We start from the raw sequence: 922,746 nt of genomic DNA, 5'->3' as shown, positions 1-922,746 counted from the left end.
TTCAGGTAACGTCTTCGTTAACCTCTCCAACTCCTCCAATTCAGGTAACGTCAACAATTACGGGGGATATGGGGATAGTGAGATAGGAGACGATTAGCGTTGTGGGTTAGCGAGACTAATAAGAAACGTTTTCAATTGATCAGGCCTTATCTCCTCTTAATACCCTTTTAATAAAATTTCACTAGTTGTCAACTGAATTTTTTCAATTCATTCGTATCGTTTCACGTTCCTTTCTCGTGCCGTTTCCTTTTCTCAATGGTGTTCCTAATAAGGTAAGCACGACTAAGAGTTATTCAGGTGAAGCAAATGAAAGCGTACGAAACAATAAATGAAGCCAAGTTAACGATGTACATGATAGCTGCAATAGTTTCCTACGTAATAGTCGATATAATGATAATGGGTCAGACTGGTTTCAATATTATGTAAAATACTATCAAAAAATTATTAATAAAGATAATGTTTCTTTTTCTTCTATAATTAAGAATAGATATCCTTTTTATTAAATGCTTTTAAAGTTGATTGGTATTCCTTTGACTATAAGAGGGGACCTGCCTTGAGTTACTTGGCCTACTGAAGAGTAAGTTTAGTGCTAAGATCGGATGAGTTTCGCCTAAATAACGAGATCTTCCTTAGTTTCAAGACGAAGTTTTTTACTCTGGTTAAAACCCTTTCTAAACGTCTCGCTCTGCTACCAAAGTATGGAAATAAATTTAAAAAAAATGATGATAGAATCATTTCAAATGAGATACGTTTTGATGGCTACCTTAGTTCTGCTGATTTCCGCATTGATGACCTCTGGTCAACAATCTGCAACCATATATTATAATGGTACTGTTGTGGTTCAATTAAATAACGTCACTTCGTTTCATCTAATTGGAAACAACGTTTCCAACCTAAAGGTGATAGGGAGTAGGTTTAATTTAACAGGAGACTACTTATACTTTCACAACGGCACCAAAGTGACAATCTCTTATGACACCTACTTTCCTAACGGAGTGATTAATGCCAACGAACCGTATAACCTTACCTTTTACGTTCTGATTCCAAGTTATTATTCTCTAGTCTACGTTTCTCCTACTCCCGTTTCTCTTGAAACCAAGGGATCGACTTATAACCTCACCGTTAAGGGGAACTCCTTAGATGTCCTCTTCTCTACTGCGAAACCCACTTCTGGTGGAGGACTATCTCAAGAGGATCTTACGGTCATAACGATCTTAATAGTTACCGACTCGATTTTAGCTTTCGTCATCTTTGAGTATTTGAGGATGAGGAGAAGTAAAAGCAAGGGGGATATTGAGAACGTGAGAGAGGACAGGGAGGAGGCCGAACTAGCAACGCAGGAGTTGAACGATAGGGATTTACTTGTACTCGAAGCTTTTAAGAAGGGGTCCAAAACTCTCGCTGATGCTGTAAGAGTTACCGGACTGCCTAAATCTACTGTGTATAGGAGGATAAAGAAATTAGTCAAGTTGGGGTACCTGATTGAAAGGAGAGAGGGAGGAAAACTGTGGTATGAAGTAGGGAAGTTACCTGACAAAGATCAGAACACGTGAGCGTTGAAATAAAACTAGTCCCTGTAACTCAATGGAAGCTAAAAATCAGGTACTGATCCATGTACTCTAACGTTTATTCTGGATTTGAAATTATTTTTAGCCTATACTACAAAATCAGTCTCACCTAACTTTCCTCCTATTTGACCTGTTTTAGAACGCCTTAAAACGATATGTTTGATTTGTTTTCTGTGAACTTTGCCATATCGCTCTGTTAGGTACCCTTCCTCACAAGCAAACGTGGTACCGCCGCGAGCTCCACTGTTAAAAGGACTGAACGCCGCGTGCTCAGAAATGACAAAAAGTTAACTTCCCATTACGTCCATGTGATGCGGTTCCTTTAGTGCGAATAGGGACTTATCATGGGAATAGCGACTTGATATGATTAACTGCTCTCCGTGCTGGTCAGCCGGAATGAACGGGATACCCAAAAGGAAATCCTCAAACTCACATGGGTCACCGTGCTACAATATAAGTGAAAATACTTGCGATGTCATGGATTAAATTGACGTTAAAGAGTCCAAGTCTACAAAAACGGGAGACTGATCATGAGCTGTAAGCCGTAACATGTACAATTGCTAGCGACGCTAGACTCACGTTCTATAGCTTACCCCGACTTTTTAGAGACGACTTATATAGAATTTCTGCTGTAATAGGCGTTGGGAAAATCAAAATGTAGGTTAAACAGGTGGACGAACGTGATATCTTCAGCTAAGGGCACATACTGTATTAATAGGTTAATAACAACAAGAAGTAAGAATACAATCAGGTCCATGATACGTGCGTTACAACTTAGGATTACTGCAAACTTTTTTGTGACCGTCGTCCTAAACACTTATGACGACATTTCTATTACAACTGACTCGAACAGGCTAAGAAAATCAAAATCTCCTCCAAAAACATTTTTAAACATAGCAAGTACCTCTTTCATTTCCTATCTGTTTAATGGAAAACGAACAATTTACAAAGACCTCGTATCCGAAAGTCTTTCTAGGGCTGGAACCAGATGAGCGTTCACCATGTGCTCAACTAGATCCGAGAAGCTAAATCCGTTCAACCTGTTCCAAACTCCTAATTTCTCGTTAACGTTGAACACTATTCTAGTTCTTTCATTATTACCAGTTGATAATATTATTTCAAATCCATTATCTTCATCCAGCGTTTTCCCCTTATATGACAAACCTAAGGCTGAGTAACTCGGACCGTTCAGGAAACCTTCCTTAGTCTTAACGCCTCCTCCTAATTTAATCCATGGCCTGCTCTTCCCAAAAATATACGCTACGTGAAACTTGGTGTAATCTGGTGTCTTTGCTTCAGAAGGGATGGCGTAGTCCTGAACGTCAACATCGTAAACTCTCAATATCCCCACGTGGCCTAAACTACCTACAAAGAAAAAAGGATTTGTAATATATGATAGAGCGATTTTGTAATTTAATGAAGGAAGATCTATGTTTTCAATCATTAATGTTAGTTTGATTTTAAATATAAAAGTCTTTTTACATATTTTTCTACAATAACGTCTTTTCTTAGCTAATAATGCGGACAAAAATTTTAACCTTAAATAAATAAAATTAATATATAACTTCTCTAAATGTAAGAACATTATTAACTTCAGGATTTTGATCTAAAATTTAAATCCTATAAACGTATTAGTTTAAGAAATTTTTATATACTCAGCTTTTATAATAATTTATATAATCACTTATAGTAAAAACAAAAAATATATTAAAATATCAAAATAACTAGAAAAATTTTAAATATTAGTATAAACTATGTATATCTTATGAATAATGGCTCGTATCTCCAGGTTATCCTGGATAGGATGGACACCAAGAAGGTCAACAGATTTTACTGGATAATTACTGTCCTAGCTGCAATAGGTGGATTCCTCTTCGGCTACGACACATCAGTAATAGCCATAGCCTCTGTCTTCGTTCCGTTCAAGTATACGGGTCTCGTGTACGGATACGAGATCGCAAGCGCCTCATTGGGTGCAGCGATAGGGGCCTTAATAGCTTACTTCTACACAGACAGGTACGGGAGGAAATCACTACTTATTTTAGATGCGGCAATATACACGATATCTGCTATAGCGGCGGCTCTCTCTTTTAACGGTCTGTGGTTACTCTTCTGGAGGACAGTAATAGGGATAGCTATTGGAGCAGATTCAGCAGTAGCTACCGCATACATAACTGAATACGCCCCTAAGGACAGAAGAGGATCGTTAGGTATCATGCAACAGTGGATGATAACGATTGGTATCTTGGGCTCTTACCTTATCGGATCAGCAGTTTTATTCGTTGCCCCGTCTTTGGCTTACACTCTAGGCTGGAGAGTTATAATGGGAATAGCGGCTATCCCGGCCATAATAGGGTTAATATTTAGGTTCGCGATGCCCGAGTCACCTAGATGGCTTCTCGTAAGTGGCAAGATTGAGAAATTTAAGGAGGTCATTCGTAGGTTCAACGCGGACGCCTCGGACGAAGAGATATACAAAGCTTTCGAGGAGGTTAAGAGGAGCTTATCTTACAAATTGGACACGCCTACCAAGAGGGCGTTAATGGTTGTGGGTTTGTGGATGATATTCCAACAGATAACTGGAATTAACGTACCCTTCTATTACGGACCCACAATAATACTTAATTTAGGAATTTTACCTAAAGCTACTAGCCCGGTTTTCACCGAGGTTAACTCCGTTTTGGCAGCCAGTGTGCTAGCGGTGATAAACACAGCAGCCACATACATAGCCTTTAGGTACATTGATAGGGTGGGAAGGAGAAGGTTAGGCCTTTCCGCCTACCTAGGTATGCTAATCTTTGATTTGTTGGGAGGTTTCCTGGTCATGAACGGCGTTCTCATAGGAGCTCTAATCGCTTTCGCAGGGTTCATAGTGTTCTTCGCTTACGGGGTCGGTGGTACCGGTTGGCTCATTCAAGCCGAGTACTTTAAAACCGAAGTAAGGGGTAAGATGGCCGCAATCATAGCGATAATTGATTGGCTGGCCAACTTCGCCATCACGGAGGTCTTCCCTCTAATGCTCTCCTCAATAGGGCTTGCCGGCTCGATGTTCGTGTTTGCGAGCTTAGACGCGATAGCGTTGATAACGTTTTACTTTATCCTACCTGAAACTAAAAGTGTCTCCCTTGAGGAAGTCGTGGAAATATTCAACAGGACTCCCGTATCAAAATTAAAGGATCTAAGAGTGATGAAAAGAGACAACGTAGGAGAGTGATTTTTTGAAAGTAATGATTTTTTTGATAAACTCTGAAAATATGATAGCGATGACGTAACAAAATAGACGAGAAGTTGCACGTGTCTCCTGCGTTTTAGCAAGTTATTTGCTAAACTGGCTAAATTGGTGAGAACGGCCTTGAGAATTTAACTTGGCCTGACGTGAATCTAATAAAAAGCGATGAGGTTAAAAGGCGTTGTACGTTCTTCATAACCAAGAAATTTAGCCTTTGACGTGAGACTCACCTACTTCCTAGACGTAACGGTTATGAATATCCCACACAGGGTTATAAAGGAACCTAAAGCCTCCCCAAAAGAAGGCACAGCCCCTATGGTGAGGAAGCTGAGTACGTAAGCCGCTATCGGGACCAGAAGAGATCCGGCAGAGGCCTTAATGCTTCCCATCTCCCTTATGGCGTTAAACCAAAATATGTAACCTAACGCTTGCCCTAAGACGCCTAAAGTGATCAATAAGACCAGCGTGATCGGTGTGAACACGAAGTAGAAGTCTAAAGGAGTTATAGCTAAGGTAATAGGGAGGGAGAAGAGGCTCATGAAAGCGTTGAGTTTCGCTATGTCGTCACTCTTCAAGTTTCTTGAGTAATACACAGTACCTATCGCCCAGCTTATTCCTCCCATTAGAGCTATCAAAATCCCAAAGTCCAGGCTAGCTGAAGTTATCGATAAGGTCAGGCCCAGAACGCCTAAGATAACGCCTACTATGGCTCTGGTTGGGACTTTAGCCCCCAGTATCCTCTCGAACAGAATTACGAAAATGGGTTGTGTATAAATCATGACTGCAGCCAATCCCGGATTTGATGATATTGAAGTTCCAACGTTTAAGCAGAGCATGAAGATTGTAAAATTAAAAATGGCGGTGATCACTTGCTTCCTACCTACAGATACCTTGAACCTGGAGAGGGAAAGGAAGAATAGGGATCCAACCGCGAACCTTACCCAGGTTATAACGATAGGGGAGACTTCAGCTGAAACTATCTTAGTCAATGGGTAAGTCAGACCCCAAACTATGGACAGAGGTCCCAACCATTTTAAGCTCCTGAGTAAACCGCTTGACATCGTTATCGTTGTTACTTAGAAGCTTTAAATTTTGTTAGTTTAACATATCATGACAAATTTTATGAATATTAAAATTCAATTGTAGGATGATAAAGAGGCTTTGTGCGTAGTGATTTCCTAGTTTTAACGCTCTTCTTGATTTCTATGGCCTCTTGTGGAGGGCTAACGTTTAATTGATGATTTTGATCAAAACCTCTCGTTCGAGCCTCTCTGGGACAAAATCAAGCTAGAAAATTTTTAGGAAAACATTAAATTACTTTATAACCTTCCGGTTTGTAAGTCAGACAAGCGCTTTACATCTAATTTAATTACAAAATTCTAATTATATTATGATTATGATGGATGATTTCAGTTTCTATTATTATCAGAAGGTATACGTTCACTTTAGACATGAAACGTTTAAACGGAGGATCGAAGCCTCGTAAAGGTCACAAGGTGAGGTTCACCTCTCGATCATTTCCTAGCAGAAACTTAAATTAAGCGAATTTAACTTTCGCAATAGAGTTTAAACTTGGTTTGAATCATTAAGCTTTCCTCCACCTCTCTATCATCTTGAGCTTAACTAAGTGAGCTCCGCTAACGTTCTATGAGATCTTTAATTTAAGCCTCCCAGTAGGGAGGGAAATTTACTTAATTCTTTAATCATAAATTATTTAACCTAAATCGAGACCTTCTATACATGGACAGGGATGTGTATCTCCTCCTAACGTCTAGGATAATGAGGAGTGTGTCCGCTGGAGTTCTAGCTGTGGTGGTTGGACTTTATTACGTTAATGAACTGCACTTAACTTTATTTGAGGTTGGAGTTCTGTTCGGGGTCGGTGCGTTCTTAACCCCTCTACTCACTTTAATATTAGGATTTTACTCTGACAAGTACGGTAGGAAAAGGATACTTTTGATCACGCTCTCTTTTCTACCTATATCAGTCTTAATCCTCCTTTTAACGTCTAACTTCTTCCTCCTTTTATTATCCTCAGCTTTAGGTGGGTTCGGAATAGCAGGAGGCCTAGTGGGAGGAGGCGTAGGAGCTACCGTAGCTCCTATGCAGACAGCCCTCCTTACCGAGAAGATACCTCCAGAGGAGAGGACTAAAGTTTTCTCCATTTTCACTACAATCTCTAGCTATGCAGGAGCTGGGGGAGCTCTCCTATCTCATCTACCCAGCTACAGGACAATTTTCATCATGGCGTTGATAATTTCCGGAATATCTACTCTTTCAGTTATCCCTTTGAGGGAAAGCTTTAAGCCCAGAGTAAAGAAGGTCCCTACCAGCAGCGGTGATAAAGACGTGATTAAAAAGTTCACCATAACGGGCGTTCTTAATGGCGTTTCGCAGGGGTTGATAGTCCCTTTCATTCCTATCATATTTAGCAAAACTTATGGGCTCTCACAGTCAACCATAGGGGATATAGTCTCAATAGGCGGAGTCGTCTCAGCAACACTAATGCTATCAACTCCTAGTTTGACTAAGAGGTTGGGCTTCGTTAGACTCATAATTCTCACAAGGAGCATCTCCGCAGTTTTAGTTCTTCTCTTTCCGTTTCTTAGCCTTTGGTATTTAGCCTCGATAGATTACATTGTTTTTACTCCCCTCAGAGTGCTATCATTGCCGGCTCAACAGGCCCTCATGATGAACCTCATAGGAGAGGGGAGAAGAGCGACGGTCAGTGGAGCTAATCAAGCTGGTAGGCTCATTCCCTCCGCGTTTTCAACCTCATTGTCTGGTTACTTAATGCGAGCGGTCTCTATAGCCATGCCGTTCGAGATAGCTTTCCTGGCGACTTTAATCAACTCGTTTTTGTATTACAGCTTCTTTAGATCTGTAGATAAGTTAGCCAACGGGAGTGTGACGATAGCGGAGGGGTGAACTCATTCTCTTTTAAATCTCAACGCGATTAAAGCGATCCCAAAGAGAATCATAGCGAACCCGACTATACCGACCTCCTCTGGGGACCGGACTAAGTTCATCCTTTGGATAGACAAATGCACGTACACTGGATAAACTAGTTGGGATGAAACGTTCTCGATCTCTTCAGGAATTACTTTTTCAGTTGAGACGTTACCGCAGGAGAGAGACTCATTTAACTTCACAACTTTGTTAACTATCACTTTAGAAACCTCTTCGTATCCCCTTATTGTGTAATTACCTGGAGAAAGAGTGAAGCTATAAGGAAGCTTAACTATCTTTTCCCCTTCATGATATACGATAACGTAAGCTGAGGTGTTTGTAGCGTTCTCGATGAGGGAGACGTGACCCGTGACTGTGGAAGGAACGTAGAAAGTTACAGGATTTCTTGTTAAAACTAAGGTGTAGCTAACGTGAGCGTTTATTGAGGTTGTAGATAACACGAGGAGTGCGACGCCCAAAGAAAGGATTAAAGTCCCGAACTTCATAGTTCTATCACCCTAAACGCTTTGAAGCTCATGAGGAGGAAAATTAGGGCTAGCGAAAGATCAACTGCGACCCCCACGTAGATTTGTGAGATCAAGTTCCTTCCCAGGGAGTAGGCTATCCACAAAACGTACGGGTTGGAAAAGGATGAGAAGAAAAGTGAGCTCAAGTTACCCTCAATCAATTCGTAATAGTTTATTGCACCTCCAAAAACGAAAACGGAACCTAAACTGAAGAAGGAGATCAGCACGACTAGGCCTGGAGTTCTCAAGTAGATCGTCAATAGGAGGACTAAGTTCAAGGAGAAAAGATAGCCTCCTACGTAAGTGAGCAGGAGTAGTGCAGGGACCGGTATTCCAGAGAGCAACGAGTAAGTTGAAGTCGTTAAAATCCAAAACGCCAATGGTAAGACCACGTCTCAGACGTAAAGGAAGAAAAACAAAGTCTCCCTTCTGATCGACATCATGAGGAAAGAGATTATGCTTCCCTGATGTATGTGATCTCCAGAGACGAAAACTACGTTCCTTAAGCCCAGAGCGAAAGCTAAGGTCTCAGAAACGCCTATTATAGGGACGAAAGATAGCACTACACCTAGGAGATTGAAGTCCCCCCTCTCATAAAAAGCTGAGAGGAAAACGTTAGATACTAACATTAGCGGTAGAACCAACTCTAATGTAGGTTCTCTATATCTCTCCTTGAGAACTAACTTAAACACCTGAAAACTTCTTGAATACTTCATCCAACGACGACCTCCTTATGCTAATTATCTGAACGCCCTCCTCATCTAACCTCTCCACTATGTCCCTCACGTTCCCTATGACCTTAATGAAGCCTCCTTCTACCGTTCCTCCAATTATCTTTAACGCCTTATCCACGTCATTGACAAGAACGTAAATTAAATTCCCCTGAACGTCTAAAGCCTCGTTAATCTTTCCTGAGTAGGATATCCTACCTTGATTTATGAAAACTACATGAGTGACCACCTTCTCCAACTCTGACAAAATGTGAGAGGAGATGAAGAAGGTCACACCTCTGCTGTTGAGCCTCTTAACCACGTCATAAAACTCTAACCTAGCTGAGGGATCTAAATTAGCCGTAGGTTCGTCAGCTACAATAAGGAGGGGATCTCTTATTAGAGCCGCGACCAGCTGAACCCTTTGAGCTATTCCTGAGGAGAGTTGAGAGAGCTTCGATCTGCCGTAATGAGTTAGATCGAACTCGGCCATGAGGTCCCTGTAGTCCTTTCCATAAACTTTGCCAAGGTCCCTAAGGTACTCCTCAACCTTGACCTCCTTAGGGTGATATATCGTAGTGAAAATCACTGACATTCTCTCGTATACCCTGGGGTTGTTCCAAGGATCCTCTCCTAGTACCTCCACCTTTCCCGATGTTTTCCTAAGCAGACCTGAAATTATCTTTATCGTTGTGGTCTTTCCTGCTCCGTTAGGACCTATGAAACCAGTCACGCTACCCTTATCTACGTTAAACGAAACTGACCTGAGGACTGGATTCCGATCGTAAATCTTGGAGAGGTTCTCGACCCTTATCAAGTTTCACATCGTTCTCTTATTTTTGAAGCCTTCTTATTACCCTTTTCCCTATTTTGAATTTCAATGAATATATCTTTAGAAAATTAAGAAATAATAAGGAAGGATCCGCGAATAAGATACGTTAAGGTCCCACTCTAGATCGTTTTGATGAAACGTTGAACTGTAAGCTCCTTAATGTGCCGCGAACGTTTAATCGCAAGGTTGAAAACCTTAGTTGAATTGCCGTAAACGCTACGCTCTCATCAAAAAAGTTAAATGAACGGATCGTATTTATGTTTTCTAAAATGTAATCTTTTTCAAATTTTTCTAAGTATTCTTAACGTCTAAAAATCACGTTGATAGAGAGATCCTAAGAACTCTATTAAGTCTTTAAAAAATACAACAGCGCAGAGTAAGAGGAGAACGCCAAGATGAAGCCGACGCTCATCAAGAAGGAGTAAAAGTTATTTGTGAACCCTGACATCATGAACGAAAGCCCTGAAATTCCAGCCACAACGATGAAGAGAAAAGAGATGACGCCCATCATCATGACCTTGAGATCGCCTAACAGAAAGGCCAATATCATTATGATGAAAGAAACTAAGGCTATTAAAAGACCCAACATGAAGTGAGCCATAACCGCACCTCCAAAGGACATCATCCCCCCAAAAAACGGACCCATCATAAAGCCGGTTTCCTGATAAGGAGGACGATTAGGGGTACCTGGAGGTAGGCTTACGAAAAGGTTAATCCACATACCAAGGATGAACTCGATGAGGAGAAGCGTAAGCGATCCAAAGGTTAAGGATTTGGCTAGATTCCCGTATAAGGATTTACTCACTATAAATTACCCTTTTTAATAATATGAAAGGTGACCCAATATTTAAGAGTTCACATTGATCGTTTCTATCGTTACGGGGGTTGAGATCTCGATTTAGTCCTCTCGTATCCCCTCTTGAGGAGAGGCAAAACGCCTGAGGTCTCGGCTATTATTGAAATTAGTTTGCTTTTCACTACTTTCCCGTTCTGTAAATCAATTGTTAACTTTCTCATCTGGTTAGTCATTTTAGTGAGGAGAGCTCGGGGGGCCCGATCCTGTCGAGCATACGAATGCGTCAATTAACGTGATTAAGTGCTCCACAACTTACTCATAGGAAAGTAGTGAAGGCTAACGATACTAACTGGGCGGATGCTGATCCGGTTAGCTAAGAGTTTCCCATCCTTTCAAGCTCTCGAGACGACTGCGATGTAGATCCGAAAATCATTAAAATTTGTCAAAAGCGATTAAAAATAAGACGTAACAAAAGCGTTGTTTAGAAGGTTAAGTTACAGATATCTTATTGAGATTAAAAACGGGATTTAGTTCTAGAAATCTAAAAAATAGTTCCTCTTAATCCTCTTGATCAAACCAGGGGTCCTAGACATCGCCTCAACGTTAGCCTTTAAACGTCCCTTTTTTGTATTGCTAATTTTGAGCGCGACTAACCTTGATGTCATGAAGATAGTGGAACGCTTTTCCCGCGTTGACTATCACGTAGACTTACAACCTTTATCTTTAAATCTGGATTTACCTGTAATTAAAACTTTAAAATTTTTAACCAAGAACATAGTGATAGGGTAAACTAACGTGAAAACTGTTATCGATAAAAATTATTGATATGAGTTAAACCTAGATTTAACCAAAATAAGGATATTAACTGATGCATTATTAAATGTTTAACGAAAGTTTTATATTCCTAAACCGTTCCGCCTACTTATGGGAAGGTTATCATTAATATTAGCCATCATTATTATAATTGGAGTAATGATTAACGTACCTCAGGTTAGTCAAACCGTGAGTTATGCAAACGTGGGTGTTAACAAACTAATCTCAGAACACGTGCCTAAGAAAGTTAATGAAATGGCCTTACCTCCAGCCAGAGGTAACATGTCAGCTATTGGAAAGTTCTATCCCAACGGCGTAACTTTACCTTCAAATCCTGAGCCTGCACAGATGGGAATCGCTGACTTCGGTATAGGCCCCAACGGACCTTGTATATTGACGACAACCCAGTTTGAGGGATGCGTCTTAATAAACAACTTACAGTCTGTGACTAGTACTTCTCAAGGAACAAGCCAATGCGTTTCCTTCCAACTTAACGTTGTGTTGAACTATGATAACCAAGGTTCTCAATACGCCTTATGGGTTCAGGACGTCGCGTTTTATAACACTCAAACAAATCAGATAAATTTTGAAAATAACATCTGGAATTTCACGTCTCCTGGGGCAAACGTTACGGCAGTAAGCGGTAACGGTTCTTTATACCCAAGCGGGTCAACAAAGTTTTACGCTTACGGACCGGGCTCCATTCAAGGTAACTTCATTACCCTTTCCTTACCTTCTAAGTTCTATCTCCTAGTAAACGTTTCGACTAACGCTTATGGCCAGCCCGTTATCTACTTTTGGTACAACGACGGTTACGGATGGATTAACTATGATACGGTTACCGTTACTAACGCGTTTAGTTCGTCCAATGTGTATTTCCTTGTAGACGGATATCAATACGCTGGTAATGGGCTCTACTATGACGCTGAACTGGACATGGTGGGACCTGGAGACTTAACCTGCGCAGATATCATCTCCTCCAACGTAGCGCTAAACTTAGCTTACTGGAATGGGAACAATTTCCAGACAGTTATAAACGCCTATAACTCTGGAGGAGACACTGGGGAAACATCAAATAATGTCAGAAGTGGAGCTTATTACTATGTGTATACCGGACAGATGATAGCTGGTTTACATGCTGGATCAGGAACTAGACACTGGCTTTGGCAAGAGAACGGAGTTTCGCTGTTAGACATTAACACAGGAATAACCAACGGTTACTTGGTTGTATACAACTCGTCTCTGCCTTATAGCTTAGGAGTACAATACGGGTTGCAAGTTCCGTTCATCAACGGTAGAGCCGAATTAACTCTGCTTCCTATGAACTACTCTGTGTTAGCTTACACAAACGCGGGCGAATTGATGGGTGAGGCCGAAGTTACAGGCCAGTACGGTCAGTCAGTAACCACTGGTGTTACTCAATTTTCAATATCCTTACCAACTCAATTAACCATATACCAAAACACCTACACTAAGATAGGCGTTAACGTGAACGCCTACGGAAACGTAATCTTTAACGTAATTAGTCCCCCTGGGATTTATGCATATCTTAACCAGAATCCACTTCACGTTTCAGGAACTGGCACGGACGTCTTGACCATCAGTGTGGGTAACGTTCCTCCAGGGACATATCAAGTTATCTTAAACGCAACTTTGTTTAACGGTTTCTACAAAATAGTTCCCATCACCGTAGTAGTTCAATCAAGATTAGTCACTTCTATCTTCTCGTATAAAACTGTTGGTAACGGAGTGCCTCAGTCCCCCATCCTTAATCTGACCTTTCCCAACGGTACAAGCACTACTTTAAGTCTCAACCCGTATACGGTAATTAATGTTCCTCCTGGGACAATTTACACTGTTCAATCAATTATTCAACAAGGAAACGTCAGGTGGGCCACTCCAAACTCATCAACTGGTGTAATAAACAGTGAGCAGACGATTAACTTAGTTTACTTTAATCAATATTTAGTAACGTTCAGTTTCACGGTTCAAGGAGGGACGGGATATGTGGATCCAACTATAACGTTTTACTCCTTTGGACAAAGAGTTAACGAAACGCCAGGAACCTATTGGGTGGATTACGGCTCAACATACTCCTATCCTCAGACTCTAGAGGGATCTAACTCTGAGGAGAGATGGATATCCAATTCAACAAACGGTCAAATAACTTTCCCCCAGACAGTAAACGTGTATTATCAAAATCAATATTTCATAAAACTAGTTTCGCAGGTTCCAATTTACGCGTTGATTAACGGTGAGAACGAGTCCCTCTCGTCAGGGTGGTACGATCAGGGGACTACGATATACGCCGAGAACGTCACGTACTACCCCTCACCTTACGAGAGGTACGTCATAACGTCAATAACGCCTCAATCGTTTGAGGTCAATTCGTATGAGACCGTTGTGGTTCAGAGCAAGGTTCAGTTCTTCGTTAACGTCGTCTCACCCATTCCCGTTCACGCCTCCATCAATGGTGTAAACACTAATCTAACTCCATCATGGATTGACCAAGGAACTCAGATAACTTTACAGAACTACACTTTCTACGAAGGGAAACTTGAGAGATATGTGATACTCAGTTTCTTCCCCGCATCAATAACGTTAAATTCACCTACTACGTTCAAGGTTAACGCTCAGAAACAGTTCCTAGTTAGTATAAATAATGTGTCGACCTGGTACCCTGCTGGGAGCACTCTTGTGTTAAACGCTAGCGTTCCGTTTTATGAGTCAGCGACGTTTAAGGGAAATTACACGCTCTCTCCCGGTTCACAGATTGTGGTTAACGGACCCATAACTGAAAACCTAGTGATAGGTCCTAACTACTTGTTCATACTATCTCTCGTTTCTATAGCAGTGATAGTTGTACTAACGTTAGTTCTCATTAGAAGGAAATAGCTTTTTCCCACATCTCGACCTCACTAAGACAATACGATTTTTATTAAGATTTTCAAGATGACGTGAACGATCTTTTTTAAGTTGTCATTAAATTACTTTAGTAACCCTCCGACGTGAGTTAACCTTGAGACGAGAGTTTCCAGTTTCTTAAGTGGTTAAGAAGAGAACCGTCTCATCTAGTCATCTCATTCCTTAATTTTAAACAATTCTTGACCTTGAAAGATAGGAGATGAGCCAACAACGAAGTTAAAAGAGATGAGCTCATCGTCTCTCCCCCAGGAGAGATCCTTAAGTTGAGACTCCTTAAAGGATGCTAACTTCAAGTTTAGAAACCTTTGATTTAACCTTGACAAGTAAGGTTGTCGCTTATTATTTGAAGGCTACAAGGCCCAGCTCGCGATGGGAGGGAAGACTTGAGATAAATGACGTAAGGCAGAGGTCAACGAGAAGTACGCAACTCACGTGGGATCATCTCAGTTTTTCACTATCAATGAGTTTTAATTAAGTATATTAAAGTTAAACTCAACTTATGAGAGATAAAAATTCAAGGATACAACTTCGGGTGCAAAGTCTAGTTTCTCAACCCATGACTTTAAACGAAGACTGATGGGGAAAAACAAGGAAGGATAAATCGCGACATAAGCTACAAATGAAGAGTGATATAAATCAAGTCAAAATTGAAAGTAGAGGACTTGATCTGCACGTTCCCACGCTTCTCTCATTCTTCGAGGTCTCTGGTAAGCTCTCCCCCTTCACTTTCAATGGAACAAACTTAAGTCGTAACATTTTATAAAAGCTTATTACGTTTGATAGAACATAAAAAACCATGTTCGTTCACAATCCCATAGATTTGCTTAAGTTTGAACACGCGATATTGAGAGTTAGATACTCTTTGGGATTACAAGTTCTGAACAGTGACCCTGATTTAGGCTTCTCTCTGATCGAGGAGACGCATCGATTCGTGATAGACTGGCACGCATACGTTGAGGACAAGTACGTTTTCCCTCTAATTGGTGAGAAAGCGAAGCCGTTCTCTAACGATCATCTACTCATTAAGAACTACGGTAAGGGCGCAATAGAGCAGAGAAGGAAAGACTGGATAGAAAGGTACGTGAAGATCGTGTTGGATCACAACTCTAACGAGGAGAGAGAGCTCTTCTCAATCGAGGCCAACTTCATGAAGAACTGGGAATTAATTATATCGGAAATGAAAAAGTTTAATGACTATTCTAAAATAACAGGCCTTAAAAAGCTCCCTTGAGTCTAACTTAGCTGAGGAGTGAAAAACCCAGTACTTTTGTACACGTTTTCAATCTAAAGTTTGATCCAACTTATAAAAGTCCGTTAATGTATCAGATAAATCATTTTAAATTATAGATTAATACTATCTATTTATTATCTTTAAAAATGAATAAAGAATGGTGAAATGAAATGGTGTTCATAGATGATTTAGCCTTAATGCTCTTTACCTTACCTCTGATTTCAATTTTAATCGCTTATACAACTATTCAGTCTTACTTGGGCTTTAGGAAGGAAGGTTATCAAGCGATAAAGAAGAGCCTTGACGATTCAATAATACCTGCTGGGATTTTAGGGTTGGTCACATTGATCATATCCCTTTGGGGAGAGTTCACCTGGACTCTACCTGGTAGTTACAACATCCTCTTCTATGACGTTTATCTCCTTATGGGGATAATAATCCTTTCCTACTCTATGGCTGTCTACATGGGGAAGAGGTTACAAACTACGGGCATATTCGCCCTTTTTGTAGGCTTAATAACGATATATTACGGAGTAATAGGATTCAACTTAGGATTGACCCAAGAGCCGTTAGCGTTGCTAGGACTTTACGTAACTTATGGGCTGGCTGGCATCTTAGGGTACCCTGTCACCGTTTTCTTGGACAGACTCAAAGAGCAACCGTCAGAAAGGAGGAACCTAGGCTCCTGGATCATAGTGTTCGTTGTGTTCTGGATTATAGTGATAGTTGCAGGAATACTGGGCGCTGTTATAGGAGTAGAGACGATCCCAGCCCACTTAGCTCACGCTCCATAAGTTTTTGTTATTGAGTCGAATAAGCTATTTTAACTAATTTTTTATAATTCTAATTGAGACAAGTTGTAACTTAAAGCCTGAGTTCAACTTCTTTTTTGTAATTTATTACCAATTACGAAATAAAATAGATTTAGACTTTTTTCTTTATATATCATTACTTGTAATAACTTGGAAAAAAGGCTCTTATAGAATGAGTTAGGATATAGTTTTTTAAAAATATAGAAAATAAATTTATAATCCCTTGGCCTACCACCTGCTAAAAACGAGATGTAAGGCATGATGAAATGAAGATAGATTCCCAAGTAAAGCCTTTTGACCTTACTGTCAGGTTTACCCATCGCTATGAACCCCACAAGCCCCTTCGATACTCTAGCCATCTCCTTAACAGCTTTCTCTATATCGTCAGATGCGTGTAAGGCAAAACTGCTCATAACCACGTCAAACACATCGTCTCTGAAGGGGAGGGCATCGAAGGAACCCTGAACCCTCTCTCCATTTATTAAGGAACTCTCAAGCATGTTTTCGGAGTAGTCCAAAAGTATGGGCTCAACGTCTTTTTTAAATTTTTTAAACACGTACGACAGTTCTCCCTTACCTGAGGCGACGTCTAGGACCGTTTTAGGAGACGAGTTAAAGGTTAAAATCGATTTGACTAACTCCGCCCTCCACTTTACGTCTTGATTAAACGACATTAACCTGTTTGCCCTATCGTAACTCTTCGGTATGTCGTCGTAAACGACCTTCAATTCCTCGTCTGTTACCCTAACTTCCATAGGGAAAATTTGAATTGTGACTAAAAACGTTTTCAGTCTTTGAAAGTCACCCCCCCCCCCATTACGTACTTCTTTCTATCCTGTGACGAGATCTTCACAAAGTTTTTAGCACTGCGAGTTGGACCGATTTACTGAGACAAGTTCCTTACCTTTCGAGTCGTTCCCTCAAAGCGCTCGTTCGGAGAGCTCAACAGATGAAACCCTTCGCGACTCCTTATAGCGTAAGTGGGCAACGTTTAACATAGTTGCGTGACCACAAACCCGTCATCTGGCTGTATTCAATAGAGAAGCGCTATCAGTGAAGTCGTCGGGAACAACAGCGCCTTCACCTTTTAAAGTCCTGATGTGCGTTTAGGATACCCGAGGTGTATTTAGGATACTGAAACCTTCTTTCCACTAAACGTAACACCTCTCACGAACTCAAGCTTGACCTCAGTTAGAGGCTGAGGCCTCCCTTCAAACTAACTGACTTATGCCCCTAAGTTTTCCCGTCCTTTTCTCTAACCTCCTCTCGATTCGGGATGTAAATTCCCTTTCAACTCATCGCACTTCTTGTTTTCGAGACCGCCTATATGATCTCCATGTCCATGACTTAAGATAACGTGATCTACCTTACACTCTTAAGTCTGATGAGTTGAAGTGCTAGATCAGAGTTATCCACGTTAAACAAGATTAAATCAAGGCGGATAACTCCCTTCAACTGAGAAAAGTTAGTTGAGGAAAGCCTATCGCTCAGGACTAACATTGTAGGGTGTAGTTTGAATTCGTTAGTCAGCTCGTCATTATTTTCTCTATTACCCTCTCCCAATATCCTCGCGAAAGAAGGAAAGGCACCGATATCAGGAGTTCAAAAGCTGTAACCCCGATCATCACCACAGGCAGAGGAAGAAGTGTCAGGACTATAATTCCAGTTAATGGTATTACCGTAATGAAACCGACGAGGAATCTACTCGGGCTAAAAGTCATAGGATTTTGAAAGTTAACTTGATAGAACCTAGAGTACAGCGACATGATCGTTATTGAGCTTAGCGGAAGTTCGAGGAATAACGAAAGGAAGACTCCAACCTTTCCTACGATAAGGAAGATAAGGGAGATAGGAAGGAGCATGAGGAGAACCGATAGCGCCTTGCTTATAACGTAATATCTAGCGAACTCCAAAGGGTTCATCACGTTCATGTCGAGCCAAATGGGTTCAGAGATGAAGGCGGAGTTTGCGTACGAGATCGTAAATATCCACAATCCGATAACAACGTAAAAGTCTAGTAGGAAGGCTCTAACTCCCAACAGATCTAAGAGTGCTATAACTGCCGCTACACCAATCATAACGCTTAGAATCTTCCACCACTCTATCCTCCTGGAGATGTAGGTGTAACTCCCGAAAAGGTTCATCCTTCCGCCCAACTCGAATATCCTTAAGTTCCTCCCTAACATGAGAATGAACGGATTTCTAGAGTTGAACGTGAACTCGTTTTTAACCTCATCTTTACCTGGAGGAGTGTAAGATAAAGTGGAGAAAGTAGTATAGTTGAACCTCTTTAGGGCCAGCGCTAGCAAGGTGATAGCGAGGGCAGAAAAAAACACGTAGCCTAATTTGAACCCAAAGAACATAGAGAGAGGACTCAAGGGAAACTTGGCAAGCGATGAGAGGAACCAAGCGGTCAGACTGAGACTGACGCCCACCTTAGCCTTAAGGCTTAAGTTATAAACGGCCCCAGACATGGAGGATATGGTTAGAGCCAACAGGGGAAGTATGATCAGGCCTGATAAGCCCAAGGCGTATACGAACCAAGCTACGAAAACCGCTGAAAACAACATACTCACGAAAAAGTAGCCTAGAACCAGAGAAGTTATCAACTCCCTGTCATCGACCGGAATCATAACTAGGAAATCCGAGTCCGACTTAGTTATTAGGTTAAACCTAGAGTTGAAGGGTGAGATCGCGACTAGGAACGTTATGTATAGCGTAGAGAGCAGCGAAAATTCAGGTGAAATGACGGGTGAGAAGTTCCTTCCCGGAAAGCTTATAAGTATCATAACGGCATCCAAGGCTAAAATTACAAGGATGGTGGACTTAGGGAACCTGGATAGGATGATTACCTTCAGGAGTTTAACCAGCATTCGTCATCATCCTAGAAACTACGCTCTCTATAGGCTCGTCTTCCCTTCCCAAAGATCTGAGTTCCGTTATGCTTCCAGTCCAGACGACCTTACCTCTAGATATGACTATCACGTGATCAGTCAGCCTCAAGGCTATGGACATGATGTGAGTTGAAACGAGGAAAGTAGAGTTCAAGCCCTTTAAGATGTCAATCACTCTCTCCTGCGTCGGAATATCAAGGTAGTTTAAGGGCTCGTCCAACAGGAGAATCTCAGGGTTGTGAAGTAGAACGAGAGCCAGAGATAACCTCTGTTGGTTGCCTCTAGACAACTTCCCAGCTTGCACCCTTTCAAACTCGGTCATGTTTAAGAGACTAATCATCTCTTCCGCCCTCTCCTTAGGGTTAGGGATTCCTCTTAACGCTGCGAAATACTCCAGGTTCTCCCTCACTGTAAGTATCCTATAGGGAACCGGATCCTCAGGGAGGTAAGCTAATATCCTCTTAACCTCCTTACTTCCAGGTTTGAGGCCCTTCACCTCTACCCTTCCGTCGTCGGGCTGAATCAGTCCGGCGAGGATCTTCATCGTAGTTGACTTACCTGCACCGTTAGGTCCTAGCAGAGCGTATCTCCCGTTATATGGGACCTCAAACGATATTCCGTTCAATGCAGTTACGCTACCGAACCTCTTAAAGACGTTGCTAAGCTTTATGCAATCCATAAGTTAAATAGGACCTATTATCTAAAAAATTTTTCTAAATATAGTTTAAATTCAGAGCAGAGAGTGAAGCCTAATATTGAATAAAATGTAATGTTTAAAAATTTTATGATAGCTAAGATCTTTAGTTTGTTCTCTTCTGTTCCTTAACCTCAGTCATCCTCTCCTCATAAACAACCATCTTACCTCTTAAAGCTGAAGTGATGGCTGCGGCAAAGGAAAGGATGGCAGCGGATAGAAAGGCGATCCTCAAGGCTTGCATGAATGAGGGGGCTATGACTGAGGGGAACCAGGTGTTAGAGGTTACGACATTGATCACAGAGGGGGGAATAGATCCCGCTACATTAGCGGGAAGTTGAGATATTATAGCGCTTACTGGGTTGTACCCAAGGAAAGCCGCAAATATTGCCGCCGTAGGAGGTATCTTTTCCATGTAAGGGGCTAACTGTGAGGCACCCAGTGAGGTTAAGGCTGAGGAAAACGTTGAGGGTAGCAGTAGGTAAAGGACTTCAATAACTATTGTGAAGAACACTCCTATGCTGAGAGTACTTCCCACGTTGGTGAACATAGCCCTTATCCCTGAGGCTGAGCCCCTATGTTTTGGAGGCGCCGCGTTCATTAGGGCGGCGTTGTTGGGGGATACGAACAGACCGTTTCCCACACCCATTAAAAATATGATCGTTGCGAACTCCACGTAGTTGAAATTGTAACTTAACGTAGTTAAGAAAAGAAGACCTATACCTAATATCACTAGGCCAATAGTGGAGAGGGTCCTGGCCCCATACCTGTCTGAGAGCTTACCGGCTATCGAACCCATCACTCCGAACCCAGCTAAGAGAGGAAGCAAATAGATCCCTGCCCAGAACGGAGTTACGGCGTAGCTGTAACCGTGAAGGGGAAGCCAAATTGCCTGAAGTAACAGAACTAACATCAGTTGCAAACCTCCTAACGCTAATTGAGCTAAAATTATTGAGAAGGAGGCCATGCTGAAAGCCCTTATCTTGAACAGTTCAAGTCTGAACATCGGGTCTGGAACCTTGGTCTCAATGAATAGGAAACCTCCCAACAGAGCTAGCCCAGCTACGATCGAAGATATCACGTAAGGGTTAGACCACCCGGTAACTTGATTACCGTAAGGTAAGATTCCATACGTTATTCCTATTAGGATCAGGATTAAAGATAAGGCGAAAATTACGTTGCCTGGTAGGTCTATCCTTTGGTTCCTATCAGGTTTGGAGAGCTGCTTTAACGACTTCATTGACCATATCGTCCCTAATATACCTATAGGAACGTTAACTAAGAACACGTCCCTCCAATAGATCGACGCTAATATTCCACCGATTATTATTCCAGCCACTCCTCCGAAGATACCTATAACCCCGTTCAGTCCCAAGGCAAACCCCCTTTGTCTTGGAGGGAAGGCCTCTGAAAGTATGGCAGCGCTATTGGCCATAAGGAAGGCTCCTCCTATAGCCTGTATCACTCTATATATTACCAGTTGTAAGGCAGCAACGTCTCCTTTCCCAGGAGTTAAGTAAAGGAGTATTGAAGCTATCGTAAATATCAGGAAGCCTAAATTGTACATCCTCACTCTCCCAAATATGTCAGATATCCTTCCCAGGTTAACAACTAAGACAGCTGAAACTATGCTGTAACCAAAGAGTATCCAGAGAAGGTATTGAAATGAGTTGAAGGGATTTATCCCAATTCCCCTAAAGATTGCAGGAAGTGATATTAAGACGATGTTAGAGTTCATGAAACCCATAAATACTCCCAAGCTTGTGTTGGATAAAGCGACCCATTTGTATTGAACCATACAATTAGATGTCTAATCATCATATTTTAAAATTTCTTTAGGATTTCTTTCTTAAGGTTTAAGCTTAGAACTATCTTTCATTATAGAGCAAGAGTTAGAAGAGTCTAATCTTGGAACGCCCTAGGCTTAAAAATCAGGCAGTCGCGTTGCCAAACGTTAAAGTCCAAGAATAGAGAGAATATCCTAAGTCAGCGGTACCTGAAATGTCGTTAAACTCCATACCTACCTGAATGGCGTCTAAGTAGTACTTCGAAGTGTTATAGATGTTTATCTTTACCTTGCTGAGGTAAGGACTCATATTGTTTAGAACATACGCTATCGGGACTCCAACGCTTCCCTGCAGGTTCCTAGGGGCAAGTAAGTAAACGCCGGTCCATCCGTCCGCGGAACCCGTCCTGGGTAAAACGTACACTGAGAAGTTCATTGGTTCGAAGGTTCCGTTCACCTCCACAGGTATGGTCATCTCTCCCGTGTAGATCATGTACTTGTCTGAAGAGAAGTTCTCGTGCCAATATAACCAAATCATAACCTCAAAGTCTCCATACTTCAGGTAAGTGATATTAGGGTTCTGACTCAGCCATATGTCGTAGGAGAAGTCATCAACTGTTCCTTCGTTAACGAAGATCGAGTAGTTCAATATGGAGTAAAATGAGGGTAAATCATTTACGATCTCAGGTAAGTTCAGCCTGTAAGTTTCAGTTTGAGCAACAAATGGGAACCACATCTCTCTACCGTACATTAACCCAGGATATCCGTCAACTGGAATTGAAGGAGTTATCTTATTAACCTTGCTCATGTTGATTACAACTTTCAAGTAGTTTGAGAAGTTCATTGTTACCTGACCCTCTCCCTCCTTCACGTTCCAAAGGAACGGAGATGCCATCAATGAAGAGCTTTGGCCGTAAAGTTGAGCCATACCGTACCTACTGTCACTCAGGTAACTACCTATTAACGAGAATCCCCTTGATTGAGTCGGAAACAGTTTAACCTCATCAGTTGGTTTCGTATAAGCAACGTTTACTTCATTATGAGATGTTCTAGAATACCAATACGCAGAGAAAGAGACTAGGACTATGATAATTATCGCTATTGCGAACACTATCTTTAGTTTCATTACTTAAAATACAATTAGTCTAATATAAGGATTTTGCATACTTTGGAGGGAAAAACAAAGATCATCACTGAAGCTTATTTGGATTGAAAGTGTTCAAAATTTTTTGGGATTTCATAATAAACTTAATTCTTATTTACCTCTATCTCGGAGGTTCATGAGGATATATTAATATATAGATATATTTTTCGTTGCTCATTTAGATAATGATATATTATAGTCCTTGTTTTTATGATAATTTCTCATTTATTGACGCAGAATAACTGTTCATAATTAATTGGAAAGATTTTAAACTAAAACGTGTTAAACTAAAACGTGTTTTGTTTAGCATCCAGAACGTTTTCCAATAAATTAATTAGTTGTAAACCCTTTATAGAAGTCCAAATAACCGTCGATAATCTACTGTGTAACCCAATAGGTTGAAGATCGCCGTCCCGTAAGATCCTGATTGATGCAATAGCTCTAATTGAAAGTTCTGATCACCTCACGCTTCACGTTATAGAGATCGGATGACCAATAAGCTCACTCTAAAGCACGTGTTCCTCTCCGTTGACTTGGTGAAGCTTTGCGCTCAAAAATGTAATTCGTTACTGAAGCTAATCGAACCTTCCGATCTATTCATAACAAAATCTAGAATTTTATTCGATTTATAGTATTTATATAATCCATAATAATATGGACATTAGTATCCCTAACATAATTCCTATAAACATACCTACCAAGGTTAGACTTACCGCTCCCTTAAACACATCAAGTAGGACTAGCGAGATTATAATTACGATAACCCCATTAAATAGGACGCCGTTAATCTTAATCATCCTGGACATCATCTCTAACTCCTTTGCTATTTTATCAATATGATTTATTAATATTATTTCGTATAATAGTTGCTTTAGTTCCTTTTCATAGAAGATCAACTAATCATTTTCTATACTTTATCGGCCATAACTATTCCAATTGACTTTTCTATATTAACTTAATCTAAATTCATCATCGATCAGACCTGAACACATTTTAGGGAAAAGTCTAACTGTATTGCGCCAAAGTTTTATTAATAAACTAGACCTTCCGATCTTGTTAAATTTATCTAATTTTAACATGATAAAAAAGGAACGAAGATGACGCTCTTTATGTAGAATCACCTTCCATCAAACTATTTAAAAATATAAAAATTATTTTAGATCTGACCTAGCTATCATTGAGCGTCTCTATTAGAAATTAAATCTAGATTCGACTTGTCCTCCAACCTTGTATTAACTATACTGTAGTTTTTACCTCAAATCTCAGACATGTTAGTTCATTAATTTAAGTCGTTACTAGTTGAATAGAACGAATTTGATGGTCCGTGAATTTTAGTTATCATCCATTGATTTTGAAATCAACGAACTCTATTTACCATTTCTCTCTGGTTTTTAGCACGCGAACTATAACGTAGAGTACGAACTTATTTAGCTTTTTCTGCGACTTTGTAAATCCTTTGCTGTAGATTCCTCGGATTAGTCACTCTCTTCACGATACCTTCCTTCACAAGTACAGATAAGGCGTACCTAATGGTTCTCTCAGGTAATCCAGTCCTCTCAAGCAGTTCCTTAATCGAGGCCTCTCCGTATATCTGAAGCATCTTCAACACGAACTTAGCGCTCGGTGGTATGCCCTGCTCTATTGAAAGCTTTGCCTTCCTCTCTATGTTCTCTCCTAACTTCTTAAACAACCTAATGAAGGGAGCTGGGGTCCCCTTCTCTATCAATATCCTATTTTTAACCTTTATCCTAGATATCCCGTCGATTACCGCCTCTATTGAGGTAACGCTTGACGGCTCTATAACCAGTTTTGAGTCGTCGGAGATCACAAGGCTCCTTCTCATTGGATTGAGCGAGTTAACCGGGACAGCAATGAAGACCTTAGCTCCCCTTATGACCATGGGACCTCCTGCGGAGAAAGCGTAAGCGGTTGAACCCGCAGGGGTGGAGACTATAACTCCGTCCGCCCTATCCTTCCAGAGCATCTCATCGTCGACGTAAAGCGAGTACTCCATCAAAGTCGCGCTCCTCGATGGGAATATTGCAACTTCGTTTAAGGAGTAGATTTCCCTGTCTAGGGCTACCTTAAGCCTTGTGAAGTGATCCACGTGATACTCTCCCCTAGATATTTTTCTTACTCCAAGATCTAATTCCTCCCAATCTACTGAGGAGTAAAAGGTGTTATAACTAGGAGGACTGACGTGAAATATAGGCGCCTCAGTCCTCATGTTCTGAAGTATGTGTAAAAGGTAACTGTCCGTTCCTATTATCATAATGGCGTCGTATCCTTCTTCCCTGACCTTAACGTTGTAAGAGCTTAAGACCCTTTCCGCCTTATCCTTCACTTTCTCCCCCACTTCCTCAGCCCTGAGCGAGACGCTTTCGATCCTTGGTTCAGCCATTTTTGCCGCCTCACTCATGAGCTATTGCATAACTTGTTTAAATGTTATAGATTTATCAGATTTAATCATAGTAGTTTCTCTCATGTCCAAGTTCCTTAGGCAATCCTCTGGTTTAGTGAAACACGCAACGTTGAAGGACCTGATCATGCTTAACGTGGCGAACATGGGGGCCGGATTGGCGGTCTTTCAGGGGATCTCCCCTTACATTTTGCCTGGAGCCAACTTATGGGTGGCCTCACTCCTGACTTTCCTTGTTTCTCTCCCTCTCGTTGGGGTGTATACAGCCCTCATGATGAGGATGCCGAGGACAGGGGGAGATTACATCTGGCTCTCTAGGAAACTTCACGGAGGTCTAGGGAGCGTAATGGGAATAGCGATAGCGTTCAACATGCCTCCCTTCTTCGCTCTATCAGCTTTCTTCTCGGTAAGTGCAATAAACTCGGTTCTCTCTGAGATAGGGGTTTTAGATAACGTTCCCTCACTTGTCAACCTCAGCAATAACGTTTTCGTAAACCCGTACGGCAGGTTAACCTTAACGCAGGAACTCTTAATATACGGACTGTCCGCCCTGGCCTTCATAATAATAATTGGTATTAACATCGTGAAGCCCAGATTCGGTTACTCGTTAACGACTTGGTTAGGAATCTTCTCCTCAGCCTCCTTAGCTTTGGGTGTAATAATGTTGATACACTCTGGAATCGCAGGCACCTTTCACTCAGCAATAAACGACTTCATCACGAGAGAGGGAATCAACGAGTCGTCCTATCGAGGACCCGTTTTCAGCCTCCCCTCCACGATCTACATGATACCCTACTTCGCCTCCTTCGCCTACATATGGCTCTATGCTGGACCTGCAGTGGCGTCTGAGGCAAAAGGTTCGATAAAGTTGAACCTCCTCTTTGCCAGCGTTTTAACCGCTATGATGATAACTGTACCATTCTTCGTTATGGACGCGATAGGGGGGTACACCTTCAACGCGTCGTTGTACCCAACTTTCGTTTATAACTTCTGGACGGCTTCGATAGCTGTATCCCCTCCTATAGTTCAGTGGGTATTAGGGATGGGATTGATTGCTTGGAACTTTTTCGTTATAGCGTTCGGTGTGGTGGTGTTCTCAAGATACGTCTTTGCCTTCTCCTTCGACAGGGTTTTCCCCAGCTTCTTCGCGAAATTAAACAGGGCCTCCTCACCCTACTTAGCCCACGTGTTAGACTTAGTTCTGACCTTAATCTTCCTTACCATCCCTCTGATATCGGTTAACGGGGCCGAGTCACTCTACGCTTACACCCCTCTAGCGGCGATCTACCTTTTCCTGGTAGGGTTAACAGGAGTTAAGGTAGGTAGGGAAGAGAGGAACACGGGTCTTCTCATTACGTCGGTCCTCTCCTCAGCTTTCATGGCGTTTCTAGCTTATGAGTCCGTGACGAACCCCTTCTTTGGGGTGATCTCCTCAGGAGGGATCAACCCGATAGGAACCGGATATTTGATCTCCCTAGTAGGATCAGGAGTCATAATATACTTCGTAGCTAGCTGGCTGAGGAGAAGAGAGGGCATAAGATTGAATGATGTATTTCAAGAGATACCTCCAGACTAGAAACTTGTTCGAGATATGCTTTTTATTGTTAACTCTAAGTCTATCGTTATGATGAGAATAAGAGAGCATTTAGATGAGGTAAAGGGAACAGGAAAGTACATAGATGACCTGGAGCTCCCAGGAACAGTTTTTTTGGGAGTAGTGAGGTCTCCGTTCGCCCGAGCTAAAGTTCTAGACGTCTCAAGGAGTGACAGAGTCCTTACCTTTCTAGATTGGAGGACCGTTTCAACTTACATGCCGGTGAGACCAGACCCCAGAAGCAAGAACGTAGTTAAGATGCCTGTGCTCAGCGACGGTAAGGTAAACTTTGTTGGTCAACCTGTGATCGCCTTCGTGGTGAAGGACAGATATGAGGTTGAGGACGTCATCGATGAGGTTGGTGTGGACTACTCTCAAGAGAAACCTGTGATCTCTATCCTTGACTCGATCAAAGAGGAGATCAAGATTCATGAGAAAGGTAACATAGCGATTGATCTAAACCTCTCAGGGGGAGACCTAGATCAACTTGTTAACTCGGATGTGACGGTTGAGAGGGAACTGACCCAGGATAGAGTAGTTCAACATCCTATGGAACCCAAGGGAGTGATAGCGAACTATGACGGCAACGTCCTCACCGTTATAGGTTCCTTCCAATCTGCATTTAGAGTTAGATCTGACCTCCAGGAGGCCTTAGGGATACCTCCAGAGAGGATAGTGGTCTATTCACCACCTAATGTAGGGGGAGGTTTTGGAAACAAGGTTTCGGCTTACGCTGAGTACGTTCTGGCATCCCTCGCATCGATTAAATTAGGAAGGCCTGTGAAGTGGATAGAGACCAGGAGGGAACATTTGACCAACCCTACACAAGGTAGAGGAGTTTACTCTAAGGTGAGACTTCACGCTAAATCGGATGGGACCATCTTAGGTTTGGAAGGGACGATAGCGGTGGATTTGGGAGCTTACGCGTTCACCTTAAACACTTCAACTCCGAGCTTCATAAGTTCCCTCCTAAACGGTCCGTACAGAATGAGGTTCGCTAAAATTAGAGCCCTTGGGGTATACACTAACAAACCGCCGACGGGACCTTATAGGGGGGCCGGGAGACCTGAGGCCGCCCTAATAACTGAGACGTTAATCGAGGACCTAGCGGAGAGGCTGAACGTGAGTCCCGTTGAGACAAGAAAGAGGAACTTCATAGATGGCGAATTCGTGACGCCTCTGGGAGTGAGGATAGATAGGGCTGGGTATAAGGAGTTGTTTGAGAGGGCTGAGAAGGTTTACTACTCCATGAAGGAGAGACACAAAGGGAAGCCCATCTCCTTCATAGCCTTCACTGAGGTGGTGAGGAGCTCCCCCGGAGAGGGGGCTAAAGTGAGGGTAGGAAAGGGAGAGGTTTACGTTGCTGTTGGAAGCGGACCTCACGGACAGGCCCACAAGACAACTTTCGCAGTGTTAGCTAGTGAAGTCCTGGGGGTTAACCCTGAAGTGATAAGGATCGAAGTTAACAACACGTTGCTCATTAAGGAAGGAATAGGAAGTTTCGGGAGCAGATCTGCGGCAGCTGGCGGTTCGGCCGTAATAGAGGCTGCAAGGTTGGTGCTTGAGAAGATAAGGTCTAAGGGCTTGACTGTAGAGCAGGCGATCAACTCTGACGAGACCTTTGAGGCTGAGGTTTTCTCCAAGTCGCCTGATCTCTACACGCCGGGAGTTCACATAGCTGTCCTTGACGTCGATAAGGAAACCGGACAGGCTAAGGTCCTGGAGTATTACGCCATAGATGACGTGGGGAGACCCATAATAGAGTCGGAAGTCGAGGGACAACTGATAGGTGGTATACTTCAGGGAGCGTCCCAGGTCCTCTTCGAGAGGGCCCCATACGATGATTTGGGTAATCCGTTATTTAGCTCAATTGCAGACAACGGAGTGCCTACCGCAGTTGAGGCAGTGAGGAGAGTCTTTACAGAATACGTGAGCACTCCTTCACAAACTTTGAGTGGAGCTAGAGGGGTAGGGGAGGCAGGGACAACTGGCGCCTTACCTGCAGTCTTCATAGCTTTGGAAAAGGCACTAGGGAAGAAATTGAGCGGTACCCCTTACGCTCTCCCTTAAATAGTGTCCGCACTCTAAGAAAAGATTTTTCATAAATCCATAGAACAGTTCTTATGCTGAGGAAAATCCTTTACGAGATCTCAGTTCTCTCTCCTTCTTACTTCGGAATGGTTATGGCAACTGGCGTTCTATCAATACTGTTTAAGGTGTTCGAACAGGAGATACTTTCCTACGTTTTCACGTGGTTAAACCTACTCATCTACTCTGTTCTAGTCTGTTTCACACTGTTGAGGCTGTTGAAATATTCAGATAAATTGAAAGTAGATCTCTTAGATTTCAACAGGGGATTGGGCTTCCTTACTTTCGTTGCAGGAACGGATGTGATAGGAGACGATATGATCTTGATTCTTAACAAACCGTTAGTGGCACTACTCCTTTGGGGGACAAGCCTGGTGTTCTGGATTTCCTTTCAATATCTATTCTTATTCATACTTATGATCAGACAAGATAAGCCTGGATTCAGAGACGTTAACGGGCAGTGGTTGCTCATTCCCGTTTCAACGCTAACTCTCTCCGTGTTGTCCACGGACCTCTCTTCCAGGTTTCAAGGGCTCGTCTATGCCGGACTCATAACTTACCTCATAGGTTGGGTAGTTTACCTAATTATCATCGTTTTTATAGCAATCAGACTCTTCCTGACTCATGTTAGACCTGAAGACGTTATACCGGCTTACTGGATAAACGGTGGCTTTCCTGCGCTGGCTGCGCTATCCTCTTCGCTCCTCTTTCTTCACTCGTCGAGCTTTCCTTACTTGAAGGATTTCCTATTGGGAACAGGACTGTTGATATGGGCCTACGGCACGTGGTGGATGCCGCTGCTTTTTCTTTCCTTCTTCTGGAAACATATCATCAGGAAAATTTCACTACTCAGATATGACTTTCAATTCTGGAGCGCCGTATTCCCCATTGCGGTATACGACTTGGGTACTTACTTCTTAGGGAAGGTGAGCGAGATCCCAGGAATTTCTTTGATAGCTACGGTCTTCTATTACGTAACGATAGCGGTTTGGGTGTATCAATTTTTGGGGTTTGTACGTAACGTGACCTTAAAAATTAGGTAAGCAGAGAAAAAATTATTACCTTTGTTTCTTATCCTCCCTTATGATCGTGAAGGAGTTCTCTAGCTCGATGGATGAGCTAGAATCTGAGATAAAGAAGAGGATAATTGACCTTGGGGCAGAGATATTCGCGGAAATAGATCACGCTGAGAACGCTAAGAAGGTCGGAATGAGGCTAGATCCAACTAAGGTTATCATCTTTGGTAACCCTAAGGTTGGTACGTTGCTCATGCAAGAGAGAAGGGAGATCGCTTACGAGTTGCCTCTGAGGATTGTGATCTGGACTAGTTCAGGGAAAACATACGTTGGTTATAAGAGACCTTCTGAATTAGCAAGCGAGTTCGGAATGAGGAACTTGGAAGTGTTAAAAAGGATGGACGAGTTTATGGAAAAGATCACAAATCTAAATTAAAAATGCTTTATAATACTATTACTCTTTTTGATTGAAACTAGTTCAAGTAAAGTTCCTTGATTAGGTAAGAAACGGTGTGGGTACTTCGCAGACTTTTCAACCTTCTAAACTGAGGATAGGCTGGACACACGGCTAGTTGCCGGCTTTGATCTGTAGCTAATTAAAGAGTCATATCTAGGTTCGACTTAGACTACGATTTAATATAAAAAGTAAAGACGTTAGCGACGTCGCTAACGACCGTTCTTTCGTACCAAGATCTCTACTTTCGTACCAAGATCTTTACTCAGGCCTCGATAAGTGAGGAGCTCGATTTAAGCCTAATGAGAAGTGCCTTCTTCGTTTTCTAAAGTAGAAGGGAATCTCCCGATCAATAAAGGACATCCTACCAGTTCGGAAACCCTATCTTTCGTGTCCTAAGATAAAATTTTCCAAATCCTAAATCGCTTTCCAAAAAGGACAATAAATTCATGAAAAGTAAAGCATTGGGTCGTTATACTTCCTCTTCACTGAGGAGTAATAGTAAGGGTACTCTAACTTTAGGAACTCCTCAGGCATCTTTGCCATGTCATAGTCTAATTTGTTCCTTTTGGTCAGATTTAACATAGTCTCACAATATTGTCTTAGACTGAAAAGTTTAAAAAATTAGTGCCTGGATATAAGCATACCATTATCATCTTAGAAATATAAGATATTATTTAAGAATGGCGCCCGTAATTTAGATAAACTACGAAAATTAAGAAATCGACTGGGATCTCTCTTTCCTTAGCTGTTTTCTTCAGTCCTTAAAGACCTCATAGCGTGGAAGCTCAAGAGACAACCCGCTTTCCTCTCAGCACCGGCAAAAGAGCCAAGACTCCGAGCAGACTGGTCATTAACAAGAACGCGTCGGAGAGCGTCGCGTTAATAACATAGAGGTAGGTGAAGACTAAACTGCCCAACACCCCACCTATCGCCTTTCCAGTATAGAGGATACCACTATTGACGGTAGAGAACCTAGTTCCGAAAACCTCTCCCGCCACGTTAAAGTACAAAGTAATCATTGATCCGCCTGCAAATCCGATGAGCACGGTCGCCACAACGAGTTGACCTAAAGAGACGGTAACCGATCCTATGAGGAGTAAAGTGTTCAGAAGTAAGGTGGTCTTTAATATTCCCATCTTGTCTGCGAACCTGCCAAACGCTGGTCTTAGGCCTCCACTAAGTAGCGGGAACAGGGAGATGAGCGTTACAAGCTCTCCTTGAGGCAGGTTCCTACCTAGTAGAGAGAGTTGAGATGATATAGTTGTCAACGGCACAACGGCCCCAACGAAAGACAGGTAGATCAACCAGAACCTAAGCGTTAGTATAACTTGGCCTGGAGGTCTCCCTGAGCCTGACTTAGGATATTTAACAAACGCCATCAGGGTAGTGAGAACCACGATTTCGGTAAGCCCAATGACGAGCGTGACTATCCTAAAGTTGTTAACTAAAACGATGAGCGGATTAGCTATAACAGATCCTATCCCGAAGCCCATGGAAACCAAACCAGTGGCGAAACCCATCCTGTCCGAGAACCACTTGATCGCTAAGTTAGCTGCTATCCCGTAGAGTATCCCTTCTCCGATGCTCCCGATCGACCAGAAAACGTAGAAGTAGACGATATTTGGAGAGACGTAGGTTCCTAAGAAACCTAATGATGAGAGGATAGACGCTAGTATCCCGATCTCCATAGGTCCTCTCCTATCAGCGTAATGGCCCCCGACGGGTTGGAAAAGGGATGACAAAATGCTAAAAAGAGAGAAACCTAGTGCTACCTGGACTACAGATACGTTAAAGCCATTCTTAAGTAAAGGCTCTAACGCGTTCCAGGAATATTGATAAAGAGAGTTGAAACACATAGTTACGAAACCGATTACGATGTAAAGCTCTCTTCTCATGAATTAGAGAAAACTCATTTCCGTTAAAAAACTAAAGATTAAGTTTTCAATAGTTTAAGGTCTTAAGTTCTCAAATAGTCTGATTTGGTTCGACTCAAACCTCATCGTTAGGCCTCATACCACTTCAAGGTTTCATTATAAATCTATTTCCTATTTATTAGGAATAGAATTTCTAACTCAAAAAAAAGCGATAGCTAAACGTACTTTTGAATACAATCCCTTTAAAGAGGAGAAGTAACGCGCTTAGCCTAAGCTAAAATTACGAGAGAGACTCAAACCTCATGGATTCCAGTGGATGTCTCGACTTCAATTCCTTCAAAACTTTACAATTTACTAGATTTAGGTAGTTTACACGGAATAAAAACTCAGGTTGCCAAACTAGACTGTTAGTTGCGTGTATTCCTTAAAGCCGTTGGTGGCAAATATACTTTGCTCCTTACAATATTCGATAACTTCCCTGGTGAAGCCCAAACCGTAAATAATGGAAACGATCTTCTTATTAGATGTCTCAGGTTTGACCCTCTTTAACGTTGTGATCTTTTTGTTTAGCTCTCTCACCGCTGATATACCAACCCTATTTTTAACTTCTCCGACGATCACGAAGTCCTTGTGTTCTGCATATATATCAATTTCAAGTACATTTTCAATTTCTAACCTCGTAACTTCGAGTTTTATTCCAAGATCCTTTTCGAACTTCCACTCCACATATTCTCGTCCTTCTTCCTCCAAGTTAGATGACATAGTTGCTAAATAGCTCTTGATTTCTGAAAGTTCCTTTTTCACTCCACTAAAGGTCTCGTCAAATTTCTTCTCTAATCTTTCGATGGCCTCTGTGTTCCGGTTGGTCTGCTCCTGTAGTCTCTCTATCGCTTCGGTGTGTTTGGCTACCTGCTCTTGGAGCTTGACGATGGCCTCTGTGTTCCGGTTGGTCTGCTCCTGTAGTCTCTCTATCGCTTCGGTGTGTTTGGCTACCTGCTCTTGGAGCTTGACGATGGCCTCTGTGTTCCGGTTGGTCTGCTCCTGTAGTCTCTCTATCGCTTCGGTGTGTTTGGCTACCTGCTCTTGGAGCTTGACGATCTGAACCTCTACTTTTTCAAGACGATCAAGGATCTTCTTGTTTTGGTCCTGGAAGTCTTGCCTCAAATTCTTTATTTCTTCTATTAGTTTATTATATTTATCCTCAAATAAAGTGAATTTCTCGTTGATAATAGTCGTTAAGTCCTTCATTAGGTTAACAAGTACGTTTTGAGAGACAGAATCAGCTACCTTCTTTATAAATTCCTGGTCGTTTCTCAACTTCTCTAATATGTCTCCACTCATATTTAATTATCAACCGTTATTACATAAAAATTTTATCTAATTCGATCTTATGGAAATCATGATCAAAAATCAAGTTCTACAACTCAAAGAGATTGGAGCTAACGGAACATTAGTATTAAGACGTTAAATTGAAAAGATCTCGACTGCACCTTTGCGTGGATTACAGATCATGAAGTGTGGGAATAGATAACGTAGAGCGGATTGATTTCGTTTTTTAAGACGCTACTTCAAAAGGACAAGGGAATTTTCACACTCAGATAGAGAATGTAAGGCGTGATAGTTATTCCCTAACCGAGGTAAGACTAGCACATGATTCGAGTGCCTCATTTTAGGTTTGTCTTATCGCAAGATCTAGAAGTCTTTTCTATAATGATTATTGAAAATGAAATAATTAGATAAAAAGGAAAATAGGTATTTTATTTCAAAGATTCTTAAGATCTCGTTTAACCGCAAGCTCACCTTTTAATGAGAGAGATAAAGTTCTTTACCTCAAGGTTGTCGTATGGGCATGAGTCGACGCACTTAGCACAACTTACACAGCTAACTCTATTAACGTAACCTTTTGTTAGAACGTCCTGAGATATTGGAATCTTGACAGGACAGGAAGACTCGCAGTCCTTAGATTCACACGTCTCACATGTACTTATGTGCTTTGCCTTTACTTTAAAGACCAACTTGTTGAAGATCCCTACAAAAGTTCCAAATCCGCACCATCCTTGCCTAGCGCAGGCGTAGGTCCCGAAGACCGGCGTTAAAAAGAAGAAGAACCACCAGATGTAGTTCAGCGTAAACATACCGTAAAAGTTTAGAGGGTCTATACTCATCTTCACTATGTGAACTTGAGAGATGACGTAAAGGGAAAAAGCCACCAACATAGGAACAAGGAATGACCACCTCAAGTAATCCCAGATATGACTGCTCCTTTTAGCGTTGAACTGCTCAAAGAAAGTGTTAGAGAACATGTGAGCTGACATACACACTAAATTACAATAAACTCCTCTCCCGAAAAGAGTTGAAGCTAAGGTAATGGCAATCAAAGAAACGATGAAGGAAGTTAACGTAACTGGGAATATCATCCCGCTCATTCCGAACACGTAGAAATTAGTATAGTAAGGTATCAGAACCACGAAGATAGGTATTCCAACTATGATAGCTAATGTCCAGTTCTTTAGGTATGCGGTTCTAGCCCTCTTGAACCTCTCGTAAACAAGGTAGGCCATCTCTCCTCCCATCATTATAACGTAGAAGGGAGCCATTGTAGTTGCCATAACTAACATGTAGGGAGCCATCAAAACAGTTTGGAATAAACTTCCGTGAAGGTACATCTCGAACATGGAAAGGGGATTAATAGGGAAGAGCCACCAGAAAGGATTAGTGAAAGGAGATCGCATATGCATCGAGCTCATAGATCCCGTACTTAATGAACCCATTTTGGACATCGTCTCTTGGTTCATGACGTGCGCGCTTTGGACCACGCCGTATAATGAGTTGGTTAAGTTAAACCCTAAGACGGTCTCCCCAAAACCCATCGTTAGCTCAGCCAGGTTCACCAAAACTAAAAAAGGAAAGGATACCTCAACTTCAGTGATATCCTCCTTGACGGAATCTGATGAATTATCAGTATGAAATACCACGCCATTGAGATTACCATAGAGATTGAAATCAACCATAGGTCTTCCATTGAGGCGAAGAGGGAAAGGCCTAACATCATGATGAAGTCGAATAGAGCCAAAGAGATTGAGACGAGCTGACCTTGAAGCGTTACCCTCTTGATCTCTATGAGATATATCATTACAACGTTAACTATCATTATCAACGATGAGACTAAGGATAGGTAGAGCTCCGCCGTTTTGCTGAACGTGTAGAGGGATGGGATGAAAGCCATGGATAACGCAAACGTAGTTATCGCACCCTCTAAGATGGTCTTATTCCTGGATATCAACAAGAAGTATATTCCGTCTGCAAGCATCATTAATCCGAAGGCAGGGTTCTCAACTGAAAGCAAAAACGGATTCGTAACGTCATGGACGAAAGCGGTCCCATAAAGGTAACCCATGGAGAGCTCGTCATAAACTGTAGTTAGCGATAGGAGAACTCCGATACCTAGGTCTTTCCTTACGTTCAACGTTTCTGACTTAACCGTAAACGAAATTAACGCTGGGATGGAGGATAGGATCAGGATTATCGGCTCAATTAAAAACGTTCCACCGGAAAAGGCTATATACCCTATAGATATGCTCTCTCCAGACATTAGTAAAATGATGGATATTAAGAATAGCACTAAACGTTTATTAACGAACTCCCTCCTTAGTACACTACCTAAAATCCAGAAATCGATCGCCATCATTATTATAATATAAAATATTGAAAAAATCCTAATTAATTCAAGCGATTGATTGATCATACTGGTCTATCTAACGTTATAATTAGAACGAATTTAAACTTTTCATTTATAGGACCTCATCAGAGATAATATCTAATTTAATAATTAAATAAACAAATTTAACTTCATTTTAATTTAGATCTGGATCATCGCTCTTATACCTTAATTGTAGATTAAATGGTGTGACAAGGCACATAATTTTAGGCAATGGAAAGCTCACCGCGCTTTTCGATTCAAGTTACCTTATGAGGGAGCTCTACTATCCCCTTTCCGTGGATAACCACCTTCATGCGGGCAGAATGGGATTCCTCACTAAATCAGGTTTCCACTGGCTTCACGATCTTAGTCCTTCAATAAGTTACGAAACCGATACCTTGATATCTAAGGCCACGGTGGAGCTAGACGGCGAAAAGATTAACGTTCGCGACACTATAGATTTAGCTTACCCTATACTAGTGAGGAAGGTTAACCTAAGGGAAGGAAGGCTTTTCTTCGCTTGGGACCTTCACATCAACGGAACTGAGTATGGTGATACCGCCCTTTATGATCCTTCAACAAGGTCCATCATCCATTACAAGAGGGACAGATGGTTTCTATTCTCCTGCGGAGTAAGACCTTACCAATACGCTACGGGTTACAAGGAGACTGGAAACCTTGTGGGAACATGGAAAGATTGTGAGGATGGAGAACTCTCCAATAACCCGATAGCTCAAGGTAACGTGGATTCTGCAGTCTCGTATGAGGTAAACGAGTCGTTGACGTGTTGGTTGGTAGCCGGGAGAAGCTACAAGGACGTTGTTAAGTTAAACGAGTACGTGCAGGAGAGAGATCCGAACAAGATCATGGATAGGACTAGTAACTACTGGAAAGCTTGGCTTACTAAGGCGAAACACCAGGAGATAAAAAGGAGCTTGTTAATAATTGCCAGCCACTGGCAGGACAACGGAGCTATCCCAGCGTCTCTGGACACCGACATAATGAGGTTCAACAGGGATACGTATAATTACGTCTGGCCTAGAGACGCAGCCTTCACGGTCGTAGCTATGGCGCTGACCGGTTACGAGGACCTCTCTAAGAAGTTCTTCAATTTCGCCAAACCGCTGTTGTTTAGAGGGTTCATGTTCCAGAAATATACTATAGATGGGTACTGGGGAAGTACTTGGCATCCTTGGACTGAAAAGTACCTTCCAATTCAGGAGGACGAGACCGCACTCATGATCTACGCCCTTTGGGTCCACTTCTCAGTTTTCAAAGACGTGGACTTCATTAAGGACCTCTACAGACCCGGAATTAAGGCTGCAGCTGACTTCCTCTGCTCCTACCTAAACGAGGATGGAGTGCACGTTTTGCCGTCTTATGACTTGTGGGAAGAAAGGTTTGGAGTTCACTTCTTCACAACTGCCGCGGTGATTGCAGGGCTAACCTCGGCGTCGCGCTTTGCCTCATTTTTTGGAGAGGACAGCTTAGCACTGAAGTATGAGAGCGTGGCCGAATCGTTAAAGAAGGGTCTCGATCAGATGTGGGTTGGAGATCACTTCGCCAGGAGTGTAATGAACGGAAAGGTTGATCCCACTGTGGACTCCAGCACTGTGATTGGAAGTCTATTAGCTTACCCCATAAGCGACCCTAAGGTTAGGATAAATAGGGAGACTGTGGAGAGGAAACTCACCGTTAATGGAGGCATAGCCAGATATGAGAGTGATTACTACCTGAAGGAGGATGAGAGACCTAACGCTTGGTTCATAACAACGTTATGGGTTGCACAAGAGCTTATAGCGGAAGGCAGGATCGAGGAGGCTAAGAAATACATAGAGTGGGTCGAAAGGAATTCCCTTAAAACTGGAGTGATACCAGAACAGATAACGCCTTCAGGCAACTATCCCTCAGTCTCTCCCCTAGTGTGGAGCCACGCCGAACTGATAAGAACGTATTATTACTTGAAGAACGGTTTCAAAAACTACCTCTGATCAGGCTCTACGTTTATTTTCCCCTTCATGAGCTTCTCTAGGAGCTTATCTAAAAGCTCTATTAACTTTGCCTTATCCTCATCGCTTAGGTCCTTAACCAGGTCAACGGCTAACTCGTTAAACACCTGTATGGCCTCCTCAGTCGCTTTAACCCCTCGCTCTGTAATCTGAACGTTTATGATTCTCCTATCCTCCTTATCTCTCTCCCTTTTCACAAGTCCTTTCTCCTCAAGTCTATCTATGGCGGCGGTTATACCGGCCTGAGTCATCAGCACCTCTTTAGCTAAGTAAACCATTGACTTCGGCGAGTCCCTAACCTGCATGAGTATTAAGAAGTCGACGTATGAAAACCCATGAGATTCCAACCTGTTGTTGAGCTCCCTTTTTGCAGCCCTGTACACCCTAGAGATGCTCGTAAGGACCTCAGTTTCTTGCTTTTTCTGCATCATATTCAACCACCTCCTGAGCGTTTTTAGCTTTACCCCTCAACGCTGACGCTATCGCAGCGACAAAGGACAGAGCAGCCCCAAAGTAGAAAGTCTCCCTCAAGGCTATCATGAAGCTAGGGGCTATCGCGCTTGGGAACCATGTCCTCTGTTCCATTATGGAGATCGCTCCAGCTGGAATTTGAGACGTAAGGGAAGTAGGGAGGGAACTAAGCAGCGCGCTAACCGGGTCATATCCTAGGAAAGCCGCGAATAGAGCGCCCGTGACCGGGACTTTCTGAACGTATGGTGAAAGCTGAGGAGCCCCTGCCTTAGCCAATGCGTGGCCTAATGACGGACCCAACGTTGAGCTCAAGGATAAGATAACTATTGTGAAGAAAATGGCTATACTCACGGTCTGTCCCGTGTTTTGGAGAGTTGATCTCATGCCTGAAGCTGCACCTCTATGCTTTCCTGGGACGCTCCCCATAATAGATGACGTGTTGGGAGATGCGAACATTCCGTTGCCTACTCCCATCATGAATATTATCGCTCCAAAGACGGGATAACTGAAGTTATACGGTAAAGTCGTTAGAGCCAGGAATCCCAATCCCACTATGATCATACCTATTGTAGCCAAACCTCTGGAACCGTACTTGTCAGATAGCCAGCCGCTTATGGGTCCCGTCGATACGAATCCTACCATAAGGGGGACAGTGTAAATTCCAGCCCAAAAGGGCGTCTCAGCGTAGGAGTAACCGTGTAGAGGAAGCCATATCCCCTGAAGGAAAATCACTATCATGATCATTAAACCTCCGTATCCGATCGATCTAAGTAAGCCGGCTATGTTGGCCGCAGCGAAGATCCTGTTCTTAAACAATTCGATTCTAAACATTGGATACTTAACTTTTGTTTCTATAAACGGGAATAAACCTAGTAAAAAGAGGCCTGAGATTAGTGAAGAAATAACGTAAGGGTTTCCCCAACCTGTCTGCGAAGTCCCGTAAGGCATTAGAGCGTAGGTCATTGCTATTAGGATGAGAATTAAACCGGTTCCGAAGATTAAGTTACCTATCCAATCTATCCCCTCCCTGTTCTTATAGCTAGTTTCCCTTAATTTCAGATAGCTCCAGGCAGTTCCGAACACCCCTACGGGCACGCTCACTAAGAACACGTATCTCCAGTTTATAATCGAGAGTATCCCTCCCAAGATCAATCCTATTAAGGAGCCTGCTAAGGCAGCCACCTGGTTTATTCCTAATGCCCTACCTCTTTCGCTGGATGGGAAAACGTCAGTGATGATCGCCGCACTGTTAGCCATTAAGAACGCACCTCCTATACCCTGAACTATCCTGAAGATAACTAGCTCCAACCCAGCTAAGTCCCCCCTACCGAATGTCAAGGAGAGGAGAATTGAACCTATAGTGAAGACAAGGAACCCGAGATTGTAAAGCCTCACTCTCCCGTACATGTCAGAGAGCCTTCCAAACGAAAGGAGTAGAGTGGCTGTCACCACGTTATAGCCCATCAAGATCCAAAGAAGATATTGAAAGGATGACGGGCTAAGAGGGTTTATCCCTATTCCGCGGAATATGGCGGGCAATGAGATTATTGTAATGGTTCCGTTAATTGTTGCCATGAGAACTCCGAGCGTGGTGTTACTTAAGGCTATCCATTTGTAATGCATAATTAGTAAACTAATAATTAACTATTTAATCTTTTTGCTTAACTACTTGATCAAGGTAAGGAAAGGCTTATAATTGAAAGAGGCTAATAATTAATTATGACAAAGGTTTACGTAATACATGAATGGGACGAGTCTAAAAAGGACGAAGCGGTGAAGTTCTTCAACAACTTGACTGACATGGCTAAGGGGAAGAAACTTCCCAAGGGATTCAAACTGGAGAAGTTAAACGTTGACGAGGGTAACAAAACCGCTATATGTGAATGGGACGTACCGAGCATGAACGACTTAGCCAACGTAGCTAGCCAGATGGGGATCACATGGAAAGTTAAGATGATATCCCCAACTGTCAAGTATGAACACAAATTAATTTGATTTTTTTGTAAAAAGGTTTACTTAATTCCAGGCACGCGATGACTTATTTTGAGCCTGGTTAAGCTCTCCATGAAAGCTGCGGAGTTCTCGGAAATTACAGGCATTCCCAAGTCCTCACTCAAGTAACTCAACGCTTCATAAGTTGAGAGCGCGGTACACGCTATGTACACTGCCTGCGCCTGAGAAACTTGATCTAGATGTCTCTTGACAAGTCTGTAGATCGTAAACGTGTTGGTGTTAGATATGTCTAACCCTCTGACCTTACCTAATCCATCGTAACCTGTAACTTGAAATCCCTTAGATCTCCACCAGTTAACCTCCTCTAATGTCCTCTCCTTAGGATAAGGTGTAGCTATCCATATCTTATTGACGCCCATCACTCTAAAGATCTTCTCTACCGCCTCCTCTGGTATAATCAAGTTACCTACTTTACTTATTACGTTTGAGTTCCTGTGAGTCCCGTATGTCCTTCCGTAAACTATAACGTCTGAGATCTCCTTCAGAAGGGAGTAAGAGAACCTCAGCTCCTCCTCGAACTCCTCAACGTTGACAGGTTCGCATCCCTTGCTAGGTCTCATCCTAGTTGAGTGAACTGACACACCTTTAGGGGACATCATCCAAAAATCGTACTCAATCCCAGCGTTGTTAGCAGGGACTATCAGACCTATCCTACCTCTACCTCCTGGCATATCTGATTTTTAATTTACTGGATGAAAAATCCTATCATGAAAAGTAAACTCATAAAGATAACCAACTCGTTCTTTCAGTATAAGAGGAAGGGGGATGACGAAATGTTGGATGAGGCGTTAGATCTTCTAGAGTACAGGGGAGGCTACGTGAGGATAAGGGATGAGAAGATCAAGGTCTCAACTAAGAAGGACCTGATAGGGTTTTACCTAGCTAACGTGCCCTATTTAATTCTAGGCGAGGGGGAAATTCACAACGACCTTCCTAGCAAGGTTTTGAAGGCACAAGATTACGCGATGAAACTGATATCCTGTTCGATGGAGGACTTGGCCACCCTCGAGAGTTATCTAGTCCTAGAGATGGGGCTCAGAAGCCTTTACACAACTTGGCTAGGAGAAAAAGTGATAATAAAATACAAGAAAACTAAGATCAAGGTCAAGGGTCTTGATTACAGAAAGTTGAAGCTTTTTATCAGAAGGCAGGGTTGGAGCAAGTACAGGGTGAAAGTTAATGGTGAAACGTTCCCTTTCTCCCAAGGAATGCTTTTGGCGTGGGCAGATAGGTTCGTAGATGGAAGGGCCAGCTTGGCTTTGAGGTTATCCTTGAACGTTAGGAACCTATTAGCTCACGGCGAGGTGGAGTGGAACTTCCATCCCACCGTTAGTAACGTCAAGACCTCCTCTCACCTTATATGGAACCTGTTTAACAAGCTTTCTAACAACTGAGGCTAACAACTGCAGGTCTCGATGAGAGACTGCATGAACTCAACTTCAAACGTAATCCGAGAGCTTCACCACGTTTTCGCTCTCTCCTTTCTCCAGGTAGTTCTTAAGGTTATTACACGCTTTAATCATCGCCTTCCTCAACGTCTCTCCACTAGCTGAAGCTCCCGCAGTGTGATACGTTCCCATAAAGTTATCCATGTTCCACAGCTCGCTTTCAAAGTTCTCCTTCCCGTCTTTCCTCCAAAAGACGTCCGTGCCGAACCTCACGTCTTTCCTCTCCTTTAAAACCCTCATCACGTCCTCCTCAACTATGGTCTCAGCTCTCCCCACATTAACTAAGATCGCCCTCTCCTTTAATAGCGAGAGCACGGAGTAGTTCAGTACCCCTCTAGTCGATTTGTTAAGAGGTAGCGTATCGAACACAACGTCCCCTCTCCTTATAGCTTCTTTGAGTTGATCCATGGGAAGCATCTCGTCAAAAAACTCAGGTCGCCTGAAGGATCTTGAGACTCCTATCACCCTCATCCTAAATCCTTGCTTGGCGATCCTAGCTATTTCGGATCCAATGCCTCCTGCACCTAAAACTAGAGCCGTCTGATCGGTTATAGAATAGGTAGGTTCCCTCTTCCTGACGTTCACTCCCTTTGCCAAGGCTAAAGCTAGTGCCCAAGCGTGCTCTGCTACAGAAGTTGAGTAAGCTCCCGCATTGGACAACACGACCACGTTTCTTAATAGATCGTAGGGGACGTCGTCGACGCCGGCTGATAAGGTCTGAATGACCTTCAATTTGGGCATTTTGCTAACTAACGATCTCAACTTAGAGGGCCAGGATATGAGGTACTCAGCCTCAGCGAGGTTGGCCTCAGTTGCCTCCCTTAACTCGTACTCCTGAAGGAGAGAATAGCACTCCTCAGGTAGCTTCTCGGTGGAAACTATCATAAGCTATACCTTACTCTAAAGCTATAAAACATCTTTTCAATCCTCATTAGGTCTCTTGATTTAAAAATCCTTGATGGACTGATATTCATAATATTAATCTTTAAATTGCTAAGTAGATAATACATCTTATGTCTGATTGGCAAGTGATCTTGACATCAGACAGAGGGTCCTTCACTAAGTTCGGATCCTCCAGCGTGCTCGGATACGTTGCCTGCATGCCCTCTAGGCTAGTGCCTAGGTTATTCATGGATAAGTTCTTCACCCCACCCATAAAGGAGGTAGACAAGGAGGGGAAGGCCCTTTACGCGCCTTACTCTCTAAGGAAGATAGAGGCTTCCTTAGTGACTAACGGTATAACTGACGTTGCTGTGATCCAACCGGAGAGGTTAGAGAAGGTAGTTTCTGATAAGACGAAGGTTATAGGCGTTTCGGTCCACGACCCTCTCGGACTGGACCCAGTTACGTTTAAGCTTTCGCTTCTTTTTGGAGGAGGCAAGTCTTGGCTTGAGCAGTTCTTTGAGGAACTAGGAGATGTCATATCAAGACTTAAGAAGAGGTATAACTTCAAGGTAATCGCTGGGGGACCCGGCGCTTGGGAGCTCACTAAGAGCAGACCGGACTGGCTTGACGTATTGTTCCTTGGGGAGGCAGAGATAAGACTGCCAGAGGTCGTTAAGTCCTTACTTAAGGGTGAGCCGGTCCCTCCAATAGTTAAAGGTAAGGACCCAAAGGCAGAGCAAATACCTCCTATCCTAGGTCCTACCAGATGGGGTGAAGTGCAAGTAACGAGAGGTTGTCCAAGAGGTTGTAGTTTCTGTTCGATAACCCCAGAGACCTTTAGAAGCGTTCCCCTTGAGACCATAAAGAGGGAAGTTGAGGTCAACCTAAAGGGAGGAATAAAGAACATCGACTTTATAACTGACGATATCCTCTTGTACGGCTCCTCTAAACTTAGGGTAAATCACGACGCGCTAGTTAAACTGTTCACTGAAGTTAAGAGGATGGGGGTCGATGGGATTTTCTGGCCCCACATCTCAGCTCCTGCAGTGAGGGAGAGCCCTAAAACTGTACAAGCCATTGCAGAGGTGGCTGAATACGACTTCGATAGGTCAGTGATGCCTGTAGTTGGGTTGGAGAGCGGAAGTCTAAAGATACTGGAGAAGTACATGCCGGCGAAAGCCTTTCCCTGGACTCCAAGGGAGTGGGGAGAAGTGATAATCGATGCCACTTCCATAATGAACGATAACTACGTTTACCCCTGTTACACTATGACAATAGGATATAAAGAGGAGACCGACGACGACGTTCAAGATAGCATAGACCTAGTTCAGAAAATAATTGATCACGACTTCACGGCCTGGATATTTCCACTACCTGTAATACCAATATTTACAACTAGGATAAAGGATAATCCTTTCCCAGTGTTAGATAGGTTACCCTCAAGGTATTGGGATCTACTATACGTTTCTTGGACATATAACATGAAGACCACTAGGAAGCTAGCCCCAAGGTTAGCTGGTAAGGGTTTGACGGGAAAGTTAGTCAAGTTCATGATAGACAGGGTTTTCTCCTCCATTGAGTGGTTCTTCAGAGATCTCAAGGAGAGTAAAGGGAGGAAAACGTTGGAGTTCTCAACCGTTAACGTTAACAACACGTTGGGAACGATTAGGGCGATCGTTGAACTAAGTAAGCTAAGCTTTAAGAAGGAGAGCTCCTAAGCTTTCATTATAAGTTAAGTTTTTTATTATTAAATATCTAACGAAGATATGAACGAAAGAACCATCAGGTTTCCAAGTTTTGATGGTAAGGAAATAGAAGGGTTCCTAGCTTCAGATGGGGAAAAGGCTGGGATAATAGTGGTTTCAGAGATATGGGGAATAACAGAGTTTATAAAGAACGTTACCCGGAGGCTAGCGTCTTTGGGTTACACTGTCCTAGCTCCTAATCTCTACTCAAGAAACTCTGAACTCTTCAACGAGAGGACCATCTCAGGGGTTATGAGAAGGTTCTTCTCTTTACCCCCTGAGAAGAGAGGCGATCAAAACGCAATATCCAAACTTGTCGAGGGCCTATCGGAGGACGAAAAGAAGATATACCAAGAGCTGGTTGTAAATAGGGCTTCTACTGAGGACAGAATGATAGGTGACCTGGAGGCCTCTTACTCATACCTTAAAGGACTTGGGCTTCAGAAGTTCGGAGGAATTGGGTTCTGCATGGGAGGTGGGTTAATATTTCAGCTCTCTACGATGGTTCCCCTCGATGCCACTGTAGTATATTACGGAAGGAATCCGAGGCAGATAGAGGACATTTCTAAGGTGAGGGGACCCGTACTAGCCCTCTACGCCGGGGAAGACTCAGCGATTAACCAAGGTATCCCTGATATGGTGAAAGCTATGATTCGATACAAGAAGGAGTTAGAGATGAAGATCTACCCTGGGACCTATCATGCGTTCGCAACTGAAGGTGGGCAGGTTTACAACGAAGCTGCGGCGAAAGACGCGTGGGAAAGGACAGTCAGGTTCTTCACTAGGGTTCTAGGGTGAGAACGTGGAACAGAAAGGAAAGGTCATAGAGGACTGTTTCATGACCTGGGTGAAGATCCTGGAGATGAGCGAGAAGGAGAGAGGAGAAAAGGAGGAAAAATCGTCATGACTTGGTTTAAGATTGATGTATTGAACCGTTTTTGAATTTCCTATATTCTACTATCTCAAATTTAACCTCGTCCCCTACGTCGTAATACTCCTCCGACTTGATTGTTATTCCAAATCCCTTGAAGACACAAACCAGATACCTTGAGTCCCCCACAGCTTCAACTGATTCAACAGAACAAGTGAAAGATCCCTTTCCTACGCTAACCCACTCGGGTCTGAAACCTATCTCGTCACATCTCTCTCCTAAAATCTCACCTGGGATGAAGTTCATGGGGAAATCTCCAATGAACTCCGCCACCCATTTCGTTTTAGGATACTCGTACAACTCCTTAGGTTTGCTAACTTGCTCAAATTTCCCCGCGTGTAATACCGCCACCCTATCCGCTAGACTCAAGGCCTCCTTCTGGTCATGAGTTACGTAAATGAAAGTTCCTTGTAACTCCTTTTGAATCCTCTTAAGCTCACCTCGTGCAACGGTCCTCATCCTAGCGTCTAAGTTACTCAACGGTTCATCCAAAAGGTAGTAAGATGGGTTCCTCACTATAGCCCTAGCTATCGCTACCCTCTGTTGCTGACCTCCGCTTATCTTTGTCACCTTCTTGTCCATTATGTCTGATATTCCTAAAAGTCCGGCCACCCTATTCACTCGCTCCTCTATTTCTTTCTTGCTCACTCCCCTCATTTTCAATGGGAAGGCTATGTTATCCCTCACCGTCATGTTAGGGTAGAGGGCGTAGTTTTGGAACACCATAGCTACGTTTCTCCTCTCTGGAGGTTTGTTTGTGACGTCAACTCCATCAACAAATATCCTGCCCCCGTCCGGTCTCTCTATCCCAGCCATTATCCTCAACAGAGTGGTCTTGCCCTCCCCGCTGGGACCTAGAATGACGAAGAACTCACCGTTCTCAATCTTCTCTGAGACGCCGTCTAACACCCTCTTTGATCCGTACGCCTTCTTTAAGTCAATCAACTCTACGGTCATCCCTTAATCCCCCCCGCTAAATACTCACCTCTAAGGTACTTCTGAAGTGCGAACGTTAAAACTATTACCGGCAACGTAAAGATCAGTGAGAACGCGACCCCAGCCAATAGGTTACCTCTGGTCACGTCCAGGTAGATGGTTACGGGTAAGGTGGAGTGGAAAGGAATCAGTAAGATCGCGTAGGTGAACTCGTCCCAAGAGAACATCCAAGAGATCAGGAAGGCCGCAGCTATCCCCGGGGCCGCAAGAGGTAAAAGAATGGAGAACAATCTCCTGAACAGACCTGCACCGTCAATCCTAGCCTGATTCTCAAGGTCTACTGGGATTGAAGAGAACGTCCCCTGAATTATGAACGTGGCGATGGGGAGCGTCACTAGGGTTTGAGCCAACGCCAGCCCAATTACGCTCTCAAAGAGGTGAAGCTTAATGAACTCCACAGCTATGGGTATGCCTATTACTATGGCAGGCATCATGTTGGTAACTAGAAGGAGGACAAGAAAAGGGTAGGAAATCGATCTGGGCAATCTGCTTAGCCCGTATCCAGCAGGTACCGCCAGCAAGATAGTTACTAACCCTACTAGAGTGGCAGTCTCCAAGCTTTTCATAAAGGGGTCTAAGAACTCGGACCCCTGAAGCGATGCCTTAAGGTTGTTGAGAGTCAAGGACAAGGGAAGGAGAGAGGGGTATTTGGCTAGAAGAGTTGAGCTGGGCTCGTTGAACGCCAAAAGCACTAGAACGTACAGTGGAAAAAGGAAGTACGCCCCTACTATTAACGCGCCTAGATATACCAACTTCATTGTGAACCACCCCCGGTGAGCTTGATCACTACACCCATGAACACGAGTATGAAGCCTAGAAGGACGGTAGCGGCGGCTAAGGCTAAACCCACTTCTGGAAAAGTCGTCGTGTAAAGGTTGTACACGAGGGTCGTTAGGAGGGGAGGGTGATCCCCTATTAGGATCAAAGGTAAGGCGAATATGTTGAACTCTTGTACTCCTCTGAGGATCAAGGCCACGCCAATGAAGCTCCTCAGGTTAGGTAAGGTTATGTGAATGAACCTCCTTATGGGACCTGCACCGTCTATCGCCGCTGAATAATACAGCTCCTTAGGTATTGAGGATAAACCTGCAAGTAAGATCAGAGACACTATCGGAGTGTTCTTCCAGCTGTCCGCCAACATGACCACAAGGAGGGAGGAGACAGGTGATTGATACCAGTTAACGTTAACGTTGAACAGCGAATGTAAAACCGTGTTGGCGTAACCCCCAGAAGTTTGAAAGATAAAACTGAAAGTCACTGCCGCCACCACCGTGGCTATTCCCATCGGGATTATAGTTATGGTTGAGAGCGCTCGTCTCCCAAAGAACTCTCTACTGAGCACGCTGGCCACTAGAAACCCTAAAGCGAGTTGGATAACCAACGCTCCTACCGTAACTAATATAGTATCCAGAATGGCTCCCTCAACGTTGAAGTAACCTAACTCCTGGTAATTCTTAAGCGATAACCCTCCGTGAGGATCTAAGAAGCTTAAATAAACTGCATCAATGGTAGGAAAAAAAGAAAAGATAGTTATGTAAGCGACCGCTGGGAGTACCAATAAAAAAGGGGTCCACTTCAAGATCTCACCCGTAAAGCGGACCAAAAACTCCCTGCTCGTACTGCTGTGCCACAGTGGAGTTGTAGTTTTGAACCAGGTAGCTGTACATCTCTTGATTGGCCTGGCTTAGTATGCTGGGTATTTCGGAGTAAGGTGCGTGATCTACAATTATGGTGTCAAAAACCTTGTCAGCTATTTGCCCCCATACGGTTATCCAAGGAACAGGTTCCCTGAAGAACACGTTGCTCATCGCCTCCTCCTCAGCCCTGTACAGAGAGCTTATGTTGCTAGGCAGATTGTTGTAAGCCTCTTGATTCACTGCAGGCCACGATATGTAAATTATGAACTCCCTTTGCACCTGAGGAGATAAGAGGAACCTAGCGAAGTCAATTAGTGCAGGGACGTCCGTCGCTCCCTTAGGTATGGCCAGGACGTCTCCCCCTACTAAGTGATCTCCGTTCACTGGACCCACAGGACCGGGGTAGAACCCAATATGGCTCATGTTAACTCCCTCTCCAGCCATCGTGCTGTAAATGTAAGGCCACTGATAGTCTATCATGTAATATTCTCCACTCAACAAACCCTTATAGCTACCCCAGTAACCGTGCACGTATCCGGGGGTAAAGTAGGACGATAAGTTGTACAAGTACTGAAAGGCTAAGACGTCCCCCGAATCGTTAAACAAGAACGGATTTCCTCCAGCCTGGACCATCCATTGATAAAGCTCTGTGTAGGTGCTCGCTCCTCCGTGTCCTTGAAACATTATTGGGTTTACCCCTGTCTTGTCCTTTATTACCTGAGCTACTTGAATGAGTTGCGACCAGTTCTGGGGTGGAGTTAGGTTCAGTTCGTGAAATAGAGTTTCGTTATACCAAACCAAGGGTATGTTTCCCCTTAAGGGTATGAAGAACTCCCCATGGTAGACTGATTGTTCGTAATTCACAAGACTCTTCATTGACGGGATAAGAGATACGTTTTGAAGGATCTGACTTGCGTATGGGGTCAAGTTCATTAGGTAGTTCCCACTTAAGAGCTCTCCTATTACCAGGTTGTCCTCCCCTATTATGACCGAACCTACGTTTCCGCTCAGCTCGAGCTCCTCTACGCTCTTAACGATGTCTGAGGCTCCCTCGTCTACGTAGTTCACGTGTATGTTAGGGTACATTTTTTCGAACTGAGGAATGATCAAGTCTTGCATCACGGAGGCCTCGGAAGGCGAAAGGTCGTCAAAGTAGGTGATGGTAACGTTCTTCGTAACCGGAGGGGTCACAGTTGTGGTGTTAGTCGATGAGGGCACCGCAGTGTGATGCATCCCTATCTCTACGGCAGCTATAGCCCCCGCTACTATGACTATAATTATTATCCCTATTACGACAGATCTGGCCAAGGCACGGCCTATCCCCTTATGATTAGACCTTGAGAACAAGGGTATCACGGTTTGTTACTCTACACCATCTTATTTAAACATATCTGAAATTTTTATACATAAAATTAACTAGAGAAATTCAAGATAGAAAGTTTAAATATAGCTACTATTTTTTAAAGAATAGATCTTATTTTTAAGTAAATGATCTATGAGTGATCCGTTCAAGGCGAGTCTTAATTTAATTAAATGTTAACTAGTTAAATCTAAGAATAAACAATGAAATTAGTTGCTTCCTAGTGCTGTTAGAACCTAAAATTAAAAATTTAAATCTTGGAGATCATCTCGATAAAATGGTAGCGATAGTTGACGCTTCGCTAACCCGGTTCGGCAAGAGGAAGGAGGACGTGTTCCAGTTAGCTAAGGAATCCTCTCTTCCTATAATCAGGAGGTTTAAGGATATAGATTTCGTTTTAATTTCCAACTCTTATTCAGGGGAGTTCAATAACGTATCCGGTATAAACAACCTGATATCCTCCTATCTTTCGCTAGATGAGATACCTTCGATCAGGATTGACAACACGAGCGGGAGCGGTGGTAGTGCCATCTTAGTTGCTAAAAGTCTGATCGACTCGGGTCAGGCTAGGGCCATCCTGGTGATAGGTGTAGAGAAGATGTCAACTATGAAGACTAGAGAGGTCACCTCAGTGATCTCCTCGCTTTTACCTCCGAGGGAGAGGTCCATAGGGATTTCCCTACCCAGTTTAGCCTCAATCATGACGAAGATCTACATGAGGAGATATGGGGCGAGCAGAGAGGCTATAGCTGAGGTCTCGGTTAAGAACCACTGGAATGGGGCCAGGAATCCTTTCGCCCACATTAGGAAGGAGATAACGTTGGAAGAAGTGCTATCCTCCCCAGTCGTTGCCGACCCGCTGAGGCAATACGAGTTCTGTCCGATTAGCGATGGAGCGGCTTCAGTCCTAATTACAAGTGATGAGGAAGCTCTAAGCTACACCTCAAAGCCGGTTTTCATTAAGGGGGTGGCAATGGGATCGGACTCCTCTCACATAACAGATAGGGAGGACATCCTTGAGATGAAAGCGGTTAAAATCGCTGGAGAGTTGGCTATGAAGAGAGCAAAGGTTGAACGCGTAGATTTCGCTGAGCTTCACGATATGGCCACGATCCTTGAGATCGTGGAGGGTGAGGCGTTGGGCCTTTTGGAGAAGGGGAAGGGTTGGACCTACTACCTTAACGGTATGACAGGGGTGGATGGAGAGATCCCAATAAACACAAGCGGAGGGCTGAACTCTAAGGGTCACCCCATAGGGGCGAGCGGCATAGGGCAAGTGATAGAAGGTTTCTTACAAATAAGAGGTGAGGCAGGAGAGAGGCAAGTTAAGGAGGCCAGGGTAGGATTGACCGTCAGCATGGCAGGTTTCGGAAACTCCGCCACGGCAATAGTTTTAGGTGATGAGATTTGATATTAGTGTGCAATAAGTGCGGAAGGAAATATTTCGAACCCAGAGGGGTATGCAAATGCGGGGGAGATGAGTTTCATCAAGAGGATGGAGAACCCTCGAAAGTCGAGTGCGTTAAGCTCTTTGTCACCCCCTCTGGTTTTCCGGAGCAGATTGAGTATTGCCTCTCCTCGATTAATGGCGTGAAGGTCTTTGAAGTGATTAAATAACGCCAAGACGTGCGCTTAGGGGGAGGCCTGGAACGACTTGAAGTTAAGATCGCTCTAAACTGAGCTAACGCTGAGTTATCTTGAATACCAGGTGAGTTTCCAAAAGTTTTTAGCGCTCACTTAGCTACAGCTTCCTTTATCTCATCTATTACCTCAGGGTCCTCCAATATAGTGGGATCTACCTCCTTGTTCATGACCAGATCTCTCAGGACCCTCCTCACGACCTTTCCGCTTCTCGACTTAGGTAACCTCTTAACCCTTATCACCTTCTCCACTAAGTAGATCGGACCCAACTTCGTCTTGACCTCTTCCCTTATCGTCTCTGAACTCACCTCTCCTACGACGAAAAGAATCAGTCTCTCGCCCTTAATCTCATCAGGCACCCCGACTGCAGATACGTCCCTTACTCCAGGGATCTTAGATACGAGGTCCTCAACCTCACCGCTTGTTATCCTGTGACCCGCTATCTTTATCATATCGTCGTTCCTGCCCACTATCTTAAGGAAAGACCCCTCAAATATCGCCACGTCTCCCGTATCGTGTCCTCCGAACCTTTCGTACTCCTTAAACTTCGCCTCGTTCCTCCAAACTCCTACAAACTTGGTTGGAAAGGAACCCTTTAGTATTAGGTAGCCCGGTCTTCCCCTCACTACCTCCCCGTTTTCGTTTACGGTCTCGAGAAGTGCCCCAGGAAACGGTACTCCAGCGAATCCCTTCTTAGGTTCTACTGAGAGGGCGAAAGGGGTTCCAGCGACGTACCCAGTCTCGGACTGTCCGTAAACGTCGGTTACCTTATCCGCGAACTTCATAGCGTAATCCCAAGAGGGTTCGTCAAATATCTCCCCGGCGGTGGCTAGATATTCTATCCTCTCCAACTTCACGTCTGAAGTCCTCAGCATCCTCAGTAGGGTGGGAGAAGTGAAGAACACCTTTGGGCTTTCCTCCCTCATGATGGAGGGTATCCTATCTCTAGGGTGATCAGGAGCTCCCTCCATGAACACGAGAGTACCTCCATGAAGGAGCGTACCGTAAGCTATCCTTGAGAAGGTTATCCAGCCCACGTCAGCCGTAGTGAACACTTTGTCTCCAGGTCTCAGCGAGAACATTATGTCGAACACTACGTAATGCCCTACCATCCAAGATCCGTGAGGTAGGACTATCCCCTTAGGCTTGCCTGTAGTTCCTGACGTGTACATGATCATCATGGGTTCATTCGATTCTATCCTCTCGCTCTCGGTCCGCTCGTCTAACGGTTCCAATCCCCTATTGAGAACCAAGTCCCCACCTAAGAGGAGGATCTTGTTCCCACGCCTCTGTGTGTATTGAGTGCTCACCACTAGCTTTGGGGACAAATCGTCTATCCTAGCTCTTACCGCAGCCGCTCCTAACCCAGCGAATATGACTGAGTACGTTACCCCCATCTTAGCGCAGGCTAACATGGTCGCTATGGTCTCGGGAAGGTTAGGCATGTGTATCGCTACCCTATCTCCCCTCCTTACACCCCTCTCCTTAAGCAGTGAGGAAACCTTCTCCACCAATCCCGAGAGCTCGGAATAGGATAGCTCCCTCCTCTCCCCCTCCCCGTACCAGATCAACGCGATCCCTTGATGCCTCAAAACGTTTTCCGCTAAGTTAGTCTCCCCATTTACGAACCACCTCCCGTTTAACTCAACTTTATCCCAGGTCTTGTACCAAGCGAGTTTAGACGCGAACGGGGACCAGTAAGACTCTGGATTCTCCAAGGCTAGCTTTGAAGCCTCAGCGTAGTCCATAGATCAAATTTAACTCTCAAATTAATAAGGGATTGCATTTGAAGTAATTCTGACGTCAGGAACCTTGATCGAGAGCGTTTCGAACGATCAGGTACATTTATAATCGCTAATAAATTTCTATCTCAATGAATCCATCAATATTTGTGAGGTCCAAAGCCGTTTTGGGAGAGGGACCCGTTTGGGATTCCAGGAACAAAACGTTATATTGGGTGGACATATTAGGTGGGAAACTTCACGTCGTTAGGGAAGGGAAGGACGAGGAGGTTGACTCTCCTTCGATGATCTCAGCCCTAGGGCTCACGAAGGACGAGGGTAAGCTCGTAGTGGCGGCTGGACTCTCGCTCTATCGCTACTCAAACGGGTTTCACTTGATCGGCAAGGTGGAGGAGAGAGGGGTCAGATTTAACGATGGGAAGTGCGGCCCTGACGGGAAATTCTGGGTTGGAACCATGGACTTGGAGGAAAAGAAAAATCTGGGTAAGCTGTTCGTCTTTGACGGTGAGTTCAAGGTCAAGCAAAAGAACTTAACGGTGTCAAACGGGATGGATTGGTACAAGGACATGTATTACCTAGTGGACAGCCCTAAGAGGAGGATTTACGCCTTCAGAGTTAGAGACGATGAGCTTGAGAGCCTTGGGGCCGCAATAGAGACTGAGGACTATCCAGGAGTTCCGGATGGAATGGTGGTCGACTCGGAAGGATTGATCTGGGTAGCTCACTACGGGGGAGGGATGATAACTGTTTGGGAACCTTTCTCTAAGAGGCCCGTTAACGTGATCAAGACTCCCGTGAAGATCGTCACGTCACTCACCTTCGGAGGGGAAGGGTTGAATCAAGTTTTCATAACCTCCTCTTCAAAGGGGGGAGAGGAGTTAGCCGGTTCGGTATTCGTTATGGAAACTGAAAGCAAAGGAAGAGAACATTACATTTGTAAATCTTGGGAAAACATCTAACTAAGATAAAGTGCTACCATGGATTGGAGGATCCCTTTTGTAACCTTCATGGGAACCACTACGTTATGGTTCTCCTTCTTTTCGATAGGTATACTATCCATATATCTTAAGGGACCTCTCGTCCTCAACTCTCTCTTCTACGTCTCAGCCTTCTCTGCCAGGCCCCTGGGAGCACTATTTTTTGGGAGGTTAGGGGACCTTCTGGGCAGGAAGGTGTCCATTAACTTGGTTTTCTTCTTACTGTTCTTGGGGGATCTCCTCGTCGTTTTAAGGATATACGTTGTCTCGCCCTTCCTAATAGGATTGGCCCTGGGAGGATGGTCCAGCTTTTCAGTTTTTCTTGCTGAGAGCGTAGATCAGATGAGAGGATCGTGGACTAGCTTAGTTCAGCTCTCCGTTCCAGCGGGACTCCTGCTCTCGCTAGGCGTGGCTATAACCCCTCTAACCCTTCTGTTTCCTTCTCTTATGTCAGCTTTGTTGTCAATCATTTCAATTTCCCTTCCAGAACCAACTAGGTTTAGGACTGGATTAGAAAGGCATGGAGTGAAAGCCCTGCTTAAGGGCGTGGGGATAAAGGCGGGAGAGAGCTCTAACTTTTACCTCTTCACGTCCTTCTCCATACCTTTCCTTTTAAAGGCTGGACTTAGGGTAGGTCTGTTTCCGATCTTAGTCCTAAGCGTTGAGGAGCTTATCCTTATGATCCCCATAGGAGTCCTCTCGGATCTTGTAGGGAAATCGAAGGTCATGAGGGGCGGAACGATTTTAATGTTCTCCTCCGTTCTCGTCCTTATCGTCTCTGCGCTGTTAAAGGACTTCGCTCTAACGATGTTGTCTTTCCTCGTCTTCGGCCTCGGAGATACCTTGAGTTACGCTCCTCAGGCGGCATACTTAGCTGAGCTTTACAAACCTGAGCACAGGGTGACCATGGTCGGTTTGGCTTATCAGATTTCAGCGCTTTTATCTGGAGGGATGACCGTTTTGTTGACGTCACTTTCTCTTTCTTTACTTGGGGAGAGAATGACGTTTATAGCGCTTCCCTTAATCTCCTTAGTCTTCTCTATGATATCAATGCTCTCCATATAGAGGCCTCAGAGCAAAACCTTGGGAGAGCGCTAGCTACGTATTAATAAGTTTAACGCTCTAGGTGAGCTCTTAACCCGGATGGAGACTTTCTTGAACTCAGCCAGTTCGAAGAGTACATTTAAACTAGGTACCCGTTCTAGCAACGCCCTAGCGAACGTTACGTTCAGTTGGAAATCTGTATCATAACTCCTGTTTTCAACGCAGCAATGGAGGTTAACCTCTTGGAGATGGATCGCGTGAGCTTTCCTTTAGCTCAAGGCCTCGCGAAGCCACTGTAGGTGAGGGAAGGAACCTTAGACCTCAAGGGAGGTCAAGGAACTGTAATCGAAACGGGTCAGGAAAGGTACAACTGACCTTGGCTTGTGGGAAAACAACACTGGCGCTCTCGTCAACGAGAGGTATTGAACTCCTTTTTACCTCCACCTTTTGAGTTTCTCAAGCGTAAGAGCCTTTGAGAGTGCCTCTTAGACCGTTGAATGGGAGTTGACACGCCGTGCTGGTCACGAGTGGTGCAGTACCAAGTTCTGTGAGCAAAGAAAACGAGAGGAAATTTAACGTCTACTGAAAATTAAGGAACTTTTAGATAGAAAACGTTAATAATAACGTTGAGTACCTTAACTCTATGAAATGGAAAACGCTGCGCTTTATATTCTGGTTGTTTAGAAGGTTAAGGAGAAAGTGAGCAACATTTTTTATCCACTTATTCGACCTTTACTTTATGGAGATCATTTTAAGAGAGATAAGCAAACAATTGAACGAGTTAACTAAAGAGTTTTACGAGAGGGTTCTCCCTCCAGCTGACATATACGAGCAAGGTAACACCCTGTTAGTTATTTTAGACATGCCTGGTTTTGAGAAGTCGGACATAAGTATAAGGCTCAGCTCTGATGGACTGTTGAGGGTTGAAGGTAAGAGGAACGTTGAGCAGGGAGGGATAAAACACCTGGCACAAAGGCCATCGAGGATCTATAGGGAGATAAAGCTTCCTGTCAAGGTACCTAAGGACGCCGAGGTTGCAGGGAAGTACGAAAACGGAGTTCTAACTTTGAAGATTCCCATAGAGGGAGCCGCTAAGGTAAAGATAGAGTGATTGTTATTCCTAGTAGAGCGACTAAAATGGACGGAACGTCCCCTAAGAACAGGTAGACAGGAAAGGACGCCAATACGACCGGCAATCCAATCCACCTCTTTTCTCTCCTCCTCTCTTGGATCGGAGTCCTTAACATCCTTTCCTTTACTTGTGTGGTGAAGTAGTTAACGTAATCCATAACCTCATCGATGATGGCCAACCTCATGAGTCCCTCCTCCTCAACCAACCTCACCAGGTTTGGTAGGAAGTCAAAATCCGGATCTATCATCCTACACGTCCCCTCTAAGACGGACGACATTCTGAAGTAGAGAGCGATCTTCTCAGGCAACCTAAGCGGAAACTTGAAGAACGCCTCGCTAGCTAACCTGTTGAACTCCTCCAACTCCAACTGATCAACGGGGACGCCCTTCATCTCCCTTATCATTAGGTCGAAACCCTTAGCTAAAACCTTCCTGTCCGCGTAGGGCTGAATAGCTCCTAACTGATCCAGAACGTTCACCAGCGTTAAGGGGTCTCCCCTACTTATCGTAACGTACATCCTTATCAGCTTAATCCTCGTTTCCCTATCTATGAAACCTGCCATGCCGAAATCGTATAAAATTATGTACCCTTCATCGTCTATAGCTACGTTTCCTGGATGAGGATCCGCGTGAAAGTAATCCGAAGTTAGGACGGGATAAACGAAAGTTTTGAATACCCTCCAAGCTAGAGCCTTCCTATCGAACTTGTTCAATGCCTCCTGAGAGGTGATCTTATAACCCTTAATGTACTCCATGACTAACACGCGTTTTGTAGCCTTAACTGTTCTAGGTATCTTAACTCTGAACCCTTCTAGTTCCTCTCTCAATTTCGAGGTGTAAAACGCCTCCCTCTCGTAGTTGAGCTCCTCGAAGATACGTGAGGAGAACTGCCTAAAGATCATCGAGAGGGTTTCAACCAAACTGGAGTCTAAAATCAACCTTGTCAAAGGTAAGAAGGTCTTGATGACCGAAATGTCCTCCCTTAATATCTCTTCCACACCGGGTCTGTTAACCTTTATGGCCACCTTCCTCCCATCCTTGGACAAACCTACGTGAACCTGACCTAAACTAGCTGCGGCTAGCGGCCTCGGGTCGACCTCCTGTATGACGTCCCCTGCCTCCCTGAAGATCACTTCCTTTACCTCATCGAACTTAGCAGGGGGGACCTCGTCCTGTAACCTCTGAAGCTCCTTCATGTACTCCTGAGGCAAGACGTCCGCCCTCACTGAGAGAACTTGACCAAACTTAATGAAAGTGGGTCCTAACTCTATCATGGTATCTACGAACTTCCTTGCCTCCTCCTCTAACTCCTCCCTCGGTACTTTCTCCCCTTTCAATATCCTTTTCCTAAAGTCCCTGTACTTCAGTACCCTTGGAGTCATCTTCCTTAATATCGTTATTGCCCTAGAGATAGACACAATATAATGTTGAGGATGAGGTAAATAACCTCTATGAGAGTTAAAGGGGGACACCGAGCGAGACCGGTGCAAACTCAACTATCTAGCTTTAAAGTCCCGTCCCAGATTTGCGCATGGTTTTTATTCAGCGTCTGCAATCATTCGTTATGGAAATAGTGGTTCCTATTCTAACGCCTTTCAACCCAGATGGCTCAGTCAATAAGGAGGCGTTGAGGACTCACGCCTCAAACCTCTTGCAGAAAGGGGTGGACCTCATCTTCGTTAACGGCACTACGGGATTGGGCCCTGCGCTATCAAAGGAGGAAAAGAAGGAGAACTTGAAGGCCTTAGCTGACTTCGCGGATAGGATAATATTCCAAGTGGGGGAGCTTAACATAGATAACGTTATGGAACTAGTCAAGTTCTCATCAGATTACGGGATCAAAGCGATAGCCTCATACTCACCTTACTATTTCCCAAGACTGCCAGAGAAGTGGTTGATTAGCTACTTCAAAAGACTGGTTGAGATTTCTCCCCATCCGGTGTACCTTTACAACTACCCGTTAGCTACCGGATACGACATCTCCCCCAAGCTCCTCTCCAAGTTTAACTTGGAGTTGGCTGGCGTCAAGGACACTAACCAGGACCTCGCCCACTCCTTAGAGTACAAGTCCGCTTTCCCTAAAATGAATGTGTACAACGGTTCAGACACCTTAGCCTTCTACTCCCTCCTTACCTTAGATGGGACAGTAGCGTCGATGGCAAACTGCCTACCCACATTGTTCGTTGAGATGAAGAACTCAATAGTTAGAGGAGACCTGAAGAGAGGGATGGTCTATCAGAGGCTCATATCCTCGGTAGTTGACATAGCTAGGAAATACGGTCAACTTTCAGCTTTGTACGTTTTGACTGAGACTACTCAAGGGTATAGCTTAGGAGGCCCCAGAGGCCCTATCTTCCCGTTAGAGGAGGAAGAGAGGAACCAACTAAAGAGGGAGATTGAGCTCTTCCTAAAGAGCCTAGGTGTCTTGAATTGAAAACCATGATAGCCTTAGGGGAGATATTAATAGAGTTGAACGCATTATCGCCTGGTCCCCTCAGGCACGTAAGCTATTTCGAGAAACACGTAGCGGGGAGCGAAGCGAACTACTGCGTCGCATTCGTGAGGCTAGGCAACAACTGCGTTTACTTAGGTAGGGTGGGGGAGGACGAGTTCGGTCACAACGCGATTGAGTGGCTAAGGGGTAAGGGGGTCGACGTAAGTCATATAAAGTTCGATTCGAGTCCAACTGGAATATTTTTCATTCAGAGAGACTATCCAGTTCCTTCTCAGAGCGAGTCCATATATTATAGGAAGGGGAGTGCGGGCAGTAACCTAAATCCAGATGACGTCGACGAGAGCTTAGTGAAGAGTGCTAACCTTGTTCATTCCACCGGGATAACGTTGGCCATATCTGAGACAGCTAAAGAGGCGGTCTTCAAGGCGTTCTCACTTAACGAGGTCAGATCTTTCGATACCAACATAAGGCTCAAGCTCTGGACCCCTGAAAAGGCAAGGGAAACGATAATGAGGTTACTTAAGGTTCACCCGGTCAAGTACTTAATAACGGATAGGGAGGACGCGGAGATTCTCTTAGGGAAGGTGGAGGATCCCGTTAAACCTCTAATGGAGTACACTGACGTTCTGATAATGAAGGAGGGACCTCATGGGGCGTCAGTTTACTACGAGGGGAGGAAACACTTCTCTCACGGCTATTCGGTTCCTGTAAGAGACGTTGTAGGGGCCGGCGACGCGTTAGGGGGGACTTTCCTTTCCCTGGTTACGTCAGGTTTCCCCATTGAGAAGGCGTTGGATTACGCCGTGGTGAGCTCAGCGTTAAACGTCACGATCAGAGGGGACCAAGAGAACTTACCTTCAATCAAGGACATTGAGACGTTCCTTGAGAGAGTCAGGAACAGCTAACTTAACTGAGAAGTTCTTAACAGGGTAAACTGTGCACTGCTCAGGCATTTTAGGAGATTCAAAGGTTGAGATTAGGGATCTAGCCTCCTCACTCACATGAGGTAGCCCTTTTCCCTAGCGCTCATCGTCTAGCTTGAGGAAGTTAGGGACCTCCCTTAATTAAGGTAACGAGCCTGGTTCAGTTACGCGGGATCAATAACTGATATCCTTTGTGACATCTCAATCATCTGAAGCTTTTCTAATCAATGATCCTTAAACAAGAGTCGATGGACGGTTGTCTCACCAACGCGTCAAATTGCGCTTACCTTAGTTAGTCCTGGAAAAACTAACTGAGCAAACCTATGGCAACTTCAACACGATTGTAGTCTATAAGCCTTCTCCTAACGACTTCAACACGATTATGTTGGAGAGTTACTCAAAAAATTTATCTATTAAGATAGTTGAACAAAAGGAGGGAAAGATTGAAGAGGCGGTGAACCTCATTTACTCCAACGCTAAAGGGGAGATTCTAATAACTTTAGATGATGACAACATCCCGTCGGAAACTTGGGTTGAAGATCATTTGAAATCTCACGAGCTGTATCCAAGATTCGGTGCATTAAGAGGAAAAATAACTAAAACGAGGGAAATCAAACATCCTTTAGGACATAAACTAAGAAACCTTCTCAAACAGCTAGTTTACAGACCTTACTCTAAAGACCTCGCTGGATACGTAGGATACCTTACTCAGTATGGAATACCCACAGATATTGGTAGGCCTCCCCACTCGAAAGTTATTAAGACCATAACTTTATCTTCTGAAAACACTAGCATAAAGAGAGAGGTTTATCACGATCTTAAGCTCCCTGGCTACACATTCCGTGGGTTTCATCATGAGGACATATTAGCACTTCACGCTATAAAGAAAGGCTTCTTCACTGGAGAGATCACGGATGGAGCAGTGAACATGAGAGTCGAAAGGGAAGAATATGGTGCCCCTTCGTTAACCTTAAGCAAGCCAAAGGACCTAAAGGGGAAACTCGAATTAACGATTGAACACTTCCTCTTCCCTTACGCTGCAAACCTAATGGGTTACAAACCTAGGGGACTTACCACCTTGAGGTTGATGGTAAGCTTGAGCAGGGTCGGACTCTACAGGAGAGCTGCCCTCGCTGGGATAGATTTGGCGATTGAGGGTATTGAAAACAGGCTCTCCCCATCTGAAATTAGGGAAAGGCTCAGAGACGCCGTCAAAGGTTTGGAACAGCTCTCTCTAAGTTCATAGGATAATTTCTCAACGTTTCAACCCTAGAACACGTTAGCTATCATTTAAAGGCTGAAGACTCAAGGAGGATCGCTGAGAGAGCTACCTCAACGTTACCCTTTACACGGCGGTGAAAATCCGGATGGCTATGAGATCTTTTTATCAACCAGCTTAAGGTAAGAGTGATAAACCTTCCAAAAGCGATGATCTCAACTTAATTGAAAGGTCTACCTTAAACTATGTATATCTATAGAGAATTATTGCTATTACTTTTATCTATATAAAATAAAGTGATTATATTTTTATTTTCTATAAATATCCTAGGTGTATGGAAGAACCTTTAAAAGAATATGAAGAGAAAAAATTGAATTCTTTTCACATAAAGACCATGTTAATAGCTGGTGCGGGACAGATAGTGGATGGATACGACCTTACGGCTGCCGCCTTGGTTACAACTTCCTTAATGGCGTACTTCGGATCCTCATTGTTAACTTTGTCTACATACCTCTTCGCATCAATAATCTCAGGTAACATAGTAGGAGCGTTGATCTTCGGTTACCTAGCAAAACACGGGAGGAAGAGGTTTTACGGTGTGGACGCAGCCCTAATGACCTTGGGAGCGCTACTTCAAGCGTTCGTCTCATCTCCATCTCAACTTGTCTTCTTGAGATTCCTATTGGGATTAGGGATAGGGGCGGACTACGTTCTTTCCCCTCTCGTTGCCGCCGAATATTCCAACAGAAAGGACAGGGGTAAGATGTTAGGGATCTCCGGAGGAGTTATGTGGAACTTAGGAGCCTTAGTCTCGGCCGTTGTCACCCTAACTCTAGGGTATTTTCTACCTTCAGATATCCTATGGAGGGCTGTCTTAGCGTTAGGGTCCGTCCCAGCAATATCTGTGATAATTGCTAGGAGAAGGTATCCTGAGACGCCACATTACCTGCTCTTCATAAAGAGGGACTTGAAGGAGCTTGGGGAGAGATATAACGTGAGGACGTTCCTAGAAAACGTTAAGAGAGTGTCCGGGATATCGTTGTCTGTACTTCTTTTAGCGGCGCTAAGCTGGTACTTGTATGACATAGGGGCTTACTCAGGGGTCTTTTTCGGCCCTAGCGTTATAGCTCAAAAGCTTGGAATAAACGGAGTGCTCTTCGAATTGATCATATTGGCGGCCTTCTCTGTTCCTTGGAACTTCGTAAGCGCGATGACCAACGATAGGCTAGGAAGGAGAAAGTTACAGGCCATAGGGTTCGTCGGAATGGGCTTAACCACGCTACTGTTCGCTTTTCTTTTAGGGAAGGTTAGTGCTATAGTCACGTTGTTAGTTTACGGAATAAGTTCAATTTTCAACTCACTTGGGCCTGGAACAATCGTAGGTTTTTGGGGAGTGGAGCTCTTCCCAGCCGAAATCAGAGGAGTGACACAGGGCATAACGGTTTTAGGTGGGAGACTAGGAGTCCTTACCACCACCTTTCTCTTTCCAATACTCTTGGCCGACTTCGGGATATTCGCGACCATGATAACGCTAGGCGTGATAGCTATAGGTGCTGCCGGAGTATCAATGATGTTACCAGAGCCCGCAAGGGTGAGCCTATCTAAGATAGAGGTGTCCGGGCTAAGCGCGTTAAGGGAGGTAAAGGCTCAAAGCGAGGAAGCGACCAAATAGTTTAGAATTTTTAATCTTACATCTCATTTTTTCCTGATTAAGGTACATGACGTCTTCTTTAACGGCCTCGTCAAAGTGACGGTTGAAGGGGCCCTCCTCGCTTTGTAACAAGCGACTAGTCCCAAACGATGAAAGCTTGAACTTCTGATCCAACCAAGTGAGAACGTAAAAAGTCCTTATAGAACGTTTGAACTCATCAAGCTATATAGTTTAAATAGATGTCTAGTTAATATATAGTAATATATTAATTTTATATGGAATATTTATTTACCGTCTGTACTTATATCCGTTATGATAACACAACCTGATCTAAAGAACGGAATTTTCTCTCTCTCTGAGGAAATTAAGAACGCGATTCAAGGGAGGAGCACCAAGCTCATTGAGAAGGATAGAGTTGTCGTAATACTTGTGGACGGCCTAGGCTACTCACTAGCTCAGAAGATCGGCTTTCAGGCTGAGAGGATACACTCCGTCTTCCCGACAATCACGATCACGGTCATAACGACTTTGCTTACGTCTCAACCTCCAGGAGTTCACGGGATAATGGGTTGGAGGATCTTAGATAAGGAAAACGGGAGGATAGTCAACTTGCTGAAAGAGGACAGCGAAATTAGAGTTAATACCTACCTTGGAGAGAAGGACCTGATAGTCTCCCCCTCTTATAACCTGGCTACGAAGTTCTATAGGAAGCTGGGCAACGTTGTCACCTATTCCTCCCCTTGGGACTCCGTGACGCAAACGTTGGAAACGATTGAAAGGAACGATCCCAAGTTCGTCTTCCTTTATCTACCCTACGTCGATTCGGTGAGTCACAGGTTCGGACCCAACTCCGTACACACGGTGGAAACGGCGAGGGAGACCGTAAACCTAGCCAGTAAGTTAGCTGAGAAGCTAGAGCAGAGATACAGCGTAGTCGTAACCGCCGATCACGGACACGTACCTGTGGAGGGAGTGGTTAAGTTAGATAAGGACCTTTTGAATTACGTAGATCTGCCTCCTTACGGAGATCATAGGAACTTAATGTTCATGTCTAGAAGGGACCCATCCGATTACTTATCCGCAATTGGTCTCATCACGTTGAACAGGGAGGAGTTGACTAAGATAACTGGAGGACCTAACGTTCCAGATTACGCGGCGGTTCCCACTGACAACAGGGTGTACATGTATTGGGAGGACGAGGAGGCAACTTACGTCGGCACTCACGGCGGCATGTCAAAGGATGAGATGGAGATACCTCTAAAGATATATCAAAAATAAAATCCTTTTTATCCACTAATTTCAATGATAGGAGAACGGTTCTCTCCTGACTAACTTAACGCGTTCATTGTTGGGGAACGTGGAATTTGAACTCTTCAAAAAGAGATGACTAGTTAGGACGTTGAGGAAATTCGATAAGGCAGGAGTAAACGCAGGGAAAACGTTGTTATCAGGTGGAACGTCTCAATCGTCAAGTTCCTAAATCGTTTCAACAGCTCAGGTCCAATGAACCTCATCAAACTTAGGTGCTCCCACCACAACCTTCCTCTATGATTTCCAGTTACGAATATATTCCATGCTTACACAATGTTCTTATGGAACTTAAGATATCTCCTGAACTTAAAGAGATAGTGTCATTCGACTCTAAGATCCCGTCGTTTAAGACTTACTTGGTTGGCGATTGGGTCTCAAGTAAGGAGTTTGAAGACGTCATCTCACCTATAGACTTAACAGTTTTCGCCAGGGTCCCGAGGATACCCGACCAAATGATAGACCAGGCGCTCACCAAGATCTATGAGAAGGGAAGGTGGGAAGTAAGGGATATGCCGGGTGAGAAGAGGCTCAAAACGTTTCATGACATGGCGTCGCTTTTAGACAAGTTCAGGGAAGACCTGATCGAAGCGCTGATCGTAGGTAACGGGAAAACTAGAGCTGCGGCAAACGGTGAGGTTAACGCGTCCATTGAAAGACTGATTAGAGCGGACCTGGACGTTAGAAAATTGTACGGAGAATACGTACCGGGAGATTGGAGTTCTGAAAGCTTGGAAACGGAGGCCATAGTGAGGAGGGAACCTGTGGGAGTCGTCCTAGCTATAACTCCCTTTAATTATCCCTTATTTGACGTAGTTAACAAGTTCGTTTACTCAACGGTCGCAGGAAACGCGATACTGATCAAGCCGGCAAGCAGAACTCCCTTGCCTGCGTTGCTTTTCGCCAGGATAGCAGAGATTGCCGGATTCCCTAGACACGGACTCGGAGTTCTCACAGTCCCCGGCAAGGAGATGGACAAGATCATTTCCGACAAGAGGATCGGAGTGATATCCTTCACCGGAAGCACTGAGACTGGAGAGAAGGTTATCAGACTAGGAGGGGTGAAGCAATACGTTATGGAGTTGGGAGGTGGCGACTCCGCGATCGTTTTAGACGACTCTGATCCTACCTATACGGCCCAAAAGATCGCGACCTCAATGACTTCCTACAGCGGTCAACGTTGCGATTCGATAAAGTTCGTGTTCTCAGAGCCTAACGTCTACGATCCGCTTAAGGGGACTTTAATTGAGGAACTAAAGAAGGTTAAGATTGGAGACCCTAGGGAGGAGGTGAACATGGGCCCGGTGATAGAGAAGGGTACAGTTGACGAGTTAGAGTTCGCAATCAAAGACGCGACTGAGAAGGGGGCGAGGATCCTCTTTGGGGGTAAGAGGATAAAGGACAACTACGTTGAGCCAACTCTCTTAGAAATCGAAAAGGAGAGGGTGAAGGAGTTATACCTTTATAAAAAGGAGGTATTCCTCTCGGTAGCGGTGATGGTTAAGGTCGAGAACGTAGACGAAGCGATATCCCTGAGCAACTCAAGGAGATATGGGTTGGACGCGTCCGTTTTCGGCAACGACATAAACAAGATAAGGAAGGCTATAAGGATGTTAGAGGTGGGAGCGATCTACATTAACGACTTCCCTAGGCACGGCATAGGTTACTTCCCTTTTGGAGGGAGGAAGGACTCGGGTTTAGGAAGGGAAGGGATAGGCTACACCATTGAGCACGTAACGACGTACAAAACGGTGGTGTATAATTACAAGGGGAAGGGAGTTTGGGAGTACATGTGAGTTGATTAAATAGTGGTCTGAACGCCTGGTCTGAAAGCTCGGATGAAAATCATGGAAAAGATTTTGGATGTGAAGTGATTTAAACGTGAAGCTAAACTCGCCTTCCTCCAGTGAAGGACATAGTTAAGATCCTCCTTTAGCTTTAAGCCTAGAAGATCTCGTCAGAGTCGTTAAAAGGAGTAGCCCAGACCTAACGTAGTCTTGTAAAATGGCGAGAGCAAAGGAAAGTAGCGAAACGCCTAATCCAACGTACTCCATCGTGGAGTAACTGGGGTAAACTAGCTCAACTACGTTTTTCCCAGGTGGTAGAGTTCCATTATACCCTTTAATGAATATCCCGTTTACCTTAACTGCATATCCCATGTTATAGACTGAGAAGTTTAAAGGGAGCTCAGACTCAGTCACTATCTTCTCTCCGTTGAGGATTGGAGTAACCTTAAAGGAATAACTTGTGTTAACGTTTGGCCTACCCACAACGTAAACTGTCTTAGAGTCAACGGACTTTAACATGGTTATGTTAACGAAACCTTCAGTCAAGAAGTTGATTTCCTTCAGGTCCTGAACTGTGGATCCATTAGTTATAGGGCTCCCGTTAACCTCAAGCTTTATTGGCGTTGAGGTGTAGTAAAGCGTCCCGTTCAATGGAACTGAAGAGGTTAGCCTCACGGTCACAGGGACGGATGAGTACCAGGAAACCCAACTCTCAGTAACCTTAATTGGGAAGAAGTAGGATATCTCCACCAGGCTCAAGTTGAGCTCGTCATGTATCGGTATTAAAAACCCGAAAGCGAGATCCCTATCAGGTAAGGTCGTGTTAACTTCCTCTAAAAACTCTCTACCATTAACGGTCTCGGAGTAGAGTGTAGTCCTATTGCCAGCCTCTATGAACGAGAAGGTTACGTTAAAGGGACCCCTCTGTGGTAAAGGAGCTCCACTCCCTATAGAACGAAACTCACTTGAGCCGTTGAAGAGAACCAGCTCACTATTGCTCTGAAAGGGTATTATGAGAGTGTTGAAGTTAATAGGGTAAGAACTTTGGTTGGACAGATTGTAGGTTAAGAAGAAGTCTTCCGAGTACGACGAGACAACCCAATCTCCAACGATCGATATTGAGAAGTTCGTCAGGTTCGGAACTCTCCATCCGATGAACTGACCTCCCCTTAACGCCTCAAACGTTGATCCCGAAACTGAGATATTGTTTGAGGAGTAGTTAAGGGAGAAGTGAGTAGAGTTCAATATGGTTTCACCCTCGATTTCAGGTTTCCAAGTTGCATAACTTACGCTCAGGTTAGCCGGCAATATGGACCTAAGCTTAATCAACCCTGTATAGTTTTCGTTATACGTAACGTTACCATTACCGTTTACGAAGTATTGAACGAGAGAGCTAGGTAGGACCGAGAAGTTAACCGGGGCGGAAGAGAGTAGGGGAAAGGAGTAGTTCCATGAAACTAGCGTCGCGTTCTCAACCTGTTTGTCAATCTTAGCTATCTCGGAGGGGACCGCTATGGAATGGTAGTTCGCGATCTGCAAAACAGAGGCTAACAACAGCAGGAAGATCGTTATTCCTGTGATCGCCTTTCTTACGTCTTCATTCAACAGGAGCAATAAGGATAGTATAGCAACGGGGTAAAGCGCCTCGTTCCACGGTAAACCTGAGAGAAGGTAAACTAAAGAGCCTACAGCTATCACGACTCTAGTTTTTTCAACCCATTTTGCGAGGATCATAACTGCGGGAATTATGAAGGCTAAGGGAAAGAAATAGTTTGAGATTACAGGAGAGACCGGACCCCCAAAAATTAGATAAGGTATTATCCAGAAGGAGTTCGCACCTAAGATAGCTAAAGATATCCAACCAGCCTCCCTTTTGTAGGTGAGAACTGAGGTAACTATGGCCGAAACCGGAAACAAAACGAATGAGGATCCGATCACTGAGGACAGCATTATAGCTGAATACTTGATGGGATTGCGAACTTTAACTGTGGTTAGGTAAGCTAAGAAAGGGAGAACTGCGTAACCTAAAAGCAGATAAGGGTCTTGAAAGGGAGAGAGCAACTGATAGACCAGTGCGAGAATGGTTGAAATCCTAGAGTTAAACTTTTTGAAAAGTAAAAAAGAGGTGATCCCTGAAACGTAAGTCAATGAGGCTACGTAAACGTTGATTCCGAAAGCTCCGAGGAAGTGAGACGTTAAGTGAGATAGAGCCCAGGTCCCTAACGCTTGGTTGAGCTGAGGGAAGTAGGAAAAGGGAACCCAAAGGGAAAGCGGGCTCTGATTAAAGTAAAATGAGAGCGAGGACCACCAATAGTAACTCTCAGGGGAACCTAAGATGAGAGTAACGAGAGGGTATATCAGGAGCGCTGTGGGAGTCCTTGGGAACCTACTAGGTAACTTCCTATCCTCCACTACAATCCCTAGAACGCTAAATAAAAAGGAGTAAAACATCGTAAGCGAAAGTGGGTTAACAAGGGAGGAACTTACCCCCGGTTTCAGGTTAAGAAGACTTATTACAATTATTAATATTAAACCTGTTATAAGGCCTCCCCTTAAGTCGAGTTTCAGGTAAACCAAGGAGATTATTAATGCAGAGAACGCCGCGACCTGTAAACCAGCCTGAACGTTGAGGACTAAAAGCGAAAGTCCCAGAAAACCTAGGAACGATGTGGACAATTCCTTAAGGTAATAGGATATGAGAGACGCTAAGGCAGAGCTCAAGAGGAGAACGTAAGAGTGGGAGAAGTAAGTGAAGGGAACTAAAGCCACTGGTAGAGTCAGTGATAGGTCGCTGCCGATTAAAGAGAAAATCATGGCGATTAAGAGGACTATTCCTAAGCTTTCGTTAAACGGTAAATTAAAGAACGGAATGACCCCAACGATTGAGTCCATAAGTGCAGCTAACAGATAACGCGTTATCTGATCCATGCTTGATAGAGGTCCAGTGGTATAATATGTTTTTTCAACGTCTTCCTTAATGGGAGGTGAGGCAAAAGGTGGTGCTAAAGCTTCCTCAACCACATTTAAGTCCTCTCAGGAAGAACTGGACCTTTGATTACACATCACTACGTCTTTTCGATTAAGCTTGGACTCTATTTTCACTGTTCTATAGAACGCTTCGGCTCGCCTTGATGAATAGACCTACCAAGACATTTTAAGATCTCATTACCTTTGATCTTAACAAAGCAGTTACGTTAAAGAGACTTAACCTTCAAAAATAAGTGACCTTCAAATCTATCCTTTGATTTATAAAGCTCTTCTCCACGTTTTCTTTAAACCGAAAAGAACTATTTTATCTCTCAGCGGGTTAGGTAAAAACAAAATAAGACCTACAGTTGTACGCCTTATCTTACGCTTCAGAGAATATGGATTTATGCAAGGATTGGAAAAGATCATCTTCTCTTGCGTTGTGAGGTTCACTTCAGGCCTTCTATTTGAAGACAAACTGAGCAAATAGATAGAGACTTTACTGCTTGATAAATATAGCATTAAGGTTTTATCTATTTCTTTACTATGTCCTCTAAATTTATTATAAACTAGATTATAATCGTGGAAGTATCTTGAGGTCAAAGTAATTGATTTAGAATCAAATCGAAAATTGCTAGTGTTTTTAGGATGAACTCTGTATAACGTGAGCTTACCCTTCACGTTATAGAGACCTTCATAAAGTTTATTACAAATTGAGACGAAGGCTAGGTAACTGTCGACCGCTAGCTCTATAGACTTTAGGTCAGGTTCTATTAACTCCCTCCTTAACGCCATAGAGGAACTATTGCCGAGCAACCCGATGTGCTTACGATGATTATAAGTTTTGGGGTTCAGTAAAACGTCCTCCTTGATTCCTCTCTCTCCTACCTTATTACCGGACTGATCTATTAGTATGACTTGATTCCTAAATCCTCCTATCCTCCTCTCTTTGAAGGCCTTGTTAATGACCTGAAGTCTGTTCTCATCATACATGTCGTCATCATCCAGGACGGTTATTATGTCACCCTTAGCCTCTTGTATGGCATTATACGTGAACTCCCCTTGTCTTTTAGAATCGTCATAAATTATCTTAGCCCCATTTTTTCTAGCGTAATCGTCAACCTCTCTATCTTCTTCCTTCTTAGTCAAGATAACCTCATAAAGACCCTTGTCTAGAGTCTGATTGAAGACGCTATTCAAAGCGTGCTTTAAATAACCCCTCTTGTTGTACTCAGTAACGATGACGCTAATCACGATAGAGAATGATTAGAAAAACATTAAAGATTAACTGTGATTAGGTGAAATGATTATCCTTTGTAGCGTACATCATTCCACGTTTTCGGTCAAACGTATTTATGCTTCACACAGAACCCTTTGCTTTTCAACGTGCGCTATTGAAGTTCCTCTATCGCTTGAGTGTTCTTTCTATTTCTTTCTCGTAACTCTTTTATAGCTTTTGCGTGCTCACCATAACGTTGCCGTTCGGTCTCTAAAATCTCATCAAGTCAAGCCTTTGTGTAATGACATCACTCTTTAGCTTATCACAGACCTTAAACGCTAGGTTCCCCAACAGCCCTGGATTGTTAATTATTTCATTTACTGTTTTCCCGGTCATCATCAAATATCATATCAAAAGGTATTAATCTTTGTTAACTCTACACTTAACTAAAAATTACCAATTTGTCTAAAGTACTCCTTTTCTCTTCTTCATTCATTATAAACTGTAAATTATTTAGAATACAGTTAAATTTTAAAACTTTTCTCTTTCATGAGAACATTGACATCGTCTGTAACTCGTTCATTTATTTTGTTAAGTTTACATATAATACACTTATTCTATAGAAACGTTCTATAGAAGCGAAAATGGTGATAAGTTTTATAAATATCATCTTATAAGTAAATCATTATAATTAAAAATTTTAATATAAATGATTGCAAAAATTTCCTCTCGCCTTCAATGGAGAAGTTTTCTCTAGTCTAACTCACTAGAGTACTTGGAATGTCGACTCCTATGTCTTAACTTATAAGCCTCAATGTACTCTTCTTCAGCCTCCTTACCTCTTCCAAGCTTATTAAGTATTTCAGCCTTTAACAAATGATACTTTACACTGTTCCCGTTCAAGTTTATAGCAGCATTAATATCGGCAAGGGCTTGACTAAGTCTGCCAAGCTTGTAAAGTGCTTTACTTTTAGAGAAGTGATACGATGCGTCATCTGGGTTCAGATTTATTGCATTATTGAATTCCTTAATTGAATCATCTGGCCTATCAAGGTAATAGTATGTTAATCCTTTGTAGTAGTGATATTTGGAATTCTTTGGATTCAGTTTTATTGCGTTGTTTAGTTCTTCTAACGCCTCTTCGTATCTATAAAGTTCATACAATAAGTAACCTTTCCCGAATCTATATTCTGGGTTATTGGGATTCAGTTTTATTGCGTTGTTTAGTTCTTCTAACGCCTCTTCAAACCTATTAAGATTTGAGAGAACCTTACCCTTAGCGTAATAATACTCTGGATTATTTGGATTTTCTCTTATTTTCTCATCATAACTCTTAATAATCTTCTCATTATTTTCAACCGTTCTCTTACGCCTACCCTTACTATAAAGCGCATTAACCATAAAATAGAGATATTTTATGTTAAAATGGTCTAGCTGTATTGCGGTCCAAAGCTCTTCAAGAGCCTCATCAATTCTAAAAATCTCATAAAGCGCTTTACCCCTTAGGAAACGATACTCCGAATTGTCGGGATTTAGACTTATAGCTCTATTAAGGACCTCTATCGCATCGTTGTACCTTTTGAGTTCATAAAGCGCTTCGCCCTTAGCCCAATAATAGAATGGATTATCTGGCTTTCGCTTTATCTCCTCTTCAAGCTTTTCAACCGCCTTTATAAGCACTTTATACGCATCGTTGTATCTTTTGAGTTCATAAAGCGCTTCGCCCTTAAAGAAGTAGTACTCTGGTCTCTTATCGTTTAATCTTATAGCGTTATCAAACGCTTCAAGAGCGTCTTCATACTTTTTAACTTCATAAAGCGCTTTACCTTTAAAATAATAATACTCTGGATTATTTGGATTTTGTCTTATCGCTTTATAAAAAGCCTCTATCGCATCTTCATTCTCATGAACGTCATAAAGTATTAATCCCTTAAGGAAGTGATACTCTGGCTTATAAGGGTCTAGCCTCATTGCCTTATCTATCTCTTTGAGAGCCTCATCGTGTTTCCCATTATCAAAGAGTTCCTTACTTTTCTTGTAGTAATCTTCTGCGCTATTCCAAACCGTTTCGATGTTAGATACGTTGTCATTATTCCTCTGACGCTCTGGAAAAATAACGCCCTTCACCGAAGCGTTACTATCTGAAGAGGAGATGGCGCTCTTTAGCTTCTCGTACTCAAGTGGCTTAAGACCAAACCTTCTGAAGACATCAAAATAAGATCGAATAAAATCACGTACCTTATAGGGTGTGATATCAAGAGGAGAGTTCGCGTATTCCATGTAAACCTGGTTCAAATAGTCAAACAATTCCTTCGCTATGACGTCCTGATAAAGGATTCCCTCTTTAGATATCCTACGCAATTCATCAAGCTTACTAACGTACTCGTTGTGTTTTATAACCGAAGCGTAAGAGTTCCCATAACGTATTCTAGTTTCAGCGAAGTTTGTCAGAACTGCCCATTCCGCATTGAGCTCCCGTACGTAAGTGGTAACTTGATCTAAGTAATTATCTAGATTATCATTAAAATTCTTAACTAGTATTACAACTCTAGGTTCACCATTAACGTACAAAACGTAATCAATTTTACCCGCTCTAGTGTTTACCCCTCTCTTCACCTCATTAACGTTCTTCACATCCCAGCCCAAAGCTTCTAAAAGTGGCTCTATATAGATGAATTTAACGTCATCCTCCGTATAGGTATAGAGTTTCTGTTTTATCAAAACGCTTTCTCTATCATACTTACTAACTAACTGATTCATTAAATCCAATGAAGTTACGCCTCCGTTATACTAAGCTTTGGAAGCGTTAGCTAGCACAAGCTTTCCGTCAACATACCTAAACTCCCTTTTAACCTCCCAACCGTTTTCACACCGCGTAATTGCTATATATTTTACTTCTTTATCGTTTTCTCTGAAAGTGAAAAGACATTGATCTTTAACCTTAACGTCTAAGATAATCTTATATTTACTGAGGTCTTTCGTAGAAAAATCCAATTTAACTACAGGAATTTTAGGTTTTACATCAATGTCATTACCTTTGATAGTTGCATTATACCCCATGAAACCTACGAGTCCACCCAATTCGGTCTTAGGATTGACATTTAACTCAGTCAAAGCCTTATTCAGAACCTCCTTAGCGTAGTTATCGTCACGAACTATTATAGCTCCTATACTGTACTTTGAAGGGGTAAATATGTACACGTAATAATCTATAACTGCAAACGCTAAGTAATCATAAGTGTTCTGCTTATGAAGTGATAATAGCTTATTGATCGCAACGTCCTTGCTATCAACTTCAATAGGGTTAGACGTAGAGGGTAAAGCCGCTTGCTCATAATCCCTCTTAGAGTAAGAAATTGCGTTAAATAATTCAGCGTACTGCGACGGCTTCAAATTGAACTTCTTTAAAATCTCAAAATAAGTCAAAACGAAATCATATATCTTATAAATTGGAAGATCTAAAGAAGAGTTGGCATATTCCTTATAAACTTGATTCAAATCTTCAGGTAATTTCCTAAACTTATCCAACAACCTCTTCAACCTAGTTTCATATTCAATGATAACCTCTTTAGATAATAACAATATATCGTCAAGTTTATCAATATATTCACTATACTTCAAAGTTAATAAAGGATCGCTAGAGGACTGTGCATAATACAGTCTAGTCTCAGCAAAATTTGTTAAAATAACCCAATCTACACCCAGCTCTTTAGCGCAGTTGATAGCTTGACTAACCTGATTATCTAGCTTATCATTAAATTTACTAACCTTAATAATAAACTTGGCCTTTCCGTCAACGCTCAACATATAATCTACCTTATTATTGGATTTCGTACTAACCCCTCTCCTCACCTCACGTACATCGTCAACACTCCAACCCAGAGCCTTCAAAAAACGCTCTATAAATATCGCCTTCACATCATCCTCAGAGTAGTCATTAGCTCTTTGTAACGCATTATTTTTATACTCGTTAACTAATTCCTTTATCCTTTCCTTAATATCTTCATTCATTATTAAAAATATATCTCTGCATATTATATATTTTAATGTGGTAAAGCGCGTTTAAACAGAAAGAGTTACGACTATGGGATCAGAAGGAAGAGACCACTTCATAACAAAGGGACACAAAACAATAACTCGCAAATAGATCATCTAGAAGAGAATCTGACAAAGATAAAATATTTGCATTAGAACTTAATCAATTAAATAATAAAAATCATTTTTTAAAATGACGAGACTGCCCTTACGACGCAAAGCAAAATTCATTCAAAAATTTATTTGACAAGAAAGAAGATTAAACCGGGGGGTTGAAAAGAGAGATAGGTAAACTGGAGAGTTAAAGTAGATAAAGAGAATCATCTTAACTAACAAGTTCGTGATACTCTTTATGTAAACGCTTGAGATTATTAAGCCTACTATTAAGCCAAATAAAGGTAGCACAGAGATGTTTGATCCATACGTTAATTTTACAAATTAATAAACTTCTTAAGGAAAGAAGCTAAGTAAATCTCTCATTAAATCAACTTTTTAAAGAAGAGATCTGAGAATTTTTCTTACATAACGTCGAAGAATAAGCACATAGGTCTCTCTTGCGTTATATCCGCCCTTATACCTATGGCAAAAACGCGTTTAAAGGCTTCAATAAAGCACCAATCGTTTACCCTCGTTACTAGTCTTTTTGTAAACTCGTCTTTGTACTCCTTCAAAAAATCTTGAATACTACTATATCTTGTAGGATCATACAGAGCAAATAAGCGTAATGCACCTCTAGTTAAGTATTCTATCTTCTCTACAACGTATGGGTCATGAGAAGCGTAAAGTATTGATAGGTGATTTTCTATTTCCACAAGTTTCTTATCACTTGCTTGACTCCCTATTTCCACAACTTTCTCAGTATCATAAACAAGTAAGTAATCGTCTGCCACAAAGTCCGTGATATTATGAACTAATAACTTATTTAAAGCATCCTTTAGTTCCTCCACTGTAAATATCGTCTCTATCCTCTTTTTTCCTCTTCCTTTAATTTTAGCATAAAACACGTTTACGGGCACATTTACAGCATCTTTCGGTTTAAATGCTCGTTTCTCTTTAACAATCCTGTATTTAGTGTACTTAAATAAATCAGGCAAGTCTGAAGAGATCATAAAATACGTTTCAATGTAATTTTCCAGTTCAGTGTGTAGAGTTTCCATCTCATCCTCAACTTTCTTACTATGAATTTATATATTTTCAAGTGCATTTTAACAATAGTCTTAATGAGAAACGTAGTACGCATCAGGTTAGCTTCAAAGACTTGAAGTTAACAACAGTCTAGTTGAATAAGCTACAAGTTCTTAAACGACTAGGTGAAATTTCAGCGAGTCATGCCTCTAGAACAGTCAAGCTTTTCTTTAATGGTAGAACGTATCACATCACGTTAATTTATCGTCATAATCTTTACTGCCTTATGAGTATTTCCAAAAGACAGTCTTTTGATGAAAGTTTTATGAATAGCTTTAAGGAGTTTGCCTTACCTGATCATGCCATGTGGTGCACTCTGTCGGTAGCGTCAATGTCTACACTATACACTTTTTTACCTGGTGAATATAAATAGATTATCTACTATACACTTCGATAGCTGGTGAATATAAGTAGATTAAAGGTAAATTAGATATATCTCCAGCATTTGACGTAGTCTTTATGCTATCCTTCTTATACTTTACAATATAACCATATAGGTAGAGATCAAATGAGATGATTACATTACGTGCACTATAGTTTCTGCTAAACGAGAAGGTTGGAATAAGATTAGGTGGGAACGCTGCAAATAAAATGTCTGGTGCATATATTTTGTCTCCTACCTCGTGCATTTTGTCTCCTACATATATTATGTCAGTTCGAGTGTAATCTTCTAGGATAGAGTATATATGAGTTAGGAAATACCAATAGGGAGTACCACCAGGGTCATAAGCGGATAAAACTACTGATGGAGAATCCCAAGCAATCCCCATTATAAGCATTACGGTAAAGTGCGATAGTGTGGCTATTGAAGATAGTGGGTTTGGTACACTAACCGGAGTGAGTTTATCAGTTGCAGAATCTTTGACTCCAGCGTTAGGTATGTATTGCGATCTTGAATTTATAGTAAGCGAATCCTCGTTAGATTGTAGAATTATAGGTGCGACTATGCTAAATGGCATTAATTGTAGAACTTCATATATTCCGTAGTTTCCAGGTCCTTCGTAAACAGCAACTTGGCTACCTGGTTTCAGATTTAACGCACTCCTAATCTTAAATAATGCACTCATGAATATAATTATACATAAAAATTTTTTAAGCTTTTTGTAAGAATATTTTCAGCGTAATCTCAATAACCGTCGTAAAAGGGATAAAGTTAGAAAACGTGTAGTCAGAAAGCTAACTTCTATTATGATTAAATCATCAGATCAATTTTTCATCTCTATCAACTTTAAATACAAGATTGACATTATTATACGGGAAAAACATACAAAAGGAAAAAGATATAGTTTCTTTTTCACAAGAAACGCTTAGCTCACATGAACTTGAACTTGGAATTTCTAACCATAAGCTTGATAACTTCCATCTACATCATAAACCCTTACTATGTAACATCCAGGCTTTACGTGATGCGGAATTTGCAAAATTGCTGTAGCGTTTTTGCCCTAATGGCACTTCTAATGCAAAAGGCGTGGTCGTAACTGGATGTAAACTAAGCTCGTTATGTATATCACTCTTTAGGCATATGGGCAAGTTGCGTCATATTCTATTGATAAACTATCGTACCATTAGGATATAGCACTTGAACTAGCGTTATAAATCCTCCATAAATATCTGCAATTCACCATCCTCTGTAAATCTAAATTTCAACACCTAAACTTTCGCTTATTCCTAATAAGCTAGAACCAACTAGTACCTACCGGGGTAGAGGTCCTTATTAAAAAACGTTCAGTCAAAAAGATAAAATAAAAACCATATTAATCCTATTTCTTTAATAAAGATTTATATATGATAATTGAGAAGATAATTATAGCATCTTGGTGATAATCCATTCCAATATGGAATTAATAGATTTATTGATACATTTATTGAAAGGAAGCCTGATGTCGTAATAGGTGAAACTGGGGTTAAAGACTCAAGACCTTATGGTGTGTCGGTAATATGTCTAGCAAGAGAAAATAATACACAATACAAGGGCACTGAGATCCCAGTCAGGATGTATGTTAGTGCGATGAAAATAACAAATGCACACTAATAGCTTGCACGTACGTTAGCAATCTAGCAACACCATTATTAGAATAAAAATTTTTTATTTACTTTTTTATTTATAAAAAATCTCACTTCTACTCCACTAAAATAAACTTCCTCATAACCTCCAAACCCTACAAAAACCTCAGCACGTTATGTGAAATAGTAATCATTCAATTAAACACTCCTTAAACTTCAACCTCATCTAAAAACAAGGTCATCAAAACCAAACAAACAATTTCTCACCAAACTCACCCAATATATATCACGTTTTCCAATTCTAAAGGAGATTAAGCCCTTACTCAAACAAAATTTCCCTTAGTGCAAAAACTCACCGTTTAATCCTACTTACCTCTAGATCAAACTTCATGAACCTTATTAATTAATATCACTTCTTTAAAATCATTGATAATTTTTTATTATTATTATTGAAAAAACATACAGACGTTACGTTAAACATCTATAAGAAGGGCAATGCAATGGCTATCATAAGAGATTAGAATAACAACTACTAATTTTAAGTATGTCAGTAGTTTGCGATATTACAAAGAACTGAAGCCAATAATAAATATAAGACTATGTAAGGATAGTAGTAGACTGCCATCAACACATTACTTGATTTAGTATAGGCAACATTTTATCATTAGAATTTTAAAAAAATCTTGCACCATAAACAATTATCCTATCTCTTATTGGCCTGGGTAGAAACAGTACAAACCCAGCAATTTTTCTAGCTAATCTACTCTTAAATGATCCTCCACTAGACATAGTTAATAATTCAAGTTTTTCGTCTAATGTAAAATCTATATCTGGGCTCTTCCCATTAGAAAGTAAATAATATCCATAATAAAGTAGCTTAAAATTTAATCTAACAGTTTCTATACGTTTCCTCACTTCTTTACTACAATCTTTAAACTTATTAAGAAATAAATCAAAATCATGAATATATCTAGCGTAACGTAATGTTCGTTGTGATAAGGTTAACGAATTCAGAGTATGAAATCTGTATATTGTTAATTTCTCCTTACTTAAATAATATCCCTCGTAATTTTGATTACAGATTGAAGCGATAGCATAATATGTATCAACTGATAATTCTACTGATTTCAAATCATCACCTATAATATCTCTCCTTAAAGCAATAGAAGAACTATTATTAAAAATATCTGGATAATTCTTACGATAATTATATGTCTTAGAATTTAATAATACATTCTTCTTTAATTCTTCTTCTTTAATTTTATTACCTAATTTATCTATTAGGATCTGCTGATTCTTAAACCCTCCTATTCTCCTCTCTTTGAAAGCATTATAAACTATCCTTAGTCTATTCTCATCATACATGTCATCATCATCTAAAAAGGTTATAATATCACCCTTAGACTTTTCTATGCCTTTATACAGAAACTCTCCTTGCTTTTTAGAATCATCATAAATTATCTTAACCCCATTTTTTCTAGCATAATCATCAACTTCTCTATCCTCTTCCTTTTTTACTACAATAACCTCATATAGACTCTTATCTAGAGTCTGATTGAAAACACTATTCAAAGCGTATTTTAAATAACCCCTCTTAACATACTCACCAACAATAACACTAATCACAATTGATAATGACTAGAACAACACTAAAAAACTAATTGTGATAGGTAAAATTAATTATTCTTTATAGCATACATATTTCCCACCTTAGCATTTCTATCATACTTTACTGAGAATCCCTTACTTTTCAATATTTCCGGCAAGGTTTTAGGTCCATTATGATATTCTAAAACAATACTTTCAATCTTATCATACAATTCATCTGATAAGTAAGGTAAGGTATCGTACTCACAGCCCTCGCAATCCAATTTTAGGAGAGAAATTGATGAAATTTTAAAATCATTAACAATCTTCTGAAGGGAAATGGTCTTAACCCTTAAAACGTTAAATTCAATACCCTCAGTTATCTCACTAATAGGTTTAAATGAGTTCAGGTTGGGATTCTTTTTTGAAGCGTAAAGTTCCATCCCCCCCTCTTCTCTAGCAAATGCGTAGGGTAAGAGTACTATCTTATCTTCTAGGTTGTTTATCTTCACGTTCTCTTTAGCTAATTCAAAGTTTTCTGGAAAGGGCTCAAGTGCTATAACTCTTTCAGCACCGTTCAATGCAAAATAAATTGAAGAATCCCCATTATATGCTCCAACGTCAATTACAGTACCATGAAAGCTTTCACCATAAACCTTATCAATAAAGACCTCTAAAATAAGCCCAGCATCTGCTACAATTTCACGTCTAATTTTGATGCAAGGGCTTTTCGATTGGTAACATGCTGTAATTTTTTCTGAACTATCTGCTATTGTCCAACCAGCATCTAATACTTTAAGAAAATAATATATGAAAACAGAATATGGAAAGCTAATGTATTGTTTTTCCTTCTTTACTATAACTTTAATAGGTCTTTCTTGTTTACCTAACATCTTTAGAATTTCATTCTTAACCATATAAAACACTATTTCATTACTATTGATAGTATAGCGCCTAGCTAATTTGCTTATCACGATAAACTTTCTGAACTTTTCTAATATACTCATGCTTAACTTCTTTCTTTTACTCTTTAATATAAAAGCTTCACTTAACTAATAACATTATCAGAAATTGACTAAAAGATTTTAGAGAAGGATAATCATATGATAGAGATTAAGTTTTGCCTTAAAACTTCATTTGAGATAGTTATAAATCGTTCTAAGTAAAGTTTTATCTATGTTCAACATTGATAGTAGAAGATATTTAGTAGTTTAAAAGAAAATGTTCTTAATGCTTTATCCCTGGTTAACTTTACTTAAATCTAAGATTTTCACAAATAAGAGAAATTAAATTTTAGATTATTTTTATTCAGTAATTTTAAATTAAGTATATTAATAATAATTATAAAATTATAGCTAGTCTTGTTAATATCTTTAAACATTTATCTAACACATCTTGTCTCATTAATAAAGAAAAATCATCAGTTTTATATGGGTAAAAATACTAATATAGATTAATAATAACCTCCATTATTACTACTCAGCTGATAGTCTATTCGTGATAGAGAGTTTATTAAGAAATTTTTAGCGCATATCTTTTATAACATCAGTTTTATTAAAACCTTTATAAAGCTTAATTTATTATTTAAAAAAGAAAACATTATTTCTTTTTCGTCATTCTCAAATAATTTTATTTTCTTAAAAGTGAGAATTAAAAATAACAACAGGACCGAGTCGAACAATAGGGGATAAGGGAGGGGATCAAGAAAAACCTCGTAAATGAAAACCAATGGAATTATCGATAACACGACCAATTCCTTTTTCCCTAACGTAAATACTTGAGTGTATAAAGAATACCATAGGATGAACGAAGAACTAATCATTGAGGATAACAATTGAGAAATGGCCCCTCCTAAAATCCCTAATCTAGGAATTAGAATAAAGGACGTGATAACTACTGTTAGTCCAGTAATTATTGACAAGAAGATGAACGGTCTTAAATTTCTCTTAAAGGCAATAATTAACTGGCTTAGAATATTCATTGGTGTAGAAAGAGTAATTGCTAGTAATAATATTGTAATCACTGGCAAACCGCTCTTATAGTCTGGAAATAGGGTTGAAACCAGATAATAGGCAATCGGTAGAGATAAGATTGAAACTATAAGCGACATTATCGCAGTGGTCTTAAACGCCATTTTGCTCATTTTCACTTCGTCCTTCCCTTTTGCCCTATAGTATGAGGAAGACGTTAATAGAACATGATTTGCACTACTAATTACTGTACTAGGTACTCCGGATAGAAGAGCTGAAAATTGGTAAATTCCTAGATAAGCAGAGCCTAATAGATAGGCGGTAGTTACCCTATCCCCCTGAGAACTCAGAAAGTTAGAGATGTTCGATAAGTAAAACGGGAAGCCTTCCTTAAAGACTTTTTTGAAAATGATATGATCAAAAACTAAGGGCAGTCCTTTAACGTGATTGTAAACAATTAGAAAGGACGATAAGCTAGCTAAAAGCCCACCTAATGTCCAAATTAGGATAAACAAATAGATATCGTGGTAAATAATTGCAATAAGTGAAACTCCCCATCTTATTATGAGGAAAATTATGTTAATTATTGAATTTTCAGTAAATTTATTTAAACCCATTAATACTGAGGACGCAAACGTGAAAAACAAGTAAAGTATTAAGTAGGGTATCGCTAGCTTTACGTAATTTGGGAAGATCAAAAGGATTAGGAAAAACGGTGAAACCAAGAACGGAGTTATTAAGACCGTGCTAAGAAATCTTCTTTCTATGTTATTATGTGCGTACATGTAAGATACTTCTCTTATTATAACGTTTTTATTAAGGATTGCATAAAATGAGGTCATCGCTTCGAGAAGTTGAATAATTGCAATTTCACCAAAGAATGCCGGTTCAGTTATCTTTGCAGTAAATATGAAGAAAACAAAAGCCACGAAAATATTTACAGCAGTTACGCTAAGACTCTTAAGATAATTAATTATTGGATTCATGATTTTCTCAGACCTCCTTCACGTTTTCCTCCCCTTTTTTTCAAGTAATAAACTGTTTTCTATATCTATAGTGTGACAAATTGTGAGTTATAGCAATCGTTATCGCGTTACTTTCTACGCTCAACATCTTACCTCACTTAATTTTTAGGATTAAAAAGGTTGTCATGGCTATCTCTTTGTCATCAAAGATGGTGTACTAATCACTGATAGCTAGTTTACTCACAAGATTTATGTTCATCTAATAATAATAAAGAATAACTGAATTATAGAAAATATTGCTAGGTTTCCGTTATCTAGTGCATATAAGAGTTTGTTTTTGATCACAAATAGATTTTACCTGATAAGGGGCTAAGGAAAAGCTATAATTTTATAGCACAAACTCTTTTTATTTGGAATAACACGTGTATGAGTATTCAAAGTTGTCTTATTTACTCTTGATTGAAATCTTCTTCATATTACAATATTAAAAGTATTCAGTTTTGTTTAACTATCTTTTAAAATCTCTGCTAAATAGTTTACGAATTAATTTCAAGCTCTCATTTAATTTATTTCTTAAAATTAGATAAATTACTAGAACGATTAATAGTAAAGGATATGATAGTACGTAAATATACGCATAAACGTTTGTATAATTAAAATTAATAGTGGTAAACGAAGATGAGGGTTTTACGAGTAGCAAGTACGTTTGATTACCATATAACGGAATTATTATCAAATTAGAATAATTCCCACTATAATAATTAACATACTCAGGATAGTAATAATATCTTACAATTAGAGGGACATAGCTGTAATTTTGTTTATCCTCCACTGACAGTTTGACTTTAAACTCATTCGGAGAATCACCATATACTGTAGTTTTTGCGTTAACATTGTTAATCATTATCACCGTAATGTTGTCATTGATATTTGCAATATTTATGCTTTCTTTACCAACATATTTAAGTAAGTAACCTTCATACGATTTGGGAATTATTATTGCATTGGAGTAATTAACAAAATTAATGTCCAAGGCTTCTTGTAATAATGTTAACCTATAGGGAATATAACTTGGCGAGGAAGACGGCCAAAGAGGTCCAGTAATGTTTACTAAGATTATATATTTCACTGGTGAAACAGCTTGTTCATTTGAAAAATGATAAAGTGTCATTTGACTGTTATTAAAAAGAACTGGATAATCTTTCAAATAATTTTCAAATCTTTGAATTATTGTTTGATCATAGAGCCCATAATAGTAGCTAGGTATAAAATTTTTAGTTAAAACAACGTAATTTATACCTAGGATTTTCATAGTATTTATCATGGGTTCTAAATCTGTTAGGTTCTTTAATGGATAAAAGAGCATAAAAAACTCTAAGGAATAACCAGGTTTATTTGAGAAATAACAGGACGAATACTCATCACCCTTGAGTAGGGAATACCAGAAACCAAAACCAACATATACACTTTTGGAAAAATTGTATGCGACGTAGGCAGGGCCTAATGGGTAAATTAGTATTCGTGGATTATATACGTTTGTAGAACTAATAATATTTGATATTTCATATAAATAACTGGGAAGTTGAGTTTGGGTAGGATATCGAGTTAGCCCGGGAAAGGAGTAAGAAGCTGAGAAATTAGCACCAACTGAAATAATCAGTAATAAAATAATTAAGACTTCCGCTATTATTTTCCTAAAATTGAGAAAGCTAAGCCCGGTTCCTAGAATAAGGGAAAAAGAGAGAGATAAGAAATACGTAAAACTGAGCGATGGAATATCAAGGCTCCAAAGATAAGGTATATTCTTATATAAGTTTAAATAAAAGCTGGTAAAGACAAAAGGAGCTGCTAACCATCCGCTTAAAAAGAGAAAAGTGATAAGAAATGGTAAGGCTTGTGGTAATTTCTTCTTTACAATAAATGGTATTATAATTAAAATTGTATTTAAAGAGAAAAGTAATAAGACGATGGAGTTAATTTTTACAAAAATCGAGTTTTGATAATAAGACAAAGTAAGAACATTACCTATGCTTCCTTGTCTGGTAACAATACAATATTCTAATATACTAAGAAAACTATTTTGAGAATTAGTAAAAGCTTCTGGATTTGTATATGAATGATAAAAGCTTAAGTATAATTTTAAAATGATAATATTAAATATTACAACTGAACTAAAGGCTAAAACGAGAATTTTTATTTTTTGTTTAATTGGTTCTTTGCTAATAGCTAGAAAAGATAAAAACAATACAGCTAACATGCTATAGACAACAAGTATTAAAGTAGGAATAGAGTTTATAAATATAATAATTAATAATGCAGTTATGATAACTTTTATTATCTTAATAAATATTTTTTCACTGTCATTAACTATAGAGTCTATAAAATAAATAATCCAAGGAAAAGATAGGAAAATAGGAAAAAATGTAGATGTGAATATTTTTATAATATAATGAAGATTTATTGAAGTATATAATAAAATTTCTGATAATATAGTGACAAAATAGATATATATATTAACTTTAGTAAAATCTTGCCTAATTAGATTCTTATAAATTAGAAGAGATATTGCTAAATTTCCTACAAATGCAACTAAAGGAAAATCAATGATTTGTGAATATTGATTAAAAAAGGGTAATAGAAGTATAAAAGCAATAATATTATTCACTGGCGGATAATTCACTATCGCTGGAGAACCTCCGTTTATGTTCGTAAAGAATAGATTATAATTGTAGAATACGTTTGGTGACAATGGATAAACATTATCTGCACCCGTAAAAATTGAACCAGAATGATAAACTAAAATTGTTGTTATAATAGAAGATAGAAATGAGGTAATTAAAGTGAATGTAAGTTTATTATTTGCATTGTTTGCTAATGCACTCTTCACAGATTTGCTACTCAAAAAGCTTATATAAAAATTTTATTAGAACTAGGATATGAAGGATTTAGTAGGTTGTATTGTTACGTATAAACCTAATGTTGGTCATCTGAAATTATTGATAGATAAATTAAATAAAAAAGATATTTACGCTACTCTATTTGATAATATTCCCGTAAATGGCTTAAATAGCCAAATTGTAAACGCTGACAGAAGAATATCTTTTGGGTAAAACATGGAAAATGAAATATATCTCCTAATTAAGAGGCAACATGATTTATATTATATAAAATGTATGTTAGTTATAATTTCAATTCTTTATAATAAACTTAGATTTTTAGAACTTCCAAAATATTATTGAAAGTCCTATATCATAGTATCATTGAAGATTTAGAGATGGATAATGAGAACATTGTTAAAAACCTTAAGGCGAATTAAATGACAAATGTAAATATATTATTCTTTAACATTCCACATTTAAGTGTAGGAAGAGGAGGAGAAGTTTGGGTAAGAGAGGTGATAGACTTTTTAAATAAAAAACACTTTAAGTTAAGCTAATTACTACAGATTGTTGTAATCAGCGCAAAGTAAAGGTTGATTTTGAATATAAAGTAATAAAATTAAAAAGAAAGTTTGGTCTATATTTATATGATTTTAATGAAATAGAAGAGGATATAAAATGGGCCGACGTTGTGTATTATTTTAACACTTTTATAGGATCTCACATACCATTGATCCTGCATAAAAAGGAACTTTACAAAAAGATAATCTTTGGATATCATGCTAAAAATGATTGGAATTTAACCCAAAAGATATATTATTCTATAACTAATAAATTTTTGAAGGACTTTGGTTATCATCACGTTCTTACTAAGTACTATTACGATAAGCTTATACGTAAAGGTTTCAAGAGAGCGTTCGTTATACCAAATTTTATTGATATAGAAAAATTTAGACCTAAGGAAAAGAAACCAGAATTTACTGTAGTTGCACCTGGAGCTGTAAGTATAGAAAAGGGTCTTGATACTTTACAAGTAGTTGCCGATAAATTGGGTGATGTTAATGTATATTTAACTGGAAAAGGCCTACCTAAAGGTATTATTTTGCCTAAAAATGTGAAATATTTAGGTTATATAGATGATAATAGTAAGGTAGAACTTCTCTCCTCCTGTCACGTATGCTTATTACCAACTAAAGGAGAAACGTTTTCTATTACGTTATTAGAGTGTTTAGCTACTGGAAATTTGGTAGTAACACGAGATTTGCCAGAACTGAGAGAAGTTTCTGGTAACATTCCTAGCGTATTTTTTGCAAGAAACGATCAAGAGTTTATAGATAATATTTTAAAAGTTAAAGAAATTTATGAGAAAAATAGGGGAAGATTTGATGAACTTTCTTTAATGTCAGCTAAAAGAGCCTCTAACTTCGAAAAGAATAAGGTGCTTAACGATTTCGAGAATAAACTAGTGGAAATTTATAATACATCATTAAATTTAGACTAAAAGAGAAAATTTTACTTATAATCAACTTCCTTTTTAAGATTCTTTCATCTAAATCGAAAAAATATTATCTTAAATTCAGGTAAAAATAATAAATATCTATAATAATTAAAAAATCCTTCGCGTAAATTTTATTTCCCCGGCAATTTAATTACATTCAGCATGAAGGTTAGTGTAGCCATTCCAACATATAATAGAAAAGAGAAGTTGAAAAGGCTCTTGTATTCCGTGAAGAATTCCTCCTTTAACGATTTTGAAATAATAGTCGTGGACGACGCCTCTACTGATGGAACTGAAGAAATGATAAAGGATGAATTTCCAGATGTGATCTACATAAAACACGATAAGCCGACGTTAGTGGCGAAATCTAGAAACGATGCGATCGAAGCTAGTCAAGGCGAATTCATTTTCTTCATAGATGACGATAACGTGGTGGAAAGAGACACAATACAGAAACTGTATGATTATGTAATAAAACATGAAGAAGTTGGTGTAATAGCTCCAGTTACCTGTTACTACAAAAAACCAGAAACGGTGATGTACGCTGGTGCAGTTTATTCAAGAATTATGAGAAGAACAATCTTTTTAGATCATAATTGTAAATGTAAGGATTTAGAGGACAAGGTAATAGAAGCTGATACTTTTGCTAATAGTTACATGATTCGTAAAGAGGCGATTAGAAAGGCTGGCCTAATTCCTTGGAAGAGAATACCTTGGAATGGAGAAGATGGGTATTTGCAATATAGGATAAAAAAGCAAGGATATAAGAACTTGACCCTAGGCTCAGCTAGAGTTTATCATGACGTTGATTTGTCGGAAGGTATAAAGAGGTACAATGAAATGAGAGTTTATTACGCTGTAAGGTCTAAAATATTTCATGAAATGGATTTAGAGATCTCTCCTCATAAGGTTACATTTCTAATCTCTCTTCCGATATATGTTGGATATTATGCATATGTTGGATTTAATAGTAAAGGATTACGAGGTTTAAAGGCCGCTCTTGAAGGCTTTATTGATGGTATAAGAGGGAACGAAGAGCTTAAATACGTTATATAAAGAAAAGAAATAACATACGTACACAGTTTTGGCTAATTGGTTGTTTGATTATGTCTTTAAATATACTTATATATGATATATATATAAATAAATTACTTCACTCATAGTTATTTTATAATAATAAATATCCTATTAAAAATGGAATCCCCCTAGCTAAATATAGTAAGTAAAGAAGGATCTTGTTCCCTAGGCAAATATTCCTTTTAGTCCTGTTTATCGAAACGAGATTATGATAGGGTGTACCTTTTAACATTTTTGTGTTTTTGCCATATCTATGATATTTCTTAATAATTTGAAATAATGTAGCGTCTCCGTAATGAAATATTAATTTATCTTTAAGCAGAAAAACGTCGTCGCTCTCTTTTCTTGCCTCATAATATCGTAAAAAATCTTCTCGAAAAATTACTTTATCAAATTTATCTTTTAGATTTTCTTTCAGTCTATTGAAAGCCTTATCTAATATTTCTCTTCTGAAAAACCTAGGAATTAAAAATCCTTTTACAGTATCTATACTATTACATTCTAAAATATTTTCTTTATCTAAATTAGCTAATTTTAACCAAAACGTATTCCCTATCTCCTGCTCTCCTATTATCACCATGTCGTGGTTTAATGCAGACAATACGCTTAATGCATCTCTTCTCAGTGTCCTAGTTTCGTCTAATATTAAAGAGAATTCCCCCTTTGACTCTAAATGCGCCAAATACCTAGCATTAAGTAACCGAGTTATAGCCTTAACTTCCTTGAAGCCATATTGTTTTATTAGGTCAGAAATTTCCTCACCTCCAGAGCTGGTTATTATTACCTCAAAGTCTTGATAGGTTTGACTCCTTATCGACTCGAACACTTCATTCAAATATTTTCCATGAACAACTGGTATTTCAATGGATATCATATTTTAACAAAAGTTTAGCTTTGATAAAAAGGTTATTGGCAACAAGATCTACGTATTACTTACCTAGTTTCTAGCAATGTTTTAAAACATTTGTCAAATGACAGCATGAAAAATTCTATAATTATATATTTAAGAGTGTACAATTGCAAGAAAAATGAATTTATACATTCACTTTGTTACTATACTATCAGAAAGTATATTATATACCGGACAATTTTTATATTATGATATAGCATTAGGTGCAGACACGTTCTTTTCCATTTTTGCATCTTTTTCCTTGGTCATTTACTTTACAGATTATGCAATTTATCTTCTTCTAAGAAACAGATTAGGTGTGTTAATAAAAATGATTTCTTCTAATTTAGATAATTTTAGAAAAGACCTCTTAAATAATGTATTTATACGATGAGGTCTTCCTTGATAACTATCATTTCTACGTGTTTTTAGATCGCTACATAGCCATAAGTCTTAAATTTTTTTATTATTAGTTATACTAATGATCTTAGTCACGGGAGGAGCTGGCTTCATAGGCTCAGCATTCGTTAGGGTAGTAGACAATCCAGTAGTATATGATGCTTTAACCTACTCAGGAAGGTTAGAGAACCTGCAAGGTGTTCCTCATACCTTCATTAAGGGAGATATTAGGGATAAGGAGAAGTTGGAGAAAGCAATCAAGGATTACAGTATAGACGTGATAGTTAATTTCGCTGCTGAATCTCACGTCGATAGATCAATAAGTGATCCGGGAGCGTTTTTAGTTAACGTTGAGGGAGTTGTTAATTTATTAAATATTTGTAGAAAATACAAGATAAAGCTAGTTCACGTTTCGACTGATGAGGTTTATGGAGAAATGGAAGATTCCAATGAAGACTCCCCATTAAATCCCTCCTCTCCTTACGCTGCATCTAAGGCCTCTGGGGATCTCTTCATTAAAGCTTACGTTAGGACTTATGGCGTTGATGCGATAATCATTAGGCCCTCTAATAATTACGGCCCTAGGCAACACCCTGAGAAGTTGATCCCAAAGACGATCATAAGGACTCTTTTAGGGTTGGAGATTCCAATATATGGTGACGGAAGCCAAGTGAGAGATTGGATATACGTTGAAGATACCGTTAAAATAATAAAGGATTTGATGAAGAATGGGAAGAGTGGAGAGATATATAATATACCAGGCAATACTCATATTACAAATTTAGAATTAGTTAAATTGATTGGTAAAATAATGAGTAAGGAAGTTAAGGTTAGATTCGTTAAGGATAGGCCTGGACACGATAGGTTATATTCAATGAAGTCTAAGCTAAAGTACGAGGTGACGCCTTTGGAGGAGGGATTAAGGAAAACGGTTGAGTGGTATGTTAAGAACGAGTGGTGGTGGAAAGGATTAATAAATGATAAGTACTTCGAGTTGGACGAGCCGTGGTAAATGTTTAACGTTTTAAAAAAATTTATTTAGATAATACATAACTTTAAGGTGTGAAGTTAAAGGGCTTATTGTTAGGAGGAGGTTTAGGAACAAGACTAAGACCATTAACTTACACTGGAAATAAGCATACCTTACCAATAGCGAATAAGCCAATGATTATTTACGCGTTAGACAATTTAGTTAACGCTGGAATTAATGACATATTAGTAATAATTGGCCCCTTAAAGGAGGGCATAACGGAGATAATAGATAATGAGATAAAAAATAATGAAAAGTACAATTCGGTTAAAGTTAATTACGTCGAGCAGAAGGATCCTTTAGGAATAGCCCACGCAATAACTGTTTCCGAAAACTTGTTAGGGGACGATTATTTCGTTGTGCATCTAGGTGATAATCTATTCCAATATGGAATTAATAGATTTATTGACACATTGATTGAAAGGAAGCCTGATGTCGTAATAGGTGTAACTGAGGTTAAAGACCCAAGACCTTATGGTGTGTTGGTAATGAAAGATGGAAAGCCAGTAAAACTAGTTGAAAAGCCTAAAGAGCCAATCTCTAATTTAGCAGTAGTTGGAGTTTATGCTTTCTCTCCAGAAGTTCATAAATATACTAAAAAACTGAAGCCTAGTTGGAGAGGAGAGTATGAGATAACCGATTTAATACAATTAATGTTAGATGATGGGAGGAGGGTGGAGGTAGTCAAGGTAGAAGGATGGTGGAAGGATACTGGAAAAATCGATGACTTGTTGGACGCTAATCAATTAATTTTAGACTCAACAATAAGACAAAGTGTTAATACTGATAAAATTCACGAAAGTGCTAAAATTGAGGGAAGGGTTTTCGTAGATGAAGGGACTACGATAAAGGAGAACGTTAGGGTAAGAGGACCAGCCATTATAGGTAAAAATTGCGTTATAGGACCAAATGTGTACATAGGACCTTACACTTCAATAGGTGACGAGTGCAAATTAGCTAACGTTGATATAGAGAATTCGATAGTAATGAGGAATACTAATATAGAAAATATTACCCACAGAATAAGTGACAGTATTATCGGCAATTACTGTACAATAACTAACTCTTCAGGTAAGCCAAACTCAATAAGAATAATAGTAGGGGATAGGTCACAAATAAAACTGTGATGAGATTGAGGGTTCTGTTAACTGGAGCTGGAGGCCTTCTGGGAAAGAAAATTTCACAAATTTTCTCTACTTCTCACGAGGTGATAGGAGTTTATAATACTAGTAAGCCTGAGGGAAATTACGTAATGTCTGACCTATCTAAACTTGATAACGTGAGGAAAATTGTAAGTGAGATTAAACCAGATGTAGTGATTCATGCTGCTGCGTTAACAAACGTTGATAAGTGCGAAGAGGACAAGGGACTTGCTAAATTGTTAAATGTGGATGTTACCAGAGAAATCGCTAAATCGTCTAATCAACACGGTTCTCTACTAGTTTACGTTTCAACGGACTACGTATTCGATGGGGTAAAGGGGAACTATAGGGAGGAGGATGAACCAAATCCAATCAACTTTTACGGTTTAACTAAACTTCAAGGTGAAAGGGAGGTAATGGAAAATTCAAGCTCTTTTATCATTGCTAGAACTAGTACTCCCTATGGTAGTAATCCAGCTAGCGAAAAAGATAATTTCGCTCTATGGCTTATTAAGAAGTTAAAAAATAACGAGAAAGTTAACGTGGTAACAGATCAGATAACTTCACCTACTCTAAATACTAGTTTCGCTCTAATGTTAAAGGAGCTAATAGAAAGTTACAAGCGTTATAATTTTATAATTCATTTAACCGACGCTTCTCAAGTAAGTAGGTATGAATTTTCAGTTAAGTTGGCTGAGGTTTTTGAATCAAATAAAGAACTCATAACTCCAACAACTATGAGTGAGATTAAGTGGAAGGCTAAAAGGCCTAAAAACTCCTCATTAAACGTGGAGAAAGCCAACAACGTTTTAAAGGTGAATAGGCCATTGAATTTAATTGAAGCATTAAAGATCCTAAAGAGTGAAATAATAGATCTTAACGTTTAAAGGTCTAAGATTGCCAAGTAGCTTACCTAAATAACTTTTAATTCATCTTAAAGTAATTTAGGCATGCCATTTGAATTCAAAAGGATGGAAATACCTGAAGTTGTTTTAATAATTTCTAAGCAATTTTCAGACAGTAGGGGATATTTTGAGGAACTATACAAGGAAAGCGATTTTAAAAACTACGTTCCTTGCAATTTCCCACAGATTAATCATTCTTTTTCCAAAAAGGGAGTTTTGAGGGGTTTACACTTTCAATTAAATCCCTACGCTCAAGGTAAACTAGTTACTGTAATATTTGGTAAGATATTTGATGTTGGAGTTGACTTAAGGGTGGGCTCCCCTACTTATAAAAAGTGGGTTAGTGTAGAGTTAACGCCAGGTAAACTATTATGGATTCCAGCTGGTTTCACTCATGGTTTTTATGCGTTAGAGGAATCTCACGTAATTTACATGGTTACTAAGGAGTTTTCTAAGGATCATGATTCTGGAATAATATGGAATGATGATGAAATAAATGTCAAATGGCCAGCTAACGATCCTATGCTCTCTGATAAGGATAGGAATTTGCCTAGACTAAGGGAATCTAAGGCCAATTTTAAGTATAATGATAGTTTATGTTGATGTAAGAAGCTGATAATTAGTAATATATTTATTATGGGATAAATATTGGGTATGAAATGATAGTAGGTTATAACTAAATTAGGATATAAGCAATATTTTTATATTATTTTATATTAAAAATCTTTTTTGTCCTATATGTAATAATCTTATCTCTTATTGGCTTAGGTAAAAACAATACAAGTCCAGTAAGTTTTATAGCTAAATTAAGCTTAGATGACCATGCGTCAGAGGCAGGAATAGTTAATAACTGAAGTTTTTCGCCTAATGTGAAATCCATATCTGGTGAACTCTTTCTATTTAAAAGTAAATACGATCTATAATAGTTTAGCTTGCTACTAATCCTATAAAATTCAAGGCTTTTTTTTACTTCTTTACTACAATCCTTAAACTTATTAAAAAATAAGTCATAATCGTGAAGGAATCTACCAAAATTTGATACTCGTTGTGATAAGGTTGATGGATTACCTGTATTAAGAGAGTGAAGCCTATAAATCGTTAGCTTATCCTTCACGTGATAGAGCCCTTCGTAGAGTTTGTTACAGATCGAGGTGAAGACGAAGTAAGTGTCGACCACTAGATCTATAGACTTTAGGTCAGGATCTATTAAGTCCCTCTTTAAGGCTATAGAAGAATTATTAACGAGTGGCATGAAATGTTTACGATGATTGTATGTTTTAGGGTTGAGTATTTCATCCTCCTTTAGTTCTTCTTTAGTTTTATTGCCAAACTGATCTATTAGAATAACTTGGTTCCTAAATCCTCCTATTTTCCTCTCTTTGAAAGCATCGTTAATGACCTGAAGTCTGTTCTCATCATACATGTCGTCATCTTCTAGGAAGGTTATGATGTTACCTTTAGACTCTTGCATAGCGTTATAAATTCTTTCACCTAAGCGCGGGGTTTCCTCATAAACCACTTTAGCCCCATTTTTTCTAGCGTAGTCGTCAACTTCTCTATCTTCCTTCTTCTTAGTCAAGATAACCTCATAAAGGCCCTTGTCTAAAGTCTGATTGAAGACGCTATTCAAAGCGTGCTTTAAATAACCTCTCTTGTTGTAATCAGTAACTGTGACGCTAATCACGATAGATAATGATTAGAATCACATTAAAAATTAATTGTCACGCTAGAATAAATCAACTATTCTTCATAGCATACATTATTCCTTTTCTGTATTTATGCATTACTTTACAGGGATCCCTTACTTTTCAAAAAGATTTTCTAAATAAGGGTCTCAGCACGAGTTTTTAAGAGTCTTCTGATATTCTTATGATGAAATTATGTCAGAGATATAAATTTTTAATTTAATGCTTTACAAATATCAGGTGATTACGCTTTCAAAGATTTGTTTAAGTGTGTTGATGCTTTGTTGTTAAAGTTACCGATATCACAGTTAATAAATTAAGTTCAACATTTTAGATAAAGAGACTTTTCATGACTAAAATTGGAACTACACATATCATTAAGAACAATTTTCTCATCTGGCGATATTAAAATTGCAGTATCATAGGGATTTTTATTATTATCTTCATTAGTCTCTCCAGTTAGTACTGTAACTATCCATGTATTGTTTTCAACAGCCGCTTGTAAAAGAATGTGTATAGGCCTAGAATTTACGTCTAAGCTAACCACTTCTTAGGGTTAAATCCTTGTAGGCTATATTCAGGAAATATCATTAGGTCCAGGCCAGGAACCCCTCTCTTAGCACCTTCTAACATAGAGGACATCTTTCTTGCGTTTTGAACCACGTCTTCCATCGAAGACAAGATGGGAGCTGGATAGTTAACTACAGCTACACTGTTATTTCTTCAGTTGAAGATATATTTCCTAATCATTAGTTTAACCCTTCTGATATATATTATTTTTTGATTATAAGAATCTTATTGCGTCTAAAATAACGTGAAGCTTTAATTAAAATGATAAAAATTCTTTAAATTCAACGTTGTATAGACCGTGGAATACATTAAAATATTTCAAACTAACTTCGACGACTACAAAATAGTTTTCATTAATTCTAGTTAAAGACTTATATACAAACTAATTTTTTAAATATCATCGAAAAGGAATGAAAGAGGAGAACACCTCAAGTAGGAGGAAATATAATTCGTTAGTTTCAAATCCTGCTGTTGAAGATTACTCCCTTAGGTACGTTCCAAAAAGTTTTAGGAAATGGAGTGAATTTACTGTAGCCAATTCGGCTTTAGGTGGAATAGCTTATTTAGCGGACTTCGCCATAGGAGGATCCCTTGTGGTTACCTATGGTTTCACTAACGCTATTTGGGGAATAATAATTGCTTCTATAATAATATTTTCAACTGGTTTACCAATTGCATACTATTCCGCAAAGCACAACATAGATATGGATTTGTTGACTAGGGGAGCAGGATTTGGATATTTAGGTTCCACGATAACTTCAATTATATACGCGTCTTTTACGTTCATATATTTCTCTTTAGAAGGTTCAGTTATGGCTCAAGCAATAAGTCTATATTTTGGAATAAATATAAGAATAGCCTACGCTATTGCTGCGTTGATAATCATACCTCTTGTAATTTATGGGATGACGTTCCTATCTAGGTTACAACTGTATACACAACCGTTATGGTTTATACTAATGCTAACACCACTTATTGTAATATTAAATAAGGATCCTTCTAGCTTATCTGTTTGGACTTCGTTTGATGGTGAGGCTAAAACAATACAGTTTAATCCACTATTGGCTGGTTTGGCGGCAGGCGTAGTGCTCTCTCTAATCGCGCAAATAGGTGAACAAGCTGATTACTTGAGATTTATGCCTGAAAAAAGCTCTAGAAACTCTAAAAAATGGTGGTTATTTGTGATACTAGCCGGTCCAGGTTGGATATTTCTTGGCATGTTTAAGCAAATATATGCCACTTTCTTAGCGTCTAATATAGTCTCCACCCTAGGAGCGGTCAAAGCAACTGAACCTATATATCAATTTCTATTTGGATATAACCTATTATTTGGATTGCCTATCATTTCACTAACTATTGCGACTCTATTTATATTAATATCTCAAATAAAAATAAATGTGACAAACGCTTATTCTGGATCTCTCTCTTGGTCCAATTTCTTCTCTAGAGTTTTCCATGTACACCCAGGTCGTGTGATGTGGGTCATGTTCAACGTTTTAATCGCGTTAACGCTCATGGAGTTGGGCGTATTTTATGAGTTAAACTTCGTTCTTGGATTTTACTCCAATGTGGCAATAGCTTGGATAGGTGCAGTGGTAGCAGATCTTATTATTAATAAGAAATTATTGAAAATAAGTCCAGATTATATAGAGTTCAAAAGAGGTCACTTATATAAAATCAATCCGGTGGGCTTTGTTCCGATGGTATTGGCGTCGGTAATATCTATTGTGGCGTTCTTCGGTTTATTAGGTCCTATTGCGCAAGCTTTCTCTCCGTTCATCTCCTTGGCTATAGCGTTTTTGTTGACCCCTGTTATGGCAATATTAACTGGTGGGAAGTACTATATAGCAAGGAAAAGCGATATAGTAAACGAGGAACACGAGTGCGTTTCATGTGGTTTCACATATGAGAAATCTGACATGCTTTACTGTTCATATCATAAAGGATCTATCTGCTCTTTATGCTGTACTTTGGAAAGAAGCTGTCATGAAAGTTGCAAAGATGGACTTAAACCTTTTAGGTTAACTCGATAACGAAAGGTCATTTAAGATCTTTTTTTGGAAAATTAACTAACATAAACATAATGTTTTTGTAGTTGCTTTACTCTGCGTGAAATCCATTTTATACCCTTAACGACTCTGTCTTTAGGTAATACATGTGGTGAATCATGCGTAATTCTTCCAATTTTAAGTTTAGGTTGATGCGACATTTATAATAAATATATTTAAAATAAATTTAACGTGGACAGAAAATCCCCTCATATCTCACGTTCACATCGCTGTTCCCATTTTAGGTTTTCAACGCCACTGTTAGGGAAGGTTGCCTCCACTTCCATGATTTCAATTGAAAGGTACTCCGTTTGAGGAGCAGATGACTCCCTTTTACATCAACGTTTTGTATTACACACAACGAAGTTTTGATTCGCTTACAGCCCAAAGCGATACCGCTCACGTTTTAATTGTTAGCGTTTTAAGGAGGAGCTTAAATCAGTCATTTCAATTCAACTTGATGATGAGCGTTATTAAAGTCTGTTTATGGGTAAAATATGACCTTATATGTTATTTTAAAGCTAATAATCTCTAAATTTTGCATATTTGTTATAAAACCTAAACTATTTAAAAACTTAATGGTCTATTCTTGTGATAAACAGTTAAGGAATCATAAACTCAATTTACAAATTTCTATATTAAATACTTTCAATTTGATAGAAGGGTTGGCAATGTTTAATCCGCAAATGTTTTCCTCAACAAATCTAAAGAGATTAACGCTTATATTATCACGCGATGAATTTTATCACATGCTGTTTACTCCTAGGGAGCAGGAGAAGTTACTAATTTCTTGGGCAGCTGAGTTGGCTAGAAGGAGGAGATCTAAAGGTTTGAAATTGAATTATGAAGAGGCTTTAGCAATTATTGTTGACTTCGTTCTGGAGAACGCGAGGGAAGGGAAGAGGATGAGCGAGATAATTTCCGGGGCTCAACAACTGTTAACAGAAGACGACGTTATGGAAGGTGTTCCAGAGCTTTTAGATTTGGTTCAAGTTGAAGCAACTTTCACCGATGGGACTAAGCTGGTTACTATAAGGAACCCAATAAAGGGTAAAAGGAAAGTATTAAACACTTATGTAATACAGCCTGGAGAGATAGAATTGAAAGAAGACGAGGCTAAATTAGAAGTGATTAATACCGGAGATAGGCCAATTCAAGTTGGTTCCCATTTTCACTTCTTCGAAGTTAATAGGAGTTTGAAGTTCGATAGGGAAAAAGCCTTCGGAACTAGATTAAACGTTCCCTCTGGGACCTCAGTTAGGTTCGAGCCCGGACAAAGGAGGTTAGTTAACTTAACTAAAATTGGGGGAAATAGGAGGGTAACTGGATTAAACGGACTCACTGAAGGTTCATTGGATCACAATAAAAGCGAGGCAATAAACAGGGCTAAGCAAAAGGGATTCCTATGAGGATAAGTAAGGAGAGATATTTCGAACTTTATGGTCCTACGGTGGGAGACAAGATAAGATTGGGAGACACGAACCTTTACGTTACAGTTGAAAGGGATCTCATTTCACATGGGGACGAACTGGTTTTCGGAGCTGGAAAGACTGCTAGGGACGGTTTGGGAATGTTACCCAACGCTAAGGGAGAAGGAGTTATGGATTTAATTATAACCAATGTAGTGATCCTGGACCCGGTGTTGGGTGTCATTAAGGCTGACATAGGAGTTAAGGATGGGTTGATTGTTGGGATAGGCCACGGTGGGAACCCCTTTACGATGGATAACGTGGATTTCGTTTTAGGCTCTAGAACTGAGATAATTTCTGGAGAGGGATTGATAGCCACTCCTGGCTTTATAGATTCCCATGTTCATTGGATAGCTTTGCAACAAATTTATGACGCGTTGTCCGCAGGATTCACTACCATAATAGGGGGTGGAACTGGGCCGGCAGAGGGGACTAAGGCTACCACTGTCACTCCTGGCAAATCTTTAAGGGTGATAATGGCGGCGTTAGATAACTTCCCTATAAATTTCGCCTTAACTGCTAAGGGTTCCTCCTCAAGAACATCAATGGAAGAGGACGTTAAGGAAGGCGCTTCGGGCTTTAAAATCCATGAAGATTGGGGAGCTATGCCAAGGGTGATAGATGAGACCTTAAACGTTGCAGACGAGTATGACGTGCAAGTTACAATACATACCGACACTTCCAACGAGAGTGGATATCTAGAAGACACTTTGAACGCAATAGGGGGAAGGACCATTCACGCATATCACGTAGAAGGTGCAGGAGGGGGTCACGCTCCAGACATAATAAAAATTTCCGGCGAACCCTACGTGTTACCGTCTTCAACGAACCCAACAAAGCCATTTACTATACACACTTACGATGAGCACTTAGAGATGTTAATGGCTGTACATCACTTGAATCCTAAGGTTCCAGAGGACATAGCTTACGCTGAGTCGAGAATAAGGGAAGAGACAATGGCTGCGGAAGATTATTTACACGATGTGGGAGCGATAAGCATGATGTCCTCAGACTCTCAAGCTATGGGTAGAGTAGGTGAAACTGGAATAAGGACTTTCCAGTTAGCTCATAAGATGAAGGAGATGATAGAGATGGATGACAATTCTAGGGTTCTGAGATATTTGGCTAAGATAACCGTAAATCCGGCAATAACCCACGGGATATTTGACTACGTTGGCTCATTACAGCCCGGTAAAATTGCTGATATAGTGTTATGGGATCCTAGATTCTTCCCAGCTAAACCTTATATGGTGATTAAAGGTGGAATGATAGCCTGGGCCATGATGGGGGATACCAATGCCTCAATAGCGTACGCGCAACCCTTATCTTATAAGCCGATGTTCGGATACTACGCTCCACAATTTACCTCATACGCGTTCTCATCTCAAGAGGGTGTAAAAGAGGTTGAGAAGGTTGTTAAGAGGAGAGTATTACCAATAAAGAACACTAGAAAGTTAGGGAAAAAGGATATGATTAGAAATAACACGTTGCCCAAAATTGAGGTAGATCCAGATACCTATGAGGTCAAAATCGATGGAAAGGTTCCGAAGGTGAAACCATCGGAGACTCTGCCCTTAACCAGGTTATATTTCATGTTTTAGAGGGAGAAAATGTTTATTTTCCAATTGTTTGATTCTTCGCTTCCAATAGGTTCCTTTAATTTCTCCAATGGTATCGAAGAGGCATTCCATAGGAAGTTAGATATGACGAGCGTCATAAAAACGTACTACCACGAGGTTATATTAAGAGGAGATGCGGTAGCTGTGAAAATGGCATTTGACGATCCCACAGCTACAGATGAGTTAGTTTACGCCTCAAAGCTTACAAAGGAGCTAAAGTCTTCTTCAGTTTATTTAGGCAGATCCTTAGCTAATTTGGATTTATGTGAGAATGAGTATTTAAAGGAAGTTAAGGAAGGCAGACGCTTGGGAACTTATCCAGTAGTGTTAGCTCAAACTTGTAAATGTCTAAATATAGATAAATATACTTGTAGTAAAGGTTTAGCTTATTCTGAAGTTTCTCAACTAATTTTATCGGCTGTGAGACTAGGGGCTATGGATTTTAAGACTGGACAAAGGTTGCTTTTAGGGCTAGAGTTCGAAGATCATGACGATTTTGAACCGTCTTTTCCATTAATAGACATATTATCTAAAGCTCACGAGAGGAGAGAGGTAAGGGTGTTCGAATCTTGAAAATAGGTGTCCTAGGTCCAGTGGGCTCCGGCAAGACGAGTTTGATAATAAACTTGACTGAATATTTAGTTAAAAGAGGTTTAAAAGTTGGAATAATCACCAACGACGTAGTGTCACATAATGATGCTATAACAATTTATAATACATTAGTAGACCAAAAGAAAATATTGAACAAGGAAAACGTTTTAGGAATAGTGACAGGCGGTTGTCCTCACACTGCAATAAGGGAAGATCCCTCATTGAACTTGAGGGCGTTGGAAATACTAAACAATAGAGACAAATTTGACGTAATTTTCATAGAAAGTGGGGGAGATAACGTGATGTCGTCTTTCAGTCCACTTTTAGCAGATTATACTATCTTCGTACTGGACACTTCAGCTGGAGATAAGTACCCTGGTAAAGGGGGATTGGGGATCTTCGAAAGTGATCTTTTAGTGATAAACAAGATAGATTTAGCACCTTATGTCAACGCAGATCTTGAGAAAATGAGGAGAGATGCGACGAAGGTGAGGAAAAATAAACCTTTCGTTTTCGTAAGTCTCAAAACTGGGGAAGGATTGAAAGAGTTGCATAGCGTTTTGGAAGGTGAGATAAAGAGTGAAAGCGTGGCTAGAGATTAACGGAGATATAGTGAAAAAAAGCGGTAGCTTGAACGCCTTCATTTCACACGACAACGTTATCATAGCTAATCCATCAGAGGTTTTAGCACACGATGATGAGCTGAGGGTGTTCATAAAGACAAATAATAAAAAGATAACTGATCAAGCGTACACAAAAATATTATCTAACTCTGACGTTAGACTAGAATACGTTATAGAGGGAAGTTTTCTAACGTTTAAAACCCATCCCATATTGTTTTATAATAGGGCTAAGGCAGAAATAGAAAACGTCTTCTTCGTAAAAGATAAAGCAATAATAATTGAAAGTTACGCCTTAGGTAGGGAAGCCCACGGGGAGAAGTTTAAAGAGGGTAAAATAAGGGCTAAAACCTTAATATATTATAATTCCAAGCTCCTAGTTTTTGATGTGTATAGGGTTACAGGCTTGAGTTACTTAAATACCATAGGATCCTCTGGCCTCATAGGGGTATATAGGGTAGGTGATTACGAGGTTGATATTGAAAAAATTTCTATAAGTTCCGAAGATATTTATGAGAGGTGGAGTCGAATTGTCGAATGAGATAGTCGTCGAGATTGATAGGGCCTGTATGGAGAGACAAAGATGCAAGATAATCGTGGACGGTAAGGAATACGTAATTAAGGGAAAGATTAATGACGGGGATATCATTAAGTTGGGTGAAAAGAGCGTTAAAATAGTTCAAAAGGAGGAGACTGTACTAGAGTTCTCCTTATCAGAAATTAGCAATGACTTCGTTCTGGGTTACATGATAGGGAACTATCATTTAAAAGTGATGATAAATGGAGATAAAGTTTACGTACCTATGGAATTTGAATATTTACTAGAAAAGTTCAAAGCGTACGATCCTAAGGTAAAGAAGATTAAATTTCAACCAAATGTGGAATTGCCTGTATCAGATAGCATGATAAAGGACTTTAAATGACCGATTCTAGATAAGAAGGGGAAAAACATTTATTGATTTCATATAATCATAAATTTAAGAAGAGATAAAAAGACATAATAAAGTTCTAAAAGTTATACCTTGTGATCTCAAGGACGATGCTAAATTTGCTCAGACTACGTTAGACGATATAAGCAGTTACGTTTAATGCTGGTTACGACGTGTTAGGACGTATTAAGTTTTTACTTAAAGACGTTTTAACTAAGTTAGGGTAGGAAATTTAACTTCTGCTAATGGCCATGTGTTTAGAAAAGAGGCCATTAAAAAGGCTTGATGCCTTAGATGAAGATATCTTGGAAATGAATATTTACAATACAAATTAAGCAAACTAGGTTACGAAAGCGTAGCTCTTGACTCGGCAAGGATTTATCATGATCCCGAGAAGGTACAACTAGATGAGGAATTAACGCTCCAGTGTTCAAGGTTACACGTGAGGTGATCTCAGAACCTTAATCCGTAAGCTTTCCTCGCTGTGCACGCTTCACACTGCTGATATTTAGAATTGAAGTTCAATAGGATTGAAAGGTTTTAAGGTGGTTGTAGTCTAGGCGATAGACGGTTTAAGAGATGGTAACGAACCCGAATGCGTTTGAGTTGCTCGTGTTAAATAAATCTTTTCAGGTCCGTACTAATTAAATTTGAAATATAATTTACAATAAGCTTAATAATCTCTCCTACCGAGAGATCTGAAAGTTCTTTAGGACTTCACAACGATAAAGAGGTTCTTTAAATCAAATCTGTGTTTTTCCCTTTTTAACCAGAGTTAAAATTATATAAAAGCTAACACAAGGGATGTCACGTTTATATCACCTTTCAATCCCCGTTCTGAAATACGTTTCCGTTGCGTTTCAAAGGTGATCCTTAATTTTATTCTATTTTATTAACACAGAATAATATATGATAAATCCGTTTAGATAAATCCTTCGTAAACTCGTTCAAGTTATCCTGAGCGATTGCTCTAGTTTACCTCAATGTTTTTGATTAAGTCCACTTCGTCATCACATAACTTCAGTTAATTAAGCGTGAAGCCGACATGCAAGATTTTTCACTTCAACTACATTGTTGACCTCTACTTCCTCTGCGTCCTTAGCTACAATGGATCCAGGAAGACTTCTTTAATAGGTAGAGGAGAGCCACCTCTTCAAATATTGGGAGGATTAGACTTAAGTTGAACGTACTACCTCACTGAGGGGCCACCTAAGATGACACACGTTTTCTTTATAATGTAATTGAAACGCGAACGGGTAGTTTATCTTGACGTTCAATTCAATATAAATTCGTTTTCCTGAGAACGTTATCATCAACCTTGATTTGCTTAGAGACGTTAGCATTTGACTTTCCAAGATTGACCTTTAAGTTTGTTCTTTGAAAGCCTACAAGTCGAAATACCTTTCCATATGTTCCCTAATTTTCTCAGCGTGAGTTCTCCATGTTAAGCTCTTAGCTATTTCCCAAGAGTTCAACGACATATCCTTTCTAAGCCTTTCGTCCTCTAGGATGTCGTTTATCCTGTCAGCAGCTTCGTTGAGATCGTTTACAACATATCCATTATCTTTTATCAGCTCCTTACTTCCTAAACCGTCGTTTACTATAACCGGAAGGCCGTGACCCATAGCCTCTAAAACGCCTAAACCTGGACCTTTCTCATGAAATCCGAACCGAATGAAAACGGAAGCTTTATCATACAACCTAATTAACTCCTCCTCTGAAAGGGCTCCCGTCACGTGTACCCAAGGGTGTCTCCTCTTGAACTCCTCTCTGTCCTCGTCTTTGGCCCAGGAACCCGCCATTATTATTTTTCCTTTTATTCTTTTCCCTATTTCGGCATAAACTTCGGGTCTCCTCCCTTTATCCCAAAGCGAGACGGTCAAAACTACCTTTTCCCTCTCTAAGTTGACTTTAGCTTTTGGATTACACCCTGGGTAGACCACCTTAGCGTCGAACCCATGGCTTGACAAGATCTCCCTGTTCCAATTGCTATTCGTTAGTATTAACCTGCTTTTACTCAAGACCTTCTTCTCAATTAATTGGAAAACCCTCCACTTAACTCCTTGATTGTCGAGAGAGGTCTCATGAATGTAAACAGCGTAATCCTCATGGTATTTACTCTTCCTTAAGTACCCTGTAATTCCAGCGAACTGATCGTGAAAGAGCGAGACGCCCTTTATTAATTTCCTCGCTTTGACTATCCTATCAAGATCCACGGTAGCGTCCTTACTTCTGTGCCCAGCATAGAGCGACGTTATGAACTGGAAAATTAGATTCGATTTGTTTTCTTTAAATAAAAAAGAGGAGTTTATTCCAGTCAAATCGTAATGACTATCCGCCCTTCTGTAGACTATTAGGTTAGCTGGTATTAATCTGGCCTCCTCTATTGCTACCCTCGTGACTCCTTACTTCCACAGCACCCTCAGGATAACGTTCATAACAGTGATTTACCCTTACGCTTATAAAATTCCCTTTAATTCATTCAAAGTGAAATTAGTTGTTCATAGCTCCTTATCCTGTACCCTTTACTAATACGAAATTTTACAGAACGCTTTAGTGATCTCCAGCTTAGATCCTTACGTCAAAACTTGCAACGGCATCTAATCCTTTGAATTCACTTAAGCTAAAGCTCAACGTATAGGTTAAAACCTAAAGTGGATGACGAACGTAGACAGTAACGACGCTAGGGTGATCTTGATAGCTATCATCCTGTCGTAAGGTTTTCAGATCGAGAGGACGTTTTCGCTACAGTTTAACCTTATCGTACGTCGTTGATTAAAACGAGGAAGTTTTAAACCAGGGCCTCAACGTGCTGGGAACGACGAGTGATTGCACATCGTTTCAGAACTCATCTTAATACCTTCAAAATGAAGTCTTGCACCCTCCTATAGAGCCTGGTATCAAGTATAGATTTGAAAGGCGAGTAGTATACCCTTAATTTAATCAAGGAAAGGAATATCAATAAGACTACCTTAATTAACCTCCCACTTATCTTGCTTCCCTTCTCGTCATGAATGTAGGATATCTCGACCTCCTTTATTACGTATCCTCTCCTCCTGAAAGCGTAGATCAGATTAACATCAAACAACAGATCGTTCATAATCAGTTCGTTCATTACGCTCAGCGCCTTATCTCTCCTTATCAGCTTTACTCCTGATTGGAAATCTTGGAATTTTAGACTGGGGAACAGGAGTTTAGTGAGACGAATGAAGGAGAAATGAAGGAACCTCCTAGTTAGCGGCATGCCGAGTATCTTACGCTTAGGTAAAACAAGGTCTGCGTCAGTGTCTAACAACTTCTTAAGATCCTCCTCACTAACTGGAAAATCTGCATCCATAGTCAGGATCCTATCTCCCCTCGATAACGAGATCCCAGTTTTCAGCGCACCTCCTTTTCCCAGCCTTTCCTTGCTTATGAAGAGCCTTACGGGGAACTTCCTGACGACGTTAGGCGTGTCGTCGTTTCCATCAAATATCACGATCACGTCATCGAACTTAGAGAGCTTTTTTAAAGTTCGTTGTATTCTATGACTCTCATTGTATGCTGGGACGATAACTGTTAGCATGAAAGACGATTTCAATTAATGTATAAAAGAATTTCTATTATCTTACAACACTTAAGTCACAGGCTTTACACGTAAGTTCGAAAACGTAAAGGCGCGCTGTTACGTTTAATAACAATCCTTGAGAGATGAACTTTAATATTCACTACTTTCTCCGATTTGAAATTTAAGAGCGAATCTTGTCTCTAATAAGATTGGGAGTAGTAGCATTCAATTTCTTCTTTGATTTAGGATCAACCTCATATCCTCAAACGCGACGTTACCGTATTGAACAAAAGCTTAAGTTTAAAGCACAGTCGATTATTTAAAAGTCTAGTGTTCTAAATAATCAAGTTTCTCACGAACGTTGAAAGGTACTTTTTACTGAAGCCCCAGGATTAACTTAACATTAAGTTAAAAAATCTCCTTAAAAAGTCTCATCTAAACCTGTTTAATTAGAATCGAGAGTTATTAATCCTCTAATAATTTGATAAAAAAATTAACTTAAATTAGATAAAACGTCAAGCATTTGCTGTTGCGTAGCCGTCATGTTGAGCTCAACGTTCACTATCGTGTTCCCTTTAATCGCGAGCAGGTAAGTCCTTGGGAAGATATTATTGGAGAAGTAAACTACCTCGTATCCGTTAAAGTTTGTTATGTTAAAGTTACTGAACAAAAACCTGTGATGCATTAGATGACCTAAGGGTCTCAAGAAATTGAAGAAAGTTACGTTGCTAGTGTAAGTTATCTCCTGGATCCTCATCACAACGGTGGTCCCGTTAACGTCTCCAACTAAGACTTCCTTATCTAAGGTTTTAACTTGATGAGGTAACGGGGTGGTCACGTTAGTCCCGTTAGCGAAGTATACCGAAACTGTTTGAGTTGGGTAAACCTTCAAGTAAGTCTCGTTGGTGAACACTTTCCAACTACCTCCGAAAATTGACTGCGCGGTGCTAGCCTGCAAAAGGACCGGACTGTGGTTCCCTAAAGTCAAGGCTAACGCGACGGAGGCAACTAAAAAGATCGCAACTAATCCAACGATAAGGAACTTATTCATATGAATGACTTGAATCTGGAGTTTTTATTATTTATCCGTATAAACCCTTCCCTTTTTTAACTGCGCCTTGAACTCTAACGGCTCTAAGATGACCTTGACTTCATAAGTTCTAAGTAGTTACTCAGGTTGTGGTCTCCTCCATGGCGATTAGTTAACTTTCTGCGTTACGTTTAGAGGTCACTCAAATTATAATTTGATTATCTTTCTAGATGATAAGGCATTAAATAGTTACTTCGTTGAACTCATGAACGCTTTAACGACTTCCGTTCATCAAATTTGATTTATTATATCATCATGATAATTATTAGTTGTGGAAGTGTCTTACGATTTTGAAACGACCAGTCCTCCTGATAAAGTGAAAGGTTACCTCATGGATCCTAATAACCTTATGAAATACGTACCTAGTTTCAAGAGCCTCAAGGAAATGGAGGGAGGGAACTGCAGATCTCATGGCTCATCAAGATAAACTTACAGATAACAAGAGAGGTCAAGAAGGACGAGATAACTTACCTAATAAGGAAAGTTGACGGGCTGATAAAAATCGACTCTTACTTAAGGTTCGTCATATTGCCCACAGCTGGGAGGACTGTCGTTAGGTTAACCTTCTTTTACCATGGACCTTTCGAGAGGATAGCGAAAAGGCAAACTGAGGAGTTCTATAAGAGAGGTGTAGAAATATTCAAAAGGGATTTAGAGTCCTCTCCAAAGCTAACTTACGGGACCGGAGGATCTCAGCAAAGGAGGTCTGATAGCGACCTGCTGGAGATGAAAACCTTGTTGGCAAAGAAGGTAGATAAGTCAGAGCTCGACGACGTCCTCGAGGAGGCCATGATATGGAGTGTTAACTCCCCGGTTAAAGTAATATTAACGGATGGAGTCAATAAAGTTGAACTTATTTTAAGGGACGGGGACCTAGAGGAGAGCAAGGGAGAGATCTCCTCTTTAGGAGAAAAGCTAACGGTACTAGTGAAGGGAAAGGTAATGGAGAGCTAACCTGTTTACATTTAAACCTAGATGTTTAGACACCTTATGGATCCCTTAGAGTACTTAGAGGACCTAGACGATCCCAGAACAAAGGACTTCATAGCTAGAAGCAACGAGGAGTCCTCCTTTCTGAGGACAAGGGCTAAAGATCACTTCGGCTCAATCCTAGAAAAACTAACTCAAGAGATGCCGTTGGACCTCATTGCAACTAGATATGGGATAGCGCTCCTGATCAGATCTAGGGAGGGGGTAGTGCTAGAGGTGAACGGAAACAAGTTCAAGTCTAAGAACAAGGATGAGACTTTTAACTCCTTATCAAGGGTGTGGAACTCAGATCAAGTGAAATTAGGCGTTGGTATCAGGGGCTCTGACGAAGGCTACTCGTTGTTGATGGAGGGCGTAAATGTCGTTAAGAGGATTGACGGGTTGATAGGTGACGTGTTCTATTATAGAGGAGAGCTATGTTACGTTAAGGAGTTTCGGACGGAAAGTTCACCTGACGGTGTGGAACCAGTGGTGGAGAGAGTTTTTTGCGGAGGGAAGATGTTTCCTTTCTACCCATCAAGAGGGGAGTGGGTCTCTGTAAAAGCTGAGGGAGATCGTCTTCTCCTCGTAAAGGGTGTTGGCTGGAGTCATAAAGTTCTATACGATCAGGATCTCAACGTGATGGATGAGGGGAACATAACGTCCGTAGACATGAAAGGCGGAAAAGTCTATTACGTTAAGGACAACTTCTTGTACGTAAACGGAGAGAGGAGGTTTAAACTAAACTACCCTGTGCTAGACATGAAGGTTCATGATAGAGGAGTTATAGTGGAGGAGATAAGAGATTACAGAACGAGCTTAGTTGAGTACTCTCTAGAAAGTACAGAGGTCTGGGTTTATCCTGGTGAGAACGTGATGTCCTTTGATCTCTCTAGGGAGGACGTATACGCTTTGGAGACGTCTTTCACTTATTCCTATCGCCTGTTGAGGGTGAGGAACGGAAGGGCCGAGATCCTAAGGGAAGGCCTAAAGGACGAAGTTGATGTGAAGGACATCTTCGTGAAGGGAGAGGAGACGCTTCACGGATTCTTAATTAGTAAAGGAGGTAACAAAGGTGTGATAGTTTATGGCTATGGAGGTTTTGCCGTCCCGTTACTGCCAAACTTCAATACGTTATTTAGAGAACTTCTGAACTCCGGGTTCTCGGTCCTAGTGACGAACCTTAGAGGTGGGTTCGAGAGAGGCGAGGAGTGGCACAAGATGGGAATGCTCAGAAACAAGATGAACGTTTTCAAGGACTTCTCAGAGTTCCTTAAGGTAGTGAAAATGATGGGAGGGAAGACGATAGCGATGGGCGCCAGCAACGGTGGACTGCTCGTAGGGGCAACCGTTAACTTCTACCCAAACTTGGTCGACTGTGGAGTGATAGGGTACCCAGTTTTGGACATGTTGAGGTTTCATAAGTTCTTGGCAGGAATGTATTGGATTCACGAATATGGTAACCCCGAGACTGAAAGCGATCTGCTTCTAAGCTACAGTCCCTATCACAACCTTAGAAGGGGCCTCCCTCCTGTCCTAGTTTACACCGGACTGAACGATGACAGGGTGCACCCAATGCACGCGCTCAAGTACGTCGCGAAATCGAAGGAACTGGGAAACTTGGTCTACCTCTTCGTTAACGATAAGTCGGGACATAACGTAAATTATCCTGAGTACACCGCAGAGGAGATGTCCATGATAGTTGGGTTCATTGAACAGTGCGTTGAGAGGAGATGAGCCCTACTCCTCCTTCCAGAACTTTATCATGAACGCATACATCGAGATTGCCCAGACCAACGAGATGATAGTTAAAAATATTCCAACTTCTAAATCGCTAAGGGTCAGGTAGACTCCGAAGACTGTGAGGAACAAGATCCCAGATATGACGTAAAACAACTCTGTCTTATCCATAGAGCTCACTTCGACCGTTACTTCCACTCTATAACCGTCTTTATCTCTCCTGGTAACTTCCTGGTTAGAACATCTGGGGCTTCCTCCACCTTCACCCTTTTCGTAATCAATTTCTCTAACAGGTTTGAGTACTTCGCTTTCCAGTTGAGGAGGAAATTCACTCCCGCCTCAAAATCCGACTTAGAGGCGTTAACGCTCCCCACGATCAAGATGTTGTTCTCGACTAAGGTAGTTACGTCCTCGGCGGTCATTCCGTAGCTCTCGTTCCCGGTCGTCCCGAAAAGGATTAGCGCCCCGTTCTTCTTCATTTTGGGTAAGACCGGAATGAAAGCAGATGGATGACCTGAAGTGTCCACTAGGAGATCGGGCCTTATGTCTACCTTCTCTGAAGTGTTGACGAACTTCGCATCTATTCCCTCCACAATCTCGCTCTCCACCTCAGACGGTGGTCTTCTGTTAGCTACTATAACGTTGAAGCCCATAGTCTTTAGGGCTAAAGAGAAGAGGAGGCCTATGGGTCCGCTTCCTAGAACAGCTGCCGTCATACAGGAGTAAGTGGAGTCCCCACACCTCCACCACATTCTCCTCTGAACGTATTCCACTTCGTTCAGGGCCTTCACCACATTAGAGAGCGGCTCTAGAAGAACTCCTAGTTCTCCCAGTGAGTTAGGTACCTTGACTAGATACCTCTCCTCATCGAGGAACTCCTCCCTCATAGTTCCGTGCGCCCCCCTTATCCCTATCTCAGTGAAGTTGCCCGTCTCACAGAAGTCCTGTCGGCCTAGATTGCAGTTCAAACACGAGCCGCATCCTCTCCTGACAACTGGGACAACTAGGTCTCCCTTCCTCAACCTCCCATTTCCCTCAACTACCTCTCCTAGGGTCTCGTGACCAAGAATCAAGTAATTGTAACCTAATGGAGGCCTTGAGAAGGTTAGCTTTCCAGAAACTATTCCTCGATCAGTTCCGCAGAGACCGTTCAACCTCGTCCTTATCAAGACCTTACCTTGTGAAGGAGGTTCACTCGGTACGTCCCTTACCTCAACCCCCGCATTAGGAGGGTTGACAACAACAGCCTTCATAATGATATGATGTTAGCCCCATATTAATGCTTTTACGCTCCCCTTCCACTAGGCTCTTCCAGTGAACGCCCACTTGCTCATCTCCCTGACGTAGTCTGCCAAATCTCTAATGTTGTTGAAAGAAGCTGTCTGCAGGTGTAAGTACTCGTATCTGGCACTGTTCTCTAACATCTTCTCTCTTAAGTACTGAGCCCTCTTGGAGTTAAGAAGGTCCTCCAACCTGTTTCTAGATAAGTTACCTATTATCTCCCCATTTATGTCGTCTGGATAAGGTAAGTCTCCGTTAGGGTAAACCGTGATGGCGTAACTAGTCAACTTCTTAGGGAGTTCCCCTCCCAAGGCCTTAATGAAACCCCAGGAGTTGTTTAAGGTTGAACCGTACTTTCTCTTGAGGTAAGAGAGGGTTCTAAAGTATAACTCCCTGTCAGGAGCCAGCTTAACCTTGGAGTCAGGGTAATCCACCGCGGGCATCAACAATATCTTATACCCGCACTCCCTCACCTTCCTAACCTTTTCCTCTAGGGTGTGTATGTTATATCTCGTCACCACAGTCTGTACGTTCACCTTAAGCCCGTACTCCCTGAACTTACACAGTGAATCCAACGCCTTAACGTTCCAATGATATTCGTCGATAGAGTAGTGAAGGAAGTCAATCCTTTCAGCTAACTTAGATAAGAATTCAGCGTCGTTCAACTTGTAACCGTTTGTGGTGAGCATAACGTAAAACGAACCGTCATGAGCGTACTTTAAAAGTTCTAGAATATCAGGTCTTGTGGTGGGCTCGCCGCCTTCAAAGGAGAGGACTATTACAGAGGACCTGAGGTTATCTATAACCTTCTTTAGCTGCTCTGTGCTCCCCTCCTCCAACGTTCCTGAGTAATATGATGGGTTGCAGAACGTACACCTTAGGTTACAGCGAGACGTGACCTTGAAGGTTGCGTAGGCAACGTTATACCACTTCCCTAAAAGTTGAGTGTTTATGAACCACCTTATTGCCTTAACGTTCCTGTTCACGATTTGCATGTGTAGACTAATTAGGAGACAGAAAATTTAAACACTTACTGTCTGATATATATCAATTAAAAATCTAATTAATGAAATGCCCCGTCTCCAACTCAAGGAGATAGAACAGATCACAACTGTTATAACTTAGATCGGTTAAAACATATCATGCGAATTCAAGAGATCACACCGATTGTTCTATCCTCTAAGGAAAAGGGGTCAGCCACTTGGGCCTCATTGATGATTTTGGTAAAGGTAACCACCTCGAACGGGCTCGTGGGATACGGTGAGGCCGTCCCTACCTTAAGGGTAAAGCCGGTTTTTAGTTCAATTCAACAGGTGAGCAAAGGCTTCATAGGTAAGGACATATCGGTTGAGAGGAACTACCACGAGTGGTACAAACAGGACTTCTACTTAACTAGGTCGTTTGAGTCGGCCACCGCAACGAGCGCGATAGACATAGCCCTATGGGATATTTTAGGGAAGGAACTAGGGGCTCCCATCCACAAACTGTTAGGAGGTAAGTTCAGAGATTACGTCCCCGTTTACGCTAACGGATGGTATAAGGGTTGCGTCACGCCGGAGGACTTCGCAAGGGAAGCCAAAGCGGTAGTTAACAAGGGGTACAAAGGTCTCAAGTTCGATCCGTTCGGTCCTTACTTCGACTGGATAGACCAGCGTGGCCTTATGGAAGCTGAGGAGAGAGTTAAGGCGGTCAGAGAGGCGGTGGGAGACGAAGTTGAGATCATGATCGAGCACCACGGAAGGTTCAACGCTAACTCCTCAATTGAGATAGCTAAGAGGCTAGAAAAGTACAGGCCTCTGTTCATGGAGGAGCCCTTGCATCACGAAGACCTAGAAGGGTATAGAAGGTACAGGGCCAATACGTCTCTAAAGGTAGCTCTCGGGGAGAGATTGATAAGCCTTAAGGAAACCCTTGTCTACCTAAGAGAGGGAATTGTGGACGTCCTCCAACCGGATCTCACTAACGTCGGTGGAGTTACCATAGGTAAGAAGGTCGTTTCTTTAGCTGAGGCGTTTGACGTGGAGATAGCTTTCCACAACGCGTTCGGCTCAATTCAGAACGCGGTTTCTATACAACTGGCTTCGGTAGTACCCAACTTACTCCTCCTGGAGAACTTCTACGATTGGTTCCCCTCATGGAAGAGAGACGTAGTCTTTAATGAGACTCCCGTAGAGGGGGGAAGGGTAAAGGTTCCAGATAAACCAGGAATAGGAGTAGGGGTTAACGAGAGGTTAATAGAGGAGCTTAAGGTAGATCCAATAGCGTTAGATGTTGTTGAAGAACCGGTTTGGGTAGTTAACGGGACGTGGAGAAGGTTCAGTTAGCTTGAGACGAGGAGTCGCACTCACCGTCTAAGTGCGCTTAAAGGCCTTCTATAAAACCTCTCGTGATCTGCTGTGAGTCTCCTAAGGAAGTCTCCGGAGAAGCCGCCCAACTGACTTTTGTACTCCTCCAGAGCCCTCAACTTAACTTCCCTGAACTTCTCAATATCTTTCTCTATCCTTTCCCAGTTCCTGAGCTTAATGAGTCCAACTCTCCTCGAGTGAGCTTTCAACCCGCTTGGGATCCAGATCAAATAAAACAGGGAGGTAGGAGCTAACTTAGTCATAATCCTTCCAAGGCTAGCATGATCCTGATGTCCGTCCATCGGTAAAGGCGAGTAAATTAGGTCCTGCCCTTCCCCAATTACGGACGCTATCTTTTTAATTATTTTGTCCTGATTAATCATAACCTTAGAGTCCTCAAAGTTCAGGAACCTGACGTCCTCAACTCCTAACTTAGAGGTGGCCATTAGCGCCTCCTTTTTCCTGAGCTCAACTAGTTCTTCAGTACCTCTGAGCTCTGGCGAAGGTGATCCGTACCTCCCGTCTGTAACTATAACTACAGTTACTTTATCTCCCCTTCTCACGTGATTCAGGATCGATCCTCCGCAACATAGAGTTTCATCGTCCGGATGAGGAGAGATTACAAGAACTTTCACATGTGAAATGGCGCCTAAACGTTTTATAGTTTGCTTTTCCTAGGCCCCTTAATCTACAAGGTCACAGAATCGTTTAATAATGTTAACCGGGGTTCAGGAAAATCTTGAACCGCGTCCCTCACCTCTCAACTTAGACGTCAAGGCTTATCAATCGTTTAACGATCCTCCACTCAAGGAGATCTATTACGATGTCACATAATTAAGACCTAACGGTCGTGGCTCACATAGTGTCCGCCTTGTTTAACGCGTTAGAGGCGAGCCTAACGTCCCGCCATGATCTTTTGTGAGCCGCCTTTTTCCTGGATCTCACGTTCAAGTACTTCTTTGGCTTACTCTTGACGTTCTCTCGCATTGGAGGTGAGTTAGATAGGTCTCTCGTGAGTGCACATCGAGTCAAGTTCATTAAACCTTCTAGTTTGCAACGTTGGACTTTCCTTAAAGGAGGAGTTGAAAGAAAACCTCTATAGACTAGCAAGGATCGGCATCAATTCAAAGGCGAGTAACAAAAAATTTAAAATCAATTTTATCTAAATAAAATTTTCCTAGGATTAGTTAAATTAAAGTCAGAAAGGTCCAAATTAACTCTCCACATGGCTTGAACTGAAGAGGTTAACAGATAGCGTAAAGGACTTTTTAAGTCTTACTTCTTAACAACCTTTAACATGGACTCTAGCTCCGCCCTAGCCACTTTATCCCAGGATGAGTAAATCTCAGGAAATCTTACCTCCAAGTCCTTAAAGCAAAGGTTCGCCATCTCCTGGATGTTGTCCTCTTTTACGGAGTAAACTCCCTTGACCCCGCTATAGATCTCCCTTATGGCTGGCGTGTCGTAGGTTATAACTGGAGTGTTTAAAGCCAGAGACTCTAAGACAACCAATGAGAAGCTATCGTAATGAGATGGATATAGCGTAAAGAGGGCACTTGCAACCCTCTCGTAAAGTTCCCTACCCTCAAGGAAGCCTAAGTATTCCAAGTTCACGTTAAGTCTCCTGCTCATCCTCAAGAAGTCCTCCTCGTCCTGAGGGTCTATGAATTGTCCTATAACGTAGAGCTTCAGGTCCTTCCTATCGTTAACTTTCCTCCAAATGAGAGGGACCTCAAACAGCCCCTTTTCTGGCATGAGCCTGGTGAAGTAAACCGCGTAATCTTCCTTCTCCCTTCTATACTTAAATATATCTTCGTCTATAGAGTTGGCTGGAAAAGTTACGTCATAATCGAGTAGCCTGTCTAACCCGGAGTTCACCAACGGGACGTGACTCACTGAAATTACAAAGTTAAGGTGACCTCCTCTTATTAAGGAGAGCCATTCCTCCTCGCTTCTCCGAGACTCCTCTAAAGCCTCCTTAAACTTCATTGCTGCCCTCCCTGTAGGACCTCTAAACTTTATCCTTAACAGGGTGGATGGGTTAGCGTAAAATGGTTCCAATTGCAACTGCACTCCAATCATCGATTTAGAAACTCTCCTAGCTAGCCTCACGTTCTCGGAGGAGTTGCTATAAACTACGGCAAGGTCATACTTGTTTTGCCTGAGTGACTCTAAGTACTCATCGACCGAATCAACCCTCTCAATCAAGTCTAAAACGTAACTCGGGCTAGCGTTCAAACTCTCAAGGAGAGAGACTAGTTCCCTTCTGTTTCCATCAATCGCTAATCTCACGTTTCTCACTGAAGGAAGTATATCAAGGTTTATGAGGTTCCTCAACCTTCTCATCATCTCGAAGTTCCTCTTGTACCCTCCAGTCCTCTCCGTTAACCCGAAATCAACTATTGCAAGGACGTTCAACAAATTGATTAGAAGCCTCTAGCTTAAATCTTAACGTTAAGGAATGAGTAAAGTTTCTAATCCGGAAAGGTGAGTTAACATTATGCCAAAGATATATGACCTTTCAGTAACCCTTTATCCTCACATGCCTGTCTGGCCTACTAACCCATTAGTGGAGATTAAACCGATAGGGATTGCGAGCAGGGACGGATACAACGTTGAGTCAATATCTTTCGTAACGCACACTGGGACTCACATAGACGCTCCTTATCACTTTGTCGAGAACGGATTAACTGTGGATAAACTTGACCTAAGCTTGCTTATCAACAAAGGATACTGCGTGACCCCAAAGGTTAAGGGAAAGGAAATAGACTCTCAGGCGCTAAATGAGGTGTGGAAAAGCGAGTACAACGGTAAAACAATATTGATAAGAACGGGATGGGACAAAAAGAGGGGATACACAAGGGAGTTCCTTTACGAATTCCCTGGACTTTCATTGGACGGCGCTGAATTCCTCCTGTCTAAGGGTGTCAAGGTAATAGGTATAGACACGCTAGGTATAGAGCCTTACTATCACAACGACTTTCAAGTTCATAAGAGACTTCTGGGAGAAGGTGTGATAGTTATAGAGGACTTGGCAAACTTAGAACAGCTGGAGGAAGGAAAGGAGTACCTTATAATAGCTTTACCAATAAAGGTTGGAAACGGAAGCGGGGCCATGGCGAGGGTAGTAGCTGTGGAGTCATAGATTTGATTCACTTTTTTGAGAGGACATTTAGGACCTCCTTAACGTGAGAAGTGGGGTTCATCTGAGAAGAGTAGATCAACACTATTCTACCCTCTGGATTAATGACGAAGGTAACCCTAGCTGGAATTAATAGGCCTTTCGCCCCATACGTTTCCCTTATCTTATCGTTTTCGTCGCTTATTAGAGTGAACGGAAGTTGGTACTTCTCCTTAAACTTCTTATGTGACTCCTGGGAGTCTCCGCTAACTCCTATAACTACAGCCCCTCTCTTAATTATCTCATCCCAGTTCTCCTTAAAGCTTAGAGCCTCCGCCCTACAACCAGGTGTGTCGTCTTTAGGATAAAAGTAAAGGACAACGTACTTACCTTTAAAGTCTGAGAGGCTGACCTTCTCTCCTGCCTCATTAATTCCTTCAAAGTTAGGAGCCAAGTCCCCTACTTTTAACTTCATATTATTGAATCGTCTAGAAAAATAATAAACTTATGTTAAAAACTAACCTTTGGCTGAGCTAATCAAGTGCTAACTCTCCTAACGTATCCGTATATGACTCCCGCTATCATCCATACGACAAAGGTGCTCACCCCTATCAGAACGAAACTGTTTATTGCTGTTGTCACTACGTTTGCGAAAATCACGAAGCTGAGAATGGAGTTTATGACAACGGTCAATAAGACGTTCCACCAATTCAATGAGTTAAATCTCCTTAAAATGAAGAGAAGACTTACGTTGGCTGTGAATAGAGCAATTAGGAATCCGAAAGTTGTAGTTATCCCGACCGCAAGGAACACGTTCTCTGGACCAATAACTGCTGAAAACGCTAAGGCGTAGACGAGCGAGAAAATGAGAGAGAACATAACGGCCACATGAGGGGTTCTGCGATCCTCGTGTACTCCTTCCAACCTCTTATCTAAAACTCCGTCTTTGGCCATAGCGTAGACGACTCTAGACACGGTATTGAAAAAGGTTACGGAGTCGGTCAAACCGCTATTTATAAGGAGAACGGTGAGGATTAAAGCTAGAACGAACCCTCCAAACCTCATTCCCAACACTACTCCTGGAACGAGCTCGTTAAAGAAAGATGACATGTCGTTAACTCCCCATCCCACAGTGAAGGCCTCACTGGCAACCAAGTATGTTATCCCTACTAGGAAGGCACTGGTAAAGACGCCCTTAGTTATTGTATTTTTAGGATCTACTGCCTCCTCTCCCAGTACGGAAGTGGTTTCATATCCGGCGAAGGCCAGGAAAACGAACGCCATCCCCACACCCACGTTGAACATCGAATGAGACGGGGCGTACTCTAAAGTGAACGTAGAGGGGTCTGGTGGAACCTTTGTGAATATCAGAAGCGAAGTTCCCAAAATGAAGGCGATCTCTAAGATACTCATTATCAGGGTGAACCTAAGGGAGGGTCTTATTCCCAGATACGAAAGTACGCCTCCAAAGAGCGCAACGAAAATAACCAGTGGAGCCCATATCCATGAAGGGGCGTTAACTCCTAGCACCTCTAGGGCACCGGGCAGGAAAACTCCTACTGAGAGGAAAATGAAAACTAACGCGGTCAAAGCGTACAAGACGTAAGCCCATCCTATTAGATAACCCCACCTCTTCCCCAGTCCCTCAGATATGAACGCGTATATTCCTCCTGCGCTTTGAATGTACCTACTAGTTATGGAGAGCCTAGTGGCGTCCAACAGCACGGCTACTGTGGCTAGAGCTACCGCGAGAGGAAGCGCTCCGTACGAATACGCTGCGGCTCCAGTTAATGTAACGAGGCTCGCCATAGCAGGGGCCGCTCCACCAATACCTTGAGCTACAACTTCTCTGTATGAAATTGATCCCTTGGCTAACTCTTTCTTATCCATTTAAAGTTATTTAACAAATGATTTAAGTATTTAAGCGTTTTTCGTTTAAGATTAAAAATAATTAAGTTACCTTATATCACAAACTTGACAGCGTTAGAGGCTATCGTCAGGACCAAAAGCGTCTTTACAGACACTTCCACTTTCTGTTCTCCTCATGACGTAGAACTTAGCGTAATGAGGATTAAAGCAAGTTTTGACACGTTCTCAGATCTTCCGTAGGTTCGATTCCCTAGCCCTCTTCAACTCATCCATCATTTTCATTATGTCTTCAAACGGCGTTAAAGCGGAGAGGTAAGCCTCACCGTCTTTCACTATTTTAATGGCCTCCGGGTAGAGCTCATCTAACCTCCTTAAGGCAAAATCCCTATCTCTTATCAACGATATTCCGAAGTTAATATGCCTCGCCTCGTCCTCTATTATGTGCTTAATCCCGGATGAGAACTCCCTCAGGTTATATCTCTCCCCCACTGTTCTGAGCACGTTGAGTCCCGTAGTAGCCAATATCCCTTCCGTTACGAGGTGAAACCTCGTTGCTATAGCCTGCACGTCTCCGCTCTCGAAGTCCTTGACTAAGTTATCAAAGAACTCTATGTAAGAGTTCGGCAACTTTATCTCTGAAAGCGGTTCCCTCATGAAGTACCTCTCAAAGAAGTCGAAGTGATCCAGCTCCTCTTGATACTGTCTAGGGGAGTATTCCCTTACCTTATCGACGAAACTTAAAGAGAGGGGCTTAAGCGCGCTCCATCTGGACATGTAGGCCTTAGGATAAAAATGAGCTGATAAATACCTTATACCGAATCTGACCTCTTCGGGGGTTTGATACCAGTTCGAGTCCATATTCTCTACGTAAAATAGTGACTTAAAACCTTTTTTATAAAAACTATAAAAACATAACTCATTTATTGACGTTATGAGCCTCTCTACGTCGCTTTCACTTCGAATTTTTAGGTTTTAATCATCATAAATAACAAAAATTTAAGTGATTTTAAATGCATAAAAAAGGATCTTTATAAGCCAAATATTATAGATTATGGGGAAATGCCCCGCGTAAACGGCATGGAATATGAGAGCAGAGAAGGGGAGACAATACTATCGCTATTGATGAGGAATGGGCTCTACGTACCTCACGTATGCTTCAATGAGGGACTAGTTCCGCTCAACAGTTGCGATACGTGCGTTGTCTCAGCTAACGGAAGGCTCGTTAGAGCATGCAGCACGAAAGTGGAGGAAGGGATGATAATAACAACGGACGACCAGAGAGCGGTTGAAAAGAGGAGAGAAGCTTTGTCTAGGATATTGAGATACCACAAGCTGTACTGCACCGTCTGTGAAAACAACAACGGAGATTGCGATTTGCACAACGCCGTAGTTAAGGAGAGAACGTTCCGTCAAGATTACTTGAACAAGCCTTATTCTCAGGACAGCTCTGGCCCCTTCTACGTTTATGATCCGAACCAGTGTATACTTTGCGGTAGATGCGTAGAAGCTTGTCAAGACTTCGCAGTGAACGAGGTTATATGGATCAACTGGGACCTGGATCCTCCTAGAGTCGTATGGGACAAAGGATCTAACATAGGTGACTCATCGTGTGTTAACTGTGGAACGTGCGTAACGGTTTGCCCAGTTAACGCCTTGATGGAAAAGTCAATGCTGGGAGAGGCCGGTCTCTTCACATGGATCAACCCGAAGGTTAAGGAGAAGATGATAAAGACGATAGGTGATAGAGAAGATAACTTCAGCCTACTCATGACGATGAGCGAGATTGAGTCTAAAGCTAGGAGGTCCCAAATAAGGAGGACTAAGACCGTGTGCACCTACTGTGGAGTGGGATGCTCATTTGAGATATGGACTAAAAATAGGAAAATATTAAAGGTGGAACCGAAACCTGAGTCCCCTGCGAACGGGATATTAACGTGTGTTAAAGGTAAGTTCGGATGGGATTTCGTTAATAGCAAGGATAGGTTAACTAAGCCCTTGATAAGGGAAGGAGATCACTTCAGGGAAGCTAGCTGGGAGGAGGCGATAAGACTTATCGCTTCGAAGTTCAAGCAGATAAAAGAGAGATACGGACCCGACGCATTAGGTTTCATAGCGTCAGACAAGATGAGTAATGAGGAGGCATATCTTCTTCAGAAGTTAGCGAGAGGCGTCATAGGGACCAATAACGTAGATAACTCTTCCAGGTACTGCCAATCCCCTGCCACAATTGGACTTTGGAGGACGGTCGGAATAGGTGCCGACTCAGGAACTATAAAGGATATAGAGATGGCCGACTTGATCTTGATAGTGGGTCACAACACGACGGAGAGCCATCCTGTGATTGGAAGCAAGGTGAAGAGGGCCCAAAAGGTTAATGGAGCTAAGATCGTGGTCATAGACGTTAGGAAACACGAGATTGCGGAGAGGGCCGATCTGTTCATTAGACCTAAGCCGGGGAACGACGCTTTAATCTTGGCCGGCGTCGTGAAGTACATCTTAGATAACGACTGGGTTAATCACGAGTTCTTGAAAAGAGTAGAAGGGCTTGAAAACCTTAAGCGGTCTCTGAAGGACTTAACTCTGGAGTACGTAGAGTCAACGTCTGGAGTTCCCAAGGAGGACATAATCAAACTAGCCAAAATGATCCATGAAGCGAAGGGGGTCGTAGTTTTATGGGGAATGGGAGTGACTCAACACCTGGGGGGAGCAGATACCTCAACGATGATATCAAACTTGCTTCTTCTCACTGGAAATTACGGTAGACCCGGAGCTGGGGCTTTCCCAATGAGAGGACACAACAACGTCCAAGGAGTGAGCGACTTCGGGTGTTTACCTAACTATTTACCCGGTTATCAGCCCATGGAAGAAAACGTGTTTTCAAAGTTTGAGGACGCATGGAGAACCAAACTAAACAGGAGGCCTGGACTTCAGATTCCTCAAATGATAGAGGGTATCCTAGAGGGGAAAGTTCATGGACTTTACATAGTTGGGGAGGACACAGTGATGGTGGACTGTGGAACTCCTCTGACCAGAAAGGCGCTCGAGGGCTTGGAATTCTTAGTTGTGCAGGATATGTTCCTTACTGAGACCGCTAAGCTAGCTGACGTAGTGCTACCTGCCTGTTCAAACTTAGAGAAGGATGGTACTTTCGTGAACACTGAAAGGAGAATACAGAGATTCTATAAGGCTATGGATCCCTTAGGCGAGTCTAAACCTGATTGGGAGATAATTCAGCTGTTGGCTAGGGAGCTAGGGGAGAGCTGGAACTACCTTCATCCCTCCGAGATAATGGATGAGATAGCTAAACTCGTCCCGATCTTCTCAGGAGTTAGATATGATAGGTTAGAGGGTTTCAACAGTCTCGTCTGGCCAGTTGAGGAGGACGGAAGGGACACTCCAATCCTATACGTTAACTCCTTCGCTCTGGAAGGAGGTAAGGCAAAGCTATACCCAATAGTATGGAAGCGCAAGTCGGTTGAGGAAAAAGTTTACTCGATAACCGTCAACTCAGGCAGGGTTTTAGAGCACTTTCACGAAGGTACAATGACTGGAAGGGTGGAGGGTTTAGCTAGGAAGTTCCCTGAAACGTACGTAGAGATTTCAAGCGAGCTTGCCAAAAAGCACTCAATTAAGACTGGCGATATGGTTTTAGTTCGATCTAAGTTCGGAGGTGAGATTAGAGCTAAGGCTTTAGTCTCTGACAGGGTTTTTGGGGAGGAGATATTCGTTCCGCTTTTCGCTTCTAATCCCTCTAAGGCCGTAAACAACTTAACGGGAAGGGAGATAGATCGTGACTCAGGAACACCGGGGTACAAGGATACGCTAGCTTCAATAGAGAAGCTCTCCGCTGAGGCTAGTCCTCCCTTACCTAAAGACAATTGGAGGTTTCACGTACAGGATAGGAGAAGGCAACTTGGAATAGAGGTGACAAAGAAATGGAAGAGAGAGGAGTTCAAACCTTTGATAGATTGATCTCTCAACTCCCTGAGGCAGCGGAGGTCATAGAGGACCTTCTCAGGCTTTTGAAGGCTCTACGTAAGAGTGGTGTCCTCGATTTCCTCATTGGACTTCTTGAGAACCTAGACTCAACTTTAGAGAGCACAGTTGACAGGAACGCTAACGCGTTGAGGAGCTTGGGTCAGATTTACGCAACGCTCAACGGAGATGAGGAGATAAAGGACGTAACGCTTAGCGACATCCTTAGAGAATTGAACGATCCAGACGTGAAGAGAGGGTTAATGGCGATCATAAAAGTGTTAAAAGTGATAGGAAGTGCAAGTAGAGAAGGTAAACCTGGTCAAGATTAGAGAAGGGGAGTGGACGAGGAACGAGGACTTCGTTGCCATAGAAGAGCCTTTGGAGATCTCCACGTGCTTCCGAGAGTGTAAAACCTTTGCCATAGTGATGAGAACTCCAGGTGACGACCTGGAGCTCTCTCTGGGGTTCCTCTACTCTGAAGGGATAATAGACAGATACGATGACGTCGTCTCCGTTGAGGTGAGATCAGGTACTTCTCAAATTTTCTTAAAAAATGAAAATAAAGTGAAATCTAGAGAGATAGTCGTTAACTCGAGCTGCGGAGTTTGCGGAAGAGCCCTCCTTTACGCTCTCGAGGTGTTGAGATCAGACGTTAGGATCAAAAGCGACGTAATCTTCTCACTGCCTAAGAAGTTGAGGGATGGACAGAGCGCATTCAACGTCACTGGAGGTCTCCACGCTGCTGGCCTGTTTTCAACTGAAGGAGAGATGCTTTACCTTTACGAGGACGTCGGAAGACACAACGCTGTAGATAAGATAGTAGGAAGGTTGTTGATGAGGAACGAACTGCCAGCTAGCTCCACGATTTTACAGGTGAGCGGAAGAATAGGTTATGAGATAGTAAGTAAGGCTATCATGGCTGGAATACCTGTGGTGAGCGGAATCTCCGCTCCGACCAGCTACGCCATTAAAATAGCTGAAGATTCGGGAATAACCTTAATCGGGTTCTCCAGAGGAGAGAGCTTTAACGTTTACGCCCACCCTGAGAGAATTAAGGCTTAAGTCCGGCCTCCTTAGCCTCGGTCTCGGACTGGCTTTCCCTCCAGGGTTCCGCCTTAGGAGTGAACTTAACGCTGCTCTTCCTTCCTGCCAGGCTCTTAGCCACCTCCTGTGCGAAGTTCAGATCGTAAAGCCTCGAGAACATTATCCTCTGAGCTGCTGGACTTCCGGCGCCGTGCACCGACTCGATTTGGAAAGCTACTCCCATACTAACGTTCTCAACTAGTCTGACCATCCTCAGCCTATCCTCTGCAGTGAAGTCCTCAGCTCCCTGTAAGTATCTCGAAATGTACTCCTTTAATTTTGGATTCTTTAAGTCCCATTCGCTAGGCGCCGTACCCACAATGCCTCCAGCTAAGTCTATTGAGAGCTGAGCTATCTGAGACGGGAACCTGGCTACCAAATGTTTTGTAACGTTGGCGTGCATTGGGTTAACCCACCAACAATTATCGCACATCTTCACCGCGTTCAAACTAGCAGCAATCCCAGCGGAGTACATGGTCTCAGTTAGGAAAATCATCTCCGTTAACTTGTCCTGCACGTGAGAAGCTTTCTCCACACCTATTTGTTTAGCTAGATCCGCACTAGCTCCAATTATCACGTCTCCTAACCCCGCCTTACATCCTCCATAACCTTGTCTATGATAGGCAGAAAATATCTCAACCAAAGTTCCAGTGTACTCCCATTCACCCGCGAGGAAAACCCTATTCATTGGGACGAACACGTTGTCGAATATAACCAATCCCTCGTGGTTATAAAAGTAAGGAAGACCATCTATTTCTCCCTCCTCCATCCTCCTTGCGTCGTTCAACTGTCTTCCTACAACTATCTTAACCCCCTCAGTGTCAGTGGGAATTGCGAACGCTACGGCATAGTCCTTATCTTCAGGTCCCATCGCCCTGGTAGGTAAAACTACCATCTCCTCCGTTGCCGCAACTCCAGTTATGTTGGCTTTAGCCCCTGAGACGTATATCCCGTCCTTAGTCACTTCGGTTATCCTTAGGTAAGCGTTCTTGTTAGGTTGTTGGCTGGGTTTTAGGTTCCTAACGCCCTTGGCATCAGTCATAGCGCCGGCTAAGGCTAGGTCGTTCTTCTGAACGTATTTTAGATATTCCACAAATCTTTCCCTTGGTTCCGTCTTGCCCTTTTTCGCCATTAAAGTCGTTACAATATGGAGAGTGTTCAGGGAGTCCCAACCTACACATCTTTGAAAACAGGCACCTGTCTTGTGACTTAGTTTCCTGAGAAGCTTCACCTTGGCAGCTAGATCCTCTGGAGACCTGTGGATGTGGTTGAACCTGTTTATCTCGTCCTCTAGATAGGGGCTCCACGCCCTACCTAGCTCCTTTGTGTCCTCCTGCCAGGCAGCGTCAAAGGTAGCCTTAAACGACATAACTGAGGGCTTGAGGAAAGGATGCTTAGTTACGTCCTTTACTTCCCTCCCCATTACGTATATCTCTACCTTGGAACGCTGACTTATAGATTGAAGGTACTGTTCACCTGTCCTAACAACCATGGTTTCCTATTGGGTTTAAAGTTTTTAAAGTTTAGTATAATATTCTTTATCGTGAAATACAATATAGTTAACTCTTGGCCTGTCTAAGCTCGTTCAAGGCTTGAATTACTTGAGCGTGAACGAAAACCTGAGGGAAGTTACCAGTGAAAGTTGAGTTGAGCAAATCGTAGTGCTCACCTAAGAGGTAAAGGGGCTTTGATATCTCCTCCAACTTCCTCAGTATCTCTTCAGCTTTATCTGTCTCTCCTAATCTAATGTAAACTCTAGCCAACCATAAGGTTGTGAGAAGGAAGGGATGTTTAGCTTCCCCCATCGAATCAGAAGCGTACCTTTTAACGAAACCGTCAGTGACTAGCTCCCGCTCTATCCTCTCTAAGGTTCTCATGAAGAGCGGATCATCAACGTTTACGAAACCGTAAAGGGGTGCCGACAAAATCGATGCGTCGACTTCATCGCTGCCCACACATCTCGGAAAGTATCCTTTAGCCCTCTCTAAGATCCAAGATCTAAGTTCGTTCTTGACTGATGTCCAATTCCCGTTCAAACCTAGAGCCTCTGAAAGCTTCTCTGCCCTATCTAGGGCTACCCACATCATTATCTTGGAGTGAACGTAGTGTCTTGGCTCTCCTCTATCCTCCCATATTCCTGAATCCTTGAGCTTCCAATTCTCGGCCTCCCAGTCAGCAATGTATTTTATTCTATCGTATATATCACTAATAAATATTTTATCTTTTGTAATTTCAAAATATTTATAGAGGGCGTTTAAAAAGAACCCTTCAACGTCAAGCTGAACTTGGGTGGAAGCGGCGTTACCTATCCTTACGGGTCTTGAACTCTTGTATCCTCTCAGCCACCTCAAATTCACTTCAGGGGGAGGGCTGGTACCCTCTACGGTATAGAGAGGAAACAAGAAAGGTTTAGAGGAGAAGTTAACTAGGGAGAGGAGAAACCTTATGATTGACCTAGCCTTAACGACTTGCCCTGCACTGAGAAGCGCCTCAGCAGTTATTGAAGAGTCTCTGACCCAGGCGAACCTGTAGTCCCAATTCCTCGACCCACCTACGACTTCTGGAAGGGACGTTGTAGGCGCAGCTACGACCGCACCGGACGGATAGTAGATAGACCCTAGGATGACTGACATGGACGTTTCATAGAGCTTAGGGAAAGGTACACCTTGGCCCCTCTCCGTGGAACTCTTCCAATAATCATATGTCTTATTAAAAGACCTGGACAGATCGAGAGACAACTTAGAGGCTCTATAACTTAGAGGGCCGTGTTTGTAGTTCGAAGAGTAGACCGCAGCTAAGTATCCTTGACCGGAAGAGAAGGACCAGACGTTATCGCTTACCTTCTTGACCTCTCCTTCATAGCTATAAAGTAAACCTACACAATCTCTCCCTTTCGGATTGATCCTCCTCTTATCGTCAATTATCGGTTTGTACAATCCGTAATAAAAAACAGGGCTGAAGTTTACTTCAAAGGGAACGTCTGATACGATCTTTCTAATTAGGGTAGGCTCCCCAATTGATAATAAGTCTGTTATTACGATCGTTCCGTTTTTGGTTACAAGTTGTGTGTTGAGGACCATAGGGACGTCGTAACTTTGAGATATCGATTGAACACCTTCTGCCGATATGGAGAACTCCCCTCCGTCCTGGTCCAAAAGCTTGGAAAACATTGACGGTGAGTCGAACTTAGGTGCTGGGAACCACACCACTGAGGAACCTTGGATCAGGGCTGAGGTCATCTGATTTGAAATGAAGCCTAACATGGGAGTATATTGTAGCTATGGATATAAGTCGATTTGGCTCAGCCCCTCAACCAACGCCCTCAATTATCTTTGGGCGTTTTAACGATTCCAATCTCTCCGAAAGTCGATGGGGAATCAGACCTTCAATTGATAGTTCAGCTTCCTGGTCCAGAGAGGAGGATCCATGACCAAAAGACGATCTTCTTGACCTTAGGCCTTCGACACAAAAGTTATCCGATTTCAATAGAGCGTTTTCCTCATCTTGAGTTCTCAAAGTTGATTAATCCAGTTAAAGATTAATTTTAGTTTGCTTAATCACAACTAATGAAATTTCTTATACTGGGGGCAGGTTACGCAGGGTTAACGGTAGCTCACAAGCTCAGGAGGTTCGTGAGGGACGACATAACGGTTATTTCTCAATCGAGGTTGATCAGGGAGAACACCATCTTCCCTCTCCTTCTGACCGACGAGATTAAGGTTGAGGAGACGGAATTCGACGCAAAGGAAGCCATGAACATGAAAAACGTTTCGTTTGAGGAGGCCGAAGTTAAAGAGATACTACCTGAGAGCAGAGAAGTTGAGACTAGTAAAGGTAAGTTCGATTACGATTATCTTTTCCTGGCCATGGGAGGTGGATACGATGAGAACTTCAGGAAGATAAAGGGTTACGAGAACGCTGTCATGCATCACACGTTAGAAGGCTTCCTTAAGTTGAAGGAGCAGCTCTGGAAGACCGATGGAGATGTGTTTGTGGGTAACGTTAAAGGTAGTCCCATTGAAGGACCGTCCTATCAGATCGCCCTGATTGCTGAATACATCATGAGGAGGAGAGGAGTTAAAGCTAAAGTCTACCTAGCGACCCAGAGCCCAAAAGGGGTCTTCGGACCCATACCGATCGATTGGGTTCACGAGAAGGCAAACTCATATTTTGAGAGGAGAGGTATAACGATATTAAAAGGGAGGACGGTCAAAGAGGTTAAGAGAGGTAAGGTAGTACTAGACGACGATAGGGAAGTGGAAGCTGAGGTCATCTCGATACTTCCTAAGCTGTCCGCCCCTGAGGTGGTCAAGAGATCTGGAATAACTTTAAACTCGGACTTCGTAGACGTTAAGCTCCCAAGCTTCAGAGCACAGGAGAGGATTTTCGGCTTGGGCGACTTGGCCTTCACTCCCTTTCCAAGGACAGCTAGAGCAGCGATGATCTCCGCTGAGAACGCGGTTAGTACTTTAATTAAGGAATTGAAAGGAATTGAGCTACCCATGTACTCGTTAGGCGTGCTTTGTATTATGGAAGGTGGAGACGATGCCGGCATATTGAGGTTTGATACTGACGGGAAAAACACGTTCTCAACCTTAAATTTTAACAAGAATTATGTACTAATAAAAAAGATGTACAGTAGACTACTGGTGAAGAGGGCCTTCGACGTACCCTATCATGGAGCCTTAGCTGTAAGGCCCCAAGTTTAGAGACCTGTTGATATTCATAAAAGAACCCGATTGAATCGTAGCTAACTCCTTGACGTTGAGACGCATGAGGTAGTAAGGGGAGCTAGAGATAAAAACCTAACTAGTTGTAAGATACGTTATGACAATTGAGTTTGTTTTTGAGGACGTTGTGAGAATATATGACACGGACGCGCAAGGAATAGCTCACTACGCCTCGTACTATAGGTTCTTCACTAACACTATCGAGAAGTTTATGAGGGATAAAGTAGGTATACCCTATCCCAACGTTAGTGATGATCTGTGGTTCGTTATGGTTGAGACTCACGCAACGTACAAGGAGCCTGTTAGGTTAGGAGATAACCTAACGATAACAATATCTCCGTCTTCACTCTCTAAGAAAACAATTAAGTTTGATATGAAAATAATTTCTAAAGGAAGATTAACAACTCAAGGATACGTTATACAGGTGGCGATAAATCCTAAGATCTGGAAGGCCACGGAGATCCCTGACAACATACTGAAGAGCATAGTAGAAGCTTGATGAAGTTAATAGGTGCCTTATGAAATCGAGCGGAGAGATGAATCGTTAACCATTTTCTTGGATGTTTAATATATTAAAATAAAGATATTTACGATTGAAGTACTAACACTTAGTGATGACAAAGGATAGATTGATTTCACCGTTTATTCTTGACAACCCGATAAGAAGGGTCTTCATGCCTCCTACTAAGGTCGTGGATAGGTTCAGAGACTACTTGAGGCCAGGGATGACCTTACTTGATGTAGGATCAGGCCCTGGATTCTTCCTACCCATCCTTTCGAAACTTGTAGGTGAGGAAGGGAAGGTGTGGGCCGTGGATCCTGATCCTAGGGCTATCGAAAGGATAAGGAAGAGAGGTCTTAGTAACGTGGAGCCGAGGATCGGGACCGCAAGTTCACTGGACTTCTTACCTGATAAGTCCGTCGACTTCGTTTTCTCTAACCTAGTCTTATGCTGTTTACTGGATCATGAAGGCGCCGTAAAGGAGATGTTGAGAGTAATGAAGGACGGTAGCAAGGCTTACATTAGCGTGACGAGAAGTAGAGGAAAGGACCCTAGGAACTTCAGAACGGAGGAGTGGAGAGATTTAGAGTCTAAGTTAAAGATAATCAGGAGGGGCTCCTCCATTATGGAGTTGTGGATGTTAGCTGAGAAACCAGGTATAAAACAGTGAACAACTCCTCTTCCCTAGCGGACTTTGGTTAACTTTGTGAACTAGGAAAAGAGACAGTTAAAATTGATCAGTTCTAGTCTAAACCCTTCCTCTTTTTATTGTGCTAGTTTTAAATCTTCTAATAGAAAAGTTCAAATTTCTTATAGAAATTAAAGGCACGTGTTTCTAACCATATTAAACCATCCCGTGGAGGGACCAGGCTCTATTAAAGAGGTGCTTGAGGAGAGAGGGTTCAAAGTCCTAGAGAGGTTAGCGACCGAAATCAAGGGAAATGAGACTTTTGATGGCCTGATAGTTATGGGAGGTCCGATGGGCGTATATGAGAGCGATAGATATCCTTACCTTAACGTCGAAATGACTCTCATTAGGAGAGCCATCACCTCGGGTAAACCTGTATTAGGGGTCTGCCTAGGATCTCAGCTCATTTCCGCAGCCTTAGGAGGATCTGTAAGTAGGGGAGAGTTCGGAGAGGAACTGGGAGTTTACAAGGTCTATTTACTCGAAGATCTTAGGGAGGTCTTAGGACCTTCAATAGAGGTTTTTCAAATGCACGGTGATACGTTTACCCTTCCGAAGGGAGGTAAACTTCTAGCTTACAGTGAGAAATACTTTCAAGCGTTCCGTGTGGGAACCGCACTAGGTTTACAATTTCATCTGGAGGTTAATAGAAAGATTGTTTCACAATGGATAGAATATTATAAAATTAATCGACAATTTGACAGAGAGGTAGACGACGAGAGGTTAAGGAGATCGTCTGAGAAAGTCATAAGCTACTGGCTATCGTCCGTAAGCTGAAACGGTCTCGATTAGCGTTGACCCATTAATTAAGGACCGCACTTAAAAACGGTGAGCTATAACTGAGGAACGGCTTATTATTGCCTAATTTTAACTTTATCACATGACCAGAAAGGAGATCTTTTGGTCCAATGTTCAAGACGTGATCAAAGGCATTGAAAAACATCCTTTCATAACTGGATTGATAGACGGCTCTCTACCCATGCGAAACTTCCAGTTCTACATTGTTCAGGACGCGCTTTACCTTAGAGAGTTTTCGAAAGTTTTACTTATGGCATCGACTAAGGCGGAGAGCGAGGAGCAGAAGATAAACTTCTTGACACACGTAATGGACGCATCTAGGGTGGAAGAGGGACTTCACTACACCTTTCTAAGGAATTGGAAAATAGATTTGAGCTCACAGGAGATGTCACCAGCTAACAGAGCTTACACTTCGTTTCTGTTAAGCGTGGGATACAGTTCTAGCTTCCCTGAGATCCTAGCAGCTGTTCTCCCGTGCTACTGGATCTACATGCACGTTGGAAAATCCCTTAAGGAGAAGGGATCTCCCGTTGAGGAGTACTCGACTTGGATAAATACATATGGAGGTGAGGAGTACGAAAAGGGGGTTAGATGGGCTATAGATCAACTTGATAAGGTAGACGTCTCAAGGACGGAAGAGGTCAGGATGTTAAAGAACTTTAGGTTAGCCTCCATTTACGAATACATGTTCTGGGATTCAGCATACAAGGCTGAACGCTTTCCCTTCCCCATCAACGTGAACCTCTAGCGTCTTGATCGAGAAGAACCCCTACGTGTTCGCAGAGGCGCGTCATTTAACATATTGAGTTTAATATATATATTTTTTTATGATTATTAGATGATATTTATTGATATAAATCGTTTGAATCCCTTTAAGTTTCAATAACAACGTCAAGTTTATAATGTAACTTTTCGCGATTTCTCTTATGTCAAATCAGGAAAGTGAACTTAACCTTCCGGTTAAAGAGAAAATAGTTCCTGAATCCCTAAAGACGAAAACTATAGATCCTAAGGATTACTTGACTTTTCACAAGTTAACGTTAGACAACAACCTTGAGTTCTGGGAGTCGATAGCTAAGGAATTGGAATGGTTCAAGCCCTGGGAAAGGACGTTGGACAGTTCGAACCCTCCTTTCTACAAATGGTTCGTTGGTGGTGAGCTCAACGCGTCCTACCTTGCGGTAGACAGACACTTTAGATCCTGGAGGAGGAACAAAGTAGCCCTAATATGGGAAGGAGAGCCATGGGATTCTAGCCCTAGGGAAGTTAGGAAGCTGACTTACTTGGATCTATTTAGGGAAGTGAACAAGACTGCGTACCTGCTCAAGAGCTACGGACTAAAGAGGGGAGATAAGATAGGGATATACCTTCCTATGATACCAGAGTTACCTATCTTTATGCTAGCGGCTGCGAGGTTAGGTCTGATCTTCTCAGTTGTATTCTCGGGGTTCAGCGCTCAGGCTCTCGCGGATAGAATGAACGATGCTGGAGCTAAGCTTCTGATAACTGCAGACGGAGGGTGGAGAAGAGGTAAGGTGGTTCAACTCAAGGAGATAGTTGACAAGGCTCTGGAGATGAACAAGTCCATAAAGGACGTTATAGTGGTGAGGAGGACCGGCTCTGAAGTGAGGATGGAGAAGGGTAGGGACTCTTTCCTTCACGATCTTATGTCCCAGGTTCCAAATAACGCCTACGTAGAGCCAGAGAGGGTTAAAAGCGAGGACCCGCTCTACATTCTTTACACCTCAGGGACTACGGGAAAGCCAAAGGGGATAGTACACGACACTGGAGGTTACATGACGTTACTTCACCTCACAATGAGGCAAGTCTTCGACCTAAGGGATGAGGACGTTTACTGGTGCACGGCAGATGTGGGCTGGGTCACCGGACATTCCTACATAGTGTTCGGACCTTTACTTGAGGGGGCAACTGAGGTAATGTATGAGGGGGCGTTAGACTATCCAGAGCCGGACAGATGGGTCTCAATAATAGAGAGGCATCAGGTTTCGATACTTTACACTTCCCCTACAGCAATAAGGACGTTCATGAGGCAAGGTGAGAGATGGATTACGAAGCACGACGTGAGCAGCATAAGGTTGATACACTCTGTTGGGGAACCAATAAATCCGGAGGCGTGGAGGTGGTTCTTTAAACTGGTCGGAAGGGAGCAGGTGCCTTTCGGAAGCACTTGGTGGATGACCGAGACCGGTGGGATAATGATATCCCACACCCCTGGAGGCTACCTAGTCCCGATGAAGCCTGGGACCAACGCCCTGCCCTTACCTGGGATAGGAGCTGAGGTTGTAAACGAAGAGGGTAAGGTGAAGTCTGGAGAGAAGGGTTACCTTGTTTTGACCAAACCTTGGCCCGGAATGCCTCTGACCATATACGGAGACCCTGACAGATACGTTAAGGTTTACTGGGAGAAGTTCCCTGGCGCGTTCTACGCTGGAGACTACGCCATAAAGGATCAAGACGGATACTTCTGGATCTTAGGGAGGGCGGATGAGGTACTCAAGATAGCTGGCCATAGGATTGGAACTTACGAACTTGAGTCAGCCCTGATCCAACACCCGTCAATAGCGGAGGCCGCTGTGGTTGGTGTTCCTGACCAGGTTAGAGGAGAGGTGGCCGAGGCCTTCGTGATACTGAGATCGGGAGTAGAGCCCAATCAAGGGTTGAAGGATGAGATAAACAGGTTTGTCAGGGATAACTTCGGTCCCATAGCAGTATTCAAGGACATCCACTTCGTCTCCAAGTTACCTAAAACCAGGAGCGGTAAGATAATGAGGAGAGTTATAAGGGCGGTAGCTAGCAATTCGCCCATAGGCGACGTTACAACGCTTGAGGACGAGGCCTCAGTAGATGAGATAAGGAACGCGTACAAGGAATTCATGAGGGAGGTCAAGAAGTGAAATACGAGAAGAACTTTTTCCCAGCCTCCTCACAAATCGCCCTCACGTTGTTTTTCAGAAAATCTGTCATGGACTTGTCTACGTTATAAAAGGCAATGCTTACCATAGGATAAACGGTTATACCGTTAATCGATGCGTCAAGTTCTACCCTAAAGTTAACTGATTTGTTCCTTTCATTAACGTTAGTTTGTATCATGTACCTGAAATTTGGATTATTATATTTTTTAGAAACTAAATTATTTTCAACTTCAGTAATTTTTTCTTTTGTGAATAGAACCATAAAGAACCTGAGGAGCTCCTTCTTCATAAGCTTATACTGTTTCTGCCTTCCCAACTTTATCAGCTCTTCGTTGCAGAGTCCCCTACACTGGTCACCGTAACAGAGTTGGCAGTACTTGGAGAGCATTATCTTAGCTATCACCTCACCCGCGCTATCAGGCCGGTAATAGTAAAACAGTTCGCCTTCTGAAAGGGACCTATCAATGAAATCCGCATAAGGACTACCGTCCTCAGGAGACGTGAGATTTAGCAAGTTAAAGCCCTTAAGCAGAATGTAGTCTTTGAGCTCATAATTGAGCTCAAGCAGTTTAGTTAGAGGGACCTCACCTCCGCCATCTTTGACCTGATCAACTATCCTCGATGTCGTTCCCTTACCGGTTTTGGACTCTATTATGTAGCTTACGTCTACTCCTTCTCTACTTAAGGAAAAGAGAGCTTCGTCGAGATCGTCGTATTCAGGCGTCTTAGGGGTGAGCGTCACAACTAGGTACTTCACGGTCTCGTTAGTTTTCCTTATCAGTCTGCCTAGTCTTTGGTAGAACCTCAAGGGACTCTTCGGGACGTCAGTCATAATCAGGAGCTTAGCCTCCGGAATGTCAATACCCTCCTCTCCGACATGGGTAGAAATTATCACGTCCACTAGACCCCTCTTCGCCTCATCCACTATCTTCAACCTCTCCTCCTTCTTGAGCTCTCCAGTTAGGGTCTTCACTCTCTTCACTCCTAAGTTATGTAACACTATTTCAAACTCGTGAGCAGTGGACCTCCTTGACGTGAAGATTAGGATAGGTTTGTGCTCCTCTATATCGTATGAGTTTAAAATGTCCTTTAGGCTCCTAGCTTTATGTCCTAAGTCGGTAGAACTGCAAAGGTTTGAGAAGGGAAGGTTGTCTGAGACTCTGTCCTTTAAGTTCTCCAGACTTTCGCAAAAGGCTTCCTTCCCGTTACTGTAGAGCGTATACCTAAGGAAACCTAATGCCTGATAGTCGCCTCTAACCTTGTTCTTAAGTAAAGCCTCGTAGGCTACGTTTTCCACGCCGTTCATGTCAGCGTCAAAGACGTCCGCAATCGCCTTTGGAAGAACGAAGGTGGGATCTATTTCTGAAAGCTTTCTGAAATCGTAAGTTAGAAACGAGGGAGCACCAAGGGTCTGAATAAGTTTCGAATCCACTCTATACCTCTTGTTGCTCGGCAAGAGAGCTGTGAATCCTATCACTAACTTAGGGCTCATTGAAACTATGGCCGAGATGTATCTGGGATCTCCGAAAGCGTGATGAACCTCGTCTATAATAACCGCATCTACCTTGGGGGTGCACTTAGCTGAAGTGATTGGCGTAGAAACTATGACGCGTTTTCCCCTCTCGAAACTTTCGCAGTTACCCTCGTACTCCTCACCAACGTCGTCAAAGACCTTGCTCCAGAAGTTATGGTACATTTGATCACAAAGAAGCCTAGTAGGTTCGAGAACCAGTACCCTCATCCCTTCACTAGCTAATTGACTTGCTACGAACAACTCAATCAAAGTCTTTCCAGATCCCGTGGGCATTGAGACGACTAGAAACTTTGATTGCCCCAACGCTCTCAGTATGTCATTTATTACTGTTTTCTGATACGGATAAGGAGAGAATCCCAGTCTCTCCTTTATCTCCTCGGAAAACGTCTCTAAAAAGCTCACGTAAGAAACGATAAATCGCTTATTAATATTATTTACCTATGGTGCTTCTGGGGCTCGAGAACTCTATCGTAAGGGCAAATATGCTCAAGGACGTAAAAGACATAAAGATCCGCTTAAAAACAGATGGAGCCCGAATTCACTTAAACGTAATTTAGTTTAACTATCTTATACATAATGTTAGAAATTCCATGTTAAGATTTCAAGAAGGCAAGGAAGACTAAGCGACAAATAGCCAGACGTTATGACCTTTCTTTCAATTTCAGATACCAGAAAGACGTTAGGAACCTCAGTAACGCTGAGGTGATAAGGAGTAGCTTCAAGCTGCTTATTAGGCCTAAATATGACAGCTGATTCAGAATGAAACTAGAAAGCACGGATCCCGATAAAGCCCCTATACCCTGTAGTAGGGCGTAAAATCCCAGAGCCACCTTCATGTCCTCCTTGGAGGAGTTGTCATAGAGGTAACTTAAGTAGGCTGAGGTTCCTATCATGTTAGTTAGTCCTGCGACGATTTCACTTGCGTAAATGTAGTACACGTTTGGAGCGAGAGCGTAAGAGAGAGGAAAGACTGTAAGTAGAGCCCTCCCTAAAAACATGGCTGTAGTCCTTCTCTTAGTTACAAGTCTAGCTACAAATCTTCTGAAAGCGAGTGAGGAGAGACCTGAGATCACTGCTATAATAGCAATGTTAGTGTAGTCCATGTGAAAGATGTAAATCTGAGCTAACGGGAAGAGAGGCCACGCGAACGACCAGAAGAACGTAAATATCGTAGTGAGCAAGAGGAAACTCGACATTCCCTCAGGCAGGTGAAACTTCCTCCTAGGATCCTCATAATCCACGTCCGATTTCCTTATAATCGGAATGGCGAAGAGAAAGATGATCCCACTCAATATGAAGGGGACCTTTATAAGTTGTAAAGACGATCCCACAAACAGTCCGGCTCCTAAAGTAGCGATCAGTCCTCCTACGTTAGCGTAGGCGTTATACTGAGTAAGAATCTCGCCCCTGGAGGTTGAGCTAACTCTCTCCATGATGAGGTTCCAGCCCATCACAGACATACCGAGACCAAGCTCCGCAGAACAATAGCTTATGGTTAAGTAAAAGTCGTTGAATGGTAGTAGGGAGAGAACAATCCACGATAGTCCCGAAATCAGGTTTCCCAACGTCAACAACGTCAACGCTCTAACCCTGAACAGAGCTACGATGAATTCTGAGACCGAAGTAAGCACGGTAGAGGCCGAACTTATAACGCCTAAGTACTCGTTTACTATCCCGGATGAAGCGGCGGTGAAAGTAATGAACGGCTGAGAGATCTCGTATGCTATGTTCCTCAACAAGATGTATGTTCTTAAAGGCCTCAAGGTAGAGATCTTTCTATTCTTTGGTATAAATTTCCTTTTCTACTTGTAAAGAATTTCAACACTTAACGCTGCCCTCATTCATGTCACATGTAGCTTAATGGCTTCCCATGTTTCCAAGAGTTGATCAACGTAACGTCTCTAGGATCGGCTAGGCTCATTGACAACCTGTGAGCGTAACTGTCCTCGCCGAACTTCTCACTCACCATTTCCACAGTCATCCTCCTCACTTCCCTTTCGTCTGCTATACCTAACACATGAAAGTACTCGTGAAGTATCACAACGTAAAGGTACTCTTTAACTTTATCTGAACCGATAGATTTCAGAGGTATCGTGTTAACGTAAATTACGTTCTGACCAGCCTTCACGAAACCCAATACTCTAGGATCGAAAGGCATGAGCTGAATCTCTGCGCTAGTCGATCTCCCGCTTTTAGCTAAAACGTCCCGCACAATCTCATTTAATATAGAGTATGGCGTTTCCAGAGTTGGCATAAGATTAATCTCTAAACGGAAGCTTTTATAACAATGTTAAATACCTTGGTCTTATCAGCTCTACCACTTAAACTGCTTTAGAACCTTTATCAAAGCCTATCACGAAAATTTATTTAAGATCATTTTTTATTATTTCAATTCTAAATCATTAATGATAACAATGACTTGTGAAGGTCTCTCATCTATTCCCTACTTTGACGGATTGAAGTTTCGTGGATGCCCGCTGTGTAGAATGATAAACGATTTAGAACGTAAAACAATAAAGGACATCTTGTATGAGTTAACCCTTGAGTACTCGGTCAGGATAAAATTTATAAACAGTCAAGGCCTCTGTCCGTATCACGCTTGGTTGCTACTAGACATAGCCAAAGAGACCGGGGAGAAGTTAGGGGCGTCAATGATATACGAATCTGTATTAAAGGCATACGTCGATAAGATCGATAAAGTGATTGAAGGTGACGAAACGAAGTGCTTCATTTGTGAGAACGTAAGGGGATTTGAAAAGTATTATATTGAGATTTTCTCTAATTGTATTAATCAAAGAGGTTTGCAAGATTACGAGAAAAGCGAGGGTATTTTCTGTGTTAAACACTTCAACTCGCTCATCAATTCGCCTAATTTTAAATTAAGGAAGGAGTTTTTGAAGATCCAAAAAGATAAACTTAACTCTTTACATAAAAAGCTAAAGAGTTACATAGATAAACATGACTACAGAAATGAAGACCCTATAACGGAGGACGAGGAGAGCGCTATCGACTTAACGATTGAGGCACTTAAAGGGTATAAAACCTCGTTAAGTTTTAATACAATTATTCCAGAAAAGAGAAGAAAGTTCAGTTTAAAATAATATAAAGATAAATCTAAATTAATAGTTAACAATAATTTTCGATTAACTCTTATTAAATTGTTTTATATTGTTCTGCCACTAAACTTCGTTTTTAATTAATCTTTAAAGTCTCATGTTTTCGTAATAATATAACTGGTGAGTAAGGGATGATCGTTTGGACTAAAACGTCTAAGGGGTGCAACAAGACCTTCACCGAGACTCATTCCCTCTTAATTAGCTTTGTCGTGTCAACCTATTGTAACTTTACTTGTGCCCCTATAGAAATAGCTCAGATAGAAGAAAAATACTAAATTCTGTAAGTCTTGAAATATTAAAATCTTACGGTTTAAACGTACTAGATTAAACCATGTTAAAGTAAATTATAGCTAAAGGACTCTCGTTTATTATGGACTGTTTTTATTCGTGTTTCTTTCATAATTAAAAATATTTAATCATAAATCTTATATATTTGATTTCAACATTATAAATTAGATAAACATGTCCGAAGGAGAAAAGCTCGAAAGGTTAATGAAACTAAAGGGAGCCGTAGCGGCAGGTAAGTTCACAATGGATGGTAAGTTAGTGGAACACAAGGGAAATTTGCCAAAGGACATAGCCGAGATGGTCGCTATGATGTGTGCGGCGAACACCATGATGGGGACTATGCAAGCCAACGGATTCACAAAGCTAACGGGAATGAAATGGACGCCATTCCACGGATGGGCGGTAGCAGCGGGCGATTACGCAGTGTGCGTCATGGGTACGTATGGAGTTTTCGTAGAAATGAATAAGGCAGACTTCAACGAGATATTCAAGACTTTAATGGAAGTAGCTAAGTAAGACTTTTTTTGCTTTTTATGGACTATCATTTATGAGGATTTTTAGTTTCATTAAGCAAGGTAAAGAGAGGGTTGGAATAGAGAAGGATTCTAAAAGACTTGACCTGTATGAGGGCTATAGACTAAAGTACGGAACTGATAGCGCACCTGATTTCTTGACCGACATGAAGAAGTTGATTAGCCTAGGAGTACCTGCCCTAAACATCGTGAGCGAGATCCAAACTAGTTGGCCCAAAGAGGCCGAGCTCACTGAAGTGGATTGGCTTCCTCCAGTAACTAACCCGGATAAGGTACTATGTCCTGCTGTGAATTATAAAGCGCATGGACAGGAGGCTGGAACTCCTCCACCTGCTAAGCCCTACTTCTTCACTAAGTTCCCTTCGTCCTTGATTGGTAACGAGAAACCTATCGTGAAACCTAGGGTGACGGAAAAGCTAGATTGGGAAGTGGAGCTGGGAGTTATTATAGGGAAGAGTTGTAAATACGTTAGGCCGGATCAGGCTATGAACTGCGTATTTGGGTTCACAGTGTTCAATGACGTCTCAGTAAGAGATTGGCAATTCCCTGAGGGTTGGCCTAAAGTGCTCAACCCTTATGGGCAGAACTGGGTCTGGGGGAAGGCAATGGATAGAACGACCCCCGTTGGCCCAATCATAGTCACTAAGGATGAAATCAGAGATCCTAGCTCCTTATCCATGTGGTTAAAGGTGAACGGCGAAAAGGAACAGGAGGGTAACACCAAGGATTTGGTGTTTAGTGTACAGGAGCTGGTAAGCTGGGCGTCTATGGGTATCACTCTCTCCCCTGGAGACATAATTTCCACGGGTACCCCTCCAGGTGTGGGATTTGCAAAGAACAAATACTTGAAGGCAGGAGATGTGGTAGAGGCCCACGTTGAAGGTATAGGTACGCTAAGAAATAAAGTGGAACAAGAGTAAAGCTAAATTGGTGTTTAGACCTTTGGACTCTTTTTCTTGGCTTCTCCTTTCGAGAGCGACAAGAAGCGTTGGCATCATGTTCGTCACAATCTCAAGCTCACTCTATTTATCAGCTCTAGGCCTCTCCCCTCTATTGATAGGCCTAGTTTACCTGGGAATCACAGCTTACATAGCTGGGTTCTCCCTAAGTTTAGGCATGCTAGGAGATAGAGTAGGTTACAAGAAGGGATTGATTCTAGGGGATTTGATACCAGCGCTAGCTATAATATTATTGATATCCACCCGCAACCTTCTAGTTGTGATACCGGCTATGATAGTCACAGGTTTAGGAGGGACGGCTGGAGGAGCGAGAGGTGCCTTCTCTCCTGGCTTGACCGCGCTGATTGCCAGGAATTATAGAGATGAGCAAGAAAGGATTTCCAGGTTAGGCAGGCTAACTTCTGTGGCCGCTCTGGCCGGATCAGGTGGTGGAATTTTGTTATCGTTTCATGACTATTTGCCGTTCGGCAGTTTAAACAACTTTAGGTTCCTTTTTGGGGTCGCGTCTATTTTACTGTTTATCTCTATATTTTGTGTTTTAATGGTTGAAGAGAAAGGTAAGGAGAAGAAGACCACCAGGTTCATGAAGAGGTCCAGTTTAGGTTACATTTCTAGGGTGATTGCGTCCAATGTCCTTTCAGGTGTAGGAATAGGTTTGGCAATACCTCTACTTCCTTTGTGGTTCCATCTGAGGTTTGGGATGACGTCTTCAACTATCGGCATAATCTTCACACTGTCATCAATTGCAACCTCCCTAGGTTCTTACGTAGCCACTAGGATTAGTAAAGAGCCTTTGAGAATGGCCTCGGTGACTAGAGCACTGAACGGAGCTTTCCTAATAGCCATGGCTTTCTCACCTGTTTCTGCATTAGCTGGTGCCCTTTACGTAGCCAGAGGATTAAACGCTGGATTAGGCATGCCCAACAGGACAGCGGTGAACGTGAGAGGTGTATCGGGTGATGATTTTGGAACCGCGTCAAGTTTACAGGGTGTCGCCACACGTATCTCTCAAATGAGCTCTGGACTTGGAGGATACTTATTGGAGGAGAGCCTCATCCTACCGTTGGAGATAGGGGGTGTGGCACAATTGATAGGTGGAGTCCTCTATTACGCGCTCCTTAAGGAAAAGGGTAAAGTGAAAAGGGAAGCTAAATCAGAATTGAGATGAGTCCGTCTTTCAACACGACCATGTAATACGTTTGTCCCGAATTAAAGTTATTTCATATTAAACCCATTTAAATAACGTATGGAGAAAATATGGATAGTTAGTTACTCTTACTTGCTCTACCTTTTCCTCGCTACCCTTCCCTCTCTTACCAACCTACCAGGCTTCGGTAATGGCGTCCCCGTCATCGCCCTAATAGCCCTCTACTTCTTTCACTCCTATTTAACACTTGGCAAGAGGGCCATTAACTTTTTCCTGGTCAGTTTCTCCATAGGCCTCATAGCCGAGATAATAGGTGTGAACACGGGGCTATTGTTCGGACGATATTATTATACACCATACCTAGGCTTTGAAGTGTTTAACGTACCGATACTGATCCCCTTCTTGTGGTCCACACTGGGTTACTTTTCATACGTTCCAACCAGGAACTATCTGATCTCCCCGTTGTTCATGGTTATAATAGATCTCGCAATAGATCCGCTGTTCTCAAAGTTCGATTGGCACTGGATACATCCAGGACCTTACTTTGGGGTACCAATTTACAACTTCGTTTCTTGGTACGTTGTTTCTATGTTGATCTATCTGTCTTTCCACCTGACGTGTAAAGAGAAGAGCTTTCAATTTGATCCTAAGGCTGCGATTTTCGTTTACGGACTGGTGTTGAACTTAGCTCTCCAAGACTACTTCACTGGTTTGATCCTAGCCTTAATCGCTCCGATCGTATTGTCCTCTCTACTCCTGTTATCGTTACATGTACTTGTTGGTAGGTTGAGGAACTCCAAACCTATCAGCGAACATAAAGATAGTTAGCATACCTGCGTTCCTCACCTTATACATAGCGTTCAACACATCGTTTTCTGTCAGCTCCTCGTCATAAAGAATCCTGCTCACGAACACGATTTGGGGGATCTCCTTCTCTGGGGGAGAGGTGCCAACGTCCACCTTCATCTTGAGGAGTTGATATCTCAATTTGGCTAGGAATTCTCTCCTATCTTCGGCTACCATTGATCTAAGCTGCTCCTGGTGGAACTCATGAACACCTATAACCATTCCTAAAATAAAGAACTTTGAGTCCCGCTGAGGTTTCACCAGCTCTAGCTGAGGACCGCCCTGTTGCGGGGAAATCGTCACGTGAATGTACTCCTTTGCCTGAGGAACCTCCTTAACGTTAAACCCCAACGACTTAAAGACTTCTAGTGGATCCAAAGCGATTTCACCCGTACTTGGTGTCCACCTTTTCCGCTTGATTCCCGAAGCTTTCAGCGAACCTCATCAAGACGTAAGCGCCACCATTTTTTACAGCGTAATACGCTTCTAAAAACTTATTCGCCTTAAGTCCGTTCATCATAACTATCTTGCTCACGTTTATGACTTGTGGGATCTCTTGGTTAAGAGGAAAGAAGGCCACGTCCAACTCCATCTCCAGAAGGAAATACTTTATTTCGTTTATGAACGATTTGCGTTCTGAGGTGCTCATCTTCCTAAGCGAGTCCTGATGAGATTGATGAATACCGATCCCCATTCCAACAATGTAAAAAGGTGTCAAATTGGTTGGCCTGATCACATCTATGACAGGACCGCCCTGTTGTGGGGTCGAACTGAGATGAAGATGTTCTTTAGCTCCCGCAGGGGTCCATACCTTCAATCCTAAGTCACCTAGCCACCCCCTCAGCTTATCGTCTAGAACCTTTTCACTATCATTCATGTTAAGATGAAACGATCAAGAGCTTATAAACCCTGTCTAAGGTCCTCCTTCACCGCAAGCGCAACGTTGTAGCCAGGGAGTCCAGTCACCTGACCTCCAGGATAAGTTCCTGCTCCAGTTAGGTAAAGCCCTTTTATAGGAGTTCTGTATCCCCATCCCTTGACTGGTCTACCGTCGAAGAGATAGGGACATCTCATTGGTAGATGGTTAAGGTTTCCTCCAGGTAAGAAGTAGTATTTTGTTGCAAAATCAGCGTTTAACTTCTCCTCATACTCTATCTTTCCATTAAACAGTGAGAGCACTTCCTCTCTGTTACCCATAAACTCCAGTACGGACTTTCCTCTGGTTTTGTCCACTATTGAGGGCATCACTATCTCTCCCACCTCCAGATCTAAAATGCCATCTAGGTAAGGCCTTATCTGCTCATCAACCTTGGGCGTCTCCTTAAACACCACGTTATATTTTACCCATCCCCCTCCACCCGAATCTAGCCTTATGGATTTGAACTGATCTACCATAGAGAGAGTACTTATGGGACTGATAGCGGAAACCACAATATCTGCCTCAACAACGCTATTACCTATCCTGACTCCCTTTACCTTATCGTCTCTGACCAAGATCTCATCCACTTTGGTGCTCGTTTTTATCCTCACTCCTAGAGATTGAGCTCTCTCAGCTATCTTTGAGGCTACGCTCCCCATACCTCCCTCAACGAAAGACCATTCGTTAAAGAAGTAAGCCACCATGTACGACGGTGCTTCCTCCATGGAGGGGTAAATGAAATATCTGTGAACCTCTTGAGGAAAGTATTCAGATAAGAACTTGATGGAGTTTAACTCTAAGATCTCTGGAACCCCTAGGGATCTTGCCTCGTTCATTATGCTCTCCTTTGATGGTGGGGACGAAACGAAACTGAACTTCTTCATTATTTTCTTCATCTTCTGGACCTTATCTTCGAATTCCTCGTATTTTGGAAAGAATGAACTCAGAGTCTTTAGTCTCTTCTCCCGATCCCTATAAAAGGGTATCAACTTATCATCGTACTGAATAGTTTGGATTTTCTCCGTATAGATTACTGGGATGTGGAATTCGTTTATGAGCTCTTCGGGCATTAGACCGAGCACATAGGAAGCCCTGCTAATTACAGCGTGATTCACTGTCAAGCTTTCCGTCATACCTCCTACCTTGTCTCTAGCCTCTAAAACCTGAACTTCTAAACCCAATTTCCTAAGGTAATAGGACGCGATCAATCCGTTATGTCCAGCTCCAATAACCAGAGCCTTCATTCGCTCAATTCCGAGGTATCTATAAAATCGTTTTTGGATAATCTTTATAGAAATTAGGCCTCTTAACCAGAGTCGTACCTCGGGAAATGCCAACGAACTAAAGCATTTTTAAAGTAATTGATTTTTATGTTAGGTAATGAAAGTAGGACTTATATACTTCGGAGGGCAGTACAATCACCTCATACTTAAGAACGTGAAATACTTAGGAGTAGATATAGAGGTTGTGGATCCCTCCCTTCCCGTAGAGAAGCTAAACGCCTACGATTGCCTTATTTTTAGTGGAGGTCCACAGTCGGTTAAGGAGGAAATAAACTCCATAGGTAACTCAGTTAATTACGTTAGAGAACTAAGCTCTCCGAAGCTAGGAATTTGCTTAGGTCATCAACTTATAGCCTACGCTCTGGGAGGGGTGGTTGACAAGGCTAGCAATCCTGAGTTTGGGCTAGTTAAAGTAACGATCCACGATCACGATACTATTTTAAAAGATATGCCTTCCGTCTTTAACGCTTGGGAAAGTCACAACGATGAGGTGAAGGCTCCGCCCTTGGGATTCAGAGTTTTAGCCAGTAGTGAGACCACTAAGATTCAGTCAATGGTAAACAAAGACAACACGATTTTCACTGTACAGTTTCACCCAGAAGTTAAACACACTCAACAAGGATTGCTAGTATTTAAAAACTTCTTAGAGGTATGTAAGAGGTGAATGAAGAACAGCGGATCAACTGAGAGGTCTATCTCATGTATTGGGTGAGGAGGAACAGGTTAGGCGGATCTCACTTACCCTCTCATCTGGAGGAGATACGTGACTGGAAAAGGAAAGGTGTAGAGAAGGTCTTGATTTTAGCTGAGGATTGGGAGATAGAGGAAACTTGGGGGGATTCGAACTATTACTTTCAACAACTTAAAAATGAGGGACTGAATTTCCTCCATGTACCCATTCCGGACGGACAACCTCCATCGATGGGCGATCTAGACAAGATCATGAACTGGTTAAAGGATGGGACGAACGTCGTTCACTGCGTAGCTGGTAAGGGAAGGACGGGCACAGTCTTGGCCGCCTATCTAATTATGAACGAAGGGCTAAGTCCAGATCAGGCTGTAGATGAGGTAAGAAGGTACCAATCCGGGGCTATAGCTACCATGCAACAACTAATTTTCCTATATGAGCTGAGGAAAATTGAAGATTGAGCAAGACTACCTAGTTAAATTCCTCTACCTTGTTCAAAACTTAATCTCAAAGGAAGTAAAGTTCGAAAAGGTAGAGAAGGTAAACGAGATGTGCGGGGTAGATGTGGCCTATCAAGGTGAGATTGGAGTTGCAGCAGCCGTTTGCAACGGTAGAGAGAGGAGGGAGAACGTGGTGATTGGAAAGGTTTCCTTCCCTTACGTTCCAGGTCTACTCTTCATGAGGGAGGCACCTATCATGATTAAGGCCTTGGAGAACTTAGATTATGACCTGCTTTTAGTGGACGGTCACGGAATAGCTCATCCTAGGAGGAGTGGAATTGCGACGGTGATAGGTGTTCTCTTAAACAAACCTACTATAGGAGTTGCTAAGTCTAGATTGATTGGGGAGGAGGTGGTTGAGGGAGGTATTACCTACATAGTTGATAAAGGAGAGAAACTAGGAGTTAAGGTAGGGAAATATTACTACAGCCCTGGGAATCTCGTGACGCTTCAGGACGTTTTGAACTTAAGTGAGGGAGGGTATCCGTCTGTTTTAAGGGAAGCAGACAAGTTGTCAAAGAAGTATAAGAAAGGAGTTAATCAGTAAAACCCTCGTCTTCATCAATCCGTCGGGCAAGTTCTCATCCCAAAAGGATTAAAGTCCCGTCAATATTAATTCTTATTTATGAAGCGAGTTCTAAGGATACCGAGGTTCACGAAGGAGGGAAAACCTAAGACTCTTGAGCTCCTAGTGGATTCCCCAGTCGTTAACGAGAAAGGTTTCCCACAGGAGGGTAAACTTCTTTTAGTTATAGATGACGGGAAAAACAGAGTTGGGTTTCAGCTCAGCACAGCTGAGGCTGCCCTATTGTTTCAGAGATTAGACTATGTGCTTAACGAGTCAGCGAAAGAGTACATTCAAATTGAAGAAAAAAGTAGAAAGAGTTATCAATCCAAGAGGGGGAAGAGTGAGGTCTCTGAGGAAGATAACGAAGGTGGTGAGGAAATTCCACCTGAGTACCTTGACGATATACCAACTGATGAGTTCCAGTAGGAGCAGATGACGTCAGAGGAGATAGGACCGTAAATATCCTTTCGATTTTCAGGTAGTATCCAGTCAAATTAACAGAGCTGTTCTGCCCTGACGTGGCTAGGAATCGCTCTTCAAAGCCTTGCTGACCGGAGGTCTGATAGGAGAAATTAAGTTGTTTTTGCGTCAGCGCATTGTTAGAGGTTAACTTGACTAACACAGCACCTCCGTAACTATTTATGACCTCGATGATACCTGAGAAACCTCCCACGGAGGTGAGCGTTTCATTCAAGCTTTGATTTAAGATATGTCCGTTAAATGAAGAAACGTAAGTGTAGCGAACCCCAAGGTTAATCGATCCGTTCTGCGAATAGGACAAATTGTAGGGTATGACGTCAGTGGGAGTTATAGGAGAGGAGAAGGAGGAGATTTGTAAAGTGACGGGGAAGTTTCCACTTAAGTCTAAGTACGAGGAGTACAATCCGCTTTCTATAGCTAACTCATTGAATTTTTCATCTAGATATGCGAACTCATATATGTTATTGAAAGACTGAGATGAGTAGAAGTTCCCCTCTTGAACCACCGTACTTGTCACCTCTCCGTTTTGATATTGAAGCGTTGAAGAGTACTTAAGCAGGTAACTTCCTCCCTCTTGATAATGAACGCCCGAAAACCCTGCTTCAAATATCGGAGATGAGTCTAAGAACCTAGAGTACGCCATCGTAAGGTTCCCGCTAAGCAACGGGTCGGATTTGTTAACCCAAAGCATTAGAAATCCAGATAAGTCCCAGTCGAAAGAGGGACTGTGATTTATCTGTAAGGCCGTATTAAGGTTACTGACGGAAACGGTTAAGTTGGCTCTATCTCCCAGGGCTAGGAAAGGAGTCAAGTCTGCCTGATAAGGTGTGTGAAAGACCAAAGTGTTTATGCTAGGCATGGGCTTCCACCAGAACAGATCTATCCCACCCGTATATACGGTCTCGTAGGGTGGGATGACTGATGCCAGGAGACCGTTGTAATACAAGAGTATATCTCTAGTTGCTGGTTCGTTTGCGTACCAGAACTCGTCCAAGCCTCCCCCCTCCTCGAAAATCTGGGCCAGAACCCTGTAAGTACCATTAGGTAAGTTCACATGAGAGGTGAAACTGTCTACCTGAGGGTTAAGGATTACGTAAGAGTAATTGTAGTCAAAAGACCCGTTTACAAACAGTGGAATGAAGACGTTGGGAAGGCCAGAAGGCTCATTTCCGGGATAGAGAGAGAGCGTTATGTTAACCAGATACACTCCAGTTATGTTAACTTTAGCGTCATAGAAGTTCACTAACACAGGCTCAAACGTAACGTTTCCCTTTAACAGGTTCTCAAACTCGGTTAAATCTACAGAGGCCGAGGAGTTAAGAATCTCCTGAGTTGAACCCCAGAAAACCGGTATCCCATTTACAAACACGTAAAGGGGTCTGTCATATTGCGTCCCGTTCTCCTCCTTTACAGATACGTTCATTAGGATGAAAGAGTAGGACTGATCTGGTATCTTAACTTTAAGGTAATATGGCTTCCAAGCAGTGTTATTAAACTCCAAGTTTTTGGCTACAATGATAGTTATTGGCGTTACGTTTGGTGGTATGTAGGAGAGAGCCTCGAAGGAGTAGTATTTGGGATCCAAACCGTTCATTGCGGTCACGTTAAATAGCGTGAAGGTAGTATCTCGATTGGCCTGAGTTAGTCCGTTAGATAGCAGTCCTGACCACATCATAGGGAAAAGTCCTAAAATTAGGATAACTATCAGGAGCCAAGACTTCATTTTCTCACCCTCATAAATATTATTGCTATGACTAAGATGATGAAGAGGACTACAACCACTATTTCCAAGTCCGTGATCTGACTATGCAACACCGCCTCCGGGTAGTAGTTATTGACTTGGAACGAAACGTTATACTCCAATCCGTTTCTCAAAACTAAATTGTAGGTATAGGTTCCAGAGGGCAGAGAGGAAGCGTTAAAAGGTATGTGGAGCACTAGGGATTTGTTAACCTCATTAAACGTAAAGCTCTGAGGTTGGCCGTTAAGGTACAATGAAACTGGAGGTATGTATGGACTGATCGTCACGTTTATCAGTTGGTAGCTAGAGTATATGTTGGGATTCAACTCGGGTTTAGATATCGCTTGCGATAGAGTTGACAGCTCTGGGGACAAAACTGAGGTCCCTTTAATAGATATCAGTCCTCCTGAGGCGTTGAAGCCGTACTCCGTTGAATTGACCACGGAGTTAATCAAGCTCACGTTAGAGTTATAAGACTGAAGAGCTATGGTAGAGCCCCTTATAGTGGAGCCTACAATGACTAAAGTTGAGTTAATGGAGTTTATTCTCGACATAGAGGACGAAGAGACGAATATTGTTGAGTCTATTGCAGTTAAATTGCCTAATACTGAATCGTATATGCTAACGTTCACTCCCTTAATAGTTATATTCGGTGCGTAAACCTGATACAGAGAGTAGATCCCGTTATTCTCAACAGCGGATTGTGGAATTTCCTTCTCGCTCACAGTTAAGTCGCCTACGTACGTTTGGATTCCAACTTGCAAGTTAGTTGATGCGAAGGCAGGATTACCCAAAGGAGATGTCCCTACAACTATGCCCTGCCAAGGTCCTGCGATCGTTCCTGGTTGACTTCCTCTGAACTGTTCGTTTCCAAGGTAAAACGGCACCGTATAGTTACCTACCCAGAGTCCAAGTGTCGAGTTGTACTGCAGGGGAATCTCGTATTCGCTCTCCTCTATTAAGGACTGATAGGCGGTTCCAGCGGGAATTAACGTCAGAGAGAACTCCCCCTGCGTTACTGGTGTACCGTTACTATACGATATCTTCACCTTGATCGGAACGTTCTCCCCTTGATATAGCTGTGGTAGGCTCTGTATAACTGCCTCTAGGGATGGAGAGACGTAAAACCACGTTGTGAAATTACCGAACTCCAGGCCTACTGAGGTGTTGGTCACCGAATGAAAGACTACCTTATATAAACCCGGAGTGAAGTTGAAAGGTATGGTGAAGTTGGCTTCCTTAAGCCCGAAGAGGTTGAAGACGCCATACTGCACAACGTCAGGAGCTGAAACCATTGGAACTTGGGCCACTAGTTTGTCACCTTGATAGATGTAAGCTGTCACGTTAGACGAAAACAGGCCCAAACCAAAGGTGTCAATAACCTCCGCAAATAAAGAGACGTTCTCGCCATTAGCTACGCCTGGAAATCCGTCGTTTATGGGAGGATATACCGTTCCATAAACTGCGCTTCCTACGTATAGGTAAGTGTAAACTGATCCCTCCGTAGAGTTGATCTCCAGCAAGTAGGTTCCTTGAGGCATGTTAGGCAATATAGTGAATTGCCCGCTGTAAAGTCCTGTGCTAGACGGAAGTAAAGTGACGTTCAAGAGGACCTTATTGTCCTTAATCAAGTATGCGAATACGCTCTCATTGACTAATGGAGTCCCGTTAGGCGATGAGACCTGAACTGAAATGGGTATGGGTTCATTTATAGGTAAAGGCGAGTTGTATGGGAATGGAGTGGGTTGAATTATGACCAGTGAGTTGCCCACATCGATATCAACTTGCGCGACTCCGGTTAGATTATTAGAAGTTCCATTAACTATAATAGACCAAACGTTACTCGGCTGACCTCGTAATATTTCAAACTCTCCAGTCCAATACGTGCCGTTAAACTTTAGAGGAATTTCCTCAAGGAAACCTTCAAGAGTATAAACATAAGCGTTGAAGTTACCTTCCTTAACTACGTCACCTTTTTGCGTAGTTATGTACGCCACGACATTAACTGACGATCCGTAACTATACCAAGGATAGGTTGTGTTTGGAGATGTTGTGGTAACCGATATCGTCAGCTCCTTTTGTGAGAGATATTGCTTCACTGCCATTAACAGTCCTGGATAATTTGGTGACCCTAATCCTGTAACCATATTGTATCCGGTCTTAGCTGAATACACTCCGTTAAAGCCCAATTCTATTTGATGGAAAGCCTCAGAGTACAACGACTTATTAGAGTATATCCAATACAGTATGGGGTTTATCAGACCTAAAGATTCGTTAAGCTGAGAGTCTAGATCAGCTGTAACTCCTGCCCAGATCGGCGAAGCGAGACTTGTCCCACCTATGACTTCTTGAGCTCCTTCAGACACTATAACCATCCCCGTGTAGGGATTTGCGTCAGCGCTTACGTCTGGGACCTCCCTGTATGTCGCATTGAGGTACTTCATTTGATACCAAGGGGCTGGGAATAACGTACTTTCTCCTCCACCCGAAGAAACGCTTGTAATCCCCGGCTCAAAGTACTGGGGCAGTACGCCCCATGCAGTTTCGTAGCCATAACTGACTGACGCGTTCTTCGTTTGCAAAGACCCGGCCTTAACGTTAAGGTAGAGAGACGTTCCTCCAACCGCAGTTACAAAGGGAGAAGAGGCTGGAAAGTTAACCCCTCCATAGCTACTCAAAGTTCCTCCGAAGGCTCCATTATCGCCTGAGGAAGCGAAAAAGGATATGCCCTCAGCGCTACCTAGTGCAAAGTAATAGTCAAGGTAAGGATAGTTCGGAGTACTTCCTAGATAATATGCGTAGAACCCTGATGAACCTATCACGTTCTCCGGCAAGCCCCAACTCATTGACACAACGTTAGCTAAATCCTGTGAGACGATCAAATCGATGCCCTCATATAGCGCTGAACCAGCATTCGAGGTAACAACGGCTAGCACGTGAGCGTAAGGTGCCATGCTATGTACAGTCTCCACGTCTAACGCAGTTTCAGTGTCCCACCCTGTGAGAAAACCGTATATAGGATGATAAGGACCTATAGGTAGGACAGTTAAGTTTACTGGAGGGAGGTCATTCAGCTTGTCAAACGCTTGCAGGTCCTGTACCAACTCCGGATCACCGTACGCGTCCACTACGGCCACCGTTACGTTTTTACCACCTGGAGTAACGTTGTAAGCCTGTTGAATTTCCTTACCGGTATAGTAGTTAGCTGAGAATTGAAATCCGTAATAATTTCCTGAAGACATTATGCCATTTGAAGTTAAGTTACCTAGGACCTGGAGATCCGGTCTTATCAACGTGTAGTTTGTCAACCCCATGATCATGGTGTTCTGCAATTGTTGCGGAATGATTGGTGCTGAACTAGGACGATAATAAACCATATCGTTCGTCTTGTACAAAGAAAGAGACGTTTGAAATACGTTCTCCACAAGTGAAGCGTTACTAAGAGCCATAACGGAAAAAGGACTTTTGTAAACTATCGTGAACCCTCTCCCTGAGAGGAAATTAACTACTTGTCTCTCAAGCTCTAGGTTACCGAAAAGAGAGACTAATTCTGATCTGTTTAAGGGCCTCATCTGATGATTATATATTTCTTGTACTATCAAATATAAATAATTCATATTTTTTGGCGGAATAAATACAGAGATGCACACCTCGCTACCTGAAGGCAGCTCTCCTTGAAATCGACCCTGAAACTCGGGGCCGTAATACGATGCGTAAGAGACCTCGTGCACAGTTACGAATAAAGAAAAAATAATAACTAATAGCAAAATTATACTGTACTTCATATGTATTTATAAGCTATAGTGTATAATAAACCTTATAATAATATCAAATAGTCTGATGATCACACACAATATAAAAAATTATAGTTGACTTAATAGGCCTTGTAGGTAGTTCAACAGCAGGGATTGACTCGCTACCTTAGCGTAGTTTGTCTCGGATATTAAGTAGGATCCTGAATTTGCAACAAGGATCAGAGTGTTGTTATTGAACGGGTTGGGATTGACGATGAAGTAAGGTGCGTTGTTCTCAACTCCCTGAGAAACAACGTAGTTCTGACCTGTGAGATTATGTAAGCTCTGGTAGAACCTTAGAGTTGAGTTATATTGATTCATAGCTTGGGACTGCGTGTTGTATTGAGTGACCTCGATGAGCAAAAGAGAGGAGTCGTTTGCGTACAACGTTAAGTATCCAGTGCTTACGTTCATTAAAATCCTCGTGTTGTTATACTCCCTCATAAGACCCGCGTTTAAACCATTCATGTTTGCGAAATTATTGTAATTAAGATGAGTTGAATAAGCTGATATGTTAACGCTTCTAAGCGCCGTGAAGTTAACGTAAGCCCAAAGAACCTGTTTCATGTTACTGACAGCCTGGAATATAGATGGCGGTTGAACTAATGGAAGTTGGGAACTAACTGCGGTCTGATATTGATTAAGCAATAAGGATAGGGCAGACTGGTCAAGGTTATTTGACCCTGTAACTACACTAGCCACAAAATATTTACCGTCGTAACCTAAGGCTAGGCCCGTATTAGATATGTTTCCGTAAACGTACTCAAAGTTACCAGATTTGTTAACGTTAAAGTTGTAACCTGCAACTAAAACCAAGGCAAGTCTCCTAAAATCGTTTGTTACGTTCTGAGAAGATATCTTAGATACGAGCAACGTAGCCGTAGAAGTACTGTTATGGATTAACACTTCGGCGTATGTTATACCTACAATCTTTGATAAATTATTAAAAAATAAACTCAACTGAGGTTGATTTGACGTGGCCGATTGAGTTGGGAACAAACCTGAAAGGTTGCTAACTTCTATCCATGAACCCACGACATAGGAGGATAATCCTGTAGAAGCTTGAACTTGGACAGGTGATAATAGGACCTGACTGCTTGGCGCCGTTTGCAAGTTTACCCTCGCGTACTGAACATTGCTGCTACGATTTACGTTCAAGCTCATAAAGCCTAGTAAAGATATTAAGATGACAGCTATTGCAATTATGCCTATTACTATAACTTTATTCATACTCATCATAACTTCCGTACGTTTAAAAACATTGTCAAAACAGTTTAGAACTTGAGAAACTAAGAGGCTTAGCTAGATTACGTTAGCGAAGTTCCCCTTTGTTTTTCTTTAAATAGACCGAAAAGCTTTATATCTATAAATCGATATCGATATTTAGATATACATGTTTCACGGTTTCGGACACGGTAAACACAGAAGAGGGTTGAGGTTCATAATACTTTTCACCTTGAGCGAATCTCCGAAGAACGGAATCGAAATCATGAAAGAGATGGAAAACGTAACTAAAGGTATGTGGAGACCTTCTCCTGGTTCTCTCTATCCTATGTTGGCCAAAATGTCTCAAGAGGGATACATCAAAAAGAGAGAGGACGGTAGATATGAATTGACGGCCACAGGAAAAGAGGAAATTGAGATTATTAAACAAAGGATGTCGATGATGTCAGGTTTAGATGTGAGACTCTCAACTCCTTCCTCGCCCGAAGAGGTAATTGAGGAGATGGAGTCCTATGTGGAATACATAGAGGATGTGAAAAGGAATGATCCTTCCAAGATCGACCAGATGAAAGATAGAATTAAAAGACTGATTGAGAAACTAAATAACGTGGTATCATGACCAAAGTGGCGGTTCCAGTTACTAACGGGTACGTTGATGGACCGGGAGAGGGTGAGAAAGTTAGAATATATGAGGTTAGTGGTAACGGTCCAGCCCTAGTTGAAGAATATGATAACCCTGCACTGAAGGCTTCATTTGCTAGGGGAATTCACATGCTAAAGTCAGCACTCGAAAAGGGAGCCACTGCGTTCATTGTCGCGGAGATAGGACCTCCAGGAGTGAGATTCTTAGAGGGGAAAGCCAAGATATTGCTAGCGCCAGGTGAAAGGGTGGAGGATGCCTTAGAGAAATTCATGAAAGGGGCTCTTCTAGAGACCCATCAACCTACACATGAAAGCCGTCATGGGCATCATTAAGTGGCCTTCTCCTGTTTTTCGTCTTCTGAACGAAGTCTCCTCTTCATTGACCTATCGTTCCTGTCCTCTTCCATATCTTCAGTCTCTTTACTCATCTCTATAACTTCAGCCGCTAGGAAACCTAAAATTATGGTTCCCATAAAGAAGTAAACTATTACTGGGGGAGACGTTCTTATGGACTGAAGTAACTCGTAGCTTGAGAAGGCTATTGCGAACAACGATAGCAGAAACCAGCTTAACCTTTTCCTTATTTTGATTATTGATAGCTTTAATAATGAAAAATCTGACGCTAGGTGAACGAAAATGTTAGCTAACAATGATACCAGACCCGCTATCGTGAACGCTAAAAACGCGTTAAACCCTGCTATCAAAATGCCTCCTACAACTATCATTGCATAAGTAACGATGGTAACTAGCACTGAATTAAAGGGGCCTCTAACTGACTCTAGCTTCCCCAAAAGCTCAGGTAAAAATCCTCCCCTTGACATGGCGAACATAGTTCTGGATGTCGCTGTCATAAAGCTTAACGTAGCTAAGATCCCGTCGTTCGCCGCAGCAAAAAGCACAAACGCTAACGTAATTATTCCGAATCTATCCTCAATTAACTGAATTAAATTCAGTTGATTTGCAGTCAAATTAAAGTATATTACGTGATCGGTGATCCCATAGATGTCAAAAGCAGATAACAAGCCTCCTATAAGTATCACGGTGATTATTGCCTTAGGAACGTTCCTCTCTGGGTTCTTAACTTCACCTGAAAGGGGAGTTATAGATCCGTAACCTGTTGGAATTGATGAGCCGAAAAGAATAGCTAAAGCAAACGTCGTCACGCTAATGTTTGAGGGTATAGGGTTGTAGATATAAAACCTGGTCGAGTACATGAATAGTATAGCTAAAGCCGTCATCATGCCTATTTCTATAAGACTCGCGATGATAGCGTACTTAGCAGTAGGCTTGATCCCTAGTAGGGCAAATATGCTTGATATTAAAAGTATTACAACAGCAATTATAACTGCAGAAATATGAAGTATTGTAGAGAGAATGTACGAAGCGCCTAACACGTATGCCGAGCCGTACATAGAGGAGTAAAGCAAGTATAGCCAACCTGTCTCAAATCCTAGCCTCTTAGTTAAGGTGTAATAAGCGTAAGTAAAATACCCTCCTGTTTTAGTAAATTTTCTAGATAGTATGTAAACAACCATCCCGTTAAGTAAAACTAACACTGTACCAAGGATAATCGCCAGAGCCGCCCCACGACCAACAAGTAAATACGCCTCCACCCCGTACGTCAACACGCTAAGGAATGGCGATTGCCCCCCAAGGGATATGAAAATTAGGTCCGTGACTCCTATCACTCTCTTAGGCTCACCGTGGTGTTCATAAGAGTCTCTGTTCATCTAAAAGACCGCTATTCATTTAGTTATTAAATCTTTCTGAACTTTTGGAAAAAATCTATGATTAGTTATTAAATTTAATGAAAATAGACCATAAAGTACCTAAGAATATTGAGAAAAAGTTCATATGTTAATATTTTCATTTTTGTTAGATCCTAACTAGTGGAGTTACTGTGACTTAAGGTTTTAACCGAGAATGACATGATGTGGATTATAATGAAAATCGTTAGCGTTGACGATCTACCGCTTGATGGGAAAGTTATCCAAGTGCTAAGGAATAGAGGGATCGTGAGCCTGAACCCTGTACAGTCCGAGGCGATAGAGAAAGGTCTACTAGAAGGTAAAAGGATGTTGCTTACCTCGCCTACTGGATCTGGGAAGACACTTATTGCGGAGCTAGGCATGATATCTCACTTATTGAAAGGAGGCAAAAGAGCAGTTTACGTCACTCCTTTACGAGCTCTCACAGCAGAAAAGTATTCAACGTTTGGCGACTGGGAGACCTTAGGTATTAAGGTTGGCGTTACGTCTGGAGACTACGACGCCGAGGACGCCTTCCTGAGTAAATACGACTTAGTGGTTACTACTTACGAGAAGTTGGACTCCCTTTGGAGGCATGGTCCAGAGTGGTTGTTAGAAACTGACTACTTCGTACTTGACGAGCTTCACTATATGAATGACGGTAAGAGGGGACCAATAGTTGAAAGCGTTGCTGTGAGAGCTAAGAGGAGGAAGATATTGGCTCTCAGCGCCACGGTGAGTAACGGCGAAGCCATAGCTAAATGGTTGAATGCGGAGCTAGTGAACACTAACTGGAGACCGGTTCCGTTGAGAGAAGGGATACTTATAAACGATAGGAAAATAACCTTATCTTTCTCTGATGGGACTACATTAACTCTCAAGGGGAGTGATGGGATTCTCTCTTACACTGAGAAAGTTGTTGAAGAAGGGGGACAGGTCCTAATATTTCGAAGCTCTAGAAAGATGGCAGAGACGACTGCCAAGAAGGTTGCCAGCCTCAACTTAAAACTACGGAGAGGAGAGGTGGACTCTTTGGCTTCAAGGCTTGAGGAGGTTGAAGATGCGGGCTCTGAAGAGAAGAACACGTTGCTGGAACTTATCAAGAAGGGTGTAGCGTTTCATCACGCAGGTCTATCCAAGGGACTAAGGGACTTAATTGAAGAGGGATTTAGAAAAAGGATAATAAAAGTGATAACCGCGACTCCTACCTTAGCCGCTGGCGTAAATTTGCCGGCCAGATCTGTAATTATAGGAGACATCCACAGGTTTAACAGGAGGATTCTAGGGTTTCAGGAGGAAATATCTGTAATGGAGTATAAACAGATGAGTGGGAGAGCGGGAAGACCCGGTTATGACAGCGAAGGGGAGGCAGTCATCGTAGTTAGGAACAGAAGGGAGGCGGAGAGAATTGCTAGAAAATACATCTTCTCTCCTCCTGAACCTTTAGAGTCAAAGTTGGGCAACGAATCTGCCTTCTATTCCTTCCTTTTGGGATTGTTTGCAGAGAAAGGCTCGTCTGAGGAGAGAGTTAGGAACTTGGTTTATGAGGCTTTCCTTGATAGGAATGTAACGGAGTCTTACTTAGAGCAAGGCTTCAGCTGGCTAAAGGAAAACGAATTTTTGACTAATGATTACAAACTAACAGTTTTTGGTAGACGAGTAGCAGATATTTATATTAATCCATTTTCAGCAAAGATCATCAAGGACGTCTTAACCTCATCACAATCAGAGGATTGTGACATACCTTATTTGCATATGTTAGCTATGACTCCGGACGGACCTATAGCTAACGTAAGTAAGCAAGAGGAGGATGATCTAGTTTACGTCTCTCCTTGCCCAACCTTTATGGAGGAGCCAGACGATGAGGACGAACTGTATGAGTACCTCTCGGCATTGAAGATCGCATTGATTGTACACGACTGGGTTGAAGAGACTGAAGAGGATACAATACTCAGTAAATATAACATTGGTTCAGGAGATTTGAGATCGATCGTTGAGACCATGGATTGGCTCACCTACTCTGGTTATCAGGTCGCTAAGGCTCTAAAACTGGAGTCTCATGCAGAAATACTGCATAAGTTGAATAGAAGAGTTTACGATGGAGTAAAAGAGGAGCTACTCGACTTGATTAGAGTGCCAGGAATAGGCAGAAAGAGGGGCAGGTTACTTTATCAGAACGGTCTAACTAAGCCTGAGGACCTGCTAATGAATCAAGAGAAAGTTAAATCTATTCTAGGAGAGAAGTTAGGTGAGAAGGTTGTCAAAGAAGCTGCAAGAGTTGTTGGAGGAGTTCTTTAGGGCTGGAGAGGGGCAGGAAATAACGTTTGAAGCTGATGAGGATACGATCAGGAAATTAGATCTAATACTAACGTCTTTAGCACAGAAGACTGAGATTGGAAACAAAACATTAAGAGTTAAGAAAAGAAGACCTTAAAGTGGAATATTTCCATGTTTCTTAGGATATCTGAACTCTCTCTTGTTCTTTAACATCCTCAACGCGGAGACTATCACCTTCCTAGTATCTTTAGGTTCTATCACGTCATCTATTAACCCTTTCTCGGCCGCCCAATACGGGTTAGCGAATAGCTTCTTATACTCGGCTATCCTCTCCTTTATGAAATCGTCAGGCGATTTACTGTTTTGTATTTCCCTCCTATATAATATCCTCACCGCCCCTTCAGGACCTGTAACTGCTATCTCAGCTGATGGCCAGGCGTAAATTAAGTCTGCCCCTAGACTCTTTATACTCATAGCTATGTGAGCTCCCCCGTAAGATCTTCTGACCACTACAGTGACTTTGGGCACGGTTGCTTCAGAGAAGGCGTACAGCATCTTCGCTCCATGCCTGATTATACCCTTATACTCCTGATCAGTACCTGGCATATATCCAGGTGTGTCGACGAGGCTTACGAGTGGAATGTTAAACGCATCGCAGAACCTTATGAACCTAGCAGCCTTATCTGAAGCGTCTATATCTATGGCAGCCCCCAAATGAGCGGAGTTGTTAGCTACGATACCCACGACGTTACCGGCCATCCTGGCGAAACCAACTACCATGTTCTGAGCCCAATGCTTCTGAACTTCCATGAACTCGCCGTTATCCACAGTCCTATAGATCACTTCTCTAATATCGAAGGGCTTAACTGTGTCTGTGGGTACGATAGTCTCCACATCTTTCATCTCCCTATCCATAGGATCTCCTGTGTCTACGAAGGGCGGTTCCTCCATGTTATTTGATGGTAAGTACGAGAGGAGCCTCTTCGCAATATTAATCGAATCCTGTTCGTTCTCGGCTACGAAGTGGACTACTCCGGACTTAGTAGCGTGAATCACTGCCCCGCCTAAATCTTGGAAAGAGACTTCCTCACCTAGAACCACCTTGGTGATCTCTGGCCCCGTAACGAACATGTAATAAGCTTCTCCCTTAATCATGATAATGAAATCGGTTAAAGCTGGCGAGTAGACAGCACCTCCTGCTGCCGGTCCGGCCATAATGGTTATCTGCGGGATAACCCCTGACGCCATAACGTTGGCTTTAAAGACCGTGCCGTACCCTTCTAGCGCAACGGCTCCCTCTTGAATCCTAGCTCCTCCTGAGTCGTTTATACCAATTACCGGGGCTCCTGTCTTTAGGGCTAGCTCGTAAACCTTAGCTATCTTCGAGGCGTGAGTCTCGCCCAACGTTCCCCCAATGGAGGTGAAATCTTGAGCAAAGGCGAAGACGGTCCTTCCCTCAACTTGACCCCACCCGGTTACTACGCCGTCGCCGTAAACTCTGTTCTTATCCAAGTTAAACTCAGTAGCTTTTGTTGTGGCGAATGTCAAAACTTCGTTGAACGTTCCCTCATCAAAGAGGAGGTTAAGCCTCTCCCTTGCGGTCAGCTTACCCTTGTTATGCTGGAATTGAATCCTCTCTTCCCCTCCTCCCTTATACGCCTTTGCTTTGAGGTTCCTCAACTCCTCAATCAGTTTTGACATATCCTGCTTTTCAAAAGTTGCAGTCATGTACAATCAGGTATAATTGGTGACTCTTTCTTAAATTTTTACTGTTTAAATATTAGGAATAGTCTAGCTATAGTTTTATTATAATTATACCTCAGCGTTCGCGTAAGGCCCTCACAGATCGGATCCCGGATTCCTCATCACTGGTGTAATCAGATGGAGGCACAAGGATATTATCTCTATCTAAGTTAGGCCGCGTAAATTCCTTCCTCAGCTACGTACTTCTCTCTTGAGAGATCGAGAAGTTTCCTCGTGAATAGAATTGAGTATATCACGACCACTATCGCAAACAGTATGGAAAGCCAACCTATCAGAGCTAGATTTCCTTGACTATCGGCTAGGGCTAACTCCTTCATCAATCCTTCATGAACCTGAAGTGTCCTTCCGTCGTAGATATCAGGCCAATATTCGCCTATGGCCAACCCTCCCCAGGCGCTGTTGACCGTGCTAGTAAGTCCCGTAATTACGTAAGGGAAAGACGAGGGGAAAACTACCTTCTTCAGTTTTTGCCAGAATGATAAATTAAGGTTGTTCATTACCTCCCAATATTCACTGGGCATGTTCTTTATCCCCATCCAATAGCTGTAGAAAACGTAATAGAACGTAGAGATGAAGCCTAGCAACAAGACGTAGAACTCGTTAGTAAATGGTCCAAGGATCTTATACAACATGGTATAAGTGGCGCCGTAAACTAACGGAAAGTATGCAGGGGCTGGAAAAGCCGCAAAGGTTTGAATCACGGGAATAGCCACCCTATCTATCCTGTGATGAAGAGATAACCAGTAACCAAGGAAGATGGCGATAACAAGCGATGTTATCGATATTAACGCGACCCTAGCGTAGTCTGTAACAATTAGATAAAGATCAAAGGGCGTAGAGGAGACTAAGCTGACCCATGTCGACTTGGGTATCGTCTCTATTACAGTGAAGATTGAGTACGAAATGCCGAATAAAAATAGCGCAGCTATTACCTTGCCTACATTGCTCCAGGATCTCCTCTTTTCGTCCTCCTCTTCATCTAACGACACTGGTTTACTCCTTATGACGTACTTAGCCAACTTAGTTACTGGAGCTACGGCATTGCTTATTTTGGCCGAGTATCTGATCCTGAACCTCCCTCTCCTCACGCTCATGTTACTTACCTCAGTGTCTAATCCATACCTTTGGACAGCAAATGAAGAGAACTCTCTCAAAGCGAACGTTATAAGAGCTACAAAGACCCCAAGGACAGCTAAGGCATATAAGGCTTCCGTATATTTCGCGTTTGCAGTTAGGTTCGCTATAAGCGATCCTATGCCGAACACGGCGTAATTCGTGTTGCCTACACTGAACACTTCACTTACTGTTATGTAAAACATAGCGTCGGCGAAGCTAGGGATCAGATTGGCAGCTATCCTAGGTACGGAAAACGGAATGTAAAGTTTTGATAGCTTACCCAAAAACCCTAGCCTGAGGTTCTCCGCCACCTCCCTTAAGTTCTCTGGAGCAGTCTTGAACGCTTGGTATATTCCCATCCAGATGTTCCAAACTACTGCAGTAAAGACTAGGAAAATCACAGCGAGCTCTATACCTATGCTCCCTCCTATATCAGTCGCGAAGAATATCAGAACTACGGGAAAGAAGGAGATAACTGGAACGGACTCCAACACTTCAGAGACTGACACGAAGATGTCTTCAAATATCCTATTCTTAATTGCAAAATACGCTAAGAACCATCCTGTTACTATCGAAAGGATTAGAGTTAGAAACACTCTACTTATGGTAACTATAACCGCCAGGAAGGCTAGTATAAGAAACATCGTGTCACTCCTTTACCTTCTTTTTAACTGGAGTAAGCAATTTATATAATAAATCTAAATATTCCTGAAATTTTGGATCTTTGGAACTTCTCGGTCTTTCCATATCTATAACTACCTCTCCTACCACTGTTGCCGGACTTCCGTTGATGACGTACACCTTATCGGATAACTCAATAACCTCATTCATGTTGTGAGATACTAGGACTGCAGCCTTGAGCGAAGTCTCATCGTTAAATATGGTTGAATATATCTCCTGTCTAAGCCCCTCTGCCGTCAACTCGTCTAAGTGAGCGAATGGCTCGTCCATCAATAGCACATAAGGATCTGCAGCCAACGCTCTGGCTATGGCGACCCTCTGTCTCATGCCCCCGCTCATTTGCTTAGGATAGAACTCCTCAAAGCCTTGTAGACCCACGATCTCTAGCATCTTCCTTGCTATTTTATCCTCCTCATCCTTAGGTAACTTTCTGTACTTTAGCCCAAGCTTTACGTTCTCAACTGCAGTCAACCAAGGGAAAGTAGCTATAGACTGATGGATTAGTGCAATTCGTGGGGTAGGGCGTGTTACCTTTTTACCAAGTAACCTAACCTCCCCTTCATTAGGTTTTATGAACCCTCCTAAAATCCTTAAAAGAGTGGACTTGCCTACTCCTGACGGACCTACTATAGCTGTTAGCTTTGAGTCCTCTGCGCTCAAATTCACCTTCTCAAAGACTTTATAAGTAGAGAACTGGAATCCTAGGTTTATGCCCTCCAAGACCTTTTCGCTACTCGTTAGGATTGTTCCATCTGACCATCCCCTGTTAACGTAAAATTTAATTCTTAAAAGCTTATTTCATAAAAGTTCATTTTGAATTACATCTCGTTGATTTTCAATGAAAATTCTTTAACGCTTATTGGAAGGTTTCCTCAGAATAAATTTATTTCCATTTCTCATCAACAATCCCATGCTTATGAGTTCGGGGAGCGATCTCCTGCCGTACTTTCGTATTAAATCGCTAACTTGAAACTCCCTCCCCTCAAACTCTTGTATAGCTCTCCTAACGTCAAAAACCAACAAGTCGGAGGAGTAAACCTTTCTACACAATAGCTCAGCCTGCACTCCTGCGTCCCTGACCTTTTCTCTTATCTCTTTAAACCCAATCTGTACGCATAGGGATCTCAAGCTTTGTATTCCTATCTTTAATAGATGAACTGCTAGCTCTCTTGGAATTCCGTTCCTCACTAGATTAATCCCCTCCTTAGGGACTCCGTATTTCAGCCTCACGTATGTGTCGAAAGCGATCTCTGATCTTTTGTCGTTCAGAGCTTTCATAACCCTATACATGGCGAAAGATATCCATCTCGCGTTGGAGATGACATCGTTTATGTCCTTAGCGGATAGTTTTTTGCACACCTCATTAATGGATTCCCCGTTCATCCACCTAGTTAGAAGATCCTTTCCCTCTTTACAACCTCTAAGAGAGGGAGCCACCTCATGAGAGCTCAAAATTACGGAAACTAAGTCGATGTCATTATTGTCCAGTGGAAAACCAACGAAGGCCTTGACGTCTATGTAACTTAACGCAACTGCCTTCCCTAAAGAGGTTGTTCTTACACCTTTCTTATTTTCAATTAATTTTAAGTTTTCAAGATTTTTTATAGTTTTAGTAAATTCTTCAAGTTCAATTTGACTGTAATTGTATGAAGAGCGTAGGGAGTTCTCGATCTCTTCTGTACCTATCCCCTGATTCCAAGAAATGAAAGCTAAAGTTAGAGTTGATAGATCAGGCTTCACATACTGTGATGATATCTGCCCGTGAAAGTATCTGTTCTCGAGTTCTATTGCAGACCTCTCTGAGTTGGTTATGATTACTGCCATTCCTTCTGAGTCATAGCCAGGCCTCCCAGCCCTTCCTGCCATCTGCCTAAACTGTGCAGTTGAGATATCTTTCCATCCCTTAAACTCCCCCCTCTCGTTCACGTCAGGAAGTTTGAGCTCATAAAAAATTACAGCGTATACCGGTAGGTTAACTCCCTGACTTAGCGCAGTAGTAGAAACCATAACGTTCAGCTCTCCATTTATGAGCATCTCCAACGCTCTCCTTCTATCGACTTGAGTCATCCCGCTATGGTAATGTTGGGCTCTGAACCCGTCTCTTCTAAGTTCAATAGCCAAAGATTCGGCTGATCTTCTGCTCTTAACGAAAACCAATGCGTTTCTATCTTGAGAAACGATCTTCTTTAAAAGCAAGGTTAACAGCTCGTATCTGGGACGCGAGAGCCTGGAGGGCTTCAGATCCTCCTCCCATTTCCCGCATTTGATCGTGTAGGGATAGGCTACGCACTCATGTAGTGGAACCGTCCTTTTGTCCTGTGAGATCAACTTGGCGTTAAGCCACTTAAGGTACTTTGCTGGGGAGTGAAGAGTGGCGCTGAGGGAAATGATTGGGAGATCTCTAGACTTGGTCCAAAGAACCACGTTTTCTATCGCTAATCCCCTATCGGTCTCCACGTTATGAACTTCGTCTATAACGACCCTCCTTACTTTACTTAGCCAACGGTAGTTATGTCTTATGGCACTATCAAACTTCTCGTAAGTGGTTAAAATAACGTTTCCCTTTACGTTATGTAGATCGTCCTCATAAACGTCTGACTCTATCAATGTAGAGTCGATCTTAGATCTTATCGAGTTGTAAACTTCCGCAGAGAGAGCCTTCAACGGTGAAACGTAAACGGATATCGGCTCGCTCTCGACTAACACCTTCTTAGCTATATGAGTTTTACCACTACCAGTTGGAGCTGTAATAAGGTAATTTTCGTCTGGATTTGCGTAGTATTCGGCGAAGAAGGTATCGAAGAGGGGGAAAGACATTCAAGGTAGATGGTTAGAATCGAAAATAAATTCAGCTATAGCTTACTCGTTGATACCTGGAAAGAAGTTCCAACACCTCACCTCACCACGTTCTATAGCCAACATAGGAGGCTTTTCCAACCTGCATTTCCTTTGTAGGGTTTTCTCGCTTTTCATTATCTCACAGTAATCGTGGAACCTGCATCCACTTAAACTTCCTTTTCCCACCTCTGTCACTTTGACTTTATCCCAGAGCTTGCCTACCTTTATAGCCGAGTTCAAAATCGTCTTTGAGTAAGGGTGAAGAAACGTCTTTCCTATTTCAACGACTTCGTCTTCGTACATTACGTAGACGCTCTCACATGGGTTGACTAGGTCTGCGTAACCCAGGAAGAGCAAAGAATCTAGACCCCTGCTCCTAATTATCTTTACCATAAGTTTCAAGACCTTTAATCTACTTTGCTCCTCTATTTCCTGGAGGAAGTCCTCAGCTATCGTGAACTTAACGTCTTCCCTAAATAGAGGGGAGAGGTAGACCTTAGCTAAGTTCAAATCGCTTAGTTGGTCTAGGGGCCTATCAGGAACGTTAAGAAGGAACATGATTTCATTAACTCTTACCTCAGACTTAAACCAGCCCGATAGCAGTTCCCTTGATGTGATTCTCCCCCTAACTAAGGACTTGGGAATGAAGTACGTTGATCTCCTTCCATCTCGCTTGCTCATGTACTCTCCAGAAAATGGGTCTATGTACTGAACTATCAACTCACCGTCCTTAATTGCTCTTGCCATGGTCTCTTTGTAGTCGTCCCACTCACCTAGGATACACGTGAGGTCTTTTATCTCCCTGATGATCTGGTGATTTAGTCTAATCAATCTAGCTTCACCCTAGAGTCCACAAACGTGAGCTAAGCATCTAACTCTCCTTGATCCTCTTTCTATCCAAGGAACTTCTTGCTCACATTTAGATGTGGAGTACCTGCAGTGAGTGGAGTAAGGGCATCCTTTCCCTTCAATCTTCTCGTCGGGTACATCTCCTCTTATGAGGTCGATCGTGTAGGGATGAAGAGGGTTTAGAAGTACGTTTTTTCCCTCCTCCACAATTTCCCCCTTATACAGGACTATCACGTTATCGGTTAACCTTGAAAGGATACCTGGGTTATTCTCCAAAAAAATAAATGAGCTACTTACTGAGTTCATCAAATCGATTAAAGAATTCATTACAGCCGCCCTACCTATGTCTCCTAAACCGAACTCTATGTCGTCGACAATGACATAACTTGGTTCTAAGAAGGTGGCCAACGCTATCGAAGCCTTCTTAAGTTGTATAGGGGTCAGTTGGTGAGGAAGTTTATCCAATAAGTCTCTCTCAAGACCTAAAATTTTCATGTATTCTAATCCAGTTTCTATCCCGTACTCATAGTCGCCTATACCGTGAGAGATAACGATCTCAGCGAAATGAGAACCTATAGAATATAAAGGATCGAACATGGTCCTAGGATCGTAAAACACCGCGGAGATCTTTGTCCACCTTATCGTGAAAAGGAGGTCCCTCGATTTGATCATATCAACGCCATCGAGGAGTATTTCCCCAGTTACGTTTCTGATAAGTCCCAAAGTTATGGGAATCACGCTCTCCTTACCGCTATCTCTCTCCCCTAGTATACCTATAGATCCCTTATCAATAGACAGGTTAAAGCATTTTAGAGAGTTGGGAACTGACACGCACTTGTACTCTAACATTTACTTCACCACGTAGTCTGAGACTAAGAAAATGAGGATTAAGAGAAGTGCTCTGAAACCTGCAGGTGGTAGGAATAGCCACCAGTATGAAAATAACCTTGAGCTGTTAAGGAGGGTGGTGAGCGTGGGGAAGTTAGGATCTCCTACACCTGCTATAACACCTAGCGCTGTGTATACGGCTATTCCATCAACGATAGACGGTATAACGTACCTTTTGGTTATACTCTTGACTGTCCTAAAAGAAGTGTATACCCTCTGAGTGAACTCTATCTCCTCTATCTTTGTTAAAGGGTTTTCTCTACATACGGCCTCGGATATTTGTCTAGACATGCTAGACCAACCCGTCAGTCCTACAACTAAAGCGGTTAGGAAGAAATTAGCCCTTATGAACGTTATTTCAGGAGTAGAAAAAAGTATTATCACGGCCATCAGAAGAGGAACCCTTGGAAGAGAAGTTACACTATCCGATATCCTCATCATTAAAGATCTCGCTTTCCCGCATGAGCTCCCCGCTATCACGCCATAGGAGAGACCTAAACCTACCTCTATCCATGAGACCATTAAGCCAAACAATATTGTGTCCAGGATAGCCCTAGCGTTCACGTTGATCATGTTACTCCCGTTAATGTAAGTTCCTAAAGGGAAGCTGTAAGAAGGAGCGGTAAGAGGAGATCCGCTTGGAAGTTTGTAGAACGTGAATAACACTGCCCAGGCTAAGTAAATTGAAAAAGCTACGGTCACCTTGTTCATCTTCTCACCCTCGGATCAACGAATCCATAAAATGCGTCCCCTATCAGACCTGAGAGCAAAACTACAGTGGAGTAGAATATCAACACTCCTTCCACCAACTTAAAATCGCCATAGACTGCAGCCACTCGCAGTAGGAAACCCAGACCAGGCCAGTAGAAAATTGACTCGACTAGAAACTCTGCAATCAACATGTCAACGAAAGCGGCTGAAATGGTAGATAACGCCACCACCGAAGCTCCTCCCAAGACGTGTCTATACACTAATATCGACTTTGTAAGACCTCTTGCCTTGAACGTGTCGTTAACTGTATAAGGTAGGAAAAGTCTGTTAGCGAAAGTCCCTATAAAGGGGAAGAACAGGGAAATTAAAGGAAAGACTATGTTGACCCCATTCTCAACTTTTAAATGAAAGGTGTAAATTAAGGATAGAGCGATCACCCAGGAAGCTAACGCGTTCCCTATATACTTCCACTTGCTTATTAACTTGGTCAATAAACCGCCCTGAGCTATACCGCGGACGGCCAGAAACGAACCTAGATATACGGAAGTGGCAAAGGAGAGGCCTGAAAGGACGCTAGTGAAAGGTAGAGCTGTCAAAAGTAAGGAGTCGACGGTTAAATTGAAATGTGAGCTGAGGCCGAAATTAAACGTGATTAGCTCCTCTATAACCTTCAAATAGCTCTCTCCGTGAATGATCTCTAAAGCACCTGTTATTGACGCTACAACAAGAAGAGAAATAATGAAGGAGGCTACTCTCTTCATAATATAAGAGGAAAGTGACCCTTTACCTATAGAACTTGACAACTTACCTATAGCTCTCTCTTGGACGAAGAGAACCGTTCCTCTGAAACCCACGGCCGTCCCTATGAAAACTAAAAGGATACCAAGGAGGGAAAGCGGCGCCAAACTTTCAACGTAACCGGAGACCGTATAGACGTAGAATGATGTAGAGTTAAGAGGAACGTTCTCCACCTGAGGCGGAACTATCCTCTCAGTACCGTTAACTATCACTCTAGCTGAAGGCATCCCATATGCTAAAACTGACCAATACTGCGATTGCCAACCCTGTGGGGGATAAGCACAATTTCCCTCTCCGAAGGAAACTAGAGTTACGTACGTGCTTTCTGACGCCAAGACGGATAGAAGTACACCCACAATGATAAGAAGGATTGAGATAATCACTAGAACCCAGGGTCTCATTTTTACGTTAATGGGTTGACGGCTTTAAAAGATTTTCTCAATGAAATCATTTTTTATAAATAATCTCTTTTTACTTTTAATTTTCATAAAATACTATCTCATGTTTCTAGATATTATGCTTTATAATTTTAACCTGAGTTAGAATACCAAATCAGTTAGCAAGACTTAAACGCTATTAGTATATTTATAGAATTATGACAATATCAATAACGTTCAATGCGAGTCACTTAAAGAGCTTCAACCTGGACGTAAGCGCTAAGTTTAGGATCTTACTAGTTCCTGAGTCTAGGTTCGAACCCAAGGACTTTCACTACATAATACTCTTAGACAAAAGCTTATCAATGAAGGGAGAGAAGCTTCAGATGGCTAAGGAAGGGGCTAACGAACTCGTTTCTAGCCTTCCTCAAGAAAGTTACTTTTCGCTGTTAGCTTTTGACGAGAAGGTGTCAATTCTAAAGGAGCACTCTCAGTCCCACTTAATTGATATCGACGAAATAAAAGCTGGAAGTGGCACGTCTCTCTATAAGGCGTTAGAGGAGGCGTCCAAACTAGCAGAGAGATATCGTCAACCTTCCTATTTCATACTCCTCACTGATGGCGTGCCAACCGATAGAGGGTGTACGCACGGGTTATCTCGAAAGTTTGATCTGGAAAGATGCCTCCCAGTCTACCAAGGGTTGAGTCTCCCGCACAACGTCCAAGTCATATCCTTTGGGATAGGTCAGGACTACAACGAGAAGATCCTATCCTTAATTTCAGAAAAGGGTAATGGGTTTTTCTACCATATAAAGGACCCTAAGGAGATAGTGGAAAAAATGCCGAAGCTAGCGAAATCTTCAGTCGCCGCAAAAAACGTAACGGTAGACATTATCTCAGAGTCCGCCGTGAAGCTGTTAAACTACAACGATGTTCCTATAAAGATAAACGCAGTGGAAGGTATAGTTAAAATCTTAGGAGAGACAGTGATACCTAAGGGATATCAAGGTAAATTCATGACTATAAAAGTGAGCTACGAGGATGAGAACGGAAGCAATTCGAAAACCATAGAGTACTCTCTAACTACGGCAAAGGATCAGGAGGATTTCTTTAATGGGGTAAATAAGGACATAATAATGGAATACGAGTACCTTAAAACGTTGAGAGATTACTCTAGGGATGTAGGTGAGCTTAATCTAGTTGAAGCTACTAAGAAACTTGAGAAGCTTAGACAAATTGCCGAGCAAACCAGGAGAACGGATCTATTAGAGGCTACTGAGGAATTGACGAGGAGGAAGTCCGGTGATCCTAAGGAAATAGAGAGTGAGGTGACAAGGAAGATGAGAGATCAGAGCTGACCACTTAACGCCTATCATCGAAAGTTAGTTCAACCTCACGTAAGGGTAGGAATTTTCATATTTAAATAATTGCTTCATTTATATATCCCATGATCAAGTTCTCCATAACTAAAGGCTTTCAACCCGAAATTCACGATCTGGTACTTGACATAGTTAAGGATGTAAATTCCATGCCTAAGTATTGGAAAGGTATTCGTGAGCTGAACCTTACTAAAGTATCTGATAACTTATACGAGGGGAAGATCAGGTTCGCTTTCCCGTCAACCTCAACGGTTAGGATTGAAGTGAACGATGACTCGGTAAAGCTTCGTTTCTTACGCGGGATACTGCAGGGTCAAAACGAGATCAGAGTACTTAAAGACAAGGTAACCTCAACGTGGGAAGTCAAAATGCCGTTCTATATGAGACCTTTTGATGGAAGAAACAAGGAACATTTCGAGCAAGGAACCACCCACGCCCTTGAGAGAATAATCGAGGAGGCTAAGGTAAGGTTGACCTCTAAAGGATAGCGTATCCTTTTGTCATGAATTTATAACTTCGTGTGAAGTAATGAATTTGTGAGCTCCTTGGACGTTCTCATTTTCTCATCAAGCAGAGAGGCTGAGATGGAGGAGCCAGTGTTCTGTGATAGAAACACCGTGAACGTAGACTCGAGCAAGTGCAAGGGTAAGTCGTTAGGCATAGCTCCAATAGTAGCTAGGCTTCTAAAGATGCTTGGTTATAAGGTCATAGTGGTAGACCCGTTTGCTGAGGATGGAGATTATGAGGCTGATCAGATAATTAGGGGGAACTCCTTTCAAGTACCAGATGAGTTAGTGAAAGACAAATACGTACTCGTGGCCACGAAACACGTTTATGACACTTGGGCTTTAATGAAGGCGATCCTGAGTGGAGCCAGGGAAGTCTCGGCTGTTATGAGCCTGAAGAGGGCCAGAGTTATCCTAAAGAGACTTATTGAGGCCGGGATAACTAAAGATAAACTCCTCAATCTGAGGATACCGGCGGGTTTAGATCTTAACGCTGAGGAGGAGAACGAGATAGCTCTTAGCATTGTAGCGGAGATAGTGGCGGTATCAAGGGGAGGTACGGGGATACCCTTAAGAGACAAGAAAGGGTTAGTTAAAGTAGTAGAAGAGCTTTGATAAACTACAAACCCATAGGTTACGTAGAAGTTAATGGCCAACCTTCCAGGAAGACAGAATCCACTATAGTAGTGTTTGACGAATACTCCGAAGGCCTACTAGGTTTGGAGCAGTTCTCTCACGCTATAGTTATTTATCATCTGCATTTAGCTAAGTTCGAATCCCTCGTGAAGGATAAAGGGGAAAGGGTTGGAGTCTTTGCTACTCGAAGCCCAAACAGACCGAATCCAATAGGGATATCAGTTGTTGAGCTAATCGAAATTCAAGGAAATAGATTAAAGGTAACTGGAATTAACGCGTTAGATGGGACTCCTGTGTTAGATATAAAACCATATGATAAGTGGGACTCAATACCTAACCCTAGAGTTCCGAAGTGGCATAACGTTCAATAGAGGAACCTCGCCTTAATCCTTACAAATGGGGCGACCGCTCCGTGATCTTCGTCTAGGTAAACCGATCTAGAATCTGAAGTTATGGCATCAAGTGTGCTAAGCTCAGCCAAGGGTATGGCCAACTCTCTGACCATAATCTCTCCTCCTCCTAAACTAATTACCTTCCTAGGTTTTAGCCTAATTCCCTTCTTCACTATCTCCGCACCTGTTGAACCTAAAACCAGGAAACCGTTCTTAGTTTCCTCCATAAGTTCCTGAACTTTCCAGTCTCCTGGCTTTAACACCACGTTAAAGAAATCTGGCTTAGGATAAAAGCCTCTTCCGTTCCCGTGGTGTCCTAGATAGAGTGTTCCTAAATAATCTTGAACTTGACCGTTTCCGATGAGTTCCTTTCTCCTGGTTTTCACACCTTCATCATCAAAGGTGTAAAACACGTGAGAGTAGGGGATTAAAGGATCGTCGTAGACAGTTATGTCAGGTAGGCCTCTCTCCTCATTAGTTAGTAGCTTATTGTTAGCTTTCAACATACTAGCAAGGGTGGATATTAGGCGACCAGTTGCCTCTGGATCTAATATGACTGTCCCGTGATCCAAGAAGAGTGGAACTTGTTTAAACCCTGCATCCTGCTTTAGGAACTCTATGACGCTAGGAATGTCGCTTGGATTTCCAGTGAATCCAAAGCGCCTGTCATTTAAGGTAATGAAGTTCACGACCTTTTGCTCTACACATGCGTAGTTTTCCCAAGACATTTGTCTTATTACCTTTCTTATTTCAATTTTTTCCCCATCACCAATCTTTTTCAAGATTTCGCCTCTCTTATTCCAATACTCGAAAGATGGATGCGTGAAGGATTGACACAGATCCTCAGGCTTCCTATCCTCACCTATAGAGGACCAGCCTGTACTAGTCATGAATCGCTCAATTTCAACTTTCTCAGTCCTTTCGTAGGTTATCCAGTTTGAGGCGTCCCTCTCCTTTATAACTGATTCCTTAATCAACACGTATTTCATGGCGGAAACTTTAGTTAAATGATCTAGACTTAATTCCTAAAATACGTTATGGATCTATCTCCTTACTACCTTTAATAATAAAGTATGCTTTTCTAAAAAGTTTAAACCTTTGTAATGCCTATTCACCTCATGATAGTTGTAGGGATAGACGGTGGAGGCACGAAAACAAAGGGTACCGCTGTAGAATGTACTAACGGGAAAGGTAAAATAATCTCAACTTATGAAACCGAAGGGTCCAATTTTCACAACGTTGGATTGAAGAGAGCAAGAGAGAGGATCCTTAAGACCATTCGCGCTATCACGAGAGGCAACTTTCCGGATCTAGTCGTTTTAGGGCTGGCCGGCTTAGATTCCAGGTATGATTACAAGGTACTCTATGAAGGACTTAACGATCTAGGGATGAAAGTGATAATAGACAACGATTCGTACTTCCTTCTCTATAGCCAAACAAGAGGTGGGAAAGGAGTGTTAACTATTTCAGGAACCGGGAGCGTTGTCTTGGGCGTTGATGGTGAGAGAAGGATAAAAGCCGAAGGGGTGGGTTGGTTTCTCTCAGATACTGGTTCGGCTTACTGGGCTGGGAGGAAAGCTTTAAGACACTTAACTAGGGTGCTACAAGGTCTTGAAAAACCATCCCCTATGTCTAACATGATCATGAAGTACTTGAGGGTGAAAGACGTAGACGACTTAGTTTATTGGATTTACCACAAAGGGCATAGGGTTGAGAAGATAGCCTCCATCGCCAAGATCATAGATAAAGCCATTAAGGACGGGGACGAGGTTGCGAGATCAATCATGCTAACAGGGTCACAGGAGCTAGCGACGTCCGCTGTGAGGGTAGCTAAGATGGTTGGAGTGGACCGAGTGTTCGTCGTTGGAGGAATGTTCAACTCTAAGCTTTATATGGAGAATTTCAATGAAGTGCTCCTCGAAACGGATATGAGAGCGATCAAAATTAATCACGATCCGTCCTATGGAGCCCTCATGTACGCTCTGGATAAAATAAACTGTGAGGTGACACTATAACGCGCACGTTCATTTAGATCCTTTGATCCTGCCCTTTAATTTCTCCACACTAAACCTCATGTTATCTATAATTTTACCTAGATCCCCTACATCGTCTAGATAAGGAATTGATTTGAGGAAAGCGCTCTCTATTGCTTCCATCAGGTCGAGAGCTGTAGATTTTATATCTATCTCGAGGTCACCTCTCATCTCTATAGCTGATAGTACGTAAGCTACAGATATCGTTTTGAACTTCTCCTCCAACTCGTTCAAGTTATCAATTAATTCGATTAATTCAGACACCTCCTCGGCCTTTGCGTATTCCTCGTTCTGAATAAACGTCTGCATTTTACTAGTTAAAGCGTTAGAGAGAGTCCCCTTAGCCAACGCAAAGGACTGTAACACCTCCTCAGCCTCAGGTATTTTTAAAAAAATGACAGTACCTAACACGTCATCACCGTTGTTTAATGGTATGTCATCGACGTACTTTCTATTGATGAGATAGTATTGAGCTCTTTTCTTATACATTGATAAATCTCTAAATAATGTTACGCTCATTAAATATAATTAATATCCTCACGCTTATAAAGATAATGAAAGCTTGCCTTACTTCTCAGTTCAGTTAGTTCACCCTTTATCTTTGGTTTTCCTGAACTTACTAGTTAGGTTTTCTATGTCCGGTACTATCGCGTTCTCCCTTGAATCGCCTAAGTAACCGCTCTGTTTCGCTATACTCATAAACTCTGCATCAAGACTGTCTTTAGATCTTGAGTCCAATTCGATTAAGGTCCTCGTTAAGCTGCTCTTGAGCTGGCCCAAATACTCCTCATCTCCCGGAACGGGGAGGTCCTCATCTGAATGATAAACTGGGATCATATCATCGTTGTAAAGTACCATACCTGGAATTCCTCTCTGAACGAATGAGAAGTGATCAGAGAAAGGTGTAGGCATTTCAACTCTCTTCAAATTGAAGTTCTTGGAAAGGAACCATAAGTCTGGAGTTGCGGAAAACACTACCCTGAAAGGATATATCGCATCGAGAGAGATAATCGCGAAGAGGTCCTTTATGTGATATTGTGTGGACCCTGTGCAACATCTAGGCCCTTCTTCTGATGAGAAGAAGACAAGCTTAATGCCGTGTTTTGTTCTTACCTTCTGTAACTCAGCGTAAAGGTCCACTAGAAGTTGAACAGAGAGCAAATTGTCATGAAAACCTGTCAACCAGTGATCTACATGGGCGCCAATTACGACGTATGAATCTCCCTCTCTTACCGTAACTTCAACGTTCCTTGATTTGGTCTCAACCAACCTTGTATCAGAGCACAGATCCACATCTCCTTCTAACCTCTCCGTTGTGAAGAACGTAGGTGGAGAACCTTGGGGGAGGGAGACTCTCCTCAACTTGTCGCCGTGTATCACTACAGCTTCGTATTGGTCCAAGTGGATTTTCTTCAAATCGAACGGGTGAAATGGCATTTCAAACGTTCCAATCTCCCTCCCTATCTTTCCGTGAAGACAGCCAGAAGTGTAGGGTAGGGCTACTGACCTTATCCTCTCCCCGTTCATAATGATCTCCTCTTGTCTAACTTCCCAATATTTTGTACTCACTTCATAGGAAACGTGGTCTGGAAACAAATCCTCAATCGTGGAAAGGATCCTAGATTCCACGGGCCCACCGTGAATGGCCTCACCTAGATCAAGAAGCGATCTAGCTAACTTCATATTATAGCCTAGATAAGCTTTGGATATAAGACTCTTCACTTAACTCTTTCTAAATATTTTAAGAATCTCCTCACGGTCCAATATGACACAGGCTCCCTCTTGATTCTCATCTCTTTTACCTTAAAGAAAAGGTCGCAAACTTCTGGGTCCAAACTTTCCTTACAACACTCTAAAACCTCGACGTCTGAAAGAGGTATCTTGCCTCGCTTACAGCAGGATCCGCGTATGTAGGACCTTATTCCCCTATATAAATTATTAATAGACGAAATCTCATCGCTTCTAGCTATCCCTTCAAGACTTAGTTTGAGTTGAGCCCTTGACAACCTATCTAATTCGTTACAAGTTAGCTCAGATGATACGAACTTTACGTTGGGAAGAGAGCCACAAACAACTTTAGAATCGTATAAGGCGTAGTAACATAAGGGTTCTCCTCTTTCGCAGATGATCTTAAACTGATCCTCAGTCATGACCACTGAGGAGAAGCCCATCGAACCTAGTTCTAAAAGGAGTCTCTTGTTCTGCGTTATGGCCAATACGTTAACGTCCGAAATGCCTTCAACGTAATCTTCCCTAGTATATGAACCAAATATTAAAATAACGCTTGCCTCTTCGCATAGGTCTTTTAACGCAGATTCCAGCGTAAATCACTTGTAATAAACTAGTAACGTGTCCTTATCTAACTTATGGCTAAACATAACTGTAACGACTACGTCTTGATATGCACTCTTGACTGAGGAAGAAATGGATTGGTCTGAGCCTATATGTTCTCTAGAAATCACGATTACAACCTTAGTTACCGATTTAGGCAGTAAAAGTTTCAACAACTTTCCTATGTCAGACACAGCCTTGAGGGGGAGCTTCTTTGGTACAGAACTAATGCCGTAGCTAGATACTATTAGCTCTTCCAACTCCGGCTCAACGTTCTCAAAATTCGCCTTTACCACCTGTGTCGACATTGCTCACACTTCTCCATGAATCCAATCCGAAGTTTTATTGAACCTTTACAATAAAGGTTATACATGTCACATTTTAAACATTACGGTACTAATGTAACTAATAACGTAGGAAAGTTGAGAATAAGTATTTTCATCAACAAGGTTCACAAACGCTTCTACACCGCTAAATCTGAAATTTTTCAACGTCTTTCCTTACTTTAAATACATAGTTAAAATCTATCCCTTTATTAAGCCTAACACAAGTCCTATTATAAACGCTATAGAATTGTAAGGTAGTAAGTTCAAGTAGGTAGAAAACTTAGACTCGGCCTGGGAGGCAGATTGACCCAGGTGAATCAATGCGTTCTCCACGGTAGTTGGGGACAAAGCGCCTATGGCTATTAGTATTATTATTATTGCCAAAATAATGATCCCCACCTTAACTACGTTCTTTAAAAGGAACCCAATCAAAAGACCTAAAACAAACGCTATTATCAAGGATATTATTCCAGATTCAGTTATTCCTGTAAACGCTACCATAAATTCATTAGGAAGAGGTGACTTTTAATTTTTGCTACATTACTTTACCTTATGAAAACCGTTAAATATGAAGTCACGGGAAGAATTGAGGATAATGGTAAAACTACTACATTAAAACGAAAATATAGACACCTTAAAAACGCGAGGGAATTCGTTAGAGCTCTGTTGGGAAGAGAGGTAAATTGGAGCGAAGAGAAGGAAAAGATAGTGGCGGAGTATAAGTCACAGGGAATTAGCTATCGCTTCGAAATAGTTAAACAAAGAATAGAGAGGCCTAAGAGCGAAACTAAAGGAGGTAAAGGAAAGGAGAAAACTGAAGCTAAACCAAAGGAGGAAGAAAAGAAAACAAATGAAACTGAAAAAGCTGAGCAGGGCAAAAACTAGTTTTATGCAGGGATTACAGCCAATTGAACGTGGGTTTTGAAGTCGTTTTTCATTGTCTGATATAACTTCTCTACATCCGCTACGACTCTTTCATACAGTTCTTCCTTATTTACCCAATAAACGTAGGCTGGTCTTCCCTTCCTCTTCTCGTCATCAGCTACCTTCTCCCTATTTATCAGACCCTTATACAATAAGTTGTTAATTGATTTACTTATCGACGCCTTCGTGACGTTTAAGGTTTCCGCCAAGTCCTCTGTGGAGATCTTACCTCCCTTGCACATTATAGTATGTAAAACCTCTACATCGCTCCTAGACAGCCCATATAGGAAAGATATTACTTCTTGAACGTCTACTTCCCTTCCGTCTGGAAATCTGATCCTATTTATTGTCTTGTTCATTTTCTTTTTCACTATAGTTGACATAGCTTTACTTGATTAAAAAATGTATATATATTAAAGTTCAGGACAATACGAAAATATATACTTATAAACAAAAAGATATAAAAATGTTTGTCCGACAAAACAAAAATAGATAAGTAAGTTAAAGAACACATAAAAAAGAAGCCGCATAATTCATTAACTAGGTTAAAACATGAAACCTTCTCTCTTTTTACGATATTAATATTTTTGAGTAGACCTAATTTAAGACCATGAAATGGTTAACGCCATGCGAAGAGGCCTTCAACACTGTGGTGCCCTACATCAGAGTTGCTATAATGCGAAAACTGGTTGAAAGAGGAGTTCCTGTAAAGAGGGCATCAAAGATAGTTGGCCTTTCTGCAACGTCCTACGAGAAAAGAATTAAAGAGGAGAAGTTAAATCTACTGTTCACCGATAGAGAGATCATGGATATGATCGAAGGCCTCGTTACCAGAATAATTTCTGGAGACAGTGTTGAAGAAACCTCCCTCTGTATCTTATGCTCTAAGTCCAGGAAAACTTTCGGTTTACCTGGTTGTTTCATATGAAATAAACCCTCAAAAGACAACTCTAACATCGACCGCAAACGCTCCCTTATCGTTTACTATTAGCGGATTTATATCCATCTCCTTTACGTTTAAGTCCAGGATCAATCTCGATACGTTAGATACGGTTCGAATCAACGATCCCTGATCGTATCCCCTTTTCCTTGCAGTTATCATATCTAGAAGTTTACTCTCTTTCACCATCTCTACGGCTTCATCTTCATAAACGGGGGCTATCCCATAGCTAACGCTCTTTAGAACTTCTAAATATATACCTCCAACTCCGACAACGACGGTATGTCCGAAAACTGGATCCTTTATACCGCCAACGTAAGCCTCCAATCCGGTAAGTTGTTCCTGGATCATCACTCTCTTAGATATTTTAGTTAGCTTACTGAACGTGTCCTTAATCGCGTCCCTCTCAACGTTCATGTAAACTCCTTTGAGTTCTGTCTTATGAACGGGTTGATCGGTAGAGATCTTCATTACTACTGGGTAACCTATAGAATCGGCTATCCTTTGAGCGTCTTCATAGCTCTCTGCGAGACCCCATTTTGGAGTCCTGATTCCATATAACTCCATTAGTTTCAACCCATCATAGTCACTAAGAACAGACTTCCCATTTGTCAGCTCTAATGCGGAGTTTATAGGCTGGGAAATCCTAACTTTCCTTCTTGGAGTTGGTTTATTAACCATAGTTGATATCGCCCTAACTGCTTCCTCCGGAAAAGTGAAGACTGGGATTGAGGCGGACTCCAATATTCTCGATGCAGAGTCCTCATCGTAGCCCATTGTGACGCCTATTATCCCCTTTCCCTTGAAGTTCAGAAGAACTTTAGCTACCTCTGTGCAACTTATGAAGGGGAGGGATTGAACTATGACAAGCTTGGTGCAGTCTAGATCTGAAACTATCTTCAGGGCTGATAAGTACCTATCTCGACCAGCGTCTCCCGATAAATCCAGAGGATTTTTAGCTAAGCTCTGAGGCGGAAGGACGTTCCTTAGTTCGAGGTTCAGCCTCTCAGGGATTTTAACTAGAGATAAGCCTGACCTATATATAGCGTCTGATGTCAACACGCCGTGACCTCCTGAGTTAGTTACTACAAGAATCTCGTTCCTGATTGGCTCTGAGGAATTAACTAACTTGGAGAGGTCAAGGAAATCCCTTAGATTCTCCACAAAGATTCCACCCACTGTCCTTATAGCCGCTTTGAAAATTTCATAAGAACCTGCTAAGCTACCTGTATGTGTCTTGACTGCCTCAGCGCTTTGAGCCGTCGCTCCTCCCTTTATGAAGATAACTGGTTTCCTTGATGTCGCGTCTGGCATAGTTTGGAGGAACTTCTCTCCGTCGGATATTCCCTCTATGTAAACGAAGATGGCCTTAGTCTCCGGATCTCTTGACAAATAGTCTATAATCTCATACTCTCTAACGTCTGATTGATTCCCAAGGCTAACTAGGAAGGATATTCCAGTCCTTGACCTCTGGGCCCAGTTCAACATGTAAGCCCCGATTCCTCCACTTTGAACCACTAGGGCTATCTCACCTCTCCTAACGTCAGCGAAGGCAAAGGTTCCGTTATAGTCAGGGGTCAATAACCCCATTGTGTTTGGACCTAGAAATCTTATCCCGTGTTTGTGAGCTACTTCAACGAGCTCTTTCTCCAGTCTTTCTCCATCCTCTCCTACTTCCCTAAACCCTGAGGTAATAACTATTGCGGACTTTACGTTCTTTTCCCCGGCCTCCTCCATAACCTCCTTAACTGATTCCCTTGGCACGGAGACAACTACCAAATCTATGTCGTCTTGAATGTCCTTTAGTGATTTGAAAGACTTCACCCCCTCAATAACTTCTGACTTGTTGTTGACTGGATAGACCTTTCCTCTGAAGGTTGAGGAGATGTTTCTAAACAATACGTTGCCGACCTTCTCTCTGTTCCTTGACGCGCCCACTACGGCTATCGATCTAGGCCTAAAGAGATAATCTAAAGCCATATAACAATATATACTAAGAAGTTAAAAAAATAATGGATAACTTTCGATAAAAATATTAGATTAAAGGAAATAAAAGTGATTATAATAAATAACTTTTTAATCTTTTATTTCACTCTAATTTATCTAGTTAAAGCCTCATCAAGAAGAGATCCGAATATCAAATGTTAGATCCTTGAAACCGCTACTAGTTGATGGGAACAAAGATAAATCGTTGCATTTCATGGAATTTTTATGAAAGCCTTATGTATGAAGTGTGGAAGGGAAAGAGAAGGGATGGAAATAAGGTGTAAGTGTGGGGGAGCCTTTAAGATAGACGTGGATATCCCGTTTTACAAAAACGTTAGAGATAACTTTCCGTACGTAAAAAAGTGGGTAAGCTTAGGAGAGTGGAACACGCCTTTGATAAGGATAGAGAAGTTTTGGTATAAGCTTGATCTTCTTAACCCGACAGGTTCTTATAAGGATAGAGGCTCTGTTACATTAATATCACGACTCTATCAAGAGGGAGTTAAGGAGATATCCGAGGACTCCTCAGGCAACGCAGGAGCCTCGATTGCGGCATACGGAGCGCTAGCAGGAATGAAAGTAAAGATATTCGTACCTTCGACAGCCAGAGGAGGGAAGTTAAAGCAAATACAATCCTACGGAGCTGAGGTAGTGAAGGTTGAAGGTAGTAGAGAGGAAGTTGCCATATCAGCAGAAAGATCTGGAGCTTACTACGCCTCTCACGTGCTACAACCCGAATTTAGAGACGGAATAAGATCCTTGGCCTACGAAATTGTAATGAATAGACAAGGGAAACCTCCGTCACAGGTTTTCCTACCTACATCGGCTGGAACTCTTCTCCTAGGAGTTTATGAAGGGTTTAATCACATGCTCAGAGAAGGGATAATAGACGAAATGCCTAAGATTATTGCAGTGCAAACGGAAGAGGTATCTCCAGTATGTTCGAAGTTGAAAGGAAAGGTATACAATCCGCCAGTAAAATTTTCCTCCATCGCCGACGCTCTAGTTTCTACCAACCCAGTGCTACTAGACGAGATGGTAAATGTGCTCAAAGAGACTGGAGATTGCGTAATAGTAAACGAGAGGGAAATCATTGATTCCTGGAATTACCTTAGAGGGAAAGGATTATTAGTCGAGTACAGCTCCGCAGTAGGTTTAGCGGGAGCAAGGAAATTAGGAGATGAGGAGTCGGTAATAGTTATTACGGGCAACGGACTCAAAGTACTATAAAAACTTAATTATTCTTAAATATACTTTTTTCCCAAAAATAATTATGAGTTCTAAGTATATACTCAAGAAATTAAAATAGTAAAATTCAATCTATGATATCGTTTTAAACAATTAACTCTATAGGTTAAAAACTATGCTATTAACGTAAAGTAAATCTAGTTTCCTCCATGATGTATCTTACGTCTTAAACTATAGAATAATTTAAAATTGAATATGCATTAGAATATAATACAGAAAAAGGCAATAGATGAGATCACATGATTAGGTTCTCTATTTTAGGATTTAAAGGAGGAGTAGGGAAGTCCACAATCGCTTTGTTGTTATCCATGGAGTTAGCTAAGAGGTATAAGGTGACTCTAGTAGATAGGGATAACCTGAGCACAATTAGTAAACTTTTCGGTTTAAAAAATGGATTAATAAATTGGATCCAGGATAGGGGAGAGGAAAACTTTGTTGCGGCTCGTGGAAATCTCAAGGTTTTAAACATGATAAATTTCTCGTCTGGAGTAAAGTTACCTGACTTATCTGAAATGGCCTCAGTGTACAAGAAAATATTAGACGATACAGAGATTATGATAACCGATAACCCTCCTAGTCTAGACGAGTTTTGCGAACTTGAGTTCAAGGCCTACAGGATGGCGACTGGGGAAGCTCACTGTAACAGCATTTTCGTAACTACACCGGGACTACCGTTGAAGATAACCCTACAGCATATGAATGAGGTCCCTAAAGTGTTAAAGAGCTGGGTTCCAGATATAAAGTACTTCAAAATGGTTGCGTTCATAATAAACATGGTTAGAGGGGAGGTTGAGGACGTTCCCGTTTCCAAAAAGGTAATGATTCCGTTTCACCCTGAACTTCTCTACAGTGGCCTTCGCTTGGACTCCAAACTAGACGAAATAAAACAATTAGTAGAATTAGTTGAAAGACAGATAGAGCTAAGTCTATCTTAGAGCTAATGAAGATGTAGAACAAAAAAGCTTAAAAGTGACAGTTTACTATGATACTTTTTAAGTGGTAAGAGTGCTATACAGAAAAGTCTTTGAAGGACTCGCCTACTCCATTGTGGAGGACGATGAAGCGTCTCTGGTCCTACTTGAGGGGAAGCCTATTGCTGGTTCCTGTATAGAACATGGGAACCACGATCTATTCGACGTTAGTTGTCCCCACGTGGAGCAACTGTTAAAAAAAGTTTTTTCTTAAAACCTATATGCGATTGCTGCTATTTCTATCAAAGCTCCCCTAGGTAATTCTGATACTTGAACTGTTACCCTAGAGGGAGGTCTATCCTTGAAATATCTGGAGTAGACTTCATTGAATTTAGGGAAATCTCCCATGTTCTTCAGGTAAACGAAGCTCATGGTAACGTTGTCGTACGTCATCCCCGCAGAGGAAAGGACGCCGCCTAGGTTCTCCATGACTCTAATTGTTTGTTCTTCTATACCTCCCTTGACTATCTCATTGGTTGACGGATCTATTGGAATTTGACCTGAAATGAACAGGATTTGACCCGCTAAAATGGCCTGAGAGTAAGGACCTATGGGCTTAGGAGATCTCTCCGAATAAATCACTTCCTTCATAGTGAGTAATATCTAAGCTAAGGATTAATGAGTTCTTTCCTCTTTATTTAGCTCTATAACTTAAAAATATTCACTAAAACTTGTCATGTGCAGTTAAAAATATCTTGGGCGGATCTACCCTCAGAGGTCATCCCTCATTACCCTAACGATAGCGCACAGGACTTAGATGTTATCTCCCTAGGAGTGACGGAGACCTTAGTCGAAAACATGCCTATGGAGATCCTTAACCTGGATCCCGCTAAAATATTAATTTCTTCCTTGTTAAGTAGTAAATTACTGGGAAGAGGGATCGATCAACTGGATGATATGAGATGGGGAGGGAAGTATCATTCAGGTGATCTCTCTTCGAACGTTAGTGAGACCTTGACTTATGCGATGCTTGAGAGAAAGTTTGGTGTGAACTTGTTAGATGTTATTCCCCTTAGGTCGGTGAAATACCTATCTTACTCACCAGATGCGGTAATAGAGATAGATCGTTATCCTAAACTCGTCTCCTTCTTAAACGGAAAGGGGTTCCTGTTTCTGAACTCCAGAGGAACTCACAAGTGGTCATTGAACTGGTTGGTTAGAAATCTAAAAAGAGATATCATTAGGATTGAAAAAGTTAGATTTCCTGACAACTTTGCGATCTTAACCTACCTTGTGAGGGAGAAGGAGTGGGAAATGATGGCGGTGGTGATAAGACCGTGAACTGCATTGAAGAAGTTAAAAAGGCGTTCTTTCTCTCCTGGATAGGAGATAAGGATTACGCCGAGAGAATCAAAAGGGAATGTCAAGGTGAGTTGAAAGAACCAGAACTTAAGGAGAGGATCAGAGAGGTTAGTGAACTCTCTAGATCAGAATGGGAGATCCCTAGTTTATTACGAGAGAATGGAATTAACACAGGTGATTTGTTAAGAGGTTCTATCTTAGAGCTCTTAGAAAGGATAGCAAGGACGTCAGAGAGAAGGGAAATAGAGGAGATCGATGGAGTGAGATATTCTGTTACTGACCTCGAACTAATGAAGATAGTCAGAGGTTATTGCGAGAGATGTTACGGATACCAAGTTCATTTCTTTCAGAGCGGATTCGCAATAAGATATGAAAAACTTATTTATATGGAGACGCGAGGTGATCCTAAGGAAGACATGAGAAATATTATAAAAAGTCTCGAAATTTAATAGCGTAACTAAAGATAAGTTCAAATTATTATCGTATAACTTAAAACTAATCAAATTATTGCTTAGTTAAGAAGGTTCAAATTATGTAGACTCTCTAGCCCTAGCCTTATGAAAGGCTCTTGATTTAAGCATCCTCTTGTAACCTTTCAAGACGTCCACTACGTGATTCTAGGTAATTCAGTTCTTGCAACCTTTCACATCACAGCTCATTGAGCCTGGAAGGTCATCACGTTTACATCAAAGTACCTTATATAATGTCTAGCCCTCTTTTTATATTATGAAGTTGGCAGAACTTACCAAGGAAAGCCTTAAAGCGTCAATAGGATTGTTACCGATTGGAAGCGTAGAGCAGCACGGCCCTCATTTACCTATGGGAACCGATTCGATAGTTGCAGAGTCGGTGGCGCAAGAGGTTGATAAACTTGAAAGGGATACATTACTGTTCCCGACAGTTTACTATGGCTGCTCAATAGAACATGGAAATTTACCCCACGTTTCAGTTAACGACCTAAATTTCATGAGCTTCGTATACGATCTTCTAGACTCAACGAAGAGGTTGGGCATCAAAGGCGTGATCCTCATTAACGGTCATGGGGGTAACTCGGAGTTGCTTCAAGTTGTCTCTAGGAAGGTCAACTTCACATTGATGAGGCCTAAGGTGAAAGTTGTTAACCTTCTCAGCCTAGAGGAGTTCAAGAGGTTCGATGACCTACATGCAGGTACCGTGGAGACCTCACTCATGAAATTTTTGAGACCTGAACTCGTTAAGGAAGATAAGATCCCAGTTACAACTGATTACTCTGAGCATACGTTCTCTTTGCTAACCTCAGAGAAAGGAGGAACTGATGGAATAGTGACAAAAGGAACTATTGAGGTTAACGTTGAGATTGGGAAAAGAGTTTTTGAAGAAATGATATCTTTGGTGAGGAAAGAGATATCTACTCTAAGATCAATCATTAACGAGTAATCTGATTCCCGGCTAGAATTTTCGAGCATTCAGTGATCCGTGGCCTTAGCTTCAGCTCGAGGATTCCGCTATAGGAAACTCCTATAATGCTACCCTTCGTTATTTCTATTTTACCGTTACCGTTAGGTTCAAAGAACTTAAGCTCCACAAGGGTGACTATTCCTGGATTCACTCTCAAATTTCCTTGAAGCATGACAGCGTCTCTTAATTTAAACCTCCACTCTAAATCGGATATCTTAGTTATTTCAATGAGTCTTCCCAGGCAATTTAAAAAGGACTCTATCTCCATTACAGTTCCACCAATATGTCTTTACAAGCGTACTTCCTGGTTATCAGTGGTTTAAGTTTGGTCTGCAAAGCTCCCGCTATGCATTCTAAAAATTTTACGTTTTCATCATCTACCTGCCCTATCCTGTAGGTGTATTTGAAGATGGATACCTGAGGTGGTGGAGCGTATTTACTAAGTTGTTCCCTGAAAGCGTCTACCACAAATACCTTGGTTGGATTATGGAGAACAATCAGCGTATCTCTCCAGTATATGTAAGGGGCTTTCAGAGAGGTAGTCTCATGCCACTCTAGTTTAGGTTTTATTATCATCCATACATCTTCCTCTCTAAGTTTCTAGCAACGAGAGAAGTCAGCATAGCCAGTCCGTTAAAAACTATCGCTACTACGCCGCTTCCCACAAAGGCTAATTCGGTAGCGCTACTAAATGGATTATTAGGTTTTTGAGCAAGTTCAACTGCCAAAATCGTTACCATTAAAACTATAACTACAGATGACTTCAATACGTTCATTATATAAATTCTATTTAACATTAATTGTATTCCAAGTATTACTACCGCGTCAAACATCACGGAAAATATTGGTGTTCCAACCTCTAGAGCTAAGAGCGCCACGTTAGGCACTTGAAAGGCCCCAGAAACGTCATAAACGTAGGCGGCTTCAAACGTTGATCTAATGATAGCAAGCGTCATGAAAACAATGGCAGCTATTGAGGAGAAGAAATACAACATCATAGTTGCATATCTTAAGTAATTAAATCGAGGATCAGGATTTTGAGACATTCGAACCTCAAGAATACTAATGCGAAATGTAAATAAGCTTTTCTTTCTAACTGCTAAGGTGTATTTAGCATTTCGACTTTATGTTAAACTCTTTTTATAGAATGAATCTCACATAGTGTAATTCGTTTAGCTAAAAATATCGTATCTTTTTCTAGAATATGAACATGTTTTAAATGATTAAAGATATGACTAAATAAAATAATTTCTTAACTTTGGTTAGACGAATAGGAAACCTTTAAATCCTGTTAACGAAGATTTTCTTAATGGAAAGAGATAGTAGGAAATTAATCATACCGTGCGAATCGGCTATGCGTGACGTAATTCCCGCAATAAAGGCTATATTAGTTGATCAGTTAGTTAAAGACGGGATCTCACAATCTAAGGCAGCTGCACTTCTTGGGATAACTCCCGCGGAAGTGAGTTACTACCTAAAAGGAAAGAGAGCTGATGGAAAGTATAAACAGGTGCTCGAGAAGGATGAGGAGTTTATGGAAATGATAGCCCAGTACGCCACAAGACTTACGGACGCTGATCAAATTAACATTTGTCCTATATGTAGCTTAGCAAGGAAGAAACTTGGCATAATGGATTACACTTGTCCTTATGATTGGTAAATAACAGGAGGACTCAACGTTCTATCTCTAAAGTTCCCACTACTTCATCTTCATGAAATTCGAGTTTGAAACCTAACTTTTTACCTATCCTTATCATGGGATAGTTTTCCGGGAGAGTGTAAAACTTAATCTTCTTTATTGTCTTAGAACGCGCTCTCTTGATTAGTTCAGAAACTAGTGCGGTACCTATACCTCCCCTCCTCTGCCTCGGATCGACCGCTACAGAAAACTCTCCGTCATCGTACAAAGTAGCCTCTCCTATAACCTCTCCATCGCTCTCAGCCAATAAAGTAACGTGATCCTGTCTACTGAAGAGTTGTTCTATCTCTTCGTAAGATACCCTATGAAACGTGAAGAAACGCATGTACAGATCCTCTGGAGTTAACGATTGGTACAACTTATAAACCCCTTCTATGTCGCCCTTCTTGGCTTCCCTTATTACGAGAGGCAAGTTTATACTCTCCGCCATATGTTTATGCATAACTACTATAATTTAAACTCTTCCCATTTGTGATTAAGACGTTAGTCTATATGATGTAACTTAAGCAGGTTTGTCCTTCCGGATTCCATTTTAGGATCTCCTGCAACTATTACTAAGTTACCTCTAACGCCCAGTTCCCTGCACTTTTTATCTAGAGTTGTGACCAACTCGTTTAGATCGCCAGGGTTCTCATTAAGAGTGAAAGGGTAGACCCCCCAACACAGCTTTACCCTCCTTGCGACAACAGGATCGGGAGTGAAAGCCAGAATTGAGGCTTTGGGCCTTAGCCTAGATACTCTAATCACTGACAAACCGCTTCTACTATGAACTGCAATGACCTCTGATTTGGAAAGCTCTGAGAGAGAGACTGAAGAGAAGGCAACGGCGTCATCAGTGCTCTTCATTGGAGAAGGTCTCATGGGCTTCACCTTGTCCTCAGAGGACTTGATTATATTGTTCAGATATTGAATTGCCTCAAAGGGATACTGACCTACAGCCGTTTCATCGCTCAACATTATGGCATCCACTCCTTGGTAAACTGAGTTGGCCACATCTATGACCTCAGCCCTGGACGGTAAAGGATTGCTAACCATTGACTCTAAAACCTGCGTAGCCAATATAACTGGCTTTCCCAACAACTTAGAGACCTTTATGATCTTTCGTTGAACGTAAGGTAGGTTCTCCAATCCTATTTCTACCCCTAAGTCTCCTCTAGCTACCATTACCCCGTCGCTCTCTTCTACTATCTTAAAGAGCCTGTTCACAGCCTGATTTTTCTCAATCTTTGAGATAACCCACGCTCTATTGTTAATTTTTTCCTTAGCCTTGATAACGTCGTTTTCACTTAACACGAAGGAGAGGCCAATGTAGTCCGCACCCAAAGATAAAGCCTCGTCTAGAAGCCTAAAGTCGTTATCCGTTAAACCATAATCCAATGTCATGTCCGGGATGTTAATTCCCTTCCTTGATGTGAGAACACCAGGAGTCAGAACCTCCCCAACTGCGCTATCCTTATCTACTGTCTTTATCCTGATTCTGATCAATCCGTCTGAAAGGAGTATTGTACTTCCTGGTTTTATACTCTTATAGAAGAGGGCCTCCTGGACTATTATCCCGTGATCTGGAGAAAAAACCACCTCTTGACCTCTCTTCAGCTCAACTTTACCGATATCCCCTACTCTAAGTTTAGGCCCAGGCAGATCTGCCAAAATCGATGAGTCAGGAGCTTGTGTTTTGATCAACTCAAAATACCTTTTATGTGAATCACTATCTCCGTGGGCCAAATTAATTCTAAAAACGTCTACGTAATCCTTAACCTTATCAACGAGTTTCTCTAAGGAGGGGCCTAATGTTGCAACGATTCTCGTCTTTCGGCTCATGTAACTCTTGAGAAAACCTGGTTAATATTTCTACAAGCCTCCTTGAGACCCTTCTCACAGGCTCTTTTCAGTAATTCCTCCTCCATTTTCTTGTTACCTAACTTAGCGTAGGCTGACGCTAACTTTACCAAGAGACTAGGTAGCGAATCGTTGAGACCTAAAATTACCTTATCTAATTGATCTAACTTTCTCTTTTCTACTAACGATGTTAGAGCCAAATCTACAAATTCCGAATCTAAACTCCTCTTAGCGTAGCACTCCACCACCCTCTTTAAGTTCCCACAGACCGTTATATCGAAAATCTTTCCTATTGATTCTAAAGTTTCTACTACGTATTGGCAATCTGCAGCGTCTATCACGTTACATATTACCCAATTTGACTCCTTTATATTTGAGGAATTGACGTTCTTACCTATGATCTCCACGCCTTGTTTAACGTCTCCTGAAAGAATCCTCTCCTTAGCTTCCATCAGAGACTTGAGTAATTCCCTGCTCTGAGATCCCATGAGTAATATAATGCTAAAGACGATTAAATAGGTTCATACAAATCTCTCAGCCTGATCTGCGATCTTGTACTACATCTAATTTATCTACGTATTTCGATATATAACCAAACGTGTTTACCTTACCCAACACCAACTCAGATATCTTCTCCCCCATGGCGGGAGCGTAACTCCACCCTAATCTGCACGCCCCAGTTCCAACTGTTACGTCGTCTTTTTTACCTATTATAGGGAAACCGTCAGGCGAGCATGGCCTGAATCCGAGACTTTTAGAGACAACTTCCTCCACTTCGACAAGTCTCTTAGTCTTCTCAAACATGTAATCTCCTCTCCATTCAGAAGAAAAGTCCGCCGAGAATCCGCCGGTTAACTTAATATGATCGCTTAGGGGAGAGATGGCGATCCCTTCATTTACAGTAACTATAGCGTTACTTAATCTCGTTTTGCCCTTCACCCATATGCCGTACCCCTTAAACGCGGTTACTGGAAGGTTTAAGAACCTTGTTATCCATACCCCATTAGTTAACACGACTTTATCAAATTTTTTTCCATTTACGTTTTTCTTTTCAAGGTTTACTTTAGCCTCGTTTCGAATCAGCTTAACGTTAAACTCTTTCAAATCCTTTAACAGTCTGTCGACAAGTTTTTCCGTGGATATCCTGCTCAACTCAGGGAAAAATATACCGCCAGCAAATCCCTCAACATCAACAGTCTCAAACTTAGGGGAGAAAGGACTCGCCTTCTCCTCCTTCACACCTCTCTCTAGCTCTTCCTCACTAGCGTAAACCTCTAGGAGGCCATCGTTTTTGTAATCAAAATCGTTCCTTTCCTCTGATAATTTAGCATAAAATTCTAGCGAAAACTTGGCCATATCCCTCATGAGACTCCACGCCTCAGCTGGCGGTTCTTTGTTTAGAGATTTTAATAGCTCTATTAACCAAGCCCTGTTTACCTGCCTGACTTCGGTTATACCGTGTCTCATATATCTTAACATTTTAGCTATCATGCCTGTACTGTTCAGTTTGTCGAACCTATAGGGCTCGATCAAGCCCGCGGCATGAATGGAGTATTTTCCGGGATTTTCGTCATATATGGCTACGTTAGCCCCTTCCCTCGCCAAAAAATATGCTGAGAAAAGACCTACTATCCCCCCTCCCACAATTGCAACGTTCATTCTAACCTCACGACTCCAAGCTTTTCAATATTCTTTTCGCCTTCCTAGATATGTTTGACTCAAAGTTTGTCAAGTCTCTCAAATAGGTTAGGCTATCTTCCAGTTGTTCACGTGATAATACTCTTCTTTCTAACAGGTAACTAGAGTAATACCACGCCATTATCCTTACGTTAGCCCTCCCATATCTAAGGAAGTTGATTATTCTTTCGCTATCTCTGGACGTTATTATTTCATGATCAACTAAGGAAGGGATTAACCTCCAAGCCCTCTTCTTCACTGTAGGATAGTATGATCTCAGTAACCTCCAGAAATGTTGCTTTAGCCTCAATAGTTGAGCCTTATTAACGATCCCTAATTCTAGGCAGACGGTGTAATTCTGCCATGCCGTAAGTCTAACTCGCTCTGATCTGTGCGAGAAAGTCCTCTCTATTCCCTTCACGCTCAAGCGTTTATAGAGAGGTAAATGTTCCCAAGCTTGCTCCCTAACGCCCTGAACGTTGCTCCAAAGAAGAGATCTGAGGAAGAGCCTGTATTTCAGTAAAGGTCTATAATCGCTAGCTAGCTGAGCCTCTAGGGTCCTCCAAGCCTCCTCTCTTTTCGTTTTATCCAAACTCTTTAGGTCGGCTAGATTCAGTTTACCCACCCGAGGCAGTCTGGACTAGAGTTAGATTGTCTCCCTCTTTTAACTTCTCGTCATCTAGAACAGGTTGACCATTCCTTAACACAACCACGCCTTGTACAGTGAAACCCAATTTTCTCACCAGGTCCCTTACAGTGGAGTTGAAATCAAGTTCGACTTCCTTCTCTTTCCTTTCCCTAGCAAGATATACTGTGACCTTCAATCCTCTCACCTATAGGTATGCCATAGCCCTATACTTTGCCATAACTATTGCCTTGGAGTAACAATCTGAAGCTCTCTCAGCTATCTTATCCCATCTGAACGTGGAGTCCACTTTCCTTATAGCGTTTTCTCTAACTTTATTCCAGTTTTTCTCCTTTATGCTCTGAGTGACGTTGTTGAGCCAACTAGGGTCTCCGGTCTCGCTGAAAATAGATAAGTAGAGCGAGTCAAGTATAGATGATGTGATCGAGTTTATGTTCTCCCTTTCCACAAGGAAACCGTTCCCGTTCTCACTTCCTCTCAGATCGTCAACGATCTCTACCAAACCCCCAACAGCTGAAGCGACGACTGGGGTTCCAGACGCCATAGCCTCTATAGCGGTTATACCGAACGGTTCCCATCTCGACGGCATGGCCAAGATAGAGGCTGAGTAATGCCACAGTTTAAATAAGTTTTGATCCATAGAGCTAACTGCCATTAACCTCACGTTATCTTTAAGTTCTGATGCCTTTTCGATTATGTCTTGCAGTAGACCGAAATCGTCAGACGGGATGCCCAGAATGACCAGCCTAGCGTCAGGGATCTTGTTTATCACTCCTCTAAAAGCCCTAAGGAGGAGATCCACTCCCTTCTGATAGACCAATCTACCGGCAAAAAGCACTAGTTGACCTCTCTCGAGAGGTTCGTACGTCCAATCGTCTCTGATTCCGAGTCTAGTTCGGTGAGACCACAGCACGTTCCCAACGTTGTAATCAGATGGAACGAATCTATAATCCTTTAAGGAAGAGAGCAATCTCTCCCTAATCACGTCTCTCCTATCCGAGCCAGCTATCGAAACGCCGTAACCCTTGATTTGGTTCACGTCCCAATCAGTACCGTTATAAATAACGCAAGATTTGTTCTCGGCGAAGCCTCCTACGAATGGGAGGACGTCGTTCAAAAGGTAACTTTTACTAACTGACGTTATTAGATCGGCTTCATAAAGCCCGAACTTCTCAATCTTACCTTCACAGAGATCCCAAACGTCTTTGGTTCTCCTTAATTCGTGTTTAGAGACCATCCAAATGTAGTGATTGCAGTTCTCCAGTCCGGACCAATCCTCTGAGGCGTAGTGCCAAGGAGCTCCAACCTTGTTGAGAAGGTGGACAGTGTACACCAAAGGTACAACCACCCTCCTCTCCTCTAAGCTCATCTTAGCCTTAACCCCTGGGACCACTGAGTGCCAATCGTGAACGTGGATGAGTGAGGGCACTTCTCCTAAATTAAGTCTTGAGATCAGGTGCTCAACTCCTCTGGTTAACAGTGCAGACTTCTCCATAGAGAACTCGTAAACGCTCCACGAATCCATTAACCTCCCAGTATCGTAGTCAAGTCCCTTAACTAGAACTATCTCAACCCCGTCCAACTCTCCCCTTTCGAAACCAAGCTTAAACGGATAGCTCATACCGTCAAGACCTTTCCTGACACCTGATACTGACGTAGCTATCTCCTGTAGCTTCAATTTACTCCTAAACAGCCCGTCCATATGTCTTCCATGACTAGGCATGATTACGGTGACCTTCGTCCCCCTTTTAACTAAAGAAGTGCTTATCGCGTGAACTGCGGCACCCAATCCTCCGGAGCTAGTTACGCCCCTAAATTCAAACGATATCATCCAGACCCTTTCAAGAGAATCTGGCACCCAGAGCGATTCTATCCTCTTCACTTTAACCACTCTCTCAAATACTTAACGTTCTCTTTAAGCGATTCGTCTCTTTTCAAGACCTCCATGAATTCGGACTCGTTCCATGCTATGCCTACCTTCTTTCCTCCCTTATAGAAGAAGAAGGGTTCGTTGTTAATCCCTAACTTGCTCAATTCCTCATGGAGGAATGCGTTAACGGCGTAGAACTCGTTTAGGAAACCATCAATGGGTGAGTTGTATGCGTTAAAGTAAGAGTGCACCTCACCGGGCCCACCGCCTTCCGTGAAAAGGTAATAATAGTTGTCACTTGTGGTGAAGCGTTTCCACGCTTTAAGGTAATCCCCACCTAACTCCCTTGATGGCATCTCCGCCCTCCTCACAGCTTCGTCATAGGCCCACTGCATTATGTTGCCTAACCAACTAGAGTGATCCTTCCTAACGTCAGCCCAGGACGATATGCCCTCTATTTCCAGGTCATAATATGGACTGTTTATCACCTCCCTTGGAAGACTCATCGTGACCCCAACCTTGTTCAGTTCCCTAGGTAACCATCTTAGAAATTCTAAGATACCGCTCTCCTTCCAATTGTGCTCTCCAAAAGTCTCATAATCCACGAACACAGTAACGAGTTGACCTGGTGTTGATCTAATCCACTCAGAGTACTTCTGTGCTGTTAATGGATATTGATCCCATTTGGTGTTGGAGAACCTGAAAGCAATATCGTCGCTTAACACGTAGTTCCTTGGAAGGATTGATATGTTCCCATCTTTTCTCCTGAACACAAAGTTGGGTGACTTTCCATTAAGGACGCTCTCCTTTCCCTCCATGATTAGACCCTTGAAACCCAATTCCTCAGCCTCTTGAACTATTGAGGGGTCAGTCAGCAGCTCTGTGTTCTCAAAAGTAACAGGGTTTTGACCAAGGAGAGACTTCAAAGCCTCCAAATGGGACTTAACTTGCTCTCTCCATTCCGTCTTATCCTCCCATAAGGAGGTGACTGAGTGATAGTAGGTCTGAGCTAGAAACTCCACCTTTTTCGTTGATGAAAGTAACTGAAGAAGGTCTAGGAAGTCTTTTCCCCATCTTTCAGCTTGTTCCAACAACGTCCCGGACACAGAGTAGAAGAACTTAACTTCCCTTCCCTCGTCTTCTCCCGCCTCAATCTCCTCCATTACTATGCTAGTGGCTGGTATGTAACACTTAGCCTTAACTCTTTCAAATATTTGCCTGTTTAATTCGTTATCAAAGTACTTCTCCTCAATCGAACCTCTAAATCTTGGGTTCCAAAAAGCGTCCTTCCTAATTCTGAACGGCTGATGAACTTCAAAGCCTAACACTATCTTGTTGGTCATAATATACTTAAGAGGGATTCAACAGATAAATATACATGCAATGGACTCCAGAGGATATAAGAGTAATTATCCCTATCGGTGGCGAAGCTACCAGGATGAGACCTCTTACAGTAGAGACCTCTAAGGCTACGGTTAGGCTCCTCAACAGACCCCTTTTGGAGTTCCCCATACTAGAGCTTGCTAGACAAGGGGTAAAGGAGTTCATTTTCGGTGTTAAGGGTTACGTTAACTACAAGTCCATCTTCGACACGTTCAAAGAGGGCATAGGTTTCTCTGCTAGATATAGAATAAAACCGCGAGTTCATTTTAAATATCAACCTAGAGTCGATAGCATTGGAAACGCCGACTCTGTTAGGATAAATATGGATTATTATAGAATAAATGATATCACTGTTGTCATACAAGGTGATAATTTAATAAAGCTTGACTTAGCAAAACTAATTGAATATCACATTTCAAAAAAAGCGTTAATGACAATTGTCCTGAAGAAATGGAAAGACGTTAAAGAGTTTGGTGTAGCCGACGTAGATGAGGACTTGAGGATAAAAAGGTTCGTGGAGAAACCAAAGGAGGGAGAGGCCCCTTCAAACCTCATAAACACTGGAGTTTACGTTCTATCTCCTAAGATTAGAGACGTATTTTCGAGCGAGGAGGTGTCGTTAATGAGAGAGGAGGGGAAGATGGACTTCGGGAAGGACATAATACCCTTCTTGATAGAGAGAGGTTATCCAGTTTACGGCTACGTCACCGATTCGCTGTGGTTTGACGTTGGCACTCCGGAGAGATACCTTGAGGCTATGAAGGTTCTGTTAGGAACTCTGGACGAGAGGGAGATAGGCGGAAAAAGGGTCGACAGCGATAAGAGAGTGTTCGTCCAAGGAACGAGCCCCGACTCCATAAGGAGAAGGAACGTAATAGCTATGAAGTATAGAAAGGGGAAGCTCAAAATTGAAGGAAGCGTTATAATCGGAAGGCATTGTCAGATTGGTAACAACGTGTACATCGAGACCTCAACTATAGATAACTTTTCAATAATTAAGAATAACGTTAAAATAATAAGGAGTTCAGTGATGGATAGAGCATATATCGGTGAGGGAGTCGTGATAGAGGATTCCGTCATAGCTAGACACGTTGAGATCAGGGGTGGTGCGAAGATCGTTAGAAGCGTAATAGGGGACGACGTAATGATAGACTCTAATACGGAGATAGTGAACTCTAGGATATATCCTCACAAGGTAATTAATACCGGAAGTAAAATACATGATACGGTACTGACTTGATGCGACTATGAGGATAGCCGGAGTAGGAAACGGAAAAATTTTAGTTAACTTCGACGAGCTCGGAAGGATAGTGGATTTGTATTACCCATATGTTGGAATGGAAAACCAGAGCTCGGGAAACCCAGTCAGAATAGCTATTTGGGATGGGAAGTCTCTGTCATTAGATGAGAACTGGAAGGCGGAAGTTCATTACGAGGAGGAGTCTAATCTAGTCGAGATAAAATGGAACGTTGAGAGTTTGGGACTAGAAATAACCTCCTATAACTTTGTAGATATTGACGAACCGGTCTTAACTTCAATAATAAAGGTACTCTCTAAAAACGGAGTCGATGATAAGCTTAAGTTGTTCTTTATTCATGATTTCAATATTTATTCCAACCCTTTTGGAGATACGGCCTTCTTTGATCCCAAAACGTGGTCTCTAATACACTACAAATCCAAGCGATACCTGGGGATCAAGTTGATGTCGACCGAACTGAACAACATGGAGTTTTCAGCAACTAAAGATGATCCGCTTGAAGACGTTAAGGACGGAAGCCTAAACGGAAGTCCAATAGCTCACGGAAACGTGAGGTCTGCCGTAGGAATAGAACTGAACCTAAGAGCAAAGAATTTTGTAAAGGCGTACTACACTATTGCTCTGGCTAGATCACTGGAGGAGCTTTGGAAAACAATGGAGGTAATGAGCCCAGCTAAAATTGAGAGCAACTTCGTTTCCGTTTTCCAGTTTTGGAAGAGTTGGTTATCTAAGGGAAACTGGTCGTCGGATCACGAGAACAGGCTTTACAACGTGAGCTTGATCACAATAAAGAATCACATGGACATCAACGGTTCTATTATAGCGTCATCCGACTTCTCTTTTGTTAACATATACGGTGATTCGTATCAATACTTTTGGCCTAGGGACGGCGCCATTGCTGCCCACGCACTTGATATAGCAGGTTACGGAGAACTAGCAATGAGGCATTTCAACTTCGTGAAGGAGATAGCTAACCCGGAGGGGTTTCTATATCACAAGTACAACCCTAACAGAACTTTAGCTAGCTCCTGGCATCCTTGGATATTTAATTCGAAGAGGATATTGCCAATCCAAGAGGATGAGACTGCCCTTGAAGTCTGGGCTATAGGGGACCACTTCAGGAGATACAAGGATCTAGATGAGCTCACGGACATTTACAGGAAGTTCGTTAAGCCCGCTATGCAGTTCATGATGAGGTTCACAGAAGACGGTTTACCCAAACCCAGTTTCGATCTGTGGGAGGAAAGATATGGCGTGCACATATACACAGTTTCGACGGTTTACGCAGGACTCTTAAAAGGTGCCCTACTGGCGAGAGGAATGGGAGATCAGAGCTTATCTGAGGACGCGTTAGACGTGGCTAAAACGATGAAAGAGCAGGCCCTATCTAGAATGGTATATAACGGGAGGTTCTTGAGGAGACTGGACGAAAACTATCAACCTGACAGAACTGTTGATGCGAGTATGTACGCACCTTACTTCTTCGGTATGGTAGAACCTAACGATCCAATCATGATATCAACTATGGAGGCCGTGGAGAACAAGTTAATGATAAACGGAGGTGTAGCTAGATATGAGAACGATATGTATCAGAAGAGAGGGTCTAAACCAAACCCGTGGATCATTACGACGTTATGGCTTGCACAATATTTCATAGATACCTCAAAAATGAACAAAGCCAAGGAATTGATAAATTGGGTTATGAGTAAGGCGGCGCCCTCAGGCTTCCTACCGGAACAAGTTAATCCTGACACGTTTGAATCCACTTCTGTTATGCCGCTGGTTTGGTCCCACGCTGAATTAATAATCACATTAAATAAATACCACGGTAAATACTAGGTGCATGATAGATCCTGCCGAGTGTGAGGAGCTTGAATGGATAATACCGACCGGTACAGGAGGATATTCGTCCTCCACTGTTTGCGGTATAAACTCTAGGACATATCATGGCCTATTGATAGTTCCTCAGGATCCTCCTCATAGGAGATACGTTGTCCTTTCTAAGGTGGAGGATTTCCTCATAACTGACGGCCAGGAATATCCTTTATCGACAAACCATTACACAAACAACGTGTTCTATCCGGCCGGATACAAATTCCTTTATCAAATTGAAAGAGGAGAAAATTACATAACTTGGGAATTCACGTTCGGGAGCTCGAAAGTTATAAAGACGCTTTTAGTTCACAGAGGTTATAATGCGATAACCCTATCTTATACCTCCAATAGGGGAGTGTTGAATATATGCCCCCTCGTTACTTTTAGGAGCCATCACGTTACGTTAAAGGATAGAAGGCCAGTGTTTTCCTACAAAATTGGTCAGGAGACGTCTCTTATGGCTAACGGGATTCCCTTCCTAAATATGAGGGTGAGAGGTGATCATTCGATTGAAAGAACAGAGTATTGGTACTATAACTTCTTTTACAGATTGGACTATGAGAGAGGTACCAATTACTTAGACGATTTATACAACCCGTTCTGTATATCCACTAAAGGGAATAGGGTTGAGCTGGACTTCTACAGTGGTAATTTCATGGAAGAGATTCCGAAAAGGAAGCCCAGAGATGTGATAGAGTTGCTATCTTATGGGGCTAGGAGCTTCGTCGTTAAGACGGGAGACTCATACGCAATAATAGCTGGATACCATTGGTTTGATGAGTGGGGAAGGGACACAATGATATCCCTAGAAGGGATACTTCTCCTCAACGGACTATTTGATCAGGCTAAAAACATCCTCACTAGATACTTTGACGTTTTATATAAAGGCATGATGCCCAACAACTTCCTAGGCAACAGTGAGATCGCTTACAAGGGGGTTGATGTGTCCCTTTGGGGAATAAATGCAGTATACAAATACTTTGAGTATACTAATGACATCGAGTTTCTAAAGAAGATATTTCCAAGGATGTTAGAAGTGGTAGACTGGTATTGGAAAGGAAACGGTACGGTATTAAATAAGGGTAACCTTCTTTACCACACAGGAGCCCCTAGAACGTGGATGGACGCTCAGTTTAACGGTACCGTTGTAACGCCTAGGGAGGGAGCGGCAGTCGAGATAAACGCCCTCTGGTATAACGCCCTCATGATCATGAACTACTTTTCAAAGAAACTTGGAATTAACGATCCTGAGTTCTGGGATAAGGCTGAGAAGGTTAGATCGGCTTTCATGGAAAAGTTCCCCTCAGAGAAAGGCCTTTATGATTTCATTGGACTGGACGATAAGCCTGGAACGGAAACAAGACCTAACCAGCTCTTTGCTGTAGGGCTTCCTTTTCCCGTTGTAAGCAAAGAAGTTGGTAGAAGGGTAATTGAAGTGGTTGAATCTGAGCTTCTGAGACCGTATGGACTCAGCACTTTATCGAGGAAGGATAAAGGATACACACCCTACTATAGAGGTTCAAGGGACTCTAGGGATAGAGCGTATCATAACGGACCTATTTGGCCTTGGTTAATAGGTATTTACGTTGACGCGAAATTAAACTTTGAATACGATTCACTAAAGTTAAAGAACATAATTAATCAGTTCAGTCCTCTTTTGACTTTGGCTGCAAAAGAAGGGGGATTTATCCCAGAGCTCTTTGAGGACATAGCTCCATTTAAGAAAGGCGGTTGTATAGCTCAGGCTTGGAGCGTTGCGGAGACGTTAAGGGCTTTAAAAAACGTGATCAACTACTCTTAAATGTCACTTCTTCCTCTGATCAAGGAAGACCTGAAGCTTATATCCAGTCCACACCGTCTTCCCGGGCTCAACCCACTCTATCTCCACGTCATCCTTGTTAAGACCTATCCTTTCCGCCAGAGTTTCCCTAGCGCTTGAGTCGTAAGAGGAGTCCACCAGAGTTCTCCTAGTTTCTACTCTTATCCTCAGCTTATCCATTTCGTTACCGTATATGAGGACGTTAAACATCCCAGTAGTCTCAGGTATCTCATTGACGGCGTCCTCCACGTATATGGGCAGAAGAAGTTTACCCTTGACCTTGAACATCCACTCCACTCTCCCCGGTATAGGTTCTACGAATCTGGCGTGGGTTATCCCGTACTTTTCGTCCGGTTCAGTTATGAACTCGTTCTTAACGTAATCGCCTAAACTATACCTTATGAGCGGCATGGTGAAGTGGTTCAGAAGAGTGGCTACGAGCTCGCCTCTCTCCCCTTGCGAGGCAGGTTCGTCTGTTTTAGGATCAACTATATCGAATATCTCCATGTCCTCCCAAATCACGAGCTGACCTTCGTGTCCAGGAACTTCTACGGCCATGTGACCGTCAGTAGTACCCCACACGCTTATTGCCAACCTGGCGTTAGGATGTACTTGGAACAGCTTCTTCTTAGTGTTTTCCGCAGCGGCCCCACCGTGTAATAACAGTACCTTGAACGGTGACTCCCAACCTTCAGCCCTGGCCTCCTCTCCTATTAACCTGTGTAGCCATGGGGTGGTAGCCATAACGTCAACTTTCCATAGCCTAAATATCAAGTTGTGCCTGTTCTTCCAAGAGAAATATGTTTCGCCTCCTCCTGCTATAGCCGTAGCTCCACACCTCCACATAGCCGTCTCCACTAACGGGGGTCCCCAACTGTAAAATCCGCTCATGTTGAGATAGTTGGCATATACAGTGGTAGGTTTAACTTCCGCGAAAGTCCATAGGTACCTAGCCTGAGCCTCCTCAAAGTAGTCTAACTCCAAAGCCCCCCATCCCTGAAAGGTCGGAAGGCCAGTTGAACCCGAAGTTGCTCCTACGAATCTAATCCTCTTAGCTAAGTCTTGGACCATAATTGATCCGAATGGAGGGTTGGCTGAGAGGTCTTTTCTCAACTCATCCTTCCTCAATATAGGTATCTTGATCACATCTTTCCAATCTCTGATCTGGTCTGGCTCGAACCCCTTAGATTTCCAGTAATTCCTGTAGAACGGGACGTTCTCCCACGCCCACTTCACTATCCTCTTCAGCCTGAACGACTTCAACTTTTCTAACTCGTCTCTGCTCATGGTCATTACTTTCCTATTCCATAGCCTTTCTGACGGATTTGGTGGATATTGAGAGTTGATGTATCCTTCCTTTCTAAGCTCCTCGTGAATCCTTTCATACTCTTGAAGAACGGTCATGAATAGAATCTGTTTAAACAATTTAAAAACTTTAAGCCTTGTAGAACTTAGCCCCTGACGAGACCATATTTAGGAGAATCGGGTTGGGTTCGTAAGCTTTGTAGCCTAAATTATAAATTCCTTTAAGATTATTTACTATGTTTTCTAAGCCTAGGCTGTCAGCCATTTCCATAATGCCTTTTGGGAAGTTGAAACCTAACTTCATTACAGTATCTATTTCATGAGCGTTTACGATGTCGTTCTCTATGAGCCAAGCTCCCTCATTCACTGCAAGAGATATCAGCCGCTCTGGCTTAAGTCTACTTTCCTGAGGTAACTTGACCTTAGAGTACTTACCAGGTGAAGGGTAAGTATAAAATCCCTTCCCAGTCTTAACCCCCAACTCTTTCGCCTCTACCTTTCTCTTAAAGCTGGAGCACTTGACATCTGAAGCTCCCCTCTCAACTATAACCTTCCAAAGGTCTACCACTACGTCCAAACCAACGTAGTCCGCCAGTTCAAAAATTCCCATCGGTAGATTGAGCTTATTTCTGGCTGTGGAGTCCACTTCCTCAATCGTAGCCTCGCCAGCTTCAACCTCTCTACATGCTTCTTGAAGTAACCTCAAGAAGATCCTATTGCTTACGAAACCGGGTACCTCGACCCTAAGCCTTACAGGAGTTTTGCCCATCTTCTTAGATAGATCGACAGTGAAATCTACAGTCTCTTCAGAGGTATATTTGCTAGGAATAACTTCAACTAGCTTCATTAGTGGTGGGGGATTGAAGAAATGCATTCCGATTACCTTCTGCTTCCTTGAGGTGGTCTCTGCAACGTCACTGATCGGTATGGAACTGGTGTTTGTAGCCAAAATGGACTCTTTCGGAACTACCTTGTCTAGCTCGTTGAAAACCTTTCTCTTCAGATCTAGTATCTCCGGTACGGCCTCGATGGCAAAGTCGACGCTTTTAGCGACGTCGTAGCTCACAGACATCTCTATTAAGCTCATTATTGAATCGGGTGAATCCTTTATAACGCCTCTCTCGTATAACCTCTTCAAGGAATCGGTCATCCTCTCCTTTGCCCTGTTGAGAATGTCCCATGACACGTCAATTAACTTAACCTCCATTCCTGATATAGCAGCCACTTCTGCTATCCCGTGACCCATCGTTCCAGAACCAACTACCGCGATTTGCATATGAACTCTAAGGCGGGGGGATTTAAAAGACTGTTACTTTTATTCTTTAAACAATTTAAACCTCGGATCACTATAAAGCACTATGAGAGCTGCAGTTCTTAACGCGTATAAGGAGCCTCTATCCGTTGAGGATGTAAAGATAGCCGAGCCTAAATCCGGTGAGGTTAAAATTAAAGTAAGGGCTACGGGTCTTTGCCACTCAGATGTAAATGTTTTTGAAGGGAAAACTCCGGTCCCGCCTCCTGTCATTGCTGGTCATGAGATATCCGGTATTGTGGAGGAGACAGGCCCAGGGGTAACTAGAGTGAAGCCCGGAGATAGAGTGATCTCAGCGTTTATTCACCCTTGTGGAAAGTGCAGTAATTGTATTGAAGGGAAGGAGAACCTATGTGAGACCTTCTCACAGGTGAGACTTAAGGGCGTCATGCCTGATGGAACTTCTAGGATAACAAAAGAAGGGAAGGAGATCAGGACGTTCTTAGGAGGTGGATTTGCAGAATATGCTATCGTTGGAGAGAACGCCTTAACTAAGGTCCCAGATGAGTTAGATCTGGAGAAGGTTGCAGTTTTGGGATGTGCAGGGCTGACAGGATACGGAGCTATCACGTCTTCAAACATAGAGCCAGGTGATACGGTAGCTGTGATAGGAGTGGGTGGAGTGGGACTCTCTACAATTCAGCTTTTAAGGGCATCAGGAGCGGGGAGGATAATCGCTGTTGGAACGAAGAAGTGGAAACTTGACAGGGCCATGGAACTAGGGGCTACAGACACGATAAACTCTAAGGAGACTGATCCGGTAAAGGCAATAAGAGACATGACTGGTGGAGGACCCAAGGTAGTTATTGAGGCTGGTGGAAACGAGGAGACGATTCACATGGCCTTAGATATGGTCAAGATAGGAGGAAGGGTAGTCCTAATAGGATTGCCCCCAGCGAGCTCTATGATACCGCTGAGGATCGCATCGGTCGTAAGAGGTGGGATTCAGATCGTTGGAAACTATGGAGGGAGACCTAGAGTAGACATGCCCAAACTTATAGAGCTCGTGAGGGAAGGTAGATATGACCCCTCTAGATTGGTAACCGGGAGGTTCAGACTAGAGGAAATAAACGAAGCTGTAAAACTCTTAGAGTCTGGTGAGGCTATAAGAAGTCTTATAATTCCTTAATTTTTCAAAAAAGAGCATTACCAAATGCTCAAGTCCGTAGTTATTAACCCTAGGCTCTTAGCTATATCCCTTAACGATATCACGCCTAACACTCTACCTTTGTCCGTTATAACAAGGTGTCTTATTCCCTTCCCTACCATAAGTATAGCCGCTTCCCCAACGTCAGTTTTAGGATCGGCGGTAACTAAGTTAGTGCTCATGACACGTGATAGCTCCGTATTTAGCGGTAGGTCAGAAGCTATAGCATAGACTATGTCCCTCTCAGAGACTATCCCTTTGGGTTGTCCACTCTCCATCACTAAGAGGGATCCGACTCCCTCCCTTTTCATGAGCTTGGCTGCGTCGACTAAATTAGCCTTGGGTTCTATGGTTACAGGTTCCCTCGCGATGAGTTCTTTCACAATCATTATAATATAATCGTTAAACTGGGATAATAAACTCTCGAATCTTCAAGAGCTCAAGGAGGAACGACTCAGTCGCTTTTCGAAATGTATTGAAATCGAATGCATTAGCTGAGCTTAATTTCGTGATAGCAACTTCCAACTGCTAGAAACCTACCGATATCTAACCAACTAATTTTTAAGTTATTTAAATTGTTTTAAAATCATGAAAGCTGTTATCGTTAAGGGAGCCAAACAAGGTTATGAAGTCAGAGACGTTCAAGATCCGAAACCTCAACCTGATGAGGTAGTAATAAAGGTTAACAGAGCTGCCCTATGTTACAGAGATCTCCTTCAACTTCAGGGGTTTTACCCCAGGATGAAATACCCAGTGGTTCTGGGACACGAAGTGATAGGCGAAATCGTTGACGTAGGTAGAGACGTGAAGGGGTTCGCCATAGGGGATAGAGTCATATCCTTACTTTACGCTCCTGACGGTAGCTGTCACTACTGTAAAAGGGGAGAGGAGGCATACTGTCACTCTAGACTGGGCTATTCTGAGGAGCTTGATGGATTCTTCGCGGAGATGGCAAGGGTTAAAGTAAGTAGCCTCGTTAAGGTACCTCCTGGAGTTTCCGATGAGGGGGGAGTCATGGTACCTTGCGTAACCGGGATGATATATAGAGGTTTAAGAAGAGCTAACTTAAGCGAAGGGGAGACCGTTTTAGTGACAGGGGCCAGTGGAGGAGTCGGAATACACGCCCTGCAAGTCGCGAAAGGAATGGGGGCCAGAGTGATTGGGGTGACGACTTCAGAGGAGAAGAGTTCGATTATAGCGAAGTACTCTGACAGGGTAATAGTAGGTTCCAAGTTCTCGGAAGAGGCCAAGAAAGAGGACGTCAACGTGATCATTGATACCGTTGGAACTCCTACGTTTGAGGAAAGCCTCAGATCGTTATGGATGGGAGGTAGAATAGTCCAGATTGGTAACGTAGATCCTACACAGGCTTACCAATTGAGATTAGGCTACACGATTCTCAAAGATATTGCCATAATTGGGCATGCCTCAGCTACCAAACGCGATGCTGAAGCCGCTTTAAAACTAACTTCAGAAGGCAAGGTAAGGCCGATAGTAGCTGGAACCGTCAGCTTAGAGGAGATAGATAAGGGTTACGAAATCCTCAAGGACAAACACAAAGTAGGGAAGGTATTGCTAAAGCCTTAGACTGCCCTTTATTAAAGGATCTGCTCATCTAAAATGATGAATTGTAAGAAAGCTTTATTAATACTGTTCGTTGTCTATCAGCTGGGGATGGCGTCCCCCTGGGTATGAGACCCGAATTGCCAGAATAATGAAGGCTGATGACGCCTATCTCTAGAAAGGTGAGATAGGATGATTGGCCTATACGTAATAGCAGGGTTAACATTAATCCCGCTAGTGAGTAGCGCGTTCGTTTTCAAAGAAAGGTACGCATCAGTGGTATCTTCCTCGCTAACTTTGTTACTAGCTCTTCTGCTTAGGTTCAACTTACCTTTCATAAATTCAGAGTTCTATGTAACTAACTTCAGCTGGTATTTTATAGTCATGGTTACATCTATCTATTTACTCTCTACGATTTACTCCTTATTTTACTTTAATTTCAAAAACAAAATTGAAGAAAGAAATTATTTCTACTTTATGAACATGTTCGCCGCCTCCATGCTGTTCACTTTAACAGTTAACAACTTAGGTTTGATGTGGGTTGGTCTCGAAGCCACTACAGTCTCATCTGTGCTTTTAGTAACGATTGAGGGTACGCCTTCCGCGTTGGAAGCGGGTTGGAGGTACCTGATTCTTGTGTCGTCTGGAGTTACCTTCGCCTTCATTTCAATAATTCTGTTCTATTATGGCCTTCACAACTTAACTTTATCATCTATCCTTTATCCTCACTACTCCCCGCTCTTTACGTTAGCCTCAGCCGTGGCGTTAATAGGTTTTGGAACCAAGGCGGGGGTTTTCCCCGTGAACACCTGGTTACCGGACGCCCACTCAGAGGCCCCTGCGCCTGTAAGCGCTCTGTTCTCGGGAGTGTTATTGCCAGTAGCTGTTTACATACTTCACGACGTTTTCATCATAGCGCCCTTACCCGAGCTTTACAGTTGGCTTGCAGTAGTTTCGATTCTGATCGCGTCTATAATGATATCAAGCCAACGTTACTACAAAAGGATGTTCGCATACTCGACTATAGAGAACATGAACTTAGCCATCTTGGGAATAGCGACTGGGTCAGAGACAGGTATCCTAATTCTTCTTTTCACTCACGCCTTCGCCAAGGCAGGAGCGTTCTACTCCTCTGGAGTTATACTTAAATCGATAGGAAGTAAGGAGATAAACGAATACGGTCTACTCGGAAACCCAATCATGGCGGCGTCTCTTCTCCTATCATCACTTGGCGTGACGGGAGCTCCTCCTTTTGGAAATTTCATAGGAGAGTTCATCATATTGACCTCTACTATTAAGGCTGGTTTAATAGCTCAATTCGTTGTTGTTATTATATCGCTCGCCATCGCCTTCATTTCGATCAACTATCACGTATCTAGAATAATATTCAAAGAGGGTGAGAAACTTAATGAAGACAAGGGTCTCTCAACGATCGCGTTAATCTCATCGCTCATCCCTCTATCAATAGGAGTTGCGTTGGTGATATTATGAGGATAATTGGCGATATTGGAAACTACTGTTTAACTTCTGAAGGGCTAAAGGAGGGACCCTGTCCATACGACGAACTACAAGTCCCGAGCTTAGGTTACGGCTCTTTCGAGTTCGTTTACGGCCCCTCCGCAGGAGGTTTACTAGAGTCTACAGCTTTCATTATATCAACGTACGGTGAGGACATAGAGGCAGTAAAGAACGCCGGGTACAAATTGAGACAGATAAAGGTAACTAATATGCCTTTGAACGAGTCAATCATAAGAGTTGAGAGGATTAACGCCAATTTCGCAGCATCTCACACCATCTCTTTACTCTCCGCTATAGAGAAGGCGACTGAAACTGAAGTACCTCAAAAGGTGATTGAGGCTAGGATAGCTCAACTTGAGCTTGAAAGAATTAGGAATCACCTTCTCGTTATTCAAAGGGAGTTAGAAACCGCATCCTTTTTAGTTCCAAATTACTTACTCCTTCAGCAGATAGAAGAAACTAATAGGGCGATATCAAAGTCTTGCGGCCATAGGTACTTCTTTGGAGCTAACTCTTTAGGTGAGATTAGATGCGAACTGGTCCTACCTCGCCTAAAGCTTAAGGAAATCAATGACATACTAGAAAATAGGATATTCATAGATAGATTGCAAGGAAACGGGAAAATAATTGAGAGTTACGCCATCGGACCTGCTGCACGTGCTGCGGGTTTAGAATACGATGCTAGATTAGAAGTGGAGGAGTTAGGTTATAAGGACCTTGACCTGAAGTTGGTTAAGGAAGAGGAAGGAGATGCGTTCGCTAGGATCCTAGTCAGATTGAGAGAGATAGAGGAGAGTTACAGACTACTCCAGGAAATCAAGGTCAGTCCTGTTAAGTATGAAGTTAAGTCTAAAGACGGATGCGCTATTGGGAGAGTTGAGAGCCCATCAGGAGATCTGGCTTACTATCTAAAGATGAGAAGCGGGGTCATAGAGCAAGTTCACCTTCTACCACCCTCAAAGATAAACATGAGATTGTTTTTAAAATCAATGCCTGGAAATATTTTTACAGATTTTGCATTTAATTGGGAGAGCTTTGGAATTTGGCTCTCTGAGATAGAGGTCGATTTGAAATGAATTGGTTCTTAAGGGGATTAAAGGGAGGGATTTACACGGAAAAGGATTACCATACTAACGATAAGTGGCCGTCAGCGTTAATGAGGGGAGAAAATGGAGACGTGAAGTGCCCAACAGACGCCATTAAAGGAGAGAACTGGGATGCCGGAAAGTGCGTGTTCTGTAGGCTATGTGAGCCTATATTTTACCCTACAGGAAAGCCCTTACAGGCCAAGATTGAGGGCACTGAGGGGACTTTCAAGAGGTCATTCTTTGTCTATCCAATAGATACGGGGAGCTGTGGAGGATGCAATTTAGAGTTCAGACTGATCTCCGCTCCTCAATATGACATGACGAGATTCGGTATATTTTTCGTAAACACGCCTAAACACGCTGACGCTCTGATAGTTATGGGAAACCTAAGCGAAAAGATGAGCAAAGTGCTTAGGAAGGCTTACGACGTGATGCCAGAACCCAAGTTAGTTATCTTAATTGGAACCTGTGCCATTTCTGGAGGTGTGACAGGAATACCACCGGACATCAAGGGGAACGTTATAGTACCAGGCTGTCCACCTACACCTTCCTCCATACTTGATGCCCTCATAGCTGCTAAAGGTGATAAGAGATGAACGAGGCGGCTTACATCGTATTAGCCCTAATTTTCGCCTCCCTATTAGTTGCTCCGTTTAAGGTTAAGGCTTCCATGATTCTGCTCGCACTCATGTCTCTAATATTCATAGCCTTAGGCGTGATTAACTATCCTTTAGGACTGTTCATGATAGCTGCAGGTATATCCTGGTTCTTAACGTCCGTCTACTCTTTTACCCATTATAATGAGAAAAATTTGGGTGTAGCCCTAGCTGGGACCATGTTAGGCATAGCGATAGTCCTGCTTAGCAGTAGTTACCTAGAACTTCTTGCAGGATGGGAGACGATGACCATATTCTCCTATGTAGGGATAGGCATATACAAGAAGGAGTGGAGACCGGGTTTCGTATTCATGGCGTTCGGAGAGGTGAGCACGGCGCTTCTACTTGCTGGTTTCATAATAGCAACTAGCGTTTCCGGTAGTTTCTACTTCACTAAGCTCAACTCAGTTATCCCGTTTGTGCTTACCACCTTTGGCTTCTTCGTGAAGATGGGTATATTCCCGTTCCTTGTAGTTGAGTGGTTACCAATAGCTCATGGTAGCGCTAGGTCCGACTTGTCAGCGGTGCTCAGCGCCACCATGACAATGGCCGGAGTCTATGGTATATTTAAAATGGAGTCCTTAAGTCCGCTCTCTTTAACCTTTGGTGTAGTGCTTGTCCTGATTGGGGCTTTTTCAACTCTATTTGGTGCTCTTTACTCTTACGTCTCAGATCACGTCAAAGGTATGCTGGCTTTCAGCACTGTAGAGAATAACGGGGCTATGTTAGCTCTCTTAGGTAGCTTAGAGTTGATTCAAGACCCAGCCTTGAAGGCTTTCGCCACTTTCAGCCTGTTCGTGTTAGTTTTGGCTCACTCTCTTTCTAAGACAGGGCTGTTCATATCAACGGGTTACCTACATGGAGAATCTATGTCTACACTTAAGGCACATAGGGACAAGATAGCTACGTTCGGTTTGGTTCTAATGACTGCCTCTTTATCAGGCCTACTGCCTACGGTTGGAGGAATCGCTGTGTGGTCACTACTAGAGACCCTATTCATGGAGTCAATAACTTTGCCCCATCTGATCAATTTAACTCCAATAGTTGCTGGCATAATGATAGGTATGGGAGAGGGCTTCGCAACGGGGGCTTTAACTAGATTTGCGTCTTTTACTCAGCTAGTTTGGCCTGAAAAGGTGGATCACAAATGGATATTAGCTTCAATCGGAGCGTTAACTTTAGTTGTAGTAGCTATAGCTTACTTTATTTCACCGTTTAATACCCAGGTTCCCCAACTAGCTATGTTCTTTAATTCGGTAATAGCGTCTAAGTACGAAAACAACGGATTTGGAGGGATTTCTCCACTTTACATCATTGTTGCCTTACCACTGATATCGTTAGTCGTCTATTCTCTATCTGGGAAAAAGAGAATAAGGAGAGTGGAAGCGTGGGATAACGGGACGGAGGAGGGCCTGCGATACACCTCATTCGGAATGGCCAATAACTTGAGGCTCATGCTAAAAACTATTCTGAGGACCAGCATGGGTTCGATAGAGACGAGCGCTGACATATTTTGGAGAGCTATGGTTTTCTCGATAAGGAAATACAGCGCCTTCTCTAGGCTCGTTTCGAGAACCTATATGAACAGCTCTTTGAAGTGGTACGTGATCTATATGATCGTGGCCTTCATCATGATCATGTTGGTGGTGCTCTTATGATAGACGTTCTTTTTGAGACGATTATTCAAGTTTTAGGGGTCATCTTGTTGTCTCCCCTCTACGTTGGAATACTAGAGAGAATCAAAGCGTTGATCGAGGGGAGGAGAGGGCCTAGTATTTTCCAACCGTACTTTGACCTTCTAAAACTATCAAAGAAGGAGATGTCCATTCCTAGAAACGCTGGATGGCTTTTCATTAACGGACCGTTCATAGTGTTCTCTACATACGTGCTGATATCTTTCGTAATTCCTGTAGTTTATCCAAAGCCCGTGCTTCTAACTCCTACCGTGGACTTCTTAGGTGGAGGACTCCTGTTCTCTCTTGCAGGGTTCCTGAAGGTGTATGAAGCCATGGAAAGCTCAAGCAATTTGGTTACGCTAGGTATATCGAGGAACCTATCGTTCGCCTATCTCAGCGAGGCCACGTTATTAACCGTGTTTATTGCGGTAGCTTTAGTTACAGGAACCAACAACCCGTACGTCACGATGCAGTTCATCCAGGCTCCTGTAGAGTATCTCTTCCTTCCACACTTCTTAGCAATGGCTTCCTTCTTTATGCTATGGATGTTTGAGACCGGCAAGTTACCCCTTGAAAGCTCTGGGATGTCGGAACTAGGGATGATAGATGACTCTATGCTCTATGAGTACAGCGGAAAGGGACTTATGCTCCTCAAATGGGGAAGTTACATTAAGTCTTATCTCCTAGGCTCTGTCCTACTCAACGTATTCCTCATACCATGGGGAATGCAAACAGGTGTTTTGGGCGCTGTGGCCGACCTAGGGATTATGTTCTTGAAATGGCTATTACTCCTCTTTATAGTCCTTGTAATAGAGACAAGCCTAGCTAAGTTCAGGCTCTTTAAGGTCCAGGACTTCCTCATGGTCGCCTTAGTTCTCTCTACCCTTTCAATAGTACTTACGGTGACCCTAAATGGATGAACTGTCTCAAGAGATCATATTAGTTATATCTTCCCTGTTGCCATTAACTGCGCTATACATTCAGGGACAGGCCTATTTCGTACCTGCCGTAAAGATGATAGGGATACAATCTGGTGTGATCGCGTCTTTAGCAATATTTTATTACTTCCTAACAGGAGATCCAGATCTCCTCATATTAGGTGGGATTCTGATCTTCACTAGGGTGTTTCTAACTCCTTACATACTTCTAAGGGTGATAAAGTACAGGACGTGGGACAGAGAGAGAGTCAAGGTCTTATCTAGTTTCCTTATAAACGTGACGTTCTTCCTTTCAATCACCCTAGTATTATTATACGCGGTTCTCATCAGAGTGATACCAGAACAATATCTGGTCCTTCTGCCGTTAATACTTTTCTTCCAAGGAATGTTCCTCATCGCTTCTAGAAAATCTACTACTGCTCACATCTTAGGTTACGTAGAGCTAGAGAACTCACTAGTTGTAATGGGTATAATCCTAATACCTCCACCGCTCATCATTGACGCAACTGTATTTTTAGATGTACTTGGTTTAGTAGTCATCTCCTCGGTAATCATTGTTGAGAAGAGGGATCACGAACCTGAAGAGGAACTGGTGGGATGAATGTGTGAAAGTAAGGAAAGCATAAGCAGAAGGATTATTGAGGAAATGAAAGAGGTGGAGAAATTGAAAAGAGAACTTGATGAGAAAACTAGAGATTTGGCCGAGGTTCAAGAACTGCAAAAGAGGGCTGAACAATGCATCAAGATGAATGTGTAAAGTTGTTAAGAGAGCTGGCCGAAATAGAGTCGCAAAAGGCCTCATTGGAGTTCAAACTGTACCAAGTGGAACAGTCTCTAAAAATTGAGACAATTAGACTTATGGGACAAATAAGCATGTGTGAACACTATTCGCCGCAAGAAGCTAAGAGACTCAAATCGTCTGCAATAAACTATTTTAAGAAATATGTCATACCAGACTAGCGTCATGTCACTATCTAAAGAGAAACCTAACATTGAAGCCCTTTAGAACACGTTTTGAATAGAGTGTACATCTCTAATTGGTTTTTACTCTATCAATGACCTTAATAGTTTTATTTGAGAGTTTATTCTAAATGAGGTCTTTCTAAGACACCTCAGATTCTGGCAGAGCGCATGAAAAAGCTAAACTTTAGGTAGAACCTTAATTGCAGGTCCTGAAATAAGTAATGTCGAGTTCATGTTCTTGATCCTCCTCTTGGTTAATCTGAAGGCTAATAGAGCTCCTTTCAAGACGCTGCGTAACAGATCGTAAGCGCTACATTCAGCTACGGCGTTCAATGACACTCTTAGGTTTTTGTATCTGGAGGACTTTGGTTAAATACTAAAATTTTTTCCATAATTAATAAATATTCTTATATTGAAACTTAAGCTCATGATATGAGAGGTTTTTAGACGCGCTTTACGAAACCAGTCCTAAAGTTATAGTAGCTTCACCCTAAATGTCCTCCAACCCATGAAAGGTCAGAAAATGAGTAATGCGATTAGGAAAGGAGACGTTCTCATGAGGATGATTATCTTAAGGCTGGTAGAGGAGATCGGTTCGAAATATGAGACTCAGAATTGTAAAAACCCCCCATGTTTCTTACTAAAACTGAGTTAAGAAACGTTCACATCAGTTCCAGTTATAAAGAACGAAAAGTTTCTTCAAGTCTGGACGGCTGATATCCATATTGGCTCTATAGACTCAAATCTAACATCTTACCTTGATTCTAGTGTAAAGCCGATGACAGAGAGGTGGACATCACTCAGGGTCATATAGTGTTTGTTATGAAGGGACGTAAAGGAGATGTTGCGGAGACCTAGATGGAGGCTTCATACATAGTACCGTTTTCCACAGACATTTAGAGGGCAGGATCGATGGGATAACTAGGCGAGATTGGTTTATTGGCTGGGATCATCATCTCTTTATCAGATAAAGTCTTAAAATCTTTAATACTATTTGACGTAATTAACCCTAAAATATGAGGGTTGATAGTTAAAAATACTTTCCATGAAAATAAATTGTGAACCAAAAAATTGGAATAAAAGATGAGTTAGCTAGTAGAAACGCGTTGCGATTAGTGAGATGCATATATGGGCTCTCCCCTAGCTCAGTAGATGTGTTATGGACGTTAATTTCGTCGGAGAGGCCGATGATTGCAAACGAAATCGCCCAGCATTTGCAGATGCCTAAAGTGTCAATTAGTCTCTCTCTGAAGAGGCTTTACGAATTTGGGCTTATAGAGAGAAGACATAGAAGGGATAACGGAGTAAAGAGAGGGAAAGGGCGCTTTCAATTCGAGTATTATGTAGATAAATTGAGGTTCATGCAAAAACTGTGGAATGACATGGAGAGCAAATATAGAGAAATGTATACGTCTGATTTTTAAATTTATTTTATATAATTACACTTAATTACTCAAAGAAAGAGTAAAGGCTATCCTCATCTAACGAAAGTCTAACGAAAGAGACCCTTATATTTTAGGGTATTAACTTTTTTCCCATAGTGAAAATGAGAGTTTAGTGAGCGCGTTGGGTATCGACCCGAACTACAGATTAAGACCTGTTTCAGGAGAACATGGCGGCCATAAGGTATATGGTAAAGTAGATCCTCCGAAGGTCTTGGGAGTGCATGGCACGATAGTAGGCGTTGACTTCGACATATGTATAGCAGACGGCTCATGCATAACTGCCTGTCCAGTAAACGTCTTTCAATGGTATGAAACACCCGGTAACCCCGTATCGGAGAAGAAGGCAGATCCTATAAACGAGAACGCGTGCATATTCTGTATGGCTTGCGTTAACGTTTGTCCAGTGGCTGCGATCGACGTTAAACCTCCATGAGTGGGAATCATGTCGAACTCAATATCGCTATACATGACTAACGATCACGTCAAGGGCGATGAGGAGCTGGAGACTAGCTTAGTAGAGATGAGACAGGGAGATTTGGAAACGGCTTCCAAGAATTTTGAGTCGGCGAGAAAGAGGATAAAACTTCACATATACATCGAGGAGGAAATACTTTTCCCTGAACTGAAGGATGCGGACCTAAGCGGGTGGATAAGCGAGTTGATGATGCAACACGTCGCGATATGGAATTTACTAGATCAGATACACGTGGGAATGTTAGGGAGAGACAAGGAGATTGAAACGAAATTAGTGTTACTCATTCAATTGCTGAAGGCTCACAACTCGATTAAGGAGCATAGCATCTATAAGGAGTTTCCTGATATCGATGTGATCCACAAGTTAAGTGGAGCGATGATACCTGAAGATTGGAAACCTAAGTTCATGTGATGAGTATGAACCATGCCTCACTTACAGCGTTCCTTTACTTGGCCTTTCTAATGATTTTTATTCATCTTTTGGTTTCATCTCTTTCCTTTTTAGGTCGTATGGTGCCCAAGAGGATCGGTAACGTAGTCGCTGTATATGAAATGTTATTTTATTTACTTCTTATATTTTTGAATTTTACTAATAATATCATGCTATATATAGGATATTTGTATTTTATGATACATTTGGTTGGTGGGATCTATTACATTCGAGGAGGGTTATCTAAGCTTAAGCTCAATCGAGGTCTGACTTATTATGCGTTCTACGAGACGCTTGAGACTTTATATTTAATATTTCTAACTTATTTTTATCTAATTATCTAGACTTTATTACTTAAGGTTTAAGTTTAGCCTTAAATGCTAAAGCGCTTCAAACAAGGTAGGTTAGTTCTTGGGGGATGGCAAACTAGTCCTAAAATTTGGTTTTGTGACACTAAACTCATAAGAGAGCCATGTTAAACACGTAGCTTAGATTAGATCCGCCTTTCATAACATAAAAAAGGAAACCTTTAGTTCCTGTTAAGTCGTTACTCAGATATTTCGACCGTAACGGGTGCGTGATCTGAACCCATAACTTTCTCTAGTATTTCAGCCTTCTTCACTTTACTCTCAAGTTCTTTAGAGACAACGCAATAGTCTATCCTCCAACCTATGTTTTTCTCCCTGGCATGAAACCTGTATGACCACCATGAGTAGTGACCAGGTTCTTTCACGAAGAGCCTGAAGGTGTCCACAAATCCCGAAAGGAGAAACTCGTGAAACCACTTCCTCTCCTCAGGCGTGAATCCTGCGTGATTAACGTTATCCTTTGGCCTTGCGATGTCTATCTCTTCGTGAGCCACGTTGAAGTCACCGCATATGACTGATGGCTTTCCTAGAGAGGCCACATATTCCTGAAAGGCCCTATTAAATCTCAGTTTGAAGTCCAATCTCTTCAATCCCTCGCCTGCGTTAGGGAAGTAAACGTTTATGACAAACATTGACTTGAACTCGGTTGATATTACTCTACCCTCTACGTCAAACTCTTCCTTCCCTATACCGTATGTCACTGAGATAGGTTCTATCCTGGTTAAGGTTAGCGTACCGCTATAACCTCTCTTCTGTTTTGAGGGATTTATGTAAGCCCTATAAGGTAGGGACTGGAAGTCTAAAGGTAACTGGTTGGTCTTTATCTCCTGGAACATTAACACGTCGTATTCCTCTGATTTTATGATTTCCATTAACCCCTTAGCAATAGCGGACTTGAGACTGTTTACGTTCCATGAGAGTATTTTCAACCTGAGAAATAGTTGATTCAAAACAAATTTAAGGGATCACCCTATAGGGTGAGATACCTTTCTCTTTCAACCGTTATAGTCAAGTCTTGTAGATGTCTTTTTATCACTTTCGCTTTACTCTCAGTATACTTTCACAAAAAAATAGAGATGTATTAGTCTTAACCTTGTTTAATAACATCATGGAAGGATATGTCATAGATGCGATCCCATATCAGGGTAAGTTAAAACTAGTGCTTGACGGATTTAAGGAGGCGTGGGTTAAGACCACTTATCCAATTTACGTAGTGACAGAAAACCCTGAGAGGATAATGGAACATCCATCTGTGCTATCTCATGAAGAGGAGGAGTGGAGAACTGTAACCGGGGAAAGGACTGTAATTCACAGATTTGAGCTCAGAGATCTAGATGCCTACATCTACATTTCTAAAAGGGAAAGGACTGTGAACAAGCTTCCCACTGTGCTCTCTCAGACCCTGGACAGGTTGGGAGCTCTACCGTTCAGAAGGATAAGGGTGAACCATGATAAGGTCGAAAGTTCCGAGGATCCTGGACTGAGATTCCCTGACGTTAGATACGCTAGCGTCATAACCTTGGATTGGTACGGGCCATCCGAAGAGGGAAACATGTACGAAGCTAACGTTAATGGCTTCACGTATCGAGGTCTTCTCAAAGACCTAGATATAGAAGCGGATGTGATTGGATGTATGGGTAGAGCATGCGATCACGTTAAGGCCCCTGTTAAATTAAATCTTAAAAGAAAGAGATCACCAGTCTCGATAAAGGGACTAATAGAGTGGTCTTACACTTGCAAGACCTTGATTAGAGAGCTGGCTAACTCAACGATAGGAAAGGCGTTAACTACTAACGAAGCGTGGGTTGCAATTAAAAGGAGAGTGGTAGTACCTGACGTAGTGCCCAGAGTGGAGAAATTAAGGAAGATGGAAGACCTGTCGAAGGCAGATAAGGGCGGCCTAGTGCTTTTCCCTAGGACAGGCTGCTTTAACGAAGCGTGGCAGGTAGACTTCTCCTCTATGTACCCTTCCCTAATCATTAAGTATAACATCTCGGCTGAGACTGTGGACGAGTGCGAGGATTTAGTTACGGAAATAGGGCACAGCCTATGCATGAAAAAGAGAGGAATAGTTCCTGAGGCTCTTTCTTGGTTAGTCGAAAGAAAGGAGAACCTAAAGAAGATAGATGAGGAGAGGGCTGAGGCCATTAAGTGGATATTAGTGGCCTCTTTCGGATATCTAGGATATAGGAACTCGAAGTTCGGTAAGATAGAAGCGTATGAGTTAGTTACATATTTCGCCAGGAAAACTCTAAGGAGGGCCATAGAGACAGCCAGAGCGCTAAACGTTGAAGTTTTACACGGGATCGTTGATTCTCTAATAGTCAGAGGGAACGTCAAGGAGTTCGTTGATGCGGTTAGAGAGTTCACGGGCCTCAAGCTACACTGGAACAGATTCGATTGGGTCGTTCTAGGAACGAGGAGAGATGGCCTCCCTTATCCTATGAGATACTTCGGACTAACGGAAGGTGTGATGAAACATAAAGGGATAGTTAGGAGAAATATGCCAAATCTAGTTAAGGACTTCATTTCAGAGTCTATGCGTGTGCTATCTAAAGCTAAGACGTGTGAAGAGGTGAAGGAACTCAGGTCAGAGTTAATCGAGACTCTTAGAGAGTATGAAAGGAGAGCTTTGAACGGAGAACCCGAGGATTATGTCATGTGGATTAATGGGACTCCTTACGTTAGAGGGATTAGAGGGTTCTACGACGCCAGGGCAGGTTACTTTGGACGTGACCCTCTCTACTATCTTGACTATTTGAGGAGGACCTACACACAGGTGTTAGGTATTGAATAAGAGGCTAACTACAGGTTTCCCCGAGATAGATAGAGCTGTTCAGGACGACGAATTTGTGGAGTTCTTCTCCCTAGATTGGGATCTACTTAGGCTTCTCTACCATAGAGCCATAGCTCTCTCTTCTCCAAGTACGGTTGTAATAGTGTCGGAGAGAGGAGGGTTAGATCCAACTCTAGTGAAGAGGTTCCAGAGGATCTTCGGCACGGAGGGGGAGGTAAGTCTTAGACGAGCGTTCAAAGCAGAGGACGTTGCGCCAACCATAAAGGCAATGGTGGGTGACGAGCTTATAGTTATAGACCCCTATCATCATAGAAAGACTTCGGAATATCAAAAGATCGTTGGCGCTTTAAGAGGAAAGAAGGTGTTCATGTTCAGTTATATGAACAGAGAAAGGGAAGGTTCACTCTTCGGTCTTCATTCCGCACATAGCGTTATAAAACTAGAGAAGACCAGAACCGGATTCGTCGCTAGGTTAGTGAAGAGCGTAACGCTTGACAACATCAGTGTATCCTATGGCTTTTGGAGTCTGTTTGGTAAAATAGAGGAAGGACTAACCAAGTGGATGACTTAATGGGAAAAACTAATAGACTAGGTAACATACATTACTATCATGGATCACATTAAGATGCTTCTAGACCCTAAGAGGAAGGAGTTTGAGAACCCTGAGGTTTTCATCCCTTCCCTGTTGAGCGGGAACGAAGTGGTCGCTGATATTGGCTGTGGTCCTGGGTTTTACTGTACCGTACTAGAGCTGTACTCGAGTAAGCTATATTGCGTTGATGTAAATGACGAGGCGTTAAAATTGGCTAAGGCTAACTCTAGGAAAAGCTCAACTACGTTCTTAAGGGAGCCGTCCGATCAAACGTCAATTCCAGCTAATAGCGTTGACGTGATCGTGTTCGCTAACTCCTTTCACGATATGAACAGGGAGAGCACATACAGAGAGACGCTCAGGATCCTGAAACCGTCCGGTAGAGTGATCATAGTGGACTGGAAGAGGGATGCGCCGTTTGGACCTCCTTTGAGACTTAGGATGGATCCTGAACATTACCTAGAGATCTTCAAAGATTTCACGCTTGAAAAAACCTTCTCTCCAGGACCATACCACTTCGGTTTAGTGCTAAGAAGAAAGTGAGAAAGTTAAGAGAACTTACAAGATTTGCATTGAGGAAAGATTTTGTTCAGCAAAATGGAAAGGCATTGTTCTTCATCCTGAACGCAAGGGAATATCTTAATGCCCCTACCGGAGTACTCCCGAATCTTCTCCGTCGTCAGTTCCCTCACGATCACTACTTCTGGATCAAGACATTGTTCTGCGATTTTTATTGTTCCGTCTTCATAAAGCAAAAAAGCCTTTCCATCCTCGAATGAGACGAGCTTGGCGTTCATGCTATCATGGTACAAATGCTGATATAGCAAATAGAGCTAACGCTATGCCTATCAACACTGAGCCTATCATCATAGATTCTCTCTTTGGAATGAATGGAATGTCAAAGCGACCTATTATAACGTAGCTCACACCGTACACGGTTGAAACTACACCAATGATAGTTAAGATAAGCCTAATGAGCGTAATTGGTTCTATCATTATAAATAGAAATGGACATAGAAGATTATTAACTTTTTTCTATATTATGTGTCCAGTGACTGACTCAGATAAGACCTGAAATAATACAGCGTCTAGTGAACCTCCCGGAAATCAAAGACTTAGATTTGACCGTTTCTATTTATTGAATTTATAATGTACGCTAGAGATATATCATAACGAAAGGACGTGTTCATATGGCCTCCCTGAAACTCCTCATAGAGATGCTGGATATGCCAGGAACTCAACATTTTGTGAACCATTCTAGTCCCATACTGCAAATGAAACTCGTCCTTAGTGCCAACGTCGATGTAAATGTGTTTCCCCCTCAATTTGTCCTTCCTTTCAGGGAGGAATCTCACCGGATCTAAAGAGAGCCAATGATTCCAAACCTCATCATCTATTTTCCCTGTCTCTAGGTCGAAAGGTAACATTAAGTCCTCCCCAGGAGAGTAAAAGGCAGATAGGCCAACTATCATAAGGGCGTCCATCAGATCCCTCTTTTTTCTATCTTGTTGAGACCAATAGAACTCAACGTATTGTCTGGGGTTACCCACTCTCCTGAGCGTTTGGATAACCTTAGGGAAAAGAGGAAGATACGCATATTCAAAATAGACGTCTGGAGAATGAACTGCAAGACCCTTAAAGTCGTATTTGCTGCCCAACTGCAAAGCGCCGTAACCTCCAGACGATTTGCCCATTACGGCGAAGTCTGAAATCTGAAATCTGTCCCTCATCTCAGGTATCAACTCCCTCATGATGAAGGATTCGTAAAGACCAGCTATCTTGGAGTCCAGATACTGATTACCTCCAAATATTGTGAACGTATCTGGAAGTATTAGATAGACCCCCCTTATACTTCCATTCCTCACTAGCCTCTCTATTCTCTCCTTCATGTTTTCCGAAATCGGGTCTACATTTAGTTGAGCTAGAGATGTCGAAAAGTAACCGCTTAGATAAAGTAGGCCTGGCGCCTGGTCAACCTCCCCTGCCTTTAAGACGACTACTTTCCTTCTGTAAGGATCTTTCCAAGGATTATCCCTCAGATAACTGCTTTCAATCTCTAAGGAAAAGACTTCCATAAGGATCCCTGTGTTTTACATGTAAAATTAAATTTTCCTTAAACGTTTCCCTCTTTTCAAGTTAAACGTGCGTTCCGAGGAACTGACTTCACGTCACAGCCTCACTCATCTTCGCCCATCATCTCTAAGCTCTCCGCTATAAGAAACCCCAAAATTATCCATCCGAGGAAGAAGTACACAACGTATTTCTCTAACTGAATCATTGAGATTAAAAGAATCCAGGAAGAAAAGATCAAAGAGCCAATCGAGAAAACCATTTCGTGGATGTGTTTGACTATCTTCTTCCTCCCTATCCTTGCTAACGAGACGCCAGCTGCCATATGAATGTAGAGGTTGCTCATTCCAGATATTCCACCTATGAGTTCTAGTACAACGAACGGAGAAAATCTAGAGCTTAGAAATGCCAGGACCGATATAGCTACTAACGAGACAGCTATCTCGGCTATCTTAGGCTGACCTTTAAACTCTACTGAGAGGAACTTAACTAAGTGACCGTTCTTGGACATATTATACACAGTCCTAGACGACGCCAGAATGTAGGCTATACCACCTAACATCGCGTCGCTTACAGCTACCATCGAAACTACGATCGCCCCTATAATTCCAAAGTCTGAAAGAATTAGACCAACCAAACTTCCTGATATCTTCATTTCACCCAGAGAGTAAAAGAAAAGAGAGGAGAGCCCTCCCCCTAGTAAGGGTACTAATATGGAGGTCCTACTTATGTTCTTGGCAGCGTTTTCGATCTCCTCTGGATAGCTAACGACGGTAGAGTATCCGGAGGGGATTCCGATTCCAAAGAGTATAGCCTCAGCTAAATTTACAGGAACGTGAGATGGAACCGGATTATAAAAAGTGAAGGCTGACCTATATAGAAAGTAGAGGGACAATCCAACTATCAATAATATCTCGAGAACACCAACCACAACTGCGTACTTTGCTGATATTTTTATTCCTCCTATTACAAGAGCCGCGGCTAAAATAGATATTATCAAAGTTAAATAAAAGGAATTAAAACCTGTCAACAAGTTTAAAAGGTACACTCCTCCTATCATTAACGTTCCTCCGTAACTCAAGGAATAGAGAATATAGATCCATCCTGTAGTTATTCCCAGATTATCTGTAAGGGAGTGCAAAGCGTAAGTGTAATAGCCGCTTCCTTTCTTGAACCTTCTTGATAGAGAATAAACTACTGAGGCGTTGATCATAACAAGTAAAGTCGTCATCAGCATAGAAAAACCGGCATATCTTCCAACATAAGATATCATTATTGTACCGAAAGCTATTAGCGATATGAAAGGAGATTGGCCTCCGAACGATAGGAAGAACGCTTCAACGGCTGTTATCCTAGGTTTCTCACTCATGTTCCCTTATAATAAATGCTCTTCCCCTTATATAGGGCGATATAGTCCTTCTCTGAGCAAAGTATCAATTCTCTAAATTGCTCAGCCAAGCATTAGGCTGTCCTAACGATAGACTAATTATATAAATTTGAGAAAATGCTCCCATGCCCCTCGTAGGAATTATAATGGGAAGTAAGAACGATTGGGAAACTATGAAAGAGGCCGCAGATATATTAGAGAGGTTTAACGTTCCCTATGAAGCGAAGGTGGTATCTGCCCATAGAACCCCAGAGTACATGGTGGAATACGCTAAGAAAGCTCACGAAAGGGGAATTGAGGTGATAATAGCTGGAGCTGGTGGAGCTGCACATCTGCCCGGTATGATAGCTTCGCTCACTCATTTACCCGTAATTGGAGTTCCCGTAGCTTCAAGAAACCTTAACGGACTGGACTCGCTACTCTCAATAGTCCAAATGCCTTATGGAGTTCCCGTAGCCACAGTTGCTATCGGCGGAGCCAAAAACGCTGGACTGTTAGCAGTTAGAATCTTAAGTTTGAAACATGTAGACCTCGTCGAGAAGTTGAGGAAGTTTATGGAGGATATGAAAAATGAAGTCCTCTCATCTACGTTATCCTAGACTATGCATTCTCGGTGGAGGCCAACTGGGTTGGATGATGATTTTAGATGGAAGTAAGTTGCCAATATCGTTTAGCGTTTATGCAGATAAGGAAGACCCGGCCTGTAGGATAGCATCCTGTTTTAAGGAAAATTACAAAAAAGAAATAGAAGAGTGTGACGTAGTAACCTTTGAGTTTGAACACGTTGATGACGAACCGTTAATGCTTGCCAACGAACTAGACAAACTCAAGCCTGGACTTGACGTGATTAAACTGAAAAGAGCTAGGCATCTGGAGAAGGAATACTTGAGAAGAGAAGGGTTTCCCACACCTAGATTTGTAACTGTAGAAGGTGGGAATGAGGCCCTTAGAACATTAAGGGACGAGTTTAACGGAGTTGGAGTGATAAAGAGATCAGAAGGAGGTTATGACGGAAGAGGACAATTCTTCATAAAAGGTGATTTGTCAAGCTATAACTTCCTTAAAGAGGAGAAAGGATACTTTGTCGTAGAGGAGTATGTCAACTATGATTATGAGGCTTCGATAATCGCCGTGAGGAGCGAAAGGGAGTTCAAGACCTATCAACCCACTTTTAACTATAACGAGAAGGGGATCTTAGTTTACAACTACGGTCCTTTCGGTAACGAGGAAATGATAAAGGTAGCCGAAGATCTTACCCAGAAGCTTGGGTACGTAGGCACTATGGGGATAGAGTTCTTCGTTAAGGAGGGAAAGGTCTTAATCAACGAGTTTTCCCCAAGAGTTCATAATACAGGTCACTACACCCTGGATGCGGCTGAGGTATCTCAATTTGAGCAACACGTTCGAGCCGTCCTTAACCTTGATCTAGGTCCCACTAAAGTCCTGGTTTATGCTGGTACGGTGAACTTGTTAGGGATTAGTGAGCCTCCTTTAAACTTAGTTAAACTTGGTAATTTGTACTGGTATGGGAAGAGAGAAGCTAAGAAGAGGAGGAAAATGGGACACATAAACGTAATTGGAGACGACCTGAATGAAGTTAGGGAAAAAATTGATAATGTTATGCAAATATTATATCCTAATGGGCCTGATCTATGAAATTTAATTTTAAGATCTGGATAGAGGATGAAGAAGGTAAACCTGTAATAGGAAAGGGAGGTGTGGCCTTAGTCAAAGCTATAATAGACTCTGGTTCGATCGCTAAGGCTTCAGAAGAGATGAACGTTTCATATAAGTTCGCTTGGCAATACGTCAGGAGGATAAATAGTGAGATAGGAGGAATAGAGATGAGAAAGGGAGGCAAAAACGCTGGTGGAACCAACATAAATCCTAGAGTTTTAAAAGCGATAAGAGTTTTTGAGCAAGCTCAGGAAGAAATCAAAAGAGTTCTTGATAAGTATTCCAAGCTTCTAGAGGAAGAGATGAATGAAAAAACTTGATTACCTTTCATCCAAGGCTCTCTGAGCGTTTCTCACGAAATCTTCTACTACTTTCTGTGGATCCTTAGCCTTCATCACCGCACTGGCTACGCCTACACCGTCGGACCCAAGCTTTATTGCAACGTATACGTCCTCACCCAAAGTTATCCCGGCTCCAGCAATGAGGTATACGTTATCTACCTTCCTTATCTCCTGAACTGCGTTCGTGATGACTTCGGGCCTTGCCTTAGAGACAGATACTCCACTCCCTATCAGCTCAGGAGGTTCAATTAAAACTGCTGTAGGTTTGAGCATTCCAATCGGCACTACCAGCTCGTATCTGTCCACACATATCACAGACTCTAGTCCCAGTTTCTTCATTCTCCTTAAAGCGTCATCCATCTCATCTAATCTGACTCTTCTCTCACTGTGATTAAGCAAGCTGCCTCTCGCCCCAGCGTCCTTAATAAGCTCAGGAGTGATTGCCCCCGTGTGAGGTCCTTCAGGAAGACCGTCCACGTGCTGAGCGTAAACCGGAATGCTAACCTGCTCACTGATTCTAGTTATCATGGTAGAGGGAACAGCTATTATGATTTCAGTTGAGGTATCAATAGATACCTTTTCAATCATTTTAGCTAACTGAACGGCTTTCCTTCCATAGGAAGTTTCATAGGCCTTGAAGTTTATGAGGATTATTGGAACTCTCATGAATATACGCACGAAAATCTTTAATTAAGTTTGACTTACTGAAGGCTTCTTTTTAACTTTTAGGTCATTGAAAGTCGTTTTTGATCTGTTTCGCATATGTTGATTCCAATGGGGACGTTCATGCAATCTCGTGATTACAAGATTTTTAAACGTTAAAATATCACATTATAGCAATGAGAGATGAACTGCTTTTATTTTTGCTCTCTCATGGAGAAACCAAATTATCAAGATTATGTAAAGAATTAAATAGTGAGAAGGACGAACTCCTCTCGCTGTTGAGGCCTATGGAACTAGAAGGTTTGATTAAGAAGGAAAGTAAGGGCATATTTAGGAAAGATATTTACTATAGCTTAACGGAAAAAGGTCTTTTTGAAGCAAGAAAAATAAAAGATTCTACTTAGACTCACATCTCCTTAACTATTTCGTCCTCCTTTATCTTTTCAGATGGCCTCCAACCGATCCCGTAAGCTATTATCGAACCTACTACAGCGATCACAACGTTAACTGCAAGAGCTATCAACGAGATGTAGATGGGACCTAATGGAGTTGAGTACAAGCTAGTTTTTATAACCCCGAATTTCGCGTTGGCTTCGTACACCAAGGCTAGACTTAAAGCTATCCCAGATGCCCATCCGGCAAAAGTTGCCCAACCGTTCAACCTCTTAGTGTAAAGACCTAAGAATACGGAGGGAAGGGTTTGAGTTATTAATATACCTCCTAACAGTTGAAGTTGAATCGCGTAAGTTGCCGGAACAACGAATACGAAGCCTAACGCGACGAACTTGAACACTGTTGACGTTATTTTAGCTAACGTCGCCTCAGTCTTAGGCTGAAGAGTTCTGAACTCCTTAATTACGTTTCTAACAAGAAGATTCGCTACCCCTATAGCCATTATCGCTGCTGGGACTAAACCTCCAATAAATATGGCGAGGAAGGCTAGGCCCACGAACCAATCAGGCATGGTGTAGGCTATCAACGAGGGAACTACAAATGTCCCAGCCCCTAGACTGATCACAGCTTTAAGGGCGTTAGGCACAGCATAAATTAAGACTCCAAATAAGGCTAATAGTGCCAATCCTATGCCGTATAACGGAAGAAGCGAAGTCCCTAACTTCAGCTTCCCCTTATCTTCTGAACTTAAAGATCCGTTTATAGCGTGAGGATATAGATACAGAGCTAAGGCAGAACCTAATGAGAGTGAGAAGTAAGCTGGAATTAGTTTGGGTGAGAGATAACTGTACAGTATAGAGCCTTTGGCGTTGTTTAAAGCGTGGTTCACATTAGCCGAGTTGAGGGCTGCGTTGTGAAAGGCCGTCGCGAATCCGCCATAGCTTAATGGAACGATCACTATAACGGCGATCACTGTGATCCAGATTAAGATGTCCTTGAAGACTCCAGTGACGGCTGCTCCTCTTAGGCCACTAGTAAACGTGAAAGATGCCAATATTATGAAAGCTATTAAGAGAGCGATATCCGATACAGTCTTAGAAACTACGCCTGTCAGTCCTGCTAACATAGCTGCAAGAACCGCTTGCATCCCAACAATCTGCAGTGCTATATATGGTAACTCGGCAACAACTCCCGTTAGGGCTACAGCAATGGCCAGCGTCCTATTGTTAAACCTTTCCTTCACGAAATCTGAGGCGGTTACGTATCCTTTATTGCGTGATACAGTCCATAATCTGGGCATAGTAAGCAGAGCCACACCAAATCCCCAGGCCACGTAAGGAACTGCAAAGAAGTAAAGAGATCCTGACGCTAGAACTCCTGATGGAACAGCTATAAACGTATAAGCCGTAAACAGGTCGGCCCCCATTAAAAACCATACCAATAGCCAACCCAATCTTCGGCCTCCCAATCCCCACTCATCTATCTTTGAGAGGTCCCCTCTCCTCCACCTAGAAGCCCAAAAACCTAGTATAGTGAAAATAGCGAAAAGTGCAATAAACACACCAAGCGTTATGTAATCTATATTTCCCAATGCCATATTCCTCACCTACTTCTCCTTGACTGCAAGGACAACTCCCAAGAACAGTATAGTGGACACCACAAGTAGTACTATCTGGTAGGAGTAGAACGTTGTCAATCCTCCTATAGATAAAGCAGAATTGTTAAAAATTGGATATAAGGAGTATATTATTATATCAACTAAGAAAGCTATCCCCATTATCAAATAGAATCTATTCATAACATTTCCTAAACTCATTAGAGATGAAGAAGCTTATAAATTTTATAATTTATAAAGCAACTATCATTCGGAATTTTTTAAACCATAGGTCGCATAGCAAATATAAAGAAAGTAATCTTTATAGAAACATGCTAGAATTTATATCAAATATAGGATTATAATTAATTATTTTTTACCAAAAATTACTCATTAATCAATGGGGATTTCAGCAGGTTCTTAATCCTAGAGACCATCTCTTCCTCCCTTCTGGTATAATATGAAATTGCTCTACCGGTCCGTCCCAACCTACCCGTCCTTCCAACCCTATGTATATAGGTGTCTAAATCTCTGGGTAAATCGAAGTTTATAACCTGTTCCACATCAATTACGTCTATTCCCCTAGCCGCTAGATCTGTTGAAATCAGTACGTCGCTGTAGCCCTTCCTAAAGTTCATAAGGTTCCTTCTTCTAGCGCCCTGAGACATATCGCCGTGAAGAAGGGATACAGTTAACCTATCTGAAACTCTGTCGTACAACGCCTCTGCTCTACTTTTGGTGTTTGTAAATACGATTGTTTTGGATTTAGCGTCTTTGAGCACGTTGTAAACTTTCTCGTTCCAGTTATCACGAACAGGGTAAAACTCGTGCTCTATCTCCACAGGTTTATACTCATCTACTTTAAGGAAGCTTGCGTCTCTGGCAAACCCCTCCGCCAACTTCTTTACCTCAGACGGAACAGTGGCAGAGAAGAAGCCGAACAGATCCGCGTCAGTCTTCGAAAGTATCATCCTGACGTCTTCGATGAAACCCATGTCTAGCATCCTATCTACCTCGTCCACCACGGCTACCTTAAACCTTGCTAGGTCTAGAACGCCTTTACCCCAAAGGTCCAATATCCTTCCAGGAGTTCCAACTATGATATCGCTATTAGACTCCCTTTCTTGCTTCTCGTACCCTACCCCTCCAATAATCACGCCTATTGACATCCTCTTGTACTTCCCTAATCTCTTAGCTTCATAAGCGACTTGATCCGCCAACTCCCTTGTCGGGGTCAAGATAAGGGTGTCTTCCTCTCTTTCTAAGACAGGAATTAGGTAAGAGGCCGTTTTTCCAGAACCTGTCTTTGCCTGTACTATAACGCTCTTACCGCTCATTAAGACCGGAATCGTTAGTTCCTGTACTTTAGTTGGACGCTGGTAATCAATTTCCTCCAGTGCCCTCTTCAGTTGATCGCTTAGTTGATCAAACATAAGCCTTCACTAAATTTCTAAGTTAATAAATTCACTTGGAAAATGTTTGCCTTCAGAAACTTTCTTTACAACGATAAGGAGTTTATATAATTATTATAGATATTATGAATACTACTAATCTCAATTGAGATCAAGTCACATGGCGTTAAAATTAGATGAACGTTAGACCTTGAGACTAACTCTCTCCTCTTAACTTTCTCGTTACTTCGCTTGAAACCTCCTTAGATAGTTTCCTAGTTTGCTCTGAGGCGTTTGAAGATCTTTTTGTGGTTTCTAAACTGTCAGAAAGTCTCCTAGTTGTTTCCATTAGTTCAATCTTCCTAGTTTGACCTGCAATCTCCTCCATTCTCTTCAACGTTCTAGTAGCTTCGACCAGGTTGCCCGCTTCAACCTCAGTAGATACCTTTTGCAGGTTATTGAAGTACTCGTATTCTAAAAGCACGTCCTTATTAACCCCGTTCACGAACATAGCCTGATTTTGAGCTGAGGAGATGTTTATTACACTCAACAACGCCTGGTTCCTCTCATCGGTAGGTTCTTGGTAATTAACTTTCACCGTCATGAAATTGCCGTTATAGTTTGGAGGTATAACGGCCTCGCCTAATATCTTGATCACTCCTTCAACCGCATTGATCTTCACTGGAGGTCCAGAATAGTTTAACAACCTCACGTTTGACTCTGCTACTATATCAACGGTTACGTTTTTAGCAGCTATCTTAGTCTTAGCGGCCTTAGGAAGTCTCTCGGGTATTTCCATCGCATCGCTAACATGATAGAACACGCCTCCAGACTTATCCGCTAAAGACTTCAAGATACTCTCGTTGTAGTCATCTCCCAAGCCAAAGGACACAGCTTGTACGCTAGAAGGGATTTGAAGTCTCCTATAAGTTTCTATGTTGGTGTCATCCGTGGGGTTACCGTCAGTAAGGAGAATAACGTAGCTCGGAACACCGTGCTTGTTATGAAGATTGAAAGCCGTAAGAAGAGCGGTGAAGAGCGCTGTTTGTCCTCCCGCATTTAGGTTAACTATCTCATTAGTAAGATCCTCTGGGTCTACGAATTCCCTCACAACGTTTACCCTGCTTGAAAAAGTTATAAATGACACCTTGTTTCCTTGAGGTATTCTCTTTAATAGCTCGATCGCCCCTTTCTTGGCGCTCTCTATTTTCAGCCCTTCCATTGAACCGCTAGTGTCTAGCAACACGATGTAATGGAAACCAGTAGCTGTGGAAGTTCTCTCTGGCACCAACAATATTTTGAAGACCATTTTTATCTCGCTGGTGAAGGAATACTTATGGCTATATTCCACTTTCATGGATAAAGTCAAGACCTTTCACCGTCAAATAGAAACTTTTCATCTAGAAAGACTTGTTTGAACTCGCCGTTCTCTTGAATTAAGATTCCAGCTCTCATCTTGTGGTATCTACTTGAGAACACCGTAATAATCCTTTCATTCATTTCCAATCTAAATCCGTCGGCCACCTCATGCCCCCTTATGATCCCTTTTAGGGAATTATTCTTTAGGAAGTCCAGAGTTACGTCGTTACCGTAAAAGTACGTGCCCTCGCCTCTTATATTTGGTACAAAACCTTCAAGCTCCTCCCTAGGATCGTTCCAGAGTAATTCAAACGCTATTTCGTTCTCTGGCATGACGTCAGGTTTAGGAAGTTCCTCTATCTGCTGTAAACTCTTGAGCTCCCTAGCTATACCTCCATGAACGCATAGATAATCGTTTATCACAGCTGCGTAGGGCATAACTGCAAACATGTCAACGAAACTGTTGTAGCTCTGTTCGTCAAGTTTCTCTTCAACCTCTTCTTTGAATCCATAGTAGTCGTTAGTTAGAGGACTCTCATGATTTCCCCTAAGCACTATAACCTTGTCTGGGTTCTCAAGGAATTTGTCAAGTATGATCTCTAAGTTCTCAAGTCCGTAAGGTTCTCTATCAACGTAATCACCTAGGAACACTATGCTATCGAAATCTGAGAAGTTGTCAAAGACGTATTTAGTAACGTTGTAAGCCCCGTGAGTGTCGCCTATATACGCTACTTTAGTTTTGTTGCCTAACCTCAAGAGAGGCTTCATTGAGGAAAACTTCTCTTGAGACTTAAACACTAGTTCAAGGATGTGACTCTTCCTCTCCTGAGGCCAATTACTCATTCTCTCACTATCTTGACTATTGTAGTGTTACCCAACTTCACGACGGCGTTATTTGGAAGTTGAACTTTCCCTTTAACTGCTTGAAACATTTTTCCGTCATAAACATACGTCCCATTAGTGCTATTAAGATCCTCAATGAAAAGAGAGCTACCCTCTTTATAAAGGATCGCATGCCTCCTTGATATCTCGCTATCTGGGATCATGATGACGTTCTCCGGGCTCCTACCTAGTGAGATGCTCTCAAAGACTTCAAAGTCTAGAGGAACTTTGGTTTTATTTAGAGAAGAAACGGGCGTTGCAATAAATTGTATATAAAACTTCTCAGTAACAATAGGCTGGCCTAGAGCCTCCTGTTTCTCAGCTTGAGGGCTTCCTGCGTTCTGAACAACTTGTTGTTGACTCTCAGGCTGTTCCTCAGCCTGCTTGTTCTCTGGTTGAGCTTCCTGCGTTTGCAAGACCTGAGGTTGTTGTTCTGTGGGATTTGACTCCTGTGGCGTAACTGATTCCTGTAAACCGCTCGGCTGTTGGTTAAGCTCTTGTTTTAATTCTTGTCCCTGTTCCTCTGGCTTCTTTAATCCACAGGAAGTACAAAACATCACGTCATCAGGATTTTCAGTTCCGCAACCAACACACTTCCATGTCATGCTTTTATTGTAGATCCAAAACCTAATTAAGTATTTCCGCCCATGAAAATCACTAGTTAATTTACACTAACATTACAGTTAACTATTTAACAATGAGTCAACTTCGTTTGTTACTTGATTTTAACGTAAAGTTGCTGTTATCTTAACTAATCCTTAAACCGGACCTTATCAAGCTTGTTTAACCTTCAACGTAATTACTTTTAGCCTTTCCTTAACGTAAAAATCAGCTGGATGCCCTAAAGAGTGACGTGTTGATCTGAAGATATCGTCTAGATCTTCGCTATAAAGTTTACCAAGAAATTAAGATCTGCAGGCGATGAGATTAGAACAGCCCTAACTCCAACACCCTCCAGTTCTCTTACAACATGAAGTACTCTATTCTCATCAAAAGTTGGTTGAGATATTGTCTTAATTATTTCCCTGTTTTTGTCAGTGCTAACTATTAAGTACGGGATGATCTTATCTAGCTCTAGGCCTTCAATGGAACTAAGACCAGCGAAGTGGAGAGCTAAGAAGAAATCGGCCTTCATGTCAAGCCTCCTCATTATCTCATCTCTACCTTTCCTCAAGCTTAACATCGCTCCCGATTTGACTCCGTACTCTCTAGTTATCTCAATTGCTCTCTCCGTAGTTACTTGATTTACCTCTTTCCCAAACGTAGGCCTATCGCCTTTTGTATAAGCTACTTCAAAGTTCATCATTCTGGCCGTAATTGATAAAGACCTAACATAGAGCTCATTAACGTCAGCCAGCCGTTGATTAATAAGTACCCTCTTCTCCTCACCTAAAATTTCCCTAACTAACGTTCCAGTAACTGATGGTATAACAGACGGTTGACCTAGAGCCGCATCCGGTATGTCAAAGCCGTCGTATCCCTCTAATAGTTTAATCTCCCTTCTTAGTTTCTCGTTTTTGTGTTTAGCATGAAGCTCTGCTAGTATCTCCATTTCCCTTACCACTTTATAATCCCTAAGGCTATATAAGAATGTGCGAGAACGTGTACTGTAAGAAGTGCGGCTCAAAGGCTGTTATAAGGTTACCTTACGCTAACCTTACGTTATGCGCCAAGCATTTCTCAGAATGGTTAGAGACCAGAGTGGAGAAAGTGATCAAGGAATACAAAATGATATCAGAAAAGGATGTGGTGGCTGTTGCTGTGTCCGGAGGTAAGGATAGCACAACTTTACTTCATATCCTTAAAGGACTGTCAGAGAGAAACGGGTTTGATTTAGTCGGAATAAACATTGATCTGGGTATAGATAACGGAACTAAGTACTCAGCACTAAGTACGGAGTTGGCAGTAAAGAACTTTGAACTTACACACGTGAGGTACAAAGTTATAGAGCTGAAGAGAGAGTACGGATTTGGAATAGATGAGGCTAAACTTAAGGCGAGAAGACCGGTCTGCAGTACGTGCGGACTGGTGAAGAGATACGTCCTTGAGGAAGCTGCAGAGAGCGTAGGGGCTAACGTACTAGCTACTGGACACAACCTAAATGATATGGCCGTATTTGTCATGTCTGGATATCACACTGGAGATTTACAAAACTTAGCTAGATTGAGGGCCGTGTCACCTGCAGAAAACGGATACATAAAGAAAGTGAAGCCTCTGTTCTTGACCTCAGAGAAGGAGACTGCTACTTACGCCATAGTTAATAAGATACCTTTTATAATGGACTCATGTCCAAACAATCCAAGCGTAGGCGGACCAACTTCAGATAAACTGAGAAGGTTAATTGAGAACACTGAAGATGAGATTCCAGGTTTTATGGTTAGGTTAGTAGAGAACTTTGAAAACAAGATAAGGCCTTTCTTCGAGGACTTGCCTAAATTCAATCTAGGAAAGTGTAAGATGTGTGGTAAACCCACTAATAACGATAGAGAAATCTGCTCCTTCTGTGCTCTTAAGATTAAGATGGGCGGTGACTCAAAGGATGTCGTCGCGAAATGAATTTAAGATAGTCTTGAGGTATCCTGACGGTAGCGTGGCTGGATACTCGAAGTACAATAATGGCATATCCACTGTCTTAGATGAGAGAGGAGAGTTCCTATTTGAAGTGGAGGGAGTGTTCCCCCCAAGGCCTAGACGCACTTCAATGGATTGGATAGAAAAGGTCCTTGAGAGAGGTTTACCAGACTGTAGGAAAAGGTTTATACTCTACGTAGGTTCCCGTTATCTAGTTAACGTTAAGAGATTGCCTGAGGAGGAGGCGGTCCAAAGGTTAAGGGATTTTTACTATAAAGGAGGCGGGAAAATTTATGACACTTGGATAAGATCAGTTGTCAGAGGCGTGAAAAACAAGGGTATAATGCCGCCTTCGCTCGAGTCTTTGAAAAATAAGGACAGGGAGATGTATCAGGTTATAAAAAACGTTTTAGAAAGAAAATAGTATATCAACTTTATAACAACTTAACGAACTAATACATATGGTGTCCGAGAAAAGATGGGACGCATTTACGTGGCTAGCTGTAGTCACTCCATTAGTGGTTTTCTTTACGATATCTTTTCTCCTCTCTGAGTATCTCTACGGTTTCCAACAATGGAGGGAGGTAGCCCCTGTAATCTTAGGGTTCGCACTGTTCTTCCTTATCGTAGGCGTTTTCCTAAGATCGAAGTTCGGAAGGTTAGCCCTTTAGATCAAACTAGTTTAGCCTCTCCTCCGCTTTGTCGAGGAAGGCGTCTACGTAGTTTTTCTCTCCAAACACTACTAAATCGTCTATCTCCTTTTGATAATACTTCTCTATTATCCTTAGCAGATGTTCTGTAGTATTTGGGAAGACATCAACAATCTCTCCACCTTGAAGTTTATCGTCCTCATATATCGCCACGGCCATGTTCTTATAAACGTTGACTCTAAATGTTGATATTATCTTACCATCTTCGACCTTCTTGTAAACGTAAATGAGTAACAGAGGTTCAGTCATTGAGTGCCTGACGTACTCCGAGTACTTTATCATGGTTTATTTAACTGATTACATGATTTAAAAACATGAACCAATTAGAGGACCTACTTGAGTTCGTAAGAATCGACACAACGTCTGCCAAAGGTAAGGGTGAAGAAGGCGCCAAGTTCATTAAGGACTACATGGAGAGACACGGAATAGAAGCGAGGCTGATAAGGCATCAATCCAAGAACCCTTACGTTTATGGAGAGATAAACGTTAAGGCAAAAAGGACCCTCTTGGTCTACAATCACTATGACGTTCAACCAGTAGAGCCTTTAGACAGGTGGGAGAGTGATCCTTTCACGCCAGTTATGAAGGAAGGTAAGATTGTAGGGAGAGGGGTTGGAGACGATAAGGGATCGCTTATGGCTAGACTGCAAGGAATTCTGGAAATGGAGAAGTTACCATCCCTGAATCTGAAGTTCATTTACGAGGGGGAGGAAGAGATAGGTAGTCCCAACATTGATTCCTTCCTGAAGGACTATAAGGACCTACTTAAAGCTGACTACGTGTTGTGGGAAGGTGCAGGAAAAGGTTCTAGCGGGGCTCCTGAGATCGTGCTGGGAGTTAAAGGATTACTTTACGTGGAGATCTCCACTAGGACAGCTAAGGACTTACACTCCATGTACGCCCCAGTAGCTAAGAACCCTGCTTGGAAGTTGGTAGAGGTCTTGTCATCACTAAAGAGAGACGGAAAGGTAGCAGTACCTGGGTTTTACGATAAGGTGAAGTGGTTGACTAAAGAGGAGGTATCATTCTTAAAAGGAGATAAAAAATCGATGGAGGAAGCCATAAGTCAAGAGGTACCAGAAGATTTTCAGAGGAGGTTGGTAGAAGAACCCACCTGTAACATTGCAGGCCTCTATTCAGGTTATACAGGGGAAGGATCAAAGACCGTTATACCTTCTTATGCAATGGCGAAACTAGACTTTAGGTTGGTACCCGAACAAGATCCCGACGAGATACTTAACTCTTTAAAGAGTTACCTTCGTGATGTGGACATCAGAGTATTAGGGAGGGTTAGACCCTATAGGACGTCAATAAATAGTGAAGTCGCTCGGTGCCTAATAGATTCGGCCAAAGAGGTCTATGGCATGGATCCAGAAGTTTTACCTAACAGTTATGGCACCGGACCTATGGAATCGTTCGCTAGAATCTTGGAAAACAATCAAATAGCTGATGGTATTGGCGTAGATTATCCAGGATCTAACATACACTCGTTCAACGAAAACATTTTCGTACAGGACTACCTCAAGGCTAAGGAATGGATGAGATCCTTCGTTAAGCGCCTAGCTCAGCTTTAGTTTTGCTGTCACCTATCCAGACTCGGCAAACTCATCACGAAATATCTCGACTCACTTAATTAAGTTAGGCGTTGATAACTTTAGCGGCGTCGTATTAAATCATGAATTCGGTTTTTATTCGTTTAAATCCTTCTTAATTCGTCCACTTTTGCTCTGTAGAGGTGACCCTTGTGCTTATTACAATCAGACGCCCCGAACCCGATAACTTCGTCGGTGAATGAGTCTGCTATTTCCTCCTCATCTTTGTCTAAAATAAACGCAGCTAAAGGTTTACAAATGTCCTTTAGGTAGTCAACGTGCCAATGCCTTTTCTCAACTCTCTCGTTCAAATGCCTAGATATCCTTTTACTGCAATTGACTCCACATGAACCAACGTAGGCGTACGTGCCTCTCTCAATGGAGAATCTCCTTTTACCTTTCGTTATCACACCATCATTACATTCGAATATTATAACGTATCCCTTAACATGTTTCATTTATTTCATGTATTCTATTTTTGGAAAGATTTTTAGATTAGTTTATCCAATCAGAAAAACCAGTGATAAAATGGTAGTCGAATCGAACTGTGAGATTCCTGAAAATCTGTTCTATTATATCGATGGGAAGAACACAGTTTGGGCTAAACAAGAATCACCCGATACGATTCTTGTAGGGATTACAGATATAGCCCAAACCATGGCAGGTAAAGTTGTGAAGGTTAGAATAAAGAAGAAGGGAACTAAAGTAGAGAAAGGTAAGCCTGTAGCAACGATGGAGAGTGGAAAGTGGGCGGGTCCGGTTCCAGCTCCTGTATCCGGAGAGGTAGTTGACGTTAACGGTGAGGTTGAGAAGAGCCCGGTATTAGTTAACAGGGATCCTTATGGGAACGGCTGGCTAGTTAGAATGAAGATAACCAACCCTGAGGAGATCAAGCAGCTCTATACGGGAGCCCAAGCAGTACAGAAGCTTAAGGAACTCGTAGCAGCGGAAAAGATTTCTTGTAAGAGGCTATGACATGTCCTGGAGGTTCGTCTCCCTCCCCCCTCAAGATGGCTATCACATGATAACTTCTTTCGTCGCGGTAGCTGAATACGTTACGAAGGGGGGTAAGGACACTTTTTTGGTTTTTTCCGTAAAGGAACCGTTCGTCAATGTGGGTGTTCATCAGGAAGTTTGGCTTGAGGTTGACCTTGAGTACACTAAAAAGATGAAGATACCTGTAGTTAGAAGGGATTTGGGAGGTGGTACTGTAGTCATAACCCAAGGAGAGCATGACTACTTCCTCGTTTTAAGACAGGAGGAGGCACCCTCGGATCCTAAAGCTCTCTACGAGAAGTTTCTAACCCCTGTAGTAAACGTTCTTAAAGATTACGGTCTTAACGCATCGCTTAGAGACCAAGACATTGTAGTAAATGGAAAGAAGATCAGCGGGAACGGAGCTATGACTCACGGGAAGGCCGTTGTGATAGCGGGTAACATTCTAATGAATGTAGATACTGAACTCATGAGTAAATGCATCAAAGTTCCATCAGAGAAGTTTAGAGATAAACTGGCTAAAGATATGTCAGAGTGGATAACTTCATTAGAGAGGGAATTAGGTTACGTCCCACCTAGGGAGGAGTTAGACAAGAAACTGAAAGAAAGTTTTGAAAATAGCCTGGGCATTAAGTTTGAAGAGGCCAGGTTAACTCCTGAAGAGATTGAGCGATGGGAGCAACTCTCAAACGAGAAGAAGAAAGAGGAGTGGATATTCTACAAGGATAACAGACATCCAGAACTTAAAACTGAAAGGTGCGTCAAGATATCATCGGCGGTAGTGGTTTGTCACTTCGACTACAAGGCGAGGAAACTAGTGAGACTAACTACCAAGTTTGTGAACAAACGTTTACATGAGGTTTCCATATCCGGAGACTTCTTCGTTATGTCACCTCAAGGGTTTGTAGAGAAACTCGAAGATAGACTGAGCGGAGTTCCTCCAGATAAGATTCCAGAAGTGATAGACTTGACCTTCAACGAGATGAAACCTGTTATCTTCGGTTTCACCGCTGACGATCTTAAGAAGGCTTTCCAAGAGATAATAAACAAACCGGAAGTTCAGGAGGTTATCTAAAAAATTATATTGAAATGATTGTGAGTATATCCCTCTCTTCTACGCTCCCTAATAGAGCCCTAGCGTCTACCACAGGAATTAGGCCTAAGTTCTCTTTCGCCATAATAGTTCTAGCGGTCTCCAGAGTAGAGTCCGGAGTTACTCTAAAGACAGGACTCTTCATTATTTCTTGTGACTTATGGTTGTATCTCTCCGTGAGTATAGCGTTAGCGACATCCCTTATTGAGATAACACCTGCGGGCAGATTGTTTTCAACAACTATCGCGTGCCTCTCCCAGTTTTCCCTCATCGCCTTAGCGATCTCCAAGATTGAGGTTTCCAAAGACGCTACTACTGGATCTACCTTCATCACGTCTCCAACCTTCACGCTCTCATCGACTTTTATATTCCTAATTAGATCTCTTTCGGTTACAATACCTATAACTCTCTCACCTTCTGTCACTAGAAGGGATCCAACCCCCTTTCCCGTCATGATCTTTGATGCCTGCCTCAAGTCAATATCTTTAGATACCATCAAGAGATCGCTCGTCATTACCTCTTCCACAAGCTTTGCCCCCTGAAGCCATCCATACACTAAATCCCTAATGGTAACTATACCGTCAATATCTCCCACAATAAGTCGTCTAATGCCATGTTCTAGCATTATTTTCATTCCATAGGTTATGCTGACTTGACCATCTACGGCCACTAAATCCCTTGTCATCACTTCACTAACTTTCATGAGATCACGGTTTAGTTATTTTAAGGGATGAACACCTTGATATGCATTCACTTATGTTTGTAAATTTCCACTCTCCTCTGGGCTTGAAGCATTCCTCTACACACGGGTCCGATACCTGAGCCTGCATTTTTTACACCAATATGATATTTCAGATAAAAGGAAAAAACCTTTACGGGAGTAGTTTCCTATTATCAACAGTGGAAATTTGATAGAAAAGGTTGGTAACCTAGAACTGGAGATTGAGGCAATAATAGAGATAGATGGAAACGAGTACAAGGTAGTAAACGTACCCTCCGCAGATGAATATAAGGGATTTCCACCGTCGTGGGAGTTCGTAAAATCCAACATGTTAAGCTGGAGACCGTATTTTAAGGGGAAGATGATCGAGTTTAACGGACAGCAAATACCTTCGATAGGTCAATATCTGTTAAACGTTGATGAGGAGATGTACAAGTTCATTATGGATATTTATCTAATGTTCAAGGTAAATAAACCGTCTATTGAAACTAACATTAGCGTAGTTATATCGAAACAGATCGATGAGCTAGAAAGGGAAAGAGGTAGAACGCTCAGCGAAAACGAAAGAACTCAGCTCTACTTAAGGTATGCAGTCGAGGCCGCCATACTTAAGGATATTGGACTGATCAACTAGGTGATATTGATGATTACGTTCACCGCTGAGGGGAGATTAGATAAGGATACCGCTGTCATAAACATTAACGACAACGAGTTCAAGATAGGACTCATGGGTTCGGATAACCCTACTCCGGAGGAGTTCCTTTTAGGTGCTGCTCTCTCATGTATGATGCTAACCGTTTATTACGTATCCAAAGAACTAAACGTAAAAATAGAAGGTGTCGAAGGTTACATCGAAGGTACTTTAGACCCAAAGGGGTTTCAAGGCGAACCTGGAGTACCTCCCGGTTTACTCCAGGTTAAATACGAATTAACAGTGTTGTCTAATGACGAGAGAATAGAGGAGGTAATGAAACTGTCTTTGAGAAGGTGCCCATTAAAGGATACTCTCGTTAGGAGCGTAAACGTCGAAGTGTCATGGAAGATCAGAAAGGTTTAAAATCGATTAATTTAAGTTTTTTTGATAAATAATGTCTGAGGAACTCATGAAACCGGGAGAGAAGGAACTAGAGGAGATAAGAGGATACCTTTTTGATCTCCTAGATAATTTAAATAACATAGCGGCTAAACATGAGAGGATCTTGGTGTCTAAAGGGATAATGCCAAGATTGACAGTCTTGTTGGGAACGATAACAATGCAGAGATATCAAATTGACCTAGTTGTAAAATATTACTGGAGACAATTAGAGGAAGTTATTAACTCGATGTCACAAATTGAAGAAATGAAATCGGATATGAAGGACGTGTTAGACGACCTTCAGAAGATCAAGGAGCTCTTGACGTTGGCCAATGTGAAGACGTAGGTTTTTTTACGTTTCCCTATACGATCATTTTAAAAGCCACACGTCCGTAAAAGTAAAGAGGAACCTTGATGCAGATAACCTTCTTCCATGATGTACTTTGCCCCTTCTGTTACGTCACCAACAAAAGGTTAAAAAAGGTCCTCTCTGAGTATAAGGGCGTTCACGTAAAACATAAGGCTTTCATGATAATTTCTTCACTAGATGACCTCTTGGCTGCGGCCCCTACAGAAGAGGACGCTAGGGAGCTATTCAAGAGCGAGTTCTCGATTTTAACCAGATATTTTCCAGATTATGATCCCAAGAAGGTATTGGAGAAAGGAAATATCGGGCACGTTTGGTCCCTTCCACCTTTAATGGCGTGCAAGGCTGCTGAGTTCCAAAAGGGAGATGAAGGCCATTGGGAGTACTTCTCATTAGCACAGGAGAAGTTCTTCATGGGAGGAGAGAACGTTAATGACGACAAAGTTTTGATCTCAGTGGCGGAGGAGATAGGATTGGATGTTGAGAAGTTCAAAAGGGATTTCAAGTCAAAGGAAGCTAAGCTAGCGGTTATTCAAGATGAGGAGGAGGCCAAAGCAATGGGAATAAAGGGAGTTCCAGCACTGGTTGTAAACGAAAAGTGGCTGATAAGAGGAGTACAGAGCGAAGAATATCTAAAACAGGTCATAGACGATGTATTAACTTACGGCGAACCGAAGAAGATCGAGTTAAAGGCCTATTGGGAGCAGTGAGTTAAGTCTGAGCTTAGAGTTCTCTAGGCGAAATAAGGGAATTGAAGACGAAGGTCAATGAAGATCACGGAACCGGCGCCGTCTATCTCCTTTCACTTGAAAAAGCGTTAAGATCAAGGAACTCGTTGAGATCATTACTCTAATCAGTACAACTTGATGGATGTGGCTCAAAATTTCCAGTACGTTGAAGTTCGTAACGCTAAAGCTTATTTACGGAAAGAGGCTATCTTTACTTATGAAGAGAGTCAAAGACGTAATGAACGTACCAGTTTTCCAAGTAGAGGCAAATACAACTCTTCAGGAAACTTGCAAGCTGATGATGGAGAAGGGTGTGGGATCTGTAGTAGTAACCGATAAGGGAGTACCTAGAGGAATCTTCACAGATAGAGACGCAGTTAAGGCAATAGCTAATGGCGCGTCTGCGCTGGACGAGCTGAGAACTGTGGCTACAATGGGGGATTTAGTGACTGTTGATGAGGACTTGGAGATAACAAAAGCTGCTAAACTGATGTCGGACCGGAAAATACGTCATTTGCCAGTGAAGAACAAGGAAGGGGAGATTGTAGGTATGGTATCAGTAACAGATCTTTCGGCCGAGCTCAAAGAATAGACTTATGTGTTTTATTGACCGTGCTTAGAGTTATTACGCGCTAATAAGTATGTGTGAAAATATTTATTTCGCTATAGATATCTTCCCCTATGAGTATAGCAATACTTAAGGACGCTAAAGGAGAGGTAGCGCCCCTATGGAAGGCTATCTCTATTGAAACTGTGAACGGGTCAACAGAACTAGTTAACGCAGGGATGGGTAGATCTTCAGTACTACCACAAGTTGATGTTTTGATGGGTAAGGACATGTTGGCAGGTGAGATGAATTTGCTCTCCTCGGTTTACTCTATCGTTGTAAACCATAACAAGATTGTTAGATACGACAAGATGATCTTAAACTACCCGAAGATGCCATTTGAAGCTAAATCGTTAAGCATAGGCTATTGTGACGAAGGGTTCAGCGCGTGTATGTCGGCGGCGGGATCTAATTCGGTTCACGCCATATACCCTTTTCCTTTTAGAGACGAGTCGTTCAAAAGCGTATTGAGCTATGAAGTGTTAGATTATGACATAGTAAGAGAATCGTATAGAGTTTTAAGGAAGGGTGGAAAGTTCTTCTTGATCTTTAGAGATGAGATATTCGGAGGGGTTAGACCCAACACTGCCTTAAAATTTTTAATAAAGTTTAGTCTATCCTCAGCCTATCTTAGAGACGGTTTTTGGATAATCGAAGCGAGAAAAATAAAATAATATGCAATAAACCAATGTACATGTAGAAAAGTTAAAAATATGTACTAGCGAAATTTTAAAGAGATGTCTAAACTAGTTCCGCTTGAGAAAGCGGTCTCGCTTGTGAAGAGAGGAGATACGATAACCGTGAGCGGAATCTCAATTCATAGAAACCCTATGGCTTTCATAAGGTTACTCGTTGATTACGAATATGAGGAACTCGGTTTTGTAGACAGAGAACCTGGAATAGCGTTGGAGGTATTACTTAAACATAACGTAGTTAACAAAGTTAGAGTGGCAATGGCTACGTTAGAGTGGTTCGGTATGCTACCCACGTTCAGGTACAAGATAGAAAATGGGGAAATAGATTACTTGGAAGACACGTGTGGAGCGTTCATAGCTGGCATTAGAGCTGGAGCTAGCGGTGTGCCGTTTATGCCCGTAAAGGGTGTCTTGGGAAGCGACCTGGTGGAAATCCATGAAAAGAGAGGTACATGGAAGGTATCAAGTGATCCTTTTACAGGAGAGGAGATCCTCTTAGTTAGAGCCATAACTCCGGACGTAGCGATAATTCACGTCAATAAGGCTGATCAGAACGGGAACTCAGAGATTTTAGGACCGCTGTACGAAGATGAGTATAAGGCTAAGGCTGCAAAGAAACTGATCGTAACGGCAGAGGAGATAGTAGATGAAAGCTATTTCTACGGGAGGAGGCCTACGATCAATTCGGTTTACGTTGATGCCGTAGTCCACGCGCCTAGAGGCGCTGAACCCTCAAGTATGTATCCTCTTTACGACTCTGATTACGAAGGGATCTTGAAGCTATTAGATCAAGCTTAGTTTCTGGTAGATCAAAATAAGTTATCAAAATTCAGTAAGGGTGATCACTCCAACGCCGATCTAAGGTTATAGGGATCTAACGTGTTTATGTACGCACTCTCCTCTGGACTTACCGTGATCATCTTGTCTGACTTCAGTTCAACGTGAAAACCGGTGTTATTCACTATGTCTTCGAGTTCAGACCAAGGATAAATCGAGACGATTGTCCACGTTCTTTTCTCCCTATCGAACTTAAAAACTGCAAGATTGGTAACCAAGAACACTTCGTTGTCAGAGTTTCTAGCAGTACCAGTTACAAAGTCCACCCTTTTCACAATTGAGTTTTTAGAGTGCTTTAAATTCCATAAGATGACCTTTTTTGCTAACGGCATCAAATACGCTGTTGCAGCTCCCCCCGGCAGCTTCACTTTTGGCCTTTCGTATCTACCAATTGCGGTCAAGTTAATATTGGTCTCTTGATCTACTTGAACTGGACCTAAAAACATGACGTCAAGTCTTCCCTTTTGGGCTAAATCAAAAGAATCTGCGGTTATCATTACTGGAGAGTCTTTGATAAAGAATGGATCTCCAGTAGATGGAGACAATATTATGTCCTTAGGATTGTAAGCCTCCGCCACACCTACAATTTGTATATTTTTCTTTTGAAAATCTCTAGCAAGAAAGGAGGCCAATAGGGCGGGTCCCGAGTTCAATCCGACGTAAACTAGTTCGCCGTCATCTATGAGCTCCGCTATAGCTTTAATCACATAGTCTATCTTCATAACAGAAGCTTCTTAAGTCATAAATTTAAATTCCTATTATGTACTACGTTTACAAGTTTAGAGATCACTTCATAGCAGGTGTTAACCACGTAGTTCCAAATTATTTTCAGGACATAGTGTTCATACGCCAAGAGGGAAATAAATGGAACGTCATCAGCGCGGAAAGGTTCAGACATCAAGATCCTGAACTCCTTAAGATTAGAGACCTTGTTAAGTTTTCTACCCATGTAGAGGACCTGAAGAAAGCTGTAAGCGACCTCATGAAGGAGGGGATAAAACTAGAGGAAATAAGAAATCCTCCTTTTCCCAAGTCCTTTATTGATGGGAAGAAAAAGATTCAGGCCGAGTTCGACTAGTGATTCTCCTAACCCTCTGCTTTACCTTCTCTCCTGCCCTTAACCACTGAGCGTTTCTTTCTAGATCACCGTTTAGCGTCGTGTCCCTAAGGAGTCTCAAGAACTTGTCAGCGTTTGATTGTTCGTTAAGGATACTATCCTCTAGAGTCTCACCTTCCTTAACCCTCAATATTATAGAAGCTATTTTGTTCAGTCTATCTGGGACTCCTAGCCTAGATCCTCTTAGCGCAATCTTTACATGCCTGAAGGAGTAACCAGCCTCTTTAGCCATTTCTTTAGTAGCGTATTTCCAACCGGAGTCGTCCACTATTCCACCCAAAACGAAGCAGTCCGTACTCCTTATTTGCTCTTCGGTAACTTGATCCTCGGCGTAAGGATCTAGTATGAGAGTATTACTAGGAGGCATTACGTCTCTCCTCACCTTGTTAGGGAAACCCATAACCTTTATGAGATGCTCTAGCTCTTGGGATGTATGATTAAGTGAAAGGTTGTAATCCCACAAATGTTTTCTAATGGTGGATATCAGCATTAATGTCTGACTCGCAAGTTTACGCTTTTCGCTTTCTGAGTGCCTATTCCAAAGAGAGAAATCCACTATAAACAATGGGAACGGTGGAAAATCAATCTCTACCTTCTCTCCGTTAGGGTGAGGAGATTCAGTTGCTAACTCGTTTCCCCTGCCGGTGATAAACGATATGCCGAACTCTTCTCCAACTCGCTTACCGTAGTATATTCCTCTCTTTATACCCCAATCGTAGAGAAGGAACTTGAGACCCAGATGTTGTAAAAAAGGCCTCTCTATTCCTCTCAAATATAACGTGTCTATGCCCATTTCCAGGAGTTGTTTACCAATAACCTTCCCCAAAATCAACTAGATCCTGGGAATATTATACCGTTTCGGCATATAAGCCATAAGTAGCGTTTCAGGAGTGAACGCCATGTTCTTAAAACTTTCATTAGAGCTGGATTTCGCACTTATGAACCCTCTTATTCAGAGACTTGAAATGTCTTTCCTGAACTTACTAGTAAATGTATCGTAAATTTATTTAGATACTCAATTTGAGAAAGTTTGAACAACTGATCGACGTCCTCTACATACGAAAGGTATCTAATAGTATTCTACTACGTTTTTTAAGCTGAAAGTTGCAGAACGATGGGTCTGTGACCCTAAGATAAAGATCATAGACAAAAACGAACTTGCTCTTTACTAGTTCTACTTTAGGCCTAAACACGTAGGCCTAAGGTTAGAGTTAAGTTTATATTATTTTGGGTAACCCTAATACTTATGGATATACTGAACTTAGTGTTAAATCCACCTTCAAACCTAACTGTGGCTGAGATCCTGGGGATCTCATTCATTTTGGGCCTAATGCACGGAGCCACTCCTGATGAACATACATGGCCTATTACCTTTAGTTATGCGATTGGAAAATACAGTACTAAAGGAGGAATGAAAGCAGGTTTTCTTTTTTCACTCGGTTTTACCCTTCAGAGGGCTTTACTAACTACTTTGGGCTTTATAGGATTAGCTGCGATTTACAAGGAATATAACCTAGACGGTCCCGTTTATTTCGTTGTAGGTTTAGTGATGGCTATAGCCGGATCTTACATTCTAAAAGGTAGATACGTTCATCTACCTATAGATAGACTTCTTCACAGTGAACATCACGATCCGCGAGCTGAGAGAAACGAGATCAGAGATCCTCCTATAAAAATGACTATAGTACATGGTTTAGTAGCTGGTTTCGGCTTCGGAGCTTACGCCTCAATAATAACCTTCGTTTTGGCTCCAGAGATGCCTAGTTTACTCTTCGCCCCATTACCTGGAGTAATGTTTGGTCTTGGAACTATGAGTATGCAGATAATCTTTGGAGCTTTATTCGCTAACATAATGAAAGTGAAGAAGCTTACAGAGGATGACATACGCTATGTTGGTACCAAAACCGCAGGGAGGGTGCTCTATTATGGTGGTATCACGTTTTCTGCTGTAGGGCTCTTTATCTTACTGTTCCCTAGCATAGATAACTGGGGGATCTCAACGGGCTTTGTAATACCCAATTTAAATGCCATAGACGTAGGGTTCCTACTTGTGGTATCAACAGTAGGCATTTTGGGAGTGTTAAGCATGATTATGAGTTATAGAGAAGTAACTAAGATGAGAGTATCGAAGGAAAAGAAAATTAAAGCTTGATTTTTTAGATTGTTAAACCTCATTAGGGTATGGAAGGAGTTAGATCCCTTCTTGTTGAGAGCTTAAAGAAGTATGGAATGCCTTTCCCCGTTGATAGCAACGTGTGTACGGGCTGGACTAGGGATCTGCCTAAAAGGAGGGAAACTATAATTTTCACATCGTGTATGTATCAAATAGAACCTATAGTTCCCAGATTAACTAAGTTTTCATCTGTTGCAGGATCACTAAAGGGCTTATCACCTTTAGCCAAACTAATTAAACCTTCCAAGACTGAGCTAGAAAGGGCATATAATATACTCAATAACATAGTTTCGGCGCTGAAGAGAAAAGGAATTGATTTGGGGTACCTATACGAAGATGAGCCGTACAGCGGCGCTATACTCCTAGAACTAGGGTTGTTAGAGGAGTTTGCGAACCACGCGAAAGCTGTATATAATAAGTTGAAGGAGTATGGAGTAAAAAGGGTAATCACTGTAGATCCACATACGCACAACGCGCTAACTAGATACAAGGAATTCATAAGTTTTGACGTTGATGTTATGAATTACTTGGAGGTTGTCAGCTCTAATAAAAAAGTAGAGGATGAGTACACGATTCACGACTCATGTCTCTACTCTAGGTTCTTGAACTTGAGAGAGAGGTACAGGTCAATAATTAGTGATTCCGGGATCAAATTAAAGGAGGACTTACTTATAACAGGAAAGGAGACCTCAAGTTGCTGTGGAGGACCCATAGCGGGAGTAAATAGGGACTTAAGCGAAGAGATAGCTAAGAGGAGAGCAAGCGATCTCAACTCACTTTCAAGTAAGTTATTGGTACTATGCCCTATCTGCTACGTTACCCTTTCCCCTTACTTTAAGGGAGAAATTAAGGATTTGGCTGAGGTTATACTATGACGTGGGAAATAGCTATAAACAGGACGATAAGGAACAACGTACCGAGAGTATATAACGTCCTGGAGAGACACCCATACATCAAAGACCTAGCTTTAGAACTAAGAAAGGCTAAGCTAGATGTAATAAACAACCTTGAGAAATACGTTGAGGAGACCGTTGAATCTGTAAAGAGGATTGGAGGAATCCCTCATGTAGTGAGCGATAGTCATGAGGCTAGAGAGGTTGTTACTAAGATCATAGGAGAGAGAAAGAGAATCATAATGGGAAAGTCAATGGTCGCTTATGAAATAGGCTTAAGAGAGCACCTGAAAAGGTTAGGCAAGGACGTTTGGGAGACCGACCTGGGGGAGTTCCTTATACAGTTAGCAAATGAACCTCCTTCACACATTATAGCTCCGGCGGTCCACATGTCAAAAGAGAGAGCTGAGGAGTTAGTTAGGGAGGCCCTAGGAGGATTGTCTGAGGACGCCACTCACGAGCAAATAGTGGCTAGAGTCAGAGAGTTCCTTAGGGATAAGTTCATAAATGCGGAAGTTGGAATTACTGGAGCTAACGCTATATCCGCTGATACAGGTTCAGTTATCCTGGTTGAAAATGAAGGTAACATAAGGTTTACGACCGTTTCCCCATCAGTACATATCGCTATAGCCGGGTTCGAGAAGATAGTTCCTACTCTCCCCTATGCTATGATGGAAGCATTGGTTCAGGCCGCATATGCCGGACTCTACCCTCCTACATACGTTAACCTAACTTCTGGACCCAGCTCTACCGGCGATATAGAGATGAAGAGAGTTAGTCCCGCTCACGGTCCCAAGGAGTTTCACTTGATCCTCTTAGATAACGGTAGGGTAAAGGCGTCAAAGGACTCAGAGCTCAGTGAGGCTCTGCTTTGCATAAGATGTGGAAGATGTCACCTCCACTGCCCTGTGTACAGGGTTTTAGATGGAAAATGGGGTACCCCACCGTACTCCGGTCCTATGGGAGCCATGTGGTCTTATATCGTGTACGGAAACGCAAATCATTCACTCCTATGTACTCACTCAGGAGGGTGCAAAGAAGTTTGTCCAATGAAGATAAACATCCCTAAAGTGTTGGAGAGGATTAAAAGTAGAGCTTGGATGCAGGGTAAAGAGGTGCTTTAACCACTATTGCTTTTTGTTTCTAAGAAAACCTCTTATTGTCTGTGTATTAATGAATGCGTATGAAAGTTGAAAAATCCAGGCTAGGAGAGGTTTACTACTATCCTCTTTCTCAACTCCAGGAAATAGGATTTGAAATAGAAAAATATCCTTATTCTATAAAGATCTTAATTGAAAATGTTCTAAGGAACATAGATGGAGAAAGGATAACTGAAGAGGATCTCGAAACTATTGCCGGATGGAAAACAGGCAAGGATTTCGCGTTTATCCCAACTAGAGTTATAATGCAGGACTACACAGGAGTTCCACTACTCGTGGACTTGGCAGCTATGAGATCCGAGCTCGAGAGAAGAGGAAAGGACCCTTCTAGAGTCAACCCTAAAATTCCCTCAGATTTGATAATAGATCATTCGGTTCAAGTGGATTACTTTGGAACAGAATATTCGTTGCAGATGAACATGAGACTAGAGTTCGAAAGAAATAAAGAAAGGTACCAATTCCTTAAGTGGGCTCAAGGAGAGTTCTCAAACCTAAGGATAGTCCCTCCAGGAAACGGGATAATACACCAAGTTAACTTAGAATTTCTAAGCAAAGTGATCGATGTAAGAGAACACGAAGGGAAAATTACAGCGTTTCCCGAGATAGTTATAGGGACTGACTCCCATACAACTATGGCTGACGGAATAGGTGTTCTAGCTTGGGGAGTTGGCGGACTAGAGGCCGAGGCAGTTATGTTAGGTGAACCTTATTTTATGTCCGTTCCAGAAGTCATAGGAGTTAAACTGATCGGTGAGGTTAGAGAGGGCGTAACGCCAACTGATGTCGTCCTTTACATTACTGAGAAATTGAGGAGAAAGGGCGTGGTCGGGAAGTTCGTTGAGTTTTTCGGGCCCGCCTTGTCTAATCTTTCGGTTCCAGATAGAGCCACAATAGGAAATATGTCCCCTGAATATGGGGCAACCGTGGGTTACTTCCCAATAGATGAGAACACTTTATCTTACCTCAAGGGAACAGGCAGGGATGAAAAGATCGTTGAAGAATATACTAAGGCTCAGGGATTATTTTATTCAGTCGAACCAAAATATAGCGATGTTATAGAAATTAACTTGAGTGACGTAGAGCCTTCTTTAGCCGGTCCCAGGAATCCAGACGAACTAGTCCCCTTAAAAAAGATGCCTGAGATCAAAGTAGGCAACAGGAAAGGGAAAAGAGTAAGCGACGGAAGCGTTGTAATAGCCTCAATTACGAGTTGTACTAACACCTCTAATCCTACTGTGATGTTAGGAGCTGGCATTCTAGCAAGGAAGGCGGTGGCGAGAGGACTTAGATCTATGAACTACGTGAAGACCAGCATGGCGCCTGGATCGCCAATTGTGGTAAAATACCTAAATGAAGCAGGGTTGACTCCCTACCTTGAGGCTCTTGGGTTCCACGTAGTAGGTTTCGGATGCACTACGTGTATAGGAAACGCGGGACCGTTACCAAATGAAATAGAGAACGATCTAAAACAAGGTATAGAGGGATATGCGGTGATAAGTGGAAACAGGAACTTCGAAGGGAGAATTAATCCTTTATTGAAAGGTACTTATCTAGCCTCTCCAATATTAGTTGTAGCATATGCGCTAGCAGGTCGGATTAACATTGATTTTGAGAGAGAACCTCTAGCACTGGATCCTAACGGTAATCCGGTCTATTTGAGAGACGTCTGGCCCACGACGAAAGAGATCTCCACGTATATGAACTTAGCTTTAAACCCTGAATATTACAAGGAGAAGAAGGATAAGATATTTACTGGGGATGGCAATTGGGAGAGCCTCAAGATAGAAGGAGGTTTAACCTACTCATGGGATGAGAAGTCGACGTATATAGTTGAACCTCCCTGGTTCAGAGAAGTTTATGAATTTAAACCGATAAGGAACGCAAGGATTCTACTAGTTTTAGGGGATAAGGTGACCACTGATCACATCTCTCCAGCGGGGCCTATAGCCAAAGACTCTGACGCAGGCAGATACCTTGAGAGTAAGGGTGTAAAGGAGTTCAACACTTATGGGGCTAGAAGAGGCAATCATGAGATTATGTTAAGGGGAGGTTTCGCAAATCCCAAGGTTAAGAACCTTATGATAGATCGAGAGGGAGGATACACGGTACACTATCCGGATAAAACTGTTGATACGATATATAATGTGGCGATGAGGTACAAAAATGAAGGTGTACCAGTAGTTATATTTGCAGGAAAGCAGTACGGATCCGGTAGCTCTAGAGATTGGGCAGCTAAGGTCACGTACCTGCTAGGTGTCCGCGCAGTGATAGCCGAAAGCTTTGAGAGAATCCATAGAAGCAACTTAGTGGCTATGGGAGTGATCCCAATAGAAGCAAACTGGAAGGATATAGACCTTAATGGAAACGAATTAGTTAGCATTGAGTTAGATGAGATTAAACCTCGTACAACAGTTACCATAACGATAACTGGAGAGAAAACTAGAACTATCAAAGGATTGGCTAGAATTGATATAGGTAGAGAAGTAGAGTATATTAAACATGGTAACATATTAAATTATGTATTTAATAAATTTTTATAAATTAAAATAAAGAAAAAGAACTCAAGAAAAATTTAATTTATTGTTTCATCGGCATTATCTTAACGGAATTATCGTTCTCGTCAAACACTACCCTGACTAGGTCTCCTTCCTTTATTTGAAATTTCTGCCTTATCCTAGCAGGTATTGTAACTTGATAATTTCTGCTCACTTTAACTATATCCTCTACTGCCATTTTTTATCCATATCCATTACTTACTTGAGGTTTATAATATTTTCTATATACTCTCAACGGAGACAGCAGGCGATATATAATTTTTTGGTGAAAAAGTTCTATTAAAATTTTTGTTATAGAATTCTAAGCATGGTAACAATTTCTTGATTCAATGTTCTAGAACTGAACCGAGATCGCAAACTAAACTTTTGCATAGATAACGATTCTTTTTTACAAAATTTCTGAAAGGGGCTTGATCCTTATAAAGGATTCTATGACAAACGTAATAACATGGAGATTGGCAAGGTTATTGACGAACGTGAAATGCTTGAGACCTTAAGGATTGCAAGTAAAAACGGAAAGAAGGTCGCAATAATAGGGACTGGTAACCACTCTAAAAAAGTGGCTGACCTAATAATTTCTACTGCTAGAATGTCTGACTTCACTATTAGGGACTCTGAGGTAATCGCACAGGCCGGTTGCCCAATATCCAAAATAAGGGAGGAAGCTATGAGCATGGACTTACTCTTTCCTTCGCTTTATGATGGAACTGTGGGAGGTTTACTTGCCACTAATGAAGCTTATCCTATTTCAACAGCCTACGGTACTCCATACTCCTTCACACAATGGACTAGGATAGTAACTAATTCAGGAGTATTAAAATGGAAGGGTCTGATAGGATCTAAAGGATTGTTGGGCGGTTTCACTGAGGCTTCAATGAGGCTTTATCCAAGACCTAGCAGAGTTGAAACCTTTACAACCAAATTAGAGGAAAAGGACTTGATTCAGGTTTATAACAAAGTGATTAACCTTAATCCTCTTGCCTTCTTGATAGAGTACGACAACGGGTTTACGATTCACGTCTCCCTAACTGAGGGTAAAATTGACGGCATGGACTCATACGAAGGTGTACCCTTAGTGGAAGAGAGTGACAAGGGTAGCTATATGGTAAAGGTGGATGATATAAGTTCGTTTATTGAACTAGTTAACAAGGTTAGACCAATTTACGCGTACTACATACAGGGAGTTAAGTGGAGTAAAGTGTATACTTCCGAAGAATCAGAGCTCGATGGCTGGGAACACTTCAATAGCACCGAAGTCCCTAAAGTGGTCTGGAAGCTAAAAACTATCTTAGATCATTGGAACACACTGGTCTAATAAGAGTATTTCAATTAAATCCATCTTAATACGCTCAGGAAAGCCTATATTTTAGATTTCTCCTCTTATTTCATGAAATACACTGAAACTGCACCTAAACTTTTTATGAATACGGGAACAAAATTTCATAGATCGCTAATTTTTGCAATGGGAGTTATAAAATACTCTTGTGCAAGAACTAACGTTTCTCTAGGACTTTTGGACCAAAAGATTGGAAAGGCAATTGAGGAAGCGTCTGTGGAGCTCATGGAAGGGAGGAACGACGATAAGATAATCCTTGACGTCTTCCAAACTGGCTCAGGAACTGGTCTAAACATGAACGTTAACGAGGTTATAGCTGAGAGGGCTTCGCAAATTTCAGGAGTTAAAGTTCATCCTAACGATCACGTTAACTTAGGTCAGTCATCTAACGACACGGTTTCAACTGCAATAAGAATAGCAGCCGTAAAGCAAGTAAAGGATAGGCTGATCCCAGCCTTGACAGAGATCGTTCAAGCGTTTAGGGAAATAGGAGAGAAATACAACCATGTTATAAAGGCCGGCAGAACTCACCTTAGGGACGCTACACCTGTGACTTTTGGACAAGAGATGCTCGCATACGCTGATGCGTTTGAGCACGACATCTACTTGCTCAATTCAGTTCTTAGCTACGTTAGAGAGTTACCGATTGGTGGTACTGCTGTAGGAACTGGAATGAACTCTCATCCCATGTTCAGAGAGAACGTAATACGCGTTATAAATGAGGTCACTGGAGACAACTTCACACTAGCTTATCCCTTCAGGGCCATGAGATTCCTCACCGATTTGCTTACTCTGAGCGGGGTCATGAGAACTATTGCAGTGGAGTTATACAGGGTCTCTCAAGATTTCAGACTTATGTTCTCTGGACCGTTCACAGCAATTGGAGAGATAGATCTCCCAACCCAGGAGGAGATAGCCGGTAGTAGCATAATGCCAGGTAAAACCAACCCAGTGAGTGCTGAGGCCTCTATGTTGATATCAGCCCAAGTTGTGGGCTTAGATCAAGCTAATCAGTTCGCCTCCAACCTAGGGGAGTTTGAATTGGCCATGGGCGTTCCCCTTATCGGAAATAACGTAGCCGTTCAATGTGATTTGCTCTCTGAGGGACTAAGTAAGTTCGCTAGATTAGTAGTTAAAGGAGTTGTACCGAACGAGGAGAGGATGAGGATATACGCAGAGAGCAGTCCAGCACTTATAACAGCCATATCCCCTATAGTAGGATATGATAAGGCCTCAAAAATAGGAAAGATGCTTGCTAAAGGGATGTCAATAAGAGAAGCGTTGAAGGAACTAGGGTTTAACGATAGTTCTATAGATCAAATCTTAGACCTCAATAAACTAACTAAACCCGGGATTCAGAAGTAGTGCTTTTACATCTAAAGAGAAGGGTAATCTTTAAATAGATTAAGACGATCTTGAGCCCAAATGAAAGGGAATAACATTCCTTCATATAAAAGGGCAGCTTTGATCATAATCGCGTTGGCTTTTTTGTCATGTTTCATACCTTTATCCTCAGCTTTCTCAGCACAAAGCCAGTTAACCATCTCTTACGAGAGATATGTTAGCGTATTTTATAGCAATCAACTTCACAGGTTCCACAATGACTTAGTCGACGCTTCCGTCTATTATTACATTAGCAACTCCACTTACACCTCAAGTTATTTAGGGCATGCCACTGACGTCGCTTCGGATATTTATTTATATCAAGTTGTTCCCTCAAACGAGTTATTAACATATAACGGAACAATTAAGCTCGATCTAAATCAGAACGGTTCACTCACTGTTGTTTCACAAATACCTCAACTAATTAGACTAGTTGTTAATTCCTCTAGCATTGAGGAGCTTGCGTGGGCCGGCCTTCTCATGAACAATCAGACTATCAAAACTAACGTCTACGTTAACGGCACCGGATCAATCACCTTAGTATTTATCAACGGATCGTCTCTGACCAACGTTACCTTCCCCTTAAAGGTTGGAGAGCAGACATTCTCAGATAGCTTGAAGCTCGTTAAGATCTACCCCTCGCTGATTTCGCATTCTAGCGAGAAAATTGAAGTCCAGCAAAACTTTCCCAGAAGATACGTTCCTGAGCATGAGGAGTTCGCAATAAGTAACAACATGATAACCTCTTCAGCTAATTACAATACAACGTTAGCCTACTTGAACGGTTCTCTTGTGCCTGCCTTAGTTTGGAAGGGAGAGGGTTTAGAAATGATGAGTCTAGGATTTGATAGATTTAGCGTTGAAGGAAACTCAAACTACCAGTTTACCACAATAGAGTTCTTTGGAGTGAATGGGACTTCTATAGGTTATATCCACGTCACGTTCATATCAAAATCTGGATCTAGGGAGTTCTTATTCAATAACTCTTCTTCGAACCTTATGGCTGGAGAAATAAAGTGGGTTTTAGGGAAGACCTCTATACCAAGTTCTTCTATAAAGGCAAACATAAAGGTAAAAGATCTACCTGTAATAATAACTATTACCGATAACGATTCCATTGAGTCTACAGCGTTCGTTAATGTTAGCCATGTTGTCTTTGCGAACGAACATAACTATCATAATAAAGCATACTTGGTGGAAGTTTCAATCAACGGAACGTATAGATTTGTCCTAATAACAAAAGACGGCAACATATACAACGTCAGTTTAGCTGAACCTGAGGCAATTACAATAACTAACGTAACGATAGACAATAGAGCTCATGTTGCTCAAAAGGTGTTAATAAACGGTAGCCAGAACGTAGTTTTTAACGTCTCTCCTTTGTATAATCAATCCTTTGTCGTCTATAAGCAAGTTAACGGTACAATTGAACCGCTCAATTCCACAAATTATTTCATTATTCAAAATAAGATATTTATATATGACGATCCATCAAACGTATATTATATAGTTTACGGAGTTACACCAACTAGCTCCACTAACTCAACCGGCCCACAATCGGTTTCCTCTAATAACTCACAACAAGGAACGCCATTAAATTCCGATTTAGTAATATACGGCATTATTATATTGATCGTAGCCGTTATCGTCATTCTAGTCCTCATTAGAAGAAAGTAGATATTTCTTTTAGTTTTTAATAAGCTAAATTATTTTTACTTAATAACTTTTCACGTAGTTTAACGTCTGAGTTCTTCTATTCACGTTTTATCTCTTGAGATCTCCACGTGGAAACTTAGATTTTTATAGCGTTATTAAATCCCACGATGAAATCCACGTTCATTACAACTCAATTTTCCATCGCAGTCAGATGAACGTTCATCTGTGGAGTTTTCTGTATTAGTTCACACGTAGTTAGACGCAATAAGGTAGGCTTGAGGAATACTCCATTAACCTTTCTTCTCTCTGACCTAGAGACTCCTCTAATTAAAAACTTGGCATTATAGAACCTAGCATAACAGCCCTTTTTAGCGATTAAGATAAATGTTATTGATGAACCTTTCGCAAGTCAAGATCCTAACGTTGTTATTAGAAGGAGAACTGAGCTTATCTGAAATAGCTGAGTATCTGGGATTGTCAAAGGAAAAAGTTAAGAGAGAGACAAACCGGCTTTTGAAATCCGAGTTAATAGAGATGAAAGCCGTTATAGGAGACGAACCCATATTTTCCATTACGAGAGCCGGAATAGATAAGTTAATTGTTCAGTACTATTTATTAAAAAGTATAATAAAGGAGATGGAAGAGATAATCTGTTCCACATTTGAATGTTCGTAGCCGTACTACGATGAGGGAAGTGTTGAAACTAAGGCTAGTAAAGCAATTCATCTAAATGACAAACAAGGTGAGTTATAAATAGGGGATCTTAGAAACGTTATAGAAGAGATGATCAATAGATTCATCATACCCTTCCAGTTCTTTAGATCTGTAATACCTTAACCTGGAAACTGAACTCCTTCGTTTGGCTTGGTAGGAGTTTGATCAGTCCGATCCCGTTATTAAAAGCGTCGGGAGCTCCGCTCATTGGCTCTATGGCCAGGGCTCCAGGTACTCCGGTATAAATTTGAACAAAATCCATACCAGGCTTTGATATTGCTATCTTAGAATATTGTGATGATAACAAGATTTCTCCTGGAAGAAAGAAGCAGTCATCGTAATCTGTATTTATGATTTCGGTGTTAACCATCTCCCCCGTTGGTATCTTACCTCGAGTCAAACATTTCTTAGCTTTATTTGGAATTATTTTCCAGTCTTCCGTAACAATGAAGTACGGATGGGCACCTATTACCAGAGGCGCATCTTGTTCTCCAACATTCTTTATAACTATCTTACAAGTGAGTCCACCACCCACCTCATACTCGATACGAATTCCTAGAGTTGTGGGATAGCCTACATGATTTAGCTCTGTATAAAGAGCTACACCCCTATCATGACTGCTCTCAACGCTGAAGTCCCTATCCAGTATCAGACCATGAATGGAGTTTCCCTCTCTGTTTAATGGGAGCCTGTATAGTTTCCCGTTCCACACATACTCACCTTTATTGACCCTGTTTGCGAAGGGTATCAGAAGTGCCATTCCCCCTCTCGTTTTCCTCTCCTTACCTTGGAGAACGACATGCTTGCCCTTGAATTTATAGGAGTTGAGATAAGCTCCTTCAGATACGATAGAGGCCTCCTCCTCTCCTGACTTAATCTCGACTATCATAAATATAAGAGAGTAAGGAGGGGATTAATCAATTAACCTTGTTTAACACTTAATCAACCCGCTTAGTATAGCACGTTTTTATTAAAGCGACAAAAGATCATAATCATGACAGAGTCGAGAAGTATATGTCCTTATTGTGGAGTCGGTTGCGGATTGATCCTAGATACGATAAACAACGTTGTTATTAGAACTTCACCTGACCCTTCTCACGTTGTGAGCAAGGGCCACATTTGCGGAAAGGGAAGCACAGCTCACGAACCTGGTAATAGCTGGGATAGGCTACTCTATCCGTTAAAAAGAGAGAGAGGAATCCTTGTTAGAACTACTTGGGAATCGGCAATAAATGAAATATCATCTAAACTTATTGAAATAAAAGAGAAATATGGACCCAGTTCCATTGGTTTCTATGGCGGTTGTCAAAATACATTGGAGGAAGGATATACTATGATGAAATTAGCTAGAGCTCTTGGAACAAATAATGTGGACTCGTGTGCTAGGTTATGTCACGACCCCTCCGCCACAGCATTAAAGGAAATGGTAGGACTGGGAGCCAGTTCTGTCTCAGTGACCGAGATCCCTAAGAGTAAAGTCCTAGTGATTGTTGGAGAATCTCTGACCGAAAGTCACCCTGTTCTAGTTCAATACATAACACAACTTAAATCAAGGGGTGGGAAACTAATAGTCATAGATCCTAGATTAACTGGCACCGCTAGGTTAGCCGACGTCCACGCTAGGATCAGACCTGGGACTGACATATATCTATTCAATGCGATAGCTAATTATATTATTTCCAATAATCTTCAGGATAAAAAATTCATTGAAGATAGAGTAGAAGGATTTGAAGAGTTCAAAGAATCAGTAAAGAAATATTCCATTAATAGTGCGGAAATAACTGGAGTTAATCAAGATGAGATAAAGAAAATAGCTGAACTAATAGTGCAGAAACCAGTGATCTTTTCCTGGGGACTTGGATTAACTCAAACTAATGGGACCAAAGCGGTGAGAAGTTTAATCAACCTAGCATTAATAACAGGGAATGTAGGATTGGACGGTGCGGGATTACTCGTTTACAGGGGGCAGTCTAACGTTCAAGGTTCAGGAGACCTCATAAAACCTAACTTATTTCCTAACGGCCAAATTGCTCAGGAAAACGCCAGAGAGTTAGAAGGTATATGGGGGTTCGCTCCTCCCTTATCGGAAGGAAGAACTGTAACTGAAGCGTTGTTAGAATCGGACATGAAGGCTATAATACTAATGAACTTCAACCCGGCACTCAGTTTTCCCAACCGTTATAAGGTAGAGAGAACCCTCAAATCTTTAGAGCTATTAGTAGTAATAGATCCTTTCATGACCTCCACAGCTGCACTAGCTCATTACGTTCTACCGTCCGCAATGTGGAGTGAGAAAGAAGGATCCTTAACTAGCCTAGATAGGATAGTAAAGTGGAGATTCAAGGCGAGTTCTCCTCCTGGAGAAGCTAAGGCGGAGTTAGAGATCTTCTCTCTTTTAGCTAAAAAACTACATCTAAATGGCTTTCAGGAGGATCCAAAATTGATTTTTGAGGAAATGAAACGAGTCTCTAGAATTTACTCTAATCTTACTTTGAACCAAGTTATGGATTTCTCCGCCCCGTCCCGTTACCCAGAAAACGAAACTGTGCTTTATAGAGAAAGGTTCAGAACTGCCAACGGAAAAGCCAAGCTCATGTTCGAAGATCAACCAACCATTAAAAAAGGAATGATACTTTCAACTGGGAGAGCAGTAACAAGGTATAACACGGACGAGATGATAAATAGGACACCCGGTTTTGGTCGGATCCCTCAAGTCATTTATATGAATCCTAGTGATGCAGAGAGACTAGAAATCAAAGACCAGGATATTGTGAAGATAACCTCTAGGTGCGGAACCGCTATCCTCAGCGTAAAACTTTCACCCGAAGTAAGGGAAGGATCGGTGTTCGCCTACATGCACGTGCCGAGCATAAATAACGTAGTCTGTGATGAGTTAGACGAAGATACAAAAACGCCAAAATATAAATACACTGAGATAAGTATTACAAAAGTTAATCTAGGATAGATAAAAATCAAGATTTGAGATCTTTGTTAAGCTCATCAATGGCCTTCTTTATCTCATCCATTGATGCTTCGTCCTCTATTGTGGTCAAATCTCCAGCAGTGGATCCCATCATTACTGCCTTTATTACTCTCCTCATAACCTTCCCGGATCTGGTTTTTGGAAGCTTGTCCACGAAGTGGATTTGAGGCGATACGATTGGTCCCATCACTTTTCTGACATGAGATTGAATATCTTTGGCTAGCTCTGACGATGCTATATACCCCTGTTTTAAGACAACGAAGGCATGAACTTCCTCTCCCTTAACTGGATCAGGGACACCTATAACAGCAGCCTCAGCCACCGCTTTATGGGAAGTTATAGCGGATTCTACTTCCCCAGCTCCTATCCTGTGGGCTGCTATCTTTAACGTTTCGTCCGCTCTCCCTAGAACCCACACGTAGCCGTCCTCATCGATCATAGCGAAATCGCCAGGATAATAGAGCGAACCAAACTTACTAAAATAGGTCTTCTTTAATCTCTCCCCGTTATCGTTCCACATGCCAATCATCATGTTTGGAGGGAAAGGAGGCCTCATCACCAAGTAACCTCTAGTCCTGGGCTTTGACGGGTCGCCCTTATCGTCTAGAACTTCCACAAAGTTTCCAGGTAAAGGAAATCCAGAAGCCGGTCCTGACTTCATGGGCATGTAAATGAGACCTGGTAGATAGCCTAAGTTTGGTGCTCCAGTCTCGGTCTGCCACCATTGATGAGACATGAAAACTTTTCCTCCACCTAACACTTCTAGACCCCACTTCCACGGGGAGTAATTTAAGACTTCACCATTAGTTACTATAATTTTAACGGATGATAGATCGTGTTCCTTTACGTACTGATCTCCATATTTCATAAAATATCTTAGGGCCGTAGCGGAGGTACCAAACGTTGTAGCCCTGTATCTCTCAATGATTTCAGCCCATTTGTCTGGATAGGGATAGTCAGGAGCGCTCTCATAAATCACTACTGTTCTTCCCATGACAAGGGGAGAGTAAGTTATGTAAGAGTGGCCAACGATCCAGCCGATATCTGAGGTATTAAACAGCACATCGTTCTCTTGACTTAAACCATAACTCCATAAAAGCATAACGGACGTTCCTAACAGATAACCTCCTGTCGAATGAACTATACCCTTTGGCTTTCCTGTTGTTCCAGACGTATAGAGAATGAACAAAGGATCGGTTGAATCCATCCTGGCCGGTTCTACATATTTATATTTTCCTACCTCGTCAAGGAAAAAGTCTCGACCTTCCTTCATTTCCACATCTGTTTTCAACCGCTTATACACTAAAACGTGTTCAACTGGGCTTCTATCTCCTAGAGATTTCAGAGCCTCGTCCACTGTCTTCTTGAGCTCTACTGTCTTACCTCTCCTAGGATAAGCGTCAGCAGTAACTATAACCTTAGCTTTAGCGTCTTCTACTCTATCAGCTATTGCCTGAGATCCAAATCCCGCAAATATAACGCTGTGAATTGCTCCTAATCTAGCGGAGGCGAGCATTGCAGCAATGCCTTCTGGGGTTAGAGGCATGTATATGGTAACCCTATCTCCCCTTTTAACACCTAGATTTCTCAAGGCGTTTGCCCATCTATTTACCTCGTAAAACATGTCCTGATATGTTACAATCTTTCTTTCCCCAAGCTCGCTCTCCCAAATCACAGCTGCCTTGAATTTCCTAGGGCCATTAAGATGCCTATCTATAGCGTTATAGCTTGCGTTAATTTTACCGCCTATGAACCACTTCGTCATCGGATCCTCTTGTTTCATAGTTTCCTTCCACGGCTCGTACCAGTCTAGAAGTTCCTCAGCTAAAGACCCCCAAAACTCAGCTGGTTTATCCTTACTCAACTTCATGAGATGCAAATAATATCTCATGTTATAATCGGCCTTCTCCTCAAGTTCCTGAACTCCTGTCTTCAGAGACTGCTCTTCAGTCATAATAAATCGCTTTAATTTGCTTATACAATATTAAAAAGGATTACCCTTCATAGTGCTCTTTCTAGATTTAAATTACCGCCTTACGATATTGCCTATCAGACTAACGTTAGCTCCACATACGTTTTATTTTATACAAAAATAAAAATAAGGATATTTAATTGAAAAATTTTTATTGAGACCTAAGAATATCTCCATGTTTCTACCATGTTAGAATGAAAAGATTCATTGGTAATCCATTACTATCTTAAAAAAAGGAAAACACTAAGTGATAGTTTATAGAAAGATTTTTAATAATTAATCTCGTGTAAACAATCTGATATGTCTGGGGAAAAATCTCAAAAGGCGGGAGATCTAGGTTTAAACTCCGATAAGCAGCTTAGGAGATCTCTCGGAAAATTGGAGCTCCTCTATCTCTCGCTAGGAGGGATAATAGGTTCAGGATGGCTCTTCGGCGCGCTCTACACCGCTGAGGACGCTGGAGGCTCTGCAATATTATCATGGATTATCGCTGGGATCCTGGTTATGTTTGTTGGTTTGGCGTATTCGGAGCTAGGTTCCTCCATTCCCAAATCTGGAGGAATAGTTAGGTATCCACACTATTCTCACGGAGGTATTGCAGGATACATCATTACTTGGACGTATTTTCTTTCTGCGGCTTCCGTTCCGGCTATTGAGGCAACAGCAACGGTAACCTATCTTTCCAGCTTGGTTCCTCCTTTGACAGTTAAAGGAGTATTGACTCCGCTTGGAATAATTGTTGCTTACCTCTTTCTTCTCTTCTTCTTTTTCCTAAACTACGTAGGAGTTAACGTACTTGGAAAGGTAACCCATGGAGCTGGGTGGTGGAAACTCCTCATACCTTCTATTACAGTTGTTATCCTACTAGCGTTCTATTTCCATCCGTTTAACTTGACTATGGGTGGTGGATTCTTCCCATCTCCCTCAAACGTGGCTCAAGGTTCGGCAGGAATTTACGGCATGTCCGCTGTGCTTTACGCTATACCAACTACCGGTGTGATTTTCTCATATCTAGGTTTCAGACAGGCCGTGGAATATGGAGGAGAGGGAAGAAATCCTAAGAAGGATATACCCTTTGCGGTTATGGGTTCACTAATAATAGCTGTCATACTTTATACGTTGCTCCAGGTAGCCTTCATAGGGGGGATAAACTGGAACGTTTTAAGCGTTACTTCAGGGAACGTGACGAAACCGGTAACTCCAGGGAATTGGACTGAACTCGGGAGTTCTAACTTATCATCTGGTCCATTCTATCAGATATTCAGCCTAGCCGCTCCTCTAGGTTTACTGGCTCTGATATTTAGCGGTTGGTCTTACATCCTCCTTTTAGATGCTGTAATATCTCCGAGCGGAACCGGCTGGATATATACTGGAACAAGTGCCAGGACAATATACGGTTTCGCCACCAACGGATATCTGCCTGGTGTTTTCTTAAAGGTCGGCAAAACTAGGATTCCAGTAGCTTCGTTAATAGCTGGGACTATTATAGCTGCAATATTCATGCTGCCTTTCCCATCCTGGCAATCCCTTGTAGGATTCATTAGCTCTGCAACAGTCTTCACTTACATTATGGGTGGAATAGGCCTAGAAACTTTACGGAAAACAGCTCCTGATTTAAATAGACCTTTTAGATTACCATTGGCTAAGATTATAGCTCCCATAGCTACCCTGGCTGCGGGACTGATAGTTTACTGGTCTGGATTTGCCACTTTATTTTACGTAGTTACAGGAATATTTCTTGGACTAGCCCTATTTTTTGCTTATTATGCTAATAAGGTTATGGGAATCAATAGACTTCTGTCCGCTATCATAAGCGTTGTAAACATTGTAGTTACGCTGATCGTGGCGTTCGAGTTCTATGGGGCAACAGCATCACTCAGCGCGGCTAATAACATTGCTTTCCTGATTTACATTGTTGTAATGGCTGGCTTGGTTGCCTCCGACATCGTGATATTAAACGAGTTAGGAAAGGCCTCTGATGTGAAGTCTGAGGTCAGGGCGAGTTATTGGCTTCTAGCGTTCATCTTTGTAATGCTAGTAATTTCCTACTTTGGAGGATTCGGTCTTAACCCAGTGATCCCATTCCCTGAAGACACTATAGTCGCAGCCGTTGTGACTTTAGCAGCCCACTATGGAGCAGTATATAGCGGATTCAGAACTCAGGCAATTCAAGATATAATAGAGGAGACGAGAGAGGCTCCTTAATAGATTTTTTATCTCCTAAGCTATCTTTTCTTTTATGTGCTCAGGTATACACGCTATACCTTCAGGACCTGGAGAGTTCCCGGAAGCTGTTTACTCGTTTGTAATATGTGATAAACTTAACGTCATGATAGATGCTGGAGTGGCCAACTCCGTAATGGATGTAGGATTTTTAGATAAACTGGATTATGTAGTTGTTACTCATTTGCATGTAGATCACGTAGGCGCTCTGTCTGAAATTGTGCAAAGATATAAGTCCAAGGTGATAGTTTACAATGGGTACTCAAAGTATCTTAAGGATCCGAGAAAGATAAACTCAGATGCCAGGAGTGTATTGGGTGAGCTAGTAGACATATATGGAGAGGTCCAACCTACAGAAGCAACATTCCTAGAAGTAAATGGCGGAGAGACTATAGACCTAGGTGAAAAGAAAATGGAGATACTTTATACTCCAGGCCACGCTAAGCACCACATTTCAGCTCTGATCGACAACATTGTTTACACGGGGGACTCCGCAGGAGGAAGATATAATGGAGTTCCAATACCTACTACTCCTCCTCCTTTGGAACTAAACAAATACATTAAAAGCCTTAAACTACAAATCGGTCTGAAGCCTAGGGCAGTCGGATTAGCTCACGGTGGACTAACTAGCCCGCTTCATCTTGAGGAACACCTAAATCAAATACTTTCTAAAAGGTTCAAGGCTAACCTTGATATTGGAGGTATGGCGGAAGAGATACTAAACAAGCACCTTGAAGTTAATTATAAGGCCCTCGAGGAAGCACTAGCCAAGGAAAATATAGAGCTCGATTAAGACTTAATCGTATGAAACGTGACATTCTATCTAGGATAACGCACCGAGAGAGATCGATGATAAGTTTCCAGCCCCCGTGATTCCGCTTTACCTCAACTTTCAACGAGAACAAAGTTAATAGGAGTTTTAAAACGATTAATTATGAATTTCTAAACTAGGAAAGTTGAAATGGAGAGACCTTTTCTCCGAACCTGTTGATATACTCGTTTAAGTCAGAGATTTGCTTATTGAAAATCTCTATTACGGTATCTGGTACGTCATCTATACCTGCGTATACGCTACGTACTCTCTCGAACTTCTCTTTATAAGCCTTTAACCTTATTGTGAATTGAGCTTCATATTCTTCCTTCTTATACGTTTTACTTAGAACCTTATAGAACAAGCTTGATAGGTCATCGTATGTAGGGATAAACCCTATAGGTGTTCTTATAGCGCTAGCCTTTCCTTCTATACGTTCCACAATCCAGCGTAACCACACTTTCTTGTCCTCCTTGCTATTAAGGTAGCCGTTTTCGTTCTTTAAGAAATAATTAGCACTGAAGATCTTAGGAAGCTTTGATAACCGCTTGCCGAAGCTGAGGTAATTATCTAGATATTTACCTAGGGATACTGAAATGAAATCCAGTAGCGCCATCGGATTGAACTCCATCTCGTCTGACTTACCGATAACTGCACTCGTTCTAGACGATTCCATGGAAGCTCCCATAGTTATCACTCCGTGTTCCCAGCTGAAGGACTCAGCTATGGGTACTAGCGTATAGTAGTCCTTTACCCCAAAGATGATCCCTTCTATTTCAACTCCTTCAGGATCTTCATATTTTAGATCTAAATTTTTAAAGGAGTTCAATCTTACTGTAAACCTTGCATTAGGATGGCTAGGAGGGATCGGCTTTCCAGAGCCATCTCTCTTTCCTTTCCACCATTCCCCCGCAAAATTAACGCCCTTCTCAGGCTCGTGATCTCCGCTCCCTTCCCAATATACCGTTCCATCCGGCAGAAGGAGAACGTTGGAAAATATCACTTCGTCATTGCTATGAAGAACGTCCCAGACTATTGGGTCGTCCTTAGGATTGACTCCGTGAATAATGCCAAATACTCCTGATTCAGGGTTCCAAGCTCTCGCTATACCGTTAACGTTCCTTATGAAAGCCAGATCGTCACTTATGAGTTTACCCAACATTGAAGTGCTAGTCTTACCTGAACCTGACGGAAAAGAGGCAGTTATGTAATGTGTTCTCTCCCCTTCTAGGCCAATTATGGCCATGTGTTCAGATAACCATCCCTCATTTACAGCTTTATTTAGAGTTAACCTGAGTGCGAGCTTCTTGAGACCTACGCTGTTACCTGCATACGTTGTGTTTACGCTGTAGACTACGCCTTCAAGATCTATCATTATTCTCCTCTTCTTTATGTCTAAACTGCCCTTAGAATGAACGAACTTGAGGAAATCTTCGTTGTTGGTGAACTCTCTAAACGCGTTCCTGTAAAGCATGTTCTCGCTATGTATAACGTATGGGGAGTCTGTAACCTGTACGGCCAACATCTTATACTTGGAGGCGATTGGTCCTAACGAGTAGAACCCTACGAACATTTCTCTACCTTTCATAGAGCCTTTTAGTATCGAAATGACTTCCTGAAGACCTTCTTCTCTAGATTTAGTGTTCACATACGGTATCTTTGAACCCAAAATGAAAGTATCTTCCCTTGCCCTAGCTTGGTCAAGTGGAGGGTCAAAGTGTATTGTATGATTCTCGTTTTTTAACCTTATCTCCTCTCCTGTCTCGATAGCTTTTCTCTTAACGTATTCTAGGTCCTTACGAGTGCCTTCTACAATATAGACGCTTTCAGGATCGCAAAGTCCTACGACAGAGTTTAAGAAGTTTACGAGTTGGTGGTTCTGTAGCTTAGATAACTTTTCTATCTCAGAGGAAGAGAGTCTTTCCTTGAGGATCCCTGGAATCAAATCCATAATAAGATAGTGCGTGTCTAAATTAAAATCTTTAAACATTATCTAAGATCGCTTATGGCAAGCAATTAAAAGATTATATATCACATTAAAATTTTTTCTTAATTTTATCTAGGAAGGGGAGTTAATCAGATAATTTCTCTCAGATGTTGGAATGATAATTTAAATAAAACAGTTTGATGTATGTTAAAGAGAGTGTTTTTAATAACAGTTAAATAAAACCTTGGAACCGGCTAATTATATGTGGAACTTAAAGTAGAGTCCCCAGAAGATGTGATATTCCCACCTCTACCAGAGCTGTCTTACGTTTGCTCGGGCAAGATATCCGATGTAAAATGTTCGGGCCCGTCGATTTATAGAGATCAAGACCTAGTCACAGCGACAGCAGCGGATCTCATCTCGTCTATGAGTGTGTCAACCCTAATAAGGACAAAACTAAGAGGGAGGAAAAGGGATAGATGGTTGGGCTACCTTTCAAAATACGGAATTGAAATCGAACCTAGAGAGTTCACCACGATACTTAAGACAGGGTCACTTATTACGATATATGCTGATGGTATAGACTTTGAAGATGTTCCAGGGAACGTGGTCTTCAAGGAATTTAGAGTCACTGGAACAGGTAGCATGAACAACGTAATAGAAAAGCTCATGGAAATTGAGCCTAGACTAATAGTAGCGGAGAGCAGAGGTAACCTCTGGTATTTGGTGAGCGCGTTCAAGCTAGTTGCTATGGATCCCGCAATTAGGAAGGCGTTGGAGAAATTAATCAATGTAACGAGGCTTGAATGCGATGAGATTTCTTTTCTCAAAAATGGTAAAACATGTTTCAAAAGAAACTAATTATTTCTCTCTGAATTTCAGTTTAATTTCAATTTAATACACGTCCTACTGAATTGGATTGAGATTATCATGAAAGTCGTGAAAAGATTTAAAACTAGACTGAATGATTATGATAAAGATGGCGAAAGGGAAAAAGAAGAATGAAAGCAGGTTAGTGTACATACCTTTTGTCGCACTGATTATCGTTATCGTCATCTTTTTCGCGATAGGATTTAGATCATCCTCTCCTACAGTTTCCGCGGAGAGCGCATTTACAAACATAGTTAAGGTGTCCTCGGTAGATTACGCACCTAACGGAACGACGCAGGTCTATTTTATAAGCTGGTATGGCTGTCCTTATGGCGCTACGCTTTCCTGGCCTCTCTATCTTGCATTAACTCACTACGGTAATGTTTCTGTAGAGCCCCACTTGTCACTGGCGGAGCCTGATTTAGGAGGGGCGATACCTGGATTGCTATTCGAAAACTTTCAGCCTAATAGCTCGGTTCAATTTCATTTCTATTATATATACAACCAGTACTTAAATGCTACGCCTTCCGGACAACCTTTAAATGGTGAAGCGATTCAAATTGGACTTCAAGAGTTGCAGACCTCGGCACCGAACTGGGTCTTTAATTTGGTTAAAGAATATCAACTAAATAAGACAACGGTACTTTATAACAATAACCAACTACCCATAGCTCTGGGGAGTCCAATACCCCATCTAGTTACAACCCTAATAGTTACTGGCCCTGGCGGAACGTGGATATTATTAGGATACCCTAAGTCACTTCCTCCTAGCCAGGTAATATCAATATCTCACGATCCTAGCCAAATTTTAAGTGAAATAAAAAGCGGAAACGTACCATCTCCGATAGAGGCAACATCTCAAACTATTTATCAGGTCATCCAGAAGGCTTCAGAATCTTAACGAAATCGGTCTCTTTCTCTACCTTAAATCTTTTTAACCATTTTAAATGATCGAGTCTATCGATGGCAGGTACCTTCTGATCCGTGAGAACTATTAACTTTTCCGCAGAGAACCCATAAGTCTCAACCAGTGAATTTATTGTATCAACGTTATACACTACAGGCCCGACCTCCATTTCATGATATTGAGCCTGTCTAAGAAGAGTAGCGAAACTCTCGTTAGAGTTCCAAGCCTCCATGATAGAGATATTTCCTACTATTTTACCTTTAGGATATATGAAGAGAGGGAGGATTATTACGTCTTTATCTTTAGAGTTATTTGCAACCTTTGGAGAAGTAACAGATTTAATTATTGAGAAAAGTCTCCTCATGTAGGTCCTTCCCAGTTCAACATCATATTCCTTGTCTTTATCGTACTTTTCGTGAAAGTTTTTGTTAAGCCATAAGTAGGACTCTATTATCTCATCCTCCCTAGATGAAACTATATCTAGAAACTCCACTGCTGACGAATTAGAAAATACGGACTTGGTGTTTACAACCTGACCTGCTAGTGCAGAGGATAGAATGAGTACCTTTTTACCCCTCACCTCGTCTCCTATTTCGTTTAATTTGAACGAGTCCTGATCTAACGAAGCCAATGGGTTAGCTGCTATTCCTACCTTCATTCCATCCTCTATGGTCATAGAGTAGAAAGTGAACCTGAAGTGATTTATCTCCTCAGCCGTTGGATACCAAGTCTTATAAGTTTGCATCCCCTCATCTTTAATCTTGTCAACCTCCTCTAATATCCTCTCAAAGGCTTCGTGAGTATCCTTGAAATCGTCATCTAGTCTTCCATACGGAATAAATATGGGTTCTCTCAATCGTGGGAAGAGATACCTAAAGCCATAAAGTTTAGCAACCTCAGGAACACCAGAGTCTATTAAAGTCTTTATAGCTTTTTTCATTTGAGGATTGATGTGATCTATGTGAAGTATGTTCTTCTCTTCCTTCTTTCTGAATATTGACATGAGGAAGATTAATGTTTATACTTATAAAAGTCAATGTTCTCTATGACCTCCGACCAAGTCTACCTAGCGCTCTTGGAGATATTTCTTCTCATCACTGTAGCACAAGGTCTTAAGATATCATCCAATAAGGCCAGAATACCTCCCCTTATCATGGAATTAATTACCGGGCTAGTACTTAGCCCTTTTGCGTTAGGTGAGGTTATAAATGCCTTTGTTGGTTATCAAATATTCACAATAAATTCGTACTTATTGCTTTTCTCAGAGTTCTCTGTCATCTTGCTCATATTCGCATCTGGTCTTGAACACGGGTTTAAGTCCTTACGGACATCAGGATACCTGGCTTCTTTAGCCGCCACTTTTGGAGCGGTGCTTCCATTCGTGGGAGTCTTCTTTTACATGAACTTTTTTGTTTCCTTCCCGGTTGCCATTCTTATGGGCGCCGCCACCGCGGCGACTAGCCTCGCTGCGGTAGCCTCTATAATAGAGAGCGAGAGGCTTGAGAACGAACATTACATAAAGATCACTTTGTCTGCAGCCGCAATAGACGACGTTGTAGCTTTCATAATACTTTCCATATCGTTGGCTATAATAGACACTGGAGGACTTTCCTTCTTTGAGCTAGTGAAGTTGACCCTTAAGGTTGTCGTCTCGTGGGTTATCATATTTTTAGCCTCAGTTTTTATAATTCCTAGAATAATCTCTGTTGTCTCTGACTCACTTGTCGTAGATATGTCACTATTGATCCTGTTCATCCTTGTTACAGTAATGATAACCCTAGGCTTCTCACCTATTATCGCAGCTTTCATAGCGGGGGTAGCCATTGCTGAAAGCAGGAAGGCAGAGAGGATCCGCGGTATGGTAAAAACTATGATCGCTATATTCGGTTCCTTGTTCTTCATTACAATAGGAGCTCAAACTAACGTGTTCACGTTCGTTTCCACGGATGTCCTAGTTCAAGGTAGCATAATCACAGTCTTAGCTATTGTCCTGAAGTTTGCCGGAATCTTTCCCTTCGCGTACGTTTACAATAAAGATATAAGGAAGGCCATAGCGTCATCTCTAGGTATGATACCTCGTGGAGAAATGGGTTTAGTGATATCTTCAATAGCCTTTTCGAGCGGCGTTTTTAATCAGAGCGACCTTTCAGAGGTAATTTTTATGAGCTTAACCACTACGGCGATAGGCGCGATAGCCTTTGAGAGACTTACTAGAAAAATTGCAAAAAATGAAACCTAATTTTTATATTTTAAATACGGATCTTAGCATTGTGAAGATAACATATACAAAAACTACTGTCATAATCCCAAACATGACTAGTCCAGTAATCAACTCCTGGGAAATGGGATAAGGAGAAAACGAGTAAATAGAGTTAGAGTAGTAGGGCCATCCAACTATAAGGATAACGGATAGGACGCTGTCAGCACCCATCCATGCTATAAATAAAAGAATTTTTACAGAGAAAGATAGACTATTAGAGGCGCCTCCAGCTAACATTCCTGCAACTAGCATCGTAACGTCATTAATTGTTCTGAACGCTGGTTCTCCTGCAGCTAATGCATAGAACAGTGGAAGGTGCCAGAAAACTACACCTAAAATTGATAAAACAACGAGGAGAGGAGGTAGCTTAAGTCTCCTAGTGAGTAAGAATCCACCTATAAATAAAGCGTAGTGTGATGCCATAAAAAGTGACTCCTGCGAAAATTCCAAGAGTTCAGTAATAGGATTTATAGCAAACGCTATCAGAATCAGCCCAAAGATTACACTAGTGGAACGAAAATAGGAGAAAGAAAATCTCATAAATTAGTTATTTGCAAAAAAACATTATAAATCTACTCCGGTGGAATCTCCTTAAATACAAGAGAGATGTCTATCCCTCTCTTCTTATTATGATACTTAGAGACCAGATATATTACCGCTCCTACCAAAACTACTCCTATAACAAAAATCAGCGTTGTGATGTTAATTTGGCCTGACGTCGTGCTAAATCCGAAAAGAGGATTTGTAGCAGCCTCGTAAGTGAGGAAGGCGAAATAAATTGCAGAAATTGAACCCGCCGCCACTAACGAATTCACTCTGTTTCTAAGTCCGTAAAATATACCCGCAACGCTGGCTATCAGAAAGTACAACGAACCTAGGATCGTGGCACCGTATAAAGATAATGCAGCGTTTAATGAGAAAACCGGGACTAGGAGAAACAGGAGAGTTATAGTGAGGTCCAATATGTGAGCGTATACAGGAGATCCGTACTTGTTCACTTGAGCTAACCTCTCAGGCAGGATCCTGTCAAAGGAGAGGGCAAAGACGTACCTTGAGAAAACCACAACTCCGTAAGCTAGAACGAAAAAGTTCCACGCTATGGCTCCGAGTCCAATCAACCATTGAATTACGGGATTACCAGCTATAGCTATCGCTACAGTCCAGAAGTTATAAACGAAGTAAGGATAGGCTTGGACGTTAAATGAGTAACCAGCTACTAAGTCCATCTCTAGGAAACCACCAGTTACTAGAGCCGCAGTTAACAAAACCGCGAACAGAAGGTTAAACTTGGCTACTCTGTCGCTCTGCTTAAACTCGGCAGATACAGCCGGACCTGCTTGCATCCAAGGATAAGTGTAAAGCGCGAAGAGCGGAAGTAAAAGTAAGGTTGAGATTAAACTGAAGTTAGCTGGGAGAACACTGTGAGGCGAATTTTGATATGTTGTTACTAAACTTGAATTGATTGAATTAAGGAAAGGTTGTATTGCTGAGCCAAATCTACCTGCAGATATCCCGATCACTATTATAGCCATTAATAACGTTATCAATGAAAAAGATCCTAACGCCGTCACAATAGAGTAGCCCCACCTCGCTCTAAATACGTTTAAGGCTATCACAATAACGAAGAAGGCAGCTGCAATTCCATAAAATAGAGCTTTCTGTTCAAAAGTAAGTCCACCGTTAAAAGGGTTAACAAATACGTTATTGGCTAACGAGTTAAGAGTCTGCGAGTCATCTACGCTCCCAATTGTATAAAGTACTGCGTTTATGCTGGACGCTGAAAAGAACGCTATAAGTGCGAAATACGCTACGGACTCAAGCATGATAGCAATGGCCATAGTAGAGCCTATGCCTCCGTTAAGATTTCTACTAATCCATACGTAATCTCCACCTGTCCTCCCCATCCTCCTAGTCATATAGGTATAAAGGTAAAGTTGAGGAAATGCGAAGAGCAGGCCTATTAGGGAAGCTATCCATAATACGCCTCCCGGGTAATTCCCTACATAAGGCGATATGGACTCAAAAAGGGTTACCCCTGCAGACATGTTACCTATATTAAGCATTACTGCATCAAGAAGATTAACCTGTTTCAAAAGACCAGAACTTTCCCTTACGAACACATTTCTCTTATTGCTCACGTCTCACTATACTTTAACTGGGTTTATATTTTTTACTCAGGCAAGTATATCCTTCTACCGCTCTTCCGATAAAGATTTACATGGCTAAGTAAATTAAATAGGTCTGCTTTGAAGGATTAGAGCCAGGTAAATCAAACCGCCTCCTATTAGTATAGCTAAACCGTTAACTAATGGATTGTTATAAGAAAAGTGAGCTAAAGCGAATCTGATCCACCTGCCGTTTTTCTTCCTGTATATACCTTTCTCAGTGAACACATCAAGCAGAAGATGAGAGGGACCGGATATCCCTCCCATCACTAAGTAGAGTGGGTTAAGAAAAATAATAAAGAGTGGGATTGAGGGGAGAACTCCCCATAATAGGCTTCTGAACAACGTGTGTGTCCTTGGGGTCCTTCTTATGTAACCACCCTTTAGCTCGTGACCCAACCTATCGATGAGCGTATTACCAGTCCAGGATATGAAGAATGAGATAGTAACGGCTTCATAAAATCCTAAAATAGGAGATGATAATAAAGCTAGGACACCGGTAGTGAAGACGTAGTGCGCCACCAGTTTCATAGTTCTCACTATAGTTAGCTATATTTATACTCACTTAGATAACAGGAAAGGCTTTTTAGTTAATTGATATAAAAACGATTATGACCTTTTGGCTAGTACCAATACAGGAAGACATGTGGGATGATATCCAAACAAAGGGAATCTATGGATATAAATCAAACTTAAGTAAATATATCAAAAAAAATGATGATATAATATTCTATGTTAGTAAATACTATGCAAGCCGTTACGGTGGAAAGATAGTTGGTATAGGTAAGGTAGTATCTGATTGGTACTATGATGAAACTCCGTTGTACCCTGAAGAGAAAGTTAGGAATAGGGCAGTCTTCCCACATCGCGTTAAGGTGGAAATTTGGGTCACTGGAGCATGCGACGTGAAGAGTCTAATAGGAAAGATAAGTCTAGTCGAGGACGCCGTTCAACTTCCTAAATATCTTAGGAACGCCCCCGCTAACCTTGGCAGGCCTATATTAGACTCTGACGCTAAAGTCATGGAAGAGTGCCTCAGACAGACTGCTTACGATTGACGCATTCCTTTACCTTCTCAAGGAGCTCTACACTATCCACACCTAGAATAGATACGTCACTTAAACTAAGTCTCTCTAAGTCTCTCTCTAATTTTGCTAAGTCCTCCTCGTCACCAAAGAAATCTCCCGTAACCTCAACACGAATTCCCACATCCTGGAATACTCTAAGGATTATGGTTTTACCCGCTTTGGATCGAAAGATCTTCTCACAGATCATATCATCTCACGAAAGTCCATATATTATTTGAATATTTATAAATTAATTGATTTGAAATCTCCAATTCTAGAGGCGTTAGATCGTCCTCTCTCAATTGAAATACAGAGGAGAAACCCATTAGAAGAGCTTCTAAAGCCTCGTCTCTGGATACCTCCCTTCCCAGTAATGTAGAGAGATTTGAAACCCTTGATGTTGGAGACCCTCTAATTTCCTCCTTCGGCTTAGGTACCTTAATTAAAGACATGAGTGAGAGATCAGTATTGAACATAAAGGTCCCGTGGACTAAAACGGCTTTACCCTTCTTAGCTCCAGCCATACCTACCACCTTCTTTCCATTAACTACAACGTCGTTTATTGGTACAAACTTGCCTTCCAAACCTAATTTTTCCAGCGCTATGACTAAGGCCTTTGCGATCCTTTCATATGCGCTCATCATTTCCATATCCTTTAAGGCTACGCTCCACGTTATCTCTCCTGACTCGTCGTGAAGCGCTGGACCACCTCCCGTGAACCTCCGTATTAGGGGAACCCGCTTCTCTTGTAATACTTCCAGGTTCACCCAGTCACGAACTGATAAAAACCTACCTATTGTTAACGTTGTTGGGGAGAAGTTCCATAACCTGACCGTTTCATCTACTAGTCCGTGGCTGAGTAACAGTAGCATTGTTTCGTCAAGTGCCATCTGTCTCTCCCCAGAATTTCCAGTCTCTACGAGGAGCCTCATCTAAACTCCTCCAGATACTTCTCTGGTAGACTGCAACAAGCGTCATAAACAGGAAGTTTGAATTCCTTTATGACCTTATGATGGGGGTTTGCTATCCTCTCAACTAGACCTCTTTCTATTACTATCCTATCTAGGCTTTCTTTTATAGAGTAAGGTCTCATACATCCTAGACTGACTTTACCTTTCATTTGTAGCGAACCGTATTGGATAAGTGGAATAAGACCTTTCAAGTCGATCCTAACCGCCTTAGAAGGTGTTCCAGAGGTAGGGATCAACACTAAGAAATTAAGGAGGTAGGGTTTCAACTGGGAAATGAGATCAATTTCGTCCTTGATGTCCTCCTCGTTATCCCTAGGGATACCAAGCATTATATGCGGAACGATGTATTCAGGACCGTAATTAATGAAGTCCTCTAACGTCTCCAAATAACGTTCTCTATCTTCCCTAATCCCTTTTGCGGAGTAAGCCCCTGGAGAATATGCAAATTCAAAGTCCACTATATCTACCACGTCCTTCATGCTCTCAATCGTTTCTCTACTCTGCAACCCTGGATGAACGTTGATTATGATATCTAATTCCTTCTTTAACTTCTTCATGGTGGAAAGAAAAGGCTCTATCCTTAACTTGCCGTGTTCGTCAAAGCCTCCACTCACTAGGAAACCTTTCACACCTTGGGAAAATAGTCGCCTCAAACTCTTTTCAAAGTGCTCTGGAGTAGTCGCTCCCTCCATACTCGAGATGTACTTCGTACCACAGTAGAAGCAGTTCAATGAGCACGAGTTTCCCGTCAGACTTATTGTAGTGAACTTAAATTTTGGCGTGAAACCACCAATCATTTTTCCCTCACCGTGAAAGGAACGTTGTATAACTCTCCCCTGGGGTCCTCATTATAAAAAGGCCTATCACATGAAGGACACCCAGAGGTGAGAACTGACTTCTCATCGCTTTCAAAACCATGTGATAGCTTAAACCTTATCTTTTGAATTCTCCTATAGTCTTCAAGCTTAGGAGGTTTCATTGAACCCATTGGTGTACCCTTAATTGGAGTGAACGCAAATAAGGCCACCTCTGCACCGATAGAATAAAGATATTCCATTAAGGATACGAACTCGTCCTCCCTTTCGCCGAGACCATAGATCAGATGGACAAACACCCTCCTTTTTCCAAATATGGACACTGCCCTCTTAATAAAATCAATATAATCACTAAATTTGCCAGGTTTGCTTACTCTCTCCCAGTTACTCTCAGTAGTGTCCATCCCTGTACCCAAGTAATCAACTCCTCTTTCCTTTAACGTTCTAAGATAATCTGAGGATATTGGTACTGTAGTAATCGATTTCCTAATTTGAATTTCACCTGCTATCTTTACCAACTCCTCTTCAAAGCCAGGCTTTACCACTGTCTGAAGACAAAATCTTTTGAAAATAGAGAGTTTCTCTTTAACTATTTCTAAGTCTACTGGAAACCATTTAACTCTAGAGAGGTAAGTCTTATCCGCAGGATTGGAGAGCGACTGAGAACAGAAAGCACATTTGTTAATACATCCGCCTGTCATTAGGCCGTAAGCGGTTTGGCTGTACATCATCCCCTTTTTAATTCCATAGTATGTTCCTGCCGAAAGAAGAACCTCCACAACACCATTAGGACAGGTGAGTAATAAACTTCAAGTCGTTTGATGAATACGCTAAATTAAATGGTTTTAGCTTAAATCTTGATATTAAATGTATAGTTTAGAACTGCTTTGTCTAATACGTTTAAACTATAATAGTGAGTTATGAGGTTTAATTTAAAGTTCGCGAGACATAATATATACTCGATATTACATGAGAGTAGTGGTGCTTGGAGGAGGATTTGCCGGTTTATCTGCACTAAACACTTATCGTGACGCAATAGTCGTTGACTCTAAAGAGTATTTCCTTCTGACTCATAGACTAACTGATGTAATAGAAACCGGTGACCCTTCACTGGCCACAATACCTTACCCAAAAGCGGTTGTTCAAGCAAAGGTAGTTACGGTAGATTTCAAGGATAAGATAGTTAAAACGTCTAAAGGTAACATAAAATACGATAAACTAATAATTTCATTAGGATATGAACAGGATACAGGGAGAGTTAAAGGAACAATACAGAAATTGGAAAATCTTAACGATGCGCTTGAGATTAGATCTAAGCTACCTCGAGTCAAGAACGTCGCAATACTAGGAGGGGGGACTCTTGGTGTGGAACTTGCCGGTTCCCTTAGAGAAATGGGGAAGAACGTTTACTTAATAGAACAACAGGATAGACTGCTATCGTTTATGAGTAAGGATTCGTCTAACTTCGCCATACAGAGGCTTACAGAGCTAGGCGTTAACGTATTTCTGGGAACTAAAGTAGATGAGATCAGCGGAGAGGTTTTGAAAACTAACAAAGACGAAATAAAGGTAGACTTGATGATCTTGGCAGCAGGGTTTAGAGGACCTTCAATTATTAATGACCTGGGACTATCTAACAGAAACGGAAGGATGTTAGTTGACGAATACTTGAAGTCTATAGATAAAGACGATGTTTATGGAGCCGGCGATTCTATGACGACCAAAGGTTTCGTACCTATGTCCGCTCAAGTGGCAGTTCAGTCTGGGGCAATCGCGGTCCAAAATGCGATTGGGAGAGATGTGAAGTTCACTTACAAACAGGTAGCGATAGTCCTTAGGATTGGCTCCGAGTACTTTGGAGACATGATGGGGAAGTTCGTAAGAGGACCTATGGCTGAACTGGCCAAAAGAGTAGGGATATACAGAGCGATCAGAATGGTAGAGTCTATCTAGTTATTTTGTACAGTCTATAATGAAATTTCCATTTTCCTCCCTTATAGTATAGGTGACTTTGAAGGACTCAATCAGAGGAATTAAGTCCCTCTCCAGTACTATCCTGTCATCAGTTATTATTCTAATCTCAGATCCAGGTCTAACCCTCTTCAGGGCTTTATAGACAGTGAGTTGGGGTGTCGAACAGCATAGACCTACTAAATTTAGTTCCATACAATAAAATAGCAATCATAATTTTAAACTATCATGCTTTTTCTCTCTAGGTAAGTCATAGCTTCCTTCAGGTTGTAAACTTTATCAACGTTTAGATCGTCATAAAACCCGAATCTATCCAAAAGAAGCGCTTCAAAGCCTGCCCTTTTCGCACCTAAATAGTCCAGCTCATAGATATCTCCTATATGTATCGCTGGAGGGGAAGAGTACTTTAGAGCGTAAGCGAACATCCTAGGATTGGGTTTCACTAAACCAACATCGCATGAAGCGATAACTCCTTTGACGTATTTCCTTATCTCTAGCTCATCTATTATGTCATGCATCCTCCTTGTCGCATTAGTTACCAGCACAATATCTATATTTTTTGAATATAAATATTCTAAAAACTCCTTTGCGTCTTCATATAGGAAATAGTCTTGGCTCGGAACGTAATCTCCAGCTAACTTGTCCTTCAATTCCTTGCTAGGATATATTCCGAGCTCATACAAGAGGTCTCTTACGTCGACGGGGTTAAGTCCAACCTTATTTGGAAAATTGTGCTTTGCCATAACCTTAGATATCGCTCTAAACGTTTTCTTGGCAGATACGAAATAGCCTGCCGATCTAAGTCTAGCCATCATCTTTTCAAATGATAAAGGTCTAAAACCTACCAAAGTCTCTCCTACATCCAATAGAACAGACCTTATTTTCATGAAATAATAGGATTTTTATGTAGTTATAAAAATGTTGCATCTTAAACTATATTGACTATATAGTTTATTTTGAGTTCTGAGCCTGTGACTCAACAATTACAGTGTCCTGAGAGACCTCCTCTAAACTCCTGTGTTTTGGTTCTTTGATTGCTATTATCGTTAACGCCGCTCCAATAACGCTCAGCACAGCTAACAACTCAAGAATCCCTTTTATCCCTATTGAACTCAACAGTGAACCAAAGTAAAACGTTGATATTGCTGCACCCGTCTTTCCTGCTGCTGCAGAAATGCCATGGCCAGTAGTTCTATAGCCTGTTGGATACACTTCAGATGGAATCACAAACGTAGTCGTGTTAGGACCAAAGTCGATAAAGAAGTATGATAGGGCATAGAGTGCAAAAGCAGAAGTTGCAGGAATTAGGAAGCCTGTAACTTTAGCCCCAGCCGTTACTAAAACTAAGGAGATAACGCTGTAGAGTAAAGCCATCATCACGAAGCCTAAAGTCTGGATTGGTTTCCTCCCTAACCTATCCATTAGAGCAACAGCCGTGAAGTATCCAAAGAACCCTACCATAAAAGGTATCCCGGCTTCCACGATCTCAAGACCTACAGATGAGGGCTTTCCTAGTATCGAAGTCACTATAGGACCAGAATAGATTCCAGTTCCATAGAAAGCGATGTCTAGTAGGAACCAAGTTCCTGCAGTCCCTAAAAGTAATAACCAGTACTTTGATAAGAATTCCGTAATTCTAGGCCTTACTATTTTCACGTTAGCTACGTTGTTTACGTTATCTTTGACGACTTCCACTCCGCTTTCATTCTTATCCTTAAAACCGTTCTCCGAGCTCTTAGATACAAACTCAAGAGATTTTTGAATACCTTGCTTATCTCCCTTTAGAGCCGAATATCTAGGTGTCTCAGGTACCTTCCTTCTTAAATATATCACAGTTGCAGCTGGTATCGCTCCAATGAAAGCCATCACCCTCCAAGCTAGATCGGGAGGAAGCGTAAAAGCAGATATGGCTCCCACGGCTACAGCTACGACACTTCCTATCCCTTGGTTCGCAAAGACTAGAGCCACTAGTTTCCCTCTGTCTTTCACATTAGCGTACTCACTCATTATAGTTGCAGATATTGGATAGTCACCCCCTATACCAATTCCCATTATTGATCTGAAAATGATCAACCAAATTATATTTGGAGAAATAGCGGAAAGTGCAGCACCAGCGGTAAGTAGTGACGCCTCTACTCCATAAACAGTTTTCCTTCCTATCAAATCTCCAAGAGTACCAAAGATCAACTGGCCGAAAATCGCTGTAAATATCGCAGACGAAGCTAGAAGCCCGGTATAAAGAGGAGTTAGCTCAAATCCAGGTAAGTGGTTTGCACTAAATATATCCAAAATAGCGCCTATGATGAAAAGATCGTAAGCGTCTGTAAAAAATCCCATCCCTGCAGTGTACCACACCTTTATGTGATTGAAACTTAGTTTCATACTGTCAATCGGTTTAAATGGCTCCATAACTATCTGACTTGAGTACGTACCATGAACTTATATTAATGACCCATATATATTATGTACTCTATATAGTTCTATATAGTTAATATGAAGCGGTGCCGAAACAGACCAGTAGACCTGATATTAACGATAAAATAAAAGGATTTTTAATATGGTCTGATGATCTCATTGAACGATGAATTTAGGCGTATTCTTAGCTGCTCTAGCAATGGGCACACTTGAGCTCTCCGAGGCTGGTGCGGTCGCTGCAATATATGCCGGAGCTTATAGATCATGGTTGCCTTACAGTATTGCCGCACTAGGAGTTGGATTGGTTCTCTTACCCACTTTCGTTCTTGGTAAGTTTCTAACGATTTTCCCTTTACATTATATTCTAATAGCTGGAGCAATCATATTGACTTACTTTGGGTACAGATTACTAAGGAGTGCAAGGAGATATTTTAAGAAAAGGACAGGTTCTCATAAAGAGAAAGAGGGGATAGGAGTGGTGTTTGTGGTAGCGCTCACTGAGGCCTTTGAAGATGCTCTTGTAGTGCTTGCTCTAATTCCTCAAAGTTACACATCTACACTAGCCGGTACTGCAATCTCAGCGATACTGGTCCTCAGCCTTACAGCGCTTCTCAAAAGTCAGATCTCTAGGATAAGGCTACCTCAATTAAAGTTCTTCCTTTCCTCACTTCTTTTTTCTCTAGCTACTTTGTGGATTCTTGAGGTGTTCGTTAACATAACTGACCTAGTCGTAATACCTTTATTTGCGGTCTACGTTATCGTGAATTACGTTTTAATCCGTATCTAGCTTTATCCTATAAGAGATCGTAGTAGAAAGATGTAACACGATAGGGAGAATTGTTTTTATAATAAAAATAAAATCGTCGTAACATGATATAACTAATACTAAAACTTGATCAGAATTTTTAAGCTAAACATCTAGATCAATTCGAATGAAATGGGATAGAGGATTTTACAACCTAATCGGGGCTTCAGTGCTTTGGGGAACAATCGGTGTTATAGTCCAGGAATCCTATAAAGTAGGCGCAACTTCTTTAGGTATCGTGTTATTTAGAACCGTCTTTTCATCAATAATAACCATACCTTACTTCACCAGAAGGATCTTCTCTTGGAAATCAATAATCATGGGATTAATATCTGGTATTTTCTATGAAATATATACTTATACTATAATTTTAGACGGTGCTCCTCTGTCCTCTTTTCTTCTTTATACATCTCCCCTGTTTGTAATAATTTTCTCTTATCTTTTATTTAAGGAGAAAATTACCTTAGTGAAGTTTATTGGATCGGCCTTAGTGATCGTTGCGCTCTATCTGAACTACCTAGGAACTCCCACACTCTTAGAACTAGTGTGGGGAATCTTATCAGGGATTACCTACGCCATCTTGATCTCCTTCTCAAAGTACCTACAGATGCACGGATTCTCAGGTTGGGAAGTTCTATCGTCACAGTCTCTCTGGTCTATGCTTCCAACGTCGATGTCAATTTTATTTCTTAATAAGGTCCATTTGTTACCATCGGCTTTAGGTGGAGTGTACATGGCAATCTTTGGGACGATAATCCCTTACTATCTGTTTTATAAGGGAATAAAAACCTTTGATTCGACAGTAGCTACGATAATCTCATCCTTAGAACCTGTTACAACCACAATTCTAGCGTACTTTTTCCTCAACCAAACCTTAACCACGTTTCAAATTATTGGAGCTACAATTATTATTATTAGCTCATTGTGGTTGGGTATATTAACCTGATTAGAGTCTATCCCTAAAATTTTAGCCTCTCTCCTTTTAATCAATATGTTCCGTGAGATTAGAGATGAAGAACGCTATAGAGCCTTGGGGTGTAAACGTACCTTTCATCTATTCAGCTTTACTTTATTGGACTTTAGGCGCAGTCCAGATCTTATTGAAGGGAGCTCTTCATCCGTTGTTTATGATGGATGGTAGCTATCTATTCTACGTTGGAATGCTGTACAGACTTTTCTCGCCCGCAAAAAGATACGTTCCCGGTCACTTGACAAGCTTGATTTTACTTCTAACTCTCAATACGATCTTGATAGGAATTGGAATGCTAGTTGTATCAATTACCCTCACCCTAGCTATTTTTGATGTTAAGAGATATGGGTCGAAGTTTCCGGTTAACTACCTTGTTATCTTATCTCCTTTTTCAGGAGCGTTCTCCTGGTTACTGTTTTATCTCACTAATGATTACTATTACCTGGAGATCCCTCTTTTACTTTACATACTTGGAGTCAATGTAGGCGTTTTCATGGCAACTCTAAACGGAAGGCCTTTATTTGGAATGAAACAACTTGCCATAATCCTACCGATTTTTCTAGGATATGTATATCCAATCCTAATTAATATAATCACCATTATCTATCCGCTGTTTATAATCAGGGTTAGGACATTCAGATCTAAGGGAAGCTTAACAACTCTTTCAGCGACGCTGGCACTAGTTTCAATCGTTGTATCTGCGTCTCTAGGCTTGATTTTAGGAGGACTCTACTTTTTACACTCTTTCACAGTAGGCGTAATGAGCGTACTCCTCTTCAGTTGCTCCACATATGCCCTAGCCAGATATAATTATAGATTTGAATGGATTATTTCTATCCTTCTTTTATTGGATCTGATCTCATTTTCCGGTATACCGTGGATATTGGCAGTGGGAATTTACGTTTTCCTTATAAGGGAATCTCTAGGCATCTTCGGTATAAAGCACGGTATATCATCTAGGTTCGTCAAAGACCAAGGAGGCTCTTTATGATCCCAAAAGCTGCGAGAGATGCAACTATTGCGAGTATAGGAGACGTTAACCAGCCTTTGGCCACTTGCGTTAACTGATTCTTTACATCGTGTCCGAAACTCCTAAAGCTGAGACCTAAAACCCCGCCCATTATAGTTTGAGTTATGGAGATTGGAACCCCTAACAGTGTGAACACCTCGGAGATTATGTCCCCTCCGATGAGAGCTGAAGTTGCACTGAGGTAGCCCATTCTAGTTAATCTAAAACCTACTACTATCGAAGCCTTTTTTGAACTGAAATATATTCCAAGAGATGCTGCTAACCCGTATAGAGGATACACAATGTATACTGGTTCAGATAGCAATCCAGCAGACGCTATTATACCCACAGCGTTGGCTCCCGTTACGAAAGATGTAAAGACAGCCGAAGAAATTATTAAATATTTATATATTTTCATTTCCTTTATTATCTTCTTTTCTTTAGAAGTTATTTTAATTAAAGCATAATAGAATATTATTGCTGAGATTATGGCCAGAAATGGAGAGAAAAACCATGAGGAAACTGTAAACCAGAACTTACTCCAATCTAGCGTTAACTTACTAGATGAGATTAGGACAAGGATTGCTAAAGAGGGATAAATCATTTGACTTAACGATGAAGGAATACCAGACTTATTCAGATAATAAAACGATATGACTGAGGCGAATAAAACTGAGAGAACTGCAACACTTAAATAGGTTTGGTTACCGTTAATCGTCCCGTGAATACTTCCCTGAAGGGATAAACCACCTATAGATACCCCCAGAAACATGCTTAACGAGCTAATTAAATAAGAGAACTTCCTCCTCAAAGCATTAGTAGAAACTAGAATTCCTAGAGAAGTTGCAGAGTTATTCCCACCTACTACAAAAGAAGAAATCAGACCAATAAGAAAAAGCGTAATATCTAACAAGCTCATTTATTACTCTGTCCTTGCTGATTTTTGAGTCTGAGGATATTATAAGTTATTATCCATCTCAAATAGTCACTTCTAGACCGGATATTCCTCCTTTTCATATCTTGATCAATCTTCTCTAGCAGATCAGGATCTATCTTGAAGGTGACCGTTTTCGTCTCTTTTCTCTCATCGATGTCTAGAACAATTTCATCCGCTGAATTTAGGTCCCTTAAAACCCCCATTGCAATCATTAATTCATGTAACGATCAATACATAAACCTTTCTAGTCACTTGTCTTTTGTATAATTTAAATAGTACTAGGTTCTCATTGATAGATACATTTCATCTTCAATCGATAGTAACCTGAATGATGTTCATATAGAATACTCTATTATACGGATAAAAATTAAAATCAGATATGTTAATGACAGTTCTTTTCTAATTTAGACCGTGAGCTAGCTTACGATAAGGTCCTACTGTCATAGGGAACGTATAAAATTGTTGTAAGTCACTTATAAAATAATGATACTATATTTGAGGGATGAATTTCATCAAAGATACACATCGAGTATGCGTTAGGTCTTATTCTAGATAGGACATCCTTAATCTTTTCGCAGTAGGGTGAGTTCTGGCTTGTAACCGCTATAACTCTAGATATTGAAACAGGTAACGCTACGTTTAGAGTAGCCTCTATACTGGACAACATCTTTACAGGCAGGACTAGTCTTTTGTCGTAACCTTGTTTCTCAATGGTCTCCCTAACGTATTCGGTGACCTGAGCTCTGGTCATGATTATCACATAATTACTTTATGAAGTATTACTTTTAAACTTTTCTTAGATAGGAGATCTAAATTCTAGAAGAATAACATGCCATTTTCTATTATGTGGCATGATATTTTGTCTATATAACTCTTAATGAGAATCATCATATGAATTGTTAATCTCTCAGAGAAGACTTAACGTGATCCTGGGATAAGACCACGTTGCAGGTTAATTAGATATGAGAAAAAGACTTAAATGTTTACAAGAAAACATGTAATCATGCCTAATGAAAACAATGAAGATAAAGTGAAGGATGACAAACAAAACAGAACCGTAACAATAAGAGGAGTGGACTCCAAGCTTTATGAAAGACTAGTAAACGTGGCTAGGGACACAGGAAGAACGGTTGGAGAGATAACTAACCAGGCTATTAGTAATTTCTTAACTCTGGTTTCGGAAGCCGAGATGATAACCTATAACGTAAAGGACGGCATAAAAAGTACTGGGAAAGCCTTCTTAGAGGGGATCAACGAGAGCAAAAAAGATGTAATAGTTGTTTCAAACATAGGAGAGGTGACCGTCTTCAAGTTGGAGATGATCTCTGCCAAGAAACCTGTTTCTTTTAGAAATATAGGGAAGCTAATCCTTCCTGACTTGGATGAGGAGACTTTAGAGCACTACGTTGACTCCATAATATCTGTGGATGAACTAGTTATACCACCTTCAATAAATAAACTTACGCTAATGAGGAAAACAAAGTTTGTAAAAAGGATATCTACACCTAGCTAATCAAAATCTTGATTTTTTTAAGCTTTAAGTGTTGCGTATAGGGTTTCTATGCTCAACGTTGCCTCTTCCATGTAGTCTAGTATATCGTCCATAAAGATTATCACATCCTTTATCTGAAGGACACTAATCACATCTGCAACGCTCTCGGAATCGTAAAGCCTTTGAATCAACATGTCCTTTACGTCATCTCCGTTTCTCTCCATTAACTGAATTTCCTTACCTATCCTTATAGCCTCTTTCATATCTGTCTTCATCAGCGACACCATACTTATTAACCTCTCCCCAGCCTCAGTTATTGTAGTAAGATATGTCAGCAAACCGTCGCCCAAGGTCTTAGTCAGAACCTCGTTTGGCTTTCTGGAAGATATTGCCCTACTCGAATCCTTAACTGCCTTCATCGTGTTATAGAGGGCCTGATTTAGCATCATCATGGACTCTTTAAAGTCTGGGAGGAACGCCTCACCGTAAAGCATTGAGACTATTTCCTCTCTAATCATTGCTACCCTTTCGTAGATAGACTTTATCCTTATGGTTTCTGCTGTCACTCCCTCTCTATCTCCTTTAATCTGCTTCTTAACTAGTTCATCTAGCCTGGATATAGCCTCGTTTATAGCTTTAGCTATTTCTACTATCTTGCTAAAAATAATATCTTCTTTATTTATAGTGAGCTTGAACATCTAGCTAACTATCTGACTTAAGCAGTATAAAAATAATTATCTCTCATCTATAGGAACGTATTTTTTCCCTAAATCGCCTACATAGATTGCCTTAGGCCTTATGAGCTTGTTATCCTTGAGGTACTCGTCTACATGAGCGGACCAGCCTATCACTCTAGCCGAGGCAAATATGGTAGGGAACAAATCTAGATCAAAGCCCAGGAAGTGAAACAGAAGTCCCGAGTAAAAGTCCACGTTGGGATATATTCCTCTCTTACCTAGGATTCGGATCCCTATTTCCTCCACCTTTGTTGCTATATCGAACAGTCTCTGAGTTTCTTCATCCTTAGAAACTTTGGATAAGTAATCCTTGATTATCTTGGCCCTAGGGTCTAAACTCTTATATATCCTGTGCCCAAAACCCATGAGCCTCTGGCCTGAACTGAGCCTATTCAACACGTATTTTTCAACGTTTTCCTGGCTTCCAATTTCCATGAATTGCCTCAAAGCCTCAGAGTTAGCTCCTCCGTGAAGAGGGCCCTTCAAAGCTGATATTCCTGCTACTATAGAGGAGTAAATATCTGAGAGAGTTGATGCCACTACTAGACAAGCCATAGTTGAAGCGTTCATCTCGTGATCTATGTGAAGCATCAAGCCTACGTCAAGCATTCTAGATCTTTCACGACTGGGCTTTGAGCCATGAAGCATGTAAAGGAAATTCTCCGAATGTGATAAGGAGGGATCCGGTTCTATCACATCTAGGTTTGCTCTAGTTCTCTGTATACTCGATATTATTGTAGGTATCTTAGCCGTTATCTTCATTGATTTGGTTATTAGCTCTCCATCATCTTTATCTTCAAGGCCCATCATGCTAACTGACGTTCTAAGGACGTCCATAGGGTTCGCAGTCTTAGCCGTCCTCTTAACTAGAGAGGCTATCTCATCGGAGATGGACCTTTCCTCTGCTAGCCTAGACTTAAAATCGTCCAACTCATGTCTAGTCGGAAGCTTACCATACCAAATTAAGTAAGCCACCTCTTCAAAGTTAGAGAAACTGGCCAAATCGAATATTGAATATCCTCTATAGTATAGCCTTCCTAACTCACCGTCGATGAAAGTTATGGACGTTTCCTTAATGGCTATGTCCTCAAGCCCCTTCCTTAACTCCAAGTCTTAGATCCCTTAATTTATTCAGAGCTAAGGCTTTATCTTTTTTCTCTAGCTTGGCTATTGTAACAAAGTCCTCTAACGTTTGGATCACCTCAAAGGCTATCTCTCTATTCACGGGGAACGGTATCCCATCCTTTCCGCCTATAGCGTAAGCGTATTTGAAAGGATCATAAGGGGCGTTTACTGGATCCTCATAAGAGGGAGGTTCTCTATAGATCAGATCAGATATGAGACTTAGGGCCCTCATAGTTGAGGGACCTACTCCTAGAAGGAGGGCATCCTCTAGATCTGACGGAGACCCCTGTTGGACCTCATAAATCACCTTGACTATTCTCTTCACATCTACTGGTCTCATGTAAACGAGCTTAGCTTCTGATGAAATGGCCCCTATAGTTCCAGTGCCCATCCAAGACTCCAAGGACTGTCCTTTCAGGATAGCCATAGAACGTAAATAGTCCCTTTCGAGCTTCTGTGGATTCTCCCTTAATAAGTCCATTATAGTTCTCTTCGCATTCACTGATGCGTGAACATTAAGTACCGCTTTACTTTTGACCCCTGCTAAAGCCTCCCGTTCTTGATTTACCGGATCGTTCACAGATTTCCAATGATACCTCCTAGCGAACCTGGTTTGCGGATTCATGCCTTGCTGAATCACGATCCATCTACCGCTTTCGGAAACTAGAAGGGAGTGATGATATAGCTCGTGACCGTCTTGAAGTAACGTCGTATCAACTTTTGCTATCAACTTACTTATCCTAGCCAGCCTCTTTACGTTCAAGTCAAACCTGGAAGGTAAGCTCTCAAGTTCTTTAGGAACGTTTAAAGAACTCTTACCCTTCCCACCAGTGATGGCCAGTCCGTCGTCCTTAGGATTAACTACCTCCTTAAGGATGCCCAAAGTCACTGTAGTTGAACCTGATGAGTCCCAGTCCATACCTATAACGTTGTTAAAGCCCTGAAACCATAGAGGATTTGATAATTTCTCAAGTATTTTATCTGGACCCCACTCTAAAATCATCACGTCTAAGATAGCCCTAGATAACCTCCTCATTATGGGGATCAGCCAATTTGGGACCTTTCCGTAGTGTAGCGGTAGGTCGCTTATCCCTATTATTTCCATAGAAATATTTACCTCATAATATAGTTAAAAATTATGATCATAGGCGCAGTATCAGATATCCATTCACCTAGATATCTTAACGATTTCCTTAGAGCAGTCAGATACGTCCCGGAGCTTCCTCTTTTCATCATAGCTGGAGATTCCGTTGATAAGGGGAAGGTGATTCATTTCGATCCTATCTATAAGCTGTTAGCCACTAAGAGGACTGTCGCGGTCTTTGGGAACGAAGACTTCAGAGAAGTTAGAGAAGACTTCAAAAGATTATATCCAAAAGTAGAATGGCTTGAAGATAACTTCACGTTAATCAAACTAAACGAAATTAGTCTCCACATTGTGGGTAGCGAGGGATTGATATCCAGACCTACCAAGTGGCAACTTAAATCTGGTATCAATATGCAATATTATATGGAAAGAAAACAAAATCTAGAAAAGCTATTATGTGAAAGTGAGGGCGATGTCACAGTACTCGTTACTCATTACTCCCCTACATACGAAACGCTCAGGGGTGAGAGGAGTTGGGCCTATCCTGAACTAGGTTATCCCTTTCTAGAGGAGGCTAAGTGCAAACCCGATATCGCGATCCATGGACACGCCCATAAATCAGTTGTTACTTTTGCTGAGATTAGTGGTGTTAGAGTTTACAACGTTGCACTCCCGGCTAACAAGGCCATAACACTGATTAAAATTGATAAGAAATGAGGGGAAGAGACTAGTTACTAAAAAAAATTAAACTCTTTGGTCTGAGGGTAGCTCCTCGTACTTCTTGAACATCAAATACCATGCTTTAGAGTTAGGAAGTTTCATCCTCATCTCGGCTTCCATTAGTGTAGTTGGAGCCCCAACGACCACTTCCTTACCTGGTTCCCAGTTAACTGGAGTGGATACCTTTGCCTTATAGGACACTATAAGTGCCTTAGTTATTCTAATTAACTCTTGCATGTTCCTTCCAGCTTCTATCGGATATAATGCCATGAATCTAATTGTGCCCTGTGGATCTACTATGAAAACGCCTCTTACGGTAAGTCCAGAGCCTTCTTCTATTAAGTCAAGGAGCCTAGCGATCTTCTTATCAGGATCTGCTATTACAGGGAAAGGTATCTTGACACCGTACCTCTGTTCAATGTCAGTTAGCCAAGCTATATGAGAATAAATGCTGTCCACGCTGAGGCCAACTAGCTGAACCCCAAGCTTCTCGAACTCTGAATAGTTCTTTGCAAACTCTACAAACTCAGTCGTACAAACTGGGGTGAAGTCCGCAGGATGAGCGAATAGAAACAACCACTTGCCTTTTCCAAACACGTCCTTGTAGAAGTCTATCGGACCTGCTGTAGTCATAACCTGAACGTCTGGGAACTTCTGATACGTTTTCACCACTTTTTGACACCTGTTTACTCATGAGCTTGGTAAGTTATAGTGTTATCGCTACTATTTGAGAATTATAACTTTTATTAAGTACTAGTTGTCTTAGATCTTTGATAAGTTACTATTCCCTCTTTCTTAATCACCTGGACAACCACCTTTGAGACCCATTCTATAACCGGTCCTCTAACACCCAACCAACGTAAAAACCTGTAGAACAAAGGTATCTTTAAAGCAGCACCGGCAGCGAGAGGATGGCCTCCCCCTCCTAAACTAACTGCAAACCTCCTAATATCTATCCTGTTACTCCTGAAAGATATTGCCTTACCGTTAGCAGAGACGAATATGTCAGCTCCAGTCCTGGTCATAAGGTACTGAGATGCGTAGCTAATGTCAGGGGGACCTTTCCACCTTATTGCCACCACGATCTTCACGCCATCCAGTTCTGTAACCTTAACGTACTTCCATATCCTCTGATACCCCTTGAGTTCCTCGTTTATCTTAGCCTCTAGTATCTTCTGAAACTCATCGTTCCAAAGAACACCTGCAAAGAAAGTCTCTAAAATCCTTTTTTTCCATTCGTAACTTCTTTCGTTCTCCACAACTCGTCTTAGTTTCTCACCTAGAGGATCGTCATGGAGCCAAATGTCTACGGAACAGTCTGCGGATGCCAGCTTTGCGGACACTTCGTCATTTGGATTCATCACTTTATGGACTACACCAGCTCCACAGGTGGATACGTCATGATGGACCTCAACGCCAACTTCTCTAAGCTTAGTTTCCCACTCATCTTTCCATACGTGATGATCGAACCACTGTATTGTGGCCCCCTCCTCTTTGAGACGCTTTAGAGATTGCAAAAGGGTTTGAAGAGTCGATTCGTTAAGCCCTAGGTCAGCTATCATAATCCTTGTCACTCCCCTTAGCTCCAATTTACTTAAAAGTTCGTGAACTCTAGTGGGTTCCGTAAACCAAATCTTTGTGGGTAGAGACCCTATTGCTCTTGCGTAGACTGCAGCTGATGCAGTTCCATCAAAGTCGTTATGGACAATAGCGTAATAATCCAAGTTCCTATCAGGATAGTTTTAATTGAAACTCATTTAAAAGCAATACTTTCAGACTTTACTATCTTCCCCTTATATAGAAAGTCAACTTGTCTTAGGGTAGCGTAGTAGTCAAACTCTGTAAGGGTAGATATACCATCCATGGGGAGAACTACATTATACCATCTTAATGCGGCGCTGCCCGCTGTATGCAGGACGCAAACGTTTCCAACAGTCCCTACAATAACTAAAGTATGTATTCCTTTGACGTTGAGATAATAGTCTAAAGACGTACCAAAAAAGCCGTCATACCTTAACTTCTTCACCACATAGTCGTCTCTCTCTGGAGCTAATTCCTCAACTATCTCGGCCCCCCACGTACCTGCAACGGCGTGTTCTCCCCAGATCTTGAACTCTGGATCGTCCTTAAGGTGCCAATCCTGCGTATATATGACTTCACCCCCTTCCTTTCGGGTCAAATCAATTAGCCTCCTTATTGAAGGGATAGTAGATTTAGCTTGAGGTACGTAAAGCTTACCTCTCTCATCTACGAAATCGTTCTGCATATCGATAATTAGTAAGGCAGTTGTCCTAGGATCAAGACGCACTTCCTCGGATATGTTGATTTCAGGCGTTACAAGCTCCTTCTTCATGAGGAAAAGAATCCAAAAATTAGCATATATTTCTTTCACTTAAAGGGGGGCAAAGATTATGACTAAGCTTTGTGTAACTAAACTTCATATCTTAGCGCCACTGCGGGCTCTATCTTTGAGGCTCTGTAAGCCGGAATTAGTCCTGCTAATACGCTAAAGGCTATCGTTATTAGAACCACTTCCACCATGAAATTGGGATCGAACACTGGGGTAATATGAGTACCTGGCCCGAAAGCAGATCCTCCTCCTGATCCCCCACCTCTTGGAGATCCCGCAACCGAGGTCAGCAAGAACCCCATGCCAACTCCCGCTCCAATTCCTGCTATACCCCCTAGAAGCCCCATTAGCACCGCTTCGCCTAAAAATATCGCCATGATTCCTCTCCTTGTGAACCCTATCGCCCTCAAAACCCCTATCTCTCTAGTTCTCTCGACTACGGTAGTAAACATAGTGCTCAAAATCCCTACAAACGCCACAATGAAAGAAGAGGCACCGGCTATGAAAAGAAGACTGCTTACTGCTGAGAGGGAGTTGTTAATCAGGGTCACGAACTGTTCTACTGAGGTTACACTCACTGATCTTCCCAAAGTATTATGAATTTCGTTTACAACAGAGTTAACTTGAGAAACGCTGCTGGCCTCCACTATAAGTCCGCTGTAGTCGTCTCCATAGTATTGAGAGCCAACAATGTTCTGTACAACTAAAGATCTGTCTATATCCGCAAATGCGCTACTAAACTCGTTGAAGCTACCAGTAATTAAGAAGGTCTTCGTGACCTTACCATTCGGAGTGTTAATTTGTACTTCAACGGTCTGACCTGGACCATAAGTAGGCTGACCAGGATATTGAGGATGAGTTATATAATATCCTGCTACAGCTCCATATGAGGAATAAGGTGATGGGTACTGTCCAGTTTCAAGGGTAAGACCTGGGAAGGCCTTCTGAGCCTGAGCAGTATCTATAGACAGAATTACTGTTGGTTCAGGACCGCTCGGGGTTTCTAATGTTGCAGACAACGTATAGAAAGGAACTACAGCCTTCACACCCGGTAATTTAGATATCTGCTGAACAGTGTACGAGGTCACTTGATTTGTACCTGGAGTAACGAAGATATCAGTTGGCGATAAACTTGAGAAGAGCTGATGAGTTAAAACGGCTGAGAAACCTAGCGTAAGCCCAGTGAGTCCTACAACTATAGCGGGACCGATAAGTATGCCAAGTATGGTTAGACTAGTCCTCAACCTCTTAGAGGTGAGCGCTCCAAATGAAAGCCTTAGAGTGTCTTGCAATTTCATCTTCTGAACCTCCTTGACACCAGTAGGACAATTAGAATTATTATAACTATAATCAATATTACAATAATTATTGTAGGAATTAAGAGGACATTTCTATGAAAACTATGTCTAAAATTAGTGAAATTCAAATGTTGAACTGTTGGAACGTAATGTAGAGTGTAACTGATATTATGAGGTTGATAAACTGAGTCGTAATAGGTTATATCTATCCTTATTTCCTGTGAGCTGTTAGCGTGTGAGAAAGGTATAAATATCGTTGAAGAGAAAGGAGTCGGACTGTTGGGCGGGACGCTGCCTATATATGTTGAGTTCCCGTTTACGTACACTGTAACGAAGTTAGCTGTGGCCGTACCTAAATTATTCAAAACCCCGGTGACAGTTAATGTTCCGTTAGAAAAGGTCACAGTAGGCTGTTCGAGTTGTAGATTGATCAACCCTGTAGCTATTAGAGAGAAGTTATACCCTTCTGTTACTACACCTCCCTGAGGTAGTAGATATTGGACCTCAACGCTAAGAGGAATAGGAGTGGTTGACGTTACGGTGGGCAGTATACTTAAAGTAACGCTCTCGGTTTCTCCCGGCTTAAGAGTTCCTATGTTTATGCTGTTCTGTGAAAGCGAGTAGAGAGAAGGGTTACCTATTAACTTCAACTCCAGATTATACAACGGTTCTTGTAAGTTATTTACTAAGTTTATAGTAACGTTATTTAAAGTACTGTAAAATAACTCCTCTGGTTCAACAGAGACGCTAACTATGTCCTGTGAAGGGACGACATTAATGGGAAAAGTGTAGCTAGAGGACTTAGGAAATCCCTCGTAACTATAAGATAGCAGAAGCGTGGCTGGGTAAGTCCCAGGCCCCACTCCTTGTGATGAAATCGAGAAGACCAAAGTTGTGTTCTCTCCAGGCCCCAGATAATTAATGGTCTGGTTAGTGAAGCCAACAACCGTTAAGCCTGTCACTTTGAGTTGAGCCGAAATTGAAGTAAGAGGCTGTGATCCAGGGTTAGTTACTGTTATTGGTAAGCCGATTTGCGTGCCTTGATATATTGTAGGAGTGTCGAATGAAGCTATGAGTTGACTTTGAGGATAGATGTAAACAGGTATGTCAGAGGCTGTCCTAAAAATACCGTAACTTGTGGTGTAAGTGATGATGTATTTTACGTAATGATAGCCCGGAGTTACGTTCGAGGCTAAATTTAAAGTTAAAGAGACCTGGGCGGAGTTTCCTGATGTCCCAGCCGGTCCTATTATTGGGACTATGTAAGAGTTGTATGGGGAGCTCATACCTTGAGGCAAGACAAAGGTAACGTTAACGTTGGAAAGGGAGTAAGGTAAGGGGTTAGTTAGGACGAACGATAGAGGAATCCCAGTCTCACCGGGAGTTGGGAGGACCTGATCGCTTTGAGTTCCCCAACTTGGGTCAGATAGGACTGGAGTTGTGTTATAATAATTTACGTTTACATAAGTTGTCAATACCGTCTGCTGGGTCTGACCAAATATTTGATAAGTCGTTGTGAAGGTTACGGGATAAACACCGGGCGAGATCGATGGCGCCACTTGGAATGTAAAGTTAAACACGCTCACACTCCTAAAGGTATTAGACGTAAAATTAGAGTGTATCAGGTTTAGCTGAGATTGCGGCGTTATAGATAAGACCTGGTAATTATATGTCGAATTTGCTTTAATTAAAATTGAGACTTGAGAGTTTGGCGTCGCCGATGCTGAACTCACATAAAACAAAACGGGTGATTTGGGGTAGATCGTTAACGTCAGAGGTAAATTTAGCAAGGTAACGTTAGCGTTTCCTGTCGTGATGTTGGAGTTAGTTGCATAGTAAGTGTAGCCAAGGTAGTTGGTAAACCTCTCATTATAGTTTAACGAGTAGGTACCCGGGATAGCCTCTTGGGTTACGTTCACCATTTGAGTATCTTGCGAAGATTGCTGAGGGGCTATTGAGGGAACGTTGAACGTCAGGTAGCCCTTTCCGGTACTGCTAAACACTCCAGGTGGGAGAGTTAAATTAACTATCACGTTGTCCATTACGTTATTTGATGGATTTGATACTGTCAGAGTTAAGGGTACCATACCCTGACCAACTATGATTTGACTGGTTGTACCAGACGTTCCCCCCTCAACGTTTATCGGGACAGGGAAGTTGACAGCTGACACGGGCACCTCAAGGGTGAAGCTCTTGCTGAAAGTACATATAAGTCCGTTTATAGTTTCAGAGTAATCGACTGTTAGGGTAACAGGATAATATCCAGGAGATGCAGAGCTAGATACTGAAATATAAAATGATGTCAGATAATATCCGTTCTGTTGTGCCATACCTGCCTGGTTAGTTCCAACTACTTGCAATGGAGAGTTTGACGAGGTCGTGATGGACGCTTCGTAAGGGGTGGCTGAGCCTGTAGCAACAACCTCAACGTAAAATGGAAACTCGGTGTAACCTGGATAAGCGGTAGTGGGAGCAGTTGGACTTCCCCAGCCATATCCATATAGATAAACGTTAGGGCCTGAAGAGCCCATAAAAATCAACGGTGATGAAGTTACCAAGAAGGCAACGATCAAAACAAGTATTTTAGCGTAAATGTTCATACTCGGTTATCCGATATCCGGTTTATAAGACTATTCCATATAAACGATTAACACTATTGCACTAAAAAATTAAAAACTTTCATAGTATAAAAATAAGTAATTCAAAGTATGATTCCTGTAAAGAGCTAATAGAAAACTAACTTTAGTTTTGGAATATCTTTTTAAATACTGGATTAAAGCTGGAACTCATGGAAGTAATAAAGCTTGAAAACGTGAGTAAAATTTACGGGACGAAGGTAAAGGTAGTGGCTCTGGATAACATTAGCTTTAGCATTGAGGAGGGAGAATTCACATCGATCATAGGCCCCTCAGGAAGCGGTAAGACTACATTGCTAACGCTTATGGGTACTCTAGCGAAACCCACTTATGGAAAGATTTACGTTTACGGAAAGGATGTAACTACGCTTAACGATGATGAGTTATCTAAGATAAGGAACTCGTACATAGGTTTCGTATTTCAAAGCTACAACCTGATAGAAAGGTTACCTGCGATAGAGAACGTAGAGCTCCCATTAGTCGCCAGGGGTTTATCAAAGAGGGAGAGGAGGGAGAAAGCTCTAGACGTACTTACTAGGCTGGGGCTAGGCGAGCTAGCTTATAAGAAGCCTACCGAACTCTCAGGAGGGCAGCAGCAGAGGGTCGCCATAGCAAGGGCGTTGGTTCAGGAACCTAAGCTCATCCTAGCTGATGAGCCTACTGCGAACCTGGATACTAAAAGCGGCGAAGTAGTTTTAGAGACGTTTATGCGTGCTAATAAGGATTTTGGGACCACAGTGGTCATCATTACACATGACCCTGACGTCGCCTCTCTTGCTAGAAAGAAAATCCACATAAGGGACGGTAAGATCGAAAAGATAGAGTGAGATTTTAATACCATATGGAGCGATACTCCTTTTACCTTAAGGTGAAGTAAGGCTTTAGACTTGAACAAATACTACTTGATACTTGTAATAGGGGGCATCACTTTCGGAACCGCCGCTATCTTCATCAGGCTTTCTGACCTTACGCCAGGGATGATAGCTTTCTTCAGGTTTTTCATAGCAGGGATTATACTTTCCAGAGGTAGAATTAACCTAAGGAAAGTTCTTACCCAATGGAAAACTGGAGCCCTTTTGTCCGCTCACATGATCCTTTTCATAGCTAGCGTCTATCGCACTACCATCATAGACTCCACGGTGCTGGTCTCAACGTCTCCGCTCTTCTCTTTGGTCTTAGCGCCTTTAGCCGGTATAAAGAACTCGAGGAAGGACGTAATAGCGGGTGTTGTAGCTTTTGTAGGGGTGTTAATAATGAACTTCCCACTTAATGAGGGTTACCTGATAGGGAACGTCTTGGCAATACTTTCAGCCCTAACTATTTCAATGTATACTATTTTGCTATCGAGGGTTAAGGATGAGGACCCGTTGACCCCAGCAGCTTACATTTACCTAATGTCCAGTGTGTTCAGCCTTCCCATAATGATACTTCAAGGTGTTGGGAAAATCAACTTTTACTCTCTACTTTCGCTTGTAGGTCTCATAGTTTTTCCCACTTTAATAGGGCACACATCGGTCGTGTATTCCTCAGGCCACGTAAAACCTCAACACATCGAGGTTATCGGGCTTCTCGAACCCGTAGTGGCGACCGTTCTAGCGTTTCCTATATTTGATCAGATACCTACATTGTTTGAGATGTTAGGAGGTATTGTAATTATACTTTCGATCCTAACCTTATTATGGAACAGGTGGTAGGATCTCGTAGCTGACTGCCTTAAAGGAATCAGTTAGTTTCAGATATATAATCCCTTTAAGACAAGTTAATATTATGGATCCATTAAGTCTAATGTCAACAGGTAACCTAAACCTCGCTTTGATCAAAATTAGAGAACTCATAGCTCAGAATCCGTCTAAGGAGAACTATCAACTCCTAGGGAGGATTTTACTAGAACTTGGGAGAGATGAGGAGGCGATTGAGGCCTTCTTGAAAGGAGACGATTACCTTAACGCCTCAAGGATACTCCTCTTAAGAGACCCTGTTTCTGCCCTTAACGTGTTGAAAGGAAAGGAAGGTGAAGGGTTCAGAGTGTTAAGAGCCATCCTCAACTTTAGGGCAGAAAACTACGAAGAGGCGTTGAAGGAACTGGAGGGAGTCAGGGAAGATCCTATCGTACTTAAAATAAGAGGGATCTCTGAGTACCACACTAAGAGGTTCTATGAAGCGTTAAGGGACCTAAGCAAAGCCATGCTGAGCTATCCTCTAGATGCAGACATTTTTTATTATAGGGGACTAACAAAAATTGCATTAGGTGATGAACAGAACGCCGAGAAGGACTTGGACGTGGCAATAAACCTTAACCCCTATTATGCAGAGGCCTATTTGAACAAAGGGATCCTGACGGAAAATAGGGGAGACATTAACAGAGCGATCGAGCTTTACAGCAAGAGTATAGATCTTAGACCTAACTATAAGGAAGCTTACATAAGGAGATCAAAGGCCTACATGAAAATAGGAAAGGAGAGCGAGGCACGATCAGATATCGAATCCTCAGAGAGGTTATAGCTTAATTTACAACTTTCGCGTAAGTGAAAATTGTGGGTTCCAGCTGAGAGGAGATCGTAATAACAACTTGTACTACGGAACCGTTGATGAAAGTCTCTGAACCGGAAAGTTGAATGGACAACGTTTCGATAGAACCTCCAGACAGTACAAAAACCGAGTCATTATGAAGTCCACCTATTTCCACCCCTTCTATCCTGACTTCTGAAGTCCCCAAATTCTTTAACGTAACGTTAAGAACTGGCTTACCGTCTTGATGATATAACGTTGGAACGCCACTGACAACTACGTTTTGAGACCCGTATTGCTTGAATAGAGTAAAACCCAGGAGAGCTACAGTTAAAGTCAACGTTACAGCCACAACTAGTATGATCAATGCTGTTATAGAGTCAGATAAGGCCCTCCTGTCCCTCATTAGGATGATATGAGGCTTTTTTTCTATATAAGCTTTTCTTTAAAACCGGTCTCATCTTCCCTTCTCGTCAAATTGACTTGGAGGTAAGCGAATAGATAAAGGACCCGTTGGTAAATTGTATGCGAACCCTATTATAGACTATAAAGAGTCGAGTTTCTAATTGGAAAAAGATTGATCTATAAATACTAATCACAAAATTTAAGACAGATCCTTAGTCGATTGATACAACAATGTACTCATATAGCTACGTCGTCAAAAAGGCAAAATTTGCTACAATTTTTTGCCTGATTTCATGATCCCCTTTGCGCTCGCCAAAAATCAACCAAAATATTAGCTTAGCAAACAACAAATTAAAAATGTAAAACCGATAATAGCAATGGAAAATAAAAGCAAAAAATAGTGATGCAATCTACAATCTCTCCCTTCACAGTTATCTATGCACTCTGAATGAAAATTTACTGACTTTAATAGACTTTGAAGGCATGGCAATAGCGTTTCTGGACCGACCGCATATCATAAAAATCTTCTATCTGTAATGTAGCATGACTCGTTCTACATGAAAAATATTCACCGAGAGGGGAAGGGGTATTCCGCAAGGGACATGTTGTTTTAAGGGCTGACCAACGTTCATTTTCGCAGTAAGTAAAGACTCCTTTCTGAACTGGGCTGATATACAGACAAGGTTTGAAGTACGTGAGCCTGTCATGGCCTCAGAGAAATAATAAGCCGCGATAAATCTAAAAGTAAAGGAGATGTATACGTGTTCATTAAAGAACATGATAGTGAATTGTAATTAATAAAGGATGAAATCGCGAAATTAATTGCAAAGGTTAGAGACCGATCTCTCGTCTAAAAAAGCCCCAATTCTGCTTCCGATAGACCTGTTGATATAATAAAAACGTTATTTCCCAACGGCTTTCAGCACGGTGATTATATAAGAAAGATTCCCCGAGTGCTCTCTCACTGGAAGGGCATCTCGTCTCTGGAACTATGAAAAAGGGTTTATCATCAAAGACGGCACGTTGTATGTTGTAATTTCCGCAGATGATGTTAGGTGTATAACCTCTATTTATGACGATCTGGAGCTGAATTCAATTCTGTTCGGAATTCCGTCATCCTCTTATGAGCTCCAGTCTAATGTTCTTGCTCCGATGTTTCAGCTCGACGAGGGTGACAAATACGAACACGTGAGACATAATGATATATAAACTAATGGAAAAATCTTGCAGTTATAGTAAAAACAAAAAATCGAGGCCTGATAAACTAGTTGTTTCAAGAGTCCTCACCGCGCTCAAAGACAGAGGCATCATTAAAAAATTCCTAATGAAGAAGATGAGAGAGGCCAGAAAATCATCATATTAAGCGACTCGGCAGAGTTTGTCTCTTCAATAGATACAAAAATTGAAGTCATAATTTCGAAAATTAGTCCAACCTCGGAAAAATCGCGGTGATACATAGGTCAGTTGCCGAGCGAGAATTATTTGGCTTTTTTCCGAAAACGAAGAAATAATCCACGAAAAATGGTCGTGTTTCAGGAACCTCAGAAAATCGAGGATATTGAGAAGGGATACCAGCTATTTCAGGATACGGTAGCAGCATTTCCCCATCTTGTGAGACTAATTTCGAGACCTAATTCAAGACGTTATTTTGTTAGTGGACTTTACGTCTAGATTGTTAAATTTAACTACACGTTGGCAAGCAACGGATTTCTATCAAAGTGGTGCAGAGGACTGATAACATTGTCGGTATTTACGTTGTCGAGCTAGCCCCTAAGGATGTTGCTACCTTACCAGAAAGCATCTTTTAGCAATTGGGAGAAAAAATAGGGAGATGCTGAACGGAAGCCCTGAATTAAGCGAATCAGTACTGAAAGGGGATGTAGAGTATGATCCCAGAAGTTGTCCACTATACAAAACCACTATACGATAAGTGCGAGTGTCCTATGTGGACTCTTGAAGAGAGCGCAGTCTCAGTATGGTATTCAGAGGATCGTATCTGTAAGAGCCCTCAATTCCGGGCAATAACCAATTTCATGAAGAAGCCCAAGGATATTTTACTCTCAAAGTGCTGAACCGAGACTTCATAGTCCGGAGAGGAACTGAAGGATTAGATTCTGATCTCCCTGAGTCAATTAGGGACCCGGGAAAAATACAAGATAAAGGAAGGGATTTGGATCACTAAGGAAAGAAAGCGATGAGGAAAGGAGGAACGAGAGCAATGAGATCGATTCAAAAATCCCTTCTCGTCCGTCAATTTTTAAAACGACTGACCCTCGAGGTGATAACTTCATCTAAGTGCTTAAACGTATTAAAAATTGAGAAAAGGGATTATTGAGAAATGAGAATGAATCAAATGAAGGCTACACCCCACAGGAATATGATGGTTCACATATCAACGGCGCTCAAATAGGGCACGGAACTATGGGTTCTAAACTATCTATCTAGGACTGACCACTTTGGAATAAAGAAATCCAAAATGACAGGTGAAATTTCCTTAAAAAATAGAGTCGATGTTGTTTTATACCATTCGATCTTCTTTTTGATATTCCTTTATCCCTTACATCCTTAGGCTTCAACTTCAAGATGCATTCATAGAACTCTTTCAAGTTCTTGTATTCAAGATATTGAATACTTGCCAATCTGCTACTCCTTCCACTTTGCTAGTTGCGTGGGAAATATTCCTGTCTCCTGCATATCTCTGCCTGAGTGGTGTTTTCTGTGAGTGCTTCCATGACAATCTCAAAGTTCTCATCTACGGAGTGCCTTGATATAATGGGAGCACCTCCATGCCTTCTTACCTAATATTTAGTATTATAATGTTCCAGCTGTATGAGGGAGCACCCCAACTTTCAAGAAGATCCATTTTAAAGACTTAAATAATTTACTTTAGATTCTCATCTCATATAGTTGTTTGAAAAAAAACCAGAGCACAGTTGATACAATGATAAAAACTCCTATAACTATAAAGGAATGATTTATAGATGTCACCTCTATTATAGCACCACCGAGTATACCTGATGAAAAAGTGGCCGCGACTGAGAATGTGCTAAATGCCCCACTGATCCTTGCCATCAGGTCCTGGCTTACTATGTGGAGCATTAAAGTGTTATAAATTACATTAGCAATACCAATCGCGATGCCAACTAACATTGCTGGGACTAATACATAAAATACGGATGTGAGGAATGAAATGGATGTTATTAGTAAACCCGTTGATACCAATATAATTACTGATATTGACCCTATCTTCCCTTTCACCTTCCCCCCTAAAAAAGAGCCTATGACAAGGCCTATGATAAAAGTAGAAAATATAATGCTTGCAAATATTGCCGGTAAGTGGAATCCTATCTGTACCAGGGAGATGAATATTATGCCTATGGTACCAAATACAACATTTAGGATTAATGCAATTATCATAAGCTGAACAATCTCCCTATGTTTTCTCATGAATTCAATACCTTCCTTCAGAGATGTCATTGCGCTCACATCTCTTGGCCTGAAATTTGTTCTTATAAAGAAAATGGGTATTAGAGCCAAAGCAAATACAGCGATGATTGTTGCAAAAGCGTGATAGAATCCAAATGCAAGTATAACGCCAGAGAGGGCGTATCCGCCCCCTGCCGCTATATAACTAACCATTAAAGAGACTGAAGAACCAGATTTGTAATGCTCCTCCTTTAAAATTTCCTTCGTCCATGAGGCTCTTATCGAATTCATCATATCTGATGTTAGCCCCAGGATAAAACCGCTTGCATAGATTGAGATAAGTATTAAAATTAACGAGTTAAGATAAAAACCGTAGAGAATTGTTACAGGAAAAACTGATCTTAGAACTCCGGCTGCGATTGCAATAGCCTTCTTTCCTTTAGCTCTATCTACCAAGGCACCAACAAAGAAGCTGAAGAATAGCGGCAGTGACATAATTCCGTCGCCAAGACCCGCGAGGAATGCATTTTTTGTTTCAAAGAGTATTATCCATATTATTATTAAATTAAAAGAGGCTAGACCAAACCTTGAAAGACCGGCATTGAAGATAAGTAGCTTGAATCTACGATCAAATGAGGAAATATCACTCACTCCAGTAGGTAATTGCGATAATATATATATCTTTTTCAGTGAAAAATAAGGATTCGGAATAACCTTCTTAACCTGGTGAACTACCTATTACAAGGCACAAAAACTGTGAAAATATTGGCAAAATCAATCCTGAATGATTGTTTTAACTCCCTTTTTCCTCTTATTTTTCTGATAATTGGGATAGCTACAACTATCCTATCATAATATTCAGTGCGAACAAATAAGGAAGCAAGAAAACATGAACTTCATCCTAACCCTCCTTGATAGTATTACCAGGGTGTGGGAGAAGTGGAATACACTCTTCATTATTGCAAATGGATATTCAACTAAAGCTCTCTTCTTTGATATTCTCTTATTCCTCATAACAGTCCAGTAACAGTGCTTGAAACTGCCTATGGTTCTGGTCATTGTTGCATCGTATCCCTTTGGCTTTGTTCCGAAGTAACCCTTATCCTTTCTATGGGAAAAAGTTCTTTTGACGATCCTCTAAACCTGTTGTCTTTAATTAATTTTATGGCGTCCTGAATATATGTGTAGCTGTTGGTATTCCTCGCACTGTTAGCTCTCTGAGACATCGATTTCATCTTCCTCTCTGTCAATGGATCTATGTTGTCAATGAATTCATAACCGGTTGAAAGCATTGAGAATATAGTTTCAATGAGGATCCTAGCAATAGCAACAATTGCACGATTCTTTCCAACTCTTCTCACAATACTCACACATTTCTTTCCCGTCTTACTCTTTCCCGTCTTACCTGAATGCATTATGACAGTATGTGCAAGATTTACCAGAATGAATCTCAGCATTGATGAACTCCGTTTAGATATGTGACCCCTCATATCCCTGTTCAAGGCGTCTATCACCAGGGACTGCTCCCCGATGATTTTCTTCAGGCTCTCTATCTCCTCTTCCCTTTCATCCCTCTCCTGTTGTGGGAGAGGGCATCCTTCCCTCCCTCAAGGAACTCCTGCTTCCACTTGTTCAACTGCGTCAAGAATATACCGTGGAACTGACATATTCCCTCCTTGCTCAATCATGGATTCAACTTCCTTCATAGGTACTACCTTCTGTTTATGACCGTTGTTTAAGCTCATGCCCATTCTCTCCCTAACCCTCTTTTGCAATTCCTCTGGAGAGAGGTCTAACATCTTATCTTTCTCAATTTCGGTTTGGCTGAACCCCATAACTGTGAACCGTTTTTGGATTCTCTGTACAGGCTTTCCTTTTCCTCGTCTGATAACGGCCTTCTTCCAGTTTCCATATATGGAGCGCACTTAGGATATGTAGCCCTCATTTCATCTATTATATCCTGTGCCAGTTTCTTGTTAGTTGAATGCCTGACTGATGTATCCCCTGTATAGCCCGTCCAATTATCCCTCTAGTTTTGAGATACCAGTCCTTAATTTTCGCACAGGTCTAAAGCACTTGAAAAGTAAGCTCTAAGGACATAAGGTCTCTACGTATAGCCCAGCTTCCTGATTGCTTTGCTTATCTCCCTTGATACCAACGCAGTTCTTGGCCTTTCGTGCACATTTACACCTGGGCCTCGGGTACAAGGAGAGGGTGAATCGATCGTCAGCTTCTCTCCCCTCCTTATTCTCTCCTCTAGTTTTTTGACGTATGAACCCTCTTCTGGAAGAAATGCGATGTATTTCACGCCTAGCCTTACTGATAGTTGATCTGCCCTAACTTTGGGACCTTCACGAATTCAACCTTACTATCTTTAATTTCCATTAAGGTAAATCTGATAAGATCAATCCGTCCTCTCCTCTAAAGTCACCTATGCTTCTATCCTCAATCCTTAAAACGCCATCAAGGAAATTGACACCTGACTCTAGATGTTGTTACTGTTATAATCCTAGAAAGCTCCTCAGGAGTCGGTAATCGCTAATTTTCCACTGTCGTATTCCTGAATGTTCCCAGACGGATTTAAGGTCTATTGAGATGTCATTAAACCTAAGCCAAGACGATAACACCTTCTTGAACCTAACAATATACAATCCAGCCTTCCCTCGACTCTCTAGCCTTCGAATTAAAAATCCTTTTTGAGTTTAACCTGATTTCGCATCCTTAATTATTTGCTTTGGATTTGCGTTTTGTATTTTGCAATACAATCCTAAAAACCCATTAAGTAAACCTCGCCTGTTATTACAGGTCCTGCTCTCACATTATCGTTCCATCTTTTTTACATCCTCATCCCTGAGAAGCTCTTATGGTTTCGCTTCGAAAACCATGAAGCCATATTATGAGTTAGAATATGAGGATTCTCTATCAAATTATTGTCAATTCCTGATGGACCCAATCAGTCACTTTATAAACCATGACTCGGTTTAATTTGAAACTTTAGCCTTCTCCTGATAAATAGCGTCATTTAAATAGAGACAGACTGCTGAGAAAATGGAATGTTGAGTTTTTAAAAGTAGATCATGATAAAAACGCTTAAGAAACCACGTGCAGTAGAATTCCTTATAAGAGAAGACGATAGGAGTTACTTTTGGAAAGCGGTTAGTTTTCACGGAGAGTTCACCGGTCGATGAACTTACTGGTAAACTCTACTGTTAATCCTTAACCTTTGGATATTAAGATTATTAAGAAAATTATTTGTAATAAGATCTATCTAGCTGGGGCTAGCCCAAACGAACAAACGCTAGCGGGATTACTCAAGGCGCGTAATATCAGGTAGTGGCCTCCTGATATAATAGTTTAAGTCTAATAGTTTCACAATACGTATTTTAACTAAAACTTTCTTCTCTTCTTTAAGTCTGATCAAAGATTAAAACGGAGTGCCTGAGATGAACCTAGTAATCGGATCTTACTGCAACCCTCCTGTAGCAACTGGTAAGTATCCAGGAGAGGTAATTTCTAGTGCTCAAGGCGATCTCAGCCATCAGTTAAAGTTCTTTAGTCTTAGTGAAACGTAAACCTAGCTCAAGACGTCTCTAAACGCTTTGGTACCAATCAGAACTCAAGGGAAACGAACTTCTCATCCTCGTCTACGAGGAGCCTCCTCAGACTAGGATGGGTTGGAAAAATCGAGTTAAGAACTCATCATCACGTTCCATTATTTGATCTCTCAAGCTCCTCACCTCCCTTACCTGATCCGAATAGATGCTCGTGAGTGCTTTTAGGATGGATTCTATAAGTCCGTAGACGGCATCTTTGTGTAAAGACCTCATCTTCTCGTTGTAACCGTCTCGTGCTCAAGAGCTTTTAATCGCGTAGAACACTGGTCTTAACTCCTTTACTGTAGCGTAATTTTTATCACTAACGAGAACTGCTAGGTTATCCACACAAGAGTGCTATCCACCTTCTGTTTTATACCCCTCAGAATCACAAAAATATCTTGATCAAACGAACCAACTCTACGAGTGTTACTCATTTAGAGTAATACTTTCAATAAAACACTTGATACAAAAGACCTTCGCTTCCTTTGGAGACGAGGCAAAGACGGGCTCGTATCAAACGCTAGTAATATTTGGTATAGTTAACTAGAGATTAACTAGACAAATCAAGGGAGAGGTAAAGGGAGGCGAGAGAACGACGGAGAACTAAAAGTTGACGAAGAGAGGTGTATTTCCGAAGAAGGGGTAAAGTTCCTATCGACCATGTATAAAATAGATCTAAGCAGAGAATAATGGTATTTAACTTGAATTGAAAACAAGTAAAACTTTTTGTACCAACGTTTGAGTATCTAAAGGTTTTATTCTCAAAAATTTTTAATGAAAGTCCCTCATTTCCCAGAGAGTAGAGTATAGAGTTGACGACAGAAGCAAATGAACTAGCGACTACTTTTATTTTTCCTTACTTTATTTTTAACAAGGATATCCTTTTATAGTAGAGGAAGTTCAACGATTGTGGGGAAAAAGGGGCTTTAAATCTAGACGGGTCGACCTTTTGTAAAATGAAAACTTTGGAAATATCATGTTAGATAATGCCTTCAATATATGAAAAGTTTTTAATAATTTGTTCTTATGATCAGACAACATTAATGAAAATGAGGATCAAATTTATATGATAAATCTTTGGTTCTAACCTTATGTCCATAGAAAATCTAGGGACGTATCCTCCTGCAGCTGTTCCGCAATGGCTTAGCCTAGGATCGAACTCTTGGATATTAACGGCCACAACGCTAGTGATGATACAATCTGTCCCTGCCCTGGCGCTATTTTACGCGGGGATGACGAGGAAGAGGTTCTCTATGAACACCGTGATGATGGTTCTTTACTCGTTCGCTTCGACCTTCCTCATTTGGGCCATCTTAGGATACTCCATGAGCTTTTACTCCTCTTCGATTCACGTAGGTGGGTTAAACTTCTTAGGTTTACCCTTGCCGGTTTGGAGCCTACCCATGTTCGGAGAGGCTACATATGGCCCTGGTGGGACTCAGCTTAACATTCCTTTCTTAACCTTCGTGATGTTTCAGTTCGCGTTCGCTGCAATAACTCCTGGCTTAATCGTAGGGGCCATTGTGGAGAGAACCAACTTCAAGGCATGGATGATTTTCTCCCCGATATGGATTCTGGTAGTCTACGCCCCCGTAGCGTACTGGCTTTTCGCGGGAGGGTGGCTCAATCAATTGGGTGCGATTGACTACTCTGGAGGATATGTGATCCATATGACCGCTGGTTACTCTGCACTTGCACTAGCTATGGCTGTGGGGCAGAGATTGCCCCGTGAACGGAAGGTTGAGGCCCACAACCTCTTGCTTACCGCTTTGGGTTTCGGATTAGATTGGATGGGATGGAACGGATTCAATGGAGGGGACGCTGGAGGAGCGACAATAGACGCTGCGATAGCCGTTTTTAACACCAACCTGGCCGCGGCGGCAGCTGCAATAATGTGGATAGCTATAGACATGAAGGTTTTCGGGAAATCCTCATTCACCGGATTAGCTAACGGGACATTTGCAGGCTTGGTTGCAATAACTCCTATGGCTGGGATGGTAAACCCAAGCGAAGCCCTAATAACTGGGTTGATAACTGCCCCCATAGTGTGGTTAGGTATCTATAAGTTGCTTCCTAGGCTAAAGGTAGACGATGCTTTAGGCGTCTTTCCAGTTCACGGTATAGGAGGAACTGTAGGAGGTCTCCTCACCGGATTGATGATCGATCCCACAGTCTCAAACTATTACCTCCCTGGCTACAGAGGTGCCTTATTCGGTAACGTACATCAGTTCCTGGTTCAAGCGTTAGCCGTCTTAGTAGTTGGTTTATACTCGTTCTTTGTGAGCTTAGGACTGGCTAAGCTAATCGCTAAAGTTACGCCGCTCAGACTGGATAGGGACGCAATACTTCATGGGGACTTTTACATTCATGGGGAGGCCTCTTATCCTGACTTATACCTTGCCAAGAGCGATCAAAGTGTAACCCACAGGGAAAAACTGAAGGAGGAGACCGAGATAAAGTGACCTTCAAACAATTGCGCTAAAGCACGTAAGCTATCCAAATCAAGACGAAATAGAGGACGCAAAGCGCTATACCCTCCAAGTAAGATAGTTTACCGTCCTTTACGACTAAAATTCCGATTACGTTGGAGACTAGGGCCAAAATGAGGAAAGGACCTTTCGTGGTGGTGGAGTCCAGCCCCACTAGTCCTAACAATATCGTTGCGTTTTGTATCTTGCTTCCGAAGTAGCTCACGACCGCGGCAGATCCACCGCCTGGATATCTAGTTGCTAACCTCACTGATGAGATTCCCTCACCTAGCTCCGCCACGACAGGGGTCAATATGAGGGCGATCAGTGTCTCAGATAACCCGGTCGATCTACTCAACTCAACTATAGATTCCACGAAAATAGGGGACAGAACTACTATAATTGAACCGCCGACGATTATCTGGATCACCCCCTTTACGTTCGTTTTACCCCTAGATGAGCGCCTAAACCTAAAGACAAGGTAATAGATGTATATGGAGAAGAAAAGGAAAGTGAAAATGATGTTCAACTCTCCCACGATTATTCCAAGGGCGAGAACCAGAGACGCGGCACCCATTACCTTGAGTTCCTGGCTGTAATCTCCCTTCATGAGTATTGGCCCTTTCCACTTTAGGAAGTAAATGACCGAGATGAGTCCCAGGCCTAAAGTGAATATTACTACGTTGCCGCCAATGGCGGAGCCCAAGGCGATCTCACCCTTATGCTCTAAAACGGAGGTTAGAACTATCAGGGTCTCAGGTAGTGCAGTTACGTTCCCCAGAATGACTCCGGCTGCCATGCCCTGCCCTAAAGCCTGCTCTAAGCTCTCCACTCCTCTCGTTAGGGCCTCCGTAGAAAGCCCCATTAAAACTAAGATGAGCGCTGCCTCAATGACTAAAGATGATGGTATCAACTCTGGGTTAAGTGACAGCCGCTAACTATATAAAAGTTCTTAGAGGCCTAAGAGAGTGTACCTGTGCATCAAACAGTAAACCGACGAACTAGGTTATATGACTAACAACGCTAATCCGACCGCAGTTATCAGTACTATCATGGCGAAAACTGAGTTCATAACGTGCCTGGACTTGTACGTTCCGTTGTTTAAATCAATTTCAGTCAAATGATAGATTAGTAATCCGTAAGCTATCACTGCACCTCCTAAAAGAATCATGACCTCCCCGAAAAGCACTGAGTTTCCTGTACCCTTGACACCCTTTAATAGTTGAAGAAATAACGCGAACTTGGCGATTACGAAACCGAACCCGATAAGGGCCACTCCTGTCCTTATCCAGGCTAAGAAAGTCCTCTCATTAGCCATATGATCTGAAGGCGATGTCATGAGAACAGAAATTAAAAGAGAAGGAAAAAAGTTTACATATACCTTTTTAACACTGACATTGGGTCCGTTAGGTTCGCGGTTAGTAGAGTCTCTTCTGGGCTGTGACCGAAGGCGAAGGCCAAGAGTTGAGTGAAGTAAGTTAATGGCATCCTCAAGTCCTGTCCATACTTCTCAGTTATCTTGTTCATGTTGCTCTCTATGGCTACGTGACCTAGAGGGCAATCCGTTATCAAGAGCTCAGCTCCGTTCCTCTTCGCGTCCTTCAATATCCTCGCCTCTAAGTGAAGCGACGTGTTAACGTCAGAGTAGACGTGAGGCCCTCCACAACACATCGTCTTAGATTCGAAGGGAACTACCTCAGCTCCTAAAGCCCTAAGAAGTTCATCCATGAAAACTGGCCTCTCTGGATCGTCCTTCATTTTCATGTAACCTGTCAACGTGTAGGCCTTGGGCCTGGAGTAGAGGCATCCGTAATATGGTGCAACCTTCAATCCCTGAAGAGGTCTCTTTACTCTGCTTTTAACTCCTTCAGGTCCTACCGTATTGTAAATGAACTCCACAGCGTGTATCATGAGCAGTTGCATATCGTATTGCTTAGTCCCCATTTTCTCAAGATAGGAGTTGACCTTCTCTCTGAGCTTCGGGTACCTAGTCATGAAGTATTGAGTCCTTGATAGCGAATAGTGACATCCTGGGCAGGCTGACATTACGGCGTTAGCTCCCATCTGCCTAGCTAAAGATAAGTTCCTAGCCGGAAGTAAGAGCCCCGCCATGGTGTTTACGTTCTTCACCTCCAGAGCGCCGCAACAGTTGTAGTCCTCTATCTTCTCGTAGTTTATACCCAAATCTTTGGCAACAAGCTGTAGCGTAACGTCGTAAGCCTTGCCTAACCCATCCAAAGCACATCCTGGATATAGAGCTACCTTTCCAAACGGATTTAGAATCTCGGTCATTCTGGGTACACCTCCTCCTTCATTGCCTCCTCTAATACAGGCTTAATCTTATCCCAATCTTTAACTCTGCTAGGCTTCATCAAGTCCTTTATTAGGCCAGACTTCAATAGTGGACCCATCATAGTCAACAGATCCCTCAAGCTCATTGTCACGAATCCGGCCTTAGCTGACGCACCACCTAGAATAAGCTCGCTAATCCTTCCCCCATTTTTCATGACCGTCTCTAGGAACAACTCATCGAACACTGTACCAGGGTCGGTCTTAACTAACCCATGCTTTAGGAGGTAATTGTGTATGCTGTGTACAACTTCTTCCACCAGTACTCCCTTAGGACATCTATGCGTGCATTTCTGGCAAGACACGCATCTCCATATGCTGTCCTGAAGCTCGATTAGCGATTGTTTGTCTCCCTTCCTAGCTAGATCGATAAACCTCCTAGGGCTGTAATTTGGGTCGTACTCCCTCATCGTGCAACCTGAGGTACAGGTTCCGCATTGCCAACATAAGCTTATTGTAGCTCCCTCTACTGTGTTAGCTATTTCGTCCCAAACGGATTGATCGTATCCAGTCTGCGTTCTCTCTATCATGAATGCGTTCCAAGTTCCGTCTAATTCTACTCCATCTACTATTACTTTATCTTTTTGAATTAAACCTTTTATAATAGGTTTTTCCAAATTAGGTATGGGCAAGTTTTATCACCTTGATGTATGGTTTGAGGCCCATAACTAGGGCCGTAGTCGTGAGGTGGGTTGGAATCAATCCGGCGGCCTTTTTATCAACCGCCAGATGTGTCGTGTAATCCAAGTACCTCACGTACGCGTACACAAGAAAAACGGAAGTTGGATAGTAGTCGCCTGCAGATAAACCGAATATGTCTAGGATCTTCTTCAGTTCATCTACAGACGAGAAGAACTCCTCAGGAGACTTCAGGTTCAGGTTCTCCTTCAATACGTAGTTTATTGATCCCGTATTCCTCTTAGGGTTCCATATCCATCTGGTCCACAAAGGGAACCGATCGGGATAAAGATAGTGAATGATCTCCCTTGCCATGTCCTCCAGATCCTCATTGTCCTTACCTTTCACCATGTCCAAGAACTTGGTTACCCTCTCTTGATAGCTTAAGCCTTGATTCCTTAACGTGTCTAAAGCCTTTGAGAAAGTCGTTGTTCCAACCTGAGTAAGCACCTGATCGTAGTATTTCCTAGCGTAGAATATGGACTCGAATACCTTCTTCATTTCCTCCTCTGTGCTAGGGTTTACCTCTCTGAGGAACTGGGACTTCATTTTCATTGCGTCTATGATTAAGTTCAAAGACTTCTTAGCGTCTCCCGAGGCTGTGTTATTCACGTCTACATTTAACATAGCATTGTAAATCTCACGAACGAAATCAACGTTCAAAAAAACTGTGCTAATGATGGGCCACCTCGACCCTCTTCTTTGCGAAGTCCGATTCGTCCCACACTCCTTTCGTCACGTATTCATAGGTTTTCATAGCCGCGGCGTAGCCTTCAGTTATGGAGTCGGATATAGTCTTAGGTCCTGTTATTGCACCAGCCAGGAATATACCTTTCCTAGTTGATTGAACTGGCAACCTGTCAGGATCTATGGGCTTAACGAATCCGTGCTCCTCAAGCTCTAAAGCTAATGCCTTAGCTACCTGCTTCGATCCCAGACCTAACTCCATTCCGTTAGCCAGTATCACCATATCATACGGGACGACCAGAGCTCTGTTCAGGTTCATCGTGTCCTCTCCCTTTATGATGACTGTGTCGTTCGGTCCTCTCATGAACTCAGATATCCTTCCTCTTATGTAACCTACCCTGTACTCTAGTTGGGACTTCCAGTACAACTTGTCCTCCATTAGTCCGTAAGTCCTTATGTCCATGTAATATATGTGAACTACCGCATCTGGTACTCTCTCCTTGATCTCCATAGCTTGTTTGGTTGAGACAGCGCAACAGACTCTAGAACAGTATGTGTTACCAACTGTGGCGTCTCTCGACCCGACGCACAGAAGGATTGCGACCCTCTTTGGGGGAACTCCCTTCGTTGTTACCAACTTGTTTTCAGACAACATCCTCTCTATGTCAGAAATTTGATAGATATTAGGTATCACACCGTATCCGTATTCGTACTTTCTCCTTGAGTCGAAATGCTCGAAGCCCGAAGCTGCAATTATTGCGTTTACTTTCTCGTTAGTTATTTTACCCGTTTTGTCTTTAATCGAGACGGTAAAGCCTTTTCCCTCTTCTTTCACTCCCTCTACAATGCTCTCCATATAGGTTTTTACACCGCTTGACTCCACTCCCTTTATGAGGGGATCTAGAACCTCACTAGCTGGCCTTAACTCTGGGAAGAGTAGACTGTATTTGAGCTTTTTAGGCGTGCCCCCTAGGTAAGATTCCCTCTCCACTAAAACTACATCAATGCCTAAGTTCCTTAACTCCTTAGTAGCTGACAAACCTGCGGGTCCGGATCCGATCACGAGTACTTTTTCCCCAGCCAAACTCTCACTCTCGAATCATTTTTAATAAAAATAATTAAAAAGATTTACTTAGCTTGATTTGAACTTTGGGTCTTGTCTCCCTTGTACCACTTGACCCTCTCTGGGACTGACAGGTAGAAGTCTATCTTCCTGTGAGGCTTGTATAGGTACTCAGGTTCGGCCTTCCCTTCCCTTAGATCAGCTAAGTACTGGATGAACTTCTCCTTGTAGTCGTCAACGTTAACTCCTATCTTCCTCATGAAACCTTCTACGTCAGTCGCGTGCCAGTGCACCTGAGCTATAACGTATGGATCTGCACCCATCGCTATAGCTGCGAATTGAGCGTCCGCCAATACTGGTAGGTTATAGTTGAATCCGTGAGCCTTTCCTGCCCACTGACTCTTGTCCAGCGTCGTGACACACCCGGTGTCTGAGGTTACGAATATGTCAGCCTTTCCTTCCTCAACTGCCGGAATTACTTTCTTGAATAAGGCAAAGCTCCTGGAGAACTCCCTCTCTGTTAGGATGTGCCTGAAACCGAATCCGCAGCAGTCCCACCAAGTTGAGTAGTCAACTAACTTCGCACCGAAGTTCTGTGCAGTTCCACTGGGGGCAGCAGGTCTTCTACCCTGGAACACTTCAGGGTCGTATATTGTGTCCTCAGGGACCAACTTGTATACGTGGCATGGAGTGTGAACAGCGGCCCTTATGTTACTTAGATCGTACTTCCTCTGCTGAGCGGCCTTCTTGCTCATAGTGTAAAGCCATTCGGAGTAGTGAACTACCTCCTCAGGAATTACAATGTCCATGTCCATCTTTCTCATTATGGGCCTCAACTTATCCCTTATCTCTTTGTGAAGAACTAACATGTTCCTTATTTCCTTATAGTGACCGAAGGAGGTCCCACAGTGTATCAATGGGAAGTAATCTATTTCGTAAGCTCTCCACATGTTCCTTACGTAAACTCCAGCCAGCGCAACTGGATTGGAAGCCCCAGATGCGTGATAGTTCCATCCTGTACAGGAGGTCTGGTGCGGCTCATCCATGTAATCGATCTCCATCTTGTTCATCATCCAGAACACTGAAGTTGGATATCCTGGAATGTGACCACATTGCCCACAACTCTTATGCTGCCATAATTTAGTTGTGGGAATCACCTTGGGAGTACCGTTCAGCGTCTGCATCTTCACTGGATCGTTATATGGTTTTATGTGATGAACTATTATCTCTCCCTTATCTTCCAACTTGTATAGCTCTTCCTTAACGTGTTGTAAGCCATGTGGAGTACTGTACCTGTAGATTATCCTCTGATAAACCTCATTCCAATCTACGTTGTCCGCCATTGGGAAGGCATCCTTTATCTCCTCTTCCATCTTCTTATCTACTTCTTGAGTAGCCAAACTTTACACCTTCAGTCATTATAATATTGTTCAGGGTTATATACTTTACTTATTAAACATTTTATGTAACTATGAAAGGTTTTTCAAAAGTCTAGCAAATAGTGAAAAAAAGGGAAAAATAAGACTAGAGAAGGGTTTAGAGATCTAACCAGCTGTCCGGAAGTTCGTTCTCGTCCAGCTCTCCCTTCTCCCACTTCTCCTTTATCTCTTCAAGTTGAGACTTCCTGTCTTCATAGATGTCCATGATCATGTCATACAGATCCTTATCAACGCCCTTCAAAGAGTCCATAACTCCAGACTCTATCATGATAGTCATCATCTCGACTGCAGTCTGTAATGACGGGTGCCAACCTATATCAGTTCTCTGCATCAGATCTACTGGTATTGCCTTTCTGTATACGTCCATGTTCTTTGATTCCTCTACGGCTTGAGGACCCCAGTCAGGGAAGGAATCTGGCTGGATCATGTCTGGAGTTACCTGATTACCCATAGTTAGAACGGTGTAGAGCACCCTTCTGTATGGAGCCAATATCTCCTTTGCCGAAGGAAGGGCGAACTGTACCGAATACTCCCTTAATAACATAATTAGTCCAGCTATTTCGTTATTGAATGGGCACCTCATTGAACAGGTGTAACATTGCACGCAGGCCCATACTTTCTTGTTCGTGAACTCCCAGATCTTGTCAACTTCGTCCCTCATCATGTATTGAATCATTTCTCTAGGACCGAAGTCGTAGAACTTAGCGGCTGGACACCCTGAAGTGCAAACTCCACAGTTTAAGCAACCTCTCAAGTACTCGTCATACCTGAAGTCTGACTTAACGGCTTGCCAAAACTTTATTGCAGTCTCCCTATCTTGCGGAGAAAGGTTAGAGATAAGGTTCCTCTCCTCTTCTGGAACTGCACCTTGAACATCGTAGGCCATGTCTAGGTATCTAGGGTCATCTGGAATTTGGAGTATACTCTTAGCTTGAGCCATCTTTTCACAAGTAAATAATGACAAAAGCAGACTTATAAGTTTTGTTAAAAAAAATCTAAAATAAAATAAGTTACTTCGCTCTCTTCACGAGAATTCTAGTTACTCCGCCTTGTTGCTGTATATCTAAGATTTGATTTCCTGTTCTTCTTGCCCAGGCCTCTATGTCGGGCTTCGCTGCTGGGTCTGTGGCTAAAACCTCCAGAACCTCACCTACGTTGATTTGCTTTATTGCCTTTGCGGTCTCCATGACTGGACCTGGACAATACATTCCCTTTACGTCTAGAGTTTTAGTTATCTTTACATCTTGAGCCATGCGTATCACCCTCAAATGAACAGAGTCGTTCCCCCTTCAGCCCTGTCCAGGAACGTCGCAACACCAACTACGTCATCAACAAAGTCGGCCAGGTGCTCCTTCTTAATCCCGAAGAACTCCATTGTGGTTGAGCAAGCGTAGACTTTCACCTCTCCTACGTCCTTAGCCTCCTTTACTAGTTGATGCCACATAGGGAACTTCATCTCCATCATCCTCTTCATCATCATAGGTCCCATTTGTTCGTAGTTCTTATCTATTTGGGGTTGAGCCTGCATGCCGTTCTTGGTGATCGCATTCAATCCCCAGAAGGTGAAGAAAAGGTTGACCTCATAACCGGAGGCCGCAGCCCCAGAAGCTAAAATACCAACGGGCATCAACTTATCTACGGTCCCAGAGAACACGATTATAGATAGTTTTTTTCCTGCCAAACTTTCACCAAAATATCTTTTATATCAAAAATATTTAAGCGTTGTGGTGATGTTTATAATTTGTAAAAATCTTTTAAAATATAAATCGTTAAATAATATAGTAAAACGCTTCAAACCCCCTGATAAATCTCTCGATGAATATGTTTGATAAAAAATATAAGTAAGCTAAATTAAATAATCATGAGGGATAGTCTTGGCACAAACCCAAACTGAACAGGCCCAAGAGGAACAAAAGAAGAAAATATTAATAGTAGTAACTCACGGACCGGAGGACTTAGATAGAACGTATGCCCCACTGTTTATGGCCTCAATATCCGCCTCGATGGAGTATGAGACCTCAGTCTTCTTCATGATAAAAGGACCTTTACTACTGTCTAAGAAATGGCAAGAGGACGAGAGGAAGAAGGGAGGAAATCCGTTCATTCACTTCTTTGACATGGCTAAGGATAATAACGTAAAGATGTACGTATGTGTACAAAGTCTAAAGGACATGTGTCATATGAACGAAAGCGATGTGGTGGACGGAATAGAGTTGGTCGGCGGATCTACACTAATAGACCTAACTTTAGATGCTGACAGAACACTGTTCTTCTGATACCTATGAAATTTGACGTGGTCGTACTAGGTGGCGGATCTGGAGGATACGTAGCCGGATCTGTACTGGCTAGATACGGAAAGAAAGTGGCAGTGGTAGAGAAGGAGAAGTTCGGAGGAATTTGCGTTAGGGCCGGATGTGTACCAAGCATTTTTTTATACGATACGTCTTTTCTCTTTACGAGACTAGGGGAAATTGGAAATTATAAGGGGATGTCAATCAAGGTATCCCTAGGAGATATTTTTAGTTCTAGAGAAAATTTAATTGAGTACCTCTCTAATGCGGGTAGAGAGCTCATAGAGAACGCCGGCGGAACGACCTTACTAGGTGAGGCTAAGATTAAAGAAGGTAAAGTGATCGTAGGGAGGAAGGAGATTGAGTACGATAAGTTAATAATAGCTACAGGGTCCTCACCCTCCATTCCAAAGATTAAGGGTGTAGAGGACGGTCTTACTGAGGATCAGGCAGTGAACCTGGATCGAGTTCCAGAGAATCTCGTGGTGGTAGGCGGAGGATTTGCTGGAGTCGAGATAGCTCAATTCTTCGCTAGATTAGGATCCACTGTCACCTTGTTAACTAAGGGGAAAATATTAAAGTGGTTAAGCGAAGAAGCAAGGAAAGTTATAAAGGATTCCCTGGAATGGGATGGGGTCTCTGTGGTGGAGAATTGCGAACCTGTGTACCAAGACAAAAGATTCTTGAAGACAACATGTGGAGAGTTCAAAGCTGAAGTCGTTTACGCTACCGGTAGGAAACCTAACCTACCTGAGGGGATCGATACCTTGTCCATTGAGACCAATTGTAATGGAATCAAAGTAGATGAGAGCATGAGAACTACTAATGGAAAGGTTTGGGCAATCGGAGATGTAGTAGATAAGGAGAGGAAAGTTGCACACTCTGCGATGCTAGAGGGAGTGATAGCCTCATTATCTATCTTAGGTAAGGATGTGAAAGTGGATCGCTCGTTCGTACCACAGGTAGTGTACACTGACCCTCAGGTGGCGGTAGTAGGTAAACTTGAACGTGCTGTGAAATCGTCAGTGTTCCCTCTAAAGGCGTCAACTAGGGCCATGATTCACGGCATAAGGGAAGGTTACGTTAGGCTAGGTTTTGACAGTGATGATAAAGTGTGCTACGGCGAGGTCGTATCTCAGTATTCTGAGGAGATTATAAACGTTGTAACCCTAGCCATAAAGGCTAAAATGAAGGCTGAGGATCTAGCCCTTCTCCCATTAGTTCACCCTTCATTATCTGAAGGGGTAAGCAACGCTGCCAAAGCCTTATTTAATTTGGATGTGGATGTCTTTAGGGAAAAGCATGAAACTTGAGGAATTCCTTAAAAGGAACAACTTCACCTATCATTCCGATAAGGGTGTCGAGACCGTAATAATGAACGATTACACGTTTTACGTTGTTGGTACGAGGGTTCGCATTCCCATACCCTTACCTACAGGTAAGGAGAGTTTAGACGATCTCGTGACCATGGGAACTCATTACGCTAGAGCCTCGAGACTTGTTCAAGGTATCGCGATGCCCGTAACTTACGAGCTTAAGGGCCCATCTGTGGAGGTGTGCATTGATTTTCAAAGTAGGGAAGAATTAGAACAAAAATTAATTAAAGCTATAGAAGGTATTGAGAGTTTGAGGTATTTCATGTGAGCTACGAAAGTATAATTAAGCAATACCTTAAAATGATAGGGAACCTCAAGATAAAGTACTGTAAAGCCTCGGATTTCATTTCTCAGCTAATCGGGGCTAACGTGAGCTTTGAAGAGAGGACGGATTGTCAGAAGCCAGAGCTGCAAGTCTGGGTTAATGAGAGAAGGATGTTCTCTTACATGGGGATACCTTCAATGAACGAACTGTGGCCTTTCCTTAACGCACTAGTCAGGATATCAAATAACTCAGTCCAGTTGGATCCTCAGGAACTAGAGTTAGCCAAGTCTGTAGTGGGAAACGTGAAGCTTTTCGTGACACCGGACTGCACGAAGTGTCCTATAGCGGCAGAGCTTCTGTATCAAGTAGCTTTAGTTAACGATAAGGTATCATTAGAGATCATTGACACGGAGACCTATGACGAGATCGCAAAGAAGTACCACGTCTTGAGCGTTCCTAAGATCGTGCTCAACGAGAAGACCGAGATACCAGGAGGGTTCCCTCCGAACATAGTTCTCAAGATGTTAGCTAAGTCTAGTCAGGCGACATGACCTTAACTCCAAGTCTCTCCGCCTCCTTCTTCACTTTATCGTCTACCGCGATGAGGATGGCCTGAAGATCTGAAGCCACCATAATGGCCTCAGCCTCATGTACGGGTAGATCAGAGAAAGTACCCGATTTGTGAGAGTAGGATCTAACCCAGACTCCCCTATCTAAAGCGAAGTCTATGTTTATATGGTTCTTCAAAGCGTAGGATACACCATACGTGGTAACGATCAACTTATAGTCCGAGAATTTCTTGAGTATTACGTCAAGCTTAGGAAATGCGCTAGGAGATATAACGGCAAACATATTCATTAAAATTATTTAAGTTATGATATATAAGGTGTAGTGGAAAAAGTATGACTCAACAAGACCCGTTAGAAACTTTACTCAAGGAGGAAAATTTACAAAAAGTTACTAGACTTATAGATGTGTTACCCACGATAGAGAAGATAACGGATAAGCTAAATGAAATGGACAAGAAGGGAGAGCTAGACTTCATGTTAGATATGCTGAGCCAGGCTGTGAGTATAGCTGACGCCATACAGAAGGCCGACCTAATGAACACTCTAGTTTCCTTCGGGATGGATCAGATAGGGAAGGTGCAAGCTCTATGGCCACTCATTGAGAAGATGACCAGCGATAGGGCGATCAAGATAATAGAGCAACTAGACATCGATTCGACGTTAACAGCCCTCGAAAAACTTACACCGATACTAAATAAATTAACCAGTGAAAAGGCGTTAAAGACCCTCGAAAACATAGACTACGATTCTCTTCTAGAGTATGTTTCCTCCCTTACTCCTATACTTAATAAACTAACTAGCGAAAAGACGTTAAAGGTTTTACAGAGTTTAGACATTGAAGCCTTACTCTCTGCGGCCGAAATAATGACACCTTCTCTCACAAAGTTGGCTAACATTATGACTGATATGCAGAAGTCCGGACAGATGGATAACCTGATTAATTTAATGCAACAAGGTCTTTTGCTTCTCGATACTATTCAGAAGTCAGACCTAGTTAACACGCTAATAGCCTTCGGGATGGATCAGATAGGGAAGGTGCAAGCTCTATGGCCACTCATTGAGAAGATGACCAGCGAGGAGACCCTCAGTGTTCTCCAGAAGGTTAACATAGATGGTCTTTTGAACGCTATGAACTCGCTCATGCCTCTAATGGAGAAGATGACCAGCGATAGGGCGATCAAGTTAATTCAACAGTTAGATGTGGAAGGCATGCTTGGAGCCCTTGAGGCTTCCATGCCCATGTTGAAGAAGTTAACTGATGAGAGGACAGTCAAGGCTTTGGCACAGATGGACATGGACTCTATGATAAACCTTCTTATGAAGTTCGCGGAACTCCAGAGAACTGGTGTAATGGACAGGATGTACAAGCTCATGGACGTGATGGCAGATCCTCAACTAGTGGATACGATGGTGAGTGTAATGGAGAAGATGACGAAGGCAATAAAGATATGGGCCAACGAGTTACCTAACGTTAAGCCTGTTGGATTGACAGGGTTGACTGGATTAACAAGAGATCCAGATTCTAAGATGGCGCTAGGTGTTATGGTGTCACTGCTTAAGGCCACAGGTAAAGCTTTCAAAGAATGAGTCAACCAGCTTTTTAACATATTTTCTTTTCTCCTCATCTTCGGTTTTTACCTCCTCCTCCACCTTTACTTCTCTAAGACCCTGCACGAAGGAGAACATTGATAGAGCCGATCCTGGACCATATCCCCCTCCACCATACGAGATTACCTTCGCCCCAATTCTCCTAGCTAAATTACCTATTTTTATTCCTAGAGAGTTGTATGACCTCGAGGTAAGAGAGAGCGATCTTAATCCATCGTCTTTATGTCCATCTACCCCTGCTACTACAATCAAGTATGTTGGTTTGAAGTCCTCAACTAGCTTAAGTAGTCTGAGCGCTTCCTCAAACGAATCGTCTCCAGCCCCTAATGGCATGCCCACGTTATAGTTGCACCAACTTCCCTCTCCTTCACCACGCCTGCTTGGGTCACCCGTTCCTGGGAAGAAGCTCCCGTCATAAGCAAATACGTTTATCTTGAGAACGAACCTGCTGTAAAACATCTCTTCTATACCGTTTCCGTGATGGGCATCTACATCAACCAGAGCTACCTTCTCCCCTCTTTTTAACAGCCTTGATAAGCCTAAGTTAACGTCATTTATAGGACAGAAGCCCATTGATTTGGATCTTGTAGCGTGATGAAAACCTCCGAGAGGGATGTATACATATTCGAGGAACTTAGACATGGATATTGCTGTCAAAGTGGAACCTGAAACCAGAAGCACGTCATCGAACATACCAGGATAGTGAACCGTGTCACCGGAGTCTAGGAAACCAATGTGATCGAGGGAGCTCACTTCCTTTATCTTATTTAAGAGAGATTCTTCATGAACTTCCAAAAGATCGTTGTAGGATGATGGTTCGGGCGATATGAAGATGACGTCCTCAATCTTCGATACCATTTCCTTAAATTTTGAAATCCTTTGCTTCGATACGTCTCTTATCATAGGGTGAGAGAAGGATATCTCCCTAAACCTTTCGCTCCAAACTATCCCTAATAAGCGACCAGACATCGACTTCCTCCCCCTCCTTTAAACTAAACCTTCCGAAAAGTCTCACAATCGGTCTATCGTGGTAACTTAGGACGCTCTCCAAGAGAGGGAAACCATCTATGGGCTCGTTTTTCATGACCTTAAAGGCCGGACCGTATTCCCAATCTCTTATAAGCCCTCTCTCTTTTTCAAATACAGTTAAGTTCCTGCGTCTCCCATGAACATGATACTCCCTCCCCATCAAGGAGACTCCCTTGGACAGCTCTACACCTATTATTCCTCCGTAGCCCGCGTAAGGTAGACTACCGTTCAGGAGGCCTCCACAACATCCTAATCCTCTCCAACCTCCAGCCTCCGCAAACGTCAACAGCGTTACGTCAACGTAATTTTCGTTCAGAGCCGTGACCTTACCTATTGCCCTCTCCTCTCTTTTAGTAACCTTAGGAAAGGAGAACCTGAGACCTTCAATGTGAGCGTGACTGAAGTCGCCTCCTGTGTAAGGAGACGAAATCGTTTTACCCAGTACGTCCCCAACTTTGAACTCCTCCCCCTTTTCAAAATAGGGCTCAACGTGAAGTATCTTAACTAAGGTGTTCCCTGTCTTCGCCAAAATGAGAAAATCGTAATTCGTCAGAGAGAACCTGTTAGGTCTGCCCACGTTAAATTTCTCGATAGAGAGTATTATACCGTTTAAAGGAGATACGAATTCGTCGTTACAATAGTAACCAACGTCTATGGCTTTCCCTCTAACGTGAGATGGAAAGCCGCTTGTAAAAAAACTAAATATAGTTCCGTTCTTAAACTTCATTTACTCTAAGAACCTCTTTACGGAGGGTAGCTTGGATGCCTTAAGCGCGTTCAGTGTCTGCTTCTCTGATGGATACCAAGGTATATTTCTCAACCTATCTCCGGGCCTCTCATTAGAGTAAGGTCTATTACAGCCAGGGCATCCACTAGTTAAAAAGGCTCCAGACAGTTCCCTGAAGGTCAAATCTGAACTAAGGTTTATGTCCACTAGTTGTTCCTTTTCGTTAAAGATGAAGTCCTCAGCCTTTGCCAGATCGTTTTCGATAAGCCACCTAGCCAGCTGCATTCTTCTATAAACGTGAACTGGAACTGGTTTTCGGTTCTCCATAGGCGTCATTTCCTCCGGATAGAAGGCGAATAGACTTATCTTCGCGCCTCTGGAGTGAGCGTAGAGCATAAGATTCACAGCCTCCTTCTCTGTTTCTCCCAGTCCGATAATTAGGTGAATCCCAGCGTTCATCTTCCCGAACACTTCCACAGCGTCATCTATTCCCTTCAAATATCTCTCCCAGCTGTGCATACTCCTCACGGGCTTCCCTCTAACAGAATCAAACACTCTCTTACTGGCAGCATCTATCGCCACGTCTATCATGTTAGCTCCAGCTTCCTTCATTTTGATCATATCGTCTCTGGAAGTGTAGGTAGCAGTAACTAGCTCTGATATCTGAAGCTCTATGCCATGCTCTCTTATACGCTTAGTGATCTCTATCGAATCAGGCGACGCTCTAGGATGAGCCAATTGGCCTACACATATTCTCTGAAGGCCTAGATCTGGATCCCCCTGCCTCTCTTTAATCCTCTCTAGTACCTGGTTTAGAGGACGAATTGGCCACTCAACCCTTATAAGCGTCTTACAATCTGGTCCTTGACTAACCTCCCTGGCTTGACCACAATATATACAATTTGCCTTGCATCCGTCAGGATAGTATTGGAGTAGGTTTATAGTTGTATTTAGGGCTCCACGTAGGAACTTCCCTGGAGAAAAACCTAAAACCATATCTGCCCCGAAACTTAGCCTTACCCAATCGGGGCTGCTTATTGGTTTTACCTCACCTAATCTTAGAGTCATGCGGACACCCGTAATAAGAAGTCATGAATAACGTTCCCACAACATGCGTGGCTCAGTATAACTTCTCTCCTTCCGAAGGCGTACTCTATTGTCTCTTGGGATGGGAAAGCCATTCCGTCAATCCCCGAGTCAACAGCCATCTTCTCCACTTCCAGGTAGGCCTTCCCTCTAGGCCTAGCACACCCTAGCATGACAGGAGAGGAGAAGAGTTTCCTAGCTCTAGAGAGAACCTCACCTAACTCCTCGGGGGAAGGTTCCCTCACGTTCTTATATGGGGTTCCAACTAGAGGCATCAGTCCTACAATAATAACAGCGTCAGGGTTTACATCTTTGAGCAATTCAAGCGCATGTAAGTCTCCGTCTAAACCTCTCTTACTAAGCCCCACTATGACATGAGGGGCGATCTTAATTCCCTCTGCCTTAAGATACCTGAACGAATTGAGGTAATCGTCAACGGTGAAAGGTTGACCCAAAACCTGGTCTATCGTATCTTGATCTCCTACCATATCTAATAGGGCTATCTTGACCCCAGCGTCTTTAAACTTCTTAGCCACCTCTCTAGACTTAACTACGCCAGTGTGAGCTATAATCGTTAAATTTTGGAAACTCCTCAATACGTCAGAGTACTTCCACACAGGGACGTCTCCTCTAAACGAGGATCCACCAGACAATATAACTCCCTTTTGGCCGGATTTGCTTACTTTCTCCATTACGCTCTGAAACTTTTCCTTAGTGGAGCCGTCTTCCATCCCTTCCAGAACCCTCGTTTCGCAATGCTTACAACTAAACGCACAAGAAGTCCCAGTAACAGATATGGGCTTCCAACCCTCTTCAGAGCTAATGTAATCCGTTTCGTACTTTTTAAGGGAGGGAGCGTAAAAGAATATTGGTTTCATCTCACTAACCCCTCTATGAATTCGATCAATTTGTCCTGGTCCACTCCTATGATCTTGACTCCCTTAAACCAGTCTAACATCTCGCTCCTAACGTCTTCAACCCTAGTCCATTTCAATCTAGCCTCAAGATCGTAAATGCTCCTCCTAGGCTCCACGAAGAAGTCTCCTGTTATTAGGACGGACTCTATCAATCCCTTTCCAGCCATCTTAACTTCAGCTCTAAACAGTCCGCCCGGTAATTTGATCTCTCCTCGCCTTACGTTCTCCCCTTCGAGAGATTTCCTCAGACCGAAGACCCACTCGTGAGACTTATACTTCAGCTCAAGTTCGCTAATGCTTTCCTTTTCCTTCTCGGTATAGTACCCTTCTTCCAGTTCCACCCCTAGAGATTGTTGAAAAGCTTCCTTAGCCTTAGCTATAACGTCCTCCATATCTACCTGTTCGCCCAACTCACGACCTAACCAAGTTAGTCTATCTTTGAAGGCCTTTGAAACCTTATCCTTCATCTTTTCTGTACTTAGCTTCAACGTTTCTATCATCTCCTCCACATCAAAGTCAACTAATATAGTTCCGGTGACGGAAATGTGTTTGCCAACAGAAAAGGCTCCAAGCCCGGATATCTTCCTACCTTGCACCTCAACGTCGTTCTTAGGCCTGAAGTTAGCGCTCACCCCATATTTGCTTAGCGTGGATATGACTGCGTCAGCCGACTTCCTCATAGCAGATTCTGGCGACCCACCCAACATTGAAGAATCCGCGTATATCTCCCAGCCTAATTGACCTGGGCCCATCATTATCGTACCTCCACCTGTTGGCCTCCTTCCTATATGCCAACCCTTAAGCTTAGCCCTTTCTAGGTTTATTTCCTGTTCTGCGGACTGATGATAACCTAACAATATAGCTTGAGGGTCGAAAATAACGAACCTCAGCATAGGATCTGCGCCTTCAGAGACAGAATCCAAGAGAGCTTCCTCGCCTGCCAGAATCCTGTACTGAGGACCTCTCTCTATAATGAACCTGAAGTCAGTCATCGCCATAGTTAAATTGATTTTTTATATATAAAGATTTTCCACAAAAACTTATCATAAAAATCTTTTTACAGAAACTAATATTTTTGTCCTGATGAAAGTGAAATAAAGGTGGCAAAGAGCCATTAAAGAAGTGTCAACAATTAATTTATTTAAACTGGGAATATGCTAGACCATGATCGGTGCTCTCGGTTTGTTCTTGACTGTCACAACAATAGCAGTCGCGCACGGCCTTGAACCGGATCACATATCTGCTACAAGGATGATAAGAGGGATGAGAAGGTTAGCCTATTTGGGTTTATCCCACTCGATAGGTTTCGTTATTGTCGCGATCCCTATTTCTCTTTTGCTCATCTACTTTACTTATCTAAAGCCGGCGATAGAGTTAGTTTCATATGGTATAGGGATAGGGTTGGGCACCATCCTTTTAGTCTCTGCTATACTTAAGCTCGATATAGAGTTGGAACCTAAGGGGACCGGTCTGATTCAAGGGATGTTTAGCATAACCCCGTCTAAGGTTATCACAATAATAATTGCCATGGACACTGGTTCCATATTGCTTGGGACTGGATTGATATTATGGTTCGCGACGATTTCTGCACTTTCCATAATTGGAGTAGGGATGTTAAATTTGAGAGCTCCAGGAAACTTAGATAGGACTTTAGATGTAATAGTTGCGTCTATTACTATTGGATATTTTGGATATTACTTTTCCCTTGATCTAAAGTGAAAGCCTGAGGATCCATCATGAGTTAATTAAGTTGAGAATGTTTTAATTGATCTAGTGAATGAAATAAGACTAAGAGATAATTAGGGGTAATGTCTAGAAAGGCCGCCAGGCGTTGGATTATAAAAACTAACTTTTATTTTGTTAAAGACGCTCTATCAAACATGGAGGAGGAAATAAGATATGTTCTAACCAATTTCAAGAGGATTGCCACCATAGGATTCTCTAAGGATCCTGATAAACCTTCTCATAGAGTACCTAAGTTCCTCCTAGAACACGGTTACACTGTTTATCCGGTTAACCCCACTGTGATGGAAATCTTAGGTAGGAGATCCTATCAAACATTAAATGACATACAGGATGAGGTTGACGTAGTTCAGGTGTTTAGACCCTCCAAAGACGTCCCTAAAATAACTGACGAGGTTATTAAAAGGAAGAGAGAAAGGGGAGACGTCAAGGTAATGTGGTTACAAGAAGGGATTAGAGATGACAGCTCAGCAGAGAGGGCCAGAAAGGATGGGATTATAGTCATCCAAGACAAATGTATGTATAAAGAGTACGTGAAGCTTTTCGGAGGATAGAAGTCGAAGTACCTTTATGAACCATAAAAATAGAAAAAGTTTTTAACGGCGATACTTTATAAATATTTATGATGGAAACTTTTGATACACTGAAAGATAAGAAAGAGAGCATAAGATGTTGTTATAAGATCACTGACACGGATGTGGAGTGCCTCTTTAAGCTCATCGAACTGAGAGAACCAAAAACATCCGTTGAGCTAGGTAAAATCATGAACTTAAGTAAAACCACTGTAGAGAACAGCATGAAGAAGCTTATTGAGCTAGGTCTAGTAGATAGAATAAAAATAGATGGAAAGAAAATAGGAAGGCCTAAGTTCCTTTATGTAGTTTCAGATAGCTTCCAAGAGAGAGTCAAGACAGACCTAAGAAAGTGTGCAGAGAGGATATTATCAGCAACCGCCTAACTCTTGAACTTTGTTTTCATTTCCAGGCGCGTTACTCTTTTCTAGAACTAGGGTGAACGTACCGTTATTGGAGGAGTGCTCCAACACTTTGCAGTCCATAAGTTTCACTGCCTCCATAATCATCTCATCGCACTTTGGATCTCTGAAAGTTACTTTCAGTTTGCCCTCCTTCATCTTCATAAGCTTCGCAGCTACTCTCATGAAAGGTTCAGGGCACTCAAGATCTAGAAGATTTAACTCCTCCATGAGCTAATGATGTCCAAAAAGCTAAAAAGTCTTCTCCTTTATAGAGGCACATGAAAGTTATCTGCCCCGTTTGCAACAGGCTATTTGAGGCTGAGTGTACGCCTTATCAACAGAAGTTAGATAACATGGTCTATTACTTTGATACAGAAATATGTCAATTAGCTTTCATGAGAGAACCAGATAGGTTCAGGTTCAACTGCCCTAAGTCTTCTGAAAACTCTTAAGTTCTCCGGGGGTTAAACCACTAAACAACTTTGCGCAATATTCGAAATCTTTTGACATTTTTTCCGCAAGGAAATCAGCTTCTACGGCCTTGTATATGTACCTAGGCCTTCCTCCCTTTGACCCTTGATCTTTTACTCTCTCCACGAATCCTATTGATATTAACTTGTTGACAGATCTATTTATAGACGCCTTGCTCAACTTTAGAACTGAAGCCAGATCGTCTTCGGTTTTAGGCCCTAAGTTTATGAGGGCTTTGAGTATCTGAAAATCAGTGTCTGAGATGTCATAACAGAAACTTAAGGCCTCAACTAGGCCTACTTCCCTCCCCGAGGGTAGCCTTGCTTTTAATTTTTGGACTTCCATTCTTACTCACATAATAAATGGTAAAAACGTATATATAAATCTTTGCTTTTTTTAGCAAAAATGTATCTCCTAATAATTGCAAGACTTAGTTAAATCACGTTACGCCCACAAACCCCTCTTCATGTCATCCATCTTTGTGAATAGAGATATCTGGAAGTATCTCATTACTTCAACTGTAAAGTTTAAGGCGTCCTGATCAGGCATCTGTGAGATTTTATTTCTCAGTTCGTTTATGAACCTGGTTAAATCATTGAAAGTCTGTTTACTCAATTCGTATTTAGAGAGGTCTAAAATCTGAAGTAGTTCTTCTTTGCTCTTAGCGCTTTTTACCGAGTTATACATCAGCATCACCACCCCCTTACCTGACTTACCGAATAAAGCCTCCTCCGGGTTACGCAGCCATCTGGCGTAAGTGGCTGCTAATTTTTTAGCCTCGTTCTCCTTACTTTCCATTAAAGATATTTTCGTTTAATGTTATTTAAAATAGTATGAAAGACCACACGACGTAAAAAACTTCAGGAGTTCAAAGCCTAATAACGACGACATGGGTAGATCCCCTTAAGAGGGTTTACTTTGTAAAAAGTGTAGGATTTAACTTAAAAGTGAACCTATTTGACAGACCGTTATTAATTTCTGAGTCAAGTTTAAACTGACCTTAAGGATGAAGTCACTCTTCCTCGTTTCTGGTGGATTAGATTCAACGTCAGGTATGTTCAGATATAAGGATATCGATTACGATTGCATGATAATAAACTATGGACAGAGATCATATAGGCAACAACGGAAATATGCGGAAATAAATTGTAATAAATTAGAGAAAAAATTGATAGTTTTAGATGCGAGAGGGATTGGAGAGGCTTTCAATCGAGATAAAACTCTGATACCCCACGAGCCTATACTCCATCGAAACGCCGCAATTATTCCTATTGTGTTAGTCTACGCCTCTGAGAGGGGTTATTCTGACGTTTACGTCTTCATAGTGAGTGAGGAGTGCAAATATGAGCCGAACAAGCCTAAGGTACTAAGCTTGCTCTCCTCCTTAGCGGAGACACTCAATGTGAAGTTAGTGTTCCCTTTTATAGGCCTGCCTAAGGCTCAGGTGTTGAAAATAGGGATGAACCATGGGATGAACCCTGCTAACACATACTCTTGCATTTTAGGCCACAGATGCCACTGCGGAAAATGCTCCCAATGTGAGGCTAGAAAACAAGCTTTCATTAACGCTGGAGTAAAAGATGAAACGGTTTACATGTGAGACCTTTATTTCGCACATCAGAGACCAGATTATTCAGATCTACATCCGCATTTTAAGTGAACGCTGGATCAGAATAGCGTTCAGTCCAATAGGCCCAACCTATTTAGAGACTCAAACAACATGTGAAGGTTCTTGGCCATAACGAAAGGACTATATCTACTGCAATCCCTTCTCCTCACGACACACGCAACCTTAATCCTGGAGTCGAAGAACCTAGCCGAGAGCAGATCTAACGGTGAGGAGCCTATGATCACCAGCCTTAACGGATCGATTTTAAACTCGTTCACAAGCCTCTCTGTTGGTTCCTTTGAGGGCTTTGTCCTCCCATTATTGTATACGAAGCTCTCGTTTATTCCTAAAGAGTTTAACACACCTTGTGTTATCTCTTTAGAGAAAGGAGAGAGGATAAACAGTTTACCCCTATCCCTTATTTTCTTATAGAAATCGGACCAGTCAGGATTGATCTCTGTGCTCGGTTCCACCTTCGCTTGAATCCCCTTATAGATAGAGGAGAGCGTATCGGTGATGTCCTGGTTTAAAATAACTCCGTCAAGCCATATCCCAAATTCCATAGACTTTTTTCATAAATTAAGATTTATAAGTATTGATAACCTTTAATAATTCATGGAAATAAACGGCTTCTCGTTTCCTGAGGAACTTCTATACGATCCTGAGAAACACGTTTGGCTAAAACTAGACGGGAATCTAGCCACTTTAGGAATAACCGATTTGGGACAATATATGACCGGAAAGATATTCCAGGTTTCCACTAAGAACGTAGGCGATAAGATCACTTCTAGAACCCCTGTCTTTACGATAGAGAGCGCTAAATGGGTAGGGAAGTTCAGATTCCCTATTACAGGAGAAGTGATAGAGGTAAACAAGGAGGTAATTGATAACTCTGGCCTTCTCAATGAAGATCCTTACAAGAACTGGATCGTAAAGATTAAGGTAGACAGTATAGATAGGAACGCGTTCAAACCTTTGAGCGAAGTGATACAACTGTTTGAAAGGGAGGCAGGTAGGATTGTTAAACGATAAGGATATAGTGCTGCAGGCAGTGGACGCCGTGGGAAAATGGGATGTCATGCTGGCCGGTATTAAGAACGATGAGATACTAATAGTGTCAAAGAGAGAATGCCCATCACACCTTACTATAGATGGGAACACTCTAACTATAAGGAGATATGACCCGGACAACTACATTCAACTACTATATCAAGACGAAAAAGTCTTTAGAGACTACAAGATATTTTATTTTGTTAAAACATATATGAGGAAAATACTAGACTTGCTAGCTTACTTGGAGGTATCGAGGCTATCAATGGATTTTAAGACGTCAGAATAGTCCTTTCCTAGCTTGTAGTAAAGGACTATCGATAAGAAAGTGTAGTACAACGCTACTAACTCCACACCATAGACTAATCCTAAATCAACTAATTGAGCCTGATTCGGAAGGAAAATCACTAGTGCTAGATTAGCTAAAATAAATACTATAAAAATCTTAATTTGGCTATATAGAGAAGATATTCTAGAGAGGTTCCTTTTAACGTTCTCAAACCTCTCAATACCCTCCCCTATGCCTCGAATCTGTTGCTTCATCTCCCCTAATTTAGATCTTAGATATCCCAGTAACTCCTTATCGCTCATCCCAGCTAGAGATCCAAACAAACTCTGCTCAACCACGTCGTTGTTTGAGAAAAATGTAACGACTTGCTTGAAAATTAGAATAAGATACATGTCTTCTATTTTACTCGCAAAACTATCTAATTTTCCTACAAGCCTCTGCAAACCGTAATAAGCCATAACTAACTCTAAAAGGATTAGCAGCGAAAACGCGAAGGCAGGTTGGATAAAGCTAAATTGCATTTAAGAAAGTTGAGATATAGTTGAATTTAAGAGTTCATTTAGCCTTAACTCTAGTTTCCTTATTTCCCTAAAGTTAGCCAACATCTGTCTTCCTTTTTCTGTCAGCTTGTACGATCCCTCTACATAATCTATTAGCCCTTTAGATCTGAGTATGTCTAAGTATTTACCTGCAAGCCCTTCGCTTAGATTAGCGTTCTTCATTACCGAAGATTTGCTTCCTGAACCTGAACTCACTACCTCCAATATGTCCGCTACAATCTCAATAGACGTTCTCCTACTCTTCACATGTGATATATAGTATTATCCTTTTTAAGCATTTTTATTGAAGACGCTTTAAATATAAATGAGGTAATATCGCTCCGACTGGTGAAAGAAAGTTTAATGAATACGTTTATATAGGCACCATAGGTTGGAACTAGGACTGGAAAGATTGTTATGGATTTGATTTAATGAGGTTTTTCAAAAAGAGATGAGTTCAATTTAGTAAGCAATTTTTACAATTATAAAACAACTTCTGTTTTAAAGGTTCCATTAAGGTTTGACTTGAGAAGGATGGGCCGTAGATTGCCTTGAGCTAAGCGCCATCAGATTTCTCATCGTTTCGGCGTCCTTCTCCCCCCTATACTTAGCAATCAATTCCATCAGTTTATCTAAATCCTCCTTGCTCGTCTCATTATCTATAAGTTGAATTAACTTGCCGAACAGTTCTTTAGTTAATAGTTCGAGAAGCTCACTGTACTCCGGAACGGTGAGCTCGGGAACCTCGGAAAGGAGTTGAAGATATCCTTTAGAAATGATCACCAGGCCTTCTTTAATTACCTTAATTACTTCCTCTGCCTTCTGTTTACTTTCTTGGTTCACTTGTGAATTACCCATAGATTTTAGCGTTTCTAAAAATTTTGTTAGCTTATATCTCTGAAATTCAAATGAAATCATAGCGTTCCTGACCGCTTTGCTTGCGATATATCTTATCTCGTTACTATCACGAAGCAAGAGCACATATTGAGAAAAGTACAGATCTTCGATAACCTTAATTATCGCGTCCTTAGTTAAAATCGGGGAGAGAGAGGCGATAAGCCTTTCCATCTCCACTCCTTGAAAGCCCTCTTTAGCAATAGCCATCAATACGGTTCTATGTTTCTTATCGAGGAACTCCATTATCGCTATTAAGGGAGACGGCCAATAAATAGTTTAGCTGAAACAACGATATAAAGGAAATATCGTTTAACTTTAAGCAGGGTTGAATCTGAGGAAATGGAGGTCAGTGCTCCAGGTAAGATACTCTGGATAGGAAGTTACTCCGTCGTGTTTGGAGGAATCTCTCACGTCATCGCTATCAATAAGCGAGTTAGATGTAAACATGAAAGGTCGGATAGACTGGAGTTCATAACAAGCTATGGTATTTTTAAAGAGGGAGAGAATGAATTGATAGATAGCGTACTTAAAGTCATCAGGGAGAGGTTTCCTATAATCAAGGGTAGGATACACCTAGTGAACGATGAGGGATTCCAGATCGATGGCAAGAAGACTGGTCTAGGTAGCTCGTCAGCTGCAACTGTAGCGTTAACTGCATGCTTGATGAGAGTGTTAACGGGAGAGTTTGACCTCAACGAGATATATAGGCTTTCTCAAAAGGCTAACTACCTAAGACAAAAGGGAATAGGGAGCGGCTTTGATATTGCGGCAGCGACCTTTGGTAGTGTGGTCTACAGAAGGTTCAAGGACGTTGAGAAAGTTGACTCAACGGTGAAGCCTCTTAGAGTGCACGACTATCAAATTCTCTTAGGTTTCACAGGAAGGAGCGCCAATACAATAGACTTGGTAAGGAGATTTCATCAGATGGAAAACGTTCCCAGATTTAAGGAATTGATGAAAGAAATAGAGATCGATAATGAGATGGCAATCAAGCTCTTGGAAATGGGGATGCTAGACAACGCGATACCTCATATAAAGTTAGCAAGGAGGTACTTAAACGTGCTGGCCAAGGATGTAGTTGGTTTAGAAATAGAAAACGAGGAGGACAGAAAGATTATTGAATTAGCGGAAAGGAACGGTGCTTTCATATCCTTAATGCCCGGGGCAGGAGGCGGAGACCTCATTATGGCTATGGGCGAAGATTTAAAGAGAGTGGAACAGGCGTGGCAAAGGATAGGGATTAAAACGATTTACGTCAGACAAGACGAAGGTGTGCGAGTTGAGAATAGAAGCTGAGGCTGTTGCACCTGCGAACATAGCTGTGGTTAAGTATTGGGGGAAGAGAAACAAACAATTGAACTTACCTTTGAATGACTCCTTATCGATAACTCTAGAGTCTCTGCAGGTTAGATCTAAAGTAACTTTTGACGAGAACCTTAATCATGATGAGATTTTCGTCAATGGAGAAAGGCTTAGCGATTATGAGACTAGGGAGTACGCGGGTAGAGTACTAGAGATAATAAGGAAATTGTACGGCAAGAGAGTTTTCGCTAGGATAGAGTCCACATCTAACTTTCCTAGCTCCGCGGGATTAGCGTCTTCGGCTGCAGGGATCGCTGCCTTAACCTTTGCATCAAACGCCGCTTTGAATCTTGGACTGGACGACAAGGAGCTCTCTAAGATAGCTAGGGTAGGTTCTGGAAGCGCGTGTAGAAGCATGTTTGGGGGCTTCGTGAGATGGAACAAGGGCGAATCAGACGAAGGAGATGACTCTTTTTGTGAGCAAGTTTTTGGCCCCGATCATTGGCCTAACTTAGTTGACGTAATAGGGATCTTCAAGGAGGAGAAGAAGAAGGTGTCCTCAAGGTCAGGGATGGAGAGTAGCGTTGCCAGCTCGTCTCTCCTCAAGTGCAGACTACGATTTGTCGAAGAGACCTTTGATGATATAATAAAGGCCATACGAGACAGAGACGTGAACTCGTTTTTCCACTTAACTATGAGACATAGTAACAGCATGCACGCAATAATTCTAGATTCTTGGCCCTCAATGAGTTACCTAAACGATAAGTCCTTTGTTGTAATGGATTGGGTTCATGAGTTCGGAAAGGCTGCCTACACTTTCGACGCTGGGCCAAATCCTCACATACTTGTCCTAGAGGAGAACGTCCAAGAGGTAGTTAATTTCCTAGAAGGACTAGGAGCTAAGGTCATAGTTAGCAAAATCGGAAAGGGGCCCTCTTTAGTTCGATCAGAAACCTAAAGGGGAATGACTAGGGTCTAGATAGTTTCACTTTCCTGGAGTTTTTACCCTAAAAGTTTACGAGACTAATTTTTGTTACAGGAGTTTAAAATTTCTAGATATTTTCTACCTAAAGTCTCTGCTGAAGGATGGTATCCAAATACTACCCTCTTCACTTCGCTCAGGGAACCTATAAGAGTGGAAATCCGCTTTAGTTTATCAACCCCATGAGGTGTGAGTATATAAACGGCTTCTTCTCTCTCCTCTTGATACGGTATATCATTGAACTCGTGATAGAGGAACAGTCCATTAGAAGATCTCATATCACTGTTAATTTCATCCCGCATCTCTTCTAAATCCTTCAGACATTGTTCATTAGGCTCTATCTTAATTCTCTTGAAACCCTGTCGATAAAGTATTGCGTTCCTAAGCTCTTGTCTAACGCTAGAAAGTTTAGAGATAATTAAGTTGTCATCGAAGTTTAGAAGATCTGTCACTTCTTCAGGTAGCCTAATCTCGCCGCGTATCAGCAAGTGCGCGATTGAGTGAGACAATATCGCGTTGTATAACCCTACTACGCTATGAAAATAAACGTTCTTGAACATGTACATTCTAGCTAGAAGGAATTGCTCAACTACAGGTAATGCCTTATCCATTACAGCGAGCTTTCCATCATTAAAATAGAGGAACCTTTTAAGTCTCTCTATATCGAACTGACCGTACTCTACACCTGCGTAGTATGAGTCCCTTAGAAGGTAATCGCTTCTGTCGGCATCGATAAAGTTAGATATGACCAGAGCAGCTAGCCTCTCTGAAGAGTTCTTTGGATTTTCACTTAGAACGTTGATAATAAACTTCACTGGATCCTCAGAGGATCTTAGTCGTCCTTCAATCAGGGACCCTAACACCTCCTCAATGATCTTTATTCCCAGATACACGTGAGTTTTCTTACCCTTATCTAGGACATCAAGACCATATACCTCCCTGGCAACTGAGAGGGCGTTCTCGAACGTATGTGAGAAAGGCATGTGACCGATATCGTGAAGTAGTGCTGTGACTCCAATTAGACCAATAGTGTCTTGATCTAGATCTAAGTTGGAGTTACCCTTAACGTATTTCAGAAACTCTAATGACAAGTGCATGGCACCTAAACTGTGTTCGAAGCGCGAATGATTCATCCCAGGATAAACCATATAAGCCAAGGCTGTCTGTTTTATGTGCCTAAGCCTCTGGAAGAAAGGATGTGAAATGATAGGTACTATCTTGTCAGGTACTTCAATGTAACCGTGGATGGGATCTCTTATTAACTTCATTCCTACAACTTCGAAAATACGGTTAAAATTGATTTTGCCGCATTGATAACGCTCTTCTCAAGATCTTCCCTTGATATCCATTCCCCTCCAGAGGCCAAGTTGTCGCTAACAACCAGAACAGCTGCTGACTTAGCTCCCCTCAATTTGCTAAGGAAGAAGAGAGTTGCACATTCCATTTCCACTCCTATGTTCCCTCTAGACGACCATCTTTTGACGAAGTTTTCATCCTCAGCATAAAACGCGTCGCTACTGAAAACGTTCCCTACAGTGTACTTGTATCCTTCCCGCCCTAACTCGTTAACGAGGGCTGAAGCTAAATCATAGTCAGGGACAGCTGAAACTGAAGTTAAATCTCCTGTATATTGAAAGAAAAGTCCACCTGGATTATATGAAGCTCCTGAGGGTATTATATACTCCCCCAATTTTATCTCCGGTCTTAAAGCTCCAGCCGTACCTAACCTTACGAACGTCTTGCCCCCTAACATGAGGAGCTCTTCAAAGACTATGGCAATCGAGGGACCTCCTATCCCATGCGTGGCAATGGATACCTTAGAGCTCTTAAATTCTCCAGTGTACACTAGAAATCCTCGGTTCTTGTTAACTAGTTTTGGAGAGTCCAAAAGATTAGATAATAGCTCAGCTCTCCCTGGGTCGCCTACTATCAAGACGTTTTCAGCAATTTCCCCTTTTTTTGATAGTATATGTACCGGATTCACTCGACAAGGAGTAAATGTAAAACCTTTAAAATTAATCTCACTGTGGAGGTTAATCGCCAACTTGAGAAGCCTCAGTGATATGAAGAACAGGTCTTTAAAATCAACAAATCATAATTTCGATTAGATGAGTGAAAAGATCAGCATAAGTAAGGAAAACGATATCGTAAAGTTCAATGGGAAACCTGAAGCGTTAAAAATAGGTAGGGTTCACATATCTGAACCTATAAACGAGGAAGTTTATTTCTTCATGGACGAGAAGGATCTAATTATTTCGATGAAGGAAGAAGACCTAATGGACTTCCTGAACTCTATAGATAAACAAGACGCTAAACTTGAACAAGAGGGTCTTCAGATTTCCCAAATAGGACTGGTTTATAAGATGAGAATAGACTCGCTTGAGGTAGTAAACGTCGCTGATTGGTCGCTTCAGAACATGTTTACCTTAGTGAATGAGGAGAGAGCAAGGCTATCCATAGGCCCGTCCTGTGAATACAACGATTGCGTTTACCTTTTAATGTTTTCATATAATAATTTTATATATTTTCTAAAAATAAGATTTATAGATGGAAATTTTGAAGCCTATGCCTATAAGGTAAACGATAAATCGTTTGAAAATGAACTTATATTTTATACACTAAAACATACGTTTAGACTATTCTAAAGAAACTTTTACACTGACATATGGTCAAAGAAACAACTAATCAATGGTTTTAAAAAATCATCCGCTACTATTATCTTATGAAAGAAAGAGAAGTTGAGGCTAAAAGGTTAGTAGGGAAGAAGCAGGTTAGAGGGAAAGTGTACGAGTATGAGTATTATACCTTGCCCCTAAACCTGTACATCCCAAAATCGATGGTAGAGAAGTTTGGGAAAAAATTTATGCTTCAGTTAGATGAGGACACCGGCACTATAACTATAAAACCTAGTGGAGGTTAAACTACTTCCTTAAAATCTTGGTCAAGACATCTCTTATTTCGTAAGGAGTTTTAGCTACTGGTATGTCAGCCTTTCTGAACATTTCGACCTTACTCTCAAACGTACCCATTCCCATGTACACTACTGCCCCTGCATGACCCATCCTCTTCTCTTTGGGAGCGGTTAAACCAGCTATGTAAGCCACGATAGGTTTAGTTAACTTTCCTTCTTTCTTTAATTGAGCCACTTTTTCCTCCATGGTCCCTCCTATCTCACCTATAATGACAATAGCATCGGTTTGCTGATCCTCCTCAAATTCCTGGACAACCTCTTGTAGAGAGGTACCGATTATTGGATCACCACCTATACCGATGACCGTGGACTGGCCTGTCTCATTAAGTAGGTGAGCTACCTCGTAAGTTAGGGTCCCAGATCTTGAGACTATTCCCACGTTTCCCTTTTTAAAGTACTTAGACGGTAGTATTCCAAGTAGAGATTCCCCTGGGACTATAAGGCCAGGACAGTTAGGCCCGACGATCCTTGTCCCCCTCGACTTCGCATACCTTACGAACTTAGCTACATCCACCACTGGTATGTGCTCAGTTATCACCACGACGAGTCCTATACCTGAATCCACGGCCTCATATACAGCTTCGCTGGCAAACTTAGCTGGAACAAATATTATCGAGGCGTCTATCTCGTGCTCCTTCGTTGCCTCCTTTACTGTGTCATAAACTGGTATTCCTAGTACGTCTGAACCTCCCTTGCCAGGCGTTACCCCAGCCACAATTTTAGTGCCGTACCTCATCATCATGGAAGCGTGAAAACTGCCTTCCTTACCAGTTATACCCTGAACTAGAACCCTTGTATTTGAATTTATTAGCGTAATGCATCACCTATTGCGGATAGTGCGTCTTCGTATACCTTGATCCCGGCCTTTGTGAGAATCTCCTTACCTTCATCCTCTTTAGTTCCCGTAAGCCTGACGTAGATTGGTTTGTTAACCTTTGAATGTCCGTCTAATATACCCTTAGCTACCTCATCGCATCTAGTTATTCCACCAAATATGTTGATTACGATCTTTTTAACTCTCGGATTGGTACCTACTCTCTCTATAGCAAAGGCCACCTTTTGCATATCCGCACCGCCTCCCACATCGAAAAAGTCAGCTGGATTTCCACCCATTAGCTTCACTAGATCCATAGTCGCCATGGTTAGTCCTGCGCCGTTTCCAATTATACCGATGTCACCATCCAATTCAACGTAGGAATCCGAAGCTGGCTTCTCTCTCCTCAGCTCATTAAGTAACTCCTCATGCCTAAATAGAGCATTGTCATCTAGTATCACCTTAGAGTCCAAAGCTAACGCTCCCCTCTCTGTTATAGCTAAAGGATTTATCTCGGCTAACTCTGCATCATATTCTAGGAGAAGTTTTAGTAGCCCCTGAACTATTGGAGTTAATCCTCTATATCCGACATATTTTTCCATGGCGTCGACATCATATCTCATTAAAGTCCTATCCAACGGTATGACGAACGTCCTGACGTCCTTACTTTCCTCAATGTTTATGCCACCGTTAGGCGAGATGATGATCATGGGGTTTCCGCTCTCCCTATCCATCATAGCCGATATGTAAATCTCTCTATCATGTGAGACGAACTCCTCGATCAGAAAAGTCGATATACCCTCCTTCATCATGTCAGAGATTGTTGAGAAGCTGTCTTCAGTTACCCTAACTAAACCCCTCTTACCTCTACCACCTTCTAGCAATTGAGCCTTTACTACTACTTTTCCAGGTACGTTTACCGGCGAATAGACAACTTGCCCTTTGGGTATCGGAATACCAACTATGGAGAAAATCTTCTTCCCTTCATACTCATACAGCTTCATGAGTATCTATAATTATATTCGCACACTTGTTTAAGAAAGCATCTATCACATTTAGGCTTAGTTAGTAAACAAAAAGTTTTTCCAACTGCACCCAAACCAGCATGCAAAACCTTATACACGTAAAGGTCTTCATTAAAGTTTTGCTTAACGAATGAGGCTACCTCTCTCCTTTTCAGCTCCCTTCCGATAACCCTAGTGATTACTCTCCTAGAGTAGTCGGTGTTCGGAAAAACCAACTGATGACCCGCAAAAAGAAGAATCGAGTCAGCGGTTTCCTCTCCCACCCCATCTTGGCTTAAGAGTACCTCTCTTTTCTCCAGCTTAAGGACGTTTGACAAACCACCCATATCTTTAGCGAACCTAGCGAAGTTCAGTATCCTCCTAGCCTTAGTGCGATAGAAATTCACTGGCTTAATCATTTTCTCAACTGAGGAGATATCGAGTTTAGCTATCTCCTCTAAGCTGGAGAGACCTTTCCTCTCCATCGAGAGGATAACGTTCTTTACCGTCTCCCACTTGGTCAATTGAACTAGAAAGGCTGAGATCACTATCTTGTCAGCGGAGTCAAATCCGTCCCACCATTCGAAGGACATCGGATCGCTTATTACCCATCCAGCTTTCCTTATAGTTTCTTCGTTTTCAAGAAAAATGCGAATCAAATTAGGTAAGGTAATCAACGATCACCTTAACTAACTTCTCAGTCCCAGGCTCGTACGTTTCAGGTTGCTTAGATTTCTCTATCGCGTTAATTAAAACCTCTTCACTTCCCCACGTTGACGGATCCCCAATGAACGTTGCGCCAAGTATTGAAGAGTAGAGTTTGACGTCCTCATAGGTGGCTGCCCTGGTAAGGGATTTATTGAACACTATTATGGTGGGCTTCCTATATAACACAGCGGACTCCATAGCAGTTTTTCCCTGATGGGTAATAACGACTGAAGCGCTTGCTATCAACCTCTCTAAATCAGGATCAAAGCTGAAGGCCTTTACTCCCCTTTTGAGGTAATATTCTGGACTCACCTTACCCGTTTGGATAATGGCGTTTTTTAATCCAGCGTTAACTATCTTATCGAAAAGGGGCTTAAACCCCTCAGTACCTGCCGTTATTAAAATGTAACCCTCATCTCTGGGTTCATATTTCCTTTTCTGAAGTATCGGACCCACTACAATGCCGTTCTCGTACAGTTTTGCCTGCTCCTTCCAGTGGAGAAACACACCCTTAGAGAACCTAGACAGAATCGATACTGCCTTCCCCTTGGTTATTATCCTGTCCTGACTCTCTATCGAGAATATTATGGAACCCTTAGATTTTTGAACCAAGGAAGGTATTAGAGAGTGATTCGAACCGGTCGCTATTGTGACTTTGTACCTAGGTATTGAGAGGGATTCGGACAGGGCGCTAAACAACCTAGGGAAAACAGAGACGTTAGATCCCTTAGGTTCTCTAGGTTTACTTACCTCATAGATCCTTTCCGCGTACGGCTCTAACAGTTTCCTGGAGTTCTCGTCTCCTTTAGGAATAACGAAATCCGCTTTAAAAGGTAAGTATTCTGCTATGGCTCTAGCGAACCCGCTATGCCCCCCTCCACTAGCTATGATGAGAAGACTTCTCATTCTTAAATATAGACTTTATTATCTGTTTGCCCTATTTAAGGCTAACATGGAGTCCTATAGACCTCTCTGGTTGAAGGGAGCCATTATCATCGCTTTAAACATGACGAAGTCTGGGCTAGACCCAGTTGAAGTTGGTTTAGGGGAGAGAGACTTTTACGTGGACGTGAGATCAGATCTTTCCCTTACCCTTCAGGAGGCTGAAAAGTTCGCTAAATGGGAGGAACACAACTTTGAAATTAGGGGAAGTAAAGTTGTATCTAACGGGAAAGAGATCAACATCGAAGGTGATGTGGTACCAGCAGGTGAACCTAAGTACTTCAAGATCATTAACGTATCGGTCCACCATCCCTCTGAGAGAGCGCAATTGGTTAGGGTTAGGGGGGTTGCGTTCGAAACGGATGAGCAGCTTCAAGATTATCTTCAGTGGCTGGAGAAGGCTTCTGAGACCGATCACAGGATAATCGGAGAGAGGATGGACTTATTCAGCTTTCACGATGAGACTGGCCCAGGTTTAGTTCTCTTTCATCCTAAAGGTCAGTTAATAAGGAACGAAATGATTAGTTACATGAGAGAGATAAACTCATCAATGGGCTATCAGGAGGTATACACGTCCCACGTTTTCAGAACCGTGTTATGGAAGATAAGCGGTCATTATGATACTTACAGAGATAAGATGTTGATATTCAACAAAGACGACGATGAACTTGGCATAAAACCGATGAACTGCCCAGCTCATATATTAATTTACAAGTCGAGGGTCAGGAGCTACAGAGACCTCCCGCTTAGGTTCTCGGAGTTCGGTAACGTTTACAGGTGGGAGAAGAAAGGCGAACTTTACGGATTATTGAGGACAAGGGGTTTCACTCAAGATGACGGACACATATTCTTAAGGGAAGACCAGATAAGAGACGAAGTTAAGACTTTGATCAATAAGACCCTCGAAGTCCTAAACAAATTTGGGTTTAGAGGGGATGACGTTAGGATAAACCTTAGCACGAGACCGGACGAGAGCATAGGGAGCGATGAACAATGGGAGAAGGCTACTAATTCGCTTCTTAACGTTTTGAAGGAGCTTGGTACTCAGTTCATAATAAAGGAAAAAGAAGGCGCCTTCTACGGTCCTAAGATCGATTTTGATATAAGAGATAGCCTGAACAGATGGTGGCAGCTCTCTACCATTCAAGTCGATTTCAATCTTCCTGAAAGGTTTAAGCTAGAGTACGTTGATGAAGACGGAAGTAAGAAAAGGCCTGTCATGATACATCGTGCAATATACGGTTCCCTGGATAGGATGATAGCGATATTGTTGGAACACTTTAGGGGTAGACTGCCAGCTTGGTTATCACCTGTACAAGTGAGGATATTACCTATAAGCGAAGAAAACCAAGAGTATGCAAACAAGATACTTGTGATGCTTAGGGAAAACGGAATAAGAGGGGAGTTGGATCCTAGCGGCGAGACGCTTTCGAAGAGAATTAAGAGAGCCTACGATGAAGGAGTTCCTTACCTAGTAATAGTTGGGAGAAAGGAAGCTTTAGAGGAGAAAGTGACTATCAGATCTAGAGGGAACGTTGAGGTTAAAGGGGTGCCATTAAAGGATTTCATCGAAAAGATAAACCTAGAGGTAAGGAATAGAGAGACCGAGAGCCTAATTGCTAGAGGGTCAAGATGATAAAATATGGGTCGTTCATGACCCCTTTCGGACCACTAACTGTAATTTCAGATAATGATGAAATAGTAATGCTAGACTTCTGCGATTGTGTTGAACCCGGTTTAAAACAGAACAAGGACTTCAGTAACTTATTTCAGAAATTAAGTGTTTACTTTCAAGGTAATAGAGTGGAATTCGATGACGTAAAGGTCAGAATGCCGCAAAACTCATTCAGGGCCAGAGTGTTTAAGCAGGTGAGAAAATTGAAATGGGGTGAAACTGCGACGTATAAGGACATTGCCGAGGAGGTGGGAACGTCTCCTAGAGCCGTTGGTATGGCATTGTCAAAAAACCCGGTTCTTATCATAATTCCATGCCATAGAGTGGTCGCTGAAAACGGAATAGGAGGATACTCTAGAGGAGTGGAGATAAAAAAGAATTTACTTAAATTGGAGGGCCACAACTTTAATGATTGACTAACACTATATCCTGGTCTAATCCGAACCAATCTTGGATTGTCTTCTCCAAACCCTTTCTCCTAATATCTTCAAGCATTACTTCAAAATGATCGTGCGCTATTTCCGCACAGTCTTCAGGTAGCCTTGAAATTAGCTCCTCCACTATATTTCTTATCACACTTATGTCGTAGATCTCCATCAACTTACTTAAAACAATAAAATCAAGGGACTGGATAACGCAACTAATCATTGCCCTTAATGACACACCTCAAATTCGGTTCACTTGAACTCAATGAAGCAAACGATTAATTTTTTGAACTACGCTTTTTCATTTAAGTGTGCCGCGGTAGCTCAGCCTGGCTGGAGCGCTGCCCTGGTAATTCACCGGGCAGGCAGAGGCCCCGGGTTCAAATCCCGGCCGCGGCTTCTCACATGTAAGTTTGCGGTTTTTGAGTTATAAAATCCTTTTGGATAATATTTTCTATAATTAGATTATCTTTGCTTAATTTCCTCAAGGCTAAGATGGAGAGGATTCTTAGTTTCCTCTTTCTTAGCTCATTCATTGCCCTCTCTATTTCAATTAGCTCCTTCTCATCATACTCATCGTAAGCTAAATCGTTAGAGAGCTCCCTTAGGGTCCTCTCGAGCTCAGAAGATATCCTCAATATCTTTTCATCGTCCTCATCCTTACTCACATCAAGTATCATCTGCACTGCCTTGGTCAGATTACCCTTGTTCAGTTCATTAGCTATCTTTAGAAGTTCATCCAACATTTCAATCAATTAGTTTCGTGCAGTTAAAAATGAGTTTTAAAGGTGTTAGAGGACCCACCAGGACGTCAAGCTGTTGAGATCTGAACCTCAGATTTGTAGTTAACCGAGTTTCTATTTCACTATAAGCACAGGTACTTTTGCCTCCTGGACAACTCTGCTCGAGACGCTTCCAAGCAGAACTCTTTTAAGCTTAGACAGACCTCTACTGCCTATAACAACCAGAGAAATAGGGTTTTTACTAACATAATCCAGGATCACCGTTGCTGGATCTCCCTCTAAGGTCTCACCTGTAGCCCTGATCCCAGACTTCTCTACCTCCTTCAACGCTTTGCTCACATCCTCCTTAGCTTTCTTCTCTAGCGATTTCACAGCTTCTAAAGGTGGGAGGACTCCAGAACCATAAAAAATCGTTTCGTCAACTACCTCTATAACGTATATTACACTTCCGTACCTTTTCGCTAAGTCTATCGCTAACTCCAGCGCCTTATATGAGTGAGAAGACCCGTCTATAGGGACGAGAATATTTTCAAACATTTCAATTGATTCTTGTCATATCTTAAATATAAAGCGATAGGTAAACAAGATCTTCTACTATGGAGTCAGGATTTCTTTGAGTAACCCTTCATAGCCTCCTCAAGCGCTTCCTTAACTCTTTGAGCTGCGGTAGATACGGAACACTGTCTCAACGTATCCTTACCTCTCTGACCCAGTTTCTCTTGATCCTTTAATGCTAGCAGCAGAGCCTGAGTCATTAGTTCCGGATGATCTGGAGAGAAAGTATATCCGTTAACTCCATCTATAACGAGCTCACTTACACCTGCACCTTCGCTCACAACAACTGGTTTCTCGTAGTTCCAGGCTTCGCATATAGTAAGCCCAAATCCCTCACTTCTTGAGGTGAGGGTTACTACATCACTCCTTAGATAAAGGGCCATAAGTTCGGTATCAGTCACATAACCTGTGAAAACCACCTTGTCCTGCACTCCTAGTTCTCTAGCTAAGTCTTTTAACTTTCTAGCCCAGATGCTGGCCTTGTCGTGTCCTAATGACCTGCTTGTGAAGCTCCCATTTCCGGCTATGACTAATTTCATGTCCGTGTTCTTAATAGCCTTTATAGCGATGTCCTGGCTCTTGATTGGGTCCATCCTACCCACAAGGAGGATCACTTTATCGTCGTCCTTTAATTCGAACTTATCACAAACTTTGCGTACCTCGCTCTTGCTGACCTTCGTGTAAAGTGAGGGGTCTATAAACGGATAAATCTGCTTCACTCTCACTTTTGCACCTGACCTAACCAATCCTTCTAGGTCTCTTCTAGTGCTAGATATTATCATATCAAATCCCTCAAACGATCTAACCAAAAATTCCCGTATCTTATCACTTAATCTCTCTGGTATGAACGGTATGTGATACCATAATACTGCCGGGGCTGACGGACCTATTATTCCACCAACTAACAACTGTTGAAAGTCATTTACCAAGTATACATCAGTATCAGAATAAAATTCAAGAAGCTTACTCGCGCTCAGCCAATTATACGAGGCGTAAGCTATGTATTCAGGACCGATTAAATTATATCTATAGAGTCCGTGCGCTTCGTTGTATAACCCTTCCTTAAACCTCGTATAGTTTGAAAGAAGCTGGGGAGGCAGATCAATAAAGTGAATTTCAATATTAGAGAGATAGACTTGAGGCGGATAACCTGGACCTAACGCAACCCATCTAGATTTAGAGAAGTTCACATGGCTTATCAATGAAAGCATCATCCTGGAAACTCCGCCTACTGTAACCTGGTAGTCTTGATCTGATAGCGTTCCTAAATCGATCGGTATAGATAGATCTCCATATCTTTCTAACAGTTCTCTATAGGAGAAATTAAAACGTATAGGTGGTGTTTGGGTGTTAATTGCTATTTTCATAGCTAGTTGTTCGAATCACCAATATATTAAGGACGTTGTAAGTTTCCGGTTAATTAATATAATAATCAATAAATATATAAAAGAAATAATTATATACCATTTTAACATAATTTATCAAAAACATTCTTCCGCTTTAGTAAGAGTAGGGAAAGTTCGTTAGCTCGAAATAAGTACCTCCACCTCAATTTTAGGTCCCTCGAAAGTTTCATTAAGTCTTGCAATCCAAATACCTTAAAAATGATAAGGTTGTCAGTAATCGGATCTAAGAGCGGGATAGGCAAGTCAATGATTTCATATAATCTTGCCAGATTGCTGTCAAACAAGTATTCTGTTACAATATTTGACTTGAGTTCATCTAGAACAATTTGTAACGTATATGGGATTAGAGGAAACTTAATGGATGGCACTGATTACATGGCAGAAAAGGGGAATCTAAAGATAATATCTGCCTCCCCACAGTTTTCACGTAGTTCAGATATCAAAAAGATGAGAAATGTTTATGATGACATTTTAGAGGAGACGGACGTGTTCATAATAGACAACGGAGTACATATTTACGACGATGAAGTCTCAAATGAGATGATCCTTTTCTATGAGAAGCGAAACGAACCCACTCACATAATTGCTGTAAGCAACCCTCAGGAATTTGTTATAAACTCGACAGAGAGGATGATAGAGATCTATGTGACTCTGCTTCATAACGTAAGCGACAACGCTAGAGCCGTTTTAGAATATTTTATTATAAATATGATTAATACAAAAACAAATTTCAAAGTAAACGTTAAACCCTTTCTTGGGGTAGTGGAGATCCCTCTTTATAGAGACCTTTCCTTCAATGGGTTCTGGAACGCTGAGGTACCAAAGGAAGTCGCATTAATTGCAAGCAAAATTGAAACGTTGATTTAATGTAAAGATTCGCACATCTCGCTACTTCAGGTTCAATAACCGAAAGATATTTTGAGCTTTTGTTAAACTTAGGGTGTGAAATGAAGCTAATCAGCAGCACCTTAATCTTCAAAGTGATGTCGATAATAGTCCAAGCTCTCTTGATCGTAGGTTTGGCCACTACAATAATTAGTACAATAACTCAAATCTTAGTCGCAGCGCAGTCGGACCCCTTATTAATCCCTTCCGTCGTTATAGAAAACGTTCTCTTAATTATCGTTTTCTTAGAGATCTATCTAAGCGCGCTTGATTTCTTTACGGGGAAGGGAAGGAGCCTAGTTTATGTCATCGACGCTATGATCTCCTTTGTGTCTAGAGAGATCATAATTGAGATCCTGACTTTACAGTTGAATTATACCGATTTACTCACTCTTGGTGGATTATTAGTTGCAGGGGCTGTAGCAAGATTAATAATTACAGAAAGATTTAAAAAACGAAAGAAAGTGAGGAACTCATTTAAGAAGTAACACAATTTAGGTTTGATGTATTAAGAGATTAACTTGTTTAGAACTACGAAACTATTAAGATTCTTATATTCGTTCTTTTGCCCGTAAAAACGTGACGATAGAAACGTTACTTTGTAAGTGTTTTGATAAGTTGAGTGGACCGGCCGGGATTTGATTAAAGTTTTAAGGAAATACTAAAAATAAGTATCTGTTGCCTATAATAAAACAATAAAATATTTTGAACCCTTAGACCTGGTTCTTATCCCTGATATGGAAATTCCAGGTTATTAGTTGAGTTTATGGGTTTCCGTCTTTTAAGCTTTCACAGAGTTTTTCCATGTTGATCATTTCTATCGATTCTCCCGATGTAAGAGAAACACAATACTAAAATTATTACATACAGCGGAATGAAAAGTGAAACATCTATACCAGAATTCAGCAAGTTTGTAAAATTCCCTATTTTTCCGTAGTAGAGCGTCAAATACAATACTATAGAAATAAGAGAATATATGAGAAGGGCATAAATACCCGCTTTCAAAAGGATTTTTTTCAGAGTCTATCGTTCTTCTCACTTCCTATTATATTTATCCTTTGTGTTCTGCCTGAGTTTTTCCATCTTTCTCTGATAAGCTCCACTTTTTACATCTTTATATAGAAGAATGAGCGCTATGATGAAGAGTATGAAAATCAAAGGAATGGTAATGAAAGCAAGTATATGTGAATGTAATATAAACACAGATATTAGTTCAAAGGCAAGTACAACTACAAATGCAATGAAAAATCCGATCTTTACAGGACTAACATGCTCACCTAGTTTATCTTCATTTTATCACCAAAACTATTCTAACATGCTTAACAAACAATTTAATTTCTGGCATAAATGTTCTGCCCCCTAAACCACAACTATAATCCGTGGCAACCTCAATGGCAGCAGCGCTTAAACCTGCACAGATTGATAGACAAATGAGATAACCAACTATTGTTTCAACAAAAACCAAACAGATGTCGCCTGCCCCAGCAACACATATATCTGCACAGATTTCATCCGACGGTATCTCATCTGCCAATTCTTCACATATTTGCTTAACTATAGCCTGACAAATGTCACACAGAATTGACGGATCGATTATCGAGAACGTTTTGCTTGATACCTCAATGGTAATATCGACGGGCTTTTTCCCTTCAACCATGGTAAAGTAATTGCAAACCCATATACACGTATTGCTATATTTCATTCTAGGATCAAGAGCTCCCTATTGTCTCGCACTGAGCTTAAGGACATCCTGCGGCCAAAAAATCCCCTCCCTGTTCCACTCAAATCGCACTCCGAAGTAGAGAATGATGCGCCCGTTCAATCCCACTAGAATCAAGAACTCTGTTCATATGGTCAAGAATGACTGATTTCAGAGTTCTGCGACATGATGAGCAATATAAACTGCCCTTGCAATCTCGTCCTTAATACTCAAGCCCTTTGGAGAAATAGATAGTGCGACAAAGCTAGCAATGTTTCACACAACGTATGCCAAGTCAAATATATACAGATAATCTGAAAAAGGTCTTCATGTAAAATTTAAAGATATTTGTATCAGCGTAGTAAATGATACAAGAAGGACAAGAGGAATGTTATATTTATTCATTTAGCAATTGAATGCAAGCTTCCTTAATTCCATCGTGAACATTTTATTTCTTCTCATTGTGGAAAATATCACTGAATCTCTTTTGCAACTTTCCGCTTCTAGCCCCCAGTATTAAGCCTATTGTCAACAAGACTAAGGAGACTAGGAAAGCAAGACCTCCGAACAGAAAACAGTAAGCTAAGACTGATCCATTGGTATGGAATATAGAACCAATTGCCAGCACTATCAAAGATCCGATAAACACGAACGTGCCGATTGTCATTATCCGGTTTACTGGATGAAATCTAACCGTTTTACCACCTCATTTATAATCATTCTTGAATTTCTTAATGAAATCGAGTATCTGTTCCTCTTTTGAACCGTGCTTTCCGATGTACTTATAAAAGCCTTCATCATCCAATTCACCATTTAGGTATTTATTAGCGGCTTCGTTAAGTTTTCTGGAATATTTCGTTGTTCCATAGGGCTTGCCAATGAACAGTTTACTGTATTTTACAGTTTTTCCGTCTGGTGATTTTACTGCACCTGGTAGTTCAGAGAGAATATCATGGTCAGTTTTCCATAATCTGATTCCTTGTATTCTGTTTTGTCTCAGTATTCTGTTTCGTCTCAGGACCCTCATAAATCCTCCAGAGCCCAAAATCCCAATTGCAGCGTTTATTCCGTAATCGCGTGCTTTAAAGACACCATACAGGAAAGTTGATAGACCTATCCCAAATGGTATAAAGAATCCAATATAAGATCCAAAGAAACTGTAAATTAAGATTCGTGGATATTTGAGAGCGAACACGGTGTCAACAACCATAATTGCTATACCTATACTTATGTAAATCAGCCTGTACTTCATAGAAAAACACCTTATTATAATATTGATATCTTATATATATAAATTTTTTACATACACTTTCTTGTTACGGAAAATGTCCAAGAAATTGAAATAAAACCTGCTTTTTATTGCTTAAATCGTTTTCAATATAAGTATTACCAATAAGCATAAAATCAAATAAAAAAAGGATTAAACGGCTTATATTCAAGTTATACACTTTTTGACTAAGGGGCCTTAGTCGATTTGCTCTTTCTGCGCTTAGTAAACCATACTTGCTCATTCCTATGCTTAATAATAAACCATAGACCTCCAAAAGTAAATAGACCTAATAAGAACGGATATCTTTTCTCGTCCATTTTAAAAATGGTATATGCTAATAAGCTAATCGTTAGTTCTAACCACAGAATTCTAAGGAAAATTGAATAAAGAAGTAAATTGTTTGTTCCTATATATTGTATTGATAAAACATTCCCATGGAAATGAAAGAAATGAAAATAATAACGAAGCGTTCCACGAGGTTCATACGTCACCGAAAGTTAACGTGCGCCCGTTTTAGTACATACGTATGATCCACCCAAAGCTCCACTCTGACGGATTTTGATGCAATTCTCTAAACAGGCTTTCTTTCAATCTCCTTTCCTATGTGGCGATAGATCTTCTGCCTTGTTTGTCCATTCTCAAATATAGATTTTACCTTTTCAAGGTGTGTTCCTGAATGTTTCTTTATCTTCCCCGTAAAGGACATGATGTATATTCTATACATATACATTAATAATAATACATATCAAATTATAAGGAATGATAAGCCCACGTAGCGTGGTATATAAAAAGTGGTCAAAGTATAGGCAATCGATAACTGTTATAATTTTTACACTCTAGATAATCATTTTTAAGATATTCAAAGAGTCTAGACTTAAATTATTCCAAATAATTACTAAATGGACCGGCCGGGATTTGAACCCGGGACCTCCTGGGTGCGAACCAGGCACTCTTCCAGGCTGAGCTACCGGCCCACACTCTCATTTCATTACAACAATAAATAAATCTATAGTCATTTAGAACTTTTACGTACAGATTTGTTTCTAGCTTCAAACCTGTTTATATTTAGAGATATTTATAAACTTAAAATTGTATTATACCAAAGATAGGTTCTATTTTGGGATTTAGAATGCTACTAACGAACGCATACGCGGTAAATGATCCAGACATTCTAATGAGCATCAGTAAAGTTCTAACTTCACGATTGAACTCAAAGAGTGGACCGGCCGGGATTTGAACCCGGGGACCTCTCGGTGTCCTGCCCTTGGTTGCAAGCCGAGCGCTCTTCCAGGCTGAGCTACCGGCCCACTTGAGGTATAATAAAGGTCAACTAAAAAACATTATTGTTATATTTAAACTGTCTTCTACATCAGATTAAGGGATGGTTAAGTAACACCTTTGGTAACCTTTTAGCATGTGTATACGATAAACAATGATCAATATTAATATTTGGAACGTCCCATAGCTCTTATTCATGGTCAAGTTAGTCAATTGGAGGAAGGCCTCATCAATGGAACAGAAAATGAACATTAACCTGATATTGAAGTCGAGCTCTGCTGACATAATCATAATCCCGTTAAGTCGGTGCAAGTTCGTGGAGTACATAAAGACAACCGATCTGGACACGATGAAACCCCTCATTATAAGGCTTGAAAAAAAGAAAAGCTTGATAAAGGAGTTGAAAAAGTTAGAAAAGGAGAACTTTGAGGTATTGATAGTCATTCCATCACTTACCTCAACGTAATTTATTTTGCCTTCCATATCACGTCTGGGTTTCCGCTCATCTTGTTAACGTAGAGAGCTAATACGAAAAGTAAACTTGACAACCTATTCAAATAGGTAACGTGAACATCACGGGCTAAATTTAATTTTAGTAGACTCACCACACTTCTTTCAGTCCTTCTGCATATAGATCTAGCTAAATGAAGAAAGGATGAAGCTTCGTGTCCCCCCGGTAGGACGAAGTTCTTTAGGGTCTCTAATTGACTACCGTAAATTTCAATCTTCTCCTCTAACCTTTCTATCTTCTCCCTTGAAAATCCCATCTCAAACCCCGCAATTTCTGAGGATATCTCAAAGATATCGCGCTGTAAGTTTTGGATTTCTTCCTTTATTGGAGGATAAAGTGAAGTTATAACTCCTAGGACAGAATTCAACTCGTCCAGGTTACCTAAAGCCTCAATGACGCTATCGTCCTTCCAAACCTTTCCAACAGAAGGTAAGTTAGTAGTCCCAGCATCTCCCTTACCTGTATACCACTTTCCGGACACCCTCCTAACCAAATCATTATGAGGCTTGCTAACATAAAAGCGTTTTTTGATTGCCCGAAAGGTCTTAAACTCTAACTTCTTGCTCATACGCTTGGCTAAAGTACTTCAGCCCAGATAAGAACGAGTTTCTATTCGTTTCGTCTTTCATCACGCTGAGGAAGTCTTTAACTTCTACGTACTGCTTTAAGCTTGCCTGATAAAGGCAACCTAGCATTACACTATTACATTTTCCATGGATCTTCTCACAATCCACTTGAAAAACTTGCCAATTCCTTAACCTCTCAACGACTTCAGAAACTTGAACAGCTTTTACATTAGGTAAGGAAGCAGGTTTTGTAAAGGTGTTGAGGAAGATCTTGGCCTCCTTTGAAAGGAACTGTATGTTCCTCAATGCCTCTGTAGCCTCAAGCGATATGAGTATATCCGCTTTACCCATTGGAATAAGGGGAGTATTCACGTCTCCTATCCTGACGTGCACGTTCACGGCTCCTCCTCTTTGTGCTAGTCCGTGCGTCTCCGCCTCGAACACTTTGTACCCCTTAAGGTTGAAGACCTCAGCGATCATCCGCCCTGTCGTCACCACTCCCTGTCCACCTATTCCAGCTATCAAGATGTTTAGTTTCTCCACGCCTCATCCCATCCCTCTGGTTTTTCGCCTTCTAACGTGATTGCCTTATATGGACAGACAGGAACGCAAGCTCCGCAACCTATACACTCGTTTTGATTTATCACGGCTTTCTTGTTCTCCAGTTTCAAGATGGCTGGACATGTGAAGTGGTCGTAACATATGGTGCATCCTGTACACCTTTCGCTATCTACGACAGCAACTTGCGTAGGCTTCACCTTATCCAACACCTCAAGCGCGCAAGCTCTTTTAGCTACTACAACGGCAGGACTCAAGTTCTTCTTCACCCACTCAACAGCTCTAGCCACAACCTTGGAGAAACTTGGATCGAAAGGATCTCCAACGTCAACGTACTTAACTCCTAACCCTTTAGCAGCGGACTCTATTTCAATGGATGTAGATGGACTTGGTTGTTGTCCGGTCATAGCCGTGGATCTATTATCCAACACTAACACAAGGACTGGTAATTTATTGTATACTGCGTTAGCTAGAGCAGGGAGGCCCGTGTGGAAAAACGTTGAATCTCCAATTATCGCAACAGGAATTGACTTAGTAGACCTGTACACTCCGTTAGCTATACCCAAACTGCTACCCATTGAGATCAGACTGTCTTGCTCATTGAAAGGAGGAAGGACTCCAAGGGAGTAGCAACCGATGTCTCCAGAAAAGAAAACGTTGTTAAGTCCACCCAAGGTTAGACCCTTCTTTAGGAAGAAGAAACTTGATCTGTGTGGACAGCCGGGACACATAGCCGGAGGCCTTGAAGGTACGTTCAGATCTGGGGATTCGTTTAACCTAAGCCCTGGCTCTAGTCCTAGGAACTTAGATATAGCTTCATAGGCTCTCTCATATGTCATCTCACCTGTGTAACCTGTAAGGCTCTTTCCTTTGACCTTCAAGGACATCCCTTCGTCCACTATTAAGCTCTTCAGCTGGGTCTCAACTATAGGATCTAACTCCTCCAACACTAAGACCTGCTCAACGTCATTTAACATGTCCTTTATCCTTTCGGGTAAGGGAACTGAACAAGAGACCTTGATGAGCTTAACGTTATCTAAGCCTAAACTCTCAACGACCTCCTTTGCGTATGCAAAGGAAATTCCAACTCCTACTATAGCTACCTTGCCCTCTCCTTTAGATTCTACCATGCGGTTAACCTCTCCCTTTATCCTTTCCCATCTCCTTAGCTGCTCCTCCCTATCCTTTCTTGAAACCTCAGGAACTAGTGAGAACTTGAACGGGTTCTTAGTTAAACTTCCATATACAGGTTTTTGAAAAGGGATAAGGTTCACCTGTGCCCTAACGTGGCTTATCCTAGTGTTTGTCAGGAGTATTACAGGATGCCCGACCTTGTGGCTCAACGAGAAGGCTTCGACCGTAAGGTCGTGAGCCGACTGAGGATCGTGAGGCTCGATAACAGGTATCATACCCATCAAACCGTAATGCCTGGTGTCCTGTTCGCTTTGAGAGGACCACATTCCTGGATCTGACGCCGAGACTATTACTAGAGCTCCATTAACCCCGCTATAGGAAGAGGACATTATAGAGTCCGATGCCACGTTCATCCCAACGTGTTTCATAGTAACGAGCGCCCTAGCGCCCATCATTGACGCGCCGAACGCAGTCTCAAAAGCTACCTTCTCATTCGAGCTCCACTCAGCATAGATATCCTTAAACCTCAACAACGTTTCTATTATCTCCGTTGATGGGGTTCCAGGATAACCTGCCGCCACCGAGACGCCTGAGGCCAAAGCTCCATAAGCTATGGCTTCGTTCCCTATCATTAATCGTCCCAAAGAAACTTGCATGTTAATCACTATGAACTTCTCGTATAAACTAATAAGTACAAATATCGATAATATTTTTATATATAATAATTGTTAATATTTACATTATCTTGTTATAATAGATTAGTGTATTCACGTGATAAATTAAAGCCATGAGAACCGTCGTGAACACAGGTGTCGCTAGAATTCACACATTAGTTTATAAAAATATAAAAGCTAGAAATAGATAACTAAATTAAGATATTCTTTAATATTAATAAATTTAATTATATAAACCAGCGTTTCAATTCGTGAGAACAAACAATGGGCCCGCCGGGATTTGAACCCGGGATCACGACGACCCGAACGTCGCATCTTAATCCAAGCTAGACTACGGGCCCTTTGTCAACTTAAATTATAATATGATTATTTATAAATGCTTTCAATGGCAACCGACTACATCGTTGAAAGCGTAGCTAAAAGAATTGCAGGAGACATAGTGTGGAGCAGAAACCCTGGGCTAGCGATGAGGAAGTGGCGCGAGACGTTTGGAGTTTCTCAATCTGAGCTATCTAGAATATTGAGGATATCCCAATCAGTTATTGCCGATTACGAAAGAAATAGGAGACAACCTGGAAGCCTAATGGTTAGAAAATACATAGAGGCCCTGATAGAGGCTGACTCAAAAAGGGGTTTCAAAATTGTAAACGAGCTAGGTAAACTCTTCTCACTTAACTTCCCCTTCATTATGGACATGTCGGACTTCGTTAGACCTGTTTCCTTTCAGGAAGTGATAATGGCAGTTGATGGGATACCAGTGATGGCTAACCTAACTAACGCGCAGTTCTACGGATATGTAGTCACCGACAGTCCAAAAACCATTATCTCGCTCAGTGGAATGGAATTTTATCAGTTTCTCTCTATAACATTGAATAAGATTTTAGTATTTACTAAAGTTTCAAGCGGAAGATCTCCAATGATAGCGCTTAAGATAGCCCCTATGAGACCTAGACTAGTCATCCTACACAGGCCGCTTAAGATGGACCCCCTTTCAATATACATAGCTAACATGGAGGGTATAAACGTGATTGTGTCCACAAAAAGGACAGAAGAAGACTTAATTGAAGGGCTCAAGAAGCTTGCCCTTCAGTCAAGCTTAAAATAGCTTTAGCTATGTCACCATTAGATTTCTTAAGAGCCTCTCTAACCTGCTCTTCCGACTTTCCGGTCTGTTCCATAACGAACCTTACGTCTTCCTCGTTTATTTCCAGCTTCGGTTCTGCCTTAGCTTCGATCTTTGTAGTTCCCCCGATTATAGTTATGGCCTCCTGACCCATTACGTTAGCCTTAGTCACCATCGGTGACTCGATAACTATTGTCTCATCTTTGGTTTCAATTATTACCCTTAATGCGTCTATGTTTTGTGTTTTTATGCCCATCTTTTCTAATTTCTTAAGATCCTTAGGATTGACCTTCATTAGATATTTTGTACTATTACTCAAACTTAATATTTGCGGTTGGAAATTGTTAAGAGAGATGGAATACAGTATAAAGATTCTTGGTGGAGGCAATGAGGTAGGTAGAGCTGGAATAGAAGTATCGAACTCTAATGAGAGCGTTATCCTTGATTATGGTGTGAACTTCAATCAGAAAGACGAACCTAACTTCCCCCTTCAGGAGGTTCCGTCTAAGGTCAGTGGATTTGTGGTTTCACACGCTCATTTAGATCACGTGGGAGCGCTACCTATTTATCAGATTTCCTCAACCAAACCGATCTACGGCACAGGGATTTCCAAATACATAACTGAACTAATGCTTAAGGACTTCATCAAACTCTCAGGACCTAAAGTTCCTTACGAATGGGTTGAAGTGAAGAAGAGTATGGATAACTTCAAGACTTTTAATTATAAGGAGGAAATAGAAATCGGATCGTTCTCTGTAACCACGTCTAGCGCAGGTCACATTCCTGGAAGTGCCATAACTGTGGTTAAAACCGAAAAGGGGGACGTCGCGTATACTGGCGACATAAACGTGGCAATGGCCAAGCTAGTGAAGCCTGCCGAATTAGATATAATGAGAAAATCTAAGGTAATAATTACTGAGGCCACTTACGGTAAGTTCAATCACCCTGCCAGAAAGAACGTAGAGGACGAGTTCTACACTTCAGTGATTGAGACCCTTGAGGGAGGAGGTACGATACTCGTTCCGGCGTTCAGCCTATCCAGAAGTCAGGAAATACTGTCAGTTCTAGCTGAAAGGAACATTCCGTATCCTGTCTATTACGACGGTTTGGCCAGAACTATCATGGAAATAATGATAGACAACAGCCAATACATTAACGATAAGGAAGCCCTAAGGAAAGCCTATGAGGAGTTCACTTACGTTAGGGGATGGGAGGACAGAAGAAAGGCTTACAAAAGCAACGGCGTAATAGTAGCTAGCGCGGGGATGCTTAAGGGAGGACCGGCCGTATACTACTTTAAGAAATTGTCTGACAACTCCAAAAATGCGATTTTCTTAGTCAGTTACCAGGCTGAGAACACACCGGGGAGGAAATTACTGGAGCTTGGGAAATTTGATGAATCGTCGCCATTATTGAAAGCTAGGTTACAAATGTTCGACTTTTCGAGTCACGCTGGTAAGAACCAGCTCTTGGACATAGTGAAGACTTCTGAATGCCTAGAAAAGATTGTTGTCGTCCACGCTTCACCTGATAACGCTCAAGCTTTCTCTGATTACGTTAAGGAGAAACTGGGAGTAGAGGTTTTAGTACCGGAGAATGGACAAGAGATAAAGATATGATACTGTTATTCATACACTCCTCAAAGTTCTCGTTTGAAGTGAAGGAGAAAGCTATTGAGAGAGCAGAGGATCCTGATCCTAAGTCGTTTTCCGCAGAAAACACCTTAGCAACTTTCACCACAGTTGAAAGAGGAGACGATAACGAAATTGTTGAGAAGGCTATTTCTAACATCATTGATGTAGCCCTAAAAACAAAGCCAGATAACGTAGTAATATACCCTTACGCCCACTTGTCATCAAACTTAGCCGAGCCGACAGAGGCTATAAAAATACTAGACGAGATGGTTCAAAAACTCAAAGAGAAAAACATTAAGGTAGTTAAAGCTCCTTTCGGCTGGTACAAAGCGTTCTCATTAAGTTGTTACGGTCATCCTTTGAGCGAACTCTCTAGAAGGATAAACAAGTCAATAGAGTATCGAAAGTCTAAGGAGATGGAAGTCTGCCTGAAGTTTAGATCCTTCCCTCCAGGCTGGGCGTTTATGAGGAAAGCGGTGATAGAGAGGGTAAAGAGGGACCTTAAAGCTATAGGAGTAGTCTATGGAGAAGTTAACGTTACGGGTTACATAAACTTAGAGTTTACGAAACCCGAGGGAAGAGAGCTTCCTTGCGTGAACGAGAACCCAGTGATGATAGCAACTTATCGGGGGGACGGGCAACTAAACTATCCTTCAGATTTTAGCGATTCTGAGAATAGATATTGGATATGGAAAAGGGAGAACGGCTCCATTAAGATAAACTTGGGCTCACTTCTGTATTATCTTCTCTTAACCTCTAAGGAGAAGCAGACTCCGAGTCTTCCCCTTTGGCTCTCCCCTATTCATGTTAGAGTCCTGAAGTTGACGGAGAGCGAAGAAGTTGATAAGTTCTCTCTTTCACTAAAGGAGAGAGGGATAAGGGTTCAAGTTGATGACCTCGATGAGGGGATAGGTAAGAAGATAAGAAGAGCAGGAATGGACTGGATACCTTACGTTGCCATAGTTGGAGAAAGAGAGCTTCAGACAAAAAATCTAACGGTGAAGGTGAGAGATGGATCAGAACAAAAACCAATGACGGTAGAGGAATTAGAGAAGGTTGTAAGAGAGGCTGACGATCTGATGTTACCTTCAAATTTACCTTTGAGTATGAAGGAGTTGAAAGGAGTTTATGAGAACGGTTGAGGCCCTAGTCCCCCTTAAGTTGACACTCTTCGGTGAACACGCGATAGTTTACGGAGAACCTGCCATAGCTATGGCCATCTCAGAGTCAATGAAGGTCACCGTTAAGGAGAGCGACAGAACTATAATATCCTCGTCTTCCCTTCACATAGGTAACATAAGGGTTAATCTTCAAGACATGAGAGTGGAGAGCGATCAAATAAGTAAAGCTCTCTCGTTTGTAATTGAGGCGCTGAATTACTTTGAAGAGAAGAGACCTGCACTGATAAACATAGAGTCCTCAGTAGATCCATCGGTTGGTCTAGGCACCAGTGCTGCTGTAATAGTGGGTGTCATAGCGGCATACTCTAAGTTCTTGGGCTACGATTTCACTAACCTGGAGATAGCTAAGATATCACGTAACGTGGAGAAAAAGGTACAGGGTTTAGGAAGTAGGATGGATACCTTTACCACTTCCCTGGGAGGGATACTATATTTTCCTAGAGGATCTGAGAACGTAGAGAGACTGAGCTCCTTGCCTGAAATAGCTAGCGGTTACGTAAAGAGAACCGCTACAACTGCTGAAATATTAAGGAGAGTGAAAACCGTGAAAGAGAATGGAAGGGAGTTTAACGAAATCCTAAAGCTAATAGGACTAGTAGTGGAAGACGCTAGAGATGCTCTAGATAAGATGGACGTTGAGACTTTAGGTCAGTTAATGTATATAAACCATGGCCTCTTGATGTCTCTAGGAGTCACCTCCCCCATTCTAGACGAACTAGTTTCCACTGCTAGGAACATAGGCCTCCCTGGATGCAAAATGAGTGGTGGCGGTGGAGGCGGATCAGCTGTCTGTCTTAAGTCGCCTAAAGCTGAACTCCTTTTAGAATCAAGGGGATTCAAGTTAGTTAAGTCTGAACTAAATAGAACAGGAGTGACGATAAAGGAAATAAATAGCTAAGTCTTTAATCAACTCTCATGTGTGGTATTATTGGAGTAGCCTCTATTGAACTTCGGGACTCCGCTTTAGCCAAGATAACGCTTGAAGCGTTAAAGAACTTGGAATATAGAGGTTACGACAGCGTTGGGATGGCCTCCATGGATAGCTCTCACCTAGAGGTGCGTAAATGTACAGGAAACGTTGAAAAGTTCGAGAGGAGCAGAAATCCGCTCTCTATGAGGGGGAACATATTTCTAGGCCACACTCGTTGGGCCACACATGGAGAGCCTAGTGACGTTAACGCTCATCCTCACCTGGACTGCTCAGGTGAAATAGCCGTAATACACAACGGAACTATTCTCAACTTTATAGAACTTAAAGAAGATCTCCTCTCTAAGGGACATAAATTTTCAAGTGAAACGGACACAGAGGTAATCGCGCATTTGATTGAACACTATAGAAAGGTTGGAATGGACAATTTTTCCGCTTTCAAACACGCTATGTATGACATCCAAGGAGATCACGCTGTCCTAGCCATAATTAAAGGTGATAACAGAATATTCTTCTCTAAGAGAAATAGTCCGCTAGTGATAGGACTCGGAGACGGGATGAACCTAATATCCAGCGACGTTTGGAGTCTAATTCACGTTACTAACAAGACCATACCGATCGGAGATGATGAGCTAGGTTACATAAGCGCTGACTCCTTCTTTGCTGAGAAGTTCTCAGGGGAAAGGATCAACCTTATGTCAAGGCTAGTTATCCAGCAGTTTGATCAATCTGCTACATCTCTTCAAGGATATGAGTCCTTTATGATAAAGGAGATAAGGGAAAGTTGGGGCGCAGTTAAAGACACCATATCTGGACTGATGGAGGACTCAGCTAATTTGGGAAAGGCGGTGAAGGCTTTAGATAAGGCTAGAAGGATTCTGATCGTGGCCGCGGGGACAAGTTATCATGCGGGACTAATTTTCGCAACTAGACTGTTAAGGGCAGGTAAAACAGTCATCCCAATAATAGCTTCAGAGCACGATACCGTAAAAAGTGGACAGGATGACGTAGTTTTAGTGATTAGTCAGAGTGGAGAAACTATGGATTCATTGTTAGCACTAAAGGATTACAAAGCCCAAGGTTCCTTCATTATATCTCTGACGAACACGTTAGGAAACAGCATCTCATCGTATAGTAACGTTTCGTTACACACTAGGGCAGGGCCAGAAATCGGAGTTGCTGCCACGAAGACCTTCACCTCACAAGTTGGAGCCTTACTTTTGATGTCCTCTCTTTTGTTGGGTGAGAACTTGGATTATCTAAAGGAGGCCGAGAACGTAGTATCATCTAGCTTTTCCAAGTCTATAGGCTACGCCGAGAAGATAGGTATCGAGATCTCAAGAAAACAGAGCGTGTATTATCTAAGCAAGGGAATAGGGGTCCCGATGGCCATGGAAGGAGCTTTGAAGATAAAGGAGATAGCATACATTCACTCCGAAGCCTATCCTGCGGGAGAAAGCAAACACGGACCTATCGCTCTAGTTGAGAGGGACTTTCCAGTTATATTCATAAACACGGGAGAACATGTTGAAGAGTTAAGGAACAACTTGAAGGAGATGGAAAGCAGGAAGGCAAGAGCTTACGTAATTAGCGCAGGAGTTGAAATAAAGAGCGACACCGAGGTAAAGGAGATACTAGTTAACGTAAGTGACCAGAGGCTTGCTCCTCTGGCTCTAGCTCCCCCTCTCCAACTCATAGCTTATTATGCAGCTAAAGAGAGAGGAACGAACCCCGATAGGCCCAGAAACCTGGCTAAAACGGTGACGGTAAGATGAAGGCTCTAATCTTAGCTGCTGGTAAAGGAGAAGGCCTTAGACCATACACTGAGAAGGTTCAAAAGGAGGCAATAAGCTTGGTTGGGAAACCGGTAATTAGATACGTAATCGAAGGTCTTATGTCAGTAGGTGTGAACGACTTTACGATAGTGGTTAATGAGAAGGGTGACCAAATAGTCCGAGCAGTTGAGGACATGAATATTAAATTGAATACAATAAAACAGAGATCTCCAGGGATTTCTGGGGCTGTTTCGGACGGTCTTGAGAACATGGATGACACCTTTGTGCTAGCTTTTGGAGACATTGTAGCGCCTTCTGAGTTCTATAGAGAGCTCATGGTTACGTTTAACAGAACGGGCTCCCCGGTCTTTTCTACAGTTCCAGTGTCATCAGGATTGGACACGTACGGACTGGTTAAGGTAAACGAGGGTCTACACGTTGTCAGTGAAGGGTCAACTTTAGCCTTAGCCGGAGCGTATGTGATCCCTAAGAAACCTTTTAACGACTTCCTCTCATTTCTAGACCAAGTAGCTAAGGACGCGGAGTACTTCGTTTGGACGGGACCTTGGATTGACATAGGTTACCCAGAGGATGTAATCCAGGCCATAGAACAGCTACTAAAAACCGAATCGTCGAGAATATCTAACAAATCAACAATATCTAGCACTGCAGTTATAGGAAAGGGTGTGATAGTAGAGGATGGTGCTGTAATAGAGGACTTCGCAATAATTAAAGGACCGGCTTACGTCGGTAAAGACGCTTACGTCGGCTCTTACTCGCTCATTAGGGATTTCTCCTCAATTGAGCACGGAGCCGTGATAGGTGCATACTCTGAGATATCTCACTCGCTCATAGGAGCTAACGCTGTCATAGGCTCTAAATCTTACATAACCCACAGCATTGTAGGAGACAGAACTAGGATAGGCGCATCAGTAATTACCGCTAGCTATCCTGCCTCAACTAAGAGACAATCCACTGAAAAGTTCGGAGCTCTCATTTCACCTGACGAAAGTTTACCGCATGGCGTCGTAGTAGGTCCGTCTTATAGGAAATGACTCTAGGTAAACTTTATAGATCTCTTTTTAGCCACTCTTTTAATGTAGTTTTCGTTTCATATCATTATGGGTAAGCTAACTATACTGCTTGCGGATAACAGCATGGACAAACTATATCACGGCCTCGTTTTAGCTCTTGACGCAAGATCATTAGATTGGGCAGTGAAGTTTTTTGTGACCTCTCAAGCGGTGGCCATTTTCACGAAAGAAAATAAGGGAAAATCAAAGCTTAAATTGGGTTTCCTAGCCAAACTATTCGTAAAGGCTGAGATGAAAAGGATGGGATTGCCTGATCCTTCAGTGTTAATAGACGAGGCAATAAAGGAGGGTGTGGAGTTCTACGTAGATGAGGTAGGGTTAAAGATAGCTCACATAGGGAGAGGAGATCTTTTAGAGAACGTTAAATTGTCAGGCGGAATAACTTTCCTCAAGGAGGCCCAGGACTCTGACGTGGTGGTGACGCTATGAAGGTGATCAAAACCAACGAGGTGTGCCCAGTAGTGATATTAAAGGTAATGAGAGAATGGAGAACGGTTTCAGGCGAGGAGGAGCTTATGGTAAGGACACCTTGGGAGGCAGTGACTCAGGAACTGGAGAAATGGTGCAACGAGACCGGGAATCAATATCTGGGATATACGAAAGAGAACGGAGAGTTCGTTATAAGGTTAAAATTGAGAAGATAAATTATTATATTACCCTTTCAAACTATCCCCAGGGTAGATGCGTATTGTGTACTCAAATAAAGTCTATTTTGATCCCATCCAACTATTAGAAGAAAACTGGCCCACACCTCTTCTTAAATTATCTATAGGTCAAGACGTATGGGGGAAACTAGAGTTCTACAATCCATTCAGTCGAAGCATAAAGGATAGAACCGCTATCTATCTCTTCAAGGAAGCTCTTAAACGTGAAGCTAAGAAAATAACTGAGGCTACGTCAGGTAACATTGGGATAGCCCTCTCCTCTCTATCAGCAATCTATGACAGAGAGTTCGTAGCGTTCATACCTAGTCAAGCTCCTAAGGCTTTCAAAATAGCTATGAAGATTCTTGGCACAGAAGTGATCGAGGCTGGGAAATCAACTAACGATTTACTACCCATCGTGAAGGAGTTCGCTAAAAGCTCAGGTAGCTACCATCTAAATCAGTTTAACAGTCCTCTAAACGTTAAGGCTCACGTTGAGACAACCGCTAGGGAGATAGACGAACAGTTGAGGTCTGTAGACAGGTTTCCTCAAAGAATAATTGCTACAATGGGCACAGGAGGTCACGTGACTGGAATCTCAAAGTATTTTAAAGAAAAATATAAGGACGAGGTTGAGATAATAGGAGTTGAACCTGCGGAAAACAACAGAATACCAGGTATAAAGAGGCAAAATGGAGACACGCTAGTTAACAACGCGATCATAGATAGAGTAATGGATATAACGTCTAAAGAGGCGATACAAGGTGTCATTAAGGTGGCTAGATCGTCAGGCATAATCATAGGAATAAGCTCTGGTGCTACAGTAGCCGCCTACGAAAAGCTCTCGGATGATAAGACCACCGTGTTGATATTTCCAGACGACGGTTTCAAGTACCTAGACGAGCTATACCAATCTATGTCAGAGGAATGATGACATGTATTATGCGGCCTCTTTAAGAGACCCTATTTGTTCTCATTTTCTCCATTTATGGAACATAGGAAATAAGCGACAGAGATATATTAAATGAAAAGTTCATTACTATACTATGAAGTTAGATGATGCTATTAGAGTTTTGTACTCACAGACTAAGATAGTGAAAACAGATGACCAGAAGTACGTTGTGAAATGCTACGACTCAAGCGTAGCTGTAAAGTGGTATTTTATATCGTCCATGTTTAGACCCTTTCCATATGTGGCTAACCCTATAACTAGAATGGACAGGGAAATAGAGTTCATGACCTACCCTTGGAAAGGGATCAAAGTTCCAAGGATAATCGACTTCGATACGGAGGAGAAGTGTATAGTGAGGGAGTTCGTGGATGGAAATATTCCCAGCACGGCAGAAGATCTAATTAGTATAGGTTCCGCACTAAAGGAAATACACAACAACTACTTCGTGTTGGGCGACTCAAAATTTGATAACTTCCTGATAAATGAAAAAATTTTCGTAATTGATGCGGAAGAGGCTATAAGAGGATCTGAGCCAGAGCTGAGAGCTTGGGACCTTCTCGTGTTTTTCCTCTTTGTAGCGTATAAATTTTTTCAGGACCTCAAAACCTTTGAGAGAGTTGTCCAAGGTTTTTTAGGATTATATGAGCCAGAAAGGGACGTAGTTACGAACATGATAAGCCTTAGGAATGTACAACTTCTATCTATCTTTCCACCCTTTCACCTAGGAACGGTGAAAAAGATTATTTCCGAATTTTTATAACTAGCTCCTTTTCATTTCTCTCTAGGGCTATCTGAGAATCCGTTATCTTAGTTCCACAAGCAGGACATCTATAGAAGTACCTTATCACTTTTTTGTTGTTAGTCACCTCTGCCTCAGATATGAACTCCATCTTTACTCCGCATCTGGGACATATGACATCGTTCATATTCATGCTTATAAATTGCCGATTGGATATAAAGTTTAATGATTGACAGATACGGTAGACCATTAGAAGATCTCAGAGTAACCTTAACTCACGTGTGCAACTTCTCCTGCTTCTTTTGTCATATGGAAGGAGAGGGAACTCAAAGTGTTGTAGGCCTTTCGCCGGAGCAAATAGGACTAGTAGCTAAGGTCAGTGTAGAGTTCGGGGTCAAGACGGTGAAATTGACAGGTGGAGAGCCAACGTTAAGGAGAGACCTCCCTGAGATAATACGTACGATAAAGCTGTCAGGCGTAAGAGAAGTCTCGTTAACTACTAACGGGTTCTTGCTCTCTAATATAGCTGGGAAGCTGAAGGAGGCAGGATTGGATAGAATAAACGTGAGCCTTCACGCTCTAAGCAAGGAAAGGTTTAAAGACGTTACAGGAGTGGACGGCCTTGACAGGGTCATCGAAGGTATAAAAGAAGCGAAAAGGCAAGGCTTGAGACCGATTAAGCTAAACTATGTCTTAACAAAGAGGAACGATAGCGAGATAGAGAACATAATTCGGTTCAGTGAGACTAACGAAATAGATGAGCTCCATTTGATAGAACTTCATCCTGTTGGATTAGGCAAGTCCTCCTTTTCCTATCACATGAGCATGGAGAAAATAGAGAAAGATATAGCTAATATTGCAATAAAGTCTGAAATTAGAAATAAACACTTTAGACCTAGATATACCTTACCATCTGGTCTTGTCATAGAGATAGTTAAACCCTATGCCAACCCAATTTTCTGCGCCGGTTGCAACAGAATCAGGTTAACTGTAGACGGAAGGCTGAAGACTTGTTTGTACAGAGACGACAGGGAAATAGACATATTGTATGCTCTATCCTCTAGTAGCCTTAGCTATGAGGAGAAGTTGGAGCTGATCAGACATGCGTTTGAGATAGCAATTTCTATTAGGGAGCCAAACTTTAAGTATTTGACTAAAGTTGAGACTTTACAAACTTGAAAAGATAAAGGAGAAGTTAAACGCAAGGAATCTAATGATACTAGGCGAACCGAACGTCTTCTACTTTACCGGCTATAGAGGAGCCGGTGGTCTGTTAGACTGCGATGGAAATAAGGTCCTGCTGGCTCCCCTTTTAGAGAGGAATAGAGCGCTTAAGGTAAAAGGGATCGACGTTAAACTATACTATCCGTTTAAGATAGACGATGAAGTGATTGAAGGAAATCTGACTACTGCGATGAAACAAATATGCAAGCCGTCGCCTAACGATCAGGTGCTCGTTGATGTAGGATACGTTCCTACTGAGATTTATATTCAGCTAAACTCAATTTATAATATAAAGAATATCACTCAAGAAATACTAGAGACTAGGGCGATAAAAGACGACCAGGAGATAGAGATGATAAAACTTGCACAAAGAGCTACCGCTGAAGCCATGAAAAAGGCCGGGTCCTCACTTGATAAGGATATGACTGAAATTGAGCTAGCAGGACTTATAGACATGACGATGAGACGAGAGGGCGCGGAAGATTACGCTTTCCCATCAATAACGGCCTTTGGAGAAAATGCTGCTGAGCCCCATCACATCCCTACAATGAGGTCCCTGAAGTCCGGAGATACCGTAGTGGTTGATATAGGGGCCAAATATCAAGGCTACTCCTTCGATAGTACCAGAACTTTTCTCTACAACTGCTCCGAAAAGGCAAAGAAAGTGTATGAAACGGTCCTAGAGGCGCAGTTAGAGGCCATAGACACTGTGAGGGAAGGTGTAGAGGCCTCAACTGTTGACAAGGTAGCTCGCTCAAGAATAGAAAGAGCTGGCTATGGAAAGTACTTTGTTCACTCTACTGGACATGGGGTTGGGATAGAGGTTCATGAGAACCCCACTATATCCATGCGATCCAAAGATTTGCTAAAGGAAGGTATGGTAATCACTGTCGAGCCTGGAATATACATCGAGAACGAACTTGGAGTAAGGATAGAAGATACGCTCATAGTGAGGAAGGGAAAACCGGAAGTGCTCGAGACGGTTTATAAAGCGATATAAGTTTATTTAATATAAGAATTTTTAGTACATCGAACCACTTTACAGTGTTCTGCCATGGAAACATCCTTAAGCAAGGAAAAGTTAGAAGAGGAGATAGCAAAGAGAGTGAGGGAGATTCTAGAACTTCTCGGTGAGGACCCTAATAGGGAGGGCTTAGTGGAGACACCCCATAGAGTGGCTAGAGCTTTCCTAGAGATGACTTCAGCGCTGAGGAACTCTCAACCTGAACTTAAGGTTTTCAATCTCGAGGCAAACGGAACAGAGTACGAACAAGACCAGATTGTGTTAGCCTCTGACATTCAGTTCTCCTCCCTTTGTGAGCACCATCTGTTACCGTTTGTAGGAAAGATACACGTAGCGTACGTAATTGGAGAGGAAAAGAAAGTTGCAGGATTTAGTAAGATAATCAGGATAGTCAACTATTACGCTTCAAAGCCACAAATACAGGAAAGATTAGTGAGCGAAATAGCGGATGCCATAATGAATAGCGATCTGCAACCTAGAGGCGTGATGGTTATAGGGGATGCTATACATATGTGCTCTTACGTGAGAGGGGTAAAGGATAAGGAGGCCAGACTGCTCTCAGTGGCTAGTAGAGGTTTATTCAAAACTAACAGATCTCTTAGAAATAATGTATTTAGAATGTTAGAGATTTCAAACAAGAGGGGATTCAGATTAGCATAAATTTTTAGAAAACTTCTGCGTTCACACATCCAAGTAATAATATATCTCTATTGGATGAGGATACATCTGTATTGTTCTACTTTCGTCCCTCTTTAGATCAATGTAGGTCTCTAATATAGATGAGTTAAATATTGGTTTAAGGAACTCGTTATCCGACTCGAGCTCGTCTAAAGCCTCGTCTAATGACCTAGGCAGCTCCTTTATACCTAGTTCTTTTCTCTTCTCTGGGGTAAGATGATAGATGTTAGTATCCACCGGGTTTCCAGGATCAATTTTCTTCTTTATTCCATCTAGTGCTGCAGCAGCTATGGCAGAGAAGGCCAGGTACGGATTGGTTGAGGGATCCGGAGCTCTGTACTCTATTCTCTTAGCCTTTTCCATACCTTTATAATAGGAAGGTACCCTGATCACGGCGCTCCTGTTTCCTTTACTCCACGCTACGTATACTGGAGCCTCAAAACCGGGTATGAGCCTCCTGTAACTATTTACGGTAGGAGAGACTATTGCAGATAAGGATCTAGCGTGATGCAATATACCTCCTATTATATACCTACCGGTTTGGCTAAGCTCTGCGTACTCATCACTTGGATCATACATCATGTTCTTTCCGTTCTTGTTCCATAAGCTGAAGTGCGTGTGCATGCCCGTGCCGTTATCTCCATATAACGGTTTCGGCATAAAGGTTGGTACTAAACCGTACTTAGCTGCTACGTTTCTTATGACGTATTTTAGAGTTTGTAACTTGTCAGCTGTTTCGACCAGTGTGGAGAACCTGAAGTCTATCTCTCCCTGACCAGCAGTGGCTACTTCGTGATGAGAAGCTTCTATTACGAAACCAAAGTGTTTTGTCAAAGTTTGAACTATATCTAACCTTACGTCCATTAACTGGTCAACTGGAGGTGCTGGATAATAACCCTCCTTATACCTTATTATGTACCCTCCATTCCCATTCCACGGCGCCTCTCTTGCTGTAATCTTATAGCCAGTCCCTTGCTGGGGAGTCTTTACATCGATATCGACCCTATCAAAAAGGAAAAACTCTAACTCTGGGCCATAGTATGAGGTGTAACCCTCGCTCGACAATACGCTCTCCGCAGTTTCGGCCACATATCTTGGATCTCTTTCAAATCTTCCCTTTCCTCCTCCCCAATACACTTTAGTCAAAACCCTTGCTACCGAAGGAGACCAAGGAAGCGAAACTAGCGATTCGAGAACTGGAAAGAGCACCATATCGCTTTCGTATATCGTGGTAAATCCCTTTATGCTACTGCCATCTAACTTGCCAAAGCCATTCTTTATCTCCTCTTCAGTAAAATCTGCGGCAGGGATTGTCACATGTTGTAATCTCCCGGGCAGATCAGTGAACTGTAAATCAATCCATTCTATTTTATTTTTTCTAACGTAATCAACCGCTTCTTGTGGCGTTGTAGGCATGTATCTCGGTATCCTTGTAGTGATATAAAAAATTGATTCCATTCTTTATGAATGGATTTTATTAACTTATATATTCTTTTAAAAAGTATTCCAAAACTCCCGTTATTTAACAAACTACAAACTAGAATCTTTTAATCAAAGTTCCTTTACTCATCACGTAATGATGATCTGCATAAGCGGAATCTTCCTGATCCTGGGTCGTAAAAACTAGATCAAATCCGTAAGATCTCCTTACGTCAATCAAGCTCTTTATGAAAGCTTCCTTGTCGCTAATGTTAGATAACGCCTCATCTATCAATAAAACAGAAGGTTTTCTAAGAACCGCAGTAGCTATCGCCACCCTCTCCCTTTGGCCTAGACTCAACTCCTTCATCTTACCTGAAAAGTTAATCGAAAACTTCTGTTTTACATTAGCTAACTCCTCTGTGCTTCGCATCCCTTTTCTAAGCTTCAGGGCGAAATTCAGGTGCTTATCTACCGTCAGGGACGGAATAAACGAGTCCTGTGCAACATATACTACCCCTCTTTCCTCTGGTGGTAATGTAGACACGTCCTTACCTGAGACTATAACGTGACCTGAGTCCTGCTTAATGAATCCCGCTACAATGTTTAATAGAGTAGTCTTACCAGATCCATTATGACCAGTTATACAAATGATTCCTTCATCCTCCATCCTGGCTTTTAAAATAAAACTGTTGATCTTTTTTGTAACATCGACATCTATCATTTTAAAATCAAATAGGCATTAACAAGCATATTTAATAAAAGTTAGGTGTGAACGTATTTTTTCACCGCTTGCTCTAAAGTCTCCTCATCCACTGCACCTACTAGAGTTTCTTTCAATTCTCCATCAACGAAAACCAATGTTGTAGGAATGTTCATTACACCGAATTTATCAGCAGTTTTTGGATTTTCGTCCACGTTAAGTCTTCCAAACAGGGCTACGTTATCGTACTTAGAAGCCACCCTCTTGAAAACAGGCTCATAAAGGTGACAGGGAGCGCACCATGGAGCCCAAAAATCAACTATAACTACCTTGTTCTTCGATAACAATTCGTCAATGTTGTTGTCTGTAATCGCAAGTGTCTTATCCTCCTTCTTTCTCTCAAGTTCTTTAGCCTTTCTATTCAGCTTATCTGCTATCTCTTTGACTAATTCTTCTACGCTAGTCAAGTCTGTTCACGAAATTAATTCTCTTTAACCTCTTATAAAACGCTACTCTAGAGTTAACGTAGTTCAACAACTCATCCTCTTTAATTCTGTACCCATCCTTAACCACAACGTTTGCTACAGGTTGTTGCCCCATGTTCCCAGCATCTTCACCGTACACTCTAGCTTCCTTTACGCCAGGGTGAGACATGAGCATGAGTTCTAAGTCCCTTGGGAATATAGGGTACCCTTTATACTTTAGCATCCGTTTTTTGACCCCCTTGAAGTACAGAAGCCCTCTTTCGTCAAACGATACCAAGTCACCGGTCTTCAGCCATCCGTCCTCCCAGACCAAGGAGTTCTCGCTTTCATCTGAATATCCCAACATCAGCCACGGCGCTTTTACCCATAACTCACCCGTCTCTCCTGGTTTGCTTAGAGTCTTATCTTCCTTTACGACCTTAATTTCCACTCCTTTCATCGGCTTACCAATAGTAATGACGTCATTAACATCCAAAGGTTGAACAGTAAGCACTAAGCCCTCTGTAAAACCGTACTGTTGAACTATGTTCTTGTTAAACTTCTCCCTAAACCCATTGATAGTTTTTGGGAACAAAGGTGCGGCTGTGCTAATGCAAACCTTCAGTGAGCTCAATCCATGGCCGCTTTCAATTAACGAGTCGTAAACCATTGGTACTGTTGCTAAGAAATTCATTGAGTACTTGTTTATTAAATTACTAACCTCAATGGGGTCAAATTTCTTTATTGGGACGAGCTCACCTCCCGACTCTAGCGTAACGCCGAGTACACTATTTCCCAGAACATGGGCTATAGGTACTGTGAGTACGGTGGAAATCCTGTTGAGACCTATCGTTTCATATAAGACTCTGTTGTTTAGCTCCACTCTTAGTCCACTGTGGATTACCTCCATTGTTCTCCCCGCGATCCCTGCGTAATAATAAGATAGACCTGGCGTTCTGTCTTCGTAGTCTCTCGCATTGATCCTCATCTCTGAATTAAAGGAGGGAATGACAGAACGAAAGTCTTTCAATACCTCCCTCTCACGCTTTTGTGTCTCGTCGTCTGTAAAGATCACATCGGGTGATGAGTCCTCTAGAATAAACCTTAAGTCCTCTGATGAGGTCAACGGATCTATAGCAACTACTTTTGCTCCAGCCCAAAAACCTGCAATATAAGTTAGAACGGAGTCTATCGAGTTGAACATGAAATGGGCAACTACCGAACCTTCCGAAATGCTTGAGGCAAGCCTTGATACCCTATCCGCAGCCTGCTCATAAGTGAGCTTTTCAGGGATTAAATAACCGTTAGGTATTTCTTTGCTCCACTTTTCTAGAACCTTCCCTATGCTCATTCTATATCTTATATTACAACTAAACGATACGATTTAACTTTTTAGACTCTAACTACGAGCGTACGAACCGGAGTACAATATAGCGTTTAAAAGCTCATGGACATGAAAAGAATTTAACGCCATAGTTAAAGCTCTTGACTTGCCTGAGCGTATCTAGTTATGAGATTTTCTAAGAATTTTTATTTCTTCAATGTATTCTAAGGCGTTTCTTTTAATCATGTTGATTTCCTCCTGAGTCAACTTTCTCAAAACCTTTGCAGGCACGCCAAGCGCCAGGCTATTCGATGGAATCTCTTTACCTTCTGTCACAACAGCTCCGGCCCCTATTATGACGTTATCCCCAACTCTAGCTCCATTAAGTAGTATAGCTCCCATTCCTATTATTACGTTGTTTCCAACCTCTGCACCGTGAATTACGGCGTTGTGACCTATACTTACGAAATCGCCTATCCTTATCTTAAAACCTCTATCTGTGTGCAAAGAACAGTTCTCTTGAACGTTTGTACCCTCACCTAAGGTTATCATATCGTTATCTCCCCTTATTACTGAGTAGTGCCAAACACTGGAGAGCCGACCAATTTCCACATCACCAATTATGTATGAGGTAGGATGTACGTATGCCTCTGGATTAATTCTGGGCTTTTTCCCCAAGAAATCTTCAACAGGCATTATCATCTTTTAATCAGCTTCGCTATAAAGAATCCGGTAATATCGTGAACGTTGGGATGGAACCTCAGCGAAAACTCGATCTCAAATCGTGGATCAGAAATTACCTCCTCGTTCTCTTGCAGCGTAGTGGTACATGTGGAGTAAACTAGAGTTCCACCTCGTTTAAGTATTGCCCATGCAGAATTAATGAATTGTTTTTGATAAGAGGAGAAATTTAATATATCATTTTTATCCTTCTTGTCATATAATTTAGGTCTAACCCCTAAAGCCGAGCACGGTGGATCTATTATCACTTTATCTACATCCTTAATCCCAAGATCTCTATCTAAATACCTAGAATCCGCTACGTAAACTCTTATAGGCATCTTGAGAAGTTCAAGTTTACTCCTCAATTTCTCTATCTTCTTTTGCGAATGATCGAAACCTACCAAGTTGACTTTGGGCTCTAACTGATAGATGTGCGTTAACTTCCCTCCTGGAAACGCGTTCATGTCAACTATTCTCTCGCCAGGTTTAGGGTCCACTATCCTAGCCACGTACATAGAGGCCTTTCCCTGAGATATAGCTAACCCTGACTTTATCACGTCTAGCTCTGAGATCTTTGGGGAGACGTATATAGACTCAGTAACTTGGACCGTCCAATCGTCCCTTTTTAGAAAACCGTTAGCCACGTGATGTCCGGAGTCTGATAAAACTGAAACCTTTGAACCCTTTCCCTCGATCCTCTTTATCCCGGGTTTATAAACGTTGGCTCCCAACATCGCGCTCTCAGCAGTTCTCTTATCTACGACTACTTTAGTTTCTAACATTTCGAGCCTATTGGGTCCCTTAACCTCTGCGTAATACGCCTCCTCAAAATCCTCGTCTTCCTTAAGACCTTCTTCAAACCTCACTTCTTTCAAACGTAAGGTGTTAACTCTCACGTATAGCCTTGAGTTCGGTCTACCTAAGGACTCAAGGAATTCGTTAAGAGAACTACCATAGACCTTCCCTAACTCTCCCAAAACGAACTCGTCGTATAAAAGTTCAGGACCATTCAACTCGTGCACCTACGTTATTTGGACGTGTAACCCAACCGCCAAACCTTGACACCAGCTCCTCACCCTCTCTCTTCGTCGGCACGAACGTGTAAACTGCAGGTCCAAAAGAGGAAAGACCTGGAGGAAAACCTTTCACATATAAGTTTTTCATAAAGTTTTTTACGTTTTCCGACTGTAACTCTACTTCGATTTTCTTAAATCCTAGACCTTGGATTTTCCATAAGGCGTCTAAGACTCCAGAGATGTCCCTTTCAGCTACGCTCGGAATGAACTCCATTAAGGTTACCCTAGATAGCTCATCTGCTCCAGTGACGGGGAGTTTAAACGCGTTTAGCTCATTCGTCCCAAAGATCCTTTTACCTTCTGGAATGTTGACGTAGACGTACCACGGAAAATCGTATCTTAGCAATAGAGGTGGCGGAGGAGAGCTTGAGTAATCTGAAGGAAGGGGTGAGGACTTAACTTTAGTTGAGTGCCCTCCATCCACTACGAAACCTCCCCTCTCAAAGGCGTGTACCCCAACTCCTGAGGTACCTCCCCTCTTTACCATTTTAGCTAGTTCCGTAGCGCTTTTCTTTTCCAAATTAAGTTCTGATATCAATTTTGCGACTGACAGTAAGTACTGAGTAGTGTGTCCCAATCCTACGTGTTCTTCATAGTCTTCCTTTATACATATCTTGCTTGGGGGTAAACCTACGACGCTTACAGTCTGACAAGGTTCGGAGCTCACTACAACCCTTGGACGTTCTAGCGCCACCCCCATACCTCCATCTATCCTACCGTGCTTTCCTTCTAGGTCAAAGAGAGTTATATGAATCCTTGATAGCCCTATTACTCTTAGCATTTCCTATACATCAGGGACTACCATTTATCTTAAACCTATCTTAGCGTTCAACAGTCTCTACTGGAGCTAAGCGAGGACTAACCCTCAAATACATCCCTATACACTCTTTTTAGGTCATCTGTCATTAAGTGGGTGTATATCTGAGTCGTCTTAATGTCCTTATGCCCTAACAACCTCTGTACCACTGGAAGAGGTGCACCCTTCTTTATCGCATTCGTGGCGAAGGTGTGCCTAAGTATGTGAGGCCTTAACCAACTAATCCCGTTTTTCTTTCCTAACCTCTTCACCAACTTATATAGAGCTTGATACGTTATCTCAAAAACTCTCTCATTCTCTCCCTTCTTGGTTTTCCTAATGAACTGATTAAGCAGTGAGGCAGTTCTCGCGGTGAAAAAAACTATCCTTTCCTCGCCGTTCTTCGTCTCTCTGACTCTTATGGTTCTTTCCTGGAGATCTAAATCGCCCACAGTGATCGATAAAAGTTCAGAGGAACGAAGACCGGTATCTAAAAGCAATGAAATTAAAGCCCTGTCTCTCAACCTCTTACAAGAGGAGATAATATTCTCGATCTCGCTCTCTCTTAAAGCTCTTCTCTCTGGCGTTCTGATGCGGGGAACGGGTGGCCTCACGTTAACCCCTAACCACCTAAGGAAGCGTCTAACCGCTATAACGTAACTCCTTATCGTTGAAGCCCTGCCTTTTCTATCCCCTGTTTTCGACCTTCCTTCTCTCACGCTAAGGACGTTTATCCAGTTGATAACGTCCTGTGTTGTAACTTCATTGGGGTTCTTATTTACAAATTTCAAGAAATCGTTAATTGCGCTATAGTAAAGTTTTATAGTTCCCTGACCAGCACCTGAAAGTTTTAGAGATTGAATGAAATATTGAAAAGGATCGGCGTCTTTAGGTGGCTCCCCTAACTGGAGTCTCATATGATAAAAGATTAGTGAGTATTATAATAAAAGAGATTCAGCGAATAACTCGCTCTAATAGGCTACTAAATTAAGTGATGCCTCTCCTCCGTTGGACAGGGGGAGGGTTGAAGTGTAAATCTGTCCCTTGTCCAGCGAGGGATTTATAGTCAGACCGGTACCCCACTGAACGTATGAGTAAGTTACGCCGAAGTAGAATTTGTAACTATGTACACCTGGGTAAATCGTTAGTGGCTCGATATTGGGTGAAAAGTAACCCCACGTTCCTATGTAATACTGATTCCCGTTGAAGATTACTGGATCAGCGTAAACTATTGACTGATAGGTTGAGTCCAGAGTCACGTTTACCTCGTACATGTAGAGGTTTCCCTGAGTTACGTAGCAAAATATCCCGGTGTTAACCAATGTGACTCCACCATCGCCTACCTGGGACACTGAACCTGTGGGCACGCCTTCTAAAGTAGTTCTATTCAAGATCTGAATCCCAGAGAGTAGTATGGAGGGGTTACCCTTAACCTCAGTGCTTCCTGATGATGCTTGCGACCCTGCCGGTAGGTTAACTATGGCCACCCCATGAATGAGGTGAGCAGGAACGAAAGGAGTGTCCTCCTGATATCCTGAACTACCAAAAGATACGCTGTTAAACACAAGAGGTTCACCGTTTATAAGAAACTCTAAACCCTTTGGCGTATCTTGTATATCCAAACTAAGGGATCCCTGGAACTGTTGCACTTGAGATATCGCGGTTATTCCGTTGACCTTAACAATGTAAAAACCTATATCTGGATTATCCATTACGTTACCAACGCCAAACGAAGTATAGCTCGCGAGAGCAACGATATGCTCTGAGTAGCTGTGGTATTCTATCCAAATCCATTCTGTGCTCTGACCTGAGGTTATAACTAATGATAAAGGTAGAGTGAAATAACCACAGTCGATTTCAGGTCCTAGGGTTTGAGAGATAACACCTGCACTAAACGTCCCTCCCTGAAACACCTGTCCAAGGCTCCACGATATGTTCAAGTTTATAGAAGTGCCGTTATAAAATGGGAAAAGCAATGATGCGTTATAAATTGAGTTATCCTCGAAATGTTGAGGATAGATAAAAGTAAATCCTTGTGTCATGATGGGGTTAAAATTCTCGAAATTGGACGAAGCGTAACTTTGGAATTGTTGAGGTATCTCATCGCCTATGTTATATTGCCCTGGTACGTAATAGTAGGACTGAGTAGGTACAGTTACCTTAAACGTTGGATCGAGGGGATCTGTATATACGTTAAAGTCCTGGATCGAGTACGCCCCCAAAACAGATCCAGGAGGTAGATCCGGGATCGGAAGAGTGGGAGTTAACGTATCCGTTTGCGATAAAGGAGGTATATTTGATACGTTAAAGTACTCCCCTTGGTTGGTTACCAGTATGGCCCATTTGTAACCGCCAATTATTGAACTTATTGACACGGGATCTGAACTTATTGACATGTTGAGCTGCTCAGTTTCTCCATCTGGATAAATTACGTACGCAATGGTTACAGGCCTATCTGAATAAATCCTATCCCCTGGCAATTCGACTATACTAGCTGGTACGTTGTTTAAGTCGCTTGTGACTGCCCTAATTCCTTGGAATGAAACGTTTTGAAAATAGAGGATTACACTTACCACAGATATAAATATTATAATGAGAATTATACTAGCTATGATCCCGGATACACCTTTTCTCTTAGAGGCCCTCATGATGGTTTGATTAACTAAATAATATACGCGGTAAACTGAAAGTTACAAGTTTTTATTCTGATGAAAGTATCCATTGAATTATGAAAGTAAGATCTCTAACGGCCGTAGCTAAGGAGATCTCAAGGCCCTCCATTGAGGACATCTCGTCAAAGCTAACTTCTTTAGACATAGATACGTTCTCTAAGAGGCTCACGTTACCTCCACCTGTAGGAATCGGCTTGGATAAGTTAGTCGATTACTTGCAGGAGCCTAACCTCCTTTACTCTATAGGAGCCTTAATGAGTGATGACCCGCGCATATCTCAAATCCCAAGTTTATTGTCCTCCTCTGACAAACTTTTCGCACACGTGATGTTGAGAAAAGAGGATGACATCCCTAGAGTAGTTAAGATTATAGGTGAGCTCGAGCCAGAACAGGCTACTAGATTTGCTGTTCTTTTAAACCACGAAACGCTGTTGACGCCATATTATCCTACGTCTTCTGGAGACGGCATACGTTCTGGCATCTTGATGTCTTTAATATACGTTGAAGAGGTAATGAGAGGACAGATAACAGAGTCTTTAATGAAGGCAAAAGAGATAGGTGAGTCGATTGAGAAAAGGACAGGTCTGAAGTTCCTGGGGGTAGATCCGTCGGTATCACCTTGGAACGAAGAAAGTGTGGGCTTCTTGATTGAAAGTAGGCTCGGAAAAGAATTGTATTCCCCAGGGGTCTTATCCATAATTTTTGACCTTAATAGAGCTATACTTAAGAGCTCCATTGAAGCTGGGATAGATCCTATAGGTTTTTCAGAGGTTATGCTGCCCGTTGCAGAAGATGATGTGCTCAAGAAAAGGGCTATTGAGGGCAAACTAACCTTATCTCACCTAATTAACATGAGCAGCGCATGTGCGGCAGGACTTGACATGGTAGGAATAGTCTATGATAAGGAATATTTTATAAAAATAATGAAGGACCTACTAGTTCTTCACACTCTAAAGAGGAGGCCATATGGAGTTAGAATTATACCTTCCTATGGCGAAGACAAAATGTACACTAAAAATTTCGGCATTATTCCTGTTGTCAAAACAATATAGACACGGTTTAAATTACTTTTATATACTCTTGAACTGTATAGAGAGTTATATGGAAGTTAGAAGAGTTCAAAAATTCGGGAAATCTACTCTCATGGTTTCACTTCCAGCAGATTGGGTTAAAGAGGTCAGTTTAAACCCCGGAGAGAGCATCTACTTAGAGGTAGATGAGGACGGCAGCCTCAAAGTTTATCCACCTAACCTTAGGACGGAGAGCGTCCCAAGAGAGATGAAAGTCAAGATTTCTATCACAACCTCACCCGAACTGATGACCAGAATAATCTATAGTCTATATATTCTAGGATTTGATAAAATAACAATAGAAACACTTAACGGTCCCTTTAGCGAAGACCTGTTAAGAAAAATAAAGGAATCGGTGAGAAGCCTCATTGGACTGGAGATAGTCTCTCAGGACATAACAAGTATTCAGATCCAGTCCTTCTTAGATCCTACAAAGTATAACATTGGGAGTTTAGTAAATAGGCTAACTAACACGTTAAAGCAAATGCTACACTACCTTAACTTAGGTATAAGAGAGGCTAGTAGAACTTTCCTTCAGGAGGTAGTAGAGTTAGAGAAAGAAGTGGATAGGCTGTACTACCTTTCACTTAGACAGTTACTGCTCGCGCAAGTAAATAGAAGTCTAGCCTACATGATTGGTGTCAAAAGGATCCAGATCGTAGGAAATAGGATCCTCATGAAGGCTGCTGAAGAGGCCGCAGACGAAATAAGTGAGGCAGCAAACGATCTTCTAAGTCTTCATCCTGAAGATCTAGCACTTCTTAAGATGTCATGGGATAAAATGGATATGCTTATCGATCAGACGTCGGTGGTGATCGATCACGTTGTTAAAGTGTTGAATAAAGAGGATATAAAGTTAGTAAACGAGGCGCTAGAAGAGTTGAGAACATTGAGGAGGGTACTGTTATCTGACGCCCTGCTTTTAGAGGAGAAAATACAGAGAATGAACGCACCAAAAGTTGCAACAGCTATAAGAACGCTTAACCTTAGACTTTACAACGCGATCAGGAGAATGGAGCCAATTGCCGAAATTGCGTTCAATAGAGGTATAGAAGGACTAAAGGAAGTCGTTATAGAGTAGATCTCAACTTGAAATATTAACTTGAAACTCCTTCAGTTGAGATATGACTTTTTCTCTAATCTCTTTTGGAGTTGGCAACTCCCTCACCATCTTCCCATTTTCCATGTATTTCTTAACGAGAGGCTCACAGCTCATTTCGTTAGCCCAAGGGACTATATAGTCTTTATTCCCGCATCGAAAAACCTGTTTGAATCCAGGCCATTTACCCCGCTTTGTAATAGGTACCCATTTACCTTCTATGAATTTCTCTACAATGTCTGCACTAAAGTCTACACTACTCGGAAAGGCAACGCTCGTGCCGACCCCGAAACCGTCCACGTAATCCCTAAGCTCAACTATCTGAGCCTCGTCTAACCCACCGCTCACTATAATCTTGACGTTTGAGTAACCGTGAAGGTTTAGGGTCCATCTAATTTCCTGGATTATCTTTCTAAAGTTCCCCCTTCTACTTGAAGGTGTGTCTAACCTAATTCCGTAAAGCCTATCTCCCAGAAGTTGTGCAGCCTTCAGCGCCTCAGTTCTTTCATCCTCAAACGTGTCTACAAGCATGATCCTAGGTACTTCAGGATCAACGCCTTTGTCAAAGAGGCTCCACGCCTTTACGTTATCTCCAACTACAAGCATCAAAGCGTGAGGCATGGTACCAGAGGGTTTCACACCCAACTCGGCCTCGCTAAAGGCTCCAGATACCCCATCCATGCCGCCTACGTAAGCCGACCTATCTACCATTGGAGCTATTGCCGGATGAACAGATCTGAGACCAAAGAATATAACTTGCTTATCTAATGCTAAACTTTTGACTCTAGCCGCTTTAGTTGCTATACTGCTGGCATGTCTGATTATACCGAGTATTGACGTCTCTAAAACTCCGAAGTCCATATAGTTTCCCTCTATCACCATTACAGGTTCAACCTCTCTAAAGATAGTACCCTCATCCATGGCGTAAACGTTGACGTCCTTTCCTTCTAGCAGATAAAGAGATTCCTCAAGCCCAGCGAATACGGCCCATTCGTACCCTTTGGGAAGTCCATAGGAGTGAAACTCCATTCTCACTTTTACGTCTGTTATCCCAGCTTTCTCAAGCGCCTTAGACGTTCTCTCAAAGTAGATATCGGTTATCTTTCCTTCCCTAATCTCCTGTGGGGAAGCTATGTGTAATTTCACGCTGATATATTGATGAGGTTAATTTTTAAACCTTCGGGAATGAGCATGTATTGATATGATAACCGCTAAGATGGTACCACCGGATTTGCTGGTAAAGAAGCTTTCAGAGTACCTGAGGAATAACGTTAATGAAGTTAAACCGCCTGAATGGTCTCTCATAGCGAAAACTGCCTCATTTAAAGAGAGGATTCCAGACGATCCCCAGTCATGGTGGTATATGAGGGCAGCATCGTTGTTGAGAAAGCTCTACGTTATGAACTCTTTCGGCGTGTCCAAGTCGGCCAGATTGTACGGAGGGCTCAAGAGGAGAGGCACTAAACCTCCTATTTCGGCTAGGGCATCGGGCCATCCAACAAGGCTGATATTTCAACAGCTCGAAAGGGCTGGCCTGGTCTCAAAGAGCAAGGGGGGTAAGAGAGGAAGAACTTTAACCCCTCAGGGAGTTTCCTTATTGAATAAGCTTTCTCACGAAATCTTTATAGATTTAGCTAACAATAATCCTGCTTTGAAGAAATACTCGGAGTGATACCATGTCTCAAGATGATTACACAGATCCGGAGTTAGAGGAGTTGATTAGAAGGAGGGCCCAGACTGAAAGTAAAAGGGCAGCGGAAGAGAGGCAGAAAAAAGCAGAGTTGCAGGCAAGAAAGGAGGCTCTATTACGTTCTATCCTGTCTCCAGAAGCTAGACAGAGACTAACTAACGTTAAGCTAATTAAACCTGAGCTTGCTGAGTCGCTTGAAGATCAGTTGATAGCTTTAGCTCAGGCAGGCAGAATAAGGATACCTGTGACAGACGATGAGCTTAAAGAGATCCTATCCCAAATAGCTGACCAGAGCAAGAAGGATTTCAAGATACAAATAAGAGAAAGGGGTTGGAAATGAGTAGATATAAGCCATCAGGCGTAAAGAGAAGGCTAAGTAAAGCTTTGAAATCGAACTCGGCAGTACCTGCGTGGGTTATATTAAAGACGAACGGGAAGTTTAGGTTGAATCCTAAGAGAAGAAACTGGAGAAGGAATGACCTAAAGGTGTGAGATATGGAACAGAAGGATAACTTTGAGATGATAATTAACCTTAGCAAGGCTCACGAATCTAAGAAACCTGTGAAGTTTAAGAGGGCTTTAAACGAGATAAGAGACACTGTAAGAAGGCACTTTGGAGCTGAGAAAGTGGTGCTAGATCAAGTTCTAGTGAGCAAGTTATCTACTAACTCGAGGGATAAGATAGCGAGAAAGGTTAGAGTATCAATCAATAAAATTGGTGAAAAGACTTTTCTTGTGAAACTAGCAGTGAAACCTGAATGAACATTCAGAGATTCAGCGTATTTGGAAGTGACAACGTAGGGGTGTACATTTTTACAAACGATAAGTACACCATTATACCAACTAACTTAGATAAGCAAACTAAGAGCTTAATCCAGGAAAATCTGAACACGGAGCTAATAGAGACCACGGTGGCTGACAGTTTCTTGATAGGAATTTTCGTCACTGGAAACAACGGAACGATCCTCCTACCCAGGATAGCTAAGGAGGAGGAGATAAAGGGAATTAAAAACGTTGCCAAAGACGTTAACTTGGAGGTTCTAGATGTGAGAGCAACAGCGCTTGGTAACATAATCCTTACTAACGATAAGGGAGCGATGGTGTATCCAGAACTTTCAGATGCCGAAGTGAAATCCATTCAAAAGGCGTTAAACGTAGAAGAGATAAAGAAAGGTAGCATAGCTCAAGTGATTATAGTTGGGTCTGTAGGAGTTGTGACCTCTAATGGCGGATTAGTACATATAGAGACGCCTGAGAGTGAACTCAAATCCCTAAGCGCTCTGTTTAAGGTGAACTTAGAGGTTGGCACTGTTAACTTCGGTAACGCCTTCGTAAGAAGTGGGATGATAGCTAATAGGCATGGCGTCCTCGTTGGGTCCTCGACAACTGGGCCAGAGATTTTAAGAATACAGAGAGCTTTTAGTGAGTGAGATGACAGAAGTTAAAACTTTCATGGTAGTTGGGTCTGCTCTCTTCAACGAGAGCGAATTTCCTATAAGGCAAAAGTTTGTAAAATACGTTAGGGCACTTAATGAAAACCAGGCTAAAGAAAAGGTCTACATGGATTTGGGAAGTAAAAATAAGATAAGAAGGAAGAATATAAACATTGTAGAAATTAAGGAAATTGATCCTTCAACTTCAAAAGAAAAAAGAATAAAAGAACTGTCTAAATTAGATAAGATAATATTGTGATAATGATGTCTGACTCAACAAGCCCTGGAAGAGTTGTGGTGAGCCTAGAGGATTTACTTGCCCAAGCAGATGCGTTAAGGAAGAGCATAGATGCGCTGCAGAAGTTAAGGGATGAGGTTTATGAGTCGCTCAACTCTGTAAAGAGTTCTAAAGACGCGATAAATTTGCTCAAGACTCAAGGGAAAGATCTAATGCTCTCTGCAGATAGGAGAGGGTACGTACTGCTGAAGGTAAACGAAATACCCATTTCCAAAGTACTTGTTAACCTTGGATTAGGTTACTACGCTGAAATAGAGCCGGACCAAGCCTCTAAGATACTTGATGAAAAGGAGGACGAGTTAAATAAAAGCTTACAGGATATAACGCAGAGGTTAAATAAGGCCTTAGAGGAGTACACACAGATAGCTGAGTTCTTAAACAGAGCTCAACAGTCTCAACGTTCAGGTGAGTGAACTGTTTCGACAGGCTGAAGAAGGCTTTTTCTTCCTTTACGGAAAAGATTTCAAATAAACTTGAAGAGAAGAAAGAGGAGATAAAGGAGACGGAGAGGCCCTCCGGTCCTCCTCAAGAACCTGTAGTTACCAGTGACACTCAGGTTCCAGAACAGGATCAGACCCCTAAGAGAGAGACGACGGAACTGAAACCTGAACAACGGATTGCAGATCAAGCTGTGCAGAACAGTGAGAACGTCCAGAGGCGAGAGGATAGAAAATTTGACCTCTTTGGTTTCATACGATACAAGGAGATAAAAGAGGAGGACGTCTCAGATCTGATCGATGAGCTCAGATTTGAGCTTTTAGAAGATGACGTCTCACTTGAAGTCACAGAAAAGATACTAGAGGATTTGAAGAGAAACCTTGTTGGAAAGAAAGTTTCGAGAAAGGAGAACCTGGAACAATTAATACATGAATCTTTAAAAAAATCATTAAAGGATATACTGAAAAAAAATTACATAGAAAAGGACGTCGTGGAAACCATTAAAACGTCTAAGAAGCCTTTCGTTGTGATGTTCTTTGGGGTTAATGGAGTAGGAAAGACCACAACTATTGCTAAGTTTGCTATGTTGCTAAAAAAGAGCGGTCTCTCCGTTATAATAGCGGCGTCAGATACGTTCAGAGCTGCCGCTCAGGAGCAGTTAGCCGTACATGCGTCAAAGCTTGAGGTACCGTTAGTCAAAGGGAAATACGGAGGAGATCCAGCATCGGTGGCTTTCGACGCTATCCAATCCGCAAAGAGCAGAGGTATTGATGCGGTTTTAATAGACACTGCAGGGAGGATGCATACGGACAAAGACCTGGTGGAAGAGTTGAGAAGATTGGTGAGGATTGCAAAACCTAACTTGAAGGTCCTTGTATTAGATTCGTTAGCAGGGAACGATGCGTTGAAACAGGCCGAGTATTTTGAGAAGGCGGTGGGATACGACTTCGTAATATTAACTAAAGTTGACGCTGACGCGAAAGGTGGAATAGCTCTCTCCTTAGCCTACGAACTGGGTAAACCGGTGATGTACCTTGGAATGGGTCAAGATTACGACTCTTTGGTTAAGTTTAACCCAGACTGGTTTACAGAACGCCTCCTCAGCTAACGTCATTAGTTAAATTAATATTTTATGCAAATGATTATGAGAGTATGGGTTTAGCTGATAGGTTAAGGAAGCTGAGGGAGGACTGGAAGAGGATCATCAGTGTGTCAAAGAAACCTGACAGAAGCATGTTCTACCTAAACTTGAGAGTGACGCTTATCGTTCTCCTTTTCGTCGGGTTGCTAGCTTTCCTAGTACAGTTAGCCTTTTCCATACTGCTTGGTTAGAGGGATGGTAAGTTGGAAGCCTCAAAAGTAAGGAACTTTTATGCGATTAAGGTGACTGGAGGACAAGAGATGAGCGTAGCGATCATGTTAGAGGAGAGGATAAAGACTAATGGAATCAATGAAGTCTTTTCTATAATAGTCCCACCTGCCCTTAAGGGATACTTGATAGTTGAGAGCTCCGGTCCTCACGTCGTAAAGTTAATAATATCCGGCATAAGGCACGTTAGAGGTATAGCTCCAGGTCTAGTTCCTAAGACTGACATCATGAACATGGTATCTAAGAAGCCTACAGGTCCGGCGATCAAAACGGGAGACATGGTGGAGGTCGTTTCTGGTCCGTTCAGAGGGATGCAGGCTCAAGTAATGGGATATAACGCAGAACGCGGAGAAGTAGTTTTAAATATACTGGAATCAGCCTTTCCCTTACAGGTAACAATACCTGTGGATCAAGTCAGAACTGTAAAAAAGAGTTAAGGTGAGCTTAATGGCGAAAAAGTCAATAAAAGTAGTGGTAGAGGGAGGGAACGTAAAACCGGGTCCACCCCTCGCTCCAACCCTGTCCCAACTTGGGTTAAACGTTGGGGAAGTCGTTAAGAAGATAAACGAAGCTACGTCTCAGTTCAAAGGTATGACTGTACCAGTGACGTTGGATGTTGATACTGATACCAAAAAGTACGAGCTGTCGGTGGGAGTTCCGACCACTACTTCTCTCCTCCTCAAGAAGGCTGGAGCCAACGAGCCTTCTGGGGATCCAGAACACAAAAAAGTCGGAAACATCTCAATTGAAGACGTAATCGAGATAGCCATATCTAAGAAACCTTCAATAACCGCCCTTCAACTCAAGGGAGCTGTCAAAAGCATACTGGGAACTGCGAAGAGCATCGGACTAACTGTTGAAAACAAGGATCCGAAGGTCCTTGTAAAAGAGATAGAAGAAGGTAAATATGACGAAAAGCTTAGAGAAGCTGAGGGGAAGTGGAACTCTTAGGGTGATAAAATGATAGTTTCTAAAGAGAGAATTGAAGAGGCCGTAAAAAAGGTCCTAGAGAAAGAGAACAACCCAAAAAGGGAGTTCACGCAGAGTGTTGAGCTTATAATAGCTTTCAAGGACGTCGACATGAAGAGGGGAGACATAAAGCTCAGGGAGGCAGTAGTATTACCTAGACCACCCTCTAAACCTAGAAACGTTCTAGTAGTACCTTCGCTTGAACAGATAGAATCTGCAAAGAGGGCTGAGCCGAACGTTATCCTTTCCAAGGAAGAACTTCAGAAGCTTCAAGGCGCAAAGAGGGCAGTAAAGAAACTGGCTAGCAAAAACCAGTGGTTCCTCATCTCTCAAGACTCCATGTCGTTGGCTGGTAGGATACTCGGTCCTTCTCTAGGTCCCAGAGGTAAGTTCCCTACTCCATTACCTTCCTCGTCTGACATTAGCGAGTACATTATGAGGTATAAGAGATCTACACTAGTCAAGACAAAGGACCAACCCCACACTCAGACGTTCGTAGGAACGGAAGATCAGGGAGTGAATGACCTGGTTGAGAACGTTTTCACAGTTCTTAACGCGATAGAAGGAAAGATTAAGGGGCCTTCTTACGTCAAAGCTATATATATCAAAACCACAATGAGTAAACCAGTTCAGATTAACCTGAAGTGATGATCATGAGTTTAGCTCAAGAAAGGGAACTTCCAAAGTGGAAAGTTGATGAGGTCTCGGAGATAGAGGAGAAACTAAGGAACTCTAAAACGTTAATAATAGTTAACATAGAGGGTTTCCCGGCAGATAAGTTACACGAGATCAGGAAGAAGTTGAGGGGGAAAGCTGAGATTAAGGTTACAAAGAACACGTTGTTCTTAATAGCTGCTAAGAGAGCTGGCTTGGATACTCAAAAACTCGAGAGCTACATAACCGGGAGTAACGCCTTCATTTTCTCCAACGAGAATCCTTTCGCCATATCTATCTTCCTCTCAAAGTTCAAGCTGAAACGCTACCCTATGCCCGGTGATAAGGCTGACGAAGAGGTGGTGATACCAGCAGGGGACACTGGGATGACCGCAGGTCCAATATTGAGCACTTTCGGTAAACTTAAGGTTCAGACTAAGGTTCAGGACGGTAAGGTTCATGTGATTAAGGATACTGTAATAGCGAAGCCAGGTGATCCTATACCTGCTGAGGCCGTACCCATAATTCAGAAACTGGGAATAATGCCAGTTTACGTTAAGCTAAAGCTAAAGGCGGCATATCACGATCAGCTTATAATCCCTGTAAGCGAGCTAGAGATAAACTTAGACAACTATGTGGCAATGATAAGTGAGGCGTCTAGAAACTCTCTAGCTCTTGGGGTTGAGATAGCCTATCCGGTTCCAGAGGTGCTGAAACTAACGTTAGGTAAGGCCTTCATGAGGGCAACTGCTCTAGCTGGAGAAGCTGGGTTCTTAACTCCAGAGACAGCCGATGCGGTATTAAGTAGAGCTGTGACTAAAGCTTACGCTCTAGCCTCATCTATAAGCGGAAAGGTTGACCTAGGGATACAAGTACCTAAGGCCGCGGCCCCAGCTGCGCAGGAGAAGAAGGAAGAGAAGAAGGAAGAGGAAGAGAAGAAAGGACCCAGCGACGAAGAGATAGCTGGTGGGCTGTCCTCTCTGTTTGGATAAATTAGTTTTTTAAAGTCGTTCTCCACATCATAGGTGATTAAAAATGGAATACATATATGCCAGTTTGCTTTTGCACTCCGCAAAGAAGGAAATAACAGAGGACGCGGTAAAAGGAGTACTTTCGGCCGCTGGAGTAGAGGTTGATGAAGTTAGGGTCAAGGCTGTAGTGGCCGCTCTAAAGGAAGTGAACATAGACGAAGTGTTAAAGAACGCAACTGCTATGCCCGTAGTAGCTGCTCCGGCCGCGGCCCCAGCTGCGCAGGAGAAGAAGGAAGAGAAGAAGGAAGAGGAAGAGAAGAAAGGACCCAGCGACGAAGAGATAGCTGGTGGGCTGTCCTCTCTGTTTGGATAAATTAGTTTTTTAGAAGACGTTTTAATCCTCTCCTCGATTTTTATAACCATGAAGGGAAACTCTGAAGAGTACAGGTTGAAGTTCTTTTTAGATCGCGACTATCTCAGAAGAGAGTGTAAGGTCTGTAGAACCCCTTTCTGGAGTAAAGACAAGACGCGTGAGGACTGCGCAGACATCCCTTGCTCTGATTACACTTTCTTAGACATGAAGGAGGGCTCACTCAACTTGAGCATGAGTGAGGCTAGGAGGAAATTCCTTGATTTCTTTAGGAGAAACGGTCATGAGGTGATCCAGCCCAAGCCGGTCTTAGCTAGATGGAGAGAGGACCTTTACTTAACTATAGCTAGCATTGTCGACTTCCAGCCTTACATAACCAGTGGAGTCTCACCGCCCCCTGCTAACCCTCTTGTGATATCCCAACCTTGTATAAGAATGGATGACGTGGACAACGTTGGGATCACATTCGGGAGACATTTGACCACCTTCGAGATGGGAGGACATCATGCTTTCAATTACCCAGATAAGTTTATCTACTGGAAGGATGAGACGGTAGCTTACGCTAAGGAGTTCTTTACCGAGGAGATGAAGATCCCTGAGGAGCTCCTCAACTTTAAGGAGTCTTGGTGGGAAGGAGGAGGAAACGCTGGACCTTCCTTTGAGGTTACGGTGGGGGGACTTGAGCTCGCTACACTAGTTTTCATGCAATACGAGATCAAAGGGGATCAATACGTTCCCTTAAAGTTGAAGATAGTTGATACAGGATATGGAATTGAAAGGTTGGCTTGGTTCACCCAAAAGACTCCCACGTCTTTCCATGCGATCTATGGAGAGCTCGTAGATAAGTTCGTGGGGAAGCTTAATATGCCCAGGCTGGACAACGGAATCCTCAAGGTAGCCTCCAGATACGCTGGCAGAATAGATCCAGATCTGCCGAGCACCGTAGAAGAACATAGGAGACAAGTCGCCCAAACTCTGGGTCTACCAGTCAAGGAAGTTAGTGATGAGCTCACGAGGGCTGCTAGAGTTTTCCAAGTTTTAGATCACACCAAGACCATCTCCTTAATGTTGGGAGACGGTCTAGTTCCATCAAGTGGAGGTGAGGGTTACCTAGGAAGGCTACTGATCAGGAGAGCGCTAAGAACATTAAAGCTTCTAGGGATTGATGTTAGGTTATCGGAGTTAGTAGAGATGCAAATAGAGTTCTGGGGAAAGGACTTCACCCAATTGTATAGGAACAGGGATTACATAATTGACGCGGTCAATTTGGAGCAGGAGAAGTTCAGGGAAGTGTTAACTAAGATGACCGCTGTGGCGAACTCCTTCGCTCAAAGAAAGGATGTAGGAGTGGAGGACTTGATAAGGCTTTACGACTCTCATGGAATTCCACCCGATTTAATAGCTGATGAATTGAGGTCCAAAGGCTTGAAAGTAGAAATCCCTCACAATTTCTACTCTATTGTGGCCAAGAGACATCAGAGCGCACCAGTTAAGAAGGAGTGGGAAACGACTAAGTTACCTTTAGAGGTTGTAAACCAGGTGAAGGACTTGGAACCCACAGAGAAGGTTTATTATCAAGATCAATACGCCAGGAAGTTCGAAGGGAAGGTAATCAAGTCCATAGGGAAGTACCTCGTTCTAAACAGGACTGTGTTCTACCCTGAGGGCGGAGGCCAGCTAGGAGATCAGGGATGGATCACGATCGGGAACGAGAGGATAAAGGTCGTGGACACTCAGAAAGTGAACGAGGTTGTAGTACACGTTATGGAGAGAGAAGTTGACCTTAAAGGCAATGAGACGGTCCAAGGGGAGATAGACTGGGTGAGGAGATTTAGAATGATGAGACATCACACGGCGACTCACGTGATTCTAGCTGCGGCCAAGAAGCTGCTAGGGGATCACGTATGGCAGGCTGGGGCTGAGAAGACCCCGGAAAAGGCTAGACTCGACATAACCCATCATAAAAACCTAAGCGAGGAAGATATCATTAAGTTGGAGCATATGGCCAATCAGGTGATCGATGATAGAAGACCAGTAACCCCATTCGAAATAAACCGAACTGAGGCGGAGTTGAAGTTCGGCGTGTCCATATACGAAGGAGGAGTTCCTAACAAGCCGACCCTAAGGCTTTTAGACATCAAGGACTGGGACGTAGAGAGCTGCGGAGGGACCCACGTCTCTAACACCGCTGATATAGGAGGGGTCAAGATAATAAACGTGGAGAAGATACAGGATGGAATAATCAGGTTAGAGTACGTAGCTGGTGACGTAGTGTCTCTTTACGCTAGGCAACTCGAGGATAAGATATCGTCGCTGGCCTCTAAGTTAGAAACTTCACCGTCCCAACTAGAGTTCAGGTTAAACAAGTTGATAGAAGAGAACGAGGAGATGAAGGAGTTAGTAGCCTCTTATAGGAGACAGTTCCTAGAGGGAGTGGAGAGAGTAGTTGAGCTCAGGAGAATAAATGAGATAACTCTAGCCTTATTGCCCACCATGGTTGATACGGAACTGGAGAAAGAAGCGATAAGGAGATTGACATCTAAGGAAAAGGTAGTGGCTATTCACGTTAGCCAAACTAATGGTAAGCTCAAAGTTGATATAGGAACTAGCAGAGACTTGAACGTTTCCTTCATAGTTAACAACCTGGTTAAAGCTGGAGCTAAGGGAGGGGGAAAGGGGACCTTCGCTTCACTGATGATGGAAGGTAAAAAGGAGGAGATAATTGATATCGTGGAGAGAGCAATTAAGTCGGGCTATTCTTGATTACAGATACCTTATGGACAGGGGATATAACTCAAAACCCTCTTTAGATCTCATATCTGGGAGATATGAGCTGAGCAGGGAGGAGAGACTCCTCCTATATAGATGCGTCCATTCGGAGAGCCAAGCTAGAGAAGTTAGAGAGAAGATAGGGCTGGATGGAACGCTTATAATTGACGGGTTTAACGTAGGGTTAACCCTACTTAGCGTTTGGGACGGAGATCAGGTCTTCTTGTGCGATGACCTGTTCTTGAGGGACTTAGCGTCTGGAAAGAAGAAACAGGACTCTAGGATCGTTCACGCTCTGATCACTGTAGCCGAACTCCTCCTATCCTTAGGTCTGGAGTTCCTGATCGTACTAGACTCTCAGGTGAGCGGAAGCGGAGAAATCGCAGCCAAGTTGAGAAAAATGGGAATAAATGCCAAAGTGGCGAGCAAGGCTGATAAAGAGATCATAGAGATGCGAGGGGTTTCAGTAACGAGCGACTTCGTCGTACTAACTCGATCGAAAAAGGTGTATGACGTTTGTACTCTCCTAGTTGATAGAAGCCAGGTAATCAACATAAGGGATTTCATAGGTTGAGGGAGCGGACCCGGGGGGATTCGGACCCCCGACCCTCGGCTCACTTCGACCTCTTAGGAGGCCGGCGCTCTATCCTGGCTGAGCTACGGGTCCCTATCTTTAAAGTCGGGCGTATCAAAAAAGATTTACGCTTTAACCTTATACCTCTAGAACGCGATTTTTCTACGCGTTAACCTATTATCCAAGTGTTAGAGCCTGACTCAGGAGGTATGTATAACGTAGATAACGTTTCAGCACCGTTTGGATAATACCAAAGCAAAGCGTAAGTTTGCAGAGGAGGAGAAGAGGAAGGATACACGAAGAACCAGTAAACTATTCCATTTAGAGTTTTATCATTGTTGTTTTTAATTATATTATATAAATTAACTGTATTATTGTAGAACGCATTGTGTTGTAGTACCGTGGATGAAACGTTGTAAAAAGCGGCCCCGCTATCCTTCTGGCTTTTTTGACCGTTATCCTTTTGAGTTACCAAAAAGGCTTGAGTTATCTCATCCGTTGAGCTCTTAGATCCGAACGTAATTGAACCTATGTAACTGTTTGTCGTTCCTTGACTTTCAAGAGGTATTTGTTTTATTTCATCTTTCATACTATTATACAATGTAACTCCGTTGTTTACCTGGTTTCCATACGAAATATTAATAAAATAGAAATTAAATTGAGAAACAGTACCTAATGATTCAATATTGGTGGACCCACCTAGATTGCTCTTCAAATAAAGAGTCAGACCGCTTTGGTACACACAGATGTAGTGGTATTTATTGTTCGTGCTATTGAACGTGAAGTAAACTATTGAGGAGTTCTGGGTTGAATTCATAAGAGGTTCAAACCAGAGGCCAATTTGAACACCTTGATTGCTCGAGAAAAGATGCGGAGGTTTGTATGAGGTCGTTGTACTATTTAGATCAAAAGGTGGAGTATGAGTGACCACGTATAAGCCTAGCCCACCGTTAGATGGATTAACGTAAGTGTAATAAACCCTATACCACTTCCCAAACTCGTAGGTTAACAACCAAACTACCACGATCTGACCCGGTTTCACCTTCGCGTTAATTAAGAAAGTACCTTCTGGTTTAGACGAGTAAACCTGCGCGTTCAAATTCAGTTGTTGTCCTTGAGGGACGCTAACTACGCCGTCCAACTTAAAGCTAGTTAACTGGACGTATTTTCCGCTAACGTTCTCTAACACGGTTGAGTTTTGCCCTCCCAGAGGGGTGTACAAATAGGGACCTAGGCCAGGCAAGGGATTAGCCACAAAGGTAACTATTGAAACGTTCTTCACTGGGGTGGAGTACCAAACAAGGAAAGATACGTTAAAGTAAGAAAAGTCGGGTCCGATCCCCTGATATGAGATTGGGGAGACGGTCAATTGGGTCTGCTTAGCCTGAGACACCAAGATTTGGGTCTGACTCAAAGATATGCCTTGAATCGAGAAGTATGATGAGAAGAGGGCAAATATCGCTATAGCTAAGAGAAGAGTAACCGCTACGATGATCAAAGAGGTAACAACGGACGGCATGAATATATCTTATTTTCTATACATAAAAGGGTTAATGAAACGATCGTCCTGAACTACATCGCTGATTTGCAAGTTTTTTGGACCTTTAGCTAATTTTTATATAGACGAAAGCCGATTATAAGTTTAAGGAATCTAATATGGAGAATGTAGTTCAAGAGATTATCATGATAGCTATAATCGTCGCCATCGGTATAGCTATAATTACCTTCTCTGTTTCCGTTCTATATCCTCAAATAGTCTTGACTTCTCAGGCACAGGTTGCAAGCAACATAGCCTCAGAGACGACGCTAAGCGTTGGGCCCTTACTTACTAACGAAGGGTCGGGCAGTACGGTCGTTGAGGTTTACAATCCAGCTGAGGAAGGGAACGTCTCGATAATTGCATTTTTTGTTCCTCAAAGTTACGAAACCTCAGTATCCCTAGTAACTCCCCCATCAACTTCATCCCTTCAGGTCTACTTGCAAAACGGCAAACCTGCAGAGAGCTTGACTCTGAACAAAGTGTACGACCTAAACGGAAGGCTACTCTATGACGGAGAACTGAAAGCTTACTCCGTTCCGTTCAACTCCCCCGTAACGTTGGGCGTCTCAGGATATCAGCCAGGAGACGTTGCGGTGATCTGGGTTATGTACGGCCAGGGATACACGTTCAGAATAGGTTACACCTTCACGGGTGTTCCGTCATGAGAGCCATCTCAGTCCCCATTTTCATGATACTCATGTTCATTCTGATAGTGGCGATCTTAGTTCCCGCTTACTTAGTGATAAACTCAACCCAAATTTATTCCCAACAGGGAAGTCAACAGGCTACGGGTTATCTACAAGCTCAATCGCAAGAGGTCAATCAAGTCTTCAGAGGTAACCCAAACGTTTACTTCAACTCTAGTAATAACCCTTACCTGGAGATATTCTTCACCTCCTCTCCCTATCCTTTCAACATAACTGGAATTTATTACTTCAACGGTTCCACCTGGAAGCAGTATTTAAACAATTCGATAGTTGTAGCGGGAGATACTAACCTTCAATTACCTAGCAAGGCGTTCAATGAACCTGTATTGCTAATTTCGGGTCAGGCAAACATTTACTTCCTCAACCCCAACACCTCGATTAATACTGTAAACCTTCAGGGACCTTCAGGTAAGTTTCCGGTTTACATAGCGTCCTTCGTGATAAACGGTACGAAGTTGTTACCTGTGTCCGTGAACGTTGGGTTTGGCACCCAGAGCGCGATCACCCCTAGCGTGTTTTACGTGCTTCCAGGAACGTATCCCGTGTTAGACAACAACTACACGGTCTTCCTTCCCCAATACGGGTTGACTGGAGTTTTCCAAAACTGGACCGTAATTGGCGGGACACTCAGCTCTCCAAATTCAGTGTCCACAACCGCAACAATCTACTCTCCTACAGTCATCGTAGCTTTTTACAAAGCTTACACAAACACGTACAAAGTTTTAATTCAACCGTGGAACATACCTCTAGGACATAACGATATTTCAAATAACGGCGTAACTTTGTGTCCTCTTAATCAGACCATGAACGTTGTTGTGGATAACAAGTCGTACACTGTCGGTAGCTCTGGCATAACGTTGGATTTAACTTATGGATACCATATAATACAATTTCCTTCCTACTTTAACATCTCGTTCAATTACATAGGAGGTAATTTTAATGAACTAGAAGGAGGTCAGATTACTACCTATGAACTGAGCGGATTGTTAGCGACCAAAGGGATCAAGGTATTTAACGACGTGGTGTTCGTGAACTCTAGCGGGACGATAAAAGGTAATTATAAGCCTGTCTCTAATTATTTCCTGGTAGAAGTCAAGAACGATTTCTGTCTTCCTGCTGGATATGGATATAAAAATAGTACTCCATTTCTTGGGAACATAGCGGGACAGTTACTTGAGGTATGTGTAGGTAACACAGGACAAGTGATAGTTCTAGGTCCAACAGAAAATTTCGTTCCTGAAAAAATTTATTTCAAACAAGGAACAAGTCTTACTATAACACTTGATTATTTGCATCCGATTAATGGAATGTTTTCGATAAATAATCAAAATTATAATTCTTTAGTGTCACAACCCTATAATGTTACAGTAACGAATTCGACTTCATCAAATTATCCTTATTATCCACAACCACACCAAGGTTATTACGGAACGATTTATATAAATTCTCCCACTATAATTATTAATTATCAAGAATGGCGCTATGGAGGTCAGATACTATGACCAAATCTGGGAAAGCATTATCTAGCGCAATAGCTATCCTGATGCTCATAGTTATCGTCCTAGCAATAACTGTACCTATGGCTGCCTTCTTCATTAACAATCAGAGTTCAGCTGAGGCCGGAAACGCTTTAGTGAACAACTACATTTATTTAAAAAACTTACAGGTTAAACAGGTTGAATACGGCCACCCAGGAATATACTATAGCAACTCTTCGATCTACTTCGCTTACACTAACGGTACGTTCGTACCTCAAAGTAACGTAACTGTTACTAACATTCTCTACTTTAAGGACGGGATATGGTATAACGTCCCCGCTCATTATCCTTTAGTTATCGGAGCTTACACTAACCTTACCTTGCCTAAGCAGGTTCAGGGCCACCCAATTATTATCGTCACGTCTTTTGGAAACTTGTTCTTCTTGAGCCCAGAATCCTCCATCGGTCCCTATTCAACTTCAGGTAAGGGAGGGGTAATAATAGCCGCGGAGATATCCGAGCCCGGAAACACGATAGGCGTATCTACGAACGCAACGACCAACATTAACGGTCCATTTAAGAACTACACTACTCCAGTGGCGTTCCCAAACCAGACTGGAACTTTCTCTGTTGGAGTTCCCCAGTACGTCTTTTATGAAATGCCTAACGGATCGATCGTAACTGGAGTTTTCCACAATTGGATTGTGTCTGGGGCATTAGTTAACTCCACAAATTCGCAAGGAATAAAAGTAAACCTACAGGGAGTCCCTGCCTCACTGACTGCTAGCTACACCGCAGTAACTCAATACGTAAACTTACAGGTTAACCTCGGTAAAAATTACGGGCAGCCCATTACTATAGCGATAGATGGTATAAAACGCACAATTACAGAAAGCCAAAACTTTAAGGTGCTAGCGGGTTACGTAAACGTTACTATATACACTACTCAGTTTAACGTAACTTCGCCAAACGCGATTTATCAACATTCGTATCAAGAGAGCACTTACAACGGGAAGAGTTACTCAACAACCAGTTTCATTATCTTCATACAACCTTCTTCTACCAATCCATCAATAAATATTCAATTTATCAATTCATCTTCATATTATAAAGTGTATATAAATTATAATAATGCTACTCCTTTACCGCCTAACGTATCTAGCATTGAATACCCAATTCTATTTAGTATTGAATACCCAATTCTCTGGAAACCTGTTGAACCTTGTCCTGCTTCCTCTGTCAATTTTACGCTAGATTCCTCTGTTTATCAATACAATACAAAAATTTGGGTAAAAAATGGGACCTATATAGCTGGCGGAACAGGCCTCTTTGTTCCTGGTCCTCCTTATCCTTTTTATTTTTTTATGTATATTTTACTAACAGGCAGATTAAAACCTATTCCAATCTTACTTGGGGTCCATACGAGATCACTGCCCAGACTCTAAATGGACAAACCGTTGAAAGCGTTCAGTCTTACGCAGGAGTTGCCCTAGAGATTAACGTTAACCAGCCTCTTAACATTACAGTCTATTACGCCTATACAACTGGGTATAACCGTTTAAGCCAAGGTGGATAGGACGTGAAGGCTCAATCCGAGTTCATTGCATTCATCATCGTTGTCATATTGATAGTAGTTGTTTTGGTCCCCCTGGCGTTGTTGGTCTTAAACTTCTCACAACCCTCAGCTGAGACCACAGACAGCATAGCGATACTTCAGAGGCAGATTAACGGCGGTTCGATTCTCCTTTACTTTAACGCCACGCCCAATCCGATGCTCATAACCTTTCACGGGGGAGGAAATTACTCCCTTGAGGCGATTTTCTATCAGGCTAACGGGAGGTGGATCAACATAACCAATCAGGTCACAACTAAATCAGGAAGCCCTATTCCCGCACCCCTTAACTCCAACTTTACCTTACCCTCCTACGTCTGGGACAAAACCTTGCTTCTTGAAGTGGAGGGTTACAACGTCAGCGTCTTCGCCACCGCCTTACCTAACGAGACCGCCTTCGCTTAACACCTAAAGCGAAATGACTTGCTTTCTCCAAGGTAAAACCTCTAGTTACATTTATTAATCCTAGGTTATTTCTGTTGTATGGAGGGTACAAGAACAGGAGATGTCAGAACAGGTTACGTTCCAATCCCCTGAAGATAGAATAGTAGGGAAGCACGTTTTCGGAAACCTATACGGCTTAGATCCGAAGGATCTGAACGACGAAAAGCTTCTTAAGAACCTAGTTCTCCAAGCGGTTAAGATAGCTAACATGAACCTAGTTGAGGCAAAGTCGTGGAGCTTCGGAGGGAAGAAGGGCGGCGTGTCCGTTATAGCCCTCATAGAGGAGAGCCACATAGCGCTCCACACTTGGAACGAATACAACTACGCTACGCTCGACGTTTACACCTGCGGGGAAGACAGCGATCCTCAAGCTGCATTCAACTTCATAGTGGAATCCCTAAAGCCGAAAAGGTATCAGGTCTTCTTCGCAGACAGGAGCTCCAGTTAAGGGTTGTTTTTCGTCTTTTGTCTATAGCATTATAGACAATTACCGAAAACCTTTATAATCATGATAGATTATTCATGTAGATGCACTCAGGGATTATAGGATGGGGATCGTACGTTCCTAAATACAGAATAAAAGTCAGTGAGATAGCCTCGGTATGGGGAAAGGAGGATGGAATAGTGAAGGCTTTAGGGTTGACTGAGAAGTCGGTTCCAGCAGCAGATGAGGACTCAACGACTATGGCGATAGAGGCCTCCAAGGTTGCGCTCACCAGGGCTATGATAGACCCGGGAGAAGTTAAGATGGCGCTCTTCGGTTCCGAGTCTAAAGTTTACGCAGTCAAATCAACTTCAGCCATCTTAATTGATGCTCTGGGTCTATCCAAGTTCTCTTTAACGGCGGACTTAGAGTTCGCGTGCAGAGCTGCGTCCGCGGGCTTGAGAATGGCTTTCTCTATGGTTGAGAGCGGACAAGTTCCTTACTCGCTAGTTGTTGGCTCCGACACGGCTCAGTCCAATCCAGGAGACGTTTTGGAGTTGAGCTCTGCGGCCGCAGCGGTAGCCTTCGTTGTGGGAGGTGCTGAGCAGTCCTCAGCCATAGTTGAGGCTATGACCTCCTACGTTACCGACACTCCAGACTTCTGGAGAAGGGATGGGACGCCCTACCCTGTTCACGGGGAGAGCTTCACAGGGGAGCCGGCCTACTTCGCTCACATCTACGAGGCTGTGAACAGGTTGTTCCAGGAGACGGGCCTTAAGGTCTCGGACTTCGATTACTTTGTTTTCCACCAACCTAACGGCAAGTTCCCTTTCCAGATGGCTAAGAAACTTGGTATCCCTACTGAGAAAGTAAAACTGGGCATGGTCTCGACCTTGATAGGGAATCCGTACAACGCTTCAGCTCTCCTAGGGTTCGCTAGAGTTCTAGACGTCGCCAAACCTGGACAGAGAATACTTGTCGCTCCGTTCGGAAGCGGAGCAGGCAGCGACGCTTACAGCTTCGTGGTGACTGAGAACGTCTTGGAGAGGCAGAAATTAGCTCACCCAACTGACTACTTTATTCAGAGGAAGAAGATTGTTAACTACGCTAAGTACGCTAAGACAACGCACAAGTTCAAGGTTTACGAGTAGGTGAAAAGATGGACGTTTTCGTAACAGGGGCCTCAATGCTTAAGGTCGACAAATACTACGAGAACGGATTGTTAGACCTAGCCGTGGCATCGGTATCAGGACTTGAGGACCTACTCTCCGAAAAGAGACCGGACGCGCTGATCTTAGCGAGCGGCTACGGAGAGAGCACAGAGGAGCAGGTCCAACTAGCGGGAAAGCTTAGTAATGCTCTAGGCTACTCCGTTCCAGCTATCAGAGTGGAGAACGGTGACGCCAGTGGTGGATCTGCTGTGTTCTCGGCTTACTCTCTGGTCAAATCCGGCCTCGCTAAGTCGGTTCTAGTTGTAGGGGTGGAGAAACTTGCGGACTTCCCAGCGTCCCAACTTAACGAGATAATAGCGCGAAACTTGGATGAGGAGTTCTCCTATAGGGCCGGGGTGGTTCCTCAAGCTTACGCCGCGATAATGATGAAGCTCTACATGAAAAGGTATAACTTACCTAGGGAGTACTTCTCTGAATGGCCCTATCACATGCACAGGTACGCGGCTGAGAACAACTACGCCTTCTTGAGGTTCCCAGTGGAGAAGGATACCATACTAGAATCACAGGTTATATCCGACCCATTGAGGCTTTTCGACACCGCGGCCAGAGCTGATGGGGCTTCGGCTGTACTCATATCTAGCGATGAGGTAGCTAGGAAGGTTAGCGAGACGCCAGTTAAAATAGAGGGAGTTCGCTTCTCCTCAACCGGGATGAACCTTAGGGAGTTACTATCTGTTAGGGACGTTATGAACGAGATGAGGGATTTCCGGCCGGACTTTTATGAAGTTCACGACTCCTATAGTGTGATAGCCGCAATGATACTTGATGAACTGGGGTTAGAGAGGGGGAAGTCCCTTTACTCTTTAGATGACTTGGCTGTAAACTACTCTGGAGGGCTTAAAGCCAGAGGTTATCCAGGAGGTGCTACGGGGATATATCAGGTAGCTGAGGGCTTCATGCAGCTTACCGAATCGTTTAAAGGAAGGAGAGTCAATGGAGCCAGAAAGGGTCTAATCATATCTATGGACGAGTTAGGTACCACAGCCGTTTCTGTAGCTCTGTCGAGGTGATGCGGATGAGGATCTTACCTCCAAAAGTTTGGAGAAATAAGGATACGCACTACTCTTTAATCGCTTCAGTATGCGAGAGGTGTGGAAGCGTCTCTTTCCCAGCTAAATCCGTATGCGGCAACTGCGGTTCTTTCAGGGTTACAACTAAGAGGCTCTCTGGTAAGGGAACACTGGTCTCCTACACCCTATCCCATCAGATCAGGGTTGGTCACGAGAAGGAGGCTCCAGTATATTACGGCTTGATCAGGTTAGATGAGGGAGTCGAGATAATCGCCCCTCTTGTAGATGTGGATGAGGAACCGAAGGAGGGTACTAGGGTTGAGGCTACCATCAGGAGATTGAGGGTTGACTCCAGTAACGGTTTAATAGAATACGGGACAAAGTTTAGGCTGGTAGATGATGGACAAAATTGAGGAAGTTGTAGATAAGGTAGTGAAAGGAGAGATCGAGCTTCATAAGGTTGATGAGATATTAGACGCCAACGCGGCAATGGTAGCTAGAAGGTTAGCTATAGAGAGGATAACTGGTAAAGGATTACCTTCAATTGGCTCAACCATAATAGATTACGCTGAGATCAAAGACAGGAACGCTGAAAACGTCATTGGGGCAACTCAAATCCCACTGGGAGTGGCAGGACCGGTCCTGATTGAGGGAGATTACGCTAGAGGAGGCTTCCTTGTGCCTCTAGCTACAACAGAAGGTGCTTTGATAGCTAGCGTTAACAGAGGAATGAAGGTCCTCAGGCTCTCAGGATATGTGAAAACTAAGATAATTAGGGACGGAATGACCAGAGCGCCTGTTTTCTCGTTTGATAGCGCCATTGAGGCCTACTCTTTCTCAGCATGGGTTAAAGAGAACTTCGAAACGATCAGAAAAGTTGCTGAGAGAACGACATCTCATGGCAAACTTAAGAGTGTGGAGCCGTTTCAGCTAGGAAATAACGTATGGATAAGGTTTGAGTTCGATACAGGTGACGCTATGGGAATGAACATGGTCACGGTGGCCGCTGAAGCCGTGTCTTCTTTCCTTGAGGAAAGGTTCCCAGGCGCTCGATGCGTAGCTGTAAGCGGGAACATGTGCAGCGATAAGAAACAGTCAGTCACAAACGAACTCCTCGGTAGAGGAAAGACTGTCGTAGCTGAGGCCCTTATTCCATCGGAGGTTATTGAGAAGAACCTCAGGACGACAGCTGAGAAAATAGAGGAGACCAACCTCAAAAAGAACTGGTTGGGCGGAGCTAGAGCCGGAACTCTTTTTCAGTTTAACGCCCACTTTGCAAACGTCATAGCTGCGATATTCATAGCGACGGGACAGGATGTGGCACAGGTCGTGGAGAGCAGTACAGGCTACACGTGGGTTGAGAACAGGTCAGGGAACTTGTACATATCCGTTACGTTGCCTTCCTTAGAAGTTGGGACAGTAGGGGGTGGAACTAGGCTACCGACTCAAAGAGAAGCGCTCTCCATAATGGGGGTAGATGGCGGAGGAGATCCCCCAGGGAGTAAAGCTAGAAAGTTCGCTGAGATCGTTTCTGCAGCCGTGTTAGCCGGTGAGCTTAACCTCCTCTCAGCGCTTTCAACAAGGGAACTTGGGAAAGCTCACATGAGGCTGGGGAGGGGAATTAAGCTCTAAAAGCTTTGAGAGTTTAAGGACCGCCTCGAGGTTAAGCGTTCCCTGACGTTTAGAAGTGGATCTTCAGATGGCTGAGTTTATCGGTTAAAGTGATAGTTTCAATCGTAGACCCTTCTGAGTTAAAACTCACAGTGACGGGGATAGTTTTGGAGAAATGGAGGAAAGCCTGACAGGCCCTAACTGAAAGGGACAAGAGTTAAAGGTAGATAGAGAAGGCTTCTGAGTTAGAGCACAAAGTCCGCGCTATTGAGCCTCCTCGCCCTTCCTCCTCTTGACTAATCGGGAAGCTCATTAGCTCCTTTCGGGATTCTGCTCCTCAGATCCTATGTTATTCCCCATTAGAACGTCAAATGTCCTTACTCAGGTGCTCGTTATACTTAAATCTAGAGCGGTTGACATTTTAATATTAAAGTATTTTTTTCTATATCAACGTTTAAACCTTCCTTCATTTAAACAGTAACGGGATATAGAGCCATGAAGACTTAATTTTTTTGAGTGTAATAAAGCTACATGGACGTTCAAAAAGACCTAGAAAAGGTCATTGAGCTCACGAGGGCTCAGAACAAGTGGAGGAGAACTGAGACGTTAAACCTGATAGCTTCAGAAAACGTAATGAGCCCCTTAGCTGAAGCTCTTTACATGAGCGACTTCATGTCAAGGTATGCTGAAGGAAAGCCTTTCAAGAGATTTTACCAAGGGACGAAATACGTCGATGAAGTCGAGACCTTAGCAATGGACCTGATGAACCAGATAACCGGAAGTAAACACTGTGATCTGAGGCCGACAAGCGGAACCCTAGCTAACGCCGCGGTTTTTAGAGTGCTCGCTAGCCCAGGTGATAAGGCCCTAATAGCTCCGGTTCAGGCTGGAGCTCACGTTAGTCACACTAAATTCGGAACGCTGGGAGCCCTCGGTATTGAGCACATTGAAATGCCTTATGATGAGGGGAACATGAACGTTGATGTGGATAAGGCTGTAAAGATGATAGAGCAAGTTAAACCAAAGTTTGTTGTGCTAGGTGGTAGCCTCTATCTATTCCCCCATCCGACCAAGGAACTGAGCCCTCACGTTAGGGCTGTCAACTCAAAGTTGGTCTATGACGCCGCACACGTTTACGGTCTTATGGTAGGGAAGGTATGGAGCAATCCATTGGATGAGGGTGCGGACTTCCTCAACGTTTCTACACATAAGACCTTCCCGGGGCCTCAAGGAGGGGCTATATTCTCCAACGAGGAGGAGGAGTTTAAGAAGGTATCTAGGACGATATTCCCTTGGTTCGTAAGTAATCACCACTTACATAGATTGCCGTCAACCGCAGTGACGGCTTTAGAGATGAAGGTGTATGGAGAGGAGTACGCTAAGCAGATTACTAGGAACTCGAAGGCTTTGGCAGAGGCCTTGGCCTCTTACGGTTTCAAGGTAATTGGCGAACACTTGGGGTACACCAAGAGCCACCAAGTTGCCGTTGATGTGAAAAACTTGGGAGGTGGAACGTTCGTAGCTAAAACCTTAGAGAACGCTAACATCATAGTGAATAAGAACCTATTACCCCACGATCCGCCTGAGGCGGTGAACGATCCTAGCGGAATAAGGATAGGGGTTCAAGAGATGACTAGATACGGTATGAAAGAAGGTGATATGGAGGAGATAGCTAAGTTAATGAAAGATACACTTATCGAGAAGAAGGATATCAATGAGATGAGAAGGAAGGTGATCGAGATGAGATCTAGGTTCTTAGATCCCAAATACGCACTTAATTACGATCTCTCTAGCTACCACTCGAAGATGATACCTATGATACTTTGAGCCAAAAACTTTGATCAAGAAATCTCTCTAGACCCTAGTGGGACCCTAAATCAAAGGCCGTTTAGATCTAGAGGATCGTCACTTCTCTTCACCTAACCACAATAACGGTAACCGGTGCGTTAACTACTATAGAGAGCGCATTAGACCCCGTGTTAATATCACTGTTCGTAGTGTTACCTCTTGCACCCATTATGACGGCATCAAAGACACCTTCAGATAGGATCTTGATTATTTCGTTAGATATGCTGCTGTCCCTGGGTACGTCGGTGGTGTTGAACTCAAAGCCTATTTTATTGTCTATCTTGTTCTCGACGAGCTTCCTTATCGCCTCTTTATCCTCGCATCTATCGCACGCGTAGAACACGGTAACTCTTGAGCCGTATCTTAAACTGAAGTCTACAGCTAACTCTAACGCCCTCATACTGCTCTCAGATCCATCAACTGGCACAAGTATCCTTCTAAACCACATACTTACGGTATACGTTGGAGAACCCATCTTGTTACACCAGGTAACCTTTCCTTATTCCCATTGAGGTGTTAGTCATCTCCACTGACTTCAATCCGTCCCTAAACCCTGTGACTGCCCTGATCGCATCAATGTTCTCTGGAACCACAATCGACTCCTGATGAACCGCGTACATTAAGAACAGTTCGTTACCTTTGACTGATACGGAATCCTCAAAGACTACAGTCTCGTACAGGTCGTTTCTACTCCTTCCTATATCTCTAGCTACCTCTATTATTTCTGCAGTTGAGGTAATCTTCGATTTCCCGGACACTAGCAGAATCCTAGGGGTTGACGAAAGTGTGGATAGAACTTCTTCTCTTGTAACTTGATTCGCTAAAGTTATGTTCAACATATGAACGTGCATTAGGGTAGTAGGTGCCACTATGGCCATAGTTACAATATCCAGGTCTTTTAGAACGGTATTGACGTCTTTGGCGTGATGGCTTGGAATGGAAGCTGGATCTGGGGTTAGAGAGTTTATGGGCCCCTTCTTGACCTCTTTAGGATCCGCAGCTCTCCTAACTATTGTGGCCCTAACCTTAGTTATCTTCTCCACCCTGTTTATTGTACACAATGTCCTCAATAGACCTGTGGTGTTACAAGATACCACTCTCACGTACTTCTTATCCACAGCTTCGTCATAGTTACATAACGCTGAAAAAGAGACGTCAGCTACGTTAGCCTTCTCTCCTCCTTGGAAAATAGACTTCTTCCCTAAGGAAGAGTACACTTGCTTATATTGGGCCCCTACCCCGTTTGGCGTCGCGTCAACTATAACGTCACTGTCACGAAACATCTCCTCTATAGTTCCCATTACCTTGATGCCAGCGTCCTCAAACTCCTTAATAGACTCTTTCGGTACATATAGAGGTATACCTAAACGTTGAGCGTGATAAGCCTCATAGTTGGTCGACGTTTTGGAAACTCCGATTAAACTCATGTCTGGCTGAGCCAGAATAGCGCTCGCCACTCTCTTTCCTATAGTTCCGTAACCGTTCACTGAGACCTTCATCATTTCTTCAACATCTCCCTAAATGACATGTCTAAAGCCTCGAGGGCTGGTAGTCTCTCCCCAGCTAAGAAGAGGAGTAGGGCTCCGCCCCCCGTTGAAACGTGAACCTTAGAGTTATCAAGCGAACCGAGTCCTCCTATAAGACTTATCATATGTCCACCTCCTACTATTAAGTATCCTTGGCTCTCCAACGAGTTCATGAGTAGCGACCTGCTGGACTCCCTAAACCTTTCGTCCTCTATCACTCCCATAGGACCTCTCATGACTATTATCTTGGCATCTCTAATAAATGACGAGTATATCCCAACCGTAGTAGACCCAACGTCCTTTATCACTCCGTTAATCTTACTTGCTGGTTCCTCGTACACTTTCCCCTCCCTCTCTACCTTAAAGTCAACCGGTATCTCTATAGGTGCTCCTGAAAGCAACACTTTTCTAGCCCTAGGGACTAAGCTCAACACGCCCACCTTCTCTAAAACCTGTAGGTTCTCCTTTCCTAGATCCAGCCCCTTCGCCACTGCGAACAGCTCGGCTATTAACCCGCCCGTAAGTATTCTATCTGCCAACCTTCTCTTGACAAGGTTCTCTATTATCCTCAAGCTATCCAAAACTTTGCCTCCTCCCATTATGAAGAGCTTTGGAGACTCCTCCTCGTTAAATACCTTAGCCAAAGCTGAAACTTCCTTCTCCATAACTCTCCCAGCGCTAGACTTCAACACTAAAGGAAATCCTACTAAACTCGCCTGACTTCTATGAGCTGTCGCGAAGGCGTCGTTTATATATCCTTGGAAGAAGGGCTGCAACCTCCTTATCAAGAAGCTCTTAGAATGTTGAAGAGGCGAGGCCTCAATAAGTTCCTCCGACACGAACCTAACGTTATCAAGGAGTAGAACTGAGCCCGACTTCATGTTTTTAATTCTCTCCCTAGCGTAAGGTCCCATTACGTCTCCCACGAACTCAACTTCCATCCCTAGATACTTCTCAAGTAACTTTGAGTGCTGCTCAAGGTCAGTAAAATCGCTGTCCCCCGGCCTTCCCTGATGTGAAACTAGAACTACCCCGTTTCCCTTAGAGGTTAACTCCTTTATCGTCTCTATATGCGCTCTTATCCTAGAGTCGTCTAGGAGCTTTCCAGTTTTGGCGTCAATCGGAGAATTGATGTCTATTCTGACAAGGACCTTACTGTCAGTGAAGTTGAGATCGTCCATTGTGGGTATGTTCATGTCATTTACTTTAATCAGAATTGATCCCCATGAACATTTTAGAACTAAGGGATTAAAATTTTAACACGAAGGGTAAATAGAAAGGAAGTTATCCCAGATTAGAGGAATCAAGTACTCTCTCCTCAAGTTAAGGAGGACGATTTCAATTTCTGTCGTATGGATATCGGAGCTCTTGGTTTTCACTCTTAAGCCTAAAACGTCGTCAAGGAAATAAGAGAACGATTCCCTTATCCTAAATTCATCCAGGTTTATTTTTCTGCAGTTAAACGTTATCTTAGCTATCCTGGAATCCATAAAGTCGGTCTCGACTAAGCAAGGATCGCCATCGGTGCCTATCATTGAGTTGAAAAGGCCTTCAACCGTGTAGGGTATCTGAGAGCTTGAGACGCCCAAAGGTGGAATGAGAAGCTTGATGTCGCACTTCGACGGTCTGACCTTCCTTGCCACAAAGTTAAAATTAAAGAAAAGAAAGATCTCGTTACATAGCCTAACCTTGGCAGTCCTGATCTCCCCCAAATTACCTAGATCGTCAAACGTCTTCCTTAGGGAGTTCTGGAATAGTGCTTCTGAAACGTTCTGAAAGGTTTTAATCATACCTTTCACTGAGAAGAAGTTGGGTATTAGATTATCCTTAGAGTACTGTAACACGTAAATTTGGCTCTTCCTCAAGCCTATTTTTGATAAAGACTTTGAGATAGAATTGACAACGAATGACATGTCCTTATTAGAAGTTACAATAGCCCATTCGCCGAACCTATCCCTTTCGAATCTACGTTTCTCCTTATCCCCAAAGAACCATCGCATTCACCATTAATTAGGCAGCTACATTATAAAAACTTTAAAATCATGGTTTTATCTTACTGATGTTAGCCGGGTAGTCTAGCGGCCAAGGATCCAGGGCTCTGGCCCCTGGGACGAGGGTTCGAATCCCTCCCCGGCTAGTCCTCAAGATAGTTAAGACTGAATTTGGCTCTTTTCCAGTCCCTTACGCCTCTCCTGATCTCAACACAAGCGAAAACACGTATAAGAAGGCTAAACATGGAAATTGAGAGAAATTTTATAATATTAACAAGGATATTAGTTAGTTAGCCGGGTAGTCTAGCGGCCAAGGATCCAGGGCTTTGGCCCCTGGGACGAGGGTTCGAATCCCTCCCCGGCTAGTCCTCCTGCTGCCAGAAGTTAGATCTTGAAAATGTCGTTGTCCTAGAGCTTTAGCGTTAGTAATAGGTTTTCTATTCAGACGCTTCGTCATCGCTCTATACGTAGAGTTAAGTTTGTTAACATCATTAAGCCAAAAGAACGCTAACTGCAATTGAATAACTTTTCGTGGCTCTAAACTCTAGCTCAAGTTAAGAGGAAAACTTTTAGGCTTCACAAAGGAAAAAAGTAGTGCCGCCGTAGCTCAGCCTGGCCAGAGCGCCGGACTCATACGGATGCTGGGTCATCCGGTCGTCCGGGGTTCAAATCCCCGCGGCGGCACCATACGATTCTTTACTTGAATAACAAAGTAGTTAGCTTTTAATGGACTCTTGTTTAGTTTATATAACGTGCCGCTGTAGCTCAGCCTGGCCAGAGCGCCGGCCTTGTAAGGCCTTCCCAAGTTAGCCGGCGGTCGCGGGTTCAAATCCCGCCAGCGGCTTCCAGATACTTCCTTAACGCGTCTCTAATTATCTCGCTTCTGGGAGTCCTCTTATTTGCAGCGTAAAGATCTAGTTTTAGGAGTAGATCCTCCTCCGCCTTAAACGTGATCACTCTCATTCTCTCGGTAATACTTAATTCAAAAACAGAATTATAAGCAGGGATGTTTTCAGAGGGACCCGGACACGGAGTTGACCGAAAATGAATTTTAGTATCCCATCTTTACTAGGGCATCTTCGATTAACGTTCTGATCAACTCATTGTCGTTATCGTCCGTAAGGAAACCCCTTATTATTAGACCCTCTGCAGTCCTCTTGTCAAGCCCTCTGTTCTCAAGGTAGAATATTAGGTCCTCACTTACTTTAGAGGCAGAAGCCGAGTGCTTTGCGGTAACTATCTTCCCGGTTTTAACTTCAAGCATGGGAGCTACAACGGCCTTAGCTTCCGCCCCTATTATCAAAGCCTTACCTACTATGGTTGTAGATGAGTCAAAAGCGTTCTCCCCAATCACGGCATCGCCTCTGATTATTGTAAATGAGTTCTCTGATGCGACAGCCTTTAGCGAACCGTTACTCACGCTCTTCTTTCCCACATGATTGACGTTAGCTAACACGTTTACCCTGTTGCTCTCCACACCTAGACTTTTAGCGTTGAAGTTAGCCACGGCCTCATCCTCTAGACTTACGTGATATTCCGTGTGACCTAGGTTCTGCCCTACGGAGAAAACAGAGGAATTGATCTCCCCCTCTACTTTAGCCTTAGCGTAAGAAAAGGCGTAGGAGTTACGACTTGAGTTTATTAACGAGAAGGAGAGTGAGGAGCCCTTAGGTACGATCAGCGATATAACAGAAGAGGGCATTCCGCCCTCCATTGATTCGGAGTAATATACCAGGTCAACGTGATCCCCTTCTGGAACGTTAACCTCTATTGAGACTGGACAGAATAGCCGCCCCTTACAATGATTGTAAACAAGATATCTACCTCCTTTATCTATTGTGACCTTCTTAGATCCAGCTAGAGTGAGCGAAACCAGTTTGTGATCCTCTGGCTTAACTAAACCACAGGTTACGGATTCCCTAGGGGTAAAGCTGTAGCTATTATTATTAATGATGTAATTAGAGTATCCCTCTATAGGGATCTTCAGATCGCCTGACCCTTGTTCCTCAACCCTAAGGTTCAAGCCCTCGAAGACTGACCATTCCGTATAGTGTTTGATCGTTGGCGAATCGCTAACAACCTGATAGGGTAAAGCCAAATACTTTTGAAACAACTCCTCCCTTTCTGACCTGAAACTTAAGTTAGAAATGTACTTAAGAAAGCTCTCTTGTTCCACAACAGGCATTCAAGCCACTGCCCCAAGCTTATCTAATTCTAGTTTAATAACCTTGTTCAGCATCGTAGCGTATTCGAAAGGCAACTCCTTCATTATCTCATCAATGAAACCTAAGACAAGCATTGAAGTGGCCTCTTTCTCACCTATTCCTCGGTTCATTAGGTAGAATAGCTGATCCTCACTCATCCTGAAAGTGTGAGCTTCGTGAGCTACGTCAGCGTCATCCTCTAGAACTTGATTGTGTGGAAATGTATAAGCCTTAGTTTTCTCGTCTAACATCAGCGAGTCGCACTTTACGAATGCCTTAGCGCCCGAAGCGCCCTTGTTAACCTTGATTAATCCCCTATAGATGTTTACTCCCCCTCCGAAACCAATGTTCTTGTTAACTATCTTGCTCTTAGTGTTAGGAGCCGCGTGAATCATCTTAGATCCGCTATCCTTCCATTCGCCTTCTCCAGACGCCAGAGTGACCACTAAACTCGTTGAACTCGCGTTGGGCCCCCTCAGAATAGTAGTTGGATACACGAAGCTATACTTCGAACCTAAGGATCCCTCCACCCACTCTATGTTAGCGTTCTCGTCTGCCCACGCTCTCTTGTTATTGAAGTTTATCACGTTCTTGCTCCAGTTCTGTATGGTGGTGAACTTTATCTTAGATCCCTTCTTTGCGTAAAGCTCGACCATTCCGTCGTGGAAGGAGAACTTTCTAAGCTGTGGTGCACTACAACCCTCTATGAAGTGAAGATACGAATCCTCTTCAGTTACTATCAACGTGTGTTCGAACTGACCTTCCATCTCCTTTCCAATTATGAAGAATCCTTCAACAGGAGTAGTTATCTTAACTCCTCTAGGAACGTAAACGAAAACGCCACCGCTCCATAGGGCACCGTGTAATGCTGCGAACTTATGATCGGAGGCTGGGAAGATCTTCATGAAGTAATCTTTCATGAAATCGGGATACTTCTTTAGCGCATCCTCTGGTGGCATCATTATAACTCCTTTCTTGGTAAGCTCCTCCTTGACGTTCGAATATATAGGTTCGGATTCGAAGACAGCAACTAGACCGCCTAAGTACTTCTTTTCTGACTCTGGGATACCCAATACGTCGTAATAATCCCTGACCTCTTTAGGTATTTGATCCCAACTACTCGTCTGATCTACGTCAGGTTTAACGTAAAGTTCTAAGCTCGACACGTTCAAGGAACCTAGAAAGTCTGGTAACCAGTTAGGAGTAGGGATCTTTTCAAAGAGCTCTAATGATTTGAGCCTCAACCTCAACATCCACTCCGGCTCCCTTTTTATCTTTGAGATCTCCTCAACTGTGCTCCTGGTCAATCCGGACTCAACTATCCTCCTGTGAAATTCAGACTGATTCAGCTTCTCATACTTTGCCTCAATAGAAGCGTTAAGGATCTCGTTCATGTCTAGCGACAATTTCTCTTCCGTCATCTTTCTTACCATCTTTAACTGTGTTAAAGATAAGCTATAAGTCTTTCTATAGAGTTTTCCTACTAAATTAAAGTAGATCAAAATTAAAGTTATAAAATCAGTTTCTTGATTTAATGACCCCTTCGTAGCCCTTCTCGTCTATTAGTTTAGCTAACTCCATGCCTCCGCTTGCTATTATGGAGCCACGATAGAGAACGTGCACCTTATCGGCGTTAACGTGATCTAAGATCCTTCTATAGTGGGTTATTATAACAAAACCTGTGTTGTTTTCGGCCCTCAGTTTCTTTATTCCTTCTGCTATTACTCTCAATCCATCAACGTCAACGCCAGAATCGGGTTCGTCAAGAATTGCGAACTTAGGCTTCATGATCAACATCTGAAGTATCTCGGTCCTTTTTTTCTCTCCTCCACTGAACCCATCAAACACTCCCCTATTTAGCAGGGTTTCGTTTATCCCTACCGTCTTCACCATTTCCCTAACGCTTCCAATTATTTCCGATACGGACTTATTGGTTCCTGAAGCCCTATTATACTCAGCCACGAGAAGTGTGGACAACTTCACCCCGCTTATTTCTATTGGACTTTGGAATGCCAGGAAAAGACCTTTCTTAACTTTCTCATCGGTCTCAGCGTAAGTTATGTCCTCTCCGTCTAAGATTATTGAACCCTTAGTTATCTTGTATTTAGGGTGACCCATCAGGGCCAAGGAGAGGGTGGTCTTTCCACTACCGTTAGGACCCATCATAGCGTGAATTTCTCCAGTTTTAACCTCAAACGACACTCCTTTAAGCACTTCCTTACCTTCAACCTCAACGTGAAGGTTCTCTACTTTAAGTGTAGACATATTAAATCCACCATCTATTTATTACTTTTTAAGTTAAGTTTCTTTCTATCCAAGGCATATCCTCCAGGAAGAGGGTACAAGAGGAGTTCTCTAAAGAGGTCTCTAACAACCCCAGTATCTGTCTGACGTAGTCTACTATTGTAGAATTGTCTAGCTGAGACAAGTTTATCCTAGACTCCTTAACTAGGTTGATACCGTTTAGAACCCTTTTAGTGCTAGGGAAGAGCACGGTCATGACCACCTCGTCTAGTAGATCGTTGACCTTTTTGAGGGTATCAATTATAATCTGGGACTCCTTTTCGCTAAGTTGCAACGATCTAACGGACTCTCCAAGCTTATCCACTAGCGTTCCAACGTTTAGTAGAGTTGACATGTTGATAACTATAAGAGAGTTCCTAGTCATGCTCTTAATAGTCTCATATTTACTGCCCATGATCCTCCTCATGAGCATATAGTACAATCTCTTAAGATCTTCGTGGTTTGCCGAGGCGTCCTTTAGGTTCTCCTTTGAGATCAGTGCGATGATATCGTCGACCCTTTTCGCTATCGTGTTGAGCATTCGTCTTAATAAGGATTCTACGCCTACTTTCTCGGTGTCTAAAAGACATTCTACTTTAATTCTGTTTTCTGATACCTCAGTCACCTCAATTCCGACCATCTGTTTCGTAACCTGAATCAGATCCTCCACATCTTTAGGTGGAATCGTCTTCTTGGACTCCATGATAATCTCATCGTATCCGAGCGAGTAGAGACAAGGGATTATGCTAGGTAAAGGTTGCTTAAGTGAATCGATATCTATCCTTATCGATCTGTGAGTGTTTTCCAATTTTATCTTCTCAGCTATCAATTTAAGAGAACCGTCGTTGGAGACTTCTATAAGTATCTTATCTCCAGGCTTTACGTTCCACTTATTGATCCACTTCTTAGGTAGAGTAATGAACAAAGACGAAGAGCCAAGTTTTTGAACCTTTCTTGTCTCTATGTCCTTAGCGTTATTTAGCTCCTCCAAAACAAATCCCTTAATAAGTTATCTTAAACAGTGTTTATAAAGATGTTGCAATGCTTTTCTAAGACTTTGATAAGTCTATTTTTATTTGAAAATTTGTCAAAATATTTTGATTTTATTGATATAAATGATAAAAACAGAGTTACTCTAACTTTCCTCTTTAACTAGCTTTAGGGTTACTCTCCCTCTAACTCTAGATACCTTGACGTTACATCCCTTCAATTCGCTAGGAATTCTGATTCGAAGTTTATACTTAAGGCCATTAGAATCCACACATGAAAACTCTAGCGTTTGATCGTTAACCTTAACATAAATAGTCTCGTCCCTTAATCTAGGGACGTCCACCACATAGATGACCTCTCTTTCTTTCCAGACTTCAGTGTATAGAGGGGTCAAGTAACTCTCGTTTTCCATGACTTCCCTTATCTGCTTCGACATGGTTTCCACCATCTCCTCCATTTCTCTCATCTCGGCCTCAATGGCCTTCCTTACCATGTCCTGGAGGTCCTTATACACCGGCATGATTTTCACGCGTAACTCATTGGTTTGCCTGAAGAGTAAGTTGGTAACTCCCTTTTTGTCTGCTCCATCAGACCCTTAATCCTAGCCCTTATTTCCTCAGCCTCCTTGAGTAAGGCACTTGTATCTAACGTGAATCCCAAGTATCTACCCATTATCTCTAGGGCGACAGCCGAGGCCTCTGGATCCGGTATATCAAGGAAGGACTCAACAACTATAGCTAGGTTATCAATGTTCCTCTTAGCCGTTTCATAAAGAATTGGCGCGTAAGGTCCTGATATGTAACCCTGATCAAACCTCTGCGCGTTAGTTATACCGCTCAGGCTGGACGCTAGGTTCTTAGAGTTAGCGATCCAATAAGCGTTAGGTTTATCTATATCTAGTCTATTAGGAATAGGTAACCCGGTGATGGAAATTATTGTTTGAACTCCGTAACGTATTGCGTAATCTGTAATGAACTTAGCTAGGTTATAGGAGGAATTAACGGGTATCGCGGTCCAAGAGTGAACTACTATCAAGTTTAAGTCCTTTCCGTAATAGAGACGAAGTGGAGATTTGGCTACGCCTTCGTCTACGTGGAGAATTGGGGGGGAGGAATTTCCTTGAGAAAATCTGGCCATACTCCTTAACTAAACCCTTAGATATCATGAACTCAGTAGCTATTTCGCCTACCAAGCCTGCGTCAGGGATTCCTACAATTATATATGAAGGCTTCCTTAAGTCCGGAATGAACTCTTCGTTTAGTTCAAAATCGTCCTCCAATTTAATCACCCTTAATCTTGTTAACATATGATCCTGAAGAAAGAAGCTTTTTGGTCTCGTCCACGTTACTCATTTTGACCTTAAACAGCCATCCCCTACCGTAGGGGTCTTTGTTTATCAACTCTGGAGCAGAAATTAAGTCCTCATTAACCTCTATTATCTCCCCAGATACTGGTGAATATATGTCGGCCGCCGCTTTAACGGACTCTACAACCGCCACCGCCTCTCCTGAGCTTACACGTTGTCCTCTCTTTGGTAGATCAACCCCAACGATGTCCCTCAGCTTTTTCTGAGCGTAGTCTGTTATTCCGATGGTGGCTGTATAGTCGTCTACCTTAACCCACTCATCGCTCTCGGTATAGTATAAACCGTCTCTCACTATGTATTTTCCAACTTTGATCTCGCCCAATCCAGATCACTTGATTAAAGGGAAGTCAGACAATTTAACAGTATAACTCTTTCCCCTAACTTCGACCTGTACATTACTTCCCAAAATGAAATGCCTGGAGCTTAAGTAGCCCATCCCGATAGTCCTTGAAAGGTAAGGAGAGAACGTTGAACTGGTCACATTACCTACCTCTACGTCCTCTATCATGATCTTGCTACCGTTCCTTGGAATGACCCTTTGATTCTTAGGGAGTTTAAGCCCTACTCTAAGGCGATCTACGCCAGTCCTGAGCGTCTCAATTAAGGCTGGCCTCCCTATGAACTCCTTTTCCAAGGAGTATACCCAGTATCTAGCCTCTATGGGATTTACGTTTTCGTCTATATCCTCTCCATACAGCACGAAACCCATTTCCTGTCTAAGGCTGTCTCTGGCCACAAGACCTGCTCCTTTAATTCCCCTTGAAGCTAGCCTCTCTAAAATTAACTGACCTGTCTCCGGTTTAGACCAGACCTCGATACCGTCTTCACCTGTCCATCCTGATCTACTCAACAGGAACACTTCTTGCCCCTGGAATTTGGCGTTCAGCTTAAACTGTAAAGGAGCGAGATCCGGTTTCTCAACGCTATCCCATACTCTTCTCCCTTGCAAGGCAATCATTACCAGATCAAAGGTAAGATCTTCGACGTCCAGAGAGGAGTTCTTCCTTATCCAAGATATAACTTTCTCTCTATTTATGGCGTTCGTAACTAACAAGAACTCAGATTCGGATATCTTATATAACATCACGTCGTCAACGAAACCTGCCCTATCGTTTAGGAAAGCTGTGGGGCCGATCATGGTCCCGTCTGGGGCGTCAGAGACCTTCTTAGCTATCAGATTCTCGACCTCTTGTATTTTCCCCCTTATTCGTAACCTACCCATATGAGATAAGTCAAAGAAGGCTGCTCCAGTTCTCACGGCCATGTGTTCCTCTTGATATGAGGAGTACGTCATTGGCATCTTCCATCCTGCGAATTCGCCAGCGTTGGCTCCTAAACTTTCCTCTAACTTAAGTAAAGGCGTACAAAACATTCATAACCACCTAGTATAGTTTAATATTCGCTGATGGAGTTTAAATGAACACTCACCCCTGGCTTCCGAATCTTTCAAGAGTTCAAGATATGCTTAAGGAGATAGGAATAGAGGAACTAGATGAGATTTTCAACGACGTACCGAAGGATTTAGTGATAAGACATGGTCTTAAAGTAGGGAAAGAGAAGCCGTTGTCTGAGGATGAAATCAGAGGCAGACTTTCCCAACTCTCCGAGTCTAACGCTAAGCTAAGGTATCCTCCATTCCTAGGAGCCGGAGCCTATCCTCATTCGGTACCATCTGCTGTCAAGTTTATACTAAGTAGGTCAGAGTTCTACACAGCGTACACTCCTTACCAACCTGAGGTTAATCAAGGTCTATTGCAGGCTCTATTTGAGTATCAAAGCCTTATGGCGGAACTCTTAGACATGGATGTGGTCAACTCCTCACATTACGACTGGGGAGGAAGCCTAGCCGAGGCTGTCCTAATGGGGTACAGGGTAAATGGAAGAAAGAAAGTCCTAGTGCCAGAATCTATAAATCCTTATCATGAAGAGGTGGTTAGGACATGGGTAGATGGAAGAGAAATCGAAATAAAGAAGATACCTTTAGCCGATGACGGAAAATTAAATCTCGATTTTCTTTCTAAAGTAGATCCTAGCGAGATATCCTCTATATACGTTCAACAGCCTAACTTCTTCGGTGTCATCGAATCTGAAATTGAGTACGTAACGGATTGGGCTAGGAAAAACGGAGTTATAAGTATAATTGGCGTTACTCCCTTATCTCTAGGCCTTCTCAAGTCCCCTGGCGAGTTAGGCTTTGACATAGCTGTAGGAGATGGACAAGAGCTAGGTATACCGTTAAACTTTGGGGGGCCCTACAGTGGGATCCTGGCAACCAGAATGGACATGAAATTAGTCAGACAAATGCCAGGAAGGATTGTTGGGATGACTGAAGATGTGAACAAGAAGAGAGGATTTACACTAGTCTTACAGACCAGGGAACAGTTCGCCAGAAGGGAAAAAGCTACCTCTAACATTACCACTAACGAAGCGCTGATTGCCCTGGCTAACGCTGTATACCTCTCTTTGTTAGGAAAGAGCGGAATAAGGGAGTTGGCTAAGGAAATCTATAAGAGATCGCATTACGCAGCTAGAGAAATGGAGAGGGCTGAACTAGGTAAGCTCAAATGGAGGTCGGATTTCTTTGAGGAGTTCACTTTTGTTTTTAAGTCAAATTATAATAGGATATTTCAAGCTCTTCTTGACAGGGGAATCCATGGAGGGTTGAAGCTAACCGAAAACGAAGCACTGTTTTGCGTAACTGAGGTTCACACAAGGGAAGCTATAGATGAGGCGATAAGGATCATGAAAGAGGTGTCATAAATGTGGAGGCAAGCTTATTGGAACGAACCTTTAATTACAGAATACAAAGGGAGAGGAAGGCAAGGCTTCCTCATACCAAAAGAAGAGATAGAGATAGAGATCAACGTACCCGAAAAGGTAAAAAGAGAGGACGGTCCGAACTTACCTGAACTTAGCGAGTTAGAGGTCGTAAGGCATTTCATAAGGCTATCACAGATGAGCTTCGGTGTAGACACGGGCATGATGCCATTGGGCTCGTGTACCATGAAATACAATCCAAAAATAGAGGAAGAGAGCTCGAAAGTGGGAGAGAACACACACCCTCTTCAGGACGAGGAAACTGTACAGGGGAACCTTGAAGCCATATACGAAATGCAAAGGTGGTTAGCTGAGGTAACGGGAATGGACGAATGTAGCCTTCAGGTGCCTGCTGGATCTGCCGGAGAGCTGGCTGGAGTCCTAATGGCCAGGAAGTATCACCGTGATATGAGCAGAAAGAGGAATGAAATGCTTGTAGCCGACACGGCCCACGGAACCAATCCTGCTAGCGCAGCCATGGCCGGGTTCACCGTCATTTACGTTAAGTCTAACTCTGAGGGGTTAGTAGATCTAGATGTACTGAAGGAGACTGTAACAGAAAGGGTAGCCGGTTTCATGCTTACCAACCCTAACACAATGGGCCTATTTGAGGAGAACATTAAGGAAATAGCTAAACTAATTCACTCGATAGACGGTATACTCTACTACGATGGAGCGAATCTAAACGGAATCTTGGGGATAGTGAGACCTGGTGACATGGGATTTGATATAGTTCACTTGAACCTACATAAGACCTTTGGAGTTCCACATGGCGGAGGAGGGCCTGGAGCGGGAGCCGTGTGCGCTAAAGGTAAAATGGCCAAATATCTTCCCTATCCAATCGTAACAAAGAACGGGAAGTACGAGCTAATTAAACCTGAGAGAAGTATAGGGAAGATCTCCGTATTTCACGGTAACTTTGGAAACTTGATGAGGTCTTACGCTTACGTTTTAGGTCTGGGGAGCGAGGGGATATCTATGATTGGTAGAATGAGCAGTCTAGCAACAAACTACTTAATTTCTAAGCTGAAGGGAGTCAGAGGGTTCGAGTTAATAGCTCCTCATAGGTTCAGGAAACATGAGGTAGTGTTTAGCGTTAAGAAATTGGCTAATGAAACAGGAGTAACGGCGTTTGACGTTGCCAAGGCGCTACTTGATAGAGGATTTTACGCCCCAACTATCTATTTTCCGCCTAACGTTGAGGAGGCACTAATGATAGAACCCACTGAGACCGAAACCGTCGAGACATTAGATCAGTTTGCACAGGCTCTAAAGGAAATATCTGAGACTGCCTACAAGAATCCGGCAACCATCACTTCCTCTCCTATCAACACTTCCGTAGGAAGGTTAGATCAAGTTAAAGCCAACCACCCTAGCTCTTTGACGCCTACCTATAGGGTTTATCGTGCAAAGGCCGATATGAAAGAAGATATTAATATAGAAAGGTAACCCAAGTAAGGAATTGAAATTATGTATCCGTCAACTTCAATCACCTGTCCTACAACATAGTTCTGTGGTATGCCAGGAGCAGGTTCTAGACCTATCTGATTATCAGGCTGAGGGTTTGAGATCTTATCTACACCTTGGGTTACGTAATAGTTACCGTCTACGCGGACCACTCTGTGAATTACGTACGTATGAAGTTGAGGGGATTTATAAATTATAACAGAATGATATCCAACGTTAACGGGTTCCTGATAGAACGTTAAAGCTCCGTTTTGGAACACTGGATACATAGAGACTCCTTCTACGCTCGCGGAACTTACGATATTAGAGTAGAACACGATGTATATTAGCACTATAAGGACGATTAGAGCGATGTCACTCTTCTTCATCTAGGTCGCCTAAATCTAGTTCAATAATCTCTCCTTCGTCTTGTTTATCCTGATTCTTAGACTCTCCGAACTTCTTTACGCCCTTCTTACCTTCAACTTCTACCTCTGATCCACCAGCCCTTATCTTGGATACCACAGCTCTCCATCTGTGTCCGCAATTAGGACACTCATACGAACCCATTACCGTAATGGTTATCCTTCCATACGAATCGGGAAGAGGAGAGACTAAGTTCCAAGTTTTTATTGGCTTATCAACTTTAGTCCCGCAGTTAGGACAAACGTCCGATTCCCTTTGCTTCTTTGGCATACAGTGTTATATGTAAGGCGGCAGTTTAAAAAATAGTATCGTTATAATTGAGGCAGAAAAGAACAACACTCCGTTATAAATATATTTAAAATTCCTGTTAATAATTAAAATATAACCTATAACATTTAGCGTAATGATAGACGGCAATAACTCAAACTGAGATAAAAAATATGGATAAGATGCTAGAAAGGGTGCAGTTACCCACGTCAGTGCAAAAAAGGTTTTATTGCTTACCCTATCCTTCATAAAATTATAATAGATGGGTGACATAAGGCCATAAAATATGAATAGAGTAACAGGTACGATCAACATATTAGCCAGGATATTATAATATGCGTGAATTAAAATGATGAACGGTTTTTCTATAGCTCGGATAAGAGGCTTTGAAATAATAGATTCTAGAGGAAACCCGACTGTGAGGGCGAAGGTAACGCTGGAATCTGGGATAAGCGCTTCTGGTGACGCACCTGCAGGAGCCTCCAAAGGGGAGAGAGAGGCTGTAGAACTTAGAGGACCTGACGGATCTGTCAAGGCTGCCATCGATTCTATCAACTTCTACATCTCCCCAACGTTAGCGGGATTGGACTCGAGAGACCAGGCAAAGATTGATAGGACAATGATAGAATTAGACGGTACTGAAAACAAGGCTAGACTTGGAGCGAACGCCACGACCGCCACATCAATAGCCGTAGCTAAGGCGGGGTCGTACTCCATGGGAATGGAACCGTTTATGTATATAGGAGGATCTAGATATCACATTTTACCTGTTCCTTTGTTAAACGTGATTAACGGTGGATTACACGCCGGTAATATGCTCAAGATCCAAGAGTTCCTTATAATACCAGTTAAGTTCGATACTTTTAAGGACGCGTTGATGGCTTCAATCAAGGTATATAAAACCCTAAAAGCGCTAGTGACGGAAAAATACGGGAAGATTTACACATCCTTAGGAGATGAGGGTGGAATATCACCGCCCTTAAGTGTGACAGAGGACGCTTTAACCCTTTTGTACACTGCCATAAAAAACGCTGATATGGAGGGGAGAATATTTATGGGAATTGATAGCGCTGCATCTAACTTCTATAATCCTCAGAAAGGAACTTACCTGATAGATGAGGGAGAGAAGTCACCTGAGCAGATGATAGACTTTTACACAGATATAGTTAACCGATATCCTATAATTTATCTGGAGGATCCTTTCGACGAAAACGATTTTCAACACTTCTCTACACTTCAGAGTAAACTGAAAAACGCTGTGGTTGTTGGAGATGATATTTACACCACCAATGTTAAGTACCTTAAGAGGGGAATAGAGTCCAACTCCACTAAGGGAGTCATAGTTAAGATCAATCAGATAGGCACTCTTACTGAGACCATAGAGTTCTTCGATTTAGCTAGGAGAAACTCAATTAAGACTATAATAAGTCACCGAAGCGGAGAGACCGAAGACTGGTTCATTTCAGATCTGGCAGTGGCTCTCAACAGCGATTTCATAAAGACTGGAGCCCCTTCAAGAGGGGAGAGGACATCAAAATATAATAGATTACTTGAAATTGAAAATAATTATGGCATAGAGTACGGCGGCAGTAAGCTACTGTTACGGTAGGATAGCGCCTATAACAACAAGAGCTACTGCGATAAGCAACAAGAATAGTATGAACTGTTTCGTTGTAAGATTAGGTACAGATTTAACTGCCTTAAACAGCCCATACGCTATTCCTCCAACTGCAACTAACAGGAGAACTATTATTCCTACTAATATTAACGCAGTAGATAAAGGCTCCGTATTCATGCCAATTGGATGAAAGAAATGATTCGTTACGTTTAGAAGTGTCTGTAACGTCATAGCTATATTCATTATTGAATGAAACTTTATTTAAGCCAAAAAGCTCAAAGTGTACTCACCTGTGATGATGGTTAAAAGCGCGTATTTGGTGAAGATTAACCTGGACTGAGGAGCACTAATCCTTTTAAATCGTTCCAAACTTAACTTGTATTTTTGAGGAGTATTACCTATGGTAGTATCGTTTGAAAATTTGATGAAATTTATAGGTCAGAAGGTTAAGGATGTGTATGGCAGAGAAGTCGGATATTTAGTCCACGTTTACACTGAAGTCGATGGGGAGGTAACAGACATCGAAGTAGCTTTTGGTAACACCTTCTCAACGATAGACCCGTTCAGAGTTTCTCTTGTAAACGATTCCTTGGTGTTGCTTCCTGATTGGAAGGCTGAATCTATGAAATCTATAATGCAAATGGAAAAAATAAGGAAAAGACAAAGAGCTTTAGAAGAGTTGTACGCAAAACAGGAGATTCCCAAATCTTCATATGATGACATGAAGAGAAAGCTAGACTCGGAAATGGTGAAGATAAGGGAAGATTACGCTAAGATAAAGAGTAAACTAAAGAACAGGTTGAATGAAGTTGAAGACCAGATAGCTCACATCGAGAAAGCAATGATAGCTGTAAAGATGAGTTATATAGCCGCAGAGCTCACCGAATCTGCTTACAAAGGGTCAATGGAGGTACTAAGGCAGGCTAAGGAAAGCTACGTTATGGAGAAAGACGACATCAGGAAAATCATGGAGAAATTAGATCTTAGCGATAAAGATAGTGGTATAGATATAAAAGGAGCAGGGTCCATAACAAGCGGATCTGACTCGGTATCTAAACCCGATCTGAGCAGGGCGGAATTACCAACACCAATACCTGTAAGAGTCTTAAGTACACAGTGAACAACCTTTCTTTTTAGAATGAAGTTAAGCTTACATTTTAGCCTTAATCCCTGGAAAAAAGATGAAAGGGCTTCTCTTTCTATGAAAATAACCGAAATTTCAATAAAGTTGAAAGATCAGCAGGACAAACTGGACGAGGCCATGAGGAAACTAGAGGAACGAGATAAGGATCTGTTTGACAAAGCAGTGAGATCTCAAGCTAACGGTGAGCACGCCAGGGCCACAATCTATGCTCAAGAAATTTCAGATATAAGAAAAATAATGAAAATAGTTTACACGGCGAGGCTAGCTATAGAGAAGGTTAGAATTAAACTGGAAACCATTCACGACTTGCAGGGAATATCTTTAGTGCTAGGCCCTATAGGGAGGACTTTGGAGAATCTGAAGGAGCAGATCAGAGGAATAGCCCCTGAAGTTGCAATATCTCTTGACTCTATAATAAGTAGTGTGAACAGTATTGCTGTTGAGACCGGAACAACAGTAACTGATAGGAGTGTAGTCCCGACTATAGATGACGAAGCTAGAAAAATACTTGACGATGCTAGAAAAACTGCAGAATCCAAGATAAGTGAGAGGATGCCAAAGCTGGACTTTCCGCATCCACCAACCAACATTACGCTTCCTCATCCACCCGCTACAGAACCAAAGGTGGTAAAGCGGAAGATAGGAGAGGAGGAGCTGCTCGACATGATCAAGAATAACGGAGGGATCATTGACGTATATCTGGTATCTGAGACTTACGGTGTGGAAAAAGATGAGGTTATGAACGTACTGAATAGTTTGGCTAGAAAAGGACTGATCCAAATTACCGGGTGAGCTAGATGAGCGCCCAAGTTTTGCTAGAGGATATGGCTAGAAAATACGCTATAGCAGCGGTTAGAGCGGACAAAGAGGGGAGAACTGAGGACGCCATCACAAACTACAGGAAAGCTATAGAGGTTTTAACTCAAATAGTTACGCTCTATCCGGATATGGTAGCTAAGAACGCATACGAACAGATGATAAACGAGTATAAGAGGAGGATAAACGCATTACATCAAATGGTACCGGAGGGAGCGGAGGACGGCAGTAAGAGCGATGAAGATGTAGTAATGAAGGAGAAACCGAAGGTGAGCCTGAATGAAATTGTTGGTTTAGAAGACGTAAAGGAGGCCCTTAAGGAGGCTGTCGTGTATCCCAGTAAGAGACCTGATCTGTTTCCTTTGGGTTGGCCTAGAGGCATTCTCCTTTATGGCCCTCCAGGATGCGGAAAGACGATGATAGCTGCTGCCGTAGCTAACGAGCTGGATTCCGAGTTCATTCATGTAGACGCAGCGTCTATAATGTCTAAGTGGCTTGGAGAGGCGGAGAAGAACGTTGCTAGGATATTTAAGACCGCTAGAGAAGTATCAAAGAAGGAGAATAAACCGGCCATCATCTTCATAGATGAGCTTGACGCTCTCTTAGCGTCCTATACCTCAGAAGTTGGTGGGGAGGCTAGAGTGAGAAATCAGTTCCTAAAGGAGATGGATGGATTAGCTGATAAAAACGAGATATCAAGGGTCTACGTCATAGGGGCTACCAATAAACCCTGGAGGTTAGACGAGCCTTTCCTCAGGAGGTTCCAGAAGAGGATCTACATAACGCTACCTGATAAGGCCCACAGATTGGAGCTACTAAAACATTACTCCTCAAAGGTCAAACTAGATCCGTCTGTTAATTTAGACGAGTTGTCTGACCTTACGGACGGTTACACCGCGAGCGATATCAGAGACATAGTTCAGTCCGCTCATATGAGGGTAGTAAAAGAAATGTTCGAAAAAGGACTTCAAGAACCTAGATCCATAACTATGGACGACTTTAGAGAAGTTCTGAAGGTGAGGAAACCCAGCGTGAATCAGGACATGTTAAAGGCCTACGCCGCTTGGCACGAGAAGTTCAAAGCTTTGTGATCAGATACCCCAGGTTTGTCTTCACCAATCTTTTTGGCATGACTCACATCATTTCATGTAAAAATAACCATGTTTTATTTAGACTTTACGTTTGTTATCCATAATAATTCCACTTTTCCATTCGGGAACCTTCTCCTAATGCTTATTGGGAGTATGTTGGACCTAAACTCCTCCTCCGCTATCTCTAAAGAGCTACCCTTAGGCAATTTAGATGTGTCTATAAGTGGAGAAGCTCCCATTGCTAACTGCAAAGCCCTCGCGCTAATTATTCTTGCCTTTTCGTAAGAAGTTAACCTGCCCCTCCAACTCGTTACGTATGTCTCGGTCAACGGATTGATACCCGAAAACTGAGTCTTTGCTTCATTCATTATATTCTACCCTTATAATCATTAGATAAAAAATTAGTTATCCCAGTCCATTTCCTGAATGATAGATTCGGGAAGCTTGCACTCTTCCGGAGGTTGCTCGGTCAAATCTATCTTAAGAATATCTGATAGTGCGTATCTTAACCTTAATACAGCTCTATCGTCTATCATTCCAAGGGTTCCTATTCTAATTATCTTATCTTTTAGCTCACCCATCCCTCCAGATATTTCTATCCCTCTCCTAGAGAGCTCTTTAATCATCGAGCCTGGAGATATGGGTGGAACGCCTGCAACGACCGTGTTAGAGAAGTTGCTCTCGTCCCCTAAGAGCGAGAACCCAGCGTTCTGAGCTATTTTCCTTACATATCTAGCGCAGCTCTCGTGTCTTCTCCATCTTCTTTCTATACCCTCTAAACGTAAGAGCTCTGCTGCCCTAAGAGTTGCAAAGAATACACCTACCGCAGGAGTAAATGGGGTCTCCCTCTTATCCTGAAAGTTTAAGTGTAACTTAACGTTCAGGTAATTTGGAACATCCTCTTGTAATTCCTTTATGCCATCTTCAGATAATCCAACCAAGCCTAATCCTGGAACTGAAGCTAGAGCCTTTTGACTTCCTGTAGCAACCGCGTCTATACCCCACTCATTCACCCTAATTTCATAGGCCGCGAATCCAGACACAGAGTCGACTAAAACCTTAAGTCCTGCATCCTTAGCTATTTTGACAACCTCCTTAAGTTTTCTGAAAGCTATCCCAGTGCTAGTTTCGTTATGAACGAACGCTATGGCTGTCGCATCCTTATTGCTCTCAATGATGTCCTTCACCTCATCTGTTGAAAAGCCTTGCCCAAACGGTTTCCTATAAACTGATGGAGATGCACCCCTTTTTCTTACAGAATCTAGCAACCTCTCGCTGAACTCTCCATATGTGAGAACTATCACTCTCTCATTTTTACTGAGCAAAGAGAAAACCATAGACTCCACGGCTAGAGTCCCAGATCCTGTCAACAGTGCGACTCTAGATGAGGAAAACGCCTCTTTCATTAAAGTTTCCAGTTCAGCTACTACATTTCTGAATTTCTCAGACCTATGATTAACAACTACACTCGAGTTTTGGGCCACACTTCTCGGAACGTTCACTGGTCCAGGAATTAACATCAAGGTTTTACAACTCCTGGATAGCTTTTAACAGGTTTTCAGTGGTGATTACTGCTACCCTATACTGAGCCTCCTTAGTTTGAGCACCTATGTGCGTAGTCACCGTAACCCTCTCATGCCTTAGCAGCTCAACCTCCCACTCCTCTTTAGGTGGCTCGTTCCAGAATACGTCAGTAGCGTAAGTTATCTTACCTTCTTTTATGTACTTTAGAAGAGCTTTCCCATCTACTGCTACAGCTCTGCTTGTATTAACTATGATAACGCCTCTCTTCATCATTTCAAACTCTCTAGCAGTTAGTATAGGCTTGGCGTCCTTTCCTACAGTAACGTGAATGCTTATCACGTCAGATTCGCTTACCAACTCGTCCAGAGTCACAGCCTTACCGATTCCCTCTACCCTTTTGGACACGTCTACGACGTCGTACGCAATGACGTTCATTCCCATAGCCTTTGTTATTACCCCAACTTTATACCCTATCCTTCCAAATCCTATTATCCCGATAGTCTTTCCGCTAAGCTCAACTCCCTGGGTCTTCTTGTATATGCCTGCTTTGGCTAAACTCATAGAGGTGAACATGTTTCTTGCTGCGGAAATCATTAGACCTATAGTTAATTCTGCTGCGGAATCTGTGGAAGCACCAGGTGCGTAAACTACCCTTATCTTCCTCCTTTCAGCCTCATCTGTATCTATGTTGTCAACTCCTATTCCGGCTCTAGCTATTATCTTTAAGTTCTTGCCCTTCTCTATTACTTGTTTATCTACCTTGGTTCTACTTCTAACTACTAGTATATCGTATCCTTCAACTACTTTAAGCAGCTCCTCTCTCGTTATGTCCGGTTGATAACTTAGCTTAAGCCCTCTTTCCTTTAGAGTTCTAACCATGTACTCATCTACGGGGTCCGTAATCAATATCCTTAAACTTTCTCTATTTAGAGAAACATTCATAATGTTCTCTGTCATTCTAGATCACCAGATAAGAATTTACTTTTAACAGGATGATGAAAGTGATGAGACGAGAGAGACGAGAAATAGACTAGAAATAACTAAGTTGAAGTTAAAATTTGCACGTTGATAATTTTCTTCTGCTTTCATGTTTAGTCACTTAACTCGTAACACAGTAGTTAATATACTTTTTCTACTTTAATGTTAATGAGTTAGACGCTAATGTTAAATACTTTCTCATTTAGCTATTTTCCCGGTTTTTAAATACCATAAGTAAACATCTAAAATCCCTGGTTTGGTCCCGAAACTCGCCGCAATGGCCTTAATTATAGCTTCTATTTCTAAGTAATCCCTCTTTGAGGACATCTTCATTTCTGAGAAGAAAACTGAGAAGAACTTCAAAACGTGTCTATCAATTATGGCTAAATCTAAGTATCCTACGTTTCTGAGAAAGTGGCTGGCCTCCTTCATCCCTATCCCATCAATTTCCATAATCCTTTCTCTAGCCTCAAATTGATCTTTCTCCGCTACCTTACCTATTTCATTTTTCAGCCTACCGTAGTAAGATCTGCTCCTCACGATGTACTTAGCCTTAAGATTAGGGAATCGATAGCCGCTCCTCTTTAAGGCTTCAGATATTTGGTCCTCTGTACCCGTGAAGATGAGTTCGCCGAGGTTTTGAAGCGCGTAAAATGCGCTGAAAAAGCTTGAGTTAGCAGTGAGTATACAAAGGACCAACTCTCTATACCAAGTACTCTCTCCGGCCACCCTGTTGAGCTTAAACTCTTCTACTCTTTCTAGAACCTTTGCTCTTAATTTTGCGTCTTTTACGACTCTTCTTAGCACGTTTTTTCTTTTTCTTTTCTGGGCTTTTAGATTCTGACGGAATCTCAGGCTTAGCGTCCTGTAGAGAAGACAGGGAGATTACTTTAGTCTCATGATCTGACTCAACTATTACAAAAGGTAAAGACGGTGAGAGATTGACCTTTACCCCAACGAACCCGTATTGATCTGTAACTTGTTTATATTCCATTTTAACACCTTGTGTGGTGATCTCTTGCGGTATGCCTACTCGTCTAACGTTAACTATCTCGGAGAAGGGAAAAGTTGCGTTCAGACCCAGATTAATTACTACGTTATTCTTAGCCCTAATTAATAGGACCTTACCTGGCGTAATTAGGTTTTCGAGTTCGTCCAGAGAGTCCACTGACATCCTCTCCTCTTTAGCATATCTTACTCCAATTAGAGTCACTCCAGGAAACAGAGATACCTCCAAGGGGTCATAATGAATTACCGTAACGTCCAATTCAACCCAATATGACTTAGACAAATGAAATAATTAAACTTCCCTATGACACTCATAGTAAGACCACGAAACTTCGTCTCAATGAGGTAAACATTACTGATTTGACCGTTTATATTTACACATAGTACTAGATTTCAATGTTAGTCCTTATGCAATTATGTATGATATAAGGCCCATCTAAATGTTTGAGTCAAGGTCAAGACGCTAATAACGTTAAGCTCGACAACGTGTTAAATTTAGCCTGTATCTATCAGTAACCTTAACAGAAAACATTATAACGGGTTCCTTTTGATATCACTAGAGATAAAATGAGTCTAAGGTTAAAGGGAACTAACGCTTACGGTCATCTTGGTTGGTTTGAAGTGAAGTGTACAATTTGCAATAGAACACTTAGGATAGGGATAGACGTCGTATATAAATGCCCTAAGTGTGAGAAAAAATACAAGGCGTATTTCTGTGAAGCAGATAAACGTGGAGTTAAGGGAAAGTGCCCTTACTGTAACACAGAACTGGTACCTGCAATATGATAGAGAGTTTTTACGTAAATCACTTCAAGGTATCAATTATAACCCTCAACGAAAAGAGAATAGCCTTTATGGATTTGTCCATCCCATGCAATAAGGAAATAACTAACCTTGAGTACATAAACGCTCAACTTTATACAAGAATCGGTGAGATAAAAAAAATAATTTTGTGTCCTGTAAACGGAAGGGCCTTCGTATGCAATGCTGTAATAGAATTGAATGGAGAGTATGAAGCGGAGGAAGTCTATAGAGAGACGGAATCCGTACTAAGAAGGGTAGGATGTACTCCATAGTTTTTCAATTTCTCCGAGATTTTCTCCGAGTATCTAACCAGCTCCTTGGAGTCACTTGACTTGATTCTGAATGCCAAATGAATAGGTCTCATCTCCTGCTCCGCTAAGTACACAATAATCAGAGACGAAGAAGACGGTGAGCATAGATAGGAAGCACCTATCCTAGATGGGACGCACAGGTCCTCAAGCAACGCGGGCATCTCTTTAAATATCTCCCTGATCTGTTGTGGATCCGCCCTTACACCAATTTTCACATCAAACAAGGTAATCACATAACTATGAAGTTCTTCCGTTTAATTAGCTCTTCTAGAAACAACGATAAACATGAAAGTTCAGACTCTTTAAATGTCTCATGAAGACTATTTCATTAATTTGATAGAAGACCCACTCCAGAGTTATAGGTTTTAGACATTTAAAAGAACTCAAAGATCGTGCAAAGTTTGTATGGAGGTTAGGGAGGTGATAAAAGGTTACGATTACTTAAGGTTAACCTTCTTTACAGGAATGTTAAGAGTAGCTATAAGTTGTTTAACGTAATCGTAGAGCTGCGGATCTCCAGAAACTCTCTTCAGTTTTAATTTCCTATAGTTTAATTCAAGCGATATCGTACCGTCTTTGATAACTAAAATCTTTCCTCTAACCTTACCTTTTAAGTTCTTTAAGAACCTTGCGTATACGAATATTCCCTTTTCTCTAAGGTTTACTAGCTTTCCCTCCCCTTCCTTATATAACGTCGGGATATTAGTTCCTTTCAAGTTAACCTGCTTTAACCCGTTATCCCACTTATACAATAGAGACCTAACTGCGTGCTTGCCAGATTTGCTCTTTGATTGCTCAAGAACTAACTCTACCACTCCTTATCAACTCCAACGATTCCTTAATGCCTTGCATATCTAACTTATCTTCCAAGAAAGCATCAATTAGTATTTCACTCTTTAAAAAGTGCTTTAGTATAATCTTCCTTACGTATGGTGCTGAGTTCCTATACCAGTTGAGGAAAAGTGATTGAATTGATATTCTTGACTCTATTAACGACAAGTTCTTCTTCAGCTCTGATTCTAGATCCTTACCTTTGTTTAATGCGCTAAACGCTATTTCGGCTGATATGGCTGAGGGCCTTATTCCCTCGCCGCTTAGTGGGAACACCAACCCTCTAGCCTCCCCTATCCTCCCCTCTTTCCTGCTTACCTTGCCTATAGATATGGGGGCTCCTCTTAGGTCAATCGTCTCGTATTTATGGAATTTACTTCTCACGTAATCAATCAAAAGGTCCTTTGAATTCTTCTCCTCCAGAAATCCAGCTCCGACATTGAGTAAATTCTCCCCAGCAGGGAAAATCCAATAGAACCCCGTGAACTTTGTGTTAAACTCTAAGATTGCCTCCGGGATGAACTCCTCGGTTTTCATGATCAACCTGGTGGTGTAAACTACCTCCCTATCTAAAGGGTAGGGCCCTCTAGAGTCTAAGACCAGGTCGTAGTCTTTTAGATTAGGTTTCAAATTTCCAACGACCTGCCTTATGTTCTCCCTCATTGAGTTTATCCACTCGCTCTTGTTTATCGTAAGCCACTTAGGAGATCTATATTCTACGTCATAAATCCTTTCTCCATCAAGATAAAAGGCAAAGTTCTTGATCTCATACTCTACTTTCCAGGGAAACGAAGGTCTATACACGTTTGGGACTATGTCACCACAAGGCTTGAAATATCTATCCTTGATGTCGTAGAGAGTAACGTCATGACCTGATCTATTTAGGAGGTATGCCAAAAGCGAACCTCCAACTCCACCGCCTTGTATTGCTACCCTTAACATCAGTTATATATCGTCGAAAAGTATAAAAGGTTCTTTGTAAGCACCTTTTTTAGCATTATTATTTACGGTGATCTGTTATTGTTGTCTCAAGAGGAAATTCTAAAGAGAATGGAGGAGTGGCCTAAGCATTACAACCCTAGAGATATTGAACCTAAGTGGCAAAAAATATGGCAAACTAAGGAAATGTGGGAAAAGGCCTTTAAGTTCTATGTCAACTCTAGTAAGCCAATTTTCTTCATCGACACTCCACCACCTTTCACGAGCGGAGAATTACATATGGGCCACGCTTATTGGGTCACCATTGCAGACGCGATGGGGAGATTCAAGAAACTCCAAGGTTATAACGTACTTCTTCCACAAGGATGGGACACTCAGGGTTTGCCAACAGAGTTGAAAGTTCAGTATAAACTTGGGATTCCTAAAGAGAACAGAGAGTTGTTCCTAAAGAAGTGTGTCGAATGGACAGAGGACATGATAAATAGAATGAAATCTGCTATGATTAGACTTGGTTACAGGCCAAATTGGGAACAATTTGAGTATAGAACGTATCTCCCGGAGTACAGGAAAGTTATACAGAGAAGCCTAATAGACATGTACAATAAGGGAATAATTAGGATGAGACAGGGACCGGTATACTGGTGCCCTAAGTGCGAAACCGCGGTTGCTCAAAGCGAGGTAGGTTACTTGGAGAAACAAGGCATACTAGCTTACATAGCTTTCCCCCTCAAAGATGGAGGAGAGGTAGTGATAGCGACAACTAGACCGGAGCTTTTAGGTGCGACTCAAGCAGTGGCAGTAAATCCGGACGACGAACGTTACAAGAGTCTTATAGGAAAGGAGGTTTTAATCCCTCTATTCAATAGAGAAGTGAAAATTATAGCTGACCCTGATGTGGAGACAGAGTTTGGAACGGGGGCGGTAATGATAAGCACATATGGGGATCCCCAGGATATAAGATGGCAATTGAGGTATAGGTTGCCCGTCACAGAGCTTATTGACGAGAGAGGTAGAATAAAGGGGACAGGCATAATTGACGGGATGAAGGTGGAGGAGGCTAAGAAAAAGATAATTGAACTCCTAAAGGAGAAAGGGTATCTGAGGAAAGTTGAAACTATCAAGCATAACGTTTTATCTCATACCGAGAGAAGCGATTGCCTATCTCCCATAGAGTTCCTAGTTAAAGAGCAAGTTTACATAGACGTACTACCCTTCAAATCTAAACTGCTTGAGGAGTACAGAAAAATGGGATTCAAACCTCCAAGGATGGCAGTCAAACTTGAGGAGTGGATAAACAATATAGAGTGGGACTGGAACATAAGCAGACAGAGGATATACGGGACTCCTCTGCCGTTTTGGTACTGTGATAATCTACACTTAACCCCTGCTGAGATATCTTCTCTACCGATCGATCCCACAAAATCGCCACCACCTGCTGATAAGTGCTCAGTCTGTGGTCTTCCCCTCAAACCTTTAACTCATGTAGCTGACGTGTGGATAGACTCAAGCGTAACTGTACTTTATCTCTCCGGGTTCTATACCGATAGAGAAAAGTTCGCCAAAGTTTTCCCAGCCGACGTAAGACTTCAAGGGACAGATATAATAAGAACGTGGTTGTTCTACACGCTATTCAGAACGCTCATTCTAGCAGATAACGTGCCGTTTAAGAAGGTGATAGTTCACGGTCAGGTCCTAGGCCCAGACGGAACTAGAATGAGTAAAAGTAAAGGGAATGTCGTGTCCCCTCTGGACAGACTCGACGAGTTCGGAGCTGATGCTATAAGGATGACTCTTCTGGACGCCTCACTAGGAGACGATTTCCCATTTAAGTGGGATACGGTTAAAGGGAAGAAGCTACTTCTACAAAAACTATGGAACGCCGGTAGGCTAGCTTATCCGTTCATAAAAGGAAATAATGTACATAAACCTGACTCCCTTCACTTACTAGACCAGTGGATACTTGCAAAGCATAAGGAGTTTGTGGAGAAGTCTATCCAGGCCTACGAAAATCAGGACTTCTTCGTTATACTCTCGATGCTTTATAACTACTTCTGGGAAACGATAGCTGATGAGTACCTTGAACTGATAAAACACAGACTCTTCTCGGGCGACGAATCTGCAATATATACCCTTAAAAGGGTTATTAAGGACCTTATCATATTACTCCATCCTATAGCCCCTCACATCACGGAAGAGATATATTCACTCTTATTCGGCGAAAAGGAAAGCGTGCTCCTTGAGTCAATACCCTCAGCAGAGGACATAGAAGTTAATACTGAGGCTGTTAGAATTGGAGATGCGGTAAAGAAGTTCAATTCCTTAGTAAGGACTAAAAAGGTTAACATGAGGCTGTCCATGAACTCTCAAATTAACGTGATATTGAAGGGTCCAAATCAGTTCATTAACGATATAAGGTCAGTAGAGGAGGACGTAAAAAGAACCCTGAAAATAAGCTCTATCTCGTATAGCGAATCACAAGAACTTACGGTAGACGTTATTTCTACGTGAGAGATTCAGACCATGGGAGTTTTGCTCACCGTTCACCAATAACTTTTTCATCAACCTGCTAGTTTCTCAAGCGCTATTTTCATCCTCTCTACACCCTCTTTAATTTTCTCCTCTCCTAGGGCAAAGCTAAGCCTTAGGAAATTCGTTCCGACTCTCTCTGGAAATACCTCACCAGGTATCGTAATCACGCCTGAATCTTCTATAAGTTTTATCGCGAGACCTTTAGAATCTAACCCTGTGTTTCTTAAAATACTACTAAAGTCTGGGAACATATAGAACGCCCCAGATGACTTATAGACCTTTATATCTTTAACCTTGCTAAGCTCTGAAAACATAACGTCTCTCCTTCTCCTAAAAAGGTCTATCATCTCCTTTACCTCATCAAACGCGTCAAAAGACGCTAAAGCTCCCTTTTGCGCAAAGCTGGTGGGACATGTATAAATGTTCGACGCTAATATACCAATTTTACCTATTACTTCCTTCCTTGCTACAATGTATCCCAACCTCCATCCAGTCATACTGAAGGTTTTGCTGAAACCGTTAACGTAAATTACGTTATTCCTCCACTCCTCCTCAAGCACGCTCTTGAATCTCCCTTCATAAACGAAGTAATCATAAATCTCATCTGACAATAAAATAATATTTCTCTCTCTAGATATCTTTACTAATTCTTCAGATAGCTTAGGGTCAAAGTTCATTCCTGTTGGGTTGTGCGGATTATTATAGACTATCATTTTAGTTTTAGAGCTTATTCTTGACACCACATCGTTCACATCTACGTAAAATCCCCTGTCCGAATCAAATCTTATCGGAACGTAAACTGGTTTCCCACCAAGGAGATTAACAACCTCGGCATAAGAGTAAAAAGACGGGTCGAAGAGGATGACCTCATCCCCAGGATTCACATACGTCAGAAATGCGAGAAATAGTGCAGTCTTCGCGCCTGGCGTTATTGCAACTTCGTCCTTAACTATGTTATCTCCATACCTTTGAGAGAGAAACTCGGCTACTCTAGACCTTAGCTCGTCTAAGCCCAAGGCTGGAGTGTAAGCAGTGAATCCCTTATCTAAAGCTGACTTAGCTTCCTCCCTTATCCTTTTAGGAGTAGGAAGATCAGGTTGCCCTATACCGAAGTTTATAGTTTTTATACCCTTAGTCCTTTCAACGTTTCTAGCTATCTCCTGATAAAGGAGCGTCGACTCGCCGGTCAACCTAGAGAGTGAACGTGAATAGTTTTCCATGGCTATCTTGTACTAACTTCTGACAAAATCTTTAATCTTATCTGGTTCCTTCATCAAACTAGATCCTATCAAAAACGCATCCGCTCCCTTCTCCCTAAGATATCTTATCTCCTCTCCGCTCTCTATTCCACTCTCCATAACTTTAGTTACATTAGATGGTATACGTTCCAAGAGCTTCAGAGCCTTTTCCTTGTTGACTTCTAATGTGACTAAGTCTCTGGAGTTGATGCCAACTAACTTGGCTCCGATCCTCAACGCTATTGCTAGGTCGTTTTCGTCATGAACCTCAACTAGGGGTTCCATACCATAAGACCTGGAGTACTCTACTAAGCTTGAAAGCTCTCTTTCCGTTAATATCCTAGTTATAAGCAGAACCGTATCGGCTCCAAGATTATATGCTACGTCGATCTGCCTCTCAGTCACTACGAAGTCCTTCATAAGAACTGGAATGTTCACCGATGTAGAAATTTTTTCCAAAAAAGTATATGATCCTTGAAACACGCTGTCTTCCGTTATAACGCTTAAGGCTAAAGCCCCTCCTTTTTCCATCTGTTTACTATAAGTAATAGGATCCCTATCTTCACTAAAGCCGGAAGGAGATCTTCTCTTAAACTCCGCTATTATGGGGTTTAGTTCATTTTTCTTATATTCCTCAATTCTAGGGATTATTTGCAAGACTGGTTTCTCCCTTGACTTTGAGACGTAAGGTCTCTTTAAAGCGTTATCAACTACTCGCTTTAGCCATCCATCTAAGTATCGCGGCATTGTCAGACTCTGTTGAGGAAGTTGTAAAATATTTTTTGTCCTACTGAAGTCCCTATACTTTCAGGATGAAATTGAACTCCAAAGATCCTAAATTCGTTATGACGTAATCCCATCACTTCATTATCTTCCTTCGAAACAGAGTCAACGGAGAGAGAGGAGGGCACGTCATCTACTACTAAGCTGTGATATCTGGTTGCTCTGAATTCGGTAGGGATCCCAACGTAGAGGGGACTTTCGCTAACTTTCACTATAGTGCTTAGCTTTCCATGATATATTACCTTTGCCCTCCTTATTTTAGCCCCAAAAGTGTAACCTATTGCTTGATGACCTAAGCATATGCCTAGAATGGGGACCCTCTTTCCCAAGTACTTTATTACCTCTGGTACAATTCCGACGTCTTCTGCCTTCTCCGGGGTCCCAGGACCAGGAGATATCACTATCCTATCAGGTCTTAGCCTTTCCACACCCTTAACTGTGATCTCGTCGTTTCTCACAACTAGTGGGTAACTACCGAGTTCTCCTATGCTCTGAGCTATGTTGTACACAAAGCTATCGTAGTTGTCTATGACTAGCGTTATGTCCATTAATTCACCCCAAGTGAAACCTTCAAGGCCCTCATCTTATGTTCGGTTTCAAAGTACTCCTGCTCTGGCTTGGAGTCAAATACAATTCCTGCACCTGCCTGAATTCTCAATAAATCCCTATTTAGAAACGCTGTCCTTATCATGATCGCAAACTCTGCACTGTTCTTAGATATGAACCCTACTGCCCCTGCATACGGTCCTCTCTGGTAAGGCTCTAGATTCTCTATTATGTTCATAGCCATGGGCTTAGGTGCTCCGCTAACGGTCCCAGCTGGGAACATAGACTTAAGGATCTCCACCGAATCTACGTCTTTTCTAACGGTACCCAAGACTTTGCTCACTATGTGCTGAACGTGACTGTATTTCTCTACGTACGCGAACTCGGGCACCTTAACCGTTCCTGATACGCACACCTTTCCTACATCGTTCCTGGCAAGATCTACTAGCATGAGGTGTTCAGCCATCTCCTTTTCTGATGATAAAAGTTCTTGTTCTAGCTTAAAGTCCTCGTCGGGTGTCCTACCTCGAGGTCTTGTTCCAGCTATCGGGAAGGTCTCAACTATGCCTTTCTGCACCGAGAAGAGTAGCTCTGGACTGGAACCTATCAGTTCCCTGTCCTCAAACTTAATGTAAAACATGTAAGGCGAAGGATTTACACTTCTCAAGGATTTGTACAACTTCATCGGATCGCCTGTAGCATGATATCTATAGAACCTTGAAAGAACTACCTGGAACGCGTAACCTGATCTGATATACTCTAGGATAGTATTAACCCCGGACTCGTAATCTTTCTTAGTCATAGACTCGTCATAGGAACTCACCCTGAAATCGCCGTTCTGAGAGCACTGCGTTGGGGGTACGTCTCCCTCAACGTAGACCTTCCCTAGTGCGTGATCGTAAACCGTTATGTTCTCAGGCAAGAAGAACTCTGCATCCGGCCACTCTTCAGCTCTTGGCTTTAGATTCCTGACGTTCTCCCATTTTCTAACAGCGTCGTAGGAAAGGTAACCCAGGAGACCGCCACTAAACCTCAATTCTCCTTCATCAGCTCCATTAAGAGCGTTACGAATAGTCTCTAAGTCGTCTTCTCTTTTTATCTTAACGTAACGCCTTACTCCCCACGCAATTACACTGAACCTAGCGTTATTTTGAGGTCCTTCTACACTCTCCATGAGACCAGCTATCTTCTGATCTCCCTCCACACATCGAAACACTTCATAAGGCTGAGGAAAGGCCGTTATAGGAAAGGTTCTCACGCGATCACCTCTAAAAGCTTCCTGACCTTGTTCAAGTTTTTCTTCCCAGGGAAGTCCTCTACACCCCTGGAAACGTCAATCCATCCTGGCTCCAACTTCAAGAACTCCCTTACGTTATCTAGATTGATGCCCCCTCCGATTCCTACTTCAGGATGATCCTTCAACACCTTGGATGCAAAGTTGAGATCTGGCTTATCGCTTTTCCTCTCTAGATCAAGTAAGACCATGCCTGTTAGATTTAATGCCTTCTCCAAGTAAGGAAGGTATCTCTCAGACATTGGCACGTACATGATGAATTTCCTTTCATAGGTTGTCATAATGTCCATCTCGTCGTCGTTTAATATCCTGTGAACCTGAATCAGGAAGTTGGAGGGGGTTCTCCTGATCGCTTCTCTTATGTTAAAGACGTTAACTGATACCAGAGGTAAAGTTAAGCTCTTCAAGAAGTTTAAGAAGTCGAACTTAACGTATCTTGGACTAATAGGATCTGTCACAAAACCTAACATGTGAACGTTCAACTTAGCTAACTCTATTGCGTCGTCTAAGGTGGCTATACCACAAACCTTCAGTTTTGTCAAATAGATCTCACCAGAGCCTGGAACTTAGTCAAGTCGCCGTTACCTTTTACTACGGATTCGATCTTACTGGGTAACTTCCTTATGAGCTCTTCAGAGAGCTCATAACCCTCTTTAAAGTCTTTCACGAGGCCAGCCGCATATAGGGCCACATCGACGTTTATTCTGAGGAAGTACTCAACGTCTTTATCAACACCTTTACTGCCTCTTATAACTCTCTTAACCGAGTCCGCAGGGTCTAAAGCTATAAGCCTTGATATAGGGGCCTCCTTCCCTGTTATTTCCTTAAAGTCTAATACGTATTCGTCTATCCTGTCCTTGCTTACTTCGATAACATAAGTCCTTCCTTGAGGACTGACCTCATCTATCCCAGGTTCTCCATGAATGAGGAGAAGTTTCTCAAAACTTAATCTAGTAGCCGCGATAGATAGGCTCTTCATTGTAGATGTAGAGAAAACCCCCATAACCTGACGTTCTGAGCCGGCTGGGTTGGTAAGAGGGCCCAAAATGTTGAAAATGGTCCTTATTCCTAGCGCCTTCCTAACTGGGGCGACGTTCTTCATTGACGGATGATATAACTGGGCGAACAAGAAAGCGAAGTTATCCTGTTCTATCAACCTCTTAGCTCTCTCTGGAGGAACCTGAATGTTATAACCTACAGCCTCCAAAAAGTCTGCACTTCCGCTCTTACTGCTAGCTGCTCTGTTACCGTGTTTCGCCACCGGATAAACTAGGCTAACCGCTAGGGCAGAGGCCGTGCTAACGTTTATGGTCCCGAACCCATCACCGCCCGTACCGGCAGTGTCCAAAGTGTGCTTAGCCTCTAATTTCAGGGCATGTTCCCTCATAGATTTCGTGAAACCTATTATCTCCTCGGGAGTCTCTCCTTTCATCCTCAATCCAACCAATATCGCTCCTACTAACGATTCTGGAATTGATCCCTCCATAATTAGATCTGCTAACTCCTTAGACTCGTCTTCGCTCAGGGATTTGCCCTCTGTTATCTTTTTTAGGAAATCTTTAGGCTCCATCCAATATCGCCCTAAACTTCTTTGCCAACGAAATAGCTGAATTCACCCCGTTCCTCTCTATCTCCTCTATGTAAACGGTACCTATGGCTACTCCATCAGCTCCGGCTTTTAATGCCTTAACCATATCGTTTACGTCAGAAAGCCCGAAGCCCACTACCAGTTTGTTCTTAACTAAGGTTCTAACTCTAGTTATTAGGGAGTCAACACCAACTGGTAAAGGAACTCCGGTAGTTGGTCTGACTCCGAAGTACAGAAAGATGTCTGAGAGAGTAGACACTTTATGAATGAGGGGATCAGGAACGGAAGGTGAGGTAAATATCACTGCCTTTATCCCGTGACTCTTAATTTCCTTCACATATCTCTCGTACTCATCAACGTAATCTATTAAAAGGTCAGGGAAGAGCACTCCGTCTATTCCTATATCCTTCATCCTATCTAGGAGTTCTGGAAGCGAAGACGCCCAGTCCTCAAGGTATGTGAGAATGACCAAAGGAACGTCTACGGCTCTCCTAGTCTCCTCTAGAAGGCTCCATACGTCCTTAAGCCACTTTGACACTTCCTTATAACTTCTCCTTATTACGGGCCCGTCGTATTTCGCATACTTAGGTAACAGGCCTATTTCGAGGATATCAGAACCGGAATCTACTAACCCTTTAACAAACTTTAGATAATTATCCTTATCTGGATAGCCCAACGTGGAGTAAGACACTAGCATCTTCATCTACATCCTCCTCATCATAGACTCGTAATTGGGCAGATCAAGTAGACCGTGACCGCTTAGATTAAACACTATAACCTTTTTCTCGTTCTTTTTCTTAGCTTCCCTTGCCTCATCTATTACAGCTTTTATAGCGTGAGAGGACTCCGGGGCAGGTACTATTCCCTGTGTCTGAAGAAATATCTGAGCCGCTTCAAATATCTCTCTTTCGTTGAACTCCCTCCAATCCACTATGCCCTCCTTAATTAACATGCTAAGTGAAGGAGCTGCCCCGTGATATCTCAGCCCTCCTGAATAAATAGGCGGAGGTACGTAATCTCTGCCTAAGGTAATCATCTTGACTAGTGGTAGTAAGCCTGCGCTGTCTGGGAAGTCATAGTTATAGGATCCTTGACTGAACTTGGGTATCTCATAAGAGCCTACTGCAATAAACTTAGAACCTTTCCTTGATCCTATGAACGGGAACGAAAAGCCACCAAAGTTGCTCCCTCCACCTACGCAACCAACAAGTGTATCCGGCTCTTCGTCCAGTTCTTGTAGTTGCCTTATTGCCTCCAATCCAATAACGCTTTGATGCAGAACCACCACATCTAAGACGCTGCCTACCAAATACTTGTAACCGTTAGACATCGCATACTCAATCGCCTCGCTCATAGCTACTCCCAAAGAACCTGGATGTTTAGGATTCTCATTTAACACTTTTTTACCATATTCTGTATAAGAGGTTGGACTGGAGAATACGTTAGCTCCATATAACTGCATGATTGTCCTCCGCTGAGGTTTCTGTTCATAACTAACTTTCACCATGAAGACCGTGGAGCTTATTCCATACATCTTAGCTGAGAGAGCTACCGCGGTTCCCCACTGACCAGCCCCGGTTTCAGTAACAACGTGATCTATTCCCTCCCTCATTGAGAAGTATGCCTGGGGTAACGCCGTGTTTATTTTGTGCGAGCCTGTAGGAGTAGCCCCCTCATACTTAAAGTATATCCTAGCGGGAGTGTTGAGGAACTCCTCTAATCTCCTTGCCCTCATGAGTGGGGTTGGTCTTCCTATGTTAATGTAAGCTTCCCTAACCTCCCTCGGTATAGAGACGAACCTCTCGACAGTGAACTGTTGCCTTAATACCTCGCTAGGCATTATTTTCCTTAGAAGGTCTATCCTGGAGAATTCTGCATCAGGAGGATCTCTTGGCGGGGGTAAGGGCTTAGGTAAATCTGGTATGATATTATACCAATAACTTGGTATTATTTCCTCATTATTTGCCATTGGTGCAACAAGAACACCAATTAGGTTAAATAGTTTTGTCCTTTTTAAACATATCTAGAAATATTTTAGAAGTCGTTAAACAAGCTGTCATTGAGGGCTCGAATATTGATAGGATTTATAAGTTACATTCAAGCAGATTGCCGGCAGCAAGCGAAGGGTTTGATCGCTATGCTAGTCTTCTCAAAAGACGCCTCGATTTGGATCCAGATCGTTATGTCTCGTTCAATAATTGCCTAGCTCACTTAAGCTTTCAAGCTAAGACAGTGAAAGTGGAGTTTTAATCAAGCTTAGAGAAGGGGTCTCTAACCTTGGGTTCTGAACCAAGTACGGCATAAAATCCACGAAATGGAGCCTCACCTTCTTTATCTTCTTGGTTAACCGGAGACCTCATCAAGCTCCTTACGTGAACGCTACTCCACTCATCCTGAGCTCGTCATTCGTCTGAGACCTTCTCTCCCCTTTTTTCCGCATCTTAACTAGGATTTTAGTTAAATAATGATATTTTCTATTTTTGTCTATATTTAAATTTCTACATAGAAACCGTAGTCAACAGCCTTAATACGTTTCGAAGCTAGTGAACTCTCCTTTATAGCTCTCGAACTTGTGAGTTACCTTAGTTACCAGAGCCAATGGAGGCCCTTTCCATAACTGATCCAGAAGTTTCTGAACAGACTCCTCGTAACCTTCCGCAACTACCTCGACGGTCCCATCAGGGAGGTTCTTAGCGTAACCCTTCAGTCCTAATCTGACTGCGTTAATCTGAACAAATCTCCTGAACCCAACACCTTGAACTTCTCCCTCGATTAAAGCATATAGCCTGACCAGACCCATTAACTTCACCTCAGAGTCGCTCCACCTCTTCACCATTCGGCTAAATCCCTTTCATCACTATATTTTTAACCATTAATCAACCCTAAAAATCCGATGATCAAGATAGCAATTGCAGGACTTGGAAACTGTGCGTCTATGTTAGTCCAGGGTATAGAATATTACAGGAGAATGGGAGAGGATAACTTTGACGGATTGATCACTCCAATAATTGGGGGGTATAAGATAACCGATATTAAGATCGTAGCTGCCTTTGACGTATCCGTAAACAAGGTAGGGAAAGACGTGGCGGAGGCAATATTTGAGAGACCTAACATAACTCCCAGAATAGTGGATATGGACAAACTAGGAGTTAAGGTGTCTATGGGTCCAGTACTAGACGGAGTCGCACCCCACATGTCTGATGTTTTTAAACCGACCGGAGGAGGAAAGTTAGAGTCAGTCATAGACGAGTTAAGAAGTAGCGGAGCGGAAATCTTAATCAACATGCTACCTGTAGGCAGTGAGCAAGCTTCGAGAGCATACGCTGAAGCTTCCCTTGAAGCTAAGGTAGGATTTATAAACGCTATTCCGGTGTTCATAGCTAGCGATCCTACAGGTCGGTTTCCTGAGAGGTTTAAGAAGTTAGGTCTACCTATAGCTGGAGATGACGTTAAAGGTCAGGTTGGTGCCACAATATTCCATAGGGCGATAACGTCTCTCTTCAGGTTGAGGGGAGTAAAGGTGGAGGAAACGTATCAACTCAACGTTGGAGGAAACACCGATTTCTTAAACATGAAGACAGAAGATAGACTGCGCTCAAAGAGGATAAGCAAAACTAAAGCTGTAACTAGCACCCTAGAGAGCGAAGAAATAGAGAGTCAAGGTAGGATAAGGATAGGACCTAGTGACTACGTTCCCTTCCTAGGGAACACTAAAGTGGCTTACATTTACGTAAACGGGAAGGGATTTGCAGGTAGACCGGTTAAGGTAGAGGCCACATTAGAGGTTGATGATAAGTCTAACTGCGCCTCAGTGCTGGTAGACGTAATTAGGGCAGTTAAACTGGCAAAGGATAGAGGGATTGGAGGACCTCTAGAGCAAGTATCTGCGTTCTACTTTAAACACCCACCAAAGCAGGCAAAGGACGATGAAGAGGCGTTCCAATGGTTTAAAGAGTTCATTAAAATGTGAGATTTGTGAAGATAAGTACTCGACGCAAGTCTGTACTATCTGCGGAAGAAACGTCTGTGATGATCATATTAAACAAGGGATATGTACAGTCTGCGAGATGAGCATGTGTGAACTTTGCTTAAGAAACCTTTCTATAGGATATTGCGAGAAATGTGGAAGCTTAATCTGCGAGAAATGTGTAGGCTATTCTAACGGTTCAAAAAGGTTATGTAAAAAATGCGCCAAGACGATCACTTAATACCTCTGAGTAAGATCTTCTGCTCTATGCTAGCCACAAGCCTTCTAGTGTATATAACAGTGTCCGGGTTTATGCTTACGCTGTCTATACCCTCTTTGACCAGGAACTCGGTGACTTCTGGGTAAACGCTTGGTGCCTGTCCGCATATCGAGACCGTCCTACCGTACTTATGAGCGACTCTTATCAGTCTTCTCATAGATCTCAACACTGCAGGGTCTCTCTCGTCGTAATAACCCATCCTTCCTAGGATTTCGGAGTCTCTGTCAACTCCAAGCGTAAGCTGAGCTAGATCGTTACTACCTATGCTGAACCCGTCTACCATTTTGGAGAACTCGTCCGCCATAGTTATAACTGATGGAACCTCTGCCATAATCCAGACCTTGAAGTCTGGTGTCCTAGTTAGACCTTCATCTTCCATTATCTTTATTGCCTTGTTTAGCTCCCAGCTGGTTCTCACAAATGGAAACATAACCCATACGTTCTTTAGACCCATATCTTCTCTAGCCTTCCTTATTGCCCTAACCTCAAGCCTGAATGCGGGTTCATATTGTTGACTAACGTATCTAGATACCCCTCTCCAACCTATCATTGGGTTTCTCTCCTCAGGTTCGAACTCTTCACCGCCTATCAATCCTCTGTATTCATTGGTCTTGAAATCCGAAAACCTAACTACCACAGGTCTTGGATATATGGCTGAGGCGACTCTAGCTATACCGTCTGCAAGTTTATTTACGAACTCCTCAGGTTTCCCGATCTTTATAAGATATAAGGGGTGATGCTTAATCCATTCGCTAACTATGAACTCTATCCTCATCAACCCTATGCCATCAAACGGTAAATCTAGATACTTCTCTATTACGTCCGGTTGACCTAAATTCATGTAAATCTTAGTTCCAGTTACTGGGAAGAGACTAAGCATGGCGTCTCTAGACAACCCTAGGCTTCCAGTCGAGGTATGCGATTCCTGTTTCGGTTCTTCTAAGATTATCTTACCGTCATAAACGACTCCCCTAGTAGCATCGACGGTTATCTCCTGCCCGGTCTCTAGTACCTTAGTGGCCTCCTTTGCGCCCACTATTGCAGGTATACCTAGCTCCCTGGATACTATAGCTGCATGGCTAGTTATCCCTCCCTCATCTGTTACAATCGCTGAGGCCGCTTTCATCACTGGAACCCAGTCAGGATCGGTCATCTTAGTTACTAGTATCTCACCCTTCTGGAACTCCTTTGCGTCCTTGACGTCTAAAAGAACCCTGGCCTTTCCGCTAGCTATACCGGGACTTGCTGCTAATCCCTTTACCAAAACCTTACGCTCTGAGGGTTTCTCCTCTACTTTCACGTCCTCCTTTTTCCTAGAGCTCCAGAAAGTTTCAGGTCTGGCCTGAACTATGAAAACGTTATCAGGGAACTTAAGATCAGAATCTATAGCCCATTCTATATCCATAGGTGTTCCGTAGTGCGCTTCTATCTTAAGCGCTAACTTGGCTAATTCTAAAGCTTCTTCGTCAGAGATGCTTGGTTTCTCGCTCTCCTCCCCCTCTAGATGAACCTCAATGTTCCTGCCCTTATCGTAAACGATCTTTAGATTCTTTTTCGAGATCCTCTTATCTAGTATCTTCAGGTTAGACTTGCTTATTACTATCTCGTCAGGGGTTACCTTTCCTCCTACTACCGCCTCTCCTAATCCCCAAGAGGACTCTATCACGATAAGGTTCCTATCTCCATTAGAAGGATTAAGTGTGAACATGACTCCAGAAGACTTTGAATTAACCATTTTTTGAACGACTACCGCCATCTCCACCTTGGATGAGTCTATCCCTTTACTCTTCCTGTACTCAATTGCCCTCTCGTTGTATAGACTCGCCCAAACTAACTTAACAGCTTCGATTATGTTGGACCTGTTTACGTTAAGGTAGGTATCCTGTTGGCCCGCAAAGCTAGCGTTCTCTATGTCCTCAGCTGTAGCTGAGGACCTAACTGCAACGAGAACTTCTTTACCTGCCATATTGGCTAGCTCGTTATAAGAGCTGTTAATCATTTCCTCTAGATCTGGAGGAAGTTTTGCGCTTAAAATGAGGTTCTTGATTACCTTGCTAGCTTCATCAGGAGATAGATTGAGGGCAGAAATTATCTTTTCCCTCAAACCGTTATAATCTAAGAAGTAGGAATAAGCTTTTGAAGTTATAACAAAGCCAGGGGGTACTCGGATCCCCTGGCTAAGGAGCTCGCCTAGATTTGCACCTTTTCCACCAGCTAGCTCAATCATTTCTTTTCTTACTTTGATGAGTGGGAGAATACCCTCTTCTTTCAAAATTTGAGTGACCAATAAAGTATCCCCACTACCTATTTTGAACCAAAACTTAAAAATCTACTTAGAACATTAAAGCCAATAAAAAATTGTTGATATAGAACTAATGAAGAATTAAAAAGTTAATATTATTTGCCATTATTTCCGTTTTCCGCCTTCTGCGTAGTGCTAACGAATGCGGGAAGGTCTGGGAAGTTCTCCTTCATTCTCTGCTCAGCTATCGCGCTTGCCTCCTGCAATATCTTCCTCGCCTCTGGGCTTGTCGCAGCCTGTTCAAGGCTCGCTCCGGTGAAGTCTCCCGCCTCTATGACTACCTCCTGTAATCCTTCCTCTATATCAGCAATCTCCATGCTGATTTCGGGCATCACTCCCTTTATCGCATTCTTTAACTCTCTTACCACGCCTATGACAGGAACCAGACTGTTGAATACGTCGGCAACCTCAGTCACAGTTTCTAACCTGAGCTGAACCTGTTCTAAAGCTATTTGAACCGCTATCATTTGCCTTGTCATCTTCCTTATCTCCGCTATCTCGTTAGCGTACATGGAGGCTCTAGCGTTGTCCTTAGACATCTGGGCGGTGACTATTCTCTCGAACAGTACTCTGTCTCTCTCCTGCATTTTGGAGATGTAGACTTCTAGTCTGCTTATGGTTGTCTTCAACTTGTAATTAGCGGTAACCAGCTTGTACCTTAGAGGTTGCTTTTGCTTGAAAGCGTTCTTAAATCTCTCTCCAATTCCGGGCTCTTGCCTACCGTTCCAGTTCTTAACGAATTCCTCTACTTTACTGGTCATGTAAGCTCTAATATGAATCTTCAGACGAATAACGTTTAAGAGATCAATCTCATAATACTAATAACAAGAGATGTAAGAGCATGCCGGAGTTCAAGGCCAAAGTAGAGGGAGAAAAGATTATATTGGAAACCGGTAACGGGCTTCCAATTTTAGTGAGGGAGGTTATAGTTAAGTACAGCGTTACCTCTCTCTCACCTACTGATGAGAGGATCAGAAGAACTATTTCCGATGAGATTGAAATAAACAAGACAACAAACAAGATTGAAGTGCCCACTAGAGGATTAGACGTGATTGAGGTTAGCGTAATTTATAAGAAGGGGGATCAAACTCTTAGAGAAGAGCTTACGCTCTAGGCTTTATATTATTCCAAATTTCTGTGACCTTTTTAAGGATTTCCGGATCGCTTTTAACCTCTTCAGGCCATTCCCTTCCTAACTCCTCTTTAAACTTTCTAGTTGCGTCTATTCCCATCTTGCTTCCTAAAGGAGGGCTAGGAACTGTGTGATCTAACGTGTCGTTCAAGGCGTTGGGGACTATTAACACGTCTCTTTGCGGATCAACCGTGCTTGCTATCGCATAAACGACTTGATTTAGATCATGAACGTTCACGTCTTGATCAACAATTACGACCGTCTTTAGGAAGCTCAACTGTCCAGTTCCCCATATAGCCATCATAACTCTCTTAGCCTGTCCTGGATATCTTTTCCTTATAGAAAATATTCCAACGCTGGTGAAGAGACCGTATTCTGGAAGGTTCATATCAACTAAGTCTGGGATGATCATCTTAAGGAAAGGTAGGAATATCCTCTCAACTCCCTTCCCTATCCAGGCGTCCTCAAGAGGAGGTTTCCCAACTGAGGTTACGTGATATATAGGGTTCTCCCTAACGTAAGCCTTCTCCAACTTAAATACGGGGTAATAATCTTGAGGAGTGTAATAACCTAGGTGATCTCCGAAAGGTCCTTCTAGCCTCATGTCATTTAGGTCAACATAGCCCTCAAGTACTGACTCGGCATGTGCTGGAACTAAGATGCCGTTATCTAGCTCTGTAACATCCACTCCTTCATCTCTTAGGATACCTGCAAAAAGGTATTTGTCCAAACCCGGGGGAACGGGCGAGGCAGCCGTCAAAGTGATTATTGGATCAACTCCGTTTACGATAGCTACTGGAACTTTAGTTATGCCAATGTCCTTATATTTTAGGGCAGACATTGATCCTCTTTTGAAGGCCTGCCAATGCACTAGCGCTTCTCTCTCATTAATTATTTGAACTCTATAAATACTTAGATTATTGATATTTTTTTCTGGATCTTTAGTTATTACAATAGAAAAAGTCATATATCGTCCAGCATCCTTCGGCCAGGTCTTTGTTGCGGGTAAGAGCTCCAGGTTTAATCTTTGATCTTCTTCAAATGAAGGTCTCCTCTCCTTCGGCATGTACTTTCCCATCTTTAGAATGGAGGGGAGGGACTTAACTTTGTCAAGCATTGAGGTAGGTAGATCGCCGAAACTCGAGAGGAAGTTCTCCCCTATACTCTCTAGCTTATCGGTTCCGAAGATTTCGTATATCCCATCAAGAGAGTAGTAAACGTTAGTTAACACTTTCCAGCCAGGATAGCCCTTTACGTTATTAAAAAGTAGAGGAGGGGCGTGAGAATATGTAGCTATCCTCCCTAACTCGGCTATCTCTAAGTCAACGTCAATCTCTTGGTTAACTTCTATTAACTTACCTCTTGAGCGCATGTGGCTTAAGTAATCTCTCAGATCTTTGAAGGCCATTTGAAACAAAGAGCCCCATAAAGTTTAAATTTTTACATACATCGAGCATGGAAGTTGGTGACATACCGTTGGAAACAAACTAGATGGATCCATGCGTTGTATTGAATGTGGGTTCCAAAGCGAAATAGATCAGAAATTAATCACCTGCCCCAGATGTGGAGGGATATTGGAAATATCGGTTAAGTTACCTCCCTCCTTCTCGTTTTCCAAACTAAAGGGGAGAGGTGTTTGGAGATATTCCGAGGCGATAGCTGGAAACTATAGGAAAGTGATAACCATAAACGAAGGCGGAACGCCCCTCATCAAGGGGAAAGTTGGAGAGGTTTACTATAAGTTTGAGGGTGCTAATCCAACTGGAAGCTTCAAAGATAGAGGAATGACAGTAGCGATAAGCTCAGCAGTGAACGAAGGTTACAAGATCGTAATAGCTGCCTCTACTGGAAACACGGCTGCGTCTGCCGCAGCGTACTCCGCTAGGGCCGGCCTTAGAATATATTTAGTTCTCCCTAAGGATAAGGTAGCCATAGGGAAGATAGCACAGGCTGTCCTTTATGGCGCCACGATCTTAGAGGTTGAAGGAAGTTTCGACGTTGGAATGAAGGCAGTAATGAAGCTATACAAGGACATGGGTATAGTTTACCCATTGAACTCTTTCAATCCGTGGAGATTGGAGGGACAGAAAACCATTGCCTATGAAATTGCTGAGGAGATCAGGGTTCCTGATTTCGTTTTCGTACCGGTTGGTAACGCAGGCAATATATACGCGATCTGGAAAGGTTTCACAGAACTAAGGGACGCTGGCATAATTGATAAAATACCTAGGATGATAGGGGTACAGGCTGAAGGCGCTTCCCCCATAGCTAAGGCCATAGTTAATAACTTAGATACTCCTCAATTTGTAGAGAATCCTGAGACCATAGCTACAGCTATCAGGATAGGGAAGCCGGTAAACTGGAGGAAGGCCATGAAAGCGATAAAGGAGTCTCAGGGAACTGCAGTTTACGTAAGCGACAGTGAGATAGTGGAGGCCCAAAAAGAGTTAGCTAGAACTGAAGGCATAGGTGCTGAACCTGCCTCTGTGGCCTCTTTCGCTGGATATAAGAAAGCTATACAGGAGGGTCTAGTAGATAAGTCAAGTGAGGTTGTAATAGTTTTAACTGGTCATGCTCTAAAGGACCCGGACTCAATGATTAAATCCTCGGCTAGGAGGATATTGGTTAACCCAGATCATTTGGAGAACGTAATTCTGGGTGATCTAAATGCCGGTAATTAAGATAGGGGGGTCTATACAAAAAGACGAGAGAGACTTTGAGTTAATAGCAAAGAGGATAGAGAGATACGCAGATCAGAAGGGAAAGACTGTTGTAGTCACATCGGCCTTGAAGGGAGTAACTAACGGACTTATAGAAGCTACTGAGAATCGGGAGAAGGCGGTCGAGATAGTGAGCGAAATCTACGACAGACACGTTAAACTCCTCTCCAAGGTATCTGAAGGGGCTGAGTTTGAAAACGCGTTCAAAGCTCTCTCTAAACTAGCAGACGAGCTGTTCAGGATAGCTTGGTCGATAAAGGTTTTGGACGAAACGTCAATGAGAGTTAGAGACTACATCCTCTCGTTCGGAGAGAGGATGGCAAGCGTAACTTTAAGCGCTATGTTAAGAGCGAGGAAAATAGACGCTGAGGCTTACACGGAACCTGTAATCGTCACGGATGACTCATTTGGTGAAGCTAACGTGATAGAGGACCTATCCGCTATGGAAGCTAGGAAAGTTTTAGACACTAAGTCTAAGATAGTTGTGGTTCCAGGTTTTATAGGCAAAACTCAGACTAACAGATATACAACGGTAGGAAGGGGCGGGAGCGACTACACCGCAACTCTCTTAGCTAAGCTATTGGGTTTCCCCGAAGTCAGACTGATAACTGAAGTCCCAGGTATCATGACTGCGGATCCTAGGAAGTTTAGCGGAGCTAGAACCATATCAAGGTTAACTTTAGAGGAGGCGATGGAGTTGGCTCAGATGGGGGCTAAGAGACTCCATCCTAGGACCTTTGAGCCTATGTTAGATCGAGACATCAAGGTTTATATAGAGGGATTATATGATGAAGGGTTTACTCTCGTTCAGGGAGGTTGTAACTCATTGGACAAGCTCAAGGGGATAGCCGTTCTAGAGGACTTAAAGCTAATCTCTGTTGAGAGCACTAACATTGTAGGGAAGATAGGATCCGCGGCCAGAGTTATGGAGACCGCAAGGGAGGCAGGGGTTAACATAATTTCGTTATCGCAACCCGCCTCTGAGACTACAATTCATATAGTAGTAGACTCCATGAACTCAAGGAGGCTAACGTCCAGGCTTCAAGAGCTTAGAGACCTAGACAGCGTGAGAGTCGAGGACGTTAGCGCTGTGAGCGTGGTTGGTTGTGGACTAAGGAATAAGGACCTGTTTAAGGAAGTACTCAGAGAGGCTTCATCCTTCGAGCTGGCATCCATATCTAGAGGCCTCAGAAACGTTAGTGTGACGTTCTTAACGAGTAAAGATGAAGGTTTTAATTTAGCTAAAGACTTACATGAGGTTGTTGTAAAATGGATAAACTGAGAGTTTCACTTCTTGGAGCCACAGGAATCGTAGGACAAAAAATGGTGAGACTCCTATCCTCTCACCCTTTCATAGAACTAACAAAGGTAAGTGCGTCTCCATCAAAGATAGGTAAGAGGTACATTGAGGCGGTGAAGTGGATAGAAGGATATGAGATGCCTGATACGGTAAAGGACCTCAGGATTGTCTCTACGGAACCAGAGGATCACAAGGACGTAGACGTTGTACTCTCAGCGTTACCTAACGAGTTAGCAGAAGGGATAGAACTTAAAATGGTAAGGGAAGGAATTACTGTGATCTCTAACGCTAGTCCGTTCAGGATGGACCCTGAGGTTCCACTAATCAACCCTGAAGTTAATTGGGAACATTTGAGACTTCTAGAAACTCAGAGACAGAAGAGAGGATGGAAAGGACTTCTGGTAAAGAACCCAAATTGTACGGCTGCAATTATGAGCATGCCGCTCAAGCCTCTTCTTAAATATCATCTAGACAACATGATATTAACTACGTTACAATCCGTGAGCGGGGCAGGTTATAACGGGCTAGGTTTTATGTCAATAACAAATAACATAATTCCATTTATAAAAGGAGAGGAAGAGAAGATACCAAAAGAGTCTGGGAAAATGCTAGGTACGTTAATCGGAGATTCGATAAAGAACGTGGAGTTTAGAGCTGCGGTAACAAGCACTAGGGTACCGGTGAAGGTTGGCCACACTGGGGTGATGTACTTGTTCTTTAACTCCCCAGTTGACGCAGAGGAAGTCAAAAGGGAACTCTCTTCCTTCAAATCGTTACCTCAAGAGAGGAACCTCCCAACAGCACCTAAGACACCGATAAGGGTTCTAGAGGGCGAGGATAGACCCCAACCGGAGCTGGACGTTAGGGCGGAAGGCGGGATGGCAATATCCGTGGGCAGGATAAGGAACGAAAACGGCGGACTGAGGATGGTAGTTTTAGGAGATAACCTTGTTAGGGGAGCCGCCGGGATAACGATCCTTACCCTAGAGGTAATGAAAGAGCTGGGCTACATATGAACGTTGATTTTCACGTCCACTCTGTGTTTAGCGATGGTAAACACGATCCAGAGGTTTTAGTCAACCAAGCTAGCAAGATGAACATCTTCATAGCTCTGACCGATCACGATACCTCTAGAGGAGTTTCAAGGGTAGAGGGAAAAGTTATACCCGGACAGGAGGTTACAACCCAATACGGTCACGTGGTTATACTTTGTAGCTTCCCACCTGACCCACCTTCCGATTTGACTTCCCTAGTTGATTACTCCTATCAGAACTCCTGCATTCTTTTCCCTTCTCATCCATTTGACGTCTTCAGGAAGGGGATAGGGAAAAAGATATATGAATTTAAATTTAATGCAATTGAAATATATAATTCTAAGGCCCAAAGATGGGCTAATAGGATGGCTGAGACCGCGTCTAAGCAGTTAAGCTTGATAGGGTTAGCTAACAGCGACTCTCACGTTAAAGAGTCGTTAGGGTCCGCGTACAACTACATAGATCTTGATGAGTTTAATGTAGAAGAGATTCTAGAAAAAGTGAGAAAAGGTCATGTCTACCCTAGACCAAGAGGACTAACGATTACAGCTAAATTAAAGATTGCCCAATGGTATATAGAGAGGAAGCTGGGTCTTGAGGAAAATTCCAGCAGAGCTCTGCGTGAGATGCAAAGGAACTAAGTTCCTGTGCGGATTAACTTCCTGTCCCATAACTGAAAGGTTTAGAGCCATAGTGAACTCTACTTCTAAGATATCCCTTGAGAAGGGACTCGTAGACGGATCCACGCCTCCCAGCGCGGTCGTAGGAGAGAAGGGATATCCTAGGGTTTCTATAAGCCTTAACGTAGCCCCAGGTGTTATAGGAGATCTAGCTAAGGTTTATGAAGACCCTGTAAATTGGTGGGGAAAGGCGTCAATATATGATATAATTAATTTTAGATCCTCTCTAATCTCAAACATTTCGTCTGTAAAGGTAACCGATGTGTGGAAACTTTACGAGAAGGAGCTATCTTTGGCCGTTGTGTCAGAAAAGCCAGTCAGATCAGAGACTAAGATAAGCGGTAAGTTAGAACCCAAGCTCAAATTTGATGGATATGTTATGCCACGTGGTCCTGCCGCTAAGGCAGAGGAGATAAAAATAGTGGAGAACCCTAAAGTATCCAAGGCCTTAGAGAAGTTGATACATGATGACGTTAAGTCTAATGATGGTATCCTAACTCTCTACAGGAACGGAGAGAGTATATACAGCATAATAGATGCCCTCTCCCTCGGTTTAATGGGCGTACGCAAAGATAGGAAACTGGTGCCTACAAGGTGGGCTATTACAGCTGTCGATTCGGCCTTAGGGAAAGAGCTGAGAAATAGGGTAGTGGAAAAACCTCAAATCAATGAGGTAACGATTTTCTATCAAAGCTATCTGGGAAACAACTTTCACGTGATATTATATCCTTCCTCTTACTCTATCTCATGGGTAGAGATTTGGCATGAGATGGGATTATGGTCAACGGACATGGTTATAACAGACCTTAGAGAAGACTACTGGGGAAAATACGACACTTTAGACGGAGGCTACATGGCTGCCAGAACGTCAGTCCTAGAATACCTCGATTCGATCTCTAGGTCAGCGGGCGTGATCATAATAAGGGAAATAACTAAGGACTACTTCGCACCGCTAGGCAACTGGCACATTAGGGAAACGGTGAAACGCTCTTTTCAAAATAAGATAGCTGTTCTCAACTCATTAGTGGAGGCGATAGACTTGGTTCAGTCCAGACTTAAGGAGCCTAAGGTTAGATTGAAAGAAGTTAGAGCCATTAAGGAGGTACTAAATCAGTCTAGAATAGACTCCTTCTTTAGAAAATGAGGGAGAAAGCGGACATAGCGGTGTAAAGCCTGTTCTCGGCTTGATCCCAAACCTTACTCTTCTTACCATCTATAACCCCAGGTTCCACTTCCTCCCCTCTTACGGCAGGAAGACAGTGGAGGAATATCGAGTCGGAGGAGGTGTATCTCATTAGGTCCTCGGTCACTTTATACTTAGAGAGCAACTCTCTTCTTTTTTGAGCCTCTGACTCCTGGCCCATGCTTATCCAGACGTCCGTGTACACTACGGAGACGCCTTTGACCGCATCGTATGGGTCTTCATAAAACTCGATTATCGCTCCACTTCCCTCAGCCTCTTCTTCTATCCGTTTCCAGACGTCCGGTCTAGGTCTTAATTCTTTAGGAGAGGCCACCCTCATCTCCAGACCCAACTTCGCGACGAAAGCCATCAGGCTCGCTAGGACGTTATCTCCACCGTCCCCTATGAAGGCTATGGGTTTATTTAACGTTCCAAATATCTCCTTGATCGTCATAAAATCGGTCAAAGCCTGAAGTGGATGAGAGAGGTCACTGAGAAGGTTTATCGTAGGTCTATTAGAGTACTCGGCCAACTTATGCAAAGTCTCATGTTTCTGAACTCTTGCACCTATCCCGTTTACCATCCTACCAAGTACTCTCGCAGTGTCCTCTATAGGCTCACCTCTAGAAACCTGGATGTCGTTCTTACTCAACACCGTTGCCGTTCCACCTAACATCGAGACTGCAAGCTCTGAGCTAACCCTTGTCCGTGTGCTAGGTTTCTCAAAGAACAGGGCTATTCTCTTACCCTCTAGAGTCTTGGGAATCGAGTTAGTCATCACTTTCTCCTTAAAAGAGAAGGACACGTCTAATAGCCTTTGAATGTCCCACTTATCCAGATCAAGAAGGCATAAGAGATTTTTACCTTTTAGCATCATTTAAAAGACTATTGCTCCAAATATAAACTATGAGCGAAATCTCTGCCTTAGAGGAGGCTACAAAGCCTAGGCAGGGTAATAAACCTAGTTACGATGAGGCTTACGTTATTCTGGCACTTAATATAATCTATGATGAGTCTCCGGTAGGAAGGATAACTCTAATGAGGAAACTAGGACTAGGAGAGGCCTCAATGAAGACCATGCTAAGAAGGCTAAAGGAGATGGGACTGATCGCAGTAGATAAGGTGGGCGGAAATCAGCTAACTGACAAAGGTAAGGAATTGATTGAAGCGTGGAGATCTAGGGTCAGCATAAGACCAGCAGCCCTAGAATCGTTGAAGTGGAAGTGCATCCAAATAGCTCTTAAAAACGGGGAGGGTTTGGTTGACAGGTTTGGGGTGATCAGACTTAGGGACGAGATAATAAGGATGGGCGCTGAGGCTTCCCTAATAACAGTTAAAAGGAATGGCTTAGAGATACCTCCCAGAACGGACGAGTTCTCAATAAACTCTCTTTTACAAGAGGTAACCTTTCTTTCAAATCAGTTCGATCGTGGGACTCTCATCATTTATATTACTCCTCAGGACATTCATCTAGCGTATAAAGTTGCAACGCGATTATTACAATTTGAAAGTGGGATTTCTGGTTAATCCATATGCCGGTTCTGGTGGAAGGATAGGACTTAAAGGTAGCGATAATTTTAGGGTCTACAACCCTGAGACTCCTCAGAGAGTGAAAAGGTTCCTATCTAGGGCACCAGACGTAGAGTATCTTGTACCTAGAGGTAAGATGGGTGAAGAGTATTTCAGAGGAACCTCCAGGAGATACACATTACTTAATTCAGGAAAGGATGAGTCTACTAGGGAGGACACCATCCTTTCCGTCCGAGAAATGATAGAGAGAGGCGTAATGATAATAGTCTTCGTGGGTGGAGACGGTACGGCGAGAGACGTCAGCGAGATCGCCAAAGACCTCGTCCCAATCGTTGGAGTGCCTTCAGGAGTCAAGATGCATAGTGGAGTGTTCGCTACCAACCCAGAGAGCGCGGGGGATCTCCTAACGTATTTCATCGAAGGGAAAGCTAAAACGGTAAAAGCTGAGGTGATCGACGTTGACGAGGAGGAGTATAGGAGGGGAAGGTTCGTTATCAAGCTATTTTTTATTGTAAATACTATATCATTTGGAGATTATCTCACACCAAGTAAAGAAGAATATAATTATTCTGGAGAATTAGATGATATAGCCAATTTTTTTATAAATAAATTATTAAATAACGACACGATATACATTATGGGCCCGGGGGCCACAGTGAAGAGAATTGAACAGATGCTCGGATATGAACCGAATTTCCTTTCGGTAGATATATTTCAAGGGAAAAAACTAATTAAATCTGGAGCTAATTACGACGACCTTCTTAAATTAACCGGGGAGTTAAAGGTTGTCTTAACCCCTATAGGAGGACAAGGGTTCATAATAGGGAGAGGAAACCAGGAGTTAGGGATCGAAGTATTGAAAAGAGTTAGCAAAGAGGACATAATTATCCTTTCGTCCCGTTTGAAGCTAAGCAGGATTAGCTGCTTGAGGTTTGATACGGGAGATCCAAGTCTCGATCGTAAGTTCAGTGGAGTTTACAGGGTAATAGTCGGATATGATGAGTACATGACGATCTCGACGTGTAGTATCACTTAGAAAAGAAATTTACGGTATTCCTTAGGAAACTAGTTACCTATCCATTAAAAGTTAAAATGTAGATACTATCTTACATTGAGTGAGAAGGAGCCTAGCGTCAATTTAGAGACCTCTCAGGAGAGTAAGGCCTCTCCTAGATCAAAACTAATGGAGGCTATACTTGTACTTCTTCACGCTAGGCCCCTAAGGACATCCGAGATATCGTCGAATTTAGGTTATGAGACTAAGTACGTGAGCAGTTATTTGAGCTACTGGAAAAGGAAAGGGTTGATGTATCAAGAGGGTGGAAGATGGTACCTCACTCCTCAGGGAGAATCGTTAGCGGCCTCAATAATAGATTCTTACTCTAACTCAAGGTTCAAGGAAATGCTGGTCATAGCAAAACAAATGTTAGGAGAACAGGTTAAAGGATCAATGAACAACAAAAATAGACAAAGCAATCAAAAAGAAGATGAGAGTGTTTTGTCGTTCATTGAGTCTAAAACCAAATCAAAAGTCAATAAATCACAAAAGCTAGATCCTACGGTTTGTCTATCGGACATTTCTGAAAAGTTAGATAAAGATGAGAGAGATATTTTGTTTTTCTTACTTGAGAGATATAAACAGTGGGGATCTACTTACGTCTACATAGACCAACTTCAGGATGAGTACAAGGCTGACTCTGCATGGCTTTTTAGAGTTCTAAGAGGATTGCAAACAAAAAAGATCCTCTATCTATACAACGATCCCAAATTAGGGTTCAGAATAGGGTTTTCTCAGAACGTAAAGAGAAAGCTGGACAGTTGTTAATACTATCTACTTCTATGTGGTCCTTTTTAGTCTAAACATTGTAACGTTTACATCATCATTATACAAACTCAATAAGATAGTAGTGACAAAAATTGACACATAGTAGTAGTAATCTATATAACTGATCTATCCAAAGTTGTGGTAAAGAGGTGTAATTATTGTCATCAAATAAATCAATAAAGATGTCAGAGGACGAAATTAATAGGGCCTTAGCGAAGGCAGAAAAGGAGGCAGAGAAGAAGGATCATAAAAAGATATGGATGGATAAGATGATGAAGAGCGCGAAGACCTACTACAAGGCCTGTCCGTATTATGATAAGAAAACCTCTAAATGTTTCCTCGATTTATCTAATAAGTGTAATAGAGAAGGAAAATATGAGAATTGTCCAGTATTTCTCGGATTCTTAGATAATAAATATCAAGAGTTCACTTCAAAGAAGAAAATTTTACCTTTAGACTTCCTCGATTTAGCCCAGTCCATATGAGCGTGTAGTTAGAAGTGGCAAGGAAAAAGGTAGAGGGAAAAGAGGAGGAGACGAAAAAGGAAAAGAAAGAGAAAAAAGAGAAGTACGTTGATGCTGAGAAGCTAATGGATGAGTACTTTGACGAAGTTGAGATTGGCCTAGGGATATATCAGCTTAGGATAGATCGGGAACTACTGAAGGAGATACTTAAGGAACCTTTCGTAGCTGCTGTGGGCCAAGTGAAGACTAAACCCAAAGCGAGAACCATAATCAACAGGTTGAACACGTCAAGGGAGGATCTTATGGAGTATATAGCAGTTAGATTAGTTAGGGAAGTTGAGCTACATAAGGTAACAGACGATCAGTTAGAGTTCCTAGTCATTAACATTAGGAAGGCTTTAGTTGACCTGGGTCAACAACTCTATCAAGAGGCCGAGAGACGTGGGAGAAAGGACCTAATTGATATCCTGAGAAATAATTGGAACGTATTTGGACTACGTTCGCCTATCAAGTGTCCAAGATGTGGATTTGAGGCGGTGATGCCAGACTTCAGTTGTAGAATATGTGGTAACGTTATCTCGACTAAGGAAATTAAACAACAAACAAACTTGTTATCTCAATTAGAAGAAATGTTCTCTTACGATCCAGAAGGTCTCAAGGAGATAATAACCTCAGGATATCTATTTTACGGATCTACGGGTCCTGTTCCGCCTTCTAAGTTCGCTCCCTCTCGTTTTGAGATCTTCTATGAGATTACTCTTTCGTCTCAAGAGAAAGCTCAGTTGAGCAAGCTTTACAGTACTCATTAGTCTCAATTAATGCCCCACATCTTCTACATTTATTGAATTTGTTAATAATAACTTGAACCGAAGGAGGAAAAGTGTGGAAGACCTCGTTGTCACTAAAGTTAGATCTAAACCAGTTGAGTATCGTATTAAACATTTCGTCGGATGTCTTTAACTCCCCGGTTAACTCACTGAACCCCTTCATTTCGGAAAGTGGGGTGTCATAGAGTGGAGAAATGAAGGTTTTTTCAGAGATGTTAAAGGTCAGTCCGTAGAGCGAGAGATAGGAGCCTACGATCGACGTAGAAGAATAAACTAAGTATGAGGAGAAGAAGTCTGCAGTGAAAGGAAGGAAAACTATCTTCTCAGGTTCTTTATTGGCCTGAAGGAGAAGCTCTCTGAGAGTTAGATTAATGCTTGATTTGCTATCTGTTTCCAGGTATCTAATAGTCAAATTGCAGTTTACACAAGTTTTAGCTAAAAGGACGTTCAGAAGCTCTGCTATTTCTCTATAAAACGAAGGATAAATAAGGAGGGATTTCGATTCCTTTAAGTTAACTCCACTTCTAGATAGGTTCCTTCTAACCCTATGAAATATCTCCTGACGAGAGCAACGAGAACAGAGTATCTTACCACTAACCAGGATCTCTCCCTGTCCTCCGCAGTTTACGCATTTCACCAACGTTGATATGAGCAATAAGGAAAAAGCTTTTCTATAAGCGTTTTAATTCACTTTCAATTCTCTTATTTTCTCTAAGATTTAGGGTCTTTTAGAGCGAAAGTTAAATTTATATATAACCGATCTGAATGGAGTTCAGAAAAGGTGGTAATGAATGGCTGGAGTTCCAGTTCTTCTATTTAAAGAAGGTACTTCAAGATCAACCGGGAGGGATGCGTTAAGGAACAACATACTTGCGGCTAGAACTTTAGCTGAGATGCTTAGATCTAGCCTTGGTCCTAAGGGACTCGACAAGATGTTGATAGATAGCTTTAACGACGTAACCATAACCAATGACGGTGCGACTATAGTCAAGGAGATGGAGATTCAACACCCTGCTGCTAAGCTACTCGTGGAGGCCGCTAAGGCTCAGGACTCTGAGGTAGGAGATGGCACAACCAGCGCTGTCGTTCTAGCTGGTCTACTACTTGAGAAGGCAGAAGCGCTCTTGGACCAGAACATTCACCCAACGATAATAATTGAAGGGTACAAGAAAGCCTTCAATAAAGCCCTTGAAATTTTAACCCAGATCTCGACTAAAATTGATGTAAGGAACTTGCAGGATCCGTCAGTTAGGTCTAGCCTCAAGAAGATAGTTTACACTACTATGGCGAGCAAGTTCATTGCCGAGTCGGAGTCAGAAATGAACAAGATGATTGACATCATAATTGATGCCGTTTCCAAAGTCGCTGAACCTTTACCCAATGGTGGATATAGCGTGAGCCTAGATCTGGTTAAGATTGACAAGAAGAAAGGTGGAACGATAGAGGACAGCGTTTTGGTTCACGGACTAGTTTTAGACAAGGAAGTTGTTCATCCAGGTATGCCAAAGAGAGTGGAGAGAGCGAAGATAGCTGTATTGGACGCGGCTCTAGAGGTGGAGAAGCCAGAGATCTCAGCTAAGATAAGCATAACTAGCCCAGATCAGATAAAGTCTTTCCTAGACGAGGAAACCAAATATCTAAAGGAGATGGTAGATAAGCTAGCCAGTATCGGAGCTAACGTTGTGGTGTGCCAAAAGGGAATCGATGACATAGCTCAGCATTTCTTGGCTAAGAAGGGAATCCTCGCTGTAAGGAGAGTTAAGAGAAGCGATATAGAGAAACTAGAGAAGGCTTTAGGCGCGAGGATTATAAGTAGCGTGAAGGACGCTACTCCAGAGGATCTAGGGTACGCCGAGTTAGTTGAGGAGAGAAGGATAGGAAACGACAAGATGGTCTTCATTGAAGGGGCTAAGAACCCAAGAGCTGTAAACATCTTGCTCAGAGGATCAAACGATATGGCTCTCGACGAGGCTGAGAGGAGCATAAACGATGCGCTTCACGCTCTAAGGAACATATTGCTCGAACCCATGATAGTTCCAGGAGGAGGAGCTATAGAGGTAGAGTTGGCCATGAAGCTCAGGGAATACGCGAGGAGCGTTGGAGGCAAGGAGCAGTTAGCTATAGAGGCTTACGCTGACGCTCTAGAAGAGATCCCAAGCATACTAGCTGAGACGGCAGGGATGGAACCCATATCTACGTTGATGGACCTCAGAGCTAGGCATGTCAAAGGGTTGGCTAACGCTGGCGTAGATGTAATAAACGGTAAGATAATAGATGACACGTTCTCAATTAATGTGCTGGAACCTGTTAGAGTGAAGAGACAAGTGCTAAAGAGCTCTACTGAGGCAGCCACCTCAGTACTCAAGATAGACGACCTGATCGCAGCCTCTCAACTCAAGTCTGAAGGAAAGGGCAAGACTCCAGGAGGAGAAGAAGGAGAAGGAGCTGGAATGGGTGGAGGAGCTCCATCCTTCGGATAAAAACTTTAGAATTTTTTATACATTAATAAAGTATCAGAGTCTTCTAGGTCTTTATATCCGTCTATTTCGTCTATAGCCTTTTTTGCAGCTGCTTGAATGTCTTTATCCGTGTAACTAGCAATTACCTCTTGTAGAAGTTTCTTTGAGAGATCTACACCTAACAAAAGTACAAGCTCTGTGAAGTCTGGGCTCTGAAAGTACTCTATTAGCCTCTTAGGGTCCCCCCCATAGGATGAGAACTTGTACTTCGATTCGGCAGCAGCTAGTAATCTCCTTACATCATCTAGCCTTTTTAAATCAAGGGTAGTAGGAGTAAGGATCTTACTAGCGATGTTTCTCAAGAAATCTGGATCGCCCAAACTTTAGTCGCCTATTGTGGTTATTCATCCTTCATCTATAAAAGGATTAGTTATCTACCTACTGAACGCCAGCTACCAGTTAACGGGGACCATTTGATTATAGTTATAGAAATTATTGAACTCAAATTAATTCATTTATATACGCATTAAGATATTATACTATGCATAATTATTATTTAATAAGAAATATTTTACTATGTCTTTTATAATAGGGTAATTATTAAGTAATATATTTAATTAGACTAAAATTTTTATTAAAAATAAACTTACCTATTTTAGGGCTAAGATATGAAGAGCTTTCATAATATTTAAAAGGAGATTGTATGAGTAGTATACTAGTGGAAAGCATTGAGTATGAAAAGTAAGAAGTCTAGGAGGCCGAAGGAGAAAGAAGGGGAAGTGGAGAGCAAGTTAAAGGTTGTGTATTCGGACAAAGATGTCGTTGTCATGACCGCTCCTAATGAAGAGGAGTTAAAGCAGATACTTCTTGATCTTCTCACCGAGAAGCCTATGAACCTAAAGGAGCTTCATAGTAAACTTTCTGGGATTGCAAGTGAGGATAAAATAAGGAGGGCTTTAGCTAGCCTCTCAGAGAGCCGTCACGTAACTCTTTTAGAAGACGGAAGATACGCTAAACTTGGAACGGATTAGACTTTAAGCCGACCCTCTGAGAGGGCAAGTCTGCCAATGCTTATTGCACATTTCCGCATTGCTTACCGTTAGCACCCTTCCCAGAATTTCACAGTAAGCTACGAAGCCCCTCTGAGTTCTCATTGGTTTGTAATGCTCACAGGAGCTGTCTACGGGGGTCTCCATTACGTTTACCCTTGGATAGAACTTCACTTCTTGTTCTACGCTCTCTTGATAGATCTCTAACCCTTCTTTCTCATCCCCCCTATCCTGATAATATCTACACCCCTTATACGACTTGAAGCATCTGTTTGGGCTTGTTACGCTATCTGTGGGAGTCTCTAACATTGGAGAGGTACAAAACCCTGATTTATAGTATGGGCAAATATCACGTTTCTGCAACTTCTCTCACTATTAGATGGACCCCGGTCAAGTCTTCAGAGCTATTTTCCCATTCAGGGATGTGGATCTTGGTGACGTTAACCACCTCCACGTTTAACTTAGAGAGGAGTTCCTGTAACTTAGACTCGGAGACTTTCCCTTTACCTGTAAAATCCTCTACTACAAGTATCTCAGCTACTTTCTTCATACGAAAAGTCTTAACTTTAAAGAGTTAAAAGGGTAACAGCAAATCAATGCAAATGGATATCCTAGCGAAGATAAAGCTGGACATATCAAGTTGCATAGGAGAGAGTCTCGGAGTACCTGGAGATTATATATATAAAATAATGCAATATCCTCCCAAGGAGGAGATGGGAGATTTAGCGATTCCCCTCCCTGCCCTTAAGGTTAATCCTCAGAAGGAACTTGAAGTCAGATCCAAGTTCGTAAAGTCATATAACGTATCTGGCCCCTTCCTGAACGTTAAGTTAAATGAACGAGAGGTATTCATTGAACTCTTCTCGTCGATGAACCGAGATTACGGCCTGGAGAAAGTCGAGAGACCAAAGAAGATAATAATTGAACACACCAGCGCTAATCCAATTCATCCATTGCACATAGGTCATCTAAGGAACGCTATTATAGGAGACACGTTAGTGAGATTATCTAAGGCAAGAGGCCATGACGTCATTTCAAGGTTCTACGTTAACGATAGCGGAAGGCAGGTAGCTTTACTCATTTACGGCCTCTCCAAGTTAGGCTATCCTGAACCAGCTCAGGGAGTGAAGAAAGACATTTGGGCCGGTTTGATATACGCCATGACAAATATAATCCTGGAGATAAGATCTTTAACAGATCAACTAAAGCTAGCTCAGGAATCGGAATATAGGGAAAAAATAACCAAGAGAGATGAACTAGTGGGTTTAGCCTCAGAAATCAGATCTAAGAATCAAGAGTACTTTGATAGGATAGCTGAGGCAGTAAAGAACGATCCAGATCCTGAAGGTAAAATCAATGAGATAATCAAAAGATACGAAGACGGAGATCCGGAAATAAAGGCGGTAGTTAGGAAATACGTTAACTACGTGTTAGAGGGCTTTAGAGAGAGCTTAGAGAAGCTGGGAATAACCTTCGATTATTTCGATTACGAAAGTGACATCTTATGGTCTGGTGAGGTCAAGTCGGTCCTTAGATCAGCTCTCAGTTCTAAGGCTAGGATAGAGTATAAGGGGACAGAAGCTTTGGAGCTTAATAAATACGTTGATGAGGAGATTAGGAGGGAGCTGAGGATACCCGAGGGTCTAGAGATACCCCCGCTAGTGCTCACAAGATCAGATGGAACCACTCTTTATACCGTGAGAGATATAGCTTACACCATCCGAAAGTTCATTTCAACTAACGCGGAACAAGTGATAAACGTTATAGCAGAGCAGCAGTCAGTTCCACAGATTCAATTAAGGGCTGCCTTATATCTCCTCGGCTATCCTGAGATGGCGAAGAACTTAATCCATTACTCGTACAGTATGGTAACTTTACCCGGAACGACTATGAGCGGGAGATTAGGTAGATACATCTCACTGGACGAGATATACGATAAGGTAATGCTAACCGTATTGGAGAAAACCAAAGATAGGGGAGGAGTAAACGTTGCGGAGATAGTGAACTCTGCTATAAGATATGCAATAATTTCAGTCTCAGCTAACAGACCAATAACGTTTAACGTGAGTAAGGTAACGAACTTTGAGCAGAACAGCGGTCCGTATTTACAGTACACTTACGTGAGGGCATACAACATTCTTGCTAAGTACCCTCATGAAATTAACCTTAATGTGGACTACACGGACGTCGTTATGGAGAAGAGGAAGATACTCATGGCTCTGCTTAAGTTCCCAGAGGTCTTTAAGGTGTCAGCGGACAGCTTGCAACCTGAAACTCTAGTTTCGTATCTAAGGAGTCTGGCCGATTCATTTAACAGTTGGTATGATAAGGAAAGGGTTATACAGGAGCCGGATGAGAGGAAGAGAATGACTAGGCTAAACTTAGTTAAAGGAGTGGAAACTGTGATCAGAAACGGCCTTCAGGTTCTAGGAATAAGCTCATTAACTAAGATGTAAAACGACAATGGGACCCGTAGCTCAGCCAGGATAGAGCGAAGGCCTCCGGAGCCTTAGGTCCCGGGTTCGAATCCCGGCGGGTCCGTAATGTACATCAAGAGACAAAAGTTGAAACGCTTACCTGGATAAACATTCCGTTGTGTATGTTTTATGGCAGCCTATTTTATGATAATACCCGGGATATGATAATACCTATAAATATGAACTTCTCTGTATAAAGCGATAGCCAAAACCGTTCTTTGATAATGTAAATCTCTTAGAAACCTCTGCGATCAAAAGGTACTGTAAAAAGGAAGAGTTCATAAACTAAGAATTCATAATTATCTAGAATTCTCATGCAGAGTGATACAAATGTATTATCTCTTTCAAAGATCTCTGTGATCAAAAGGGACGGTAAAAAGGAAGAGTTCAAGCTTGAGAAGATCTTATCTAAGCTAGGTCCTATGCATGACGAAATCGTAGAAGGGATAGTCAAGGACGTTCTACAGAATTCTACTGATAATGTAATAAATACTAGAGTAATAGCTGACATAGTGGAAAGGAACTTAATTGAAGGCTCTTTAGAACATCAAGAGCTAATGGATCTAGCCAAGAGATACGTTTTATCTAGGATATATAACCATGTTTTCGGTAAGGGAAAATGGAAAGGGATAGACGATAAAGACTTACTGATTAGTTACAACGCTCTTAAGGTTTTAGAGGCTAGATACCTGCTAAAGAACCCAGAGACTCTTAGATACGTTGAAACTCCTCAGATGATGTTTAGGAGAGTGGCATCCTACTTAGCTGGGGTTGAAAGAGAGAAGAGGAAGGAGATTGAGGAAAAGTTCTATGATATCATGTCCACCCTCAGATTCGTTCCTAACACTCCAGCCTTAATGAATTCGGGCACTAGGCTAGGCATACTCTCAGCGTGTTTCGTACTACCAGTGAAGGACTCAATGACAACACAGAACGGAGACGGGATATACGACACCCTGAGGGCTATGGCTCTAGTTCATCAGCAGGGAGGTGGGACGGGCTTCGATTTCTCGGAGCTAAGACCTAAAGGCGACGTTGTTGCCTCTACTGCTGGAGTAGCCTCAGGACCAGTCTCATTTATGAAGATATTTGACGTCTCCACCGATGTTGTGAAACAAGGAGGTAAGAGACGAGGAGCTAATATGGGGGTAATGCACGTATGGCACGCCGACATAGAGGACTTCATTCGTTCAAAAACTGGGGATCTAAAAGACGTTCAGTTGCAGAACTTCAACATTTCAGTCGGGGTCTATGACTACTTTATGGAGGCCGTAATGAAAGAAGAACAAGTACCTCTTATAACTCCAAGGAAGACTAAGATAAAGGGAACCGATCACGAATATTACATAGTCAAGGCAAGGAATTACATGCGTGAGGATTGGGTTCAGGAGGAGATCTTAAGGGAGCTTGAGGAGAGGGGCCCAGTCTATTTAGATGAAAGTAAGATAATTACCGTAGACGAGGCTTTAGCTATTGCTGAGAGTGAGGGAGCTATAATTAGATGGGTTAACGCGAGAAATCTATTCCAACAGATAGTTAAGGGGGCGTGGGACTCAGGGGATCCAGGTCTTCTTTTTATAGATGAGATAAATAGAAGGCATCCAGTTTGGTATCTTGGTAAAATTCAGGCGACTAACCCATGTGGAGAGGAGCCTCTCCTATCATGGGAGTCCTGCAATCTAGGCTCCCTGAACCTAGAACTGTTTGTAAAGGAAAAGAACGGTAAACCTTACATTGACTGGGAGGATTTAACAAACGTAATCAAATACGCAGTAAGGTTCTTAGATAACGTTGTAGACGCAAACAGATATCCTCTACCTCAAATAGAGCAGGCAACTAAGATGACTAGGAAAGTTGGATTAGGAGTAATGGGACTGGCCAGAGCGCTGATTAAGTTAGGTATACCGTACGATAGCGTTGACGCCATTTACGTTTCCTACAACTTAGCCAAGTTCATCTATTATCAGGCAATGAAGGCTTCAATAGAGTTAGCCAAAGAGAAGGGTTCATTCCCTGCATACGATCCTGTCAGGTATAAGGATATATGGGAGTCAGCTAAGGAGTTCGAGGACATACTAGCAATATCTGAGGTAAAGGGTGAGCCGTCCGATTACGCTAAAGCTATTATGGCCGAGGCAGCTAAGATAGACATATCAGAACTCAAGGACCTCAGGATGCGTTACGGTCTCAGGAACGCCACTGTAGTTTCTGTAGCCCCTACGGGAACGATCTCTATAATCGCTGGTACGTCTTCCTCAATAGAACCACTCTTTGCCCTAGCCTTCATAAGGAACGTAGCTGTAGGGAAGTTCATGGAGATCGATCCTCTCTTCTTGGAGTACTTGAGGAAATACGAGTTGGACACTCCAGAAGTCATAAAGAAGATAGCGGAGAGCGGAGAAGTTGGGGACAACCCATTCGTACCTAAGACAATAAGGAGACTATTCAGAACTGCCCATGAAGTGGAGCCTATGTACCACGTACTTCATCAGGCGGCGTGGCAGCAGTGGAACGATTCAGGTACATCAAAGACGATAAACTTGAGGAGCGAGGAGACGGAGGAGACAGTTGGGAAGGTCTACTTGACAGCCTGGCGTTTAGGGATAAAGGGAATTACTGTATATAGAGACAAGTCTAAGTCACAACAAGTGATTTACTTCGGTCTTAAGAAGGAGAGAGAGGAGAAGTCAAAACAAACGACATCGCTTAGGCTAGAAAAGAAGTTTGTAGAAGTTAGTGAGAACTTTTCGGGCGGATGTAAGACTTGTGAGCTCTAGGAAATAAACTTTATTTTTATAGTTTATATCAAATTACAATCTCTCTATATTCATGTTTTTATACATGTACCTAGAATAGATAAATGGTAAGCAGTATGTCTTTGGCTCCTCCTTGCGAATATTCAGTGAAGGAATTGCTACCTGCCATGAGGTCTATAATAGCAACCAAGTTGGTTAAAGATAAAGGCTATCCACTATATAGGGCCGCAATAATGATGGGAGTCACGCCAGCGGCTATAGCTAACTATATGAACGGTAAGAGAGGAAAGGCAGTTAAAAGCATAATAGAGAAAGATCCTAGGTTAATGGAGATGATAAGTGATCTGGTTGAGAAGATGAGCGCATCCCCTGGTTCCACTCAGTTATCGAGTTACTACTGTATACTCTGTGCGGAAGGGAAGAAGTCGTTGAAGAGAAACGGGATTTCTCTTCCTTCTTGCTTATACGAGACGAACGTCATGTTGAAATAATCTTTTTCTTTAGCAGTCCTTCCAATAGTTTCTTAACTTCGAGTTTCAATAAGATTATTCCCCACCTTCTTATTGGAACTCTCACTCTATCGAACTCTGGCTCTAAGTTCTCGTCGCTCATGTCTCTTGGGTCGGTTACGGACGCTCTAGATATTCTAGCTGGAAGATACACAGTAGAGACTACGGGCTTGTCGTCCATGTTGATAAGTCCTATCTCTAAGATGCCCCTATATTCCAAGTGAAGAGGTACAACAGAAGAGGGCTCGATCTTTATCAGAGAGACCTTATACTTCGGTTTACAATCCAAGCTTATTACAGGATTTATGGAGTTCCACAAAAGCCTGTGAGGTTTAGCTTCTTTCCACATCTTCGTCTTGATTACTAAAGCCTCTCCGTCCAACTTGACCTTACCGTTTTGAAACGTTGCTAAAAAGGGTTTGGCAGAGACTAGAGTGTAAGAGGTGGAATATCCCTGAATGGAAAGCATGTGAGTCTTAATTGAAACGAAATCTCTCAAACCTAATGCGGAAATATAGAATGGGTTGAGATGATAGAAGAACCCGTTGAACATGTTCGTGTCCAGGTTTTCCGCTAGATCTGTCCTTTCCTCCACTTTCCCAGGGCCTATCTCCCCAGGCCCTAGCGTTACTTTCCTTTGGTCATCTATTACCCTTTCCCATGGGGATGGGTTGATATATCCTTCTCCCTCTTCGCAAGGTATGAGGTCTTTAGTTAAAGATTTGAGAGACTCAGAATTGAGAGGTTCGAAACTCCAAGGCATGAAGCCTTGAAGTAGTGGTGAGGTGGCCTCTAAAACGTTTCCCCTACCGTGGACCCTAACCTCACTTCCGTCGGGACCGTGAAGGTTGAGATTGTTTTCCCACTCTAAAGAGAGGTTTAATATCTTAGCCATCTGGGGAAGCTGCTCCACAGATAGGAGGGCCTGATCCAAGTGAACCTTACTTCCTGGTTTAAGACCTAGAAATAACATCAATACACCGTCAGACAAATGCCTTCTCTTCACCCATCAGGTTCGGGGGTAACTCGTCATCCTAACTCCTCTTTCATTACTTGCCTTATTATTTCTGCTACCTTTTTCCCTTCTGCCTTTCCTCTAACTTTCTCCATAACCCTTCCCATGAGAAGACTGAAAGCTTTTTCCCTTTTCTCCTTTACCTCCTCTCTGTACCGGACTATCACCTCTTTAACTATCTTAACTATCTCTTCATCGGACATAGTTGTATACTTGGAGATGATGGATTTGAGATCGGAAGACGAGTTAGGTGCGCAATACTCTAAAAGTATCTGGGATAAGGAGTCCTTGCTGATACTTCCCTCGCTTAAACTAGCTATTAACGTCTCTATATCCTCGTCAGAGATCTTATCAACGTTACCTCCTTGTGATTTGACATACTTCAATGTGTTCTCAAGCGTTGTGGCTATAACTGTAGGAGGTACATTAGAGTACTTCTGAACTAGCGTCTCGAAGAAATCTAGACGCGGGCTGTTTAATATCTGTTTTGCAAGCTCCTCGTTCAGACCTATACTCATCAAGATCTTAAGTTTCTCTTCTGGGGTAGGCGGCATGATTTTCTTAGCCTCATCTAAAAGTTCCCTGGACAATATAGAAGGTACATCAGTTTCTGGATACATTCTCGCTGAACCAGGTTGCGGACGCATGAATTTACTTGTCCCATCTTCATTTGCAGATCTAGTTTCTTTGGGTACCCCATCAAATGCTTGAGCTAGTCTATCCTTGATAACTTGCAAAGCCTTCCTGATTCTCTCCTCAGGTCCCACCACAATAACGAACCCATCGTTTTCCTTTAGTCCCAATTCCTTCTCTACGTCTCTGACCTCTTCCTCGGTTATTCCGTAGTTGGGGAGCTCATCGGAGTGAAATATTCCTCCCAATCCAGCCAAAGCCTTAACGTAGTCTGAAATCTCGGTTCCGAACCTTCTGTTAGGCATCAGTTGTCTTCCTAAAATACCTTTGAATCCTGGAGCTAGGACACCCATAACTTTCCCACCTTTCCTGAGCTCGGATTGAACTAGCCTACTTTTAGACGATATGAAGAGCTTAGTGAGATCCATTTCTAAAGCTCTTCTGACGAACTCTTCCTTCGTGATCCTGGAGTTCAACTCATCCTTTATCTTTAGAAGTTCAACTTGTCTCTTAGCCTCATTCTCTATGATCTTGGGTATAAGATCGAGCTCTTGAACCCCTTTTATCTCAGTTTTAACTCCCCCATTAATGGAAACGTTTAGATCTTGCCTGATCGTACCAAGTCCTCTCTTAACTTTCCCGGTTAACCTAAGCATCTGGCCTATAGTCAGCGCCACCCTTTTAGCCTGTTCAGGAGACCTTATGTCCGGACCGGTAGAAATTTCTATCAGTGGGATCCCTAATCGGTCAAGGTTATACTTTACGTATTCCGGTGCATCTTCAAGTTTCCTTCCTGCGTCCTCTTCAATAGCGATTGTCTGTATACTTATCTCCCCCTCTATATCTTTGATATGTCCACCAAGCCCAACTATCGCAGTCCTCTGAAAACCTGAAGTGTTTGAACCATCTATCACGGTTTTCCTCATTACGAAGATCTCATCGATAGGTTCTCCGTTGAACGCCAGCGTCATAGCCAATCCTAGCTTTATTGCGTCTATATTAATAGGATGAGGAGGTTCCTCATCGCATTCAACAAGACAACTAGATCTCCCTGGAACCTCATAAACGATCTTTTTCCCCTTCTCCCACTCAAAGAAGGCCGCCACGTCCACCTGACCTAGCTCACTGACCACAGGTTTCAGATATCTTTCAATCATTGCCTGATTATCTTCTTCTAGAGATGTAGGACATTCACAGAAAAGCTTGATCGGAGTGTTTATTTGCTGATGAACCTCTAGGCCGACCTTTAATCCTAGACTTTTATATTCACTCATGTTTCCACCTTGGGAAATGATCTAGTAAGTGCCTAGGGTTATATTCTCCAACAACGTTTTTCAACATGATCTTAGTTATTTGCTCAAGGTCATCGGTTTGACCTAGGACCCACATAAGCTTAACCAGGGCAACTTCTGGTAACATGTCTCCTAAAGGAATAACGCCTGCTTGTTGTAATATCCTCCCAGTTTGATAGACGTTCATGTTGACTCTCCCGAAGAGACACTGTGACGTCATTCCTACAAATACACCTTCCTTTGTAGCCTTCCTGAAGGCCTCCTGAAACTCAGATGAGGTGTGACCTAGCCCAGTTCCTTCAACTATTATTCCCTTATATCCGGCAGATAGAAGCAACTCAACTATGTCAGGCTTTAATCCAGGGTAGAACTTTAAAAGGAACACTCTCTCGTCAAACTTAGCGTTCATCTCAATATGATCTGATTTCCTTCTATAGTCTGTTCTAAGGAGTTTAACTAATTTTTCCTTCCAAATAACCTTAGCTAACGGTAAGTCGTTCACGGACTGAAAGGCGTCTCTCCTGCTAGTATGCATCTTCCTCACCTTTACTCCCCTATGGGCTAACGTGTAAGTGTCCGAGCTTTCTCCATGCATGTTAACTACAACCTCTCCGAAGGGAGCTTGATTAGCCAAAAGAACAGACGAGACTAGGTTTATTCCAGAATCGCTGCTAGGTCTGTCGCTACTCCTTTGGGACCCTACTAGTACTACCGGCCCTGGTAAGACATTTAAAGAGAAGGCGAGGGCGGAGGCCGTGTAGCTCATGGTATCCGTTCCATGAGCTACGACAACTCCTTCACTACCTTCTTCGAAAGCCCTTTTAACAGATTCGGCTATCTTGACCCAGAACTTCGGATTCATATTTTCACTAAGAATGCTGAATAAAACGTTGGCAGAGATTGACGTTATGTCTTGAATCTCTGGTACGAATTTTATAATCTCCTCTGTGGTTAGGGCAGGTCTCACAGCACCTGTTTCGTATTCCACTTTGCTCACTATAGTTCCTCCGGTGCTGATTATTTTCACTTTACCTGGCTTATTCGATTCTGTTTTTTCAGGTTCCTTCTTACTGCTTCTCTCAACAAGGCTTACTTTCACCTTGTCAACGGAGAACCCCACGTTATATCCATTATCAAGTTTCAGAACAACTATCGAGTCATCCTTAGAGTAAGAAGGCATTAGAATTCCTCTTAGATGAACTTTATCGCTATTTAACTCAATCACGTCTCCTACATCAGCGTTTATAGAAGCTAGAACATGAAGAGCTCTGCCTCGATATCCTTCTAACATTTTAAGGTGTATAAGGGAAAATATTTAAAAAATCTTACATTCTTCTGGGTGCCCTTTGTGGCCTCTGAGCGGTTTGCTTAAGAACTCTTTTCTCATACTCTGTTCTGTTCCTAACTCTGGGAACTTCCTTATGTCTCTCTTTAGCTTGTATCTTAGGGGTCTGTCCCCTCACTTTACCAGCCTTTGTTAACGAACCGTGAGATGGCATATCAGATCACTATTATATCACAAAACAAGACATTTAAACTTAGAGCTTTACCTAGTTGTGGGCTTAACTCAATGAAAATTTATTTGGCAGAGCACGCTATTGGATCGTTCGCGTTCGACGAATCCGGTAACCTAGTAGATTACGTTCTGAATCCAAAAGAGCTTGGTAAAGTAGTTGATACTATCATAAACGTCGAGAAGGGCGAACCTATGCCTTCGACGTTAGAGTTGATTCAGAAACTTAATCCGACTGAAATAGTTATAGAAAGTGAGACGGAAAGCGCTAGGATGCAAAGCCTCGGCATTAAAGTTACGTCTAAACCTCATCACGTGGGGGCTAAGGCTTTAAGGACCTCTCTGGTAGATCTTGCTGTAAAGAGCAAGTTCGTTGAGAGTCCGGGCGATCTGTACAGCTTCCTTTATCAGGTTTCTTTGGAGTACACAAGGAGGAAATTAAGGAAAGCTGCACAAAAGAGAGACTTGCTGGCAATTCAAGCCATTAGAGCTATAGATGATATAGACAAGACAATAAACTTGTTCTCCGAGAGGCTTAGAGAATGGTACAGCATACATTTCCCTGAAGTGGATAAGCTAATTGAGGATCACGAACAGTACGCTAGGATAGTGTATAACCTAGGCTATAGGGACAGTATAACGTATGAGGCCCTTGAACATTTAGGTATAAACGAGCAGAGGGCCAAGAAGCTGGTCGACGCAGCTAAGAAGAGCATAGGGGCTGATATCTCAGAGGCCGATATAAATTCCATAAGGGACTTAGCTAACACGATATTAGCACTGTACAAGCTCAGGTCATCTCTCTATGACTACCTCGACTCCATTATGAGGGAGGTCTCGCCTAACGTTACAGAGTTAGTAGGGCCTACCCTAGGCGCGAGGTTATTAAGTTTGGCAGGGAGTTTAGAGGAGCTCTCCAAGATGCCCGCTAGCACGATCCAGGTATTAGGAGCAGAAAAGGCGCTCTTTAGGGCACTGAAAAGCGGTAGCAGACCCCCAAAACACGGCATAATATTTCAGTTTCCAGCCATTCACGTATCCCCCAGGTGGCAAAGAGGGAAGATAGCTAGGGCATTGGCTGCTAAGTTGGCTATAGCCTCAAGGATAGACGCATATAGCGGCAGATTCGTTGGAACACAACTGGTAGAACAGGTCAATAAGAGGATCGAGGAGATCAAAACTAAATACGCTCAACCTCCTCCTAAAAAGCCTCAGCCCGCCAGGAGCGAGGGCAAGCCGGAGAAACGAGAACATAAAAAGGGGAAAAAAGGAAAAAGAAGGTGAATAACTTATGTCAGAATTACTTGAGACTGTTAAAACGACCCAAATGGAAAACGTGTACGAATGCGTTTATGTGGACGGTACGGTAAGGTTGTGTACTAAGAACCTGGCTAAAGGATTCACAGTTTACGGAGAGAGGACGGTTAACTACGACGGTATAGAGTATAGGGAATGGAACGCCTTTAGAAGCAAGTTAGCCGGTGCAATACTAAAGGGTCTAAAGGAGAACCCCGTTAAAAAGGGCTCTAAGGTACTTTACCTGGGTGCAGCATCAGGGACTACCCCTAGTCACATCTCGGATATCGTCGAGATCGATGGAAAAGTATATGGCGTGGAGTTCTCTCCGAGAGTAGTGAGAGAGCTCATATTGGTAGCACAACACAGGCCCAATCTCTTTCCGATATTAGCCGACGCTAGATTTCCACACAGTTTCGCTCCCCTCGTTGAGGACTCGGACGTCCTATACGTTGATATAGCTCAGCCAGATCAGACGGATATAGCTATTTATAACGCTAGGTACTTTCTGAAAGACGGAGGGCATTTACTCTTGGCGATCAAGGCTAGAAGCATAGATGTGACTAAAGATCCATCAGAGATATTCAAGAATGAGGCGGATAAGTTAAGAGCCGAAGGACTCGACGTTATACAGATACTTAACCTAAATCCATACGATAAGGATCACGCTATGGTTTTAGCCAAATACAAGGGCTAGACCTTTGTTCGATAAGATATTTGAATTAGGGCTTAAGGACGTCCTCGACTCTATGCCAGCCGAATATGTATCCCTTAAGGAAGCCCTAGATGGTAAACTTGAGATCTCTTTAAATAACGGATTGAAACATAAGTTCGATCCAGATGAAATAAAGACGCTCTCAGATTTGATACCTCTATATCTTTGGTCTATGGTTAGGATCCCATTCATTATAATCAAGCTTCAGTCTCCTGGAGAATATTCGTTAAATGGATCAGAATGGGATAGAAAGGCGCTCTCATACGTTTTGAACTCGTCAGAAAAAGTAATTTCAGTGGGGCAGATAGAGACTCTTTTAAGGAAATTTAAATCATTAATATTTATTACCCTTGGTTATGATAGTATTTCCGGAGTAGACGAAAAGGAAGGTATCTAAAATGATACCTGATATATTTGGGGACGTATTAAGCGTATTGAATAGAGAGGGAGTTAGTTATACTATAGTAGACTATCCGGAGAAAAATAGAAAATCTATAGATATAATAGCTAAAAATAAACAGAGACGTTTCCTCATAAAGATAAGCGTGGAAAGGACCTCCAAGGACGAGACTAAGGACTTGAGGAACTTCTCTGCGGTGGTCGGTGATATACCCATCCTTGTTACTGAAGATACTGAAGAGGACATAGCAATAGGAAAGGATAACGTAGTAGGCCTATCAGTAGAAGGGCTTGCAAAGGCTATCAGAGGAGAAAGGATTTACATATATAGGACAAGAGGAGGTATCTTCATAAAGATCAGGTCCGATGTACTTAGGAGGAAGAGGACTGAGATGAATTACAGTATGGGCGATCTATCAAAGCTTCTAGGTGTTACAAGGAAAACAATTTACGATTACGAGAATGGAGAATCAGACGTTTCCATAGAGGTGGCTGAGAAACTGATAGATCTGTTTGGGGAGGAAGTGATAGGCGATGTGTGCGAAAACATGATACCGAAATTGGAGGTAGATGAAAACCAGCGCTCAGAGACCATAAGCGCTAGGATTGCTAAGAATTTAACAGAAGCAGGATTCGCCTCCACCTCTATTAAGTTCGCACCTGTGGATGTGGTAGCTTCAAAAAAATCTAAGAAAGTCCTCATTACGGTGGAGCCCAAAAGTCAAGAGCTACTTGAGAAGAAACTGAGAGAGGCTCTTAAGGTAGCTACAGAGCTGGAATCTGAGTTACTTGTCGTTGCTAGAACGAGCTCAACTGCTAAAAGGATTGAAAAGGATGGGTTTAAAATTTTTACATCTGAAACAATCGATAGCCTAAGCAATGAGATTGACAGAGATAACTGAAGGTAAGGCAAAGATTCTAATTCCAGATCCGGTGGAGTTCTCAAGGGAAGGGAAATTTGATCCTGCGTGGTCGCCTGTATTTTATAACCCTAGGATGGTCTTTAATAGAGACGTTAGCGTATTAGCAGTTTCTGTTATATCTCCATCAAGCGTTCTCGATGCAATGGCAGCTACAGGAATAAGAGGGATAAGGTTCGTACTAGAGGGTGGTGTAAATGGAGAGGTAATATTTAACGATAAGAATCCTGTAGCAATAGAACTAATATCTAAGAACATAGAATTAAACAGAATAACCAATTATAAAATAATGAGAGCAGACGCCAACTCTATTATGCACCAGCTTAAAGTTGATTATACAGACCTAGACCCTTTCGGATCTCCTGCTCCCTTCTTATTCGCGGCGTTATCCTCATTGAGGAGGAAGGGCGTATTAGGCGTTACAGCTACCGACTTGTCTGCATTAGAGGGAAAATCAATTACAGCGTGTAATAGAAAGTACGGTGCGTCTGGGAAGAGGCTTAACTACTCTAAGGAAGCGGGTTTAAGAGTGTTGTTAGCCAAGATAGCTAGAGAGGCTGCAGTACAGGAGAAGGGTATCTTACCTCTAATTTCTTTCTATAAGGATTACTATTATAGACTATTTGTAAAAACTGTTGATGGAGCTAAGCGAGCTGATAAGGCATTAGAGCAGATAGGTATGTTATACGAATGTCAAAATTGTGGGTTCTCCTTTATGGATAAGGAATGTCAAGTTAAATGCCCTATGTGTGGAGGCGAAGTCAACGCATATGGACCAGCCTGGATTGGTAAGCTGAACAGTATTGATTTCCTAAATCGTATGAAAGAAAGACTAGATAAGGCTCCTCAAATTAACAACCCTAACTCTGTAAAGAGACTATTAGATAGCCTGATCTCAGAAAACGGAATGGGTCCCTATTACAGGATCGACGTGTTAGCATCTAAGCTTAAGGTGAACATGCCGCCTACCCACAGGTTAATAGATTGTCTAGAAGACGGAACGCGAACGCATTTCGACGAAAGGGGTATCAAGACTTCAAAAAGCTTTGATCAACTGATAGAATGTATGAAAAACCTCGCCTAACAGATTAGATGAAACAATATAAGAATTTTATACTATAGATAAAATCCAAGAAGATAATTTTGTACAAGAACTGGGATTGACGTGAGCTCCATTGTCGCACTTGAACAGCAATTTACATGTGAAGCAAGGTATTTGATCTATGCTATTTAGATTAATGTATATGTAACTTTCCTGGACTGTCTTTATGGCATATAATTTTATTACGCTCTTTCCGTTTTCTTTTATAGCCTTCTTTGCTATCATCTTCTTATCAATAAGCTTCTTTACTATCGTAGCTAACTCTCTTGTAGATAATCCCATCTTCCTTGCTAATTCCTGTTGTGATATCCCTTCTTCTCCGCTCTCTAGTATTTTCTTGTGAATCAGTTCTTCTTTTTCTATAGAAATTTTTGATTCCAAACATTAACACCTGCGTTGGCTAATTTTATAATATATACTTACCAGCTTATTTACTTTACTATTGTTTACTCGTGACATCTAAATGTAAAACGGCTAGACCAAATCTTACCGAAAGAACTACATGGAGGTTCTAATTACGTTTCCTTAGTGAGGGAGAGCTCGTAAGACTCATCTGGAATCAAGATAGCTAATATGGGAAAAGCTTTGAGATATAAAACAATCCCTAGAACTAACTTAAAAACGTTTTAGACAAACAGTCCTTTATTTTCCGAAAATCTCTCTTATCTTTTCCTTTACTTCCAGAGGAAGGTCGTCTAGCTTTAAGATCTTGACTTTCCTACTAGCCTTAACAAAGGCCTTGTTCTCAACTAGGTACCTGTCAGCAGAGTTCTCATCCTTGTTATTGAAGACCTTCAATTTAGCATAACGGCCTTTATCTATCTCTACATAAACATATTTTTTATGCTTCAGACCCATAGTTTCTCAACCTTTACTAAGAGCTCAGGTTTTAAATTTCTAATTCCTCTTCCTCCTCAACGGGTTTTATGCAATCTAGTTCTTCCAATTTATCGAATATCTTTTTCACAGCCTTATACACTTCGTCCTCCCTTTTTGCACCCGTTATTACCATTTTCCCGCTACTGAATATTAGGAGAACTACTCTAGGATCATCCATTCTAAATATGAGACCAGGAAACTGCTCGGGCTCGTACATGTTATTCTCGAGGAGGAACGCAGCTTTATCAAGGTTGACATGAACGTGCATGTTAGCGGACGCAACTATGTTCTGGATCTGTATCTTAGGTTTCCCGCCTATCCTTATTCCATATCTTCTTAAGCTTTTTATGATCCTCTTTACAGCCTTTATTAACTCCTCTGTGCTCTTAGCGCCAGTCACTACCATCTTACCTGATTTAAAGATTAACGATGTCACTTTTGGACTTTCGAGTCTAAATATCAAACCCGGAAACTGATCAGGATCGTACTCAACGTTTGGTACGCTTCTCTCCATAGCATAAAGATCTAACGTTTGCTCTAAAGTTACTGTAGCTACTATGTTCTCAATGCTTATTATTGGCTTATAAGCCGGTGATGAGGAAATATAGAGTCACCAGATATATAGTTTTTATACTCCTTTATAAACTCCAGCTTTTTTAAACCTCTCCTTCCCGACCTTGGACCGAATTAAAAACTTTACCTAATGCATCTAGAAAGTCACTGAATTGTTATACAATAAATCAAGGCAATCATGGATAAACTTTGTTTTATTAATAAATATTAAGATTTCAATCTATATTTTTCTATTGTAGAAAGTGCAAAGTAAGTAACGATTAGTAAAAACGAAGAGAGCAGAAGTAAGTAAAACGACTGTATCTGAATTATGTACGCTCCATTTTGTACGTTTTTTAAAAAGGAAGATAAAATGAAATATATTAAAATAGACGCTATTATCTTGAGTAGATCGTGCCACACCTTTATGTCCCTGGATATAGCCCTTGAGAGCAACTTCCCAGAGTAGAGGATTATAATAGAGAACGTTAGGTAAGGTAAGATTACAAGAATAACGGATGAAACTGAAGTTAGATCGAAAGTCTTGTACATAGTAGCATCGAGATATCCATTTATTATTGCTATAATGATAGAAATGGTAGAAAGGATAGATACTATTACCATTATGGTTGAGTTCTCCCACCACCTTTCTATGGCGTCATCTACTCCAAATCCTCTCACTAGCATCGCCCCACCAATAACTAGTAAAATGGTAGGCAAAACGAAGGCCGTTAGTCCTCCGATTGCTAACAGACTAGAACTGAGTAATATTATTCCAGGAACACCTAAAAATAATCTAGAATATCTCCTTTCTGTAGCCAGCTTTTTAATATATTTACCCAGGAGGATGTAAGTCTCTTCTACCCCTCTGTGTTGTTCTACAATAATTCGTTCAATGCCTACTATCTTTAGTCTACTCTCTATTAGAGGTATGGCTTTAGCGTCCTCGGGACTGTCATATACCAGTATAGCTTGGTCAGGCTTAACCGATCTTATAACTTCGTCCACTTGCTTAGATAGAGTCATCTGAGCGTCTAGGCCGCCTCTCTGCGAACCGGCTACGAAAACTATCTCTACGTCTTCACCCTTCTCTTTCATATTTAAGAACGTGTTAAATGCAGATACCATAGTGTTAAAATCAGAATCTTGAGCTAAAAATCTGGAAGAGCTCTCAATTGCCTCCTTGGCTTGTTTCTCCCCAATTACAGGCGTAGTTATACCTACTCTACTAAGGTCGTCATCAATATCAATGTAGATTATCGCCGTCTTCATTATTACCCCGGTGATCTCCGTATAATGCGTATATCTCTTCAAATGTTAATCTCTCTCCCTTTTCTAGCTTCTCTTGAGCAACCTTCTTTTTCTTCTCCATCAACTCGATTGAATTTGCTCTGGAAGAAGTGAAACCTTGTTCCATGGATTTCCTCTTCTTTATCAGCTCATCCAATTCCTTATTCTTAGCTTCGATTTGCTTTTGCAACTCATCTATCTCCTTGCTCTTTTCATTTATCTGAGAGTTGAGCTCATCCAATTCCTTTGCTAGCTTGTTCCTCTCGTCCTTCAAAGCCTTTAGCGTCTTCCTTCTCTCTGTTATTTCTGAGATAAGATTTGAAATTTTTTGCCTTATAGTGGCCAGTTCTATTCTCCTTGCCAGGAATTCAGCTCTCTCCTCGTTTCCTTTCTCTTTTATTTTCAGGATCTTTTTAGCCTCGTTAAGTCTCTTCTCCATATCAGCTATCCTTTGAATTAACTTCTTCTCCTCATCTAGGGTTAACGTAGAGGTCTGTATTCTCCATTCCAGGCTTTTTATCCTCTTTTCGAGCAGATCAGGGTTCATTCCTTGAGTCTTCTTCATAGCGTTTCTGAGTTCCTCGAATTCCTTCCTCATTTCCTTTATTACTTCAAATATCTGTTCCTTCTTCTGCTTCAACTCCTTCAGCTCATTGAGTCTAGATGAATACTCATCAAAGACGGTCTTGAGCTGAAGCCTTACTGCCTTAAGCCTTTCAATTTTCTCTTGTTTTTTCTGTCTCAGTTTTCTTATCTCTTCAATATACGCGTATCTCTTTTCACGAATAGCGTTAATCTCTTGTCTTACATCAGAGATCTTCTTATATACGCTTTCTTCTGTCGCCTCTGCTGATGGATTGCTCATTAGTGGTACATAATCAATACTCTTTTAATAACTTTTTCTAAATAACGTCATTGACTACAGTTCCAACGAATAAAGATTTGAATATTGATAAATTTGTGAAAGTTTTAGTATTTAACCTAAATCCCACACCTGTTGTAGGCATAAGGACTTAAGAGTGGCGATAAACGTCCTAGAGGAGTAACACTTACGATCTGTGAAGCGGCTTTCCCACTAGGAGCGCTTCGATTAATCAAGGGGAGTACGGGACGGTGGGGCTTAAGGACCATATAGGTTCCATGCGCTCTCCTTAGTTCACAATAAATAACTAGAGTTAGACTTTCCTAGTTTTGTCTTTTAAAAGTAAGGGCGTTAAGACCAGACGTTTTCCGTAGAATCCTTTATTGAGTTGAAATGACATTTTCATCAATAGTTGATGTTGATTAAGTTGCAATAGCTACAAGCGCATTCTAAGACAACTATGTTCAGAGTCCACTCTTTAAGGAAAATGAGGATTCCAGGCCTACGTTTGTTTCCTAGTTTTAGCGCAATAGACATGGTTAATTGTTTTTATTCGTTAAAGTCTAGTCACATAAAATAAACTATAAATAATGTTATTTATTTCTAAGCTATTTTAATTTAATGGAAAGAGAAAAATGTCGAGGTATATATATAAAAAATCATGTAATCCTCAACCCAAGCCGGTATTATCCCGACGTCTCTTTACGCCGGTATTATCTAGTGCTATATATAAGTGCAGGGAATTAGCTATAGATAAATTGTGACAGGAAATAAAATTGTGTCAGTAGGGGAAATACGCTCTATCGTTCTAGGTAACAAGTGGTTAGTAGAGGGGGATCAGAATTACGATTACTCAAAAAGGGATCCTACAGGCCTAATTATAGTGGACTCAAAGAGGAGAAGAGTAGGAAAGGTATTAGACGTGATTGGTAACGTTACTAAACCGTTCTTATTGGTTGAGCCTCTAGGAGACCAGAAGCCATACGATAAGCTGTTTCTCGAAGTCCCAGTGAAAAAAATTAGGAGGAATAGGAGGTGAGATAATGAAGTGCCAGGTATGTGGTGGAGAGGAAATAATATTTGACCCAAGCAGAGGTATATACGTATGTAAAAATGACGGAGTTGTAGTCGAGGATCACATAATTGATCAAGGTCCCGAGTGGAGAGAATTCGATTCCGCTGACAGAAACAAGAAGAGGAGAGTCGGGTCTGGGGTGACTGAGAGAGTTCATGATAAAGGATTCACTACGGTGATAGGAGGTGGGAAGGTTAAGGACAGGCTTAAGGTTATCAGACTTCAAAGGCTACAAAACAAATCAAGAGTAACATCAAAAGACAAGAAGCTTGTGACGTTCCTCTCTATACTTAATGGCGAAGCGGCTAGGATGGGATTACCTAACTATGTCAAAGAAGAGGCAGCATTTGTAATTAGAAGACTAGTTGAGATGGGGTTAGCTAGAAGGATAGACATGTACGTGCTTGTAGGTATAACGTTGTTTTATGTGGCTAGGATGAACAGAATACCTGTACAACTTAACGAGATAAAGGAGATGTATAACGCTAGCTCTAAAACGATTTGGGATTGCTTAGAGAGAGTGCAGCTCGTGTTAAAGAGTGATATTGGTCTGACGCGCCCAGAGAAGCAGATAATTAACAGTTATCCTAACAGGGCTCCCACACCTCTAGAATATATTCCAAAGATTGTAGGCAAGACTAACCTACCTCAACCTGTGGAGACTAAAGCTGCTGAGATAGCTGAGCTCCTCTATAGATCTGGTTTGACAAGCGGAAAGGGTTATTTACCTACCGCCGCTGCAATAGTCTACCTAGTCAGCGCGCTGCTTGATACAAAGAAAACGCAGAAAGAGATGGCAGAATCCTTAAAAGTAACTGAGGTTACAATAAGGAACAGATATAAGGAAATTATAGACTCACTTGATATAGATGTACTCCTATGATATTCGCGAGACGATGTACATTTTAGTCTAAAAAATAATATTTTTTAGTAGACCTAATTCCGGGAACTCCATTATTCCTTCATTCTCGATTATTATAAATGGCTTGGTCTTCTCTAGAACTGCATACTTCCTCATTAGGTAGCTCATGTAGTTTGAGTGTATTAAAGAGACATCGTTGCCCGATTGATATCCGCCTAGTGCTGGCAAAGTCACCACGTAAGAGTTGTTTTGTATCGGAGAAACTAGAAAACATGGGAATTTCCTAGAGAAACCTAACTTGTCCCTTATAGATATCCTAGGGTGTTCATGTCCTATTACGTAAATCTTGCCTTCCTTAATCTCTACCTCTCGATGGCCGTGGTATACGTAGACGTTATCTTGCTCTAGTTGATCTAGCAATTCAACGTTATCAAACTTCTCAGCAACTAATGAGATGTAGTTGTCGTGATTACCTTTAATTAGGCTAACAGAGACTCCATTCTCTTTCATGTCCTTGAAAATATCGGTTAAATCATCCTTTTCCTGCCTACCTAAACCGTTGAACTTATGTTTCATATCACCGTTAATTACAATCTTTCTAGTCTTGAATACGTTAAGAGCCCTCTTGTAGATGGAGAGAAACCTCTTTTTTTGTATTCTAGGGAGGAAAATCCCTTTGGAAGCCATCTCCTCTTCAAAGCCTATATGTACGTCAGAGAGGATAACTGAGTTAAGCTGTCTCGAGTATAATACAGGCAAGTCCTCCTCTATCTCTAATCCCTCTAAGATCTTCATAAAGCATAAACACCCTTAATCTTGGCCTCATTATACAAAGTTCATGTCTAATATATACTTTATAGGACTCGGGCTTTCAAAAAGATTTCTTACAAACGCCTCCATAGACGCTATGAGGAAATCCGACGTGATATACGCCGACGTTTACACATCTATTAGTTGTGACATTACAGAAGATTTACTTAGGCAATTGTCTGGTAAGGATGTGATACCTGGCAATAGAGACGTTTTAGAAAACAGAGAGAAGGAGATATATAAACTGCTAGATACAGGGAAAAACGTTGGTGTTGCCGTAATAGGAGATCCGATGATAGCTACCACTCACGTTAGTTTGGCCGTAGGAGCTAGGCAGAGAGGACATACAGTTATCGTAGTTCCTGGAATGTCAGTACACTGTTATATGATTTCCAAATCGCTTTTATCATCTTATAAATTCGGTAAGTCAGTTACCGTTGCCTTCCCTGCACTCGGTAAGGTAGACGTTACGCCGTATAAGGTGATAAAAAGTAACAGAGATCAAGGACTTCACACAATGGTATATCTGGACTTGAAGGAGGGCGGAGTAATGACTGCGGACTTAGCACTGAAATATCTGGTTCAAATGGAGATGGAAATGAAACAAAACGCGATCTCACAAGAGGACTTAGTTATAATAGGTGAAAGGTTAGGATGTGACGACGAGAGGATAAGGTCAATGACAATTAGCTCTGCTATAAACGAAAAATTTGGGAAACCCCCGCATATTATAATAATTCCAGCTAGAAACCTATATGACATGGAGTTAGAGGGGTTGAGATGTCTGATCTAAGAGACAGGGTTGTAAAATACATTGCCAACATGGAGGAAACTCTTAAAAAGATTGAAAAAGAAGATCAAAGGGTAATAAGCCTCGCCAAGCAATACACGAGCGACGCTAAATTTTATCTAGAGAAGGGAGATCTAGAAACAGCACTTGTTGATATAGTGTACGCTGAGGGACTAATCGATGCATTGAAGATAATAGAAGGGACAAAGGAGAAGAAGGTGTTCGTCGGAGGCACGTTTGATATCATTCACCCAGGCCATATAGAGTTCCTTAGGAGAGCCTCGTCTCTTGGAAGGGTCTACGTTGCAGTATCTAGGGATAAGAACGCTGAAAGAGTGAAAGGTCGTAAGCCGATAAACGATGAGAATCAGAGGTTGGAAGTCGTTAAAGGCATTAAATATGTACATGAGGCTTTCCTCGGAGACGAAAACGATTTCTTGAAGAGTGTGGAAAGGGTGAGACCTGATATAGTATTTCTAGGCCCAGATCAACATGTGGACGAAAACAAGTTAAAGGAGGAACTGGCCAAAAGAGGTCTGGTAGTTGAAGTAGCAAGGTTGGAACAAAGGATAGATAGATGGAAACATAGCAGCACATCGTCTATAATTAAGGAGATAGCTGACAGATACTGCAATCACGCGTAAGCCTCAATTAAGACCTCGTCACCATCTTTAATATTAAGCTCCTTTCTTAGATTATAGGGAGCTATCACCTCAATTACGCTTTTAGGATGAACGCTCCTAAGTGGGAAAACCACAGCAGCAGGTTTCAGTCCGTTAACCGAGGCTGGGAACGCCCTCACCGCTCCCAGCACTCTGTTTTCCTCTTTGTGTTCTGGTATATTTACAGCCTTTGATACGTCTAGCATAAGTCTGTTCTCCAGGGAAGTTCTATCATAAATAGTAAGATTGAGGGTACCAGGGAACGGCTCAAACCCCAGAAACTTCTTGAACGATTCCATATAATAGGGAAGGGAGAGAAATATGCGTCCCTCTCCTAATCCAGACGTTGCCCTCCCTCTTATTTCCAACACGTGAGAAGAGATTATAGTGGATCTTAGCATATAGATACAGTCCTCTAATAGCTTCTCTCCGTTTTCTGCTAGTCTTATCATTTCCCCTTCTTTGGACAAAGATCTTCTTATTAGGTTCCTCTCTTCAAGTTCCTTCAGTTTTCTAGATACTGATTGTTGAGACATCTTAAGCTCGTTGGCTATATCCTGCTGGGTGAGCTCCTTCTTCTTTAAGGAAAGAAGAACTATCCTCGCGATTATACACTCATCGCTCATATTTATTGCCCTTCTTCAGTGCAACCGGTTTCAGCTTCCTTATATTCTCCGTTAATGTCGTCCTGAGTATCCTGAGTTTTCCAATCCCATTTGTCTGTCCAAGCTTTACCTATCTGCATCGGTCTATCTAATCTACTTAATAATACAATTCTGCTTGGGGCATGTTCAGAAATTATTTTGTAACCAGTTAGTTCGGCCAATTTTTGAGAGAAAAGTCTGATCTCAGCGTGCCTAGGCATAGCATCTTTGGTTAGCCTATAAGTGGAGGGACCAACGTGCATGTAAGCTTTAACTTCAATGTATGTTGGCATGGCAATCGTCATGAGTCTGGAGAACTCTTTGGCGTCCTCTTCGCTCATGTTTACGTCCTTCATCATCGTCATTCTTATTACAGTCGGTGAACTAAAGCTAGGCAATATCTCTAACGTCTTCATGACCAGGTTCCATGAATTTCCCACTACTGGTCTATTGATAAGCTTATGTTTCTGTTCATCAGGAGCTTGTAATGAGACGAAAAGTTGAGTTGGTTCCTCCTCAAGCGAAGCTAGCACATCAGGTCTCACACCGCTAGTGACCAGAAAAGTGGTTATTCCGCGTTTATGATATTCCCTTATTAGTTCACCAAGTCTTTCATACAACGTTGGCTCGCCCGTTAGGCTTATCGCAACGTGAGACGGTTTCATTGCCTCTAAGGCTTTGTCCTTGCTCACTCCGGTCCTTCCTAAATAACCAGAGACGGATCTCTTGTGCTCCTCTATCGACCTTTCTACTATATACTCCGGGTCATCCATATAAGGCATTTTAGTCTCGTCCCACTCTAGACCTACATCCTCTGGCTCCAATCTCCAGCAATGTATACATCTGAACCAGCACCACATGCTCACTGGAGTCATTTGAACGCATCTGTGGCTCTCAATTCCGTAAAACTTACCTTTATAGCAATACCTTCCACTAGTTAGAGCCTCGTGGGTCCAATGGCATTTCTTATATGCGCTATGCCCTCCTATGAGATGGTATCGCTGCTTACTCATCTCGTCACGAATTTTAGATAAAGTATCTATCCTAAAGCTTCCTTTAACCGCCATGTAATGATTACCTAAAGAGTTTACTCGGCTAAGTTTATAACGCTTAGCTATGAGATTTATTTGATACTTTAGGGATTAAATTGAGTGATAGGACTTTTAACTTCCCTTAAAGACTTAGATAACGGCTCTAACGAAACCGTCCACATACTTGTAACCTCGTTAGAACGAAAAATTAAAACGCTGAGAGGTCCTTAAGTTTGGTGACGTTTTCCATAAACAAGGATATCCCCATTAACAGGGTATCGGATAGGTATCTTCCCATAAACTGTACGCCAACAGGTAGGCCGTTATAGAAACCTGCAGGTAACGATAAGCTAGGTATCGCGGCTAAATTGGAAGTGACTGTGGCAATATCCATTGCGTACATCTTAACCGGATCGTCTATTACCTCACCTATCTTTGGAGGGAGAACAGGCGACGTTGGACTGACCAACACATCATATTTACCAAACAGCCTTTCGATAGAATCTCGAATAAGTCTTCTTGTTTTCAGAGCTCTGATGTAGAACTGTTCGTAATATCCTGCGCTCAATATGAAAGAACCTAGTAGGATCCTTCTTTTCACTTCTCTCCCGAACCCTTCCCCTCTATTTTTACTAAATACCTCTTTCCAGTTACCCTCGGCGTCTGTAGAGTAACCGTATCTAACTCCGTCATATCTAGACAAATTTGAACTAGCTTCTGACATTGCTATGATGTAATACGTGGGCAGTACGTAATCTACCATACCTAGTTCCGTTTCACCTATTACCGCGCCTTCTGAGGCCATCTTGTTCAGGAAGTCCCTCACTATAGACCTGACCTCAGGATCGGAGTTATTCATTACATCTAGGAGAACTCCCACCTTAAGACCCTTTATGGAAACTTCGGAGACAGGATAAGGGGAGTTAAAGTTTATTGTTGTCGCGTCCTTATTATCGTTGCCAGCTATGACTGAAAATAATAGAGCTAAATCTGAGGAGTTCTTAGCCATAGGACCTATTTGTTCAAGACTGTTTGCATAAGCTACCAGGCCATATCTACTAACGGTTCCATAAGACGGTTTCAAACCGTAGGTTGAGGTGAACGATGCAGGGGTTCTGATGGAACCTCCCGTATCTGATCCAAGGGCTAACTCAACGTAACCGGCGGCTAAAGCGCTAGCGCTCCCACCGGACGAACCACCAGGTGTTCTAGTGACGTCCCACGGGTTCCTGGTGGGACCGTAATAACTAGTCTCTGTAGTAGATCCCATCGCAAACTCGTCCATATTAGTCTTACCTATTATTACGGCGCCCTCACTCTTCAGCTTAGATATCACAGTCGCATCATAGGGTGGGACGTAGTTGTCAAGTGTCCTCGAAGCACAAGTGGTCCTGATTCCCTTTGTGGAAATGTTATCCTTAATGGCTATCAGGACTCCTGAAAGTCTCCCATTAACCTTTATGGACTGTTTGACTTCGTTAAGTATATTTTGCTCATCTCTAATTGTTATAAAGGCCTTGATTTTTCCCTCGTGTTTTCTTATCCTCTCGAACGTCTTAGCAACGTACTCGTTAGGGTCCAGGTCCCCGCTCTTTAAACTGTTTACTAAATCGCCTATCAAGTGGAACCACCTAATGTGCTCGGCCCTATTATATAACCGTCCTTTTTCTTCCTAGCGTTAAGTAAAGCGTCATCCCTTGGTAATGGAGGGTCTACCTTATCGTCCCTAAGCTTCCCTGAAGAGATCGGATGAAACATAGGTTCTACACCCTCAAGGTTTAGCTCATCAATTTTGTTGAAGAATTCAAGGATCTTGTTTAAGTCTTTGAGAAATTCCTTTCTTTCCTCTTCATTTAAAGAGATTAAAGCTAATCTCTCGAGCTTCCTTATCAACTCCTCATCTACTTGTACCTTCACTTGGATACACTCCCACTAATCCACTCCAAATATGGCTTAAAACCATTGTCTATTGCCAACGCCAATATCTCTGGCACCTTATAGGGATGAAGTTCTCTTAATCTAGAAATAGCTCTATCCAAGTTCTCATCATCTGTCTTTATTAGTGCTAGCACCTCATTTGCTTCTTCTACCTTCCCTTCCCATCTGTATACGGATGTTAAGTTAGGTATGAGGTTCACACAAGCGGCCAATCTCTCCTCCACTAGAGCTTTAGCTATTTCCTTACCATGTTCCATATCAGGAAGCGTGCTCATTATTAAGAAGTACTTCCGCTGCATAGAAAATATTATTCCATGATACAAAATTAAGTATAATGAAACCCAATGAGATGACCGTAAATGCTGAAGGAATAAGGGAAGCCTTAAATCTTGGCATATCTGAAGCTCTATACTTAGGAGCGGAGTTCTTAGGGCTTACATTAGATAACGGGATGGGTTTGATTCTAAGGTTGAGTCCAGAAGAGGAAATATTAAACGTAATGATAATGACCAGAGGTGAGCTCTCCCTCCCTTTACTAGGTGTCTTCATTAGGTCTGACGGGGAGCAATATTATATTTATAATATAGACGACATAAAGAAACTAAATAGCGTAATAAGTGAAAATAGAAAGGTAATGTTCGTGGAAGTGATTTCTGGTGCCCTCGAAGATTTTCTACGTGAAGCCCTTCAGCGATGAAACGCTTAACAAGTTAATTACCTTCTCTAGGTATCTAGGAGAGGATGAGCGAGGGGCTAAGCTGATGTTAGACGAAGATAGGGCTAGAGCTAACGGTGTGGAATTAAATGAAATCCTTTCAACTCTAAAGGAGCTAAACGTTAAGCTAGACCAAGACGTTCTAAGTTATCTAGAAAACGAGTTATCTGCTCCAAACGTGACGTTTGAGATAGAAAAGGGGAAACTTATAGTGAGGGCTAATAGGCGCTTATCCGACATATTAGCTAAGTATAGAATTAAGCTGCAGTACGATCCAGATCTAAAGATTTACAGAACTAGGCCTTATTATTATCATATATTAAGGAAAATATTAGAAAATGAGGGATTGAGAGTCCAAAAACTAGTTTTGCCCGATGTTCGATTTTCTATGAAATTGAAAGTTAATCTTCGTCAGTATCAACTCGAAGCTCTCGAAGCATGGAAGGAGAACGGGTTTAGAGGTGTTATCGCTTTACCTACCGGCGCAGGTAAGACGCTAGTTGGGATTGCCGGGATAGTTGAGACAGGAGGTCCGGCTTTGATAGTTTCTTTCACTAATGAGCAACTAAAACAGTGGGAGGAAAGTATTGCTAAATACACCTCGAATCAACCTAAAATTGGGTTATATTATAGCAGAAGAAAAGATATAGAGCCGATTACAATTACAACGTATCAGACGGCTATAAAACACATTGATAAATTATCTATGTTTAAGTTGTTGATAATAGATGAGGCACATCATCTTCCAGCCGAGAGGTTCAGGGAGATAGCATTATCTTGCTTAGCTCCATTTAGGATGGGGTTATCAGCTACTCCTTATAGGACAGATGGAAAGCACGTAGAGCTATTTAGACTAATGGGTGGGTTAGTCTATCAAAAGGGCGTGGAGGAGTTAGTTGTTGAAGGATATCTAGCTAGGTTCAAGGTGATTAGGGTTAAGATACCCTTGACCGAGGAAGAGGCAGAGCAGTATAATACCCTGGCTAAGAAGTTCAGATCGCTCTCCGAAGGTAAGAGAGTACTTGAAGTTTTAAGAAGAGCTAGAGAAGGTGACAGAAAAGCGCTAGAAGCTGTAAGAGTATACAACGCTATGAACATGATAAAGGGTTTAACGAAAGGGAAGTTAGTTAAGATAAAGGAGATAGTTGAAAGGGAAAGGGACAAGAAGATAATTATCTTCACTCAATACGTTGAACACGCTAATGAAATAGCCAGGTTGACAGGTGCTAAATTATTAACGGGGCAAATGAGCAAGAAAGAGAGGGATTTAACGTTAGACGAGTTCAAAAATCAGAAGAGTGGAGTTCTTGTACTTACAACTGTGGGAGATGAGGGGCTAGACATACCGGACGCTAGCGTGGGGATATTAGTCGCCGGCACGTCTTCAAGGAGGCAATACGTTCAAAGGTTAGGGAGGCTACTTAGGAACAACTCTGGGGGCAAAGTCGCCGTACTATACGAGCTTATAGCTAAAGGTACATCTGAAGAGTACCAATCTAAGGTAAGACGTTCCACACCCTTTGACAGTCTAATCTATTCTTTTGACGATAAGAAGTAGTTGAGTGAATGAGCTAGAGCCAATAATAGTTCTCTCTTATCAGTAACTAAGATTTCCCTGTTGAGAGTTGATATGAGCTGTTTCCCATCCACGGTGACTATAGGTATGCCTAACTCTTTTGAGGAAACCTTAAACGATGACCTCCCTAACAGCTCCCTCGCGGTATACCCTGGAAGAAATTCATAACTTTTTATCTCCAACTCTCCCCAAACTTCCAGATCTCCCTCAACCACTCTAACGTTATTTCCCACTTTTACCCCGTCAACCCAGAGAGGTGTTCTAATCTCATGTTTGCATGTTTTTGATATAATTGAAAGGGGAGGAGCAACCTGATTAACTCCGTCTATCAGAGTTGTGAAAGGTCTAACAACTATAACATCGCCCTCCTCTATTGACGTTATCTCGTTTGGTTTACATATCTTACCCTCTAATACATATGGCATTTTTATCACGATTATAGATTATCCTTTTAAGTCTTCTGAAATAGCGTTAATACCACGACATACCACTTGTTTAAAGGCCATGAAATAACTTGTAAGGGCTGACGGTGATGATAAACCAGGCTTTGAGCCCAACCTCATTTTCGAACCCAATAGCCTTATAGACTCCTATAAGCTCTTACCTCACGATTCTAGTTTCAATGGCTAACGCGTTAAATCGAATACTGACATTCTTAAAAACGTAAACCTTAAGAACAGAACTTGATGAGATGGTTAAAAAAGAGAGACATAGTAATTTATTTTCTCTTATGGAAGAAATTTGAATCTGATTGTTTCACCTACACTGATGCATATTCTCTTCTTTATCCTTATTTTTCCAAAAAGATAATTAAGTCGAGCTTGAGATTCATGAAACGCGTTGGCATATTAACTGAGAGAGATGGGAAAATGATCCTAACACCTATAGAAGAGTATCTAAGTGTCATTTCCTTTACTTATCTAAGTAGGAGAGCTAGTCTTCGTCATAGAACTCAAGGATAACTTTTACCTTCACTTCTTGTTTTGATAGTGGAGGTATCTTATCCCCAAAATCCACCCCTATGGCCACCGGGTTTCCCATCGAATCGTTAAATCTAACCTCCGCGACGTAATGTTTGGAGGGACCTCTGTTCATCATGTCCATAAGTTCTGAGTAGATTCTTGAAATGGCCATTTGAAATGCTATGGGGCTAGACAAATCTTCTGGCTTAAGCTGAATAGAGGCCAAGTTACCCATCACTTCACCGATCTTGGCCTTAGCTTCAAACTCAACTTTATGGGTTGGCTGATTCATAGTTATCTAAAATCTCTTAGCTCCAAACTGTATTAAATGTATGTTTGTTCTGTCATCCGGAACTTTCAAAAGCTTTTCCGTAGAATTACTAACGGTTTAAAAAAGCGCTATTTAACCGTTTATGCCTTTTTCTTTATACTTATCTCTATTGTAGATACCCTAGATTGTCTTCCGTCCTGGCTTGTCACTACTTGGCTGCCAACTCCTATTGATCTGATCTCTATCTTGTCTGGAAGGAATCTGTTTCTCACTATCTCTACAGTGTCCACAGCTTTGCTAATAGCTCTTCCTCTAGCTTTGATGATTATCTCCGGAACGCCCTGGTTTAGTAGAGTTAAGGCAGCTAGGACGTAGTTCATTACTGGCTTTTTACCTACAAGGACTACGTTACTTGGAGTAGGAGATGTTCCGCTCATTTTATTCACCTGTGTGCGCTTCATAACCATATCGTAAGTTTAAAAAGTTAATCTGAGGACAGTATTGGGTTAAATAAATTACTTAGAGGAGTTTCGAACGTGAAGTGGAACCCTAGTGGGACGCGATAAGAGTAACATCTTGATTCTTATCTTATAAACTACTCCCCTTACCAAGCTCTTGAATTAATGATAACTTCAGTGTTTCATAGCTCCTGTCCTAACTGTCAAGGACCTCTTGAGGATTACAGGGCATTGGCAGGCCTACCTTGCACAAACTGTTTGGCAGGAGATGAGGAGCCATTTAGAGATCTACCGCAAAGTGAGAAAATTAAGGCCGTTTACAACCTACTAGTTAACAACAACAAACTAGCTAAGTATTGGGAGCTCTATTATACAGCAGAGATGTACGATGAAGTCATAAATTACTTTAACCAGGTAGTAGGTAAAGAGCCCTGGTCTTTACAAAAGCTCTGGTTGAAAAGACTAGGAGAGAGGGAAAACTTTTCTCTATCGGCCCCGACTGGAATGGGTAAAACTACCACCCTCGTGGCTTACTCCTCATATCTATCCAAAGGGGTTCTTTACATAGTTCCAACTAAGTCTCTTCAAGAGCAGATATGCTCAAAGATAGGATCGATCTCTAGCGTTTCATGTGGTTACGTAGATAGGGACGGCATTTCAGTTTTGACAGTGAGCTACGTTAACAAGAAATATGAGTCGATAAAGGATTACAGACCGACATTCATAGCGGTGGATGACGCTGATGCGATAATAAAGAGTGGAAAGACTACGGATAAGCTAGTTGAGCTCATGGGAATACCTAAAGACATATACGAAGACGCTATGAGGTTAGTGAGGTTAAGAAGATCCTTATATCTTAAAGAGGATAAAGATGAGATATTAGAGAAAATAACTAAATTAGAAAGGAAAATTCAAGGCTTCACAGGAGCTATTGCCCAACTAGTGGTTGCTAGTGCCACCCTAAGACCTAAAGGTATAAAACAAAAGGCACTAAGGTACATTTCAGGCTTCGACTTATCCAACACTCAAACGTACGCTAGGAATATAGTAGATTCGTTTTCCTGTTCAAGCATTGAGGAAGTAGTTCAAAGGCTAGGACCTGGAGGTCTGATATTGGTCTCAAGAGAATATGGAAAAGAAAAGATGAGAGAAATAAAAGACAAGCTAACTTCGAATAACTTTAATGTGGAACTGGCGATAAGCGGAAGGAAATTCCTTCAGAACTTTTCTGAAGGTAAAACTGACATCTTGATAGGATCTGCCTCATACTACGGAGTTGCAGTTAGAGGCATAGACGAGCCGAAGAGGCTAAGATACGTACTGTTTTACGGCGTTCCTAAATCCAGGGCTAGGGCAGAGGAGGCTATAAGGAACCCATTCACCCTTATGAAGATAGCTAGACTCTTCGGCGTGAACGTCCCGGAGGACGAAATACTCTCGTTATCTCCTGCCGAAGCTCAGGCAATTAAGATCTCAATTATAAAGGGGCAAGTACTTCCAGGTAAGCTCGGCGAGGTTCAGAAGAAGTTGGAAGATAAGATCAGTGAAGTTCAAGAGTTCCTGAAGAGCGTGAACGGCATAGTAAGAGGAGAGACCTTTCTGATCTCCAGAAGAGGGAAGGACGTGTTCATAGAGTATCCTGACGTTATTACATATCTTCAGGGATCAGGAAGGAGCAGCAGGTTGCTCAACGGAGGTCTAACACAGGGATTGAGCGTAATATTGGTGGATGATCAAATCCTCTTCGATTTGCTTAAGAAAAAGATGAACTTCATAATTCAGGGTTTCAATCCCGTTCAATTCGAGTCTCTTAACGTTGATTCCATAACTAAAGAAATTGAAAGAACCAGAAGAGAGGGTGGTAACAAGATAGATATAAGTACAGGGCTTATGATAGTGGAATCTCCCACTAAGGCCAAGACAATTTCAAGGTTATTTGGTTTTCCCTCACGGAGAACTATTGGCGGAGTTAACGTATATGAAACGGTGATTGTGGACGGGAATAAGGTTTATATCCTAGACGTTATGGCAACGAAGGGACACATGACCGATATAACCCTTGAGGACAAAGGCTACTTTGGGGTTGATGTAAAAAACGACGTAATAACTCCTCTATATTCTCACATTTATAGATGCGTGAGCTGCAAGAGAGTTGTGAGTAAGGAGATCGACGTTTGCCCCTATTGCGGTTCCAGTCTCATAAACTCTTCTCTATCTATAGTTAACGCCATGAGGAAGTTAGCCATGGAAGTGGATGAGGTATTCATTGCGACAGATCCAGATACTGAGGGAGAGAAGATAGCGTTTGACATTTCAGTTAGCGTTTCTCCATATAATCCTAAAGTCAGGAGAATAAAGTATCATGAGGTCACTAGGTCTGGAATTGTAGAGGCTCTAAGAACAGGAACCTCGATCGATATCAACACGGTATACAGTCAAATAGTGAGAAGGGTCGAGGACAGATGGATAGGATTTGAGTTAAGCAAACTTCTCAAGTCTAAGTTTAACGAGGGAAATCACGGTGCGGGTAGAGTACAAGGTCCAGTGCTAGGTTGGATAGTCAATAAGACTAGGGAGTATAAGGAGAGGATAGGCTGGTTGCTTTACATAAAGGTAGGAAACTACGTATATAGGGAGTATCATAAGACGAAGCCGGCTATTCCTGATGGCCCGGTACAAGTCGAGGTTGTTGGAGAGAGAGTTGAAACGTTACAACCACCGCCTCCCTTCTCCACTGATGACCTTCTCATCGAGGCCTATAGATGGTTCAAGGTTCCTGCAGAGAGAGTGATGAGAATAGCTCAGGACCTGTTTGAGAGCGGGTTAATAACGTACCACAGGACTGATAGTCATCACGTCTCTGGGAAAGGTATAGAAGTAGCGAAGGAGTACTTAGAGAAGATGAATTTTACACAAGATTTACAGCCTAGAAGCTGGGGCCCAGAGGGAGCTCATGAGGCTATAAGGCCTACTAGACCTCTTGATCTGGAATCTCTAAAGAAGGAAATAGGAGAGAACCCCATGCTGATGAGTGTAAAGTTCACATGGTCCCACTTTGCAATTTATGATATGATCTTTAGGAGATTTATGGCCAGCCAAATGAAGGAAGCTAAGGGTGTTTTCAAGAGATTCGCTATGAGGATGAAAGATAGGAGTTGGGAGGCGGATCTGCTCACTGAAATGGAGGGTGGCTTTTCCAGGCTCTATAAGTACAGGACGTATGATATCCCTATTGGTGAAATAAACCCAGAGATTAATCTCTCTAGAGGATCAGACGTGAAATTGTTAACTTATGCTGACGTAATAAAAGAGATGAAGGAGAAGAACATAGGGAGACCAAGCACTTACGCTAAGACAGTCCAATCTCTTCTTAGGCACGGTTACGTAGTAGAGAGTAAGAAGAGATCGGTTCTGATAGCAACAAAGAAAGGTATCAACGCGTACGCATTTCTTTCAAAGTTTGAGGACTTGATATCAGAGAAGGTTACAGCTGACCTTCTAGCGAAGATGGATTCAATAGTTACAGGCAAAGCTGAACCTACGTCAATCTTGCTGACCGTCTTCGACAACTTGAGATCTTTAGAAGCTCTTCCTCAATCTGAACAAGAGATATGAGATTCTCCTCTTGTCTTTAAACTCACTGCCTATAGTCACGTCAACTAGGGAAACTGCGTCCCCTAACTTCTCCTTAATGATGTTGTAAATGTCCACCGTCCTGTCAATTTCCCTTCCATATCCTTTAAGCTCCACGTCCTTGATTCCTTGATTGAAGGACGATATGACGTCTAAAACCTGCTCATCAATGGATTTGTTTCTACTAACAACAACCTGTGTAGATCTTTCCATGAGGTTTTCACTACACTCATGAACTTAGGTTGATAAATAAATCTATTGATCTTTGTCTCTTTAAGTAAAGGAAGTGTCTCGAATTAGTTATAGTTTAGCTTCACTGACGGATAAACCAACAAGGATTCCTAGGTCGAGTGACCTGGCTTTATCTTCCAATTCATGATCAGTAACACGGGCCAGTATCACAGTTCATATTTCGGGCTTTCATCATCACCAGGTTATGTGTATTTGAGATTTTGAATGTATGCTGATGCGTTGAGCAGCAGATAGGGGACTATATCTCTCCTCACGAAGTAATATCTTGGTGACATGTTGCAGATCATTGGATCAACCGGATCTATAACCTTCAGCTCCCCTATCTCTTCTAAAGGTATCCTTTTAGCAAAATCCTCAGGGCTTTCAGCTATTTGACTAGGTTTAAATATCATCTCAGTGTTGCTAGACCCATCGACGGACTTCATCTCCGCTATAAGCGTTTCGTCACCGTTAAGAGGTGTAAAAGACGTATAGAATTCATCCGAGTTAACCAACTCCTTTAGTTCGTCTATAGTGCACCATCTGGTCTCTTTACTGTCAACGTCGACGAAACTTGCGACCCTGTACTTGGAGTCATTTTTTCTCATCTGTTTTAGCTTAACTTCAAGGCTCCTAGGAGGTACAGATATCATCTCTGATATCTCTTGAACGGTGTACGCACCACCTTTTAACGTATCGTAAAGTAAAACGTTTATCCCAGATATCCATGGCCTAACGGGAGCTTGTGAAAGTATAGCTTCTGTCAAAGGGTTTGGCCTATCCAATCTAATTATTTGAATCTCACCTTTCTTTATCCTTCTTAAGAGAGATAGTGTACCTTTCAGGTTAAAGTATCGTCTTATTGTCTGCCTAAGACTCTCCTTAACTATTATCTTATCGTTATTTGGATTTACTTTCCCTATTTTCCCAAAACTCGCCTGGATCTCCTTTTCAACGGACATAAAGAGAGGTGATCTAAGGATCGACTTCAAGAGGATCTTCTTTATTTTCTCAACTCTCATATCCACTAGCTCCTTGAGGAGATCTCTATCCGTTACGTTTATTGAGAAGCCGTAAATTGAGGCCCTACCATAAACGTTAAGCGTGTATTTAGAACTGGTTAAGTACATAAGCATATGAAGTAACGTGTTGGCCACTCTCTCATCGATTAATGTTGTGTAAACGGTCTCCTTATCCGTTTTCGTAACGTATATGGCCTTAGAGGGACCTAACGTTGTTTTACTTTTAGATATTATGTCTAGTAGTTCTCTCTTGGACTCTTCATCTAGAATGTCACTCTCGATGGCCTTCTCTCCTAGCGTTAAAACGTTCTCTATTTCCTTTGGTATCAGATCGGACTTAGGGACTCCCTCACCTTTCCAGATGGGAATCTCTCCCTCTCCGCGTTCCGCTGGGGTAAGTTCTATGCTCATTATGCCGTTATGTATCCTAGAAACCTTCCATAACCTACCGCTTATTCTAATCAGATCTCCAGGTCTTATGTGTTTGTATACATATATAGCATCAATTTCGCCTATGATCCTATCTCCACTTTTCAAAGTGAAGGTATCATCGTTACTAATAAGGGAAAAGAACTCAGAGAAACTTTTGGCCCAAGCGAAGTTATTATTCCTATTAAACGTCCATATCTTAAAGAAGGATTTACCTAGTTTAGCCTCATTGCCTTCAATTACAACCATGTTGTTCTTCTCCAAATATCGTAATAGTTCTAGGAAATCCTCCCATTTCAAGTTTCTATAAATATAAGAAGAGGTTATTATTGAGTAGATTTTCTCTATATTAACGGAAGAATATTGAAGCAACATACCAAGTATTTCTCTAGCTACAACATCTAATGGCCTTACCCTCCTTGGGGGTTCCAGTTTACCTTTCTTGGAGAGATTATATATTGCCAAGGCTTCAAGGCAATCAAAGCTCTGAACGCATATGATCTCTCCATACGGTACGCCAGATACACAATGACCGCTCCTCCCTAACCTTTGAAGGAAAGATGCGACTGAGGGAGGAGGCCTATACATTATTATTTTCTTTACCTTTCCTACGTCTATCCCGAGTTCAAGGGTTTTAGTACATAGTACAGCTCCAGCTTTCCCGCTTCTGAGGTTCTCCTCAGCGCTGCTCTTAGAGTCTCTAGATATGGAGGAATGATGAACGAAGATACCCTTCTCTCCCAACTTTTCTAACTCCTCGTGAAGCCTTTCTGTAAGGAATCTAGAGTTGGTGAAGACTAACGTAGGAGGCTCTAGCGACTCCCTAATAGCTTTAGCAGACTCCTCCCAAACGTCGTTTCCTTTAATTTTTCTTATCTTAAGTCTAAACTCTTTCCCGGTCTCACTCTTAACTATAACTCTAGGCCTCTTAGACGAACCGAAGAGCATTTCAGCTACGTACTCCTCGTCGTTGATCGTTGCGGATAGACCGATCCTTTGGAAATCTCTAGCTGAGAAATCCTTTAATCTCTCAAGTAAAATTGAAAGTTGTGCACCTCTCTTGGAACCAACCAGTTCGTGTATCTCATCAACAATTATCCATTTAACGTTCTTGTAGTTCTCTCTGAATTTTGAAGCCCAGTCCATGTCAATCTCTAATCCCTCTGGCGTTGTAACTAAGATGTGTGGAGCCTTCTTTAATCTCATGTTCTTTTCTTTTTGTGGCACCTCTCCATGTTTTCTACTCACTACGAACCCTAACTTTGATGCCCACCAGTCTATCCTGATCGTTATATCGTTTATTAACGCCTTAAGGGGGGTTATATAAATCATAGATACAGGTTTCTGCTCGCCCTCACTCATTAGGCTAAGGATCGGTAGCAATGCAGCCTCAGTCTTCCCAAACCCAGTAGGGGCAATTATAAGCGTGTTGCTCCCATTTAAGATGGGCTCAACAGACGTTTCTTGGATTCTAGTCATCTTATCCCAGTTTCGTTCCCTCATTAGACTCAGTATCTTTTTTCCTAGCCGTTCATTCATTTAGTTCACCATGATATGGCGTACCGAGATAGCATCAACTACAGTTATTTTTAAAAATATAAAATCTATCCTCTTCTGATATGTCAGAACATCACGAGTGTATAATTTGCGGAAGGCGATTCCCAGAAGGTCAGGGTATTATTATGAACGTCTCAGGTAGGAAGCTGGAATTTCACAGCAAAGCTTGCGCTTACACGTTTTTGAGAGAGTTAATATATTCTGTTCCAGAAGATTGCGTATCCTCACCCTTAAGGGAGATCTATTCTAAACGCGAGGATATCTTGAAACAGAGAGCTAAGAAGGCGGAGAAGAAGATATAGTCAGCGTAGATTTAATCATCATTGCTCAGGGTCCGCCACACTCATCATGGGAGTTAGAACAGTTTTATTAGTTAATAAACGTTGAACATTATTTGAACCTGTGATGGATACTTCTCTCAAACGTGTGGATTCTTTTGAGTGGAGAATAGAGAAGAACGGATGTATGAAGGTCCCAGCTACTGTATTTGCAGACGACGTACTTATCGAGAAGATGAAACAAGATATGACGCTTAAACAAGCATCAAACGTGGCCTGTTTGCCAGGGGTGCAAGAGTCAGTTTACGTATTGCCTGATGGACATCAAGGTTACGGTTTCCCAATTGGAGGGATAGCTGCTACCTCCATAGATGAGGAAGGAGTTGTCAGCCCAGGAGGTATAGGTTACGACATAAATTGTGGGGTTAGATTGCTAAGAACAAACTTGGACTATCATGAGGTCAAGCCTAAGCTAGTAGACCTGATAGAGGAGATCTACAATAGCGTCCCCAGCGGGGTAGGGAGCGAGAGTAAGGTAAAGCTCTCCTCTCAGGAGTTGGATAATCTACTCCAAGAAGGTGTAAGATGGACCATTGACAAAGGTTACGGCTGGAAAGACGACATGAACAATATAGAGCAGAACGGTAGCTGGGAGTTGGCAGATCCAACTAAAGTGAGCCAAGTAGCCAAACAAAGAGGTGCGTCACAGCTAGGTACGCTAGGTGCGGGTAATCACTTCCTTGAAGTTCAGGTTGTTGACAAGATCTACGACGAGAGGATAGCTAAGGCGTTAGGTGTAACCAGGGAAGGTCAGGTAACTGTAATGATTCATACTGGATCGAGAGGGTTAGGACATCAAATAGCTAGTGATTATTTACAAATCATGGAGAGGGCTATGAAGAAATACGGTATCAACATACCAGATAGAGAGCTAGCAGCCATCCCGTTCAACAGTAGGGAGGGGCAAGACTATTTTAGAGCTATGGTAGCTGGGGCCAACTTTGCTTGGAGCAACAGGCAATTAATAACTAACTGGGTTAGGGAGAGCTTTGGTAAGGTTTTCAAGTCAGACCCAGAAAAGCTAGACCTTCATATAATCTATGACGTGGCCCATAACATAGCTAAAATAGAAGAGTATGAAGTAGAAAGAAAAAGGAAAAAGCTTCTAGTTCATCGTAAGGGCGCAACTAGGGCCTTTCCACCAGGCAGCCCTGAGATACCGTCGGTTCATAGGGAGGTGGGCCAGGTTGTGTTGATTCCAGGAAGTATGGGTACAGCCAGTTACGTTATGGCTGGGATCCCTGAGGGTAGAAGAACCTGGTTCACAGCACCTCACGGTGCTGGAAGGTGGATGTCAAGGGAAGCTGCGGTTAGGAATTACCCTGCTAACTCAGTTGTGGGCTCTTTAGAAGAAAAGGGAATAATAGTTAGAGCTGCGACACGAAGAGTCGTAGCCGAAGAGGCTCCAGGTGCGTACAAGGACGTTGATAGAGTTGCTAGGGTAGCTCACGAGGTGAAGATAGCTAAGCTTGTTATGAGATTGAGACCCATTGGGGTGACCAAGGGTTGAAAAGGGAGGAGCTCTTGACTGAGGAGGTTCAGGACGTATCTTTAGACGATCTAGATAAGAGCAATATCTTAGAGATTTACAACAAGATTTACGGTTTCAGTGCGGAGAGCGTTTATAGGGCATCGGTGATTCTCAAACGTGTAGTTTCCGAATGTGATCTTAGGTTCGTTTCGTTTACAGCAAACCTAGTTTCTACAGGCCTTAGAGGGATTCTAGCCGACATGATAAAGAAGGGGTTCTTTAACATGGTAGTTACTACAGGTGGGACTGTAGATCACGACATAGCTAGGAGCTTCGGAGGGAAGTATTATAAGGGATCTTTTGAACTCAACGACGAAGAGTTGAGGAAGATCAGTATTCACAGGCTAGGTAATGTTCTAATTCCCTTTGAAAATTACGGGGGCGTTGTGGAGAAAGTGGTTAATCAGTTCATCCCGTCTTTGGCGAAAGAGAGGAAGGAGTGGCCGGGTTATCAATTGCTGTGGGAGATAGGTAAAAGGATAAACGATCCTCACTCCATACTGAAGGCCGCCTATGAGACTGAGACCCCTGTTATAGTTCCAGGGATAGTTGATGGGAGCTTCGGTACAAACTTGTTCATTCAATCTCAGTTCACCGGCTTTAGAATCAACCTCTTTGAGGACATGAAGCTCATTAAGGATAGAGTGTTCTCGAGTAAGAAAGCAGGAGCCCTCCTCATAGGCGGAGGGATAAGTAAACATCACACTATATGGTGGAATCAGTTTAGGGAAGGTCTAGATTATGCAATTTATTTAACAACGGCCCAAGAATTTGATGGAAGCTTGAGCGGTGCGAGGCCAAGGGAAGCTATATCTTGGAACAAAATTAAGGAAGGCGCTCAACAAGTGGTTGTCTATGCGGATGCCACGCTAGTCTTGCCCATCTTGGCCATATCCTTAATAAGCTAAATCACATAATAATATGCCTATCATGGTGATTTGAGTGTCATCAAAAGAGAAATTTTCTAGCATATCGCCTGCTGAGTTCTTCAAACGTAATCCTGAGCTAGCTGGGTTCTCAAATCCTGCCAGGGCCATGTATCAGGCTTTAAGGGAATTGGTTGAAAACGCTTTAGACGCGACTGATATTCATCAAATACTTCCGTCAATTAAAATTATAGTCGAGCGAACAAGTCAAGAGAAGGAGATCTATAGGCTTAGCGTTGAAGATAACGGTATAGGAATTCCACCTCACGTGGTGCCGGACGCATTCGGTAGAGTGCTTTACAGTTCAAAATACGTTCTTAGGCAAACCAGGGGAATGTATGGGCTAGGAGTAAAGGCTGCAGTCCTCTACAGTCAAATGTATCAAGATAAACCTATAGAGATATCTACCGCTCCCTTGAACTCAAAAAGGATCTATACCTTTAAATTAAAGATTGACATAAGCAAGAACGAGCCCGTCATTTACGAAAGGGGTTCAGTTAACAATGAGATAGGATATCACGGGACCACTGTGACAATGTATCTTCTAGGAGATTGGATTAGAGCTAAGAGCAGGATATACGAGTACGTTAAGAGGACCTATATAATTACCCCTTACGCTGAGTTTTACTTTAAGGACCCAGAGGGAAATATGACCTTCTACCCTAGACTAACCAATAAGATGCCTGCCCCACCAAAGGAGGTTAAGCCTCATCCTTACGGAGTAGACATAGAGTTATTAAAGAACATGATCTCAAGGCAGAAGGAGGATACTACAGTAAAAGAGTTTCTAGTTAAGGAGTTCCAAAGCGTAGGCGAGAAGACTGCTCTAAACGTTATAGAGATGGCAGGATTAGATCCAGATAAGAAGGTTCAGAAGTTGCCTGACGATCAGCTATCTAAGCTGGTTGACGCTATGAAGAACTTTCCGGACTTCAGGCCTCCTTCACCAGAGGCATTATCCATTATTGGAGCTGACTTGATTGAACTTGGATTAAAGCAGACCTTTAACCCGGAGTACGTTGGTGCAGTAACTCGTAAACCGAAAGCGTATCAAGGTCACCCCTTCATAGTCGAAGTGGGTATAGCGTATGGAGGGGGGATTCAACCTTCAGAAGAGCCTACGGTATTAAGATACGCTAATAAAATTCCTTTGATATACGATGAGAAATCAGATGTAGTTTGGAAGGTAGTAGAGGAGGTTGACTGGAAGAGGTACGGAATAGAGGAGGAACAGCCTCCACTCGTTGTCACAGTTCACCTCTGCAGCACTAAAGTTCCTTATAAGAGTGCCGGGAAGGAGAGCATCGCAGACGTTGAGGAAATAGAGAAGGAAATAAGGAACGGGATAATGGAAGCTTCCAGATCCCTGAAGACCTTCATGGTCGAGAAAAGGAAGGAGGAAGAGGCTAGAAAGAGACTTCTGACCTATCTGAAGTACATTCCGGAGTTAGCTAGATCTCTATCGATATTCATGAGTGATGGTAAAAAAGAGTTATCTACCAAGATCAAGGAGGAGATTCAGAATAAGATGATAGACCTAGTAGTTACAAAACTTGAGATTAAAGATAAGGATCTCGAAATATTTAAGTCTTATAGGGTTGAGACGTTATGAGCGAGTTCGTCTCCAAAGTAGATAGAGAGGCTAGAGGTAGAGCTGCTGAGACCTTAAAGAAGAGATTCCTCAGCTTAGTAGATCAGTTAGAGAGAGGCGAACCTTTAGTAATGGAGATACCAAAGAGGACCTTATCTAATACCGTTTATGACGAGAAGAGGAAGCTCCTCTTATTGGGCGAAGATAAGATGAAAAGGAGCTTCCTTGATATGAACGAAGCAAGGAGGTTCATGCAGACAGTCCTTATGGGGAGCATAATCTACGACGCTCTAGTTAACGATGAGTATCCAACTATACGTGACCTTTACTATAGGGGAAAGCACTCAATTGTGATTAGAGATCCTAAAGGGAAGACACATGAGGAGAACACTTGGGACGAGCAGAAGGAGTCGGATAGCGTAATAATAGACATTGAGGTTTTCACGTCCTTGCTCAGAGAGGAGATGCTGATCCTGAGTAAGGAAAAAGGGAAGGTAGTAGGTGATATGAGGCTGAGAAGCGGTAACGACGTGATCGATTTAAGTAAGATGGGCCATGGGGCCTATTCGATTGAACCCACACCAGACCTTATAGATTTCGTGGAAGTTAACGCAGACTTCGTGCTCGTGGTTGAGAAGGACGCTGTCTTTCAACAGTTACATAGGGCAGGGTTCTGGAGGAAGTATAAATGCGTTCTGATAACCAGCGCAGGTCAGCCTGATAGGGCAACAAGGAGATTCCTCAGGAGACTTAACGAAGAGCTGAAACTACCAGTTTACATCCTAACTGACGCTGATCCATACGGATGGTACATATATAGCGTGTTCAGGATAGGCTCCATATCGCTTTCCTATGAAAGCGAGAGGTTAGCTACGCCAGATGCCAAGTTCTTGGGTGTATCAATGGGCGACATATTCGGAACTCCAAGGAAAAAGCCATACTTAAGTGAGAGGGAGAGATCGAGCTTCATAATAAAGGCAAAGGAAACTGATATAAAGAGGGCATTAGAAATAAAGAACTACGATTGGTTTAAAACTAAAGGCTGGGAAGAAGAGATAAACATTTTCTTACAAAGGAAGTCCAAGCTAGAGATAGAGGCAATGGCCAGCAAAGGGCTCAAGTTCCTCGCTTTCCAATACATTCCAGAGAAAATTCAAACTAAGGACTTCATTAGTTAGTTTACGTTAGTGTTAAAGAACCTACATCACTTGAAGAGTGTTTGACGTGAGTTTCCTAAGGCCTCCTGCTCGGTTTTTCAAAAACTCCTCAAATGAGATCAGGCGAGACAGGTTATTTCATCGGTCAAACTGAATTGGGCTCCTCATCTAATTCTAGATATCCAAGGATATCATTAAAAGTGTTCTTTTTACACACTTTACAATAGTAGTAAATGGTCTTCTGTTTGCTTATGTCGAAGCTAACGTTTAACATGGCTATGGTTCCACACTCGTTACACTTTATTTTCCAAGGCATACTTATTAGGTGAGATAGCTCAAAATAAATCTGCTGTGAAGAAGAATCTAGGCTGAAGCGTGATGAAGGGCCAAAGCTCAGAGCAAGAGTTTTAAGCCTAGCTATGAAGTGAGAGTGATCATAATGGGAATAAACTATTCCACAGTCGGTGAGATGAAAGAGGGTAGTTACATTGTTATAGACGGAGAGCCTTGTAGAGTGGTCGAAGTAACCAAAGCTAAAACCGGAAAACATGGTAGCGCCAAGGCGAACATAGTTGCCGTAAGCATCTTTACAGGTGCCAAGAAAACTCTTATGGCTCCTGTGGATTCTACAGTAGAAGTTCCTATAATCGAGAAACACGTCGGACAAGTCATATCGAACTTAGGGGATAAGGTTCAGATAATGGATCTCGATACTTATGAAACCTTTGATATAGAGATGCCGAGCGAAGAAGAGATAGCAAGCAAACTTAGAAAGGACGCAGAGGTTGAGTATTGGATAGTGATGGGAAGAAAGAAAATTGTAAGGGTAAAGTGATTTGTTAGACGGCATAAGAGATGCAGTAAAGAAGTTTTTAACTGGTAACGCTTCATACGACGTAGCTGTAGAGGAGTTCATAAAGGAGCTTCAAAAGTCCCTCATTTCCTCAGACGTTCAGGTTAAACTAGTTCTCTCCTTGACTAATAAGATAAAGGAGAGGCTAAAGAAGGAGACGCCTCCGTCAAACTTGGAGAGGAGGGAATGGTTCATTAAGGTGGTTTACGATGAGCTCTCAGCACTATTTGGAGGAGATAAGGAACCAGAAGTGAACCCTAAGTCAAATCCATGGGTAATAATGCTAGTTGGCGTCCAAGGAACAGGGAAGACTACCACTGCTGGAAAGCTTGCTTATTTTTACAAGAGGAGAGGATATAAAGTAGCCCTTGTTGGGGCAGACGTCTACAGACCCGCCGCTTTAGAACAGTTACGTCAGATCGGGAAACAGATTAACGTTCCAGTCTATGGCGAGCCCGATAGTAGTGACGCAGTCGGTATAAGCGAGAGGGGGGTAGCTAAGTTTCTGTCTGAAAGGTACGAGCTTATCATTATTGATACCGCCGGAAGGCATGGGTACGGTGAGGAAAGTAAACTTCTTGATGAGATGAAGGAAATATATGAAAAGGTAAAGCCTAACGAAGTTGTCTTGGTCATTGATGCGTCTTTAGGACAGAAAGCCTTTGATCTAGCCAAGAAGTTTCATGAGGCTAGCAACGTTGGTTCAATAATCATAACTAAGATGGACGGAACGGCTAAAGGTGGGGGGGCTCTCTCAGCGGTAGCCGCAACGGGTGCTCGAATCAAGTTCATTGGTCTGGGAGAGAAGATAGATGAGCTTGAGGTATTCAATCCTAGACGTTTCGTAGCTAGGATACTCGGGATGGGAGATCTAGAGGCGATAATAGAGAAAATGAAAGCCACAGAGGAATACGAGAGTATTCAAAACAAGATGAAAGATGTAATTTCAGGCAAGTCCAAGCTCACTTTGAGGGATATGTACAAACAGATAATTGCTGTGAGAAAGATGGGTCCCCTCTCGAAGATACTTCAACTGATCCCAGGAACCAACATGTTGGGGGATATTAAGGAGGACCAAGTTAAGATCGGAGAGGAGAAAATGAAGAAATGGATATCCATAATGAACTCTATGACATATGAAGAGTTAGATAACCCTTCTATCATAGATAAGCAGAGGATGAGAAGGATAGCTTTTGGATCAGGAACTGAAGTAGAGGAGGTAAGAGAGTTAGTAGAGCATTTCAACATGATACAGAGAACTCTTAAAGTCCTTAAGAGAAGGAAGAAGGATGTCGAAAAACTCTTCGGACAATTGGGTAGTTAACCAATCCATTCGGCTTTTAGAGAAATATCCCTTATGCGACGCCTGTCTCGGTAGATCTTTCGCTAAGTTGGGTCGCGGATTAAGTAATGATGAAAGGGGAAGGGCAATAAAGATCTCCATTATGATGGAATTGGATAGGAAAATAAAGGATCATCAACTGAAAGACCTAGACGAGATATCTGAGATTCTCTTTAACATGAAGAGCGTAGGGAAATCGCTTCATGACCAGTATTTGAAAAGTCAGTTTCAGAGTAGGCCATGCTATCTGTGTAATGACGTCCTGTCCGAAGTAAAGGAGGACTTCTTCTCAAAAGCCCTAACGATCCTTAGGGAGAGACGCCTCAGGTATGTCCTAGGGGTTAAACTGTCTTCAAGAGTTCAGGAGTTAGAGATGGACTTCGCTATATCTAACGGTCTAGTTTATTATGAGAGCATGAAAGCGGAAATAAGGAGAGATGTAGGTAAGAGATTGTCTGCTCTGGGGTTCGAACCGGAGATTGATAACCCAGAGGCGGAGTTAATATATGACTTAGATTCCAGGACCGTTGAGGTTATAACTAAAAGCAAGAGGGTTCTTTATCTCTTTACAAGGCTCTCTAGAGGGGTTCCAATCTCCTCATGGTACTCTAAGCAAGGAGATTCTTTGGATAAGGAGATAGAGAAGAAGATCATAGTCCCCTTTATCGAACCTTCAGACGTTAGAATTATGGACCCCTATCCTCTGATAATAGAAGACATGGAAAAGGACGAGATGGAGGTACTTGGTTATAAGCTGCTAAAGGTATCCAATTTAAATAAAAGCGAGTTCAGACTAATAATGCAAACTAAGCCTCTATCCAAGGTCTATAGAATCACTTTTTACTCTGAGGAAAAGATAGGCCATGAGATATATGAAGGCGTTCAGGACATGTTAGTTGAGGCGAAAAGCTTGGAGGAGGCCATGCTGAAAATAAAGGACTTAAACCTCCAGGTCATCTCGGTAGACTTACTTAAGGCAGAGGGTAAACACGAAAGGATAAGAGCACTTTTAAACAGAAGAGAGTAAAGGTTGTATGCGCGTCGGATTAATAGGCCTAGGCGTTATGGGTTATAGAATAGGAACCAACTTAGTGAAAGAAGGTAAATTGCACGTAGTTTACAACAGGACAACAAAGAAGGCGGATGAGTTCGGAAAGCAATATGGGGTCAAAGTAGCTAAGAGCGCTAGGGATCTAACCTCTGACTCTGACGTCATTTTACTAATGTTATCCGACGATCAGGCAGTTAATGAGGTTGTAAATGAGATAAAGAGCAACATGAACGGCAAGATCCTGATAGATATGTCTACCATCTCACCTTCATTATCCATTTCGCTTGCCTCAGACGTCATGAAGGTAGGTGGGAAGATGTATGACGCCCCAGTAGTAGGGACGTCAATAATGGTGGAGCAAAAGAGACTCACGGTTCTAGTAGGGGGTCCTCAAGATGGATTTCAAAGTGTTAAAGAATTACTTTCGAGTACCGCCTCATCGGTACTTTATATGGGGAAGAACGGAATGGGACTGTATGCGAAATTGGTCAATAACCTCCTCATAGGCACCTACGTCGCATCGATGGCGGAGGCGTTCAATCTGGGAGTTAACAGTGGGTTATCTCCTGAACAAGTCGCAGAGTTTCTAGCAAAGTTCAGTAGCGCGAGATCCCCAACCTCTGAACTTAAAGCTGGGAAGATGGCTTCAAGGGACTACTCAACTCAATTCGCTACGAAGCACATGAGAAAGGACTTAGAGATAATTGATAGGGAGGCCCAAAAGTTGGGTGTAATCAACCCTATGTCAGCGCTGGCTCTTCAGTTGTATAGGATGGCTGAATATCTTGGGCTATCGGAGTCCGATTACGCCTCTGTTTTAGAAGTGTATAGCAGGAAACAGAAGCGTTGATAAAGGGGTTTTAGCTCATTACGTAGCCTTCTCTTTGGTTTTAGCCCGAACTTTTGCCAGGAAAACTTGAGAGTCGCGCCATTTACCCTCCGTATTTGATGTGAAGGCTTGAAGTACCGAACTAAAGACGTAGATTTTTCCTAATGGAAAGGGATTAAATAACGACGTCAGTTTACAAAAGAGGTAGATCCTTCTATCCTCTCTAATCATATGATCCTGAGTCTTCATCAACTGCTACTTCAGGGTTTTGCCTGGGAACCTGCGTAGCTTTTAGGGTTGTCACTGACTAATACGACGGTGAGACAATCAAAGGGCTAATCGCTGGGCCTTCGGACTCTTGAACAACTTTCTCAATTAATATTTTATTTTCATGTAATCCCTTTACACTTTAGGCATGTCTCAGGTTCTAGGGAAGCGAGTTCTGGTTACCTCCTCTACAGAAGGTATAGGCAAGGGTGTAGCTGAATCCTTCGCGTATCACGGCGCTCACGTGACCATCTCGTCTAGATCTAAAGATAAATTGAACAGAGCGCTCCAAGAGATAAGGCGCGTCAACCCTTCAGTTTATGGGATAACTTCAGATATGACCGACCTGAACTCTTTGACTACCTTGGTCTCCTACGCCAAAAGAGTGATGGGAGGAATAGACATCCTAGTGGTCAATTCAGGTAACTCTCCTAAAGAGCCTATAACGTTTTCGGAGACTGAAATGGAAGATTGGGAGTACTCCATAAGGCTTTACCTCTTGAGTGCAATCCATCTCTCAAAACTGGTCCTTCCAGACATGGCATCTAGGAAGTGGGGTAGGATATTTTACCTATCCTCTTGGACTGTAAGGGAGCCTCAGAGCATATTAGTTTTGGCTGACGTCTCCAGATCTCCATTAATTCAGCTCTCTAAGATTCTTTCTAAAGATTATGGTAAGTATGGAGTAACAATTAACGTTATCCTGATGGGGAGCTTTCTAACCGAAGGGGCTAAGAGAACCCTCACACGCTATGCAGAAAAGACGGGCTTATCTTTTGAAAAGATTTGGAGAGAGAAAGTCGTAGAACCCATCTCAGTCAATAGACTTGGAGACATAAGGGGGGACTTAGGTTCTCTTCTTCTCTTCTTGTCATCAGATATGGGAAGTTACATCACAGGAACAAGTATCCTCCTAGACGGTGGAACTACGGCCTCTACGGTTTAAGGTAATCCTTCAGCGTCAGTCATTGATAAACTCATGGTATTATCAATTACGATACTGATGGAAAGGTTTATAAGATCAGTCCTACAACATAGTCTTGATTAGCATGACCTATAAGAAACAGGTTAAGATAAAGACACCAGGTGGAAAGGAAGCCGAATTGGCACCTGAGAAAGCTTGGACTCTCGCACCTAAAGGGAGGAAGGGAGTGAAAATCGGACTATTTAAAGACCCTGAATCAGGGAAGTACTTCAGGCATAAGTTACCTGACGATTATCCAGTTTAATTTTTTTATCACTAGCCGAAATTAAGTTGATGAAGTTAGTTATTAAGGTAACAGGGAAGTTTTTTGATAGTCCTGGAGATAAATCAGTCTTATCGAATGCGATAAAGTCATTAGTTGAGTCTGGAAATAAGGTAGCCTTAGTTACAGGGGGAGGGCAGACAGCTAGGTGGTACATCACTCTAGGGAGATCACTCAACTTAAATGAGGCAAGTCTAGACCTGTTAGGAATTTGGGTGGCGAGACTTAATGCGTTCCTAATGGCGATGTCAATGCCAGATCTAGCCTACTCTAAGGTACCGGAAAGCCTAGAGCAGTTTCTCGAATATTGGGGTCATGGAAAAGTTGTTGTAGTAGGCGGGTTTCAGCCTGGTCAGTCAACTGCCGCAGTCTCAGCGTTAGTTGCGGAGGCCATATCAGCGGACTACCTGATCATGATAACAACAGTTGAGGGAGTGTTCGATAGCGATCCTAAAAAGAACCCCAACGCCAAGTTCCTCCCTAAGGTGACGACAACCGAGCTGAGAAGCATTTTGGAGTCAACTCAATCGATAAGGGCAGGCACCTACGAGCTTTTAGATCCCATGGCTATGAAGATAGTTGAGAGGTCTAGGATTAAGGTTATAGTAACTAGTTTAGACAAGATAGGGAAACTCGCAAGAATTCTTAAGGGAGAAGAGATTGCTAGTATAATCGAGCCGGTGTGATCATGTCTGTGCTGGACCAAGAGGAGTTCGTAGAGTTAAGAAAGTTAAAGTCAAAAGTTAACCTAAAGGAAGTAGAACAGATTCTATCGGAGCTGGAAATGGAAGTTAGGAAGTCAAATAATCCTCGTACTTCTCTGATCTTCATTTACGCTAATCACATGGATTCGGTGAGGAAAAGTAAGGAATTGTACAGCTTAATAGGAACGATTGTTGAGAAGTACTCCCCTAAGATAGGAATAGAAAACGTGAGAGAACTCATATTAAATTCCCTTTCTTAGTTCGAACTTTTCACCTTCTACTAACGTAGATATTAATAAGATTCTTACCGAGTTAGAACTCTTAGGTGCGATTAATGAAAGTAGGGATTTTGGATTCGACATTAAGAGAGGGCGAGCAGACTCCAGGAGTTGTGTTCACGATTGAGCAGAGGGTTGAGATCGCTAAGGCCTTATCTGACATCGGCGTTTCAATGATTGAGGCTGGTCATCCAGCCGTCTCACCGGACATCTATGAGGGAATCAAGAGAATAGTGAAACTAAAGAGAGAGGGGGAGATCACGTCTGAGATCCTAGGTCATAGCAGAGCTGTAAAAAGGGACGTTGAGGTGGCTAGCGAGATAGAGGTAGATAGAGTAGCCATATTTTATGGTGTAAGCGACATTCATCTAAAGGCTAAGACTAAGACCACAAGGGAGGACGCATTAAACGTTATAGCCGAGGTGGTTAGGTACGCTAGGGAACACGGGTTAAAAGTTAGGTTTACGGCAGAGGACGCGACAAGAACTGACTTAGATTACTTAGTTAAGGTAGCTAAAACCGCAAGGGACGCGGGGGCGGACAGGATAAGTATAGCTGACACTGTGGGTATACTTTATCCCACTAAGACTAGGGAGCTCTTCTCATATCTAGTCAAGGAAGTCCCTGGAGTCGAATACGACATTCACGCTCACAACGATCTCGGGATGGCAGTTGCCAACGCTCTGGCTGCGGTGGAGGGAGGGGCAACAATAGTTCACGCCACCGTTAACGGCCTTGGGGAGAGGGTAGGTATAGTTCCGTTACAGATCATCGCAGCTGCATTGAAATATCACTTCAACGTGGAGGTGGTTAAACTGGATAAGCTGACGTCCGTTTCGTCACTGGTAGAGAAGTACAGCGGTATTTCTATCCCACCAAACTTCCCCATAACTGGTGATTACGCCTTCGTTCATAAGGCTGGAGTTCACGTAGCTGGGATACTAAACGATCCCAGAACTTATGAGTTCATGGCTCCAGAAACTTTTGGGAGGTCAAGGGACTACGTTATAGATAAGTACACAGGAAAGCACGCGCTAAAGGACAGGTTTGAGAGGTTAGGTGTGAAGCTAGACGATAGGGAACTTGAACAAGTGCTCGTTAAGATAAAGTCCAGCCAGGGTACTAGATATTTCAGAGACGTCGATCTCTTAGAGATTGCCGAAGAGGTTACTGGCAAGGTGTTGAAGCCTAGACCCCCTGAGAAGATCGAGGCTGTGGTCTCAGTTAAGTGCGGCTCTAACGTATATACAACGTCTGTGACAAGAAGGCTCTCTATCATTCCAGGAGTGAAGGAGGTAATGGAGATCTCAGGCGATTACGACATAGTGGTCAGAGTCGAGGCTAAGGACTCAACGGAGTTGAACAACGTTATAGAGAACATTAGATCCGTAAAGGGGGTGGAGTCCACTCTAACGTCTTTAATATTAAAGAGAATGTAAAAGTTTTTGACGTTCTCGCTTTCCTTCCCTATCAAAGCTCACAACTAATTTATCGGTCTGTTTCACCAACTAGACTTTAAAACATTTAAATTTACACGGATGACTATTGTATGGTGTTTATGGAAAACGAAAGCTAAATGAAGTTGCTTTGTACAAGACTCTAATAAACGTGATGCAGTATAAATGTAATTTATCTGGATATCAAAAAATCGATACCCTTTAACGTCAGCTATCTACACAAAGCTATGCAGACACTAGGTCGTAAGTTTTATATTTGGTTTTGTGACAATATGTATCTTGCGTAATGCCCCCGGCGGGAAAACACCCGCACGGGGATGACGCTTATGGGGAGTTGAGTTCCCCGAAGCCAATAACTTCGGGTCTCTCATCTCCGACAGAGGAAACGAGGGTGGTGAAAGGTTGGCTACCCTAATTCCGGTTGATCCTGCCGGACCCGATCGCTATAGGGGTAGGGTTAAGCCATGGGAGTCGTACGCTCTCGGGAAGAGGGCGTGGCGGACGGCTGAGTAACACGTGGCTAACCTAACCTTGGGTCTCGGATAACCCCGGGAAACTGGGGCTAATCCGGGGCAGATAAGGAGATCTGGAACGACTCCTTATCTAAAGGCCTCTCGGCTGATCCCGTCGAGAGGTGCCCAAGGATGGGGCTGCGGCCCATCAGGCTGTTGGGGGAGTAAAGGTCCCCCAAACCTATAACGGGTAGGGGCCGTGGGAGCGGGAGCCCCCAGTTGGGCACTGAGACAAGGGCCCAGGCCCTACGGGGCGCACCAGGCGCGGAACGTCCCCAATGCGGGAAACCGTGAGGGCGTTACCCCTAGTGCCCTCGCAAGAGGGCTTTTCTCCACTCCAGAAAGGTGGAGGAATAAGCGGGGGGCAAGACTGGTGTCAGCCGCCGCGGTAATACCAGCCCCGCGAGTGATCGGGACGTTTATTGGGCTTAAAGCGCCCGTAGCCGGCCTACAAAGTCACCGTTTAAAGACCCGAGCCCAACTCGGGGAATGGCGGTGATACTTGTAGGCTAGGGGGCGGGAGAGGTCGGAGGTACTCCCGGAGTAGGGGCGAAATCCTCAGATCCCGGGAGGACCACCAGTGGCGAAAGCGTCCGGCTAGAACGCGCCCGACGGTGAGGGGCGAAAGCCGGGGTAGCAAATAGGATTAGATACCCTAGTAGTCCCGGCTGTAAACGATGCAGGCTAGGTGTCACGTAGGCTTTGGGCCTACGTGGTGCCGCAGGAAAACTGGTAAGCCCGCCGCCTGGGGAGTACGGCCGCAAGGCTGAAACTTAAAGGAATTGGCGGGGGAGCACCACAAGGGGTGGAACCTGCGGCTCAATTGGAGTCAACGCCTGGAATCTCACCGGGGGAGACCGCAGGATGACGGCCAGGCTAACGACCTTGCCAGACTCGCGGAGAGGAGGTGCATGGCCGTCGCCAGCTCGTGTTGTGAAATGTCCGGTTAAGTCCGGCAACGAGCGAGACCCCCACTTCTAGTTGGTAATCGTCTCTCTGGAGGCGATCCACACTAGAAGGACTGCCGGTGTTAAACCGGAGGAAGGAGGGGGCCACGGCAGGTCAGCATGCCCCGAAACTTCCGGGCCGCACGCGGGTTACAATGGCAGGGACAGCGGGATCCGACCCCGAAAGGGGAAGGCAATCCCACAAACCCTGCCTCAGTTGGGATCGAGGGCTGAAACTCGCCCTCGTGAACGAGGAATCCCTAGTAACCGCGGGTCAACAACCCGCGGTGAATACGTCCCTGCTCCTTGCACACACCGCCCGTCGCTCCACCCGAGTGGAGGTGAAGTGAGGCCCCTTGCCCTTAGGGGTGGGGGGTCGAGCTTCTCCTCCGCGAGGGGGGAGAAGTCGTAACAAGGTAGCCGTAGGGGAACCTGCGGCTGGATCACCTCACATTTGTGCTCCTCTAGAAGGGTAGCCACTCACTAAAACTCTCGTTTCCTCTGGAATGCAGCTCTCCTTGAGAAAAGGAGAGCAAAGTAGCCTAGGATTATCTAATCAGCACCAAGGTGTTGATTAGAATCCGATGAGGCTAGCCGTAACCAACACCAGACAGCCATCTGGGGATGGTTGCGCTAGGGACAAGAAGTCGTCCGGTGGATGGCTCGGCTCAGGGGCCTAAGAAGGGCGCGGCAAGCAGCGAAATTCCCAGGGGAGGCGCAAGCAGCCTTCGATCCTGGGGTCCCCTAATGGGAATTCCTATCCAGAGTTAACAGCTCTGGATGTCCCGTAAGGGACGGGAACCCCCCGAACGGAAGCATCTTAGTAGGGGGAGGAGGAGAAATCAATCGAGATTCCCTGAGTAGGGGCGACCGAAAGGGGAACAGCCCAAACCAAATCCGCTAGTGACGAGCTGGCGGAGATGTGGTGTTTTACCCTGGATCAGGGGCAACCCAACCTCCGGTGCTTAGATAGCCGAACTCACCTGGAAAGGTGGACCATAGAGGGTGACAGTCCCGTAGGCGAAATCTAAGCGGGAGGTGATTCAGGGTAGAGTACTATCCCCTAGTTTGGGGGTAGGAAGATGGGAGACACGTGCTTCCAAGGCTAAATACTTCCTGAGACCGATAGCGAACTCAGTACTGTGAAGGAAAGCTGAAAAGTACCCCGGGAGGGGAGTGAAAAGTGCCTGAAACCGGACGATTACACAGGGCAAGGCCCTAAAGGGCTGAATCTTCTCGAAGGAAAGGGACGCAAGTCCTCAGTACGAGAGAAGATGACCAGGGTCTTGCTTTTCGTCTTGAAACACGGGCCGGGGAGGTCACGTCAGTGGCGAGCCTAAGGTGGTCAGCACCGGAGGCATAGGGAAACCGAGGATCCGCAACTTGGGCGACCAAGTGAGGGATCGGGTCTGTCAGGGCCTTAAGTCACTGGCGTGAGACTAGAAACCGGGCGATCTAGACCTGGGCAGGTCGAAGTCGGGGGAAACCCCGATGGAGGACCGAATAGGGGTTCTGACGTGCAATTCGTTCCCTTGACCTGGGTCTAGGGGCAAAAGACCAATCTAGCCCGGTGATATCTAGTTCCCTCCGAAATGCGTCCTAGCGCAGCCTCCCTGGAGGTTGCTCATGGGGTAGAGATACTGATTGGGGGCCTCTGACGAAAGTCAGAGGAACTCAGTCAAACTCCGAACCCATGGGCGCCAGAGAAGGGGGGAGTGGATCACCCGGCGTAAGGTTGGGTGGTAAGAGGGGAACAACCCAGACCCGGGTTAAGGTCCCTAAGTACTGGCTAAGTGCCAATCTTGAAGGGCATCCCATGCCTAAGACAGCGGGAAGGTGGGCCCAGCAGCAGCCATCCTCTAAGGAGTGCGTAACAGCTCACCCGCCGAGGCCTGGGGTCCTGCAGACTAGTCGGGGCTCAAGCCAGTCACCGATACCCGGGGAGTGACGCTCACTGAGTGTCACTCGGTAGGGGGGCGCCGCGATGGGCTAGAAGGTGGGTCGTGAGATCCACTGGACCCTTCGCGGGTGCAGATCCCGGCGGCAGTAATAGCGAAGGAGGGTGAGAATCCCTCCCGCCGAAAGGGCAAGGGTTTCCCGGCAATGGTCGTCAGCCGGGAGTTAGCCGGTCCTAAGGCAGGGCCTAACTGGTACCTGTCGAAAGGGAAAGGGGTTAATATTCCCCTGCCACGGAGGTAGGTGCGGTAACGCTGCGGGGATCTCCTGACGGATTGGGGTAAGGAAAGTGGAGCCATCGCTCCATCCAAGTGTACCTAAGCCCCTGGAGAGCCGTAATGGTGAGAAGGGGGCTAAGGCTCGATGGGCCTTCCGTTAGGGAGGTTTTCCTGATCCCTGGTCCCCATGAAAAGGGAGATCTCAACGATCCTCCGTGTCCGTACCTAGAACCGACACTGGTGCCCCTGGGTGAGAAGCCCAAGGCGTCTGGGGGGTAACTTAGGCTAGGGAACTCGGCAAAATGGTCCCGTACCTTCGGAAGAAGGGATGCCTACCATTGTAGTAGCGCTGCAGTGGTAGGTCGCAGTGACCAGGGGGATCTGACTATTTAATAAAAATATAGGTCCCCGCTAGCCCGAAAGGGTGTGAACGGGGGCTAAATCCTGGCCACTGGTGGTCGGTTAAACCCGGGTCCAACCGGGCGAAGCCCCACTGAAGGCCGGGGGTAACTCTGACCCTCTCAAGGTAGCCAAATGCCTTGCCGGGCAAGTTCCGGCGCGCATGAATGGATCAACGTGATCCCCACTGTCCCAGCCTAGGGCCCCATGACCGCCCAGAGTGGGTTCACAGTCCCGCAACTCCTCACACCGAGAGAAGACCCCGTGGAGCTTCACCGCAGCCTGGCGTTGGTTCTCGGGCGTTCATGCGTAGCGTAGGTGGGAGGCGTCGAAGTCGTCCCTTCGGGGGCGATGGAGCCGAAGGTGAAACACCACCCATGAATGCTCGGGAACCTAACCTGAAAAGGGACACCGTCAGGTGGGCGGTTCGGCTGGGGCGGCACTCCCGCGAAAAGATAACACGGGAGCCCAAAGGTCAGCTCAGGCGGTACAGAACGCCGCCGTAGAGTGCAAGGGCAAAAGCTGGCCTGACGAGACCCTTCAAAGTACGGGGTCTCGACGCGAAAGCGCGGCCTAGCGAACGCTCATGCCCCCACACGTGGGGGCTGGGCATGACAGAAAAGTTACCCCGGGGATAACAGGGTCGTCGCGGGCGAGAGCTCCCATCGACCCCGCGGTTTGCTACATCGATGTCGGCTCTTCCCACCCTGGAGGTGCAGCTGCCTCCAAGGGTAGGGCTGCCCGCCCGTTAAAGGGGAACGTGAGCTGGGTTTAGACCGTCGCGAGACAGGTCGGACTCTAAGGGTGAGGAGTGCACGCCGCCTGAGGGGAAGGTACTCCTAGTACGAGAGGAACAGGGTATCGGGGCCTCTAGTCTACCGGTTGTCCGATAGGGCAGTGCCGGGCAGCCACGCCCTGTGGGGTAACCGCTGAAAGCATCTAAGCGGGAACCCCTCCCCGAAAAGAGGCGGCGGTGCATGTTGGCCGCAAGGCTAACATGTGGGAACCCTCCCCAAGAACAGGGGGTTGATGGGGTGGGGGTGTAAGCCTCGAGGGCGAAAGTCCGAGGGGTTCAGCCTGCCACTCCCAATAGGGTGAGTCCTGCGCAACGTCTCCAGGTGGCTGGGTGTAATTGGTTACGGCTAGCCTTGGCGTTTCATTGCTCTTTATCCAGTTCACGTTTTGTAACCTCGTTTCGGGCTCTGATCGTCTTCCCTTATCTTTCGCTTCCTCTGAGATTCTGTTAGCAGGCAAAGGCGATCCCTCACCATATGAACTTTAGACTCAACTAAACAAATGAGGTCCTTACGAGAACGCTGCTCGAGAACGAAAAGTTTAAAGCTTAAATCTCGTTTTCGGTTCTATGCAAATTCTATCAGATATTTATGAAAAATTCACTGTAAATTATTATAACGATGCAATAAAGGAGATTAAAGGGACAGCTGGAAAGGAATTCGCTTTGATGTTGCTCTCCTCTCCTGTCACAGCTCTACTCTTCCCTAACTGGGGACTTAAGACAATCCTTGACCTCGTGAAGCTAGGATGGTACGGAGCCCTTCCTAAGGTAGGTGAGTTCGGGGCCTCTAAGTTGATTACAGAAAGGAGCAACTCGGTTATAGATCCTAGCGCGATCAAGGGATTTAAATCGGACCGAATTGTAATAAACCAGGTTGTTACCTCTGGGAAAAACGTTAGGACTGTGGAAAGGACCGTGAGATCTATTCGGTACTGGTATAAGGAAGTGGAGAGGAAGTACTCTGTAAAGGTACCGTACGAGGTTTGGATAGTCACCGATGAGGGAATGGAGGGAAGACTTAAGGGTTTAAATTCGGTTCTGAAGGTTGTACCTAGATGTTATGAAACTAAGAACGGATCGAGGTTCAAAGCCAGAGCGTTACAGTACGCCATGGAGGAGAAGGAAAAAGATCCTAACGATTGGGTTTACTATCACGATGAGGAGACTATGTTCGGCGAAGATAGCGTACTAGGTCTAGCTGAATTCATGAGAGGGAATCTGGACATTGGAGTTCATTCGATAACTTACCCGGTTAACTGGAAAATGAACGTATTGTCCGTAATAGAGACTATGAGGACATCTAACGATATCATATCGCTTTCTCTCTCCCCTAGAGGGGTGTGGCACGGTTCAGGATTTATGGCTAAGGTCAAAGTGGAGAAGGAGATAGGTTGGGACTTCGGACCAGTGAGAGCTGAGGATCTCCTTTTTCACTTGAATGCAGCAAAGAAATTCAGATATGGATTAATGAAGGGCTTCGTTTATGAAATTCCTCCCCAAAACTTGATAGATTACTTTAAACAGAGGAGGAGATGGGTTCTTGGTATTTTAGACGCGTTAGGGAAGATGAGCCTCAAGGATAAGATTAAGTACGCCTTGAACTTAGTCAGTTGGTACTCTGCAGTGATAGGATTCCTAGTTCCCTTCTTAATTTTGATCAAGGACGCGGCCGCACCTCTCCCTATAGGACCTTATCTGACCGGACCTATCTGGTTAACCTTAATGCTAATGTTGAAAGACGGCTTCGTCTCAACGCGAAGGTATGTAGATCTGTCCTGGAGAAGTTTTCCCACTTTCATGGCTAAAGGGATAATTGGGCTCATGTTGGAATCGATAGCCCCTTGGTACGCGCTCACCACGGGGTGGAAGGAAAAGGGCTTTCACGTTATCGATAAGGACTGAAAGGAGGTTTTGTCACCACTTTAAACCTACTTTTACAGCTTAAAATGTTGAAGCTAGTGAAAACAGTTTCATCTACAGGATTTTACTTCATTATAAAAGGTTCTTCGATGTTAGATGGAAGAAAAAAAGTTAGGCTCTGAGGTAATAGCCAGATTGGATAGACTTTCGGTTTGGTCCCTTCCCGCGAGTTTCATAGCGATATTGGGCACAGGTTTCCTCTTCACCTTTTTGACATATTTGACATAAACGTCTCTTTCATACAGACAGCGCTCACCACATTCGGTGTGGCTTCACCCTCCTCCCCTGAGATACCTAAACTTCTAGGTCCTGTAGTGTTGTGGAACTTGGTAGGATATGTGATAGGAGCTATTGCGTTAACGCCGCTAGCGGATAGGTTCGGAAGGAAGAGGATGTTGGTGCTTACAATGGCTATAACAGGTCTGGGTTCGCTCTACAATGCTCTCTCTCCTAATTACGTTGATTACCTAATAGCTAGAACCATAACCGGGATAGGAGTGGGCGCTGACTTAGCTATAGTTAACACTTACATAAATGAGGTAGCTCCAATAAACGGGAGGGCTAAGTTCACAGCCTTAGTTTTTCTCTTCGCTACGTTAGGCGCTTTCTTGGGCCTTTGGATCGGTTTACTGTTAACTACACCTCCAGCTCCATTCCCATTGGGTTTACCCATAGCCTTAGGAGGAAGCGGTGTTTTTGCCCTCTCAGGATGGAGAATAATGTATGGAGTAGGTTCTCTTTTGGCTCTCATAGGGCTGGCCCTAAGGTTCGAGCTACCAGAATCTCCAAGATGGTTGATATCCAAGGGCAGGGTGGAGGAAGCCTTAAAGATCGTTGAGAGGATGGAGGAAATTGCAAAGAGGAAGATAGGAGAACTTCCTTCCATTCCTCAGCTTATTGAGGTTAAGGTAATGACAGAGGTCTCCTATAAGGAGGCCTTGGTAACTATATTCAAAGACAAAGTATACCTGAAGAGATGGCTTGTCCTCTTCTTCATGTGGTTCTTCGGCTACATAACGGTTTACACTAACGCCGCGGGTTTGACAACTATCCTCTCCTCACTAGGTTTCCCTTCTCCTGAGGCTGGTATGATCGCTTCGCTCGGAGTATTAGGTTTCATTGCTGTGCCCGTTCTACTGATCTTTCTAGGTGAGAAACTGGAGAGGAAAATCTGGGTTCCTATATCCGCAATAATCTCGCTGATAGGAGGGACGATGATGGCCTTAGGTAGAGGAAGCCTTGGTTTAGAGGTGTTAGGAGCGATAGTGCTGTTCTTAGGTATAGACTTGTGGGTCCCTATATCCTACACTTGGACTACTGAAAACTTCCCCACTAGAGCCAGGGTAACTGGCTTCGGTCTAGCTGACGGTCTTGGCCATATCGGAGGTGGGATAGGCGCTTTCCTGTTAGCTATCACGATAGGTAACATCCTATCGAGTGGAGTTGGCAACTACACTGCGCTGGAGGTCTTCACGCTAATGGTATCGTTCCAGGTGATCTCAGCTTTGGTCTCTCTTGCTGGAATTAAGACTTCTAGAAAACGTTTAGATGAACTATCTCCATACTAAATATATTTTTTATTATACATATTTTTCCCACAGATATAAGTTAAGAGAAAGGATTTTATAGTTTAAATAAATCATATATTTTCATATGGGAACTTTAAAGGTAATGACGATATCGATTCAACATGAGAACTGCTGGACCAGTGAACTAGAGGACCTTGAGGCTATAACGATGAACTATCACGTTTATCCAGATAAGGGGTATCTCAGGTCTAGGATAGTAATTAACGCCGGGGACAGGTCGGTTGTTGGGAAGATGAGGAACTCTCAGGGTGTCGTTAAGGTCAATAAGGTTACAACGTATAACGATGTTAACTTCGTCGATTTTCTCAACAGGTATAGAGGTTCCATTGCTGGACTGCTTTACGATATGGAGGTCATGTTCCTTTTCAACAAGATAAGGAGAGGTGTAGAGACCTGGAGTTTCGTGATATCTAGGGACAGAACTTCGGAAGTTTTGAGGAGTCTTTCCTCTCAGGGTAAGCTTCTCGACTACACGATTGATGATTATAAGCTGCAACTTGGACCAAATCTTTCTCAGGCCGAGAAGAGAGCGTTAAGGACGGCCCTCGCTAATGGATACTTGGATTATCCTAGGAGAGCGGACGCAGACGTCGTAGCCTCAGAGTTGGGACTAAGTAAGGTGACTTTCCTTCATCACTTGCGAAACGCTTACAGAAAGTTAGCCACGCATTACTTAACCAAGTCCCAATATTTAGAGTAACACACTTTGGTCATGAAACTCTTTCAACTTCATCAAGGGTTTTAACTCTAGAGACTCACCGCCCTTCTCCTAGTTCATCGGAGAACCCATAGAGCCTCTTTCGTGGGAACTCTGCCTCACAGTAAGTGCCTATTCCGCAATCCTAACATAGGTCCTTGCCGCTAGCTTAGCCGTGAAGACCTAGGTGTTCTATCCCATCGTGAAGTTCAACGGAGCTGAGGAAGCCGTTTAAGTTAACCGAGTAGATTACGGACTCCAAGTTGCCATTTACCTCACTTCGCGCTAAAGGTTGATGGAGTTAAAGGATTGACGCAATAACATTGTACGATAGCGAAAGGAGTGAGCTCAGCTCTCCTTTGAAGTTAGATCAACCATGTCGATCGTGAGCTAGGAAAAGTTGATTTTTTACTAAACAGATGAAAATCCCAATCATTAAATGAGCTATTCGTCACTGCGCCATGATCACCTCTCAACTAAGTTAATTGAGACTGAAAGTCAATTCGTCTCAACTCAAAATCCAGGCGCATCTGGTCAGAAGACGTTACAACTCTTGAGTTGAACAGATTGTTGCTCGGGTTCGAGAAAGTTGTTGTGTTTAAGCGTGAAGCTGAAATCTGTTTCATTTATCGTTTAAGAAACATCCAGGCTATTGGAGTTTATGCTAGACATACTTAGAGTCTCTCATGTGGTGTATAGGGTTACGGACCTAGACAGGTCTGTACGCTTCTACAGCGACCTGTTAGGTTTTGTGCTCACTGAGAAGAACGGTAACGAGGCTTACCTTAGGGGGGTAGAAGAGGGGCAACATCACAGTTTAATCTTGAAGAAGGCCGATTCGAACGGGCTGTCCTACTTTTCATTTAGGGTTAGGAAACCTGAGGTTTTGGACTTAGCGAGAGAGAAGTTCGATGAACTTGGGTTGAACTATAGAAGACATAAGGAGAGGGGGGTGGAAGACGCTCTGCTTTTCGAAGATCCGCAAGGTTTGCCCATCTTGTTATATCACGACATGGAATACGTAGGAGACATGAGGTTGAGGTTTCACGAGTACAAGGGATCAACTCCCGTTAGAATCGATCACGTGAACGTCATGGTGAGGGACTTGGAGGCAGAGATTCAATTTTATGCTAAAGTGTTTGGCTTCACCGAGACTGAGTACTTCTTAGATAAGGATAACAGGAAGACGGTATCGTGGATGACTAAGATAGGTCACTCTCACGAAATAGCTATAGCTAAAGCCTCTAGGAACGTACCTGGTTTTCATCACGCCACGTTCTACGTTCACGACGTAAGAGATATCATAAGGGGAGCAGATATACTTTCCTCAGCTCAAATGTGGGATAGCATCGAGAGGGGACCAGGTAGACATGGCGTATCGCAGGGGTTCTACATATATTTCAGAGATCCAGATAAGAACAGGATAGAGTTATTCACAGGAGATTACCTGGTTCTAGATCCCGATAAGTGGAAGCCGATAGCTTGGACCTGGGATAAACTAAGGTATAGATCGGACTTCTGGGGTAGGGAAGTCCCGGAGTCCTGGCTTAAGGAGTGGACCCCCGTGGAGGACATCACGGGAAAATTAAGGGGGTGGAACAGTTGATTAGAAAGGGAGCAGATTTCATGAAAAGTATAAAAGAAGGACATCACGGTGAGGTATACTATAACGGGGAAAAGGTAAACGACATAACGGAAAGCCCAGCTTTCAAGGCGGCAGTGAGCACTGTAGCAGACTATTACGATTTGCATTGGAAAGATGAGTATAAGGAGTATCTAAGGGTTTACAATCCAGACGTTGGGGAGGAAACTAGTGTAACCCTTTACAGGCCTAGAAATAAGGAGGAGTTAAGGAGGCTGAGGGTAGGGATAAGTAAGATCTATGACTTCTACAAAGGGTTCTTTGGTAGGAGCCCTGATTACCTTAACGTTTGGACCACTCTGTTCTACGCTCACGCTGAGGATTACTTCGGGAAGGTCTTTGGGAGCAAGATGATGGAGAACGTGATAGAGATATACAAGGAAGCCGCTAAGCAGGACCTGTTCTACACTCACGCTATAGTAGCTCCAATGTACGATAGATCCAGGCCACCATCACAATGGGAGGACCCTTATATTCAGGTTGGAGTGGTTAAGGAGACTTCTGAGGGGATAGTCGTTAGAGGTGCGGCCATGCTATCTACTGCAGGTCCTTACTCGGAGAGGCTATGGTATTTACCTAACATAAGGAGGGATACGGACCCCAGATATGCGGTTTTCTTTTCCCTCCCCACTGAGAGCAAAGGGGTTAAGTTCATATCAAGGAGAGGATTTTATCCTAAACAGGAGTTCGGAGAGTTCGAGTATCCGGTTACCTCAAAGTATGAGGAACCCGACGCTATCCTCGTGTTAGATAACGTTTTCGTTCCGTGGGACAGGGTGATATTTTACAAGAAACCGGAGGAGATAGAGGGGTTCATGTGGCACACCGTCAATCTCAGAGGATGGTTTAACTGGCACTTCGTTATCCAACACTACTCTAGAACCAAGTTCTTAGCGGGATTGGCCATAGCGATAGCGGAGGCCGTGGGGATAAACAACTTCATTAACGTTCAAGAGAAGATAGGAGAGATCTTAATTTACCTAGCAATGTATGAATCTGCGTTAGTCGCATCAGAGGAGCTGGGTGAGCAGCTCCCAGGGATTTACAGACCAAATCCCCAGATCTCAATTGCTATAAGTTCCATGGGGATGAAAGCCCTACCAAGGATAAATGAGATCCTAAGGTCAATAAGCGCCGGTTCATCGATACCCGTCCCGGCAGGAATAAAGGACTTTGAGAACCCCGAGGAGAGGGCACTATTAGACAGGTACCTGGCATCAAAGGGATTGCCTTCTTTAGAGAGGGTGAAGCTGTTTAACTTATTGTGGGATACAATAGGTTCAGAGACTGGGATGAGATATGAGCAATACGACAGATTTAGCAGGGGAGATCCAACGATAAGGTGGGCTCAGATGTACACGGAAGTTTATAGGGATAGAAAGCAGGAGTTAATCAAGATGGTCAGGGACGTTATGGATCAGATGCCTAACCCCAAAGCGTGAGCTTAATGAAGTTGGTGTCGTTCATCAGGTCTGGAAGGAGAGGGTATGGATATCTCGAGGGAGACAGGGTTATACTAACCAATGAGTTGGCTGGAAAAGAAACTGGGGAGGAGCTCAAGTTGGACGACGTGAGGCTTAGTGCACCCATGGAGCCCAGTGCTATATTTTGTACCCTGGTTAACTCCCCTAGAATGTTAGGGGTAGAAGCTAAGAAAGAAGCTAAGGAGATGCTAGGCTCGCCAAAGTTCTTTCTTAAACTACCTCAGATAGTGGTAGGACCTTACGATGCTATCTTAGCTCCTCCTACTGGGGTTAGACCTGAGGTAGAGATAGCTGTAGTTGTTAATAAGCCATTGAAGATGGCTAGTAAGGAGGAGGTTAAGCGGTCGATCTTAGGTTTCTCAGTTTTTAACGATGTGACTGCACCTGGCGAGATGAAAAACGATATGTACTTAGCGTACAGGAGAGATCCGTCAGATGGGAAAGTGAAGAAGATCCCAGTTAGGGGCTCTCATTTCAGGAACAAGAACAGGGACACCTTCGCACCTTTAGGACCTTGGATAGTGACCACTGATGAGCTAGATGATGTATCTGGGTTGAGGATGAGGAGCGTTTACGGTGGAGTGTCGGTTCAAGACGGAAGCAGCGATGAGTTGATATACGGTGTGGACGAGCTATTAGTGGAGTTATCAAAGGTCTTAACAGTACCAAGGCTTAGCGTCCTAACTACCGGTACGATAGGGTATAAGGGAGTCGAAGAGGCTTCAGAGTACAAGTTGGAAGCGGTGGAATCTACGCTAATGGTAGAGGTGGAAAAGATAGGTAGACTGGAGAACCCCGTTAGGGTGGAGAGGAGTTAACACTGATTTTTGGTCACAACGTGATTATAAACTAAACTTGTCCACTAACCTGTAAGTTATGTCTTGCATTACGTTAGCCAACTTCAGGAAATAGGGGTCTAATTTTAACTTTGAAGGAACGTATATCTCCCTCTTTCCTGTTTTTATCCCCTTAAGTATAGCCTTAGCAACCCTCTCAGGCTCGATGGAAAATTTAGGAGTTATCTCCCTACCCTTAAATGAGGGATGAGAGGAGAAGTTAGTTTTCACTGGTCCTGGATACACACCGCTCACTTTTATTCCATATTTTCTAGCTTCCACCCACAACCCGTTCGTGAAGCTCGCTAAACCAGCTTTTGTGGATGAGTAAACAAGTAGAAAAGGGGAGTTGACGTAGGCGGCCTCCGAGACTACGTTCACAATAGAACCGGATCTCCTTTTCACCATATCTTTATATACGGCTTTGGTTACGTAAATGGGACCTAGAAAGTTCGTCCTTACCATATACTCCTCCTCACTTAGGGAAGTCTCAAGGAAGGAACCGTAGATTCCAAACCCAGCGTTGTTTACAACAACGTCTATTTGTCCTATCTCTTGACTTATTTTATTAATGAGGGACTCAACTTCGTCTCTATTGGAGACGTCCAACTTAAACCTGTGGTCTCCGAGCTCGGGCATCGATCTAGAGGTGGAGACGACCTCATAACCCTCTCTCATCAGGAGTTTCACAGTTTCGAATCCTATACCCTTAGAGGCTCCAGTTACAAGCGCTAGCATATGTATCAAGTTGAGGATGGTATTTTAGAGTTGTTCAAAAAAGCTCTCCTAAAGTTCTCTTCAACTATCCTCTCCACCTGTCTAACCTCTAATCCCTTTATCCTCGCTATCTGTTTTAACGCTTCAGTTACCATAGTTGGTTCCAAGAGCTTTCCCTTATATACGTAACCGCCGTCGCTCTCAGTTAGTATGATCCTAGTTGGAGCTACCTCAACTACCTTTTGATGCTTGGCCTGAAAGGACACTGAAGGGTTTATCGTTATGAAATATTGGGCCCCCTCTATGTCTTTCAAGAGGTTCAATGGTCCTGTGTACCAGTGGAATATAGCGCTCCTTATCTCATGTTTTATAACCAGGTTGAAGGCGTCCTCCCAGGCGTCTAGGGCGTGGACGTTAACAGGTTTCTCAGGGAAATCTAGGAACTCCTCGAAGTACATCCTTTGAACCTCTTTGCTTGCTTCGGAAAGCCTGTAGTCCAATCCGACCTCTCCTACGAAATCCGCTCTCTCGATAAGTCTCTTTACCTCATCTATCTTGACTTTCCCAGCGTTCCACGGATGAATGCCTACTCCTCTTAACCCCTTCATTTTTAACGTTGCCAGGGAGGTCTCAAGGTCCATTGAGACCGAAGCCGTGAAAACCGAGTAATCCTTGTTTAGTTGTGAGCAGTGGCAATGGGCGTCAAATAGCATGTGAATAATGATGAACGCATATATAAAAATGAGCATTCAAGGACTAAAGTCGCTTTAATTGATGGAGTGGGGCCGCCGGGATTTGAACCCGGGACCACCAGCGATCTGGTGGTTAGGGATTCCTCCCCAGGCTGGCATCCTAGTCCAAGCTAGACTACGGCCCCCTTCTTCTCTTAAGACTGTCCACATTTATAAGTTAAACTCCAAGTAATACCAATTCACTTTCAGTTAACTCTCCCCATCTCTTCTCTGTAAATTACGGGTTCTCTTAACGCGTATCACGTCCCTATACTTTAAGAGTAAAAAGGAATATTAGATTCCTTAGGTGTAAAAATTGGCAGTTGTTTATAAGTGCAAGGGATGTAACCACGTCCTATATACGTTTAATAAAGTGGGTCAAGACTTCTATGGTGTTAGAACTCCCTCAGAGATCAGCTCAATTTACGGTGGTAAATGTCCTAAGTGCGGTAAAAAGTTGACAGTCCCATCCTCTGATGAAATAACTGTGAGGCTTAAACTAAAGAAGGCTAGATACGTTTAACTATTTCTTCTAGAGTCATCTCCCCTCTTTTGTAGGCTCTTGCCAGGTCCCTAAGGTTGAACGCGTTTAAGATCTTATTAACGTTAAATGCCCTCTCCTTAAGGGAAACCGAGTCATAGTCAATAATGTAAGTTCTTTCTCCACTTACTAACACGTTTCTCCAAGGGGTTACCAACTCCTTGTGTTCCAAACCCGCTTGTTCCAAAAAGTAAGCCCTATTGATAAGGTCAATTAAGACGCTAATAGGCTCCCTTTTCTCTAGGTGCCTTCCACTCACGTATTCCATAAGGATGAAGTTTTTACCGTACTTTAGCACTTTAGGGGCTGCATTTCCGGCCATAATCTGCATCCTGGCTTCGAGTTCTAGACTCTCCTTAGGGGAATCGCTCCTCCTAATCTTGAGGGCGTTCCCATCTTCAGTTAGAACTACTACCCCCGTCTTGCCCTTTCCCAAGACGCTTAGTTTCCCCAGTCTAGTTTTACCGAAGGAGTGAGCTCTAATTATCCCCTCCGAATTCAGTTCCTCCTCTATCTCCTTGGAGTATCTAGGATAGATCATCTCCCTTATCTCAACCAAAGGGGCCTCTTCCTTAGGAACGCCCTCGAACAGTCGTCCTCCGCCTCCGTAAGCTTGTATTGACTTGCAGAATATTTATACTTAAGAGAAATAGAATCTAAAATTATTTTAAACGGGTCGAGTTCCTTCCTTTTCTTTATTGCGTAAAGCCTACCGTCGTTCCCTACCCACACGTGATAGTTAGAGTTCATGAACTCAATTGAGCTGTCTAGGTAGAAGGGAGGGCCCTGATCTAAGTAGTACTTCCCTATCTCGCTAGACTCAACCTGAACGAAGATCTTGATCGTATCATCTTCACACCATCCTATGTCGATCACGTCGAAACCTGAGTTGGTCAGGTTCGCTCTCATCCTCTCCACGCTTCTTCTTATCTGCCCCCAAAGAACATCGTCTACGTACTGATCTACTTTCAATTCTGTTACTAATACGTCTCCTAATATCTCCCTGTCCTGAGGGGATGAAGGGTAGAAGAACTCCATTGAAGGTTCACGCAAGAAGAACCTTGAGGCCAAGGAGAAGAGAGCTATGGACTTCAAGGAAACTGCGGCTGCGGCGTTCCTCTTAGGATCCACAGGATCTGGGATCACCAGAGGGGAGTCAAAATCCCTGCTTTTACCCTCTAGGACGAGCTCAACTGGAGGTCTCCAGCTTGAGCTGGACCTCAACACGTTTAAAAAGGAGCCGTAATAGATTACGAGTAGCTCAGAAACGTAGCCGGAGAAACCTGAGATCTTGATCTCTGCTCCATACACTCCTATTCCCTTCATGAACCTTTTGAGGAGCCTGACTTGATCCATCCCTTCCTCGGTGAGCTTACTTGTCACGTAGCCTGTGTGAAAAGGAGTTCTGTCTACCGCAGTTATCGCCTGACTGCCGTTTTCAACTCTGAGCGCTGGCACTACGTCAACCTCCACGTTATTAACATTGACAATTACGTAAGGGTGTTCAGCGTAAGCGAGCTTCACGTCCAGTCCTTTGAGCCTCTCGAGGATCTCCCTTAGACCATCCTTAGATAGGTAGTCTTTCCCAACCTCCTTAGGGAAGAAGACGAACAAATCCACGTCAGTGTCTCCCTTAAGCCAAGTCCCCTTTCTAAAAGACCCGTGAATCTCCACGTTCATGTCCTTTAGCCTAGACGTTACTACGGAGACCGACTCCTCTATCCTCTTCTTATCCCGATCGTCCGGTTTAATCCTAGAAAGTACGTCGGTCACTATCTCCTCGTAGCTCAAAGTTATCCCCAGCCAGTCTCTTATGAACGGGATCGTAGATTGGACCTTTAGGGGTTAACGTGCTCTTGAAGAGCGTAACTTCGTTTACCTCCTGACTACCGAACTCCTTATCTGAGGCCTCGCTAACTAGTTTAGCCAGCTCCAGCACTCCTCTTGGCCCCTTAACTCTAGCTAAGGTCAGGTGAGGTACGAACTGTTCCTCCTCCACCCTTATCCTTTTAGAGCTCAGTGACCTGACTAAAGACGTCCTTATCCTCTTCAACTCGTTGAATCCTTCAGTAATACCTATCCATACGACCCTAGGTCTTGATATGCTTGGGAAAGCTCCAAAACCTCGGAACCCAACATTGAACCTCTGAAATTCGAGCTCGTCTAACGACTCCTTAACGAGCTCCAGTTTGTCCTCCCTTACCTCTCCTAGGAAGGCCAGCGTTATATGAACGTTTTGAGGATCAACTAGCTTTACGTCCGCTCCGGTCCTCTCTACCGAACTTAAGGCCTCTCGTAACCACGGTGCGTCACGTACTGGTACCCCAATGAACAACCTCACGTTTTTTAACCCCTCAGTCCTAAGGTTAGGTGGTCTACAATTAAAGTCCTTCTAATCACCGGGATGCCTGGTTCCGGCAAGTCCCTTCTCTCCTCAATCCTCAGAGAGAGGGGATTCTCTGTCATAGTTATGAGCGAGTCAGTTAGAAAGAGGTACGAGAAGGATGCTAGGCACGGTGAGAGACTGATGGATTACGCCAAAAGGTTGAGAGAGATATACGGCGAAGGAATAGTTGCTAGGCTAAGCATAGAGGAGATAAGGGGGAGCACGGAAAAGGTAGCCTTCGATGGGGTTAGAAATCTAGCTGAGGTGGAGGAGTTCTCTAGATTAGGAAACCCATTAGTTGTTGCGGTTCACTCGCCTCCCAAGTTAAGATATGAGAGGATGAAGAGGAGGATGAGGTCAGACGACTCTGTGAGAGACGAGGACCTCAGAAGAAGGGACTTAGAGGAGTTATCGCTAGGTATAGGGAGCGTCATAGCTTTGGCCGACGTCGTTATAGTCAACGACTCCACCGAGGAGGAGTTCAAGAGGAGAGCGTTAGAGATCCTGGGGAAGATAAGTTGACTAGGGTAGTGGTAAGGGCGGAGATAAGACCTTCTGAGGACGACGATAAAGTTAAGGTGGCGATAGCTAACTTCTTCACTTTCAAGTCTCTACATATAGACCAGGATAGATATAGGGTGATAGTGGCTGAATCTGACGAACTCTCTAGCCTGTCTAAGCTTCACAGGGCATTAAGGGAGGAAAGGATATTGGACGCAGCTAGGAAATACTTGAGGAGAGGTCTACAGGATGACAGGCTGCAGTTCATGTTACATAAGCAGGCGGCCTTCGTCGGTAGGGTGACTTTCGTGGACGATGAGAGGGAGTCCCCTCTGGGACCGATAACCTTCACAATATTTCATAAGGACCTTGAGGCTATAATAGACTGGTTAGCCCCTAGGACCTCTAAGGGGAGGCCTCTTTGGGACAACCCTACACCCGAAGATTGAGAAAAGATAGATCCTCCGGGACGAAGGACATGGGGAAGATCTTTCTAGCTTGTTTGAGCATCTCGTCGGTTTTCTTATATCTAGAACTTATGTGAATCAACGCTAACCTCCTAGCCTCAGCCTCCCTAGCTACGAGAGCGGCCTCGCTGGAGGTGGAGTGACCGTACTCTGAGGCGTCTATTCCATCCTCAAACGTGGAGTCGTGAAGTAGGAGATCAACGCCTTTTGCTGAATTAATAACCGAATCACATGGTCTAGTGTCCCCGGTATATGCTAACCTCACACCCCTCTTCACTACAAGGTAATCTTCCGATTTGAGAGTCCTCTCCCCCACTTTAACCTCTCTACCTCCTTTCAATTCCCTCATTACTCTCCAATCCGTTATCCCTTCTCTTTTCAGCCTCTCAACGTCTAAGTTGATCGAATCGATCTCTTCAACCAGGAAGCCCTGAGACGGAACAACGTGGCATGTCTTGAAAGGTCTTACCCTGACCTTTTTATCCTCATAGGTTGAAACGAACTCTATTGGGAAACCGGGTCTAAAGTAAGTGTGCTCAAACGATACCTTCAGGAACTCCTTAAGGGACTCAGGTCCCATCAAGTACAGCTTCTCCTTCCTATCGTACATCCCCATGGTTTGAATAAGAGAGGGCAAACCTAATACGTGATCCGCGTGAAGGTGAGTTATCGCTATGAGGTTAACTCTCATTATATTTATTGAGTTCTTGATCATGGTTATTTGAGTCCCTTCTCCGCAATCCATGAGCATGGAGAACCCGTCCTTCTTAACTAAGTAAGCTGGTAGACCCCTCCTCGAGGGAGCACCTCCTCCAGTTCCTATGAAGTAAACCTTTATCATTTGGCCTCCCTAAAGCATGATCAAGCTCTTCATGTCGGAATTTAAAGAGATTATCTATGAAATCTCATGCTTACACTGCTCGTTTCACTTTTTAAGCCCTTCAGATCTCTATTTTAGAAATCATCTCTCAACTACATAGATTGCCCTAGAGAGGCTCTTGTGCTCATAGAGGAAGTGCACACATCTAGTTCTCAATCCAGCAGACCTTATCGTATCTCGCCAGTCCACGCTCGAGTCCGCCGCGAAGACAAGCCTTCCGTCTAGTATTTCTGCTACCTCAGAGAGGAACCCCTGATAGAGGTCGAGGAGTTTGACTCCCTTAGCGTTACTTGACCTGCCGTAAGGAGGGTCTGTCACTATCGTGAACTTCCCTTCTATCGGCAAGCTTGTGGCAGACCCCTGTGCTACCTCGCAAACGTAGTTGAAATAATCTAGGTTTATCTTCGCTTTATTAATCATCTTCACGTCCGCGTCCAATCCAACGCATTGGTTCCCTAACCATCTCGCTTCGATCAGGATTGATCCCAGCCCTAGAAACGGATCTAAAACCTTACCTTTTGGCCTTGATAAGTTAACCATCAATCTAGAGGTGTAGGGATCCATTGTGCCTGATTGCGAGAACGGTTTCTTAGAGTGTAAAACTAAGCTTCGGTTATCCCTTTCCTCCTCTCTGAGTCCGGCCAAGATAACACCGTCCGTGAATATCAGGTCCAACTTAGGGCAGGACCTGGAGGTCCTAACCCCCCTTAAGGACTCCAAATAAAGCGAGTTAAACAGGTCCTTATCCTTTCCAAGGATAACGTCTGGGTATATGGAGAAGCATTTTCCCCTTATAGAATCGTTTATCTCTTTAGGGTCATGAGAGATCGCAATTACCTCTCCTGAGACCTTTACGGTTGAAGATCTTCTAGCCACCCCTTGAACCGGTATCGCATAGAGCCCTACACCCGTCAGGAAGTGGACCTCCTGATTTGCCAGAGCTTGGAGCTCCGCCATTGAGGCGAAACTCTCATCGTTGCTTATCTTGGCGTATTTCATAACTTCACAGCTATTTGATCTGATATGTCAACAAGGTTGACTCTCTCTTTTGGAACTACCGAGTTAGAGCCTATTATTTCCTTTACGTTAGCTTGCTTCAATTTCTGAAGAGCCCCATTAACTAGAAGCATGTGAGCCGCCACGACGTTCACGCTCTCCGCTCCTAAGGAGTAAGCGATCTTACTCGCCTCAAGTAGCGTACCACCCGTGCTCACTATGTCGTCCACTAAGATCACGTCAAACCCCTTTAATGACGGTAAGCCTACACCTCTTACCTTTATCTCTCCCGTTCGCCTATCTCTTTCCTTCTCTAAGTACGAGAAATCACAGTTCAACTCCCTGGCCAGCCTCTCCGCCCTTCCGGCAGCCCCTCTATCAGGACCGAGTACGAAAGGTCTTTTCACGACCTTGGCTATCTCTCTAGCCAAGGAGGGGAGAGGGTCTACGACCTTAACCTCTCCTGGGAAGTAACTTAACGATTCAGGGTGGTGAGGTTCAACAGTGATAAACGTTGAAGCACCTAGAGAGTGAATGAGGTTTAGGATAGTTTTTACGCTTATTGCCTCACCGTCTAAGAACCTTCTGTCCTGCCTTGAGTAAGCTAGATAGGGAACTACCGCGGTAACCTTGGTTGCACCAACGTCCTTTATCGCCTCGATAGTTAAAAAGAGCTCTATCAGGTTTTTATCTTGAGGGGGCTGTGTCGTTTGGACCAGTATGACTTCCTCTCCAGCTAAGGAGCTCGGCACCCTTATGTAAGACTCTCCATCTGGGAAAACCTTATGCTCAACCTTAACTAACTTAGCTCCTATTATCTTTGAAAGCCTTTCATCTATTCCGTTGCTTGCGGTTCCACCTAAGACAATCATTAATGAAAGAGTGCACGTGAAGTTTTAAAGGTTAAGCGAGGAGGTTCACTCATGTATTACGTTTTCTTCGTTGGGACGGCTGGTTCCGGGAAAACTACCATGGTTAAGGAGTTCCAAGATTACCTTCTGGACCAAGAGATGGACGCCTCAATAGTTAACATGGATCCTGCCGTTGAGTCCCTTCCTTACGTACCCGACTTTGACGTAAGAGATTACATCGATTCTAGGGACGTAATGCAGAGGTTTGGATTAGGACCTAACTCATCCCTCATCGTATCAATAGATCTCCTTCTGACTAAGGCTACGGAGATTAAAAGCGATTTAGGGAACATAGAGTCGAACTACGTTCTGGTTGACACTCCCGGTCAAATTGAGCTCTTCGCCTATAGGGATAGTGGGAGGACCTTCTCCTCCCTTTTAGTTGGGGACAACAAGAGCGTCAACGTGTTCCTCATGGACTCATTCTTAGCTAAGGAAAGTAGAAGTTACGTCTCTTTGTTACTCCTCTCAAGTTCGGTCAGGTTCAGATTGGGTACCCCTCAAGTTAACGTTCTCTCAAAGACGGATCTGCTAAGCAAGGAGGAATTAGAGAGGGTTACAAGTTGGGGCGAAGGAGAGAACCTATTGGACAGCTTAGGGACGATAGACGACTACTCCTTTGAGCTGGTGAGGACATTGATGGAGAGCTTAGAGGTCCCACCCCTTCCCGTCTCGTCTCAAACTAGACAAGGCTTTGACGAGTTGTATGCGCTAATACAAAGGATTCTGGCTGGGGGTGAGGATTTCGAAACGGAGGAGAACAACAGTAGACTTTGACCTTGAGAACGACGAGGAAACTAATCTAAACCGTGAGGTTAAGCGAATCCCTCTGCGCCCAAACCCTAAAAGACCATTTGGTTTTTAACTCTAAGTCCTAAATCATTGAATCATGAGATTCAAGGTTATCGACGCCAACTCCGTAACGTCAATCTTCAGAACGCTAGCGGAGTTCATGCCAGACGTTACGCTCGTAGGGACTAAGGAGGGGATAAAGATAAGAGGAGTGGATCCCTCTAGGGTTACGTTAGTAAACCTGTTCATACCTAAAGGGTACTTCCACGAGTATGAGAGCGGAGAGAAAGACCTGTTAACAGTTAAGTTACAAGACCTGATAGACTCGCTCTCCAGCGTCAGGAAGAACGACAGCTTAACCTTCGAGTTGAAGGAAAGCTCGCTGTACGTCACGTTGGACGGAGAGTTCGAGAGGACGTTCGTGCTTCCCATCCTTTCCGGAGAGGAGGGAACATATCCCTCTTTGCAGCTCGAGCTAAACGCCAAAGTTAAGATGTTGACCTCCACCTTCTCTGAGGTCATGCGAGTCCTGAGCGATTTAGGTAAAACAGTTACGCTCTCGTTTGAGGAAGGGAAACTAGTGATCTCAGTGGAAGGTGATATAGGTTCCTCTAAGATTGAGCTAACGGAGGACTCCGGACTTCTAGAGGCTTCAGGAAGTGAGGCGAAAAGCACTTACAGTCTCGATTACCTAGAGAAAACAGTTAACATGAGGGACTCCTCAGACGTGGTTGAGTTAAACTTCGGGACTCAATTACCGCTTAAATTGAGGTTCGAGTTACCTCAGGATGGTTACGGTGAGTTCTACATCGCCCCAAGGGCAGAATAAAATCGTCAGGATGCTATACAGGGAGTACTATGAGAGAGCTGAGCTATCCTTACCCTTTGACATGGAATTAAGGGAGTTCGCTTATCAACCCATGGATAGTGGGAGTTACGTGAGGCACCTCTCCTTCTCTTCCCTGCAGGAGCTCAGACAGGCCCTAGTTCAGGACGTTCCGGCTCACCTTTTCTACTCCTCAGCCAAATATCAAAGACCGACAGCAAGGGATATGGAGGAGAAAGGTTGGATGGGCTCCGACCTTCAGTTTGACCTAGATGCGGATCACCTGTGCGAAACTAGGAAAATAGTCTTCTGCCCGGTTTGTGGAAAGGAGGTGATCGGAGGTAAGTGTCAAGAGCACGGTGTGGATGCAAGGGAGTACGTAGAGATCAGCGTAGATTGCCTCAAGAGGACTTGGGAGCTAGCTAACGTGCTAGCTGAGATCCTCAGGGAAGACTTCGATCTTAAACCCAGGATATTTTTCTCAGGGAACAGGGGCTTTCACGTCCTCGTTGAGTGTAGCGGTGAATGCGCCCTAATGGACTCTGAGGACAGGAAAGAGATAGTGAGGTACGTCTCAGGAGAGGGTGTCCCATTTAAGGGACATGAGGGAGACCCAGGATGGGCGGGGAGGATCTTGAGAACTAAGGGAGTTGAGGTAGATGAGCAGGTTACTGTGGACATCCATAGGTTGATCAGGATACCTGGGTCTGTCCACGGAAAGAGCTCCCTTTTAGTTAAGGAAATGGAAGAGTTCGTTTACGACATTTCTCTTTCCCCATTCAAGGGAAGGGCAGTTCTATATCCGTTTATAAGCGGGGAGTTCACCTTGATTGATACAAAGTTTTATCTAAATAAGGGTGAGCCGATCTCCATGACGGCAGGCTACGCAATATTCGCCTACTCAAAGGGCTTGGGGGAGGTGAGCTATTACGCTAGATGAGATTCTCTCTAGGGAAATCAAGGACGACGATCCGCAGACGGTTACCACCCAGGAAATTGAGGCTATAGCCTCTATCTTTAAGGGTCTTAGATATAAGTACAAGGACAACATTCACAACGCGGAGATAAGGGTTTACTCTGACATTGCCGATTCCCTTTTTGAGATCAGGCTGATGAAAGCCGTAGAAAATAAGGAAATGAGGGGAAGTTTCGACTCGTGGCAAAACGACGTTATATCCATAATGAGGGAAACTTACGTGAAGTACATCACCGGATCTTACGTTAGTAAAGAAGGTAAGATTTTATGTGAGGTTAAGTCTAAGCTAATCTTGAACGGTAAGACGTTTAATGAAGGGGACTACGTGATGGTAGGTCTCAATAAGGCTTTGGCTCTACGGTTGGCGGGTTACGTTAAACCGTGTGAGGTTAACTCGTAGATTATGTTCAATTGAAACTTTTATTTAACGTTCCCCTCTGAGGTCTCATACGTGGGAGACAATTGAACTCTACCCAACGCGTCTAAGGATAACGCTTAATTCTTTGTTCCTAACTGTTCGCATATGAATCTGAAGATCTGGATACCAGCGGCGCTGGTTGGCGTCATCTTAGTGGCGTTTTTCCTCTCCGTTCATTTTCAACCCTCGTTGCCCTTAAGTCAAGGCTTCATTAACTCAACTCTCGGTCCAGGGTCTATATTACAGAACAGCGGGCCTTTCGTAGTTAGCAACGGCACAGTTGTAGTAAGCCAATTAAACGGTGAAAGGTACACAACTTATCTCTTTACGTTAGGCGTAGGGATATATCAGCCTTCCCAGGTCAGCTCAGGGATAGTTGAGTACTTCAACGGGACGAACTATCACGGCTGGGTAGTTGTGCTCAACCTGAAAAACGTGGTGAGTTCTAACTACACACAATTGATTAAAGGGAACGGTACGATCACAATCATAGTTCATCGGGGCTACTCTGAGGCGGACATGTTTTATTATGGCAAAAGTTTAACTGCTTACCAGGAAAACCTCATCGTTTCTGCCTTAAGCCAATACCTTGAGAGGGAAGGCTAGGTCTCACCTCAACGTTGAACTCAGCGCAGATACCACTTGGTGGGCTGAGGGCCTTCTAGTTGGGTCAGGGTTAACCATTTCCTTGATTAGTTTAGCTAGATCTTGGTTTACATCTTTAAGGCTTAACGTCATGTAGAACCTCTGATAGTTTAGTGAAGCCTGCGCTAACGTTTGCTTGTAATCCCTCTTCTCCACGTAATCCTCCACCGCCTTATCCATCAGGTTGATCACGTTCACTGGGTTAAGGGCCCTTCCAGTGAGCAGTTTATATCCCGTAGCCCCCAGGGAGAACACATCCATCTTTGGGCTAGCGCCGCCACGGTTTAACATTGCCTCCACTTGATCCACGGGGCAATACTCTGGCGTGTACTGATCTATGGTTCCACCTACTCTCCTAGACGCCCCTAAGTCACCCAGTTTCACTTTAACCCTTCCTGTCAACAAGCTCTGCAACACCTCACCGCCCGTACTTCCAGGGTTAGAGGTGAAGAACACGTTCTTAGTTTTAACGTCTAGATGAACGTACCCTTCTGAGTGAACAACGCTCAGCGCATTAGCCACCTTCAAAAGTATGAACGCCACTATTCTCTCCCATTGAGCTGAGTGGAACACGTTCTGATTGCTCAAAATGGACTCGGCATCTCCTCCCTCCATGTACTCCATTACCATCGCAGGTGGGGACTTAAGGTAAAGCTCAAGGTTTCCGGACAGGATCTCTTTGATCGTTGTCCTGTCAACGAATATACCGTAAAGGGTCACCATGTCGTCCGTCTTAGCTGAAATCTCCTGAAGCTTGGATGACTCTCCAGCTAGATCAGTGAAAGTCGACTTGCTCAATCTAGTCCTCTCCGCGTTAGATGAAGCTGTAAGTAACGGGATCTTCATCGCGTATTTCGCTCCCCCTCTCTCTGTCAAAAATACGTAAGCAGTACCTCCCTTTCCAACGAAGGACCTCACTTGATAACCGTATAGCTCCCTGTTGATCCAAAGCGAAGGGTCCCAATTTGAAAGGGAAGGCAAATCGACCCTCTCTTCAACTTTCCGCGTTGATATTAACCTTCTAGCCATCTCCCTGGTTCTCTCGTCGTTCGTCTTGGCCAGGACTAGACCCGCTAGCTTCTCAGCGGTAAGTCTATCCCTCCTTTCGAGCGCTACGAGCAACTGGCTCACGTCGCGAGGAAATTTACCTGTTGCCAAGATACAGTTAACTAACGCCTTTAGGTCTCCGCACGAGTCGTATTCAACCTTATAGCTTGATGCAAGCCATAAAGAGGCCTCGCAATTGCCTTCCCTTGAGAGCTGACAGACCAGTTCAGTCGGGGTTACGCCTATCGAATTGAGAAAATTTACATACCTTCTAGCGCTGCCGTAGTTACCTTGTTTTAGGACAGAGATCAGGCGCGATTTAACCTTATCTGGGTCGGTTATACCCCTGGGTATTACAGATCCGCCTGAGGACGTGAGAAGGAGGGGAATGACGTAGTCGTATCCAGACGTGAAGACAAGTTTGCTCAATATGAAGATGAGCGCGCTCGCTGCGAAAGATGCAGAGGCCAAGCTCAGACCTAGGACTAGGGGTCTGTCCTTTAAGCTAGATAGAGAAAGGGGAATGGAAATCAATGATATTACGGCAAGCCAAAGGAGCGGTGGGAACGTGATTGTTACGTTTGACGGGAACATGGTTGTCAAGTTTAAAGAGAGCTCCTGATTGAGAAGAGCTGAGGCAGAATAAATTAGAATTATGGAGGGATAAGTTAATCCTACTGATCTGAAGCTTTGGAACGGTTTCACTCCAGGGGAGTAGCTCAACATGAGGAACGCGATCAGTCCTAGGAGCGATATTGAGGCGTAGGTGGGGAACGACGGCGAATTTTCTATAGACGCCCAGAGATTTAAAATGGGGTGAACGTAATTTTCAAATCCAAAGAAGGCAATCCAAATTAAAGGGAAGACCAGCAGAAGGTAAAGTAGGGAACTCACTACGAAAGTTTTCCACGTACCCTTGTGAAAGTAGAGCAGAAACGAGATAATGATAAGTAAAACTGAGGCTAGTATCGAGGCTAGGGCTTTCACGTTCAATTGGTTCACATTCATTGAAAGGTCTCCCATCGTTTCGGAAAAAAGGAAAACTGTAGAGACTGAAACGATGAGCCCGTAGGTCTTTAAGCTATGTTTAAGCACGGAACCCAAAGATAGGAGAGTAAGGAACGTAAGAGGGGTGTAGAGGAGAGTCTGAGGCGAGTCCTTTGACAAGCTTAAGAAGGCTATAGTTATCGCCTCTATAGCGCCTACTATTTTAAGTGAAGTCGACCATTTGGCTAAAAGTCTCTGACTCATCATGTCCTCTACTCAGGGTTATCTAATAAAACTTGAACAGCCTTTCGAGTTTGGGATTCGGCGCAAGTCTTAGAGGTTAAACAACGTTTGGGCCTTGGGTCACATCACGTTCCTTAAGTTCATTTCGTCTTCTCAAGTCCTTCTTTTTACGTTGTGAACTTCTATAAGATTTATAGAAATGATGGGCCCGGAGGGATTTGAACCCTCGACCTCCCGGTATCTGACAAGGTTATCAGCCGGGCGCTCTAACCATGCTAAGCTACGGGCCCTTAGATTCAACGAAGTTAGATTTAATGCGAATTCATTTAAAGCTTTTGCTCTCGAGGAGTTAAGGGACCCTTTAGTTTTCACACGAGAGGAGAGCCCTTATCTGAGACTGAATGCGTTATTAGTCTTTAATGAGAATTAAATCCCATGAGAGTCTTAACTGATCAGGAGCTAGTCCAAGCCTTAACTCCAGAGAAGGCGGTCTCAGCCATGAGAGAGGCTTTCTCCCTACTCTTCAGAGGGGAGGTACACTCGCCTCAAAGGACCGTCATGACATTTGGCGAAGATTGGTGGGGGGTAATGCCTTGTAGAACTAAGTATCTCTTCACAGTTAAGGTTGTGGCGGTGATTCCAGGAAATAAGAGCAGGGGGTTACCAGCTGTGAACGGGTCGGTTTTGGCCATGTCGCCGGACACCGCTGAACCCATAGCGATTCTACCAGGTGCGACCCTCACTGCAATAAGAACTGCAGCGACTTCAGTGCTCTCCACTGAGTTAGCCTTCGGGAGGAAAGTGGACGTTCTAGGGGTGATAGGAGCTGGGCAAGAGGCTGAGTTTCACATTAGGATAGCGAGGGGTTACCTCTCTACCTCAAGGATCCTGGTCTCGGCTAGGAGGAGTCACTTAGAGCTGTCCAAGAGGTTGGAAGTTGAGGCAGTTGATCTGGACTCGCTACTTAAGGAGTCGGACGTAATTTTCGCCACCACCTCCTCTAGCTCGCCTGTAGTGAAGGGGAGTTTGCTCAAGGAGGGCTTCCACGTAGTGAGCATAGGGGCTCACACCCCTGAGGCTAGAGAGCTGGACGATGAGACCGGGAAGAGGGCGAGGACCTTCATCGTTGATTCTCTCCAGGCCGTCTCCTCCGAGAGCGGGGATTACATACAAATGAGCGAAAGTGGGGTCCTCAAGGCTAGAGTCCTTGAGTTAGGCGAGGTCGTAGAACGTGATTTAAAGGTCGAGAGGCCTTCAATTTTCAAATCCGTAGGCGTCTCCGTGCAGGATAACTTAGCTTCATATTACGCAATAAAGAACGCGATCTGAACTTTAAAGGCGTGGCTTAGAGAGCGCTTAATACCCATCAATGCTAAATCCGGTGAGGGCTGTGAGGAGCGATGGGCGGCTCGATAGGTGAAGACACACTGCAGCGCTGAGCCCTTTCGTTAGCACGCTCTACCTCTCCTGGAAATTATCCTATATTTAACCATCCTGTCCACTGGGGAGAACCTGGGCGGATGAGCCGGTAAGGTCTGCCTACCACACCTAGGGCAGGTCTGTTTAAGAGTGTAACGTCCGTCTTCGGGACACCTCCTCATGAGCCTCATTTAGCCACCTCCGCGCTTATCCCCTCGTTCTTAGCCCTCTCCAATATCTTTTGAACGACCTCCTCTAACTTCTGAGCCACTGCCTTAACGTCAGTTCCAGAAACCTCAACCCTATACCTTGGGGCGCCTATAGTAAATATCTTAGTCTCCTCCTCGTCCAGATCGAAGACCTTCTTAATCTTCTCTATTCCGTTAGGGTCGGTCGTCCTAAGGAGGACAACTTTGCTTTCCTTCACCTTCTTTTCCTCCCCGTGCTTTGAGGCCTCCTCCAGTACGGGTTTAATCCAGATCTCTGGAACCCCAGCCTCAAGTAGGACGTTCTCCCCCTCCTTAGAGGCCTTCTGCAAAGCCTCAAAGGCGTCGCCGTACTTCTCCTCAAGTTTCCACGCCACTTGTTCCCACGCCTCCTTTTCCTGTCTCTTAAGTTTCTGGGATGCGATCTCTAGGATCTTATCGAGCTTCTGTAACCTCTTCCACTGAGCGTTCTTCTTTTTCCTATCGTCATCGTTTACCTTCTTTAACGAGACGTCAACCGTGCCCTTTCTCCTGTCGACCCTTATTACCTTAACTATTACCTTCCTATCCTCCTTCACCACATCCCTTATGTTCTTAACCCATCTGGTGCTTATCTCGCTCCAAGGGAGGTAAGCCTGCAAGCCTCCATACTCGTCTAACGTAACGTAGCTACCGTAATCGAAAACCTTCCTTACGGTAGCTATTAAAATTTCACCTTCCCTAGGTAAGGGATACCTGTTGTATATCATTTTAACCTAGCTGTCTTAATGTCTCCCCGACTATTTTTGCTTTCCCTCCCTGCGGGTAGACCAGTTGCGTACCGCAGGAGAGACACCTCGCTGGGAAAGTTGAGTTAGAGAAGACCACCTGCTCGTTGTTGCAGTTAGTGCACCTTACTCTAACGAACCTACTTGCGGGTTCGGGGATTAGAACCCTGATTTTCCTCATTTGATCACCTCAACCAACTCGAGTTTCTTAACTCTCCTACCACGTTTCATTATGGTGTAGCCGCACTTTTGACACTTGTAAGTTAAGACCTGCTTCTTCGTCACCTTAGCGTACCTCTTCTGTTCTGGCTTTCTCGTGCTACCGTAACCTAGGTTTTTCCTGTCGTACCTTCTCTGTCCCTCAGAGAGGGTCCTCCTCTTCCCTCCCTTATATATTGAAACGCTATGATCCGTGTGCGTCTTGCACTTAGGGCAGTAAGCCTTGACTAGCTTGGGGAACTTCATGAGAGAAGATGATAGATTGAGTTAAAAAGTCCATCTCTACCTGACTGAGGCTTGGATTAAGCTTAATTATTATATTTTGCATTGCAATCCAATGGCAGTTAAGAGAGATCTGCTTAGAAAGTTCAATTTAATTGACACGTTAGCCTTAGTGGGAATAGCTTCCATATCTATCCTAATAAGGGGATTGAGCGCTAACTATCCGCTCTCAATTAACGGTTTCGACTCATGGTACCTTTTCTATAACGCAGTTCTCATAGCTCAAGCTCACGGGAATTGGTACGCGGTTCCGCCAGACGTTCACTCTTGGTTCCCGTCGGGATACTTCATTGAGTTAGATAACGTGATAGGTCTGCCTCTCATCGCGGCTTTGCTTTCTTTACCCTTTTACTCTGCTTTCGGAGAGAACGCCGTGTACACGGTAGTTCTATTCATGGACCTAGCGTTGGCCGGCCTAGGGGTGGTAGCTAGTTACCTAGCTGTGGAAGGGTTAACTAAGAGCAGGATAGGGGCCATATTAGCTTCACTAATGATAGCGTTATCTCCCGCCCTGACCTATAAGAACTTGATAGGAGGCCTTCCAAAGACCTCCTGGGGTGGGGTTTTCGTACTATTTTCAATTTATCTCTTAAATTTAGCAATAGAGAGGAGGAAGCCAACTTATGGGGCAATCGCGTCCGTACCTCTTTTCTTAGCTGAGATATCCTGGGGAGGTTACACTTACATTGACATAAGTCTCTTGGCGGCGGCCTTCCTTTTGATTCTCCTCAACAGGAACGACGAGATAACGGCTAAGTCCTTCACTTTGATGGGAGTGTTCACAGCGTTCTTGACCTCCCTATCCCCGGCTAACATAGGTTTCCTCTCTGGGACAGCTCACGGGCTCTCATTGGTCTTCATATCTCTCCTTCTCTTTGCAGACCTCTACCTGAAGAAGTTGTTAAGCAAACAAAACCTCTTGAGGCCCTTAATTCTAACCTCAATAATAGTCCTCATATTCGTCTTGGCAATGGACTTACTTTCAGCGCTGAGGGTAACGCCCATACCTTCAAGGTACTACGCTATAGTTGATCCCTTCTATCAGATTACCGTACCCATAGACAAGACTGTGGCGGAGTACATACCTCAGTCTATAACCTCCATGTTGTTAGATTTCGGGGTCGCTCTGTTCCTATCTGTGATTGGGATGTACTACTTCATAAGGGAGGGCAACCTGGCTGGGTTGTGGCTCCTTATTCTGGGCGTCGCGAGCGTCTACGGGACCTCAGAGCAACCTTATCTTTTCAACTACACTGAGTACATGATCGCGCCCTTAGCTGGGGTAGGCATAGCGTACGTGATCACGAAGCTTAAGCAGGCTAGGATAAGGGTAGCACCTATCCTGCTATTGGCGGTCGTCGGGATATCACTAGTTGCAGACGCGGGCTCCGCCATAGTCGCTAGCAACACACCTAACGCCATAGTCACTTCCGCGTCTCCCTATCCCATTCCCAACTACGCTTGGATCTCAGCTCTAGATTGGCTGAGGACCCAAACCTCCCCTCACGCCTTCGTGTTGAGCTGGTGGGACTACGGATATTGGATAGAAGTGGTTGGTAACAAGACGGTGATAGATGAGAACAACACGCTTAACGGAACTCAGATAAAGCTCATGGCTGAGATCTTCCTGAATAACGAAAGTTTCGCAGCTAACGTTTTGGAGAGGGACTTTCACGTCTACCCATACGGTAACCCCAACTACACGATACCTACCTACGTTGTGGCTTACGATGCGGTCACCATCTATAAAGGGTACGCCTTCATAGGCTATCCAACTAACTTAGGAGGCCAGTTCCTAGGTTACACCTCAAGCTTAGGGGACATAGGTAAGGCTATGGGCGCAATGACCGTTATAGCGGGTTACCCAATCCAGGATTACATAAACGAGAGCCTACTGAATCAAACTGAGGTTCAGATAGCCAACGAGTTCTCCTCAGACCCCACCTTAGCCCAGCAGCTGGTAGGCTTGGTTGGTAACTCCTTTTCGTTCGCGTGGACCAGCAGGGCTTATCAGTCGCTTATAGTTAACATGTTCGTTGAGGGCCTTCAAGTCCAGGGTTTCCCGGTGATCGCACCTTTCACAGGGAGCATAACTCAGAGCGGAGTGAACTTCGGTACACCCCTTCCTCAGGTTAGGATGACGTACTTCCAACCTGCCTACATATCCATGTATCCTTTGTACCAAAACGGGCAGTATCAGGTTTACATCATGGTTTTAGTCTATCAGTTCGTCCAACCTGGGGTAGTAAGTTAACTCTTTTTCTATAAGGGAACTTCACTGGAGTGACTTGTATACAACGGTAGTCAAACGCTTTTTATATTATCACCTATTATGGCATTTTCAGTGAAGAAAGTTATGAACGAAAACACGACAAGGTATCTTTCCATCCTCCTTGTTTTCTTGATGGGAGGATCGTTTCTACTAGGAGTGGTTCCACAAGCTCAAGTAAGTTCAACACAAAGCGGCATAACGATAGCGGCCAGCAACGAGTGGATAGGTCAAGGTGTGGTCGTTTTAGTATCCGTTTATAACCCAAACGTTCCTATGAACTATATAGGGGCAAAGTACGTTCTTGGCAACATATCGGTTGGAAACGGCACAGAGTTTCTACCGTTGAAACAGTTTAATGGAACGGTTTACTACGTAGATAACAACAATCATTACTTCTGGTTCTTCATAACAATGAGCAACACAAGCAAAGTAACCACCAATGGTATTTTTGAAGGTCCTTATAAAACCTATTATAACTACTACTTAACATTAAATAGCACGTTAAAAATTCCTCAATTTGAATTAGTAAAGGGTTTTCCCTACAATCTTACAAGCAATTATAACATTATCGTTTCAGCTAAATCATTATGGCCTTACGTAAACGTTTCTAACCTGAATTATACTTTCGGCTCAAGTAAGCAAATTACTATAAAATACTCATCAGGTCCCTCAATCACGATAAATAATTACAACGCGAACTCCGCAAATTACTCTCCAACTCTGATGTCATCCATATCAAATGTACCTCTTAACTCAACTTGGGAGGTGTTCTTCAACGATAGTATACTTCAAGCATCTCCATTCTATGGGTTATATGGGCTATTTAGCACTTCTCCATCAAGTGAAACACCAGTAACTGTATATCAAAACGTTTCCTACGTTTCAGTTATGAACGGAGGCCCAGTACGTACAAATATATCTGCCGACAATAACGACTCTAACGCCTTAGCTTTGTTTGGTTACGCTGACGTGTACAGCGGCAACGTTACGCTCTACACCTCATCTGTAGTTACAAGCACAAATACTCAATACGCTACTATAACACCAGCAACATCAACAACACCAACCTATATACCTTCCTACGTTACCGGGTCTCAATATGAGAACTTAATAAACATGAATTTATTTACTAAGTCAACACCCATACAGATAACCGTACAAGATGTATTTGGAAACTCGGCTAGCATAGATGTTACCGGTCAAATCAAAGAGACCACTGTCCAAAGTTTCTCAATATCCTTAAGCTCAACATCTACAGTCATTCAGGTTAACGCGTTCGACAACATATCTAACTTCACTAACATAACTACGCTTAAACACGTTTACATTTCTCTGATAAGTTCATCCGGTAGTCCTATACAATTTAGATATGTACCGGAGATCGGAAAGTCACAATTGGTTTACTCTGCACAAGTACGTCTTAATGAAACCGGTGAAGGTACAGGTATCTTTTCAATACCAATTTACCTAGAGCTGAACCAGTCCTCAAAACCGGGGATACTTATTCCACCATATGAACAAAACGTAACTGTTTACCTTCCACCTTCCTATTTCAGTAACACAACGATCTTGATAAACGCAACCAATGACTATGGTGCCTCATACTATTTCTTGGGATCTAGTGCCCCTAAGAATCAGACAGGATTAGGCACTATTGCGGTAAGAACTCCTTCCCTCACGTCAGTCTATCCAGCTCCTGGAACTTCAATAACCACATCAAACGTTACAAACTATCTTGAGGCTACCTATTACGAACCGAACTTAGCTTTCGGTAAAACGACAACTATAACTGTGAGTAATGGAGAAATTTCCTACTCAGGAATACCCTTCGCAACTGAGAGCGCACAGATTTTAGTTCCTGGCTCTTCGCCAATACCAACTAACCTCAGCGCGTTAGGAGTACATTATATAACTTCACCTAGCGGTAATGGTAATTTCACGTTTACCATACCTAGAGCTGCGTTGTTAAGTGTTATAGGAAAGTCCTACATTCCTTCTGGTACAACCCTAACGATCACTATAAAGGATCAGCTAGCGTCACAGACGTTAACTCTCGTATATACTTTCCAGACCTACGCTCCATCAATCACCGTCTTGACGCCAACTGGCTCATCATCGCAGGCTTACTTCCCACCATTGCCTTATAACGTGTTGCCAGAGAAGCACTACATTAACGTAACTGTTACAGATCAGCAATACGCACAAACCCTTCCTAACTCTGTGTTAACTTCAACCGTGAAAATCTACGTGGAGAATTCATCAAACGATCTAGCAGTCCCTTCATCATCGGCACCATCTAAGACAACGATATCTATTGTAGAAACGTCTGCAGGTAGTGGAAAATTCACTGCATCAATATACTACACTGTAACATATAGTAATGGAACATACTATTTCTCAATTAATGGGAATGATATCGCTCCATTAACTAAAATAATAAACGGTGGTAAATTAGTTTTCAGTTACACCTCACCGGCTTCAAACACTCAAGTTAACACTACAGTCACGTTATCTACGTCTCCGTTCTCGTTAACAACAACTCCAACAACAGCACTTCCTGGACAGAAGGTAAACGTTACGGTAAGTTCTCCCGGTCTTGTGGAAGCTACTAACATGAAGTATTCAGGTTCCTTGAAGATATACGCTCAGCTAGTGGAGTGGAACGGATACACTCAGCCTAGCGTAGTAACTGTGCCTATAACTCTTAAGGAAGTTGCAGCTGGGTCTCCTGTATTTGGAGGGTCTATAGTTCTAGGGAACTCTAGTGTGGCCTCAGTTAATAACGTCACTTCCTTGATTACTGCATCTGGCTACACCGTAGCTCCTGACACAGTGGTCCTGATAAACGCTAACGCTTCAATAGGGAGAACATCTACCATATCTTCAATCGTACCTTACTATACACAACAGCAGATTGCTGTACTTAATCCAGGTGTCAATTATTCTATACTCAACCCTACACCAGCTTCCCCATTTGCTAAACTTGAGATAAAGCTAAACTCTTCTCTGTTCCAGTTGTTCTCACATCCCTCAACTGCGGGGAACTACTCGTCGTTAACCTCTGCCGAGCTATCATTGTTAGCAAATCAGATAGCTACTATATCGACACAGAACTCCAAGCAATTAATAACTGGGTCTGCGTTAATATCTAATCCAAAAGTGAGTTTCTATTATAATAATTCAGTATGGATAATAACTGTACCAATGACACTATGGAATGGACTACCAATAAGTTCGTCGATACCCTTGAACGTTAACTTAACTGATGTGGTAACAGTAACTCCTCAAGTAAATTCAGTTCATTACGTGTTAGTGCCCAATGTGTCAACTGGAACTGTGAACATAGCGTCAGCTTACTATGTACCATCAGTTTCGTCTAAAACAGTAACATTGAATATAAATGGACAAGTTCCACCAGTCATTTCCATAATATACAATGGAGAAAACGTAACGTCAGGTAGCGTCCCGTTCCCCAACGTTACGGCAGGCGAGTTAGTGAACGTAACAGTGTATGCTCCCGATGCCGTTCTCAATCCTAATGTACCAGCGACCGGAAGCACATTTAACGTCACGGTAGTTAATACTCTGAACGGTGAGATGACGACCCTGATCTTAACTGAAATAGGTTCAGGACCGTACTACTCTGGACTTTTAAGGATAGTTCCACCTACAGTTTACTCACCTGGTGTAAGTGGTTTAATATCCTACTCTCCGGGTCAACTAAACAAAGTTGTAGTTAACATGAACGTGTTGCAGGGTACATACTATAACTACCAAGGGCTCAATCAAGCGTTAAAGATGATAGGGTCAGCCTACTTTAACATTGGAATCCTGCATCTGAACGTCTCCGTGTCTAAAATAGGATTAACGTTATCCAACGGCACGCCAGTAACTTCGATGAAGGTGGGAACTCCATATCACATATACGTAAACATAACTAATACAGGAAACGTTAACGAGACTATATACGGAGTACTGGAGATATACATAAACGGAAGTGCAGCTCAGTTACCAGTAATATCAACAGTGACCTTATCCCCCGGACAGTCCTTCCAGGTGGGTACTCTGTTCACTCCAACGATGCCAGGTAATTACACAGTAACGTTCGTTCCATATGAAAACGTCGGTCTATCAGTACCATATACGCAATCGGTGACCACTATAATTGAAGCAAGTTAATTTTTCGTTCTTTTTATATACATGGTGATAAAAAATGAGATTTAATTTCCTTCCCTTAATCCTTTTAACTTTTCTAGTAGTTCCAGTTATCTCATTTGCCTCACCGGCCATAATAACTGTCTCCACGCAGCCTGTCTATCATCCTGGTCAAACGGTTTTCATTGAGGGGACAACATCTCCTAACACCTTAGTAGGGATAACCATATACAACCCAAGTGGAAGCGTCATATATTCGAACACGACTACAAGTAGTTCAACCGGAGCGTATCAATTGAAGGCCTTTACTTTTCCATCTTCACCTACGGGGCCATATCAATATGGTACCTATACGGTTCATGTAGGGACGTCTCAGGGACTAACTAACTCGACAACGTTTCAATTCCAACCTTTATTGTCAACGGTCACGGTGATAGTGGTTAATCCTCAAGGATCTCCTGTCTCAGGTGCAACGGTTCAGGCTAACTCTGCACAAAACGTAACTAACGGCTCAGGAATAGCGACGTTGCAGTTACCTTCCGGAACTTATACCTTACGTGTTGTTCCACCAGCTCCTTACGCAACGGCGGAGGAGAACATAACGGTCACAGCTCCTCAACCGTTAACCGTTAAGGTTACAGTTCAGGTTCAAGCGCTGATCCTCAGTGTGGTGAAAGTGATCTCACCAAACGTCTACCTTCAAAACGTCCAATCCGGAACTGGAATAACAATGTTAGGAGGTACCACCTTAACAGTTTATACCACTGTAACTTATCTAGGTCAACCTGTAAGCGGGGCTACGGTAACTGCTACGTATAACGGAACCACATACACAGCTCAATACATGAACGGAAACTACGTGTTTAACGTTACAGTGAACAACGTTCAATACGAAAGCGACCTACAGATAGTGGCGACCTACGCCGGAATGAACTCAAATCAGGTTACCTTACCCCTAACCGTGAACTTAAATGAGCAAGCTGCGATTTCTAAGACCTTATCTTCGTTGAACGCCTCATTGATAAGCCTAACCAACACGGTTAACAGCCTAAGTGGAACGGTAAGTAGCCTAACCAACACGGTTAACAGCTTAACTCAGAAACTATCTTCGTTGAACGCCTCAATAACGAGCTTGCAGTCATCAGTTCAGACGCTCAACAGTGAGTACTCCTCCTTAAGTGGAAGAGTTGGCTCTATATCTGGGACAGTCGACATAGCGTTAGCTGTAAGCGTAATAGCGATAATAATAGCTATAGTAGTACTTATATTACTATTCAGAAAAGTAAGTTAATCTTTTTTTAATTCCCCTTTCAGAAGGTTTTAAAACTCTTTAGCTCATTTTCTTGATGCGTGAAAGTAGCAGTTATAGCTCACGGAATTGGGATGACTAAGGCAATCAGTGGTGAGGGGAAGGTTTACTTTTCCCTTTTCGATATGTTACAGAAGAGGAACGTTGATTACACTGCCGTGAGCTTCTGTAAGCCTAAGTTCCCTATTCCGTCAAGTTATTTCTTTCCCTTCTCTATCCCTAAGTTTGATAAGTATCAAAGGGTACTCACTTTACTGCCTGCAAGGAAATTGAGGCCTAAGTTATTCCTTAACGCTTCGGGAGTACCCATACCTCTATCCGATATAGCGCCTCATGTGATTTACGCTGGTGGTCCGTCGATCTCAAGCATACCTTCAAAGTATAATAGGTCCTTATTTTGGAGGCTTTATTTATTACCATTCAGTAAAATTGTGAAGAACTTTAAGAAGGAGGCGAAGAGGGCCAAGTTCATAGCTAACTCTAGGTACTCTTCTAGAGCAATAAAGGAGGTTTACGATGTCGAATCAGATGTTATATATCCTCCAGTCGACGTAGAGTTTTACTCAAGGGGATTCACTGAGAGTAAAACTAAGGAACAGTTCCTGACTATAGCTCGCATTGAAAGAGGTAAAACCTTAGAGAACTCAATATATCTCTCATTGAAGACGGGGTTAAAAGGAATAATAATAGGTTCCTTGATTGAGAGGGAATATCACAAGAAGTTGATTAGAATAATAAGTCGAACCGGAGCTAATGTGGAAATACTAACTAATCAACCGGGAGAGGTCATAGTTGAGGTAATGAAGGAAACTCCTGTTTATTTCCATCCCACTATAGGAGAGCATTTCGGGACCCCTGTCGTTGAGGCCATGAGCGCTGGTTTGATTCCTGTAGTTCCAAGGGAGAGCGGGGCCAGTGAGGTTTCACCTTGGGCGTATAGGGACCTCGAGGAGGCCAAGGACCTGGTGTTAAACGCTTTGAAAGTACCCAGTTCAAAAAGGAAGGAGCTGAATGTCAAAGCTCAAGAATTTAGGAAGGACACATTTGAAGAGAAGATGTTTAGTGCAATCTCAAGGTATCTGTAACTTTCCCATGGGGATCAAAGCGAATCAAGACGAGTCGAGACCTCTTTGGGTTTCCGATAAATCCTTATTCTAAGAGATTTATCCTTAGATATGGCTCAGTTGGTGATGCCGGTAGGCCCTAACGATAAGTTGGAGTGGCTAAAAGTTTCTTTGTCCTCAGCAGTTTCACAACCCGTAGATGAGGTTATAATATACGACAACAGCGAGAGAGAGGACATACATAGGTTTCTTTCAAGTTATAAAGATAAAATCACTTACATTCGAGACAGGAGAATGAAGAAGGTGAACATGGCCAGACTTAGGAATAAAATGCTTGATTTGACGAAGGACAAGTTCGTAATTATGATGGACAGTGACGTTGTTATCAGACCTGATCACACGAGGGAGATGATTGCCAAGCTATCAGAACATCCGTACGTGTGGCTTCATTACGCCTACTCCGAGAGCGAGATGGACACTCCTCTATCAAAGGGAGAGAACAACCCGAATCTGGGGTGCGCAGCCCTGAACGTTGAAGTAATTAGGAGTGTTGGAGGATTCGATGAAAAGTACGAAAGGGACGAAGACGTTTGGCTCTACGCTAAGTTGAGGAAGATGGGGTACAGTCCATCAACCCTTAATGGCAAATGTTTACACCTCAATGACCTTCACGCTAGGAAAACGTTTAGGTCGTCCTTAATTGAAGCTAAAAGGAACCTATGGAGATCAAAGTACGATCTGAGGCTCGTTAGGGACGGTCTCGTTGACATTACCTTTTTAACGGGATACGTTTACTTTGGGAGCTATTACGTCTTGGGGATCGCCTCGATTTTCCTTCCCATAATTTCAATACTTTACGTTCCCGTAATAGCGACTGGGATGTATTACTATAGGGGTCCAAAAAGGTATCTCCTAAACTTGTTACCAGGTCTGTCATTAGTTTTATCCGTACCTTACGCTATCCTAGAAAACTTAAAGTAGTTTTAAGGCCTTTATCGAGCGAGTCTCAAGCTTAAAGCCAAAGAAGTCAGAAAACTCAAAAGTCTAATCTCTCCACTTGCTTTCTACCCTCAGGTATTTTGTGAAGGAGAGTTGGATCCTCATTCATTTCTCTAGCTACCTCAAGGGACAGGAAACCCGCAGTTTGGATCAAAAAGGACACGTCTCTGATACTCTCAATCCTAACAGTTTTGGCTCCTATTAGCTTTGAGGTTACCTCGTCTAATTTATTCCCTGCGAACACGACGGGAGCTAATCTCTCGCCATGAACGTAGCCTTCCACCTCGTTGTGATTGACTTCAGGTATCTCACCGAAGAAGGCCGGGTACTTCCCGTTCTCGTTGATTTCCTGTTTAAACCTTTTCGCAACGCCCAAGAAGGTGGACCCGTAGAAGACAGGTATCTTGTCTCTAATGTAAGAGAACAACTCCTTAGCTAACGCTTTGGCCCTCTCGTTGTCAATCCCTTCAATCAACCCGTTAACTAAGTCCGGCCTCAACATCTTTACAAGAGGCGTGAAGAGTTGGGGAAACGCGAATCTAGGTTGCAGCCCTCCCTTAATCAACACCTTCTCCACGTTAAGCTCAGAGATCTTCCCCCCGCTCGTTATAGCTATTACCCTCCCTTTAAACTCCTTCATAACTCTCAAGGTCTCTGAAGTGTTTCCTGAATAACTTAAAACTATCAAAGTGTCAGAGTTCTTGATGTCCTTGTTTAAGGGATAAAAAGCCCTCATAATTTCGCAGGCGACTCCGCTTCCTCCCATCCCAAAGCAGGAGACCTCTCCAGACACTGAAGGTACATCTACTGATATAGAGCTAACGTATTGCTCTTTCCAGTCTTCATATAGCAAGGTAAAGCACCTCATTTAATTTTATCTTCTACCTCTAATGAGGCCTCCTCCATATCCTTTACGGAGTCTATGGACCTCCAGTAGGCCTCACTGAACTTAATTCCCTTTATGAGTCTCCCCTTAGTTAATGCCGGAAAGGTTATCTTCTCTACATCGCCTTTATCCGGTAAGTACTCGAAGATATCTGGGTTAAACTTGTACACCCCAGCGTTAATCCAATAGTCGTAAAGGATAGGTTTCTCAGTGAATTCTGTAATAACGTCACCTTCAGTTTTCACTACACCATATGGGCTTCGCAGCGGAACTAACGCTATCGACATGTCTTGCAACCTCGTGACGTCGAGGTTAGTTAAAATATCACCGTTAACGACTAGGAAGTCTTCGTTTACGAAATGCTTTACCTTCTTTATTGCACCTCCAGTTCCCAACGGCTCGTTCTCCACACTAAACACGAAGTTTACACCAAGTCTATCAGAGTTTTGCGAAGCCCAATCGATTAGGACCTCCCTCTTATATCCAGTCAGGAGAACGATCTCAGTTATCCCAAACCTCTTAAGCCAGAGAATCTGCCACTCCAATATGGGTCTACCACCAATATCTAACAGAGGTTTTGGTTTCTCATCTGTAAAAGGCCTCAATCTCTTTCCATAACCTCCTGCTAGAATTATTGCTTTCACGCTTCACAGTAAATGCGAGAGAATTTAAGGTTAATGTATGGATAAAATTTGTTTTCTAAAAAGCAGTTGTGGAAGCGGACCCGGGGGGATTCGGACCCCCGACCCTCGGCTCACTTTGGCCTTCCTTAGAAGGCCGGCGCTCTATCCTGGCTGAGCTACGGGTCCCTATCTTAAAAGTCGGAGGTATCAAAAAAGATTTACGCTCCTTTTTGGTCGCCTCAAACGTTCAAGACATATGAGAGGAGGTGCATGGTTTCAACTCCTTAAGGAGATGTTAAGCTTCACTTCTGCCAAACAACTCTCGAAATTGTATAGGTCCAGAGAGGTGCTTTACCCTTTTCATTAGAAGGCATTCAGGTTCTAAGATCGAGGGTCTTAAGTTCGTCTCCCCCTTGTTCTTGAATTTCACACGATCAATTTGTCAATTTTACTGAAATTGGTCCGAGTCATCTTAACGTTATTCGTATTCTCTCCACACCTTTCCGCATCTCGTGCACTTGTAAAATCTAGTAGGCGGCTCATCCGCTGCCCTAGTTTGTAACATCCAGAAGTAGACCTCATCGTTTCCACACTTAGAACAAAGCACACCTCTCATCTTTTGTGTTCCTGCAGGTAACTGTTGGTCTTCTATAACTATGGTCCTTTCAGTTTCACTGTGTTTTACCTTAGAGGAAATTATCTGAGATCTGGGTCCCTCATCTTCGTATCCGCACTTGACGCATTTGTAGATCACGTTTCCATTAATTTTCCTCGGAGTCATCATAGACTTACATTTCGGACAGAACTTCAATAGAACACCTTCGATAAGACTCTACTCCATCTTTTTTAATTTTTTCGATATCAAATTCACTATCCTAAAGCACTCTCCTATTAGATCTCCAGAATATTGTTTTCCTAAACCGAAGTTGCTGAAGTTTATCTCTTTCTTAACTTCGCTTCTATAAAATTGATCCTTTTCCCAAAAAAGATGTTCTAGGTACCTTCCTTGAAAGACGCATATGGACCCGTCAACCAGAATTGCGGTCCTGGTCCCCTTCAAGGTCATACCTTCTCTAAATCTTGAAGAAAGGACTCAGCGGTCTTCTCTATTTGCTCTATCGCTTTTTTCAGAGCGTCCACGGGCGAGATGGACCCATCAGTTTTGACTTTTATTATCAGTTCATCCTTAAGGGGATGTGGTAAATAGTAGGTACTAAGGATGACCCCTGGGACTCTCCTCATTGTTGCAGCCACCAGGTTACCGAGGGTGTGATCCTCCCCCTGAATTCTAAACTCCACGTAATTGTCGTCCTTCTTCTCAACTACGACTTCCATTTCCTCTCACCGTATAGGGACCTATTCTCCTAGGTTCAACGTTATTGCAATTCGGACATTTTAAATGTTCCTCGTCAGCTTTGATCATTAGAGTGCCGCAAACGGAGCAGTAAGCTATGATCACACCTAAGTCCCTACCTCGCAATGTAAGTTGCAGAGGGTAAGTGAAGGAAATAGGTTTAGCCTTTATTACGTCAGATGGCCTTATCGCGTCCCTGAGGTCCTTAACGTGCTTTTGAGCCACTTGTGAAATGTGCAGGTAACCCGTTATGGAGGGATTTATAAATCTCTCCTCCACTCCACTCACTTCCACTATAGCGTAATCTTCCTTAAGCGATGAAACTACCCCATAGACGTATTTGGCTTTCCTCAATTTGAAACTGAGATTCTTTCTCTCAGGTATTATGTTACTTTTCCTGTTAATCATATCGTAGAAGACTTTTCCAACAACTGCCGCCCTTACTTGTCCTTGATGTTCATAACAACCTTCACCTGGTGTGAACTCCTCGATAACTCCTAATAGTTCGCCAGGTGTTGTAAGGTCTCCCTGATTTCCCATTTTCACCACGGAAATATGTATGGTTCTAACTTATTGGTTATAATCATTTTCGCTTCGCCAGGAGTGAGCACAGGCTTCTCATAAGAGTATAGATCGTCTGTGGGAAGCCTGGGACATGAGGTGACCACAAACACGTCGATGTAACTCCTGTCCAGGTTCCTGAGGGCATCCTGATTTAGAACTTTGCTAGTTACAACGAAAGTTTTCTTGCCCATGGACTTGAGCTTACTCTCTAAGGATCTCACCATAAGCGGTCTGTTCTGACCCACTTTCAACCCTTGAACTATGACCCATGTAGTTGAGTCCATAGCTTCCATTATCTTAGAATATCTAATCTTCATGATTTTGAAAACCTGAGGAGTTATGTCCTCAACTTGCTTAGTGTAAGGATCTAGCTTAAGGACGGGCTTATTCGTAGCCAAACCTAGTCCTAACGCATGAAAGAGCCCACCTGAAACGTTAACCTGAACGTCAGCCTCAACCATTGCGGATCTGTAGTCACATCCCAACACTTGGCCATCGTTCATGAAAGGTGAAGAGGGTCTTCCTATCTCGACCTTAAAACGAGGAGTTAGCGCTTTCTTTATCCTTGACAGGAGAGAAGCGTGTTGAACTGTTGAGGTTAACGCAACCGAGTTAACCTTCATTTCCTCCAACTTGTTCTTTAACTTAGATATCGTCTCGTCGTCCAGCTCCAATGTGCTCTCAGCCCTTACAAAAAGCGTTGGGAACTTAGGATAGTACCAAGTGTAAGGTGAGTGACCGAAGTGAACCAGCAGGTCCACTCTTAAGAGATTAGCTTCGTCCTCAGCCACATCGCAGGCTCCCCAGCTTGGCTCCCCCGAGATTAGGAACTCCACGTCAGGTAAAGAGGAGGATAACTTTTGGACGAGCTCCGTTGAGAAGTATCTAAGCCCTTCAGGAAACTGAAGAAGTACCCTTTTAGCTCCTCTTTTCCTTATTTCCTGACTTAAGGCCGACTCATCAAAAACGTAACTCACTTCTTTTCCTCCTTTAGAGGAACAACCGAGATCTCGGTATCTAGAGGGATCTTGCTGGACGCTACCTTGAACGCCTTCTTAGCGAACTCTAAGTGCTCCTTTTTCACCTTCAAGGCCATTATGACATCTCCCAACTTAGTTATCCTTGCGGCGGTTCCTATCGGTTTACCGAAAGACAATCTCATTCCGTCCTGAAGTCTATCCGCTCCAGCGAAAGCCATCATTTTGTTTTCCCTTATCACGTGATGGGGGTATTTAGTAACGTACAGGTAGAAGTCACTCTCGTTTCCAACCATTGCGGTCATCTGTTTGAGCGAGATAACCCTAGCGGCCTCTAGGGCGTTGTGCCTTATCTGACCTATCTGTTTAGTAACAAGCCTGACCTCATAGTCGTAGTCCTTCTTTTGGTCACCCATAGTGAACTTAGTTATCTTAGGTTGCGGCACTCCTGGAATGTACTCCTTTCTGGTATAAGCTGGACCTGAGAAATGCCTATAACACCTTCCTGGTCTTAGTGGCATGGTGATTAGTTCTTCAATCTGGTATATAACACCAGCGGCTGCACATCGTAGGACGTAAAGGGTTCATTGAACTGCTCTCATCTCCTTGAGCTTCCTCTGCTCCTTCTCAACTCTATCCCATATGGAGTCGTAGTTTTCCTGAAGGTAAGAGTAAACTTTAGCTATCCTCGTCATTGTTTGAACGCTGCTTAAAGGGTGTATTCTCAATCCAACCCTGCCCACTGCTCCTCCCCTAACCATTAGCCAATGGGCGAAAACCTCTAGCGGATATTTGGAGAATAAAGACTCCTTAGGTAATTTCCTCTCATACAACCAATATATTTCCCTAACGAAGTTTGATGATATGTTCTTAAGCATCATTGGTTCCCACTCGTTTAACACCTTCTCACCGTCTTTCACTAGGACGTCCCTAAGGAATTGATATCCCTCATCAACTTTATCTGAGAGGGCTAACCCAGTGACAGCTAAAACGAAGTCCCTCTGCGACATGAACGAGTCGAAGTCCCTATTAACGTAGAGCCAGGCTGTGGCTGCGAAGGAGTCCACCACACCCTCCATAAATTTCTTGATCAGTTCTTCCCTGTTAAACTCTCTACTCACCTGGTTACCATTTAAGATCTCCTCTAACTCATAAAGGTCCACTTTACCAGCGTAAACCAACTTCCCATCTACGAAAACTGAAGGGGTTGAGATAACCCCCCTCTCCAAAGCTAAGAATGGGTAAAGTTCGGTATCGACCAGCTTGACCTTGCCTAACAGCCCTCTACTCTCCAAGTACTCTATTAACAGGTTGCACTCTGTGCAATTTTTGTGAGTGAAGATCTCCACTTCCATATCATAGCTTTACCTTTTTTGGATTAAAACAGTTTATCTTTGCCTTCCACCACGCAGTCTCAAATCTCTTATCTAAAAGCCAAACCGTCGCGTGATCGTGCTTTCCTCTAATTGCCCTGCCTATAGCTTGTTTCACCGCTATGACTGCAGGGATTTCGATCAACACCTCCTTGATCGGTTGTCCAGTGGACCTATAGATGGCCTCGCTTCTCATTTTCATGTAATCATCGAAAGGCGGGTAAGGAATGCCGCACAGCGCTACGTCACTTATCATACTAATCCCCTCGCTGGTTAATTCAACCCCCTCTGAGAGCTTCCCCCTGGCCACCCCGGCTATTATCAGTTTCTTGCTCCTAGACTCTGTCAATATTTCCTCAATGTTAGTTCTACTTCCCTCCACATACTTGTTAACCTTAACGTGGCTCATCACAGCATCCATAATCGAGTAACTTGGGAAGATCGCTAAAACGTTAGATCTAGCCTGATAGTATATCATCAGCAGGTAGCTAGCGTACTTCCTCCACATCAGTTCCCCTCTACTTGAAAATGAGGAGGTGACATCAACTGCCAACATGCAATCGAAAGACCCCGTCACCTTCTCCTTCAACTCCCTCTCGACGTCAACGTAAAGTATCTTCCTTTTTATTCCAAACACGTTAACTAAATAGTCCTTTGGAGGCATCGTACCGGACATGAGGAGAACCGGAACTTCTTCGTTTAGTATTGAGAGGTAGGACGTAGGGAGGAGCGGTTTCAACACTAAGCTCCCCCTCATGGAGAAGACCTGAGCGTCGTTAGGGCCGTAGTACTTAATGGAGTCGTAGAACTTAACTACGCTACCTATGTGCAGTCTCTTGATCGCTTTATTCCTTATCATCTCCTCTCTCCTATCTTTGTACTCATCCTCGAGTAGCTCTAGCTCGTTCTCGTCAAGCTTTGGGTAATTCTCCACTTTGATGTACCTCTCATCGGGATGCACAGACCTCTTTATTTCGGCTTTTAACCTCTCTAAGATCCTTTTAGATTCCTCGCTCTTGACCTCCTTGAGCGCTAGGTTTACTGTCTGTTCGTTGATCCTCCTCTCATCCAACTCGTTCAGGTTATCTAGGTTGTGAGCTTCGTCTACAATTATCACGGTCTTATCTAGATCTAAATCCAAGGATTCTCTCGTCCTAGGGACGAACAGATAAGGATAGGTTACCGCAACTACGTCCGCCTCGCTTATAGAGCTCAGAATTGAGAAATATGGGCAAAACTTCTCTATCCTCCCTCTCTCCTTCAACCCCTTCAAGACCGAGAAGGGCGGGTCCTTCATCTCCACTTGGGTTACCGAACTGGAGTCACATAGGGAACACTCTATGTCCTCTGATTCCGCGCTCTCGTCTGAGTAAAGGCACGATTTGGACTTTCCCATAAGGAATGAGAACTTCTTGCCTAGCTTCTTAGCGTCTCTATAAATTGGGTAGAACTCGTTATTGGTCCTTACAACGAACAAGACCTTGGGTTTAACTTCCAAAGCGGAGACTAAAGAGAAAAGTGTCTTCCCACTCCCTGTGGGAGATTGTAAGGCAACTAAAATACCTTGTTTTAACGCCTTTGCTACCTTATCCTTTAGGGTGGATTGCCAGTTCCTTAGCTCCACTCCTGTGTCCTGGCAATAACTTCGTCTAGCATTATATACCTTACGAAGGACTTCTCCCCTAGTCTAGCTATCTCTGAGGCCTTTCCCTTCACTTTAACAGTCATCATGAAGCTAAATATGTTGTCAATTCTTGCTACCGAACTTATCTCCTTAAGGACCTCCTCTGATGGAGATACGTCCAAGACTAGAATAGCCTTTACTTCCGTGCTAGGAGAGCTTTGAGCTATCTCAACTATTCTATAGTCCACCTTCGTCCTTAAAGCTTCGTTATAACTTATCATTTCTTTCACCTTGGTATATAGTAGTGTTTTAACATTATAAAATAATCTACTAAACTTTCAGGGCATTTGGACACATATAACTAGATTATTAAGTAACTTATATGAAGGGAAAATCGTGGAGTTTTTTAAGCTTAAGGTCCATCAAGATAATCCGTGATCATAGAAAGACCTGAGATGAGAGTGGGAGAGAAGAAGAAGATCTTGGTGGAGAACAAAGAGATCCTTCTGATTTATCTAGGGGGGGAGAGATATCTAGCGTTTGATAACAAGTGTCCCCACCTAGGGTGTGATCTAAGTAAATACGGAGTGCTAATAAGAGAGGAGTTAGTATGCCAATGTCACTTTAGTCACTTCTCAGTGAAGGACGGTAGACCATTAAAAGGGGCCTCAAAGAGAAGTATAAAGGTTTATTCTGTAAAAGTTAACGGAAGTAACCTGAATTTAGAAGAAGTAAGCTAGTCATTTAAATATGCACTCCAATATCTGTTTCGCCTGCGTGTAGCTCAACTGTCCCTGAGCTGTAGGAGATTCAAGGTAAGTGTAGAGGAGTTTTGAACCTAGAAGCGAGAAGGCTAACCTTTCTATCGGGTCGTTAGACATGGGCATGAAGGTCGCGTTAGGCTTCCCTGATACGTATGAAAGCAGTTCTCTGTAGCCTGGCAAAGAGGCCACTGCAACCTTTATCGTGTACGCCCCCTCATACTTTCTAAAGAGCTGATCTATCTCCTCCGTTGAGGGGAGAGACGAGAAGTAATGTGCGGACACTATCTTCCCCACGTACTCGATCTTCCTCCTTTCAAGGAAGGAAGCCTCAACGTCATATAGAATCCCGAGTTCGTTCAGTCTCTCAAGGTACTTCGCCTTAAAATCAACGTCGTATTTTATCCTCCCACCTTCCTCTTTATCCCTCAAGGTCACAAGAACCTTGTGTTTAAAAGGTATCAGTTCCTCCGGGTTAGGAAGTTCTGTGGAGTAGTCAAGCCTGAGCTCTACTAATCCATCTATTTTATTTACTTTGTTCAAGTCATCAGGCCTCGTTACGGGTAGAGAGACCACTATTTCTGGTTTCATCAATGAGAACATGTGTTTAGCGTTAATATCTTTCTTTGTTTAAATCTCCCTTATCTTGGCTCCTAAACTCGCCAAGTCCTTCCAGTAGTTAGGATTGCTCTTAGACACGCATTCGGCGTTCTTTACAATCCCTCCGGCTCTCAGGGCAAGGTCTCCAGCTAGCATAGCGATCCTGTGATCGTTAGGGCAAGTTATCTCCCCCCTTTTAGGCTCGCCTCCAACTATCGTTATGGTCCCAGAAGAGTAGTGAGCATCTATGCCAAAGCTTCGGAGAGTGCTAATTATCGTATTTATCCTGTCGCTCTCCTTGATTCTCAACCTCTCGCTGTCCAACATCTTTGATTCTCCAGGTATTGTTGCCATAAGCCCGGCCAAAGAGGGGGCTAGATCCGGTACGTCATTTATTGAGACGGCTAAAGGTCTCCTAACGTCAGAACCTTTGACAAACCAGGTGTCTCCCGTAACTTCGCTTACGGCTCCCGTTTGCTTTATCATGTTAACTATCTCATGGTCCCCAAAGTAACTAGGTGGAGGGTAAAGGCTACTTATTTTGATCTCTCCCCCAGTTATCAGAGCTCCTATGGCGTAGAAGGAGGCCAAAGCGTAGTCCCCCGGCACACTGCCGTGAAATTTTTTCAACTTGGAGCATTTTATCTCAATAACGTCATCCCTAATCTCCACCTTCCCTCCAACGGAGTTTATCACGTCTGCCGTCATGTGAATGTATCCTTTAGAGGAAACCGGAGGAATTACCTTGATCCTACCGTATCCTAAAATGCAATAGGCGTAAATTAATCCAGAAACGTATTGACTGCTCTCCCAACCTTCTATCTCAGTTTCCTGTTCCAGCTTCCCTTCGACCACCATAGGCAGGCTAATGGAACCGTTAGCATTAGGTTGTAAAGTTGTGAACTTTCCACCCTTTAGATATCTAAGTGAGTTCAGGGGTCTCCTCCTTAACGTCTGATCTCCATCTATCTTGATTTTCCTTCCGAGAGCTAGTAGGATGGGGATTACCATCCTCAAGGTAGTAGCGGAACCGCCTAAGAACAGTTCGTCTCTCCCGTCCTTAAGGTCATGAACTACCTTATTAGCTACCGTTACGTCGTCTGAACTGGGGATCGATTCCAGCTTAACGTCCGTAATCAAAGAGAGGAGAACGTATCTTATGGCGAAGCTTTTTGAGGGTGGAGCCTTAACCTCTCCTTCAATTCTAGATCGTTCTATCCCTATTATCAAGGTTTATCGCCCTCACTAGTTTAACTTTACCAAACTTCTCAAGCGCCTCTAAGATGGGACCTTCCTCTCCCTCCTTCGCCACGGCGAAATAAGAGGGTCCGTTTCCGGATATGCCAGAGGCCAGAGCTCCAGCCCTCAGTGAGCTCTCTATAGGCTCTGAGGAGTAACCTAGAATCGTTGCCACCGCAATCCCATTTAACTTCATCGCCTCCCATATCCTTCCTGACATAGCGATATTAAAGAACTCTAAGAAAAGGGTCCTGAAAGCCCTTAACTTACTCATGTCCACTCTAGTCTTCCCCCCTCTAGCCAAGAGAAGAACGATCATATCCTCACTGGCTCTCTGCGTCTTAATCAATTTGAACTCCTTGTTGTATGTAAAGGAGATCCCTCCATACCATGACGAGACCGCATCGTCGAACGCCCCCGTATATGAGACTCCAGCCTTAAGAGAGAGGATGGCAGAAAGCTTAGTAACGTCTACCTTCAAGGAGAACTTCTGAGCTATCTCACCTATCAAGGCGGTAGAGAGGGCGCTGCTGCTCTTCAATCCTGAGCCAATTGGGATTTCGGACTCTATCTCAACGCGAAGGTCTGGTACGTTTAGGCTCGCAAAGTAGTCGAGTATCTCATTAACCAACTTATCGTCGGAGTTTCTTTTACCTTCCCATACTCTTACCTTCACCTTCATGTCGATAGCCATCGAAGAGCCATACCATGAGGGCAGAGCGTTAATTATCGAGACGCCTCCGTACGCTTGCATTCCTCCATATACCTCCTCCATCTGTTTTCCACTATCTCAGCCTCTTTGCTCTCCAGTTTAACCGGAGGTATAAAGCCTGACCTTAGTGAATGGTCCGCTAAAGTTATTGCAACCATCGATTCCGCTACGGACACACCTCTTATTGCTACCGCAGGGTCATGTCTTCCTATCACTGAGATCTCAGCCGGTTCCCCCGTCATGAGGTTCACAGTTCCTTGCGGTTTCCTTATAGAGCTAGTGGGTTTGAACGAACATCTCAAAACTATGTCCTCGCCGGTGGTTATCCCGCCTAATATACCTCCAGACTTGTTATCTCTCCATCCTAGCTTCTCGCCTCTCTTTACGATCGCGTCGTTAGCCTCGCTCCCCTTCATCTTAGCAGCGTTGAAACCCAGACCGTACTCGAACCCGGTTACAGCTGGAATGGAGAGTAAAGCCTTAGCTAAATCGGCCTTGATTTTGTCGAAAACGGGTTCCCCCATTCCGGCAGGAGGATTCCTCACAACTATCTCGGCTACCCCTCCTAAGCTATCCCCCTCTACTGTAGCCTGTTTAACCAATTCCTCAAATTTTAACTCTGTGTCTTGATCTGACGCCCTAACGGGACTGTACTTCGAGCAAAGGATACTTAAGAAATCAGCTGGAGGGGAGTCGACTAGACCCAGACTCTTAAGGCGTCCAGCTATCCACGTGTCGTGATACATAAGCAGTTTCTTGGCTAAAGCCCCGGCTGCTACCCGTCCTACCGTTTCCCTAGCGCTTGATCTACCCCCACCTCTGTAGTCCCAGTTCTCGTAACCGTACCTCATAATGAAAGGAAGGTCCGCATGCCCTGGTCTAGGCTTAATCTTAACCTCTTCATAAAATGAGGAAATTACGTCAGTGTTCTTAACAATTATCGCTATAGGAGAACCGGTAGTTCTACCGTTGTATACACCGCTTAAGATCTCTGGGATGTCCCTCTCTCTCCTTCCGGAGACGTAAAGTCGACCTGGCCTTCTAAAGGACAACTCGAACTCTATATCCTCTTGAGATAGTCTGAGCCCCGCTGGGACACCATCTATGATGACGCCCACAGCCTGCCCGTGACTCTCACCGAACGTCGTTATGGTAAAGATCTTACCGAAAGAGTTACCCGGCAATAGTTCTCACCACCTCTGAGTCCTCTAAAGATTTTCCAAACCATATCTTTTCAGCCTCCATTGCCTGTCTCACTAATATCTCAAGTCCGTCGATGACCTTCATCCCTAACTCACGCGCTCTCCTTAAGAATGGACTCTCTTTGTCGTAGACGAACTCCACTACTAGTTTGCCTTTTACACAGTCCATAGGAACTGCACTAGGATCAGGTATTGTGTTAACTAGGATTTCATAATCCGCATTGCAACCTGTAGTGAATCTCGCATTGATTCCATGTTCAGATAGTTTAGACACCAGTTCCTCTCCTCTCTCTCTAGTCCTGTTAACTATCAATATCTTATATCCAAGGTCTCCTAGTGCGAACGCCGCAGCTCTGGAGGCCCCTCCAGCTCCTAAAATGAGGGCAGATCCGCCTGAGTTAAATTTCGACGACACTAGGCTCTTTATCGCAAGGTAGTCCGTGTTATAGCCTCTTCTCTCATGAACGGTATTGACAGCGCCGATCCTCTCGGCCTCAGAGGTGAGATCGTCCAGGTGACTTATCACTCTCTCCTTGTACGGTATGGTAACATTTATGCCATAGGTCAGTTCAAGTAAGCCTTTGATTGTTTTGTCAAACCGGGAACTGGGTACATCGAAAACGACGTAGATCGCATTAACTCCCATCTTGCTGAAGCTGAAGTTGTGTATCCTCGGGGAGAGGGAGTAGCTTATCTTCTCTCCGAGGACTCCCAGTAGCTTAGTTTTTGCCCCTATCTCCCTGCAATCCAGCTCAGTTCCCTCCTAGGCACTGTTTCGAGAAACTAACGAGGGTATCGTTAGGCACACTAACGCTCCTCCAATTGCCTATCCTAGTTGGGAAAGGCATCAACGTCTCCTCCCCCCTCCTCTTCTTATCCATTAGCATCGACTTCAAGGCACGCTCCACCTCTACCTTAGCGTTCAATTGATCCATTGAGATAGGTAGACCGTACAACTGCAATAACCATAACACGTCCTCTACAACTCCTTCCTCAGCGTATCCCATCTCTTCAGCTATCTTTGCCTCGCATACCATCCCAACAGATATCGCTAAACCGTGAGGTACCTTAAAGTCTGAACCGGCCTCTATTGCGTGCCCGATCGTATGACCGAAGTTAAGAACTATCCTCACTCCCTTAGTTTCCCTCTCGTCCTCTGAGACGACGAAAAGTTTATCCTTAACTGAGGAGTAAATGACCTTCTCCAACACGTCTTGGTTCCTCTTCATTATGGAGTCGTGGTTTAAGGAGAGGAAATCGTATAGTTCCTTATCTAGAACAAGAGCATATTTGATAACCTCAGCCATCCCTCTTCTAAACTCTTCCACAGGTAAGGTGTCGAGAAAAGATAAGTCCTCCACTATCATGAAAGGTTGATAAAAAGTTCCTATCATGTTCTTAGCCAGCCTGTAGTTTACTCCGTTTTTGCCTCCTATGGCAGCGTCAACCATTCCTAACAGCGTAGTGGGTACGTTTATCAAGTTCAACCCTCTCATGAATATTGAGGCTGAGAACCCCGTCACATCTAGGACTGTTCCACCTCCCATAGCTATCAAGTAGTCTCCTCTAGTGAAGCCAGAGCTCAGAAGCTCATCAACAATTCTCATAGCCACGCTAATGTCCTTTCCCCTTTCACCGTCTTCGATCTCTATGTCTAGATCTGCCTTCAATTGGGTTCTTAACGTCCTGGGATGAACAATGCCCTTCTTCCCTTGAAGGGAGTCCAGCTCTCCTAGTACCTCCCTTCCTATTTTAACTCTCACTTCAGAGCAACATATCTTCTCAGAAAAGTCTATCATGCGGACCTACCTAGGACAGAAGCTAAACCCCTCACCCTTTCCATGAGCAGACTGAACGACTCAGGGGTCAACTGTTGCTCGGAGTCGCTCAACGCAACTTCCGGTTTCGGATGCACCTCTATTAATAGCATGTCTGCGCCTGCTGCAACTGAAGCTAAGGCTAGAGAATGAACTAGTTCTCTCTTACCTGCAGGGTGGCTAGGATCGGCGCAGAAAGGGAGGTGAGTCATTAACTTCCCCGCCACCATTCCCCCTATGTCCAACGTGAACCTAGTCGACTTCTCAAAGGTCCTGATACCCCTCTCACATAGTACCACGTTCCCGTTTCCCTCCATCAGTATGTACTCCGCAGATTGTATCAGCTCCTCTACCGTGTTTCCCAAACCTCTCTTCAAGAGCACGGGCTTACCCAGTTTACCCATCTCTCTCAATAATGTAAAGTTCTGGGAGTTCCTAGCTCCGATTTGAACCATATCTACGTATCTAGCAAAGGCGTCCCTGTCTCTAGCGTCCAGGATTTCAGAAACAACAGGGAGGCCGGTCTGTTCTGATGCCTTTTTAAGTATTTTTAGTCCCTCTTCTCCAAGTCCTTGGAATGAGTAAGGGCTAGTCCTGGGTTTGTAAGCACCTCCTCTCAATAGAGAGGCTCCAGCCTTCTTAACCTCCCTGGCTACAGTCTCAGTCTGCTCCTCCGATTCTACAGCACACGGTCCGGCTGCAACTACGACTTTTTTCCCTCCTATTTCAACTTTACCAACGTTTACCTTGGTGGGATCCTTCTTCCATTCGTTCCCGGCTAGCACATAGGACCTCTTCGTCTTCACAACGATCTCTATTGAGGGGTCACGTATGTTCTCAACTTCTGAGTCTGGCCACGCTAGTGCCAGGTTCTTCCCATAGAGGTTTAAGAACTTATATGATGCTGAAGTGGAGCTTAGCTTCTCCTTTAAGGTTGATCCATCTCCATTTAGTACGAAAAGGATCATTTCTTCTCCTTTTCAAGAGTAGAGTAAAGAGTATTTAACTCTCCAAGTCCCACTTTCCTCGCTAATCTAGCGTAAGGGTTTGAGCTTTGAATCTCCTTAACTACTCGATCTAGATCCCTTACTCTGTTTATTATCTTGAAGATTTCTTTAAAATTAGTAGTTTGAAATTGAGTGTAGTCTACCGCCAGTTCCTTGGATAACGCATCCAGGCTGGAGGATAGACCTAACATAAAGAAGTGAGGGAGGACTTGTATAACGGCCATTAGTTTCTCGTGCGTTTCCACATCTGTAGTCAACACCGTTAACCCAACACCCCTCCAGAACTCAGAGATCTCCTCCATATCTCCTGACGTACTTGAACGGATGAGAACTATCTTCTCCCCTACAGGGTTGAGATAGGGTCCAAAAAGAGGATGAGTGGAGACGAACCTGAAACCTATCTCCTCGGACGTTTTCTCCAATCTTGAAAAAGACGAGGCCTTACTTGAAAGGATATCCATAACTATCTTACCTTTAGCGAGATAAAGGAACCTGCTAGTCTCGTACGATAGAATACCCTCAAGAGGCAACGCCAGGATGATTATCTCCCCCCATTGTAGCGCCTGGGAGATGGGCATGTAGGCCAGGTTGAACTCTTTAGCCAACTTCTCAGACTTCTCCAGGTTCCTTCCAGTTATCACGACCTCATGTTTAGCTAGCTTAAAAAGAGAAGCCAATGATCTAGACATTCCCCCGTAGCCAACTAGTACTACCCTCCTCTTTTCAGATGGGTTCAACTCCCTCATTTTTGAGACTGAAAATATCGTGTTCAGTAAGTTATCAGCTAACGTCTCAGGTATCCCATAATGGGCAGCCAATTTCCTCCATCTGTTTCTCACTTCTTCCTCTCTCGCCTCGTCAGTTAGTGGTAGCCCTTGAGTTCTCTTTAATCGACCTATCTGGCTAGCTAACTCTAGTCTCCTAAAAAATAACTTAAACAACTCCTCGTCAATTTGGTTAATCTCAGCTCTGAGTCTATCTATCTCGTTCATTTACTTGATCAACTCTAACGCTGAATTAATAACGTTCCTTGAGGTTATACCATAATAATCTAAGAGTTCCCTTTGACTTCTAGCTGATCTTCCATAAGTGGTTGCTCCTACAAACCTCATCGGAACGGGATAAGTTTTGACAACTACCTCGGCCACGGCCGATCCAACTCCTCCAATAACGCTATGTTCCTCTATTGTGACTATCCTTCCAGTCTTCCTGGCGAAATACTCAATCGTCGAGTGATCTATTGGTTTTATCGTTGGCAGGTTTATTACCGCTGTGCTTATACCCATTTTCTCCAACTCCTCAGCTGCCTTGAGAGCGTCCCACAGGACAACGCCAGCTCCGATTATCGCCAAGTCGTCTCCGTCCTTTAGGACGTAGGCCTTACCGATTTCAAACTTGTAGTCTAGAGTTGAGGTGATAGGTGGCGAGTAGTCTCTACCCATTCTATAATAGAGAGGTCCTCTATCGTTTATCACCTCAGGTAAGCTCCTCTCTACCTCAGCTGCGTCAGCGGGTACAACAACTTTAAAGTTAGGTATGGTTCGCATGAGCGCGATGTCTTCGAGCGCTTGATGACTTGAGCCGTCACCGCTATCGCTATATCCAGAGTGAGTGACGCAAACCTTTACGTTAAGGTTCATTCTGCCTATGCTGTTCCTCATCTGCTCCCACGCTCTCATTAAGAACATAGCGAACCCAACTACTACCGGTTTTTTCCCAACAGCTGATAGTCCAGCACCGAAGTTAACCATGTCCTGCTCTGATATGCCAACGTTGAAGTACCTCTCGGGAATCTTCTCCTTAAAGTAGGAGGCTCTAGACGAGTCCCCGACGTCTGCAGTTATTACGATGATGTCCTTGTCGGCCTCCCCTAGTTTGACTAGGGTCCTTCCGAAGGCCTCACGAATTGAGGAGAAATTGCCTTGCAACATCAGGAACAGTCCTCTGTCTCTTTGTGTTTTCGATGGGAGTGAATCCCTTCCCTCTTCTCGTTTCTGCGAATATAACTGCAGGTCTCTTGCTCTTTAACGCCTCATCGATGGTTGATATTACGCTAGCTATGTCATGGCCATCGCAATTGAACACCCTCCATCCTACGGCCCTCCAAACCTCTGGCAAGAACTCCTTAGGTTTCACGTCCTTCGTCGCTTCGTCCAGCTGAAATCCGTTCATCTCTATTATCGCAACGAGGTTATCTAGATTCCTAGCTATCGCATGTGTCATAGCCTCCCAGATCTCACCTTCATCCTGTTCTCCATCTCCCATGATTACGAAGACCCTCCCGGCTCCCTTAGACATCTTTATGCCTGTGGCCACTCCTATACCGAAGCTCAGTCCTTGACCTAGACTCCCAGTCGACATATCAACACCCGGTATGAAGGTCTCTGGATGGCCTTGAAGTAAACCAGATATGTCCTGGATCTTCCATAACTCCTCCTCCTTTATTAGGCCTTTCTCATGAAGCACCGCGTAGAGAGCTGGCGCCGCATGCCCCTTACTTAGTATGAGCCAATCTCTATTTATAGGGTCGCTCGAGTCTCTTAAAACCTTGAACTCTAGTGCGGTTAAGATCTCTACGCTGCTCAGGGACGAACCTACATGTATTGACTGGTCATAAAATTGCATTTTTATTACGTTTTTCCTAGCCCTATCTGCCGTCCCCTTGAGCTTATTTAATTCATCTACTGATATTGGAATTCCATCACGCCCACCTTTTTCCATTGGTGCAACAACAAACCCCCACTCAAATGTATAACACCCTTTTTTAAGTCTTTATCATCAATGGTCTTCAGATAGAGAGAAACTGATTAGAGTTAATAGTTTGGCCTATCAATCTCTTACGGGGACCACATCTGAGTAACTTCGAGATGTTCACTAGACAACTCCTGGTTCTAGGTCCTGAGCTTCAGGAAAGGATCTTCTCATTGAACGTCCTTGTAGCAGGTTGCGGAGCTTTAGGAACTGCAACTCTCGAGATGCTAACTAGGTTAGGAGTTGGAAAGATTACCGTAATAGACGCTGATATAGTGGAGGTTTCAAACATTCATAGAACTCATTTCTTTAAGAGGGAGGACGTAGGGAAGCCAAAGGCTGAGGTTTGCGTTAGGCGAGCGAGAGAGATAGGGAGTGGAACTCAATTGGAGGCGATACTCGATATAGTAGATGAAACCAACGCTGAGTCTCTAGTTAAGGGTAAAGACTTCGTTTTCGATGCCCTAGACAGCGTTAACTCTAGGCTCATTCTGAACGACGCTTGCGTTAAGAACGGTGTACCACTCATATATGGAGGTATTTCTGGAGAGTACGGTAGCGCGATGTATGTAAGCGAAGACGGTCCGTGTCTATCCTGTTTCATGACACCTATGGAACAGGTAGATTCTTGTGAAACTATTGGGACCACTGTAACTACGGTGACCCTCGTAGCTAGCCTTCAAGTCCAAATGATGGTAAACGCTTTAAGGGGTGAGATCCCAAAGGGACTTTATTATGTAGACGGCAGGGGCCTCTCTCTCCAGGCTTTAGACATAAAGAAAAACTCATTGTGTGAAGCCTGTTCTCTTCACGAATTTAGATATTTAAAAGGCATAAAAACCAATTGTGGTTTAATCAGAGTCAAATTTGAACCACCTTCTCTCGAGAGACCTTTCGTGACTAGAACTTCAGATGGTCTAATCATATGTCATGAAAATTGTTTTAAGAAATTGGGTCGAGAATGAAGAGTCATGGAAAAAAAATTACTGATAGGGACGCTGATTCCTCCTATAGTCATTGTACTCTATTCTCTCTACTTTCACTTGAACTTTGTTAGCGTGATGAGAAACATAGATCCTAAGCTCCTCATCTTGTTCATTTCAACTTACTTGGCGCAGATCGCAGTTCTCGCTTTGAGAGACAGTAGAATAGCTCAAGTTTCATACTTCACTGCGTTCAAAGCTAGACTTCTTGGTAACTCAGTTGGGCTAGTTATACCAGGATGGGCAGGCCAAGACCTGGCTAGAGCAAGTGTTTACTCTAGGTATAACCGAGATATAGTGAAGTCCTTTGCTCTCTCCCTAAACGAGGCCATGTATGATGTAGTTATAGGCTCCCTTCTTTTCCTAGCCTTGGTGGGCATCAAAGCTTCACCCATCGATCTCATTTACATTCTTACAGCTTTGGGAAACGTGGTAGGGTGGACCTTAGGTACGGGATATGTGATATTTACATCAAGGAGAGTGATAAGGGCGGAGGAGAAGTTAGTCAACTTTTTAAAACTAAAAAATTACTATTTTCTCCTTCAAAAGGGGAAGGAGAAAGTTAGAGAAGCCACCACGTGGGAATCGATCTTCATTAACTCAGCTCTGACCGTTTTAGGATACTTAATTCAGTCAGTCGCGTTTTACTACGTAGTCCCTTCATTCGCTTTCGACGTCCTTATAAACATGACCTATTTTGCAGCTTCGCTGATTCCGGTTCCAGCCAGTTCAGGTTTCGCCGAGTTAGGGTTATCCATCTATTTCCACCCTAATTTAGTGGTAGCAATAAGGATACTGGAACTCATAAACTACTCTTTGGGCTTTATCTTTATAAGGGAAATAAGCCTTAATCATCTTAAAAGCCAGTTTAACGAGATTAGAAGCTATGGAAAACTTTCTGAGAGACCCGGCACCTGAAGCCGCCTCAAAGCTTCTTTCGCAAATTTATACAAGAAGGGAGATTTGCGTATCTGGCCCATATGACCCAGATTTCACTATATTTGCAGGCCTTATTGCAAAATATTTCAAAGGAGATATGGGCTTCAGCTTCTCTTCCGAATGCGAGGTTAGAGCTGAGAAGAGGGAGTCAGGGAACTTCTTGGTGATTGACGGATCTGAAACGTATCTAGGAAACTCATCTTTCTCTTCTCTCCACCCTTTAACATCAGAAGATTTGGTACCTATTTTAGCTGGTATATCCTCTGACGCTTTGCTTTATAGGAGAGGGCTAACGAATTGGGAGGAGAATCTCCTACTTAAGGCTGAGGAACTTGGAGTCTCTTCAGAGAGGACCCTAAACGTTCCAGGTTATCACGAGATTCCATTATTTCTCTCCCTCACGTATTCAGTTAATCTTTCCATCCCTGACATAACAGGAAACAGGGAGAACTCCCTCAAATTAGTAAATGAGCTAGGAGGGAATGAGTTCACTAAGCTATCCGAGTTAGACGAATCCCAGCTCAACAGTTTAATCTTTAGATTAATATCATTAATTTCAAAATTTAACCCAAAAATCAGTAGGGAGGATCTCATAACCCCAAGGTATCTGTATCATAGTTATGACTCACTGGAGCTTGGCCTAGTTTCTGTTTACGTCCTTGATAGGAGAGGTTATCAAGCTCTATTTGACTTAACCTTAAATCATTCTCTTTACGGAGTGATGATAGCTAGCTTCAGAGAAGTTTTAGGAAGGGGCTTTTCATTCGAGGTTAAAGAGGAGGCGGATAAATACGTAGTTAACTCACAATTGGAATCACCCTTATTGGCTTATTTAGCACTTAAACAACAGGGTAAGATAAGGGGTAGAAAACCGGTTTACGTTGTGAACGGAGATAAAGTTTTTACATCTAGGTTCTTTAAAGTTGGAGGAAACGATGTACGTGAAGGTTAGGTTAGAACTGGTAACGCCTTTCTCAAAGGAGATGGTCGATTCTTTGAAGGCGGATAATATAGACCTTCCACACGGAATGAAGATAGAGATGCGTAATTTAGAGGGAAAAGTTGAGGTCTGCGTTGAGGTTGAGTTAGTTGATCCAAAGTCCGTCCTCACTCTAAGGAACACTGTAGATGAGATCTTGGAACATATAGAGCTCGTTGATAACGTCTTAAAGCGAAGCACATGAGGGAATTCGAAGTAATAACGTGTAATAATTGTTATTCTTAATGCATTAGAGTAGCGATAACAAATAGTTAGAAATGAGTTGTTTAAGGTAATTTAGTAAAAACTATTCATTGAAACTTCTCTTTCATATAGGAAATCCGAAAGTCTCACACGTTATTAAAGAATTTTGGAATTAAAATTAGATGAATTAGTACCGATCTTGCGATAATTTCGAACCAATATTTTACGTAAAATCTGCATGAACAAATAAATAATATCTTGTACAATCGTGATTTTGCGATCCTATTGATTATAGTAAACAAGTACTTGCCTATACCTAAACAAACCGAGTCTGAATTTTGGACCGTAGATAGAGTTGAGCATATCAGAAAGCTTTCAATGTCAGCGGAACCCTTTGAGATCTTTAAAAGCAGGAGAGATAGCTTAAGGATCCTAGACAGAGTGGAGTTCAAGATAGCGGAATCGAAAGTGGTTAAGAACCCATCAGCTAGCACTGGTCTATCCTTCTCAGGAATTGACATGACTTCCCCACTGTACCTTGGGGATATGTCCTACGGGGCTTTGAGCGGAAACCCCAACGTTGCTATAGCAGAGGCAGCCGATATTACAGGGACTTTAGCTGGAACGGGAGAAGGAGGGCTTCACCCAGACGTCGCTAAGCATAAGAGAATTTTTGTTCAATGGGCCTCGGCTAGGTTCGGCGTGGACGTAGACGTGCTCAATGCGGGTCTCGGTGTTGTTATAAAAATAGGACAGGGAGCTAAACCAGGTATTGGTGGTCACCTTCCTGGAAGTAAAGTTACTGAACCAATCTCGAAGACGAGACGTATACCAGTGGGTATGGACGCCATTTCCCCAGCACCCCATCACGACATATACTCTATCGAAGACTTAGGTCAGAGAATAGAGGCCTTAAAGGAACTTACAGGAAAACCTGTCTTCGTCAAGGTTGCAGCAACTAACTACATTCCCTACGTTGTGTCTGGTATCGCAAGGATGAAGGCTGATGGGGTTATCATAGATGGTCATGGAGCGGGAACTGGGGCCACACCTTCCGTGATAAGGGATAACGTTGGCATTCCAATAGAGCTGGCAGTTGCTTCGGCCGACTCTGTTCTGAGGAGGGAAGGTCTTAGACAAAACTTCACAATAATAGCAGCTGGTAGAGTAGCTGACTCGACGGATGCGGCTAAACTTATCGCCCTTGGGGCGGATATAGTTAGTGTTGGAACTGGAGCTCTAATAGCGATGGGATGCGTTATGGTTCACAAGTGCCACATAGGATCGTGTCCGACAGCCCTAACCAACAAGATCGATGGAACAAGGTATATGGACTTAGAGTTCGGTACCAAGATGTTAGTTAACTTCGTAAGGGGATTCTCTTTAGAGCTATCAAACATTTTGGACAATCTAAATCTATCAACTATATCAGAGTTGAGGGGGAGGAGAGACCTCCTTTACGGCTACGGCCTATCTAGGGACGCCTTGGAGATATTAGGAATAAGAGGGGAGGTGGAAGAGTTGAATCCTAAAATTGGCGAACTCTGGACTAAGAGAAGGAAAAACGCTTTGCATGACCTGATAAATAAGGGTGAGCCCTCGATAACTAGCATGGGAAGCACGGCTCCGCCAGATGTGGAGAAGCCAGCTAGGATACTGGATTGGTTGAGATCAGACGGAGCCCAAGTGACTCGACCTTCAATAGATCCATACAGGGAGGACATAGATACGAGTTTCCTTCTTAAGGGTGGAGATATTTACATCTCCCTTCCTATGATGTTTGACGTTAACGGAGCAAATCAAGAGTTCACTAACGCTATAGCGTGGGCCTCTTTAGCCTTAGGAACTTTAGTCTTCACTACTAACGCCATCCCTTCCTTTGAGGAGATCTCCCTCTCCTCTGATGGTAAGGGGGTAGCGAGCTGGTCAAACAAATATCAGCCGGACAGTTACATCATTCTCGAAGATATGAACGAATTAGAGGAGTTAGCTAATGAGGGAGAGGTTCCAGGCTTCATATTGGATGAAGACGTAATAGGGGAAGACCTGGAGCTTATAGTATCTGAGGCTGATAGGAGACTCAAGGACGCGGGAGTGAGAAACAGATACGACTTGTTGGCGAAATCCTCAAAGCTGAGAGACTCCTCCGACGTATTCAAGCTAATTGCTTTGGGTTCTGATACTGTCATAATGCCTTATAGTATACTTGAGGTAGCTATAGGGGAGGGGAGCAAGGGTAACTTAAAGGAGAGAGCTTTCAACCTAATAGCTGGAATGAGGAAGGAGATAGCGTTGTTAGCAGGATCTGCAGGGATTTACAGCATACAATCTAGCCTAACAGGAAACAGGGAGCTACTAAGGGCTGTAAATCTCAACTCTTATGTAGCCAGAAAGATCGGAGTGAGGCAGGCTGGTTCCCTATGATCTCTCCTTCGGGTTGTGGAGTGTTTGGAATCCTAAGGAAAAGTCATGCGCAGAAGATCTCCGGAGATCAGGTAGTTAAAGCTATAGACATAGTAAGCTATAGGGGGAGCGACAAGGGAGCGGGGTTTGCGGTATTCAATAGGGAGGAGGGGAACTACTATTACCTGAAGGCGTTCTTCTTGGGCGACCCCTCTAAAATGAGGAGAGTTATGGAGAACGTGGGACTTCAGATATTAGATGAAACCTTTGAGGCTCAAGACGGTGGGGTTTGTAGTTGTAATTATAAGGTTTCGATAGGAAACGTGGCGCAACTTAGGAGGGCAGTTAGAAACCTTAATGACATGTTGTGGCCAGAGAAGAGAGGAAGGATATATAGCATGGGAAGGTCTCTAAACATTTTCAAAGGGGTGGGGTATCCCAAGGACATATCTAAGATCTACGATGTAGGGAGATATCAAGGTGACATGTGGCTGGCCCACACCAGACAACCTACAAACTCTCCTGGTAGTAATCCTTATTGGTCTCACCCATTTTCATCCTTTGACGTTGCGATAGTTCACAACGGAGACGTGAGCTCGTTCGGTGCTAACTTAGAATACCTTCAGTCCCGGGGCTGGAGCGGATTCGTAGGAACGGATAGTGAGGTGATGGCCTTTCTCTTCGAGGAGCTGATTAACGAAGGGTTGTCAGTTGAGGAGGTATCTAAGATTTTGGTCAATCCGTCCAGGAGAACTAGCATTATTTCTCCACACTATGACTACCTATATAGAAACGCTAGGCTTGACGGACCGTTTACGGCGGTGATAGGTTACGATTCTGGAGACGACCTTTATTTGATCGGTTTGGCCGATAGGTCAAAGTTTAGACCTGTACTTATAGGAGAGGACGAAGGATATTACTATATTGCCAGCGAGGAAAGTCAGATAAGGTTAATTAATCCAGGAGCGAAGGTTTGGACTCTTAGCCCAGGATCTTACTTCATCGCCTCATTAAAGAGAGGGATAATTAGCTACGGAAGAGAAAGAGAGGAGATAATTAGTTTCTCCCAACCGTCCTTTAGGACGGAAAACTACGATATTGATGCCAGTAACGTAGGTTATAAAGATCTAAACAGGGAGATCTTAAAGGTCGGTAAAAAAGAGGTAAAGGTAATCAACGTCATGGGACACAGGTTCATAGGTATGACCTTCCCAAGGGCAGGTTTGAAAGTTGAACTCTACGGTGTAGTTGGTAACGCAATGGCTAACCTAAATGAGAACAACGAGTTCTACGTTTACGGGAACGTGGCGGACGACTGTTGTGACACCATGCATGGAGGTAAGGTAGTTATCTTTGGAGACGCTAGGGACGTATTAGCTCAAACGCTCCAAGGTGGAAAGGTCTTCGTGTCAGGAAACGCTGGTAATAGAGTAGGGATACAAATGAGGGAATACGCTAATATGAGACCTTACCTAATCATAGGGGGAAGGGTAGACGACTATCTAGGAGAGTATATGGCGGGTGGTGTCATAGTTGTCTTGGGTTTGAACCATAAAGGAGAGAAAGTTGGCAACTTCGTGGGAACAGGTATGGTGGGAGGAAGGATATTCATTAGGGGTAGAGTAGATCCAGGGAGGATAGGTGTTCAACCTAGTAAGGTGGAAATAACTAGATTGCTGAAGGCGTTAAAGATGGAGGGTCTCATTAATGAAGTGGACCCTTCCTTGTCCTATATTGATTTAATGAAGGGTCTGTCCGGCGACGCTAGGAAATTTGCTAAAAAGCTTTTTGAAGAGAAAGTAGGTATACCCACATATGACTATAGAGAGCTGACCGAAGAGGAAATAAAGGAGTTACTGCCCGTCATGAGAGAATACGATAACGACCTACGGACCAACGTTAAGGAACTTCTAGGTGAGAAGTTTACCGTTATAACGCCATCAAAATCTTAAGACTGGACATGATTTCCCGCATCACCGCAACCCTTTTAAGTAAAAGGTTTTCACTTAATTATGCGGCCGTAGTCTAGCCTGGATTAGGACGCTGGCCTTCCAAGCCAGAAGTCCCGGGTTCAAATCCCGGCGGTCGCACCTCCTCTATATGTAATGCTACAGTGAGGAAACAAAAAGGATAATAAAAGATCTAAACGCTTAAAGCTTATTGAGTGATGATTGAGATATGCCTCAAACATTCAACCTGGATTTAAGAGGAAAATCATGTGATGAGTTTATGGTTGAGATATCAAAGGTTCTCGTAGCTATGAAACCAGGCGATGTACTATCTCTGGTAGCAGATTCAGACAGGATACTATGTACACACCAACTATTAAAGAACGCACCTAGATATCTGTTTAAGGGAGACGTAGTGAACGATCACGCTGAAATAACAATAAGGAGAGTGAGATAATTCAATTATCCTTTGCATATAGAACCTTCCTTAATGGTTGCGTTAACTCCCGTTCCTTTAAGCCAACTAACTATATATCTACCGTATTTCGGATCTATTCCTAACTCAGCCATTTTAATGCAGCCCTCCTCATTAATCTTATAATTTATTACATCCGTTAGACTCTCCAAGAGCTGGGATAGAGCTGATATAGAATCTATGTCAGACACTATTGTATCTACATCGTTAAGTAGATTCAATAGCGAAAAGCTTCTTTTAATTACCTCGCAGGAGGGTATATTTTCCTTCATTGCCCTTGAAAGTTCCTCTAAGGTTTTGATATAGTCCTTGACCTCAGGAAGAGCTATTTTATATAATTCTTCCTTTTTATTTGCTAAATATAGTATATATTTGTTTAATAGGTTTACGCTCTCCTTTGAGACGTTGATAGAACTCTGAAGTTTATCTAAGGAGAATTGCTCTATCAGTAACTGATTTACTTTCCTTGATAACTTGATCTTCTCGTCGCTGAACGAACTCATCCTCAATTCCCTGAGAAGATCAGCTTGTATGGATAGGCATTCCTCTATTCTCCCTATTACCGTTTTGTCTCCTAAAACCAAAGTTAACTTATCCAAAGAGGAAAAGTCAGTTATTATAACCCTGCTATAGTTTCCACCAATGACGGCCTCCAACCCTTCTAACATTTGGTTCACCTTATTTGTTACTAGGAAGGTATTTCTATCTATCGTGATTAAAATTTTTGTAATTATATTTATATCTGTGTCACTTATCTTTAGTTGGGGAGGAATTTGAAGTTCTTCCATATTTATTCCATATTTTCTCAGATTGGAAACTTTTGAGTTGTAGTCAATAATTATCTTAAAAATGGTGTCATTAATTGTTTTATCTAACGACTCGGATACCTCTAGGTACTCCCTTCTCCTCTCGTTTAGGCATGAGTTATCAGTGCACTCGCTTATTTTATTAGATTGTTCCTTAAGGCTTTGTTCACAAAGATCTAAGGCTTTGACAAGGTCCTGGGGTAAGCTAGCCGAACCGGTTTTAATAGAGTTTACAAGTCTGAGCTTTAGATCTATTGCGTTAAGAATCTCGTTTTTTTCCTTTTGAAAAACGCTCTTACCTTGAGAGACGGAGGAGATTAGATTAACCCCCGTTGGGATCGCATTGACTATTGCTGCTAGACCAGTCGGGAAGATAGCGTTTTCAGACGTGAAGCCTTCTCCTGTGACCAGAGCTACGCCAACGTAAAGAGGAATTAACCCCGAGATGCTCAATGGTCCGTTTTGCGAAAACAGAAGAGCAGACGCGAGGAACAGAAGAAATCCTATAATATAAAAAATTACAAAAGTGTAATTTAAAGAAGACGAGTTGAGAACCCTATCAATTGGGATGTATAGGACAGGTAAAGCCGCAACTAAGTTACTCCTGATATCTCTCCCCTTTTCAGCTAATCCAACTCCTAAGAAGAGAAAAGAGATTGAAGGCCCAACCAACGATTCAGATGTCACAAAGCCTTGGAGTGAGGTAAACTTAGCCTCAATTGCGATTGGAATGATGACCAGCAGGATTAACATTGAAATGAAGTCTTCTACGCTCTTGATAGAAATCATCTGTGCCCTTCCTAAAATTAGACTACCAAAACTGTAACTGGTCACGTAAAGTAGAGTTAGAGCTGGAGCCAGTACGTATGGTAACAACGCAGAGAGAACTATTACTACGCCTTCTCCAAAGAAAAAGTATTGCGTAACGTTTAAATAGCTAGATATTGAATAAAATAGAAGTGCGTTTAATATAGTTACGCTTACCCTTTCTACGAATTCATTAAACGTGATCGAGCTTAACCCAAGTACCCTTAACATAAGCTTCTCTACAAGACTATATTATAAAATTATATTTTAATAAAGATTTCCTTTTATATGCTAGGTTCAAATATTCTGTTTTTTTATAAATTCTAAAAGTTATATATTTCCTAATTGTAACCAATCTCATGAGAGTAGGTCTAAGTAAGAAAGAAATAAAAGTGATTAGCAATTAAGTATTGCTATGAGTTCTTCCATATCTTTCAAAAAATTTGAGTTGCCACCTCTTCCCTACAAGTTAGACGCATTAGAACCATATATTAGTAAGGACATTATAGACGTACATTACAACGGACATCATAAGGGATACGTAAACGGTATTAATACGTTCATGGACAGATTTAATAAAGTAATAAAGGGTGAAGTTCAAGCTGGCCAATACGATATACAGGGCTTAATGAGAGGTATAGTGTTTAATGTAAACGGTCACAAACTTCACGCCCTGTACTGGGACAACATGGCTCCTGCTGGCAAGGGTGGGGGTCAACCTGGAGGAGCTTTAGCGGATCTCATAGTGAAGCAATACGGTAGCTACGAAAGGTTTAAGCAAATCTTTACCGAGACCGCCAATTCGTTACCCGGCACCGGATGGACCGTTCTATATTACGATACTGAAAACGGAAACCTAGAGATTATGACTTTTGAGAATCACTTCATGAATCACATAGCTGAGCTCCCTATACTGTTGATCTTAGACGAGTTCGAACATGCGTACTACCTACAGTACAAGAACAAGAGGGCTGACTACGTTAACAACTGGTGGAACGTAGTTAACTGGGAGTACAGTGATAAAAAACTACAGAAGTACATGAAGTGAACGATTCATTTATTTTCTTCCTTTGTCCTATTATATTATGGTTTCCGCTATAATTTTAGCGGGTGGTTGGGCTACTAGGTTAAGACCTTTGAGTCTGACTAAGCCCAAGCCTCTCTTCCCAGTGCTTGGTAGGCCTATCCTTGACTACACCTTGGACTCCTTGGATAGGGCAGGGATTCAAGACATATACATTTCTTTGAGGGTGATGGCTGATAAGATTATAAAACACGTAGAGAATCAAGGGAGAAAGGTGAAGTTCGTCATTGAGGACGAACCTCTAGGCGATTTGGGACCGCTGAAGCTAATTTCGGAAACGAACAACCTAGACGACGAGGTTCTAGTAATTTATGGAGATGTGTATATGGAGGTTGACTTCAACGAGATCCTCTCTGTCTATAGAAGTATGGACTGCGAGGCTACTCTTTTATCTGCTCAAGTTAACAATCCACAAAGATATGGCGTCCTATATACCGAGGGTGATAAGCTAATTCAGATCGTTGAGAAGCCTTCTAACCCCCTCTCAAATAGTATTAACGCTGGAGTATACGTTTTTAATAAGAAACTCTTCTCTATGATAAGCGGAAAATCTATAGCTAGACATTTCCTCCCTAAATTGCTTCAAAAAGGTTGCGTCTCTGTATATAAATACAATGGAGTTTGGGCTGACATAGGTATTCCTTCAGATTACTTGAGACTTAACTTTGAACTGCTCAGGAGGAGGTACCCAAGAGGATACATATCTGAGAAGGCCTTGATAGATGAGAGAACTAATTTAACTCCGCCTTACTTTATTATGGACAACGTAAAGATAAGGAACTCCTACGTTGACTCAAACACTATCCTTCATACTGGGGTAACGGTACTGGAGGGGAGTTATATAAGTGAAAGTCTAGTCATGAACAATGCGGAGATAGGTCAGAGCTCCTTTCTTAAGAACGTGATTGTTGGTGACAACAGCAAAATAGGAAGATGGAATCACATCAGGGAGGGCAGCATATTGGGAGAGGAAGTCATAACGGGAGACGGTGTGCTTCTAAACAAGGAAACTGTAGTTTTACCTTATAAGGAAATATCAGACCCAGTTTATAAGGAGAGGAGAATCATACTATGATATTGCAAGACATGTTGAGCGAACTTTCCTATGATCTGAAGAAAAGGAAAGTGGTAAACTTATGTGTGGGAACGTCTTACACCGCAGTCCTACTTGATGATCAGAGTTTGGGAATATCTATAACCTTGACTGACGGGGAGATTCCTGAAGCGGGGGAACTTCAGGGAATGAACGCCTTTGAAGTGGCAAGTAACATTGGAAACGTGATGAGGAGAAGCGTATCGTTAGCTGTCATGAACTCAATCACTCCGAGTGAACTAAAACGAGGGGATCCGGTGGAGCTGTTCCAAGGAGGGAAAATCTGTATCTTTGGTTACTCACCGCAACAAAGAGTGGAAGGGTTTGCTGAGGTCGTCTCTTATGATTTTTCCCCTCAGGCATCTAAGGGGGCCATTCCCTTCTCCCAGTTCAGATCTGAGGTATGCGATACTGCTGTGATCTTTGGTTCGTCTTTGGTCCTAAATAACGTAGAGAAGATAGTCAATAACGTCAGGGCCAAAAACTTGATTTTAAATGGGGTCTCATCAGTTATGGCCTTGAACACTTTAAGAAGATACGGATTTACCGCTGTTGGAAAACTGGTTCCTATAGATAAAACGAGAGCCTTTAGAACTATCTGTGAGGGCGGTGACGCTCGTCAGGTTGGTAAATACTTAGAGAGAATGCACGTACTTTTAACCTGAGATAAAATAATTAACCTCACGGCTTACTCATCAGGCTCTAAACCATTGAAATCCTCAAGTTTACTCTTGCATACGTCTCCTTGTTTAAAGTCGCATTCTATTTTCTCGTTGAGCATTATCCTTATGTCGTTGTAGTTTCCAGGTTTAGACGTTAGGATCCCGTGATTAAGCCTTAAAAGAGAATGGGCTATTCTAGCCGCTACTCCCAAGTAGTCTGACCTTACTGTTGCGATCCCTAACGCTTTTAGAGCCATTTTCCTAACCTCCTCGTCTCCTGTAGCTTGCCAGAGCGCTGAGAGGAATATAGAGGCCTCAGCGTTAGCTAACGGCTCTAGGAACGTCAACCTCGTAAGAGGATCCTTTACTATAGTGTCCCTAAATCCCTTCTCAGTCTCAAGGTTCCTCTTTATGAAATCTTTAATCTCTGTAGCTCTATCTAAGAAGGAGCTCTTTCCTTGTCTCATGTATTTCAAAAGGAGTGCGTACCCAGCGATAGACTCATCAACTAGGATTCCCCAGTTCTCCTTTTTCTTACTCCTATAGACTTTGCCTTCCTTTTCGATGTAATCCTCGAGGACATCATGGTCCCCTTTTATAACCTTAACGGCCTCATATACGCTAAACCCTTCTCCAGGCTCTCCTTTCCCTAAAAGGTAAGAGGCGATTTCGTCTTGGGGCTTAATGAAGTGAACTATTGGATACCTTTTCTCGATCTTGGAAACGGCGCTAATTAGCTCTACGACCCTGAAGTCTGCTGCCACTCCGTCGATGACTTTGTTCATAGCGTCATAGATGGAAGCCTCGCTAGGTTCGAGCGGTTCCGGTGCATACTCTGGAATTTTTACTGGTGCGATTTTCCCAGCTTCAAACTTGTTCACAACGTCTTTTAGAGAACCAATTGAGTAGTCAGGGTCGTTTGACTCTATTATACCAACTAGTTCAAGGTCAGGAGTGATTAATGAAATAGCGGGTATCACTCCCCTAGTCACTCTTACGAGGTAATCAGGGTATTCCTCAGGGTCCTTATGTACAGGGAAAACTTTCCTTTCTAAGGGAGTGCCCTTTATCCTTTGGGAGATAAAGTCCTCCTTACTTAAGACAATAGCGATTAACTTGTTATAGAACCTAGCGTCTTCGAACAACTTGTCATTTAACTCCATAGCTTTACCGTAACTTTTATTTTAATTTAAAATGTATCTTATGAAGATGAACAGACCAGAAACAAAATGGACATGTGATTTATGTAAGAATAAAATATATTGGGATGAACTTTTTACTTTTACTAGTAAAAAGGCCGTAGTACACTATACGTGCTTTAGGGAGAAGGCTTCAAAGACACCTAAGGTAGAACCTACCCAGCTCGAGGTTGTCTTGGACATGTTAGAGGATGAGTTGAAGGACATAACGATCTACAAACAGAAAATAAGTTTAATTAAGGAAGAGGAAATTAGAAAAACTCTAGAACAGGCTGAAAAGGACGCTGAGAAGAATTCGGCCTTGTTGACTAGAATGGTAGAGAAGTTCAGTGGAGTTTTAGAGTAATTTTCATTTCTTTTTTAAAATAATTCTGGTACAGGCAAAACTTAGAGAGCGTTAGGAAAAGTCGTTGTCAATAATATTAGGAGAAAAGTTATTTTAATGATCTGAAAAAATAAATAATAGAGTAATGAACTTAACGACTCTCAATTTTAAGGTTAGGCTAGTCTCTTACACCAAGGACGGAGAGAAGATAATAGCCATAGCGGCAAAGATGAGTAGATCTAGAAGAGGGTGGGACGATCACGTTGACATGTCTGAAGATGAGGTAAGGACTTGGGTCTCCGACGCAATACTTCACGGATATTGGTCAGTCATAGAGCACTCCTCGTATACTTTCTCAATTGAGGGAATATCTCGTGTGGCCTCTCATCAGTTAGTGAGGCATAGGATAGCCTCGTACACGCAGATGTCTCATCGTTTCGCCAAGCCTAAGGACGAGTTCTACAGACCTGTGATCCCACCAAGCTTTAAGGACGACGAGGGATTTCAAACGTCGTATAGGGAATACATCAAGGCGTTAGAGTCTGGCGTCCCAGAGGAGGATGCAAGGTATCTTCTACCTAATGGCGTGAACACAAACCTTGTAGTTACGATGAACGCTAGGGAGCTTTACAACTTCTTTGGACTTCGTCTATGTAGTAGGGCGCAGTGGGAGATCAGGGCTATAGCCTGGAAGATGTTAGAGGAGGTCAAGAGAGTCCACCCAACCCTCTTTAGGTATGCAGGCCCTAACTGTATAATCCACGAGAACTTCATAAGGGAGGAGCCAATTACGCTAGAGGATGAGAAGGAGTTCGTTTCCCAGAGATGTATAGAGGGTGTGCCTAGACAGGGTATATGGAAGTGTATAAGAAATTCGCAATCAATACTTAATAAAAGATAGTAGAACCACATTTGCATAATTTTAGTTTTTTAAAATATATAAGCATGGTCCTATTCTCAAAAGCAAATATTTTATACCCCCTCTAATGTATCTAACACTGCATGAGTCTAACTCAGGCTGTGTTATCATTTGGGCTACCATTCCTGCTAGTGCTGTTAGCAGGATATGGTACGTATAAACTCCTAGTGGTAGCTCTTTCCAGAAATCCAAATCCTCTTAAAACAGCTAGATTCGAAGCGGGCAACATACCTACAGGGGAGGGGAGGCTGTGGTTCCCTCTCCAGTATTATGGTTATCTTCTTGTCTATACCACACTGGAACCCATTGTGGTAATACTCTTCTTAGCTGCTGCCGTTCCTTTCTATAATAACTTCATATTATTTAGGAACCTTTTGATAGTTTTAGGCTCCTTTGTAATACTTATGTATCCGATCCTTTACTATGCAATTAGGCAGATCAACGTGCTTACATATTGGGGTTTGAGAAGATGAGTCAAAAACCGATTGAGATAGTAGTGAAGGTCCTTCAGGATAGGAAGATTCAGGTTAAGGCTGAAGGCGAAAACAGAGGTTCAATAGAGGTGGAGAAGACCAGGCTATTGGAAGTTGCAACGGTCTTAAAGGAGATAGGTTTCGATCACGTGAAGTCCGTTACTGGGATAGATTACCCCGAACAGGGCAAGTTTCAAGTGATTTATCACGTTTCCTCATACGATTTGAATCTAGGCCAGGTTATTTTAGCGCTTAAGACCTGGGCCACCTATAAAGATCCGGTTGTTCCAAGTCTCTTAACCGTATGGGGAAGTGTATGGACCGGTGAGAGGGAGACGTACGAGATGTTGGGGATAACTTTCGAAGGTAATCCGGACATGAGAAGGTTCTTCCTTCCTGAGGACTTCGAAGGCGTGTATCCATTAAGGAAGAGTTTCAAAATCAGAACGGAGGGGTTATTCGTTGACAAATCAGCTTGAATTGAAAGGTAGCGGGATGGAGATAGATATAGTCCCAGTGAGCGGAGAGCTCAACGTAGGTCCGCAACATCCCGGATCAGGGCACATGAGAATATTCGTAAAGCTTAACGGGGACATTATAGAGGACGCTGAGATAGACCCTGGATATGTGCACAGAGCTGTAGAGAAGCTAAGCGAGAATAGGAACTACATTCATCTGATTCCTTTAGTGGAGAGGCCGGCTATCCTTGACTCAGTTAATATGAACCTAGGTTACGTCTTAGCGGTGGAGAAAATATTGAACGTCGACGTTCCGGAGAGGGCTCAGTATTTGAGAAGCTTTGCCGCTGAGGTTAGCAGGATCTCTAGTCATCTTTACGGTATGGGGATATTAGCTATATTTATAGGGCACTCAACAGGTTTCATGTGGGGTTTTGGGGACAGAGAGCCCTGGGTTCAAATTTTAGAAGCTTTGACCGGAGCTAGGATCACAAACTCTTACGTTATTCCAGGAGGAGTTAGGAGAGATCTAACGCCTACAGTCATCGAGATGACTAAAAAGGCGATAGTTTACATGAGGAAGAAAATGAAGGACTGGGAGAAGATATTCCTCAACAATCCTAACATTAGGGCCAGATTGGAGGACGTCGGAGTTATGACCAGGGAACAAGCCATTGAGTGGGGGGCCGCTGGACCCAACCTAAGGGGATCCGGCGTATATTATGACGTAAGGAAATTCGAACCTTACGGGGCTTACTCGAAGCTTGACTTTGAAATCCCTGTGTATAAAGAAGGAGACGGATACGCCAGAACTCTAGTAAGGTTTGAGGAAATAGAGCAGAGTCTAAGGATAATAGAACAGATAATAAGGGACATCCCACAGGGTCAGATACTTAGCGACAGGTTCTTCAAGCAGATACCTCCTACCAGACTTAAGAAGTGGTGGGAAGGCCAAAGGAGAATAGTCATGCCAGGCTATTACGCGTCTTTTAGACCACCGAAAGGGGAGGCAATTTCCAGAGTTGAGGCAGGTAGGGGAGAACTCGTTTATTACGTGATGAGTGACGGCTCAGCCAAGCCATATAGGTTGAGGATGATCACCCCCTCGTACAGGTCAATTTACGTTATGAAGAACCTGCTTAAGGGGGCTAGGTATGCTGATTTGGTTTCCATCTACGGAAGTCTAGATTATTTTCCCCCAGAGGCTGATAGATAATGAATATTCTTTTTGATCTTAGATATTACATCTTTTACCCCTCTTTTTTCGCTCCCATAATTCTTCCAGGGCTAATTTTCACCGGAATATTGCTTTTAACCACAATTTGGTTCGAAAGGAAGGCAGCTGCGAGGGTTCAGATGAGAATAGGTCCGTATTACGCATCTAAGAGACTTGGCGGATACTTACAGCTGGTTGCGGACGCCGTGAAGTTCATTTTCTCAGAGATCATAATCCCAGAGGCTGTAAACCCAACACTGTTCGCGCTCGCGCCCGTGTTAGTTGTAGCTATGTCTTTCTTACCATTGTCCGTAATACCGGTCTCAGTTATACCGCCTTCTGGCTCAATATTTTCTATATATTTTCATGAATTTTATGACCCAAATATCGGTATGGGTGTGTTAACAGGACTTTTCACTCAATACAACATGTTACTGATCTTAGCTATAGAGTCTTTTTATCCTGCTTTAGTGATCTTGATGGCTTGGAGTACAAACAATAGGTTCGCTATTGTAGGTGCAGTTAGGGAGTCTTATCTATCAGTTTCATATGACGTTCTACTTCTGATGTCTACCATAGCCATGGCTCTCGAGTATCATACCCTTGACTTGGCAAAGATAGTGCAATCAGGGGTTCCAGGATTGATAGCCAATCCAATAGCCGCAGTAACTTTCTTCATCGCTATGATAATTGGGAGCGCCAGGTTCCCGTTTGATATAGCTGAAGCGGACACTGAATTGGTCCTCGGTCCTGCAACTGAGTACAGCGGTCTTCTATTCGTTTTGACTATGGCTGGGTCATATGTCGGTAACTTCGTTTTAGCTTTGGTGTTTACCGACATGTTCCTTATGGGATGGTATCCCTTATCTGGTCTTCCTGGTGCGCTCCTTACTGTAATAAAGGCGTCACTTCTAGTGTTTTTCTCCGTGTTCTTGAGATCAGTATATGGGAGATATAGGTTAGACCAAGCCCTAAGGGGCAGTTGGAAGTATGTTTTTCCTTTAGCTCTCTTTTCTCTCTTTCTAGGTTTGGTGGTAGGTTACCTATGGATTCCATAAAAATAAAGGAATATAAAAGGGGACAGTCCCCGTTTAATTTAGTAACGGGCCACGTTCAGGCAGTAGGAGCTGGTCTTAAGTATTTTGTAAAGCCTCAAAAGATAACATTAAAGTATCCTGAGGAATCGATGACTCTTCCTAGCGGATATAGAGGTATGATAAGACTTTACAAGGACGTTTGTATAGGTTGTACTTTATGCGCTATGGTCTGTCCGGCAGACGCAATGAAGATGGTCACTGAACAGGGGAAGAAGCTTCCCTCAATAAATTACGGTAGGTGTGTGTTCTGTGCGTTCTGTGTTGACATCTGTCCAGTTGACGCGCTGAAGGAAACCGGCGTCCACGACGCGACCTTCTCAAATCGTAGGGAGCTAATCTTCACTCCAGATAAGTTCGACCAGGACTTCGATCAACCGCCAGTTAATCCTGTAGTGAGGAAAGTGAAACCCGTTATTGATGAGAAAAAGGGGATAAAGTATGTACCAGATAGCGAGTGATTTACAGATAGGGATATTCATGCTTTTTTCAATTTTAGCATTAGCTACTGCTTTATTTATAGTCAACTCAAAGAATGTGTTCTATTCAGCAGTCTCATTGGCCTTTCTAGGAATATCTGTAGCTGTCTTGATAGCCGACATAAATCCGGCCGCTTACTCTCTTTATTCTGCCTTTCACCTTATTTTGTATGTAGGGGCCACCGTAGTTTTCCTTTCCATATCTTTAGTAATGTTTAGAGGGCTAGAAGTTAAGGAAGTTAAGACTCCTTGGGCACCGAGTCTGGCTATAGTAGCTGCCATAGCGTTCTTTGCTGTCCTTGTGTTGTCAACAAGTTCTATCACGCCCTCAGGAACTCCAGAACAACTTAACCTCGCCGTGGTCGGTGAAAAGCTGATTTCTCAGTATTGGTTCCCAACTTTCATCCTTATCGTAGCTTTACTTACAACAATGATAGAGGCCCTATCTTTAGCGAGGAGGGACTAAAATGATAGTCGTTGATAGTGCTCTAGTCGTTGCTACCCTCCTTATAGCAATAGGAATATATGGACTGCTAAATAGCAAGAACGTAATTAGAGTTCTTCTCTCGTCAGAGATTATACTTAACGCTGCGATCCTTCTCATTTTCTCTATGTCAGCCCTAGTTGGGAAATCTTATACTCCCCTAATTTTTTCAGTTTTTGCTATAGGGATGGCCCTAACTGAGGTGGTCGTGGCTTTCGCCTCGGTAATCTTATATTATAGACAGAAGGGGTCCCTGGAGGTGGATTGAATGCTAGGAATATATATAATGATAATATCTTTGGTTGTTTCGTCTTTGGTGTTTTTTATAAAAGGTAAGCAATCCTCGGCGGTTCTTTCAGGCGTCGCGATAGCCATAAACGCCTATTTTCTAGCAAGGAGAGGTCTATTTGAGGAGTTCCACGTAGCTAACACTATAGGTTCGTTCGGATTAACAGTCACGGATCTAAACTTCGCTTTTCTAGTTACCATCCTAGCGGTTACTATTCTCACGGTTCCTTACTCCTTAAGATACATGGATGAGAGGTTCAGGGAACTTGGTTCAGGGAACTGGGGTTTATTCTTCGGTTTGTATTCTCTCTTCTCCGTTGCCATGCTTTATACAGTTCTTTCAACGAATCTTCTGGAAATATACATATTCCTTGAGATAGCTTTGGTCACCTCTTTCCTGTTAATAATGTTATACGGTTACGGTGACAGAAGGAGAATAAGCTTACTTTACTTCATTTGGACTCACGTAGGTACTGTGCTGCTTCTTGCTTCTATCATTATAATAGGTCTGGAGACCGGGACTATGGACGTATTTACTGCTCTGAATAAATTCCATGATTACTCGCTCATAGGATATGGGGCTGCCGTCTTCTTGGTCGCCGTTATAGGCATGATGGTGAAGGCAGCTCAGGCTGGCGTTAACGTTTGGCTTCCTTACGCTCACGGAGAAGCCCCTACCCCAATATCTGTGCTGCTCAGTCCTAACATGGTAGGGTTGGGGGTTTTCGTAATAATAATATATTTCTACCTCTTCCCAGGGATGCAGTTCCTAGCCCCCATCTTCTTGGGTTGGGCCATACTTACCATGATTTACGGAGGTATAAACGCTCTTGCTCAAAGGGATTTCAAGAGATTTCTGGCTTACTCAAGTGTATCCCAAATGGGTTACATGCTGTTGGGTGCAGCGGTGGCGTACTTCATGGGGTTACCGACCACTCTACTAGCCCTTCCTCTAGGCGTTATAGCCTCTATTCTCATTTACGTTTCTCATGGATTGGGAAAAGCCCTTCTATTCATGAGCGCTGGGGCCAACATAACCGAGGCCCATCAGAGAGACATAGACAAAATAGGAGGGCTTTATCAGACTTCTCCTCTACATAGCACGCTGTCTTTCCTCGGTTTGCTTAACATATTAGGCTTACCTCCCACGATAGGGCTAATCAGCGAGGTCTTACTACTCCTGTCAGTAGGGGAGATAGTCAGTAAGACAGGTCTCTCGTGGTTCCTATTAGTTGCGGCAGGTCTTTTTATAGCGATAGGTCTTTCATCTGCCTACGCAACGTACTTATTCAAAAAGGTTTATGCTGGGAGACCTCAACACCCCATATCTTTGGACAAAATCGTTGAGTACAGTTTACCAATGATTTTGCTAAGCGTGTTGAGTCTAGTATTTTTCTTCTATCCTCAAATTATAGTAAACTCGTTGTCTAACTTCGTCGTTGGAGTAATAGGTGGCGACTTCTCTTTACCACTCATAGTTTTCCTTCCAGCTATAGGTTCACTCATAGCCCTTGTTACTCCATCTAGATTGAACAGGGACGTTAGGGGTTGGATACTTAACGTAGTGTTAGGAACTTCGATGGTTTTAGCCTGGTTAAACTTAGCCAATAGCGTAACCGAAAGTAGGACATTCTTTATTCCTACCGAGTTCTTCACGTTTAGTTATTTCTCGTTCTCCTCCTCACTTCTTCAGTCGATTTTAGCGGTTTTCGTCTCTACTCTCTCATTCTTTATAGGAGTTTACAGTGTAGGCTACATGAGGGAGGATAACGTCTTAAGGAGATACTGGGGGTTCTTTGGATTTTTCGTTTCCTCCATGTTAGCCGTGGTCTTATCAAATAACGTGTTGATGTTCCTGGCTGGTTGGGAGGGTACCAGTCTTGCCTCCTACGGCCTGATAAGTTATTGGCTTGACGATAACGAGAAAAACTTGGTAGGCGATAAGGGCAGGTTTGTGCTAAACGTTGAGTTTATCTCTAAACCTACTACTTCGGGTATAAGAGCAATGATCTTTACGAGAGTGGGAGACGTAGGTTTATTGCTTGGACTAGGGTTCCTTCTTTATCTCACTACCGGTTCAACTCTCTCAGGTTCTACCCTCCTATACACCAGTTTAACGAATTTGCCCGGGATGTTCCAACTTTTGGGGGAGATGGGCTCCCTTCCGTTCGGTTTGGCAATGCTTTTATTACTGTTCCTTGGAGGAATCTCTAAGAGCGCTCAGTTTCCTTTCACTCAATGGCTTGTTACAGCTATGACCGGGCCCACGCCTGTTAGCGCCCTAATTCACGCGGCCACAATGGTGAATCTGGGGGCTATGTTGACTTTCTTAGCATATCCTTTCCTTTTCTTCAACGTCAACGGTCACAGCGCAGGTAATTTGCTTCTATTCTTCTCGATCATGGCTGGCGTCTCCTTGTTCACCGCTCTCTACACGAGCTTCAACGCTTTAGTCTCAAACGAACAGAAAGTCGTGTTGGCTAACTCCACAGCGGATCAAATATCACTCATGATATTGGCCTCATCGCTTGGAGGAATACTCTCGATAGTCTATTCCACCCCAATTCTTCTCTTTTCGGGCATAGCAATAGGGTTAATTCAGATGATAGCTCATGGGGTTTACAAGGCTAGCTTATTCATGAACGCGGGAAGTGTAATACACTATACGGAAAGCAGGTATATGGCTAGCTCTCCAAGGTTGTATAAGGAGATCCCCTGGGTTTTCATACTTCAATTGATAGCTGCGCTCAATTTAGCTAACGTTCCTCCTCTTTTAGGTTTCTGGGCTCACTCTTTCATCTCCTCACTTACCGCCCCAAACGTTGTACTCAATACAATTTATCTCTTCCTTGAGTTCTTAGGGGCTATCTACATTATAAGGTACGTTATGAAGACGTTCCTCTGGAAGTCCTCAACGGAGGAAACAGAAAGAGGACACATAAGTCCCGAAATGCTGGTCTCTCCCACCGTCCTAATTTTGGCTTCTATTGGATTGGGATTGGGCGTAACTTCGATCGCCGCTTTTATGGAGTCTCATTTCTTAGCAACAGGGTTTAGTTTCGACCCAGTTGAGTTCATACTATCTCTACTAGGTATTGCCTTAGCTGTATTTAGCTACCTCTCTCCAAGGGACTTCTCCAAGTACTCCTCGTTTAAGCCATTCATAAGCTTCTTCTATTACGGATGGTACATTTATCCTGCCTTGGATAGGTTTGGAATGGCCTTGTACAAGGGATCGACAGGTGTATACAACGCCTTAGAGTACGGAGTTATAGACAAAGGGCTTAATTTCAAATTACCTTCCGTATTGGTGAGTGCAGGGAACAAGTACTTTAAAGATATTCAGACCGGGCTATTGAGAGATTACGTCGGCCTCTACGTCGGCGGCTTAATATTGTTGATGGTGATAGTTCTGGTTATGTTAGGGGTGATTTAATGAGCTTCATTCCTTATGTCCCGATCGTAGCGACTTCCATAATAATTTTGTTCTCTTCAATCTCGGTTCTTTTCATGGATAATGATAAGAATTATAAATCTGCGCTGTACCTGACCTCTGGTAGCCTTATCTTAACGCTTGCGATTCTGACGATTTCATTATATCTAAGGCTTTACAACTATTCACTTTTCTCAAGTTCGCTATATCTTGACGTACCTGGATACTTACTTTCATTTGTAACTCTAGTAGGTACATTGGTAGCACTGGTGGGTTTGGGTGGTCACATGGAAAGTTGGAAAACGAGGTCTTCAATGCTCTCGCTTATCATGCTAACAGACCTAGGAGTGATTTACATGGCGTTCGCCTATAACGTTCTTGTAATATTAACGGGCTGGGCCATAGCTTCAGCCGCCACTTACGCTATAACTATGCTCAGGAAGGACAGGTTATCAGTGGAGGCTGGAATAAAGTACCTTATATTAGGTTTGGTTTCATCCTCTTTCATGATTCTAGGGTTCGCAGCCTATGTGGTCTCCACTAATACGCTCTCCCTGGCTTTCTCCTCCGCATCGTATCCAGACCTTCTTCTCCTCGGGATAGCTCTACTTGCGATGTCCTTCATGTTTAAGATCGGAGCTTTCCCATTCCAGGGATGGTTACCTGACGTTTACACAATGGCTGACAGAGGGTCAATCTCTTTCGTTTCCAGCGTTGGCAAACTAGTAGGGATAGTCCCGTTACTCAAGATCCTAACCCTAGGAGACCCTTCATCTCTGGAGGAGACAGCCTTGGTTGTGCTTTTTGCTACAATATCAATACTTAGCATGGTTGTAGGCAATATAGTGGCCTTCTCTCGAAGTGACGTGGCGTCAATTCTATCCTTCAGTAGCATAGCTCAAATGGGCTTCATCCTGATAGGTTTCGCCGTGATTCAAATAAACATTACACTCGCAGAAATTGCTATATTCACTCAAATACTAGCATACGTTATATCCCAAGCCGGACTATTTAATTTTCTAAGTCATGTGGAGAAACTTAACGGGACAACTAACCTTGAAGGACTTAGGGGTTTAGCTAAGGCGGACAAGGCGCTAGCGTCCTCCGCAGCGATCTTATTGTTGAGCTTGCTAGGGATACCCCCAATACTAGGTTTTTGGGGGAAGCTTTTCCTGTTCGAGTCGGCTTACTTCCTACCTTGGCTAGTCATAATAGGTGTGATTAACAGCGCAGCGTCCGCTGGTTACTACATCCCTGTAATAAGAGAGATGTTTAGAGAGGGGAGCGTCAAGGTAATTAAGTCTGGAGAGAGGGACAGCGTTATAATCGCTGCAATATTGAGTATTATTGTGGGTATTTTGGCTCCATTGGTGTTGGTGGTGTTAAATTGATAAGGGTAGCCTTAGCGGGTTGCGGAAACGTAGCCTCGGCCTTAATTCAGGCTATAGAATACGTGAGACAAGGAGGAGTGATACCTGGAGTATTAGATCTTTACTACAAGCCCGATGAGATTGAGGTAGTGGCCGCTTTCGATATCGATGAAAGGAAAGTGGGAAAGAGGTTGTCTCAAGCTATATTCGAGAAGCCTAACGTGGTTGAGAAATATGTGGACGTGAGGTCGGACGTTATCGTTAAGAGGGGACCTACGCTTGATGGAAACCTAGGAATTTTAAGCAAGGTTATAGTAGAGTCTAAGCAAAAGCCGGACGATGTGGTTAATACGCTAACTGAAGAGAGGGTTGACGTGGTTTTAAACCTCTTACCTACGGGAGCTAATGAGGCTAGTGAGTTCTACGCCAAGGCCTCTCTGGATTCGAGATCCGCACTGATAAACGCCTCTCCCTCACCTCTAGTCGAAAGTATGGGCTCCAAGTTTCAAGATATGAACGTTCCTATTTTAGGAGACGATCTGATAAGTCAAATAGGCGGGACCGCTCTTCATAGCGGTATAATTAACTTCCTCGAGAAGAGGGGAGTGAAAGTCATCAGATCCTATCAAATAGACATATCGGGAACTACAGAGACACTTGTCACCTTAGAAGATTGGCGTAAAGATCTAAAGAAACGGATAAAATCGTCTTACATCTCCTCGCAGCAAGAAGGGGTTGAAGTGGTTGCTGGAACTTCAGATTACGTAGAGTTCTTAGGAGATAGAAGAGTAAGTTACATGGTTATAGAAGGAGAATACGCTCTAGGAGCTAAAGTGAGGATAGACATCTCAATGAAAAGCCTAGACGGCCCTAATGCGGTCTCACCTCTCATAGATTTAATCAGGTTAGCTAAGTTGTTAAGGGATAGAAGGATAGGTGGATGTCCTCCCCAAATATGTTCACATTACTTTAAGGGTTATAAGGGTAAAACTAGTGCGGATACAAGGTCGGCCCTATTAAGTTACGTTCAGGGCCTGAAGTGATGAGTGAACCCCGGCCTGATCTGTGATGGTTTCCGTGTGAGGTCTGATCAAAACAGTACAGATTTGGGTAAATTCTTTTTAAGCCTACTCTATATGGCATCAATGATCCTGTATGGATGGTAAAATCGTAGGACTCTCAATTGTCATAATAGTTCTGCTTATAGTAGCTGCGATAGGTTTTTATGAGTACTCAGTAGCGTCCGGATCCCTTTCTTCCCTACAAACTCAGGTTTCATCGCTCCAGAGCACCGTGAAGCAACAAAACAGCACTATATCAGCTCTGACCTCAGAGACTTCTCAGCTCAACTCAACCTTACAAAACTATAAGTCCCAGTTAGCTGTAGCCCAACAGAACGCAACTAAATACGCCAGTTTATACAGTATGTATCTATCAATGTTTAAGCAAGCCGAGAGTAACTACACCATGTATAAGCAAATGTATGAACAGCTTCTATCTCAAGTGAGCACTGGAGGAGCCTCATATAAAGAAGGGGCCGCGTTGAACACAGCTTTCAAGTTCTGGGACGGTATAGCTATAGAGAGTTACTCAGACGTAGTTCCATATTTGGCTACTAACTTCACAGCTAAAGTGACGGGAACTCCATTCCCTGGAAGCTATACATATAGCTCTTTCAACTTGACGTGGCTTCAGTCATTCTTCAATGGATACGAAACTGTATATTTTTACACTACGTCTTTACCTACTATAACACAGGTCAATAACGACACGTACCAGGTATCCACTGTTATTCAATACTTCGTTGCTCCAACTAACAATCCGATTTACCTACAAGTGTTCAACGCCTCAATCACGTTAACTATTCAATACATTCAGGGAACCCCATTAATAACCAACATGATTTGGAACGGTAACGAACTACCTCCATCTCAAGTAATAGCAGGGTATCCATCTCAGCATTCACTGGCAGAGTGGACAGCTCTATCCGAGGTGTTGTCTGAGATCAACTCATTAGGGGCTGAATTTCCCGGTCACGTAACCGCTCAATACTTCTCACCTAGCGCGACGCTTACTATCAATGGCGTTCTCCCTACTGGACTCAAAAACGGTACCTACTCAGGTCTAGGCTCAATCGAGAACTTCTTCAACACTTGGGATAACCTGTTCGTATTTGTGATGGAGTACTCTCAAAACTTATTACCAAACGGCAGCGCAGTCCCACTGAGCGTTAACGTAATTCTTAACTCGAGCGGTCCTGGAACCGCTGAGGTAATAGCTAACGACACTCCGTTCCTTTTGTTCGTTAATCAAGGGGAACCTGGATTCCCTGCTATATATGACGTACACGTGAACATGGTATCATACCTAATGTATAACTCGACTTCGGCTCAATGGCAGATTGTGAAACAGACCTGGAAAGTGTCCCAGGTCAGCGCACTGAGCGACACGATGTTTTACAACCTTAACACACCAACCTTCAACACAATAGGAGAGCAAACAGTACTAGTTAACGCATCACAAGGGGCGATACTAAAGGTAGGCCCTGTGGAGACTATAGTTAAACCTGGAACTTACGCTCTACTCCCTAACGGAACTATGGAGTCTTTATATAACTTCTCGTTAATACTGCTGAGCACTCAGGCCGTGTTGCCACCAGCTTCTGATTATAACAATCTAACTCCAACTTACGCGTTCGCCTTTGCTATAAACGGTCAAATCTCACCAGCTTACTCATTGGTTAATAGCACTAAGGGAGCCGATCCCGCGATCACAATAGTTTACGCACCTAACACTTGGACAAGCTGGACTTGGTTTGGAGGTAAATTTAACGGGACAACTTACGTTGGAGGATCATACAAGTTCGCTGACCATTGGATATATGGAGATGGGGTTATGGTAAACAACCAGTTCTTCAAGCCAGTGATTTGGGTGTTTGAGGCTGGAACCACCGCTCAAGGCCAGGTCTCCCCAGCCTCATCCGTTAAGCTGTCGAACGCCTACGGACTCACTCCAACAAACGCTTACACCGAGGTAATCAACTCTCAACAGGGAGGGGTGATCGTAGCTGGTAACATAATAACGATCGTGCAACCAGGAACCGTAATTAATACGCCAATAGGCGAGTTAAGCAATTACAACTTCTCTGTGGTCTTCTATAACCCCCTAAACGTTACAGCCACTGCTACAGGTCAGGTGCCATCGTTAGTCTTCGCGTATGCAATAAACGGAAACGTTACGTTCTCTTACACAGCTTCAAAGCCTTTCATAACTATAATAACTACCCCTAGTATGGGGGCAGAAATGTGGACTTGGGGGCCGAGTAAAAGCAGTCCTACCGGTTACGGCTACCTGTTTAGAGACCCCATATTGGTCACAAACGGAACTGTAGTGAATTTATCGTTTATTAAACCAGTACCTTGGGTCCTAACTTTACCAGAGATTACAATGTCTATGACAAGTACCAGTTCTAGTGGAGGATACTAAAGTTTTTTCCTTCTTTTTCTAGATATAGATCTTCTCTACTCTCGTATTTTATCTCGAAAGTCTCTTTACAACTGAATTATATGATTATATGACTAACCATCACTTATGTACGAAATACTTACTAGGCCCAGTCACCTATACGCGGTTTCAATTTCCATATATTTTTAGGACAGAGAGTGGCTTAAATTGATCGTGTGATCGTGATCTAAACGAACTTGTTCCATGAGATCTAATGTTGGGTTACGTTTAAGAAAGCTTTTCGTGTGTTTTAGAGCTTCCCTTAGAGCTCTTTGGCAAACGCTATGAAACGATTTTATTTCTATAATGAATATAAAATGATAGAAAATCTATAAAATACATAGACGAAACACATTTCGTGTAACGCATTTAATTCTCTTCTAGAGAGCTGTGAGGTTCTTTGAGTTACTAATTAACAGTTTTAAATATTAATATTGATAGATATAAATTTTTAGTATATAATTATATATTTTAATAATACAACACGCAAAGATCGTTTTGGGTTCGTCTTTAGACGAGCGTTCTTATGTAAAGTAATGCGGAATCCATGTTCTTAAGCTCTACAATCCTAGCCTCTCCTAGACTCATTAAAGATCGTTGAACTCATTTAGGTAGAACTAAAGGCTTCCCATATCTAACTTCCATACATTGATGCATTATCTATCAGATATGAGTTCGCAGTTTGGACATTCGGATATATCCCGTGAGCTCCCGTCGTAATACGGAACGGGCCTTCTATGTACTGAAGAGGTTTCTCATCTTTAACGATCTTCTGTTATTAATATTTTCATACTTATCAACATTTAAACTTCTTTATATTAAAACAAATTCTTAGCAGTCTCTAATTAAATGGCGGACCCGCCGGGATTTGAACCCGGGACCACCAGCTCCGCAGGCTGGCGCTCTATCCTGGCTGAGCCACGGGTCCAAGCTTCCTTTGTCGAACTATTAATAAGCTTTAAGCATTAAATCAATCGCGAATTCTATCCGTAACGCAGAGAACTTACATCAGAGATTACAAGATTTATTTCGAAACTTACAAGCCAAGGAGTCATGAGGATAACCTCAGGTCGCCTTGAGGTTTAGTAGCTAGAGTCTGAGTTCTGTTAACGTAAAGAAAAGACTATTCATAAACTTTTCCCACGTCCGATATCCCTTAAAGGTTTAAAGAACTATAACTTTATACTATTTTAATGGTAAAGCAGCTCACCCTAACTGAGTTCTCGCTTCCTGAGAGAAAGATGGATAAAATTGAAGGGAAATCGAAGGAGGAGTATATAGAAGAACCAGTTAAGACTAATAGAGAGACCTTAAAAGAAGCTCAGGAGGACAGGAAGTATTTCCTGCTTTCCGTAGATTATGACGGGAAATTAGGCAAGGCAAAGTGTAAGCTATACGACTCAGAAACGGGTGAGCTACACGTGTTCTATGACAACACTGGACACAAGTCCTATTTCCTTGTGGATCTGGAGCCAGACCAGGTTAACAAAAATCTCAAAGTGGTGAAGGATAAGTCTTTCGTCAGACTTGAGAAAGTAGTCAAGATTGACCCTTACACTTGGAATCAGATTTCCCTAACTAAGGTGGTGGTAAACGATCCGCTAGCAGTGAGGAGGTTGAGAGAGTCAGTCCCCAGGGCATATGAGGCCCACATCAAGTATTTTAACAATTACATATACGATTTCGGTCTCATTCCGGGAATGCCGTATGTAATAAAAAAGGGTAAAATAGTAGCGATAAGACCGGAAGTTGACGTAAAGGAGGTCAAGGAGGCTTTTGGAGATGCAGATAAGATAACCCAAGAGATGGCTTTAGATTGGGCTCCCCTTTTTGAGTCTGAGATACCCTCAGTTAAGAGGGTCGCTCTAGATATAGAAGTTTTCACTCCAATGATGGGTAGGGTACCTGATCCATATAAGGCAGAGTATCCCATAATTAGCGTAGCTTTAGCCGGCACAGACGGCCTAAAGTTGGTCCTGGTCTTGAGTAGAGGGGAGACTCATTTAAAAGTTAACTCTGACGTGAGGGTTGAGAGTTTCAATAGCGAAAAGGAGCTTTTGGAGAGATTATTTGAAATCTTGAGAGGATATCCTATGGTACTAACGTTTAATGGAGACGACTTCGATATCCCTTACCTCATCTTTAGAGGATACAAGTTAGGTCTCCTCCCAGAAGAGATTCCGTTTGAGATGGGGGAACCCAAGAGAAAGACGGACGCGAGATTTACTCTAGGGATTCACATAGACCTGTACAGGTTCTTCTTTAACAAGGCTGTGAGAAACTATGCGTTCGAAGGAAAGTACTCAGAATATAACCTTGATACGGTAGCTCAAGCTCTATTGGGCATGTCAAAGGTGAAACTTGATGAGTCGATAAGCGATCTTGACGCGTCGAAACTAGTTGAGTACAACTTTCGTGACTCGGAAATAACACTGAAGCTCACCACTTTTAACAACGAGTTAGTGTGGAAATTGATAGTTTTGTTCTCTAGGATTTCTAAACTAGGAGTTGAGGAATTGACCAGGACCGAGATTTCAGCGTGGGTAAAGAACCTGTACTATTGGGAACACAGGAAGAGGAACTGGCTCATCCCTCTCAAAGAGGAGATAATGGAAAGATCATCGGGCTTGAAGACAGCTGCAGTTATCAAGGGTAAGGGATATAAGGGGGCAGTAGTCATTGACCCTCCAGTAGGCGTGTTCTTCAACGTTGTAGTCTTAGACTTCGCCTCTCTATATCCTTCAATCATAAGGAACTGGAACTTGAGCTATGAAACCGTTGATATAGAGGGTTGTACAAAGAAGAGAGACATACGCGACGAGAGCGGAGCTAAAATCCATGAGGTGTGTATGGACAGACCAGGAATAACAGCAGTCGTAACGGGTTTACTAAGAGACTTCAGGGTTAAGATATATAAAAAGAAAGGTAAACAGGCTAACATAGACGAGCAAAGGAAATTGCTATATGACGTAGTTCAGAGAGGTATGAAGGTGTTCATAAATGCCACTTACGGAGTGTTCGGTGCCGAAAGCTTCCCTCTCTATGCACCGGCCGTAGCGGAGAGCGTTACTGCTCTAGGTAGATACGTTATCACATCAACTAAAGACTACGCAGAAAAATTAGGTTTGAAAGTGGTATATGGAGACACGGACTCCTTATTTATCTATCAACCGAGCAAGGAGAAACTAGACAAGCTCGTAGAGTGGACAAGAACGAACTTCGGTCTAGACCTAGAGGTGGATAAGAGCTATAGGTTCATCGCCTTCTCAGGACTGAAAAAGAACTATTTCGGCGTGTTCAAAGATTCTAAGGTCGACATTAAGGGAATGTTAGCTAAGAAAAGGAACACGCCTGAGTTCCTTAAACAGGCGTTTAATGAGGCTAAACAAAGGTTGGCCCAGGTTCAAACTCCTGAAGAGTTAGAGAAGGCCATAGCTGATCTAACGGCACAAGTAAAGGAGGTCTATAGAAAGCTCAAGTCAAAGGAATATAACCTAGATGAGTTGGCGTTTAGGGTAATGCTATCTAAAAGCGTAAACTCCTACGATAAGAACACCCCACAACACGTGAAAGCTGCGGCCCAACTCGCTGAGCTCAACATCCAAGTTCTACCAAGAGACATTATAAGTTTCGTGAAGGTGAAGGGAAAGGAGGGAGTAAAGCCAGTACAACTAGCTAAGCTTTCCGAAATAGACGTGGATAAATATTATGAGAGCGTAAGGAGTACTTTTGAACAGCTACTAAAAAGTCTCAACGTGAGCTGGGACAGGATAGAATCCGTAACCTCCATTGATTCTTTCTTTAAGTGATTACTCCTCTAAATCGTCTTCCTCTAAGCCCTCTTCCTTTTCCTCCTCTTTTTCCTCAGATGTTACTTGGGCAGCGTAGTTAGTAAGGTCTCCCTTAAGCTCCTCCGTGAGGTAATAAGATATCACGTAAACTTTCCTGTCCTGAAAGTTCTCCTCCCTCCATTGATTATCGAAACTTATAATGAAGATGGGCAACTTAAGAAAAGCAGACGTCTTGTCTTTTCCCGTAAGGAAGTTCTTAGTTTTTTCGTATATTTCAGGTTTGAGAGGGAGGGGCAACTTAGCCTCTTGAGAATCCCTCATAATGATGAAATCTGACGTCAGCTCATTCCATTCTTTTAGCGCTTTCTCAGCAGTTCTCCTCACCACATCTCCTATGTCTCCCTCCTCTAAGTAATCCGCTGTAACCTTTCCGGATTCGCTCTTAAGTATAATTACTTTCATTTGTGCTCACCAATTACGTACAGGTACACGAGGTGGTGCATGTTCCCGTCTTCGACCTTTATCACTTCCTTAGGTGTCCATCCCTTCATTTCGAACTCATGAGAGACTATCCTAGTGCCTGGCTTAAGTTCCTTTTCGAACTTAGGTTTCAGAAGCTCGTTGGCGTTAGTAAGGAGGAAAAGAGTTATCACGGTTGCCTCAGAAACGCTCTCATCCAGGAAATTATTCTTCCTTAGCTCTATCTTATCTCTTACTCCGTTCTGGATAGCGTTTTGCTCTGCCTCCTTTAGTCTCTCATCGCTTAGGTCAACACCAACCGCCTTCTTGGCACCGAAGTTCTTTACTGCAGCTATGATTATCCTACCGTCTCCACAACCGAGATCGTAAACTACGTCTTCACTTCCTACTTTAGCTATCTCCAACATCTTCATTACTACTTTCTCAGGTGTAGGAACGTATGGCACGTGTGGGACTTCTCTATGGGGTGAACTCAAATATCTCACTTAGGTATTCTTCATGAGACGAGATTTTTAATTTTGTTAAATGCCTCTTTCTTGCCTAGTTCTGGGCTAGGTTTCAGATCGCTACCGAAAGGCATCTGGGTTAGAACCGGATAAATCCTTCCGTCCTCAAGCTGTAATAGAAGTTGTGGTAGCCAGCTCATCCCGAATTCATCCTTCTCGCCGTAATCCGAAAGGAAGGAGTAATCTTCAATTTTTATTTCAGTCTCGACGTTTAGTTCCTTAGCTAGGTCCTGGGAGATTGCTAGAAAGGCCTTATGGTTTGGGTGACTCTCCGAGGTTACGAGGATCAGTTTTTTAGCTTTCATAATCTCAAGTTTCAACGTACTCTGTAGTTTAAAACGGTAGTGGTAACATGATAACTAACTTAAGGGCGGCTTCAAAAAAGGTACTGAGACCTGTAGCAACTGGGTTGGTTAAGTTAGGGCTCACAGCAAATCAGGTTACTCTCATTGGGCTTCTCATGTCAGTAGTATACATTGCCGTGATTTACTACACCAGGAACCCGATTTTAGGGTTAGTAGCTCTTCTGATCTCCTCGCTTCTAGACGCTTTGGACGGAGAGGTAGCTAGAATTAAAGGTACTGCAGGACCTAAAGGTAGCTTCCTTGACTCCTCCTTTGACAGATTAGAGGATACCTTATTTATATCCTCTTTAGCGATTCTAGGTTTCGATCCTTTGCTTACATCCATATTAGTCGGAGTCTCCTTATCGATATCGTACTTGAGAGCCAAGGCCGAGTCGCTAGGTATTAAGGCTGAGGGGAAAGGCTTAATAGAGAGGGGGGAAAGGCTAATTCTCGTTTCGCTAGTTCTACTTCTATTACCCTTCTCTTTTCTCATATCGCAGGTTCTTTTTTATGTCCTGTTAATAGCCTCAATAATAACGTTAGGGCAGAGGTTTCATTTAGTTATATCCGCGTTGCCGTAATAAAGTTGTAAGGGAGATCTGGTGCCACAGTTGGCTACGCAAAGCCCTAAATCTCTAATTTTTGAACACGAATATACTATCATCTTCTCTTCATATATCTTCTTTATAGCCTTTATTGGGTCCTCAAATCCAGCACTCTCCAGGACTGGGATGACTGAATCGACGCTGGAACCAATGTTCAACATATATACTGCAAGTATAAACGCCTCATCCCTCGCTCTATCTTTCTTCTCCTGGAGGGCTTTAATGCAGGGGGCAATCCTCCCTCCCTTAATTCCTATTATATCAGCAACAGTTTCAGGTATTTGATCTATTGAAATGGGTTTGATCATATCCCTGAGTTTCTTATAGATATTGAAACTCAAGAGCCTAATCAGAGATGATTTATCAAGGTAGACGTACCCTGACTTGACTATCCTATCAGATAAGCTGAATTCTCTTTTACGCCCCTTTATTGATTTCAAATATTCTAAGAAATGAATGGAATAGTTTAGAGTTTTAATTTTTCCATCATCATGATATTTTATACTAGATAATCTAACGTTGATGCCCAGCCATAGGCCTATTTGAGTTAACTCCTCATCACCTTCTTTTAAGAGGTCATTATGCACTAGCTCTACTTCTTTCCTTATGATTCTCTCAGTGATCCTCAAATCGTTGATTACTCCCAAAATCAATAGCTCTGCGTAAAATACGAGATGTGGAGACCTGTAATCCTTCAACCTCTTGATCGGTCTACCTTGTATTATATCTTTGATCCTTGATTTAGCTTCCTTAATTGTTTCCCCGTCTGTGGTAAGCAGCGTATACAAGTCTATAGCGTGTTCTCTCTGTAATATATCCTCAACCTTTCGCATGAAAGGATATCTATCTAAGTCTAGAACCACTTCTAGATAATAATTTCAAATTCCTTTAATAAGCAAACTAGATCATTGTGACATGAGGGTGATTCCATGAAGATCTTGGTAGCCTCAGCGTGGCCTTACGTTCAATCAGTTCCACATTTGGGGAACTTAATTGGCTCTATTTTATCTGCAGACGTTTTCGCCCGTTACGCTCGTCTCAAATATGGGAAAGAGAACGTTATTTTCGTAAGCGGTAGTGACGAACACGGAACTCCAATTGAGATCGAGGCAATAAAGAGGGGAGTAGACCCAAAGAGCCTTACGGATCAAGCCCACGAATACGATAAGGAGCTGTTCATTAAGACCTGGAACATTAGCTTCGATAACTACACTAGGACTGAATCAGAAGTTCACAAGAAATTCGTTAGAGAGTTCCTGCTAGGGGTAGCTAAATACATAACCGTAGAGGAGGAGGAGCTGCCTTATTGTGAGAAGGACAAGTTATTCCTCCCGGATAGGTTTGTCAAGGGGATCTGTCCATATTGCGGCTTTGAGGACGCTAGAGGAGATCAGTGCGATAGGTGCGGTAAGTTATTGACGCCCTCAATCCTGATAAACCCAAAATGTGCAATTTGTGGAAGCACGCCAGTTATGAAAAGGACCAAGCACTGGTTCTTTGACTTGAGACCGTTCTCGGAGCCAATCAAGAAGTGGATAACATCATCGGAAGATATGCCAGAGAACGTGAAGGGAACAGCGTTGAGTTGGTTAAATGAAGGATTAAAGCCAAGGAGCCTAACAAGAGATAACGCCTGGGGAATACCTGCTCCTTTTCCAGGAGCTGAGGGAAAGACGATCTACGTTTGGTTCGAAGCGCTTTTGGGGTATCTCTCGGCTACGTTAGAGTACTTCACAAAGAGAGGCGAGCCAGAGAAGTGGAAGGAGTTCTGGAATAAGGACACGTCAAGAAGCTATTACTTCATTGGAAAAGATAACATTCCATTTCATGCGGTAATACTCCCCGCTATGCTTATGGCTTCCAGCACAGACTACACGTTACCTACAGTTATAGCTGCTACAGAATACCTTTTATATGAAGGGCAAAAGTTCAGTAAAAGCAGGAAGATTGGTATATGGATCGATGAGGCACCTTTCATTATGGATGTTGATTACTGGAGGTTCATCTTGATTAGGATGAGACCTGAGGAGAAGGACATGAACTTCACCTGGACGGAGGTGATAAGGATAGTGAACACCGAGCTTAACGACGATATCGGAAACCTAGTTAATAGGGTAATCACGATGATAATGAGATATTTCGATAGGAGAGTTCCAAGTCCCACAAACTTCAAGGAAATAGATGAGCATCTCCTAGAAAGGATGAGGGAGACGGTGAAGAAAGTTGGAGAGATGTTTGAGAAAGGAAAGTTAAAGGGAGGGACGGAGTTAATCCTTGCTCTAGCTAGAGAAACTAACGGATACATTAATCAGAAGGCACCGTGGGACAAAGTCAAGGTGGAAAAGGAGGATGCTGCAAATACTCTCTATGTGACTTTCTTAGTAGTGAGGGCTATCGCATTGATGCTTTATCCGATTATTCCAAATAAGGCTGAGGCTATATATCAACAGTTGGGACTGGACATTAAGGCTGAAACGTGGGATAGCTTAATGAAGCCGTTGGACCCAGGTCATATTATAGGCAAACCCGAGCCCGTGTTTAAGAAACTTCCTACAGACTTTGATAAGAAGATTCAAGAAATCATAGAAAAAATAAGAAGTGACGTAGAAAGGAACAGGCCTACTCTACTTAAATGAGTTCTACTGAGGCCATCAAAGGTTCGAATTTCTTTCCTCTACCTTCATAGAACTTGCTAAACATCTCATAAAAGTGTAACCTCATATCTTGGATGAACACTACTAACCCCTCTAAGCCTATAGCCAATAGGTTTCCTATTATCAAGATCACTATGGACGCAGGATTGGTCCCGATAGCTAACAGGCTAGGGTGACCTACAACTAGGTAAGCCATATATGAGAAGGCGTACAATAGGTAATAGTGAGCTAACGCAAACACTAAAATTCGTATGAACGAGATTGTGTTAGACAATAGTAATATCGCAGCCTCAAATCCTCCTTCTATGAACCCCATAGCTAACGCACCTCCTGTCGACTGCTTATCGTGTCTTTTCAGTATTATGGCCTTAGCTATCCAATTGTATATCAGTCCTAGTTCAACCCAGATTATCAAGATGTAGGCTAGGGCTGATGTCGAGGTACTTAGATCGGGATGGAAAGAGTTTAGAAGATTTTGAAGTATGTAGCTTAGCAAAGCCCCAACTTTTCCAAAGTAATCAGCAGGATCCGTTATCCCGTAACCGAAGATAACAAGTGGTACAGTGTATAGAACCAAAAGGGGTAGCTTCTCAAATACCAAGAACTCACGATCTCTCTTCTTTATCGCATTGATAACGCCTAGTAGAGAGCTTACAAATAACGCTATTGCGCCCAATAGAATCGAGAGAATGATAGTGTGTTCTATTGAAGTGCTAGTGCTGTACTCACCGAATGGTAAGAGTGGAGAGAGAGCTCGGGTTACGCTAACAGGAACTGGCCATACGCTATTTAAAGGTCCGCTAACGTCTGCTATTCCCATCTCCTTCAAACCTCCAACAGGGAGAGGTCCGAAGAAATCTCTGGCTAGAAATCCAGTTATCATGGCAACTACTGAAGAGTATCCCAGTATAATAGAGAGGTTCTTTATGTTATTGCTTCCCTTTTTTACTCCATATTTATGGAAGAAAATCGCAAATATTAGAAGGATCAGGGCGTTACCAACGTCAGGGAACATGAGCCCGAACAGAAGGGGAAAAGTAACGAAAAGGAAAACTAAAGGTGAGATCTCCCAGTACGATGGAGTTCCATATATCTCAACAACCGATTCTATTGCAGAAACGCTTTTCGGCAATTGAACGTACGTAGGTGGTTCCTCCTCTCCGAATCTCTTTGGGGAGGCGGCCTCCAATAACGCAACGTTATTCAAAGTAGACTTCAACTTTGACCAAAGCTTCTCTGGGACGTATCCCTCAACTTGGAAGAAGTGATCTGAAACCCTTCCCTTAGATTGAAGGGTTAGTGCGTCTCTTACTGTAAGTAACTTTCCGTATAGTTCCCCAAACTCTTTCTCATTCTGTCTAATCTTTTTAATCAAGTTAGCTCTGGTCTCATCTAGTATTTTCTTAAGTTCTCCTATCTTTTCGTTAATGACCTTATACACTTCAAACGGAGACTTTCCGTCAGGAGTTTCAAATCTCCTCACTCCAATCTCCTTCAATATTGGATCTAGAGGGGTTTCTCCCTTTAAGGAAACCAGTAGAGTGGCGTACTTACCCTCATCCAAAGGTGAGTAGTCAATAAATACTTGCTTGTTTTCTTTGATTTTCTTTAATTGCTCGTTATTTAATACAACTAGAGCCACATCTAAGATCTCTAAAGAGTAGAGCGTTTTCAGTTCAGTAGTTACTGAACTGAATGGAGATACCTCCTTTAGTTGGGATTGATATAGGTCTATCTCTCCCTTGAGCTTGCCGATCTCCTCTAAAAGTTCCTTATACCTAAACTCCTCCATAGATGCCTCCTCTGAAACTTTCCTGGCTTCGTCGATCCAAGCCTGGTCTACTTTCATTTTACCAGTTGGTTCCAGAACCGTCCCTGCTATCTCCATGATAAGCTTTATCTTGTTGACGTGATCTTGAACTGTGGTGAGCTCTTTCCTGGCTTCCTCAACTCTGTTGTTGGAGATGGGATGTGCTGGCTCTATTACCTCCATTTTACCGAACTTCAACAGCTCCGTGGTAATCTTATCTTTTTCACTTATTAGAGATATTATTTCTACTTTAAGCATGTTTTCGGGAAATATCAATACACAATCGAGCTAAGTATGAGTTATATCTTAAAAATATTTAATCTGCATAACAAATGAGGAAGCGTAATGGGTAAAATAGTTTTGCTAGGAGATAGGTATACGGTATCGCTTTTTAAAACAATGGGAGCTGAGGGGAAAACTGTAGAGGACCCTTTCATCCTAGAAAAGGAGATCGATAGCATAAAAAAGAGAGACGACGTTGATCTAGTGTTGATCACGAGGGACATTTACGAGCCTGTCAGGGAGAAGATAGATTCTATAGTATCAACGCTTACTAAACCACTGATCACGGTCATTCCGTCGCCTTTCTCTGAATCTAAACCTATAGACGTAAAGAAGATGGTTTTAAAGGCTTTGGGTTTCGGGTGATCTCATGGTTTCAATCGAGGAATTGATGGGAAAAGTGATAGACTCGGAGATAGAGGTCATAAAGAGCGAGCTTAACAAGGCTCTTGAAGAGGCCTTAAAGCTTGTGAGGGAAACAAGAGATAGAGTGGAGAGAGATTACACCGTGAAGCTTAACGAAATGGTCACAAAGGCTAAGGAAGAGGTGGAGGGAGAGAAAGCTAGGTTAGACATTGAGGTTAAAAGGGCTATTCTGAGCGAGAAGAATTATTGGCTTGACAAGGTCTATGAAGGAGCCCTTAACTCTCTAAGTAAAGTTAAGTCCTCTCAGGGATACAGGAGTGGTATAGAGGAGGTTCTAAGGAGAGAAGTCAGAGACGGTTCAGTGATACTCTGCTCTCCTGATGAAGTGGAGCAAGTTAAGAGAGTAGTGAAGAGCCTTAAGGTAAGGGCCGAGGTCAAAGCCGATCAGAAGATCATTGGTGGAATTAAAATTGAGTACACCGACTTAGGACTAACTAGGGATTATTCCCTTAATCTGATATTAGATCAAGTTTTTGAGTCTTTAAAACCAAAGATAGCTGAGATTCTATTCGGTGAGATGTGATGGCAGTAGGAAAAGTCGCAAGGGTTAACGGCCCTCTAGTTGTGGCAGAAGGGATGAAGGACGCGCAGATGTTTGAGGTAGTAGAGGTAGGTGAACCTAAACTGGTGGGCGAAATAACAAGGATCGAAGGGGATAGAGCTTACATTCAGGTTTATGAGGACACAAGCGGGATAAGACCTGGGGAACCTGTTTATGGAAGCGGGGCACCCCTTTCAGTCGAACTGGGGCCAGGACTCTTAGGGCAACTTTTTGACGGCTTGTTAAGGCCTTTAGGGGAGATTAAGGAGATAACTAAGTCTCCATTCATTAAGAGAGGAATAAAGCTCCCCACCCTAAACAGACAGAAAAAGTGGCATTTCGTTCCAAAAGTGAAGAAAGGGGATACGATAGAAAACGGTGATGTACTAGGTGTCGTTCAGGAGACTGGGTTAGTCGAGCATAGAATACTTGTCCCGCCTTACATTCACGGAAAGGTCAAGGAAATAGTAGCTGAAGGTGAATATACCGTTGAAGACAACGTAGCTATAATAGATATGAAAGGAGATGAAGTCCCTGTAAAGATGATGCAGAAGTGGCCTGTGAGAGTCCCTAGGCCTTTCAAGGAGAAATTGGATCCTAGGGAACCTTTGCTTACTGGAGTGAGAATTTTAGACACTATATTCCCCATGGCTAAGGGGGGTACAGCTGCTATACCTGGACCTTTCGGCAGCGGTAAGACGGTCACTCTTCAAAGTCTATCAAAGTGGAGTGAAGCTAAGATAGTCATTTACGTAGGATGCGGAGAAAGAGGAAACGAGATGACGGACGAACTGAGGAGCTTCCCCAAGCTAAAGGATCCATGGACCGGTAGACCACTATTGGAAAGGACGGTCTTAGTCGCGAACACCAGTAACATGCCTGTGGCAGCTAGGGAGGCTAGCATCTATGTGGGAGTCACTCTGGCTGAGTACTTTAGAGACCAGGGATATGACGTGCTGACGGTAGCGGACTCGACCTCAAGGTGGGCTGAGGCCCTCAGAGATCTGGGAGGGAGAATGGAAGAGATGCCAGCCGAAGAGGGGTTCCCAAGTTATCTGTCTTCCAGGATAGCCGAATACTACGAAAGAGCGGGTAGGGTAAGAACTCTTGGAAATCCTGATAGATATGGATCTGTAACTTTAGCTTCTGCCGTATCTCCTCCAGGCGGCGACTTCACAGAACCTGTAACTAGCACCACACTTAGGTTCGTAAGAGTCTTCTGGCCTTTGGACGTTTCTTTGGCACAGGCGAGGCACTACCCAGCTGTAAACTGGCTTCAAGGTTTCTCATCTTATGTAGACCTCGTCTCAGACTGGTGGATCAAGAACGTCGATCCAGATTGGAAGACAATGAGAGACTTCATGGTGAGAACTCTCTTGAGGGAGGACGAGCTTAAACAGATCGTAAGGTTAGTAGGTCCGGAATCCCTTGCGGAAAAGGATAAGCTAGCGCTGGAAGTTGCCAGACTCATCAAAGAGGCTTTCTTAAAACAGAACGCTTACGATGACATTGACGCTTTCTCATCTCCTCAAAAGCAGGCTAAGATAATGAAACTTATTTATCATTACAACCAATACGCTACTACCGCCATTGAGAGGGGAGTGCAAGTTAGGAAACTAGTTGAAAAGATCACTGTAGTTCCTGACATAATTAGATCGAAGGCAACAATTAAGAACAACGAACTTGAGAAGTATGACGAATTAGAGAGCAAATTAAAAGCTCAGTTTGATGAAATCCTTAAGGAGGTTGGTGCGTAATGGGATCATCCATGAATGTTAGGGAGTACTCCAACATCTCTATGATAAAGGGTCCACTTGTAATGGTACAAGGCGTTTCTGACTCTGCTTATAACGAACTGGTAGAGGTGGAGTTAGCAAATGGAGAAAAGCGAAGGGGTATTGTAGTAGACTCTCAGAAAGGTATTTCAGTAGTCCAGGTGTTTGAAGGAACTAGGGGTATTTCTCCTGTAGGGACCACGGTTAGGTTCCTCGGTAGGGGACTGGAGGTAAAGATCTCGGAAGAGATGCTGGGGAGAATATTTAACCCCTTAGGGGATCCGCTAGATAACGGGCCAATGGTCATTAAAGGGGAGAGGCGTGACATTAATGGAGAGCCGATAAACCCAGCTACAAGGGATTACCCCGAGGAGTTCATACAAACGGGTATTTCCGCCATAGATGGGCTGAACTCACTTTTAAGAGGACAGAAGCTCCCTATCTTTAGCGGGAGTGGTCTTCCTGCTAACGCTTTAGCCGCTCAGATAGCCAAACAAGCTACTGTCAGAGGAGAGGAAAGCAACTTCGCGGTCGTGTTCGGAGCAATAGGCGTTAGATACGACGAGGCGTTGTTCTTCAGGAAGTTCTTTGAGGAGACGGGAGCAATAAATAGGGTTGCACTAATTATGAGCTTAGCCAACGAACCTCCGGTTATGAAGACTTTGACTCCGAAGACGGCCTTAACTCTAGCCGAGTATCTAGCCTTTGAGCAGGATATGCACGTGTTGGCTATACTTATTGACATGACTAACTATTGTGAGGCGCTTAGGGAGATCAGCGCGTCTAAGGAGGAAGTCCCTGGAAGAGGAGGATACCCAGGCTATATGTACACAGACCTTGCTCAGACTTATGAGAGGGCTGGTAAAGTGGTAGGAAAGAAAGGTTCAATAACTCAGATGCCTATACTAACCATGCCCAACGATGACATAACTCATCCCATACCTGATTTAACTGGATACATCACAGAGGGTCAAATAACCTTGGACAGGAATCTGTACAACAAGGGAATCTATCCCCCTATCAACGTTCTCATGAGCTTATCCAGGCTAGCTAAGGACGGAATAGGAGAAGGGAAGACTAGGGACGACCATAAGGACGTCTCAAATCAGTTATTCGCATCTTATGCTAAAGCTGTCGACACTAGAGGATTGGCCGCAATAATAGGTGAGGACAGCCTATCAGAGACGGACAGGAAGTACTTGATGTTTGGAGACTTGTTTGAGAGAAAGTTCGTAAGTCAGGGAATTAACGAGAACAGAGACATAGAGACCACCTTAGATATCGGTTGGGAAATACTTTCCGTACTTCCAGAGAGGGAGCTAACAAACATAAAGATGGATTACATCAAGAAATACCATCCAGCCTATCGTGGTAAGAAATGAGCTCAAGGAAGGTACTCCCAACTAAGATTAACCTAATCAGCATGAGGAATCAGCTCAAGCTAATTAGGGTCATAAAGAGACTCTTAGAGAACAAGCGGGAGGTCCTCCTCATATACTTGAGAACTTACGTGAACGAATACGAAAAGATCTACAATGAGGTGAATGAGGCCTTAAGGGGAGTGTATGACAGTTATCTAAAGGCAGTAGTTGACGAGGGTATCTCTAACATAGAGATGATAGCGAGTTCTCAAGTCAGTTCCCTTCAGTTGAGAAGTTCTACGAAAGTGATATTCGGCGTTAAGATCCCTGTCACTGAGATAGATGAGAGCACTATTCCACCTAAGCCATTTAGCGAAGTTGAGATCTCTCCTCACCTTTCTGAGGCCTTTGATAATATGAAGGCTACGTTGGTCAAGGTTATCAAACTAGTGGAGTTGGAATCAACTATTAGGTCCCTCGTAGCTGAGCTGAGGAAGACCCAGAGATTAATAAACGCTATTGATACGTCAATATTACCGTTTTATAACAGTTCAGTAAAGTACATCAGGTCCATATTAAATGACAGGAGCAGGGAGGAATTCGTTAGACTTAAAGTTACAAGGAGAATTCTACAGAGGAGGAGAGAAAGTGGACGCTAATCCCTTCATTTCCATGTTGAAGAAAAAACTTGATGATAAAACTTCAGAGATTCAAGACAGATTAAGCAAGGAATATTCATTGATATTGGACTTAAAAAGGAAATCTATAGAGGAAGTGAGGAGAAAGGCTTTAAAGGAACTGCCAAAGTAAACACTGGTGAGTTTAACATGAAATATTTAGAGAGAATGAAATATGTGGTGCTTGTGCTACCACTTCTGTTAACTTCTGTAGTTTTTGGTCAATCTCCATCAGATACGGCTCAAGGCTTTTCAGGTATAAATATAGGTGCGGGCCTTGCTGTAGGGTTAGCCGCTATAGGAGCGGGAATGGCTGTGGGGATGGCTGCTGCGGCTGGTATTGGAGTGCTAACGGAGAGAAGAGACATGTTTGGTACAGTGCTGATCTTCGTTGCTATAGGTGAGGGAATAGCGGTTTATGGAATCCTGTTCGCTGTACTTATGCTATTCGGTAAATTTTAGGAACCCTAAAGCTTTTAGTTAAAGTTTTTTTGATTTCCACCATGAAGATCTCAAGGGATAAGTGGTCCTCCAATTTTAGTGAATGGTTCGATTGGGTTATATCAGAGGCAGAGATATATGATTATGGCAGGTACCCAATTAAGGGTGCTGGAGTGTGGATGCCATACGGGTTCAAAATCAGACATAACGTCATCTCCCTAATAAGGAAACTTTTGGACGAGACAGGTCACGAGGAGATCCTGTTTCCTCTTCTGATACCTGAGGAGTTATTAAAGAAAGAGTCAGAGCACATAAGGGGATTCGAAAAGGAGGTGTTCTGGGTAACTCAAGGGGGAGAGGAAAAATTAGAGACTAGGTTTGCGCTAAGACCAACTTCAGAGGTAGCCATAACATTGATGGAATCGCTTTGGATCAGGGGTTACTCCCAGTTACCTAGAAAATTTTATCAGATAGTAAGTGTGTTCAGATACGAAACTAAGGCTACAAGACCCTTAATTAGAGTTAGGGAGCTCACAACCTTTAAGGAAGCGCATACAATTCACGAGACTTATGAGGATGCGGCTAAGCAGGTTAAAGAGGCTGTTGAGATCTACAGTAAGTTCTTTGACATCCTCGGTATACCATATCTGATTTCAAAGAGGCCCGATTGGGATAAGTTCGCTGGGGCCGAGTACACAATAGCTTTAGACACTCTTATGCCTGATGGTAGGGCGCTACAAATAGGGACAGCCCATCATTTAGGTCAGCACTTCACTAAGGCCATGGACTACAAGATCCAGAGAGCTGATGGGACCCTAACATACCCTCATCAGACTAGTTATGGTATTTCGGATAGGGTAATCGCTACCGTTATCTCTATAAATGGAGACGATCACGGTCCGGTCCTATCTCCCGTTATAGCTCCTATTGAAGCCGTGATAATACCTATACCAGGCAAAAGTGAAGAAGACACTAAGAAGGTGTTCAGTTACGCTGAGGAAGTCAGATCAACGCTGGCCTCCAACGGTATAAGAGCAGTTATGGATAGCTCAGAGGACAAGACCCCCGGAGAGAAGTTCTACATATGGGAGTTGAAGGGAGTACCAATTAGAGTTGAAACGGGGGTTAGGGAGATGAACTCTGGATCGGTGTACCTTAAGAGGAGGGATACCCTTGAGGGCAAGGTAGTGAAGAGAGAGGACCTAGTGAAGGAGCTCAAGAACATGGAAAAAACGATAGAGGAGGATATGAGGAGGAGAGCAAAGGACTGGTTTGAGGAGAGGATCAAAAGCTTCGACTCTCTTCCAGACGCTAAAAGGTTCCTAGAGAACAGGGGAGGTATAGCTGAGGTTCCTTGGTGTGGATCAGAGGCGTGTGGCCTAAAAATAGAGGAGGAAGTACAGGCTAGAGTCTTAGGTACTCCACTCGAATCAAGGCCTAGAGGCAACTGCGTAGTGTGCGGAAGACAATCGACTACCACGTTGCGGATAGCAAAAACTTATTAGAGGTAACGTGGAGAAAAAGGTAGGTGCCAAAGTATTGCCTAAGAAAAGGGAAAATAGAGGCAGAAGAAAGGGAGATAAAGGTCACGTAGGTTACGTAATGTGTGATAACTGTGGAGCTAGGGTACCAGAGGATAAGGCAGTGTGTGTAACTAGAACTTACAGTCCTGTAGACGCCTCTCTAGCTAACGAATTAGAAAAGAAGGGAGCCATAATCACTCGTTATCCCGTGACGAAGTGTTACTGTGTTAACTGTGCAGTTCACTTCGGTTTGATTAAAATAAGAGCTGAGAACGAGAGGAAATCTAAAACTAGGCTTTTCTAAAGCACGCTAGAGAACCTAAGTTTTTAACTTGATTCAACTTTAGTTAATTTATGAGGCTGTATGCCCTTTCATTTGAAGAAATTGAGAGGTTCTTCTACAAGTTAGCTGAACTAAGAGATAGCGTTAAGGACGAAGGTCTTATGAGTTACGTTCCGGAGATTAGCGTAGTTTCTGGAACAGTTCAAGGAAGCACTAGGGTAAAGCATGCCTTTCCCATATTCCAAAAGGGAGGAGTGGTAATGGATGTGACTAACGTTGAGCAAGCTGGGATTGCGGAGGACGCTGGAGCAGTGTCTGTAATGGTTCTAGATAAGCTTCCTTATGACGTAAGGAAGGCCGGGGGAGTCGCGAGGATGGCAGATCCAAAGGTAATTGAAGAAGTTATGAATTCCATAACGCTTCCAGTTATGGCCAAAGTTAGAATAGGTCACGTTTATGAGGCAAAGGTACTTGAGGCCCTCGGTGTAGATATGATAGATGAGAGTGAGGTGCTCACTCCTGCAGATGAGGAACATCACATAAACAAGTGGGAGTTTAGAGTTCCCTTTGTGAACGGAGCTAGGAACCTTGGTGAGGCGCTCAGAAGGATCTCGGAAGGAGCTTCCATGATAAGAACAAAAGGCGAACCAGGAACTGGAAACGTTAGTGAGGCTGTGAAGCACATCAAGATAGTAAACCAAGAGTTGAGGAACCTGCTTTCAATGGCTGAGGAGGATAGAGTGAAGAAGTCTAGAGAGCTACAAGTTCCGTACGAGTTGGTCGAGTTAACGGTAAAGTACTCCAGATTACCTGTCGTTAACTTTGCTGCAGGTGGGATAGCTACCCCAGCTGACGCAGCCCTTATGATGTGGTTAGGTACTGACGGGATATTTGTAGGGTCTGGAATATTCAAGAGTGAGGACCCCCTGGAGAGGGCTAAGGCAGTCGTCTTAGCTACAGCAAATTGGGAGGATCCGGAAGTGGTTTTGGAGGCGCAAAAGATGATAAGCGAACGTAAAGCTATGATGGGTGTAGACATCAAGACGTTGAAGCCTGAGGAACTCATGCAGGTGAGAGGTTTATGAAAATAGGTGTGTTAGCGTATCAAGGAAGTTTTGAGGAGCACGCTCTGCAAGTGAGGAGAGTTCTTCAAAAGATTGGTAAGGGAGAAGTGATACAGGTGAAGAAACCAAAGGACCTAGATGTAGACGGAATAATTATTCCTGGTGGTGAGAGCACTACTATAGGGCAAGTTGCCCAAAAGATGGGTCTCCTAGATCCTCTGAAAGAGAAAATAAGCCAAGGTCTCCCAGTTCTTGGGACTTGCGCTGGGGCGATAATGCTATCTAAAGAGGTCAGAGATGCTAAGATAGGGAAGAAGGACCAACCTTTAATCGGAGTGATGGATGCCTCAATTATCAGAAATTTTTACGGTAGGCAAAGAGAAAGCTTCGAGGCTACGATAAACCTAGAGGAGATAGAGGGAGGACATCAGAGATTCGTATTTATCAGGGCACCCGCTATCTTAAAGGTGTGGGGTAAGGCTAAAGCTCTAGCCTCGCTGAACGATGTGATTGTTATGGCTCAGGAGGATCAAATCATAACGACCACCTTTCATCCCGAACTATCAGGTACGACTATAGTTCACGAGTATTTCTTAGAGGCTGTGAAGAGATAGAGTTTTATTTTTTTATACATACTGTAAAACGTACGTGGGGAATTAGCTTTTGAGTGAGTTATTGCTTGATAAGAGCTCGTTGCTCCAAGGCATTACTAGATACATAGAAAGGAACTTGATTAATGGAACGTTTCTAATACATAGGGCTTTGCTTAATCAACTTGAAGAGGAGTCCAGACAGGGGCTAGTCACAAGCGATATAGCCTTGGAGGAGATAAATAGGTTAAAACAGCTCTCGGAGAGGTACCTCTTCGCTGTGGAGCTGGTAGGCAAAGAGGGAGGAGACGTAGACAGAGAGTTAAGGAACTACTGTATGGAAAGAGGTTGTACTTTGCTTACCGCGGACGAGTTACAGAAGAAAATGAGCGATCTACTAGGTATAAATACTCGTTATCTTGAGCCTCTTTCCGAACCCTTGTCAATAGAGAAGTTCTTTGACGGGGACACGATGAGTGTTCACCTCAAGGAGGACACTCAGCCCAAAGCTAAAAGAGGTAGGCCAGGCGATTGGGAGTTCGTCGTGCTTAACGACTCACCCATGCCAGGTAGCGAGGTAAAGAAAATTGTCTCAGAGATATTGAACTCAATTCGTTGGACTAAGGGCTCTTTCATAGAGATAGAAAGGAAAGGTTCAACTATAGTTCAGCTTAGCAATTACAGGATAGTTATAACTAGGCCTCCACTCTCTGATGGTTGGGAGATAACGGCTACAAGACCTGTGGCGAGGAAGACGCTTGAGGATTACGGTTTGAACTCAGACCTGGTTCAAAGATTAGAACAGAGGGCAGAGGGGATACTGATAGCAGGATCTCCAGGTATGGGGAAGACCACTTTCGCTCAGGCGCTAGCCGAATACTATATGAAGAAGGGTAAGATAGTTAAGACCATCGAATCCCCTAGAGATATGCATTTACCTCCTGACATAACTCAATACTCTAAGAATTACGCTGAGATAGGTGAGCTTCATGACATTCTCCTATTAAGTAGGCCTGATTACACAGTTTACGATGAGATGAGGAACGATGAGGACTTCAGGCTTTACATAGACTTGAGACTAGGGGGAATAGGAATGATAGGTGTGGTACACGCTACCACTGCAATAGATGCAATTCACAGGTTCTTAAATAGAGTGGATCTTGGGACAGTTCCTGGAATATTAGACACTGTCATATTCATAAATAAGGGTACAGTGGAGAAGGTCTACAGTCTGGAAATGACGGTTAAGGTACCGGAAGGGCTAAGAGAGGCAGATCTAGCCAGACCCGTGGTTCAAATCAAGGACTTCCTCAACGATAAAGTGGAGTATGAGGTATACGTGTTCGGAGAGCAGACGATGATAGTCCCAGTAAGTAGGTTGAACGTAAATACAATGGAAAACAGGATAACTAAAGCCATATCCGGAGTTATACCAGACGCTGTGGTGAAAAAGGAGAACGGAGAATATGTAGTTGAGATCCCCAGGGAGGTTATACCGAATTTTAACAGGAAGGTGAACACAAAGTTACGAAAGTTGGAAAAGAAGCACGGAATAAAGATCAGGATAAGGCTAATGGATAAGGAAACCTAAATGAAGGAATCTAAAGTCTTACTGAACTTGGACTCGACGTACCTCACCAGTTCGTCTAGCTTTAACCCTCTCTCTATTACCTCTTCAGATACAACATAGTTTCCACCTTCAGTTCGTCTGATCTCTTTAACTGGGACGAACTTCAAGATCTTAGGTTCCTTTATGGCCAGGAAGAGCTCTCCTCCACTTCTCCTTGAAAACTCCAATATACCTTCCATCTGCTCTTTGGTAACATACACGTTCTTTCTGTCTTTCCTGCTCTTTACTTCTATGAGCAGGATAACTCCACCTTTGAGGGCAATTAAATCAGGTGCTGGATCCTTCCTCTTGCTTCCGCTTGCAGGGGATCTTATCACGGCGAATCCATTTTCTCTCAAGAGTGATAAAATATACCTCTCTACGTTTGATCCCTTGTTTTTATTCACATGATACAAAAAGTCGTGGAATATAAAAAGAGTTCTAAGACTTAGGCCTTCCTCTCTCTATGATCTCTTTCAGTCTTCTTCCTATCTCCTCTTCCTTGCTTTTATCCATATCCTCCATACCCTTCTTAAGGACGGGACTTCCTCTTCCGTATTCCTCTATCCACTCCTCCGCGAACTTCCCTGATCTGACCCTTTCAGCAGCTTCCCTAATCCTTTGCCTGGTCTCCTCGTTTATTACCTTCTTTCCTACTGTAAATCCACCGTATTTAGCTGTGTCAGATACTGACCTCAGCATTCCCATGAAACCCTTGTCGTAAACTAGGTCGACTATCATCTTCAATTCGTTGATAGTCTCAAAATAAGCTACTTCAGGCTGATAACCCATCTCTACTAGGGTCTCAAAGGCAGCCTTCATTAACTCCATCACTCCTCCAACCAGTATAGTTTGCTCCCCAATTAGGTCAGTTTCAGTTTCCTCTTTAAACGTGGTCTCTATGGCCCCTGCTCTAGTCCCCCCTAGCGCTTTTGCTATAGCTAAAGCCTTCTCTAACGCCTTATTAGAGTGATTTTGATGCACTGCTACTAGAACTGGGACACCACCTCCCTTTACGTAGAACTCCCTAACTATAGGTCCCGGGCCTTTAGGTGCGACCATGTATACGTCAACGTTGTTAGGAGGTTCTATTAGTCTATAGTGTATGTTGAACCCGTGGGCAAAAACAAGGTCCATTCTTTCTCTGAGATACGGTTGAACCTTCTCCCTATATACGACCCTCTGAGCCATATCTGGTACTAAGAAAATTATCACATCGGCCTCCTTTACTGCATCCTCAGTTCTCTTGGGATTAAAACCGTCCTGCTTTGCCTGTTCCCAACTTTTGCCTTCCCTCTCTAACCCGACAGTAACGTTAAGCCCTGAGTCCCTCAGGTTGAGCGCCCAGGCCCTTCCTTGACTTCCATAGCCTAGAATAGCTATTCTTTTTCCTTTCATAGCATCTAGACTAGTTTCTTTCTCAGTGTAGATCTTTGCTATACGACTCACCCCAACTGTAACCAACTATCTTAGAGTATACGGGTACATAAACTATCATATTATCGTTATTAGGCTCTTTAGAAATTTCCCCTTTATTGTTGAACGAATACAGGACCGTCTTACCTTCCTCTAGAACTTCAACTCTCTCCACGTCCACCGTCTTACTCAAGTTCACAATAGCTAGGTTAGTGTTCTTACCTTCTTTAACTTCCATGTAGACTTCATATAGTCCTTCATCGTTGACTCTCCTAGCGTTGATCCACTCTATATCGACCCAGAGTTTCCTTAATACGCCAATTATACGCTCGAGGAAACCTGGATCTCTGTAATATCCTATAACTCTAAGTAGCCTTCCTTGGGTCACGTACTATCACCTGTTTAAGTTTTCCTCCAGGAGGTAGAGTTGGCAAAGCCAGCTCCTCCTTGTCTATCGGAACTCTGACGACTGTGGGAACGTTTTCCTTCATTGCGAGCTTTATAGATCTCTCTATCTCGTCGTAGCTCGTCGCATTGAATCCCAGCGCGCCGAAAGCCTCAGCGAACTTCACGAAGTCGGGAGATGGACCGTAGTCAACCCCAACGACCCTTCTGCTTTGGAAAAGGTCTTGGACTTGCCTTACCAAGCCTAAAGACCTGTTATCGAAGATAACTGAGATGACTGGTATGTGTTCATCAACCGCCGTAGCTAAGTTGTTAGCTGTCATAAGGAACGAGCCATCACCGTCTAAATCGACTACGACCTTATCAGGTCTAGCCATTTTAGCTCCCATCGCTGCAGGTAGGCCAAAGCCCATAGTACCCATACCGGTAGAGGACAAGAACGTTCTAGGCTCTAAAACCTCCCAGAACACTTCAGACCACATTTGATGCTGACCTACACCTGTAGTCACAATTGAATCTCTCGGAATCGAATTCCTTATTGTCTTGAGTATTTTCCACGGTTTAAGCTTACCATTCTCTTCGTGATAGTAGAACTGAGCATAATATTCCCTGAGCTCCTTTACCCTCTTAACCCATGCTGAGTTATCCTTTTTCTTGCCTATTTCCTTCACCGCACTTATTATCTCTCTCATTAGTGTTTTTGCATCGCCATATAACGGTACGTCAACTTTGAAAGCCCTTTCAGAGTCTGAAGGATCAATGTTTATCATGATGAACTTCTTTCTCGTCTCGATCATTTCATCGTATGAGGTGAAAGTCCTATCACTCAGTCTAGCTCCGACCACCAACATTGCGTCTGACTCGAGAGCTGCCATCGACGCCTCAGCTCTACCGTAGTATCCCATAGCTCCTAGGAAGAGAGGATGATCGTGCGGTATTGCAGACTTTCCGGGTAAGGTAGAAACCATCGGAACGGCCAATAGCTCAGATAACTCTAGAATCTCAGGAGTGGCGTTAGACCAAACCGCTCCAGTTCCGGCCAATATTATCGGTCTCTCGGCCTCAACTAAAATCTCAGCCGCCTTCTTTATCTTAACGGGGTCTATTATAGTCCTGAAGGGCTTGTATCCTCTCACCATAGGCTCCTCTGGCCATTTCACGTCATCTAATTTCTCGAGCTGTATGTCCCTGGGGATATCAACCACTACAGGCCCGGGCCTTCCGGTAGTGGCTATGTAAAAGGCGTTTTTAATCCATATAGGGATCTCGTATATGTTCTTTAACTGAACTACGTATTTGGCTGCATTAGCGAAAATACCAGGCGTATCGGCCTCCTGAAAGGCCATCTTTCCTATCACTGATCTAACGACTTGTCCAGTTATGGCTACAACGGGAGAACTGTCCCAGTAAGCAGTTACCATTCCTGTAACAAGGTTAGTTGCACCGGGTCCTGAGGTCGCAGTACAAACTCCAGGCTTCCCAGAGGCTCTTGCGAATCCATCTGCTGCATGTACTGCAGCCTGTTCGTGCCTCATCAATACGTGTCTAAGCTCTTCGTTCTGTAAATCTTCCAAGAACGCATCGTATAGAGGCATATTAGTCAGACCAGGTATCCCAAAAATTACCTTAACACCTTCTCTCTTTAGAGAATCGATTACTAATCTTGATCCAGTAGGCATTTCAAACCACCTTTAACGTAGTAAACCAAACATACTGACGTAAAGAACGACTTACCTTTGAAAACATTTTCAGACTTGGAGGGTATAACCACCGATCATCCTTATCACGTCATTATAGCAATGAGCTGCAGTTTTTAAACTTTATTATAGTGTTTTAACTTTAACAAGATTAGATTTTCCTTATTTGACAATTGTTCACATATATCACTTTTAGAGTTTAGATATCAATTCCATGTGATCGTTTACGTCTTTCCACATCTCTAGACAATTTATGTTGCCCAAATACAGCCAGACGTTTCCAAAATGGGCCCTCCTATCGTCTACGAAAAGGATTTCCTCAGGTTTTACTGACATACCTTGTTCTCTTAACCTCTTTATAATTTCACTTATCATAATGAATTTAAATGGGAAATCTCTAGAGATAACTACATCGAAATATTTATCCAGCCCTAAGGTTTCAAGTACGGCTTTAGTCTTCTCCGGGAAGTTCCAGGTTGCCATACCTATCTTTACTCCCCTCTCTTTCAATTTCTCGAGCGTTTTCCTAACGTTAGGAAATAATTTAAGAGTCCTCCCTAGGCTATCCTGAAGTACGTTTTCGTCAACCAACTTTAACGGAGCCTCAAACTCTGAGATATTATAATGGTCCCAAACAGTTTTGTCGGCGTCAAATATCACAAGTTTTATCATGTTTAAACCCCGTAGGAATGGTATAATACATTATCTTACCTTCATGATAGTCCCTTATAAGTTGAACTGCAGCTTGATCCAAATTGGGCTCTCTATCCTTCTTATAGATCCAACCTCTCCTCAACGCTATGTTGCTGAGTAAATCCAATGGAGTTACGAATCTTATCTTATACGTTTTAGCTAACGTCCCAGGACAGAAACTTTCAATTCTTTCAATTAATTTTAAAGCTACTCTTACCGGGTCTTCAAGATCTTCAGGCTTACTACCACGTAACGCCTTCTCTAGTGGATCGCCACTGGGTGGGATAACACCAGGGGTATCTATAGCGTAGATCTTTGAGTCGATCTTTATTAGTTGTATGGACTTAGTGAACCCTTTGCTTAAGGGAATAGAGGAAGTTGTAGCCACATGTCTACCCTTAAGTGCGTTTATAACAGAGGATTTACCAGTCTTTGGATATCCAACAACCCCAACTATACCTTCGTTTCCTCTCAATAACTCTTTTATCGAGTCCCTAAGAACCTTGGTACCCTGGTGAAGTCTAGAGGAGACGAACACTGAGTTAAGACCTTGGCTTAGAAAGTGTTCTTTCCAAGCCCTTAGGACTTCTAGAGGAATAAGATCAGCCTTATTTATAACTATCAGGAGAGACTTCTTAGATGACAGGACTTTCCTCTCAACGTAATCAGATCTTGTGAGATCAGGCTCTCTAGAGTCTAAAACCTCCAAGATAAGGTCAGATTTCGATATGACTGACTTTAGTATATACAGCATTTGCTTTATTTTGGATATTCCTTATTAATAGGATATGTCAGTGAATTTCACACGGTTCGACGAGGGCGAAATAGACGGCTACCTCGACTATCAGAGTTCAACCAAGTCAGCCACTCTAGGTATGTCACAAAAGGACTACGTCTTCTCATTTCACGTAGATGAGAGACCTGCCAAAGGTTATCTGGTTATCATAACTGAATCTCCGGCAGATTACATAAAATGGAGGCTTTGGTTAAATAATTTTTCTCTAACGAAAGAATTTAAACCTAACTTAAATTATCTAATAGATGACACTCAACTCAGTTTTCATATATTTGACGTTACTCACCTTATGGTAAGTGGGAAAAATGAGCTGACCATAAACTATAATGGTGCACGCCCACTTACGGTCAGATTGGCAAACGCTACATTAATAGTTAGATCTCCTGGTTTCTACTCTAAATATTCGTTAATGGCAGGCTTGCAGCAGTTAAGGCCTGGAGATGTGGTAGAATTGAGCTCAATGGGTAAAAACTACGTTATCATAAGGAACATCTCCAGAGGGAAAGTGAAGGTCATGAACGGGAAGAGCGTCGAGGACTTAATAGAGGTCAGCCACGAATGTGAGGAGATAGATACCGAGGCGGAGGGTTCGATCAGGATCATGAACTTTTCTGGGCAAGATAAGAAGACAATCACTCAAATCTTACTTCACTATTCCTACAAGGCAAGTACGCCGTCTCTGGACTTCGACGCCTTTCCTGAGCTCACAGATGACGGAGTTAAGATAAGGTTGTTCAATAAAGGTGATGTAGACATAGATAAGCTAACGCTAAATGTCATGATCAACGGTATTACGGCTGGTTTTAAGACGATCAACAGGCTAGGGAGAGGGGAAGGAATAAGTTGTAACATCTCTCTCCCAGTTAGAAGGGGTCAGATTTTGGTGAGGATAGTTGGCATGAGGGCGGGATTAAGAAAGATCGTAGACAAGGAGTTAACAAGATAGAGCTTTATGGTTCACTCTGCCAATTGAAAATATCATTTCAAGTTTGAACAGCACAGGCTCTTAAGGCGTGAAGCTTAGAGTTAACAACCCAGGTAAGCTTCCTAGAGCGAAGGCTATCATTCCTAAAAAAGCTGAGATCTTCAGAAGCGACCTTGCCTTAGCTGCTCCTCTCTCTGAAGTTTCTGAAAGAGCTGCTTTACTGGTAATAAAAAGGAACGGGATCAAGACTATTCCATAAAGGAAGTTGTATCCTAGAAAAAGGGGAAGGGGAGAAGTCACCTCCGTGATGATCAGGGAGCTCCTAGCTACGATCCACGCCTTAGTTATCCCTTTTGTTGTGGCTAGAGTACGTACGTTGTTGGCCAGATCACCCTTGTAATCTTCAATCCCCTTGACTATCTCTCTAGATAACGTTAGTAAAAAAGTGTATAGCACAGGTATCCATATCCTTCCGAGCCATGGCCCTGAATGGAAGGAAAGCCCACCGTAGAAAAGAGAAAGGGCGGTCGTAGTCGCAACTATCAGGTTTCCGTAAATCCCAGTCCTCTTTATATCTCTGGCGTAGAAAAGGAGCGCGATGCTGGTGAGGAGAGCTACTAAGAATTCCAAGTATCCTTGAATGATCGATAGTAGCACACCGAAACCCATAAGGGCATAAGAGAGCGATGCTGCGGCTCTGATCGAGATGGCACCCGACGGTATAGGTCTTTCAGGTTTATTTATTCTATCTATCTCTACATCATAGACGTCATTTATTGCATATCCTCCCGCCGCTACCGACGCAACAACAACTATGGCCAGAATCAATTCAACAGGGTTTATCTTCCACATAGAGGAAGCAACGTATCCAGTGAACGCTCCTAGTCCAGCCCCTATCACGTTATGAACTCTTATCAGTTTCAGTACTTGGCTCAAGGTGAACTACCTCTCATATTCACTTAGCTTCAATACATTTTGAGACTTTGGGATTTCACGACTCTATAAACAACGTAAGATGTAATCCTGTTCAATCTCCTGATAGCGCAACATCCTTTTTTAGGATCTGTAGTATTAGACAACCCAGTTCCTCATACTCACATTAACCTTAGAACCTAACCTTTGGTAGGTTAATATATTTAATATGTGTTAAAATACCTTCTAGTTCACTAAATTCATAACTTAACTCTTTTGTAACGTTTCAAGGTTTTATAAGCCCAGACTGGAACCTCTAAACTTCATCAAACCTTTATTTTACTTACTAAGCTCTAACGTTTACCTGATCTAGAGGAAGGAAAATCAGTTTCAGAACGAGGAGTTACATCGCATTAGTCCTCATCAGTTTAGTGCAATGTTTTCTATCAATAACAATAAATCTATTATCATTGAATTGTAAAGGGCTTAATCCTTTTTCAAGAACCTATCAATGAAGTTAAAGTTAAATCCCATTGATGGAAAGTAAATTAAAACATGTCTGAGAGTAGGGACTTGGAGATAGCTAAGAGGTACTTTCAAACAAACTTGTCAGTAGGAGAGACGATAGCTGTAAGGGATCTCAAAGCGTTAGGTGTGAGGGAACCAGAGAAAGCCATAGCCGAGCTATTGAGACGAGGTGTGATAGAGAGAGGAGAGGGATGTTATAACCTTCTTAGAGATAAAAGAAAAGAGTGAAAGTCAAACTCTCTGTTCACGTTTACGGTTTTTTCATTCATCATTCTCAACCAGAAGAGACTTAACCTCCACGTGTTTTTCAGTATTTTTGTAATAATGTATTGCTTTCTTATCTCTTTACTTATTTTGTCATAATTTGCAAAATTCTCCAACAATTCCGCAATACCAAATATTCCGCCACCGGTGAAAGTCTTTATGAGGCCAGTCCTATCGCCTATAGACGGTATTTCGTTTTTAGTTGGCTTAACTCTAGGTATGGCTCCTCCATGAACGCTTAAGACCCTTTTGCTTACCTTTGGGATGAAAAGGGAAGGATCTGAAAGGGAAATCGCGCCCACTAAGGTCTTATCTTGAAGTGGAACTATCCAACCGAATCCTGTAGGGTTCCTCTCATCAAGAGTAACTTCTATCTCCTCCTTATCTAACGGTTCAGTAACGTACTCAATCGCTCTAACCCACGTGGCCTTACCCTTCCATCCTGAGGCATCAAAGACTTCACCGTGATATACCTCTTCTGAAACCTTTACCTGAGTTCTGCCCTTTATTATGGCGTTAACTGGTCTCTTCACGTTTAGTTCAGAGTCTAACCAGCGTTCTAACCTCTCCCTTCCCAACCTAATGAAATTTCCCCTAATGAACACCCTAATCCTGCCGTAGTTAACTACTATCTCGTTAAATTCCCGATCTATGAATTCTTTAGATACGTTAATCTTACTAAAAGTAGAAGGACTTATTATCCCAGTGCAATGCTTCCCAGGATACCTTCTCCTGTCAAAGATTAAAGGATTGTTATCTCTCAGTTTATAACCAAGTAGTAGGCCTGCTATGCCTCCTCCTACTATTAAAACTCCGATGATCTATCAGCCTCTTTGATGTTAAACCTCTTAGCTTTAAGTTCTGCGACAATGTAATCGAAAGCCCTTCTAGGATCCGTATGGCTTCCACAAGAGTAAACGTCAACGGTCGCAAAACTGTGCTCAGGCCACGTATGAATAGTTACATGGCTCTCAAGAACTATAGCTACGACACTAACTCCCTCCCCAATCTTCCAAGCTTTGACGTCCAAAAGGGTCATATTACCTTCTTTCACTGCCTCAGTGGCTATGTTTTTCAGTCTCTCGTCGTCTTTAAGTATATCAACGTCACAGTCGTAAAGGTTCCCAAAAACTTCCTTCCCAACCACTCTCGGTGAGTTTTTGAGTTCGACCCCCATCACGTCTTTCCCCCCCATTTATATACCCCCTATACGTCATAGTATTTAAACTTAATCTGCTCAGTCTGGGGGGTTAATAAAGAAATAACGTTTTCTTTGTGATGAACGCTTTTAACCCCTTTGTTTTCTAGCCTTCGTAATAGTCAGAAATTTAACGGAGATAGTAATAAAGAGAAGTATTGATGCAGTTTGACTATCCGAAGAATTGTTTTAGACGTGCTCAAACCTATACGAGGTTCATCAATTGTAGACCTGGCAGAGAGATTAGACAACGTTATGGGAGTTGATGGAGTGAACATCAGTGTGACGGATATGGATGTGGAAACCATGGGTCTCATGGTCGTTGTAGAAGGGGAAGGGGTTGACTTTAAGGAATTACAAAAGGTTTTGGAGGAGGAAGGCTGTGCGATACATAGTATCGATGAGGTGGGTAGTGGGAAGAGATTGGTTGAAGGGAGAAGACCTAAATGATGTGTGACCTATGTGGCGTAAGGGAAGCTGAGATCTATCAGGCTCACTCAAGGAAGAGACTCTGCAAGGAGTGTTTCTTGAATGACATTTTGGCTAGAGTTGAAAAAGAGGCTAAGAAACAAAACTTATTGAATGCCAACAAAATTCTGATTGCAGTCTCTGGAGGAAAGGATAGTCTGGTGTTGGCTGATACTTTATCCAAGATAGTAAACCCTAACAGGATCGTGGCCTTCAACATAGTTGAGGGAATAAAGGGGTATAACAGGGAGGATCAAGTTAGGGAACTATCTAACTATTTGAAAGAACTGGGAATAGATCTGATCTCCACTTCGTTTGAAAAATCTGTGGGGTACACCTTAGATCAAATGGTTAAGTCGTCATCCCAGAGAGGGTTAAACGTAGCGGCCTGCACATTCTGTGGAGGATTCAGGAGAAAATTGATAAATGGTGCGGGAAGGGAGGTTAACGCCGATTTCGTTTCAACAGGGCATAACTTAGACGATGAGGTACAAACAATTATTATTAACCTTTTGAGAGGTGACGTGAAGAAACTGCTAAGGATCGGAGACTCTCAACCTAAATTAAGTGAGAAGTTCGTTATGAGAGTCAAACCTCTAAGGAAGGTGTACGAATGGGAGACCACCATGTACGCCTACTTTAAGGGCTTCCACTTTCAGGAAGTCGAGTGTCCTTACATATCTGCCAAGCCCACAATGAGAGCTAAGGTTAGGGACCTCTTGTACGCTTTAGAGGAGAGGAGCCCAGGTGCGCTCCTACAAATCCTAGAGAACTTCGATAGTTTAGCTGAATCAATCAGGAAGGGTACTAAGTTAGGTTCGCTCCCTAGTTGTAAATTGTGCGGAGAACCAACTAGCTTTGGAAGGGAATATTGCAAGAACTGTGAACTCCTGATATCTTCAGGTCTCATATTTGCAGACAGAACCTGATCTCGTTAAAAGTACTTACCTATATCATAATAACTCTCGGGTATACCCTTCCTTTTATTAGCTACTACTGCCATAGAGAAGAGCATTGAAGACAACCTATTCAAGTAAACTATCGTGGTCTTATTTTTAACCTCCAACTCTTTCGAGTACTTAACTGCGTTCCTCTCTAGTCTCCTCACTACTGACCTAGCCACGTGAAGCGCTGAAGCCTCCTCACTACCCCCTGGTACAACAAAGAGTTTGATAGGACCGCTCTCTTTCCTATACTGTATAGTCCTCTCCTCTAACCACTTAACCTTTTCTAAGTTTATCTTCTCCGATGAAGTGCTCCAATCTTCACCAAGTGCAAAGAGATCCATTTGAACGTTTTTAAGATCTGATTTCATATCTTGCCACTCTAACTTAGAGATTGCGAGACCTATGAAGGAGTTAGCTTCATCAATGTCACCCAAGAAATTCACTAAAGGTGAGTCCTTACCTATCCTACCTTTAGGTACCGTAGTCTCTCCTTTGTCGCCGCTCTTGGTGAACATTTTAAAAACTTAAAAAAGCAGGTCTTAAATAGGTTTTGGTGATTACGATTCAGTCACAGGAATTCACAGAATTTCTGAACGACATTTCAAAAAAATGGCAGGAGGCTTGGGCTAAGAACAAGATTTTTGAAGCGGATCCAAGAGATCAGAAGAAGTTTTTCACTACTGTAGCCTTTCCCTATCCCAACTCTCCTTTCCATTTGGGTCACGGCAGAACGTACGTTACCGGAGACGTTTACGCCAGGTACATGAGAATGAAAGGATATAACGTACTTTTCCCAATGGGTTTCCATTTCACTGGGACCCCAATTATAACTATGGCAGACGATATATCGAAAGGGGATAAGGAGCTATTGGATATATTTCAAAACATTTACGAGATACCCTCTGAAGTGCTTCCGAAGCTATCTGATCCTTTGTTTATGGCGAACTACTTCAAGGAAGAAATAAAGGCAGCTATGAGAGAAATAGGGCTATCTATAGACTGGAGAAGAGAGTTTACTACTATAGATCCTCATTTCTCCTCCTTTATTATATGGCAGTTTAGTAAGCTGCAAGAGAGAGGCTTCGTAGTAAAAGACACCCATCCGGTTGGTTGGTGTCCTGTTCACAATCTTCCAGTAGGAATGCATGATACCAAAGGAGATATGGAGCCAGAAATTGGTGAATATGTGGTAATATTTTTTGAAACTAAACTTGGAGCGTTAGCCGCGGCAACTTTGAGGCCCGAAACTGTATTCGGGGCAATAGCAGTCTGGTTAAATCCTAAGTCATCGTACGTCATTGCGGAGATATGGGGAAGGAAGGTCATAATATCTGAGAAGGCCTCTGAGAGACTTAAGTTTCAAAGAACTGACGTTAAGGTTTTAGAGAAGATCAACGCGTCAGATTTGCTAAAATTGAACGCTGTGAATCCCATAACAGGGAAGGAGATGCCCATCTTACCTGCGGAGTTCGTAGATCCGTCAACCGCTACCGGAGTAGTGATGAGCGTACCGGCTCACGCACCCTTTGATTATTTTTACCTGAATAAGATAAAGGCTAACGTTGCACTTCTACCAGTCGTATTTGTTGAGGGTCATTCTGATTTCCCAGCTAAAGATCTGGTTGACTCGTCCCACCCTAGGAGCGATAACGACCTGAAGAAGTTAACCGAACAGTTGTACAGACTTGAGTACAATAAAGGCGTCATAAGAAGCGATGTGTTAAGCTCAGTTAAGGGGGAGTACAGACAGAAACTTTCAGGGGTAGTTAACAAATCGGTTCCAGAAGCAAGAAAGATGATAACTGATTTCTTAATAGAGAGTAAGAACGGTAGCAAAATCCTTGAGATAATGAACAAGCCTGTCTATTGCAGGTGCGGAAACGAGATAGTTGTTAAGATTTTGCAAGATCAGTGGTTCTTGGATTACGGTAATCCGGAATGGAAGGGCTTAGCTAAGAAGCTTCTAAGTAAAATGAGAGTAGTACCTGAGGTGACGAGAAAGGACTTCGAATACTCATTGGATTGGTTACAGAAGAGAGCTTGTGCCAGAACTAGGGGATTGGGTACACCTCTACCGTGGGATAAAAAGTGGATAATAGAGAGCTTATCGGATTCCACCATTTATATGGCATATTACACCTTGGTTCATAAATTAAGGGAAACTGGGGTGCACCCTTCTCAGCTCACTGAAGAAGTTTGGGATTACGTTTTGTTGGGCAAAGGGGATTCAAAGGAAGTGGGAGAGAGGAACAAAATAAGACCAGAGCACTTGGAAGATTTGAGGAGACATTTCACCTATTGGTATCCTTTGGACATGAGGCACAGCGGTCCAGATCTGATACCCAATCACCTAAGCTTCTTCATATTCAATCATGCAGGTATATTCCCAGAGAGTCTTTGGCCTAAAGGCGTAGCCGTGAACGGCTTCATACTGTATGAAGGAAGGAAAATGAGTAAGTCGCTCAGGAACATAGTTCCTCTTAGGAAGGCTATAAAGATGTACGGCGCTGACGTGGTTAGACTATCTCTTTCATCTTTAGTTGACATGAACTCTGACGCCAATTTCACGGACAGCGGCGCTAAGTCAATTTCCGATTCGTTAAAGAGATTTTATGAGCTAGCGCAGATGAAGAACGGATCTGACATTGAGGGAATTCCAGAGAAATGGCTGAGGTCCAAAATACAAAGGATGGTTAAAGAAGTGACTCCACTCATGGACGAGATGAGGTTTAGAGAGGTTGTGAATGAGCTACTCTTCAACCTTTCATCTTACGTGAACGAGTACTTTGAAATGGTGAGGTCAGAATCAAGGGAATACAATGAGAAGGTGATAAAGGAGGTTATAGAGCTGTGGACGAAGATGATATCGCCGTTCTCTCCTCACATTGCGGAGGAAATATGGCATATGTTAGGGCACGATACGTTCTTGTCTTTGGAGTCCTGGCCGTCCTATGATCCGTCCAAAATAGACGACGAGGTTGAGATTGAGCACGAATATCACAAACAACTCATTGAGGACATAAGAGCGATATTGAACGTCTACAAGGGCAAACCCACGTATGTGGTTTTGTACGTTCACGATGGAAGTCTGAATGATCTAGTTAAAGAAGGAATTGAACTGCTTAACAAAGGAGGGAGCGTTAAGGATCTCATGAGGAGAAGAACTCCAAAGAGTAGAGAGGAAGCGAAAACTCTGGAGAGGATTATCAAGTACGTAACGGAAATGTCCGAAACGTCTAAGCAAATCCTTTTGAGGAACGTGAACGAGTTAGAGCTGGTGAGGAGAGGGTTGCCTTACATAAGGTATAAAATTAACTTGAACGTTGAGGTAGAGCTGTTCAACCAAGATGTGAAGCAGAAGCTAAATAAGGAATCTCTACCCCTTAGACCAGCCATATTAGTCAGGTGAGTTCAGTCTAATGAAGTTCTTAGCCATCGAGATTTTCCCTGTATTTATCAAGAAGGACACCTCCTCTCTCACTTTTTCTTTCGGAAGGTTAAGTTTCTTAGAGGAGATATTGACGAGATCTCTTAAGGTAGCCTCTCCTCCTAAATCCTTAAGTATTTTTATCAAGTCTTCCCCTTGCTCGAACTCCTCTATGGTGTCCTTCCCTATCTTAAACGAAAACCTAGCTTCTTCCGAGTAAGCTAAGAACGCCACTTCGCTTATCTTCTTTATGTGAAAGGTTTTGGCTCCTGGCAGGTTCAGTTTCCTAGATGAAGTCACAAAGAGGTAATTCTTTGGTACCTCTAATTCGCTTTCAGCCTCGAAGACCAGATTTATCGACGACTCAGAACAATTGAACTCTACCGTAAAGGGAGCTAAGTTCCATTTGATCTTGTGTTCGTTTAAGATGCAAACCTCCTCTCCCCTACCCTTGAGGAGCTTAGCTAAGGTTAAGGTTAATCTAAGGTTAACGGAATAATAGTAGGAAACGATAAGATGCTTTCCTACAACTAGCTCATCAATAAACATATGATGGAAAAAGCTTATATCAGGTTAAAATCTATTTCCATGAGGGATTCTTATTGCACCAACCGATGTAAAAGGTATCATATATCCTTGGTTGAAGGAGGCCAAGGAATACGACTTTTCAGACATCAAGGAGGGAATTAGGCTACACTTAAACGAGTCTCCATTTTCTCCACCAGAGTTCGTTATAAACGCAGTAGTGAAGTATTTATCTCAAGGTAATAGATACCAGCATCCGGACCTCACTCGTCGTATGAAGGAGTTAGCAGCTGAGTATAACAAGGTAGAACCCGACGAAATATTTCCCACACCAGGTGGTGACGGTGCAATCAGGTCGGTTTTCCTTAACTTAACATTAACGGGAGATAAGGTTGTACTTAACTATCCTAGCTATAGTATGTACTCTGTATACTCCTCTTTTAAAGGCTTGAAAGAGAAAAGGGTTCCATTAAAGGAAGGACAGGACTGGTGGAAAGAGGATTGGGAAAACATACTGACTGAAGCCAGAGACGCCAGGATTGTAGCCATAGACGATCCTAACAACCCTACAGGCTCTCCTATGTTAAAGGGTGATGAGGGCAAGGTTAGAGAACTAGTTGAGAGCACTAAAGGAATAGTTCTGATAGACGAGGCCTACTTTGAGTTCTCTAAGTACACGGTCTCTAAACTTGTTAGCAGATACCCTAACTTGGTTGTGGTCAGAACCCTTAGTAAGGCCTTCTCCTTAGCCTCATTTAGAATCGGTTACCTCATAGCCAACAAGGATTTAGTGAAGATATTAGAGAAGGGATCAACTCCTTTCGACATCTCCCTTCCCGCGCTTATAGCTGGTATAACAGCTCTCGAAAACCCATCTTACGCGCTCAGAGTCGCAGATGAGATCTCAAGAAATAGAGAGGAGTTATACCAAGGACTTACAAGGCTTGGGGTAAAGGTTTACAAATCTATAACTAATTTCTTGCTCTTTAAGCATAACGAAGACCTTTTAGAACCCCTCATGAGGAGGGGAATAGCAATTCGTAACCCCATCAAAGGATTTTATAGGGTTTCAATCGGGACAAAGGATCAGTGTAAACTCTTCTTGGAAAAGTTGGGTGAAATCCTTGAGGATAGCAATTCCAAACAAGGGTAGATTACAGGGTCCCGCGCTTCAATTCCTAAATTCGGTTGGTATAAAGCCTTTAGCTAATGACGATAGGGCCTTAATGGTCCCAACTAGCTGGGAAGGCGTTCAACTAGTTACAATAAGGACAGAGGACATACCAAATATCGTTGAAACAGGCGCAGTTGATCTAGGGATAACAGGGTTAGATTACGTGATGGAATCTGGGGCTGACGTCGAGGAACTTGTAAGGTTAGATTTCGGTAAATCCAAACTCGTTCTAGCTATACCCTACTCTTGGAACGTCGATGACGTGAAGGACATACCTAAGGACATCAAGATAGCGACGAAATACTATAACATAGCTAAGGATTATTTAGAGAGAAAGGGAATAAGAGCTAAGATAGTTAGGATAAGTGGCGCTGCCGAAATAATGCCGTCTTTGGGTGCAGCGGATGCAATAATAGACGTAACGAGCACTGGAACCACTTTAAGGCTGCACGGGCTCAAACCTATAGATGTGGTAGCAGAGAGCTATGCACTAGTTATAGGTAACAGAGAATGGATGAGGTCTGAGGAGGCGGATAAGATTAACCTAGTTCTAACCATGATGAAAGGTGCCCTCAACGCTAGGGGCAAGAAGATGGTGTTCATGAACGTCGACGATAAGGATTTAGCTACCGTTGTCTCATCTCTTCCAGCTATGTTGGCCCCAGCCGTATCTAGGCTAAGCAACTCGGACGCTTGGGAAGTTGTTACTGTAACCGACGAGAACGATCTGCCAGAAGTGATAGCTAAGGCAAAGACAGCGGGGGCAAGAGACATAGTCGTAGTTAATATAGAGAAGGTGGTGAAATGAGGGTTATACCAAGCATCGATATCAGTAAGGGTAACGCTGTGAAGAGAATCAGAGGTAGAGAAGGGACCGGATTGTTGCTAGGGGATCCATTGAAGATATCGTCTGAGCTGAGGTCTATAGGCTACTCCTCAGTTCATGTCGTGGATTTAGACGCAGCTGAAGGAAAGGGTGATAACTTGGCCTTGATCAAATCGATAATAGCTCAAGGGTTCGAAGAAATTAGCGTAGGTGGTGGAATAAGAGACAGGCAGAAGGTAACCAAATTGATTGAGCTAGGCGTAACAAAGGTTGTTATGTCTACCCTTCCTTTCACAGACCCTTCTTTATTTAGACAAGCCACTGAGGGGTTTCAAGATAATGTTCTTGTAGCTATAGATTATTGTAATGAAGAGGTTTTGATAAGGGGATGGAAAGAGTCAGCCTTAACGTTAAGGAAGGCTATTCAGCTGGTCAACTCCTTCAACGTTAGAGGTGTAATGTTTACTTACGTTTGCAACGAAGGGACACAGAAGGGAATAGATCGGGACGTTGAAAAATATTTGAACGAGATAAAGGGGGAGAAAGGTTACGCGGGAGGAGTAGGCTCTCTAGAAGACCTCATTAAGTTAAGGGACATGGGATTTGATTACGCTATAGTGGGCATGTCTCTATATGGCGGAGTTATTAGGGGTGTAAAAAGTGTCTAGGTACGCAGAGAGAACGAGAGAAACTAAGGAGACCTTAGTGGAAGTCAAGCTCGAGATAGACGGTAATGGAGAGGTAAAGATAGACACCCCAGTATCCTTCTTCAATCACATGCTTCACTCCATGCTCTTCTACATGAGCTCTAACTCTTCTGTTTTGGCAAAGGATAAACAAGGATTTGATGATCATCACGTAGTGGAGGACGTTGGGATAACTCTAGGTCAATCGTTTAAGGAAGCTATAGGGGATAAAAGAGGTATCAAGAGGTTCTCCAGCATTGTAGTACCAATGGATGAGGCCTTAGTTTTAGTTGCGTTAGACATCTCAGGCAGGGGATTCGCCTCGGTCGATTTAGACCTTAAGAGAGAAAAGGTGGGAGACCTGTCTACCGAGAACGTACCTCACTTCTTTTGGTCCTTCTCTGTGAACTCTGGAGTAACACTTCACATAAGGAAACTGTCTGGCTTCAACGAACATCACGTGATTGAGGCAGCTTTCAAAGGGGTGGGCCTAGCTCTAAGGGAGGCCTGCACCATTCAAGATAACCTAGTCAGAAGCACCAAGGGATCGCTATGACTACCAAGAGGATTATTGCATGTTTAGATGTGAAGGACGGTAAGGTGGTAAAAGGAGTTAGATTCATAGACCTTAAGTTAAAGGGTGATCCAGCGGAGCTGGCCTCTCGATATGAGGAAGAGGGAGCTGACGAGATAGTCTTCTTAGACATCTCAGCTACGATAGAGGGAAAAGAAATACTCCTTGAAAAGGTTAAGGATACAGCGAGCGTGCTCTCAATACCTCTGTCTGTAGGTGGAGGTATCAGAAGCTTAGACGACATCTCAAAGTTACTTTCTAACGGTGCGGATAAGGTGAGCCTAAACAGCGTTGCCGTAGAAAACCCTCAGTTAGTCACGTTGGCGTCAAAGGAGTTCGGATCGCAAGCTATCATAGTCGCGATAGATGCTAAGAAAGTGGAAAAGGGCTGGAGAGTTTTCATCAGGTCAGGCACTGCTGACACAGGTCTTGAAGCCGTAGGGTGGGCCAAGAGGGTTCAAAACCTAGGAGCTGGGGAAATCCTTCTCACTAGTATTGACCGAGATGGCACTAGAAACGGATATGACATAGAGCTAACTAAGGCGGTGGTTGGAGCCACAAAGATACCTGTGATCGCGAGCGGAGGGGCAGGTAAGCCTGAACACTTCCTGAGCGTCTTTAGTGACGCCAAGGCTGACGCTGCCTTGGCTGCAGGTATATTTCACGACAATGTAATATCTATTAGAGAGTTAAAGCGATACTTAAAGGGTAAAGGATTGGAGGTTAGAACTTGATAAGGCGAGAGATACCAAAAGGAAGAGTCCAATCTTTTTCACAGGTGATAGACAAAGTGAGCGAGATAGCGCAGAGAGTCAGGGAACGAGGAGACACGGCACTTAGGGAGCTTACTTTAGAGCTTGATGGCATCAAATTGGACAGTTTGGTTCTTGATAAAGATTACATAGATGGGCGAGCTTCAGAACTTGGGGACGAGATGAGGGAGGCTATAGATCGGGTTTGGGTTCAGTTAACATCGTTTCACGAAATAATGAGACCTCCTAACGTCGGTGGAGGAAACGGAAAAATAAAATATGGCGTCATCTGGACCGCACTGAACAGAGTTGGAATTTATGTACCAGGCGGTAAGAAAACCTATCCTTCCACACTCATGATGGCAGGGATACCTGCGAGGGTTGCAGGGGTGAGTGAGCTCTTCGTTTCCACTCCAGTAAGGAATCGTTTGGATCCCGCAATTGCTTATATAGCACAGAAATTGAAAGTGAAGGCTATCTATCCGGTAGGCGGTGCCCAAGCTATTGTGGCCATGGCCTTCGGCACTGAGAGCGTCTCCAAAGTTGATAAAATAATAGGTCCTGGAAACATTTACGTTCAAGCCGCTAAGTATTTAGTCAGTGGGGAAGTAGGGATTGATGGAATCGAAGGTCCCACTGAGTTAGTTGTGATAGCGGATGATAGCTCTGATCCCAAGAGAATAGCCCTGGATTTGATGGCTCAAGGAGAACACGGGAGCTCCTCTCTTCTGGTCTTGATTTCTGACTCTGAAAGGATCTTGGATGAGGTCTCGAAATTACTTAATGAGGGGAACGAATACTTTCTGGTTAAAGTCAAGTCTCTAGATGAAGCGATAGATATCGCCAACGAAATAGCACCTGAGCATTTGTCTCTTTATAGTTCTAGAGCTAGAGAATACCTTTCTAAAGTTAAGAATTCTGCTGCTGTCACATTAGGTGACACTCCCCCAGCCCTTATTGACTACGCTGCAGGCCCTGATCACATATTACCTACCAACGGATGGTCGAGGTTCAGGGGAGGGATTACGGTTTTCGATTTCCTTAAGCCGATCTCTCATGTTGATGCGGAGAAAGCGGACGAGAATCTAATAAGGGCAGCGATGAAGATAGCCGAGTATGAGGGGTTTTCAATACACGCAAGGAGTATAGGTGTAAGATATGAGTAACGTTTTAGACGAGCTTTACTCAATCATCCTCTCAAGACTCAAAGATAAACCAGAGGGAAGCTACACCGCATCATTACTTGAGAAAGGTAAACCTTACATTGCAAGAAAGGTTGGCGAGGAGGCTATCGAAGTGATTGTGGCTTCCACTTCAGAAGGGAAGGAAAGGCTGGTTTCAGAGACTTGTGATCTGCTCTATCATCTCCTTGTACTCCTAGCCGTGGAGGGGATTCCCCTAGAAGAAGTTTACGGAGAGTTAAGGAGGAGAATGAAATGAAGGCTCTAGTGTTAAATTACGGCGTAGGGAACCTGTTTAGTATAAGCTCTGCGTTAAGAAGGACCGGATTTGAAGTTGAGATCGCGACTGAGCCTAAGGAGGTTGATCTCATAGTGCTACCGGGAGTGGGCTCATTTTCAGCTGTGGCTAGCTTCATTTCTAGATGGAAACGTGAACTGAACGATTTTCGTCGGAGAGGAGTGAAGTTCCTAGGGGTTTGTTTGGGAATGCAGATCATGTTCGAAGAAGGAAGTGAAGGCGGAAGATCTCAGGGGTTAGGTTGGTTTTCAGGCTATGTGGACTTGATTAAAGGAGCTGAGAAATTACCTCACGTGGGTTGGGACGTAGTGGAGGAGAGTAAACCGTGCATCCTCACCGAACAACTCGATAAAAAATACGTATATTTCGTTCATAGTTACGTAGCTTATACAGATTTCCAGGCTGCGATGATATCAAGATACGGTCTGGAGTTCCCAGCTTTAATTTGTAATGATCAAATAGCCGGAACTCAGTTTCATCCAGAAAAAAGCGGAAACAGTGGAAGTATTTTCTTTAAAAATCTAGTTAGGTGGATAAAGGTTTGAATATTAGTATTGACGAAGCGAAAATCGTGGCCTCAAAGTTAAACTACAGACATGAGAGAGGAACAGTCATAGCGGTGCTACAAGACGCTGAAACTAAAGAGGTCCTAATGGTAGGAAATATGGATAAGGAGGCATTGATACTTACGTTAACTACTGGATTGGTCCATCTCTGGTCACTATCCAGGGAGAGGATATGGTTAAAGGGAGAGACAAGCGGACATTACCAAGTCGTGCAGGACTTTAAGGTGGATTGTGATGAGGACGCAGTACTATTACTAGTGAAGTCTCAGGGTCCCGTTTGTCACACTGGTAATCATACATGTTTTTACAGGAACTCAAAATTTTTCCTGGAACACAAGTGATTTCTAAGAGAGCCAGTGTTTATTGTTAAGTGGGTTTTTAGGAAAAAAAGAATAAAACAGACGCTGACCATATAACCTGGATATGAGCACTAAAACAATAAATAAAGAGGAATGGACAAAGAAGCTTATGGAGGGTCTAAAGGAAGTTTATGACCCTGAAATTCCGGTGGATATAGTTAACCTAGGCTTAATTTACGATCTGAAGATCTCTGATGAGGGCGACGTTTATCTCAAACTCGGTTTGACTGCACCTGGATGCCCAGTTATAGATGACCTCGTTTATACTGTTCAGGAAGTTATAAAGGAGAGCGTACCGGCAAGAAACGTTGATGTTGATGTAGATATGGAAACGCAATGGAGCCCCCTGAAGATGACTCCTGAGGGAAGGGAGAAGTTTAAGAAATTGTATGGTTACGATATAGTCGAGATGTGGGTACAAACTTACGGTCTTCCAACAGACGATCAGAACAAAGCCGGAGAACAGCCTCAATAAGTCAAACGTACCAATCTCAACACCAAAGTTAATTTGATTTCTAGATTGGGTCTACGACTTGTAATCTCTAGCTTTGATTTTAGAAACTTCTTCCATAGAAAATAAAACCCTCTGATCCGTTATTGAATCGTGTCTTGGAGCTTACTTGAAACAATAAGGACAAATCCAAGCTTGCTCATTGAGAGCCTCAGGAAGAGGGGAATAGATCCTACTTTAGCGGAGAAGGCAGTACAACTGGACAGGAAATGGAGATCAGTACTTCAAGAGGCTGAAAAATTGAGGCATGAACATAATGTGGTTAGTTCTCAGATACCTAAACTTTCAGCTGAGGAGAGGAAGAAAAGGATAGAGGAGGCTAGGGCACTTCTGGCGGTTCTTGATTCTAAGGAGAAGGAACTAAAGGAAATAGAGGAGGAAAGAGACAACTTATTGAGGGCTCTACCAAATTTGGTCCACGAGAGCGTACCGGTAGGTCCGGACGACTCCTATAACGTGCCAATTAAGGTGTGGGGGAAGTTCAGGGTATACGAAAAGGATTTAGACGGCTTCTTATCTCAGGTCAACGGGCTCAATGCCCAATATGAGCTGATCAAGTTCAAGCCAACACCACACGCTGATGAACTGGAGAACGTGTTGAAGTTAGGTAATACAGTAAAAGCCAGCGAGGTTGCAGGTTCAAGGTTCTACTACCTTTTTGACGATATAGTGTGGATTGAACAAGCGTTAATAATGTATGCGATAGACACGATAACATCCAAGGGTTTCTCGCTCGTTGTTCCACCTTACATGCTTAGGGGCGAGGTCATTCAATCCGTTATAGATTTGGATACTTTCAAGGATGCAATATATAAGATCGAAGGAGAAGATCTGTATTTAATTGCTACAGCAGAACATCCTATAGCCTCGCTCTTCTTTAAGGAGGAAATAGAGGCCGAGAGGCTTCCCCTAAAGTTTGTAGGAATCAGTCCAGCCTTTAGGAAGGAAGCTGGCGCTGCTAACAAGGATTTAAAAGGTATATTTAGAGTTCACCAGTTCAACAAGGTAGAGCAGTTTATCTTTTCCCTACCAGAGGACAGTTGGAAATTTCATGATGAGCTCTTGTATAACGCTGAGCAGATATTTCAAGGATTGGAACTTCCATATAGGGTTGTAAATATAGCCTCTGGAGATCTAGGAGCCTGCGCCGCAAAGAAATATGACCTAGAGGTGTGGATGCCAGCTCAAGCTAAGTTCAGAGAAATGGTAAGCTGCAGCAATTGTACTGACTGGCAAGCCTTTAGGATGAAGATAAGGTTTGTTGATAGGAAGAAGAACAGGAAAGGGTACGTTCACACTCTTAACAGTACGGCAGTTGCTACAACGAGAGCAATAACAGCCATCCTAGAGAACAACCAACTTGAAGACGGATCTGTTGTTATACCTAGAGTTTTACGATCCTATTTGGAAAGATTTAAAAATGCGCCAAAAGACGTAATTTTACCTAAGAAAAAAGGTTAGGCTTTCATCTGAGATTCAAGCCAAGCTTCAACTTCTTTCATTCTCCTCTTGGCCATCCTTAGGAAGAGCTTCAATATCATTCTAACTGGGAGGTAGACCGGTCCCTTCATGTAAAAGGAATTCAAAATGTTTTCAGCCCAATACACGTCATGCCAGAACACTCTCTTGTAAAGCTCTATATGGGATGGGCTTAACTGGATCCTCGTGAACCAATCCTTGTTCTTAAAGTAGCCCATAGGTACGAAGAACATTGGAACCAATATACTTCTGTAAGGTTTGAGACTATCAACAAGCTCGATTGTCCTTATTACGTCCTCCTCTTTCTCCTCTGGTAGTCCAACTATCATCGTCCCAGCAGGTATTATGCTGTGTTCATGCATTATTTTGAAGGCTTCGTTAACGGTCTCAGGATAGTTATCAGGCTTATAAGGAGCGGATTTAGCTGGCATTATCTCTTTAGCCAGTCTTGGAGAGCCCGTCTCTATTCCAACCTCTACACCTAAGTAGCTCTGTGACCCATTTTCGTAGATAATTTCAGAAAGCTTTGAGATAAGTCCATATTTCTCTTCTGAGAACCTTATGGCAGCTAGGCTGGCGTGGCTCCAAGCTATGGTCTTGTAATACTTCTTCACCATCTTATGAAGCTTAATTAATGGCTCTGGTCTAGGAATAATTCCTACAGCTCCATAGAACAGCACATCGTCGCTGTGTATGACTCCGTGTCTGACACCGGCTCGTACGTTAGCTTGTAGTTCCCTTTCTATCTTCTCTAAAGGATAATATCTAGTTGGTCTCAATGTAACGGAGCAGAACCTACAAGACCTTGCACATCCTCTCATTATTTCTATTAAGCCGTTTACGCTAGCACCCTTTATGTCTGGTATGTCCTCTATTCCAGGTACATCTTCTCCGCTAACGTAAACATAACGTGGCAGTTCCTCGTTATTAAGTATCATCTGCGCTAACTTTCCTATAATCTTTTCAGCTTCTCCATCCACCAAGGTGTTTATACCCACCTTCTCAATCATGTCTTCTCTCCAAAGCCATTGCCACACCGATGGGCCCCCCGCTATCATCTTTACTCCGCGCTTCTTAGCCTCCTGTACCTCAGGTTTGTTTATTAGATCTTGAAAGCTCTTGTAATTTATTGGTTCCTTCTTTGTTATACCCCACCACGTTGACGATGGAGGACCGAACGCGAAGTAATCATGATGAGAAAACATCAGGGCTTTAGCACTCTTTAAGTGAGGACCTAGATGATCAGGGTCAATTATCGCCGCCTTAAATCCCTCATCTATTAGTTTTGCCTCGACTTTCCTCATCCCGTAGGGGGCTTGAATTGGCCTTCCCACGTCATCTGTTTTCATTTTCGGGCAGGCTAGCCATTTCCAGGCCGATTCAGGTACTCCAATTGCGGGGCCAGTTCCAAGGAATCCAAGGAACTCTTTACCGTGATGGTTAGTCATTAAACATCTATCTGTGGTCAAGACGAAATCGAATGTCTCCAAGGTAACCAATCACCTCATTGAACTTAGGAGCTTTTTGATCTCTGGACTGAGGTTTTTCCTATCAAGCTCCTTGTAATCCGAGGTGTTTAAGCTCCAGCTTTCACCGTCTGGTAATTTAGCGCTCTTAATCGCAGAAAGGACGAAAAGCGTCTCTCCCCTCTCGTTCTTTATTTCCTCAATTAAGATGTCGTGATTACGTTTCTTTAAAAGGTATTTGTTTGTAGTTTCTGAAATCCTCATAAGATAACGAATATTCAAACTACTAATTTAATGTTTACGGTGTTAATGTTCAAGTAAATGAACGATTCACTCTTCGTCCCGATCTTCAGATCCTTCTAATTCGTCTCTAAGTAAGTCCAAACCAACCTCTTTGTAGTATTCTTCCCTCTCCTGCTCCCACTCGTCGTCCTCTCTCTTTCTTCCCTCCCTTTCGCTAACAACGGAAGTCGTTAGGACCTTGCCTCCCTTAGTCTTGTTCTCTTTAATTTGATATGCCTTCTTCGCCTTCTTATCCAAAGGTTCCTCATATCCGCACTTCTTGCACCTCAAAACTTCCTTATCTCCCTTCTTTACTGGTATCATTATACCTCCATCCTTAGGACAGAACTTCAACTAAAAGACACCATATATTAGGTAAGCCCTGGATATCATATATAAGGATTTTGGAACGTGCTAGAGTCGGACAATAAATGCAGATTTTTTAGAAATATTAAAATCATATAGGTTTAAAGAGTATTAAATCCTTACTCTAGGGTCTTCCTTAACAGAGTTGAGCACTATACTAGTGTAAGTCCTCTCTACTTTACTGTTTTTAAGTAGCTGCTTAAGGAACACGTCTAAGTCCTCAACGCTCCTAAACTTAGCTATTAAAACGACATCGTACTCTCCCACAACGTCGTACACTGCTACTATGTTATCTGCGTTTGAAATCTCCTTCTCAAACTCTACCAGGTATTTCCCGTTAACTTTAACCATTATGATGGCCGAAAGGGAGTAACCTAGCTTAGTGTAGTCGACTAAAGTTGTGAATCCTCTTATTACTCCCTCTTGTACCATTTTAGTTAACCTGTTGTGAAGAGTTGCCGGAGATACGTTCATCTCTTCAGAAAGCCTTCTTAGGCTTACCCTTGAGTCCCTAAGTAGCTCTATCAATAGCCTTCTGTCAATAGTATCAAGATCTATCTTCCTTTTACCATTAGTTGTCATAAAGTTCGTAACTCCATTCTCTTTCTCATTAAAAAATTTTTACTATAGCCAGGTATTCTTATATTAGCTTTGCCTCAGATATTCCCTGAATGATAAGTTGGACCCCAAAAGCTGCTATTATTATTGCAGTGAATCTCCCTGCAGCAACTGTTCCTGTTCTACCTAGGATTCTTATTAGAATAGGACCAGACAATAATACAATATACGTTAATAATGCCGCAAAAAGTGAACCTATAGCCAACTCTAAAACGCTATTTTGAACAGAGAGGGACACTAGAGCAGTCATGGTTCCTGGTCCAACTATCAAAGGCGTAGCTATTGGAGTAACCACAGCCTCTTCCAGTCTCTTAGAGAGGAATTTAAGCTGCTGAAATCCACCTAAAGTGTCTATACCTAAGTAAACAAGCAGTATCCCTCCTCCTATTTCTAGAGAGTAAGGTTCAATTCCTAGGAACTCTAAGATTAACCGGCCGATTATCGAGAAAATAAGGAGCAGCACCACTACAGCTATCTCAATTTTGTTTACTAAATAGTTCCATTTCATGTTTTCCCCTCCCTGGGTCGCTTCCTCAAAAATAGACAAAATGTAAGGAATGATAGAAAACGGATCCATTACCGCGAAGACTTTTATTGCTATTACTAGAACGTTATCTATTATCATCATTCAATAGAGACAACATTTCACTTAAAGTCTTGCGTTTGTCCTCCTGGTTCTCCGCGGTTAACGCAACGATAGCCTTAGAGATCACCTTGTACAACGTAGCCACCTCCCTCTTTAGTTTTTCATTTTCCTGCTCCAATTCCTTGACTTTTGAATCTAGGTTTTGATAATTAACATAAAGCTCTCCAAGTACAGACTCTAAATCTGATTCTCCATGATGATGCTCGTTATGGGATCCCTCGACTTCCCTCTGGATTTCCTCTAGGTCTTCGTCCGTTTTAGGTAGCTTATCTATTCTCAGTTTCACTTTCATCTTCACCTTCCGTGTCCACGTTACTACTGATCTCTCCTTCCTTGATTATATATTTTCCCACGCCTAATCTCAAGTAATGTTTCATTACTGTCGATATTTTACCTGCGGCCCTCGTTGGTATACACTCAGTCTCTACCTCCTCATCGGTATCTAGCTTGGCTACTACTTTGGCTACGGTTTTAGTGTCATCGCAGAACTCAACGTTAACAGACTTCACTCTCCCTAGGAAGACCAGGTTCTCCATATCTCTTCCTTTCATATTTATTCTAGTCATTTTCTCACTGCAGATCCTATAAGATCTGAAAGCTTTAATCCCTTCTCTACGAGAAAGGACTCGAACTCGTCTCTCAAAGATAAGAGAGCACCAAATCCCTGTTCAATTATTAACGTTCCTAAGCCCACCACTTTCGCACCTACCTCAAGGAACTCTATAGCATCATACAATGTGAAGACTCCACCTACACCTATTATCTCGGTAGAGTACTCCTTAAAAACATCATGAATAATTCTAACTGCAAGTGGATGAATACATTTACCTGATATTCCCCCAGTTCCATAAGAGAGGAGAGGTTTCCTACTTTCTACGTCTATTCTCATGCCCTTTAACGTATTAATTAGTGTAAGACCGTCCGCACCTCCGTCTAACGCTTTGCCTGCCAACTCGAGTACGTTATCCCACGGTCCTAATTTTACGAAAACTGGTTTGGTCACAGATCCCCTTACGTCTTTTACTATCTCCTTAACCTGGGAGGCCATATCGGCGCCGAAACTTCTCCTGTTAGGACTACTTAAGTTGATCTCAATAATGGTAGCCAATCGTTCGGCTTCATGAGAAACCTTAACGATCTCCTCCTTGGAGGACCCTCCCACACTTACGAAGAGTTTACACTTACTAGGTTTAAGTGAGTTTATTCCGTGATTTCCCAGGCCTATGGCGTTCATGTAGCATCCATCCCCTAGCTTAATTAGAGTGGGGGCATCATGGGGTTTCAATGGGTTGAGTGTTAGAGTTTTAGTCGTTATTGCTGAAGGGCGATACTCGTTACATATCCTCTCTGTGTACTCAGGGACGTCTGGGACTACGCCTGAGGCTATTATGAAAACGTCATCTAGATTAACTCCTGCCAGTTTTGTCGAATACATTTGATCCTCTCACAGGATAGACCTGTCCCTCTAAGTAAGAAACCTTTCCCTCCACTATCGTGGCGTGAACCGAGGCATCGAGCGGAAATCCATCTAACGGAGTTTGAGTCACTTTGCTGTATCTAGTAGAGTATCTCCATCTATCCTTTCTCAAGACCACTATGTTAGCTAAGTAACCCTCCCTTAATTCCCCAGCATCAACATTGAGGATGTTGCTTGGCCCTCTTGAGGTTAACTCTACGGCCCTCGACAGTGGTATTACACCTCTGAACGCGAGCGTATAAATAAAAGGTAGGGTAAATGAGACGGCTGCAATCCCGGGAGGGCACAGTTCATAAGGAAGGCTTTTTTCGGCGCTAGCGTGTGGGGCGTGATCGCTCGCCACGGCGTCAGCCTCAAATAAGGCTGTTAACAGTTTCTTCCTTTCCGTTGCGTCTCTAATAGGCGGATTGACTTTGGTTAGACAATTCCTCTCTCCGTCAACCAAAAGATGATGCGCAGTGAGGTCTGTAGTGAAGCCCAAATCCTTCGCTAGCCTAAGGGTGTCTAGATTTGTTACGTGAGTTATATGGAACCTTCCTTTAACTTCGTATAACGAAGCTATTTCCTGCCAAGTTCTTCTATTCATTCTCCCGTATCTCAGCGCTACAGGTACTTCAGGATGCAATATCTTTAACTTTTTAGACGTGAAAAGTTGGATAGTCTCCTCCTTATTAATATCTTCAGGAAAGACCTTATACCCAGCTATAGGTAGGCTCTCCACGTCATGTTTTGTTACCCCAGAATAAACTCCATAATCGCACCTCGAGTGATCTGCTAACTCCCTAAGTCTCATGTTGATGCTCCTCTCGTCGTTTATAGGTGGGACGGTGTTAGGCATATCAACAACTAATCCGATCCCTCCATATACAGCCTCTGACGTCCCTGAAGACACCGTTTCCTTATAAGATAGCTCTAACCCCCTCAAATGAACGTGCATATCTACGCCTGCTGGAAGGATCAAAGAGTCGTTCGGTAGCTTAAGGTCGGGTTTGCATTCTCTCTTTATCTCTCTTATCCTTCTGTCGAAGCCCAAACATCCCTCCACAACATCTCCCATATATATATTACCCTTGATCCACAACCTTCTCTACCTCAATAAAAGGGCCCTCCACGCACGCTAAGTACCCGTTCACGTTACAGACCCCACACGCTCCGTTCATACAATTCATCTTAACCCATCTAACGTAGATCAGAGTCTTGGGAGGAACTTCTCTAATCCTGCCTTTAGGTAATGAAGCAATTATGACATCCCATCTGTCCCTCTCTTTCTTAGGAAAGTTAACCTCACAGCCATCTAAGCATTTCAAGGAGACGTCATAACCTGATCTCCTTGCCTCTCTCAAGGGATAAAGAACATCGTGATGTAGCTCTCTAGTTGTTATACCCATTGTGTTCCCTAAAAGTAAAGGTCTGCCAAAAGGTCCCTCAATTGTAACTCTCTCTCTGCTTTCTATCCAGGATGCCAGTTGAGAGGAATCCACGTAAATTTCTAGTTCTCCTTCTCTATAATCCGCTACTCCTAGAGGAATCTCCTTTTCGCTAGGGAAGACAAGCGCAACGAACTGTCCGGCTTTGGGCTTCTTCCCATCATAGCTGATTATAAACCTTGTGAAGCGGCCCTCCTTATGAACTTCCAGAACTTTCGAAATCATTCCAGGATCTGCCTCATTACCTCCTCCTCGGTGAGCCTCGTTTCGCAGTATAGACAGCGAAGTATCAAGGGTTTACTCCTCAATGTGTTGAACTTAGTGATGGCCTCAGGATCATTATTAGTGATACAAGAGGGATTACTGCATTTTAATAACCCTGTTATTGTTTCAGGTACCTCTTGCTTTCTCTTCTCTACGACCTCGTAATCCTTGACTATATTTATAGTAGCTTCCGGAGCGATCAAGGTGATCAGTTCTGCCTCTTTTTCTTCTATCTTCCTCTCCTCTATCTTCAGGATATCCTTTTTACCAAGTTTGGAACTCTCCGCGTTCATAACTAGGGCTATCCTATATCCTTCAATTCCCTTGATTCCAAGTACCTTAAGCACAGCTAAAGCTCTCCCTGCGGGTATATGGTCTATTACAGTGCCGTTTCTGATCTTACTAACTATTAAACCACTCTTCAACTCAATCACCACTGACGACCTCATTTAGGAGAACCGATCTAAGAGGAACAGCGTAGGATGCCTCCAAGAAGTACTTGGCTTGAGGAGTGCTATCTATTCTTCTATCTATTTCTGACACCCTTGGTAAGGGATGAAGTATGGCGGCCTCTCTTTTCATTCCCTCAATCATCTTTAGGTCCACCCTGTAACTTTCCTTAACTTTTTCATACTCGTCTTCATCGAGAAATCTCTCCCTTTGTATTCTAGTTACGTAAAGCACATCTACTTCATTGATCACGTCCCTGACGTCAGAGAGCTCTTTAAACGGATAATTCAACTCGTTTAAGATCTCCAACCTAGCCCTAAGCTGAGGAGGCGAGATAAGGTAAACCATCTTAGGGTTAAAAAGTGTGAGAATCCTAAGCATACTATTGACTGTCCTAGCATATCTTAGATCTCCTAAGAATCCGAAAGTTAGTCCTTCTACGCTATGAAACAGACTTCTTACCGTGTAGATGTCTATTAGAGCCTGCGTCGGATGTTCTCTTTTTCCATCACCGGCGTTCACAACCGGTTTACTCGCTATCTCTGATGCGAATTTTGCGGATCCGTCTAGCTTGTGTCTCATTACGATACAGTCTGCGTAGTTATCAAGCATCCTAATGGTATCTGCAAGATTTTCGCCCTTTGATATTGACGTAGATTCATCCGAGGCGAATCCTAAAACTTTACCGCCAGAGGATAAGGCCGCGCTAGCGAAACTTAACGCAGTCCTAGTGCTCGGCTCAAAGAAGGCGTTAGCTATAATCTTTCCTTTTAAGTTTGGTTTGAACTGTCCTGTTAACAATTTATCGGTTAGCTCAAAGATTTGTAAGATTTCCGTTTTAGTGAAATCGAGCACAGAAATTACATCCTTCACGAATTGCCCTTATCTTTATTGTTTCGAACTATATTTAAACTCTTTTCCATTTATCTACAATTGATATACGATGGATATAGGAGATGTGTTGGTGAGAAGGAAGCTCCTTTTGATAGGTCACTTCGTTCTAACGTCTGGTAAGACCAGCCCGTATTACATTGACCTTAGGAAATTTCCGAGTTTTCCCGAGTTCTTGAGTGTAGTGGATGAGGCAGTTGTTAAGGTGAAGGATTTAGGGTTCGACTTTATAGTTGGAATAGCCACAGGTGGGGTGCCCTTTGCGTCATTTCTAGCTTGTAAACTAGGATTACCCATGGGATACGTTAGGCTAGAAAAGAAGGGTTACGGAACTGATAAGCTAGTTGAGGCAGAGATATCAGGAAGGAATGTGCTTCTTGTAGACGATGTGACAACTACCGGCGGATCGTTAGAGAAGGCGATCATTGAGATAACCAATGGCGGCGGAAAAGTAGTTGGAGCTCTGACTATAGTGGACAGGGAGGAAGGAGCCACAGAGAGATTAAGAAAGCTTGGAGTAGAGTTCAGGACCGTGTTCAAGATATCTGACATACTTAGATCGTTATCGAACAAACTCAATGAGAATGAAAGAAAGATAATAGAGGACTACTTGGGTGGCGTAAAGTGAAAAGGATCATTCTCTCATTAGATACTCCAGTACCAGTAGAGACGTTTGAAAGAATAGTTCCACACGTAGGTGGGGTTAAAGTAGGCTGGCCCTTAATACTATCATTAGGGAAGGAAGGGTTAAGGAGATACTTAAGACAAGTAGATGGATTAAGGATATTTGACCTAAAACTAGCTGATATTGACAACACAATGAAACTAATTGTAAATCAATTGAGGGACATAGGCGACGCCTTTATAGCCCATAGTTTCGTAGGTTTTGAAGGTTCCTTGTCCGCCTTAGCTTCAAGTGGGGTAGACGTTTTCTTAGTCGTTTCGATGTCACATGAAGGATGGAACGATAATTTCTACCCTTATCTAAGAGAGGTGGCAAGGAAAGTGAATCCTAAGGGTCTTGTGGCTCCAGCTACCAGGCCCAACATTTTGAGGAAAGTTAGAGAGGACTTTCAATCTAAAATCATAGTTTCCCCTGGAGTAGGAGCTCAGGGGGCTAAACCTGGTTTAGCTCTATGTAACGGGGCGAATTATGAGATAGTAGGTAGATCGATATATCAGGCCTCCGACCCTGTTGGGGCGCTAGAGGAAATTTATAAGACACAGGAAGAGGTTATGAGAACATGTGAAGGAGCAAAAACTGTCATCGAGTGAGACTTCCGTTAAATTAGCTAAGCTCGCAAAATTACTGAACGAGGCGGAGATTATCTACGAGGAGTTCGACGTGTCTCCAACTACAGATCTGGAGAAACTCTACACAGAGAATGGGGTTGAAGGAACTGAAACAGGAAAAGGCCCCTATTCTTACACTCAACTTTACGTCGAAGTCTTTAAACAACACGTGAATTTTTTGCGATCTGTATTTATGGAATATTCCAAAAGGACTATGGAAAATAGAATAGAGTTCATCTCATTTACTCTAGATTCAGGAGAGTATGTTATCTTCGAGGGTGAGGAGGATAAGGTAACCCTACCAATGCCGCACGGAGTGACCTCGGCTCACACTCATCCAGGAATCTGTCTATTCTCTTCTCCTGACCTTGAGACCGCGGATTCGCTCTTTATAAAGGGTTATCTAAGCATAGGAGTTATGAATCCAGAATGTGCGCTGTTGCTTTATAGAAATGGACCTTACACGATTGAGGACAGGGAAGCTCTACTTAACTTAATGAAAAAGGTGAGGAAATCTAAAACAATGGAGGAGTTGAACTTGGTCTACACATCTTTCAACTCTCAAAACTTGTCTCTATCCTTCATAAGGTTCTAATACTCAGTTTTTGGTTTTAGCCAAAAGATTTATTGTAGTTTCTGCGAGGTCTAGAGAGTATCTACTGACTCTCCTAAAAGAATCGGTTATTAAGAGTAGAGAAGGTTTAGTGGGCTCGCTCATGCTAAATATTGTTTCCATCACGCCCTTATGAAAGGCTGCAAGTTCGCCGTCCTGGTCAATTAACTTGTTTACTATCTCTCTCTTACCGTTGAGGAACCCCTTAGTAGCCTCTCTGTAGACCTCTAGGACCTTCTCTCCAAAACTCAATAGCATTGGAGGAGCTTGTTGGCCGACTTCGGGGATCAGGCTAGAAACTCTGCTAGCGTGATCCGCTATTCTCTCTATAGATTTCACAGCCGAATAGATATCTACAATCTGAGTGGCGTTGTATCCCTCTTCATTCAGTATCTCGAATGAGGTTATACTCAAGGTCAATTGTCGAGCTACGTAAAAGTAAAACCTATCAACCTCGTCGTCTCTCTCCATAACCTCTCTAGCTATTTCAACGTCTCCGCTCTTCAAGGCATCTATTGTATCCTTTAACATGTTCTGAGTTATTATCGCTGCCCTATTTATCGCCCTAGATATAGGTAGATCCTTCTCGTTAACTAGGAATTGCACGGTAAGGTTTGAGGCGTCTTCCTCGATCACCTCAGCGCCTAAAAGCCTCTTTCTCACCGTATCCTTAACCAAAGCTCTGTCCTCAGCCTTCATTTTGGGACAGAGTAAAGAGACTATTGTGTAGCCTGCCATGTAATACGCGATGAACTCCCTTATTGCAAAGGTAGGCCTCAGGTTCTCACAGTTAATTGTTGCTCTATTTTGCTTGGAGTCCTGAGGCGCTCCTTTAGGTAGTAGGAGAAGTCTCAAGTTATTATCTTGAATTACCTCAATCTCATCACCTGGATTCAAGGACAGCTGTTTAACCCAGGATTTCGGTAAGGAGATTATATATGTAGATCCGCCAGTTAGCTGTATTCTTCTAGATGATTTCTGCATGAGCTATATATATCTATATACTTTTAAGTTTTGGTACTAAGTTTCTCCTTTCTTTCCTTAAGAACATCCTCGCTTTGTTGGAGTATTACCTTAGCCTCCTCCTTTGCCTTAATCTTTATAGGTTCCGGGACTTCAACGGATGCGTAAAATCCGGTGTATATCTCATCAACCAAGAGACTTAATTCCGTCCCAAGCATGGGAGTGGTTCTCTTAAATTCCTTTAACGCTTCAACTATGTTAACTAAATCTTGAGATATATAGTCTATAAAGACAATTGTCTCGAGTTTCAGCTCAAGCATCTCTAGAATAACATCAAATTTATTCAAAAATGTTATAATACTTTCAAGTTGTTCAGACTCCTTAGCGTATTGCTGAGCCAGTGTTGAGAATCTAGAAGCGTTACTAACCGAAAGTCTTCTGAACTGCTCCGCCTTAGCTGTGAGCCTGTTCTGCCAAAGTCTAAGCTTTCCACGGGCCGTTTTCACCTCTACTAAAAGTCTCTGAAGGCCTCTTTTCATATGTTTGTTATTGGGGCAAAGAGCTTAAGAGGGTTTAGGGTTCTTTTTTGGTTGTCTTTGATAATTTTGGATCCGACACTAACTCAAGGAAAACGTCTAGATACGCCATGAACGTCTTGCTGGGCCTGTACAAAGCCCCGTAATCTCTCCCCTCCTTTGTCACGATCATGTTCTGTTGTAGAACATCTAAGTGATGTTGAACGGTTTTGTAGTCGAGGGAGAGAAGAGTGCTGAGCTGATTTGCATTAAGGGCCCCATTCAGAAGAGACTTCACTATTCTTATCCTAGTTTGTCCACCTCTTGATGTAATAAAAAGGAACGTAAACAGCTTCTTTACCTGCCTTCTCTCCCGCTCATGGCTCATTCTATATTTTCATATCGTTTAAGCATCTTAATATATTTCTCCGATAGTAAGCCTTTGTATGGCCTCTCCTATCACTTCGCTTACGGTAGGATGCGAGAACGTCACTGAGTAAAGCTGATTGACAGTAACCCCTAGTTCCATGACTACCGCTAACGTGTTTATAACTTCCGTGGCACCTTCTCCTATCATGTGAGCACCTTCAATCTTATCTCCCGCTATCACAAGCTTCAGGAATCCCTCAGTCTCATTTACAGTCCAAGCTCTAGGGATGTCCTTCATCTCAACTAATATTTCCTTCGCCTCCACTCCAGCCTTCTTCAGGTCTTCAGCCGTCCTCCCTATGGTTCCTATCTCCATGTCCGCAAAGATCGAAGACGGTATGTACTTGGGCATCCTGCTGCTCTTTCCACCTATGTTATCTCCAGCAACTAATCCCTGTCTCCAAGCCTTTGTAGCAGAAAGGGGCACGCCGGCGACGTCTCCCGCTGCGAAAACTTTAGGGTTACTTGTCCTTCCCTGACTATCTACCTTTATGTATCCTCTTTGATCCGTCTCAACGCCAAGTTCTTTTAGATTAAGGTTCTCCGTTGTAGCTTTTCTTCCTATAGTTATTACAGCCAGATCTCCCACTATCTCCTCCGAAGAATTGGGTAGATTCACAGAGAACTTAACTAACCCGTCAGACGATGTTATCTTGGACTTAGCGTTAAGGAACACTCTGATTCCTTTCTCCTCTAATCTCTTCTTAGTGGCCTGCGCTAGATCCCTATCAAATCCTGGAAGTAATTGAGGCATGAGTTCTAAGATAGTCACCTCCTTATCTAACGATCTAAATAGAGTAGCTAACTCCACTCCAGCGACACCTCCTCCCACTATAACGATTCTGTCCTTGATCTCCTTGAGGTTCATTGCTGTCCAAGGATCGAGTACGTTTTTATCGTTGAGAGGGAAGTCAGGTAAAGAAAGTGGAACAGATCCAGTTGAGAGAACTAGGTATTCTGAAGTGTGAATCTTACCGTTAACCTCAACTTCCCCTTGAGCCTTTATCTTCGCCTCTCCCTTTAACGTCTTAACGTTATTCTTAGAGAGATTCTTTTCCATTTTTTCTTTTATGGCAGAGATTATCTTGCCCTTGTTCTCGTTCAGCTTAGAATAGTCTATCTTAGAGGTTGAGATCAGCCAAGGAGATGAGGAAACCCTACTTATAGCCTTTACAGCGTCTATTAAGGTCTTTGATGGTATACACGCCCTGTTTATACATTCGCCTCCTATCTGATCTCTCTCCACTAGGGCAACGGTCTTACCTAATTCTGAAGCTCTAAGGGCAGCGGAAACTCCAGCTACCCCTCCACCTATTACCATTACATCAAATTCCATGGGCACTACTTCTTACGAGAGAGTATAAAGGTTTTTAACTTTTTCAAAGCGTGCGAAGCGTCCTCATCCTTTACCGCGTAAAGGCAATGCAACGCTACGTACTCTAAGTCAGTGTACACGCCATATTTCCTGAAAATGTCCTCTAAACTCAGCTTCAAATTAAGGTAATCTTTAGCAAATTCTGGATTGTGATCGTAAGCTAACTTTAGAAAACCCAGGAAAACTAGCCTCTTCCTTCTCTCACCTCTCAATATCACCTGAATTTGTAGTGGGATTTCACTCAACTCTCCTAAGCTGTCCGGATCTATCTCATCTACCTCCACCCTGAACTCTTCGCTAGTTAAGTAGAGTTCGACAACGTCTTTAGCCTTCATTGATCAAAGTTGGATCTTTCCTTAAAAAAGATTCAATGGACCTCTAATTGAACGCTTCACGATCCTACCTCGATCAAGTCGTTATGATAGCGAGAATTTAAGATTAGGAACTAAAAGTGTCAAAAACGTTTAGGTGAGAGAAATGGTTAAGAGAAGTAGTGAGTGGCGAAAGTATAAGGAGGAAGCTATAGCTAGGCTATTGAGAGACAAAGAGATAGGTTATCTTGATCCAGATATATGGGACCTCCTCTCAGTTTTCATGAACAGAGAGAAGGCATTTACTTATAGTAGCTGTAGCGGGAGGATAACTATAGTTGATTCTGTGTATCCATGGAGTAGAAAAGATTCTACTGTGATTTACAAAAACCATTTTAACTTATCCACAGAGGAGTTGTCAAGGATTGTATCTAGAGGAGGAGTTAGAAGGCTTTGGTTAATAGTGCAAGGCCCCATACTTCACGTCTATACGATGGATTACGAGGAAGCTTGGATCATAATTAGAGTAGCTAGAGAGGCTGGTTTCAAACACAGTGGGATACTCGCAGAAAACGTAAAGGGAATACTAGTTGAGTTAAGGACAGGTATCAGGATGGCTCACCTCCTCTCTGCCAGCGCTAGTCCGGACGATCTTGAAAGGATTGCCACGGTGGCCAATGAAGTTTTGAAACGCGGTAAAGAAAAGAAGAACCTGCTCAGAGACGTCATATCATCTATAAGAGATGATCCTGTGGAGCTGAGGAAGGACCCTGAAGGGCAAACCGAGCTCCATAACAGCGTCAGAAAGTTCCCTTAACGCGTAAACGTAGTCTAGCCTGTTTCCATCAGGTTGAACTATAACCTTCTCAGGGTCTATGTGTTGTCTATCCACGAAATCCTTAACCTCTTTAAGATCCTCTTTAGCGTTTACAATAACGAACTTGTAGTATGTTGCCCAATCGTCAGAGAAATCATACTTAAGCCTGTGTCCAGAGTTGAGCAGCTTAGGGGACACGGAGAAGATGTCAACCACTTTTCTCAGTTCAGGTTTTGGCTTTAGCGTACCGTTGGTCTCTATAGCAACTCTAAACCCTTTGTTCTTCAAGGAAACTGCAAGAGGTAATATATCTTGAAGTAGAGGTTCCCCACCAGTTATTGTAGTCCATTTCACGGACGTACTCAACTTACTTAGGATATCTTCAATCTCCATAGGTTCTCCATCTTCCCTCATCCAGGAGTTCTTAGTGTCGCACCATACACAACGTAAGTTACATCCAGCTAACCTAACGAAATTTGAGGGTCTCCCTATCAGGGTTCCCTCTCCTTGAATTGAAGTGAAGATTTCAACAATCCAATACCGCACTAGGATCTTGAGAGATTGACTTTAACCACTTAAAAATCTCTCTCCTTATAAGATTCAGTCCAATCCTTTTCTCAGAGCTGATCTCAAGCGGCCTATCATTAATCTTAGAAATTATCTCGCCTCTTATTTCATTGTCCACGTCGTCAATCTTATTGAACACAACTACAATCGGCTTACCTAATGTCTTTACATCGTTAAAGATTTTTAACTGTTCCTCGGGGTCATAATTAGCAGATTTAGAAACGTCAAAAAGGAAAATTATGAGTCCCTGTAGGTTCTTTAAGGCATTGACGGCTCTCCTCTCTATTACGTTCCTTTTATAGTCGGGTCTGTCAAGAATACCTGGAGTATCGATGACCTGTACCTTAATCCCACAGTCCATATGACCAACATGGATCTCCTTCGTGGTGAATGGGTAGCTAGCTACCTCTGGTTTAGCAGAGGATATAGCTGAGACCAGAGTCGACTTACCTACGTTAGGGGGACCGGAAACTATTACCGTAGGCATATATGGATCTATCGCCCTCTCCATAGAGAGCTTCTTTACCACCTGAATCAGCCAAGATAAACAATTCTCTGATCTCCTGAGTATCGATGAAGCTCTACCAAATCCGGATCTCATTAACTTGTTTGCTTCCATCTCATCGTTTCTTCTAATCAAGTCTTCGTACTGTTGGAGGATCCTCCTAGCGAGCTCTGCGTTCTTTTTAATCTCGGATAAGCAAACTTTCACCCTGTCCAGAGAACCGGACTCTATCTCCAATGACGTTCTGTAGAAGGGGTGTAAATCATCCACCTTAGGGAAAGATCTCACGAACGTTAGATAAGCGTTTAAGCCATCTCTATAATTTTTCAATCTCCTTATCTCCCTTTCCTTTACGGTTTTGCCACCAATTGAGCTTAGTCTCCTAGCTTGGATCTCTATGAAGTCCTCAACCTTAGGAGGCACTCTTAGTCTCTCAAAAGGATTTAACATATCTTAGTACCTTGTGGGACATCTCCATCAGGAGTAAGTAGGACAGGTCTAACTCCTCTCTCCTCATCTTCCTTGCAACCTGCGGCCAGTATCATTCCTTGACTTTCGTATCCTCTAATGACTCTTGGTTTTAAATTGGCCAGAACTATTACCTTCTTATTTAGAAGCTGTTCAGGTTTATAATACTCAGCTATACCAGATATTATCTGTCTCATTTCGCTGCCCAGGTCTATCTTTAGTTTAAGCAATCTGGTCCCCTCTATCCTCTCAGCCTCTATAACAAGACCTACCTTCATTTCAACCTTTTGAAAATCTTCTATGGTAATTTCCATGATAGGGTAGCAACGGCCACGAAGTTTAATGTCTTAGTTTACTTTGACAAGTAAATATATGTGCTATTAGTAGACGAATTTTTAAGCTGGCTATGTAAAGTTGGTTATGGAGAAAATTTCCGAGGGGAAAACGAAGGAGGTTTTTCTCCTGGACAACGATCACGTCCTTCTTAGGTTCAAAGATTACGTAACAGCTGGTGACGGAGCTAAGGCTGACATAATAGATGGCAAGGGTGTGCTAAACGCTCAAACCTCAGCCCTCCTCTTTAGATTACTTGAACGTGAGGGAATAGAAACCCATTATGTAGGAATGAAAGACGAAAGGACCATGATAGCTAAGAGGCTTAACATGATACCTGTTGAAGTGGTACTGAGAAATTACGCTACGGGAAGCATAGTGAAGAGGCTTCCAATTAAGGAGGGAGAGATTTTTGACCCGCCTATAGTGGAGTTTTTCCTCAAGGACGACGCTAGGCACGATCCCTTATTGAATTATCATCACATGAGATACTTGAAGCTAATGAACGAGGAGGAGGCTAGATACATAGAGGGTATAGTTCAGAGGGTAAACGCTGTGTTAACCAAAGTAGTTGAAAGGCTTAATCTCGTGCTATACGATTTCAAACTAGAGTTCGGTAGGTTAGGAAACAAGCTACTCGTTGGGGACGAGATTACCTTAGACGCTATGAGAGTGAGGGAACCGCAGACTCAGAGGATCCTAGATAAGGACCTCTATAGGAGAGGCTATCCGTTGGAACACGTTAAGTCGGCCTATGAGGAGTTCCTAGGTAGGTTGAGGAATGTGGTATGATTAAGGTCGAGCTAATAATTATAAATAAGGACGGAGTTAGAGATCCGGAAGGGGAGACCCTAAAAAGGTACGTAGTTGATGAAGTGGGGAAGGATAAGGTAGCGGATGTTAGAGTCGGAAAAGTCATTGTCATAAAGGTCAATTCGTCCTCAAGGGAGGAGGCCGAGAAGTTCGTGACTAGACTGGCTGAAGAGAAGAGGTTGTACAACCCGATAGTTCATAAAGTTATAGTAAGGAGTGAGAAAATTGAGGACGGCAATAATTAAGTTTCCTGGAACTACGTGTGAGATGGACGTCCTGAAGGCTCTGAAGCTGGTTAAGGCAGACGCGGAGATAGTTCTTTTCAATAAGTTCGATCCAGATCATTATCAAGGAGTTGTGCTACCAGGAGGGTTCAGCTTCGGGGATTACCTCAGGGCGGGTTCTATTGCGGCTAACAGTGAAGCGATAAAGGGTGTGAAAGAGATGGCCAACGAGGGTAAGCTTGTACTAGGAATATGTAATGGCTTTCAAATACTTGTTGAAGCAGGTATCTTAAAGGGCGCCCTACTACCCAACCTGAACCTTAGGTTCGTTACGAAATGGGTTTGGTTGAGGGTTAAGAGGAAGGACACTCCTTTCACCAAGGAAAGCAAGGACGTCCTGTTCATGCCTATAGCACATGCTGAGGGTCGATACTTCTTGGATGATGAGGAAAGCGCATCTGAGATAGCTGTACTACAATACGCTGATGAAAGGGGTGTACCTACGTCTGAAGCTAATCCTAACGGTTCACTAATGAACATAGCCGGGATAACAAACGAAGGTGAGAACGTTCTAGGGCTGATGCCTCATCCAGAGAGAGCCTCCTTTCGCTCCATCTCACCCAACGGATCTTCTGATGGGTTACATATACTAAAGGTGTTCGGCGGATGATCCTAACTCTTTCAGAAAGAGAAATGGAAGTGGCTAGGAAAGTCCTTCAAAGAGAGCCTAACGAAGCTGAGTGGAGAATGCTAGATGTCCTGTGGTCAGAACACTGCTCTTACAAGAGCTCCAAGGTGTTCCTGAGAAGTTTACCCAGTGAGGGACCCAACGTCGTAATGAGCGTCGAAGATTGGCAGGACGCTGGTGCAGTAGATATAGGAGATGGATTGGCTCTTGTCCTTAAAGTTGAGAGTCATAACCATCCGTCGGCTGTGGATCCTTTCAACGGGGCCGCGACAGGAGTTGGAGGAATATTACGAGATATAATAAGCAAGGGAGCTATGCCTATAGCTCTCCTGGACATGATAAGGGTTGGTGAGTTAAATGAGAAAGGGAAGTGGTTACTAAGGAACATAATAGCGGGGATAGGATTTTACGGAAACAGTGTTGGGGTTCCCGTAGTTGGGGGAGAGTTATCGTTTGACAGCACTTATAACGATAATCCTTTAGTTGACGTAGCCTGTGTAGGAATTGTAGATAAGGGGTCAATAGTGCCCAGTGTGGTGAAAGAGCCCGGTCTGAGGTTGGTCCTAACGGGTTTCACGGGCTTAGATGGCCTTGGAGGAGCTTCGTTCGCATCGAGAAAACTAAGCGGTAATGATGAAATCGGTGCCGTTCAGATTGCGGACCCGTTTGCTGGTAAAATTGTGATCGACTCCACCCTTGAGGTCATAAAGTACGTAGACGCGATCAAGGACTTAGGAGGGGGAGGTCTAGCGGTCGCGGTTACAGAGATGGCAAACGGCTTGGGAGCGATTGTGAATCTAGAGAAGGTCCCACTGAGAGTTAAGGAACTACTGCCTGAAGAAATTATAATTTCGGAGACGCAGGAGAGGATGCTCTTTGCGGTGAAACCGGAGAATGTAGAAAAGGTTTGCTCCAAGTTTAAAGAATTCAACTATCCTTGTGAGGACATAGGCGAAATAACTCCCGACAGAAGAGTTAAGTTTCTATACAACGGAAAGACGGTGGCTGACCTCCCGTCAGAACTTCTATTGTCACCTCCATTAAATCTGATGCCATCTGAACGAGCTCCTAGGAGATACAACGTTCCGAAGGATGTGACGATTGAGGAGGCTATCAACAAGGTACTATCGCATCCTGATCTTGTAAGTAAGGAGATAGTGTACTCTCAATACGATTATGAGGTTGGGACGTCAACTTTAGTGAAGCCAGGTGAGGCTGATAGCGCAGTGCTCGAGCTTCCAAACGGAAGGTTACTAGCCTTAAAAGCTGACGCTAATCAAGACCTTTGCTCCGAAGATCCCTACGAGTGTGGTAAATCGATAGTCGCGGAGTCCTTTAGGAACTTGTCAACCGTAGGTGCAAGGGGGATAGCCCTAGTGGACCATCTTCAGTTTGGAGATCCTAGAAAACCTCACGTTTATCAGGACTTTATAGAATCCCTCAGAGGGATAGCTGAGGCCTCTAGGTTCTTCTCAACTCCAATAGTAGGAGGCAAGGTCTCCTTCCACAACGAGGATAAGGATGGGAACCCTATAAAGCCCACTCCATTAGTTGTGATGGCCGGTCTCATAGAGGACAAAGTGGTCCGAAACGAGGTTAGAGAAGGTACTTTAGTACTCCTGGGGAACACTAGGGACGAAACTAGGGGAACCTTATTTAGCAGGATATTCGGAAGTTGGGGGGAGGTGCCAAAGGCTAGGTTAATGGAGGATCTGCTTGCCTCAAAGCTCATATTAAAAGGTATAAGTGAGGACAAGGTTTTATGGGATAAGGACGTTTCTAAAGGCGGGTTAGCAGGGGCTCTACTCCCAATAATCGTGAAGGGATATTCTGTCAAGATTTTCTCCTCTTCGATAATAGGGACGTCAAGCCTAATAGGGAAGATGTTCTCTGAGAACGGAGGAAGGTTCTTAGTTATAACTGACGACCCGCAATGGTTTACGTATCAATCGGGAAGGCTTGGAATTCAAGCCTCAATTGTAGGTAAGGTCGAAAAGGGATCCAGCCTATGGATTGACAATAAGGAATTCAAGATGGACGGGATCATCGACAACTACTTCTCTTATCTCGAGAAGGTGGTTTGGTCATGAAGGAGCACTGCGGTGTGTTCGGAGCCGTAGGACCTGAAGCAACTAGATTGACGTTTGAGGGTTTAAAATTACTTCAACACAGGGGGCAGGAATCTGCAGGCATCTCCTGGAGGAAAGGTGGGTTCATAACTACTTTAAAGGGATTGGGATTGGTTGGAGAAGCGTTAGATCCTTCTAAAATAGAGGAGTCAAACTTGTCAATTGGTCACGTAAGATATTCAACTACGGGCTCTGTCACTCTGGAGGAGGCACAACCTTTAGATAATGGGAACATCTCCGTTTCGTTTAACGGTACTATAACAAATCACTTCTTATTTGGGAGGTATTCCACTGACACCGAGTTCATCCTCAAGTTCCTGGCCGAAAGGATTTCATCAGGTGTCAGTTTAGTCGACTCAGTTAAGTCCTTCATAGATGTAGCTGATGGGGCCTTCTCCTTGCTCATTCTCTCATCACAAGGCGAGATAATAGCGGTGAGAGATCCGAGAGGATTCAGGCCGCTAGTGATAGGCGAGATAGCTGAGACTAAGGTAGTCTCTTCGGAAGACTCGGCAATTAAACAGTTGGGAGGGAAGGTAATTAGCTATGTTCGTCCAGGTGAAATAGTAACATTGAGGGAGAACGAAATAATCAGGGAAGGAATTTCGAACTTAACTCCAACAACGTGCTCATTTGAGTACATTTATTTCTCTAGGAGCGATTCAGAAATAGATGGCGTTTCAGTTTACGCCTCTAGAATTAGGCTTGGCGAAGTTTTAGCTAAATATCATCCGGCCAATGGTGAGATCGTAATACCGGTTCCTGACTCATCCAGACCGATAGCGTTGGGGTTCTCCAGAGCTAGCGGAATTCCCTTAGAGGAGGCTCTTGTAAGGACGATCTCGTCAAAGAGGTCGTTCATAATGCCATCCAACGAGAGAAGGAAGGAGGTCCTCAAAGAGAAATTCGGTGTAGTTGAGTGGGCGGTTAAAGGAAAGAAAGTGGTTTTAATAGACGATTCGATCGTGCGGGGGAACACCATGAGGAGACTAATAACTTCTCTCAGGGATAACGGGGTTAGAGAGGTTCACGTGAGAATAGGTTCTCCAATGATAAAATACCCTTGTTATATGGGAATAGATTTCCCAAGGAGGTCGGACCTAATAGCTAACGTAGGTGACGTCGATAAGATAGCAAAGGAGATTGATGCGGATTCGTTAGAGTACCTAACTGTGAAGGAAATGGAGGAAGCTATAGGACGAACAACGTTATGTAAAGCCTGTTTCGCAGGATCTTATCCGCTTAAGGGAAGATATGTGCTCTCCAATCTTGAGAGCGTTTTCGCAAGGTGATGTAAATGGCAGGAATAGTAGGGATTTTGGCCTTCGATAAGGTATGGGACGTATCAAAGTTTTTGTACTATTCCATGATAGGACTTCAACATAGAGGTTACACAAACAGTGGCGTAGTAGTACTGAATGAGAAGATGGAGTCAATAACTTCCAGAAGCTCTCCGGAGGACTTAGAGTTTAACCTAAAGGGTTGGGCTGCGATAGGATATGCCGGAACGAGAGGTGGTTTCCCAATATTAAATGAAGAAGTGGCCTTAGTGATTGACGGTGTACTAAAGGACTCAGAAACGTTTCTAAAGCAATTTACAAAGGATAGAGAGAGAGCCCTACAAGAGGCTAAGGGATCGTTTTCACTAGTGGCCTTAACTAAAGACGGAGAAGTAATAGGCTACAGAGACGAGACAGGGGTGAGACCACTTAGCCTAGGAGCGTTCGGTTTCGATATGGGTATTATAGCTTCCGAACCGGTAGGCATGTCAGTGATAGGTGGTGATTTCAGGAGGGAGATCGCTCCTGGTGAAATGGTAACCATTTCAACTCTTAACGTGAAGTCGAAACAGATTAAAGAGCCAAAAAGAGCCTACTGCTCTATCGAGTACATCTATCAGGCAAGGATAGATAGTTACGTAAACGAGAGGGATGTGTACGAGACTAGGATAAAAATAGGGGAGCAGTTAGCCGAGGAGAAGCCAATTAATGCCGACTCCGTAATAGGGGTACCAGAGACCGCACTACCTTTCGCGGTGGGATATAGTAGGAAGCTAGGATTGCAATTCGACTTAGGATTTACGAGAACCGGAAGTCCTATAAGGACCATGTTGGCGTCAGATAGCTTCCTGAAGGTTATAGGCGTCCAACTTAAGCTAAACCCAATTAAGAGCGCGGTTTTGGGGAAAAAGATAGTGTTAATAGACGATTCGATGGTAACCGGAACGACTATTAAGAACACGATCATGAGTCTCAGACGCTTAGGAGCCAAAGAGGTTCACGTACTAATAGGCAGCCCAAAATTAGTATCCTATTGTCCCTACGGTATTGAAGTTCCGGAAGATAAGGAACTAATTGCCGCTAACCTGAGCGAGGCGGAGGTAGCCAAGGTTCTCGGAGCGGATTCCATTCACTGGCTAAGTTTGGATGGTCTGTTCAAGGCAATATCAAGTCGTAGCTTATGCACGGGATGTATGACAAGGAGGTACCCAAAGGTGATATGAATGAAAGTACTCATCATAGGTGAGGGAGCTAGAGAACACGCTTTGTCTGAGGCCTTGGCTAACTCCTCAGAAGGTTACAGGGTTTTCGCCCTCTCTTCGTACATAAACCCAGGAATTAGAGACTCGGTTATTAGGACAGGCGGGGAATACATTCTAGGCAATATAAACTCGAGGGAAGAAGTGAGGTCAGCCATCAATAAGGTCAACCCAGATTTTGGTGTAGTAGGCCCTGAGGATCCTCTGTTTCACGGGGCGGCGGATGAGTTCAGGCTAAACGGTATACCTGTTGTTGGTCCGGGAGTCAAGGGAGCTGAGATAGAGAGATCTAAGGTATGGATGAGGCATTTGATGTGGAAGTATAAGATCGATGGAAGACTTAGATATAGAAGCTTCTCAAGTTTGGAGGAGGCCTCTAAATTTTTAATGGAGTACGGTGGGTCTGTGGCAGTAAAACCGGCAGAACAGGTAGGGGGCAAAGGGGTCAAGGTCGTTGCTGACATTCAGGCATATCTAAGCAAGGAGAAGAGAAGGGCACTAAGCAAAAGCGTGGATGAGATAGGTTCCCTAGTTAGGAACGATATTAAGATCATTATAGAGGAGAGAGTAGACGGCCCTGAGTACACGCTTCATGTACTAACAGACGGTCACACTTATCTCCCATTACCACTTGCTCAGGACTACAAACACGCTTACCAGGACGGTATAGGACCTGAAACCGGAGGGATGGGGTCTATATCCGGACCTAAGAACCTGCTACCTTTCATCACCCAGGAGGAGTACGAGAAAACGTTAGGGATCATACAAGAGACGGCGAAAGCTATAGAAAGCGAAACTGGTGAGAAATACAGAGGGTTCATATCAGGACAAATGATGCTAACAGATCTCTGGGGGCCTACAGTGATAGAGTTCTACTCCCGGTTGGGGGACCCAGAGACCTCTGCCATTATCCCTAGAGTAACATCCGACTTCGGTCACATCTTACAATTGGCGGCTGAGGAGAAGCTATCTAAAGCTAAGCTAGAGGTAAGGGACGAACCATCGATAGTTAGGGCCGTAGCACCGTTAGGATATCCCTTAAGGAGAGATCTTGCTTCTGGAAAGATTTTAGAGCTGGACCTAAACGCGTTGAGGGAAAAGGGATGTAAAGTTTATTTCGGATCTGTAGCTTATGAAGGAGGAAGGCTCATAACTAAGGGATCCAGAAGCCTTGAAGTTGTAGCCTTAGGGAATTTTGACGAGATATCTCGTACTATAGACCAGTGCATTAACATGATTAGCGCTAACACGGAACTAGTTTATAGGACAGATATAGGGAGGAGATTAAGTGAGCAGATAGAAAAGGCTGAGATAGTCAGATACTCTTACGTCAATAGAGCTAAGAACTCATCGTTGGGATCCTCCGCGGATTGGTCTCCTAATGGTGGTCTATGGTGACCGAATACAAAAAATCAGGAGTGGACCTTGATAAGATAAAGGAACTTCACTCCATTGAAGCATCTATAATAACATCAACCTACAAGAGGACAATACTGGGTGCGGGACACTATTCAGGCGTGATTGAGCTAAACGGTATGAAGATAGCTATTCACGTCGACGGTGTGGGAACTAAGACCCTACTAGCTAAGAAGGCAGGGAGGTATAAGGAGGTTGGCGTAGATTGTGTAGCGATGAACGTCAACGACCTGATTAGTATAGGAGCTATACCTCAAGCTCTCGTCGATTACATTGCCTTAGAGGAACCTTCTGAAAAGATCGTATCTGGTGTCATTCAGGGCATAGTAGAGGGAGCGAAAGAGGCTGAAATTGACGTTGTAGGAGGTGAGACGGCTGTTATGAAAGACGTTGTTAACGGTTTCGATCTATCGTGTACGGCAATAGGGGTCGTAGAGGAGTTAAAAACAGGAAACAACGTGGTTCCGGGAGACGTAATAATCGGCCTATCAAGTAATGGAGTTCACGCTAACGGTTTCACGCTAATCAGAAGACTCCTTGACCAAAACAGGTTATCTTGGGAGGATTGGGAGGCCGAATTACTCAAGCCAACCAGGATCTATGTGAAGCCCTTATTGGAAGTTTTGGATCTGATAAAGGCGGCAGGCCACATCACGGGAGGATCCTTCTCAAAGCTTAGGAGGATAACTAATTATTCCCTAGATCTTCACCTCCCAGAGCCCCCTCCCATCTTTAAGGCAGTAGAGGAGGCAGGAGTTCCTCACGATGAAATGTACAGAGTGTTTAATATGGGTGTCGGCATGGTATTATTCGCTGAAAAGGATAACGTAGAGGAAATACTTCGTCGCACCAACCCGTATTGTCCTGCCCAGATCATAGGTAAAGTAGAAAGTGAGACTGGGAAAATCAAAGTTCACACGTACAAGTCCCAGTTTCTTTATTTATAGAATTTTATCAATTCCTTTTAAACTCTGAATGTTAAAGCACTTTCTAGTGGCTAAGTATGAAGCCAGTTGATATAAAATCTCTCGTAAATTATGTCTCTTTGAAGATACTAGGAGGAGGCGACTACCTACTAGACGCCTTAGAGGAGTACCTTGTTGAAGGTGAGGGGCCGGCTATTGTCGCCCATAAATACAACATCTCAAAACACCAACTTAGAGGTTACGCTCAACGCATCATTGAGAAAAGTGGAAGCGAGATTAGAGCTAAGAAAGTGATACCTATCCTCCAGTATCTTGCGGAAGGCATAGAACCTATTGTAGAGAGGAACGAAAACGGAGTCTACACGTGTGAGCTATGCAATACGGTCGTGGCAAGAGAAGACACGGAAGAGCACGTTAGGAAATATCATAAAGACCAGTTATCATTGGCTGTGAAAAAAATGATGGAGAGATTAGAGGAGTATAAAGCTAGCCGAGAGAAGGCAGTAGTTGTAACAGCCTCCTAAAGTTAACGTTTTGTGGCCTTTACGTCTCATTTTAGCGAGGAAAATTTTTATGCTGATCCTGCATAGTATTACCTCGATATGACAACAAAAACTGTAAGTTTAAGACTAAAGCTCAAAACGATAGAGGAGATGGATAAGTTATTAGAACTAGCACAGGCTAGAAGCCGGTCGGAGTTCATTATTAATGCGATTAAATTCTGCCTAGATAACGATGTATGCTGGCAACAGTTTGATCCAAAGTCGTTACAACAAGGATTACCTTAAATAATATTGAGACAATCCTTCAACTTTATCTTTATCAAGAATTACGTGAATTTAATTTTCTCCATAGCTTATAACTCAGAGATCGGCGTAAGTGTGAAAATGAAAATAGTCCTTGCTTATTCAGGAGGTTTGGACACAACCGTAGCCATTAGGTGGTTAAAGGAAACCTACAACGCTGAGGTGGTAAGCGTTAGCGTTGACGTAGGTCAATTGGAAGATTTCAAGAAAATAGAGGAGAGAGCATACTTGGCAGGAAGCGTAAAACATTACTTGATTGATGCAAAAAACGAGTTCGCTGAGAGGTTCGCCATAACTGACGTTATAATGAACGGTCTTTACGAAGAAGTCTACCCGTTGGCTACAGCTTTAGCGAGACCTCTCATAGCTGAAAAAGTAGTTGAGGTTGCGAGAAAGGAGGGTACAGAATACGTAGCCCACGGTTCGACCTCAAAAGGTAACGACCAGGTCAGATTCGATTTGGCTCTCAAGACCAACTTAGAGAACGTAAAGATAATAGCGCCTGCCAGGATATGGAAGATGACTAGGGAAGACGAGATATTGTTCGCTAGGGAGAGAGGGATCCCAATCAAGACGGAGAGCAGTAAGTACAGCATCGATGAAAACCTCTGGGGGAGGAGTATAGAAGGAGATTCGATAGCAGATCCGTCTGTAGAAGTCCCTGAAGACGCCTTCGAGTGGACTAAAGTGAGAAGCAATGACAAACTAAGGTTGAGTGTAGAGTTCGATAGGGGACTTCCAACTAAGCTCGATGGGGAAAAACTGTCCCCTGTAGACCTGATAAGAAGGCTTAATCAAATTGTTGGATCCAGAGGTTACGGTAGGATAGAACACCTTGAAAACAGGGTAGTTGGATTCAAATCAAGAGAGGTGTACGAGGCGCCCGCAGCGTTATCTCTGATCTCAACACATAAGGACCTAGAGAAGACGGTCCTAACGCCGCACGAACTGAGGTTCAAGAGATATATAGATTCGCTATGGTCTGACCTAGTGTATCAAGGTCTATGGTACGAACCTCTCAGAGAGACTATCGAGAACGCAGGAAAGGAGCTTAACAAGTGGATAACCGGAGAAGTTAAGGTAGAGGTTGAAAACAAGAGTTTAAGGATAGTTGGAAGAAGGTCCCCCTATTCCCCTTACTCAGAGAAGATATCATCGTATAACAAGGGATGGTATCCTTCAGATGAGGAAGCACGGGGATTTATAGAGATCTGGGGAATGCATTCCATATTGTCAAAGAAGGCGAGGTACGGATAATGCTCTATAGAAAGTGGGGCTCTAAGGAGGACAAAGTGGTAAAATACACCTCATCGATAAAGGACGACTTGAGGATAGTTGAACAGGTAAAGAAGGTTATGAAGGCTCACGTTATAGAACTCTTCCTATCTGGAAAAGTAACGAAGGAGGAGGCGAATAAGTTACTTTATGAGATAAACTCGTTCACTCAAGTTGACCCCTCTTATGAGGACGTACATGAAGCGTTAGAGGATCACCTCATAAAGACAACCGGTGGGGCCGGCAGCTCAATAGGATTGGGTAGAAGCAGGAACGATCACGTGGCCGCTGCCTTGAGATTAGAGATGAGAGACGAGACTATGGAGTTGTTGGAATCCATATTAGCGTTTAGGAGAACGTTATTAAACAAAGCTGAGGAGTTCAAGTCCACTCTCTTCACAGTTTACACTCATTTTCAACCGGCTCAACCTTCTACGTTCGGTCACTATTTGCTCTATGTGGAGGAAGAGGTCTCCTCCAGATGGCAGATGATATTTCACGCCTTGGACTTGGTTAACAGGTCACCATTAGGGAGTGGGGCTATAGTGGGCTCTTCAGCTAATCTGGACAGGAGGAGAGAGGCGAGTATGCTAGGGTTCAAGGACATAGTTGTTAACACCATCTCTGCCACGTCTTCCAGGGCCGATCTGATATCGGTAGTAATGGAGGTAACTAACCTGATGTTAGCTATAAGCAGGGTAGTAGAGGACATGATACTTCTCTCATCAAAGTTCGTAAACGTCCTCGAGTTGCCAGAAACCCACGTTAGTACGAGCTCTCTCATGCCTCAGAAAAGAAACGCGGTTACTATGGAGGTCTTAAGGGCTAGAATATCTAAAGTCGTAGGATACCTGGTCTCTATCATGTCCATGTATAAGTCAATACCTTCAGGTTATAATCTAGATCTCCAAGAGATTAACCCTCTATTTTGGAACGTGTTGGACGAATCTAAAGCCGGGATCGAGGTTATTCACGACATGATCAAAGAAGTTAAGGTCAAACAAGTTAAACCGGATAACGAGACTTTGGCTACAGACGAGGCGGAGCTGAAGGTGGAGAAGGGAATGAAGTTTAGGGACGCTTACTTTTACGTTGCGAAGTTAGTTAGAGAGGGTAAATTCTCTCCATCTATTACGTATGAGCAGTCTTTATTAAGAAAGGTGGTGGAAGGCAGTCCGAGCCCGGAGAGAATGAGTCAAGGTATTTCTCTAGCTAAAAAGAGACTGGAGGAACACGTAAACATGCTAATAGAATATAAAAACAAAGTGCTCGAGGAAGAGGGGAAATTGAGGTTGATAGAAAATGACATTTTGCAAGAGGGGAACTGAAGGGCTAATTTACCTAGAGGACGGTACCCTCCTCAAAGGATGCGGGTTCGGAGCTAAGGGAATAAGACAAGGGGAGGTAGTGTTCACCACATCTATGAACGGTTATCCAGAATCCATGACGGATCCATCTTATAGGGGCCAGATCCTGGCTATAACTCATCCGTTAGTGGGTAACTACGGTGTTCCATCTCCTATAGTTAAGAACGGTATATTACAGAATTTTGAATCTGAACACATTCAAATAGAGGGACTAGTTGTGATCGAGGAGACGGATCCCTTCAAATGGAACTCAAGCAAAAGCCTTCATGAGTGGATGGCTGAGCAAGGAGTGCCTGGAGTCTCATCAGTGGACACAAGACTGCTAGTGAAGAGGGTCAGGACCTTGGGCTCAATGATGGGTGTAATTGTGTCGGGCATGGAAGTCTCAGACCCTGCATCATATTTAGGGAAGAGATACGATGAGATTGACTTCACATATTTCACCTCGCCTAAATCACCTATTATACATCAGAACGTATCTGGTTCCTCTTTGATAGTTTTAGTTGACTGCGGGATCAAGCACGGTATATTGGATGAATTGTACAGAAGAGGCTTCACGATAATTAGGTTACCTTGCAAGTCAACTGCTGAGGAGATAATGGATTATTCTCCTAAAGGGGTAGTGTTCGGAAACGGACCTGGGAATCCTAATCTTCTAGAGGGATTAGCTCGGACCTTCGCATCGGTGACCGAATATAAGATCCCCACATTGGGAGTGTGCTTGGGACATCAGATCGCTACAAAGGCTTTAGGGGGGAAGGTAAGGAAGATGAAGTTTGGTCACAGGGCTATTAATAAGCCTGTAGTAGACGTTACTTCAGGTAAGTGTTTCATTTCTACTCATAACCACGGATACGGTGTGTACAAGGAGGATGTCCCGCAAGATACCCAGGTATGGTTTATCAATCCGGACGATGGTGTAGTCGAGGGGTTGATACATAAGAGACTGCCCATAATTACGACTCAATTTCATCCAGAGTCAAGACCTGGCCCTAACGATACCGTGTGGGTTTTCGATAGGTTCAAAAAGATGGTGATTGGAAATGAATGGAATTAAGAAGGTCTTGGTAGTTGGTTCTGGACCCATAAAAATAGCTGAGGCAGCAGAGTTCGACTATAGTGGGTCTCAGTCCCTTAAAGCGTATAGGGAAGAAGGGATAGAAACCGTCCTAGTGAACTCCAATGTGGCTACCGTGCAGACCAGCTATAAGATGACCGATAAGCTATACATGGTTCCGGTGACTTGGTGGGCGGTAGAAAAGGTTATTGAGCAGGAAAGACCTGACGCCATTGCTATAGGCTTCGGCGGTCAGACAGCCCTAAACGTTGGAGTTGACCTTTTCAAGAGAGGGATCCTTCAGAGGTACGATATAAAGGTACTAGGAACGCCGATTGAGGGGATAGAGAGAGCTTTGAGTAGAGAGAAATTTAGAGAGACCATGATAGATGTGAAGATTCCAGTTCCACCTAGCTTCTCTGCCAGGAGTTCAGACGAGGCGATAAAGAAGGCTGAAGAGATCGGTTACCCAGTTATGGTAAGAGTTAGCTTTAACTTAGGAGGGAGGGGTTCCACTGTTGCGTGGGATAGAGAATCATTGAGGAAAAGCATAGATAGAGCTCTCTCGCAAAGCTACATAGGAGAGGTGCTGGTAGAGAAGTACCTCAACCACTGGAAAGAGTTGGAGTACGAAGTCATGAGAGACAGCAAGGGTAACTCTGCCGTGATAGCGTGTATAGAGAACCTAGATCCCATGGGAGTACATACTGGCGAATCCATCGTAATAACCCCGTGTCAAACACTTGATAATAAGGAGTTTCAAGAGATGAGGAGCTTATCGATGAAGGTAGCAGAATCCATTAACTTGGTAGGCGAGTGTAATGTTCAATTTGCCCTCGATCCTTATAGTTATACTAACTACGTTATTGAAACCAACCCAAGGATGTCCAGATCCAGCGCTTTAGCTAGCAAAGCTACGGGATATCCTCTAGCTTACGTCTCAGCTAAATTGTCTTTGGGCTACACGTTAGAAGAGATATTAAATAAGGTATCTGGGGCTACATGTTCATGTTTCGAACCCAGCTTGGATTACGTAGTGATTAAAATCCCAAGATGGGATTTGCAGAAGTTCGAAGAGGTTGACACTAGCTTAGCTACGGAGATGAAGAGCGTTGGAGAAATCATGAGCATAGGTAGGTCATTTGAGGAGGCTCTACAGAAAGGGATCAGAATGCTTGACATAGGCGAACCAGGTTTAGTCGGTGGTGGGTATTACTTATCTTCAGCTTCCAAAGAGGACGCGTTAAGGGAGTTAAGCAGGAGAACTCCTTACTGGCCGATATGGGCCGCTAAGGCGTTTAAAGAGGGAGCCTCTACAGAGGAGGTTTACAAAATAACTGGAATAGATAAATTTTTCCTCGAGAAAATAAAAGGTATAGTTAATGTCTATGAGAAATTAAAGGAAATGAAAATAGATCACTCTATGTTACAATATCTGAAATCATTAGGATTTAGTGACGAGCAGATCGCGCTGGCTACCAAGTCAAGTGAAGGGGAAATCAGGAAAATCAGATTTAGTAATCAGATTTTGCCTAAGGTGAAGTTAATTGATACGCTCGCTGGAGAATGGCCTACTGTAACTAACTACCTTTACCTAACGTACGTAGGATCTGAGGATGACATAGAGCTTAACAACTCAGGAAATAGTTTACTTGTAGTAGGTGCAGGAGGCTTCAGAATAGGAGTGTCTGTAGAGTTCGATTGGGGTGTAGTGGAGCTAACCATGGCAGCACGGAAGTACTTCGACCAGGTTACAGTATTAAACTACAATCCAGAGACCGTCTCAACAGACTGGGATACGATAAGGAAGCTCTATTTTGACGAGATAACTAAAGAGAGGATATTAGACATAATAAAGAAGGAGAACTACACATATGTCGCTACTTTCGCTGGGGGACAAATTGGGAACAACCTGGCAAAGAGATTAGAGGAGGAGGGAATAAAGCTCTTGGGATCTTCAGGCCGTTCAGTTGATTTAGCTGAGGATAGGGAAAAGTTCTCTGCTCTCTTAGATAGGTTAGGCGTTAAGCAGCCAGCTTGGATATCAGCCAAAGACCCTCAGGAGGTAAGAAAGTTCATCTCTGAGATAGGTTTCCCAGTTCTGGTGAGGCCGAGCTACGTGCTTAGCGGTTCATCAATGGCCATAGTGAGGAATGAGCAGGAGTTAGATAGCATAATACAGAAGGCTAAACTCTCAACCAAATATCCTGTAGTAATTAGTAAGTTCCTTGAAGACAGTTATGAGGCTGAGGTGGACGGCGTTAGCGATGGAAAGGGAGTCTTCGGCGTAATTATAGAACACGTGGAAGAAGCTGGCGTCCACAGCGGAGATAGCACTATGTCCATACCCACTAGGGAGATAACTCACGTCAGTCAAGACCTTAAGAACATAGCTTTATCCCTAGCTAGGGAAATCAACGTGAAGGGCCCATTCAACCTCCAGTTCGTGATTAAAGATAACGTACCGTACGTTATAGAGATGAACCTAAGGGCTAGCAGATCCATGCCTTTCTCTAGCAAAGCAAAAGGTACGAACTTAATGGAAATGGCCATGAAGGCCATAATTGAGGGTCTTAATACTGACGAGTTCGTCGAGCCTGAAAGCAAGTCATGGGCAGTTAAGTCTCCACAGTTCTCCTGGACCCAACTCAAGGACTCCTATCCGTTTCTCGGACCTGAAATGAGAAGTACAGGTGAGTCTGCATCCCTAGGCGTAACGTTTTATGACGCGCTCTTGAAGAGCTGGTTGTCAAGTTCACCTAATCGTTTGCCCAAACAAGGAAAAAGTGTGCTCTTATATGGTAAAGGTAACATGGAGAGGCTAAAGGAGACCGGAATCAATCTTGAGAAATTGGGCCTTACCGTTAAGACATTAGAACATTTCGAGGTATCTGGGTTTGACGTAATAAGTCCAGACATCGCGCTAAATATGATAGGTAGAGGGGAGATAGACTTGATAGTGACTAACGGTTACATGAAGAGCTTTGATTACAAGATCAGGAGATTGGCCGTGGATTTAAATGTACCAATTGTGTTGAATGGAAGGTTAGGAAGAGAGATAAGCCACGCCATGATTAAAAACGAGATGACGTTTTATGAGATGAGAAGGTATGGAGGGGGAACCTAATGAAGGTCGCACTGGTAGTAGATATAGTTAGACAAGAGGAAAAGTTACTTGTAAAGGCCCTAAACGAACAACAGATAAGCTACGATGTGCTCAACGTAGCTCAGGAGCCTTTACCGTTTAATAGGGCGTTAGGTAGATACGATGTGGCTATAATAAGGGCTGTAAGTATGTATAGATCTCTTTACGCAGCGGCAGTTCTAGAGGGGGCAGGGGTACATACAATAAACTCAGCTGACGTGATAAGCGTAGCAGGAGACAAAATATTGACCTACTCCAAACTGTTTAAAGCTGGGATACCAGTCCCTCAATCAGTTATAGCTATGTCTCCAGACTCCGTTATGAAAGCTTACGAACAAATTGGGTTTCCATTAATCGATAAACCACCTATAGGAAGTTGGGGAAGAATGGTATCGTTAATCAGAGATATACTAGAGGGGAAGACCATAATAGAGCACAGGGAAATGATGGGAAACTCTGCACTTAAGGTTCACATAGTGCAAGAGTACATAACAGGAAAGAACAGGGATATAAGGTGTATTGTGATGGGAAAGGAACTTCTAGGATGTTACGCTAGGAACATTCCATCAAACGAATGGAGGGCTAATGTGGCTCTTGGTGGGACCCCAACTCCATTAGAAGTGGATGATGCCCTCAAGGAAACTACCCTGAAGGCCGCTAAGGTAATAAATGGGGAGTTTGTATCTATAGACGTTCTAGAACATCGCTCGAGAGGGTACGTGATAAACGAGCTTAACGACGTCCCTGAGTTTAAGGGCTTTATCTTAGCTACTGGTATCGACGTGCCAAACAGGTTAGTGAGTTACATAAAAGAAAACTTTTCTTAGTCCTCATTTATCTTACCTACAACTTCCGCTAAGAAGACATCGTGCCTAGTGTCTTCAAGTACTTTTCTCATCGCGTCTACCTTCTGTCTCAAACCTGGGACGAGAGATTTAGGGTACTCTAGCTTCCACAACATGTCGTAAATGTTTTCCATAACAGCCAGTATCTCTTTACCTTTCTCTTTCTCTCCTCTCCTAAGGCTTTCTAAAGCAGCTCTCCTCATCTCACCAATCGCGTCAGCTATCCCTGTTATGTAGTACACGTCCGGAATCCCGAGATCTTTGGGTAGAGTCAACGAAGTTCCAAAATAGAAGGAAAGAACAACGCTTGCCTCACTAATCTCCTGAAACGCCACACCAACGTCTCCAAATAAGAGCTCCGGGAAATTGCTTACAATGCCCTTTATTTCCTCAAGTTTCGTTTTGGCTTTAGAGTATCTATCTAATGCTTCCTCTCTTTTGCCTCTATGGGACAATGATATAGTTTCTCCAGAGTACCTGATAACTTCCCTGGATATCTGTAAAAGTCTCTCCCTACTTTCAAACCTAGACAACAATTTAGTCTCAATTGAAGTTACATATCTCTCGATTTCTTCGGTAAGCATGACTTTCATTTATAGAGTCTAATTTAAGATTTGTGTGTTTTGCTATACTATCTATTCAAAAGTTCCTTTAATGAAAGTTTTATGGTTTGATCCAAATGTACCTTAAATCTGTCCTTATAATTTAAACAGTTCTGTTCCAAACTGTAGTGTCATTTAGATTTAAATTACTTATATAATATACCTGATAACATGAACGAAAAAATAACGATCGTAGGTGCGGGGGTAATAGGCGTAGGTTGGGCTACGCTCTTCGCGTCTAAGGGATATCAAGTAGCGCTGTATACAGAAAAGAACGATACTTTAAATAAGGGTTTAGAGAAGCTGAGGAACTATGTTCAAGTCCTAAGAAGTAATAATCAAGTTACAGAGGATCCGCAACAAATTCTTTCTAGAGTTGATCCAACTACAGATTTACACAAAGCCGTTTCGAACACAAGTTTTGTGATAGAGGCGATCATAGAGGATTATGATGCGAAAAAGAAGCTTTTCGCTCACTTAGATCAAGACCTTCCAAAGGACGTGATAATAGCCAGCAGCACATCCGGTCTTCTCATGAGCGAAATTCAGAAGGCAATGAAGAAAAGCCCAGAAAGAGGAGTAATAGCTCACCCTTGGAATCCTCCCCATCTATTGCCTTTGGTAGAAGTAGTTCCTGGAGAGAGAACCTCACCTGAGGTTTTAGAGAAGACTAAGAACGTAATGGAGAAGTTAGATAGAGTGGTAGTAGTACTGAAGAAGGAGATTCCAGGTTTCATAGGTAACAGACTCGCCTTCGCTCTCTTTAGGGAGGCAGTGAACCTAGTAGATGAGGGAGTGGCTACAGTCGAAGACATAGATAAAGTTATGACGGCTGCTATAGGTCTGAGATGGGCGTTTATGGGACCTTTCTTAACCTATCATTTAGGAGGAGGAGAGGGCGGTCTAGAGTACTTCTTCAATAGAGGATTCGGTTATGGAGCTAACGAATGGATGCATACATTAGCTAAATATGAGAAGTTCCCTTACTCAGGAGTGATTAAAGCTGTTCAGCAGATGAAGGACTACGCCTTCTTAAAAGGGAAAACGTTTCAAGACATCTCTAAGTGGAGAGATGAAAAACTTCTGAAGGTATATAAGCTCGTTTGGGAACAAAAATAATTATTCCTTTTCCTTAAATTCAAGAATTCCCATGTTTTCTAGAAGGCCCGAATCAGTCACGTCGAATAAGATCGCTTCCTCTTTCCCTGAATTGGTGTGACTGTGAACCGCGTTAGCAGGGACAACGAAGATATCTCCTTGGCCCCACTTGAAAATCTCACCGTCAATCTCAGAATACCCTTCCCCCTTAACAACTAGATAGATTGAAGCCATGTTGTGTGAGTGAGGGGTTGTAGAAGTTCCTGGTTCTATGTACTGAAAACCTGCCATCATGTTTGGGGTCAGTCCTTTTGATCTACCCGTGCTAGGAGAGTAAAACATAATCTTGGCTACTCCCTTCTCTATCTGGCCCTCTTTAGCTAATTTCCTTAGCAAGGTGACTGTTGGCTCGAATTTAATCACTTTAGGCTTTACTTTTACGGGTGGTTCAGTATTTTCCATGAAGACAACTACTTTTAAATCGTCTCCTTCAATTTCCTTTACTATGTCGTTTACGTTCCTCTTTAAATCGGATTGGAGATCCTTCCTAACCAAGAGCTTTGACATCGTGCTTAAATTATTTAAAAAGTATAAAAAGGTGATGTATTATGGCTAAGAACTGCATTATGAAAAGCGGGTACGAAACTTGTGTGGAGATATGCGGCAGATTAATATGTGACGAGGCAACGGTTAGAGAGTACTCAGAAATATGTGAACAGTGTAACAAAGGAAACCAAAAAGCTTGCTTGACACTTTACTCTAGATTCGGATGTTGGAGCTCGTCCGGATGGTGGCTTTAGATTTCTTCACCTAGCTATAAAATATGAAATTAGAAGCATGAATGCACCACCTAAAGCTATCATTAGTCCGGATCTTATTTTGTCCCTTACAGTTCCCTCATAGGCCAGTCCCAGTATAAAGAGCTCTGCTATAGATATTATCACGCCCGTGATCAAACTCCTCGTTACAATTGATACCACTAGAGAGATGAGACCAAGAAATGGAGACAACCCGTGAGAGACAACTGACAGGAGAATAGTTACCTTCATTCCGTAGTCGTAAGTTGACCCCTTTAGGCTCCTCATCATCTGTCTCTCCAACCTATCGAACTCCAGTTTCTTCTCCTTGGCTTCAACGATCAGCGAGTTCCAGGCAGAGGAAATGGATATCGCAACCACTCCAGACAAAACTGAGAGAATCGTAGCGTTTAGAGAGACGTTAGCTAACCTGGAGGAGACAAGGATTCCAAGGGTTAGTAACACTCCGTCAAAAGCACCAAGGATAAGGTACCTCCTTAGTACAGGTCTCTCGTTTCTTAACGAATATCTTAGCCCCTCAACGAACTTGTCAATCACGTTCGATATATTGATTCAACTTAAATATTAGTCTTGTCTAAACGCCTGTGTTATGAAAAAGACAATACTACTTGGAGCAGCCATAGTCGTGTTAGTCATAACCATTGCTGGGGTGGCTCTAGCCTCATCCTATAAGACAACTTTGACCATCACCTCTCTCAATGCGCCATTAATCGATGGAAAGTATACTCTTGAGGTCAAAGTAATAATGAATTACGGTCCTTTCGGAGGCAGCCAACCCCTTAATGATGGGATAGTCCAGGTCTACGGTCAGGACGGCACGTTTTATAGAAACTTCACGATGTCTAACGGAGTCGCCACCTTCTACTTACCTCCCGGAACTTATACCGTTTACGTGGCCAGCCTTCATTATACTTTTACGATAGATTTAAGTCAGAGCAGACTAGCCACTTTGTCTTACGCATATCTAGTTAGCTAAATTTTAATATTTCGTTATTAGATAAATAATTTGTGATAAAGCTCGAAGTTGTTAAAATAGATATCCCGGAGGGTACTAACGTCATAGTAGGTCATTCCCATTTTATAAAGACAGTTGAAGATTTATACGAAACCTTAGCTTCCTCCTCACCAGGATTAAAGTTCGGTATAGCTTTCAGCGAAGCTAGCGGAAAGAGACTCATAAGATATGACGGTAATGACGAGGAACTAATCAAGCTAGCGGTAGAAAACTGCAAAAAAATATCAGCAGGACACACGTTCGTGATCTATATTAAGAATGGCTTCCCAATAAACGTATTAAACAGAATAAAACAAGTGGAGGAAGTGGTAAGAATATATGCTGCTACGGCTAACCCACTGCAGGTCATAATAGGGGAAACTGACCAAGGAAGAGGAGTCTTGGGAGTCGTGGACGGCTTAACTCCCCTGGGCGTTGAGACCGAGGCTGACATAAAAGAGAGGAAGGAGATCCTTAGGAAGTTCGGATATAAGAGATAAAGCTTTGGCCATTAGTTCGTCCGACACTTTAGGATTTTTTCTGAATTTAATCATGGCTGCACAAATTAATATTAGGGCCTGAGTGAATTTCCTCTCGTTACCGGTTGATCTCCTCCAGATACTCTCTAAAATCTCATGCGCTTCCCAAAACCTGCAGTCGTTTAGTAGAAGCCACAAGTCCTGTGGACTTTCACCAACTCTAATGTAAAATAACGGCCTCCCGAGACCATTCATTACTTTCTCCACGTCCCCTATGACATCAACTTCCTTATACTTGCACTCCCTAACGTCTATTAGACGATATCCACTCTCTTTAATAAATTCCAGCTTCGCATCCAAGGGATAGAACAAGATGTATCTTTCCATCGAGTTTTTATTTAAGAACTGCTATTATATACTTTGATGCGAAAGGAGGCTACACTATACACGGTAAAAGGAGATAGGGTTAGATGTGATGCCTGTGCGAGGAAGTGCCTTATTGGTGAGGGAAAGACTGGGTTCTGTGGCATAAGATCCGTTTCCAATAGTAAACTTTACCTTGACGTTTATGGAAAGGTTGCGGCCATGCATATAGATCCTATAGAGAAGAAACCCTTGGTTCATTTTTATCCTGGGTCTAGAGTCCTCTCCTTCTCCACGTTCGGATGTAATTGGATGTGTGCATATTGTCAAAACTATGACATTAGCCAGAGAAGAGTGATTGATGGAGCGGACTTAATGCCTGAAGATATTGTTGAAATGGCTAGAGCATACCAGGTAGAGGGAATAACGTACACCTACAATGAACCTGTAATCTTTATCGAGTTCGCCTATGATACTGGGACTCTAGCTAAGAGATATGGGCTACTTAATACTATGGTTAGTAATGGATACTGGTCTGATGAGGCAGTGGATTACGCTAAGGATTTCATAGATGCGGTGACAATTGACTTTAAGGGAAACGGAGAGCCGAGATTTATGAGGAGGTACACAGGAGCTTCAGGACCAGAACCAATTTTTCAAACAATCAATGAGTTGATCAAAAGGAAGATTCACGTAGAGATAACTGACTTAATAATACCAGAGATAGGGGACAATTTGGAGTTCGCTAAGGGTTTCCTATCGAAACTTTATGATACTGTAGGCCCAGACGTTCCGATTCATTTTCTTAGGTTTCACCCGGACTATAAGTTGAACAACTTACCTCTTACTTCTGTGGCTACCCTAGAGGCCCACTACAAGCTTGCGAAGGAGACAGGTTTCAGGTTCGTATACGTAGGGAACGTACCAGGCCATCCTCTGGAAAATACATATTGTCCAAACTGCGGAAGCGTTGTGATAGAAAGGTACGGCTTTAGGATAACAGGGTGGAACCTCACCGAGGATATGAGGTGTAAAAATTGCAGTTATAAGCTCCCTATAGAAGGAAAGAGATCAAAGCACTATAGGGAGGATAGGTTCGAGCCCATATTCATCTGAGCTAATAAGAAATGGAAAGCTTCATGTCAGCTATATCGTTATTAGATATTATGACCTCAACTACTATGTCTCCACATCTTCTCCTCATGATTATTTTATTTTCTGAGAGCGAAACCTTAAGGTTAGAGCAATTATTAAGGGACTTTAACTTAAAGTTGTAATAGGGATTTCTGACTCTTCTAACTGCTTTGCTTACGACTTTCTCGAAGAGGGAGCTAGGATCTATAACTTGATCTCTGAGCAGAGGTACCTTAAGCTTAACTTCAATATAATACTCATTAACATTGATCTCCATCGAGTCATATCTCTTAGAATAAATATAGCAAAATCCTATCGGAGACAGTAACGAGTAAATCGCTGCTATTAATATAAATTGCCTAAAGTACTCAAACGTGAAGAGCACAGTGGACGCAAAGGAGAGAGGAATTATGTAAAGAAGGTAGGGAGCTGAGTTCCAAAAGTCTCTCATTCTCCTTGTCACTAACAGTGTAGATATGGCAGGTCCTGCTACTGGTATAAATACAGAAAAGGACTGTAAGACTGTTCCTCTCTCGTAGCTTAGCATATATCATATTACTCAAGCGGGGAATTAAAGCATTAATACTATTCAATTTAATAACTTTACTCGGAATCCATCATGGAATACGAGACCTTAGAGACTAAAAAGGAAGGTAACCTCTTCTGGATTACTTTAAATAGACCTGACAAATTAAACGCATTAAACTCTAAACTTTTAGAGGAGTTAAATAGGGCAGTCTCAGAGGGTGAAAGCGACCCCGAGGTAAGAGTTATCATAATTACCGGTAAGGGAAAGGCGTTCTGTGCTGGAGCTGACATCACCCAGTTTAACCAGTTATCTCCGACCGATGCTTGGAGATTCTCTAAGAGAGGTAGAGAGGTAATGGATAAAATAGAGTCTCTTAGTAAGCCTACCATCGCGATGATAAACGGTTATGCGCTAGGGGGAGGACTAGAGTTGGCCTTATCATGTGACATAAGGATCGCAGCAGAGGAGGCTCAATTGGGTTTGCCTGAAATAAACCTAGGAATATATCCAGGATATGGGGGAACTCAGAGACTAACTAGGATAGTAGGAAAGGGAAGAGCCTTGGAGATTATGATGACCGGTGATAGACTTAGTGGTAAGGACGCGGAGAGATATGGGTTAGTAAATAGGGTGACTCCATTGTCAAATTTGGAGCAAGAGACCAGGAAGTTAGCGGAAAAGATAGCTAGGAAGTCTCCGGTGTCATTAGCCCTAATTAAAGAGGTTGTGAATAAGGGTTTAGACTCGCCTCTAGCTTCTGGCCTCTCTTTAGAAAGTATAGGTTGGGGAGTGATATTCTCAACAGAGGACAAAAAGGAGGGCGTCAACGCCTTCCTAGAGAAAAGGGAGCCTAACTTTAAAGGCAAATAATTTTTATATTAAATGGGTTATTATTATTAAAATAAGTAATATAGCTAGATATGGAGATGAGAACTTAAATGACCTCCAGGCCTCCTCTCCCGTGGGTTTTCTCATCAACCTAATACTGAAGTACATCTGAATTATTGAAAGGATCAAAGAGACTATAGCGTATACTACCCCAGAGAAAAGAGCTAGGGCTAACGCGAAGGGGATCATAAGAGCGTTAGAAATGGCTATCATCTTGGCGGAGAAGTTCTCATTCATGATTACAGGTAACATAGGTATACCCGCTCTGGAATAGTCCTCCCTGAACCTCAGGGCTAAAGCCCAAAAGTGGCCCGGAGTCCACATAAATATCAATAGTCCCAACAACAATGAGGATAGAGTAAAAGATGAAGTTGTCGAGGCGAAACCAGCCCAGGCGGCCGCACTACCTGCCAAACCTCCAATGACAATGTTTAAGGGACTTCTAGGTTTAAGCCATACCGTGTAAACTAGGATATAAACTAATCCTCCTAAGAGAATGAAAAAAGCTGTCAAAGGGTTGTCTAATAGCCCAATGAGAGTACCTAAAATCAGAAGGGAAGAACCTACATAAATAGCTTCCTTCTTTGAAACGTATCCCATCACTGTTGGACGCTTAGAAGTCCTTTTCATAACCTTATCCCTGTCTATCTCTATGCCCTCATTTACTATCATAGATCCTCCAGAGGCTAAAGTGCCTCCAACTAATACGACTAAGATGTTAAGCGGCATCAGTTTTCCTGATAGAAAGGCTCCAGCAAGAGCAGCTAAGTCGAGTAGCCATATGATTCTTGGCTTGCTTAATTTAGCGTAATAAATTAGCCTGGCTGATATGGAAACGGCCAAGTTTTATCATTTTTATAATTTGTTTCGACTCTTATAAATGTAAACTTTGTAAGGTAGACTCAAATCAGTCCTTTAGTAATTAGTACAATATCGGAGAACAGACCGAAAGCCGCGTTCTGAGGACCGGCTCCAGGTCCCATTATCACCACCTCCTGAATATCGGAATGAATGTCTAGAGCGTTCATCACACCCTCAACGTTATAGAGAGGGTCTTCTTTCGTTATTTCCTCTGGTGAGACCTTCGCAAAGCGTCCTTCCGAATAAGCTATCAATTTAACTTTCTTACCCTTTAGCGAACTCTTTCTAATATTTTCTATACCGGAGAATACCACGTCCTTGATTGACAAATTAAGTCCCATAGCGAAGTTGGTTAATATCGTTAGTTTGGCAGCGGCGTCAAAGCCGTTCACGTCATGTTCTGGATTAGTCTCTGCGTAGCCTAAAGCCTGAGCTTCCTTTAAAGCCTGATCGTACTCTAACCCTTGATGCATTCTCGTAAGAATGTAGTTTGTTGTACCATTAAGTATACCTCTAATCTTAACTATCTTGAGGCCTCTCATCAACCTAAGCAAATTTATTGAAGGTGTCCCACTCATCACTGTTGCTTGAAAACCTACTGAGGCGCTGTGTTTCTTAGCTAAGTCCATGATTTCACCATATCGCAAGGCCAGAGGCGCTTTGTTTGCTGTCACTACGTGTATGCCTCTAGATAGGGCCTCTCTATATAAGGAGAGCGAAGGTTCACCGCTCTCGTAATTAGCTGAGCTTACGTCTATTATAACATCCGGGTTTGTCATGTTTAAAGCGTCTATTGGACCTCCTTCCTTATTTTTAATGAAGTTATCCGAGTCCTCCAGCATTATACCGCTTCTGTTGACTACAGCCTCTATCTTTACGTTAAGACCTGTTTTCTCTCCTCTCTCCTTTATCATCTTTCTAAGCGCTTTTCCTACGTTTCCATAGCCCAGAAACATCGCTCTGAGACTAACAGACGTCATGGACTACTTTTCCACCTAAGTTACTTAATAATCTAGCAGTTTCCTTAACAGCCTCCTCTACTTCCCTTTCAGCAATCCCTCTAACGCCCGCCCCAACTATCAAGACGTCCCTTGTGGAGTCGCTAACGCTAGTTATGATTGAGTCCCTGTGAGGGAAAATGTGCATCACGTTTCCCACTCCATCGACCATTATTGGTATTCCAGGGGGGAGAACCTCAGACTTGTTACCTATTCCATCGAACTTCTCTCCTCCAGAGCTTAGGGTTATCCTCGGTTCTCCTGAAATCTTTTTCAAGTCATAGATACCTATCGAAATCAATGTGGAAGCGCTCACTACGTTTCCGGCATCTACAATATCGTTTATCCTAGGTAATTTCCCTGATCTCGCTATTCGTCTTCTTAGTGCCTCGCCGCTAGGTCTAGTTTTAGTTGGATCTATACCTAAACTCCAATAGAAGTCTCTGTATACTCTCACAGTCGGGACATCCTTTAGCGAGGCCGGATCGGTTTTCCTGAACTTCTCCTCAACTTCCCTGAGCTCCGTCTCTAACGTTCCCTTCCCGTTATTTACTCCTATAACTTCAGTGTGCTTTACGAAAATCCCTTTTGATATGCATTCCTTACTCACTTCAATCCTCATCTGCTCACCTCTAAGGATATCATAAGCTTCGCCTTTTTCACGCCATGAATTTGAGTGAGACTTTTAACTAGGTTTTCTAAGTCAGCTCTCCTTCCCCTAAGGGCTACCGCCTCCATACAATTTTTATCATCAACATGGATATGTAATGTTGAAATTATCAACGATTCGAACTGATGCTCCGTAGCTATAATCTCATTCCCCGCCGTATCATCATATACCAAGTTTAGGATACCTAGAACGTTAGAGTTGTCATCTGAGAACTCATCTAAATAATCTACTAGGGCAATCTCAACTAGCCTGGATCTGCTAACTCCCTCTAACTTCGCCCTGTCCTCAAGTCTTTTCAAAGTTCGCTTATTTAGAGCTACGCTAATCTTTTCAACGTTCATTACATTAATTTTCTTTAGGAGGTTTATATGCACGAACTTCTGAAAAGGGCTGAGAACTTCGGTGTAACGTTCTCGGACCTGAGATTATATGATGTTGAGGAATTGAGCTTAATGGTTTCCGAGACTCAGAGGCAGATAACCTCTACGGGCAGAGACAGCGGCGGCTCTCTTCGTGTTTTGGTATCTGGGAACTGGGGATACGTTCACTTCACAGAAATTGAGTCAGAGTTGGTAAAACAGGCTGTAGACTCGGCTTATGGAGACGAGAGGATAAATATCGTCATGTTACCTGCCATCCATGATCAGGTGATAATTAAACCAAAGGTTCCAGTAACTAAAAGTCCAGAGGAGATTATGAAAGACGCTGTGAAACTCAAGGATGAAATTATTAACATTTCCCATTCCATCAAGAGCGTCAACGTCAGATTCACTAGGTCTAAGATACGTAAGGATTACTTCAGTTCGGAAGAACGTGAAATTAGCCTAGACTACGAGTTAACAGGTATTTCAGTTAGGGCAGTAGCTAGGGAGGGGGATGTAATCGCGTCTGCGAGTACTTCTTTAGCAACTTATCTAGGAGATCCCTTTGAGGTTTTTGACACAAGGGAAATAGTCGAGACAATAAAAAGGAGAATAGATGGTCAGTTAAAGGGAAGGCCTCCAAAGGGAGGAGATTATAACGTTGTTCTGGCTCCTGACGTCGTAGGAGTTTTCTCTCACGAGGCTGTGGGTCACTTATCCGAGGCTGACCTAGCAGTTAATGGGATTTTAAGTAACGTTAAGGGAAAGAAAGTAGCTCCAGAGTATGTCTCTATAATTGATTCTGGGTTCTCAGATAATCCTATGGCTCACGGAATATTACCTTACGATGATGATGGAGTTGAATCAAGAGACGTAAAGATTGTGGATAAAGGTGTTATAGGGGAGTTCCTGGTAGATAGATATTACGCGGCATATCTGGGCGAAAGACCTACAGGCAACGCCCGAGCTGAAGATTTCAGGTCGACGATTCTCATTAGGATGAGAAATACCTATATGCTGCCTGGAGAGATGAGCAAAGACGAACTCATTGAGGAGATAAAGGACGGCTACCTTATGGTCTCACCTCTGGGCGGACAAACCAGTCCAGACGGAACCTTCCAATTCGGAATCCAGGAGGGATATAGGATAGAAAGAGGAGAGATCAAGGAGTCTCTGAGGAACGTAGGGATCTCAGGTTACACGATAGAAACGTTGGGCAAAATAAATGGCGTATCTAAAGATTTCGGAATGTGGCCTGGGTATTGTGGTAAAGGAGGACAAAGCGTACCAGTTGGAACAGGAGGTCCCTACATAAGCGTAAGGGTTAAGGTGGGAGGACATGAGTGATACGTACAATTTGGTTACAAAGGCTAAAAACCTGGGTTACGCTTGCGAGGTTTATTACATAGAAAGAACGGAGTATAATTTGGGAAAGGAGAAGGAGTTCATCTCAAGCACTCTAAGGGAAAGAGGATTCGGAGTTAGATTATTTAAGGATGGGTACGTTGGTTTCGCGTTCGATACTAGGATAAGCGATAGTCTCCTTGACAGGGCCATATCTACCTTGAAGGTCTCAGAAAAAGATCCAAGTAATGAGCCTCCACCAGCTAAGAAGCCTAACCTCTTGTCTCTAAATAAGGGGGAGGGTTCAATGGAACGTGCAAAAGAGACACTTAAGAACATAGAGGATATAGGAGGGGAAGTAAACCTGATAAGTGTCCAAATCTCTAGCAGCAGAAATAAGGTGGGCGTGATAAGTAGCGAGGGTGTTGACGTTCATGAGGTCAGAACTTCAGTTAGCGTTAGCGTGATTGCAAATTACAAAGACTCGTCTGTAGTAACGCCTGAGCTTTATGAAACCGGTTCTGGAAGATCTTTCGAAGACGTGGATATAGAACTTCTTAAAGAAGAAGTAATAAATAAAGTGAAAATAACGAAATCTAGAGAAAAATTAGATCGTAAGAGCGATGTGATAATCTTAACCACGAAAGCGTTATCTGAGTTGCTTCATCCCCTATTGGCTTACTCAGTAAACGCTGAGAACGTCTACAGGAAGAGGACTCCATTAAATCTTGGAGAGGAATATGGGAGCCTTAGCGTGATAGACAATCCTAGGGAGGAACGTTCTGAATTCAGCAGATCCTTTGACGGTGAGGGTCAACCGACGTCGTCTATAACTCTATTTGAGAATGGAATTTTCAAAAACTTCCTTACCAACTGGTTTTGGTCTAGAAAAATGAACGTTCAGAACTCTGCCTCAGCGATCAGATCTTTCATGTCCGTTCCCACTATTGGAACCTCTACGATAGAAATAGTCCATGAAGATAACTTTGAGGAAGACGGTTTAGTTATAGACCAGGTTCAAGGCGTCCACACTAGCAGTTGGGACTCAGGTGAGTTCAGTGTAGTTGCGCCCATTGCGTGGATCACCAAGAAGGAGTCTAAGAGGGGAGTTAGGGAAGTTATCATATCTGGGGACCTTAAAACTCTACTAAGAGGTGTAATTGGAGAAGTTGGGCAACCGAGGAGAATATCTTCGGTGAAATCAGCTAACCTTGCAATAAAGGGGTTGTCAGTGGTCTATTAACCGAGTTAACCGCAAAAGAGAGGTCAAAAAACACGAAAATTTAAAAGAAACGATTCCGTGATTTTTAACAAGATAACTATGTTTAAACACATTTTAGTGGCATATGATGGATCAGAAAACGCGAAACGTGCTTTAAATGTGGCAATTGACCTGACTAAAAGGTATGAGGCGAAGCTGGACATTGTGGAAGTTGTAGACACTTCGGTTCTATTAGGGGCTGGAATTGGGCCAGTTCCCCCGGATGTTATAGACTCGTTATATGCAAAGGCAAGGGCCGACATCGAGAACGGGAAGAAAACTGCAGAGCAAGGGGGAGTTAAGGCTGACGGAGTTATAGTTGAGGGAGATCCAGCAACTGCGATATTAGACTACGCTTCAAAGAACGGAATAGACTTGATTATTACTGGAAGTAGGGGACTCTCTACAATAAAAAGGATGTTCTTGGGAAGCGTATCCTCTAGGATAATCCATGAGGCTAAGATGCCAGTTCTCGTAGTTAAGTAACGTTTATTTCCTTTTTTTACTTAGTAGTTACATGAATTTAACAGTTGTTGGATCGGGTCCGGGTGGGATTTACGCGGCTCTAGCTGCTTCCCAGAAGGGCGCCAAGGTCACACTTGTAGAGAAACAGGAGAGACTAGGAGGAACTTGCGTATTGTACGGTTGTATTCCTTCAAAAGCCATGATTGCACCTCTAGCAACTAGCTACCTTGCTGGAAAGTTCGGAAAGGATATCAGCTTCTCCTACGAAGAGCTTCAAACCATAGCTGAAAACGTGGTAAGAAGGGCTAGTAAGGGTGTGGAGTACATGTTGGAGAACGGAGGTGTCAACGTAATACATGGACAGGCAGAATTAAGATCTGGGAAGATTAATGTAGGAGCCCAGTCTCTTGATTCAGATTCAATTGTGATAGCTTCCGGAACCGAAAAGCCCCAAGTTAAGGGTACTATAGCCTCAGACGACCTTCATTTCATTAAGAAGAAATTCTCCAAGGTTCTGCTAATAGGTGGTGGTGTGGGAGGAGTAGAATACGGATGGCTCCTGGCCATGACAGGGAAAAAGGTAACCATCGTTGAGAGAGACGAGTTACTACTTCCTAAGCACGACATAGACTTAAGGAGAAGCGTGACATCACACTTTAAAAGACTGGGAATAGACGTGAGGACAAATTCGTTAGCCGAAATAGGAGATCAAATAAAAATAAATGGAGAGGAAGAGGACTTTGATTTAGTTGTATTAACTTTTGGTAGAAAACCGGCTCTGAAAGGGTTTGAAGAGTTAAGTGATGGGAACTGGATTGAAGTTGACAGTTTTATGCGTACTAAGCTCAATAACGTTTACGCTGCCGGAGACGTAACCGGAAGCTTCACTGCGCATGAGGCCATTCACAAGGGAATTGTTGCTGGTTTAAACGCAGTCGGTGAGAAGGTCTCTTATGATAAAATGGTAATACCTAAGGTACTTTACACCCATCCGGAAATAGCTTACGTTGGAAAGACTGAAGGCACCTGCGTTAAGGTATCTATGGCTGAAGTGATAAGAGCGGTTGCTGAACAATCAACTGATGGCTTCATTAAGGTATGTGCTAAAGGGGAAAACATCACGGGTGGTGTAGCCTTTAGTGAAAGAGCTGAGGACATAATATCCTCCTTGGCCTTACTTATGCAGTTAAACGTTAACGTGGATATCGCGTCGAAGTTAATTATGCCTCACCCCTCTTACCTTGAGGGGTTGTGGGAGGCTCTAAGGCGTCTCAAGTCTTAACACTTCCTCGACTTCAAATATACCGCACATTGTAACAAGTCTTCCGTATCTATCTACGAATAAAGCCTTGCACTCCTTTTTCCAGTTTTCTCCATATAGAACTACATCCTTCTCCTTGATGTATAGATTTGAATTCAGTTCCGAGTAAACCTCCTCTGGAGTTTTGGTTATGTATTGATTTATTTTCTGTATTACCTCGTCAAGTAACAACTGATTATCAATCTCCTTTCCGGTCTCTAATTTGACGGATGTGGCGTTTATATCTTGAGGAAAGACAGAAACGTTGCTGTTAATCCCAAATCCTATGAAACCAACGCTAGAGCTACCCTGAACTGATGATTCTACGAGCACTCCAGATATCTTTTTACCATTAACAACTACGTCATTAGGCCATCTAATGGTAGAATTGACATACTTAGATAACACACTTCTTATCGCTAAAGCCACTCTCAAAGTAGTTAATGCTATCTCCTCGACGTTAAAGTCCTTGATCACATACGTAACCCATAGTCCTCCTTTTGGGGAGTACCACGCCCTCCTATATCTTCCTCTAGCTCTAGTTTGTTCTTCTGCGACAACCACATAGTTCTCGTCTATCATTTCACTTACGGCTTCCGCGAAGTCCTGAGTGGAAGTAACTCGGGTTAACTTAACTATTTGCAATTTGTCTCGCCTCATCTAGAGATCTGATGAACTTGTGGGCGGTTGCTTTCTTAACTCGGTTCATTATCGCTAATCCTATACCTTTCTCCGGGAAAGGTTCTATCACTCCTAAATCCACATCAAGGCCATCAAGCTGCCTGAACGATTTAAATAGATTTTTCGCAATGGAATAGAGGTTCTCACTATTACCCAAGATTATCCTAGGTTCCTCTAATTTAGAGCACGTTTCTTCGGAGCATAGTACCGCTACCCTCTTTTTCTCTCTGAGGATGTTGACCACATCTAGAAAGATAGATTTCCTCTCAACCAGATAAAGCGTTTTGTCTGGTGCATAGTGTTTATATTTCATGCCTGGTGCTAATGCTACTCCAAACTCCTTCCCGCGAGTTAGTTCCTCAGGTACATTGATCTCACCAACTAGAGTTGTAAGCTCTTCTACCGTGAAAGGGCCAGGTCTCAAAAGGACTGGAGGCTTTACGGTCAGATTTATTATTGTAGATTCCACACCGAAAAACGATTCTCCTCCATCTATTACGATATCAACGGATCCGTCTAGGTCCTGGATCACATGTTCAGCTAGAGTTGGACTAGGTTTAGTCGCTAAGTTAGCGCTAGGAGCTGCGATAGGTACGCCACTCTCTCTTATTAAGGATAACGCGATGGGATGAGCAGGCATACGAACAGCCACGGTATTCAACCCTCCTGTTGTTTCAAGTGGTACCTTACTGGTCTTCTTAAGCACGAAAGTTAACGGACCAGGCCAAACCTTCTGAGCCAAGTCCATTACTTCCGGAGATAGATCTGAGGCAACCTCTTCTAATTGACCTACGTCTGCTATATGAACTATGAGTGGGTTATCCATAGGTCTTCTCTTAGCCTTAAACACCTTTTCAGCGGCCTTCCCGTCAAACGCGTTAGCTCCCAGACCGTAAACTGTTTCCGTGGGGAAAGCCACCAATCCTCCAGATCTTATCACTTCGGCAGCCTTTCTTATCAGATCCGTTTCAGGGTTAAGTGGATCGACTCTTAAGACGATCATTTAGGCTTTTATAAATGGATGAAGCCTTTATATTTAAGTGATGAGGAACCTCCGAGGCTATTGATGGCGAAGGCGCTCTTTACTGACGATGATCGGTGATTTATGAGGTGATCTCTGAATTGAATGATGATAAATAAAATCAATTAATATCCTAGAAGCGATCTTATATCATGCATGATAAAACTTGGTCTTCAGTATAAAGTTATAGAGTGTAATGCTTATTAGTACCGTAGATAATATATCTTCGATGTAAATGGGAGAACAGATACTTCTTACGGGGAACCTAGACGAGTCTGCAAGAAAAGCTGCAGAGTGGCTGCTTAACAAAAAACCTATAAGAACTTTAAGAGACTGGGGAATTTCGTTTTCGTTATGGCCACCTCACTTCACTACCAGTTGCTGTGGTACAGAATTTGGGGCGTTTGCTGCGGCAAGATTCGACGCTGAAAGATTCGGTATGTTACCTTTTGCGTCCTCTAGGCAATCGAACATCCTTACTATAGAGGGTACATTAACAAGGAAAATGGCCAGGGCGGCTAGGATAGTATATGATCAAATGCCAGAGCCCAAATACGTTATTGCAATGGGAGCCTGCATATTAGAGGGTGGAATATTTTGGAACTCATACAATACGGTCTTGCCTTCAGACGTAGGAATACCCGTAGATCTGTACATCCCAGGATGTCCTATAAGACCGGAGGCCATAGCAAGAGGTCTATTAATGCTCCAGAAGAAGATCAGGAGTCAAGGTGCTATTAGAACGTAAATGTTGTTGACGTTCGTTCCAGTGGGACCTGTTTTTACTGTGGACTTGGTTCTCTCTAATAGTTGGTAAGATGAGTGCTCCTCAAGAGATCTCCTTATTTCGAGCTTAGATAACTTAGTTTTTCCATCTACTACGCATCCTGCGTAATCGCTGTTCCCATCTATTCCGTCAGTCGCAATGGCGTATAGCTTGAATTTTTCATCTCTGACCCATTCCAGGAAGGACAGACATACTTCCCCGTTTCTCCCTCCCTTTCCTACCTTTCCTGACAAATGGACCTCTGGTTCTCCTCCAAAGAGTAACGTAAAGGGCCTACGAAAAGGGATGTATTGCGTATTCATCAAGGAAGCTAGGAACGCTCCAAAAGATTTTGCCTCACCTCTAACTTCAGACGAAAGGATGTAAGAGTTTTCTAGGTTTAATCCCCTAAGGACTTCGCTTACGTCTAGGATCAGAAATTCCCATACGTTGTCCAACTTTTTTGGAGTTTCCTCTAAGTACTCTTCACCTTGAAGATTAAGCCATCTCATAATCTCTCTTGCCTCATGGACTGTCGATAGATCTGCATGAGTGGGACCACTCCCGACGGTGGACAAATCATTTCCTGGTACATCGCTTACGACTAAAGTAACTATCTTTGACTTTGATAATGAAGCTAACCTTCCGCCCTTTATCTTAGAGAGGTGCTTCCTAACTATGTTTACCTCTTCTATCCCGATCCCTGAAGTGATCAATTTTTTCATAATATCTACATACACGTGTTTTGGAGGGATAGGATCTTCAACTAGGGAAGAGGCACCGCCAGAGAGTAGAAGTATAACGAGATCATATTCCTTGTTTAAGAGGTATTCCCTCACCTTTTTGCCGGCCTCGAAGCTACTTTCGTCAGGATATGGATGGGAAGACTCTATGACCTCCGCATTTCCATTTAACTTTAAATTGTCTCCTCTAGGCTTTACGACTAGCGATTCATATTTATTCAATTTTGACAAGAAGAAGTTTGCCATCTTGACAGACGCTTTACCTATAGCGAGTATGAGAGGTTTCTGAAACTGAAATCTATAGCTGTTGACTATGAGCTCGTTTTGACTTAGAGAAACCTTCTTAGATAAAGCTATCTCAGGGTCTGAAAGTTGTAGAATTCTCCGAACAATTGAATCCATGTGTTTATCTAAATGAAGTCAATAACTAACGTTTAAAGTCCTTTCGTTGATGGTTACTAGCGGCCTTGGAGACAAACAGAAGATGTTAGCCTCTATTATGGATTTAAATTAACGTCTCTAAGGTCTAGCGCTTTAGCTGCCAGTTTTCCTTAGGTCTTTTGCTAATTGGGAGGCTATCTTCCGCCCTTCCTTTGTCAAATCGTAATATATTCCCTTAGGCTTAGTTCCCATCTCCTTTGCCTTAACCTTCAACCAAGGTTTGACTGATGATGTTACTGATCTCTTCAGTGAACCCTGGAATCTAACAAGCAGCTTTTTCTGTTCTAATTCGTAACAAGCCCTCTCGACCTCATCAGGGTCGTATTTTGGAGCCCATCCGCTGTTCCCCATTAATCTCCTCGACATATACCAGGGATTATCTGGACCGAATTTATAGATATGAGCCAAAATTAATTTTTGAAGCTCACTTATTTCCAACTATAATCACCTGATCGCCGAGAGACCTCGGTATGACGATAACTTTATCGTCTAGCTTGATCTTTATTTCTCCATCCCTGTTCTCCACCACCTCTATGTTCCTTCCAGGTATTAGACCTAAGTTCTGAGCTTCCCTCAATATCCACTCCTCCTCTCTTAATATCATCTGAACTTGATATTTTCCTGGCCCCATCTGGCTTATGGCCTGGCCTCTCTCTTCGCTCTCTCTTCCAGGGATTGGATGACCGTGAGGACAAGTAGCGGGTTTCCCGAGAGTACGATCTATTTTGTCTAAAACGTCTTCTGGCCAAATGTGTTCTAACCTATGCGCTAGCTCATGAGCTCTTATCCAGTCTACACCTATTATGTCAGTGAGAAGTCTCTCAGATAACCTATGTGCCTTTATGAGTCTGACGGCTAATTTCCTTCCGTCGTCGGTTAACCTAATCCTTTTAGTTTTCCTATCTATGAAACCTAAAGATTCCAGTCTATCCAAAGCCTTGCTAATAGTCCCTGGAGAGATCGAGAACGCTTCAATCAGGTCAACGACCTTAGCCACTCCTTTAGATTCCTCTAGTTCGTAAATCTCCTTTAGATAATTTTCTAAAGGTTCAGATAACTCAGACATAACTTATCTTTTCTAAGCCTTTATTTTAGTTTTTATACTCTCTATCAGTCGCGTAACTGATTCCTCTTTTGCGAACACCTCTATTTGTGCGTTAAATTTCCCTAAAATTCCTTGATCTTTAAGATAATTCCTAACGTTGTTCAACACCTCATCTACAGCTGAAGAGATGTGGTCGTGAAGACCAGTTTTAGACACTCCATCTGGAACCTCTAAGTTATCAACCCTCAGGATCGCATAGAATTTCTTACCATCGCCCACCAACGCTATCGCCAGTAAAGTTTTCCCCTACGAGGGTAAAAAGATTAAGGTATGAGATTCGAAATTACAAAAGTATTTAAGGAAACTATCACATCATTTCTTTGATGTTTAAAGTAATTTTTAGAGTAACGACAGAAGTTAGGAACACTGCTGGTCTAAGAGAAATAAAAAGGGCAGGTTTCATTCCATTCATGGCAAAGAGAGAAGGTGAAGAAGAGGTCTATGAGGCACTTTACAAGTCCAATGACTTAGAAGAACTTAGAGAGGCTATAACAGAGGCTGCTTATTTCCTTAACAAAGTTAATAGGAAAGGAGGTAATAACTTCGCTACCATTTATAAGGTAAACGATAACTATGTTGGCAAAGGTTTAGGAGGACTGTTAGGGGCATCATTGGGTCTTAAGTTGGGCGGAATACCTGGCCTCTTTATAGGCGCTATAGGCGGTCTCTTACTAGGTGAAATCTTGGATGTGGAGTTGAATGAAACCTTCGTAGGTGTGTATTCATGGCCAATCTCGATAGAGCAATAAAGAAAAGAGCAGTAAGCATATTGATAGGTTCTATCATGTTCTTCTCGTCTGTTTACCTAATAGATAAGGTGCCTTTCAACTTATTTGAGATGATAGCGACTTTTAATCCATATATTTTATACTATGTCGGATTAATTCTAGGTGCAGAGAGGATAGTCTTTGGAATCACAAACAACAAGAGGCTTTACTACCTTTTGATGGGAGAGGGTGACCTTGCTGCTTACATTGTATTTAGTATGTTTTTCTTTGGAATATTCATGGGATTATATATAGGAATCTACGCAATATTTATGCAGGGACTGTTACTTAGAGTCACTGAGGTATTAAACGGGTTGTCTTACGTTTTGTTTGCAGTGTCTTTATGGTCTATGCCTTAGCCTTCCTGCACATTATTATGGACCATATACCAAGTCGTTTAGTTTTAACGATCTCAAGTCCCTCTCTCTCAAGAAGTCCAGTGTAAAAAACTTCAGTTTTTAGGTCTATTTTCCACCATCTTGAAAGCAGGTTTGATAGAAACCCGGATTTAGTCAGTAACCCTAAAGCGCACTTTCCGTCGCCTTTCATAACTCTTGAAATCTCTGAAATCGCCTTGCCAGGATCATCTAACATGTGCAAAACGAACATAGATGATACTCCAGAGAACACCTCATCTGGGAAAGGAAGCGATCGTGCGTCTGCTCTAACCCCAACAACCGAAGGCCTCTTTCTTCTTAATATCCTAAGGAACTTGAAGGAAATATCTAGACCGTAGCATTCGTTACATCTTACGTAATCGAAGATCTTACCTGGTCCAGTTCCTACGTCCAAGAACTGATCTCCAGACGTAAAGAGAGCTGCTTCCTTCAGCACCGAAGAGTACGTTGTCCTAGCAGTTATAACAAAGCCTAATGGCGCCCATATATCCTCATATAAAGGAGCTACTTTATCTAAAAGATCATTATCTTTTACATCACCGATAATAAAATCTATTGTCCCATCTCTTCTACTGTACGAATGTCCTTTACCGCATCTTAAGTTATCGTCCAAGGGAAGCCTGTCGATTGGACAAACTAAATGTATCATATTACAATTTCATTTCATACATATAAATGTGTTTGACCAAATCCTTTAGAGTAACTATATATAAATCGTTCTTCTCATAGAAAACTAAACTCCCTACACCATTTTTCATCATAAGCTCAACGCCTTCGCTCAAGGTGGTGTTAAAGTCACCTTTCACAAGATAAGGTACCATCACTTGTTTTACCTCTTCTTGTAGTGATAATTTTTCAGAGAATCTATATATTATATCTCTTGCGGAAATCATCCCTATCGGTTGTTCCTCAAGGACAGGGAGATGCCTTATAACATGCCTTATCATTATCTCAGCGGCGGTAGAAAGTTTAGTGTAACCCTCAGCGGTAATAGCCCTTACCGCAATGTCTATCATTCTTTCCTCGTCGTTCCACTTGAATCCCTTCACCACATCTTTCTCAGTTACTATCTTACCTGAGAATATCACAGCGTCCACAGAGTTGTTTATCATCGCCTTAGCTATCTCTCTCACATCGTTTGAGTTAACCCTCACAATCTTCTTTAACTTAACGTCCCTAAGCTTGTCCTCAACAGATCTTTCTAGTATCTCCCTTAATCCCTCATCTACTGTAAAGAGACCAATCATTTTCCCTTCACAGGTGGCAACTATACGTCTGATCCTATTAGTCCTCATGAAGAAGATCGTGTCCAGGACAGTAGAGGTACAATCAAGCGATATTATGTCCGAACCTTCAATCGTCAAGAACTCTTACCTCTCTTATTCCCCACTTTCTCATCAAGTTATAAAGCGTCATGTACTTGATTTTATCCTTTTGTTCAGGAATTACATTTATACGTACACTCTTGCTGCACTCGGAGGCTAGATTAGAGATCCTGGCTGCTATATCTTCAGCCTCGTTAGGGTTGCTTATCTCGAGCTTCACTCCTAAATTTAAGTTGGCGAAGCCTTCAATCAAGATCACGTCTGCCGGGATGAAGTCCAGATAATCTAAGTTTTCGCATTTCCAGAACATTGCACAATCGTTACTGTGTAAGATCACTAGGTCAGCTCCCGCTTTAGAATAACGTGAGGTATCTTTTCCCTCTGGATTTATAACATGATGAGTATGCTTAATTGCTGCCACAACTAGCCCTTTGGCCCTCAGGAGGGATATAGCCTTTTCCATGACTAAGGTCTTTCCACTATTCTTCTTTCCTATGATTTGAAATATGCAATCCATATAAACTAGAGATAAGAAAAGGTTATGAATGCTCATCAAGATCGAGGAAGCTAGGTCTCTGATTAGTAAGCTAAGTTTACAAAATCCAAGGACAAAGTTGCTAGATCCGCTCTCTGCAGTCGGAAAATTACTGTCTAGGGATGTCGTAGCTACAAAGAACATACCAGAGGTTGATATCTCGGCCATGGATGGCTATGCCTTTAGATTTGACGATCTGAATAAGACTAAATTAAAGATAGCAGGGAAGATTTTCCCCTCCACTAAGGATCCACCTACCTTGAATCAAGGAGAAGCTTATTACGTAACCACTGGAGCTCCATTACCTAAAGGAGCGGATGTGGTAGCAAGAGTTGAATACACTAGAGTGGAAGGAGATAACCTGATTGTTAACGGTCCTCTGACTAGAGGAAAGGATGTAAGATGGACGGGAGAGGATATAAAAAAAGGCCAGCTGCTGATCCCAAAAGGTACGCAGATTACACCGTACCATATCCCACTTCTACTTCAACAGGGAATAAGAAAAGTTGAAGTGTTTGATATATCGTTTTGCATTTTCGGGAACGGTGATGAAATAGTACCCTGGGGTGAGGAAGGCAACGGTATTCCCGATTCGATAAGCCCAGCCTTCTTTAAGTTACTAGACAGGTTCGGAGAGTCCTATTATCAAGGGATAGCTAGAGACGACTTAGACGAAGTCAAAAAGAAGCTCTCAGTATGCGTCTCACACGACTTCGTTATTTCCATTGGCGGCTCTTCTGTAGGTGAGAAGGATTTCGTAAAGAGGGCAATAAGCGAAATGGGAACTCTGTTATTTGAAGGAGTTTCAGCTAACGTTCTAAAGCGTGGAGCTGCTGGAATTATATCTGGAAAGCCCGTATTGGTTCTTCCTGGCCAGATCGTTTCAGCCGTGACGACGTTTCATGAACACGGATTACATATCCTCTCTAGAATGATAGGAGTCGAATTAAGGGAATTCGTCACGTGTAAGCTAGCCTCTAATGTTGAAGTGGATCACAAGATGGACTCCACATATCTCATAAAGATAGATGGCGAGAAAGCTATTCCTTTAAGATGGGGAGTCGGACTCTACAGCGAGCTAGGTAAAGCTTCTGGATTCACGATATTGAGAAGGGGTAAGACATATAAAGAAGGGGAAGAGGTGCTTGTGCAGAGATTCATTTGACGTTATAATCCTGGCCGGGGGAAGATCATCACGATTTGGCACTGATAAATGCGAATTCGAAATTGATGGGAAAACGATGTTGAGAAGAATTTCAGAAAAGTTTGAATCCCCAATAATTGTAACGGACAAGCCTAGACCAGTAGAAGGCATTCACGTAATAGACTCACATAAATCCGGCCCTCTAAAGGCCATTGAAATGGGGCTGGAGTATGTAAAGGAGAAGAGAGTTTTCGTAACAGGATGTGACTTCCCGTTTCTTTCTCCAAAACTTGTTCAAAATTTGTGTTCCAAGCCAGAGGAGGTAGCAACTACGATGTATGACGGCAAAATTCAACCTCTCTTATCATGTTATTCGACGAATTTCTTGCGATCGTCGATTAGAAGATCTAGATCGCTCAGAGAAATTGTTTATAAAGCTCCGTCGGTCTACATAGCAGGTTACATGGAAGTCTACATGTGGGATCCTAGCTTATTAACGCTTTTGAACGTCAATAGAGTTAGCGATTTACGGGATGTAAAGAAATCTTACTGGCAAACTTCTATTTGTAGTAATACGTAAAGAATAATTGTTCTCTATATAAGAAATAAGATCATCTCATGAATTGAGACGTAATTTTTTGACGTTCTCTTTTAAAAGAAAAATAAAAATAATTTACTTATCCTGAGTGATAGATTATGGCAATGTTTTATATCTGAGAGGACCAAACTTTTAACTTATCATAGAAATCCTTATCTCTTTTATGTTAGCTTTTAGGCTAGTATAAATGAATAATCCTTAAAATACTTTGTAATCTTCTATTAATTTAGATCCCTAATGGCAAAGGGGAAAGAGAAGAAAGGTCAAGGCCAACAGCAGCCTCAAAGCGGCGGAGAGAAGAAGAAGTAACAGACTAGTACGCTTAATAGCTTCTAAAGTTAAGGTTTTTTTCCATGAAGCTGTGTTCTCTTTTTTCTGGAGGAAAGGATAGTACTTACGCCACGCATTGGGCCGCGTTTCAGGGCTTTGATATAGAGTGTCTCTTAACAATAATACCTAGAAGGAGAGACTCATGGATGTTCCAATATCATAACGTATCGCTAACTTCGTATCAAGCGGAAGTCTTAGGGATTCAGCTCGTTTCTGTTCAATCGTCAGGCGAGAAAGACTTAGAGCTATTAGATTTAAGGGAAGCGCTAAACAAAGCAAAGAGTTTAGGTGCTAGAGGGATCGTAACTGGAGCTCTTCTCTCAGATTACCAGAGGTTAAATATAAACATGATAGCGGAGGAGCTAGGGCTCAAAGTCTTTTCTCCATTGTGGAGGAAAGACCAAGAAAAATATCTTAGATGGTTAGTTAGAGAAAACTATGAGTTTATAATAACTTCAGCCTCAGCAATGGGCTTTCCGTTTGAGCTAATTGGAAAAGTAATAACGGCTAGCGACGTGGAGAAGATTATAGATAGTTCTCGAAAGTACAAATTTAACCCTGCCTTTGAGGGAGGAGAGGCTGAGACGTTTGTGCTTTACGCGCCGTTATTCAAGAGAAAATTAATTGTAGAAGGTAAACCCATTAAGTTGGGCGAGTATGAGTGGGAATATCGAATAGAACGTATACGTTAAGGAAGTGCTCCTACGCAGTTGATTTCGATAGAGTAAGAAGGGGCGTCAATATCGTAATTGAGGATGATAAAATAAAGTATGTGGGGAACGAGGTTGAGGGTGATGAACTGGACTGTAGCGAGTTCATAGTGATTCCGGGTCTAGTTAACGCGCACACTCACTCAGCTATGACCGTCTTAAGAGGGTTGTACGATGAAGGAGAACTCAGAGAGTGGCTATCTGTCATCTGGAAGGAAGAAGAGAAGTTATCTAAAGACCTCATGAGATTGGGCACGGAATTAGCCATAACGGAAATGATAATGTGGGGAACTACCGCTTTCATAGACATGTATTTTAATCCCGACCAGGTCAGAGATCTTTCCTTGGCCTACGGGATTAGAAGCATGGCAGGACCTGTCCTTATGAGAGATAAATCTGTTGACGACGTTATAAAGGAGTTAAAAGCGTTAGGAGAGCACGATCTATTTAAGCCAATTATCAACGTTCACAGCCTTTACGCAGTAGATTTAGCTAAAATAAGGGAGTTAAAGGAGAGCCTTAACGAAAGGCCATACATCCATATGCATTTATCTGAAACCAGGGAAGAGTTATCTGAGATCAAAAGGAAATATGGACTGTTCCCAATAGAGTTAATCTACAGAGAGAATCTAATAAAGTATACCCACGGCGTGCACTTAGGCTGGGTATCATCATGGGAACTGAGTTATCTAAAGGCGTCTCTGGGTGTAACTCATTGTCCATCGTCCAACATGAAGCTGGCGACAGGAGGCTCCTTTCCTATGAGAGAGGCCCTGATAAATTCTATCAACGTTACATTAGGTACTGACGGGGCAGCAAGCAATAACTCTCTCAGTATGTTTCACGAAATGAAAACCGCCGTTTTGCTCCAAAGGCATAACTACTGGTCTACCGAGATAAATGCATCTGACGTATTTATGGCAGCAACCTTCAACGGCTATAAGATGTTTGGACTCAAGGGGGGTAAAATAGAGCCCGGTTACTTAGCCGACCTAGTTCTTATAGACAAGTATCAACTTTATCCGTGGATAGAAAACAGGATTCTTTCACATGTTGTTTATAATCCTCCTAGATCGGTTGACATCGTGATAGTGGCTGGGAAAATTATATACAAAAAAAACGGAAAACTAGATGACAAGTTCAAAAAATTAATAAACTCACTAAGCTCTTATTTCTAAAGGTTTAAATTCTTGACCGACTAATTGTCCCATTTTCTCAGAACAATCCTTTATGTCGTTTAGCATCTTCGACTTGAGTTCTGAGTAATCCTTAGCTCTGTACAAATATCTAGGCCTACCAGCCTTGTTACCTGGTTCTTTAATTCTCATCACTAGATTCATTTCCAAAAGTTTATTCAGACTCCTGTTTATTGAAGCTTTAGAAAGTTTCAACTCTTTCTCAAGTTCCTCAGTACCTCTGGCGTTACCTCTCATTAATCCCATGAGTACCTGGACGTCCGTTTCTGAGAGACCGTAACAAAAGGAAAGTATGTCTACTAACCCTGCATCTTTTCCAGACGGTAGTTTTATTCTAGCTCCACTTATCTGATTTTGCGACATTTTAACCACAAATAAAGAATGTATTCACGAGCTATATATATTTTTTCCTTATCATTTATGGATATCATTTCAACTGAACGCTCCATACGAGACTTTATACAAAATCATCATTGATAAGAGTAAATATAATTATGTGAATTCTTCTACTAAAGATAATATTCTCACTTATGGAGACAGATCATTTAAATACACATTAGAAAAGATTTATATACTCGTCCAATAGATAGGTAACTTAGTGATCTAAATGGAAGTGGAAGAGATAGTCAAAGTTAGTAGAAACTATCAGGTCACCATCCCTGCTAAGATAAGGCAAAAATTCCAGATCAAAGAGGGAGATCTAGTTAAGGTCATTTATGATGAGAAAGAGAACGCAGTTAAGATATCAATAATGGGTGAACCTTGGAAATAATTTTAAGCATACCAAGATTTTATATTTATACGTTCTAACTTTTTTTATGCTAATAGATGTGCACGCTCACATTGACGTTAAAGAATTCGATAGGGATAGAGACGCAATTCTATCGGATTGCGATATAATTGTAGTTAACGCTGGAGTGGATTTAAATACCGACTTAGAGTCGGTTAGACTCTCAAGAAGATACAATAACGTTATCCCTGCAGTAGGTTTTCACCCAGAGTTCATTGAGAAAGTTGATAGTGAGATAGAAAACGTTTTGAGGCTAATCGATGATGTCCCTATAATAAGTGAAGTAGGCCTTGACTACTTCTGGATAAAGGACGAAACGCTAAGGAGAAGACAGAGGGAAGTTTTAGCTAAGTTCATGAGTTTAGCAGAAACTCAGGGTAAGCCCCTAGTAATTCATTCAAGAGGAGGTCTTAGGGAGATAATAGATATGGTTTCAAGTTATAAAACGAGGTTTGCGATTCATGGATATGAGGGCAGTGTGAGAGACGCGTTAAAAATTGTAGACCTAGGCGGATTTCTATCATTCCCTCCTATAATATTGAGGGATAAGGGGAGGTTAAACGTAGTCTCCAACCTTCCTGAGGATTCTATTCTAACCGAGACCGATTCCCCTTTCATGGGACCGGACAGAACTAGAAACGTTCCATGTAACGTAAATCTAACACTTAGAAAGATAGCTGAGGTAAAGAGGATTGAAAAGGAGGAACTTGAGAAAAAAATTGAAAGTAACTTTAAGAGACTTTTAGGCCCTTACTCTTCCTTAGTTGGAGCGAATCTAACGAAAAGGTAGAACGCAACAAATCCGATAAAAGCCATAACAGTGAAAAGTCCGGTGTAAGGAGCGGCAGCACTATGTAGAGTTATGTCTGTGAGTTCCCAAACAAGCAGAAGGATTGCTAGTATATAACCTATGCCAAGTAGTTTAAAGAAACTAACCATTTTACTCACCCTCTACTAAAATAGTACCCCAGGCTCCCATAACGAACCCTTTATCCTGGCCTATGAAATTATTAGACATACCTAGAGGGTCGTAATTATAGTATACAGGAGTGATTATACCGTATAGGTAAGCTGGGGCAGTGGCATTAAACGTGAACGTCATAGGTGTTCCGTAGCTTATCGGTCTCTCAGAGACGGTCGTTATGGTCCCGTTCCACCAAACTGCATATATTCCTACCTTAACGTTTTCAACAGGTTGAGCAACGCCGGTTGTTGAGTAGTTATATAAATAGTTGTGATCGCTACTCGGTGTGGTGAATATCATGTTTATAGTGACCTCGCTGTTTTCCTTAGCTACCAAAGTAGGGCCTGGTACACTGCTGTTAAACACGCCGTACTTGTCCGTCACTAGCGTAATCGAGTTATTGGCATAAACTATTGGAGTGTTGTATGGATCTCCTACTAGACCAGAGGTTTGTGCCTTGCTGTTTTGAAGAATGAGCTGAGATACCGAAGAGGGAGAGAAATATCCAGAATATGGAAGCACAAGTAACTCTCCTGCCTGATAACTAAACCAAGGCCCATTATATTCCCCGTTAAGGAAGACGAACGGACCTGTAATATTAGGAACCCTAAGTGCGTCATAAGTTACTAGCCCTGGGACTATCTGATCGTCTACAACTTGGTCTGCATAATCAGGAAAGTAGAAGTTCTCGGTTACGTCTGCAGAAGTTATGGTAAGGTTCAGCCATTCACCTGGATGAGCAATTATCAAGTTGTTCAATTCCGTATTGCCGTTTTCTTGAGCGTTAACCGCACCAGACTCTTGCACCTTAAACACGTATTGTTCTGACACTATCCTGGTGTTCACGATATTGTTAGGATTCACGTGATTAAGAACTGCCAAACTGTTAGGAACGCCCCCCACAGTAAAGTCCTGGGGTAAGGTTCCAACTATTACGATTCCAAAAAGGATTATTACGAATGACACCCACGCAAGCTCATACTTTTCCTTTTTATCCATTTTTATCACCTCAACTAAAAACACATAAAATTAAAAAATCATGATCATAAGCTTTTTGCACCCTTGAGCACCGGATAGGATATAAGCACTATCCCAACAGTAAGTAGTACTATCCAGACCCAGGGCAGGGCGTTGTAAGTGTCTCCAGAGAACGCAAGAGGGAACACACTAATAATTATAATTATTGCCCCTACTATCCCTAGTGCCCATAAACCTCCCAATGCTTTCTTTGTCATAATTTTATTGAATAAACTTGAGATATTAATGTTTTGTTCAGGCCACTCCAGGGAGGCTCCGACCCCGGTTATCAGCTGACCCAAGCCCACACCCTCTAAGTTCACGTTTCTCCCTTTGACGAGGGTTAATACTAGATTTAGAAACCAAACCAACGTGGCTAACTCAGCAATTATAGCTCCTGCCGTAGCTATTACGTTGGCATCTATTAATGTAGCAGTCCTTGGATATATTTCAGTTCTTCTGAGAAGACCGTTAAGACCCATTAACTCATATCCTATCACGAAGAGGACCGCCCCTAATACGTAACCAATCCAATGAATCCACGCCATCTTATTGGAGAACCACTGTCTTCCTGTCATCATAGGGATCATGAAGTAGAGCACTGCCATAGCTGCGGGAACTATTGAGAGCAAGATCATTGCGTGGAAGTGAGAGACTACCCAGTCAGAATTATGAATTATGGCATCAAAGGCCACTGTAGCGTTAGAGATTCCCGTAACCCCAGCGGCTATAGCTCCTGAAAAAGAGGTTACTGTAAAAGCGGTTATAATGTTGAACTTGACTTGAGATCCCTTTACTGTAGCCCACAGATTAAGGAAAGTCATCATAGAAGGGATAACTACCGCATAGGTTAGAACTTCCTGCAACACCTTAATTGCGACAGGTAAGTTAACCATATAAAGATGGTGAATGGGGACGTTATTGGAGAAAATTAAGTAAAGGAGTGCAGATATTCTACCCATCCTTTCGCTAAACAGTGGCTTATTTGCTAAAGTTGGGATCAAAAGGTAGAGGGCTCCGACGGCAGGGAGCCAGGCCATATAGACAACCGCATGTCCGAATATCCAAAACGCTATCTGATTGGCGATCGCATTAATCTGTACGATGTTGTAAAACGCCAACACATCCCAGATATCAGCAGCTGTTACACCAGAGTAACCTATCATAAATAACAGCGTGTTCATTAAGAAAAACACTAGAGGAACTGGAAGCTTTTCCTTCAGTTGCTTAGACGCGATGTAGTAATGATAAACTATCCATATGCCAGCCAGATACGTGAAAGCATCTAGTAGAAGCCAACCATAAAAGAACAGAGGTGATACGACGTAGGCCGAATAATTTGGTAACCCTAACGGAGACAAATAATACCAAGCTGTTGCACTAAAGTAGTTATCGTTAAAGACTGGAGAGACGACTATCGGGCCCTCCATGAACATCATTGAGATGTTAATTAGAATGAACGAAATGTTAAGTAACCACTTTGCTTTAGGTTGTAGATTCAATAATTTTATTGTGAAATATATAAATATTGCATAAATTACCTGTTGAGCAAAACCAAAGAGGTCCCTTTCAGCGTGAAGAGTAATACTCGCGAAATACTCTTGCGGAGTAAAAACTAGAGTACCAGATAACCCCCATGTAGTTTCCTGGATTCTTACCATAAGAGAATCAATTACGCCTAAGAGCCCCCATATTACTCCCATGACAAGCATGGCCATGACTATCCTAGTAGTCCAGTCTTTATCTAACTGGAACAATGAAATAACAAACTCTTTTAGTCCCATTTAGTTTCACAAGATGTTGTTCCCCCTTCTTTTATTATCCTTTACTTTAGTAAAAAGAGGGATACTGACTTTAACTAGGTTTATATCATAAAAACATGTTAATTAAGATAATTTAATTTAATATAGAACGTGCCAGGAGCACATCAAAGTTTAACGAGATATACGTTAAAAATTATAATGTCTTTTCTAGATAAGAATCTCTTCATATATTTGAGATATATTGACTTTAGTTTAAGCCTAATTTTCTTTTTCATCGTCTTTAGCTGATCTAATCGATTTGGGCAAACGCTTATTACTAAATTAAAGTTAAATCGTTTTCAGGTAACGTTATGTTTGAAATATGGTATATAACAATAAGCTTATCACTTTTTGCAGTAATTTTATCTTTTCTAACACTTATAGAATTTAGCAAACTTAGAAATAATTTTGGAGGTAGATTATCGTTAATCTTAGTCGTTTTGGCTATACTATTGACCGTTCAAGGCATTGTTTACTCCCTTTCGTTCGCAATGTGGAGCCATGACAAGAGTCCAGTTTATGTTTACCCATCATTGATTATGTCAATAATAGACGCGACTCTAATGTCGCTACTATACTACTATTTAGTCAGATATTAGATCTCTTCTTAGTTAATTTCACTATACTTCTTTACAACGTCTATTATAAAAATGCTAGCAGGAATGGCTATAACTATTGAGGAGAAAAGAGTCACTGAGTAAGGATTTATGAAGTTGATTACCCAGAGCAAAATTATAGAGGCGACAAAGAAGGAAGCGAAGAAGGCTGATCTTGGTATAAGGAAATTTTTTTACTCTTATATAGTCCTCTAATACTATCTTTGCAACTATGTAACCTTCCTCAGTTTCCTTAACTAAGCCGTTCTCTTCTAGTTTCTTTAAATGATAAAGCGCAAGAGAAGGAGAGCTTAAATCGAGTTCCCTTTGTATCCTCCTCAAAGGAACTGGCCCTCTCTGCTTCATGAGGTAATAATATATTTTCCTCCTAGTCCCTGTTAAGCTCTCCATAAGACTTTGGACGACTTTCCACAATTAAATCTTTCTTTCTAATTCTCTATGATGACTTTAGGAAACATTTTGGGAAAGAACCAAGATAACAGATCGCTTAAATTTAGGTAATTTTCCAGGATTCAATTCATAAACACCCTTTTTCTTATATTACTATTATTAAGTAAATAATTCTGATGTTATATCTAAAACTCTCTCACAAGCCTCAAAAGCTCCCGTTTAACTACGCACTAAACAAAGTTTCAAATATAAGAACATAGAGTTTATGAATGGTTAAGATGAATAACTTCATAGAGCCTGATACACCTTCGAAAAACAGTATAAAGATCTTGAAGGGTACAACCACTGTAGGTCTTGTAGCTAAGGATTCGGTAGTTCTAGCAGCGGACAGAAGAGCTAGTGCAGGTTTCTTCGTTGCCAATAAGATGGTGAGAAAGATAGTTTATATTGACGATAGGATAGGAATGACGACAGCTGGAAGTGTAGCTGACTTACAATTTATCTATAATTATATGAAAAATATCTATCATTACAACGTGATTTCCGGAAATAGGCCTGTTACTGTCAAAAGCCTTGCTACGTATCTCACTAATGTGTTGTCACAGAGTAAGTATTTCCCATATCTAGTTCAGATACTGATAGGTGGTTATGATACCCAACCTAGGCTGTTCAACTTGGATTACTTAGGAGATATGACTGAGGAAACGTACGTGGCCACCGGATCTGGATCACCTGTAGCTATGGGCGTACTCGAAGACGGATACAGACCGGACTTGTCAGGTGAGGAAGCAATGGATTTGGGAGCAAGGGCCGTTCTATCAGCCATTAAGCGCGACTCCTTTACAGGCACAGGGGTTATAGTCACGAAACTTAGCAAAGATGGTCACGTGGAGAGAGAGATATATCCAAACAGGAAAATGTGAGAACTTGAAAAGTTTTATAGACAGTTAAGATATATTATTTCATGATTGTTAGTTCATCTTTTAAAAACGAAGATGTAATCCCTTCTTTGTACACTTGTGAAGGAAGAGATGTCTCTCCACCTCTCAAGTGGGAGAAGGTACCAGGGGCTTTAACCTACGCCATTATACTTGAAGACCCGGACGCTCCTGGAGGAACGTTCGTTCATTGGGTCATATACAACGTAAAAGTCCTCGAGTTACCTGAAGGTATAGAGAAGAAAGAGAAAACTCAGTACGGTTTACAAGGAGTGAACGACTTTGGTAAAATAGGATATAATGGGCCTTGCCCCCCAAAGGGGCACGGATATCATAGGTACTACTTTAATGTGTACGCGCTCAACACAGAGCTCTCACTGAGGGCAATCAAAAAGGTTACCGCTGAGGAACTCAGGGATGCAATGGAAGGGCATGTAATAGCTTTTGGCAACCTAATGGGAAAATATAGAAGAGGGTAGCTTCAGAGCTTTCCAAAGCAAGAGAGGGCGATAGGGTGCCGCCTTTTTATGGGAGTTTAATATTATTTCATTACTGATAACGATGGATGAAATATTATGGGCCGAGAAGTACAGACCTAGAACGCTAGACGATATAGTCAATCAAAAAGATATCGTGGATAGACTAAAACGTTTCGTTAAGGAGAGGAACATGCCACATTTGCTCTTCGCTGGACCTCCTGGTACAGGAAAGACAACCTCTGCGCTGGCTTTGGTTCACGATTTATATGGGGAAAATTACGATCAGTTTTTTTTGGAGTTAAATGCTAGTGACGAGAACGGTATTAACGTTATAAGAACAAAGGTAAAAGACTTCGCTAGGACGGTAACACCAGGCAATGTACCTTTCAAGACCGTGCTTCTGGACGAGGCTGACAACATGACATCAGATGCTCAGCAGGCTCTTAGAAGGACCATGGAGCTATACACTGAGAGCACAAGATTCATATTGGCCTGCAACTACCTTAGCAAGATAATTGATCCTATTCAATCTAGAACTGCTCTGTTTAGATTTTATCCTTTAAAGAAAGAGGACGTGATACTTAGACTGGAGAACATACTAAAGGAGGAGAAAGTACAATACGATGTTAAGTCCCTTGAGGTAGTTTACGATGTTACAGGAGGAGACATGAGAAAGGCCATTAACGTTTTACAGGCGGCCGCAGCTTACGGGAAGGTGACAACGGATTCCGTACTCAAGGTGTTAGGATTGGCTCAACCTAAGGAAATAAGAGAAATGGTGAAGCTAGCTCTTCAAGGCAAATTTCTAGACTCCAGATCTAAACTTATGTCATTAATAATTGATTACGGGCTTTCAGGTGAAGATATAGTAAAACAAGTTCACAGAGACATATTCTCAAATGAATACCAGATCCCAGAAGAGTTGAGAGTCCTAATGAGCGATTACTTAGGAGAGGTTGAATTTAGGATAATCGAGGGAGCTGACGATGAGATACAACTATCAGCGATGCTTGCTAAGTTAGCTATCCTCGGTCAAAAGTACTTAGGAGAGAAGAAATGACAGTCCCATGGGTAGTAAAGTACAGGCCTAATAGTTTAGATGAGATTGAAAACCAGGAAGATGTAAAGGAGGAATTGAGGTCCTGGATCGATTCATGGATAAAGGGAAAACCTAACTATAAGTCTGTTCTACTTTATGGCCCTCCAGGTATAGGAAAGACGACGATGGCCTTAGCATTAGCTAAGTCATACGGTTTAGAGATAATAGAGATGAACGCTAGCGACACCAGGAACGTCACCTCTCTTAGAGGTATAGCTGAAAAGGCGTCCGTCACAGGATCACTTTTCAGTGATAGAGGAAAGCTGATATTCTTGGATGAGATAGATGGTATCCAATCTAAACAAGATTTTGGTGCAATTTCAACTGTTTTGGAATTAATTAGTAATACTAAATATCCTATAATAATGGCCGCAAACAACCCGTGGGATCCTAACCTGAGGGAACTGAGGAATGCGACAAAGATGATTGAGATAAAAAAATTAGGTAAAATACCTATGAGAAGACTATTAAAGAAAATCTGTGCCAACGAAAAGGTCAAATGTGAGGATGCAGCAATTGATGTTATAATAGAGGCCTCGGACGGAGATGCCAGATATGCAATAAACATGCTCCAATCAGTAGCAGAGGGATATGGACAAGTCACCCAGAGCGTGGTGGAAGAGTTAGTTAGAAGAAAGGAGAGAGAACTCGATCCATTCGAAACCTTAAGGAGTCTGTTTTGGGCTCAGTACGGATGGCAAGCTAAACAAGCCGTATCACGCTCTCAGACAGACTATGAGCTGCTAATTAGATGGATATCTGAAAACGTTCCTATTCAGTATGAAATGCTAAATGACATATGGAGAGCCTATGATGCGCTATCCAGAGCATCGATATTTTTGTCTAGATCGAAGATGTCCAGTTGGGATTTACTTAGCTACACTTTCGATATGATGGGGCCAGGAGTCGCGTTAGCTGAAGTAGGTAAGAAAAGCCCTAATTGGAAAGCTAAGTGGAAAAAATATCAGTTTCCCACTTATGTTCAACAACTATATAGGTCTAAGAGCTTAAGAAACACTAGGGACAGTATTATATCCAAAATAGGAAGAAACATACATGCATCAGCTAGGAAAGTCTATAACGACGTATATCCTTTCTTCCTCCAATATGCTAAGGAGATTGAGAGTTCAAAATCCTTAGATCTCTCTCCGAAAGAGATTGAATTCCTTCGAGCCAGTACTAAAAAACCGACAGCTGATACGGAGGCAAGAGAAAACAAACCTGATAAGAACGTGACTAGGAGAACTAGTCGTAGATCTAGGCCTACATAGTTTTTAATTTATTTATAACTTTTATCTCTGAAATTTTAGTGGATGGATACTGTCCATTTTCATCTTTCTCATATTTTTTAACCATGTCCCATATAGTTAAGATGGCTCCAGATACTGCTGTAAGGGCCTCCATTTCAACTCCGGTCTTATAATGGGCTAAAACCGTTGCTCTCACTCTTACACCTGAATCCTCCACGCTTACCTCGATTTCTACCTTCTCTAATGGTATAGGATGACATAAAGGTAAGATCTCTGGAGTTCTCTTGGCGGCTAGTATTCCTGCGGTCTTTGCTACAGTAATTACGTCTCCTTTCTCAATTTTACCCTCTCTTATCATCTTTATTGTAGAAGGTTTTAGGTTTATAAATCCCTCAGCTGTCGCTTCCCTAAAAACTACCCTCTTTTCGGAGATATCTATCATAGTGGCACCTGTCAAGGATCCTCTAGTTTATCTATAAAGTCTCTCGACATTATAATCTTTTCTTCTATGTTAGCTTTTACAGTTTTAATTCCATTTGAGATTTATAACTTAAAATTTCTTTTTGTTTAGAATTATCTGTAGCCTTTTTACTAGTTTTGAGCATAAGCTTTGATTACTCTTGGGTAATAATTGGAATTTATCTCTTGCTTAAGTTATAAATATCCATGGTTATACATAGTCCTCTTTGTTATCGAGCTTCATTCTCAGGTTTTTTATGATTAAACTCTCCAAATCTTGAGAAATTGGAACAGAAAATGAGATAAGCGTGGTTCTTCCCCTCATTCCTCTCCCGCTTTGTTGAGTTTCAAGTATACCCATTAGCTTCATCCTCTTTACGTATTCGTAAACTTGAGTGTGTCTTCTCGGTTCCTCTCCTAGTTCTTGGCAAAGGTCTCTATACTCTTTTTCAAGTCTTCCTATCTGGATGGAGCTGGTCTTCAATCTGTTATAAAGGTTTATCAGAGCTTTGAGAATTAGTAGAGGATGTAGTTCTAGGTAAGATATCTCCTCTAGGATCTCTCCTGCCTCAGCGTTTATCCTAGAATTCGCCTCTTTTGCGTAATCCATGAGAACCACTGGAGAATTCTTAATCTCAGCTATCTTCCCTGCCATCTCTAAGACTTCGATGGCCAACCTAGCGTTACCGCTACCACCTTTATCATGACCGTATACGTTAGAGATGTAGTCTACAGTCTCCTCAGGAACAACGTTGGGCTGAAAAGCTTCACTCACCCTGTCCGTTAATATGTCCTTCAACTCTCTAACCTTATAAGGTTCAAACTTCACTATATTTCGCATCATATGATCTTTTATACTCCTATCTAAAGTGGAAACGTTCTGTTCGTCTCTCATTATAAAAATATAACTCATGTGCCTAGTAGTTGAGGAAAGCTCATCATATAACCTCACTAGAAAATAGATATCTTCATGAGGGGACGTGTTTATTAGATAATCAAACTCGTCTAACGTAAGGATTACATGTATGTTTCTCTTCGCAAGATAATCGTGTATGATCCTAAAAGACTCTTGTGCTGAAAGACCTCTAACTGGTATAGGTAATTTAAGATTTGATGCGAGCTCCATGGTCAGCAAATACAATGTTCTTTGCCTGTGACAATTTATGTGAATGTATTCGATTTTTGTTCCCCTTTCTTTAAGCTTGCTTTTGAATAGGTTGCCAAAGGTCTTCGTGGTTACGGTCTTACCTGTTCCTGTAGGTCCTGATACAACAACTCTAATGGACGTGGAACTTGGATCGTTAGTTAGTTCCCTGAAGATAACTGTAAGCTCCTTTATCTTTTCCTCTCTATGCGGAAGCCTGCTCGGTATATGCTCGGGTGTCAACACCTCTTGTCTCTTAAATATGGTACTACCTGATAAGCTACTCTCTATGATGTCTTCAAGCTTTGTCGTAACTTTCACCTTATCCTTAAATTTGCGGTTATACTTAATATTTTAACTGAGAGACCTAACCGAAACTTTTTCTTGCCCAGGTTTAAGAAGAGATAAAGCTGTAATATCTCCTAGAATATTTATTGTGAGCTTTATATGAAAGTTCTTAGAATCTATTTTCAATTTTTTACTAAATAATCCACCTATTGCTATCTCTATAGTCCTGCAATCAAGATTGCCTGATCTTTTTATGCACTCTACATAGAGGTTACCTTCCTTGTTCTCTAGTATCTTAACGGAGGCCTTCATAATCTCCTTATATTCCGATTTAGTTACTGCATCTACAGGAAAAACCTTTCTTACGCACGCTGGAGGGGCCGAGATCACAGCTCCGTAGCATAAGAGACTAGGCAAGTTAGAGCGAACCAGTAAAACGTTCTTAATAGGCTCTTCTATAAGGACATCAGGATCGCAAGGGATGAGCCTGTTTAACAGATCTAATCTACATTTGCTCCCCTTATTAGGTGCAGTAGTGGCTATGAGTGCGATACGCTTTCTGGTTTCAGAACCTATTACCCTCCCATTAGGGTCTCCAAATCTGTCAGTCCGATCTCCAGAATCCCCTTGGCCTATCATCGTGTATCTTCCCTAGAAAACGTTATTTAATATAATGTTACTTTTAAAGTTTAAAATTAATTCTCTTGTGAAGCCAGGTCCTATTTTTTAGGAGTTAATACATTAAATTTAGGGAACTATGGGATTTTAAAGGATATTCATGATAATGAGTTTAGATGTGTAATCTTGATTAACGTTAGGTATAGAGCTCTCAAGAGACTAATGAGAACGAGAAAAAAAAAGGTAGAGGTACTAGACGATATTCTTTCAATAGACTTGGGTCTCGAAGAGGTGAGGCTAACTAAAGGAAATCAACAGGAGCTACCTATTTGGCTCATTGATATCCTCGAGTCGGAAGGTTATGTTACCCAAAGTACGGTTTCTAGGGAGGAGATCAGTAAATATCTATATCAAGAGAAGCAAAACCTTACCGTGCCCGCGTCTCTTGTTCAAATTCCCTGGGACTTTTACAACAGGACTAGAAACACGTTGGTTAAGCTTTCCTCTAGTATTGATCCTAGGGATATAGAAAACGTTAAAAGAATTTCGTATATGGTAAACGAAATAACGAGAATAAGATTGAGAAAGATAGTACAGCTAGCCAGCTTAAACATATCAGACCAAAACCTTATTAATAGAATGACACCAGAAGAAAATTTGGTATTTCAAGACTTGAGAAGATCTCTTTCTATCTTGACTGGTGAAAACGATGGAAACTCAACAAATTGACTATGGACAGCGATTCGAAGAGTTCCTTAGAGAGGCTAAGGATAAAGACGGCAGTTTAAAATATATTAAGCAGGTAAACGAGATAATAGCCTTCAGAAAGAGAAGCTTAGTAGTAGATTTCAGTGATTTATACCAGCATGATGAAAAGTTAGCTTCTGAGATAATAAACTCTCCTCTTGAAATAATCCCAATATTAGAAGACAGGATACTTAAACTAGTTGAGGAGCAGGACGGTGAGTTCACAAAAGAGATAAAGAAAGTTCACCTCCGTCTAAATAATGTTCCTAGACTCATAGAGCTCAGAAAAATAAGGAGCTCAGAAATTAATAAGGTGGTAGTTGTAGAGGGAATTCTTACAAAACAAACTCCGCTAAAGGAAAGGGCATACAGGATAGTTCTTAAACACGTTAGCCCAGAATGCAATGAAGAGTTCAGATGGCCTGAGAACGAGGAAATGGACGAGACCATAAAGATGCCTTCTATATGCCCTGTATGTGGAAAACCGGGCCAGTTCGACATAATCCCTCAGAAAGCTGAGCTCGTTGATTGGCAGAGGGTTATAATACAGGAGAGACCAGAAGAGGTGCCGGCGGGTCAAATTCCACGTCAACTAGAGGCGGTGTTCGAAGACGATCTAGTCGACTCAGCCAGACCTGGGGATAGAGTTAGATTTACAGGGATACTGATGATAAAGCAAGACTCCCTTCTTAGGAGAGGAAGTAGATCTATATTTGACATTTATCTCAAGGTGTTAAACGTAGAGATCTCTCAAAAGGTTCTTGATGAGGTTGAGATTACTGAAGAGGATAAAAAGAGGATCTTGGAGATAGCTAAGAATCCATGGATTAGAGAGGCAATAATTTCGTCTATTGCCCCCTCGATCTACGATCATTGGGAGATCAAAGAGGCGATCTCTCTAGCCCTCTTCGGAGGGGTTCAAAGAACGATGGAAGACGGAACCAGGACTAGGGGAGACATACACGTTCTAATAGTAGGAGATCCTGGTACTGCTAAGTCACAGATCCTGCAGTTCGCAGCAAGGGTATCACCTAGATCCGTTTACACTACAGGGAAGGGAGCCACAGCTGCAGGCCTTACTGCGGCGGTGGTGAGAGAGAAAAACACCGGAGATTACTATCTTGAAGCTGGGGCTCTAGTTTTAGCCGACGGTGGAGTTGCAGTCATTGATGAGATTGACAAAATGAGGGATGAGGATAGAGTTGCAATACATGAGGCCATGGAACAGCAGACAGTTTCTATAGCTAAAGCTGGCATTTTGGCAAAGCTTAATGCGAGAGCTACTATTATAGCTGCGGGCAATCCAAAGTTTGGAAGATATATTCAAGAGAGGGCTGTAGCTGAAAACATCGACCTGCCTCCAACTATACTGTCTAGGTTCGATTTGATTTTCATCCTTATAGATAAACCCGGTATAGAGGATCAAAATCTAGCAGGTCACATATTGGACATGCATAGCGGCAAACAGGCTAGAAATTTTATAACTGTTGATGATATGAAAAAATACATAGCTTACGCAAGGAAGTTTATCAACCCTAGACTGAACGACGAAGCTAAACAGCTACTGGCAGATTTTTACGTGGAGATGAGGAGGAAAAGTAGCGAAAACCCTAGCACTCCCATATTAATAACTCCTAGACAGTTGGAAGCTTTAATCAGGATAACTGAGGCTTACGCCAGGATGGCGCTCCGTGAAGAGGCGACTAGGGAAGATGCGGAGAGAGCGATTAACATCATGAGAATATTCCTTGAGAAAGTGGGAATAGATGTGGAATCGGGTACCTTAGATATTGATACTATTATGACCGGGAAGCCTAAAAGTGCTAGAGAGAAGATGGTGAAAATAATTGAGATCATAGATCAACTTTCTTCAGATAGAGGCTGTGGTAAGCTAAAAGATATAATTAAGGAGTCGGAGAGAGAGGGAATAGAAAAATCTAGTGCGGAAAAGATCGTCTTGGATATGAAAAGAAGCGGATTGATTTATGAGGTTTCTCCGGAGTGCTTTAAGAAAGTATCCTAATTAGGAAGCTTACTATATATTGCTCGATTTTTATATAAGTTCATTTATTTGTTATATTAAAGGAAGAAAACTTGATACTTCTACATCATTACATTAGGGTCTAGAGAATCTCTATCCAGATCTTTTTTGCATCTCTAAAGGCGTCCAGAGCACCCACGAGGGAACGGACTTTATCAGGTCGTAAGCTTCTTCCCAGCCCGATAGATTTATCTCCTTTGCAACCCCTTCGAGGGTTAATAAAGTTCTTGCATATTTATTTAAAACTGTAATTACATTCTCATCTATTACAATCTCCTTACCAGAGGAGAGCTTAACCTTTAATGGCTCCATAATAAACTCACATACGATTTTACTTAAAATAACTTTCCATTCCTTAAGCTGCATTAAGGATCAGATGTTATGAATCACGTTATTTATACCAGAGACGCCGTAGAGTTCCCAAACGAGGATAGATAGTATTAGCACTGCAAATATTATAACGAAAGAGCCCATTTCTACCTGCTTCCTTTCCAAGAGGTATATTCCCGAGAGAAGCATTCCTACTAAAATTATACCTAGAACTAAGTAGCCGCCGTTTGAGGGTCCTCCCTGTGAGTAAGTTATAGGTGAGATGTAATATGGAATTGCCAAAACTCCTGCTATACCTACTATTAATATTACTAACAAAACTATAGTTACGTATGTCTCAAGGATCTGCGACAGTGTCCTTTGCGGATTTACCATATTTACATTACCACGGAACGCTTTTTATTCTTAATCGAAATGCTGCCCTATTTGTCAGAACGTGAGCTACTATAGCAACAGCTATAACAAAAAGAAACTGGGTTAAACTTATAGAGAGACCAGATACAACTCCTAAAGCTGTGGAACCTAAGACGAAATCTATTTGATCTAAAAGAGGCGCTCTACCCCCACGAGGAATGTTAAGTCTTCTCTTTATGAACGCACCTACCATGTCCCCTAACATGGCACCGAGGGATTCCATGAAAGATACAACTATCCATTTGTATCCAAGAAAGAACGAAATTGCTACTCCAACTGTCGTACCATAGGTCAAAGATATGAGCAGCCCTTCGAACGTCTTACCATCGCCTAAGACTCTCCTTCCATCAACGAAGATTTTCCCCAAATCGATTGGTCGCCCATTTTTTACCAAAGGACCTGACCCGTTAGCAATGAAAGCCGGTAGGTAGTATAAGAGGCCCAAAAGGAGATAAGTCAGTAACATCCCTTCACCTCATAAGTTAAAATTTTAAATTCGCATTTTTTCCCATTTCCTATGATATATTTTCCTGTTGTTCTAAAAATTTCATCGGAGTAGTATCTCATAACAGCGTGCCCACTTACCTTGTTGTTTGTAGACATCTCCCAGGTAAGCAGAACCTTACTTCTAGACAATTTCAGCATGTTCAAAGTCATGAGCAGCTGCCTATATTTACGCTCTAATTTAAAAAATCTGTTTATTGAGTCAACAATGATTAAGTTAGACGAATTCTCAATTGCTTCAATAACAGCGTTGAATAGCTGAAAAGTGTTAGCAACGTCGACAAATGACGAGCTGTACTTGCCTCTCACCCTACTCTTATATCCCTCTCCGGTTGTCGATATGAACACACCGTCTGACATTTCTTTCAAAACTTGTAGGGCTATAGCGGTCTTCCCAGTAGCATAGCTTCCAAAGATCGAAATCAGATCGCCTTTTTCAAATAAGAAATCACTTAATGACGAATATTTATATCCCACTAAATGATGATTTATCATGTGAGAAATAAAAAGGTTCTCCTTAGGATCAGCGATCCTAAACTTTACGCAGAACTCTACACACGTCTCAAAAGATTAGGTGTTCAGATTTCTGACACCTCAGATTCTTTGACGATCTCAGACCCCGAATATGAAAAGTTGAATATATCTAGTGACAGAGATGTCTCAAAGATATTGGCGTCAATTTATTTAAAATGGTTGGGTAAGGAGGCCTTTGATGAGCTGTTAATTGGTGTAGACACCAATCAGGGCAGGCTTGCTGTAGCTGCATTAGCTGATGGACAACTTGTTGAAACCCGGGAAACTGATATAGAAAAGGCACATGAACTATTGGAGTCGATAATTAGTACTTATCCTCATAGAAGGATTTATATTGGAATTGGGATTGGAAATCAAGAAGGGAAGAAAGTATATAACTATTTAAAGAGGTTCTTCCCTTACGCTAAAGGAGTTGATGAAAACAGGACTAACTCCAAGAGCCCATACATCTCAATAAAGGATAAAGATATGAGGGCAGCATACGCGATAGCTTTAAGGTCAACATTATGAAAGTGGAACCTGGTAGATACGTTGTTCTAAGAGGACCGTGCAACCTTAATGTAACCCAAGGAGAAGCCCAAATCTTAGGTATAGCTAAGAAAACTTATGTTATCGCTTCAGAAACAACCTTTTCCATTTTTAGCGCGCGAGGAGCTGAGATAGAGAGCGATTGTTCTTATGTAACTAACTTACCTGCCTTAGGATGGGAGAACATAGGTGAGATTGTTGCAATGACAGGAGGGAGAGTGATTGTAATTGGAGCCCAAGATTCTGGGAAAAGCTATCTCTCTAAATTAATTTATAACATGACAGATAATTTCCTTTACGTAGACCTAGACGTAGGTCAATCTTCACTGTTTCTGCCCTCCTTCGTTTCATCCATAAGAGGAAAAGAGTTGTTTTTTGAAAACCCGCTAATGTTTACTAGATTGGAATTTTTCGGAGACATTACGCCATCACGTGATCCTAAGAGGCATATCATCCTGGCAACTAAATTGACGGAAAGCGAGAAAAACGTCGTAATAGATACGGATGGCTGGATAAACAATTATGGATTAGTACATAAGAGGAGGTTGATTGAGTATTTAGACCCGGATTATATCATAGTCTTCAATAGGAATAACAAATTAATTCCGAGAGAATATATAGATAGGGTAATTTATCTCTCATCCCCTTCAGTAAATCAAAAAAAGAAATCAGATAGACATATTATAAGACGAAACCTTTATTTACGATATTTTAAAGAAGCAAAGGTAAGAGAAGCACCTACTTTTGGTGAAAGGGTAAAGGGAATTAGATCCCTGTGCTTAAACTTCGACTCATTAGAAGGGCTAATTTTGGGCCTAATTAAGGAAAACAGAGTCGTTGGGGCAGGCCTTCTCCATCTGGCTGAAAGCTTGGAAATATTAACTCCAGTAAACGAATTTGATGATTTTTATCTAGGACTGATATCTCTAGATAGAGAGTGGAGAGAAAGGAGAATCCTTTAGTATTTATTTGTCTCCGAACTAGGTATGGTGCATAGAGTCCATACCCAGTTCTTGAGCCTTATAACCCTTGTCCTCTATAAGTTAAATTGGAGAAATCATCAAGTTTCTCAGGAACGTTGATTCGTACATCCTAAGTTCCGCGTTCCGCTAGGACGTTCAATTGTCCTTGTTCCCTTAGGTCTTAACGTCGTACTCCCATATAGAGTAGACTTTGATCTACATTAAAACTTTTAATATTTATAAATAAAATTAATCAATATTTAAACCTTTCTCCATTAAAACTGAAGTTAACGGCACTTCTTAGTTTTAACGTCTCTTAGAGCTTTTAACTGCACTAACTAAAGATTAAACATAACATGAAATTAATTGTCATTGAGGGTATAGATGGATCAGGAAAATCCACCTTAGCCAGAAATATGTTTTCAACACTATCGAAAGGACATAAGGTAACTCTCACTCAGGAGCCTTTTACCGATGATATAAAACAGCTACTAGAGAAATATAAATGGAACGATCAAGTTCTACTCGCTCTCCTTTTCTCTGCCGACAGGCAAATTCACGTTAGGTGGATGGAAGCACAAGATACTGAAATAATAATATGCGACAGGTACTACTTTTCTACCCTAGCATATCAGGGAGTTAGCGTCGACTGGAATTGGCTAGAAACGTTAAGCTCTATCTTTCCGAAGCCAGACCTAACAATATTACTTGATATCCCGGCTTACATTGCCCTTGAAAGATTAAAGAAAAAGAAGGAGTCGCTTGACTTCAAAGAGAAGAGGGAGTCGCTAGAAAAGGTGAGACAAAATTACCTTGCTTTAGCCTCGAAGTACAACTTCAAAGTACTTGACGCCAGTCTCCCGGAGGAGAAGCTACAATCTATTTCTCTTCAATATGTTTATGATCTGTTATCCTCTTCAACCTCTCGAGCGAGTCTAAGTACCTTATGATTTGGACCAAAACCTCAGAGTTCATTGGATCACTCCTCAGTTTTTCAATGACGTTATTGAGAGAGTCCACCAAAACTTGCTCAGTGTACTCTAACATTATCTCTCTTCTTAATTTCCTCTCCTCTTGGTCATCTTTAGCTATAATAACCTTACCGTGTATAGGACATACTATTTCTCCAGATCTCAATTTGTACAAAGGACTACTGCATTCTGGACAGGACTCACTAAGCATTGTGGCGCCTTGTCTTAGTAGCTCAGCCGCTTTCTTTACGCTCTTCTCTGAAGACATTAATGTCAGCATAAACCTAAATTTGGTAGCATAAAAAGTATAATGGGTGAAAATGTTGGCAACCCTTTATGATAACGAAGCCAAGATAAAACAAGCTATAGTCCTTCTTCAGAAGGTAGTTAACGATACAAGCGTTCCTAGGAACATAAGGAGGGCGGCGAGTGATGCAATTAGAAATCTCCAAGACCCCTCATTGAGCCCTGCAGTTAGAGCTGCTAACGCTACTGCTATCCTTGATGAGATAAGTCAGGATCCCAATATGCCCTCTCAGACCAGAATATCAATCTGGAACGTTGTCTCAATTCTTGAAACGATAAGAGACTAGTTTTTTATAAGGAAGTTCTATAACTTCTGATATATGCGGGGGTGCCCGAGCTAGGCCAAAGGGGGTAGGCTTAGGCCCTACTGGAGTAGTCCTGCGCGGGTTCAAATCCCGCCCCCCGCAGACTTAACCTCCTCTGGCTCCTCGTACCATTTTACTTTTTCTCCTACTTTAGCCCTTAATTTCCATCTTAACGATTTAGGACGATCCTCTATTGCTTTCATTATAACGTTTAGGTTATCTAAAATACGTTTTTTATGATCTTCCTTTATATTATTTAAAAATTCTAGCATTCTCTCGTAGTTTATTGTAAATGTCTTATAAAACCCCCAATCATCAGAAAGTAGTTCTGCGATATATTTTGCGTTAAGTTCGTGATCATAATCTCGATCTGAGACCTTAAAGTCATAAAGTAGAGCTGCTATGTCCTTCTTGTCATTTTCTGTTAGATTTATAATCTGCATCTTTGTCAAGAGAAGATCTGATGGAGGGATCGTAGGAAAGTAGGTTTTCAACCTATCCTTGAGATATAGCTTATGGCACATAACAAACTCGTCTAAGAAGACGTCAACGTTAACGTTCAGTTCCACATCATAGAAAAGAAGTCTGTTATATCCATGAAGAGCGTTGAACCGCTTATCTGGCTCCAGTCCCTCCCTTTGTAGAAACTCAGTTATCTGCTTCCTCTGTGATGATAAGCCGAAGTAATCAAAGTCCTTATACGTTCTAGGGAATAACTTTGTGCCCTCTTGGGCTATCGCAGCTATAGCCGCTCCACCTATAAGCCTTATTGTCACGTTCTCCTTCTCGCCTGAGTTAACTATATGAAGTGCTCTCTTCAATAGAACTTCTCTTTCTAAAGGAATGTTATTACACCTGTTATAAGAGGTCTTTTCCAAAGTTTAATATGTTTTAGTAATTCTAGCTCACTTAGTCTCGCTTCGATGAACTCCATTATTTTCAACTTTATGATGGATAAAACGCCGGGAGCGGGATTTGAACCCGCGCGGGGTTTCCCCCAACGGCTGCCCGCCTTTTTAGCAGGCCGCCGCCCTAACCAGGCTAGGCGATCCCGGCATGATATAAAGAAGGGAGCTAATTAAAAAAACTTTCATGAGTGATGCATCGTAGATTTCTCAGACTAAAGACCTTAGAATCTTAAAACATGTATAACGTCATGGCTAGACTAGAGTAGTAAACAACCTAAGCTTGAGTCTCATCCATGCCGTAAGATCCCATTTCCTAGCAAAATTCCCAAGATCAGTCATTTTAAACAAATCAGAGAAAAGTTTAAACTATTTAAACCATGAAACTAAGATGATATAGATGGAGAAACGAATTAAGGTAGTTGTGGCCAAATTAGGATTGGACGGGCATGATAGAGGGGCTAAAGTTGTTGCTAGGGCCTTAAAGGATGCCGGAATGGAAGTCGTATATACTGGACTTAGACAGACTCCGGAGCAAATAGTTAGAACTGCAATCCAAGAGGACGCTGACGTCATTGGGATAAGTATACTGAGCGGTGCACATTTGGAGTTGATACCCAAGATTGTTGAAGCCATGAGAAAAGTTGGATTGAACGATGTGGGTCTAATAGTAGGAGGAGTCATACCTCCAGAGGACATTGACAGGCTTAAATCCATGGGAGTTGACGAGGTCTTCTTACCAGGAACTAGTTTAAAGGAGATTGCCAATAAGGTAACAAATTTAGCTATAGCTAAAAGAGGTATAAGAGTTGAGCGATGATATACTAGACAGAGCTATGGGAGGGGACGAGATAGCGATCTCGAAGGTTCTAACGAACATTGAGTATGACACTAAAAATGGATTGGAATATTTGAGTGTCCTCTCTAAGTTTTCCGGAAAGGCCCACACTATTGGAATAACTGGAATACCTGGCGCAGGCAAAAGTACTCTAATTTCTGCATTAATTGAAAATTACGTAAAGGCCGGCCACAAAGTGGGAGTGATTATGATAGACCCCTCAAGCCCAATCTCCATGGGCTCGTTTATGGGAAACAGGATAAGAATGCAAGAGAAGAGCCTTATGAATAACGTTTTCATAAGGAGCATAGCTTCCAGAGGCCATTTAGGAGGTTTTACCTCAGAGGCTATTATGTTAACCGAGGCTTTAGATGGGCTAGGTTACGATAGGATTATCCTTGAAACTGTGGGGGCAGGCCAAACGGACACCGACGTCATGTCTGCCAGCCACACCTTAGCTGTTCTTGTTATCCCAGGAGCTGGAGATGAGATTCAGGCGTTTAAAGCTGGGATTATGGAAATTGGAGATGTTTATGTTATAAATAAAGCAGATAAACCTGAAGCAGAAGCGGTCTATGATGCTGTAAAGTTTGCAGTTGAAAGTGGAGAGGTCTATTATAGAGACGAGTGGAAACCTAGAATAATTAAGGTAAGTGCACTCAAAAAGACGGGAATTCAAGAGCTCGTCGACATTTTCGAAGAACATGCTGAGTTCCTAAGAACACGGAACTTATTCTATGAGAAAGTTAGAAAGAGAAGAATCAAGATGATCGAGTTACTACTAAGGAAAAGGTTTAACAATATAATATCTAAAGTGGTTGAGAAAAATCAAAACGTTATGGACGAGATGATCTCTAAAGGTAAAACTGATGAGTTAATTGCAAACTTATACGACTTAGTTAAACAACAACTCTAACTACTTGGGCAAGATCCCTTCCCTTTTTAACTCTCTCACAAGAAGATCACCTATCCTGGAGAGACCATAATATTTGTGATGGGTCCTTGTTTCCTTCTTTGGCTTTGATTTCCTGTCTCCAAACTTTATTATCTTAGCGTTTTTCTCTTCAAGCAAGCCCATCCTTTCTAGTTCCTCTAATTTAGCGTTTACTTCCTCTAGTTTCCTTTTAGTCAACTTAGCGTAGGTCAGTGCGTGATCTGCGTTTAACTCATCAGCTAGCCTGATTAAGTTTAATGAGAGATCGTCTTCTTTTAAATACTCTATATAAGCTCGTAAAAGGTCCTCCTGAGTGAGATATCTCAATAAGTGATTACCCAGTCTAGTCAGAGTGTAGTAAGTGTGATGTTTATGTACTTCCGAACTTAACTTAAACTTAGCTTCTGTATTCTTAAGAGTCGCACCTCGAACCCGCTCAATTAGACCTATGGATTCTAATTTATCTAGTATTTCTACAACCTCCTGAATAGGAATCTTGGTATTTAGCATTATGGACTTTCCATAGTCAACATTAGCTTTCCTTAAGTGTTGCAGTATAATGAGATATCTTTTATCCTGAATCAACTCCCTTAAAAACTTACTTAAATCCGATTCCATGTTACATCATTGAAGTAAATGTTTCACGAAACTAGATACTGTTTGATTAAATCTTTCCGGATCGTCTAGATAACAAGCGTGCTGTGAACCTATGATCTCCAACTTGGCCGCTTTTGAGTTATTCAGGATTACTTTAGCGTTTTCTATCGAAGAAACGTTGTCCTTTGCACCCCAAACTAACAGTGTTGGTGTATTGCTAAGCTTTTTAATATCTTTCTCAACTTCTTTAACTCCAACCGCGCCGACTAATACTAACCCTGAGACTCGATCGTACCTTAAAGCATACCTTAGCACTGCGTTACCTCCCATTGAAGGACCTAATAGGACCGGAGTCTCTAACTCACTTTCAGCAATTAAATCCTTTATGAACTCGGCAAGGTCATCCCATCCTGTCTCAGATTTTCCATATCCCGGGAAATCCACAGCTAAAGAAGGTATTCCTTCAGTTTCTAGATACTGTAACGTGCCTGTAGTAAGCCACGTGTTAGCGTTGAATCGAGCACCGTGAAACAGAATGAGCTTCCTGTTCCCTTTTACGTTATTATCAATGTAACGAATCTTCTTTCCTCTGATCTCAAAATAACGCTCGGACATAACGAAATGTAGATTTAAAAAGCTTTAAAGTTTTACAACTTTTTCGCGAAGAATATAATTTTTATTTTATAAAATAGTATATTTTATACGATTTTTTTGAACTAAACTTTTTTATATACCGAGATTAAGTTTTCATTTGACCTAAAATGGTAAAGGTCTTAGTTTTGGGAGGAAGATTTGGTGGATTGACCGCGGCGTATAATGCGAAGAGACTTCTCGGAAGTAAAGCAGAAGTTAAACTAATGAACCAAGACAGGTTTACATATTTTAGACCGGCTCTACCACACGTAGCCATAGGCGTGAGAGACGTCGAGGAGCTGAGAATAGATTTAGCCTCTGCGATGCCAGAAAAGGGGATCTCGTTCTCTCAGGGCAAAGTTGAAAAAATTGACGCAGAGTCCAGGCTAGTTTATTACAAGAAACCGGACGGAACTATGGGAGAAGAAGAGTACGACTACCTCATGGTTGGGATAGGAGCTCATCTAGGCACAGAACTTATTAAGGGATGGGACCAATTCGGATACAGCGTATGTGAGCCAGAATTTGCTGTAAAACTTAGAGATAAGCTAAAGGACTTCAAGGGAGGGCATATAACTATAGGATCCGGTCCTTTCTATCAGGGTAAAAACTTGAACCCCAAGGTACCCAAAAATTTCATTCCACAGGCTGACTCAGCATGCGAGGGACCTGTATTTGAGATGTCACTGATGCTACACGGTTACTTCACAAAGAAGGGCATGTGGGATAAAGTTAAGGTAACGGTCTACTCACCAGGCGAATATTTATCTGATCTATCTCCCGCATCTAGAAAAGCCGTTGCTGAGATATACAAGGGATTGGGCATAGAATTAGTTCACAACTTTAGACTAAAGGAGTTGAGAGAGAAAGAGATAGTAGACGAGAAAGGAAACAAGTTAGAATCAGATCTAAGCATATTGCTTCCCCCATATACTGGGAATCCGGCCTTGAAAGCGTCCACAAAGGACTTAATAGATGATGGGGGGTTCATACCCACCGACCTGAACATGCAATCGATTAAGTACGATAACATCTACGCTGTGGGAGACTCTAACTCCCTCACTGTGCCTAAACTAGGATACCTTGCAGTTCAAACCGGTAGGATAGCCGCACAACACTTAGCTTCCAGGTTAGGAGTAAATACTAAGGTTGAATCGTATTACCCGACTATAGTTTGTGTTGCGGATAACCCCTTAGAAGGTTATGCGGTCTCTGTAAAGGACGACACATGGTACGGAGGTCAAATCTCAATAGCGCAACCTGCGGCGGCAAATCACCTAAAGAAGGAGTTATTCACAAAGTACTTCATGTGGACTAAGGGAGATATGGTACTTGAGAAGTTTCTAGGAAGCTGGTGAGATCTTGGAAAGTTTAGAGATTCAGGCTATAGACAAACTCCTGAGTCCTGATAAGTTAATGACGGTGAACAAGTTCCTTGACTTACTAGGAACTTTAGACAATCTAGGGTTTATAGACCTTGTAAACGGCGCGCTTCAGGACCAAGAACTAATAGGGAAAATAATGGGGAGCATAATAAATGATAACACACTAAGCTGGGTTACACAACTTAATAATGTAACGCCTCTGATTCAAATCCTCCTAGAGAAGGAAACGACTGAGAGTTTAAATTATGCGTTAAACTTCCTCTCAGCGTTGAAAAACTCTGGAATTCTTGAGCCAATCATAGGAATGCTTAACGATCCAGACGCCTTGGGAAAAGTAATGGGAGCCCTGATCAATGATAAAACGTTACAGATAATTGCTAACTGGGGTCCTACTCTCGATCTAGTTAACGCTATAGGAAACGCTTTAACCCAAGAAAACAAACCGGTAAAATCGCTTTTCGACATGTACAAGATGCTGAAAGATCCAGAGATCCAGAAAGGAATGGGAGTCCTGTTCGGAATAATCAAAGAACTAGGTAAAATTTCGAAATAGGCTAGCTTTTCCTTATGAGATAATTAACTAGTTCATTATTTTTTGACGTGATTGGTTCTAACGCAAAATGTACAGATCGAATGTATCTTAAGGCCAACTCTGCCTTGATTAACCAAGGAGCTTTGGACATGAATCTGATAAACCTCATGTAGTCCACTCCATCAAAGACGTAAGCAAGTGAAGGGAAAACAGTTATCACGAAATCTAAGTCTTCTATAAATGTGGGGAAAGCGGCGTTATTGTAAGACTCTACAATCACGTTAGAGTTACTTTCCAAAAACCTCTTTACATGCTCCTTTACGAGGTAACCAGAATTCGCTATAATTTCATTGATTGATTCGATACTATTGATCTTTGGCTTAAACCTCTCTTTCATAGCGTTTAGAGCGGGCTTCAAAGATTCAGGTACTAACTGATGCTCCTCTATAATGTATTCGCTACAATTATCTTTCCTTATCCTTAATATAATTGGATAGCCTTTCTCCATCAAATAATTATACAATGAAGTGTTTTTGCCTATAGCCTCTAAATTCACAGGGGAGAGAAGGACCGCAAAAGGGTTCACTTTTTCGGGATCCATACCGGTAAGCTCGTGGTAAGCTAAAGCGTCATTTCCCAATAGCACACCTTTTTCTAAGCTTTTCTGAACAGTAGAGAAGCTATACCATATGTTGTGTCCCGCAACTGGCTTCAAAGGTAACAGATCTATGCCTACAGATCTAAGCTCAGATATAAGAGTTAATCCGAGTCTAGTCTTACCTGAGTCATAAGCCAATCCCCCGTTGATGAGGATCTTCAATTAAATCCCCTCGAGCGCAAGAGAGAGTGATATTTATTTTTCGAGTTAAGAGTTTAAAAACCGTCGAATACATTACAGATGCAGTGAAAACTAAGGCTTTTCCTAATCGTAGACGTTTACTCTTTTCCTCAAACTATTTTGAAATGGTGAACATTTGCAGTAGCTACCTGATGGTGGAAATCTAAATGTACGGACGGAGCGATGTCACCATTATTATAAACTAAAATCATATAGATTTTAAATAGGCCACTATAAATATAAATGATAGAATTTTAATTTATAATGATTTCGTTTATTAGTGTCTTTTATCATTCGGATTAAATATATAACCCGTGAGCCTTTGTTAAACATTGTGAGATCAGGACTTCTCATTATAGCAGGAATTGCTGCTGCGATCACTTTGGCCTACATATCAGTTATCATAGCCAGCATGCCAATATATCCTTTTCATCAAAGGTATTTAAGAGATGACATAGAGACTGGGATATATTTCGACGAAAAGGGGATCTCACCTGTATTTCTCCCTCAAACGGCTAACGGAATTAACACAAGTTATCAAACAGCCGGTTCTAATGTAAGCGGAAACAATTCTGTTAACTTCCCAGCCTATACAGTTATAAATTATAGTATATCTATCAATAATTCCTCTAATCCTCCAATATTTATTGTTTATGCACCTGTTCACGAGTGCGTAAATGTGAACAACATCTCGGTCTATCCAGTTAAGATTTACTCTACTTCCAACGGAATTGTAAAATTCACAATACTCCCAGACAATAATGGTCTCGTTCACATGACGGGAGATAACAGATTTTATAGAGTGATCGAATTTGAGGAGGTATTACTACCAAATAATTCCTCCATAGTAGTTACGTTAAAGCTAAACGACTTGCCACCTGGAGAGCTTTGGATACCTATCTGGAATCACTGTGAAATAGAATATATAGAGGTCGTAATTCAAGGTTAGCGTTTAAATGTTGAGTTTTTGTGGAAAACTTAACGCTTTCTGCTCTGTGCATATCAACTTAAAATATCTTAAGGAGAAAGGGATTATCATGAAGCATATCGTTGTGGCTAACGTTACGCCATTTAATGAAAGGGGAGAACTAGATCTAGAAGGTTTGAGATCACTCTATTCTTTTGACTTAGAAAGAGGTGCAACTCATTTTTGGGTAATGGGAACCACAGGTGAATGTAAGATTCTCAATACGGAAGAAAAAATTCGTATAGCTAGAACTTCCATTGAAGCTTTAGGTAATAAGGCAATTATAGGTGTTAACGAAGATGCCACTGAAAACGCAGTCAGATTAGCTAAGGAATACGTAGACATGGGGGCCTCCTCAATATTCTCCTTACCTCCCGTTTACCACAAACCATCTGAACTGGGCCTTCTGAAGTATTATGAATCGCTATCTAAGTTTGGAATACCTGTTTTTGTATATAATATTCCAGATATGGTTGGATATTCAATATCTTCAGCACTAACATTGAAGATGGCTGAAGAGGGAATAATCCAAGGGATGAAATATACTACAAGGGATCTAATATCTTTTCTAGAATATGTCAATATAAAACAGAATGTGAATAATTTCAAGATTTATATGGGTACTGAACAGCTGATATTGCCCTCTTTAATGTACGGTGGAGACGGAGTTGTAACCGCTGTAGCCAACTTCGCTCCCGAACTAGTTACAAGGATATTTGAGAATTTCGATAAAGGCAACTTGCAACAGGCCATGAACGAACAGGTAAAGGTTAATAAATTAGCGTCAGCGATTTCCAATAAAGATTATCCCTCAGGTGTTAAGATAGCCCTCAGATATAGAGGAATTTATGTCGGGAAAGTGAGGGAGCCTCTCCAGGAAGATATAAATCAGGAGGGAATAATATATGCCGTACTAAAGGAATTAGGTTTGTAGATGATGAAATCGATGTAGGTAGAACGGTGAGAGGATTATTCCCGGCTGAATTACATCATAACGAATTCAAGACTCTAAGAAGTTCCCTTTCGTAGATGGTTTGAACTAGCTTTCCATTCTTATCAACAACTGCTATAACCGCAGTTTCAGTTGCCCTAAATTTCCTCAATGCGTCTATCACTCTCCTGTTCTCCTCCATAATAACTAGATCCTTTAGCTCTAGATCCCTAGCCTTGTAAACAGAATAATATGACGGGTCTATCTCTAAGAGCTGTTGTACAGTTATTAGCCCAATCGGATGGAGACATTCATCTACTACCACAATTGCTCTCGCACCTCTTTCAGTTATCATATTAATTATTTCCCTTAAGGAGGAATCCATGGTTGCGTATAACGGAGTTATCGTAGACAACGAGCCAAGTTTTTCATAAAATTTAGGCTTCTTCTTTTCCTCAACTCCAATTCCTCTCACCTTTAATTTAAAGATCAGAGGTATAGTTAGAGACATTAGCGTGATACTTAATGCCGAGTAAGAGTATTCTGTTTGACTAAGTTCACCCAATACGAACGCTGATATGAGTAATGAGGCATCTACACCTCCTTTTGAAGAGACTCCTAACCCGTTTACTATCCCATCCATTTTCACGATAAAGCCTGTCAGATAACCGGACAAGAATTTGGTGGAAAGTATTAGAACGAACAGTAGTAACCCAATCGTTGTAATGTATAGATTTAACGGGGCGAAGTACAGGCCTATACTAACGAAAAATAAGGGTTCAAAGAATCCGTAAGTTAAACCGTGCATCTTTTCCTTAAGGTCTGGTCTATCTCCTAAGTAATCCCTAAGGAGGAAGCCTAAAAATAAAGCCGCTATAGCCGAATTGAAACCGAATATCTCCGAAACGTAGCCGGTAACCATTATAACTGTAAGAAGGAAAGCCAATTCAACTTCCCTGACCTTTATAAAACTTTCAATTTCTTCTAACAATCTAGATAATTTAGGACCTACAAAGAGGATTATTGAAAATAGCACAACAATCTCGAGAGCCTCTCTGATGAGAGAATATAGAGAAGCCGGTTTGGATACAATAGCAAATACGATTACTGAAATTATTTCTACTAAAGTACCTTGATAAAACAGCTTTCTGCCCGTGTCACTTCTAACTAGTCCTGTATCCATCAATAACCTCGTCATAGGCCCTACGCTAGTCATTATCAATGGAAAGGTTACTGTTAATGGGTTGGAAACCCCGATCAGTGTAAGAAATAAAAATACAACTATAAAGGGGACTATGGTGAGTATTAAGGAGGATACTAAAATCCTAGGTGTTAGCTCCATCGAGTCGCCGAACTCTTCAGCTCCAGCCAGGAATAGAAGAAATATAATCCCCAAGGAAGTAACGAAACTTATAACGTCATTGAGAGATATAACGTTCAGGACACCTCTCCCAAGAATCAGACCTATCAATATAGCACCTACAAAGGGAGTTAATCCGAGTCTAGAGAAACCCTCTTCCATGAGTTTAGCTGAGACTAGCATGATACCGATATAGAGGAGTGATGAGGTCACTACGTTCATAGTATAAAGACTTTTTACCTAACACATACGATATAAGGTTAATGGACGTTAGTGAAAGAGAACTAGAATACCTTATAGCAATAAAGAAGATTAACGATTCGGGAAAGCCAGGAAAGCTAACTCAAATAGCGAGAGAGATAGAAGTGTCCCCAGCTAGCGCTTTTGAGGAACTCAAGCATTTAGAAAGCAAAGGATTGATTTCCAAATCTGATAACAACATATACATAACTAATGAGGGTCGTAGGAGTCTTGATAAAGCTATAAGAGCTCATAGAATCTTAGAACTCCTCTTGGTGAAGGTGGGTATAGACCCTAAAACAGCATGCGATTACTCTAAAGAGTTCGAGCTTAAAGTGCCGGATGAAATAATCGAGAAGTTATATGAATATCTGGGAAAACCTAATAAATGTCCTCACGGGAACGGAATTCCATGATAAACGTTCCTCCGTCATATAGTATAGTTTTCGTGCTCATGATCCTTGAGGGAATGTCACTTCCGATTCCTAGCGAAATAGTGATGCCGTTAGTAGGTTACTATTCAACAAAAGGGTTTTTGGATCCTTATGCAGGAATAGCAGTAGGTACTCTTGGTAGTCTTGTAGGGTCGCTTATAGATTATTACATAGCGTTAAAATTAGGTCTTCCTTTCCTAGAGAGATATGGTAAAATATTCAAGCTAACTCATGATAAGTTAGAATCGTTGTCTAGATGGTTTGAGAGATATGGAATTCAATCTGTATTCCTTTTCAGGTTCGTTCCAGCCTTTAGAGCTCTCATCTCCTTCCCTGCGGGGCTAAGTAAGATGAGGCTACCACTTTTCATTTTAGCTACCTTTTTTGGGCATTTGATTTGGGACTCAGTACTTGTTTATATAGGAATTTATTTTTCTTCAACGTGGGAAAGTATTATAAATATTTTAGATCACTACCTTTACATTATCTCTGCTATCGTTGCAATAGGAATTGTTCTCTATATTTTGATCAAAGGAAACTTTTTAAAGTTTTAACTAGATTAAAGATTATGATTGAAATACTACTTTCACCACTAGAGTACATACTTGCGATTGTGGCCGGGATAATTGTAGGATTTAGTTTAGGATTAATAGGAGGAGGAGGTTCTATACTAGCCGTTCCGTTATTGCTTTATTTCGTTGGTCTTGCGAGCGTTCCACCACAATACTCATCTACGCCAGCATTGGCCAGTCAATATATCGACGTGGTGGATCATATGGCTTTAGGTACAACAGCCTTAGCTGTAGGGCTTAACGCCTATATAAATAGCTACATCCATTTTAGAAGAGGAAATGTAAAGATATTGGAAGGTGTTATTTTTACTATACCAGGCGTAGTTGGTGCATCTTTAGGCAGTTATGTAAGCCACATTACTCCAGGTAAATCACTTCTCTTCTTTTTTGGCATACTCATGATAGGAGTGGCTTTCTTAATGCTAAGACAGAAATCTGCAGACAAATTAAAACAGGATCAAAACGGTGGAGGACTAGCTAGACTTTCACTAGCTAAAGTGATTCCAACTGGACTTGTTGTAGGATTTGCTTCTGGCTTTTTCGGAATAGGCGGAGGTTTCCTTATAGTACCAGGTTTGTTATTTAGCACAGGAATTTGCATGATAAAGGCGGTAGGAACGTCTCTCATTGCAGTGGGAACGTTTGGTATAACGTCAGCGGCAGTTTATTCAATCTATGGATACGTTTTGCCAATCATAAGCGTGTTGTATCTTGTAGGTGGGATAGCTGGAGGATATGCAGGGGCATCAATAGCCACTAAATTACCTAGGGGTACATTAAGAAAAATATTCGCATTTATAATTATTATTGTTGCTTTATATATAATAGCCTTGAATTATAGAGGTCTACTACTCATTATACATTAGTTCCCACATCTGCCATTTCTCTATAAATTTTTTCAATTTCTTGGTCTAAGATCTTCAAGCATTGCTCAACGTTAGTCCTTATTGCAACCCAGTTTTCACTCGCGATTCCTCTTCCTATTTCCTCACCCTGTTCTTTACATCCTACTTTTTCATACTTTCTAAGGAACTCGGTTAGCTCACTATTTATCCATTTGTATACAGATTTTTCTTTTCTTTCGTCTAGATGTAACTTAACTTTCTTTAGAGAAGTTCTCAATAATATTAGATCCTGCAGCTGATAAAATCTTTTTGGAATTGACATTAAAACACGATATGGATAGAGGATAAATAACTCCTCTTCTATTGTGAAAGGTGAATGAGGGGATAACATGTCATCTGAACCCAGTAACAAGGTATATTTTCTATACACTCTCAGTGGGGCCATAATACTGCTCTTGATAACTCTTCCGCTTGGTGGAGTTGCACCTTTGGACGAACCTAAAGTTTATGCCTATGATGGGGCTTATTACAACCTAGGAATACCAGTAGGTCTCTCTTTCGTAGCGTTTGTGAATCTTCTTATCTTTGTCGTTTCTGCGATTCTGTTTTGGGGATCTAAAGGGTTATTTAAGAACATTATTATAGATTCCTCTGCGCTTTCGTTCGTTTTCTTGAACTATATTAACTATTTTATAATTTGGTTAGTTTGGCATCCTCAAATCACTATATTACCCCTAATCTTTATAATAAAATATAATGGTGCCTCAGCTATTCAACCAGACCTGGGTCAAGTAGTGTTAATAATTTATATATATAGGATGTTCAAAAGATCTAGGAGACCCCGTCCTTTATCAGGGCTCGAATTGGATAAACCTGTAGATGAGAGTCCGCAGCCGGGCGGGGTACAATGATGATGCCGACATAATCAGATCAGTGATGTTAGGGTCGATATTCTGACAATTCGTTACAAAGTTTTAAAAATAGTTAAAGTTATATCTGCACCTCATGGAAGTCCCTAAAGATCGCGGTAATCAAGATTATGACCTAAAATATGCATACAAAGCCCTGATGGTGTTAGCTCCTTTAGCGATCGTAGTGATGTATACCGAAGGTATGCTTATACCATCTCTTGTAAAGATAGAAGATGATTTTGGAGTAAACGCGGCTCAGGTCAGCTGGGTACTTACAGTGTATCTCCTAACTGGATCCGTCATGAACCCAATTGCTGGGAAGCTGGGTGACATATTCGGGAAAAAAGGGTCCTCACTATAGTCATCTGGATATACAGTATAGGGGTAACTTTAACAGGGTTCGCCCCGACCTTTGGATTCCTCATATTCGCTAGGGCTGTACAGGGATTAGGTTTGGCCATGTTCCCGTTGGCCTTCAGCTTGATAAGAGAGGAATTTCCTCAGAAACTGGTCCCAACTGCTCAAGGGATCGTAAGCGCCATGTTTGGTGCTGGCTCAGCCATAGCTCTCCCCATTGGTGCATACATTTCTCAAAACTTCGGTTGGCAATACACATATCACTCTGTAATTCCTTTCGTAGTTCTCATGGCTATATTAACATCGACGCAGATAAAGGAGTCTAGATTCAGGAATCCTAATACTAAAATCGACTTTATAGGAGCTAGTGTACTGTCAATTTCGCTAGCGACAATGATCCTAGGATTCAGTGAGGCTCCTACATGGGGATGGACCTCTATGCTTACTTTAGGGACGTTGCTCATTTCTGTCATATCGTTTGGCTTATTTATTTACGTAGAGAGTATCAGACCTTTTCCATTAATATCAATAAAACTATTGAAAAAGAGAAATGTATTAGTAGCAAATATGGCTGCAATAATAGCAGGATTCGCCATATTCATGGGGTCTCAAACTTTAACCTACCTCTTTGAGGAGCCAAACCCCATAGGATTTGACCTTGATATCCAATCTACCGGTTTAGCTCTACTTCCAACGGCCTTGATCCAGTTATTGGCTGGACCGGCCGCTGGGAAATTGATAAGTTCGAAGGGACCTAAACTCGTAATGATCGCCGGATCAGCAATTCTGATACCTGTTTACCTTTTGCTTTCTTTCCTAGTTAGCGGAGGTGGGTCACAGTTGATAGATTCTATAATCTTTTTCGCAACTTTAGCTATGCTAGGTGCTACACTGCTCAACGTTAGCCTAGTTAACATGTTAACGTTTTCCGTTGAGAGGCAAGTTATGGGGACTGCCACCTCAATAAACACAGTTTTTAGGCTTATCGGTGGAACTATCGGTCCGTCAATAGCCGGAGCAATAATGGGAACATACGAGAGTAGCATAATAAGTATGATCCCAGTTGGGGGTACCACTATTTTCTATCCTGTAGTTCTCCCCTCAGATGAGGCTTTTAGTCTAATCTACCTGTTAGCGACTTTCCTCGCCGTAACTATGACTTTCATAGCCTTTATGGCTAAGGATATAAAGATTGGGGTTGAAATTAGAAGAGAGAATGAGCTCGTTGCAGGACATTAGAAATCAAGTAATAAACTGTAAAAAATGCCATCTTCACAAGACTAGGACATATGCCGTACCTGGAGAAGGTAATACAAATAGCGAAATAGTCCTTGTTGGTGAAGCGCCGGGTGCAAAGGAAGACAGAACTGGGAGGCCATTCGTCGGAGCTGCAGGTCAACTCCTCGATGAGTTAATACAGAGGTACTTACGAATTGAGAGAGATTCAGTTTTTATAACTAACCTGGTTAAATGTAGACCTCCCAACAATAGAGATCCCTCTGAAGATGAGATAGTTACGTGCTCTCCCTATCTATTAGCTCAGATAAATTTAATAAAACCTAAAATAATTGTAACTTTGGGAAGACATTCCACAAGGTTCTTTCAGAATTTAGCTAAAGTGGAAGAAGAGTCGATATCAAAATGTCACGGTAAACCTTTCTACATAAATCTTTCCTTCGGGACAGTTAGAGTCTTCCCCAGTTATCACCCTGCAGCAGCCCTTTACAATAGATCCCTTAAATCTGAATTGGAAAAAGATTTCCAGTTGTTATCAAGGTTAATATCAACAAGTTCAAAATCCACAACTCTGGATTACTTCCTAGATCAACATGGACCTGGGAATTAAAGGTAAAAGAGTCCTTGTGACCGCATCAAGTAAGGGGATAGGTTTCGCCACAGCTAGGAGATTTCTAGAAGAAGGCGCAATAGTAACAATATCATCTCACAACGCCGAATCTCTTAATGCGGCTTATGAAAAACTCAAAGATATAGGCCAGGTGTATAAAATAATTGCAGACTTAAATGAACCGACCGAAGTTTCAGAACTAGTTAAAGGCTCTTATGAAAAGATGGGTGGACTTGACGTTACGGTTTACGTAACCGGTAGCCCAAAGCCAGGAAACGTCTTAGAACTATCGGACGCGGATTGGAGAGCAGGTTTTAACCTTCTTCTTCTTAGTGCCGTAATTGTTGTAAGAGAATCAGCTAAACTCATGAAATCTGGAGGGAGAATAATACTATCAACCTCCATGACGTTAAAACAACCTATTGATAACCTTGACTTATCTAATGTGATAAGGCTATCTTTAGCGGGATTAATAAAGTCTGCATCAAGGGAACTAGGAAGCAGAGGAATCTTAATAAATGGGGTAATGCCAGGATGGACTCTCACGGAAAGAGTTAATCAATTGGCAAAGGATAGAGCTAAACGGGAGGGTAAAACTGAGGAGCAAGTCATTTCTGAGATCGTAAGGGAGGTCCCACTTAGAAGGATAGGACTACCCGAAGAAGTGGCTAACGTAATACTATTCCTTAGCTCATCTTTGTCGACCTATGTTACCGGCGCCCTGATTCCCGTAGATGGTGGAATTATAAGAGGAACCCTTTAAAGACATTTGGCTGATAATACTGACGTTTTTCTATTTATCGAGAAACAACGTGACTAATGAGCCTAATGGTTATATCAGCTTAATTGGTAATATCCTCTAGTGATAGTATTGAGGCTCACAGAATTCTACACTAGCAATTTCAAAAGTCTGGAATCGGTGGAGCTTAGAGAAATGGGAGGCTTCAATGTAATAGTCGGTTTCAATGGATATGGTAAGACAAATCTCCTCACTTCAATATACCTTTACATAAAAAATCTGACAGCAGGCTTAGAAAAGAGATCTATTGAGGACAAAAACCAGGAATATCTCCTAATGTGGAATGGATACGATACAAGCAAGCCTATTCTCCTTGGAGGAAGACTTCAATTTAACGAGAAAGAGGTTGAGAAAACCCTGGGGAAAAGCGCGACGATGAGCGTTGACGTGATAAATAAACTAAGGTACGTAAATGGTTATCTAGAATGGGACTTAGATCTCCTGAGAGTTAATGGTACCGTGCCGTCTAAGGATGACATAGACAACGCGAAGAAGATGCTCCAATACGCATCTGGACAAGTAGATTATGTACCAATCTTTGATCAAAATTACTTTGATGATGTGCTCAACAAGGTTATCAGCCTGAATAGGTCTCCCATAAATCTGAGAAAATACTGGTATGACTTTGCCAATCTAGTCAGTAGCACTCTACCTGAAGTTAAGGGTATAGAGATATGGGATTCAAGAAAGTTAGTGCTTAACGTTTACAATCTACCCATATACATAGACTTAGCAGCGAGCGGTTTTCAAAGAATCATATTGATGTTATTTGTAATATGGCTCAGTGGCAATAAGATCCTCCTTATCGAGGAACCTGAAGTTAACATGCATCCAATTATGCAATATAAGATGGTTAAATTGTTAAAATCATGGACAGATAGTGACATTCTCCAGGTATTCATGACCACGCACTCGCCTTTCATAGTCTCGTCAGAAGTGGATAACTTTATCGTTCTTAGAAGAGGTACTTTCGCATCAAAAGCAATAGGCTTTAAACCAACAGAGAACATAAGGTCCACGTTCTCTATCCTGAACGTAAACATTAGCGATATACTCTTTAATAAAACTATAATAATATCAAGTGAGTTAGCAGAACCCACTATTATTTTGAATTGGTTAAGAAAACTGAACGTTTCCCCTGAGTATAACGGAATAGTTATATATAATGTGAAAAACGAGTTAGAATTGCAGACATGGCTAAAATTAAAGGAAATGCTGAAACTTGACATGCTGTTCTTGGGGTTATGTGACAAAATTGATGCAGAATTAAGGGAGTCCTGTCTTCCTCTAAATAGAGAGGTTGAGTCTTTCTATAGTAAGAGTGGAATGCTAGAGGCATTAAAGAGAATAGGTATCTATCCAGATGACAAGGAAATAAAGGATCTCCCCAGAGAGGAAAATTCAAGATGGCTAGTTAACGTTCTGAAAAGAAGAGGACTTGATTACAATTCAATGAGATCATCAATAGGAGATATAATTTCGAGGATTGATTCGATCGAAATACCAAAAGAGATGGAGATACTTGTGAATAAAATTAAAACAGCTCAAGTAGTATAGTAATTTATGAACTTAGTTAACTTAGCCTTTATATTCATATTTCTAGGCTTCTCACTTGTATTTCTTGATATAATACTTGCAATGATTAAATCTGTGGAGAAGAGGAGGGAGGAGAAACCTGAAGAGGAGGAAAGAAAGACAGAAGTTGGAGGGGTAATCTTCATAGGGCCTGTACCAATAATATTTGGGACATCTAAGAAAATTGAAAAATGGATGATTATAGTCGCATTAGTAATAACCTTGGTTTTGGTCACAATTTTCTTGCTTCAGTTCGCATAAAGCTCGAAAATATGGCTCAGATGAGACCTCTGACCTTCATGGCCCTTATAACTCTCTCCACAGCTACTACCATTGCCGCAGTCCTTAAGTCCTGGTCACCTAGGGAGTTATATTTATTGTAAACCTCATTGAAAGCCTTCTCCATCCTGGCCAAAATAAGCTTCTTGGCGTCCTCTTCGTTTATTATTTCTCCCATCCTGTTGTTTGCCCATTCTACGTAACTTCCTACAACACCTCCGGAGTTGGCGAGTATGTCAGGGACAACTGGTATCTGCCTCTCCTTGAGGATACTATCTGCATCTGCTGTTAGAGGTCCGTTAGCCCCTTCTACTATCAATTTGGCTTTGACTTTAGGCGCGTTAAACTTATGTATGACGTTCTCTAGGGCCGCAGGGACTAGTATGTCACATTCGCTAATTATTAGTTCATCATTCGATACCTTTTTACCAGATGGATAGTTAACAACAGAACCCGTAGTTTTCTTAACCTCCTCAAGTTTAGAATAATTGAGTCCATTAGGATCAATTACCCCTCCCTTTGAGTCGCTGACTCCAATAACTAAAGCTCCATTTTCCTCGAAGAATTTCATCGCGTAACTTCCAAGATTTCCAAAACCTTGAATTATAACTCTTCTCCCCTCTAATCCTCCTAAGAACTTCTCTGCAGCCAGTTTAGAGGTATGAACTACTCCTAACCCTGTACTGAACTCTCTGACGCTTAACCCTCCAAGATCCACTGGCTTACCAGTAAACGTAGCAGGATCTATCTTTCCTGAGATCTTAGTATATTCGTCTAAGAACCACGACATGATCTGTGAGTCAGTGTTAACGTCTGGGGCAGGAACGTCTATGTTGCTTCCGATGTACTTATAAATAGCGTCTATGAAGTTCCTAGAGAGCTGCTCTAACTCCTCTTTACTTAGACTTTTAGGGTCAACTCTCACTCCAGCCTTACCGCCGCCATAAGGAAGTTGAAGTAAAGAGTTCTTCCAAGTCATTATCATTGATAGAGCTATTACCTCATCTTGAGTTACATTAGGATGAAATCTGACTCCACCCTTGTAAGGACCCAACGCGCTGTTGTGCTGGGATCTCCAGCCAGTGAACGTCTTTATCAGACCGTCCTTTCCTTTGATCTGAATCTTAACCTGTATAACCCTTTCAGGGGTAGAGAGGGCTGTCAGCTGGTCTTCGTGTAATCCTAGAATCTCTCCTATTTTATAAAGTTTTTTAGTCTGTTGAGTGTATAAATTCGAAGTTAAAACTTCTTCTACCGACGTCATTAATATTTAATCATGAAGTTTTATTAAAAAATTTTTCGGCTGATTTGCTTAAATTGCTTAAGTACACCCATTATCTCCTGTGCAAAATTACAAGAATTGCCACCACGACTAACGTAACAATCACTGCTATGGTAAACGATCCAGACGGATTTATCGCTTTAAATGGTAAAGTTGAGTTAAAGTAACCTGTAAGGTCAGGAAAACTAGTGTCAGGGTTGATGTATGAGGAGTTAATAAGTTCCAGTTTATAACTTAATACGCTAGGAATAGTCTGATTATAATCCTCTTCTACAATCATGTTCTTCTCTACATACAATATGGTCTTAGAGACAGTAACGTTATTTCTAACAAGGATATTGCTATATTCCTGGAGATTATATGTAGTACCCTGTATATTCTTAGTAACGTTACCCACAAACTGAAAAGTTGAGGAGTTCCAATAAGCCGTATTGTTTTTAATCGATACGAAATTAGTTACCAGTTCATTAGGTGAACCGACATTTATTATGAAATTCACAGGTTGGGAATTTATTATATCATATCCTCCAACTTTGGCACCTTGATAGAACTGTATATTATAAACGCTCATCAGGAGAATGTTTCCTGGCAATAAAGACGGATAGACGTACTCCAAGTATCCAGAAGGTTGGTACGTCATAGAGAACCTTGAAAAAGTTAAGTTTACGTATAGATACCCTGGTCTATTAGTAAAGTTCATTGACTTTAGATATGATGAGTTTTGATAACTTAATAGGTTCATGTTGAAGGTTAACCCAGAACTAGTTTGATTTAAGGAGCTAACTACGCCGTTAGGCAGTATAGCGAGAGTCAGAGAGGTTGGAGATAATTCCTTATAAATAAATGTTGAAACCCCACTGACATTAGTCATGTTTACAAATGATAGGATTAACGTTGTGGAATTCGACTTGATTGCGTACGATGTGGAGTTAGATAGAAAACCAGGGAAAAGATATGGATAATCCAAGTTTAATGGAGACAAAGCGTAATTTATTGTAAAATTCCCAGAAGAAATAAATGATATGTTATTTACTTTTGTATAGTTTGATGTAACCAAAACGTTAACCCATGTGCCGTTTATTGATCTGACGTTATAGTTTATGATTGCTCTCTCTATAAGGGATAAAGCAGAGGAGTTGTGGTTAGACGTCGCATTATACACATTTAGGGTATACTTCATTTCAGTCGGAACCGAGTATTGAATATATTGATTTCCTTGTGGATAAAAAGGTAAGCTATAGAAAGTTGAGCCAGAGAGGCCTAATAGGAATAAGGCCAGCACTATTGCTATTGCGATCCTTAATCGCGTCATCAGTATAGAAGAACGCGTTGATTTAATAACTTTTATCCTAACCTAAAGTTATGGAGAGACCCTTAGTTGCCGTAGGTTCTGTTATCTTCAATGGAGAGACTGTTCTTTTGGTTAAGAGATCTCATCCACCTAACCAGGATAAGTGGGCCATTCCAGGTGGCAAAGTAGAATATGGTGAAACATTACGCGATGCCGTAATACGAGAAACCCGGGAGGAAACGGGTTTAGTAGTAGAGCCTAGAACTATCATGGGTATAATCGAGGTTGTAAGAGAAGGTTATCATTATGTAATCCTTGACTTTATTTGTCAAATCAAAGAAGGAACGATCAGAGCCTCCTCTGATGCCGCCGATGCCAGGTTCTTCTCCAGAGATGAAGTTATGAAATTAGATTTGAGCTCCACTACATTAGAGATGCTAGATAGATTCTGGAAAGGGGAGAGAATGCCATACACTATCACTGAAATCTCCAGGTAGAACCTTCTTTTGAGTCTAATACCTTTATACCAGCCTTCATCAGAGACTCCCTTATTTTGTCAGAAAGCTCATACATTTGCCTCTCTCTAAGATAATTCCTTATTTCTATTACAGAGTTTATTATGGATGAAATCCTGTCCATCTCGCTGGAAAACTCCTCATCCATTACCGCAAACACATCATTGAACTTTCTAAATCCGTCTAGCGCCATTATTGCACCTAAAACGTCTTGGCTGTACTGAAGTTTTGTAAATACAATTGATGCTAACTCATGAATAGCTGTCAAAGCATTAGCTGTATTAAAGTCGTCTTCCATTGCGTTGTCAAAGTTCAATATTGCACCAAAGATTTCCGCTTGGGTCTTGATTTCGGACTCTTTAGCGTAATGTTGTGGTCCTTCTAGGATAATCTTCCTAAGAATGGATACGGCATCTTTTAATCTTTGGAGGGATTTGGCACTTTGCTCAAGTACATCGTCGCTATACTCTATTGGATTCCTATAATGAGATGAGAGAAACCAATACCTCAGGGTTGAAGGGCCGTATTTTGCGATAGCTTCCTTCAGCGGGATTATGTTACCTTTAGACTTAGACATCTTTTCCTTCTTTATTGTAAGGAAGGCAACGTGCATCCAATATTTCACCCAGGTGTCGTTTGTTATAGACTCGGTTTGAGCTCTCTCGTTTTCATGATGAGGAAAAACGAGATCTATCCCCCCACCGTGAATATCTATCTTAGTTCCCAGGTATCTCGTTGACATAGTTGAACACTCTATATGCCATCCTGGTCTTCCCTTTCCCCAGGGCGAATCCCAAAAAGGTTCTCCAGGTTTATATGCCTTCCAAAGTGCGAAGTCGTAAGGGTTTTTCTTCTCCTTGACTATTTCTTCTCCTTGATCCCACTCTTCCTTTCTTATGTTAGACAGTTCACCGTATTTCGGGTAGGTGTCAACGTCAAAGTAAACGCTCCCGTTTGCTACATAAGCGTGACCTCTATCTATTAATCCCTGCACAAAATCAATTATCTCTTTGATATGAGATGAAACTTTCGGATGAATATCTATCTTAACTTTCAGTAAATTAATCATTTCAAGGTAACTCTTTGTATAGTATTCTGAAACTTCGTTCCAGGACTTCCCGACAGACTTAGCCTTGTTGATGATTTTATCATCTATGTCGGTTATGTTCTGAACCCTTATGACGTTGAAACCCTTCAATCTAAGATACCTGCTAATTGCGTCAAAAGAGACGAATGTCCTTCCGTGACCTATGTGCACCTCGTCGTAAACTGTTGGACCGCATACGTACATCCTCACCGAATGTGGTTCGTTAGGGATGAAGCTGTCGATTCTCCTGCCTAGCGTATTGAATACCCTTAGCATTATATATCACTCTAAAATCGAGTGTCAAAATAATATACAGTTTTAAGCTTGACGTTAATAAGGGGTGGCCTTTAGCAGGATTGTGTATAAAAACAGTTTCAAAAAGCCAGGAGAGGTCAGATTAAGAAATGCTCTAACGTGTAGAGGAAAAACATAATGCATTAAGACTTTAAGTCCCTTTCATTGCCACCGATATATTGAAAGAGGGAGGGGAGGAGTTTAACGATAGAGTTAACGAGTCGATATTCATCTCCTTTAGACTTCTTCTCATAATGGAAATGGACTCGGCCATAAGATCAAAGATTGCCTCTAACACCGTCTCTGATACTTCCCACACTTTTCCTGACATAACAGTGCTGAGTACGCTCGGTTGCATTAAGTAAGCGTACAGTAGGTTAGCCCTCTGAACCGTAGCCATGAAATTAACTAATACTTCTTCCCAAGATTTCTGATCTAAGTTAGCTTGAAGTCTCTGGGCAGACTCTAGAATCCTTCTTAGCTGAACCTTAAGGAAAGACATCATTCCCTGCTCGGCTACACTCAATCCTGTATAGCTCATCGAATCTAACTGGTTCGAAACTTCCTTCATCCTTTCTAAAGACTTCATGCAATTAGTTATACATCTATAGATAAAAGGCTTGACTTAGTTCAAGTAATTATGGTTGAGACTCTCGTAGTGTTGGGAGGCGGTGCAGCCGGAATGAGTGCTGCGTCAAGGGCTAGGAGAATCAGGCCTGACTTAAAAATAACGGTTATTGAAGAGACGAAAATGGTCAGTCATGCACCATGTGGCATACCATACTATATCGAAGGACTATTCGACAACGAAAGTCTATTCATGACTTATACTCCCTCATTCTTCGAGACGGAGAGAAAAATAGAAGTGATGATCAACACCGCAGTAAAAGACGTGGATCTGAGCCGAAGGGAAGTGAAGCTAGATTCTGGAAAGCTCCTAGAATACGACTGGCTGGTAATTTCTATGGGGGCTAAGCCTAAGAGAATTCCTAATGTAAACTGGGAAAGAGTTTTTTACATACATCATCCAGCACAGGCTCAGCATATTAGAAAAGAGCTCTGGTCTATGAACAGGATAGCCATCATAGGTGGTGGTATATTAGGTGTAGAAGTGGCGGAGGCGTTAACTACAATAGGTAAGAAAGTGCTCCTAATACATAGAGGGAATCAAGTTCTGAACAAGATGCTAGACCAGGATATGGGTGAAATTGTTACGAATATGATAAAACAGGACGTTGAACTTCATTTAAATGAAGAGGTAGAGGAGATCAATGAGGGCACCATAGTTACAGACAAAGGGAAATACGATGTGGACGGAGTTGTTTTGGCTCTAGGTGTGTTTCCTAACGTCGCCTTGTTTCAAAACCAACTGGAGATAGGAAAAACTGGAGCTATAAAGACTAAGCCGACAATGCAGACCTCTATATCCCATGTATATGCAGCTGGAGACATTGCTGAAACTAAACATATAGTATCAGGGGGAGAAGTGTGGATGCCTTTCGCACCGGTCGCCAACAAGATGGGATTCGTCGCTGGGAGCAATATAGGAGGGAAGGAAACTCTATTTCCTGGAACTGTTGGCAACATGATCACTAAGTATAAAGACATGTTCATTGGTAAAGTTGGACTAAACGAGAGTGAGGCAATTAAAAGCGGGTTAAGACCAATATCAGCTACTATCAAGGCTAAAAGCAGGGCTAGATACTATCCAGGAGCTAAAGACATTTATGTTAAACTAATAGCGGACGAAACTCAACGGAGAATCATTGGAGGTCAAATAATTGGAGGTGAGGAGGTGCTAGGGAGACTAGACGCTGTGTCCATCGCTATATCAAAGAGAACCACTATCGAGGAGATGTTCTTCGCGGAATTGGGTTACTTACCAGCGATATCGCAGGTCTGGGATCCTCTTACTGTCGCAGTTAGGCAATTACTGAAAGCTTAAGAGTACATTATGTTTAAATATTCTACATTTGTTAATATCGTAATATGGTAATGGAAGGTGGGCTCACAAGATTACTGAATTACCTTGTGAGTAGATATATTATTTTCCATCTGGAAAACCCACCTTCCTTAGAACTACCTTTAGAAATTGAACACGTTCAAGATGAGACTGAGTTGATTAGAACTGTAAACGAGATCCCACAAATAGAAAAGGAGATGGTAGCTATTGATGGGAGCAGTAGGAGTCACGTTTTCTCTCAAGGAATAGTTTCGCTAAGCTCAGTCTCAGCCTTTTCAAGCACAAAGGGAATTAAAGGGATGTTTCCTTCATTTAACGAGGAAATGAGCTTAGAACTTAACGAACCCTTTATAGCATTAGCTACGCCATACGCTTCTACAGGAAGAATAGAGGACTTTCTACTTCACCCACTCATTACAAAACTACCGATGAACGAAGGATCTTTTCAGGTAGACCTGTCTAGACTTGAGATGGAATTGAGATTCTCTTTGGAGACGGCTTGCTTGAGTAAATTTAGGAACAGTCCCTTGGTTCTGGTTGACGGTCCCTTAATCCCTAGGTTTATCTATTTAGATAAATCTGTCGTACGACATTTGATAGACAGAAGAAAGAAGATCATAGGAAATAACTTTGTGGGTATAGTCAAGAGGGTAAACACTTCAACCACGCTTCTAAATGCTCTAAAGGAAGGAAAAATGAGAAATTATTTTATGATAAAGTATAAAATAGATCCTATAAGCTTCTCAAACGATGAGGCGTTTATAATACATCTAATTGAGAAAAATTTTAAACCGCCATTCAAACCATTAATTATAGGACCGGTTTCTAGACAGATAGAAGACGTTGAGATAACCTCAAGTTACCTTGTAATTCCTTTCCATCCTTTCACAAAAAAATTCTCAATTCTAAGAGCAGAATATACCCAAGATAGCGTAAAGCCTGAGGAACTGCTCTCAATTCCCATGTCAGCAGATGGTATACCTATACCGTTGGCGCTGGCTGACAAGTCGGCTAAGGAGATGTCTGAGGCAACTTTCAACCTTCTAATACAAGAGCTTATAAGGGATGGGATCCAGTCAGCGTTTTACAGCAGACTAGAAGGAATGAGATCTTGATAGACGAACTGTATAACGGTGTAAAGGAGAGATCGGCTAGAGCTCGAACTTTGGCAGTTAGCCTGGGGAAAATGATAGGAAGAGTTTCGAAGTTCATGCCTAATAAGATTGACCAGGAGAACCTCAACGTCAACGTTGTCGTTGATGCAGAAACGTATTATAATAACGAGTATTTGGGAAGAATGGGGATACTTCTAGGTGCTGTAGATATCAGGACTCTACAATTCATTCTCCTACAAGTTACTGGATATGAAAGAAGCGATATAACCTCATCTTTGTTCAATGCGTCAGACTTAACCCCAAAATTAGCTGATAATGAAGATCCAGGCACGTTAATTGGAAACGTGATCCTAAAATGTGAAATGTTAACAAGACTGGATCCATTAGGAAGGGGCGAACCAGTGCCTGCCGACATAATACCCGAACCTCAATCTCCGGTAATCATACCGTTCCCTGAGATGATAGAAAGGTCAATGGGCATAAACCGCGGGAAACTTAAACTGGGATTCCTAGACATCTCCAATTCGGAGGCTAAAGTAAGCATTCCCCCTGATGAGCTTAACTTCCACGCACTTATAATAGGAACTACAGGAGCTGGTAAGACGTCGTTTGTGAAAGACATCATTGCCTCTTTACTCACAGCAACCGACGATGAGCAAATTCTAGTGTTTGATGCGACCGGAGATTACTATCATTCCTTTCTACCTCCAGATATAACATCAAGTCAAGTAAAAAAAGGAGTTGAGGAGTTCTCTAAACTTATCGGACCGATAAACGGAATCGAGATGGATATTCTGTTCCCATTGACCGTAAAATGGCTTAACAAGTTTGCCAAAGAGAGAACGGAGGAAGACATAACAAAGGCGTACTTTAAACTTTACCTAGACCCATTGATAAATTATCTTAAGAGACAGGACGTAAAGGTGGAGGTTAGTATTGAAGGGAGGACAATAGAACTCCAATCTGGGAACTGGAAATCTAGGGCTAACGTAAACCCGTTCTATATTAGCTTCAAGGAGAACAGGAGAGCAATTCATAAACTAAATCCTTATTTCAGTGAACAAGCTTCGCATTTCTTAAAAATCTTTTCGTCAAATACTAAAGATATAGATAGCTTAGACGAATTCATAGATAGCTTAAGTGAGGAAAATTTTGAAAAGTTACAGGTACATAAGAGCACTAGAGAAAATATATTAAGGGGGCTTTACTTACTGAAGGAAACAGGATTATTTGACATTAGAGCTCCTAGAACCTCTTTTAAAGATATATTGAAATCTAAATTCATTGTCATAGACTTATATAATCAGGACTTAGACGATTTCTCTCAGAAAATTCTCGTCTATCACCTATTAGATCGGATTTTTCAGATAAGAGAAATAAAGATGAGAAACGGCGAGATAAATAACAAACAGCTCCTAGTAATAGATGAGGCACATAGGTTCTTTCCCTCAAACAGAGGAGGAGAGGAAGACAGTAACTACCTAAGGAGAGTGGCAAGCAAAATTTCAATTATGATGAGGTTGGGCAGGAGGAGAAGGATAGGGTTCATGTTCTCCACTCATAATCCCTCAGATTTAAGCGACATAATAGTACAACTCGCAAATACGAAGTTCGTCTTCAGGACGTCTCTGGATATCTCCGAGAGTTTAGGCATATCAAGATCTGAAGGAAAAATATTAAGCTGGGAGAGAAATGGAGTAGCGTATATGATCTCGCCATGGTTGAAGCAAGGGAAATTGAAATTGAGGGTTCCAGTACCTCCTCCTCTAGGTCACTATGACTTATCAAGAACATAAGGTGTAACAATGAGCGAACTCAACTCCCTTAAGATAGCCCTTTCAGAACTAGGGCTAAACGGTACGAAAGAAAACTTAATAAAAGTATTAAATGAAATATGCAGGATCTTACCTCCTTCAGACGACATATCAATTAGCATAGGTAAAAAGGGCGCTCACGAGTACGTGTTAGATAGGAAAGGATTGGCCATTATTACGACCTCTTTAGACGAATACCTTCCTTACCTTTCGTCTTCCGAAAAAAGGATATCCATGGAGCAGTTACCTGATGATCTGGCTAAGAAAGCTATTACTGACTTAGGGTCTATCATAACGCAAGTTAGGGACGTTTTTAGGTCTCAAGCGAAGAGGAACGCTAGATATAAGGCTCTTGCTGATGAGGTAGATAACATTGTTAAAGATAAGGGATACGGTAGTAAGAACAATTAATCTTGTTCACTATCAACAAACAAATTTTATGGGAAGACTTCATGGGGGAGATATGCTCAAGTTCTTAGCTGACGCCGGCATGTTAGCTTCAATGAAAGTCGGTCACGGATTGGCCGTGCTAGCTTCATTAGATCAGGTGCTTTTCAAAAAGGGTGCCAGTCTTGGTGACATTGTTGAGATAGACGCGAGGGTCCTTTACATAGGTAATACCTCCATGGAGGTGGAGATGAGAGCGTTAAAAGGAACGGAGGAGATAGTTACAGCAAGCGGGACTTACGTAAAGGTTGATAACAACTTTAAGCCATCTCCAATTAGCCTAAAAATAGAGCCAGAGAACGATGAGGAACGAAAGGCTATTGACCTCGCTCTATCCAGGAGGAAAGCCAGGCTAGAGAAAATAAAAAGGAACGAAATTACTTGCTCAGAAGATGAGACGAAATTCCTTAGACATCACCTTAGTAATACCATTTTTGTAGGTCCCACTCTGACCTACGATGGAAGAGTAGTGTCTGCAGGTAATCTATTAAAGGCGATGGACGATTTAGGGGGAGCTTTGGCACTCAGATATAACGGGATTGAAAATTACAGACCTAACCAAGATGGAGTAGTTACTGTGGCCGTCTCTGATATCTTCTTTTACGCTCCGATAAGGCTAGGGGATATCGTGGAGATGAACGCAGGCATAACTTTTGTAGGTAGGACTTCTATGGACTTACTAATTAACGTGAATAAGATTGACATAGGTAATAACGAGTGTAAGCACGTTACAACGGCTTACTTCACTTACGTAAGAGTAGATCCTTATGGGAATAAAAAAGAGGTGCCTAAGTACGTCCCTGAAACACCTCATGAGAAGAGGTTATGGGAGGAGTCACTCAGCAGAAGAAGCAGGTAACTTCTTTGATATAAAGCTGTATAGGGATAAAGCGGAGAACGCGAAACTGTAAAAGGCCACTAAATAATCCAAATTGATATTGTTTCCTAGAAAGCTCACAGTACTGCTCCCCGCTATGTTAGCCATATCTTCAACGGCATTAAACACGCCTATTATCGCACCTCTATTCTTACGTATGTTCTTGAACATGAACGAGAAGAAGGAATTTCCGTAAAGAGGATAAAACGACCCGAATAAAACGAACATAGAGACAGTGGATTGTCCCAATCTAGTGCCCGTCCGTAAAATTATGGAGACGGATAGTACAACTAAGGCTCTTCCCATAATTGATAAGTACATGAAGAAAGATTCCTTTCCTGATGTTAATTTACTCGCCAGGTAATAAACTCCTTCGTCTAAGACGTAAAGGATGGTATAACTCACGTAAATTAGATATCTAGGGTTCCCAGAGATATAGTTCAATGGAACGAAAGTAGTGAAAAACAGTTCCGCTCCGAAGTTGAAAGCGGCAAACGAACTTAATGCACCCAATAGTCCCCTAAGGCTTTTCAACCTTGTTATCTTATCAACATTTATCTTCCCTCTCGTTCCTAACAATGATACGAAGCTGACTGGAACTGAGAGAAAGCAGAGTATAAAAGGAAATAACCATGAACTCTCAAATACTGCAGATATACTACCCACTATATTTCCCACTAAGGTGAACTGAGACAATATTGAATTCATCTTAGGGACTCGCTCAAAACTATAGTTCTCTAAAAGTATGAGGGAGTACAAGGGTGAGTTCATGGCTGATATGAAGCCGATCAGTCCATAAGCTATTAGACCTTCATAAAAGCCTCTACCCAGTAAAAACGATGATAGCGTAAGAGCGATAGGTAGCATTACACCAAACTCTAATCTTCTTTCAGATCTGTCGAGAATGATGCCCCATAAGTAGGATCCAGCTGCATTAGCTAAGTTATAGAGCGTTGTGGCTAAACCTAATAAGAAGATCGAATTCGTAGTCGAGTAAAGAGTTACCGGATACCATATACCGATATATGTTATCCCAGCGACTAGTAAAGGTTGCGATATGAACCTTCTCATGCAATGTAGTATAGGAAGCGAATATCCTTTAAAAGGAATTCCCAAGTCCTATACTATGTACATCCTAGCCTTAGCAATTGCGATCCTGACTTATGCCCTAATAGCATCAAGAGGTATAACAGGAATACCTCCTTGGGCGTCAATGTTTTTTGGAGGAGTCTTAATGATAGCTACTGGGGTTATATCACCTGATCAAGCTTTGGCCTCGATAAATCTGGATGTAGTACTCTTCTTGATAACCCTATTTACTTTCGCGTCTGCTTTAGAACTGTCTGGATTCCTTAGATTTTTGGGATTTTATATAGTAAATAAATTCAAGACGCCGAAGAGGACACTTTTCGGTATCTTAATCTTCTCAGGTATATTAGCTAACTTCGTAACTAATGATGGTATTTCCGCAAGCTGGACCCCTGTTATCTTAGAGAGCAGTAGGAGATTTAGAATAAACGAGAAACCTTTCCTTTACTCCTTAGCTTACGGAGTAACCATCGGAAGCGTTATGTTACCTACAGGTAACCCCCAAAATTTACTGATTGCTTTGAATACTGGAATAGTAGACCCTTTCATAGTTTTCGTATCCACGCTAGCCATTCCTACTATAATTAACTTACTACTAACTTATCCCATTTTAGTTACATTATTTAAAAAAGATCTAGAAGCGGTAGATAGCCCTGATATTTCTGTCGAGAAAATAGAGGATAGGTTTACCGCTTACTTGTCCCTTTTCCTTCTAGCGGTTACGATCGTGCTCTTCTTCGTATTTAGTATTTTAAAGATAGACATATTATTAGGATCTCTCATTACGTCTTCTATACTGGTTTTAGTTTCAAAAAGAAGGAGAGATATAATAAAGAGAGTAGATTGGACTACAATACTCTTTTTTATCGGCCTGTTCGTATTTACTGAAGGCATGGTAAAGGGAGGGGTTTTGGCCTATTTATTTCATTACCTCCCTCCTCCATCGTCTATCCTCTCAATATTCTTAGTTAGCATATTCATGAGCCAGTTACTTAGTAACGTCCCTTTAGTGGCAATCTACATTCCTTATATGATATCTTATGGTGCTACGAGTCCTATTGATTGGATCGCATTAGCAGCTGGAAGCACCATAGCTGGGAATCTTACTTTAATAGGTGCTGCTAGTAATGTCATCATTTCAGAATCATCAGAAAGCAGGGGAGGAAAGGGTTTCAACTTTATTGAATTTATAAAAAATTCTATTCCAATACTTGTTATAAACCTTGTGGTATATTACCTATTTCTTAGGTAGTAGTGCTCTCGATACCGCTATCAATTGCATCTCGTTAGTTCCTTCTGCTATTTCCATTATTTTCGCGTCCCTATAAAGCCTCTCTACCTTTGATCCTCTATTAAGACCATGGCCACCAAATATGTGAAGAGCGGTCCTGCTTACTTCAGCTGCGGTAATTGCAGCCATATACTTTGCCATACTGGCTTCAGTAAGAGCCTCAATGCCCTTATCTAGCATGGCGGCAGCCCTCATTGTCAGTAATCTCGATGCCTCAACTTTTACCAACGCGTCAGCGAGGTTAAACGATATCCACTCTTGCTCAAGTAAGGATTTGCCGAACTGTTTCCTCGAGGCAGCTCTGTTCACAGCGTCCTCAACTGCTCCTCTAGCTATTCCCACGGCGATCCCAGCGTAACCGTTCCTACTGACCATAAGTGCCTTTATAGCGCCTCTAAAAGCATCGCCTTCTTTGCCTACTATAGAGTCCTTAGGTACTCGGGCGTTGTTAAACTTAACATATGAGACGCCAGCTCCTCTGATGCCCATCAAATCAAGTTTATGTATTTCGATACCTGGAGTTTTGCTATCAACCAAGAGGAGCGATATTCCCTGTCTGTCTCCAGGATTACCGCTCGTCCTAGCTAACACAAGCATCTTTGAGGAGAAAGACGCAGCGCTAGTGAATATCTTCTCACCTGAAATAACTAGCTCGTTTCCTTCCTGCCTGGCTGTGGTCTGCAGAGCCCCAAGATCTGATCCTGCACCAGGTTCTGTAAGTGCTACCGCGTAGATTTCCTTCCCTTTAACTCCTTCCTCTATCCATTGTTTTGCAGAATCGCCACCAATCGAGACTAACAGCTGAAGAGCATTAAGTTGAGTGTGGAGACTATGAGACGCACCACCACTTTCGGCTCCAAGCTCTTCAGTGGCTATTGCAAAGGCTATTTCCCCTAGTCCAAGACCTCCGTAATTAGGGTGAATCTTCATTCCTAGAAGTCCCATCTCGCCGAAATCTCTGACTATCTTCTCTCCTCCCTCGTTCTTCTCGTCCATTAATTTTGAATATTCTCTAACAGTCTTCTGGACGTAATCTCTAACTTTCTCTTTATATTCCTGTTGTTCTTTTGTTAATTCGAACATGACTCCCAAACATTGAAGAGTATAAACAGTATTAAACTTTACCTAGTTCAAATGTGCAAATCAGTTATAAAATTATTAGCTCTTATAAGAATACCATTAGCTTTACTACTAATTAGATTATTGAACGAAGGCTGATGAGGCATACTAGTGTCTATAACTATGACCTTGGATATCTTCCCTAGCTTAGACGATAATTCTGAAAGCTCATTAGCTATATTGTTACGTAATCCTACGTTCGCCTTACCGTCTGAGATTAGGAAAACTATTGGTAATACTCCTCTCCTGGATCTCGTCTCCCTATTGATTATTTGAATGGCTAAAGCGAGCGCGCTAGAAATTGGAGTCTTGCCACTCGGCCTTACAGCCTCTATTGAGCTCTCTACTTTTTTAAAGTTCTTTGTTATTGGAACCACATACTCGGAGGAGAACCCAGAAAAAGTTACTAAACCCACTTTACTTCTTATTTGATAGGCTTTTATCAGAAGACCTTTAAGGATGGACTTAGCTAAGCTAATTCTCTTAGAGAATTCCATAGACTTGCTGGAATCCAAGAGTAATAGTATAGGTAAGGCTCCAGTGCTCTCCACGCCCTTTATTGATAGATCCTGCGGCTCTAACCATGATCTTTTATGGAGGGCCATGTTAATTAAAGATGCGTACAAATCTAGATGTAAGCCTTCTCCCCGATATTTTCCCAGTATTGAATCAAATAGGCCTCCCTTCCCGAATCCTGTTCCCTTTACCTTACTTTTTGGAATACTTATCTCACTGTGATTGGGTTCGGTTTCATCTCGCTCCTTAGAAACCCTGTTCGATAATTCTTCTTTCCATTGAGTGTTGCCCTGGAAAGTTGGGCTCTCACTAGTATCTGATCTTTCATTCTTACTCACATTAGGCAAACTAGACCTATCAAAGTTCGGCACTCTATGACTTAACACAAGCTCAAGCGCGTCCTTAACGTCTCTTTCATTTACCTCTACTCTCCCATCTAGTGAGGCTAAGGCCTTGGCTACTTTCACCGCATATATCATAGCCCTTGTACTAGCGGAGAAAGTTAGTATTGTATCTGCAATATATTTTAAATGCGCTTCAGAAATGGTTACTCTCGGAAGAATTAGAGTTGCGTCATAAATTTTCTTCTTTAACTTCTCTTCCTCCTCTTCGTAAGCCTTAAGGAACTTCTCTTGAGTTCTCTCGAACTCTTCTACTCTATTTGATATTTCTATCAATTCCTCAGGGGTTTTTGGCGCCTCAGCCTCTACGGATATCGCGAACCTATCTAACAGTTGAGGTCTGAGCTCGCCCTCTTCTGGATTCATTGTGCCGATTAATATGAAGTCGGCCGGATGCACTATAGACACCCCTTCTCTCTCTACTACATTATACTTAGATGAGGCCGCGTCCAAAATAGCGTTAACTACGTCGTCCGGGAGAAGGTTAACTTCATCGATATACAATATGCCTCTGTTTGCCTGAGCTAACAGTCCAGGTTCTAGGCCCCTTTCTCCTTCCTTCAGGATTTTCTTTATGTCTAACGTTCCAACCACTCTGTCCAGTGTTGCACTTACTGGTAGGTCAACGATCTTCTTTTTTCTCTTTAGTCTAGGGAGCTTCTCACCGGATTCGATGCGAGATCTACACGAAGAACACATCTTCTCCTTATTATCCGGATCGCACGAGAACGGACAATCTGCTACAACCTCTATTTCAGGTAACAGGTTTGCTAAAGCTCTAACAGCAGTTGACTTAGCTACGCCTTTAGGTCCTTTTATCAGAACCCCTGCTATCGTAGAGTCCACTGCCACTATCAATAAGGCTCTCTTCAACTTCTCCTGGCCAACTATCGCACTAAACGGGAATGTCCTTCTCATTCAAGCTCTCCCTCTATTTGAGAATACGTTTCCATAAGCTTCTCTTCGATCTCTTTAGATGGCTTCCAAATCCCCCTGTTTCTGGCCTCAATTAGTCTCCTAGTTATCTCTTCCAGAGCGTAAGGGTTCACTTCAGAAAACCACTTCCTCATCGTTTGATCCAAAACAATTTTTTGAGCTACGTTATTGAAGATCTGATCATTTACTAGACGTGTTGTGGCAGCCCAACCATATAGATGCTCCACTTTCTTCAAGATCTCAGTCGCTCCCCTGTACCCAAACCTCATCTGAGAATCAAGCCAAGTCTTATTCAGCAGCTTCCCTACACTAACTCTCTCTACCTCCTCCTTAAATATCCTTAATTGAGGTCTGGTCGGATTGGAAGTGTCTTCGTACATAAGATCAGGGTTCCTACCTACTTTTTTACAGACTAGGTATAAACCGCCCACGTAGCTGTAGTTGCAACTGTCATCGAGGATGTCTATTTCATCTATTTCCCTCTTATGAACTATTACGTCTAAGTTCGCCACTGCCTTCCTAAGAGAGTCCACTGCTCTAATGCCGTTTTTATTCTTGCCGTAAGCGTAACCTACCCAATCTACGTAAACGTCAGCTAGATCTGACTCTTTATCCCATAATCCGGATTCAACCGCATGACTAACTCCAGAACCATAAGTTCCTGGTTTAGCAGCAAAAACGTGATGGGGTAAGAAGTTTTGCTTAACGTAGTTTAACGTTTCAGGCTCATTAAGGGACATAACCGTGGTAACCGCCTCGTCCAAAAGCTCTACTACATTCATGAGGTTATCCCTTACAATTCCGCTTACATTTATAACTACATCTATTCTAGGTCTCTGTAATTCGTCAAGGGGTATCGGCTTAATTCCTTGCACTTTCTTAGTGACTGGGTTCCAAACAGGGGTAACTCCAACTGTTCTAAGGATTTGTGCAATCAGTTCTCCATCAGATCTAAATACGTCAGTAGACCACAGAATGAAGCCTATAGCTTTAGGATATCTTTTGTTCTTTTTGTAATAATTGTCAATCAGTTTCTCAGCTAATAACGACCCTACTTGCCAAGCTGACTGAGTTGGAATCTTCCATACGTCCACAGCATAGAAATTCCTACCCGTTGGTAAAACGTCGTATCTTCCCCTGGTTATAGACCCTGAAGGACCTGGTTCTACAAACTCTCCGTTTAAAGCATTAAGTAAGCTTTCCTTCTCCATCTGAATCGATTCCAGGATCTTAGTGAGTACGTAGTTTTCCTTCTCTGGCAGCTTAGACATTCCATAAATAGCGTCAATTATTAACTCTTTAGCCTTAGATTTACCATACTTCTTTACGATTGAATCTTCCTCAAACCTTGTCGAGGCTATCACGTATTCAGCAAGGTCCTCCTCAGAAGGAAGATCACCTAACACGTGAAGCCCTTTAGAGATAGTGGAGTCTTTAAATATGTTAAGCCTGTGCTCCAACTCATGGGTAGCCTTATCTGGATCGGTGAAATCTATAGACAAACCTATCTTTTCGCTTGTTTCTTGAATTTTGTTAAGTACAAGTTTCTTCCTCACTTCGTTCCCTGCACTCTCTGCCTCCTCATATTCATCTATCATGTCCTCTAGTTTTCTCGCCTCTTCAGGGATCTCGTCAAAAAGGGTTGGAGGGGAAAGATGATCTATTAGAACAGCGTAGCTTCGTCGTTTAGCTGTTATCCCCTCGCCTGGTACATTCATAGAATAGATGTAAAGATGTGGAACTTCTCCAATTGAGATTTGAGGAAAACAGGCATTGGATAACCCAACGCCTTTCCCAGGAGTAAATTCGAGAGTTCCGTGGGTCCCAACATGGATTATTACGTCTGCACCGAAATCCTTAACTATCCACCTATAGAACGCTAGCCAAAAGTGAGGAACAGGCAAATCCGAGTTATGTACCAACCTTATTGCGTTGTCTTCGTCCTGCCATGTAACCCGCTTAGGTTGAACTCCAACGTAAACATTTCCAAAAATGAGTCCGGGTATGATAAATTTCTCTCCATCAAACATATAGTCTCTTCTTCCCCTTATCGGGATCCCCCAAGTTTTAATCACTTTGTTCTTGGCCGAATCCGGAAGCTTCTCAAAAAACTCTAAATATTGATTAAATTTGATATAACCCACTGCCCCAGCTTGAATAATATCTTCAAGTGAGTTCCACCTAGTTTCTGGGAAGGCCTTTTTCGAGATTATTTGCTTTACCAATACCTCCCCATTTTCAGGTACGTTTTCTACAGTATATCCGAATTTCTTGAGTAGATCTAATATTTCAACTGTAGTCTGTAAAGTATCAAGTCCTGTCGCCGTCCCAATGTTGGCCTCTAAGTCCTTGTACGCCGACGCACTGTGGAGGATTATCGCCACTCTCTTCTGGGAGTTAGGTTTATTCCTAAGTTTTATCCAGTTTTCAACTCTATTTACTAGATAGTTAATTTGAGACTCTATAGGATGGAGTTGCCTATACGTTGCTCCTCCAGACTTTACCCTCTTTATGGCTCCAACGATAATAGGTTCAATAACGCCGTTCATTTCTGGCATCATGACGCTCATCATAGTACCTATAGGATCTAGCCCATCTGATGAAATCCACTCTTCTTCGGTTTTGTAATAATCTATTAATCCTTGAAATATAGGTGTCTTTAGCTTCAATAGGACTGTTGTGTCCCAGTTTTTGATAAGTGAGAACGAAAGGAGACTAATTACAGCGTTCACTATGGGTTTCCCTTCTTTCATAAAATATTTCTCTATAACCTCATCGTTTCCCTCTATTCCCTTCTCTTTGTTCCCAAATCCTTGAACGAAGACAGGTATTGGAGTGATACCCCTTTCCTCCAATCTCTTGATTATTGAGTCTATTATTTGGAGATCTCTATCAACCCACGCAGTTCTGTAAAAGAGAATACCAACTCTATTCTTCGTATCGTTAATTAAGGATAAGTACTGTTTTACGTCAGTTACAGGCTCCTTTAGAGAAGGGTGGTAAATCCCAGTGAAAGGAAGAGGCAAAGGCGGTGGAGCATTGATTTCCTTGTGATTTAGACTTAAAAGATATAAAATAAGAGATCTAATGTTGTACTCTCCACCGTAAGAGTAATAAGCTGATGCAGTTTTCAGAACCTCTTGCGATACCTTATTGTACTTGCTAAGGGCAGGATCAATCACTACAACTAGTTCCTTTTTTTCTAGTATAGATGAAATTTTTTCTATTATCTCTTGATACAGTTGCTCACTTGAAAAGTGATGAATGAAGATAGCATCTGCACTCTCTAAGAAAGAGATGAAATCTTGATCTATAGGATCAAGCCTAGGATATTTTATGCGAAGATCTACTCCTAACTTTTTAGCTGACTCTAGGAACGTCCTTATCACAGAGCCGTTCCAACCTATTAGAACAGCTAACTTCATCTCATTGTTCATATCTGGCTAGCCTATCCATATAAGATGCCAAACCTTTATATATTGTTTGTACAAAATGGTCACTGTGGGTATCTGGCCCCAGACTCCCTATTAGGGGAAAGGATGAAGAGGGTTTCCTGCCGTGTTTCAGTTAATTTACGCTGTACAGGTTGCGATTACAACTTTTATGTTGATACATACTTCTATTCTCGATATAAAGTATAGGGAAGTAGATCCTAAACTATGGCTATTTTACTCACCGTTGATGATATTTCTCTATTTTGATATAAAAATGATTAATTTATTAATTTATATTTACTCTCTTTTTACTGTAATTATTGTATTTTTTGCATTTTATAAGCTATCTTTTATGGGAGGCGCCGATTTATTTGCTGTACTAATAGTCAGTATTTCAAATGCGGTGGTCCATCCATTGTTCTTTGCTAGACTTTCAGAACTAGGCATCGAACCGTTGGTTATTGTTTTTTATTCCTCCCTTTTCATAATCATGTCAGGCATCATTAATTTAGTTTCCAATTTCAGGCATACCAAGGGTCTGAAGTTCCACACCAGACTTATCCTAGCTTTCTCAGCCAGGAGAATAAGGGTTGGTCAATTTATCAATTCAAAGTTTCTTTTCCCGTTAACTGAGATCGATGATAACGGTAACGAAATATTAAGGATGGGTTTCTCTGTTGAAGAGGATGATTCTTATTGGAGAGAAGTATACAAAAGGCTAGTTAACGAGAGGAAAGTCTCACTTGATAAGTATATCTGGGTTGCATGGGGTGTTCCTGTCTTGCCGTTTCTTCTAGCGGGATACATAATAAGCCTTGTGATAGGTTTACCTTTTTCATGATAGTTAATAAATGACTTACCGGATCTTTTTAGTGAGTTGTATGTATCCAGGATTCAAATAATCTCCAGTGGAAGTAATCAGTTAGCCAAGTCCTTAGCGAACAGTTTAGACGAACTTGGATTCTTCATAGTGAGAGAAAGACCAGAGGTCATGATTTTCTTTTATCCTTTAGGAATTACGGTAAGGAAGATAGCTGGGCTGATTAGAGATAAGGTGAATGACCCGGTTGTAATAAGCGTAACGGATGATGGCAATTATGTGATACCTGTACTAAAGGAACACAGGGGTGGATCGATAATTGGGGGTATTATAGCAGACCTTATGGGAGCTCAGCTAATATTAACTTCTAGAACGTCACAACTTGGCTTATATAGCGTGGAGGAGTTCGCATGGGTTAATGGTATGGACATCGACCCAAAAGACGCTGATAAAGTAAACGTCAAGCTAGTTAATAATGGTAAACTGAAGCTATTCCTTTCAGAAAAACTTGATATAAGGCTAATGGAAGGATTTGAGCTAACTAACAAAGAAGAGGAGGCTGACCTTATATTAGGAGAGAGAGTAAATGATAAACCTACCCTTGAGCCTAGGCATTTAGTTTTGGGACTAGGATACTCAAGCGGTGTTCCGTTTGAGGTTCTCTATTTCTCAGTAGTAAACACTGCAAAGTCTATACATATCTTCGAAAGAAGGATAGATTTCATAGCTGTCCCAGAGATAAAGTTAGGAGACGAACGAGTAAAAAAACTAGGTAATATTCTAGGAGCGTCAGTTATTTACGTTCCCATGGATCAACTTAAGGGAAGAAGCCAATCCACTCCATCTCGAGTAGCTAAGGAGAGATTTGGCATCGAAGGGGTGTGCGAGCCTTCTTTAGATGCCCTTGGTGCCAAAGTCATTCTTAAAAGAGCTAAAAGAGCATATGGAGTAGTTTCATGCTTGGGAGTTAAATGATAAAAGTCGTTGGGATCGGAGCCGGAGGAGATACGCTGACTCTTAGGGCGGTTCGGGAAATTAGAAAGGCTGAGGTGATAATAGGATATAGAGGTTACATTAGGCAAATAGAGAACTTTATCGGTCCTAATACCAAAGTGATAGAAACTGACGTAGATCAGATTGAGTTAAGAATAAGGCAGGCCTTATCGATGAAGGAGAGAAATACCGTAATCATTAGCTCTGGAGATCCAATGGTATTTGGTATGGGTTCCAGACTTGCGGACAGAGCTGATGAAATTATTCCTGGTATCACCGCAATCAGCCTTGCGGCTAGTATCCTTAAAGTTCCCTTAGATAATTTTGCAGTGATCAACGCTAGCACTTATTCTTCACCTTTGCCTGAGATATTATCAAGATTAAATTCTGCAATAAATGGGAAATTCAACATAGGGATCTATAACTTAAACCCTGTTAAGAGGAGGGCTGACGCATTGACCATCGAAAAGATTGTCAAGGAAAGTGCTAATGGATGGACATTTTACATTATATCAAATGCGATGAAAAGCAACCAGTCAGTGATTTCAGGTAAAGTTCAGGACCTGGACATAACAATAGTTAACATGAATTCGCTACTGATGCTCAGACCGGTGGTAAAATGAAGATTTTTAATGACGTTCTGAACGAGTCGATAGAAATAGAGTATCCACCGAAAAGGATTGTAAGCCTTGACCCAGCAGCTACCGAAACCCTCTTCTTGCTTGGTCTGGAAGACAAGGTAGTAGGTACAGACGCGTTTAGTTACAGACCGGAAGGGGCGAAAAGGAAAGTTAAGCTAGGAAGCTACACTCACGTTAAATATGATTTGCTTGAAGCGTTAAACCCGGACATTATCTTCACTACACTAGGTGCTCAGAAGTATTTGGGAGAAGAGTTAGCTAAACGGGGCTATCCGGTTTATCCTCTTAGAGTCTCTACCTCAGTGTCAGCTATCCTCAACAATGTCTTAATCCTTGGAAACGCCATAGGTGAGTTCGAGAAGTCCAGATCTCTTTATTTAGAATTGTTAAACAAAATTAACCAATTACCTCGTTTTAATTATAGACCGATAATTTATGTCGAGCTAGATCTTGGTGGGCCTATAACTCCTGGCTTCCCATCTCACATAAGTGACGGAATTTGGCTAGCTGGAGGGATGAACCTATTTGATGGCACGGTGGACGCTTACGTAGAGCCGAAAATTGATGCGTTGCTACAAAGAGAGCCTGATTTCATAATCTATGAACCTAAAAGGGAAAGACCTGATGAACTTACTCGTTTCATGGAGTCCCTGGAGCGTAGAGGGCTTCACAAATTGAAGAACTTACCAGTGTTCATGACTAGGGGGGACTTCCTAGCACATCAAGGGCCTAGCTTCATTACGGAAGTGATGCCGTGGATTAATAACGTCATTTCCTCTTGGTTAAGATCCAGGAAATAGCGGCCCACAATATCATTGCTCCACCTATTAAGATCAGAATCTCTAGAAAGGTTTCAAAAATGCCTAACCCATAGTAAAAATTACTTATAGATTCTGCGTTAAATATACCATAAGTATAGGTGACATTAACAGAAGTGTTTCCAGTATTTATTAACTGTATGTAATATGTTGACTGGTTTAGAGCTACCGAAATATCTCTTTGCTGATTTATTATAGGCATCTTAGAGGAATTTAATAAAGAGACGTTAACGTTACCCGTCAACACTAAGAACAAAATAGCGTCCCCTCTTTGCGCACTAATGTTCTTTATAATTTCGCTCTCATTAGGTCCTAGAGAAGTTGCACCACGATTAGCTTTGAAAACGTCGTTTATCGTGCCGTATCCAGGATAATAGAGGGGAATGCTGATGTAAAGAAGGAGCCCAACAACAAGAAGCACTGAACCTGCTATAATAAGACTATATTTCATTATAGAAGATGGAAGATACAGACAAGTTTAAATAATTACTCCATTCATTCTCTACACATGACCGGTGGTCAAGAAATCCATAGAAATTCTTGATACAACGCTAAGGGATGGAGCCCAAGCCGCCTCTATATCTTTTACATTAAGAGAGAAAATAAGAATAGCTCTTCTACTAGACGATCTAGGTGTAGACTATATAGAGGCTGGCTGGCCTGGGTCCAATCCCAAAGACTACGAGTTTTTCAGGGAGATAAAGAATTATAGTCTCAAAAATTCTAAAATTGCAGCCTTTGCAAGCACAAGGAAAAAGGATGTAAGACCAGAGAAAGATCAAAACCTCTTGTCGATCCTTGAATCAGACGTTAACTCCGCAGTACTTTTCGGGAAGAGTTGGACTCTTCATGTGAAGGAGGTTCTCAAGACGACATTAGAGGATAACTTAATGATAATAGCTGATAGTATAGAGTTCCTCAAAGATCACGGTTTGGAGGTGATTTTCGATGCCGAACACTTCTATCAAGGATTTAAGGAGGATCCCGACTACGCCCTTAAGGTTGTTAACGTTGCCGGCGAGGCTGGGGCTAAAGTTGTAGCCTTAGCAGATACCAATGGTGGGACTCTCCCTCATGAGGTAATGGAGATAACAAAATACGTAGCCGAAAGAACTCGAGTCAAGCTAGGGGTCCACATGCATAACGACTCAGGAACCGCAGTAGCGAACTCATTAGTTGGGGTTGTTAGCGGTGCAACACACGTTCAGGGTACAATAAACGGAATAGGAGAGAGGACAGGTAACGCTGACCTCATACAGATAATTCCTAATCTCGCAATAAAGATGGGTTATAAGGTCTTAAAGGAAAATGAAAGTTTAAAGAAGTTAAGGACTGTATCATCTGTGGTCTACGAGCTAGCCGGGCTACACCCTAATCCTTTCCAGCCCTATGTAGGGGAGAATGCGTTTGCACATAAGGCCGGAGTTCATGCTGACGCAGTGATGAAAAACACTAAGGCATATGAACATATAGATCCGACACTGATAGGAAACCAGAGAAAAGTTATAATATCTGAGCTATCCGGAACATCGAATTTAATTAATTATCTTGAAAAAATAGGTATTAAAATAGAGAAGAAGGAAGAGAAATTAAAGAGGGCCTTATCCATCATCAAGGAATTGGAAGCTCGGGGCTATAGTTTCGATTTAGCACCTGAGTCCGCGTTACTCATTGTCTTGAAGGAATTGGGCCTCTATGAAAAGTTCTTCGATCTGAAGTATTGGAAAGTTATTAACGAGGACAAGCTAGCTCTAGCTGTAATAAAGGTAAACTCAAGGGTTGAAGTTGCTGAGGGAGCAGGGCCAATTAATGCAGCCGATCTAGCGCTAAGGAGATGCCTTGTGAAGGATTTCCCGGAGCTGGAGAAGGTAAAGCTTACAGACTATCGTGTGATTTTACCAGGTGAGGTCAAAAATACTGAGAGCGTTGTCAGAGTCACGATAGAATTTAATGACGGTGATAGAACTTGGAGGACAGAAGGCGTTTCAACAAGCGTAATTGAGGCGTCTGTTATGGCGCTAACAGATGGGTTTGACTACTATCTACAACTTAATAAGAAATTAAAGCCTCTGTTTCTAAAAGACTAATTGTGTCTTGGGATCCTGGCGGAGCAACAGCGAGTCAAAGCAAGTTATACATATATCTTAAGTTCTTAAGGATGGAACAGACTTTCTTTAGTCTACCTATGGCTTATTTAGGAGCCTTTATAGCGATAAGGGGAATACCATCTATAAACGTTCTTTTGTTGATATTTTTTGCTCTTCTCTTCTTGAGGATAGCTGGCATGACTAACGATAACCTTGCTGATCGTGAAATAGATTCCAAGAACCCTAGAACCAGAACTAGACCGTTAGTAACAGGGGCGATTACTGTAAAGGAGGCAAAAGTCTTGATAGCTATCGGACTTATAGGCTTTTTCATCTCAGCCTTTTTAGTTAATAGATGGGCCTTCCTACTTTCACCTATTCCTGCCATAGTTACTATGACCTATCCTTATATGAAGAGATTCACAGCCTTTGCCAACTATCAAATAGCTACAGTACAAGGCTTGGCTGTATTTAGTGGTGCTGTTGCTAGCATAGGAGTAAACGCAGATTCTCTGTTTCAAGTTGTCAGATCTGTACCTTGGCTCTTCGTCATCGCTACTATTTTGTGGGCTGTAGGTTTTGATCTCTATAATCATATCCCAGATAGAGATTTCGACAAAAAGATGGGTTTACACAGCTTCGCCGTACTTTTGGGAAATAAAGCTCTGGCTTTCGCCGGTTTAATCAACTAGTATCTGTAATTATTGATTTTACGGCAGATTTTATGTATAATCTAGGTCCTATATCCTACGCATCAACGGTGCTACATGGCTTAATAATGCTATACGCTTTCTATCTGGCTTCAACAAACAACTTCGGTAAGGCATTCTACTATAACATTTACTCTTCGGTAGTTTTAGGTCTTGGAATTGACTTAGATATATTACTTGGCATACCTTTCACTTAGACGAAACAAAATAAAACTTGATCCAATAAACTACCAAATATACTTTTATTTTCTATTTGGTAAGGATAGCGATGTGAAAGCTTAGTGAAGTAACACGCTAAATAAATTAACCCCTATACCATTTTTATATTATGACTCTCAGGGGCCTCTGAAGTTTAGGAGGACTTATTCCCCCAGACACCCCCCGAGGTCCCTGGGTGTCTCAAAGATTGATTAGAAATCCCATTTTACCCCTTCTGAGCACATAATATCTCTCTATAAACCGTTTTAACAGGGGTCTTATCCTAGATCTCTTTACAGAAACGTAGTCACCGCCCCACGGTTTAGTCGACCTTATGTGAAGACCTTCTCCAAAGCCTCCATCCAGAATGAAGATGAATGTAGGTTTGAACTCCTCCATTCTTTTATTCAATATTCTTCCCCCAACGTAGATGCCGGTTCTCATAGCCAGCTCCCCGAGTTTAGGCCAGCCTTTTATTATGTCTCCTGCCACATACACGTTCTTGTAGAGTTCTAAGAACCTTGAAGGCGTATAAAAGGTAAAAGGATGAACAGAAGTACACTCGTCAATTATTAACTCAGGTTTCTCAGTGTAACCAAGCCCTGCTCGGCTCACTAGTTGTCTAACCTGATTTTCTACGTCACTTCCTAACCAGCTAAGATAACTAGTGTTAACCTTCACGTCTTTCCCCAGTCTTCTTAAGTAAAAACCTAGTTGAAGTAAGAGATATTCGTCAAAATGACTCACTGTTCCTAAAGAAATAGTTGATCTGGACATCGCTTCTTTAATCACCTTATCATAGTTTTGTCTTTCACATCCAGGAGCTATAATCAGGTTGTTAGCGTAAATCTTCTCTTGTTCGGTTTGAATAATTTTGGATTGAAGATCCAGGTCAATAACTGTCCTCTCCTCTACGAAAGGTAGAGGAGCTGCAAACTTTAAGTTACGGCTAACTATATTTCTTAGTTTGGCTGTCCAAAATATAAAGTTTTTATTCTTAGAAATTATCAAACCTCTTCTCTTTAGGGTGTAGTATGCGTTAACTCCAGCGTATCCACTACCAATGATAAGCGTATCTACATATCTCTCTTTCATACAGGCTTAATAGTTTCACCTCTGCTAAATCTTTAATTGTGAGACTTTCGCTGGGTTACTCGGATGAGAGTGATCTGAAGCCCCTCTTACCGTTATTGGAGGGGAAAATAAATAGAGACATATACATTGAACCAATCAAAATAAAAGAAAATGAAATTAAATTTCAATTTCATAGTTTTGACATCGTATATATGTCCCTGCCGCTTATAAATCATTTACCAGGCGTTAGGTTCATATCCAATGGGGCAAAGGTAACGGAGAGAATTGGTATAAGAGGGAAATGTGAAAAACAAGTGTGCGTAAATGATTTCAATTCTACAGAATATTTCTTTATGAGAATTTTTGACTCAAAGAGACAAGTGAATAAAGGAGAAAATTGCGAATGTAAAGTTGAATTTGAAAATATAGATGAAGACCTGACTGCCTTGTGGAAAGAGAAATGTGGTGACCTTCCGATAGTTCTTAAACTGATTGCTGCGAATATGGACGATTCGCAAATATCAAGAGTCAAGGTAGCCATCAGGGAATCAGCGTCCCTAATGATCGATAGTAACCTTTCGCAGTTCTCAAAGGAATTGGGATTAAAAGGAAGAGAAAGCGTGAATTGCTTCATTTCAAAATGTAAAGAGGTTGGGTTGTGCTCAAATAACAAATACTTTATACTTTAGATAAGAACGAAGATTTAATTATTCTACTGATTTTTATAATAAAATATAAGCTCGGTATGTAGAGAAGGTCCTCCACTCTATCACCTTTGAAAATAAGTATTAGAGACACTATTACCATTATGAAAATCTCATCTTTCATATCAAAAATTGTGTATACTCCTGTTTTATAATCGTCTCACATGATATTGAATATGACCAAATAATGGTCTATGAGGATAATATTGAACTGGAAGGAGATAGAAAGGTGAGAAGTATAGTGGGTGAGCTCCTTGAGCTGATGGAGGAGAGAGAGGCATATGTGATTTCAAGGGCTATAAGAAGTACTGGAGATTTAGACTTAGTTGGAACGATTAGGTTTTCAAAGAATGCACTAACGTTAGGCCCGGAGCTAGTGAAAAGGGGCGTTCTGGTAGATACTAGAATGGCGAAATCTGGCATAGGAGAATTGGCGATATACAGGGATCTGAAAAGTCATTCTAGCAAATATAAGTCGATTGATGTGGTGGACTCATGGAAAGATGAGATGGAAGGTAAAGCTGTATTAATTGGTACAAGTCCATTAGCCTTAATGAGAGTATTGGATTTAGCTGAACAGGGAATAGTCCCAGGTCTGGTTATAGGAGTTCCAGTAGGTTTCGTGAATGCGCTTAAAGCCAAGTATAGACTGTACAGGCAACATAAGGTAGAATATATTACCAACATTAGCGTTAAAGGTGGAGTAGGACTAGGCGTTAGCATCGTGAGGGCTTTGATGGAAATTGAATGAAATTGTTGATTTTCTTTCCGTTGTGCTCTATTACGCTTCGAACGGATACCCATTACCTGTAGCGTTTTCGAAGGCCAAAGCTAAGAAAAAAGTAAGTGGTGTGAATTACGATTATCTATACGAGTTATCCAGAGTATTATTATTAAACTACTTTGGGCTGAAAGGAAAAACTAATAGGAAAAAGGTTATCTCATTTCTCACAGGAAACACTAAACTGATCTTACCAAGTTGGATGGATGAACAGTTAAGATATCTAATTGATTTGGATAATTATTTAAAAAACTTAGTTAAAAAGAAAACTCAATGGTTCAGAGTAAACAGAATATTAGGCGATGAAGACAAAGTGCTTAAGTCTTTAGAACTTCAGGATATTGAGTTTATAAGAGATAATGATTTTAATTATGTCTATAAAATTACTAAAGGCAATATAACTAAGACAAAGGAATTTACGGAAAACAAGGTGATATTACAGGATAAAGCTAGCGTCGCTGTAGTAGAGGCTTTGAGACCTGAACCAGGGGATGTGGTTTTAGATATGGCGTCCTCTCCTGGTCTGAAGGCCGAATTGATCTATGAACTCACCCAGGGCGAAATAAGTTTAGTTTTGGCTGAATTTTATATGCATAGACTATCCAAAGAAATGAGATTGCTTAAAGAGCTAGGGGTAAACCCCTCTTCTCTTAACTTCATTGTCCAAGACTCCACCTCTAACTCCATCGTTAGGGTTGATAAAGTTCTGATAGATGCTCCTTGCTCTTCCTCCGGAACCTTATCTGACGATCCTACAGTCCTTATCACCCTATCCACTAAAGAAAAAGTAAATCTGTTCTCAAGGGTTCAAAAGGCCATGCTAAGAGAGACATTTAATATTCGTTTTAAAAAAGGCGTATATTCTGTATGCTCTATATTTCCTGAGGAAGGAGAAATGATAGTAGAAGAGATCAAGGACAGGCTAGTTAAGACAGGCTTACCTGGATCTACAGGTTATCCTAATTTCTCTGTTGGAAATTTATGTACTAGATATTTTAATTTCATTGATGAAACTGATGATTTCTTTATAGCTAAGTTTAAAGGGATGGACGATGAGCGTTAGGATTCCACTCAATTACGAACCTTTATCTCCATCTCTATCTAACGCTAAATCAGCGAGAAAAAAGATCATGAAAATGGGCTTCACTACAGGTACCGCTGTATCGGCAGCCGCAAAGGCATGCGCTTTCGCACTGAAAGGGGATCTTCGAAGTGCAGTAGTGGTGTCGACACCAATCGGCTTAAGGATAGAGATTCCTCTTAACTTTGTGAAAATGGATGGAGATTGGTGTATCTCGTCCGTGACAAAAAATGGAGGGGACGATCCAGATGATACTAACGGGATGGAGATCATTGTAAAGATGAGACTAAACGATGACATAGGTTATATAACGTTAAGAGGGGGACCTGGTGTTGGAAAAGTTACTAGCCCTGGCCTCCCTGTTAAAGTTGGAGAGCCTGCAATTAATCCAGTACCTAGAAAACAATTAATTGAGAATATAAAAGAAGTACTTGGAGATAAGTTCGGAGCGGAGATAGAAGTAGTTATTCCAAAGGGCTATGAAATTGCAAAGCGTACATTCAATCCTAAGCTCGGTATAGAAGGTGGTGTATCTATCCTAGGAACGAGCGGTGTTGTCAAGCCTATGAGTCTGATCTCGTGGTTCGCCTCGATGGTTGAACAGCTCGACGTAGTTCGTTCTTTCGGCCTGGACTACGTAGTCCTTGTCCCCGGAAATATTGGCGAAACTAGTGCCAGAAAAAAATTGAAAGTTGATAATAGATCCATTGTCCAGATGGCAATATTTACTGGTGGTATGATAAAGGCCTCGACAAAAAGGGGATTTAAGGAGATCTTGCTTTATGGGCATATGGGCAAATTAGTTAAGTCGGCTATAGGAATTTGGAACACTCATTATAAATATGGTGATGGAAGGTTAGAAACTATCGCCGCTTTCGCTGCTAAACATGGAGTAATTAGCACAGATATAGAGAGAATATTGAACTCACGAACCACGGACGAAGCTTTAGAGATATTAAAAAAATATGATTACTATTCTATTTTTAATGATATAGCCAATAAAATAGCATATAATTCTACTAACCTTATTGAAGGAAAAGCTAAGGTTCATTGCGTTATAATTAATATGGAAGGGGAGATAGTTGGAAGATCTGAAGAAGCGGGAAAATTCTTGGCCTAGAATAATAGGTGCAGGACCTGGTAGCCCTCAATATTTCACGTTGAACCTAATAAACAGTTTAGCCAGAGCGAATAAGGTGTTTGCAGCAGAACGAATCCTTAATGTGATAAGACCTTATACTAAAGCTGAATTAATAAAATTAGAGGAAGATAAGCAATTTTATTCTATGATCAAAAATATAAGAGAGGAGGAAGGCACATACGTACTTTCTACCGGTGATCCTATGATAGCTGGGTTAGGTCCTTTCTTTGTAAACAGTCTTATTGAGCCCGGGATAAGCTCTGTACAAAAATGCGCCTCGCTGATACATGAGCCACTCACTAACAGCGTTATTTTATCTACAAGATATGGAAAAAATTATGAGAAAATAAAACCTGTACTAGAACTTGGATTAAGGGTGTATCTTTTACCTGAACCACAACTAAATATTGGAACTATAATGAGAAAGTTAGCTACTTTGATCAAACCAACGTCAAACGTGGCGATATGCATGAACCTTACATTGCATGACCAGAGAACATACAGTGGCACGATAAATGAGTTTACTGAATTAAAAGATAACGGCCTAAAAATAATTTTCATCCGCCCCCCAAGTCTTTAAATTAAGAAATAATTGTTGATGGATCTCCCTAAAATAGATCAGACATTACCCTTATTTATACCAGACGGAGTGGAGAGCTTCATATACAAATCGGGGGATAGTTTCTACGTTCTAACTTCAGCGCTAGTACAGCCGATTATTCGAGTCTTTCCTTCGTTATTAATTCGGGGTGAGGTTTGGATGATACAACGAGGTAATACTATAATAGAAATAGAAAGCGGAAAAGAGAAAACTCTGAACTGTGTAAAAAAGGAGTGCTTAGAATCGCAGGATCTTCAATTCGTCACAGTTAAAGACAATGTAATGCCTGTTATTAGCAAAAGGGATATGTTTCTATACAACGGAGAACATTTCTCAACTTTTAAGAGAAGAGTAAATATCTCTTATTTACATAGAAAAGATAAAACTGTAGTATTTACCAATAATAACGAATATTTTTTCGACAATGTAACCGATGTTGGTATCACTAGGGCAGGTGTGTCTCTCATAAGGGAGGGATATACTGAACTTATAACTCCTCTAGGAGACAAGATAATAAGGAAAATTGAGGGTAAAATCGCATTTATAAATTCTAGCGATGTAATTTATCAGGATAAAGAGAATAGAATATGGTTAAATGATAATTTATTAGGATTTTGTAATTCAAATTTTGATATATTAGCAAAAGGACATGGGTGGGTCGTGGGATTGTGCGGAACGTCAGCAAGATATTACTTTCATGGCAATTGGATAGAACTAGCTAATAACGTGGATGGTCTGAAAAGCGATGCCAGTGAAAACTTCATAGGGTTGGTAACATTAAACGAATCTAAGATCTTTGACTTAGATTTAAGGCAAAGATATTCCATTATAGGCGGAACTTTGGGTATAGGATCTAGAAAAATGGTATTAATAGCAAAGAATAAACTATTTATTCTAGATATTGGTGAATTTTATAAAATAAGGATTAACGTAAATAAAGAAGAGAATCTTATCTCCTTAACTTATCCCAGCGGATATTCGATAAAAAAGAACGATCTGTTAGCAACGACATGTAAAATAACACATGATGGCATAGTGGAAGAGAACTTGGAATATCTCGGCCATAAAAGTGAAGAGGAGATAATTGTCCAGTCTGACATTGGGGAACAAAAAATATTGTTAAGCTTTAACCGCTCTCCTATAGAAGGTCAGATGACAGGTATTATCTATATCGCTGAGGGAAATGGCAAAGCGAAGTCCGGACGTGGAAACGCAGTTCTAGTTGGCGAGTTCATCCTTAAACAAAAAGTTAGATCTCGATTAAGACTCAACATTACTATAGCAGATCAAACTAAAAGTATTGATATAAATGATATAAAAACGACTATAAGGGAGACATTTAACATAGTATATAGGAACTCAGATATATTTCCCGTTTATTATGAGTTAACGTACCAGAACAGGACAATTTCAAGAGGGTATTCAACTTCGAGAGTAGTTATCAAAAACGTTCCTAAAATGAAAAGGAGGATTAAGATAAATAGGGGACACGTTTTAGTAGATATTGAAAGAGCTGAAGATGAGTTATTCATTTGGGATACTGTGAGAGTGAGACCAACTTACAAACAGCCAATAAATTTTATCCAACAGTACAGTGAAAAAAACCTTTTAAATAATAAAATTTCGTTTTATTTAGATAAAAATGGTACTATCAAATTAAAGCTAGGCCAATTTTTAAAAAAATTGGACGTTTGGATCGAAGGAAATTACATTCACGTTATTCCTCACGTTACTCTAGATAGTATAATACAAGTTTATTACGCCACATACGTATATACTGGTCTTCCTGAGCATATAATTTTCCCACTAGATCCTGTATATAGTAAAATAATTGTTAAAATTTTCATAGGAGATGTTGAAATACAGAAGATGTTTACGATAGACTCGTTAAAGCTATGTTTAAAAGTGGCACTCCAGACTATAAACGAACTCGCATCTAAACTGAAAAATATCGGCCTAGAGTGACTACTTTTGATTTCTTAAAGTAGGTTGAGATGCCGGACTTAATTCTTGAAGAATATAACGTCCTAGGGAGCGTAGTTACTATTGTTGATAGTGACGGTAAAGGATTATATATAATAAAGGATCCTCAATTAAGTCCTAAGGAACTTGAGATAATAAATGAAATACTGGACGAGGTGTACTCAAACACCAAATCACTAACAGATGCAGAAATGAGACTCATGGAAATATTAGCCAAGAGGGATCTAGATCCAAAGTTGGCAGACAAGGCTGTCCTTCTTTTCAAAAAAAGGATATTGTATGATGAGATTACTATACCTATGATTGATCCGGATGTTGAAGAAATAGAGTGCACAGGACCTGGATTGCCTATCACTGTAATTCACAGGAAGTATTCAAACTACATGAGACTTTACACAAACATAGTACTCCCTAAGGAAGAGAATGTAATCAAAATATTGGAAAAATTAGCTACTAAGTCTAACAAGTCCGTTAATATTGCTAGACCGTATCTTGAATTTTCGTTAGACGAAGGTCACAGAGTGACGGCAACTATTTCAAAAGAGATATCTAATCCTGGTTCAACGTTTGACGTGAGAAAATTCCCAATATCTCCTTTATCTCTTATTAAATTAATAAAAATGAAATCTCTAAGCGTCGAGATAGCTTCTTATTTGTGGTTTCTGATGGACTATAAACCTTTCTATTTAATAGTTGGTTCGACAGGATCAGGAAAGACTACATTTTTAAATGCTCTTTTGAACTTTACAAATCCTGATTCAAAAGTTTTGAGTATAGAAGATACGCCTGAGCTTAATTTAGTAAGGAAGAACTGGATTAGACTATTTACTCGTCAGAGCGTTTCCTCGAACTTTGACGTGTCTGTTAACGATCTCTCTAGGTTAGCCCTAAGATATAGGCCAGACTATCTAATAATTGGTGAGGTAAGAGGGAAAGAGATAGAAACTTTAATTCATGCTGCCGCTTCTGGTCACGCTTCCCTAAGCACTTTTCATGGTGCAAAACCGGCAGACGTTATAACAAGGGTGGCTAGCCTCTTACCTAAAGATCTTGCTGTAATGTTTTTAGCAAACGTGTGGGGGTTTATAATCGTAGGAAGAAGAGTAACCGAAGATGGAAAGATTACAAAAGCCATCAACGCCATCTATGAGACCACTAGAACAAAAGGTAAGACTAAATTTAGAAAAATTGTATGGTGGTCATTCAAGAATAATAAATACAGTCCTAGTGACTTAAATACATTAGTAACTAGATCTAGCCTTTTATTGAAAATATCTCATTATTACGGATTAACTCAAAAGGAGATTTTAGACGAGTTAAACGAGAGAGTCGAGTTCATTAAATCCCTACTTTCATCCAATACTATAGATAATGAGATTGTACAAGAAGAAATTGGAAAATTCTACAGGAGTAGGAAGCTAAATGTTACGAGTGCCGTTTAGCAGAAGGAACCTCTACAATATATCAGATAAAATTGCAAGATTAATAGGTAGTATAGGAGATCTCTATCCCCTAGATAGAGTTTCATCATATAAAATATTCTACAATATTATAAAAGGAAGCATAGAAGTTTATGGAGGGGATTTAGGAAAGATAAAGCGGATGGCCAATCAATCTTGGTTATTGCTCTTCATATCTATAGGATTGGAAATTTATATCTTATATCATTTTGGAATCCAGTTCATCACTTTAATTATAGCTATAATTATGATATACTTATCTCCTGTATTCTATACGAAACTTAAAGAAGCTGAGTACTTAGCCAAACTTAAACAGGAGGCTCAATCGTTCTCTATTCTTGTTTACTTGAATTCAACTTTAGGAAAAAGCCTAGCTGAGTCATTTAATGATATTTCTAAAAGTACTTTTTTTAGTGCATTACATAAAGAATTAGAACTTATAAATAAATATATATTATTTAACGGAGATACATTTAATGAGGCAATTCAGAGAAGGATACGTCTTCTGAAAAATCATCTGATATCTAAGATATATTCTACAGCAATCTCTAGCCAGTTTAAGGGAATCTCAACTACACTAAGATCATTAGAGTTAATTAAAGAACTTTTAAATAGTTCTAAAGAATCGTTTAACAGCTATGTATCTAGATCGTTGGAAATTACTGAAATAATGTTTTCGATATTTTTGTTACTCCCTATCGTGACTATTGGATTCCAAAGTTTCTCGATGTCTGGGCAGAATACTGTTGGTAATCTAGATTTACTTATAATTCCTCTATTTTTTGCCCCTCTCCTTTATCTTTGGATATCAAACGTCCAACCGAAAATGGGTACCAGAGTTAGAATGTCAAAGTATCAGGTTATTGGAATAGCTCTCTCTTCATTTATTTTTCTGCTAAAGCTATCCTTGCTATACAAATTTTTAATAGTAATGATTATAATTCAGATAATATTGTTTCCTACGTTCTTAGACATTATAAACCAGGAAAAAGTTCTGTCAGATTTCCCAATTCTACTTAGAGAAATATCAGATTTCTCTAGACTAGGATATGGTATCAAGTTGGCTATAAAGAGAATAGACCTAAACCGAAACAACTTTCAAAGAGCTACTATAAGATTCCTGGAGAATATACGTGAAAATATAAACAAGGGAAGGGGAATGACTCAAACGTATGTGAAGAACGAACAGATAGATGCTTTTCTGGAAATACTAGAAATCTTGGATCGTAAAGGTATAGAAGGAATGACAGTCATACAAGAGTTAAGTGATCTTAGCGATTCAATGATATCAGCAAGGCAGAAACTTAGAAGAGATCTTCAAAGTTTCAACGTATTGGCCCTAATAACGCCCGTTCTACTATGGTTTGCCACTACTTCGATAGGAAGTATAGCTCATATATCAACTGGTACATTAAACATAATAGATCTCGCTTATAGTTTAACTTTGACTGCCCTATACTCGAAGATAAGCAGGTTCTCTATTGTGAATCCTCCAGTTTTTATCGCGGTAGCTATAACTACAATAATACTTTCGTTGATCCCTGGAAGCTTAATATTGGGCTTATAAAAGCAGGTGGAAAAACTTGAAAATAAGAAAAGGAGTATCCTCTATCCTTGGCACAATACTCATAATCTCTATAACCTTAGCATTGGGAGCGCTCCTATTCGGATATAGTAAGGGTCTTTTCAACAATTTGACAGTAAACGAGAGTCTTTATACTCAGTTCGAACTTTTGTCTTCTTCATCTAACGGAATGGGATTTTTAGAATACACTATAAAAAACACAGGTAACGTTGCTTTACACATTGACTTAATAAAGATAATAGGTAATAAAACAGATATTATTAACATAAATTCTACAATTCAGCCTGGAGAGGAGATACAGAATATAACCCAAGTTGGTAGTATAGTTTCTGGAAACTATTATACAGTTTTAGTCATAGCGCAAACACAAAGTGGGCAACAATACGATACTGTTTCCAATGTGTTAGCGGTGAGTGAATGACTTCCCCGAAAAGTAAAGCACTCTCAGAGTTTTTTTCGGTATTAATTGTCACATTAATAATATTATCCCTAAGTCTACCATTATTATATTATTTTAATAGGATTGTTTCTACACAAAAAGATTTGATAGGAAATGAAATAAATAATGAAATTCAGACTTTAAACATCAAAGTAAAGATAATCGTTTTAGGTAACGCCAGTACACAGGTCTACATCTATAATTACGGTTCTAATTATCTTAAAGTTCAAGAGATCATAAACGGAAGTAACGTGATTGAAACTGACTATCCTTTAGAACCTGGTTCCCTCGTACCCCTGTCCTCGATTCTTGGGAACATTACAGTTAATAGACCTTTATTAGTTGAAATAAACGGATCACTCTATGTGATAAATTAAATGTTTCCTCTTTTAGATGATGAACTGTTTAAATCGAACATACCTGGACCCACTAAACAAGAAATAAGGGCTATTTCAATTTCAAAGATGAGGATCTTCCCTGGTTGTAAGATACTCGAGATAGGAACGGGAACAGGTGCCATGACTTCTGATTTAGAGAGAATGGGATGCTATGTAGTGAGTCTTGAGTTTAACGATTACATCTCATTATCTCCAGGGAAAAAGATTGCAATTGGTTCTGATTTCATTCAAGCACTATCTCCTAACTTTTGGGTTAGAAGTGCAATTTTTGACTCAGTGTTTATAGGTGGTACGGTAAACATATCAGGGTCGATCAAATTAGCACACAACGTTTTAAAAAATAAAGGCTCTATAGTAATCAACTCTTTCACATTGGATGGAATGTCAAAAATAGTTAGAGCATTAACTAGGTGGTTTAATAGGTTTGAAGTAATTGAAGTACAAATTAGTAAAGCCGAGGTGTTGGGACATCATAAAGCGTTAGTCGCTAGAAATCCCATTTTCATCTTTTACGCTTCCAAGGCTTGAGCTTTGGTTTTAATTTCCAAAACGTCGCCTCTCTTTAGACCTTCTAACACCTCTTTCCCCTTTTGGGTTAGTTGATAAACCTTATGCGATCCCTTTGAATATATAGTTTCAACTAATCCTAGTCCTTCCAACACATGAAAAAGTGCAAGAACTTCATACCTAGGTAAGCCCGTCTTAATCACAACTTCTCCTGGATTTAAAGCTCCGTCTGAGATAGATTCTAATATCAGTTTTAGCTCATACATCACTAACAAGTTTTCCCTCTACTATTTTTAAACACTTTGCCTAAAGACGTCTTCATGGATGATCTGAAGTGCAGACCAAATCAAGTCATTTCAAAGTTAAAATATAACATAAATACCTCTGATTTTCTCACCCTTGAAGTCTGTCTCAAAACTAGAGATCCGTTCAAGTCGCTAGTCGCAACAATACTTACGCAAAACACAAGCGATAAGTCCGCGAAGAAGGCATTTGATCTCTTAGAGAGTAAAGTAGGAGTCACTCCATCAAATCTAAGTAATGCCGACTTGGAAGTAATAAAGTTCTGCATAAAATCGATCGGATTATATAACAACAAGTCCATTACTATACGTGAGTTAGCTAGGTTCATTCAAGAGACTTATCATGGTGACATTAACAAACTACTTGACGTAGATCCAGAATTAGCTAGGAAAGAACTCACTAGAATTAAGGGTATTGGAAATAAAACTGTAGATGTTGTTCTACTCACGTGCAAGGGATATAAAACGTTTCCAGTGGACACTCACATTTTCAGGATATCAAAGAGACTGGGAATAAAAGGAAACTATAAAGTAGTGAGCGAGTTCTGGAAAAATTCCGTCTATGACACACTTAACGCTCATTTAATCCTCATAACTCACGGTAGAAAAACATGTAAAGCGATAAATCCCAAGTGTGAGAGTTGTATGATAAATGACTGCTGCAGATATTACGATGGATTACGTGGATCTTAGAGATCTCAGACCCCATGAGGACGTTATTAAAAACAAATTAATCGATACGATAATTTCAATAAAGGAAACTAAGTCAGTGATACCAATTATAATTGATGAGAAAAAATTTTTAATAATTGATGGACATCATAGGGCGGAAGCGTTTAGGATCTTAGGGTATCGTAGAATTCCCGCTTATGCTGTAAACTATAGTAGTAGCCTAGTTAGAGTTGAAACATGGTTCAGAAGGATCGTCCCCAACAGAATGGCATCATACATAATCAAGTCCTTTAGTTCAAAAGGTAGCACTTGCTTTGAGATAGACGGTAGTAAAATCTGTGCAAATTCTGTCTATGAAGCCTACTGGAAATTACAGTACCTTGAATTGATATTAAAGCGATTAAACATATTCCTGGATAGAAATCCTTATGAGGGATTTAGACCTCCTTCATTATCCAAGCAAGTAATTCTAGACGTGATGGAGAAAGGCCTTAGGTTTCCTCCCAAGACCAGTAGACATCTATATGACTTTTTTATTCCAAAAGATAGAGTGAAGTTACAATGACGTTATCTTTGCCATTACTGATGATCAAAATATTTGAAACTATTTCAATTTTTGTCATTCCTAGCTTCCTATTGCTTTACCAATACATAATGTTCAAGAGTGGTGTAAAGTTCAAAGATGACACTTTACCAGTGGATCTGAACAGCTTGCCGTATCTCACTGTCCTAGTTCCAACGAAAGGGGAAAAACCGGAAGTTATACAAGGCTTACTTGAAAACTTGTCGAGAGTGAAATGGAATGAAGAGAAATTGGAAGTGATTGTTATTTCTGATGATAATGAAGAGGAATTCAACAGATTAGTTGAAAAACTTAAAGTTCCTAACAAATTGAAAGCTAGGATATTAAGAAGAGATATAAAAATAGGCTATAAGAGTGGAGCTCTCAGTTATGGGTTCAATATATCTAACGGAGACCTGATATTAACTCTAGACGTTGATGCCCGTCTAGAGAAGGATTCTCTTATACGAGCTTACAGTCACATGAGATCATTAGGATGTGACGCTGTAACACTTAACTGGATTGGGTACACCACAAACAAACATTCTACTTTAGCTAAGGGAGTAATAATATCGACAATCATCGCGGACAGATCATTGTTAAATGGAAGGGACAGGAGAGGATTACGCATTTTTCCTGTAGGATGTGGAACGTTATTCAAGAGAGATGCGTTGAAACTTATTGGAGGTTGGGATCCTTTAATGATTCAAGATGACTTGGAGATAGGAGCTAGGCTTGTTAACGCTGGTAGGAGAATCTGCTCGTCAACTTCTCAGGTATTCGTTGAGGTTCCGGATAATTTAGTTGCGTTTTACGTTCAACAATCCAGATGGGCTATGGGGAGTATAGAAGTGCTTACAAAAAGACTTAAAGAAATAACTAGTAAGAACATCTCATTGATTCAAAAGATTGATATCTTTATTTTCTTGTTACAATATGTACCCATTGCTTTAACTTTCGTCGCGGCTTTAGTCCTGGCAGCGATCTCTTTTATACCAGGTAATTTTTCGGAAATTGATTATCTAAGTTCACCATTAGTACTTATCTGGTTAATTGCGTTAGGGATCTATGGCTTTAATTTTATAAATACGGCAAGAACATATAATTTTAGTCTAGTTGAATCTTTAAGAGCGCTAGGGAAGATTTCGTCTTATACTGTTGCAATTTCACCTTTCATTTTGATAGGGCTCTTCTCGGGCTTAAGGAAAACAAGGAAATACATTGTAACTCCTAAGGGCACAAAGGTAACCACACGTATACAATATCCGATTCTGGCATTTGGGATTATATTCTTACTGTCCTCTTTAATTTACCTTTACCACGCTTCTTACATAACAGGAACGTGGCTTCTATATTACTCTATGGGATACTTGTTTACGGTATTAACGTTCAAGAGAGAACTTTGAAACTCAACTTTTTTTGTAAACCGTATCAGATTGATTTAGAATGATATCCTTAGCGAGTCCTCACAATGACAGCGAGATCCTTGAGTTAATGAGGCCTTATGTAGCTAAGTGGTTCAAAGAGAAATACGGAAGCTTTACACCTCCTCAGAAAGCTTCAATACCGGTTATTAAGGCAGGGGAGAACGTTCTCATTTCTAGTCCTACAGGAAGTGGGAAGACAATGGCTGCGTTTATAGGAATCCTAGATTCTCTACTGGAGCTAGCCGAAAAGGGGTCACTCGAAAATAAGGTTTATGCGATTTACATCTCTCCGCTAAGGGCGTTGAATAACGACATGTATAAAAATATTTTCATTCCTTTACAAGAAATAAGGTCAATGATTAACTTAGAACAAGAGATTAGAATAGCTGTAAGGACCAGCGATACCTCTTCGTATGAAAAGCAAAAGATGCTTAAAAAGCCTCCTCATATCCTGATCACTACACCAGAATCGTTTATGATATCGATGGTTTCTCCTAAGTTTAGTCAGACGCTGAAAGATGTGAGATGGATAATTATAGATGAGATTCATGAGCTCGCTGGCAGTAAAAGGGGATCCTTCCTTTCAGGGGCGTTAGAGCTCTTCGAAAAATTTCTAGCAACTAGCCCTCCCGTTAGAATTGGGCTCAGCGCTACTATATCCCCACTAGATGAGGTAGCTAAGTTCTTAGCTGGAGATAGGGACTGTAAATTAGTAGACGCTCGATTTCTTAAAAACATGGATTTAAAGGTCATTTCTCCCGTTAAAGACCTGATCCATACTTCAGAAGACGATATAAATGAAAGAATATACGAAACGATTATAGAGGAAGTAAAAAAACATAAAACAACTCTAATATTTACTAACACCAGGAGCTCAGCGGAGAGAGTTTCATATAAGCTAAGAAAGATCGTCGAAAACGAAAAACTCTTTGACGCGGACTTGGTAGGAGCACATCACAGTAGCCTTAGTAGGGACGTTAGACTAGATATCGAAAACAAAATGAAGAACGGTATGCTTAAGGTCGTCGTATCCTCTACTAGCTTAGAACTTGGGATAGATATTGGTTACATAGACCTTGTACTCCTGTTAAGTAGTCCTAAAAGCGTGAGCAGATTACTCCAAAGGATAGGTAGGGCAGGACATCATATAAGACAAGTGAGTAAGGGCAGAGTAATAGTGGTAGATAGAGACGACTTACTAGAATGTGCAATTCTGACTAAGTTGGCTAGGGAGAAGAAAATAGATAATGTACATATACCCCAGAAACCTTTAGATGTACTAACTCAACTTATTCTAGCAGCTTCACTGATGAAAGAAATTGATCCTAATGAACTTTATTTAACAATAAAGAGAGCATATCCATTTTCAAGCTTAACTATTGAAGAATTCAATTCAGTCCTGGATTACCTAACTGGTAAATTCGGTTTAGATTCTAGAAGCGTGTATCCTAAGCTAAGGATAGGAGAAAATGGAATTAAACCCAGGAAAGGAACAAGGATGATCTTTTACATGAACAGTGGAACAATTCCAGAAGAGTCGCTAATACCGGTTTTCTCCGAAGATAACAAGTACTTTGGTAACTTAGAAGAGGAATTCGTTGAAATCCTTTCCCCGGGAGACATATTTGTTCTTGGAGGTAAAACGTATCAATTCCTTAGTTCAAAGGGAAACAAAGTTATTGTAAGGCCTGCTGATGGTAAGAGACCTACCGTTCCAAGCTGGTTTTCGGAAATGTTGCCTTTGGCTATAGAGCCTGCAATAGAGATATCGTCTTTTAGGGGTAGAATAGCTAGCATGATACGTGATAACGTCCCAGCCGAACAAACAATAAACTATATCAAGGATTTTTTAGATATATCCAAGTCTGCTGCTAGGTCCATATACGAGTACATTCTTGAGGAATATTACTTCACAGAGGGTAGAGTCCCAGACGATAAGAGGCTTTTAATTGAGATCTATGATGATGAAGAGGAAAGACGGAATTTCGTGTTTCATGCTTTATATGGAAGAAGGGCTCTGGACGCATTATCTAGAATAATCGCATGGAAAGTGGGCTCAGACTTAGATATGGATGTAAAGACTTCTATTACTGATAACGGTTTTGCCCTAACATTAAGGCGGGCTGTTGATTATGATATCATAAAAGCTTTAAAAGAGATAGATCCTACAAAATCATACGAGACACTTAGGGAGGTTATACTCAATACTGAAATGGTGAAAAGGCGTTTTAGACACACTGCTGAGCGCTCCTTTATGCTATTAAAGAAGTACAAGGGAAGGGAGACTAGCGTAGATAGGAGACAAATAAACTCAGAAGTCCTCTTAAGTGTGGTCAAAGATATCCAGAAGTTTCCTGTCCTTGAGGAGACCATAAGGGAGGTTTTAGAGGACTACATGGATATACGTAGTGCTCAACAGATACTTACTAGAATCGTTCAAGGAGAAATAAAAGTAGACCTAATAGGGCCAAACAAGATTCCTAGTCCTTTTGCACATCAGATTTTGGCTAAAGAATACAGCGACATTATCTTAGTCAGTGACAAGAGAAACTACTTAAGAAAGATGCATGATAAGGTTCTCCAGTTCCTTAAGGAGAAAGGGATCAATATTGAGCTCAATTACACCAGTATCAATGAATAAATACGACTTTATGCACCTTTTAGATATAATAAACCAAGGTATCTTCCATGACATCATGTTATTCAAATCCATGTAACTAGGTGAACACGTATCTTCGTGAGAGTGAATTATCGCCTCTATTCCATCTGAATAGTTGTACACTTGCTCTGGGTTCATCACGAACTCATCGTCATTATTGGATATATTTTGTATTTCTATAATATTTCCTTTATAAAGTAGCCAAGTTCTCTCCCTCAAATGCTCCAAAGCCCCTCTAATCCAGCTATAGATTTGAGGATATCGGTCCTGGTTACCATCCCAGTTACTCTATTTATAGCATCCATGACTAGCAACCTCCCGACGTTATACGTAACCATCTTCTTGACGGCCTCCATTATGTCATCGTCTTCCTTAATCGTTATAACATCTCTCTTCATGTAATCCGAAACAAGGGCGTTAAGGTTCCCGTCATAAAATGCTCTCATTAGATCTGCGGTAGTTATTATGCCAGTAACGTTACTATTATCGTCTAAAACCGGTGCTCCCCTTATGCCTGCGCTGTAAAGAATCCCCGCAGCCTCCTTTAGAGTCATGTTAGGTTTCAGTGATATCAGTCTCTTACTAATGATGTTTTTGACTCTCTCCTTAGGAATGCTTATCATTCTTTTTACATCTATTATGATCTCTCTTCTCTCTTCCTCCGCATTTAGTACAACTCCCTCTATAACCAGGCGGCTGTATGGTGTGGGACCCAATCTAACGTTATCTCCTGGTCTAATTTTTTTAGTGTCACCAGATATTTTTAGGATAACTCTGTTTCCAGATGGGTTTGTTATGTCTAACAACTCTATGTTTTCAACCTTAACGTCGGTTTCAATATTTCCTCTATAGAGACTCAGCTTGTCTAATATTGGAATAATTGATGGATTCTTAACGAATTCATAGGCCTTCAAAGTAGGCAAGTAACCTCCATTTGGCCCTGGTTTTGAATCAACTAGGCCCAAAACCTTTAGGCTTAGAATTATGTTTCTAACGGTTCCCTCATCCTTACTTATCATATCTGCAACTTCCTTACTTTTTATCATTTTTTTCTGTCTATTATATAACTCTATGAGAGCTAGAAGTATCTCCCTTTGCGTTGATGATAGATTCTGCATACCTAATTATCATTTAACTATTGTTTAAAAAGATCTATGGTTGTACCGTAACCTCCAATACCCTCTTTATTATCTTTGGACTAACGTTGAAAACTTCTCTAGAAATTAATGCGACGTAACTTGACTTCGGCAGAGGATATTCGATACCGATGCTTATCGCTAACGCCTTTTTCATCGCTATATAGTTCATTTTATCTCTTATGTTCCCTTCAGCAAGACTCTCAGCTAGTTTGAAAGCTGTATAAAACCTTGAGAAGCTCTTAGCTGTATGTTTAATACCGTCGTTAGTTGAGGAGCCTAATATCCTAAGAACTTTAATCAATTTCTCTTCGTCAGAGAATGAAAATATAACTTCTGTAAAAATTAGCCTTAAGGCCCTAGCTAGTACGTCCTTATCATTACCTGCCAACAGATAAGCGTCCTCTGGGGTCTTCTCGATTATAGCTTTGGCAACATCATAGAATTTTTCCTCTAATGGAAAGAGTTTATCGAAAACTTGCCTGTAATCGTCGTATAGACCTAGACCTTCCTTCCCTATTACGAACAGACTTATCAACTCCTTCTCATAAAGGTTAGTCGATTTGAACCCTCTAAATGGTTTGATCCCATTCTTTTCATACGTGTCCTGGACCATCAAAAGTAAATTAGATCTATCTAATTCATCCCACTTGTCAAGTATGTTTCCCCAGAGATCAGTAATGACCTTTATTCTCTCTCTGTAGAGCTCCTTGACCATCCTATGTCACGATCTTGTTATATGCATTCTGCCTTAAAAAGGATATATTGACAAGCAATTCTATATGAGCATAGAAGATAATTTAAGACCTAGCGTTATGTTAATATCTCCTTCTGATATAGAGGAAGATATAAAGAAACTTCAGGACAAACTGAAATCACATGAGGAACTGGAACTTAATGATATAGCTAAACTTAAAGAGGATGCACAGAAACTATGGGATTTCGTATCCTGGCTAAAGGTAGCGCAGGTTCAAGGTGTGTGGAAGTCTAAAACTTGTAGACACTCGATTAACGGTAGATGTAACGCGTGGAACATAAGTGATCCAGAAAAAATAGGATTAACCCCAGATAAGATAGATGAGTCCGATAATAGTAAACGAGTTATAGTAGACAAATTTCCAAACCTCTGCGTAGCGTGTCCATTATACGAGGCCAAGAGAAGCTAACACCTTTCTCTTTTCTCTTTCTTCTAATACTCTCTTAAGTAATTCTAATTTCTCAGAATTGATATCCTGGTGATCAGAGAGCAGACTCAGCAGACTTTCTACCAAATCATCAAGTATCAACTCCATAATTCTAGTTCTCTCCTCCTTATCGGCTACGTTTATTGCCCTCTCTATCGTAATATCGCTAGCGTGAGTTTTACCCTTGTAAAATTTCACTATAGATGCTGGTGATATTCCTAGTTCCCTAGCTAATTCCGATTTTGACCTCTTTTCGAGAAGTAGAGTCACTATCTTCTCTCTACATTCTTTACTTATGTTATGGACGGGCCTCATTAGTCTTGTATCAACTTTAATTCTATTAACCTCATCATAGGTGTTTTCATGTATGAAATCGATTGTTTTTAACCAAGGTATTATCATAGCTGACGTTCCTGAAATACCAGTAGGGAGGGATATGGTTGAAATAACGCCTGAAAAGGTACTGTTAGATGGAATAGAAAACGGGATATATTTAGGTTTACTTTGGGTTAAACCTAATTTAATTCTCGGAGGTGTAGGTATAGGTAAAGTAAGAGATGTTGGAGTGGAAGTAGACCAATCCTTGATAGGAAAAAGAGTGCTAGTAATGCCATATTCCAGGTCCAGAGGGGGGATAGGTACTGAAATTGATGGAGTTTTAGCGGAGACATCCGTAATACCCCAAGATTGTACTATACCATTACCTGAAGATGATAAAGAGACAAGTCTCTTACTCCCTTACATTTCGTTGACTTTAGATATTATGGACATCATAAAAGGGGGGGAGAGCCTACTCATAGGACAAGGGTTAATAGGTAATCTATTGATGAAACTTGCGGACACAAATATAGATTCGATCCCAGATGACATGTTAACGGTAAACCGAAAAGAAATACAGTCTAAGAAATGGGATTATATAATAATTTCCTCTATGAGGGGATGGGCTAGACACGTTGCAGGTAAATTAGTTAAAGGTGACGGGAAAATTATTATCCCAAAGTTCCTCAACTCATGGCCACCTTATCTTCCCCATAACTCTATACTTATACCTCCTAGAGTTAGGAGCGATTCTTTTGATGTTGTAAAAAGGTTAGATGGCATATTAAAGAACCTTATAGGGAAATCAGATAATGCAATAGCCTCCGTCCCTACTGTTAAACCAGGGATAATAGTTGATGTAAGAAAATCATTGGGTCTATAACTTAGATTTAATTAAATTCCCTAGTATCTCTATTCCTCTTTCTATTTGACTTTTGCTTGGAAAGCTATAGTTGATTCTCATAGTGTTCCTACCAGAATAATCGTAGAAGAAGCTACTTCCAGGCACGTACGCCACACCGTTTTCCATAGCCTCTTGTAACATTTTTGTTGTATCTATTTTTTCGGGCAACCATGCAAAGACGAACATACCTCCTACAGGTTTCGTCCTTTTAACAGCGTCAGGGAAGTAATTGTTTATTGCGTCTATCATTATGTCCCTCTTTCGTCTGTACAAATCCCTTGTCTTAGGTAGGTTTGTCTGTATGACCCCTCTTTTAATAGCCTCAGCTGCTACGAACTGATTAAGAGAGGGGGTGTGTAAATCTACGTTCTGCTTAAATAACTCAAGTTCCCTTATAATCTCTTCGTCTGCAACCACCCAACCCAATCTAAGTCCAGGAGACAATATCTTGCTGAACGTTCCAAGATATATCACCCTACCTTCAGTGTCCAGAGCCTTAAGTGAAGGTGGACTGTCTCCATCAAAGACCAGGAAACCGTAAGCATCGTCTTCAACTATGAGAAAATCATAAGCTGATGCTAACTCCATGAGGTATTTCCTTTCTTCCAAGTACATTGTAGTTCCCGCTGGATTCTGAGCGGTTGGAATTACATACATTAGTTTCACTCTCTTGCCTTCGCTCTTGAGTTTCTTTAATTGAGATTCCATTTCGTGCAAGTTCGGTCCCTTTTCTGTTACAGGAACTCCATGGAACTCAGGCTTCCTTACTCTAAGAACATTCAGAGCTGTAAGGTAGGTTGGCTTCTCTACGAAAACGTGATCTCCCTGGTCCACTAAGATATTGAATATTATAAAGAGGGCCTCCTGACTTCCTACGCTAACAAAGATGTTGTTCTCATTTATGTTTGTAACCCCTCTCAGGGCTGTAAAAGAAACTAACTGTTTCCTCAACTCGCTTACACCTGCAGTAGCAGTGTATTGAAGGGCTGATGAAGATTTTGTATCTAGCACCTCATCGATTATCTTCTTTATGTCCTCTACTGGGAAAGTCGAGGGATCCGGTAAACCTCCCGCAAAACTGATGACCTCTCTACCCTCGGTTAGTTTTAACAAATCTCTAATTTCAGAAGACTTTAACTCGTTAGTTTGTTTAGAAAGAAACGGTTGCCATTTGGCCATAAACTAAATAGTAGAGCGCCCCTTTTATTATTATGCACACCGTATATAAGGCTGAGATTCTAAGTGTAGGAAACGAGTTATTATCCGGTAGGACTATTAACACAAACTCAGCTTATATAGCACAAAGGTTAACGATTTTAGGATATTCAGTTAGAAGGATTACAACGATAGGCGATAATCTAGAAGATATTTCTCTAGTAATAAAGGAAATAATCGAACGAAAACCTAAACTCCTAGTAATTACTGGAGGACTGGGACCGACTTATGACGACATTACTGTAGAAGGATTAGCGAAAGCCCTTAACTTAAAGACAATCATCAATGAAGACGCGTTAAATGAACTCAAGGAAAAATACATGAAGAGAGGTTTAGAACTCACACAGGAGAGAATTAAAATGGCGATACTTCCAGAGGGTGCACTATCTGTCAAGAATACGCAAGGAATTGCCCCTGGTTTCATGCTTAAGTATAATGAGACCGTTATACTGGTAACCCCTGGTGTTCCTAAAGAAATGGAAGCTGTGTTAGATTATTTTATTAACAATTTACTAAATGAAAAACCACCCATTCATTACTATGAGGAGAGCTTCTTGGTAAAGGGTGTCATGGAGTCTGAGCTAGCACCTCACATTAAGAAAATGGTTAAAGAGTATGATATTTATATTAAAACACATCCAAAGGGTCATGAGACCAAAGATCCGTTTTTAGAGATTCAAGTGGTAAGCAGTGGATTAAATAAAGACGAAACTTTAAATAGAGTGAAAGATACAATCGCCAGGCTAAAGACAATTGTAAAGCAACTAAACGGAGTTATCATTGATTGAGAGATCACTACCATAGGCTACAGTTTGAATGAAGAAAGTTTTAATTATTAATAAAAAATTTAGTAACAAATAAGAATTCTAATCCAGATACGAGAATAACAATGACCTAAGAGGGACATTAAACGATCTAATTAAGGAATGCAGCACTTACGATCTGCGAAGCCACAATCCCCGAAAGGGTCTTATTGAGTCTCTAGGATTAATCAAGACAACGACCTTAGGAATGAGACTCAGGAACAAGGAGCTCGTACTACAATTGGTTCAGGAGCTCCAATAATTTCTCAGATTCTTCTAAATTTAGGAAGTGACCAGCACCTTGGATTTCATGGTACTTCACCTTCGTAGATCTAGTAAAAACGTCTTTGTTAAGCCTCAATCCATCATTACTACCGTAAATTAACACTACTTCCTCTATTTTACTAAGTTCTTCTTCATAATTTGGAGCCGCTAGCAGCCCATAGACGCTGTTCACATATCCTTTTACGCTAGTTTTCCTATACAGTCTAACAAATCTATTCCAATTTTCAAAATCGTCAGTTATCTTACTTGGTAGTTCTCCTCTAATTCTTCTGTGATAAGCTAATCCTTCCATTCCAAATCTTACCGCCACATCAACATATCTCATATATGAAAATTTATCAGGGGCTTTATATAAAGCTCCTATTAGGACCACCTTTTTAACCGATCTCTTTAGTGAGAAATCTATCGCAATAAGTGAACCTATGGAGTGTCCTATTATTACTGGGTCTTTAACCGATAGGTACTCAAGCAAACTGATAAGATCCGACGTGTGATCTGATATTAGGTACGGGGAAGCAGGCACCGAGCTGTTACCATGTCCTCTCAGGTCATAGGCAATAACTCTATGTTTAGAGCTAAGTGGTACTATCAATTTCTCCCAACTTTCAATAGAACCGGCTAGATGATGTATTAATACGATTGGATCTCCTTCTCCCTTTACTTCATAGTTTATACTAACGTTAGCCATAGTTAGTTTCAAGGCTTCATTACCTCCTCCAAGACGTTCAAACTAATCTCAGAAAATAGAACTGGATAAACTAAGCCAAATTCATTTAAGACTGATGGGTTTATTTCACCTAAAATTCCTATCTTTTCATAGCCTAACCATATTTCTGCAGATCGACCTCTGATGAACAAGTCATTATCTTTTGCTTTATAAGATGGAACTGTTCCAGTTAAATTCAGTAAAACCTGATGGATTGGAGCTTGAAGCATTTCATAGCTTACTCTACTGTCCATAATGGCTACTGATAACATTGTTTCGTTAGTGTAGCCTGTGTCCTTGGCGTTGTCTCTCCTTACTACATCCCCTATCTCAAATATCCTGACAGGAAACCTCGAATGTTGATTTCTTGAAAGAAAGAGAAGGCTGTTCCAGGCTAGTGAGTTTCTTATGGAATCGTACTCAATTGATATAGGGTTAGAAATTTTCACATATTCTCCTTTCTGATATGAAGATTTGATAAGATTAAGAGAATAAACCTCTACGAAGCCTGCACCAACTAGAGAAATCCTAAGCTTTCTATATAACGAGGTTATTGAAAATAGGTGGCCTGTCTCATAAACTCTAGACTTTTCCAAATCGAAATTCTCATAACCGTACGCCATACCTACGTCCTCAGCTATATCGGTATAGTTCATTATATCAACTCTATAGGGAGGAACATTAACCACGACACTATCTCCCCTTACTTCTGCCTCCATTCTCATTTTCCTGAGCAGTTTTACCACTTGATCTCCAGACAAATTGATCCCTAGCCTTTCTCTAATGTCAGCTAACCTAGCGTAAACGGTATCGTGTCTTAAGACTGGGGACCTTCCAATTTCAATTCCTTCTATTTTCACTATGCCTATCTCTGCGCCTAATTCTGCAAGACCCGTAGCGATCAAGTCCATAGTTTGAACGACTGAGTCTAGGTTAGTTCCTGTTACGTCTAATAATAGGGACTTAGTGCGGCTAGTTACTCTAGTTCTTTCAGAATTTATTACTGGTGGCAAACTTAATATCCCCTCCTCGTCCACTATCGCAGGGGAATATCCATCCCTCATGGAAATTTGAGAGTACTGTTTCCCTTGATAGGTGTTCCGGGAAACTTCATCAACGCTCATCTCCTTATCTTGACCTAGTGGAACGAACTTGGCTGAGTATGGTACTAACCGATACTGGATTCTTTTACTTTTAACTTTCTCAAGATCATGTATTCCTATAGCTACCTTCTTTCTCTTCCTTCCTATAGTGTCATGTAGTTTCTCTTGAAATTGTATCAATTCTTTTAAGTAAACTTCCGGATCTAATTTAACGTTATAAACCACACAGGCTAGAGCATAAGGTCTTGATGGTACGTCACCTACCTCTAGTGAATAATCAGTTTCTTTAACGATGTAACGAGGCTCACCTAATTCTTGTTCGGTAATTCCTTTTAAAGCTCTTACAATACCGCCCAGACTTAACATATCAAGGCGATCTGCGTTTACCTCTATCGAGTATTCGTCCTCGTTTAATGGAGAGACTTCTGATTTAAGTCTGAATAAATACTCTTCTAATTCCTGCTCATTTAACCCTGTTAGGTCCTTTAAGATCCATTTGTTTATATTTATGGTAGGCATTATATCACCCTTTTATTCCTTAAATATTCTATATCCCAAGAGTAGAGGTCTCTTATATCCTGAACCCCTAGGAATGACATAGCTAGTCTATCTATGCCTATCCCCCAAGCGCCTGCAGGCAAATAAACACCTGCAGGTTCCGTAACCTCCTTCCTTAGAAGCCCAGCTCCTGCCATCTCTTTCCAACCCAGGGATTCAATGTAACCATATATTTCTACACTAGGTTCAGTAAATGGAAAATATCCAGGTTTGAACTTCAACTTTTTAATTCCTAAACCTTGAAAAATATCTCTTAAAGTAGAGAGTAAGTCTTTGAAAGTGAACCCTTCCTCAATTACTAATCCATCCATCTGATGGAATTCAATTAAATGAGTGGCGTCAATAGCGTCAGGTCTAAATACCTTTCCTATAGTGAACACCTTTCTCCTCCTTTCACCTTCTGAGAGCACCCTAGCAGTAACAGCCGTTGTTTGACTACGTAAAACTAACCTCTTTGCATTATCTTCATTCCATAAGTACCTCCACCACCTCTCATGAGCCTCTTTAACTTTTCTTACTAAATCCTGGCTAGGAAGTTTTCCTTGACCTTCGACGACAAAAGAGTCATGGATCTCTCTAGCTGGATGGTCCTGAGCCTGGAAAAGCATATCAAAGTTAAAGAACTCCATCTCCACATAACCTCCTACGACCTCCGTGAAGCCTAGAGTTATCATCAAGTCCTTTACCTTTTCAATAAAGTCTCTAAAATAGTGAGTTTTTCCAAGAGGGAAGAACGGAGGTTGTGCATCAACGTTATAAGGTTTAAACTCGTAGTTCCTCCATGTACCCGTAGAGAGCATCTCGTGAGTCAAATAAAGTTCTACAGGTTTGACCTCAACATCTTTTACCAGTTCTACTCTGATCACCCTCTCCTCTTTAACTTCGACCAGCTTCCTTTTTACTAGAGTGTCTAGGATAGACTCATTTGGAATTTTCCCCTGAGATATCTCCACTAGCCCCACATATTCAGGCGAAGTAAATCTTTCTACCTTAGGTCTGATAAGGTCCCCTTCAATCGAAATCAACCCCTTTCTTTTTGCCCATCCTAACCCTATCTCAAAATCCTTACCTAGCCTTTCCTTAATCTCATGAACTTTTGTCTCCCTTCCTCCTAAAATGGAGATAAGCTTATCCTCTGGAAGACCTTCACGTAATCTACGCTCTCCTTCCTCTGTGAGTTTAACCCTCTTTTTCACCTCAGACGAAATCTGCTTTATTACACCTTTAGCTTCAAGGTTGGCAATATTGCTAAAAATTGAACTCAAAGGAAGATTTGTACCTTCACTGATTTCGTCGGTAGTAGCCTTCTTTCTCTCCTTTAGAAACTGAATAATTTTTAATTCGTTTTCACTTAACATCATACTACAACTCTATTGACTGTCCAGGTTGTAACAGTACAGCTTCGTATCCTCTCTCCTTAGCTCCCTTTACAAACTCACCTGGATCAACTCTAATCATGTCCCAAGTATTATAATGAATAGGGATAGCAGCCTTCCTAGGTTTAAGCATATCTAGTGCTAACGCTGCCTGTTTAGGATCCATAGTAAATCTCCCCCCTATGGGCAAAAGAACATAATCAGGTTGAAATATCTGGCCTATCAATTTCATGTCTTCAAATAGGCCCGTATCTCCTGCATGATATATAGTTTTATTTCCATCAGATATTATTATTCCAGTTGGATCACTGTGTTCGCTAGAATGCACGGCCTTAGTCAAAGCAAGCTTTACTCCATCATACTCTACAAAACTTCCTATATTTGCCGGGATGACTTGTTCCTCTCTAATTTTGAATTGATTAACTAAATACATTTCTAAATCAAACGTGGCAAAAAGTTTCGAGTTTGGGTTCATATTCAGTATTTCTACCGAATCGCCTAGATGATCATAATGATCGTGAGTTATACCTACCAGGTTTATTCCTTTTAGATAGTCTAACTTTATCGGAGACATCGGGTTATCCTTTATAAGAGGATCAATCACGATCCTCTTCCCCATCATCGAGATTTCCACTGCTGCGTGACCTAACCACCTGATTTGTGACATAAGGCATGTATATAGACTAAAAATAAAAATTTCATAGGTTAGATACACCTTATGACAGAAGACGAACTGAAGCTGGTTAAGACTGCTGGGGAGATAGCGGCTAAGGCTAGAGATCTTGGGGCTAAGCTCATCAAACCTGGAGTAAAGGTTATAGACGTATGTGAAAGCGTAGAAAAAGCTATCATAGAACATGGAGCTAGACCAGCCTTCCCTTGTAACCTTTCAATAAACCAAGAGGCGGCCCATTACAGCCCAATAATAGGAGATGAAAAAGTTATACCTGAGGAAGCTATCGTAAAACTAGACATTGGAGCGCATATAGATGGCTACATCACAGACACGGCCATAACAGTATATCTCAACGACAGAATGGAGAGGCTGGCCGAAGCCGCTAAAGATGCCTTAAGGGCGGCAATCTCAAATTTTAAAGCAGGAGCGTCCCTTTCTGATATAGGAAGGTCTATAGAAAAGATCATCAAGAGCTATGGTTACAAACCTATAAGAAATTTAGGTGGGCATTTGATTCGAAGATACGAGCTTCACGCTGGCGTTTTCGTTCCGAACGTATTTGAAAGGATACCAGGCAGAATTCAGGTTGGAAATACTTATGCGATTGAACCGTTCGCTACTGATGGTGGGGGAGAAGTTATTGAAGGAAAGGATGTGACGATCTATTCGCTTAGGAACAAAAACGTAAGAGAATTGGATGAAAATGAAAGGAGATTGAGTGAGGAAATAGAAAGGAGATTTAGAACTCTTCCTTTTAGCGAGAGATGGCTAGGCGACCTGGGAGAGAAAGAGGAGATTGAGCGTCTTTTAAAAATCTTATCTAAAAAGGGTGTACTTCATTCATATCCCGTCCTTATTGAAGTAAAGAAAGGCTTGGTTTCCCAGTTTGAACATACGGTATACGTTGACGATAATGAAACAACGATTTTAACATAGGGTTTTTCATGTTTTGATAAAAGTTTAATTTCTCATAATCATGAGTTTATACGGACATCATGAATGGATTAATTATAGCTCTTGCCCAAACAAGCCAGGGTCAAAGCGGAGCAGCTTTGGCGTTCTCGTACATATTTTATATATTTTTCATAGCTCTATTAGCCCTTTCATTTTTCCCAGGAGTACAACAAAAAACTCAAATAATGTTCCTAAGTAGAGATGTAGAACAAAAACTTCAAATGATAGAGGGATATCTGAAAGACTCCAGGAGTTTGACTGAGAAACTATTAAAGGATAAGGGGTTTCCTGATCCAAAGGCTTTCATTGATAGGGTTATAGATAGGTTCGTTATAGATCCTGTGTCGGTAGAGCCGACAGACATAATTAATAGGATGAAGTTACTGATGAGGACCAATGAGGACACAGTAAGAAACATGATAACTTCAATAAATCCCAATATTGATCCTATGACGAGAAGCCAAATTGAAATATCTACGGAGGTTGTAAACGCGCTGAACTTAATTTACAAGGTGATAAGACATTACCTAATAATGGCTAAGAAATTAAACAGTATAATGATAATGTACCAACTTCAAATGGTCGCACCCATTTACGTTAAATATGCAGAGGCTTACGCTAAAGCCCAAAAGGTGTTCTTACAAGGCATACCTATAGGGGACGGCTTAGGTCCGTTTGTGGCTTCTAGACTCTTAATGAAGGCAGATCAAAAGTTTACAGTAAGTAGGGATACAGTAGCGGGATCTATAGAGTTAGAAGGTAGGAAAGTGATAGTGGTGAAAGCCGAAGGACCCATGGCTACGGTTGGAACTCCAGGAGAAGGAGTACAGAACGTAATTGAAAGAGAAGGAGGCAGAGTATCCAGGATAATAACTGTTGACGCTGCACTAAAGTTAGAAGGAGAGGAAACTGGATCTGTAGCTGAGGGAATGGGTGTTGCAATGGGAGATCCAGGACCTGAAAAAATCGCAATAGAGAGAGTTGCTGTAAAATATGGAATTCCAATAGATGCAGTGATCGTAAAAATGAGTATGGAGGAGGCTATTACGGAAATGAGAAAGGAAGTCTATTTAGCTGCTGATAAGGCCTTAGAATACGTAAGGAGAATTATCTTGGAAAGGACAAAGCCTGGTAGTACTGTAGTACTAGTTGGAGTCGGTAATACGGCTGGAATAGCTCAGTGATAGATATGGCGATATCAGTAGATTCTAAGCAAAACCTCAAGGTTAAGACTGTTATAAAGTGCACTCAATGCGACTATTCTCAAGAGAGAGATTTCCAAGTGGGAGACTTTGTGTTGAAGTTAGTTGGCAACTGCCCTAAGGATAACGGGCCCCTCTACATTGCCGGTATATATGCTGAAGCTATAATACCTAAGAAATAATTTTTTAAGTTGGTCTTTCCATTATAAGGTTGTCCACCCGGTCATAGCAGGGGGGAAACACCCGGACTCATCTCGAACCCGGAAGTTAAGCCCTCTGCGTTGGAGATGCGGTGGGATCCGAAAGGGCCCGCAGCTACTCCAAACTGGGATGGACTTTTAACTTGATATTTAGTATTAATTATATGAAAAGAATATTTGACGAGGTACACGGTACAATTGAGTTGGATGACGTAGCCACGAGTCTTGTAGACGAACCAGTATTTCAAAGACTGAGAAGAATAAGACAAACTAGCCTGGCATATATAGTCTACCCCGGAGCAAACCACACTCGCTTTAGCCATTCTCTAGGAGCGTATTATCTTACAGAAAAGATCGGGAAAAAATTAGTAAAGGAAGGTTTTATATCAGATTCTGAGTTAAACGACGTTAAGATAGCTTCTCTTCTCCATGACATTGGTCAATTTCCATTTAGTCATGCGATAGAAAGCTTCTATATCAAGAAAGGCTTCAGTAACAAAGACCTGAGAGATCTCATTCTTATGAGTTCTTTTGACGAAGCCATCGAGAAATATGGACTTGATCTAAAGAGGATAAGAGAAATATTGAATGGAGAGACTCTCCTTACATCGCTGATAGATGGTGATGCCGACGTTGATAGAATGGACTATCTGTTGAGAGACTCTATCCATACTGGTATTCAACTAGGTAGGATAGATCTGGAAAGGTTGATATTTACAATAACTTATAATGAGAGTGGAATTACTGTACAGGATAAGGGGATAATCAGCCTTGAAAATTTTTACCTTTCAAGACTTCATATGTATCAGGCTGTATATTATCATAAGACCATCCTTGGTTATGAGTTGTTTCTTACAAGCCTGTACTCAAAGATGATAGAAGAGTGCGAAACTAGGCTAAACGTAGAAGACATTAAATCTATGATTTCCTACGGAACGTTTCCTTATTGGGATGATGAGTGGATTTTCGGATCTTTATATAGATGCTACTCAAACAGTTCTAACTCAACGTTGTCTCAAATGATTAAGGATTTTTTAGATAGGAGGGGCCCAAAAGTGATCTATGATGAGATAGGCTATGGAGATAAAGGCGATAACGAGTTCAAGGAAGCCACAGAGAAATTAAGCAGAGTTATACCATCGGATTCCATTTATCCCTTCGAAGAAATAATAAACATTTTTGACAAATCAAGGATAAAAGTAATTTCAAAAGATAAAGAACTATCGCTGAGCGAATATCCCACTTTACTAAATACAATACCAGAGAAACTTGTTATCAGAAGAGTTTATGTTGATCGGAGATATGCAGAGAAAGCAAGGGAAATGTTGTGATAAGATTACTCCTAACTGATCTAGATGGAACAATAACGATCGATAGAGGTTCCTATATCTTAGATTTAAACGCTATCGAGTCTTTGAGGAGAGCAGAGAAATCTGGAATCAAGGTAGCAATAGTTAGTGGTAACTCATATCCAGTTCTACGTGGATTACAAAATTATCTAGGATTTTCGGGTGGTATTGTTGCAGAGAATGGATGTTTGGTGTTTTATCAAGGTGTGACAATAAGGACCTGTGAAGTTGTACCTAGAAGTTTAGTTTCTGAATTCGCTAAGACCTTTAACCTCAAAGAGAGTTGGCAAAATGAATTTAGAAAATCAGACTTCGGATACACTCCTGCTATAATAACTGACGAGATGATAGAGTGGGCCAACCAGAGAGGACTTATGATAAGCTCTAGCGGTTACGCTTTACATCTATCTGGAAAACCAGGAGGGAAGGGCGTTGGAGTTAGGAAATTGCTTGATATAATGAACCTTAATGAAAACCAAGTGGCTGCTGTTGGAGACTCAAAAACTGATATTGACATGTTTAAATATGCAGCTATAAAGGCTGCAGTCTCCAATGCGGATCAAGATCTCATAAAAAGTGCTAACGTTGTACTTAAATTAAAAAGTGGGAACGGAATTACTGAGCTTGTGAACATGTTACTGAGATGAGATGAGATGAACCTAGAGGAGATTATTTATAAATATGCCTTACAGAACGCTGTAAAACACGATGGAAAGGCACAGAAGGGTCCAGTGATCAACAAGGTATTCGCTGAAAACCCTGAGCTTAAATCCATTGCAAAGGAAATTGTTTCCTTGACGGAAAAGATAATCGAAAAAGTAAACTCAATGAGTTTAGAAGATCAGAAGAGAGAACTTCAACGATATCCTGAGCTTTTAGAGGAGAGAAAACGTGAGGAAAGGAAAGGTCTCCCAGCTCTTCCTAACGTTACTGGTACGGTTGTAACCAGATTCGCTCCTAATCCCGACGGTCCTATTCATTTAGGAAACGCTAGAGCAGCTATATTATCCGCAGAATATGCAGCTATGTACAATGGTAAGTTTATACTCAGGTTTGATGATACGGATCCTAAGATCAAGAAACCTCTGAAAGAGGCTTACGATTGGATTAAAGAGGATCTGAAGTGGTTAGGCATCGACTGGGAGAAGGAGTTTAAGGCCTCGGAAAGGATGGAGGTCTATTACGAAGTTTCAAAGATTATGCTAGAGAAAGGATACGCATACGTTGATCTAGGAAGCGACGAACAGTTTAAATCGTGGAGAAACTCTAAGCGAAAAGGAGAGGTCTATCCTTTCAGAGAGACTCCCCCCGAAACTAATCTTGAATTATGGGATAAGATGCTAGAGGGTAAATTTAGCGAAGGAAAAGCAGTAGTGAGAATTAAGACCGACCCCAACGATCCTGACCCCTCTAAAATAGATTGGGTGATGTTTAGGATAATAGACACTAAAAAGAACCCGCATCCTATTACAGGCGATAAGTACATAGTGTGGCCAACTTACAATTTCGCTACTGTGGTGGATGATCACGATTTTGGAATAACCCATATACTTAGGGCTAAGGAGCACATTACCAATTCGGAAAAGCAGAGATGGGTATATAACTATATGAACTGGAAGATGCCAGTTGTTTTAGAATACGGTAGATTAAAACTGGAAAACTTTATGATGAGTAAATCTAAAATCAGAGGTATGCTAGAAACAGGAACCGGTAGAGACGATCCTAGGTTGCCAACTCTAGCCGGTCTAAGGAGAAGAGGGATTTTGCCAGAGACAATCAAAGAAATTATGATTCACGTAGGCATCAAGGTTACTGATGCCACAATAAGCTTTGATAACATAGCTTCGATAAATAGGAAGTTGTTAGATCCTCTTGCTAGGAGGCTGATGTTCGTATATAGGCCTATGATTTTCAAATTAGATATTCCAAAGAAACTCGTGGCTAAGATACCTCTAATTCCTGCCAAAGGAGAGTTCAGAGAAATAGAAGTGGAACCAGGCGATGAGATTTACCTCGATTCTAATGATGTGGAGAATGGGAAGAGTATTAGACTTATGGATTTATGCAATGTCAAAATAGAAGGAGACACGGCTAGATTCATAGGCCAGGATATTGAAACGGCTAGGAATCTTGGCTTTAGCATTGTCCAATGGGTGAAGAAGAAAGATAGCGTAAGGGGCGAGGTTCTAGTAGCCAATCCTAGTAGTGAGATTGAACGTGTAGAAGGATATGGAGAGGAGTACTTTAGCAAACTGAGAGAAGGAGATATTATTCAGCTCATAAGGTACGGGTTTGCGAGAGTTGATCAAAAGAGTGAAGGAAATTTAATCATGATATATTCACATGATTAGATCTATCTAATAACTGAGGAGCCTTCTCTTTTGTCCTTTATTTGTTTTTAGTCTTATTATTGGTTGAAAATTTTAAACTGGTTTTACGAAAGAATTTTTGCTAATTTGATATTTCTTTTGAACTTCCCAATAGAGCACCCGATAAGTAACTTTATAATTTATAATACATTCAATCAAATTGCGTGACGACATAAGTAGGAGGATGAACGCCAATGGCAAAACCATCTTATGTAAAATTTGATGTTCCGCCTGAATTGGCGGAGAAAGCTCTTGAAGCCCTTAAGAAAGCAAAAGAGACGGGAAAGATAAGAAAGGGTACAAACGAAGCTACAAAGGCTGTAGAGAGAGGAAATGCAAAGTTAGTAATCATAGCAGAAGATGTCCAACCTGAGGAAATAGTAGCCCATTTACCTCCATTATGCGAAGAGAAGAAAATATCCTACATTTACGTACCAACTAAGAAAGGAATTGGAGAAGCTTGCGGGCTACAGGTAGGTGCTGCTGCGGCTGCTATAACTGATCCAGGACAAGGAAAAGATATACTTGATGAGGTAATTAAGAGAGTGTCTGAACTAATCGGCAAATCCTAAGGATTCTAAAATATTAAAGAAGTTCATTTTTTATTTAGATATCATCCATACTTTTCTCCTTTTATTGCCAACCCTACATTGACGTGAAGTAACTCTCTGACCTCATCAAGATTAAGCTTAAATCGCTGAAACTCATTATCTGAAGTTAGGGGCCGTCGTCTAGTCTGGGCCAGGACGCCAGGCTTGGGCCCTGGTAATCGGGGGTTCAAATCCCCTCGGCCCCATCTTTTAATTTCTGTATAATTCTTAATTATACAACCTAATTAGAAACACAGACTCTTACTTCATTTGAGAGAGTTACATCAACTATAACGTGATATCAGAAAGTTTTAAATGGCTTGTCATTTTTATAATCAACGTGCCGCGGTAGCTCAGCTGGCAGAGCGCTCGGCTGTTAACCGAGCGGTCGACGGTTCGAGTCCGTCCCGCGGCGCGTTATTTCGGTTCTTAGTTATGTTGAACCCTAACTTGGTGTCCTATTTATTCTCAAAATAATGGGAAAAAACAAACTAATCCAGTTTTACAATTTAAACACTCTTGTAAAGATTAAAGTTTTATTACTGTTATTTGAAATATGAACGCAAGGATAGCCATTATTATTTCTATACCCCATATAATGGCAACTATCTGATATTCCTTAAATCTTCCCATCTTCATAATTACGTGAGTTATTGAATTAGGATATTCGGTCCACGATAGGGTCCCATCTTCATTTACATTACCAAATGAAACCCCCTTAAATTTTGTTCTTGCTTTTAATATAAATTCAATCACGTAAGGAATGAAAAGAAATGCTAATGCAGTAAGAAAGTACCCGCTTATTCCAATGGCACCTATCGCAGAACCTATAAGATAGGTGCCTATGTTACCGAGAAATATCTTAGCAGGATATTTATTGAAATATAGGAATGTAAGCAAAGATACTGCGAGGATTAATGCCATTTCTCCTGACACAAAGGTAACACCTTTACCTCTAAGGCCTAATAGAGTTAGAGTGAGCGCCATAATTATTCCCATTCCTACTCCTAATCCGTTTAGCCCTTCTAACATATTAAACGCGTTAGAGGTTATAGTTAGAGCTGCAGGAATTATTAATATATAATATAATAAGCCAAAATTTACTGGACCAATGAACGGTATCGATATAGTAGAGTGACCAACACTGTATATAGCTAAAGGAACGGAGGCGAAAACAGGAGTGACGGCCCTCAAGGACTGTTTAAGATTAAAAACATCGTCTAACATTCCTATGAAGCCGATTATTAGAGATGATACTAAAACCGCCGTTATAATTCCAGTGAACTTTTGATCTATTACGATTAAGGCGAAATTACCTCCTACAAATCCAGCTAATATTCCGATACCTCCCAGTATAGGAACTTTGGGTTTCTCTAATTTGTTCACATCAACACCTACAAATCCCTTTTCTTTTGACGCGTTTATTGTCCACCTTGTTGTAATAAGTGTTACCAAAACAGTAATTAAAATAGGTATTAGTAGTTCTAACAATTATTTTCGCCTTGTTATTATTAAATCCGCAATCGCTCTTAATCCATCAAGGGCCAATTGATTGCGAGACCTCACTTTTGATAGAGACCTTAGTGCGTTTTCATAATACTTCCTAACTAGTTGCTGGGAGTAATCTAAAGACAGTTCGGATAGCAAAGAAGCTACACTACTTAGTGTTGAAACTTCGCTTGAGCCCATACCGTTCATTATGGTTTTCCTTTGATGTTCGTTAGCTCTTTCAAGCGCTTTGATTAGAAGTATCGTCTTTTTCCCCTCTCTTATATCGCTATAAAGAGGTTTGCCTAACTCCTTTTCATCTGCGGTAATCCCTAGAATGTCATCCATTATTTGAAATGCTATTCCAATTTTTTCTCCAAAATCATATAAACTGTTTACTTCTTCATTTGTACCATTAGCTAAAAGACCACCTAAGTGAGCTGAACATGCGAAAAGTTGGGCCGTTTTTTTCCTTATCATTTCTAGGTACAGATTCTCGGTAACGTCCCACCTTCTCTCGAACTCCATGTCCATTGCCTGTCCTTCTGAAACGATGACTATTGATCTTGAGAAGCAGTTCAGTGCCCTGTAAGCCAAATCAATTGGAAGTCCCTTTATTGATTCAGTAATTAACTCAAAGGCCTTTGCATGTAATAGGTCCCCAGCTAAAATCGCGGTTGGGATCCCCCACTTAACGTGAACCGTGGGTAATCCTCTTCTGGTCGTATCTTGGTCCATAATATCGTCATGAATTAATGTAAAATTGTGCAATACTTCTATCGCTGCTCCAGCTAAAATAGCCCTATCTCTGCTACCACCTAGAAGTTCTGAAGAGAGAACCACCATCAACGGACGTAGTCTCTTCCCTCCTGCCTTTAATAGGTACCTTGAAGCTTCGTATAGCTCCGGCACATCTCCTTGAATATATTTATCAATGGTTTCATTGACTTGCGTTATTACCTCTCCAAGATATTTTTCTAGTTCCATTAGGCTCCTTTTCTAATACTTTCATATATTGATAAGGTTAATCCCCTGCTCTCCATCCACTCTCTTAATCTTCCCCAAATTACTATAGGGGCTTTTCTTAAACTGTCAACATTTTTGGAACCGGAAAGCAACATAGCTGCTTTTAATTGAAATGAAACCTCCTCGAAAAAGCTCTTTAACTGTTCCTTGCCTTTTACAGCGTGTTGAAGTACTGGGTTAGCCATACCTGCCAAATTAGCTCCCAAGGACAAGGCCTTTGCGATATCCAGTCCAGTTCTTATTCCGCCACTTGCGATCAAATATCCCTTAGGGATAACGTACCTAGATTCAACTATTGATGCTGCTGTTGGGATTCCCCACCCTGCGAACAACTCAGAGCTCCTCATCTTCCAATTTCCCTTTCTCCTATTTCTAACCATTTCAACTGCTATCCAGCTAGTTCCGCCCTGTCCTGAAACGTCAATAAGTTGGAACCCATACTGATCAAGTAGCCTAGCGGTCTCCATAGAAATGCCAGTTCCAGACTCTTTTATTATAACCGGAACGTTTAAGTCATTAGATATGTCCTTAAGTTTATCAAGGGCAGATAGAGGATATTCGGGTTCACCTTCAGGTTGAAAGAGTTCTTGAGCCGGATTCAAGTGAACAGCTATTGCGTCTGCTTCTATCATTTGAATTGCGTCTAAAAACTGCTTTGTACCATAACCTTTAGTTACCTGTGGTAACCCTAGATTGGCAACTAGAGGGGCTGTGGGGGCCATTTTCCTTGTTATCCTAAAACTCTCCGCAGTTTCGGGTCTCTCTATTGCAACCCTTTGGCTTCCCACTCCCATTGCTAGTCCCATCTCTTCTACGACTTGAGCTATAGTCGCATTAACCTTTCCAAGTTCATCGTGCCCCCCAGTCATTCCAGTAACCATTAGAGGAAAAGATAGGTCCTTTCCTAAGAACCTTGTCTTAGTATTCACATCTCTCAAACTCAATCCTGGTAAGGCTTGATGTATTAACACAACGTCCTCAAGAAGTGTTGAAACTTTACCTTGTACATCTTCATATAGGCATATCTCAACATGTTCTAGTTTCCTGTTAATTAGACTCATTTCCTCACCTTAATGAACGTACCTATCCTTTCTCCATGTAACGCGTTATAAACGTTTCCTTTTTTCTTTCCATTAAATATAACTGCGTCAACTTTATGTTGGAAAATTTTCTCAATCTTCCTTTGCATTCCACCAGTGATATCTAGAGACTTAGATGCTAAGGTATCTAGCTTTATGGGGGAGGAGATCTCGTTAACAACTCTATTGCCTAGAAGAACTCCATCTACATCGGTAGCGAATAGGGCAGTCAACGAGTATTCTTTGGCCACGAGAACTGTTAAATCGTCTCCTGACACTATCTCCCCGTTTTGCTTAATATCACCATAAAGTACGGGAACGTGCCCGTAGTCCAAGATCGTCTCTATCGTTTCTTTAGAGTAGAATCTACCAGGTAGTGGAAAAGCCTTAATACCTTTTAAGGCCATTTCTCGGAGGATATAAGCGTTCAGTTCCTGCATAGATGCAGCTGTTAGCGTGATCCTAACATTGTTTGATCTTGAGGCCTCGTAATGTCCGAAACTTCCCCCACCATGAACTAAAACCAGACCCTCTGCGAAACTTGACAGCTCCCCTATACATTGCCTAATAACTTGGACGTCTAGACAATACGGAACAGATTTACAGGTTATTACGCTCCCTCCTAATTTAATAACTCTAGAAGGCTTGCCCAATTCAGGTCCCACACCCACTTGAATTTGCCGGGTGGCGCTGGAAGCCCATAAAGCATTCTCCAAAGTCCATTTTCAGCATCAACGTTCGCTTCTGAAAAATCTGAACTAAGCTTAACGGGTAAAAATCCGGACAAGTGAACAATTGAACTGTCTAAGAATCTAGGCTCATCTATTGGGTAACTCATTAGTTTCCTAACTTTAAGAGGCTTTACGTTTACAATTACAGGGTCCTCTGATGATCTATACAAAATGGAAGATGAAAATCTCTGAACGTACCTTATACCCTTCAATACGTCAAAATTGAACATTGCCTGGTCTATAAGATCCAAAGTGCTCCAAACCTCCTCCTCTGTAAGCTCCAGTTTATCGCTTAGGTGTCTGATGGCTTGTAGAGAGGCTACGGCATATTGCGAGATTAAAGGGATGTCCCCTATCCTAATGGGAATTGGATTAAAACCGGTAGCTTCCTTAAAAATTTCGAGAAAACTGGCCCACCATATGGGAGTTTCCAATCGAGAGTATATAAACCTCCCACGGACGATAAGTAAAGGATTGTTAACCCCATTGAGCAACGTTCCAGAAATAATTAATGGTGCCTCAATCACCGAATCTAGCTGCAAGATAACCTACCACAGACGATTTGTCTCCAGACGTATCACCAGAAGTCGCGTGTCTAAGAATGTACGGCCTCTTGTTCATCTTCTTAGCCAAAATTAATGATACCATTATTGGAGCGTATCCACAAACTGTTACGTCTTGCTCCTCTATGACCCTGTAAAGTCCCTTATGATCTAGTTCTTCAACTTTCCTAATGACCAAATCATCTTTTGCCATGGTAACTTCATGAGGATCGTAATGATTTAGATCAGAACTAGCTAACACCACTATATCAAGGTCTGAGTGTCTGTTAATGAACCTCCAAATACCCTCAGCTATCGACTCAGCGATCTCGGGCGTTTGCATCAAAACGACTATCGGTAAGATACGAAGATCGTTGAAGAAGTACTGTAAAAATGGCAATTGAACTTCGATAGAGTGCTCGTATAAATGAGCCTTTTCATCTATATCAATCACTTCTGAGACGGATACAAGTTCCTTTACAAGTTTCTGATCTACGTTATAAGAACCTAAAGGAGTTCTCCATTCTCCCTCAGGCCAAATTGACACCCATGACCCGTAGCCTGTATGGTTAGGGCCTAGAATGATCACCAGGTCTGGTTTACCTTCTTGAACTAAGTAATAATAGGAGTTAGAAGCGATGGGACCACTATATATGTATCCTGCATGCGGGACAATAAAAAGTGGATTCTTTCTGTTTCTTCTTCGCTCTTGTGGAATCTCTCCAGGACCCAAATTATGGAGGAAGGACCACTCTATCCTTTTTTTCAACTGTTGAGGTTCATCCTCATAAAAAGATCCAGCTACCGCTGGTCTTCTTACTGGGATAGTTTCACCTCAAACTCTTCAACTTTAACCGGAATGTTGCCGTCTGCACTTATCTCTTTCCTTTCCCTCAACACCTGTCTGGCTAGAGCCCAATATAAAAGGGCTAATGATTTCCTCCCCTTATTGTTGGAGGGTATTATCAAATCAACGTAATCTACTTTAGCGTCTGTATCTGAAAACGCCACTACGGGAATCCCCATGTCTGCAGCCTCCTTGATAGCTTGTACATCAGTTCTAGGATCAGAGACTAGCAAAACCTCAGGTTCAATGAAATCTTCTAGATACGGGTTAGTGAGCATTCCAGGTATCATCCTCCCTACTACGGATCTAGCGCCAACAACTTCAGCGAACTTTTGCACAGGAGTAAACGCGTATGGCCTAGAAGCTACCGCTAATATTGATTGGGGCTGAAATCTGGAGAGAAACTTAGCGGCTATTCTTAACCTTTCATCTATTTTCCTTACATCTAAAACATATAATCCTTCAGGTCTAACCCTATAAATGAACCTTTCCATGTATCTAGTGCACGTATGAGTTCCTATATGAACGCCAGCAGAGAGATAGTTGTCCAATGGGACAAGTAACTCTATAATAGCTCCTTTCTCTCCTCTTTGGAGTTCTTCTTTCTCTTCCTCTGTTAATTGAGTACCTCTTTCGTTCTCGCTCATTTATATCACCTAAATTGGCCTTGTATAATTAACGACTTCCCTTATAATGTCAACGTGTGTTAATAAACTTCTTCTACAACACAACCTTTTAACGTTAAGCTCGTCTAACACCTTACCTGGATCCTCTCCAGCTTTAACTCTGGTACTGAATACGTCCCATTTGTCCGATATTAGAGATCCACAAGTGAAACATCTTACTGGAATTATCAACATAATCACCTGTAAGACTTCTGTCTCCACCTTCTAGCACTATATCTCATCCATTTTTCGGTCTCAGTCTGTCTCGGATCTCCAGCTAACATAGTCCTATCATAGCGCTTATATAGTTCCTTCAGTTCCTGGCTCCCTGTAAATCTAACTAAAGCTTTCGCAAGAGCCATTCTAGCGGCGTCTGCTTGACCCATAACTCCTCCTCCCTTCATATAGATCTTAGCGTCTACCTTATTAGTTATTCCTTCTCCAGCTAAGATCATAGGTTCCATGATTTTCATTCTTAACACTTCCTCTGGCAAGAGTTCAACAGGCATCCCATTAACGAAAATCTTACCTTTCCCTGGATATAGATAGCACCTCGCTCTAGCCATCTTCCTTCTTGCGTTTGTTATAATAACACGGGTTTCACTTGACATTTACTTTCCACCCCAGAACTTTAGATAGCTCCCCCACAGTGATATATTTACCACCCAATCTGTTCGCATCAGCGTCCTCCAATCTAATGACCTCTTTCCCTTTGAACTCTTCCGGAACTCCTACATATACCTTTACCATCTTTAGCATGGTAACTCCTTTATGATTCTTCGGTAACATACCTCTAATAGTCCTCTTCACTATATTTATAGGAGATCTAGGTCTTCTTACTCCCTGCTTATAAGGATTGAATAAAGTTCCTATCCCAAAGAGTAACATATAACCGTTAACCACTCTATTCCGTGGACCGCTTATAACTATCTTCTCTGAGTTCAAAATGACCACCCTATACCCTTCCTTTAGATAACCTACCACAGTGGAAGCGAGCCTTCCCAAAATCTGATTCTCTCCATCTATTATTATAACGTCCTTCATCCTTTCATCAACCTCACGTTAACTTTGTTTTGAAGCTCATTTGGACCCTTGGTTAAAGGTAAGGCCTTACCTCCAGCCTTATTTATCTTATTTAAAGCACTCGCCGAAAAATCGAGCGCTATTACAGTAACTCTATGGTCCAGATTACCTATGCCTAACACTTTTCCAGGGACAACCACGACGTCATTGTCTTTAGTAAACTTATTTATTTTATAAAGGTTTATTATTCTGGATTTCCTTGACGGCACGTCAATCTCCTTTGCCACAGCTTTCCAAATACCCTTGTTTTGCTTACCTAAAAGACGTATCAACTTTCTCTTCTCTATATTAGTACTTCCTGTCCTTTTCATTGAGCCTCCACCTTCTTTTTCAACTCCTCGACTTTGTTCAGTATACTTTTTGTTGCTTCTATTAAAATTCTCCTCGGATCGAGTGAACCCACAGACTCGAGCTCAAGAACGTACTTATCCGGCTCTGGTTCAACAGTAATACCTGGACAGAATTTTACACACTCTTCACATAGTGTACAAGCTAATTCGTTTTCTACTTTCAGTTCATTATTCTCATATGAGAACACTTTGTACGGGCAGACCTCTGCTGCTTTCTCACAGTTACTATTAACCTTAACCTTAGGTTTGTATCTAACTATAGCCATTGTCACAGGGTTAAACTTTGCGTGCTCTTTTCCATACCCTAGTCTCATTCTCATTTCAAGAGATATCTTTTGCTTCTTACCTAGAAGCACAATAGGAATGTCCTTGCTAATTGGAATCACATTAGGATCCTCCGTTCTTATATCTTTAGAGTAAACCATGACTTGAGACTCTTCCGCACTAACCTCAATGTACGCTTTGGTAAAACACTTCTCACAGTTCTCTGCACAGTCAATACATTCCTCCGGTCTTCTGTAAAAGTCCAGCGCTTCTCTACTATCAAAAGGAATCAGTCCTAACCTATGAGCTAAGACTTCGTCGTACAGTGGACTGTTATTTTCAACAATATAGACTTCATCAACAGCCATTACAGGAACGTAAATCATTGAAGCCCTTCTCACAGCATTTACGAACTCTAAGGGATAACCACTAGTTAAAAGAGAAATAAAATAATTGCTCTTCTTTATCTCTTGAATAGGCATCTCAGACTCTCCTTCCTCTCCTGCCTCCTGGTCTCCTTATCGTATCGTGGGGTATAGGAGTTACATCCTCTATTCTTCCGATAATGAAACCTGATCTAGCGAGCGATCTAATTGCGGGTTGAGCACCAGGTCCTGGAGTTTTAGGCCCTGCTCCACCGGGTGCCCTAACTTTGATGTGTATAGCCATTAACCCTTTATCTAAGGCCTCTGCAGCAGCCTTATTGGCCGCTAACATGGCAGCATAGGGAGACGGTTTTTCTCTATCTGCCTTAACCATCATGCCTCCAGAGGCTTTCGATACCACCTCAGCTCCTGTAATATCTGTTATCGTTATGATAGTATTATTTTGCGATGCATATATCCTAGCTAGGCCCCATCTAATTTCCCTTTTGCTCGACATCTACCTCACCTTTACTCTCAGTTGGAGGGTTTGATTTGAATGGAGAAATAGGATAAAAGTCTATTGAATCCTCTTCGTCTCTCTTTACAATGTAACCTGGGGAGGTAACTTTTCTTCCTCCCACAGCAATGTGCCCATGTACTATTAACTGTCTTGCTTGATATATGGTCCTGGCTAGCCCTTTTCTATGTACAATAGTCTGTAGTCTCCTCTCAAGCAGATTTTCCTCCTCCAGACCTAAAACGTCATCTATTGATGACTGCTCTGATTTAAGGAGACCTATTTTATAGAGCTTCGATAAAAGTTGCTTTTCCCTCATCGCCCTCTCCGAGGGGGGAAGAGCAAGCAGAGACCTTGCCATATGTCTGTAGCCAGTTACTATCGTTCTTGCAAGCCATATCTCTCTCTTGTTTCTAAGACCGTACCTTCCCATAATTTCCTGTTCTGACTTTAGAGCCTGAGATAGCCATGGCATCCCAGGACCTTCCCATTTCCTCCTACTTTTCTTAGGATCTCCCATGATCTCACCTAAGCTTTCTGCTGGGCTTGTTGCCCTCCAGAGGGCTGCGCAGCCTTAGATCTCTTAACTCCTATAGTTGTTCCTGTCCTTCCTGTTGTTCTAGTTCTCTGACCTCTAACCTTCAATCCTAATGAATGTCTGATTCCACGCCAGCTCTTTATCTTCTTCTCTCTCTCTATATCATTCCTGACCACAAACACCAAATCAGATGTAACGTAGTGCATATCTAATCCAGTTTCAAGATCTTTCCTCCTATTATACATCCATGAAGGCAAAGTCTCTAACCTTTTATTAGAAAGGAACTCCTCTATTTTCTTAAGCTCATGATCGTTAAGCTCTCCCAACCTTCTGTCCTTGTCTATGTTCAATTTCATTAAAATTACCCTAGCAGTATTGTATCCTATTCCCTTAATCATTGCTAATCCATAAGGGACCTTCATGGTTCCATCTACGTCCTGTCCAAATAACCTAACGATGTACCTGAACTGTGACTCAGACATTAATACCGTCTTAACCACTAATTACTCTCTGCTTTTAAGTTTTTCAATACCTTTTCCTTCTTCTTAGCTGAGTTTAGATAGGCGATTTCTAGTTTCCTCTTTATTTCGTCCAGAGTGAATCTAGTATTATTTCCTATCAAAGCTTTAATTGGGGTATAAGGACTCTCCCTGAATGAGGGTCTCATTTCCTTCCCGTTCTCTGTTACTACCGGATAGCCTTTGTACTCCTCTACCTCTCCTATAACTGAAGACCTAACTCCTTTAGAGTTCAGGATTCGAACAACCTCCTCAGGATAGTAGGTGAATATGAGAATTGAATCTATAGACAGGCCAAAAGGGTCAATCCTCAACTCTTCTAAGACCTTCCTTATTTTTGGATTTATAAGGTCAAGAAATCGCTCCTCGTTAATTACTAGGCTAAGATTTGTTATTTCTGAAATCTCCAATGCGTCGCCTCTTATACCTCCGTTAGTAACGTCCGTCATTGAAACAACCAAATCTCTTGAACTATTTATTATAGAACAAGCCTCAAGATCCTTTATCTTCAGCGTCTCCTCTACAACACCCTCTATTCCATGGAATATTGCCATTGAAGATATAGTTCCTCCTCCATTACCTTCAGTCATAACTATACTTTGACCTTTTGCTATCCTCTTTCTCGAGAAAGGTTCTCCTTTTAATCTACCAATAGATCCAACGCCACCGCTTATCCTCTCACCTAACACCAAGTCTCCTCCTATCCTTAAAGTACTACCAGCTAGAATTGGTATCTCCAACGCCTCTGCTACCGTAGAAACTCCAGCTTCAAAATCAAACAGCATGGATATGTCACTATCGTCTGAGAGATGAATGTCCACCAGTATCCCCAACGGTTCTCCGCCTTTTACCATAATGTCCCTTAAGGTAGCTTTTGTAGCGTGAAAACCTGCTAAGAAGGGAAAGTAAGATAACCTAGAATGAATTCCATCAACTGAAATTACCAAGTCTTGAACAATTCCTGCGTCATCAAAGGAATCAAGTTTTCGTTTGCTAAGCTCAAAGAGCTTAAGATGTACCATGTGATCTCCAACTCCCCTAGAACCTAATCCGCTCTCACCAGCAGTTAATCCAACTCTGTCAAATGAAAAGGATGAAAATTTTAACGAATTGACCACTTCTTTTACGATTGTCTCCGCGATTAGATCGTTCTGGTCTGTCTTTCCCTTGAAAAACTCTAGCCAATGTCTTAATTCGTCTTTTAGGTTCTTGTCCTGATCAATAAGCTTCCTAGTTAAACCCTCTAAGTCCATAAGCCTAAATATATTTACTAATCATAAATACTTTGAGGATAACATGAAAGTTCTCACTCAAGAATTTGAGATAAAGACAAGTTCGAGGTTTCAGAGCATTGATATTACCAATGAAGTTCAAAACTCGATAAATAACGTTAAAGATGGAATGGCTTTCGTAGTAGTAAAGCACACTACGTGTGCCGTGATTTTGAACGAAGCTGAACCTGGTTTAATGGATGACTACCTAACTTGGATGAGAAAGCTGATTCCAACTGACGGTGAGTTTAAACATAATATGATAGATAACAACGGCCACGCTCATATCTCCTCCATGATAATTGGAAACTCGAGGATGGTACCTGTGAGAGATGGAAAACTAGACCTAGGAACCTGGCAGAAAATAATTCTTTTAGAGTTTGACGGTCCTAGAACCAGGAAAGTCCAAGTAAAAGTTATGGGCGAATGATAACTTTTATTTTCGAACTAGAGTTTTAATAATGATACGTTTTGCCACCTGGATTCCTATCTCCTTTAGATAGATTAAGTTTCTGTGAAAATAGAGAATGTGTAAATAAAATAGTTGACGAATATCTATCAATGTTACTTAATGGAGATGAAAATTTTCCATTGTTTAAGGAAGATGAAAATCTTACTGATGAAAAAACAATAACTAACTCATACATTTTCACCGAAACATTGATTGAAAAGCTAATAGAATCGGATATTGACTTTTTCATTGTACTAGAAGATTTAAGAAACAGACTCGGTAACAGACATCCAGTCCTTTTCTTTCTCAAACAATTGATAGATGAATAGGACTTTTTAGTCTTTATAACAATCTTTTGATGTAGGGGATGATTACTTGGAGAGCAGACTCTCACTGATAACCAGAAATGCCGCGGAAGTAGTCACTTCCGAGGAGTTAAAACAAAAACTTGAGGAAGGAAGAAAGCTAAAAGGTTATTTAGGCTTTGAGCCCAGCGGTTTATTTCATATAGGTTGGTTGATCTGGGCGCAGAAGTTTAAGGACCTTATGGAAGCGGGGGTAGAAATGAACCTCCTGGTAGCCACATGGCATGCGTGGATTAACGATAAGTTAGGAGGTAAAATGGAAATGATAAAGCTCGCAGGAGAGTACGCAGTTAATGTTCTTAATGCTTTTGGAATTAGTAGAAATAAAATAAATGTAATTGACGCGGAGGATATTGTAAAAGACAAGGACTATTGGTCACTTGTATTAAAAGTGGCAAAGAACACAAGCCTAGCTAGAATGAAAAGGGCGTTAACTATCATGGGAAGGAAAGCTGATGAGGCTGAACTGGACTCATCTAAGCTAATTTATCCGGCGATGCAGGTAAGTGACATCTTCTACATGGACTTGGATATAGCCCTAGGAGGAACCGATCAGAGAAAGGCTCACATGTTAGCTAGAGACGCTGCGGAAAAACTTGGTAAGAAAAAGGTGATCGCTATACATACTCCATTACTTGTGGGCCTTCAGGGTGGACAAAGGATGAGTCCAGGCGCAGAGGAAGACGAAGTGATGGCGGAAATAAAAATGAGTAAGTCGAAACCTGATACGGCTATATTCATTGATGATGAGCCAGAAACGGTTAGTTCGAAATTAATGATGGCATACTGTCCAAAGGGAGTGATTGAAAACAATCCTGTATTACAAATAAATAAGTATATTCTGTTCACTGTAGATAATAACGGTCTGAAGGTTGAGAGGGAGTCCAAATTTGGTGGGGACATCCACTTCACCTCCTATAAGGATCTAGAGGAATCCTTTGCTGAGGGCAGGTTACATCCAAAAGACCTGAAGATGGCTACAGCTAGAAAGCTCAACCAAATTTTGGATCCTTTAAGAAAGTCTATTAAATCTAGATCTGAGTATGAGAAACTAGCAAATGAAATCGTGAGGAGTGTTAGCAGGTGACATCGGTGAAATATGTTGTAAAGCTGACCTTTGAAGTAGAAGGGTCGGTTGATAAACCTGACGTAATAGGGGCTATATTCGGGCAAACTGAGAACTTATTCGGCCAGGAATTCGACCTAAGAGAGCTTCAAGACAAAGGAAGACTAGGCAGGATCGTTGTAGAGATTAAGAATAAGGGAGGAAAGGCAGAAGGATACATAGAGATCCCATCCAACTTAGATAGAGTAGAAACTGCCCTAATAGCATCGATGGTTGAGAGCGTTGAGAAAGTCGGACCTTATAACGCAAAGTTCTACTTAAAGGAGATAGAGGACGTTAGAGCGGAGAAGTTAAAGAAGATAATAGATAGGGCCAAGCAGATCCTAGCTGCGTGGAATAGAGAAAGAAACCTTGATATCAAGGAAGTAATGAACGAGATAAGCGGAGCTGTAAAAACTGGAGAGTTAATAGAGTTCGGCCCTGAGAGATTACCAGCAGGACCAGACGTCTACACTGATCCTAATCTAATCATAGTTGAGGGGAGGGCTGATATTATAAATCTGCTAAGATATGGTTACAAGAATACAGTTGCGGTAGAGGGAGCAAGTGGAAAAATACCTCAGTCCGTTATCGAGTTATCCAAGAACAAAAAGATGGTAATAGCTTTCCTTGATGGAGATCATGGAGGCGATATGATACTTAAAGATCTAATAAATGCAAACGTTAAAATAGACTACGTAGCAAGAGCGCCTGTTGGCAGAGAGGTTGAGGAATTAACTGGGAAGGAGATAGCAAAATCCCTCTCTAACATGATTCCCTTCTCTCAATACTTGAAGAAACAGCAGGAGACTCTGAGTTCCGTGGTCGGGAGAGCTGAGGGCGCTGTAAAGATAGAAAATGGAGAACAGCAAGCTGTTCAAGTAATTGAGCCGCCCAAGGAAATAGAGATCAAAATTCCAGGAAACGTTATGGAGGACATCAAGAAATTACCTGGAACTCTTGAAGGGGTAATATATGATGAGAACTGGAACCTAATAGAGAAGGTACAGGTGAGAGACATTATCCCAAAACTTGAAGGTTTAACTAACGGTGCCTCTTTTATAATATTTGATGGCGTTATCACGCAAAGACTCTTAGAGCTAGCCGCCTCAAAAAACGTAAAGCTGGTGATAGGGGTAAGAATAGGAGGAATAACCAAAAAACCAGAGAACGTCAAAGTACTAACACTGACGGACGTTATAGGTCCCTAAAATAATCCATTATATCTGTTGTGACACCCTTCAAATTATCCTCTTTTATTCCGAAAGGCTCCAATATCCTCATAACTGAAGGGATAATTTGTTTTTCAATATAATAGTCTACATCGATCTTGTTTTTATCCTTGACAAGGAAGTACGGTTCTACTCTGTCTGAGATCTTTCCCGAGCCTTTCATCACTATGTACCCTATTTTTCCTAACTTATCGATGGCGAATCCAGCGTTAAGAGCCTTCTTTGCGGCTATTACATGAGGTGCGTTGACCTCATACTCCTCGAAACTCTTATCTAAAGATTTCCATATTATGACACCATGAATGTCGAAATCCTTTCTTTTCATCTTCATGATCACGCCTTTTACGGCTTTAACAGCCTCACTGATACCACTTAATAGGATCTTTTCTATTACTACCCTTTGAGTCTCTTTGGCAATGTCGCACCAGTCACCTCTTATTGCCTCAAAGCCAACAATGTCTATCTTCCCGTCATAAGTGAGTCCTGCGTATCTTTTCTTGTTTTCAGTAAAAAATATCTTTTTATATTTTTTATCTATTTTTATTTCAAGGTCTAACTCTTTTGTAATTCTAGAGACTAGGTTATCCACGTCAGACATATTACCTTTTACAAAAATGGAGTCAGTATCCCCATAAACAACTTCAAATCCAGCCTCCTTAGCTATATTGGATGCCCTAATTATCAGCTCCCTTCCCCATGCAGTGACAGATTCTGCTCCTTCCTTGCTATACCACCTTGCGCTAGACCAACCCATATAACCATACATTGCGTTAGCCATAACCTTCAACGCCTTTTGCCTCTCATCTAATCTTCTTCTCTCATATTCGTCGTTTACATTAGCTAGTTCACTCTTAACCTTCCTTCTCTCTTCTAACAAAGAAACTAAAATGCTCCTATAGAATCCATTTACGTCTCTTCTAAATTTATATCCTACCTCAGGAGCTATCCAACAGTCATTACATTCGCCCTGTACAAGGGTATCCGGTCCTATGTTGTATTTTATCATTATGGACGGATACATAGAGCTGAAATCTAATACTGCTACGTTCTCGTGTAACCCAGGTTTCGGCTCAATAACAAGCCCACCTTTATAACTTTCATTTTTCCTTTCAACTCTATTTGGAATTAATTCATTAAATTTCTTTGACTCTCTCATAAGTAGCCATTCTATTCTGTACCCCACGCTAGCCATGCAAAGCTGATCTAAAGGTAAGCCAGAAATGACGGTTAGCTGTTCCCCAAATGTCAAGAATACGTTTTTTAACAGATAAGTAGTCTTCGCGTCGTCAAGATTATATTTTAACAGAATGTCTCGCTTCTTAGGATCCTCCCAATATTCTGGAATCTGATACCATTCCAAGTTTACCCTTTTGTCCTTAGGATAAACCCCTAGATAATCAGCAACGTTTTCAAGGCTTTTTACCTTCACTTCTGTCAGACTCTCAGCAAAGCCGTATAGATCCACATTCAACCTTCCGACTATTGAGTAGTGCCCATATGTACCTTGACTTGGTTCAGAGTTAGTTTTTCTTCCAACATCTAATTTTACATTTCTTGAGGCTAGTCTATCCAAAAGATATTGCCAATCGAATCCGTTTGTATTGTAACCTAAGATGATGTCTGGATCGTAATCTAGAACGAACTTTGAAAATTCTCTAATAATCTTCAAATCGTCGTTATCCGAATTAATAAACTGTTTATACTCCTTATCAGTCCAAACACCTATAACTATTATGGGGTCTCTTCTTGGATTAGGCGATCCGTACTTATTAAGCACCTCTATATCAAAGGCTAGAGTCCTTAGATTAGGAAATCTATCTTCATATACACTTTCAATACTCTTTAATTCATATACTTTATGTACTCTTAAGTCGTCCCTCTTAATCTCATCAACTTCTGCCCTCAACCAGTAAAACGGCCTAACTTGGCTATCTATAGAATACCTCATGTAAAACCTTATATCAGCCTCAAGCACCGCGGCAACCCATTTGAACTTTGATACTTCCTCTCTGTATACCCTAACGAAAGCTGGGATCACGGTCTCCACTCTAAGTACATTTACAGGTTTCCCAAAGTATCTCATGTTCTGCTTCGATACTGATGTGACAGGAGATTGAGCCTTTGAAATGGTCTTTAACTGATCGATAGCCTCATCAATTGGAACATCGTCCTTGATTAGGACGTAAAAGTAAGGTCTGAAGTTCTTTTCGATGATAGCGACTCTGTGATCGTCCTTATCAATACCCCATATATATATTTCAGGTATTCCGTTAAACACATCGTAAGATAAGTCCAAGACGAAAACATCAACTTTCATGGTTATTTAATACTCAAAGCTAGACTTAATTTGTGATCTTTCTACTATCTTACGAGCTAACAATTCATTCATGACCTGAAACGCTTCTGAGGTCCTTCAGCATGACAAACCCATTCCTATTTCTACCGTAATAGTTCTTCCTAGTCCTGATTACTTTATATGAGCGATTAAAATAAAACCTAATTGCGTCAGAGTTGTTTACGTTCACCTCAAGGTAGGAGTACGTGCAACCCAACTTCTTGAACCTTTCTTCAAGCTCATTGAGAAGGGCTGATCCAATTCCTCTGTTTCTAGCTGCCTTTAAAGTGGCTATCGATACTACGTGACCTCTTGTCTTGAATTGAACTATTCCAATACAATAACCTACTATTTGTTCGCCTAGCCTAGCGACCAGATACAGACCGTCTGCTAAACTCAAATAGGCCTTGAGCAGTCCAGGAGGATAAGGGTTATCAAAACTTTCAGCTTCAATCTTAAAGATGTCCTCTAAATCCCTCTCCCATGCGTCAGAAATAATTATGGAGGACATAATACTAGATGCTAAGAAATGAAGATATTAGAATATAACGAAAGAAACAACTCACTTAAACTTCACATCGAGAACGAAGACGATCTCTGGCTCATTCATCTTATCATAAGCAAAGGAGATACAGTAATAGCTAGGACAACTAGGGACGTAAGCATGGGTAATGACAGTAGGAGAGTTCCCATGATAGTTGAACTTCAGGTAGAATTCTCTGAATTTCAACCATTTACGTCTCGTCTCAGAATACATGGTATAGTCAGAGACGCTCCAGAAAAATATGGAATTAAGGGCTCTCATCATACTATCAATTTAGATATTGGAAATGAAATAATAATAATAAAACAATGGACAAAGCATTTACTAGAAAAGATAAAGAAGCAGGCTAGTAGGAGAAGTAATGTCATGATAGTACTTACAGACCAAGACGAACTACTTATAGCTATACCAATGGAGCAGGGGATAAGAATACTTACCGAAAAGGATATCTCTAACGCTATGAACGAGGAAGAGTCGCTAGAGAAGCCTGCCATAGAAGTCGCCAAGGAAGTGGAACAATATGTTAACCAGTACTCTCCAGACGCAATCATATTAGCAGGACCTGGTCCGTTCAAAGAGCTGGTAAAAGCTAAACTTAACGTCAAGGCAAAGATCTACCTTGATAGTGTATCTTCAGCGTCAAGAGCAGGATTAAACGAGATCTTAAAAAGAGACGTTATTGACCAGGTAATGAATGAATATCAGGTATCCATGGCGGCGAAAGAGTTAGAGAGAGCACTTTTACTCATGGCTCAAGGATCCAACCTTGTGACATATGGTATAGAAGAGGTTGAAAGGGCGTCATCTATAGGAGCTATTAAAACGTTACTTGTCAGCGATGATATTCTTACCGTGGATAATGAGGGGACTAGGAATAGAGTCGAGGCAATCATGGAAAACGTAGAGAACAGCAATGGGAGGATAATTATAGTACCCAAAGATTCTACAATTTATTATCAGTTGCGTAACTTCGGGGGCCTTTTAGCTCTTCTTCGTTTTAGAATAAATTAATTTTTCATGAATCTTTTGACCGTAAGGCAGTTCTTCAACCAACCATATTTCATCGAATTCGTTTCTAGGTAGCATGTCAATTAAGGTTGGACTGATAGCGAAAAACTCTCCCTTTTTTTCTCCAAAATCACTTAAATCTAGTTTAGTTTTTACTAATGCTCGGACAAGAGTACCTTCACCTGTTATCTCTTCATACGGCTTAGCACTTGTTCTAACAGTTCTAATAAATCTGGTCCTGGTCTCAACTACGTCTTTGTACACCGAACTACAATAATGTAGAGAAACCTCGCTCTCATTAAACGTCTCTAGTATTTTTAACGACGTGTTAAAGCTTCCAGAGACGCCAGCCAACCCGTGACCTACCTTAAGTCCTTTAGATGCAAGGTTCATGAGATTCCTTTCCGTCAATTCGAGCTCATTAATGTTAACGAACTTTATTTTCTTAGATCTAGCCCATTCAATTAGTTTAGTTATTTTTTCCTCCTCTCCAGGAATGGCCGGTATCTCAAGGCCTACTTCCATACCTAAACCTAGAGCTTTCTCCACTGCAGACAAGTATTGAGGCTTTACCGGATGAAATCTTATCTCATCAAGGCCTACGCTTAATAGCTCGGATAAGGCATCTCTGGTGGCGTATCTCCCCGTCGTATACAAATGAACATGATAGGATGTACCGAACTCGGCTTTAAGTAGTTTTATCAGCTCTACTACCCTGTCCAAGTGCAACAAAGGATCTCCCCCCGTGATTCCAGCCCCTAACGCGTTCATCCTGTACGATTCATAAACGAAATCTTGTAGATCCGACGTTTTCAACTCGTTTGCGTAAAAGTTATCCTTTCCAAATCTATTCTCACTCACTGGACAATAGTAGCACGAGTCTCCACACTCCCCAGAAATAAAAACCACCATTTTTCCTCCCATTCGGCACAACTCGCAGCCTCTTGGAAGATCTCTATTGTATAACCCTATCTCAGGGTTTCCCTTGAGCAAGCAAATCAGCTATTAGACTCTTAGTTTCATCGGTTTTAACTTCTACTAATATCTCCTGGAGCTGTCTTCTCCTCAACTCGTTATCTATTACCTTATTTGCCTGAATTTTCACTCCTCCCTCATTTCCCCCCTCTGGGAAATACCAAGTCTTTAGCCAACTAAATCCAGCACTCAGTAACGATCTACCAATTGGTGTATCCGCTGCTGAAAGACCTTTCATAATTAGGTTTAACGTCTCCTCATCCTTATAGTATGTGACAAAGAAGCGGCTATTTGATGGTAAAAAGGTAAATAGATACGCGAATAACTCTAATTCCAACCCTTCCTTTCTAGGCCAAGGATCATAGTCTAGCTCAAGCCATGGAGGATAGTACTCCCTTCCTGAAAAGTGATGACACTTTCCTACAACCTTGTCATTCAATACAAGCTTGAATGAGACTAGCTCACTTATGTGTGTACGGGAGACTTCAATAGCTTTGAGTCTCTTACCTTTTATTACCGAGTCTATCAATTTTCCTCCTGAAGAACTTGTTTTCCTTAAACAAATCCCTTACTGCGCTTTGTATGCTCTCTTCAGGTCTTAAGACGTAAGATAAGAACGTTCCTGTTCTACCTTTTTCCTTTCGCCTATTCAGGAGCCTTTCCCTTTGAAGAATAGTAGTAATAGAGACTCCAGTCAACTTTACTGCCAAATCTTCATTTCCCTCTAAAGGTATTGCTTCGTGCCCAACTTCATTAGGAATAATGAGCTCAAGGTCTTTATTAATACCTGGTATTCTAATTCCCTTAATCAATTGGTTCTTATCTATAATTCCCCCAAATCTATAAAATTCCTCTTCACTGGGTTTAAGTTCTGCTAAAGGGAACGAAATCACTTTACGCTCCTCACTATCCAGCGCAATATATGCCTTAGGCGTTGAATTAGGTGTGGCTTGTATGATGAACTTGTGATCTGCATCAATAAGATCTAACCAAATTATATTAGGTGAGGGGACTATCACGTCAACGTCACTGTTTGGTTTTACATCTCCTCTAGCTACCGATCCATACACATATCCTTTCATTGATCCTTGCTCTAGTTTATTTAGAATATCTAACGCGGTTTCTCTTAGCTTCTTTAAATTTTCCCAACGGATCGATTCATAAGTTACCTGCACAAGTCTTTTTTAAACCGCTTACAATTTAAGTGAGTTGATGATATCAACTACTGTGTTTTTTATAGGTCTACTATTGTTCTGGGGAGTTATCATAGGACTTAGAAATCTCCTAAAAAGAAGGGGATTTACCGTTTACCCATTTCTACTCCTCTGGAGGAAAGCAACCAGAAGTGAGTGGTTTCCCAAAGTAGCTAAATCAAAGTCATTTAGGATATTTGAGAATCTCTCAGTCATACTTGCAATAATATCTATGATAGGCGGTGTTTATCTTATAGTTTCTGCGATCTCAGATATACTCGTCCCTACGAAGGTCTCATCTGTTAAATTGGAACCTATCATACCTGGTGTAACTATAGGCCTCGATCAAGCTCCCTATATCCTTCTTAGCATTGGTATCTCAGTCATGGTTCACGAAATCATGCATGCTATAGCTTCAACCTCTAATAAAATTCCCGTAAAGGGGGGAGGCTTCATCTTGCTAGCCTTCTTTCCAGGAGCCTTTGTTGAGCCTGATGAAGAATCATTCTTGAATTCTCCTACTTCAACCAAGTTAAAGATAATTTCTGCAGGTATAGCAATTAATCTGATCTTAGCTGGCCTCTTCTTTCCGTTGGCCGCATACCTGCCCCAAACCCTCTCACAAGGTATTCTTATTGAAGGAGTAGTCCCTAATTCAGCAGCTTATAACGCCTCAATCCATCCTGGAGATGTGATTGAAAGTGTTAACGGAATTAAGGTAACCGATCCATCCCAACTAAGGAACGTATTAGAGCAAAGCACTAATTACAGATTAACCCTGGTTACACCATCAGGTTTCAAGACGATCAACCTATCATCTTCCACTCACTTCCTAGGGGTCTACATCTCTTACTACTTCCCAGCCTACATCTATCCTATTCTTAGCTTCTTCCTTTGGATGTTTATTGTGAACTTTAGCTTAGCGCTTCTTAATGGAGCGCCTTTAATCATAACTGATGGAGGGAAATTATTCACAGAGCTTATGAAAAAGATTAAAATTAACGAAAGGTTTTCAATGATAATTCAGGCTATAATCGTTCTACTCTTAGTTATAGCAGTGACGTCATCCTTTATTCCTCAATAAGTTTGGAGCTTATCATTGGGAAGGGTATTACTTCCTTAATGCTCTGGTTGTTCGTGAACAGCATGACAACTCTATCTATGCCTATGCCTAAACCGCCGGTCGGTGGCATCCCATAACTTAACGCATTAATGAAGTCCTTATCGTAGGGGTGAGCCTCTTGATCTCCCCTCTTCATCATGTCTTGCTCCTCTTTAAACAGTTTGTCCTGGAGAACAGGATCGTTAAGCTCCGTGTACGCGTTTGCAAATTCCACTCCTGCTATATAAAGTTCAAATCTCTCTACAAGTCCTGGCTTACTTCTGTGAGGTTTACAAAGTGGTGTTGTCTCTATCGGATAATCCGTTACGAAAGTCGGCTGTATAATGTTTGGTGTGACTAGTTTATCGAATAACTTCTCTATCATTAGGCCTCTTAGGTAGAGCGATCCTCTTGGTGTGAGCCCGTTAGTTTCCATCAAATGTTTCAACTCATCATCCGAAATCGTCTCTACGTTTTTACCTAAGGCTTCGGACAAGGAATCATATAGCGAAATCTTTCTGAAGTTAGATAGGTCAATTTCTACTGTGTTTTCGCCAACCTTATATTGTAACTTAGTTGAGGATAAGACTTTTTCAGCTAAATGAGAGAAGAGCCTCCTAGTTAGATCCATGATATCATTATAGTCCGCGTAAGCCCAATAGAGTTCCATTAAGGTGAACTCCGGGTTATGAGTTACGTCTATGTCTTCGTTGCGGAACACTTTCCCTATTTCAAATACCTTGTCAAACCCCCCCACTATGAATCTCTTAAGGTAGAGTTCGAGGGAAATACGTAAGTACCAGTCTTCGTCAAGGTAGTTTACATGAGATTTAAAGGGTTTTGCCAGCGCTCCTCCATAAACAGGTTGAAGTATGGGAGTTTCAACCTCAATGAACCCCTGTTCTGCTAAAAACGATCTTATCTCCCTGATTATCTTGAACCTTAACTCCATTGCACTCCTGGCTTTATCGTTGTAAAGGAAATCTACATATCTATGAGAATATCTGAATTCTGGACTCATTTGACTCCAATCTGGAGGTTCTATTAACGACTTAGCTAATAGTTGGAAACTCCTCACCAGAAGGGTTAGTTCTCCCTTTGCAGTGAAGAAAAGATCTCCTTCCACTCCTATAATATCCCCTCTATCAATGACCTTAAAGAACTTCTCATATTCAGTTCCCAACTCGTTAACTCTCAAATACAGTTGAAGCCTTTCACCGTCGTCAAATATATCAATAAATGAGGCTTTGCCATGCCTTCTTAGGTTTGCAACCCTTCCAGCAGTCTTTACACCAAATAAGAAAGGTTCTTTAGGCTTATCAGTCCTTTGATTACTTATTTTTCTTAACTGGGTTATAGTATGAGTTATCTCATACTTTTGAGGATATGGGTTTATTCCAAGAGTTTGTAACTCTTTCAAAATTTGAAGTCTCCTTTCGTCCCACTTCATAGGATCTCCAATGGTAACTATTTTATAAACTTAAGGTGGTATCTAGATTAAACTAAGGTCGGCTCCCGTACGTGATGGCACACTAATGAGGAAGTGTTAACCCAAAGCCTCCTCAAACCGGAGACTGATAAGCGTAGACGTCCAGGTACGGCTGCTCCCTTCCGGGCCTGACCGATTCTCCCGGCTAACGTAGTTCTCCCTCTCCCTCCAGAGAGGAAGACCACGTCCGTCTACCCTATCAGGCGGTTATCATCGTCAACCCTGGACTTCCTCATTAATGTAACCATCACGTACGAGTTACTGGTGTCCACATTACGCCAAGTGGATAAAGAGGCTGGCGAGACCTCCACCCTACCCGACCAAATTATCATATGTAACCCCAGTTTTTAATCTAACTCTCCTTTTTGAAGCTTTTACGTATAAAAATCTTTTATTCTTCTAGTTATTTAAGAGTAAAATTAATGGGCCCACGGGGATTCGAACCCCGGACCACTGGGTCTCTCCATTCCAGATATACTTCATCCCCTCACGGGTCGACAGACCCAATGCTTGTTATCTGGAGCCCAGCACTCTAACCTGGCTGAGCTATGGGCCCATTACCGATCACATAATCTAATTTCAACGTTGATGAGGTAATAAGCTTGTCTACAGCCCAGGAGGTGAGCATTAGGAGTTACATAGGCCTGACTTTGGAAAAGTTGGATTTAAGTAAAATCACATGAGTGAACTGTAACCTAGCTGACAGCCACTATTTGAGCAAGAGGGACTAAAAGTGCGACCGCCGGGATTTGAACCCGGGACCTCCTGCGTGGCAGGCAGGCGTCCTAATCCAGGCTAGACTACGGCCGCATAATAAGGATAAATAACAATTTTAAAAAACCTATCGGTGAAGTTCAGCATGCGAGCTTTTTAAATTAGCAGGTGATGAAAGTAGTAGGACGGAATAATGAAGAAGGTCTTGAGTCCTGATGTTTAATATGTTACCGATTGTGTGATCTTCGACGTTATAGAGTCGAACATGATAACAGGTTTCGCTTTAACACAACTTAGTGAAGTTCTAAGAATAGCAATTCTCATCTAGCTACTTAAAGTCTAACTTTCATACAACCTTTTTGATCATAAAATCCCGGCAGCGTTCATACTTATTTTCTAAATTTATATAATAATATAAATTTTTATAACTTAAACATAATTTAATCATAAAAACCGCAAAGACCTTGCGCTCTCATAAAGATCACACTGTCTAGCTTCTCTATTTTTGGAGGGGAACCCTTGGTTATACGATATAAGTTCTGACCCTTCTGAGTTCCTATGGGAGCTAAGATTATCCCTTTATCTATCATCTGTTGATAAACGTAACAAGGAAGAGTAGGCAAAGCTGCCCAGAATATCGCCTTATTAAATGGTGCCTTTTGGCTCATCCCGAGAGTTCCATCTCCTACCTCTACATTTATTCTATATTTTTGTAATCTATTTTGAGCATAATTAGCCATCCAAGGATCCACCTCGATTGTAGTCACGTTCTCGTAACCTACTACTTCAGCTATTATCGCTGTATAATAGCCACAACCTGTGCCCACCTCGAGCACTTTATCTCCACCTTTCAGGTATAGGTAATCCAACATCTTTAAGCCAAGACTTAACGCTGTTGTGTTCACCTTGTCATTTATTGGAATTGGTTTATCAATATAATCAGGATCGTAAGCCAGGCTAACGTATTTCTCAGGAATGAACTCCTCCCTATTTACTTTCAAATAAGCGTGTTTCAGGTCCTCGCTACTTAGAGCCGAAAGTATCTCCTTGTCCGCTCTTCTCAAATGCCTCCTTCACCTCATTCAGATTGTTTGGAGCGCTAAAGAAAACTGGAACATCATGTGGAAGAGAAGCCTTGAAACTAACTAGTAACCATTGACCTACCTCTAGGTCCAGAGTTCTTTCTAATAATGTGTCATTTATCCCAAAAGTCTCAGATATTAATTGCCTATCATAGGGTCTAGGTAATACACTAATAAAATAGGTATGTAGCTGCTGTAGGACGTTAGTGTTTAGATAAGCGAGCCTTTGTGTGCTGATCAGGGCGTGAAGATGATATTTTCTCCCATGCCTAAGCAATTTTTCTACAGCTGCACTAGAGAGCTCACTCTTGTCTCTTTGTCTAGTGTCAAATGGTATAAACTCTTGAGCCTCGTCGAGGACGAATAGGATCGGAGAGCTGCTGAACCATCTCTTTCTTCTACTCATCACCTCTTCCAGTAACGAGGCCACTACCTCTCTAGCTTCCTCTAAGTTATGAAGCTCAAAGATAAATAACCTTGGAGACGACTCCTCTTTGTCGAGGATATCTATAGCTAACTTCTCTATGTCATACTCATCTCCTTCAATTTCCTCTAGATTCAAATATGATCTCAATGACGATATGAAAGAGAAAATAGATGAGCTGTCCTTTAAACCGGCTTTTTTGCCCTCCTCCTCTATCTCGTCCAATAGAGGGATAAGCGAATCGTCTATCGAAGAGTCTTTGGATATCTTATTTTCCCTCATGAGGATGTCTAACTTCTTAAGCATGACGCTAAACAAGGGTTTTTGCGCAAACGCAGTATATTTATCATTAATCTGCCCTTTCAGTAGCTCTAGTAACGTGCCGTAAGTTAGATTAGTTTGCTCTGCCGGTGGAATGTAAAGTGTCTTTACCTTTCCTGTAATGAATAACTCTTCTGCAGACTTCTTTATTCTATCTATTTCACCTTCCAATTCCTCTGGTATAACGTGCGTACGAATAAATTTCCTAGAGAAGTCTAGTGCATTGTTAGAGTATCTCTCTGTAGTTAGTATCTCCGACTTATGCTTTAATAATTGATCCATGAGTAGAACCGAGTATTCCATTGAAATATCGAAAATAACAACCTTAGCGTTAGTGTTATTCAATATCCTTCTCACTAACACCGAGGTTAAATTAGATTTGCCTGATCCAGTGAAGGCAAAGACTCCTATGTGATATATCAGAGCCTTAGATAAATCTATCGTTAGGTGGACATCCTGGCCTATCACATTACCTATATCTACTCCATTCTTAGCACAAACGAACTCTCTGAAAGATTCCTTGCTCATGATCCGTACAGTTGAGCCTGGAAGAGGAGGTAGATATCCTTTCTTAAATCCTGAGGGAGTCAGTAAGTAACCTATCGGATACGCAAACACGTCTATCCACGTCTCAGGGCTTGTCCCATCGTGCCAGCTCTTAGACACTTCTTCCATAACTTGATCTCTTATCTCCTTCGGTATTGTACCGTCTAAGTTTATCATCCCATAATGTACAGGAACGTAGTCTGCAACTTCAAGGATGAGATAATTTCCCTCCTTAATCGTTTCCACAGCCAACAGTGCTCCAATGTTTAGATTAACCGTCTTAGAGAACGGCATTTCTATAACGAAGTTTCTAAAAGTGACAGAGCTTCTACCATCAGCTGTGGGTCTACTTATCACTCTGACCTCTCTTAAGCGACCAGTTACTGACTCAAACTCCATGATCTCCTCCTATTTTCTACTAAACTTCTAAACGTTCTGTACCTTGTTAACTCTTTTTGCGCGATGAAATCTAGAGCTCTCTTTGCTCTATCTCTGTATAACTTCGCTAATTTGTCAGCCAAGAAAAGAGGATAATTGTAACCCAACGCCTCGGGTATAGGTTCTCTTGACATCACATATAGAAGGTTTAATATATACTCTGCCTTGTAACTTAAGGTAGTTTCGATCCTAAATACCCATCCCTTGTCAGTTAACCTTATGTATCCCGTTCTTGGATACTCGTTATCTAAGATTATCCAGGGAGCGTTGCCTATATCAAGTTTCCTTCTCTCCCTCTCGTCAAAGTCCTTCGTTATAGCTATTACGTTTCTAGGTAGGTTCATGTTAAAGGATAGATCCATAGAAAGTTTCCTGTCCATAAGAATCAACGTCTGAAGCGAGTTGGCTTCATCGTATTCGGCCTTCCGCATGTGATTTTCTCCTTTTCCATCAAATATGAACTCCTTTACCTCTGAACCCTTATAAATCATCTTTCCCCTCTCTAGTTTAAAAAAGACCGTAGATGTAACAACGTAAGACTTTTGGCCCTCCTCCGTATAGAAATCGTGAAGGCTCCCATCTATAGCGGCTAGCTCTAGGTCAAAAACGTAATTACTCTCCGAAGTTAATCTTACAATCGTGTTAGATACACCGCTCTCACTAATAACCGACATATTGCTACCTAACGTTAGGGGTTTGGTAGCTAAAAGGCTTAGAGCTCAAGGTATGAGTCAAAATAAGATAGCTGTTTTAGTTGGTGTAACCCAGCCAGCAATAAAGCAGTATCTAGATGCGAGAGAAGAAGATTTCAGACAGAAACTCTACGAAGCCTATCTAAAGGATGAAGAGATAGAGGCCATAATTTCAAATTTGGTGAACTTGGTTTCAAATGGGGAAAAAGAGGAAGCCTCGCTCTACTTTACAACTTTAGGTTTGATGTTTTTGAGCGAATTAAGATTATGTAGTCTTCACAGGAAAATTAATACGTCTATACCTCCAGATTGCAGGATTTGTACTGGCCTATATAAAGAGGAAGAGGAGAGGGAATTACAACTTGCTCTCTCCTTGCTTAAAAACAGGGAAGTGTCTAACTTAATACCTGAGGTTTTGAGTAATATAGCGTACAGCAAACGGGATGCAAAAGAGATAGCGGATGTGCTAGCCATTCCTGGGAGAATAGCAGTAATAGGCGGTTTGCCAACTCCAGCGTCTAAACCAACATGGGGAGGAAGCAGGCACTTGGCTACGATTTTGCTAGAGGTAAGGAAAACGTGCAGCAAGTGGCGTTCAGTTATGAATATAAAGTTAGATTATTGTATTGAAAAGGCCTTAAAGCAGGCTAACTTAATCTCGAAAGTTGTCGGTCCTTCAGATAAGAGGGACGATGTATCTATTGCAAAAATAGTAGCTGCAGTAATGAACGACTGCCCCGACGTGATATTACATCTGGGAGGGAATGGTCTGGAACCCAACGCTTACGTTTTTGGTGAGAATCCTTTACAGGTGTCTAGCAGGGTAGTTGAAATAGCTAAGTTTTGCTCCGATTTGACCTAACGCCTGGCCACCAATTGTATTTCCCTAGTATCGACATCACTGCAGGTACTACGAAGGGTCTAACAATGAAAGTATCAAATAATATTGTGAATCCTACAGCAAATCCTATCTCTCTCAGAAATTGCATATCTGCTGCCATCAACGAGAAGAACGCTCCGGACAATATCAGACCGGCTGCAGTAACAACCAGCCCCGTTTTTTCTACACCGTTCCTGATTTTTTCGTCCTCAGAACCTTCTTCTTCTCTTATCCTAAGAACTATGAACATGTCATAGTCTATTCCAAGGCTAAACAATAACGCAAACACTATTAATGGAGAAAGCCAGTACACAGTACCGAACACTGAATACATAACGGCTACTCCGACCAAGGAGCTAAAAAGTAAAGATAAGGTAAGTCTTACAGGGACCGCTATTGATTTTAGTAAAAATCCTAAATAAATTAGAATAAATATAATTGTTAAAGGTAAAGTAAACGAATAATATGTTTGCACCGTGTTGGTAACTATGTCTATCCTCTGCGCGTTACTACCGCCAACTAACAAGCCTTGTGAAATAAGCCAGTTCGTGAAGTTTATCGCTCCGTTACTAAAGACCGGATAAGGGATGTAGATTTCCATAAGGGAAAACCCATTAGAATAAAACTGGTTAAGGATTGCGCTTGAGTTGTCTAACACTATCTTGCCTAACGAAACAGGACTGTAAACTAGAGCTCCCATAGATATAGCCTTCTTGGCTATCATGTAAACCATGTTATGTGTCTGATTTAGACTCCCTGGAACTATAACATAATCAAGACTATAATTGAAGTAGTTATTTAAATCGTTTAATCCCACAACAACCTCAGAAGTGGAAGGTACTATTTCGTTCACATCAACGTTACTATTATGAGTGGAAAACACCCATAAAGAAAATATAGAGACAACAAAAATCGTTAATAATACGTAATATTTTCTCTTTATAGAATGATTTATCATAAACCTAAGGTACTTGCTCCTCCCGTCTGAAGGATTGGGTACATGTTTTTGTGGGAAAGAAAGAACATTGATCCCTATGGACCTCAAGGAAGTGTAGGTGAAACTTATTGACGGGAAAAGAGAGGATAAAGAGCCTGCGACCAGCGCTATTCCAATGTTTTTCAGTATTGGAGATGGAGATATCAGGAACGATAAAAACGCTAGTGTGATCGAAAGTCCGCTGAATATCGCAGCTTTCCCTGCCGTTCTAAACGCCTCATTGAGCGGGTTTTGTCTTCCTTTTCTGATTTCTTCAAAATATCTGTAAATGAAGAGAAGGGAATAGTCAATTGTTATACCGAATATTATTGGAGGGATAACTAGACCAGATATGTAATAGATTTTGTATCCAAATAGATGTAATACAATGAGAACCGAGTAAGCGATTTCTATACCTAGTATTGCACTGCCTAAAAGGAGCAATATAGGCACAAGTGATCTTAATAGTAGAATTAAAAGAATTCCTACTAACGTGAACGTAACTAGGTCTATAACCTTCAAGTTGCTTTCAGTGTACAGTTCGGACCTAGCGTAGATAGGAAGATGTCCGGTTACCTCAGCTTTGATGTTATCAATAAATTCGTTTACGTTATTCAGACTTTCATTCGAGGGAACCTGGACTATAAAAAGCCAAGAGTCATTCCTATGGAAGTTAGATAGAGATACAGGAAAACTAGATGCGTTTTGCTCTGATCTCATAAAAAATGAATAAGAGCTCCCAAAGGTTTGATCTGGTATATGCTTTCCAGTGAGTAGAAAAATCAGATAAGAATAGTTATCAAATTTTTCTAGAAAGTGCTTGGCGAGGGTTTCGTTAGTGTAGTTATTGAAACCAAAGAAGATCAAATAGGGATCCTTAAAGGTGAGGTAACCGGCAATCCTCGAGGCGTTTATCTGGGAGTAATTTTCCAAGGCGATAAAATAATACACTCTAAACGTTTCAATTAAGGTGGAATTAGCGCTAACATGTTTCCCTAACGGAAGTCCGTAAGTAACGTTTAATTGAAACATAAATTCTGAAATGTTTAAGAGTAACCTTTCCCTCAGAGAAGTTAAGTTCAGATAAAGTTGATTGATTTTAATAAGATCTTTTTCAATAGAGCTATTCTCACTACCATTAAAATATAATTGTTGATATAATGAAATTATATCGGAAGGAGTCAACAATCTTGCCTCATTTAGATACTTTAGACTATCATTAATGATTCTGAGAGATTCATTATAAGAACCGTTTATAATGATATAAATATTACTTACTGAACTTTGCGATATATTAAAATCTGTCTTCATTATCTCGCTTACTATCACGCTCTTGTATTGGGGCGAGAGAAAAGGAGAATCGCTATAGACAAAGAAGTTCTGAACTTGAAGCACGATTGGGGCCAAGGCTATCATCAGGAGTATCCATAATACTAACACCCCTCTCATAAGCTCAGTCCGAATACGATCTATAAAATCGTTTGGGAAATACCAGTTTTATGAATGTAACCCATTTATTCCATAACGTATAAAATATTATCCATGCAACCCCTTAGGGATGCCCTAGCCCTACTTGAGCAGGTGGAAAAGATCCTGTTAGATTATACGCCTAAAGGAGAAGAAGATCGAAGCCTACTTAACCTACTGATTTCAAAGAACATGAAGATAGAGGCGGAAGCATATGCAAAGTATTTAAGGTCTTAATCACATTATTTTCTTTCGTGGTATTTGAGATCAAGATAAACACTCTGCCATGTGACGGGAAGAAGGGATTTACAACAGATGGAAACTATTTTTGTATTTCAAACTTTCTCTCGGATGAATTGGCTAAACTATCCATCTCTCCCGCAATATTAGCTGAAGCCGTAATAGACTTCTTAAATGAGAGAATGGCAAGCTACACGACGTATTGGGGTGGGGGAAACGCCAATGGCTCAACTAGAGTTCTAGACCTTTACATAATAACTCCAGACGTAACCAAGAAGACGTTATTAATGATCTCAAACTTCAACGGCATAAGCGAAATAAGCCTTCTGGAACAGTTCTGTTTTGAACAAATAATGGAAAAATTAATGAATTATGGTAAAAATCTAGAGAAATATGAGGTTACGATGCCCTTTTTATATAAGTTCGTGATATTTGAGACTTTCAACGTCTTCAGAAAACTGATGAATGTTAAGTATCAAGGTATAGTATCCAGAGGAAACGAAAAGTATATGTTGGCTTTAGAGAACGAGAAAGCGTTAGTATGGAAGGTAGAGGAACCAAAAATAAACTTGATTAATAAGGAAAACGTTATGCTCATTAATTTAAACCACTAAATCAAAGAATCTAGAAGAAGCTTGTCATGGATAGGAAAATGGGAATGGCGATTTAACAATCTAAACGAAACTGAATCGTTTCTGCTAGCAATTTTCTCTATAGCTGTAAAAGGTATATCCATTTATGCCATATCTAGACTATTTGGAATAGGTATATTAGCTGCCTTAATCGCAGCTACAATAGCTGTACTACCTCATGAGCTGGCTCACAGGCAGACAGCAAGGAGATACGGTTGCTACTCAAGGTTCACGTTAAGCTTTACCGGTTTCCTTTTTACTACAGTAATAAACCTGTTACCTTTCTTTGGGCTAGTGTTTTTCTCTGGATACACTCTTATATCTTGCAGGTTCTTCGCTTCGGACAAAAGGATAGAAGGTATAACTGCAGCTGCAGGACCATTAACAAATATCTTAATATCAGCTGTTTTTTATTTCCTTGTTATTATTAACCTGCCTATTATTAATCACAGTATTATAGAGATTTTCTTTCTAATAATATCTGGATTTAACGCTGTAGTGGCCTTCTTTAACCTCCTTCCATTTTGGATCCTTGACGGTCTAAAGGTGTTAAGATGGAACGCAGTAGTTTGGGTCTTTCTAATAGCTTCATCCGTTATCTTGATGTTCTTAACAGGGGAGATTTAACCTAATGATAAAGCCTTCAATCTTTTTAATGATCTTAATTTTAATTGGATTCGTGGTTGGCATCATAACATATAATCAAAGCCCTCTTTTGTTCTCTTTGCTGATCCAGGTAAATTATTTTGTTCTAAGAGGAGACTATCTATCGCTGATTACATCAATTCTGGTAACTAATAGCTTCACTGACTTTATTTTCAATTTTATTTCCATATGGGTTATATATTATTTATTCGGCTCTAAGGCAGGGAAATTTGAAATAGTAGTGTTCTTTATTTCTGGAATACTTGGAAATTTACTTACCTTGGCTCTTTTCCCACCGTTCACAGCTTCAGCTGGTGCTTCTGGAGGGATCTTTGGAGTGCTATCGTTTTATATTATCGACGATATGTTACAATTCAGTAGACTCGACTGGAACGGCTTAGGTTTGCTTATAATAGTTTTTGTCCTAAGCGACATAATACCTGGTGTCAATTATGTAGCCCATATAGGTGGTATTTTGGGAGGAATTCTTCTAGCTTTAGGGAGAAAGAGATTTTTAACCACTCACTATCAAAAATAGATTCCATGAATATCGTGGAGCTAATATTGTTCATAATGGGGGCTATAATGTTTCCTTATGGAGTTTATGAAATAATAAAGGGGGATGGTAATATGAAAACGAAGCTCTTCCTTATATTTACTTCGATAACATTATTTACCATAGAATCGATCTTAGTATATAGATGATTATTGTAATATCTGGCACACCTGGGGTAGGAAAAACAATTGTAAGCTCTTTATTATCAAAGAGGCTGAGCATGAGTTACCTTCACGTTTCAAACTTTGTAATAGACAGAAAATTATACAAGAACTATGATACTGTTCGCTCATCATATGAAATTGACGATGAGTTAGTGGCCAAAGAGCTTAACGCGTACCTTAAATCCCTTAAAAACGTTGTGGTGGAAACGGTTTATCCTTCCCTTGTGGACTACGCTGATAAGGTAATAGTCCTTAGAAGAGATCCAAGAGAGCTGTATAAGGAACTAAATAAGAGAGCTTGGAACGTTAACAAGGTAATAGAGAATGTAGAGGCTGAAATACTTGGCTATGTATCTCAAGAGGCCTCTGAATGGTTTAGGGAGGTATGCGAGATAAACACTACTAATTTAACTCCCGAGGAAGTTGTGGAAAAAATACTTGCTGAGGAGTGTGAGAAGATTATTGACTGGCTGGCCGACCCAGAGATACAAGAGTTTATGCTATCATTAGATAAGATTATTAATTGACTGGTTAGATATATGTTAATTGATACTAATGAGTTCAAATCCGTTTAGACTGCAGTCACCTCAACCTGCAAAACAGCCAAGAGATCTGAGGAAGGCTCCAGCACCACAAGTTCAAGGTGCTGACCTTAAGATACAATCTAGGATGAAGAACGTTAAGTACAAGGTAGCCATACTGAGTGGGAAAGGAGGAGTTGGGAAATCATTCGTCTCATCTAACTTAGCTATGGCGCTTGCAGCGGCAGGAAAAAGCGTTGGGATAATTGACGTGGATTTTCACGGACCTTCTGTCCCTAAGATGTTAGGTGTAAGAGGACAAATGCTAACTGCTGACGATAACGGTATAAACCCAGTAAATGGTCCGTTTGGAATAAAGGTCGTCTCAATAGATTTTTTATTACCCAGAGATGACACGCCAGTGATATGGAGAGGGTCAATCAAGCATTCGGCAATAAGACAATTTCTTGGAGATGTGAACTGGGGACAGTTAGATTACCTTATAATCGATATGCCTCCAGGAACTGGTGATGAGGCGTTGTCTGTAGCGCAGCTAGTTCCTAACATAACCGGCTTCATTATAGTCACGATTCCATCAGAGGTTTCCACTCTAGCAGTTAGAAGATCTATTAACTTCACCAAGACCGTAAACACCAAGATTATAGGAGTAGTAGAAAACATGAGTTACTTCGTGTGTCCTTCGGAGTCTAAGAACTACTATATATTTGGCCAAGATAAAGGTAAAAAGATGGCAGAAGAGTTGGGAGTGCCTCTCTTAGGTCAGGTACCTTTGGATCCAAGGATAGCCGAATCTAACGATTTAGGTGAACCTTTCTTCCTTAAATACCTAGACTCACCTGCTTCTAAAGAGTTCCTTAAAATAGCCGACGAGGTCATAGAGCAAGTAGAAAATCAGAAGTTGTCTGATCTCAATCTAAAGTAAAACTTCCTTTCCTCGTAACTAGGATATTTATCAACCTCTCCCTTCCTGACAAGGTCAGCTAACGCTTCTCTAAACTCTAGAGGAGTGAAAGTAAGTCCCCTATTCATTAGTTCATCTCTTATTTGCTCAGATATCATCGGGCCTTTCTTTAACACATCTTTTATCCCATTTTCTATTGTATTACTCATTGTGATAATAGTGGCACTTTAACTTTAAAAATTTAGGGAAAGAGAATAGATAAAACTTTAAAAACAATAAAAACTAAATGTTAAACGGTGCAATTAAATTGATAACTGAGCTCACAGAAAGAAATTTGCTTTTGAAGAGGTTCCTAATGGTAGGTTATGGTCTTTCTGAGGCTGATGTAGAGGCCTTCATTAAGATAATAAGGAGTAAAGAAGGGAAGGACGTAGATTTTATAGCTTCAGAGCTTGGTATAAGCAAAAGCAGAGCAAGCCTAATATTGAAGAGACTGTCTGATGCCGGTCTTATTGGAAAACAAAAAAGTACAGGAAATAAAGGTGGTAGGCCTAAATACGTTTATAGTGTAAATAGAGACGAGGTCATAGAGAAGATGAAGATAAGAGCTTCAGAATTGTGTTCCGATCTGTCGAGTATCATAAGTGGCTTATAAGAAAGAACCCTTTTAACAATATGTATATCCCAAACGCTATCAATATAATGAACGATATAACCCTTATTATATTAGATAAACCCTTTCCATATCTATTTACAATAAATGGAAATAAAGTTATCCAAATTATAATTCCTCCGAAGAATCCAGGAACTATAAGTAGACCAAACTCTTGGATCATAAAAAGCCCACTAGTTATCCACCAAGTAATTTGAAAGGGATTCGTTAGCCCCATAGTTAACCCGACAATGTAATTAGCTTTTCTATCTCTGCTAGAAAGTTTTGACTTCAACACGTCAAAAGCTAACCATATCATAAATGTCCCGCCAATTATATAAAATATATATCTTATCTTCATCGGTAAAAATTCTCCAAAAATATAGGTTATAATTAGAAAAATCAAATCGGCTGTCATTGCACCCAGACCTACACTCGTGCCGTGGATTTTAGATCTTAAGGATTCTGCTGCCATGAGAGAGTTTACCGGACCAGGCGGTGCGGCTAAGGATAGGCCCAACGCTACACCAAAAACTATCTCCGACCAGTTCACGTTAATATCAATAAAGCTAAAACTAAAGAGCTTACCTACTCACATTAGTTTGACTTGAGATTAAAGGAAGAATAAAAAAGAATTTGGGAAAAATATAAAAAGAGTGAAAGAGAACTTTTCATTATGAATGAGGATATCGTTGAAAAAGCAAAGAAAATGTACGAGGACGGAAGATCAATAAGAGACATAGCAAAGGAGTTAAGCTTAAGTTACTCTAAGACTAGGCGGATTCTAAAGGAGCGTGGAGTTATATTCAGGGGGAAAACACCTCCTGACCTCATTAACCAAGTTATAGAATATGGAAAACAAGGATATAGCGCAAATAAAATAAGTAAGTTGCTAAAAATGAATTCAAATACCGTGTTGCGGATACTTAAGAAACATAACCTTGTTAAAGGAAAAAGGAAGCTAACTCAGGAAAAAATACAGAAAATTAAAGATATGTATAAAAATGGATACTCTATTTATAAGATCGCAAAGGAACTTGACATCTCAACTAATCTAGTGGTTTATTATCTAAAAAAGCTCCAGTTGAAAAATTAGCTATTCGTGAATTTTCTCCCACATAGCTCTAGCTAGCCTACCTTCATACTTGAAATCTTTGACCATATCTCTAGCTCTCTCTCTCCTCTCTCTGTGCAAATCAAGGAAAGAGTTAATCTTCTCTACAAGAATTTGTTTAATCTCTCCAGTTAGCATCTTCCCACTGCTGTACTCTTCAGCTATTCGTTTTATTTTCTGATCGTCTTCCTCAAAGAAGTAGTAGAGCCATTGATAAGGAACGTCTACATCGAGGTTCGCTCCTAACTTCCTCTGAAGCTCTACAGTAGGTTGTCCTCCAGAGAACGCGTACTTCATTACCTTCCTCTCAACAGTTTTATGATCATCAATGAGATATATTGCTGACTCCGGGACGGATGAACTCATCTTACCTTCTGGACCTGTAAGTGGGGGCAAAAACTTACTGTGGATTTGAGCAGCCTTGTAATAGCCAAGACTCTCTGCTATGTCCCTCTGTAACCTCCAGTAAGGATCCTGATCTATGCCGGCCGGTATTAAGCATCTCCTTTTTTCAAACATTGTTGGTACAATTTGTAATGATGGGTAGAAGATTATTCCGATATTTGAGGAGACGTCAAGACCGAAGGTTGCCTTAACCTCTGAGAAAGTTAGTTTCTTAGCAATTTTTATTGCCAACGGATACATATTCCTTATATATTCAGTATCTTGGAAAATGAATGTCTTATCCGGATCGAAACCAGCAGCTATTATATCTAGAATATTATCTAAGGCCCATTGTCTGGTTTGATCTAGAGAATATTCTAAATTTCTCATAAATTTCTCATCATCAGTGATCTCTATGTATACGTTAACTCCAAACTTTTTCTGAAGCCAGGCCGTGAAGACGAAGGGTATCATATGGCCTATATGCATACCTAAAGATGGTGCCCTTCCGGTATAGAGGAAAAAGGACCTACCTTCTTTCCATTCCTTTAGTATTATATCAAAGTCTCTATGTGAAAAAAATATTTCTCTCCTTAACATTGGATGAAGTTCTCCTACGGCTGACTGTAAGTCTCTCCTTAACTGATCAGTTATCTTCTGGGTCCCGAACTGAACAATTAATTTATCATAATCAACCTTACCCTTTACTTCCCACGGAGTTACAGAGTAATTCTCGGCCACAAAAAGAAGTGAGGTAAGAAAATAAAATTTCTTAGGTTTAGGAGATCAAGCCTTCTGGGTCAGCGCGTTTACAGGCAGATCTGGGAACTTCTCCTTCATTTTCTGCTCCGCTATAGCTGAAGCTTCCTCTAGTATCTTTCTTGCCTCCGGTGTTGCAGCCGAAGCGTAAGAGTATCCTCCTGCGAAATCTCCGGCTTCTATTACAACAGTCTGAAGATCTTCACCGAGAGAGGAAAGCTCAAGAGATATCTCAGGCATCACTCCCTTTAGTGCGCCCTTTAGCTCATTGATTACGCCTACAACTGGGATCAGATTAACGAAGACTTCACTTATCTCACTTACTGTCTCTAGCCTCAATTGAACCTGTTCTAAGGCTATTTGCGTCATCATAAGTTGCTTACTCATTTTCCTTATTTCGGCAACCTCATTAGCGTACATTGCTGCCCTGCTGGTATCCTTAGCCATCTGTGCGGTAACAACTCTTTCGAAAAGTGTCCTGTCTCTTTCCTGGAGTCTAGCTATGTGAACGTCCAACCTGTTTATCATCGAACCAAGTCTATATCTGGCCTGAACTATTCTATACTTTAGCGGCTCCTTACTCTTGAAGGCACCTTTTAATCCGTCCCAACCTTTGTCATCAGATCCAGCCCAATACTTTTGGAAATCTTTACCAAGCATCTTGATAACTATATTATCTCAGATTAAGTTATAAGACTGAAGAGACGGTAATATTTTAAATTCAGGGTCAGAATTAAGCTGAAACTAGAAAGGAATTATTGAAAACTGCCCACTTTTAAGTTTTATGAACTTCTTCACCTTACTAGATTTCTCTCATCAAGAAATTTTTTAGTTTATTACATTTTATAATCAGGCGAAAAGATTATTTAATTCTGGTCTTAAAAAGTATTTTAGATCCTCATGTCAACAGAGGAACTCTATGCCCGAGACTCCTACGTTAAAGAATTTACAGCTAAGATTGTTAAAGTTGTAGATAAAGGCGTAGTTTTGGACAGAACTGCTTTCCATCCTAAAGGAGGAGGCCTAGAGTCAGACAACGGAATCCTAATCTCCAAATCAACTGGGAAAGAGTTCGTTGTTACAGAAACAAAAAAGGAGGGAGAGAATATTGTTCACTTTTTAGAAAATCCAATCCAAATTGAGGAAGGTGAAGTGGTAGTAGGTAGAATTAATTGGGATAGAAGGTACAGAATGATGAGGCTCCATACAGCGTCACATATCATCTCTTCGATAGCCTTTTCAAAGTATGGTTCATATATAACTGGAGGAAATATAACTCCTGAGTACGCTAAAGACGATTTTGATATCGAAGACAAAAGTTTACTTGTTGATATCGTTAAGGAAGCTAACGAGATAGCTAGAAGCGGGAGAAATGTCAAAGTATTCTTTCTTAGTAGGGAAGAAGCGTTAAAGATTCCAGGTATTGTAAAATTGGCTGAGAAGATGCCCCCGGAAGTTAACATATGGAGAATAGTTGAAATTGAGGGGATAGATATTCAAGCCGACGGTGGACCGCATGTTAATAATACCTCTGAGATAGGTGATATAGAGATTCTAAAAGTAGAGAACAGAGGAAAATCAAAAAAGAGACTTTATTACACCGTTAAGCCTTAGTTATCTTGAACATAAAATCACATTTCTGGATTGCGATTGCGTAATATGTCGTCAATGACTTCTAACAATTCATTGACGTCAGGTCTCAATGAGAATCTAAAATGCGTCGATCTAAGTCCGACAAAATTTGCACAGTCTCTCACATAAAATCCTTTCAATAACAATTTCTTATTCAATTCGTTAGATGCGATACTTGACTCGGCCAAAATGAAGGGTGCAAACGATTTGTAAAATTTTATTCCTGATATCCTTTTTATATTATCTAAAATTTTACCTAATGTGTTTCTCGACATTTCGAAAAAGCTCCTAACTTCCCTCACGTCTAGATTAGCGAAAACGTAGTAAGCAATACTGTTTATCCTCCAAGGTATAGAACGTTTCTCAATCACTTTACTCTCATTTCCTATAGTAAAGCCCAATCTTAGTCCTGGAACTGAAAAACTCTTTGTAAAGGAGGACACTATTAACAGATTAGGGAATTCCTTAACCAAGTTAACGAATGATGGAACTAAGCTAATATCAGAAAAAGATTGATCTATAACAAGAAATTTCCCTTGTTCTAAGTACAATGTTACCTCCTGCTCTTTCAAAGCTGCTCCAGTGGGATTATTAGGATGACTTACAATGAGCTTATCTCCTTGAAGAGGGTACCTAAATTCTTCGCCCTCTTCTGCAAGATAAACGTTACTCCTATAATATTCCTGGTAATTTGGCTCTGGTACGAAGAACCCACGACCTAACAACGATATAGCTTCGCTCGCACCATTAAACACACCTATCATCTCAGGGTCAACATTGTAAATTTCAGCTATCTTGTACTTTAAGTCCCTATAATCATCTGGATAGAAACGATAAGCCTTAACCTTTACCGCCTCATAAATTAGTTCCTCTATGAAGCTCGGAACCCCTAGCGGATTTAGGTTAACGCTAAAATCCCTAATTGTAGGAGGCTTACCATGTGACCAGCTTAATCCCCCATGCATCATAATCCCTTTTCATCGAAGTAATTCACTATAACGTTCTTCTCAGCCCTTCGAATGATTTCAGAAAGGGAAGAGACGCTCACTTCTAACTTTTCTGCTAGATCTCTTATAGTTATCTTCCTGGGAAACTCGTAGTACCCAGCTTCAAGTGCTATTCTCAATACCTGTTCTTGCCTAGCTGTTAATATATCATCGGTTTTATATTTAGTAACCTTAAGAACCTTCGGATCAACCCCATTCTGATGCAGATCACTCAACATCTTCTTTAGTTCCTGATGTCCAGCAAGGATAACCGTCCATACGGTTGAGTTCTCATTTACAATACCATGAACAATAGTGTATTTAGATAAAATTTCTTCTACTTTACCTTTGATTTTTACCGTCCCTAGATACTTTAGCTTAGACACTTTCGTGAAGTACCCAGGTATTCTTTTAATCTCATCTTCACTGCATTTAATTTCTATCAGTGCTCTCTGAAAGTTACCTTCAGCCTTGATGTCTAGAATTGTAAACGAAGTCTTCACAAGGTCTAACAGTGCCGGCCTAGCGGGAGTCATAAAAGTTACTCTAAGTATCACACTTACTAACTGAACCAATCGATATTTAGGCTTTACATATGAAAGCCTTATTATTTAGGGTTTTGAAGAAAATGATTAGGAGAGCTAAATGCTGCCTTATTAAGGCTTTAACATAACCCTTAAAGGACAAGTTTTATAAGCATTGTTGTATTAATTTCATCGCCGCGGTAGTATAGCCCGGTCATGGTTTGCGCCGAGAGTATGCGGGCCTTTCGAGCCCGTGACCCGGGTTCAAATCCCGGCCGCGGCATTTAACTTTGAACAAATGGTTTGCTACGTATACGTACGATATAATTCGTTTCCTTAAATATAGCAATATATTCATACTTTATATACTTTAATTTTCAAATTAAAAAAGAATAATTCTATTATAGAATAAATTTCTAATATTAATCATTCACGGCTAAATATGTTAAACATTATCTGACCTTTTGCTTCTCTATATCGAGGATAATTATCCTGTCCATTATGATTTTTTAAAGTATAAATCCATAACACTGATAAACCTTAAAAGGGTTCAAATTGAGATTAAACTGATTATCATGTATAAATCGCCTAGGTTCAAATTTTCCAGAGCTCTTTCTAGAACAACTGGAATTATTATAGCTATTATCATAATAATAGCTGCTATAGCAGGTATATTGCTTATTACATCGTCTTCACATAAAACAACAATAGCTCAGGCGATCTCTATAGCCCCTACATCCTTTGCCGTAGGGCAAGGAAGTCCAATTACTTTTACGATATATAATGTAATTCCTAACTCAAACATAGTTCTATATTTAGGTAACGGTGAGGCTCTAAATCAAACAGCTACCTCTAACGTAGTGGAATTAAGCTACACCTATAGTCAACCCGGCACCTATTTAGTATATGCCGAGGAATATGTGAATGGAAAACAGGTAGAAAATACTAGCAATGCCCTTCTGGAAGTTCAAGTGTTAGGGCTCCTTAACTCTTCTGCAACTCAATATCTCTCTATTCCTGTAGTGTCTTTCGATACTGCCAAGAACCCAACAGCACCAATAGTTCAGGCTGGAACTCCCGTATTCTTCTATGGAGGATATCTGCAACCTCCATCAGGTCAGAACATGACGATATTAAAGTACGTATGGGATTTTGGAAATAACCAAACCGCTACAGTTAATGCTAATTCTACCACTTTTGATCCTGTTATTAATCCAGTTAATGTAACTTATGCAAAACCTGGATTATATACAGTGACTTTAACGTTAGTGACTCAAAACGTCTCTTCTGGTCAGACTTACCAATATCAAACCTATCAGACAGTAGCTGTAGCGGGTCAAGGTGTATCATACTCGCTAAAGCTTTTCAACGGCACCGTACCGAACCCTGGTGTGATAACAGTGGCTGAGAACGTACCAGGAGGCCCTTACTCTTTCGATCCTCAAATCGATTATGAAAGCGTAGGCTTTGAAGTGGTATCCAACATATTCATGACTCTACTTTTATATAACGGTTCCAGCACAACGACTTTCATACCATATGCTGCGAGCGAGATCCCAACAGTACAAAATGGTGGTATACAAGACAACTACACTGTGTATGTTTTCCACATAAGGACAGGACTACATTTCTCCAATGGTGATAATCTCACTGCGTATGACGTGTGGTACTCTGTGATAAGGGCGCTTCTTTTCGTTGGTGGATCCCCAGGTACACCTGACTGGATCTTAGCTCAATATCTTGTTCCAGGAGCTACGATAGGTGTACCCATAGTTACATCCTCTAATATGAACCAGACCTATCAGGAAATAATGAACGCAGTAACATATGATAACCAGACTAATACGGTAACTTTCCACCTTGTTAAGCCCACTACACCACAACTGTTCTTCACAGCTCTTGCAGACCCTCTAGGTTCTGGAATAGTGGATGCTAAGTGGTTGGAACAAATAGGTGCAGGCATAACTTTCACCCCACAAGGGTTCCTACAATATGAGCAGTACGCCAATGAAGGAAACTACAATACTCAAGTACAGAACGATCCGGTTGCCTCAGGTCCTTACATGATAAAAACGTATGTCCCTGGTCAATATGTAGTTTTAAATCCTAACCCATATTATAAAGGTGTACCTGGAGTACCAGCACCAAATGATACTGTAATCATAAATTGGGTGAAAGACCCACAAACTGCTTACGAACTGTTCTCATCAGGAAAAGCTGATATCGTAACCGGACTTCCTACTAGTTACTTCCCCTCATTGAAACAGCTTGAAGCCCAGAATCAAGCCAACATATATCAGTTCAACACTCTATCAGAGTTCTTCTTCATATTCAATTTGAACATAAGTAACACAAGTTTGAAGACTTTAGGAACTCAATATCACGTTCCCTCAAACTACTTTGCAAACCTGTACGTGAGAGAAGCCTTTGCGTACGCTTTCAACTACACTAACTATATCGATAATATCGTAGGCAATAACAAGTACGGTTTCCAGTTTGCCTCACCTTACGCAGGCGTAATTATACCTGGCCTACCTTACTATGTTCCACCTAGTGAGCTTGAGAACGTACCTACGTTTAATCTCAGTTATGCTAAACAATTATTGATAAAATCAGGAATGTATAATGTATCGATTAATATTCCTATCATAGTATCTTCTGGAGATACTGTAGATTACGCTGCAGCTCAGATGTGGGCCCAAGCTCTATCCCAGATAGATCCAAACATTCAGGCTCAGCCCCTATACCTACCGTTCTCCCAAATTATCGGTTTAGAGGTACCTGGTCAGAACCCGATGCCTTTATACTATTTAGGCTGGATAGCTGATTATCCTTACCCGTCCGATTTCGTCAATGCTATGTATCTAGAGAACGGGACGTATCCGGCACCAGACGGTTGGTCAGTACAATACTTAAAGTCACTAGGTCATACAAATCAAGCTCAACTGTATCAACAACTAAACAACTATATAGAGGAGGCTGACAGCACACCCAATGCCACGCAAGCTGCATACTATTATAAGCAGGCTGAACAAATTGCCATTAACCTTTACATGTACGTCTATACTCAACAACCTAATGAGTTCTGGGTTGTAAAGCCTTACATGACTGGATATCAAGGTCATATAACTTACGAAGAGAACCCAATGATTGGAGGGGCAGGAGACAGCTTATACTTCTGGTGGGTAAAAGGTTAAACATTTTTTTCTTATTTGTTGTATTATTAAAGTAAGAGGTGGTAGTTCATTAAATTATGGATGTTTATCTTAAGGAGATTAATCATCCTAATACCAACTCTAATAGGATTAACTCTACTTGTTTTCGTTCTAATTCACTTACAAGGTAATAATTTAATTTTATCGGAATATCTTAATCCTAGGCTCACTGGGCAGGCTAGGGAGTTAGAAATTCAGAGGTTGATTCAAGAATTTCACCTAAATCAGCCAGTGTACATCCAATATTTCTATTGGCTTGGACAGGTTCTCAGTGGTAACTTTGGTTATACTAATACTCCAATATTCAGCGGACCTGTTTCCGTGGCCATTGAACTCTTCTTGCCTAATACAATTGTTTTATCATTATTCGCAGCATTATTAATATGGCTTATCGGGATCCCCTTAGGAGTGTTCTCGGCTGTAAATAGAGACTCGGTCGCAGATCAAGGGATAAGGGTATTTTCATTTACGCTTTATTCTATGCCTATATACTTGATTGCCATCGCGCTAATATTACTCCTTGGTGTGTATACAGGAGTTCTTCCGTTTAGTGGAGAAGTAAACCCCACCTTAGTCAGTGGCCTTCCTTGGTATGTGAATGGAATATCTTATCCTACTCATATTTTGCTAATAGATGCTATAATTCATGGTGATTTCACGGTTGCATTAAATGCGTTCCTCCACTTAATCATGCCAGCTGTGACCCTCGCTCTAGCAGTTATGGCTGGTATTATAAGAATATTGAGAGCCAGTATGCTTGAGACCTTAGAACAAGATTACATAAAGCTTGCAAGAGCTAAAGGAGTTCCAGAAAAAATTGTAAATAATTTGCACGCTAGAAAAAGCGCCATGCTTCCAGTAGTAACATCTTTTGGATACACGGTCGCAGGACTTTTAGGCGGAGTTGTAGTTGTTGAGACAGTATTTGACTTCCCTGGAATAGGATACTGGACAACTCAGGCTCTTCTTAATGACGATGTAGGAGGAGTCATGGCGTCAACTCTGATATTCGGGATAATACTTGTCTTAACAACGTTGATATTGGACATAGTTTATGCCGTGATAGATCCACGAGTCAGATATTGAGGTAGATAATATTGCAAAACATAGAAGAAGAGGAGAAGAGGTTTTACAACTTAAAGCTATCGCTTAAGGTATTTTTAGCAAATAGAACTGCAATTGCTGGGCTGCTAATTTTCCTGGCCTATGTCGTAGACGCCTTAATAATGCAGTTTGATCCAATGATAGTGGGAGTTAGAAATCCGAACGTCTTGGTTTATAATTTCATAAATCCTGTGCCTATGCCGCCTTCGCCTACTTATCCCCTTGGAACAACGTATCCAGGAGTTAACCTATTGCAAGCAATAATGGAGGCAATAAGGATTGACTTAGGGTTTTCATTGCTTATAGTAGTAAGTGGTGCGTTAATAGGTGCGGTTATAGGTGTGTTGGCCGCGTATGTAGGAGGCTATTTAGACGAAGTTCTTATGAGAATAACTGATATATTCTTCAGCGTCCCGTTTCTAGTTCTAGCGTTAGCAGTTGGTTTTGTACTTGGTAGAAGCCTAAACAGTATGGTAATAGCACTTGTAATTGTATGGTGGCCCATATACGCTAGGTATGCTAGAAGCTTAACCTTAAGTTTAAGGGAGAGCGCTTTTGTGGAAGCAGCCAAAGCGTCTGGCGCTAGTAACTCTAGAATAATGTTTAAACATATTTTACCAAATACATTGCCACCCATTCTTGTTCAGATATCCCTCGATCTGGGATCTGTTGTAGGTATATTTGCAACTCTAGCATTCATTGGCTTCATTCCTAATGCAAATATACCAGAGCTAGGATACCTAACTAGTTTAGGTTTGAACTATATTCAATCGGCTCCCTGGACTGTTATATTTCCTGGATTGGCGATAACCTTATTCGCGCTTTCAGTGAATCTAATGGGAGATGGACTTAGGGACGTTATTGACCCTAGGAGGAGAAGCTAATGTCCCAAATTAAAACTAAAGAAAAGGTTCTAGAGGTGGAAAACCTTAGGTTAAGCTTTTACACGAGAAGGGGTGTATATAAAGCGCTTAGAGGGGCTAGTTTAGATCTATACTCAGGAGAGGTGCTTGGATTAGCTGGAGAGAGCGGTTCGGGTAAATCAACTCTAGGTTTAGCCATAATGGGATTGCTTCCAAGAAATGCTAGCCTGGAAGAGGGATTCGTGATCCTAGATGGGTTAGATCTTCTAAAAACATTAAGACACGATTCAAATCAGAAAAAATTCAATATTAAAAAGAATGAAAAGAAAATTAAAAGATTAAACAAAGAACTAGAGAAAGTTAGGGGAAGCAAAATATCAATGGTCTTCCAGGAACCTCTCACGGCTCTAAATCCCGTCCTACCTGTTGGGTACCAAATAGCTGAAGCCGTATATTTCCACGATCCAGAGCGCCTAATAAGGAGAGCTCTGAGCAGAAACAGAGTAGACCAGGAAAAACTTAGAGTATTGCTGACTATTCTAAAAACCGAGGGAGAAGAGAAGTTTATCCAGAAAATAGAGGAAATGGGATTAAATGGTCTAGATGAACAAATACTTTCAATTTGGAGGAGAAGAGACGTCCACGAAGCTAGGAAAGAGAAAATGATACTGGCTTTAGCTAACGTGAAATTATCTAAACTAGATGAAATAGGGATATCGTTTTATCTATCTGGGGGCAAAAGCGTTCCTATAATTTCAAGAGTAGGCAAGAATGCGCTAATTAAGGAAGGATATCGCCTAGCCGTTGAACTTCTAACCTTCTTAGGCATACCACATCCGGAAAAGGTGGTTAAATTATATCCTCATGAACTTTCCGGAGGGATGAGGCAGAGGATAGTTATAGCTATCGCGTTGGCTAACTATCCCAAGGTGGTAATTATGGACGAACCTACAAGCGCACTCGATGTAACGATTCAGGCACAAATCCTAGACCTAATTAAAGATTTAAAATCTAGCTTTAACACTTCTTTCATATTTATATCGCATGATTTGTCAGTTTTGGCAGAAGTTTCAGATAGAATAGGAATAATGTACGCTGGTCAAATAGTAGAAATAGGATCGGCTAGGGAAATATTCTTAGAACCGCTACACCCTTACACGAAAGCGTTGATTGAAGCTATCCCTACCATGGATAAGACCTCCCTTAAGACTGTCCCAGGATCTGTTCCAGATATGCGATATCCGCCTCAAGGCTGCTCATTTTCACCTAGATGTCCATTCGTTATGGACGAGTGTAAACTAAGACAGCCAGATATGGTAAAGGTTAGCGAAACTCACTCCGTTGCCTGCTTTCTAGCCAGAAAAGGTGATAAACAATGATTGCAGCCTTCAATCTGAAGAAATACTTCCCTGTCAGGGGATCCTTGAAGAACCAATACGTGAAGGCTGTTGATAATGTGTCACTTAAGGTGAATAAGGGTGAGGTTCTAGGGATAGTAGGAGAGAGCGGTTCGGGTAAAACAACGCTTGGTAGGCTACTGATAAGATTACTTGAACCAACTGATGGAGAGATACTTTTTGATATAGAAGATGACGAAGTTAAAGAATATGAGGATGCTATTTTAACAAAGGATTTAGAGAGAGCTAAAAAAATTAGTGAAAAATATTCATTACTAAATAAAAAAGGAAATGAACTGAGAAAAATTAGAATAAAGATGAACATGGTTTTCCAGGACCCATACTCGTCTATTGACCCTAGATATAGGATTCTAGACGTCGTTCTAGAACCAATGCTGTCCACAGGGTTCTTAAAAGGAGAGGAAGCTAAGAGAAGAGTCTATGAGCTTCTGGAGGAGGTTGGCCTACCTCGGAGCTTCGCCATGAGGTATCCGCATGAGCTCTCTGGAGGTCAGAGACAGAGAGTGGCTATAGCCAGAGCTCTAGCTACAAACCCTGGCCTTTTGATATTAGACGAACCTACAAGTGCTCTAGACGTTTCTGTTCAAGCTCAGATACTAAACCTATTAAACGAGTTAAAAAGGAAAAAGAATATTACAATGATACTCATTACACATAATATAGCTGTAGTTAGCTATATGGCTAACAGGGTTGCTGTAATGTATTCAGGGAAAATGATGGAGATCGGAGACAAGGAGAGTGTTCTAAATAACCCGAAACATCCATATACTATGGCCCTTATATCCTCAGTACCTAGACCAGAGCCTGGATCCATGAGAAAGCGAATAACGCTTAGAGGAGATCCACCTAATCTAATAGATCCGCCAAAGGGTTGCGTGTTCCATCCTAGATGTCCCATGGCTTTCGACAAGTGTGGATGGACTATGGAAGAGATTATTGAGGACTTGAATTATCTAATCCAAGGAAAGTACTACGATTTATTTGAAAAGGCTGAGATAATGCAGGATAAGGAAAAACTACTCGTAAAGAACGCTAACATCGCTGAACTGAGAAAAATCATAGAGAGCGAAAGGGAAGTCGTAAGATCATTAACGTCAATAACCAACGTTACCGATAACGGAGAGATCACTATATCCGATTACGAAGAACCTTCCCTGTACAACGAAGGTGAGAATAGAAAAGTCTCATGTCTTCTGTATAAATAGAACCTAGATTGTTTTAAATTGGAATAAAATAGCCTAATACTCTTGGTTTTCCCTGTTTTACATTCACGTTCAATACGATTAGTCTTCTTGGGATAGGTATAGGATTTGTTAGCAGAATCCTGTCATGTCTCTCTTTATCTATCTTTCCTACTATTGACACTCCAAATGCCACAAAATGAAGTTGTCCTTCTGTAAATTGACTCCAGGGAAATAACTCCATTTTCCCGTTCAATTCTTTTGTGACTTTGGTTCCTGGTTTAACCATTAAGTAGGAGTCTTTCACTTCCTCCTCTTTTACGTTTCTGAGCGCAAGTCCTATTCTGACTCCGACTCCTACAGCCTCTTGATCCTCGTCTAAGACTTGGATACTCTTAATCTCCGTCTCCTTCATCGAAGGAAGGAGAACTAGCTTGTCGTGAACTTTAAGATTAGTTAGAGAGAATCCTGTGACTACAACCCCTACTCCCTTTACAACGAAACTTTTATCCACATACACTACTCCTAGATCGTCCATAACTCTCTCTTCGTCGTCAGGCTCCTGCGATATCTGAGAGTTTTCAATAGACGTTCCCTTAAACATCTTTCTTATATCGTCCTCTGACCTAGTGGTAATAACAGTTGTATTAATACCAGAAGCTGTAGATAAGAGCGCAAGTTCCCCATCCATCCATGACAAGCTTTCTCCTATATACAGAAATGATCTAGAAGATAAGCTAATTATCTCAGCCGCACTTAGTATCTTCTCTGGATATTCACTCGTTGAAAGAATAGATCTGATATAATCGTTTTTCCTCCTGTAAAATATTTGTATTTTACCATCCTCATGAAGCTTACCTAGTTTTTCGGCCAAATGCTTAGCTATATCATTCCTTGATGCTAAGACACTTAGCACGTTTCCTTGATACATTAAAAGTCACCAATATTAAGGGGAAACAATACAACCTTATTATATGAGATTAACCCTAGTTGGCATGGCTCTTATATTTATTGGTTTTCTAATTTTACTAGCTTCGACTTTTGCGGGACCTCTCTCTGGGTCATCTTTTAGCGGTGTGGTTCTGATAGGACCCATACCAATTATTTTCGGAAAGGGATACTCTGGAGATATAATACAGCTGATGATAATTGGAATTATATTTACTATAATAGCTCTGATTTTCTTCTTGTCGTCTATCTGGATATTCAGGAGATCAAATCCAAAGATGGATTGAGGATACTTTCCCTTATCGTAATAAAATTAAGTATAAGTTACATACCTATCACGTTAATTATGGGATGAAATTGATTCATCTTAGTCTGAATAGATAAAAATATGCAATGGAAAAGCTTATATATTACTACAGTCAGAATTTATAAATGTTTCTTTTTTTGTCATACGTTTTCCATGGTGAAAGTTATGAGTAAGGAAAACTCATCTGATAACGAGTGCCCCCAAGATAAAATTATTTTCGATGCAGACAGGGGGGAATACATATGCTCTGAAAACGGGGAGGTCATAGAAGAAAGAATAGTAGATCAAGGTCCAGAATGGAGAGCTTTTACTCCAGAGGAGAAGGAAAAGAGAAGCCGTGTTGGTGGTCCGCTTAATCAAACAATTCATGACAGAGGTCTTTCCACATTAATAGACTGGAAAGATAAGGACGCTATAGGAAGGAACTTGGACCCTAAGAGAAGGCTGGAAGTTCTCAGATGGAGAAAATGGCAAATTAGGGCTAGGATTCAAAGTTCTATTGACAGAAACTTAGCCCAGGCTATGAACGAGTTAGAGAGGATAGGAAATCTTCTGGGCCTGCCTAAATCCGTCAAGGATGAAGGGGCCCTGATCTATAGAAAAGCAGTAGAAAAGGGGCTAGTTAGAGGAAGGTCTATAGAGAGCGTTGTCGCAGCAGCCATTTACGCCTCATGTAGAAGAATGAAGATAGCTAGAACCCTTGATGAGATAGCCCAATACACTAAAGCCAATAGAAAAGAAGTAGCTAGATGCTACAGGCTCTTACTTAGGGAGCTTAATGTCGGTGTACCTGTTAGTGACCCTAAGGACTACGTAACCAGGATTGGTTCACTTCTTGGACTTAGTGGAGCTTCAATGAAATTAGCTGCTGAAATATTAGATAAGGCTAAAAATGTGGGTCTTACTGCAGGTAAAGATCCAGCAGGGTTGGCAGCAGCTGCAATATACATAGCGGCTCTACTTAACGAGGAGAGAAGAACACAAAAAGAGATAGCACAGGTGGCCGGAGTTACCGAAGTTACAGTTAGAAACAGGTATAAAGAATTAATTCAGGAACTAAAGATAGAAATACAAAACCAATAAATTTTACTTTTTTATTCTATTACCGCTTTTTATTCTATAACCATTATGTTTGATTCCGGGAAGCCTAGCTTTATCAGCAAATCTTTCGCTCTATCCCTGTGATCTCCCTGGATCTCTATTCTACCGTTTTTCACGGTTCCTCCAGCCGCTAACTTTGACTTTAGCTCGGACGCAATCTTCTTCAGATCTGCGTCGTCACCAAGCCCTTCTATAACCGTCACTTCTTTCCCGTATCTTCTCTTTTCTAACTTTATTTTTATGAACTCTTCTTCTTTGTTTAATTGTTCACATACTTCCGGTGGAAGTCCTCCACACAAATTGTCTGCCATTTTGTAACATTATAATAGGAGATGCCCTTTTTAGGCTTTTCTATCGAGGATAAGATTTAAAACGTCAAAAAAGTTAGGTTTAATGATTGGTATGGGAGACTTATTTAGATGTGGCAAATGCTGGAAGACCTTTGATAGTGATAAGCTAAGAGTGCTTCCTGGTGTGAGATGTCCATATTGTGGCTATAACATAATTTATATGATTAGAAAGCCAACAATAAAAGCAGTTAAGGCAATCTAGTTTTTATTTTTGCGGAAGTCTCAAGGATGAGCTTTGCAGCAACTACTGACGTTATCTCAGATGGGTCGTATGGTGGTGAAACCTCAACTACATCGAAACCTACTACTCTATCGTCTACAACCAAGTTCATTATATCTAACACGGTAGATACGTCGAGCCCCTCAGGTTCTGGAGTCGCAACTCCAGGAGCATATGACGGATCTAGGACGTCCATGTCATATGTTATATATACTCTTTTACAGGGACTAAGGAAATTTATTACCTTCTTTGCTACCTCTTGAGGTCCCAGCAATTTGACTTCATGTGATGTGAAGAACGGAATTTTGTTAGATCTAGCATATTCGATCTCATCCGATCCCATAGCTCTGTTTCCTATCTCAATAATCATAACACCCTTCTCGCTCAATCTCCTTTGAACGCATGCATGATCGTACTTATACCCCATGTATTCATCGCGCAGATCAAGGTGAGCATCGAAGCTTAGAACGCAATCTGCCTTAGTTCCTAAGACTGTACCAACAGTTACCGTATGCTCACCTCCTATCGATACAACTATCTTCTTCAGATCAGATAAGTAACTAGTCACCTGGGTTATCCTTTCAATATTCTCTGCGACATCTGAAGGGTGGAGTACTATATCACCATAATCTACGAAACCAACATTCGACATATCAATCCCGGATCTTATGGAAAGATATTCAATAAACTGTGATACTTGCCTTATTTTTTGTGGAGCGAATCTACTTCCTGGTCTAAAACTACTTGTTATATCCATCGGTATACCCATCAGTGCAAATGGTGATCCAGACTTATATATTCCAAATTTTTGTGAATTTTCGTTCAAATACAATAGTCTAGAGTCTGACATACCAATATGGATAATTAAGGAAGTTTATAAACTCGGCTACATCAAAGGCTCTCATGCCAGATTCTGAGAAAGTGATCGAATTAGCAAAGAGGAGAGGGATATTCTGGCCCTCATATGAGATATATGGAGGAGTGGCTGGGCTATACGATATAGGCCCTATAGGAACTAGAATAAGGAACAAAATCGTCCAAATGTGGAGGAGGATATTCGTTGAAGAAAATAGTGAGTTCGTAGTTGAAATAGAAACACCTATGATCACACCGTCAAAGGTTCTAGAAGCAAGTGGACATGTAGAGAACTTTACTGATCCAATAGTGGAGTGCACAAAATGTCACAAAATCTATAGGGCGGATCATTTGATAGAGGAAACGGTTCATGTTGTCGTAGAGGGGCTCAAACCATCGGATCTCACTTCGTTAATTTCAGAAAAGGGTATAAAGTGCCCAGCTTGTGGAGGAGATTTAGGTGAGGTTAGAAACTTCAATTTGCTATTTTCAACTAACATAGGCCCCTATTCAGGAAACGTAGGTTACCTGAGACCAGAAACCGCTCAAGGTATGTTTACAGCCTTTAAGAGAGTGTATGAAACTACGAGACAAAAGCTACCTCTTGGTATAGCTCAAGTGGGGGAAGTAGCCAGAAATGAGATTTCACCAAGACAAGGTCTAGTCAGGATGAGGGAATTCACTATAATGGAAGTGGAATTCTTTATAGATCCTGAAGATAAGGACGTACCTTGGCTAGAGAAGTTTTACGATGACGAGATAAATGTCCTCTTTTCTAACTCAAAGGAGAAGGGAGAGAGACCTAGTAGGATAAAGATAAAGGAAATGGTTGATGAGAAGCTTGTTGTCAATCCCTGGATGGCATTTTGGATGGCCTCCGCTTCTAAGTTCGTTCAATCTATAGGTATAGCAAAGGAGAACTTTTACTTTGAAGAAAAGTTGCCATATGAAAGGGCTCACTACTCATCACAGACGTTTGACCAAATAGTGGAAGTTTTAGGTGAGAAGGTAGAGATATCTGGTCATGCATACAGAGGAAACTATGACCTTAGTAGACATTCTAAGTTCAGTAACGAGGATCTTACAGTATTCAAAAAATTTGATAATCCAAGAGTAGTAAAAAGAAAGACTATACTGATTAATAAAGACAAACTAAAAAATAACCCAGAGCTTCAGAAGGAAGTTATGAGCCTTATCTCAGGGAAAAACGCTGATCAGATAGAGTTACTAGTAAACAGTGGTGCCGAGATAAAGGATAGAAAATTAAGTGAATTTATACAAATAATAGAAAGAGAAGAAAAAGAGCATGGGATCAAATTCTATCCGCACGTTGTAGAACCTTCGTTCGGCGTGGAGAGGTGCCTTTATTTGAGCCTTCTTTCGGCATATAAGGAAAAAAAGGATAGGGTTGTGCTTTCCTTACCTAAAAATATAGTACCATATCAAGTCGCAGTTTTCCCTCTGCTGGATAGAGAGGAACTCACAGCTAAGGCCAAAAAGATCTATAACATGCTAAAGGACAATTTCGAGGTACTTTATGACGATTCGGGCAGTATAGGTAAACGATATGCTAGAGTGGATGAAATAGGTGTTCCTTACGCTATCACTGTGGATCCTCAAAGCTTATCGGATGACACTGTAACTGTAAGAGACAGAGATACTTGGGAACAAGTCAGAATAAAAACGCAAGATCTAAATACGTTTATTCAGAAGTTATTTAGTGATAAAGGTTTTAGTATGGTATCAGGAGAGGCGAAAAGATGAACCCTGAATCAGAGGAGGAAAAGAAAACCGATATTAAATCTCTTGTAAATATAATTCCTCCGGCGTCAGCCCTAAAAGGTAGAGAGAAAGGAGTCCTGAAGGAGAAAAGGGTTAAGATAAGGAAGAGACCCGAAGTGAAAGGTGGATCACTTCTTATCTCATCTAAGCTTACAAAGGAAATGGAAATAAAGGGAGAAGTAGAGATCTCAGTAAAAGGAAAGAGGATAAGATTAAAGGCAATATCACAAGAGACCATTCCAGAGATTGAAGTTTGGGCAAGCCCAGAGGATATGTTAAAGTTAGGAATAGAGGACAATAGCACTGTAACCTTGAGGGCCATCTAATGGAAGCTGACCAGAAAATAAGGGATGTGTTGATAAGATTTGAGGAAGTTATAGAGAACCACTCCAATAATCTAACACAATTGGAGAATATAATAGCTATAAATGAACCCGATTTTGAAAGATGTTCAAGGGTAGTAAAAAGAATTAGGAGAACTAGGAAGGAGATACTGTCCGGATTGAAGACTATAGTAGAATACTTTCCTACGCTCACAGACGAGAAAGTAAGGGAGGAAACTATAGGCATAGTGAGTTACTTGCATATGATTGGATTCTCTGACGAGGTTGAACTACTCAAAGACATTGAAAGCATGTTAAACAGGATTGGAACTAGCCTCAATATAGATGAGGATTTAAAAGAATTGGAACAATTAATTGCTATGACTTCCAAGCTTAGTTTTTAAACCATTATTTCATAGACAAGATAATGAGTATTGCACATATTAACCTTGAGGAGAGATTACAGCAGATATCGCTTAAAGTTATCGATCAAGTAAGAACTCTGTATGAATTGATAAAATCAGGAGATGTGGCTACACCAATGCAAGTTTACTCTAAAATCAATGGAATCAAAAATAGCGTAGAAGCGGACAAGTTCATGTTGGGAGAATACATCATAAGAATAAAGGAAGGTATACAAGACAAGGATCTATATATCGATATACTCTCAAAACTTGAGAAGATCTCTCAAAACTTAGATGCTGCGTCCTATAGATTAAGTGTGCTTATCTCTAGAGGTACACAAATAGATGAGTTGTTGTATAAGTTGATTACCATAATAGCAGAAAAACTTCTGGCCTCATTGATGCATTTGGTCGAGTCTCTAAGGCTACTCTCTATAAACGCGCAGAAATCCGTAGAATCTGCCCGAAACATAATGAAGTTAGAGGAGGAAGTAGATGATTTATACAGAAGTTTGGAATTGAAACTCTTTGAGAAAAAATATGAAGATCTTATTTACGTGATGCTAATGAAAGATATCGCAGATAGATTGGAAGACAGTGAGGATATGATTAGGGACTCGGCCACATCGATAACTTATATAGCTTTTGGGAGGCTATAATGCAATTTTCAGGGGAATTACTAGGAGATAAAATTGTAGTGTTTGATGTAAATGAGGCTAGAGCTATTTACGATTTAGGGTTTTATGGGAAACCCTTAGGCATAGCTAAACCTAGATCGACAAAAGACATTACGAAGCCTTTAGAACTTTCTCTTCTAGAAGGTTTGTTTCTAGCCGAACAAGATATCTTGAAGGTTTCACATTTGGGAAAGGTAATGAGCGTCCAGGATATAGAATCCTATGCCAACTCTATCATAGCTAAGTTCAAACCACTTTATTTAGTGTATAAAGATCTGAAAAGGAGAGGATTTATTGTTAGATCAGGAATAAAATTCGGTGCAGATTTCGCTATTTACACTCTTGGACCTGGTATAGAACATGCGCCTTTCGTGATCTCGGTCCTTGACGGATCTGAAAAAATTTCGGTGAACGAGTTGATGAGTTATGGAAGAGTATCTCACAGCACAAGAAAGAAACTTGTCTTAGCCATTGTTAACCCTCGCCTTAACGAGATAAAGTACATAATGTTTAAATGGGTGAAGATGTGAAATTTAATAAGCAGTCAAAGAATTTGGGGGTTCAGCTACTTTGAGAGACGATTCTTTTCAAAGGAGAAACCAGCCTAGAGATTCTAGGAATAGAATTAGTGACGGTGAGCCTAAACCTCTTCCATTAGGAAACAAGTGCAATTACCTGTGCCCATACTTTAGATGTAACAAAAGAGCGTTAATGATACAAACCAGGTACGTTAAAGGAAACCCGCAGAAGGTGGGATTCTGCAGATGGGTTGGTGACACTTGTATTACTGGAGAGTGCCAATACGCTTACTGTGAGAAGAGAGCCTTGCTTCCAGGTAATAAGTGTGCCTTTGCAATAAACCGAGACAATGGAAGCGAAGATGTTGAAAAGGACCTGAAACATGACGAATTTTATGAAGATGAAAAGGTCAAGGAGATAATATCTAAAAAATTTGGTAAAAGAGATTTAGATCTTATTTAGACCATCTTTTATAGATATCATGATCTATTTCCAAGGCATCTAAAGTTTTTCCTACGATAAAGTTAATCAAATCGTCCAAAGTTTTAGGCCTAGTGTAAAAACCTGGAGAGGCTGGTAGAATTATTCCTCCTGCTCTTGAAACCTTGAGAGCGTTTTCAAGCTCGATCGTCCCTAGAGGAGTCTCTCTAATCACGAGGACGAGTTTTCTTCTTAATCTGAGCATATTTATTGCAGTTCTAGTAATCAAATTAGAGGATATCCCTGAAGCTATTTGAGCCAAAGTTCTTATGCTACAAGGAATTATCGCCATACCGAGGGTTTTTACTAGTCTGCTTGAGCTAGAAGGAGGAGCGTCGATGTCTTTCTCATTATATACATATCTCGCTATTCCCGCTACGGTTTGGTTTAAGTCTATACCCTGTTCCTCCCTTGCTACCTTCACTGCGCCTTTGCTTATGATAACGATTGGGCGAAAACCTAGCGAGTTAAGACTGTTTACCATAGAGATACCATATATGATCCCACTAGCACCTGTTATACCAACTATAACTTCCCCCTTGATCTGGTCTGTTCCTGTTTTCTCAGCCAATCCTTCATCCATAAAGAGTAACACCTATTACTACAAAAAGTCCACGGCTTGTTATTACAACATGTTTTAACCACTATTGGTCTTGACTTTATAACCACTCCACATACATCACATCTTAAAGCTCTACTATTCACGTTTAACTCTAAAGGCATAGAGCTATATTCTCATGGAATTTAATATCCATTGTTGTCGTTTTTTAATATATAATCTAGCTTATAAGTCGGTTAAATGTTGATGATATTATGAACGTAAAACAGGTAGATGAGACGAAAATAACAAGGTATATCCTCAGAGCAACGTTCGAAGATTGGATGGACTTTTCAGTAAATGACGTTGTGATTGTGGGCGCAGGTCCTTCTGGTCTCTCTGCAGCCTACTACCTTGCTAAGTCTGGTCTTAAAACCACTGTGTTTGAAAGAAGACTTAGTTTTGGAGGAGGTATAGGTGGAGGCGCTATGCTGTTCCATAAGATAATCATTGAGAGTCCTGCAGATGAGATCCTAAGGGGGATAGGAGTTAGGCTTCATAAGTTTGAGGAAGGGGTTTACGCTGTAGATAGCGCTGAGTTGATGGCAAAATTGGCTACTGCAGCCATAGATGCTGGAGCGAAGATAATCCACGGAGTCACTGTGGACGATGTTATTTTTAGGGAGAATCCGCTACGTGTAACAGGCGTAGCAGTAGAATGGACAGCAACTCAGATGGCTGCTTTACATGTAGATCCGCTTTTTATATCGGCTAGAGCTGTTGTGGACGCTACAGGACACGACGCTGAAGTAATTTCAGTAGCCTCAAGGAAATTACCGGAATTAGGGATAGCTATTCCGGGAGAAAAGTCGGCCTACAGTGAAATAGCTGAACAACTTACAGTGGAACAAACAGGAGAAGTTGCTCCTGGATTGTATGCTACAGGTATGGCGGTTACTGAGATCAAAGCGTTACCGAGAATGGGACCTATATTTGGTGCAATGATACTCTCAGGTAAAAGGGTTGCGGAAGATATAATAGCCAAGCTTAACGTAAAAATCCACAACACTTAAAACCATCCAATAAGAGTGAGGAGAGATGTCTCAATCGCAACAAATTAAGGTATCTGAAAAGGCCGAAGCGCTAGTTGAAAGTATAGCAGATAACAAGGTAATTGGCAGAAGAGAGATTAGATTAAAGATTTACCACATAGGGAGCCCTACCCCCTCAAGGGCCGATCTAAAAAACGCTATATCTAACTTCATGGGAGCAAGAGATGAGCTTGTTGTAGTTAGAGAAATTAACACTGGATACGGTGCTGGAATAAGTGAGGCTAGAGTTCATGTGTACGAGAGTAAGGAAACATTAGAGGAATTCGAGCCTTCACATCTAATAAATAGGGGCACAAAAGCTAACGTGCAGAAAGGTGATTCAAATGGCTAAAGGATCGGAAAAAGCCAGCAGTAGACTCTACTATGAGATAACTGATAACAAGATAAAGTTAAAAAACAAGAAATGTCCCCGTTGTGGGAGTGTAATGGCACACCACATGAAACCAAAAGAGAGATGGGCCTGCGGTAAATGTGAATATACAGAGTTCTTGGCAGGTAAATCAAGATCATGAAAGTTTTGGGTATAGAGTCTACAGCTCACACTTTCGGAGTTGGTATCGCGCAGGACAAACCTCCATACATTTTAGCTAATGAAAGGGATACCTTTGTTCCACAGAGCGGTGGGATGAAACCTAGTGAAGCAGCTAGACATCACTCTTTAACTGCTCACGTTATACTAAAGAACGCATTAAAAGCGGCAAACACATCAATGGACGAGATAAGCGCCATTGCAATAGCTCTGGGGCCAGGTATGGGACCGACTCTCAGAGTTGGAGCAGTTGTAGCCAGAGCCTTGGCATTAAAATTTAAGAAAAATCTAGTTCCAGTAAATCACGGTATAGGACATATAGAAATAGGATATCTAACTACTGATGCCAGGGATCCTCTAATCTTATACTTATCAGGAGGTAATACCATCATTTCTACATTTTACAAAGGAAGATTTCGTATATTTGGAGAGACGTTAGATATAGCATTAGGGAACATGATGGATACTTTCGTAAGAGAGATAGGACTTGCGCCACCATATATAGTGAACGGAAAGCACAAAATAGATATATGTGCCGAAAAAGGGTCTAGGTTAATTAACCTTCCCTATGTCGTGAAGGGAGAGGACATGTCTTATTCGGGACTTTTGACAGCTGCTCTTAGAGCTGCGAGGAGAAACGATATTCATGACGTCTGTTTCAGCCTGAGAGAGATAGCCTTTGATATGTTATTAGAAGCCACAGAGCGAGCTGTAGCACTTACTGAAAAAAGCGAGATAATGATAGTTGGCGGTGTGGCAGCAAGTGGAAGTCTTAGAGACAAACTAATCCAGTTAGCTAAGGACTGGAACCTTGATCTCAAGGTAGTACCTAGTTCTTACTCTGGTGATAACGGAGCTATGATTGCTTATGCAGGGCTTCTTGGATTCAAGCATGGAGTTTCTATAGACATTTCAGAATCTACCATAAGGCCTAGATGGAGAATTGATGAGGTAGATATACCGTGGAGAAGTTGAAATTGATTAAGAAAGGATCGGAGTCGCTAGTATATTACGGAAGATTTCAAGGTATAAAATCTGTATATAAGGTTAGAATTTCTAAACCTTATCGTAATCCTGACCTAGATAGGAAAATCAATAGAGAGAGAACAGCGTCAGAAGCTAAGGTCATGTTTGCGGCGTTGTCCTCAGGAGTCAACACACCAGCTATTCTTTACGTAAATCCTGATTCTTTTACAATAGTCATGGAGTATCTTGAAGGTCCAACAGTTAAGGAAATTGCCGAAAGAGGCAGCTTAGATATTTTTAAGGAGATTGGATTTATGACAGGAAAGATGCACCTTAACGGCATTATCCACGGAGATCTAACCACAAATAACTTGATACTTCATGACGGGGAGGTTTTTTTTATCGATTTTGGACTCTCGAAGAGGTCAAGGGATTTGGAAGATATAGCAACTGAGATACATGTCTTCCTTAGATCCCTAGAAAGTGTACACGTGCAAATCAGAGATAATGCGTTTTCTCTATTTCTAGAGGGATACGATGAAGCTACAAAAATGCGAGATGAAGTATTAAAAAAAGTAGAAGAGATAAGGCTGAGGGGTAGATACGTAGATGAAAGGAGAAGTAAGAGTCGTAACTAGTAACGAACACAAATTTGCCGAACTAAAGGATCTGTCTGGACATAAAGTTCGTTTAGTTAGGATAGATTCGCCTAAGCTTGAAATTCAAGCTGATAGCCTAGAGGAGATAGTTAGGTACTCGGCGGTTACCTTTTTCTCCTTGTTCAGATTCCCACTTATAGTTGAAGATAGTGGTTTATTTATAGAAGCGTTGAATGGATTTCCAGGTCCCTATACTAATTATGTAAAAAGAACACTAGATAACGAAGGTATCCTGAAACTCATGAACGGAATTGAAAATAGAAGAGCCATCTTTAGATCAGTTATCGGGTATATCGATGTAGAGAGGCTAGAGCTATTTAAAGGAGAAATAAATGGACACATAGGAGATAAGGCGGAAGGCGATAAAGGATTTGGATTTGACCCAATATTTATACCAAACGGTTACAATATCTCATTCGCACAAATGGACTTGAAGGAAAAGAACCTCATCTCTCATAGGAGCCAAGCATTTAGAGAGTTTTTGAGATTCTATGAAAAGATATGATAAATTTATTTCATTTATAAATCTCTGTTTCTTTAATACTTTCCTCATTTAGTTCCTTATAATTTTTCTCATAATATTGTATAATGTATTCGACGTCATCCTCATTTAGAATAACTCGAGTAGATTTCTCACTTTCCCTTAATTCCTCAATGGTAGTTATATTTGGAACCACTGTAGATACATTTTCGAAGGACCAAACGAAGGCTAGGGCAAGCTCGTTTAGCTTTAAACCCCTACTTAAAGCGAAGTTCCTAAGATCCAGAGTCCTTTCAACAGCCTTATCTATCCACACCTGAGTTTTGAAGCGTCTGTGAAGCTTTGGATCATATCTTAGTGGCCACTTGGAATCATTCAATACGTCTGAGGAATGAGGAACCCTCACCACGTGACCTATGTTATGTTTTAGTAGTCTCATCCCTGGATAGAGCTCGATAATATTGAAGATATGTTCAAGGCTCTCATATCCGACCTCTATAGCCTTTAGACCTTCGTTCTCCCAGCCCAGAGTTGGACCTAATGCTACACCAATAACTCTAGCAATTCCATCTGACTTGAGCGACTTCATAAATTCCAGCAAGTCCTTGTTAGATATATCCTTCAATTTAGGATTATGTAGCATTAAAATATCAATATAATCTGTTTGAAGTCTCTTTAATGATTTTTTTACTGTCATATTTAAATATTCTATATCATATCTTTGTTTAGGTCTCTCAGGTGAGGTATAAAAGTCATATCCTATCTTGGTTAGGATTATAACCTTATCCCTTTTCGTTTTTACAGAATCACCAAGTATTTCCTCAGCCTTTCCATTACCATACATATCAGCGGTGTCAAAGAAATTTATATCCAAATCAATAGCCGCCTTGATAATATCTCTAGCCTTGTCTGGTCTACCCCACCAATCTGTAACTAAACTCCACATGCCTATTCCTAACTGTGACACTTTGATTCCAGTACGACCAAAATCTCTAAATAACATGTCATACCATCGACATAGATAGTAGAATTTTATCTTTATAAAATGTGCTTTATTTCCATGCTAGTTAGAATGAATGAAAAGGAATTTAGTAACGTTTTGTCTATATTAAAATCTCTAGTATACGAATATAATACGAGGATAAAGGAACACGGTATTTACCTCAAGCCATTTCATGTAGTTTATAAAAAACAGAAAAGATATATTTATATTGGAAAATACTGGTATAAATTGGAGAAAATAAATGGTAAGTTAAAATGGATATATCTAGGTAGAGCAAAACCCTTGATGCTGCTTCCTGACCCTCCTTATATACCTGATACTACTATTGTAAAAGAGGAATCTGGGTACGTATTTGATGACTCAATTTTAAATCAGCTGAAAGGACATATAGCCCTTCAACCTTTCAGGTAGATATCCAAGTTTAGTACCGTTCAACAACATAATCAGATCTTCCGTATCTAATCTAATGAGCTGTGACACTCCCATTGCCACTATTGGATTAAACGGCGATCCCATGAACACACTCAACGCACCTACGCGCGAAGCACTCCTAGCCAGGGTGTGAAAAGAGGCCAACGCTGAGTATATTGAAGACAGATCTAAGTTTCTAGAATAAACTGTTCTTCTCAATATATTTGTAATTTCTTCTGAAGATTTGGAAGAAGATAGATCTCTAATGTCGTCCTCGTTAAGGCGACATCTTATTCCTAGATTTAATTTTTGCCTAATTGCGATACTCGCAGAGTAATAATCCTTATATTCGCAAAGGATTGAATTGGCAGATACTTTCCATTCACCCTTCAATCCCTCTGTAAGTGAGTTCATGTAATATATGAAAAAGTAGTCCAAAAGTGAGTTTAATTGAGATAAATCTTTAGGCCCTTTAGACACGGCAAAGGATAGAGCTTGGCCGTGTATGGTTCCTTGAAGTATAGAGTTTAACTCTTCCATACTTGATGGTATCTGATCTACCTTTCCTTGTAAATATAATAGCTTGGAGGTGTCGCCCTTTATCTTATTCCAAACTAATGACACTAGATATGTAAATTCGTCTAATGTTTGTTGATAAATGTAACCTAAAACTATATCTCTTGCTAGTTTGACTGAATTTGAAAGATTGTATAACTCCTGAAGCCTAGCCAACGCTTTTTTCCTTAATACTATCTCTGCCTTCTCCACGCTGTCAAGGTTTTCTTCCAATATTCCCTTTTCTTTTAGTATACTTAAAAGCTCCTTCCAATCCTTAGAGGAGAGCAACTCGTTCAGCGTGCCTTTAGTCAAAGTTGTGGATTTGAAAAGCCTTGATACTGAGGTAATATAGGCAGCTGTAGAGCTCACTTATAAGCCCCCTCTAACGCCTTTAAAACCTCTTGGATAGCTACATCGAGATTGCTCTCCGCGCGTTGTTTGATCTGTTTCAAAATGGACTCCTTATCCTCGTTATATTTCTTCCTTAGGGAATTTATAATTGATGACTTTTCGTTCTCAATGGATTTCTCAGCCTCATTTAATGTGGATTCAGCCACGGTCTCTAGTTCTGCAGTAAGGCTTTGCGCCTTTAGGATTATAGACTTGGCGTTATCAGACGTGTCTCTTTTTATTTTCTTAATGTCCTCTTCGAACTCAACCAATGCTTTAGCTAAGATACTGAGTCTAGCCTCGCTCATATTATAATCACTCAACTATTTCAGAACTTCCTTTTATTGATTTTCTACCTGAAATGATGTAACCTGTATGCATAACACCTATGCTTTTAGGTCTAGTTGCTCCATCCTTTATTTGATACTCCCTAACAAGAAGCTCTACTGCCTCTACGTCAACGAATCCGTTTTTCCTAAGTGATGTGAAAGCTTTCTCTACCTGGTTAACCGTAGGAACGAACACAATTAAGCTACCAGATGGCTTAAGGGCCTCATACGCGTTAGCTGTGGCCAACCAAGGATCTGGCATGTCTAAAAATATAGAGTCCACACCAGTTTCATCTATCCTATTTCTCACATCACCTATTTTGAATGTCACCCTCTTAGATAACCCTAAAGTCTCTAGGTTCTTTCTAGCTCTCTCTTGCATATCCTCTCTAAGATCGTAGGTTATCACTCTTCCGTTCTCGCCTAAAAAGTTAGAGAGTATAATGGTAAGAAACCCTGATCCCGTCCCTGCCTCCACTACAACGTCTCCGGGCTTAATTCCGGATTTAAAGATCATATATCCTATGTCCTTTGGGTAAAGAACTTGAGAAGGCCTATGTAAACCATTATAGATGTAATCAATGGTCGGATACATTATATAAGCGTTACCTTTGATCAACTTAATCGAGACTCCGTACTCTTTTCCAATTATATCATCAAACAAAATGAATCCCTTGTCTGTATCTAGCCTCCTGCCCCTTTCTAACCTTACCAAGTACACCCTCTTTGGGTCGATCCAAACTACAACTAAGTCTCCTTCTTTTATGGTCACGTTAACTAACATAAAGCCTTTACGTAAAAAATCTTACCTTATCAGAATTGGTGTCTCAATTCACAGTTCATTAATACCAGCCTTCATCACTAATCTTTAATCCATAACTCCTTTCTTATAAAATCACCAATAGCTGCCCTTATTACCTCACTTCTAGTTTCATATCTCCCTGTGTTTACTAGCTCATCCATAGCTTCTAGGAACTGTTCAGGAAGTTTAACGGTTATTATTTTCATCTTTACCTCAATATAGATGATACCTTTGCCTTTTCTTTTAAGGATTTGTGCTTATAGGAATGGCTTGATCCCACAAGTGAGCAAAATATACCTGAGCTATATCGACAAGGTATCTGTGATTAGATATAATGCTAGATAAGTTATCATGGGATCGAATTACCAACATAACGGAAGAGGAGGTAACTACACCGCTTCCGAACATATTGTCCAATATTCTAATTTCTATTGATGATTTCTCAGGTAGTCTTATCCCTTTCTGCAAAATCAGTCTAACCTCTGAATTAAAGGATTTAGTGTTAATTAATTGGTACACCTCCTCATCAATCAGTTCTGAGAAAGAGATAGCAATTAAATATCTGTTACTAGGCTCGTTTAGCACGTCTATTAACGTTTTCTTCAAACCGGCAGGAGGGACAACAACAACGGTGTAAGCTGAAGTAGAATCTATCATAGAAGAGAGAGGTTCAATAAATTCCTTTTCAAATTCATTAACTTTCAACTCTAGAATCCTTTTTATATTTGACCATAGATCTCTCAATGATACTGCCTCGTAGGTAACTGGTCTCTTACCTATCTTCCTAATCCATCCTCTATCTTCCAATTTATTCAGGATCGAATAAATCTTTGTATAGGAGATGTTTAACTTTCTTGATAAATCCCTCGCGTTGCTACGGCCATCTAGAAGAAGTGTAGAATATATTTTAAGTTCACTTCTAGATATTCCTAATATAGAAGCGAACTTACTTACTCTTCCTAAGATATCGTCTACTAGGTCTCTACTCATAAAGATTATTATCCCTAAGTCTAATTAAAGGAAATAGGTGAAAAGAATGGGTGGAGCTTCAAAGAAACCTATTAGTAACATTGAAAAGAGGCTTAAAAAAGAAGCAGAGACTCAACAAAAGAAGGAGAAGAAAAAGACAAGTAAAACAGGTAACGAGATAATATCAAAGAACATAACTATATCTGATGAAATGGTAAAGAGAGTACAGGATGAGATAAAGAAAGAAAAAATCATTACTCCGTACACTCTAGCTACAAAGTCAAACATAACTCTTAGCGTTGCTAAAAGGATCCTCAAAGACCTAAGCGCACAGGGAACTATTAAAGAAGCATATAGAAATAGAAGAACCGCTGTCTATGTGGCTGTATAATTCTTGCGGGTTTGATCTCCATTTATGTTAGATTTCGTTCTTTTTACGCTTTTACACAGTCCTGTTAAAATCGACTCTAAATCATTAGCCCTTGCTACTAAATTGTCGTGAGAGGCAGAAATCATAGAACTCTCAACTAGCAGGATCGTATCTTCCTCATTGGCTTCCTTGTATATAAGGGAGTCAGGAGTTGTTATAAATGTGGGAGAATAACCGACTATATCCCCGTCTTCGCTCTCTATTATCTCACCGTTCATCAAATATGGCATTTCATTCTCAACCGTCCTGGCTATTGCTACATATTTGATGAAATCTTGCCTCTTACCATAAGCCTTCATAGTACCTATAACTGCTTGCGACCCTGCAAAATAAAGAAGCCTGTTAATCTCAGGAGACATGAGATCGTCCTCGGCTATCAGACCGTATTTCCTGTCAAGTAGTACATGCATGGGTTCTTTACCATTTGAGATACCGAGTCTGATATCTTTTTCAGAGGAGGCAACCTTCCTGTACTTCCCTATTATCTCTCCATCTGGGGAAATCACTAAAGTTGTCAAGAAAACTTTGGGACCCGCCTGCTCTAATAGAGGCCCTGCTATAACGTGGACCTGTCCATCCATTGCCAGTTTTATGACTATCTCTGACGTATTTCCAGGTATCTTCTCTGCCAAATTTCTAACCATACTTCTCATTTTCTTCTCATTATCATATACCTCAAAACCATTACCAACAGGAAAAAGTGAAGGTAGTATAACTAGCTTTGCCCCCCTTTCTTTAGCTGTCTTAACCAATTTCTTAGCTTTCTCTACGTTATGCTTTTTTGACATCTCCTTCAATTTCAGGTGAGTAAGCGAGATCAGCATTAATATTTCACCTTATGCCTTTTATTTCGTTGTATAATTCCTTTAATACTTGCCTATAGTCTCCTTTCCCTTCTTCTATATCGTCCATACGTTTCAGAAGATCCTTGGTTCTATCCTCAGAAACGAATTTTCCATACTTATAGCTAAGGAATTTATATACTTCCTCTCCTAGTCTTGTTGGAATCAGCCTCTTAGATTTCATGCTTTCAAACACATAACCTCTTCTCAGGAGGGTGGAAATGATAGAGGAATAAGTGCTTGGTCTTCCAATTCCCTTATTTTTCATTTCAGAAACCAGTTCCCCCTGAGTAAATAGGAGACTATTGCTTTTAATAAATGAATTAGTTAAAGTAGCTTCAAGCTCAAAGGGCAGAGTTCCTCTAACTACCTTGTCTAACGAGGTGGATACTGATCTGAAAGGAATGTATAAATTATCAGATGGTAACCCTACGTCTTTTTGAAGGCTTACCTTTACAACTTGTTCTACTACATTACTGTCAAGAGACAATGTAGTTTCTCCCTTCTTACATGATATCTTTACCACTTCTTTTTCAACAACGAGTGGAACGAGTTGGCTCGATAGAAATCTCCTAAATATCATATCGTATAACCTATAATGATTGAACGTCAGTCTCTTAGAAGGTTCTATCTCTCCCTGCTCTATCATTACCCTTAACTGCTCAGCGTTAAGCGGTCTTGTAGGTCTAATTGCTTCGTGCGCGCCACCTTCTCCCCAGCTTCTAGGCACGAATATTTCCTTATATTTTTCCCCTATCATGTCTTTAAGAAAAGTTTCAGCGACGTTTATACCCACGTTTGAGATCCTGGTACTATCAGTCCTATGATATGTTATGAGACCGCTCTCAAACAGATCCTGGGCTACTCTCATTGACTCTTGGGTAGGAATCAAGTAAAACGTTGAGGCGTCGGCTAGGTAAGTATCCGTGGTATAAGCTGGAAAAGGTCCTATAGTTTCTTGCTTCCTTTGAAGGTCCTCTATAATGATCTTTACCTTAGTGTTCTTCCTTATTCCAGGCTGCACAGGTACTAATACGCTAAAACCGTTAAACCTAGCCACGTAAACCTTCTTTTTCGTGCTTTTATATTCCTCATATCTGTTCTTTATCCATCCTAGTACTGGTGTCTGAACTCTACCTGCACTCAAATTCCTGTTACCTGCTTCGCAATCGTTCCTTGACGTAAATTCGGTGCAATATTTTCTCCAGAACTCTTCTTTCAACTTACTGGTCAGTTTGAACCCTATCCATCTATCCTCAATCCTTCTGACCAATTGAGAACGCAACATTGGAACAGAGAAATTCCTTGGTGAGTTAATAGACTCGGTTATAGCTCTCCTAGTTATCTCGTGAAATTCAGCCCTGTATATTCTATTGTTGAAAGGTCTCAAGTTTAAGTACAAATCCCAAGCTATTTTCTCCCCTTCTACGTCAGGGTCAGAGCCTATGAGGACTTCGTCAACTTCCATGGCAAGTTCTCTTAACGCACTTATGGATCGCTGCTTGTCTCTGATATTTTTAGAACCGCATATAGGACAAATGCAACCTTCTCCATACTCTGTAAACTGATGTCCATTTTCACATTTCTTTATAGTATTATAAAAGGGAATGGCATCTATGTGTGAATCGTCCCCGCTGTGAACTTCTACTCCATAAATTCCTATCTCCTTCGTTGTCAGGTCATATACGTGACCCTCACTGGCAGTTATCATTAATATTTTATCTCCCATTACTGTTTCATATACTCTAAGTCCTTCAAATTCCCTAATACTTGGTCGTGAGAAAAAATTTGATATAGTCTTTGCCTTGTTGGGAGATTCTACTATTAGAAGAACGGATTTTATCCTGCCTAATGACTGAGAAATTGTACCCATTTCCCTTTTTCTCATTATTTCAGATCTTTCAGAATCGATCTTTTTTATTATATCTTTTAAGCCGATTCCTCCTACCGTCTCGTTCTCTATATCAAAGGGACTCCATGATAGATTTTCAAGAATAAAGGATAGCCTCTTTTTTAAAAGTTCAAAGAGGGTAGTATCGTCTACCAATAATACTGATAGTCCTGTCGTAAGATGGCCTCCATATAGCCTAGATGCGCGCCCACTAGCTTGTATATAAGTTAGATAGTCTGGCATAGAAATGTAATCTCCATTTACAGATACATCTCCGAATCGAGATATTTGTTCTATAACGTTCTTTTGCTTTAAATAATAATTTACTATTTCATATGCTTTAATTAGATTCCTATCCTCTAGATCACCTTCCTTAACAGATTTGGCTAACATTGCTAAGGCTGCGGTTGATATCTTTCTCAATTTATACTTAACAATCTTAAGCGTGTTTGTTACGTTAGGATCCTTTAAGATTACAGATAATATTGTAAGTATCCTTAACATTGCTAGAGGATGCATCGTTTCTCCAAGTTTGAATCTAAACTTTGGAATACCAGCAAATAACGTGTATCTAACCCTCCACGGAATGTCAATCCCTCTCACTAACAGGCCGTAATGTGTCGCTACTCCTATAAGTATGTCTAGTGAGCCGTTTTCGAACTCTTCTAGTTTCTTCGTGCTATTTGATGATAAAACTGAGACGTTTAACCCTTCTATCCCTTTCTCGATCTCGTGAGCGTACTTAAGTCCCCTGTCAATTGGGACAAAAATAAGTCCGCCCGGTCCTAGCTTATTTACTATTTGATTAACCTGAATAACAGGATTTTCTTCGACTACAAATGAATCAATAACATTTCTTAGGTATATTGTAGCACTTCCTGGCTTAAAACCGACTAGAGATGTAAAAACTGGATTGCTCTTAGTTATAGTTGCTGAGGAGAATATTGTAATCCTTTCTCCCATGAACTTTTTTCTTATCTTCCTTATTTCTTCAAACGAGGACTTATCGTCTCTAGATAACCTTAGCAGCTCTCTAGCCTTGCCTATGTTATCATCGTTGAATCCCATTAACTTGAGGATGGTGATAGAACTCTTACTCGACTTCAGTACTGCGTCAACGTCATCAATAAAGAGATACCTATATTTTATTTTATTCAATTCGTCTAGATTTTCCATGACGTATCTTGATGTAGAAATCAAAACATCAAAGTCTCTCTCATTGAGCGACTTATTAAACTCAGCCTTCTTTGACCTAGTAATCCCGCTACTATAGTAAAGGACTCTTGGTGGCTGATCTAAAAGTTTACTCATCTCTTGTATTTTCTGAACTACCTGAGAGACTAATGTCTTTGTGGGAAACATCATCAACGATTTTTGAGACTTTGAGGCAAAGTACAAAGACATAATAATTCCGAAAGTAGTCTTACCTAGACCAGGAGGCGCTACTATAGCGAAACTTTCTCCTCTAAGGGCTCTTATTATCCAAGACCTCTGTGGACCTATTGGTCCTGTTCCTACAACTTTCCTAAATAACTGTACTACATTTTTTTCCTCATTCAGAATATTTTTTTCATTTTGTAATAATCTTATTTTATTTTGCTCTTCAAGTATACTAATAAGTTCACTTAATTCGTTTATTTTGATTTTACCATCAGCAAGACAATTCTCACATGTCAAACCCTGAACTAATCTAAGTGACGTGATGTTAGACCCACAGTTAGGGCATGATTGAATGTAAACTATGTTAGGTATGTCATCACTAACATTCATCAACTATCATCTCAAAAAGACTTATTTAAATGGTTATAGTAGATTCAAATATGTCGTCGAATCTAAAGCTTAGAGTACTAGAGGCCAGACAAAAAGATGTAGGAAGAAAGATTGCCAGAATGACTGAGAGCTCTATGAGAAAGTTGGGAATAGAAACTGGTGATTATATAGAGCTCACTGGACCCTCGGGCACTGCCCTATTGCAGTCCATGCCCGCTTATGATTTAAGTGATGGAGAGATTAGGGTTGATGGATACGTAAGGAAGACAATAGGCGTCTCTATTGGCGATGAGGTAAACGTTAAGAAAGCTAAGGTAGATCCTGCAACTAAGCTGACGTTAGCCCCTACCCAACCTATTCGTTTCGATCAAACGTTTATAGATTACGTAAAGGAGTACCTTATGTACAAGCCACTAATCAAAGGGGAGACGGTATCTATACCATTGTACACAGGCACTATAGACCTAGTCGTTTCTAACACTCAACCAACTAACTACGTTTTCGTCACAAATAGCACCGAGATGACTATAAAGGAGGAACCTGTTAGAGAGGCCCAAGTATATCCTAGAGTGACGTGGGAGGACATAGGTGATCTAGATGACGTAAAGGAAAAACTAAGAGAAATGATAGAGCTACCTATGAAACATCCAGAACTCTTTCAACATCTAGGCATTGAACCACCAAAAGGAGTTTTATTATACGGTCCTCCTGGGGTAGGGAAAACTCTTCTTGCAAGGGCCTTAGCAAATGAAATCGGGGCCTATTTTGTATCTATAAATGGACCCGAAATTATGAGTAAGTTTTACGGGGAGAGCGAACAAAGACTTAGGGAAATATTTGATGATGCGGACAAGAACGCTCCTTCAATTATTTTTATTGATGAAATAGATGCGATAGCTCCAAGCAGAGAAGAAGTGACAGGCGAGGTAGAGAAGAGAGTAGTGTCTCAGTTACTAACCTTAATGGACGGAATTAAAGGTCGTGGAAGAATAGTAGTTATCGGGGCTACTAACAGACCTAATGCAGTAGACCAAGCGTTGAGGAGACCTGGTCGATTTGATAGGGAAATAGAGATTAGGCCACCTGATACAAAGGCACGTAAAGAGATATTACAGGTTCACACTAGGAATATGCCATTATCTGATGATGTTAACCTAAACCTGATCGCTGAGATGACATACGGCTACACTGGTGCAGATATAGCTGCATTAGCTAAAGAGGCGGCGATGTACGCTCTCAGGCGTTTCATAAATTCTGGAGATAGAAAGAAGCTTCTAGAACAGGATAGACTATCCCCTGAGGTACTCAAAGAACTCAAAGTAACTATGGAAGATTTTATGAACGCTATGAAGTTCGTACAACCTACATTGCTCAGGGAAGTATATGTAGAGGTTCCTAAGGTTAGATGGTCAGAAATTGGTGGACTAGATAATGTAAAACAGCAATTGAGAGAGGCAGTTGAATGGCCTATGAGATTTCCCGATGTTTTCAATAAGACTGGTATCAGACCGCCAAAAGGTGTACTGTTGTTTGGGCCTCCAGGTACCGGAAAGACCATGTTAGCTAAGGCTGTTGCTACAGAGAGCGGGGCGAACTTCATTGCAGTCAGAGGACCTGAAGTTCTCTCTAAGTGGGTTGGAGAGAGCGAGAAGGCTATAAGAGAGATTTTCAAGAGAGCTAGACAGACTGCTCCTACTGTAATATTTTTCGATGAGATAGACTCTATAGCACCAATGAGAGGAATGGGATACGATAGCGGAGTCACAGAAAGGATGGTTAATCAACTCCTTTCAGAGATGGATGGAATAGTACCTTTAAGTAAGGTAGTTGTGATAGCAGCTACAAATAGACCTGACATAATTGACCCAGGACTCCTAAGGCCTGGCAGATTCGACAGATTAATCTATGTACCACCTCCTGATAAACAGGCCAGACTTGAAATACTGAAAGTTCACACTAAGTCCGTACCTTTGGCGCCTGATGTCGATCTCAATGCGTTAGCAGATAAAACTGAAGGATATACTGGTGCTGATCTAGAAGCTTTAGTAAGAGAGGCCACAATGATTTCGTTAAGGCAGATATACTCCAATTGTAGCGGTGTTACAGAAAGGGAATGTAAAGCTGTGAAAGGAGATGGAGCAACAGAATGTTATAATAAGACAATGAAAGAATGTATTGAATCTAACACTCCCAAGGTTAGTGCACAAAATTTTGATGAAGCAATGAAGATAGTAACGCCGAGCCTAACAAAAGCCCAGATAGATAGATATGAGAAGATGGCGAAAGAGCTTAAGAGAAGTGCACTGGGATGAAAAAACTTAAGATCCTTTTAGTTATAGCCGATGGCCTTGGAGATAGAAAGGTTGAAGCCTTAGGTGGACAGACGCCTCTTCAAAAAGCTAATAAAGCTAACATAGACTCTTTACTCAGATCATCGTTAGTAGGCTTAATGGACCCGATAGGACCTGGCGTGGTCCCGGGAAGCGATACATCGCATCTTGCCATATTTGGTTTAGATCCTAGGAAGTACTATAAAGGACGTGGCAGTTTTGAAGCACTAGGAGCTGGGGCTACTCTTAACGAAGGTGATGTAGCGTTTAGAGGAAATTTTGCAACTGTAGACAATGATTTACGAGTCGTAGATAGAAGAGCTGGGAGAAAGATTGAGGAAGCTGATGATTTGGTCAAAGAGCTTAACAGTAAGATAGATGAGGTTCAGGGAGTAAAGGTGAGATTTTATCATGGAACAGAACACAGAGTTTCATTAGTCTTGTCTGGAGATAATTTAAGCGATAAAGTCTCTGATACAGATCCTCATGAGATAGGGAAAAGAGTACTGCATAGCGAGCCTCTAGATGGATCTCTAAACTCTAAAAGGACTGCCCAAATAGTGAATGACCTCACCAAGAGAATGTTCGAGGTACTTTCTAAATCGAAATTTAATGAGAAGAGAGAATCGGAGGGTTTACCTCCTGCAAATATTATCCTACTGAGAGGAGCATCAGTCCATACAGAACTTCCAAAACTTAAGGACTACACTCAGCTAAGTTCCGCTGCGGTCTCTGCTACTGCTCTAATAAAAGGAGTATGTAAGTCAATAGGTATGGAAGTAATTACACCTCCAGGAGCAACTGGTGGTATAGATACAGATTATATTGCTAAAGCGGATGCGGCGGCTAACCTTCTAAAGGATCATGACTTAGTATTTCTTCATATCAAGGCCACAGATGCGGCATCCCACGACGGTAAGGCTTTGGAGAAAGTCAAGGCAATAGAAATGATTGACAAGGCTATCGGAAAGGTACTAGATACTTTCGGATCTGATATAATTCTCCTTTTTACCGGAGACCATTCTACGCCCGTGGAACTAAAAGAGCATTCAGGAGATCCTGTACCTGTATTATTATATGCTCCAGTTAACATAGCTCCAGACAGCGTTAATAGCTTCGATGAAATCTCAGTTAGGAAAGGGAGCCTTAAGATCGTTGGATTAAATATAATAGATCTGCTTCTCAACTACTCAAATAGAGCTTCTAAATATGGGGCGTAAAATTGATGAGGCTCGAAAGGTCTGATAGATGAAGAGCTCGCGCAGGTCTGATCAACACGGCTCTACTGTAAACTTAGAAAGAATATCTCTAACCCTCCACCTAGATCCGCTCCAGTTTTCAAGGCAGACGGCCCCTGCGTTGGGTTGGCCGTAAATTATGAGATCCCCATCCTTTCCGTACATTATTACGGGGATTACCATCATGTCGTCCTCACCATCTACAAACAAAGACGTAGGTTTGCTGTTCTCCATGATGCTTTTTATTTTTGACATAACGCTCAACCTTAGTATTCCAGGTTCGTTGATAACTCGGAACTCGGTTTCCCTGTGATCTAAAGTTTTATTTCGCTTAGTCTTACCATCTATAATAGAAAGGAAAGGAGTCATGTGTAGACTTACCAAGTTCGTTACCACATCTCCTACCGTTATTACTCTCTCAAATTTGCTTGTATAGCGAATAAGTTTTTCGTTATCAGAAAAAAGTATTCCGTAAGGTCTGCTTAACTCCGTTCTAACTTTAGTTGTTGGCTTAAAACATAAGTCTATTTGACGTTTATAGCGTATCTCCAAGGCCTAGATTCACCCATTAATGCGGCCAACTCTGATTTGTCACTAAGTAATATTACCATACCTTCCCATTCATCACTGAATAACGTTCCATCGCATATAGGACATCGCTGGACATCCTTATCAACTAGTGCTTTGCATGATCTGCACGCCTTCAAGTTCTTAACCGACGTTATTATTCCCTCCTTTCAATTTTACCTAAGCCTGTCTGTTTCATGGTTAGTCCTATCCTAGGTGGTCTATTGCTAGCCGTAGATGATACTGTCATCACCCTAGCTCTTACTAGGTCACCTTTTTGGAAAGACTTCTTGCTCTTTTCTCCTACTAAAATGCCCCTCACAGAATCAAATTTGTAGTTATCGTCTCCAATTTGCGATACGTGTACTAATCCGTCCATTGGACCCATGTTAACATAGATACCGTAGTTGTCCACCTGGGTTATATCTCCCTCTACTACCTCCTGAATAATTGGCAAGAAAGTTAGTAGTTCAAATTCAACTTCATGATACGTAGCCCCGTCCCCAAAGACTATCATTCCCTCCTCACTTACGTTAGCCTTTATGACTGTTAGAACTAAACCTAAATCCTTAAATAATCTCTCTTTATATTCATTGTTAAGGATATCTAAAGCCGTCTTGCTTAAAGGTTCCCCAAACAGTTCAGGAGGGATTCTAACTACGCCCTTAGCTTTTATAACTTTGAACATAAAGAGTCGAGCCTAAATAGTATGAAAAGATTTTATAACTTTACCCCCTCGTCCTAACGAAATTATTTCTACATTGTTCATTTTAGCTCTCTTTCTTAAACACTCGTCATTAGTAAAAATAATCAAGCCAAGATCTTTTGCTGTTTCTAATAGAGCGTCGTCTGTAGGTAAATCGGAATGCATATCCACCTCTTCCCACCAGGTCTTATAAACTTCCAGATATTTCCTCGCTAAAGATAGCTTTGATGTAATTTTTGTACTTTTATTATATTTATGAAATAAAATATCTAACTCCTTCAAAACAAGCTTATGAATGTAAAATCTCGGTTTATAACTAAATTTCTCCAATATCAAATCAAAAGGATCAACCTTATCATATACAGACATTAAAATATTAGTGTCCACCAATACACCTATGCGATCACTTGACCCCATCCTACCAATCTCCATCTACCACCTATTTGTCTGCTTATAACTAATCTAGCCTTTTTATCCCATATAGCTAAGGGCCTTTTTAGCTCTATCTCTAGTTCATCGTGCTTGGCCCTAGTCACAACTCCTAGGCTTGTAGCAGAGCCTAAAGTTATCAGCAAAGTCTCTTTAGGTTTAATTGGATCTACCTTACTCATCTCCTTACTACCTACTACTCTCTCTAGGAGATTATATGTAGAAGTTATTTTCCAGAGAACTGGGATATCGACTTTAGCTGATGTAACAACGCTCCCTATTAAACTATCTGCCTTGGTTATAGAAGGGTCTAGATAAGTCCCCATAGCTACTAATCCACCAGGTTTCGCATATTTGTATTCTTGGTCTCCAAATCGTAGAGACGATATCTCTGTGTAGATTGGTTTATAGCTAACCTTTCCCTTTTCCTCAATTCTCAGACCCGGTAAGATCTTTATCTCTTGATTAACTTCAAAGACTCCTTGGACTATACTTCCTCCAATAACTCCTCCTTTCAATTCGTTATACGGAGTACCAGGTCTATTGACGTCAAAGCTCCTAATTACAAGCATAAACGGATCTAGCGTTGAATCCCTCTTTGGCGTTGGTATTTTCCTCTCTAGAGCCTCTATCAAGGCATCTATGTTAATTTTATGAAGAGCGCTTACAGGAACGATTTCAGCTCCTTCTGCCCATGACCCTTTAATAAATTCCCTTATTTGATTGTACTGAGACACCGCTGCCTCTCTGGAGACCACATCCACTTTATTTTGGACAATCACTATCCTATTTATTCCAGCTATCCCTAATGCAACAAAGTGTTCCCTCGTTTGGGGTTGTGGAAAGGGCTCATTAGCTGCTACTACCAATATCGCACCATCTAGGACTGCAGTTCCTGAGAGCATTGTAGCCATTAACACTTCATGACCAGGGGCATCAAGAAAGGAGACTCTCCTTAGAAATTCAGGTTCTTCGTCGCTACCGCATGCATTACAGGAAGGTTCGTTTACATAGCCATCAGGAGCCTTACACGTCTTACATAGTCCAAAAGACGCTTCTGCATAACCCAACCTAATCGTCATGCCTCTCTTAAGCTCCTCCGAGTGCTTAGAAGTCCAAACTCCTGTTAACGCCTGAACGAGAGTAGTCTTACCATGATCTACATGACCTACAACACCAATGTTTACTTCGGGCTGTACGACAGGCCAGGGCAAAAAATCACCTTACAATGATGCAGTTAAGTTGCACAGTTTCAATACTAACTACATTACCTCGTACAACTTTACGTCTCTTTTCGCCGTCTTCTTCAGGAACAAAGCCTGGAGGAGCTGTTAGGAGCACCCTTCTCTTGGCCGCCCCTTGAACGTCGGGCCTCATTGGAAATCCAGTATTATCAGAACCACCTGTTATGGCTAGAGTTAAATTGATTCCTTTTATTCCAATGTTGAACTTATCCCCTATTTTGCTGCCTACTAAGTTTAGCTTATTTTGATCCACGTTGAGTTGAAACGCTTTGGTTCTGTAAGCTATAGCGTCGAACTCCTCCATTCCGAACTTCTCTGCTAAACTCTTACTTGCGTGAATTTCGTTCTCTGGAACTTCCGTTGATTCCTTAGCTAAGAAATGTACTTTTACCTTAACTTTCTTGTCCCCTTCCTGTTTTTGTATCTCAACAGTTACAAATTGATCTGCACCTAATTTCTCCTTGGTCTTTGGGTTAACCATACAGAGAGGTAAAGTCCTTGCTTCCTTTTCACCTTCCTCTGCCTCAACTGTATCTATTAATCTAACCTTAACTTTAACTGGAGTTACTTTCTTTGACAAAGGATCAGATATGACAAGCTTGAAGTCGGCCACTGTTCTTTCCCCTTTTCAAAGAGGTATATTGACTCGAGTATATAAACTCAGGGTTAATTGGGACTAATATGAAACTAGGAATCCTCTTAGTCCTTCATGGGAGTAGAGTTAACGAATGGAGAGACGTTGCAGTTAATTATAGGGATCTACTTAAAAATTATTTCGATTTGGTCCAATTTGGATTCATTGAATTCAATGAACCAACTCTTAGACAGGCTACAGAATCGCTTATCAGATTGGGAGCAACTAAGATCGTCGCTGTTCCGCTACTCTTTGCAGCTGGGGCTCACTTCTATAGAGATATACCAAGGCTGATCGGAGTAAACGAAAATGGAAAGGTTAATATTGATAATAAGATCGTAGACGTCATAATAGCAAGGCCTATAGGCATTGATAAAAGGGTAGCTGAGATACTTAAAGAACGGGTAGAACAAGCAATTGATGGCCTTAGGCAAGTTTGATGGACTCTGCGAACCAAAAAATCCTGGTGGGATATCCACTTACGGCTACGTTATATACTTAGGTCAAAGAAAGATAGAGGGAATGGGATTAGCGGAGATCCCTTGGAGTCCAAACTCTACAAATAATGTTGCAGAATACACTGGACTAATTTGCATGCTGAGGGAAATGATAGGCTTAAGGGTAAGTAGAGCTCTGATCATGGGAGATAGTCAGTTGGTTATTAAACAGTTATTGGGAGAATATGCTGTTAAATCTCAGAGAATTATCCCATTGTTTAACAAGGCTAGAAAAATGCTTAGCAGCTTTGAATATGTTGAAATTAGATGGATACCAAGAGAGGAAAACAAAGATGCGGATAAAATGACAAGAATAGCGTACGAATTAGTGTTAAAGGGAAAATTAAAGAAAATAGGCTGTGATACGTAACCTAGCTTGACGCACTGACCAACAGTTCCGCCTTTGCAGGATCATAAAACCAATTATGAGGCAACTTATTTATACTCTTATAATAATAGGATAGCCTTCTTATCTTAGACTCTATTTCTTCAAGCCCTTTCTTAGCCGTTTTATCTGCCGGATATTCGTTAAGATGTCTCCTAACGTTTACAGCCCTTCTTATCAGGTTGAATAGGTCCTCTGGAATTTGGGGCGCTAATTTCCTCTCTTCTAAGAACTGTACAACTTTCTTTCCAATAATCTGCTTTGCTAGAGGGACGCCGTACTGATCCCTTAAGGCTATACCTATCATTGAAGGAGAGTACCCTTTCTTCGCTAGTTCTTCTATTAACATTTCTACTTCTTCCCTGGAGAATCTAACCCATTTAGGCGATCCTGCCCTTACTGGCCTAGTTGAGTGGGAACTACCGTTAGCTCTTCTTTTGTTCAACGGAAATCACCATTAGCTAAGATGAAATTGTTCCGTTCTTTTTAAGTTCTTCCCTCATCATCAAGGTTCCCTTTACCATCGAAACCATTTTGGAGAAAGCTATATCCCTAGGGAGTAATTTCAATCCACAATCTGGATTTATCCATATTTTCTCTAGTGGGAAGTACTCCATCACTCTCTTAATATCTCTATAAACCTCTTCTGGGGTTTCAACGTTACGATTATGGACGTCTATAACTCCAGCTCCAATCTCCTTATCATATCCTACTTCTTTAAATAATTTCAAAGGTTTGTAATTATACATTTTTAGAGCAAAATTTATTTGATCGACTTTCAGGTCGTTAAGGTATGGCGCGACTATCTTATAGTTTCCATAGCATATATGGACCATTAGCTTAGCGTTTATACCCTTCACCGACTCATTAACTGCATCTATTGCCCATTTTACCTCGTCAGCGTTAGAATGTATTGCAGGTTCATCGATCTGAATAATCTTACTTCCTGCTTCAACCAGATTCTTTAACTCTGTATTTATCACCTTAGCAAGATCAAAAACCATCTCTTGTCTGTCCTTATAGTACTCATTATAAGACCAGTATCCAATTGTATAAGGTCCAGTAATTGTTACTTTGAAGAAAGGTGTGTAAGATATGCTCTTGGTAAACTGAACCTCATCTACTAACATAGGATTCCTGTACTCTATCTTTGAAACAACCGAAGGTTTCTTATAATAGGCGGTACCCCACACTCTAACAGGTCCATAGAATTTGAAACCGTTCAGCCTTTCTGCAAAAAATTCAACCATTTCATCTCTTTTTACTTCTCCGTCTGTCGGGACGTCTATGCCGGCCTTCTGATGGTCCCTCATCACTACTACCGCAGCGTCATTAAATGCCTCTTCAAGATCCTCTTTCTTTATTCTACCGTTTCTTGATAGAGATATAGCTTCCCTAAGCCATTTAGGCCTAGGATAGCTTCCAATTACAGTTGTTGGAAGCATTTCAAGTTGCATTACTGATCACCTAACATCTTAAGAAGTTTAAGCTTTCTTAAAGCAATAACCTCAGGTATAAAATCCATGGGTGAAGCGTTACCTATAAGGACCTCCGTGGCCCCTTTCTCTCTCGCCTTCTCTACGATCCTCCTGATCGTTGATAACCTCTCCAGCTTAGTATTCCTGGAGTTAAGGACACCGAAAAACACACGACGATTAACAATCCTCTTGTAAACTTGAGCCATAAGGTTAAGATTTTCTATAACGTCTATTCCAAAAACGTCTACCGGTAAGTCAAAGAAAATGTCAAGTTTTGATGTATCTACCTTAAAATATGTGATTATATGTTTCTCTTGAGGAACCCCGCTAACCAGTTCAGTGTAGGCGTCTTTAAGCTTTGATAGTATAGAGGTTTTTACACCCTTCGTGAAAAGGGAAGGCTCATGGATTTCTATTGCTTTGATGTCTGATGGTATAGACTTAAGGACAGAATTAACCTGGTTTGAATAAACGTGGATGAGATCCGAAGTTTCATAATACTTATTGTCACTAAGAAGGGCATATGTAAGGGGGCCAACTACTACTGCCTTTAATATCCCCTTAAATCCTACCTCTTTAGCTATATTTATATCGTCTCGCAATGATTTTATATACTCTTCTGGACTTGCCTTAATTTCATTTTTAATGACAGGTTTTCTATAATAGAAGTTGTTATCATAGAACCTGTCTAATTCCCCTTTAATTGGTCCGGAAAGGTATGAGAAGGTTAGATCAACTATGTCATCCCATCTAAACATACCATCCGTAGTATATTTTACGTTTATGCTCTGAACTGTTATGAGGAAATTTTTAATTCTTTTATATATTTCACTATCTAGGGTATTTTTATCAATTTTACCCGATCTATATCTTGAAAAAACCTTCCCTAAAGATATAGGCCTTGGATAACTTCCTATTACACTTAACGGAAACTTTATCACCCCATTTGAGGAGCTAATAGGTACACTACATTACCTCCGTTCTCCATATTAAATTCTAGCTGTAGTGGTTTTTGTTCAGCATAGAGGAGGTTGATGAAACCTGAAAGTCTTGTTAATATAAGTATATCTTCCAAGTATTCAGAGGAGTAACTAGATACGGAAGGTTTTTTCAGCTCTATCTCTTGGAGACCACCTATATCTTTAGTGAACTCTACCTCAACCTCTACTTCACCCTTAGATCTTAGCTTAAGTTCTGATTCGTTAGAGTCTATCTCTACAGAATCACTAACTGACGAAATCTCCGATATTGCCTTTTTAAAACCTGAAGAGTTTATTTTGGCTCTTACGTCATAGTCTAATTTCAGCTCTGGTATCTCCTGGACAGGAACCTCTATATTCCTTACAATAAACTCCTTCCTTGGATCGCCTAACATTCTTATTATAGCTTGAGATTCATCATTAATCTCAATTTCCATTTTTTCCTTTTTCCTAGCGCTTGACATTATCTTTTCTAAATATTGCGTGTTAAAACCAAAATTGAGCTGATCGTTTACATCGAACTCTTCAAAAGCTTCCTTAGGAAAATGTAACTTTAGAAGCGATATATGAGCTCTATCAATAGCTGTAAGATCTAAACCAGCGTTTGTAAAAGAAAGAGTTGCCTCATCAATTAACCTTGTAAGAGCTTCGATAATTACCTTAAAGTCCATTGCGTTACTATAGACGATTCTCATCTCATTTCCTCAAATAATATTATTTCAGGATACTATAAGCTATAACCCTTATTTTATACCTATACTCATAGCCATCTATAGAATTTAACCAAGAGATTTAACTTTAATAATTTTATGCCATTAATTAAGCTGTTTAGCTTAAGCCTTATCATATAGGCTATACAGCTTTTGTCACTGTTCCATAAAAATGGATAGCTTTAAATGTAAAATATATTAAATTTATGATGCCGCAGTAGTCTAGCCCGGTCTAGGATGGGGGCCTGTCGAGCCCCTGACCCGGGTTCAAATCCCGGCTGCGGCGCCTCATTATTTCAGAATGTTCTCCTTAATACTAACAAATAATGATAGGACTCACTATTATTTTTCCTAAATGTCTAAAATATTAGATTTACAAAATATTTAACTGAATTCGTTTCGGTTCACAATGAAACGTTAGAATGTTTACGCCGGGGGCGGGATTTGAACCCGCGCAGGGAATGACCCTACTGGCTAACCAGGATGCTCTCAAGGCCAGCCCCTTGGTCCGCTCGGGCACCCCGGCATCATAATAATCGCTTGTTCTCTCTTTAATTGTTTACTACAAAGACTATCGAATATCCTTTAACGCTCTTCAACACTTCTACCTTAGAAAAATATTTACTAAAAACCTTAATTGCGTTAACTTCTCCTCTATATAGGACCATTTGTATGTATCCAGCTCTTTCGAGTTTTTCTGACGCCTCGACAGCTAATTTCTCTAAGATCTCTACGCCTTTGGAAAGAGGAGGGTTTGAGAAGATGGCACTAGCCTTCACATCTAGTGCAGATAGAACGTCGCTTCGTAGCACTGTGACTCTCTCTTTCAATTTATATCTCTCTACGTTCTCCTTAGATGCCTTCACTGCTAAAGGATTAGCATCGAGCATGTAAACTCTTAAACTAGGATTTTGTAAGGCAAGGTAAATCCCGATAGGTCCATAACCACACCCTAGATCCACCACTGTTCCTTCTTTTGGAATTATTAAATTCTCAAGTAGTACTCGAGTTCCTAAGTCAAGCCTCTTTTTGGAAAAAAGACCAGGATAGCTTATTAGGCTCAGAGGAACACCGTTAACTACATCTGTTACGACATAAATCATTTCTTCCAAGCCTTTGGATAAATATCCTTGTCCATAAGTACTCTTTCTGTCTTTACGACCTCCCCTTTCTTACCTAATTGCTTGGAATCGATCACTGCTTTACCTATTGCGATACCTTCACCCTTCCACGTTATAAGACCTACATAATCTCCCTTCTTGAAATCTTGATAAGCTATGATCCCGGGAGCCATGAGCGGTGAACCGTAAGAAATGGAATTTACAGTCTCATCGTCGACTATAATCTTTGGTACGCCACAGAAGGCTATCTCCATAGGCATAAGGATTTTCCTGAGCTCCTCTTCTTCTCCACAGTTACGATATAGATATAGGGCCTCCGAAACTTGCTGCAAGGTCACCAAAGTGTCTTCTTTGAATATTCCAGATCTCACTCTCCTTAGCTCCCTCATATGAGCCCCACAATTTAACAAAATCCCCATATCATGACATATTTTTCTCATATATGTTCCAGGCTCAGATGATATTCTCATCAGAACCTTCCTCTTGTCTATTTCTAGGACATCAATAGAGTAAACCTCTCTCTTTCTAACCCTTCTCTTGACTGATGATCTAACAGGAGGTTTTTGATATATTTTCCCTATGAACGTCTTCGCAACGTCCATGATCTCGCTCTCGTTGACATCGCAATGTACTTCCATAAGACACACATATTCCTTAATTGACTTCGTAACCAAATTCATTATTTTAGTTGCTTTACCTAATCCAATGGGCAGGACACCTGTAACCTTGGGATTACCCCGCTTAGAGCAGCTCTAGGGTCCCTCCGTGCCCTACCCTAGGGAGATTAAACATGTTCTTAATCCAGAATGCGACTTCGTGACTAGTTGGGCCTGGCGGCTTATCCAAATTGATTATCGACGTCTTAATCAGTTCTGGTACAGACCTTTTATCGGGATAAGATCCGAAATCTCCTATAGGAACGTAAGCCTTGACTGTATTCCAAGATAAACTTGCATTACAAAACTCATCTATTCTCCTTATAAAAGGGGTAATATTCATTCATATCACTGGAATCTTTATCTTCACCCTCTCTTTCATAAAGTCGGTTAGGCCTACTTCCTTAATTTTTGACTCTACCTCTTGATCCGAAGCTCCCTTACTGATCTCTATAGTCTTATCGGTTGGTTCAATATGAGATATGTTGGCCCTCCTTCTTTTAACTCCACTAAGGCTCTTAGGACCAGTTATAAGTACAAAATTATCATCTATGATATCTACAATAACACATTTACTACCAGCCTCTCTACCCGTAAGCTTTACACATATTCTTCCAACTTCTATTATCGCCATATCGGAACACGAAGACAAAATTAGCTCGTTATATTAAAAATTTACTGCCAGTACTTTCTATAACGAATAAACTTCCTCTCTTCCTCCATTAATTTTTCATAGAACTTATCCTCTCCTTGTGAGAGATACCTTAATACGTTAGCTAGATTCGAAGGACCTATTCCTCTTACCGCTAGGGCCAAGAAAGTCATTCTTCCGTAATTAGTAAAGAGTGAAGAGATGAGCTTCAGCTCAGATAATCTCTTCCTCTCTTTACCGTTAAGTCTTTTCCCTTCTATATTCTTCCTTATTATGTCTATAGCCTCTTTGTCATCAGGAAAAGTCGAGGTTATAAAGACAGAATCGCATTTTGGACACTTGTTAGGTGTCTCGGATACTTTGGATGTAGAATTCCATCCACACATAAGACATATGAAGAGAAGTTCTTTATTCATCATTCTCCTCTTAAATACTTCTATCATGAGAGGCTTTTCATTAGAAGGAGTGAACGCAAGGAGCCGCTGCAAGAAGTCCTCAGCCAGAGGTGAGGGTGAAGGTACCTCTACAACGTTCCATTTAACTTTCCTAATCAGTGGTATTACGTCTAAGTCATGAAACTTTACCAAGAATTCTTTTATAGCCTCCTTACCTATTATGGTATCTATATATGCCTTTAGAACATATTGGCCCAATTTAGCCTCAACTCCTTTATCTATAGCCCCAAATCTTTGAGCCTCAATAAGTAAGATCCATTTGAATTGGGGAGAACCTATTATCTCGCTTTCCAACAGACTGGATGCATATTTTAAATCTATCAGGCTGAGTTTATTAATTACTTCATTTACTAATTGAAGATTAAAAGAAGACATTGAGGTTATCACTATGTGATAAGGATCGTTTCTGTAGGAGACTGTATACCCTTTTGAGGCAAAAATGGCACAAATGAGTGAACCTAAAGTATTGTTACCCTTAGATCCGAAAGGAGAATGAATGACTATCAAGTCTGATCCAATTAGCTCCACAAGGATCTCATCTCTCCTTGGAATCGGATAGTTCCTAGATAAATGATCTTCTAACTTCTCTCTAATCTCTTTTTCTACCGTAATTTTTCCAGATAGGATATCCTCAAGGTAACTATATACTTTCATTGATATCTCCTTCTCCACAGGAATAGCTTCGCCGAACCAACTAGGTAAGTCACCTTTCTTTAGTTCTGCCGAAACGACATAGACTTTCCCATCATCGATTGAGATAACACGCCAAAGCTTACCGCCTAAAATGAAAACGTCATCCTCACTAAGTATAGAGACGAAATCAAAATCTAGATTTCCTACTTTCTGATTAGAATCGGTATCTATAACAGTGTAAGATGTGTTGGAGTCAGGTATCATGTTAATACTATAGTAGTACTTCCATGTCCTCCTTGACGGTTTCAATTTGTCTCCTTCCCTCTTTATAACTTTCTCTGCTTGTAACTGCTCTATTACTTCTTCTAATTCCTCGAGTGATAGGTTCTTAAAATATGGAGAACCGTGAAAGATTTCAAGGGCATCCTTTAGGGACACCGGTTCATCGATTACCATCCCGGCTAGCTGATGAGCTATTACATCTAGAGGATTTTCCTCGGGCACCATGGGCTCAAGATACTCTCTGGAAAGCTCTGTAATTGCTTTTGACTCTAAAACGTCGTATATAGAACTCCCTGGTATTACTATGCCTTTAGCTACGCCTTTTAGTGAATGTCCACTTCGTCCGACTCTTTGAACTAGTCTTACGCACTGCCTTGGGGACATATACTGAATTACTAGAGAGATATTACCAATATCTATTCCTAGCTCTAGGCTAGAGGTGGCCACAATGGCATCCAGTTTTCCCTTCTTAAACTCATTTTCTGTGTCCATTCTCACCTCTCTAGAAAGCGAACCGTGATGAGAGGCTATCTTAATGTTAAACATTTGGCCAAGTTCATGAGCAAGAAACTCTGCCGTCTCTCTTGTATTTGTAAAAATTAAAGTAGGCTTGCTTTTCTCTATTATCTCAACTAGCCTTGTCAATCTGGAAAATAAAACTGGGTCCTTGCCATATCTTAAAGATTTGTCTACTATTTCTCTTGAGACTTGAGGTATATCAACTATTACCTCCATCTCTTTTCTTGCATCTATTTTAGCGACTTCTACATCTTCGTTTAAGCTTAGATATGCCTTAGCTAACTCAATGTTACTTATTGTTGCAGACAAACCTATAATTCTTGGATTTTTCGTAATTCTCTTGATCCTTTGAATAACAACCGACAATTCGTAGCCTCTTTTCTCATCCAGCATCTCCTGAAGCTCGTCTATTATAATCCATCTTAAGTTGCTAAGTAAATTTTTCATTCTATTGTAAGTGATCAGGTAGAGAAGCGTCTCAGGAGTAGTTATAAGGAGATCAGGAGGATTTAGTACCACGTCTTTTTTCTCCTTCCTGGAGTTATCTCCATGTCTAGTGCTTACGTTTACCCCAAACTCCTGCCCAATTCTTTTTAGCCTTGCCTCTAAATCTCTATTTAATGCTCTTAATGGCGAAATATACAAAGCAGATATTTTATTATATTTGTTTAAAAATAGATGATACATGACAGGGATTATTGCGGCTTCCGTTTTTCCGTGACCAGTTGGAGCAACGATTAAAGTGTGCTTTCCTTTTAGTATACTTGGTATTGCCATTTTTTGAATAGGAGTAAGCTGAGTATATCCAAGAGATCTAAGTTTTAAGATAAATTCCTGAGCGGTCGAATACATGAAGACATATTATTTTCGACTATTAGGTTTTTTAAAGATATGGAAGTTACCCTTAGATATCTCATTGTACTCTCTATAACCTTAATTGAAGTAGCCCTTATACCTTATTTGATTCCTACATATCTAGGACAGCTATCTGCTTTTCTAATCATTCCTCTTGCCCTCTTCATTAACGGAGTAGTATTTCCATTTATACTTGAATCTATGTTTTCAAGTTTTGCATATGCTCTATCTATTGTTACTCTGCTCACTTTGTTCAACGTCAGCGATCTTCTAGCAGTTACATATTACATCTCGGGCTTAGGGGTTGCATTTCTTATCATGTTTTTAACAAGATCGCTCTGGGAGAGAAGCACACTTACGATAAGGAGGTTAAATAGAAGACCTGATTCGAAAATCTTCTTGCTAACGTTTGTTTTGTCGATACTTGTATACTGGTTAACCAAATCCGTTTTCCTAGTAGTAGGAGTAATTGTTGATTGTGTGTTTTCATCTTTTCTTGGTGAATTTTATTTAGCGTTACTCTCCTCCTTGTCATGGATTCTTCTACCGTATCTAATAATATTTGAACCAAAATCATACAATGGACCTAGTAATCAAATATATATTGGTACAATTGAAAAAGTATTAATAAAAGGAGTAATTCCGGGCATATTTCAATCTGGTTATAGATATAAATGGGTTAATGAAAGAGGAAAATTTTACATAGATTTCAATAAAATGAAGAATTATAATTCTGTGATCATAGGATCCAGTGGATATGGAAAGTCGACCTTAGCTAGGACTATTCTGAGCCAGATTAAAATTGACTATATAGTCTTCGATATTCACGGGGAGTATTCTGACATTCCAGGAAAGAAGATAGATATGTCAGTTAATGGCTTAAACCCTTTATCGCTTTTTGAAAGATCTCCAAAACAGAGATCAACCGAAATAGCTATGATGCTGAAGTCAGTATTCGGTCTAGGAAACATTCAAACGATGACTATCTCAAATCTGCTGATTGAAGCCTATCAAGAAAAAGGGATATATGATGAAGATCGAAGTACTTGGAGCTTAGAGCCTCCAACAATTAGAGATCTAATTACACTCATCCAGAGAAAAAAGGTAGCTGCTATTAACTCTCAAGACATAAATCAGCTGAAAAGCATTGAGCCTTACCTGTTGTTCCTAGATTCTAACGTGTTTTTAGGGAAGGAAGACATTAAGGATCTTCTTAGAGGTCAGGTTGTACTAGATTTCTCTAAAGTAACAACGTCTCACATAAAATATATAATAATGGAATCTGTACTAATATCAATATTTAATTACATGTATAATGAAAAGTCTAACACCCTGAAAAGGTTGATAGTTATAGATGAGGCTCCTTTTCTCCTTGAAAAGGAAAGCGGCGAGAGGTTGGCAGAGAGGCTATTTGCAGAGGGAAGAAAGTTCGGCCACGGGTTTATTATAATCTCTCAGTACTCAAAAAAGCTAGAAAGAATAATAAATAACGCTACTCTTGTAATGGCTATGAGACTGAGCGAGCCGGACGAGCTCTCTTACATTTCAAAGATCATAGGAGGAAGATATATAAATGCTGAAAGGACAATCTACGAGAGCCTTTCAGGACTTGAGAGAGGAATGATGATAACAAGAGATATAACGGAGGATGAAGTAATAATTGTTCGCATAGATGGGAGGTAATCAGAATGTCAGAAGACTTTGAAGAGGAGAGCGAACCACAAGTTTCTTCAGATGAGGTGAGAGTTGAGGATGAAGATGAAGGAATACCGGCTATGTCGCTTCAGGATATTGAACTGTTAACAAAAAACACAGATATATGGCATAGGTTAATCGCAGGTAAAATTAGTATAGATGAGGCTAAGAAAGAGTTTGAAGCAAATAACTCCCTGTTTGAAAGTAAGACTGAGAAAAGCAAAGCTACTCAATCTAAGAGGAAAACTACTAAGAAAGTTAAAAAGGCCAAGAAGAGTAAGGAAGAATGATGTTTAGAGCAATATACGCTAGTTCGAAAGATTTTTACTATATTATTTCTTCTATGTCTAAGATAACTGATAACTTACCCATCAACCTTACAGAAGAAGGGATAAGTAGTAAATATCTAACAGAGGATAAAGTAATGATGGGAGTTGTTGACATAAGCAAGGATTCACTCGAAGAGTACCAAATAGAGAAACCTATGTCTATAGAACTTAATCTAAATGATTTGAAAAAAATATTATCAAAGATGAAGGGAAGATCTAGTATAGAAATATACGAAATTGAGGACGGTATAAGGATAACAGTTAGAGACGAGAAGACGGGAACGCGAAGCAACTTGAGCCTAAAGGTTGAGAAAAAAGAAGTTCAATCGTTAAAGGAGCCCTCCGTTAACCATAGTGTTACAGCAAAAATTGACGGTGAGATTTTCAAAGCTATAATTAGTGAAGCTTCTAAAATAGGGGATGAAATCGAGATAGTTGCTGAGAATGATAGCATAGTACTAAAAGTCCAAGAGACCGGCAAAGGTTACATTGCGACGCTTAGGGAAGGTAAGCCTTTATCTGAGCTGATGATTGAAAGCTTAACAAACGTTAGGTACGGCACCCCTGTTCTAGAAAAGGTAGTCAATGCTTTATCTTTTTCAAGCGAAATAGAGTTCAGTTTAGGTAGTGGAGTACCTATGAAAATAATAGCTCCTCTTGAGAAAGGAGCTAGCTTAAAGTTCTGGGTGGCGCCAAGACTTTAGTCAAGTTTCCTGGATCCTTGATCATTGCAGAATACTTATTTAATGCAGCCGTGAATCTATCCGAATACGTCATAACTATTGCAGTAACTCTCTTCCCCTCAGAAACCGGATTAATTGAATCATTGAAATTTATTGTAGATGACCTTAAGATCTCCTTTGAGAAGTCAGAGCCTGGATCCTTTAATCTAGAAAGGAGAAGGGAAACTTCCATCTCCTTCCAGAGATTGTGATCTGTTATACCCGCATTGTCTGTACCTATGAGAAGTTTAACTCCTGCTTTAATCATTTCAGGTATATTAGGAATGCCAACCGAGAACCATAGATTACTTCTGGGACATATAACTAGGTTCAATTTAGCGTCTGCAATCAAACGTATCTCATCTTTAGTTAGATGTGTACCATGTATCAGAATCTTGGGTTTTAATGTAGAAATAGCCACATCTACATCTGAAACCAGGTTCTGATTTAACGTCTCAGAAATGTGTATAGCTACTAATCTATCCATGAAGACGTTCTTTATTTTCTTGAGTAAATCCTGACCTAGCGATATGCTACTTACTCCATAACCGTCTACCAGTTCTTTGAGGGCTAGTAATCTTTCGTCAGAAAAGTCTCCATCAAGCCTTCCAAGCGATATGTAATGTACTGGAGAGTTTTTCTTGATTTTATGAGCTATCTGTGCTCCAAATAAATCTAATTCATTAAAATCTACAACTGTTAGGACTCCTATAGATAGCGATCTCTTCAGAAACTCTAGCGTTGATGAAAATAATTTACGTTCTGAAAATGATCTTAGAATCCTATATTTTTCGCTTCTTGGATCCCCCACAGCCTCCTTAATTGGTAAGTTAATCCCATATTCCGGAGAAACTCCATCAAAACTATGTACATGAGCGTTAACAAGTCCTGGTAAAAGAATAGATCTATTGTATGTTTCACCGCCTGATATCCAACCCTTTCCAATGTGCTGGATCACTCCGTCTTCTATTTCCAAGTGAACCTTATTCGCTATCTCCAGGTCTTCTCCTAATAACGCGTATTCCACGTTTATTATTCTCGAAGGAGCTTCCAAGTCTCTCTCCTAGTGCTTCTGATATCAGTTAAGGCTTTTGTAGCGTTCCTTAGCGCCTCTCTAGCGTTTTTCCCTATACCTATTCCTACCTTTATTAACTTACTGTTTTCTACGTTTGCTACTATCTGGTCTATTGCGTCCGGATTGAGGAGAACTATAACATTATCTCCTCCCATGTATTGGGCTAAACCGCCTAGAGAGTAAGTATAGCTTAAGATGTCCATAAAGAACTTCTGTGCCTCAAAGAATGACCTGTAAGTAGAGGTATTATTCGTTAGGCTTGTAAAATCGTTTAGATCGTAATGTGCTATACTAACTAAAGAGTCTGGAAAAGGGGATAACTCGAACCTCCCTGGCTCTAACTGCTTTATACAGTTGTATCCGCTCTCCTGTGCAGCTAAAGGAGTCTTTCCATATCCTAGACAAGCTCTAATATTGACCGGAGTGAGCCTTGACATGAAGGTTAAGAACTCCTTGAGTTTGGAGTTAGGAATTCCGTCGGCCGTTAATATAAACTGGTCATATCTTAAAGGCAGTAACATGCCTCCGATCATTGAGGCTTTCCATAGAATCGAGGAAAGAAGAGAGAACTGGATTGTCTGAATTTTCCATTCTCTATCATATCCTAAAATCTCTGTCCACTCTCTGTAGTTGTAGAGTTCAACCACAAGAGTTTTCATTCTATCACCTGTGGTCTCTGTCCTGCTATTCTCACTCTCCTTGACATCTTGATTGCAGATTCGACTGCCCTAGTCGCATACTCTTCAATTCTTTCCATCGCTTGTTCATGAGTAGCGCCTGGTCCTATAATGCCTAACGATATTGGCTTGTTGAACTCCAAAGATAGATCTGAGATTAACCTAGCTACCTGACCGGCGATGATCTCATCGTGCTTTGTTTCGCCTTTGATTACAGCTCCTAAAGTCACTACGCAGTCTATATCATCCCTAGAGGCTAAATGTTTCACTGCTAGCGGGATTTCGAATGTACCAGGAACCTTAAACACTGACTTTACCTCGGCATTTAAAAACTTAGCATGAGATAGTGCCTTATCTAGCATCAAGTGCGTGATGTCGTAATTGAACTCCGAGACAACTATGCCTATTCTAATCGATGCTTCCTGCATTGCTATATCCCTGCCTCAATCCTTTACCGGCCATTTCAGTTAATGCGTTTCCCCCATCCTTTATTAGCTTAACCAGATTTACAGAGTGTTTCTTCGCCCTATCTATTGCTATTTCTCTAAGAGTCTCCTCATCCTCAGCCTCATCTTCATGTACAGTGACGTCTATAACATGTCTAGAGGTGGATATCTGAACAAAGATGAGGCCTATACTCGCAGCTAAATAACTATACTTGTCTAACTGAGTTTTACCCACCCAGCCTAAGGTTATAACACCATTGCATCCAGAATCGATCAACTTTTTTGCCGCTACGGGTAAATCCTTGATACCAGGAACTGTGTATCTAGATATTTGAGAGTCGGGATCTTCCTTCCTTATAACTTTTATAGCTATCTCCCCCATGTTGACTCTTGAAAAAGTTGTATCCGCGACACCGTAAATTCTTTCAATCAAGCTAATACACCTTTCAGAATCTCCTTTCCCTCAAGGAAAATGAAACCGTTACTCCTGGCTATCTTCATTGCATCATCTTTCTTCAGACTAGTTTTCTCGTCTAACATTTCAGCAAACACTACACTTCTTTCCAATCCTAATTGTTCAACTAGCGTTATACTAAGCTCTGTATGGCCTCGTCTAGCCCCTATTCCTCTGGAGATTAATATTGGAACGTGACCTGGAGAGTAAAATTCGTTGTAGAATATATCTCTTGCTTGCTTGCCTTTTAGTATATCTTTAATTATCTCGTGTAGTTTTCTAATTGTTATCGCCCTATCCTCATCTGAAATCCCTGTTTTAGTCTCCACGTGATTGACCCATACGGAAAAGGCCGGTTCGTCCTGATATTTCGGTCTTTTAACGAGTTTGGCTAACTCGTTGTTTGATCTCAGTAAATCCACCTGAAACGGAATTCCTAACGCTTCGGCCTCCTCTTTCCCTGTGGCATAGCATATTAGACCTCCAGCCATCGACCTGAGTGTCCTTATGCTTTTCCACGTTACCGCACCTCCGTAAAAAACCATATCCACTTCCTCTTCTCTACCGTCAAAATCATACAGTAACAAAGGGAGTCCAGCTTCCAGGTTTTTCCTAAGATCGGAACGGAGAGACATATTTTAGCTTAATAAAATAAGTATAAAAGCGTATGTACTAATGTCTTTTGATTCTTCTTAATAGTATAGATACAAATAAAGAGATTAGGACTAAAAGTAAATAAGGTATGTAATTCTCACTGCTTCTTTGATTTGACGTATCTATAGTAATTATATTTTTTATTGGGCTAGAGTTAAGTTTAGTAGAAAATAGAATTAATGTGTCTGAAGAGTTACTTGAAATATGCATAAAGTAAGACGTATTTGGTTTAAGAGAAGATATAGGTACAAAGAGTAATGTTGAGTTGATTTTTAGAAATGATAAATTAGATATTACTTGTGTTAAGGAGTAGTTTAATTCTATCAAGATTCCGTTGGACTGATTGTAAACGCTAACATTTCCGGGATTAACCGTTATATTCACTACAAGTGGCTGGGACAGAGAGGACGAATAATAATGAAAGACGTATGTATGGGAAGTTGAGGCTAAGAGGAGTAGAAAGATGAAGATCATGGTCATTTCTTATATAAGTATTTAAGTTACACTGTTATATAGGACATAGCATGTCATCGGCGACACCGAATCCCTATAACTGGAAATTCGCTTTGATCAGCCAAACTTACTTAATAGTAATTTCAATTGTATTAGGATTCTATCCAAAATATTTCTTAGAAGCGTTTCTTTCATATTTTATAGTTATTATGGCAATAACTTTTTCAATGACATATAGGTCTAACCCCATGCTTAGAGATAGAAAGCTCATGATGGAGGCAGCAAACTCTAATGTCCTCTTTGAAGAGAAAAACGCTAACGAACTTGTAATGAAAGATGAGGAATATCAGAAAGAGTATATGCAATTTGCGAAAAAGAATATGATGATGCTCTTCTCCTATTTAATCTATATAGTAGTCTTATTCTTCGTGTATGGATATGTGTCGAAATTTGCGACATCTCAAGTTGATCCTTATTATAGACTGGCTGTATATTTAATTTATTTTGAAATAATATATCTGTTTGGATTCTTCGTGTATAGAAGGCTGTTCAAGCCGAGCATGATGTCAACTATGGCTCCTTTGAGCTATAAAGTAACCGAAAAGGGAATAATAGGAAGTGGAGGAATGTCTATTTTCTTGCATGCTAAGCACCTTCTTAGTTCAACAATATCAGTTAATAGAGAAAAGAAGTACGTAGAGATAGACTCGAAAGAGGCGAAATATCCGTATAAGATAAGACTTTATGCCAAGGATTTAGATAAATTACTTGATATGATAGAAAGGGTAAAAAGATTGGAACTAAAGAGACAGTCCTCGCAGACTAGCTAAATGTACGTGAAGATAAGAAGCTATAGAGTTATTTATTTTGACTCCGTCTAAACCATTAGTTACGCCTTTACCGTTCCTATGTTTAAGGACGAAGTCTTTCTCGTTTACATATTCAGGTGAAGACACGTGAAATTCGTGGCCCCTTATTGTATCTCCAGCCTTAGCAAGGAACGTGTCTTTAAGAGCGTCAGCATATCTATAACCTATCGTCAGCCTACCTAAGCCTATACCTATGTCATATAGATTCGCCATATTGAACTTTCCTTCCTGGGTCCTAATATAAGTTGAAAGGTACATTAAGCCACCACATTCGGCTAATAATGGAACGTTACTGGATACCGAGTTTTTAATCCATTTAATTGTATCTAAAGAGGAGGAAAGTTCCTTGACAAAAAGCTCTGGATATCCTCCACCAAGATATATCATATCGGCTCCTTCGACCTTCTCATTATTTATTGGACTAAAGAATTTCAAATCGAAATTTCTGCTAAGTAGGTCCAAGCTCTCCTGATAATAGAACGAAAATGCTGAATCGTAAGCTATTGCAATAGTTTTCTTCCTCCTCTCCCTATCACGTCTTTCATTAAGAGATTCCTGCTCATTAATCGATATATCAGGAGCCGAACTAGCGATATTTATAAGCTCATCCACATCTACGTTAGAATCAATAGATTTTGATATTTCCCTTATAGCGTCTAACGCTCTTCTATTAGTTTCTACCGTGAAGAGACCTAGATGCCTAGACGGTACAGAGATGCTAAGTCTAGGAATATAACCCAAAATCTTAACATCTCTTACCTTACTTCTACAATAGTTGAAGTGGAACTCTGAGCTAATTTTGTTGAATATAACTCCCTTGATTTTAGCGTTTCCAAAGTGGATAAGTCCATGTATTACTGCCGCTGCTGTTGTTCCCATTGCACTACAATCTATAACGAGGACAATAGGAGTTGATGTAACTTCAGATAATCTAAACGTACTATACTCATCATTATGTCCGTCATAGAGACCCATTACCCCTTCAATTACTGAAATATCATACCCCTTGGAGTATTTAACTAGAGACCTAAGTACGCCTTCCTCTCCCATAATGAATAAATCAAGATTAATTGAAGGGGAGCCTGTAGCAAGTTTATGATACCCTAGGTCAATGTAATCTGGCCCAACTTTAAATCCTCTTACTTTAAACCTCTTAGATAAAGACATCATCAGACCTGAGGATATTAACGTCTTACCAGATCCGCTCCTATCAGATGATATAATTATTCGTGGAAACATGAAGATCACCGTGAAGGCGCCGGGGGCGGGATTTGAACCCGCGCAGGGTTGACCCCCACTGGCTGACCAGCAAACTCCAGGCCAGCCCCTTGGTCCGCTCGGGCACCCCGGCTCATAGATTGAAAAAACGTGAGAAAGCTAGATCAGTTGAATTTCTATGTATACATCCTCCGGAACTTTAACTCTCATTAGTTGCCTCATTACCCTCTCGTCAGCGGAGATATCAATTATCCTCTTATGAAGGGACATCTCCCACTTTTCCCATTTTTTTCGACCTTCTCCGTGTGGAAGTTTCATTACAGGAACCTCCATACGCCTGGTTGGCAATGGAATTGGCCCCCTCATGTTTACTCCTGTTTTATCTACGATCCCCTTAATTTGATTCACAACGTAATTTAGATCGTTAACGTTAGTGCTCCACAATCGTATTCTAGCTTTATTTGGCATCTATGTGCACCGCAATTGATTTACTTTATTTCCACCTTTGAAGGTTTAACGTCGTTTATTACTCCTACACCCACTGTTTTACCCATATCTCTCATTGCAAATCTTCCTAAAGGTGGGAAGTCACTGAACTTTTCTACACACAGAGGTTTGATCGGCTTAAACTTTACTATCGCAGATTCTCCTTGCTTTATGAACTGTGGATTTTTCTCAGCTTCCTTACCAGTCTTTGGATCCAACCTTGCAACTATTTCAGAAACTCTACAAGCTATACTTGCTGTATGTACATGGAGGACAGGTGTGTAACCTACTGCTAGAGCCGTTGGATGCCATACTACTATTATCCTTGCTGTGAACTCGTCAGCTACAGTTGGAGGATTGGTTGCGTGACCCACAACGTCTCCCCTCTTAACATCTTTCTTATCTATTCCTCTTACGTTGAAACCAATGTTATCCCCTGGCTCAGCTTTATCTAGCTTCGTGTGATGAGTTTCAATGGATCTGACCTCTGCGGCCTTACCTGCAGGCATAAAAACTATCTTATCACCAACTTTCATTACACCGCTTTCTACCCTACCGACTGGGACTGTTCCTACACCTGATATAGAGTATACCTCTTGAATAGGTAACCTCAATGGTTTGTCAACAGGTTTCGGAGGAATTTCAAGCATATCTAGAGCTTCCTCTAGAGTGGGACCAGTGTACCATTTCATGTTTTCCGATCTCTTAGTTACGTTCTCGCCTGTAATTGATACTACTGGAATGAATTTAACCTTAGACATATCAAAGCCAAAGGATTTCATGAACTTTTCGATTGTATCCTTTACCTCATTAAACCTCTTTTGATCGTATGGAGGTTCAGCTACATCCATCTTAGTTATAGCGACTATCACCTGGTTCAAGCCCATTGTCTTTGCTAAAATTATGTGTTCCCTAGTTTGTCCCTCAATACTCATTCCTGACTCGAATTCTCCCTTCCTCGCCGATACAGCGAGTATGGCAGCGTCTGCTTGGCTAGCTCCAGTTATCATGTTCTTAACGAAATCTCTATGTCCAGGGGCATCGATAATTGTGAAGAAGTATTTCTTGGTCTCAAATTTCATGAAAGTAAGATTTATTGTTACACCTCTTTCCCTTTCCTCTTTAAGTTTATCAAGTAAGAATGCATATTTCTCTGATTCTTTACCTAACTTCTTAGCGGCTTCCTCAGCTTCTTTTATAGTTTTCTCATCGAGAAAACCTCTTTCCATTAGTAATCTTCCAACTAGAGTACTTTTTCCGTGATCTACATGGCCTATGACAATCAAATTCAAGTGCGGCTTTTGAGACATCTACCTCAACTCCTACCCGTGATAAAGGGTATCAGTTAATAAAAGTTTAGCTATCTAGAGCTTAGGGCTATCCTTTCCATCTCCTCTTTCTTCCTTATAGCAAAGCTCTTGTTGTCTCCAGAGGCCGCTGCAATTAGTTCATCTGCTAACGCTTCCTCAATAGGTTTCGGATTATTGAATGCGGCCTGACGAGCTCCTTCTACTAGATGGCGCAGGACCAAATCTACTCTCCTCTGAGGAGAAACGTCTACCGCAACGTAATATACTATACCACCGTACATTATTCTAGTAACTTCTTCTCTTGGAGCCGAATTTTCTATGGCCCTAACTAACACTTGAAGAGGATTTTGACCAGTTCTGGCGTATATCAGTTCGAACGTGGCCTTCACAATGTTATACGCTAGTATTTTCTTTCCCTTGTTTTTACCAGGTCTCATCAACTCGTTAATCAACCTCTCTACGATTGAGACTTTGGCCTTCCCAAACCTTCTATGCTCGTGTCTTCCTCCTGAATGAGGCAGATAAACCGGGATCAAAGAAATATACTTTTTAAGACTTGGATCTCTTATTTCAACTTTGTTATCCCACTTACCGAATATCTTTATGTCGAGATTTGATAGTTCATAACTCATTTCTTCACTCACCAGTATTGAACTTTAACCCATTAAATAACTATTCATGAAGAGTTTAATAGTCTTCACCGGATAACATATTATATAATGACTGGAGAAGAACATGAATTCATTAGCGTGAGTAAAGTTGACGCTTTCATTTCTCCAATGAACGGAGTGCCTGTTATTGTGTGCTACCTTGAAGACGGAAGAGAGTTTAATCTTTTCTACGTGCCTCCAGATATCGTGAATGCTATAAATAAATTATTGAAAAACGATTCGAATGAATCCAATAACCTTTCTGAACTAGCTCGTAGAGAGACTGTCTATGATATAATATCATTTATACCAGAAGTTACAGAAGAATTAGAAAAAAGGATCACTCAAGTGACCGTGGATGACATATTAGATGATATATATTTGGCTACCGTTGAGCTGAATTTTGGAGGGCTAATTATCCAAAAGAGAATGATACCGAGTCATGCAATATACCTTGCGTTGCTCACGAAAAAGCCAATAAAGGTAAAAAGAGAGCTTGTTGACAAATCAACTGAAAGAAGTAGCAGATAAACGAGAAGGAATTTCATCTCACTGGTTTCTGTTTCTTGCCTTTGTAAAGTGAATCTAGAGAAACGCCATTAACCATTATTACTTTAAATCTTACTCCAGGTAAATCACCCATTGATCTACCCAACGTACCGCCTATACCTGCAATTATCACTTCGTCGTGCTCATCTATGAAATTAACTCCACCATCTCCAGGAACGAAAGCCGTGACGACCCTGCTGTTCTTTACTAACTGAACTCTGACACACTTCCTTACGGCCGAGTTGGGTTGTCTGGACTCTATTCCTACTTTCTCTAGAACTACTCCTCTGGCCATAGGTGCTCCTTGAAGAGGATCAAATCTCTTCTTGAGTCGTAACATCCTTATCTTAAATTTCCTCTGACTCCACCTAAATTTTAACCTTCTTAACTTTAGTTTTCTAGCCGCGAATATACCTTTAGGCGATTTATCTGCCAAACTGACACCTCTTTAGTTAATGATCACCGAGTCTATGTCCATATATCTTTTTAAAATTATTTTGGCACGACTTACGTTTCTTCCTGCTTTCCCTATAGCTATCGCCTTATCCTGTGGATCAACTGATACGTGAACCGTCTTCCTTGAATTGCTATCTATCGTCTTAACGCTTCTAACTCGTGCAGGAGACATTAGGTTCTTCACAAGGTCCTCAAGGTTATCACTATACGCCACAACTTCTATGTCCTTACCAATTATCTTTTTTAGCTTCTTTATGTTCATCCCTCCCTTTCCTATAGCTATACCCATATTTTCTGGGTCTACCATGAATATTATTCTATTTCCTTCATCATCAATAATGCAGTCTCTTACAGTTACCCTAGTAACGTCTTGAAAGAGTGACATATATCGCATCTCTTCAGGCGTTAGCTTAATCTCTGGCACTTGATATCACCATTATGAATTCGCTAACTTTAGTATCTGTGAGTCACCTGTATCCTCTATACCAATAACAGATATTAAAAACGGTTTACCTACTAGCGTTCCTAGTTCCCATCCACTTCCTTTGAACTCTACAACAGGTATATTACCTAAATGCGCGTATCTCATTATATCGTTCCTAATATCGCTCCTAAGAGTTGAAGCAATTATTAATCCCTTTAGCTTACCTAGCTTCATTGCCTTCGTTGACCTTTTATTTCCTAGGATTACCTTACCTGTTTTTAGAAGGACTTTAATCTCTGACTCAAATGTTATTGATTGTGACATTTTCGTTTCACCTATTTGCGGGTTTCATTAAAAGTTCAACCATTCCCGTACCAAGCTTTACTGGTTGCCCTATAATAATGTTTTCTACCACTCCTTTGAATTCTTCCATATCCCCTCTAGCTGCCGCATCCAAGAGATGCTTAACCGTAACTTCGAAAGCAGCTCTTGCTAATACGCTAGTTTTCTCTCCTGTCACCCCATGCCTTCCAATTTGCTTAACCTCTCCAGTTCTAGTCATTATGTCTGAAACGAGTTCTATATGCCTTATATCTACGTCCAGACCCTGATCCTCTAAGACCTTCTTTATCTCCTTTGTGATGAGCTCCCTTACAGCTTCTATGCCTAGTACATTTTCTACTTCATGTAAGTTATTGGTCTCTATTCTTGAAACGTCAACACCTTTCACTCCTAACACACCCTCCAGATTGGATCCGTCCGTAACTATGACGTACTCTTCGCCCCTTTTTTGTACAATTGCCCTTTTGATTCCTTTTATGCCTTTAATTTTAGTAGACAATATCTTTTCTCTAATTTTAAATAAGCCCGTTATCGTATCCATATTTTCAAAATAAATGGAGATAGTATAGTCATCAGGTCTATCTATTGAATATTCACCAAGTTTAAGTTTTTTAATAACTTTTTCTATATCATCGGTTGTAAGACCCTTGTCTTCTAGTAACTCCCTATCAAACTTAAGGATTATTCCCATGCCTGCAACGTCTAAGTTCACTGCTTCGACAACATGTTCTACTCTAGTGTATTCGATTCTTCTAGCTACTTCTAGGGCTTTGTCCTTGTCTTTGGCATACTCGGAAGTTAAATAGATGGTCATCATAGGGGTTGACGGAATTTTCCGGGAATCTACAATCTCTATAAGACGAGGCAAACCTAAGGTAACGTTTAATTCCCTTACTCCTGCAAAATGGAAAGTCCTTAATGTCATCTGCGTTCCTGGTTCACCTATAGACTGTGCTGCTACGACACCAATAGCCTCACCGGGATGAGCTAGAGAGCTAAGATAGTCCTTAATCGTTAGATCTATTATTTCGTTTATGTCTTCTCTAGTTATATCAACTGGTGAATTGATTATTGTGTCCCTCAGCTTTGAGATAATGGAAGGAGGTATAGTTTCGTTCAACCTAGCTAATTGGGTGTCTAGATATTCCTTGTCTTCTTCCCTAATCATATTGCCTCACCTCTTCCATCCAATTACCCTTTCTAAAATCCTGTCTACATCAATTGTCTTCCCATGAGCGCTACGCATGGGATGTACACCATCTCCTCCATAGAGCGTTTGAATCACTTCACCATAAAGCGTTCTAACCGTTCCGTCATATTCTATTCTCAAATCAGAGAGTGCATTGATAAGTCTTCTTTGCATATAACCGCTCTGTGATGTCCTTACAGCAGTGTCTACTAGACCTTCTCTGCCTCCAGCCGCGTGGAAGAACGTTTCTATTGGATTCAATCCGCTCCTAAACGATGAGTAAATAAATCCTCTAGCCTCTGGAGATATATCGTTCGGCTTAAAGTGGGGTAATGTCCTTGTAGAGTACCCACGTTTTATTCTTTCCCCTCTAACCGATTGCTGACCTAGCATAGCAGCCATCTGAGTTATGTTTAAGACGCTACCTCTAGCTCCGGTCCTTGCCATAATATAAGCGTTATTGAAAGGATCTAGATGCATGGTAGCTATCTCGCCAGCTTCGTTCCTAAGCTTATCCAGTGTGTCTAGTATATAGCTCTCTAAGCTTTCCTCTAACGTTCTTCCTGGTATCACTTCTAACTCACCTTTCTTGTACCTTGCTATAAGGTCATTAACTCTTTCTCTAGCCTCTCTTGCCTTCTCACTGATTTTCTTTGTGGCGTCCTCTGGTATAGTAACGTCAGATAAAGTCATAGTTAAACCGTGAAGTTCTATATACCTTAAGAATACCTTAAACAGATTGTCCATTAGCCATAAAACGTAATCCTCGTCATATTCTCTTACTAACCAATGTAGTATACTCTCAGCTTGTTGGTTCCCTAAAGCCTTCTTATCGAATACACCTTCTAGTAGTTTACCTCTTTTTATAACCACATAAGAATCGTGAGGGCAATCCTCATCTTTGCATGATCTAACTCCGCTTGATATATTAGCGGGACCGTGGAAGTTGAACTCCTCCGGAAGAAAGTGACTCACTATTTGTTTGCCTGTGTATAGTCTTTTTGGAGCCAGAATTGCTGGCTCTCCTAGATCTTTGTTTATATCTGCAACACCTAGAATTGTTTGGACTTCATCTTCACTCAATAAGGTAGTCTTGACTGTAAGCAAATACGCTCCACTAATGTAGTCCTGGGCAGATCCGATTATTGGTCCCCCATATCTAGGGGTCAGAATATTACGATGAACGGTCATTAACTCCTTAGTTTCAGCTATGGCTTCCTCGGACTGAGGAACGTGAAGGTTCATCTCGTCTCCATCAAAATCCGCGTTATACGGAGGACAAACCAATAGGTTGAGCCTAAATGTTCTACCTGGAAGTACTCTCACCCTATGTCCCATCATTGAGATTCTATGAAGTGAAGGCTGTCTGTTAAATATGACAATATCACCATCAACCAGATGCCTTTCAACTATAAAGTTAGGTGCCAAAGTGGCGGCTAACTCCTTTCTATCCTTTACATATCTTAGATCTATTCTCCTTCCATCCGATCTCACAACATAGTTTGCTCCTGGCCACTTATCAGGACCGTTAATAACATACTCTCTCATTCTCTCAATGTTCCATTTTGTGACCTTCTCTGGTACAGTTAGAATCATGGCAACGTCATATGGCACTCCAACCTCATCTATACTAATGTTAGGATCTGGCGAGATCACAGTTCTAGCAGAAAAGTCAACCCTCTTACCGGATAGATTTCCCCTGAACCTTCCTTCCTTCCCTTTTAATCTTTGTGCTAAAGTTCTCAATGGTCTTCCAGATCTGTGTTTTGACGTTGGCAATCCAGGTATTTCGTTATCGAAATACGTCGCAACATGATATTGTAGTAAATCCCATAGATCCTCTACAATAAGTTGAGGTGCTCCTGCATCAATACTTTCCTTCAATCGTTCGTTTATTCTAACGATATCTACGAGCTTATGAGTTAAGTCGTCTTCGGCCCTGATTCCACTCTCTATCATTATTGATGGCCTAATAGTTATTGGAGGAACTGGAAGAACTGTTAGGATTATCCATTCAGGCCTACTTACGGTAGGATCATAACCTAACAACTCCACATCGGAATCTGGTATGTTTTCCAGCCTTTCCCTGATGTCTAAAGGAGTCAGCCTCATTAAGCCTTCTTTTCTCTCTTCAAAGAAATTATATGGCTTCTCTAATTTTATTTTCAATTGTTTCTCAGAACAGTGAGGACACGTGGTAGCCTTCATAGAAGCCTTCTTAACATGATCGACTAGCCTTTTCGCTGCAGATGGCCATCTTTTCTTAATCGCGTCATGTATTTTTTTGTATTTTTGGATATCTTCTTCATTTATCTTAATTCTTCCACATCTTTTACATGTGGATCTCAGTAGGTCATAAACGTGCTTGACAAATCCTACGTGAATCACCGGTCTTACTAGCTCTATATGACCAAAGTGACCCGGGCAACTACCTATTACGTTTCCGCACACCGGACACTTTTGTCCTGGTTCAATTATACCTAACCTAGAGTCCATTACGCTTCCTTCTATTGGCGTTCCGTCTTCGTCGTATACATCAGCAGTTATTATAGCAGTTACTGACATCTTTCTAATCTCATCTGGAGACAATATTCCGAATCTAATACCTTTTACAATTTTTTCATTAACTTGATATCTCTCACTCATTTGAATTACCTCCTACAGAGACTCTCTCTCCCAAAACTAGCTTGGGTGCAATAACCATACTCATCAGCTCTTGAAGTAATAACTTAAAGGCATAAGAGACTGCTACTGGATAAAGAGTAGACTTGTCTCCATGAATTGGGCATATGTACTTGTTCTTTGACCTATCGTACCATCCAACGTAACCACATTGTTCGCACACGTAAACGGTAGCCTTATCTGAGTTATCTAATAGTCTGTCCTTGATTAGCATAGCCGCTCCGTAACCTATAAGACAGTCTCTTTCCATCTCACCGAACCTAAGACCGCCTTCCCTTGCCCTTCCTTCAGTAGGCTGCCTCGTAAGGATCTGAACTGGACCTCTTCCACGTCCGTGCATTTTATCAGCTACCATATGATGAAGTTTCTGATAATATACTATCCCGAAAAGTATTCTACCCTTTAACTTCTCCCCCGTCCTTCCGTCATAAACGACCTCAGAACCGTCCCCTAAATAGCCTGAGTTCAATAACTTCTTCTGTATCTCCTCTATAGGAATGTTATAGAAAGGCGTTGCATCAATCGATTCACCTGTAGCGGCTACAAATTTCCCCGATAGCGCTTCCATAATCTGTCCAACTGTCATCCTAGAAGGAAGGGCATGTGGATTCAGAATTATATCAGGCGTTAGCCCAGAAGTTGTATAAGGCATATCAACTTGGGGAATAATCATTCCAACTACTCCTTTCTGACCGTGTCTAGTAGCAAACTTATCCCCTATTTCTGGTATCCTTAGGTCTCTGACTCTCACCTTGACCAATTTATTACCTTCCGAGGTCTCTGTGACTAAGACAAGATCTACGGTCCCTCGTTCTCCATGCCTCGTTATGATAGATGTGTCTCTCTTTGCCTGATCAGGAGATAATTCCTTAAACTCTTGAAGGAATCTAGGTGGACTAACTTTACCGATTAACACATCTCCGCCCTTTACGTCCACCTCAGGAGATACAATTCCATTTGACTCGAGTAATCTATAGTAATCTTTACCTTTATAACCTCTAACTCCTGGTTCAGGTAAAAGTATCTCGTCTTCTTGACCACCAGGATACTTTATTTCTTCAGCTGAATATAACCTGAAGAATGTAGATCTAAACATTCCTCTCTCTATGGAGGATTTATTCATGATTACAGCATCTTCCATGTTATAACCTGTGTAGGACATAAGAGCAAATATGGCGTTATTGCCTGCAGGCCTCTCTGTGTATCCTATGGCCTCTAATGCCCTGGTCTGAACTATTGGCTTTTGAGGATAGTGGAGTAAGTGTGCCCTGGTGTCTGTTCTTATCTGGTAATTAGCCGCATATAATCCTAGAGCTTGTTTGGCCATCGCGGACTGATACGTGTTCCTCGGAGACTGATTATGCTCTGGATATGGTATAATGGACGCTGTTATTCCCAATATGGCAGGAGTCCATATCTCCAAATGGGTGTGATCTTTTGTTACGTCCTTAGGCTCTAAGGCAATATAAGCGTTTTCCTCTTCTTCAGCATCTAAAAATTCTATTTTTCCCTCTCTAATTAATGTATCGAAAGTTATCTTCCCCTTCTTTAGGTTCTCTATGTCCTCTTTCGTCACCAGTGGCTTCCCATGTCTTACTACTATAAGAGGTCTTCTTACCCTTCCGCTATCCGAGTTTATATAAACCTCGTTGTAAGTTTCTGTCCTTGTATAATTCACATTAACTTCGTCGCTTAGCTCTCCCTCTCTCCTCTTTTCCCTAATTTTCTCAGCCAGTTCACTTCCATTGGGATAATATCCAATCAGCCTTCCGTTTAATATGACCTTACTCCAATTTTCATAGTCTTCACTCTTCTCCTCTTGAGATCTGTACTTCTTGATTACTTCTTCTATAGGAATAACTCCTAGGTTGTAAAGTAGCCTTTCTACACTTTTCTCATTTACTCCAACCGAAATCTGCCCTAACAAGGCTAAGTTTTTGACTAAACCGCTATTTGGACCTTCAGGAGTTTCGAATGGACACATTCTCCCCCATTGAGTGCCGTGGAGATCTCTAGCCTCAAAGTTAGGCTGACCCCTGGCTAAAGAAGAAACCACTCTTCTCAAATGACTTAACATTGATAACCAGTTAGTACGATCTAGTAACTGGCTTACTCCTGTTCTTCCTCCCACCCAATTTCCAGTAGCTAATGCATGTCTTATCCTCTCCGAAATTATATCTTGCCTAACTAGAGCGTTAACGGCTAATCTTCTTCCTCTCACCTTAGACTTTTCAAGCTGGAAAACTAGATCCTTTACAAAGGCCTTAAAAGCCACTCTAAAGAGGCTAGCGAACAAATCTCCTGCCAGCTTTAACCTTTTGTTTGCGTAATGATCTTTATCGTCTGGCTCTCTTCTTCCTAGATATAACTCAATCAGCTTTGATACTGCAAAAGCTAAATAGTATGCCTTTGCAGTTCTGTCCGATGCGTTTGTACCTATGTGGGGTAAGAAATATTTATCGAGAACCTGCTCGGCCTTTTGAATCCTCATCTCTCTTTTTTGGCCTATAGCAATCCTATTGCCTATAAAATCTAGAGCATCATCCTTGGATATTATAGAACTGGCTTGCTCTATCGAAGGAAGAAGCTCGTTTTGTATGTCTGGATCCAATGAAACAGCTAACGTTATCTCCTCATCGGTCTCAATTCCCAAAGCCCTCATTAAGATCGCAAAAGGTATTTTCCCCGGTACAGCTGGGAACGATACGTGTATTGTAGAATCTTTTAATTTCTCTATAGTTATAGGTACTCTATAGCCTGATGTACTTGAGATAATCTTAGCCGTATGAGTAATATTGGATCCTGTTTTACCTACATCCGTAAGAACTCTGTTCGTAGCTAGGTCCTCTTGGGTCACGATTACTCTTTCGCTTCCGTTGACAATAAAGTATCCACCTGGATCCTTTGGATCCTCACCAATCTCCACTAACTTTTCGCTGGTGAACTCTGACGTAGGATCGGCTATAGATTTTAACATTATGGGTATATCGCCTATGTAAACCTCAGTAAGATCTCCCTCAATATTGTTCTCAATTGGAGTCATCTCTAAATAGACAGGTGCAGCGTAAGTTAGATTTCTAAGTCTAGCCTCCATAGGCGTTATTTCCTTATCTCCCTTATCCGCCTCTCTGACCCTAGGTTTACCCACCCTTATTTTTCCAAGTCTGATCTTAAGACCTGGTATTTCCGTCGTAATTTCGGCTTGCTCATCTATAATCTCTTGCAGTTTATTTTTTATAAAATCATTAAAAGAGTCTAAGTGCTGTCTAACTAGGCCTCTAGATTTAAAATATGCCTCTACAATTGCCCATCTGTCATCAATAGTTAACATTTTATCCACTCACCACGTATCTGTAGATAACTAACTCTCCAACAACTGGACTTTTCCTAGTTATTTTTACTATATCTCCTGGCTTAGCGTTAATGGCTTTGGCCATGGGATCTGATGCCTTCATCCATGGAAGCTGTTCTGGACCGACGCCTAGCTCTTTAAGAACATTATAAGCTTCCTCTATAGGCAAAACCTCATGTTTAGGAACTAAAGTGTGTTCCCTTGGGTCTATCTTTCTAGAAGATGAACGCATAACTTTTACACCCTAAAGTATACTAGGTAAAGCACCATAATGCGTATAATTATAAAAATTTAAGCTATGCTCTTCATATGAGATCTAGTCTTTTCAATTAATAACTTGGCATTCTCGAAGAGCTCAGAATGACTTTTACTTACTCTTGCTACGTTCTGATGTATAGCTTTTGTCCCAACAGCAGCTGCTACTCGCGGATATATTTCCCATTCGGTCATCTTTGGAATAATATAATCAGGTTCAATTCCTCTCTCCCTTACATGACTTGCTAATTCTCTTGCAGCCTCTATTACCATCTCATCGGTGATGGCCTTCGCCCTAACATCTAGGGATCCTCTGAATACACCTGGAAATATCAGAGAGTTGTTAACCTGATTTGGAAAATCACTTCTTCCAGTAGCGACAATTACCGCACCAGCCTCTTTAGCCTCTTCTGGCCATATCTCTGGAATGGGATTAGCTAGGGCAAATACTATAGGGTTTGTATTCATAAGTCTGATCCATTCCTTCCTTATTACCCCAGGTCCCTGCTTAGACGCTGCAATGAGTACGTCTGCCCCTTTAAACGCATCTTCTATAGTCTTAGCATCCTCCTTGTTCGTTTCCTTTAGAAGCTCATATTTCCAAGGATTTTCGGTCTTCATTCTCTCCTCGTCCAACCTACCCCTATACAATACGCCTGCCGAGTCTATTAGGACCATGTTTTTCAATGGAATTCCATACTTACTTAACAGCCTGGCTGTAGCTATATTAGCAGCACCGGTCCCAAATAAAACAATTTTTATATTATTTTGAGCTTTACCAGATAGTTCAAGAGCTGTGATAAGTCCAGCAAGCGTAGCCCCAGCAGTACCTTGCTGGTCATCATGCCAAACAGGAATCTGTAATATATCTTTTAGTTTCTCTAGAACGTAAAAGCATTTTGGAGACTCTATATCTTCTAGGTTTATTCCTCCAAAGGCCGGTTCAATAGTTTTAACGGTCTCAATTATCTTGTCTGCATCCTTTGTTCCCAAAGGAAGTGGTATTGCATCCACTCCTCCTAAAAACTTGAATATGAGTGCCTTGCCCTCCATAACGGGCATAGCTGCCTCAGGTCCTATATCGCCTAGACCTAGGACCCTTGATCCGTCTGTCACTATAGCTATGGAATTCCATCTATAAGTGTAGTGAAAGGAGAGGTCTGGGTTTTTGTTAATTTCCCTTGAAACGGCAGCGACTCCTGGTGTATACAATACTGAAAAATCGTTTAAAGAATTGACTGGAACCTTGGGCATCATTTGTATTTTTCCCTTATACCTAGCTGCAACTTCCAAAGCCATTTCCTCAAAGTTAGTTGCAACCATTTTTCTCATCTAATGGAAATCGATGCTTACTTAAAAATAATAAACAATGCCCCCTCACTTATAAACAAGGATTGGTGACTCTAGTTGACGCAGAGTAATGTAAGGCTTAGACAACCAATAGTTGTGGTTTTAGGCCACGTTGATCACGGTAAAACCACTCTCCTTGACAAAATTAGAGGTACCACAGTAGTAAAGAAGGAACCAGGAGAAATGACTCAGGAGGTAGGCGCTAGCTTCGTTCCTACAAGCGTAATTGAAAAAGTTGCAATGCCCTTAAAGAATCTAATTCCTATTAAACTTGAGATCCCTGGATTACTATTTATAGATACGCCTGGCCACGAGTTGTTTTCTAACCTCAGAAAGAGAGGCGGTAGCGTCGCTGACATTGCGATTCTAGTTGTTGATATAACAGAAGGTTTTCAGAAACAGACTATTGAATCGATAGAGATACTAAAAGAAAAAAGGGTTCCGTTTCTGGTAGCAGCTAACAAGATTGACCGAATACCAGGTTGGAAGTCAATTGAAAATGAGACCTTTTCTAAGTCATTCAAACTTCAGACGACTTCGGTCCAGAAAACGTTGGACAATTACGTATATAAGCTCGTAATGCAGCTAGCTGAATTAGGGTTTAATGCGGAGAGATTTGATCGAGTGAGAGACTTTACAAAGTATGTAGCTATTGTACCTGTCTCAGGTAAAACAGGTGAAGGACTTTCAGAATTGCTAGCTTTACTGGCTGGGCTAACACAACAGTATCTTAAATCAAGGCTGAGAATAGTAGAGGGACCTGCCAAAGGCGTCATATTGGAGGTAAAAGAAGAACAGGGTCTAGGTCACACAATAGACGTAATAATATATGATGGAATACTAAAGAAAAATGACACAATAGCCCTAGGAGGTCTAAACGGTGTAATCGTTACGAAGATAAGAAATATACTACTTCCAGCTCCGCTTCAAGACATGAGAATAAGCAAATATGGCTATAAGAGCATTGATGAGATCTCAGCAGCGGCTGGGATAAAGATATCGGGTCCGGGGCTTGAAGAAGCGCTTGCTGGCTCATCAATTTATGTAGTGGAGAATGAGGAAAAACTGCCCGAAGTGAAGAAGATAATAGAAGAAGAGTTGTCAAAGATTAGATTCTCAAAGGATTCTGTAGGAATTGTTGTCAAGGCTGACAGTCTAGGTTCTCTAGAGTCGTTAATCAACGGATTTGAAAGGATGGGGATTCCAGTAAGAGTGGCAGATATAGGCCCTATAACGAAGCGAGATGTCATTGAGGCAGAACTCTCTTCTAAAGAAGTTGAAGAATTTGGAATAATAGCTGCATTTAGAGTTAAACCTCTTCCTGGCCTAGAGATATCTAAAGTCAAGTTAATATATAATGATATAATCTATCAATTATTAGAAGAAACTAAAAAATATATTGACGAGATAAGGGAAAGAAAGAAAAGGAGAAGTTTGGACTCTCTCATCCTTCCTGGGAAAATTAAGATTCTCCCAGGATATGTATTCAGGAGAAGTGATCCAGCTATAGTTGGTGTGGAAGTTCTAGGTGGTATTATAAAACCTAAGTTCCCGCTAATTAGAGAAGATGGGCAAAGGGTAGGTGAGATATTGGGGATTCAAGATAATAAGAAAAACCTAGATAAGGCTACCAAAGGTATGGAAGTATCTATGTCAATTAAGGGAAACGTCATGATAGGAAGACAAATTCAGGAAGGGGATGTACTTTATACCGATGTTCCACAAGACGATCTAGATATGCTATACAAAGTTCATAAGGACAGCATCACGGAAGATATGATCGAGGTCATCAGAGAACTCATAAAAATAAAGAGGGTGGAAAATCCACTTTATGGTATATCTATCCAGTGAGCTCATTCTGTGAGAAGAATAGGGACATCTCTTTCTTAGCCTTTTCCTCTGCATCTGAAGCATGTATAACGTTTTCGCCTTTTGACATTGCTAAATCTCCTCTTATTGTTCCAGGAGATGCCTCCTTGGGATCCGTGGATCCTATTAACGTTCTCATAACTTTCACTGCCTCATCTCCTTCTATAACCATGCAAACAACAGGACCTGACGTTATGTAACTAACTAACTCGTTAAAGAAAGATTTCCCCTTATGCTCTTCATAAAGTTTTTCAGCAGTATTTCTATCAATTTTTACCATTTTCATCGAGACAATATTTAAGCCTTTTCTCTCTATCCTCGCTACTATTTCACCAACCAGCCTTCTCTTCACACCGTCAGGTTTTATCATTACAAATGTTTTTTGAACGGTCAATTTATCTTACCCTCGAATATGAGGCTGTCCATTTCAGTTTCTTAGGATCTTTGTGATATTTAAGCATATATTTTTTACATTTACTTGAGCAGAACCACAGAATCGTACCGTCGTTCTTAATATACATCATCCCGGTAGCTGGGGGGATATCTCCACCACAGAAGTTGCACTTATGCAAGACTACCATTATAATCATCTAACTCAATATGAGTGAAGTATATAAGTGAATTGGATAGACCTAATATAGGGTTTAAGAACAATGAGCGAAAAACAACAGGCTTCCTCCATAATTGAGGAGTTCGGTTTCCCAGCAGAGGTTATTCAATTGCTTGAAAGAACAGGAGTAACAGGAGAAGTAACGCAGGTAAGGGTGAGGGTATTAGAAGGCAGAGATAAGGGAAGAATATTGACTAGAAATATAAAAGGGCCGGTTAGACTGGGAGATATAGTAATCCTTAGAGAGACTGAAAGGGAAGCTAGAAAGTTAACAACCAAGAGGTAAATTCATGGCTATATTTTTACTTGATAAGCCTCTATTTTTACATATTCTTACGCAATTGAGGAATAAAGACACAGATCAAATTATGTTTAGAAAGGGAATGGTTAGACTTGGCAGACTGATCGGTTATGAGATATCAAATAACCTTGATTTAGATATTATCCAGGTAACTACTCCACTAGGAGCTAACGTAAAAGGAGTCATGATAAAGGACTTAGAAAATATAATGATAATTAACGTTCTTAGAGCAGCCACTCCACTTGTAGAGGGTCTTCTTAAGGCTTTCCCTGCGGCAAAACAGGGAGTTATAGCCGCATCTAGAAGAGAAAGTGAGAGCACATCGCCGCCTAAGGAAATGGAAGTTGATATAACGTATTTAAAAATACCAAAAATATCTAAGGAAGACATAGTTATAATAGCTGATCCAATGATTGCCACCGCAAGTACTATGCTTAAGGTACTTAATAGAGTAACCGAATTGAGTCCTAAGAGAATAATCATTGCATCTATAATATCGTCTGAATATGGGATAAATAGGATAATGAAAAAATTTTCATTTATAGATATTTTCACTGTATCTATTGATCCAGAAATAAATAATAGTGGGTACATTATTCCTGGACTGGGTGACGCTGGTGATAGATCCTTCGGATGAGGACCTTATAGAATACGCTTTAAAGGCTTCTAAAAATTCATACTCTCCTTATTCCAAGATCAAAGTTGGAGCAGCCATACTTACTGAGACTAATGATGTAATTACTGGAACAAATGTTGAGAACGCCTCCTATGGCCTCTCTATGTGCGCTGAGAGAGTAGCAGTTTTTAAGGCTATCTCTATGGGTATTAGAAAATTTAGAAAGATAGCAATCATTTTGGATGACGGAAAGGGGATAATGCCTTGTGGTGCATGCAGGCAAGTCCTTATGGAGTTTGGAAAAGATATAATTGTTATTACTAAAGATAAGGATGGAAGATTAGTGAAGTTTAACCTCGATAGCTTATTACCAAATTCCTTTACCCTTAAAGGTGAAGAAATTGGCTGAACTAAAAGCTAAAATAGGCCTAGAAGTCCACGTTCATCTAACCTCATTAAAGACTAAACTTTTCTGTTCCTGTCCAGCGGACTATATAAACCTGGATCCAAACACGGACGTGTGCCCTGTATGTTTAGGGTTACCGGGAGCCATTCCAGTATTGAATAAAGAGGCGTTAAGGAAGGCGTTAATGGTAGCTTTAGCCCTGAAATGTGAGTATCCAAAATATTTGACATTTACTAGAAAACATTATTTTTATCCAGATATGGCCAAGAATTATCAAATCTCTCAATATGATGGTCCAGGGAGCATGGCTATAGCTAGGAACGGTAGCATAAAGCTAGGTGAACGTATTATAAGGATAAGAAGGATAAATATCGAGGAGGATCCTGCTAAGACGGTATACCCAACAGGGTCAATGTTAACGAGTAGCTACACTCTTCTGGATTATAACAGATCAGGAATGGGAATGTTAGAGATAGTTACAGAACCTGATATAGAGTCCTCAAAGGAGGCTAAGACGTTTCTAGATAAACTCAGGTCTATTTTAGAACATCTTGGAGTATGTAACTGTGAAATTGAAGGATCTATGAGAGCTGACGTAAACGTGTCGGTAGAAGGAGGAGAGAGGGTTGAAGTTAAAAACGTAGGATCACCTAAGGATGTTAAAGATGCGATAGATTACGAAATCGCTAGGCAGCGAGCAGCCATATTGCAAGGATTAGGGGTACCTAGAGAAACCAGACATTGGGACTCGGACAGGAAGGTAACAGTGCCCTCCAGAGCTAAAGAGATGGATGAAGACTACAGGTACTTCCCTGATCCAGATCTTCCTCCATACGAGATAACTACAGAATTAGTAAAAGAGATTAACGACAATCTTCCCGAACTCCCTGACTCAAGGATTGAAAGAATTATCAAACAGTACGGAATAAGCAGATACAACGCCACTGTTTTAGTAATGGATAAAGCTCTAGCCGACCTTTTCGAGGATACGGCAAAGACGTATAAAGATTATGACAAACTCTCAAACTTGATAATTAATGATTACCTAAGATGGATAAACGATAAGGGAATAAAGATATCAGAGTCTAAAGCAAGCTCTATTCATCTAAAGGAACTTTTGGAGATGTTAGATAAAGGGATAATTACTATAAAGATAGTAAAAGAAATATTACCAATCATAATAATAGAAGGTAAAAGCCCAAGAGAGATAGTAGAATCAATGAACCTTACTACAGTTTCAGACGAAAAACTAATAGAAGGTATTATAGAAGACGCGCTTAAGAATGAGCCAGATATTAAGGAAAAGATTAGAAAGGATCCTAAAGTTGCCAATTATTTGGTCGGAGTAGTTATGAAAAAGACGGGGAAGAGAGCCGACCCTAAGTTAGTCAATGAGATCATCAGAAGAAAACTAAACGCTTGATCAGGAGGGTTTTTAACATCACGAGATCAGCACTTAAGATCTCAATCATCTATAAAAAGAGAGTAAGGCGGGATTTTAATGATTCATGATACCAACAAGGATAAAGACCTTAGAGATAGATTGTTAGCAGTAGACCTATTGAGAGAGCTTAAGGTAAGTTACACTTACAAAGAGCTTTCCAAAATGTTAGGGCTTCAAGAGAGCCTTCTTTGCAGATATGTTAATGGAACCACAATACCTAGTGAACAACAGGCTAGAGATCTTATAAATAAAGTTGCTAATAAAGGATTTGTTTCAAAGTTTTTTTACACTAGAATAAGGACCTTTTCTGATTCGTTCATTGACACTTCGGAACTGCTCCATTTCCCAAGTATGTTAAAGATCTTGTTAGAAAATCGTTTATCTAGATTCTTGGAGGCCGATAAAGTTATAGGAGTGGCCAGCAACGGCATACCTTTCGCTACGATAGTTTCTATAATCTTAGGCAAGCCGCTCATAGTTGTAAAGAAACATAAGGATTCCATTCATCTGAGCTACGTAGAAGAGAGCATCAAGGAATCCGACGGTGTGGTGAGTAGTATATATCTAAGAAAGGATTTTATCTCTAAAACTGATAAAATACTTATTGTAGATGATGTCATGAGAACCGGAAAGACTTTAATCACAACAGCTAATCTTATAAAGAAAGGTGGGGCAACGGTCTTAGGAGCTTTAGTGATAGTGGCAAAGAAAGGTATCTCAATAAATGACATACCACTGGAGGTAGTTTTCGAACTTTGAGCCTCGCTAGGTTAGTTAAAAACGTCTATCTAGTAGCAGGAAAAGAATTTGGTGATCGTGGTAACGCTTACCTGGTTAAGACATCGAAAGCAAATTTCCTAATCGACACCGGAGGAGAGCCTCAACCTGTCTCGATAATGAGGAACTTACTAACTCTCACAGATAACAAAAATGAACTAATCTATCTGTTTCTGACCAGCTGTATCTCTGATGCGTCTGCGGGAGCTAGCTTCCTTTCAGCCAGTATGAATGTTAAGATAATTATTCATGAAGATGACGCATCTCAACTTAGGAAAGGTTATTGCATGGGCTTAGAGTACCCTCCATCTTCACCCTACATGGTTATAAGGAAAGGAAAAATGATATTTGAGGGCTTTGAAATATTTAAAGCGAGTTCTCCAACTAAGGGCTCCATTGTAATAAAATTTGATGACTTCCTCTTTTCCGGAGCCACTGAACTGACTCCACTAGACTCTAATGTTAAATACGTTTTTGGGTTATATAGAATTAAGAGATGCTGAAATGGTATATGAAGAGTTATGTGGCTCTTGCTTTAGGCCTAGGCTTGTAAAGTTCTGTAATATAAAGAACACTAATGTGTGTTATGAGTGCTGCCTCAGATGCGAAAAGAGGTTAAAATGTGACATAAGAGTATGGTTTTATAGTTTAAGATCCGTTATCTGATAGAAATGAGACCGTATGTTATAATTTCTAGTACGATGACAATAGATGGTAGACTTGCCTCTAAGGACTCGTATAGTGAATTGAGTTGCAAATATGACAAGATAAGGCAACACGTCCTTAGATCGGAGGTAGACGCCATCATGATAGGGGCCAATACTGCAAGGATAGATAATCCGAGCCTAACTTTAAAGTACGTTAAAGGAACGAATCCAATTAGAGTGATAGTTACTGGTAATGGCCATTTAGATCAAAATCTTAGAATCTTCTCCGTCCCTCCGTTAACGATAATCTATACTAAAAACGAAAATCCACAACTAGAAAACCTGACAAAGAATCAAGTAAAAATAAGGAAATTCTTGAATATCTGTAACATTCTCGAAGATCTATATGAGAATTTCTCAGTTAAGAAGGTTATGGTAGAAGGCGGTGGAAAGTTGAATTGGTCACTAATTAAAGAGAACTGCGTAGATGAAATTAGATTAACCATATCTCCTAGAATATTTGGATCGGGTGTATCAGTATTTGACGGAGAAGGTTTTAGTGGCCACCTCTCACCCTCTTTTAAATTGAAAGAGGCGTACATATGTCAATGCAAAGAAGAAATAGTATTAACTTATATCAAACGATAAAAAATTTATTCGTTAAAGTATTTATACGTCTCTCTATATATATCTCCTTTCTCCAATACGCTCGCCACTCTCCTATACTTCATTGCGTCTCCTAGACTGTTCTCTCCATGTTTCTTTATCCAGTCATCCAAAGGTATTTGATACTCCCTAAGAACCTTATCTCTATAAAGGTCATTTAGCACGTTATATGTACAGAAGGGTATCACTCTTCCGTCTGGAACTACGTAATGTATATCACATCTCATCACCCTATTGATATCATAGTTATAAAGATCCATGAAGTGCATTGTGCCCAGGAAGAGCGTTCTATAATGCCACTCTCCTAGCGCTTCATAGTTATGAGAAACAACCACGTTATACAACATCTTATAGACGTCAAAGTCTTTAGGACCTTTCTCCTTATCTATGAACTTCCTGACGTTATAGAGCAATTTCATACCAATCCAGTACTTATTAGCGCCTTCTTTCAACTCCTCTGCTTTCTCCTTGAAGTATTCAAGTAATCCCTCTAGATCAATAAACTTAGATATGGGTATGAAATGAGGTTCTCTGTTTCTCCATTCGACATAAACGTAAGTTCCCGCTCCGCAGCTTGGATGATTAGCCATCTCGAACTGCTCCTTACCAGTTAGAGCTTCTACAAGCCTGGAAAATACAACAGAGGTGCCTATAGGATACCAGCTGTCTCTACTTATCTCCCCATCGGTTTGATCTTCTACGTTCTTTAAGACCTCTGGTATAGTTATTCTAAACTTGGCTCTCATATTTCTCTTCATCATGCCAGTGAGACTTACGGGTTGGAAGTTTATTGCTCTTACAACGTCCATGTTCCTTGCCGCAAATTTAACTATGTTACCTAGATCATGATCGTTAACTGTCTTAATTACTGTGGGAACTAATACCACGCTAGTCATTCCAGCTCTTCTGAAGACCTCTAATGTGTAAGGGATCTCCCAGTGGTTCTTCGGGTTAGTTTTTCTTGTAGTCCCATCAAAGCTCATGTACACTGTGTTAACTCCAGCCTCTCTAAGAGCTATAGCATATCTTATTGCCTTATCCGGATCACTCATGTACATTTTAGCGAACGTTCCTCCCCAACTATTGAGCTGAACGTGTTTTACTCCAGACTCTCTAAGAAGCTTTATAACTTCCACTATGTCTTCTCTTAACGTTGGCTCTCCTCCAGTCACTTGGATAACTAATGTAGTGTCTTGTCTCTTTAGCTGATCCACCATAAATTTAATCTGTTCCAAAGTGGGCTCAAAGACGTAACCTGCCTTTTCAGCGTAGAAGAAACAATACCAACAAGATAAGTCACACCTGTTCGTTATGACCAAGTTAACTAGAGCTGAGTGCTGATGATGCATTGGACAAAGGCCACAGTTATATGGACATGGAGACTTGAGATCTACATATGGAACTTTCGGTCCTTTACCCTCATATTCCCAATAGTCAAACTTGTAATACATTCCGACGTCTCCGTAGTAAAGATCCTCGAACTCTCCATGCTCAGGACAGATCTTTCTTATGTACATTTTCTCGTCTTTCTCGAAAATTGTAGCTGGTAATAGCCTGTAACAAGCCGGACACAAAGAGTGAGTCACGCGGATAAGTTTCTCGTCCTCTGAGAGCTTAGGTAAAGGACCCCCAATTTTAATGTCTCTGTCTCCAAATTTCACTACGCCATCTTCGAACTTAGACGGTGCTGGCAGAAGCCTGAATCCTTTAGTCTTTTCTGCCTCTACTTGTGCCATGAAGATCTATCTATCACATTGCAAGCACTATATATAAGTCTATTCTCCTAATTATCGGATTATTAGGCTAAAACCATCCCTTGAAATTGTCCCAACCATGAATTTCCTGTTTTATATTATTTAATAACACCTCTGGCTCTCCTTTTTCAATTTTTCCAATTTTAATTGAGTTTATTCCATTATCTGCCATCACGTTTAAAAACATCGACTCTTTGTCTTTTTTCACTATAAACAAACTTTCATACTCTTCTCCTCCCTGTCTTAAAGCTTCCTCGAACGATATCACCCCCTGATTTATCATGTCAGTAATAAAATAGGCTAGTGGAACTCGTTCCAGGCTTATCTTATTATTGATCAATTTTGAGATCTTATCGAGACTAACTAAGATACCGTCGCTTATATCAGTGCCTAATGAGATAGAATCACATAACTTTTCATGAGCCCTAATTAGACCTCTGTTTACAACTGGGTGTTTGAGCTTTATCATTGCCTCGTACTTGAGTGGAATGTTCCCTTTAGAGTTATACCACATAAATACCCCTGTAGTATATCCTATCTCTCCTGTGATGTAGACCAGATCACCGGGTTCACTGTTAGGCCTTTTTTCGCAGATTCGGGTTCCCCAAGAAGCTATATCTACCCATCCTTCTTTAGAGGAGTTTGTATCCCCCCCACCATAAATAATTTGATAGTAGCTTGAAGCGTCGCTAATCCCTCTAACCAGCATCTCAGCCTGAGTTAGATCTGTGTCTGGATCCAATCCAAAGGAGGACAGAACAACGCGAGGTTTAGCTCCATAAGATAGCATATCGCTCATTACAGCTATCACGGATTTCCAACCTATATCATAAAAGTCTATAAAAGGTAGGGTATATGTTAAAGGGAAACCGTCAATCTTTAAGACAACGTTATCTTCAGAGTAAACGTCCAACTTAACCTCAGATTTAACGTATTTGGATAAGACATCTGTTATGAATCTGTGCTCCCCTATCTCTTTTAATTTCACAGTAATCACCACGAGCCGCCGGCGGGATTTGAACCCGCGACCACCGGCTCTCCCTACTTAAGTACGAGGCCGGCGCTCTACCAGCTGAGCTACAGCGGCACTAAAAGATATCAAGTTCAGGCCTTTTAATCTGTTACTGTTTTGATTTCGTTAGCTCTCTTTAAAGCATGTTCATAGGCCTTTATGGACCTATGTATCAATTCTCTATACTCTCCCAAATATCTTAGTGGATCTAACGCTCTTCTTATTTCATCCACTGTTAAGATACTCATCACAGTCTCATCGTTAATTGCTGTTTCAAATAAGGACTTGCCACTTCTCCTCGCCTCTCTAGATATTCTACTGACTATTTCATGCGCCTTATGTCTAGGTAATCCCTTTAATGTTAGATTTATCATTAGACTTTCCGCCATGTTTAGACCCTTACTTAGCTCTAGGTTCCTGTGCATTGATTCTGGATTTATCCTTAAGTTACTCAATAACTCGTTGAAACTATCAATCATTTCATCAATAATAAGGAAAGCATGAGAAATTATGAATCTCTCGCTAGAACTGTTTGTCAGATCTCTCTCGTGCCATAACGGGATATTTTCCATCTCTGATAGAACTAACCCTCTGAGCACTTTGGCTAGCCCGCCAATTTTTTCTGCAGTAACTGGATTTTCTTTATGAGGCATTGTGCTACTTCCTACTCTGTTCCCTACACCTTCAGCAACCTCACCAATTTCTGGTCTCATAAGCTCTCTAACCTCAATTGAGAACCTGTCCATAGATGAACCCATTATAGCTAGGTCGCTTATTAGTTCAGCAAAACCGTCCCTTGGAGCTACCTGAGTTGATATAGCGTGCGGTTTCAGCCCCAACTCCTTCATAACTAACTCCTCTATTTTTAGCCCATCCTTACCCCACGCTGCCATTGTACCAACAGCACCGCTTATCTTACCTAGTACAACTCTATTCTCAGCTTCTAACAATCTCTCTAGAGATCTTGTGAGTTCATATAGATAATTCGCAAACTTAAAGCCTAAAGTTGTAGGAACTGCGTGTTGACCATGCGTTCTACCTACCATTAGTTGATTCTCGTATTTAATACTGAATTCTTTAAGTTTTTCTAAAGAGTTAATTAACTTCCTTTTAATAATATTTAAAGCGTCTTTAAACATCAAAGCGTAAGCTGTGTCTACAATGTCGTAGCTAGTGGCACCGAAGTGTATTAATTTGCCCGCATCCCCAGCCTTTTCAGCCATGGATACAACTAGGGCCATTACGTCATGTCCGAGTTTTTCTTCTAATTTGTCCACTTCTTCAGGTGTAATTAATGCTGAAACATTTTTGACTTTTTCCAGATCTTGTTCTGATAGGTAGCCTAGCGTCTTTAATGCGTTTAATAATGCTAATTCTACTTTAATCCTATAATTCATTATCCCCTCTCTGGAAAAGATCTCTCTCATTTCTTTGCTACCGTATCTCCAGTCTATTGGACAAATTACATCCATGTGTAAAGGGATTCAAGGAAGTTTAAAAGTACGTTTCTTATTTAGATCTCAGGATGATACTATCTACCCTAGCTAGTCATTCTTCTCTCCAAATTCTTCACGGAGCTAAAATGGAGGGATTTAGGACAGCTATTTTAAGTAGTCAGACTAGGGAAAATTTCTACAGACGGTTTGGATTTATTGACAATTTCCTCGTTTACAAGAATGAAGAGGAAGCCATAAACCTCCTCAACTCTTTACAAGACGCCATTTTTATACCCCATGGAAGTCTGATAGAGTACGTTGGGATAGAAAGAGTTTCAAAAATTAAGTTACCTATTTTTGGAAACAGAAATCTGTTCCCTTGGGAATCTAACCAAGTTAAAAAAATGAAACTTCTAGAAATGAGCAATATAAAAACCCCAACTAGATTTGAGAGACCTGAGGATGTCGACAGGCTGGTAATAGTGAAGCTTCCAGGAGCTAAAGGTGGGAGAGGATATTTTACTGCAAGAACAAAGAAAGAGGTGAAAGAGGGAATAAAACAACTTCTAGATAAAAAAATGATACAAAACGAAGACGAATTAATTATTCAAGAATATATAATAGGGATACCTATGTATTTTCAATTTTTCTACAGTCCAATGTTACAACGGGTTGAGCTCACAGGAATAGACATCAGATACGAAACTAATGTGGACGGGTTGAGAAGGTTGCCGGGCGATATAAAGGCAGATCCTACTTTTGTAGTAGCGGGGAACATTCCAGCGGTGGCAAGAGAGAGCATACTTCCACTTGCGTTTGAATATGCAGAAAATTTTATAAAAACTACCAGGAATGTGGTTTCGCCCGGTGTGATTGGGCCATTCTGCTTAGAGTCGATTGTAACAGATCAGCTTGATATAATAGTATTTGAATTTTCTGGAAGAATAGTAGCAGGTACAAATATCTACGTAAACGGGAGCCCATATAGCTGGCTTTACTGGAACGAACCGATGAGCGTTGGCAGAAGAATAGCAAGAGAAATAAACCTTGCAATTCAAAAAGGGAAAATAGAGGACGTGGTAACGTGATCAAGATTGGTGCGTTAGCTAGTCACTCAGCACTAGATGTTTTCGATGGAGCTAAAGACGAGGGGTTCTATACTGTAGCGTTATGTAAGAAAGGGAGAGATAGACCTTATAGAGAGTTCAAGAGAATAGTAGATACCTGTCTAGTTTTAAATGACTTCAAAGAAATGATTGATGAAAAGATACAAGAAACGCTGATAGAACAAGAAACGCTGATAGTACCGAACAGAAGTATGGCGGTGTATCTAGGTTACGATGCGATAGAAGCTATGAAAGTGAAATTTTTTGGAAATAAAAATATTCTAAGATGGGAAGAAAGGACGGGCGAAAAGAACTATTACAGGATATTAGATGAAGCGCGGATAAAGAGGCCGAAGACGATGAAGCCAGATGAGGTTGATGGACCAGTCATTGTAAAAATGCCTGAAGCTAGGAGGAGAGTTGAAAGAGGGTTTTTCTTTGCTTCAGATAGAAAAGACTTTGAAGAGAAAATATCTAGACTTCTAAAGGACGGAGTGATTGATGAACAAGGAATTAAAAACATGGTAATTGAGGAATTTATATTTGGAGCGTATTTCAATATCAATTATTTTAATTCTATAGTATTCAATAGAGTAGAAATAATTAGTGTTGATAGAAGAATACAAAGTGACTGGGACTCTTTTTACAGACTACCCTCAGAAATACAACTCAAACTTAACAGGTATCCAAGATTAATAGAAGTAGGTCACGAACCTGCTACCATAAGGGAGAGCATGCTAGAGAAACTATTTGAGGCTGGATACTCCTTTACAGATTCTGCGGAGAAACTTGAAAAAGGAGGTATAATAGGGCCTTTTACCTTACAGCTTGCTGTAACTCCAGACCTAGAGATTGTAGTGTTTGACGTAGCGCCTAGAATAGGTGGAGGTACTAACGCATATATGGGGATTGGTAGTCAGTACTCTAAGCTATACTTTGGTAAGCCCATTAGCCTCGGAAGAAGAATTGCAATAGAGATTAAAGAGGCTATAACAAAGAAAGAAATTGATATAATTACAAGTTAATGGAATATTTATGATTTGATCTATAATTATCAACTAGCCAAGGTTAGCTAATTTAGTTATAATATTGATCCAGGAAAGAAGTTAGATTTATAATGATAGATAACGTAAGTCAAGGTTTTTATACCATGCAAAAACATTACTCAAAACGGTGCTTAATGCTAGATATTCTGGTAGGAGGTTTCTACGGTGATGAAGGTAAGGGTAAGATAGCTTCTTACTTAGGTTTGAAGGGAAAGTATAACCTGGCCGTAAGAACTGGTTCAATAAATGCAGGTCATACAGTTTCATATTCTGGAAAGACCTGGAAAATTAGAATAATACCCTCGGCGTTCGTTAATCCAGAGGTAAAGTTAGCCTTAGGACCCGGAGCTTTAACTAGCCTAACTCAGCTTGAAAAAGAGATTAAAGAAACCAATTCATTGGGAAGAACATTTATCGATCCACATGTTGGAATAATTACTGAACAAGAAATCGTAGAAGAGAGAAATGACGAGTACATAATGAAAGTTATAGGAAGTACCGGTCAAGGCGTGGGTATTGCTGAAGCTAAAAGAGTTCTCAGAAAACTTAGACTGGCTAAAGACTTTCCTGAATTAGAAAAACTCATCGTAAACGTTCCCGAAATGATATTAGACAAAATAGAGAGAGGAGAAAGGGTTTTAGCTGAAGGTACTCAAGGGACGTTTTTGAGTCTATATCATGGGGAATATCCTTTTGTAACAAGCAGAAACACGACGGCAGGCGGAATATTAAGTGAAATTGGAGTTGGACCTAAATACGTCGATCAGGTAATAATAATTTTCAAATCCTTTGTTACGAGGGTAGGTGAAGGCTATCTTGAAAACGAGTTACCCCTGGATAAAGCTAAGGAAATGGGAATTTTAGAGACTGGGACGGTAACTGGACGAATTAGAAGGGTAGCTCCGTTCAATGTGAACCTAGCTAAAAGAGCGATCAAATTCAGTTCGGCCACTCAAGTTGCAATAACCAAGTTAGATTCGGCATTTAAGGATGCTAAGGGAGTTAGAGACTACTCTAAGTTACCATACAATGCAAAACAATGGATAGAAAATCTAGAGGATGAACTAAAGGTTCCAATAACTCTCATAGGTACTGGAGAGGACTCTATGGACATCATTGATTTAAGGAGCGAGAAAATAGGTGAGTAAAATGGATTACGATGTGGCAATTATTGGTGGAGGACCTGCTGGACTTTTTGCGGCGTATGAAATGAGTAACGCGATGCAAAAAGACGGAGAGCTTAAAGTTATTCTAATCGATAAAGGTGTAAAAGCTTCTAGAAGGAGTTGTCCTCTACTTACTCCAAAAGAGAAATGTACTTTCTGCACTCCATGTCACATTAACTATGGATTGGGTGGAGCTGGTACATTTAGTAGTGGGATAATAAACTTGAGACCCGACATAGGAGGAGAACTCCATGAGATTATGAGAAGCTGGGAGAGAGCTCAGGAGATGGTCAATTATATAGATGAGGTTTTCGTTAAGTTCGGTGCTCCTAAAGATAGACTATTTAGACCTAATGAGGAAAGAGTAAAGGAAGTTCAAAGAAAGGCTGCTAAAGTAGGAGCTGAATTCGTACCTATTGTGCAAAGGCATATTGGCACAGACAAGAGCCCTTTAGTAATAGAAAATTTAACTAATTATGTAGAAAAAAGTGGAATAAAGATATCTGAACTTACTGAAGTTAATCAGATAGAGAAGAGAGGAACCTCTTTCAATATAAAGACGACTAAAGGCGAAATAGAGGCTAGGACTGTTCTCGTAGCACCAGGAAGATCGGGGGCTAAATGGTTTTACGATCAGGCTAAGAGACTAGGAGTTGATATGGTATCTGGACCTCTGGATATAGGCGTTAGAGTAGAGATGGAGTCATTTGTAATGGAGGACTTAACAAGTGCTGTTTGGGATCCTAAGGTCATAATGTACACCAGGAAATATGATGATAAGGTTAGAACATTTTGCGTAAATCCAGGAGGCTTTATAATGAAAGAGGTTTATGATGATGGAACTATAGGAGTTAACGGAGAGACTTACGTTGATAAAAAGAGCAACAATACGAACTTTGCATTCTTAGCTACGGTTAAGCTTTCAGATCCCTTAGAAGATACTATAGAGTATGGAAAGAGCGTAGCTAGGTTGATGACTAGATTAGGCGGAGAGAAGCCTATACTTCAGAGATTGATAGACTTTGAAAAAGGTAGAAGAAGTACTTGGGAAAGAATAAGTAGATCTACGGTTAAACCTACTCTAAAGGATGTAACGCCCGGAGATATAAGTATGGGGTTGCCTTACAGAGTTGTCACCGATCTTATTGAAGGTTTAGAAAGGCTAGATAATATGGCTTCGGGGATTTACTCGTCTAACACCCTACTATACGCCCCAGAGATAAAGTATTACAGCATGAGAGCAATAGTGGATAGTAACATGGAAACTGTGGTTGATAACTTATACGCTGCGGGAGACGGAGCTGGCCTATCTAGAGGGATAAATATTGCAGCAGCTACTGGAGTGCTAGCAGCTAGGGGTATTCTAAACAAGCTAGGAATAGACTATAATGTATAACTATTTTTAATCTTTCAAGGATCTTTTATACACATGATTTCCTTAAGTGACGTCCAGAAAAATCTCGTCATGGAACTTCAATATAATTTCCCTGTTGATGAAACACCTTTTAATGTTATTGCGGATAGAACTAAGCTAAGCCTTCACGATACACTCAGGGAGATAAAAAACCTAATCGACTTAGAAGTAATAAAGAGGCTTGGAATGTACGTCAATTTTAGAGTTAAAGGCATGGAAGGTGCTCTTGTCGCTGCATCAATCCCTCTGGATCAATTAGATAAATTTCGAAGGGAAGCGCTTCATATACGAGAGTTAACTCATAACTACATTAGAAATCATCCTAGATACAACGTTTGGTATGTGATTAAGGCTCAAAATAGGGAGGCCCTTGAGAAGGAAGTTAGGTATTTGATGGAAAATGTAAATACAAACGATTATATAATTCTCTTCTCTAAGAAGAACCTTAAATTAAGTGTGAAATACGATATTATAAGAGGAATATCGTGGAGTAAAGCTGAGATGCCTCCAGATAGGATCCCTACAGCAGACGAGCTTGGTTTAAACATGGAGCTCTTGAAATCTCTATCTTATCCTCTTCCTATAACAGAAAGACCTTTCAAATCTATAGCAGAAAGGTTCGGTTACAAAGAGGGAGATCTTGTGGAACTAATTTCAGATCTAAGGAAAAAACATGTAATCAAGGATTACGGCGCGACGATTAACGGCGATAAAGTTGGAATAACTGAGAACGCAATGCTACTAATTAACACAGATAGCTTTGAAGTTGCTTGCAATAATATAGCTGAAAATTTAAACGAGGCAACTCACGTAGTTCTTAGGGAAAGCGATAAGCCTTGGGACTATCTGTGCTATTGTATGTTACACGGAAAGGATAAAAGCGTTATAAGAGAAGCATCTGCTAAGGCTCTAAGAGTAACTGGCGCTAAAAGCTACATGTTGCTCTATAGCTTAGATAATCTAAAGCCAGGGATAGTCATGTAGGATTTAGAAAGGTATAGCTACCCTTTGGTTTCAGTTCCTGTGTAGCTTGGCGTAATTCGTTAAGTAGTCCTGAATGTTTTGATGACATCATATCTCCTTCGTACTCTAGATAAAAGTAATAGTTCCAAGGAATTTTCCTAGTCGGTCTAGAATATATCATTGATAAATTAATATTATGAAGATAAAACTTTTCAAGAACCTTATAAAGTGAACCTGGTTTATCTGGGACAGTAAATAATAGTATAGTTCTTTCTCCATTCTCACTAAGCTCCTTCGATATAACTAAGAATCTTGTAATGTTTAATCCATCTTGAATATTATCATGAAGAATCTTTAAACCGTAAATTTGAGCAGCTAATCTGGAACAAACTGCAGCAGATTTAATGTCCTCTGACGCCAACTGGGCAGCCTTAGATGTGCTAGCTACTGGGACGAAATTGACGAATCCGAGCCTTGATAGGGTTCTTTTCGCTTCGTGTATAGCGTGGTTATGCGAATAGACTCTTTCTATGGACTCCTTCTTAGCATCAGGTGATGCCGCTAATACCAAGTCTATTTTTATATCAATTCTTCTGTTTACATATATCTCATCTCTAGCGTAGAGATTATCGAGTGTCTCGTTTACTGGGCCTTCTAATGTGTTCTCTACTGGGACTACACCTAACGCTCCCTTTGATACCCCATCAAATATCTCAGATATTGAAGACTTACTTACGAGTGTCTCGTTTACTGGGCCTTCTAATGTGTTCTCTACTGGGACTACACCTAACGCTCCCTTTGATACCCCATCAAATATCTCAGATATTGAAGACTTACTTGTGTATGCTTCCTTTACCTTTAAGGCAGCTTCGTGTGAGAAACTTCCCTCAGGTCCTAGATAGTAAATTCCATCTGGATCTACCGTGGATATTATAACATTTCTCCCTTTAAGAATTTCGGACTAACCTTTACAGAATACTGAAAGCCCGCCTCTAGTTATAAACAATAAGGATTTCGATCATCGACTTTTAATCTATTAGTTTAACTTCTATGTTCTCATTATGTAGCGCTAAAATAAACCTGCTTAACGCCTCTTGTTCTGCTACTTCAAACATTACGTATATTTTAGTGTATCCGGGCATTACGTCACTGCTAACCCTATCGTGTACAACGTCAATAATATTCCCTCTTATCTGGGCTACGTAGTTAAGTACCTTATTCAGATATCCAGGCTTATCAGGTACTATCACTCTCGCTTTCACGATTCTTTTCGTCTTATAAAGCGTTTTATCAATTATCCTGGCAAGTAATGACATATCAACATTTCCCCCACTAAGAAACGCGATGACTTTTTTTCCGTTAGCTCTAATCTTACCGGAAAGAAGCGCCGCTAGAGGGGCGGCACCGGCTGGCTCCACTACAGTTTTACTCCTCTCCATAAGCATCATCATTGCCCAAGCTATCTCCTCATCATCCACTAAAACTATATCATCTACATACTCAGAAATGATTTGAAATGTTAAATCGGATGGTGATTTAACCAATATGCCATCAGCTATAGAATATGAGGGTTCTATCTCGGCTAACCTTCCTAGATCCTTTGATATCTTAAGAGATGGAGAAGCGAGAGATTGAACCCCTATCACCTTGATATTAGGATTAACGGATTTAAGGGCTAGAGATATGCCTGAAATCAGACCTCCGCCCCCTATCGGAACCACTACTATGTCCGGTTTCTCATTATACATTTCAAGCCCTGCCGTACCCTGACCTGCTATTATAAATGGATCATCGTAAGGGTGAATTAGTGTAAGATTTCTCTCTCTTATTAAGTCCTGAGCTTTCTTCATACTCTCATGAATGAACTTCCCATAAAGTATAACTTCTGCTCCGTATCCTTTTGTAGCCCTATATTTAGAAACAGGAGCCGTTTCTGGCATTACTATTACTGACTTTATGCCCAACGTAGAAGCTGCATACGCCACGCCTTGAGCATGGTTGCCCGCTGAAACGGCTATTACTCCCTTCTTTTTATCCTCTTCTTTCATATTCAAAATCTTATTGAATGCTCCTCTAACTTTGAATGAACCTGTCTTTTGTAAATTTTCTAATTTTAGATAAACTTCAGCTTGTAACATCCTTGAAAAGGTACTGGAGAAATCCATAGGAGTCTCATGAATATAAGGGAGGATTAATTCCCTCGCCTTACTTATACCCTCTTGAATCTGTTTGATCATCAGCAAAACCCTGCCTCTTCACCTTTCAGTGATCGAAGACTTCCTCATTACATATAGATTTTTGGTTCAATTTCTTATAAGTCTCGTCTAAAGTCTCTGGAAGTACCTTAGTATGACCTATTATCGGCATGAAGTTAGAGTCACCGTTCCATCTAGGTACTATATGGACATGTACGTGCTGTTCTATACCTGCTCCGGCTACTCTTCCTATGTTGATTCCAACGTTAAAGCCGTCTGGACTATATATATCCCTTAAGACCTTTAGCGCGATTGAGGTGAGACGGAAAAGTTGTAAACCTTCATCGTTTTCTAGGAGCTCTAGAGACGGAACATGTCTAAAAGGAACTATCATGATATGGCCAGGGTTATATGGATACTTGTTTAAAATAACGAAAGCCTTCTGTGATCTACATACTACTAAATTCTCTTTATCATTAGTTTCTCTACTCACTCTACAGAACAGACAATCTTCCTGCCTTGGTTTCGAAGCATCCATTATGTACTTAGATCGCCAAGGAGCCCACAATTGATCCATGTACTCAAGATATGGAAAACCTTAATTAAGAGTTTTTCACTCCTCAGCGTCCCTTATACCAGTGTTGGTAATACTAAATACAACTTCGCCTTCAGGTAAATGAGGAGCATCTACCATCCTAGCTATCCGCCTGTTACCTCTACTTTTCTTGATCTGTACCCTAATACCTGGAACGTGATATAAAGTATGACCTCCGACCGCTACCGTTGGATCACCATAAAACATGTCTGGTCTGGCCATAACTTGATTAGTTACTATTACTGCTAGATCGTATATCTCAGCTAATCTAACTAGTTGATGAAGATGCCTGTTCAGTTTCTGCTGCCTTACAGCTAAGTTCTCTCTTCCAGAGTACTCGGCCCTGAAATGAGACGTTATTGAGTCCACCACTACTAGTTTAATTGTATTATCTTTAGAGATTATATCTTGAAGCTCTTCAACTATAGCTATCTGATGATCAGTATTTATAGCTCTGATACTCATGATATTCTGCAATACTTCCTTAGGATCCAAGCCCAAAGCTGAGGCCATAGCCTTTATTCTTTCTGTTCTGAAAGTTCCTTCTGTATCAATGTATAGGGCCTTACCCGACAAACCACCCTTCTCTGAAGGAAGTTGAACATTAACTGAGACCTGATGACATATCTGAGTCTTTCCAGAACCAAACTCTCCGAAAAGCTCTGTCATAGTCCTAGTCTCTATTCCACCGCCTAGAAGGCCATCTAACGCTTGGCTTCCGGTAGTTATTTTCTTTACACTTGCCCTCTCTTGCTCGATCTCAAGCGCAGTCTTAAATCTGATATCTAGAGCGTCTCTTGCCTCCTTTATTATTCTCTGGGCTGTGGCCAAAGGAATGCCTGCCACTGTGCTCAAATCTTGAGGAGAAGCTACCGCTATTGATTCAAGCGAAGAGTAACCCGACTCATTTAGTTTATTCAGTACTGCCTGTCCGACGCCTGATAGGTCCTTCACTGACTTAATTCTTTTCTTCTCTTCAACCTGGTCTGCCATCTTACATCACTTCATACATCTGAAGTAGTCATATTAGATCTAAACAATAAATGTTTACTTTACTTTATCCTCCCTCTCTTAAATACCATCCTATATCTAAAATTGGTATTATCACCGTATCATCTCTACGTCTTCTTAGCTTCACAAAGGACAAAAAGTCGTTATTCTCGTCTATTAATAATGCCTTGTAAAAACTATATCTCTCCTTTACTACGACAGGTTTCCCATAAAGTACCTTCTGAGCTAGTGACGTGGGTAAAACGATTTTGTTTGAACAAACTTCAGCCATTTTCGTTCCTAGGGGAAGTAAAGGCATTACTCCTTTCTTACCTAAAGATAGCAGAGGTAGACCTATGGAAACAATATTAATATCTTTTGATAATATTTTAGTAATCTGACTAGGAACATTATCATTAGTTCCATATATCAGTTTCCCTATTTGATACAATTCTAGATCCAGCTGGATCTTTCTGCATCCGTAACTAGATAGAGAGGCTAAAATAGTCTTCTTCTCCTTATTGGTTAGCTTCCTCACTCTTTTCTCAATAAACAAACGAAAAACCCCTCCATTTTCTGAGTATGAGGGTATGTCCTAAGGCAGTTTTGAATTCCTTCTGAGAACTCGATTCCCTTATAACTTGACAGTCCTCTCTCACCTGGAAAGCCAGTTATCATCTCCGCTCTCATCCCTAGATATTTAATAGCAAAGTTAACGATGACCTCATCCTCTTCAGGGGCAATGCTACAGGTAGAATAAACCATTAACCCGTTCTTTTTTAACACTTTATATCCGGTTACAAGGAGGTTCAACTGCGTCCTCTGGAAGCGTTTTAGATCATCAGGAAGAGTTTTTGTTTTCCTAGTCTTATCTATAGGTATTAAACCCTCTCCGGAACAAGGTGCGTCAAGGAGTATTTTATCGAAAGTAAGTCCTAGTTTTGATACTTCCTCCCCCCTTAACAATAAAAGAATTACGTTAGTAACACCTAGCCTTGCAATATTTGACCTTATCTTCTTTAACCTGGCAGGGTTGCTCTCTAAAGCTATTATTGAGCCTGAGTTATTCATCAGTTGAGCTATATGTGTAGTCTTACCTCCTGGCGATGATGCCATGTCCAGAACCAGTTCTCCCTCCTTAGGTGATAGTGCCTCGGGAGGTATCATTGACGCTTCTCCTTGAATGTAATATTGACCTTTCATATATTCTATTGTTGAACCGATACTAGGAGTGCTGGGTGATTTCTCTACACGATATCCAAACTTACTCCACTCAATCCTTGATAAGGTGAAACCCTTATTCTCTAGGTTCTCTGATAAAGTTTTACAATCTATTTTTAACGAATTACATCTAATAGCCTTTCTTAAAGGAAAGGTGCACGAGGACAGGAACTCTTCTGTTTTTGATCCTAGAAAATGAATATATCTTTCAATCATATATTCTAAAAAACCGTACTTTTTAGCCAGTTCAGTGATACCGTCCTCTATCTCGTAAGAATATAAAGAAGCTTCATTATTTTTTAGATAGGAGTCGATGTCAATCATATGACAGATGTTATTGAACGTGAAATAAAAATCAAGCTCGACATCGATCCTAGTCAACTGGTACGAAATCTTGAGAAAGAAGGATTCGAGTATTTAGGAGAGGAAGAGCAGGAGGATGTTTACCTTAATGGAACGGTCAAAGATTTCAGAGATACTGACGAAGCCCTAAGAATTAGGGTAGTGAACGATAAGGTAGAACTGACGTACAAGAGTCCAAAGATGGGTAAAGATAGTAAGTCAAGAGAGGAGATTACAGTTAATTTAGACAACAAGGAGAGCATGATTAAGATTCTAGAAAAGTTAGGCTATAAGTCCTCTTATGTTCTAAGGAAAAGAAGAATCTCTTTTAGGAAAGGGAACTTTACTGTATGTGTAGATAATGTAGAGGGACTGGGTAACTTCATCGAGATAGAGGGAATAGACGTAAAGGAATCAGATTTAGTCTCATTCTTTCAAGATTTTAAGGGAAAATTTCATTTAAATGGTGAACCCATAACAAAGTCTTATCTAGAACTGATGGTGAATAAACTTGACAATAGCAATCCTAACTGATTTCGGTACCTCTGATAACTACAATGGAGTTATGGAAGCTGTGATAAAGAAGTTAAATAGGGAAGCTGATATAATTTACATATCGCCAGAGGCTAAGAACTTTAACATAATATCCGGTTCCTATTTGTTGTACACATCGTTCAGATATTTTAGAAAAAACACCATTTTCTTAGTAGTGATCGATCCTGGCGTTGGAACTGAGAGAAAACCTTTAGCAATTAAAACCAGGAATTACATTTTTATAGGTCCTGACAACGGCGTTCTCTATCCCTCAATCAAAGCTGATGAAGTGGTTGATCTTCACGTGATTGATAATGAAAAAGTGTATCTATCCAAGGCGATCTCTAACACGTTCCATGGTAGAGACATATTCTCTATTAGCGCAGCGTTATTATCGCTAAGGGTCCCAATGGACACTTTAGGATCGAAAATTAGTGAAGACAGGATCCAGAAAGTAGACTTTAGCGTTAGAGTGGAGAATAATATGATTTGCACTAAGGTGATTTTCATAGATCATTACGGGAACGTAGCTTTAGCTTTACGTGATGCTAAAGTGAAACTTGGAATGACAGCTCAATTAAAGGTAGGTGGAAGGACCTATCAGGCATGGACTGCTTCAACATTTCAGGACAGGGAAACCGGGTTGATAGTATACAGAAATGGATACGGATTTCTTGAATTAGGGTTAAATAAGGCAAACGCGTCACTACTTCTAGATGTGAAAGAAGGTGATGATGTCTGCATAGAGGGATCTATCCTGGTAGATTTCAGCCCTTTCATTTAGGTCATCTTAACGTGATCAAATGGGGGCTTGAAAGGCTGGATGAGCTCATCGTGCTTATCGGAAGCGCTCAGGAGAGCCATACCCTATCTAACCCATTCACCGCCGGCGAGAGGATAGAGATGATAAGAAACGTGATGAGGGCTGAGGGCATCCCTGGGGATAGATATTACCTAGTTCCAATACCTGATATATTAATGAATAACGTGTGGGCCTACCACGTCAAAATGTACGTACCTTCGTTTGAGGCAGTCATTGCAAGGAATCCGCTTGTACTTAGACTGTTTAAAGAGGCTGGCAATGAAATCCTAATTCCTCCATCATTTAATAGAGAGAAGTATAATTCTACATTAATTAGGAAGTTCATGATAACGGGTGAAGAGTGGGAAAGTCTAGTTCCAGAGCAGGTTTCGTCCTTTATAAAGAGTATTAAAGGAGATGAGAGACTAAGAGAAATAGTGGGCTCTGATAAAAGGTGATATCGTGTACTCTACGGATACCTATTATAACGTGTTCCCGTGGCACACCAATCACTTCGGTTCGCTTCACGGCGGAATATACATGAGCTGGCTTATTGATACGGCTGGGATATTAATGTCTAGCATAAGCCAGGGTAATTACCTTTTAGCCTCAGTAGACTACCTTTACCTGTTTAGACCTGCTAGACTTGGGGACATATTAAGAGTAACTGCGGAAGCTAAGGCGTCTTGGTCGAGCTCTGTCGAAATTGAAGTTAGGGGTTGTATAAAGAGAGGTACAAACGAAGAGTTGGGAGCAATAGGGTTAATGAGCTACGTCGCGGTAGATGAAAATGGGAGACCTAGATCACTGTCAGTTAAGATAGAACCTGACCAGGAAGCGGAGAAAAGGAGGGCCAAAAGACTTGAGAGGAAAAAGAAAATATCGGGAGACACGTCAGAACTTTTGCCTGGAATGTCTTTCGGGAGAAGTTACGTTAGGACAATATATCCAGAGCATGGATTTGGGAACGGGATACTTTATGCCGGGAAAATGTACATGATGTTAGATGAGGCGTTAGCTATAGTAGCTAAGTTATATTCTAAAGGTAACACCTTCACAGCTAGTGCAGGGTCTGCAGATTTCCTGGTCCCAGTTAAAATAGGAGATATCCTTGAAATACAAGGTGCGGTTGAATACACAGGTAATACCTCTCTTGACGTAGGGGCTAAGATTTTTGCTATAAATCACTTCACTGGGACTAGAAGGCTAGTGTCTAGAACTGTGTTCTCTTTCGTCTCTATAGACGATCAAGGTAAACCTAGACCTATATCTAAGCTAGAACCTTCATCCGAATACGAAAGATCTATTATGGAAAATAGAATAAAGGAGAGGGAGGAAAGGATAAAACTAAGTAAAACGCTTCAGCAACGGGCATGCCAATGACCTAACGCCTTTCCAATCACGTGTGCATATCTAATTGGTTCAGGATATTTTGATAACACTTGATATTTATCTATTAAATTCCTAGCTAAAGTCAGATCTAGATCCGTATACAAATAAACTGGTCCCCATCTACTCTCTATCCTGACCAACCTTTCTAAAATCGAAATTATCTTCTCTTCCCTATCGTCATGGAAGTGCTTATCCAACGCCAGCTTTACCTTGGCAACATTAGGTCTATATCCATAGAATATTATATAATTTTTGTCTGGTATTATATAGTTAAATCCTGCGAATGTCACTCCATCAAAGATAGTTGTGACTCCCCAGTTAATCTTGCAAAAGGCCTCCTTTGCGTCAGAACCGTCAACAGTAATAAATCCCAAGTTAACGTCTTTAAAAGCGAGATCTTCGAACAGTGTAACGACCAGTGGAGATTTACCTTTCCCACCTTTATAAGAGAGAGGGAAAAATCCGTCATCCACTCCTGATATCAGCAAACCTTTCATCACTCTCGATCAATGCTTTCATCACAATATTTCTATCAACAGCTAATACAACTTCCTTAGTTTTACCATATCTGCCCCTGTTTACAACCCTAGCAGAGACTATCCCCATCATATCCAATTCATTTATAATGTCGCTAGCCCGCCTTTGAGTTACGGACTCTGAGCTCATTATCGAAGTAAGTTCTCTATATCTCGTATATATTTCCCCTGTAGTTAATCTTCTATCCTGAATAGAGCTTTGCACTATAGATAAGAGTATCAGCTTAGAATGGAACGGAAGTGTAGCTATGACTTCGTATACCCTGTCCCTTTCTATTTCTACTCTTGCTCTCTCCACTTCCTCTTCCGTAACAATCTTCTTTTTATACCTTTCAGCTATCTCGCCTGAAACTCTAAGAAGGTCTAGAGCCCTTCTAGCGTCACCGTGATCCCTAGCAGCTATAGCAGCGCACAGCTTTATAACCGAGTCTGAAATCACGCCTTCCTTAAACGCCAAGGAGGACCTCCTTCTTAAAATATCCTCTAACTCCTCTGCATTATATGGAGGAAACACTAACTCTTCTTCGCCTAAACTACTTCTTACCCTAGGATCTAACCCGTCTATGAACTTTATATCGTTAGTTATCCCAATAATTGAGACCTTGCTTTTATGTATTTCATAGTTTATTCTAGTCAACTTGTATAAAATATCGTCTCCGTGTTTCTTTACCAAAGCATCAATTTCATCGAGTACTATAATCATCACCGTCTCACTCTTCTCTAACTCTTTAACTAACCTTCTATACAGCTCTGCAGTGGACAATCCAGTGAAGGGAACTTTATTTCCTAGAATTTCAATTATGTCTGCAAGTATTCTGTAAGGAGTGTCGCTCTGCCTACTGTTTACGTAGACGTATCTGAAGTTGTTAAGCTTCTTTTGTAAACTATTGAGGACATATTTAGCTACCGCGGTCTTACCTGTTCCGGTTAGTCCGTAAACGAAGGTATTGCTTGGCCTCTCGCCTCTGTAAAGTTGAACCAGTATACTGGCTAGTTTCTTTATCTCATTCTCTCTATGTGGTAATTCGTCAGGAACGTAATCTGGAAGGAGGTACTCTCTGTTTTTAAACACGGCTGAGTTTTTCACTGATGAAAGAACTTCGTCGATAATGTCACTCAT

At 41.8% G+C, this 922,746-nt stretch carries 969 protein-coding genes, 26 tRNA genes, 3 rRNA genes, 1 other RNA gene, 8 pseudogenes and 1 riboswitch (1 of these 1008 only partly in view); of the genes and pseudogenes, 513 read left to right on the top strand and 494 right to left on the bottom strand.

The genetic code is table 11. From position 1 onward, the window contains the following. Together MCUP_RS09755 and MCUP_RS04975 are read left to right on the top strand one after the other, a co-directional pair. A protein-coding gene (locus tag MCUP_RS09755) for a Rieske 2Fe-2S domain-containing protein (RefSeq protein ID WP_013737613.1) crosses the window boundary here: on the top strand, positions 1-97 show its final stretch. The gene continues 1,103 nt to the left of window position 1, outside the view; 97 of the gene's 1,200 nt are visible here — the last part of the coding sequence; its start codon lies beyond the left edge, outside the window; the stop codon is at positions 95-97. Positions 98-740: 643 nt separating this feature from the next. Continuing rightward, complete coding sequence (locus MCUP_RS04975) at positions 741-1,553, top strand: helix-turn-helix transcriptional regulator (RefSeq protein ID WP_013737611.1); 813 nt, start codon at positions 741-743, stop codon at positions 1,551-1,553. Between the two features lie 958 nt (positions 1,554-2,511). Here the strand turns inward: MCUP_RS04975 and MCUP_RS04970 are convergent. Then, on the bottom strand, positions 2,512-3,012 hold the full coding sequence (locus MCUP_RS04970) for a hypothetical protein (protein ID WP_013737610.1): 501 nt from the start codon (positions 3,010-3,012) through the stop codon (positions 2,512-2,514). A gap of 321 nt (positions 3,013-3,333) precedes the next feature. On the opposite strand from MCUP_RS04970, the gene MCUP_RS04965 reads away from it, so the two are divergent. After that, entirely contained in the window at positions 3,334-4,782 is a 1,449-nt protein-coding gene (locus MCUP_RS04965) for a sugar porter family MFS transporter (RefSeq protein ID WP_048057498.1), read from the top strand. 245 nt (positions 4,783-5,027) lie between these two features. Here the strand turns inward: MCUP_RS04965 and MCUP_RS04960 are convergent, their stop codons facing one another. Then, entirely contained in the window at positions 5,028-5,858 is an 831-nt protein-coding gene (locus MCUP_RS04960) for a DMT family transporter (protein ID WP_048057497.1), read from the bottom strand. 679 nt (positions 5,859-6,537) lie between these two features. Here MCUP_RS04960 and MCUP_RS04955 point away from each other — a divergent pair. Further along, entirely contained in the window at positions 6,538-7,725 is a 1,188-nt protein-coding gene (locus MCUP_RS04955) for an MFS transporter (protein ID WP_013737606.1), read from the top strand. A 2-nt stretch (positions 7,726-7,727) separates the two neighbouring features. Here MCUP_RS04955 and MCUP_RS04950 read toward each other — a convergent pair whose 3' ends face one another. From MCUP_RS04950 to MCUP_RS10015, 6 genes are all read right to left on the bottom strand, one after another. Next, complete coding sequence (locus MCUP_RS04950; RefSeq protein WP_013737605.1) at positions 7,728-8,252, bottom strand: hypothetical protein; 525 nt, start codon at positions 8,250-8,252, stop codon at positions 7,728-7,730. Beyond that, the gene (locus MCUP_RS10125; RefSeq protein WP_013737604.1) at positions 8,249-8,653 is read right to left on the bottom strand and encodes a hypothetical protein; all 405 of its coding nucleotides are present in this window, start codon (positions 8,651-8,653) and stop codon (positions 8,249-8,251) included. The genes MCUP_RS04950 and MCUP_RS10125 overlap by 4 nt, the downstream gene beginning before the upstream one ends. 15 nt (positions 8,654-8,668) lie before the next feature. Beyond that, on the bottom strand, positions 8,669-8,965 hold the full coding sequence (locus MCUP_RS10120) for a hypothetical protein (RefSeq protein ID WP_237698025.1): 297 nt from the start codon (positions 8,963-8,965) through the stop codon (positions 8,669-8,671). Then, positions 8,958-9,800 (bottom strand): ABC transporter ATP-binding protein, encoded by an 843-nt coding sequence (locus MCUP_RS04940; protein WP_013737602.1) that lies wholly within the window; start codon positions 9,798-9,800, stop codon positions 8,958-8,960. The genes MCUP_RS10120 and MCUP_RS04940 overlap by 8 nt, the downstream gene beginning before the upstream one ends. A 361-nt stretch (positions 9,801-10,161) precedes the next feature. Further along, a complete protein-coding gene (locus MCUP_RS04935; protein ID WP_048057496.1) occupies positions 10,162-10,620 on the bottom strand; it encodes a hypothetical protein in 459 nt (152 codons plus the stop codon). Positions 10,621-10,691: 71 nt separating this feature from the next. Further along, positions 10,692-10,832, bottom strand: a complete 141-nt coding sequence (locus MCUP_RS10015; protein WP_158305259.1) for a hypothetical protein — start codon at positions 10,830-10,832, stop codon at positions 10,692-10,694. A gap of 703 nt (positions 10,833-11,535) precedes the next feature. Between MCUP_RS10015 and MCUP_RS09750 the strand changes: the two genes are divergently transcribed. Beyond that, on the top strand, positions 11,536-14,319 hold the full coding sequence (locus tag MCUP_RS09750) for a thermopsin (RefSeq protein ID WP_013737598.1): 2,784 nt from the start codon (positions 11,536-11,538) through the stop codon (positions 14,317-14,319). A 185-nt stretch (positions 14,320-14,504) separates the two neighbouring features. On the opposite strand, the gene MCUP_RS10010 is transcribed toward MCUP_RS09750, so the two are convergent. Next, a complete protein-coding gene (locus tag MCUP_RS10010; RefSeq protein WP_158305258.1) occupies positions 14,505-14,642 on the bottom strand; it encodes a hypothetical protein in 138 nt (45 codons plus the stop codon). 503 nt (positions 14,643-15,145) lie between these two features. Here MCUP_RS10010 and MCUP_RS04925 point away from each other — a divergent pair. Together MCUP_RS04925 and MCUP_RS04920 are read left to right on the top strand one after the other, a co-directional pair. After that, complete coding sequence (locus MCUP_RS04925) at positions 15,146-15,580, top strand: hemerythrin domain-containing protein (RefSeq protein ID WP_013737595.1); 435 nt, start codon at positions 15,146-15,148, stop codon at positions 15,578-15,580. Between the two features lie 170 nt (positions 15,581-15,750). Beyond that, the gene (locus MCUP_RS04920) at positions 15,751-16,374 is read left to right on the top strand and encodes a DUF981 family protein (RefSeq protein WP_013737594.1); all 624 of its coding nucleotides are present in this window, start codon (positions 15,751-15,753) and stop codon (positions 16,372-16,374) included. An 83-nt stretch (positions 16,375-16,457) separates the two neighbouring features. Here MCUP_RS04920 and MCUP_RS04915 read toward each other — a convergent pair whose 3' ends face one another. From MCUP_RS04915 to MCUP_RS04885, 8 genes and pseudogenes are all read right to left on the bottom strand, one after another. Further along, positions 16,458-17,147, bottom strand: coding sequence for a class I SAM-dependent methyltransferase (locus MCUP_RS04915; RefSeq protein ID WP_013737593.1), 690 nt, complete (start codon positions 17,145-17,147; stop codon positions 16,458-16,460). A 500-nt stretch (positions 17,148-17,647) separates the two neighbouring features. Then, a pseudogene (locus MCUP_RS10230) lies at positions 17,648-17,761 on the bottom strand (MBL fold metallo-hydrolase); the annotation flags it as partial. 157 nt (positions 17,762-17,918) lie between these two features. Beyond that, positions 17,919-19,265: a hypothetical protein gene (locus MCUP_RS04910; RefSeq protein ID WP_013737591.1), complete on the bottom strand. Its 1,347-nt coding sequence runs from the start codon at positions 19,263-19,265 to the stop codon at positions 17,919-17,921. Continuing rightward, complete coding sequence (locus MCUP_RS04905) at positions 19,255-19,965, bottom strand: ABC transporter ATP-binding protein (RefSeq protein ID WP_013737590.1); 711 nt, start codon at positions 19,963-19,965, stop codon at positions 19,255-19,257. The genes MCUP_RS04910 and MCUP_RS04905 overlap by 11 nt, the downstream gene beginning before the upstream one ends. A 121-nt stretch (positions 19,966-20,086) precedes the next feature. Beyond that, on the bottom strand, positions 20,087-21,778 hold the full coding sequence (locus tag MCUP_RS04900; protein WP_048057495.1) for an MFS transporter: 1,692 nt from the start codon (positions 21,776-21,778) through the stop codon (positions 20,087-20,089). A gap of 133 nt (positions 21,779-21,911) precedes the next feature. Next, the gene (locus tag MCUP_RS04895) at positions 21,912-22,892 is read right to left on the bottom strand and encodes a GH12 family glycosyl hydrolase domain-containing protein (protein ID WP_013737588.1); all 981 of its coding nucleotides are present in this window, start codon (positions 22,890-22,892) and stop codon (positions 21,912-21,914) included. Between the two features lie 653 nt (positions 22,893-23,545). Then, positions 23,546-23,719: a hypothetical protein gene (locus MCUP_RS10005; protein ID WP_158305257.1), complete on the bottom strand. Its 174-nt coding sequence runs from the start codon at positions 23,717-23,719 to the stop codon at positions 23,546-23,548. A gap of 614 nt (positions 23,720-24,333) precedes the next feature. Continuing rightward, complete coding sequence (locus tag MCUP_RS04885; RefSeq protein ID WP_013737585.1) at positions 24,334-25,311, bottom strand: winged helix-turn-helix transcriptional regulator; 978 nt, start codon at positions 25,309-25,311, stop codon at positions 24,334-24,336. Between the two features lie 82 nt (positions 25,312-25,393). Between MCUP_RS04885 and MCUP_RS04880 the strand changes: the two genes are divergently transcribed. Genes MCUP_RS04880 through MCUP_RS04865 form a run of 4 tightly spaced genes read left to right on the top strand, consistent with a single transcriptional unit; the run spans position 25,394 to position 30,463 of the window. Continuing rightward, positions 25,394-26,905 (top strand): amino acid permease, encoded by a 1,512-nt coding sequence (locus MCUP_RS04880; protein WP_048057494.1) that lies wholly within the window; start codon positions 25,394-25,396, stop codon positions 26,903-26,905. Positions 26,906-26,953: 48 nt separating this feature from the next. Further along, positions 26,954-28,993 (top strand): xanthine dehydrogenase family protein molybdopterin-binding subunit, encoded by a 2,040-nt coding sequence (locus MCUP_RS04875; RefSeq protein WP_013737582.1) that lies wholly within the window; start codon positions 26,954-26,956, stop codon positions 28,991-28,993. Positions 28,994-29,046: 53 nt separating this feature from the next. Then, positions 29,047-30,054 carry a tellurite resistance/C4-dicarboxylate transporter family protein gene (locus tag MCUP_RS04870; RefSeq protein ID WP_013737581.1) on the top strand — a complete coding sequence of 336 codons (1,008 nt, stop codon included), beginning with the start codon at positions 29,047-29,049 and terminating at the stop codon, positions 30,052-30,054. A gap of 40 nt (positions 30,055-30,094) precedes the next feature. Continuing rightward, positions 30,095-30,463, top strand: a complete 369-nt coding sequence (locus MCUP_RS04865; protein ID WP_048057493.1) for a DUF302 domain-containing protein — start codon at positions 30,095-30,097, stop codon at positions 30,461-30,463. A gap of 465 nt (positions 30,464-30,928) precedes the next feature. On the opposite strand, the gene MCUP_RS10075 is transcribed toward MCUP_RS04865, so the two are convergent. The 4 genes and pseudogenes from MCUP_RS10075 to MCUP_RS04850 all read right to left on the bottom strand — a co-directional run bounded on the left by MCUP_RS10075 (position 30,929) and on the right by MCUP_RS04850 (position 36,103). Next, the gene (locus MCUP_RS10075) at positions 30,929-31,066 is read right to left on the bottom strand and encodes a hypothetical protein (RefSeq protein WP_013737579.1); all 138 of its coding nucleotides are present in this window, start codon (positions 31,064-31,066) and stop codon (positions 30,929-30,931) included. Between the two features lie 203 nt (positions 31,067-31,269). Further along, entirely contained in the window at positions 31,270-32,379 is a 1,110-nt protein-coding gene (locus MCUP_RS04860; RefSeq protein ID WP_013737578.1) for an MFS transporter, read from the bottom strand. Between the two features lie 378 nt (positions 32,380-32,757). Further along, entirely contained in the window at positions 32,758-33,699 is a 942-nt protein-coding gene (locus MCUP_RS04855; protein WP_013737577.1) for a DUF8196 domain-containing protein, read from the bottom strand. Positions 33,700-34,154: 455 nt separating this feature from the next. After that, positions 34,155-36,103, bottom strand: a pseudogene (locus tag MCUP_RS04850) (4Fe-4S binding protein). A gap of 161 nt (positions 36,104-36,264) precedes the next feature. Here MCUP_RS04850 and MCUP_RS04845 point away from each other — a divergent pair. Continuing rightward, entirely contained in the window at positions 36,265-38,049 is a 1,785-nt protein-coding gene (locus MCUP_RS04845; protein WP_013737574.1) for a glycoside hydrolase family 15 protein, read from the top strand. Here MCUP_RS04845 and MCUP_RS04840 read toward each other — a convergent pair. After that, the gene (locus MCUP_RS04840; RefSeq protein WP_048057492.1) at positions 38,040-38,498 is read right to left on the bottom strand and encodes a MarR family winged helix-turn-helix transcriptional regulator; all 459 of its coding nucleotides are present in this window, start codon (positions 38,496-38,498) and stop codon (positions 38,040-38,042) included. The two genes, MCUP_RS04845 and MCUP_RS04840, sit on opposite strands and share 10 nt — an antisense overlap. Beyond that, complete coding sequence (locus tag MCUP_RS04835; protein ID WP_048057491.1) at positions 38,473-40,161, bottom strand: MFS transporter; 1,689 nt, start codon at positions 40,159-40,161, stop codon at positions 38,473-38,475. Before MCUP_RS04835 ends, MCUP_RS04840 begins: the two co-directional genes overlap by 26 nt. 96 nt (positions 40,162-40,257) lie before the next feature. Between MCUP_RS04835 and MCUP_RS04830 the strand changes: the two genes are divergently transcribed. Continuing rightward, positions 40,258-40,533 carry a hypothetical protein gene (locus MCUP_RS04830; protein WP_013737571.1) on the top strand — a complete coding sequence of 92 codons (276 nt, stop codon included), beginning with the start codon at positions 40,258-40,260 and terminating at the stop codon, positions 40,531-40,533. A gap of 17 nt (positions 40,534-40,550) precedes the next feature. Here the strand turns inward: MCUP_RS04830 and MCUP_RS04825 are convergent, their stop codons facing one another. Next, positions 40,551-41,222 carry a maleate cis-trans isomerase family protein gene (locus MCUP_RS04825; protein WP_013737570.1) on the bottom strand — a complete coding sequence of 224 codons (672 nt, stop codon included), beginning with the start codon at positions 41,220-41,222 and terminating at the stop codon, positions 40,551-40,553. A 36-nt stretch (positions 41,223-41,258) separates the two neighbouring features. Here MCUP_RS04825 and MCUP_RS04820 point away from each other — a divergent pair, with 36 nt between their 5' ends. Next, the gene (locus tag MCUP_RS04820; protein WP_013737569.1) at positions 41,259-41,945 is read left to right on the top strand and encodes a hypothetical protein; all 687 of its coding nucleotides are present in this window, start codon (positions 41,259-41,261) and stop codon (positions 41,943-41,945) included. A gap of 45 nt (positions 41,946-41,990) precedes the next feature. On the opposite strand, the gene MCUP_RS04815 is transcribed toward MCUP_RS04820, so the two are convergent. Then, positions 41,991-42,884: a 2-hydroxyacid dehydrogenase gene (locus tag MCUP_RS04815; RefSeq protein WP_013737568.1), complete on the bottom strand. Its 894-nt coding sequence runs from the start codon at positions 42,882-42,884 to the stop codon at positions 41,991-41,993. A 128-nt stretch (positions 42,885-43,012) separates the two neighbouring features. On the opposite strand from MCUP_RS04815, the gene MCUP_RS04810 reads away from it, so the two are divergent. Both MCUP_RS04810 and MCUP_RS04805 read left to right on the top strand, forming a co-directional pair. Beyond that, positions 43,013-44,602: a B12-binding domain-containing radical SAM protein gene (locus tag MCUP_RS04810; protein WP_048057490.1), complete on the top strand. Its 1,590-nt coding sequence runs from the start codon at positions 43,013-43,015 to the stop codon at positions 44,600-44,602. 48 nt (positions 44,603-44,650) lie between these two features. Beyond that, the gene (locus MCUP_RS04805) at positions 44,651-45,427 is read left to right on the top strand and encodes a dienelactone hydrolase family protein (protein WP_013737564.1); all 777 of its coding nucleotides are present in this window, start codon (positions 44,651-44,653) and stop codon (positions 45,425-45,427) included. 115 nt (positions 45,428-45,542) lie between these two features. On the opposite strand, the gene MCUP_RS04800 is transcribed toward MCUP_RS04805, so the two are convergent. From MCUP_RS04800 to MCUP_RS04785, 4 genes are read right to left on the bottom strand one after another with little or no spacing between them, the layout of a single operon-like run. Next, complete coding sequence (locus MCUP_RS04800) at positions 45,543-46,517, bottom strand: ABC transporter ATP-binding protein (protein WP_013737563.1); 975 nt, start codon at positions 46,515-46,517, stop codon at positions 45,543-45,545. Further along, the gene (locus MCUP_RS04795) at positions 46,514-47,314 is read right to left on the bottom strand and encodes a carbohydrate ABC transporter permease (protein WP_013737562.1); all 801 of its coding nucleotides are present in this window, start codon (positions 47,312-47,314) and stop codon (positions 46,514-46,516) included. Before MCUP_RS04795 ends, MCUP_RS04800 begins: the two co-directional genes overlap by 4 nt. Then, positions 47,311-48,135 (bottom strand): carbohydrate ABC transporter permease, encoded by an 825-nt coding sequence (locus MCUP_RS04790; protein WP_048057489.1) that lies wholly within the window; start codon positions 48,133-48,135, stop codon positions 47,311-47,313. Before MCUP_RS04790 ends, MCUP_RS04795 begins: the two co-directional genes overlap by 4 nt. A gap of 4 nt (positions 48,136-48,139) precedes the next feature. Then, positions 48,140-49,549 carry an ABC transporter substrate-binding protein gene (locus MCUP_RS04785; protein WP_048057488.1) on the bottom strand — a complete coding sequence of 470 codons (1,410 nt, stop codon included), beginning with the start codon at positions 49,547-49,549 and terminating at the stop codon, positions 48,140-48,142. 281 nt (positions 49,550-49,830) lie between these two features. On the opposite strand from MCUP_RS04785, the gene MCUP_RS04780 reads away from it, so the two are divergent. Beyond that, the gene (locus tag MCUP_RS04780) at positions 49,831-50,964 is read left to right on the top strand and encodes a thiolase family protein (protein ID WP_013737559.1); all 1,134 of its coding nucleotides are present in this window, start codon (positions 49,831-49,833) and stop codon (positions 50,962-50,964) included. Further along, the gene (locus tag MCUP_RS09945; protein WP_013737558.1) at positions 50,961-51,170 is read left to right on the top strand and encodes a PhlB family protein; all 210 of its coding nucleotides are present in this window, start codon (positions 50,961-50,963) and stop codon (positions 51,168-51,170) included. Before MCUP_RS04780 ends, MCUP_RS09945 begins: the two co-directional genes overlap by 4 nt. Before the next feature lie 116 nt (positions 51,171-51,286). Here the strand turns inward: MCUP_RS09945 and MCUP_RS04770 are convergent, their stop codons facing one another. Beyond that, positions 51,287-52,942, bottom strand: a complete 1,656-nt coding sequence (locus MCUP_RS04770) for an AMP-binding protein (RefSeq protein WP_013737557.1) — start codon at positions 52,940-52,942, stop codon at positions 51,287-51,289. 125 nt (positions 52,943-53,067) lie between these two features. On the opposite strand from MCUP_RS04770, the gene MCUP_RS04765 reads away from it, so the two are divergent. From MCUP_RS04765 to hsp14, 3 genes are all read left to right on the top strand, one after another. Beyond that, a complete protein-coding gene (locus MCUP_RS04765; RefSeq protein ID WP_048057486.1) occupies positions 53,068-53,895 on the top strand; it encodes an SMP-30/gluconolactonase/LRE family protein in 828 nt (275 codons plus the stop codon). 18 nt (positions 53,896-53,913) lie between these two features. Then, positions 53,914-54,978 (top strand): MFS transporter, encoded by a 1,065-nt coding sequence (locus MCUP_RS04760; RefSeq protein ID WP_013737555.1) that lies wholly within the window; start codon positions 53,914-53,916, stop codon positions 54,976-54,978. 718 nt (positions 54,979-55,696) lie between these two features. Then, a complete protein-coding gene (hsp14, locus tag MCUP_RS04755) occupies positions 55,697-56,068 on the top strand; it encodes an archaeal heat shock protein Hsp14 (RefSeq protein WP_013737554.1) in 372 nt (123 codons plus the stop codon). Here hsp14 and MCUP_RS04750 read toward each other — a convergent pair. After that, positions 56,049-57,506 carry an ABC1 kinase family protein gene (locus MCUP_RS04750; RefSeq protein WP_013737553.1) on the bottom strand — a complete coding sequence of 486 codons (1,458 nt, stop codon included), beginning with the start codon at positions 57,504-57,506 and terminating at the stop codon, positions 56,049-56,051. The two genes, hsp14 and MCUP_RS04750, sit on opposite strands and share 20 nt — an antisense overlap. A gap of 146 nt (positions 57,507-57,652) precedes the next feature. On the opposite strand from MCUP_RS04750, the gene MCUP_RS04745 reads away from it, so the two are divergent. The 6 genes from MCUP_RS04745 (at position 57,653) to gapN (ending at position 65,440) form a co-directional block, all read left to right on the top strand. Further along, entirely contained in the window at positions 57,653-58,522 is an 870-nt protein-coding gene (locus tag MCUP_RS04745) for a bifunctional 2-dehydro-3-deoxy-phosphogluconate/2-dehydro-3-deoxy-6-phosphogalactonate aldolase (RefSeq protein ID WP_013737552.1), read from the top strand. Beyond that, a complete protein-coding gene (kdgK, locus tag MCUP_RS04740; RefSeq protein WP_148230902.1) occupies positions 58,519-59,448 on the top strand; it encodes a bifunctional 2-dehydro-3-deoxygluconokinase/2-dehydro-3-deoxygalactonokinase in 930 nt (309 codons plus the stop codon). Before MCUP_RS04745 ends, kdgK begins: the two co-directional genes overlap by 4 nt. Positions 59,449-59,764: 316 nt before the next feature. Beyond that, positions 59,765-60,712, top strand: a complete 948-nt coding sequence (locus MCUP_RS04735) for a glycosyltransferase family A protein (RefSeq protein ID WP_083808569.1) — start codon at positions 59,765-59,767, stop codon at positions 60,710-60,712. Positions 60,713-61,019: 307 nt separating this feature from the next. Next, positions 61,020-62,357: an MFS transporter gene (locus MCUP_RS04730; protein WP_013737548.1), complete on the top strand. Its 1,338-nt coding sequence runs from the start codon at positions 61,020-61,022 to the stop codon at positions 62,355-62,357. Between the two features lie 291 nt (positions 62,358-62,648). Next, positions 62,649-63,614, top strand: a complete 966-nt coding sequence (locus MCUP_RS04725; RefSeq protein WP_013737547.1) for an alkaline phosphatase family protein — start codon at positions 62,649-62,651, stop codon at positions 63,612-63,614. 314 nt (positions 63,615-63,928) lie between these two features. Further along, positions 63,929-65,440: an NADP-dependent glyceraldehyde-3-phosphate dehydrogenase gene (gapN, locus tag MCUP_RS04720; protein ID WP_013737546.1), complete on the top strand. Its 1,512-nt coding sequence runs from the start codon at positions 63,929-63,931 to the stop codon at positions 65,438-65,440. Positions 65,441-65,563: 123 nt separating this feature from the next. Here gapN and MCUP_RS04715 read toward each other — a convergent pair whose 3' ends face one another. The 10 genes from MCUP_RS04715 to MCUP_RS04665 all read right to left on the bottom strand — a co-directional run bounded on the left by MCUP_RS04715 (position 65,564) and on the right by MCUP_RS04665 (position 84,250). After that, positions 65,564-68,452, bottom strand: coding sequence for a hypothetical protein (locus MCUP_RS04715; protein WP_048057485.1), 2,889 nt, complete (start codon positions 68,450-68,452; stop codon positions 65,564-65,566). A 225-nt stretch (positions 68,453-68,677) separates the two neighbouring features. Continuing rightward, positions 68,678-69,652: a glycosyltransferase gene (locus MCUP_RS04710; protein ID WP_048057484.1), complete on the bottom strand. Its 975-nt coding sequence runs from the start codon at positions 69,650-69,652 to the stop codon at positions 68,678-68,680. A 718-nt stretch (positions 69,653-70,370) separates the two neighbouring features. Next, a complete protein-coding gene (locus tag MCUP_RS04705; protein ID WP_013737541.1) occupies positions 70,371-72,377 on the bottom strand; it encodes a tetratricopeptide repeat protein in 2,007 nt (668 codons plus the stop codon). A gap of 30 nt (positions 72,378-72,407) precedes the next feature. Then, positions 72,408-73,628, bottom strand: coding sequence for a hypothetical protein (locus MCUP_RS04700; protein ID WP_013737540.1), 1,221 nt, complete (start codon positions 73,626-73,628; stop codon positions 72,408-72,410). 542 nt (positions 73,629-74,170) lie between these two features. Then, positions 74,171-74,809 (bottom strand): hypothetical protein, encoded by a 639-nt coding sequence (locus MCUP_RS04695; protein ID WP_013737539.1) that lies wholly within the window; start codon positions 74,807-74,809, stop codon positions 74,171-74,173. 402 nt (positions 74,810-75,211) lie between these two features. Beyond that, positions 75,212-75,904 carry a hypothetical protein gene (locus tag MCUP_RS04690; RefSeq protein WP_013737538.1) on the bottom strand — a complete coding sequence of 231 codons (693 nt, stop codon included), beginning with the start codon at positions 75,902-75,904 and terminating at the stop codon, positions 75,212-75,214. Between the two features lie 1,609 nt (positions 75,905-77,513). Continuing rightward, positions 77,514-78,467: a glycosyltransferase gene (locus MCUP_RS04680; RefSeq protein WP_013737537.1), complete on the bottom strand. Its 954-nt coding sequence runs from the start codon at positions 78,465-78,467 to the stop codon at positions 77,514-77,516. Positions 78,468-78,517: 50 nt separating this feature from the next. Beyond that, positions 78,518-79,435, bottom strand: a complete 918-nt coding sequence (locus MCUP_RS09745; RefSeq protein ID WP_013737536.1) for an FkbM family methyltransferase — start codon at positions 79,433-79,435, stop codon at positions 78,518-78,520. Positions 79,436-79,965: 530 nt separating this feature from the next. Then, positions 79,966-81,384, bottom strand: coding sequence for an oligosaccharide flippase family protein (locus MCUP_RS04670; protein ID WP_013737535.1), 1,419 nt, complete (start codon positions 81,382-81,384; stop codon positions 79,966-79,968). A gap of 487 nt (positions 81,385-81,871) precedes the next feature. Beyond that, positions 81,872-84,250 (bottom strand): hypothetical protein, encoded by a 2,379-nt coding sequence (locus tag MCUP_RS04665; RefSeq protein ID WP_048057482.1) that lies wholly within the window; start codon positions 84,248-84,250, stop codon positions 81,872-81,874. 49 nt (positions 84,251-84,299) lie between these two features. Here MCUP_RS04665 and MCUP_RS10000 point away from each other — a divergent pair, with 49 nt between their 5' ends. From MCUP_RS10000 to MCUP_RS04655, 3 genes are all read left to right on the top strand, one after another. After that, entirely contained in the window at positions 84,300-84,473 is a 174-nt protein-coding gene (locus MCUP_RS10000) for a hypothetical protein (RefSeq protein ID WP_158305256.1), read from the top strand. Positions 84,474-84,972: 499 nt separating this feature from the next. Further along, entirely contained in the window at positions 84,973-85,743 is a 771-nt protein-coding gene (locus MCUP_RS04660) for a glycosyltransferase family 4 protein (protein WP_237698024.1), read from the top strand. A gap of 159 nt (positions 85,744-85,902) precedes the next feature. Then, on the top strand, positions 85,903-86,796 hold the full coding sequence (locus tag MCUP_RS04655; protein WP_013737530.1) for a glycosyltransferase family 2 protein: 894 nt from the start codon (positions 85,903-85,905) through the stop codon (positions 86,794-86,796). 112 nt (positions 86,797-86,908) lie between these two features. On the opposite strand, the gene MCUP_RS04650 is transcribed toward MCUP_RS04655, so the two are convergent. Beyond that, positions 86,909-87,691, bottom strand: a complete 783-nt coding sequence (locus tag MCUP_RS04650; protein ID WP_013737529.1) for a glycosyltransferase family protein — start codon at positions 87,689-87,691, stop codon at positions 86,909-86,911. Positions 87,692-88,187: 496 nt separating this feature from the next. On the opposite strand from MCUP_RS04650, the gene rfbB reads away from it, so the two are divergent. The 4 genes from rfbB (at position 88,188) to rfbC (ending at position 91,785) form a co-directional block, all read left to right on the top strand. Continuing rightward, positions 88,188-89,117: a dTDP-glucose 4,6-dehydratase gene (rfbB, locus tag MCUP_RS04645; RefSeq protein WP_013737528.1), complete on the top strand. Its 930-nt coding sequence runs from the start codon at positions 88,188-88,190 to the stop codon at positions 89,115-89,117. A gap of 50 nt (positions 89,118-89,167) precedes the next feature. Next, complete coding sequence (locus MCUP_RS04640; protein WP_048057481.1) at positions 89,168-90,262, top strand: glucose-1-phosphate thymidylyltransferase; 1,095 nt, start codon at positions 89,168-89,170, stop codon at positions 90,260-90,262. After that, positions 90,262-91,164: a dTDP-4-dehydrorhamnose reductase gene (gene rfbD / locus MCUP_RS04635; protein ID WP_013737526.1), complete on the top strand. Its 903-nt coding sequence runs from the start codon at positions 90,262-90,264 to the stop codon at positions 91,162-91,164. The genes MCUP_RS04640 and rfbD overlap by 1 nt, the downstream gene beginning before the upstream one ends. Before the next feature lie 63 nt (positions 91,165-91,227). After that, positions 91,228-91,785, top strand: a complete 558-nt coding sequence (rfbC, locus tag MCUP_RS04630) for a dTDP-4-dehydrorhamnose 3,5-epimerase (RefSeq protein WP_013737525.1) — start codon at positions 91,228-91,230, stop codon at positions 91,783-91,785. A 103-nt stretch (positions 91,786-91,888) separates the two neighbouring features. Here rfbC and MCUP_RS04625 read toward each other — a convergent pair whose 3' ends face one another. Continuing rightward, positions 91,889-92,866, bottom strand: a complete 978-nt coding sequence (locus tag MCUP_RS04625) for a glycosyltransferase family A protein (RefSeq protein WP_048057480.1) — start codon at positions 92,864-92,866, stop codon at positions 91,889-91,891. A 535-nt stretch (positions 92,867-93,401) separates the two neighbouring features. Next, positions 93,402-93,566 (bottom strand): annotated as a pseudogene (locus MCUP_RS09935) (hypothetical protein); the annotation flags it as partial. Between the two features lie 281 nt (positions 93,567-93,847). Between MCUP_RS09935 and MCUP_RS04615 the strand changes: the two are divergent. The 7 genes from MCUP_RS04615 (at position 93,848) to MCUP_RS04585 (ending at position 100,707) form a co-directional block, all read left to right on the top strand. Continuing rightward, positions 93,848-95,470, top strand: a complete 1,623-nt coding sequence (locus MCUP_RS04615) for a purine-cytosine permease family protein (protein ID WP_013737522.1) — start codon at positions 93,848-93,850, stop codon at positions 95,468-95,470. A gap of 764 nt (positions 95,471-96,234) precedes the next feature. Further along, complete coding sequence (locus MCUP_RS04610) at positions 96,235-96,894, top strand: urease subunit gamma (protein WP_013737521.1); 660 nt, start codon at positions 96,235-96,237, stop codon at positions 96,892-96,894. After that, on the top strand, positions 96,891-98,555 hold the full coding sequence (gene ureC, locus MCUP_RS04605; RefSeq protein ID WP_013737520.1) for an urease subunit alpha: 1,665 nt from the start codon (positions 96,891-96,893) through the stop codon (positions 98,553-98,555). Before MCUP_RS04610 ends, ureC begins: the two co-directional genes overlap by 4 nt. Positions 98,556-98,579: 24 nt before the next feature. Further along, positions 98,580-99,146: an urease accessory protein UreF gene (locus MCUP_RS04600; protein ID WP_237698023.1), complete on the top strand. Its 567-nt coding sequence runs from the start codon at positions 98,580-98,582 to the stop codon at positions 99,144-99,146. Next, on the top strand, positions 99,143-99,766 hold the full coding sequence (ureG, locus tag MCUP_RS04595) for an urease accessory protein UreG (RefSeq protein WP_013737517.1): 624 nt from the start codon (positions 99,143-99,145) through the stop codon (positions 99,764-99,766). The genes MCUP_RS04600 and ureG overlap by 4 nt, the downstream gene beginning before the upstream one ends. Next, a complete protein-coding gene (locus tag MCUP_RS04590; RefSeq protein ID WP_013737516.1) occupies positions 99,744-100,325 on the top strand; it encodes an urease accessory protein UreD in 582 nt (193 codons plus the stop codon). The genes ureG and MCUP_RS04590 overlap by 23 nt, the downstream gene beginning before the upstream one ends. Then, positions 100,315-100,707: a UreE family protein gene (locus MCUP_RS04585; protein WP_048057476.1), complete on the top strand. Its 393-nt coding sequence runs from the start codon at positions 100,315-100,317 to the stop codon at positions 100,705-100,707. The genes MCUP_RS04590 and MCUP_RS04585 overlap by 11 nt, the downstream gene beginning before the upstream one ends. 1,391 nt (positions 100,708-102,098) lie before the next feature. On the opposite strand, the gene MCUP_RS04580 is transcribed toward MCUP_RS04585, so the two are convergent. From MCUP_RS04580 to MCUP_RS04570, 3 genes are all read right to left on the bottom strand, one after another. Then, complete coding sequence (locus MCUP_RS04580) at positions 102,099-103,100, bottom strand: glycosyltransferase family 4 protein (RefSeq protein WP_237698036.1); 1,002 nt, start codon at positions 103,098-103,100, stop codon at positions 102,099-102,101. A gap of 461 nt (positions 103,101-103,561) precedes the next feature. Then, positions 103,562-104,278, bottom strand: coding sequence for a glycosyltransferase (locus MCUP_RS04575; RefSeq protein WP_013737512.1), 717 nt, complete (start codon positions 104,276-104,278; stop codon positions 103,562-103,564). A gap of 475 nt (positions 104,279-104,753) precedes the next feature. Continuing rightward, positions 104,754-105,311 (bottom strand): hypothetical protein, encoded by a 558-nt coding sequence (locus MCUP_RS04570; RefSeq protein ID WP_048057475.1) that lies wholly within the window; start codon positions 105,309-105,311, stop codon positions 104,754-104,756. 310 nt (positions 105,312-105,621) lie between these two features. On the opposite strand from MCUP_RS04570, the gene MCUP_RS10115 reads away from it, so the two are divergent. From MCUP_RS10115 to MCUP_RS04560, 3 genes are all read left to right on the top strand, one after another. Then, entirely contained in the window at positions 105,622-105,777 is a 156-nt protein-coding gene (locus MCUP_RS10115; protein ID WP_013737509.1) for an SRPBCC family protein, read from the top strand. A 101-nt stretch (positions 105,778-105,878) separates the two neighbouring features. Continuing rightward, complete coding sequence (locus MCUP_RS04565; RefSeq protein ID WP_013737508.1) at positions 105,879-106,304, top strand: hypothetical protein; 426 nt, start codon at positions 105,879-105,881, stop codon at positions 106,302-106,304. A 36-nt stretch (positions 106,305-106,340) separates the two neighbouring features. Next, complete coding sequence (locus MCUP_RS04560; RefSeq protein ID WP_013737507.1) at positions 106,341-108,056, top strand: prolyl oligopeptidase family serine peptidase; 1,716 nt, start codon at positions 106,341-106,343, stop codon at positions 108,054-108,056. A gap of 3 nt (positions 108,057-108,059) precedes the next feature. Here MCUP_RS04560 and MCUP_RS10070 read toward each other — a convergent pair whose 3' ends face one another. From MCUP_RS10070 to MCUP_RS04545, 3 genes are read right to left on the bottom strand one after another with little or no spacing between them, the layout of a single operon-like run. Further along, entirely contained in the window at positions 108,060-108,230 is a 171-nt protein-coding gene (locus tag MCUP_RS10070) for a hypothetical protein (protein ID WP_013737506.1), read from the bottom strand. A 17-nt stretch (positions 108,231-108,247) separates the two neighbouring features. Further along, the gene (locus MCUP_RS04550) at positions 108,248-109,312 is read right to left on the bottom strand and encodes a glucose 1-dehydrogenase (RefSeq protein WP_013737505.1); all 1,065 of its coding nucleotides are present in this window, start codon (positions 109,310-109,312) and stop codon (positions 108,248-108,250) included. Between the two features lie 48 nt (positions 109,313-109,360). Next, positions 109,361-110,326, bottom strand: coding sequence for a radical SAM protein (locus tag MCUP_RS04545; protein WP_048057726.1), 966 nt, complete (start codon positions 110,324-110,326; stop codon positions 109,361-109,363). Positions 110,327-110,482: 156 nt separating this feature from the next. On the opposite strand from MCUP_RS04545, the gene MCUP_RS04540 reads away from it, so the two are divergent. After that, positions 110,483-111,664 (top strand): mandelate racemase/muconate lactonizing enzyme family protein, encoded by a 1,182-nt coding sequence (locus tag MCUP_RS04540; RefSeq protein ID WP_013737503.1) that lies wholly within the window; start codon positions 110,483-110,485, stop codon positions 111,662-111,664. A 20-nt stretch (positions 111,665-111,684) separates the two neighbouring features. On the opposite strand, the gene MCUP_RS04535 is transcribed toward MCUP_RS04540, so the two are convergent. Both MCUP_RS04535 and MCUP_RS04525 read right to left on the bottom strand, forming a co-directional pair. After that, on the bottom strand, positions 111,685-112,320 hold the full coding sequence (locus tag MCUP_RS04535; protein ID WP_013737502.1) for a PIG-L deacetylase family protein: 636 nt from the start codon (positions 112,318-112,320) through the stop codon (positions 111,685-111,687). A 640-nt stretch (positions 112,321-112,960) separates the two neighbouring features. Beyond that, a complete protein-coding gene (locus MCUP_RS04525; protein WP_013737499.1) occupies positions 112,961-114,103 on the bottom strand; it encodes a glycosyltransferase family 4 protein in 1,143 nt (380 codons plus the stop codon). An 82-nt stretch (positions 114,104-114,185) separates the two neighbouring features. Here MCUP_RS04525 and MCUP_RS04520 point away from each other — a divergent pair, with 82 nt between their 5' ends. Then, positions 114,186-114,830: a cyclase family protein gene (locus MCUP_RS04520; RefSeq protein WP_013737498.1), complete on the top strand. Its 645-nt coding sequence runs from the start codon at positions 114,186-114,188 to the stop codon at positions 114,828-114,830. Positions 114,831-114,837: 7 nt separating this feature from the next. On the opposite strand, the gene MCUP_RS04515 is transcribed toward MCUP_RS04520, so the two are convergent. From MCUP_RS04515 to MCUP_RS04505, 3 genes are all read right to left on the bottom strand, one after another. Continuing rightward, complete coding sequence (locus tag MCUP_RS04515) at positions 114,838-115,281, bottom strand: peroxiredoxin (protein ID WP_013737497.1); 444 nt, start codon at positions 115,279-115,281, stop codon at positions 114,838-114,840. Between the two features lie 62 nt (positions 115,282-115,343). Continuing rightward, positions 115,344-116,696, bottom strand: a complete 1,353-nt coding sequence (locus MCUP_RS04510; protein ID WP_013737496.1) for an APC family permease — start codon at positions 116,694-116,696, stop codon at positions 115,344-115,346. Positions 116,697-116,900: 204 nt separating this feature from the next. Continuing rightward, complete coding sequence (locus MCUP_RS04505; RefSeq protein ID WP_013737495.1) at positions 116,901-117,533, bottom strand: ferritin family protein; 633 nt, start codon at positions 117,531-117,533, stop codon at positions 116,901-116,903. A 201-nt stretch (positions 117,534-117,734) separates the two neighbouring features. Here MCUP_RS04505 and fdhF (MCUP_RS04500) point away from each other — a divergent pair, with 201 nt between their 5' ends. The 3 genes from fdhF (MCUP_RS04500) to fdhD are packed head-to-tail and all read left to right on the top strand — an operon-like array spanning position 117,735 to position 121,715. After that, positions 117,735-120,647 carry a formate dehydrogenase subunit alpha gene (gene fdhF, locus MCUP_RS04500; protein ID WP_048057472.1) on the top strand — a complete coding sequence of 971 codons (2,913 nt, stop codon included), beginning with the start codon at positions 117,735-117,737 and terminating at the stop codon, positions 120,645-120,647. Beyond that, positions 120,611-120,982, top strand: a complete 372-nt coding sequence (locus MCUP_RS04495; protein ID WP_013737493.1) for a DUF1641 domain-containing protein — start codon at positions 120,611-120,613, stop codon at positions 120,980-120,982. Before fdhF (MCUP_RS04500) ends, MCUP_RS04495 begins: the two co-directional genes overlap by 37 nt. Further along, the gene (gene fdhD, locus MCUP_RS04490; RefSeq protein ID WP_013737492.1) at positions 120,948-121,715 is read left to right on the top strand and encodes a formate dehydrogenase accessory sulfurtransferase FdhD; all 768 of its coding nucleotides are present in this window, start codon (positions 120,948-120,950) and stop codon (positions 121,713-121,715) included. Before MCUP_RS04495 ends, fdhD begins: the two co-directional genes overlap by 35 nt. On the opposite strand, the gene MCUP_RS04485 is transcribed toward fdhD, so the two are convergent. Further along, positions 121,705-123,228 carry a 4-hydroxyphenylacetate 3-hydroxylase family protein gene (locus tag MCUP_RS04485; protein ID WP_048057471.1) on the bottom strand — a complete coding sequence of 508 codons (1,524 nt, stop codon included), beginning with the start codon at positions 123,226-123,228 and terminating at the stop codon, positions 121,705-121,707. The genes fdhD and MCUP_RS04485 overlap by 11 nt on opposite strands. A 67-nt stretch (positions 123,229-123,295) precedes the next feature. Then, on the bottom strand, positions 123,296-124,999 hold the full coding sequence (treH1, locus tag MCUP_RS04480) for an alpha,alpha-trehalase TreH1 (protein ID WP_013737490.1): 1,704 nt from the start codon (positions 124,997-124,999) through the stop codon (positions 123,296-123,298). A 303-nt stretch (positions 125,000-125,302) separates the two neighbouring features. Here treH1 and MCUP_RS04470 point away from each other — a divergent pair, with 303 nt between their 5' ends. The 6 genes from MCUP_RS04470 to acs (MCUP_RS04445) all read left to right on the top strand — a co-directional run bounded on the left by MCUP_RS04470 (position 125,303) and on the right by acs (MCUP_RS04445) (position 131,369). After that, positions 125,303-126,445, top strand: coding sequence for an NAD(P)/FAD-dependent oxidoreductase (locus MCUP_RS04470; protein ID WP_013737488.1), 1,143 nt, complete (start codon positions 125,303-125,305; stop codon positions 126,443-126,445). Between the two features lie 118 nt (positions 126,446-126,563). Next, positions 126,564-126,965, top strand: a complete 402-nt coding sequence (locus tag MCUP_RS04465) for an acyl-CoA thioesterase (RefSeq protein WP_013737487.1) — start codon at positions 126,564-126,566, stop codon at positions 126,963-126,965. 115 nt (positions 126,966-127,080) lie between these two features. Continuing rightward, positions 127,081-127,638 carry a class I SAM-dependent methyltransferase gene (locus MCUP_RS04460; RefSeq protein WP_048057469.1) on the top strand — a complete coding sequence of 186 codons (558 nt, stop codon included), beginning with the start codon at positions 127,081-127,083 and terminating at the stop codon, positions 127,636-127,638. Positions 127,639-127,797: 159 nt separating this feature from the next. Then, positions 127,798-128,433 (top strand): type 1 glutamine amidotransferase, encoded by a 636-nt coding sequence (locus MCUP_RS04455; protein WP_048057468.1) that lies wholly within the window; start codon positions 127,798-127,800, stop codon positions 128,431-128,433. 103 nt (positions 128,434-128,536) lie between these two features. Beyond that, positions 128,537-129,202, top strand: a complete 666-nt coding sequence (gene tenA, locus MCUP_RS04450) for a thiaminase II (protein ID WP_013737484.1) — start codon at positions 128,537-128,539, stop codon at positions 129,200-129,202. Between the two features lie 178 nt (positions 129,203-129,380). Continuing rightward, entirely contained in the window at positions 129,381-131,369 is a 1,989-nt protein-coding gene (gene acs / locus MCUP_RS04445) for an acetate--CoA ligase (protein ID WP_013737483.1), read from the top strand. On the opposite strand, the gene MCUP_RS04440 is transcribed toward acs (MCUP_RS04445), so the two are convergent. The 3 genes from MCUP_RS04440 to MCUP_RS04430 form a co-directional block, all read right to left on the bottom strand. Further along, positions 131,359-133,323, bottom strand: coding sequence for a DEAD/DEAH box helicase (locus tag MCUP_RS04440; RefSeq protein ID WP_013737482.1), 1,965 nt, complete (start codon positions 133,321-133,323; stop codon positions 131,359-131,361). The genes acs (MCUP_RS04445) and MCUP_RS04440 overlap by 11 nt on opposite strands. A gap of 239 nt (positions 133,324-133,562) precedes the next feature. Then, positions 133,563-134,684 (bottom strand): MFS transporter, encoded by a 1,122-nt coding sequence (locus MCUP_RS04435; protein WP_048057467.1) that lies wholly within the window; start codon positions 134,682-134,684, stop codon positions 133,563-133,565. Positions 134,685-134,767: 83 nt separating this feature from the next. Continuing rightward, on the bottom strand, positions 134,768-135,175 hold the full coding sequence (locus MCUP_RS04430) for a hypothetical protein (RefSeq protein WP_013737480.1): 408 nt from the start codon (positions 135,173-135,175) through the stop codon (positions 134,768-134,770). 151 nt (positions 135,176-135,326) lie between these two features. Here MCUP_RS04430 and MCUP_RS04425 point away from each other — a divergent pair, with 151 nt between their 5' ends. The 5 genes from MCUP_RS04425 (at position 135,327) to MCUP_RS04405 (ending at position 139,792) form a co-directional block, all read left to right on the top strand. Next, positions 135,327-136,022 (top strand): DUF6062 family protein, encoded by a 696-nt coding sequence (locus MCUP_RS04425; RefSeq protein ID WP_148230900.1) that lies wholly within the window; start codon positions 135,327-135,329, stop codon positions 136,020-136,022. 477 nt (positions 136,023-136,499) lie between these two features. Then, positions 136,500-136,841, top strand: coding sequence for a DUF2173 family protein (locus MCUP_RS04420; protein WP_013737478.1), 342 nt, complete (start codon positions 136,500-136,502; stop codon positions 136,839-136,841). Between the two features lie 31 nt (positions 136,842-136,872). Beyond that, a complete protein-coding gene (locus tag MCUP_RS04415) occupies positions 136,873-137,778 on the top strand; it encodes a fumarylacetoacetate hydrolase family protein (protein ID WP_013737477.1) in 906 nt (301 codons plus the stop codon). Between the two features lie 22 nt (positions 137,779-137,800). Further along, on the top strand, positions 137,801-138,985 hold the full coding sequence (locus MCUP_RS04410) for an MFS transporter (RefSeq protein WP_013737476.1): 1,185 nt from the start codon (positions 137,801-137,803) through the stop codon (positions 138,983-138,985). A 78-nt stretch (positions 138,986-139,063) separates the two neighbouring features. Continuing rightward, positions 139,064-139,792, top strand: a complete 729-nt coding sequence (locus MCUP_RS04405; RefSeq protein ID WP_048057465.1) for a carotenoid biosynthesis protein — start codon at positions 139,064-139,066, stop codon at positions 139,790-139,792. Here MCUP_RS04405 and MCUP_RS04400 read toward each other — a convergent pair. The 3 genes from MCUP_RS04400 to MCUP_RS04390 are packed head-to-tail and all read right to left on the bottom strand — an operon-like array spanning position 139,730 to position 141,973. Beyond that, positions 139,730-140,188, bottom strand: a complete 459-nt coding sequence (locus MCUP_RS04400) for a DUF2299 domain-containing protein (protein WP_013737475.1) — start codon at positions 140,186-140,188, stop codon at positions 139,730-139,732. The two genes, MCUP_RS04405 and MCUP_RS04400, sit on opposite strands and share 63 nt — an antisense overlap. Before the next feature lie 7 nt (positions 140,189-140,195). Beyond that, on the bottom strand, positions 140,196-140,687 hold the full coding sequence (locus tag MCUP_RS04395; RefSeq protein WP_013737474.1) for a DUF2299 domain-containing protein: 492 nt from the start codon (positions 140,685-140,687) through the stop codon (positions 140,196-140,198). Positions 140,688-140,710: 23 nt separating this feature from the next. Beyond that, positions 140,711-141,973 (bottom strand): phytoene desaturase family protein, encoded by a 1,263-nt coding sequence (locus tag MCUP_RS04390; protein WP_013737473.1) that lies wholly within the window; start codon positions 141,971-141,973, stop codon positions 140,711-140,713. A gap of 136 nt (positions 141,974-142,109) precedes the next feature. On the opposite strand from MCUP_RS04390, the gene MCUP_RS04385 reads away from it, so the two are divergent. Genes MCUP_RS04385 through MCUP_RS04375 form a run of 3 tightly spaced genes read left to right on the top strand, consistent with a single transcriptional unit; the run spans position 142,110 to position 143,747 of the window. Then, a complete protein-coding gene (locus tag MCUP_RS04385; RefSeq protein ID WP_013737472.1) occupies positions 142,110-142,676 on the top strand; it encodes a GMP synthase subunit A in 567 nt (188 codons plus the stop codon). Between the two features lie 35 nt (positions 142,677-142,711). Continuing rightward, positions 142,712-143,161, top strand: a complete 450-nt coding sequence (locus MCUP_RS04380) for a protein-tyrosine phosphatase family protein (RefSeq protein WP_013737471.1) — start codon at positions 142,712-142,714, stop codon at positions 143,159-143,161. Then, a complete protein-coding gene (locus MCUP_RS04375) occupies positions 143,157-143,747 on the top strand; it encodes an endonuclease V (protein WP_048057725.1) in 591 nt (196 codons plus the stop codon). The genes MCUP_RS04380 and MCUP_RS04375 overlap by 5 nt, the downstream gene beginning before the upstream one ends. Before the next feature lie 286 nt (positions 143,748-144,033). On the opposite strand, the gene MCUP_RS04370 is transcribed toward MCUP_RS04375, so the two are convergent. The 3 genes from MCUP_RS04370 to MCUP_RS04360 form a co-directional block, all read right to left on the bottom strand. Next, on the bottom strand, positions 144,034-145,971 hold the full coding sequence (locus MCUP_RS04370; RefSeq protein WP_013737469.1) for a peptide-N4-asparagine amidase: 1,938 nt from the start codon (positions 145,969-145,971) through the stop codon (positions 144,034-144,036). Next, positions 145,968-149,774: a S53 family peptidase gene (locus MCUP_RS04365; RefSeq protein WP_013737468.1), complete on the bottom strand. Its 3,807-nt coding sequence runs from the start codon at positions 149,772-149,774 to the stop codon at positions 145,968-145,970. The genes MCUP_RS04370 and MCUP_RS04365 overlap by 4 nt, the downstream gene beginning before the upstream one ends. Positions 149,775-149,852: 78 nt before the next feature. Beyond that, entirely contained in the window at positions 149,853-151,013 is a 1,161-nt protein-coding gene (locus MCUP_RS04360; RefSeq protein WP_148230897.1) for a hypothetical protein, read from the bottom strand. Positions 151,014-151,176: 163 nt separating this feature from the next. On the opposite strand from MCUP_RS04360, the gene MCUP_RS04355 reads away from it, so the two are divergent. Further along, positions 151,177-151,626 carry a PadR family transcriptional regulator gene (locus MCUP_RS04355; protein WP_013737466.1) on the top strand — a complete coding sequence of 150 codons (450 nt, stop codon included), beginning with the start codon at positions 151,177-151,179 and terminating at the stop codon, positions 151,624-151,626. Further along, entirely contained in the window at positions 151,623-151,982 is a 360-nt protein-coding gene (locus tag MCUP_RS04350; RefSeq protein ID WP_013737465.1) for a NifB/NifX family molybdenum-iron cluster-binding protein, read from the top strand. Before MCUP_RS04355 ends, MCUP_RS04350 begins: the two co-directional genes overlap by 4 nt. On the opposite strand, the gene MCUP_RS04345 is transcribed toward MCUP_RS04350, so the two are convergent. Further along, positions 151,979-153,379 (bottom strand): APC family permease, encoded by a 1,401-nt coding sequence (locus MCUP_RS04345; RefSeq protein WP_013737464.1) that lies wholly within the window; start codon positions 153,377-153,379, stop codon positions 151,979-151,981. The two genes, MCUP_RS04350 and MCUP_RS04345, sit on opposite strands and share 4 nt — an antisense overlap. A gap of 213 nt (positions 153,380-153,592) precedes the next feature. Here MCUP_RS04345 and hel308 point away from each other — a divergent pair, with 213 nt between their 5' ends. Continuing rightward, positions 153,593-155,695, top strand: coding sequence for an ATP-dependent DNA helicase Hel308 (gene hel308, locus MCUP_RS04340; protein ID WP_013737463.1), 2,103 nt, complete (start codon positions 153,593-153,595; stop codon positions 155,693-155,695). Continuing rightward, entirely contained in the window at positions 155,655-155,831 is a 177-nt protein-coding gene (locus MCUP_RS09995) for a hypothetical protein (protein ID WP_013737462.1), read from the top strand. Before hel308 ends, MCUP_RS09995 begins: the two co-directional genes overlap by 41 nt. Here the strand turns inward: MCUP_RS09995 and MCUP_RS04335 are convergent. From MCUP_RS04335 to MCUP_RS04300, 8 genes are all read right to left on the bottom strand, one after another. Then, the gene (locus tag MCUP_RS04335) at positions 155,828-157,402 is read right to left on the bottom strand and encodes an acyl-CoA carboxylase subunit beta (protein WP_013737461.1); all 1,575 of its coding nucleotides are present in this window, start codon (positions 157,400-157,402) and stop codon (positions 155,828-155,830) included. The genes MCUP_RS09995 and MCUP_RS04335 overlap by 4 nt on opposite strands. Before the next feature lie 185 nt (positions 157,403-157,587). Continuing rightward, positions 157,588-159,198: an ABC transporter permease subunit gene (locus MCUP_RS04330; RefSeq protein WP_013737460.1), complete on the bottom strand. Its 1,611-nt coding sequence runs from the start codon at positions 159,196-159,198 to the stop codon at positions 157,588-157,590. Positions 159,199-159,202: 4 nt separating this feature from the next. Beyond that, complete coding sequence (locus MCUP_RS04325) at positions 159,203-159,901, bottom strand: ABC transporter ATP-binding protein (RefSeq protein WP_048057723.1); 699 nt, start codon at positions 159,899-159,901, stop codon at positions 159,203-159,205. 183 nt (positions 159,902-160,084) lie between these two features. After that, the gene (locus MCUP_RS04320; protein WP_013737458.1) at positions 160,085-162,052 is read right to left on the bottom strand and encodes a DEAD/DEAH box helicase; all 1,968 of its coding nucleotides are present in this window, start codon (positions 162,050-162,052) and stop codon (positions 160,085-160,087) included. Positions 162,053-162,094: 42 nt separating this feature from the next. After that, positions 162,095-162,904: an ABC transporter ATP-binding protein gene (locus MCUP_RS04315; RefSeq protein WP_013737457.1), complete on the bottom strand. Its 810-nt coding sequence runs from the start codon at positions 162,902-162,904 to the stop codon at positions 162,095-162,097. Positions 162,905-162,916: 12 nt separating this feature from the next. Beyond that, positions 162,917-163,771, bottom strand: a complete 855-nt coding sequence (locus MCUP_RS04310) for an ATP-binding cassette domain-containing protein (protein ID WP_013737456.1) — start codon at positions 163,769-163,771, stop codon at positions 162,917-162,919. After that, complete coding sequence (locus MCUP_RS04305; RefSeq protein ID WP_013737455.1) at positions 163,772-164,521, bottom strand: peptide ABC transporter permease; 750 nt, start codon at positions 164,519-164,521, stop codon at positions 163,772-163,774. Beyond that, positions 164,518-165,720 carry an ABC transporter permease subunit gene (locus MCUP_RS04300; RefSeq protein ID WP_013737454.1) on the bottom strand — a complete coding sequence of 401 codons (1,203 nt, stop codon included), beginning with the start codon at positions 165,718-165,720 and terminating at the stop codon, positions 164,518-164,520. Before MCUP_RS04300 ends, MCUP_RS04305 begins: the two co-directional genes overlap by 4 nt. A gap of 194 nt (positions 165,721-165,914) precedes the next feature. On the opposite strand from MCUP_RS04300, the gene MCUP_RS04295 reads away from it, so the two are divergent. The 4 genes from MCUP_RS04295 to tsaA all read left to right on the top strand — a co-directional run bounded on the left by MCUP_RS04295 (position 165,915) and on the right by tsaA (position 168,588). Continuing rightward, positions 165,915-167,054, top strand: a complete 1,140-nt coding sequence (locus tag MCUP_RS04295) for a VWA domain-containing protein (RefSeq protein WP_013737453.1) — start codon at positions 165,915-165,917, stop codon at positions 167,052-167,054. Between the two features lie 89 nt (positions 167,055-167,143). Beyond that, entirely contained in the window at positions 167,144-167,563 is a 420-nt protein-coding gene (locus tag MCUP_RS04290) for a hypothetical protein (protein ID WP_013737452.1), read from the top strand. A gap of 57 nt (positions 167,564-167,620) precedes the next feature. Beyond that, the gene (locus MCUP_RS04285; RefSeq protein ID WP_013737451.1) at positions 167,621-168,196 is read left to right on the top strand and encodes an XdhC family protein; all 576 of its coding nucleotides are present in this window, start codon (positions 167,621-167,623) and stop codon (positions 168,194-168,196) included. Further along, on the top strand, positions 168,193-168,588 hold the full coding sequence (tsaA, locus tag MCUP_RS04280; protein WP_013737450.1) for a tRNA (N6-threonylcarbamoyladenosine(37)-N6)-methyltransferase TrmO: 396 nt from the start codon (positions 168,193-168,195) through the stop codon (positions 168,586-168,588). The genes MCUP_RS04285 and tsaA overlap by 4 nt, the downstream gene beginning before the upstream one ends. On the opposite strand, the gene MCUP_RS04275 is transcribed toward tsaA, so the two are convergent. Then, on the bottom strand, positions 168,582-169,598 hold the full coding sequence (locus MCUP_RS04275; RefSeq protein ID WP_013737449.1) for a metallopeptidase TldD-related protein: 1,017 nt from the start codon (positions 169,596-169,598) through the stop codon (positions 168,582-168,584). The two genes, tsaA and MCUP_RS04275, sit on opposite strands and share 7 nt — an antisense overlap. Before the next feature lie 129 nt (positions 169,599-169,727). Here MCUP_RS04275 and MCUP_RS04270 point away from each other — a divergent pair, with 129 nt between their 5' ends. Further along, a complete protein-coding gene (locus MCUP_RS04270) occupies positions 169,728-170,624 on the top strand; it encodes a BadF/BadG/BcrA/BcrD ATPase family protein (protein WP_048057721.1) in 897 nt (298 codons plus the stop codon). 9 nt (positions 170,625-170,633) lie between these two features. On the opposite strand, the gene MCUP_RS04265 is transcribed toward MCUP_RS04270, so the two are convergent. The 5 genes from MCUP_RS04265 to MCUP_RS04245 all read right to left on the bottom strand — a co-directional run bounded on the left by MCUP_RS04265 (position 170,634) and on the right by MCUP_RS04245 (position 173,800). After that, on the bottom strand, positions 170,634-171,161 hold the full coding sequence (locus MCUP_RS04265) for a hypothetical protein (RefSeq protein ID WP_148230896.1): 528 nt from the start codon (positions 171,159-171,161) through the stop codon (positions 170,634-170,636). A 69-nt stretch (positions 171,162-171,230) separates the two neighbouring features. Continuing rightward, entirely contained in the window at positions 171,231-172,325 is a 1,095-nt protein-coding gene (locus MCUP_RS04260) for a M28 family peptidase (protein WP_013737446.1), read from the bottom strand. A 35-nt stretch (positions 172,326-172,360) separates the two neighbouring features. Next, positions 172,361-172,858 carry a hypothetical protein gene (locus MCUP_RS04255; protein WP_013737445.1) on the bottom strand — a complete coding sequence of 166 codons (498 nt, stop codon included), beginning with the start codon at positions 172,856-172,858 and terminating at the stop codon, positions 172,361-172,363. 111 nt (positions 172,859-172,969) lie between these two features. Beyond that, positions 172,970-173,281: a DUF4898 domain-containing protein gene (locus tag MCUP_RS04250; RefSeq protein WP_013737444.1), complete on the bottom strand. Its 312-nt coding sequence runs from the start codon at positions 173,279-173,281 to the stop codon at positions 172,970-172,972. A gap of 216 nt (positions 173,282-173,497) precedes the next feature. Next, the gene (locus MCUP_RS04245) at positions 173,498-173,800 is read right to left on the bottom strand and encodes a hypothetical protein (protein ID WP_013737443.1); all 303 of its coding nucleotides are present in this window, start codon (positions 173,798-173,800) and stop codon (positions 173,498-173,500) included. 51 nt (positions 173,801-173,851) lie between these two features. Between MCUP_RS04245 and MCUP_RS04240 the strand changes: the two genes are divergently transcribed. Continuing rightward, positions 173,852-174,184 carry a hypothetical protein gene (locus MCUP_RS04240; RefSeq protein ID WP_013737442.1) on the top strand — a complete coding sequence of 111 codons (333 nt, stop codon included), beginning with the start codon at positions 173,852-173,854 and terminating at the stop codon, positions 174,182-174,184. Positions 174,185-174,186: 2 nt separating this feature from the next. On the opposite strand, the gene lrs14 (MCUP_RS04235) is transcribed toward MCUP_RS04240, so the two are convergent. Then, positions 174,187-174,582 (bottom strand): Lrs14 family HTH-type transcriptional regulator, encoded by a 396-nt coding sequence (lrs14, locus tag MCUP_RS04235; RefSeq protein ID WP_013737441.1) that lies wholly within the window; start codon positions 174,580-174,582, stop codon positions 174,187-174,189. A gap of 251 nt (positions 174,583-174,833) precedes the next feature. Here lrs14 (MCUP_RS04235) and MCUP_RS04230 point away from each other — a divergent pair, with 251 nt between their 5' ends. Continuing rightward, entirely contained in the window at positions 174,834-175,151 is a 318-nt protein-coding gene (locus MCUP_RS04230; RefSeq protein WP_048057462.1) for a transcriptional regulator, read from the top strand. 9 nt (positions 175,152-175,160) lie between these two features. Here the strand turns inward: MCUP_RS04230 and MCUP_RS04225 are convergent, their stop codons facing one another. After that, on the bottom strand, positions 175,161-177,143 hold the full coding sequence (locus MCUP_RS04225) for an acetate--CoA ligase family protein (RefSeq protein ID WP_013737439.1): 1,983 nt from the start codon (positions 177,141-177,143) through the stop codon (positions 175,161-175,163). Positions 177,144-177,374: 231 nt separating this feature from the next. Here MCUP_RS04225 and MCUP_RS04220 point away from each other — a divergent pair, with 231 nt between their 5' ends. From MCUP_RS04220 to MCUP_RS04210, 3 genes are all read left to right on the top strand, one after another. Next, entirely contained in the window at positions 177,375-178,379 is a 1,005-nt protein-coding gene (locus MCUP_RS04220) for a pyridoxal-phosphate dependent enzyme (protein ID WP_013737438.1), read from the top strand. A gap of 257 nt (positions 178,380-178,636) precedes the next feature. After that, positions 178,637-179,332, top strand: a complete 696-nt coding sequence (locus MCUP_RS04215; protein WP_013737437.1) for a ParA family protein — start codon at positions 178,637-178,639, stop codon at positions 179,330-179,332. A 70-nt stretch (positions 179,333-179,402) separates the two neighbouring features. Then, positions 179,403-179,582 carry a hypothetical protein gene (locus MCUP_RS04210; RefSeq protein ID WP_013737436.1) on the top strand — a complete coding sequence of 60 codons (180 nt, stop codon included), beginning with the start codon at positions 179,403-179,405 and terminating at the stop codon, positions 179,580-179,582. Here the strand turns inward: MCUP_RS04210 and MCUP_RS04205 are convergent. Continuing rightward, complete coding sequence (locus tag MCUP_RS04205) at positions 179,579-179,959, bottom strand: RidA family protein (protein ID WP_013737435.1); 381 nt, start codon at positions 179,957-179,959, stop codon at positions 179,579-179,581. The genes MCUP_RS04210 and MCUP_RS04205 overlap by 4 nt on opposite strands. Positions 179,960-180,046: 87 nt before the next feature. Here MCUP_RS04205 and MCUP_RS04200 point away from each other — a divergent pair, with 87 nt between their 5' ends. From MCUP_RS04200 to MCUP_RS04190, 3 genes are all read left to right on the top strand, one after another. Continuing rightward, entirely contained in the window at positions 180,047-180,649 is a 603-nt protein-coding gene (locus tag MCUP_RS04200) for a hypothetical protein (protein ID WP_013737434.1), read from the top strand. Further along, positions 180,616-181,119 (top strand): hypothetical protein, encoded by a 504-nt coding sequence (locus MCUP_RS04195; protein ID WP_237698021.1) that lies wholly within the window; start codon positions 180,616-180,618, stop codon positions 181,117-181,119. The genes MCUP_RS04200 and MCUP_RS04195 overlap by 34 nt, the downstream gene beginning before the upstream one ends. 277 nt (positions 181,120-181,396) lie before the next feature. Further along, positions 181,397-182,086, top strand: coding sequence for a creatininase family protein (locus tag MCUP_RS04190; RefSeq protein ID WP_013737432.1), 690 nt, complete (start codon positions 181,397-181,399; stop codon positions 182,084-182,086). Here the strand turns inward: MCUP_RS04190 and MCUP_RS04185 are convergent. Genes MCUP_RS04185 through MCUP_RS04175 form a run of 3 tightly spaced genes read right to left on the bottom strand, consistent with a single transcriptional unit; the run spans position 182,076 to position 183,153 of the window. Next, entirely contained in the window at positions 182,076-182,375 is a 300-nt protein-coding gene (locus MCUP_RS04185; protein WP_013737431.1) for a hypothetical protein, read from the bottom strand. The two genes, MCUP_RS04190 and MCUP_RS04185, sit on opposite strands and share 11 nt — an antisense overlap. Next, the gene (locus tag MCUP_RS04180; RefSeq protein WP_013737430.1) at positions 182,375-182,683 is read right to left on the bottom strand and encodes a hypothetical protein; all 309 of its coding nucleotides are present in this window, start codon (positions 182,681-182,683) and stop codon (positions 182,375-182,377) included. Before MCUP_RS04180 ends, MCUP_RS04185 begins: the two co-directional genes overlap by 1 nt. Beyond that, complete coding sequence (locus MCUP_RS04175; RefSeq protein ID WP_048057461.1) at positions 182,680-183,153, bottom strand: hypothetical protein; 474 nt, start codon at positions 183,151-183,153, stop codon at positions 182,680-182,682. The genes MCUP_RS04180 and MCUP_RS04175 overlap by 4 nt, the downstream gene beginning before the upstream one ends. Before the next feature lie 263 nt (positions 183,154-183,416). Here MCUP_RS04175 and MCUP_RS04170 point away from each other — a divergent pair, with 263 nt between their 5' ends. Next, on the top strand, positions 183,417-183,767 hold the full coding sequence (locus MCUP_RS04170; protein WP_013737428.1) for a transcriptional regulator: 351 nt from the start codon (positions 183,417-183,419) through the stop codon (positions 183,765-183,767). 13 nt (positions 183,768-183,780) lie between these two features. Here MCUP_RS04170 and MCUP_RS04165 read toward each other — a convergent pair whose 3' ends face one another. From MCUP_RS04165 to MCUP_RS04130, 8 genes are read right to left on the bottom strand one after another with little or no spacing between them, the layout of a single operon-like run. Continuing rightward, a complete protein-coding gene (locus tag MCUP_RS04165; RefSeq protein ID WP_013737427.1) occupies positions 183,781-184,236 on the bottom strand; it encodes a GNAT family N-acetyltransferase in 456 nt (151 codons plus the stop codon). Between the two features lie 53 nt (positions 184,237-184,289). Beyond that, complete coding sequence (gene pyk / locus MCUP_RS04160; RefSeq protein WP_013737426.1) at positions 184,290-185,627, bottom strand: pyruvate kinase; 1,338 nt, start codon at positions 185,625-185,627, stop codon at positions 184,290-184,292. Then, complete coding sequence (locus MCUP_RS04155) at positions 185,624-186,133, bottom strand: DUF1955 domain-containing protein (RefSeq protein WP_013737425.1); 510 nt, start codon at positions 186,131-186,133, stop codon at positions 185,624-185,626. Before MCUP_RS04155 ends, pyk begins: the two co-directional genes overlap by 4 nt. 46 nt (positions 186,134-186,179) lie before the next feature. Further along, positions 186,180-187,304, bottom strand: coding sequence for an FAD-dependent oxidoreductase (locus MCUP_RS04150; RefSeq protein WP_013737424.1), 1,125 nt, complete (start codon positions 187,302-187,304; stop codon positions 186,180-186,182). A 7-nt stretch (positions 187,305-187,311) separates the two neighbouring features. Next, positions 187,312-187,947: a hypothetical protein gene (locus MCUP_RS04145; protein WP_013737423.1), complete on the bottom strand. Its 636-nt coding sequence runs from the start codon at positions 187,945-187,947 to the stop codon at positions 187,312-187,314. Beyond that, positions 187,940-188,155, bottom strand: coding sequence for a MoaD/ThiS family protein (locus MCUP_RS04140; protein WP_237698020.1), 216 nt, complete (start codon positions 188,153-188,155; stop codon positions 187,940-187,942). The genes MCUP_RS04145 and MCUP_RS04140 overlap by 8 nt, the downstream gene beginning before the upstream one ends. Next, positions 188,156-189,850, bottom strand: a complete 1,695-nt coding sequence (locus tag MCUP_RS04135) for a glycosyltransferase (protein ID WP_048057720.1) — start codon at positions 189,848-189,850, stop codon at positions 188,156-188,158. Further along, positions 189,847-191,181 carry a glycoside hydrolase family 57 protein gene (locus tag MCUP_RS04130; protein WP_013737420.1) on the bottom strand — a complete coding sequence of 445 codons (1,335 nt, stop codon included), beginning with the start codon at positions 191,179-191,181 and terminating at the stop codon, positions 189,847-189,849. Before MCUP_RS04130 ends, MCUP_RS04135 begins: the two co-directional genes overlap by 4 nt. Positions 191,182-191,216: 35 nt before the next feature. Between MCUP_RS04130 and MCUP_RS04125 the strand changes: the two genes are divergently transcribed. From MCUP_RS04125 to MCUP_RS04115, 3 genes are read left to right on the top strand one after another with little or no spacing between them, the layout of a single operon-like run. Then, on the top strand, positions 191,217-192,461 hold the full coding sequence (locus MCUP_RS04125) for a nucleotidyltransferase family protein (RefSeq protein WP_013737419.1): 1,245 nt from the start codon (positions 191,217-191,219) through the stop codon (positions 192,459-192,461). Between the two features lie 7 nt (positions 192,462-192,468). Continuing rightward, positions 192,469-194,319: a glycoside hydrolase family 15 protein gene (locus MCUP_RS04120; protein ID WP_013737418.1), complete on the top strand. Its 1,851-nt coding sequence runs from the start codon at positions 192,469-192,471 to the stop codon at positions 194,317-194,319. Between the two features lie 4 nt (positions 194,320-194,323). Beyond that, positions 194,324-196,156, top strand: coding sequence for an amylo-alpha-1,6-glucosidase (locus MCUP_RS04115; protein ID WP_013737417.1), 1,833 nt, complete (start codon positions 194,324-194,326; stop codon positions 196,154-196,156). Positions 196,157-196,159: 3 nt separating this feature from the next. Here the strand turns inward: MCUP_RS04115 and MCUP_RS04110 are convergent, their stop codons facing one another. Beyond that, positions 196,160-197,578: an acyl-CoA synthetase family protein gene (locus MCUP_RS04110; RefSeq protein ID WP_013737416.1), complete on the bottom strand. Its 1,419-nt coding sequence runs from the start codon at positions 197,576-197,578 to the stop codon at positions 196,160-196,162. A 31-nt stretch (positions 197,579-197,609) separates the two neighbouring features. Next, the gene (locus MCUP_RS04105) at positions 197,610-198,755 is read right to left on the bottom strand and encodes a 3-hydroxyacyl-CoA dehydrogenase (protein WP_048057460.1); all 1,146 of its coding nucleotides are present in this window, start codon (positions 198,753-198,755) and stop codon (positions 197,610-197,612) included. A gap of 82 nt (positions 198,756-198,837) precedes the next feature. Between MCUP_RS04105 and MCUP_RS04100 the strand changes: the two genes are divergently transcribed. Then, the gene (locus tag MCUP_RS04100) at positions 198,838-199,920 is read left to right on the top strand and encodes a succinate-semialdehyde dehydrogenase (protein ID WP_013737414.1); all 1,083 of its coding nucleotides are present in this window, start codon (positions 198,838-198,840) and stop codon (positions 199,918-199,920) included. A 17-nt stretch (positions 199,921-199,937) separates the two neighbouring features. Here MCUP_RS04100 and MCUP_RS04095 read toward each other — a convergent pair whose 3' ends face one another. Continuing rightward, positions 199,938-200,327, bottom strand: coding sequence for a CBS domain-containing protein (locus tag MCUP_RS04095; RefSeq protein ID WP_013737413.1), 390 nt, complete (start codon positions 200,325-200,327; stop codon positions 199,938-199,940). Between the two features lie 199 nt (positions 200,328-200,526). On the opposite strand from MCUP_RS04095, the gene MCUP_RS04090 reads away from it, so the two are divergent. From MCUP_RS04090 to MCUP_RS04055, 9 genes are all read left to right on the top strand, one after another. Further along, positions 200,527-201,525, top strand: coding sequence for an acryloyl-CoA reductase (locus MCUP_RS04090; RefSeq protein ID WP_013737412.1), 999 nt, complete (start codon positions 200,527-200,529; stop codon positions 201,523-201,525). 74 nt (positions 201,526-201,599) lie between these two features. Continuing rightward, positions 201,600-201,679: riboswitch (Fluoride riboswitch) on the top strand. A gap of 14 nt (positions 201,680-201,693) precedes the next feature. Continuing rightward, positions 201,694-202,992: a proton-conducting transporter transmembrane domain-containing protein gene (locus MCUP_RS04085; RefSeq protein WP_013737411.1), complete on the top strand. Its 1,299-nt coding sequence runs from the start codon at positions 201,694-201,696 to the stop codon at positions 202,990-202,992. Beyond that, positions 202,989-204,095, top strand: coding sequence for an NADH-quinone oxidoreductase subunit D-related protein (locus tag MCUP_RS04080; protein WP_013737410.1), 1,107 nt, complete (start codon positions 202,989-202,991; stop codon positions 204,093-204,095). Before MCUP_RS04085 ends, MCUP_RS04080 begins: the two co-directional genes overlap by 4 nt. Then, positions 204,092-204,703 carry an NADH-quinone oxidoreductase subunit B family protein gene (locus MCUP_RS04075; protein WP_013737409.1) on the top strand — a complete coding sequence of 204 codons (612 nt, stop codon included), beginning with the start codon at positions 204,092-204,094 and terminating at the stop codon, positions 204,701-204,703. Before MCUP_RS04080 ends, MCUP_RS04075 begins: the two co-directional genes overlap by 4 nt. Continuing rightward, positions 204,700-206,421: a proton-conducting transporter transmembrane domain-containing protein gene (locus tag MCUP_RS04070; protein ID WP_013737408.1), complete on the top strand. Its 1,722-nt coding sequence runs from the start codon at positions 204,700-204,702 to the stop codon at positions 206,419-206,421. The genes MCUP_RS04075 and MCUP_RS04070 overlap by 4 nt, the downstream gene beginning before the upstream one ends. Beyond that, a complete protein-coding gene (locus tag MCUP_RS04065) occupies positions 206,418-207,359 on the top strand; it encodes a respiratory chain complex I subunit 1 family protein (protein WP_013737407.1) in 942 nt (313 codons plus the stop codon). The genes MCUP_RS04070 and MCUP_RS04065 overlap by 4 nt, the downstream gene beginning before the upstream one ends. Beyond that, positions 207,352-207,978, top strand: a complete 627-nt coding sequence (locus tag MCUP_RS04060; protein WP_013737406.1) for a hydrogenase — start codon at positions 207,352-207,354, stop codon at positions 207,976-207,978. Before MCUP_RS04065 ends, MCUP_RS04060 begins: the two co-directional genes overlap by 8 nt. Further along, positions 207,979-208,134: a hypothetical protein gene (locus tag MCUP_RS09990; RefSeq protein ID WP_013737405.1), complete on the top strand. Its 156-nt coding sequence runs from the start codon at positions 207,979-207,981 to the stop codon at positions 208,132-208,134. Continuing rightward, positions 208,113-208,337 carry a hypothetical protein gene (locus tag MCUP_RS04055; RefSeq protein ID WP_048057459.1) on the top strand — a complete coding sequence of 75 codons (225 nt, stop codon included), beginning with the start codon at positions 208,113-208,115 and terminating at the stop codon, positions 208,335-208,337. The genes MCUP_RS09990 and MCUP_RS04055 overlap by 22 nt, the downstream gene beginning before the upstream one ends. A gap of 180 nt (positions 208,338-208,517) precedes the next feature. Here MCUP_RS04055 and MCUP_RS09985 read toward each other — a convergent pair whose 3' ends face one another. Next, on the bottom strand, positions 208,518-208,673 hold the full coding sequence (locus MCUP_RS09985; protein WP_013737403.1) for a hypothetical protein: 156 nt from the start codon (positions 208,671-208,673) through the stop codon (positions 208,518-208,520). Positions 208,674-209,398: 725 nt separating this feature from the next. On the opposite strand from MCUP_RS09985, the gene MCUP_RS04050 reads away from it, so the two are divergent. The 3 genes from MCUP_RS04050 to MCUP_RS04040 all read left to right on the top strand — a co-directional run bounded on the left by MCUP_RS04050 (position 209,399) and on the right by MCUP_RS04040 (position 210,671). Next, positions 209,399-209,764, top strand: a complete 366-nt coding sequence (locus MCUP_RS04050; protein ID WP_048057458.1) for a helix-turn-helix domain-containing protein — start codon at positions 209,399-209,401, stop codon at positions 209,762-209,764. A 142-nt stretch (positions 209,765-209,906) separates the two neighbouring features. Next, positions 209,907-210,218 (top strand): 4Fe-4S dicluster domain-containing protein, encoded by a 312-nt coding sequence (locus MCUP_RS04045; protein ID WP_013737400.1) that lies wholly within the window; start codon positions 209,907-209,909, stop codon positions 210,216-210,218. Between the two features lie 9 nt (positions 210,219-210,227). Beyond that, positions 210,228-210,671, top strand: a complete 444-nt coding sequence (locus MCUP_RS04040) for a hemerythrin domain-containing protein (RefSeq protein ID WP_013737399.1) — start codon at positions 210,228-210,230, stop codon at positions 210,669-210,671. A 565-nt stretch (positions 210,672-211,236) separates the two neighbouring features. On the opposite strand, the gene MCUP_RS04030 is transcribed toward MCUP_RS04040, so the two are convergent. Continuing rightward, positions 211,237-211,986 (bottom strand): exodeoxyribonuclease III, encoded by a 750-nt coding sequence (locus MCUP_RS04030; RefSeq protein WP_048057457.1) that lies wholly within the window; start codon positions 211,984-211,986, stop codon positions 211,237-211,239. A 179-nt stretch (positions 211,987-212,165) separates the two neighbouring features. Here MCUP_RS04030 and MCUP_RS04025 point away from each other — a divergent pair, with 179 nt between their 5' ends. From MCUP_RS04025 to MCUP_RS04015, 3 genes are read left to right on the top strand one after another with little or no spacing between them, the layout of a single operon-like run. Next, entirely contained in the window at positions 212,166-213,854 is a 1,689-nt protein-coding gene (locus MCUP_RS04025) for a DNA polymerase domain-containing protein (RefSeq protein ID WP_013737397.1), read from the top strand. Next, positions 213,847-214,425, top strand: coding sequence for a hypothetical protein (locus MCUP_RS04020; RefSeq protein ID WP_013737396.1), 579 nt, complete (start codon positions 213,847-213,849; stop codon positions 214,423-214,425). Before MCUP_RS04025 ends, MCUP_RS04020 begins: the two co-directional genes overlap by 8 nt. A gap of 39 nt (positions 214,426-214,464) precedes the next feature. After that, positions 214,465-214,989, top strand: a complete 525-nt coding sequence (locus MCUP_RS04015; RefSeq protein WP_048057456.1) for a class I SAM-dependent methyltransferase — start codon at positions 214,465-214,467, stop codon at positions 214,987-214,989. Between the two features lie 258 nt (positions 214,990-215,247). On the opposite strand, the gene MCUP_RS04005 is transcribed toward MCUP_RS04015, so the two are convergent. The 3 genes from MCUP_RS04005 to MCUP_RS03995 all read right to left on the bottom strand — a co-directional run bounded on the left by MCUP_RS04005 (position 215,248) and on the right by MCUP_RS03995 (position 217,885). Continuing rightward, a complete protein-coding gene (locus tag MCUP_RS04005; RefSeq protein WP_048057455.1) occupies positions 215,248-215,442 on the bottom strand; it encodes a hypothetical protein in 195 nt (64 codons plus the stop codon). 119 nt (positions 215,443-215,561) lie between these two features. Then, entirely contained in the window at positions 215,562-216,521 is a 960-nt protein-coding gene (locus MCUP_RS04000; RefSeq protein ID WP_013737391.1) for an alpha/beta hydrolase-fold protein, read from the bottom strand. Positions 216,522-216,622: 101 nt separating this feature from the next. After that, entirely contained in the window at positions 216,623-217,885 is a 1,263-nt protein-coding gene (locus MCUP_RS03995; RefSeq protein WP_013737390.1) for an APC family permease, read from the bottom strand. Positions 217,886-218,028: 143 nt separating this feature from the next. Between MCUP_RS03995 and purE the strand changes: the two genes are divergently transcribed. Genes purE through MCUP_RS03980 form a run of 3 tightly spaced genes read left to right on the top strand, consistent with a single transcriptional unit; the run spans position 218,029 to position 219,900 of the window. Next, positions 218,029-218,502 (top strand): 5-(carboxyamino)imidazole ribonucleotide mutase, encoded by a 474-nt coding sequence (purE, locus tag MCUP_RS03990; protein ID WP_048057454.1) that lies wholly within the window; start codon positions 218,029-218,031, stop codon positions 218,500-218,502. Further along, positions 218,474-219,559 (top strand): 5-(carboxyamino)imidazole ribonucleotide synthase, encoded by a 1,086-nt coding sequence (locus MCUP_RS03985; protein ID WP_048057453.1) that lies wholly within the window; start codon positions 218,474-218,476, stop codon positions 219,557-219,559. Before purE ends, MCUP_RS03985 begins: the two co-directional genes overlap by 29 nt. Beyond that, a complete protein-coding gene (locus MCUP_RS03980; RefSeq protein ID WP_013737387.1) occupies positions 219,556-219,900 on the top strand; it encodes a winged helix-turn-helix domain-containing protein in 345 nt (114 codons plus the stop codon). Before MCUP_RS03985 ends, MCUP_RS03980 begins: the two co-directional genes overlap by 4 nt. Here MCUP_RS03980 and tpiA read toward each other — a convergent pair whose 3' ends face one another. Beyond that, entirely contained in the window at positions 219,901-220,587 is a 687-nt protein-coding gene (tpiA, locus tag MCUP_RS03975; protein ID WP_013737386.1) for a triose-phosphate isomerase, read from the bottom strand. Positions 220,588-220,760: 173 nt separating this feature from the next. Here tpiA and MCUP_RS03970 point away from each other — a divergent pair, with 173 nt between their 5' ends. Beyond that, the gene (locus MCUP_RS03970; RefSeq protein WP_048057452.1) at positions 220,761-220,988 is read left to right on the top strand and encodes a winged helix DNA-binding protein; all 228 of its coding nucleotides are present in this window, start codon (positions 220,761-220,763) and stop codon (positions 220,986-220,988) included. A 2-nt stretch (positions 220,989-220,990) separates the two neighbouring features. On the opposite strand, the gene MCUP_RS03965 is transcribed toward MCUP_RS03970, so the two are convergent. The 7 genes from MCUP_RS03965 to MCUP_RS03935 all read right to left on the bottom strand — a co-directional run bounded on the left by MCUP_RS03965 (position 220,991) and on the right by MCUP_RS03935 (position 227,755). Next, positions 220,991-222,574 carry a sodium:solute symporter family protein gene (locus tag MCUP_RS03965; RefSeq protein ID WP_013737384.1) on the bottom strand — a complete coding sequence of 528 codons (1,584 nt, stop codon included), beginning with the start codon at positions 222,572-222,574 and terminating at the stop codon, positions 220,991-220,993. Positions 222,575-222,583: 9 nt separating this feature from the next. Then, on the bottom strand, positions 222,584-222,793 hold the full coding sequence (locus tag MCUP_RS03960; RefSeq protein ID WP_083808567.1) for a hypothetical protein: 210 nt from the start codon (positions 222,791-222,793) through the stop codon (positions 222,584-222,586). Between the two features lie 164 nt (positions 222,794-222,957). Further along, positions 222,958-224,004, bottom strand: coding sequence for a DEAD/DEAH box helicase (locus MCUP_RS03955; protein WP_013737382.1), 1,047 nt, complete (start codon positions 224,002-224,004; stop codon positions 222,958-222,960). Positions 224,005-224,179: 175 nt separating this feature from the next. Further along, entirely contained in the window at positions 224,180-225,331 is a 1,152-nt protein-coding gene (locus tag MCUP_RS03950; protein ID WP_013737381.1) for a VWA domain-containing protein, read from the bottom strand. After that, entirely contained in the window at positions 225,328-226,089 is a 762-nt protein-coding gene (locus MCUP_RS03945) for a metallophosphoesterase (protein ID WP_373419059.1), read from the bottom strand. The genes MCUP_RS03950 and MCUP_RS03945 overlap by 4 nt, the downstream gene beginning before the upstream one ends. A gap of 71 nt (positions 226,090-226,160) precedes the next feature. Next, complete coding sequence (locus MCUP_RS03940) at positions 226,161-226,808, bottom strand: FHA domain-containing protein (protein ID WP_013737379.1); 648 nt, start codon at positions 226,806-226,808, stop codon at positions 226,161-226,163. A gap of 269 nt (positions 226,809-227,077) precedes the next feature. Then, positions 227,078-227,755 carry a hypothetical protein gene (locus MCUP_RS03935; RefSeq protein ID WP_048057451.1) on the bottom strand — a complete coding sequence of 226 codons (678 nt, stop codon included), beginning with the start codon at positions 227,753-227,755 and terminating at the stop codon, positions 227,078-227,080. 38 nt (positions 227,756-227,793) lie between these two features. On the opposite strand from MCUP_RS03935, the gene MCUP_RS03930 reads away from it, so the two are divergent. From MCUP_RS03930 to MCUP_RS03920, 3 genes are read left to right on the top strand one after another with little or no spacing between them, the layout of a single operon-like run. Continuing rightward, positions 227,794-228,759 (top strand): PP-loop family protein, encoded by a 966-nt coding sequence (locus MCUP_RS03930; RefSeq protein ID WP_013737377.1) that lies wholly within the window; start codon positions 227,794-227,796, stop codon positions 228,757-228,759. Beyond that, on the top strand, positions 228,743-229,198 hold the full coding sequence (priX, locus tag MCUP_RS03925) for a DNA primase noncatalytic subunit PriX (RefSeq protein WP_013737376.1): 456 nt from the start codon (positions 228,743-228,745) through the stop codon (positions 229,196-229,198). Before MCUP_RS03930 ends, priX begins: the two co-directional genes overlap by 17 nt. Positions 229,199-229,235: 37 nt before the next feature. Next, on the top strand, positions 229,236-229,445 hold the full coding sequence (locus tag MCUP_RS03920; protein ID WP_013737375.1) for a hypothetical protein: 210 nt from the start codon (positions 229,236-229,238) through the stop codon (positions 229,443-229,445). 6 nt (positions 229,446-229,451) lie between these two features. Here the strand turns inward: MCUP_RS03920 and MCUP_RS03915 are convergent, their stop codons facing one another. After that, a complete protein-coding gene (locus MCUP_RS03915) occupies positions 229,452-229,766 on the bottom strand; it encodes a hypothetical protein (protein WP_013737374.1) in 315 nt (104 codons plus the stop codon). A 32-nt stretch (positions 229,767-229,798) separates the two neighbouring features. Between MCUP_RS03915 and MCUP_RS03910 the strand changes: the two genes are divergently transcribed. Continuing rightward, positions 229,799-231,058: a M20/M25/M40 family metallo-hydrolase gene (locus MCUP_RS03910; RefSeq protein ID WP_013737373.1), complete on the top strand. Its 1,260-nt coding sequence runs from the start codon at positions 229,799-229,801 to the stop codon at positions 231,056-231,058. Positions 231,059-231,180: 122 nt separating this feature from the next. Here the strand turns inward: MCUP_RS03910 and MCUP_RS03905 are convergent, their stop codons facing one another. Beyond that, a complete protein-coding gene (locus MCUP_RS03905) occupies positions 231,181-231,534 on the bottom strand; it encodes a GIY-YIG nuclease family protein (RefSeq protein ID WP_013737372.1) in 354 nt (117 codons plus the stop codon). Between the two features lie 70 nt (positions 231,535-231,604). On the opposite strand from MCUP_RS03905, the gene MCUP_RS03900 reads away from it, so the two are divergent. Together MCUP_RS03900 and MCUP_RS03895 are read left to right on the top strand one after the other, a co-directional pair. Further along, a complete protein-coding gene (locus tag MCUP_RS03900; protein ID WP_013737371.1) occupies positions 231,605-232,051 on the top strand; it encodes a glycine cleavage system protein H in 447 nt (148 codons plus the stop codon). Between the two features lies 1 nt (position 232,052). Further along, entirely contained in the window at positions 232,053-233,147 is a 1,095-nt protein-coding gene (locus tag MCUP_RS03895; protein WP_013737370.1) for a lipoate--protein ligase family protein, read from the top strand. A 4-nt stretch (positions 233,148-233,151) separates the two neighbouring features. Here the strand turns inward: MCUP_RS03895 and MCUP_RS03890 are convergent, their stop codons facing one another. Beyond that, the gene (locus MCUP_RS03890) at positions 233,152-233,868 is read right to left on the bottom strand and encodes a CBS domain-containing protein (RefSeq protein WP_013737369.1); all 717 of its coding nucleotides are present in this window, start codon (positions 233,866-233,868) and stop codon (positions 233,152-233,154) included. A gap of 205 nt (positions 233,869-234,073) precedes the next feature. Here MCUP_RS03890 and MCUP_RS03885 point away from each other — a divergent pair, with 205 nt between their 5' ends. The 7 genes from MCUP_RS03885 to MCUP_RS03855 all read left to right on the top strand — a co-directional run bounded on the left by MCUP_RS03885 (position 234,074) and on the right by MCUP_RS03855 (position 238,156). Next, a complete protein-coding gene (locus tag MCUP_RS03885; RefSeq protein WP_013737368.1) occupies positions 234,074-234,520 on the top strand; it encodes a hypothetical protein in 447 nt (148 codons plus the stop codon). Positions 234,521-234,529: 9 nt separating this feature from the next. Beyond that, positions 234,530-234,943: an OsmC family protein gene (locus MCUP_RS03880; protein WP_013737367.1), complete on the top strand. Its 414-nt coding sequence runs from the start codon at positions 234,530-234,532 to the stop codon at positions 234,941-234,943. A gap of 31 nt (positions 234,944-234,974) precedes the next feature. Then, the gene (locus MCUP_RS03875) at positions 234,975-235,307 is read left to right on the top strand and encodes a hypothetical protein (RefSeq protein ID WP_013737366.1); all 333 of its coding nucleotides are present in this window, start codon (positions 234,975-234,977) and stop codon (positions 235,305-235,307) included. Positions 235,308-235,375: 68 nt separating this feature from the next. After that, positions 235,376-236,038 (top strand): DsbA family oxidoreductase, encoded by a 663-nt coding sequence (locus tag MCUP_RS03870; RefSeq protein WP_013737365.1) that lies wholly within the window; start codon positions 235,376-235,378, stop codon positions 236,036-236,038. Positions 236,039-236,273: 235 nt separating this feature from the next. After that, complete coding sequence (locus MCUP_RS03865; protein ID WP_048057715.1) at positions 236,274-236,648, top strand: CBS domain-containing protein; 375 nt, start codon at positions 236,274-236,276, stop codon at positions 236,646-236,648. 89 nt (positions 236,649-236,737) lie between these two features. Next, positions 236,738-237,337: a class I SAM-dependent methyltransferase gene (locus tag MCUP_RS03860; protein WP_013737363.1), complete on the top strand. Its 600-nt coding sequence runs from the start codon at positions 236,738-236,740 to the stop codon at positions 237,335-237,337. A gap of 63 nt (positions 237,338-237,400) precedes the next feature. Beyond that, the gene (locus MCUP_RS03855) at positions 237,401-238,156 is read left to right on the top strand and encodes a CoA transferase subunit A (protein WP_013737362.1); all 756 of its coding nucleotides are present in this window, start codon (positions 237,401-237,403) and stop codon (positions 238,154-238,156) included. A gap of 44 nt (positions 238,157-238,200) precedes the next feature. Here the strand turns inward: MCUP_RS03855 and MCUP_RS03850 are convergent, their stop codons facing one another. Beyond that, entirely contained in the window at positions 238,201-238,917 is a 717-nt protein-coding gene (locus MCUP_RS03850; protein ID WP_013737361.1) for a CoA-transferase subunit beta, read from the bottom strand. 38 nt (positions 238,918-238,955) lie between these two features. Here MCUP_RS03850 and MCUP_RS03845 point away from each other — a divergent pair, with 38 nt between their 5' ends. Then, positions 238,956-239,273 carry a hypothetical protein gene (locus tag MCUP_RS03845; RefSeq protein ID WP_013737360.1) on the top strand — a complete coding sequence of 106 codons (318 nt, stop codon included), beginning with the start codon at positions 238,956-238,958 and terminating at the stop codon, positions 239,271-239,273. On the opposite strand, the gene trm10 is transcribed toward MCUP_RS03845, so the two are convergent. After that, a complete protein-coding gene (gene trm10, locus MCUP_RS03840) occupies positions 239,233-240,144 on the bottom strand; it encodes a tRNA (adenine(9)-N1)-methyltransferase Trm10 (RefSeq protein WP_048057450.1) in 912 nt (303 codons plus the stop codon). The genes MCUP_RS03845 and trm10 overlap by 41 nt on opposite strands. A 414-nt stretch (positions 240,145-240,558) precedes the next feature. Here trm10 and MCUP_RS03835 point away from each other — a divergent pair, with 414 nt between their 5' ends. The 4 genes from MCUP_RS03835 to acnA are packed head-to-tail and all read left to right on the top strand — an operon-like array spanning position 240,559 to position 246,078. After that, positions 240,559-241,464, top strand: a complete 906-nt coding sequence (locus MCUP_RS03835) for a hypothetical protein (protein WP_013737358.1) — start codon at positions 240,559-240,561, stop codon at positions 241,462-241,464. Positions 241,465-241,493: 29 nt separating this feature from the next. After that, a complete protein-coding gene (locus MCUP_RS03830; RefSeq protein ID WP_013737357.1) occupies positions 241,494-242,360 on the top strand; it encodes a heterodisulfide reductase-related iron-sulfur binding cluster in 867 nt (288 codons plus the stop codon). Continuing rightward, positions 242,357-243,502: an LUD domain-containing protein gene (locus MCUP_RS03825; protein ID WP_013737356.1), complete on the top strand. Its 1,146-nt coding sequence runs from the start codon at positions 242,357-242,359 to the stop codon at positions 243,500-243,502. Before MCUP_RS03830 ends, MCUP_RS03825 begins: the two co-directional genes overlap by 4 nt. Positions 243,503-243,561: 59 nt before the next feature. Next, on the top strand, positions 243,562-246,078 hold the full coding sequence (gene acnA, locus MCUP_RS03820) for an aconitate hydratase AcnA (protein WP_013737355.1): 2,517 nt from the start codon (positions 243,562-243,564) through the stop codon (positions 246,076-246,078). A gap of 37 nt (positions 246,079-246,115) precedes the next feature. Here the strand turns inward: acnA and MCUP_RS03815 are convergent, their stop codons facing one another. Further along, complete coding sequence (locus MCUP_RS03815; RefSeq protein ID WP_013737354.1) at positions 246,116-246,271, bottom strand: AbrB/MazE/SpoVT family DNA-binding domain-containing protein; 156 nt, start codon at positions 246,269-246,271, stop codon at positions 246,116-246,118. 270 nt (positions 246,272-246,541) lie between these two features. Here MCUP_RS03815 and MCUP_RS03810 point away from each other — a divergent pair, with 270 nt between their 5' ends. The 4 genes from MCUP_RS03810 to MCUP_RS03795 all read left to right on the top strand — a co-directional run bounded on the left by MCUP_RS03810 (position 246,542) and on the right by MCUP_RS03795 (position 251,143). Continuing rightward, on the top strand, positions 246,542-247,408 hold the full coding sequence (locus tag MCUP_RS03810) for an FAD-binding oxidoreductase (protein ID WP_013737353.1): 867 nt from the start codon (positions 246,542-246,544) through the stop codon (positions 247,406-247,408). Positions 247,409-247,480: 72 nt separating this feature from the next. Continuing rightward, positions 247,481-248,794, top strand: coding sequence for a class II fumarate hydratase (locus MCUP_RS03805; protein WP_048057449.1), 1,314 nt, complete (start codon positions 247,481-247,483; stop codon positions 248,792-248,794). Between the two features lie 60 nt (positions 248,795-248,854). Further along, positions 248,855-250,489: a hypothetical protein gene (locus MCUP_RS03800; protein WP_013737351.1), complete on the top strand. Its 1,635-nt coding sequence runs from the start codon at positions 248,855-248,857 to the stop codon at positions 250,487-250,489. A 372-nt stretch (positions 250,490-250,861) separates the two neighbouring features. Beyond that, entirely contained in the window at positions 250,862-251,143 is a 282-nt protein-coding gene (locus MCUP_RS03795) for an ArsR family transcriptional regulator (protein WP_048057448.1), read from the top strand. Between the two features lie 142 nt (positions 251,144-251,285). Here MCUP_RS03795 and MCUP_RS03790 read toward each other — a convergent pair whose 3' ends face one another. Continuing rightward, positions 251,286-252,071 carry an aldose 1-epimerase gene (locus MCUP_RS03790; protein WP_013737349.1) on the bottom strand — a complete coding sequence of 262 codons (786 nt, stop codon included), beginning with the start codon at positions 252,069-252,071 and terminating at the stop codon, positions 251,286-251,288. A 105-nt stretch (positions 252,072-252,176) separates the two neighbouring features. Here MCUP_RS03790 and fdhF (MCUP_RS03785) point away from each other — a divergent pair, with 105 nt between their 5' ends. After that, on the top strand, positions 252,177-254,147 hold the full coding sequence (gene fdhF / locus MCUP_RS03785) for a formate dehydrogenase subunit alpha (protein ID WP_048057447.1): 1,971 nt from the start codon (positions 252,177-252,179) through the stop codon (positions 254,145-254,147). Positions 254,148-254,154: 7 nt separating this feature from the next. Here the strand turns inward: fdhF (MCUP_RS03785) and acs (MCUP_RS03780) are convergent, their stop codons facing one another. Then, entirely contained in the window at positions 254,155-256,119 is a 1,965-nt protein-coding gene (gene acs / locus MCUP_RS03780) for an acetate--CoA ligase (protein ID WP_013737347.1), read from the bottom strand. 318 nt (positions 256,120-256,437) lie between these two features. Here acs (MCUP_RS03780) and MCUP_RS03775 point away from each other — a divergent pair, with 318 nt between their 5' ends. Further along, positions 256,438-258,342, top strand: coding sequence for an APC family permease (locus MCUP_RS03775; protein ID WP_013737346.1), 1,905 nt, complete (start codon positions 256,438-256,440; stop codon positions 258,340-258,342). 34 nt (positions 258,343-258,376) lie between these two features. Beyond that, positions 258,377-259,153, top strand: a complete 777-nt coding sequence (locus MCUP_RS03770; RefSeq protein ID WP_013737345.1) for an MBL fold metallo-hydrolase — start codon at positions 258,377-258,379, stop codon at positions 259,151-259,153. A gap of 154 nt (positions 259,154-259,307) precedes the next feature. Here the strand turns inward: MCUP_RS03770 and MCUP_RS03765 are convergent, their stop codons facing one another. Further along, on the bottom strand, positions 259,308-261,122 hold the full coding sequence (locus tag MCUP_RS03765) for a phosphoenolpyruvate carboxykinase (GTP) (RefSeq protein WP_048057446.1): 1,815 nt from the start codon (positions 261,120-261,122) through the stop codon (positions 259,308-259,310). 240 nt (positions 261,123-261,362) lie between these two features. On the opposite strand from MCUP_RS03765, the gene MCUP_RS03760 reads away from it, so the two are divergent. Both MCUP_RS03760 and MCUP_RS03755 read left to right on the top strand, forming a co-directional pair. After that, on the top strand, positions 261,363-261,959 hold the full coding sequence (locus tag MCUP_RS03760; RefSeq protein WP_013737343.1) for a hypothetical protein: 597 nt from the start codon (positions 261,363-261,365) through the stop codon (positions 261,957-261,959). A gap of 118 nt (positions 261,960-262,077) precedes the next feature. Beyond that, positions 262,078-262,869 (top strand): DUF929 domain-containing protein, encoded by a 792-nt coding sequence (locus tag MCUP_RS03755; protein WP_013737342.1) that lies wholly within the window; start codon positions 262,078-262,080, stop codon positions 262,867-262,869. On the opposite strand, the gene MCUP_RS03750 is transcribed toward MCUP_RS03755, so the two are convergent. Next, positions 262,844-263,878 carry a hypothetical protein gene (locus tag MCUP_RS03750; RefSeq protein ID WP_013737341.1) on the bottom strand — a complete coding sequence of 345 codons (1,035 nt, stop codon included), beginning with the start codon at positions 263,876-263,878 and terminating at the stop codon, positions 262,844-262,846. The genes MCUP_RS03755 and MCUP_RS03750 overlap by 26 nt on opposite strands. A 42-nt stretch (positions 263,879-263,920) precedes the next feature. Here MCUP_RS03750 and MCUP_RS03745 point away from each other — a divergent pair, with 42 nt between their 5' ends. Then, positions 263,921-265,114 carry a cation:proton antiporter gene (locus MCUP_RS03745; RefSeq protein ID WP_013737340.1) on the top strand — a complete coding sequence of 398 codons (1,194 nt, stop codon included), beginning with the start codon at positions 263,921-263,923 and terminating at the stop codon, positions 265,112-265,114. Positions 265,115-265,117: 3 nt separating this feature from the next. Here MCUP_RS03745 and MCUP_RS03740 read toward each other — a convergent pair whose 3' ends face one another. From MCUP_RS03740 to MCUP_RS03730, 3 genes are all read right to left on the bottom strand, one after another. Next, entirely contained in the window at positions 265,118-265,675 is a 558-nt protein-coding gene (locus tag MCUP_RS03740; protein ID WP_048057445.1) for a DUF1404 domain-containing protein, read from the bottom strand. 32 nt (positions 265,676-265,707) lie between these two features. Next, positions 265,708-267,273: an APC family permease gene (locus tag MCUP_RS03735; protein ID WP_013737338.1), complete on the bottom strand. Its 1,566-nt coding sequence runs from the start codon at positions 267,271-267,273 to the stop codon at positions 265,708-265,710. 93 nt (positions 267,274-267,366) lie between these two features. Next, positions 267,367-267,831, bottom strand: a complete 465-nt coding sequence (locus MCUP_RS03730; RefSeq protein WP_013737337.1) for a DUF1286 domain-containing protein — start codon at positions 267,829-267,831, stop codon at positions 267,367-267,369. Between the two features lie 80 nt (positions 267,832-267,911). Between MCUP_RS03730 and MCUP_RS03725 the strand changes: the two genes are divergently transcribed. Beyond that, the gene (locus tag MCUP_RS03725) at positions 267,912-268,358 is read left to right on the top strand and encodes an EVE domain-containing protein (protein WP_013737336.1); all 447 of its coding nucleotides are present in this window, start codon (positions 267,912-267,914) and stop codon (positions 268,356-268,358) included. Here MCUP_RS03725 and MCUP_RS03720 read toward each other — a convergent pair. Genes MCUP_RS03720 through MCUP_RS03705 form a run of 4 tightly spaced genes read right to left on the bottom strand, consistent with a single transcriptional unit; the run spans position 268,336 to position 270,932 of the window. Then, positions 268,336-268,575 (bottom strand): response regulator, encoded by a 240-nt coding sequence (locus MCUP_RS03720; protein ID WP_048057444.1) that lies wholly within the window; start codon positions 268,573-268,575, stop codon positions 268,336-268,338. The genes MCUP_RS03725 and MCUP_RS03720 overlap by 23 nt on opposite strands. 1 nt (position 268,576) lies before the next feature. After that, a complete protein-coding gene (locus MCUP_RS03715) occupies positions 268,577-269,299 on the bottom strand; it encodes a lipoate--protein ligase family protein (RefSeq protein WP_013737334.1) in 723 nt (240 codons plus the stop codon). Next, on the bottom strand, positions 269,296-270,135 hold the full coding sequence (gene lipS1 / locus MCUP_RS03710; RefSeq protein WP_013737333.1) for a LipS1 family lipoyl synthase: 840 nt from the start codon (positions 270,133-270,135) through the stop codon (positions 269,296-269,298). The genes MCUP_RS03715 and lipS1 overlap by 4 nt, the downstream gene beginning before the upstream one ends. Further along, positions 270,132-270,932, bottom strand: coding sequence for a radical SAM protein (locus MCUP_RS03705; protein ID WP_013737332.1), 801 nt, complete (start codon positions 270,930-270,932; stop codon positions 270,132-270,134). Before MCUP_RS03705 ends, lipS1 begins: the two co-directional genes overlap by 4 nt. A gap of 190 nt (positions 270,933-271,122) precedes the next feature. Here MCUP_RS03705 and MCUP_RS03700 point away from each other — a divergent pair, with 190 nt between their 5' ends. Then, the gene (locus MCUP_RS03700) at positions 271,123-272,106 is read left to right on the top strand and encodes an NAD(P)/FAD-dependent oxidoreductase (RefSeq protein ID WP_013737331.1); all 984 of its coding nucleotides are present in this window, start codon (positions 271,123-271,125) and stop codon (positions 272,104-272,106) included. On the opposite strand, the gene MCUP_RS03695 is transcribed toward MCUP_RS03700, so the two are convergent. The 3 genes from MCUP_RS03695 to MCUP_RS03685 all read right to left on the bottom strand — a co-directional run bounded on the left by MCUP_RS03695 (position 272,107) and on the right by MCUP_RS03685 (position 274,533). Next, a complete protein-coding gene (locus tag MCUP_RS03695) occupies positions 272,107-272,319 on the bottom strand; it encodes a sulfurtransferase TusA family protein (RefSeq protein WP_013737330.1) in 213 nt (70 codons plus the stop codon). 23 nt (positions 272,320-272,342) lie between these two features. Further along, positions 272,343-273,011, bottom strand: coding sequence for an HAD family hydrolase (locus tag MCUP_RS03690; protein ID WP_013737329.1), 669 nt, complete (start codon positions 273,009-273,011; stop codon positions 272,343-272,345). Positions 273,012-273,075: 64 nt separating this feature from the next. After that, the gene (locus MCUP_RS03685) at positions 273,076-274,533 is read right to left on the bottom strand and encodes an MFS transporter (protein WP_013737328.1); all 1,458 of its coding nucleotides are present in this window, start codon (positions 274,531-274,533) and stop codon (positions 273,076-273,078) included. Between the two features lie 172 nt (positions 274,534-274,705). Here MCUP_RS03685 and MCUP_RS03680 point away from each other — a divergent pair, with 172 nt between their 5' ends. The 3 genes from MCUP_RS03680 (at position 274,706) to MCUP_RS03670 (ending at position 277,305) form a co-directional block, all read left to right on the top strand. Continuing rightward, complete coding sequence (locus MCUP_RS03680; protein ID WP_013737327.1) at positions 274,706-275,326, top strand: membrane protein; 621 nt, start codon at positions 274,706-274,708, stop codon at positions 275,324-275,326. 145 nt (positions 275,327-275,471) lie between these two features. Then, complete coding sequence (locus tag MCUP_RS03675) at positions 275,472-276,290, top strand: DMT family transporter (protein ID WP_013737326.1); 819 nt, start codon at positions 275,472-275,474, stop codon at positions 276,288-276,290. Between the two features lie 64 nt (positions 276,291-276,354). Then, positions 276,355-277,305, top strand: coding sequence for a hypothetical protein (locus MCUP_RS03670; RefSeq protein ID WP_013737325.1), 951 nt, complete (start codon positions 276,355-276,357; stop codon positions 277,303-277,305). Here the strand turns inward: MCUP_RS03670 and MCUP_RS03665 are convergent. From MCUP_RS03665 to MCUP_RS03655, 3 genes are all read right to left on the bottom strand, one after another. Further along, the gene (locus MCUP_RS03665; RefSeq protein ID WP_013737324.1) at positions 277,280-278,242 is read right to left on the bottom strand and encodes an inorganic phosphate transporter; all 963 of its coding nucleotides are present in this window, start codon (positions 278,240-278,242) and stop codon (positions 277,280-277,282) included. The two genes, MCUP_RS03670 and MCUP_RS03665, sit on opposite strands and share 26 nt — an antisense overlap. After that, a complete protein-coding gene (locus MCUP_RS10225) occupies positions 278,239-278,463 on the bottom strand; it encodes a ribbon-helix-helix domain-containing protein (RefSeq protein WP_013737323.1) in 225 nt (74 codons plus the stop codon). Before MCUP_RS10225 ends, MCUP_RS03665 begins: the two co-directional genes overlap by 4 nt. Positions 278,464-278,729: 266 nt before the next feature. Continuing rightward, positions 278,730-279,011 (bottom strand): hypothetical protein, encoded by a 282-nt coding sequence (locus MCUP_RS03655; RefSeq protein WP_013737322.1) that lies wholly within the window; start codon positions 279,009-279,011, stop codon positions 278,730-278,732. Between the two features lie 252 nt (positions 279,012-279,263). Between MCUP_RS03655 and MCUP_RS03650 the strand changes: the two genes are divergently transcribed. Next, on the top strand, positions 279,264-279,773 hold the full coding sequence (locus tag MCUP_RS03650) for a ribbon-helix-helix domain-containing protein (protein WP_013737321.1): 510 nt from the start codon (positions 279,264-279,266) through the stop codon (positions 279,771-279,773). A gap of 17 nt (positions 279,774-279,790) precedes the next feature. Here the strand turns inward: MCUP_RS03650 and MCUP_RS03645 are convergent, their stop codons facing one another. The 3 genes from MCUP_RS03645 to MCUP_RS03635 are packed head-to-tail and all read right to left on the bottom strand — an operon-like array spanning position 279,791 to position 282,719. After that, on the bottom strand, positions 279,791-280,450 hold the full coding sequence (locus MCUP_RS03645; RefSeq protein WP_013737320.1) for a DUF47 domain-containing protein: 660 nt from the start codon (positions 280,448-280,450) through the stop codon (positions 279,791-279,793). A gap of 36 nt (positions 280,451-280,486) precedes the next feature. Next, positions 280,487-281,599 (bottom strand): citrate synthase/methylcitrate synthase, encoded by a 1,113-nt coding sequence (locus tag MCUP_RS03640; protein ID WP_013737319.1) that lies wholly within the window; start codon positions 281,597-281,599, stop codon positions 280,487-280,489. After that, entirely contained in the window at positions 281,577-282,719 is a 1,143-nt protein-coding gene (locus MCUP_RS03635) for a DUF763 domain-containing protein (RefSeq protein WP_013737318.1), read from the bottom strand. Before MCUP_RS03635 ends, MCUP_RS03640 begins: the two co-directional genes overlap by 23 nt. Positions 282,720-282,752: 33 nt before the next feature. On the opposite strand from MCUP_RS03635, the gene MCUP_RS03630 reads away from it, so the two are divergent. Next, the gene (locus tag MCUP_RS03630) at positions 282,753-283,418 is read left to right on the top strand and encodes a metallophosphoesterase family protein (protein WP_013737317.1); all 666 of its coding nucleotides are present in this window, start codon (positions 282,753-282,755) and stop codon (positions 283,416-283,418) included. Between the two features lie 27 nt (positions 283,419-283,445). Here the strand turns inward: MCUP_RS03630 and MCUP_RS03625 are convergent, their stop codons facing one another. From MCUP_RS03625 to MCUP_RS03605, 5 genes are all read right to left on the bottom strand, one after another. Next, on the bottom strand, positions 283,446-284,093 hold the full coding sequence (locus MCUP_RS03625; protein WP_013737316.1) for a peroxiredoxin: 648 nt from the start codon (positions 284,091-284,093) through the stop codon (positions 283,446-283,448). A gap of 74 nt (positions 284,094-284,167) precedes the next feature. Next, on the bottom strand, positions 284,168-285,145 hold the full coding sequence (locus MCUP_RS03620; protein ID WP_013737315.1) for a DHH family phosphoesterase: 978 nt from the start codon (positions 285,143-285,145) through the stop codon (positions 284,168-284,170). Positions 285,146-285,174: 29 nt separating this feature from the next. Next, positions 285,175-285,774, bottom strand: coding sequence for a cysteine hydrolase family protein (locus MCUP_RS03615; protein WP_013737314.1), 600 nt, complete (start codon positions 285,772-285,774; stop codon positions 285,175-285,177). Positions 285,775-285,851: 77 nt separating this feature from the next. After that, on the bottom strand, positions 285,852-287,069 hold the full coding sequence (locus MCUP_RS03610) for an ABC transporter permease (RefSeq protein ID WP_013737313.1): 1,218 nt from the start codon (positions 287,067-287,069) through the stop codon (positions 285,852-285,854). Continuing rightward, positions 287,066-289,669, bottom strand: coding sequence for a COG1361 S-layer family protein (locus MCUP_RS03605; RefSeq protein WP_148230893.1), 2,604 nt, complete (start codon positions 289,667-289,669; stop codon positions 287,066-287,068). Before MCUP_RS03605 ends, MCUP_RS03610 begins: the two co-directional genes overlap by 4 nt. Before the next feature lie 188 nt (positions 289,670-289,857). Here MCUP_RS03605 and MCUP_RS03600 point away from each other — a divergent pair, with 188 nt between their 5' ends. From MCUP_RS03600 to MCUP_RS03590, 3 genes are all read left to right on the top strand, one after another. Next, a complete protein-coding gene (locus MCUP_RS03600) occupies positions 289,858-290,532 on the top strand; it encodes an ABC transporter ATP-binding protein (protein WP_013737311.1) in 675 nt (224 codons plus the stop codon). A gap of 60 nt (positions 290,533-290,592) precedes the next feature. Then, positions 290,593-291,399 (top strand): DMT family transporter, encoded by an 807-nt coding sequence (locus MCUP_RS03595; protein WP_013737310.1) that lies wholly within the window; start codon positions 290,593-290,595, stop codon positions 291,397-291,399. A 73-nt stretch (positions 291,400-291,472) separates the two neighbouring features. Continuing rightward, entirely contained in the window at positions 291,473-292,207 is a 735-nt protein-coding gene (locus tag MCUP_RS03590) for a tetratricopeptide repeat protein (protein WP_013737309.1), read from the top strand. A 1-nt stretch (position 292,208) separates the two neighbouring features. Here the strand turns inward: MCUP_RS03590 and MCUP_RS03585 are convergent, their stop codons facing one another. The 5 genes from MCUP_RS03585 to MCUP_RS03565 all read right to left on the bottom strand — a co-directional run bounded on the left by MCUP_RS03585 (position 292,209) and on the right by MCUP_RS03565 (position 298,352). After that, a complete protein-coding gene (locus MCUP_RS03585; protein WP_013737308.1) occupies positions 292,209-292,619 on the bottom strand; it encodes a hypothetical protein in 411 nt (136 codons plus the stop codon). Between the two features lie 2,885 nt (positions 292,620-295,504). After that, positions 295,505-296,695: an MFS transporter gene (locus tag MCUP_RS03580; protein WP_013737303.1), complete on the bottom strand. Its 1,191-nt coding sequence runs from the start codon at positions 296,693-296,695 to the stop codon at positions 295,505-295,507. Positions 296,696-297,099: 404 nt separating this feature from the next. Beyond that, positions 297,100-297,558, bottom strand: a complete 459-nt coding sequence (locus MCUP_RS03575) for a hypothetical protein (RefSeq protein ID WP_148230892.1) — start codon at positions 297,556-297,558, stop codon at positions 297,100-297,102. A 93-nt stretch (positions 297,559-297,651) separates the two neighbouring features. Then, positions 297,652-297,969, bottom strand: a complete 318-nt coding sequence (locus MCUP_RS03570) for a hypothetical protein (protein WP_048057442.1) — start codon at positions 297,967-297,969, stop codon at positions 297,652-297,654. Positions 297,970-298,151: 182 nt separating this feature from the next. Next, the gene (locus MCUP_RS03565; RefSeq protein ID WP_013737299.1) at positions 298,152-298,352 is read right to left on the bottom strand and encodes a hypothetical protein; all 201 of its coding nucleotides are present in this window, start codon (positions 298,350-298,352) and stop codon (positions 298,152-298,154) included. Positions 298,353-299,487: 1,135 nt separating this feature from the next. Between MCUP_RS03565 and MCUP_RS10175 the strand changes: the two genes are divergently transcribed. After that, complete coding sequence (locus MCUP_RS10175; RefSeq protein ID WP_013737297.1) at positions 299,488-299,616, top strand: hypothetical protein; 129 nt, start codon at positions 299,488-299,490, stop codon at positions 299,614-299,616. A 1,115-nt stretch (positions 299,617-300,731) separates the two neighbouring features. Further along, on the top strand, positions 300,732-302,102 hold the full coding sequence (locus MCUP_RS03560) for an ammonium transporter (protein ID WP_013737295.1): 1,371 nt from the start codon (positions 300,732-300,734) through the stop codon (positions 302,100-302,102). Positions 302,103-302,118: 16 nt separating this feature from the next. Here MCUP_RS03560 and MCUP_RS03555 read toward each other — a convergent pair whose 3' ends face one another. The 10 genes from MCUP_RS03555 to MCUP_RS03510 form a co-directional block, all read right to left on the bottom strand. Continuing rightward, positions 302,119-303,021: a sodium:calcium antiporter gene (locus tag MCUP_RS03555; protein WP_083808565.1), complete on the bottom strand. Its 903-nt coding sequence runs from the start codon at positions 303,019-303,021 to the stop codon at positions 302,119-302,121. A 93-nt stretch (positions 303,022-303,114) separates the two neighbouring features. Then, a complete protein-coding gene (locus tag MCUP_RS03550; protein ID WP_048057441.1) occupies positions 303,115-303,447 on the bottom strand; it encodes a YidH family protein in 333 nt (110 codons plus the stop codon). A gap of 32 nt (positions 303,448-303,479) precedes the next feature. Next, positions 303,480-304,400: a CoB--CoM heterodisulfide reductase iron-sulfur subunit B family protein gene (locus MCUP_RS03545; protein WP_013737292.1), complete on the bottom strand. Its 921-nt coding sequence runs from the start codon at positions 304,398-304,400 to the stop codon at positions 303,480-303,482. Further along, on the bottom strand, positions 304,397-305,089 hold the full coding sequence (locus MCUP_RS03540; RefSeq protein ID WP_013737291.1) for a 4Fe-4S dicluster domain-containing protein: 693 nt from the start codon (positions 305,087-305,089) through the stop codon (positions 304,397-304,399). The genes MCUP_RS03545 and MCUP_RS03540 overlap by 4 nt, the downstream gene beginning before the upstream one ends. Beyond that, entirely contained in the window at positions 305,076-305,762 is a 687-nt protein-coding gene (locus tag MCUP_RS03535) for a hypothetical protein (RefSeq protein WP_013737290.1), read from the bottom strand. Before MCUP_RS03535 ends, MCUP_RS03540 begins: the two co-directional genes overlap by 14 nt. A gap of 46 nt (positions 305,763-305,808) precedes the next feature. Further along, positions 305,809-306,906 (bottom strand): CoB--CoM heterodisulfide reductase iron-sulfur subunit A family protein, encoded by a 1,098-nt coding sequence (locus MCUP_RS03530; RefSeq protein ID WP_013737289.1) that lies wholly within the window; start codon positions 306,904-306,906, stop codon positions 305,809-305,811. Between the two features lie 44 nt (positions 306,907-306,950). Beyond that, complete coding sequence (locus MCUP_RS03525) at positions 306,951-308,258, bottom strand: heterodisulfide reductase-related iron-sulfur binding cluster (RefSeq protein ID WP_373419058.1); 1,308 nt, start codon at positions 308,256-308,258, stop codon at positions 306,951-306,953. A 163-nt stretch (positions 308,259-308,421) separates the two neighbouring features. After that, complete coding sequence (locus MCUP_RS03520; RefSeq protein ID WP_013737287.1) at positions 308,422-309,264, bottom strand: 4Fe-4S dicluster domain-containing protein; 843 nt, start codon at positions 309,262-309,264, stop codon at positions 308,422-308,424. Positions 309,265-309,334: 70 nt separating this feature from the next. Then, complete coding sequence (locus MCUP_RS03515) at positions 309,335-309,577, bottom strand: sulfurtransferase TusA family protein (protein ID WP_013737286.1); 243 nt, start codon at positions 309,575-309,577, stop codon at positions 309,335-309,337. Between the two features lie 11 nt (positions 309,578-309,588). Next, the gene (locus tag MCUP_RS03510) at positions 309,589-310,005 is read right to left on the bottom strand and encodes a DsrE/DsrF/DrsH-like family protein (protein WP_013737285.1); all 417 of its coding nucleotides are present in this window, start codon (positions 310,003-310,005) and stop codon (positions 309,589-309,591) included. 193 nt (positions 310,006-310,198) lie between these two features. Here MCUP_RS03510 and MCUP_RS03505 point away from each other — a divergent pair, with 193 nt between their 5' ends. The 4 genes from MCUP_RS03505 to MCUP_RS03490 are packed head-to-tail and all read left to right on the top strand — an operon-like array spanning position 310,199 to position 312,807. Further along, a complete protein-coding gene (locus MCUP_RS03505; protein WP_013737284.1) occupies positions 310,199-310,600 on the top strand; it encodes a DsrE family protein in 402 nt (133 codons plus the stop codon). 5 nt (positions 310,601-310,605) lie between these two features. Beyond that, positions 310,606-311,928, top strand: coding sequence for a dihydrolipoyl dehydrogenase family protein (locus MCUP_RS03500; protein ID WP_013737283.1), 1,323 nt, complete (start codon positions 310,606-310,608; stop codon positions 311,926-311,928). Then, positions 311,894-312,259: a hypothetical protein gene (locus MCUP_RS03495; RefSeq protein ID WP_048057440.1), complete on the top strand. Its 366-nt coding sequence runs from the start codon at positions 311,894-311,896 to the stop codon at positions 312,257-312,259. The genes MCUP_RS03500 and MCUP_RS03495 overlap by 35 nt, the downstream gene beginning before the upstream one ends. Beyond that, positions 312,256-312,807: a thioredoxin family protein gene (locus MCUP_RS03490; protein ID WP_048057439.1), complete on the top strand. Its 552-nt coding sequence runs from the start codon at positions 312,256-312,258 to the stop codon at positions 312,805-312,807. Before MCUP_RS03495 ends, MCUP_RS03490 begins: the two co-directional genes overlap by 4 nt. Here the strand turns inward: MCUP_RS03490 and MCUP_RS03485 are convergent. Beyond that, complete coding sequence (locus MCUP_RS03485; protein WP_013737280.1) at positions 312,791-313,108, bottom strand: PIN domain-containing protein; 318 nt, start codon at positions 313,106-313,108, stop codon at positions 312,791-312,793. The two genes, MCUP_RS03490 and MCUP_RS03485, sit on opposite strands and share 17 nt — an antisense overlap. 50 nt (positions 313,109-313,158) lie before the next feature. Here MCUP_RS03485 and MCUP_RS03480 point away from each other — a divergent pair, with 50 nt between their 5' ends. Beyond that, positions 313,159-314,412, top strand: coding sequence for a helical membrane plugin domain-containing protein (locus MCUP_RS03480; RefSeq protein ID WP_013737279.1), 1,254 nt, complete (start codon positions 313,159-313,161; stop codon positions 314,410-314,412). On the opposite strand, the gene MCUP_RS03475 is transcribed toward MCUP_RS03480, so the two are convergent. From MCUP_RS03475 to MCUP_RS03455, 5 genes are read right to left on the bottom strand one after another with little or no spacing between them, the layout of a single operon-like run. After that, positions 314,374-315,402, bottom strand: coding sequence for a histone deacetylase family protein (locus tag MCUP_RS03475; protein ID WP_013737278.1), 1,029 nt, complete (start codon positions 315,400-315,402; stop codon positions 314,374-314,376). The genes MCUP_RS03480 and MCUP_RS03475 overlap by 39 nt on opposite strands. Further along, positions 315,359-316,189 carry a DUF8155 domain-containing protein gene (locus MCUP_RS03470; RefSeq protein WP_013737277.1) on the bottom strand — a complete coding sequence of 277 codons (831 nt, stop codon included), beginning with the start codon at positions 316,187-316,189 and terminating at the stop codon, positions 315,359-315,361. Before MCUP_RS03470 ends, MCUP_RS03475 begins: the two co-directional genes overlap by 44 nt. After that, positions 316,190-317,257, bottom strand: coding sequence for a radical SAM protein (locus MCUP_RS03465; RefSeq protein WP_013737276.1), 1,068 nt, complete (start codon positions 317,255-317,257; stop codon positions 316,190-316,192). Then, positions 317,254-318,153 carry a radical SAM protein gene (locus tag MCUP_RS03460; protein ID WP_013737275.1) on the bottom strand — a complete coding sequence of 300 codons (900 nt, stop codon included), beginning with the start codon at positions 318,151-318,153 and terminating at the stop codon, positions 317,254-317,256. Before MCUP_RS03460 ends, MCUP_RS03465 begins: the two co-directional genes overlap by 4 nt. Further along, the gene (locus MCUP_RS03455; protein WP_048057713.1) at positions 318,150-319,184 is read right to left on the bottom strand and encodes a lipoate--protein ligase family protein; all 1,035 of its coding nucleotides are present in this window, start codon (positions 319,182-319,184) and stop codon (positions 318,150-318,152) included. The genes MCUP_RS03460 and MCUP_RS03455 overlap by 4 nt, the downstream gene beginning before the upstream one ends. 190 nt (positions 319,185-319,374) lie before the next feature. On the opposite strand from MCUP_RS03455, the gene MCUP_RS03450 reads away from it, so the two are divergent. The 3 genes from MCUP_RS03450 to lrs14 (MCUP_RS03440) all read left to right on the top strand — a co-directional run bounded on the left by MCUP_RS03450 (position 319,375) and on the right by lrs14 (MCUP_RS03440) (position 320,893). After that, positions 319,375-319,911, top strand: coding sequence for a hypothetical protein (locus MCUP_RS03450; RefSeq protein WP_237698019.1), 537 nt, complete (start codon positions 319,375-319,377; stop codon positions 319,909-319,911). 161 nt (positions 319,912-320,072) lie between these two features. After that, positions 320,073-320,489, top strand: a complete 417-nt coding sequence (locus MCUP_RS03445) for a CoA-binding protein (RefSeq protein WP_048057712.1) — start codon at positions 320,073-320,075, stop codon at positions 320,487-320,489. 68 nt (positions 320,490-320,557) lie between these two features. Continuing rightward, positions 320,558-320,893 carry an Lrs14 family HTH-type transcriptional regulator gene (gene lrs14 / locus MCUP_RS03440; RefSeq protein WP_048057437.1) on the top strand — a complete coding sequence of 112 codons (336 nt, stop codon included), beginning with the start codon at positions 320,558-320,560 and terminating at the stop codon, positions 320,891-320,893. Here the strand turns inward: lrs14 (MCUP_RS03440) and MCUP_RS03435 are convergent. Beyond that, positions 320,879-321,139: a sulfurtransferase TusA family protein gene (locus MCUP_RS03435; protein ID WP_013737270.1), complete on the bottom strand. Its 261-nt coding sequence runs from the start codon at positions 321,137-321,139 to the stop codon at positions 320,879-320,881. The genes lrs14 (MCUP_RS03440) and MCUP_RS03435 overlap by 15 nt on opposite strands. Positions 321,140-321,189: 50 nt before the next feature. On the opposite strand from MCUP_RS03435, the gene MCUP_RS10065 reads away from it, so the two are divergent. Continuing rightward, positions 321,190-321,363, top strand: a complete 174-nt coding sequence (locus tag MCUP_RS10065; protein WP_193363699.1) for a hypothetical protein — start codon at positions 321,190-321,192, stop codon at positions 321,361-321,363. Here the strand turns inward: MCUP_RS10065 and lrs14 (MCUP_RS03430) are convergent. Continuing rightward, entirely contained in the window at positions 321,341-321,727 is a 387-nt protein-coding gene (gene lrs14, locus MCUP_RS03430) for an Lrs14 family HTH-type transcriptional regulator (protein WP_013737269.1), read from the bottom strand. The genes MCUP_RS10065 and lrs14 (MCUP_RS03430) overlap by 23 nt on opposite strands. A 99-nt stretch (positions 321,728-321,826) precedes the next feature. Beyond that, positions 321,827-322,180 (bottom strand): hypothetical protein, encoded by a 354-nt coding sequence (locus tag MCUP_RS03425; protein WP_013737268.1) that lies wholly within the window; start codon positions 322,178-322,180, stop codon positions 321,827-321,829. Between the two features lie 208 nt (positions 322,181-322,388). Here MCUP_RS03425 and MCUP_RS03420 point away from each other — a divergent pair, with 208 nt between their 5' ends. Then, positions 322,389-322,982 (top strand): 7-cyano-7-deazaguanine synthase, encoded by a 594-nt coding sequence (locus MCUP_RS03420; RefSeq protein WP_013737267.1) that lies wholly within the window; start codon positions 322,389-322,391, stop codon positions 322,980-322,982. Positions 322,983-323,062: 80 nt separating this feature from the next. On the opposite strand, the gene MCUP_RS03415 is transcribed toward MCUP_RS03420, so the two are convergent. Next, complete coding sequence (locus MCUP_RS03415; protein WP_013737266.1) at positions 323,063-323,554, bottom strand: HAD family hydrolase; 492 nt, start codon at positions 323,552-323,554, stop codon at positions 323,063-323,065. A gap of 52 nt (positions 323,555-323,606) precedes the next feature. Here MCUP_RS03415 and MCUP_RS03410 point away from each other — a divergent pair, with 52 nt between their 5' ends. After that, a complete protein-coding gene (locus MCUP_RS03410) occupies positions 323,607-324,023 on the top strand; it encodes a glycine cleavage system protein H (protein WP_013737265.1) in 417 nt (138 codons plus the stop codon). Further along, the gene (locus MCUP_RS03405) at positions 323,989-324,330 is read left to right on the top strand and encodes a hypothetical protein (protein ID WP_013737264.1); all 342 of its coding nucleotides are present in this window, start codon (positions 323,989-323,991) and stop codon (positions 324,328-324,330) included. Before MCUP_RS03410 ends, MCUP_RS03405 begins: the two co-directional genes overlap by 35 nt. On the opposite strand, the gene MCUP_RS03400 is transcribed toward MCUP_RS03405, so the two are convergent. The 3 genes from MCUP_RS03400 to MCUP_RS03390 all read right to left on the bottom strand — a co-directional run bounded on the left by MCUP_RS03400 (position 324,282) and on the right by MCUP_RS03390 (position 326,009). Next, positions 324,282-324,851: a hypothetical protein gene (locus MCUP_RS03400; RefSeq protein ID WP_013737263.1), complete on the bottom strand. Its 570-nt coding sequence runs from the start codon at positions 324,849-324,851 to the stop codon at positions 324,282-324,284. The two genes, MCUP_RS03405 and MCUP_RS03400, sit on opposite strands and share 49 nt — an antisense overlap. Next, positions 324,852-325,136 carry an Sso10a family chromatin protein gene (gene sso10a, locus MCUP_RS03395; protein WP_013737262.1) on the bottom strand — a complete coding sequence of 95 codons (285 nt, stop codon included), beginning with the start codon at positions 325,134-325,136 and terminating at the stop codon, positions 324,852-324,854. 246 nt (positions 325,137-325,382) lie between these two features. Beyond that, positions 325,383-326,009, bottom strand: a complete 627-nt coding sequence (locus MCUP_RS03390; RefSeq protein WP_013737261.1) for a hypothetical protein — start codon at positions 326,007-326,009, stop codon at positions 325,383-325,385. Positions 326,010-326,105: 96 nt separating this feature from the next. On the opposite strand from MCUP_RS03390, the gene MCUP_RS03385 reads away from it, so the two are divergent. Next, entirely contained in the window at positions 326,106-327,062 is a 957-nt protein-coding gene (locus tag MCUP_RS03385; protein ID WP_013737260.1) for a phosphomevalonate kinase, read from the top strand. After that, a complete protein-coding gene (mvaD, locus tag MCUP_RS03380) occupies positions 327,046-328,026 on the top strand; it encodes a diphosphomevalonate decarboxylase (protein ID WP_013737259.1) in 981 nt (326 codons plus the stop codon). The genes MCUP_RS03385 and mvaD overlap by 17 nt, the downstream gene beginning before the upstream one ends. A 65-nt stretch (positions 328,027-328,091) precedes the next feature. Here mvaD and MCUP_RS03375 read toward each other — a convergent pair whose 3' ends face one another. Both MCUP_RS03375 and MCUP_RS03370 read right to left on the bottom strand, forming a co-directional pair. Continuing rightward, a complete protein-coding gene (locus tag MCUP_RS03375; RefSeq protein WP_013737258.1) occupies positions 328,092-329,318 on the bottom strand; it encodes an HD domain-containing protein in 1,227 nt (408 codons plus the stop codon). 2 nt (positions 329,319-329,320) lie between these two features. Then, a complete protein-coding gene (locus MCUP_RS03370; protein WP_048057435.1) occupies positions 329,321-330,034 on the bottom strand; it encodes a purine-nucleoside phosphorylase in 714 nt (237 codons plus the stop codon). Between the two features lie 124 nt (positions 330,035-330,158). Between MCUP_RS03370 and MCUP_RS03365 the strand changes: the two genes are divergently transcribed. Further along, the gene (locus MCUP_RS03365) at positions 330,159-330,695 is read left to right on the top strand and encodes a hypothetical protein (RefSeq protein WP_013737256.1); all 537 of its coding nucleotides are present in this window, start codon (positions 330,159-330,161) and stop codon (positions 330,693-330,695) included. A 77-nt stretch (positions 330,696-330,772) separates the two neighbouring features. Beyond that, positions 330,773-330,970 carry a hypothetical protein gene (locus tag MCUP_RS03360; protein WP_013737255.1) on the top strand — a complete coding sequence of 66 codons (198 nt, stop codon included), beginning with the start codon at positions 330,773-330,775 and terminating at the stop codon, positions 330,968-330,970. 1 nt (position 330,971) lies between these two features. On the opposite strand, the gene sucD is transcribed toward MCUP_RS03360, so the two are convergent. The 4 genes from sucD to MCUP_RS03340 are packed head-to-tail and all read right to left on the bottom strand — an operon-like array spanning position 330,972 to position 334,453. Beyond that, complete coding sequence (gene sucD, locus MCUP_RS03355; protein WP_083808564.1) at positions 330,972-331,829, bottom strand: succinate--CoA ligase subunit alpha; 858 nt, start codon at positions 331,827-331,829, stop codon at positions 330,972-330,974. Next, positions 331,829-332,839 carry a succinate--CoA ligase subunit beta gene (locus MCUP_RS03350; protein WP_013737253.1) on the bottom strand — a complete coding sequence of 337 codons (1,011 nt, stop codon included), beginning with the start codon at positions 332,837-332,839 and terminating at the stop codon, positions 331,829-331,831. Before MCUP_RS03350 ends, sucD begins: the two co-directional genes overlap by 1 nt. After that, a complete protein-coding gene (locus tag MCUP_RS03345) occupies positions 332,836-333,516 on the bottom strand; it encodes an endonuclease III domain-containing protein (RefSeq protein ID WP_048057433.1) in 681 nt (226 codons plus the stop codon). Before MCUP_RS03345 ends, MCUP_RS03350 begins: the two co-directional genes overlap by 4 nt. After that, complete coding sequence (locus MCUP_RS03340) at positions 333,500-334,453, bottom strand: UDP-N-acetylglucosamine--N-acetylmuramyl-(pentapeptide) pyrophosphoryl-undecaprenol N-acetylglucosamine transferase (RefSeq protein WP_013737251.1); 954 nt, start codon at positions 334,451-334,453, stop codon at positions 333,500-333,502. Before MCUP_RS03340 ends, MCUP_RS03345 begins: the two co-directional genes overlap by 17 nt. Positions 334,454-334,499: 46 nt before the next feature. Between MCUP_RS03340 and thrS the strand changes: the two genes are divergently transcribed. After that, entirely contained in the window at positions 334,500-336,125 is a 1,626-nt protein-coding gene (gene thrS, locus MCUP_RS03335; RefSeq protein WP_048057432.1) for a threonine--tRNA ligase, read from the top strand. Continuing rightward, positions 336,122-336,580, top strand: coding sequence for a methylated-DNA--[protein]-cysteine S-methyltransferase (locus MCUP_RS03330; RefSeq protein WP_048057431.1), 459 nt, complete (start codon positions 336,122-336,124; stop codon positions 336,578-336,580). Before thrS ends, MCUP_RS03330 begins: the two co-directional genes overlap by 4 nt. Here the strand turns inward: MCUP_RS03330 and MCUP_RS03325 are convergent. Continuing rightward, entirely contained in the window at positions 336,570-336,812 is a 243-nt protein-coding gene (locus MCUP_RS03325) for a hypothetical protein (protein ID WP_237698018.1), read from the bottom strand. The genes MCUP_RS03330 and MCUP_RS03325 overlap by 11 nt on opposite strands. Positions 336,813-336,902: 90 nt before the next feature. Here MCUP_RS03325 and MCUP_RS03320 point away from each other — a divergent pair. After that, positions 336,903-336,988: transfer RNA gene (locus MCUP_RS03320), tRNA-Thr, on the top strand. Between the two features lie 2 nt (positions 336,989-336,990). On the opposite strand, the gene MCUP_RS03315 is transcribed toward MCUP_RS03320, so the two are convergent. From MCUP_RS03315 to MCUP_RS03305, 3 genes are all read right to left on the bottom strand, one after another. Beyond that, positions 336,991-337,335, bottom strand: a complete 345-nt coding sequence (locus tag MCUP_RS03315; protein WP_013737247.1) for a hypothetical protein — start codon at positions 337,333-337,335, stop codon at positions 336,991-336,993. 111 nt (positions 337,336-337,446) lie between these two features. Beyond that, positions 337,447-337,869 (bottom strand): universal stress protein, encoded by a 423-nt coding sequence (locus MCUP_RS03310; protein ID WP_013737246.1) that lies wholly within the window; start codon positions 337,867-337,869, stop codon positions 337,447-337,449. A 65-nt stretch (positions 337,870-337,934) separates the two neighbouring features. Next, a complete protein-coding gene (locus MCUP_RS03305) occupies positions 337,935-339,254 on the bottom strand; it encodes a glycosyltransferase family 4 protein (protein WP_013737245.1) in 1,320 nt (439 codons plus the stop codon). A 237-nt stretch (positions 339,255-339,491) separates the two neighbouring features. Between MCUP_RS03305 and MCUP_RS03300 the strand changes: the two genes are divergently transcribed. Together MCUP_RS03300 and MCUP_RS03295 are read left to right on the top strand one after the other, a co-directional pair. After that, positions 339,492-340,160 (top strand): nucleotide-binding protein, encoded by a 669-nt coding sequence (locus MCUP_RS03300; protein WP_048057430.1) that lies wholly within the window; start codon positions 339,492-339,494, stop codon positions 340,158-340,160. Between the two features lie 80 nt (positions 340,161-340,240). After that, positions 340,241-340,666 (top strand): phosphate-starvation-inducible PsiE family protein, encoded by a 426-nt coding sequence (locus MCUP_RS03295; RefSeq protein ID WP_048057429.1) that lies wholly within the window; start codon positions 340,241-340,243, stop codon positions 340,664-340,666. Between the two features lie 800 nt (positions 340,667-341,466). On the opposite strand, the gene MCUP_RS03290 is transcribed toward MCUP_RS03295, so the two are convergent. From MCUP_RS03290 to MCUP_RS03265, 5 genes are all read right to left on the bottom strand, one after another. Next, positions 341,467-341,835: a halocin C8-like domain-containing protein gene (locus MCUP_RS03290; RefSeq protein WP_048057428.1), complete on the bottom strand. Its 369-nt coding sequence runs from the start codon at positions 341,833-341,835 to the stop codon at positions 341,467-341,469. Between the two features lie 490 nt (positions 341,836-342,325). Continuing rightward, positions 342,326-342,544 carry a hypothetical protein gene (locus MCUP_RS03285; protein ID WP_048057427.1) on the bottom strand — a complete coding sequence of 73 codons (219 nt, stop codon included), beginning with the start codon at positions 342,542-342,544 and terminating at the stop codon, positions 342,326-342,328. A gap of 39 nt (positions 342,545-342,583) precedes the next feature. Further along, positions 342,584-343,129 carry a hypothetical protein gene (locus tag MCUP_RS03280; RefSeq protein ID WP_013737241.1) on the bottom strand — a complete coding sequence of 182 codons (546 nt, stop codon included), beginning with the start codon at positions 343,127-343,129 and terminating at the stop codon, positions 342,584-342,586. A 918-nt stretch (positions 343,130-344,047) separates the two neighbouring features. Further along, positions 344,048-344,121 (bottom strand) — tRNA-Ala (locus MCUP_RS03270). 244 nt (positions 344,122-344,365) lie between these two features. After that, a tRNA-Ala gene (locus MCUP_RS03265) sits at positions 344,366-344,454 on the bottom strand. Between the two features lie 167 nt (positions 344,455-344,621). Here MCUP_RS03265 and MCUP_RS03260 point away from each other — a divergent pair. Next, positions 344,622-344,891 (top strand): hypothetical protein, encoded by a 270-nt coding sequence (locus MCUP_RS03260; protein WP_013737239.1) that lies wholly within the window; start codon positions 344,622-344,624, stop codon positions 344,889-344,891. 1 nt (position 344,892) lies between these two features. Here the strand turns inward: MCUP_RS03260 and MCUP_RS03255 are convergent, their stop codons facing one another. The 4 genes from MCUP_RS03255 to MCUP_RS03240 form a co-directional block, all read right to left on the bottom strand. Then, the gene (locus MCUP_RS03255) at positions 344,893-345,417 is read right to left on the bottom strand and encodes a cob(I)yrinic acid a,c-diamide adenosyltransferase (protein WP_013737238.1); all 525 of its coding nucleotides are present in this window, start codon (positions 345,415-345,417) and stop codon (positions 344,893-344,895) included. 64 nt (positions 345,418-345,481) lie between these two features. Then, complete coding sequence (locus MCUP_RS03250) at positions 345,482-346,045, bottom strand: 2-oxoacid:acceptor oxidoreductase family protein (RefSeq protein WP_048057425.1); 564 nt, start codon at positions 346,043-346,045, stop codon at positions 345,482-345,484. Then, a complete protein-coding gene (locus MCUP_RS03245) occupies positions 346,033-347,850 on the bottom strand; it encodes a thiamine pyrophosphate-dependent enzyme (RefSeq protein ID WP_013737236.1) in 1,818 nt (605 codons plus the stop codon). The genes MCUP_RS03250 and MCUP_RS03245 overlap by 13 nt, the downstream gene beginning before the upstream one ends. 283 nt (positions 347,851-348,133) lie before the next feature. Beyond that, positions 348,134-348,209 (bottom strand) — tRNA-Pro (locus tag MCUP_RS03240). Positions 348,210-348,253: 44 nt separating this feature from the next. On the opposite strand from MCUP_RS03240, the gene MCUP_RS03235 reads away from it, so the two are divergent. Continuing rightward, positions 348,254-348,973, top strand: a complete 720-nt coding sequence (locus MCUP_RS03235) for a helix-turn-helix domain-containing protein (protein ID WP_048057711.1) — start codon at positions 348,254-348,256, stop codon at positions 348,971-348,973. Here MCUP_RS03235 and MCUP_RS03230 read toward each other — a convergent pair. Then, on the bottom strand, positions 348,939-349,286 hold the full coding sequence (locus tag MCUP_RS03230) for a nascent polypeptide-associated complex protein (protein WP_013737234.1): 348 nt from the start codon (positions 349,284-349,286) through the stop codon (positions 348,939-348,941). The genes MCUP_RS03235 and MCUP_RS03230 overlap by 35 nt on opposite strands. A gap of 58 nt (positions 349,287-349,344) precedes the next feature. Between MCUP_RS03230 and MCUP_RS03225 the strand changes: the two genes are divergently transcribed. From MCUP_RS03225 to MCUP_RS03185, 9 genes are all read left to right on the top strand, one after another. Beyond that, positions 349,345-350,610, top strand: a complete 1,266-nt coding sequence (locus tag MCUP_RS03225; protein ID WP_048057423.1) for an MBL fold metallo-hydrolase — start codon at positions 349,345-349,347, stop codon at positions 350,608-350,610. Then, positions 350,607-351,767 (top strand): threonyl-tRNA synthetase editing domain-containing protein, encoded by a 1,161-nt coding sequence (locus MCUP_RS03220; RefSeq protein WP_013737232.1) that lies wholly within the window; start codon positions 350,607-350,609, stop codon positions 351,765-351,767. Before MCUP_RS03225 ends, MCUP_RS03220 begins: the two co-directional genes overlap by 4 nt. Beyond that, the gene (gene mvk, locus MCUP_RS03215; RefSeq protein ID WP_013737231.1) at positions 351,754-352,704 is read left to right on the top strand and encodes a mevalonate kinase; all 951 of its coding nucleotides are present in this window, start codon (positions 351,754-351,756) and stop codon (positions 352,702-352,704) included. The genes MCUP_RS03220 and mvk overlap by 14 nt, the downstream gene beginning before the upstream one ends. A 17-nt stretch (positions 352,705-352,721) precedes the next feature. Then, complete coding sequence (glmS, locus tag MCUP_RS03210) at positions 352,722-354,509, top strand: glutamine--fructose-6-phosphate transaminase (isomerizing) (protein ID WP_013737230.1); 1,788 nt, start codon at positions 352,722-352,724, stop codon at positions 354,507-354,509. Next, positions 354,506-355,564: a nucleotidyltransferase family protein gene (locus MCUP_RS03205; RefSeq protein WP_013737229.1), complete on the top strand. Its 1,059-nt coding sequence runs from the start codon at positions 354,506-354,508 to the stop codon at positions 355,562-355,564. Before glmS ends, MCUP_RS03205 begins: the two co-directional genes overlap by 4 nt. A gap of 66 nt (positions 355,565-355,630) precedes the next feature. Further along, a complete protein-coding gene (locus MCUP_RS03200) occupies positions 355,631-356,032 on the top strand; it encodes a DsrE family protein (protein WP_013737228.1) in 402 nt (133 codons plus the stop codon). Further along, positions 356,029-356,247, top strand: coding sequence for a sulfurtransferase TusA family protein (locus tag MCUP_RS03195; RefSeq protein ID WP_013737227.1), 219 nt, complete (start codon positions 356,029-356,031; stop codon positions 356,245-356,247). Before MCUP_RS03200 ends, MCUP_RS03195 begins: the two co-directional genes overlap by 4 nt. A gap of 37 nt (positions 356,248-356,284) precedes the next feature. Then, entirely contained in the window at positions 356,285-357,178 is an 894-nt protein-coding gene (locus MCUP_RS03190) for a pyridoxal-phosphate dependent enzyme (protein WP_048057422.1), read from the top strand. Positions 357,179-357,293: 115 nt separating this feature from the next. After that, positions 357,294-357,959 (top strand): BUD32 family EKC/KEOPS complex subunit, encoded by a 666-nt coding sequence (locus MCUP_RS03185; protein WP_013737225.1) that lies wholly within the window; start codon positions 357,294-357,296, stop codon positions 357,957-357,959. Here MCUP_RS03185 and MCUP_RS03180 read toward each other — a convergent pair. Then, positions 357,940-358,125 (bottom strand): hypothetical protein, encoded by a 186-nt coding sequence (locus MCUP_RS03180; RefSeq protein ID WP_048057421.1) that lies wholly within the window; start codon positions 358,123-358,125, stop codon positions 357,940-357,942. The two genes, MCUP_RS03185 and MCUP_RS03180, sit on opposite strands and share 20 nt — an antisense overlap. A 38-nt stretch (positions 358,126-358,163) precedes the next feature. Between MCUP_RS03180 and moaA the strand changes: the two genes are divergently transcribed. From moaA to folE, 3 genes are read left to right on the top strand one after another with little or no spacing between them, the layout of a single operon-like run. Continuing rightward, positions 358,164-359,117 carry a GTP 3',8-cyclase MoaA gene (moaA, locus tag MCUP_RS03175; protein ID WP_013737223.1) on the top strand — a complete coding sequence of 318 codons (954 nt, stop codon included), beginning with the start codon at positions 358,164-358,166 and terminating at the stop codon, positions 359,115-359,117. Between the two features lie 34 nt (positions 359,118-359,151). Continuing rightward, complete coding sequence (locus tag MCUP_RS03170; protein ID WP_048057710.1) at positions 359,152-360,162, top strand: M24 family metallopeptidase; 1,011 nt, start codon at positions 359,152-359,154, stop codon at positions 360,160-360,162. Positions 360,163-360,216: 54 nt separating this feature from the next. Further along, a complete protein-coding gene (gene folE, locus MCUP_RS03165; RefSeq protein WP_013737221.1) occupies positions 360,217-360,846 on the top strand; it encodes a GTP cyclohydrolase I in 630 nt (209 codons plus the stop codon). 21 nt (positions 360,847-360,867) lie between these two features. Here folE and glnA read toward each other — a convergent pair whose 3' ends face one another. The 9 genes from glnA to MCUP_RS03120 form a co-directional block, all read right to left on the bottom strand. Then, positions 360,868-362,280 carry a type I glutamate--ammonia ligase gene (gene glnA, locus MCUP_RS03160; protein WP_013737220.1) on the bottom strand — a complete coding sequence of 471 codons (1,413 nt, stop codon included), beginning with the start codon at positions 362,278-362,280 and terminating at the stop codon, positions 360,868-360,870. 121 nt (positions 362,281-362,401) lie between these two features. Continuing rightward, positions 362,402-363,007: an ATP-binding cassette domain-containing protein gene (locus MCUP_RS03155; protein WP_048057420.1), complete on the bottom strand. Its 606-nt coding sequence runs from the start codon at positions 363,005-363,007 to the stop codon at positions 362,402-362,404. Between the two features lie 41 nt (positions 363,008-363,048). Next, positions 363,049-363,453, bottom strand: coding sequence for a thioredoxin (gene trxA, locus MCUP_RS03150; RefSeq protein WP_013737218.1), 405 nt, complete (start codon positions 363,451-363,453; stop codon positions 363,049-363,051). Beyond that, positions 363,446-364,801, bottom strand: coding sequence for a class I adenylate-forming enzyme family protein (locus MCUP_RS03145; RefSeq protein WP_013737217.1), 1,356 nt, complete (start codon positions 364,799-364,801; stop codon positions 363,446-363,448). The genes trxA and MCUP_RS03145 overlap by 8 nt, the downstream gene beginning before the upstream one ends. Before the next feature lie 153 nt (positions 364,802-364,954). Next, complete coding sequence (locus MCUP_RS03140; protein WP_048057419.1) at positions 364,955-365,470, bottom strand: gamma carbonic anhydrase family protein; 516 nt, start codon at positions 365,468-365,470, stop codon at positions 364,955-364,957. A 2-nt stretch (positions 365,471-365,472) separates the two neighbouring features. Then, a complete protein-coding gene (locus MCUP_RS03135; RefSeq protein ID WP_013737215.1) occupies positions 365,473-366,510 on the bottom strand; it encodes an RsmB/NOP family class I SAM-dependent RNA methyltransferase in 1,038 nt (345 codons plus the stop codon). Beyond that, entirely contained in the window at positions 366,497-367,354 is an 858-nt protein-coding gene (locus tag MCUP_RS03130; RefSeq protein WP_013737214.1) for a beta-ribofuranosylaminobenzene 5'-phosphate synthase family protein, read from the bottom strand. The genes MCUP_RS03135 and MCUP_RS03130 overlap by 14 nt, the downstream gene beginning before the upstream one ends. Positions 367,355-367,431: 77 nt before the next feature. Then, positions 367,432-368,286, bottom strand: coding sequence for a site-specific tyrosine recombinase/integron integrase (gene xerA, locus MCUP_RS03125; protein ID WP_013737213.1), 855 nt, complete (start codon positions 368,284-368,286; stop codon positions 367,432-367,434). A gap of 54 nt (positions 368,287-368,340) precedes the next feature. Continuing rightward, complete coding sequence (locus MCUP_RS03120; protein WP_013737212.1) at positions 368,341-370,017, bottom strand: hypothetical protein; 1,677 nt, start codon at positions 370,015-370,017, stop codon at positions 368,341-368,343. An 80-nt stretch (positions 370,018-370,097) separates the two neighbouring features. Between MCUP_RS03120 and MCUP_RS03115 the strand changes: the two genes are divergently transcribed. Then, positions 370,098-371,093, top strand: a complete 996-nt coding sequence (locus MCUP_RS03115; protein ID WP_013737211.1) for a DUF711 family protein — start codon at positions 370,098-370,100, stop codon at positions 371,091-371,093. 49 nt (positions 371,094-371,142) lie between these two features. Further along, complete coding sequence (locus tag MCUP_RS03110) at positions 371,143-372,192, top strand: phosphate signaling complex PhoU family protein (protein WP_013737210.1); 1,050 nt, start codon at positions 371,143-371,145, stop codon at positions 372,190-372,192. Between the two features lie 3 nt (positions 372,193-372,195). On the opposite strand, the gene MCUP_RS03105 is transcribed toward MCUP_RS03110, so the two are convergent. Then, on the bottom strand, positions 372,196-373,356 hold the full coding sequence (locus MCUP_RS03105; RefSeq protein WP_013737209.1) for a nicotinate phosphoribosyltransferase: 1,161 nt from the start codon (positions 373,354-373,356) through the stop codon (positions 372,196-372,198). Positions 373,357-373,411: 55 nt separating this feature from the next. Between MCUP_RS03105 and MCUP_RS03100 the strand changes: the two genes are divergently transcribed. Genes MCUP_RS03100 through MCUP_RS03025 form a run of 16 tightly spaced genes read left to right on the top strand, consistent with a single transcriptional unit; the run spans position 373,412 to position 383,745 of the window. Further along, positions 373,412-373,882 (top strand): 30S ribosomal protein S19e, encoded by a 471-nt coding sequence (locus MCUP_RS03100; RefSeq protein WP_013737208.1) that lies wholly within the window; start codon positions 373,412-373,414, stop codon positions 373,880-373,882. A gap of 4 nt (positions 373,883-373,886) precedes the next feature. Beyond that, complete coding sequence (locus MCUP_RS03095) at positions 373,887-374,240, top strand: DNA-binding protein (RefSeq protein WP_013737207.1); 354 nt, start codon at positions 373,887-373,889, stop codon at positions 374,238-374,240. After that, a complete protein-coding gene (locus tag MCUP_RS03090) occupies positions 374,237-374,392 on the top strand; it encodes a 50S ribosomal protein L39e (RefSeq protein ID WP_013737206.1) in 156 nt (51 codons plus the stop codon). Before MCUP_RS03095 ends, MCUP_RS03090 begins: the two co-directional genes overlap by 4 nt. A 3-nt stretch (positions 374,393-374,395) precedes the next feature. Beyond that, complete coding sequence (locus MCUP_RS03085) at positions 374,396-374,662, top strand: 50S ribosomal protein L31e (protein ID WP_013737205.1); 267 nt, start codon at positions 374,396-374,398, stop codon at positions 374,660-374,662. Beyond that, positions 374,659-375,330 (top strand): translation initiation factor IF-6, encoded by a 672-nt coding sequence (locus tag MCUP_RS03080; RefSeq protein ID WP_013737204.1) that lies wholly within the window; start codon positions 374,659-374,661, stop codon positions 375,328-375,330. The genes MCUP_RS03085 and MCUP_RS03080 overlap by 4 nt, the downstream gene beginning before the upstream one ends. Position 375,331: 1 nt before the next feature. Beyond that, a complete protein-coding gene (rpl18a, locus tag MCUP_RS03075) occupies positions 375,332-375,592 on the top strand; it encodes a 50S ribosomal protein L18Ae (RefSeq protein WP_048057418.1) in 261 nt (86 codons plus the stop codon). Between the two features lie 2 nt (positions 375,593-375,594). Next, positions 375,595-376,044 (top strand): prefoldin subunit alpha, encoded by a 450-nt coding sequence (gene pfdA / locus MCUP_RS03070; protein WP_237698016.1) that lies wholly within the window; start codon positions 375,595-375,597, stop codon positions 376,042-376,044. Next, positions 376,041-377,177, top strand: coding sequence for a signal recognition particle-docking protein FtsY (gene ftsY / locus MCUP_RS03065; protein WP_013737201.1), 1,137 nt, complete (start codon positions 376,041-376,043; stop codon positions 377,175-377,177). The genes pfdA and ftsY overlap by 4 nt, the downstream gene beginning before the upstream one ends. A gap of 44 nt (positions 377,178-377,221) precedes the next feature. After that, positions 377,222-377,401 (top strand): preprotein translocase subunit SecE, encoded by a 180-nt coding sequence (locus tag MCUP_RS03060; RefSeq protein WP_013737200.1) that lies wholly within the window; start codon positions 377,222-377,224, stop codon positions 377,399-377,401. Between the two features lie 12 nt (positions 377,402-377,413). Continuing rightward, the gene (locus MCUP_RS03055; protein ID WP_013737199.1) at positions 377,414-377,875 is read left to right on the top strand and encodes a transcription elongation factor Spt5; all 462 of its coding nucleotides are present in this window, start codon (positions 377,414-377,416) and stop codon (positions 377,873-377,875) included. Positions 377,876-377,885: 10 nt separating this feature from the next. After that, positions 377,886-378,389: a 50S ribosomal protein L11 gene (locus tag MCUP_RS03050; RefSeq protein WP_013737198.1), complete on the top strand. Its 504-nt coding sequence runs from the start codon at positions 377,886-377,888 to the stop codon at positions 378,387-378,389. 9 nt (positions 378,390-378,398) lie between these two features. Continuing rightward, on the top strand, positions 378,399-379,055 hold the full coding sequence (locus MCUP_RS03045; RefSeq protein ID WP_013737197.1) for a 50S ribosomal protein L1: 657 nt from the start codon (positions 378,399-378,401) through the stop codon (positions 379,053-379,055). After that, the gene (locus MCUP_RS03040) at positions 379,052-380,053 is read left to right on the top strand and encodes a 50S ribosomal protein L10 (protein ID WP_148230891.1); all 1,002 of its coding nucleotides are present in this window, start codon (positions 379,052-379,054) and stop codon (positions 380,051-380,053) included. Before MCUP_RS03045 ends, MCUP_RS03040 begins: the two co-directional genes overlap by 4 nt. A gap of 43 nt (positions 380,054-380,096) precedes the next feature. After that, a complete protein-coding gene (gene rpl12p / locus MCUP_RS03035; protein WP_013737195.1) occupies positions 380,097-380,405 on the top strand; it encodes a 50S ribosomal protein P1 in 309 nt (102 codons plus the stop codon). Between the two features lie 48 nt (positions 380,406-380,453). Next, entirely contained in the window at positions 380,454-383,165 is a 2,712-nt protein-coding gene (gene alaS / locus MCUP_RS03030) for an alanine--tRNA ligase (RefSeq protein WP_013737194.1), read from the top strand. Next, positions 383,125-383,745 carry a DUF434 domain-containing protein gene (locus MCUP_RS03025; protein WP_083808561.1) on the top strand — a complete coding sequence of 207 codons (621 nt, stop codon included), beginning with the start codon at positions 383,125-383,127 and terminating at the stop codon, positions 383,743-383,745. Before alaS ends, MCUP_RS03025 begins: the two co-directional genes overlap by 41 nt. A gap of 5 nt (positions 383,746-383,750) precedes the next feature. Here MCUP_RS03025 and MCUP_RS03020 read toward each other — a convergent pair. After that, positions 383,751-383,838 (bottom strand) — tRNA-Arg (locus MCUP_RS03020). Positions 383,839-383,914: 76 nt separating this feature from the next. Beyond that, the gene (locus MCUP_RS03015; RefSeq protein ID WP_013737192.1) at positions 383,915-385,264 is read right to left on the bottom strand and encodes a hypothetical protein; all 1,350 of its coding nucleotides are present in this window, start codon (positions 385,262-385,264) and stop codon (positions 383,915-383,917) included. 137 nt (positions 385,265-385,401) lie between these two features. On the opposite strand from MCUP_RS03015, the gene MCUP_RS03010 reads away from it, so the two are divergent. From MCUP_RS03010 to glyA, 10 genes are all read left to right on the top strand, one after another. Next, positions 385,402-385,950, top strand: coding sequence for a hypothetical protein (locus MCUP_RS03010; protein ID WP_013737191.1), 549 nt, complete (start codon positions 385,402-385,404; stop codon positions 385,948-385,950). Further along, positions 385,947-387,494 (top strand): hypothetical protein, encoded by a 1,548-nt coding sequence (locus MCUP_RS03005; RefSeq protein ID WP_013737190.1) that lies wholly within the window; start codon positions 385,947-385,949, stop codon positions 387,492-387,494. Before MCUP_RS03010 ends, MCUP_RS03005 begins: the two co-directional genes overlap by 4 nt. Further along, positions 387,491-388,915 carry a hypothetical protein gene (locus MCUP_RS03000; protein WP_013737189.1) on the top strand — a complete coding sequence of 475 codons (1,425 nt, stop codon included), beginning with the start codon at positions 387,491-387,493 and terminating at the stop codon, positions 388,913-388,915. Before MCUP_RS03005 ends, MCUP_RS03000 begins: the two co-directional genes overlap by 4 nt. 134 nt (positions 388,916-389,049) lie before the next feature. Beyond that, a complete protein-coding gene (locus MCUP_RS02995; protein ID WP_013737188.1) occupies positions 389,050-389,487 on the top strand; it encodes a hypothetical protein in 438 nt (145 codons plus the stop codon). Positions 389,488-389,587: 100 nt separating this feature from the next. Continuing rightward, the gene (speD, locus tag MCUP_RS02990; RefSeq protein WP_013737187.1) at positions 389,588-389,974 is read left to right on the top strand and encodes an adenosylmethionine decarboxylase; all 387 of its coding nucleotides are present in this window, start codon (positions 389,588-389,590) and stop codon (positions 389,972-389,974) included. A gap of 80 nt (positions 389,975-390,054) precedes the next feature. Continuing rightward, complete coding sequence (locus tag MCUP_RS02985) at positions 390,055-391,101, top strand: hydroxymethylglutaryl-CoA synthase (protein ID WP_013737186.1); 1,047 nt, start codon at positions 390,055-390,057, stop codon at positions 391,099-391,101. A gap of 8 nt (positions 391,102-391,109) precedes the next feature. Then, a complete protein-coding gene (locus tag MCUP_RS02980) occupies positions 391,110-392,192 on the top strand; it encodes a thiolase C-terminal domain-containing protein (protein ID WP_013737185.1) in 1,083 nt (360 codons plus the stop codon). A gap of 5 nt (positions 392,193-392,197) precedes the next feature. Beyond that, positions 392,198-392,605 (top strand): Zn-ribbon domain-containing OB-fold protein, encoded by a 408-nt coding sequence (locus MCUP_RS02975; RefSeq protein ID WP_013737184.1) that lies wholly within the window; start codon positions 392,198-392,200, stop codon positions 392,603-392,605. Next, positions 392,592-393,824 carry a hydroxymethylglutaryl-CoA reductase (NADPH) gene (hmgA, locus tag MCUP_RS02970; protein WP_013737183.1) on the top strand — a complete coding sequence of 411 codons (1,233 nt, stop codon included), beginning with the start codon at positions 392,592-392,594 and terminating at the stop codon, positions 393,822-393,824. Before MCUP_RS02975 ends, hmgA begins: the two co-directional genes overlap by 14 nt. Before the next feature lie 510 nt (positions 393,825-394,334). Next, a complete protein-coding gene (gene glyA, locus MCUP_RS02965; RefSeq protein ID WP_013737182.1) occupies positions 394,335-395,630 on the top strand; it encodes a serine hydroxymethyltransferase in 1,296 nt (431 codons plus the stop codon). Positions 395,631-395,718: 88 nt separating this feature from the next. Here the strand turns inward: glyA and MCUP_RS02960 are convergent, their stop codons facing one another. From MCUP_RS02960 to MCUP_RS02945, 4 genes are read right to left on the bottom strand one after another with little or no spacing between them, the layout of a single operon-like run. Beyond that, positions 395,719-396,126 (bottom strand): universal stress protein, encoded by a 408-nt coding sequence (locus tag MCUP_RS02960; protein ID WP_013737181.1) that lies wholly within the window; start codon positions 396,124-396,126, stop codon positions 395,719-395,721. Between the two features lie 4 nt (positions 396,127-396,130). Beyond that, positions 396,131-397,153 carry a phosphorylating glyceraldehyde-3-phosphate dehydrogenase gene (locus MCUP_RS02955; RefSeq protein ID WP_013737180.1) on the bottom strand — a complete coding sequence of 341 codons (1,023 nt, stop codon included), beginning with the start codon at positions 397,151-397,153 and terminating at the stop codon, positions 396,131-396,133. Continuing rightward, positions 397,150-398,391 (bottom strand): phosphoglycerate kinase, encoded by a 1,242-nt coding sequence (locus MCUP_RS02950; protein ID WP_193363706.1) that lies wholly within the window; start codon positions 398,389-398,391, stop codon positions 397,150-397,152. Before MCUP_RS02950 ends, MCUP_RS02955 begins: the two co-directional genes overlap by 4 nt. Before the next feature lie 42 nt (positions 398,392-398,433). After that, on the bottom strand, positions 398,434-399,177 hold the full coding sequence (locus MCUP_RS02945; protein ID WP_013737178.1) for a hypothetical protein: 744 nt from the start codon (positions 399,175-399,177) through the stop codon (positions 398,434-398,436). Positions 399,178-399,241: 64 nt separating this feature from the next. On the opposite strand from MCUP_RS02945, the gene MCUP_RS02940 reads away from it, so the two are divergent. From MCUP_RS02940 to MCUP_RS02925, 4 genes are all read left to right on the top strand, one after another. Continuing rightward, positions 399,242-399,314: transfer RNA gene (locus MCUP_RS02940), tRNA-Gln, on the top strand. 146 nt (positions 399,315-399,460) lie between these two features. After that, positions 399,461-399,533: transfer RNA gene (locus MCUP_RS02935), tRNA-Gln, on the top strand. A gap of 231 nt (positions 399,534-399,764) precedes the next feature. Continuing rightward, positions 399,765-399,855: transfer RNA gene (locus MCUP_RS02930), tRNA-Met, on the top strand. A gap of 67 nt (positions 399,856-399,922) precedes the next feature. Further along, positions 399,923-400,012: transfer RNA gene (locus MCUP_RS02925), tRNA-Thr, on the top strand. Here MCUP_RS02925 and ccr1 read toward each other — a convergent pair. The 9 genes and pseudogenes from ccr1 to gcvT form a co-directional block, all read right to left on the bottom strand. Then, positions 399,994-400,131 (bottom strand): aCcr1 family cell cycle regulator, encoded by a 138-nt coding sequence (ccr1, locus tag MCUP_RS02920; RefSeq protein ID WP_048057707.1) that lies wholly within the window; start codon positions 400,129-400,131, stop codon positions 399,994-399,996. The genes MCUP_RS02925 and ccr1 overlap by 19 nt on opposite strands. Positions 400,132-400,219: 88 nt before the next feature. Further along, complete coding sequence (locus MCUP_RS02915) at positions 400,220-401,353, bottom strand: SufD family Fe-S cluster assembly protein (protein ID WP_013737177.1); 1,134 nt, start codon at positions 401,351-401,353, stop codon at positions 400,220-400,222. Then, a complete protein-coding gene (sufB, locus tag MCUP_RS02910) occupies positions 401,354-402,793 on the bottom strand; it encodes a Fe-S cluster assembly protein SufB (RefSeq protein ID WP_048057706.1) in 1,440 nt (479 codons plus the stop codon). A gap of 97 nt (positions 402,794-402,890) precedes the next feature. After that, on the bottom strand, positions 402,891-403,637 hold the full coding sequence (gene sufC / locus MCUP_RS02905; RefSeq protein ID WP_013737175.1) for a Fe-S cluster assembly ATPase SufC: 747 nt from the start codon (positions 403,635-403,637) through the stop codon (positions 402,891-402,893). Between the two features lie 28 nt (positions 403,638-403,665). Then, entirely contained in the window at positions 403,666-404,646 is a 981-nt protein-coding gene (locus tag MCUP_RS02900; protein ID WP_013737174.1) for an AbrB/MazE/SpoVT family DNA-binding domain-containing protein, read from the bottom strand. A gap of 144 nt (positions 404,647-404,790) precedes the next feature. Next, positions 404,791-405,165 carry a hypothetical protein gene (locus tag MCUP_RS02895; RefSeq protein ID WP_013737173.1) on the bottom strand — a complete coding sequence of 125 codons (375 nt, stop codon included), beginning with the start codon at positions 405,163-405,165 and terminating at the stop codon, positions 404,791-404,793. Between the two features lie 5 nt (positions 405,166-405,170). Next, positions 405,171-405,933: pseudogene (locus MCUP_RS02890) on the bottom strand (proteasome assembly chaperone family protein). Beyond that, positions 405,926-406,333 carry a glycine cleavage system protein GcvH gene (gene gcvH / locus MCUP_RS02885; protein WP_013737171.1) on the bottom strand — a complete coding sequence of 136 codons (408 nt, stop codon included), beginning with the start codon at positions 406,331-406,333 and terminating at the stop codon, positions 405,926-405,928. The pseudogene MCUP_RS02890 and the gene gcvH overlap by 8 nt, the downstream one beginning before the upstream one ends. A 6-nt stretch (positions 406,334-406,339) precedes the next feature. Continuing rightward, positions 406,340-407,383 carry a glycine cleavage system aminomethyltransferase GcvT gene (gene gcvT, locus MCUP_RS02880; RefSeq protein WP_013737170.1) on the bottom strand — a complete coding sequence of 348 codons (1,044 nt, stop codon included), beginning with the start codon at positions 407,381-407,383 and terminating at the stop codon, positions 406,340-406,342. Between the two features lie 44 nt (positions 407,384-407,427). On the opposite strand from gcvT, the gene gcvPA reads away from it, so the two are divergent. Both gcvPA and gcvPB read left to right on the top strand, forming a co-directional pair. Further along, positions 407,428-408,771, top strand: a complete 1,344-nt coding sequence (gcvPA, locus tag MCUP_RS02875) for an aminomethyl-transferring glycine dehydrogenase subunit GcvPA (RefSeq protein WP_013737169.1) — start codon at positions 407,428-407,430, stop codon at positions 408,769-408,771. Further along, the gene (gcvPB, locus tag MCUP_RS02870) at positions 408,772-410,277 is read left to right on the top strand and encodes an aminomethyl-transferring glycine dehydrogenase subunit GcvPB (RefSeq protein WP_013737168.1); all 1,506 of its coding nucleotides are present in this window, start codon (positions 408,772-408,774) and stop codon (positions 410,275-410,277) included. On the opposite strand, the gene MCUP_RS02865 is transcribed toward gcvPB, so the two are convergent. Then, positions 410,229-410,663, bottom strand: coding sequence for a signal peptidase I (locus tag MCUP_RS02865; RefSeq protein ID WP_048057416.1), 435 nt, complete (start codon positions 410,661-410,663; stop codon positions 410,229-410,231). The genes gcvPB and MCUP_RS02865 overlap by 49 nt on opposite strands. Further along, positions 410,650-410,970: a hypothetical protein gene (locus tag MCUP_RS02860; RefSeq protein WP_013737166.1), complete on the bottom strand. Its 321-nt coding sequence runs from the start codon at positions 410,968-410,970 to the stop codon at positions 410,650-410,652. Before MCUP_RS02860 ends, MCUP_RS02865 begins: the two co-directional genes overlap by 14 nt. A gap of 346 nt (positions 410,971-411,316) precedes the next feature. Between MCUP_RS02860 and eno the strand changes: the two genes are divergently transcribed. Continuing rightward, positions 411,317-412,576, top strand: coding sequence for a phosphopyruvate hydratase (gene eno / locus MCUP_RS02855; RefSeq protein WP_013737165.1), 1,260 nt, complete (start codon positions 411,317-411,319; stop codon positions 412,574-412,576). Here the strand turns inward: eno and MCUP_RS02850 are convergent. Continuing rightward, positions 412,568-412,828, bottom strand: a complete 261-nt coding sequence (locus tag MCUP_RS02850; protein ID WP_237698015.1) for a hypothetical protein — start codon at positions 412,826-412,828, stop codon at positions 412,568-412,570. The genes eno and MCUP_RS02850 overlap by 9 nt on opposite strands. A gap of 157 nt (positions 412,829-412,985) precedes the next feature. Here MCUP_RS02850 and cdvA point away from each other — a divergent pair, with 157 nt between their 5' ends. The 3 genes from cdvA to cdvC are packed head-to-tail and all read left to right on the top strand — an operon-like array spanning position 412,986 to position 415,636. After that, positions 412,986-413,705 (top strand): cell division protein CdvA, encoded by a 720-nt coding sequence (cdvA, locus tag MCUP_RS02845; RefSeq protein ID WP_013737163.1) that lies wholly within the window; start codon positions 412,986-412,988, stop codon positions 413,703-413,705. Positions 413,706-413,723: 18 nt separating this feature from the next. Beyond that, on the top strand, positions 413,724-414,521 hold the full coding sequence (gene cdvB, locus MCUP_RS02840; RefSeq protein ID WP_048057415.1) for a cell division protein CdvB: 798 nt from the start codon (positions 413,724-413,726) through the stop codon (positions 414,519-414,521). A gap of 5 nt (positions 414,522-414,526) precedes the next feature. After that, positions 414,527-415,636: a cell division protein CdvC gene (gene cdvC, locus MCUP_RS02835; protein ID WP_013737161.1), complete on the top strand. Its 1,110-nt coding sequence runs from the start codon at positions 414,527-414,529 to the stop codon at positions 415,634-415,636. A gap of 74 nt (positions 415,637-415,710) precedes the next feature. On the opposite strand, the gene MCUP_RS02830 is transcribed toward cdvC, so the two are convergent. The 5 genes from MCUP_RS02830 to MCUP_RS02810 form a co-directional block, all read right to left on the bottom strand. Continuing rightward, on the bottom strand, positions 415,711-416,004 hold the full coding sequence (locus tag MCUP_RS02830) for a DNA-directed RNA polymerase subunit K (RefSeq protein WP_048057414.1): 294 nt from the start codon (positions 416,002-416,004) through the stop codon (positions 415,711-415,713). A 33-nt stretch (positions 416,005-416,037) separates the two neighbouring features. Then, complete coding sequence (locus MCUP_RS02825) at positions 416,038-417,159, bottom strand: pyridoxal-phosphate-dependent aminotransferase family protein (RefSeq protein WP_048057413.1); 1,122 nt, start codon at positions 417,157-417,159, stop codon at positions 416,038-416,040. A 4-nt stretch (positions 417,160-417,163) separates the two neighbouring features. Next, entirely contained in the window at positions 417,164-418,117 is a 954-nt protein-coding gene (locus tag MCUP_RS02820; RefSeq protein WP_013737158.1) for an NAD(P)-dependent oxidoreductase, read from the bottom strand. A gap of 219 nt (positions 418,118-418,336) precedes the next feature. Continuing rightward, a complete protein-coding gene (locus tag MCUP_RS02815) occupies positions 418,337-418,945 on the bottom strand; it encodes an N-glycosylase/DNA lyase (RefSeq protein WP_048057412.1) in 609 nt (202 codons plus the stop codon). Beyond that, positions 418,878-419,405: a hypothetical protein gene (locus tag MCUP_RS02810; RefSeq protein ID WP_148230890.1), complete on the bottom strand. Its 528-nt coding sequence runs from the start codon at positions 419,403-419,405 to the stop codon at positions 418,878-418,880. Before MCUP_RS02810 ends, MCUP_RS02815 begins: the two co-directional genes overlap by 68 nt. Before the next feature lie 308 nt (positions 419,406-419,713). Here MCUP_RS02810 and MCUP_RS02805 point away from each other — a divergent pair, with 308 nt between their 5' ends. Next, the gene (locus MCUP_RS02805; protein ID WP_013737155.1) at positions 419,714-419,932 is read left to right on the top strand and encodes a hypothetical protein; all 219 of its coding nucleotides are present in this window, start codon (positions 419,714-419,716) and stop codon (positions 419,930-419,932) included. Beyond that, on the top strand, positions 419,929-420,222 hold the full coding sequence (locus tag MCUP_RS02800; protein WP_013737154.1) for a hypothetical protein: 294 nt from the start codon (positions 419,929-419,931) through the stop codon (positions 420,220-420,222). Before MCUP_RS02805 ends, MCUP_RS02800 begins: the two co-directional genes overlap by 4 nt. Here the strand turns inward: MCUP_RS02800 and MCUP_RS09845 are convergent. From MCUP_RS09845 to MCUP_RS02790, 3 genes are all read right to left on the bottom strand, one after another. Further along, positions 420,174-420,476 (bottom strand): hypothetical protein, encoded by a 303-nt coding sequence (locus MCUP_RS09845; protein ID WP_237698014.1) that lies wholly within the window; start codon positions 420,474-420,476, stop codon positions 420,174-420,176. The genes MCUP_RS02800 and MCUP_RS09845 overlap by 49 nt on opposite strands. A 222-nt stretch (positions 420,477-420,698) precedes the next feature. Continuing rightward, positions 420,699-421,076 carry a hypothetical protein gene (locus MCUP_RS02795; RefSeq protein WP_013737152.1) on the bottom strand — a complete coding sequence of 126 codons (378 nt, stop codon included), beginning with the start codon at positions 421,074-421,076 and terminating at the stop codon, positions 420,699-420,701. Next, entirely contained in the window at positions 421,057-422,034 is a 978-nt protein-coding gene (locus tag MCUP_RS02790) for an NAD(P)/FAD-dependent oxidoreductase (RefSeq protein ID WP_013737151.1), read from the bottom strand. Before MCUP_RS02790 ends, MCUP_RS02795 begins: the two co-directional genes overlap by 20 nt. 108 nt (positions 422,035-422,142) lie before the next feature. Between MCUP_RS02790 and MCUP_RS02785 the strand changes: the two genes are divergently transcribed. Beyond that, on the top strand, positions 422,143-424,539 hold the full coding sequence (locus tag MCUP_RS02785; RefSeq protein ID WP_083808590.1) for a valine--tRNA ligase: 2,397 nt from the start codon (positions 422,143-422,145) through the stop codon (positions 424,537-424,539). 50 nt (positions 424,540-424,589) lie between these two features. Here the strand turns inward: MCUP_RS02785 and MCUP_RS02780 are convergent, their stop codons facing one another. From MCUP_RS02780 to MCUP_RS02735, 9 genes are all read right to left on the bottom strand, one after another. Next, positions 424,590-425,780, bottom strand: a complete 1,191-nt coding sequence (locus tag MCUP_RS02780) for a pyridoxal phosphate-dependent aminotransferase (RefSeq protein ID WP_013737149.1) — start codon at positions 425,778-425,780, stop codon at positions 424,590-424,592. A gap of 12 nt (positions 425,781-425,792) precedes the next feature. Beyond that, on the bottom strand, positions 425,793-426,545 hold the full coding sequence (gene trpC / locus MCUP_RS02775; protein ID WP_013737148.1) for an indole-3-glycerol phosphate synthase TrpC: 753 nt from the start codon (positions 426,543-426,545) through the stop codon (positions 425,793-425,795). A gap of 2 nt (positions 426,546-426,547) precedes the next feature. Continuing rightward, positions 426,548-427,129, bottom strand: coding sequence for an anthranilate synthase component II (locus MCUP_RS02770; protein ID WP_013737147.1), 582 nt, complete (start codon positions 427,127-427,129; stop codon positions 426,548-426,550). Next, complete coding sequence (locus MCUP_RS02765) at positions 427,129-428,385, bottom strand: anthranilate synthase component I (protein WP_048057410.1); 1,257 nt, start codon at positions 428,383-428,385, stop codon at positions 427,129-427,131. The genes MCUP_RS02770 and MCUP_RS02765 overlap by 1 nt, the downstream gene beginning before the upstream one ends. Further along, positions 428,382-428,963, bottom strand: a complete 582-nt coding sequence (locus MCUP_RS02760; protein WP_013737145.1) for a phosphoribosylanthranilate isomerase — start codon at positions 428,961-428,963, stop codon at positions 428,382-428,384. The genes MCUP_RS02765 and MCUP_RS02760 overlap by 4 nt, the downstream gene beginning before the upstream one ends. Continuing rightward, the gene (gene trpD / locus MCUP_RS02755; protein ID WP_013737144.1) at positions 428,960-429,991 is read right to left on the bottom strand and encodes an anthranilate phosphoribosyltransferase; all 1,032 of its coding nucleotides are present in this window, start codon (positions 429,989-429,991) and stop codon (positions 428,960-428,962) included. Before trpD ends, MCUP_RS02760 begins: the two co-directional genes overlap by 4 nt. Further along, positions 429,981-430,712: a tryptophan synthase subunit alpha gene (trpA, locus tag MCUP_RS02750; protein ID WP_013737143.1), complete on the bottom strand. Its 732-nt coding sequence runs from the start codon at positions 430,710-430,712 to the stop codon at positions 429,981-429,983. The genes trpD and trpA overlap by 11 nt, the downstream gene beginning before the upstream one ends. After that, positions 430,713-431,978: a TrpB-like pyridoxal phosphate-dependent enzyme gene (locus MCUP_RS02745; protein WP_013737142.1), complete on the bottom strand. Its 1,266-nt coding sequence runs from the start codon at positions 431,976-431,978 to the stop codon at positions 430,713-430,715. It abuts the gene before it with no gap. Positions 431,979-432,533: 555 nt separating this feature from the next. Then, positions 432,534-432,809, bottom strand: a complete 276-nt coding sequence (locus MCUP_RS02735; RefSeq protein WP_048057705.1) for an acylphosphatase — start codon at positions 432,807-432,809, stop codon at positions 432,534-432,536. A gap of 93 nt (positions 432,810-432,902) precedes the next feature. Here MCUP_RS02735 and MCUP_RS02730 point away from each other — a divergent pair, with 93 nt between their 5' ends. Then, positions 432,903-433,979, top strand: a complete 1,077-nt coding sequence (locus MCUP_RS02730; RefSeq protein ID WP_013737139.1) for an inositol-3-phosphate synthase — start codon at positions 432,903-432,905, stop codon at positions 433,977-433,979. Positions 433,980-434,209: 230 nt separating this feature from the next. Here the strand turns inward: MCUP_RS02730 and ppsA are convergent, their stop codons facing one another. Beyond that, positions 434,210-436,543: a pyruvate, water dikinase gene (gene ppsA, locus MCUP_RS02725; protein ID WP_013737138.1), complete on the bottom strand. Its 2,334-nt coding sequence runs from the start codon at positions 436,541-436,543 to the stop codon at positions 434,210-434,212. Between the two features lie 110 nt (positions 436,544-436,653). Beyond that, positions 436,654-437,319 (bottom strand): cell division protein CdvB1/B2, encoded by a 666-nt coding sequence (cdvB1/B2, locus tag MCUP_RS02720; protein WP_013737137.1) that lies wholly within the window; start codon positions 437,317-437,319, stop codon positions 436,654-436,656. An 80-nt stretch (positions 437,320-437,399) separates the two neighbouring features. Here cdvB1/B2 (MCUP_RS02720) and MCUP_RS02715 point away from each other — a divergent pair, with 80 nt between their 5' ends. Next, positions 437,400-437,672 carry a hypothetical protein gene (locus tag MCUP_RS02715; protein ID WP_013737136.1) on the top strand — a complete coding sequence of 91 codons (273 nt, stop codon included), beginning with the start codon at positions 437,400-437,402 and terminating at the stop codon, positions 437,670-437,672. Here the strand turns inward: MCUP_RS02715 and MCUP_RS02710 are convergent. Next, a complete protein-coding gene (locus MCUP_RS02710) occupies positions 437,662-439,098 on the bottom strand; it encodes a UbiD family decarboxylase (RefSeq protein WP_013737135.1) in 1,437 nt (478 codons plus the stop codon). The genes MCUP_RS02715 and MCUP_RS02710 overlap by 11 nt on opposite strands. A 91-nt stretch (positions 439,099-439,189) precedes the next feature. On the opposite strand from MCUP_RS02710, the gene thrC reads away from it, so the two are divergent. From thrC to MCUP_RS02685, 5 genes are read left to right on the top strand one after another with little or no spacing between them, the layout of a single operon-like run. Next, positions 439,190-440,371 carry a threonine synthase gene (gene thrC, locus MCUP_RS02705; protein ID WP_048057407.1) on the top strand — a complete coding sequence of 394 codons (1,182 nt, stop codon included), beginning with the start codon at positions 439,190-439,192 and terminating at the stop codon, positions 440,369-440,371. Beyond that, entirely contained in the window at positions 440,358-441,692 is a 1,335-nt protein-coding gene (locus MCUP_RS02700; RefSeq protein WP_013737133.1) for an aspartate kinase, read from the top strand. Before thrC ends, MCUP_RS02700 begins: the two co-directional genes overlap by 14 nt. Then, the gene (gene asd, locus MCUP_RS02695) at positions 441,680-442,726 is read left to right on the top strand and encodes an aspartate-semialdehyde dehydrogenase (protein ID WP_013737132.1); all 1,047 of its coding nucleotides are present in this window, start codon (positions 441,680-441,682) and stop codon (positions 442,724-442,726) included. Before MCUP_RS02700 ends, asd begins: the two co-directional genes overlap by 13 nt. Further along, positions 442,723-443,385 carry a PHP-associated domain-containing protein gene (locus MCUP_RS02690; RefSeq protein WP_013737131.1) on the top strand — a complete coding sequence of 221 codons (663 nt, stop codon included), beginning with the start codon at positions 442,723-442,725 and terminating at the stop codon, positions 443,383-443,385. Before asd ends, MCUP_RS02690 begins: the two co-directional genes overlap by 4 nt. Then, positions 443,339-444,568 carry an Nre family DNA repair protein gene (locus MCUP_RS02685; RefSeq protein WP_013737130.1) on the top strand — a complete coding sequence of 410 codons (1,230 nt, stop codon included), beginning with the start codon at positions 443,339-443,341 and terminating at the stop codon, positions 444,566-444,568. The genes MCUP_RS02690 and MCUP_RS02685 overlap by 47 nt, the downstream gene beginning before the upstream one ends. On the opposite strand, the gene argF is transcribed toward MCUP_RS02685, so the two are convergent. Then, on the bottom strand, positions 444,558-445,481 hold the full coding sequence (gene argF, locus MCUP_RS02680; RefSeq protein ID WP_048057406.1) for an ornithine carbamoyltransferase: 924 nt from the start codon (positions 445,479-445,481) through the stop codon (positions 444,558-444,560). The genes MCUP_RS02685 and argF overlap by 11 nt on opposite strands. Before the next feature lie 32 nt (positions 445,482-445,513). On the opposite strand from argF, the gene MCUP_RS02675 reads away from it, so the two are divergent. From MCUP_RS02675 to MCUP_RS02655, 5 genes are all read left to right on the top strand, one after another. Then, positions 445,514-446,134 (top strand): DUF4443 domain-containing protein, encoded by a 621-nt coding sequence (locus tag MCUP_RS02675; protein WP_013737128.1) that lies wholly within the window; start codon positions 445,514-445,516, stop codon positions 446,132-446,134. Then, positions 446,112-447,173, top strand: coding sequence for an ATP-NAD kinase family protein (locus MCUP_RS02670; RefSeq protein WP_013737127.1), 1,062 nt, complete (start codon positions 446,112-446,114; stop codon positions 447,171-447,173). Before MCUP_RS02675 ends, MCUP_RS02670 begins: the two co-directional genes overlap by 23 nt. Before the next feature lie 147 nt (positions 447,174-447,320). Further along, the gene (locus tag MCUP_RS02665; protein ID WP_237698031.1) at positions 447,321-447,962 is read left to right on the top strand and encodes a helix-turn-helix domain-containing protein; all 642 of its coding nucleotides are present in this window, start codon (positions 447,321-447,323) and stop codon (positions 447,960-447,962) included. 158 nt (positions 447,963-448,120) lie between these two features. Next, positions 448,121-448,447, top strand: a complete 327-nt coding sequence (locus MCUP_RS02660; RefSeq protein WP_013737125.1) for a hypothetical protein — start codon at positions 448,121-448,123, stop codon at positions 448,445-448,447. A 14-nt stretch (positions 448,448-448,461) separates the two neighbouring features. Then, positions 448,462-449,235, top strand: a complete 774-nt coding sequence (locus tag MCUP_RS02655; protein WP_013737124.1) for a TFIIB-type zinc ribbon-containing protein — start codon at positions 448,462-448,464, stop codon at positions 449,233-449,235. Here the strand turns inward: MCUP_RS02655 and MCUP_RS02650 are convergent. Further along, positions 449,180-449,890 (bottom strand): hypothetical protein, encoded by a 711-nt coding sequence (locus tag MCUP_RS02650; RefSeq protein WP_237698013.1) that lies wholly within the window; start codon positions 449,888-449,890, stop codon positions 449,180-449,182. The genes MCUP_RS02655 and MCUP_RS02650 overlap by 56 nt on opposite strands. Before the next feature lie 154 nt (positions 449,891-450,044). Between MCUP_RS02650 and thsA the strand changes: the two genes are divergently transcribed. Further along, positions 450,045-451,733, top strand: a complete 1,689-nt coding sequence (gene thsA, locus MCUP_RS02645; protein WP_013737123.1) for a thermosome subunit alpha — start codon at positions 450,045-450,047, stop codon at positions 451,731-451,733. A 5-nt stretch (positions 451,734-451,738) separates the two neighbouring features. Here thsA and MCUP_RS02640 read toward each other — a convergent pair whose 3' ends face one another. After that, complete coding sequence (locus MCUP_RS02640) at positions 451,739-452,092, bottom strand: hypothetical protein (RefSeq protein WP_013737122.1); 354 nt, start codon at positions 452,090-452,092, stop codon at positions 451,739-451,741. A 354-nt stretch (positions 452,093-452,446) separates the two neighbouring features. Here MCUP_RS02640 and MCUP_RS02635 point away from each other — a divergent pair, with 354 nt between their 5' ends. After that, on the top strand, positions 452,447-452,743 hold the full coding sequence (locus MCUP_RS02635; RefSeq protein ID WP_013737121.1) for a hypothetical protein: 297 nt from the start codon (positions 452,447-452,449) through the stop codon (positions 452,741-452,743). 3 nt (positions 452,744-452,746) lie between these two features. Here MCUP_RS02635 and MCUP_RS02630 read toward each other — a convergent pair whose 3' ends face one another. Then, positions 452,747-453,124 carry a hypothetical protein gene (locus tag MCUP_RS02630; RefSeq protein ID WP_048057404.1) on the bottom strand — a complete coding sequence of 126 codons (378 nt, stop codon included), beginning with the start codon at positions 453,122-453,124 and terminating at the stop codon, positions 452,747-452,749. After that, a complete protein-coding gene (locus tag MCUP_RS02625; RefSeq protein WP_013737119.1) occupies positions 453,111-453,311 on the bottom strand; it encodes a hypothetical protein in 201 nt (66 codons plus the stop codon). The genes MCUP_RS02630 and MCUP_RS02625 overlap by 14 nt, the downstream gene beginning before the upstream one ends. Positions 453,312-453,363: 52 nt before the next feature. Between MCUP_RS02625 and MCUP_RS02620 the strand changes: the two genes are divergently transcribed. The 4 genes from MCUP_RS02620 (at position 453,364) to MCUP_RS02605 (ending at position 458,485) form a co-directional block, all read left to right on the top strand. Continuing rightward, positions 453,364-455,217, top strand: coding sequence for an arginine--tRNA ligase (locus tag MCUP_RS02620; RefSeq protein ID WP_048057403.1), 1,854 nt, complete (start codon positions 453,364-453,366; stop codon positions 455,215-455,217). A gap of 10 nt (positions 455,218-455,227) precedes the next feature. Beyond that, positions 455,228-455,302, top strand: a tRNA-Arg gene (locus MCUP_RS02615). Between the two features lie 250 nt (positions 455,303-455,552). Continuing rightward, the gene (locus MCUP_RS02610; protein WP_013737117.1) at positions 455,553-458,015 is read left to right on the top strand and encodes an adenosylcobalamin-dependent ribonucleoside-diphosphate reductase; all 2,463 of its coding nucleotides are present in this window, start codon (positions 455,553-455,555) and stop codon (positions 458,013-458,015) included. A gap of 95 nt (positions 458,016-458,110) precedes the next feature. Beyond that, the gene (locus MCUP_RS02605) at positions 458,111-458,485 is read left to right on the top strand and encodes a transcriptional regulator (protein ID WP_048057402.1); all 375 of its coding nucleotides are present in this window, start codon (positions 458,111-458,113) and stop codon (positions 458,483-458,485) included. On the opposite strand, the gene MCUP_RS02600 is transcribed toward MCUP_RS02605, so the two are convergent. Genes MCUP_RS02600 through MCUP_RS02585 form a run of 4 tightly spaced genes read right to left on the bottom strand, consistent with a single transcriptional unit; the run spans position 458,472 to position 462,942 of the window. Next, positions 458,472-459,494: a hypothetical protein gene (locus tag MCUP_RS02600; protein WP_013737115.1), complete on the bottom strand. Its 1,023-nt coding sequence runs from the start codon at positions 459,492-459,494 to the stop codon at positions 458,472-458,474. The genes MCUP_RS02605 and MCUP_RS02600 overlap by 14 nt on opposite strands. Before the next feature lie 38 nt (positions 459,495-459,532). Further along, positions 459,533-461,425: a Glu-tRNA(Gln) amidotransferase subunit GatE gene (gene gatE / locus MCUP_RS02595; RefSeq protein ID WP_013737114.1), complete on the bottom strand. Its 1,893-nt coding sequence runs from the start codon at positions 461,423-461,425 to the stop codon at positions 459,533-459,535. Further along, positions 461,418-462,734 carry a Glu-tRNA(Gln) amidotransferase subunit GatD gene (gene gatD / locus MCUP_RS02590; RefSeq protein WP_013737113.1) on the bottom strand — a complete coding sequence of 439 codons (1,317 nt, stop codon included), beginning with the start codon at positions 462,732-462,734 and terminating at the stop codon, positions 461,418-461,420. Before gatD ends, gatE begins: the two co-directional genes overlap by 8 nt. Before the next feature lie 34 nt (positions 462,735-462,768). Next, the gene (locus MCUP_RS02585) at positions 462,769-462,942 is read right to left on the bottom strand and encodes a 30S ribosomal protein S30e (protein WP_013737112.1); all 174 of its coding nucleotides are present in this window, start codon (positions 462,940-462,942) and stop codon (positions 462,769-462,771) included. 71 nt (positions 462,943-463,013) lie between these two features. Here MCUP_RS02585 and MCUP_RS02580 point away from each other — a divergent pair, with 71 nt between their 5' ends. From MCUP_RS02580 to MCUP_RS02560, 5 genes are read left to right on the top strand one after another with little or no spacing between them, the layout of a single operon-like run. Then, complete coding sequence (locus MCUP_RS02580) at positions 463,014-464,240, top strand: hypothetical protein (protein ID WP_013737111.1); 1,227 nt, start codon at positions 463,014-463,016, stop codon at positions 464,238-464,240. Positions 464,241-464,247: 7 nt separating this feature from the next. Then, positions 464,248-464,949 (top strand): fibrillarin-like rRNA/tRNA 2'-O-methyltransferase, encoded by a 702-nt coding sequence (locus MCUP_RS02575; RefSeq protein WP_013737110.1) that lies wholly within the window; start codon positions 464,248-464,250, stop codon positions 464,947-464,949. Between the two features lie 4 nt (positions 464,950-464,953). Further along, positions 464,954-465,364 (top strand): DUF61 family protein, encoded by a 411-nt coding sequence (locus tag MCUP_RS02570; RefSeq protein WP_013737109.1) that lies wholly within the window; start codon positions 464,954-464,956, stop codon positions 465,362-465,364. Between the two features lies 1 nt (position 465,365). Further along, positions 465,366-466,268 (top strand): helix-turn-helix domain-containing protein, encoded by a 903-nt coding sequence (locus MCUP_RS02565; RefSeq protein WP_013737108.1) that lies wholly within the window; start codon positions 465,366-465,368, stop codon positions 466,266-466,268. Continuing rightward, positions 466,246-467,370, top strand: a complete 1,125-nt coding sequence (locus MCUP_RS02560; protein WP_048057401.1) for a tRNA (guanine(10)-N(2))-dimethyltransferase — start codon at positions 466,246-466,248, stop codon at positions 467,368-467,370. Before MCUP_RS02565 ends, MCUP_RS02560 begins: the two co-directional genes overlap by 23 nt. A 27-nt stretch (positions 467,371-467,397) precedes the next feature. Here the strand turns inward: MCUP_RS02560 and MCUP_RS02555 are convergent, their stop codons facing one another. The 5 genes from MCUP_RS02555 to MCUP_RS02535 all read right to left on the bottom strand — a co-directional run bounded on the left by MCUP_RS02555 (position 467,398) and on the right by MCUP_RS02535 (position 470,974). Continuing rightward, on the bottom strand, positions 467,398-467,769 hold the full coding sequence (locus tag MCUP_RS02555) for a winged helix-turn-helix domain-containing protein (protein WP_013737106.1): 372 nt from the start codon (positions 467,767-467,769) through the stop codon (positions 467,398-467,400). Between the two features lie 261 nt (positions 467,770-468,030). Then, a complete protein-coding gene (locus MCUP_RS02550; protein WP_013737105.1) occupies positions 468,031-468,246 on the bottom strand; it encodes a DUF5622 domain-containing protein in 216 nt (71 codons plus the stop codon). 31 nt (positions 468,247-468,277) lie between these two features. After that, on the bottom strand, positions 468,278-468,841 hold the full coding sequence (locus tag MCUP_RS02545) for a TATA-box-binding protein (protein WP_083808559.1): 564 nt from the start codon (positions 468,839-468,841) through the stop codon (positions 468,278-468,280). Between the two features lie 206 nt (positions 468,842-469,047). After that, complete coding sequence (locus MCUP_RS02540; protein WP_013737103.1) at positions 469,048-470,091, bottom strand: DUF373 family protein; 1,044 nt, start codon at positions 470,089-470,091, stop codon at positions 469,048-469,050. Beyond that, positions 470,066-470,974 (bottom strand): coiled-coil protein, encoded by a 909-nt coding sequence (locus tag MCUP_RS02535; protein ID WP_013737102.1) that lies wholly within the window; start codon positions 470,972-470,974, stop codon positions 470,066-470,068. The genes MCUP_RS02540 and MCUP_RS02535 overlap by 26 nt, the downstream gene beginning before the upstream one ends. 775 nt (positions 470,975-471,749) lie before the next feature. Between MCUP_RS02535 and MCUP_RS02530 the strand changes: the two genes are divergently transcribed. Both MCUP_RS02530 and MCUP_RS02525 read left to right on the top strand, forming a co-directional pair. Continuing rightward, positions 471,750-472,010, top strand: a complete 261-nt coding sequence (locus tag MCUP_RS02530; protein WP_237698010.1) for an H/ACA ribonucleoprotein complex subunit GAR1/NAF1 — start codon at positions 471,750-471,752, stop codon at positions 472,008-472,010. Between the two features lie 4 nt (positions 472,011-472,014). After that, entirely contained in the window at positions 472,015-472,929 is a 915-nt protein-coding gene (locus tag MCUP_RS02525; protein ID WP_013737100.1) for a transcription initiation factor IIB, read from the top strand. Positions 472,930-472,956: 27 nt separating this feature from the next. Here the strand turns inward: MCUP_RS02525 and MCUP_RS02520 are convergent, their stop codons facing one another. Further along, a complete protein-coding gene (locus MCUP_RS02520; protein ID WP_013737099.1) occupies positions 472,957-473,703 on the bottom strand; it encodes a metallophosphoesterase in 747 nt (248 codons plus the stop codon). Between the two features lie 43 nt (positions 473,704-473,746). Here MCUP_RS02520 and dph5 point away from each other — a divergent pair, with 43 nt between their 5' ends. Together dph5 and MCUP_RS02510 are read left to right on the top strand one after the other, a co-directional pair. Continuing rightward, on the top strand, positions 473,747-474,511 hold the full coding sequence (gene dph5 / locus MCUP_RS02515) for a diphthine synthase (RefSeq protein ID WP_013737098.1): 765 nt from the start codon (positions 473,747-473,749) through the stop codon (positions 474,509-474,511). Beyond that, positions 474,499-475,152 (top strand): DUF357 domain-containing protein, encoded by a 654-nt coding sequence (locus MCUP_RS02510; RefSeq protein WP_013737097.1) that lies wholly within the window; start codon positions 474,499-474,501, stop codon positions 475,150-475,152. Before dph5 ends, MCUP_RS02510 begins: the two co-directional genes overlap by 13 nt. Here the strand turns inward: MCUP_RS02510 and MCUP_RS02505 are convergent. From MCUP_RS02505 to cutA, 5 genes are all read right to left on the bottom strand, one after another. Further along, the gene (locus tag MCUP_RS02505; RefSeq protein ID WP_013737096.1) at positions 475,143-475,796 is read right to left on the bottom strand and encodes a DUF120 domain-containing protein; all 654 of its coding nucleotides are present in this window, start codon (positions 475,794-475,796) and stop codon (positions 475,143-475,145) included. The genes MCUP_RS02510 and MCUP_RS02505 overlap by 10 nt on opposite strands. Before the next feature lie 2 nt (positions 475,797-475,798). After that, entirely contained in the window at positions 475,799-476,881 is a 1,083-nt protein-coding gene (gene twy1 / locus MCUP_RS02500) for a 4-demethylwyosine synthase TYW1 (RefSeq protein WP_048057400.1), read from the bottom strand. Between the two features lie 172 nt (positions 476,882-477,053). Next, positions 477,054-478,466, bottom strand: coding sequence for an Asp-tRNA(Asn)/Glu-tRNA(Gln) amidotransferase subunit GatA (gatA, locus tag MCUP_RS02495; protein ID WP_013737094.1), 1,413 nt, complete (start codon positions 478,464-478,466; stop codon positions 477,054-477,056). Beyond that, complete coding sequence (gene gatC / locus MCUP_RS02490) at positions 478,463-478,762, bottom strand: Asp-tRNA(Asn) amidotransferase subunit GatC (protein WP_013737093.1); 300 nt, start codon at positions 478,760-478,762, stop codon at positions 478,463-478,465. Before gatC ends, gatA begins: the two co-directional genes overlap by 4 nt. Then, entirely contained in the window at positions 478,759-479,082 is a 324-nt protein-coding gene (gene cutA, locus MCUP_RS02485) for a divalent-cation tolerance protein CutA (protein ID WP_013737092.1), read from the bottom strand. The genes gatC and cutA overlap by 4 nt, the downstream gene beginning before the upstream one ends. A 35-nt stretch (positions 479,083-479,117) precedes the next feature. Here cutA and MCUP_RS02480 point away from each other — a divergent pair, with 35 nt between their 5' ends. Both MCUP_RS02480 and MCUP_RS02475 read left to right on the top strand, forming a co-directional pair. Further along, a complete protein-coding gene (locus MCUP_RS02480) occupies positions 479,118-479,480 on the top strand; it encodes a hypothetical protein (protein ID WP_048057399.1) in 363 nt (120 codons plus the stop codon). Further along, on the top strand, positions 479,440-481,056 hold the full coding sequence (locus MCUP_RS02475) for a DEAD/DEAH box helicase (protein ID WP_013737090.1): 1,617 nt from the start codon (positions 479,440-479,442) through the stop codon (positions 481,054-481,056). The genes MCUP_RS02480 and MCUP_RS02475 overlap by 41 nt, the downstream gene beginning before the upstream one ends. On the opposite strand, the gene MCUP_RS02470 is transcribed toward MCUP_RS02475, so the two are convergent. From MCUP_RS02470 to albA, 3 genes are all read right to left on the bottom strand, one after another. Further along, on the bottom strand, positions 481,032-481,499 hold the full coding sequence (locus tag MCUP_RS02470) for a hypothetical protein (RefSeq protein ID WP_013737089.1): 468 nt from the start codon (positions 481,497-481,499) through the stop codon (positions 481,032-481,034). The genes MCUP_RS02475 and MCUP_RS02470 overlap by 25 nt on opposite strands. Before the next feature lie 508 nt (positions 481,500-482,007). Continuing rightward, positions 482,008-482,328: a hypothetical protein gene (locus MCUP_RS02465; protein WP_013737088.1), complete on the bottom strand. Its 321-nt coding sequence runs from the start codon at positions 482,326-482,328 to the stop codon at positions 482,008-482,010. A gap of 119 nt (positions 482,329-482,447) precedes the next feature. Further along, positions 482,448-482,744 carry a DNA-binding protein Alba gene (gene albA / locus MCUP_RS02460; protein WP_013737087.1) on the bottom strand — a complete coding sequence of 99 codons (297 nt, stop codon included), beginning with the start codon at positions 482,742-482,744 and terminating at the stop codon, positions 482,448-482,450. Between the two features lie 186 nt (positions 482,745-482,930). On the opposite strand from albA, the gene rgy (MCUP_RS02455) reads away from it, so the two are divergent. Beyond that, a complete protein-coding gene (gene rgy / locus MCUP_RS02455; RefSeq protein WP_013737086.1) occupies positions 482,931-486,380 on the top strand; it encodes a reverse gyrase in 3,450 nt (1,149 codons plus the stop codon). On the opposite strand, the gene MCUP_RS02450 is transcribed toward rgy (MCUP_RS02455), so the two are convergent. Both MCUP_RS02450 and MCUP_RS02445 read right to left on the bottom strand, forming a co-directional pair. Further along, positions 486,345-486,611 carry a ribonuclease P subunit p25 family protein gene (locus MCUP_RS02450; RefSeq protein ID WP_013737085.1) on the bottom strand — a complete coding sequence of 89 codons (267 nt, stop codon included), beginning with the start codon at positions 486,609-486,611 and terminating at the stop codon, positions 486,345-486,347. The genes rgy (MCUP_RS02455) and MCUP_RS02450 overlap by 36 nt on opposite strands. 221 nt (positions 486,612-486,832) lie before the next feature. Then, positions 486,833-489,619, bottom strand: a complete 2,787-nt coding sequence (locus MCUP_RS02445) for a DEAD/DEAH box helicase (RefSeq protein ID WP_013737084.1) — start codon at positions 489,617-489,619, stop codon at positions 486,833-486,835. An 80-nt stretch (positions 489,620-489,699) separates the two neighbouring features. Here MCUP_RS02445 and MCUP_RS02440 point away from each other — a divergent pair, with 80 nt between their 5' ends. The 5 genes from MCUP_RS02440 (at position 489,700) to MCUP_RS02420 (ending at position 495,201) form a co-directional block, all read left to right on the top strand. Next, positions 489,700-489,939, top strand: coding sequence for a hypothetical protein (locus tag MCUP_RS02440; protein ID WP_048057398.1), 240 nt, complete (start codon positions 489,700-489,702; stop codon positions 489,937-489,939). A 103-nt stretch (positions 489,940-490,042) separates the two neighbouring features. After that, positions 490,043-491,485 (top strand): RtcB family protein, encoded by a 1,443-nt coding sequence (locus MCUP_RS02435; protein WP_048057397.1) that lies wholly within the window; start codon positions 490,043-490,045, stop codon positions 491,483-491,485. Next, positions 491,482-492,414 carry a deoxyhypusine synthase gene (locus MCUP_RS02430; RefSeq protein WP_013737081.1) on the top strand — a complete coding sequence of 311 codons (933 nt, stop codon included), beginning with the start codon at positions 491,482-491,484 and terminating at the stop codon, positions 492,412-492,414. The genes MCUP_RS02435 and MCUP_RS02430 overlap by 4 nt, the downstream gene beginning before the upstream one ends. 34 nt (positions 492,415-492,448) lie before the next feature. Then, on the top strand, positions 492,449-494,044 hold the full coding sequence (locus tag MCUP_RS02425) for a DNA topoisomerase VI subunit B (protein WP_013737080.1): 1,596 nt from the start codon (positions 492,449-492,451) through the stop codon (positions 494,042-494,044). Next, on the top strand, positions 494,041-495,201 hold the full coding sequence (locus MCUP_RS02420) for a DNA topoisomerase IV subunit A (protein ID WP_013737079.1): 1,161 nt from the start codon (positions 494,041-494,043) through the stop codon (positions 495,199-495,201). Before MCUP_RS02425 ends, MCUP_RS02420 begins: the two co-directional genes overlap by 4 nt. Positions 495,202-495,325: 124 nt before the next feature. Here the strand turns inward: MCUP_RS02420 and MCUP_RS10060 are convergent, their stop codons facing one another. Then, positions 495,326-495,496, bottom strand: a complete 171-nt coding sequence (locus tag MCUP_RS10060; protein ID WP_013737078.1) for a hypothetical protein — start codon at positions 495,494-495,496, stop codon at positions 495,326-495,328. 123 nt (positions 495,497-495,619) lie between these two features. Here MCUP_RS10060 and MCUP_RS02415 point away from each other — a divergent pair, with 123 nt between their 5' ends. From MCUP_RS02415 to MCUP_RS02330, 17 genes and pseudogenes are all read left to right on the top strand, one after another. Continuing rightward, the gene (locus tag MCUP_RS02415; protein ID WP_013737077.1) at positions 495,620-496,015 is read left to right on the top strand and encodes a translation initiation factor IF-5A; all 396 of its coding nucleotides are present in this window, start codon (positions 495,620-495,622) and stop codon (positions 496,013-496,015) included. 1 nt (position 496,016) lies between these two features. Beyond that, complete coding sequence (locus MCUP_RS02410) at positions 496,017-497,357, top strand: signal recognition particle protein Srp54 (RefSeq protein WP_013737076.1); 1,341 nt, start codon at positions 496,017-496,019, stop codon at positions 497,355-497,357. Beyond that, a complete protein-coding gene (locus MCUP_RS02405; protein WP_048057396.1) occupies positions 497,323-498,402 on the top strand; it encodes a pseudouridylate synthase in 1,080 nt (359 codons plus the stop codon). Before MCUP_RS02410 ends, MCUP_RS02405 begins: the two co-directional genes overlap by 35 nt. A gap of 7 nt (positions 498,403-498,409) precedes the next feature. Next, the gene (locus tag MCUP_RS02400) at positions 498,410-499,276 is read left to right on the top strand and encodes an NAD(P)-dependent oxidoreductase (RefSeq protein WP_013737074.1); all 867 of its coding nucleotides are present in this window, start codon (positions 498,410-498,412) and stop codon (positions 499,274-499,276) included. Between the two features lie 394 nt (positions 499,277-499,670). Next, positions 499,671-500,468: an SDR family NAD(P)-dependent oxidoreductase gene (locus MCUP_RS02390; protein ID WP_013737072.1), complete on the top strand. Its 798-nt coding sequence runs from the start codon at positions 499,671-499,673 to the stop codon at positions 500,466-500,468. Positions 500,469-500,571: 103 nt separating this feature from the next. After that, positions 500,572-500,751: a chromatin protein Cren7 gene (locus MCUP_RS02385; protein WP_013737071.1), complete on the top strand. Its 180-nt coding sequence runs from the start codon at positions 500,572-500,574 to the stop codon at positions 500,749-500,751. A gap of 29 nt (positions 500,752-500,780) precedes the next feature. Further along, entirely contained in the window at positions 500,781-501,455 is a 675-nt protein-coding gene (gene pyrH, locus MCUP_RS02380; RefSeq protein ID WP_013737070.1) for a UMP kinase, read from the top strand. Between the two features lie 2 nt (positions 501,456-501,457). Then, positions 501,458-501,733, top strand: a complete 276-nt coding sequence (locus MCUP_RS02375) for a hypothetical protein (RefSeq protein ID WP_013737069.1) — start codon at positions 501,458-501,460, stop codon at positions 501,731-501,733. A gap of 74 nt (positions 501,734-501,807) precedes the next feature. Next, a complete protein-coding gene (gene lysS / locus MCUP_RS02370) occupies positions 501,808-503,190 on the top strand; it encodes a homocitrate synthase (protein WP_013737067.1) in 1,383 nt (460 codons plus the stop codon). 432 nt (positions 503,191-503,622) lie between these two features. After that, positions 503,623-505,119, top strand: a 16S ribosomal RNA gene (locus MCUP_RS02365). 178 nt (positions 505,120-505,297) lie between these two features. Then, positions 505,298-508,348 (top strand): 23S ribosomal RNA (locus tag MCUP_RS02360). The 16S and 23S rRNA genes sit together here, the layout of an rRNA operon. A 255-nt stretch (positions 508,349-508,603) precedes the next feature. Then, positions 508,604-509,938, top strand: a complete 1,335-nt coding sequence (locus MCUP_RS02355) for a glycosyltransferase family 2 protein (RefSeq protein ID WP_013737066.1) — start codon at positions 508,604-508,606, stop codon at positions 509,936-509,938. A gap of 114 nt (positions 509,939-510,052) precedes the next feature. Continuing rightward, positions 510,053-511,524: pseudogene (locus MCUP_RS02350) on the top strand (MFS transporter). An 85-nt stretch (positions 511,525-511,609) separates the two neighbouring features. Next, positions 511,610-512,245 carry a helix-turn-helix domain-containing protein gene (locus MCUP_RS02345; protein WP_013737063.1) on the top strand — a complete coding sequence of 212 codons (636 nt, stop codon included), beginning with the start codon at positions 511,610-511,612 and terminating at the stop codon, positions 512,243-512,245. A gap of 658 nt (positions 512,246-512,903) precedes the next feature. After that, a complete protein-coding gene (hpaD, locus tag MCUP_RS02340) occupies positions 512,904-513,848 on the top strand; it encodes a 3,4-dihydroxyphenylacetate 2,3-dioxygenase (RefSeq protein WP_013737062.1) in 945 nt (314 codons plus the stop codon). Further along, a complete protein-coding gene (locus MCUP_RS02335) occupies positions 513,845-515,326 on the top strand; it encodes a 4-hydroxyphenylacetate 3-hydroxylase family protein (RefSeq protein WP_013737061.1) in 1,482 nt (493 codons plus the stop codon). The genes hpaD and MCUP_RS02335 overlap by 4 nt, the downstream gene beginning before the upstream one ends. A gap of 5 nt (positions 515,327-515,331) precedes the next feature. Beyond that, complete coding sequence (locus MCUP_RS02330; RefSeq protein ID WP_013737060.1) at positions 515,332-516,186, top strand: fumarylacetoacetate hydrolase family protein; 855 nt, start codon at positions 515,332-515,334, stop codon at positions 516,184-516,186. Positions 516,187-516,210: 24 nt separating this feature from the next. On the opposite strand, the gene MCUP_RS02325 is transcribed toward MCUP_RS02330, so the two are convergent. The 3 genes from MCUP_RS02325 to MCUP_RS02315 all read right to left on the bottom strand — a co-directional run bounded on the left by MCUP_RS02325 (position 516,211) and on the right by MCUP_RS02315 (position 517,798). Beyond that, complete coding sequence (locus tag MCUP_RS02325) at positions 516,211-516,942, bottom strand: SDR family NAD(P)-dependent oxidoreductase (protein ID WP_013737059.1); 732 nt, start codon at positions 516,940-516,942, stop codon at positions 516,211-516,213. A 5-nt stretch (positions 516,943-516,947) separates the two neighbouring features. Beyond that, entirely contained in the window at positions 516,948-517,640 is a 693-nt protein-coding gene (locus MCUP_RS02320) for a TatD family hydrolase (protein ID WP_193363704.1), read from the bottom strand. 61 nt (positions 517,641-517,701) lie between these two features. Beyond that, a tRNA-Pro gene (locus MCUP_RS02315) sits at positions 517,702-517,798 on the bottom strand. Positions 517,799-517,968: 170 nt separating this feature from the next. Here MCUP_RS02315 and MCUP_RS02310 point away from each other — a divergent pair. Beyond that, positions 517,969-518,175, top strand: a complete 207-nt coding sequence (locus tag MCUP_RS02310) for a hypothetical protein (RefSeq protein ID WP_013737057.1) — start codon at positions 517,969-517,971, stop codon at positions 518,173-518,175. On the opposite strand, the gene MCUP_RS02305 is transcribed toward MCUP_RS02310, so the two are convergent. The 3 genes from MCUP_RS02305 to thpR are packed head-to-tail and all read right to left on the bottom strand — an operon-like array spanning position 518,162 to position 520,534. Further along, positions 518,162-518,752, bottom strand: a complete 591-nt coding sequence (locus MCUP_RS02305) for a serine/threonine protein kinase (RefSeq protein WP_013737056.1) — start codon at positions 518,750-518,752, stop codon at positions 518,162-518,164. The two genes, MCUP_RS02310 and MCUP_RS02305, sit on opposite strands and share 14 nt — an antisense overlap. Beyond that, positions 518,740-519,984 carry a CCA tRNA nucleotidyltransferase gene (cca, locus tag MCUP_RS02300; protein WP_013737055.1) on the bottom strand — a complete coding sequence of 415 codons (1,245 nt, stop codon included), beginning with the start codon at positions 519,982-519,984 and terminating at the stop codon, positions 518,740-518,742. Before cca ends, MCUP_RS02305 begins: the two co-directional genes overlap by 13 nt. After that, entirely contained in the window at positions 519,947-520,534 is a 588-nt protein-coding gene (gene thpR / locus MCUP_RS02295) for an RNA 2',3'-cyclic phosphodiesterase (RefSeq protein WP_013737054.1), read from the bottom strand. The genes cca and thpR overlap by 38 nt, the downstream gene beginning before the upstream one ends. A 63-nt stretch (positions 520,535-520,597) precedes the next feature. Here thpR and MCUP_RS02290 point away from each other — a divergent pair, with 63 nt between their 5' ends. Further along, the gene (locus MCUP_RS02290; protein ID WP_013737053.1) at positions 520,598-521,101 is read left to right on the top strand and encodes an AAA family ATPase; all 504 of its coding nucleotides are present in this window, start codon (positions 520,598-520,600) and stop codon (positions 521,099-521,101) included. After that, complete coding sequence (locus tag MCUP_RS02285; RefSeq protein WP_013737052.1) at positions 521,098-521,529, top strand: RNA-binding domain-containing protein; 432 nt, start codon at positions 521,098-521,100, stop codon at positions 521,527-521,529. Before MCUP_RS02290 ends, MCUP_RS02285 begins: the two co-directional genes overlap by 4 nt. Here MCUP_RS02285 and MCUP_RS02280 read toward each other — a convergent pair. The 3 genes from MCUP_RS02280 to prs all read right to left on the bottom strand — a co-directional run bounded on the left by MCUP_RS02280 (position 521,513) and on the right by prs (position 524,295). After that, positions 521,513-522,388: a ribonuclease Z gene (locus MCUP_RS02280; protein ID WP_013737051.1), complete on the bottom strand. Its 876-nt coding sequence runs from the start codon at positions 522,386-522,388 to the stop codon at positions 521,513-521,515. The genes MCUP_RS02285 and MCUP_RS02280 overlap by 17 nt on opposite strands. Before the next feature lie 120 nt (positions 522,389-522,508). Then, positions 522,509-523,426, bottom strand: a complete 918-nt coding sequence (locus MCUP_RS02275) for a TRM11 family SAM-dependent methyltransferase (RefSeq protein ID WP_013737050.1) — start codon at positions 523,424-523,426, stop codon at positions 522,509-522,511. After that, on the bottom strand, positions 523,423-524,295 hold the full coding sequence (gene prs / locus MCUP_RS02270; RefSeq protein ID WP_013737049.1) for a ribose-phosphate diphosphokinase: 873 nt from the start codon (positions 524,293-524,295) through the stop codon (positions 523,423-523,425). Before prs ends, MCUP_RS02275 begins: the two co-directional genes overlap by 4 nt. A 51-nt stretch (positions 524,296-524,346) precedes the next feature. Here prs and MCUP_RS02265 point away from each other — a divergent pair, with 51 nt between their 5' ends. From MCUP_RS02265 to MCUP_RS02245, 5 genes are all read left to right on the top strand, one after another. Next, positions 524,347-525,111 carry a PRK13768 family protein gene (locus MCUP_RS02265; RefSeq protein WP_013737048.1) on the top strand — a complete coding sequence of 255 codons (765 nt, stop codon included), beginning with the start codon at positions 524,347-524,349 and terminating at the stop codon, positions 525,109-525,111. 112 nt (positions 525,112-525,223) lie between these two features. Further along, positions 525,224-525,955, top strand: coding sequence for a DNA polymerase III sliding clamp (locus tag MCUP_RS02260; protein WP_013737047.1), 732 nt, complete (start codon positions 525,224-525,226; stop codon positions 525,953-525,955). Next, on the top strand, positions 525,915-526,892 hold the full coding sequence (gene priS, locus MCUP_RS02255) for a DNA primase small subunit PriS (RefSeq protein WP_048057394.1): 978 nt from the start codon (positions 525,915-525,917) through the stop codon (positions 526,890-526,892). The genes MCUP_RS02260 and priS overlap by 41 nt, the downstream gene beginning before the upstream one ends. After that, positions 526,879-527,328 carry a DNA replication protein Gins15 gene (gene gins15 / locus MCUP_RS10255; RefSeq protein WP_502525929.1) on the top strand — a complete coding sequence of 150 codons (450 nt, stop codon included), beginning with the start codon at positions 526,879-526,881 and terminating at the stop codon, positions 527,326-527,328. The genes priS and gins15 overlap by 14 nt, the downstream gene beginning before the upstream one ends. A gap of 123 nt (positions 527,329-527,451) precedes the next feature. Further along, positions 527,452-527,952 carry a hypothetical protein gene (locus tag MCUP_RS02245; RefSeq protein ID WP_013737043.1) on the top strand — a complete coding sequence of 167 codons (501 nt, stop codon included), beginning with the start codon at positions 527,452-527,454 and terminating at the stop codon, positions 527,950-527,952. Positions 527,953-527,955: 3 nt separating this feature from the next. Here MCUP_RS02245 and MCUP_RS02240 read toward each other — a convergent pair whose 3' ends face one another. Beyond that, a complete protein-coding gene (locus tag MCUP_RS02240; protein WP_148230889.1) occupies positions 527,956-530,289 on the bottom strand; it encodes a protein kinase domain-containing protein in 2,334 nt (777 codons plus the stop codon). 182 nt (positions 530,290-530,471) lie between these two features. Beyond that, positions 530,472-530,558 (bottom strand) — tRNA-Ile (locus tag MCUP_RS02235). Between the two features lie 145 nt (positions 530,559-530,703). On the opposite strand from MCUP_RS02235, the gene MCUP_RS02230 reads away from it, so the two are divergent. Further along, entirely contained in the window at positions 530,704-531,597 is an 894-nt protein-coding gene (locus MCUP_RS02230) for an ornithine cyclodeaminase family protein (protein ID WP_013737041.1), read from the top strand. Between the two features lie 119 nt (positions 531,598-531,716). Here MCUP_RS02230 and MCUP_RS09825 read toward each other — a convergent pair whose 3' ends face one another. Genes MCUP_RS09825 through MCUP_RS02215 form a run of 4 tightly spaced genes read right to left on the bottom strand, consistent with a single transcriptional unit; the run spans position 531,717 to position 533,125 of the window. Further along, a complete protein-coding gene (locus tag MCUP_RS09825) occupies positions 531,717-531,878 on the bottom strand; it encodes an RNA-protein complex protein Nop10 (protein ID WP_013737040.1) in 162 nt (53 codons plus the stop codon). Then, positions 531,875-532,642, bottom strand: a complete 768-nt coding sequence (locus MCUP_RS02225) for a translation initiation factor IF-2 subunit alpha (RefSeq protein ID WP_013737039.1) — start codon at positions 532,640-532,642, stop codon at positions 531,875-531,877. Before MCUP_RS02225 ends, MCUP_RS09825 begins: the two co-directional genes overlap by 4 nt. Before the next feature lies 1 nt (position 532,643). Then, the gene (locus MCUP_RS02220; RefSeq protein ID WP_013737038.1) at positions 532,644-532,841 is read right to left on the bottom strand and encodes a 30S ribosomal protein S27e; all 198 of its coding nucleotides are present in this window, start codon (positions 532,839-532,841) and stop codon (positions 532,644-532,646) included. Next, a complete protein-coding gene (locus MCUP_RS02215) occupies positions 532,838-533,125 on the bottom strand; it encodes a 50S ribosomal protein L44e (RefSeq protein WP_013737037.1) in 288 nt (95 codons plus the stop codon). Before MCUP_RS02215 ends, MCUP_RS02220 begins: the two co-directional genes overlap by 4 nt. Positions 533,126-533,216: 91 nt before the next feature. Between MCUP_RS02215 and MCUP_RS02210 the strand changes: the two genes are divergently transcribed. The 5 genes from MCUP_RS02210 (at position 533,217) to MCUP_RS02190 (ending at position 542,942) form a co-directional block, all read left to right on the top strand. Beyond that, on the top strand, positions 533,217-535,415 hold the full coding sequence (locus MCUP_RS02210) for an STT3 domain-containing protein (protein ID WP_013737036.1): 2,199 nt from the start codon (positions 533,217-533,219) through the stop codon (positions 535,413-535,415). A gap of 78 nt (positions 535,416-535,493) precedes the next feature. After that, positions 535,494-539,612 (top strand): S-layer protein SlaA, encoded by a 4,119-nt coding sequence (gene slaA, locus MCUP_RS02205; protein ID WP_237698009.1) that lies wholly within the window; start codon positions 535,494-535,496, stop codon positions 539,610-539,612. 34 nt (positions 539,613-539,646) lie between these two features. Then, complete coding sequence (slaB, locus tag MCUP_RS02200; protein ID WP_013737034.1) at positions 539,647-540,879, top strand: S-layer protein SlaB; 1,233 nt, start codon at positions 539,647-539,649, stop codon at positions 540,877-540,879. Positions 540,880-540,938: 59 nt separating this feature from the next. Next, entirely contained in the window at positions 540,939-541,982 is a 1,044-nt protein-coding gene (locus tag MCUP_RS02195) for a glycosyltransferase family 4 protein (RefSeq protein ID WP_013737033.1), read from the top strand. 90 nt (positions 541,983-542,072) lie between these two features. After that, the gene (locus tag MCUP_RS02190; protein ID WP_013737032.1) at positions 542,073-542,942 is read left to right on the top strand and encodes a glycosyltransferase family 2 protein; all 870 of its coding nucleotides are present in this window, start codon (positions 542,073-542,075) and stop codon (positions 542,940-542,942) included. A gap of 55 nt (positions 542,943-542,997) precedes the next feature. On the opposite strand, the gene MCUP_RS02185 is transcribed toward MCUP_RS02190, so the two are convergent. From MCUP_RS02185 to MCUP_RS02130, 12 genes are all read right to left on the bottom strand, one after another. Next, the gene (locus tag MCUP_RS02185) at positions 542,998-543,813 is read right to left on the bottom strand and encodes an SIS domain-containing protein (RefSeq protein WP_013737031.1); all 816 of its coding nucleotides are present in this window, start codon (positions 543,811-543,813) and stop codon (positions 542,998-543,000) included. Between the two features lie 11 nt (positions 543,814-543,824). Further along, entirely contained in the window at positions 543,825-544,490 is a 666-nt protein-coding gene (locus MCUP_RS02180) for a nucleotidyltransferase family protein (protein ID WP_013737030.1), read from the bottom strand. A 75-nt stretch (positions 544,491-544,565) separates the two neighbouring features. Continuing rightward, positions 544,566-544,655 (bottom strand) — tRNA-Arg (locus tag MCUP_RS02175). Positions 544,656-544,947: 292 nt separating this feature from the next. After that, the gene (locus tag MCUP_RS02170) at positions 544,948-545,280 is read right to left on the bottom strand and encodes a transcription factor S (protein WP_013737029.1); all 333 of its coding nucleotides are present in this window, start codon (positions 545,278-545,280) and stop codon (positions 544,948-544,950) included. Positions 545,281-545,301: 21 nt separating this feature from the next. Further along, positions 545,302-545,535 (bottom strand): hypothetical protein, encoded by a 234-nt coding sequence (locus MCUP_RS02165; RefSeq protein WP_013737028.1) that lies wholly within the window; start codon positions 545,533-545,535, stop codon positions 545,302-545,304. Beyond that, a complete protein-coding gene (locus tag MCUP_RS02160) occupies positions 545,532-545,804 on the bottom strand; it encodes a DNA-directed RNA polymerase subunit L (protein WP_013737027.1) in 273 nt (90 codons plus the stop codon). The genes MCUP_RS02165 and MCUP_RS02160 overlap by 4 nt, the downstream gene beginning before the upstream one ends. Beyond that, positions 545,788-546,363 (bottom strand): exosome complex RNA-binding protein Csl4, encoded by a 576-nt coding sequence (locus MCUP_RS02155; RefSeq protein ID WP_013737026.1) that lies wholly within the window; start codon positions 546,361-546,363, stop codon positions 545,788-545,790. Before MCUP_RS02155 ends, MCUP_RS02160 begins: the two co-directional genes overlap by 17 nt. 2 nt (positions 546,364-546,365) lie before the next feature. Beyond that, complete coding sequence (dph2, locus tag MCUP_RS02150; RefSeq protein WP_013737025.1) at positions 546,366-547,364, bottom strand: diphthamide biosynthesis enzyme Dph2; 999 nt, start codon at positions 547,362-547,364, stop codon at positions 546,366-546,368. Beyond that, positions 547,361-547,885 (bottom strand): 50S ribosomal protein L16, encoded by a 525-nt coding sequence (locus MCUP_RS02145; RefSeq protein ID WP_013737024.1) that lies wholly within the window; start codon positions 547,883-547,885, stop codon positions 547,361-547,363. The genes dph2 and MCUP_RS02145 overlap by 4 nt, the downstream gene beginning before the upstream one ends. 63 nt (positions 547,886-547,948) lie before the next feature. Beyond that, complete coding sequence (locus tag MCUP_RS02140) at positions 547,949-548,719, bottom strand: thioredoxin family protein (RefSeq protein WP_013737023.1); 771 nt, start codon at positions 548,717-548,719, stop codon at positions 547,949-547,951. 1 nt (position 548,720) lies between these two features. Beyond that, positions 548,721-550,361, bottom strand: a complete 1,641-nt coding sequence (locus MCUP_RS02135; RefSeq protein WP_013737022.1) for a helicase C-terminal domain-containing protein — start codon at positions 550,359-550,361, stop codon at positions 548,721-548,723. Then, positions 550,352-550,642 (bottom strand): hypothetical protein, encoded by a 291-nt coding sequence (locus MCUP_RS02130; protein WP_013737021.1) that lies wholly within the window; start codon positions 550,640-550,642, stop codon positions 550,352-550,354. The genes MCUP_RS02135 and MCUP_RS02130 overlap by 10 nt, the downstream gene beginning before the upstream one ends. A gap of 153 nt (positions 550,643-550,795) precedes the next feature. Here MCUP_RS02130 and MCUP_RS02125 point away from each other — a divergent pair, with 153 nt between their 5' ends. Further along, positions 550,796-551,101 carry a Rieske (2Fe-2S) protein gene (locus MCUP_RS02125; protein ID WP_013737020.1) on the top strand — a complete coding sequence of 102 codons (306 nt, stop codon included), beginning with the start codon at positions 550,796-550,798 and terminating at the stop codon, positions 551,099-551,101. On the opposite strand, the gene MCUP_RS02120 is transcribed toward MCUP_RS02125, so the two are convergent. The 10 genes from MCUP_RS02120 to MCUP_RS02075 are packed head-to-tail and all read right to left on the bottom strand — an operon-like array spanning position 551,102 to position 560,420. Further along, positions 551,102-551,713: a type I 3-dehydroquinate dehydratase gene (locus tag MCUP_RS02120; protein ID WP_048057698.1), complete on the bottom strand. Its 612-nt coding sequence runs from the start codon at positions 551,711-551,713 to the stop codon at positions 551,102-551,104. 39 nt (positions 551,714-551,752) lie between these two features. After that, positions 551,753-552,952, bottom strand: a complete 1,200-nt coding sequence (locus MCUP_RS02115; protein ID WP_013737018.1) for a 3-phosphoshikimate 1-carboxyvinyltransferase — start codon at positions 552,950-552,952, stop codon at positions 551,753-551,755. After that, complete coding sequence (locus MCUP_RS02110) at positions 552,927-553,715, bottom strand: shikimate kinase (RefSeq protein ID WP_013737017.1); 789 nt, start codon at positions 553,713-553,715, stop codon at positions 552,927-552,929. Before MCUP_RS02110 ends, MCUP_RS02115 begins: the two co-directional genes overlap by 26 nt. Continuing rightward, positions 553,688-554,857: a chorismate synthase gene (gene aroC / locus MCUP_RS02105; RefSeq protein WP_013737016.1), complete on the bottom strand. Its 1,170-nt coding sequence runs from the start codon at positions 554,855-554,857 to the stop codon at positions 553,688-553,690. Before aroC ends, MCUP_RS02110 begins: the two co-directional genes overlap by 28 nt. Then, positions 554,847-555,626 carry a shikimate dehydrogenase family protein gene (locus MCUP_RS02100; protein WP_048057391.1) on the bottom strand — a complete coding sequence of 260 codons (780 nt, stop codon included), beginning with the start codon at positions 555,624-555,626 and terminating at the stop codon, positions 554,847-554,849. Before MCUP_RS02100 ends, aroC begins: the two co-directional genes overlap by 11 nt. A 1-nt stretch (position 555,627) precedes the next feature. Then, positions 555,628-556,674 carry a 3-dehydroquinate synthase gene (gene aroB, locus MCUP_RS02095; protein WP_013737014.1) on the bottom strand — a complete coding sequence of 349 codons (1,047 nt, stop codon included), beginning with the start codon at positions 556,672-556,674 and terminating at the stop codon, positions 555,628-555,630. Next, a complete protein-coding gene (aroF, locus tag MCUP_RS02090) occupies positions 556,671-557,660 on the bottom strand; it encodes a 3-deoxy-7-phosphoheptulonate synthase (protein WP_013737013.1) in 990 nt (329 codons plus the stop codon). The genes aroB and aroF overlap by 4 nt, the downstream gene beginning before the upstream one ends. After that, positions 557,657-558,691 carry a chorismate mutase gene (locus MCUP_RS02085; protein WP_013737012.1) on the bottom strand — a complete coding sequence of 345 codons (1,035 nt, stop codon included), beginning with the start codon at positions 558,689-558,691 and terminating at the stop codon, positions 557,657-557,659. Before MCUP_RS02085 ends, aroF begins: the two co-directional genes overlap by 4 nt. After that, a complete protein-coding gene (locus MCUP_RS02080) occupies positions 558,692-559,630 on the bottom strand; it encodes a transketolase family protein (protein WP_013737011.1) in 939 nt (312 codons plus the stop codon). Further along, entirely contained in the window at positions 559,599-560,420 is an 822-nt protein-coding gene (locus MCUP_RS02075) for a transketolase (protein ID WP_013737010.1), read from the bottom strand. The genes MCUP_RS02080 and MCUP_RS02075 overlap by 32 nt, the downstream gene beginning before the upstream one ends. Positions 560,421-560,566: 146 nt before the next feature. On the opposite strand from MCUP_RS02075, the gene MCUP_RS02070 reads away from it, so the two are divergent. The 8 genes from MCUP_RS02070 (at position 560,567) to MCUP_RS02035 (ending at position 568,364) form a co-directional block, all read left to right on the top strand. Then, positions 560,567-561,415, top strand: coding sequence for a HesA/MoeB/ThiF family protein (locus MCUP_RS02070; protein WP_013737009.1), 849 nt, complete (start codon positions 560,567-560,569; stop codon positions 561,413-561,415). 6 nt (positions 561,416-561,421) lie between these two features. Continuing rightward, the gene (locus tag MCUP_RS02065; RefSeq protein WP_013737008.1) at positions 561,422-562,351 is read left to right on the top strand and encodes a lysylphosphatidylglycerol synthase domain-containing protein; all 930 of its coding nucleotides are present in this window, start codon (positions 561,422-561,424) and stop codon (positions 562,349-562,351) included. Continuing rightward, entirely contained in the window at positions 562,320-563,324 is a 1,005-nt protein-coding gene (locus MCUP_RS02060; protein WP_013737007.1) for an SSO0295 family DNA-binding domain-containing protein, read from the top strand. The genes MCUP_RS02065 and MCUP_RS02060 overlap by 32 nt, the downstream gene beginning before the upstream one ends. Further along, positions 563,308-563,556, top strand: coding sequence for a KEOPS complex subunit Pcc1 (locus MCUP_RS02055; RefSeq protein WP_013737006.1), 249 nt, complete (start codon positions 563,308-563,310; stop codon positions 563,554-563,556). The genes MCUP_RS02060 and MCUP_RS02055 overlap by 17 nt, the downstream gene beginning before the upstream one ends. 284 nt (positions 563,557-563,840) lie before the next feature. Then, positions 563,841-565,979, top strand: a complete 2,139-nt coding sequence (locus MCUP_RS02050) for a glutamate synthase-related protein (RefSeq protein ID WP_013737005.1) — start codon at positions 563,841-563,843, stop codon at positions 565,977-565,979. After that, positions 565,976-567,910, top strand: a complete 1,935-nt coding sequence (locus MCUP_RS02045) for a class II glutamine amidotransferase (protein ID WP_013737004.1) — start codon at positions 565,976-565,978, stop codon at positions 567,908-567,910. The genes MCUP_RS02050 and MCUP_RS02045 overlap by 4 nt, the downstream gene beginning before the upstream one ends. Positions 567,911-567,972: 62 nt before the next feature. Next, positions 567,973-568,048 (top strand) — tRNA-Gly (locus MCUP_RS02040). A gap of 88 nt (positions 568,049-568,136) precedes the next feature. Next, positions 568,137-568,364: a sulfurtransferase TusA family protein gene (locus MCUP_RS02035; protein WP_013737003.1), complete on the top strand. Its 228-nt coding sequence runs from the start codon at positions 568,137-568,139 to the stop codon at positions 568,362-568,364. A gap of 5 nt (positions 568,365-568,369) precedes the next feature. On the opposite strand, the gene MCUP_RS02030 is transcribed toward MCUP_RS02035, so the two are convergent. Further along, positions 568,370-570,226, bottom strand: coding sequence for a hypothetical protein (locus MCUP_RS02030; RefSeq protein WP_013737002.1), 1,857 nt, complete (start codon positions 570,224-570,226; stop codon positions 568,370-568,372). A 184-nt stretch (positions 570,227-570,410) separates the two neighbouring features. Here MCUP_RS02030 and MCUP_RS02025 point away from each other — a divergent pair, with 184 nt between their 5' ends. Genes MCUP_RS02025 through MCUP_RS02015 form a run of 3 tightly spaced genes read left to right on the top strand, consistent with a single transcriptional unit; the run spans position 570,411 to position 572,837 of the window. After that, positions 570,411-571,043, top strand: coding sequence for a superoxide dismutase (locus MCUP_RS02025; protein WP_013737001.1), 633 nt, complete (start codon positions 570,411-570,413; stop codon positions 571,041-571,043). A gap of 37 nt (positions 571,044-571,080) precedes the next feature. Beyond that, positions 571,081-572,154, top strand: coding sequence for a nucleotidyltransferase family protein (locus tag MCUP_RS02020; RefSeq protein WP_013737000.1), 1,074 nt, complete (start codon positions 571,081-571,083; stop codon positions 572,152-572,154). After that, entirely contained in the window at positions 572,151-572,837 is a 687-nt protein-coding gene (locus MCUP_RS02015) for a Rossmann-like domain-containing protein (protein ID WP_013736999.1), read from the top strand. Before MCUP_RS02020 ends, MCUP_RS02015 begins: the two co-directional genes overlap by 4 nt. Positions 572,838-572,860: 23 nt before the next feature. Here the strand turns inward: MCUP_RS02015 and MCUP_RS02010 are convergent, their stop codons facing one another. After that, positions 572,861-573,997, bottom strand: a complete 1,137-nt coding sequence (locus MCUP_RS02010) for a hypothetical protein (protein ID WP_013736998.1) — start codon at positions 573,995-573,997, stop codon at positions 572,861-572,863. Between the two features lie 46 nt (positions 573,998-574,043). On the opposite strand from MCUP_RS02010, the gene MCUP_RS02005 reads away from it, so the two are divergent. The 13 genes from MCUP_RS02005 (at position 574,044) to MCUP_RS01945 (ending at position 588,058) form a co-directional block, all read left to right on the top strand. Beyond that, positions 574,044-574,379, top strand: coding sequence for a DUF2175 domain-containing protein (locus tag MCUP_RS02005; protein WP_048057697.1), 336 nt, complete (start codon positions 574,044-574,046; stop codon positions 574,377-574,379). 124 nt (positions 574,380-574,503) lie between these two features. After that, positions 574,504-575,259, top strand: coding sequence for an FAD-dependent thymidylate synthase (thyX, locus tag MCUP_RS02000; RefSeq protein ID WP_013736996.1), 756 nt, complete (start codon positions 574,504-574,506; stop codon positions 575,257-575,259). 101 nt (positions 575,260-575,360) lie between these two features. Continuing rightward, on the top strand, positions 575,361-575,750 hold the full coding sequence (locus MCUP_RS01995; RefSeq protein WP_013736995.1) for an NADH dehydrogenase subunit 3: 390 nt from the start codon (positions 575,361-575,363) through the stop codon (positions 575,748-575,750). After that, positions 575,747-576,229: an NADH-quinone oxidoreductase subunit C gene (locus MCUP_RS01990; RefSeq protein WP_013736994.1), complete on the top strand. Its 483-nt coding sequence runs from the start codon at positions 575,747-575,749 to the stop codon at positions 576,227-576,229. The genes MCUP_RS01995 and MCUP_RS01990 overlap by 4 nt, the downstream gene beginning before the upstream one ends. A gap of 16 nt (positions 576,230-576,245) precedes the next feature. Next, positions 576,246-577,424 carry an NADH-quinone oxidoreductase subunit D gene (locus tag MCUP_RS01985; protein WP_013736993.1) on the top strand — a complete coding sequence of 393 codons (1,179 nt, stop codon included), beginning with the start codon at positions 576,246-576,248 and terminating at the stop codon, positions 577,422-577,424. After that, positions 577,424-578,482, top strand: coding sequence for an NADH-quinone oxidoreductase subunit NuoH (gene nuoH / locus MCUP_RS01980; RefSeq protein WP_048057390.1), 1,059 nt, complete (start codon positions 577,424-577,426; stop codon positions 578,480-578,482). Before MCUP_RS01985 ends, nuoH begins: the two co-directional genes overlap by 1 nt. Further along, entirely contained in the window at positions 578,470-578,979 is a 510-nt protein-coding gene (gene nuoI / locus MCUP_RS01975) for an NADH-quinone oxidoreductase subunit NuoI (protein ID WP_013736991.1), read from the top strand. Before nuoH ends, nuoI begins: the two co-directional genes overlap by 13 nt. 19 nt (positions 578,980-578,998) lie before the next feature. Continuing rightward, positions 578,999-579,463, top strand: a complete 465-nt coding sequence (locus MCUP_RS01970) for an NADH-quinone oxidoreductase subunit J family protein (protein WP_013736990.1) — start codon at positions 578,999-579,001, stop codon at positions 579,461-579,463. Between the two features lies 1 nt (position 579,464). Beyond that, complete coding sequence (gene nuoK, locus MCUP_RS01965; protein ID WP_013736989.1) at positions 579,465-579,749, top strand: NADH-quinone oxidoreductase subunit NuoK; 285 nt, start codon at positions 579,465-579,467, stop codon at positions 579,747-579,749. Next, entirely contained in the window at positions 579,750-583,205 is a 3,456-nt protein-coding gene (locus tag MCUP_RS01960) for a proton-conducting transporter transmembrane domain-containing protein (RefSeq protein ID WP_013736988.1), read from the top strand. Continuing rightward, positions 583,205-584,593 (top strand): NADH-quinone oxidoreductase subunit NuoN, encoded by a 1,389-nt coding sequence (gene nuoN / locus MCUP_RS01955; protein WP_048057388.1) that lies wholly within the window; start codon positions 583,205-583,207, stop codon positions 584,591-584,593. Before MCUP_RS01960 ends, nuoN begins: the two co-directional genes overlap by 1 nt. Continuing rightward, positions 584,590-585,615, top strand: coding sequence for an inositol-3-phosphate synthase (locus MCUP_RS01950; RefSeq protein ID WP_013736986.1), 1,026 nt, complete (start codon positions 584,590-584,592; stop codon positions 585,613-585,615). The genes nuoN and MCUP_RS01950 overlap by 4 nt, the downstream gene beginning before the upstream one ends. Before the next feature lie 112 nt (positions 585,616-585,727). Beyond that, a complete protein-coding gene (locus tag MCUP_RS01945; RefSeq protein WP_013736985.1) occupies positions 585,728-588,058 on the top strand; it encodes a hypothetical protein in 2,331 nt (776 codons plus the stop codon). 868 nt (positions 588,059-588,926) lie between these two features. On the opposite strand, the gene MCUP_RS01940 is transcribed toward MCUP_RS01945, so the two are convergent. Then, positions 588,927-589,004: transfer RNA gene (locus MCUP_RS01940), tRNA-Arg, on the bottom strand. Positions 589,005-589,269: 265 nt separating this feature from the next. Here MCUP_RS01940 and MCUP_RS01935 point away from each other — a divergent pair. Beyond that, complete coding sequence (locus MCUP_RS01935; protein WP_013736984.1) at positions 589,270-591,885, top strand: DNA-directed DNA polymerase I; 2,616 nt, start codon at positions 589,270-589,272, stop codon at positions 591,883-591,885. Here the strand turns inward: MCUP_RS01935 and MCUP_RS01930 are convergent, their stop codons facing one another. The 3 genes from MCUP_RS01930 to MCUP_RS01920 form a co-directional block, all read right to left on the bottom strand. Further along, positions 591,886-592,329, bottom strand: coding sequence for a DUF2286 domain-containing protein (locus MCUP_RS01930; RefSeq protein WP_013736983.1), 444 nt, complete (start codon positions 592,327-592,329; stop codon positions 591,886-591,888). Then, the gene (locus MCUP_RS01925; protein ID WP_048057696.1) at positions 592,326-592,760 is read right to left on the bottom strand and encodes a protein-lysine N-methyltransferase; all 435 of its coding nucleotides are present in this window, start codon (positions 592,758-592,760) and stop codon (positions 592,326-592,328) included. Before MCUP_RS01925 ends, MCUP_RS01930 begins: the two co-directional genes overlap by 4 nt. A gap of 83 nt (positions 592,761-592,843) precedes the next feature. Further along, complete coding sequence (locus MCUP_RS01920) at positions 592,844-593,158, bottom strand: hypothetical protein (protein ID WP_013736981.1); 315 nt, start codon at positions 593,156-593,158, stop codon at positions 592,844-592,846. Positions 593,159-593,205: 47 nt separating this feature from the next. Here MCUP_RS01920 and pgsA point away from each other — a divergent pair, with 47 nt between their 5' ends. Further along, positions 593,206-593,781, top strand: a complete 576-nt coding sequence (gene pgsA, locus MCUP_RS01915) for an archaetidylinositol phosphate synthase (protein ID WP_013736980.1) — start codon at positions 593,206-593,208, stop codon at positions 593,779-593,781. Here pgsA and MCUP_RS01910 read toward each other — a convergent pair. Further along, positions 593,754-594,668: a DNA primase gene (locus MCUP_RS01910; protein ID WP_013736979.1), complete on the bottom strand. Its 915-nt coding sequence runs from the start codon at positions 594,666-594,668 to the stop codon at positions 593,754-593,756. The two genes, pgsA and MCUP_RS01910, sit on opposite strands and share 28 nt — an antisense overlap. Before the next feature lie 66 nt (positions 594,669-594,734). Between MCUP_RS01910 and metG (MCUP_RS01905) the strand changes: the two genes are divergently transcribed. Continuing rightward, entirely contained in the window at positions 594,735-596,441 is a 1,707-nt protein-coding gene (gene metG / locus MCUP_RS01905; RefSeq protein WP_013736978.1) for a methionine--tRNA ligase, read from the top strand. On the opposite strand, the gene MCUP_RS01900 is transcribed toward metG (MCUP_RS01905), so the two are convergent. Beyond that, positions 596,434-598,545 carry a V-type ATP synthase subunit I gene (locus MCUP_RS01900; protein WP_083808557.1) on the bottom strand — a complete coding sequence of 704 codons (2,112 nt, stop codon included), beginning with the start codon at positions 598,543-598,545 and terminating at the stop codon, positions 596,434-596,436. The two genes, metG (MCUP_RS01905) and MCUP_RS01900, sit on opposite strands and share 8 nt — an antisense overlap. A 69-nt stretch (positions 598,546-598,614) precedes the next feature. Here MCUP_RS01900 and MCUP_RS01895 point away from each other — a divergent pair, with 69 nt between their 5' ends. From MCUP_RS01895 to MCUP_RS01840, 12 genes are read left to right on the top strand one after another with little or no spacing between them, the layout of a single operon-like run. After that, positions 598,615-598,917 carry a V-type ATP synthase subunit F gene (locus MCUP_RS01895; protein WP_013736976.1) on the top strand — a complete coding sequence of 101 codons (303 nt, stop codon included), beginning with the start codon at positions 598,615-598,617 and terminating at the stop codon, positions 598,915-598,917. Between the two features lie 4 nt (positions 598,918-598,921). Then, positions 598,922-599,500 carry a V-type ATP synthase subunit E gene (locus tag MCUP_RS01890; protein WP_013736975.1) on the top strand — a complete coding sequence of 193 codons (579 nt, stop codon included), beginning with the start codon at positions 598,922-598,924 and terminating at the stop codon, positions 599,498-599,500. Continuing rightward, positions 599,500-601,275: an ATP synthase subunit A gene (locus tag MCUP_RS01885; RefSeq protein WP_013736974.1), complete on the top strand. Its 1,776-nt coding sequence runs from the start codon at positions 599,500-599,502 to the stop codon at positions 601,273-601,275. Before MCUP_RS01890 ends, MCUP_RS01885 begins: the two co-directional genes overlap by 1 nt. Beyond that, on the top strand, positions 601,275-602,675 hold the full coding sequence (locus MCUP_RS01880) for a V-type ATP synthase subunit B (RefSeq protein ID WP_013736973.1): 1,401 nt from the start codon (positions 601,275-601,277) through the stop codon (positions 602,673-602,675). The genes MCUP_RS01885 and MCUP_RS01880 overlap by 1 nt, the downstream gene beginning before the upstream one ends. After that, positions 602,672-603,313 carry a V-type ATP synthase subunit D gene (locus tag MCUP_RS01875; protein WP_013736972.1) on the top strand — a complete coding sequence of 214 codons (642 nt, stop codon included), beginning with the start codon at positions 602,672-602,674 and terminating at the stop codon, positions 603,311-603,313. The genes MCUP_RS01880 and MCUP_RS01875 overlap by 4 nt, the downstream gene beginning before the upstream one ends. After that, positions 603,303-603,464 (top strand): hypothetical protein, encoded by a 162-nt coding sequence (locus MCUP_RS10055; RefSeq protein WP_013736971.1) that lies wholly within the window; start codon positions 603,303-603,305, stop codon positions 603,462-603,464. Before MCUP_RS01875 ends, MCUP_RS10055 begins: the two co-directional genes overlap by 11 nt. A 17-nt stretch (positions 603,465-603,481) precedes the next feature. Next, entirely contained in the window at positions 603,482-603,793 is a 312-nt protein-coding gene (locus MCUP_RS01865) for an ATP synthase subunit C-like protein (RefSeq protein ID WP_013736970.1), read from the top strand. Between the two features lie 41 nt (positions 603,794-603,834). Then, the gene (proS, locus tag MCUP_RS01860; protein ID WP_013736969.1) at positions 603,835-605,277 is read left to right on the top strand and encodes a proline--tRNA ligase; all 1,443 of its coding nucleotides are present in this window, start codon (positions 603,835-603,837) and stop codon (positions 605,275-605,277) included. 34 nt (positions 605,278-605,311) lie between these two features. Then, positions 605,312-605,599 (top strand): 30S ribosomal protein S26e, encoded by a 288-nt coding sequence (locus MCUP_RS01855; RefSeq protein ID WP_048057695.1) that lies wholly within the window; start codon positions 605,312-605,314, stop codon positions 605,597-605,599. A 50-nt stretch (positions 605,600-605,649) separates the two neighbouring features. Continuing rightward, positions 605,650-606,663 carry a pyridoxal 5'-phosphate synthase lyase subunit PdxS gene (gene pdxS, locus MCUP_RS01850; RefSeq protein WP_013736967.1) on the top strand — a complete coding sequence of 338 codons (1,014 nt, stop codon included), beginning with the start codon at positions 605,650-605,652 and terminating at the stop codon, positions 606,661-606,663. Continuing rightward, the gene (gene pdxT / locus MCUP_RS01845; protein WP_013736966.1) at positions 606,660-607,256 is read left to right on the top strand and encodes a pyridoxal 5'-phosphate synthase glutaminase subunit PdxT; all 597 of its coding nucleotides are present in this window, start codon (positions 606,660-606,662) and stop codon (positions 607,254-607,256) included. Before pdxS ends, pdxT begins: the two co-directional genes overlap by 4 nt. 49 nt (positions 607,257-607,305) lie before the next feature. Next, positions 607,306-608,823: a holliday junction branch migration ATPase PINA gene (locus tag MCUP_RS01840; protein ID WP_048057387.1), complete on the top strand. Its 1,518-nt coding sequence runs from the start codon at positions 607,306-607,308 to the stop codon at positions 608,821-608,823. On the opposite strand, the gene hjc is transcribed toward MCUP_RS01840, so the two are convergent. From hjc to MCUP_RS01810, 6 genes are all read right to left on the bottom strand, one after another. Next, positions 608,820-609,248: a Holliday junction resolvase Hjc gene (hjc, locus tag MCUP_RS01835; protein WP_013736964.1), complete on the bottom strand. Its 429-nt coding sequence runs from the start codon at positions 609,246-609,248 to the stop codon at positions 608,820-608,822. The two genes, MCUP_RS01840 and hjc, sit on opposite strands and share 4 nt — an antisense overlap. Positions 609,249-609,282: 34 nt before the next feature. Next, a complete protein-coding gene (ilvC, locus tag MCUP_RS01830) occupies positions 609,283-610,290 on the bottom strand; it encodes a ketol-acid reductoisomerase (RefSeq protein WP_013736963.1) in 1,008 nt (335 codons plus the stop codon). After that, a complete protein-coding gene (locus tag MCUP_RS01825) occupies positions 610,262-610,645 on the bottom strand; it encodes an ACT domain-containing protein (protein ID WP_013736962.1) in 384 nt (127 codons plus the stop codon). The genes ilvC and MCUP_RS01825 overlap by 29 nt, the downstream gene beginning before the upstream one ends. After that, on the bottom strand, positions 610,623-612,341 hold the full coding sequence (locus MCUP_RS01820) for an acetolactate synthase large subunit (RefSeq protein WP_013736961.1): 1,719 nt from the start codon (positions 612,339-612,341) through the stop codon (positions 610,623-610,625). Before MCUP_RS01820 ends, MCUP_RS01825 begins: the two co-directional genes overlap by 23 nt. Positions 612,342-612,551: 210 nt before the next feature. Beyond that, on the bottom strand, positions 612,552-613,031 hold the full coding sequence (locus tag MCUP_RS01815; RefSeq protein WP_013736960.1) for a magnesium-dependent phosphatase-1: 480 nt from the start codon (positions 613,029-613,031) through the stop codon (positions 612,552-612,554). Further along, positions 613,009-613,806, bottom strand: coding sequence for a GTPase (locus tag MCUP_RS01810; RefSeq protein ID WP_013736959.1), 798 nt, complete (start codon positions 613,804-613,806; stop codon positions 613,009-613,011). Before MCUP_RS01810 ends, MCUP_RS01815 begins: the two co-directional genes overlap by 23 nt. 34 nt (positions 613,807-613,840) lie before the next feature. Between MCUP_RS01810 and MCUP_RS01805 the strand changes: the two genes are divergently transcribed. Continuing rightward, the gene (locus MCUP_RS01805; protein WP_048057385.1) at positions 613,841-614,794 is read left to right on the top strand and encodes a hypothetical protein; all 954 of its coding nucleotides are present in this window, start codon (positions 613,841-613,843) and stop codon (positions 614,792-614,794) included. Between the two features lie 60 nt (positions 614,795-614,854). Here the strand turns inward: MCUP_RS01805 and MCUP_RS01800 are convergent, their stop codons facing one another. Then, the gene (locus MCUP_RS01800; RefSeq protein ID WP_013736957.1) at positions 614,855-615,709 is read right to left on the bottom strand and encodes a UbiA family prenyltransferase; all 855 of its coding nucleotides are present in this window, start codon (positions 615,707-615,709) and stop codon (positions 614,855-614,857) included. Positions 615,710-616,240: 531 nt separating this feature from the next. On the opposite strand from MCUP_RS01800, the gene MCUP_RS01795 reads away from it, so the two are divergent. Further along, positions 616,241-616,441, top strand: coding sequence for a PolB1-binding protein PBP2 family protein (locus MCUP_RS01795; protein WP_013736956.1), 201 nt, complete (start codon positions 616,241-616,243; stop codon positions 616,439-616,441). Here the strand turns inward: MCUP_RS01795 and MCUP_RS01790 are convergent. The 3 genes and pseudogenes from MCUP_RS01790 to speD (MCUP_RS01785) all read right to left on the bottom strand — a co-directional run bounded on the left by MCUP_RS01790 (position 616,408) and on the right by speD (MCUP_RS01785) (position 617,654). After that, positions 616,408-617,082, bottom strand: a complete 675-nt coding sequence (locus MCUP_RS01790) for an NAD(P)/FAD-dependent oxidoreductase (protein WP_373419057.1) — start codon at positions 617,080-617,082, stop codon at positions 616,408-616,410. The two genes, MCUP_RS01795 and MCUP_RS01790, sit on opposite strands and share 34 nt — an antisense overlap. Before the next feature lie 108 nt (positions 617,083-617,190). Further along, positions 617,191-617,283, bottom strand: a pseudogene (locus MCUP_RS10220) (NAD(P)-binding protein); the annotation flags it as partial. Then, entirely contained in the window at positions 617,283-617,654 is a 372-nt protein-coding gene (gene speD, locus MCUP_RS01785; RefSeq protein WP_048057693.1) for an adenosylmethionine decarboxylase, read from the bottom strand. The gene speD (MCUP_RS01785) and the pseudogene MCUP_RS10220, both read right to left, overlap by 1 nt. A gap of 189 nt (positions 617,655-617,843) precedes the next feature. Here speD (MCUP_RS01785) and MCUP_RS01780 point away from each other — a divergent pair, with 189 nt between their 5' ends. Both MCUP_RS01780 and MCUP_RS01775 read left to right on the top strand, forming a co-directional pair. Continuing rightward, positions 617,844-618,125, top strand: a complete 282-nt coding sequence (locus MCUP_RS01780) for a DUF211 domain-containing protein (RefSeq protein WP_013736953.1) — start codon at positions 617,844-617,846, stop codon at positions 618,123-618,125. Beyond that, positions 618,122-619,072 (top strand): TIGR00269 family protein, encoded by a 951-nt coding sequence (locus tag MCUP_RS01775; RefSeq protein ID WP_013736952.1) that lies wholly within the window; start codon positions 618,122-618,124, stop codon positions 619,070-619,072. Before MCUP_RS01780 ends, MCUP_RS01775 begins: the two co-directional genes overlap by 4 nt. 5 nt (positions 619,073-619,077) lie before the next feature. On the opposite strand, the gene MCUP_RS01770 is transcribed toward MCUP_RS01775, so the two are convergent. Beyond that, positions 619,078-619,605: a cob(I)yrinic acid a,c-diamide adenosyltransferase gene (locus MCUP_RS01770; protein ID WP_013736951.1), complete on the bottom strand. Its 528-nt coding sequence runs from the start codon at positions 619,603-619,605 to the stop codon at positions 619,078-619,080. A 74-nt stretch (positions 619,606-619,679) separates the two neighbouring features. On the opposite strand from MCUP_RS01770, the gene leuS reads away from it, so the two are divergent. After that, positions 619,680-622,499, top strand: coding sequence for a leucine--tRNA ligase (leuS, locus tag MCUP_RS01765; protein WP_048057692.1), 2,820 nt, complete (start codon positions 619,680-619,682; stop codon positions 622,497-622,499). On the opposite strand, the gene MCUP_RS01760 is transcribed toward leuS, so the two are convergent. Further along, positions 622,488-623,066, bottom strand: coding sequence for a hypothetical protein (locus MCUP_RS01760; protein WP_013736949.1), 579 nt, complete (start codon positions 623,064-623,066; stop codon positions 622,488-622,490). The two genes, leuS and MCUP_RS01760, sit on opposite strands and share 12 nt — an antisense overlap. Positions 623,067-623,157: 91 nt before the next feature. On the opposite strand from MCUP_RS01760, the gene hisC reads away from it, so the two are divergent. From hisC to serS, 11 genes are all read left to right on the top strand, one after another. Beyond that, positions 623,158-624,195 (top strand): histidinol-phosphate transaminase, encoded by a 1,038-nt coding sequence (gene hisC, locus MCUP_RS01755; RefSeq protein WP_013736948.1) that lies wholly within the window; start codon positions 623,158-623,160, stop codon positions 624,193-624,195. Further along, positions 624,167-625,024, top strand: a complete 858-nt coding sequence (gene hisG, locus MCUP_RS01750) for an ATP phosphoribosyltransferase (RefSeq protein WP_013736947.1) — start codon at positions 624,167-624,169, stop codon at positions 625,022-625,024. Before hisC ends, hisG begins: the two co-directional genes overlap by 29 nt. Further along, complete coding sequence (hisA, locus tag MCUP_RS01745; RefSeq protein ID WP_013736946.1) at positions 625,021-625,710, top strand: 1-(5-phosphoribosyl)-5-((5-phosphoribosylamino)methylideneamino)imidazole-4-carboxamide isomerase; 690 nt, start codon at positions 625,021-625,023, stop codon at positions 625,708-625,710. The genes hisG and hisA overlap by 4 nt, the downstream gene beginning before the upstream one ends. After that, positions 625,703-626,284: an imidazoleglycerol-phosphate dehydratase gene (gene hisBd / locus MCUP_RS01740; RefSeq protein WP_013736945.1), complete on the top strand. Its 582-nt coding sequence runs from the start codon at positions 625,703-625,705 to the stop codon at positions 626,282-626,284. Before hisA ends, hisBd begins: the two co-directional genes overlap by 8 nt. After that, positions 626,281-627,036 carry an imidazole glycerol phosphate synthase subunit HisF gene (hisF, locus tag MCUP_RS01735; protein WP_013736944.1) on the top strand — a complete coding sequence of 252 codons (756 nt, stop codon included), beginning with the start codon at positions 626,281-626,283 and terminating at the stop codon, positions 627,034-627,036. Before hisBd ends, hisF begins: the two co-directional genes overlap by 4 nt. After that, positions 627,033-628,220, top strand: coding sequence for a histidinol dehydrogenase (gene hisD / locus MCUP_RS01730; RefSeq protein WP_013736943.1), 1,188 nt, complete (start codon positions 627,033-627,035; stop codon positions 628,218-628,220). Before hisF ends, hisD begins: the two co-directional genes overlap by 4 nt. Next, positions 628,213-628,494 (top strand): phosphoribosyl-ATP diphosphatase, encoded by a 282-nt coding sequence (gene hisE / locus MCUP_RS01725; RefSeq protein ID WP_013736942.1) that lies wholly within the window; start codon positions 628,213-628,215, stop codon positions 628,492-628,494. The genes hisD and hisE overlap by 8 nt, the downstream gene beginning before the upstream one ends. Then, positions 628,491-629,078 carry an imidazole glycerol phosphate synthase subunit HisH gene (gene hisH, locus MCUP_RS01720; RefSeq protein WP_013736941.1) on the top strand — a complete coding sequence of 196 codons (588 nt, stop codon included), beginning with the start codon at positions 628,491-628,493 and terminating at the stop codon, positions 629,076-629,078. Before hisE ends, hisH begins: the two co-directional genes overlap by 4 nt. After that, a complete protein-coding gene (hisI, locus tag MCUP_RS01715; RefSeq protein WP_013736940.1) occupies positions 629,075-629,440 on the top strand; it encodes a phosphoribosyl-AMP cyclohydrolase in 366 nt (121 codons plus the stop codon). Before hisH ends, hisI begins: the two co-directional genes overlap by 4 nt. Before the next feature lie 82 nt (positions 629,441-629,522). Continuing rightward, positions 629,523-629,933 (top strand): metal-sulfur cluster assembly factor, encoded by a 411-nt coding sequence (locus MCUP_RS01710; RefSeq protein ID WP_013736939.1) that lies wholly within the window; start codon positions 629,523-629,525, stop codon positions 629,931-629,933. 129 nt (positions 629,934-630,062) lie between these two features. Then, positions 630,063-631,430 carry a serine--tRNA ligase gene (gene serS, locus MCUP_RS01705; protein WP_048057382.1) on the top strand — a complete coding sequence of 456 codons (1,368 nt, stop codon included), beginning with the start codon at positions 630,063-630,065 and terminating at the stop codon, positions 631,428-631,430. Here the strand turns inward: serS and MCUP_RS01700 are convergent. From MCUP_RS01700 to pyrB, 12 genes are all read right to left on the bottom strand, one after another. After that, a complete protein-coding gene (locus MCUP_RS01700; protein ID WP_048057690.1) occupies positions 631,427-632,896 on the bottom strand; it encodes a B12-binding domain-containing radical SAM protein in 1,470 nt (489 codons plus the stop codon). The two genes, serS and MCUP_RS01700, sit on opposite strands and share 4 nt — an antisense overlap. A gap of 51 nt (positions 632,897-632,947) precedes the next feature. Then, a complete protein-coding gene (locus tag MCUP_RS01695; RefSeq protein ID WP_013736936.1) occupies positions 632,948-633,178 on the bottom strand; it encodes a hypothetical protein in 231 nt (76 codons plus the stop codon). 66 nt (positions 633,179-633,244) lie between these two features. Continuing rightward, on the bottom strand, positions 633,245-633,550 hold the full coding sequence (locus tag MCUP_RS01690) for an RPA12/RPB9/RPC11 RNA polymerase family protein (RefSeq protein WP_013736935.1): 306 nt from the start codon (positions 633,548-633,550) through the stop codon (positions 633,245-633,247). 123 nt (positions 633,551-633,673) lie between these two features. Further along, on the bottom strand, positions 633,674-634,144 hold the full coding sequence (locus MCUP_RS01685; RefSeq protein ID WP_013736934.1) for an Lrp/AsnC family transcriptional regulator: 471 nt from the start codon (positions 634,142-634,144) through the stop codon (positions 633,674-633,676). A gap of 58 nt (positions 634,145-634,202) precedes the next feature. Next, positions 634,203-634,805, bottom strand: a complete 603-nt coding sequence (locus tag MCUP_RS01680; RefSeq protein ID WP_013736933.1) for a MarC family protein — start codon at positions 634,803-634,805, stop codon at positions 634,203-634,205. Further along, a complete protein-coding gene (locus tag MCUP_RS01675) occupies positions 634,792-635,118 on the bottom strand; it encodes a hypothetical protein (protein ID WP_048057380.1) in 327 nt (108 codons plus the stop codon). The genes MCUP_RS01680 and MCUP_RS01675 overlap by 14 nt, the downstream gene beginning before the upstream one ends. Beyond that, the gene (locus MCUP_RS01670) at positions 635,093-635,392 is read right to left on the bottom strand and encodes a hypothetical protein (RefSeq protein ID WP_013736931.1); all 300 of its coding nucleotides are present in this window, start codon (positions 635,390-635,392) and stop codon (positions 635,093-635,095) included. Before MCUP_RS01670 ends, MCUP_RS01675 begins: the two co-directional genes overlap by 26 nt. Next, a complete protein-coding gene (pyrD, locus tag MCUP_RS01665) occupies positions 635,389-636,261 on the bottom strand; it encodes a dihydroorotate dehydrogenase PyrD (protein ID WP_013736930.1) in 873 nt (290 codons plus the stop codon). The genes MCUP_RS01670 and pyrD overlap by 4 nt, the downstream gene beginning before the upstream one ends. Beyond that, positions 636,233-637,384, bottom strand: coding sequence for a dihydroorotase (pyrC, locus tag MCUP_RS01660; protein ID WP_083808556.1), 1,152 nt, complete (start codon positions 637,382-637,384; stop codon positions 636,233-636,235). The genes pyrD and pyrC overlap by 29 nt, the downstream gene beginning before the upstream one ends. After that, positions 637,368-637,955 (bottom strand): 2-polyprenylphenol hydroxylase, encoded by a 588-nt coding sequence (locus MCUP_RS01655; RefSeq protein ID WP_013736928.1) that lies wholly within the window; start codon positions 637,953-637,955, stop codon positions 637,368-637,370. Before MCUP_RS01655 ends, pyrC begins: the two co-directional genes overlap by 17 nt. Next, positions 637,952-638,443 carry an aspartate carbamoyltransferase regulatory subunit gene (gene pyrI, locus MCUP_RS01650; protein ID WP_048057379.1) on the bottom strand — a complete coding sequence of 164 codons (492 nt, stop codon included), beginning with the start codon at positions 638,441-638,443 and terminating at the stop codon, positions 637,952-637,954. Before pyrI ends, MCUP_RS01655 begins: the two co-directional genes overlap by 4 nt. Beyond that, positions 638,421-639,317, bottom strand: a complete 897-nt coding sequence (gene pyrB, locus MCUP_RS01645; protein ID WP_013736926.1) for an aspartate carbamoyltransferase — start codon at positions 639,315-639,317, stop codon at positions 638,421-638,423. The genes pyrI and pyrB overlap by 23 nt, the downstream gene beginning before the upstream one ends. Before the next feature lie 70 nt (positions 639,318-639,387). Between pyrB and pyrE the strand changes: the two genes are divergently transcribed. Genes pyrE through MCUP_RS01630 form a run of 3 tightly spaced genes read left to right on the top strand, consistent with a single transcriptional unit; the run spans position 639,388 to position 641,223 of the window. Beyond that, entirely contained in the window at positions 639,388-639,963 is a 576-nt protein-coding gene (pyrE, locus tag MCUP_RS01640) for an orotate phosphoribosyltransferase (RefSeq protein ID WP_013736925.1), read from the top strand. Then, a complete protein-coding gene (locus MCUP_RS01635) occupies positions 639,960-640,610 on the top strand; it encodes an orotidine 5'-phosphate decarboxylase / HUMPS family protein (protein ID WP_013736924.1) in 651 nt (216 codons plus the stop codon). The genes pyrE and MCUP_RS01635 overlap by 4 nt, the downstream gene beginning before the upstream one ends. Continuing rightward, entirely contained in the window at positions 640,582-641,223 is a 642-nt protein-coding gene (locus MCUP_RS01630; RefSeq protein WP_013736923.1) for a hypothetical protein, read from the top strand. The genes MCUP_RS01635 and MCUP_RS01630 overlap by 29 nt, the downstream gene beginning before the upstream one ends. 3 nt (positions 641,224-641,226) lie before the next feature. On the opposite strand, the gene MCUP_RS01625 is transcribed toward MCUP_RS01630, so the two are convergent. The 5 genes from MCUP_RS01625 to MCUP_RS01605 are packed head-to-tail and all read right to left on the bottom strand — an operon-like array spanning position 641,227 to position 644,858. Continuing rightward, complete coding sequence (locus MCUP_RS01625; RefSeq protein ID WP_048057378.1) at positions 641,227-642,225, bottom strand: phosphate uptake regulator PhoU; 999 nt, start codon at positions 642,223-642,225, stop codon at positions 641,227-641,229. Positions 642,226-642,248: 23 nt separating this feature from the next. Next, entirely contained in the window at positions 642,249-642,743 is a 495-nt protein-coding gene (gene cdvB3 / locus MCUP_RS01620) for a cell division protein CdvB3 (protein ID WP_013736921.1), read from the bottom strand. 34 nt (positions 642,744-642,777) lie between these two features. Continuing rightward, the gene (locus MCUP_RS01615) at positions 642,778-643,107 is read right to left on the bottom strand and encodes an ArsR/SmtB family transcription factor (RefSeq protein ID WP_013736920.1); all 330 of its coding nucleotides are present in this window, start codon (positions 643,105-643,107) and stop codon (positions 642,778-642,780) included. A 27-nt stretch (positions 643,108-643,134) separates the two neighbouring features. Next, positions 643,135-644,484: a dihydrolipoyl dehydrogenase family protein gene (locus tag MCUP_RS01610; RefSeq protein WP_013736919.1), complete on the bottom strand. Its 1,350-nt coding sequence runs from the start codon at positions 644,482-644,484 to the stop codon at positions 643,135-643,137. Positions 644,485-644,489: 5 nt separating this feature from the next. Continuing rightward, complete coding sequence (locus MCUP_RS01605; RefSeq protein WP_013736918.1) at positions 644,490-644,858, bottom strand: hypothetical protein; 369 nt, start codon at positions 644,856-644,858, stop codon at positions 644,490-644,492. Between the two features lie 142 nt (positions 644,859-645,000). Between MCUP_RS01605 and MCUP_RS01600 the strand changes: the two genes are divergently transcribed. After that, positions 645,001-645,651, top strand: a complete 651-nt coding sequence (locus tag MCUP_RS01600; RefSeq protein ID WP_048057377.1) for a tRNA(Phe) 7-((3-amino-3-carboxypropyl)-4-demethylwyosine(37)-N(4))-methyltransferase — start codon at positions 645,001-645,003, stop codon at positions 645,649-645,651. Here MCUP_RS01600 and MCUP_RS01595 read toward each other — a convergent pair. The 3 genes from MCUP_RS01595 to metG (MCUP_RS01585) are packed head-to-tail and all read right to left on the bottom strand — an operon-like array spanning position 645,565 to position 647,505. Then, the gene (locus MCUP_RS01595) at positions 645,565-646,197 is read right to left on the bottom strand and encodes a 7-carboxy-7-deazaguanine synthase QueE (protein ID WP_013736917.1); all 633 of its coding nucleotides are present in this window, start codon (positions 646,195-646,197) and stop codon (positions 645,565-645,567) included. The genes MCUP_RS01600 and MCUP_RS01595 overlap by 87 nt on opposite strands. Further along, positions 646,178-647,173 (bottom strand): NOG1 family protein, encoded by a 996-nt coding sequence (locus tag MCUP_RS01590; RefSeq protein WP_013736916.1) that lies wholly within the window; start codon positions 647,171-647,173, stop codon positions 646,178-646,180. Before MCUP_RS01590 ends, MCUP_RS01595 begins: the two co-directional genes overlap by 20 nt. Beyond that, positions 647,167-647,505, bottom strand: coding sequence for a methionine--tRNA ligase subunit beta (gene metG / locus MCUP_RS01585; protein WP_013736915.1), 339 nt, complete (start codon positions 647,503-647,505; stop codon positions 647,167-647,169). The genes MCUP_RS01590 and metG (MCUP_RS01585) overlap by 7 nt, the downstream gene beginning before the upstream one ends. A gap of 100 nt (positions 647,506-647,605) precedes the next feature. Between metG (MCUP_RS01585) and MCUP_RS01580 the strand changes: the two genes are divergently transcribed. From MCUP_RS01580 to lysX, 14 genes are all read left to right on the top strand, one after another. Next, the gene (locus MCUP_RS01580) at positions 647,606-648,316 is read left to right on the top strand and encodes a phosphoribosylaminoimidazolesuccinocarboxamide synthase (RefSeq protein ID WP_048057375.1); all 711 of its coding nucleotides are present in this window, start codon (positions 647,606-647,608) and stop codon (positions 648,314-648,316) included. Further along, positions 648,313-648,582: a phosphoribosylformylglycinamidine synthase subunit PurS gene (gene purS / locus MCUP_RS01575; RefSeq protein ID WP_013736913.1), complete on the top strand. Its 270-nt coding sequence runs from the start codon at positions 648,313-648,315 to the stop codon at positions 648,580-648,582. The genes MCUP_RS01580 and purS overlap by 4 nt, the downstream gene beginning before the upstream one ends. Before the next feature lie 22 nt (positions 648,583-648,604). Further along, positions 648,605-649,231 carry a phosphoribosylformylglycinamidine synthase I gene (gene purQ / locus MCUP_RS01570; RefSeq protein ID WP_048057688.1) on the top strand — a complete coding sequence of 209 codons (627 nt, stop codon included), beginning with the start codon at positions 648,605-648,607 and terminating at the stop codon, positions 649,229-649,231. Beyond that, positions 649,228-651,339: a phosphoribosylformylglycinamidine synthase subunit PurL gene (gene purL / locus MCUP_RS01565; RefSeq protein ID WP_013736911.1), complete on the top strand. Its 2,112-nt coding sequence runs from the start codon at positions 649,228-649,230 to the stop codon at positions 651,337-651,339. The genes purQ and purL overlap by 4 nt, the downstream gene beginning before the upstream one ends. Then, positions 651,336-652,670 carry an amidophosphoribosyltransferase gene (purF, locus tag MCUP_RS01560; RefSeq protein WP_013736910.1) on the top strand — a complete coding sequence of 445 codons (1,335 nt, stop codon included), beginning with the start codon at positions 651,336-651,338 and terminating at the stop codon, positions 652,668-652,670. Before purL ends, purF begins: the two co-directional genes overlap by 4 nt. Positions 652,671-652,675: 5 nt before the next feature. Then, complete coding sequence (locus tag MCUP_RS01555) at positions 652,676-653,881, top strand: amidophosphoribosyltransferase (RefSeq protein ID WP_013736909.1); 1,206 nt, start codon at positions 652,676-652,678, stop codon at positions 653,879-653,881. Continuing rightward, positions 653,882-655,315, top strand: coding sequence for a phosphoribosylamine--glycine ligase (gene purD, locus MCUP_RS01550; protein ID WP_013736908.1), 1,434 nt, complete (start codon positions 653,882-653,884; stop codon positions 655,313-655,315). Further along, complete coding sequence (purM, locus tag MCUP_RS01545; protein ID WP_013736907.1) at positions 655,309-656,280, top strand: phosphoribosylformylglycinamidine cyclo-ligase; 972 nt, start codon at positions 655,309-655,311, stop codon at positions 656,278-656,280. The genes purD and purM overlap by 7 nt, the downstream gene beginning before the upstream one ends. 56 nt (positions 656,281-656,336) lie before the next feature. After that, a complete protein-coding gene (locus MCUP_RS01540) occupies positions 656,337-656,783 on the top strand; it encodes a hypothetical protein (RefSeq protein ID WP_013736906.1) in 447 nt (148 codons plus the stop codon). 363 nt (positions 656,784-657,146) lie between these two features. After that, complete coding sequence (locus tag MCUP_RS01530; protein WP_048057687.1) at positions 657,147-658,322, top strand: argininosuccinate synthase; 1,176 nt, start codon at positions 657,147-657,149, stop codon at positions 658,320-658,322. Then, on the top strand, positions 658,322-659,668 hold the full coding sequence (argH, locus tag MCUP_RS01525; RefSeq protein ID WP_013736904.1) for an argininosuccinate lyase: 1,347 nt from the start codon (positions 658,322-658,324) through the stop codon (positions 659,666-659,668). Before MCUP_RS01530 ends, argH begins: the two co-directional genes overlap by 1 nt. Continuing rightward, the gene (carA, locus tag MCUP_RS01520) at positions 659,643-660,764 is read left to right on the top strand and encodes a glutamine-hydrolyzing carbamoyl-phosphate synthase small subunit (RefSeq protein WP_013736903.1); all 1,122 of its coding nucleotides are present in this window, start codon (positions 659,643-659,645) and stop codon (positions 660,762-660,764) included. The genes argH and carA overlap by 26 nt, the downstream gene beginning before the upstream one ends. Then, positions 660,751-663,891, top strand: coding sequence for a carbamoyl-phosphate synthase (glutamine-hydrolyzing) large subunit (gene carB / locus MCUP_RS01515; protein WP_013736902.1), 3,141 nt, complete (start codon positions 660,751-660,753; stop codon positions 663,889-663,891). Before carA ends, carB begins: the two co-directional genes overlap by 14 nt. Further along, positions 663,891-664,736 (top strand): lysine biosynthesis protein LysX, encoded by an 846-nt coding sequence (lysX, locus tag MCUP_RS01510; RefSeq protein ID WP_013736901.1) that lies wholly within the window; start codon positions 663,891-663,893, stop codon positions 664,734-664,736. Before carB ends, lysX begins: the two co-directional genes overlap by 1 nt. On the opposite strand, the gene MCUP_RS01505 is transcribed toward lysX, so the two are convergent. Then, complete coding sequence (locus tag MCUP_RS01505) at positions 664,733-665,338, bottom strand: translin family protein (RefSeq protein ID WP_013736900.1); 606 nt, start codon at positions 665,336-665,338, stop codon at positions 664,733-664,735. The two genes, lysX and MCUP_RS01505, sit on opposite strands and share 4 nt — an antisense overlap. A gap of 189 nt (positions 665,339-665,527) precedes the next feature. Between MCUP_RS01505 and MCUP_RS01500 the strand changes: the two genes are divergently transcribed. Continuing rightward, complete coding sequence (locus MCUP_RS01500; RefSeq protein WP_013736899.1) at positions 665,528-666,475, top strand: 3-hydroxyacyl-CoA dehydrogenase family protein; 948 nt, start codon at positions 665,528-665,530, stop codon at positions 666,473-666,475. On the opposite strand, the gene MCUP_RS01495 is transcribed toward MCUP_RS01500, so the two are convergent. Then, positions 666,476-667,021 carry a cupin domain-containing protein gene (locus tag MCUP_RS01495; protein ID WP_013736898.1) on the bottom strand — a complete coding sequence of 182 codons (546 nt, stop codon included), beginning with the start codon at positions 667,019-667,021 and terminating at the stop codon, positions 666,476-666,478. 41 nt (positions 667,022-667,062) lie between these two features. Between MCUP_RS01495 and MCUP_RS09820 the strand changes: the two genes are divergently transcribed. Further along, the gene (locus tag MCUP_RS09820) at positions 667,063-667,254 is read left to right on the top strand and encodes a hypothetical protein (RefSeq protein ID WP_083808555.1); all 192 of its coding nucleotides are present in this window, start codon (positions 667,063-667,065) and stop codon (positions 667,252-667,254) included. Positions 667,255-667,260: 6 nt separating this feature from the next. Here the strand turns inward: MCUP_RS09820 and MCUP_RS01490 are convergent, their stop codons facing one another. Next, positions 667,261-667,809, bottom strand: coding sequence for a VIT1/CCC1 transporter family protein (locus MCUP_RS01490; RefSeq protein ID WP_013736897.1), 549 nt, complete (start codon positions 667,807-667,809; stop codon positions 667,261-667,263). A 52-nt stretch (positions 667,810-667,861) separates the two neighbouring features. On the opposite strand from MCUP_RS01490, the gene MCUP_RS01485 reads away from it, so the two are divergent. Then, positions 667,862-668,248: a hypothetical protein gene (locus tag MCUP_RS01485; protein WP_013736896.1), complete on the top strand. Its 387-nt coding sequence runs from the start codon at positions 667,862-667,864 to the stop codon at positions 668,246-668,248. Between the two features lie 32 nt (positions 668,249-668,280). Then, complete coding sequence (locus MCUP_RS01480; RefSeq protein WP_013736895.1) at positions 668,281-668,766, top strand: adenosine-specific kinase; 486 nt, start codon at positions 668,281-668,283, stop codon at positions 668,764-668,766. On the opposite strand, the gene MCUP_RS01475 is transcribed toward MCUP_RS01480, so the two are convergent. Then, on the bottom strand, positions 668,686-669,132 hold the full coding sequence (locus MCUP_RS01475; protein WP_048057373.1) for a DUF309 domain-containing protein: 447 nt from the start codon (positions 669,130-669,132) through the stop codon (positions 668,686-668,688). The genes MCUP_RS01480 and MCUP_RS01475 overlap by 81 nt on opposite strands. Positions 669,133-669,168: 36 nt before the next feature. Between MCUP_RS01475 and amrS the strand changes: the two genes are divergently transcribed. After that, complete coding sequence (amrS, locus tag MCUP_RS01470) at positions 669,169-670,224, top strand: AmmeMemoRadiSam system radical SAM enzyme (RefSeq protein ID WP_013736894.1); 1,056 nt, start codon at positions 669,169-669,171, stop codon at positions 670,222-670,224. Between the two features lies 1 nt (position 670,225). Here amrS and MCUP_RS01465 read toward each other — a convergent pair whose 3' ends face one another. Continuing rightward, positions 670,226-670,789, bottom strand: a complete 564-nt coding sequence (locus tag MCUP_RS01465) for a hypothetical protein (RefSeq protein ID WP_013736893.1) — start codon at positions 670,787-670,789, stop codon at positions 670,226-670,228. A 72-nt stretch (positions 670,790-670,861) separates the two neighbouring features. On the opposite strand from MCUP_RS01465, the gene MCUP_RS01460 reads away from it, so the two are divergent. Then, a complete protein-coding gene (locus tag MCUP_RS01460; RefSeq protein ID WP_013736892.1) occupies positions 670,862-671,641 on the top strand; it encodes a 3-hydroxypropionyl-CoA dehydratase in 780 nt (259 codons plus the stop codon). Between the two features lie 3 nt (positions 671,642-671,644). Here MCUP_RS01460 and cyoE read toward each other — a convergent pair whose 3' ends face one another. The 4 genes from cyoE to MCUP_RS01440 are packed head-to-tail and all read right to left on the bottom strand — an operon-like array spanning position 671,645 to position 674,529. Continuing rightward, positions 671,645-672,502, bottom strand: coding sequence for a heme o synthase (gene cyoE, locus MCUP_RS01455; protein ID WP_013736891.1), 858 nt, complete (start codon positions 672,500-672,502; stop codon positions 671,645-671,647). A gap of 59 nt (positions 672,503-672,561) precedes the next feature. After that, a complete protein-coding gene (locus MCUP_RS01450) occupies positions 672,562-673,500 on the bottom strand; it encodes a homoserine dehydrogenase (protein WP_013736890.1) in 939 nt (312 codons plus the stop codon). Next, on the bottom strand, positions 673,487-674,140 hold the full coding sequence (locus tag MCUP_RS01445) for a B3/B4 domain-containing protein (RefSeq protein ID WP_013736889.1): 654 nt from the start codon (positions 674,138-674,140) through the stop codon (positions 673,487-673,489). The genes MCUP_RS01450 and MCUP_RS01445 overlap by 14 nt, the downstream gene beginning before the upstream one ends. Beyond that, complete coding sequence (locus MCUP_RS01440) at positions 674,137-674,529, bottom strand: CopG family ribbon-helix-helix protein (RefSeq protein WP_013736888.1); 393 nt, start codon at positions 674,527-674,529, stop codon at positions 674,137-674,139. The genes MCUP_RS01445 and MCUP_RS01440 overlap by 4 nt, the downstream gene beginning before the upstream one ends. A gap of 27 nt (positions 674,530-674,556) precedes the next feature. Between MCUP_RS01440 and tldD the strand changes: the two genes are divergently transcribed. The 4 genes from tldD to MCUP_RS01420 all read left to right on the top strand — a co-directional run bounded on the left by tldD (position 674,557) and on the right by MCUP_RS01420 (position 678,902). Next, on the top strand, positions 674,557-675,897 hold the full coding sequence (tldD, locus tag MCUP_RS01435) for a zinc metalloprotease TldD (RefSeq protein WP_013736887.1): 1,341 nt from the start codon (positions 674,557-674,559) through the stop codon (positions 675,895-675,897). Continuing rightward, the gene (locus MCUP_RS01430) at positions 675,890-677,137 is read left to right on the top strand and encodes a TldD/PmbA family protein (RefSeq protein ID WP_048057372.1); all 1,248 of its coding nucleotides are present in this window, start codon (positions 675,890-675,892) and stop codon (positions 677,135-677,137) included. The genes tldD and MCUP_RS01430 overlap by 8 nt, the downstream gene beginning before the upstream one ends. Positions 677,138-677,215: 78 nt before the next feature. After that, positions 677,216-677,641 (top strand): universal stress protein, encoded by a 426-nt coding sequence (locus MCUP_RS01425; protein WP_013736885.1) that lies wholly within the window; start codon positions 677,216-677,218, stop codon positions 677,639-677,641. A 31-nt stretch (positions 677,642-677,672) separates the two neighbouring features. Further along, positions 677,673-678,902 (top strand): FAD-dependent oxidoreductase, encoded by a 1,230-nt coding sequence (locus MCUP_RS01420; protein ID WP_013736884.1) that lies wholly within the window; start codon positions 677,673-677,675, stop codon positions 678,900-678,902. Here the strand turns inward: MCUP_RS01420 and MCUP_RS01415 are convergent. After that, entirely contained in the window at positions 678,882-679,565 is a 684-nt protein-coding gene (locus MCUP_RS01415; RefSeq protein ID WP_013736883.1) for a biotin--[acetyl-CoA-carboxylase] ligase, read from the bottom strand. The genes MCUP_RS01420 and MCUP_RS01415 overlap by 21 nt on opposite strands. Next, positions 679,552-680,604 (bottom strand): L-threonylcarbamoyladenylate synthase, encoded by a 1,053-nt coding sequence (locus tag MCUP_RS01410; protein WP_013736882.1) that lies wholly within the window; start codon positions 680,602-680,604, stop codon positions 679,552-679,554. Before MCUP_RS01410 ends, MCUP_RS01415 begins: the two co-directional genes overlap by 14 nt. 253 nt (positions 680,605-680,857) lie before the next feature. Between MCUP_RS01410 and MCUP_RS01405 the strand changes: the two genes are divergently transcribed. Continuing rightward, complete coding sequence (locus MCUP_RS01405) at positions 680,858-681,370, top strand: NADH-quinone oxidoreductase subunit B (RefSeq protein ID WP_013736881.1); 513 nt, start codon at positions 680,858-680,860, stop codon at positions 681,368-681,370. On the opposite strand, the gene MCUP_RS01400 is transcribed toward MCUP_RS01405, so the two are convergent. From MCUP_RS01400 to MCUP_RS01385, 4 genes are all read right to left on the bottom strand, one after another. Next, complete coding sequence (locus MCUP_RS01400) at positions 681,349-682,533, bottom strand: glycerate 2-kinase (RefSeq protein WP_013736880.1); 1,185 nt, start codon at positions 682,531-682,533, stop codon at positions 681,349-681,351. The genes MCUP_RS01405 and MCUP_RS01400 overlap by 22 nt on opposite strands. A 132-nt stretch (positions 682,534-682,665) precedes the next feature. Continuing rightward, a complete protein-coding gene (locus tag MCUP_RS01395) occupies positions 682,666-683,004 on the bottom strand; it encodes a hypothetical protein (protein ID WP_048057686.1) in 339 nt (112 codons plus the stop codon). Beyond that, positions 682,997-683,638, bottom strand: coding sequence for a metal-dependent transcriptional regulator (locus MCUP_RS01390; protein ID WP_013736878.1), 642 nt, complete (start codon positions 683,636-683,638; stop codon positions 682,997-682,999). The genes MCUP_RS01395 and MCUP_RS01390 overlap by 8 nt, the downstream gene beginning before the upstream one ends. A gap of 12 nt (positions 683,639-683,650) precedes the next feature. Beyond that, positions 683,651-683,899 (bottom strand): hypothetical protein, encoded by a 249-nt coding sequence (locus MCUP_RS01385; protein ID WP_013736877.1) that lies wholly within the window; start codon positions 683,897-683,899, stop codon positions 683,651-683,653. Between the two features lie 101 nt (positions 683,900-684,000). Between MCUP_RS01385 and MCUP_RS01380 the strand changes: the two genes are divergently transcribed. After that, positions 684,001-684,426, top strand: a complete 426-nt coding sequence (locus tag MCUP_RS01380; RefSeq protein ID WP_013736876.1) for a bromodomain-containing protein — start codon at positions 684,001-684,003, stop codon at positions 684,424-684,426. Beyond that, entirely contained in the window at positions 684,402-684,803 is a 402-nt protein-coding gene (locus MCUP_RS01375; RefSeq protein ID WP_013736875.1) for a hypothetical protein, read from the top strand. Before MCUP_RS01380 ends, MCUP_RS01375 begins: the two co-directional genes overlap by 25 nt. Here MCUP_RS01375 and MCUP_RS01370 read toward each other — a convergent pair. The 3 genes from MCUP_RS01370 to mobB are packed head-to-tail and all read right to left on the bottom strand — an operon-like array spanning position 684,793 to position 686,684. After that, a complete protein-coding gene (locus MCUP_RS01370) occupies positions 684,793-685,491 on the bottom strand; it encodes a class I SAM-dependent methyltransferase (protein WP_013736874.1) in 699 nt (232 codons plus the stop codon). The two genes, MCUP_RS01375 and MCUP_RS01370, sit on opposite strands and share 11 nt — an antisense overlap. Position 685,492: 1 nt before the next feature. Further along, positions 685,493-686,206 carry a CBS domain-containing protein gene (locus MCUP_RS01365; RefSeq protein WP_048057371.1) on the bottom strand — a complete coding sequence of 238 codons (714 nt, stop codon included), beginning with the start codon at positions 686,204-686,206 and terminating at the stop codon, positions 685,493-685,495. After that, positions 686,196-686,684: a molybdopterin-guanine dinucleotide biosynthesis protein B gene (gene mobB / locus MCUP_RS01360; RefSeq protein ID WP_048057685.1), complete on the bottom strand. Its 489-nt coding sequence runs from the start codon at positions 686,682-686,684 to the stop codon at positions 686,196-686,198. Before mobB ends, MCUP_RS01365 begins: the two co-directional genes overlap by 11 nt. Before the next feature lie 28 nt (positions 686,685-686,712). Here mobB and MCUP_RS01355 point away from each other — a divergent pair, with 28 nt between their 5' ends. The 4 genes from MCUP_RS01355 to MCUP_RS01340 all read left to right on the top strand — a co-directional run bounded on the left by MCUP_RS01355 (position 686,713) and on the right by MCUP_RS01340 (position 690,662). Continuing rightward, positions 686,713-687,867, top strand: a complete 1,155-nt coding sequence (locus MCUP_RS01355; protein ID WP_013736871.1) for a molybdopterin molybdotransferase MoeA — start codon at positions 686,713-686,715, stop codon at positions 687,865-687,867. Then, complete coding sequence (gene mobA, locus MCUP_RS01350) at positions 687,848-688,426, top strand: molybdenum cofactor guanylyltransferase (RefSeq protein WP_013736870.1); 579 nt, start codon at positions 687,848-687,850, stop codon at positions 688,424-688,426. The genes MCUP_RS01355 and mobA overlap by 20 nt, the downstream gene beginning before the upstream one ends. A gap of 371 nt (positions 688,427-688,797) precedes the next feature. Continuing rightward, entirely contained in the window at positions 688,798-689,466 is a 669-nt protein-coding gene (locus tag MCUP_RS01345) for a diphthine--ammonia ligase (protein ID WP_048057370.1), read from the top strand. Next, positions 689,436-690,662 carry an amidohydrolase family protein gene (locus tag MCUP_RS01340; protein ID WP_013736868.1) on the top strand — a complete coding sequence of 409 codons (1,227 nt, stop codon included), beginning with the start codon at positions 689,436-689,438 and terminating at the stop codon, positions 690,660-690,662. Before MCUP_RS01345 ends, MCUP_RS01340 begins: the two co-directional genes overlap by 31 nt. On the opposite strand, the gene lrs14 (MCUP_RS01335) is transcribed toward MCUP_RS01340, so the two are convergent. After that, positions 690,645-691,043, bottom strand: coding sequence for an Lrs14 family HTH-type transcriptional regulator (gene lrs14 / locus MCUP_RS01335; RefSeq protein WP_013736867.1), 399 nt, complete (start codon positions 691,041-691,043; stop codon positions 690,645-690,647). The genes MCUP_RS01340 and lrs14 (MCUP_RS01335) overlap by 18 nt on opposite strands. 244 nt (positions 691,044-691,287) lie before the next feature. Between lrs14 (MCUP_RS01335) and MCUP_RS01330 the strand changes: the two genes are divergently transcribed. Further along, positions 691,288-691,452 carry an AbrB/MazE/SpoVT family DNA-binding domain-containing protein gene (locus MCUP_RS01330; protein ID WP_012021955.1) on the top strand — a complete coding sequence of 55 codons (165 nt, stop codon included), beginning with the start codon at positions 691,288-691,290 and terminating at the stop codon, positions 691,450-691,452. Positions 691,453-691,498: 46 nt separating this feature from the next. Then, the gene (locus tag MCUP_RS01325; RefSeq protein ID WP_013736866.1) at positions 691,499-692,260 is read left to right on the top strand and encodes a TatD family hydrolase; all 762 of its coding nucleotides are present in this window, start codon (positions 691,499-691,501) and stop codon (positions 692,258-692,260) included. Here MCUP_RS01325 and MCUP_RS01320 read toward each other — a convergent pair. The 3 genes from MCUP_RS01320 to MCUP_RS01310 are packed head-to-tail and all read right to left on the bottom strand — an operon-like array spanning position 692,221 to position 695,235. Continuing rightward, on the bottom strand, positions 692,221-692,409 hold the full coding sequence (locus MCUP_RS01320) for a hypothetical protein (RefSeq protein WP_013736865.1): 189 nt from the start codon (positions 692,407-692,409) through the stop codon (positions 692,221-692,223). The genes MCUP_RS01325 and MCUP_RS01320 overlap by 40 nt on opposite strands. 1 nt (position 692,410) lies before the next feature. Further along, positions 692,411-693,433 (bottom strand): cytochrome c oxidase subunit II, encoded by a 1,023-nt coding sequence (locus tag MCUP_RS01315; protein WP_013736864.1) that lies wholly within the window; start codon positions 693,431-693,433, stop codon positions 692,411-692,413. Positions 693,434-693,477: 44 nt separating this feature from the next. Then, positions 693,478-695,235, bottom strand: a complete 1,758-nt coding sequence (locus MCUP_RS01310) for a cbb3-type cytochrome c oxidase subunit I (protein WP_013736863.1) — start codon at positions 695,233-695,235, stop codon at positions 693,478-693,480. Between the two features lie 329 nt (positions 695,236-695,564). Here MCUP_RS01310 and MCUP_RS01305 point away from each other — a divergent pair, with 329 nt between their 5' ends. Next, positions 695,565-695,852: a hypothetical protein gene (locus MCUP_RS01305; protein WP_013736862.1), complete on the top strand. Its 288-nt coding sequence runs from the start codon at positions 695,565-695,567 to the stop codon at positions 695,850-695,852. A gap of 54 nt (positions 695,853-695,906) precedes the next feature. On the opposite strand, the gene MCUP_RS01300 is transcribed toward MCUP_RS01305, so the two are convergent. Next, positions 695,907-696,260 (bottom strand): winged helix-turn-helix domain-containing protein, encoded by a 354-nt coding sequence (locus MCUP_RS01300; protein WP_013736861.1) that lies wholly within the window; start codon positions 696,258-696,260, stop codon positions 695,907-695,909. A gap of 269 nt (positions 696,261-696,529) precedes the next feature. On the opposite strand from MCUP_RS01300, the gene psmB reads away from it, so the two are divergent. The 4 genes from psmB (at position 696,530) to MCUP_RS01280 (ending at position 700,047) form a co-directional block, all read left to right on the top strand. Beyond that, complete coding sequence (gene psmB / locus MCUP_RS01295; RefSeq protein ID WP_013736860.1) at positions 696,530-697,183, top strand: archaeal proteasome endopeptidase complex subunit beta; 654 nt, start codon at positions 696,530-696,532, stop codon at positions 697,181-697,183. A gap of 41 nt (positions 697,184-697,224) precedes the next feature. Continuing rightward, positions 697,225-697,677 (top strand): YbhB/YbcL family Raf kinase inhibitor-like protein, encoded by a 453-nt coding sequence (locus tag MCUP_RS01290; RefSeq protein WP_013736859.1) that lies wholly within the window; start codon positions 697,225-697,227, stop codon positions 697,675-697,677. Positions 697,678-697,759: 82 nt separating this feature from the next. Beyond that, complete coding sequence (locus tag MCUP_RS01285) at positions 697,760-698,737, top strand: replication factor C small subunit (RefSeq protein WP_013736858.1); 978 nt, start codon at positions 697,760-697,762, stop codon at positions 698,735-698,737. Continuing rightward, positions 698,734-700,047 (top strand): replication factor C large subunit, encoded by a 1,314-nt coding sequence (locus MCUP_RS01280; protein ID WP_013736857.1) that lies wholly within the window; start codon positions 698,734-698,736, stop codon positions 700,045-700,047. Before MCUP_RS01285 ends, MCUP_RS01280 begins: the two co-directional genes overlap by 4 nt. On the opposite strand, the gene moaC is transcribed toward MCUP_RS01280, so the two are convergent. The 3 genes from moaC to MCUP_RS01265 form a co-directional block, all read right to left on the bottom strand. After that, positions 700,040-700,468 carry a cyclic pyranopterin monophosphate synthase MoaC gene (gene moaC, locus MCUP_RS01275; protein ID WP_013736856.1) on the bottom strand — a complete coding sequence of 143 codons (429 nt, stop codon included), beginning with the start codon at positions 700,466-700,468 and terminating at the stop codon, positions 700,040-700,042. The genes MCUP_RS01280 and moaC overlap by 8 nt on opposite strands. Before the next feature lie 228 nt (positions 700,469-700,696). Next, positions 700,697-701,950, bottom strand: a complete 1,254-nt coding sequence (locus MCUP_RS01270) for an ORC1-type DNA replication protein (RefSeq protein WP_013736855.1) — start codon at positions 701,948-701,950, stop codon at positions 700,697-700,699. Positions 701,951-701,983: 33 nt separating this feature from the next. Next, complete coding sequence (locus tag MCUP_RS01265; protein ID WP_013736854.1) at positions 701,984-702,556, bottom strand: THUMP domain-containing protein; 573 nt, start codon at positions 702,554-702,556, stop codon at positions 701,984-701,986. A 165-nt stretch (positions 702,557-702,721) separates the two neighbouring features. On the opposite strand from MCUP_RS01265, the gene gins23 reads away from it, so the two are divergent. Both gins23 and mcm read left to right on the top strand, forming a co-directional pair. Then, positions 702,722-703,264 carry a DNA replication protein Gins23 gene (gene gins23 / locus MCUP_RS01260; protein ID WP_013736853.1) on the top strand — a complete coding sequence of 181 codons (543 nt, stop codon included), beginning with the start codon at positions 702,722-702,724 and terminating at the stop codon, positions 703,262-703,264. Beyond that, the gene (gene mcm / locus MCUP_RS01255; protein ID WP_013736852.1) at positions 703,245-705,305 is read left to right on the top strand and encodes a minichromosome maintenance protein MCM; all 2,061 of its coding nucleotides are present in this window, start codon (positions 703,245-703,247) and stop codon (positions 705,303-705,305) included. Before gins23 ends, mcm begins: the two co-directional genes overlap by 20 nt. A gap of 111 nt (positions 705,306-705,416) precedes the next feature. On the opposite strand, the gene MCUP_RS01250 is transcribed toward mcm, so the two are convergent. From MCUP_RS01250 to MCUP_RS01235, 4 genes are read right to left on the bottom strand one after another with little or no spacing between them, the layout of a single operon-like run. Then, positions 705,417-705,635 carry a hypothetical protein gene (locus MCUP_RS01250; RefSeq protein WP_013736851.1) on the bottom strand — a complete coding sequence of 73 codons (219 nt, stop codon included), beginning with the start codon at positions 705,633-705,635 and terminating at the stop codon, positions 705,417-705,419. 60 nt (positions 705,636-705,695) lie between these two features. Next, positions 705,696-706,028: a hypothetical protein gene (locus MCUP_RS01245; RefSeq protein ID WP_013736850.1), complete on the bottom strand. Its 333-nt coding sequence runs from the start codon at positions 706,026-706,028 to the stop codon at positions 705,696-705,698. A 7-nt stretch (positions 706,029-706,035) separates the two neighbouring features. Continuing rightward, the gene (locus tag MCUP_RS01240; protein WP_013736849.1) at positions 706,036-706,533 is read right to left on the bottom strand and encodes a CDP-2,3-bis-(O-geranylgeranyl)-sn-glycerol synthase; all 498 of its coding nucleotides are present in this window, start codon (positions 706,531-706,533) and stop codon (positions 706,036-706,038) included. Next, positions 706,524-707,048, bottom strand: a complete 525-nt coding sequence (locus MCUP_RS01235) for an ATP-binding protein (protein ID WP_148230886.1) — start codon at positions 707,046-707,048, stop codon at positions 706,524-706,526. The genes MCUP_RS01240 and MCUP_RS01235 overlap by 10 nt, the downstream gene beginning before the upstream one ends. A gap of 18 nt (positions 707,049-707,066) precedes the next feature. Here MCUP_RS01235 and MCUP_RS01230 point away from each other — a divergent pair, with 18 nt between their 5' ends. From MCUP_RS01230 to tmk, 3 genes are all read left to right on the top strand, one after another. After that, positions 707,067-707,615, top strand: coding sequence for a hypothetical protein (locus MCUP_RS01230; protein ID WP_013736847.1), 549 nt, complete (start codon positions 707,067-707,069; stop codon positions 707,613-707,615). Then, positions 707,612-708,595: a Clp1/GlmU family protein gene (locus MCUP_RS01225; protein ID WP_013736846.1), complete on the top strand. Its 984-nt coding sequence runs from the start codon at positions 707,612-707,614 to the stop codon at positions 708,593-708,595. The genes MCUP_RS01230 and MCUP_RS01225 overlap by 4 nt, the downstream gene beginning before the upstream one ends. A gap of 356 nt (positions 708,596-708,951) precedes the next feature. Next, entirely contained in the window at positions 708,952-709,545 is a 594-nt protein-coding gene (tmk, locus tag MCUP_RS01220; protein WP_048057368.1) for a dTMP kinase, read from the top strand. Here tmk and MCUP_RS01215 read toward each other — a convergent pair. Further along, positions 709,475-709,834, bottom strand: coding sequence for an Sjogren's syndrome/scleroderma autoantigen 1 family protein (locus tag MCUP_RS01215; protein ID WP_013736845.1), 360 nt, complete (start codon positions 709,832-709,834; stop codon positions 709,475-709,477). The two genes, tmk and MCUP_RS01215, sit on opposite strands and share 71 nt — an antisense overlap. 55 nt (positions 709,835-709,889) lie before the next feature. Here MCUP_RS01215 and MCUP_RS01210 point away from each other — a divergent pair, with 55 nt between their 5' ends. Continuing rightward, on the top strand, positions 709,890-710,159 hold the full coding sequence (locus MCUP_RS01210; RefSeq protein WP_012021961.1) for a stationary phase-response protein: 270 nt from the start codon (positions 709,890-709,892) through the stop codon (positions 710,157-710,159). 35 nt (positions 710,160-710,194) lie between these two features. Then, positions 710,195-710,279, top strand: a tRNA-Leu gene (locus MCUP_RS01205). On the opposite strand, the gene MCUP_RS01200 is transcribed toward MCUP_RS01205, so the two are convergent. Beyond that, complete coding sequence (locus tag MCUP_RS01200) at positions 710,261-711,022, bottom strand: hypothetical protein (protein WP_048057684.1); 762 nt, start codon at positions 711,020-711,022, stop codon at positions 710,261-710,263. The genes MCUP_RS01205 and MCUP_RS01200 overlap by 19 nt on opposite strands. A 115-nt stretch (positions 711,023-711,137) precedes the next feature. Then, positions 711,138-711,233: transfer RNA gene (locus MCUP_RS01195), tRNA-Ser, on the bottom strand. Between the two features lie 249 nt (positions 711,234-711,482). On the opposite strand from MCUP_RS01195, the gene MCUP_RS01190 reads away from it, so the two are divergent. After that, positions 711,483-711,902 carry a cobalamin B12-binding domain-containing protein gene (locus tag MCUP_RS01190; RefSeq protein WP_013736844.1) on the top strand — a complete coding sequence of 140 codons (420 nt, stop codon included), beginning with the start codon at positions 711,483-711,485 and terminating at the stop codon, positions 711,900-711,902. Positions 711,903-711,918: 16 nt separating this feature from the next. Then, positions 711,919-712,836 carry a methylmalonyl Co-A mutase-associated GTPase MeaB gene (gene meaB, locus MCUP_RS01185; RefSeq protein ID WP_048057683.1) on the top strand — a complete coding sequence of 306 codons (918 nt, stop codon included), beginning with the start codon at positions 711,919-711,921 and terminating at the stop codon, positions 712,834-712,836. Here meaB and MCUP_RS01180 read toward each other — a convergent pair whose 3' ends face one another. Beyond that, positions 712,837-713,472 carry a DUF2250 domain-containing protein gene (locus MCUP_RS01180; RefSeq protein ID WP_013736842.1) on the bottom strand — a complete coding sequence of 212 codons (636 nt, stop codon included), beginning with the start codon at positions 713,470-713,472 and terminating at the stop codon, positions 712,837-712,839. Between the two features lie 6 nt (positions 713,473-713,478). After that, positions 713,479-714,066 carry an alpha/beta fold hydrolase gene (locus MCUP_RS01175; RefSeq protein WP_013736841.1) on the bottom strand — a complete coding sequence of 196 codons (588 nt, stop codon included), beginning with the start codon at positions 714,064-714,066 and terminating at the stop codon, positions 713,479-713,481. A gap of 146 nt (positions 714,067-714,212) precedes the next feature. Here MCUP_RS01175 and MCUP_RS01170 point away from each other — a divergent pair, with 146 nt between their 5' ends. Both MCUP_RS01170 and MCUP_RS01165 read left to right on the top strand, forming a co-directional pair. After that, entirely contained in the window at positions 714,213-715,442 is a 1,230-nt protein-coding gene (locus MCUP_RS01170) for an NAD(P)/FAD-dependent oxidoreductase (protein WP_013736840.1), read from the top strand. A 4-nt stretch (positions 715,443-715,446) separates the two neighbouring features. Next, the gene (locus MCUP_RS01165; protein WP_013736839.1) at positions 715,447-716,022 is read left to right on the top strand and encodes a helical membrane plugin domain-containing protein; all 576 of its coding nucleotides are present in this window, start codon (positions 715,447-715,449) and stop codon (positions 716,020-716,022) included. 1 nt (position 716,023) lies between these two features. Here MCUP_RS01165 and MCUP_RS01160 read toward each other — a convergent pair whose 3' ends face one another. After that, the gene (locus MCUP_RS01160) at positions 716,024-716,821 is read right to left on the bottom strand and encodes an ATPase (RefSeq protein ID WP_013736838.1); all 798 of its coding nucleotides are present in this window, start codon (positions 716,819-716,821) and stop codon (positions 716,024-716,026) included. Positions 716,822-717,173: 352 nt separating this feature from the next. Here MCUP_RS01160 and MCUP_RS01155 point away from each other — a divergent pair, with 352 nt between their 5' ends. Together MCUP_RS01155 and MCUP_RS01150 are read left to right on the top strand one after the other, a co-directional pair. After that, positions 717,174-717,788, top strand: coding sequence for a hypothetical protein (locus MCUP_RS01155; protein ID WP_237698007.1), 615 nt, complete (start codon positions 717,174-717,176; stop codon positions 717,786-717,788). An 88-nt stretch (positions 717,789-717,876) separates the two neighbouring features. Beyond that, the gene (locus tag MCUP_RS01150) at positions 717,877-718,740 is read left to right on the top strand and encodes a dihydrodipicolinate synthase family protein (RefSeq protein ID WP_013736836.1); all 864 of its coding nucleotides are present in this window, start codon (positions 717,877-717,879) and stop codon (positions 718,738-718,740) included. A gap of 55 nt (positions 718,741-718,795) precedes the next feature. Here MCUP_RS01150 and MCUP_RS01145 read toward each other — a convergent pair whose 3' ends face one another. Continuing rightward, on the bottom strand, positions 718,796-720,319 hold the full coding sequence (locus MCUP_RS01145) for a cation:proton antiporter domain-containing protein (protein ID WP_013736835.1): 1,524 nt from the start codon (positions 720,317-720,319) through the stop codon (positions 718,796-718,798). 41 nt (positions 720,320-720,360) lie between these two features. Here MCUP_RS01145 and MCUP_RS01140 point away from each other — a divergent pair, with 41 nt between their 5' ends. Genes MCUP_RS01140 through MCUP_RS01130 form a run of 3 tightly spaced genes read left to right on the top strand, consistent with a single transcriptional unit; the run spans position 720,361 to position 722,209 of the window. After that, positions 720,361-720,753 (top strand): metal-dependent transcriptional regulator, encoded by a 393-nt coding sequence (locus tag MCUP_RS01140; protein ID WP_013736834.1) that lies wholly within the window; start codon positions 720,361-720,363, stop codon positions 720,751-720,753. After that, the gene (locus MCUP_RS01135; protein WP_013736833.1) at positions 720,750-721,325 is read left to right on the top strand and encodes a DedA family protein; all 576 of its coding nucleotides are present in this window, start codon (positions 720,750-720,752) and stop codon (positions 721,323-721,325) included. Before MCUP_RS01140 ends, MCUP_RS01135 begins: the two co-directional genes overlap by 4 nt. A 14-nt stretch (positions 721,326-721,339) precedes the next feature. Next, positions 721,340-722,209: a sulfite exporter TauE/SafE family protein gene (locus MCUP_RS01130; protein WP_013736832.1), complete on the top strand. Its 870-nt coding sequence runs from the start codon at positions 721,340-721,342 to the stop codon at positions 722,207-722,209. On the opposite strand, the gene MCUP_RS01125 is transcribed toward MCUP_RS01130, so the two are convergent. Continuing rightward, entirely contained in the window at positions 722,199-722,510 is a 312-nt protein-coding gene (locus MCUP_RS01125) for a hypothetical protein (protein ID WP_013736831.1), read from the bottom strand. The two genes, MCUP_RS01130 and MCUP_RS01125, sit on opposite strands and share 11 nt — an antisense overlap. A gap of 67 nt (positions 722,511-722,577) precedes the next feature. On the opposite strand from MCUP_RS01125, the gene MCUP_RS01120 reads away from it, so the two are divergent. The 6 genes and pseudogenes from MCUP_RS01120 (at position 722,578) to MCUP_RS01095 (ending at position 727,937) form a co-directional block, all read left to right on the top strand. Further along, a complete protein-coding gene (locus MCUP_RS01120) occupies positions 722,578-723,099 on the top strand; it encodes a hypothetical protein (RefSeq protein ID WP_013736830.1) in 522 nt (173 codons plus the stop codon). 94 nt (positions 723,100-723,193) lie between these two features. Continuing rightward, a pseudogene (locus tag MCUP_RS01115) lies at positions 723,194-724,695 on the top strand (MFS transporter). Then, on the top strand, positions 724,673-725,302 hold the full coding sequence (gene udg, locus MCUP_RS01110; RefSeq protein ID WP_048057367.1) for a type-4 uracil-DNA glycosylase: 630 nt from the start codon (positions 724,673-724,675) through the stop codon (positions 725,300-725,302). Before MCUP_RS01115 ends, udg begins: the two are co-directional and overlap by 23 nt. Next, on the top strand, positions 725,286-726,065 hold the full coding sequence (locus MCUP_RS01105; protein ID WP_013736826.1) for an SDR family oxidoreductase: 780 nt from the start codon (positions 725,286-725,288) through the stop codon (positions 726,063-726,065). The genes udg and MCUP_RS01105 overlap by 17 nt, the downstream gene beginning before the upstream one ends. Before the next feature lie 108 nt (positions 726,066-726,173). Then, a complete protein-coding gene (locus MCUP_RS01100) occupies positions 726,174-727,658 on the top strand; it encodes an ATP-dependent nuclease (RefSeq protein ID WP_013736825.1) in 1,485 nt (494 codons plus the stop codon). A 6-nt stretch (positions 727,659-727,664) separates the two neighbouring features. Next, positions 727,665-727,937, top strand: coding sequence for a TIGR00304 family membrane protein (locus MCUP_RS01095; protein ID WP_013736824.1), 273 nt, complete (start codon positions 727,665-727,667; stop codon positions 727,935-727,937). Positions 727,938-727,953: 16 nt separating this feature from the next. Here the strand turns inward: MCUP_RS01095 and MCUP_RS01090 are convergent, their stop codons facing one another. After that, the gene (locus MCUP_RS01090; RefSeq protein ID WP_013736823.1) at positions 727,954-729,219 is read right to left on the bottom strand and encodes a Glu/Leu/Phe/Val family dehydrogenase; all 1,266 of its coding nucleotides are present in this window, start codon (positions 729,217-729,219) and stop codon (positions 727,954-727,956) included. Between the two features lie 70 nt (positions 729,220-729,289). After that, on the bottom strand, positions 729,290-730,549 hold the full coding sequence (locus MCUP_RS01085) for a hypothetical protein (protein ID WP_013736822.1): 1,260 nt from the start codon (positions 730,547-730,549) through the stop codon (positions 729,290-729,292). A 50-nt stretch (positions 730,550-730,599) separates the two neighbouring features. Between MCUP_RS01085 and MCUP_RS01080 the strand changes: the two genes are divergently transcribed. Next, positions 730,600-731,025 (top strand): NUDIX hydrolase, encoded by a 426-nt coding sequence (locus tag MCUP_RS01080; protein WP_048057366.1) that lies wholly within the window; start codon positions 730,600-730,602, stop codon positions 731,023-731,025. Here the strand turns inward: MCUP_RS01080 and cysS are convergent. Further along, positions 731,006-732,406: a cysteine--tRNA ligase gene (cysS, locus tag MCUP_RS01075; protein WP_013736820.1), complete on the bottom strand. Its 1,401-nt coding sequence runs from the start codon at positions 732,404-732,406 to the stop codon at positions 731,006-731,008. The genes MCUP_RS01080 and cysS overlap by 20 nt on opposite strands. A gap of 169 nt (positions 732,407-732,575) precedes the next feature. Next, the gene (locus MCUP_RS01070) at positions 732,576-733,013 is read right to left on the bottom strand and encodes a hypothetical protein (RefSeq protein WP_013736819.1); all 438 of its coding nucleotides are present in this window, start codon (positions 733,011-733,013) and stop codon (positions 732,576-732,578) included. Between the two features lie 51 nt (positions 733,014-733,064). Between MCUP_RS01070 and MCUP_RS01065 the strand changes: the two genes are divergently transcribed. The 5 genes from MCUP_RS01065 to MCUP_RS01045 are packed head-to-tail and all read left to right on the top strand — an operon-like array spanning position 733,065 to position 738,622. Beyond that, on the top strand, positions 733,065-734,369 hold the full coding sequence (locus MCUP_RS01065; RefSeq protein ID WP_013736818.1) for an FAD-dependent oxidoreductase: 1,305 nt from the start codon (positions 733,065-733,067) through the stop codon (positions 734,367-734,369). 50 nt (positions 734,370-734,419) lie between these two features. Further along, positions 734,420-735,502 carry a DNA double-strand break repair nuclease NurA gene (locus MCUP_RS01060; protein WP_237698006.1) on the top strand — a complete coding sequence of 361 codons (1,083 nt, stop codon included), beginning with the start codon at positions 734,420-734,422 and terminating at the stop codon, positions 735,500-735,502. Next, positions 735,499-737,298 (top strand): ATP-binding protein, encoded by a 1,800-nt coding sequence (locus MCUP_RS01055; RefSeq protein WP_013736816.1) that lies wholly within the window; start codon positions 735,499-735,501, stop codon positions 737,296-737,298. The genes MCUP_RS01060 and MCUP_RS01055 overlap by 4 nt, the downstream gene beginning before the upstream one ends. A 9-nt stretch (positions 737,299-737,307) precedes the next feature. Beyond that, a complete protein-coding gene (locus tag MCUP_RS01050) occupies positions 737,308-737,727 on the top strand; it encodes a hypothetical protein (RefSeq protein WP_013736815.1) in 420 nt (139 codons plus the stop codon). Further along, on the top strand, positions 737,684-738,622 hold the full coding sequence (locus tag MCUP_RS01045; RefSeq protein WP_048057364.1) for an acyl-CoA thioesterase: 939 nt from the start codon (positions 737,684-737,686) through the stop codon (positions 738,620-738,622). The genes MCUP_RS01050 and MCUP_RS01045 overlap by 44 nt, the downstream gene beginning before the upstream one ends. Here MCUP_RS01045 and MCUP_RS01040 read toward each other — a convergent pair. Then, complete coding sequence (locus MCUP_RS01040; RefSeq protein ID WP_048057363.1) at positions 738,599-739,711, bottom strand: MFS transporter; 1,113 nt, start codon at positions 739,709-739,711, stop codon at positions 738,599-738,601. The genes MCUP_RS01045 and MCUP_RS01040 overlap by 24 nt on opposite strands. Positions 739,712-739,766: 55 nt before the next feature. Between MCUP_RS01040 and MCUP_RS01035 the strand changes: the two genes are divergently transcribed. Continuing rightward, on the top strand, positions 739,767-740,981 hold the full coding sequence (locus tag MCUP_RS01035) for an ArsB/NhaD family transporter (protein ID WP_048057681.1): 1,215 nt from the start codon (positions 739,767-739,769) through the stop codon (positions 740,979-740,981). On the opposite strand, the gene MCUP_RS01030 is transcribed toward MCUP_RS01035, so the two are convergent. From MCUP_RS01030 to MCUP_RS01020, 3 genes are read right to left on the bottom strand one after another with little or no spacing between them, the layout of a single operon-like run. Next, entirely contained in the window at positions 740,967-742,103 is a 1,137-nt protein-coding gene (locus tag MCUP_RS01030; protein WP_013736811.1) for an acyl-CoA dehydrogenase family protein, read from the bottom strand. The two genes, MCUP_RS01035 and MCUP_RS01030, sit on opposite strands and share 15 nt — an antisense overlap. Before the next feature lie 47 nt (positions 742,104-742,150). Further along, on the bottom strand, positions 742,151-743,974 hold the full coding sequence (locus MCUP_RS01025; RefSeq protein WP_013736810.1) for a VWA domain-containing protein: 1,824 nt from the start codon (positions 743,972-743,974) through the stop codon (positions 742,151-742,153). After that, the gene (locus tag MCUP_RS01020; protein WP_237698005.1) at positions 743,971-747,417 is read right to left on the bottom strand and encodes a cobaltochelatase subunit CobN; all 3,447 of its coding nucleotides are present in this window, start codon (positions 747,415-747,417) and stop codon (positions 743,971-743,973) included. Before MCUP_RS01020 ends, MCUP_RS01025 begins: the two co-directional genes overlap by 4 nt. A gap of 178 nt (positions 747,418-747,595) precedes the next feature. On the opposite strand from MCUP_RS01020, the gene MCUP_RS01015 reads away from it, so the two are divergent. Genes MCUP_RS01015 through MCUP_RS01000 form a run of 4 tightly spaced genes read left to right on the top strand, consistent with a single transcriptional unit; the run spans position 747,596 to position 750,680 of the window. Then, positions 747,596-748,267, top strand: a complete 672-nt coding sequence (locus MCUP_RS01015; protein WP_013736808.1) for an A24 family peptidase C-terminal domain-containing protein — start codon at positions 747,596-747,598, stop codon at positions 748,265-748,267. Positions 748,268-748,303: 36 nt separating this feature from the next. Then, a complete protein-coding gene (locus tag MCUP_RS01010; protein WP_013736807.1) occupies positions 748,304-749,221 on the top strand; it encodes a cobalamin biosynthesis protein in 918 nt (305 codons plus the stop codon). Beyond that, a complete protein-coding gene (locus MCUP_RS01005) occupies positions 749,218-749,862 on the top strand; it encodes an SAM-dependent methyltransferase (protein WP_013736806.1) in 645 nt (214 codons plus the stop codon). The genes MCUP_RS01010 and MCUP_RS01005 overlap by 4 nt, the downstream gene beginning before the upstream one ends. Then, positions 749,859-750,680 carry an ABC transporter substrate-binding protein gene (locus MCUP_RS01000; RefSeq protein ID WP_013736805.1) on the top strand — a complete coding sequence of 274 codons (822 nt, stop codon included), beginning with the start codon at positions 749,859-749,861 and terminating at the stop codon, positions 750,678-750,680. The genes MCUP_RS01005 and MCUP_RS01000 overlap by 4 nt, the downstream gene beginning before the upstream one ends. Here the strand turns inward: MCUP_RS01000 and MCUP_RS00995 are convergent. Continuing rightward, entirely contained in the window at positions 750,649-751,149 is a 501-nt protein-coding gene (locus MCUP_RS00995) for a hypothetical protein (RefSeq protein WP_013736804.1), read from the bottom strand. The genes MCUP_RS01000 and MCUP_RS00995 overlap by 32 nt on opposite strands. 64 nt (positions 751,150-751,213) lie before the next feature. On the opposite strand from MCUP_RS00995, the gene cimA reads away from it, so the two are divergent. Next, positions 751,214-752,785, top strand: coding sequence for a citramalate synthase (gene cimA / locus MCUP_RS00990; RefSeq protein ID WP_013736803.1), 1,572 nt, complete (start codon positions 751,214-751,216; stop codon positions 752,783-752,785). Positions 752,786-752,787: 2 nt separating this feature from the next. Next, positions 752,788-753,692: pseudogene (locus MCUP_RS00985) on the top strand (4-hydroxybenzoate octaprenyltransferase). A gap of 202 nt (positions 753,693-753,894) precedes the next feature. Here the strand turns inward: MCUP_RS00985 and MCUP_RS00980 are convergent. Then, positions 753,895-754,788 (bottom strand): NAD(P)/FAD-dependent oxidoreductase, encoded by an 894-nt coding sequence (locus tag MCUP_RS00980; protein WP_013736800.1) that lies wholly within the window; start codon positions 754,786-754,788, stop codon positions 753,895-753,897. Between the two features lie 38 nt (positions 754,789-754,826). Between MCUP_RS00980 and MCUP_RS00975 the strand changes: the two genes are divergently transcribed. From MCUP_RS00975 to MCUP_RS00925, 11 genes are all read left to right on the top strand, one after another. Then, positions 754,827-755,456, top strand: coding sequence for a hypothetical protein (locus tag MCUP_RS00975; protein ID WP_013736799.1), 630 nt, complete (start codon positions 754,827-754,829; stop codon positions 755,454-755,456). A gap of 202 nt (positions 755,457-755,658) precedes the next feature. Further along, positions 755,659-756,222 (top strand): precorrin-8X methylmutase, encoded by a 564-nt coding sequence (locus MCUP_RS00970; protein ID WP_013736797.1) that lies wholly within the window; start codon positions 755,659-755,661, stop codon positions 756,220-756,222. Further along, the gene (locus MCUP_RS00965; protein WP_048057362.1) at positions 756,215-757,315 is read left to right on the top strand and encodes an RsmB/NOP family class I SAM-dependent RNA methyltransferase; all 1,101 of its coding nucleotides are present in this window, start codon (positions 756,215-756,217) and stop codon (positions 757,313-757,315) included. Before MCUP_RS00970 ends, MCUP_RS00965 begins: the two co-directional genes overlap by 8 nt. Then, positions 757,305-758,453 carry a cobalt-precorrin-5B (C(1))-methyltransferase CbiD gene (gene cbiD / locus MCUP_RS00960; protein ID WP_013736795.1) on the top strand — a complete coding sequence of 383 codons (1,149 nt, stop codon included), beginning with the start codon at positions 757,305-757,307 and terminating at the stop codon, positions 758,451-758,453. Before MCUP_RS00965 ends, cbiD begins: the two co-directional genes overlap by 11 nt. Beyond that, positions 758,416-759,054 (top strand): cobalt-precorrin-7 (C(5))-methyltransferase, encoded by a 639-nt coding sequence (locus MCUP_RS00955; RefSeq protein ID WP_013736794.1) that lies wholly within the window; start codon positions 758,416-758,418, stop codon positions 759,052-759,054. The genes cbiD and MCUP_RS00955 overlap by 38 nt, the downstream gene beginning before the upstream one ends. Positions 759,055-759,072: 18 nt before the next feature. Beyond that, complete coding sequence (gene upsX / locus MCUP_RS00950) at positions 759,073-761,040, top strand: protein UpsX (RefSeq protein WP_013736793.1); 1,968 nt, start codon at positions 759,073-759,075, stop codon at positions 761,038-761,040. A gap of 29 nt (positions 761,041-761,069) precedes the next feature. Further along, entirely contained in the window at positions 761,070-762,500 is a 1,431-nt protein-coding gene (gene upsE, locus MCUP_RS00945) for a type II/IV secretion system ATPase UpsE (protein WP_013736792.1), read from the top strand. Next, a complete protein-coding gene (gene upsF, locus MCUP_RS00940) occupies positions 762,481-764,085 on the top strand; it encodes a membrane pilin protein UpsF (protein ID WP_013736791.1) in 1,605 nt (534 codons plus the stop codon). The genes upsE and upsF overlap by 20 nt, the downstream gene beginning before the upstream one ends. A 16-nt stretch (positions 764,086-764,101) precedes the next feature. After that, positions 764,102-764,524, top strand: coding sequence for a pilin subunit UpsA (upsA, locus tag MCUP_RS00935; RefSeq protein ID WP_013736790.1), 423 nt, complete (start codon positions 764,102-764,104; stop codon positions 764,522-764,524). After that, the gene (gene upsB / locus MCUP_RS00930; protein WP_048057361.1) at positions 764,521-764,919 is read left to right on the top strand and encodes a pilin subunit UpsB; all 399 of its coding nucleotides are present in this window, start codon (positions 764,521-764,523) and stop codon (positions 764,917-764,919) included. The genes upsA and upsB overlap by 4 nt, the downstream gene beginning before the upstream one ends. Further along, positions 764,920-765,468 (top strand): precorrin-6B methylase, encoded by a 549-nt coding sequence (locus MCUP_RS00925; protein ID WP_013736788.1) that lies wholly within the window; start codon positions 764,920-764,922, stop codon positions 765,466-765,468. On the opposite strand, the gene MCUP_RS00920 is transcribed toward MCUP_RS00925, so the two are convergent. After that, on the bottom strand, positions 765,450-765,713 hold the full coding sequence (locus tag MCUP_RS00920; RefSeq protein WP_013736787.1) for an SSO5209 family protein: 264 nt from the start codon (positions 765,711-765,713) through the stop codon (positions 765,450-765,452). The genes MCUP_RS00925 and MCUP_RS00920 overlap by 19 nt on opposite strands. Before the next feature lie 63 nt (positions 765,714-765,776). Here MCUP_RS00920 and MCUP_RS00915 point away from each other — a divergent pair, with 63 nt between their 5' ends. The 4 genes from MCUP_RS00915 to MCUP_RS00900 are packed head-to-tail and all read left to right on the top strand — an operon-like array spanning position 765,777 to position 771,051. Then, complete coding sequence (locus MCUP_RS00915; RefSeq protein WP_048057680.1) at positions 765,777-766,442, top strand: endonuclease III domain-containing protein; 666 nt, start codon at positions 765,777-765,779, stop codon at positions 766,440-766,442. Beyond that, a complete protein-coding gene (locus tag MCUP_RS00910; protein WP_148230883.1) occupies positions 766,402-766,986 on the top strand; it encodes a ParB N-terminal domain-containing protein in 585 nt (194 codons plus the stop codon). The genes MCUP_RS00915 and MCUP_RS00910 overlap by 41 nt, the downstream gene beginning before the upstream one ends. Next, positions 766,983-768,389, top strand: a complete 1,407-nt coding sequence (locus MCUP_RS00905; protein WP_013736784.1) for a glycosyltransferase family 2 protein — start codon at positions 766,983-766,985, stop codon at positions 768,387-768,389. Before MCUP_RS00910 ends, MCUP_RS00905 begins: the two co-directional genes overlap by 4 nt. A gap of 40 nt (positions 768,390-768,429) precedes the next feature. Next, positions 768,430-771,051, top strand: a complete 2,622-nt coding sequence (locus tag MCUP_RS00900) for an ATP-dependent helicase (RefSeq protein ID WP_013736783.1) — start codon at positions 768,430-768,432, stop codon at positions 771,049-771,051. Between the two features lie 233 nt (positions 771,052-771,284). Here MCUP_RS00900 and MCUP_RS00895 read toward each other — a convergent pair whose 3' ends face one another. Both MCUP_RS00895 and MCUP_RS00890 read right to left on the bottom strand, forming a co-directional pair. Next, positions 771,285-772,187, bottom strand: a complete 903-nt coding sequence (locus MCUP_RS00895; RefSeq protein ID WP_013736782.1) for a CBS domain-containing protein — start codon at positions 772,185-772,187, stop codon at positions 771,285-771,287. Between the two features lie 34 nt (positions 772,188-772,221). Next, entirely contained in the window at positions 772,222-772,923 is a 702-nt protein-coding gene (locus MCUP_RS00890) for a DUF2192 domain-containing protein (RefSeq protein ID WP_013736781.1), read from the bottom strand. 64 nt (positions 772,924-772,987) lie between these two features. Between MCUP_RS00890 and MCUP_RS00885 the strand changes: the two genes are divergently transcribed. Next, the gene (locus tag MCUP_RS00885; RefSeq protein WP_013736780.1) at positions 772,988-773,371 is read left to right on the top strand and encodes a hypothetical protein; all 384 of its coding nucleotides are present in this window, start codon (positions 772,988-772,990) and stop codon (positions 773,369-773,371) included. Here the strand turns inward: MCUP_RS00885 and MCUP_RS00880 are convergent. Continuing rightward, positions 773,348-773,704, bottom strand: coding sequence for a hypothetical protein (locus MCUP_RS00880; RefSeq protein WP_013736779.1), 357 nt, complete (start codon positions 773,702-773,704; stop codon positions 773,348-773,350). The two genes, MCUP_RS00885 and MCUP_RS00880, sit on opposite strands and share 24 nt — an antisense overlap. Positions 773,705-773,756: 52 nt before the next feature. On the opposite strand from MCUP_RS00880, the gene MCUP_RS00875 reads away from it, so the two are divergent. Next, positions 773,757-774,590: an alcohol dehydrogenase catalytic domain-containing protein gene (locus MCUP_RS00875; protein ID WP_013736778.1), complete on the top strand. Its 834-nt coding sequence runs from the start codon at positions 773,757-773,759 to the stop codon at positions 774,588-774,590. On the opposite strand, the gene MCUP_RS00870 is transcribed toward MCUP_RS00875, so the two are convergent. Beyond that, positions 774,585-775,790 carry an aminotransferase-like domain-containing protein gene (locus tag MCUP_RS00870; protein WP_013736777.1) on the bottom strand — a complete coding sequence of 402 codons (1,206 nt, stop codon included), beginning with the start codon at positions 775,788-775,790 and terminating at the stop codon, positions 774,585-774,587. The genes MCUP_RS00875 and MCUP_RS00870 overlap by 6 nt on opposite strands. Before the next feature lie 32 nt (positions 775,791-775,822). On the opposite strand from MCUP_RS00870, the gene MCUP_RS00865 reads away from it, so the two are divergent. Then, a complete protein-coding gene (locus MCUP_RS00865; protein ID WP_013736776.1) occupies positions 775,823-776,614 on the top strand; it encodes a nicotinamide mononucleotide deamidase-related protein in 792 nt (263 codons plus the stop codon). A 250-nt stretch (positions 776,615-776,864) separates the two neighbouring features. Here the strand turns inward: MCUP_RS00865 and MCUP_RS00860 are convergent, their stop codons facing one another. The 4 genes from MCUP_RS00860 to MCUP_RS00845 are packed head-to-tail and all read right to left on the bottom strand — an operon-like array spanning position 776,865 to position 781,324. Continuing rightward, the gene (locus MCUP_RS00860; RefSeq protein ID WP_237698004.1) at positions 776,865-777,614 is read right to left on the bottom strand and encodes an alpha/beta fold hydrolase; all 750 of its coding nucleotides are present in this window, start codon (positions 777,612-777,614) and stop codon (positions 776,865-776,867) included. Further along, a complete protein-coding gene (gene pheT, locus MCUP_RS00855) occupies positions 777,611-779,242 on the bottom strand; it encodes a phenylalanine--tRNA ligase subunit beta (protein WP_013736774.1) in 1,632 nt (543 codons plus the stop codon). Before pheT ends, MCUP_RS00860 begins: the two co-directional genes overlap by 4 nt. Beyond that, on the bottom strand, positions 779,242-780,639 hold the full coding sequence (gene pheS, locus MCUP_RS00850) for a phenylalanine--tRNA ligase subunit alpha (RefSeq protein ID WP_048057678.1): 1,398 nt from the start codon (positions 780,637-780,639) through the stop codon (positions 779,242-779,244). The genes pheT and pheS overlap by 1 nt, the downstream gene beginning before the upstream one ends. A gap of 4 nt (positions 780,640-780,643) precedes the next feature. Next, positions 780,644-781,324 (bottom strand): metal-dependent hydrolase, encoded by a 681-nt coding sequence (locus tag MCUP_RS00845; protein WP_048057360.1) that lies wholly within the window; start codon positions 781,322-781,324, stop codon positions 780,644-780,646. 51 nt (positions 781,325-781,375) lie between these two features. Between MCUP_RS00845 and map the strand changes: the two genes are divergently transcribed. The 10 genes from map (at position 781,376) to MCUP_RS00795 (ending at position 788,412) form a co-directional block, all read left to right on the top strand. Further along, on the top strand, positions 781,376-782,269 hold the full coding sequence (map, locus tag MCUP_RS00840; RefSeq protein WP_013736771.1) for a type II methionyl aminopeptidase: 894 nt from the start codon (positions 781,376-781,378) through the stop codon (positions 782,267-782,269). Positions 782,270-782,328: 59 nt separating this feature from the next. After that, a complete protein-coding gene (locus MCUP_RS00835; RefSeq protein ID WP_048057359.1) occupies positions 782,329-783,471 on the top strand; it encodes a DUF1512 domain-containing protein in 1,143 nt (380 codons plus the stop codon). Between the two features lie 5 nt (positions 783,472-783,476). Further along, positions 783,477-783,671 carry a hypothetical protein gene (locus MCUP_RS00830; RefSeq protein WP_013736769.1) on the top strand — a complete coding sequence of 65 codons (195 nt, stop codon included), beginning with the start codon at positions 783,477-783,479 and terminating at the stop codon, positions 783,669-783,671. Positions 783,672-783,704: 33 nt separating this feature from the next. Beyond that, a 5S ribosomal RNA gene (rrf, locus tag MCUP_RS00825) occupies positions 783,705-783,823 on the top strand. A 30-nt stretch (positions 783,824-783,853) separates the two neighbouring features. Further along, a complete protein-coding gene (locus MCUP_RS00820; RefSeq protein WP_013736768.1) occupies positions 783,854-785,020 on the top strand; it encodes an HD domain-containing protein in 1,167 nt (388 codons plus the stop codon). After that, positions 785,017-785,685: a phosphoglycolate phosphatase gene (locus MCUP_RS00815; RefSeq protein ID WP_013736767.1), complete on the top strand. Its 669-nt coding sequence runs from the start codon at positions 785,017-785,019 to the stop codon at positions 785,683-785,685. Before MCUP_RS00820 ends, MCUP_RS00815 begins: the two co-directional genes overlap by 4 nt. A gap of 6 nt (positions 785,686-785,691) precedes the next feature. After that, positions 785,692-787,389 carry a glutamate--tRNA ligase gene (locus MCUP_RS00810; RefSeq protein WP_013736766.1) on the top strand — a complete coding sequence of 566 codons (1,698 nt, stop codon included), beginning with the start codon at positions 785,692-785,694 and terminating at the stop codon, positions 787,387-787,389. Between the two features lie 212 nt (positions 787,390-787,601). Beyond that, entirely contained in the window at positions 787,602-787,979 is a 378-nt protein-coding gene (gene rpl7ae, locus MCUP_RS00805; RefSeq protein WP_013736765.1) for a 50S ribosomal protein L7Ae, read from the top strand. 148 nt (positions 787,980-788,127) lie between these two features. Further along, positions 788,128-788,203 (top strand) — tRNA-Pro (locus MCUP_RS00800). Positions 788,204-788,339: 136 nt separating this feature from the next. Beyond that, a tRNA-Asn gene (locus MCUP_RS00795) sits at positions 788,340-788,412 on the top strand. A 113-nt stretch (positions 788,413-788,525) separates the two neighbouring features. Here the strand turns inward: MCUP_RS00795 and MCUP_RS00790 are convergent. From MCUP_RS00790 to MCUP_RS00715, 16 genes are read right to left on the bottom strand one after another with little or no spacing between them, the layout of a single operon-like run. After that, the gene (locus tag MCUP_RS00790) at positions 788,526-789,488 is read right to left on the bottom strand and encodes an MraY family glycosyltransferase (protein WP_013736764.1); all 963 of its coding nucleotides are present in this window, start codon (positions 789,486-789,488) and stop codon (positions 788,526-788,528) included. Next, positions 789,489-790,472 carry a geranylgeranyl diphosphate synthase gene (gds, locus tag MCUP_RS00785; RefSeq protein WP_013736763.1) on the bottom strand — a complete coding sequence of 328 codons (984 nt, stop codon included), beginning with the start codon at positions 790,470-790,472 and terminating at the stop codon, positions 789,489-789,491. Next, positions 790,472-791,572, bottom strand: coding sequence for a type 2 isopentenyl-diphosphate Delta-isomerase (gene fni, locus MCUP_RS00780; RefSeq protein WP_013736762.1), 1,101 nt, complete (start codon positions 791,570-791,572; stop codon positions 790,472-790,474). The genes gds and fni overlap by 1 nt, the downstream gene beginning before the upstream one ends. Next, entirely contained in the window at positions 791,569-792,243 is a 675-nt protein-coding gene (locus MCUP_RS00775; RefSeq protein ID WP_013736761.1) for an isopentenyl phosphate kinase, read from the bottom strand. Before MCUP_RS00775 ends, fni begins: the two co-directional genes overlap by 4 nt. Then, positions 792,213-792,863: a hypothetical protein gene (locus MCUP_RS00770; protein ID WP_237698003.1), complete on the bottom strand. Its 651-nt coding sequence runs from the start codon at positions 792,861-792,863 to the stop codon at positions 792,213-792,215. The genes MCUP_RS00775 and MCUP_RS00770 overlap by 31 nt, the downstream gene beginning before the upstream one ends. Beyond that, positions 792,841-793,689 carry an AmmeMemoRadiSam system protein B gene (gene amrB / locus MCUP_RS00765; protein ID WP_048057357.1) on the bottom strand — a complete coding sequence of 283 codons (849 nt, stop codon included), beginning with the start codon at positions 793,687-793,689 and terminating at the stop codon, positions 792,841-792,843. The genes MCUP_RS00770 and amrB overlap by 23 nt, the downstream gene beginning before the upstream one ends. Then, a complete protein-coding gene (rpsB, locus tag MCUP_RS00760; RefSeq protein WP_013736758.1) occupies positions 793,680-794,357 on the bottom strand; it encodes a 30S ribosomal protein S2 in 678 nt (225 codons plus the stop codon). The genes amrB and rpsB overlap by 10 nt, the downstream gene beginning before the upstream one ends. Before the next feature lie 9 nt (positions 794,358-794,366). Beyond that, positions 794,367-794,567 carry a DNA-directed RNA polymerase subunit N gene (locus MCUP_RS00755; protein ID WP_013736757.1) on the bottom strand — a complete coding sequence of 67 codons (201 nt, stop codon included), beginning with the start codon at positions 794,565-794,567 and terminating at the stop codon, positions 794,367-794,369. Positions 794,568-794,572: 5 nt separating this feature from the next. Next, positions 794,573-794,986: a 30S ribosomal protein S9 gene (locus MCUP_RS00750; protein ID WP_013736756.1), complete on the bottom strand. Its 414-nt coding sequence runs from the start codon at positions 794,984-794,986 to the stop codon at positions 794,573-794,575. Further along, on the bottom strand, positions 794,976-795,419 hold the full coding sequence (locus MCUP_RS00745; RefSeq protein WP_013736755.1) for a 50S ribosomal protein L13: 444 nt from the start codon (positions 795,417-795,419) through the stop codon (positions 794,976-794,978). Before MCUP_RS00745 ends, MCUP_RS00750 begins: the two co-directional genes overlap by 11 nt. Then, positions 795,416-795,769, bottom strand: coding sequence for a 50S ribosomal protein L18e (locus MCUP_RS00740; protein ID WP_013736754.1), 354 nt, complete (start codon positions 795,767-795,769; stop codon positions 795,416-795,418). The genes MCUP_RS00745 and MCUP_RS00740 overlap by 4 nt, the downstream gene beginning before the upstream one ends. Beyond that, positions 795,766-796,554, bottom strand: coding sequence for a DNA-directed RNA polymerase subunit D (locus MCUP_RS00735; protein WP_013736753.1), 789 nt, complete (start codon positions 796,552-796,554; stop codon positions 795,766-795,768). Before MCUP_RS00735 ends, MCUP_RS00740 begins: the two co-directional genes overlap by 4 nt. Before the next feature lies 1 nt (position 796,555). Then, a complete protein-coding gene (locus MCUP_RS00730) occupies positions 796,556-796,954 on the bottom strand; it encodes a 30S ribosomal protein S11 (RefSeq protein ID WP_013736752.1) in 399 nt (132 codons plus the stop codon). After that, positions 796,932-797,474, bottom strand: a complete 543-nt coding sequence (locus MCUP_RS00725; protein ID WP_013736751.1) for a 30S ribosomal protein S4 — start codon at positions 797,472-797,474, stop codon at positions 796,932-796,934. The genes MCUP_RS00730 and MCUP_RS00725 overlap by 23 nt, the downstream gene beginning before the upstream one ends. An 8-nt stretch (positions 797,475-797,482) precedes the next feature. Next, complete coding sequence (locus MCUP_RS00720) at positions 797,483-797,974, bottom strand: 30S ribosomal protein S13 (protein ID WP_013736750.1); 492 nt, start codon at positions 797,972-797,974, stop codon at positions 797,483-797,485. A gap of 17 nt (positions 797,975-797,991) precedes the next feature. Next, complete coding sequence (locus MCUP_RS00715; RefSeq protein ID WP_013736749.1) at positions 797,992-799,263, bottom strand: AIR synthase-related protein; 1,272 nt, start codon at positions 799,261-799,263, stop codon at positions 797,992-797,994. A gap of 43 nt (positions 799,264-799,306) precedes the next feature. Between MCUP_RS00715 and MCUP_RS00710 the strand changes: the two genes are divergently transcribed. The 4 genes from MCUP_RS00710 to dnaG are packed head-to-tail and all read left to right on the top strand — an operon-like array spanning position 799,307 to position 802,413. Beyond that, on the top strand, positions 799,307-799,711 hold the full coding sequence (locus MCUP_RS00710; protein ID WP_013736748.1) for a secondary thiamine-phosphate synthase enzyme YjbQ: 405 nt from the start codon (positions 799,307-799,309) through the stop codon (positions 799,709-799,711). A 41-nt stretch (positions 799,712-799,752) separates the two neighbouring features. After that, a complete protein-coding gene (locus tag MCUP_RS00705) occupies positions 799,753-800,061 on the top strand; it encodes a hypothetical protein (RefSeq protein WP_013736747.1) in 309 nt (102 codons plus the stop codon). Positions 800,062-800,107: 46 nt separating this feature from the next. Beyond that, positions 800,108-801,184: a tyrosine--tRNA ligase gene (locus MCUP_RS00700; protein WP_013736746.1), complete on the top strand. Its 1,077-nt coding sequence runs from the start codon at positions 800,108-800,110 to the stop codon at positions 801,182-801,184. 5 nt (positions 801,185-801,189) lie between these two features. Then, complete coding sequence (dnaG, locus tag MCUP_RS00695; protein ID WP_013736745.1) at positions 801,190-802,413, top strand: DNA primase DnaG; 1,224 nt, start codon at positions 801,190-801,192, stop codon at positions 802,411-802,413. On the opposite strand, the gene MCUP_RS00690 is transcribed toward dnaG, so the two are convergent. Both MCUP_RS00690 and rimI read right to left on the bottom strand, forming a co-directional pair. Next, a complete protein-coding gene (locus tag MCUP_RS00690) occupies positions 802,400-804,751 on the bottom strand; it encodes a DNA-directed DNA polymerase (RefSeq protein ID WP_083808553.1) in 2,352 nt (783 codons plus the stop codon). The genes dnaG and MCUP_RS00690 overlap by 14 nt on opposite strands. Before the next feature lie 64 nt (positions 804,752-804,815). Continuing rightward, positions 804,816-805,280, bottom strand: coding sequence for a ribosomal protein S18-alanine N-acetyltransferase (rimI, locus tag MCUP_RS00685; RefSeq protein ID WP_013736743.1), 465 nt, complete (start codon positions 805,278-805,280; stop codon positions 804,816-804,818). Between the two features lie 18 nt (positions 805,281-805,298). Here rimI and MCUP_RS00680 point away from each other — a divergent pair, with 18 nt between their 5' ends. Beyond that, positions 805,299-806,324 (top strand): mRNA surveillance protein pelota, encoded by a 1,026-nt coding sequence (locus tag MCUP_RS00680; protein ID WP_013736742.1) that lies wholly within the window; start codon positions 805,299-805,301, stop codon positions 806,322-806,324. Here the strand turns inward: MCUP_RS00680 and MCUP_RS00675 are convergent. Genes MCUP_RS00675 through MCUP_RS00665 form a run of 3 tightly spaced genes read right to left on the bottom strand, consistent with a single transcriptional unit; the run spans position 806,295 to position 808,471 of the window. Further along, complete coding sequence (locus MCUP_RS00675; RefSeq protein WP_013736741.1) at positions 806,295-807,245, bottom strand: radical SAM protein; 951 nt, start codon at positions 807,243-807,245, stop codon at positions 806,295-806,297. The genes MCUP_RS00680 and MCUP_RS00675 overlap by 30 nt on opposite strands. 49 nt (positions 807,246-807,294) lie before the next feature. Then, positions 807,295-807,825: a DUF1122 family protein gene (locus MCUP_RS00670; protein ID WP_048057354.1), complete on the bottom strand. Its 531-nt coding sequence runs from the start codon at positions 807,823-807,825 to the stop codon at positions 807,295-807,297. Beyond that, a complete protein-coding gene (locus MCUP_RS00665) occupies positions 807,800-808,471 on the bottom strand; it encodes a nucleotidyltransferase domain-containing protein (RefSeq protein ID WP_048057353.1) in 672 nt (223 codons plus the stop codon). The genes MCUP_RS00670 and MCUP_RS00665 overlap by 26 nt, the downstream gene beginning before the upstream one ends. A gap of 37 nt (positions 808,472-808,508) precedes the next feature. On the opposite strand from MCUP_RS00665, the gene MCUP_RS00660 reads away from it, so the two are divergent. Beyond that, complete coding sequence (locus MCUP_RS00660; protein ID WP_013736738.1) at positions 808,509-809,573, top strand: site-2 protease family protein; 1,065 nt, start codon at positions 808,509-808,511, stop codon at positions 809,571-809,573. Here MCUP_RS00660 and lysS (MCUP_RS00655) read toward each other — a convergent pair. The 7 genes from lysS (MCUP_RS00655) to MCUP_RS00630 all read right to left on the bottom strand — a co-directional run bounded on the left by lysS (MCUP_RS00655) (position 809,560) and on the right by MCUP_RS00630 (position 815,279). Further along, entirely contained in the window at positions 809,560-811,041 is a 1,482-nt protein-coding gene (lysS, locus tag MCUP_RS00655; protein ID WP_013736737.1) for a lysine--tRNA ligase, read from the bottom strand. The genes MCUP_RS00660 and lysS (MCUP_RS00655) overlap by 14 nt on opposite strands. A gap of 55 nt (positions 811,042-811,096) precedes the next feature. After that, positions 811,097-811,403, bottom strand: an RNA gene (gene ffs, locus MCUP_RS09810) — signal recognition particle sRNA. Between the two features lie 100 nt (positions 811,404-811,503). Further along, a tRNA-Trp gene (locus MCUP_RS00650) sits at positions 811,504-811,636 on the bottom strand. A 178-nt stretch (positions 811,637-811,814) separates the two neighbouring features. After that, positions 811,815-811,890 (bottom strand) — tRNA-Gly (locus tag MCUP_RS00645). A 344-nt stretch (positions 811,891-812,234) separates the two neighbouring features. Further along, on the bottom strand, positions 812,235-812,858 hold the full coding sequence (locus tag MCUP_RS00640; RefSeq protein ID WP_013736736.1) for a protein-L-isoaspartate O-methyltransferase family protein: 624 nt from the start codon (positions 812,856-812,858) through the stop codon (positions 812,235-812,237). Further along, positions 812,818-814,566 (bottom strand): ATP-binding protein, encoded by a 1,749-nt coding sequence (locus MCUP_RS00635; RefSeq protein WP_013736735.1) that lies wholly within the window; start codon positions 814,564-814,566, stop codon positions 812,818-812,820. The genes MCUP_RS00640 and MCUP_RS00635 overlap by 41 nt, the downstream gene beginning before the upstream one ends. Beyond that, positions 814,548-815,279 carry a DNA double-strand break repair nuclease NurA gene (locus MCUP_RS00630; protein ID WP_013736734.1) on the bottom strand — a complete coding sequence of 244 codons (732 nt, stop codon included), beginning with the start codon at positions 815,277-815,279 and terminating at the stop codon, positions 814,548-814,550. The genes MCUP_RS00635 and MCUP_RS00630 overlap by 19 nt, the downstream gene beginning before the upstream one ends. Here MCUP_RS00630 and MCUP_RS00625 point away from each other — a divergent pair. After that, positions 815,245-816,159, top strand: coding sequence for a thiamine-phosphate synthase family protein (locus tag MCUP_RS00625; RefSeq protein WP_048057351.1), 915 nt, complete (start codon positions 815,245-815,247; stop codon positions 816,157-816,159). The two genes, MCUP_RS00630 and MCUP_RS00625, sit on opposite strands and share 35 nt — an antisense overlap. On the opposite strand, the gene MCUP_RS00620 is transcribed toward MCUP_RS00625, so the two are convergent. Further along, positions 816,134-818,185, bottom strand: coding sequence for an MMPL family transporter (locus MCUP_RS00620; RefSeq protein WP_308507386.1), 2,052 nt, complete (start codon positions 818,183-818,185; stop codon positions 816,134-816,136). The genes MCUP_RS00625 and MCUP_RS00620 overlap by 26 nt on opposite strands. Before the next feature lie 510 nt (positions 818,186-818,695). On the opposite strand from MCUP_RS00620, the gene MCUP_RS10050 reads away from it, so the two are divergent. From MCUP_RS10050 to MCUP_RS00595, 6 genes are all read left to right on the top strand, one after another. After that, the gene (locus MCUP_RS10050) at positions 818,696-818,857 is read left to right on the top strand and encodes a hypothetical protein (protein ID WP_013736731.1); all 162 of its coding nucleotides are present in this window, start codon (positions 818,696-818,698) and stop codon (positions 818,855-818,857) included. 17 nt (positions 818,858-818,874) lie between these two features. Further along, positions 818,875-819,474 carry a hypothetical protein gene (locus tag MCUP_RS00615; RefSeq protein WP_013736730.1) on the top strand — a complete coding sequence of 200 codons (600 nt, stop codon included), beginning with the start codon at positions 818,875-818,877 and terminating at the stop codon, positions 819,472-819,474. Positions 819,475-819,495: 21 nt separating this feature from the next. Further along, on the top strand, positions 819,496-820,119 hold the full coding sequence (locus tag MCUP_RS00610) for a M50 family metallopeptidase (RefSeq protein ID WP_013736729.1): 624 nt from the start codon (positions 819,496-819,498) through the stop codon (positions 820,117-820,119). 52 nt (positions 820,120-820,171) lie between these two features. Next, the gene (locus MCUP_RS00605; RefSeq protein WP_237698002.1) at positions 820,172-820,675 is read left to right on the top strand and encodes a rhomboid family intramembrane serine protease; all 504 of its coding nucleotides are present in this window, start codon (positions 820,172-820,174) and stop codon (positions 820,673-820,675) included. Between the two features lie 163 nt (positions 820,676-820,838). Beyond that, the gene (locus MCUP_RS00600; RefSeq protein WP_013736726.1) at positions 820,839-821,384 is read left to right on the top strand and encodes an adenylate kinase family protein; all 546 of its coding nucleotides are present in this window, start codon (positions 820,839-820,841) and stop codon (positions 821,382-821,384) included. A 28-nt stretch (positions 821,385-821,412) separates the two neighbouring features. After that, a complete protein-coding gene (locus MCUP_RS00595) occupies positions 821,413-822,321 on the top strand; it encodes an Mrp/NBP35 family ATP-binding protein (protein WP_013736725.1) in 909 nt (302 codons plus the stop codon). On the opposite strand, the gene MCUP_RS00590 is transcribed toward MCUP_RS00595, so the two are convergent. After that, the gene (locus tag MCUP_RS00590; protein ID WP_013736724.1) at positions 822,291-822,509 is read right to left on the bottom strand and encodes a hypothetical protein; all 219 of its coding nucleotides are present in this window, start codon (positions 822,507-822,509) and stop codon (positions 822,291-822,293) included. The two genes, MCUP_RS00595 and MCUP_RS00590, sit on opposite strands and share 31 nt — an antisense overlap. 98 nt (positions 822,510-822,607) lie before the next feature. On the opposite strand from MCUP_RS00590, the gene MCUP_RS00585 reads away from it, so the two are divergent. Then, positions 822,608-822,955: a helix-turn-helix domain-containing protein gene (locus MCUP_RS00585; RefSeq protein ID WP_013736723.1), complete on the top strand. Its 348-nt coding sequence runs from the start codon at positions 822,608-822,610 to the stop codon at positions 822,953-822,955. Here MCUP_RS00585 and MCUP_RS00580 read toward each other — a convergent pair. After that, a complete protein-coding gene (locus tag MCUP_RS00580; protein ID WP_048057349.1) occupies positions 822,939-823,505 on the bottom strand; it encodes a LysE family translocator in 567 nt (188 codons plus the stop codon). The genes MCUP_RS00585 and MCUP_RS00580 overlap by 17 nt on opposite strands. Positions 823,506-823,628: 123 nt before the next feature. Here MCUP_RS00580 and cbp1 point away from each other — a divergent pair, with 123 nt between their 5' ends. After that, a complete protein-coding gene (gene cbp1, locus MCUP_RS00575; RefSeq protein WP_013736720.1) occupies positions 823,629-824,048 on the top strand; it encodes a CRISPR DNA repeat-binding protein Cbp1 in 420 nt (139 codons plus the stop codon). Here cbp1 and MCUP_RS00570 read toward each other — a convergent pair whose 3' ends face one another. Both MCUP_RS00570 and cdvB1/B2 (MCUP_RS00565) read right to left on the bottom strand, forming a co-directional pair. Beyond that, positions 824,049-825,191, bottom strand: coding sequence for a tryptophan--tRNA ligase (locus MCUP_RS00570; protein ID WP_013736719.1), 1,143 nt, complete (start codon positions 825,189-825,191; stop codon positions 824,049-824,051). A 45-nt stretch (positions 825,192-825,236) separates the two neighbouring features. Next, a complete protein-coding gene (gene cdvB1/B2 / locus MCUP_RS00565) occupies positions 825,237-825,869 on the bottom strand; it encodes a cell division protein CdvB1/B2 (RefSeq protein WP_013736718.1) in 633 nt (210 codons plus the stop codon). A 240-nt stretch (positions 825,870-826,109) separates the two neighbouring features. Here cdvB1/B2 (MCUP_RS00565) and alaXM point away from each other — a divergent pair, with 240 nt between their 5' ends. Beyond that, positions 826,110-826,823, top strand: coding sequence for an alanyl-tRNA editing protein AlaXM (gene alaXM / locus MCUP_RS00560; RefSeq protein ID WP_013736717.1), 714 nt, complete (start codon positions 826,110-826,112; stop codon positions 826,821-826,823). A 17-nt stretch (positions 826,824-826,840) separates the two neighbouring features. Here the strand turns inward: alaXM and MCUP_RS00555 are convergent, their stop codons facing one another. Both MCUP_RS00555 and MCUP_RS00550 read right to left on the bottom strand, forming a co-directional pair. Further along, on the bottom strand, positions 826,841-827,809 hold the full coding sequence (locus MCUP_RS00555; protein ID WP_013736716.1) for an aminotransferase class I/II-fold pyridoxal phosphate-dependent enzyme: 969 nt from the start codon (positions 827,807-827,809) through the stop codon (positions 826,841-826,843). Further along, positions 827,806-828,384: a helix-turn-helix domain-containing protein gene (locus MCUP_RS00550; protein ID WP_052296646.1), complete on the bottom strand. Its 579-nt coding sequence runs from the start codon at positions 828,382-828,384 to the stop codon at positions 827,806-827,808. The genes MCUP_RS00555 and MCUP_RS00550 overlap by 4 nt, the downstream gene beginning before the upstream one ends. A 161-nt stretch (positions 828,385-828,545) precedes the next feature. On the opposite strand from MCUP_RS00550, the gene MCUP_RS00545 reads away from it, so the two are divergent. From MCUP_RS00545 to MCUP_RS00520, 6 genes are all read left to right on the top strand, one after another. Next, positions 828,546-828,634, top strand: a tRNA-Glu gene (locus MCUP_RS00545). Positions 828,635-828,926: 292 nt separating this feature from the next. Continuing rightward, on the top strand, positions 828,927-831,548 hold the full coding sequence (locus MCUP_RS00540; protein ID WP_048057677.1) for an ABC transporter substrate-binding protein: 2,622 nt from the start codon (positions 828,927-828,929) through the stop codon (positions 831,546-831,548). A gap of 60 nt (positions 831,549-831,608) precedes the next feature. Then, a complete protein-coding gene (locus tag MCUP_RS00535) occupies positions 831,609-832,652 on the top strand; it encodes an ABC transporter permease (protein WP_013736713.1) in 1,044 nt (347 codons plus the stop codon). An 11-nt stretch (positions 832,653-832,663) separates the two neighbouring features. Then, on the top strand, positions 832,664-833,554 hold the full coding sequence (locus MCUP_RS00530) for an ABC transporter permease (protein ID WP_013736712.1): 891 nt from the start codon (positions 832,664-832,666) through the stop codon (positions 833,552-833,554). Beyond that, positions 833,554-834,912 (top strand): ABC transporter ATP-binding protein, encoded by a 1,359-nt coding sequence (locus MCUP_RS00525; protein WP_013736711.1) that lies wholly within the window; start codon positions 833,554-833,556, stop codon positions 834,910-834,912. The genes MCUP_RS00530 and MCUP_RS00525 overlap by 1 nt, the downstream gene beginning before the upstream one ends. After that, the gene (locus MCUP_RS00520) at positions 834,909-836,156 is read left to right on the top strand and encodes an ABC transporter ATP-binding protein (protein WP_013736710.1); all 1,248 of its coding nucleotides are present in this window, start codon (positions 834,909-834,911) and stop codon (positions 836,154-836,156) included. The genes MCUP_RS00525 and MCUP_RS00520 overlap by 4 nt, the downstream gene beginning before the upstream one ends. Positions 836,157-836,169: 13 nt before the next feature. On the opposite strand, the gene MCUP_RS00515 is transcribed toward MCUP_RS00520, so the two are convergent. Next, positions 836,170-837,063: a translation elongation factor gene (locus MCUP_RS00515; RefSeq protein WP_013736709.1), complete on the bottom strand. Its 894-nt coding sequence runs from the start codon at positions 837,061-837,063 to the stop codon at positions 836,170-836,172. Between the two features lie 43 nt (positions 837,064-837,106). Between MCUP_RS00515 and MCUP_RS00510 the strand changes: the two genes are divergently transcribed. Both MCUP_RS00510 and MCUP_RS00505 read left to right on the top strand, forming a co-directional pair. Then, on the top strand, positions 837,107-837,367 hold the full coding sequence (locus MCUP_RS00510; RefSeq protein ID WP_013736708.1) for a TIGR00304 family membrane protein: 261 nt from the start codon (positions 837,107-837,109) through the stop codon (positions 837,365-837,367). A gap of 185 nt (positions 837,368-837,552) precedes the next feature. Next, positions 837,553-838,470, top strand: a complete 918-nt coding sequence (locus MCUP_RS00505; RefSeq protein ID WP_013736707.1) for a transcription initiation factor IIB — start codon at positions 837,553-837,555, stop codon at positions 838,468-838,470. 29 nt (positions 838,471-838,499) lie between these two features. Here MCUP_RS00505 and MCUP_RS00500 read toward each other — a convergent pair whose 3' ends face one another. Next, positions 838,500-838,799 carry a translation initiation factor gene (locus tag MCUP_RS00500; RefSeq protein WP_013736706.1) on the bottom strand — a complete coding sequence of 100 codons (300 nt, stop codon included), beginning with the start codon at positions 838,797-838,799 and terminating at the stop codon, positions 838,500-838,502. A 91-nt stretch (positions 838,800-838,890) separates the two neighbouring features. Here MCUP_RS00500 and MCUP_RS09805 point away from each other — a divergent pair, with 91 nt between their 5' ends. Beyond that, the gene (locus tag MCUP_RS09805) at positions 838,891-839,040 is read left to right on the top strand and encodes a DNA-directed RNA polymerase subunit P (RefSeq protein WP_012022136.1); all 150 of its coding nucleotides are present in this window, start codon (positions 838,891-838,893) and stop codon (positions 839,038-839,040) included. On the opposite strand, the gene speB is transcribed toward MCUP_RS09805, so the two are convergent. Further along, the gene (speB, locus tag MCUP_RS00495) at positions 839,027-839,908 is read right to left on the bottom strand and encodes an agmatinase (RefSeq protein WP_048057347.1); all 882 of its coding nucleotides are present in this window, start codon (positions 839,906-839,908) and stop codon (positions 839,027-839,029) included. The genes MCUP_RS09805 and speB overlap by 14 nt on opposite strands. Positions 839,909-839,961: 53 nt before the next feature. Between speB and glyS the strand changes: the two genes are divergently transcribed. From glyS to MCUP_RS00465, 6 genes are all read left to right on the top strand, one after another. After that, positions 839,962-841,677 carry a glycine--tRNA ligase gene (gene glyS, locus MCUP_RS00490; protein ID WP_013736704.1) on the top strand — a complete coding sequence of 572 codons (1,716 nt, stop codon included), beginning with the start codon at positions 839,962-839,964 and terminating at the stop codon, positions 841,675-841,677. After that, a complete protein-coding gene (locus MCUP_RS00485; RefSeq protein WP_013736703.1) occupies positions 841,674-842,021 on the top strand; it encodes a hypothetical protein in 348 nt (115 codons plus the stop codon). Before glyS ends, MCUP_RS00485 begins: the two co-directional genes overlap by 4 nt. Continuing rightward, positions 842,021-842,422: a hypothetical protein gene (locus tag MCUP_RS00480; protein WP_013736702.1), complete on the top strand. Its 402-nt coding sequence runs from the start codon at positions 842,021-842,023 to the stop codon at positions 842,420-842,422. The genes MCUP_RS00485 and MCUP_RS00480 overlap by 1 nt, the downstream gene beginning before the upstream one ends. Positions 842,423-842,445: 23 nt before the next feature. Then, positions 842,446-843,081: a hypothetical protein gene (locus MCUP_RS00475; protein ID WP_013736701.1), complete on the top strand. Its 636-nt coding sequence runs from the start codon at positions 842,446-842,448 to the stop codon at positions 843,079-843,081. Then, positions 843,081-843,629 (top strand): tRNA-intron lyase, encoded by a 549-nt coding sequence (gene endA, locus MCUP_RS00470; protein WP_013736700.1) that lies wholly within the window; start codon positions 843,081-843,083, stop codon positions 843,627-843,629. The genes MCUP_RS00475 and endA overlap by 1 nt, the downstream gene beginning before the upstream one ends. A gap of 94 nt (positions 843,630-843,723) precedes the next feature. Further along, positions 843,724-844,080: a hypothetical protein gene (locus tag MCUP_RS00465; protein ID WP_373419062.1), complete on the top strand. Its 357-nt coding sequence runs from the start codon at positions 843,724-843,726 to the stop codon at positions 844,078-844,080. Here MCUP_RS00465 and MCUP_RS00460 read toward each other — a convergent pair. Next, a complete protein-coding gene (locus tag MCUP_RS00460) occupies positions 844,073-844,681 on the bottom strand; it encodes a UbiX family flavin prenyltransferase (protein WP_013736698.1) in 609 nt (202 codons plus the stop codon). The genes MCUP_RS00465 and MCUP_RS00460 overlap by 8 nt on opposite strands. A 230-nt stretch (positions 844,682-844,911) precedes the next feature. Between MCUP_RS00460 and MCUP_RS00455 the strand changes: the two genes are divergently transcribed. From MCUP_RS00455 to MCUP_RS00430, 6 genes are read left to right on the top strand one after another with little or no spacing between them, the layout of a single operon-like run. Continuing rightward, complete coding sequence (locus MCUP_RS00455; protein WP_013736697.1) at positions 844,912-845,709, top strand: sulfide-dependent adenosine diphosphate thiazole synthase; 798 nt, start codon at positions 844,912-844,914, stop codon at positions 845,707-845,709. Between the two features lie 25 nt (positions 845,710-845,734). Continuing rightward, the gene (locus tag MCUP_RS00450) at positions 845,735-846,079 is read left to right on the top strand and encodes a 30S ribosomal protein S24e (protein WP_013736696.1); all 345 of its coding nucleotides are present in this window, start codon (positions 845,735-845,737) and stop codon (positions 846,077-846,079) included. After that, positions 846,072-846,260 carry a 30S ribosomal protein S27ae gene (locus MCUP_RS00445; RefSeq protein WP_048057346.1) on the top strand — a complete coding sequence of 63 codons (189 nt, stop codon included), beginning with the start codon at positions 846,072-846,074 and terminating at the stop codon, positions 846,258-846,260. Before MCUP_RS00450 ends, MCUP_RS00445 begins: the two co-directional genes overlap by 8 nt. After that, positions 846,257-847,252, top strand: coding sequence for a KEOPS complex N(6)-L-threonylcarbamoyladenine synthase Kae1 (gene kae1, locus MCUP_RS00440; RefSeq protein ID WP_013736695.1), 996 nt, complete (start codon positions 846,257-846,259; stop codon positions 847,250-847,252). The genes MCUP_RS00445 and kae1 overlap by 4 nt, the downstream gene beginning before the upstream one ends. After that, on the top strand, positions 847,240-847,881 hold the full coding sequence (locus MCUP_RS00435) for a Kae1-associated kinase Bud32 (RefSeq protein ID WP_048057345.1): 642 nt from the start codon (positions 847,240-847,242) through the stop codon (positions 847,879-847,881). Before kae1 ends, MCUP_RS00435 begins: the two co-directional genes overlap by 13 nt. Next, a complete protein-coding gene (locus MCUP_RS00430; protein ID WP_013736693.1) occupies positions 847,853-848,407 on the top strand; it encodes an XTP/dITP diphosphatase in 555 nt (184 codons plus the stop codon). Before MCUP_RS00435 ends, MCUP_RS00430 begins: the two co-directional genes overlap by 29 nt. Positions 848,408-848,417: 10 nt before the next feature. On the opposite strand, the gene MCUP_RS00425 is transcribed toward MCUP_RS00430, so the two are convergent. After that, positions 848,418-849,386 (bottom strand): aldo/keto reductase, encoded by a 969-nt coding sequence (locus tag MCUP_RS00425; protein WP_048057344.1) that lies wholly within the window; start codon positions 849,384-849,386, stop codon positions 848,418-848,420. Positions 849,387-849,443: 57 nt separating this feature from the next. Between MCUP_RS00425 and ubp the strand changes: the two genes are divergently transcribed. Next, the gene (ubp, locus tag MCUP_RS00420) at positions 849,444-849,797 is read left to right on the top strand and encodes a UBP family nucleoid-associated protein (RefSeq protein WP_013736691.1); all 354 of its coding nucleotides are present in this window, start codon (positions 849,444-849,446) and stop codon (positions 849,795-849,797) included. Here the strand turns inward: ubp and MCUP_RS00415 are convergent. The 5 genes from MCUP_RS00415 to MCUP_RS00395 form a co-directional block, all read right to left on the bottom strand. After that, positions 849,753-850,724 (bottom strand): V0D/AC39 family V-type ATPase subunit, encoded by a 972-nt coding sequence (locus MCUP_RS00415; RefSeq protein ID WP_013736690.1) that lies wholly within the window; start codon positions 850,722-850,724, stop codon positions 849,753-849,755. The two genes, ubp and MCUP_RS00415, sit on opposite strands and share 45 nt — an antisense overlap. Then, on the bottom strand, positions 850,721-851,053 hold the full coding sequence (locus MCUP_RS00410) for a hypothetical protein (RefSeq protein WP_013736689.1): 333 nt from the start codon (positions 851,051-851,053) through the stop codon (positions 850,721-850,723). The genes MCUP_RS00415 and MCUP_RS00410 overlap by 4 nt, the downstream gene beginning before the upstream one ends. Positions 851,054-851,060: 7 nt before the next feature. Next, complete coding sequence (locus MCUP_RS00405; RefSeq protein ID WP_013736688.1) at positions 851,061-851,858, bottom strand: tRNA (adenine-N1)-methyltransferase; 798 nt, start codon at positions 851,856-851,858, stop codon at positions 851,061-851,063. 77 nt (positions 851,859-851,935) lie between these two features. Beyond that, entirely contained in the window at positions 851,936-852,082 is a 147-nt protein-coding gene (locus tag MCUP_RS00400) for a ribbon-helix-helix domain-containing protein (protein ID WP_012022157.1), read from the bottom strand. A gap of 37 nt (positions 852,083-852,119) precedes the next feature. After that, positions 852,120-852,866 carry a TrmB family transcriptional regulator gene (locus MCUP_RS00395; RefSeq protein WP_013736687.1) on the bottom strand — a complete coding sequence of 249 codons (747 nt, stop codon included), beginning with the start codon at positions 852,864-852,866 and terminating at the stop codon, positions 852,120-852,122. Positions 852,867-852,912: 46 nt separating this feature from the next. Between MCUP_RS00395 and MCUP_RS00390 the strand changes: the two genes are divergently transcribed. Next, the gene (locus MCUP_RS00390) at positions 852,913-853,236 is read left to right on the top strand and encodes a 30S ribosomal protein S25e (RefSeq protein WP_013736686.1); all 324 of its coding nucleotides are present in this window, start codon (positions 852,913-852,915) and stop codon (positions 853,234-853,236) included. Here the strand turns inward: MCUP_RS00390 and MCUP_RS00385 are convergent. Both MCUP_RS00385 and rgy (MCUP_RS00380) read right to left on the bottom strand, forming a co-directional pair. Next, positions 853,221-854,099 carry a carbon-nitrogen hydrolase family protein gene (locus MCUP_RS00385; protein WP_013736685.1) on the bottom strand — a complete coding sequence of 293 codons (879 nt, stop codon included), beginning with the start codon at positions 854,097-854,099 and terminating at the stop codon, positions 853,221-853,223. The genes MCUP_RS00390 and MCUP_RS00385 overlap by 16 nt on opposite strands. Positions 854,100-854,106: 7 nt before the next feature. After that, positions 854,107-857,778, bottom strand: a complete 3,672-nt coding sequence (gene rgy, locus MCUP_RS00380; protein ID WP_013736684.1) for a reverse gyrase — start codon at positions 857,776-857,778, stop codon at positions 854,107-854,109. Positions 857,779-857,828: 50 nt separating this feature from the next. On the opposite strand from rgy (MCUP_RS00380), the gene MCUP_RS00375 reads away from it, so the two are divergent. Together MCUP_RS00375 and MCUP_RS00370 are read left to right on the top strand one after the other, a co-directional pair. Continuing rightward, positions 857,829-860,090, top strand: a complete 2,262-nt coding sequence (locus MCUP_RS00375) for a CDC48 family AAA ATPase (protein ID WP_013736683.1) — start codon at positions 857,829-857,831, stop codon at positions 860,088-860,090. Beyond that, positions 860,087-861,328, top strand: a complete 1,242-nt coding sequence (locus tag MCUP_RS00370; protein ID WP_013736682.1) for a 2,3-bisphosphoglycerate-independent phosphoglycerate mutase — start codon at positions 860,087-860,089, stop codon at positions 861,326-861,328. The genes MCUP_RS00375 and MCUP_RS00370 overlap by 4 nt, the downstream gene beginning before the upstream one ends. Positions 861,329-861,379: 51 nt before the next feature. On the opposite strand, the gene MCUP_RS00365 is transcribed toward MCUP_RS00370, so the two are convergent. Genes MCUP_RS00365 through MCUP_RS00345 form a run of 6 tightly spaced genes read right to left on the bottom strand, consistent with a single transcriptional unit; the run spans position 861,380 to position 864,905 of the window. Next, positions 861,380-861,898 (bottom strand): GTP-dependent dephospho-CoA kinase family protein, encoded by a 519-nt coding sequence (locus MCUP_RS00365; RefSeq protein ID WP_048057343.1) that lies wholly within the window; start codon positions 861,896-861,898, stop codon positions 861,380-861,382. After that, positions 861,871-862,053: a transcription elongation factor subunit Spt4 gene (spt4, locus tag MCUP_RS09795; protein WP_237698000.1), complete on the bottom strand. Its 183-nt coding sequence runs from the start codon at positions 862,051-862,053 to the stop codon at positions 861,871-861,873. Before spt4 ends, MCUP_RS00365 begins: the two co-directional genes overlap by 28 nt. Positions 862,054-862,070: 17 nt before the next feature. Continuing rightward, complete coding sequence (locus MCUP_RS00360; protein WP_013736680.1) at positions 862,071-862,601, bottom strand: DNA-directed RNA polymerase; 531 nt, start codon at positions 862,599-862,601, stop codon at positions 862,071-862,073. 12 nt (positions 862,602-862,613) lie between these two features. Further along, on the bottom strand, positions 862,614-863,051 hold the full coding sequence (locus MCUP_RS00355) for a type II toxin-antitoxin system VapC family toxin (protein ID WP_237697999.1): 438 nt from the start codon (positions 863,049-863,051) through the stop codon (positions 862,614-862,616). Continuing rightward, entirely contained in the window at positions 863,015-864,262 is a 1,248-nt protein-coding gene (locus MCUP_RS00350; protein WP_013736678.1) for a translation initiation factor IF-2 subunit gamma, read from the bottom strand. Before MCUP_RS00350 ends, MCUP_RS00355 begins: the two co-directional genes overlap by 37 nt. Before the next feature lie 4 nt (positions 864,263-864,266). Continuing rightward, positions 864,267-864,905, bottom strand: coding sequence for a 30S ribosomal protein S6e (locus MCUP_RS00345; RefSeq protein WP_013736677.1), 639 nt, complete (start codon positions 864,903-864,905; stop codon positions 864,267-864,269). Positions 864,906-864,973: 68 nt separating this feature from the next. Between MCUP_RS00345 and MCUP_RS00340 the strand changes: the two genes are divergently transcribed. Continuing rightward, positions 864,974-865,366 (top strand): CbiX/SirB N-terminal domain-containing protein, encoded by a 393-nt coding sequence (locus MCUP_RS00340; protein ID WP_013736676.1) that lies wholly within the window; start codon positions 864,974-864,976, stop codon positions 865,364-865,366. Next, a complete protein-coding gene (rnhA, locus tag MCUP_RS00335; protein ID WP_013736675.1) occupies positions 865,347-865,793 on the top strand; it encodes a ribonuclease HI in 447 nt (148 codons plus the stop codon). Before MCUP_RS00340 ends, rnhA begins: the two co-directional genes overlap by 20 nt. A gap of 1 nt (position 865,794) precedes the next feature. On the opposite strand, the gene MCUP_RS00330 is transcribed toward rnhA, so the two are convergent. From MCUP_RS00330 to pcn, 4 genes are read right to left on the bottom strand one after another with little or no spacing between them, the layout of a single operon-like run. After that, positions 865,795-866,253, bottom strand: coding sequence for a 30S ribosomal protein S15 (locus tag MCUP_RS00330; RefSeq protein WP_013736674.1), 459 nt, complete (start codon positions 866,251-866,253; stop codon positions 865,795-865,797). Between the two features lie 16 nt (positions 866,254-866,269). Beyond that, on the bottom strand, positions 866,270-867,265 hold the full coding sequence (locus MCUP_RS00325; RefSeq protein WP_013736673.1) for a methionine synthase: 996 nt from the start codon (positions 867,263-867,265) through the stop codon (positions 866,270-866,272). Further along, positions 867,265-868,227, bottom strand: a complete 963-nt coding sequence (locus MCUP_RS00320) for a uroporphyrinogen decarboxylase/cobalamine-independent methonine synthase family protein (RefSeq protein ID WP_013736672.1) — start codon at positions 868,225-868,227, stop codon at positions 867,265-867,267. Before MCUP_RS00320 ends, MCUP_RS00325 begins: the two co-directional genes overlap by 1 nt. Next, entirely contained in the window at positions 868,224-868,961 is a 738-nt protein-coding gene (gene pcn / locus MCUP_RS00315; protein WP_013736671.1) for a proliferating cell nuclear antigen (pcna), read from the bottom strand. The genes MCUP_RS00320 and pcn overlap by 4 nt, the downstream gene beginning before the upstream one ends. Positions 868,962-869,187: 226 nt before the next feature. On the opposite strand from pcn, the gene MCUP_RS00310 reads away from it, so the two are divergent. Continuing rightward, positions 869,188-869,262 (top strand) — tRNA-Asp (locus tag MCUP_RS00310). A 143-nt stretch (positions 869,263-869,405) separates the two neighbouring features. On the opposite strand, the gene MCUP_RS00305 is transcribed toward MCUP_RS00310, so the two are convergent. The 6 genes from MCUP_RS00305 to MCUP_RS00280 all read right to left on the bottom strand — a co-directional run bounded on the left by MCUP_RS00305 (position 869,406) and on the right by MCUP_RS00280 (position 874,146). Continuing rightward, positions 869,406-869,502 (bottom strand) — tRNA-Ser (locus MCUP_RS00305). Positions 869,503-869,527: 25 nt separating this feature from the next. Further along, complete coding sequence (locus tag MCUP_RS00300) at positions 869,528-870,079, bottom strand: class I SAM-dependent methyltransferase (RefSeq protein ID WP_048057341.1); 552 nt, start codon at positions 870,077-870,079, stop codon at positions 869,528-869,530. Continuing rightward, positions 870,076-870,777 carry an RNA-guided pseudouridylation complex pseudouridine synthase subunit Cbf5 gene (locus MCUP_RS00295; protein ID WP_048057340.1) on the bottom strand — a complete coding sequence of 234 codons (702 nt, stop codon included), beginning with the start codon at positions 870,775-870,777 and terminating at the stop codon, positions 870,076-870,078. The genes MCUP_RS00300 and MCUP_RS00295 overlap by 4 nt, the downstream gene beginning before the upstream one ends. Positions 870,778-870,838: 61 nt before the next feature. After that, positions 870,839-871,096 (bottom strand): tRNA pseudouridine synthase A, encoded by a 258-nt coding sequence (locus MCUP_RS00290; protein WP_013736668.1) that lies wholly within the window; start codon positions 871,094-871,096, stop codon positions 870,839-870,841. After that, entirely contained in the window at positions 871,097-871,387 is a 291-nt protein-coding gene (locus MCUP_RS00285) for a 50S ribosomal protein L14e (protein WP_013736667.1), read from the bottom strand. A gap of 41 nt (positions 871,388-871,428) precedes the next feature. Next, a complete protein-coding gene (locus MCUP_RS00280) occupies positions 871,429-874,146 on the bottom strand; it encodes a DEAD/DEAH box helicase (RefSeq protein ID WP_013736666.1) in 2,718 nt (905 codons plus the stop codon). A gap of 39 nt (positions 874,147-874,185) precedes the next feature. Here MCUP_RS00280 and MCUP_RS00275 point away from each other — a divergent pair, with 39 nt between their 5' ends. Genes MCUP_RS00275 through MCUP_RS00265 form a run of 3 tightly spaced genes read left to right on the top strand, consistent with a single transcriptional unit; the run spans position 874,186 to position 876,877 of the window. Continuing rightward, on the top strand, positions 874,186-875,832 hold the full coding sequence (locus MCUP_RS00275) for an ATP-binding protein (RefSeq protein WP_013736665.1): 1,647 nt from the start codon (positions 874,186-874,188) through the stop codon (positions 875,830-875,832). A 5-nt stretch (positions 875,833-875,837) separates the two neighbouring features. Then, positions 875,838-876,134, top strand: a complete 297-nt coding sequence (locus MCUP_RS00270; protein ID WP_013736664.1) for an RNA polymerase subunit Rpo13 — start codon at positions 875,838-875,840, stop codon at positions 876,132-876,134. After that, positions 876,131-876,877 (top strand): beta clamp domain-containing protein, encoded by a 747-nt coding sequence (locus MCUP_RS00265; RefSeq protein WP_013736663.1) that lies wholly within the window; start codon positions 876,131-876,133, stop codon positions 876,875-876,877. Before MCUP_RS00270 ends, MCUP_RS00265 begins: the two co-directional genes overlap by 4 nt. Here MCUP_RS00265 and MCUP_RS00260 read toward each other — a convergent pair. Genes MCUP_RS00260 through MCUP_RS00240 form a run of 5 tightly spaced genes read right to left on the bottom strand, consistent with a single transcriptional unit; the run spans position 876,843 to position 880,182 of the window. Then, entirely contained in the window at positions 876,843-877,949 is a 1,107-nt protein-coding gene (locus tag MCUP_RS00260; RefSeq protein ID WP_013736662.1) for an amidohydrolase family protein, read from the bottom strand. The genes MCUP_RS00265 and MCUP_RS00260 overlap by 35 nt on opposite strands. Next, positions 877,928-878,629: a GTP cyclohydrolase IIa gene (locus MCUP_RS00255; protein ID WP_013736661.1), complete on the bottom strand. Its 702-nt coding sequence runs from the start codon at positions 878,627-878,629 to the stop codon at positions 877,928-877,930. The genes MCUP_RS00260 and MCUP_RS00255 overlap by 22 nt, the downstream gene beginning before the upstream one ends. Then, positions 878,626-879,075 (bottom strand): 6,7-dimethyl-8-ribityllumazine synthase, encoded by a 450-nt coding sequence (ribH, locus tag MCUP_RS00250; RefSeq protein ID WP_013736660.1) that lies wholly within the window; start codon positions 879,073-879,075, stop codon positions 878,626-878,628. Before ribH ends, MCUP_RS00255 begins: the two co-directional genes overlap by 4 nt. Beyond that, the gene (ribC, locus tag MCUP_RS00245; RefSeq protein ID WP_048057673.1) at positions 879,056-879,523 is read right to left on the bottom strand and encodes a riboflavin synthase; all 468 of its coding nucleotides are present in this window, start codon (positions 879,521-879,523) and stop codon (positions 879,056-879,058) included. The genes ribH and ribC overlap by 20 nt, the downstream gene beginning before the upstream one ends. Continuing rightward, on the bottom strand, positions 879,523-880,182 hold the full coding sequence (locus tag MCUP_RS00240; RefSeq protein ID WP_048057339.1) for a 3,4-dihydroxy-2-butanone-4-phosphate synthase: 660 nt from the start codon (positions 880,180-880,182) through the stop codon (positions 879,523-879,525). The genes ribC and MCUP_RS00240 overlap by 1 nt, the downstream gene beginning before the upstream one ends. Positions 880,183-880,725: 543 nt before the next feature. Between MCUP_RS00240 and MCUP_RS00235 the strand changes: the two genes are divergently transcribed. After that, the gene (locus tag MCUP_RS00235; protein WP_013736657.1) at positions 880,726-881,484 is read left to right on the top strand and encodes a DUF2208 domain-containing protein; all 759 of its coding nucleotides are present in this window, start codon (positions 880,726-880,728) and stop codon (positions 881,482-881,484) included. Here MCUP_RS00235 and MCUP_RS00230 read toward each other — a convergent pair. The 5 genes from MCUP_RS00230 to MCUP_RS00210 all read right to left on the bottom strand — a co-directional run bounded on the left by MCUP_RS00230 (position 881,455) and on the right by MCUP_RS00210 (position 885,169). Then, positions 881,455-882,762 carry a cobyrinic acid a,c-diamide synthase CobB gene (locus tag MCUP_RS00230; RefSeq protein ID WP_013736656.1) on the bottom strand — a complete coding sequence of 436 codons (1,308 nt, stop codon included), beginning with the start codon at positions 882,760-882,762 and terminating at the stop codon, positions 881,455-881,457. The genes MCUP_RS00235 and MCUP_RS00230 overlap by 30 nt on opposite strands. A gap of 17 nt (positions 882,763-882,779) precedes the next feature. Next, a tRNA-Ser gene (locus MCUP_RS00225) sits at positions 882,780-882,874 on the bottom strand. 26 nt (positions 882,875-882,900) lie between these two features. Beyond that, complete coding sequence (gene rpsJ / locus MCUP_RS00220) at positions 882,901-883,209, bottom strand: 30S ribosomal protein S10 (protein WP_013736655.1); 309 nt, start codon at positions 883,207-883,209, stop codon at positions 882,901-882,903. 20 nt (positions 883,210-883,229) lie between these two features. Then, a complete protein-coding gene (gene tuf / locus MCUP_RS00215) occupies positions 883,230-884,537 on the bottom strand; it encodes a translation elongation factor EF-1 subunit alpha (protein ID WP_013736654.1) in 1,308 nt (435 codons plus the stop codon). Between the two features lie 50 nt (positions 884,538-884,587). Continuing rightward, the gene (locus MCUP_RS00210) at positions 884,588-885,169 is read right to left on the bottom strand and encodes a 30S ribosomal protein S7 (RefSeq protein WP_013736653.1); all 582 of its coding nucleotides are present in this window, start codon (positions 885,167-885,169) and stop codon (positions 884,588-884,590) included. Between the two features lie 87 nt (positions 885,170-885,256). On the opposite strand from MCUP_RS00210, the gene MCUP_RS00205 reads away from it, so the two are divergent. Then, the gene (locus tag MCUP_RS00205) at positions 885,257-885,718 is read left to right on the top strand and encodes a bifunctional nuclease family protein (protein WP_013736652.1); all 462 of its coding nucleotides are present in this window, start codon (positions 885,257-885,259) and stop codon (positions 885,716-885,718) included. A 13-nt stretch (positions 885,719-885,731) separates the two neighbouring features. Here the strand turns inward: MCUP_RS00205 and MCUP_RS00200 are convergent, their stop codons facing one another. The 8 genes from MCUP_RS00200 to MCUP_RS00165 are packed head-to-tail and all read right to left on the bottom strand — an operon-like array spanning position 885,732 to position 895,759. Then, positions 885,732-886,172 carry a 30S ribosomal protein S12 gene (locus MCUP_RS00200; protein WP_013736651.1) on the bottom strand — a complete coding sequence of 147 codons (441 nt, stop codon included), beginning with the start codon at positions 886,170-886,172 and terminating at the stop codon, positions 885,732-885,734. Positions 886,173-886,184: 12 nt separating this feature from the next. Then, entirely contained in the window at positions 886,185-886,616 is a 432-nt protein-coding gene (locus MCUP_RS00195; protein ID WP_013736650.1) for a NusA-like transcription termination signal-binding factor, read from the bottom strand. A 12-nt stretch (positions 886,617-886,628) separates the two neighbouring features. Further along, positions 886,629-886,940: a 50S ribosomal protein L30e gene (locus MCUP_RS00190; protein WP_013736649.1), complete on the bottom strand. Its 312-nt coding sequence runs from the start codon at positions 886,938-886,940 to the stop codon at positions 886,629-886,631. A 7-nt stretch (positions 886,941-886,947) separates the two neighbouring features. Then, positions 886,948-888,126 carry a DNA-directed RNA polymerase subunit A'' gene (rpoA2, locus tag MCUP_RS00185; protein ID WP_013736648.1) on the bottom strand — a complete coding sequence of 393 codons (1,179 nt, stop codon included), beginning with the start codon at positions 888,124-888,126 and terminating at the stop codon, positions 886,948-886,950. Positions 888,127-888,132: 6 nt separating this feature from the next. Beyond that, complete coding sequence (rpoA1, locus tag MCUP_RS00180; RefSeq protein ID WP_013736647.1) at positions 888,133-890,793, bottom strand: DNA-directed RNA polymerase subunit A'; 2,661 nt, start codon at positions 890,791-890,793, stop codon at positions 888,133-888,135. Further along, on the bottom strand, positions 890,786-894,160 hold the full coding sequence (locus MCUP_RS00175; protein ID WP_013736646.1) for a DNA-directed RNA polymerase subunit B: 3,375 nt from the start codon (positions 894,158-894,160) through the stop codon (positions 890,786-890,788). Before MCUP_RS00175 ends, rpoA1 begins: the two co-directional genes overlap by 8 nt. Position 894,161: 1 nt before the next feature. Next, complete coding sequence (locus MCUP_RS00170; RefSeq protein ID WP_013736645.1) at positions 894,162-894,413, bottom strand: DNA-directed RNA polymerase subunit H; 252 nt, start codon at positions 894,411-894,413, stop codon at positions 894,162-894,164. A gap of 59 nt (positions 894,414-894,472) precedes the next feature. After that, complete coding sequence (locus tag MCUP_RS00165; protein WP_013736644.1) at positions 894,473-895,759, bottom strand: NAD(P)-dependent malic enzyme; 1,287 nt, start codon at positions 895,757-895,759, stop codon at positions 894,473-894,475. Positions 895,760-895,843: 84 nt separating this feature from the next. On the opposite strand from MCUP_RS00165, the gene infB reads away from it, so the two are divergent. Beyond that, positions 895,844-897,637 carry a translation initiation factor IF-2 gene (infB, locus tag MCUP_RS00160; protein ID WP_013736643.1) on the top strand — a complete coding sequence of 598 codons (1,794 nt, stop codon included), beginning with the start codon at positions 895,844-895,846 and terminating at the stop codon, positions 897,635-897,637. Here infB and ndk read toward each other — a convergent pair. Continuing rightward, positions 897,627-898,049: a nucleoside-diphosphate kinase gene (gene ndk / locus MCUP_RS00155; protein WP_048057338.1), complete on the bottom strand. Its 423-nt coding sequence runs from the start codon at positions 898,047-898,049 to the stop codon at positions 897,627-897,629. The genes infB and ndk overlap by 11 nt on opposite strands. A gap of 1 nt (position 898,050) precedes the next feature. Next, positions 898,051-898,236: a 50S ribosomal protein L24e gene (locus tag MCUP_RS00150; RefSeq protein ID WP_013736641.1), complete on the bottom strand. Its 186-nt coding sequence runs from the start codon at positions 898,234-898,236 to the stop codon at positions 898,051-898,053. Positions 898,237-898,308: 72 nt separating this feature from the next. Between MCUP_RS00150 and MCUP_RS00145 the strand changes: the two genes are divergently transcribed. From MCUP_RS00145 to MCUP_RS00115, 7 genes are all read left to right on the top strand, one after another. Then, positions 898,309-898,551 (top strand): 30S ribosomal protein S28e, encoded by a 243-nt coding sequence (locus MCUP_RS00145; RefSeq protein ID WP_013736640.1) that lies wholly within the window; start codon positions 898,309-898,311, stop codon positions 898,549-898,551. A gap of 4 nt (positions 898,552-898,555) precedes the next feature. After that, positions 898,556-899,203, top strand: a complete 648-nt coding sequence (gene upp / locus MCUP_RS00140) for a uracil phosphoribosyltransferase (RefSeq protein WP_013736639.1) — start codon at positions 898,556-898,558, stop codon at positions 899,201-899,203. Next, the gene (cdd, locus tag MCUP_RS00135; RefSeq protein WP_013736638.1) at positions 899,184-899,591 is read left to right on the top strand and encodes a cytidine deaminase; all 408 of its coding nucleotides are present in this window, start codon (positions 899,184-899,186) and stop codon (positions 899,589-899,591) included. Before upp ends, cdd begins: the two co-directional genes overlap by 20 nt. After that, entirely contained in the window at positions 899,584-901,011 is a 1,428-nt protein-coding gene (gatB, locus tag MCUP_RS00130) for an Asp-tRNA(Asn)/Glu-tRNA(Gln) amidotransferase subunit GatB (RefSeq protein WP_013736637.1), read from the top strand. The genes cdd and gatB overlap by 8 nt, the downstream gene beginning before the upstream one ends. A gap of 78 nt (positions 901,012-901,089) precedes the next feature. After that, positions 901,090-901,791, top strand: coding sequence for a phosphoribosyltransferase family protein (locus tag MCUP_RS00125; protein ID WP_013736636.1), 702 nt, complete (start codon positions 901,090-901,092; stop codon positions 901,789-901,791). Next, positions 901,788-902,312: an MBL fold metallo-hydrolase gene (locus MCUP_RS00120; protein ID WP_013736635.1), complete on the top strand. Its 525-nt coding sequence runs from the start codon at positions 901,788-901,790 to the stop codon at positions 902,310-902,312. The genes MCUP_RS00125 and MCUP_RS00120 overlap by 4 nt, the downstream gene beginning before the upstream one ends. A gap of 162 nt (positions 902,313-902,474) precedes the next feature. Next, positions 902,475-903,104: a 2,5-diamino-6-(ribosylamino)-4(3H)-pyrimidinone 5'-phosphate reductase gene (locus tag MCUP_RS00115; protein ID WP_193363702.1), complete on the top strand. Its 630-nt coding sequence runs from the start codon at positions 902,475-902,477 to the stop codon at positions 903,102-903,104. A gap of 5 nt (positions 903,105-903,109) precedes the next feature. On the opposite strand, the gene tes is transcribed toward MCUP_RS00115, so the two are convergent. The 4 genes from tes to purB all read right to left on the bottom strand — a co-directional run bounded on the left by tes (position 903,110) and on the right by purB (position 907,360). Then, the gene (tes, locus tag MCUP_RS00110) at positions 903,110-904,858 is read right to left on the bottom strand and encodes a tetraether lipid synthase Tes (RefSeq protein WP_013736633.1); all 1,749 of its coding nucleotides are present in this window, start codon (positions 904,856-904,858) and stop codon (positions 903,110-903,112) included. A 67-nt stretch (positions 904,859-904,925) separates the two neighbouring features. Beyond that, complete coding sequence (locus tag MCUP_RS00105) at positions 904,926-905,864, bottom strand: thiamine-phosphate kinase (RefSeq protein ID WP_013736632.1); 939 nt, start codon at positions 905,862-905,864, stop codon at positions 904,926-904,928. A 13-nt stretch (positions 905,865-905,877) separates the two neighbouring features. Then, a tRNA-Thr gene (locus MCUP_RS00100) sits at positions 905,878-905,963 on the bottom strand. A gap of 26 nt (positions 905,964-905,989) precedes the next feature. Continuing rightward, a complete protein-coding gene (gene purB, locus MCUP_RS00095) occupies positions 905,990-907,360 on the bottom strand; it encodes an adenylosuccinate lyase (protein WP_013736631.1) in 1,371 nt (456 codons plus the stop codon). Positions 907,361-907,413: 53 nt separating this feature from the next. On the opposite strand from purB, the gene MCUP_RS00090 reads away from it, so the two are divergent. From MCUP_RS00090 to MCUP_RS00070, 5 genes are all read left to right on the top strand, one after another. After that, positions 907,414-908,412 (top strand): formate--phosphoribosylaminoimidazolecarboxamide ligase, encoded by a 999-nt coding sequence (locus MCUP_RS00090; protein WP_013736630.1) that lies wholly within the window; start codon positions 907,414-907,416, stop codon positions 908,410-908,412. Next, entirely contained in the window at positions 908,409-909,455 is a 1,047-nt protein-coding gene (locus MCUP_RS00085; RefSeq protein WP_013736629.1) for a formate--phosphoribosylaminoimidazolecarboxamide ligase family protein, read from the top strand. The genes MCUP_RS00090 and MCUP_RS00085 overlap by 4 nt, the downstream gene beginning before the upstream one ends. A 155-nt stretch (positions 909,456-909,610) precedes the next feature. Beyond that, positions 909,611-910,624, top strand: a complete 1,014-nt coding sequence (locus tag MCUP_RS00080; RefSeq protein ID WP_013736628.1) for an adenylosuccinate synthetase — start codon at positions 909,611-909,613, stop codon at positions 910,622-910,624. A 1-nt stretch (position 910,625) separates the two neighbouring features. Continuing rightward, complete coding sequence (locus tag MCUP_RS00075; protein ID WP_013736627.1) at positions 910,626-912,038, top strand: NAD(P)/FAD-dependent oxidoreductase; 1,413 nt, start codon at positions 910,626-910,628, stop codon at positions 912,036-912,038. Positions 912,039-912,071: 33 nt separating this feature from the next. Beyond that, positions 912,072-913,040 carry an Lrp/AsnC family transcriptional regulator gene (locus tag MCUP_RS00070; protein ID WP_013736626.1) on the top strand — a complete coding sequence of 323 codons (969 nt, stop codon included), beginning with the start codon at positions 912,072-912,074 and terminating at the stop codon, positions 913,038-913,040. On the opposite strand, the gene MCUP_RS09790 is transcribed toward MCUP_RS00070, so the two are convergent. From MCUP_RS09790 to MCUP_RS00035, 6 genes are all read right to left on the bottom strand, one after another. Next, positions 913,033-913,926 (bottom strand): prephenate dehydratase, encoded by an 894-nt coding sequence (locus tag MCUP_RS09790; RefSeq protein WP_083808549.1) that lies wholly within the window; start codon positions 913,924-913,926, stop codon positions 913,033-913,035. The genes MCUP_RS00070 and MCUP_RS09790 overlap by 8 nt on opposite strands. A 121-nt stretch (positions 913,927-914,047) precedes the next feature. Beyond that, entirely contained in the window at positions 914,048-915,256 is a 1,209-nt protein-coding gene (gene ilvA, locus MCUP_RS00055; protein WP_048057334.1) for a threonine ammonia-lyase, read from the bottom strand. Between the two features lie 25 nt (positions 915,257-915,281). After that, positions 915,282-915,791 carry an HIT family protein gene (locus MCUP_RS00050; RefSeq protein ID WP_048057333.1) on the bottom strand — a complete coding sequence of 170 codons (510 nt, stop codon included), beginning with the start codon at positions 915,789-915,791 and terminating at the stop codon, positions 915,282-915,284. A 36-nt stretch (positions 915,792-915,827) separates the two neighbouring features. Then, positions 915,828-916,802: a DNA repair and recombination protein RadA gene (radA, locus tag MCUP_RS00045; protein ID WP_013736622.1), complete on the bottom strand. Its 975-nt coding sequence runs from the start codon at positions 916,800-916,802 to the stop codon at positions 915,828-915,830. Between the two features lie 64 nt (positions 916,803-916,866). After that, on the bottom strand, positions 916,867-917,355 hold the full coding sequence (locus tag MCUP_RS09740) for a hypothetical protein (protein ID WP_013736621.1): 489 nt from the start codon (positions 917,353-917,355) through the stop codon (positions 916,867-916,869). After that, complete coding sequence (locus MCUP_RS00035; protein ID WP_013736620.1) at positions 917,334-918,344, bottom strand: RsmB/NOP family class I SAM-dependent RNA methyltransferase; 1,011 nt, start codon at positions 918,342-918,344, stop codon at positions 917,334-917,336. The genes MCUP_RS09740 and MCUP_RS00035 overlap by 22 nt, the downstream gene beginning before the upstream one ends. On the opposite strand from MCUP_RS00035, the gene cyaB reads away from it, so the two are divergent. From cyaB to MCUP_RS00015, 4 genes are read left to right on the top strand one after another with little or no spacing between them, the layout of a single operon-like run. Further along, on the top strand, positions 918,345-918,896 hold the full coding sequence (gene cyaB / locus MCUP_RS00030; RefSeq protein ID WP_013736619.1) for a class IV adenylate cyclase: 552 nt from the start codon (positions 918,345-918,347) through the stop codon (positions 918,894-918,896). It abuts the gene before it with no gap. Positions 918,897-918,927: 31 nt separating this feature from the next. Beyond that, entirely contained in the window at positions 918,928-919,680 is a 753-nt protein-coding gene (locus tag MCUP_RS00025; protein WP_237698043.1) for an SAM hydrolase/SAM-dependent halogenase family protein, read from the top strand. 11 nt (positions 919,681-919,691) lie between these two features. Beyond that, positions 919,692-920,156, top strand: a complete 465-nt coding sequence (locus MCUP_RS00020) for a nicotinamide-nucleotide adenylyltransferase (protein ID WP_013736617.1) — start codon at positions 919,692-919,694, stop codon at positions 920,154-920,156. Positions 920,157-920,160: 4 nt separating this feature from the next. Continuing rightward, positions 920,161-921,081 (top strand): acyl-CoA thioesterase, encoded by a 921-nt coding sequence (locus tag MCUP_RS00015; protein ID WP_013736616.1) that lies wholly within the window; start codon positions 920,161-920,163, stop codon positions 921,079-921,081. Here MCUP_RS00015 and MCUP_RS00010 read toward each other — a convergent pair. Together MCUP_RS00010 and MCUP_RS00005 are read right to left on the bottom strand one after the other, a co-directional pair. Next, positions 921,060-921,578, bottom strand: a complete 519-nt coding sequence (locus tag MCUP_RS00010) for an endonuclease dU (protein WP_013736615.1) — start codon at positions 921,576-921,578, stop codon at positions 921,060-921,062. The two genes, MCUP_RS00015 and MCUP_RS00010, sit on opposite strands and share 22 nt — an antisense overlap. Next, complete coding sequence (locus tag MCUP_RS00005; protein ID WP_013736614.1) at positions 921,556-922,746, bottom strand: Cdc6/Cdc18 family protein; 1,191 nt, start codon at positions 922,744-922,746, stop codon at positions 921,556-921,558. Before MCUP_RS00005 ends, MCUP_RS00010 begins: the two co-directional genes overlap by 23 nt.

This window comes from Metallosphaera cuprina Ar-4, assembly GCF_000204925.1.
In the GTDB taxonomy this organism is placed as follows: domain Archaea; phylum Thermoproteota; class Thermoprotei_A; order Sulfolobales; family Sulfolobaceae; genus Metallosphaera; species Metallosphaera cuprina.
Note: the sequence above shows the minus strand (reverse complement) of the source record. Positions and strands in the feature narration are given on the sequence as shown.

Excerpts from the sequence above, each read along its gene's own strand:
- MCUP_RS04975 (WP_013737611.1), top strand. The coding sequence starts at position 741 with ATGAGATACGTTTTGATGGCTACCTTAGTTCTGCTGATTTCCGCATTG.
- MCUP_RS04970 (WP_013737610.1), bottom strand. The coding sequence starts at position 3,012 with ATGATTGAAAACATAGATCTTCCTTCATTAAATTACAAAATCGCTCTA.
- MCUP_RS04965 (WP_048057498.1), top strand. The coding sequence starts at position 3,334 with ATGAATAATGGCTCGTATCTCCAGGTTATCCTGGATAGGATGGACACC.
- MCUP_RS04960 (WP_048057497.1), bottom strand. The coding sequence starts at position 5,858 with ATGTCAAGCGGTTTACTCAGGAGCTTAAAATGGTTGGGACCTCTGTCC.
- MCUP_RS04955 (WP_013737606.1), top strand. The coding sequence starts at position 6,538 with ATGGACAGGGATGTGTATCTCCTCCTAACGTCTAGGATAATGAGGAGT.
- MCUP_RS04950 (WP_013737605.1), bottom strand. The coding sequence starts at position 8,252 with ATGAAGTTCGGGACTTTAATCCTTTCTTTGGGCGTCGCACTCCTCGTG.
- MCUP_RS10015 (WP_158305259.1), bottom strand. The coding sequence starts at position 10,832 with ATGAGAAAGTTAACAATTGATTTACAGAACGGGAAAGTAGTGAAAAGC.
- MCUP_RS09750 (WP_013737598.1), top strand. The coding sequence starts at position 11,536 with ATGGGAAGGTTATCATTAATATTAGCCATCATTATTATAATTGGAGTA.
- MCUP_RS04925 (WP_013737595.1), top strand. The coding sequence starts at position 15,146 with ATGTTCGTTCACAATCCCATAGATTTGCTTAAGTTTGAACACGCGATA.
- MCUP_RS04920 (WP_013737594.1), top strand. The coding sequence starts at position 15,751 with ATGGTGTTCATAGATGATTTAGCCTTAATGCTCTTTACCTTACCTCTG.
- MCUP_RS04915 (WP_013737593.1), bottom strand. The coding sequence starts at position 17,147 with ATGGAAGTTAGGGTAACAGACGAGGAATTGAAGGTCGTTTACGACGAC.
- MCUP_RS04910 (WP_013737591.1), bottom strand. The coding sequence starts at position 19,265 with ATGCTGGTTAAACTCCTGAAGGTAATCATCCTATCCAGGTTCCCTAAG.
- MCUP_RS04905 (WP_013737590.1), bottom strand. The coding sequence starts at position 19,965 with ATGGATTGCATAAAGCTTAGCAACGTCTTTAAGAGGTTCGGTAGCGTA.
- MCUP_RS04900 (WP_048057495.1), bottom strand. The coding sequence starts at position 21,778 with ATGGTTCAATACAAATGGGTCGCTTTATCCAACACAAGCTTGGGAGTA.
- MCUP_RS04895 (WP_013737588.1), bottom strand. The coding sequence starts at position 22,892 with ATGAAACTAAAGATAGTGTTCGCAATAGCGATAATTATCATAGTCCTA.
- MCUP_RS10005 (WP_158305257.1), bottom strand. The coding sequence starts at position 23,719 with ATGATGTCCAGGATGATTAAGATTAACGGCGTCCTATTTAATGGGGTT.
- MCUP_RS04885 (WP_013737585.1), bottom strand. The coding sequence starts at position 25,311 with ATGGCTGAACCAAGGATCGAAAGCGTCTCGCTCAGGGCTGAGGAAGTG.
- MCUP_RS04880 (WP_048057494.1), top strand. The coding sequence starts at position 25,394 with ATGTCCAAGTTCCTTAGGCAATCCTCTGGTTTAGTGAAACACGCAACG.
- MCUP_RS04875 (WP_013737582.1), top strand. The coding sequence starts at position 26,954 with ATGATGAGAATAAGAGAGCATTTAGATGAGGTAAAGGGAACAGGAAAG.
- MCUP_RS04870 (WP_013737581.1), top strand. The coding sequence starts at position 29,047 with ATGCTGAGGAAAATCCTTTACGAGATCTCAGTTCTCTCTCCTTCTTAC.
- MCUP_RS04865 (WP_048057493.1), top strand. The coding sequence starts at position 30,095 with ATGATCGTGAAGGAGTTCTCTAGCTCGATGGATGAGCTAGAATCTGAG.
- MCUP_RS10075 (WP_013737579.1), bottom strand. The coding sequence starts at position 31,066 with ATGTTAAATCTGACCAAAAGGAACAAATTAGACTATGACATGGCAAAG.
- MCUP_RS04860 (WP_013737578.1), bottom strand. The coding sequence starts at position 32,379 with ATGAGAAGAGAGCTTTACATCGTAATCGGTTTCGTAACTATGTGTTTC.
- MCUP_RS04855 (WP_013737577.1), bottom strand. The coding sequence starts at position 33,699 with ATGAGTGGAGACATATTAGAGAAGTTGAGAAACGACCAGGAATTTATA.
- MCUP_RS04840 (WP_048057492.1), bottom strand. The coding sequence starts at position 38,498 with ATGATGCAGAAAAAGCAAGAAACTGAGGTCCTTACGAGCATCTCTAGG.
- MCUP_RS04835 (WP_048057491.1), bottom strand. The coding sequence starts at position 40,161 with ATGCATTACAAATGGATAGCCTTAAGTAACACCACGCTCGGAGTTCTC.
- MCUP_RS04830 (WP_013737571.1), top strand. The coding sequence starts at position 40,258 with ATGACAAAGGTTTACGTAATACATGAATGGGACGAGTCTAAAAAGGAC.
- MCUP_RS04825 (WP_013737570.1), bottom strand. The coding sequence starts at position 41,222 with ATGCCAGGAGGTAGAGGTAGGATAGGTCTGATAGTCCCTGCTAACAAC.
- MCUP_RS04820 (WP_013737569.1), top strand. The coding sequence starts at position 41,259 with ATGAAAAGTAAACTCATAAAGATAACCAACTCGTTCTTTCAGTATAAG.
- MCUP_RS04815 (WP_013737568.1), bottom strand. The coding sequence starts at position 42,884 with ATGATAGTTTCCACCGAGAAGCTACCTGAGGAGTGCTATTCTCTCCTT.
- MCUP_RS04810 (WP_048057490.1), top strand. The coding sequence starts at position 43,013 with ATGTCTGATTGGCAAGTGATCTTGACATCAGACAGAGGGTCCTTCACT.
- MCUP_RS04805 (WP_013737564.1), top strand. The coding sequence starts at position 44,651 with ATGAACGAAAGAACCATCAGGTTTCCAAGTTTTGATGGTAAGGAAATA.
- MCUP_RS04800 (WP_013737563.1), bottom strand. The coding sequence starts at position 46,517 with ATGACCGTAGAGTTGATTGACTTAAAGAAGGCGTACGGATCAAAGAGG.
- MCUP_RS04795 (WP_013737562.1), bottom strand. The coding sequence starts at position 47,314 with ATGAAGTTGGTATATCTAGGCGCGTTAATAGTAGGGGCGTACTTCCTT.
- MCUP_RS04780 (WP_013737559.1), top strand. The coding sequence starts at position 49,831 with ATGGTAGCGATAGTTGACGCTTCGCTAACCCGGTTCGGCAAGAGGAAG.
- MCUP_RS04770 (WP_013737557.1), bottom strand. The coding sequence starts at position 52,942 with ATGGACTACGCTGAGGCTTCAAAGCTAGCCTTGGAGAATCCAGAGTCT.
- MCUP_RS04765 (WP_048057486.1), top strand. The coding sequence starts at position 53,068 with ATGAATCCATCAATATTTGTGAGGTCCAAAGCCGTTTTGGGAGAGGGA.
- MCUP_RS04760 (WP_013737555.1), top strand. The coding sequence starts at position 53,914 with ATGGATTGGAGGATCCCTTTTGTAACCTTCATGGGAACCACTACGTTA.
- hsp14 (WP_013737554.1), top strand. The coding sequence starts at position 55,697 with ATGGAGATCATTTTAAGAGAGATAAGCAAACAATTGAACGAGTTAACT.
- MCUP_RS04745 (WP_013737552.1), top strand. The coding sequence starts at position 57,653 with ATGGAAATAGTGGTTCCTATTCTAACGCCTTTCAACCCAGATGGCTCA.
- MCUP_RS04730 (WP_013737548.1), top strand. The coding sequence starts at position 61,020 with ATGGAAGAACCTTTAAAAGAATATGAAGAGAAAAAATTGAATTCTTTT.
- MCUP_RS04725 (WP_013737547.1), top strand. The coding sequence starts at position 62,649 with ATGATAACACAACCTGATCTAAAGAACGGAATTTTCTCTCTCTCTGAG.
- gapN (WP_013737546.1), top strand. The coding sequence starts at position 63,929 with ATGGAACTTAAGATATCTCCTGAACTTAAAGAGATAGTGTCATTCGAC.
- MCUP_RS04705 (WP_013737541.1), bottom strand. The coding sequence starts at position 72,377 with ATGAATCAGTTAGTTAGTAAGTATGATAGAGAAAGCGTTTTGATAAAA.
- MCUP_RS04700 (WP_013737540.1), bottom strand. The coding sequence starts at position 73,628 with ATGAATGAAGATATTAAGGAAAGGATAAAGGAATTAGTTAACGAGTAT.
- MCUP_RS04695 (WP_013737539.1), bottom strand. The coding sequence starts at position 74,809 with ATGGAAACTCTACACACTGAACTGGAAAATTACATTGAAACGTATTTT.
- MCUP_RS04690 (WP_013737538.1), bottom strand. The coding sequence starts at position 75,904 with ATGAGTGCATTATTTAAGATTAGGAGTGCGTTAAATCTGAAACCAGGT.
- MCUP_RS09745 (WP_013737536.1), bottom strand. The coding sequence starts at position 79,435 with ATGAGTATATTAGAAAAGTTCAGAAAGTTTATCGTGATAAGCAAATTA.
- MCUP_RS04670 (WP_013737535.1), bottom strand. The coding sequence starts at position 81,384 with ATGAATCCAATAATTAATTATCTTAAGAGTCTTAGCGTAACTGCTGTA.
- MCUP_RS10000 (WP_158305256.1), top strand. The coding sequence starts at position 84,300 with ATGAAGGATTTAGTAGGTTGTATTGTTACGTATAAACCTAATGTTGGT.
- MCUP_RS04655 (WP_013737530.1), top strand. The coding sequence starts at position 85,903 with ATGAAGGTTAGTGTAGCCATTCCAACATATAATAGAAAAGAGAAGTTG.
- MCUP_RS04650 (WP_013737529.1), bottom strand. The coding sequence starts at position 87,691 with ATGATATCCATTGAAATACCAGTTGTTCATGGAAAATATTTGAATGAA.
- rfbB (WP_013737528.1), top strand. The coding sequence starts at position 88,188 with ATGATCTTAGTCACGGGAGGAGCTGGCTTCATAGGCTCAGCATTCGTT.
- rfbD (WP_013737526.1), top strand. The coding sequence starts at position 90,262 with ATGAGATTGAGGGTTCTGTTAACTGGAGCTGGAGGCCTTCTGGGAAAG.
- rfbC (WP_013737525.1), top strand. The coding sequence starts at position 91,228 with ATGCCATTTGAATTCAAAAGGATGGAAATACCTGAAGTTGTTTTAATA.
- MCUP_RS04615 (WP_013737522.1), top strand. The coding sequence starts at position 93,848 with ATGAAAGAGGAGAACACCTCAAGTAGGAGGAAATATAATTCGTTAGTT.
- MCUP_RS04610 (WP_013737521.1), top strand. The coding sequence starts at position 96,235 with ATGCTGTTTACTCCTAGGGAGCAGGAGAAGTTACTAATTTCTTGGGCA.
- ureC (WP_013737520.1), top strand. The coding sequence starts at position 96,891 with ATGAGGATAAGTAAGGAGAGATATTTCGAACTTTATGGTCCTACGGTG.
- MCUP_RS04575 (WP_013737512.1), bottom strand. The coding sequence starts at position 104,278 with ATGCTAACAGTTATCGTCCCAGCATACAATGAGAGTCATAGAATACAA.
- MCUP_RS04570 (WP_048057475.1), bottom strand. The coding sequence starts at position 105,311 with ATGAATAAGTTCCTTATCGTTGGATTAGTTGCGATCTTTTTAGTTGCC.
- MCUP_RS04560 (WP_013737507.1), top strand. The coding sequence starts at position 106,341 with ATGGATCCCTTAGAGTACTTAGAGGACCTAGACGATCCCAGAACAAAG.
- MCUP_RS10070 (WP_013737506.1), bottom strand. The coding sequence starts at position 108,230 with ATGGATAAGACAGAGTTGTTTTACGTCATATCTGGGATCTTGTTCCTC.
- MCUP_RS04550 (WP_013737505.1), bottom strand. The coding sequence starts at position 109,312 with ATGAAGGCTGTTGTTGTCAACCCTCCTAATGCGGGGGTTGAGGTAAGG.
- MCUP_RS04540 (WP_013737503.1), top strand. The coding sequence starts at position 110,483 with ATGCGAATTCAAGAGATCACACCGATTGTTCTATCCTCTAAGGAAAAG.
- MCUP_RS04520 (WP_013737498.1), top strand. The coding sequence starts at position 114,186 with ATGCCAAAGATATATGACCTTTCAGTAACCCTTTATCCTCACATGCCT.
- MCUP_RS04515 (WP_013737497.1), bottom strand. The coding sequence starts at position 115,281 with ATGAAGTTAAAAGTAGGGGACTTGGCTCCTAACTTTGAAGGAATTAAT.
- MCUP_RS04510 (WP_013737496.1), bottom strand. The coding sequence starts at position 116,696 with ATGGATAAGAAAGAGTTAGCCAAGGGATCAATTTCATACAGAGAAGTT.
- MCUP_RS04505 (WP_013737495.1), bottom strand. The coding sequence starts at position 117,533 with ATGGACTCGAACTGGTATCAAACCCCCGAAGAGGTCAGATTCGGTATA.
- fdhF (WP_048057472.1), top strand. The coding sequence starts at position 117,735 with ATGCCCCGCGTAAACGGCATGGAATATGAGAGCAGAGAAGGGGAGACA.
- MCUP_RS04495 (WP_013737493.1), top strand. The coding sequence starts at position 120,611 with ATGGAAGAGAGAGGAGTTCAAACCTTTGATAGATTGATCTCTCAACTC.
- MCUP_RS04485 (WP_048057471.1), bottom strand. The coding sequence starts at position 123,228 with ATGGTTGTTAGGACAGGTGAACAGTACCTTCAATCTATAAGTCAGCGT.
- treH1 (WP_013737490.1), bottom strand. The coding sequence starts at position 124,999 with ATGTTAGGCTTCATTTCAAATCAGATGACCTCAGCCCTGATCCAAGGT.
- MCUP_RS04470 (WP_013737488.1), top strand. The coding sequence starts at position 125,303 with ATGAAATTTCTTATACTGGGGGCAGGTTACGCAGGGTTAACGGTAGCT.
- MCUP_RS04465 (WP_013737487.1), top strand. The coding sequence starts at position 126,564 with ATGACAATTGAGTTTGTTTTTGAGGACGTTGTGAGAATATATGACACG.
- MCUP_RS04460 (WP_048057469.1), top strand. The coding sequence starts at position 127,081 with ATGACAAAGGATAGATTGATTTCACCGTTTATTCTTGACAACCCGATA.
- tenA (WP_013737484.1), top strand. The coding sequence starts at position 128,537 with ATGACCAGAAAGGAGATCTTTTGGTCCAATGTTCAAGACGTGATCAAA.
- acs (WP_013737483.1), top strand. The coding sequence starts at position 129,381 with ATGTCAAATCAGGAAAGTGAACTTAACCTTCCGGTTAAAGAGAAAATA.
- MCUP_RS04430 (WP_013737480.1), bottom strand. The coding sequence starts at position 135,175 with ATGCCAACTCTGGAAACGCCATACTCTATATTAAATGAGATTGTGCGG.
- MCUP_RS04425 (WP_148230900.1), top strand. The coding sequence starts at position 135,327 with ATGATAACAATGACTTGTGAAGGTCTCTCATCTATTCCCTACTTTGAC.
- MCUP_RS04420 (WP_013737478.1), top strand. The coding sequence starts at position 136,500 with ATGTCCGAAGGAGAAAAGCTCGAAAGGTTAATGAAACTAAAGGGAGCC.
- MCUP_RS04415 (WP_013737477.1), top strand. The coding sequence starts at position 136,873 with ATGAGGATTTTTAGTTTCATTAAGCAAGGTAAAGAGAGGGTTGGAATA.
- MCUP_RS04405 (WP_048057465.1), top strand. The coding sequence starts at position 139,064 with ATGGAGAAAATATGGATAGTTAGTTACTCTTACTTGCTCTACCTTTTC.
- MCUP_RS04395 (WP_013737474.1), bottom strand. The coding sequence starts at position 140,687 with ATGAATGATAGTGAAAAGGTTCTAGACGATAAGCTGAGGGGGTGGCTA.
- MCUP_RS04390 (WP_013737473.1), bottom strand. The coding sequence starts at position 141,973 with ATGAAGGCTCTGGTTATTGGAGCTGGACATAACGGATTGATCGCGTCC.
- MCUP_RS04385 (WP_013737472.1), top strand. The coding sequence starts at position 142,110 with ATGAAAGTAGGACTTATATACTTCGGAGGGCAGTACAATCACCTCATA.
- MCUP_RS04380 (WP_013737471.1), top strand. The coding sequence starts at position 142,712 with ATGTATTGGGTGAGGAGGAACAGGTTAGGCGGATCTCACTTACCCTCT.
- MCUP_RS04370 (WP_013737469.1), bottom strand. The coding sequence starts at position 145,971 with ATGAAGTCTTGGCTCCTGATAGTTATCCTAATTTTAGGACTTTTCCCT.
- MCUP_RS04365 (WP_013737468.1), bottom strand. The coding sequence starts at position 149,774 with ATGAAGTACAGTATAATTTTGCTATTAGTTATTATTTTTTCTTTATTC.
- MCUP_RS04360 (WP_148230897.1), bottom strand. The coding sequence starts at position 151,013 with ATGAATAAAGTTATAGTAATAGGCATAATTGCAATAGCTGTCATCTTA.
- MCUP_RS04355 (WP_013737466.1), top strand. The coding sequence starts at position 151,177 with ATGTTTCACGGTTTCGGACACGGTAAACACAGAAGAGGGTTGAGGTTC.
- MCUP_RS04350 (WP_013737465.1), top strand. The coding sequence starts at position 151,623 with ATGACCAAAGTGGCGGTTCCAGTTACTAACGGGTACGTTGATGGACCG.
- MCUP_RS04345 (WP_013737464.1), bottom strand. The coding sequence starts at position 153,379 with ATGAACAGAGACTCTTATGAACACCACGGTGAGCCTAAGAGAGTGATA.
- hel308 (WP_013737463.1), top strand. The coding sequence starts at position 153,593 with ATGAAAATCGTTAGCGTTGACGATCTACCGCTTGATGGGAAAGTTATC.
- MCUP_RS04335 (WP_013737461.1), bottom strand. The coding sequence starts at position 157,402 with ATGACTGCAACTTTTGAAAAGCAGGATATGTCAAAACTGATTGAGGAG.
- MCUP_RS04330 (WP_013737460.1), bottom strand. The coding sequence starts at position 159,198 with ATGTTTCTTATACTAGCCTTCCTGGCGGTTATAGTTACCATAAGTAGA.
- MCUP_RS04320 (WP_013737458.1), bottom strand. The coding sequence starts at position 162,052 with ATGTCTTTCCCCCTCTTCGATACCTTCTTCGCCGAATACTACGCAAAT.
- MCUP_RS04310 (WP_013737456.1), bottom strand. The coding sequence starts at position 163,771 with ATGTTAGAGTACAAGTGCGTGTCAGTTCCCAACTCTCTAAAATGCTTT.
- MCUP_RS04305 (WP_013737455.1), bottom strand. The coding sequence starts at position 164,521 with ATGAACAAGGTGACCGTAGCTTTTTCAATTTACTTAGCCTGGGCAGTG.
- MCUP_RS04300 (WP_013737454.1), bottom strand. The coding sequence starts at position 165,720 with ATGAGACCCTGGGTTCTAGTGATTATCTCAATCCTTCTTATCATTGTG.
- MCUP_RS04295 (WP_013737453.1), top strand. The coding sequence starts at position 165,915 with ATGACAATATCAATAACGTTCAATGCGAGTCACTTAAAGAGCTTCAAC.
- MCUP_RS04290 (WP_013737452.1), top strand. The coding sequence starts at position 167,144 with ATGATCAAGTTCTCCATAACTAAAGGCTTTCAACCCGAAATTCACGAT.
- MCUP_RS04275 (WP_013737449.1), bottom strand. The coding sequence starts at position 169,598 with ATGAAATACGTGTTGATTAAGGAATCAGTTATAAAGGAGAGGGACGCC.
- MCUP_RS04270 (WP_048057721.1), top strand. The coding sequence starts at position 169,728 with ATGATAGTTGTAGGGATAGACGGTGGAGGCACGAAAACAAAGGGTACC.
- MCUP_RS04265 (WP_148230896.1), bottom strand. The coding sequence starts at position 171,161 with ATGAGCGTAACATTATTTAGAGATTTATCAATGTATAAGAAAAGAGCT.
- MCUP_RS04260 (WP_013737446.1), bottom strand. The coding sequence starts at position 172,325 with ATGAAGTTAGCTAGATCGCTTCTTGATCTAGGTGAGGCCATTCACGGT.
- MCUP_RS04250 (WP_013737444.1), bottom strand. The coding sequence starts at position 173,281 with ATGTCGACACAGGTGGTAAAGGCGAATTTTGAGAACGTTGAGCCGGAG.
- MCUP_RS04245 (WP_013737443.1), bottom strand. The coding sequence starts at position 173,800 with ATGGTAGCGTTTACAGGAATAACTGAATCTGGAATAATATCCTTGATA.
- MCUP_RS04240 (WP_013737442.1), top strand. The coding sequence starts at position 173,852 with ATGAAAACCGTTAAATATGAAGTCACGGGAAGAATTGAGGATAATGGT.
- lrs14 (WP_013737441.1), bottom strand. The coding sequence starts at position 174,582 with ATGAACAAGACAATAAATAGGATCAGATTTCCAGACGGAAGGGAAGTA.
- MCUP_RS04230 (WP_048057462.1), top strand. The coding sequence starts at position 174,834 with ATGAAATGGTTAACGCCATGCGAAGAGGCCTTCAACACTGTGGTGCCC.
- MCUP_RS04225 (WP_013737439.1), bottom strand. The coding sequence starts at position 177,143 with ATGGCTTTAGATTATCTCTTTAGGCCTAGATCGATAGCCGTAGTGGGC.
- MCUP_RS04220 (WP_013737438.1), top strand. The coding sequence starts at position 177,375 with ATGAAAGCCTTATGTATGAAGTGTGGAAGGGAAAGAGAAGGGATGGAA.
- MCUP_RS04215 (WP_013737437.1), top strand. The coding sequence starts at position 178,637 with ATGATTAGGTTCTCTATTTTAGGATTTAAAGGAGGAGTAGGGAAGTCC.
- MCUP_RS04205 (WP_013737435.1), bottom strand. The coding sequence starts at position 179,959 with ATGAAGGAAGTGATTTATTCGGAGAGATCTCCTAAGCCCATAGGTCCT.
- MCUP_RS04190 (WP_013737432.1), top strand. The coding sequence starts at position 181,397 with ATGAAGTTGGCAGAACTTACCAAGGAAAGCCTTAAAGCGTCAATAGGA.
- MCUP_RS04185 (WP_013737431.1), bottom strand. The coding sequence starts at position 182,375 with ATGGAGATAGAGTCCTTTTTAAATTGCCTGGGAAGACTCATTGAAATA.
- MCUP_RS04180 (WP_013737430.1), bottom strand. The coding sequence starts at position 182,683 with ATGATAATAAAACCTAAACTAGAGTGGCATGAGACTACCTCTCTGAAA.
- MCUP_RS04175 (WP_048057461.1), bottom strand. The coding sequence starts at position 183,153 with ATGTCTCAAAATCCTGATCCTCGATTTAATTACTTAAGATATGCAACT.
- MCUP_RS04170 (WP_013737428.1), top strand. The coding sequence starts at position 183,417 with ATGGAAAGAGATAGTAGGAAATTAATCATACCGTGCGAATCGGCTATG.
- MCUP_RS04165 (WP_013737427.1), bottom strand. The coding sequence starts at position 184,236 with ATGGCGGAGAGTATAAACTTGCCTCTCGTAATAAGGGAAGCCAAGAAG.
- pyk (WP_013737426.1), bottom strand. The coding sequence starts at position 185,627 with ATGAGCCGAAAGACGAGAATCGTTGCAACATTAGGCCCCTCCTTAGAG.
- MCUP_RS04155 (WP_013737425.1), bottom strand. The coding sequence starts at position 186,133 with ATGGGATCTCAGAGCAGGGAATTACTCAAGTCTCTGATGGAAGCTAAG.
- MCUP_RS04150 (WP_013737424.1), bottom strand. The coding sequence starts at position 187,304 with ATGAACGTTGCAATTGTGGGAGGGGGGATAGTAGGTCTTTTCTCAGCA.
- MCUP_RS04130 (WP_013737420.1), bottom strand. The coding sequence starts at position 191,181 with ATGACCAACAAGATAGTGTTAGGCTTTGAAGTTCATCAGCCGTTCAGA.
- MCUP_RS04125 (WP_013737419.1), top strand. The coding sequence starts at position 191,217 with ATGCAATGGACTCCAGAGGATATAAGAGTAATTATCCCTATCGGTGGC.
- MCUP_RS04120 (WP_013737418.1), top strand. The coding sequence starts at position 192,469 with ATGAGGATAGCCGGAGTAGGAAACGGAAAAATTTTAGTTAACTTCGAC.
- MCUP_RS04115 (WP_013737417.1), top strand. The coding sequence starts at position 194,324 with ATGATAGATCCTGCCGAGTGTGAGGAGCTTGAATGGATAATACCGACC.
- MCUP_RS04110 (WP_013737416.1), bottom strand. The coding sequence starts at position 197,578 with ATGACCGTTCTTCAAGAGTATGAAAGGATTCACGAGGAGCTTAGAAAG.
- MCUP_RS04105 (WP_048057460.1), bottom strand. The coding sequence starts at position 198,755 with ATGCAAATCGCGGTAGTTGGTTCTGGAACGATGGGTCACGGGATAGCA.
- MCUP_RS04100 (WP_013737414.1), top strand. The coding sequence starts at position 198,838 with ATGAGAGCTGCAGTTCTTAACGCGTATAAGGAGCCTCTATCCGTTGAG.
- MCUP_RS04095 (WP_013737413.1), bottom strand. The coding sequence starts at position 200,327 with ATGATTGTGAAAGAACTCATCGCGAGGGAACCTGTAACCATAGAACCC.
- MCUP_RS04090 (WP_013737412.1), top strand. The coding sequence starts at position 200,527 with ATGAAAGCTGTTATCGTTAAGGGAGCCAAACAAGGTTATGAAGTCAGA.
- MCUP_RS04085 (WP_013737411.1), top strand. The coding sequence starts at position 201,694 with ATGATTGGCCTATACGTAATAGCAGGGTTAACATTAATCCCGCTAGTG.
- MCUP_RS04080 (WP_013737410.1), top strand. The coding sequence starts at position 202,989 with ATGAGGATAATTGGCGATATTGGAAACTACTGTTTAACTTCTGAAGGG.
- MCUP_RS04075 (WP_013737409.1), top strand. The coding sequence starts at position 204,092 with ATGAATTGGTTCTTAAGGGGATTAAAGGGAGGGATTTACACGGAAAAG.
- MCUP_RS04070 (WP_013737408.1), top strand. The coding sequence starts at position 204,700 with ATGAACGAGGCGGCTTACATCGTATTAGCCCTAATTTTCGCCTCCCTA.
- MCUP_RS04065 (WP_013737407.1), top strand. The coding sequence starts at position 206,418 with ATGATAGACGTTCTTTTTGAGACGATTATTCAAGTTTTAGGGGTCATC.
- MCUP_RS04060 (WP_013737406.1), top strand. The coding sequence starts at position 207,352 with ATGGATGAACTGTCTCAAGAGATCATATTAGTTATATCTTCCCTGTTG.
- MCUP_RS09990 (WP_013737405.1), top strand. The coding sequence starts at position 207,979 with ATGTGTGAAAGTAAGGAAAGCATAAGCAGAAGGATTATTGAGGAAATG.
- MCUP_RS04055 (WP_048057459.1), top strand. The coding sequence starts at position 208,113 with ATGCATCAAGATGAATGTGTAAAGTTGTTAAGAGAGCTGGCCGAAATA.
- MCUP_RS04040 (WP_013737399.1), top strand. The coding sequence starts at position 210,228 with ATGTCGAACTCAATATCGCTATACATGACTAACGATCACGTCAAGGGC.
- MCUP_RS04025 (WP_013737397.1), top strand. The coding sequence starts at position 212,166 with ATGGAAGGATATGTCATAGATGCGATCCCATATCAGGGTAAGTTAAAA.
- MCUP_RS04015 (WP_048057456.1), top strand. The coding sequence starts at position 214,465 with ATGGATCACATTAAGATGCTTCTAGACCCTAAGAGGAAGGAGTTTGAG.
- MCUP_RS04005 (WP_048057455.1), bottom strand. The coding sequence starts at position 215,442 with ATGATAGAACCAATTACGCTCATTAGGCTTATCTTAACTATCATTGGT.
- MCUP_RS04000 (WP_013737391.1), bottom strand. The coding sequence starts at position 216,521 with ATGGAAGTCTTTTCCTTAGAGATTGAAAGCAGTTATCTGAGGGATAAT.
- MCUP_RS03995 (WP_013737390.1), bottom strand. The coding sequence starts at position 217,885 with ATGAGTGAGAAACCTAGGATAACAGCCGTTGAAGCGTTCTTCCTATCG.
- purE (WP_048057454.1), top strand. The coding sequence starts at position 218,029 with ATGCCCCTCGTAGGAATTATAATGGGAAGTAAGAACGATTGGGAAACT.
- MCUP_RS03985 (WP_048057453.1), top strand. The coding sequence starts at position 218,474 with ATGAAGTCCTCTCATCTACGTTATCCTAGACTATGCATTCTCGGTGGA.
- MCUP_RS03980 (WP_013737387.1), top strand. The coding sequence starts at position 219,556 with ATGAAATTTAATTTTAAGATCTGGATAGAGGATGAAGAAGGTAAACCT.
- tpiA (WP_013737386.1), bottom strand. The coding sequence starts at position 220,587 with ATGAGAGTTCCAATAATCCTCATAAACTTCAAGGCCTATGAAACTTCC.
- MCUP_RS03970 (WP_048057452.1), top strand. The coding sequence starts at position 220,761 with ATGAGAGATGAACTGCTTTTATTTTTGCTCTCTCATGGAGAAACCAAA.
- MCUP_RS03965 (WP_013737384.1), bottom strand. The coding sequence starts at position 222,574 with ATGGCATTGGGAAATATAGATTACATAACGCTTGGTGTGTTTATTGCA.
- MCUP_RS03960 (WP_083808567.1), bottom strand. The coding sequence starts at position 222,793 with ATGAGTTTAGGAAATGTTATGAATAGATTCTATTTGATAATGGGGATA.
- MCUP_RS03955 (WP_013737382.1), bottom strand. The coding sequence starts at position 224,004 with ATGTTTGATCAACTAAGCGATCAACTGAAGAGGGCACTGGAGGAAATT.
- MCUP_RS03945 (WP_373419059.1), bottom strand. The coding sequence starts at position 226,089 with ATGAAGCCTCTCTTGAGGTTAGGCAACAAAACTAAAGTAGCGTATATA.
- MCUP_RS03940 (WP_013737379.1), bottom strand. The coding sequence starts at position 226,808 with ATGACATGGAAGTGTGTTGGTTGCGGAACTGAAAATCCTGATGACGTG.
- MCUP_RS03935 (WP_048057451.1), bottom strand. The coding sequence starts at position 227,755 with ATGGAGATACTAGCAGAGCTTCATGCTAAACACAAAAACGAGAAACTA.
- MCUP_RS03930 (WP_013737377.1), top strand. The coding sequence starts at position 227,794 with ATGTGCGAGAACGTGTACTGTAAGAAGTGCGGCTCAAAGGCTGTTATA.
- priX (WP_013737376.1), top strand. The coding sequence starts at position 228,743 with ATGTCGTCGCGAAATGAATTTAAGATAGTCTTGAGGTATCCTGACGGT.
- MCUP_RS03920 (WP_013737375.1), top strand. The coding sequence starts at position 229,236 with ATGGTGTCCGAGAAAAGATGGGACGCATTTACGTGGCTAGCTGTAGTC.
- MCUP_RS03915 (WP_013737374.1), bottom strand. The coding sequence starts at position 229,766 with ATGATAAAGTACTCGGAGTACGTCAGGCACTCAATGACTGAACCTCTG.
- MCUP_RS03910 (WP_013737373.1), top strand. The coding sequence starts at position 229,799 with ATGAACCAATTAGAGGACCTACTTGAGTTCGTAAGAATCGACACAACG.
- MCUP_RS03905 (WP_013737372.1), bottom strand. The coding sequence starts at position 231,534 with ATGAAACATGTTAAGGGATACGTTATAATATTCGAATGTAATGATGGT.
- MCUP_RS03900 (WP_013737371.1), top strand. The coding sequence starts at position 231,605 with ATGGTAGTCGAATCGAACTGTGAGATTCCTGAAAATCTGTTCTATTAT.
- MCUP_RS03895 (WP_013737370.1), top strand. The coding sequence starts at position 232,053 with ATGTCCTGGAGGTTCGTCTCCCTCCCCCCTCAAGATGGCTATCACATG.
- MCUP_RS03890 (WP_013737369.1), bottom strand. The coding sequence starts at position 233,868 with ATGAAAGTTAGTGAAGTGATGACAAGGGATTTAGTGGCCGTAGATGGT.
- MCUP_RS03880 (WP_013737367.1), top strand. The coding sequence starts at position 234,530 with ATGATTACGTTCACCGCTGAGGGGAGATTAGATAAGGATACCGCTGTC.
- MCUP_RS03875 (WP_013737366.1), top strand. The coding sequence starts at position 234,975 with ATGTCTGAGGAACTCATGAAACCGGGAGAGAAGGAACTAGAGGAGATA.
- MCUP_RS03870 (WP_013737365.1), top strand. The coding sequence starts at position 235,376 with ATGCAGATAACCTTCTTCCATGATGTACTTTGCCCCTTCTGTTACGTC.
- MCUP_RS03865 (WP_048057715.1), top strand. The coding sequence starts at position 236,274 with ATGAAGAGAGTCAAAGACGTAATGAACGTACCAGTTTTCCAAGTAGAG.
- MCUP_RS03860 (WP_013737363.1), top strand. The coding sequence starts at position 236,738 with ATGAGTATAGCAATACTTAAGGACGCTAAAGGAGAGGTAGCGCCCCTA.
- MCUP_RS03855 (WP_013737362.1), top strand. The coding sequence starts at position 237,401 with ATGTCTAAACTAGTTCCGCTTGAGAAAGCGGTCTCGCTTGTGAAGAGA.
- MCUP_RS03850 (WP_013737361.1), bottom strand. The coding sequence starts at position 238,917 with ATGAAGATAGACTATGTGATTAAAGCTATAGCGGAGCTCATAGATGAC.
- MCUP_RS03845 (WP_013737360.1), top strand. The coding sequence starts at position 238,956 with ATGTACTACGTTTACAAGTTTAGAGATCACTTCATAGCAGGTGTTAAC.
- MCUP_RS03835 (WP_013737358.1), top strand. The coding sequence starts at position 240,559 with ATGGATATACTGAACTTAGTGTTAAATCCACCTTCAAACCTAACTGTG.
- MCUP_RS03830 (WP_013737357.1), top strand. The coding sequence starts at position 241,494 with ATGGAAGGAGTTAGATCCCTTCTTGTTGAGAGCTTAAAGAAGTATGGA.
- MCUP_RS03825 (WP_013737356.1), top strand. The coding sequence starts at position 242,357 with ATGACGTGGGAAATAGCTATAAACAGGACGATAAGGAACAACGTACCG.
- acnA (WP_013737355.1), top strand. The coding sequence starts at position 243,562 with ATGAAAGTTGAAAAATCCAGGCTAGGAGAGGTTTACTACTATCCTCTT.
- MCUP_RS03815 (WP_013737354.1), bottom strand. The coding sequence starts at position 246,271 with ATGGCAGTAGAGGATATAGTTAAAGTGAGCAGAAATTATCAAGTTACA.
- MCUP_RS03810 (WP_013737353.1), top strand. The coding sequence starts at position 246,542 with ATGGAGATTGGCAAGGTTATTGACGAACGTGAAATGCTTGAGACCTTA.
- MCUP_RS03805 (WP_048057449.1), top strand. The coding sequence starts at position 247,481 with ATGAAATACACTGAAACTGCACCTAAACTTTTTATGAATACGGGAACA.
- MCUP_RS03800 (WP_013737351.1), top strand. The coding sequence starts at position 248,855 with ATGAAAGGGAATAACATTCCTTCATATAAAAGGGCAGCTTTGATCATA.
- MCUP_RS03795 (WP_048057448.1), top strand. The coding sequence starts at position 250,862 with ATGAACCTTTCGCAAGTCAAGATCCTAACGTTGTTATTAGAAGGAGAA.
- MCUP_RS03790 (WP_013737349.1), bottom strand. The coding sequence starts at position 252,071 with ATGATAGTCGAGATTAAGTCAGGAGAGGAGGAGGCCTCTATCGTATCT.
- fdhF (WP_048057447.1), top strand. The coding sequence starts at position 252,177 with ATGACAGAGTCGAGAAGTATATGTCCTTATTGTGGAGTCGGTTGCGGA.
- acs (WP_013737347.1), bottom strand. The coding sequence starts at position 256,119 with ATGACTGAAGAGCAGTCTCTGAAGACAGGAGTTCAGGAACTTGAGGAG.
- MCUP_RS03775 (WP_013737346.1), top strand. The coding sequence starts at position 256,438 with ATGTCTGGGGAAAAATCTCAAAAGGCGGGAGATCTAGGTTTAAACTCC.
- MCUP_RS03770 (WP_013737345.1), top strand. The coding sequence starts at position 258,377 with ATGTGCTCAGGTATACACGCTATACCTTCAGGACCTGGAGAGTTCCCG.
- MCUP_RS03765 (WP_048057446.1), bottom strand. The coding sequence starts at position 261,122 with ATGGATTTGATTCCAGGGATCCTCAAGGAAAGACTCTCTTCCTCTGAG.
- MCUP_RS03755 (WP_013737342.1), top strand. The coding sequence starts at position 262,078 with ATGGCGAAAGGGAAAAAGAAGAATGAAAGCAGGTTAGTGTACATACCT.
- MCUP_RS03750 (WP_013737341.1), bottom strand. The coding sequence starts at position 263,878 with ATGTCAATATTCAGAAAGAAGGAAGAGAAGAACATACTTCACATAGAT.
- MCUP_RS03745 (WP_013737340.1), top strand. The coding sequence starts at position 263,921 with ATGACCTCCGACCAAGTCTACCTAGCGCTCTTGGAGATATTTCTTCTC.
- MCUP_RS03740 (WP_048057445.1), bottom strand. The coding sequence starts at position 265,675 with ATGAGATTTTCTTTCTCCTATTTTCGTTCCACTAGTGTAATCTTTGGG.
- MCUP_RS03730 (WP_013737337.1), bottom strand. The coding sequence starts at position 267,831 with ATGAAACTGGTGGCGCACTACGTCTTCACTACCGGTGTCCTAGCTTTA.
- MCUP_RS03725 (WP_013737336.1), top strand. The coding sequence starts at position 267,912 with ATGACCTTTTGGCTAGTACCAATACAGGAAGACATGTGGGATGATATC.
- MCUP_RS03720 (WP_048057444.1), bottom strand. The coding sequence starts at position 268,575 with ATGATCTGTGAGAAGATCTTTCGATCCAAAGCGGGTAAAACCATAATC.
- MCUP_RS03715 (WP_013737334.1), bottom strand. The coding sequence starts at position 269,299 with ATGAGGCTCCTCGTAGAGACTGGAAATTCTGGGGAGAGACAGATGGCA.
- lipS1 (WP_013737333.1), bottom strand. The coding sequence starts at position 270,135 with ATGATTGGTGGTTTCACGCCAAAATTTAAGTTCACTACAATAAGTCTG.
- MCUP_RS03700 (WP_013737331.1), top strand. The coding sequence starts at position 271,123 with ATGAGAGTAGTGGTGCTTGGAGGAGGATTTGCCGGTTTATCTGCACTA.
- MCUP_RS03695 (WP_013737330.1), bottom strand. The coding sequence starts at position 272,319 with ATGGAACTAAATTTAGTAGGTCTATGCTGTTCGACACCCCAACTCACT.
- MCUP_RS03690 (WP_013737329.1), bottom strand. The coding sequence starts at position 273,011 with ATGAAAATAAGGTCTGTTCTATTGGATGTAGGAGAGACTTTGGTAGGT.
- MCUP_RS03685 (WP_013737328.1), bottom strand. The coding sequence starts at position 274,533 with ATGGAGCCATTTAAACCGATTGACAGTATGAAACTAAGTTTCAATCAC.
- MCUP_RS03680 (WP_013737327.1), top strand. The coding sequence starts at position 274,706 with ATGAATTTAGGCGTATTCTTAGCTGCTCTAGCAATGGGCACACTTGAG.
- MCUP_RS03675 (WP_013737326.1), top strand. The coding sequence starts at position 275,472 with ATGAAATGGGATAGAGGATTTTACAACCTAATCGGGGCTTCAGTGCTT.
- MCUP_RS03670 (WP_013737325.1), top strand. The coding sequence starts at position 276,355 with ATGAAGAACGCTATAGAGCCTTGGGGTGTAAACGTACCTTTCATCTAT.
- MCUP_RS03665 (WP_013737324.1), bottom strand. The coding sequence starts at position 278,242 with ATGAGCTTGTTAGATATTACGCTTTTTCTTATTGGTCTGATTTCTTCT.
- MCUP_RS10225 (WP_013737323.1), bottom strand. The coding sequence starts at position 278,463 with ATGGGGGTTTTAAGGGACCTAAATTCAGCGGATGAAATTGTTCTAGAC.
- MCUP_RS03655 (WP_013737322.1), bottom strand. The coding sequence starts at position 279,011 with ATGACCAGAGCTCAGGTCACCGAATACGTTAGGGAGACCATTGAGAAA.
- MCUP_RS03650 (WP_013737321.1), top strand. The coding sequence starts at position 279,264 with ATGCCTAATGAAAACAATGAAGATAAAGTGAAGGATGACAAACAAAAC.
- MCUP_RS03645 (WP_013737320.1), bottom strand. The coding sequence starts at position 280,450 with ATGTTCAAGCTCACTATAAATAAAGAAGATATTATTTTTAGCAAGATA.
- MCUP_RS03635 (WP_013737318.1), bottom strand. The coding sequence starts at position 282,719 with ATGGAAATAATAGGGATAAGCGACCTACCGCTACACTACGGAAAGGTC.
- MCUP_RS03630 (WP_013737317.1), top strand. The coding sequence starts at position 282,753 with ATGATCATAGGCGCAGTATCAGATATCCATTCACCTAGATATCTTAAC.
- MCUP_RS03615 (WP_013737314.1), bottom strand. The coding sequence starts at position 285,774 with ATGAAGAAGGAGCTTGTAACGCCTGAAATCAACATATCCGAGGAAGTG.
- MCUP_RS03610 (WP_013737313.1), bottom strand. The coding sequence starts at position 287,069 with ATGAAATTGCAAGACACTCTAAGGCTTTCATTTGGAGCGCTCACCTCT.
- MCUP_RS03605 (WP_148230893.1), bottom strand. The coding sequence starts at position 289,669 with ATGAACATTTACGCTAAAATACTTGTTTTGATCGTTGCCTTCTTGGTA.
- MCUP_RS03600 (WP_013737311.1), top strand. The coding sequence starts at position 289,858 with ATGGAAGTAATAAAGCTTGAAAACGTGAGTAAAATTTACGGGACGAAG.
- MCUP_RS03590 (WP_013737309.1), top strand. The coding sequence starts at position 291,473 with ATGGATCCATTAAGTCTAATGTCAACAGGTAACCTAAACCTCGCTTTG.
- MCUP_RS03585 (WP_013737308.1), bottom strand. The coding sequence starts at position 292,619 with ATGAGGGACAGGAGGGCCTTATCTGACTCTATAACAGCATTGATCATA.
- MCUP_RS10175 (WP_013737297.1), top strand. The coding sequence starts at position 299,488 with ATGAACCTAGTAATCGGATCTTACTGCAACCCTCCTGTAGCAACTGGT.
- MCUP_RS03560 (WP_013737295.1), top strand. The coding sequence starts at position 300,732 with ATGTCCATAGAAAATCTAGGGACGTATCCTCCTGCAGCTGTTCCGCAA.
- MCUP_RS03550 (WP_048057441.1), bottom strand. The coding sequence starts at position 303,447 with ATGACATCGCCTTCAGATCATATGGCTAATGAGAGGACTTTCTTAGCC.
- MCUP_RS03545 (WP_013737292.1), bottom strand. The coding sequence starts at position 304,400 with ATGACCGAGATTCTAAATCCGTTTGGAAAGGTAGCTCTATATCCAGGA.
- MCUP_RS03535 (WP_013737290.1), bottom strand. The coding sequence starts at position 305,762 with ATGTTAAATGTAGACGTGAATAACACAGCCTCGGGAGACGCTAAGAAG.
- MCUP_RS03525 (WP_373419058.1), bottom strand. The coding sequence starts at position 308,258 with ATGGAAGAGGAGATAAAGGATGCCTTCCCAATGGCGGACAACGTAGAT.
- MCUP_RS03520 (WP_013737287.1), bottom strand. The coding sequence starts at position 309,264 with ATGGCTCAAGCTAAGAGTATACTCCAAATTCCAGATGACCCTAGATAC.
- MCUP_RS03515 (WP_013737286.1), bottom strand. The coding sequence starts at position 309,577 with ATGGCTCAAGATGTAAAGATAACTAAAACTCTAGACGTAAAGGGAATG.
- MCUP_RS03500 (WP_013737283.1), top strand. The coding sequence starts at position 310,606 with ATGAAATTTGACGTGGTCGTACTAGGTGGCGGATCTGGAGGATACGTA.
- MCUP_RS03495 (WP_048057440.1), top strand. The coding sequence starts at position 311,894 with ATGTGGATGTCTTTAGGGAAAAGCATGAAACTTGAGGAATTCCTTAAA.
- MCUP_RS03485 (WP_013737280.1), bottom strand. The coding sequence starts at position 313,108 with ATGTTTGCCGTTATATCTCCTAGCGCATTTCCTAAGCTTGACGTAATA.
- MCUP_RS03480 (WP_013737279.1), top strand. The coding sequence starts at position 313,159 with ATGACTCAACAAGACCCGTTAGAAACTTTACTCAAGGAGGAAAATTTA.
- MCUP_RS03475 (WP_013737278.1), bottom strand. The coding sequence starts at position 315,402 with ATGTCTGGTCGCTTATTAGGGATAGTTTGGAGCGAAAGGTTTAGGGAG.
- MCUP_RS03470 (WP_013737277.1), bottom strand. The coding sequence starts at position 316,189 with ATGAAGTTTAAGAACGGAACTATATTTAGTTTTTTTACAAGCGGCTTT.
- MCUP_RS03465 (WP_013737276.1), bottom strand. The coding sequence starts at position 317,257 with ATGACTCTAAGATTAGGTGAGGTAAAACCAATAAGCAGCCCCGATTGG.
- MCUP_RS03460 (WP_013737275.1), bottom strand. The coding sequence starts at position 318,153 with ATGAAACCAATATTCTTTTACGCTCCCTCCCTTAAAAAGTACGAAACG.
- MCUP_RS03455 (WP_048057713.1), bottom strand. The coding sequence starts at position 319,184 with ATGACTGACTTCAGGTTCATTATAGAGAGAGGTCCTCAGTACAGGATT.
- MCUP_RS03445 (WP_048057712.1), top strand. The coding sequence starts at position 320,073 with ATGGAGGAGGAAATAAGATATGTTCTAACCAATTTCAAGAGGATTGCC.
- lrs14 (WP_048057437.1), top strand. The coding sequence starts at position 320,558 with ATGATGGAAACTTTTGATACACTGAAAGATAAGAAAGAGAGCATAAGA.
- MCUP_RS03435 (WP_013737270.1), bottom strand. The coding sequence starts at position 321,139 with ATGGAGGAGTTAAATCTTCTAGATCTTGAGTGCCCTGAACCTTTCATG.
- MCUP_RS10065 (WP_193363699.1), top strand. The coding sequence starts at position 321,190 with ATGAAAGTTATCTGCCCCGTTTGCAACAGGCTATTTGAGGCTGAGTGT.
- lrs14 (WP_013737269.1), bottom strand. The coding sequence starts at position 321,727 with ATGGAAGTCCAAAAATTAAAAGCAAGGCTACCCTCGGGGAGGGAAGTA.
- MCUP_RS03425 (WP_013737268.1), bottom strand. The coding sequence starts at position 322,180 with ATGGAAAGTAAGGAGAACGAGGCTAAAAAATTAGCAGCCACTTACGCC.
- MCUP_RS03420 (WP_013737267.1), top strand. The coding sequence starts at position 322,389 with ATGAAGTCACTCTTCCTCGTTTCTGGTGGATTAGATTCAACGTCAGGT.
- MCUP_RS03415 (WP_013737266.1), bottom strand. The coding sequence starts at position 323,554 with ATGGAATTTGGGATATGGCTTGACGGAGTTATTTTAAACCAGGACATC.
- MCUP_RS03410 (WP_013737265.1), top strand. The coding sequence starts at position 323,607 with ATGGAAATAAACGGCTTCTCGTTTCCTGAGGAACTTCTATACGATCCT.
- MCUP_RS03400 (WP_013737263.1), bottom strand. The coding sequence starts at position 324,851 with ATGCAATTTAGCTTTATCCAACCTGCCTTCGCGTTTTCGCTGCTAATC.
- MCUP_RS03390 (WP_013737261.1), bottom strand. The coding sequence starts at position 326,009 with ATGGAGTTCCTCGATAAGAAACATAGAACCGTATTGATGGCTATTGCT.
- MCUP_RS03385 (WP_013737260.1), top strand. The coding sequence starts at position 326,106 with ATGGAGGTCAGTGCTCCAGGTAAGATACTCTGGATAGGAAGTTACTCC.
- MCUP_RS03375 (WP_013737258.1), bottom strand. The coding sequence starts at position 329,318 with ATGAAGTTAATAAGAGATCCCATCCACGGTTACATTGAAGTACCTGAC.
- MCUP_RS03365 (WP_013737256.1), top strand. The coding sequence starts at position 330,159 with ATGAGTGAAAAGATCAGCATAAGTAAGGAAAACGATATCGTAAAGTTC.
- MCUP_RS03360 (WP_013737255.1), top strand. The coding sequence starts at position 330,773 with ATGAAAGAAAGAGAAGTTGAGGCTAAAAGGTTAGTAGGGAAGAAGCAG.
- MCUP_RS03350 (WP_013737253.1), bottom strand. The coding sequence starts at position 332,839 with ATGAAGCTGTATGAGTATGAAGGGAAGAAGATTTTCTCCATAGTTGGT.
- MCUP_RS03340 (WP_013737251.1), bottom strand. The coding sequence starts at position 334,453 with ATGAGAAGTCTTCTCATCATAGCTAGTGGAGGGGGGCATAGCGGGTTC.
- thrS (WP_048057432.1), top strand. The coding sequence starts at position 334,500 with ATGGAGTCCTATAGACCTCTCTGGTTGAAGGGAGCCATTATCATCGCT.
- MCUP_RS03330 (WP_048057431.1), top strand. The coding sequence starts at position 336,122 with ATGATAAAATATGGGTCGTTCATGACCCCTTTCGGACCACTAACTGTA.
- MCUP_RS03325 (WP_237698018.1), bottom strand. The coding sequence starts at position 336,812 with ATGATTAGTTGCGTTATCCAGTCCCTTGATTTTATTGTTTTAAGTAAG.
- MCUP_RS03315 (WP_013737247.1), bottom strand. The coding sequence starts at position 337,335 with ATGTTGGATGAACTTCTAAAGATAGCTAATGAACTGAACAAGGGTAAT.
- MCUP_RS03310 (WP_013737246.1), bottom strand. The coding sequence starts at position 337,869 with ATGTTTGAAAATATTCTCGTCCCTATAGACGGGTCTTCTCACTCATAT.
- MCUP_RS03305 (WP_013737245.1), bottom strand. The coding sequence starts at position 339,254 with ATGAAAATAGCAATTAACACCCAAACACCACCTATACGTTTTAATTTC.
- MCUP_RS03300 (WP_048057430.1), top strand. The coding sequence starts at position 339,492 with ATGATAAGGTTGTCAGTAATCGGATCTAAGAGCGGGATAGGCAAGTCA.
- MCUP_RS03295 (WP_048057429.1), top strand. The coding sequence starts at position 340,241 with ATGAAGCTAATCAGCAGCACCTTAATCTTCAAAGTGATGTCGATAATA.
- MCUP_RS03290 (WP_048057428.1), bottom strand. The coding sequence starts at position 341,835 with ATGGTTGAAGGGAAAAAGCCCGTCGATATTACCATTGAGGTATCAAGC.
- MCUP_RS03285 (WP_048057427.1), bottom strand. The coding sequence starts at position 342,544 with ATGACAATCGGCACGTTCGTGTTTATCGGATCTTTGATAGTGCTGGCA.
- MCUP_RS03280 (WP_013737241.1), bottom strand. The coding sequence starts at position 343,129 with ATGAAGTACAGGCTGATTTACATAAGTATAGGTATAGCAATTATGGTT.
- MCUP_RS03260 (WP_013737239.1), top strand. The coding sequence starts at position 344,622 with ATGGTCAAGTTAGTCAATTGGAGGAAGGCCTCATCAATGGAACAGAAA.
- MCUP_RS03245 (WP_013737236.1), bottom strand. The coding sequence starts at position 347,850 with ATGCAAGTTTCTTTGGGACGATTAATGATAGGGAACGAAGCCATAGCT.
- MCUP_RS03235 (WP_048057711.1), top strand. The coding sequence starts at position 348,254 with ATGGCAACCGACTACATCGTTGAAAGCGTAGCTAAAAGAATTGCAGGA.
- MCUP_RS03230 (WP_013737234.1), bottom strand. The coding sequence starts at position 349,286 with ATGAAGGTCAATCCTAAGGATCTTAAGAAATTAGAAAAGATGGGCATA.
- MCUP_RS03225 (WP_048057423.1), top strand. The coding sequence starts at position 349,345 with ATGGAATACAGTATAAAGATTCTTGGTGGAGGCAATGAGGTAGGTAGA.
- MCUP_RS03220 (WP_013737232.1), top strand. The coding sequence starts at position 350,607 with ATGATACTGTTATTCATACACTCCTCAAAGTTCTCGTTTGAAGTGAAG.
- mvk (WP_013737231.1), top strand. The coding sequence starts at position 351,754 with ATGAGAACGGTTGAGGCCCTAGTCCCCCTTAAGTTGACACTCTTCGGT.
- glmS (WP_013737230.1), top strand. The coding sequence starts at position 352,722 with ATGTGTGGTATTATTGGAGTAGCCTCTATTGAACTTCGGGACTCCGCT.
- MCUP_RS03205 (WP_013737229.1), top strand. The coding sequence starts at position 354,506 with ATGAAGGCTCTAATCTTAGCTGCTGGTAAAGGAGAAGGCCTTAGACCA.
- MCUP_RS03200 (WP_013737228.1), top strand. The coding sequence starts at position 355,631 with ATGGGTAAGCTAACTATACTGCTTGCGGATAACAGCATGGACAAACTA.
- MCUP_RS03195 (WP_013737227.1), top strand. The coding sequence starts at position 356,029 with ATGAAGGTGATCAAAACCAACGAGGTGTGCCCAGTAGTGATATTAAAG.
- MCUP_RS03190 (WP_048057422.1), top strand. The coding sequence starts at position 356,285 with ATGCGTATTGTGTACTCAAATAAAGTCTATTTTGATCCCATCCAACTA.
- MCUP_RS03185 (WP_013737225.1), top strand. The coding sequence starts at position 357,294 with ATGAAGTTAGATGATGCTATTAGAGTTTTGTACTCACAGACTAAGATA.
- MCUP_RS03180 (WP_048057421.1), bottom strand. The coding sequence starts at position 358,125 with ATGAACGATGTCATATGTCCCAGATGCGGAGTAAAGATGGAGTTCATA.
- moaA (WP_013737223.1), top strand. The coding sequence starts at position 358,164 with ATGATTGACAGATACGGTAGACCATTAGAAGATCTCAGAGTAACCTTA.
- MCUP_RS03170 (WP_048057710.1), top strand. The coding sequence starts at position 359,152 with ATGATACTAGGCGAACCGAACGTCTTCTACTTTACCGGCTATAGAGGA.
- folE (WP_013737221.1), top strand. The coding sequence starts at position 360,217 with ATGGAAACATCCTTAAGCAAGGAAAAGTTAGAAGAGGAGATAGCAAAG.
- glnA (WP_013737220.1), bottom strand. The coding sequence starts at position 362,280 with ATGCCTACAACGCCACAAGAAGCGGTTGATTACGTTAGAAAAAATAAA.
- MCUP_RS03155 (WP_048057420.1), bottom strand. The coding sequence starts at position 363,007 with ATGATAGATGTCGATGTTACAAAAAAGATCAACAGTTTTATTTTAAAA.
- MCUP_RS03145 (WP_013737217.1), bottom strand. The coding sequence starts at position 364,801 with ATGAGCATAGGGAAGGTTCTAGAAAAGTGGAGCAAAGAAATACCTAAC.
- MCUP_RS03140 (WP_048057419.1), bottom strand. The coding sequence starts at position 365,470 with ATGCCTGTTGAAGATTTCTTGGGGAAAAAGCCCAGAATTAATCCAGAG.
- MCUP_RS03130 (WP_013737214.1), bottom strand. The coding sequence starts at position 367,354 with ATGCTAAGAGTAATAGGGCTATCAAGGATTCATATAACTCTCTTTGAC.
- xerA (WP_013737213.1), bottom strand. The coding sequence starts at position 368,286 with ATGAGACTCCAGTTAGGGGAGCCACCTAAAGACGCCGATCCTTTTCAA.
- MCUP_RS03120 (WP_013737212.1), bottom strand. The coding sequence starts at position 370,017 with ATGAGGGCCTCTAAGAGAAAAGGTGTATCCGGGATCATAGCTAGTATA.
- MCUP_RS03115 (WP_013737211.1), top strand. The coding sequence starts at position 370,098 with ATGAAAGTAAGATCTCTAACGGCCGTAGCTAAGGAGATCTCAAGGCCC.
- MCUP_RS03110 (WP_013737210.1), top strand. The coding sequence starts at position 371,143 with ATGGAAGTTAGAAGAGTTCAAAAATTCGGGAAATCTACTCTCATGGTT.
- MCUP_RS03100 (WP_013737208.1), top strand. The coding sequence starts at position 373,412 with ATGATAACCGCTAAGATGGTACCACCGGATTTGCTGGTAAAGAAGCTT.
- MCUP_RS03095 (WP_013737207.1), top strand. The coding sequence starts at position 373,887 with ATGTCTCAAGATGATTACACAGATCCGGAGTTAGAGGAGTTGATTAGA.
- MCUP_RS03090 (WP_013737206.1), top strand. The coding sequence starts at position 374,237 with ATGAGTAGATATAAGCCATCAGGCGTAAAGAGAAGGCTAAGTAAAGCT.
- MCUP_RS03085 (WP_013737205.1), top strand. The coding sequence starts at position 374,396 with ATGGAACAGAAGGATAACTTTGAGATGATAATTAACCTTAGCAAGGCT.
- MCUP_RS03080 (WP_013737204.1), top strand. The coding sequence starts at position 374,659 with ATGAACATTCAGAGATTCAGCGTATTTGGAAGTGACAACGTAGGGGTG.
- rpl18a (WP_048057418.1), top strand. The coding sequence starts at position 375,332 with ATGACAGAAGTTAAAACTTTCATGGTAGTTGGGTCTGCTCTCTTCAAC.
- pfdA (WP_237698016.1), top strand. The coding sequence starts at position 375,595 with ATGATGTCTGACTCAACAAGCCCTGGAAGAGTTGTGGTGAGCCTAGAG.
- MCUP_RS03060 (WP_013737200.1), top strand. The coding sequence starts at position 377,222 with ATGGGTTTAGCTGATAGGTTAAGGAAGCTGAGGGAGGACTGGAAGAGG.
- MCUP_RS03050 (WP_013737198.1), top strand. The coding sequence starts at position 377,886 with ATGGCGAAAAAGTCAATAAAAGTAGTGGTAGAGGGAGGGAACGTAAAA.
- MCUP_RS03045 (WP_013737197.1), top strand. The coding sequence starts at position 378,399 with ATGATAGTTTCTAAAGAGAGAATTGAAGAGGCCGTAAAAAAGGTCCTA.
- rpl12p (WP_013737195.1), top strand. The coding sequence starts at position 380,097 with ATGGAATACATATATGCCAGTTTGCTTTTGCACTCCGCAAAGAAGGAA.
- alaS (WP_013737194.1), top strand. The coding sequence starts at position 380,454 with ATGAAGGGAAACTCTGAAGAGTACAGGTTGAAGTTCTTTTTAGATCGC.
- MCUP_RS03015 (WP_013737192.1), bottom strand. The coding sequence starts at position 385,264 with ATGCCGTCCGTTGTTACCTCTTTGATCATCGTAGCGGTTACTCTTCTC.
- MCUP_RS03010 (WP_013737191.1), top strand. The coding sequence starts at position 385,402 with ATGGAGAATGTAGTTCAAGAGATTATCATGATAGCTATAATCGTCGCC.
- MCUP_RS03005 (WP_013737190.1), top strand. The coding sequence starts at position 385,947 with ATGAGAGCCATCTCAGTCCCCATTTTCATGATACTCATGTTCATTCTG.
- MCUP_RS03000 (WP_013737189.1), top strand. The coding sequence starts at position 387,491 with ATGACCAAATCTGGGAAAGCATTATCTAGCGCAATAGCTATCCTGATG.
- speD (WP_013737187.1), top strand. The coding sequence starts at position 389,588 with ATGTCAGAACAGGTTACGTTCCAATCCCCTGAAGATAGAATAGTAGGG.
- MCUP_RS02985 (WP_013737186.1), top strand. The coding sequence starts at position 390,055 with ATGCACTCAGGGATTATAGGATGGGGATCGTACGTTCCTAAATACAGA.
- MCUP_RS02980 (WP_013737185.1), top strand. The coding sequence starts at position 391,110 with ATGGACGTTTTCGTAACAGGGGCCTCAATGCTTAAGGTCGACAAATAC.
- MCUP_RS02975 (WP_013737184.1), top strand. The coding sequence starts at position 392,198 with ATGAGGATCTTACCTCCAAAAGTTTGGAGAAATAAGGATACGCACTAC.
- hmgA (WP_013737183.1), top strand. The coding sequence starts at position 392,592 with ATGGACAAAATTGAGGAAGTTGTAGATAAGGTAGTGAAAGGAGAGATC.
- glyA (WP_013737182.1), top strand. The coding sequence starts at position 394,335 with ATGGACGTTCAAAAAGACCTAGAAAAGGTCATTGAGCTCACGAGGGCT.
- MCUP_RS02960 (WP_013737181.1), bottom strand. The coding sequence starts at position 396,126 with ATGGGTTCTCCAACGTATACCGTAAGTATGTGGTTTAGAAGGATACTT.
- MCUP_RS02955 (WP_013737180.1), bottom strand. The coding sequence starts at position 397,153 with ATGATGAAGGTCTCAGTGAACGGTTACGGAACTATAGGAAAGAGAGTG.
- MCUP_RS02945 (WP_013737178.1), bottom strand. The coding sequence starts at position 399,177 with ATGCGATGGTTCTTTGGGGATAAGGAGAAACGTAGATTCGAAAGGGAT.
- ccr1 (WP_048057707.1), bottom strand. The coding sequence starts at position 400,131 with ATGAGAGTGATCACGTTTAAGGCGGAGGAGGATCTACTCCTAAAACTA.
- MCUP_RS02915 (WP_013737177.1), bottom strand. The coding sequence starts at position 401,353 with ATGCCTGTTGTGGAACAAGAGAGCTTTCTTAAGTACATTTCTAACTTA.
- sufB (WP_048057706.1), bottom strand. The coding sequence starts at position 402,793 with ATGACGGAAGAGAAATTGTCGCTAGACATGAACGAGATCCTTAACGCT.
- sufC (WP_013737175.1), bottom strand. The coding sequence starts at position 403,637 with ATGTCTACACTTAAAGTAGAGAACCTTCACGTTGAGGTTGAAGGTAAG.
- MCUP_RS02895 (WP_013737173.1), bottom strand. The coding sequence starts at position 405,165 with ATGCCGGTGTATAAGGACCTCCAGGACATGGTAAGGAAGGCCATTGAG.
- gcvT (WP_013737170.1), bottom strand. The coding sequence starts at position 407,383 with ATGTTTTGTACGCCTTTACTTAAGTTAGAGGAAAGTTTAGGAGCCAAC.
- gcvPA (WP_013737169.1), top strand. The coding sequence starts at position 407,428 with ATGAACACTCACCCCTGGCTTCCGAATCTTTCAAGAGTTCAAGATATG.
- gcvPB (WP_013737168.1), top strand. The coding sequence starts at position 408,772 with ATGTGGAGGCAAGCTTATTGGAACGAACCTTTAATTACAGAATACAAA.
- MCUP_RS02865 (WP_048057416.1), bottom strand. The coding sequence starts at position 410,663 with ATGAAGAAGAGTGACATCGCTCTAATCGTCCTTATAGTGCTAATATAC.
- MCUP_RS02860 (WP_013737166.1), bottom strand. The coding sequence starts at position 410,970 with ATGCCAAAGAAGCAAAGGGAATCGGACGTTTGTCCTAACTGCGGGACT.
- eno (WP_013737165.1), top strand. The coding sequence starts at position 411,317 with ATGATGAACGGTTTTTCTATAGCTCGGATAAGAGGCTTTGAAATAATA.
- MCUP_RS02850 (WP_237698015.1), bottom strand. The coding sequence starts at position 412,828 with ATGAATATAGCTATGACGTTACAGACACTTCTAAACGTAACGAATCAT.
- cdvA (WP_013737163.1), top strand. The coding sequence starts at position 412,986 with ATGGTAGTATCGTTTGAAAATTTGATGAAATTTATAGGTCAGAAGGTT.
- cdvB (WP_048057415.1), top strand. The coding sequence starts at position 413,724 with ATGAAGTTAAGCTTACATTTTAGCCTTAATCCCTGGAAAAAAGATGAA.
- cdvC (WP_013737161.1), top strand. The coding sequence starts at position 414,527 with ATGAGCGCCCAAGTTTTGCTAGAGGATATGGCTAGAAAATACGCTATA.
- MCUP_RS02830 (WP_048057414.1), bottom strand. The coding sequence starts at position 416,004 with ATGAATGAAGCAAAGACTCAGTTTTCGGGTATCAATCCGTTGACCGAG.
- MCUP_RS02820 (WP_013737158.1), bottom strand. The coding sequence starts at position 418,117 with ATGACAGAGAACATTATGAATGTTTCTCTAAATAGAGAAAGTTTAAGG.
- MCUP_RS02805 (WP_013737155.1), top strand. The coding sequence starts at position 419,714 with ATGAGTCTAAGGTTAAAGGGAACTAACGCTTACGGTCATCTTGGTTGG.
- MCUP_RS02800 (WP_013737154.1), top strand. The coding sequence starts at position 419,929 with ATGATAGAGAGTTTTTACGTAAATCACTTCAAGGTATCAATTATAACC.
- MCUP_RS02790 (WP_013737151.1), bottom strand. The coding sequence starts at position 422,034 with ATGTTAAGGGTAGCAATACAAGGCGGTGGAGTTGGAGGTTCGCTTTTG.
- MCUP_RS02785 (WP_083808590.1), top strand. The coding sequence starts at position 422,143 with ATGGAGGAGTGGCCTAAGCATTACAACCCTAGAGATATTGAACCTAAG.
- MCUP_RS02780 (WP_013737149.1), bottom strand. The coding sequence starts at position 425,780 with ATGGAAAACTATTCACGTTCACTCTCTAGGTTGACCGGCGAGTCGACG.
- trpC (WP_013737148.1), bottom strand. The coding sequence starts at position 426,545 with ATGCCGCGATACTTAGATGGATGGCTAAAGCGAGTAGTTGATAACGCT.
- MCUP_RS02770 (WP_013737147.1), bottom strand. The coding sequence starts at position 427,129 with ATGGACATAACGCTAGTCATAGACAACTACGATAGCTTTGTGTACAAC.
- trpD (WP_013737144.1), bottom strand. The coding sequence starts at position 429,991 with ATGGAGCCTAAAGATTTCCTAAAAAAGATAACAGAGGGCAAATCCCTG.
- trpA (WP_013737143.1), bottom strand. The coding sequence starts at position 430,712 with ATGAAGATGCTAGTGTCTTACTCCACGTTGGGCTATCCAGATAAGGAT.
- MCUP_RS02745 (WP_013737142.1), bottom strand. The coding sequence starts at position 431,978 with ATGGCAAATAATGAGGAAATAATACCAAGTTATTGGTATAATATCATA.
- MCUP_RS02735 (WP_048057705.1), bottom strand. The coding sequence starts at position 432,809 with ATGGGTCTGGTCAGGCTATATGCTTTAATCGAGGGAGAAGTTCAAGGT.
- MCUP_RS02730 (WP_013737139.1), top strand. The coding sequence starts at position 432,903 with ATGATCAAGATAGCAATTGCAGGACTTGGAAACTGTGCGTCTATGTTA.
- cdvB1/B2 (WP_013737137.1), bottom strand. The coding sequence starts at position 437,319 with ATGACCAGTAAAGTAGAGGAATTCGTTAAGAACTGGAACGGTAGGCAA.
- MCUP_RS02715 (WP_013737136.1), top strand. The coding sequence starts at position 437,400 with ATGCCGGAGTTCAAGGCCAAAGTAGAGGGAGAAAAGATTATATTGGAA.
- MCUP_RS02710 (WP_013737135.1), bottom strand. The coding sequence starts at position 439,098 with ATGGCCTTCAAAGATCTGAGAGATTACTTAAGCCACATGCGCTCAAGA.
- thrC (WP_048057407.1), top strand. The coding sequence starts at position 439,190 with ATGCGTTGTATTGAATGTGGGTTCCAAAGCGAAATAGATCAGAAATTA.
- MCUP_RS02700 (WP_013737133.1), top strand. The coding sequence starts at position 440,358 with ATGCCGGTAATTAAGATAGGGGGGTCTATACAAAAAGACGAGAGAGAC.
- asd (WP_013737132.1), top strand. The coding sequence starts at position 441,680 with ATGGATAAACTGAGAGTTTCACTTCTTGGAGCCACAGGAATCGTAGGA.
- MCUP_RS02690 (WP_013737131.1), top strand. The coding sequence starts at position 442,723 with ATGAACGTTGATTTTCACGTCCACTCTGTGTTTAGCGATGGTAAACAC.
- argF (WP_048057406.1), bottom strand. The coding sequence starts at position 445,481 with ATGCTAAAAGGTAAAAATCTCTTATGCCTTCTTGATCTGGATAAGTGG.
- MCUP_RS02675 (WP_013737128.1), top strand. The coding sequence starts at position 445,514 with ATGAGCGAAATCTCTGCCTTAGAGGAGGCTACAAAGCCTAGGCAGGGT.
- MCUP_RS02665 (WP_237698031.1), top strand. The coding sequence starts at position 447,321 with ATGGAGGCTATACTTGTACTTCTTCACGCTAGGCCCCTAAGGACATCC.
- thsA (WP_013737123.1), top strand. The coding sequence starts at position 450,045 with ATGGCTGGAGTTCCAGTTCTTCTATTTAAAGAAGGTACTTCAAGATCA.
- MCUP_RS02635 (WP_013737121.1), top strand. The coding sequence starts at position 452,447 with ATGAAAAGTAAGAAGTCTAGGAGGCCGAAGGAGAAAGAAGGGGAAGTG.
- MCUP_RS02625 (WP_013737119.1), bottom strand. The coding sequence starts at position 453,311 with ATGAAGAAAGTAGCTGAGATACTTGTAGTAGAGGATTTTACAGGTAAA.
- MCUP_RS02620 (WP_048057403.1), top strand. The coding sequence starts at position 453,364 with ATGGATATCCTAGCGAAGATAAAGCTGGACATATCAAGTTGCATAGGA.
- MCUP_RS02610 (WP_013737117.1), top strand. The coding sequence starts at position 455,553 with ATGCAGAGTGATACAAATGTATTATCTCTTTCAAAGATCTCTGTGATC.
- MCUP_RS02605 (WP_048057402.1), top strand. The coding sequence starts at position 458,111 with ATGTCTTTGGCTCCTCCTTGCGAATATTCAGTGAAGGAATTGCTACCT.
- gatE (WP_013737114.1), bottom strand. The coding sequence starts at position 461,425 with ATGAGTGAATATAAAAGTCTAGGATTAAAGGTCGGCCTAGAGGTTCAT.
- gatD (WP_013737113.1), bottom strand. The coding sequence starts at position 462,734 with ATGTTAGAAGGATATCGAGGCAGAGCTCTTCATGTTCTAGCTTCTATA.
- MCUP_RS02585 (WP_013737112.1), bottom strand. The coding sequence starts at position 462,942 with ATGCCATCTCACGGTTCGTTAACAAAGGCTGGTAAAGTGAGGGGACAG.
- MCUP_RS02580 (WP_013737111.1), top strand. The coding sequence starts at position 463,014 with ATGAAAATTTATTTGGCAGAGCACGCTATTGGATCGTTCGCGTTCGAC.
- MCUP_RS02575 (WP_013737110.1), top strand. The coding sequence starts at position 464,248 with ATGTCAGAATTACTTGAGACTGTTAAAACGACCCAAATGGAAAACGTG.
- MCUP_RS02565 (WP_013737108.1), top strand. The coding sequence starts at position 465,366 with ATGATACCTGATATATTTGGGGACGTATTAAGCGTATTGAATAGAGAG.
- MCUP_RS02560 (WP_048057401.1), top strand. The coding sequence starts at position 466,246 with ATGAGATTGACAGAGATAACTGAAGGTAAGGCAAAGATTCTAATTCCA.
- MCUP_RS02550 (WP_013737105.1), bottom strand. The coding sequence starts at position 468,246 with ATGGGTCTGAAGCATAAAAAATATGTTTATGTAGAGATAGATAAAGGC.
- MCUP_RS02540 (WP_013737103.1), bottom strand. The coding sequence starts at position 470,091 with ATGAAGACGGCGATAATCTACATTGATATTGATGACGACCTTAGTAGA.
- MCUP_RS02535 (WP_013737102.1), bottom strand. The coding sequence starts at position 470,974 with ATGAGCAATCCATCAGCAGAGGCGACAGAAGAAAGCGTATATAAGAAG.
- MCUP_RS02525 (WP_013737100.1), top strand. The coding sequence starts at position 472,015 with ATGAAGTGCCAGGTATGTGGTGGAGAGGAAATAATATTTGACCCAAGC.
- MCUP_RS02520 (WP_013737099.1), bottom strand. The coding sequence starts at position 473,703 with ATGAAGATCTTAGAGGGATTAGAGATAGAGGAGGACTTGCCTGTATTA.
- dph5 (WP_013737098.1), top strand. The coding sequence starts at position 473,747 with ATGTCTAATATATACTTTATAGGACTCGGGCTTTCAAAAAGATTTCTT.
- MCUP_RS02510 (WP_013737097.1), top strand. The coding sequence starts at position 474,499 with ATGTCTGATCTAAGAGACAGGGTTGTAAAATACATTGCCAACATGGAG.
- MCUP_RS02505 (WP_013737096.1), bottom strand. The coding sequence starts at position 475,796 with ATGAGCGATGAGTGTATAATCGCGAGGATAGTTCTTCTTTCCTTAAAG.
- twy1 (WP_048057400.1), bottom strand. The coding sequence starts at position 476,881 with ATGGCGGTTAAAGGAAGCTTTAGGATAGATACTTTATCTAAAATTCGT.
- cutA (WP_013737092.1), bottom strand. The coding sequence starts at position 479,082 with ATGCAGCGGAAGTACTTCTTAATAATGAGCACGCTTCCTGATATGGAA.
- MCUP_RS02480 (WP_048057399.1), top strand. The coding sequence starts at position 479,118 with ATGAAACCCAATGAGATGACCGTAAATGCTGAAGGAATAAGGGAAGCC.
- MCUP_RS02470 (WP_013737089.1), bottom strand. The coding sequence starts at position 481,499 with ATGCCATATGTATTAGAGGGTAAGATATGTAAACCAAACGAGATAACG.
- MCUP_RS02465 (WP_013737088.1), bottom strand. The coding sequence starts at position 482,328 with ATGAATCAGCCAACCCATAAAGTTGAGTTTGAAGCTAAGGCCAAGATC.
- albA (WP_013737087.1), bottom strand. The coding sequence starts at position 482,744 with ATGAGCGGAACATCTCCTACTCCAAGTAACGTAGTCCTTGTAGGTAAA.
- rgy (WP_013737086.1), top strand. The coding sequence starts at position 482,931 with ATGATAACTTCAGTGTTTCATAGCTCCTGTCCTAACTGTCAAGGACCT.
- MCUP_RS02450 (WP_013737085.1), bottom strand. The coding sequence starts at position 486,611 with ATGGAAAGATCTACACAGGTTGTTGTTAGTAGAAACAAATCCATTGAT.
- MCUP_RS02445 (WP_013737084.1), bottom strand. The coding sequence starts at position 489,619 with ATGAATGAACGGCTAGGAAAAAAGATACTGAGTCTAATGAGGGAACGA.
- MCUP_RS02440 (WP_048057398.1), top strand. The coding sequence starts at position 489,700 with ATGTCAGAACATCACGAGTGTATAATTTGCGGAAGGCGATTCCCAGAA.
- MCUP_RS02435 (WP_048057397.1), top strand. The coding sequence starts at position 490,043 with ATGGATACTTCTCTCAAACGTGTGGATTCTTTTGAGTGGAGAATAGAG.
- MCUP_RS02420 (WP_013737079.1), top strand. The coding sequence starts at position 494,041 with ATGAGCGAGTTCGTCTCCAAAGTAGATAGAGAGGCTAGAGGTAGAGCT.
- MCUP_RS10060 (WP_013737078.1), bottom strand. The coding sequence starts at position 495,496 with ATGCCTTGGAAAATAAAGTGTAACGAGTGTGGAACCATAGCCATGTTA.
- MCUP_RS02415 (WP_013737077.1), top strand. The coding sequence starts at position 495,620 with ATGGGAATAAACTATTCCACAGTCGGTGAGATGAAAGAGGGTAGTTAC.
- MCUP_RS02405 (WP_048057396.1), top strand. The coding sequence starts at position 497,323 with ATGTCGAAAAACTCTTCGGACAATTGGGTAGTTAACCAATCCATTCGG.
- MCUP_RS02400 (WP_013737074.1), top strand. The coding sequence starts at position 498,410 with ATGCGCGTCGGATTAATAGGCCTAGGCGTTATGGGTTATAGAATAGGA.
- MCUP_RS02390 (WP_013737072.1), top strand. The coding sequence starts at position 499,671 with ATGTCTCAGGTTCTAGGGAAGCGAGTTCTGGTTACCTCCTCTACAGAA.
- MCUP_RS02385 (WP_013737071.1), top strand. The coding sequence starts at position 500,572 with ATGACCTATAAGAAACAGGTTAAGATAAAGACACCAGGTGGAAAGGAA.
- pyrH (WP_013737070.1), top strand. The coding sequence starts at position 500,781 with ATGAAGTTAGTTATTAAGGTAACAGGGAAGTTTTTTGATAGTCCTGGA.
- MCUP_RS02375 (WP_013737069.1), top strand. The coding sequence starts at position 501,458 with ATGTCTGTGCTGGACCAAGAGGAGTTCGTAGAGTTAAGAAAGTTAAAG.
- lysS (WP_013737067.1), top strand. The coding sequence starts at position 501,808 with ATGAAAGTAGGGATTTTGGATTCGACATTAAGAGAGGGCGAGCAGACT.
- MCUP_RS02355 (WP_013737066.1), top strand. The coding sequence starts at position 508,604 with ATGCAAATTCTATCAGATATTTATGAAAAATTCACTGTAAATTATTAT.
- MCUP_RS02345 (WP_013737063.1), top strand. The coding sequence starts at position 511,610 with ATGGGAACTTTAAAGGTAATGACGATATCGATTCAACATGAGAACTGC.
- hpaD (WP_013737062.1), top strand. The coding sequence starts at position 512,904 with ATGCTAGACATACTTAGAGTCTCTCATGTGGTGTATAGGGTTACGGAC.
- MCUP_RS02330 (WP_013737060.1), top strand. The coding sequence starts at position 515,332 with ATGAAGTTGGTGTCGTTCATCAGGTCTGGAAGGAGAGGGTATGGATAT.
- MCUP_RS02325 (WP_013737059.1), bottom strand. The coding sequence starts at position 516,942 with ATGCTAGCGCTTGTAACTGGAGCCTCTAAGGGTATAGGATTCGAAACT.
- MCUP_RS02290 (WP_013737053.1), top strand. The coding sequence starts at position 520,598 with ATGCCTGGTTCCGGCAAGTCCCTTCTCTCCTCAATCCTCAGAGAGAGG.
- MCUP_RS02280 (WP_013737051.1), bottom strand. The coding sequence starts at position 522,388 with ATGATAAAGGTTTACTTCATAGGAACTGGAGGAGGTGCTCCCTCGAGG.
- MCUP_RS02275 (WP_013737050.1), bottom strand. The coding sequence starts at position 523,426 with ATGAAATACGCCAAGATAAGCAACGATGAGAGTTTCGCCTCAATGGCG.
- prs (WP_013737049.1), bottom strand. The coding sequence starts at position 524,295 with ATGATTGTCTTAGGTGGAACCGCAAGCAACGGAATAGATGAAAGGCTT.
- MCUP_RS02265 (WP_013737048.1), top strand. The coding sequence starts at position 524,347 with ATGTATTACGTTTTCTTCGTTGGGACGGCTGGTTCCGGGAAAACTACC.
- MCUP_RS02260 (WP_013737047.1), top strand. The coding sequence starts at position 525,224 with ATGAGATTCAAGGTTATCGACGCCAACTCCGTAACGTCAATCTTCAGA.
- priS (WP_048057394.1), top strand. The coding sequence starts at position 525,915 with ATGGTTACGGTGAGTTCTACATCGCCCCAAGGGCAGAATAAAATCGTC.
- MCUP_RS02245 (WP_013737043.1), top strand. The coding sequence starts at position 527,452 with ATGAATCTGAAGATCTGGATACCAGCGGCGCTGGTTGGCGTCATCTTA.
- MCUP_RS02240 (WP_148230889.1), bottom strand. The coding sequence starts at position 530,289 with ATGAGTCAGAGACTTTTAGCCAAATGGTCGACTTCACTTAAAATAGTA.
- MCUP_RS02230 (WP_013737041.1), top strand. The coding sequence starts at position 530,704 with ATGAGAGTCTTAACTGATCAGGAGCTAGTCCAAGCCTTAACTCCAGAG.
- MCUP_RS09825 (WP_013737040.1), bottom strand. The coding sequence starts at position 531,878 with ATGAGGCTCATGAGGAGGTGTCCCGAAGACGGACGTTACACTCTTAAA.
- MCUP_RS02225 (WP_013737039.1), bottom strand. The coding sequence starts at position 532,642 with ATGATATACAACAGGTATCCCTTACCTAGGGAAGGTGAAATTTTAATA.
- MCUP_RS02220 (WP_013737038.1), bottom strand. The coding sequence starts at position 532,841 with ATGAGGAAAATCAGGGTTCTAATCCCCGAACCCGCAAGTAGGTTCGTT.
- MCUP_RS02215 (WP_013737037.1), bottom strand. The coding sequence starts at position 533,125 with ATGAAGTTCCCCAAGCTAGTCAAGGCTTACTGCCCTAAGTGCAAGACG.
- MCUP_RS02210 (WP_013737036.1), top strand. The coding sequence starts at position 533,217 with ATGGCAGTTAAGAGAGATCTGCTTAGAAAGTTCAATTTAATTGACACG.
- slaA (WP_237698009.1), top strand. The coding sequence starts at position 535,494 with ATGGCATTTTCAGTGAAGAAAGTTATGAACGAAAACACGACAAGGTAT.
- slaB (WP_013737034.1), top strand. The coding sequence starts at position 539,647 with ATGAGATTTAATTTCCTTCCCTTAATCCTTTTAACTTTTCTAGTAGTT.
- MCUP_RS02190 (WP_013737032.1), top strand. The coding sequence starts at position 542,073 with ATGGCTCAGTTGGTGATGCCGGTAGGCCCTAACGATAAGTTGGAGTGG.
- MCUP_RS02165 (WP_013737028.1), bottom strand. The coding sequence starts at position 545,535 with ATGACCTTGAAGGGGACCAGGACCGCAATTCTGGTTGACGGGTCCATA.
- MCUP_RS02160 (WP_013737027.1), bottom strand. The coding sequence starts at position 545,804 with ATGGAAGTCGTAGTTGAGAAGAAGGACGACAATTACGTGGAGTTTAGA.
- MCUP_RS02155 (WP_013737026.1), bottom strand. The coding sequence starts at position 546,363 with ATGGGAAATCAGGGAGACCTTACAACACCTGGCGAACTATTAGGAGTT.
- MCUP_RS02145 (WP_013737024.1), bottom strand. The coding sequence starts at position 547,885 with ATGCCACTAAGACCAGGAAGGTGTTATAGGCATTTCTCAGGTCCAGCT.
- MCUP_RS02140 (WP_013737023.1), bottom strand. The coding sequence starts at position 548,719 with ATGGAAGTGGAGATCTTCACTCACAAAAATTGCACAGAGTGCAACCTG.
- MCUP_RS02130 (WP_013737021.1), bottom strand. The coding sequence starts at position 550,642 with ATGATAAGTTATAACGAAGCTTTAAGGACGAAGGTGGACTATAGAATA.
- MCUP_RS02120 (WP_048057698.1), bottom strand. The coding sequence starts at position 551,713 with ATGAAACCAGAAATAGTGGTCTCTCTACCCGTAACGAGGCCTGATGAC.
- MCUP_RS02110 (WP_013737017.1), bottom strand. The coding sequence starts at position 553,715 with ATGCAAGCGTACGGAGGCGTCTCGATAATTAACGCTCTGCCCTCATGG.
- aroB (WP_013737014.1), bottom strand. The coding sequence starts at position 556,674 with ATGATAGACTTTTCTGAGAAGATATGTTGCTCTGAAGTGAGAGTTAAA.
- aroF (WP_013737013.1), bottom strand. The coding sequence starts at position 557,660 with ATGATCCTTTTCGTACTAAATGGAGATGGATCAACCTTAAAGGAGAAG.
- MCUP_RS02085 (WP_013737012.1), bottom strand. The coding sequence starts at position 558,691 with ATGAACGAGATAGATAGACTCAGAGCTGAGATTAACCAAATTGACGAG.
- MCUP_RS02080 (WP_013737011.1), bottom strand. The coding sequence starts at position 559,630 with ATGTTGCAAGGCAATTTCTCCTCAATTCGTGAGGCCTTCGGAAGGACC.
- MCUP_RS02075 (WP_013737010.1), bottom strand. The coding sequence starts at position 560,420 with ATGGAAAAAGGTGGGCGTGATGGAATTCCAATATCAGTAGATGAATTA.
- MCUP_RS02070 (WP_013737009.1), top strand. The coding sequence starts at position 560,567 with ATGTTCACTAGACAACTCCTGGTTCTAGGTCCTGAGCTTCAGGAAAGG.
- MCUP_RS02065 (WP_013737008.1), top strand. The coding sequence starts at position 561,422 with ATGGAAAAAAAATTACTGATAGGGACGCTGATTCCTCCTATAGTCATT.
- MCUP_RS02060 (WP_013737007.1), top strand. The coding sequence starts at position 562,320 with ATGGAAAACTTTCTGAGAGACCCGGCACCTGAAGCCGCCTCAAAGCTT.
- MCUP_RS02055 (WP_013737006.1), top strand. The coding sequence starts at position 563,308 with ATGTACGTGAAGGTTAGGTTAGAACTGGTAACGCCTTTCTCAAAGGAG.
- MCUP_RS02045 (WP_013737004.1), top strand. The coding sequence starts at position 565,976 with ATGATCTCTCCTTCGGGTTGTGGAGTGTTTGGAATCCTAAGGAAAAGT.
- MCUP_RS02035 (WP_013737003.1), top strand. The coding sequence starts at position 568,137 with ATGCCTCAAACATTCAACCTGGATTTAAGAGGAAAATCATGTGATGAG.
- MCUP_RS02030 (WP_013737002.1), bottom strand. The coding sequence starts at position 570,226 with ATGTTAAGGGTACTTGGGTTAAGCTCGATCACGTTTAATGAATTCGTA.
- MCUP_RS02025 (WP_013737001.1), top strand. The coding sequence starts at position 570,411 with ATGAGTTCTTCCATATCTTTCAAAAAATTTGAGTTGCCACCTCTTCCC.
- MCUP_RS02020 (WP_013737000.1), top strand. The coding sequence starts at position 571,081 with ATGGTTTCCGCTATAATTTTAGCGGGTGGTTGGGCTACTAGGTTAAGA.
- MCUP_RS02015 (WP_013736999.1), top strand. The coding sequence starts at position 572,151 with ATGATATTGCAAGACATGTTGAGCGAACTTTCCTATGATCTGAAGAAA.
- MCUP_RS02010 (WP_013736998.1), bottom strand. The coding sequence starts at position 573,997 with ATGGAGTTAAATGACAAGTTGTTCGAAGACGCTAGGTTCTATAACAAG.
- MCUP_RS02005 (WP_048057697.1), top strand. The coding sequence starts at position 574,044 with ATGAACAGACCAGAAACAAAATGGACATGTGATTTATGTAAGAATAAA.
- thyX (WP_013736996.1), top strand. The coding sequence starts at position 574,504 with ATGAACTTAACGACTCTCAATTTTAAGGTTAGGCTAGTCTCTTACACC.
- MCUP_RS01995 (WP_013736995.1), top strand. The coding sequence starts at position 575,361 with ATGAGTCTAACTCAGGCTGTGTTATCATTTGGGCTACCATTCCTGCTA.
- MCUP_RS01990 (WP_013736994.1), top strand. The coding sequence starts at position 575,747 with ATGAGTCAAAAACCGATTGAGATAGTAGTGAAGGTCCTTCAGGATAGG.
- MCUP_RS01985 (WP_013736993.1), top strand. The coding sequence starts at position 576,246 with ATGGAGATAGATATAGTCCCAGTGAGCGGAGAGCTCAACGTAGGTCCG.
- nuoH (WP_048057390.1), top strand. The coding sequence starts at position 577,424 with ATGAATATTCTTTTTGATCTTAGATATTACATCTTTTACCCCTCTTTT.
- nuoI (WP_013736991.1), top strand. The coding sequence starts at position 578,470 with ATGGATTCCATAAAAATAAAGGAATATAAAAGGGGACAGTCCCCGTTT.
- MCUP_RS01970 (WP_013736990.1), top strand. The coding sequence starts at position 578,999 with ATGCTTTTTTCAATTTTAGCATTAGCTACTGCTTTATTTATAGTCAAC.
- nuoK (WP_013736989.1), top strand. The coding sequence starts at position 579,465 with ATGATAGTCGTTGATAGTGCTCTAGTCGTTGCTACCCTCCTTATAGCA.
- MCUP_RS01960 (WP_013736988.1), top strand. The coding sequence starts at position 579,750 with ATGCTAGGAATATATATAATGATAATATCTTTGGTTGTTTCGTCTTTG.
- nuoN (WP_048057388.1), top strand. The coding sequence starts at position 583,205 with ATGAGCTTCATTCCTTATGTCCCGATCGTAGCGACTTCCATAATAATT.
- MCUP_RS01945 (WP_013736985.1), top strand. The coding sequence starts at position 585,728 with ATGGATGGTAAAATCGTAGGACTCTCAATTGTCATAATAGTTCTGCTT.
- MCUP_RS01935 (WP_013736984.1), top strand. The coding sequence starts at position 589,270 with ATGGTAAAGCAGCTCACCCTAACTGAGTTCTCGCTTCCTGAGAGAAAG.
- MCUP_RS01930 (WP_013736983.1), bottom strand. The coding sequence starts at position 592,329 with ATGAAAGTAATTATACTTAAGAGCGAATCCGGAAAGGTTACAGCGGAT.
- MCUP_RS01925 (WP_048057696.1), bottom strand. The coding sequence starts at position 592,760 with ATGAAGATGTTGGAGATAGCTAAAGTAGGAAGTGAAGACGTAGTTTAC.
- MCUP_RS01920 (WP_013736981.1), bottom strand. The coding sequence starts at position 593,158 with ATGAAAGCTAAAAAACTGATCCTCGTAACCTCGGAGAGTCACCCAAAC.
- pgsA (WP_013736980.1), top strand. The coding sequence starts at position 593,206 with ATGATAACTAACTTAAGGGCGGCTTCAAAAAAGGTACTGAGACCTGTA.
- metG (WP_013736978.1), top strand. The coding sequence starts at position 594,735 with ATGAAGATCTTGGTAGCCTCAGCGTGGCCTTACGTTCAATCAGTTCCA.
- MCUP_RS01895 (WP_013736976.1), top strand. The coding sequence starts at position 598,615 with ATGGGTAAAATAGTTTTGCTAGGAGATAGGTATACGGTATCGCTTTTT.
- MCUP_RS01890 (WP_013736975.1), top strand. The coding sequence starts at position 598,922 with ATGGTTTCAATCGAGGAATTGATGGGAAAAGTGATAGACTCGGAGATA.
- MCUP_RS01885 (WP_013736974.1), top strand. The coding sequence starts at position 599,500 with ATGGCAGTAGGAAAAGTCGCAAGGGTTAACGGCCCTCTAGTTGTGGCA.
- MCUP_RS01880 (WP_013736973.1), top strand. The coding sequence starts at position 601,275 with ATGGGATCATCCATGAATGTTAGGGAGTACTCCAACATCTCTATGATA.
- MCUP_RS01875 (WP_013736972.1), top strand. The coding sequence starts at position 602,672 with ATGAGCTCAAGGAAGGTACTCCCAACTAAGATTAACCTAATCAGCATG.
- MCUP_RS01865 (WP_013736970.1), top strand. The coding sequence starts at position 603,482 with ATGAAATATTTAGAGAGAATGAAATATGTGGTGCTTGTGCTACCACTT.
- proS (WP_013736969.1), top strand. The coding sequence starts at position 603,835 with ATGAAGATCTCAAGGGATAAGTGGTCCTCCAATTTTAGTGAATGGTTC.
- pdxS (WP_013736967.1), top strand. The coding sequence starts at position 605,650 with ATGAGGCTGTATGCCCTTTCATTTGAAGAAATTGAGAGGTTCTTCTAC.
- pdxT (WP_013736966.1), top strand. The coding sequence starts at position 606,660 with ATGAAAATAGGTGTGTTAGCGTATCAAGGAAGTTTTGAGGAGCACGCT.
- MCUP_RS01820 (WP_013736961.1), bottom strand. The coding sequence starts at position 612,341 with ATGCCTACTGGATCAAGATTAGTAATCGATTCTCTAAAGAGAGAAGGT.
- MCUP_RS01815 (WP_013736960.1), bottom strand. The coding sequence starts at position 613,031 with ATGATAAAACTTGTGATATTTGACGCCGACAAAACTGTTTGGGACCAT.
- MCUP_RS01810 (WP_013736959.1), bottom strand. The coding sequence starts at position 613,806 with ATGCTGTATATACTAAAGTCAGTCATATCGAAATCTGACCTTATCTTG.
- MCUP_RS01805 (WP_048057385.1), top strand. The coding sequence starts at position 613,841 with ATGTCAGTGAATTTCACACGGTTCGACGAGGGCGAAATAGACGGCTAC.
- MCUP_RS01795 (WP_013736956.1), top strand. The coding sequence starts at position 616,241 with ATGTCTGAGAGTAGGGACTTGGAGATAGCTAAGAGGTACTTTCAAACA.
- speD (WP_048057693.1), bottom strand. The coding sequence starts at position 617,654 with ATGGGGGTCGAACTCAAAAACTCACCGAGAGTGGTTGGGAAGGAAGTT.
- MCUP_RS01775 (WP_013736952.1), top strand. The coding sequence starts at position 618,122 with ATGATGTGTGACCTATGTGGCGTAAGGGAAGCTGAGATCTATCAGGCT.
- MCUP_RS01770 (WP_013736951.1), bottom strand. The coding sequence starts at position 619,605 with ATGTTCACCAAGAGCGGCGACAAAGGAGAGACTACGGTACCTAAAGGT.
- MCUP_RS01760 (WP_013736949.1), bottom strand. The coding sequence starts at position 623,066 with ATGTTTATTGATGAGCTAGTTGTAGGAAAGCATCTTATCGTTTCCTAC.
- hisA (WP_013736946.1), top strand. The coding sequence starts at position 625,021 with ATGAGGGTTATACCAAGCATCGATATCAGTAAGGGTAACGCTGTGAAG.
- hisF (WP_013736944.1), top strand. The coding sequence starts at position 626,281 with ATGACTACCAAGAGGATTATTGCATGTTTAGATGTGAAGGACGGTAAG.
- hisE (WP_013736942.1), top strand. The coding sequence starts at position 628,213 with ATGAGTAACGTTTTAGACGAGCTTTACTCAATCATCCTCTCAAGACTC.
- hisH (WP_013736941.1), top strand. The coding sequence starts at position 628,491 with ATGAAGGCTCTAGTGTTAAATTACGGCGTAGGGAACCTGTTTAGTATA.
- MCUP_RS01710 (WP_013736939.1), top strand. The coding sequence starts at position 629,523 with ATGAGCACTAAAACAATAAATAAAGAGGAATGGACAAAGAAGCTTATG.
- MCUP_RS01700 (WP_048057690.1), bottom strand. The coding sequence starts at position 632,896 with ATGACTAACCATCACGGTAAAGAGTTCCTTGGATTCCTTGGAACTGGC.
- MCUP_RS01695 (WP_013736936.1), bottom strand. The coding sequence starts at position 633,178 with ATGAGGATTTCAGAAACTACAAACAAATACCTTTTAAAGAAACGTAAT.
- MCUP_RS01685 (WP_013736934.1), bottom strand. The coding sequence starts at position 634,144 with ATGACAACTAATGGTAAAAGGAAGATAGATCTTGATACTATTGACAGA.
- MCUP_RS01680 (WP_013736933.1), bottom strand. The coding sequence starts at position 634,805 with ATGATAATAGATAACGTTCTAGTAATAGCAATAAAAGTCTTCGCGGTA.
- MCUP_RS01675 (WP_048057380.1), bottom strand. The coding sequence starts at position 635,118 with ATGAAAGTGAAACTGAGAATAGATAAGCTACCTAAAACGGACGAAGAC.
- MCUP_RS01670 (WP_013736931.1), bottom strand. The coding sequence starts at position 635,392 with ATGACTAGAATAAATATGAAAGGAAGAGATATGGAGAACCTGGTCTTC.
- pyrD (WP_013736930.1), bottom strand. The coding sequence starts at position 636,261 with ATGTATTCGACAAAACTGGCAGGAGTTAATCTAGATGACGTTTTCATA.
- MCUP_RS01655 (WP_013736928.1), bottom strand. The coding sequence starts at position 637,955 with ATGATTTCGAAAGTTCTGGAAGTTCATAAGGAGGGCCGCTTCACAAGG.
- pyrI (WP_048057379.1), bottom strand. The coding sequence starts at position 638,443 with ATGAGGTCGTCAGTGGTGATTGAGTTGAAGAGTGGTTTAATAGTTAGT.
- pyrE (WP_013736925.1), top strand. The coding sequence starts at position 639,388 with ATGGATATAGGAGATGTGTTGGTGAGAAGGAAGCTCCTTTTGATAGGT.
- MCUP_RS01625 (WP_048057378.1), bottom strand. The coding sequence starts at position 642,225 with ATGCAGAAATCATCTAGAAGAATACAGCTAACTGGCGGATCTACATAT.
- cdvB3 (WP_013736921.1), bottom strand. The coding sequence starts at position 642,743 with ATGAAAAGAGGCCTTCAGAGACTTTTAGTAGAGGTGAAAACGGCCCGT.
- MCUP_RS01615 (WP_013736920.1), bottom strand. The coding sequence starts at position 643,107 with ATGAGCCATGAGCGGGAGAGAAGGCAGGTAAAGAAGCTGTTTACGTTC.
- MCUP_RS01610 (WP_013736919.1), bottom strand. The coding sequence starts at position 644,484 with ATGGAATTTGATGTAATGGTAATAGGTGGAGGGGTAGCTGGAGTTTCC.
- MCUP_RS01605 (WP_013736918.1), bottom strand. The coding sequence starts at position 644,858 with ATGAAGGCTAAAGACGTTGTCGAACTCTACTTAACTAGCGAAGAGTTC.
- MCUP_RS01600 (WP_048057377.1), top strand. The coding sequence starts at position 645,001 with ATGGTTAAGAGAAGTAGTGAGTGGCGAAAGTATAAGGAGGAAGCTATA.
- MCUP_RS01590 (WP_013736916.1), bottom strand. The coding sequence starts at position 647,173 with ATGTTAAATCCTTTTGAGAGACTAAGAGTGCCTCCTAAGGTTGAGGAC.
- metG (WP_013736915.1), bottom strand. The coding sequence starts at position 647,505 with ATGGAAATTACCATAGAAGATTTTCAAAAGGTTGAAATGAAGGTAGGT.
- purS (WP_013736913.1), top strand. The coding sequence starts at position 648,313 with ATGATTAAGGTCGAGCTAATAATTATAAATAAGGACGGAGTTAGAGAT.
- purQ (WP_048057688.1), top strand. The coding sequence starts at position 648,605 with ATGGACGTCCTGAAGGCTCTGAAGCTGGTTAAGGCAGACGCGGAGATA.
- purL (WP_013736911.1), top strand. The coding sequence starts at position 649,228 with ATGATCCTAACTCTTTCAGAAAGAGAAATGGAAGTGGCTAGGAAAGTC.
- purF (WP_013736910.1), top strand. The coding sequence starts at position 651,336 with ATGAAGGAGCACTGCGGTGTGTTCGGAGCCGTAGGACCTGAAGCAACT.
- MCUP_RS01555 (WP_013736909.1), top strand. The coding sequence starts at position 652,676 with ATGGCAGGAATAGTAGGGATTTTGGCCTTCGATAAGGTATGGGACGTA.
- purD (WP_013736908.1), top strand. The coding sequence starts at position 653,882 with ATGAAAGTACTCATCATAGGTGAGGGAGCTAGAGAACACGCTTTGTCT.
- purM (WP_013736907.1), top strand. The coding sequence starts at position 655,309 with ATGGTGACCGAATACAAAAAATCAGGAGTGGACCTTGATAAGATAAAG.
- MCUP_RS01540 (WP_013736906.1), top strand. The coding sequence starts at position 656,337 with ATGAAGCCAGTTGATATAAAATCTCTCGTAAATTATGTCTCTTTGAAG.
- MCUP_RS01530 (WP_048057687.1), top strand. The coding sequence starts at position 657,147 with ATGAAAATAGTCCTTGCTTATTCAGGAGGTTTGGACACAACCGTAGCC.
- argH (WP_013736904.1), top strand. The coding sequence starts at position 658,322 with ATGCTCTATAGAAAGTGGGGCTCTAAGGAGGACAAAGTGGTAAAATAC.
- carA (WP_013736903.1), top strand. The coding sequence starts at position 659,643 with ATGACATTTTGCAAGAGGGGAACTGAAGGGCTAATTTACCTAGAGGAC.
- carB (WP_013736902.1), top strand. The coding sequence starts at position 660,751 with ATGAATGGAATTAAGAAGGTCTTGGTAGTTGGTTCTGGACCCATAAAA.
- lysX (WP_013736901.1), top strand. The coding sequence starts at position 663,891 with ATGAAGGTCGCACTGGTAGTAGATATAGTTAGACAAGAGGAAAAGTTA.
- MCUP_RS01505 (WP_013736900.1), bottom strand. The coding sequence starts at position 665,338 with ATGCTTACCGAAGAAATCGAGAGATATGTAACTTCAATTGAGACTAAA.
- MCUP_RS01500 (WP_013736899.1), top strand. The coding sequence starts at position 665,528 with ATGAACGAAAAAATAACGATCGTAGGTGCGGGGGTAATAGGCGTAGGT.
- MCUP_RS01495 (WP_013736898.1), bottom strand. The coding sequence starts at position 667,021 with ATGTCAAAGCTCTTGGTTAGGAAGGATCTCCAATCCGATTTAAAGAGG.
- MCUP_RS09820 (WP_083808555.1), top strand. The coding sequence starts at position 667,063 with ATGGCTAAGAACTGCATTATGAAAAGCGGGTACGAAACTTGTGTGGAG.
- MCUP_RS01485 (WP_013736896.1), top strand. The coding sequence starts at position 667,862 with ATGAAAAAGACAATACTACTTGGAGCAGCCATAGTCGTGTTAGTCATA.
- MCUP_RS01475 (WP_048057373.1), bottom strand. The coding sequence starts at position 669,132 with ATGGAAAGATACATCTTGTTCTATCCCTTGGATGCGAAGCTGGAATTT.
- amrS (WP_013736894.1), top strand. The coding sequence starts at position 669,169 with ATGCGAAAGGAGGCTACACTATACACGGTAAAAGGAGATAGGGTTAGA.
- MCUP_RS01465 (WP_013736893.1), bottom strand. The coding sequence starts at position 670,789 with ATGCTAAGCTACGAGAGAGGAACAGTCTTACAGTCCTTTTCTGTATTT.
- MCUP_RS01460 (WP_013736892.1), top strand. The coding sequence starts at position 670,862 with ATGGAATACGAGACCTTAGAGACTAAAAAGGAAGGTAACCTCTTCTGG.
- MCUP_RS01450 (WP_013736890.1), bottom strand. The coding sequence starts at position 673,500 with ATGACGTCTGTTAGTCTCAGAGCGATGTTTCTGGGCTATGGAAACGTA.
- MCUP_RS01445 (WP_013736889.1), bottom strand. The coding sequence starts at position 674,140 with ATGAGGATTGAAGTGAGTAAGGAATGCATATCAAAAGGGATTTTCGTA.
- MCUP_RS01440 (WP_013736888.1), bottom strand. The coding sequence starts at position 674,529 with ATGAACGTTGAAAAGATTAGCGTAGCTCTAAATAAGCGAACTTTGAAA.
- tldD (WP_013736887.1), top strand. The coding sequence starts at position 674,557 with ATGCACGAACTTCTGAAAAGGGCTGAGAACTTCGGTGTAACGTTCTCG.
- MCUP_RS01430 (WP_048057372.1), top strand. The coding sequence starts at position 675,890 with ATGAGTGATACGTACAATTTGGTTACAAAGGCTAAAAACCTGGGTTAC.
- MCUP_RS01425 (WP_013736885.1), top strand. The coding sequence starts at position 677,216 with ATGTTTAAACACATTTTAGTGGCATATGATGGATCAGAAAACGCGAAA.
- MCUP_RS01420 (WP_013736884.1), top strand. The coding sequence starts at position 677,673 with ATGAATTTAACAGTTGTTGGATCGGGTCCGGGTGGGATTTACGCGGCT.
- MCUP_RS01410 (WP_013736882.1), bottom strand. The coding sequence starts at position 680,604 with ATGATCGTCTTAAGAGTCGATCCACTTAACCCTGAAACGGATCTGATA.
- MCUP_RS01405 (WP_013736881.1), top strand. The coding sequence starts at position 680,858 with ATGGGAGAACAGATACTTCTTACGGGGAACCTAGACGAGTCTGCAAGA.
- MCUP_RS01400 (WP_013736880.1), bottom strand. The coding sequence starts at position 682,533 with ATGGATTCAATTGTTCGGAGAATTCTACAACTTTCAGACCCTGAGATA.
- MCUP_RS01390 (WP_013736878.1), bottom strand. The coding sequence starts at position 683,638 with ATGTCTGAGTTATCTGAACCTTTAGAAAATTATCTAAAGGAGATTTAC.
- MCUP_RS01380 (WP_013736876.1), top strand. The coding sequence starts at position 684,001 with ATGTTTAAAGTAATTTTTAGAGTAACGACAGAAGTTAGGAACACTGCT.
- MCUP_RS01375 (WP_013736875.1), top strand. The coding sequence starts at position 684,402 with ATGGCCAATCTCGATAGAGCAATAAAGAAAAGAGCAGTAAGCATATTG.
- MCUP_RS01370 (WP_013736874.1), bottom strand. The coding sequence starts at position 685,491 with ATGATACATTTAGTTTGTCCAATCGACAGGCTTCCCTTGGACGATAAC.
- mobB (WP_048057685.1), bottom strand. The coding sequence starts at position 686,684 with ATGGATTGCATATTTCAAATCATAGGAAAGAAGAATAGTGGAAAGACC.
- MCUP_RS01355 (WP_013736871.1), top strand. The coding sequence starts at position 686,713 with ATGCTCATCAAGATCGAGGAAGCTAGGTCTCTGATTAGTAAGCTAAGT.
- MCUP_RS01345 (WP_048057370.1), top strand. The coding sequence starts at position 688,798 with ATGAAGCTGTGTTCTCTTTTTTCTGGAGGAAAGGATAGTACTTACGCC.
- lrs14 (WP_013736867.1), bottom strand. The coding sequence starts at position 691,043 with ATGTCGCAAAATCAGATAAGTGGAGCTAGAATAAAACTACCGTCTGGA.
- MCUP_RS01330 (WP_012021955.1), top strand. The coding sequence starts at position 691,288 with ATGGAAGTGGAAGAGATAGTCAAAGTTAGTAGAAACTATCAGGTCACC.
- MCUP_RS01325 (WP_013736866.1), top strand. The coding sequence starts at position 691,499 with ATGCTAATAGATGTGCACGCTCACATTGACGTTAAAGAATTCGATAGG.
- MCUP_RS01320 (WP_013736865.1), bottom strand. The coding sequence starts at position 692,409 with ATGGTTAGTTTCTTTAAACTACTTGGCATAGGTTATATACTAGCAATC.
- MCUP_RS01315 (WP_013736864.1), bottom strand. The coding sequence starts at position 693,433 with ATGGATAAAAAGGAAAAGTATGAGCTTGCGTGGGTGTCATTCGTAATA.
- MCUP_RS01310 (WP_013736863.1), bottom strand. The coding sequence starts at position 695,235 with ATGGGACTAAAAGAGTTTGTTATTTCATTGTTCCAGTTAGATAAAGAC.
- MCUP_RS01305 (WP_013736862.1), top strand. The coding sequence starts at position 695,565 with ATGTTTGAAATATGGTATATAACAATAAGCTTATCACTTTTTGCAGTA.
- MCUP_RS01300 (WP_013736861.1), bottom strand. The coding sequence starts at position 696,260 with ATGGAGAGCTTAACAGGGACTAGGAGGAAAATATATTATTACCTCATG.
- psmB (WP_013736860.1), top strand. The coding sequence starts at position 696,530 with ATGGTTAAGATGAATAACTTCATAGAGCCTGATACACCTTCGAAAAAC.
- MCUP_RS01290 (WP_013736859.1), top strand. The coding sequence starts at position 697,225 with ATGATTGTTAGTTCATCTTTTAAAAACGAAGATGTAATCCCTTCTTTG.
- MCUP_RS01285 (WP_013736858.1), top strand. The coding sequence starts at position 697,760 with ATGGATGAAATATTATGGGCCGAGAAGTACAGACCTAGAACGCTAGAC.
- MCUP_RS01280 (WP_013736857.1), top strand. The coding sequence starts at position 698,734 with ATGACAGTCCCATGGGTAGTAAAGTACAGGCCTAATAGTTTAGATGAG.
- moaC (WP_013736856.1), bottom strand. The coding sequence starts at position 700,468 with ATGATAGATATCTCCGAAAAGAGGGTAGTTTTTAGGGAAGCGACAGCT.
- MCUP_RS01265 (WP_013736854.1), bottom strand. The coding sequence starts at position 702,556 with ATGATAGGCCAAGGGGATTCTGGAGATCGGACTGACAGATTTGGAGAC.
- mcm (WP_013736852.1), top strand. The coding sequence starts at position 703,245 with ATGGAAACTCAACAAATTGACTATGGACAGCGATTCGAAGAGTTCCTT.
- MCUP_RS01250 (WP_013736851.1), bottom strand. The coding sequence starts at position 705,635 with ATGGAGCCATTAAAGGTTAAGCTCTCCTCTGGTAAGGAGATTGTAATA.
- MCUP_RS01245 (WP_013736850.1), bottom strand. The coding sequence starts at position 706,028 with ATGGTAAATCCGCAAAGGACACTGTCGCAGATCCTTGAGACATACGTA.
- MCUP_RS01240 (WP_013736849.1), bottom strand. The coding sequence starts at position 706,533 with ATGTTACTGACTTATCTCCTTTTGGGCCTCTTATACTACCTACCGGCT.
- MCUP_RS01225 (WP_013736846.1), top strand. The coding sequence starts at position 707,612 with ATGAAAGTGGAACCTGGTAGATACGTTGTTCTAAGAGGACCGTGCAAC.
- tmk (WP_048057368.1), top strand. The coding sequence starts at position 708,952 with ATGAAATTAATTGTCATTGAGGGTATAGATGGATCAGGAAAATCCACC.
- MCUP_RS01215 (WP_013736845.1), bottom strand. The coding sequence starts at position 709,834 with ATGTCTTCAGAGAAGAGCGTAAAGAAAGCGGCTGAGCTACTAAGACAA.
- MCUP_RS01190 (WP_013736844.1), top strand. The coding sequence starts at position 711,483 with ATGGAGAAACGAATTAAGGTAGTTGTGGCCAAATTAGGATTGGACGGG.
- meaB (WP_048057683.1), top strand. The coding sequence starts at position 711,919 with ATGGGAGGGGACGAGATAGCGATCTCGAAGGTTCTAACGAACATTGAG.
- MCUP_RS01180 (WP_013736842.1), bottom strand. The coding sequence starts at position 713,472 with ATGGAATCGGATTTAAGTAAGTTTTTAAGGGAGTTGATTCAGGATAAA.
- MCUP_RS01175 (WP_013736841.1), bottom strand. The coding sequence starts at position 714,066 with ATGTCCGAGCGTTATTTTGAGATCAGAGGAAAGAAGATTCGTTACATT.
- MCUP_RS01170 (WP_013736840.1), top strand. The coding sequence starts at position 714,213 with ATGGTAAAGGTCTTAGTTTTGGGAGGAAGATTTGGTGGATTGACCGCG.
- MCUP_RS01150 (WP_013736836.1), top strand. The coding sequence starts at position 717,877 with ATGAAGCATATCGTTGTGGCTAACGTTACGCCATTTAATGAAAGGGGA.
- MCUP_RS01145 (WP_013736835.1), bottom strand. The coding sequence starts at position 720,319 with ATGAACGTAGTGACCTCATCACTCCTCTATATCGGTATCATGCTAGTC.
- MCUP_RS01140 (WP_013736834.1), top strand. The coding sequence starts at position 720,361 with ATGGACGTTAGTGAAAGAGAACTAGAATACCTTATAGCAATAAAGAAG.
- MCUP_RS01135 (WP_013736833.1), top strand. The coding sequence starts at position 720,750 with ATGATAAACGTTCCTCCGTCATATAGTATAGTTTTCGTGCTCATGATC.
- MCUP_RS01130 (WP_013736832.1), top strand. The coding sequence starts at position 721,340 with ATGATTGAAATACTACTTTCACCACTAGAGTACATACTTGCGATTGTG.
- MCUP_RS01125 (WP_013736831.1), bottom strand. The coding sequence starts at position 722,510 with ATGTCAATTCCAAAAAGATTTTATCAGCTGCAGGATCTAATATTATTG.
- MCUP_RS01120 (WP_013736830.1), top strand. The coding sequence starts at position 722,578 with ATGTCATCTGAACCCAGTAACAAGGTATATTTTCTATACACTCTCAGT.
- udg (WP_048057367.1), top strand. The coding sequence starts at position 724,673 with ATGAGCTCGTTGCAGGACATTAGAAATCAAGTAATAAACTGTAAAAAA.
- MCUP_RS01105 (WP_013736826.1), top strand. The coding sequence starts at position 725,286 with ATGGACCTGGGAATTAAAGGTAAAAGAGTCCTTGTGACCGCATCAAGT.
- MCUP_RS01095 (WP_013736824.1), top strand. The coding sequence starts at position 727,665 with ATGAACTTAGTTAACTTAGCCTTTATATTCATATTTCTAGGCTTCTCA.
- MCUP_RS01090 (WP_013736823.1), bottom strand. The coding sequence starts at position 729,219 with ATGACGTCGGTAGAAGAAGTTTTAACTTCGAATTTATACACTCAACAG.
- MCUP_RS01085 (WP_013736822.1), bottom strand. The coding sequence starts at position 730,549 with ATGACGCGATTAAGGATCGCAATAGCAATAGTGCTGGCCTTATTCCTA.
- MCUP_RS01080 (WP_048057366.1), top strand. The coding sequence starts at position 730,600 with ATGGAGAGACCCTTAGTTGCCGTAGGTTCTGTTATCTTCAATGGAGAG.
- cysS (WP_013736820.1), bottom strand. The coding sequence starts at position 732,406 with ATGCTAAGGGTATTCAATACGCTAGGCAGGAGAATCGACAGCTTCATC.
- MCUP_RS01070 (WP_013736819.1), bottom strand. The coding sequence starts at position 733,013 with ATGAAGTCTTTAGAAAGGATGAAGGAAGTTTCGAACCAGTTAGATTCG.
- MCUP_RS01065 (WP_013736818.1), top strand. The coding sequence starts at position 733,065 with ATGGTTGAGACTCTCGTAGTGTTGGGAGGCGGTGCAGCCGGAATGAGT.
- MCUP_RS01060 (WP_237698006.1), top strand. The coding sequence starts at position 734,420 with ATGGAAGGTGGGCTCACAAGATTACTGAATTACCTTGTGAGTAGATAT.
- MCUP_RS01050 (WP_013736815.1), top strand. The coding sequence starts at position 737,308 with ATGAGCGAACTCAACTCCCTTAAGATAGCCCTTTCAGAACTAGGGCTA.
- MCUP_RS01040 (WP_048057363.1), bottom strand. The coding sequence starts at position 739,711 with ATGAGAAGGTTCATATCGCAACCTTTACTAGTCGCTGGGATAACATAT.
- MCUP_RS01035 (WP_048057681.1), top strand. The coding sequence starts at position 739,767 with ATGTACATCCTAGCCTTAGCAATTGCGATCCTGACTTATGCCCTAATA.
- MCUP_RS01030 (WP_013736811.1), bottom strand. The coding sequence starts at position 742,103 with ATGTTCGAATTAACAAAAGAACAACAGGAATATAAAGAGAAAGTTAGA.
- MCUP_RS01025 (WP_013736810.1), bottom strand. The coding sequence starts at position 743,974 with ATGAGAAGGACATTCCCGTTTAGTGCGATAGTTGGCCAGGAGAAGTTG.
- MCUP_RS01020 (WP_237698005.1), bottom strand. The coding sequence starts at position 747,417 with ATGAAGTTAGCTGTTCTAATAGGTTGGAACGGCTCTGTGATAAGGACG.
- MCUP_RS01015 (WP_013736808.1), top strand. The coding sequence starts at position 747,596 with ATGTTGATACATACTTCTATTCTCGATATAAAGTATAGGGAAGTAGAT.
- MCUP_RS01005 (WP_013736806.1), top strand. The coding sequence starts at position 749,218 with ATGATAAAAGTCGTTGGGATCGGAGCCGGAGGAGATACGCTGACTCTT.
- MCUP_RS01000 (WP_013736805.1), top strand. The coding sequence starts at position 749,859 with ATGAAGATTTTTAATGACGTTCTGAACGAGTCGATAGAAATAGAGTAT.
- MCUP_RS00995 (WP_013736804.1), bottom strand. The coding sequence starts at position 751,149 with ATGAAATATAGTCTTATTATAGCAGGTTCAGTGCTTCTTGTTGTTGGG.
- MCUP_RS00980 (WP_013736800.1), bottom strand. The coding sequence starts at position 754,788 with ATGAAAGAGAGATATGTAGATACGCTTATCATTGGTAGTGGATACGCT.
- MCUP_RS00970 (WP_013736797.1), top strand. The coding sequence starts at position 755,659 with ATGGTCTATGAGGATAATATTGAACTGGAAGGAGATAGAAAGGTGAGA.
- cbiD (WP_013736795.1), top strand. The coding sequence starts at position 757,305 with ATGAGCGTTAGGATTCCACTCAATTACGAACCTTTATCTCCATCTCTA.
- upsX (WP_013736793.1), top strand. The coding sequence starts at position 759,073 with ATGGATCTCCCTAAAATAGATCAGACATTACCCTTATTTATACCAGAC.
- upsE (WP_013736792.1), top strand. The coding sequence starts at position 761,070 with ATGCCGGACTTAATTCTTGAAGAATATAACGTCCTAGGGAGCGTAGTT.
- upsF (WP_013736791.1), top strand. The coding sequence starts at position 762,481 with ATGTTACGAGTGCCGTTTAGCAGAAGGAACCTCTACAATATATCAGAT.
- upsB (WP_048057361.1), top strand. The coding sequence starts at position 764,521 with ATGACTTCCCCGAAAAGTAAAGCACTCTCAGAGTTTTTTTCGGTATTA.
- MCUP_RS00925 (WP_013736788.1), top strand. The coding sequence starts at position 764,920 with ATGTTTCCTCTTTTAGATGATGAACTGTTTAAATCGAACATACCTGGA.
- MCUP_RS00920 (WP_013736787.1), bottom strand. The coding sequence starts at position 765,713 with ATGTATGAGCTAAAACTGATATTAGAATCTATCTCAGACGGAGCTTTA.
- MCUP_RS00910 (WP_148230883.1), top strand. The coding sequence starts at position 766,402 with ATGACTGCTGCAGATATTACGATGGATTACGTGGATCTTAGAGATCTC.
- MCUP_RS00905 (WP_013736784.1), top strand. The coding sequence starts at position 766,983 with ATGACGTTATCTTTGCCATTACTGATGATCAAAATATTTGAAACTATT.
- MCUP_RS00900 (WP_013736783.1), top strand. The coding sequence starts at position 768,430 with ATGATATCCTTAGCGAGTCCTCACAATGACAGCGAGATCCTTGAGTTA.
- MCUP_RS00895 (WP_013736782.1), bottom strand. The coding sequence starts at position 772,187 with ATGCAGAATCTATCATCAACGCAAAGGGAGATACTTCTAGCTCTCATA.
- MCUP_RS00890 (WP_013736781.1), bottom strand. The coding sequence starts at position 772,923 with ATGGTCAAGGAGCTCTACAGAGAGAGAATAAAGGTCATTACTGATCTC.
- MCUP_RS00885 (WP_013736780.1), top strand. The coding sequence starts at position 772,988 with ATGAGCATAGAAGATAATTTAAGACCTAGCGTTATGTTAATATCTCCT.
- MCUP_RS00880 (WP_013736779.1), bottom strand. The coding sequence starts at position 773,704 with ATGAGGCCCGTCCATAACATAAGTAAAGAATGTAGAGAGAAGATAGTG.
- MCUP_RS00875 (WP_013736778.1), top strand. The coding sequence starts at position 773,757 with ATGAAATCGATTGTTTTTAACCAAGGTATTATCATAGCTGACGTTCCT.
- MCUP_RS00870 (WP_013736777.1), bottom strand. The coding sequence starts at position 775,790 with ATGGCCAAATGGCAACCGTTTCTTTCTAAACAAACTAACGAGTTAAAG.
- MCUP_RS00865 (WP_013736776.1), top strand. The coding sequence starts at position 775,823 with ATGCACACCGTATATAAGGCTGAGATTCTAAGTGTAGGAAACGAGTTA.
- pheT (WP_013736774.1), bottom strand. The coding sequence starts at position 779,242 with ATGCCTACCATAAATATAAACAAATGGATCTTAAAGGACCTAACAGGG.
- pheS (WP_048057678.1), bottom strand. The coding sequence starts at position 780,639 with ATGTTAAGTGAAAACGAATTAAAAATTATTCAGTTTCTAAAGGAGAGA.
- MCUP_RS00845 (WP_048057360.1), bottom strand. The coding sequence starts at position 781,324 with ATGTCACAAATCAGGTGGTTAGGTCACGCAGCAGTGGAAATCTCGATG.
- map (WP_013736771.1), top strand. The coding sequence starts at position 781,376 with ATGACAGAAGACGAACTGAAGCTGGTTAAGACTGCTGGGGAGATAGCG.
- MCUP_RS00835 (WP_048057359.1), top strand. The coding sequence starts at position 782,329 with ATGAATGGATTAATTATAGCTCTTGCCCAAACAAGCCAGGGTCAAAGC.
- MCUP_RS00830 (WP_013736769.1), top strand. The coding sequence starts at position 783,477 with ATGGCGATATCAGTAGATTCTAAGCAAAACCTCAAGGTTAAGACTGTT.
- MCUP_RS00820 (WP_013736768.1), top strand. The coding sequence starts at position 783,854 with ATGAAAAGAATATTTGACGAGGTACACGGTACAATTGAGTTGGATGAC.
- MCUP_RS00810 (WP_013736766.1), top strand. The coding sequence starts at position 785,692 with ATGAACCTAGAGGAGATTATTTATAAATATGCCTTACAGAACGCTGTA.
- rpl7ae (WP_013736765.1), top strand. The coding sequence starts at position 787,602 with ATGGCAAAACCATCTTATGTAAAATTTGATGTTCCGCCTGAATTGGCG.
- gds (WP_013736763.1), bottom strand. The coding sequence starts at position 790,472 with ATGGAACTAGAAAAATATCTTGGAGAGGTAATAACGCAAGTCAATGAA.
- fni (WP_013736762.1), bottom strand. The coding sequence starts at position 791,572 with ATGAGTCTAATTAACAGGAAACTAGAACATGTTGAGATATGCCTATAT.
- rpsB (WP_013736758.1), bottom strand. The coding sequence starts at position 794,357 with ATGAGCGAGAACGAAAGAGGTACTCAATTAACAGAGGAAGAGAAAGAA.
- MCUP_RS00750 (WP_013736756.1), bottom strand. The coding sequence starts at position 794,986 with ATGTCAAGTGAAACCCGTGTTATTATAACAAACGCAAGAAGGAAGATG.
- MCUP_RS00745 (WP_013736755.1), bottom strand. The coding sequence starts at position 795,419 with ATGAAGGACGTTATAATAATAGATGGAGAGAATCAGATTTTGGGAAGG.
- MCUP_RS00740 (WP_013736754.1), bottom strand. The coding sequence starts at position 795,769 with ATGAAAAGGACAGGAAGTACTAATATAGAGAAGAGAAAGTTGATACGT.
- MCUP_RS00735 (WP_013736753.1), bottom strand. The coding sequence starts at position 796,554 with ATGCCTATTCAAGAGATAAAGAAGAGCAATTATTTTATTTCTCTTTTA.
- MCUP_RS00730 (WP_013736752.1), bottom strand. The coding sequence starts at position 796,954 with ATGTCGAGCAAAAGGGAAATTAGATGGGGCCTAGCTAGGATATATGCA.
- MCUP_RS00725 (WP_013736751.1), bottom strand. The coding sequence starts at position 797,474 with ATGGGAGATCCTAAGAAAAGTAGGAGGAAATGGGAAGGTCCTGGGATG.
- MCUP_RS00720 (WP_013736750.1), bottom strand. The coding sequence starts at position 797,974 with ATGTCTGAGTCACAGTTCAGGTACATCGTTAGGTTATTTGGACAGGAC.
- MCUP_RS00715 (WP_013736749.1), bottom strand. The coding sequence starts at position 799,263 with ATGGACTTAGAGGGTTTAACTAGGAAGCTTATTGATCAGGACAAGAAC.
- MCUP_RS00710 (WP_013736748.1), top strand. The coding sequence starts at position 799,307 with ATGAAAGTTCTCACTCAAGAATTTGAGATAAAGACAAGTTCGAGGTTT.
- MCUP_RS00690 (WP_083808553.1), bottom strand. The coding sequence starts at position 804,751 with ATGAAAGTTGATGTTTTCGTCTTGGACTTATCTTACGATGTGTTTAAC.
- rimI (WP_013736743.1), bottom strand. The coding sequence starts at position 805,280 with ATGTCCTCCATAATTATTTCTGACGCATGGGAGAGGGATTTAGAGGAC.
- MCUP_RS00680 (WP_013736742.1), top strand. The coding sequence starts at position 805,299 with ATGAAGATATTAGAATATAACGAAAGAAACAACTCACTTAAACTTCAC.
- MCUP_RS00675 (WP_013736741.1), bottom strand. The coding sequence starts at position 807,245 with ATGGGAGGAAAAATGGTGGTTTTTATTTCTGGGGAGTGTGGAGACTCG.
- MCUP_RS00660 (WP_013736738.1), top strand. The coding sequence starts at position 808,509 with ATGATATCAACTACTGTGTTTTTTATAGGTCTACTATTGTTCTGGGGA.
- lysS (WP_013736737.1), bottom strand. The coding sequence starts at position 811,041 with ATGAAGTGGGACGAAAGGAGACTTCAAATTTTGAAAGAGTTACAAACT.
- MCUP_RS00635 (WP_013736735.1), bottom strand. The coding sequence starts at position 814,566 with ATGGAGTTTGAGTCAGTAACTGGTCGCTTAAGAGAGGTCAGAGTGATA.
- MCUP_RS00630 (WP_013736734.1), bottom strand. The coding sequence starts at position 815,279 with ATGTCGGTTATTAGTGAGAGCGGTGTATCTAACACGATTGTAAGATTA.
- MCUP_RS00620 (WP_308507386.1), bottom strand. The coding sequence starts at position 818,185 with ATGTTTCAATTAAACGTTACTTACGGACTTCCGTTAGGGAAACATGTT.
- MCUP_RS10050 (WP_013736731.1), top strand. The coding sequence starts at position 818,696 with ATGCAACCCCTTAGGGATGCCCTAGCCCTACTTGAGCAGGTGGAAAAG.
- MCUP_RS00600 (WP_013736726.1), top strand. The coding sequence starts at position 820,839 with ATGATTATTGTAATATCTGGCACACCTGGGGTAGGAAAAACAATTGTA.
- MCUP_RS00595 (WP_013736725.1), top strand. The coding sequence starts at position 821,413 with ATGAGTTCAAATCCGTTTAGACTGCAGTCACCTCAACCTGCAAAACAG.
- MCUP_RS00590 (WP_013736724.1), bottom strand. The coding sequence starts at position 822,509 with ATGAGTAATACAATAGAAAATGGGATAAAAGATGTGTTAAAGAAAGGC.
- cbp1 (WP_013736720.1), top strand. The coding sequence starts at position 823,629 with ATGAATGAGGATATCGTTGAAAAAGCAAAGAAAATGTACGAGGACGGA.
- cdvB1/B2 (WP_013736718.1), bottom strand. The coding sequence starts at position 825,869 with ATGCTTGGTAAAGATTTCCAAAAGTATTGGGCTGGATCTGATGACAAA.
- alaXM (WP_013736717.1), top strand. The coding sequence starts at position 826,110 with ATGTCAACAGAGGAACTCTATGCCCGAGACTCCTACGTTAAAGAATTT.
- MCUP_RS00555 (WP_013736716.1), bottom strand. The coding sequence starts at position 827,809 with ATGATGCATGGGGGATTAAGCTGGTCACATGGTAAGCCTCCTACAATT.
- MCUP_RS00540 (WP_048057677.1), top strand. The coding sequence starts at position 828,927 with ATGTATAAATCGCCTAGGTTCAAATTTTCCAGAGCTCTTTCTAGAACA.
- MCUP_RS00535 (WP_013736713.1), top strand. The coding sequence starts at position 831,609 with ATGTTTATCTTAAGGAGATTAATCATCCTAATACCAACTCTAATAGGA.
- MCUP_RS00525 (WP_013736711.1), top strand. The coding sequence starts at position 833,554 with ATGTCCCAAATTAAAACTAAAGAAAAGGTTCTAGAGGTGGAAAACCTT.
- MCUP_RS00520 (WP_013736710.1), top strand. The coding sequence starts at position 834,909 with ATGATTGCAGCCTTCAATCTGAAGAAATACTTCCCTGTCAGGGGATCC.
- MCUP_RS00515 (WP_013736709.1), bottom strand. The coding sequence starts at position 837,063 with ATGTATCAAGGAAACGTGCTAAGTGTCTTAGCATCAAGGAATGATATA.
- MCUP_RS00510 (WP_013736708.1), top strand. The coding sequence starts at position 837,107 with ATGAGATTAACCCTAGTTGGCATGGCTCTTATATTTATTGGTTTTCTA.
- MCUP_RS00505 (WP_013736707.1), top strand. The coding sequence starts at position 837,553 with ATGAGTAAGGAAAACTCATCTGATAACGAGTGCCCCCAAGATAAAATT.
- MCUP_RS00500 (WP_013736706.1), bottom strand. The coding sequence starts at position 838,799 with ATGGCAGACAATTTGTGTGGAGGACTTCCACCGGAAGTATGTGAACAA.
- MCUP_RS09805 (WP_012022136.1), top strand. The coding sequence starts at position 838,891 with ATGGGAGACTTATTTAGATGTGGCAAATGCTGGAAGACCTTTGATAGT.
- speB (WP_048057347.1), bottom strand. The coding sequence starts at position 839,908 with ATGTCAGACTCTAGACTATTGTATTTGAACGAAAATTCACAAAAATTT.
- glyS (WP_013736704.1), top strand. The coding sequence starts at position 839,962 with ATGCCAGATTCTGAGAAAGTGATCGAATTAGCAAAGAGGAGAGGGATA.
- MCUP_RS00485 (WP_013736703.1), top strand. The coding sequence starts at position 841,674 with ATGAACCCTGAATCAGAGGAGGAAAAGAAAACCGATATTAAATCTCTT.
- MCUP_RS00480 (WP_013736702.1), top strand. The coding sequence starts at position 842,021 with ATGGAAGCTGACCAGAAAATAAGGGATGTGTTGATAAGATTTGAGGAA.
- MCUP_RS00475 (WP_013736701.1), top strand. The coding sequence starts at position 842,446 with ATGAGTATTGCACATATTAACCTTGAGGAGAGATTACAGCAGATATCG.
- endA (WP_013736700.1), top strand. The coding sequence starts at position 843,081 with ATGCAATTTTCAGGGGAATTACTAGGAGATAAAATTGTAGTGTTTGAT.
- MCUP_RS00460 (WP_013736698.1), bottom strand. The coding sequence starts at position 844,681 with ATGGATGAAGGATTGGCTGAGAAAACAGGAACAGACCAGATCAAGGGG.
- MCUP_RS00455 (WP_013736697.1), top strand. The coding sequence starts at position 844,912 with ATGAACGTAAAACAGGTAGATGAGACGAAAATAACAAGGTATATCCTC.
- MCUP_RS00450 (WP_013736696.1), top strand. The coding sequence starts at position 845,735 with ATGTCTCAATCGCAACAAATTAAGGTATCTGAAAAGGCCGAAGCGCTA.
- MCUP_RS00445 (WP_048057346.1), top strand. The coding sequence starts at position 846,072 with ATGGCTAAAGGATCGGAAAAAGCCAGCAGTAGACTCTACTATGAGATA.
- kae1 (WP_013736695.1), top strand. The coding sequence starts at position 846,257 with ATGAAAGTTTTGGGTATAGAGTCTACAGCTCACACTTTCGGAGTTGGT.
- MCUP_RS00430 (WP_013736693.1), top strand. The coding sequence starts at position 847,853 with ATGAAAGGAGAAGTAAGAGTCGTAACTAGTAACGAACACAAATTTGCC.
- MCUP_RS00425 (WP_048057344.1), bottom strand. The coding sequence starts at position 849,386 with ATGTTATTTAGAGATTTTGGTCGTACTGGAATCAAAGTGTCACAGTTA.
- ubp (WP_013736691.1), top strand. The coding sequence starts at position 849,444 with ATGCTAGTTAGAATGAATGAAAAGGAATTTAGTAACGTTTTGTCTATA.
- MCUP_RS00410 (WP_013736689.1), bottom strand. The coding sequence starts at position 851,053 with ATGAGCGAGGCTAGACTCAGTATCTTAGCTAAAGCATTGGTTGAGTTC.
- MCUP_RS00405 (WP_013736688.1), bottom strand. The coding sequence starts at position 851,858 with ATGTTAGTTAACGTGACCATAAAAGAAGGAGACTTAGTTGTAGTTTGG.
- MCUP_RS00400 (WP_012022157.1), bottom strand. The coding sequence starts at position 852,082 with ATGAAAATAATAACCGTTAAACTTCCTGAACAGTTCCTAGAAGCTATG.
- MCUP_RS00395 (WP_013736687.1), bottom strand. The coding sequence starts at position 852,866 with ATGAGTAGAGACCTAGTAGACGATATCTTAGGAAGAGTAAGTAAGTTC.
- MCUP_RS00390 (WP_013736686.1), top strand. The coding sequence starts at position 852,913 with ATGGGTGGAGCTTCAAAGAAACCTATTAGTAACATTGAAAAGAGGCTT.
- MCUP_RS00385 (WP_013736685.1), bottom strand. The coding sequence starts at position 854,099 with ATGCTGATCTCGCTTACTCACCTGAAATTGAAGGAGATGTCAAAAAAG.
- rgy (WP_013736684.1), bottom strand. The coding sequence starts at position 857,778 with ATGAATGTTAGTGATGACATACCTAACATAGTTTACATTCAATCATGC.
- MCUP_RS00375 (WP_013736683.1), top strand. The coding sequence starts at position 857,829 with ATGTCGTCGAATCTAAAGCTTAGAGTACTAGAGGCCAGACAAAAAGAT.
- MCUP_RS00370 (WP_013736682.1), top strand. The coding sequence starts at position 860,087 with ATGAAAAAACTTAAGATCCTTTTAGTTATAGCCGATGGCCTTGGAGAT.
- MCUP_RS00360 (WP_013736680.1), bottom strand. The coding sequence starts at position 862,601 with ATGTTCAAAGTTATAAAAGCTAAGGGCGTAGTTAGAATCCCTCCTGAA.
- MCUP_RS00355 (WP_237697999.1), bottom strand. The coding sequence starts at position 863,051 with ATGGAGATTGGTAGGATGGGGTCAAGTGATCGCATAGGTGTATTGGTG.
- MCUP_RS00340 (WP_013736676.1), top strand. The coding sequence starts at position 864,974 with ATGAAACTAGGAATCCTCTTAGTCCTTCATGGGAGTAGAGTTAACGAA.
- rnhA (WP_013736675.1), top strand. The coding sequence starts at position 865,347 with ATGGCCTTAGGCAAGTTTGATGGACTCTGCGAACCAAAAAATCCTGGT.
- MCUP_RS00325 (WP_013736673.1), bottom strand. The coding sequence starts at position 867,265 with ATGCAACTTGAAATGCTTCCAACAACTGTAATTGGAAGCTATCCTAGG.
- pcn (WP_013736671.1), bottom strand. The coding sequence starts at position 868,961 with ATGAGAATCGTCTATAGTAACGCAATGGACTTTAAGGTAATTATCGAA.
- MCUP_RS00300 (WP_048057341.1), bottom strand. The coding sequence starts at position 870,079 with ATGATTTATGTCGTAACAGATGTAGTTAACGGTGTTCCTCTGAGCCTA.
- MCUP_RS00295 (WP_048057340.1), bottom strand. The coding sequence starts at position 870,777 with ATGAATTTGGTTACGAAGTCAATTAAGGAATATGTGTGTCTTATGGAA.
- MCUP_RS00290 (WP_013736668.1), bottom strand. The coding sequence starts at position 871,096 with ATGAATATTACCCCTTTTATAAGGAGAATAGATGAGTTTTGTAATGCA.
- MCUP_RS00285 (WP_013736667.1), bottom strand. The coding sequence starts at position 871,387 with ATGGCGATAATAGAAGTTGGAAGAATATGTGTAAAGCTTACGGGTAGA.
- MCUP_RS00280 (WP_013736666.1), bottom strand. The coding sequence starts at position 874,146 with ATGTATTCGACCGCTCAGGAATTTATCTTAAAACTTAGATCTCTTGGA.
- MCUP_RS00275 (WP_013736665.1), top strand. The coding sequence starts at position 874,186 with ATGGAAGTTACCCTTAGATATCTCATTGTACTCTCTATAACCTTAATT.
- MCUP_RS00270 (WP_013736664.1), top strand. The coding sequence starts at position 875,838 with ATGTCAGAAGACTTTGAAGAGGAGAGCGAACCACAAGTTTCTTCAGAT.
- MCUP_RS00265 (WP_013736663.1), top strand. The coding sequence starts at position 876,131 with ATGATGTTTAGAGCAATATACGCTAGTTCGAAAGATTTTTACTATATT.
- MCUP_RS00255 (WP_013736661.1), bottom strand. The coding sequence starts at position 878,629 with ATGAAAACTCTTGTGGTTGAACTCTACAACTACAGAGAGTGGACAGAG.
- ribH (WP_013736660.1), bottom strand. The coding sequence starts at position 879,075 with ATGCAGGAAGCATCGATTAGAATAGGCATAGTTGTCTCGGAGTTCAAT.
- MCUP_RS00240 (WP_048057339.1), bottom strand. The coding sequence starts at position 880,182 with ATGTCTCTCCGTTCCGATCTTAGGAAAAACCTGGAAGCTGGACTCCCT.
- MCUP_RS00235 (WP_013736657.1), top strand. The coding sequence starts at position 880,726 with ATGTCATCGGCGACACCGAATCCCTATAACTGGAAATTCGCTTTGATC.
- MCUP_RS00230 (WP_013736656.1), bottom strand. The coding sequence starts at position 882,762 with ATGTTTCCACGAATAATTATATCATCTGATAGGAGCGGATCTGGTAAG.
- rpsJ (WP_013736655.1), bottom strand. The coding sequence starts at position 883,209 with ATGCCAAATAAAGCTAGAATACGATTGTGGAGCACTAACGTTAACGAT.
- tuf (WP_013736654.1), bottom strand. The coding sequence starts at position 884,537 with ATGTCTCAAAAGCCGCACTTGAATTTGATTGTCATAGGCCATGTAGAT.
- MCUP_RS00210 (WP_013736653.1), bottom strand. The coding sequence starts at position 885,169 with ATGAGTTATGAACTATCAAATCTCGACATAAAGATATTCGGTAAGTGG.
- MCUP_RS00205 (WP_013736652.1), top strand. The coding sequence starts at position 885,257 with ATGACTGGAGAAGAACATGAATTCATTAGCGTGAGTAAAGTTGACGCT.
- MCUP_RS00190 (WP_013736649.1), bottom strand. The coding sequence starts at position 886,940 with ATGTCACAATCAATAACATTTGAGTCAGAGATTAAAGTCCTTCTAAAA.
- rpoA2 (WP_013736648.1), bottom strand. The coding sequence starts at position 888,126 with ATGATTAGGGAAGAAGACAAGGAATATCTAGACACCCAATTAGCTAGG.
- rpoA1 (WP_013736647.1), bottom strand. The coding sequence starts at position 890,793 with ATGAGTGAGAGATATCAAGTTAATGAAAAAATTGTAAAAGGTATTAGA.
- MCUP_RS00175 (WP_013736646.1), bottom strand. The coding sequence starts at position 894,160 with ATGTTAACTATTGATGACAGATGGGCAATTGTAGAGGCATATTTTAAA.
- MCUP_RS00170 (WP_013736645.1), bottom strand. The coding sequence starts at position 894,413 with ATGCGTTCATCTTCTAGAAAGATAGACCCAAGGGAACACACTTTAGTT.
- MCUP_RS00165 (WP_013736644.1), bottom strand. The coding sequence starts at position 895,759 with ATGGTTGCAACTAACTTTGAGGAAATGGCTTTGGAAGTTGCAGCTAGG.
- MCUP_RS00150 (WP_013736641.1), bottom strand. The coding sequence starts at position 898,236 with ATGGTAGTCTTGCATAAGTGCAACTTCTGTGGTGGAGATATCCCCCCA.
- MCUP_RS00145 (WP_013736640.1), top strand. The coding sequence starts at position 898,309 with ATGAGCGAAAAACAACAGGCTTCCTCCATAATTGAGGAGTTCGGTTTC.
- upp (WP_013736639.1), top strand. The coding sequence starts at position 898,556 with ATGGCTATATTTTTACTTGATAAGCCTCTATTTTTACATATTCTTACG.
- MCUP_RS00125 (WP_013736636.1), top strand. The coding sequence starts at position 901,090 with ATGATTCATGATACCAACAAGGATAAAGACCTTAGAGATAGATTGTTA.
- tes (WP_013736633.1), bottom strand. The coding sequence starts at position 904,858 with ATGGCACAAGTAGAGGCAGAAAAGACTAAAGGATTCAGGCTTCTGCCA.
- purB (WP_013736631.1), bottom strand. The coding sequence starts at position 907,360 with ATGGATGTAATTTGTCCAATAGACTGGAGATACGGTAGCAAAGAAATG.
- MCUP_RS00090 (WP_013736630.1), top strand. The coding sequence starts at position 907,414 with ATGATACTATCTACCCTAGCTAGTCATTCTTCTCTCCAAATTCTTCAC.
- MCUP_RS00080 (WP_013736628.1), top strand. The coding sequence starts at position 909,611 with ATGCTAGATATTCTGGTAGGAGGTTTCTACGGTGATGAAGGTAAGGGT.
- MCUP_RS00075 (WP_013736627.1), top strand. The coding sequence starts at position 910,626 with ATGGATTACGATGTGGCAATTATTGGTGGAGGACCTGCTGGACTTTTT.
- MCUP_RS00070 (WP_013736626.1), top strand. The coding sequence starts at position 912,072 with ATGATTTCCTTAAGTGACGTCCAGAAAAATCTCGTCATGGAACTTCAA.
- ilvA (WP_048057334.1), bottom strand. The coding sequence starts at position 915,256 with ATGATCAAACAGATTCAAGAGGGTATAAGTAAGGCGAGGGAATTAATC.
- MCUP_RS00050 (WP_048057333.1), bottom strand. The coding sequence starts at position 915,791 with ATGGATCAATTGTGGGCTCCTTGGCGATCTAAGTACATAATGGATGCT.
- radA (WP_013736622.1), bottom strand. The coding sequence starts at position 916,802 with ATGGCAGACCAGGTTGAAGAGAAGAAAAGAATTAAGTCAGTGAAGGAC.
- MCUP_RS00035 (WP_013736620.1), bottom strand. The coding sequence starts at position 918,344 with ATGATTGACATCGACTCCTATCTAAAAAATAATGAAGCTTCTTTATAT.
- cyaB (WP_013736619.1), top strand. The coding sequence starts at position 918,345 with ATGACAGATGTTATTGAACGTGAAATAAAAATCAAGCTCGACATCGAT.
- MCUP_RS00025 (WP_237698043.1), top strand. The coding sequence starts at position 918,928 with ATGGAAGCTGTGATAAAGAAGTTAAATAGGGAAGCTGATATAATTTAC.
- MCUP_RS00005 (WP_013736614.1), bottom strand. The coding sequence starts at position 922,746 with ATGAGTGACATTATCGACGAAGTTCTTTCATCAGTGAAAAACTCAGCC.